General features: G+C 53.3%; 876 protein-coding genes, 9 tRNA genes, 1 other RNA gene, 3 pseudogenes and 1 riboswitch (1 of these 890 only partly in view). Of the genes and pseudogenes, 542 read left to right on the top strand and 347 right to left on the bottom strand.

Features of this window, described 5'->3' with window-relative positions:
* The 7 genes in view from rlmH to ilvA are tightly spaced (at most 47 nt apart) and all read right to left on the bottom strand, a layout consistent with a single transcriptional unit that may run on beyond the window.
* Positions 1–100, bottom strand: the start of a protein-coding gene (gene rlmH / locus GALF_RS13330) for a 23S rRNA (pseudouridine(1915)-N(3))-methyltransferase RlmH (protein ID WP_013294589.1). 371 nt of this gene lie to the left of the window's left edge; only the first 100 of its 471 coding nucleotides appear in the window; it begins with the start codon at positions 98–100; its stop codon lies off the left edge, out of view.
* Positions 101–102: 2 nt separating this feature from the next.
* Complete coding sequence (gene rsfS, locus GALF_RS13325; protein WP_013294588.1) at positions 103–465, bottom strand: ribosome silencing factor; 363 nt, start codon at positions 463–465, stop codon at positions 103–105.
* On the bottom strand, positions 459–1112 hold the full coding sequence (gene nadD, locus GALF_RS13320; protein WP_013294587.1) for a nicotinate-nucleotide adenylyltransferase: 654 nt from the start codon (positions 1110–1112) through the stop codon (positions 459–461). Before nadD ends, rsfS begins: the two co-directional genes overlap by 7 nt.
* Positions 1113–2360: a dihydrolipoyllysine-residue acetyltransferase gene (gene aceF / locus GALF_RS13315; RefSeq protein WP_013294586.1), complete on the bottom strand. Its 1248-nt coding sequence runs from the start codon at positions 2358–2360 to the stop codon at positions 1113–1115.
* A 15-nt stretch (positions 2361–2375) separates the two neighbouring features.
* Positions 2376–5051, bottom strand: coding sequence for a pyruvate dehydrogenase (acetyl-transferring), homodimeric type (gene aceE, locus GALF_RS13310; protein WP_013294585.1), 2676 nt, complete (start codon positions 5049–5051; stop codon positions 2376–2378).
* Positions 5052–5098: 47 nt separating this feature from the next.
* On the bottom strand, positions 5099–5704 hold the full coding sequence (locus GALF_RS13305; protein ID WP_013294584.1) for a 5-formyltetrahydrofolate cyclo-ligase: 606 nt from the start codon (positions 5702–5704) through the stop codon (positions 5099–5101).
* Between the two features lie 16 nt (positions 5705–5720).
* Entirely contained in the window at positions 5721–7229 is a 1509-nt protein-coding gene (ilvA, locus tag GALF_RS13300) for a threonine ammonia-lyase, biosynthetic (RefSeq protein WP_013294583.1), read from the bottom strand.
* Between the two features lie 92 nt (positions 7230–7321).
* On the opposite strand from ilvA, the gene apaG reads away from it, so the two are divergent.
* Both apaG and mltA read left to right on the top strand, forming a co-directional pair.
* Positions 7322–7699 carry a Co2+/Mg2+ efflux protein ApaG gene (gene apaG, locus GALF_RS13295; protein ID WP_013294582.1) on the top strand — a complete coding sequence of 126 codons (378 nt, stop codon included), beginning with the start codon at positions 7322–7324 and terminating at the stop codon, positions 7697–7699.
* Entirely contained in the window at positions 7686–8876 is a 1191-nt protein-coding gene (gene mltA, locus GALF_RS13290) for a murein transglycosylase A (RefSeq protein ID WP_013294581.1), read from the top strand. Before apaG ends, mltA begins: the two co-directional genes overlap by 14 nt.
* On the opposite strand, the gene GALF_RS13285 is transcribed toward mltA, so the two are convergent.
* The 3 genes from GALF_RS13285 to GALF_RS13275 are packed head-to-tail and all read right to left on the bottom strand — an operon-like array spanning position 8869 to position 11692.
* Positions 8869–9807 carry a diguanylate cyclase domain-containing protein gene (locus GALF_RS13285; protein WP_013294580.1) on the bottom strand — a complete coding sequence of 313 codons (939 nt, stop codon included), beginning with the start codon at positions 9805–9807 and terminating at the stop codon, positions 8869–8871. The genes mltA and GALF_RS13285 overlap by 8 nt on opposite strands.
* Before the next feature lie 9 nt (positions 9808–9816).
* A complete protein-coding gene (locus GALF_RS13280) occupies positions 9817–10500 on the bottom strand; it encodes a DsbC family protein (protein WP_013294579.1) in 684 nt (227 codons plus the stop codon).
* 13 nt (positions 10501–10513) lie between these two features.
* Positions 10514–11692 (bottom strand): UbiH/UbiF family hydroxylase, encoded by a 1179-nt coding sequence (locus GALF_RS13275; RefSeq protein WP_013294578.1) that lies wholly within the window; start codon positions 11690–11692, stop codon positions 10514–10516.
* Between the two features lie 75 nt (positions 11693–11767).
* Here GALF_RS13275 and dusB point away from each other — a divergent pair, with 75 nt between their 5' ends.
* The 7 genes from dusB to GALF_RS13240 all read left to right on the top strand — a co-directional run bounded on the left by dusB (position 11768) and on the right by GALF_RS13240 (position 18798).
* Positions 11768–12790, top strand: coding sequence for a tRNA dihydrouridine synthase DusB (gene dusB / locus GALF_RS13270; protein WP_013294577.1), 1023 nt, complete (start codon positions 11768–11770; stop codon positions 12788–12790).
* On the top strand, positions 12787–13032 hold the full coding sequence (locus GALF_RS13265; protein WP_013294576.1) for a helix-turn-helix domain-containing protein: 246 nt from the start codon (positions 12787–12789) through the stop codon (positions 13030–13032). The genes dusB and GALF_RS13265 overlap by 4 nt, the downstream gene beginning before the upstream one ends.
* Positions 13033–13161: 129 nt before the next feature.
* Positions 13162–14727: a bifunctional phosphoribosylaminoimidazolecarboxamide formyltransferase/IMP cyclohydrolase gene (gene purH / locus GALF_RS13260; protein WP_013294575.1), complete on the top strand. Its 1566-nt coding sequence runs from the start codon at positions 13162–13164 to the stop codon at positions 14725–14727.
* A 102-nt stretch (positions 14728–14829) separates the two neighbouring features.
* Positions 14830–16107 carry a phosphoribosylamine--glycine ligase gene (purD, locus tag GALF_RS13255; RefSeq protein WP_013294574.1) on the top strand — a complete coding sequence of 426 codons (1278 nt, stop codon included), beginning with the start codon at positions 14830–14832 and terminating at the stop codon, positions 16105–16107.
* Positions 16104–16658 (top strand): L-threonylcarbamoyladenylate synthase, encoded by a 555-nt coding sequence (locus GALF_RS13250; protein WP_013294573.1) that lies wholly within the window; start codon positions 16104–16106, stop codon positions 16656–16658. The genes purD and GALF_RS13250 overlap by 4 nt, the downstream gene beginning before the upstream one ends.
* Before the next feature lie 53 nt (positions 16659–16711).
* Complete coding sequence (gene hemF / locus GALF_RS13245) at positions 16712–17632, top strand: oxygen-dependent coproporphyrinogen oxidase (protein ID WP_013294572.1); 921 nt, start codon at positions 16712–16714, stop codon at positions 17630–17632.
* 224 nt (positions 17633–17856) lie between these two features.
* On the top strand, positions 17857–18798 hold the full coding sequence (locus GALF_RS13240) for a bestrophin family protein (RefSeq protein ID WP_013294571.1): 942 nt from the start codon (positions 17857–17859) through the stop codon (positions 18796–18798).
* A gap of 4 nt (positions 18799–18802) precedes the next feature.
* On the opposite strand, the gene GALF_RS13235 is transcribed toward GALF_RS13240, so the two are convergent.
* The 13 genes from GALF_RS13235 to metK form a co-directional block, all read right to left on the bottom strand.
* Complete coding sequence (locus GALF_RS13235; protein ID WP_013294570.1) at positions 18803–19432, bottom strand: class I SAM-dependent methyltransferase; 630 nt, start codon at positions 19430–19432, stop codon at positions 18803–18805.
* Positions 19429–20289 carry a 4-hydroxybenzoate octaprenyltransferase gene (gene ubiA / locus GALF_RS13230; protein ID WP_013294569.1) on the bottom strand — a complete coding sequence of 287 codons (861 nt, stop codon included), beginning with the start codon at positions 20287–20289 and terminating at the stop codon, positions 19429–19431. Before ubiA ends, GALF_RS13235 begins: the two co-directional genes overlap by 4 nt.
* Before the next feature lie 79 nt (positions 20290–20368).
* The gene (locus GALF_RS13225; RefSeq protein WP_013294568.1) at positions 20369–20917 is read right to left on the bottom strand and encodes a chorismate--pyruvate lyase family protein; all 549 of its coding nucleotides are present in this window, start codon (positions 20915–20917) and stop codon (positions 20369–20371) included.
* The gene (gene recG, locus GALF_RS13220; protein WP_013294567.1) at positions 20898–22955 is read right to left on the bottom strand and encodes an ATP-dependent DNA helicase RecG; all 2058 of its coding nucleotides are present in this window, start codon (positions 22953–22955) and stop codon (positions 20898–20900) included. The genes GALF_RS13225 and recG overlap by 20 nt, the downstream gene beginning before the upstream one ends.
* Before the next feature lie 43 nt (positions 22956–22998).
* Complete coding sequence (locus GALF_RS13215) at positions 22999–23385, bottom strand: RidA family protein (protein ID WP_013294566.1); 387 nt, start codon at positions 23383–23385, stop codon at positions 22999–23001.
* Between the two features lie 68 nt (positions 23386–23453).
* Positions 23454–23900, bottom strand: coding sequence for a YhcH/YjgK/YiaL family protein (locus GALF_RS13210; RefSeq protein ID WP_013294565.1), 447 nt, complete (start codon positions 23898–23900; stop codon positions 23454–23456).
* Positions 23901–23927: 27 nt separating this feature from the next.
* Entirely contained in the window at positions 23928–24476 is a 549-nt protein-coding gene (locus GALF_RS13205) for a cytochrome b (RefSeq protein WP_013294564.1), read from the bottom strand.
* A 110-nt stretch (positions 24477–24586) separates the two neighbouring features.
* Positions 24587–25945: a prephenate-dependent tRNA uridine(34) hydroxylase TrhP gene (gene trhP / locus GALF_RS13200; protein ID WP_013294563.1), complete on the bottom strand. Its 1359-nt coding sequence runs from the start codon at positions 25943–25945 to the stop codon at positions 24587–24589.
* 159 nt (positions 25946–26104) lie between these two features.
* Positions 26105–26932, bottom strand: coding sequence for a methylenetetrahydrofolate reductase [NAD(P)H] (gene metF / locus GALF_RS13195; RefSeq protein ID WP_013294562.1), 828 nt, complete (start codon positions 26930–26932; stop codon positions 26105–26107).
* Positions 26932–27282, bottom strand: a complete 351-nt coding sequence (locus tag GALF_RS13190) for a phage holin family protein (protein ID WP_013294561.1) — start codon at positions 27280–27282, stop codon at positions 26932–26934. Before GALF_RS13190 ends, metF begins: the two co-directional genes overlap by 1 nt.
* Before the next feature lie 79 nt (positions 27283–27361).
* Complete coding sequence (gene ahcY, locus GALF_RS13185) at positions 27362–28774, bottom strand: adenosylhomocysteinase (RefSeq protein ID WP_013294560.1); 1413 nt, start codon at positions 28772–28774, stop codon at positions 27362–27364.
* Between the two features lie 26 nt (positions 28775–28800).
* Positions 28801–28882, bottom strand: a riboswitch (S-adenosyl-L-homocysteine riboswitch).
* Between the two features lie 56 nt (positions 28883–28938).
* Positions 28939–30183 (bottom strand): HD-GYP domain-containing protein, encoded by a 1245-nt coding sequence (locus GALF_RS13180; protein WP_013294559.1) that lies wholly within the window; start codon positions 30181–30183, stop codon positions 28939–28941.
* Between the two features lie 145 nt (positions 30184–30328).
* Positions 30329–31492, bottom strand: coding sequence for a methionine adenosyltransferase (metK, locus tag GALF_RS13175; protein ID WP_013294558.1), 1164 nt, complete (start codon positions 31490–31492; stop codon positions 30329–30331).
* Between the two features lie 73 nt (positions 31493–31565).
* Between metK and GALF_RS13170 the strand changes: the two genes are divergently transcribed.
* From GALF_RS13170 to ubiD, 3 genes are read left to right on the top strand one after another with little or no spacing between them, the layout of a single operon-like run.
* The gene (locus GALF_RS13170; RefSeq protein WP_013294557.1) at positions 31566–32432 is read left to right on the top strand and encodes a lysophospholipid acyltransferase family protein; all 867 of its coding nucleotides are present in this window, start codon (positions 31566–31568) and stop codon (positions 32430–32432) included.
* Complete coding sequence (locus GALF_RS13165; protein ID WP_013294556.1) at positions 32429–33295, top strand: lysophospholipid acyltransferase family protein; 867 nt, start codon at positions 32429–32431, stop codon at positions 33293–33295. Before GALF_RS13170 ends, GALF_RS13165 begins: the two co-directional genes overlap by 4 nt.
* A gap of 50 nt (positions 33296–33345) precedes the next feature.
* Positions 33346–34809 carry a 4-hydroxy-3-polyprenylbenzoate decarboxylase gene (ubiD, locus tag GALF_RS13160; protein ID WP_013294555.1) on the top strand — a complete coding sequence of 488 codons (1464 nt, stop codon included), beginning with the start codon at positions 33346–33348 and terminating at the stop codon, positions 34807–34809.
* Positions 34810–34880: 71 nt separating this feature from the next.
* Here the strand turns inward: ubiD and dacB are convergent, their stop codons facing one another.
* Together dacB and bioA are read right to left on the bottom strand one after the other, a co-directional pair.
* The gene (dacB, locus tag GALF_RS13155; RefSeq protein ID WP_013294554.1) at positions 34881–36260 is read right to left on the bottom strand and encodes a D-alanyl-D-alanine carboxypeptidase/D-alanyl-D-alanine endopeptidase; all 1380 of its coding nucleotides are present in this window, start codon (positions 36258–36260) and stop codon (positions 34881–34883) included.
* On the bottom strand, positions 36257–37579 hold the full coding sequence (gene bioA / locus GALF_RS13150) for an adenosylmethionine--8-amino-7-oxononanoate transaminase (protein ID WP_013294553.1): 1323 nt from the start codon (positions 37577–37579) through the stop codon (positions 36257–36259). The genes dacB and bioA overlap by 4 nt, the downstream gene beginning before the upstream one ends.
* Before the next feature lie 231 nt (positions 37580–37810).
* Between bioA and GALF_RS13145 the strand changes: the two genes are divergently transcribed.
* The 10 genes from GALF_RS13145 to GALF_RS13100 all read left to right on the top strand — a co-directional run bounded on the left by GALF_RS13145 (position 37811) and on the right by GALF_RS13100 (position 49312).
* Positions 37811–39061, top strand: coding sequence for a nitronate monooxygenase (locus GALF_RS13145; protein ID WP_013294552.1), 1251 nt, complete (start codon positions 37811–37813; stop codon positions 39059–39061).
* 113 nt (positions 39062–39174) lie between these two features.
* Positions 39175–39465, top strand: coding sequence for a co-chaperone GroES (gene groES / locus GALF_RS13140; protein ID WP_013294551.1), 291 nt, complete (start codon positions 39175–39177; stop codon positions 39463–39465).
* A gap of 90 nt (positions 39466–39555) precedes the next feature.
* A complete protein-coding gene (gene groL / locus GALF_RS13135; RefSeq protein WP_013294550.1) occupies positions 39556–41193 on the top strand; it encodes a chaperonin GroEL in 1638 nt (545 codons plus the stop codon).
* Between the two features lie 144 nt (positions 41194–41337).
* A tRNA-Phe gene (locus GALF_RS13130) sits at positions 41338–41413 on the top strand.
* Positions 41414–41740: 327 nt separating this feature from the next.
* Complete coding sequence (locus tag GALF_RS13125; RefSeq protein ID WP_050752553.1) at positions 41741–43387, top strand: peptide chain release factor 3; 1647 nt, start codon at positions 41741–41743, stop codon at positions 43385–43387.
* A gap of 95 nt (positions 43388–43482) precedes the next feature.
* Positions 43483–44211, top strand: a complete 729-nt coding sequence (locus tag GALF_RS13120; protein WP_041938095.1) for an SGNH/GDSL hydrolase family protein — start codon at positions 43483–43485, stop codon at positions 44209–44211.
* A 67-nt stretch (positions 44212–44278) separates the two neighbouring features.
* Positions 44279–46174: a DUF294 nucleotidyltransferase-like domain-containing protein gene (locus GALF_RS13115; RefSeq protein WP_013294547.1), complete on the top strand. Its 1896-nt coding sequence runs from the start codon at positions 44279–44281 to the stop codon at positions 46172–46174.
* Positions 46171–46875 (top strand): 3'-5' exonuclease, encoded by a 705-nt coding sequence (locus GALF_RS13110; RefSeq protein WP_013294546.1) that lies wholly within the window; start codon positions 46171–46173, stop codon positions 46873–46875. The genes GALF_RS13115 and GALF_RS13110 overlap by 4 nt, the downstream gene beginning before the upstream one ends.
* A 239-nt stretch (positions 46876–47114) precedes the next feature.
* Entirely contained in the window at positions 47115–47465 is a 351-nt protein-coding gene (locus tag GALF_RS13105; RefSeq protein WP_223293707.1) for a DUF485 domain-containing protein, read from the top strand.
* 2 nt (positions 47466–47467) lie between these two features.
* Positions 47468–49312 (top strand): solute symporter family protein, encoded by a 1845-nt coding sequence (locus tag GALF_RS13100; RefSeq protein ID WP_083777153.1) that lies wholly within the window; start codon positions 47468–47470, stop codon positions 49310–49312.
* Here the strand turns inward: GALF_RS13100 and GALF_RS13095 are convergent.
* The gene (locus GALF_RS13095) at positions 49298–50467 is read right to left on the bottom strand and encodes an IS4 family transposase (protein WP_013292311.1); all 1170 of its coding nucleotides are present in this window, start codon (positions 50465–50467) and stop codon (positions 49298–49300) included. The genes GALF_RS13100 and GALF_RS13095 overlap by 15 nt on opposite strands.
* A gap of 167 nt (positions 50468–50634) precedes the next feature.
* Between GALF_RS13095 and GALF_RS13090 the strand changes: the two genes are divergently transcribed.
* Positions 50635–50904, top strand: a complete 270-nt coding sequence (locus GALF_RS13090) for a hypothetical protein (RefSeq protein ID WP_041938094.1) — start codon at positions 50635–50637, stop codon at positions 50902–50904.
* A 182-nt stretch (positions 50905–51086) separates the two neighbouring features.
* On the top strand, positions 51087–51551 hold the full coding sequence (locus tag GALF_RS13085) for a c-type cytochrome (RefSeq protein ID WP_013294544.1): 465 nt from the start codon (positions 51087–51089) through the stop codon (positions 51549–51551).
* 51 nt (positions 51552–51602) lie between these two features.
* Here GALF_RS13085 and GALF_RS13080 read toward each other — a convergent pair whose 3' ends face one another.
* A complete protein-coding gene (locus GALF_RS13080) occupies positions 51603–52277 on the bottom strand; it encodes a cytochrome b/b6 domain-containing protein (protein ID WP_013294543.1) in 675 nt (224 codons plus the stop codon).
* 164 nt (positions 52278–52441) lie between these two features.
* Here GALF_RS13080 and GALF_RS13075 point away from each other — a divergent pair, with 164 nt between their 5' ends.
* The 9 genes from GALF_RS13075 (at position 52442) to GALF_RS15150 (ending at position 63825) form a co-directional block, all read left to right on the top strand.
* A complete protein-coding gene (locus GALF_RS13075; RefSeq protein WP_013294542.1) occupies positions 52442–54754 on the top strand; it encodes a TonB-dependent receptor in 2313 nt (770 codons plus the stop codon).
* A gap of 84 nt (positions 54755–54838) precedes the next feature.
* Positions 54839–55918, top strand: a complete 1080-nt coding sequence (locus tag GALF_RS13070) for a nickel transport complex protein NikM (protein ID WP_013294541.1) — start codon at positions 54839–54841, stop codon at positions 55916–55918.
* Entirely contained in the window at positions 55905–56891 is a 987-nt protein-coding gene (locus tag GALF_RS13065; protein WP_013294540.1) for a 4Fe-4S binding protein, read from the top strand. The genes GALF_RS13070 and GALF_RS13065 overlap by 14 nt, the downstream gene beginning before the upstream one ends.
* A complete protein-coding gene (locus GALF_RS13060) occupies positions 56881–58182 on the top strand; it encodes a double-cubane-cluster-containing anaerobic reductase (RefSeq protein ID WP_013294539.1) in 1302 nt (433 codons plus the stop codon). Before GALF_RS13065 ends, GALF_RS13060 begins: the two co-directional genes overlap by 11 nt.
* On the top strand, positions 58179–58994 hold the full coding sequence (locus tag GALF_RS13055; protein WP_013294538.1) for an acyl-CoA dehydratase activase: 816 nt from the start codon (positions 58179–58181) through the stop codon (positions 58992–58994). Before GALF_RS13060 ends, GALF_RS13055 begins: the two co-directional genes overlap by 4 nt.
* On the top strand, positions 58991–59686 hold the full coding sequence (locus GALF_RS13050) for a sulfite exporter TauE/SafE family protein (RefSeq protein WP_041938093.1): 696 nt from the start codon (positions 58991–58993) through the stop codon (positions 59684–59686). Before GALF_RS13055 ends, GALF_RS13050 begins: the two co-directional genes overlap by 4 nt.
* Before the next feature lie 76 nt (positions 59687–59762).
* A complete protein-coding gene (locus GALF_RS13045) occupies positions 59763–60962 on the top strand; it encodes a PepSY-associated TM helix domain-containing protein (protein WP_013294536.1) in 1200 nt (399 codons plus the stop codon).
* Between the two features lie 96 nt (positions 60963–61058).
* The gene (locus GALF_RS13040) at positions 61059–63146 is read left to right on the top strand and encodes a TonB-dependent receptor plug domain-containing protein (RefSeq protein WP_013294535.1); all 2088 of its coding nucleotides are present in this window, start codon (positions 61059–61061) and stop codon (positions 63144–63146) included.
* 1 nt (position 63147) lies between these two features.
* Positions 63148–63825: an energy transducer TonB gene (locus GALF_RS15150; RefSeq protein WP_013294534.1), complete on the top strand. Its 678-nt coding sequence runs from the start codon at positions 63148–63150 to the stop codon at positions 63823–63825.
* 75 nt (positions 63826–63900) lie between these two features.
* On the opposite strand, the gene GALF_RS13030 is transcribed toward GALF_RS15150, so the two are convergent.
* Complete coding sequence (locus GALF_RS13030) at positions 63901–64317, bottom strand: response regulator transcription factor (protein WP_013294533.1); 417 nt, start codon at positions 64315–64317, stop codon at positions 63901–63903.
* A 234-nt stretch (positions 64318–64551) separates the two neighbouring features.
* Here GALF_RS13030 and GALF_RS13025 point away from each other — a divergent pair, with 234 nt between their 5' ends.
* Complete coding sequence (locus GALF_RS13025) at positions 64552–67173, top strand: cation-translocating P-type ATPase (RefSeq protein WP_013294532.1); 2622 nt, start codon at positions 64552–64554, stop codon at positions 67171–67173.
* A gap of 25 nt (positions 67174–67198) precedes the next feature.
* Here GALF_RS13025 and GALF_RS13020 read toward each other — a convergent pair whose 3' ends face one another.
* The gene (locus GALF_RS13020) at positions 67199–67621 is read right to left on the bottom strand and encodes a ferritin-like domain-containing protein (protein WP_013294531.1); all 423 of its coding nucleotides are present in this window, start codon (positions 67619–67621) and stop codon (positions 67199–67201) included.
* A gap of 180 nt (positions 67622–67801) precedes the next feature.
* Here GALF_RS13020 and ettA point away from each other — a divergent pair, with 180 nt between their 5' ends.
* The 9 genes from ettA to GALF_RS12975 all read left to right on the top strand — a co-directional run bounded on the left by ettA (position 67802) and on the right by GALF_RS12975 (position 76181).
* A complete protein-coding gene (gene ettA / locus GALF_RS13015; RefSeq protein ID WP_041938092.1) occupies positions 67802–69466 on the top strand; it encodes an energy-dependent translational throttle protein EttA in 1665 nt (554 codons plus the stop codon).
* Positions 69467–69476: 10 nt separating this feature from the next.
* Positions 69477–70421 carry a HEPN domain-containing protein gene (locus tag GALF_RS13010; RefSeq protein WP_013294529.1) on the top strand — a complete coding sequence of 315 codons (945 nt, stop codon included), beginning with the start codon at positions 69477–69479 and terminating at the stop codon, positions 70419–70421.
* Positions 70422–70846: 425 nt separating this feature from the next.
* Positions 70847–71689 (top strand): DNA damage-inducible protein D, encoded by an 843-nt coding sequence (gene dinD, locus GALF_RS13005; protein WP_013294528.1) that lies wholly within the window; start codon positions 70847–70849, stop codon positions 71687–71689.
* Between the two features lie 133 nt (positions 71690–71822).
* The gene (locus tag GALF_RS13000; RefSeq protein WP_013294527.1) at positions 71823–72098 is read left to right on the top strand and encodes a type II toxin-antitoxin system prevent-host-death family antitoxin; all 276 of its coding nucleotides are present in this window, start codon (positions 71823–71825) and stop codon (positions 72096–72098) included.
* Entirely contained in the window at positions 72091–72417 is a 327-nt protein-coding gene (locus GALF_RS12995; RefSeq protein ID WP_013294526.1) for a type II toxin-antitoxin system RelE/ParE family toxin, read from the top strand. Before GALF_RS13000 ends, GALF_RS12995 begins: the two co-directional genes overlap by 8 nt.
* Before the next feature lie 52 nt (positions 72418–72469).
* Positions 72470–72739, top strand: coding sequence for a KTSC domain-containing protein (locus GALF_RS12990; protein ID WP_013294525.1), 270 nt, complete (start codon positions 72470–72472; stop codon positions 72737–72739).
* Positions 72732–73400, top strand: a complete 669-nt coding sequence (locus GALF_RS12985; protein ID WP_041938091.1) for a Dph6-related ATP pyrophosphatase — start codon at positions 72732–72734, stop codon at positions 73398–73400. Before GALF_RS12990 ends, GALF_RS12985 begins: the two co-directional genes overlap by 8 nt.
* An 85-nt stretch (positions 73401–73485) precedes the next feature.
* Positions 73486–74721, top strand: coding sequence for a TIGR03862 family flavoprotein (locus GALF_RS12980; RefSeq protein ID WP_013294523.1), 1236 nt, complete (start codon positions 73486–73488; stop codon positions 74719–74721).
* A complete protein-coding gene (locus GALF_RS12975; protein ID WP_013294522.1) occupies positions 74715–76181 on the top strand; it encodes an aminoacyl-histidine dipeptidase in 1467 nt (488 codons plus the stop codon). The genes GALF_RS12980 and GALF_RS12975 overlap by 7 nt, the downstream gene beginning before the upstream one ends.
* Positions 76182–76197: 16 nt before the next feature.
* Here the strand turns inward: GALF_RS12975 and GALF_RS12970 are convergent, their stop codons facing one another.
* Complete coding sequence (locus GALF_RS12970; RefSeq protein WP_223293706.1) at positions 76198–76527, bottom strand: hypothetical protein; 330 nt, start codon at positions 76525–76527, stop codon at positions 76198–76200.
* A gap of 132 nt (positions 76528–76659) precedes the next feature.
* Between GALF_RS12970 and GALF_RS12965 the strand changes: the two genes are divergently transcribed.
* The 8 genes from GALF_RS12965 (at position 76660) to GALF_RS12930 (ending at position 88437) form a co-directional block, all read left to right on the top strand.
* Positions 76660–77937, top strand: coding sequence for an MFS transporter (locus GALF_RS12965; RefSeq protein ID WP_013294520.1), 1278 nt, complete (start codon positions 76660–76662; stop codon positions 77935–77937).
* Positions 77938–78004: 67 nt separating this feature from the next.
* Complete coding sequence (locus GALF_RS12960; RefSeq protein ID WP_013294519.1) at positions 78005–78361, top strand: cyclic nucleotide-binding domain-containing protein; 357 nt, start codon at positions 78005–78007, stop codon at positions 78359–78361.
* Positions 78362–78389: 28 nt separating this feature from the next.
* Positions 78390–80336 (top strand): flagellar assembly protein A, encoded by a 1947-nt coding sequence (locus GALF_RS12955; RefSeq protein WP_013294518.1) that lies wholly within the window; start codon positions 78390–78392, stop codon positions 80334–80336.
* A gap of 78 nt (positions 80337–80414) precedes the next feature.
* Complete coding sequence (locus tag GALF_RS12950) at positions 80415–81308, top strand: DMT family transporter (RefSeq protein WP_013294517.1); 894 nt, start codon at positions 80415–80417, stop codon at positions 81306–81308.
* Positions 81309–81435: 127 nt separating this feature from the next.
* Positions 81436–85164, top strand: a complete 3729-nt coding sequence (gene hrpA, locus GALF_RS12945) for an ATP-dependent RNA helicase HrpA (RefSeq protein ID WP_013294516.1) — start codon at positions 81436–81438, stop codon at positions 85162–85164.
* Between the two features lie 91 nt (positions 85165–85255).
* A complete protein-coding gene (locus tag GALF_RS12940; protein WP_013294515.1) occupies positions 85256–87526 on the top strand; it encodes an NADP-dependent malic enzyme in 2271 nt (756 codons plus the stop codon).
* A gap of 24 nt (positions 87527–87550) precedes the next feature.
* Positions 87551–87784 carry a hypothetical protein gene (locus tag GALF_RS12935; RefSeq protein WP_013294514.1) on the top strand — a complete coding sequence of 78 codons (234 nt, stop codon included), beginning with the start codon at positions 87551–87553 and terminating at the stop codon, positions 87782–87784.
* Between the two features lie 140 nt (positions 87785–87924).
* Complete coding sequence (locus GALF_RS12930; RefSeq protein WP_223293705.1) at positions 87925–88437, top strand: DUF2721 domain-containing protein; 513 nt, start codon at positions 87925–87927, stop codon at positions 88435–88437.
* A 65-nt stretch (positions 88438–88502) separates the two neighbouring features.
* Here the strand turns inward: GALF_RS12930 and GALF_RS12925 are convergent, their stop codons facing one another.
* Positions 88503–89117, bottom strand: a complete 615-nt coding sequence (locus GALF_RS12925; RefSeq protein WP_013294512.1) for a ParA family protein — start codon at positions 89115–89117, stop codon at positions 88503–88505.
* Between the two features lie 161 nt (positions 89118–89278).
* On the opposite strand from GALF_RS12925, the gene GALF_RS12920 reads away from it, so the two are divergent.
* The 17 genes from GALF_RS12920 to GALF_RS12840 all read left to right on the top strand — a co-directional run bounded on the left by GALF_RS12920 (position 89279) and on the right by GALF_RS12840 (position 100329).
* Positions 89279–90004, top strand: a complete 726-nt coding sequence (locus GALF_RS12920; RefSeq protein WP_013294511.1) for a YebC/PmpR family DNA-binding transcriptional regulator — start codon at positions 89279–89281, stop codon at positions 90002–90004.
* Positions 90005–90014: 10 nt separating this feature from the next.
* Entirely contained in the window at positions 90015–90587 is a 573-nt protein-coding gene (ruvC, locus tag GALF_RS12915) for a crossover junction endodeoxyribonuclease RuvC (protein WP_013294510.1), read from the top strand.
* Positions 90584–91522 (top strand): prenyltransferase, encoded by a 939-nt coding sequence (locus GALF_RS12910; RefSeq protein WP_013294509.1) that lies wholly within the window; start codon positions 90584–90586, stop codon positions 91520–91522. Before ruvC ends, GALF_RS12910 begins: the two co-directional genes overlap by 4 nt.
* Positions 91523–91542: 20 nt before the next feature.
* On the top strand, positions 91543–92124 hold the full coding sequence (gene ruvA / locus GALF_RS12905) for a Holliday junction branch migration protein RuvA (protein WP_013294508.1): 582 nt from the start codon (positions 91543–91545) through the stop codon (positions 92122–92124).
* A 32-nt stretch (positions 92125–92156) separates the two neighbouring features.
* Complete coding sequence (locus GALF_RS12900) at positions 92157–92861, top strand: UPF0149 family protein (protein WP_013294507.1); 705 nt, start codon at positions 92157–92159, stop codon at positions 92859–92861.
* A 36-nt stretch (positions 92862–92897) separates the two neighbouring features.
* Complete coding sequence (gene ruvB / locus GALF_RS12895) at positions 92898–93953, top strand: Holliday junction branch migration DNA helicase RuvB (RefSeq protein ID WP_013294506.1); 1056 nt, start codon at positions 92898–92900, stop codon at positions 93951–93953.
* A complete protein-coding gene (gene ybgC, locus GALF_RS12890; RefSeq protein ID WP_013294505.1) occupies positions 93946–94353 on the top strand; it encodes a tol-pal system-associated acyl-CoA thioesterase in 408 nt (135 codons plus the stop codon). Before ruvB ends, ybgC begins: the two co-directional genes overlap by 8 nt.
* An 11-nt stretch (positions 94354–94364) precedes the next feature.
* Positions 94365–95042: a protein TolQ gene (tolQ, locus tag GALF_RS12885; protein ID WP_013294504.1), complete on the top strand. Its 678-nt coding sequence runs from the start codon at positions 94365–94367 to the stop codon at positions 95040–95042.
* A gap of 8 nt (positions 95043–95050) precedes the next feature.
* Positions 95051–95458, top strand: a complete 408-nt coding sequence (gene tolR, locus GALF_RS12880; RefSeq protein ID WP_013294503.1) for a protein TolR — start codon at positions 95051–95053, stop codon at positions 95456–95458.
* Positions 95455–96186, top strand: a complete 732-nt coding sequence (locus GALF_RS12875) for an energy transducer TonB (protein WP_013294502.1) — start codon at positions 95455–95457, stop codon at positions 96184–96186. Before tolR ends, GALF_RS12875 begins: the two co-directional genes overlap by 4 nt.
* Before the next feature lie 8 nt (positions 96187–96194).
* Positions 96195–97463 (top strand): Tol-Pal system beta propeller repeat protein TolB, encoded by a 1269-nt coding sequence (gene tolB / locus GALF_RS12870; protein ID WP_013294501.1) that lies wholly within the window; start codon positions 96195–96197, stop codon positions 97461–97463.
* A gap of 27 nt (positions 97464–97490) precedes the next feature.
* Complete coding sequence (gene pal / locus GALF_RS12865) at positions 97491–98000, top strand: peptidoglycan-associated lipoprotein Pal (protein ID WP_013294500.1); 510 nt, start codon at positions 97491–97493, stop codon at positions 97998–98000.
* Between the two features lie 4 nt (positions 98001–98004).
* The gene (ybgF, locus tag GALF_RS12860) at positions 98005–98745 is read left to right on the top strand and encodes a tol-pal system protein YbgF (protein ID WP_013294499.1); all 741 of its coding nucleotides are present in this window, start codon (positions 98005–98007) and stop codon (positions 98743–98745) included.
* A gap of 5 nt (positions 98746–98750) precedes the next feature.
* On the top strand, positions 98751–99410 hold the full coding sequence (gene queE, locus GALF_RS12855; RefSeq protein WP_013294498.1) for a 7-carboxy-7-deazaguanine synthase QueE: 660 nt from the start codon (positions 98751–98753) through the stop codon (positions 99408–99410).
* Positions 99410–100087, top strand: coding sequence for a 7-cyano-7-deazaguanine synthase QueC (gene queC / locus GALF_RS12850; RefSeq protein WP_013294497.1), 678 nt, complete (start codon positions 99410–99412; stop codon positions 100085–100087). Before queE ends, queC begins: the two co-directional genes overlap by 1 nt.
* Positions 100088–100149: 62 nt before the next feature.
* A tRNA-Lys gene (locus tag GALF_RS12845) sits at positions 100150–100225 on the top strand.
* A 28-nt stretch (positions 100226–100253) separates the two neighbouring features.
* Positions 100254–100329: transfer RNA gene (locus GALF_RS12840), tRNA-Thr, on the top strand.
* On the opposite strand, the gene GALF_RS15405 is transcribed toward GALF_RS12840, so the two are convergent.
* The 5 genes from GALF_RS15405 to GALF_RS15145 all read right to left on the bottom strand — a co-directional run bounded on the left by GALF_RS15405 (position 100303) and on the right by GALF_RS15145 (position 103970).
* A complete protein-coding gene (locus GALF_RS15405) occupies positions 100303–101379 on the bottom strand; it encodes a recombinase family protein (RefSeq protein WP_263053285.1) in 1077 nt (358 codons plus the stop codon). The genes GALF_RS12840 and GALF_RS15405 overlap by 27 nt on opposite strands.
* On the bottom strand, positions 101375–101917 hold the full coding sequence (locus tag GALF_RS12835) for a recombinase family protein (RefSeq protein ID WP_041938090.1): 543 nt from the start codon (positions 101915–101917) through the stop codon (positions 101375–101377). Before GALF_RS12835 ends, GALF_RS15405 begins: the two co-directional genes overlap by 5 nt.
* Before the next feature lie 96 nt (positions 101918–102013).
* The gene (locus GALF_RS15785) at positions 102014–102160 is read right to left on the bottom strand and encodes a hypothetical protein (RefSeq protein ID WP_190274084.1); all 147 of its coding nucleotides are present in this window, start codon (positions 102158–102160) and stop codon (positions 102014–102016) included.
* Positions 102161–102454 (bottom strand): hypothetical protein, encoded by a 294-nt coding sequence (locus tag GALF_RS12830; protein WP_013294496.1) that lies wholly within the window; start codon positions 102452–102454, stop codon positions 102161–102163.
* Positions 102455–102785: 331 nt separating this feature from the next.
* Positions 102786–103970 (bottom strand): plasmid recombination protein, encoded by a 1185-nt coding sequence (locus tag GALF_RS15145; RefSeq protein ID WP_013294495.1) that lies wholly within the window; start codon positions 103968–103970, stop codon positions 102786–102788.
* A gap of 504 nt (positions 103971–104474) precedes the next feature.
* Between GALF_RS15145 and GALF_RS12820 the strand changes: the two genes are divergently transcribed.
* Together GALF_RS12820 and GALF_RS15620 are read left to right on the top strand one after the other, a co-directional pair.
* Positions 104475–105029 carry a hypothetical protein gene (locus tag GALF_RS12820; RefSeq protein WP_013294494.1) on the top strand — a complete coding sequence of 185 codons (555 nt, stop codon included), beginning with the start codon at positions 104475–104477 and terminating at the stop codon, positions 105027–105029.
* A 227-nt stretch (positions 105030–105256) separates the two neighbouring features.
* Positions 105257–105613: a hypothetical protein gene (locus GALF_RS15620; protein ID WP_150102622.1), complete on the top strand. Its 357-nt coding sequence runs from the start codon at positions 105257–105259 to the stop codon at positions 105611–105613.
* A gap of 609 nt (positions 105614–106222) precedes the next feature.
* Here GALF_RS15620 and GALF_RS15615 read toward each other — a convergent pair.
* Positions 106223–106645 carry a hypothetical protein gene (locus GALF_RS15615; protein WP_150102621.1) on the bottom strand — a complete coding sequence of 141 codons (423 nt, stop codon included), beginning with the start codon at positions 106643–106645 and terminating at the stop codon, positions 106223–106225.
* Between the two features lie 215 nt (positions 106646–106860).
* Between GALF_RS15615 and GALF_RS12815 the strand changes: the two genes are divergently transcribed.
* Positions 106861–107667, top strand: coding sequence for a hypothetical protein (locus GALF_RS12815; protein WP_150102620.1), 807 nt, complete (start codon positions 106861–106863; stop codon positions 107665–107667).
* Between the two features lie 20 nt (positions 107668–107687).
* Here GALF_RS12815 and GALF_RS15610 read toward each other — a convergent pair whose 3' ends face one another.
* Entirely contained in the window at positions 107688–107933 is a 246-nt protein-coding gene (locus GALF_RS15610; RefSeq protein WP_150102619.1) for a hypothetical protein, read from the bottom strand.
* Positions 107934–108867: 934 nt separating this feature from the next.
* Here GALF_RS15610 and GALF_RS12805 point away from each other — a divergent pair.
* From GALF_RS12805 to GALF_RS12795, 3 genes are read left to right on the top strand one after another with little or no spacing between them, the layout of a single operon-like run.
* A complete protein-coding gene (locus GALF_RS12805; protein ID WP_013294488.1) occupies positions 108868–109983 on the top strand; it encodes an FIST signal transduction protein in 1116 nt (371 codons plus the stop codon).
* Between the two features lie 7 nt (positions 109984–109990).
* Positions 109991–113692: a PAS domain S-box protein gene (locus GALF_RS15140; RefSeq protein WP_013294487.1), complete on the top strand. Its 3702-nt coding sequence runs from the start codon at positions 109991–109993 to the stop codon at positions 113690–113692.
* A gap of 31 nt (positions 113693–113723) precedes the next feature.
* Positions 113724–114239, top strand: a complete 516-nt coding sequence (locus tag GALF_RS12795) for a YgjP-like metallopeptidase domain-containing protein (protein ID WP_013294486.1) — start codon at positions 113724–113726, stop codon at positions 114237–114239.
* Positions 114240–114263: 24 nt separating this feature from the next.
* Here the strand turns inward: GALF_RS12795 and dbpA are convergent, their stop codons facing one another.
* A complete protein-coding gene (dbpA, locus tag GALF_RS12790) occupies positions 114264–115670 on the bottom strand; it encodes an ATP-dependent RNA helicase DbpA (protein ID WP_041938087.1) in 1407 nt (468 codons plus the stop codon).
* A 121-nt stretch (positions 115671–115791) separates the two neighbouring features.
* Between dbpA and ppsR the strand changes: the two genes are divergently transcribed.
* Positions 115792–116595 (top strand): posphoenolpyruvate synthetase regulatory kinase/phosphorylase PpsR, encoded by an 804-nt coding sequence (gene ppsR / locus GALF_RS12785; protein ID WP_013294484.1) that lies wholly within the window; start codon positions 115792–115794, stop codon positions 116593–116595.
* Here ppsR and GALF_RS12780 read toward each other — a convergent pair.
* Positions 116585–117514: a LysR family transcriptional regulator gene (locus tag GALF_RS12780; RefSeq protein WP_013294483.1), complete on the bottom strand. Its 930-nt coding sequence runs from the start codon at positions 117512–117514 to the stop codon at positions 116585–116587. The two genes, ppsR and GALF_RS12780, sit on opposite strands and share 11 nt — an antisense overlap.
* Before the next feature lie 214 nt (positions 117515–117728).
* Between GALF_RS12780 and ppsA the strand changes: the two genes are divergently transcribed.
* Positions 117729–120095: a phosphoenolpyruvate synthase gene (ppsA, locus tag GALF_RS12775; protein ID WP_013294482.1), complete on the top strand. Its 2367-nt coding sequence runs from the start codon at positions 117729–117731 to the stop codon at positions 120093–120095.
* Between the two features lie 200 nt (positions 120096–120295).
* Here ppsA and GALF_RS12770 read toward each other — a convergent pair whose 3' ends face one another.
* Both GALF_RS12770 and GALF_RS12765 read right to left on the bottom strand, forming a co-directional pair.
* The gene (locus GALF_RS12770; protein WP_013294481.1) at positions 120296–121492 is read right to left on the bottom strand and encodes an ATP-grasp domain-containing protein; all 1197 of its coding nucleotides are present in this window, start codon (positions 121490–121492) and stop codon (positions 120296–120298) included.
* A gap of 28 nt (positions 121493–121520) precedes the next feature.
* Positions 121521–122276, bottom strand: coding sequence for a hypothetical protein (locus GALF_RS12765; RefSeq protein WP_013294480.1), 756 nt, complete (start codon positions 122274–122276; stop codon positions 121521–121523).
* A gap of 272 nt (positions 122277–122548) precedes the next feature.
* On the opposite strand from GALF_RS12765, the gene sucC reads away from it, so the two are divergent.
* The 12 genes from sucC (at position 122549) to GALF_RS12705 (ending at position 136722) form a co-directional block, all read left to right on the top strand.
* The gene (gene sucC, locus GALF_RS12760; protein ID WP_013294479.1) at positions 122549–123715 is read left to right on the top strand and encodes an ADP-forming succinate--CoA ligase subunit beta; all 1167 of its coding nucleotides are present in this window, start codon (positions 122549–122551) and stop codon (positions 123713–123715) included.
* Entirely contained in the window at positions 123715–124599 is an 885-nt protein-coding gene (gene sucD / locus GALF_RS12755) for a succinate--CoA ligase subunit alpha (protein ID WP_013294478.1), read from the top strand. The genes sucC and sucD overlap by 1 nt, the downstream gene beginning before the upstream one ends.
* A 63-nt stretch (positions 124600–124662) precedes the next feature.
* The gene (locus GALF_RS12750) at positions 124663–125400 is read left to right on the top strand and encodes a TerC family protein (protein ID WP_013294477.1); all 738 of its coding nucleotides are present in this window, start codon (positions 124663–124665) and stop codon (positions 125398–125400) included.
* Between the two features lie 9 nt (positions 125401–125409).
* A complete protein-coding gene (locus tag GALF_RS12745) occupies positions 125410–125835 on the top strand; it encodes a universal stress protein (RefSeq protein WP_013294476.1) in 426 nt (141 codons plus the stop codon).
* Between the two features lie 10 nt (positions 125836–125845).
* On the top strand, positions 125846–126673 hold the full coding sequence (locus tag GALF_RS12740; protein ID WP_013294475.1) for a Stp1/IreP family PP2C-type Ser/Thr phosphatase: 828 nt from the start codon (positions 125846–125848) through the stop codon (positions 126671–126673).
* Between the two features lie 13 nt (positions 126674–126686).
* On the top strand, positions 126687–127451 hold the full coding sequence (locus tag GALF_RS12735) for an FHA domain-containing protein (protein WP_013294474.1): 765 nt from the start codon (positions 126687–126689) through the stop codon (positions 127449–127451).
* Positions 127452–127493: 42 nt separating this feature from the next.
* On the top strand, positions 127494–128258 hold the full coding sequence (locus GALF_RS12730; protein ID WP_013294473.1) for a 3',5'-cyclic-nucleotide phosphodiesterase: 765 nt from the start codon (positions 127494–127496) through the stop codon (positions 128256–128258).
* 31 nt (positions 128259–128289) lie between these two features.
* Complete coding sequence (locus GALF_RS12725) at positions 128290–130665, top strand: GspE/PulE family protein (protein ID WP_013294472.1); 2376 nt, start codon at positions 128290–128292, stop codon at positions 130663–130665.
* A 115-nt stretch (positions 130666–130780) separates the two neighbouring features.
* On the top strand, positions 130781–132412 hold the full coding sequence (locus GALF_RS12720) for an HD family phosphohydrolase (protein ID WP_013294471.1): 1632 nt from the start codon (positions 130781–130783) through the stop codon (positions 132410–132412).
* A 271-nt stretch (positions 132413–132683) separates the two neighbouring features.
* On the top strand, positions 132684–133136 hold the full coding sequence (locus GALF_RS12715) for a pilin (RefSeq protein ID WP_013294470.1): 453 nt from the start codon (positions 132684–132686) through the stop codon (positions 133134–133136).
* 75 nt (positions 133137–133211) lie between these two features.
* Positions 133212–134849: a hypothetical protein gene (locus GALF_RS12710; RefSeq protein WP_013294469.1), complete on the top strand. Its 1638-nt coding sequence runs from the start codon at positions 133212–133214 to the stop codon at positions 134847–134849.
* Between the two features lie 88 nt (positions 134850–134937).
* Positions 134938–136722 carry an N-acetylglutaminylglutamine amidotransferase gene (locus GALF_RS12705; protein ID WP_013294468.1) on the top strand — a complete coding sequence of 595 codons (1785 nt, stop codon included), beginning with the start codon at positions 134938–134940 and terminating at the stop codon, positions 136720–136722.
* On the opposite strand, the gene GALF_RS12700 is transcribed toward GALF_RS12705, so the two are convergent.
* The 5 genes from GALF_RS12700 to GALF_RS12680 form a co-directional block, all read right to left on the bottom strand.
* Positions 136715–137845 carry a methyltransferase gene (locus GALF_RS12700; protein ID WP_013294467.1) on the bottom strand — a complete coding sequence of 377 codons (1131 nt, stop codon included), beginning with the start codon at positions 137843–137845 and terminating at the stop codon, positions 136715–136717. The two genes, GALF_RS12705 and GALF_RS12700, sit on opposite strands and share 8 nt — an antisense overlap.
* Complete coding sequence (locus GALF_RS12695; protein ID WP_013294466.1) at positions 137846–138706, bottom strand: PA4780 family RIO1-like protein kinase; 861 nt, start codon at positions 138704–138706, stop codon at positions 137846–137848. It abuts the gene before it with no gap.
* Positions 138693–139637 carry a ribosome biogenesis GTPase YlqF gene (gene ylqF, locus GALF_RS12690; RefSeq protein WP_013294465.1) on the bottom strand — a complete coding sequence of 315 codons (945 nt, stop codon included), beginning with the start codon at positions 139635–139637 and terminating at the stop codon, positions 138693–138695. Before ylqF ends, GALF_RS12695 begins: the two co-directional genes overlap by 14 nt.
* 10 nt (positions 139638–139647) lie before the next feature.
* Entirely contained in the window at positions 139648–140373 is a 726-nt protein-coding gene (locus tag GALF_RS12685) for a pseudouridine synthase (RefSeq protein WP_013294464.1), read from the bottom strand.
* A gap of 115 nt (positions 140374–140488) precedes the next feature.
* The gene (locus tag GALF_RS12680) at positions 140489–141916 is read right to left on the bottom strand and encodes an aminotransferase-like domain-containing protein (RefSeq protein ID WP_013294463.1); all 1428 of its coding nucleotides are present in this window, start codon (positions 141914–141916) and stop codon (positions 140489–140491) included.
* A gap of 142 nt (positions 141917–142058) precedes the next feature.
* Between GALF_RS12680 and ccoG the strand changes: the two genes are divergently transcribed.
* Positions 142059–143474 carry a cytochrome c oxidase accessory protein CcoG gene (ccoG, locus tag GALF_RS12675; RefSeq protein WP_013294462.1) on the top strand — a complete coding sequence of 472 codons (1416 nt, stop codon included), beginning with the start codon at positions 142059–142061 and terminating at the stop codon, positions 143472–143474.
* Here the strand turns inward: ccoG and GALF_RS12670 are convergent.
* Both GALF_RS12670 and GALF_RS12665 read right to left on the bottom strand, forming a co-directional pair.
* Positions 143469–143894 carry a YchJ family protein gene (locus GALF_RS12670; protein ID WP_013294461.1) on the bottom strand — a complete coding sequence of 142 codons (426 nt, stop codon included), beginning with the start codon at positions 143892–143894 and terminating at the stop codon, positions 143469–143471. The two genes, ccoG and GALF_RS12670, sit on opposite strands and share 6 nt — an antisense overlap.
* A complete protein-coding gene (locus GALF_RS12665; protein WP_013294460.1) occupies positions 143882–144451 on the bottom strand; it encodes a YaeQ family protein in 570 nt (189 codons plus the stop codon). Before GALF_RS12665 ends, GALF_RS12670 begins: the two co-directional genes overlap by 13 nt.
* Positions 144452–144575: 124 nt before the next feature.
* Here GALF_RS12665 and hemA point away from each other — a divergent pair, with 124 nt between their 5' ends.
* From hemA to grxD, 4 genes are read left to right on the top strand one after another with little or no spacing between them, the layout of a single operon-like run.
* Positions 144576–145829, top strand: a complete 1254-nt coding sequence (hemA, locus tag GALF_RS12660) for a glutamyl-tRNA reductase (RefSeq protein ID WP_013294459.1) — start codon at positions 144576–144578, stop codon at positions 145827–145829.
* Entirely contained in the window at positions 145826–146914 is a 1089-nt protein-coding gene (gene prfA, locus GALF_RS12655) for a peptide chain release factor 1 (protein ID WP_013294458.1), read from the top strand. The genes hemA and prfA overlap by 4 nt, the downstream gene beginning before the upstream one ends.
* The gene (gene prmC, locus GALF_RS12650) at positions 146901–147767 is read left to right on the top strand and encodes a peptide chain release factor N(5)-glutamine methyltransferase (RefSeq protein ID WP_013294457.1); all 867 of its coding nucleotides are present in this window, start codon (positions 146901–146903) and stop codon (positions 147765–147767) included. Before prfA ends, prmC begins: the two co-directional genes overlap by 14 nt.
* Before the next feature lie 53 nt (positions 147768–147820).
* Complete coding sequence (gene grxD / locus GALF_RS12645; RefSeq protein WP_013294456.1) at positions 147821–148150, top strand: Grx4 family monothiol glutaredoxin; 330 nt, start codon at positions 147821–147823, stop codon at positions 148148–148150.
* A 147-nt stretch (positions 148151–148297) separates the two neighbouring features.
* Here grxD and argH read toward each other — a convergent pair whose 3' ends face one another.
* A complete protein-coding gene (argH, locus tag GALF_RS12640; RefSeq protein WP_013294455.1) occupies positions 148298–149698 on the bottom strand; it encodes an argininosuccinate lyase in 1401 nt (466 codons plus the stop codon).
* 45 nt (positions 149699–149743) lie between these two features.
* On the opposite strand from argH, the gene GALF_RS12635 reads away from it, so the two are divergent.
* Genes GALF_RS12635 through GALF_RS12620 form a run of 4 tightly spaced genes read left to right on the top strand, consistent with a single transcriptional unit; the run spans position 149744 to position 152839 of the window.
* The gene (locus GALF_RS12635) at positions 149744–150787 is read left to right on the top strand and encodes a sensor histidine kinase (protein ID WP_013294454.1); all 1044 of its coding nucleotides are present in this window, start codon (positions 149744–149746) and stop codon (positions 150785–150787) included.
* Positions 150784–151545 (top strand): LytR/AlgR family response regulator transcription factor, encoded by a 762-nt coding sequence (locus tag GALF_RS12630; protein ID WP_013294453.1) that lies wholly within the window; start codon positions 150784–150786, stop codon positions 151543–151545. Before GALF_RS12635 ends, GALF_RS12630 begins: the two co-directional genes overlap by 4 nt.
* Before the next feature lie 43 nt (positions 151546–151588).
* Positions 151589–152062 (top strand): YchJ family protein, encoded by a 474-nt coding sequence (locus GALF_RS12625; RefSeq protein ID WP_013294452.1) that lies wholly within the window; start codon positions 151589–151591, stop codon positions 152060–152062.
* Positions 152063–152068: 6 nt separating this feature from the next.
* Positions 152069–152839 carry a YkgJ family cysteine cluster protein gene (locus tag GALF_RS12620; RefSeq protein WP_013294451.1) on the top strand — a complete coding sequence of 257 codons (771 nt, stop codon included), beginning with the start codon at positions 152069–152071 and terminating at the stop codon, positions 152837–152839.
* Positions 152840–152863: 24 nt separating this feature from the next.
* Here the strand turns inward: GALF_RS12620 and GALF_RS12615 are convergent, their stop codons facing one another.
* Positions 152864–154297 (bottom strand): M48 family metalloprotease, encoded by a 1434-nt coding sequence (locus GALF_RS12615; RefSeq protein ID WP_013294450.1) that lies wholly within the window; start codon positions 154295–154297, stop codon positions 152864–152866.
* A gap of 166 nt (positions 154298–154463) precedes the next feature.
* Here GALF_RS12615 and GALF_RS12610 point away from each other — a divergent pair, with 166 nt between their 5' ends.
* Together GALF_RS12610 and GALF_RS12605 are read left to right on the top strand one after the other, a co-directional pair.
* A complete protein-coding gene (locus GALF_RS12610; protein ID WP_041938086.1) occupies positions 154464–154787 on the top strand; it encodes a rhodanese-like domain-containing protein in 324 nt (107 codons plus the stop codon).
* Positions 154784–155014: a sulfurtransferase TusA family protein gene (locus GALF_RS12605; protein WP_013294448.1), complete on the top strand. Its 231-nt coding sequence runs from the start codon at positions 154784–154786 to the stop codon at positions 155012–155014. The genes GALF_RS12610 and GALF_RS12605 overlap by 4 nt, the downstream gene beginning before the upstream one ends.
* A 125-nt stretch (positions 155015–155139) precedes the next feature.
* Here the strand turns inward: GALF_RS12605 and GALF_RS12600 are convergent, their stop codons facing one another.
* The 5 genes from GALF_RS12600 to GALF_RS12580 all read right to left on the bottom strand — a co-directional run bounded on the left by GALF_RS12600 (position 155140) and on the right by GALF_RS12580 (position 163538).
* On the bottom strand, positions 155140–157842 hold the full coding sequence (locus GALF_RS12600; RefSeq protein ID WP_013294447.1) for a sensor domain-containing protein: 2703 nt from the start codon (positions 157840–157842) through the stop codon (positions 155140–155142).
* A gap of 476 nt (positions 157843–158318) precedes the next feature.
* Positions 158319–161144, bottom strand: coding sequence for a valine--tRNA ligase (locus GALF_RS12595; protein ID WP_013294446.1), 2826 nt, complete (start codon positions 161142–161144; stop codon positions 158319–158321).
* 126 nt (positions 161145–161270) lie between these two features.
* Positions 161271–161615, bottom strand: coding sequence for a hypothetical protein (locus GALF_RS12590; protein ID WP_013294445.1), 345 nt, complete (start codon positions 161613–161615; stop codon positions 161271–161273).
* The gene (locus GALF_RS12585; protein ID WP_013294444.1) at positions 161612–162037 is read right to left on the bottom strand and encodes a DNA polymerase III subunit chi; all 426 of its coding nucleotides are present in this window, start codon (positions 162035–162037) and stop codon (positions 161612–161614) included. Before GALF_RS12585 ends, GALF_RS12590 begins: the two co-directional genes overlap by 4 nt.
* A gap of 7 nt (positions 162038–162044) precedes the next feature.
* Positions 162045–163538, bottom strand: a complete 1494-nt coding sequence (locus GALF_RS12580; protein WP_013294443.1) for a leucyl aminopeptidase — start codon at positions 163536–163538, stop codon at positions 162045–162047.
* On the opposite strand from GALF_RS12580, the gene lptF reads away from it, so the two are divergent.
* Positions 163525–164697: an LPS export ABC transporter permease LptF gene (gene lptF, locus GALF_RS12575; RefSeq protein WP_223293704.1), complete on the top strand. Its 1173-nt coding sequence runs from the start codon at positions 163525–163527 to the stop codon at positions 164695–164697. The two genes, GALF_RS12580 and lptF, sit on opposite strands and share 14 nt — an antisense overlap.
* On the top strand, positions 164694–165770 hold the full coding sequence (lptG, locus tag GALF_RS12570) for an LPS export ABC transporter permease LptG (protein WP_013294441.1): 1077 nt from the start codon (positions 164694–164696) through the stop codon (positions 165768–165770). Before lptF ends, lptG begins: the two co-directional genes overlap by 4 nt.
* Before the next feature lie 5 nt (positions 165771–165775).
* Here lptG and GALF_RS12565 read toward each other — a convergent pair whose 3' ends face one another.
* Genes GALF_RS12565 through GALF_RS12555 form a run of 3 tightly spaced genes read right to left on the bottom strand, consistent with a single transcriptional unit; the run spans position 165776 to position 167155 of the window.
* The gene (locus GALF_RS12565) at positions 165776–166189 is read right to left on the bottom strand and encodes a DUF3106 domain-containing protein (RefSeq protein ID WP_013294440.1); all 414 of its coding nucleotides are present in this window, start codon (positions 166187–166189) and stop codon (positions 165776–165778) included.
* Positions 166182–166526, bottom strand: coding sequence for a DUF3619 family protein (locus tag GALF_RS12560; RefSeq protein WP_013294439.1), 345 nt, complete (start codon positions 166524–166526; stop codon positions 166182–166184). The genes GALF_RS12565 and GALF_RS12560 overlap by 8 nt, the downstream gene beginning before the upstream one ends.
* Positions 166523–167155 carry an RNA polymerase sigma factor gene (locus GALF_RS12555; protein ID WP_013294438.1) on the bottom strand — a complete coding sequence of 211 codons (633 nt, stop codon included), beginning with the start codon at positions 167153–167155 and terminating at the stop codon, positions 166523–166525. Before GALF_RS12555 ends, GALF_RS12560 begins: the two co-directional genes overlap by 4 nt.
* 86 nt (positions 167156–167241) lie before the next feature.
* Here GALF_RS12555 and ilvB point away from each other — a divergent pair, with 86 nt between their 5' ends.
* From ilvB to GALF_RS15135, 6 genes are all read left to right on the top strand, one after another.
* Entirely contained in the window at positions 167242–168951 is a 1710-nt protein-coding gene (gene ilvB, locus GALF_RS12550) for a biosynthetic-type acetolactate synthase large subunit (protein ID WP_013294437.1), read from the top strand.
* A complete protein-coding gene (ilvN, locus tag GALF_RS12545; RefSeq protein ID WP_013294436.1) occupies positions 168951–169442 on the top strand; it encodes an acetolactate synthase small subunit in 492 nt (163 codons plus the stop codon). The genes ilvB and ilvN overlap by 1 nt, the downstream gene beginning before the upstream one ends.
* A gap of 48 nt (positions 169443–169490) precedes the next feature.
* Positions 169491–170507, top strand: coding sequence for a ketol-acid reductoisomerase (gene ilvC / locus GALF_RS12540; protein WP_013294435.1), 1017 nt, complete (start codon positions 169491–169493; stop codon positions 170505–170507).
* Between the two features lie 182 nt (positions 170508–170689).
* Positions 170690–171433, top strand: a complete 744-nt coding sequence (gene pssA / locus GALF_RS12535; RefSeq protein ID WP_013294434.1) for a CDP-diacylglycerol--serine O-phosphatidyltransferase — start codon at positions 170690–170692, stop codon at positions 171431–171433.
* Between the two features lie 187 nt (positions 171434–171620).
* Positions 171621–173156: a 2-isopropylmalate synthase gene (locus GALF_RS12530; protein WP_013294433.1), complete on the top strand. Its 1536-nt coding sequence runs from the start codon at positions 171621–171623 to the stop codon at positions 173154–173156.
* Between the two features lie 68 nt (positions 173157–173224).
* On the top strand, positions 173225–174235 hold the full coding sequence (locus GALF_RS15135; RefSeq protein ID WP_050752546.1) for a pentapeptide repeat-containing protein: 1011 nt from the start codon (positions 173225–173227) through the stop codon (positions 174233–174235).
* 78 nt (positions 174236–174313) lie between these two features.
* On the opposite strand, the gene ppc is transcribed toward GALF_RS15135, so the two are convergent.
* Positions 174314–177082, bottom strand: coding sequence for a phosphoenolpyruvate carboxylase (gene ppc / locus GALF_RS12515; RefSeq protein WP_013294431.1), 2769 nt, complete (start codon positions 177080–177082; stop codon positions 174314–174316).
* A gap of 74 nt (positions 177083–177156) precedes the next feature.
* Between ppc and hemC the strand changes: the two genes are divergently transcribed.
* Genes hemC through GALF_RS12495 form a run of 4 tightly spaced genes read left to right on the top strand, consistent with a single transcriptional unit; the run spans position 177157 to position 180468 of the window.
* Positions 177157–178110 carry a hydroxymethylbilane synthase gene (gene hemC / locus GALF_RS12510; protein WP_013294430.1) on the top strand — a complete coding sequence of 318 codons (954 nt, stop codon included), beginning with the start codon at positions 177157–177159 and terminating at the stop codon, positions 178108–178110.
* On the top strand, positions 178103–178849 hold the full coding sequence (locus GALF_RS12505; RefSeq protein WP_013294429.1) for a uroporphyrinogen-III synthase: 747 nt from the start codon (positions 178103–178105) through the stop codon (positions 178847–178849). Before hemC ends, GALF_RS12505 begins: the two co-directional genes overlap by 8 nt.
* A 9-nt stretch (positions 178850–178858) precedes the next feature.
* A complete protein-coding gene (locus GALF_RS12500; protein WP_013294428.1) occupies positions 178859–179959 on the top strand; it encodes a uroporphyrinogen-III C-methyltransferase in 1101 nt (366 codons plus the stop codon).
* Positions 179956–180468: a heme biosynthesis HemY N-terminal domain-containing protein gene (locus GALF_RS12495; protein WP_013294427.1), complete on the top strand. Its 513-nt coding sequence runs from the start codon at positions 179956–179958 to the stop codon at positions 180466–180468. The genes GALF_RS12500 and GALF_RS12495 overlap by 4 nt, the downstream gene beginning before the upstream one ends.
* Positions 180469–180829: 361 nt before the next feature.
* On the opposite strand, the gene GALF_RS12490 is transcribed toward GALF_RS12495, so the two are convergent.
* The 3 genes from GALF_RS12490 to GALF_RS12480 all read right to left on the bottom strand — a co-directional run bounded on the left by GALF_RS12490 (position 180830) and on the right by GALF_RS12480 (position 183436).
* Positions 180830–181267, bottom strand: a complete 438-nt coding sequence (locus GALF_RS12490) for a hypothetical protein (protein ID WP_013294426.1) — start codon at positions 181265–181267, stop codon at positions 180830–180832.
* A gap of 34 nt (positions 181268–181301) precedes the next feature.
* The gene (locus GALF_RS12485; RefSeq protein WP_013294425.1) at positions 181302–181637 is read right to left on the bottom strand and encodes a TM2 domain-containing protein; all 336 of its coding nucleotides are present in this window, start codon (positions 181635–181637) and stop codon (positions 181302–181304) included.
* A 152-nt stretch (positions 181638–181789) separates the two neighbouring features.
* A complete protein-coding gene (locus GALF_RS12480; protein WP_013294424.1) occupies positions 181790–183436 on the bottom strand; it encodes an alpha-D-glucose phosphate-specific phosphoglucomutase in 1647 nt (548 codons plus the stop codon).
* 143 nt (positions 183437–183579) lie between these two features.
* Here GALF_RS12480 and rpiA point away from each other — a divergent pair, with 143 nt between their 5' ends.
* The 7 genes from rpiA (at position 183580) to phoR (ending at position 190565) form a co-directional block, all read left to right on the top strand.
* Complete coding sequence (gene rpiA / locus GALF_RS12475) at positions 183580–184245, top strand: ribose-5-phosphate isomerase RpiA (RefSeq protein WP_013294423.1); 666 nt, start codon at positions 183580–183582, stop codon at positions 184243–184245.
* Between the two features lie 98 nt (positions 184246–184343).
* On the top strand, positions 184344–185048 hold the full coding sequence (gene phoU, locus GALF_RS12470) for a phosphate signaling complex protein PhoU (RefSeq protein WP_013294422.1): 705 nt from the start codon (positions 184344–184346) through the stop codon (positions 185046–185048).
* A gap of 2 nt (positions 185049–185050) precedes the next feature.
* Positions 185051–186526 carry an exopolyphosphatase gene (gene ppx, locus GALF_RS12465; RefSeq protein WP_013294421.1) on the top strand — a complete coding sequence of 492 codons (1476 nt, stop codon included), beginning with the start codon at positions 185051–185053 and terminating at the stop codon, positions 186524–186526.
* A gap of 33 nt (positions 186527–186559) precedes the next feature.
* Positions 186560–186912: RNase P RNA component class A (gene rnpB / locus GALF_RS15185), an RNA gene on the top strand.
* Between the two features lie 137 nt (positions 186913–187049).
* Positions 187050–188483 carry a sodium:solute symporter family protein gene (locus tag GALF_RS12460; RefSeq protein ID WP_013294420.1) on the top strand — a complete coding sequence of 478 codons (1434 nt, stop codon included), beginning with the start codon at positions 187050–187052 and terminating at the stop codon, positions 188481–188483.
* Between the two features lie 62 nt (positions 188484–188545).
* The gene (gene phoB, locus GALF_RS12455) at positions 188546–189235 is read left to right on the top strand and encodes a phosphate regulon transcriptional regulator PhoB (RefSeq protein WP_013294419.1); all 690 of its coding nucleotides are present in this window, start codon (positions 188546–188548) and stop codon (positions 189233–189235) included.
* Between the two features lie 58 nt (positions 189236–189293).
* Entirely contained in the window at positions 189294–190565 is a 1272-nt protein-coding gene (phoR, locus tag GALF_RS12450; RefSeq protein WP_317623722.1) for a phosphate regulon sensor histidine kinase PhoR, read from the top strand.
* Positions 190566–190577: 12 nt separating this feature from the next.
* Here the strand turns inward: phoR and GALF_RS12445 are convergent, their stop codons facing one another.
* A complete protein-coding gene (locus GALF_RS12445) occupies positions 190578–192080 on the bottom strand; it encodes a hypothetical protein (protein ID WP_013294417.1) in 1503 nt (500 codons plus the stop codon).
* 122 nt (positions 192081–192202) lie between these two features.
* Positions 192203–196024, bottom strand: coding sequence for a DUF3683 domain-containing protein (locus GALF_RS12440; protein ID WP_013294416.1), 3822 nt, complete (start codon positions 196022–196024; stop codon positions 192203–192205).
* 118 nt (positions 196025–196142) lie between these two features.
* Here GALF_RS12440 and thpR point away from each other — a divergent pair, with 118 nt between their 5' ends.
* From thpR to GALF_RS12375, 13 genes are all read left to right on the top strand, one after another.
* Positions 196143–196667, top strand: coding sequence for an RNA 2',3'-cyclic phosphodiesterase (gene thpR / locus GALF_RS12435; RefSeq protein WP_013294415.1), 525 nt, complete (start codon positions 196143–196145; stop codon positions 196665–196667).
* Between the two features lie 5 nt (positions 196668–196672).
* Positions 196673–197743, top strand: a complete 1071-nt coding sequence (locus GALF_RS12430) for a phospholipase A (protein WP_013294414.1) — start codon at positions 196673–196675, stop codon at positions 197741–197743.
* 2 nt (positions 197744–197745) lie between these two features.
* Positions 197746–198132, top strand: coding sequence for a group II truncated hemoglobin (locus GALF_RS12425; protein WP_013294413.1), 387 nt, complete (start codon positions 197746–197748; stop codon positions 198130–198132).
* A gap of 442 nt (positions 198133–198574) precedes the next feature.
* Positions 198575–198898 carry a type II toxin-antitoxin system RelE/ParE family toxin gene (locus tag GALF_RS12420; protein ID WP_013294412.1) on the top strand — a complete coding sequence of 108 codons (324 nt, stop codon included), beginning with the start codon at positions 198575–198577 and terminating at the stop codon, positions 198896–198898.
* Entirely contained in the window at positions 198895–199227 is a 333-nt protein-coding gene (locus tag GALF_RS12415) for an addiction module antidote protein (RefSeq protein ID WP_013294411.1), read from the top strand. The genes GALF_RS12420 and GALF_RS12415 overlap by 4 nt, the downstream gene beginning before the upstream one ends.
* Positions 199228–199317: 90 nt before the next feature.
* Positions 199318–199944, top strand: a complete 627-nt coding sequence (locus GALF_RS12410; protein ID WP_013294410.1) for a tyrosine-type recombinase/integrase — start codon at positions 199318–199320, stop codon at positions 199942–199944.
* Between the two features lie 277 nt (positions 199945–200221).
* Positions 200222–201391 (top strand): efflux RND transporter periplasmic adaptor subunit, encoded by a 1170-nt coding sequence (locus GALF_RS12405; protein WP_013294409.1) that lies wholly within the window; start codon positions 200222–200224, stop codon positions 201389–201391.
* Between the two features lie 2 nt (positions 201392–201393).
* The gene (locus GALF_RS12400; protein ID WP_013294408.1) at positions 201394–202581 is read left to right on the top strand and encodes an ABC transporter permease; all 1188 of its coding nucleotides are present in this window, start codon (positions 201394–201396) and stop codon (positions 202579–202581) included.
* A 4-nt stretch (positions 202582–202585) separates the two neighbouring features.
* Complete coding sequence (locus GALF_RS12395; RefSeq protein WP_013294407.1) at positions 202586–203293, top strand: ABC transporter ATP-binding protein; 708 nt, start codon at positions 202586–202588, stop codon at positions 203291–203293.
* 24 nt (positions 203294–203317) lie between these two features.
* The gene (locus GALF_RS12390; protein ID WP_013294406.1) at positions 203318–203941 is read left to right on the top strand and encodes a TetR/AcrR family transcriptional regulator; all 624 of its coding nucleotides are present in this window, start codon (positions 203318–203320) and stop codon (positions 203939–203941) included.
* 26 nt (positions 203942–203967) lie between these two features.
* Positions 203968–204399, top strand: coding sequence for a cytochrome c (locus GALF_RS12385; protein WP_013294405.1), 432 nt, complete (start codon positions 203968–203970; stop codon positions 204397–204399).
* A 35-nt stretch (positions 204400–204434) separates the two neighbouring features.
* A complete protein-coding gene (locus GALF_RS12380; protein WP_013294404.1) occupies positions 204435–204902 on the top strand; it encodes a hypothetical protein in 468 nt (155 codons plus the stop codon).
* A 49-nt stretch (positions 204903–204951) separates the two neighbouring features.
* Positions 204952–206280 carry a TolC family outer membrane protein gene (locus GALF_RS12375; RefSeq protein ID WP_013294403.1) on the top strand — a complete coding sequence of 443 codons (1329 nt, stop codon included), beginning with the start codon at positions 204952–204954 and terminating at the stop codon, positions 206278–206280.
* Between the two features lie 124 nt (positions 206281–206404).
* On the opposite strand, the gene GALF_RS12370 is transcribed toward GALF_RS12375, so the two are convergent.
* Positions 206405–206803: an RrF2 family transcriptional regulator gene (locus GALF_RS12370; RefSeq protein WP_013294402.1), complete on the bottom strand. Its 399-nt coding sequence runs from the start codon at positions 206801–206803 to the stop codon at positions 206405–206407.
* 144 nt (positions 206804–206947) lie between these two features.
* Between GALF_RS12370 and GALF_RS12365 the strand changes: the two genes are divergently transcribed.
* From GALF_RS12365 to GALF_RS12305, 13 genes are all read left to right on the top strand, one after another.
* Positions 206948–207472 (top strand): cupredoxin domain-containing protein, encoded by a 525-nt coding sequence (locus GALF_RS12365; protein ID WP_013294401.1) that lies wholly within the window; start codon positions 206948–206950, stop codon positions 207470–207472.
* Positions 207473–207493: 21 nt separating this feature from the next.
* Positions 207494–208939: a cbb3-type cytochrome c oxidase subunit I gene (locus GALF_RS12360; RefSeq protein ID WP_013294400.1), complete on the top strand. Its 1446-nt coding sequence runs from the start codon at positions 207494–207496 to the stop codon at positions 208937–208939.
* Between the two features lie 15 nt (positions 208940–208954).
* Positions 208955–209566: an SCO family protein gene (locus GALF_RS12355; protein ID WP_013294399.1), complete on the top strand. Its 612-nt coding sequence runs from the start codon at positions 208955–208957 to the stop codon at positions 209564–209566.
* A 2-nt stretch (positions 209567–209568) separates the two neighbouring features.
* On the top strand, positions 209569–210192 hold the full coding sequence (locus GALF_RS12350) for a hypothetical protein (protein WP_013294398.1): 624 nt from the start codon (positions 209569–209571) through the stop codon (positions 210190–210192).
* A gap of 10 nt (positions 210193–210202) precedes the next feature.
* Complete coding sequence (locus GALF_RS12345; protein ID WP_013294397.1) at positions 210203–210463, top strand: DUF2249 domain-containing protein; 261 nt, start codon at positions 210203–210205, stop codon at positions 210461–210463.
* 65 nt (positions 210464–210528) lie between these two features.
* On the top strand, positions 210529–211269 hold the full coding sequence (locus GALF_RS12340; RefSeq protein ID WP_013294396.1) for a hypothetical protein: 741 nt from the start codon (positions 210529–210531) through the stop codon (positions 211267–211269).
* A 39-nt stretch (positions 211270–211308) separates the two neighbouring features.
* Positions 211309–212256 (top strand): HPP family protein, encoded by a 948-nt coding sequence (locus GALF_RS12335; protein WP_013294395.1) that lies wholly within the window; start codon positions 211309–211311, stop codon positions 212254–212256.
* Positions 212257–212278: 22 nt separating this feature from the next.
* On the top strand, positions 212279–212764 hold the full coding sequence (locus tag GALF_RS12330; protein ID WP_013294394.1) for an RrF2 family transcriptional regulator: 486 nt from the start codon (positions 212279–212281) through the stop codon (positions 212762–212764).
* 158 nt (positions 212765–212922) lie between these two features.
* Complete coding sequence (locus GALF_RS12325; protein ID WP_013294393.1) at positions 212923–213294, top strand: hypothetical protein; 372 nt, start codon at positions 212923–212925, stop codon at positions 213292–213294.
* Positions 213295–213299: 5 nt separating this feature from the next.
* Positions 213300–213890: a c-type cytochrome gene (locus tag GALF_RS12320; protein WP_013294392.1), complete on the top strand. Its 591-nt coding sequence runs from the start codon at positions 213300–213302 to the stop codon at positions 213888–213890.
* Between the two features lies 1 nt (position 213891).
* The gene (locus tag GALF_RS12315) at positions 213892–215331 is read left to right on the top strand and encodes a cbb3-type cytochrome c oxidase subunit I (protein ID WP_013294391.1); all 1440 of its coding nucleotides are present in this window, start codon (positions 213892–213894) and stop codon (positions 215329–215331) included.
* A 223-nt stretch (positions 215332–215554) separates the two neighbouring features.
* Positions 215555–216163 (top strand): hypothetical protein, encoded by a 609-nt coding sequence (locus GALF_RS12310; protein WP_013294390.1) that lies wholly within the window; start codon positions 215555–215557, stop codon positions 216161–216163.
* Between the two features lie 7 nt (positions 216164–216170).
* Positions 216171–216560: a hemerythrin domain-containing protein gene (locus GALF_RS12305; protein ID WP_013294389.1), complete on the top strand. Its 390-nt coding sequence runs from the start codon at positions 216171–216173 to the stop codon at positions 216558–216560.
* A 362-nt stretch (positions 216561–216922) separates the two neighbouring features.
* On the opposite strand, the gene GALF_RS15780 is transcribed toward GALF_RS12305, so the two are convergent.
* The 3 genes from GALF_RS15780 to GALF_RS12300 form a co-directional block, all read right to left on the bottom strand.
* Entirely contained in the window at positions 216923–217084 is a 162-nt protein-coding gene (locus GALF_RS15780; RefSeq protein ID WP_013294388.1) for a hypothetical protein, read from the bottom strand.
* Between the two features lie 183 nt (positions 217085–217267).
* Positions 217268–217420, bottom strand: coding sequence for a hypothetical protein (locus GALF_RS15775; protein WP_013294387.1), 153 nt, complete (start codon positions 217418–217420; stop codon positions 217268–217270).
* Positions 217421–217496: 76 nt separating this feature from the next.
* On the bottom strand, positions 217497–218948 hold the full coding sequence (locus GALF_RS12300) for a DEAD/DEAH box helicase (protein ID WP_083777146.1): 1452 nt from the start codon (positions 218946–218948) through the stop codon (positions 217497–217499).
* Positions 218949–219331: 383 nt separating this feature from the next.
* On the opposite strand from GALF_RS12300, the gene GALF_RS12295 reads away from it, so the two are divergent.
* The 13 genes from GALF_RS12295 to GALF_RS12230 all read left to right on the top strand — a co-directional run bounded on the left by GALF_RS12295 (position 219332) and on the right by GALF_RS12230 (position 230664).
* Positions 219332–219571, top strand: coding sequence for an FmdB family zinc ribbon protein (locus tag GALF_RS12295; protein WP_013294385.1), 240 nt, complete (start codon positions 219332–219334; stop codon positions 219569–219571).
* Positions 219568–220185, top strand: a complete 618-nt coding sequence (locus GALF_RS12290) for a DUF502 domain-containing protein (RefSeq protein ID WP_013294384.1) — start codon at positions 219568–219570, stop codon at positions 220183–220185. Before GALF_RS12295 ends, GALF_RS12290 begins: the two co-directional genes overlap by 4 nt.
* Before the next feature lie 5 nt (positions 220186–220190).
* Positions 220191–221987 (top strand): aspartate--tRNA ligase, encoded by a 1797-nt coding sequence (gene aspS, locus GALF_RS12285; RefSeq protein ID WP_013294383.1) that lies wholly within the window; start codon positions 220191–220193, stop codon positions 221985–221987.
* A gap of 1 nt (position 221988) precedes the next feature.
* A complete protein-coding gene (locus GALF_RS12280) occupies positions 221989–222351 on the top strand; it encodes a ribonuclease domain-containing protein (RefSeq protein WP_013294382.1) in 363 nt (120 codons plus the stop codon).
* Between the two features lie 2 nt (positions 222352–222353).
* Positions 222354–222746 (top strand): barstar family protein, encoded by a 393-nt coding sequence (locus tag GALF_RS12275; protein WP_013294381.1) that lies wholly within the window; start codon positions 222354–222356, stop codon positions 222744–222746.
* A 2-nt stretch (positions 222747–222748) separates the two neighbouring features.
* On the top strand, positions 222749–223204 hold the full coding sequence (gene nudB / locus GALF_RS12270; RefSeq protein WP_013294380.1) for a dihydroneopterin triphosphate diphosphatase: 456 nt from the start codon (positions 222749–222751) through the stop codon (positions 223202–223204).
* On the top strand, positions 223201–224277 hold the full coding sequence (nadA, locus tag GALF_RS12265; RefSeq protein ID WP_013294379.1) for a quinolinate synthase NadA: 1077 nt from the start codon (positions 223201–223203) through the stop codon (positions 224275–224277). The genes nudB and nadA overlap by 4 nt, the downstream gene beginning before the upstream one ends.
* A 197-nt stretch (positions 224278–224474) precedes the next feature.
* The gene (locus GALF_RS12260) at positions 224475–224972 is read left to right on the top strand and encodes a DUF2242 domain-containing protein (protein ID WP_013294378.1); all 498 of its coding nucleotides are present in this window, start codon (positions 224475–224477) and stop codon (positions 224970–224972) included.
* A 71-nt stretch (positions 224973–225043) separates the two neighbouring features.
* Positions 225044–225793 (top strand): endonuclease/exonuclease/phosphatase family protein, encoded by a 750-nt coding sequence (locus GALF_RS12255; protein ID WP_013294377.1) that lies wholly within the window; start codon positions 225044–225046, stop codon positions 225791–225793.
* Positions 225786–226922, top strand: a complete 1137-nt coding sequence (gene clsB / locus GALF_RS12250; protein ID WP_013294376.1) for a cardiolipin synthase ClsB — start codon at positions 225786–225788, stop codon at positions 226920–226922. Before GALF_RS12255 ends, clsB begins: the two co-directional genes overlap by 8 nt.
* A gap of 326 nt (positions 226923–227248) precedes the next feature.
* On the top strand, positions 227249–229045 hold the full coding sequence (locus tag GALF_RS12240; RefSeq protein WP_013294374.1) for an ABCB family ABC transporter ATP-binding protein/permease: 1797 nt from the start codon (positions 227249–227251) through the stop codon (positions 229043–229045).
* Positions 229046–229109: 64 nt separating this feature from the next.
* Complete coding sequence (pbpG, locus tag GALF_RS12235) at positions 229110–230153, top strand: D-alanyl-D-alanine endopeptidase (protein ID WP_013294373.1); 1044 nt, start codon at positions 229110–229112, stop codon at positions 230151–230153.
* Between the two features lie 43 nt (positions 230154–230196).
* Entirely contained in the window at positions 230197–230664 is a 468-nt protein-coding gene (locus GALF_RS12230) for a hypothetical protein (protein ID WP_013294372.1), read from the top strand.
* A 36-nt stretch (positions 230665–230700) separates the two neighbouring features.
* Here GALF_RS12230 and GALF_RS15130 read toward each other — a convergent pair whose 3' ends face one another.
* The 7 genes from GALF_RS15130 to trxA form a co-directional block, all read right to left on the bottom strand.
* Complete coding sequence (locus GALF_RS15130; RefSeq protein WP_013294371.1) at positions 230701–232041, bottom strand: diguanylate cyclase; 1341 nt, start codon at positions 232039–232041, stop codon at positions 230701–230703.
* Positions 232042–232402: 361 nt separating this feature from the next.
* Positions 232403–233536 (bottom strand): glutamate 5-kinase, encoded by a 1134-nt coding sequence (proB, locus tag GALF_RS12220; protein WP_013294370.1) that lies wholly within the window; start codon positions 233534–233536, stop codon positions 232403–232405.
* Between the two features lie 39 nt (positions 233537–233575).
* Positions 233576–234640 carry a GTPase ObgE gene (gene obgE / locus GALF_RS12215; RefSeq protein WP_013294369.1) on the bottom strand — a complete coding sequence of 355 codons (1065 nt, stop codon included), beginning with the start codon at positions 234638–234640 and terminating at the stop codon, positions 233576–233578.
* Between the two features lie 69 nt (positions 234641–234709).
* Positions 234710–234967 (bottom strand): 50S ribosomal protein L27, encoded by a 258-nt coding sequence (gene rpmA / locus GALF_RS12210; protein WP_013294368.1) that lies wholly within the window; start codon positions 234965–234967, stop codon positions 234710–234712.
* A gap of 17 nt (positions 234968–234984) precedes the next feature.
* Complete coding sequence (gene rplU / locus GALF_RS12205; RefSeq protein ID WP_013294367.1) at positions 234985–235296, bottom strand: 50S ribosomal protein L21; 312 nt, start codon at positions 235294–235296, stop codon at positions 234985–234987.
* Between the two features lie 100 nt (positions 235297–235396).
* Complete coding sequence (rho, locus tag GALF_RS12200; RefSeq protein WP_013294366.1) at positions 235397–236653, bottom strand: transcription termination factor Rho; 1257 nt, start codon at positions 236651–236653, stop codon at positions 235397–235399.
* Between the two features lie 136 nt (positions 236654–236789).
* Entirely contained in the window at positions 236790–237116 is a 327-nt protein-coding gene (trxA, locus tag GALF_RS12195; protein WP_013294365.1) for a thioredoxin TrxA, read from the bottom strand.
* A 270-nt stretch (positions 237117–237386) separates the two neighbouring features.
* Between trxA and fdxA the strand changes: the two genes are divergently transcribed.
* The 7 genes from fdxA to GALF_RS12160 all read left to right on the top strand — a co-directional run bounded on the left by fdxA (position 237387) and on the right by GALF_RS12160 (position 248969).
* On the top strand, positions 237387–237710 hold the full coding sequence (fdxA, locus tag GALF_RS12190) for a ferredoxin FdxA (RefSeq protein WP_013294364.1): 324 nt from the start codon (positions 237387–237389) through the stop codon (positions 237708–237710).
* Entirely contained in the window at positions 237711–240512 is a 2802-nt protein-coding gene (locus GALF_RS12185) for a PD-(D/E)XK nuclease family protein (RefSeq protein WP_150102616.1), read from the top strand.
* Positions 240505–243804, top strand: a complete 3300-nt coding sequence (locus tag GALF_RS12180) for a UvrD-helicase domain-containing protein (RefSeq protein WP_013294362.1) — start codon at positions 240505–240507, stop codon at positions 243802–243804. Before GALF_RS12185 ends, GALF_RS12180 begins: the two co-directional genes overlap by 8 nt.
* Before the next feature lie 68 nt (positions 243805–243872).
* Positions 243873–244457 carry a superoxide dismutase gene (locus GALF_RS12175; RefSeq protein ID WP_013294361.1) on the top strand — a complete coding sequence of 195 codons (585 nt, stop codon included), beginning with the start codon at positions 243873–243875 and terminating at the stop codon, positions 244455–244457.
* A gap of 432 nt (positions 244458–244889) precedes the next feature.
* Positions 244890–246407, top strand: a complete 1518-nt coding sequence (locus GALF_RS12170) for a DUF4118 domain-containing protein (protein WP_013294360.1) — start codon at positions 244890–244892, stop codon at positions 246405–246407.
* Positions 246400–247086 carry a response regulator gene (locus GALF_RS12165; protein WP_013294359.1) on the top strand — a complete coding sequence of 229 codons (687 nt, stop codon included), beginning with the start codon at positions 246400–246402 and terminating at the stop codon, positions 247084–247086. The genes GALF_RS12170 and GALF_RS12165 overlap by 8 nt, the downstream gene beginning before the upstream one ends.
* A 14-nt stretch (positions 247087–247100) precedes the next feature.
* A complete protein-coding gene (locus GALF_RS12160; RefSeq protein WP_013294358.1) occupies positions 247101–248969 on the top strand; it encodes a potassium transporter Kup in 1869 nt (622 codons plus the stop codon).
* Between the two features lie 68 nt (positions 248970–249037).
* Here the strand turns inward: GALF_RS12160 and dnaJ are convergent, their stop codons facing one another.
* The 3 genes from dnaJ to grpE all read right to left on the bottom strand — a co-directional run bounded on the left by dnaJ (position 249038) and on the right by grpE (position 252953).
* On the bottom strand, positions 249038–250177 hold the full coding sequence (gene dnaJ / locus GALF_RS12155) for a molecular chaperone DnaJ (RefSeq protein WP_013294357.1): 1140 nt from the start codon (positions 250175–250177) through the stop codon (positions 249038–249040).
* A gap of 160 nt (positions 250178–250337) precedes the next feature.
* Positions 250338–252260, bottom strand: a complete 1923-nt coding sequence (dnaK, locus tag GALF_RS12150; RefSeq protein WP_013294356.1) for a molecular chaperone DnaK — start codon at positions 252258–252260, stop codon at positions 250338–250340.
* Between the two features lie 144 nt (positions 252261–252404).
* A complete protein-coding gene (gene grpE, locus GALF_RS12145) occupies positions 252405–252953 on the bottom strand; it encodes a nucleotide exchange factor GrpE (RefSeq protein ID WP_223293702.1) in 549 nt (182 codons plus the stop codon).
* A 207-nt stretch (positions 252954–253160) separates the two neighbouring features.
* Here grpE and bcsD point away from each other — a divergent pair, with 207 nt between their 5' ends.
* Genes bcsD through GALF_RS12125 form a run of 4 tightly spaced genes read left to right on the top strand, consistent with a single transcriptional unit; the run spans position 253161 to position 255375 of the window.
* A complete protein-coding gene (gene bcsD, locus GALF_RS12140) occupies positions 253161–253622 on the top strand; it encodes a cellulose biosynthesis protein BcsD (protein ID WP_013294354.1) in 462 nt (153 codons plus the stop codon).
* Positions 253623–253661: 39 nt separating this feature from the next.
* Complete coding sequence (gene bcsR, locus GALF_RS12135; protein WP_013294353.1) at positions 253662–254219, top strand: BcsR/BcsP family cellulose biosynthesis protein; 558 nt, start codon at positions 253662–253664, stop codon at positions 254217–254219.
* Positions 254219–254989, top strand: a complete 771-nt coding sequence (bcsQ, locus tag GALF_RS12130; protein WP_013294352.1) for a cellulose biosynthesis protein BcsQ — start codon at positions 254219–254221, stop codon at positions 254987–254989. The genes bcsR and bcsQ overlap by 1 nt, the downstream gene beginning before the upstream one ends.
* Positions 254986–255375: a hypothetical protein gene (locus GALF_RS12125; protein WP_041938083.1), complete on the top strand. Its 390-nt coding sequence runs from the start codon at positions 254986–254988 to the stop codon at positions 255373–255375. The genes bcsQ and GALF_RS12125 overlap by 4 nt, the downstream gene beginning before the upstream one ends.
* Here GALF_RS12125 and GALF_RS12120 read toward each other — a convergent pair.
* Positions 255361–256533, bottom strand: a pseudogene (locus tag GALF_RS12120) (IS4 family transposase). The gene GALF_RS12125 and the pseudogene GALF_RS12120 overlap by 15 nt on opposite strands.
* A 173-nt stretch (positions 256534–256706) precedes the next feature.
* Between GALF_RS12120 and bcsA the strand changes: the two are divergent.
* The 7 genes and pseudogenes from bcsA to GALF_RS12085 form a co-directional block, all read left to right on the top strand.
* Positions 256707–258716 (top strand): annotated as a pseudogene (gene bcsA, locus GALF_RS12115) (UDP-forming cellulose synthase catalytic subunit); the annotation flags it as partial.
* A gap of 121 nt (positions 258717–258837) precedes the next feature.
* The gene (gene bcsB, locus GALF_RS12110; RefSeq protein ID WP_190274082.1) at positions 258838–261132 is read left to right on the top strand and encodes a cellulose biosynthesis cyclic di-GMP-binding regulatory protein BcsB; all 2295 of its coding nucleotides are present in this window, start codon (positions 258838–258840) and stop codon (positions 261130–261132) included.
* A 3-nt stretch (positions 261133–261135) separates the two neighbouring features.
* Positions 261136–262290, top strand: coding sequence for a cellulose synthase complex periplasmic endoglucanase BcsZ (bcsZ, locus tag GALF_RS12105; protein WP_013294349.1), 1155 nt, complete (start codon positions 261136–261138; stop codon positions 262288–262290).
* On the top strand, positions 262272–263411 hold the full coding sequence (locus tag GALF_RS12100; protein WP_013294348.1) for a tetratricopeptide repeat protein: 1140 nt from the start codon (positions 262272–262274) through the stop codon (positions 263409–263411). The genes bcsZ and GALF_RS12100 overlap by 19 nt, the downstream gene beginning before the upstream one ends.
* Positions 263412–263668: 257 nt before the next feature.
* On the top strand, positions 263669–264340 hold the full coding sequence (locus GALF_RS12095) for a cellulose acetylase subunit (RefSeq protein ID WP_013294347.1): 672 nt from the start codon (positions 263669–263671) through the stop codon (positions 264338–264340).
* A 39-nt stretch (positions 264341–264379) separates the two neighbouring features.
* A complete protein-coding gene (locus GALF_RS12090) occupies positions 264380–265786 on the top strand; it encodes an MBOAT family O-acyltransferase (RefSeq protein ID WP_013294346.1) in 1407 nt (468 codons plus the stop codon).
* A 10-nt stretch (positions 265787–265796) separates the two neighbouring features.
* Positions 265797–266915 (top strand): alginate O-acetyltransferase AlgX-related protein, encoded by a 1119-nt coding sequence (locus GALF_RS12085; protein WP_013294345.1) that lies wholly within the window; start codon positions 265797–265799, stop codon positions 266913–266915.
* Between the two features lie 6 nt (positions 266916–266921).
* On the opposite strand, the gene GALF_RS12080 is transcribed toward GALF_RS12085, so the two are convergent.
* Positions 266922–268478 (bottom strand): protein adenylyltransferase SelO, encoded by a 1557-nt coding sequence (locus tag GALF_RS12080; RefSeq protein WP_013294344.1) that lies wholly within the window; start codon positions 268476–268478, stop codon positions 266922–266924.
* Between the two features lie 246 nt (positions 268479–268724).
* Here GALF_RS12080 and GALF_RS12075 point away from each other — a divergent pair, with 246 nt between their 5' ends.
* The 11 genes from GALF_RS12075 to GALF_RS12025 all read left to right on the top strand — a co-directional run bounded on the left by GALF_RS12075 (position 268725) and on the right by GALF_RS12025 (position 280276).
* Positions 268725–269207 (top strand): single-stranded DNA-binding protein, encoded by a 483-nt coding sequence (locus GALF_RS12075; RefSeq protein ID WP_013294343.1) that lies wholly within the window; start codon positions 268725–268727, stop codon positions 269205–269207.
* Between the two features lie 231 nt (positions 269208–269438).
* Positions 269439–270677, top strand: coding sequence for a tyrosine-type recombinase/integrase (locus GALF_RS12070; RefSeq protein ID WP_190274081.1), 1239 nt, complete (start codon positions 269439–269441; stop codon positions 270675–270677).
* Positions 270664–272226, top strand: a complete 1563-nt coding sequence (locus GALF_RS12065) for a site-specific integrase (RefSeq protein WP_013294341.1) — start codon at positions 270664–270666, stop codon at positions 272224–272226. The genes GALF_RS12070 and GALF_RS12065 overlap by 14 nt, the downstream gene beginning before the upstream one ends.
* On the top strand, positions 272219–274342 hold the full coding sequence (locus GALF_RS12060) for a hypothetical protein (RefSeq protein ID WP_013294340.1): 2124 nt from the start codon (positions 272219–272221) through the stop codon (positions 274340–274342). The genes GALF_RS12065 and GALF_RS12060 overlap by 8 nt, the downstream gene beginning before the upstream one ends.
* Complete coding sequence (locus GALF_RS12055) at positions 274335–274760, top strand: hypothetical protein (RefSeq protein WP_013294339.1); 426 nt, start codon at positions 274335–274337, stop codon at positions 274758–274760. Before GALF_RS12060 ends, GALF_RS12055 begins: the two co-directional genes overlap by 8 nt.
* Before the next feature lie 3 nt (positions 274761–274763).
* On the top strand, positions 274764–275246 hold the full coding sequence (locus GALF_RS12050; RefSeq protein WP_013294338.1) for a hypothetical protein: 483 nt from the start codon (positions 274764–274766) through the stop codon (positions 275244–275246).
* A complete protein-coding gene (locus tag GALF_RS12045; RefSeq protein ID WP_013294337.1) occupies positions 275243–277531 on the top strand; it encodes an AAA family ATPase in 2289 nt (762 codons plus the stop codon). The genes GALF_RS12050 and GALF_RS12045 overlap by 4 nt, the downstream gene beginning before the upstream one ends.
* A gap of 340 nt (positions 277532–277871) precedes the next feature.
* Positions 277872–278552 carry a hypothetical protein gene (locus GALF_RS12040; RefSeq protein ID WP_013294336.1) on the top strand — a complete coding sequence of 227 codons (681 nt, stop codon included), beginning with the start codon at positions 277872–277874 and terminating at the stop codon, positions 278550–278552.
* An 82-nt stretch (positions 278553–278634) separates the two neighbouring features.
* The gene (locus GALF_RS12035) at positions 278635–279405 is read left to right on the top strand and encodes a hypothetical protein (RefSeq protein WP_150102614.1); all 771 of its coding nucleotides are present in this window, start codon (positions 278635–278637) and stop codon (positions 279403–279405) included.
* A gap of 167 nt (positions 279406–279572) precedes the next feature.
* The gene (locus tag GALF_RS12030) at positions 279573–279776 is read left to right on the top strand and encodes a tautomerase family protein (protein WP_013294334.1); all 204 of its coding nucleotides are present in this window, start codon (positions 279573–279575) and stop codon (positions 279774–279776) included.
* Positions 279777–279910: 134 nt separating this feature from the next.
* Positions 279911–280276, top strand: a complete 366-nt coding sequence (locus tag GALF_RS12025) for an ArsR family transcriptional regulator (RefSeq protein ID WP_050752540.1) — start codon at positions 279911–279913, stop codon at positions 280274–280276.
* On the opposite strand, the gene tnpC (GALF_RS12020) is transcribed toward GALF_RS12025, so the two are convergent.
* From tnpC (GALF_RS12020) to tnpA (GALF_RS12010), 3 genes are read right to left on the bottom strand one after another with little or no spacing between them, the layout of a single operon-like run.
* Positions 280260–281789, bottom strand: a complete 1530-nt coding sequence (gene tnpC, locus GALF_RS12020; RefSeq protein ID WP_013292709.1) for an IS66 family transposase — start codon at positions 281787–281789, stop codon at positions 280260–280262. The two genes, GALF_RS12025 and tnpC (GALF_RS12020), sit on opposite strands and share 17 nt — an antisense overlap.
* A 57-nt stretch (positions 281790–281846) precedes the next feature.
* Positions 281847–282185: an IS66 family insertion sequence element accessory protein TnpB gene (tnpB, locus tag GALF_RS12015; RefSeq protein WP_013292710.1), complete on the bottom strand. Its 339-nt coding sequence runs from the start codon at positions 282183–282185 to the stop codon at positions 281847–281849.
* A complete protein-coding gene (gene tnpA, locus GALF_RS12010) occupies positions 282182–282544 on the bottom strand; it encodes an IS66-like element accessory protein TnpA (protein WP_013292711.1) in 363 nt (120 codons plus the stop codon). Before tnpA (GALF_RS12010) ends, tnpB (GALF_RS12015) begins: the two co-directional genes overlap by 4 nt.
* 58 nt (positions 282545–282602) lie before the next feature.
* Between tnpA (GALF_RS12010) and istA the strand changes: the two genes are divergently transcribed.
* From istA to GALF_RS11900, 23 genes are all read left to right on the top strand, one after another.
* Positions 282603–283823: an IS21 family transposase gene (gene istA / locus GALF_RS12005; protein ID WP_083777143.1), complete on the top strand. Its 1221-nt coding sequence runs from the start codon at positions 282603–282605 to the stop codon at positions 283821–283823.
* A complete protein-coding gene (istB, locus tag GALF_RS12000; protein WP_013294333.1) occupies positions 283813–284580 on the top strand; it encodes an IS21-like element helper ATPase IstB in 768 nt (255 codons plus the stop codon). The genes istA and istB overlap by 11 nt, the downstream gene beginning before the upstream one ends.
* A gap of 24 nt (positions 284581–284604) precedes the next feature.
* Positions 284605–285453, top strand: coding sequence for a site-specific integrase (locus tag GALF_RS11995; protein WP_150102613.1), 849 nt, complete (start codon positions 284605–284607; stop codon positions 285451–285453).
* Positions 285446–287536, top strand: a complete 2091-nt coding sequence (locus tag GALF_RS11990; protein ID WP_041938082.1) for a hypothetical protein — start codon at positions 285446–285448, stop codon at positions 287534–287536. Before GALF_RS11995 ends, GALF_RS11990 begins: the two co-directional genes overlap by 8 nt.
* Positions 287529–287954: a hypothetical protein gene (locus GALF_RS11985; protein ID WP_013294331.1), complete on the top strand. Its 426-nt coding sequence runs from the start codon at positions 287529–287531 to the stop codon at positions 287952–287954. The genes GALF_RS11990 and GALF_RS11985 overlap by 8 nt, the downstream gene beginning before the upstream one ends.
* Positions 287951–288379: a hypothetical protein gene (locus tag GALF_RS11980; protein ID WP_013294330.1), complete on the top strand. Its 429-nt coding sequence runs from the start codon at positions 287951–287953 to the stop codon at positions 288377–288379. The genes GALF_RS11985 and GALF_RS11980 overlap by 4 nt, the downstream gene beginning before the upstream one ends.
* Positions 288376–290694 (top strand): AAA family ATPase, encoded by a 2319-nt coding sequence (locus GALF_RS11975; RefSeq protein ID WP_013294329.1) that lies wholly within the window; start codon positions 288376–288378, stop codon positions 290692–290694. The genes GALF_RS11980 and GALF_RS11975 overlap by 4 nt, the downstream gene beginning before the upstream one ends.
* A 45-nt stretch (positions 290695–290739) precedes the next feature.
* Positions 290740–291381, top strand: a complete 642-nt coding sequence (locus GALF_RS11970) for an SOS response-associated peptidase (protein ID WP_223293701.1) — start codon at positions 290740–290742, stop codon at positions 291379–291381.
* Positions 291382–291493: 112 nt separating this feature from the next.
* Positions 291494–291934 carry a LexA family protein gene (locus tag GALF_RS11965; RefSeq protein WP_013294327.1) on the top strand — a complete coding sequence of 147 codons (441 nt, stop codon included), beginning with the start codon at positions 291494–291496 and terminating at the stop codon, positions 291932–291934.
* A 3-nt stretch (positions 291935–291937) separates the two neighbouring features.
* Entirely contained in the window at positions 291938–293212 is a 1275-nt protein-coding gene (locus GALF_RS11960; protein WP_013294326.1) for a Y-family DNA polymerase, read from the top strand.
* A gap of 21 nt (positions 293213–293233) precedes the next feature.
* The gene (locus GALF_RS11955; RefSeq protein WP_041938081.1) at positions 293234–293422 is read left to right on the top strand and encodes an immunoglobulin domain-containing family protein; all 189 of its coding nucleotides are present in this window, start codon (positions 293234–293236) and stop codon (positions 293420–293422) included.
* A gap of 224 nt (positions 293423–293646) precedes the next feature.
* Positions 293647–294726: a hypothetical protein gene (locus GALF_RS11950; RefSeq protein ID WP_041938080.1), complete on the top strand. Its 1080-nt coding sequence runs from the start codon at positions 293647–293649 to the stop codon at positions 294724–294726.
* A 68-nt stretch (positions 294727–294794) separates the two neighbouring features.
* Positions 294795–296342, top strand: coding sequence for a hypothetical protein (locus GALF_RS11945; protein ID WP_041938079.1), 1548 nt, complete (start codon positions 294795–294797; stop codon positions 296340–296342).
* A 681-nt stretch (positions 296343–297023) separates the two neighbouring features.
* Positions 297024–297344, top strand: a complete 321-nt coding sequence (locus GALF_RS11940) for an ArsR/SmtB family transcription factor (RefSeq protein WP_041938506.1) — start codon at positions 297024–297026, stop codon at positions 297342–297344.
* An 18-nt stretch (positions 297345–297362) separates the two neighbouring features.
* Positions 297363–297860 carry an arsenate reductase ArsC gene (locus tag GALF_RS11935; RefSeq protein ID WP_013294322.1) on the top strand — a complete coding sequence of 166 codons (498 nt, stop codon included), beginning with the start codon at positions 297363–297365 and terminating at the stop codon, positions 297858–297860.
* Between the two features lie 11 nt (positions 297861–297871).
* Positions 297872–298240 (top strand): arsenite efflux transporter metallochaperone ArsD, encoded by a 369-nt coding sequence (gene arsD / locus GALF_RS11930; RefSeq protein ID WP_013294321.1) that lies wholly within the window; start codon positions 297872–297874, stop codon positions 298238–298240.
* Positions 298241–298260: 20 nt separating this feature from the next.
* Entirely contained in the window at positions 298261–300009 is a 1749-nt protein-coding gene (gene arsA / locus GALF_RS11925) for an arsenical pump-driving ATPase (RefSeq protein ID WP_013294320.1), read from the top strand.
* 16 nt (positions 300010–300025) lie between these two features.
* Entirely contained in the window at positions 300026–301069 is a 1044-nt protein-coding gene (gene arsB / locus GALF_RS11920; RefSeq protein ID WP_013294319.1) for an ACR3 family arsenite efflux transporter, read from the top strand.
* Positions 301070–301145: 76 nt separating this feature from the next.
* Complete coding sequence (cydP, locus tag GALF_RS16180; protein ID WP_396230352.1) at positions 301146–301436, top strand: cytochrome oxidase putative small subunit CydP; 291 nt, start codon at positions 301146–301148, stop codon at positions 301434–301436.
* Entirely contained in the window at positions 301429–303030 is a 1602-nt protein-coding gene (locus GALF_RS11915) for a cytochrome ubiquinol oxidase subunit I (RefSeq protein ID WP_013294318.1), read from the top strand. Before cydP ends, GALF_RS11915 begins: the two co-directional genes overlap by 8 nt.
* Position 303031: 1 nt before the next feature.
* Complete coding sequence (cydB, locus tag GALF_RS11910) at positions 303032–304168, top strand: cytochrome d ubiquinol oxidase subunit II (protein WP_013294317.1); 1137 nt, start codon at positions 303032–303034, stop codon at positions 304166–304168.
* A 12-nt stretch (positions 304169–304180) separates the two neighbouring features.
* Positions 304181–304315 carry a cytochrome bd-I oxidase subunit CydX gene (gene cydX / locus GALF_RS15395; protein WP_013294316.1) on the top strand — a complete coding sequence of 45 codons (135 nt, stop codon included), beginning with the start codon at positions 304181–304183 and terminating at the stop codon, positions 304313–304315.
* 107 nt (positions 304316–304422) lie between these two features.
* On the top strand, positions 304423–305703 hold the full coding sequence (locus GALF_RS11900) for a thioredoxin domain-containing protein (RefSeq protein WP_013294315.1): 1281 nt from the start codon (positions 304423–304425) through the stop codon (positions 305701–305703).
* An 8-nt stretch (positions 305704–305711) separates the two neighbouring features.
* On the opposite strand, the gene GALF_RS11895 is transcribed toward GALF_RS11900, so the two are convergent.
* Positions 305712–306629: a hydrogen peroxide-inducible genes activator gene (locus GALF_RS11895; RefSeq protein WP_013294314.1), complete on the bottom strand. Its 918-nt coding sequence runs from the start codon at positions 306627–306629 to the stop codon at positions 305712–305714.
* 51 nt (positions 306630–306680) lie between these two features.
* On the opposite strand from GALF_RS11895, the gene GALF_RS11890 reads away from it, so the two are divergent.
* From GALF_RS11890 to GALF_RS11845, 10 genes are all read left to right on the top strand, one after another.
* A complete protein-coding gene (locus GALF_RS11890; RefSeq protein ID WP_223293700.1) occupies positions 306681–307226 on the top strand; it encodes a rubrerythrin family protein in 546 nt (181 codons plus the stop codon).
* A 20-nt stretch (positions 307227–307246) separates the two neighbouring features.
* Positions 307247–307411 (top strand): rubredoxin, encoded by a 165-nt coding sequence (locus tag GALF_RS11885; RefSeq protein ID WP_013294312.1) that lies wholly within the window; start codon positions 307247–307249, stop codon positions 307409–307411.
* Between the two features lie 74 nt (positions 307412–307485).
* Complete coding sequence (locus GALF_RS11880) at positions 307486–307983, top strand: Dps family protein (RefSeq protein WP_013294311.1); 498 nt, start codon at positions 307486–307488, stop codon at positions 307981–307983.
* Positions 307984–307994: 11 nt separating this feature from the next.
* Complete coding sequence (locus GALF_RS11875) at positions 307995–309134, top strand: FAD-dependent oxidoreductase (protein ID WP_013294310.1); 1140 nt, start codon at positions 307995–307997, stop codon at positions 309132–309134.
* Positions 309135–309324: 190 nt separating this feature from the next.
* Positions 309325–311334, top strand: coding sequence for a hydrogenase 4 subunit B (gene hyfB, locus GALF_RS11870; protein WP_013294309.1), 2010 nt, complete (start codon positions 309325–309327; stop codon positions 311332–311334).
* Positions 311334–312293, top strand: a complete 960-nt coding sequence (locus GALF_RS11865; RefSeq protein WP_013294308.1) for a respiratory chain complex I subunit 1 family protein — start codon at positions 311334–311336, stop codon at positions 312291–312293. The genes hyfB and GALF_RS11865 overlap by 1 nt, the downstream gene beginning before the upstream one ends.
* The gene (locus tag GALF_RS11860; RefSeq protein ID WP_013294307.1) at positions 312294–312962 is read left to right on the top strand and encodes a formate hydrogenlyase; all 669 of its coding nucleotides are present in this window, start codon (positions 312294–312296) and stop codon (positions 312960–312962) included.
* 132 nt (positions 312963–313094) lie between these two features.
* Positions 313095–314552 carry a hydrogenase 4 subunit F gene (locus GALF_RS11855; protein WP_013294306.1) on the top strand — a complete coding sequence of 486 codons (1458 nt, stop codon included), beginning with the start codon at positions 313095–313097 and terminating at the stop codon, positions 314550–314552.
* A gap of 4 nt (positions 314553–314556) precedes the next feature.
* Complete coding sequence (locus GALF_RS11850) at positions 314557–316101, top strand: hydrogenase large subunit (protein ID WP_013294305.1); 1545 nt, start codon at positions 314557–314559, stop codon at positions 316099–316101.
* A gap of 9 nt (positions 316102–316110) precedes the next feature.
* Positions 316111–316626 carry an NADH-quinone oxidoreductase subunit B family protein gene (locus GALF_RS11845; protein WP_013294304.1) on the top strand — a complete coding sequence of 172 codons (516 nt, stop codon included), beginning with the start codon at positions 316111–316113 and terminating at the stop codon, positions 316624–316626.
* A 50-nt stretch (positions 316627–316676) separates the two neighbouring features.
* On the opposite strand, the gene metG is transcribed toward GALF_RS11845, so the two are convergent.
* The 21 genes from metG to fur (GALF_RS11735) all read right to left on the bottom strand — a co-directional run bounded on the left by metG (position 316677) and on the right by fur (GALF_RS11735) (position 338630).
* Positions 316677–318764 (bottom strand): methionine--tRNA ligase, encoded by a 2088-nt coding sequence (gene metG, locus GALF_RS11840; protein WP_013294303.1) that lies wholly within the window; start codon positions 318762–318764, stop codon positions 316677–316679.
* A 120-nt stretch (positions 318765–318884) separates the two neighbouring features.
* Entirely contained in the window at positions 318885–320138 is a 1254-nt protein-coding gene (locus GALF_RS11835; protein WP_013294302.1) for an RsmB/NOP family class I SAM-dependent RNA methyltransferase, read from the bottom strand.
* Positions 320139–320203: 65 nt separating this feature from the next.
* The gene (locus tag GALF_RS11830; RefSeq protein WP_013294301.1) at positions 320204–321244 is read right to left on the bottom strand and encodes a DUF3108 domain-containing protein; all 1041 of its coding nucleotides are present in this window, start codon (positions 321242–321244) and stop codon (positions 320204–320206) included.
* Positions 321241–321933: a DUF3108 domain-containing protein gene (locus GALF_RS11825; protein WP_013294300.1), complete on the bottom strand. Its 693-nt coding sequence runs from the start codon at positions 321931–321933 to the stop codon at positions 321241–321243. The genes GALF_RS11830 and GALF_RS11825 overlap by 4 nt, the downstream gene beginning before the upstream one ends.
* 2 nt (positions 321934–321935) lie before the next feature.
* Positions 321936–322574, bottom strand: a complete 639-nt coding sequence (gene purN / locus GALF_RS11820) for a phosphoribosylglycinamide formyltransferase (RefSeq protein WP_013294299.1) — start codon at positions 322572–322574, stop codon at positions 321936–321938.
* 93 nt (positions 322575–322667) lie between these two features.
* A complete protein-coding gene (purM, locus tag GALF_RS11815) occupies positions 322668–323717 on the bottom strand; it encodes a phosphoribosylformylglycinamidine cyclo-ligase (RefSeq protein WP_013294298.1) in 1050 nt (349 codons plus the stop codon).
* Positions 323718–323844: 127 nt separating this feature from the next.
* Entirely contained in the window at positions 323845–324270 is a 426-nt protein-coding gene (locus tag GALF_RS11810) for a DUF1841 family protein (RefSeq protein WP_013294297.1), read from the bottom strand.
* Between the two features lie 93 nt (positions 324271–324363).
* Entirely contained in the window at positions 324364–324720 is a 357-nt protein-coding gene (locus GALF_RS11805; protein WP_013294296.1) for a rhodanese-like domain-containing protein, read from the bottom strand.
* 579 nt (positions 324721–325299) lie between these two features.
* Complete coding sequence (locus GALF_RS15125) at positions 325300–328425, bottom strand: PAS domain S-box protein (protein WP_083777140.1); 3126 nt, start codon at positions 328423–328425, stop codon at positions 325300–325302.
* Positions 328426–328927: 502 nt separating this feature from the next.
* Entirely contained in the window at positions 328928–329563 is a 636-nt protein-coding gene (nth, locus tag GALF_RS11790; protein WP_013294294.1) for an endonuclease III, read from the bottom strand.
* Positions 329560–330246, bottom strand: a complete 687-nt coding sequence (locus GALF_RS11785; RefSeq protein WP_013294293.1) for an electron transport complex subunit E — start codon at positions 330244–330246, stop codon at positions 329560–329562. The genes nth and GALF_RS11785 overlap by 4 nt, the downstream gene beginning before the upstream one ends.
* Positions 330243–330893, bottom strand: coding sequence for an electron transport complex subunit RsxG (gene rsxG, locus GALF_RS11780; RefSeq protein ID WP_013294292.1), 651 nt, complete (start codon positions 330891–330893; stop codon positions 330243–330245). Before rsxG ends, GALF_RS11785 begins: the two co-directional genes overlap by 4 nt.
* A complete protein-coding gene (rsxD, locus tag GALF_RS11775; RefSeq protein WP_013294291.1) occupies positions 330890–331924 on the bottom strand; it encodes an electron transport complex subunit RsxD in 1035 nt (344 codons plus the stop codon). The genes rsxG and rsxD overlap by 4 nt, the downstream gene beginning before the upstream one ends.
* Positions 331925–331931: 7 nt before the next feature.
* Positions 331932–333599, bottom strand: a complete 1668-nt coding sequence (gene rsxC / locus GALF_RS11770; protein ID WP_013294290.1) for an electron transport complex subunit RsxC — start codon at positions 333597–333599, stop codon at positions 331932–331934.
* A 3-nt stretch (positions 333600–333602) separates the two neighbouring features.
* Positions 333603–334151 carry an electron transport complex subunit RsxB gene (gene rsxB / locus GALF_RS11765; protein WP_013294289.1) on the bottom strand — a complete coding sequence of 183 codons (549 nt, stop codon included), beginning with the start codon at positions 334149–334151 and terminating at the stop codon, positions 333603–333605.
* Positions 334151–334726, bottom strand: coding sequence for an electron transport complex subunit RsxA (gene rsxA / locus GALF_RS11760; protein WP_013294288.1), 576 nt, complete (start codon positions 334724–334726; stop codon positions 334151–334153). Before rsxA ends, rsxB begins: the two co-directional genes overlap by 1 nt.
* 113 nt (positions 334727–334839) lie before the next feature.
* Positions 334840–335856, bottom strand: a complete 1017-nt coding sequence (locus GALF_RS11755) for a quinone-dependent dihydroorotate dehydrogenase (RefSeq protein ID WP_013294287.1) — start codon at positions 335854–335856, stop codon at positions 334840–334842.
* A 36-nt stretch (positions 335857–335892) separates the two neighbouring features.
* Complete coding sequence (locus GALF_RS11750; RefSeq protein WP_013294286.1) at positions 335893–336780, bottom strand: hypothetical protein; 888 nt, start codon at positions 336778–336780, stop codon at positions 335893–335895.
* Positions 336777–337526 carry an arginyltransferase gene (locus GALF_RS11745; protein WP_013294285.1) on the bottom strand — a complete coding sequence of 250 codons (750 nt, stop codon included), beginning with the start codon at positions 337524–337526 and terminating at the stop codon, positions 336777–336779. The genes GALF_RS11750 and GALF_RS11745 overlap by 4 nt, the downstream gene beginning before the upstream one ends.
* On the bottom strand, positions 337523–338182 hold the full coding sequence (gene aat / locus GALF_RS11740) for a leucyl/phenylalanyl-tRNA--protein transferase (protein ID WP_013294284.1): 660 nt from the start codon (positions 338180–338182) through the stop codon (positions 337523–337525). The genes GALF_RS11745 and aat overlap by 4 nt, the downstream gene beginning before the upstream one ends.
* A 16-nt stretch (positions 338183–338198) precedes the next feature.
* The gene (fur, locus tag GALF_RS11735) at positions 338199–338630 is read right to left on the bottom strand and encodes a ferric iron uptake transcriptional regulator (RefSeq protein ID WP_013294283.1); all 432 of its coding nucleotides are present in this window, start codon (positions 338628–338630) and stop codon (positions 338199–338201) included.
* Positions 338631–338730: 100 nt separating this feature from the next.
* On the opposite strand from fur (GALF_RS11735), the gene GALF_RS11730 reads away from it, so the two are divergent.
* Complete coding sequence (locus GALF_RS11730) at positions 338731–339036, top strand: cupredoxin domain-containing protein (RefSeq protein WP_013294282.1); 306 nt, start codon at positions 338731–338733, stop codon at positions 339034–339036.
* An 8-nt stretch (positions 339037–339044) separates the two neighbouring features.
* Entirely contained in the window at positions 339045–339806 is a 762-nt protein-coding gene (locus GALF_RS11725) for a hypothetical protein (protein ID WP_013294281.1), read from the top strand.
* Positions 339807–339824: 18 nt separating this feature from the next.
* On the opposite strand, the gene GALF_RS11720 is transcribed toward GALF_RS11725, so the two are convergent.
* Positions 339825–340490, bottom strand: a complete 666-nt coding sequence (locus GALF_RS11720) for an alpha/beta hydrolase (protein ID WP_013294280.1) — start codon at positions 340488–340490, stop codon at positions 339825–339827.
* A 136-nt stretch (positions 340491–340626) separates the two neighbouring features.
* On the opposite strand from GALF_RS11720, the gene GALF_RS11715 reads away from it, so the two are divergent.
* Both GALF_RS11715 and GALF_RS11710 read left to right on the top strand, forming a co-directional pair.
* Positions 340627–341145: a PAS domain-containing protein gene (locus GALF_RS11715; RefSeq protein WP_013294279.1), complete on the top strand. Its 519-nt coding sequence runs from the start codon at positions 340627–340629 to the stop codon at positions 341143–341145.
* Complete coding sequence (locus tag GALF_RS11710; protein WP_013294278.1) at positions 341120–342583, top strand: methyl-accepting chemotaxis protein; 1464 nt, start codon at positions 341120–341122, stop codon at positions 342581–342583. The genes GALF_RS11715 and GALF_RS11710 overlap by 26 nt, the downstream gene beginning before the upstream one ends.
* A gap of 54 nt (positions 342584–342637) precedes the next feature.
* Here the strand turns inward: GALF_RS11710 and yjgA are convergent, their stop codons facing one another.
* Entirely contained in the window at positions 342638–343390 is a 753-nt protein-coding gene (gene yjgA / locus GALF_RS15970; protein ID WP_013294277.1) for a ribosome biogenesis factor YjgA, read from the bottom strand.
* Between the two features lie 77 nt (positions 343391–343467).
* Here yjgA and pmbA point away from each other — a divergent pair, with 77 nt between their 5' ends.
* Positions 343468–344832, top strand: a complete 1365-nt coding sequence (pmbA, locus tag GALF_RS11700) for a metalloprotease PmbA (protein WP_041938500.1) — start codon at positions 343468–343470, stop codon at positions 344830–344832.
* A gap of 59 nt (positions 344833–344891) precedes the next feature.
* Complete coding sequence (locus GALF_RS15120; protein ID WP_013294275.1) at positions 344892–346280, top strand: sensor domain-containing diguanylate cyclase; 1389 nt, start codon at positions 344892–344894, stop codon at positions 346278–346280.
* 42 nt (positions 346281–346322) lie between these two features.
* On the opposite strand, the gene GALF_RS15765 is transcribed toward GALF_RS15120, so the two are convergent.
* Complete coding sequence (locus GALF_RS15765) at positions 346323–346568, bottom strand: hypothetical protein (RefSeq protein WP_190274080.1); 246 nt, start codon at positions 346566–346568, stop codon at positions 346323–346325.
* Here GALF_RS15765 and GALF_RS11690 point away from each other — a divergent pair.
* The 10 genes from GALF_RS11690 (at position 346524) to GALF_RS11645 (ending at position 355776) form a co-directional block, all read left to right on the top strand.
* Positions 346524–348614 carry a putative bifunctional diguanylate cyclase/phosphodiesterase gene (locus GALF_RS11690; RefSeq protein WP_190274079.1) on the top strand — a complete coding sequence of 697 codons (2091 nt, stop codon included), beginning with the start codon at positions 346524–346526 and terminating at the stop codon, positions 348612–348614. The two genes, GALF_RS15765 and GALF_RS11690, sit on opposite strands and share 45 nt — an antisense overlap.
* Before the next feature lie 170 nt (positions 348615–348784).
* Positions 348785–350032: a serine hydroxymethyltransferase gene (gene glyA / locus GALF_RS11685; RefSeq protein ID WP_013294273.1), complete on the top strand. Its 1248-nt coding sequence runs from the start codon at positions 348785–348787 to the stop codon at positions 350030–350032.
* 77 nt (positions 350033–350109) lie between these two features.
* Entirely contained in the window at positions 350110–350595 is a 486-nt protein-coding gene (gene nrdR / locus GALF_RS11680; RefSeq protein ID WP_013294272.1) for a transcriptional regulator NrdR, read from the top strand.
* The gene (gene ribD, locus GALF_RS11675; protein WP_013294271.1) at positions 350588–351688 is read left to right on the top strand and encodes a bifunctional diaminohydroxyphosphoribosylaminopyrimidine deaminase/5-amino-6-(5-phosphoribosylamino)uracil reductase RibD; all 1101 of its coding nucleotides are present in this window, start codon (positions 350588–350590) and stop codon (positions 351686–351688) included. The genes nrdR and ribD overlap by 8 nt, the downstream gene beginning before the upstream one ends.
* Positions 351689–351690: 2 nt before the next feature.
* On the top strand, positions 351691–352287 hold the full coding sequence (locus GALF_RS11670; RefSeq protein WP_013294270.1) for a riboflavin synthase: 597 nt from the start codon (positions 351691–351693) through the stop codon (positions 352285–352287).
* Positions 352284–353372 carry a bifunctional 3,4-dihydroxy-2-butanone-4-phosphate synthase/GTP cyclohydrolase II gene (gene ribBA, locus GALF_RS11665; protein ID WP_013294269.1) on the top strand — a complete coding sequence of 363 codons (1089 nt, stop codon included), beginning with the start codon at positions 352284–352286 and terminating at the stop codon, positions 353370–353372. The genes GALF_RS11670 and ribBA overlap by 4 nt, the downstream gene beginning before the upstream one ends.
* A 12-nt stretch (positions 353373–353384) precedes the next feature.
* On the top strand, positions 353385–353837 hold the full coding sequence (gene ribH / locus GALF_RS11660; protein ID WP_013294268.1) for a 6,7-dimethyl-8-ribityllumazine synthase: 453 nt from the start codon (positions 353385–353387) through the stop codon (positions 353835–353837).
* On the top strand, positions 353834–354307 hold the full coding sequence (nusB, locus tag GALF_RS11655) for a transcription antitermination factor NusB (RefSeq protein WP_013294267.1): 474 nt from the start codon (positions 353834–353836) through the stop codon (positions 354305–354307). Before ribH ends, nusB begins: the two co-directional genes overlap by 4 nt.
* 40 nt (positions 354308–354347) lie before the next feature.
* A complete protein-coding gene (thiL, locus tag GALF_RS11650) occupies positions 354348–355289 on the top strand; it encodes a thiamine-phosphate kinase (RefSeq protein WP_013294266.1) in 942 nt (313 codons plus the stop codon).
* Complete coding sequence (locus GALF_RS11645) at positions 355273–355776, top strand: phosphatidylglycerophosphatase A family protein (protein WP_013294265.1); 504 nt, start codon at positions 355273–355275, stop codon at positions 355774–355776. The genes thiL and GALF_RS11645 overlap by 17 nt, the downstream gene beginning before the upstream one ends.
* A 21-nt stretch (positions 355777–355797) precedes the next feature.
* Here GALF_RS11645 and GALF_RS15760 read toward each other — a convergent pair whose 3' ends face one another.
* Positions 355798–355962 (bottom strand): hypothetical protein, encoded by a 165-nt coding sequence (locus tag GALF_RS15760; protein WP_013294264.1) that lies wholly within the window; start codon positions 355960–355962, stop codon positions 355798–355800.
* A 278-nt stretch (positions 355963–356240) separates the two neighbouring features.
* Between GALF_RS15760 and GALF_RS11635 the strand changes: the two genes are divergently transcribed.
* Entirely contained in the window at positions 356241–357239 is a 999-nt protein-coding gene (locus GALF_RS11635) for a sensor domain-containing diguanylate cyclase (RefSeq protein ID WP_013294263.1), read from the top strand.
* A gap of 6 nt (positions 357240–357245) precedes the next feature.
* Here GALF_RS11635 and GALF_RS11630 read toward each other — a convergent pair whose 3' ends face one another.
* Both GALF_RS11630 and GALF_RS11625 read right to left on the bottom strand, forming a co-directional pair.
* Positions 357246–358403 carry a glycosyltransferase gene (locus GALF_RS11630; RefSeq protein ID WP_013294262.1) on the bottom strand — a complete coding sequence of 386 codons (1158 nt, stop codon included), beginning with the start codon at positions 358401–358403 and terminating at the stop codon, positions 357246–357248.
* A gap of 15 nt (positions 358404–358418) precedes the next feature.
* The gene (locus tag GALF_RS11625) at positions 358419–359183 is read right to left on the bottom strand and encodes a UDP-2,3-diacylglucosamine diphosphatase (RefSeq protein ID WP_013294261.1); all 765 of its coding nucleotides are present in this window, start codon (positions 359181–359183) and stop codon (positions 358419–358421) included.
* A 258-nt stretch (positions 359184–359441) separates the two neighbouring features.
* Between GALF_RS11625 and GALF_RS15115 the strand changes: the two genes are divergently transcribed.
* On the top strand, positions 359442–362915 hold the full coding sequence (locus GALF_RS15115) for an EAL domain-containing protein (protein WP_013294260.1): 3474 nt from the start codon (positions 359442–359444) through the stop codon (positions 362913–362915).
* A gap of 6 nt (positions 362916–362921) precedes the next feature.
* On the top strand, positions 362922–365084 hold the full coding sequence (locus GALF_RS11615) for a sensor domain-containing diguanylate cyclase (RefSeq protein WP_013294259.1): 2163 nt from the start codon (positions 362922–362924) through the stop codon (positions 365082–365084).
* Here the strand turns inward: GALF_RS11615 and GALF_RS11610 are convergent.
* From GALF_RS11610 to GALF_RS11595, 4 genes are all read right to left on the bottom strand, one after another.
* Positions 365066–365869 (bottom strand): UDP-2,3-diacylglucosamine diphosphatase, encoded by an 804-nt coding sequence (locus GALF_RS11610; RefSeq protein ID WP_013294258.1) that lies wholly within the window; start codon positions 365867–365869, stop codon positions 365066–365068. The genes GALF_RS11615 and GALF_RS11610 overlap by 19 nt on opposite strands.
* Before the next feature lie 10 nt (positions 365870–365879).
* On the bottom strand, positions 365880–366371 hold the full coding sequence (locus tag GALF_RS11605) for a peptidylprolyl isomerase (protein WP_041938494.1): 492 nt from the start codon (positions 366369–366371) through the stop codon (positions 365880–365882).
* Positions 366372–366460: 89 nt separating this feature from the next.
* Entirely contained in the window at positions 366461–367624 is a 1164-nt protein-coding gene (locus tag GALF_RS11600) for a L,D-transpeptidase family protein (protein ID WP_013294256.1), read from the bottom strand.
* Positions 367624–368691, bottom strand: coding sequence for a nuclear transport factor 2 family protein (locus GALF_RS11595; RefSeq protein ID WP_013294255.1), 1068 nt, complete (start codon positions 368689–368691; stop codon positions 367624–367626). Before GALF_RS11595 ends, GALF_RS11600 begins: the two co-directional genes overlap by 1 nt.
* A 211-nt stretch (positions 368692–368902) precedes the next feature.
* On the opposite strand from GALF_RS11595, the gene GALF_RS11590 reads away from it, so the two are divergent.
* From GALF_RS11590 to cysS, 3 genes are read left to right on the top strand one after another with little or no spacing between them, the layout of a single operon-like run.
* Positions 368903–370564 (top strand): glutamine--tRNA ligase/YqeY domain fusion protein, encoded by a 1662-nt coding sequence (locus GALF_RS11590; RefSeq protein WP_013294254.1) that lies wholly within the window; start codon positions 368903–368905, stop codon positions 370562–370564.
* Positions 370561–370905 carry a DUF4870 family protein gene (locus GALF_RS11585; protein WP_013294253.1) on the top strand — a complete coding sequence of 115 codons (345 nt, stop codon included), beginning with the start codon at positions 370561–370563 and terminating at the stop codon, positions 370903–370905. Before GALF_RS11590 ends, GALF_RS11585 begins: the two co-directional genes overlap by 4 nt.
* Before the next feature lie 2 nt (positions 370906–370907).
* Complete coding sequence (cysS, locus tag GALF_RS11580; protein WP_013294252.1) at positions 370908–372278, top strand: cysteine--tRNA ligase; 1371 nt, start codon at positions 370908–370910, stop codon at positions 372276–372278.
* Between the two features lie 5 nt (positions 372279–372283).
* Here cysS and GALF_RS16175 read toward each other — a convergent pair whose 3' ends face one another.
* The 16 genes from GALF_RS16175 to GALF_RS11505 all read right to left on the bottom strand — a co-directional run bounded on the left by GALF_RS16175 (position 372284) and on the right by GALF_RS11505 (position 388285).
* A complete protein-coding gene (locus GALF_RS16175) occupies positions 372284–372421 on the bottom strand; it encodes a hypothetical protein (RefSeq protein ID WP_396230362.1) in 138 nt (45 codons plus the stop codon).
* A 22-nt stretch (positions 372422–372443) separates the two neighbouring features.
* Positions 372444–373181 carry a transposase gene (locus tag GALF_RS11575; RefSeq protein WP_013294251.1) on the bottom strand — a complete coding sequence of 246 codons (738 nt, stop codon included), beginning with the start codon at positions 373179–373181 and terminating at the stop codon, positions 372444–372446.
* Positions 373182–373305: 124 nt separating this feature from the next.
* The gene (locus GALF_RS11570; RefSeq protein WP_013294250.1) at positions 373306–373971 is read right to left on the bottom strand and encodes a prepilin-type N-terminal cleavage/methylation domain-containing protein; all 666 of its coding nucleotides are present in this window, start codon (positions 373969–373971) and stop codon (positions 373306–373308) included.
* 144 nt (positions 373972–374115) lie between these two features.
* Entirely contained in the window at positions 374116–374784 is a 669-nt protein-coding gene (locus GALF_RS11565; protein WP_013294249.1) for a type II secretion system protein, read from the bottom strand.
* Positions 374785–374900: 116 nt separating this feature from the next.
* Complete coding sequence (locus GALF_RS11560; protein WP_013294248.1) at positions 374901–375995, bottom strand: ATP-binding protein; 1095 nt, start codon at positions 375993–375995, stop codon at positions 374901–374903.
* The gene (locus GALF_RS11555; RefSeq protein ID WP_013294247.1) at positions 375992–376630 is read right to left on the bottom strand and encodes a response regulator transcription factor; all 639 of its coding nucleotides are present in this window, start codon (positions 376628–376630) and stop codon (positions 375992–375994) included. The genes GALF_RS11560 and GALF_RS11555 overlap by 4 nt, the downstream gene beginning before the upstream one ends.
* Positions 376627–377451: a type II secretion system protein gene (locus tag GALF_RS15600; RefSeq protein WP_013294246.1), complete on the bottom strand. Its 825-nt coding sequence runs from the start codon at positions 377449–377451 to the stop codon at positions 376627–376629. Before GALF_RS15600 ends, GALF_RS11555 begins: the two co-directional genes overlap by 4 nt.
* Positions 377452–377465: 14 nt before the next feature.
* The gene (locus GALF_RS15110) at positions 377466–378998 is read right to left on the bottom strand and encodes a hypothetical protein (RefSeq protein WP_013294245.1); all 1533 of its coding nucleotides are present in this window, start codon (positions 378996–378998) and stop codon (positions 377466–377468) included.
* Positions 378995–379360, bottom strand: coding sequence for a hypothetical protein (locus GALF_RS11540; RefSeq protein WP_041938075.1), 366 nt, complete (start codon positions 379358–379360; stop codon positions 378995–378997). Before GALF_RS11540 ends, GALF_RS15110 begins: the two co-directional genes overlap by 4 nt.
* Before the next feature lie 47 nt (positions 379361–379407).
* On the bottom strand, positions 379408–380007 hold the full coding sequence (locus GALF_RS11535) for a hypothetical protein (protein WP_013294243.1): 600 nt from the start codon (positions 380005–380007) through the stop codon (positions 379408–379410).
* Positions 380004–381503: a hypothetical protein gene (locus GALF_RS11530; RefSeq protein WP_013294242.1), complete on the bottom strand. Its 1500-nt coding sequence runs from the start codon at positions 381501–381503 to the stop codon at positions 380004–380006. The genes GALF_RS11535 and GALF_RS11530 overlap by 4 nt, the downstream gene beginning before the upstream one ends.
* On the bottom strand, positions 381500–382702 hold the full coding sequence (locus tag GALF_RS11525; protein ID WP_013294241.1) for a type II secretion system F family protein: 1203 nt from the start codon (positions 382700–382702) through the stop codon (positions 381500–381502). Before GALF_RS11525 ends, GALF_RS11530 begins: the two co-directional genes overlap by 4 nt.
* The gene (locus GALF_RS11520; protein ID WP_013294240.1) at positions 382702–384438 is read right to left on the bottom strand and encodes a GspE/PulE family protein; all 1737 of its coding nucleotides are present in this window, start codon (positions 384436–384438) and stop codon (positions 382702–382704) included. Before GALF_RS11520 ends, GALF_RS11525 begins: the two co-directional genes overlap by 1 nt.
* 6 nt (positions 384439–384444) lie before the next feature.
* A complete protein-coding gene (locus GALF_RS15105) occupies positions 384445–385461 on the bottom strand; it encodes a tetratricopeptide repeat protein (protein WP_013294239.1) in 1017 nt (338 codons plus the stop codon).
* Complete coding sequence (locus GALF_RS11510; RefSeq protein ID WP_013294238.1) at positions 385458–387257, bottom strand: type II secretion system protein GspD; 1800 nt, start codon at positions 387255–387257, stop codon at positions 385458–385460. The genes GALF_RS15105 and GALF_RS11510 overlap by 4 nt, the downstream gene beginning before the upstream one ends.
* A 143-nt stretch (positions 387258–387400) precedes the next feature.
* A complete protein-coding gene (locus GALF_RS11505) occupies positions 387401–388285 on the bottom strand; it encodes an ExeA family protein (RefSeq protein WP_013294237.1) in 885 nt (294 codons plus the stop codon).
* A gap of 129 nt (positions 388286–388414) precedes the next feature.
* Between GALF_RS11505 and GALF_RS11500 the strand changes: the two genes are divergently transcribed.
* Positions 388415–389011 (top strand): YqhA family protein, encoded by a 597-nt coding sequence (locus tag GALF_RS11500; RefSeq protein WP_013294236.1) that lies wholly within the window; start codon positions 388415–388417, stop codon positions 389009–389011.
* Complete coding sequence (locus GALF_RS11495; protein WP_013294235.1) at positions 389011–389472, top strand: TlpA disulfide reductase family protein; 462 nt, start codon at positions 389011–389013, stop codon at positions 389470–389472. Before GALF_RS11500 ends, GALF_RS11495 begins: the two co-directional genes overlap by 1 nt.
* Here GALF_RS11495 and GALF_RS11490 read toward each other — a convergent pair.
* Both GALF_RS11490 and GALF_RS11485 read right to left on the bottom strand, forming a co-directional pair.
* Positions 389465–390142 carry a lytic transglycosylase domain-containing protein gene (locus GALF_RS11490; RefSeq protein ID WP_013294234.1) on the bottom strand — a complete coding sequence of 226 codons (678 nt, stop codon included), beginning with the start codon at positions 390140–390142 and terminating at the stop codon, positions 389465–389467. The genes GALF_RS11495 and GALF_RS11490 overlap by 8 nt on opposite strands.
* Complete coding sequence (locus GALF_RS11485; RefSeq protein ID WP_013294233.1) at positions 390139–391848, bottom strand: proline--tRNA ligase; 1710 nt, start codon at positions 391846–391848, stop codon at positions 390139–390141. The genes GALF_RS11490 and GALF_RS11485 overlap by 4 nt, the downstream gene beginning before the upstream one ends.
* 199 nt (positions 391849–392047) lie before the next feature.
* On the opposite strand from GALF_RS11485, the gene GALF_RS11480 reads away from it, so the two are divergent.
* The 3 genes from GALF_RS11480 (at position 392048) to GALF_RS11470 (ending at position 394322) form a co-directional block, all read left to right on the top strand.
* Complete coding sequence (locus tag GALF_RS11480; RefSeq protein WP_013294232.1) at positions 392048–392572, top strand: RNA pyrophosphohydrolase; 525 nt, start codon at positions 392048–392050, stop codon at positions 392570–392572.
* A gap of 33 nt (positions 392573–392605) precedes the next feature.
* Positions 392606–393202: a CBS domain-containing protein gene (locus tag GALF_RS11475; protein WP_013294231.1), complete on the top strand. Its 597-nt coding sequence runs from the start codon at positions 392606–392608 to the stop codon at positions 393200–393202.
* A 109-nt stretch (positions 393203–393311) separates the two neighbouring features.
* A complete protein-coding gene (locus GALF_RS11470; RefSeq protein WP_013294230.1) occupies positions 393312–394322 on the top strand; it encodes a PEGA domain-containing protein in 1011 nt (336 codons plus the stop codon).
* A 219-nt stretch (positions 394323–394541) separates the two neighbouring features.
* On the opposite strand, the gene dut is transcribed toward GALF_RS11470, so the two are convergent.
* From dut to GALF_RS11425, 9 genes are all read right to left on the bottom strand, one after another.
* Positions 394542–394997: a dUTP diphosphatase gene (dut, locus tag GALF_RS11465; protein ID WP_013294229.1), complete on the bottom strand. Its 456-nt coding sequence runs from the start codon at positions 394995–394997 to the stop codon at positions 394542–394544.
* Positions 394994–396190: a bifunctional phosphopantothenoylcysteine decarboxylase/phosphopantothenate--cysteine ligase CoaBC gene (coaBC, locus tag GALF_RS11460; protein WP_013294228.1), complete on the bottom strand. Its 1197-nt coding sequence runs from the start codon at positions 396188–396190 to the stop codon at positions 394994–394996. The genes dut and coaBC overlap by 4 nt, the downstream gene beginning before the upstream one ends.
* Before the next feature lie 25 nt (positions 396191–396215).
* A complete protein-coding gene (locus tag GALF_RS11455; protein WP_050752610.1) occupies positions 396216–397472 on the bottom strand; it encodes a DUF1615 domain-containing protein in 1257 nt (418 codons plus the stop codon).
* Between the two features lie 41 nt (positions 397473–397513).
* Positions 397514–398887, bottom strand: coding sequence for an adenylosuccinate lyase (purB, locus tag GALF_RS11450; protein WP_013294226.1), 1374 nt, complete (start codon positions 398885–398887; stop codon positions 397514–397516).
* A 65-nt stretch (positions 398888–398952) separates the two neighbouring features.
* On the bottom strand, positions 398953–400053 hold the full coding sequence (gene mnmA / locus GALF_RS11445) for a tRNA 2-thiouridine(34) synthase MnmA (RefSeq protein ID WP_013294225.1): 1101 nt from the start codon (positions 400051–400053) through the stop codon (positions 398953–398955).
* Complete coding sequence (locus tag GALF_RS11440; protein WP_013294224.1) at positions 400046–400492, bottom strand: NUDIX hydrolase; 447 nt, start codon at positions 400490–400492, stop codon at positions 400046–400048. The genes mnmA and GALF_RS11440 overlap by 8 nt, the downstream gene beginning before the upstream one ends.
* Positions 400493–400595: 103 nt before the next feature.
* Positions 400596–400790 (bottom strand): hypothetical protein, encoded by a 195-nt coding sequence (locus GALF_RS11435; protein ID WP_013294223.1) that lies wholly within the window; start codon positions 400788–400790, stop codon positions 400596–400598.
* A gap of 118 nt (positions 400791–400908) precedes the next feature.
* The gene (locus GALF_RS11430) at positions 400909–401160 is read right to left on the bottom strand and encodes a hypothetical protein (protein WP_013294222.1); all 252 of its coding nucleotides are present in this window, start codon (positions 401158–401160) and stop codon (positions 400909–400911) included.
* 178 nt (positions 401161–401338) lie between these two features.
* Positions 401339–401425, bottom strand: a tRNA-Leu gene (locus GALF_RS11425).
* 78 nt (positions 401426–401503) lie between these two features.
* Between GALF_RS11425 and queA the strand changes: the two genes are divergently transcribed.
* From queA to GALF_RS11370, 11 genes are all read left to right on the top strand, one after another.
* Positions 401504–402538: a tRNA preQ1(34) S-adenosylmethionine ribosyltransferase-isomerase QueA gene (queA, locus tag GALF_RS11420; protein ID WP_013294221.1), complete on the top strand. Its 1035-nt coding sequence runs from the start codon at positions 401504–401506 to the stop codon at positions 402536–402538.
* A gap of 87 nt (positions 402539–402625) precedes the next feature.
* A complete protein-coding gene (gene tgt / locus GALF_RS11415) occupies positions 402626–403744 on the top strand; it encodes a tRNA guanosine(34) transglycosylase Tgt (RefSeq protein WP_013294220.1) in 1119 nt (372 codons plus the stop codon).
* 52 nt (positions 403745–403796) lie between these two features.
* The gene (gene yajC / locus GALF_RS11410; RefSeq protein ID WP_013294219.1) at positions 403797–404120 is read left to right on the top strand and encodes a preprotein translocase subunit YajC; all 324 of its coding nucleotides are present in this window, start codon (positions 403797–403799) and stop codon (positions 404118–404120) included.
* Between the two features lie 42 nt (positions 404121–404162).
* Positions 404163–405974: a protein translocase subunit SecD gene (gene secD, locus GALF_RS11405; protein WP_013294218.1), complete on the top strand. Its 1812-nt coding sequence runs from the start codon at positions 404163–404165 to the stop codon at positions 405972–405974.
* A gap of 9 nt (positions 405975–405983) precedes the next feature.
* Positions 405984–406916: a protein translocase subunit SecF gene (gene secF, locus GALF_RS11400; protein WP_013294217.1), complete on the top strand. Its 933-nt coding sequence runs from the start codon at positions 405984–405986 to the stop codon at positions 406914–406916.
* Positions 406917–407005: 89 nt separating this feature from the next.
* Positions 407006–407647: a DedA family protein gene (locus GALF_RS11395; RefSeq protein ID WP_041938073.1), complete on the top strand. Its 642-nt coding sequence runs from the start codon at positions 407006–407008 to the stop codon at positions 407645–407647.
* Positions 407648–407711: 64 nt separating this feature from the next.
* The gene (locus GALF_RS11390; protein WP_013294215.1) at positions 407712–409121 is read left to right on the top strand and encodes a putative bifunctional diguanylate cyclase/phosphodiesterase; all 1410 of its coding nucleotides are present in this window, start codon (positions 407712–407714) and stop codon (positions 409119–409121) included.
* A 92-nt stretch (positions 409122–409213) separates the two neighbouring features.
* Positions 409214–410305 carry an HD domain-containing phosphohydrolase gene (locus tag GALF_RS11385; RefSeq protein WP_013294214.1) on the top strand — a complete coding sequence of 364 codons (1092 nt, stop codon included), beginning with the start codon at positions 409214–409216 and terminating at the stop codon, positions 410303–410305.
* A 69-nt stretch (positions 410306–410374) separates the two neighbouring features.
* Complete coding sequence (locus GALF_RS11380; protein ID WP_223293697.1) at positions 410375–411424, top strand: cytochrome-c peroxidase; 1050 nt, start codon at positions 410375–410377, stop codon at positions 411422–411424.
* Positions 411421–414960: a response regulator gene (locus GALF_RS15100; RefSeq protein ID WP_013294212.1), complete on the top strand. Its 3540-nt coding sequence runs from the start codon at positions 411421–411423 to the stop codon at positions 414958–414960. Before GALF_RS11380 ends, GALF_RS15100 begins: the two co-directional genes overlap by 4 nt.
* 84 nt (positions 414961–415044) lie before the next feature.
* On the top strand, positions 415045–415596 hold the full coding sequence (locus tag GALF_RS11370; protein WP_013294211.1) for a glycine zipper 2TM domain-containing protein: 552 nt from the start codon (positions 415045–415047) through the stop codon (positions 415594–415596).
* Between the two features lie 217 nt (positions 415597–415813).
* Here GALF_RS11370 and pstB read toward each other — a convergent pair whose 3' ends face one another.
* The 5 genes from pstB to GALF_RS11345 form a co-directional block, all read right to left on the bottom strand.
* Positions 415814–416587 (bottom strand): phosphate ABC transporter ATP-binding protein PstB, encoded by a 774-nt coding sequence (gene pstB, locus GALF_RS11365; RefSeq protein ID WP_013294210.1) that lies wholly within the window; start codon positions 416585–416587, stop codon positions 415814–415816.
* A 13-nt stretch (positions 416588–416600) separates the two neighbouring features.
* Complete coding sequence (pstA, locus tag GALF_RS11360; RefSeq protein WP_317623720.1) at positions 416601–417446, bottom strand: phosphate ABC transporter permease PstA; 846 nt, start codon at positions 417444–417446, stop codon at positions 416601–416603.
* Between the two features lie 5 nt (positions 417447–417451).
* Positions 417452–418414: a phosphate ABC transporter permease subunit PstC gene (gene pstC, locus GALF_RS11355; protein ID WP_013294208.1), complete on the bottom strand. Its 963-nt coding sequence runs from the start codon at positions 418412–418414 to the stop codon at positions 417452–417454.
* Between the two features lie 96 nt (positions 418415–418510).
* Complete coding sequence (gene pstS, locus GALF_RS11350) at positions 418511–419554, bottom strand: phosphate ABC transporter substrate-binding protein PstS (protein ID WP_013294207.1); 1044 nt, start codon at positions 419552–419554, stop codon at positions 418511–418513.
* Positions 419555–419680: 126 nt separating this feature from the next.
* Positions 419681–421000 (bottom strand): CorA family divalent cation transporter, encoded by a 1320-nt coding sequence (locus GALF_RS11345; protein ID WP_013294206.1) that lies wholly within the window; start codon positions 420998–421000, stop codon positions 419681–419683.
* Positions 421001–421194: 194 nt separating this feature from the next.
* Between GALF_RS11345 and rpmB the strand changes: the two genes are divergently transcribed.
* The 4 genes from rpmB (at position 421195) to GALF_RS11325 (ending at position 422551) form a co-directional block, all read left to right on the top strand.
* Entirely contained in the window at positions 421195–421431 is a 237-nt protein-coding gene (gene rpmB / locus GALF_RS11340; protein WP_013294205.1) for a 50S ribosomal protein L28, read from the top strand.
* Positions 421432–421443: 12 nt separating this feature from the next.
* A complete protein-coding gene (rpmG, locus tag GALF_RS11335) occupies positions 421444–421599 on the top strand; it encodes a 50S ribosomal protein L33 (protein ID WP_013294204.1) in 156 nt (51 codons plus the stop codon).
* 141 nt (positions 421600–421740) lie between these two features.
* A complete protein-coding gene (locus tag GALF_RS11330) occupies positions 421741–422025 on the top strand; it encodes a hypothetical protein (RefSeq protein WP_013294203.1) in 285 nt (94 codons plus the stop codon).
* A 247-nt stretch (positions 422026–422272) separates the two neighbouring features.
* Positions 422273–422551 (top strand): CcdB family protein, encoded by a 279-nt coding sequence (locus GALF_RS11325; protein WP_013294202.1) that lies wholly within the window; start codon positions 422273–422275, stop codon positions 422549–422551.
* Between the two features lie 66 nt (positions 422552–422617).
* On the opposite strand, the gene GALF_RS11320 is transcribed toward GALF_RS11325, so the two are convergent.
* The 3 genes from GALF_RS11320 to GALF_RS11310 are packed head-to-tail and all read right to left on the bottom strand — an operon-like array spanning position 422618 to position 424941.
* Positions 422618–422965, bottom strand: coding sequence for a SpoIIAA family protein (locus tag GALF_RS11320; RefSeq protein WP_013294201.1), 348 nt, complete (start codon positions 422963–422965; stop codon positions 422618–422620).
* 15 nt (positions 422966–422980) lie between these two features.
* Positions 422981–423829 carry a DMT family transporter gene (locus GALF_RS11315; RefSeq protein ID WP_013294200.1) on the bottom strand — a complete coding sequence of 283 codons (849 nt, stop codon included), beginning with the start codon at positions 423827–423829 and terminating at the stop codon, positions 422981–422983.
* Between the two features lie 20 nt (positions 423830–423849).
* On the bottom strand, positions 423850–424941 hold the full coding sequence (locus tag GALF_RS11310; RefSeq protein ID WP_013294199.1) for an aromatic ring-hydroxylating oxygenase subunit alpha: 1092 nt from the start codon (positions 424939–424941) through the stop codon (positions 423850–423852).
* A gap of 139 nt (positions 424942–425080) precedes the next feature.
* On the opposite strand from GALF_RS11310, the gene GALF_RS11305 reads away from it, so the two are divergent.
* The 7 genes from GALF_RS11305 (at position 425081) to GALF_RS11275 (ending at position 434417) form a co-directional block, all read left to right on the top strand.
* Positions 425081–425311, top strand: a complete 231-nt coding sequence (locus GALF_RS11305) for an exodeoxyribonuclease VII small subunit (RefSeq protein WP_041938481.1) — start codon at positions 425081–425083, stop codon at positions 425309–425311.
* A 2-nt stretch (positions 425312–425313) separates the two neighbouring features.
* A complete protein-coding gene (locus GALF_RS11300) occupies positions 425314–426204 on the top strand; it encodes a polyprenyl synthetase family protein (protein ID WP_041938480.1) in 891 nt (296 codons plus the stop codon).
* Positions 426204–428045, top strand: a complete 1842-nt coding sequence (gene dxs, locus GALF_RS11295) for a 1-deoxy-D-xylulose-5-phosphate synthase (protein WP_013294196.1) — start codon at positions 426204–426206, stop codon at positions 428043–428045. Before GALF_RS11300 ends, dxs begins: the two co-directional genes overlap by 1 nt.
* A 55-nt stretch (positions 428046–428100) precedes the next feature.
* Positions 428101–428898, top strand: coding sequence for a GTP cyclohydrolase FolE2 (gene folE2 / locus GALF_RS11290; protein ID WP_013294195.1), 798 nt, complete (start codon positions 428101–428103; stop codon positions 428896–428898).
* 42 nt (positions 428899–428940) lie between these two features.
* Positions 428941–429642, top strand: coding sequence for a type 1 glutamine amidotransferase (locus GALF_RS11285; protein ID WP_013294194.1), 702 nt, complete (start codon positions 428941–428943; stop codon positions 429640–429642).
* Between the two features lie 12 nt (positions 429643–429654).
* Positions 429655–430968 (top strand): leucine-rich repeat-containing protein kinase family protein, encoded by a 1314-nt coding sequence (locus GALF_RS11280; RefSeq protein ID WP_013294193.1) that lies wholly within the window; start codon positions 429655–429657, stop codon positions 430966–430968.
* Between the two features lie 146 nt (positions 430969–431114).
* On the top strand, positions 431115–434417 hold the full coding sequence (locus GALF_RS11275; protein WP_013294192.1) for a DEAD/DEAH box helicase: 3303 nt from the start codon (positions 431115–431117) through the stop codon (positions 434415–434417).
* Positions 434418–434423: 6 nt separating this feature from the next.
* On the opposite strand, the gene GALF_RS11270 is transcribed toward GALF_RS11275, so the two are convergent.
* Positions 434424–435227, bottom strand: a complete 804-nt coding sequence (locus GALF_RS11270) for an RMD1 family protein (protein WP_013294191.1) — start codon at positions 435225–435227, stop codon at positions 434424–434426.
* A 146-nt stretch (positions 435228–435373) separates the two neighbouring features.
* On the opposite strand from GALF_RS11270, the gene GALF_RS11265 reads away from it, so the two are divergent.
* A complete protein-coding gene (locus GALF_RS11265; RefSeq protein ID WP_013294190.1) occupies positions 435374–435706 on the top strand; it encodes a PsiF family protein in 333 nt (110 codons plus the stop codon).
* Between the two features lie 46 nt (positions 435707–435752).
* On the opposite strand, the gene GALF_RS11260 is transcribed toward GALF_RS11265, so the two are convergent.
* From GALF_RS11260 to GALF_RS11245, 4 genes are all read right to left on the bottom strand, one after another.
* Positions 435753–437108 carry a GGDEF domain-containing response regulator gene (locus GALF_RS11260; RefSeq protein ID WP_013294189.1) on the bottom strand — a complete coding sequence of 452 codons (1356 nt, stop codon included), beginning with the start codon at positions 437106–437108 and terminating at the stop codon, positions 435753–435755.
* Entirely contained in the window at positions 437105–437572 is a 468-nt protein-coding gene (locus GALF_RS11255) for a response regulator (RefSeq protein WP_013294188.1), read from the bottom strand. The genes GALF_RS11260 and GALF_RS11255 overlap by 4 nt, the downstream gene beginning before the upstream one ends.
* Before the next feature lie 204 nt (positions 437573–437776).
* Positions 437777–441757, bottom strand: coding sequence for a CHASE domain-containing protein (locus GALF_RS15095; RefSeq protein WP_013294187.1), 3981 nt, complete (start codon positions 441755–441757; stop codon positions 437777–437779).
* Between the two features lie 124 nt (positions 441758–441881).
* A complete protein-coding gene (locus tag GALF_RS11245) occupies positions 441882–442415 on the bottom strand; it encodes a manganese efflux pump MntP (RefSeq protein WP_013294186.1) in 534 nt (177 codons plus the stop codon).
* A gap of 190 nt (positions 442416–442605) precedes the next feature.
* Between GALF_RS11245 and carA the strand changes: the two genes are divergently transcribed.
* From carA to greA, 3 genes are all read left to right on the top strand, one after another.
* Entirely contained in the window at positions 442606–443733 is a 1128-nt protein-coding gene (gene carA / locus GALF_RS11240) for a glutamine-hydrolyzing carbamoyl-phosphate synthase small subunit (protein ID WP_013294185.1), read from the top strand.
* Positions 443734–443814: 81 nt separating this feature from the next.
* A complete protein-coding gene (gene carB / locus GALF_RS11235) occupies positions 443815–447042 on the top strand; it encodes a carbamoyl-phosphate synthase large subunit (RefSeq protein ID WP_013294184.1) in 3228 nt (1075 codons plus the stop codon).
* Between the two features lie 55 nt (positions 447043–447097).
* Positions 447098–447574, top strand: a complete 477-nt coding sequence (gene greA / locus GALF_RS11230; RefSeq protein WP_013294183.1) for a transcription elongation factor GreA — start codon at positions 447098–447100, stop codon at positions 447572–447574.
* A gap of 81 nt (positions 447575–447655) precedes the next feature.
* On the opposite strand, the gene GALF_RS11225 is transcribed toward greA, so the two are convergent.
* A complete protein-coding gene (locus tag GALF_RS11225; protein WP_013294182.1) occupies positions 447656–448006 on the bottom strand; it encodes a YhbY family RNA-binding protein in 351 nt (116 codons plus the stop codon).
* Positions 448007–448044: 38 nt separating this feature from the next.
* On the opposite strand from GALF_RS11225, the gene rlmE reads away from it, so the two are divergent.
* From rlmE to glmM, 4 genes are all read left to right on the top strand, one after another.
* Positions 448045–448665, top strand: coding sequence for a 23S rRNA (uridine(2552)-2'-O)-methyltransferase RlmE (rlmE, locus tag GALF_RS11220; RefSeq protein WP_013294181.1), 621 nt, complete (start codon positions 448045–448047; stop codon positions 448663–448665).
* Positions 448666–448722: 57 nt separating this feature from the next.
* Entirely contained in the window at positions 448723–450642 is a 1920-nt protein-coding gene (gene ftsH / locus GALF_RS11215) for an ATP-dependent zinc metalloprotease FtsH (protein WP_013294180.1), read from the top strand.
* A 76-nt stretch (positions 450643–450718) separates the two neighbouring features.
* Positions 450719–451537: a dihydropteroate synthase gene (gene folP, locus GALF_RS11210; RefSeq protein WP_013294179.1), complete on the top strand. Its 819-nt coding sequence runs from the start codon at positions 450719–450721 to the stop codon at positions 451535–451537.
* Positions 451530–452882, top strand: coding sequence for a phosphoglucosamine mutase (glmM, locus tag GALF_RS11205; protein ID WP_013294178.1), 1353 nt, complete (start codon positions 451530–451532; stop codon positions 452880–452882). Before folP ends, glmM begins: the two co-directional genes overlap by 8 nt.
* 7 nt (positions 452883–452889) lie before the next feature.
* Here glmM and gluQRS read toward each other — a convergent pair whose 3' ends face one another.
* Genes gluQRS through clpS form a run of 3 tightly spaced genes read right to left on the bottom strand, consistent with a single transcriptional unit; the run spans position 452890 to position 456370 of the window.
* Positions 452890–453783 (bottom strand): tRNA glutamyl-Q(34) synthetase GluQRS, encoded by an 894-nt coding sequence (gluQRS, locus tag GALF_RS11200; RefSeq protein ID WP_013294177.1) that lies wholly within the window; start codon positions 453781–453783, stop codon positions 452890–452892.
* A 36-nt stretch (positions 453784–453819) separates the two neighbouring features.
* The gene (gene clpA, locus GALF_RS11195; RefSeq protein WP_013294176.1) at positions 453820–456060 is read right to left on the bottom strand and encodes an ATP-dependent Clp protease ATP-binding subunit ClpA; all 2241 of its coding nucleotides are present in this window, start codon (positions 456058–456060) and stop codon (positions 453820–453822) included.
* A 1-nt stretch (position 456061) separates the two neighbouring features.
* Entirely contained in the window at positions 456062–456370 is a 309-nt protein-coding gene (gene clpS / locus GALF_RS11190) for an ATP-dependent Clp protease adapter ClpS (RefSeq protein WP_013294175.1), read from the bottom strand.
* Between the two features lie 228 nt (positions 456371–456598).
* Between clpS and GALF_RS11185 the strand changes: the two genes are divergently transcribed.
* Positions 456599–456802, top strand: coding sequence for a cold-shock protein (locus GALF_RS11185; protein WP_013294174.1), 204 nt, complete (start codon positions 456599–456601; stop codon positions 456800–456802).
* A gap of 65 nt (positions 456803–456867) precedes the next feature.
* Here GALF_RS11185 and GALF_RS11180 read toward each other — a convergent pair whose 3' ends face one another.
* Positions 456868–459093 (bottom strand): NADP-dependent isocitrate dehydrogenase, encoded by a 2226-nt coding sequence (locus GALF_RS11180; RefSeq protein ID WP_013294173.1) that lies wholly within the window; start codon positions 459091–459093, stop codon positions 456868–456870.
* A 107-nt stretch (positions 459094–459200) separates the two neighbouring features.
* On the opposite strand from GALF_RS11180, the gene GALF_RS11175 reads away from it, so the two are divergent.
* The 3 genes from GALF_RS11175 (at position 459201) to GALF_RS11165 (ending at position 461401) form a co-directional block, all read left to right on the top strand.
* Positions 459201–459740: an rRNA large subunit pseudouridine synthase E gene (locus GALF_RS11175; protein WP_013294172.1), complete on the top strand. Its 540-nt coding sequence runs from the start codon at positions 459201–459203 to the stop codon at positions 459738–459740.
* A 12-nt stretch (positions 459741–459752) separates the two neighbouring features.
* Entirely contained in the window at positions 459753–460664 is a 912-nt protein-coding gene (locus tag GALF_RS11170; protein WP_013294171.1) for a 3'-5' exonuclease, read from the top strand.
* Positions 460665–460744: 80 nt separating this feature from the next.
* The gene (locus GALF_RS11165) at positions 460745–461401 is read left to right on the top strand and encodes a hypothetical protein (RefSeq protein WP_013294170.1); all 657 of its coding nucleotides are present in this window, start codon (positions 460745–460747) and stop codon (positions 461399–461401) included.
* Between the two features lie 38 nt (positions 461402–461439).
* On the opposite strand, the gene GALF_RS11160 is transcribed toward GALF_RS11165, so the two are convergent.
* The 6 genes from GALF_RS11160 to GALF_RS11135 all read right to left on the bottom strand — a co-directional run bounded on the left by GALF_RS11160 (position 461440) and on the right by GALF_RS11135 (position 472160).
* Positions 461440–462567 (bottom strand): response regulator, encoded by a 1128-nt coding sequence (locus tag GALF_RS11160; RefSeq protein ID WP_013294169.1) that lies wholly within the window; start codon positions 462565–462567, stop codon positions 461440–461442.
* A gap of 108 nt (positions 462568–462675) precedes the next feature.
* On the bottom strand, positions 462676–463671 hold the full coding sequence (locus GALF_RS11155) for an HD domain-containing phosphohydrolase (protein ID WP_013294168.1): 996 nt from the start codon (positions 463669–463671) through the stop codon (positions 462676–462678).
* A 51-nt stretch (positions 463672–463722) separates the two neighbouring features.
* Complete coding sequence (locus GALF_RS11150) at positions 463723–464892, bottom strand: IS4 family transposase (RefSeq protein ID WP_013292311.1); 1170 nt, start codon at positions 464890–464892, stop codon at positions 463723–463725.
* A 165-nt stretch (positions 464893–465057) separates the two neighbouring features.
* Positions 465058–469098 carry a response regulator gene (locus tag GALF_RS15090; RefSeq protein WP_013294167.1) on the bottom strand — a complete coding sequence of 1347 codons (4041 nt, stop codon included), beginning with the start codon at positions 469096–469098 and terminating at the stop codon, positions 465058–465060.
* A gap of 1 nt (position 469099) precedes the next feature.
* A complete protein-coding gene (locus tag GALF_RS11140; protein ID WP_190274077.1) occupies positions 469100–471043 on the bottom strand; it encodes a CHASE domain-containing protein in 1944 nt (647 codons plus the stop codon).
* Positions 471044–471434: 391 nt separating this feature from the next.
* Positions 471435–472160, bottom strand: a complete 726-nt coding sequence (locus GALF_RS11135) for a tRNA threonylcarbamoyladenosine dehydratase (protein WP_041938477.1) — start codon at positions 472158–472160, stop codon at positions 471435–471437.
* A 132-nt stretch (positions 472161–472292) separates the two neighbouring features.
* Between GALF_RS11135 and djlA the strand changes: the two genes are divergently transcribed.
* Complete coding sequence (djlA, locus tag GALF_RS11130) at positions 472293–473066, top strand: co-chaperone DjlA (protein WP_013294164.1); 774 nt, start codon at positions 472293–472295, stop codon at positions 473064–473066.
* A 9-nt stretch (positions 473067–473075) separates the two neighbouring features.
* On the opposite strand, the gene GALF_RS11125 is transcribed toward djlA, so the two are convergent.
* From GALF_RS11125 to GALF_RS11070, 12 genes are all read right to left on the bottom strand, one after another.
* The gene (locus GALF_RS11125) at positions 473076–473492 is read right to left on the bottom strand and encodes a hypothetical protein (protein ID WP_013294163.1); all 417 of its coding nucleotides are present in this window, start codon (positions 473490–473492) and stop codon (positions 473076–473078) included.
* A gap of 25 nt (positions 473493–473517) precedes the next feature.
* Entirely contained in the window at positions 473518–474027 is a 510-nt protein-coding gene (locus GALF_RS11120; protein WP_013294162.1) for a glycoside hydrolase family 108 protein, read from the bottom strand.
* Between the two features lie 193 nt (positions 474028–474220).
* Positions 474221–475006: a peptidylprolyl isomerase gene (locus GALF_RS11115; protein WP_013294161.1), complete on the bottom strand. Its 786-nt coding sequence runs from the start codon at positions 475004–475006 to the stop codon at positions 474221–474223.
* Between the two features lie 34 nt (positions 475007–475040).
* Positions 475041–475304, bottom strand: a complete 264-nt coding sequence (locus tag GALF_RS11110; protein ID WP_013294160.1) for a BolA family protein — start codon at positions 475302–475304, stop codon at positions 475041–475043.
* Positions 475301–475603, bottom strand: coding sequence for a YciI family protein (locus tag GALF_RS11105; protein ID WP_013294159.1), 303 nt, complete (start codon positions 475601–475603; stop codon positions 475301–475303). Before GALF_RS11105 ends, GALF_RS11110 begins: the two co-directional genes overlap by 4 nt.
* Complete coding sequence (locus GALF_RS11100) at positions 475603–476145, bottom strand: septation protein A (RefSeq protein WP_013294158.1); 543 nt, start codon at positions 476143–476145, stop codon at positions 475603–475605. The genes GALF_RS11105 and GALF_RS11100 overlap by 1 nt, the downstream gene beginning before the upstream one ends.
* Before the next feature lie 3 nt (positions 476146–476148).
* Positions 476149–476544, bottom strand: a complete 396-nt coding sequence (msrB, locus tag GALF_RS11095; protein WP_013294157.1) for a peptide-methionine (R)-S-oxide reductase MsrB — start codon at positions 476542–476544, stop codon at positions 476149–476151.
* Positions 476541–477947, bottom strand: a complete 1407-nt coding sequence (locus tag GALF_RS11090; protein WP_013294156.1) for a PhoH family protein — start codon at positions 477945–477947, stop codon at positions 476541–476543. Before GALF_RS11090 ends, msrB begins: the two co-directional genes overlap by 4 nt.
* 9 nt (positions 477948–477956) lie before the next feature.
* Complete coding sequence (locus GALF_RS11085; RefSeq protein WP_013294155.1) at positions 477957–478403, bottom strand: peroxiredoxin; 447 nt, start codon at positions 478401–478403, stop codon at positions 477957–477959.
* Positions 478404–478465: 62 nt separating this feature from the next.
* On the bottom strand, positions 478466–479479 hold the full coding sequence (locus tag GALF_RS11080) for a sensor domain-containing diguanylate cyclase (RefSeq protein WP_013294154.1): 1014 nt from the start codon (positions 479477–479479) through the stop codon (positions 478466–478468).
* 6 nt (positions 479480–479485) lie between these two features.
* Positions 479486–480097, bottom strand: coding sequence for a chemotaxis protein CheX (locus GALF_RS11075; RefSeq protein WP_013294153.1), 612 nt, complete (start codon positions 480095–480097; stop codon positions 479486–479488).
* Positions 480094–480471: a response regulator transcription factor gene (locus GALF_RS11070; RefSeq protein ID WP_041938070.1), complete on the bottom strand. Its 378-nt coding sequence runs from the start codon at positions 480469–480471 to the stop codon at positions 480094–480096. The genes GALF_RS11075 and GALF_RS11070 overlap by 4 nt, the downstream gene beginning before the upstream one ends.
* Before the next feature lie 211 nt (positions 480472–480682).
* Between GALF_RS11070 and tadA the strand changes: the two genes are divergently transcribed.
* From tadA to GALF_RS11055, 3 genes are read left to right on the top strand one after another with little or no spacing between them, the layout of a single operon-like run.
* Positions 480683–481180 (top strand): tRNA adenosine(34) deaminase TadA, encoded by a 498-nt coding sequence (tadA, locus tag GALF_RS11065; protein WP_041938474.1) that lies wholly within the window; start codon positions 480683–480685, stop codon positions 481178–481180.
* On the top strand, positions 481143–481622 hold the full coding sequence (locus GALF_RS11060; RefSeq protein ID WP_013294150.1) for a L,D-transpeptidase: 480 nt from the start codon (positions 481143–481145) through the stop codon (positions 481620–481622). Before tadA ends, GALF_RS11060 begins: the two co-directional genes overlap by 38 nt.
* 18 nt (positions 481623–481640) lie before the next feature.
* Positions 481641–482078 (top strand): GNAT family N-acetyltransferase, encoded by a 438-nt coding sequence (locus GALF_RS11055; RefSeq protein ID WP_013294149.1) that lies wholly within the window; start codon positions 481641–481643, stop codon positions 482076–482078.
* Here GALF_RS11055 and GALF_RS11050 read toward each other — a convergent pair.
* From GALF_RS11050 to GALF_RS11035, 4 genes are all read right to left on the bottom strand, one after another.
* A complete protein-coding gene (locus GALF_RS11050; RefSeq protein ID WP_013294148.1) occupies positions 482064–482732 on the bottom strand; it encodes an energy-coupling factor ABC transporter permease in 669 nt (222 codons plus the stop codon). The genes GALF_RS11055 and GALF_RS11050 overlap by 15 nt on opposite strands.
* Positions 482729–483664 carry a CAF17-like 4Fe-4S cluster assembly/insertion protein YgfZ gene (gene ygfZ / locus GALF_RS11045; protein ID WP_013294147.1) on the bottom strand — a complete coding sequence of 312 codons (936 nt, stop codon included), beginning with the start codon at positions 483662–483664 and terminating at the stop codon, positions 482729–482731. The genes GALF_RS11050 and ygfZ overlap by 4 nt, the downstream gene beginning before the upstream one ends.
* Positions 483665–483728: 64 nt before the next feature.
* Positions 483729–485099 carry a hemerythrin domain-containing protein gene (locus GALF_RS15085; protein ID WP_013294146.1) on the bottom strand — a complete coding sequence of 457 codons (1371 nt, stop codon included), beginning with the start codon at positions 485097–485099 and terminating at the stop codon, positions 483729–483731.
* 55 nt (positions 485100–485154) lie between these two features.
* On the bottom strand, positions 485155–485517 hold the full coding sequence (locus GALF_RS11035) for a hypothetical protein (RefSeq protein ID WP_013294145.1): 363 nt from the start codon (positions 485515–485517) through the stop codon (positions 485155–485157).
* Between the two features lie 90 nt (positions 485518–485607).
* On the opposite strand from GALF_RS11035, the gene GALF_RS11030 reads away from it, so the two are divergent.
* The 7 genes from GALF_RS11030 (at position 485608) to GALF_RS11000 (ending at position 493162) form a co-directional block, all read left to right on the top strand.
* Positions 485608–487743, top strand: a complete 2136-nt coding sequence (locus GALF_RS11030) for an ABC transporter substrate-binding protein (RefSeq protein WP_013294144.1) — start codon at positions 485608–485610, stop codon at positions 487741–487743.
* 89 nt (positions 487744–487832) lie between these two features.
* Positions 487833–488804, top strand: a complete 972-nt coding sequence (locus GALF_RS11025) for an ABC transporter permease (RefSeq protein ID WP_013294143.1) — start codon at positions 487833–487835, stop codon at positions 488802–488804.
* Positions 488801–490096, top strand: coding sequence for an ABC transporter permease (locus GALF_RS11020; protein WP_013294142.1), 1296 nt, complete (start codon positions 488801–488803; stop codon positions 490094–490096). The genes GALF_RS11025 and GALF_RS11020 overlap by 4 nt, the downstream gene beginning before the upstream one ends.
* Positions 490093–492078, top strand: a complete 1986-nt coding sequence (locus GALF_RS11015) for an ABC transporter ATP-binding protein (protein ID WP_013294141.1) — start codon at positions 490093–490095, stop codon at positions 492076–492078. The genes GALF_RS11020 and GALF_RS11015 overlap by 4 nt, the downstream gene beginning before the upstream one ends.
* Positions 492079–492163: 85 nt before the next feature.
* A complete protein-coding gene (locus tag GALF_RS11010; protein ID WP_013294140.1) occupies positions 492164–492490 on the top strand; it encodes a DUF883 family protein in 327 nt (108 codons plus the stop codon).
* Positions 492490–492873: a phage holin family protein gene (locus GALF_RS11005; protein ID WP_013294139.1), complete on the top strand. Its 384-nt coding sequence runs from the start codon at positions 492490–492492 to the stop codon at positions 492871–492873. Before GALF_RS11010 ends, GALF_RS11005 begins: the two co-directional genes overlap by 1 nt.
* Complete coding sequence (locus tag GALF_RS11000) at positions 492866–493162, top strand: YqjK-like family protein (protein WP_013294138.1); 297 nt, start codon at positions 492866–492868, stop codon at positions 493160–493162. Before GALF_RS11005 ends, GALF_RS11000 begins: the two co-directional genes overlap by 8 nt.
* A gap of 2 nt (positions 493163–493164) precedes the next feature.
* Here GALF_RS11000 and GALF_RS10995 read toward each other — a convergent pair whose 3' ends face one another.
* Positions 493165–494526, bottom strand: a complete 1362-nt coding sequence (locus GALF_RS10995) for a transglycosylase SLT domain-containing protein (protein WP_013294137.1) — start codon at positions 494524–494526, stop codon at positions 493165–493167.
* A gap of 287 nt (positions 494527–494813) precedes the next feature.
* Complete coding sequence (gene acs, locus GALF_RS10990; protein WP_013294136.1) at positions 494814–496781, bottom strand: acetate--CoA ligase; 1968 nt, start codon at positions 496779–496781, stop codon at positions 494814–494816.
* A 199-nt stretch (positions 496782–496980) separates the two neighbouring features.
* Between acs and GALF_RS10985 the strand changes: the two genes are divergently transcribed.
* The 4 genes from GALF_RS10985 (at position 496981) to ftsB (ending at position 501263) form a co-directional block, all read left to right on the top strand.
* Entirely contained in the window at positions 496981–498639 is a 1659-nt protein-coding gene (locus GALF_RS10985; RefSeq protein ID WP_013294135.1) for a CTP synthase, read from the top strand.
* Positions 498636–499487, top strand: a complete 852-nt coding sequence (kdsA, locus tag GALF_RS10980; RefSeq protein ID WP_013294134.1) for a 3-deoxy-8-phosphooctulonate synthase — start codon at positions 498636–498638, stop codon at positions 499485–499487. Before GALF_RS10985 ends, kdsA begins: the two co-directional genes overlap by 4 nt.
* 71 nt (positions 499488–499558) lie before the next feature.
* On the top strand, positions 499559–500842 hold the full coding sequence (eno, locus tag GALF_RS10975; protein WP_013294133.1) for a phosphopyruvate hydratase: 1284 nt from the start codon (positions 499559–499561) through the stop codon (positions 500840–500842).
* Between the two features lie 106 nt (positions 500843–500948).
* Complete coding sequence (gene ftsB / locus GALF_RS10970; protein ID WP_013294132.1) at positions 500949–501263, top strand: cell division protein FtsB; 315 nt, start codon at positions 500949–500951, stop codon at positions 501261–501263.
* 1 nt (position 501264) lies between these two features.
* On the opposite strand, the gene feoB is transcribed toward ftsB, so the two are convergent.
* Both feoB and GALF_RS10960 read right to left on the bottom strand, forming a co-directional pair.
* Positions 501265–503052, bottom strand: coding sequence for a ferrous iron transport protein B (gene feoB, locus GALF_RS10965; protein ID WP_013294131.1), 1788 nt, complete (start codon positions 503050–503052; stop codon positions 501265–501267).
* Positions 503049–503282, bottom strand: coding sequence for a FeoA family protein (locus GALF_RS10960; RefSeq protein WP_013294130.1), 234 nt, complete (start codon positions 503280–503282; stop codon positions 503049–503051). Before GALF_RS10960 ends, feoB begins: the two co-directional genes overlap by 4 nt.
* Before the next feature lie 174 nt (positions 503283–503456).
* On the opposite strand from GALF_RS10960, the gene dapA reads away from it, so the two are divergent.
* The 3 genes from dapA (at position 503457) to GALF_RS10945 (ending at position 506262) form a co-directional block, all read left to right on the top strand.
* On the top strand, positions 503457–504338 hold the full coding sequence (dapA, locus tag GALF_RS10955; protein WP_013294129.1) for a 4-hydroxy-tetrahydrodipicolinate synthase: 882 nt from the start codon (positions 503457–503459) through the stop codon (positions 504336–504338).
* A 15-nt stretch (positions 504339–504353) separates the two neighbouring features.
* Positions 504354–505430 (top strand): outer membrane protein assembly factor BamC, encoded by a 1077-nt coding sequence (bamC, locus tag GALF_RS10950; protein ID WP_013294128.1) that lies wholly within the window; start codon positions 504354–504356, stop codon positions 505428–505430.
* A 64-nt stretch (positions 505431–505494) separates the two neighbouring features.
* Positions 505495–506262 (top strand): MBL fold metallo-hydrolase, encoded by a 768-nt coding sequence (locus GALF_RS10945; protein ID WP_013294127.1) that lies wholly within the window; start codon positions 505495–505497, stop codon positions 506260–506262.
* 74 nt (positions 506263–506336) lie between these two features.
* On the opposite strand, the gene GALF_RS15755 is transcribed toward GALF_RS10945, so the two are convergent.
* From GALF_RS15755 to GALF_RS10935, 3 genes are all read right to left on the bottom strand, one after another.
* Positions 506337–506486 carry a hypothetical protein gene (locus GALF_RS15755; protein WP_190274076.1) on the bottom strand — a complete coding sequence of 50 codons (150 nt, stop codon included), beginning with the start codon at positions 506484–506486 and terminating at the stop codon, positions 506337–506339.
* A 126-nt stretch (positions 506487–506612) separates the two neighbouring features.
* Entirely contained in the window at positions 506613–507104 is a 492-nt protein-coding gene (locus GALF_RS10940) for a DUF7931 domain-containing protein (RefSeq protein WP_013294126.1), read from the bottom strand.
* A gap of 10 nt (positions 507105–507114) precedes the next feature.
* On the bottom strand, positions 507115–508239 hold the full coding sequence (locus tag GALF_RS10935; RefSeq protein WP_013294125.1) for a cupin domain-containing protein: 1125 nt from the start codon (positions 508237–508239) through the stop codon (positions 507115–507117).
* 169 nt (positions 508240–508408) lie between these two features.
* On the opposite strand from GALF_RS10935, the gene GALF_RS10930 reads away from it, so the two are divergent.
* The 14 genes from GALF_RS10930 to GALF_RS10870 all read left to right on the top strand — a co-directional run bounded on the left by GALF_RS10930 (position 508409) and on the right by GALF_RS10870 (position 519819).
* On the top strand, positions 508409–508903 hold the full coding sequence (locus GALF_RS10930; protein ID WP_013294124.1) for an FKBP-type peptidyl-prolyl cis-trans isomerase: 495 nt from the start codon (positions 508409–508411) through the stop codon (positions 508901–508903).
* 552 nt (positions 508904–509455) lie between these two features.
* Positions 509456–509647, top strand: coding sequence for a YgaP family membrane protein (locus GALF_RS10925; protein WP_013294123.1), 192 nt, complete (start codon positions 509456–509458; stop codon positions 509645–509647).
* Positions 509648–509710: 63 nt separating this feature from the next.
* A complete protein-coding gene (locus tag GALF_RS10920; protein ID WP_013294122.1) occupies positions 509711–510283 on the top strand; it encodes a Tll0287-like domain-containing protein in 573 nt (190 codons plus the stop codon).
* 212 nt (positions 510284–510495) lie between these two features.
* Positions 510496–510864: a type II toxin-antitoxin system RelE/ParE family toxin gene (locus GALF_RS10915; protein ID WP_013294120.1), complete on the top strand. Its 369-nt coding sequence runs from the start codon at positions 510496–510498 to the stop codon at positions 510862–510864.
* Entirely contained in the window at positions 510857–511177 is a 321-nt protein-coding gene (locus tag GALF_RS10910; RefSeq protein WP_013294119.1) for a helix-turn-helix domain-containing protein, read from the top strand. Before GALF_RS10915 ends, GALF_RS10910 begins: the two co-directional genes overlap by 8 nt.
* Before the next feature lie 197 nt (positions 511178–511374).
* Positions 511375–511608, top strand: coding sequence for a DUF2798 domain-containing protein (locus GALF_RS10905; RefSeq protein WP_013294118.1), 234 nt, complete (start codon positions 511375–511377; stop codon positions 511606–511608).
* A 40-nt stretch (positions 511609–511648) separates the two neighbouring features.
* Positions 511649–511960, top strand: coding sequence for a hypothetical protein (locus GALF_RS10900; protein ID WP_013294117.1), 312 nt, complete (start codon positions 511649–511651; stop codon positions 511958–511960).
* A gap of 605 nt (positions 511961–512565) precedes the next feature.
* Positions 512566–512883, top strand: a complete 318-nt coding sequence (locus tag GALF_RS15595) for a hypothetical protein (RefSeq protein WP_190274075.1) — start codon at positions 512566–512568, stop codon at positions 512881–512883.
* Positions 512884–513017: 134 nt separating this feature from the next.
* Positions 513018–514277 (top strand): TolC family protein, encoded by a 1260-nt coding sequence (locus tag GALF_RS10895; protein WP_013294115.1) that lies wholly within the window; start codon positions 513018–513020, stop codon positions 514275–514277.
* Between the two features lie 31 nt (positions 514278–514308).
* The gene (locus GALF_RS10890; protein ID WP_013294114.1) at positions 514309–515517 is read left to right on the top strand and encodes an efflux RND transporter periplasmic adaptor subunit; all 1209 of its coding nucleotides are present in this window, start codon (positions 514309–514311) and stop codon (positions 515515–515517) included.
* Between the two features lie 9 nt (positions 515518–515526).
* Positions 515527–518613 (top strand): efflux RND transporter permease subunit, encoded by a 3087-nt coding sequence (locus GALF_RS10885; RefSeq protein ID WP_013292832.1) that lies wholly within the window; start codon positions 515527–515529, stop codon positions 518611–518613.
* A 57-nt stretch (positions 518614–518670) separates the two neighbouring features.
* Positions 518671–519027 (top strand): P-II family nitrogen regulator, encoded by a 357-nt coding sequence (locus tag GALF_RS10880; protein WP_013292833.1) that lies wholly within the window; start codon positions 518671–518673, stop codon positions 519025–519027.
* A 103-nt stretch (positions 519028–519130) separates the two neighbouring features.
* Positions 519131–519352 carry an SHOCT domain-containing protein gene (locus GALF_RS10875; protein ID WP_013292834.1) on the top strand — a complete coding sequence of 74 codons (222 nt, stop codon included), beginning with the start codon at positions 519131–519133 and terminating at the stop codon, positions 519350–519352.
* A gap of 71 nt (positions 519353–519423) precedes the next feature.
* Positions 519424–519819 carry a DUF302 domain-containing protein gene (locus tag GALF_RS10870; protein ID WP_013292835.1) on the top strand — a complete coding sequence of 132 codons (396 nt, stop codon included), beginning with the start codon at positions 519424–519426 and terminating at the stop codon, positions 519817–519819.
* A gap of 158 nt (positions 519820–519977) precedes the next feature.
* Here the strand turns inward: GALF_RS10870 and fur (GALF_RS10865) are convergent, their stop codons facing one another.
* Positions 519978–520409, bottom strand: a complete 432-nt coding sequence (gene fur / locus GALF_RS10865) for a ferric iron uptake transcriptional regulator (protein WP_013292836.1) — start codon at positions 520407–520409, stop codon at positions 519978–519980.
* A gap of 100 nt (positions 520410–520509) precedes the next feature.
* On the opposite strand from fur (GALF_RS10865), the gene GALF_RS10860 reads away from it, so the two are divergent.
* The 7 genes from GALF_RS10860 (at position 520510) to GALF_RS10830 (ending at position 526794) form a co-directional block, all read left to right on the top strand.
* Positions 520510–520827, top strand: coding sequence for a cupredoxin domain-containing protein (locus GALF_RS10860; protein WP_041938251.1), 318 nt, complete (start codon positions 520510–520512; stop codon positions 520825–520827).
* A gap of 10 nt (positions 520828–520837) precedes the next feature.
* On the top strand, positions 520838–521662 hold the full coding sequence (locus GALF_RS10855) for an FTR1 family iron permease (protein WP_013292838.1): 825 nt from the start codon (positions 520838–520840) through the stop codon (positions 521660–521662).
* 5 nt (positions 521663–521667) lie between these two features.
* Positions 521668–521877 carry a hypothetical protein gene (locus GALF_RS10850; protein WP_223293695.1) on the top strand — a complete coding sequence of 70 codons (210 nt, stop codon included), beginning with the start codon at positions 521668–521670 and terminating at the stop codon, positions 521875–521877.
* A 435-nt stretch (positions 521878–522312) separates the two neighbouring features.
* Positions 522313–524484 (top strand): heavy metal translocating P-type ATPase, encoded by a 2172-nt coding sequence (locus GALF_RS10845; RefSeq protein ID WP_223293694.1) that lies wholly within the window; start codon positions 522313–522315, stop codon positions 524482–524484.
* Positions 524485–524659: 175 nt separating this feature from the next.
* The gene (locus GALF_RS10840) at positions 524660–525709 is read left to right on the top strand and encodes a DMT family transporter (RefSeq protein WP_013294110.1); all 1050 of its coding nucleotides are present in this window, start codon (positions 524660–524662) and stop codon (positions 525707–525709) included.
* 133 nt (positions 525710–525842) lie between these two features.
* A complete protein-coding gene (locus tag GALF_RS10835; protein ID WP_013294109.1) occupies positions 525843–526163 on the top strand; it encodes a DsrE family protein in 321 nt (106 codons plus the stop codon).
* A 10-nt stretch (positions 526164–526173) separates the two neighbouring features.
* A complete protein-coding gene (locus tag GALF_RS10830; protein ID WP_013294108.1) occupies positions 526174–526794 on the top strand; it encodes a class I SAM-dependent methyltransferase in 621 nt (206 codons plus the stop codon).
* 693 nt (positions 526795–527487) lie between these two features.
* Here the strand turns inward: GALF_RS10830 and GALF_RS10825 are convergent.
* A complete protein-coding gene (locus GALF_RS10825; protein ID WP_013294107.1) occupies positions 527488–528681 on the bottom strand; it encodes a pyridoxal phosphate-dependent aminotransferase in 1194 nt (397 codons plus the stop codon).
* Positions 528682–528753: 72 nt separating this feature from the next.
* Here GALF_RS10825 and GALF_RS10820 point away from each other — a divergent pair, with 72 nt between their 5' ends.
* Complete coding sequence (locus GALF_RS10820) at positions 528754–529743, top strand: serine/threonine protein kinase (RefSeq protein WP_013294106.1); 990 nt, start codon at positions 528754–528756, stop codon at positions 529741–529743.
* A gap of 210 nt (positions 529744–529953) precedes the next feature.
* Positions 529954–530496: a DUF1415 domain-containing protein gene (locus GALF_RS10815; RefSeq protein ID WP_013294105.1), complete on the top strand. Its 543-nt coding sequence runs from the start codon at positions 529954–529956 to the stop codon at positions 530494–530496.
* Between the two features lie 23 nt (positions 530497–530519).
* Here GALF_RS10815 and rsgA read toward each other — a convergent pair whose 3' ends face one another.
* From rsgA to GALF_RS10800, 3 genes are read right to left on the bottom strand one after another with little or no spacing between them, the layout of a single operon-like run.
* Positions 530520–531392 carry a ribosome small subunit-dependent GTPase A gene (gene rsgA, locus GALF_RS10810; protein WP_013294104.1) on the bottom strand — a complete coding sequence of 291 codons (873 nt, stop codon included), beginning with the start codon at positions 531390–531392 and terminating at the stop codon, positions 530520–530522.
* A complete protein-coding gene (locus GALF_RS10805; RefSeq protein ID WP_013294103.1) occupies positions 531393–531698 on the bottom strand; it encodes a c-type cytochrome in 306 nt (101 codons plus the stop codon).
* 10 nt (positions 531699–531708) lie between these two features.
* Positions 531709–532971, bottom strand: a complete 1263-nt coding sequence (locus GALF_RS10800) for a M48 family metallopeptidase (protein WP_013294102.1) — start codon at positions 532969–532971, stop codon at positions 531709–531711.
* A gap of 82 nt (positions 532972–533053) precedes the next feature.
* Here GALF_RS10800 and orn point away from each other — a divergent pair, with 82 nt between their 5' ends.
* From orn to GALF_RS10780, 4 genes are all read left to right on the top strand, one after another.
* Positions 533054–533599 (top strand): oligoribonuclease, encoded by a 546-nt coding sequence (gene orn, locus GALF_RS10795; RefSeq protein WP_013294101.1) that lies wholly within the window; start codon positions 533054–533056, stop codon positions 533597–533599.
* Between the two features lie 37 nt (positions 533600–533636).
* Entirely contained in the window at positions 533637–535334 is a 1698-nt protein-coding gene (locus GALF_RS10790; RefSeq protein WP_013294100.1) for a diguanylate cyclase domain-containing protein, read from the top strand.
* A 56-nt stretch (positions 535335–535390) separates the two neighbouring features.
* On the top strand, positions 535391–535831 hold the full coding sequence (locus tag GALF_RS10785) for a universal stress protein (RefSeq protein WP_013294099.1): 441 nt from the start codon (positions 535391–535393) through the stop codon (positions 535829–535831).
* Positions 535832–536608: 777 nt separating this feature from the next.
* Complete coding sequence (locus tag GALF_RS10780; protein WP_013294098.1) at positions 536609–537457, top strand: adenylate/guanylate cyclase domain-containing protein; 849 nt, start codon at positions 536609–536611, stop codon at positions 537455–537457.
* Between the two features lie 82 nt (positions 537458–537539).
* On the opposite strand, the gene hemH is transcribed toward GALF_RS10780, so the two are convergent.
* Positions 537540–538625 (bottom strand): ferrochelatase, encoded by a 1086-nt coding sequence (gene hemH / locus GALF_RS10775; RefSeq protein WP_013294097.1) that lies wholly within the window; start codon positions 538623–538625, stop codon positions 537540–537542.
* A 172-nt stretch (positions 538626–538797) separates the two neighbouring features.
* On the opposite strand from hemH, the gene GALF_RS10770 reads away from it, so the two are divergent.
* On the top strand, positions 538798–539838 hold the full coding sequence (locus GALF_RS10770) for an efflux RND transporter periplasmic adaptor subunit (RefSeq protein ID WP_013294096.1): 1041 nt from the start codon (positions 538798–538800) through the stop codon (positions 539836–539838).
* On the top strand, positions 539835–542900 hold the full coding sequence (locus GALF_RS10765; protein ID WP_013294095.1) for an efflux RND transporter permease subunit: 3066 nt from the start codon (positions 539835–539837) through the stop codon (positions 542898–542900). Before GALF_RS10770 ends, GALF_RS10765 begins: the two co-directional genes overlap by 4 nt.
* Positions 542901–542903: 3 nt before the next feature.
* On the opposite strand, the gene GALF_RS10760 is transcribed toward GALF_RS10765, so the two are convergent.
* On the bottom strand, positions 542904–543197 hold the full coding sequence (locus tag GALF_RS10760) for a YkgJ family cysteine cluster protein (RefSeq protein WP_050752524.1): 294 nt from the start codon (positions 543195–543197) through the stop codon (positions 542904–542906).
* Between the two features lie 67 nt (positions 543198–543264).
* Between GALF_RS10760 and rlmF the strand changes: the two genes are divergently transcribed.
* The 37 genes from rlmF (at position 543265) to GALF_RS10580 (ending at position 580544) form a co-directional block, all read left to right on the top strand.
* Positions 543265–544224 (top strand): 23S rRNA (adenine(1618)-N(6))-methyltransferase RlmF, encoded by a 960-nt coding sequence (gene rlmF / locus GALF_RS10755; protein ID WP_013294093.1) that lies wholly within the window; start codon positions 543265–543267, stop codon positions 544222–544224.
* Positions 544225–544664: 440 nt separating this feature from the next.
* Positions 544665–546512 (top strand): ABC-F family ATP-binding cassette domain-containing protein, encoded by a 1848-nt coding sequence (locus tag GALF_RS10750; RefSeq protein ID WP_013294092.1) that lies wholly within the window; start codon positions 544665–544667, stop codon positions 546510–546512.
* Between the two features lie 44 nt (positions 546513–546556).
* On the top strand, positions 546557–547429 hold the full coding sequence (locus tag GALF_RS10745; protein WP_013294091.1) for an NAD kinase: 873 nt from the start codon (positions 546557–546559) through the stop codon (positions 547427–547429).
* Between the two features lie 14 nt (positions 547430–547443).
* Positions 547444–549105, top strand: a complete 1662-nt coding sequence (recN, locus tag GALF_RS10740; RefSeq protein ID WP_013294090.1) for a DNA repair protein RecN — start codon at positions 547444–547446, stop codon at positions 549103–549105.
* 42 nt (positions 549106–549147) lie between these two features.
* A complete protein-coding gene (locus GALF_RS10735) occupies positions 549148–549507 on the top strand; it encodes an outer membrane protein assembly factor BamE (RefSeq protein ID WP_013294089.1) in 360 nt (119 codons plus the stop codon).
* 20 nt (positions 549508–549527) lie between these two features.
* Positions 549528–550334, top strand: coding sequence for a 4-hydroxy-tetrahydrodipicolinate reductase (gene dapB / locus GALF_RS10730; protein ID WP_013294088.1), 807 nt, complete (start codon positions 549528–549530; stop codon positions 550332–550334).
* A gap of 16 nt (positions 550335–550350) precedes the next feature.
* On the top strand, positions 550351–551712 hold the full coding sequence (pcnB, locus tag GALF_RS10725; protein ID WP_013294087.1) for a polynucleotide adenylyltransferase PcnB: 1362 nt from the start codon (positions 550351–550353) through the stop codon (positions 551710–551712).
* Positions 551709–552197, top strand: a complete 489-nt coding sequence (gene folK / locus GALF_RS10720; RefSeq protein ID WP_013294086.1) for a 2-amino-4-hydroxy-6-hydroxymethyldihydropteridine diphosphokinase — start codon at positions 551709–551711, stop codon at positions 552195–552197. Before pcnB ends, folK begins: the two co-directional genes overlap by 4 nt.
* A gap of 48 nt (positions 552198–552245) precedes the next feature.
* A complete protein-coding gene (panB, locus tag GALF_RS10715; RefSeq protein WP_013294085.1) occupies positions 552246–553037 on the top strand; it encodes a 3-methyl-2-oxobutanoate hydroxymethyltransferase in 792 nt (263 codons plus the stop codon).
* Complete coding sequence (gene panC / locus GALF_RS10710; protein ID WP_013294084.1) at positions 553037–553864, top strand: pantoate--beta-alanine ligase; 828 nt, start codon at positions 553037–553039, stop codon at positions 553862–553864. Before panB ends, panC begins: the two co-directional genes overlap by 1 nt.
* Before the next feature lie 37 nt (positions 553865–553901).
* The gene (gene panD, locus GALF_RS10705; RefSeq protein WP_013294083.1) at positions 553902–554282 is read left to right on the top strand and encodes an aspartate 1-decarboxylase; all 381 of its coding nucleotides are present in this window, start codon (positions 553902–553904) and stop codon (positions 554280–554282) included.
* Positions 554283–554379: 97 nt separating this feature from the next.
* Positions 554380–555132: a triose-phosphate isomerase gene (gene tpiA / locus GALF_RS10700; protein WP_013294082.1), complete on the top strand. Its 753-nt coding sequence runs from the start codon at positions 554380–554382 to the stop codon at positions 555130–555132.
* Positions 555133–555150: 18 nt separating this feature from the next.
* Positions 555151–555477 carry a preprotein translocase subunit SecG gene (gene secG / locus GALF_RS10695; protein WP_013294081.1) on the top strand — a complete coding sequence of 109 codons (327 nt, stop codon included), beginning with the start codon at positions 555151–555153 and terminating at the stop codon, positions 555475–555477.
* A gap of 25 nt (positions 555478–555502) precedes the next feature.
* Positions 555503–555589, top strand: a tRNA-Leu gene (locus tag GALF_RS10690).
* Between the two features lie 214 nt (positions 555590–555803).
* Positions 555804–556958, top strand: a complete 1155-nt coding sequence (locus tag GALF_RS10685) for a tyrosine-type recombinase/integrase (protein ID WP_013294080.1) — start codon at positions 555804–555806, stop codon at positions 556956–556958.
* Positions 556959–557142: 184 nt separating this feature from the next.
* Positions 557143–557316: a helix-turn-helix transcriptional regulator gene (locus tag GALF_RS16170; RefSeq protein ID WP_013294079.1), complete on the top strand. Its 174-nt coding sequence runs from the start codon at positions 557143–557145 to the stop codon at positions 557314–557316.
* Between the two features lie 118 nt (positions 557317–557434).
* Positions 557435–558130 carry a hypothetical protein gene (locus tag GALF_RS10680; RefSeq protein ID WP_013294078.1) on the top strand — a complete coding sequence of 232 codons (696 nt, stop codon included), beginning with the start codon at positions 557435–557437 and terminating at the stop codon, positions 558128–558130.
* A 121-nt stretch (positions 558131–558251) separates the two neighbouring features.
* Positions 558252–559421 (top strand): IS4 family transposase, encoded by a 1170-nt coding sequence (locus GALF_RS10675; protein WP_013292311.1) that lies wholly within the window; start codon positions 558252–558254, stop codon positions 559419–559421.
* A 16-nt stretch (positions 559422–559437) separates the two neighbouring features.
* Complete coding sequence (locus tag GALF_RS10670; RefSeq protein WP_190274074.1) at positions 559438–560601, top strand: replication endonuclease; 1164 nt, start codon at positions 559438–559440, stop codon at positions 560599–560601.
* 1619 nt (positions 560602–562220) lie between these two features.
* Complete coding sequence (locus tag GALF_RS10665; protein ID WP_013294076.1) at positions 562221–562610, top strand: ribbon-helix-helix protein, CopG family; 390 nt, start codon at positions 562221–562223, stop codon at positions 562608–562610.
* A gap of 11 nt (positions 562611–562621) precedes the next feature.
* Complete coding sequence (locus GALF_RS10660) at positions 562622–563008, top strand: hypothetical protein (protein ID WP_013294075.1); 387 nt, start codon at positions 562622–562624, stop codon at positions 563006–563008.
* Positions 563009–563825: 817 nt separating this feature from the next.
* Positions 563826–564182, top strand: coding sequence for an NADH-quinone oxidoreductase subunit A (locus GALF_RS10655; RefSeq protein WP_013294074.1), 357 nt, complete (start codon positions 563826–563828; stop codon positions 564180–564182).
* Entirely contained in the window at positions 564173–564655 is a 483-nt protein-coding gene (locus GALF_RS10650; RefSeq protein WP_013294073.1) for a NuoB/complex I 20 kDa subunit family protein, read from the top strand. The genes GALF_RS10655 and GALF_RS10650 overlap by 10 nt, the downstream gene beginning before the upstream one ends.
* A 5-nt stretch (positions 564656–564660) precedes the next feature.
* Complete coding sequence (locus GALF_RS10645) at positions 564661–565257, top strand: NADH-quinone oxidoreductase subunit C (RefSeq protein WP_013294072.1); 597 nt, start codon at positions 564661–564663, stop codon at positions 565255–565257.
* A 117-nt stretch (positions 565258–565374) separates the two neighbouring features.
* Positions 565375–566628, top strand: a complete 1254-nt coding sequence (locus tag GALF_RS10640) for an NADH-quinone oxidoreductase subunit D (RefSeq protein ID WP_013294070.1) — start codon at positions 565375–565377, stop codon at positions 566626–566628.
* Positions 566628–567107 carry an NADH-quinone oxidoreductase subunit NuoE gene (nuoE, locus tag GALF_RS10635; RefSeq protein WP_013294069.1) on the top strand — a complete coding sequence of 160 codons (480 nt, stop codon included), beginning with the start codon at positions 566628–566630 and terminating at the stop codon, positions 567105–567107. The genes GALF_RS10640 and nuoE overlap by 1 nt, the downstream gene beginning before the upstream one ends.
* A complete protein-coding gene (gene nuoF, locus GALF_RS10630; protein ID WP_013294068.1) occupies positions 567104–568369 on the top strand; it encodes an NADH-quinone oxidoreductase subunit NuoF in 1266 nt (421 codons plus the stop codon). Before nuoE ends, nuoF begins: the two co-directional genes overlap by 4 nt.
* Positions 568370–568388: 19 nt before the next feature.
* Positions 568389–570719 (top strand): NADH-quinone oxidoreductase subunit NuoG, encoded by a 2331-nt coding sequence (gene nuoG / locus GALF_RS10625; RefSeq protein WP_013294067.1) that lies wholly within the window; start codon positions 568389–568391, stop codon positions 570717–570719.
* Positions 570719–571744, top strand: coding sequence for an NADH-quinone oxidoreductase subunit NuoH (gene nuoH / locus GALF_RS10620; RefSeq protein ID WP_050752607.1), 1026 nt, complete (start codon positions 570719–570721; stop codon positions 571742–571744). The genes nuoG and nuoH overlap by 1 nt, the downstream gene beginning before the upstream one ends.
* A gap of 30 nt (positions 571745–571774) precedes the next feature.
* Positions 571775–572263 carry an NADH-quinone oxidoreductase subunit NuoI gene (nuoI, locus tag GALF_RS10615; RefSeq protein WP_013294065.1) on the top strand — a complete coding sequence of 163 codons (489 nt, stop codon included), beginning with the start codon at positions 571775–571777 and terminating at the stop codon, positions 572261–572263.
* A 94-nt stretch (positions 572264–572357) separates the two neighbouring features.
* A complete protein-coding gene (locus GALF_RS10610) occupies positions 572358–572960 on the top strand; it encodes an NADH-quinone oxidoreductase subunit J (RefSeq protein ID WP_013294064.1) in 603 nt (200 codons plus the stop codon).
* A 124-nt stretch (positions 572961–573084) separates the two neighbouring features.
* On the top strand, positions 573085–573390 hold the full coding sequence (gene nuoK, locus GALF_RS10605) for an NADH-quinone oxidoreductase subunit NuoK (protein WP_013294063.1): 306 nt from the start codon (positions 573085–573087) through the stop codon (positions 573388–573390).
* 4 nt (positions 573391–573394) lie between these two features.
* Positions 573395–575455 carry an NADH-quinone oxidoreductase subunit L gene (nuoL, locus tag GALF_RS10600; protein ID WP_013294062.1) on the top strand — a complete coding sequence of 687 codons (2061 nt, stop codon included), beginning with the start codon at positions 573395–573397 and terminating at the stop codon, positions 575453–575455.
* Between the two features lie 70 nt (positions 575456–575525).
* Positions 575526–577016 (top strand): NADH-quinone oxidoreductase subunit M, encoded by a 1491-nt coding sequence (locus tag GALF_RS10595; protein ID WP_013294061.1) that lies wholly within the window; start codon positions 575526–575528, stop codon positions 577014–577016.
* Positions 577017–577104: 88 nt separating this feature from the next.
* Complete coding sequence (gene nuoN, locus GALF_RS10590; protein WP_013294060.1) at positions 577105–578556, top strand: NADH-quinone oxidoreductase subunit NuoN; 1452 nt, start codon at positions 577105–577107, stop codon at positions 578554–578556.
* A gap of 62 nt (positions 578557–578618) precedes the next feature.
* On the top strand, positions 578619–579164 hold the full coding sequence (locus tag GALF_RS10585) for an NUDIX domain-containing protein (RefSeq protein ID WP_013294059.1): 546 nt from the start codon (positions 578619–578621) through the stop codon (positions 579162–579164).
* Between the two features lie 177 nt (positions 579165–579341).
* Positions 579342–580544, top strand: a complete 1203-nt coding sequence (locus GALF_RS10580; RefSeq protein WP_013294058.1) for an ammonium transporter — start codon at positions 579342–579344, stop codon at positions 580542–580544.
* A 315-nt stretch (positions 580545–580859) separates the two neighbouring features.
* Here the strand turns inward: GALF_RS10580 and GALF_RS10575 are convergent, their stop codons facing one another.
* Complete coding sequence (locus GALF_RS10575; RefSeq protein ID WP_013294057.1) at positions 580860–581396, bottom strand: hypothetical protein; 537 nt, start codon at positions 581394–581396, stop codon at positions 580860–580862.
* A gap of 475 nt (positions 581397–581871) precedes the next feature.
* Positions 581872–583392: a SulP family inorganic anion transporter gene (locus GALF_RS10570; protein WP_013294056.1), complete on the bottom strand. Its 1521-nt coding sequence runs from the start codon at positions 583390–583392 to the stop codon at positions 581872–581874.
* 538 nt (positions 583393–583930) lie between these two features.
* On the opposite strand from GALF_RS10570, the gene GALF_RS10565 reads away from it, so the two are divergent.
* Positions 583931–585178, top strand: coding sequence for an ABC transporter substrate-binding protein (locus GALF_RS10565; RefSeq protein WP_013294055.1), 1248 nt, complete (start codon positions 583931–583933; stop codon positions 585176–585178).
* Entirely contained in the window at positions 585175–588162 is a 2988-nt protein-coding gene (locus GALF_RS15750) for an EAL domain-containing protein (protein WP_013294054.1), read from the top strand. The genes GALF_RS10565 and GALF_RS15750 overlap by 4 nt, the downstream gene beginning before the upstream one ends.
* 21 nt (positions 588163–588183) lie before the next feature.
* Here the strand turns inward: GALF_RS15750 and GALF_RS10555 are convergent, their stop codons facing one another.
* Complete coding sequence (locus GALF_RS10555; protein WP_013294053.1) at positions 588184–588882, bottom strand: rRNA pseudouridine synthase; 699 nt, start codon at positions 588880–588882, stop codon at positions 588184–588186.
* Positions 588883–588955: 73 nt separating this feature from the next.
* On the opposite strand from GALF_RS10555, the gene GALF_RS10550 reads away from it, so the two are divergent.
* Both GALF_RS10550 and htpX read left to right on the top strand, forming a co-directional pair.
* Positions 588956–589189: a VF530 family protein gene (locus tag GALF_RS10550; protein ID WP_013294052.1), complete on the top strand. Its 234-nt coding sequence runs from the start codon at positions 588956–588958 to the stop codon at positions 589187–589189.
* A gap of 119 nt (positions 589190–589308) precedes the next feature.
* Positions 589309–590190, top strand: coding sequence for a protease HtpX (gene htpX, locus GALF_RS10545; protein WP_013294051.1), 882 nt, complete (start codon positions 589309–589311; stop codon positions 590188–590190).
* A gap of 49 nt (positions 590191–590239) precedes the next feature.
* Here htpX and GALF_RS10540 read toward each other — a convergent pair whose 3' ends face one another.
* From GALF_RS10540 to GALF_RS10520, 5 genes are all read right to left on the bottom strand, one after another.
* Positions 590240–591958, bottom strand: coding sequence for an ABC1 kinase family protein (locus GALF_RS10540; protein ID WP_013294050.1), 1719 nt, complete (start codon positions 591956–591958; stop codon positions 590240–590242).
* On the bottom strand, positions 591958–592611 hold the full coding sequence (locus GALF_RS10535; protein WP_013294049.1) for a DUF6781 family protein: 654 nt from the start codon (positions 592609–592611) through the stop codon (positions 591958–591960). Before GALF_RS10535 ends, GALF_RS10540 begins: the two co-directional genes overlap by 1 nt.
* A gap of 143 nt (positions 592612–592754) precedes the next feature.
* Positions 592755–593495, bottom strand: a complete 741-nt coding sequence (locus GALF_RS10530) for an MlaA family lipoprotein (RefSeq protein WP_013294048.1) — start codon at positions 593493–593495, stop codon at positions 592755–592757.
* A gap of 18 nt (positions 593496–593513) precedes the next feature.
* A complete protein-coding gene (locus tag GALF_RS10525; protein ID WP_013294047.1) occupies positions 593514–594089 on the bottom strand; it encodes an NUDIX hydrolase in 576 nt (191 codons plus the stop codon).
* Complete coding sequence (locus GALF_RS10520) at positions 594086–594880, bottom strand: outer membrane protein assembly factor BamD (RefSeq protein WP_013294046.1); 795 nt, start codon at positions 594878–594880, stop codon at positions 594086–594088. The genes GALF_RS10525 and GALF_RS10520 overlap by 4 nt, the downstream gene beginning before the upstream one ends.
* Before the next feature lie 19 nt (positions 594881–594899).
* Here GALF_RS10520 and rluD point away from each other — a divergent pair, with 19 nt between their 5' ends.
* Entirely contained in the window at positions 594900–595880 is a 981-nt protein-coding gene (gene rluD, locus GALF_RS10515; RefSeq protein ID WP_013294045.1) for a 23S rRNA pseudouridine(1911/1915/1917) synthase RluD, read from the top strand.
* Entirely contained in the window at positions 595861–596601 is a 741-nt protein-coding gene (gene pgeF / locus GALF_RS10510) for a peptidoglycan editing factor PgeF (RefSeq protein WP_013294044.1), read from the top strand. The genes rluD and pgeF overlap by 20 nt, the downstream gene beginning before the upstream one ends.
* A gap of 115 nt (positions 596602–596716) precedes the next feature.
* Here pgeF and GALF_RS10505 read toward each other — a convergent pair whose 3' ends face one another.
* The gene (locus tag GALF_RS10505; RefSeq protein ID WP_223293692.1) at positions 596717–597397 is read right to left on the bottom strand and encodes a YceH family protein; all 681 of its coding nucleotides are present in this window, start codon (positions 597395–597397) and stop codon (positions 596717–596719) included.
* Between the two features lie 81 nt (positions 597398–597478).
* Between GALF_RS10505 and GALF_RS10500 the strand changes: the two genes are divergently transcribed.
* The 3 genes from GALF_RS10500 to GALF_RS15380 all read left to right on the top strand — a co-directional run bounded on the left by GALF_RS10500 (position 597479) and on the right by GALF_RS15380 (position 600057).
* Positions 597479–598246 carry a ZIP family metal transporter gene (locus tag GALF_RS10500; protein ID WP_041938065.1) on the top strand — a complete coding sequence of 256 codons (768 nt, stop codon included), beginning with the start codon at positions 597479–597481 and terminating at the stop codon, positions 598244–598246.
* Positions 598247–598261: 15 nt separating this feature from the next.
* A complete protein-coding gene (gene rimO / locus GALF_RS10495) occupies positions 598262–599578 on the top strand; it encodes a 30S ribosomal protein S12 methylthiotransferase RimO (protein WP_013294041.1) in 1317 nt (438 codons plus the stop codon).
* Positions 599579–599889: 311 nt separating this feature from the next.
* Positions 599890–600057, top strand: coding sequence for a DUF3330 domain-containing protein (locus tag GALF_RS15380; RefSeq protein ID WP_013294040.1), 168 nt, complete (start codon positions 599890–599892; stop codon positions 600055–600057).
* A 72-nt stretch (positions 600058–600129) separates the two neighbouring features.
* On the opposite strand, the gene GALF_RS10490 is transcribed toward GALF_RS15380, so the two are convergent.
* The gene (locus GALF_RS10490) at positions 600130–600597 is read right to left on the bottom strand and encodes a DUF3106 domain-containing protein (protein ID WP_013294039.1); all 468 of its coding nucleotides are present in this window, start codon (positions 600595–600597) and stop codon (positions 600130–600132) included.
* Between the two features lie 259 nt (positions 600598–600856).
* On the opposite strand from GALF_RS10490, the gene glyQ reads away from it, so the two are divergent.
* The 5 genes from glyQ (at position 600857) to GALF_RS10465 (ending at position 605973) form a co-directional block, all read left to right on the top strand.
* Positions 600857–601804, top strand: coding sequence for a glycine--tRNA ligase subunit alpha (gene glyQ / locus GALF_RS10485; RefSeq protein ID WP_013294038.1), 948 nt, complete (start codon positions 600857–600859; stop codon positions 601802–601804).
* The gene (glyS, locus tag GALF_RS10480) at positions 601801–603912 is read left to right on the top strand and encodes a glycine--tRNA ligase subunit beta (RefSeq protein ID WP_013294037.1); all 2112 of its coding nucleotides are present in this window, start codon (positions 601801–601803) and stop codon (positions 603910–603912) included. The genes glyQ and glyS overlap by 4 nt, the downstream gene beginning before the upstream one ends.
* Before the next feature lie 78 nt (positions 603913–603990).
* The gene (gene gmhB, locus GALF_RS10475) at positions 603991–604539 is read left to right on the top strand and encodes a D-glycero-beta-D-manno-heptose 1,7-bisphosphate 7-phosphatase (RefSeq protein ID WP_013294036.1); all 549 of its coding nucleotides are present in this window, start codon (positions 603991–603993) and stop codon (positions 604537–604539) included.
* Between the two features lies 1 nt (position 604540).
* Positions 604541–605248, top strand: a complete 708-nt coding sequence (locus GALF_RS10470) for a lysophospholipid acyltransferase family protein (RefSeq protein WP_013294035.1) — start codon at positions 604541–604543, stop codon at positions 605246–605248.
* Positions 605248–605973, top strand: a complete 726-nt coding sequence (locus tag GALF_RS10465; protein WP_013294034.1) for a M48 family metallopeptidase — start codon at positions 605248–605250, stop codon at positions 605971–605973. Before GALF_RS10470 ends, GALF_RS10465 begins: the two co-directional genes overlap by 1 nt.
* A gap of 12 nt (positions 605974–605985) precedes the next feature.
* Here GALF_RS10465 and cyaY read toward each other — a convergent pair whose 3' ends face one another.
* Complete coding sequence (gene cyaY / locus GALF_RS10460; protein WP_013294033.1) at positions 605986–606291, bottom strand: iron donor protein CyaY; 306 nt, start codon at positions 606289–606291, stop codon at positions 605986–605988.
* Between the two features lie 50 nt (positions 606292–606341).
* Here cyaY and lptM point away from each other — a divergent pair, with 50 nt between their 5' ends.
* The 3 genes from lptM (at position 606342) to GALF_RS10450 (ending at position 609922) form a co-directional block, all read left to right on the top strand.
* Positions 606342–606479: an LPS translocon maturation chaperone LptM gene (lptM, locus tag GALF_RS15375; RefSeq protein WP_013294032.1), complete on the top strand. Its 138-nt coding sequence runs from the start codon at positions 606342–606344 to the stop codon at positions 606477–606479.
* On the top strand, positions 606476–607729 hold the full coding sequence (lysA, locus tag GALF_RS10455) for a diaminopimelate decarboxylase (protein ID WP_013294031.1): 1254 nt from the start codon (positions 606476–606478) through the stop codon (positions 607727–607729). Before lptM ends, lysA begins: the two co-directional genes overlap by 4 nt.
* A gap of 555 nt (positions 607730–608284) precedes the next feature.
* Positions 608285–609922: a methyl-accepting chemotaxis protein gene (locus tag GALF_RS10450; protein ID WP_013294030.1), complete on the top strand. Its 1638-nt coding sequence runs from the start codon at positions 608285–608287 to the stop codon at positions 609920–609922.
* A 71-nt stretch (positions 609923–609993) separates the two neighbouring features.
* On the opposite strand, the gene mtgA is transcribed toward GALF_RS10450, so the two are convergent.
* The 14 genes from mtgA to GALF_RS10380 form a co-directional block, all read right to left on the bottom strand.
* On the bottom strand, positions 609994–610689 hold the full coding sequence (mtgA, locus tag GALF_RS10445) for a monofunctional biosynthetic peptidoglycan transglycosylase (protein ID WP_013294029.1): 696 nt from the start codon (positions 610687–610689) through the stop codon (positions 609994–609996).
* A 3-nt stretch (positions 610690–610692) separates the two neighbouring features.
* A complete protein-coding gene (aroE, locus tag GALF_RS10440; RefSeq protein WP_013294028.1) occupies positions 610693–611487 on the bottom strand; it encodes a shikimate dehydrogenase in 795 nt (264 codons plus the stop codon).
* A gap of 72 nt (positions 611488–611559) precedes the next feature.
* The gene (locus tag GALF_RS10435; RefSeq protein WP_013294027.1) at positions 611560–612309 is read right to left on the bottom strand and encodes a metal ABC transporter permease; all 750 of its coding nucleotides are present in this window, start codon (positions 612307–612309) and stop codon (positions 611560–611562) included.
* Positions 612306–613202 carry a metal ABC transporter substrate-binding protein gene (locus tag GALF_RS10430; protein ID WP_013294026.1) on the bottom strand — a complete coding sequence of 299 codons (897 nt, stop codon included), beginning with the start codon at positions 613200–613202 and terminating at the stop codon, positions 612306–612308. The genes GALF_RS10435 and GALF_RS10430 overlap by 4 nt, the downstream gene beginning before the upstream one ends.
* A 51-nt stretch (positions 613203–613253) precedes the next feature.
* Positions 613254–614630, bottom strand: coding sequence for a TonB-dependent receptor (locus GALF_RS10425; protein WP_013294025.1), 1377 nt, complete (start codon positions 614628–614630; stop codon positions 613254–613256).
* 55 nt (positions 614631–614685) lie between these two features.
* Complete coding sequence (locus GALF_RS10420; protein WP_013294024.1) at positions 614686–614982, bottom strand: hypothetical protein; 297 nt, start codon at positions 614980–614982, stop codon at positions 614686–614688.
* Positions 614983–615023: 41 nt separating this feature from the next.
* The gene (locus GALF_RS10415; protein WP_013294023.1) at positions 615024–615872 is read right to left on the bottom strand and encodes an energy transducer TonB; all 849 of its coding nucleotides are present in this window, start codon (positions 615870–615872) and stop codon (positions 615024–615026) included.
* Entirely contained in the window at positions 615866–617818 is a 1953-nt protein-coding gene (locus GALF_RS10410; RefSeq protein WP_013294022.1) for a ribonuclease catalytic domain-containing protein, read from the bottom strand. Before GALF_RS10410 ends, GALF_RS10415 begins: the two co-directional genes overlap by 7 nt.
* Positions 617819–617977: 159 nt before the next feature.
* Positions 617978–618295 carry a c-type cytochrome gene (locus tag GALF_RS10405; protein WP_013294021.1) on the bottom strand — a complete coding sequence of 106 codons (318 nt, stop codon included), beginning with the start codon at positions 618293–618295 and terminating at the stop codon, positions 617978–617980.
* 81 nt (positions 618296–618376) lie between these two features.
* On the bottom strand, positions 618377–619318 hold the full coding sequence (gene lipA, locus GALF_RS10400; RefSeq protein ID WP_013294020.1) for a lipoyl synthase: 942 nt from the start codon (positions 619316–619318) through the stop codon (positions 618377–618379).
* Positions 619315–620022: a lipoyl(octanoyl) transferase LipB gene (lipB, locus tag GALF_RS10395; RefSeq protein ID WP_013294019.1), complete on the bottom strand. Its 708-nt coding sequence runs from the start codon at positions 620020–620022 to the stop codon at positions 619315–619317. Before lipB ends, lipA begins: the two co-directional genes overlap by 4 nt.
* Before the next feature lie 10 nt (positions 620023–620032).
* Positions 620033–620326 (bottom strand): YbeD family protein, encoded by a 294-nt coding sequence (locus GALF_RS10390; RefSeq protein ID WP_013294018.1) that lies wholly within the window; start codon positions 620324–620326, stop codon positions 620033–620035.
* The gene (locus GALF_RS10385; protein ID WP_013294017.1) at positions 620323–621189 is read right to left on the bottom strand and encodes a D-amino acid aminotransferase; all 867 of its coding nucleotides are present in this window, start codon (positions 621187–621189) and stop codon (positions 620323–620325) included. The genes GALF_RS10390 and GALF_RS10385 overlap by 4 nt, the downstream gene beginning before the upstream one ends.
* Before the next feature lie 17 nt (positions 621190–621206).
* Positions 621207–622379, bottom strand: coding sequence for a D-alanyl-D-alanine carboxypeptidase family protein (locus GALF_RS10380; protein WP_223293691.1), 1173 nt, complete (start codon positions 622377–622379; stop codon positions 621207–621209).
* 268 nt (positions 622380–622647) lie between these two features.
* Here GALF_RS10380 and GALF_RS10375 point away from each other — a divergent pair, with 268 nt between their 5' ends.
* Positions 622648–623058 carry a CZB domain-containing protein gene (locus GALF_RS10375; RefSeq protein WP_041938062.1) on the top strand — a complete coding sequence of 137 codons (411 nt, stop codon included), beginning with the start codon at positions 622648–622650 and terminating at the stop codon, positions 623056–623058.
* A gap of 199 nt (positions 623059–623257) precedes the next feature.
* Here the strand turns inward: GALF_RS10375 and GALF_RS10370 are convergent, their stop codons facing one another.
* From GALF_RS10370 to GALF_RS10355, 4 genes are all read right to left on the bottom strand, one after another.
* Positions 623258–624121, bottom strand: coding sequence for an HDOD domain-containing protein (locus tag GALF_RS10370; RefSeq protein ID WP_013294014.1), 864 nt, complete (start codon positions 624119–624121; stop codon positions 623258–623260).
* A 102-nt stretch (positions 624122–624223) separates the two neighbouring features.
* On the bottom strand, positions 624224–625099 hold the full coding sequence (locus GALF_RS10365; protein WP_013294013.1) for an HDOD domain-containing protein: 876 nt from the start codon (positions 625097–625099) through the stop codon (positions 624224–624226).
* A gap of 117 nt (positions 625100–625216) precedes the next feature.
* Positions 625217–625774 (bottom strand): response regulator transcription factor, encoded by a 558-nt coding sequence (locus GALF_RS10360; RefSeq protein ID WP_013294012.1) that lies wholly within the window; start codon positions 625772–625774, stop codon positions 625217–625219.
* The gene (locus tag GALF_RS10355) at positions 625771–627057 is read right to left on the bottom strand and encodes an ATP-binding protein (RefSeq protein WP_013294011.1); all 1287 of its coding nucleotides are present in this window, start codon (positions 627055–627057) and stop codon (positions 625771–625773) included. Before GALF_RS10355 ends, GALF_RS10360 begins: the two co-directional genes overlap by 4 nt.
* Before the next feature lie 127 nt (positions 627058–627184).
* Between GALF_RS10355 and GALF_RS10350 the strand changes: the two genes are divergently transcribed.
* The 6 genes from GALF_RS10350 to GALF_RS10325 all read left to right on the top strand — a co-directional run bounded on the left by GALF_RS10350 (position 627185) and on the right by GALF_RS10325 (position 632069).
* On the top strand, positions 627185–627646 hold the full coding sequence (locus tag GALF_RS10350; protein ID WP_013294010.1) for a copper chaperone PCu(A)C: 462 nt from the start codon (positions 627185–627187) through the stop codon (positions 627644–627646).
* A 154-nt stretch (positions 627647–627800) separates the two neighbouring features.
* Entirely contained in the window at positions 627801–628685 is an 885-nt protein-coding gene (gene argB / locus GALF_RS10345; protein WP_013294009.1) for an acetylglutamate kinase, read from the top strand.
* 1 nt (position 628686) lies between these two features.
* A complete protein-coding gene (locus GALF_RS10340; protein ID WP_013294008.1) occupies positions 628687–629328 on the top strand; it encodes a pyrimidine 5'-nucleotidase in 642 nt (213 codons plus the stop codon).
* 9 nt (positions 629329–629337) lie between these two features.
* Positions 629338–630450 (top strand): 3-deoxy-7-phosphoheptulonate synthase, encoded by a 1113-nt coding sequence (locus GALF_RS10335; RefSeq protein WP_013294007.1) that lies wholly within the window; start codon positions 629338–629340, stop codon positions 630448–630450.
* Positions 630451–630607: 157 nt separating this feature from the next.
* Positions 630608–630979 carry a DUF2934 domain-containing protein gene (locus GALF_RS10330; protein WP_013294006.1) on the top strand — a complete coding sequence of 124 codons (372 nt, stop codon included), beginning with the start codon at positions 630608–630610 and terminating at the stop codon, positions 630977–630979.
* A gap of 151 nt (positions 630980–631130) precedes the next feature.
* A complete protein-coding gene (locus GALF_RS10325) occupies positions 631131–632069 on the top strand; it encodes a CobD/CbiB family protein (protein WP_013294005.1) in 939 nt (312 codons plus the stop codon).
* Between the two features lie 13 nt (positions 632070–632082).
* Here GALF_RS10325 and GALF_RS10320 read toward each other — a convergent pair whose 3' ends face one another.
* Genes GALF_RS10320 through GALF_RS10305 form a run of 4 tightly spaced genes read right to left on the bottom strand, consistent with a single transcriptional unit; the run spans position 632083 to position 636314 of the window.
* Positions 632083–633282: an ABC transporter permease gene (locus GALF_RS10320; RefSeq protein WP_013294004.1), complete on the bottom strand. Its 1200-nt coding sequence runs from the start codon at positions 633280–633282 to the stop codon at positions 632083–632085.
* A 1-nt stretch (position 633283) separates the two neighbouring features.
* Entirely contained in the window at positions 633284–634492 is a 1209-nt protein-coding gene (locus tag GALF_RS10315; RefSeq protein ID WP_013294003.1) for an ABC transporter permease, read from the bottom strand.
* A complete protein-coding gene (locus GALF_RS10310; protein WP_013294002.1) occupies positions 634489–635163 on the bottom strand; it encodes an ABC transporter ATP-binding protein in 675 nt (224 codons plus the stop codon). The genes GALF_RS10315 and GALF_RS10310 overlap by 4 nt, the downstream gene beginning before the upstream one ends.
* Complete coding sequence (locus GALF_RS10305) at positions 635160–636314, bottom strand: efflux RND transporter periplasmic adaptor subunit (protein WP_013294001.1); 1155 nt, start codon at positions 636312–636314, stop codon at positions 635160–635162. Before GALF_RS10305 ends, GALF_RS10310 begins: the two co-directional genes overlap by 4 nt.
* A gap of 457 nt (positions 636315–636771) precedes the next feature.
* On the opposite strand from GALF_RS10305, the gene GALF_RS15585 reads away from it, so the two are divergent.
* Positions 636772–637095: a hypothetical protein gene (locus GALF_RS15585; protein ID WP_150102605.1), complete on the top strand. Its 324-nt coding sequence runs from the start codon at positions 636772–636774 to the stop codon at positions 637093–637095.
* Positions 637096–637326: 231 nt separating this feature from the next.
* On the opposite strand, the gene GALF_RS10300 is transcribed toward GALF_RS15585, so the two are convergent.
* Complete coding sequence (locus GALF_RS10300) at positions 637327–637812, bottom strand: hypothetical protein (RefSeq protein WP_041938061.1); 486 nt, start codon at positions 637810–637812, stop codon at positions 637327–637329.
* Positions 637813–638399: 587 nt separating this feature from the next.
* Here GALF_RS10300 and GALF_RS10295 point away from each other — a divergent pair.
* The 5 genes from GALF_RS10295 (at position 638400) to GALF_RS10275 (ending at position 646938) form a co-directional block, all read left to right on the top strand.
* A complete protein-coding gene (locus tag GALF_RS10295; protein ID WP_150102604.1) occupies positions 638400–642347 on the top strand; it encodes a PAS domain S-box protein in 3948 nt (1315 codons plus the stop codon).
* Positions 642348–642393: 46 nt separating this feature from the next.
* Positions 642394–643029: a response regulator gene (locus GALF_RS10290; RefSeq protein WP_013293999.1), complete on the top strand. Its 636-nt coding sequence runs from the start codon at positions 642394–642396 to the stop codon at positions 643027–643029.
* Between the two features lie 140 nt (positions 643030–643169).
* Entirely contained in the window at positions 643170–644879 is a 1710-nt protein-coding gene (locus GALF_RS10285) for a diguanylate cyclase (RefSeq protein ID WP_223293763.1), read from the top strand.
* Positions 644880–644902: 23 nt separating this feature from the next.
* Positions 644903–646309: a class II fumarate hydratase gene (fumC, locus tag GALF_RS10280; RefSeq protein ID WP_013293997.1), complete on the top strand. Its 1407-nt coding sequence runs from the start codon at positions 644903–644905 to the stop codon at positions 646307–646309.
* Between the two features lie 32 nt (positions 646310–646341).
* Positions 646342–646938 carry a malonic semialdehyde reductase gene (locus GALF_RS10275; protein WP_013293996.1) on the top strand — a complete coding sequence of 199 codons (597 nt, stop codon included), beginning with the start codon at positions 646342–646344 and terminating at the stop codon, positions 646936–646938.
* Between the two features lie 169 nt (positions 646939–647107).
* On the opposite strand, the gene GALF_RS10270 is transcribed toward GALF_RS10275, so the two are convergent.
* The 6 genes from GALF_RS10270 to GALF_RS10245 all read right to left on the bottom strand — a co-directional run bounded on the left by GALF_RS10270 (position 647108) and on the right by GALF_RS10245 (position 653404).
* Positions 647108–647183, bottom strand: a tRNA-Thr gene (locus tag GALF_RS10270).
* 34 nt (positions 647184–647217) lie between these two features.
* Positions 647218–648282 carry a glycine oxidase ThiO gene (gene thiO / locus GALF_RS10265; protein ID WP_013293995.1) on the bottom strand — a complete coding sequence of 355 codons (1065 nt, stop codon included), beginning with the start codon at positions 648280–648282 and terminating at the stop codon, positions 647218–647220.
* 7 nt (positions 648283–648289) lie between these two features.
* Complete coding sequence (gene ispH / locus GALF_RS10260) at positions 648290–649228, bottom strand: 4-hydroxy-3-methylbut-2-enyl diphosphate reductase (RefSeq protein WP_013293994.1); 939 nt, start codon at positions 649226–649228, stop codon at positions 648290–648292.
* Complete coding sequence (gene lspA, locus GALF_RS10255; protein ID WP_013293993.1) at positions 649209–649685, bottom strand: signal peptidase II; 477 nt, start codon at positions 649683–649685, stop codon at positions 649209–649211. Before lspA ends, ispH begins: the two co-directional genes overlap by 20 nt.
* The gene (gene ileS / locus GALF_RS10250) at positions 649678–652485 is read right to left on the bottom strand and encodes an isoleucine--tRNA ligase (RefSeq protein WP_041938059.1); all 2808 of its coding nucleotides are present in this window, start codon (positions 652483–652485) and stop codon (positions 649678–649680) included. Before ileS ends, lspA begins: the two co-directional genes overlap by 8 nt.
* Positions 652478–653404, bottom strand: a complete 927-nt coding sequence (locus tag GALF_RS10245) for a bifunctional riboflavin kinase/FAD synthetase (RefSeq protein WP_041938455.1) — start codon at positions 653402–653404, stop codon at positions 652478–652480. The genes ileS and GALF_RS10245 overlap by 8 nt, the downstream gene beginning before the upstream one ends.
* Before the next feature lie 167 nt (positions 653405–653571).
* Here GALF_RS10245 and GALF_RS10240 point away from each other — a divergent pair, with 167 nt between their 5' ends.
* Positions 653572–654093, top strand: coding sequence for a cyclic nucleotide-binding domain-containing protein (locus GALF_RS10240; protein WP_190274072.1), 522 nt, complete (start codon positions 653572–653574; stop codon positions 654091–654093).
* 6 nt (positions 654094–654099) lie between these two features.
* On the opposite strand, the gene GALF_RS10235 is transcribed toward GALF_RS10240, so the two are convergent.
* The 5 genes from GALF_RS10235 to GALF_RS10215 all read right to left on the bottom strand — a co-directional run bounded on the left by GALF_RS10235 (position 654100) and on the right by GALF_RS10215 (position 662440).
* Positions 654100–654831 (bottom strand): DNA/RNA non-specific endonuclease, encoded by a 732-nt coding sequence (locus GALF_RS10235; protein WP_013293989.1) that lies wholly within the window; start codon positions 654829–654831, stop codon positions 654100–654102.
* A gap of 3 nt (positions 654832–654834) precedes the next feature.
* Positions 654835–656154, bottom strand: coding sequence for an enoyl ACP reductase FabMG family protein (locus tag GALF_RS10230; RefSeq protein WP_013293988.1), 1320 nt, complete (start codon positions 656152–656154; stop codon positions 654835–654837).
* A gap of 33 nt (positions 656155–656187) precedes the next feature.
* Positions 656188–657642: a metalloprotease TldD gene (gene tldD, locus GALF_RS10225; protein WP_013293987.1), complete on the bottom strand. Its 1455-nt coding sequence runs from the start codon at positions 657640–657642 to the stop codon at positions 656188–656190.
* A 79-nt stretch (positions 657643–657721) separates the two neighbouring features.
* Positions 657722–658558, bottom strand: a complete 837-nt coding sequence (locus GALF_RS10220; protein WP_013293986.1) for a carbon-nitrogen hydrolase family protein — start codon at positions 658556–658558, stop codon at positions 657722–657724.
* 18 nt (positions 658559–658576) lie between these two features.
* The gene (locus GALF_RS10215) at positions 658577–662440 is read right to left on the bottom strand and encodes a YhdP family protein (RefSeq protein WP_013293985.1); all 3864 of its coding nucleotides are present in this window, start codon (positions 662438–662440) and stop codon (positions 658577–658579) included.
* A 96-nt stretch (positions 662441–662536) separates the two neighbouring features.
* Between GALF_RS10215 and glnE the strand changes: the two genes are divergently transcribed.
* The gene (gene glnE, locus GALF_RS10210) at positions 662537–665248 is read left to right on the top strand and encodes a bifunctional [glutamate--ammonia ligase]-adenylyl-L-tyrosine phosphorylase/[glutamate--ammonia-ligase] adenylyltransferase (protein ID WP_013293984.1); all 2712 of its coding nucleotides are present in this window, start codon (positions 662537–662539) and stop codon (positions 665246–665248) included.
* A 56-nt stretch (positions 665249–665304) separates the two neighbouring features.
* Here glnE and GALF_RS15745 read toward each other — a convergent pair whose 3' ends face one another.
* Positions 665305–665448, bottom strand: a complete 144-nt coding sequence (locus GALF_RS15745) for a hypothetical protein (protein WP_190274071.1) — start codon at positions 665446–665448, stop codon at positions 665305–665307.
* 201 nt (positions 665449–665649) lie between these two features.
* Here GALF_RS15745 and GALF_RS10205 point away from each other — a divergent pair, with 201 nt between their 5' ends.
* Positions 665650–666495, top strand: a complete 846-nt coding sequence (locus GALF_RS10205; RefSeq protein WP_013293983.1) for a caspase family protein — start codon at positions 665650–665652, stop codon at positions 666493–666495.
* Between the two features lie 77 nt (positions 666496–666572).
* Here the strand turns inward: GALF_RS10205 and GALF_RS10200 are convergent, their stop codons facing one another.
* From GALF_RS10200 to GALF_RS10190, 3 genes are read right to left on the bottom strand one after another with little or no spacing between them, the layout of a single operon-like run.
* On the bottom strand, positions 666573–668480 hold the full coding sequence (locus GALF_RS10200) for an ATP-binding cassette domain-containing protein (protein ID WP_013293982.1): 1908 nt from the start codon (positions 668478–668480) through the stop codon (positions 666573–666575).
* Entirely contained in the window at positions 668480–668935 is a 456-nt protein-coding gene (locus tag GALF_RS10195; RefSeq protein ID WP_013293981.1) for a hypothetical protein, read from the bottom strand. The genes GALF_RS10200 and GALF_RS10195 overlap by 1 nt, the downstream gene beginning before the upstream one ends.
* Positions 668935–669480, bottom strand: coding sequence for a peroxiredoxin (locus GALF_RS10190; RefSeq protein WP_013293980.1), 546 nt, complete (start codon positions 669478–669480; stop codon positions 668935–668937). Before GALF_RS10190 ends, GALF_RS10195 begins: the two co-directional genes overlap by 1 nt.
* A 95-nt stretch (positions 669481–669575) precedes the next feature.
* Here GALF_RS10190 and GALF_RS10185 point away from each other — a divergent pair.
* The 23 genes from GALF_RS10185 to GALF_RS10080 all read left to right on the top strand — a co-directional run bounded on the left by GALF_RS10185 (position 669576) and on the right by GALF_RS10080 (position 688677).
* Positions 669576–669650, top strand: a tRNA-Arg gene (locus GALF_RS10185).
* A 176-nt stretch (positions 669651–669826) separates the two neighbouring features.
* On the top strand, positions 669827–671041 hold the full coding sequence (locus GALF_RS10180) for a tyrosine-type recombinase/integrase (RefSeq protein ID WP_013293979.1): 1215 nt from the start codon (positions 669827–669829) through the stop codon (positions 671039–671041).
* Between the two features lie 99 nt (positions 671042–671140).
* Positions 671141–671419: a type II toxin-antitoxin system RelE/ParE family toxin gene (locus tag GALF_RS10175; RefSeq protein WP_013293978.1), complete on the top strand. Its 279-nt coding sequence runs from the start codon at positions 671141–671143 to the stop codon at positions 671417–671419.
* Between the two features lie 10 nt (positions 671420–671429).
* Entirely contained in the window at positions 671430–671735 is a 306-nt protein-coding gene (locus GALF_RS10170) for a HigA family addiction module antitoxin (protein WP_013293977.1), read from the top strand.
* A 102-nt stretch (positions 671736–671837) separates the two neighbouring features.
* A complete protein-coding gene (locus tag GALF_RS10165) occupies positions 671838–672752 on the top strand; it encodes a hypothetical protein (RefSeq protein ID WP_013293976.1) in 915 nt (304 codons plus the stop codon).
* A 93-nt stretch (positions 672753–672845) separates the two neighbouring features.
* Complete coding sequence (locus tag GALF_RS10160) at positions 672846–673085, top strand: helix-turn-helix transcriptional regulator (protein WP_013293975.1); 240 nt, start codon at positions 672846–672848, stop codon at positions 673083–673085.
* A 2-nt stretch (positions 673086–673087) separates the two neighbouring features.
* Positions 673088–673303 (top strand): helix-turn-helix transcriptional regulator, encoded by a 216-nt coding sequence (locus tag GALF_RS15370; RefSeq protein ID WP_013293974.1) that lies wholly within the window; start codon positions 673088–673090, stop codon positions 673301–673303.
* A gap of 2 nt (positions 673304–673305) precedes the next feature.
* Positions 673306–673629, top strand: a complete 324-nt coding sequence (locus GALF_RS10155; protein ID WP_013293973.1) for a hypothetical protein — start codon at positions 673306–673308, stop codon at positions 673627–673629.
* Positions 673629–674015 carry a helix-turn-helix domain-containing protein gene (locus GALF_RS10150; RefSeq protein WP_013293972.1) on the top strand — a complete coding sequence of 129 codons (387 nt, stop codon included), beginning with the start codon at positions 673629–673631 and terminating at the stop codon, positions 674013–674015. Before GALF_RS10155 ends, GALF_RS10150 begins: the two co-directional genes overlap by 1 nt.
* Complete coding sequence (locus GALF_RS15740) at positions 674012–674209, top strand: hypothetical protein (RefSeq protein ID WP_013293971.1); 198 nt, start codon at positions 674012–674014, stop codon at positions 674207–674209. The genes GALF_RS10150 and GALF_RS15740 overlap by 4 nt, the downstream gene beginning before the upstream one ends.
* Positions 674210–674211: 2 nt before the next feature.
* The gene (locus GALF_RS15075) at positions 674212–674940 is read left to right on the top strand and encodes a helix-turn-helix domain-containing protein (protein ID WP_013293970.1); all 729 of its coding nucleotides are present in this window, start codon (positions 674212–674214) and stop codon (positions 674938–674940) included.
* Positions 674937–676334 (top strand): replicative DNA helicase, encoded by a 1398-nt coding sequence (dnaB, locus tag GALF_RS10135; protein WP_013293969.1) that lies wholly within the window; start codon positions 674937–674939, stop codon positions 676332–676334. Before GALF_RS15075 ends, dnaB (GALF_RS10135) begins: the two co-directional genes overlap by 4 nt.
* Entirely contained in the window at positions 676318–676911 is a 594-nt protein-coding gene (locus GALF_RS10130; protein ID WP_013293968.1) for a hypothetical protein, read from the top strand. Before dnaB (GALF_RS10135) ends, GALF_RS10130 begins: the two co-directional genes overlap by 17 nt.
* A gap of 43 nt (positions 676912–676954) precedes the next feature.
* Complete coding sequence (locus GALF_RS10125) at positions 676955–677455, top strand: hypothetical protein (RefSeq protein ID WP_013293967.1); 501 nt, start codon at positions 676955–676957, stop codon at positions 677453–677455.
* Between the two features lies 1 nt (position 677456).
* On the top strand, positions 677457–678194 hold the full coding sequence (locus tag GALF_RS10120) for a hypothetical protein (RefSeq protein ID WP_013293966.1): 738 nt from the start codon (positions 677457–677459) through the stop codon (positions 678192–678194).
* A 3-nt stretch (positions 678195–678197) separates the two neighbouring features.
* Positions 678198–679853: a hypothetical protein gene (locus GALF_RS10115; protein WP_013293965.1), complete on the top strand. Its 1656-nt coding sequence runs from the start codon at positions 678198–678200 to the stop codon at positions 679851–679853.
* Positions 679854–679858: 5 nt separating this feature from the next.
* Positions 679859–684781, top strand: coding sequence for an LPD38 domain-containing protein (locus tag GALF_RS10110; RefSeq protein ID WP_013293964.1), 4923 nt, complete (start codon positions 679859–679861; stop codon positions 684779–684781).
* A gap of 239 nt (positions 684782–685020) precedes the next feature.
* Complete coding sequence (locus tag GALF_RS10105) at positions 685021–685488, top strand: SHOCT domain-containing protein (RefSeq protein WP_013293963.1); 468 nt, start codon at positions 685021–685023, stop codon at positions 685486–685488.
* 571 nt (positions 685489–686059) lie between these two features.
* The gene (locus GALF_RS15735; protein ID WP_190274070.1) at positions 686060–686236 is read left to right on the top strand and encodes a hypothetical protein; all 177 of its coding nucleotides are present in this window, start codon (positions 686060–686062) and stop codon (positions 686234–686236) included.
* Positions 686237–686607: 371 nt separating this feature from the next.
* Positions 686608–686940, top strand: coding sequence for a hypothetical protein (locus GALF_RS10100; protein ID WP_013293962.1), 333 nt, complete (start codon positions 686608–686610; stop codon positions 686938–686940).
* Positions 686937–687311: a hypothetical protein gene (locus tag GALF_RS10095; RefSeq protein WP_013293961.1), complete on the top strand. Its 375-nt coding sequence runs from the start codon at positions 686937–686939 to the stop codon at positions 687309–687311. The genes GALF_RS10100 and GALF_RS10095 overlap by 4 nt, the downstream gene beginning before the upstream one ends.
* A 695-nt stretch (positions 687312–688006) precedes the next feature.
* Positions 688007–688300: a type II toxin-antitoxin system HigB family toxin gene (locus GALF_RS10085; RefSeq protein ID WP_013293959.1), complete on the top strand. Its 294-nt coding sequence runs from the start codon at positions 688007–688009 to the stop codon at positions 688298–688300.
* 2 nt (positions 688301–688302) lie between these two features.
* Positions 688303–688677 (top strand): helix-turn-helix domain-containing protein, encoded by a 375-nt coding sequence (locus GALF_RS10080; RefSeq protein ID WP_013293958.1) that lies wholly within the window; start codon positions 688303–688305, stop codon positions 688675–688677.
* 169 nt (positions 688678–688846) lie between these two features.
* On the opposite strand, the gene GALF_RS10075 is transcribed toward GALF_RS10080, so the two are convergent.
* On the bottom strand, positions 688847–689452 hold the full coding sequence (locus tag GALF_RS10075) for a nitroreductase family protein (protein ID WP_013293957.1): 606 nt from the start codon (positions 689450–689452) through the stop codon (positions 688847–688849).
* Positions 689453–689836: 384 nt separating this feature from the next.
* Between GALF_RS10075 and GALF_RS10070 the strand changes: the two genes are divergently transcribed.
* Both GALF_RS10070 and GALF_RS10065 read left to right on the top strand, forming a co-directional pair.
* Positions 689837–690757 (top strand): cation diffusion facilitator family transporter, encoded by a 921-nt coding sequence (locus GALF_RS10070; RefSeq protein WP_013293956.1) that lies wholly within the window; start codon positions 689837–689839, stop codon positions 690755–690757.
* A gap of 113 nt (positions 690758–690870) precedes the next feature.
* Positions 690871–693552: a cation-translocating P-type ATPase gene (locus GALF_RS10065; RefSeq protein ID WP_013293955.1), complete on the top strand. Its 2682-nt coding sequence runs from the start codon at positions 690871–690873 to the stop codon at positions 693550–693552.
* Between the two features lie 154 nt (positions 693553–693706).
* On the opposite strand, the gene GALF_RS10060 is transcribed toward GALF_RS10065, so the two are convergent.
* Together GALF_RS10060 and GALF_RS10055 are read right to left on the bottom strand one after the other, a co-directional pair.
* The gene (locus tag GALF_RS10060; RefSeq protein WP_013293954.1) at positions 693707–694636 is read right to left on the bottom strand and encodes an EF-hand domain-containing protein; all 930 of its coding nucleotides are present in this window, start codon (positions 694634–694636) and stop codon (positions 693707–693709) included.
* Positions 694637–694783: 147 nt separating this feature from the next.
* Positions 694784–695338 carry a Spy/CpxP family protein refolding chaperone gene (locus tag GALF_RS10055; RefSeq protein WP_013293953.1) on the bottom strand — a complete coding sequence of 185 codons (555 nt, stop codon included), beginning with the start codon at positions 695336–695338 and terminating at the stop codon, positions 694784–694786.
* Positions 695339–695545: 207 nt separating this feature from the next.
* On the opposite strand from GALF_RS10055, the gene GALF_RS10050 reads away from it, so the two are divergent.
* Positions 695546–696250 carry a response regulator transcription factor gene (locus GALF_RS10050; protein ID WP_013293952.1) on the top strand — a complete coding sequence of 235 codons (705 nt, stop codon included), beginning with the start codon at positions 695546–695548 and terminating at the stop codon, positions 696248–696250.
* A gap of 3 nt (positions 696251–696253) precedes the next feature.
* Positions 696254–697597: an ATP-binding protein gene (locus GALF_RS10045; RefSeq protein WP_013293951.1), complete on the top strand. Its 1344-nt coding sequence runs from the start codon at positions 696254–696256 to the stop codon at positions 697595–697597.
* Between the two features lie 77 nt (positions 697598–697674).
* On the opposite strand, the gene GALF_RS10040 is transcribed toward GALF_RS10045, so the two are convergent.
* The 6 genes from GALF_RS10040 to GALF_RS10015 all read right to left on the bottom strand — a co-directional run bounded on the left by GALF_RS10040 (position 697675) and on the right by GALF_RS10015 (position 705700).
* A complete protein-coding gene (locus GALF_RS10040; RefSeq protein WP_013293950.1) occupies positions 697675–700503 on the bottom strand; it encodes an adenosylcobalamin-dependent ribonucleoside-diphosphate reductase in 2829 nt (942 codons plus the stop codon).
* A 2-nt stretch (positions 700504–700505) separates the two neighbouring features.
* Positions 700506–701126: a hypothetical protein gene (locus tag GALF_RS10035; RefSeq protein WP_013293949.1), complete on the bottom strand. Its 621-nt coding sequence runs from the start codon at positions 701124–701126 to the stop codon at positions 700506–700508.
* A 28-nt stretch (positions 701127–701154) separates the two neighbouring features.
* Complete coding sequence (serB, locus tag GALF_RS10030) at positions 701155–701994, bottom strand: phosphoserine phosphatase SerB (RefSeq protein WP_013293948.1); 840 nt, start codon at positions 701992–701994, stop codon at positions 701155–701157.
* A 108-nt stretch (positions 701995–702102) separates the two neighbouring features.
* Entirely contained in the window at positions 702103–703416 is a 1314-nt protein-coding gene (locus GALF_RS10025; protein ID WP_013293947.1) for a sigma-54-dependent transcriptional regulator, read from the bottom strand.
* The gene (locus GALF_RS10020) at positions 703413–704864 is read right to left on the bottom strand and encodes a sensor histidine kinase (RefSeq protein WP_013293946.1); all 1452 of its coding nucleotides are present in this window, start codon (positions 704862–704864) and stop codon (positions 703413–703415) included. Before GALF_RS10020 ends, GALF_RS10025 begins: the two co-directional genes overlap by 4 nt.
* Complete coding sequence (locus tag GALF_RS10015) at positions 704861–705700, bottom strand: substrate-binding domain-containing protein (RefSeq protein ID WP_013293945.1); 840 nt, start codon at positions 705698–705700, stop codon at positions 704861–704863. Before GALF_RS10015 ends, GALF_RS10020 begins: the two co-directional genes overlap by 4 nt.
* Positions 705701–706347: 647 nt before the next feature.
* Here GALF_RS10015 and GALF_RS10010 point away from each other — a divergent pair.
* From GALF_RS10010 to GALF_RS09990, 5 genes are all read left to right on the top strand, one after another.
* On the top strand, positions 706348–708258 hold the full coding sequence (locus GALF_RS10010) for a cytochrome b/b6 domain-containing protein (protein WP_223293690.1): 1911 nt from the start codon (positions 706348–706350) through the stop codon (positions 708256–708258).
* 50 nt (positions 708259–708308) lie between these two features.
* Positions 708309–708647: a c-type cytochrome gene (locus GALF_RS10005; RefSeq protein ID WP_013293943.1), complete on the top strand. Its 339-nt coding sequence runs from the start codon at positions 708309–708311 to the stop codon at positions 708645–708647.
* A 68-nt stretch (positions 708648–708715) separates the two neighbouring features.
* Entirely contained in the window at positions 708716–709747 is a 1032-nt protein-coding gene (locus GALF_RS10000) for a DmsE family decaheme c-type cytochrome (protein ID WP_013293942.1), read from the top strand.
* A gap of 21 nt (positions 709748–709768) precedes the next feature.
* Positions 709769–712147: an MtrB/PioB family decaheme-associated outer membrane protein gene (locus tag GALF_RS09995; protein WP_013293941.1), complete on the top strand. Its 2379-nt coding sequence runs from the start codon at positions 709769–709771 to the stop codon at positions 712145–712147.
* A 100-nt stretch (positions 712148–712247) separates the two neighbouring features.
* Positions 712248–712628: an OsmC family protein gene (locus GALF_RS09990; RefSeq protein WP_013293940.1), complete on the top strand. Its 381-nt coding sequence runs from the start codon at positions 712248–712250 to the stop codon at positions 712626–712628.
* A 1-nt stretch (position 712629) separates the two neighbouring features.
* On the opposite strand, the gene GALF_RS09985 is transcribed toward GALF_RS09990, so the two are convergent.
* The 13 genes from GALF_RS09985 to rpsT all read right to left on the bottom strand — a co-directional run bounded on the left by GALF_RS09985 (position 712630) and on the right by rpsT (position 720124).
* Entirely contained in the window at positions 712630–713397 is a 768-nt protein-coding gene (locus tag GALF_RS09985) for a class I SAM-dependent methyltransferase (RefSeq protein ID WP_013293939.1), read from the bottom strand.
* Positions 713398–713940, bottom strand: coding sequence for a DJ-1 family glyoxalase III (locus GALF_RS09980; protein ID WP_013293938.1), 543 nt, complete (start codon positions 713938–713940; stop codon positions 713398–713400).
* On the bottom strand, positions 713937–714353 hold the full coding sequence (locus GALF_RS09975; protein ID WP_013293937.1) for a hypothetical protein: 417 nt from the start codon (positions 714351–714353) through the stop codon (positions 713937–713939). Before GALF_RS09975 ends, GALF_RS09980 begins: the two co-directional genes overlap by 4 nt.
* A 4-nt stretch (positions 714354–714357) precedes the next feature.
* Positions 714358–714846: a YajQ family cyclic di-GMP-binding protein gene (locus tag GALF_RS09970; protein ID WP_013293936.1), complete on the bottom strand. Its 489-nt coding sequence runs from the start codon at positions 714844–714846 to the stop codon at positions 714358–714360.
* Positions 714847–714856: 10 nt separating this feature from the next.
* Entirely contained in the window at positions 714857–715168 is a 312-nt protein-coding gene (gene ppnP / locus GALF_RS09965; RefSeq protein ID WP_013293935.1) for a pyrimidine/purine nucleoside phosphorylase, read from the bottom strand.
* A gap of 25 nt (positions 715169–715193) precedes the next feature.
* Positions 715194–716417 carry an argininosuccinate synthase gene (locus GALF_RS09960; RefSeq protein ID WP_013293934.1) on the bottom strand — a complete coding sequence of 408 codons (1224 nt, stop codon included), beginning with the start codon at positions 716415–716417 and terminating at the stop codon, positions 715194–715196.
* A 9-nt stretch (positions 716418–716426) separates the two neighbouring features.
* The gene (locus tag GALF_RS09955; protein ID WP_013293933.1) at positions 716427–716858 is read right to left on the bottom strand and encodes a thioesterase family protein; all 432 of its coding nucleotides are present in this window, start codon (positions 716856–716858) and stop codon (positions 716427–716429) included.
* A gap of 36 nt (positions 716859–716894) precedes the next feature.
* Positions 716895–717131, bottom strand: a complete 237-nt coding sequence (locus GALF_RS09950; protein WP_013293932.1) for a DUF2442 domain-containing protein — start codon at positions 717129–717131, stop codon at positions 716895–716897.
* Between the two features lie 7 nt (positions 717132–717138).
* Positions 717139–717408, bottom strand: a complete 270-nt coding sequence (locus GALF_RS09945; protein ID WP_013293931.1) for a DUF4160 domain-containing protein — start codon at positions 717406–717408, stop codon at positions 717139–717141.
* A 13-nt stretch (positions 717409–717421) separates the two neighbouring features.
* Positions 717422–717556: an ornithine carbamoyltransferase gene (locus GALF_RS16040; RefSeq protein WP_013293930.1), complete on the bottom strand. Its 135-nt coding sequence runs from the start codon at positions 717554–717556 to the stop codon at positions 717422–717424.
* Positions 717553–718488 (bottom strand): ornithine carbamoyltransferase, encoded by a 936-nt coding sequence (gene argF, locus GALF_RS09940; protein WP_013293929.1) that lies wholly within the window; start codon positions 718486–718488, stop codon positions 717553–717555. Before argF ends, GALF_RS16040 begins: the two co-directional genes overlap by 4 nt.
* 12 nt (positions 718489–718500) lie before the next feature.
* Positions 718501–719673, bottom strand: coding sequence for an aspartate aminotransferase family protein (locus tag GALF_RS09935; RefSeq protein WP_013293928.1), 1173 nt, complete (start codon positions 719671–719673; stop codon positions 718501–718503).
* Between the two features lie 187 nt (positions 719674–719860).
* Positions 719861–720124 (bottom strand): 30S ribosomal protein S20, encoded by a 264-nt coding sequence (gene rpsT / locus GALF_RS09930; RefSeq protein ID WP_013293927.1) that lies wholly within the window; start codon positions 720122–720124, stop codon positions 719861–719863.
* 494 nt (positions 720125–720618) lie between these two features.
* Here rpsT and GALF_RS09925 point away from each other — a divergent pair, with 494 nt between their 5' ends.
* Together GALF_RS09925 and murJ are read left to right on the top strand one after the other, a co-directional pair.
* A complete protein-coding gene (locus GALF_RS09925; RefSeq protein ID WP_013293926.1) occupies positions 720619–720975 on the top strand; it encodes a DUF3579 domain-containing protein in 357 nt (118 codons plus the stop codon).
* Positions 720976–721002: 27 nt separating this feature from the next.
* Positions 721003–722541 (top strand): murein biosynthesis integral membrane protein MurJ, encoded by a 1539-nt coding sequence (gene murJ / locus GALF_RS09920; protein WP_013293925.1) that lies wholly within the window; start codon positions 721003–721005, stop codon positions 722539–722541.
* 81 nt (positions 722542–722622) lie between these two features.
* Here murJ and GALF_RS09915 read toward each other — a convergent pair whose 3' ends face one another.
* From GALF_RS09915 to GALF_RS09905, 3 genes are all read right to left on the bottom strand, one after another.
* The gene (locus GALF_RS09915) at positions 722623–723780 is read right to left on the bottom strand and encodes a response regulator (RefSeq protein ID WP_013293924.1); all 1158 of its coding nucleotides are present in this window, start codon (positions 723778–723780) and stop codon (positions 722623–722625) included.
* A 40-nt stretch (positions 723781–723820) separates the two neighbouring features.
* Positions 723821–724399, bottom strand: a complete 579-nt coding sequence (locus GALF_RS09910) for a hypothetical protein (RefSeq protein WP_013293923.1) — start codon at positions 724397–724399, stop codon at positions 723821–723823.
* A 91-nt stretch (positions 724400–724490) separates the two neighbouring features.
* Positions 724491–725432, bottom strand: coding sequence for a CysB family HTH-type transcriptional regulator (locus GALF_RS09905; protein ID WP_013293922.1), 942 nt, complete (start codon positions 725430–725432; stop codon positions 724491–724493).
* A 107-nt stretch (positions 725433–725539) separates the two neighbouring features.
* Between GALF_RS09905 and GALF_RS09900 the strand changes: the two genes are divergently transcribed.
* From GALF_RS09900 to GALF_RS09840, 13 genes are all read left to right on the top strand, one after another.
* Positions 725540–726325 carry a sulfite exporter TauE/SafE family protein gene (locus GALF_RS09900; RefSeq protein ID WP_013293921.1) on the top strand — a complete coding sequence of 262 codons (786 nt, stop codon included), beginning with the start codon at positions 725540–725542 and terminating at the stop codon, positions 726323–726325.
* Between the two features lie 9 nt (positions 726326–726334).
* Positions 726335–726565, top strand: a complete 231-nt coding sequence (locus GALF_RS09895) for a hypothetical protein (protein WP_013293920.1) — start codon at positions 726335–726337, stop codon at positions 726563–726565.
* Positions 726566–728305, top strand: coding sequence for a nitrite/sulfite reductase (locus tag GALF_RS09890; protein ID WP_013293919.1), 1740 nt, complete (start codon positions 726566–726568; stop codon positions 728303–728305).
* Positions 728306–728307: 2 nt separating this feature from the next.
* Positions 728308–728820 carry a DUF934 domain-containing protein gene (locus GALF_RS09885; RefSeq protein ID WP_013293918.1) on the top strand — a complete coding sequence of 171 codons (513 nt, stop codon included), beginning with the start codon at positions 728308–728310 and terminating at the stop codon, positions 728818–728820.
* Complete coding sequence (locus tag GALF_RS09880; RefSeq protein WP_013293917.1) at positions 728817–729515, top strand: phosphoadenylyl-sulfate reductase; 699 nt, start codon at positions 728817–728819, stop codon at positions 729513–729515. Before GALF_RS09885 ends, GALF_RS09880 begins: the two co-directional genes overlap by 4 nt.
* Positions 729516–729558: 43 nt before the next feature.
* Positions 729559–730464, top strand: coding sequence for a sulfate adenylyltransferase subunit CysD (gene cysD, locus GALF_RS09875; RefSeq protein WP_013293916.1), 906 nt, complete (start codon positions 729559–729561; stop codon positions 730462–730464).
* Between the two features lie 2 nt (positions 730465–730466).
* The gene (cysN, locus tag GALF_RS09870) at positions 730467–731717 is read left to right on the top strand and encodes a sulfate adenylyltransferase subunit CysN (RefSeq protein ID WP_013293915.1); all 1251 of its coding nucleotides are present in this window, start codon (positions 730467–730469) and stop codon (positions 731715–731717) included.
* Positions 731718–732006: 289 nt separating this feature from the next.
* Entirely contained in the window at positions 732007–732372 is a 366-nt protein-coding gene (locus GALF_RS09865) for a response regulator (protein WP_013293914.1), read from the top strand.
* Between the two features lie 181 nt (positions 732373–732553).
* Positions 732554–733651 carry a methyl-accepting chemotaxis protein gene (locus GALF_RS09860; protein WP_150102602.1) on the top strand — a complete coding sequence of 366 codons (1098 nt, stop codon included), beginning with the start codon at positions 732554–732556 and terminating at the stop codon, positions 733649–733651.
* A gap of 64 nt (positions 733652–733715) precedes the next feature.
* Complete coding sequence (locus GALF_RS09855) at positions 733716–734039, top strand: STAS domain-containing protein (protein ID WP_013293912.1); 324 nt, start codon at positions 733716–733718, stop codon at positions 734037–734039.
* Positions 734040–734099: 60 nt separating this feature from the next.
* A complete protein-coding gene (locus GALF_RS09850) occupies positions 734100–736256 on the top strand; it encodes a chemotaxis protein CheA (RefSeq protein ID WP_013293911.1) in 2157 nt (718 codons plus the stop codon).
* 35 nt (positions 736257–736291) lie between these two features.
* On the top strand, positions 736292–737920 hold the full coding sequence (locus GALF_RS09845) for a methyl-accepting chemotaxis protein (protein WP_013293910.1): 1629 nt from the start codon (positions 736292–736294) through the stop codon (positions 737918–737920).
* An 11-nt stretch (positions 737921–737931) separates the two neighbouring features.
* Complete coding sequence (locus GALF_RS09840; protein ID WP_013293909.1) at positions 737932–738480, top strand: chemotaxis protein CheW; 549 nt, start codon at positions 737932–737934, stop codon at positions 738478–738480.
* 161 nt (positions 738481–738641) lie between these two features.
* Here the strand turns inward: GALF_RS09840 and GALF_RS15070 are convergent, their stop codons facing one another.
* From GALF_RS15070 to GALF_RS09825, 3 genes are all read right to left on the bottom strand, one after another.
* Positions 738642–742031, bottom strand: coding sequence for a sensor domain-containing protein (locus GALF_RS15070; protein ID WP_190274069.1), 3390 nt, complete (start codon positions 742029–742031; stop codon positions 738642–738644).
* A 140-nt stretch (positions 742032–742171) separates the two neighbouring features.
* Entirely contained in the window at positions 742172–744088 is a 1917-nt protein-coding gene (locus tag GALF_RS09830) for a methyl-accepting chemotaxis protein (RefSeq protein WP_013293907.1), read from the bottom strand.
* A gap of 35 nt (positions 744089–744123) precedes the next feature.
* Positions 744124–744702 (bottom strand): chemotaxis protein CheD, encoded by a 579-nt coding sequence (locus GALF_RS09825; RefSeq protein WP_013293906.1) that lies wholly within the window; start codon positions 744700–744702, stop codon positions 744124–744126.
* A gap of 125 nt (positions 744703–744827) precedes the next feature.
* On the opposite strand from GALF_RS09825, the gene GALF_RS09820 reads away from it, so the two are divergent.
* The 11 genes from GALF_RS09820 to GALF_RS09770 all read left to right on the top strand — a co-directional run bounded on the left by GALF_RS09820 (position 744828) and on the right by GALF_RS09770 (position 756881).
* A complete protein-coding gene (locus GALF_RS09820) occupies positions 744828–745667 on the top strand; it encodes an HDOD domain-containing protein (RefSeq protein WP_041938445.1) in 840 nt (279 codons plus the stop codon).
* Positions 745668–745676: 9 nt separating this feature from the next.
* Entirely contained in the window at positions 745677–746486 is an 810-nt protein-coding gene (locus tag GALF_RS09815) for a CheR family methyltransferase (RefSeq protein ID WP_013293904.1), read from the top strand.
* Between the two features lie 2 nt (positions 746487–746488).
* Positions 746489–746989, top strand: a complete 501-nt coding sequence (locus GALF_RS09810) for a chemotaxis protein CheD (protein WP_013293903.1) — start codon at positions 746489–746491, stop codon at positions 746987–746989.
* Positions 746986–748077, top strand: coding sequence for a protein-glutamate methylesterase/protein-glutamine glutaminase (locus GALF_RS09805; protein WP_013293902.1), 1092 nt, complete (start codon positions 746986–746988; stop codon positions 748075–748077). The genes GALF_RS09810 and GALF_RS09805 overlap by 4 nt, the downstream gene beginning before the upstream one ends.
* Before the next feature lie 387 nt (positions 748078–748464).
* Positions 748465–748845, top strand: coding sequence for a 30S ribosomal protein S6 (rpsF, locus tag GALF_RS09800; protein ID WP_013293901.1), 381 nt, complete (start codon positions 748465–748467; stop codon positions 748843–748845).
* Between the two features lie 71 nt (positions 748846–748916).
* Positions 748917–749192, top strand: a complete 276-nt coding sequence (gene rpsR / locus GALF_RS09795) for a 30S ribosomal protein S18 (RefSeq protein WP_013293900.1) — start codon at positions 748917–748919, stop codon at positions 749190–749192.
* Between the two features lie 11 nt (positions 749193–749203).
* A complete protein-coding gene (rplI, locus tag GALF_RS09790) occupies positions 749204–749653 on the top strand; it encodes a 50S ribosomal protein L9 (RefSeq protein WP_013293899.1) in 450 nt (149 codons plus the stop codon).
* Between the two features lie 301 nt (positions 749654–749954).
* Positions 749955–752237, top strand: a complete 2283-nt coding sequence (locus GALF_RS15065) for an MASE3 domain-containing protein (RefSeq protein WP_013293898.1) — start codon at positions 749955–749957, stop codon at positions 752235–752237.
* A 255-nt stretch (positions 752238–752492) separates the two neighbouring features.
* A complete protein-coding gene (gene dnaB, locus GALF_RS09780; RefSeq protein ID WP_013293897.1) occupies positions 752493–753890 on the top strand; it encodes a replicative DNA helicase in 1398 nt (465 codons plus the stop codon).
* 52 nt (positions 753891–753942) lie between these two features.
* Positions 753943–756750 carry a bifunctional diguanylate cyclase/phosphodiesterase gene (locus GALF_RS09775; RefSeq protein ID WP_013293896.1) on the top strand — a complete coding sequence of 936 codons (2808 nt, stop codon included), beginning with the start codon at positions 753943–753945 and terminating at the stop codon, positions 756748–756750.
* Between the two features lie 54 nt (positions 756751–756804).
* Positions 756805–756881 (top strand) — tRNA-Val (locus GALF_RS09770).
* Between the two features lie 37 nt (positions 756882–756918).
* Here the strand turns inward: GALF_RS09770 and GALF_RS09765 are convergent.
* From GALF_RS09765 to GALF_RS09750, 3 genes are all read right to left on the bottom strand, one after another.
* On the bottom strand, positions 756919–758154 hold the full coding sequence (locus GALF_RS09765) for a tyrosine-type recombinase/integrase (protein ID WP_013293895.1): 1236 nt from the start codon (positions 758152–758154) through the stop codon (positions 756919–756921).
* A gap of 1838 nt (positions 758155–759992) precedes the next feature.
* Positions 759993–760277, bottom strand: coding sequence for a hypothetical protein (locus tag GALF_RS09755; RefSeq protein WP_013293894.1), 285 nt, complete (start codon positions 760275–760277; stop codon positions 759993–759995).
* 256 nt (positions 760278–760533) lie between these two features.
* Positions 760534–762210, bottom strand: coding sequence for a DNA topoisomerase (locus GALF_RS09750; protein ID WP_013293892.1), 1677 nt, complete (start codon positions 762208–762210; stop codon positions 760534–760536).
* Between the two features lie 464 nt (positions 762211–762674).
* On the opposite strand from GALF_RS09750, the gene GALF_RS09745 reads away from it, so the two are divergent.
* The 4 genes from GALF_RS09745 (at position 762675) to GALF_RS09735 (ending at position 764123) form a co-directional block, all read left to right on the top strand.
* Complete coding sequence (locus tag GALF_RS09745) at positions 762675–763058, top strand: hypothetical protein (RefSeq protein ID WP_013293891.1); 384 nt, start codon at positions 762675–762677, stop codon at positions 763056–763058.
* Between the two features lie 20 nt (positions 763059–763078).
* Positions 763079–763462 carry a hypothetical protein gene (locus GALF_RS09740; protein ID WP_041938055.1) on the top strand — a complete coding sequence of 128 codons (384 nt, stop codon included), beginning with the start codon at positions 763079–763081 and terminating at the stop codon, positions 763460–763462.
* Positions 763459–763617 (top strand): hypothetical protein, encoded by a 159-nt coding sequence (locus GALF_RS15730; RefSeq protein ID WP_013293889.1) that lies wholly within the window; start codon positions 763459–763461, stop codon positions 763615–763617. The genes GALF_RS09740 and GALF_RS15730 overlap by 4 nt, the downstream gene beginning before the upstream one ends.
* Positions 763618–763772: 155 nt before the next feature.
* Complete coding sequence (locus tag GALF_RS09735) at positions 763773–764123, top strand: hypothetical protein (protein WP_013293888.1); 351 nt, start codon at positions 763773–763775, stop codon at positions 764121–764123.
* A 194-nt stretch (positions 764124–764317) separates the two neighbouring features.
* On the opposite strand, the gene GALF_RS09730 is transcribed toward GALF_RS09735, so the two are convergent.
* The gene (locus GALF_RS09730; protein ID WP_013293887.1) at positions 764318–764557 is read right to left on the bottom strand and encodes a hypothetical protein; all 240 of its coding nucleotides are present in this window, start codon (positions 764555–764557) and stop codon (positions 764318–764320) included.
* 72 nt (positions 764558–764629) lie between these two features.
* Here GALF_RS09730 and GALF_RS09725 point away from each other — a divergent pair, with 72 nt between their 5' ends.
* A complete protein-coding gene (locus GALF_RS09725; protein WP_013293886.1) occupies positions 764630–764923 on the top strand; it encodes an integration host factor subunit beta in 294 nt (97 codons plus the stop codon).
* Here the strand turns inward: GALF_RS09725 and GALF_RS09720 are convergent.
* The 5 genes from GALF_RS09720 to GALF_RS09700 all read right to left on the bottom strand — a co-directional run bounded on the left by GALF_RS09720 (position 764915) and on the right by GALF_RS09700 (position 767718).
* Positions 764915–765547 (bottom strand): hypothetical protein, encoded by a 633-nt coding sequence (locus GALF_RS09720; RefSeq protein ID WP_013293885.1) that lies wholly within the window; start codon positions 765545–765547, stop codon positions 764915–764917. The two genes, GALF_RS09725 and GALF_RS09720, sit on opposite strands and share 9 nt — an antisense overlap.
* Positions 765544–765801 (bottom strand): hypothetical protein, encoded by a 258-nt coding sequence (locus GALF_RS09715; protein ID WP_013293884.1) that lies wholly within the window; start codon positions 765799–765801, stop codon positions 765544–765546. The genes GALF_RS09720 and GALF_RS09715 overlap by 4 nt, the downstream gene beginning before the upstream one ends.
* A 44-nt stretch (positions 765802–765845) precedes the next feature.
* Positions 765846–766595, bottom strand: coding sequence for a hypothetical protein (locus tag GALF_RS09710; protein ID WP_013293883.1), 750 nt, complete (start codon positions 766593–766595; stop codon positions 765846–765848).
* Positions 766596–766610: 15 nt separating this feature from the next.
* Positions 766611–767156 carry a hypothetical protein gene (locus GALF_RS09705; RefSeq protein WP_013293882.1) on the bottom strand — a complete coding sequence of 182 codons (546 nt, stop codon included), beginning with the start codon at positions 767154–767156 and terminating at the stop codon, positions 766611–766613.
* Between the two features lie 100 nt (positions 767157–767256).
* Positions 767257–767718: a hypothetical protein gene (locus tag GALF_RS09700; RefSeq protein ID WP_013293881.1), complete on the bottom strand. Its 462-nt coding sequence runs from the start codon at positions 767716–767718 to the stop codon at positions 767257–767259.
* A gap of 297 nt (positions 767719–768015) precedes the next feature.
* On the opposite strand from GALF_RS09700, the gene GALF_RS09695 reads away from it, so the two are divergent.
* Both GALF_RS09695 and GALF_RS09690 read left to right on the top strand, forming a co-directional pair.
* The gene (locus GALF_RS09695) at positions 768016–768669 is read left to right on the top strand and encodes a tyrosine-type recombinase/integrase (RefSeq protein ID WP_013293880.1); all 654 of its coding nucleotides are present in this window, start codon (positions 768016–768018) and stop codon (positions 768667–768669) included.
* 4 nt (positions 768670–768673) lie between these two features.
* On the top strand, positions 768674–768994 hold the full coding sequence (locus tag GALF_RS09690) for a hypothetical protein (RefSeq protein ID WP_013293422.1): 321 nt from the start codon (positions 768674–768676) through the stop codon (positions 768992–768994).
* A gap of 28 nt (positions 768995–769022) precedes the next feature.
* Here the strand turns inward: GALF_RS09690 and GALF_RS09685 are convergent, their stop codons facing one another.
* Entirely contained in the window at positions 769023–769376 is a 354-nt protein-coding gene (locus GALF_RS09685; RefSeq protein ID WP_013293879.1) for a helix-turn-helix domain-containing protein, read from the bottom strand.
* A gap of 494 nt (positions 769377–769870) precedes the next feature.
* Here GALF_RS09685 and GALF_RS09680 point away from each other — a divergent pair, with 494 nt between their 5' ends.
* The gene (locus tag GALF_RS09680; RefSeq protein ID WP_013293878.1) at positions 769871–771043 is read left to right on the top strand and encodes a MalY/PatB family protein; all 1173 of its coding nucleotides are present in this window, start codon (positions 769871–769873) and stop codon (positions 771041–771043) included.
* Here the strand turns inward: GALF_RS09680 and GALF_RS09675 are convergent.
* The 10 genes from GALF_RS09675 to mtnP all read right to left on the bottom strand — a co-directional run bounded on the left by GALF_RS09675 (position 771040) and on the right by mtnP (position 778640).
* Positions 771040–771885, bottom strand: coding sequence for a DMT family transporter (locus GALF_RS09675; RefSeq protein ID WP_013293877.1), 846 nt, complete (start codon positions 771883–771885; stop codon positions 771040–771042). The genes GALF_RS09680 and GALF_RS09675 overlap by 4 nt on opposite strands.
* A gap of 9 nt (positions 771886–771894) precedes the next feature.
* Positions 771895–772884, bottom strand: a complete 990-nt coding sequence (egtD, locus tag GALF_RS09670; protein WP_013293876.1) for an L-histidine N(alpha)-methyltransferase — start codon at positions 772882–772884, stop codon at positions 771895–771897.
* Positions 772881–774125 carry an ergothioneine biosynthesis protein EgtB gene (egtB, locus tag GALF_RS09665; protein ID WP_013293875.1) on the bottom strand — a complete coding sequence of 415 codons (1245 nt, stop codon included), beginning with the start codon at positions 774123–774125 and terminating at the stop codon, positions 772881–772883. Before egtB ends, egtD begins: the two co-directional genes overlap by 4 nt.
* A 6-nt stretch (positions 774126–774131) precedes the next feature.
* On the bottom strand, positions 774132–774422 hold the full coding sequence (locus GALF_RS09660) for a DUF427 domain-containing protein (RefSeq protein WP_013293874.1): 291 nt from the start codon (positions 774420–774422) through the stop codon (positions 774132–774134).
* A gap of 90 nt (positions 774423–774512) precedes the next feature.
* Positions 774513–774737 (bottom strand): nitrate/nitrite transporter NrtS, encoded by a 225-nt coding sequence (gene nrtS, locus GALF_RS09655; protein ID WP_013293873.1) that lies wholly within the window; start codon positions 774735–774737, stop codon positions 774513–774515.
* 7 nt (positions 774738–774744) lie between these two features.
* Positions 774745–775191, bottom strand: a complete 447-nt coding sequence (locus tag GALF_RS09650; protein ID WP_013293872.1) for a hypothetical protein — start codon at positions 775189–775191, stop codon at positions 774745–774747.
* Positions 775192–775213: 22 nt separating this feature from the next.
* Entirely contained in the window at positions 775214–776068 is an 855-nt protein-coding gene (locus tag GALF_RS09645; RefSeq protein WP_013293871.1) for a peroxiredoxin family protein, read from the bottom strand.
* 68 nt (positions 776069–776136) lie between these two features.
* Entirely contained in the window at positions 776137–776724 is a 588-nt protein-coding gene (locus tag GALF_RS09640; RefSeq protein WP_013293870.1) for a carboxymuconolactone decarboxylase family protein, read from the bottom strand.
* A gap of 125 nt (positions 776725–776849) precedes the next feature.
* Positions 776850–777746: an AraC family transcriptional regulator gene (locus tag GALF_RS09635; protein WP_013293869.1), complete on the bottom strand. Its 897-nt coding sequence runs from the start codon at positions 777744–777746 to the stop codon at positions 776850–776852.
* Between the two features lie 30 nt (positions 777747–777776).
* Positions 777777–778640: an S-methyl-5'-thioadenosine phosphorylase gene (gene mtnP / locus GALF_RS09630; protein ID WP_013293868.1), complete on the bottom strand. Its 864-nt coding sequence runs from the start codon at positions 778638–778640 to the stop codon at positions 777777–777779.
* 190 nt (positions 778641–778830) lie between these two features.
* Between mtnP and GALF_RS09625 the strand changes: the two genes are divergently transcribed.
* From GALF_RS09625 to GALF_RS09615, 4 genes are read left to right on the top strand one after another with little or no spacing between them, the layout of a single operon-like run.
* The gene (locus tag GALF_RS09625) at positions 778831–779955 is read left to right on the top strand and encodes an FAD-dependent oxidoreductase (RefSeq protein WP_013293867.1); all 1125 of its coding nucleotides are present in this window, start codon (positions 778831–778833) and stop codon (positions 779953–779955) included.
* Between the two features lie 4 nt (positions 779956–779959).
* Positions 779960–780214 (top strand): nitrate/nitrite transporter NrtS, encoded by a 255-nt coding sequence (gene nrtS / locus GALF_RS15360; protein ID WP_013293866.1) that lies wholly within the window; start codon positions 779960–779962, stop codon positions 780212–780214.
* Positions 780180–780815 (top strand): RNA polymerase factor sigma-70, encoded by a 636-nt coding sequence (locus GALF_RS09620; RefSeq protein WP_013293865.1) that lies wholly within the window; start codon positions 780180–780182, stop codon positions 780813–780815. Before nrtS (GALF_RS15360) ends, GALF_RS09620 begins: the two co-directional genes overlap by 35 nt.
* Positions 780799–780993, top strand: a complete 195-nt coding sequence (locus GALF_RS09615) for an anti-sigma factor family protein (protein WP_013293864.1) — start codon at positions 780799–780801, stop codon at positions 780991–780993. Before GALF_RS09620 ends, GALF_RS09615 begins: the two co-directional genes overlap by 17 nt.
* A gap of 290 nt (positions 780994–781283) precedes the next feature.
* On the opposite strand, the gene GALF_RS09610 is transcribed toward GALF_RS09615, so the two are convergent.
* The 7 genes from GALF_RS09610 to GALF_RS09580 all read right to left on the bottom strand — a co-directional run bounded on the left by GALF_RS09610 (position 781284) and on the right by GALF_RS09580 (position 787321).
* Positions 781284–782216 (bottom strand): CysB family HTH-type transcriptional regulator, encoded by a 933-nt coding sequence (locus GALF_RS09610; protein ID WP_013293863.1) that lies wholly within the window; start codon positions 782214–782216, stop codon positions 781284–781286.
* On the bottom strand, positions 782197–783240 hold the full coding sequence (locus tag GALF_RS09605) for a sulfate/molybdate ABC transporter ATP-binding protein (protein ID WP_013293862.1): 1044 nt from the start codon (positions 783238–783240) through the stop codon (positions 782197–782199). Before GALF_RS09605 ends, GALF_RS09610 begins: the two co-directional genes overlap by 20 nt.
* A gap of 2 nt (positions 783241–783242) precedes the next feature.
* On the bottom strand, positions 783243–784094 hold the full coding sequence (gene cysW / locus GALF_RS09600) for a sulfate ABC transporter permease subunit CysW (protein ID WP_013293861.1): 852 nt from the start codon (positions 784092–784094) through the stop codon (positions 783243–783245).
* Entirely contained in the window at positions 784094–784924 is an 831-nt protein-coding gene (gene cysT, locus GALF_RS09595; protein ID WP_013293860.1) for a sulfate ABC transporter permease subunit CysT, read from the bottom strand. Before cysT ends, cysW begins: the two co-directional genes overlap by 1 nt.
* 191 nt (positions 784925–785115) lie before the next feature.
* Complete coding sequence (locus GALF_RS09590) at positions 785116–785925, bottom strand: EAL domain-containing protein (protein ID WP_013293859.1); 810 nt, start codon at positions 785923–785925, stop codon at positions 785116–785118.
* Between the two features lie 9 nt (positions 785926–785934).
* Positions 785935–786951: a sulfate ABC transporter substrate-binding protein gene (locus GALF_RS09585; RefSeq protein WP_013293858.1), complete on the bottom strand. Its 1017-nt coding sequence runs from the start codon at positions 786949–786951 to the stop codon at positions 785935–785937.
* A 19-nt stretch (positions 786952–786970) separates the two neighbouring features.
* The gene (locus GALF_RS09580; RefSeq protein WP_050752520.1) at positions 786971–787321 is read right to left on the bottom strand and encodes a winged helix-turn-helix domain-containing protein; all 351 of its coding nucleotides are present in this window, start codon (positions 787319–787321) and stop codon (positions 786971–786973) included.
* 397 nt (positions 787322–787718) lie between these two features.
* Here GALF_RS09580 and GALF_RS15960 point away from each other — a divergent pair, with 397 nt between their 5' ends.
* The 17 genes from GALF_RS15960 to GALF_RS09500 all read left to right on the top strand — a co-directional run bounded on the left by GALF_RS15960 (position 787719) and on the right by GALF_RS09500 (position 807126).
* Complete coding sequence (locus GALF_RS15960) at positions 787719–787847, top strand: IS110 family transposase (RefSeq protein ID WP_150102601.1); 129 nt, start codon at positions 787719–787721, stop codon at positions 787845–787847.
* Between the two features lie 197 nt (positions 787848–788044).
* Complete coding sequence (gene arsS, locus GALF_RS09575; protein ID WP_013293857.1) at positions 788045–789028, top strand: arsenosugar biosynthesis radical SAM (seleno)protein ArsS; 984 nt, start codon at positions 788045–788047, stop codon at positions 789026–789028.
* Positions 789025–791172: an FAD-dependent oxidoreductase gene (locus GALF_RS09570; protein WP_013293856.1), complete on the top strand. Its 2148-nt coding sequence runs from the start codon at positions 789025–789027 to the stop codon at positions 791170–791172. The genes arsS and GALF_RS09570 overlap by 4 nt, the downstream gene beginning before the upstream one ends.
* A 1-nt stretch (position 791173) precedes the next feature.
* Positions 791174–791845, top strand: coding sequence for a TIGR04283 family arsenosugar biosynthesis glycosyltransferase (locus GALF_RS09565; RefSeq protein WP_013293855.1), 672 nt, complete (start codon positions 791174–791176; stop codon positions 791843–791845).
* Entirely contained in the window at positions 791842–792480 is a 639-nt protein-coding gene (locus GALF_RS09560) for a TIGR04282 family arsenosugar biosynthesis glycosyltransferase (RefSeq protein WP_013293854.1), read from the top strand. The genes GALF_RS09565 and GALF_RS09560 overlap by 4 nt, the downstream gene beginning before the upstream one ends.
* A complete protein-coding gene (locus GALF_RS09555) occupies positions 792467–793207 on the top strand; it encodes a DUF3047 domain-containing protein (protein WP_013293853.1) in 741 nt (246 codons plus the stop codon). Before GALF_RS09560 ends, GALF_RS09555 begins: the two co-directional genes overlap by 14 nt.
* A gap of 82 nt (positions 793208–793289) precedes the next feature.
* Positions 793290–794240, top strand: coding sequence for a transaldolase (gene tal / locus GALF_RS09550; RefSeq protein ID WP_013293852.1), 951 nt, complete (start codon positions 793290–793292; stop codon positions 794238–794240).
* A 37-nt stretch (positions 794241–794277) separates the two neighbouring features.
* A complete protein-coding gene (locus tag GALF_RS09545) occupies positions 794278–796326 on the top strand; it encodes an amylo-alpha-1,6-glucosidase (protein WP_013293851.1) in 2049 nt (682 codons plus the stop codon).
* A complete protein-coding gene (locus tag GALF_RS09540) occupies positions 796310–799006 on the top strand; it encodes an MGH1-like glycoside hydrolase domain-containing protein (RefSeq protein WP_013293850.1) in 2697 nt (898 codons plus the stop codon). The genes GALF_RS09545 and GALF_RS09540 overlap by 17 nt, the downstream gene beginning before the upstream one ends.
* On the top strand, positions 799003–800508 hold the full coding sequence (zwf, locus tag GALF_RS09535) for a glucose-6-phosphate dehydrogenase (RefSeq protein ID WP_013293849.1): 1506 nt from the start codon (positions 799003–799005) through the stop codon (positions 800506–800508). Before GALF_RS09540 ends, zwf begins: the two co-directional genes overlap by 4 nt.
* Before the next feature lies 1 nt (position 800509).
* Positions 800510–801499, top strand: a complete 990-nt coding sequence (gene glk / locus GALF_RS09530) for a glucokinase (RefSeq protein WP_013293848.1) — start codon at positions 800510–800512, stop codon at positions 801497–801499.
* Positions 801496–802203: a 6-phosphogluconolactonase gene (pgl, locus tag GALF_RS09525; protein WP_013293847.1), complete on the top strand. Its 708-nt coding sequence runs from the start codon at positions 801496–801498 to the stop codon at positions 802201–802203. The genes glk and pgl overlap by 4 nt, the downstream gene beginning before the upstream one ends.
* Positions 802204–802261: 58 nt before the next feature.
* Positions 802262–803272, top strand: a complete 1011-nt coding sequence (gene gnd, locus GALF_RS09520; RefSeq protein WP_013293846.1) for a phosphogluconate dehydrogenase (NAD(+)-dependent, decarboxylating) — start codon at positions 802262–802264, stop codon at positions 803270–803272.
* 63 nt (positions 803273–803335) lie between these two features.
* Entirely contained in the window at positions 803336–804376 is a 1041-nt protein-coding gene (locus GALF_RS09515; RefSeq protein WP_013293845.1) for a methyltransferase domain-containing protein, read from the top strand.
* 21 nt (positions 804377–804397) lie between these two features.
* Entirely contained in the window at positions 804398–805471 is a 1074-nt protein-coding gene (locus GALF_RS09510) for an inorganic phosphate transporter (protein WP_013293844.1), read from the top strand.
* Between the two features lie 325 nt (positions 805472–805796).
* Positions 805797–806663, top strand: coding sequence for a sterol desaturase family protein (locus GALF_RS09505; protein WP_013293843.1), 867 nt, complete (start codon positions 805797–805799; stop codon positions 806661–806663).
* Between the two features lie 76 nt (positions 806664–806739).
* Positions 806740–807126, top strand: coding sequence for a hypothetical protein (locus GALF_RS09500; protein WP_190274068.1), 387 nt, complete (start codon positions 806740–806742; stop codon positions 807124–807126).
* Between the two features lie 70 nt (positions 807127–807196).
* Here GALF_RS09500 and merA read toward each other — a convergent pair whose 3' ends face one another.
* The 4 genes from merA to merT all read right to left on the bottom strand — a co-directional run bounded on the left by merA (position 807197) and on the right by merT (position 809537).
* Entirely contained in the window at positions 807197–808603 is a 1407-nt protein-coding gene (gene merA, locus GALF_RS09495) for a mercury(II) reductase (RefSeq protein WP_013293841.1), read from the bottom strand.
* Entirely contained in the window at positions 808600–808851 is a 252-nt protein-coding gene (gene merF / locus GALF_RS09490; protein ID WP_013293840.1) for a mercury resistance system transport protein MerF, read from the bottom strand. The genes merA and merF overlap by 4 nt, the downstream gene beginning before the upstream one ends.
* The gene (gene merP / locus GALF_RS09485; protein ID WP_041938438.1) at positions 808848–809120 is read right to left on the bottom strand and encodes a mercury resistance system periplasmic binding protein MerP; all 273 of its coding nucleotides are present in this window, start codon (positions 809118–809120) and stop codon (positions 808848–808850) included. The genes merF and merP overlap by 4 nt, the downstream gene beginning before the upstream one ends.
* 66 nt (positions 809121–809186) lie before the next feature.
* A complete protein-coding gene (gene merT / locus GALF_RS09480) occupies positions 809187–809537 on the bottom strand; it encodes a mercuric ion transporter MerT (RefSeq protein ID WP_013293838.1) in 351 nt (116 codons plus the stop codon).
* A 64-nt stretch (positions 809538–809601) separates the two neighbouring features.
* Here merT and GALF_RS09475 point away from each other — a divergent pair, with 64 nt between their 5' ends.
* Complete coding sequence (locus GALF_RS09475) at positions 809602–810102, top strand: MerR family transcriptional regulator (RefSeq protein ID WP_013293837.1); 501 nt, start codon at positions 809602–809604, stop codon at positions 810100–810102.
* Positions 810103–810112: 10 nt separating this feature from the next.
* On the opposite strand, the gene GALF_RS09470 is transcribed toward GALF_RS09475, so the two are convergent.
* Together GALF_RS09470 and GALF_RS15060 are read right to left on the bottom strand one after the other, a co-directional pair.
* The gene (locus GALF_RS09470; protein ID WP_013293836.1) at positions 810113–811240 is read right to left on the bottom strand and encodes a YeeE/YedE family protein; all 1128 of its coding nucleotides are present in this window, start codon (positions 811238–811240) and stop codon (positions 810113–810115) included.
* 114 nt (positions 811241–811354) lie between these two features.
* Complete coding sequence (locus tag GALF_RS15060; RefSeq protein ID WP_013293835.1) at positions 811355–812062, bottom strand: c-type cytochrome; 708 nt, start codon at positions 812060–812062, stop codon at positions 811355–811357.
* 369 nt (positions 812063–812431) lie between these two features.
* On the opposite strand from GALF_RS15060, the gene GALF_RS09460 reads away from it, so the two are divergent.
* The 3 genes from GALF_RS09460 to GALF_RS09450 are packed head-to-tail and all read left to right on the top strand — an operon-like array spanning position 812432 to position 814415.
* The gene (locus GALF_RS09460) at positions 812432–812815 is read left to right on the top strand and encodes a thioredoxin family protein (protein ID WP_013293833.1); all 384 of its coding nucleotides are present in this window, start codon (positions 812432–812434) and stop codon (positions 812813–812815) included.
* Positions 812816–812826: 11 nt separating this feature from the next.
* Positions 812827–813552, top strand: a complete 726-nt coding sequence (locus GALF_RS09455; RefSeq protein ID WP_013293832.1) for a cytochrome c biogenesis CcdA family protein — start codon at positions 812827–812829, stop codon at positions 813550–813552.
* A 23-nt stretch (positions 813553–813575) separates the two neighbouring features.
* Positions 813576–814415, top strand: a complete 840-nt coding sequence (locus tag GALF_RS09450; RefSeq protein ID WP_013293831.1) for an HD-GYP domain-containing protein — start codon at positions 813576–813578, stop codon at positions 814413–814415.
* Positions 814416–814423: 8 nt separating this feature from the next.
* Here GALF_RS09450 and GALF_RS16195 read toward each other — a convergent pair whose 3' ends face one another.
* Both GALF_RS16195 and GALF_RS09445 read right to left on the bottom strand, forming a co-directional pair.
* Entirely contained in the window at positions 814424–814489 is a 66-nt protein-coding gene (locus GALF_RS16195) for a hypothetical protein (protein ID WP_317623719.1), read from the bottom strand.
* Positions 814490–814602: 113 nt separating this feature from the next.
* Positions 814603–815529 carry a DUF6969 family protein gene (locus GALF_RS09445; protein WP_013293830.1) on the bottom strand — a complete coding sequence of 309 codons (927 nt, stop codon included), beginning with the start codon at positions 815527–815529 and terminating at the stop codon, positions 814603–814605.
* Positions 815530–815541: 12 nt separating this feature from the next.
* Between GALF_RS09445 and GALF_RS15725 the strand changes: the two genes are divergently transcribed.
* A complete protein-coding gene (locus GALF_RS15725; RefSeq protein WP_190274067.1) occupies positions 815542–815706 on the top strand; it encodes a hypothetical protein in 165 nt (54 codons plus the stop codon).
* 257 nt (positions 815707–815963) lie between these two features.
* On the opposite strand, the gene GALF_RS09440 is transcribed toward GALF_RS15725, so the two are convergent.
* The 3 genes from GALF_RS09440 to GALF_RS09430 form a co-directional block, all read right to left on the bottom strand.
* A complete protein-coding gene (locus GALF_RS09440; RefSeq protein ID WP_013293829.1) occupies positions 815964–816476 on the bottom strand; it encodes a GNAT family N-acetyltransferase in 513 nt (170 codons plus the stop codon).
* Entirely contained in the window at positions 816476–816754 is a 279-nt protein-coding gene (locus GALF_RS09435) for a type II toxin-antitoxin system TacA family antitoxin (protein ID WP_013293828.1), read from the bottom strand. Before GALF_RS09435 ends, GALF_RS09440 begins: the two co-directional genes overlap by 1 nt.
* A 512-nt stretch (positions 816755–817266) precedes the next feature.
* Complete coding sequence (locus GALF_RS09430) at positions 817267–818436, bottom strand: IS4 family transposase (protein ID WP_013292311.1); 1170 nt, start codon at positions 818434–818436, stop codon at positions 817267–817269.
* 401 nt (positions 818437–818837) lie between these two features.
* On the opposite strand from GALF_RS09430, the gene GALF_RS09425 reads away from it, so the two are divergent.
* From GALF_RS09425 to GALF_RS15045, 7 genes are all read left to right on the top strand, one after another.
* Positions 818838–820313, top strand: a complete 1476-nt coding sequence (locus GALF_RS09425) for a PAS domain-containing protein (protein WP_013293826.1) — start codon at positions 818838–818840, stop codon at positions 820311–820313.
* 399 nt (positions 820314–820712) lie between these two features.
* Entirely contained in the window at positions 820713–823436 is a 2724-nt protein-coding gene (locus GALF_RS09420; RefSeq protein ID WP_013293825.1) for a putative bifunctional diguanylate cyclase/phosphodiesterase, read from the top strand.
* 27 nt (positions 823437–823463) lie between these two features.
* Positions 823464–825125, top strand: coding sequence for a methyl-accepting chemotaxis protein (locus GALF_RS15055; RefSeq protein WP_013293824.1), 1662 nt, complete (start codon positions 823464–823466; stop codon positions 825123–825125).
* A 48-nt stretch (positions 825126–825173) separates the two neighbouring features.
* Positions 825174–825629 (top strand): response regulator, encoded by a 456-nt coding sequence (locus GALF_RS09410; protein ID WP_013293823.1) that lies wholly within the window; start codon positions 825174–825176, stop codon positions 825627–825629.
* Between the two features lie 207 nt (positions 825630–825836).
* Positions 825837–829253: a bifunctional diguanylate cyclase/phosphodiesterase gene (locus tag GALF_RS15050; RefSeq protein ID WP_013293822.1), complete on the top strand. Its 3417-nt coding sequence runs from the start codon at positions 825837–825839 to the stop codon at positions 829251–829253.
* 150 nt (positions 829254–829403) lie between these two features.
* Complete coding sequence (locus GALF_RS16090; RefSeq protein ID WP_013293821.1) at positions 829404–830531, top strand: methyl-accepting chemotaxis protein; 1128 nt, start codon at positions 829404–829406, stop codon at positions 830529–830531.
* 226 nt (positions 830532–830757) lie between these two features.
* Positions 830758–831531, top strand: coding sequence for an ankyrin repeat domain-containing protein (locus GALF_RS15045; RefSeq protein WP_013293820.1), 774 nt, complete (start codon positions 830758–830760; stop codon positions 831529–831531).
* Between the two features lie 56 nt (positions 831532–831587).
* Here GALF_RS15045 and GALF_RS09390 read toward each other — a convergent pair whose 3' ends face one another.
* Positions 831588–832319, bottom strand: coding sequence for a pseudouridine synthase (locus tag GALF_RS09390; RefSeq protein ID WP_013293819.1), 732 nt, complete (start codon positions 832317–832319; stop codon positions 831588–831590).
* Between the two features lie 218 nt (positions 832320–832537).
* On the opposite strand from GALF_RS09390, the gene lnt reads away from it, so the two are divergent.
* Together lnt and GALF_RS09380 are read left to right on the top strand one after the other, a co-directional pair.
* Positions 832538–834037 carry an apolipoprotein N-acyltransferase gene (gene lnt / locus GALF_RS09385; RefSeq protein ID WP_150102687.1) on the top strand — a complete coding sequence of 500 codons (1500 nt, stop codon included), beginning with the start codon at positions 832538–832540 and terminating at the stop codon, positions 834035–834037.
* Positions 834038–834039: 2 nt separating this feature from the next.
* The gene (locus GALF_RS09380) at positions 834040–834291 is read left to right on the top strand and encodes a GIY-YIG nuclease family protein (protein WP_013293817.1); all 252 of its coding nucleotides are present in this window, start codon (positions 834040–834042) and stop codon (positions 834289–834291) included.
* On the opposite strand, the gene GALF_RS09375 is transcribed toward GALF_RS09380, so the two are convergent.
* The 7 genes from GALF_RS09375 to GALF_RS09345 form a co-directional block, all read right to left on the bottom strand.
* Complete coding sequence (locus GALF_RS09375) at positions 834288–835346, bottom strand: sensor domain-containing diguanylate cyclase (protein ID WP_013293816.1); 1059 nt, start codon at positions 835344–835346, stop codon at positions 834288–834290. The genes GALF_RS09380 and GALF_RS09375 overlap by 4 nt on opposite strands.
* An 82-nt stretch (positions 835347–835428) precedes the next feature.
* On the bottom strand, positions 835429–836718 hold the full coding sequence (locus GALF_RS09370; protein ID WP_013293815.1) for a TRAP transporter large permease: 1290 nt from the start codon (positions 836716–836718) through the stop codon (positions 835429–835431).
* The gene (locus GALF_RS09365) at positions 836715–837221 is read right to left on the bottom strand and encodes a TRAP transporter small permease (RefSeq protein WP_013293814.1); all 507 of its coding nucleotides are present in this window, start codon (positions 837219–837221) and stop codon (positions 836715–836717) included. The genes GALF_RS09370 and GALF_RS09365 overlap by 4 nt, the downstream gene beginning before the upstream one ends.
* A 49-nt stretch (positions 837222–837270) precedes the next feature.
* Positions 837271–838314: a TRAP transporter substrate-binding protein gene (locus GALF_RS09360; RefSeq protein ID WP_013293813.1), complete on the bottom strand. Its 1044-nt coding sequence runs from the start codon at positions 838312–838314 to the stop codon at positions 837271–837273.
* 158 nt (positions 838315–838472) lie between these two features.
* Positions 838473–842381, bottom strand: coding sequence for a PAS domain S-box protein (locus GALF_RS15040; protein WP_013293812.1), 3909 nt, complete (start codon positions 842379–842381; stop codon positions 838473–838475).
* 99 nt (positions 842382–842480) lie between these two features.
* The gene (locus tag GALF_RS09350; RefSeq protein WP_013293811.1) at positions 842481–844427 is read right to left on the bottom strand and encodes an ATP-dependent DNA helicase; all 1947 of its coding nucleotides are present in this window, start codon (positions 844425–844427) and stop codon (positions 842481–842483) included.
* A gap of 127 nt (positions 844428–844554) precedes the next feature.
* On the bottom strand, positions 844555–846501 hold the full coding sequence (locus GALF_RS09345) for a hypothetical protein (protein ID WP_013293810.1): 1947 nt from the start codon (positions 846499–846501) through the stop codon (positions 844555–844557).
* A 202-nt stretch (positions 846502–846703) separates the two neighbouring features.
* Here GALF_RS09345 and radA point away from each other — a divergent pair, with 202 nt between their 5' ends.
* The 21 genes from radA (at position 846704) to GALF_RS09250 (ending at position 867650) form a co-directional block, all read left to right on the top strand.
* Positions 846704–848062: a DNA repair protein RadA gene (gene radA / locus GALF_RS09340; protein WP_013293809.1), complete on the top strand. Its 1359-nt coding sequence runs from the start codon at positions 846704–846706 to the stop codon at positions 848060–848062.
* Positions 848063–848141: 79 nt separating this feature from the next.
* A complete protein-coding gene (locus GALF_RS09335) occupies positions 848142–850640 on the top strand; it encodes an acyl-CoA dehydrogenase (RefSeq protein ID WP_013293808.1) in 2499 nt (832 codons plus the stop codon).
* Between the two features lie 68 nt (positions 850641–850708).
* Complete coding sequence (locus tag GALF_RS15720) at positions 850709–850846, top strand: hypothetical protein (protein WP_190274066.1); 138 nt, start codon at positions 850709–850711, stop codon at positions 850844–850846.
* A gap of 5 nt (positions 850847–850851) precedes the next feature.
* A complete protein-coding gene (locus GALF_RS09330; protein ID WP_317623712.1) occupies positions 850852–852642 on the top strand; it encodes an AMP-dependent synthetase/ligase in 1791 nt (596 codons plus the stop codon).
* 2 nt (positions 852643–852644) lie between these two features.
* A complete protein-coding gene (locus GALF_RS09325; RefSeq protein ID WP_013293806.1) occupies positions 852645–853040 on the top strand; it encodes an acyl-CoA thioesterase in 396 nt (131 codons plus the stop codon).
* Between the two features lie 70 nt (positions 853041–853110).
* The gene (locus GALF_RS09320) at positions 853111–853329 is read left to right on the top strand and encodes a hypothetical protein (RefSeq protein WP_013293805.1); all 219 of its coding nucleotides are present in this window, start codon (positions 853111–853113) and stop codon (positions 853327–853329) included.
* 21 nt (positions 853330–853350) lie between these two features.
* A complete protein-coding gene (locus GALF_RS09315) occupies positions 853351–855831 on the top strand; it encodes a 3-hydroxyacyl-CoA dehydrogenase/enoyl-CoA hydratase family protein (RefSeq protein ID WP_013293804.1) in 2481 nt (826 codons plus the stop codon).
* A gap of 10 nt (positions 855832–855841) precedes the next feature.
* Positions 855842–857041, top strand: coding sequence for an acetyl-CoA C-acyltransferase (locus tag GALF_RS09310; RefSeq protein WP_013293803.1), 1200 nt, complete (start codon positions 855842–855844; stop codon positions 857039–857041).
* 43 nt (positions 857042–857084) lie between these two features.
* A complete protein-coding gene (locus GALF_RS09305) occupies positions 857085–857651 on the top strand; it encodes a chalcone isomerase family protein (RefSeq protein ID WP_013293802.1) in 567 nt (188 codons plus the stop codon).
* Complete coding sequence (locus tag GALF_RS09300) at positions 857652–858851, top strand: hypothetical protein (protein ID WP_013293801.1); 1200 nt, start codon at positions 857652–857654, stop codon at positions 858849–858851.
* Positions 858852–858860: 9 nt separating this feature from the next.
* Positions 858861–859250, top strand: a complete 390-nt coding sequence (gene crcB, locus GALF_RS09295; RefSeq protein ID WP_013293800.1) for a fluoride efflux transporter CrcB — start codon at positions 858861–858863, stop codon at positions 859248–859250.
* A complete protein-coding gene (locus GALF_RS09290) occupies positions 859247–859555 on the top strand; it encodes a DUF190 domain-containing protein (RefSeq protein WP_223293689.1) in 309 nt (102 codons plus the stop codon). The genes crcB and GALF_RS09290 overlap by 4 nt, the downstream gene beginning before the upstream one ends.
* A gap of 28 nt (positions 859556–859583) precedes the next feature.
* Complete coding sequence (locus tag GALF_RS09285; protein WP_013293798.1) at positions 859584–860372, top strand: dienelactone hydrolase family protein; 789 nt, start codon at positions 859584–859586, stop codon at positions 860370–860372.
* A gap of 70 nt (positions 860373–860442) precedes the next feature.
* Entirely contained in the window at positions 860443–860598 is a 156-nt protein-coding gene (locus GALF_RS15715; protein ID WP_013293797.1) for a hypothetical protein, read from the top strand.
* The gene (locus tag GALF_RS09280; protein ID WP_013293796.1) at positions 860595–861008 is read left to right on the top strand and encodes a YdbL family protein; all 414 of its coding nucleotides are present in this window, start codon (positions 860595–860597) and stop codon (positions 861006–861008) included. The genes GALF_RS15715 and GALF_RS09280 overlap by 4 nt, the downstream gene beginning before the upstream one ends.
* A 53-nt stretch (positions 861009–861061) precedes the next feature.
* Positions 861062–861841, top strand: a complete 780-nt coding sequence (locus GALF_RS09275; RefSeq protein WP_013293795.1) for a 3'-5' exonuclease — start codon at positions 861062–861064, stop codon at positions 861839–861841.
* Positions 861841–862206: a VanZ family protein gene (locus GALF_RS09270; RefSeq protein WP_013293794.1), complete on the top strand. Its 366-nt coding sequence runs from the start codon at positions 861841–861843 to the stop codon at positions 862204–862206. Before GALF_RS09275 ends, GALF_RS09270 begins: the two co-directional genes overlap by 1 nt.
* A 23-nt stretch (positions 862207–862229) precedes the next feature.
* The gene (gene rlmD / locus GALF_RS09265; protein ID WP_013293793.1) at positions 862230–863537 is read left to right on the top strand and encodes a 23S rRNA (uracil(1939)-C(5))-methyltransferase RlmD; all 1308 of its coding nucleotides are present in this window, start codon (positions 862230–862232) and stop codon (positions 863535–863537) included.
* Between the two features lie 130 nt (positions 863538–863667).
* Positions 863668–864567: an ABC transporter substrate-binding protein gene (locus GALF_RS09260; RefSeq protein WP_013293792.1), complete on the top strand. Its 900-nt coding sequence runs from the start codon at positions 863668–863670 to the stop codon at positions 864565–864567.
* Positions 864564–866690 (top strand): ATP-binding protein, encoded by a 2127-nt coding sequence (locus tag GALF_RS15035; RefSeq protein WP_013293791.1) that lies wholly within the window; start codon positions 864564–864566, stop codon positions 866688–866690. The genes GALF_RS09260 and GALF_RS15035 overlap by 4 nt, the downstream gene beginning before the upstream one ends.
* Before the next feature lie 3 nt (positions 866691–866693).
* The gene (locus tag GALF_RS09250; protein WP_013293790.1) at positions 866694–867650 is read left to right on the top strand and encodes a response regulator; all 957 of its coding nucleotides are present in this window, start codon (positions 866694–866696) and stop codon (positions 867648–867650) included.
* 18 nt (positions 867651–867668) lie between these two features.
* Here GALF_RS09250 and GALF_RS09245 read toward each other — a convergent pair whose 3' ends face one another.
* From GALF_RS09245 to GALF_RS09225, 5 genes are all read right to left on the bottom strand, one after another.
* Complete coding sequence (locus GALF_RS09245; protein WP_041938051.1) at positions 867669–869381, bottom strand: diguanylate cyclase domain-containing protein; 1713 nt, start codon at positions 869379–869381, stop codon at positions 867669–867671.
* Between the two features lie 98 nt (positions 869382–869479).
* Positions 869480–869827, bottom strand: coding sequence for a gliding motility protein GldC (gene gldC, locus GALF_RS09240; RefSeq protein ID WP_013293788.1), 348 nt, complete (start codon positions 869825–869827; stop codon positions 869480–869482).
* Positions 869828–869851: 24 nt separating this feature from the next.
* Positions 869852–872191 (bottom strand): Tex family protein, encoded by a 2340-nt coding sequence (locus tag GALF_RS09235; RefSeq protein WP_013293787.1) that lies wholly within the window; start codon positions 872189–872191, stop codon positions 869852–869854.
* Positions 872192–872263: 72 nt separating this feature from the next.
* Positions 872264–872953 (bottom strand): Bax inhibitor-1/YccA family protein, encoded by a 690-nt coding sequence (locus tag GALF_RS09230; protein WP_013293786.1) that lies wholly within the window; start codon positions 872951–872953, stop codon positions 872264–872266.
* A 119-nt stretch (positions 872954–873072) separates the two neighbouring features.
* A complete protein-coding gene (locus tag GALF_RS09225) occupies positions 873073–873405 on the bottom strand; it encodes a hypothetical protein (protein WP_013293785.1) in 333 nt (110 codons plus the stop codon).
* 303 nt (positions 873406–873708) lie between these two features.
* Here GALF_RS09225 and fliW point away from each other — a divergent pair, with 303 nt between their 5' ends.
* Positions 873709–874188 (top strand): flagellar assembly protein FliW, encoded by a 480-nt coding sequence (gene fliW / locus GALF_RS09220; RefSeq protein ID WP_013293784.1) that lies wholly within the window; start codon positions 873709–873711, stop codon positions 874186–874188.
* Between the two features lie 381 nt (positions 874189–874569).
* Positions 874570–875913: a type II toxin-antitoxin system HipA family toxin YjjJ gene (yjjJ, locus tag GALF_RS09215; protein WP_013293783.1), complete on the top strand. Its 1344-nt coding sequence runs from the start codon at positions 874570–874572 to the stop codon at positions 875911–875913.
* A gap of 91 nt (positions 875914–876004) precedes the next feature.
* On the opposite strand, the gene GALF_RS09210 is transcribed toward yjjJ, so the two are convergent.
* The 3 genes from GALF_RS09210 to GALF_RS15350 form a co-directional block, all read right to left on the bottom strand.
* Positions 876005–876301 carry a hypothetical protein gene (locus GALF_RS09210; protein ID WP_041938049.1) on the bottom strand — a complete coding sequence of 99 codons (297 nt, stop codon included), beginning with the start codon at positions 876299–876301 and terminating at the stop codon, positions 876005–876007.
* Between the two features lie 700 nt (positions 876302–877001).
* The gene (locus tag GALF_RS09205) at positions 877002–878372 is read right to left on the bottom strand and encodes a hypothetical protein (protein WP_013293781.1); all 1371 of its coding nucleotides are present in this window, start codon (positions 878370–878372) and stop codon (positions 877002–877004) included.
* 340 nt (positions 878373–878712) lie between these two features.
* Positions 878713–878946 carry a helix-turn-helix transcriptional regulator gene (locus tag GALF_RS15350; protein WP_013293780.1) on the bottom strand — a complete coding sequence of 78 codons (234 nt, stop codon included), beginning with the start codon at positions 878944–878946 and terminating at the stop codon, positions 878713–878715.
* Positions 878947–879151: 205 nt separating this feature from the next.
* On the opposite strand from GALF_RS15350, the gene GALF_RS09190 reads away from it, so the two are divergent.
* From GALF_RS09190 to GALF_RS09180, 3 genes are all read left to right on the top strand, one after another.
* Positions 879152–880204 (top strand): hypothetical protein, encoded by a 1053-nt coding sequence (locus GALF_RS09190; RefSeq protein ID WP_013293779.1) that lies wholly within the window; start codon positions 879152–879154, stop codon positions 880202–880204.
* A gap of 52 nt (positions 880205–880256) precedes the next feature.
* Positions 880257–880475 carry an antitoxin VbhA family protein gene (locus GALF_RS09185; protein ID WP_013293778.1) on the top strand — a complete coding sequence of 73 codons (219 nt, stop codon included), beginning with the start codon at positions 880257–880259 and terminating at the stop codon, positions 880473–880475.
* Between the two features lie 270 nt (positions 880476–880745).
* Complete coding sequence (locus GALF_RS09180; protein ID WP_013293777.1) at positions 880746–881033, top strand: hypothetical protein; 288 nt, start codon at positions 880746–880748, stop codon at positions 881031–881033.
* A gap of 95 nt (positions 881034–881128) precedes the next feature.
* Here GALF_RS09180 and GALF_RS09175 read toward each other — a convergent pair whose 3' ends face one another.
* Together GALF_RS09175 and GALF_RS09170 are read right to left on the bottom strand one after the other, a co-directional pair.
* Positions 881129–881932, bottom strand: a complete 804-nt coding sequence (locus GALF_RS09175; RefSeq protein ID WP_013293776.1) for a hypothetical protein — start codon at positions 881930–881932, stop codon at positions 881129–881131.
* A 197-nt stretch (positions 881933–882129) separates the two neighbouring features.
* Positions 882130–882378: a helix-turn-helix domain-containing protein gene (locus GALF_RS09170; RefSeq protein WP_013293775.1), complete on the bottom strand. Its 249-nt coding sequence runs from the start codon at positions 882376–882378 to the stop codon at positions 882130–882132.
* A 108-nt stretch (positions 882379–882486) separates the two neighbouring features.
* Between GALF_RS09170 and GALF_RS16160 the strand changes: the two are divergent.
* A pseudogene (locus GALF_RS16160) lies at positions 882487–883029 on the top strand (tetratricopeptide repeat protein); the annotation flags it as partial.
* A 75-nt stretch (positions 883030–883104) separates the two neighbouring features.
* Positions 883105–883473: a tetratricopeptide repeat protein gene (locus GALF_RS16155; RefSeq protein ID WP_396230361.1), complete on the top strand. Its 369-nt coding sequence runs from the start codon at positions 883105–883107 to the stop codon at positions 883471–883473.
* Between the two features lie 185 nt (positions 883474–883658).
* Here the strand turns inward: GALF_RS16155 and GALF_RS09160 are convergent, their stop codons facing one another.
* The 9 genes from GALF_RS09160 to GALF_RS09120 form a co-directional block, all read right to left on the bottom strand.
* Positions 883659–884546 carry a hypothetical protein gene (locus tag GALF_RS09160; RefSeq protein ID WP_013293773.1) on the bottom strand — a complete coding sequence of 296 codons (888 nt, stop codon included), beginning with the start codon at positions 884544–884546 and terminating at the stop codon, positions 883659–883661.
* A 48-nt stretch (positions 884547–884594) separates the two neighbouring features.
* Positions 884595–885611 carry an FRG domain-containing protein gene (locus GALF_RS09155; RefSeq protein WP_013293772.1) on the bottom strand — a complete coding sequence of 339 codons (1017 nt, stop codon included), beginning with the start codon at positions 885609–885611 and terminating at the stop codon, positions 884595–884597.
* 85 nt (positions 885612–885696) lie between these two features.
* Positions 885697–886929 carry a tyrosine-type recombinase/integrase gene (locus GALF_RS09150; RefSeq protein WP_013293771.1) on the bottom strand — a complete coding sequence of 411 codons (1233 nt, stop codon included), beginning with the start codon at positions 886927–886929 and terminating at the stop codon, positions 885697–885699.
* A gap of 176 nt (positions 886930–887105) precedes the next feature.
* A tRNA-Ser gene (locus tag GALF_RS09145) sits at positions 887106–887195 on the bottom strand.
* Positions 887196–887283: 88 nt separating this feature from the next.
* Positions 887284–887727, bottom strand: coding sequence for a 6-carboxytetrahydropterin synthase QueD (gene queD / locus GALF_RS09140; protein ID WP_013293770.1), 444 nt, complete (start codon positions 887725–887727; stop codon positions 887284–887286).
* A 30-nt stretch (positions 887728–887757) separates the two neighbouring features.
* On the bottom strand, positions 887758–889707 hold the full coding sequence (locus GALF_RS09135; protein WP_013293769.1) for a transglutaminase TgpA family protein: 1950 nt from the start codon (positions 889705–889707) through the stop codon (positions 887758–887760).
* Positions 889704–890669, bottom strand: a complete 966-nt coding sequence (locus GALF_RS09130) for a DUF58 domain-containing protein (protein ID WP_223293688.1) — start codon at positions 890667–890669, stop codon at positions 889704–889706. Before GALF_RS09130 ends, GALF_RS09135 begins: the two co-directional genes overlap by 4 nt.
* The gene (locus tag GALF_RS09125; RefSeq protein WP_050752599.1) at positions 890656–891555 is read right to left on the bottom strand and encodes an AAA family ATPase; all 900 of its coding nucleotides are present in this window, start codon (positions 891553–891555) and stop codon (positions 890656–890658) included. Before GALF_RS09125 ends, GALF_RS09130 begins: the two co-directional genes overlap by 14 nt.
* An 81-nt stretch (positions 891556–891636) precedes the next feature.
* A complete protein-coding gene (locus GALF_RS09120; RefSeq protein WP_041938421.1) occupies positions 891637–892005 on the bottom strand; it encodes an Mth938-like domain-containing protein in 369 nt (122 codons plus the stop codon).
* A 239-nt stretch (positions 892006–892244) separates the two neighbouring features.
* Here GALF_RS09120 and GALF_RS09115 point away from each other — a divergent pair, with 239 nt between their 5' ends.
* From GALF_RS09115 to GALF_RS09100, 4 genes are all read left to right on the top strand, one after another.
* Entirely contained in the window at positions 892245–893471 is a 1227-nt protein-coding gene (locus tag GALF_RS09115) for a pyridoxal phosphate-dependent aminotransferase (protein ID WP_013293765.1), read from the top strand.
* Between the two features lie 87 nt (positions 893472–893558).
* On the top strand, positions 893559–894872 hold the full coding sequence (locus GALF_RS09110) for a homoserine dehydrogenase (protein ID WP_013293764.1): 1314 nt from the start codon (positions 893559–893561) through the stop codon (positions 894870–894872).
* A gap of 40 nt (positions 894873–894912) precedes the next feature.
* Entirely contained in the window at positions 894913–896361 is a 1449-nt protein-coding gene (thrC, locus tag GALF_RS09105; protein WP_013293763.1) for a threonine synthase, read from the top strand.
* 18 nt (positions 896362–896379) lie between these two features.
* Positions 896380–897285 (top strand): AEC family transporter, encoded by a 906-nt coding sequence (locus tag GALF_RS09100; RefSeq protein WP_013293762.1) that lies wholly within the window; start codon positions 896380–896382, stop codon positions 897283–897285.
* Between the two features lie 86 nt (positions 897286–897371).
* On the opposite strand, the gene GALF_RS09095 is transcribed toward GALF_RS09100, so the two are convergent.
* Entirely contained in the window at positions 897372–898064 is a 693-nt protein-coding gene (locus GALF_RS09095; protein WP_013293761.1) for a hypothetical protein, read from the bottom strand.
* 880 nt (positions 898065–898944) lie between these two features.
* Positions 898945–901971, bottom strand: a complete 3027-nt coding sequence (locus GALF_RS09090) for a GTP pyrophosphokinase (protein WP_013293760.1) — start codon at positions 901969–901971, stop codon at positions 898945–898947.
* 346 nt (positions 901972–902317) lie between these two features.
* Here GALF_RS09090 and asd point away from each other — a divergent pair, with 346 nt between their 5' ends.
* From asd to GALF_RS09070, 4 genes are read left to right on the top strand one after another with little or no spacing between them, the layout of a single operon-like run.
* The gene (gene asd / locus GALF_RS09085) at positions 902318–903154 is read left to right on the top strand and encodes an archaetidylserine decarboxylase (protein ID WP_013293759.1); all 837 of its coding nucleotides are present in this window, start codon (positions 902318–902320) and stop codon (positions 903152–903154) included.
* Entirely contained in the window at positions 903151–903753 is a 603-nt protein-coding gene (locus tag GALF_RS09080) for an SAM-dependent methyltransferase (protein ID WP_013293758.1), read from the top strand. Before asd ends, GALF_RS09080 begins: the two co-directional genes overlap by 4 nt.
* 23 nt (positions 903754–903776) lie before the next feature.
* On the top strand, positions 903777–904877 hold the full coding sequence (locus GALF_RS09075) for an efflux RND transporter periplasmic adaptor subunit (RefSeq protein WP_041938045.1): 1101 nt from the start codon (positions 903777–903779) through the stop codon (positions 904875–904877).
* Positions 904874–907954, top strand: a complete 3081-nt coding sequence (locus GALF_RS09070; RefSeq protein WP_013293756.1) for an efflux RND transporter permease subunit — start codon at positions 904874–904876, stop codon at positions 907952–907954. Before GALF_RS09075 ends, GALF_RS09070 begins: the two co-directional genes overlap by 4 nt.
* Before the next feature lie 287 nt (positions 907955–908241).
* Here GALF_RS09070 and trxC read toward each other — a convergent pair whose 3' ends face one another.
* Entirely contained in the window at positions 908242–908676 is a 435-nt protein-coding gene (trxC, locus tag GALF_RS09065; RefSeq protein WP_013293755.1) for a thioredoxin TrxC, read from the bottom strand.
* 43 nt (positions 908677–908719) lie between these two features.
* Positions 908720–909553, bottom strand: coding sequence for a carboxylating nicotinate-nucleotide diphosphorylase (nadC, locus tag GALF_RS09060; RefSeq protein ID WP_013293754.1), 834 nt, complete (start codon positions 909551–909553; stop codon positions 908720–908722).
* Between the two features lie 126 nt (positions 909554–909679).
* On the opposite strand from nadC, the gene clpB reads away from it, so the two are divergent.
* A complete protein-coding gene (clpB, locus tag GALF_RS09055; RefSeq protein ID WP_013293753.1) occupies positions 909680–912265 on the top strand; it encodes an ATP-dependent chaperone ClpB in 2586 nt (861 codons plus the stop codon).
* Between the two features lie 206 nt (positions 912266–912471).
* On the top strand, positions 912472–913659 hold the full coding sequence (gene torT, locus GALF_RS09050) for a TMAO reductase system periplasmic protein TorT (protein WP_013293752.1): 1188 nt from the start codon (positions 912472–912474) through the stop codon (positions 913657–913659).
* Here the strand turns inward: torT and GALF_RS09045 are convergent.
* Positions 913628–914797 (bottom strand): IS4 family transposase, encoded by a 1170-nt coding sequence (locus GALF_RS09045; protein ID WP_013292311.1) that lies wholly within the window; start codon positions 914795–914797, stop codon positions 913628–913630. The two genes, torT and GALF_RS09045, sit on opposite strands and share 32 nt — an antisense overlap.
* Positions 914798–915055: 258 nt before the next feature.
* Between GALF_RS09045 and GALF_RS15945 the strand changes: the two genes are divergently transcribed.
* Positions 915056–916780: a GGDEF domain-containing protein gene (locus GALF_RS15945; RefSeq protein WP_223293687.1), complete on the top strand. Its 1725-nt coding sequence runs from the start codon at positions 915056–915058 to the stop codon at positions 916778–916780.
* 36 nt (positions 916781–916816) lie between these two features.
* Here the strand turns inward: GALF_RS15945 and GALF_RS09030 are convergent, their stop codons facing one another.
* Positions 916817–917851, bottom strand: a complete 1035-nt coding sequence (locus tag GALF_RS09030; RefSeq protein ID WP_013293750.1) for an NADP(H)-dependent aldo-keto reductase — start codon at positions 917849–917851, stop codon at positions 916817–916819.
* A 544-nt stretch (positions 917852–918395) separates the two neighbouring features.
* Between GALF_RS09030 and GALF_RS09025 the strand changes: the two genes are divergently transcribed.
* From GALF_RS09025 to GALF_RS09005, 5 genes are all read left to right on the top strand, one after another.
* Entirely contained in the window at positions 918396–919151 is a 756-nt protein-coding gene (locus GALF_RS09025) for a DUF6538 domain-containing protein (protein ID WP_190274065.1), read from the top strand.
* Between the two features lie 77 nt (positions 919152–919228).
* Positions 919229–919591 (top strand): IS66-like element accessory protein TnpA, encoded by a 363-nt coding sequence (gene tnpA / locus GALF_RS09020; protein WP_013292711.1) that lies wholly within the window; start codon positions 919229–919231, stop codon positions 919589–919591.
* Entirely contained in the window at positions 919588–919926 is a 339-nt protein-coding gene (gene tnpB / locus GALF_RS09015; protein ID WP_013292710.1) for an IS66 family insertion sequence element accessory protein TnpB, read from the top strand. Before tnpA (GALF_RS09020) ends, tnpB (GALF_RS09015) begins: the two co-directional genes overlap by 4 nt.
* Positions 919927–919983: 57 nt before the next feature.
* The gene (tnpC, locus tag GALF_RS09010; protein ID WP_013292709.1) at positions 919984–921513 is read left to right on the top strand and encodes an IS66 family transposase; all 1530 of its coding nucleotides are present in this window, start codon (positions 919984–919986) and stop codon (positions 921511–921513) included.
* Between the two features lie 18 nt (positions 921514–921531).
* The gene (locus GALF_RS09005; protein WP_041938042.1) at positions 921532–922050 is read left to right on the top strand and encodes a tyrosine-type recombinase/integrase; all 519 of its coding nucleotides are present in this window, start codon (positions 921532–921534) and stop codon (positions 922048–922050) included.
* A gap of 5 nt (positions 922051–922055) precedes the next feature.
* Here the strand turns inward: GALF_RS09005 and GALF_RS09000 are convergent, their stop codons facing one another.
* Positions 922056–922295, bottom strand: a complete 240-nt coding sequence (locus tag GALF_RS09000; RefSeq protein ID WP_013293749.1) for a hypothetical protein — start codon at positions 922293–922295, stop codon at positions 922056–922058.
* 29 nt (positions 922296–922324) lie between these two features.
* Positions 922325–922669 (bottom strand): hypothetical protein, encoded by a 345-nt coding sequence (locus GALF_RS15565; RefSeq protein WP_013293748.1) that lies wholly within the window; start codon positions 922667–922669, stop codon positions 922325–922327.
* Positions 922670–922746 lie beyond the last annotated feature (77 nt).

The raw sequence follows: 922746 nt of genomic DNA, 5'->3' as shown, positions 1-922746 counted from the left end.
CGATCTTTGCTTCGCGCGGCATGCGCTTGGCGTACTCGTTAAAACCCGTCGTGATCCAGTCGGGCATTTTGTGCCCGACGGTTACGATCAACAGCTTCATGCTTATTCTGGCAGTTGCGCCAGTTTAGGGCGTGCGGCTTGTGCGCGGCTCCACAGTTCTTCCAGATTGTAATAGGCGCGCGTGGCAGGTTGCATGATGTGTACCAGTACTTCGCCTAAGTCCACCAGCACCCATTCGCCGCTTTCTTCGCCTTCGCGGCCATACACTTCTTCACCCATTTCTTTGAGCTTGACGACGACATTGTCGGCCAGTGCCTTGGTCTGACGGGTTGATGTGGCTGAGGCGATAATCATGCGGTCGAACAGCGAACTGAGTTTGCTGGTGTCGATGACGGTGATGTCGGTGGCCTTGATGTCTTCGAGAGCGGCAACAACGGCGAGAGTTTTTTCTTCAGTAGTTAACATGATATGTATAAGTGATGTTGATAAATGTAGTTTGCCACAGTTGCGGGCAATAAATAACGGATGGTGCGATTTTCTGCTACCCGTGAGCGGATTAGCGTGGCGGAGATTTCCAGTTTTGGAATGGCCAGCTCAGCAATGCCGCCATAGGGGTGTTGCGATAAATAATCCACGCTGCATAAGCGCTGCTGGTAATGTTCGCGTAGCTTTGGGCTTGCGCTGTGTATGCGCTCCTCCAGCGTGAAGCCCGGACGATAGCCGACGACGATATGGGCGAGATCCAGAATCTGCTCCCACTCGTGCCAGGTGTGCAACTGTAAAAACGCATCGCCGCCCATTAAAAGGCATAACGGTTGATTTTCGCCGAATTCAGCGCGCAATTCCCGCAGGGTATGTACGGTAAAACATTTAGCGCTACGCAGCACTTCACGCTCATCCAGAACGAAGGCTGGCTGATCCGCTATCGCAAGTTGCACCATCGCGCTGCGATGCAGTGCTGATACTTGCGGCGTGTCACGGTGCGGCGGGTTGCCAGCCGGGATGAAGCGGATGTGCTGCAAGTTGGCCAGTTCCAGCATCTCCTCGGCCAGACGCAAGTGACCGTAATGGATCGGGTCAAATGTGCCGCCTAAGATACCGATAGGTTTCAACTAAAGCGCCAGTCGGCGAATGTCGGACAGCACCTGTGCGAGGTAGGCGGTGAAACGCGCTGCGGCCGCCCCGTCGATCACGCGATGATCGTAGGAGACCGACAGCGGCAGCATCAGACGCGGCACAAATACACCGTCCTGATACACGGGTTTCATGGCCGAGCGCGATACACCCAGAATAGCGACTTCAGGCGCATTGATAATCGGCGTAAACGCCGTGCCACCGATGCCGCCCAGACTGGAAATCGTGAAGCAACCGCCCTGCATATCCGCTGCGGTAATTTTCTTGTCGCGTGCGCGCGTCGAAATTTCGCCAAGCTCGGTGGCCAGTTGCACGATGCCCTTTTTGTCTACATCGCGCAGCACCGGCACCATCAGTCCATCCGGCGTATCGACCGCGACACCGATATGGAAATATTGCTTCAATATCAGATTGTCGCCGTCCAGCGAGGCGTTGAACTTGGGGAATTTCTGCAAGGCCGCCACCACCGCTTTGAGCATGAAGGCCAGCGGCGTGATCTTGATGTTTTGCTTGGCGTACTCTGTACCCAGTTGCTTGCGGAAGGCTTCCATCTCGGTGATATCCGCCTCGTCAAATTGCGTGACATGCGGAATCGTCACCCAGTTGCGATGCAGATTTGCGCCGGAAATTTTCTGGATACGGGACAGCGGACGGGTTTCGATCGTGCCGAATTTCGCAAAATCGAATACCGGCATATCCAGCACCTGCAGGCCGTTACCGCCTGCCGCACCGCGCGGTTGGGCAAGCGCGGCCTTAATGAAGTTCTGCACATCTTCTTTGGTGACGCGGCCCTTTTCACCGCTGCCCTTGATTTGTGCGATGTCCGCACCCAGTTCGCGGGCAAACCGGCGGATGGCCGGGCTTGCGTGTGCTTTGCCCGAGGATACAACGGACTGCACTGTTTGAGCGACAACGGCGACCGGTGCAGCGACTGGTGCGACGATTACCGGCGCTGCAACCGGTGCAGCTGCTGGAGCCGCAGCATCGCTGCTTTCCATGACCAGAATCAGCGAACCGCGCGACACTTTGTCGCCGATTTCAACGTGTAACTCCTTGACGATGCCGGAGTAGGGTGAGGGGACATCCATCGCCGCCTTGTCTGTTTCCAGCGTCAACAGGGTATCTTCTTCGTTGATTGTGTCGCCAACTTTCACCATGACTTCGATAACGCTGACGCCCTTGTAGTCGCCGATATCCGGCACTAAAACCTGTTTTATTTCTGCCACGTGTCTCTCCTAACCTTAAACCGTCACTGGATTGGGTTTTTCTGGATTGATGTTGTAAAGCGCAATCGCCCGGCTGACCTCGGATGCATCCACGGTGCCTTCATCGGCCAATGCTTTGAGTGCTGCAACGGTGATGTAAAAACGATCGACTTCGAAGAATTGGCGCAAGTTTTTACGCGTATCCGAACGACCGAAACCGTCTGTGCCCAAGACCTTAAAGTGATTAGGCAGGAAGCCGCGAATCTGGTCGGCAAATGAACGCATGTAGTCAGTTGCCGCGATGACCGGGCCGTCACGGTCCGCCATGCATTGCTCGACATGGCTAAAGCGCGGTTGCTCTTCCGGATGCAGCATATTCCAGCGTTCGCAGTCGATACCGTCGCGACGCAATTCGGAGAAGCTGGTCACGCTCCAAATGTCTGAACTGACGCCAAAGTCGCTTTCCAGCAATTGAGCCGCTTCAATGACTTCGCGTAGGATGGTGCCACTGCCCATCAGTTGGACTACCGGTTTTACCTGGCTGCTCTCTGCGGTATCCTGAACGCCGGCTTCTTTGAGCAGATACATGCCCTTGAGTATGCCGACTTCCGCGCCTTCCGGCATCGCGGGATGGGCGTAGTTTTCGTTCATCAGTGTCAGGTAGTAGAACACGTCTTCCTGTTCGATATACATGCGGCGCATACCGTCGTGAATGATGACCGCCAACTCGTACGCGAAGGTCGGATCATAGGACACGCAGTTCGGGATCATTGCCGACATCAGATGGCTGTGACCATCCTGATGCTGCAAGCCTTCGCCGTTCAGCGTGGTGCGTCCGGCCGTGCCCCCTAGCATAAAGCCGCGGGCACGCATGTCGCCTGCCGCCCAGGCCAGATCGCCGATACGCTGGAAGCCGAACATCGAATAGTAGATGTAGAACGGCAGCATGGCTTTGCCGTGGTTGGCATAGGCGGTTGCCGCAGCGATCCACGAGGACATCGCGCCGGCTTCATTGATGCCTTCCTGCAAGATCTGACCTGTTTTGTCTTCCTTGTAGAACATCAGCTGATCGGCATCCTGCGGGGTGTACAGCTGACCCACTTGCGAGAAAATGCCTAACTGACGGAACATGCCTTCCATACCGAAGGTGCGGGATTCATCCGGCACAATCGGCACGACCTGACGGCCGATATTTTTGTCTTTGACTAAAATGCCCAGCATGCGCACGAAGGCCATGGTGGTGGAAATTTCGCGGCCGTCAGTGCTTTTCAGCAGTGAATCGAAGGCAGAGAGTTCAGGGATCTTCAGCGCTTCGGTTGCCGGATTGCGCGCGGGTACCGAACCCATCTGACCCATGCGCTCCTGCAGATATTTCATTTCCAGGCTGTCAGCGGGCGGGCGATAGAAATTCAGACTGGCTACTTCCGCATCATTCAATGGAATATTGAAGCGATCGCGGAATTTGAGCAGCACTTGTCCTGCCATCTTTTTTTGCTGATGGGTGATGTTCTGTGCTTCGCCAGCCTCGCCCATGCCGTAACCCTTGACAGTTTTGGCCAGAATGACGGTAGGCTGACCCGTATGTTTGGAGGCGGCGGCATACGCGGCATACACTTTGTGCGGATCATGACCGCCGCGATTCAGACGCCAGATTTCGGCATCCGACATGTCGGCTACCATTTCCAGCAATTCCGGATATTTACCGAAGAAGTGTTCGCGCACATAGGCGCCATCCTTCGATTTGTAAGTTTGATATTCGCCGTCCACGACTTCCTGCATGCGTTTTTGCAGCAGGCCGTTCTTGTCTTTGGCGAACAAGCGATCCCACTGGCCGCCCCAGACGACTTTGATGACGTTCCAGCCGGCACCGCGGAATACGCCTTCGAGTTCCTGAATGATCTTGCCGTTGCCGCGCACCGGACCGTCGAGACGCTGCAAGTTGCAGTTAATCACAAAAATCAAGTTGTCGAGTTTCTCGCGTCCTGCCATCGAGACTGCGCCTAAGGATTCCGGTTCATCCGTCTCGCCGTCGCCCAAATAGGCCCAGACCTTACGTCCGTCGGTCTGTACTAGGCCGCGATGCTGCAGATAGCGCATGAAACGCGCCTGATAAATCGCCATCAGCGGCCCGAGTCCCATCGATACGGTCGGGAATTGCCAGAAATTCGGCATCAGCCACGGGTGAGGGTAGGACGACAGGCCATCGCCTGCCGCTTCCTGACGGAATTTGTACATCTGCTCTTCTGAAATGCGGCCTTCGAGATAAGCGCGCGCGTAAACGCCGGGGGAGGAGTGACCCTGGAAATACACCAGATCGCCGCCGTGCGTGTCGGTCTTGCCGTGGAAAAAATGGTTGAATGCCACGTCGTACAGGGTTGCCGCTGACGCGAAGCTTGCGATATGCCCGCCTAATTCGGATGAGTCGCGATTGGCATTGAGCACCAGCGCCATTGCGTTCCAGCGCATCAGCGCGCGGATGCGGTGCTCCAGTTCTCTGTTGCCGGTTGAGCGCTCTTCATCACCCAGCGCAATGCTGTTGCAATACGGCGTTGTCGCGCTAAATGGGACGCCGGCGCCGGAGCTGCGCGCCTTGTCGATCAACTGACCCAGCAGAAAATGGGCGCGCTCGGCGCCTTCATTCTTCAGTACGGATTCCAGCGCATCGAGCCATTCTTGGGTTTCTTGCGGATCATTGTCAGGTAAGTTCGCCATCTTCCACTCTCTCACTTAAAGTTATTCTTATGGAACTATCCGACCCGTTAAAAATCAGGACGGATAAACTCCCTGTTACATTCTATGGTTTCAGCTTCGGTGACAATCCGGTCGACTTTGATATCCGTCGCTTCTTGCGGGATAGATGTCACGATTTGCAGCCCATATGCCGCCGTCACCAGCGCGGTGCGGTGCGTGATATGCGCGAGCAGCTTGTCGTAAAAACCGCCACCGTAACCCAGTCGCGCGCCGTTTCGGCAAAACGCAATTCCGGGCAACAGGACGAATTCTACCTCATTTATGTCATCTAGCCGTTCACAGCGTTCGATGACAGGTTCCCGAATGCCCCATAAACCTGATGCAAGCTGGTTTTCAAGGTCGTCCACCCGGTACAGGTCCAGCGTGTTGGTCAGCCGATTTACCTTAGGCAAAGCCAGTTGCTTCCCCTCCGCCAACACCCGTTCTACCCATAGATCGCTGGCATATTCGCTGCCGAAGTTCATGTAGCCCAGCACCGTGGTGGCCTGCCGGTATTCCGGCAACTGGAGCAGGCGCTCTGTGATCGCGGCGTTGTACGCTGCGCGCACCTGAGCGTGCAGTTGCTCGCGGGCGGCCAGTATGTTTTTGCGGATAGCTTGCTTAATCGCCTGCATTTTTGTTACGCATTTTTTAACCCAAAAACAGCCGGTAGGCCGGGTTATCGGTCTCGTCGTAATACGGATAACCTAAGGTGTCGAGAAATTCGGTGAAGGCTAATTTGTCGTGATCGGGCACCTGCATGCCGACCAGCACGCGGCCGTAGTCTGCGCCGTGGTTGCGATAGTGGAACAGGCTGATGTTCCAGTTGTGATTCATACTGTTCAAAAATTGCATCAGCGCGCCCGGGCGTTCCGGAAATTCGAAACGGAACAGGATTTCGTTCTTTGCATCGGGCGCATGGCCGCCGACCAGATGGCGCAGGTGCAGTTTGGCCATTTCGTTGTCGGATAAATCCAGTGTCGGCAGCTTGTGGGCTTGCAGTTTTTCTACCAGTTCATCGGTTTCCTGCTGGTTGCGCACCTGTATGCCGACAAAGACCTGCGCGGCCTTGGGGTTGGCAAAGCGGTAGTTGAATTCGGTGATGTTGCGTTTGCCAAGTTGCGTGCAAAACTTGCGGAAACTGCCCGGCGTTTCGGGGATCGTCACGGCCAGTATGGATTCGCGCTTCTCGCCGATATCGGCGCGTTCAGCGACAAAACGCAACCGGTCAAAATTCATGTTTGCGCCGCAGGCGATCGCTACCAGCGCCTCGCCCTTGATGCCTTCGCGAGCCGCATACAGTTTTGCACCCGCAATCGCCAGTGCGCCGGCAGGTTCCAGAATCGAGCGGGTATCTTCAAACACATCTTTTAAGGCGGCACAGGTCTCATCGGTGTTCACCAGTATGATTTCGTCGACTAACTCCTGGCACAAGCGGAAAGTCTCGATGCCGACCTGCTTGACGGCCACGCCGTCGGCGAACAGGCCGACATGATCGAGCGTGACGCGCGCGCCCGTCTTGAGCGACTGTGCCATTGCATCCGAATCCACCGGTTGTACGCCGATGATCTTGATGTCGGGACGCAGCGCCTTGACGTAGGCCGCTACGCCGGAAATCAGTCCGCCGCCGCCAATCGCGCAGAAAATCGCGTGTATCGGCTGAGTGCGTTGGCGCAAGATTTCCATACCGATGGTGCCCTGTCCTGCGATGACATCCGGATCGTCATAGGGGTGAACAAACGTCATGCCGTTCTGCTGTTCAAGCTCCAGTGCATGGGCGTAGGCATCGGAATAGGAGTCGCCGAACAGCACCACTTTTGCACCGCGACCGGCGACCGCCTGAATTTTTATTTGTGGCGTGGTGGTGGGCATCACAATCACCGCTTTGCAGCCGAGTTTATGTGCGGAGAGGGCAACGCCCTGCGCGTGATTTCCTGCGGAAGCTGCGATGACGCCTTTTTTAAGTTGCTCGGCGGTGAGCTGAGCCATCTTGTTGTAAGCGCCGCGCAGTTTGAAGGAAAACACCGGCTGCATGTCCTCGCGCTTGAGCAAGATCGTATTGCCGGTGCGAGCCGACAGATTCGGGGCGAGCTCCAGCGGGGTTTCAATCGCCACGTCATACACGCGGGCGTTCAGGATGCGTTTCAGATAATCGTTCATGTTGTGTTCATTATACTTTTCAGGCGCGAAGATTAGCATAAAAGCGCGCTTATCTCTTGCGAGGCGGGGTGAAATCGGTTCAAATGCGATGCATGGAAAAACAGCACGGCATTATCATACAAACCGAAGTGAAATACCTGCCAGATCAGTCCGATGAAAAGGCGGATCGATTTGTATTCTCCTATACGATCAGTATCACCAATCTGGGCACGGTCGCGGCAAGGCTCATCAGTCGTCACTGGGTGATCACCGATGCGTATAGCCATGTTCAGGAAGTGCGAGGGCAGGGCGTGGTGGGTGAGCAGCCGATGTTGCAGCGAAATCAGAGTTTTGAATACACCAGCGGCACGGTGCTGGCAACGCAGGTCGGCACGATGCGCGGCAGCTATCTGATGCGCGGTGAGGACGGAGAAGATTTTAATGTCGAAATTCCAGAGTTCGTGTTGAGTGTGCCGCGTGTTCTTCATTAATATTTCTGCGCGAACGCGCGCCGTTGGCATCACACTGCTGTTGCTGGCGGCCTGTACGGGAGTGCCCAAGCCACCGGTTGTTGTACCCCCTGTTGCGATACCCCCAGTGATTCCGGCGGTCGTAACGCCTGCCGCCCCCTTTGCGGTCAGTAAATGGGAGATGCTGCCCGACTGGCTGAAAACAGATTTGCAGCCGAGTTGGACGGCCTTCATGCAAGGGTGTCATGCGCTGAAAAACAAGCCTGACTGGCGTGAGGTGTGCGGGCGGGCGGGCGAACTGGTCAAACCGGATAACGAGGCGGTGAGGCAGTTTTTCGAAGGTGCTTTCACCCCTTATCAGGTATTCAATCCCGATGGCACGGCCAACGGGTTGATTACCGGTTACTACGAGCCAAGATTGTCCGGCAGTCGCAGTAAGACCTCTCGTTTTAAATATCCGCTGTATGCCGCGCCTGACGATCTGCTGACGATTGATCTCTCCGGGGTTTATCCGCAACTCAAAGATCTGCGTCTGCGCGGTCGTTTGGAGGGGCGCCGCATCGTGCCTTATTACAATCGTGCCGGCATTGACGAGGGGCATGGCGCATTGCGGGTTCTGTTCTGGGTGGACAATGCCGTTGACCTGTTTTTCTTGCAAATACAGGGTTCCGGGCGCATCGAGCTGCCGGACGGGCATCTGATCAAAGTCGGTTATGCCGACCAGAACGGGCATCCTTATGTCTCTATCGGTAAGAAGCTGATCGAGGCGGGAGAATTGAGCGCCGATCAGGCGTCCATGCAGGGTATCAAGCACTGGGCGGAGAAAAATCCCGCCAAATTGACGGCGTTGCTGGAACAGAATCCAAGCTACGTTTTTTTCAGGGAGCTGCCGGAGAATTTGTCAGCCCCACTGGGTGCGCTTGGTGTGCCGCTGACCGAGCAATACTCGATTGCGATCGATCCGCGCACCATTCCGCTGGGTGCCCCGGTGTTTCTGTCCACCACCTATCCGAATACCCCTGAGCCTTTGAATCGCCTGATGCTTGCTCAAGATACCGGTGGCGCGATTAGGGGGGCGGTGCGTGCCGACTTCTTCTGGGGTTTTGGTGATCAGGCGGGCGCTCAGGCCGGTCGCATGAAACAACGCGGTCAGATGTGGGTGCTGTTTCCTAAAGGCGCCGAGCCTGCGCTCAACTGATGAGGCATTCGCAGTCGTGGCTGCGTTGGCCGGCCTGATGCACCGCCGCATAGGCACGCTGGAGTAAGTCCTCTGCCGTTGATTCCCTTTGCGGAATCAGCGTGATGCCGCCGATGCAGATGGTCAGTATGCCCTCGGGTGAATCGCTGTGCGGGATATTCAGCGCGCGTATCTGATCGCGAAGTTTAGTCAAATGTTGTTTCATGCCTTCCGCGCTGTCACCCATCGATGCGATGGCAAATTCATCTCTGTTGTATCGAGTGACGCAGTCCGAATTGCGTGCAAACGATTTGGCGATGCGATCGCCTACCATGCGCAAGCACGCATCTCCGGCGGCGAGGCCATATCGCTCATTAAAACGCTTGAATTGATCGGGATTGACCATCAGTACCGATAGCAGGCTGTGAGTGCGTTTTGCCGTTTGCAGCATACCGGTGAGTTGTTCATCAAAATGCAGCCGATCGCTGATGCCCGGCAGCGGGGGCGATTTTTGTTTGAGCGCGGCGTGCAAATGCAGGTTCGACTGGCGCAAATTTTGCTCTTGTATTACGCGGGCGGTGACGTCTTTCTGGATGCCGACGAAATGGGTCAATTCGCCCGTTTTGTCCCGTATTGGCGAAATGCTCAGTTCATTCCAGAACAGGGTGCCGTCGCGGCGATAATTGCGCAGGGTCACCAAGCAGCTTACCCCTGTGAGGAGTGACTCGCGCAGTACGGCGATTTCGGCCTGATCGGTGTCCGTTCCTTGCAGAAATCTCACCGGTTTGCCGATCAGTTCTGCTGCGCTATAGCCGGACAGTTTTTCAAATCCGGCATTGACATAAATCAGTGGCCAATCCTGTTGCCGGGCATCTGCAATGGTGATGCCGTCGTGCAGCTGGTCAACCGCTTGCGCGAGCAGGTCGGAGGAAATGAGCGGGGGAAAATCCATGCTGTGTGCCTATTTTTTAGCGGCCTCGTTTAAATGTTTCTCCAGTTCTTCGGCGGGCAGGTAACCTGGCACTTGTGTGCCGTCGGCAAAAATCAGGTTGGGCGTGCCGTTGACCTGTTTTTCGCGGCCAAATGCCATGACCTTGTCGGTGGGCGTTTTGCAGGCGATGCTCGCTGCCGCGATTCCTTTGAGCATCAAATCGTCCCAGGTCTTGGCAGGATCTTTAGCGCAGCGCACATTGCGTACAATCTCTTCCGAACCCGGGAAGATCGGATACAGGAACATATACAGCGTGACGTCGCTGACTTTGGATAACTCTTTTTCCAGCTTCTTGCAGTAGCCGCATTGCGGGTCGGTAAAATACGCCAGTTTGCGTTTACCGTTGCCTTTTACTCTTTTAACGGCCAGTTCCAGCGGGAGCTTGTCGAAATTAAACAGCTGACGGCGGCGCTGCTCTGTTAAATCGGTGCGGTTCTTGACATCGATGACGCTGCCGTCGATCAGGTAGAGGCCGAGTTCGTCGGTGTACAACACTTTGTCGCCGATCATGATTTCGTATAGCCCTGCGTAAGGGGTTTTCGCGATGTGTTCGAGTTTGCCGACTTTTCCTTGCAGGGACTGGCGGATTTCAGCTTCGCCGGCGTTGGCGGCAGAGCAGGCGAGTAATAATAACAGCGATAGTATTTTATTCATATTATTCAATTTGTTAGTTAAATGCGTGTCGCATCAGGGCTTTTTTCAGAGGAACGAGATGATTCGTGGCATTTAAACCCGCATTGCGTAAGCTGCGCAATAGCGGGTCGTCGTTGCAAAACAGGTTTTTAAGCGCATAAGTGGTGCCCTGCATGGTTGCGATGTCTTCGCGTCGTTTGCGATCGTAGCGGCGCAGCAGTTGCGCATCGCCGCAGTCGGCACAGCCGCCGCGATTGATTAAGAGTTCTGCCAGCTGGCGCGCATCGCGAAAACCGGTATTGACGCCTTGTCCTGCCAGCGGATGCATATTGTGGGCGGCGTCCCCTATCAGCGCCACGCGCGGCGCGCTGATATGCGGCAGCGTCAGCAGTCTAAGCGGAAACGCGGCGGCCGCTGTGACAATAGTTAGCTTGCCCAAGGTGTGTTGAGAGGCTATCTCGACGTGTTCGCAGAGCGCGTCATTGGTGAGCGCCATTAAGTCAGAGGATTTATCGGGTGTCACCGACCATACCATTGAGACCCGATTGCCCGGCAGCGGCAGCAAGGCCAAGATGCCGTCCGGCGCAAACCATTGGTGGGCAATGCCACGGTGCGACAATTCGCAGTTGAAATTGGCAACCACGCCGTGGTGCTGATAATCGACGGGGGCGGCACTGATGCCTGCCTGATTTCGCACCCAGGAATTGCGTCCGTCAGCACCGACGACAAGGCCCGCACTTAAGGTTGAGCCGTCTTCAAGGGTAAGTTCGGCGGCATCTTGTGCGAAGGTGAGTGCGGCGCAGCGGGCCGGGTGAATAAAATCCAGATGGTCCTGCGTCTGCAAAACCTGCCATAGCGCGTGTTGCAGGTGGCGATTTTCCAGTATGCAGGCAAGTTCCGTGACGCCCATCTGATAGGCGGAAAATTCCAGTTTTGAGTCGATATCACCGAATACGCGCATTGCTTCAACAGGTGCGATGCGCGCGCGATTGAGTAGTGGCCAGACGCCTGATTGTTCGAGGAAAGTGCGGCTGCCGGGGCTGATCGCGTAAATCCGACTGTCCCAGTCGTCGGTTGCCGTCGTCGTATCGGGCGGCATGCCAGCTTCGACCAGTGCCAGCGTAAGGCCGCTGTCCTTCAATGCAGCCGCCAGACTGGCGCCCACCAATCCTCCGCCGACGATTACCACATCGTATTTTTTCGAGGTTTTCATAGGTTCGAATCATAGCGATATTTTCCATGCTTGTCCGCTTGCTTTATAATCCGCAACCCACTTGGAAAAATATCAATGCGCATCGGTCCTTACGAACTCAAAAACAACCTCATCGTTGCCCCTATGGCCGGGGTCACTGACAGGCCGTTTCGCATGCTGTGTAAACGCATGGGGGCGGGCATGGCCGTGAGCGAGATGGTCGCGTCAAACTCCCTGCTGTACGGCTCTGAGAAGACGAAACGCCGCGCCAATCATGAGGGTGAGGTCGATCCGATCTCGGTGCAGATCGTCGGCGCGGATCCGAAAATGCTCGCGGAAGCCGCGAAATACAACGTGGATCACGGTGCGCAAATCATCGATATCAACATGGGTTGCCCGGCTAAAAAAATCTGCAACGTGATGGCAGGATCGGCGCTGCTGCAAAATGAGCCGCTGGTCGCGAAATTGCTCGAAGCGGTTGTCGGTGCGGTCAATGCGCCGGTGACGCTGAAAATTCGCACTGGCTGGGACACGCATAACCGTAACGCCGTGCGCATCGCACAAATCGCCGAAGCGTCCGGGATACAGGCGTTAGCAATACACGGGCGCACCCGTGCCTGTGCCTATACCGGGGATGCCGAGTACGACACGATACGCGCGGTGAAGGCGAGTGTAACTATTCCTATCATCGCCAACGGTGATATCACCACGCCTGAAAAGGCGCGTTATGTGTTGCAATATTCGGGGGCTGATGCGGTAATGATCGGCCGTGCGGCGCAGGGGCGTCCCTGGTTGTTCCGCGAAATCGAACATTTTTTACAGACTGGCGAGCATATGCCTTCGCCTGAGGTGTCGGAAATCCATCGCGTTTTGCTGGCGCATGTGGTTGAATTATATGATTTTTATGGCGAGCATACCGGGTTGCGTATCGCGCGCAAGCATATCTCGTGGTACACGAAGGGGTTGGCTGGATCGGCGCACTTTCGCCATCAGATGAATCAGTTGGAAAGTGTTGCCGAACAGCATGCGGCAGTGGACGAATTTTTTGCGGAGCAGGCGGCGCGCGGATTGCAGTTGCGCTATCTGGATAATGTGAGTCTGGAAGGGTTAGCGGCATGAGCGCGATTAATGAAAACGAGATGGCGCGCTATGTGCGGCAGGCTCTGAGCGAATACTTCAGCGATCTCGACGGGGAAGAACCCGGTTGCGATGTTTACGACATGGTGATGAATTGTGTCGAAAAACCGCTGGTCGAGATGGTGCTGGCGCAGGTCGGCGGCAATCAGTCGCGTGCATCGGCCATGCTGGGGATCAATCGCAATACCCTGCGCAAGAAAATGCTGCTGCACGGCATAGAATAAAAGCTGAATTCATGCCGCAGGGGCATTCCCACGCAACGACGCAGCCAAGGCTGCTGTTGCTGAGTGAAGGATTCAGGGTTGAGGATGCACCACTCACGATTTACCAAATTTATATTAACTGGAACTATCATGGCAACAATTAAACAGGCACTCATCAGCGTATCCGATAAATCCGGCGTACTCGAATTCGCACGAGGTTTAAACGACCTCGGCGTTAAAATTCTCTCGACCGGCGGCACAGCCAAGCTGTTCGCAGACAACGGCATTCCTGTCACCGAAGTGGCCGATTACACGGGTTTTCCGGAAATGTTGGACGGTCGCGTCAAGACGCTGCAACCTAAGGTTCACGCAGGCATTCTGGCGCGCCGCGATCTGCCCGAACACGTCGCAACATTGGCCGCTCACAACATTCCAACGATAGACCTCGTCGTGGTGAATCTGTACCCGTTCGCGGCCACCATCGCAAAACCGGATTGTTCGCTGGAAGATGCCGTTGAAAATATCGATATCGGCGGTCCGACCATGGTGCGTGCCGCAGCAAAGAATCACGGCCACGTTGCTATCGTCACCGACCCGTCGGATTACACCTCGGTGCTGGCAGAAATGCAGACCAATGACGGTGCCGTATCGGACGCGACGCGCTTTGATCTGATGAAAAAGGCATTTTCGCATACGGCCGCCTATGATTCTGCGATCAGCAATTACCTGACCACGATCGGTAGCGACGGCACAAAAACTGAATTTCCGGAGCAGATCAATTTCAATTTCGCCAAGGTGCAGGACATGCGTTACGGTGAGAACCCGCACCAGAACGCCGCTTTTTACCGCGAACTGAATCCGGTCGCAGGTTCGATTGCCAACTATACCCAGGTGCAGGGCAAGGAGCTTTCCTATAACAATATCGGCGATGCGGATGCAACGTGGGAGCTGGTGAAGACGTTTGATCAGTGCGCCTGTGTGATTGTCAAACATGCTAATCCCTGCGGTGTGGCGATTGCAGACACCCCGCTCAACGCATACAAACTGGCTTATGCGACCGATACCACGTCTGCGTTTGGCGGCATCATCGCCTTTAACCGCGAGTTGGACGAGCAGACCGCTAAACAGATCACCGACAACCAGTTTGTCGAATTGATTATTGCACCGAGCGTGACGGATGCGGCGCTGGCGATTACCGCTGCCAAGCAAAATGTGCGCGTGCTGATCGTGCCGCTGTCGAATGCCCATAACCAGTACGATATGAAGCGCGTCGGCGGTGGACTGCTGGTGCAGACGCCGGACATTCTGAATGTGCAGGCATCGCAATTCAAAGTGGTCACTAAAGCGCAGCCAAGTGCCGAACAGTTGCAGGATCTGCTGTTTGCCTGGCGCGTCGCAAAGTATGTGAAGTCCAACGCGATCGTATTCTGTCGTGGCGGTCAGACTTTAGGGGTGGGCGCGGGCCAAATGAGCCGCGTGGATTCGACCCGGATTGCTGCGATCAAGGCGCAGAATGCAGGGCTTAGCCTGATCGGTTCAGTGATCGCCTCCGATGCGTTCTTCCCGTTCCGCGACGGTTTGGATGTACTGGCCGAAGCCGGTGCCAAGGCCGTGATTCAACCGGGCGGTTCCATGCGCGACGCGGAAGTCATCGCAGCGGCGGACGAGCACGGTATCGCGATGGTTTATACCGGATACCGTCATTTCAGACATTAAACATTGGGACGGGAGTATGGTTTAGGGGGATGGACACAGCAGACTTTGCGACTTTCCCCTGCTGTCTTTCCTGCTTTCCCTTTTTTTTAAGAGAGCGTCAATATGAAAATTTTAGTGATCGGTTCCGGTGGTCGTGAGCACGCAATGGCGTGGCGTCTGGCGCAAGCGCCCAAGGTGCAGAAGGTGTTTGTCGCACCCGGCAATGCCGGTACAGCGCTGGAAAACGGCATTGAAAATGTTGCGATCAGCGAGGTGGACGCGTTGCTCGAATTTGCGCTGCGCGAGAATATCTATCTGACGGTGGTGGGGCCTGAAGCGCCTTTATCCAAAGGCGTGGTCGATGCGTTCCGCCGTGCGGGTCTGAAGATTTTCGGCCCGACCAAAGCCGCTGCCCAGCTCGAATCCTCCAAGGATTTTGCCAAAGCCTTCATGGTGCGGCACAACATTCCGACCGCGTTTTACGAGACTTTTAGCGATGTTGCTGCCGCTCATGCTTACGTCGATAAGCATGGCGCGCCTATTGTCATCAAGGCCGATGGTCTGGCTGCCGGCAAGGGCGTAGTGGTCGCGTTGTCGCTCGATGAGGCACATCAGGCAGTAGACATGATGCTCTCGGACAACAAACTGGGGGATGCCGGTGCACGCGTGGTGATCGAAGAATTCCTGGCAGGCGAGGAAGCCAGTTTCATCGTGATGGTGGACGGCAAAAACATCCTGCCGCTGGCAACCAGTCAGGATCACAAACGCCTGATGGACGCAGATCATGGGCCTAATACCGGCGGTATGGGCGCCTATTCGCCCGCGCCCGTGGTCACCCCTGAGGTGTATGCACGCGCCTTGCGCGAAGTGATCCAGCCTGCGGTGCAGGGGATGGAGAAGGAAGGCCATACTTACACCGGATTTTTATATGCCGGACTGATGATTTCGCCCGATGGCCGCATCAAGGTGCTTGAGTTCAACTGTCGCTTGGGTGATCCTGAGACGCAGCCTATTATGTTGCGTCTGAAGACCGACCTGTTGTCGATGTTTGAACACGGAGTAAATGGCACGCTGGATACGGTTGAGGTGGAATGGGATCGGCGCGTTGCTCTGGGTGTGGTGATGGCCGCGGCCAATTATCCGGAAACCCCGCGGGTGGGCGACGTGATTTCCGGCCTGCCGGCCAGAGCTGATGAAGATGCGCATGTGTTTCATGCGGGAACCAAACTGGTGGACGGCAAGGTGGTCACCAGCGGCGGACGCGTGCTTTGCGTGACTGCGCTGGGTGACAGCGTGCGCATGGCACAGCGCCGTGCTTATCAGATGGCGGACGGTATTTCGTTCGACGGCTGCCAGATGCGTCGCGACATCGGTTTTCGGGCGATCAAGACGGCCAAGTGACGCGCTATCCCGCATCGTTTCGTTCAATTGCCGCCTATTTAAAAAGCGGCGGGCTGATCGCCTATCCGACTGAGTCCTGCTACGGACTGGGTTGCGATCCGCTTAACCGCTCTGCGGTGCGGAAATTGTTGAGACTCAAGCAGCGCCCGCAAGCTAAGGGGCTGATCCTGATCGCATCAGACTACCGTCAGCTGGCGCGCTATCTGCAGCCTTTGAACGAGAGCGGGCAGGCAAGACTGAAAGCGGACGGTGCGAAGGCGATCACCTATCTGATGCCGGTGAAAAAGACCGCACCCAGATGGCTCTGCGGTTCGCACGACACGCTGGCGGTGCGCCTGACCGCGCATCCGTTGGCGCGGCAGCTTTGCCGGGGTGTAAAAAGTGCGCTGGTATCGACCAGCGCCAATCTAAGCGGCATGCGCCCGGCAAAAACCTATGCGCAATGCCAGAGCTTGTTCGGTAAGCAGGTGTGGGTGTTGCCAGGCTGTGTGGGCAAGCGGAAAATACCTTCAAGAATACTCGCATGGGCAGATGGTCGTACCATCCGTTAATTTTTGTGTGGCGATCAATAATCAGGGGGTAGCGATACCCCACAGGAGAAAATATGAGTGTTAACAGCGCAGCCGTAAAAGAATATTTGCTGGAGTTACAAGACCTGATCGTGACCCGCCTGGAGCAGGTGGATGGCAAAAAATTCATTCGCGACAAGTGGCAGCGCGAAGCCGGGGGTGTTGGAATCGGCGCAGGTGGCGGCATCAGCTGCATACTCGAAGAGGGTAATGTGTTTGAGCGCGGCGGCGTGGCGTTCTCGCATGTGCAGGGCGACAAAATGCCTGCCTCGGCCACCGCACATCGGCCCGAACTGGCCGGATGCAGCTGGGAGGCGATGGGCGTGTCGTTGGTGATGCACCCGCGCAACCCGTATGCACCGACTACCCATGCCAATGTGCGCATGTTTATGGCGCACAAACCCGACGGGGAAGCTGTGTTCTGGTTCGGCGGCGGCATGGATCTGACGCCCTATTACGGCTTCGAAGAAGACGCGGTGCATTTTCATCAGATCTGCAAAAATTCCCTCGCGCCCTTTGGTGACGATCTGCACCCAAAATACAAGAAATGGTGCGATGAATACTTCTTCTTGAAGCATCGCAACGAACCGCGCGGTATTGGCGGCATTTTCTTCGACGATCTTTCCGTGCCGGATTTTGACACTGCATTTGCCATCCAGCAAAGCGTGGGTGATCACTTTTTGTCAGCCTATGTTCCGCTGCTGGAAAAGCGCATGAACACACCCTACGGCGAGCGCGAACGCGATTTTCAGCTGTATCGTCGCGGGCGCTACGTGGAATTCAACCTGGTTATCGACCGTGGGACCATCTTCGGTTTACAGTCCAACGGGCGCACCGAATCCATCCTGCTGTCCATGCCGCCGCTGGTGAAATGGCGCTACGACTGGCATCCGGAAGCCGGCACACCCGAGGCTGCACTCTACGATACGTTCCTGAAACCCAAAGACTGGGTGTAAGCCCGCGCTGCGGGGGTGCGTCTCACAATCCCGGCGTATCCTTTGCCCGCGAAAGCGGGCTTTATTTATGCAAACGTTCGATTCATATTGAACCTTCCACTTCCAGCGCAGCGCCCCTGAGGGAAGGTTGCACCGGTCTCATAAGCAAATGAGGGTAAGATGTCGCACATCGTCAGGGTGACTTATCAAATCACTGTTTTGACGAACCAAACAACAGGCTATCTATGATCCTACGCAGCAGACCGTCCGGGTTCCGGTTGTTTTTCATTTTTCGCGGTTCTGTGCTGTCGCAAATCACCGGCGTATTGCTGGTTAATATTGCGCTTGCCACGCTGGTCACCTGGACGCATGGTGATATTTACAACCACAAGATCACGCTGACCGCGATTCCGTTTACGCTGATCGGTCTACCTTTGGCTATTTTTCTCGGCTTTCGCAATACGGCAGCCTATGATCGCTACTGTGAAGGGCGCAAGCTGTGGGGCGAAATTGTTTTGCAGAATCGCAATTTTGCACGCCAGTGCCTGACGCTGGTTGAGCATGCCGGGCCGCTCACGCCTGAAGCTGGATTGGGCGATGTGCGCGTCAGGATGATTGTTCGCACCATTGCGTTTTCCCACGCGCTGCGTCATTTGCTGCGCGACACCGATGCCGTCAGTGAACTCAAGCCTTTGCTGGTGCCTCAGGAGTGGCAGAAAATCAGCACGGTTTCGAATATCCCCGATTATCTGATGCATCAAATGGGGCGCGATTTGCGGCTGTGCATGGATGAGAAGCGACTCGATGGGTGTCTGGCCGCCGCAATCGATATGAGTATGTCGTCAATTACTGCGGCTGCAGCGGCGTGTGAGCGGATTAAGAGCACGCCGATCCCTTTTTCTTATACCCTGATGTTGCACCGGACTGCTTATTTATATTGCTTCCTGCTGCCGTTTGGCTTGGTCGATACGATCGGTTTCATGACGCCCTTTGTGGTCGGTATTGTTGCCTATACTTTTTTTGGATTGGATGCGCTGGGCGATGAAATCGAAGAGCCGTTCGGCCATTCTCCGAATGACCTGGCACTCGATGCCATTTGTCGCGGAATTGAAATCAACTTGCGCGATGCAATAGGAGACAAACACGATTTGAAGCCTCTATTGCCGGTGAATTATTGTCTGATGTAGTGGTTTAAAGCAGGCCTTTTTTGGTCAGGATGATCCCTCTGAACCAGCCGCGGGCCATCATCGGTTCATCGCTGATAATTTCTAACTCCGGTACGGCCAGCAATACCTTCTCGAAAACCACATCCATTCTTGTGGCGATGCGTCCGGACAAGGGTGTAAGCAAGCGGCGCAACGGGGCCGCTTTGCCGGCGCGCAGGAACTTGTCGAACAGGATGATCGTCCCGCCGGGCTTTAGCACGCGGGCGGCTTCGGACAGGCAGCTTGCAGGATCAGGTACCACGGCGGTAATCAGGTGCAGCACGACATGGTCGAAATGATTGCCCGCAAACGGCAGGGCCATACTGTCGCCCAGCACGAACTCCACATCTAATTTCTCTCCGCGAGGCCGGGCGCGGGCGAGCATCGCCGCATTAAAATCCAGTGCAGTGTAATGATGCTGCGTCGGCAGATGCGGCAGATCAAGTCCCGTGCCGATGCCACTCACCAACACATGACGAGACGCGCCAGCCGGCAAAGCGGCCAGCGAACGTTTACGCGCGGCGCGCATTGGACGTTCTATGACTAAATCATAGACGGGTGCGATCAGGCTGTAGCTCAGCCGCAACAACGGATTGCAACGGTAGTCAGACGTCATGCCAGATAATCCAGAACAATGCCGGCGAAGACCGCCGCGCCAAACCAGTTGTTGTGCAAAAAGGCCTTGAAACAGTCATCACGCTGGCGGTTTTTGATGAGGCGATAGTGGTGCAGCGAGATTCCCGCAGCAATAGCCAATCCCGCGTAATACGGCAGACCCAGTTGCGCCATTTGACCTGCTAAGGACAGCAAGCCGAGCGTGACGGCATAACACGCCATGACGGCGGCGACATCGTATTTGCCGAAAAACAGGGCGGAGGAGTGAATCCCCAGATGAATGTCGTCATCACGGTCCACCATTGCGTATTCGGTATCGTAGGCGATCGCCCAGAAAATATTCGCACACAAAAGCAGCCAGGCGACAGGCGGAATGCTGTTCAGCTGTGCGGCGAAAGCCATCGGGATGCCAAAGCCGAAGGCAATCCCCAGATAGGCTTGCGGAATGACGAAAAAGCGTTTGGTGAACGGGTAGCTGGCGGCCAGAAAAACGGCAGGAATCGATAGCAGCAGGGTGAGCGTATTGAGCGGCAGGATCAGCGTAAACGAAATGAGCGCCAGTGCGCTTGCCAGCAACAATGCTTCCTTGTGCGAAATGCGTCCGCTGGTAATGGGGCGATGGCGGGTGCGCTCGACGTGCAGGTCGATGTGGCGGTCGGCATAATCGTTGATCGCACAGCCGGCCGAGCGCATCAGCACGGTGCCGAGCGTGAAGATCAGCACGATAGGCCAGGCGGGTGTGCCGTTCCCTGCAATCCATATTCCCCATAGCGTCGGCCAGAGCAGCAGCAGGATGCCGATGGGCCGGTCGAGGCGGGTGAGCTGTATATACAACGACAGGCGTTCAGTGAGCTTCATTTTTATTAGGATTGAGAATCTAGGAGCGGGGCTTGAGTAGCGCGGTGAAAGTTTAACAGAAACTGATTTTTGCTCAATCCTAAATCCTGCAATTAAGAATTTCAGGCAAAAATACTTCCGTGACCAGTAGCGGCGCATGGTGTAAATAAAATAAGGATCGGCGCGCCCATAGGCGGTCGGGTGGTGCGCCTAATACGCTAGCGGCACGTCGATATAGGGGATGGTGCGGATGCAGCGCCTGATAGTGTAGCGGCTGGCGCACCACCTGCGGGTGGGTAAAGAGCAGCGCACCCAGCGGCTTGTTGCCCAAGTTGCGCAATCCTTGCCATGCGCCGCGAAGTTGGCGGGCGGCGCAGGCGCTGTGGGCAAAGACCACCGGCTGCCCATCGGCGCAGAGAAATACTTCACGCGACCAGGCAAGTTGTTGGGGGGCGATAGCCAATAGGGCAGATTCATCCAGCGCGATGCGTGCCAGGCCGCTACGCACGTTACGCACGGAAAAGTGCTCGCAGCGTTGCGTAATGCGCTGCGTGAGCGAGCCGTGATCGCGCAGCCAAGGCCTCAATTCGGCACTGGCGCCCCACGCGTCGGCGTTCCAGAAGTTGTCTTTATACGTGCAAATAGTCATGTTTGTTTGCCATCCAGCGGTGCAAATAGGTGCGCGCCGCATCCGGATAATCGCTCAATAATTCATCGGCGACTTCGCGTGCGTGTTCAAGTAAATCTTCATCGGCTTCAATGTCGGCGAAGCGCAGCATCGCCACGCCGCTTTGTCTTGCACCCAGCAATTCGCCAGGGCCGCGCAATTGTAAGTCCTGCTGGGCAATCACGAAGCCATCGGTGTTCTCGAAGATGACTTTTAATCGTGTGCGTGCTAGTTCTGAGAGCGGTTTGTGATACAGCAAAATACAGAGGCTTTGTGCTGATCCGCGTCCTACCCGTCCGCGCAGTTGATGGAGCTGGGCCAGCCCCATGCGCTCGGCATGATCGATCACCATCAGGCTGGCGTTGGGCACATCCACGCCGACTTCAATGACGGTCGTCGCAACTAGCAGCTGCAATTCGCCTGCCTTGAATGCGCTCATAGTGCGCACCTTTTCGGCGCTTTCCATTTTGCCGTGAACCAGGCCGACACGCAGATCCGGAAAGGTGTCCGTCAGCAATTCAAATGTTTCCTGCGCATTTTGCAATTGCAAGACTTCGGATTCGTCGATCAAGGGGCAGACCCAATAGGCTTGTGCGCCGGTCATGCAGGCAGCGCGAACCCGTTCGAATACCTCTTCGCGGCGTGTGTCGCTCACCAATTTGGTAATCACCGGCGTGCGTCCGGGCGGCAATTCATCGATCACCGACACGTCCAGATCCGCGTAATAGCTCATCGCCAGCGTGCGTGGAATCGGCGTTGCGCTCATCATTAATTGGTGCGGCTCAGAGGATTTTTCATCCGGTGCTACGGGCTGTTTGCCTTTCGCATGCAGCGCCAGTCGTTGTTGCACGCCGAATTTGTGCTGTTCATCGACAATCGCCAGCCCTAATTTATGGAAGGTAATCTGTTCCTGAAATAAAGCGTGCGTGCCGATGGCAAGCCATGTTTCGCCCGATGCAATCAACTCGGCGGCCACGCGCTTGTCCTTTTTCTTCAGGCTGCCGGACAGCCAGACCGGCACTATTCCTAGTGGGGATAACCACTCTGTCAGCTTGAGATAATGCTGTTCAGCGAGGATTTCAGTGGGTGCCATCAAGGCGACTTGATAGCCATTTTCGATGGCTTGCAAGGCGGCGAGTGCTGCGACGATGGTCTTGCCGCTGCCGACATCGCCGAGCAGTAAGCGTTGCATCGGGTGCGGGCGGGCAAGGTCTGCGCTGATTTCCGCGTAGACTTTTTGTTGCGCTTTGGTCAGTGAAAACGGCAGAATTTTTAGCAGGCTATCGGTGTAATGGCCCTGTGGCGGCAGCGCGGGCGCAATGCGCCGGCTGCGTTCTTTGTGATGCACGCGCATGGACAGTTGCTGGGCCAGTAACTCATCAAATTTGATACGTCGCCAGGCTGCGTGACTTTTATCCGCCAGAGTACATGCGGCGATGTCTGTTGTGGGGTTGTGCAGCAGTCGGATGCTGTCAAAAAACCCCGGTAAATTTAAATTATGGCGAAATTTTTCTGGCAGCGGGTCGGCTGGATTGAGCACCTCCAACGCATTGGCAATCAGCTTTTTTAACGTGAGTTGCGACAGTCCTGCCGTGGTCGGATAGACCGGAGTGAGGCTGGTTGCCAGCTGCGTTTTATCGCTCACCGCCCGGCATTTCGGATGCACCATCTCCAGCCCGAAATAACCGATTCTCGCCTCGCCGATCGCGCGTACTTGGCGGCCTACCGCCAGCAGTTTGATCTGGCTGGGGTAGAAATTCAAAAAACGCAGATACAGCTCATCCTCTTTGTCCTGTAGGCGGCAAACCAGTATTTTTCTGGGCTTGTACAGGACCTCGTTGTGCGTGATGACGCCCTGTACCTGCACCGTCTCGCCGGGTTCAACGTCGGCAAGCGAGACGAGCTCAGTCTCATCCTCATAGCGCAACGGCAGATGCAACAACAAATCCGCCCGATGGCGGATGCCCAGCTTAGCCAGCTTGGTAAGGGTCGCAGCAGAGATTTTGAGCGGTGTCGTCAAATCGCCCTCTTATTTAAAGGGGGCGGCATGTGGCTCATGTTCGTTAGTCCTGAACGACCAGTATTCCGTCCATTTCAACCAGTGCGCCGCGCGGCAATGCAGATACCTGGACTGCGGCACGGGCAGGGTAGGGCTGCTGGAAATAGCCTGCCATGATTTCGTTCACTTTGGCGAAATGCTTTAAGTCGGTTAAAAAGATATTGAGTTTTACGATGCCGTCGATATTGCTATTCGCGGCGACCGTAACGGCACGCAGATTCTGGAATACACGGTGAATTTGCTCGTCTATGCCTTCCACCATCTGCATGGTAGCAGGATCAAGACCGATTTGACCGGACAGATACACGGTATCGCCTACGCGAATGGCTTGCGAATAGGTGCCGATGGCGGCGGGTGCGTCAGGTGTTTGAATGAATTGTTTGTTTGCCATGATGAAATCCTGTCAGTGAAATGGTTAGCAGCAGGCTCGAATTATAACCGACACCCGCATTTCATCCGCTATACGGCGATCTTGAAGATGACCTTGCGGATTGGACCTGTGCCCACCAGCGGCGCATGGGCGTCTTCCGGGAAGAAAATGCAGAAATGATCGGGCGGCACGGGGATCCATGCTGCGGGTGCGTCGAGAAAAAAAAGGATGTCGCGATCTATGCTGTGTTCGCCGATCGGATTATAGCAATCTGCCAGCGGTTTCCAGCCCATGGTTTCATCGCCCTCCAGCACAAGCTGGATGTCGATATAGCGCTTATGTGCTTCCAGTCGTGCCATCTCCTTGGTGCGCCCCGTTACGTGTTCTACGATAGCGATCAGATCATCGCCTGCGAGGTGATAACGCCCCGGCGCCAGCGCATACAGATCCGTGTCGCGGATATATTCGAATGCGCGGAGAAACAGCGGATGCAGTGCCGCGTAGCGGTCAGCTTGGGAGAGTGCGGAAAAAATCATCTGGATAAATCTCTCTTGAGGATAGAATTATTTTCGCGGCGGTAGCATTCGGGTCAGTGTGTTATCGCGCAGCCAATAGTGATGGTACAGTGCCGCTGCCGCATGCATCCCGATCAGGTAATAGCCTGCCGTGCCAACCAATTCGTGTATTTCCTTGATTTGTTTGGCAATGTCTTTACTCTCGCCGATCAGTGCCGGCAATTCAAAGCCGAAGAAAGGGATCGGTTTGCCTGATGCGGAAAGCAACAGCCAGCCGGTCAGCGGCATGCCTATCATCAGCGCATACAGAGCCAGATGCATCAGTTTCGCCGACAGATCCTGCCACTTTTCGGGTTCAGGCCGGATAAGCGGGGTAATCGTGGAGAGTCGAACAGCCAGGCGCAGCCAGACTAGTGCAAACAGCAGCATCCCCAGCATGAAGTGCCAGGTTTTTAATCCCTCGCGCAGCTCACTTCCTTTCGGGTAGAACACGCGTAATTCGATGCAGGCATAGACTGCGATGAACAACAGCAGCATCAGCCAATGGATGCCGATAGCGGCCATGCCGTAGCGGGTTGTCGTATTTTTCCAGTTCATCGCTGATCTCCTTACATCGCTCGATGGTCAGATGGCTCTTGTTATGGGGACGCGTTCAGCGCGGTGCTTTTTGATGTCCGCCGACAGAATGCGATAGTACACCTGCCTATCTATAAAAAGCGCGCAATCATCCCGCCTGACAGATTGCCCGATAAAGGGATCTGTACTTTATGCCCGCTGCCCGGTGCGACGGTGATGATCTGTCCATTCTTGTCGCGCATTTCGGCAAGATCGATGATCTGATTGCCTTGGGGGTGAATGATCTCAAGACGGTCACCGACGGAAAAGCGATTCTTCACGTCGATTTGGGCCAGCCCATTTTCGCAGGAGACGATGTCGCCGACATATTGCTGACGTGAACTTTCCGAGTGGCCGCGCATGTAATTTTGCTGCTCGTGGGTGTGATGGCGCTCGTAAAAACCGTCGGTATAGCCGCGATTGGCCAGCGCATCCAGTGCGCCCAACAAGCCGTAATTGAACGGTCTGCCTGCAACGGCGTCGTCGATCGCCTGACGATACACTTGCGCGGTGCGTGCGACGTAGTAGATCGACTTGGTGCGGCCTTCGACTTTGAGTGAGTCAATGCCGATTTTCGCGAGCTTTTCGACGTGTTCAACCGCGCGCAAGTCTTTGGAATTCATGATGTAGGTGCCGTGCTCATCCTCCATCACCGGCATCAGCTCGTTCGGGTGATCCTGACGGGCAATCACGTACACGCGATCGGCCATTGGATGGCGTTTTTGGTCGCCGCAGTCGGATAAAGCCGACTGGCTTAGCGCTTTGTCAAAATCGAAGTCAATTTTTTCAATTGATTTTGCAAGTGGTTCAATGTCCCCGGTGCCGTTTTCTTCCGCGTTGTCGATCTTGTAATCCCAGCGGCAGGAATTGGTGCAGGTGCCCTGATTTGCATCGCGATGATTGAAGTAACCGGACAGCAGGCAGCGCCCTGAATAGGCGATGCACAACGCGCCGTGCACGAACACCTCCAGTTCCATGTCGGGACATTCCTGGCGGATTTCTTCGATCTCATCGAGCGACAATTCGCGCGACAGGATCACGCGGGTCAACCCTAGCGACTTCCAGAATTTTACCGCCGCGTAATTGACGGTGTTGGCCTGTACCGACAGATGCACATCGACTTCCGGCCAGCGTTCACGCACCATCGCGATCAGCCCGGGATCAGCCATGATTAGCGCATCGGGCTTCATCTCGATTACAGGCTGCATATCGGCCATATAGGTCTTTACTTTGGCGTTGTGCGGCATCAGGTTGCTGGCGACAAACAGCTTTTTGCCCAGCGCATGCGCCTCGGTAATACCCGTTTGCAACTCTTCCAGTTTGAATTCGTTGTTGCGCGCGCGCAAGGAATAGCGCGGTTGGCCTGCATACACGGCGTCAGCGCCGAAGGCATAGGCGGCGCGCATTTTATCGAGGGAGCCTGCGGGTAATAAGAGTTCTGGTGATTTCATGTGTCGCCTTGTGCGGTAGTTTTCTCGACGCTTTGCTGGAATGCTCGGCATTTAAACGAAGTATGCCGGATTATACCGGCATACTGAGCCATCTTATCCACAGGCGCAGGCGGGGATATTGTGCTTAACGACCTGTTCCTTTAGTTGAGGCTGAACAGCTTATTTCAGCCTTTCAACAATCGCCATGCAAGGTGCCGCCTGATTTAGCGTATAAAAATGCAGGCCGGGTGCGCCTCCGGCTAACAGTTTTTCGCACATGGCTGTCACGATGTCGCGACCAAAGGCCTGTACCGACTCGTTGTCGTCGCCAAAGCCTTCCATGGTTTTTCGCATCCAGCGCGGAATTTCTGCGCCGCAGGCATCTGAAAAGCGCGCCAGTTGCGAATAGCGCACGATGGGCATGATGCCCGGCACGATGGGTGCGGTGATCCCCTGTTTCTGGCATTCGTCGACGAAGTGGAAATAGCTGTCGGCGTTATAAAAATACTGCGTAATCGCAGAATCCGCGCCTGCATCGATCTTTCTTTTAAAATTGATCAGGTCGTCGCGCGCTGATTTGGCTTGCGGGTGAACTTCGGGGTAGGCCGCCACTTCCAGATGGAAATGATCGCCCGTCTCGGTGCGGATGAATTCCACCAGTTCGTTGGCGTACTGGAATTCGCCGGCGGTCGCCATGCCGGAGGGCAAGTCGCCGCGCAACGCGACGATGCGACGGATTCCCGCGTCACGGTAGGTTTGTAAAATTGCGCGAATGTTGTCGCGGGTAGAACCGACGCAGGACAGATGCGGGGCGGCATCAAAACCTTCCGCCTTGATCTGTGTCACCGTTTCCAGCGTGCGGTCGCGGGTAGAACCCCCGGCACCGAAGGTGACCGAGAAGAATTCGGGATTGAGTGCGGCGAGTTTTCCGCGTGCAATCGTCAGTTTTTCCACGCCTTCCGTCGTCTGAGGCGGGAAAAATTCAAAACTGATATGTGAGTTGCTCATTATTTCCTCATCAATTGTGTGGCCGCTGAAGTCAGCGCCCAGATAAACAGGCTGTACAGCAAGGCGCCGAGGATGCCGTGCCAGAAGCTGTCGACGATAAATCCGCGCAGTACTGAACCCACCAGCCAGAACAGCAAGCCGTTAATCACGAAGATGAACAGGCCCAGTGTGACCAGGGTTACAGGCAGGGTAAGCAGCAGCAATAAGGGCCTGATCAGTGCATTGACCAGCCCGAGAAAAAAAGCTGCCACCAGGGCGGCGGTAAATCCGTCTACATGGATGCCCGGCACAAAATTCGCCACCGCGATTAGCGCCATCGCATTCAGTATCCAGACCAACAGCAATTTCATAATCGCCTTCCTGTTAATGACAAAAGCCGCCTCACCCGTAAAATCTGAGCGAGACGGCAATCTGTGCAACGTTTATTGCTTAGTAGCGGTAGTGATTGGCCTTGTACGGACCATTCTTAGCTACGCCGATGTAAGCTGCCTGCTGGTCGGTCAATTCACTCAGCTGAGCATTGAGGGTCGTGAGTTGCAAGCGCGCAACTTTTTCGTCCAGATGCTTAGGCAAGGTGTATACGCCGACCGGATAATCGCTGGTGCGTGTATACAGCTCGATTTGAGCAATGGTCTGGTTTGCAAATGAAGACGACATCACATAAGACGGGTGACCTGTACCACAACCCAGATTGACCAGGCGGCCTTCAGCCAGCAACAGGATGCGTTTGCCGTCAGGGAAAATGACGTGATCGACTTGCGGCTTGATGTTTTCCCACTGATATTGCTTGAGGGATGCGACGTCGATTTCGTTGTCGAAGTGACCGATGTTGGACACGATGGCGTTGTTCTTCATCTTCGCCATGTGGTCATGGGTGATGACGTGGTAGTTGCCGGTGGTGGTGACAAAGATGTCGCCGTGTTCGCAGGCGTAATCCATCGTTACAACGCGGTAGCCTTCCATAGCGGCTTGCAGCGCGCAGATAGGATCGATTTCCGTTACCCAGACTTGGGCGGACAGTGCGCGCATGGCTTGAGCGGAGCCCTTGCCCACGTCGCCGTAACCGACGATCACTGCGATCTTACCTGCGATCATCACGTCAGTTGCGCGCTTGATCGCGTCAACCAGCGATTCGCGGCAGCCGTACAGGTTGTCGAACTTGGATTTGGTGACGGAATCGTTTACGTTGATCGCAGGGAATTTCAATTCGCCGCGCTCATGCATCTGGTACAAACGATGTACGCCGGTGGTAGTTTCTTCGGTTACGCCCTTGATCGCTGCCAGGCGGGTCGAATACCATGTACCGTCAACAGCCAGCTTGGCCTTGATGGAATTGAACAGGCAGATTTCTTCTTCAGAACCGGGATTGTTCAGCAAAGACGCGTCTTTTTCAGCGCGTGCACCCAGATGCAACAACAGGGTGGCATCGCCGCCGTCGTCCAAGATCATGTTGGACAGGCCGCCGTCTTTCCATTCGAATATGCGATGGGTGTAGTCCCAGTACTCAGTCAGTGTTTCGCCCTTGACGGCGAAAACAGGAACACCCGTTGCAACGATGGCAGCGGCAGCGTGATCCTGTGTGGAATAGATGTTGCAGGAAGCCCAGCGAACTTCAGCACCAAGGGCTGTCAGCGTCTCGATCAGCACGCCGGTTTGAATGGTCATGTGCAATGAACCTGTGATGCGTGCGCCTTTCAAAGGCTGGCTGGCGGCGTATTCGTTGCGAATGGCCATCAAGCCTGGCATTTCAACTTCGGCGATTGCGAGTTCTTTGCGGCCCCATGCTGCGAGCGACATGTCTGCGACGATATAGTCGGTGAATCCGTTTGTAACAGCGTTCATAGGTAATCCATTCATTTATGTTGGTTAATGAATAGGTGCCGTTGAAACGAAATCACTGCTCCGAGCCTGACGGGGGCGTTCAAACCCGCTGCAGCACCTCTCGGAAGGGGGTAATTATAAACGCAAAATTTTTATTTGGCTAAAAATACGCAAATAAGCGGTGCTTATTTGTGGACTGCCGGCAAGCCGCTCCACAATTCCAGAAGGTCCGGAATGTTCCATTTTTCAGGATCTTCAAAGGAGGTGATTTTGTCCGTACAGCCGGGCAGCGCTAAATCCAATAGTTCAGGCATAATGCGGCAGTTCGATTTGGTCGAGAAAAATACCTTAACTTTAGGGGCGAGCAACGACTTGTCGGACTGTTCCATGACGACAGCCAAGCGGCTCGATGAGAGCTTTACCAGCGAGCCGGTAGGGTAGATGCCAACACTGCGTACGAAGGCCTGAAAAATTCGCTGATCGAAATGGCCGTTGCTCCACTCGGCCATTTTACGGATCGATTCGGCCGGTTCCCAGCCGCTCTTGTAGGGGCGGTTGGAGGTGATGGCGTCATATACATCGCATACGGCAGACATCTTGGCAAACAGGCTGATCTGCTTGTCGGCGAGTTGTTCGGGATAACCACTGCCGTCGACCTTTTCGTGGTGATGTAGGCAGACATCCAGTGAGATATCGTTGATGCCGATACCGCCGAGCAGCAGTTTGTGACCTTCGCTAGGATGATTTTTGACCATTGCAAATTCGGCGTCGGTGAGTTTTCCCGGTTTATTGAGGACTTCGGGCGGAATCATCATCTTGCCCACGTCATGCAGCAGGCCGGCCAATCCGGCTTGACGAATTTGCTCGTCGTCCAGATTAAGCTGTTTTCCCAGCGAGACCATCAGTGCGCAGACGGCCACCGAGTGCATATAGGTGTAATCATCTTTATCTTTGAGGCGAGCCAGGCTAATCAGCGCGCCGGGATTTCGAATCACGGAATTAGAGATTTCTTCGACGATGGGGAGCGCCTCTTCCGAGTTGAGCGCGCTGCCCATGCGTGTTTCCTGAAACATCGAGGCGACGGCATCTCTCGATTTGGCACAAATTTGTACGGCGAGCGCGGCTTCTTGAGCCAGGCTGATGCGCTGCGTTGATTTTAGCTGCGAGTCCGCAAGAGCCAGCGTCGATTCAATCGTATCGTTGACTTCCTCTTCTGTCTCGCACTCCGTTATCGTCTCTTCATCAACATCCGCGCCTTTGCTTGTGTCGATCCACACCAGCTTGATTTTGGTCGCCAGTATGGTTTTAAGATCGTTCGGATCATCCAGTAAAAAGGTCTTGCGCCAGAACGGGTGATCCATCCAAGAACACCCCAGTTCGTGGATGTACATCCCAAGGCGCAATTGTTCGACGGAAATACGTTTATGCATACAACACTCATTTTGCAATTAAGGCGTAATTCTAATACAAAAAACCGCACCCTGTATGAGATACAGGTGCGGAATATTTTGTTTGTGACAGCTGAGGCTTAAAGGATTTATGGCAGCATCAAAGATGCCTCTTTAATGCTTGTGTTTACAGTCCTGCGTCAGCGCGCAAGGCCGCGGCCTTGTCGGTACGTTCCCAGGTAAATTCAGGTTCTTCGCGGCCGAAGTGACCGTAAGCGGCGGTCTTCTCGTAGATTGGACGCAGCAGATCCAGCATCTGCACGATGCCTTTTGGGCGCAGGTCGAAATGACGCAACACCAGTTCGGTCAATTTGTCATCGGCGATTTTTCCGGTACCGTAGGTGTCCACCATCACGCTGGTCGGTTTTGCCACACCAATCGCGTAGGAGACTTGCACCAGACATTTGCTGGCCAATCCTGCCGCAACGATATTCTTCGCAACGTAACGACCGGCATAGGCGGCCGAGCGATCGACCTTAGAAGGGTCTTTGCCGGAGAATGCACCGCCACCGTGAGGCGCTGCGCCACCGTAGGTATCCACGATGATCTTGCGGCCGGTCAGGCCGCAATCGCCTTGCGGGCCGCCGACCACGAAACGCCCGGTCGGATTCACCAGGAAGTTGATGTTGCCCTTGATAAATTCTTTCGGCAGCATCGGCATGATGATGTCTTCAATGGCCGCTTCGCGGATCGCTTCCAGCGTCATATCCGGTGCGTGCTGAGTCGAGAGCACCACGGTGTCGATGGAATGCGGTTTGCCGTCCACGTAGCGGATGGTCACTTGAGATTTTGCATCCGGACGCAACCACGGCAGACGACCGTCGTGGCGCAATTGCGCCTGACGTTGCACAACCTGATGCGCCAGATAAATCGCCAGCGGCATTAAAGTCGGTGTTTCATCGCAAGCGTAACCGAACATCAGGCCTTGATCGCCCGCGCCTTGATTCAAGAAGTCGTCGGACGCACGATCCACGCCTTGCGCGATGTCCGGGCTTTGCTTGTCATAAGCGACCAGTACCGCACAACCCTTGTAGTCGATGCCGTATTCGGTGTTGTCGTAGCCGATGCGCTTGATGGTGTTGCGCGCAACTTGAATGTAATCGACATTGGCGGTGGTGGTGATTTCGCCTGCCAGAACCACGAGTCCGGTGTTGGTCAGCGTTTCTGCCGCTACCCGCGCATAGGGGTCTTGCGCTAGAATCGCATCCAGAATGGCATCGGAGATCTGATCTGACACTTTGTCAGGATGACCTTCGGATACAGATTCGGAAGTAAACAGAAATTCGCTCATGGTTGTGCGCTCGAAATATGTTAAAAGAAGGTCATTCTATCAAATTCCGTAAAACTTGCCAGTATTGCAACCCATGACTACTTTTGTTTTTAATATCGTTTTTCGCATGCTCTCGGCTTTGCCGCTGAGCGTATTGCATCGTCTGGGCGCATTGCTCGGGCGCCTCACCTATGTCGTGTCACGGCAATATGCTGCGCGCATGCGGGAAAATTTGCAGCATGCCGGTTTTTCACTGGAAGGCAAGTTGCTGCCGGAGGTGATCGCGGAAGCGGGCAAAAGCATCGCCGAATTGCCGTGGATTTGGGGGCGGCCTTATGAAGAGGTGCTGGGCGCAGTGCTGGAATGTCGCGGCATGGAGCACGTTGAGGCTGCGCAGGCGCAAGGTCGCGGCACGATCATATTGACGCCCCATCTGGGGTGCTTCGAAATTGCCGGGCTGTATGTCGCCAGATACATGCCGTTCACTATGCTGTATCGTCAGCCAAAATTGCGCTGGCTTGAAGGCGTGATGTGTAAGGGGCGCGAACGCGGTCAGGCTAAATTAGCCAAGGCCGATTTGAGTGGCGTGCGCTTATTGTACAAGGCACTCAAGCGGGGTGAGGCGATCGGTTTGCTGCCGGATCAGGTTCCCAGCGGCGGAGAGGGTGAATGGGCGGACTTCTTCGGGCGTCCCGCTTACACCATGACGCTGGTCGGGCGGCTGGCACAGGCCAGCAACGCGGCTATTCTGTTGGTCAGCGCGGAACGTCGCGTAAACGGCTATGTGATCAGCTTCGAGCCGCTGCAACTGGATTTCTCGCAGCCCGTCCCCAGGCAAATCAACATCGCGCTGGAAAAAGTGATACGTGCCTGTCCGGCACAGTATTTATGGAGTTATAACCGTTATAAAGTTGCGCGCGGAATCAAAATTCTGGATCACACCCCGAAGGTGGGGCTATGAAAAAAATTGCTGTGCTAATACTTTGGCTGCTGCACTTTTTGCCGTTGCCGATGCTGGCGGTACTGGGAAATGTGCTCGGTTTGTTGGTCTACCCGATTGCAGGTGAGCGCCGCAGGGTCGGCGATATTAATTTGTCCCTGTGTTTTCCGAAAATGAGCGAGGCTGATAGGCGGCGCTTGTTGCGGCGCAATTTTATGGCGTTTGGTCGCAGCATACTGGAGCGCAGTATTCTGTGGTGGTCGAGTAGCGCGCGCTTGCAGCGCCTGATACGCGTGGAAGGATTGGAGAATTTTCGGTCCGCAGAAGGTAAGCCACTCATTTTGTTGACGGCACATTTCGTGGCTCTCGATGTGGGCGGGAACTGGCTGTCTCAGCACACCAATGTGGTGACGGTCTATTCCAAACAGAAAGACCCGTATTTTGATGCGCTGTTTTACAAGAAGCGCACCCGCTTCGGTGCGCAACGATTGTATTCACGTCAGGATGGTATGCGGGGGGTGATTCGGGATATTCGCAACGGATTTCCCTTTTACTATTTCACCGATCAGGATCAGTCTGTCAAGGACGGGGTGTTCGTGCCATTTTTTGGTGTGCCGGCTGCGACGCTGACTACTGTTCCGCGCTTAGCCCAAATGACCGGTGCGAAGGTGGTGCCTTGCATCACCCGTATGCTGCCGTACGGTCAGGGGTATGAAATTCGTTTTTATCCTGCCTGGGAAAATTGTCCCAGCGGTGATGAGGTGCTTGACGCGCGGCGTATGAATGAGTTTATCGAAGCGCGGATACTGGAGATGCCAGAGCAGTATTTCTGGCTGCATAAGCGTTTTAAGACGCGACCGGAAGGCGAAGCAAGATACTATTAGCAAGTGGTCAGTGGCAAGTTGTTAGTCGCCGCCCGTTTTCAGGAGATGGAATGAAATACCGTGATTTGCGCGACTTTATTGCGCAGCTAGAAAAAATAGGCGAACTTAAACGCATCAGCGTGCCTGTTTCCACGCATCTTGAAATGACGGAAATTTGCGACCGCGTGTTGCGTGCGCAGGGGCCTGCGATCTTGTTTGAGAATGTGGTCGGGCACAGCATGCCGGTGCTGGCCAATCTGTTCGGAACGCCGCGCCGCGTGGCCTTAGGGATGGGTGAAGAGTCTGTATCTGCGCTGCGCGAAGTGGGCAAGTTGCTCGCCTATCTGAAAGAGCCCGAGCCGCCGAAAGGGCTTAAAGATGCCTGGGATAAGTGGCCGGTGTTAAAGCAGGTGTTGACCATGTCGCCTAAAGTCTTATCCAGCGCACCCTGTCAAGAGGTGGTGTGGGAAGGCGATGAAGTGGATCTTGCAAAATTGCCGGTTCAGCACTGTTGGCCGGGGGATGTTGCGCCATTGATCACCTGGGGGTTGGTGGTGACCCGCGGCCCTGAAAAGTCACGGCAGAATCTGGGCATCTATCGCCAGCAGGTCATTGCAAAGAATAAAGTCATCATGCGCTGGCTTGCGCATCGCGGCGGGGCGCTGGATTTTCGCGACCATTGTAAAAAATATCCCGGCGTGCCCTTTCCTGTTGCGGTGGTAATTGGCGCGGACCCCGCGACCATACTGGGTGCTGTCACGCCGGTGCCGGATTCATTGTCTGAGTATCAGTTCGCGGGATTATTGCGCGGCAGCAAGACCGAACTCGTGAGCTGTCTGGGCAGCGATTTGCAGGTGCCAGCATCGAGTGAGATCGTGCTCGAAGGCGTGATTCATCCTGACGAAATGGCGCTGGAAGGTCCTTACGGCGACCACACGGGTTACTACAACGAGCAGGACAAGTTCCCTGTGTTCACCATCGAGCGCATCACGATGCGCCGCGATCCGATCTATCATTCCACCTATACGGGCAAGCCGCCCGATGAACCGGCAATGTTGGGTGTCGCATTGAACGAAGTGTTCGTGCCATTGTTGCAAAAGCAGTTTCCTGAAATCGTGGATTTTTACCTGCCGCCGGAAGGTTGCAGTTACCGGATGGCGATTGTGTCAATCAAGAAGCAGTATGCCGGACATGCCAAGCGCGTGATGTTCGGTATCTGGTCTTTTCTGCGCCAGTTTATGTACACCAAGTTCATCGTGGTGGTGGATGAAGACATCGATATCCGCAGCTGGCAGGAAGTGATCTGGGCGATTACGACACGCATGGATCCGGTGAGAGACACCCTGCTGGTCGAGAATACGCCGATCGACTATCTGGACTTCGCGAGTCCCGTGTCGGGTCTAGGCGGCAAGATGGGGCTTGATGCGACCAACAAATTTCCCGGAGAAACGAATCGGGAATGGGGCACGACCATCGTCATGGATGAGGCTACCAAGGCTAAAGTCGATGCGATGTGGGGAGAGCTGGGGCTGTAGGTCTACCGTTTGCCCTGTCGAAGTGTGAATCGCTAACAATCAACGCTAACTTCGCCGGTCTGCCACCAGCTTCACTGCCCCTGCAGCCACTCAATCAGCGCGTCCTGTGCCGCCTGGCCGCGTTTGGCGTTCGGGTGGTTGATGAAAAATACCACGCTCCACTGTTTTCCGGAATGGGCCTGTACAAATCCTGCCAGCGTCTTGACGCCATCCAGTGTGCCGGTTTTTAAATGCGCATGGCTGGCGGCGGGACTATTTTTAAGGCGTTTCTTGACCGAGCCATCGATGCCTAAAATCGGCAGCGATGCGATTAGTTCAGCGCTGTACGGACTCTCCGTTATGCTCTGCAACAGTTGCGCCATGTGCTCCGCGCTGATGCGCTCAACACGCGACAGGCCGGCGCCGTTTTCCAGTACCAGCTCGGGGAAATTCAGTCCCTTTTTTGTCAGCCAGCTGCGCATCGCAGCAGTGCTTCCGGGAATGCTGGCGGAGGTCGTCGTGCCCAGCGTCAGAAACAGCTGCCTCGCCATCACGTTGTTGCTGTATTTGTTGATGTCGCGAATGGCCAGACTCATAGGTTCGGAGCGATGCGTCGAAAATAATTGCGCACTGCTACTCAATAATCCATCGCGCTGCCGGCCAGTCAGGCTGCCGCCCAGTTGATGCCAGGCGGCGCGGAACACGGCGTCCACATAGCGCGAATGCGACAGCACGCTGAGGCTGTGCTCGCGCTCGCCGCATTCGGCAGGATAGCCGCCCTGTAGCAACAGCCGCTCATCGTTCGCTTGTACGCGTATCGTGTCGTCCCAGTCCTCGCAACTGCCAGCCTGCGGGGCTAACTGGCTGTCCAGCCGTACGCCTTCAAGCATCGGTTCGATGATCACGCGCAGGCGATTTCCTTCAGGAATATAGCGCAGACGCAACGTGTTGAAGTTCAGTAGCAACGCATCCGGGGTTACGTTATAGGCGCGCACCGGATCGTTGTCGAAAGCGCCTGAGTCGAGTTGCGGCAGATCGAAAAAGCTGCGATCGATCACCAGATTTCCGCGTATCTCGCGCAGGCCGCGGGCGCGCAATTCCGCCATCCAAAGCCAGAATTGCTCGATGGTGAATTTGGGATCGCCATAGCCCTTGAGAATCAGATCGCCCTGCAGTACGCCGTTTTCAAGTTTGCCATCCAGATAGGCTTCTGTCTTCCAGGTATAGGCAGGTCCCAGCAGTTCCAGCCCGGCAAAGGTGGTGAGGAGCTTCATGGTGGAGGCTGGATTCATCGGTTGTTCTGCATTGATGCTGATGGCCGCTTTAGGTGCGCCGATTTTCCGCACCGTGATACTTGTCGCGCTGAGCGGAATGCCGGCACTTTTCAGTTCCCGCAACACGGCAGGCGGCAAATGAGTGGCCGTGGCATTCAGTGCGGCGAACAGCGTCAACAGGGCAAAAAGATAGTTCAAGTCAGGCTCTCGACGAGGGTTAGCGTGCGCATCACCAATATTTCTATCTCGGACTCGCTGATCACATAAGGGGGCATAAAATATACAGTTTTACCCATCGGCCGGATCAATATTTCCTGGCTTAGCGCGAGGCTGAAACAGCGCTGTGCAAAATCCGCATGCGGTGATTCGACCTCGAACGCCCAGATCATGCCGGTATTACGAAAGCTTTTGACTTTGGGATGGTTTTTTAATGGCGCAGCAATGCGGTTGAGATATTCTGCCTTGCGACGGTTTTCGCTCAGCACCTCGTTTTGTTTAAAAATATCCAGCGTGGCGAGGGCCGCGCGGCAGGCCAGCGGGTTGCCGGTGTAGGAGTGCGAGTGCAGAAAGCCGCGCGACGTCTTGTCGTCATAGAACGCCTGATAGATCGTATCGGAGGTCATGACAATAGACAGCGGCAGGTAGCCGCCGGTGATGCCTTTGGATATCAGCAAAAAATCAGGTGAAATGCCGCCCTGTTCACAGGCAAACATCGTCCCGGTTCTGCCCATGCCGACGGCGATTTCATCGGCAATCAGATGTACGTCATATTGATCGCAAAGTTCGCGTGCCCGTTTAAGGTAAGCCGGGTGATACATGGCCATGCCTGCGGCGCCCTGCACCAGGGGTTCGATGATAAAGGCGGCAAGTTGTGCATGATGCTGTTGCAAATGAGACTCAAGCGCCCCGGCGCAGCGCAGCGCGTACGCTTCGCTTGATTCGCCGGCTTCTGCATGGCGCCAGTCGGGACTGATCACGGTTGCCTGTTGTTTGATCAGTGCGCCGTAGGCGTCGCGAAACAGTGCGACATCCGTGACTGAGAGTGCGCCTAGCGTTTCACCGTGGTAGCTGTCTTGCAAGCTGATAAATTGACTCTTGTCCGGTTGACCCGTATTTCGCCAGTAATGCGCGCTCATTTTGAGGGCGATTTCGGTGGCCGAGGCGCCATCCGAGCCGTAGAAACAATGTCCCAGGCCTGGTGGGGCAAGTTCGCGCAGCCGTTCTGAGAGTTCGACCACGGGTTCGTGGGTAAAACCGGCCAGCATGACGTGCTCCAGCTTTTCCAGTTGGTCGCGCAATGCGGCATTAATGCTGGGATTGCTGTGACCAAACAAATTTACCCACCATGAACTGACGGCATCCAGATACTTATTGCCATCGAAATCATAAAGCCACGCCCCGCTGCCGCGCGCAATCGGCACTAGCGGAAACGATTCGTATTGCTTCATCTGTGAGCAGGGATGCCAGACTGCAGATAGCGAGCGACTGATCAGATCCTTATTGGTTTGGATTTTCATGAGTGGATAGTAGCGAATTTTTTATTCGTAGCGCTGGACTAAAATGTGTGTTGAGCTGAGCATATTATGATTAAACAAGGGATTTTTGTCGTTAAATCTTACAATTCATACTGGCAATACTTTGAGTATTGCTCTATTTGTGGCATGCTTGCGCCCTTATATGTACCTAAATATAACTATTTATAACGCTCTGATTTTTAAATCCAGAGTGACAGTTGGAGGATGGCAGCAATGAAATGTGTAGATGATTTCCGCCTGCGCTTCGGGAAGCGCGAATTAGTGCCGATTATGATCGGCGGTATGGGGGTGGATATTTCCACCGCTGAATTGGCGCTGGAAGCCGCGCGTTTGGGTGGGATTGGGCATATTTCCGATGCCATGCTGCCAACGGTGACAGACAAGCGATATAAGACCAAATTCGTCAGCGAGAAGCAGAAACAGTATAAGCTGAATATTCTGGAAACGGACAAGACGATCGTAAAATTCGATCTCGAGCAGGTGGCCGAAGCTTCTCGTCTGCACGTGCGCAGTACGATGGATGCCAAGCGCGGCGACGGCATGGTGTTCATTAACTGCATGGAAAAGCTCACCATGAATGCACCGCGCGAAACCTTGCGCACGCGTATGCTGACCGCGCTGGACGAAGGAATTGACGGCATCACACTGGCAGCGGGGTTGCACTTGGGTTCCTTTGCTATGATGCAGGATCACCCTCGCTTCCACGATGCGAAGCTGGGCATCATCGTCTCTTCCGTGCGCGCGCTGCAGTTGTTTTTGCGCAAAAATGTCAAAACAAACCGCCTGCCCGATTACATCGTGGTGGAAGGTCCGCTGGCAGGTGGTCACTTGGGATTCGGTATGGATTGGGCGCAGTATGATCTGCGTACGATCACTGCCGAAGTCATTCAATTTTTGAAAAATGAGCAATTGGATATTCCTGTGATTCCGGCCGGCGGTATCTTTACCGGCAGCGATGCCGTGAGTTATCTGGAAACAGGTTCTTCCGCCGTGCAGGTTGCGACGCGTTTTACCGTGGCCGAAGAGTGCGGCATCCCGAAAAAAATACAGCAGGAATATTTCAAAGCCAGCGAAGAAGATATCGAGGTCAATACCCTGTCACCGACAGGCTATCCGATGCGCATGATCAAGGGGTGTCCTGCGATCGGTTCAGGTATACGCCCTAACTGCGAGGCATTCGGCTATGTGCTCGACGGCAATGGTCGTTGCGGCTATATCGATGCTTATAATCGCGTGGTCGCAGAAAACCCGGATGCGAAGAAATTTTCCGTTCCGGATAAAACCTGTCTGTGTACGCATATGCGTAACTACGATCTGTGGACTTGCGGGCATTACGCCTATCGCCTGAAGGATACCTCGCACCGCAACGAAGATGGTTCGTATCAATTGCTGACAGCGGAACATATCTTTTTGGATTATCAGTTCAGCAAAGATAACAAGATCGCTTTGCCTGCTAAAAAATAAATTTCACCTCCGCCCTTGAAATTGCAAGTCGCTATCCCCATTGTTAGCGCTTGCGGGCGGAGCGGTTTCGCCTCTGCATTTAATTCAACCAAACTGATTCAGGAGATATAAATATGAAGATTCGTCCTTTGAGCGACCGTGTGATCGTCAAGCGTATGGAAGAAGATGTCAAGACTGCGTCCGGTATCGTGCTGGCAAGCACAGCAGTCGAAAAGCCTGATACAGGTGAAGTTGTCGCTGTCGGCAATGGCAAGGTGAATAACGACGGCAAATTGCAGTCTATGAGCGTTAAGGTGGGCGACAAAGTGTTGTTCGGTAAGTATTCCGGTCAGACGTTCAAGATGGACGGTCAGGAATACCTGACCATGCGCGAAGATGACATCATCGGCATCGTAGAAGCCTAATTTCGTTATTTTCAGCGAGAATAATTTTTTATAGCCGTGTTCCGGGGCTTTGCCGGAATAGCGGTTTCAAACAATTCAGGAGCATAAAAAATGGCAGCTAAAGACGTAAAGTTCCACGATGCAGCACGCAGCAAGATGGTAGTTGGCGTAAATATTCTGGCTGATGCGGTTAAAGTCACGTTGGGCCCAAAAGGTCGTAATGTCGTTCTGGACCGCTCATACGGTTCACCTACCATCACTAAGGATGGTGTATCTGTCGCTAAAGAAATCGAACTGAAGGACAAGTTCGAAAATATGGGCGCGCAAATGGTCAAGGAAGTCGCATCTAAGACTTCTGATGTGGCGGGTGACGGTACGACAACTGCAACTGTCCTGGCACAATCGATCGTTATGGAAGGTATGAAGTTTGTTGCTGCCGGCATGAATCCGATGGATCTCAAGCGCGGTATCGATCAGGCGGTTATCGCTGCGGTTGCTGAACTGAAAAAGCTCTCCAAGCCATGTACGACCAGCAAGGAAATTGCACAGGTTGGTAGCATCTCTGCAAATTCTGATACCGTTATCGGCGAAAAAATCGCTGCTGCGATGGAAAAAGTAGGCAAAGAAGGCGTGATTACCATTGAAGATGGTACCGGTCTGGAAGATGAGCTGGACATCGTTGAAGGTATGCAGTTTGACCGCGGCTATCTGTCGCCTTACTTCATCAACAATCAAGATCGTCAACTGGCATTGATGGAAAATCCGTACATCTTGTTGCATGACAAGAAGATTTCCAACATCCGTGATTTGCTCCCGGTGCTGGAACAAGTCGCTAAGGCAGGTCGTCCATTGCTGATCATCGCTGAAGATGTTGACGGCGAAGCGCTGGCAACACTGGTTGTAAACAACATTCGCGGTATCCTGAAGACGGTTGCTGTTAAGGCGCCTGGTTTCGGCGATCGTCGCAAGGCGATGCTCGAAGATATCGCGATTTTGACAGGCGGTACGGTGATCGCTGAAGAAGTCGGCCTGACACTTGAAAAGGCAACGCTGGAAGATCTGGGTCAAGCCAAGCGTATCGAAGTGGGCAAAGACAACAGCATCATTATTGACGGCGCAGGCAAGGAAGAAGCAATCAAGTCACGCATCGGCCAAATCAACAAGCAAGCCGAAGAGTCAACCAGCGATTACGACAAAGAAAAGCTGCAAGAGCGTAAAGCCAAGTTGGCAGGCGGTGTTGCAGTGATCAAGGTTGGCGCTGCAACTGAAGTCGAAATGAAGGAAAAGAAGGCGCGTGTTGAAGATGCATTGCACGCAACGCGTGCTGCGGTTGAAGAAGGCATTGTACCTGGCGGTGGCGTAGCGCTGTTGCGCGCCAAAGTTGCAGTCTCTGGCCTGAAGGGCGACAACCACGATCAAGATGCGGGTATCACCATCGTATTGCGTGCCATGGAAGCGCCTCTGCGCGCCATCGTGCAAAATGCCGGTGACGAGCCATCTGTTGTGGTCAACAAAGTATCCGAAGGCTCTGGCAGCTACGGTTACAACGCGGCTACCAGCGAATATGGCGACATGTTAGCGATGGGCGTGGTTGATCCTACCAAGGTGACCCGCGTTGCATTGCAAAATGCAGCTTCTATCGCTGGTCTGATGCTGACAACAGCCTGTATGGTTGCTGAATTGCCTGAAGACAAGCCAGCTGCAGGTATGGGTGGCGGCGACATGGGGGGTATGGGCGGCATGATGTAATTTGATTCAGCGCGCATTTAGCTGATCAGACAAACCCCGCTCATGCGGGGTTTGTCATTTGTGTTGCGGTTTTGGATAAAGTCGGTATAATGCGCACCTCGCAAGGGCGTTAGAGCATTAATAGTCCTGCGAAATGTTTAAGATGGCCTGATAGCTCAGTCGGTAGAGCAGAGGATTGAAAATCCTTGTGTCGGTGGTTCGATTCCGCCTCGGGCCACCAATGAATTTTTAAAAAACCAGAACTTAACCGTTCTGGTTTTTTATTTTGTGCGAGGCATTCTGATTTAGCAATCCTTGCGTCTGGCTGGATCAGTTGGGTGGCAAGATGGGCTCGTGGATAATGAAGGTAATCGCATTGCTGGGGTGCCGGATGAATTGCTGACGCCTAGGTGGAAGTAATGCCGCAAGGTTGGATTCATCCTTGGTGTCAAGGATTTCACTGTGTTTTCACTGTATAATGCTGGCGGTTAGCCGTCTTCCGGCTTGATTTATTGAATTCAAGGCTTGCCAAATTTTGGTGAGCCTTTTTGCATTCTGGTATAAAAATATGATTCAAACCTCTGAAGAAATCCGTACCAGCGACGCGACTGCGGGTGCTGAGGGCATCGTGCGCGAGGTTAAACGCCGCCGCACTTTTGCGATTATCTCGCACCCGGATGCGGGTAAAACGACGCTGACCGAAAAATTGTTGTTGTTCGGTGGCGCGATTCAGATGGCAGGTACAGTGAAGGCGCGTAAAAGTGGTCGACATGCCACCTCTGACTGGCTGGAAATCGAGAAGCAGCGCGGCATTTCGGTCGCCAGTTCGGTGATGCAATTTACTTTTGATGATTGCGTGATCAATCTGCTCGATACGCCGGGTCACCAGGACTTCTCGGAAGATACCTATCGCGTACTGACGGCTGTGGATGCCGCTGTGATGGTGGTCGATGCGGCCAAGGGTGTCGAGGAGCAGACGATCAAGTTGCTGGAAGTTTGTCGTTTACGCAACACGCCTATTATTACCTTCATCAACAAGATGGATCGGGAAGTGCGCGAGCCGCTGGAAGTGCTGGACGAGATCGAATCCGTCCTTAAAATTAAATGTGCGCCGGTGACCTGGCCTATCGGCATGGGTAAGCGATTCCAAGGGGTGTATCACCTGCTCAATGATCAGGTGTTGCGCTTTGTGCCCGGTGAAGCGAAGGCAGGTCAAGACGTTGAGACATTGCAAGGCGGCGAGATCGATCAGCTTGCGAAACAGTGTCCGTCCGAGATGCAGACGATGCGCGATGAGACCGAGCTGGTGATGGGTGCGGGCGCGTCTTTTGATCTCGACGAGTTTTTGCGCGGTCAGCAATCACCGGTGTTTTTCGGTTCAGGGGTCAATAATTTTGGTGTGCGTGAAATCCTGCGCGCGCTGGTAGACTGGGCGCCGCCGCCTTTGCCGCGTGCGACTGATGTGCGGCTGGTATTGCCGACTGAGCCTGCTTTCACAGGTTTTGTATTCAAGATTCAAGCGAATATGGATCCGAATCACCGCGATCGTATTGCTTTTATGCGCGTATGTTCGGGTAGATATTCGTCTGGGATGAAGGTCAAGCATCGTCGCACCGGCAAGGACATGAAACTGGCCAATGCGGTGACCTTCATGGCGAATGAACGTACGCGCATGGATGAGGCTTATGCGGGCGATATTATCGGTGTGCATAACCATGGCCAGTTACAGATCGGCGATGTGCTCACCGAAGGCGAAGCATTAACCTTCAAGGGGATTCCTTATTTTGCGCCTGAGTTGTTCAGTCGCGCGCGTCTGCGCGATCCGATGAAGGCCAAGCAGTTGCAAAAGGGTTTGCGTCAACTGGGTGAAGAAGGTGCGGTTCAGGTGTTTGAGCCTTTGATCGACACCAGCAATCCGCTCATCGGTGCAGTCGGTCAGTTGCAGTTCGAAGTGGTTGAACACCGGCTGAAGGCGGAGTATGGCGTTGATGCCGTGTTCGAGCGTGCAGGCATTCAAACGGCACGCTGGGTGACTTGTACGGATGCCAGCCATCTGGCCGAATTCGTCAAAGCGAATCAAAGTCGTCTGGCAAAGGATGTGGACGGCAACTACGCCTATCTTGCCGACAGCGGCGTGAACTTGCGTCTGGCGCAAGAGCGCTGGCCGAAAGTGCAATTCTTCGCAACGCGCGAGCACGGGCAGCAACTGAGCTAATTGCAACCCTCGCGTGTATTGATTGGCAAGTGTCCGGTAGGCCCGTTTTTAAATGGGTCTGCCTCGTTAATAGCCAGAGCGGTTGGAATGTCGTGTTGAAATATTTTTCCGGATTAAAATTGTTGCAGGCCGCGCTGTTGTTGAGCTTTTTTGCGGTGTCTGTGGAGACGGCATGCGCGGGAGGCAGCAATGCGTCCGATGTGCCGCCGGTAATTCTTTTTATCGGTGATTCCCATTCGACCGGCAGTTTCGGGATGCAGCAAGACGCCGTGCTGCGTAGCGTCAAAGGATTTCGCGTTGCCACTTATGCGATTTGCGGCAGTTCGTCTGACAACTGGTTCTCGGGCGATAAAACAAGTTGTGGATATTTTTTCAGAGACCTGGACGGGCACGAGCAGCGAGGATGGGAGGCGGCAACGCCGCTGATCGCGAATCTGATCGCGCAGTATCAACCGGCCTATACGGTGGTGGAGCTGGGGGCGAATATGTACGGGCACACGCCCGAGTGGGTTGAAAAAACCTCGCACGAAATGGCGATGACCATCGTCAATTCCGGCAGCAAGTGTATCTGGATCGGGCCGCCTCATGCGCGTATCCAAACCGATTCCGGATTGGCGCAGGTTTTTGATGCGTTGCACGCCGGCGTTGGGGCGTATTGCCTGCTGTTCGACAGCCGAAATGTCACCCGATATCCTGCCGTTGGCGGCGATGGCATCCACTTCAATTCACTGGGGGAGTCGGGCGCGCGCATCGCCGAAAACTGGGCGCTCTCCGCCTATTATGCATTTAGCCCCTTGCTGAAGGCCGGAAAACCGGCAAAGTAGTTGGTGTGTAGTCTTGTTTGAGGCGGCGGGTCTATAATGCGCCGATACGTCATAGCGAGGTGATCACTTGAGTGCCATTCATACTTCTCAGTTGGCTTTTTTTGCCGCGCATGCGCCGTTCGACCGAATGGAAATGGCGCACCTGCTATGGATGACCGAGCGATTAAAGCTTGGCTATTACGCGCAAAACGAGGTGATCGTCTCGCCCGAACAAGGGGCGGTCGAACGATTTTTGGTGATCAAGCAGGGGGTGGTGCAGGGAGAGCAGAGCGTTGCGCATGCCAGCGACACCGATACGTGGCTGGAGTTGGCAGAAGGCGAATGTTTCCCATTGGGCGCCTTGCTCGCGCATCGCCCGGTGGCAAGTATTTACCGTGCCGTCAAAGACACTTTTTGCTATGAATTACCGCTGGCGGATTTTAACGAATTGCTCGGCATGAGCGCACCGTTCCGTGATTTTTGTACGCGGCGCATCGCCAACCTCCTCGAGCACTCAAAGCAAGTCATTCAGGCGCAATACACGCAATCCTCGTCTGAGCAGCAATCGCTGACGAGTCCCTTGTCTGCCATCATCCGGCGTGCGCCCGTGACTTGCGCGCCTGATACGACGGTGCGCGAAGTACTGGCTCGCATGCATGAATTGCGTGTCGGTTCGATGATTGCAATCGATGATCAGGGGCGGCCGCAAGGCATCCTGACATTACCCGATGTGCTCGAACGCATCGCGCTGCCGCAGATCAATCTTGATCAGCCGGTGATCGGTATTATGACCACGCAGTTGACCTTTTTACCGCCGCAGGCGCTGGCCTATGAGGCTGCGCTGACCATGGCCAAGCAGGGGTTTCGCCATGTGCTGGTGGTGGATAACGAACGGCTGGTAGGCCTAGTGTCGGAAAAAGATCTGTTTGCCTTGCAGCGCGTCGGACTGCGGCAAATTGGTTCTGCGATACGGCATGCGAATAAGGTCGATGAATTCAGGCAGTCCGCTGCGGATATTCGACGCATGGCGCACAATATGATGGCGCAGGGGGTTGCGGCGGAACAACTGACCCAGTTTATTTCAACGTTCAACGATTTGTTAACGTCACGTGTCGTCGAGCTGGAATATGCGGACAGCGGTATTGCGGCACTGTCCGACCGGCTGTGCTGGATCGCGCTGGGTTCTGAAGGCCGTTTTGAGCAGACGCTCAGCACGGATCAGGATAACGCACTGATTTTTAGGGTGCCCGACGGGATGACCGCTGACGGGGTGCGCGAAGTAATGTTGCCGGTCGCGCGCCGCATCAATGAAACGCTGGCCTTGTGCGGGTTTCCGTTGTGCCGTGGCAATGTGATGGCGTCGAATCCGCAATGGTGTTTGTCGCTGGAGGAGTGGAAGCGCACCTTTTCTAACTGGATCAGTAACGGCACGCCGGTGGCTCTGTTGCACGCCTCTATCTTTTTTGATTTTCGAGCCGTGTTCGGGACGGGGGCGCTAGCCGAAGAGCTGCGCCTTTGGCTAGTCAGAGTGGCCACTGAAAATAGCCGTTTTTTGCACCAGATGGCACAAAATGCGATGAGTATACGTCCGCCTTTGGGCGTGGTGCGTGATTTTGTAGTCGGTAAAGAGCATACGCTGGATTTGAAGCTCAACGGCATTACACCGTTTGTGGATGCAGCGCGTATCTTCAGCCTTGCGGCAGGTGTCACGCAGACCAGTACCATCCAGCGCCTGCGCGTTAGCGCCGCCAAACTGAAAATTCATCCTGCCGAAGTCGAGGCGTGGATCGATGCGTTTTTGTTTATTCAGGTATTGCGCATGCGTCACCACGATGAGGGGCAGGAGCAGGGGTTGAGCGATGAGGCGCTGAACAACCTGATCGATCCCGAGGCGCTGCACGAACTGGACCGGCGCATCCTCAAGGAAGCCTTTCGTCAGGCGCGCAAGCTGCAGGCGAGGCTGGCGCTGGAGTATCACCTGTGATCAGTTCGGTGTTGCGCTGGTTTCGCCGGCCAGACTTGACTGACGAGCAACAACGCAGGCTGTCGCTCTGGCGCGCGCTACCTGCCGTGTCGGCTCATCAGGCAATAAAGGCTACGCGTTGTGTGGTGGTCGATGTGGAGACTAGCGGATTGAATTTGTGGGAAGATCGGCTGATTTCCATCGGCGCGGTCGCCGTGGTCAACGGAAAAATTGAGTTGGGGGATAGTTTTTATATCGTATTACAGCAGGAAATCGTCAGCGAAAAGGAAAATATCTTGCTGCACGGGATTGGTGGTGCTGCGCAGGCTGAAGGGGTGCCGGCGGCCGATGCGTTGCTGGCCTTTCTGGCATTCTTGCAAAAGGATCCGCTGATCGCGTTTCATGTCACGTTCGATCAGACCATGATAGTGCGTGCGATCAGCAAGTATCTGGGGTTTTCCTTCAAGCAACCCTGGTCCGATATGGCCTATGTGATGCCCGCACTCAATCCTGAGTTAGCTGCGCGTTTTCGTTCACTGGATGACTGGATAGCTCACTTTGATATACGCAACGACGCGCGTCACAATGCGCTGGCGGACGCGCTGGTCACCGCGCAATTGTTTCAGGTCGGCGCTTCACAGGCATCGGGCCGGAATATTGCCGATTTTGCTGCGCTGCGTGATCTGGAAAAGGCGCAACGCTGGGTGAGCGAAGTCGGGTGACGCCATCTGACCGGCCGGATTGTCGACAATCCGAGTGCGAGCTTAAGGTTGAAACGGCGCAATTTTCTCAATAAAACATCGTTAATTCGCTAATGGTTCAGGTTGCGCGTGATGCAGCTCATAACCCTATCGTCAAAGATGTTGACAATAGAGGTTGAGAAAAACAGTCGGCAAGCATTGCATTACCTCGCGCCTTAACGTAATCTCGCACCTGTTTTTAAGAGTGGGTCAGAATGTACATGTTCTGGCTTGTCGATTGTCTTCAGGGAGGAAGTATGTCAAATCCAACTATTAATTGGGCGGCCATTGATGCCAACCCAAAATTTCAGGCATTGCATCGTAAGAAAACGTTTTTCTTATGGGGCTTGATGATTTTTTCCATTATTTATTACTTTATGTTGCCTATTGGCGCCGCATATTTCCAGGATTTGTTCAAAACTAAGGTTTGGGGCGTGGTCAATTTCGGCTTGCTGTTTGCACTGTCCGAATTCGTCGTGGCCTGGGTGATCGCATTTATGTATTCGAAGAAGGCCAATGCCGAATTCGACGCGATGGCGCAAGAAATCATTAACGAAACACAGGGAGCATAAGCATGACGAGGCTAAATCAATTGGCTGTATCCGTTGCCGCCTTGTGCTGCAGCGGTGCGGCCTTCGCGGGCACGGGCGCGGTTGCCGATGAATTTAAGTGGATGACCTTTGCGGTGTTCGGCGTGATTATCGCTATCACGATGGCCATCACCTTCTGGGCTGCGCGTTCTACACACACCACGTCCGAGTTTTATGCTGCGGGCCGTTCGGTGTCCGGTATCCAAAACGGCTGGGCGATTGCAGGTGACTACCTGTCTGCCGCGTCTTTCCTGGGTATTGCCGGTCTGATTTCATTGTACGGCTACGATGGCTTTATGTACTCGGTGGGCTGGCTGGTTGCGTACATCACCGTTTTGCTGGTGATCGCCGAACCTTGCCGTAATATCGGCAAATACACCATGGGCGATATTCTGGCCTTCCGTAACGACCCTAAGAAGACTAAGACGGTTGCTGCGCTGTCCACCATCACCGTATCTACTTTCTACCTGACCGCGCAAATGGTCGGTGGCGGTGTGCTGATCAAGACTCTGATCGGTATTGACTATGAAATCTCTGTGATCGGCGTCGGTATTTTGATGCTGGCTTACGTTGTTTTCGGCGGTATGAAGGCAACCACATGGGTTCAGATCACTAAGGCCGTATTGCTGGTGATTGCGTCTTTGATCCTGGTATTCCTGGTATGGTCGCCTTATGGCTTCAGCCTGCCGGCTTACCTGCAAGCGGTGGTTGGCGATGAAAAAGTGGTCGCACAAGTCGCTAAGCTGTTGGGCGATTCGGCTGCCGGTATGAGCAAAGAAGAACTCGGTCAGCGTTTCTTAGAACCGGGCCTGTTCCTGAAAAACCCGATCGATCAGATTTCGTTAGGGTTGGCGCTGGTGCTGGGTACCGCTGGTATGCCGCATATTTTGATGCGTTTCTTCACCGTTCCTACGGCACAAGCTGCGCGTACTTCGGTTATCTGGGCGATGGGTATTATCGGCGGTTTCTACGTGCTGACCCTGTTCTTGGGTACCGGTGCTGCGATGCTGGTTGGTTCTGCCAAGATCGCGTCTGTTGATGCGGGCGGCAATATGGCAGGTCCTTTGCTTGCGCAATATCTGGGCGGTGGTGAAAACTCGATGCTGGGTAACTTCTTCCTAGCTTTCGTAGCTGCCGTTGCCTTTGCAACGATTGTTGCGGTGGTTGCAGGTTTGGTTCTGGCTGCTGCTTCTGCGATGGCGCATGACATTTATGTCGGCGTGATCCGTGGCGAAAAAGCGACACCTAAAGAACAGGTTGTGGCGGCACGTGTCTCGTCAGTGCTGGTGGGTGTGATCGCGATTACCGTAGGTATTCTGGCCAAGGGTCAGAACGTGGCTCATCTGGTCGCGCTAGCGTTCGCAGTTGCGGCCTCATCGAACTTGCCTGCCGTGTTCCTGACGCTGTACTGGAAGAAGTGCAACACCACTGGCATTATCCTCGGTATGTTGGTGGGCTCTCTGACAGCGATTGGTCTGGTGATGGTTTCTCCTAACATGACTTATCCTAAGGCTGTGATTGCATCGGCTAAGAAGGTTATTGAAGGCGAACCAATGCAGGCTGCGAAAGAAGCGAAGCCGGCTGTTGTGGCATCAAGCTTTATGTGCGAACTGTTTGCGCTGGAGGGTTGTGTTACGTCAGCCGCGGCCAAACCTGCCTCTCCTGAGAAGCCCGCCAAACTGCCGGCAGCCGAAAAACTGGCTATGCTGAACGAAAAAGTGCCGGCACTGGAAGCATCATTGGTCGCACTTGCAGCGGATCCGGTTGCGCTCAAGAAGGCAGAGGACGATTTGGCTAAGGTCACTACTGTCCGGTTAAAAATCGAATAGATTCAATTGTTTACTGATGTCCGGTTCGTCAAGATTCTGTATCGCATTTGCAACCATTTGATTTATTGGGGTTTTATCGAACATATTGACCTCAAAAAGATTCAGTAAAATCTGCTGGGAGGCAGGAAGATTGAGCTGTTTTTTGGCAATGCTGACCAGCAGGTAAACGCATATTGCGATCCAGATTTGGGATTTGACGGCATTGAGGGAATTGCCATAGAAATGTTTGATGGCAAGGTTTTGCTTGAGCCACTTGAAGAACAGTTCGATTTGCCAGCGATTTTTGTAGATATTGGCGATGGTCAGCGCGGGCAAATCGAAGCGATTGGTCAGGAACACCAAATGCTTGCCGGTTTCCGGGTCGCGGAAAGAAACCCGGCGCAGGCGTTCCGGGTAAGCGGTTTTTGATTTGGGTGTCGCCAGCAGTATGGTTTGATCGCAGCGTAATCCAGTGGCTTTGTCCACTTCGCGCGACGCAATCCAGGTAAAGCGGAGATTGTTCTTTGCGCGGATGACAAAGGTAACTTGGCGCTGGTGTAGCGCATACAATCTGGCGAAGTGCAGGTAGCCCCGATCAATGACGACGATGGTGCCAGCGGGGAATGGGATCACGTCGAGCAGATTGACATCGTGAACCTTGCCGGTGGTAATGGACAGAAACACAGGGATTGAACCGCGCAGATCAATGATGGTGTGCGCTTTGACGGCGGCCTTGGTTGAACGAAATTCCGCCCAGGGGAACAGCGTCAGGCACAGATCGATGGTGGTCGAGTCCATGGCGTAGAGCGGTTCTTTGAGTCCCAGGCCGATGTCCTCGTCCCGGTACAGTTCGAGCGCTATGGAGATCAAACGATGGCCGAGTGCCTCGAACAGCCGCCAGTCGCGCCGTTCGTTGGCATCGGCCAGTGTGGAACGGGATACTTTGCTGCGGATACCGATATGGTAAAGCTTGCTCTTCTGAGAATTGAGACAGGCAACCAAATCACGCAAGCCATCGCGCCGGGTCAGTTGTGCATAGGCCATGCAGATGAATTGGCTCCATGCGGAGAAATGCTTGATCCCGTGGTTGGCGGCAAAGCGCTCGGTCAGATATTCGAAATGATTGAACGGCACGAAGTCCAGCAATTGTGCGAAAACTGTTTTGCCCCGATTCATGCTGCCGCTCCGTCTGCCGATTAAAGGGCAAACGATACGGTTTTTTAACCAAAGGCGATTCCAGATAGTATTTGAAATCGTCGGAATGCAAAAACGTGCTGAAAGCCACGTCAATAAAGGGCTACAGCGAAATGAACTTAAAATCTACCGGACAGTAGTGGGCTAAGGTGAAGAAAGATATCGCCGCGACCGAAAAAGCCAAAGCTAAGGCCGAAGATGATCTGAAGAAATTTGACGGTCAGACCACCAGCATCATGGGCCTGGAAAAACCTTTCTTCCTGTTGAAAAACCCGGGTCTGTTGTCGATTCCTTTGGGTTTCCTGATGGTGATCTTGGGTTCAATCTTCACACGCGACAAACGTGCCGAAGACATGTGGGATGAGTTGTACGTTCGCCAGAACACCGGCATCAACTCTGAACAGGCAACGGCTCACTAAGCTTTTGCATCGGCTGGACTAAAAAGCTCCCGGGGAAAACCCCGGGAGCTTTTTTGCGTTTAATCGTGCCGAAATTTGCGTTGCCGGGGTGCGGCAATTTGTCGCGCGACAATTTGCCGCATTCCTAGGCTGGCAATACCCTCGTAAAATCAGGCGATTCCAGTCAATTTTCAGGTGTCCGCATGTTAAAAAATATATCAAAAATCGTATTGTCCACGGCCTTGATGGTCGGGTACGCCAGTGTTGCTCAGGCCGAAATGAGTCGCGAAGACTACGCGATCAAGTTTAGGCGCGGGGGATACACGGTGCTGGGGTGGTATTACGGCCCGTTGTATCGGATGGCGAAGGGTGAGATGCCCTACGACAAGGCGCTATTCTTGCGCAATGCAGATTATCTGGCCGTGTTGAGCAAGTTGCCTAAAGATGGTTTTATACCGGGATCTGGGGCGGGAGAGACCAAGGCTAAGCCTGAAATTTGGTCGAAAAGCGATAAATTTAAAGAGGCCAACGACCGTCTGGAAAATGAGTCAGCCAGACTAGCCGAGCTGGCGAAAACGGGCGATTTAGATGCCATCAAGGTACAGTTTGGCAAGGTACAGAAAAGCTGCAAAGCTTGCCACGATGATTTTAAAAATAAGGCTGATTGACGTTTGAAGTGCGGTGCGTGTCGCCGAATCTCTTTTCACAAAGACAAGCGCTTATGCCATTTTCACCAGCAGCCAGACCGCAACGGAAGCGATGCAAAATAGCAGCAAAGCCAGCCAACTGCTGCGCAGGTGAATGGTCGGGACACTCACCTCTTGTGGCAGGTGTTTGATGCCGGTCAACATGGGAAGCAGCAGATTTTCTTGCTTAAAAAACAGGTAAACCAGCATCGCGGCGATATGCAGTGCTAGCAATCCCAGCAGGCCATAAAAACTTTGTTCGTGCCAGGATGTCGCCAGATCGCTGATAGATTTGCCGACATCGTTGGCGAAGGGCCCTTCTAGCATCATGTCATCGTTGGCGAACAAGCCAGCTAAGACTATGAAAAATACTGTGCCGATTAGCGCCAGCACCATCCAGCCCCCGGCCGGGTTGTGGCCGATGTGATGTATGACGTCCTTGTTTTTGACGCGTGCCAGATAGCCCAGTAGCGCGCGAGGTGACGCGATAAAACCGGCAAAGCGCGCACTGCTGCTACCCATCACCCCCCAGCTCAGGCGAAACAACAAGAGCGCGAGCACTGCATAGCCGCAGCGAAAATGTAATTCCATATCGCCATTTTCGGTCGATGACCACCAGCCGACGGCAATCAATATCAGCAATGACCAGTGAAATAAACGTGTCGGTAAATCCCAAATTTTTACAGCTTGCGTTGTAGGGTTAGGCATCACTGTTAATCCATTTTTAATTGGTGGCGCATGGTATCAAAAGCATTTGTACGCGGGGTGTGACATTTTGTCGCGCGACAAAATGCCGCATTCTCAGCAAGGTTAATCCTATCTACAATCCGCTCGGATAAAAATCAGAACGAGACATACCGGGGATATTGAAGATGAAAAACAAGCAATTATTTACGCTCAGCGTACTTGCGCTGGCCGTTAGTCAAACAGTCTATGCGGTGCACGATACGGAGATGCTGGATGATGTAGTCGTCAGCGCATCGAAGATTCGCCAATCCATCAAGGAGGCGCCCGCTAATGTGTCGGTGGTTAATACAAAGAAACTGGAAGCGGGTAACAATTTTGTTATCGGCGATGCGCTGACCGCGAAGGTGCCAAGTTTGTATCTGCGCGGTGGCGCGATAGATGGCGGTCGTGCCGGAACGACGATGCAGCTCAGTTTTCGAGGTCAGGGTATCAACCGCAACCTGTTGCTGGTCGATGGTCAGTCTCAGACGGATGCCTTTGCAGGGCAAATGAACTGGTCCGCCATCTCAATGAACGATGTAGAACGTATCGAAGTGATTCCTGGTGTGGGTTCGGCTTTGTATGGCAGCGCGGCGCTGGGCGGCGTGATTAGCGTGATTACCAAAGCACCGACTAAGCGTGAAATGACCGTCAAGTTGACCAAAGGATTTTCGGATGGCAGTCGCCAGAAAGTAGAAGCGGGCTATCGCGACAAATATGAAAATGGTTTGGGCGTGGTGTTCAACTTCGCGCAAGATGATCGTGATGGCTATGCCGCCGATTTGGTGACGCTGGCTAATCCGGCAGGGGCACCGTTGGCAGGCGCAAAAGTGGTGACCGGCATCCAACCGACCACGACCACCACGGGGGCGGCAACCAATATCATTGGCGACAAAGGATTTAATGCCTCAAGGGCCATCAATGCCAATGCCAAATTGTATTTCGATGTAAGCAGCACTACCAAATTGCATGCAGGGGTGGCTTATACCGACGACAAGAATTTAATGACGCCTTATCACGTTTATCTGACCGATGTGGCAACGGGGCAGCCGCTGGCCTTGCCAGCATCGAATGCTTTGGCGACCAATCTCAGCATCAACGGGCTGAAATCGTCGCTCAAAGAATCGGCATTTTTCGGCACGAATCCTGGCGGACGTACCTCGATGCGTTATTTTGCAGGCGTAGATACCGAGATTTTCGGTGACTACAAGCTGAAACTTAAGGTGGGGAAAGTCGATCAAAATGGCTGGTCTGTGGGCGCAGCCAGTACAACGCTCAATACGATGACGACTGGCACCGGCACATTAACGGATTCGCCTAACAGTAAAACCGATGCATCGGCTGAGTTAAGTTTTGGCTTAGGCGAGAAGCAATTCATCGTGACCGGGTTGGCCTATGAGAGCGGCACGCTGATGCAAAAAAAATATGCGTTGGCTAACTGGACTGATCTCAATTCTAAAACCCGGGTGAATACCAGCTCCGATGGCGTGAGCGCGACGACCTCGTTGTTCTTGCAGGATCAAATTTCGCTAGGGGATGCGTGGACGGTGTATGCCGGAGGTCGTTATGACGCATGGCGTTCACACGGTACAGCGCGGGATTATGTGACGCCCGCGAATACGATAATCAGCCCTGAAAGAACGGCAACTTCATTCAATCCAAAATTGGCGGCGGTTTATAAGCTGAATGAACGACTGACCCTGAAAGGTTCGCTGGGTACGGGTTTTAGAGCGCCGAATAATTATGAGATGTACGCCAATCCGACTTTTTCCGGTGCGGCAGCACCTAACGGAAAACTGATTCTGGCGAATCCGAATCTAAAACCTGAAACGGCGCAGTCCTGGGATATTTCAGCGGATATGGATTTTGAGCGCGGTGGAAATTTCAGAGTGGCTTACTACCAAACCAAGATGAAGGACATGATTTACCAAAAGGTCACCGCAGTACCCCAATATATTTTGCCGGGCACGACCAGTCAGATTAATTTCTGGGGGCAACAATCCAATGTGGCGGGTGCCGATATTAGTGGTATCGAACTGAGCGGCGAGACACCGATTACCAGTTGGTTGAGTCTTAATGCCAGCTATACCTACACCGGTGCCATTGTCACCAGTGACGGCGGTACGAATTCCGGCATGATCGGTAAACGCTTATCCAATGTTCCTAAAAACATGGCGAGTATCGGCTGGGATCTTAAACGGGGCGACTGGTCTGGCATGGTGATGACCCGCTATACCGGTGAAGTATGGGGGTCGGCAGATAATTTGAATACCGATGTGATCAAGGATGTCTGGACGGGCTACAGCAAATACTGGCTGACCGATATGAAAATTGGTTATCAGATCGACAAGACGTTCAAAGCCAGCTTCGCTGTCGGCAACCTGTTCAACAAAAAATACTTCGCCTATTACCCGATGCCCGGTCGTAGTGTGACGATGGATCTGACGGCTAACTTCTAAGCGTATTTAACCGGTGAAAACTCAACCGTGTTTAAGATTTTCCGGTTGCTTGATATCAAATTAACGCTTGGGCTGGAGAGGCTAATGCGGAAACATAAAATGTGGCTATTTGCTGCGTTATGCGGCTGTTTTCAAGTCGCTTGCGCGGATATTCTTTGGCTGTCGGAAACGGCGCCTGCCAAAGGGGCGGTGAAAGCGGCTGAGGTGGAGGCGCAGCACGCGCATCATCACGGGATGCCCTCTGCCGCCAGTGCTGTTGCTTCATCGCCTGTGGTAACGGGCGCAAAAAAGCATGACCACGATGCGCAGATCAGTCTCGATGGTGAAGCGCCCGGCAAGGATCATCAGCCCGGCAAGCAGGTTTGGTTGCGACAAGGCGAGAACCTCAAGACAGCGCCCTATGTTCAGACAGAGAACTGCAGCGAGTCATTGACGATGATTGCACTGGATGGCAAAAAAACCGATTTCACCGCGACCCCGGTGGCGGGGTATGTGACGCTTAAAACTGAGCTGCCCGCTATCGGTTACTACGATGTGTATCTGGAACAGCGTGCGGTTCACGATGGAAAATTGCAGGTGCAGTTGCCCAAGGTGGAGCTGTTGTGGGCATCTTGTGTCGCCAAAGAGGTTGACGAGGAAGCGGTCGCAAAACCGATCATCAATCGCAATTCTGCGCTGGAAGTACTGCGTATCCATAAGCCGGATGAGGGGTGTATGGCAAGTCTGGTGTCGGGCGACGTGGTGACATTTAGGGTACTGAGTTTTGGCAAGCCGCTGGCGGGTATTCCGGTAACCATGATGACACAGGAAGGCTGGCGAAATACAGTGGTGAGTGACCAGGCAGGGAATGCGACTTTTACCGTTATCCGAGCCTATTTTTCAAAGTGGCTGGAATTCAAAAAATACCATACCGATACGTTTTTGGTCGTGGCTGAGATGGATAAGGCTGAGCTAGGGGAACTCAACGGCGAGCCTTATTCGTCCTCTCACTATGTGGCCACTTTACCCGGAAAATATCGGCCCTCTCCCTACGATTACCGCTCTTATGCCTGGGGCTTGGGGATTGCCTTGTTTGTGATGGTGTTCGGTGGTCTGGCGATTTATTTGTACCGTCGCCGTCGTCTGAAACCTTATCAGGAGGTACGTGTCGATGAGAACGCTTGAGTCTGTCCGGCGTGCGGTTAATAACGTCCAGTTCAATCGCTTCCGTTTTTGGCTGCAACTGTTTTTTTTCGTCCTGCTGGTTTATGGCGGTTACCTTGGCATAGAGCTGGGCAAGAGTTTGCCGACTTTCGCTTGCGGTTACAACAGGGAGGGCCGCGGCGGGATGTGCTATTTGATGGTCTTGCAGCATCAAATGGCCTGGCCGTGGCAAAAGTTGTTTAGTGTCGCTGGAATTACCGTGCTGACTGGATTTTTGACGTTTTATCTGTGGTTTATCGCGCTGAACAAAGGCTGGTGTGGCTTCGTCTGCCCGGTTGGCACGCTACAGGACTGGATGACCGCCTTGCGTCGTATGACGGGCATACGATATTCACGCTACTCGTGGGAGCAATTCCAGTGGCTGGGGCAGATCAAATATGTGTTGCTGGCATTGATGTTCATCATCCCGCTGGGCATAGGCGGAGGCTGGTTCAACAAGGACCTGAAATCACCGTTTTGCATGATTTGTCCCGGGCGCACCCTTATTCCGATGTTTACCGGCGATTTTTCCTTTTTGACGATCGATTTTTCGAATAAAACCAACATGATTATGACAGTACTGGGCTTGACCGTGACAGGCTTGTTTTTTGTTGGTGCTTTTGTCAAAAAGCGTTTTTTCTGCTTTTACTGTCCGATGGGCGCGTTTCATTATCTGTTGTCGAAACCCGCCTTGTTACGGCTGAAAAAGGACGGTTCGAAATGCACGCGTTGCGGCGATTGCTTTCGCGTCTGTGATCAGGAAATCAAACTCATTGCGGATGATGTGACGCGTAAGGAAATCATGACCGACGACTGCATCATGTGTCTGAAGTGCGTGGCGGCGTGTCCGGAACCGGGGGCGTTGAAAGCGACCTTTGCGGGCATCCCGATATTTGAAGCGACCGAGGAAGGCTTTATTAAGCGCATGCAAAAGGGACTCCGCGATGAAAAATGAAGCTGATAACGTAACTCAAAAAGTCATTCCGATTCAGCCTGTGCCTTACAGCCTTTCACGTCAGGCAGGCGAGGCACAGACGGTACTAGATCATATTGTGGATGATTTTCAGGACAATCCGCGATCGATGCAGTATTTCTACGACTTGTTCCGCCGCGTGTATTGCAAGGGAGAGGCCGTGCCGCATGACGGGATGTTGGTCGGCACAACCTGCATCCAGGCACCGGAAGAGTTGATTTACGCGTTTGGCGCGACCCCGATGCGACTGTGCAACGGCTCGTATCATTACGACCAGAAGGGGGCTGACTTTATGCCCTCTAAGTCCTGTTCGCTGGTCAAGGCGACACTGGGAATGCTTAATTCTGCGACGGTGATTCCGAAAATCGGCAAGCCGGACCTGATTGTCAATCCGACCACCTGCGACCAGAAGAAAAAGTCCAGTTCGATGATGAGCGATATGGGCTACAAGGTGTATGACTTGGAATTCCCCAACGTCAAGGAAAGCGAAGCTTCGCGCATTTATTGGCAGCGCTCGGTGCGCCAGTTTTCGGCTCAATTGCGCACGTTGACGGGCAAAAAACTGACGAAAAAGAATCTGAAAGAGGCGATGAGCAAGACCGGGCGTGCTCAGGCCGCTTATCGCAAACTGCATCATTTTCGTCGCAAATCGCCCTCGTTGATCCTTGGCAAAGATGCCATGCTGGTCACGAATGCTTATTTTTTCGATGACATCGGCCGCTGGACGGATGCGGTGGAAAAGCTCAATGAAGAGCTGGCACTGCGCGATCAGTCTGGATTTAAGGCGGTGCAGAGCCGTGCACCGCGGGTGTTATTCACCGGTTCGCCGCCGATCTTTCCCAATCTCAAGCTGCCTTTGCTGATTGAAGAGTCGGGCGGCGTGGTCGTGACGGATGACACCTGCTCTTCCAGTCGCATGTTGTACGACATGACGGCCGTGGATGAGTGGCTAGTGAACGACATGGTGGATAGTCTGGCGGATAAATATCTCAAGCCGTGCACCTGCCCGATTTTTACCAAAAATGAAGATCGCCGTCGCCGTTTGCTGGATTTGATCGAGACCTTCAATGCAGATGGTGTGGTGTATCAGGCATTCGCCGGATGTCAGGTCTATGAGATGGAGTATCGCAGCGTCGCCGATGAATTCAATAAGGCGGGCATCCCGATGTTGTATGTCGAGACGGATTACAGCCCGGATGATAAAGGTCAGATGTCGACACGGATTGAGGCATTTTTGGAATCGTTAAAGAACAGAAGGAAGCGTCGCGCATGAATTATTTTGCAGGAATCGATGTTGGCTCGACCGCCATTAAAGTCGCGGTGGTCGACGCTGAGGGGCTGCTTGTCGGTGTGCATGTTACGCCGTCCGGCAGCCTGTTCCACAAGAATTCGCTGGAGGCGCTCAATACCCTGCTGGCAAAAGTAGGCTTGCAACGCGAGGATGTGCGCTATCTGATTGCCACCGGCTATGGTCGAAAACTGTTCAAGGAGGCCGATGATTCGATCAGCGAAATCACTGCCAATGCCATCGGCGCTTTTGAGACCGGCAAGGCCTTTGGCGGCGTGCGCACCATCATCAATATCGGCGGACAGGATTCCAAAGCCATTCAAATTGACAATTCCGGCAACGTTGTTAATTTTGCGATGAACGACAAATGTGCGGCGGGAACTGGGCGCTTTTTAGATGTGGCGGCACGCAATCTGGAACTGGACTTGGAAGACTTGGGCGATTGCCATTTTCAGGCCACCACGGCGCCCTTGACGATTAATAGCACCTGCACGGTGTTTGCCGAATCCGAGATTATCGGCCTGCTCGCCAAAGGGCACGGCAAGGCGGAAATTATTGCCGGAATTCATTATTCCATCGCGCAGCGCACGGTGCGTCTTGCCAAGCGCGTTGGCATTGAGGATAGGGTCTATTTTGACGGCGGCCCGGCATTGAACAAAGGCTTAGTGGCCGCGATACAGGATGAGCTGGGGCGCGAACTGGTCATTCCGGAGCATCCGCAAACTACCACAGCCTTTGGTGCTGCGATGCTGGCGCGCAGCGAATATCTGGAAGAACGTAGCGCGGGGCAAGATTGATTCCGGTCAATATGGTGGTGGGTGCGCCGATGGCGGCCGCACTGGGTTTTGCCTATGGCATGGGGCCGTGCCTGATTAGTTGCGCGCCCTTTCTGGGGCCGGTTTTTCTCGCCAGCGAGGGCGGCGTACGCAAGTCCTGGAAGATTATCCTGCCCTTATCTCTGGGGCGTTTGCTTGCCTACAGTAGCTTCGGCGCGGTGGTCGGCACCTTCGGTCATTACGTTAAGGATGCCGCCGTCACCGATTCGGTGCGGATTATTGTGGGTTTTGCCGTCTTGATGATAGGCGTCGCGTTGTTACTGCGCAATAAGCACTGCGGCTCATCCAGAGCCGCTACCGGGATGAGTGCCGGGACGCATGTTTTGCAGCGCATCGATAAACAGGGCGGCGCGCAGGCGCTGATGCCCGGCGGCCTGTTTCTGATGGGCATCGGCATGACCTTGAGTCCTTGTGCGCCGCTGGGGGTGGTGCTGTTTTCGGCTGCGATGAGCGGTAGTGCGCTGGGTGGTTTGGCGCTGGCCTTGAGCTTCGGTCTGGGCGCGATCGTGATACCCGCGCTGTTTTTCGGGATCGGCATGGCCTATCTGGGGACGCGTTTGCGCGAACAGTTGCAAAGCTGGCGGCCTGTTATCGAACGTATTAGTGCGGCATTGCTCATCATGGCGGGTATCAGCAATCTGGTTCGTTGGTGAGGCGTGCGACGATATGTCGCAGGGTCTGAGAAGAATAATTTGTAATAATTAAGCGCACACTATTTCAGGGGGAGTTATGCGTAAAGTCGTTGTTTATCTGCATCGCTGGGTGGGGCTGGCCGCGTTGTTGTTTATCGGGGTTGCGGCGGTAACCGGTACGGTTTTGTCATTCGACAAAGAGCTGGATCGCTGGCTGAACGATGACTGGTATTACGTTAATCCGCAAACGGTGCGTCTGCCTATGGATCAACTGGTCACGCGTGCCGAAACCTTTATCGCGGGTTCCCGTGTGACGTTTGTGCGCATGGATGCGGATCCTGCCCGCTCCTATCATTTTTTTCTGAAAAGCAAACCGGCTGCTGGCGAAGAAAAGGGACTGATGCATAACGTTTTTGTCGATCCATACACGGGAGCGATTCTGGGTGGGCGTGAGAGCGGTGCGTTTGGTGTGGATAAACGACACTTTATTCCGATGCTGGTGAAACTGCATTACACCTGGTACATGGGCGATTTCGGTAAGTGGCTGATCGGCATCGCGGCGGTGCTGTGGTTGCTGGATCATTTTGGTGCGGTGTATCTGTCTTTCCCGAATTTGAAAAGCTGGAAAAAATCGTTCCAGTTTCGCTGGACGGCGGGCGGCCACAAACTCAATTTCGATATGCACCGCTCCGGCAGTATGTGGATTTTGCCTGTGCTGATTGCGCTGGCCTTGTCCAGCGTTTATCTGAATCTGAATACACAGTTTAAGTGGGTGGTGAACAAGTTTTCGCCGCTGACAACGGTGGAATGCGCCTGTCATGTCGACCCGAATGCGAAATGGCTGGCGGATACTGCTTCATGGGATGGCGCGATCAAATTGGCGCAAACCACTCAACCTGAGCTCGCTGTGGCGGCGATGACCTTTATGCCGGATACCCGCAAGTTCATCGTTTCCATGAAAGGGCCTGAAGACCTCACGAATGAGGTTGGCATGACCAAAGTGTATGTCAATGCGATGACGGGGGAGTTGATGCATGTACATGATCGCCATGCTGAAACGGCGGGTGACACCTTCAATGCCTGGCAGTTGCCGCTGCACAACGGTCGGGTATTCGGCCTGTTCGGCCAGATCATCATTTTGTTGAGCGGCATCGTGATCACACTGATTTGCGTAACGGCATTTTTGATTTACGCCAAAAAAGCGCGTGCCCGTAAGGCAAAAAACGCTCAGGTCATTGCGGGAGAGACAGTTCGTAACGCCGATGTATTCAATCAAACACAAAGTATTAACCCATGATGTTGCGGGTGTGCATCGCTGCGTAATGAAACGTCCAAGTCGTCATGCTATCAATCCGTTGTTTAGATATATTTTGTTGTTCACCAGAGGCGGTTTATGAAACGATTATTTAGTTTGCTGATTTTGTCATCAGGCGCGGCGCTGGTTTGTGCCGAAGAGATTCAAACACTTGATGAAATCAAGGTAACGGGTAAGCGTGACGATGTGTCCGAGCGCCGCGAATCCAGTACGCAAAAGGTGGTGGTAGATCGCCGTGAGATTGAAAATATGAGCGTGATGACCGTCGCTGATGTAATCGGTAAATTGCCCGGCGTCGAAATTAAAGGCGATGCGCAGCGCGCGCGCGGCATGACGCGGGATTCGGTAAGTGTGCTGATCGATGGGGAACGGCAATCTTCTCAGGCCGTATTGGGCGCGATGGGACGTTTGCCTTCCGGTGATCTGGAACGCGTGGAAATACTGCGCGGATCGTCGGCTGAATATGGCGGCTCATCTTCGGTGACTGTCAATCTGGTGATGAAGAAAGCCATCCCTAAGCGTTCGACGGAGATGCGTGTCGGAGTCGGCATGCGTGGCAATGAACTGAATGAGCAGTTGGCATGGACCGAAAACGGTGGCGAGGGCGGCTTTGCCTGGTCTTTTCCGGTGGGCCTGATCTGGAACAATTCACCGATGAGTACGCAACTCGATCGACAAAATTCTGCCGCTGGGGTGCGTAATTTGTGGCAACAGGAAAGTGGCAGCGCGTTGACCAAACTGGGGCATCATGCGATTAGCCCGCGCCTGAGCTGGAAAAATGGCAGCGACAGTTTTACCGTGTTGCCGATGTTTTTTTACGGGCCGATGACGCGCAATACCACCAGCAATTTGAGTGCATTTACGAATCCGGCCGCCGGTACGGGGCAGGGTTATAACGGTGAACGACTGACGCGGGAAAGCGGCTTGAGCCGTACCTTGCGGCTGCGGGTTGAGGGCGAAAAACATCTGGGCGATGCCAAACTGACGGCGCGCACTTCATTGAACAATAACCGCCGCACCAGCGATACCTGGCGCGATGTGTACAGTGCGACCAATGTGTTGACCCAGTTCAGCGATAATCTGGTGAGTGTCGACAATGAATGGAACTCGGCACTGCGCTGGGATCAGCCTTTCGGTGTGAATATGATGTCGGTCGGTGCCGAACTGGTGCGTTTGCAACGCGACGATCAGCAGAATTTCAGCGGTGCAGAGGCCCGTTTTATAGCTTCGTCACGCGATGGTATTTTGTGGGTGCAAAACGATTGGTCGCCGCAGGCTTCTTTTACCTTGACCACCGGCTTGCGTACCGAGAACAGCGCGCTTAATTCCAACGGCGTATCTCAGCAACATACGAGTTGGCTGCCGTCACTTGCCGCGCGTTGGGAGCCGTTGGATAAATGGGTGCTGCGTTCGTCGTTGGGCGCGGGTTTAAAGATGCCGAAGCTCGATGAAATCAGCAATGCCGCCGTCCCCAGCATAGGTGCAAACACGCCGGTTGAAGCCGATAAACGCGGCAACCCTAATCTACGCCCGGAACGCAGCGTCAATTTTGAGGCCGTGCTGGAGCATTATCTGGCTGACAATGCGGGGGTGATAGGTGCGAATTTATATGTGCGATCCACGCAGGATTTTACTGAACGTCATGCGTTGCTCGAAGGCACGCGTTGGGTGGACAGGCCATATAACGCGGGTTCAGCGCAGCATTGGGGTGTCGAATTGGATGGGAAAATTAGGACCGACAGTCTGGGCTGGAAGGGCGCAAGTGTCAAAGCTCACTTGACATTACCGCATGCCCAGGTGAATGACACGCAGTTGGGCGTTACGCGGATGGCCCGCGATACGCCGAACTTTGTGTTCTCGATGGGGCTGGATCAAAGCCTGCCTAAACTCAAATCCACCTATGGCGTGACCTTGCAGCATTCGGGGCGCAGTGCAACGGCAATACCGGGCGAGCAGTGGGGTTACACCCGTGCGCGTACCCAGCTGGACGCATTCTGGTTGTATCAGATCACACCTCAATATAAGGTGCGCATGGCAGGTCAGAATCTTCTCGCTGCCGATACGGTGCGTCAAAATAACGTTACAGCGGCAGGGAATGCATATCAATTGAGCAACAGCGAACGCGGTTATCGCGGCGTGATGCTGACGCTGGAAGGACGTTTGTGACATGTCTGCACTGCTATCTGCTACGCCGATGATCATTCAACGTTCATTTACGATTAATCCTGAAAATCAACCGCAACGATGGCTTGTGGTTGCATTGGTGGTGCTGCTGCATACCTGTTTTGGTGGGGTATGGATCTTGTCGCCGGCGGAATCTATACCGGCAGTCAAGGAAATGACCGTGTCTATGCTCTTGCCGACGCCCCCGGCTATTCAACCCGAAGCGCCACCGCCCAAACCTCAGCCTAAAATCGAACCTTCAGTGCAGCCTCTCAGCAAACCGGTGGTAAGGGAAGTGGCCGATGTTGCACCGATGCCGCTTACAGCGCCGCCGATTGCCGACGCCTCACCGGCACCCGCACCCGCAGTCTCCGCACCCGCGGTGGCGGATACCGAGCCTGATTACAAAGCCGGTTACCTTCACAATGTCCGTCCGGCGTATCCGATGGTTGCGCGCAAAATGGGCTGGGAGGGGAAGGTCATTCTTAACGTCGAAGTGCTGGCTGAGGGGGCTTGCGGGGCGGTCAGCGTGTTTAGTAGCAGCGGACGTGATGTACTGGATAATGCAGCGATTCATGCTGTTAAAGGCTGGCATTTTAGTCCTGCACGTCATGGCGGGCACACGGTGACGAAATGGTTCAAAGTGCCGATCAATTTTTCTCTGGAGGATGGCGAAGTATGACTATTTTATCGCTGTTGCAGAGGGAGTGAGGTGTAGATTACTCGGCGTCTGTTGTGTTGCAGAGGGGCGGTCAAATCAGGACAGGATAAATAACTCTATGTTCCCTTCTTCCTGACTGCACCGTTTCATGCAGGCTTGTACGGCATCGGCCAGTCTTTTTTGCGAAGCCGGTTTAACGATGAAGCCTGCGGCACCGCCTTCGCGCGCAGCGCTCACACGTTCGGACGTTAACGAGGCGCTGATCATAACGACCTGGGTTGTGATGCCAAACTCCTTGATCGCACGCAGCGTATCGATGCCATCGAGTTCGGGCATTTCGATGTCCAGAAAAACGATGTGGGGTTTCAGAACGAGGAATTTTTTGAGCGCCTCGTGTCCGTTTTTAGCGGCTTCGACATTCTGGTAACCTTCTCGTCTCACCATAGAGACGTGCAGATTCAGTGTGAGATGTTCGTCATCTACGATCAGGATACGAATTGCTGATTCTGGCATGACTGTACTCGCTGGTTTCCTGAAGGGGGCGGGTGGATCTGATTTAACTTATTGACTGTTAAACAGAAAAGTTAGCTGCATCCCGCAGCGGCTCTCATTATAATCCCGAAATAGGTTGTCAGCGTTTGATGTTGATCGTTTGTGTCGTGCCGCACATCAATGTACGCTTAATCATGTTAGCTTGTCGAACAATGCGTCCGACTCCGGTTCTTTGGAAAATACTGACTGAAAATTATGAGCCTGCACCCGATTGGCAAACTCTACACACACCTGCATAGCTCTGAACAGGGGCTGACGCAAAGTGAGGCCGTGCTGCGTCAGGCGCGGTATGGCCCTAACCAACTGGAAAAAATCGCAGGCACCCCACTTTTTATCAGGCTGTTCAGGGAATTTACCCACTTTTTTGCGCTGATTTTATGGTTTGCCGCCGGGCTGGCATTTTTTGCCGAGTGGCGCGACCCCGGGCAGGGCATGGCGACCTTAGGGTACGCGGTGTTAGGCGTGATTCTGATCAACGGGGTTTTTTCGTTCTGGCAGGAATACCGTGCGGAAAAAGCACTGGCTGCCCTGAACAATCTGTTGCCGCATCACACAACCGCACTGCGCGATGGGCATGCGGTTCAGTTGATGGTCGCAGAACTGGTCCCGGGGGATGTGATCCTGCTGGCGGCAGGCGATGATGTGCCGGCAGATTGCCGGTTGATCGAAGCCTTCGGGGTACGGGTGAACACCGCCAATCTCACAGGAGAGTCGCGGCCTCAGTCGCGCGACACGAAAGTAGCGCCCGAGGAATTGCGGCAGGATATTCTGCACGCGGGAACCTCTCTGATTTCCGGGGACGCGCGTGCCATCGTCTATGCCATCGGCATGCATACAGAGTTTGGCAATATCGCCCGCCTGACACAAACGGCCGCCGAACCCTTGTCGCCCTTGCAAAAAGAGATCATGCGCCTGTCGCGACTGATTGCATTGTTTGCGACCCTGCTGGGGATTTCCTTTTTTTTCGTCGGGCAGGTGCTCGGTCTGTCCTTCTGGGCGAACCTGGTGTTTGCGATCGGCATCATCGTCGCCAACGTACCTGAAGGTCTATTGCCCACCGTCACGTTGTCGCTTGCGATGGCGACGCAGCGCATGGCGAAGAAAAACGCGCTGGTGCGGCATCTGCCCGCCGTTGAGACGCTGGGTGCGGCGAGTGTGATTTGCTCGGATAAAACCGGTACGCTGACGCAGAACCGCATGAGCCTGAGGCAGTGCTATTGTTCAGGCGCGCTTGTGTCGCCCGGGGAACTGCCGGAAGACGCGCCGATGTTCGATGTGATGCAGTACTGTCATGATCTGCGCCGCATCGAGCAGGAGGGCGGGGCTGTGTGGCAGGGCGACCCGATGGAAATTGCCTTGCTGATGAGTGTGAGGACTGTGCGCGAACACGTTAAGCGTCAGGATGAGATCCCGTTCGATACCGAGCGCAAGCGTATGTCGGTGATCTGCGATACGCCTCTCGGTCCCATCTTGTATTGCAAGGGGGCGCCTGAGTCTGTATTGCCGTTGTGCAGCGCGCTGTGGTTAAACGGCGAGGTGGTGCCGCTCGATGAAACAGGCCGCGCCAACTTGCTTGCGGTTCAGGAGCAGATGGCCGAAAAAGGCTTTCGGGTGCTGGCGCTGGCCTATCGCAGTTTGCCGGCAGAGGGTATTGAGACGCAGCGCGAGACCGCGCTGATTTTCGCAGGGCTTGCCGGCCTGATCGATCCGCCGCGCGAGGCAGTGCCTGCGGCGATTAAAACCTGCCACGCAGCCGGAATACGCGTGATCATGATTACCGGCGATCATCCACAGACGGCCTGTGCGCTGGCGCGTGAAATTGGTCTGGCGGTCGATCCAGTCGCGGTCACAGGGGACCGGCTGCGCCAGATGTCGGATACGGATTTGCAATTGCTGCTCCATGAGCCTGAGTTGATCTTTGCGCGCACTGCTGCTGATCAGAAAATGCGCATTGTGCAGGCTTTGCAGCGCCGTGGGGAAGTCGTTGCCGTGACAGGAGACGGCGTGAACGATGCCCCGGCCTTGAAATGCGCCGACGTCGGGATCGCGATGGGGCTGTCCGGCACCGATGTCGCGAAGGCGTCTGCCGACATCATCCTGCTCGATGACAACTTCGCCTCGATCGTCGCTGCAGTTGAAGAAGGGCGCGCGGTATTCGATAATCTGCGTAAATTTTTGACTTATATTTTGACGTCAAATATTCCCGAAATGGTGCCGTATCTGGCTTTTGTGCTTTTCAAAATCCCGCTCCCGCTCACCATTATCCAGATACTCGCGGTGGATTTAGGTACCGATATGTTGCCGGCGCTCGCGCTGGGTGCGGAAAGGCCGGATCCTGACACCATGCAGCGTCCGCCGCGCGCCAGAGGCGAGCGATTGTTGAGTTGGGCGGCCTTGCTGCGTGCGTATTTGTTTTTAGGGGTGCTGGAGGCGTCCGCCGCCATGGCAGTGTTTTTCTTTGTGCTGCAAGGCGGTGGCTGGCAATGGGGCGTTGTGCCGGGCTTGCACGACACGCTGTATTTGCAAGCCACGACGGCTTGCCTGTCGGCGATCATCGCGATGCAGGTGGTGAACGTGTTTTTGTGCCGCCATGCACAGGCGTCTGTCTTTAGCCGTACGCACCGTCGCAACCGTCTGATCTGGTACGGGGTCGCATCAGAAATTCTACTGTTGCTGTTGATCGATTACACCCCGTGGGGCAATGCGTTGTTCGGGACGATGCCGATAGGCGCTAAAGTTTGGCTGCTTATCATCGCCTTCATGCCCGTCATGCTGCTGATGGAGGAACTGCGCAAAGCGGTGGTGCGCAGAAAGTAAGCCGGGTTATCCGGACTTACTTTCTTTATTTTGACAGGGCGTTGGCGATGTCGCGCTTGTGTTCTTCCTCCTGAATCAGGATGTCTTCCAGTACGCGCCGTAAACCATATTCTTTGAGCGACTCTGCCTGTCCGATCCGCTCCTTGTAACGGGCGATAGCATTTTCTTCGCCCTTGAGATCTTGTTTTAGCATTTCCAGACTATTGGACGATAGCTCGCGCTTTTCGACATCCACCGTGGGCGTGCCGCCCAGATAGTCGATTTGCTCGGAGAGCATCACCGCATGCTGCATTTCCTCCTGAGCGTGGATGAGTAGTTCTTTCTGTATCGAATCGAATTGTGCGCCGTTGATGGTGGCGGCATGTTGCACATACTGGATCGCCGCTGCATATTCCCATTCCAGATCCTTGTTCAGTTCCGACAACAATTTTTTCATGGTAATTTTCACTTTAACTCTCCTGTAGATTGTCAAAAGCAGCGCTTCATCTTATCAAGTCGCCAACCATCGCGCTACTCATAACCTTAGTCTTAGCCGGGTGTAATTTGTCAGGCGGATCGTTGACCCTATCCCAAAGTAGGGCGCGATCGGTTAAGCTTGGGGATATTTTTAATTCATCGAAAAAACATCATGGCTCAATATGTAATGTCTATGCTGCGCGTCAGCAAAATCGTACCTCCTAAACGTCAGATTATTAAAGATATTTCCCTGAGTTTCTTTCCTGGTGCCAAAATCGGCCTGCTGGGGCTGAACGGTTCGGGTAAATCGACCGTGCTGCGCATCATGGCGGGTGTGGACAAGGAATACGAGGGCGAGGTCCAGCATTTGCCTAATATTCGCATCGGTTATCTGGCTCAGGAACCGCAGTTGAATCCTGAAAATACCGTGCGTCAGGAAGTCGAAGAGGCGCTGGGCGAAGTGATGCAGGCGCAGGCGAAACTGGATGAAGTGTATGCCGCCTATGCTGAGGAAGATGCCGATTTTGATGCACTCGCCGCCGAGCAGGCGCGTCTGGAAAATATCATCGCCGCAGCAGGTTCAGGTTCTGATCAGTTGATGGAAATTGCAGCGGATGCGCTGCGTTTGCCTGAATGGGATGCGGTCATCAAGAATCTTTCAGGCGGTGAGAAGCGCCGTGTGGCTCTTTGCAAACTGCTGCTCGACAAACCCGACATGCTGCTGCTCGATGAGCCGACCAACCATCTGGATGCGGAGTCGGTGGAATGGCTGGAACAATTTTTGGTGCGTTTCCCTGGCACGGTGGTCGCGGTCACCCATGACCGTTACTTCCTCGATAATGCGGCAGAGTGGATACTGGAACTGGATCGCGGCCACGGCATTCCGTGGAAGGGCAATTATTCCTCATGGCTGGAGCAAAAGGGTGAGCGTCTGGCTCAGGAGCAAAAACAACTGGATGCACATTCCAAAGCGATGAAGCAGGAGCTTGAGTGGGTGCGCCAGAATCCAAAGGCGCGTCAGGCCAAATCCAAAGCGCGTATCGCACGCTTTGAGGAACTCAATTCGCAGGAACATCAAAAGCGCAACGAAACGCAGGAAATCTTTATCCCGGTCGGCGAGCGTCTGGGTAACGAAGTGATTGAATTCGAGGGCGTATCCAAAGCCTATGGCGATCGTCTTCTGATCGATAATTTAAGTTTCAAAGTGCCGGCAGGTGCCATCGTCGGGATCATCGGCCCGAACGGCGCGGGTAAATCCACCCTGTTCCGCATGATTACCGGCAAAGAGCAACCGGATTCCGGTACGGTCAAAATCGGTCAGACCGTCAAGATCGCGCACGTCGATCAGGCACGCGATTCTCTGGAGAACGAGAAGACTGTGTTCGACGCGATTTCCGGCGGCAATGAAATTCTCACTGTCGGTAAATACGAAACGCCGGCGCGCGCCTACATCGGTCGCTTCAACTTCAAGGGCGGCGATCAAGGCAAGCTGGTAGGCCAACTCTCAGGCGGTGAACGCGGTCGTCTGCATCTGGCGCAAACCCTGATCGCAGGCGGCAACGTGTTGCTGCTCGATGAACCGTCCAACGATCTGGACGTGGAAACTTTGCGCGCACTGGAAGATGCGCTGCTGGAATTCGCCGGTTGCGTGGCGGTGATCTCCCATGATCGCTGGTTCCTCGACCGTATCGCGACCCATATTCTGGCTTGTGAAGGCGATTCCAAGTGGACCTTCTTCGACGGCAACTATCAAGAATATGAAGCTGATAAGCGTAAGCGTTTAGGTGAGGAAGGCGCGAAGCCAAAACGTATCAGATACAAACCGATTAGCCGATAGGGAAGTGCAAATGTCCAATAGCGTAATTACGATTCAGGGCTGTTGGGCATTTGTGCTTAACCAGATTGATATCGATGCAGAGTTGCCATTTGCGTTTACTGAGGATTGTTCTATTCATAAGGCAACTGACGAACAAACACAGCAAATTAAAAAAATTCTTTCTGAGAAAGTTGGAAGTAGTGGCTGGTGCCAGCCGACTCAATTCTATGAGTATGATGCAGTGAGAGACGGAGCATCGACTAGCTTAAACCAGCTACCTGCAACGGAATGGCGTTACTACGTGGTATCAACATGTGACAATGGGCACACCAATAACAATTTGCACATGGCCTCAAATATTTCGGCAGCGCCACTCGAAATATCGGCGTTAATTTTCTATTTGAAGGCTGGGTTTGGGTGGCGTTCAGGAATATTGCAAAGAAATTTTGACCAATTCCCTATGCCTGTTAGTCATATTGGAAAGGAGGACTTGCTAGATATAGCAGAAGTCTATCAGTCTTACATCACTTTTGATAAAGAGGCGTTCCCGGAAATCACTCGCGCAATGAACATGTTTGATTCTTTGTCATTCTTGCAGAAAAACTCAACGTTTCATGTGCTAGGTTTATTTGCGATTATAGAAATGTTGATAACGCATAACCCGAAACTTGAAGACCGAGGAGATTCAATTACTCATCAGATGCAATCAAAAATACCGCTATTGTCACGGCGTTTTCAGGAAAAACTAGACTATCCTTTCTATTTTCAAGATGGGTCGGAAAAGAAGGTGTGGTCAGCCTTATATAAATATCGTAGTGCTATGGCGCACGGCGGTGTTTCCGATTTCGCAAGCAGCGAGCTTAGAATCTTGAAGGATGCAAATAATGCTGATGCTTTCCTTCGAGAAGTAGTTAAAAGACTGCTTCGGCATTCACTCAAAGAACCGCAACTCTACAGGGATTTGCGTAATTGTTGAGCAGTCCGGTAGGCCGGGGTAGTGCATGCGCCGTAGGCTGGTGGTGAGCTTGCGAACCCCAGCTTTTCGATGACATCCGATTCGGTCAGCTGTGCCGGGGTTCGTGGAAAAATCAATGGGATCAGACTTCATTGAGCCGAAGAGAAATCAACGGGGTCAGCACCGCAACTAAGTATTCAAGCTGGATTTCTTTAACCAAGTGCCTTTGCAACAATAGGGGACAGACCACGGTTTGCGAATTGAAATAGGGTAGTGGAACCTCAGGGGCTGACTAAACCAATCGCAAAGTTAATAGCATCGCAATAGTTTGTAAGGCTCCACGGGGTCAGGTCTTGCATTAACGTATTATCGTTATAATTGCCGAATGGCGCGGGGAAGACGACTTTCGCGCCGGAACGGGCGGTTTCATCTACGGAGATCACACCATGAAAATCGACCGGATGCACTCTCTGACAGATAACTTTGAAGCTCACGCGCAACGGACCGATGGCGGGGTTGAATTTTGGCTTGCGCGCGATCTTCAGTATCTTTTGGGCTATGCCGAGTGGCGAAATTTCACCGCTATTATCGCCAAGGCAAAAATTGCCGGTGAAATGTCGCAGCACGCTGTTTTGGATCATTTTGTTGACGTCAACAAAACGATCCAAATGCCGAAAGGCGCGGAGAAAGAAGTCGAAGACATGATGCTTAGCAGGTATGCCTGTTACCTCATCGCGCAGAACGGTGATCCGAGGAAACAGGAAATCGCCTTTGCACAGACTTATTTTGCCATCCAGACGCGTCGCGCAGAGTTAATCGAGCAACGGCTGTTGGAAACAGAACGAATCTCCGCCCGAAAAAAGCTCACTGCGACAGAAAAAGAGTTGTCTCAAGTTATCTACGAGCAAACGGGAGGCAATCAGGATTTCGCCTTGATTCGCAATAAAGGCGATCATGCTCTTTTCGGAAAATCTACCCAGGCGATGAAGTTGCAATGGCAAGTTCCGGATAATCGCACGTTGGCTGACTTTGCGCCTACCATTGTCCTCAAGGCCAAAGACTTCGCCGCAGAAATTACCATTTTTAACGCCAGACAAAATAGGCTAGCGAACGAAGGTGCGATTTCCAGCGAACACGTTACCAACAATGAGGCCGTTAGAAAAACGCTGCTCGAACGTGGCATACGCCCTGAAAGTCTGCCGGCTTCAGAAGACGTTAAAAAAGTAGAGCGCCGTCTCGCATCAGAAGAGAAGAAGTCGCTGAAAAATCCGGATGCGCTGGATCAGTAACTGTATTGGGAAATAGCTCGCGCGTTACAACCAATTGGCATTGAACGGTAATTCCCGGTAATCTGATGACGCATTGCATTTTCCGCCCCTCTCGTTACAATACCCGAATTCAATTTTTATTCGGTGACTTGTCATGCGGGAGCAAATCATCAGCCTGACCGACTTTAAAACGTCCGCTAGTCGTCTTTTACAAGAAACGCGCGGCGGGGCAAACATCATTCTGACGCAGAACGGTTCGGCGAGTGCGGTGGTGCAGGATTACGCAACCTACCGTACCCAGCAGGATGCCTTTTTGATGCTCAAGCTGATGGTTCAGGGCGAGGCCAACGTGAGCAAGTGTCAGCTGACTTCGCAGTCTGAGGTGTTCAGTTCGATGCGTGCTTCCTTGCTTGAGCAGCAAAATGGCTGAAACGCATCAGGTGTTGTGGACGGACACGGCGCGGCAGGACTTAATCGGGATCATCGACTACATCGCGCAGGACAGCGTTGAGGATGCGCTGGTGGTTCTGGATAAACTGGAGGCTAAGGCCGCTCAGCTTACCACCTTGCCCAGTCGCGGTCGCATCGTGCCTGAACTGCTGGACACGGGCATATCGCAATACCGTGAAATCATCAGCGCGCCGTGGCGCATTGTTTACCGGATTGAAAGTCAGCGTGTGCTGGTGATGGCGGTACTCGACAGTCGTCGGGATTTACAGGTTGTTTTGCTCAACCGACTGGCGCACTGACGGCAGCGTCGAGCGGTTACTTAAATATTTGAAACGGTTTCAGGAAGCCATCATGGAAATGAAGAAAATCAATTCGGGCAAGCTGCGTGCCATAGGCTACGACGCCCGTGCCCATTTGCTGCAAGTACAGCTCGATGACGGGAGTTGCTTGCAGTACAGCGCGGTGAGCGAGGATTTATGGCGTCGCTTCAGTTCATCGGGCGCGGCGTGGAGTTTTTACCGCGACAATATCGAAGAAGAATTCACTGCCAAGCGCGTTTCCGGAAAAGCGCCCGCGACCATTAATCCGCTCGATGCCTTGTTCGGCGATGTGGATGGCTAAGAAGACCTGGCTCAGCTGGAGCAGCGGTAAGGACAGCGCCTGGGCGCTGCATGTGTTGCGACAGTCCGATGAATACGAGGTGGCGGGGCTCTTTACCACCGTTAACGCGACCTTCGAGCGCGTCGCCATGCATGCGGTGCGTGTCGAGTTGCTGCGTGAGCAGGCGCTGGCGGTCGGTTTGCCGGTGCACCTGATTGAAATTCCCTATCCTTGCTCAGATGAGCAATACGCTGACGTGATGACGGCCTTCATGGCGCGCGCGAAGGCGGCGGATGTGCAATGCATGGCATTCGGGGATTTGTATCTGCAGAATGTGCGAAATTACCGCGAGCAGCGTATGCAGGGCAGCGGGATAGCGGCGGTTTTTCCGTTGTGGGGGAAGCCGACGCGCGAGCTGCTAGAAGAGATGCTGGCCGATGGGTTGCGCGCCTGCCTGACCTGCGTCGATCCCAGAGTATTGCCTGCAGCGTTCGCCGGGTGTGAATTGACGGCGGAATTGCTGGCCAGCTTCCCGTCCGGTATTGATCCTTGCGGTGAAAACGGCGAGTTTCACACCTTTGTGTTCGACGGCCCGATGTTCACCAGGGCGCTTGATGTTGAGACGGGCGAAGTGGTGACGCGCGATGGTTTTGTGTTTGCCGATTGTCAGATCAGGCGCTGAGATTGATGAACAGATTTTGCACAGCAGAGCGGCGATGCAGCTTAGTTGATACGACAGAAATGGGCGAACCTGTGAGAAGTAAATTATGACGAATAAAACCGTTGCCGTCATTGGCGGTGGGCCTGCCGGGCTGATGGCCGCCGAAGTGTTGAGCCGTGAGGGCGTGCGGGTCGAGGTGTATGACGCGATGCCCACTGTCGGGCGTAAATTTTTGATGGCGGGCAAGGGCGGTATGAATATCACGCATTCCGAACCGCTGGCGACCTTCGTGTCCCGCTATGGGGCGCGTAGCGGCAACATCGCGCCTATGCTCGATGCATTCGGGCCGGACGCACTGCGTGCCTGGGTGCAGGGACTGGGCATCAATACCTTCATCGGCAGTTCAGGGCGCGTGTTTCCTGATGACATGAAGGCAGCCCCCTTGCTGCGCGCCTGGCTGCACCGGTTGCGCGAAGCGGGAGTGAAATTTCATATGAAGCATCGCTGGTGTGGATGGGAGGGGGGCGACCTTTGTTTCGAGTCACCTGATGGCCCCGTTCTGGCGCAGAGCGATGCCGTGGTGCTGGCACTGGGCGGCGGCAGCTGGGCGCGGCTGGGCTCTGACGGTGCATGGGTGCAGCATTTGACCTCACGGGGCGTTGCCGTTGCGCCGCTCAAACCTGCCAATTGCGGGTTCGAGGTGAACTGGAGTGCCTATTTTGTCGGAAAATTCGCCGGTGAGCCGATGAAATCGGTGACGGTGAGTTTTATGGACAGTACGGGTGTCTTGCATACCAAACAGGGCGATCTGATGGTGACGGAGCACGGGATCGAGGGCGGGCTGATCTACGCCTTGTCCGCTCCGCTGCGCGAGCAGATTTTGGCGGCGGGCAGCGCCATCGTTCATATCGATCTCTTGCCGGCCAAATCGCTCTCGCGTCTGGTCGGTGAGATCGATCATCCGCGCGGTTCGCGTTCGATGTCCAGTCATTTGCAGAGTCGCGCGAATCTCAAGGGCGTGAAGGTCGGCTTGCTGCGCGAACAGTTGCCGCCTGAAGATTTCGATCAGCCTGAGAAATTGGCCGCAGCAATTAAATCATTGCCGCTTACGCTGCTCGCAACACGCCCTCTGGATGAGGCGATCAGCTCGGCTGGCGGCGTGACTTTTGAGGCGCTCGATGAGCGATTGATGGTACGTGCATTGCCGGGCGTCTTTTGCGCCGGTGAAATGCTCGATTGGGAAGCCCCTACCGGCGGGTATCTGTTGACCGCTTGTTTTGCCAGCGGGCAGCGGGCGGGAGAGGGTGTGCTGGCTTGGATGAAACAGGATGCGCGATGCTAACGAATTTGAAAGCTCTTGAACCGCAAGTCGTCTGGGCGCACTTTGCCAGCCTGTGCGAAATTCCCCGTGCCTCCAAACATGAAGCAGCCCTTATTGACCATCTGATCGCATGGGCTGCCGGGCGGGGCATTGCCGCTGTGGTTGATGGCGCGGGCAATCTGATCTTGAAAAAGCCGGCCACATCGGGCTGTGAAGACCGTCCCGGCGTGATACTGCAAGCGCATCTGGACATGGTGTGTCAGGCCAATGCGGGCACGCAGCACGACTTTTTGCGCGATCCGATTCCCGTTGAGGTGCGCGACGGCTGGGTGATTGCGCCGAACACCACATTGGGTGCAGACAACGGGATCGGTGTTGCGCTCGCGCTGGCCGCATTAGATGAGCCTGATTTGAAGCATCCTGCGATCGAAGTGCTGCTGACGGTGAACGAAGAGTCGGGCATGGATGGCGCGCGGGGTTTGGCGCCCGGCACCTTGCAGGGATGCACCCTGATCAATCTGGATACCGAGGAGTGGGGGCATTTTTATCTTGGGTGTGCGGGCGGCGTGGATGTCGAAGTGCGCAGCGTGTGCGATTTTGACGCGCTGCCGTCTGATTACGTGCTGTTGCGCTTTGAGGTGTCCGGTTTGCGCGGCGGGCATTCCGGTATTGATATTCATCTGGGGCGCGGCAATGCGATTAAATTGCTGGCAGAGGCGCTGCGCGATCTGTCGGCGCATACCGATGTCAGGCTGATACGCCTGCAGGGCGGTTCGGCGCGCAATGCGATTCCGCGTGAGGCGTTTGCCGAATGTGCCCTGCCCGCTGCGATCGCCGTGAATATCGACGAGTGGGTGCAGCATCGCCATCAGGCGTGGCGCACGCGTTTTGCAACGATCGATCCGAATGTTGCCTTTTCGTGCCGGCATTTCGAGACGAGTCCGGATGCCGCTCTTTTGCAAGCTGATCAGCTGCGCGTGCTGGCCTTTCTCGACACGGTTGCCAACGGGGTATCTTGCGTCAGCCAGGATTTTCCAGGCGTCACCGACACCTCGAGCAATCTGGGGGTTGCGACCCTTGACGCAGGTGAATTTAAAGCTACCTTTAAGGTTCGTTCGCTGCGCGATGAAAGCGCCGGTGCGCTGGCGGATAAACTCGCCGTTTACGCGGCGGCTCAAGGTATGAAAGCCTTTAAGGACGGTGCCTATCCCGGTTGGACGCCTAATCCGGCGTCGCCGTTGTTAGCTTTGTGTCAGCAGGTCTACACGGCGCAGTTTGGTGAAGTCGCCGGTTTGCAGGTGATACACGCCGGTCTCGAATGCGGTCTGCTCGCATCGAGCCATCCTGATGTGGACATGATTTCATTCGGGCCCGATATACAGGGTGCGCATGCGCCCGGCGAACGCGTCCAAATTGAGTCGGTCGGACACTGCTACACCCTGCTTAAGGCTTTGTTGCAGGCGCTGTCCACGGGTCGATGAGCGCCGCAGCCGTTGATCAGTGAACCGAGTTCAGCGTGGTCGCTAAAATAGCTTCGGAGCTTTTAGGGAGTTTAAATTTGCTAAACGCGCGGTGTATCTTCTTTTCATCTATTCTGTGGCCTTTGTCCTCAAAAAAGATGCCCGCACGATGACCATTGGCCAGCATGGTGGTAAAAGCAAAGCGCCAGTTATGCGCCTCAGCCATGCGTTCGCGCAAGTCGTGCTCGTTAAAAATGACGACACCCGCTTGTTTAATTGATTCCAGAAATTGTTCAAACGAATCCGTGTCCAGCTTGCCCATTTTAGTCACCTTCGATATTTCGGCCAGTGTTAGCCATGCTGCCATTAACGCGGCAAAATGGGCTTGGTTGACAGGATGAGACGATTGCCGTTTTTTGTTGTCGACTTTTTATGAGATTTCCGAAAATTTTTACTTGTAAATCATAGGGATATTTCGCTTAAGCGAAATATAGAATTTATGCTCACTCATCATCAAGCAGGTCAGCTGGTCCGGCTGCGCTGGACGGCTTTTATCATCGTTGGCCTAGCCTACGTGTTGTCCTTTTTTCATCGTTTTGCACCGGCCGCGATATCGACCGATTTGCAGCAAACTTTTCATGCGAGTGGCGCGGAGTTAGGCGGGCTGGCGGCGACCTATTTTTATGTTTACATGGTCATGCAGATTCCCACTGGGATACTGGTCGATACGCTGGGGCCGCGTAAGGTGGTGGCCGCGGGCGGATTGATTGCGGGAGCGGGTTCGCTGCTGTTCGGCATGGCGGATACGCTGGCTGCGGCCTCGGTTGGTCGGCTGCTGGTGGGATTGGGCGTGTCAGTTACCTTTATCTCTCTGCTAAAACTCAATGCGGCCTGGTTTCACGACCGGCATTTCGCGACGATGACAGGGCTGACCATCTTGCTGGGCAATGTAGGCTCATTGCTTGCGGCCGCTCCCTTAGCCTGGGCCTTGAATTTCATCTCATGGCGCAGTGCGTTTGTCGTTGTCGGGGTGGTGTCGCTGGTTTTGGCGTTGCTGGACTGGTATCTGGTACACGATCATCCGGGGCGTGCCGGCTTGCCCAGTATGCGGGAGCTTGACGGGCGTGCGGCACATGAGGCTCATACCGGGCACTGGTATGACGGACTGCTGGTGGTGCTGAAAAATCGTGCGACCTGGCCTGGGCTTTGGGTGAATATGGGGCTGGCAGGTTCGCTGTTCGCTTTTGCCGGTTTGTGGGCGATCCCCTTTTTGCGCGATGTGTATGGCATGGATCGCTCGCAGGCGGCCAATCATACGACCGTGCTGCTGGCAGGATTTGCGATCGGCGCGTTTTTTATCGGCATGTTGTCTGACCGGATCGGGCGGCGCAAGCCTGTCATGATCGCCGGTGCGCTGGGGTATTGCCTGTGCTGGCTGCCCCTGCTGTTTGGCGTGGCGATGAGCGGCATGACGGGGTATCTTTTATTCTTCGTGATGGGGCTGTGCGCGCCGAGCTTCACCCTGAGTTGGTCTTGCGCCAAGGAGGTCAACCCGCATGCGCTATCAGGCATGGCGACCAGCGTGGTCAATATCGGTGGATTTCTCGGTACCGCGATCATGCAACCGCTGGTCGGCTGGGCGATCGATCGGGCGGGTGGCGGCGGTCTGGCTGCTTATCAGTCGGGCATTGCAATTTTGTTGGGATTTTCGCTACTGGGATTGCTCGCCACGTTGTTCATTCGTGAGACGTATTGCCGGTATGTTCAGCCTAGGTGAAAATCAGCGAGTGCTGTGCACTTTCGGATAGAATCACACCGTTATTAATCAGGAAGTGAGTTGTAGTATGAATTTAGCGCAGTTGTTTCGCCATGAGACCGAATTGAAAAAATTGGCAGCCGGTGAAGTATTGTTCAAAGAGGGGGAGTTGGGTGGCGTGATGTATGTGTTGATGTCAGGCGCGACTGAGATTGTCGTACACGGCCGGATTATGGAGACTTCTGAACCCGGCGCCATTTTGGGCGAGATGGCGATGATTGACAACGTTGCACATTCGGCAACCGTGATCGCTAAAAGCGATTGCACTTTTTTGCCTATAGATCAGAAACGCTTTAATTTCCTCATTCAACAGACACCTAACTTCGCGCTGCATGTGATGCGCGTGATGGCCGGCCGTTTGCGTAAAACGGATGCCTGTTTGTGAGATAAAGCATCAGTCATCTGATCTGAGTATGAAACATAAGAGTAATCAACAAAATCGTAAGCCGATTGCGCTGCCTGACGGTCTGCTAAGGCAGGACGACGGGGTTTTCGTCGATGTGTCGCAGTGCCCGTCTGCGAGTGAGTTTGCAAATGTGGTCAATAGTCTGTTTACTGACGGCGCGCGATTTGAGGGGCTCGATTATTCGATTTTTTCCGGTTTATTGTACGATTTTGACCGCACACTAGTCGGGTGCGGCAATCTTAATAAATTGCGGCTGGCGAATGAAGTCGTCGATTTTTCATCAGACAGGCGTGCGTTATACAAAGCGGTGAAGCTGGATGCGGATAACCGGCATGCCGTTTATTTTTTTGAGCCTGTCGAGATTGAGACGGTTGTTGAAGAACCAGTCTATGGTGAGGAAGCCGGCGTACAAGTCATTACGAGCATGGCGCGTAAAAAAGTCCGTCAGGCAACCCGGCTTGATCTGGATGAATTTATCACCGATATGTGGTTGAAGGGCGTCCGTTATGGACTTGATGTCGAGACGGTGAATGACGTGATTGTTCGCGGTAAGACGGTGCGCATGGAGATTGCCGCTCAGCTTGATGCGATCGCAGGGGCTGATGCCGAAATAGAAGAGGCGTGCGATGCTTTGCACCGGGATAATTCGCCCAAGTTGCTGTTAAATGGCAAAGCCGATCTGCGTAAGTTTCAGGATCGTTTTCCGCAAATCGCGCAGGGCGCCCGGTTGCTCAAAAAGAAAAACAGGGTATTGGGCTGTCACGGGTACACGGTCAGCGGCGAGCTGATCCCGGTTGATCTGCCGCAAGATGCGATCGACCTGTCTGCGCTGGCAGGTACGGGTACGCGTGTGGAAATTCAGGACGGCTGTGAATACATCGTCGCGAGTCAGGACGGATTTTTATCACTAAGTCTTGAGACAAATCACATTGCAGTTACGGAATCCATCGAAAATAAGGCGGGGGTCAGTCTTAAAACCACCGGCGATTTGTTGCTGGCCGGCAATGAGTTTATTGAACATGGCGAGGTTCAGGAGGGGCGGGTCGTAGAAGGAAAAAATATGACCTTTCACTCCGATGTCTACGGGGATGTGATATCGCAAGGTGGATTTATTCTGCTCGAAGCGAACCTCTCGGGTGGCAGCGCTAAAAGTTACGGCGGGGATGTGACCTCAAGCGGTCGCGCCTTCAATTCGGTCATCGAGGCGTGTTCAGGACAGGTGAACTTGCACTATGCCGAGAGTTGCCTGATCGTAGGCGAGTCGGTTGTCATCGACCGCGCAGTCAATTGTGAGATCGTTGCGAAAGAGCTTCAGATCGGTACTGCGGAAGGCTGCAATATCGCAGGGCTGAATATTCAGATCAACTCGAGCGGTGCGCGTCGTGGAAAAGAGACGCTGATTTTTATTCTGGTGCCTGATTTGTCGGTGCTGGAAGCGCAAATACAACAGATGAATTCTGAAATCGAGGGCTGTAATAAAATCGTTGCGGCCAAAGAGGCCGAACTGGTACAACTTAAATCCGATGCGGAGTTCGCCAAATATCTTGCGCTGGCAACCAGCATCCGGCAGGGGAAGATTCAGCTCAACGCGGTGCAGCAGGACGGCTGGCAAAAAATGACGGCCCGATTTGCAGGCCAGATGGGCACGGGCAGCCGTTTGACCGCCGAAAAGCGCGAGCAGGTCGCGCGGGCACAGGTTTTTATTCGTGAGCAGGCGCACTTGCTGGCGGCGCGGGAAAAATTGTGTGAAAACATTGGTTGTGAGATTACAGCGGTGGCCGGCGATACCCGCGTGCAAAGCAGGATTGCGACCTTAGCCTCGTTTCAACAGGCTAAGCCGAGTGAAATCAGAGCCCGATTGCGCGAGCAGGACATTAAATTTCAAAGTGTTTTTTCAAATGACTCGGGCGCGTTTAAGTGGAACTTCCATGACAGGGTTGCCTTTCCCACTTGAGGTGTAGAATCGGCGCATCGAGTAACTAAGGCCACACGTCGTGGCCTTCTTTGTTGTAACGCATTTCATCGGAGCATTATGTATTTGCCAGCTGCCTTTATTTCGGTTGTGCTGATCTGGTCGACGACGCCGCTCGCCATAAAATGGAGCGCGCTGGGGGCGGGATTTAGCTTTGCCGTGCTCTCGCGCATGATCATAGGCGTTGTGTTGTGCGCGCTGTTGCTGCTGCTGTTTCGCGTTCGATTCCCGCTGCATCGCCGCGCGCTGCATAGCTATCTGGCGAGTGGCTCCAGCATGTTCGGCACGATGGTGTTGGCCTATTGGGCGTCTCAATATGTCAGCTCAGGCATGATCTCGGTGCTGTTCGGCATGTCGCCGCTGATCACGAGTTTAGGTGCCATGGTGTGGCTCAAAGAGGAGGCGGTGACACGTCATAAGCTGGCGGGTATCCTGCTCGGGCTATCCGGCTTGCTGATGGTGTTTTGGGGCGCGCTGCATCTGGGCGAGGGGGCGGCACTCGGTCTGGCAGCCTTGGTGCTCGCTGTGCTGATTCAGGCGCTAGGGCTGGTCTGGATCAAGAAAGTGGGCGATAACAGCCCGCCGCTGGCAACCACGTTAGGGAGCCTGAGTGTGGGCCTGCCACTGTTTTTCCTCGCCTGGTGGCTGTCAGGGGAATCATGGTCTGCCTCGATTGAGACGCGCGCCTTGACGGCGATCGTCTATCTGGGGGTGGTCGGGTCTGTGGTGGGGTTTATGCTGTATTACTACATGATCAAACATATGGATACGGGGCGCATTGCCCTGATCAACCTGATTACGCCGGTGATGGCGCTGCTGCTGGGGCACGGATTGAATAACGAGGCGGTGTTGCCGCAAGTTTGGTTCGGTACGGTCTTTATCTTGCTGGGCTTGTGTGTGCACCGCTGGGGTGAGCGCTACATCCCGATCCTGATTCCGTCGCGTACAGAGTGAGGAGCGCTGCCGTGATAAAATCGATACTGAAAATTTCCCTGTGGTGTTTCTTGAAAAACCTTATCCTGTTGCGATTAGTGATCATGCATCAATCTGTTCTGAATGCCGTATCGATGCGGAGGTGCGTATGAGTGCCCCGCTATCTGCTGCCGCGCTGCGCCGCAAGTCGCGGATTGATGCGCTGACGGGCATAGCGTTTCCTGCCGAGCTGCCTGTCGTTGCAAGGCGGGAGGATCTGGCGCGGGCCATTCGCGATAACCAGGTCGTCATTGTTTGCGGTGAAACGGGTTCCGGCAAGACAACGCAGTTGCCGAAAATCTGTCTGACGCTGGGGCGCGGCGTGCTGGGCGCGATCGGGCATACCCAGCCGCGCCGGGTGGCGGCACGGACGGTGGCGAATCGCATCGCGGCCGAACTTAAAACTGAACTCGGTGGCCTGGTGGGTTACAAGGTGCGGTTCCACGACAAGGTCTCTGCGGATACCGTGATCAAACTGATGACGGACGGCATTTTGCTGGCGGAAATCCACAGCGATCCGCTGCTGCGCCGTTATGACACGATCATTATCGATGAAGCGCACGAGCGCAGTCTTAATATCGATTTTTTGCTGGGTTACTTAAAACAGTTACTGCCAAAACGCCGCGATCTGAAACTCATCATCACCTCTGCAACGTTAGATGCCGACCGGTTCGCCAAGCATTTCGGCGCGGTGGTAGTCGAGGTGTCGGGGCGCAGTTATCCGGTCGAAACCCGCTACCGGCCTTTGCAGATCAGCGATGAGGGCGAGGCGCAGGATGTGCCGAAAGCCGTGAGTGCCGCGCTCGATGAATTGGCCGCCGGCGGTTTGCGCGGTGATGTGCTGGTGTTCCTGCCTGGTGAGCGCGAGATACGCGATACGGCGGAAGCCTTGCGTCGCCATCATCCTAAAGGCATTGAAATCCTGCCACTGTTCTCGCGCCTGTCCGCCTCCGAGCAGGATAAGGTATTCAAGACCGGGCATGGTCGGCGCGTGGTTCTTGCGACGAATGTCGCTGAAACATCGTTAACTGTGCCTAATATTGGCTATGTGATTGACTGCGGGCTGGCAAGGGTGAATCGTTACAGCATTAGGCAGAAGGTCGAACAGCTGCATATCGAAAAAATTTCCCGCGCAGCGGCTAATCAGCGCTCGGGGCGTTGTGGCCGTGTGATGAGTGGTATTTGCATTCGTTTGTACGACGAAGCTGACTTTTTGTTGCGAAATGAGTTCACTGATCCTGAAATCTTCAGAGTGTCACTGGCTACCGTGATTTTGCGCATGAGCGCGCTGGAACTGGGTGAGATTGGCGAATTTCCGTTCATTGAACCGCCTACGCCGCGCATGATTGCAGACGGCTATCAGTTGCTATCCGAGCTAAACGCAATTGATGATGAGCGAAATTTAACCAAATTAGGTCATGAACTCGCTAAATTGCCGTTAGATCCGAAGATTTCACGACTTTTGCTGGCGGGAAGGCAATATCAGTGCCTGACGGAAATTCTGATTATTGCCAGTGCGCTATCGGTGCAAGATCCGCGTGAACGTCCGCTGGATCGTCAGGAGGCAGCCGACGCCGCGCATAAACGTTTTGCGGATGAGCGATCGGATTTTTTGGCGTTTATTAAAATGTGGGCGTGGTTTGAACAGGCGCTTGCGCACAAACAATCCAATCGCTTGTTCAGCGAAGAATGCCGCAAGAATTTCCTCTCGCCGCTGCGGCTGCGCGAGTGGCGCGAGTTGTATCAGCAGTTGCACACGCAGGTAACCGAAATGGGTATGCGTGAAAATGAGTTGCCGGCCAGCTACGAGCAAATACATAAAGCGCTGTTGTGCGGTCTGCTCGGCAATATCGGCATGAAGGGCGTAGAAGGCAATGAGTACATGGGTGCGCGCGGCATCAAATTCTTCATTGCACCTAATTCAGTCTTAGCAAAAAAAGGCGCGAAGTGGGTGATGGCAGGAGAGTTGATCGAGACGCATCGTTTGTATGCGCGCTGCGTGGCCCGAATCGAGGCCGAATGGCTGGAGGAGGTCGGCGATCATCTGATCAAGCGGCATTATTACGATCCCCATTGGGAGAAAAAGCCCGCACAAGTGGTAGCCTTCGAGCGCAGTACCTTACACGGTTTGTTGCTCAATGCCAAAAAACGCGTGCATTACGGACCGATGAATGTGCCTGAATCCCGTGAGGTGTTTATTCGTCAGGCGCTGGTAGAGGGCGAATTCGATACGCGTGCGCCGTTTTTTGCCTTCAATCAAAAACTGATCGCCGAGATCGAGGCGCTGGAGCACAAGGCGCGTCGCCCCGACGTGCTGGTGGATGACGAGCTGATTTTTGCCTTTTATGACAGTCGCATTGCGCCGCATATTCATAACGGAGCGACCTTTGAGTCGTGGCGCAAAGAGGCTGAGCGTACGGACGCCAAGCTGCTGTATTTGAAGAAAGACGATTTGATGCGTCACGAGGCGGCCGGGATTACGACCGACCAGTTTCCGCCGCAAATGAAAATCGATAATGTCAGTTTTGCGCTGAGTTACAACTTTTCGCCGGGCAAGAATGATGATGGCATCACCTTTACGGTGCCGCTGGCGCTGATCAATCAGGTGACGGCGGCCCGTTGCGAATGGCTGATTCCGGGGCTGCTACCGGAAAAGATCGTGCAACTGGTCAAGACCCTGCCGCAAAAGATTCGTCGCAATCTCGTGCCAGTACCGGAATTTGCAGCACGATTTGTGCGCGATGTGCCGCCTGCGAATCTCTCTTTGCTGCTGGCATTAGCCCGCTATATCCGCGAACAAAAACAGCTCGATGTGCCGCTGGATGCGTTTCGTCTTGAGCAGTTACCCGCACATTTGCTGATGAATTTTCGCGTGCTGGACGAGCATGGCAGGCAGTTAGGCCTGTCGCGCAATTTTGCTCAGTTGCATAGTGAACTGGCGCCGCACGCAGCGCCCGTGATCGCTGCCGTGACGGTCGATAAACAGGAACGTCTGACCGAACAGCGGCACACGACTTGGGGGTTTGGTAGCTTTGTCGATACGCGCGAGGTTGACCGTGCAGGGCAAAGAGTCACCCTGTATAACGCGCTGGTGGATGAAACCGATGCGGTCGTACTGCGCGCGTTTGATACACGCGATGCCGCAGAGGCCGCCCATCGCGCAGGTTTGCGCCGTTTGTTCATGCTGGCTCTGAAGGAGCAGGTCAAGTATCTGGAAAAAAATCTGCCCGATGCGCAGCGATTAGGGATGTTGTTCATGCCTTTTGGCACGCAGCAGGAATTGCATCAGCAGATATTGGCGATGGCGTTCGATAAGGGTTGTCTCAACGATCCGTTGCCGGTCAATGAGGCCGCCTTCATCGCCCGTGCCAAAGACGCTAAAAACCGTTTGCTGCTGATCGCGCAGGAATTGGCGCGTCTGATTGCACAGGTATTGAGCGAACATCAGGCGCTGCAAAAGTGCCTTCCGCAAATTAAATCCAGCGCGCAGGCGAGCGCCGATATACGCGCACAACTCGAATGGTTGCTGCCCAAACGTTTTGTCGCCGACACGCCCTATGAGCGCTTGCAACACGTGCCGCGCTATCTTAAAGCGATCAATCTGCGCATCGAAAAGCTGCGCAGCAATCCGGCCCGCGATGCGCAATGCATGACGCAGCTGCAACCCTTGTTGCAGGCATTACAAAAGCAGACCAAGCAGGGCAAGCCTGATCCGCGTTTCGTCGAGTTTGCCTGGTTGTTGCAGGAATTGCGCGTCTCCTTGTTTGCTCAGGAGCTTAAAACGCCGGTGATCGTGTCGGTAAAGCGACTGGAAAAAATGCTGCTGGCGATGAAGTGAAGGTGTCATGAAATCAAGGTTTGCGGTGTAGTATGAGCATCTTGTCGTCCTGCCGTGCCATTTTTGCGATTCAATATTTTAGGGAAAAGTCATGGATAAGCAATTTCGCGAAGCCGCGCTGCAATATCATCGGCTATCCCCCGCGGGAAAAATATCGGTAAATGCAACTAAGCCGATGATTACGCAGCGGGATCTAGCGCTTGCGTATTCTCCCGGTGTGGCGGCTGCGTGCGAATTGATCGTCGAAAATCCGCTTGAGGTGCGCAATATGACGGCGCGCGGCAATCTGGTCGCAGTGATCACCAACGGGACGGCAGTGCTGGGGTTGGGGGCAATCGGCCCTCTGGCGGCGAAGCCCGTCATGGAAGGCAAAGGGGTGCTGTTCAAAAAATTTGCCGGTATCGATGTGTTCGATCTGGAAATTGACGAATTAGACCCTGACAAGCTGGTCGACATCATTGCGTCGCTTGAACCCACCTTTGGCGGGATCAATCTCGAAGACATCAAGGCGCCGGAGTGTTTTTATATCGAGCGCAAGTTGCGTGAGCGGATGAAAATCCCCGTATTTCATGACGATCAGCACGGTACCTCGATCATCGTGGGGGCGGCCTTGCTCAACGGTTTGAAGGTAGTGGGCAAAAGCATCGATCAGATTAAACTGGTGGTGTCAGGCGCGGGTGCCGCGGCCTTGGCCTGTCTGGATATGCTGGTGGGTCTTGGTGTGCGCATGGAAAATATCGTGGTCACCGATATCGCAGGCGTGGTCTATCAAGGGCGGCTCGAACAGATGGATGACAACAAGGCGCGTTATGCGGTGGCAACGACAGCGCGCACCTTGGGCGAGGTGATTGCAGGCGCTGACGTATTTCTGGGGTTATCGGCGGGCGGGGTGCTCAAACCTGAGATGGTCGCGCAAATGGCCAATCAGCCGCTGATTTTCGCGCTGGCCAATCCTACACCTGAAATATTGCCGGAATTGGCACGCGCCGTGCGTCCGGATGCGATTCTTGCCACAGGGCGTTCCGATTACCCGAATCAGGTCAATAACGCGCTGTGTTTCCCCTATATTTTCAGAGGGGCGCTCGATGTCGGCGCATCAACGATCAACGAAGCGATGAAGCAGGCGGCCGTGTATGCGATTGCGGGCTTGGCGCAGGCAGAACAATCTGATGAAGTGGCCACGGCTTATGGCGACGAGGAGATGTCATTCGGCGTCGATTATCTGATTCCAAAGCCGTTTGACCCTCGCCTGATTACGCGTATTGCGCCGGCTGTGGCCCAGGCTGCGATGGACTCGGGCGTGGCCGCCAGACCGATTGCTGACATGGATGCCTATCGCGAACAGCTGCAGGGGTTTTTGTATCATTCCAATATGCTGATGAAGCCGGTATTCGAAGCGGCGCGCCGCGCACCTAAGCGTCTGGTGTATGCGGAGGGCGAAGACGTGCGGGTGCTGCACGCGGTGCAGACCGTGGTCGATGAAGGCATCGCCTATCCGATCCTGGTGGGGCGTCCTGCCGTTATCGAGCAGCGCATCGCGAAGCTTGGCTTGCGCATCCGTGCCGGGGTCGATTTTGAACTGGTGAATACCGAGAACGATCCTCGTTACCGCGAGTTTTATACCGAATACCATCGATTGACCCAGCGCCGTGGTGTCACGCTCGATTCTGCCAAGCGCGAGATGCGCAGGCGCACGACCCTGATCGCGGCGATGCTGGTGCGCACCAATCACGCGGATGCCATGCTGTGCGGCACGATTTTTCAGCCGCTGATGCACCTGCTGTATATCGATCAGGTCATCGGTCACAGTCGCGGCGTGTCCGTGTATGCTGCGATGAATATTCTGATGCTGCCGCATCACACGCTGTTTATCTGCGATACTCACGTCAATCTGGACCCTAGCGCGGAAGAAATCGCCGAGATGACGATGCTGGCCGCTGAAGAAGTGCGCCGTTTTGGCTTGCTGCCTAAGGTCGCCTTGCTGTCGCATTCGAGTTTTGGCAGTCACGACAATCCGTCTGCACGCAAGATGAGCCGGGCGCGTGAATTGCTCGAGCAGATGGCGCCGGATCTCGAAGTGGAAGGCGAATTGCACGGCGATGCGGCGCTGTCCGAGAGCCTGCGCTCAGAAATATTCCCCGCATCGCGTTTGAAGGGCTGTGCAAATTTACTGATCATGCCGAATCTGGATGCAGCGAATATTTCCTATAATTTGCTGAAAATGGCGGGAAGCAATGGCGTGACGATCGGCTCTATCCTGCTGGGGGCAAACAAGTCCGCGCATATACTGACATCGACCGCAACCGCGCGTCGTATTGTGAATATGAGTGCGCTGGCGGTGGCTGCGGTTAATACGCACTAACGCATTAGAATTTTGGAGAAAAAAATGAATAAACAGGAAGTGGCCTTGCTGGCCGAAGAAGTGGAAATGCTGATGCAGGAACGCGCATCGTTATTAAAGGTCGCGGGTGTGGCCGCTGCATTGATTTCGCATGCGAATGCGCAAGATTTGCCGCGCGAGGTTGTGGAGGATGCGGAGCGACTGTCAGAAGCCCTCAATGCCTTGCGTGAAGAGACGTTGAAGGATGCGCTGGAGGCCGTGCACGGCGAGGTGGAATAACTCACCGGCTATTTGTACAAAGGTTTAACCGGGCGGTTTTTGTGTTGACTTGCCGTGCCGTTTGTCAGCTGCATCCGGTAGGTAACTAATCGGCAAAAACGACCTTTGCTGACCAGCGGTAAGCTGTATGAAGGTATCGCTTGGAATCAACACAGGCTGGCGATTTATGTATGCCTGACGGCAGGGTGCCTTTTTTGGGATCGAAGTGGATAGCTATGTTGAACAACCTTTCAGAAGTGCAAAGTGTATCGGTCGCTATACGAGATGCGGTAGCCCCTGTTTTTTTATTAACGGGCGTCGGTTCGATTCTGGCTGTTCTGGTCAACCGGCTTGGCAGGGCGGTTGACCGCGCTCGCATACTCTATGCTATGAACGAAGCGGATGTTTTGAAATATCAAGGTGAGTTTAATATCATCGTAAGAAGAACGGCTTGGATTCGGCGTTCGATCGGGTTAATCACGCTGGCGGCACTATGTGTAAGCGTGTCCATCGTCTCCCTTTTTGTCGAGGTGAAGTTGGCGTTGAATGCGCCGGATTTTATCGCGCTGCCGTTTATCGCAGCGATGACTTTTTTAATAAGCGGACTACTTTGCTTTTTAATGGAGATATCCCTGGCTTCCAGGGAAGTCACTTTCCTCAATCCGCATAAATAGCCTCAGCGTTATATTGACTGCGGACGTCATTCCAAGGCCGCATGCGCCCGATCTTTACGGTGTATTCAGTCTTGCTCCAGCCAGCTGAGCAAAAAATCCCATTGCTCCAGTTCGCGAAAAGCCAGATAAGGTGGCAGGTCAAACAGCGACTTACCTTCAAAGGCCGCGTTGACATAGACCTGTGTTTCGCGCAGATAAGCTAAAACAGGCAGTCCTGATTCGGCCAAAAATTCTTCGAGTGTCGTCGCGGCGAGGGTGCGCGCATTCATGCGCATGCCGACGATGCCGATCTGGCAACGGCCGGCCCGGATCTCTTTTTCCTGGGCCAGTATTGCCAGAAAATCGCGGCTGGCGTTCAGATCGAATATCGATGGCGAGATGGGCACGATGATTTTGCTAGATAGTCTCAAGGCATGGGCGAGATTTTTGCCGTGCAATCCGGCTGGGCTGTCGATGACCAGATAGTCGTTGAGGCAGTCTTCGCCTTTGCTCGATTCTAGGGTGACAATTTCGGGCAAATCGGTCGGGCGGGCCGCGACCCACTGGGTGGCCGACTTTTGTCGGTCAAGATCAAGCATCGCGACGCGTTGACCTTGGTTTGCCAGAAATCCCGCGATATTGACGGATAGCGTGGTTTTTCCGCTGCCGCCTTTCGGATTTGCAATCAGTATCGTTTTCATGTTTTCCCGGATTGAGGGTGAAGCAACAGCTGTTTTTTAGCCGCGTTTACACGGTGCGCTGGTGTTATCTCGCAGGCTATGGCTATCTGTTTTGCAATGACCCGTATTGGGTTGTGCCGGTGGAAATGATAACATCAGGCGATACTTATTTGGAGAACAGCATGGCAGGTCACAGCAAATGGGCAAATATCCAGCACCGCAAGGGCAAGCAGGATGCCAAGCGCGGTAAAATTTTCACCCGTCTGATCAAGGAAATTACCGTGGCAGCCCGTATGGGTGGGTCAGATCCGACCGGTAATCCGCGTCTGCGTCTGGCGATGGACAAAGCGTATGCCAACAATATGCCCAAGGATAATGTGGAGCGCGCGATCAAACGCGGCAGCGGTGAGCTCGAAGGCGTGCAATACATGGAAATCCGCTATGAAGGCTACGGGATTAACGGTGCTGCGGTCATGGTGGATTGCATGACCGACAATAAAATGCGCGCGGTGGCCGATGTGCGCCACGCTTTCACGAAATATGGCGGCAATCTCGGGACGGACGGCTCGGTGGCATTCATGTTTGCCCATTGCGGGCAGTTGATCTTCGCGCCTGGCACGGACGAGAACGGTCTGATGGAAGTTGCACTCGATGCGGGAGCGGAAGATATTTCCACCAATGACGACGGCAGTATCGAGGTGATCACGGCTGCCAATGATTTCATTAACGTCAAACAGGCGCTGGAGACAGCGGGTTACAAGGCGGAGTTTGGCGAAGTCATTATGAAGCCTGCCAACGAAGTGATTTTTACCGGCGATGATGCCGTAAAGATGCAGAAACTGCTCGATGCGCTGGAAGATCTGGACGACGTGCAGGAAGTCTATACCACGGCAGTCATTGAGGATTGAGGAACTAGGAGTGAGGCTTGAGTTAGAGGTGGGGTCGCAGGTGTTGCTCAATCCTCGCGCCTCGATCCGTATCTTAGGGATCGATCCCGGACTGCGCATCACCGGGTTCGGGGTGATCGACAAGGTGGGTCAGCAGCTGCATTACGTTGCCAGCGGTTGCATTAAAACGCCCGCAGGCGACTTGCCGGAGCGATTGAAAGTCATCTTAAATTCACTGGGTGTCGTCATTACGCAGCATCAGCCTGATCAGGCGGCGGTCGAAAAAGTATTCGTGAATGTCAATCCGCAATCGACCTTGCTGCTGGGGCAGGCGCGGGGGGCTGCGATTTGTGCTGCGGTGCTGGCAAATTTGCCGGTCGGCGAATATACCGCGCTGCAAGTCAAACAGGCGGTGGTCGGAAACGGTCATGCAGATAAGGAACAGGTGCAACTGATGGTACAGCGTTTATTGAAATTATCCGGCACGCCCAGTCCCGATGCGGCCGATGCGCTGGCCTGTGCGATTTGTCATGCACACGGCGGTTTGGGGCTAGGCGCTTTGGCGACCAAAGGATTCCGTGTGCGCGGCGGGAGGCTGGTTTGACGCCGCAGGAGCCTTCGGTCGCCGCATTTAAAAATCCGCTCGCGCGCTATTTTGCGGCGACACGGCCTGCATTTTTGACGGCAAGTCTGATGGCTTGCCTGATAGGCTTGGCCGTGACGAAGCTGGCGGGTTCCTCCTTTGACATAATGCTTGCGCTGACTACGTTGTTGTTCGCCATGCTGGCGCACGCGGCGGCCAACGTGCTGAACGACTATTACGATGCGCAAAATGGCACGGATGCGTGTAACGTGGAGCGCATCTTTCCGTTTACCGGCGGTAGTCGTTTTATTCAGAACGGCGTGCTGACGCCGGCACAGACGCGCAACTTCGGTTTTGCTTTGCTATTTGGGGTCGCGCTGGCCGGATTGTGGCTGATGTTGCGCACGGACTTTCAGTTGGCCTACATCGGCTTGGCAGGCCTGTTTATTGGCTGGGCGTATTCTGCGCCGCCGTTTCGTCTGAACAGCCGGGGCTGGGGCGAGCTGTGCATCGTGGCGGGATTTTTGTTGATTGTCGTGGGGGCTGATTTCGTGCAGCGACGGGACTTTTCTGCTGCGCCTTTTATTGCCGGACTTTCATACGCGTTGCTGGCGGCTAATTTACTCTACATCAATCAGTTCCCCGACCGGACTGCGGATATGGCTGCCGGTAAGCTGCACTGGGTTGCGCGCCTAGACGTGCCACAGGCGCGCTGGGGCTATGTGCTGATCGTTTTGCTCGCCTACCTCTGGTTAATAATGAGCGTGGCGCTGGGCGGGCTGCCGAGGAGCGCATTAGCGGCGTTATTGGCGTTGCCGCTGAGCGTGAAGGCGGCGCATATTTTGTTGCGCCATGCCTCAGAACCGCAACAGCTGGGTGGTGCGATTAAGCTCACGATTGCGGCGATGTTGTTGCATGGTGCTTTGTTGTCGCTGGCCATTTTAATGAATAACTAATTTATTTATAAGGGATTTGTGTGATCGGTCGATTGTCGGGTATTTTGCTGGAAAAAACGCCGCCGCAGATTTTGCTGGATGTGCAAGGGGTGGGGTATGAGCTAGAGGTGCCGATGAGCACCTTTTATAATTTGCCACCGCTGCATGAAAAAGTCGTGCTGCACACGCAGCTGATTGTGCGTGAGGATGCACATCTGCTGTATGGCTTTGGCAGCACTGATGAGCGTATCGCATTTCGCCAGTTGCTTAAAATCAGCGGTGTCGGTCCCAAGCTCGCCTTGTCGGTGCTGTCGGGGCTGAGTTTGAACGATCTGGCCGACGCGGTCGCGAACAAGGAGGCGGGCCGTTTAACCAAAATTCCCGGCGTAGGCAAGAAGACCGCCGAGCGACTGCTGTTGGAATTAGAGGGTAAATTTACCGTCATGGGTGTGGCGATGGCGCATGGTGTGCCGGTCACATCGGCTAGCGGCGATATTGTTAATGCCTTGCAGGCGTTGGGCTACAACGATAAGGAAGCCGCTCTGGCAGCAAAGCAGTTACCCAAAGATGTGAGCGTCTCTGACGGGATCCGTCAGGCCCTCAAATTTTTGTCACGGGCGTAATTTATCTGTTTAACGCGCGCTAGGAGTATGCAATGAAACCGATACAAGCATTGAGCGATGCTGAAATTGATGAGTTGGATGAATTTTTGCTGTCTGACGATGTGCCGGAAAGCTGTATGGATATTTCCAGACTGGACGGATTTTTTGCAGCGCTGGTACTCAATCCAAGGCTCGTCATGCCGAGCGAATATCTGCCGTGGATATGGGATAGTGAAGAGGGCGAGGATGCTCCGGGGTTTGCCTCGATAGAACAGGCTAATCGCATCATGGCTTTGCTGATGCGCTATTACAACGGCGTGCTGGATGGGATTGCTGGCAATCGATTTTCACCGCTGTTTTATACTTTGGCGCAGGAGGATGGCAGCAAAGTCTATGAGGCGGAAGGTTGGGCAGAGGGTTTTATGCTCGGCGTATTCCTGTTTATCGACCCTTGGCGTGTGGTATTTGAGAATGAACAGGAATCGCTCTCGCCTATGGTGTTGCTGGGGACGCAACAGGGCGCTGAGTTGCTGGAAAAGAGTGCCGATGTTAAACAGGCCAGGAAAGAGGCATATGACTCGATCGCCGATGCGGTGGCGATACTTTATGAGTACTTTGCCGAGCAGCGCGAAGCCGAAACCCGTCAGCGCAGGGTGTCGCAGGCCGTCTCTGTCAAAGTGCCACCCAACGAAGAATGTCCGTGCGGTTCAGGCCTGAAATTCAAGAAATGTTGCGGCGCATCACCGACACTGCATTGAGTACGCTAAAATGCGGCTCACTTCAGAAAAATACCTATGATCCATAGCGACAATCTCACTGCCGAACCTCGTCTGACGACCCCTGCCGTTGCATCCCGTCAGGAGGAAGCGCTGGAGCGCGCCCTGCGTCCTAAGCAGCTCGACGAATATGTCGGTCAGGAAAAAATTCGCGAGCAACTGGAAATCTTTATTCAGGCGGCGAAGCAGCGTCAGGAGCCGCTTGACCATGTGCTTTTGTTTGGCCCTCCGGGCTTGGGCAAGACGACGCTGGCGCAGATTATTGCACGCGAAATGGGCGTGAATCTGCGCCACACCTCAGGACCGGTGCTGGAACGCGCCGGTGATCTGGCTGCGTTGCTGACCAACTTAGAACCCAATGATGTGCTGTTTATCGACGAAATTCATCGTCTGTCGCCGGTGGTGGAGGAAATTCTCTATCCTGCGCTGGAGGATTATCAGATCGACATCATGATCGGCGAAGGGCCGGCGGCCCGTTCGGTAAAACTCGATTTGCCGCCGTTTACCCTGGTGGGTGCGACCACCCGCGCCGGTATGCTGACCAATCCGCTGCGAGACCGTTTCGGCATCGTGTCCCGTCTTGAATTTTATACGCCTGAAGAATTGCAGCGCATCGTGATGCGTTCCTCAGGCTTGTTGGAGATGAATTTGTCGCATGATGGCGCGATGGAGATCGCCCGTCGCTCGCGCGGCACGCCGCGCATCGCCAATCGACTGCTGCGCCGGGTGCGCGACTATGCCGATGTGAAGGCGGGCGGCGACGCGACGCGACGCGTGGCGGATGCGGCGCTCACTATGCTGGACGTAGATTCGCAAGGTCTGGATGTGATGGACAGGAAGCTGCTGTTGACCATCATCGAAAAGTTTATGGGCGGCCCTGTCGGCGTCGATAATCTGGCTGCTGCCATCGGCGAGGAGCGCGACACGATCGAGGATGTGTTAGAGCCGTATCTGATTCAACAGGGTTATCTGCAACGCACGCCGCGCGGCCGCATGGCCACCGCCAATGCCTACCTGCATTTCGGCCTGACGGTGGCGAGTCATTTAGGCAGCGGAGATTTGACGGATGAATGAGCGCGCAATTTTTAACTGGCCGGTCAGGGTCTATTTCCAGGATACGGACGCGGGCGGCGTGGTTTATCATGCGAGCTATGTGAACTTTATGGAGCGCGCACGGACTGAGTGGTTGCGCGCCTGTGGTTACAGCAACGCGGGGCTGATGAAAGAGTTCGGCGTGATGTTTGTGGTGCGCACCATGAAGCTCGATTATTTGAAGCCGGCAGAGTTAGACGATATGTTAAACGTTACTGCGCAAGTGATGGATATCGGGCGCTCTCGCCTGACCTTGCAGCAAAGCGTGCACCGTCATGATGAATTGCTGACGACCGGTGAAGTGCATCTGGTGTGCGTCTCAAGACAGACGTTCAAGCCTGTCAGGGTGCCTGACGCGCTGAGCTCAAAATGGAAAAATTAGGAAAGGCAGCTATGGAAGTGACTCAGGATTTATCGTTTATACATCTGATCAGCAACGCCAGCGTGCTGGTGCAATTGGTGATGGGCTTGCTGTTATTTGTATCCATGATGTCCTGGTGGTACATCTTTATGAAGATGTTTGCGATCCGGCGCGAGAAAAGGCTCACCGCTGAGTTTGAAGAAACGTTCTGGCGCAATCCCAACCTCAATGAAGTTTACAAGACGGTCAGCAATACCTCGCGATCCGATCAGGGCGCGCTCGAACGAATTTTTGCGGCCGGTTTTGTTGAGTTCGTTAAATTGAAAAAACAGCACGGCGTGGATGCTGCCGCTGTGATGGAAGGGACGCGACGTGCGATGCGCGCCACTTACCAGCGTGAGATGGACCATCTGGAATCGCATCTGGCGTTTTTGGCATCGGTCGGCTCAGTCAGTCCCTATGTCGGATTATTCGGGACGGTGTGGGGCATCATGAATGCGTTCCGCGGATTGGCGAACGTGGGGCAAGCCACGCTGGCGCACGTCGCGCCCGGCATTGCCGAGGCACTTGTTGCAACCGCGATGGGGCTGTTCGCCGCCATTCCGGCGGTGGTGGCGTATAACCGCTATGCGCACGATATCGAACGGCTCTCGACGCGCTTCGAGAGTTTTACCGAAGAATTCTCCAACGTCTTGCAGCGCCAGCCATGAGATCCGGCATGCGTAGCAAAAATCGTCTGATGAACGATATCAACGTCGTGCCGTACATCGACGTGATGTTGGTGTTGCTGGTGATCTTCATGGTGACGGCGCCGATGATGAACCCGGGACAGGTCGATTTGCCGCAGGTCAGTAAATCCTCCACGCCCGCCCCGGCGCCGCTGGAAGTTATTATCAAAAAGGACAGTACGCTGGCGCTGCGTGACCACGCCAAGGGCGATGAAGAAACCCAGGTGTCGCGCGAGGAACTGGTGTCTATTCTCAAATCGAGACAGGCGCTACAGAGCGAGCAGGCGGTGGTGATTTCGGCTGATAAGAGCGTGCGTTATGAAGAAGTGATCAATGTGATGGACGTGCTGCAACAGCAACACATCAAAAAAGTTGGTCTGTTGACACAGGCGAAATGAATACGGTTGTTTATCAGGACCTATACCGGCTTCCGGCCTGCCTGCTGGCAGTGCTGGTGCACGGCGCATTTTTGGCGTTGTTGTATTTTGGCTTTTCATGGCAGACCGAACCGCCCGTTGTTATGAGTGTGGAGTTGTGGCAAAGCATGCCCGATAGTGCGCCAGCAACGCCGGTAGAGGCTCGAGTCGAGGAAGTCGCACCCGTTGAGCCTGAGGTGGAAATCAAGCCTGAAATTGTGGTTCCTGATAAAAAGCCTGAAAAAAAGCCCGAAAAGAAACCGGAGATTAAGCCCCCGGAAAAAAAGCCCGAGATTAAGCCTGTGGTGAAACCCGAGGTAAAAAAGCCGCTTGATGTGAAAAAAACAGCGCCTCAGCCGGCTCAGCCATCGGCCGCAGAGCAGCAGGCCGCACGCGATAAGGCCACACAAGAGGCAGCTACTGGACGCGTTGTCGATGAGTTCGTCGGCAAGATTCAGGGCAAGATTAGGCGCAATGTGGTTGAGCCGCCCGATGTATCAAAAGAGGCGCGCGCCGAATTTTTAGTGACGGTGCTGCCTGGGGGGCGCGTGTTGCCCCCCAGATTGTTAAAGTCGAGCGGCAATCCCGCTTATGACAATGCGGTCGAACGGGCAATTTTAAAATCAGACCCGCTGCCGCTGCCGGCAGACGCGGCGCTTTTTAATCGTTTTCGTGAATTAAAGCTGGGTTTTCAGCCGGATAATAAATAGGGGTGTGTATGTTGAAAGTATTGTCTGGTCTGTTGGGCTTGTTGATGTTGGCGCATATGTCGATGGCGAGCGCTGCGTTGAATATCGAAATCATCGGTGCGGGTGAACATCAGATTCCAGTATCGCTGGTGCCGATGGGGGGAGATGCGAAGCTGGCGCAAGAGATCAACGAGGTGGTCAGCGGTGATTTGCTGCGTACTGGATTGTTTCGTCTGGTGGATACGACGGGTAAGGCGCCGCATGAACCGGCTGAGGTGAATTATACCGACTGGCAATTGCGAGGCGCCGAGGCGCTGGCGATAGGGACGGTCAGTTTGCAGGCGAGCGGGCGGATAGAGGCGCGCTTTCGCTTGCTTGACGTGCTCAAACATGTCGAACTGGTCGGGCAGGCAGTGTCGGTCGGCAACGGTCAGGTTCGTGCCGTGGGGCATAGGATTGCTGATCTGATCTATGAAAAGCTGACCGGTAATCCGGGTGTGTTCAGTACGCGGATTGCCTATGTGAATCGTCAGGGGCGTTCGTTCCGTCTGATCGTTGCCGACAGCGACGGGTATAACGAGCAAATCGTATTGAAACAAAATGAGCCCATCATGTCGCCTTCATGGTCGCCGGACGGCAGTCATCTGGCTTACGTGAGCTTTGAGACCGGGCATGCCGCCGTGTTTGTGCAATCTTTGTACACCAATTTGCGTAAGGTCGTGGCGGACTATCGCGGCAGTAACAGTGCGCCTGCCTGGTCGCCGGATGGACGGCAGCTGGCGGTTGTGCTGACTCGCGATGGTGGTTCACAGATCTATCTGATGCGCCCCGATGGTAGTGAGCTACGCCGGATCAGTTTCAGCGGCGGGATTGATACTGAGCCAAATTTTTCACCTGATGGACTATCTTTGTTGTTTACCTCTGACAGAGGTGGCAGTGCGCAGGTTTATCGCATGCCGGTGGAAGGAGGGGGCGCGCAGCGAATGACCTTTGCATCTGGCAGTTGTTTTTCACCTCGTTATAGTCCGGATGGCAAGTCATTTGTGTTCACACATTTGAGTGGTGGTCGTTTTTATATTTCGGTACAAGATTTTCAAACAGGGCAGGCGGAAGCCTTGACTGAGGGGGGCTGGGAGAAAAAACCGAGTTATGCGCCAAATGGAAAACTCATCCTGTTTGCCAGCGAAGCGCGCGGTCGTGGTATATTGGCGACCGTGTCCAGCGATGGCCGTGTCAAGCAGCATATGTTTACGCAAAGCGGCGATGCACGTGAGCCAGTGTGGGGACCCAATCTTTAAATTAACCAAAACTTGAGGGAAATTGCCATGAAGAAACTAGTTATCAGTATCGTTTTGTTGAACTTGCTCGCCGCATGTGCAAGCCAAAAGCCACACGAAACAGCAGCACCTGCTCCTGTAGCTAAGGCTGCAGATGTTGTGACAGCACCGGCAACATCGACTTCGACAGAGGTTGATGCGCTGAATGATCCAAAGAGTATTCTGGCTGGCCGTAGTGTGTTTTACCCGTTCGACGTTTCTGCAGTGCAAGATGCTGACAAGCCTCTGGTTCAAGCGCATGCCAAATATTTGAGTGAGCATGCTAACCGTACCGTGAAGCTGGAAGGCAATTGCGATGAGCGCGGCAGCAATGAATACAATCTGGGTTTGGGACAGCGTCGTGCTGACGGCGTACAAAAGATGCTTGAATTGGGTGGTGCGAAAGCCGCTCAGGTAACCAGCGTTAGCTACGGCGAAGAGATGCCTAAGGCTGCCGGTCACGATGAAGCATCATGGTCGCAAAATCGCCGCACTGACCTGAACTACAAGGCCAAGTAATTCCATGCAAAAGCTACGCGCCTTGATGTTGCTGGGTTTCTGTATCGCGTCTCCCGTTCAGGCGGGGTTGTTTTCGGACGACGATGCGCGAAAAAGTATCCAGCAGGTCGAGGCGCGTGTGCTTGTGTTAGAAGAGCAAGATAAGTTACAGACCAAGTCCATTTTCGATTTGCAAGGGCAGATTGATATGTTGAACGGTGAGCTGCGCAAATTGCGCGGACAGAATGAAGAGACAGCGCACGGCTTGCAAGATGCCGAAAAGCGAGAAAAAGATTTTTATGTAGATTTGGATACGCGTTTGCGTCATTTCGAATCACAGGAAGTATCCGTTCAACCCAAAGCGGAGCCAGCTGTATCCGGCGATCCCGACGATCCTGCAGCTGAAAATCGTGCCATTGAAGCGGCGTATAGTCTGTTTAAAGCAGCAAACTATGCCAATGCAGCAAAAGCATTGCAAGAGTTTATAAAAAAATATCCTGCCTCGGTACATATCCCGAATGCCGCCTACTGGCTGGGAGAGACGCAGTTTGCGCTGAAGGATTATAAGGGCGCGCTCGTCACTTACCGCGCCTTGCTCAAAGCTTCGCCAGACACAGCCAGAGCACCGGATGTGTTATTCGGCATTGCCGGATCCCAGCAGGAGTTGAAGGCGGTAACGCAGGCTGCTGCAACGCTGAAGCAATTGGTCGGCAAATATCCCGACAGCGCTGCCGCTGCCAAAGCAAAAAAAATACTCGCTAAGTAGTTTCTATGTCCGAACAAAATTCAGCTGCGCAGCTGCGCATTACCGAGATTTTTTTTTCCCTGCAAGGTGAGACACGTCTGATTGGTTTGCCGACAGTGTTCGTCAGACTGACCGGTTGTCCGTTGCGCTGTGTGTATTGCGATACCGCTTACGCCTTTAGCGGTGGAAAAAATCATACGCTGGCTGAGATACTGCAGCAAGTTGCGCAATATAAGACGCGCTATGTCACCGTGACCGGTGGCGAGCCGCTGGCACAGCGCAACTGTCTGCCGCTGCTCAAGGCGCTTTGCGATGCAGGCTATCAGGTCTCGCTGGAGACAAGCGGTGCGCTGGATATTGGTGCGGTCGATGCGCGTGTGATGCGCGTAGTGGATATCAAGACGCCCGCCTCCGGCGAGGTCGACAAGAACCGCTGGGAAAATCTCGCCATCCTGACGCCGCAAGATGAAATCAAATTTGTACTGTGCGACGAAAACGATTACGACTGGGCCTGCCAGATTCTTGCACAATATCATCTGGCCGACCAGTGTCCGGTATTGTTTTCGCCAGCGCAGGGAGATCTGGATCCGACGCAGTTGGCGGACTGGATTTTGCGGGATGGACTGCCGGTGCGCTTTCAGCTGCAACTTCACAAAATACTTTGGAATAATGAGGCGGGGCATTAATGAAAAATGCGGTCGTGCTGTTATCGGGCGGGCTTGATTCGGCAACGGTGCTGGCGATGGCACGCGCTCAGGGGTATACCTGCTATGCGCTCAGCGTGGATTATGGTCAGCGCCATCACTCAGAGCTGGCGGCAGCGCAACGTGTCGCTGAAACGCTGGGTGCTCGCGAGCACCGGGTTGTGAATATCGACCTGACCGGTTTTGGCGGCTCGGCGTTAACGGATAACAATATTGCCGTGCCTGAACACGCGTCTGCCGGTATTCCGCTGACCTATGTTCCTGCGCGCAACACCATCATGTTGTCGCTTGCGCTAGCTTGGGCTGAGGTGCTGCGCGCGCAGGATATTTTTATCGGCGTGAATGCGGTGGATTATTCTGGCTATCCCGATTGTCGCCCGGCCTATATCGAGGCGTTCGAACGCATGGCGAATCTTGCAACGCAGGCGGCCGTCGAAGGGCATCCGTTGACCTTGCACGCGCCCTTGTTGCATCTGTCCAAGGCTGACATTATTAAAAGTGGCAGCTTGCTGAGCGTGGATTATGCCGCGACGGTTTCCTGTTATCAGGCGGATGATTTGGGGCGGGCATGCGGTGTGTGCGACTCTTGCCGCCTGCGCAGTGCGGGTTTTGCTGCTGCCGGTGTGAGTGATCCGACCCGTTATCGTAAATTAAATTGAATTATTGAGCATTCTTCGTTGACAGCGCTCTCCTAATGCGTATAATTCGGCCTCCTTGCAGCGGGTCGGTAGCTCAGCCGGTAGAGCAGCGGACTTTTAATCCGTTGGTCGCGAGTTCGAATCTCGCCCGACCCACCAGTTTGCAAATGATGTTTAGTTTCACCACGCCGCCTTAGCTCAGTTGGTAGAGCAACCGCCTTGTAAGCGGTAGGTCATCAGTTCGAATCCGATAGGCGGCACCAATTCGGTATGAGTGTAGGCACTAGATTATTAGTGCCTATTTTCATTTGATGCATCGCATTTGCAAGGGCAGCATAGCTCCCCTTGATTGTCGCGGTCTCATCCTCCACCAGCACTTCATCCAGCAGCAGTTGCATATAGCCCTTGGCTAAGTTGGAATCCTTAGCCAGCAATTTGCTGCGCAGCGCTTTGCCAAGCAAGTCAACCTGACTCGGTTTCAAATATTCAATGGCAGCAGGCAGTGGAGTTCTACGTGCCTCAGCCATTTTAATCAGCAGCGCTTCGCGTATTGTTTTGTTTTGCTGTGATCTGTGATGGGTGATTTCATCCAGTTCAACGATGCCGTTTTCAATGGCATCGAGCAAGCGGTTCTGTTTTTCATCCATAATCTTCAACTGCCGTTCAAGTTCTGAAACCACTTCCTGCCGACTGTTTTTGCCAGACTGAATCCGCTCGCGTAATTCACTCATCAGAATCTGAAGGCGATCAGGATGGAAGATCGTATTCGCGACTTGGTTCAGCACCATCTCATCAAACTTTTCCATCGGGATATTTTTACTGCTGCAAGCATGGTTGCCCTGACCCCGACGACTGGTGCACTTGTAATAACGATATTTGCCACCCTTGCCCGTGGATAAGGTCATGCGATTGCCACACTCACCGCATTTGATAATCCCCGCCAGCAAAACGGGTGAGGACATCACCTTGGGGATCGCTGTGCCGCTTTGCGGGGCGCGAGATTCACGCAGCACCCTCACACGCTCAAAAATATCCGCATCAACAATGGCTGGAATCTCAGTTTTAATCCACTCTTCCGGCGGCCGCTGTTTCTTAGCCTTCGAATCCATCACATTGAAGTAGTAATCCCCCATGTAAAGCGTATTTGATAAGGTCCAATGCACCTTCTGGATGCTCCACGGTTTCCCGCGTGACTGATAGCCCAGCGTGGCCAGATATTTGGCAATTTCCTTAACCCCAGCACCACGACCTTCAATCCCGTTCAGATAGAGACGGTATATCAGTCGCACCACCTCCGCCTCATCGGGATCAATGGCCAGTTCTTTTTCTGACGGCCGCGACTGCCCGTTGTGCTGGTTGCCACAGCTTTATAGCCAAACGGCGCTTTAGAGCCGTTAAAATACCCTTGCCGGGCGTTTCCTTCATGGAGCGCGAGACGTGCTTGGATATTTCCTTGGATTGATGCTCGTCAAACATACAGATGATACGGCGCATCATTTCTCCGCCAGCATCATCGCTAGTTGGTTGCGTGATAGATACCACCTTAACCTTGTTTTTTGCGAGTTTGCGTTCATAGACGCCAAACTCAATGCCGTCTCTAAAAAATCGTGACAGGCTGTGAATGACAATAACCTCGAATGCAGCTGGTTTCATCATTGCATCACTGATCATCTGCTGAAACACAGGGCGCTTATCATCGGTGGCCGATGCGCCAGGCTCCACATACTCCTGTATGACCAGATGACCGTTTGCTGCCGCCCATTCACGAAGCTGGCGTAATTGATCGGGAATTGACAGGTCGTTGTCAGCCTGCCGTGTTGTTGATACGCGTGCGTATAGCGCTACATGCATAAAAGTTCTCCATAAAGTTAACCGTACACCCCAGACGACTGATATGCACGGGTTGTATGAGGCGCAGTTATTCATGATGCGCATCAGACGTTCTTGTTATTCTTGTTGTTGTTGATGCACTTCCGCGGCCTGCATCGCCTGAATTAAATCAGGCAGAATGGACTCAAGCAGTGCTAACTCTTCCGCTGAGACTAACGTCAACTGCGGTTTAAAGCGAATTATGATATGGGTGGGTTTGTTCACTCATTCTGGCACCTCCTTTCCTGCATGTATAGGCCTGCCCGATCCATTCCGTGCCGTGTGCTGCTTCAGGATTTCTTCCAAATCCCGTTCAAATCCATTCCGACCCAGCTCATCGAGCAGGATTTTTCGGTAGGCTTCAAATTGATGGTCGGGCAAGCCGACTTGTGCGGTGAGTAACAAGCGATTTTTTCGCTCGTTGAGTGCATCGATAACCAGCGACAATTGAGCTGCCGCCGAAATGACTACATCGCCGAGTGATTTTTTACATAATTGCTCCTGATAAATTGCTGTCATAAAACTCCTTATTATTGTTTTTGTTGGAGCCCGTCATCGCCTGCTTCATATCGATGCCCAGAACCGCTATTTTATAAATACAAACAAGTATGATATTTGTCAACCTGTTGATTTATATAAGTATAGTAGAGGGATCCAAATGACGATGCAACTTAAAAACGCAAAGCCATAAAATATTTTTTCAATTAAATGGGGTGCTTCCCATCAGCGCTGGTATTTGATAATTTCGCCTGATAATCCCCGACTACCCGAGCGGTTGATACACGACAAACTAGATTGCAGAATTCAGCAAACCCCAATCAAATAAGGCTTTCAGGGATTCAAACTGAATTTATCTCGGCTTTTTAAAGTGATCCGGTACATTGGCAGATTCAGAAAATGTCAGCGATGAGCGATGCTGTGCCTCCCACTTTAAATCCCTGTTCAGCTTGCAGGCCGACTCATATAAATCGCTGATATGCCGAACATCTTTCTTCTGGCTGGCAATTTCAGCGGCCATTTCAGCTATTTCACGCTTAGCCGCCGCCAGTCTGGAATCAACCTGAAACCTTGAGGTAATCAGCTGTTGTCGGAGTCGTTCAAGCTGTTTATTACCCAGCTGAACAATTCCATATATCACTGCACGGATTTTTTTAATCCATGGTTGCCGCTCAAAGGATTTTTGACCTTGCTGTCGCCCGAGAACCTCAGCCTGCCTCTTGACCTTAGCTGCCTCCTGTTGGTTTTTGGCAGTGGCCTCATCCATCCGCTTTTTTATGGCGGCATCTGCCAGTTTGTTGTTGTCGAGACGGTATTGCACCGCTTCACGTTTTGTCTGCTCAATAATTCCCGTGCGTTCTTTCCTTCCTTGTTCAACCAGACCGGTTCTATCCAAGGTGGCAGCCGATACAATATTGACCGCCTCTTTTTCAGCTAAATAAGCAGATCGTGATAATCGACGCCGTTTGGGTCCGTCTTTAGCTAAGCCATATCCCGCCGATACCGCAGAATGAAAATCTGCCTGAAAAATTTTCATCGCGGCTTTGTAAGCAATATTCTGATCGGCCGTGCGCTGTTTTAAGGCCCGAGATTCATTGCGCGCCTTCTCTCCCTCATGCAGGCCGTCAAATCGTTCGCCGTCACGCGGGATTACAAAAAAGTGCAGGTGGGGATGATCTTCATCAGTATGTTCAACCACGGATTGCAAACGATCACCGTATTTGTCTTGCAGCCACTCAATACAAGTCAGCTTGTAATCATCCCAGCTTTCAAATTCGACATTGACCGAAATGACCCCAGCCAACAGCACATGACCATCTTTGCGGATTTTGTTCTGTTTTCCCCATGCTTCTGCCAGATCACCTGCGGCAGTCGGAGAGCAGCCAAACAAGATGATCGGCGCTTCGACCTCTTTAATGTGGTGGGTGTAACTCGGTTTTCGGTCCGCTTCTGATACTGTTGATTTGACACAGGCAGACGATTTGCTCTTTTTTGAGGCTTGCGATGAATAGCTGGAGATGTGTATGAACTGGTACATTGGCTTGACAATCCTTTCGGCAGTTAGTATAAATGATATAAATCAATCAGTTACACATTAACCAAAAAGATAGCTGGAGCCAAATTAAAAATAGCGGAAAACTTAAATCACCCCAAAAGGCAAATTCAAAGAAATATAGTGACCGACTATATTTCCTACGGAAATGCGGTTCCTGCGGAAGGCCAGAAGCATTCGCGTTGCTCACAAATCGTTACGCATCTTGCGATGCGTCAGTGCGCGAAAATTTTTCGTGCATGAATCAGGATGAGGTTTATTCTGCTTTTATCACACGGGTTGCGTCTAGGATTCACTGTCTAGCCCTAATGGCTAGTAGTTGTATCCGTGGTTCTCCGGTATATTGAATAAGGCATCTAAGATTTTTATCCACCTGGTTTTTCAGGTCGCGCTGTAAAATCACGGTAAGTAACCTAATCCAACATTCGAGAGGGGCTGCGCAAAAAGCGCGCAGCCCCTCAATTTAACGTTAGGCATCAAGGATAAATCATGAGTACGACAGAGATAATAATTACTGCTCTAAGCACCGCTGGATTTACGGCAGTAGGTATAGGCTTTGTCCTTATAAAATTTCTTGAAACAGGCATCAAAGAATCTATTGGTAGCGTTTATAAAAAAAAATTAGAAGACCACAAGTTTTTGCTCAAAAACTCCGAAAAGGTTTTTCAGTTTAAACTAGACGCATCAAAGTCCCTCTACAAAGTATTTCATGAGATGCTACCTAAAAGATCGCACCCAGATATGGATTGGGATGAGGCTAGTGAAGAGATAGCTGCATTATTCAGTCAGCACGAGGTCAAACTTGACGAGTTTCTTTGTGAATATCAATCAACATTGTCGCCAGCAATATTGGAACGAGTTCGAAATGCCATTAATGCCTGTTCAGATGGCAGATTCGAATTCTACTGGGATTCATCTGCACAAGATGCTGTATGTACCAATACGGCTAAAGAAAAGGCATCCGAACTTTATAAAGCGCTGAATGAAGCTGTCGAAATGTTGCGCAAAGAAGTTCACGACATGATTTCTGTGCCAAATGCCTAACAAAGCGCTCGTTCGGACGCATACTACGCTGCGCTTCGTTTACGCCGCACAGCTTTAACGTTAGGCCAAAAATGACCATCCAATCACTACTGTCTGAGGCAAAGAAATGACGCAGCGCCTACTTGCTATCCTCCTACTGAATCTCATTCACGGGAATTGCAACGCGCAGAGTCTCGAATTTAAGGGCACCCCTAGCATACATTTACTATTCTATTAGAGATCCTGTTATGAATATAATTCTCAGACATGCAATTTTTTCAGTTTGCTTTGCACTAGCGGCTTGTAGCGGAGGTGTCGATGAGTCTAAAGCAATTGCTGGGGCAAAAGCCACATTTGAGGCCGATTTGAAGGACCCTTCGTCGGTTCAATATCGTAATGTGGAGTTTTTTCATGAAAAATATGCTGAATACTCTGATGGGAAATTTGATACGGACACCATCTGTTTTGAGGTTAACGCTAAAAACTCATACGGTGCGTATGTTGGATTTTCCAATAGAAGCTGTACACGTAAATACGATGCTTCAGGAAAAACCCCAGGCAAATTTACGTGTCATGCATTTAATTTCTGTAAGGATAAAAAATAATTTATCGCTTGTGGCGTAGCGGGTAAATTGGAATTTACTTCCAAAATCTTACTCACCAATGATTGGTTTAGATTATTCGGTTTGACTGAATTAGGGGGGGTGATATGATGCATCCAGTTCCCAGATTTATCGTCTGTGGCGCACCAATTCGGTATGAGTGTAGGCACTATATTATTAGTGCCTATTTTTATTTGATGCATCGCATTTGAAAGGAAGCATAACCGTGCCATACATCATCATCGGAGCCGATTGGACGCCAGACTTTGATCGCCATAGAACGAGGGGACTGCGCTCCATTGCAAGAACTTATTCCTCACTTCGTCGAGTCCAAGATTGATGCTTACCGCGAGAGTATCGGCGAATACAAGCACCGACTGCCCACAAATTTTTGCACAACTCTAATAGAACCGGATGGGCGCAGCGTTCAAGGTTTGTTTTCGCAAACAATTGTCTGCTCAATGCATGAATTTGGCACCCTTATAAGCAAAATTAAAAGTGCGGTGTTGGCGTCAACCAATGGCATCACAACTCATCGATAGCATGGCAGCAAATTTTTAACTATCGGTTCAACGCGCCAATGCTTCGCATTGCCGCCGATTAACCTTGACGTTAAGCGTCTGCATTGTCTCGCTTGCAGATCGTCTGTTCTCCATAGGTTGCCAGTAAGCGGAATGTCGGGTCGATGTGTGTTGTGATGATGCAGTGCGCCAGTTTTGCGACCCCTCCATCCCCCAAATTTTCCGGAAATACCCGTCGCATCCGACGAACTTGACGCCTGCCTTGCGCTGCATGGACTTGCGGGGGACTCGCTGGCGTTGAGGCGTCGGGTTGCGGGTGAGTTGTCCGAAACTGCCCGATGTCGTCACCGCCACGCACCCGGCCTGACTGCCCCAATCCGGCACCGGCAGCAGTTTGGAGTCGGGTACCTCTCGCGTCACCTTGAGTGTCCGGCGGGTCGGTCGGCGGCAGAATTTTCGCGGTTCGTGTCGTGCCTCGGCCCATGGCAGAGGCCAGCGAGCGAGGGGGTAGCAAGGGTAGCAAGCCGGGTGTATTATGGCGGGCGTTATTGTTATTGCGTTATTGTTATTGCCTGTCTGGTTTGTGCTGGTTCCGGTAGGATAATTGTCAAAATGACCTGTAAACGAAAATTTGCTGGTAAATAAATAATATTCTGACTGGATGGCAGCTTCTGTCCCTGAATTGATCAGTGTTTTCTGTATCAGAAACAAGTATATTGAGGCATCTAAATGATTAGACAATTATGTATTTTTAGTTCCTTATTCTTGTTGGCATCCTGTGGGCAACAAACTTCAAGCGGCTCAGGAATTTCGATTGATGAGGCTGTTGCCAGGTGTAAACAAAGGCTCATAAGTTATGCTAATGCCAATCCATCATCAGTCGACCCACGTCAAGCAGAAAGTGATTTGGCAGCATGCATGGCCACTTTTGGTAAAGATAAATCTACGGACTCAAATAAGTCAACTATTGCACCATCCACTAGAAATACTACGAAGGAATTTCTCTCGTTCAAGGATATTCCTTTTAACCAAACTGGGGCATTTGTATCATTGAAGAAGCTTTGCTTACAAAACAAGAAGAACAGCGTTAAAGTATGCGGAAAGAAAGAATTGTTCATGGGAGTTGAGCAAATGAATTTTTATGTAACCTATGGATTTCGCGATGATAAATATTATTTTGAGGTTGGAGAAGATAAGTTACTCGCTATTTCAACCTCTCCTACTTCCGACGAAGTCTCAACTCACGCCTATTTCAAAGAAATCTTAGTTAATAAATTTGGTCAACCTACAAAATCAGATTCCAGTTATGTTGATAAAGTTAGTAAAACTTTCAGTAAGTGGGAAGACAAAGATGGAAATGAAGTTATCCTCAAGTTGCGTGATCCGATTGATGGTACAGCTTATGCAGATTTAGTTTTTTATACAAAATATGGCTTTGAGAGACAGGAAGCGAAACGGATCCAAGAGTCAGAAGTATCTCAGAAAAAACTCAACGAATTGGAAGCTAGAAAGGCCGCCGCAGCATCAAATATGTAATTTTTCCCGATTTTTAATATTTATCGAAATGGCACGGCAGCGGATGGACGAGTTTGAGAATTGCCTGTTCGAGAGCAGATGGTCAAGCCAGCTGGTTGGTTATTACCAAGGCTGCGTTTTAAAAATAGTCGGTTTAAACCGATAGCAGCACGGAAAATTAGATAGCTTACCGCTCCGTGAAGCAGAAATTCCAACTCATGCCAGTCGCTATTTAAAAATGCATTGCCGAAATTGATGGTCAAATCAATGAAATTTTTGTTTGCCATTGCCCTGACTCATCGCTTATGGCGCACCAATAAAAACAAAGGCTTACAGAAATGTAGGCCTTTGTCGTTTCTGGTGTTTGGAAAATTGTAACCAGTTTATAACCATGCTTTTTCAATACCGTAAGGTTCAGCGCGCCTGCAAATGCTATTTCGTACATCTGTTGATTGACTGAATGAATGAGATTGAGAGTCAAAAGGTGCGACAAAATGTCGCATTCCTCACTTGAAGCTATTCGTGTAAATTAACACTTGCCAATCGACAGGTGTAATTGCCAGATTTTCGTCTCCTCCCAAATGAGCTTGTCTAACTGTTGATTGGCGTCTTCATTTTCTGCATTGAGGAGGGTATGTGAGGTCGGTTATCTCTGCCAATGGCACGTTACTGTTTTCAGTGCTCCTGTTCGAATTGGTCCTCACGTTGTTTATTTTCGGGCGATATTTGTTGCAGTACCAAGTCGAGGTTTATTCGGGCGTATGCCGTGCAATGCCCGAGGTGCAATCAGGCGTTATTCAAAAGTTATGAACGAGTAAAATTTAACACTCCCCCAAAAAATTGGACTCTCGAGGCGTCTTCTTTAAGCAGGTTTTTTGTAGTAACTAATAAAATGTATTGCGTCATGAACGACGTGGCGCTGATCGGACCGCACGTTAAGCGGTTATTTAGCTATGCCTGGCGCCGCACGGACAGCAGGGCGGCGTCGCATGAAAACGGCTTAGCCATTAACTGCAAAGCTTTTACTTCTCAAATGGAAAAGCACTCCAAGTATGCTGATCCGCCTATGTATATCTATGAACTATGATAAATAACTTAAATTTATCGACATTTTTACTTGCCCTGTCTCACTTTATCAATTATCTGTGTCAGAATCCCACTGCAAAAGTTTTTGTTTGGCGGGCGATGTAAATAAATATAAATAAAAAAGGGGGAGGCGTCATGCAAATCGGTCAAATCGGGTGGTCTGGTAAGTCAGGTTGGGAGCCAGCTCCCAGTTTTTCAGCGACAGCTGATCTGGTTTTGGTATTTGCCGATGATGCGGCATTTCAAACCGAAGCGTGTTATAGCGAGTTATGCAGCTTGTTTCCTGCTGCACATATCATCGGATGCACTTCTTCAGGCAGCGTGATGGGTGTCGAGATTAGCGACGGCGACATGGTAGCGACCATCGTCAAGCTGGAAAATTCTCGGGTTCGCTTGGCAACGGTGGATGTGCAGCCGCAAGAGAGTGTTCAGACGCTGGGGGCTGCACTGATGGCGGAGCTGGCGGCTCCCGATTTGCGTCATGCGTTTATCTTGTCAGACGGACTGCAGGTGAACGGTAGTGAACTGGCCAAGGGTTTGAATGCAGCTGGGATTCCTGTCACGGGTGGGCTGGCAGGGGATGGCACGCGTTTTGGCCAAACTTGGGTGATGGCAAATGCACCGGCGAGATCAGGACGCATCGCTGCGCTGGGATTTTATGGGAACGTGACTGTCAAGAGCGGTTGCTTTGCCGGATGGGAAGAGTTCGGTGCCGAGCGCATCGTTACAAAGTCGGCGGGTAACGTGGTGTATGAAATCGATGGCGAACCCGCGCTGGCGCTGTATAAAAAATATCTGGGCGAGCAGGCTGAAAATTTGCCGGCCAGTGGGCTGCGCTTTCCATTGAGCATGCAGGCGAGCCGGTCCGACAAGGCGCTGATCCGTACTTTGCTGGCGGTGAGCGAGGCCGATCAAAGCCTAACATTTGCCGGTGATGTTCCTCAAGGATATCTGTGTAAACTGATGCGTACCAATCTGGATAATCTGATTGATAGTGCCGGACTTGCTGCTGAGGCCGCGCAGCCCGCAAGCGATGGTGCAGCCGGTTTGTGTCTGGTGGTCAGTTGCGTGGGCCGCCGTCTGGTGATGGGGCAACTGACCGAGGAAGAATTGGAAATCGTTCAGGAAACATTAGGGGATGCGACTGCAATTGCCGGATTCTATTCATATGGCGAATTGGCACCGTTCAGTGATGTCATGCAGTGTCAGCTGCATAATCAAACCATGACGCTGACGACCCTCTACGAATAGGCTACCCATGCACCGTTTGCTCGAGCGTCAGCTGAGGCGTCAATTAGGCAAGGATTTTCAGGCTGATGCAGCACTGACGTCGTTCCTCGATATCGTCGATAGCTATTATCACGAAGTGGATAAGGAGCAGCGCCTGCTGCAGAACTCGTTATCGATGAATACGGCCGAGCTCAACGCGGTAAATGAGCGTATGCGTATTCAGAACACGGAGATGACGCGTACGCTGCTGAACACGCTGAGCGATGGTGTGTATGCCACCGATCTTGAGGGGTGTCTGACCTTTATGAATGCGGCGGCTGAAAAAAAACTGGGCTGGTCCGAGCAGGAACTGATCGGACTGCCAGTGCAAGAGCATGTGCAATGTCTACTCCCCGATGGTTCAGCGCAACAGCCGGAAGACTGTCCCCACTTGAAGTCGATTCGTGACGGTGTTTCACTGCAGGCCAATGCTATTTTTTCCGGCCGTAACGGAGAACTTATCCCGGTTGAATTCCGTTCCAGTCCGATTTTGCAAAATGGTAAGGTCAGTGGGGCGTTAGTGTCGTTTCAGGATACGAGTTTACATATTGAAGCGGCCAATAAATTAAGGCTGGCTAACGATAAGTTGAGCTCTGCGCTAAGAGAGCTCGAATTTCAGCAGTTGGCGCTTGATGAGCATGCGATCGTCAGCATTGCAGACAAGCGGGGTTGTATTGTCTACGTTAACCGTAAGTTCAGTGAGATAAGCCAATATACGACTGATCAGTTGACGGGGCAGGATCATCGCATACTCAATTCCGGTTACCATTCCAGAGCGTTTTTTACTGACATGTGGCGTACGATTGAGGGCGGTCAGGTGTGGCATGGCGAGGTGAGAAACCGCCGGCGGGACGGAACGTTTTACTGGGTTGAATCGACCATCGTGCCGTTTATGGATGAAGAGGGGCGGCCGGAGCGATATATCTCCGTCCGTACCGATATTACTGCCCGTAAAATGCTTGAAGAGCAATTGTCCGAGCAGCGCGCGTTTTATGAGCGCATCAGCGAGACGATGGGAGAGGGCTTGTATGTGCAGGATAGCGAAGGTCGCTGTACTTACATGAACTCAGAAGCTGAACACATGTTGGGCTGGACGCGTGAGGAATTGTTAGGCCGTCCTGTGCATGACACGATTCATTGCGTTACGGCAGAAGGTGATGTATTGCCTGCTGAGCAATGCCCTATTTTGCTGGCGGTTCGCAAAAATGGTGACTGGCAGGGTGATGATCAGGTCTTTGTGCGCAAAGACGGTACGACCTTTCCTGTTGAAGGTACGTCGCGTGCGATCATTCGCGATGGCGTGAGCTACGGATCGGTCGTTGCTTTTTCCGATATTTCGGAACGAAAAAATAGCGAACGGATCGTTCGACTGGCTCAGGAGCGCCTCAATCTGGCGCTGGAGGGATCGGGGCTTGCATTATGGGACTGGGATGTTGCGCACGATCAGGTTTACCTGAGTGATCGCTGGTCATTGATACTGGGAGATGAGCTGCAAGAGGTGGTCATTACCAGTACGCAATTGTTCAGTTTGGTTCATGCGGACGAGCGCGCTAAAATTGAGAGCGATTTAGTTGCCGTACTCAAAGGGCAGAATGAGTTTTATTCGGTGGAATTCAGGGTACAGCGCCGGGATGGTGTCTGGATCTGGATTCATACGCATGGCAAAGTGGTCGATCGCGATAGCAATGGGCGTGTGACGCGTATGACTGGTACTAATGCGGATATTACCGCGCGTCGGGAGGCCGAAGCTGCGTTGCGGCAGGCAAAGGAGGCGGCGGAAGCGGCCAGTCGCGCCAAAGGCGATTTTCTCGCCAATATGAGTCACGAAATACGTACGCCGATGAACGGAATTATCGGGATGACCGAATTGGCTTTGGATACCGAGCTTAATTCTGAACAGCGTGAGTATCTGGGGCTGGTTCAATCATCCGCCGATGCCCTGCTGACGATACTGAACGATATTCTTGATTTTTCTAAGATCGAGTCGGGCAAACTGGATATCGAAAATATTGAGTTTTCGCTGGAGCACATGCTGCGGGAGACGATGAAATCGCTGGCGGTACGCGCACACCAAAAACAGCTTGAACTGTTGCTGCATGTCGCGCCGGATGTGCCGGATCGCCTGCTGGGTGACCCGGGACGTCTGCGTCAGGTAATCGTCAATCTGGTCGGCAACGCGATCAAATTTACTGCGAGCGGTGAGATCGAAGTCGATGTGCAATGCCTGAAGGGCGCGCCCGAGGGACAAATGCGTATGCAGTTTAGTGTCCGCGATACAGGTATTGGCATTGCGCGCGATAAATTTCAGACTATCTTCGAATCTTTCTCTCAAGCCGATACATCGACGACGCGCCGGTATGGCGGTACGGGACTCGGGCTCACCATTTCTGCGCAACTGGTCAGCCTGATGGGCGGCAGCATCGCGCTGGAGAGTGAAGTCGGGCAAGGCAGCAATTTTTACTTTACGCTGGATATGCCGATGCTGTCCGTCAGTCCTTTGGCGGAGTATCAGCAGACCGGACGCATCGCGGGTATGACGGTGCTGATCGCCGACGATAATGCGACTAACCGTCGCCTGTTGCAGGAGATGTTAACAAACTGGAAAATGCATCCTGTCGTGACGAGCAATGGTCAGGAAGCGCTCGATGAACTGGCGCGCGCAACGGCTAGTGGACATCCTTACGGGCTGGCTTTGCTGGATTTGCAGATGCCGGATATGGATGGGTTTGAATTGGCCGAGCACATCCGTGAGCATCCTGAATATCTTGTTAAAACGTTGATGATGCTGACCTCCGAGGGGCAGCGCGGTCACGCGTCACGCTGCCGCGAACTCGGGGTAGCTGCTTATCTGATGAAACCGATTGCACAGTCGGAGTTGTTCGATGCCATCATGACGGCGTTGGGGGTGTCCGAGCAACCGTTAACGACACGACATTCGCTCAAGGAAATGCGTCGCCGGTTGAATTTGCTGCTGGCCGAAGATAATGCGGTTAATCAGACGCTGGCGACGCGTCTGCTGACTAAGCTCGGGCATACCGTGACCGTCGCCAATAATGGGATTGAAGCTGTTCAGCTTTGGCAAAATGGTTCATTCGATGCAATTCTGATGGACGTGGATATGCCGGAGATGAATGGTTATGATGCGACACGTTGTATCCGTGAACAGGAACAGCAGCTGGGAGTAGGGGCGCATATTCGTATCGTGGCGATGACCGCTCATGCGATGCAGGGTGCGCGCGAAGAATGTCTGTTAAATGGTATGGATGGCTATCTGACTAAACCGATTGACACTGAAGCGTTGTGGCAGGAGCTCGATAGTCTGGTGCAGCGTGCCGAAGTTGATGCTGTAGTGCCGGCAGCCGTACTTGCGGTGGCCGATTTCGAACAGGCGCGGCAAATCATGGACGATAGCCGTGAACTGTTTGATGAGATTTCAAGTTTATTTCTGCTTGATGCGCCATCGCATATGCAACAGATCAAAGAGGGGGCGCTGCGCGGAGATGCTGCTGCCGTGCGACACAGTGCGCACACCATTAAAGGCATGGCAGGAATTTACGCTGCCGAATCGACGATGCATTTTTCCGAACTGGTGGAAAAAACGGCGGGCGAACCTGAATGTGCGGCTGCAGTCGCACAGATGGAGGTAGCACTGACTGAATTGATCGCCGCGATTAAAGCTTACCAGTGGTAGGCGGCGGGATTCTTTCATTCAACGGATTTTCATGCGTCCAGAATCAGCACCGAATTATCTTGCCGCTTATCCGGCTGCACTGGCAGAAAAAGTGCAGCAACTTATCGATCAGCGAACGCTGGCTGGTCACTTGCTGCAAAAATATCCGTTAGCGCATAGCGTCCGTAATGATCGTGCCCTTTACGAGTTCGTGTCGGAAGCTAAGGGGCGATATCTGCGCAATACCGGTTCGCTGAGCCGGGTCGCGTTTGATAGTACGCTGCATGTGGAGCGTCGCGCACTCGGCATGCACACGACGATCTCAAGGGTGCAAGGCGGCGGGCTTAAGAGCAAGCGTGAAATTCGCGTTGCCGCCGTATTCAGGGAAATGCCCGTGGCGTTTTTACAGATGATCGTGGTGCACGAACTGGCGCATTTCAAAGAGGCTCAGCACAACAAGGCTTTCTATCAATTGTGCCTGCATATGGAGCCGGATTATCACCAGTTTGAATTCGATCTCAGGGCTTATCTGACCTGGCTGGCTGCAACGGATGAGCCGCTCTGGTAGCGTGTATCCGTTGGGCGCGCGAGATTATAGTGCGCGTACCTTGACCGTTTTTCCTTTGACCTTGCCGGCTGAGAGTTTGCGTACCGCTTCCTGGGCGATGTCGCGTACCACGGCCACGTAGGTGGAAAAATCCGTCAGTGCGATCTTGCCGACCTGTTCGCGCGTGTAACCTGCATCACCTGTCAGCGCGCCCAGTACGTCACCGGGGCGTATCTTTTCCTTGCGTCCGCCTAAAATCTGCAAGGTCACCATGGGCGGCACCAGCGGGGCTTCGTCCTCGTCTTTCAGTTCGGCGATCTCGTGCCATTCCGGCACGTTGCCGCTTAGCTTGGCGATGCTGATGACGCGGTGACGTTCGGTAGGGCCGACCAGACTGAGTGCCCAGCCGTCTTCACCCGCGCGCCCCGTTCGTCCGATGCGGTGGACATGAACCTCTGGGTCGGGCGTGACGTCGACGTTAATGACGGCTTCCAATTGGGTGATGTCTAAGCCCCGTGCAGCCACGTCGGTCGCGACCAGCACCGAGCAACTGCGATTGGCGAACTGGATCAAAACCTGATCGCGGTCGCGCTGCTCCATATCGCCGTTGAGGGTGAGGGCCACAATGCCCTGCGCGTGCAGGACTTCAAGCAGGGACCTGCACTGTTGTTTGGTGTTGCAAAAAGCCAGCGTGCTGACCGGACGGTAGTGGCGCAGCAGGGTGCCGACAGCCGCCAGACGTTCCTCATTGCTCACTTCATAGAAGCGCTGGCGGATTTTGCTCTCTTCGTGCTGTTCTTCGAGCTTGACCTGCTGCGGCTGACGCATGAACTGGCGCGCCAGTCGCATTACGCCATCGGGATAGGTTGCAGAAAACATCAGCGTCTGGCGATCTTTCGGGCAGTGCTTGACCACATAGGCCAGTGAGTCATAAAAGCCCATGTCCAGCATGCGGTCGGCTTCGTCGAGCACCAGCGTATTGAGCGCTGAGAGTTCGAGCGTGTTGCGATCGAGGTGATCCATGATGCGACCGGGCGTGCCGACAACGATGTGTGCGCCGTGCTCCAGACTTGCAATCTGCGGGCGCATGGTCGAGCCGCCGCACAGCGTCAGTATTTTGATGTTGTCTTCCGAGCGCGCCAGACGGCGGATTTCCTGCGTCACCTGATCGGCGAGTTCTCGCGTCGGGCATAACACCATCGCCTGGATCGCGAAGCGTCGCGGATTGAGGCGCGTGAGCAGGGGCAGCGCGAAGGCGGCGGTCTTACCGCTGCCGGTCTTGGCCTGAGCGATCAGGTCGTTTCCGGCCAGCGTGATCGGCAGGCTTTCCGCCTGTATCGGCGTCATGGTCAGATAGCCCAGTTGCTGCAAGGTGGAGAGCAGTCCCGGCGACAGGGGCAGTTCGTTGAAGGTGCGGGCGGAGGGGAATGGGTTTTGGATAGTATCGTTCATAGGCGCGATTATCCCAGCTTGCGACAGAGTCTGCACGGGTTGTTGCATTTGCGGTCAGATTTTGCACTTTCGGCCAGATTGCGCTCGTATAATCTGAGCTTGCCCAATTGCGAGGTCTGCCATGAACGGTCGAACGATCATCTTTGTATCCGATGGAACCGGCATTACTGCCGAAACGCTGGGCAACGGCCTACTCTCGCAATTCGAAGGTATCGAATTTCGCCATGTAAGATTCCCCTTTACGGACAGTCTGGAAAAAGCCGATGATTGCTTAATGCGCATCGCCGAGATCGCCCGCACAGAAGGTCAGCGATCGCTGATCATCATGACCATGATGGATATGAATATCAGCGCCCGGCTCAGGCAGGCGGACGCGCTGTTTTTAGATTTGTTCGAGGCGTTTATCGCGCCGCTCGAACAGGAGTTGGGGCAGCGTTCCACGCATCGGGTCGGCCGCAGCCACGGTCAGGAAAATCGTGAATATACCAAACGCATCGCGGCGATGAATTTTGCGCTGGCGCACGATGACGGGGTGTCGGATGCCGATCTTAAAAACGCGGATATCATACTGGTCGGGGTGTCGCGCAGCGGCAAGACGCCGACCAGTCTGTATCTGTCATTGCAGTTTTCGCTGAAGGCAGCCAATTACCCGCTGATTCCAGAAGATTTCGAACGCGACGATCTGCCGTCCAAGTTGCTGCCCTATCGCGACAAGCTGTTTGGTCTGACGATCGCGCCCGAACAGTTGCACCGCATCCGCAACGAACGTCGTCCGAACAGCAAATATGCCTCGCTGGATAATTGCCGTTATGAAGTGGCGGCGGCTGAACGCATGATGCGGCTGAAAAATATCAAGTGGTTCGACACCACCTCACGTTCGATAGAGGAGCTTGCCGTGCAGTTGATGCAGGAACTCAATCGCTGAGGGGCGCGATGCTGTAGACCTCGTTGAGGATTTCGACGAAGCGGCGTGCTTGCGGCGACAGGAAGCGGCCTTTGCGAAACACCAGCCCATAGCCCCGTTGCGGGAAATATTGTCCCAGCGGGATGCGCGCCAGATTTTCGCTGCCGGTGAGGCAGATATCGGTCACAACCGAGATGCCCATGCCCAGTTCAACATACTTTTTGATGACTTCCCAGCCACCCGCTTCCAGCGTGACGGTAAAGTTCAGGTTGTGCTGCTGGAACACGTATTTGACCATGCGCCAGGTCGAAAGATGTCTAGGAGGCAGGATCAGCCCGTACTGACTGATGTCCAAGAGGGTCACTTTGGCGAGCTTTGCCAGCGGGTGATCGGTCGGCGTGATCAGCACCGGGTCGTAGGTCACCACCGATTGATAGGTGATGTCATCGGGCACATCCAGCAGAGAGCCGACGGCAAAGTCGATTTCATCGGCGCGCAGCATCTTCAAGCCATCCCGTCCGGTTTCGTTGTGGATTTTCAGTGTCACGCCCGGGTAGGCGGCGACAAAACGGCGCACAGCTTCAGGCAAAATGTACAGGATGGTCGATTCGCCCGCGCCGATATTGAGCTCGCCCGATTCGAGTTTATCGTGCAGCGCGGTAAAGTTTTGTTGCAGGCTGTCGATGCCATCGACCAGAGGCTTGGCCAGTGCATACAGCACATCGCCATCGGGGGTGAGTTTGAGCACCGGGCCACGCCGCTCGAACACCGTTACGCCCAATTCACGCTCCATCGCTTGGATTTGCAAGGTCACCGATGGCTGGCTCAGGAACAGTCGCTGGGCGGCGAGCGTCATGCTGCCGGTTTGAACCACTTCACAAAATGCGCGCATTTGTTTTAAGCGATTATTTTTGTAATAGCTTTGCTTGTCTGTGTTCATGATGATTGGGTGCGTATGGCTGATTTAGTATTTGATTGGCCAATAATTATGATTGAAACAATTGATTGGTGAAATGATTGTAGCCTGATTTAGTCTGCGTTCGAGAATAAAATTTGAGTGGCAGATCAAAGGTGTAATGCATTTCTGCCGCAGAAGGTTCACAATTGCCACCGTGCGGCGCTGATAGCAAAGTTCATCTACTCAGGAGAAGATCATGCAAGCTTATGTCATTCCATTTCAGTCCCTGGGCCTTAATGACATTTCCGAGGTGGGCGGAAAAAATGCTTCTCTGGGTGAGATGATAGCCAATCTGAGTTCGTCCGGCGTACAGGTGCCGGGTGGCTTTGCGACCACGGCGCAGGCGTACCGCGATTTTCTGGCGCACGGCGGTCTGGGCAAGCGTATCGAAGCGCTGCTTGAAAAACTGAATGTGGAAGATGTCACGGCGCTCGCCGAAGCCGGACGTATGATACGCAGCTGGATCGTAGATGCGCCCTTGCCGGACCGCTTAGAGCAGGAAGTGCGAGCCCATTATGCGATGCTGGCGGGCGAGTCCGATGCCAGCTTTGCGGTGCGTTCTTCCGCCACGGCGGAAGATTTGCCCGATGCCTCGTTCGCAGGGCAACAGGAAACGTTCCTCAATATTCACGGTATCGACAATATTCTGCATGCGATCCGCGAGGTGTTTGCCTCCCTTTATAACGACCGCGCCATTTCTTACCGCGTGCACAAGGATTTTACCCATGCCGATGTCGCGCTGTCAGCGGGCATACAGCGCATGGTCAGATCGGATCTGGGTGCCTCAGGCGTGATGTTTACGCTGGATACGGAATCGGGGTTTCGCGATGCGGTGTTCATCACCTCAAGTTATGGGCTGGGCGAGATGGTGGTGCAAGGTGCCGTTAATCCGGATGAATTTTATGTGCACAAGCCGCAACTGGCGGCAGGATTTCCCGCCATCATCCGGCGCACGCTGGGCTCGAAACAGCTGCGCATGGTGTTTGACGAGCAGCGCTCTGCCGGACGCTCGACTAAGATCGAGTCTATCCCCGCAGTCGATCAGACGCGTTTCTCGCTGACGGATGAAGACGTCTTGCTGCTGGCGCGCTATGCGATGTCGATCGAACAGCATTACGGACGTGCGATGGATATCGAATGGGGTAAGGACGGGCTGGACGGCCATCTATACATTTTGCAGGCGCGCCCCGAAACCGTTAAATCCAATGCGGGCAACGGCGGCACGGAAAAATATCAGTTGCAACAGCGCGGTGATGTGTTGGTCGAAGGTCGTGCCATCGGTCAGAAGATCGGTTGCGGGCGGGTGCGTATCATTTTGAGCGCTGACGAAATGAGCAAGGTGCAAGCAGGTGATGTGCTGGTCACCGATATGACCGACCCTAACTGGGAACCGGTGATGAAGAAGGCCTCCGCGATTATCACCAACCGCGGCGGTCGTACCTGCCATGCGGCGATCATCGCGCGCGAGCTGGGTATTCCTGCCATTGTTGGCTGCGGACACGCTACCAGCGCGCTTCGGGAAGGTGAAATCGTCACGGCAAGCTGCGCCGAAGGGGATACCGGTTATGTGTATCACGGCCGTCTGCCGTTCGATGTGGTCGTGCACAGCGAAACTTTATTACCGCCCTTGCCGGTTAAGCTGATGCTCAACGTCGGCAACCCTAATCTGGCGTTTGAATTTGCCCATCTGCCGTCGGCCGGTGTCGGGTTGGCTCGCCTGGAATTCATCATCAACAATCTGATTGGCATCCACCCGAAAGCGGTGCTCGAATACAACAAGCTGCCCGGCAAACTGCGTGAGGCTGTGTTGCTGCGATCGGCAGGTTATGCTGATCCGGAAGAATTTTATGTCGAAAAAATCACCGAGGGTGTCGCGACCCTAGCCGCCGCGTTCTGGCCTAAACCTGTAATCGTACGGCTGTCAGACTTTAAGTCGAATGAATATCGCAAACTTTTAGGCGGCGAAATTTACGAGCCGATGGAAGAAAACCCGATGATAGGCTTCAGAGGCGCCGGGCGTTATGTCGCGCCTAATTTTTCTGACTGTTTCGAGCTGGAATGCCGTGCGATGAAACGGGTACGCGAAAAATTAGGCTATACCAACGTGGAGCTGATGGTGCCGTTTGTGCGCACCGTGCAGGAGGCGCGCGAAGTGGTCGCCTCGATGGCCTCGCATGGCTTGACGCGCGGCGAACACGGCTTGCGTTTGATTATGATGTGCGAGATTCCGTCTAACGCGCTGCTGGCGGAAGCGTTCCTCGAATACTTCGACGGTTTCTCGATTGGTTCGAACGATCTGACGCAGCTGACGCTGGGGTTGGATCGCGACTCCGCTTTGGTGGCCGACCGGTTCGATGAGCGCGACGAGGCGGTCAAGATGCTGCTGAAAATGGCAATTACTACTTGTAACCGGCTCAATAAATACGTTGGCATTTGCGGGCAAGGGCCGTCGGACCATTTTGATTTCGCCCAGTGGCTGGTGGAAACGGGTATTCAGACCTTGTCGCTCAATCCGGATACGCTGCTGGAGACATGGCGAAGACTGGGTGCAGTCGAAAAATAAACGCACGCCCCGGCATCAATCAAATGGGCGTTGGGGGCGTTTATCCTAAAAACCTTTTTTAATCCACGAAAGTCACGAAACAAATCAATAAATTACATAAATTCAGCGAATCGCTTATCAGGTGTTCGTGCTAGCAATGGTATGCGTTTGAATTTGTTGGTATTTTTCGTGTGGTTCGTGGGCGGCAGCTTTTTTTAGGTTTATTGAGGTGCCGTGCTATTGGTCGCCTGCATCGCGCTTAATAGCATGGCGCGGAAAGCGGCGAACAGCTTTTGCATCGTCGCTTGTTTGTAAGGGTAGCGCTCCACGGGGTCGGTGGCATGCACCCAGCCGCGATTGTCGGCTTCGAATATCAGCAAGTCACCCCCCATTGTCTCGGCACAGTCGATCACGACATAATCCAGCTTTAGCCGTTCTGATACCCTTCGCAGCGCATTCCTGTGACGCTGCGCGAATCCGGTATCAAAATCACGCATAAATTGCGCTTCTTCTTGCCGTCTTTCGGCGTGTTCCGACATGCGGGCCGAACCGTAATGCACGATCCAGTGCTCACTGATCGCCAGATGACTGACATAGGGCGCACCGTCGATGAGCGCGATACGTACCTTGCGATACAGGCCGTCCTTGCTGCGGTAGTCGATAAATTGCGAGGTGTAAAATTCCTGTGCGTTTGATGCGGTGAGATATGCTGCCAGCGCGGCGGCGCTGTCTATTTTGGCCAGGCCGTACCCAGCCTGTGAGTCTAGCGGCCTGACGGTATAGGGCGCGTGCGGCGCTTCATGCTCGTTTGATAATGCTACCAGCGCCTGCCGGCTGACGCGCCGTGTGGGCGGAATGGTCAGGCCGGGCAGGTCTTTGAGCTTTTGATAGACGTTATCTCTTGAGCAGTTCAGGATGTATTTTGCCGGGTTGAGCACCGGGCGCGGCCAGCATTCGATCAGTGGATCTAGGGTTTGCAGTACGGCGCGGTTTTTGCCCGATTCTCCGGCTGCCACGATCATCACATCATGTTCGGGGAGGGCGGCTGGCAGCGGCTGACCCGGGATAAGGTAGAGCAGATCCAACTGGATGTCGGTGTTCTCGATCAGATAATCGAGCGGCGCATTGTCGGTCGCATCCCCCGGTGCCATCAGCGCCAGCAGCCGGATCGAGGGGGATTTGCTTCCTTCTATCCGGTAAATCGTACCCTCTTGCAATGCCAGCGACTGCATGTCCAGTGCGAACGACTTGTTGCCGAAAATCGAAAACAGCTGGAACTGATTCATGTATAAATTGGCGTTGCCGGGCCGACTGATGATTTGTGTGATCAGTTCGGGTATTTTTTCGTCAGGGGTGCGGGCAAGCGCTGCCATGGATAAAATCGGCTCGAGGTGCATCGGAGTCAGTGCGTAGGTCAATTCAGTGGCTCGTTGTGATTTGAACAGGTCAGGCAAAGATATTAATCGACGGGGGCGCTGCCTCGGCGGGTGTCAGTATCGCGGTGACACTTTTTTCGATCTCGGCGAAGGCTTCGCGCATTTTTGCGCGCTCGCCGTTGGTCGATGAGACATCGTTTTGTTGCAGTCGCATCTCTTGTTGTTTGGCAAGCGCTTTGAGCTGATTCGCCAGATTGACCACCTCTGCAGCAAATTTGCGGTCAGCCTCTGTCACGGATGATTCCTGCGCCGGTGTAATCGCTTTTAATTCAGCCTGCGGGTTTTGCTCCGTGCCCTCTGCTGTAGCCGTGACGGCCTCCGGTTTCGAAGCGGGTGTCGTCTCAGTGGATGTTGTTGGCGCGTCGGAGGTGTTGGGTGTCGTGCTGGCGGCCGAAATGTCGCTGCAAGCCGAGGAATATTCGCGTGCGGCAGCTGCTAACTCTTTGGATAACTGGGCAATTTGTCTGAGATTGGATTTAGGGTCGCCGATGCCGCCCATCATGCGGAGCATTCTGATTTGATCCTTGAGGTGCTGGATCTTTTGGGCTGCATCCGCTTTCTTCCATTGCGCCCCGTCCTGTTCGCTGCTGCGTAACTGGGCAATCGCCTGACGTGATTCGTCGCAGCGTTTCTGGTAGGCATCCAGTTGCGCTTTTATCGTGTCGGCAGCGCTCGTATTGTCAGGCGTGGCAATATCGGGTTGCTTGACGGGCGCCTTTAAATACGGCGCCATAAAATTGTTGCGTTGACTGATCGTGAGGTTCATGAGATCTCCTCTGTGCGAGTGCTGATAGGGAGCGTTGTAAAGTATCGATTCTAAATATCCTACTTATCGGCAGGCGGGGGATTTTCATGAGCTGATAGCCTCAGCGGTAATCAGAATGAATTTCGGTCGTGGCTATCGTTCGTGTGTAGATGCGGCCTCATCCGCACAGCACAATTTGGCGCTTATCGTGCAAATCTCTCCACTCAAGCAGATAATTCGGTAAGATTGCGACTGCGTGCAAAACTGGCAGGCGTATCGTTCGGGCGATCAATATGAAAATTCACGAATACCAAGGTAAAGAAATTCTGCGGCAGTTCGGTGTGCCAACACCGCGCGGGGTGGCGTGCTTCAGTGTAGATGAGGCGGTCGCTGCAGCGGAAGTGTTGGGCGGTGGGCTCTGGGTGGTCAAGGCGCAGATTCATGCGGGAGGCCGCGGCAAAGGCGGTGGCGTCAAAGTCGCGCGTTCACTCGACGAAGTGCGACAGGCTGCCGGACAAATCCTCGGTATGCATCTGGTGACGCATCAGACGGGCGCGGACGGCCAGGTGGTGCGCCGTTTGCTTGTCGAAGAAGGGGCGCAGATTGCGCGCGAATTTTATTTGGGCATGGTAGTCGATCGCGATTCGCAGCGCGTGGCCTTGTTAGCCAGCAGCGAAGGCGGCATGGAAGTTGAAGAAGTTGCCAAAAATACGCCGGAGAAAATTCACACGCTGCGCATCGATCCGGTTCTGGGATTGATCGATACGGACGCGGCAGACGTCGCGCGACTGATCGGTATTCCTGAAGATTCGATTGCCGGTGCAGTTGTCGTGCTGCAAGGCTTGTATCGGGCCTTCGTCGAAAAAGAGGCGATGCTCGCGGAGATTAACCCGCTGGTGCTGACCGCCGATGGTCGTGTGATCGCGCTGGACGCCAAGTTCAACTTCGATTCCAACGCCTTGTTCCGTCATCCCGAAATTACCACCTATCGCGATCTGGATGAAGAGGATCCGGCTGAAATTGAGGCCTCCAAATTTGATCTCTCCTATATCTCGCTGGACGGCGATATCGCCTGTCTGGTGAACGGTGCGGGGCTGGCGATGGCGACGATGGATATCATCAAACTGTATGGGGGCAATCCGGCCAATTTCCTCGACGTGGGCGGCGGTGCGACGCGTGAGAAGGTCACCGAAGCCTTTAAGCTGATGCTGAAAAATCCCAATCTGAAAGCGATTTTGGTCAATATCTTTGGCGGCATTATGAAGTGCGATGTGATTGCCGAGGGGATCGTCGCTGCGGTGCGCGAAGTGCATTTGAGCGTGCCGCTGGTTGTGCGCCTGGAAGGCACCAACGTGGATTTGGGTAAAAAAATCCTGGCCGATTCGGGATTGCCGATTATTTCAGGCGCCGACATGGCGGATGCCGCTCAAAAAGTTGTTGCCGCTGCGAGAGGTGCATAATGTCCATTCTGATCGATAAAAATACACGGGTGATGACTCAGGGCATGACCGGTAAAGTAGGGCAGTTTCATACGCTGGGTTGCTTAGGTTATGCCAATGGTGCGAATTGCTTCGTCGCGGGCGTCACGCCCAATAAAGGCGGGCAAAATTTTGAAGGCGTGCCGATCTATAACAGCGTGCTGGAGGCCAAACAACAGACCGGTGCCACGGTTTCGGTGATTTATGTGCCGCCGGCTTATGCTGCCGCCGCTATCGATGAGGCAGTCGAAGCCGATCTGGATCTGGTGATCTGCATCACCGAAGGTATTCCGGTGCATGACATGATCCGCACGCGCGACAAGATGAAGGGTAAACGCACGCTCTTGATCGGGCCGAATTGCCCGGGTTTAATTACCCCTGATGAAATTAAGATCGGCATCATGCCGGGCCATATCCACAAGAAGGGCCGTATTGGTGTCGTCTCGCGCTCCGGTACGCTGACTTATGAAGCGGTCGGGCAACTTTCCGCGCTGGGGTTGGGGCAGTCGTCCTGTGTCGGGATCGGTGGTGATCCGATCAACGGGATGAAGCATTTGGATATACTGCGCCTGTTCAATGAGGATCCTGAAACGGAGGCTGTGATCATGGTAGGCGAGATCGGTGGCAGCGACGAGGAAGCTTGTGCCCGCTGGATCAAGGATAATATGAAAAAACCCGTGGTCGGCTTTATTGCCGGCATCACCGCGCCTCCCGGCAAACGCATGGGGCATGCCGGTGCGATTATCTCAGGCGGGCAGGGCGGGGCGGACACCAAACTCGCTGTCATGGAAGAATGCGGCATTCATATCACGCGCAATCCGGCCGACATGGGCCGCGTGATGCAAAAGATACTGGGGCGTAGTTAGTCGTGAGTAGGTTTTACCGCTTGCTACTTGCCACTTGCCACTAACGATTCAATAGGATTCTCAATGCTAGAAATGTTTGCGACCACCTCGTTTTGGGTGGATGTGTTAAAAATCATTATGATTGATATCCTGTTGTCGGGTGACAATGCGGTGGTCATCGCATTGGCATGCCGCAATCTGCCGGCGGCGCAACGCAAAAAGGGCATCTGGTTCGGTATGGCCGGCGCAGTGGGTTTACGCATCGTATTGACCTTTTTTGCGGTCAGTCTGCTTGCACTGCCGTATCTTAAGCTGGTAGGTGCATTTTTGCTGATCTGGATCGGTATCAAGCTGATTTTGCCGGAAGATGAGCACGACGAAGGCAATATCAAGGCCGATGCCCGGCTGATGGGTGCGGTAAAAACGATTATCATCGCGGATTTTGTGATGAGTCTGGATAATGTGTTGGGAGTGGCGGCTGCAGCTAAGGGTAATGTCTCGTTGCTGGTGTTCGGTTTGCTGATCAGTATTCCTCTGATCGCCTGGAGTAGTCAGCTGGTGCTCAAACTGATCGACCGTTTCCCCTATATTATTTATGGTGGAGGAGCCTTGCTGGGTTACGTGGCCGGAGAAATGCTGGTGACAGAAGCCTTGTTCGCGACGATTGTTGAGGCGCGCCACTATCTACACTGGCTGGTGCCGGGTGTTTGTGCGCTGCTGGTTTTGCTGATCGGCAAGTGGCTGGCTTTGCGCCAGATGAGCGATATTAAAGCGGTTGATCTGCTTGACGGGAATTCTGTCATGCCGGATCAAAAAGGCTAAGGGGGTAAGATGAAAATACTGATTCCACTCGATGGTTCGGCAGGTTCCCTGCATGCGGTTGATTACGTTGCCAGCCACCGGCAACTGTTTGGCGAGACGCCTGTCATATTGCTGCTGAATGTGCAATGGAAAGTCGCGACGGGCAACGTTAAACTATTCATCAATCAGGATACGATCAACGATTACTACCGCGAGCAAGGTATGCTCGCGCTGCAACCGGCGCGCGATGTACTTGATGCGGCCGCGCTGCCCTACCAGTATCACGTCAGCGTCGGAACACCCTCGGATGCCATTGCACAATATGCCTGCGAGCAGGGCGTGGACCAGATTGTGATGTGCAGGCAAGGTCAGGGCGGCTTGCAGACTTTTCTGCTAGGCTCGGTCGTGACGAAAGTTTTGCATCTGGCTGAATGTCCGGTGTTGCTGGTCAAATAAAGGCTGGGTTATGAAACTGGAAGAAGCGCTGGAAATCGTCGCCCAAACTCATTCGGGCATGGTGCGTGCGCACAATGAGGATAGCATCGCCGTTGATGCGGCTTGCGGTCTTGCGGTGCTGGCCGATGGTATGGGCGGCTACAATGCCGGAGAGGTCGCGAGCGGTCTGGCAGTGGATGTCATGATGGCTGAAATTACTCAGTCACTTAAGAGCGTCAGCCCTGTGGTGCGCGATGAGCGGACGGGCGAAGAGAATGCAGTCGCTTTACTAGCCGGCAGTATACACAGCGCTAATACCTCGATTTTTCAGGCTGCGCAAACCCATGAGCAATATGCCGGCATGGGCACGACCATTGTGTCGGCCTTGTTTTACGACAATCGCGTGGCAGTCGGGCATGTCGGCGATTCGCGCATGTACCGTCTGCGCGGCGAGTCGCTGAGTTTAATGACCCGCGATCACTCCTTGTTGCAGGAGCAAATCGACTGCGGGATGATCAGCGTTGAGAATGCACGTCATTCGCAAAATAAGAATCTGGTCACGCGAGCGGTGGGTATCGATGCCGACGTGCTCCCGGAGATTCATGTGCACGATGTGCAGGTCGGTGATGTCTATTTGCTCTGTTCGGATGGACTTAACGATATGGTGGAAGAGGATGACATTCAGTCCATACTGTATGCGATGCAAGGCAATCTGCTGCTTGCCGCAGAGCAGTTGATACAGACCGCGAACGACAACGGTGGTCGCGACAATGTATCGGTGATTCTGGTCAGAGTAAAACAGGTATTTGCGCAGCCGCGCAGCTGGCTGTCAGGGTTGCTCGGCTGGTTCAAAGAATGAGAGGGGCATTACGATGACAGGGAAATTGATTTTGAGCCTGGACGGCGAGCTCATTGAAGAATATTCGTTGAACAAAGAACGCGTGAGGATAGGACGCAAGCCTGACAACGATGTCGTGATCAACAATCTCGCTGTGAGCAGTCATCATGCCGAGGTGATCACCATCGGGCACGATTCGTTCATGGAAGATTTGGACAGCACTAACGGGCTGTCCATTAACGGCGTGGCAGTTAAAAAGCATTTTCTGAAAAACAATGATGTGATTGAAATCGGCAAGTACGTGCTGAAATATCTGAACGATCACGTAAGTCAAACGAGCCCTGAAGATTTCGAAAAAACGATGATTTTGCGTGCTCCAGTAGCAGCCTTGAATCCTCAAGCAGAAAAGCCGGGCGATACAGGATATTTTCAGAAGGTTGCCTCTCAGTCCGGTGCTTATGAAAAGCTGGTGAAAGTTGATGCGCATCCGGAAGGACTTCCTGTTATCGAGCCTGCACCGGTTGCGCGAGCGGTGTTGCTGGCAGCCATTCAGATCCTGAATGGTCCGAATGCGGGTAAAGAACTCGATTTGGTCAAAGGCCTCACGACGCTGGGTAAACCCGGGGTGCAGGTCGCGGTATTGACCCGGCGGCCGCAAGGATTTTTTATCACTCATGTAGAAGGCGCTAGTTTCCCCGTCGTAAATGGCGAGGCGCTGGGCAACCAGCCGCGACAATTGCAAGATCACGATTTGATCGAACTGGCGGGCGTTAAGATGGAGTTTTATTTTAAGAACTGATAGTCGGCAGAACCGGTATTTTTCTGCAGAGGGTGAGCAGGCATGAGGCTTAAGGTACTAGGGTGCAGTGGAGGAATAGGCGGCAATCTTCACACGACATCGTTTTTGATTGATCGCGATATTCTGATCGATGCCGGAACCGGTGTCGGCGAACTCAGCTTGAAGGAGATGAGTGAGATTGACCATATTTTCATCACGCACGCTCACATGGATCATATTTGCAGTCTGCCCCTGCTGATGGACAGTGTCGGTGGTATGCGCGCCCGCCCTGTGACAGTTTACGCTGCACAGGCGACGCTTGAAATGCTTCAGCGTCATATCTTTAACTGGGAAATCTGGCCTGATTTCAGCGAAATTCCCAATGTGGCGCATCCGGTGATGCGTTATCAGGCGATGGAACTGGGTGAGGTCATCACCTTGCAGGGGCGCAAGATTAGCTCAGTTCCTGCCGTGCATGCAGTTCCGGCGGTGGGGTATCACATCGACAGCGGTGAGGCGAGCCTTGTGTTCAGCGGGGATACCTGTAGCAATGACGCTTTGTGGCGCGTGGTTAATCAAATTGCGAATTTACGCTACCTGATTATCGAAACGGCTTTTTCAAACGCGGAAAAGCAACTTGCTGTCCTGTCGCAGCATCTGTGTCCGAGCCTGCTGTCGGAGGAATTGGCCAAGTTCACCGGTCAGGCGGAGATATTTATTTCCCATTTGAAGCCGGATGAGGCCGAACTGATCATGCGCGAAATCGAGATGTGTCTCGGCGGTAGCGGGGCAAGAATGCTGATCAATAATCAGGAATTTATATTTTAGTTGTTCGGCAAGCGGTAAGTCAGGAGCAGGAATGAGGTCAGCAGTAAATAATGACGAGGATATCGGTGCCAAACTTGAGTTCACCAAGAACCTCAATCATGTCATCAACAAGATTCATGCGACGAGCAATATCGATGAAATCATGCTGGATGTCAGTCGCGATATCTGTGCCCTGTTCAATGCAGACAGGCTGACGATCTATGTCGTCGGCGATGACGGCGTGTCGCTGATTTCCAAGGTCAAGACGGGGCTCAATTCGTTTAAGGATTTGAAACTGCCGATCGCCGAACAGAGCGTAGCAGGTTACGTTGCGGTCAATAAAAAACTCCTTAACATCGAAGATGTGTATGACGAACAGGAATTGTCGCGTTACAGTTCTCATCTGCGTTTTTTGCAGGAAGTAGACCGACGCACCGGTTATCGCACCAAGCAGATGCTGGTCGCGCCTATCTTGGATGCGGGCAGCAATGAGCTGGTAGGGGTCATTCAAGTCATCAATAACAAGGCCGGTGTTCCTTTTTCTGCGTTAGTTGAAGACGGTGTGCACGAATTAGCGCACACGATGGCGGTTGCTTTGCGTCAGCGCCAGGAAAAAGCCCTCGTTAAGACAAAATACGATTATCTGGTGGGGGATGCGGTCTTGTCTGCTGCCGAGTTCGAACTGGCAACGCGTACGGCCAGACGAAAAGGTGTGGACATCGAAGAGGTGCTGCTGGATGAGTTTCAGGTCAGTGCAGCACCGTTAGGTAAAGCCTTGTCGAGTTTTTTCGGGGTGGTGTACGAGCCTTATAAGGCCGACCGTATTAAACCACCCGATCTGTTACGTAATTTGAAGCGCGAGTATGTCGAGAGCAGTCACTGGCTGCCGATAGAAGAAACGCAGGAAGGCGTGGTTATTCTGACCACGGATCCGGAAAGGATTCAGACTTCTCGCGTCGTTAACAATATTTTTCCGCGCAACAGGCTGGTATACAAGGTCTGCTCGCAGCGTGAATTCAAAAAAACACTGGATCTATTTTACGGCGGCGGCGAGTCGAGTGCTACGGGAGGCATGGATGAGTCATCGATGGATGATTTACTCTCCAGCATGGGGGGCGATGAAGAAGAAATTTCTTCGCTCACTCAGGACGATGTAAATGCGGCAGCGGATAACGAGCTGGTTAAGCTGGTCAACAAGATCATTGTGGACGCTTATCGGATGGGCGCGTCGGACATTCACGTCGAGCCGCAACCGGGCAAAGCCAAGACGCAGATCCGGCTGCGCAAGGACGGATCTTTGCTCAATTACATCGAAGTGCCATCGACTTACCGCAATGCACTGGTCACGCGCATTAAAATCATGTGCGATCTGGATATCTCCGAGAAACGCAAGCCGCAGGATGGCAAGATCAAGTTCAAGAAATTCGGGCCGCTGGATATCGAGTTGCGCGTCGCGACCATCCCGTCGCAGGGCGGTGTCGAAGATGTGGTGATGCGTATTCTGGCCTCAGGCGAACCCTTGCCGCTGGAAAAAATGGGCTTTTCAGAGCGCAATAGCGAGCTGATCAAAAATACGGTCAGTAAACCGTATGGATTATTTTTTGTCTGCGGCCCGACCGGTTCCGGTAAAACCACCACGCTGCATTCGATTTTGAAATTCATCAACAAGCCTGAGACCAAAATTTGGACGGCTGAGGATCCGGTAGAAATCACCCAGAAGGGCTTGCGTCAGGTTCAGATCAATAAAAAGGCGGGGCTTGATTTCCCAACCATCATGCGTGCTTTTTTGCGGGCTGATCCGGATGTGATCATGGTCGGTGAAATGCGCGACAAGGAAACGGTGTCGATCGGTATCGAAGCCTCGCTGACCGGGCATCTGGTTTTTGCAACCTTGCATACCAATAGTGCGCCCGAGTCGATTTTGCGGCTGCTCGATATGGGTATGGACCCGTTTAATTTTGCCGATGCGCTGTTAGGAATACTGGCGCAACGTCTGGCAAAACGACTGTGCGGGGATTGCAAAAAACCGCATCTGGCAAGCGAGGATGAGATTCAGGCGATGCTCAAAGAGTACAGCGAAGAACTCAAATACACCGTCAGCTGGAAGATGGATGAGGCAGGCGCTCGTGCTGCACTTTTTGAGCAATGGCTAAAGCTGTTTGCCAATGACAAGAAGCAATTCACGTTGTATACCCCGGTGGGCTGTGAAAAATGTGCCGGCACCGGTTATCGGGGGCGTGTCGGTTTGCACGAGCTGCTCATCGGCAGCGATTCGGTGAAAAAGGCCATACAGGAGCGCGCACGCGTTGCGGAATTATTGGCGATTGCGCTGGACGAAGGAATGCATACCCTGAAGCAGGATGGTATGGAGAAAGTGTTGCAGGGGATCACTGATATGCATCAGATCCGTGCAGTTTGTATCAAATAGGGCGGGAAGTGGTGAGTAGGCAATGGTAAGTAGCAAAAGCGTATTACTTACCACTTACCACTTACCACTTTTCACTTTTCACGTCCCACTTTTCACTTACCCCTGATTGTTCAATATGTCCGCTAATACGAATTTAGTTTCACGGCTTAAAGAAATCAATGAAATTGGCATTGCGCTGTCGTATCAGCCGGATATCAATAGTCTGCTTGAGCTTATTTTGGAAGCTTCCAAGCGGATCACGCATGCGGATGCTGGGACGCTTTATCTGCATGATCCCGTGCATAAAACCTTGCGTTTTGAGATCGTGCGCACCGATTCCCTGTCTATTGCGATGGGGGGAGTTGGGGGTGCGCCTATCAGTTTTATGCCGGTTGATTTGTATGACAAGGAGGGGCGGCCCAATCATGCAACGGTGGTGAGTCATACCGCGTTGAGCGGAGAGACGGTGAATATTCTCGATGCCTATACCGCGCAGGGCTATGATTTTTCCGGAACAAAAAAATTCGATGCAAAAACCGGCTATCGTTCAAGGTCGTTTTTGACTGTGCCTATGATCAATCACGAGCGCGAAGTGATCGGTGTGTTGCAGTTGATTAATGCGCAAGACCGCGAATCGGGCGAAATTGTGTCCTTTTCAACGGAAGACCGTCAGCTGGTTGAGTCGCTTGCCTCTCAGGCCGCGATTGCGCTGACCAACCGGCGTCTGATCCGGCAGATGGAAGAGTTGTTCGAGGCGTTCATTCAGCTGATCAATACCGCGATCGATGATAAATCGCCCTACACCGGTGGACATTGCGAGCGCGTGCCGTTGTTGACTATGATGATTGCCGATGCGATCACCCGCACAGAAACGGGGCCGCTCAAGGGCTTTGTGATGACTGAGGAAGACCAGTATGAATTAAAGATTGCTGGCTTGTTGCATGATTGCGGAAAAATCACCACGCCGGTGCATGTGGTGGATAAACCGACCAAGCTGCACACGTTATTTGACCGTATCGATCTGATCGTTACGCGCTTCGAAGTGCTCAAGCGCGATGCTGAAATTGAAATGCTTAAAAAGCTGTGTGATGGAAGCAGGATGGAGGATGCGGAGAGGGACTCTATTCGTGCCGAGTATGCGGCGCGCATCCGGCAACTCGACGATGACCGGGAATTCTTGCGCTTGAGCAATATTGGCGTGGAAAAAATGCCGGAAGCAGACCGGCAGCGCGTGTTGAGCATTGCCGCCTATCAATGGCGGGATAGCACCGGGCAGATGACGAATTTTTTGACCGATAACGAGGTCGAAAATCTGAACATACTCTTTGGTACGCTCACCGGCGCCGAGCGCGAAATCATCAACCGCCACATCGATGTGACGATCAAGATGCTCGAATCACTGCCCTGGCCCAAGCATTTGAAAAACGTGCCCGAATATGCGGGCGGGCATCACGAACGTATGGATGGCAAGGGCTATCCGCGCGGCTTGAATCGCGAGCAGATGTCGTTGCAGGCGAGAATTATGGGGATAGCGGATATATTTGAGGCGCTGACTGCCAAGGACAGGCCTTACAAATCGGGCAAGACGCTGATCGAATCGCTGACCATCTTAGGTAAGCTCAAGCTCAACGGACATATTGATCCGGATATTTTTGACGTATTTATCCGTGAAAAAGTTTATGTCGAGTACGTCAAATTGTTTCTCTCGCCGGAGCAAATCGATGAGGTCGATTTAAATACCATCCCGGGCATCAATCTTGGAGCGTAAATTTGTCCCGACTGACAAAAAACGTCACCTGCCTGACGATTTTAGGAAGTAGGTGATGTGATCTAATCAGGGGGTACGGCGTTGCGGGTGTTTATAAAAAGATATAAAAATCCGCTGCAAGTACCATCTACGCTGGGTATTCTGCATTTTTAATCCTGAATCCTGTCTTGTTGGCACGGCTATTGCTTTTATACAGGCAACACACAGTGTGTTAACCAGACGTAATAAGTTTGGATGGCCTCACAAGTTAAACTTAAAACAGGAGCTTCAAATGAAAAACGTACAAAAAGGCTTTACCTTGATCGAACTGATGATCGTTGTAGCAATTATCGGTATCTTGGCTGCTGTTGCGATCCCGGCTTACAGCAACTACACCAAGAAGGCTAAGTTCGTTGAAGTAACACAGGCAACACAAGCGTTGAAGACTGCAGTTGAAGTTTGCGCTCAAGATTTGGGTGCCTTAACGGCCTGTACGGCAGGTAGTAACGGTGTTCCCGCAGATATCGGCACGACTGCGACAACAACTACTACAGCTGGCAAGTATGTTGCCTATGTCGTCACCGGGGCGAATGGCGTCATCACTGCAGCTAATAGCACCGTAATGGATGCTACGCAATACACTTACATCCTGACACCAACATATGATGCGGCTAAAGGTGTATCTTGGTCGACAAGTGGTGCTGGTGGCACTAGTACATGTATTGCTGCAAATATCTGTAAATAATATAGTTAGCAGCTAAAAAAGCCCCTCAACGAGGGGCTTTTTTTATGTGGTTTGGGTGTAAATGATGAGGGCGGTATGAGCGAATCTAAAAAAATGACGTTGTGGTTGGTGCTGGCTGGCGCGTTGATTGCAGCGCTGTACGGACAGTTTTTACACAACCCGATCGTGTTCGACGATCTGTACTTCTTCATGCTGGACAACGAAGGCCATTCGGCGATCGAAAAGTTTTCTTCACCAGCTCTATGGGACTTGCGCGCCTTGCCTTACGCCACGTTGGCGTGGAATGCAGCGCTGTTTGGTTTTGATTTATTGCCGTTTAGAATTGAAAATTTATTGTTGCACTGGGCTGTCGTGGCAGCGATGGGCTTGTTTGTTTTAAGTTTGTATCGCGCGGTGCTGCCATCGACTAATTTGTCTGGCGAAAAAACCGGTGTAATGTCTGCGGTGTTGATCGTCGTCAGCCTATTCGCGGTGCACCCGCTTGCAGTGTACGCGGCAGGCTACCTGGTGCAGCGCACCATCGTGATGGCGACCCTGTTCAGCGTATTGGCCCTGTACGCCTGGCTACGCGGCTGCGCATCGCAAAACCGCGTCTGGCTATGGGGCAGCGTTGTTCTTTATTTTTTGGCCACGCACAGCAAGGAGCATGTAATCATGCTGCCGGCCGTGGTGATCGCGATGACGGTGCTGGTCCACGCTGACTGGCGCGCGCGCGTTCTGCGCAATTGGCCTGTTTTTGCGGCCTATGTCGCGATTGCCTTGCTGACGGTTGCCCAGATTCGCGGCGTTCTCGGGCACTCCTATGAAATCAACGCGGGTGAAATGCTCGATAGCGCGCAATCTGAGCATGCGTGGCTGTATAGCCTGTTGACGCAATCGTGGCTATTTTTCAAATACGGATTGTTGTGGTTGTTGCCTAATCCTAGCTGGATATCGGTCGATATGAGGGAGCCGATGGCGCAGGGTGTATTTTCTGTTTACGGCTTGGCGTTTTTGGGCTATTTGTTGTACGGTTTTGCGGCGATACGTTTGTTGTTCAAGCGCGATAGAGCGGGGTTGATCGGCTTTGCGCTGCTTTTTCCGTGGCTGATGTTCGCAACGGAATTTTCTACGGTGCGCCTGCAGGAAATTTTCGTTTTGTACCGCAGTTACATCTGGGCGCTGGGCGGCGTCATTGTCTTGCCGCTGCTCTTGATGCAATTGAACGCACGCTTGGCGCTGATGCTGTCTGTTTTGTTTGCCGCGACGCTATTTATGGTTTCAATGGAGCGGCTCTCCAGTTTTTCGCATCCGGTCTTGCTTTGGGATGATGCGGAGAAATTAGTCAAAGATAGGCAGTCGGCGATTGGTGTTAGTCGCATCTATTACAATCGGGGGACTGCATGGTTGAATGAGGGTATGGTTGACCGTGCGATTCCTGACATGCAAAGAGCGACAGCCCTTAATCCAAGGATGTCAGCCGGTTTTTATAATCTGGGGCTTGCATATTCAAAAGCGGCCCAGAATGAGTTGGCGATAGCGGCATTCAGCCGTGCGATAGAGCTGGATCGCGAGCTGGCAGCTCCGATGAACTTCAGGTTTTACTATGGGCGAGCCATCGCGTTTGAGGCAAGCGGGCAGGGAACGGCGGCAGCAGCCGACTATCAGGTAAGTTGCAGGCTTAACGGCAAGCGGGGGTGCGACAAGGTCGGCGCGGCTAAGGTTGCACCGTAAATAGGTTGATTGGGCAGCACGCCGGAATGATTCGCTTCGCAACCGATCGTGGGCGATAATCTGATATCTGAATTTTGCGGGGGCAGGCATGTGCGGTATTTGTGGTGAATTTCGATTCGATCAGGTACAGCCTGATAGGGAGGCGCTGCAGCGCATGACGGCACGACTGTCCCGGCGCGGCCCCGATCACGAAGGTTATTTTAGCGACGGTGCAGTGGCTTTCGGCCATCGCAGGCTGGCGATCATCGATCTGAGCTCAGACGCCGATCAGCCCATGGTCGATCGTGAGTTGCAGCTGGTGCTGGTGTTCAACGGCACGATCTACAATTATCAGGCGTTGCGGGTGGAGTTGATCGAAATGGGCTACACGTTCGTCTCTCAGGGAGACAGCGAAGTCATTCTGAAGGCCTATCACGCGTGGGGCGAGCATTGCGTGCCGCGTTTTTTCGGCATGTTCGCTTTCGCAATCTGGGATATACGGGCCCAAACGTTGTTTCTCGCACGCGACCGGCTGGGGATCAAGCCGCTGTATCACACACTGGACGGGGACAGGATGCGTTTCGCGTCCACACCGCAAGCGCTGCTGGCCGGTGGCGGCATCGATACCCGCCTCGATCCGGTTGCGCTGCATCAGCATTTCACACTGCACGGCGTCGTGCCGGCACCCAGAACCCTGTTGCAGGGCATCAAAAAACTGCCGCCCGCCCATACGCTGAAAATTTCTGCTGCCGGTGAATTGACGCAGCGCTGCTACTGGCAACTGGATGCGACGCGCCCTGCCGAGGCGTTATCCGAGGAGGACTGGCTGACGGCCACCCGTCTCGTGTTGCGCCGGGCGGTTGAGCGCCACCGTCTGGCAGCCGATGTGCCGGTGGGCGTGTTGCTGTCAGGGGGATTGGATTCGAGCCTGCTCGTCGGGTTGCTTGCCGAACATGTGCAGCAGCTCAATACCTTTTCCATCGGTTTCGAGTCTGTTGCAGGGGAGCTGGCCGACGAATTTGAATATTCGGATCGGGTGGCGCAGGAATTTAATACGCGTCATCACAAATATGCCGTGCCGAATGAGGAAGTGTTAAAGCGCCTGCCGGAGGCGATCGCCCAGATGTCCGAGCCGATGGCAAGTTACGACGTGACGGCGTTCTATCTCCTCGGTGAAAAGGTCTCGCAGGAGGTCAAGGTGGTGCTGGCGGGGCAGGGTGCAGATGAGGTATTCGGCGGCTACTTTTGGTATCCGCTGATGGAGGCTGAAACTGGCACGCCTTTGCAGCGTTTTTCCTCGCATTACTTTGATCGCGATCATGCCGAATATCTGGACATGATCAGCGATGAATATGCCGTGCCTGATGTGACCTCTGCGTGGGTCGAGGCGCAACTTGAGGTCCTTGGTGCGGATGAATTTCTCGACGGGGTGCTGCGCCTCGATGTCACGCGGCTGATGGTCGATGATCCGGTGAAACGCGTCGACAATATGACGATGGCATGGGGGCTGGAGGCGCGCGTGCCGTTTTTAGATCACGAGCTGGTCGAGTTGGCCGCGAAGATGCCGCCCTCGCTAAAACTGAAGGAAGGCGGGAAATTTCCGCTCAAGGCGGTCGCGCGCGGCATTGTCCCGGATGCAGTGATCGATCGACCTAAAGGGTATTTTCCGGTCCCGGCGTTGAAATATATACGCGGTGAGTTTCTGGTGCGGATGACGCAGATTTTAAATTCGGACGCCTGCATCAAGCGCGGATTGTATCGTCGCGACTACGTGGCAAAACTGCTCGCCGATCCTGAGGCGCATCTCACACGCATCGGGGGCAGCAAGCTGTGGCATCTGGCGCTGCTCGAGTGGTGGCTGCAAATCAACGTAGATACCATTACGCCTAGCTAGTTTTTGCGGCTAGCCGCCACAGTGAGGTGAGTTCAGCCGCCCTCGCTGCATGCAACGGGTCGTTGTCGTCAGCGGCTTTTGGGTGATGGGGTTTGACGTCGATTTTTCCTAAAACCTGCAAGCCTGACGCGTCGATCAATGCCAGCAGTTCGTCACGGGTGCGCAGTCCCAGATGTTCTGCCAGATCCGACAGGATCAGCCAGCCCTCGCCTTCATCTTCCAGATGTGCGGCAAGTCCGCCTAAAAATCCTTTTAGCATACGGCTTTCCGGATCGTAGACAGCGTATTCCAGCGGTGAGCTGGGGCGGGCGGGCAGCCAGGGCGGATTGCATACGATCAGGGCTGCGCGTCCTTCAGGGAATAAATCAGCCTGTACCACATCGATGGTGCATTTCAAGCGGGTCAGGTTGTCGCGCGCGCAGGCCAATGCGCGTTCATCCTGGTCGGTCGCCGTGATGTGGCGGATGCCGCGTTTGGCCAGCACGGCCGCCAGCACGCCGGTTCCCGTACCGATGTCGAAGGCAACCGATTGCGTTTTTGTCAGATCGGGCAAGGGCGTATTCGCCACCAGCTCCACATATTCGCCGCGTACCGGTGAAAAGACGCCGTAATGCGGGTGTATGCGCGCTTGCAGTGCTGGAATCTGCACGCCGTTTTTACGCCATTCGTGCGCGCCGATGACGCCCAGCAGGCCGCGCAGGGAGAGCACATACGCCTCTGTGCCATCGCCGTAAGCCTCGCGGCAGGCGTCAATCACGTCGGGGGCGCGGCGCAGTGGGATCGTGTGATCGGCGTTGAAGGGCAGCAGCAGCATGTTCAGGGTGCGCGAGCGCTGCGATTGCGCCTGACGATGCAGGTTGAATGCCTCGGTGCTCGTAGCAGGTGGCGATTTTTTTTTGCGCGGCTGGGTGCGTCTGGCCATTGCCTGCAGCAACTGACGTGCGTTCTGATAGTCCCCGCGCCAGAGCAGGGCCGTTCCTTCGCAGGCCAGCCGATATGCGGCGTCGGCGGTCATCGTGTCGTCCGCGATCACAACGCGTTTAGGGGGCGGCGCGCCTGACTCCGAGCGCCAGCGTGCCGACTGTTCTTTGCCGGCTTCAATCCATGTTAAGAGCGGGTGCATTTATCGACCTTCTGCGCGTTTAATTTGCTGGTAGCGCAATTTGGCTTCATGGTCATCTTGAGCGGTGGTGATTTCACGCATCACGGAATACACGTCTGCCGCCTTGTGGCTTACGCTGAATTTCCCCGTCAAGGGTGTATCGGGCAGCAATTCGCCTGTTTGATAGATCGCCCAGATTTCTTTTGCATATTGGGTGGTGAGCAGTTCCGGTGCGAACTGGCCAAAGTAGTTGGCCAGATTTTCCACGTCGCGATCCAGCATGCGCGGCGCGTTATTATTGGCGGCGGCATCCACGGCCTGTGGCAGGTCGATGATGACCGGGCCATGGGCATCGACCAGTATGTTGAATTCCGATAAGTCACCGTGAATGATGCCGGCACACAGCATCAGCACCACTTGCCGAATCAGCATCGCGTGAAATTCCAGCGCTTGCTCGCGAGTCAGTGACAGATCGTTAAGGCGGGGGGCGGGCATGCCTTCCTCGTCGGCGACCAGTTCCATCAGCAGTACCCCTTCGTAAAAACCGAAAGGAAGCGGTACGCGCACGCCGGCTGCCGCGAGTTTGTACAGCGCGTCGACTTCGGTGCGCTGCCAGGCCGATTCCTGCTCTTTACGTCCGTAGCGTGAGCCTTTTTCCATTGCGCGCTGTGAGCGGCTGTTTTTGACTTTGCGGCCTTCGGTGTAGTGTACCGCCTGATGAAAGCCGCGCTGGTTGGCTTCCTTGTACACCTTGGCGCAGCGGATTTCGTCGCCGCACTGTACGACATAGACGGTCGCTTCCTTGCCGCTCATCAGCTGCCGCAGGACGACGTCGACCAGTCCGTCTTCGACCAGCGGTTCGATCCGTTTAGGTGTTTTCATGGTCGGCCATGGTTTCAGTCGGATCGCCGCGCAGCGAATGGATGCGGGGTTTGACGGGATTGTCGATCGCGTCTTGTATCATTGCGGCGCGTGAGGCGGGTGACTCAAGGCTGATGCGGCCGAGTTTTCCTGCGCGGTATTCCGTCAGCAGGATGATGGAGGCTTTTTCCAGATCCAGTTCGCCGCCGCGGCCCTTGAGCAGACAGCCGCGCTTTTTGGCGACCGCTTCGATGACGCTCACGCCGTCCATGCCGTTGGTGTCAAAGCCGAAGCGTTCGGTTAAACGGTCCGGATAGCGCGCAAGCAAATTATTCGCAAGATGCTCGGCGATCTCTTCCTCGATCACCGCATTGCGTCCGATGGCGTGAATCGCGGCCAGAATGAAACCGTCCGCATCGTGTTCGATCTTCGGCCACATCAGCCCGGGAGAGTCGGTGAGCGTCATGTGATCGTTGATTTTGTGGCTTTGCTGCGATTTGGTCACGGCAGGCTCATCCCCGACCGCGGCGACGCGGCGCTTTAACAGCATATTCATCAGCGTGGATTTGCCGACGTTGGGGATGCCCATGATCATCAGGCGCAGCGGTTTGTGCGTGCTGTCGCGATGCGGGGCAAGCGGATGGCAAAGTTTGGGTACCTTGGCAGCATCGGTCGCGCTCTTGCAGCTCAGTGCGACGGCTTTAACGCCCGGTTGAGCATTGTAAAAATCCAGCCATTGCTGCGTGATGGCGGGATCTGCCAGATCAATTTTGTTGAGGATTTTTAAGCAGGGGCGCTGGCGGTGTTCGCGCAGCTCTTTGATCATCGGGTTGCAGCTCGCCTCGGGGGCGCGCGCGTCCAGCACTTCGATGATGACGTCGGTAAACTCCATCGTCTCGGAGGCTTTGCGGCGGGCGGAGGTCATGTGACCGGGAAACCACTGTATGGCCATTATTGCTTTCTTAGTTGGTAAAAGGCGGTTTTAACAGCGCCAGTTGTGCGTCATTCAGATAACACCATTCGCCGGGCGCTAAAGCCAGTTCGGCCAGTTTCAGGTTGCCGATCTGTGAGCGATTAAGCGCGGTGCAGTGATTGTCGGCGGCGGCCAGCATGCGCTTGACCTGATGATATTTCCCCTGTTCGAGCACGATCTCCAGGTGATGATCATCGATCATTCGGCAGATTTCGGCTGCCAGCGTACCGGGTTCGTCGTGCAGTTTCACACCGGCGAGTAAGCGCTCGATCAGCTCGCCTGTTACCGGCGCGTAGGTGGTGGCGACATAGACCTTGGGTACGTGATGCTTGGGCGATGACTGCGTATGGATGAATGCGCCGTCATCCGACATCAGCAGCAGGCCGGTCGTGTCGTGATCCAGTCGCCCGACAGGCTGGACGTCGCGACGAGTGAACTGATCCGGCAAAATGCTCAGTACGCCCGGATGGTGGCTGGGTTTTCTGGAACACTCGATATTGGCCGGTTTGTTTAGCGCGACATAAATACGTTCGCGGTAAATACAGTGCTCGTCGTCAACGGAAAATTCCAGCCCGTCGGTTTCAATCGGTGTATTGGTGTCGGTAATGGTGTCGCCGCCGATGCGGATTGCGCCCGCAGCGATCAGTTGACGGCAATATTTGCGCGTGCCAAAGCCTTGCGTGTGCAGGATGCGGTCTAGGGTTAATTTACTCATGGGAGCGATTTTAACAGAATCAAGACGTTAACGCCCCGCTGGGAAATGCTATCTGCGATTTTCCATGTGAGGTATAAGTAATAACAGGCGGGAAAATTCCCTGCTCGTTAAGGGACTATGTTGATCGCATCGACAAGCGATGTGTAATTTTTCCCAATGCGGCAATGGCGCCCTCTATCTCATCGTTCCAGAGGTGCCCGTAGTTCAGGCGCACATAATCTGTAAATCCTTTTTGTGCGGAGAAGATCGGCCCGGGCGCAATACTGATGCCGAGATTTAATGCGGCATGATGTAGCTCCAGCGAATTGACGCCGTCCGGTAATTTAACCCATAAAAAATATCCCCCGTTCGGCGCAGTCAGGTGCGTGCCGGGCGGGAAGTGACGCTCCACGGCTTCGACGAATTTGATTTGTTGCAGTAACAGGGTGTGGCGCAGGCCGCGCAGGTGTTTGTCGTAGCCGCCTTTATTCAGGTAGCTGGCAAGGGTGATTTGTGCGGGGACGGAGGTTGCCAGCGTGGTGGCAAGTTTCAGACGTTCGACTTTTTTTGCATAGCGTCCGGGCGCAGCCCAGCCGACGCGGTAGCCGGGTGCGAGACATTTTGAAAAAGAGGAGCAGTGCATCACCAGTCCCTCGGTATCAAAAGCTTTAGCGGGTTTGGGGCGCTTGTCACTGAAATACAGTTCGCCGTAAACGTCGTCCTCGATCAAGGGCACGTGGTAGCGCGTGAGCAAGGCGACCATGTCCATTTTCTTGTCATCGGGCATCAAGCTGCCGAGCGGGTTTTGGAAGTTGGTCATCAGCCAGCAAGCGGCGGGTTTGTGTAATTCAAGCGCGCGGTGCAGCGCGTCCAGATCAATGCCGTCTCGAGGGTGGCAGGGTACTTCAACCGCTTTTAAACCGTTGCGCTCAATTGCCTGCAATGCCGCGTAAAAAGTGGGCGAGGCGATCAGCACGGTATCGCCGTGTTGCGTTACCGCTTGCAAGCAGAGGTTCAATCCTTCCAATGCACCGTTGGTAATCACGATTTCGTCGGGAGATACCTGCAAGCCGTCGATCATATAGCGCAACGCAATCTGGCGACGCAATTCGGCGTCCCCGGGGCCGATGTCTTCTACGCTGCGCCAGGGATCCATTGCTTGTACGCAGGCTGCCATTGTTTTCGCCAGGCGCGCCATCGGAAATAGCAGCGGGCTGGGGAAGGCTGAACCCAACGGCACCACTTTGCGGGCACGGGTCGATTCCAGTACCTCGAAAACTAATTCGCTGACATCCACAGGAGCCGCTTCGGCGTTGCGATGGATGTCGGGCTCAGGAAGCTGCGGCAGATGCGGCGTCCCGCCGCAGACGTAGTAGCCCGAACGCTCACGTGCTGAAATCAGGCCGCGCGCTTCCAGCAGGTAGTAGGCCTGGAACACGGTTGAGGGGCTGACTTTGCGGGCGCTGCTTGCCTGTCGTATCGAAGGCAGCTTTTCGCCGCGTGCCAGCAGGCCCTCTTTAATGGAGTGCGCGAGGTCGTTGGCCAGTTGTTCGTATCGTTTCATGTCGGAGATTCGCAAATTTTCGGTGATTATGAATCTGATACGGTCTTTTTTCCAGTTTTTGATTCTGTAACTCGTGTCGCAAACTGCCTAGTATGACGACAGAGCATTAGTCGCCACTATAACTATTCAGAGGAGAGGCAGCATGCAACAAAATGTTGGCGCCATTACGGCGCTCTATCAGGAACTGGCGTCCTATCCGGTCAATACCGGCGAGAAAACTGTCCATGCTAAACGCATGCCGGGATTTTTTCGCTCACTCAGAACTTTTACGCAGATGGGCTTATGGCTGCCGCTGCTGTTGCTGCCCTATCTGCGCTGGAACGGCAGGCAAGCCATCCTCATCGATATTGATCACAGTCAGTTTCACGGCTTCAACCTGACCGTCAGACCGGACGAAATATGGATGTTGATGTTGCTCTCACTGGGCGGGTCCGTGCTGATGTTCATGGTGACTAACATCGCATCGCGCGTGTGGTGCGGATATTTTTGTTTTCAGTCTACATGGGTAGACTTGTTCACCTGGATCGAAGCTAAGGTAGAAGGAAAGCCGTCTGCACGGCGCGGGTTGGCGAACGCCCCGTGGAATGCGGACAAGATTCTCAGGAAAGTTTCCAAGCACGCTATCTGGTTCGGGGTGTCATTGTTCACCGCCATCAGCTTTTCCATCTGGTTTGTTGATGCGTTTGAATACTGGAACAAGCTGCTTCATCTCCAGTTGCCAAGGGCGGGTTGGGTTGCGCTGGCTCTCATCACGGGAGGCACCTATCTTTATGCGGGTTTGATGCGCGAACAGATGTGTCAATGGATGTGTCCTTACGCCCGATTTCAGTCTGTCATGGCCGATGGGCAAACCGTTATGCCCATTTATGACTTCAATCGGGGCGAGCCTCGCGGCAAGTTGCGCAAGGGCGATGAAACTCTGGCAAAACAAGGCGACTGCATCGACTGTTATCAGTGTGTGCAAGTCTGTCCGACGGGCGTTGATATTCGTCAGGGGCATCAATTGGGCTGCATCACCTGTGGCTTGTGTATTGACGCGTGCAATTCGGTGATGGACAAAATCGACAAACCGCGCGGCTTGATCCGCTACGCATCAACGGATGATATTGAGGGGAAGCCCGTGACGATGCGATTTCAGAACCCTTTGCTTTGGGTTAATGCGGCCATCTTGCTGGCGTCATGTTTGGGTGTCGTATACGGCCTGACTCATATGTCATCGGTGACACTCAACGTCAGACCGGAACGCCAGCCCTTGTTCGTGCGTATGAGCGATGGCGCTATCCAGAACCGATATGAGTTCAAGTTGATGAACAGAACGAGCCGGGATATCCAGATCGCGGTGACGACTGAGGGCGGCATAAAGGATCAACTGATTATCGGGTCCGAAAAACCAATATTCGTTCCGCATGAGCGGGGTGTCTCATTTACGGTGTTCGTAAAAGCACCCGCCCGGAATATTGCCATGGCTGTCACGCCCATTAAATTTCATGTGGAGAGTCTGGGAGATCCGACTGTTTCGGCAGACTACAGCACGCTGTTCAATGCACCTGCATTATAGGGTAACTGCTAATAACGCTATAGGCGAACTGTTGGGTGGCAGAGCGTCGGATGATGAATCCGGAAACTCGCCGTCCAGATAGAGCCAGCGGCCGTCTTCAAATACGAATCGGCTGATTTCGTGCATGCGATGGGCGCGCCCGCCGATTTTATAGCGCGCCACAAATTCGACGGTGTTCGATTCAGCGCTCGACTTTTTGATTTCCAGCCCCAGCCATTTTTCACCGCTAAAATCGAGCGAGGTCGGGCGGGTGCTTTCATGCCAGGTGGCGAGCAGGTAATCTTCATGTTTCAGGACATAGGCGCTGTAGCGCGAGCGCATCAAACGCTGCGCGTCGGGTGCCGGATCGCTTGCGTGGAACGGCCCGCAGCAGCTTGCGTAGTCAGGGCCGCCGCAGGGGCAGGGTTTTAACTTTGCCATGCACTTCCGGTTAACGGGCTGCCATGCCAGATGACAGGTTCGATTTCCACCACGCCATCGTCGCTGGTCATCATCAGATTGCCTTCCTGTAGGGTGCATTGCAAACTCATGTTGCGTTGTGCCAGTTTGGCCAGCGCTTGTGTGCTCGCAACAGGCAGGTTGATGATGGTAAGATTTTTTTGTCTTGCAAACAGGCTCTTGTTTTGCGCAAACCACAGATCGGCCACACGTCCGCCATAGCAATACACCACGACATGATTGGCGCGGCCGCAGGCTTTTCGAATCAGCTTTTCATCGGGGATACCCACGTCTATCCATAAAACGATCGACCCGGTTAAATCTTTTTGCCACAAGTCCGCTTCATCATCGGCTGTCATGCCCTGGCCGAACTCCAGATATTCATGTGCGTGCAGTGCAAAGGCCAGCAGGCGCACCATCAGGCGTTCATCTGTTTCTGACGGGTGTCTGGCCAGCGTCAGGACGTGGTCCTGATAGTAGTGTCGGTTCATATCCGCGATTTGCAGATTGGCTTTAAAAATAGTTGCTTTGATGGCCATGTAATTGCGGCTCTTGATTGGTGGGCAGGGCTGTATTCTAACAGGCCATGCCGCCCGGATGGCGTTGCACCGCTGTTACGACTATAATTCGCCTTCTTTAAGTTAGCCATTCATCAAATACACGATGCAGTTGTTCGCCTTTGGCCTAAATCATCAGACTGCGCCGCTTGCCGTGCGCGAGCAGGTCGCGTTCAATGTGGACGGGATAGAGAACGCGCTGCGCGATCTGGTCGAAAACGGCGCCGCTAAAGAAGCCACGATATTATCCACCTGTAACCGCATGGAACTGTATTGCAATGCGGCTAAACCTGAACATGCGATTGACTGGCTGGCGGAATATCACAAGCTGCCGCGTCAGGAGCTCGAGCCCTATCTGTATACCCTGCCGCGTGATCTGGCCGTGAAGCACTCGTTCCGCGTGGCCAGCGGCCTCGATTCGATGGTGCTGGGCGAGCCGCAGATACTGGGGCAGATGAAGCAGGCGGTGCGTCAGGCCGAGCAGGCAGGCACCATGGGTATCCTGCTGCATAAATTATTTCAGAATACGTTTTCGGTCGCCAAGCAAGTGCGCACGGAAACCGAAATCGGCGCCAATCTAGTCTCGATGGCCGCCGCCGCCGTGCGACTGGCCGAGCGCATCTTTCCGAGTATTGAAGAGCAAAACGTGTTGTTTATTGGTGCGGGCGAGATGATCGAGCTGAACGCGGTGTATTTTGCGGCGCGTAACCCTAAACGCATCACGGTCGCCAACCGCACGCTGGAGCGCGCGCAGACACTGGCAAGGCAATACAACGGTCACGCGATCACGCTGTCCGATTTGCCCGAACAATTGGCGCAAAACGATATTATCGTGACCTGTACGGCCAGTCAGTTGCCGATACTGGGTAAAGGGATGGTCGAGCGCGCGTTAAAAGCACGCCGCCACAAACCGCTGTTTATCGTTGATCTTGCTGTGCCACGCGATGTGGAAACCGAAGTTTCTGAATTGAACGACGTGTTCCTGTACACCGTGGATGACATCGCCGAGGTGGTTAAGGACGGCCTTGAGGCGCGTCAGGGTGCGGTCAAGGAAGCCGAAGTCATTATCGAGTCTGGGGTGTCCGATTTTCTGCACTGGATGGAATCGCGCGATGTTGTGCCGACCATCCGCGCTTTGCGCGAAAATGCCGAGCACAGCCGCCGTCAGGAACTCGAAAAAGCGGTGCGTCTGCTGGCGAAAGGCGAGAGCCCTGAAAAAGTGCTCGAAGCGATGAGCCGCGGTCTGACCAATAAATTTCTGCATGCGCCGACTCATGCGCTTAATCAGGCACACGGCAAAGATCGCGATAATTTTCTCGATGTTGCACGCCGCCTGCATCACCTCCATAACGACGAATGAAACCAAATATCGCTACTAAACTCGGGCAGCTGAGTGAGCGCCTGCTCGAAGTCAACCAGCTGTTGAGCACTGAAGAAGCCACCCGCGACATGGACACCTATCGCAAGCTCAATCGCGAACGCGCCGAGCTCGAACCTGTGGTGGATCTGTTCCATGCCTATCAGGCCTGCGAGGGCGATATTGCCGCCGCGCGTGAGATGGCGGAAGACCCGGAGATGCGGGAATTTGCCGATACCGAGATCAAGGAAGGCGAGGCGAAACTGGCGCTGCTGGACAAAGAGCTGCAGACGCAGTTGTTGCCTAAAGATCCTAACGATGAACGCAGCGTGTTTCTCGAAGTGCGCGCCGGTACCGGCGGCGACGAGGCGGCCTTGTTTGCGGGCGATTTGTTCCGCATGTATTCGCGCTTTGCCGAGCGCCGCCGCTGGCAAGTTGAAGTGGTGTCTGAGAGCCCGGGCGAAATGGGCGGTTACAAGGAAATCATCGCCCGTATCGCGGGACAGGGCGCCTATTCCGTGTTGAAATTTGAATCGGGTGCGCATCGCGTGCAGCGCGTGCCGGCGACCGAGACGCAGGGGCGCGTGCACACCTCGGCCTGTACGGTTGCCATCATGCCGGAAGTCGATGAAGTCAATGACGTGGTGCTGAACAACGCCGATCTGCGCATCGACACCTTCCGTGCCTCAGGTGCCGGTGGACAGCACATCAACAAGACCGATTCTGCGGTGCGCATCACGCATATTCCGACAGGGGTGGTGGTCGAATGCCAGGACGGCCGTTCGCAGCACCAGAACAAGGCGCAGGCGATGCGCGTGCTGTGCGCCCGTATCAAGGACGCGCAAGTGCGTGCCCAAAATGCTGAGACGGCGGCCACCCGCAAGAGTCTGGTGGGCAGCGGCGACCGTTCCGAACGCATCCGCACCTACAATTATCCGCAAGGGCGTGTCACCGACCACCGCATCAATCTGACGCTGTACAAAATGGACGCGATCATGGACGGCGAAATTAGCGAACTGACTGGTGCGCTGATGGCTGAACATCAGGCCGAACAACTCGCCGCCATGGCGGAAGATGTCAATTTCTGATTCGACTCCCCCGTTAACGCTGGGCGCGCTGCTAAAACAGGACAGCCGGCATCTCGAAGACGCCCTCCATCATGATTCGGTGACGGCGCGCATCGAAGTGCAATGCCTGTTGCAATCGGTGTTGGGCGTTAATCGCGCCTATTTGCTGACCCATCCTGAACGCATCCTCACCGTCCGTGAGACGGCTCGCTATGTTGAACTGTTTGCGCGTCGTCTTGCGGGTGAACCCATCGCCTATTTGCTGGGGGAACGTGAATTTTTTGGCCTGAATTTCAAGGTCACCCCCGCTACCTTGATTCCTCGCCCCGATACCGAATTGCTGGTCGAGATGGCTCTGCAGCACATTCCTGCGGGCGGGGCGGTGCTGGATATGGGCACGGGGAGTGGCGCGATTGCACTGTCGATTGCCCGTGAACGACCCGATGCGCGTGTGGTGGCGGTGGATGCTTCGGAGGCGGCGCTTATTGTTGCGGCTGAGAATGCACAGCGCCTCAATTTGGGGCGTGTGCGGTTGCTGCGTAGCGACTGGTTCTCTGCCTTGTCGGGTGAGCGCTTTGATCTGATCGCATCGAACCCGCCCTACATTGAAAACGGTGATGTGCATCTGTCTTTGGGCGATGTGCGTTTCGAGCCGCTGAGCGCACTGGCGTCAGGTGCGGACGGTCTGGATGATATTCGGCGCATTATTGTTGAGGCTAAAGCGTATCTAAACGCGGGCGGCTGGCTGATGTTCGAGCACGGTTACAATCAGGCAGAGCGCGTGCGCGGGCTGTTGCAGGATGCCGGATTTTTCGGCGTTTCCTCAGTGTTAGATTTATCTGGAATCGAGCGGGTGACGCAGGGGCAAGCTTGACCCTGAGACGGTTGTTCGGTAATATACCAGACTATTAAATTAAGGTAATAATCATGACTCAAGACATTCAGCAGCGCATCCACCAGCTCGTTACCGAACATGCCGTCGTGTTGTTCATTAAAGGCTCGGCAAAATTCCCTCAGTGCGGTTTTTCTGCCAATGTGGTGCGGATTCTGAATTTGCTGGGTGTGAAAGAATTTTTGGCGGTCAATGTATTTGAAGATCCTGAGATGGTGCCAGGTCTAGTTGAATATGCGAGCTGGCCGACATTGCCCCAGTGTTACATCAGAGGGGAATTCGTCGGCGGCTCGGACATCATGACTGAGATGTATCAGAGCGGTGAGCTCAAACAGCTGCTGGGTGAGCTGGCGACCGCTGCCTAGTCTGTTGAGACTAGGCTATTTGGCCTATATCAAAAAAAATGGAGTGCGCATATAGTTGCGCCGGGTGATGAGGATTGTAGCTGGTAACAGTCTGATTTCTCAAACTCTCCTCCTTTAGGGCGATCTGATGATCGCCCGTTTTTTTGCTCAATCAGGTTGTTGAGCGAGAAACAGGCGTGCCCGTGCAATGGCCGCTTTCACCTGATTAGGGGCTGTGCCGCCGATGTGGTTGCGGCTGGCGAGCGAGCCTTCGAGAGACAGCACCTGATAGATGTCATCCTCGATCAGCACCGAAAAGGATTTCAGTTCTGCTAAGCTGATATCGCTCAAATCAACGCCGCGCTGTTCGGCGAAACGGACGGCGAGCGCAACCGCTTCGTGTGCATCACGGAAAGGCAGCCCCTTTTTGACCAGATAGTCGGCAAGATCGGTTGCGGTGGCATAGCCTTGCAGTGCGGCACGGCGCATGGCTTCCGGTTTGACTTTGATGCCGGTAATCATGTCGGCATAGATGCGCAACGTTTGGCTTAGCGTATCCACGGTGTCAAACAGGGGTTCTTTGTCTTCCTGATTGTCTTTGTTATAAGCCAGAGGTTGCCCCTTCATCAGGGTTAAGAGCGCTACCAGATGACCATTCACGCGACCGGTTTTGCCGCGCACCAGTTCCGGTACGTCGGGATTTTTCTTCTGCGGCATGATGGAGGAACCCGTGCAGAAACGATCGGCGATATCGATGAAGCCGACCATCGGGCTCATCCACAGGATCAATTCCTCCGAGCAGCGCGACAGATGCGTCATGATGAGGGCGGCGCAGGCGGTGAATTCGATGGCAAAATCACGGTCCGAGACCGCGTCGAGCGAGTTTTCGCACACGCCGTCAAAGTCCAGCAGGCCTGCGACCATCTCGCGGTCGATGGGGTAGCTGGTGCCGGCTAAGGCGGCAGCACCCAACGGCAGGCGGTTGACGCGGCGCCTTGCATCCTGCAATCGCTCGGCATCCCGTTTTAGCATCTCGTAATACGCCATCAGGTGGTGCGCGAAGCTGATCGGCTGGGCGACTTGCAAATGGGTGAAGCCGGGCATGATGGTGTCGGTATGATTTTCTGCCAGATCGAGGAATGCGCTTTGTAGTGCGCGGATCAGTATCAGCAAATCGTCAATCGCGCTGCGCAAATAAAGCCGCACATCGGTCGCGACCTGATCATTGCGCGAACGTCCCGTATGCAGTCGCTTGCCGGCATCTCCGACCAGTGTGGTCAGACGCTTTTCGATATTCAGATGGACGTCTTCCAGATCCAGCGACCAGATAAATTCTCCGCTTAGGATTTCGGCTTCGATGGTCGTCAGACCGCGCCGGATGTCGGCAAGATCCGCATCGCTGATGATGGCGCGCGCGGCGAGCATCTGCGCATGCGCCAGCGATCCCCTGATGTCGAATAGCGCCAGTTTACGGTCAAAATCGACCGAAGCGGTGTAACGTTTGACCAATTCTGCGACAGGTTCTGAAAAACGCCCCGACCAGGTGTCATTATCTTGTATGCTTGCCATTGTTAAAATCCAGATGCTAGTTAAGGCAGAAAGAGACGCTTCGCCATGAATAAGGCGCGCAGTATAAAACAAAATTACCGCCTCGACGCGTTGCCCGACTTTCGCAACCTCGGTGTGACCCTGCGTATCCTGTTGCTGGGCAACGGGATGGCGCTAATTGGCGCACTTTTTCAGGCCAATGGATGGTCTGCTATGGCCTTGCAGTTCATGCAAATCGAGAGTTTACTCACGCCTGTTATGCTCGCCAGTTTATTGTTGTTGTGGGTCGGGTGCGCGTGGCTCAAGAAGCTTGCTTACTGGCGGGGGGTGTTGAGTGTCAATATCGCTGTGGGTCTGATATCCACCGGCATCTATGTTTTTGGCGGCGAGCTGTATCGTCCGGATTTTGGCACGGACAGAGGTTTTGAGCTGATACGCTGTCTGTTGACGAGCCTCATTCTATGCAATTTGTTGCTGGCCTATTTTCGTCTGCGCGCTCAGTGGTTGTCGCGCGCACTGGATGACGGGCGCTTGCAGGTTTTACGGGCACGCATACGCCCGCATTTTTTATACAACACCATCAATGCGGTGCTGGGGATCTTGCGCACGCAGCCGCGCCGGGCTGAAACCGCGCTGGAAGACATGGCGGATTTGTTTCGCATGGCCATGTCAGATGAACAGGATCTGGTGTCGCTGGGCAACGAGATTCAATTGTGCCGGCAATATATCGCGCTCGAACAGTTGCGCATGGAAGGGCGGCTGCGCGTGGAGTGGATCATCAAAGATCTGCCTGATGACACGCTGATTCCGGCATTTTTGTTACAGCCTTTGCTGGAAAATGCGGTGTATCACGGTATCGAGCCCTTGATTGATGGCGGCTGTATTCATATTATGCTGCAACGAAGTGGTGCGTCACTGCAGATACGGATCGATAATCCTTGTCCGGAAAGTAATGCGGTGCGCAGTCATGAGGGAAACAAGATTGCACTGCAAAATATACGGGAGCGGCTGGCGTTGCTGTTTGACGCTGAGGCCAGTTATCAGGTGCTTAGCAGCAACAATACCTATCGGGTGGAGATTAACTTGCCCTATTTGAAAGAGATGTTATGAGTACGATCGCGCGGGCATTGCGCATATTTATTGTCGATGACGAGCCGCCTGCGCGTAACCGGTTGCGTGAATTACTCAGTGATTGTAACGAGCAGCTGGCACTGGAAATCACGGGTGAGGCGGGCAACGGTCAGGAGGCACTGGATAAATTGATGGTAGAGCCGGCGGATGTTGTACTGCTCGATATTCGCATGCCGCAGATGGATGGGATTGAACTTGCACAACACCTGCAAAAATTACCCCGGTCGCCTGTCGTGATTTTTACCACCGCCTATGATGCCTATGCGATCAAGGCCTTTGAATTACACGCGATCGACTACCTGCTCAAACCGATACGGCTGGGGCGATTGTTTGATGCCCTCAGTCGCGCGCGCGCCGCTGTGCCGGTTCAACTGGAGGTGTTGCGCGATTTGCTGCCCGAGCCGCGTCGTCATCTGGCGATCCACGAGCGGGGTAAGATTCATCTGATCGCTATCGAACAAGTGCTTTTTTTGCGTGCCGAGTTAAAGTACATCACGGTGCGCACCGGTGAGCGCGAGTATTTGATTGAGGAGTCGCTGACGGCGCTCGAGAAGGAATTTATCACACGCTTTGTGCGCATCCATCGCAACTGTCTGGTGGCCCGGGATGCGATAGAGGGATTTGAGCGCGGCGGCGATGAGGGGGAGGGCAGCGGCTGGTTAGTAAAGCTCAAAGGATTGCCGGAAGCGCTGCCTATCAGTCGCCGCCAGCAGCATATCGTTAAAGACTTCGGCTGATTTTTTAAACTGGCGGATGATCAAAATATAAAGGAATCGTGCAATGCGGGTGTGTCCTTGTGGTAGTGGTCTGAATTTGGAATCGTGCTGCGGGCCGATTATTGCAGGCGTGAATGCGCCGACGGCCGAGTCGCTGATGCGTTCGCGCTATTCGGCGTTTGTGCTGGGTGAACTCGACCATGTCGAGCGCACCCATGCGCCGGAGATCGGCGATGATTTTAACCGTGCCGAAGCCGAGCGCACGGCCTCCGATGTTGAATGGTTGGGGCTGGAGGTTTTGTCATCCAGCGAGACGGAGGATGCGGGCATCGTTGAGTTTTCGATCCGCTTTCGCCGCGATGGCCAGGAGTTCGGTCAGTATGAGCGGGCGAGTTTTCGCCGCGAGCAGGGGCGCTGGTTGTATGTCAGCGGTCAGGTGGGCGCGAAACCGCCACCGCGTCAGGTGGTTAAAATCGGTCGTAATGACCCGTGTCCCTGCGGGTCAGGCAAAAAATACAAAAAGTGCTGCGGTGCATGATCACCCATGATGGAATCCAGATTTAGCTGTACCTCGTGCGGGAAGTGCTGTTTTGGCTGGCTGCCACTCACGCTGGAGGATGCCTTGTTGCACGCAGGGCGTTTTCCTTTGGCGTTCATCTGGTCGGTCGTGCCGCCCGGCACGCGAAACCATGCTCTGGCGAAGCAGTTGGGCGTCACCTTAAAGTCAGGTAAGCGCATGGCAGTCGTGATTATGCCGACTGCCTATATCCCAAGCGCACTTCCTTGTCCTGAACTGAGCGCCGAGGGCTTATGCCGGATTCATGAGAATAAGCCCAGTCGCTGTAAAACGATGCCTTTTTATCCGTACCGGGAAGAGTCGGATCAGCGCGCCATGCTGGTGCCGCGCAAAGACTGGCTTTGCGATATTACGCCTGCGGCACAGGCGGTTTATCGTGATGGAAAAATTCTTGCCTGTCAGGATTTTGAGCTGGAGCGCCGTGCGTTGCTGTCTCAAAGCGATATCATGCGGCAATATGCCGATTATATGTTCAAGTATTCGCCGTGGATGATCGACAGCCTCAATGCACTGGCGTCGACGCCGGATGGGACGCTGCTAACTAGTCTGTCATCGTTTTTAACCGCCATCAAGCATTTGGATTCCAGAAGTATTGCGGCACAGCAACTACCGGTTTTTCTGGAATTTGCAGAGAAGACTAAGGGGGTGCCTGAGCTTGCCGACTATCATAAGCACTACGCGGGATGGGCTAAAGAGATGGACTATCTGGCAAAGCGCGCTGTGGCCCGTGCGGAGTAGGCGCGAGTCAGCATTTCCGGCGGGTTATTTTTTGACTCTCGCATCCATCATCTCATGCAGTTCGCGCAAGTCGGTTTCGATGGTTGAGAGCTGATAAAAACTGCCTCCCACCTGTTTTGCCAGTTCCAGTTGCTCGATTGCACCCATGATGTTGCCCTGCCAGGCGTAGCTGTAGGCCAGTGCCTGATGCTGTTCAAAAGGCAGATTCATTTGATGGTAGCTGCGCGCCTGCAAATTGTAGAGCGTGGTATCACTGGGGTGGCGTGCGATTTGTTCAATCAGCAATTTAGCCGCGATTTCCGGCTGCTCGCTTTGCAGCAGCAACTCGGCATAGTCGTAAATCAGTGCGCGATGCTGAGGAAATCTTTGTGCCGCCATACGATAAAAATTCAGCGTATCGGGCGATTTCGTTGCGCGTTTTACCTGACCTGTGAGCGTTTCGAGCATCGCGTTATTTTGCGCTGCCGGTGTTTTTTTGACCTGAGCCTGTAAGGTGGTTAACTCTTCGCTTGCGCGCTCCGTTTCGCCTGCCCGTAGTAGCGCGCTGATCAGGCCGTATCGTTGCGCAATCAGGTTGCCGCGCTTGTGTGTGGTCAGTGCATCTTCAAAGTAGGTGAGCGCATCGGCGTGTGTTTTTTGTGCGCCGATGAGTTTGGTACGCACCAGATGAAAGTCGAGACTATCAGGCATTAAGCGATAAGGCTGTTTGTTCACCCGGTTTTCGATGTCGGCTATCCGGTCGCTGGTAACCGGATGGGTGCGCAGATAGTTGGGTGCATTCCCTTCGAGCAGACGGTTCGCGCGTTGCAGTCGCTCGAGAAACTCCGGCATGGCGTGGGTATTGAAATCGGCCTTTTGCAAGATTTCAAAACCGACACGATCCGCTTCCTGTTCGTGAATACGGGTAAAGTCGAGTTGCTTTTGTACGGCGCGCGCCTGCATACCGGCAATCGCGGCTTGCGAGGCCTGGCTGTTGTTGCGCGCGGCAAGAATTGCAACGGCAATGGCGGCCATCGAGGCGAGCGAGTCGCCCTGTTGCGCAGCCAGCATGCGCGCCAGATGGTGCTGGGTCACGTGGGCTATCTCATGGCCCAGTACCGAAGCCAGCTCAGATTCACTTTGTGTAGTGAGTAGCAATCCTGCGTTGACGCCGATAAATCCACCTGGCATAGCGAAGGCATTCACGCTGTAATCGTTTAGTGCAAAAAATTCAAACGCGAGTGAGGGTTCACTGCTGAACTGAACGAGTTTATAGCCTAACTGATTGAGATAATCGCTGATTTCCGCATCGTTCAGATATTGTTTGCTGGCGCGAATCTGCATCATGCTCTGCTGGCCGATCTGACGTTCCTGAATCGGATTGAGCACGGTTTGCGAGATGTCCCCCAATTCGGGCAGGCCGTCAGCGATGGCGCCGAGCGGGAAACATAACAAGAAAATGAGCGTCAGTTTTTTCATAGCCGGTATCTTATCAGGATAGCGGAGTGTGGATCGGAGATTGAGTGAAATGCGAGGGAAGTGATTTTTCTCCGGTCTCGTTCCCAGCTCACGGGTTGTTACGGCTATTGCTGGACTTTACTGCAAAAATTGCGCAAAATTCGCGCCCGCATAAATGTATCTAAGGATGATAGACGTGGCTGATTTTAAAAATATAACCGTTGCCGAGTTGGTGTCGATGTTGCAGCAGGGCGGGGTGAAACTGATCGATGTGCGCACGGATGCCGAAGTGGCACGCGGCAAAATTCCTCAGGGCGATGTGCTGCCCCTGCACTTGTTGCCCTTGCGTATGAGCGAGCTCGATAAGTCGGCGACCACGGTGTTTTATTGTCAGATGGGCGGGCGTTCTGCACAGGCGGCGGCGTTCGCTGTTGGTAATGGGTTTGCCGATGTATATAACCTGCAAGGCGGCATCACCGCATGGGCGCATGCAGGTCAGCCCCTCGCATGACGATGTTTGATGTCGAATTGGACGCACGCCGGTTAGTCTGTCCACTGCCGATATTGCGCACAAAAAAATCGCTGTCCGCGATGAGCAGCGGGCAAGTGTTGAGGATACTCGCGACCGACAAGGAGACGCCGAAAGATTTTGAAGTGTTCTGCCGGCAAACCGGAAACGAGTTACTGAGCTCGGAAGAAAAGGACGGCGAATATACTTTCTATATTCGTCGCCGTTAAGCGGTTAGTGACCTACAGTAACCTTTTGAACCGGGCTAAAATCGCCATTTGGCTCGCGGAGCTTTAATACCTGTTGATAACTAAAATGTGACAGACGATCATCAAAAATAACTTCCCGTGACTTACTATTCGTGACAGGAGTCAGCAGGTTGAAATAAAGATTTTCTAAGGGATGTCTCAAATTGTTCAATTGGTACTGGCTTGCCAAACAGATACCCTTGAAAATTCTTACATCCTTTACTGCTGAGATGTTTCTGCTGTTCTTCCGTCTCTACCCCTTCGGCAATGACATCCAGATCAAGGCTATGAGCCATGGCAATGATGGTGCGTACAATTGCTCTATCGCTTGCATCTACAGCAATATCACGAACAAACGACTGATCGATTTTGAGTTGATCGAGCGGCAAACGTTTGAGATATTGCAATGAAGAATATCCAGTCCCAAAGTCATCCAATGAAAACTTGACACCAAGTTCTTTCAAGGCGCTCATGGTTGCAATCGTGTCTTCGATATTATCCAGCAACATGCTTTCGGTCAGCTCCAGCTTGAGCAGGCTAGGGTTGATTTCATACTGTTGTATGAGAGATTGCACCTGATTCACAAAATCAGTCTGACGAAATTGTTTGGCACTGACGTTCACTGACAAAACGAAACCGCTTGTTTTGGCATCATGTTGCCATCGCTGTATTCTGGCGCAAGCCGTCTCCAAAACCCAATATCCGATGGGCAGAATCAAATCAGACTCTTCCGCGAGCGGAATAAACTGGTCCGGCGACACCATGCCATGCTCGGGATGGAACCAGCGAATTAAAGCCTCTGCGCCAAAAGGATGGCGAGATTCATCTACCTGAATCTGGTAGTGCAACTGAAACTGATGGTTCTCGATGGCTTTGCGCAAGTCGCCTTCGAGAGCGGTACGCTTCGCGATGGTTTCCTGCATCTGCGGATCGAAAAATCGTAGTACGTTGCGCCCCTCTTTCTTGGCTTGATACATGGCGATGTCAGCTTGCTTCATCAGCTCATCAATCGACTGTTGCTTGTCGTTAAACAAGGTGGCACCAATGCTGCTAGTGCCATGATATTCGTGGGTGCCAATCAGATAAGGTTGACGCAGAGCAGCAAAGATTTGCTCGCCCACTGTTTCAGCCTGGCTCGCCGCATCGAGTGGATTTTCATCAAAACCTTCAAGCAACACCACAAACTCATCACCGCCAAATCGGGAAACCGTATCGCCATCGCGCACGCTCGATACGAGTCGTTTTGCGACCTGCTGCAACAGCAAGTCGCCCATGGGGTGACCATAGGTATCGTTGAGGGCCTTGAAATTGTCCAGATCAATGAACAGCACGGCACCATTTGTGACGCTACGCGTTGCCGACGCCATCGCTTGCTTTAATCGATCGAGAAGCAATCTACGATTAGGCAACTTTGTGAGCGGATCAAAGAACGCAAGATTCTCGATTTTTTCTTCGGCAGCCTTGCGTTGGGTCAAATCGGACAGCACCCCAACATAATTCGTAACCATGCCATTTCGGTCTTTTACTGCAGTCACAGTGAGATGCTCCGGGTAAATTTCACCATTCTTGCGCCTGTTCCAAATTTCCCCTTCCCAAACACCGGTAGTGTTAATGGCCTTCCACATTGCCGAATAGAAGCTGGCATTCTGACGTCCCGAACTAAGGAGGCGCGGGTTTTGACCAATTGCCTCTTTGTTTGTATAGCCGGTAATGGCTGTAAATGCGGCGTTCGTACGAAGCATTACGTTATTCTCATCGGTGATGAGTATGCCCTCTTGCGTTTCAAAAGCCGTGGCTGAGACACGGAGCTCCGACTCAAATTGTTTGCGTTTGGTAATATCAGTAGTGACTGTAACGCAACTATTTGAATCATATGACAGGGGGGCGGCACTCACGCTCGTCCAGATAATATCTCCAGATTCTTTTTTTACACCGATGACAACATCCTTGACAACACGTTGTTCTTTTATCGCCCGCAGACTGGGAAACTCATCGGCGTCCATATGGGTGTTATCCGTGCGCAAATACTCCCAGTTATCGTAATCGCCTTGCAATAGGCCCTCTTTAGATATGCCCAAGATGGCTTCTAACGATGGATTGAAATCCACAATACCATTTTTTGAGTTAACAATCGAAACTCCAATCGGCAGAATATCGAAGAGTTTTTTCCATTTTTCCAGATTTTTAAGAACCAGTTCCTCATCCACTTTGCGCTGGGTAATATCAGAGTGAGTGCCAATCATTCGTAGTGGTTTTCCGTATACATCGCGACTTACCAGCATCCCTCTGGCCAAAATCCATTTCCATGAGCCATCTTTGCAGCGTATACGGTACTCGACATCATAGATCTCTCGACTGTCGGTCAAATATCCCTGGATGACAGATAAAACGCGATCCTTATCATCCGGATGCAAATGCGCTACCCAAGCGGATCCTGTGGCTGGAAATTCATGCTCGGTATAGCCGATTATTTCATTCCAGCGCTTGGAAAAAAATGCTTCGTCAGTTTGCGGATTCCAATCCCATACACCATCGCCTGCACCTTCCAAGGCGAATTTCCAGCGCTCTTCACTATCGTGAAGCTTTTCTTCAGTCAAAAAATTCTGTTTCATTGTCTGTTTCGCTAGAAAATAAACCAGAGCAGAGGTGATAACTACATAGCAGAATCCTTTGTAGGTCTGAAATTTGGTGAGAGATGCGGAATCGGTTATGACCGAAGCAAGAAACCTATCGCTCAGAGATATCCAGAGCAGTCCGAATGCAGCGTAGATAAGTGCGAGGCGTAATGCCAAACGCGATTCCTTCTTCATTATCATTCCCTATGACTACCCGTATAAAATACGCTTAAATCTTAACAAGCCGACGAATATATTTAACTCGCAGCATTTCTTTGGAGAAAAATGAATTAACGCGGTCCATATTACAAGATAAGAACCTGATGAGCAGCCTAGGCTCACCCAAGGAAATCGTAGTTACTCGTGCGGTAGAATCTGCATAACTTATTGTAATGCTATCTCTGTGATAAAGTTAGGTCGCTCAATCTTTTGGAAAATTGATAGGTGGATGCAACGGTCTGCGCCTAGCCGACTATTGCCTGAGAAGCATTCTACACGCCTGAGGCCGCTGCACTCCAGTCACCAGACTTTCAAGCCCCCCGTGACAGTCAGCTTCTGGCACTTTTGACATATAACAACGGTCTGGTTTCATGCCGTTAATTTTACGTTTGGGTCAATATCAACTTGTTCTTGACGGGCGGGCGGCGAATTGATTCGCCGCCCGTTTTAAGTTAACCCAGCTTGGCGCGTTGTGCTTGCAGTTGCACCAGTGTCGCGCCAAAGTCACTCATGCGCTTTTTCTCCTGCTCAACAACGGCAGCAGGCGCGCGATCCACAAAGCTAGGATTGCCAAGCTTTGCTTCCGTTTTAGCAACTTCATTCGTCAATCGGGCGATTTCCTTGTCCAGTCGCTCGCGCTCTGCTGCCACGTCGATCTCGACTTTAAGCATCAGTTTGTAGCTGCCGACGATGGCAACGGCCGCATCGCCTTCAGGCAGTTCCGCCGCGACCTGTACTTCGCTGAGTTTTCCCAAGCTACAGATGTAAGGGGCCAGCACGGCGAGCGTGGCGGCATCTCCTGTGGCGATCAGCGGGACGCGGGCGGCAGGAGATAAGTTCATCTCGCTGCGCAAGCGTCGGCAGGCATTGACCATTTCCTGCAACAGCGTGATCCGGGCGATGGCATCGTTGTCTATCCTGGTTAAATCCGCTTTAGGATAGGCTTGCAGCATGATGCTCTCACCACTCATCCCCGCCATAGGCGCGACGGATTGCCACAACTCTTCGGTGATGAACGGGATAATCGGGTGCGCCATACGCAGGATGGTTTCGAGCACACGCACCAGATTCCGGCGTGTTGCGCGTTGCTGAGCTTCTGCATCCTCGATCCTTAATCCTCGATCCTGAAGTTGCACCTTCGCCAGTTCCACATACCAGTCGCAGTAGGTATTCCATACCAGCTCGTACACGCAGCGGGCGGCCATGTCAAAACGGTAAGCGGCAAAATGCTGTGCCATTTCGGCTTCTGCCTGTTGCAGGAGACTGATCATCCACTGATCCGCTGCGGAATATTCAAGCGGCAATGACTCGTCCAGTCCGACGTCATGCCCTTCGCAATTCATCAGCACGAAGCGCGTGGCATTCCACAGCTTGTTGCAGAAGTTGCGATAGCCTTCGCAGCGCTGCATGTCGAATTTGATGTCGCGCCCCGGGGAGGCGAGCGATGCGAATGTAAAACGCAGCGCATCGGTGCCGAACGCCGGAATGCCATTCGGGAATTCCTTTTTGGTGCGTTTCTCGATTTGCTCCGCCTGCTTGGGGTTCATCAGGCCGGTGGTACGTTTCTTGATCAGATCTTCCAGCGCAATGCCGTCGATCAGGTCGATCGGGTCGAGCACGTTGCCCTTGGATTTGGACATTTTCTGTCCTTCCGAGTCGCGGATCAGACCGTGCACGTACACGTCCTTGAACGGGATGCGGCCGGTGATGTGTTTTGTCATCATCACCATGCGCGCGACCCAGAAGAAGATGATGTCGAAGCCGGTGACCAGCACGGTGGACGGCAGGTAGCGCTTGACGAATTCGTTCTGGGCGTCGAATGGCTGGCCCTCTTTCCAGTCCAGCGTCGAGAACGGCCAAAGTGCGGAGGAGAACCAGGTATCCAGCACATCGTTGTCGCGGTCGAGTTGGCCGGCATAGCCGGCTTTATCGGCCAGATGGCGCGCCTCGGCTTCAGTGCGGGCGACGAACACCTCGCCGTTGACGCCGTACCATGCCGGAATCTGATGTCCCCACCACAATTGGCGCGAGATGCACCAGTCCTGAATGTTGTTGAGCCACTGGTTGTAAGTGTTCACCCAGTTTTCCGGATGAAATTTGATTTCGCCGGAGGACACGCATTCGAGTGCCTGTTCGGTAATGCTTTTTCCTTCAGGGCCCGCCTTGCTCATCGCGACGAACCACTGGTCGGTGAGCATAGGCTCAATCACCACGCCGGTACGATCGCCTCTAGGTACTTTGAGTTTATGCTTTTCGGCCTTGTCGAATACGCCGGCCGCCTCCAAATCTGCGCAGATGAGTTTACGCGCGTCGAAGCGGTCGAGGCCGCGATAGGCCAGTGGTGCCTCGTCGTTGATTTTGGCATCCAGCGTCAGGATGCAGATCGGTGCGAGTTTGTGGCGTAGTCCTACCGCATAGTCGTTAAAGTCGTGCGCCGGCGTGACTTTCACGCAACCGGTACCGAATTCACGGTCCACATAATCGTCCGCAATGACCGGAATCAGCCGGTCGCACAGCGGCAGGCGCACCATTTTGCCAATCAGATGCTGATAACGTTCATCTTCCGGATGGATCATCACCGCGACGTCGCCCAGCAGCGTTTCGGGGCGGGTGGTGGCGACCGTCAGATGGGTCAGCCCGTGCAGGGTGTCCACTTCTGCCAGCGGGTAACGGATGTGGTACATGAAGCCGTCTTCCTCTTCCTGTACGACTTCCAGATCCGATACGGCGGTGTGCAGCTTCGGATCCCAGTTCACCAGACGTTTTCCGCGATAGATCAGGCCTTCGTTGAACAGGCGCACGAACGTTTCGGTGACCGATTGAGACAGTCCTTCATCCATCGTGAAGCGCTCGCGCTGCCAGTCAGGGGAGGTGCCCAGACGGCGCATCTGGCGCGTGATGGTGTCGCCTGAGAATTTTTTCCATTCCCATACTTTTTCGATGAACGCTTCGCGTCCTAGATCGTGCCGTGAAATGCCCTGCGCATCGAGCTGGCGTTCGACGACGATTTGCGTTGCGATACCCGCGTGATCGGTACCCGGTTGCCAGAGGGTGTTGTCGCCGCGCATACGGTGATAGCGGGTCAACGTGTCCATCAGGGTCTGATTGAAACCGTGCCCCATGTGCAGGGTGCCGGTCACATTGGGCGGCGGCAGCTGGATGCAGAAGGATTCCGTTTTGGCAGGATCGGTGCCCGCGTTGAAATAGCCTGATTCCTCCCATTTGGGATACCAGCGCGCTTCGATTTCTTTGGGTTCAAAACTTTTGGTCAATTCCATGGCAATACCTTGATGGCGAACAGTTGGATTACAGCTTTTATGAAGGGGAGAATTATACAGGTAGTAGCAAGTGGTGAGTGGTGACTAAAACCAAGTGGCTACTTCCCACTTTCCACTTGCTACTTACTACTTGTTGCTTTCGTCCGGTTTTGACAGCGCCTCGCGCAGCAGTTTGGGCAGTTCTGCCTTAAATTCGCTGACAGCCAGATCAACGGCCAGTCGTTGCAACTCTTCCAGGCGGCTGTTGAGTTTGCCGGCAAACACGGTTTCTAAGTGTGTTTCGAGTTGCCCCAGCAGATGAGACATCTCCTCCGCGTTTAATGCGCGCGGCGGAGCCGGTTTTTCCTGAACAATGTCAGGTTGCAGATCTTCATCGGGATCAACGATGATTTCAAACAGGATAGGCAGGTCATCGGGTAAGGTCTCCGCCACCTCGGTCAGCAGCGGGAGTTCCAGATCTGAGTCGGTCATGAGGGGCTCGCCTTCGCAAGGTCAAAATGTCGCATTTCGTAGCCGCGATCGCGGTAAAACTTGAAGCGTTCGCGACCTCTGCGGCTGTCGTCTTCATCGGTGCCGATAATTTCGATGACGCGTTCGAAGCGGCTGAAAAACGGTGTGCATTCGTTGTGTAAGGTGATCAACATATCGTGGTGCGGGAAATTCTCTTCGCCCAAGCTCAGATAGACCGGTGCACTGTCAGGCGAAGATGCATCGCAGTGCGGGATAAAAGCGGTGTCGGGGTATTGCCACAGCAGCTTATCGAGCATCTCGCAGCTTACCGCATCAGGCAGGCTGATGACGGTGCGCAGGCCGTGTTGCATGGCCTTGTGGCTCAACTGGCAGGCGGTGCGCAGCTTGTCAGATGAGCCGGTGTAAAAATCGACCTTGGTCATCGTGTCGTCATGCGCCTTTAGCGTTCGCGCGATTGATCAAATACCGTGCAAGCAGCGGTACAGGGCGGCCGGTCGATCCCTTGTCTTTTCCGGATTTCCAGGCTGTGCCGGCGATATCCAGATGCGCCCAGCGATAGTCCTTGGTGAAGCGCGACAGGAAACAGGCGGCCGTCACACTGCCTGCCGCCCGCCCGCCGATGTTCTGCATGTCGGCAAAATTGCTGTCCAGTTGCGACTGATATTCGTCCCACAAGGGCATATGCCATGCCTTGTCGTTTGCGTATTCGCCCGCGTCTGCCAGTTCTTTGGCCAGTGCATCCTGATTGCTGAACAGGCCGCTTGCCACGCCGCCCAGCGCAATCACGCAGGCGCCGGTCAATGTTGCGATATCGATTACCGTATCCGGCTCGAAGCGCGCGGCATAGGTCAGCGCATCGCACAGGATCAAACGGCCTTCGGCATCGGTGTTGAGGATTTCGATGGTGAGGCCGGCCATGCTTTTTACGATGTCGCCCGGGCGGCTGGCGGCGCCGTCCGGCATGTTTTCGCTACTCGGAATGACCGCTATGACGTTGAGATTCAGTGACATTTTGGCAATTGCCAGCATCGTGCCCAGTACGCTGGCTGCACCGCACATGTCGTATTTCATCTCGTCCATTTCGGCGCCTGGCTTGAGCGAGATGCCGCCCGAATCGAAGGTCAGGCCCTTGCCGACCAGCACCACGGGTTTTTGTTTTTTGTCCGCGCCGCGATATTCCAGCGTGATTAGCTTGGCGGGTTCGCGGCTGCCGCGCGTGACGGACAGCAAGGAATGCATGCACAGTTTCCCCATATCCTTTTCTTCGAGTATGGTCACTTTGAGCTTGTGTTCGCTAGCGAGCTTCGTGGACTGCTCTGCCAGATAGGTTGGTGTGCAGATGTTGCCCGGCAGATTGCCCAGATCTTTGGCCAGTTTCATACCGTGCGCGATGGCGCTGGCTTGCACGATGGCGGTTTGTGCGGCGTTGCCAGGTTTCTTTGCGCAGCCGAGCAGGATTTTGCGCAGCAGCGGTTTGTCGGCCGGTTTGCTCTTGAGCTGATCGCACTGATAGGCCGATTCGGCGGCGAGCAGGACGATCTGGTTGATTTTCCATGTCTCGTCGCGCGCGATGACAGCAAGGTCAGACAGGTACAGCGCAGCGTCTTTGCAGATGGATTTTTGCAGCGCGGCGAAGGTCGCGCGCAGCATATCGAGAAAGCGTTTGGCGTCGAATTCTTCGATCTTACCTAGGCCTACCAGCAAGACGCGTTCGGCTGTGACGCCCGGCAGCGTGTGGAGCATCGTGGTGCTGCCCGATTTGCCCGTCATGTCGCCGCGCGCTACGAGCCGGCTTAGCTGATGATCGGCGGCTTTATCGAAGATGTGCGCAGCGGGGGACAGTTGTCCGCCCTCAAAAACGCCTAAAACCACGCAAGCGCTGCGCTGATTTTCCGGACTGCTTTGTTTTATGCTAAATTCCATACGTTGCCCCTATATTTTCAATCCGATGCCCGATTATCCGCAAACTGCCCGCATAAAGTCAAAGTTGTTTCACCAGAGACAATTTCAGCGCGCCTTAGTGCTCGAGTTTGCCGGTAACGGCGTGCTGGTGTTTGCGATTTTGCTTGGCATCGTCGTGATTAGCCAGCTAATTCGTTTTTTGGGCGAGGCGGTTAGCGGAAAACTGGCAGTTGACGGCGTTCTGGCGTTGCTGGGTTTTAGTGCGCTCAATTATCTGTCCGTGCTGTTGTCGATGAGCCTGTTTATCGCCATTTTGCTGACTTTGTCGCGCTGTTATCGCGACAGCGAAATGGTTGTGTGGTTTTCTGCCGGTATCGGACTGACGCGCTGGATACGGCCGGTTGCGTTGTTCGCCGCGCCCGTGGTGACCGTGATCGCGCTGCTCAGTCTGGTGTTATCACCTTGGGCGATGAAAAGGGCGGATGATTTTAAGGCGCAGTTGGAGAGTCGCGACGAGTTGGCGACGCTGACGCCCGGCGTGTTTCGCGAATCGGGGCAATCGGATCGCGTATATTTCGTCGAAACCGTCGATGTCGGGAACGGGCGAATTGGCAATATTTTTGTGCGCTCGGTGCAAAACTCCCAAATGGGTACGATGGTGGCGCGCGAAGGCTTGCAGCAAACCATGCCGAACGGAGATCGCTTCTTGGTGTTGCTCAATGGCACGCGTTACGAGGGGACCCCGGGCGAGCGCGATTACCGCATCGTGGAATTTGAGCGTTACGCGATGCGCATCGAAAGTGCGGCGAGTAAACAGCTGCTGCCGAATGTGCGTACGCTGTCGACCCTCGAGTTATGGCGTAATCCGACGCGCTGGAATTTATCCGAGTTGGAATGGCGTTTAGGGTTGCCTATCAGTGCGGCAGTGCTCTCACTTCTGGCGATTTCGTTAAGCTATGTCAATCCGCGTGCCGGGCGTTCGTTGAATCTTGTGCTGGCGATGGTGTTGTATATGTTGTACAGCAATATGATCAGTGTGACGAATGCCTGGGTGGGGCAGGGTAAATTGTCTCCCGGTATCGGGCTTTGGGGGATTCATGCTCTGATGCTATTGATCACCGCGCTATTTTTCTACTATCGCATGTCGCTGTTTTCCTGGCGCAGGGTGTTTAATAAATGAATCTGCTGACTCGTTATTTGGCGCGGGAAATTTATGCCAGCATCGCGCTGGTGTTTGCGGCCCTCATCATGTTGTTTGCTTTTCTTGATTTTATCGGCCAACTGGGAACCATGGGGTACGGACAGTACAGTCTGGGTTATGTGGTGTTGTTCGTGTTGCTGACCATTCCCGGTCATATCTATGAATTGTTTCCGGTGGCGGTTTTGATCGGCACGATCGTCGCGCTGGTTCAAATGGCGGCGCGCTCTGAACTCACGATTTACCGCGCATCGGGAGCGTCAACCGGGCAAATGCTGGGGGCGCTGAGCAAGATTGCTGTGCCGATGATACTGCTGAGTTTTATTTGCGGCGAGTTGATTGCGCCGCCCAGTGAGCGTCTGGCACAGAAGCTTCGTCTTAAAGCTTTAAATACGCAGGTGTCTTTGCAAGCGTTTCGCTCCGGTGTTTGGGTTAAAGACGATGCCAGTTTTGTCAATGTCAGAAGCGTGATGCCCGATACCAGTTTGTCGGATATCGATATTTATACCTTCGATAAATCCTTTCATATGAATTCAGTTATCCGCGCGAAGCGGGCAAGTTATCTGGAGCCGGGGGTCTGGCAGTTGCACGATGTGCTTGAAACAAGTTTCGCTGCGCGGGGTGTCAGCACTAAATCCATGCCGGTGCGGGAATGGCAGTCGGCGCTGACGCCTGGAATACTCAGTGTGATGCTGGTCGTGCCTGAACAAATGTCCGCGCTAGATTTGTATAAATATGCCAGCCATTTGAAAGAAAACAAGCAGCAGAGCGCGCGCTACGAAATCGCGATGTGGAACAAGCTGGTTTACCCGTTTGCGCTGCTGGTGATGATGGTGCTGGCGCTGCCGTTTGCCTCGTATCAGCGCCGCGCAGGCGGTGTCAGCATCCTAGTTTTTATGGGAATTGTGCTGGGGTTGGTGTTTCACTTTGCCGGACGACTGGTAGGTAGTCTGGGCTCGCTCAATGACTGGCAGCCCCTGTTTAGCGCCACAGCGATGACGGGCGTATTTTTATTGATCGGCGCGTTTATGCTATGGCGGGTCGAGCGGCGCTGATTGCCCTATTGGGCGGGCTGTGCAGCAGCAGGGATAACGCCGCTGGCCGGTTGTTGTATTTTAGCCGCCTGATTTTGGCGGACCATCTGTTTGACCTGTTCGCGTTTTTCTGCGGGAATCTGGCTGAACGCGCGATATTTTTCGCGTGCTGCCTGGCGCTGCGCTGGCGTGAGCTGCGCCCAGGTCACCAGGCGATTTTGGAAGCGCCGTTTTTCATCCATATTGAGTTTGGGATAATGCTGCGCCAGGGTACGCAAACTTTGCTGCTGTTTTTCCGGCAGACTCATCCATTGCGGATGCAGCGGTGCCAGCGCTTCGCGTTCTGCGGGCGGCAGGGCTGACCAGGGCTCGGGGGCAGCGGCAGCGGGTTGTGCGATCAATGCATAAGTTATGGCTGTCGCGACGATCAGTTTATTCATGCTGATCAACAAAGACTTCGATCGGCAGGTCGTCCGTCAGTATTTCCATATCGACGGGTATTTGGGTATCTTGCCAGTATCCGATCGCGCCGACGAGGATGGCTGCCAGTATGATGGTCATTGCAACCCATTGGTGGGGTGAGTGCGGCATCAGATGATGCGCGCGATGACCGATCGTGCTCAGCGAAAACACGGGTTCAGCAATGCGTTGCTTCTCCAGTGCGACGGTGCGCGCCTGGCGCAAGGCGGACAAAACGCTGTCATCCAGTTGATCGGCGCTGCTGTTGAGCAGATTGGCAATGTGCTGGTGATTCATGTGCTGCGACTGTTTTTTCATGGTAGTTCTACTCCTATTGCTTTGAGCGCAGTTGCTAGCGCGTGATTTGCTCTCGAGCAGTGGGTTTTAACGCTGCCTTCGGTGCACCCCATTGCAATTGCTGTCTCGGCTGTATCTAATCCTTCCCAGTAACGCAGCAGGAAGGCTTCGCGTTGACGAGTCGGGAGATTACTTAATGCATTTTCAATCAGCGCGATGGTCTGACTTTGTTCGAACGCCGCCTCAGGGATAGCCGGTGCGCTTTGATTGTCGCTGTCTTCGAGTACATCCAGCGGGTCAAATTCTTCTTCCGCGTGTTTCGAACCGAAGGCGGAAAACAGCGTAGTCCATTTTGACCTGACCTGTTGGCGACGGCAATAGTCGCGTATGGTATTTTGCAAGATGCGATGAAACAGCAGCGGTAACTCTTCCGCTGGCTTATCGCCATATTTTTCTGCCAGCTTAACCATCGCGTCCTGAACCACATCCAGTGCGATGTGGCTGTCATGCATTGCAAACACGGCATGTTTGTAAGCGCGGCGCTCGATGCGGCTTAAAAAATGGCTTAATTCGACTTGAGTTGCCAGTTGATGCTCCTTGCTTTTGAGAGCGAATGTTAGCAAATTATGCGTAGTTCTGCTAAAAATCATGCGGATATACGCGGCAAATAGTTGACCAAAAGCCCGCTTGCCATTATCTTACGCAGTTCTTTTGAATTAATCATAGGGTGTTTGTCATGGAAATGACCGGCGCGGAAATAACCATCCGTTGTTTGCAGGAAGAAGGGGTCGAATTTTTATTCGGTTATCCGGGCGGTGCGGTGCTGCATATATACGACGCGCTTTTTCAGCAGGACAAAGTCAAGCACATCCTCGTGCGTCACGAACAGGCAGCCATACATGCGGCTGACGGCTATGCGCGCTCATCCGACAAGGTCGGTGTGGCGCTGGTGACATCAGGCCCCGGTTTGACCAATGCGGTCACCGGGATTGCTACCGCCTATATGGACTCCATTCCCATGGTGGTCATCAGCGGTCAGGTGCCGACCTATGCGATCGGAGAAGATGCGTTTCAGGAAGTCGATGCCGTCGGTATTACGCGTCCCTGCGTGAAGCATAATTTTTTGGTTAAAGATGTCAAAGACATCGCCTCAACCATTAAGAAGGCTTTCTATCTCGCGAAATCGGGGCGTCCGGGGCCAGTGCTGGTGGATATCCCTAAAGACGTTTCTGCGCATAAGACGGAGTTCGTTTATCCGGCTAGCGTCAATATTCGCTCCTACCATCCGCAAGGGCGCGGCGATAGTCAGCAGATCAGGCAGGCAGCGCAATTGTTGCTGGAGGCCAAACGTCCGATGATCTATGCGGGCGGCGGGGTTGTACTGTCCGGTGCAGCGGCTCAGTTGACCGATCTGGTTCGTCTTTTGGGTTTTCCTTGTACTAACACCCTGATGGGATTGGGCGGCTATCCGGCTAACGACAAGCAATATGTCGGTATGCTGGGGATGCACGGCACCTATGAGGCCAACATGTCCATGCAGCATTGCGATGTGCTGGTGGCCATCGGCGCGCGTTTCGATGATCGCGTGATCGGTAATGTTGAGCATTTCGCGCAAGTGCCGCGCAAGATTATCCATATCGACATCGATCCGTCTTCGATCGCTAAGCGCGTCAAGGTCGATGTGCCGATTGTCGGCGATTTGAAACTGGTGCTCGATGAATTGCTCAGCGTGTTGCGCAGCAGTCGTCAAAAGCCGGGGGCTGACGAGATGGCCGCCTGGTGGAGTCAAATCGAAGAATGGCGGGTAACGGGCGGCGGATTACGTTACCGTAATTCGACGGAAATTATCAAGCCGCAATTTGTCATTGAGACGCTGCATAAACTCACCGGCGGCGATGCGTTCGTCACCTCCGACGTCGGGCAACACCAGATGTGGGCGGCGCAATACTATAAATTTAATCATCCGCGCCGCTGGATCAATTCAGGCGGTCTGGGCACAATGGGTTTCGGCTTGCCTGCGGCGATGGGGGTACAGTTGAAGCATCCGGGTGAGACGGTTGCCTGCGTCACTGGTGAGGGCAGCATTCAGATGAACATTCAGGAGCTCTCGACCTGTAAGCAATATCATTTGCCGATCAAGGTGCTCTCGCTCAATAACGGCTATCTGGGGATGGTGCGTCAGTGGCAGGAATTCTTCCACGGCAACCGTTTTTCGGAATCCTATATGGATGCGCTGCCTGATTTCGTAAAGGTCGCCGAAGCTTACGGGCATGTTGGTATTCGTATCGATAAACCTTGCGATGTTGAACCTGCGATTATCGAAGCCTTGTCGCGCAAGAATGATCTGGTGTTCATGGATTTCAGAACCGACCCGACTGAGAATGTGTTTCCTATGGTGCCGGGCGGCAAGGGTTTGTCTGAAGTCGTTTTGTCGGAGGATTTATAATGCGCCATATTATTTCCTTGTTGATGGAAAATGAAGCGGGTGCACTGTCGCGCGTGGCGGGGTTATTCTCCGCGCGCGGTTATAATATCGAGTCGCTAACAGTCGCGCCAACCGAAGACGCAAGTCTGTCGCGCATGACCATCGTTACCAGCGGTTCTGATGCCATCATCGAGCAGATCACCAAGCAGCTCAATAAACTGATCGACGTGGTGTCGGTGATGGATTTGAGTGAAGGTGAGCACATTGAGCGCGAACTGATGCTGGTTAAATTGCGTGCTGAAGGGGATGCGCGCGATGAACTCAAGCGCATGACGGATATCTTCCGCGGGCGGATTCTGGATGTGACGGATCATACTTATACCATTGAGCTGACGGGAAATCGCGTCAAGCTGGACAGTTTTATCGATGCAATCGGACGTGATCTGATACTGGAAACGGTTCGTACCGGCGCTTCCGGTATCGGGCGTGGCAACCGGATACTGAGTTTGTAGAGTTTTTAATCACTTAATTTTATTAATTTAATTATTGAAGAGGGCAACATGAAAGTTTTTTACGATAAAGATGCAGACCTGTCATTGATCAAGGGCCGTCAGGTCACCATCGTGGGCTACGGCTCACAAGGGCACGCTCACGCGCAAAACCTGCGCGATTCTGGTGTGAACGTCACCGTCGGTTTGCGTAAAGACGGCGCATCATGGGCTAAAGCTCAGGCCGCAGGTCTTAATGTGGCTGAAGTGGCCGATGCAGTTAAGGCCGCTGACGTTGTGATGATTTTGTTGCCGGACGAAACGATTCCTGAAGTCTACCATCGCGATATCGCGCCTAACATGAAGGTAGGCGCTGCACTGGCATTCGCTCACGGCTTTAACGTTCACTACAATCAAGTCGTGCCCCGCGCAGACGTGGACGTCATCATGATTGCACCTAAGGGCCCTGGCCACACCGTGCGTTCCGAATACTTGAAGGGCGGCGGCGTACCTTCTTTGATCGCGGTATTTCAGGATAAATCAGGCAAGGCACGCGACATCGCATTGTCTTACGCGGCGGCAAACGGCGGTACCAAGGGCGGCGTAATCGAAACCAATTTCCGCGAAGAAACTGAAACCGACCTGTTCGGTGAACAGGCTGTTTTGTGCGGCGGCGCAGTTGAACTGGTTAAAGCCGGTTTCGAGACACTGACCGAAGCCGGTTATGCGCCTGAAATGGCGTACTTCGAATGTCTGCATGAGTTGAAGTTGATCGTGGATCTGATGTACGAAGGCGGTATTGCCAACATGAACTATTCGATCTCCAACAACGCAGAATACGGCGAATATGTCACCGGTCACCGCGTAATCGCTGATCAGGCACGTGCCGCGATGAAGGAATGTCTGACTAACATCCAGAACGGTAACTACGCTAAGCAGTTCATTCTGGAAGGCCGTACCAACTATCCTGAAATGACAGCCCGTCGCCGTTTGAATGCGGAGCATCCGATCGAAGTGGTTGGTGGTCAGTTGCGCGCGATGATGCCTTGGATCGGTAAAAACAAGCTGGTTGATCAGTCTAAGAACTAAAAAGTAGTCAGCAGTCAGCGGGGAGTAGTCAGTGGAGAGCCACTTACTATTCCCCATTTTTTTGTAGTGGAATTTCCATTTTCCGCTAACAACTTCCGACTCTTCTGCAAGATACTGATTATTTTCATTCCCAGCTAAGTCTTGTGCTGGCAGTAATAGCATAAAACAGGTAATCTTCTGCCATGGACGAATACACTACACGCAAGCCAATGAATTTACGCAGACGCGGCATTTATCTGTTGCCGAATCTGTTTACCACCGGTGCGCTGTTCGCAGGTTTTTACGCCATCGTGCAATCGATGAACGGTAAATTCGAATATGCGGCTGTCGCTATTTTTGTCGCGATGGTGCTCGATGGCTTAGACGGCCGGGTGGCGCGCATGACACACACACAGAGCGAGTTCGGTGCACAGTACGATAGTTTGTCCGACATGGTGTCCTTTGGTGTTGCACCGTCCTTGGTCATGTATGAATGGGCTTTAAAAGGACTCGGAAAATGGGGCTGGTTCGCGGCCTTTATCTACTGCGTTGCCACGGCTTTGCGCCTTGCACGTTTCAACACCAATATCGAGGTCGTCGATAAAAATTATTTCCAGGGCCTGCCCAGCCCAGCAGCAGCGGCCTTGGTGGCAGGTTTTGTTTGGGTGATGCTCGATTACGGTTATTCCGGAGAGACCTTGCGCTGGTATGCGGCAACTCTGACAGTGTTCGCCGGCTTGAGCATGGTGAGCAATCTGCCTTTTTACAGTTTTAAAACAATCAATATGCGCAAGAGTGTGCCGTTTCTGGTTGTTTTTCTCGCGGCTATGTTCTTTGTACTGATTTCAAGTGACCCGCCACGCGTACTGTTTGCAATTTTTCTTTGCTACGCGTTATCGGGATTTGTGATGTGGTTTGTGAAGCGGCGCAGCAAGCCCATTGCGTGAGTTGCCAAAACTCGTTATATTCGCGACATGCACTTCTCACGCCAAATATCTCAGCTTCATTCCACTTTCAGCCTGATGGCGGCATTGCTGCTGCGCGGCGCGCGCTAATCATATCTAAAATCTGAAGTATCAAACTCGCTGACTCGAAGAGGCGGCGGTGGTTAATCTATTCCATCAGGAGTTCAGCATGACAGACAAGTTAATTATTTTCGATACCACCTTGCGCGATGGCGAGCAGAGTCCGGGTGCGGCAATGACTCGCGAGAAGAAAATCCGCATTGCACGCCAGCTGGAAAAGCTCGGCGTGGATGTCATCGAGGCGGGATTCGCGGCTGCGAGTCCGGGGGATTTTGAGGCGGTTAAAGCGGTTGCCGAAACCATCAAGGAATCGACGGTGTGTTCCTTGGCGCGCGCCAGCGAGAACGATGTACGCCGTGCCGGTGAGGCAATACAGCCCGCCCGTTCGGGTCGTATCCATACTTTTATCGCGACCAGCCCTATTCATATGCAGCATAAGTTGCGTATGAACGAAGATCAGGTGATTGAACGCGCGGTTCAAGCCGTCAAATGGGCGCTTGAATATACCGACGATGTCGAATTCTCCGCAGAGGATGCGGTACGTTCAGACATGAATTTTTTGGTGCGCGTATTTGATGAGGTCATCCGTGCCGGTGCTAAGACCTTGAATGTACCCGACACGGTTGGCTATTCGATTCCCGCAGCCTGGGGCGAGCGTATCAAGCAGTTGATCGCGCAGGTGCCGGGCTCTGACAAGGTGATCTGGTCTACGCACTGCCACAACGATCTGGGGCTGGCGGTGGCCAATTCGCTGTCGGCGGTGATGAGCGGCGCGCGTCAGGTCGAGTGTACGATCAATGGACTGGGGGAACGTGCCGGCAATGCGTCCTTAGAAGAAGTCGTCATGGCGGTCAAAACCCGCCGTGACGTGTTTAATCTCGACACGCGTATCGATACGACTCAGATCGTCAACACGTCCAAGCTGGTGTCCAGCATTACCGGATATCCGGTGCAGCCTAACAAGGCGATCGTGGGTGCAAATGCTTTTGCGCATGAGTCAGGTATACATCAGGACGGCGTGTTAAAGCATCGCGAAACTTACGAGATCATGCGTGCAGAAGATGTGGGCTGGAATGCCAACAAACTCACGCTGGGCAAACTTTCGGGGCGCAATGCACTGCGTTCCCGCTTCACCGCTTTGCATATCGAATTCGCCTCGGAAGACGCATTTAATGCGGCTTTTGCCAGATTTAAGGAGCTGGCTGACCGCAAACATGAAATTTTCGACGAGGACTTGCAGGCGCTGGTCAGTGATGAAGCCATCGCGCAAGTCGATGAGCATTACCGGTTGGTGTCTTTGCGCGCCCATTGTGAAACGGGCATCTTGCCGGTTGCTCGCGTTGTAATGAGCATCGGTTCAGAGACACGCGAGGCGGAACTGCATGGCGGCGGACCTGTGGATGCGGCCTTCAAGGCGATTGAGAAAATCGTGCACAGCGGTACCGAATTGCAGTTATATTCTGTCAACAACATCACCAGCGGTACCGATGCGCAGGGCGAGGTGACGGTGCGACTGGCCAAGGGTGGCCGGATTGTCAACGGGCAGGGTGCGGATACCGATATCGTGGTGGCATCGGCCAAGGCCTATTTGAATGCGCTGAACAAATTGCACGGCAATTCGGAGCGCGCACATCCGCAAGTTTGAACTAATTTCAAATTGCGTGTCTCATGAAGTGCCGCCTTGTGCGGCACTTCTTATTACCGGAGATTAACTTGAAAAAACTGCTGCTGGGTTCCGCTGTATTGCTTGCCATGATCAACTCGAGTTGGGCTTGTACCTTGAAACCCAATACCAACTGCTATCAGGCTTCACTTTCTGGACAAAAAATTGAGCAGCTTGATTTGCATGGCATTCTGCTCGGGGGTGCCGATTTAACGAAGGCGAATTTGAGTAAATCCAATTTGACGCGTGCCAATCTTAACGAGGCGCGCCTGAACGGTGCGAATCTATCTGGTACGGATTTGAGTTATGCCACGATGTTTTTCGCGAATCTGACGGGTGCGAATCTGACGGGTACTAATTTTTCAAATGCCGGCCTCAAAGGGGTCAATTTTAGCGAGGCGAATCTGACCGATGCCAACTTTACCGGTGCCAAGCTAGAAGAAGCAACTTTTTCTAAGGCGACGTTTTGCCGGACCTTGATGCCAACCGGTATGACGAACAACGCCAACTGCCCGGCAGAAAAAGCCGCCGGGGCCGCAGCGACGGACGCGCTGTCGATCAACGGTTGCGTGATTGCACCGCGCAGTGTGTGTCTGAATGCATCACTGGTTGAAGCCAATCTGGGCTCAGCAAATCTGGCAGGTGCACAGCTCTACATGGCGAATCTGGCGCAGGCCAATCTGTTCAAGGCGAATTTGGGCCGCGCCAATCTGACAGAAGCGAATCTGGCGCGCGCTAATTTGACCCGTGCCAATCTGTCTCAGGTTAACTTGACCGATGCGAATCTGAACAAGGCGATTTTGCGCGGTGCTCAACTGGTTCGTGCTAATTTGAACGGCGCTGTGATGTTGAATGCAGATCTGACCGATGCAGATTTGTCTGGCGCTAATATCGCGGAAGCGACGCTGACGGGTGCAATTTTTTGCAATACGCTGATGCCGGATAGTCGGGTGAATAATAGTAGCTGCGTACTTGAAAAACCTGCGGCTCCTGTCGAGGTTGCGACACCGGCTGTTCAGGATGCAAAGGAGCCTGCAAAGGCTAAACCACGCCGCAGATAAAAAACTGCTGGCGCAAAAAAATGGCACGCTTGGCGTGCCATTTTTTTGATGCGAAGACTTGCTTGGGAGCTGCTACTTTTAACCGCTGTTGCGCAAGCCGGTTGCGATGCCGTTGATGGTCAGGTGGATCGCCCGTTTGACCAGTTCGTCGGTGTTGCCGGCCCGGTGATGTTCCAGCAAGGCGACTTGCAAGTGGTTGAGCGGATCGATATACGGTGTGCGGCTGAGCAGGCTGCGTGCAAATGACGGATTTTCCTGCAACAGTGCATCGTTGCGTGTCACGGAAAACAGCAATTCGACGGTGTCCTGCCACTCGCTGTGGATAGCGCCGAAGATCCGTTCACGCATTTCTACATCTTCAACCAGCGCCGCGTAGCGCGATGCAATGCCCATATCGGTCTTGGACAGAACCATATCCATGTTCGACATCAGGCCGCGGAAAAACGGCCATTCCCGGTACATTGTCTGCAATTGTGCTAGGCCATCGTCGCCTTCGCGTGCGATAAATTGCTTGACTGCGCTGCCGAATCCCAGCCAGCCCGGTAGCAGCGTGCGGTTTAATCCCCAGCTGAATACCCAGGGGATCGCGCGCAGATCTTCGATGCGATCGGAGGCGCGGCGTGCGGAAGGGCGGCTGCCGATGTTAAGTTCTGCAATTTCGCGTATCGGCGTGGCGGTGAAAAAATACTCGGTAAATCCGGGTGTCTCATAAACCAGCTTGCGGTAGGCAGCAAAGGCATCGAGGCTCAAGGCCTCCATGATGCGGTGAAATTCCGGCATTGCACTGTCCGCGCCGTGATGATGCAGCAAGGTCGCTTCCATGGTGGCAGCCACCAGCGTTTCCAGATTGCGCTGACCGATTTCAGGGTTGGAGTATTTGCTGGAAATCACTTCACCCTGTTCGGTGATGCGAATCTGCCCGTTTACGCTGCCGGGTGGCTGCGCCAGAATCGCTTCATAGCTTGGGCCACCGCCGCGACCGACGGTGCCGCCACGACCATGGAACAGGCGCAGTTCAACGCCGTATTTAGCGAACACTTTGACCAGTTCTAGTTCGGCTTTGTACAGTTCCCAGTTCGCGGTGATGTAACCGCCATCCTTGTTGCTGTCCGAATAGCCCAGCATGACTTCCTGCGTATTTCCCCGGCAGGCCAGCAGTTGGCGGTAATAGGGAATGGCGAACAGTTCGTCCATGATAGGTCCGCAGCTGCGCAGATCTTCGATGGTTTCGAACAGAGGAATGATGTTGATATGCAGCGCGTCACGCCCTTCGAGCAGATTGACCTGCTGCAGCATCAGTGCCAGTTCCAGCATATCGCTCACTGCATCCGCTTTCGAGATGATGTGATTGGGCAGAGCGGCGCGGCCAAAGCGCTGATGAATGTCGGCTGCGGCCTGCATGATGCGCAATTCGCTCTGTGCGATATCGGAATATTGATCGATTTTACCCATCAGCGGCTTCGCAGCCTGCAAGGTGGTGAGCAGAATTTCGCGGCGCGCAGCTTCATCGAGTTCGCTGTAGTTCGCCATGACACCGCTGTGAGCCAGCAATTCGCTGACGGTTTGTTCGTGGATGGCGCTGTGCTGCCGCATATCCAGCGGCGCCAGATGAAAGCCGAAGATTTCTGCTGAGCGGCGCAAGTTGGCCAGGCGGCCGCGCGCCAGATAGATCGCGCCATGACGATTGAGTGATTCAATCAAAACATCCAGATCGGCGATGAACTGCGCCGGTGTCGCGTAAGGCGCTGCCGCTTTATCGACCGGCGGAAGATGCGATATTTCGTGTCCCAGTTTTCCTGCTGTAGCCGACAGGCGCGAATAAATCATGATCAGCGCGCGGCGGTACGGTTCATCTGTGCGGCTCACCGCATTGTCGGGGGAGGCATCGGACATCGCGCGCAATTCGTCACTGACATCGACTAGGCGATCGGTCAGCGACAGGCGCGTGCCCAAAATATGCGTCTCATTGAGGTAGTGTTCGAATGCGAGTTCGGAGTGCTGTTGCACCGCATACTGCATCACATCGTGGGTGACGAAAGGATTGCCGTCGCGGTCGCCGCCTATCCAGCTGCCGACCTTGAGCAGTGCGGGAATCTTGATGTCCTTGTCGAAGCGCGCCTCCAGCTGCTTTTCCAGATTCGCATACAGCTTTGGAATTTCAGTCAGGAAGGTGTAACGGTAGAACTCCAGACCGTTGCGAATTTCGTCGCGCACCGTCAATTTTGCGGTGCGCAGCATGCGCGTCTGCCACAGAATCAGCACGAAGCGACGCAGCGCATTTTCGTTTTCTGCCAGCTCGTCCGGCGTCATCTCTATCCGGTCGCGGTTGGATAGCAGGCTGGAGATGATCAGATGGCAGTCCAGTATGCTTTTGCGCTGTACTTCGGTCGGATGCGCGGTCAGTACCGGAGAGATCAGTGCGCTGTCCAGAAAGGCTTGCATCGCTTCAGGGCTGACCTGTTTTTCTTCGATACGGTCGAGCGCGAGCATCAGGCTGCCGTTTTTAGGCGATGAACCGGCTTTCAGATGGGCGCGATGGCGGCGGTTGTGGTGCAAATCCTCGGCGATATTGGTCAGTTGCGAGAAGTAGCTGAAGGCGCGCACCACGGCCAGCGTTTCGCTGGGGCTTAATGCATCGAGCATCTGCTCGAGCTGTTCTCCATCGCGTTCGTCCTGAGTCTTGCGAAAGCGTACCGCTGAGCGGCGCACGTTTTCGACCAGCTGGAAGGTCGCTTCACCCTCCTGTTCGCGCAGCGTATCGCCTAAGATACGGCCTAGCAGGCGCACGTCTTCGCGGAAGGGCAGGTCTTTACTGGAAATGTCGGCAGGGGCAGAAAATAAGTTCATCACTTTTATACACAAAAAAGCGCGGCAGCCTCCGTGTTAGAATGCACCGCGTAATCAATCACAAGGAAAAATCGATGAGTCCAGCTTCCTCAACTTTACCCACTCCACCGGCACGTCTGGTCATAGCATCGCGTGAAAGCGCGCTGGCCATGTGGCAAGCCGAACATATCAGAGACAGGCTGCGTGCATTATATCCGCAAACCGACGTCAGTATTCTCGGTATGACGACACAAGGCGATCAGATTTTAGATGTCAGTCTGTCAAAAATTGGCGGCAAAGGTCTGTTTGTGAAGGAATTGGAGACCGCACTGGAAGACGGACGTGCGGATTTCGCAGTGCATTCACTCAAAGACGTGCCTATGGTTTTGCCGGAAGGTTTTGTGCTGGCGGCAATCGGCGAACGCGAAGATCCGCATGACGCATTTGTCTCGAACAACTACGAAAATCTGGCGGCGTTGCCCGCGGGCTCCGTGGTGGGTACATCCAGTTTGCGCCGCGAAAGCCAGTTGCGCGCACGTTTCCCGCATCTGGTGATCGAACCGCTGCGCGGCAATGTGCAGACGCGTTTGCGCAAACTCGACGAAGGTCTGTATGCCGCGATTATTCTTGCGGCAGCAGGCTTGAAGCGACTGGGGCTGGCTACTCGCATTCGGGCTGTGATTTCCAGCGAAGACAGTCTGCCGGCTGTCGGGCAAGGCGCGCTGGGTATCGAATGCCGTGCGGATCGACTGGACGTGATCGCTGCGTTGCAGCCCTTGCATCACCCAGATACGGCCGCCTGTGTGTTTGCGGAACGTGCGATGAGTCGCGCGCTCAACGGCAGTTGTCAGGTGCCGCTGGGCGGGTTTGCCGAGGTACAAAACGGTCAGTTGCGTATGCGAGGCTTTGTCGCCAGTCCCGATGGGCAGCGCGTGATCCGCGCCGAAGCGATGGGTGAGATCGCGGCACCGGAAGCATTGGGCGGGCAAATCGCCAAGTCGCTCTTGGCGCAAGGGGCAGGGGAAATTTTAGCCGCTTTAAATGGCTAAGGGTGAGCTGGCCGGTTTGAAAGTGCTGGTGACGCGTCCGCGTGATCAGGCTTTTACGCTGGCTCAGGCGATCGGACAGCAGGGCGGCACCGCCGTGCTGTTCCCGATGCTGGAGATCGCGCCCGTGCCGGACCTGCTGCGATTACAAGAACAAGTGTCGCATGTTGAACAGGCGAATCTTGCAATTTTCATCAGCCCGAATGCCGTGAAATATGGCATGGCGGCCACCGGGGGCAAAGTGCCGGCTCGTGTTGCGACGGTGGGTGAGGGGAGCGCGAAAGCGCTGCGAGCGCTAGGCATTGCGCATGTGATCGTGCCTGTCGAGCGATTCGATAGTGAAGGTTTGTTAGCACGGCCTGAATTACAAAACATCGACGGCTGGCATGTGATGATTTTTCGCGGTGACGGCGGTCGCGAGTTACTGGGAGATACTTTGCGCGAGAGGGGCGCACGCGTGGAATATGTGACCTGTTATCTGCGCTGCAAGCCGCAATGTCCGGTGAGCGAGCTGGCCGGTGTCGATTTGATTACCGTGACCAGCAGCGAGGCGCTGAACCATTTGTCTCAGATGATCGTTGATTCAAAGGAGGTTTTTGACAGGCCGCTGTTTGTCATACACCCGCGTATCGCCGAATTGGCGAAGCGCTTGGGATGGTCGAAGGTTCATCTGACGGAGTCGGGGGATGACGGTTTGCTGGCAGGGCTGCAGGCATGGGCAAAATCCGGGGTTCAGGCGTAAGGGGGCGATATGAGCGAGAAAATGCTACAAGGATCAAGTGAGGTTGAGCGGGATGCGGCCCTTAAAAGCCGATTTTCGGTTGCTGATTTGTTCGCGAAGATCAGCATTACTCAGCTTACGCTGGTGCTGTTAGTGGCGATATTTCTCTGGCAGTGGCTGGATGGGCATCGTGCGATTGCTGAGATGCGTGAAGAGCTGGCGAAGAAAATTGCCGAGATGGATGGCGCGGCCCAGGCTAATGCCATTCTGATCGCGAAAAATCAGGATGAAGTGCGTGAAATGTCGGTCAAGGTGACAACGCTCGAAGCCTATTACACTCAGGCGCAAAATCAGCGTGCGGCACTGGAAACCCTCTACAATAATTTCTCCATCAGTCGCGATGAAACCGCGCTGGCGGACGTCGAACAGTTGCTGCTGATTGCAGGGCAGCAATTGCAATTGTCAGGGAACGTCAAAGCGGCCCTGATCGCGATGGAAAGCGCCGATGCGCGTTTACAACGCATGGAGCGTCCTGCTTTAAACGGATTGCGCAAGTCGATCGGACAGGATATTGATAAGTTGCGCGCGCTGCCCCGTGTCGATGTGGCAGGTATTAATCTTAAAATCAACAGGTTGTTGTCATCCGTCGATGCCATTCCGCTAGTTGATAGGCATCGTCCGACCGAAAATGCATCAGCCAAAATCGTCTCGCCTGTGGCTGATGAGGCGGTATGGCAAAAGATGCTGAATGCAGTCTGGCTGGAGGTTAAGCAGCTCGTCAGGATTGAAAATACCGGTCTCACGCAGATTGTTTTGTTGCCGCCTAAACAGGAATTTTTCCTGCGCGAAAATCTAAAAATGCGTCTGGTGTCGGCACGGTTGGCGCTGTTGTCGCGCGACGAAGACAGCTTCAGTCAGGAACTTAAAACGGCGCAGCTTTGGACGCGGCGCTATTTTGATGTGAAATCGGCAGAAGGCTTACATATGCTGAGTGAATTGGGCGAGTTGGCGGCTGCCAGTATTGAGATCGAACTGCCCGACATCGGGGGGAGTTTGCAGGCGGTGCGTACCTATCGTTTAAGTCATGACAAGGCGGCAGAAAACCTGCGTCCGCAAAAGGCGGCGAAATGAAATATCTGATTTCGATTCTCGTGCTGTTTTCGGCTGCGGTTGCACTAGGTACGCTTTTGCAAAATACGGCTTACGTGTTGCTGGTGTATCCGCCTTATCGGATCGAATTATCGCTAAAACTTTTTGTGGTGTTGTTTGTGCTGGTATTTGGATTCGGTTACTGGCTGATTCATTTACTGCTGGCAACCTCGCAATTGCCTGGGGTCGTGCAGAAAATCCGTTCAGATCGCGCGAAAAACAATGCGCGCAAGTTACTCGATGTCGCGCTGAGAGCCTTTTTTGAAGGACGTTACGCCGAAGCTGAAAAGGCGGCCGCACGCGCGATTAAGCACGGGGAGAGTTCGGTGCTGTATGGGATTATCGCCGCGCGCGCCGCGCACGAATTAAAAGCCTTCGAGCGGCGCAATGCTTATGTGTCGTTAGCGGAGAGTCATACGCAGGGTGAATCGACGATGCGCATGCTGGTGGCCGCCAAAACCAAGTTTGAGCGGCAAGATCAGCAGCCATAAGCTACTGGCGGCATTTCTGCCGCCGGCAGCTTATGTGATGACGGTAGGCGCAAACAAAATTCGAGAGAAATAACACTCCATCATAAAGGCGGTGTGGGTGCATCTGCCCACGCGCTTGAGCCTATGTAGAGCGAATGCCGGGGTGTTCGATTCTATTCTATTCGGAGGAACCGCAAGCGTTCCAACCCGCGCTGTCTGACGTTATCAAGATTGTTGGAATGTTAGACCCGGCCCTATGATCCTATGAAAACCGGGGCGTTCCGCCACGATTCCATTCGGCGGAACCGCAAGCGTTCCGCCCTACGCGGTCTGTCGTTATCAAAAGTGTTGGATGTTAGACCTGACCCCATGACCGCTTCAATCAGTCATGGTGCTTCACAATATGTTCAATTAATTTCTTCAGATTTGAGAATCTAACTTGACCGAATAATGTAAGTTTACCTTGATACTCATGCTTAAAAAATATCCACCCATTTTTTGAATGCTTGGCGTAATGACCGTGCGCGGAACAATTTCGAAGTAACTTCAGAAGGTCTTTTAACGCTGCGCCATTATTGCTATGGAAAGTCAAACTGCCATACTTCTGCCTGTTACTTCTCTGTCCTTCCCAAGCCTGCTTAACCTCACCAGTATGATTAAACCTAATTAAGCTAATGTCAAAAAGTGGATTGCGACAATCAAATCTCGGAAATTTTTTCCTAAACTTCAGTTCCGTTTCCCACGGTAATAATACAGAACAATACAAAAAATTATGCCACTGTAGTGGCACAGATTTCGGCTCAATTTTTGGATCATTCATATATACATATACCTATCACCATGCAGGATTATTGTTATCCCACAGTTCTAAAGAATTCATCATCTGTTTTAGTGAGCCATATCATTGCCTCAACTATGCTAAATATTGCAGGAATGAATGTCCAGCAAAAAAATAGGTAAGCAATTCCCCAGCCTGGTTGGTTTAAATAAAATTTATGCGCACCAAATCCACCTAGAAACAAAGCCAGAACAATGGCTAATGAACGATTTTTTCTCAACTCAACAACATTTTGCATATTTTGTGCGGTATCAATCAGCTGGTTAGACTTCAATGGTGCGCCGCAGCTTGGGCAGGATGAAGCCAAATCAGAAATTTTATTCCCACATTCCGTGCAATCAATAAGTGCCATTGGACTCCCCTTGTTTAAATTCATTCGTAGTTATTTTAAGTTGTTATACCCCTTCCTAGGAATCTAGGGTCAGGTCTAACATTCCAACATTAGAAAGTCGGGGCCGACCACGATTTTCCGCGCCCCTCCCCGCTTTTATTTAACACCCAACCTTAGGTAATCACCGTCGGTTGTACGCGTCCGGTTCTGGCGACTAGCTGAGACAAATCACCTGCAATGCCGATCAGCTCGGACAGTGCGACCTGAGCGTCCAAGTGGTGGCGGGCGACATCCGGGTCGTATGCTTCCAGATAAATTCGCACGGTAGCGCCCTCTGTGCCGGTACCGGATAGCCGGAAAACGATACGGGAACCGTCGGTGAACAGGATGCGCAAGCCTTGCCCCGTGCTGATGCTGCCATCGACCGGGTCGGTATAGCTAAAGTCGTCGCAGACGTCCACGGTGTAACTGCCGAATTTTTGACCGGGCAAGGTCGCGAAACCGTCTTTGAGGTGCTTCATCACGCCGTTGGCAGCATCAGACGGAATTGCCTCGAAGTCGTGACGGGAATAGACATTGCGGCCGAAATGCGCCCAGTGCGCGCGGGTGATCTCTTCAACTGACTGGCGGCGCACCGCGATGACGTTGAGCCAGAACAGCACGGCCCACAGCCCGTCCTTTTCACGGATATGAGACGAGCCGGTGCCAAAGCTCTCTTCGCCGCACAGGGTGACTTTGCCCGCATCCATCAGATTGCCGAAAAACTTCCATCCGGTGGGCGTTTCAAAACACGGAATGCCCAACTCGACTGCTACGCGATCTACCGCTGCACTGGTCGGCATCGAGCGGGCAACCCCTGCCAGACCTTCACGGTAGCCTGGGGCAAGTTTGGCGTTCGCGGTTAGTATGGCCAGACTGTCGGATGGGTTGACGAAGAAGTGACGGCCCAAAATCATGTTGCGGTCGCCATCGCCATCGGAGGCGGCACCGAAATCGGGCGCGTTTTCACCATAGAGGATTTCGACCAGTTCGTGTGCATAAGTCAGGTTCGGATCGGGGTGGCCGTTGCCGAAATCGGGCAGCGGAACGCAGTTCATGATGCTGTCGACCGGTGCGCCTAAGCGATTTAAAAATATTTCGCGTGCATACGGGCCGTTTACCGCGTGCATCGCATCGAACTTGATGCGGAAGCCGCCGGCAATCAGTGTGCGAATCGCGTCAAAATCGAACAAGGATTCCATCAACTCTGCATAGTCGGCGACCGGGTTGATTACCGACACGGTCATCTTGCCGATGGCATACTCGCCCACGGTATCGAGAGCGACATCCGCCACATCGAGTATGCGGTACTGCATAATCGTTTTGCTCAGTGAAAAAATGGCTTCCGTGATTTTTTCAGGCGCAGGCCCGCCGTTGGCGGTGTTGTATTTGATGCCGAAATCGCCATCCGGCCCGCCCGGATTGTGACTTGCCGACAGAATAATGCCGCCGAAAGTTGCATATTTTCGGATCACACAGGAGGCTGCAGGCGTCGACAGGATGCCGCCCTGACCCACCAGTACCCGACCGAAGCCATTGGCCGCTGCCATTTTCAGGATAATCTGGATTGCTTCGCGGTTGTAATAGCGACCGTCGCCGCCTAATACCAGTGTGGCGCCTTGAGGTGGTGAAATGCTGTCGAAAATGGCCTGAACGAAATTTTCCAGATAGTGAGGTTGCTGGAAGACCGGAACGCGCTTTCTTAATCCCGATGTGCCGGGCTTTTGGTCGCTGAACGGGGTGGTGGTAATCGTTACGGCTGCTGACAAATGTTCTGGCATGTTCATTCCTCCCGACGGTTATAAATTTTATGCGTAATCTTACCACCAGCGATCTGACTGAGTGATGTATATAGCGACTGATTCGATCACTTTCCCCAAAATTGAATTTTCCTGCAATAATTACGAAACTTTGGGAGGAAAAAATGATGAATCAAGATGATTTAAAACGTGCGGTAGCGCTGGCTGCTATTCAATATGTGCCTGCCGATTGTATTGTGGGGGTGGGAACAGGTTCAACCGCCAATTTTTTTATTGATGAGTTGGCCAAAATAAAGAACAAAATCCGGGGTGCCGTGGCAAGTTCTGAGGCTTCCGCAAAGCGTTTGCAGGGGCATGGTATTGAAGTTATGTCGCTGAACGAAGCGGGTGCGCTTGAGGTGTACGTGGATGGCGCGGATGAGATCACGCGGCATATGCATATGCTCAAGGGCGGTGGCGGTGCATTGACCCGCGAAAAAATCGTGGCGGGCGCGAGTCGAAAATTCATTTGCTTGTGTGATGCCAGCAAATTAGTCGATGTGCTGGGTAAATTCCCGTTGCCGATTGAAGTGATTCCAATGGCACGCAGTTCTGTTGCGCGTCAGTTGGTGGCCTTGGGCGGCCAGCCTATGTTGCGTGAAGGATTTACGACCGACAACGGCAATATCATTATCGACGTGCACGGCTTAAAAATTATGAATCCGGTTGAATTGGAATCTGAACTGGATCATATCGCCGGTGTCGTGACCAACGGACTGTTTGCACGTCGTGCGGCTGATGTGCTGCTGCTGGGTACCGCAGACGGCGTGAAAACGATGACGGTCAGCTAGGGGTGGTTGTTCCCTTGTTTTACTAGGGGGACGCCGCTGTCACAAACGCTTCACATTCGTATTATAGAATATACGGTTTAATACTACAGGGTCATACCATGAATACCAGTGATCATACCTCCAAGCAGTTCGATGTCGAACTTGAAGCGATACGCGCCTATGTGTTGCAGATGGGCGGACTGGTAGAGAGCCAGATCAAGAGCGCGATCGTGTCTTTAGTGGATGGCGATGTGGCCTTGATGAACCGGGTGATTGAGGACGATCATCGGGTTAATGCGATGGAAGTTAAGATCGACGAGGCCTGTTCGCAGGTGATTGCGCGCCGCCAGCCGACGGCCAGCGATTTGCGTTTGGTGATGATGGTCGTGAAAACGATTACCGATCTTGAGCGTATCGGCGATGAGGCTGAAAAAATTGCCCGCATGGCTAAGATGTTGTCGCAAAAACACGGGCTGGCGATTCCGCGTTACAACGAAGTCAAGCACGCCTCTGAAATTGCCGTGGATATGCTGCGTAAGTCTTTGGATGCGTTCGCGCGATTGGATGTGCAGATGGCGGCCGATGTGGTGCGTCAGGACGATCTGGTGGATGATGAGTTTCGCTCTATCATGCGCTATTTGATCACCTTCATGATGGAAGATCCGCGCACGATTTCGACCTCGCTGGAAATCTTATTTGTCGCCAAAGCCATTGAGCGCATCGGAGATCATGCCAAAAATATTTCAGAGTATGTCATCTATATGGTCAAAGGGCGCGATGTGCGTCACGTTACGCGCGATGAAATAGAGCGGGAAATCCAGTAGCAATGGAACAACATCCAGTTCTTGCTGCGGTCGATTTAGGGTCAAACAGCTTCAGACTTCAGGTAGCCAAGGTAGAAGGCGAGCAATTGTATATGCTGGACGGATTGCGCGAGCCTGTGCGTCTGGCCGCTGGCCTCACTGCCGACAATTATCTCGATGAGGCAGCCCGGCAGCGTGCGCTGGCCGCGTTAGCGCGTTTTGGCGAGCGTCTGCGCGACTTGCCGCCGGAGGCTGTGCGCGTTGTAGGGACTAACTCGCTGCGTGTGGCAGTCAATGCTGCAGAATTCATCGCCGAGGCTGAGCAGGTGCTGGGCTTTCCCATTGAAGTGATCGCAGGCCGCGAAGAGGCGCGCTTGATTTATATGGGCGTCGCACATGGCCTGCCGCAGTCGGATGATCAGCTGCTGGTGATGGATATCGGTGGCGGTTCGACTGAATTTATTATCGGTCACGGGCTCACGCCACTCAAACTGGAGAGCCTGTACATGGGCTGCGTCAGTTTTAGCAGCCGGTATTTTCCGATGGGGAAAATCACCAAGAATAATTTGGCCCGTGCCGAACTTGCAGCGCGCAGCGAGTTGCAAAATATCGTTGCCGACTATAAAGGGCAATGGCAAAAAGCGATCGGTTCATCGGGGACCGCCAAGGCAATCGCTGAAATTCTGGAATTGAATGGCTGGAGCCGGAGCGGGATTACGCGCGAAGGGCTCGATTTATTCCGGGCGCATCTGCTCAAAGTGGGCGATGTGCACAAGTTGACACTGCTGGGATTGCGTCCGGACCGTCTGCCTGCGCTCGCGGGCGGCTTTGCCATTATGTATGCCGCGTTTGATGAATTGGGTATCGAACACATGCAGTTGGGTTTGAGCGCGCTGCGCGAAGGCGTGCTCTACGATTTGTGGGGACGTTTTCACAACAACGATATGCGAGATGTGACTGTCAGGCATTTCATGCGCCGCTATCACGTTGATGTCAAACAGGTTGAGCGCGTGACGAGGCTGTCCGATGTGCTGGCAAGGCAGTTTTTCGGTTCGGAGGTGAATGCGCAGGCGTTGCAGGTGCTGGGGTGGGTTGCCAGTTTGCACGGCGTGGGTATCCGGGTCGCACACAATGGCTATCAAAAACATACCGCTTATATTCTCGCCAATGCCGATATGCCCGGGTTTTCCAAGAAGGAGCAGAATAGACTCAGTTTGCTGGCCTTGGCGCATCGGGGGAGTCTGAAAAAATTGCAGGGGCTGCTGACGGAAACTGAGGACTGTCTGCTCGTGATGAGTTTAAGGCTGGCCGCGTTGTTTTATCGCAACCGAAGCGATGTCGTGCTGCCTGATATGGCGGCCAGTTGTAACGGGGCTAAATTTTCGCTAGCTATCGATGCCGGCTGGCTGAAGCAAAATCCACTGACAGAGACCGCCTTGCAGGAAGAAGTGAAGCAGTGGAAATCGCTGGGTGTTGCCGTACAACTCATCAAAAAATAAATTCCAGTGCACTTCGGTGGTAAACTCCGGCGCGAAGCTGGCCAGACAGTCGCCGCGCACCTTGGGTGCGGGGAGGAAAGTCCGGGCTCCAGAGAGCAGAATGCCGGTTAACGGCCGGACACCGTGAGGTGATGGAAAGTGCCACAGAAAATATACCGCCGATGGCTGCGTAAGCAGCACAGGTAAGGGCGAAATGGCGAGGTAAGAGCTCACCGCGCTGGTGGCAACATCAGTGGCAGGGTAAACCCCATTCGGAGCAAGATCAAATAGGCTGACTATGACGTGGCTCGCGTCGTCAGCGGGTAGATTGCTTGAGCGTCAGGTAACGAAACGCCTAGAGGAATGACTGTCCACGACAGAACCCGGCTTATCGGCCAGCTTCACCTTCTCTTCATTAAATTCCCTTGATTATAGCGGTGGGCCTGTGGTTCTTTATCCGCATGCCGCGCGTATCGGCTTTGAGTGTCGCGGAATTCAAAATTCCGGTTAAAATTGGTCTTATTGCCATTCACTACTTGCCATCATGCTGATCGGTTTTGTCGCACTTTACTTGTTGTTGTCGATCGGCATTGGGGTGTATGCCTCGACGCGTGTACACAATGCGCGCGATTTTGTGGTGGCCGGACGCAATCTGCCCCTGCCTGTCGTGACGGCAACGGTGTTCGCCACCTGGTTCGGCGCGGAAACGGTGCTGGGAATTTCCGCCACCTTTGTCAAAGATGGCTTGAGCGGCGTGGTGGCGGACCCGTTTGGCGCGAGCCTGTGTCTGATTATCGCCGGATTGTTTTTTGCAGGGCGTCTGTACCGCATGAATCTGCTGACCATAGGCGATTATTACCGGGCGCGTTACAGTCGGTCGGTCGAGTTGATCATGACGCTCTGCATCATGATTTCCTATCTGGGTTGGGTGTCCGCGCAGGTTACTGCGCTGGGGTTGGTATTCAATCTGGTGAGCGGCGGGGCGATCGATCAGTCGACCGGCATGGTGATCGGCACGGCGATCGTGCTGGGTTACACCATGTTTGGCGGGATGTGGTCGGTGGCGTTGCTCGATTTTGTGCAGATGATGGTCATTATGGCGGGCCTGCTGTTCATCGCCGTGCTGGTGGGGCATGACGCAGGTGGCGCGGCTCATGTCATCAGTCATGCGCAGGATGCCGGTCGATTGCAACTTTTGCCGCACGGCGGCTACGAGGTCTGGATTCCCTTTGTCGGTGCGCTGCTGACGATGATGCTGGGCTCTATTCCGCAGCAGGACGTGTTTCAGCGCATGACCTCGGCGAAAAATGAGAAAACGGCCGTGACAGGCTCTGTGTTAGGCGGTGTGCTGTATTTCGGCTTTGCCTTTGTGCCGATGTTTTTAGCTTATGCCGCAACGTTGATCGATCCTAAAGTTTTCGGTGATTTAATTGCGACAGACTCGCAGAGGGTGTTGCCGACGCTGATTTTGACGCATACGCCGCTGATTGCGCAGATATTTTTCTTCGGCGCACTCTTGTCGGCGATCATGAGTACGGCGTCCGCCACGTTGCTCGCGCCCTCAGTGATGTTCACGGAAAATATACTTAAGCACTTTGCCTTAAAACACATGAGCGACAGCCAAATGCTGCGCACCATGCGCATCATCGTGGTGACTTTCGGTTGCACCGTGCTGTGGTTTGCACTGCATTCCAATGCAAGTATTTTCAAGATGGTTGAAAACGCCTACAAAATCACGCTGGTGGGCGCGTTTGTGCCGCTGGTGTTCGGACTTTACTGGAAACGCGCCAATAACCGCGGGGCGCTGCTGTCGATTGCGCTGGGCCTGATTTCCTGGCTGCTGATGGAAAAATTTTACAGCGGGACGGTCTGGCCGCCGCAACTGGTCGGCTTGTTGTGCAGCGTGGCCGGCATGCTGGCAGGTTCGTTGCTGCCGAAAAGAATGCTGCGCCATCGCCCTGCACGTCAGATAAGCTAAACAGTGTCATCATACTGTCATAAATTCTTCATACTCTGGCAACCTCAACCGAAGGAGTCATGATGAGTGCAAAGATTTTGATTGTGGAAGACGAACCTGCAATACAGGAATTATTGGTTTTTAATGTGACTCAGGCAGGCTTTGTGGCGCTGCGCGCAAGCGATGCAGAAGAGGCTTGGCAGCAGATACGCGATTATGCGCCGGATCTGATCTTGCTTGACTGGATGCTGCCCTCGACCAGTGGCGTGGTGCTGGCAAAACAGTTGCGTTCGGAAGCGCGCACCAAGGATGTACCGATTATCATGCTGACGGCGCGCGGCGACGAGCGCGATAAGGTGCTGGGTCTTGAGTCGGGTGCGGATGATTACATCACTAAACCATTCTCGCCGCGCGAATTGATGGCGCGCATCCGCGCCGTGATGCGCCGGCATATTCCGACTTTGTCTGAAGATAAAGTCGCCTCAGGGGGGCTTGAGTTGTCACCGACGTCACATCGCGTGACGGCTAAAGGGCTGACGATAGAACTCGGGCCGACCGAATTTCGCCTGTTACATTTCTTTATGACCCATGCCGAGCGCGTGTATAGTCGCACGCAATTACTCGATCAGGTGTGGGGGACACAGGTGTTTGTCGAAGAGCGCACGGTGGATGTGCATATCCGGCGTTTGCGTGCCTCCTTAGAGGCCAGTGGTCTGGACGGGTTGATCCAGACGGTGCGGGGCAGTGGCTATCGTTTTTCAACGAATAGTTGATTTTTTAATCGGTCAGGCAGTTATATCAGGGGGTCGCTTGCAGGAATTTTGGATACGGGTGAGCATGCCGATTATTTTCAGCGCACTGGTGGCGCTGTTATTGTGGGGCATTTTTTCCGCCAATATCGCGCTGATTTTTTTGCTGGTGGTGATGTTGCTCGTCATGATGCGCCATGCCCGACAATTGTATCGTCTGGGTGAGTGGCTTAAGGAAGCGCGCATCGAGACGATACCGGAAGCGGGCGGGATATGGGACGAATTGTTCTCGCGGCTGTACAAAATGGTCAAACGACACAAGCTGACCAAACAGAAGCTGGCCAATGAACTCCTCAATATCGAGCAGGCGACCGCTGCGTTGCCGGAAGGCGTGGCGAGTCTGAATGAAGCGAACCGGATCGAGTGGTGCAATCCGCTAGCCGAGCATCACTTTGGCCTGAATGCACAGCGCGACATCATGCAGGACATCACCTATCTGGTGCGTCAGCCGGAGTTTATCGATTATCTGCAGGCGGGCGATTTTGCAGCACCGCTGGTGATGCGCTCTGCCCGTCACGACGATATGGTGTTGTCCATCAAGCTGGTTTTTTATGGCGACAATAAGCGATTGCTGATCAGTCGCGACATCACCCAGCTCGAACGCATCGAAACCATGCGGCGCGACTTTGTCGCAAACGTGTCACATGAATTGCGCACGCCTTTAACGGTGGTGAACGGCTTTGTCGAAAACCTGCAGGATATGCCCGATTTGTCCCACGATAAAATTCAGCGTGCCTTGCAACTGATGGCTGAGCAGACGCGTCGCATGGATCATCTGGTGTCGGATCTTTTGACCTTGTCGCGTCTGGAAAGCGATCAGAGTCCGTTGAAAATCGAGAGTGTCGATATGTATTCTTTGCTGAGCGAGGTGAGTTTGGACGGGGAAATGTTGAGCGGGGGACGCCACCAGCACAGCATGGATGCGACCGGACCTGCCAAACTATCCGGCAACCGGGATGAATTGCGCAGTGCGTTTTCCAATCTGGTCAGCAATGCGGTGCGTTATACCCCCGATGGCGGTACGATCAGTTTGCGCTGGTACTCTCGTGCAGGTCAGCCGGTATTTTCCGTGCGGGACAGCGGTATCGGCATCGAGGCGCAGCATATTCCGCGCTTGACTGAGCGTTTTTACCGGGTGGATCGCAGTCGTTCGCGCGAGACTGGCGGTACCGGGTTAGGGCTTGCGATCGTCAAACACATCGCGCTGCGCCATCAGGCTAAGCTTGAAGTTTGCAGTGAAGAAGGGCGTGGCAGCACCTTTTCGCTGGTGTTTCCTGAAAAACGTATCGTCTGAAAACCGCAGGCTTTATTTTTTGATGGTGAAGCTTGCGCGTTCGAAATTGAAGCCTTGCTCGACGCTAAAGCCTAGCGTTGCCTGCATGATCCGGCCATCCTGATGTATCAGTTCGATAATCCTGCCAGCCTCAAAGCGGTTGCGCGGAAGAATCAGACTGGCAGGCGTTTTGAGGGCGGGTAAGGCGGGCAACAAAAAAGCATATTCCGCGGGGAGGGGCTGATTGAGGGGGCGTATGCGTACCGGCTCTGGCTGTCCTGGAAAATACCTCACACCCGTTTTCAGCTTTCCGTCTTGCATGACGCGTATCCACACCGTGGCCGCGAGCGCTGCGTGATGTACCGTATGCAGCGCGATGAGTTGCCGGCGCTTCAATTTTGAACCGTTCGCATCGGTGCGGACCAGGCAGGCACCCATAATGCTTTCATCTTTCATCTGCCAGTTTTCCGGCCTCGACGCGCTATCGGCCTCGTCCGTGGTGTCAGCGCTGAAGAGTCTGGTTTGAAAGATGCGCGCTGGCTCGCCAACAACAGTCGTCGGTAAATTAACTGGGCGTCTTACGCACGCCCTAAGCTGTTTTTTCTCACACCAGTTTTGATGCGCTAAGGATAGCAGCTCCAGACAGGCCTGACGATCTGATTGATTTCCCAAACCGACTTGCAGCGGCGTTTGTCCCTGTTGCAACAAAATAATTTTTACACGCAGCAGTTTGCTCAGCGGCACCATAGGCAGGTAACGCATGGATGCATGACCTGAGATTTCTGTCGTGCTTTGCAAGCCCTGGCTGCCTGATAAATCAATGGCCAGTGGCGGTGCGTCGTTAAGGCTGGTGGCATAATGATTTGCAATGGTGAGCGTGTTGCTCCAAAGCGAGAGCCAGATGTCGATTTGCTGCAATTGCCAGCGTGTCAGCTGAGCCGGATCGGCATAACAGACCAGCAGCGTCTTGAGATAACTGGCTGTGCAATTGGACTGTGCGCCTGTTTCGCTATGTTGAAACGCCTGTTGTTCTGCGTAGGCGTAAAGCTCATGCAGCTGGTGCCAGAGTCCGGGCGGGCATTCGTAGCCGGTGCGCAGATATTCAAGTATTTTCAGTCCGGTGAAGTGCAGGCAGCGCTGGCATAACAGCGCGCCATGTCTGGCCAGTTGTTTTTCGCCGGAGATGAAGGATTGCAAGCCGCGCTGATAGCCGGCAATCATCGCCTGCCACAGGTGTAACAAAGAGTTGAAGGTCAGTAATTCGAGGTCGTTTAAAGGCAACGCTTTATCGAGCAGTTTTTTGGCCAGATCCGTCTGTATAAACCCCACCGTTTCTTGCAACAGTTCAAGGATATCCAGTCGGTCTTGACCGCGCATCGGGTAGCGGTTCAACTCGCCCAGCTCTTTGAGCAGGCGCCCGTGAGCTTGCTGCAGGTTGGTTAATTGCAGTTGATTCAACCATGTCGCGCAACCGGCCGCATCCTTGAAAATCGGATTGGCACGATCATCGGTCGGTTCAAGCGGCAGGGTCAGCATAATTTAATCGTAGCAGGATCGTGAATTCAGGAGTGAGGATTGAGTGAAAGTAAAAACCAGAGTACGGGTTGTGCTCAATCCTCAGTCCTCAATCCTCAATCCTCAATCCTCAATCCTCAATCCTAAAGTAGTACACGCTCAATGCCGCCCTTGTTGGTTTTTTCGACAAAATCGGCCATCCAGTTATCCCCGAGTAGATGTTTCGCCATTTCGACGACGATGTAATCGGACGTCGTGCCGCTGTCATCAGCGTAGCGGGACAGCCCTTGCTGGCAGGCGGGGCAGGACGTGAGGATCTTGATTTCTCCGGCAAAACCGTCAGCGCGCAACGCATCGGCCCCTTTTTTCATTTCTTCTTCCTTACGGAAGCGGACCTGGGTTGCGATATGCGGCTGTGCTACGCCAAAGGTGCCGGATTCGCCGCAGCAGCGCTCGTTGATCGGCACCGTGGTTCCCATCAGCGTGTCGACCACCTTTTGCGTTTGATGCGTTTTCATCGGCGAGTGGCAAGGTTCGTGGTACATGTAACGCGTGCCTTCCACGCCTGCCAGGGCCACGTTTTTTTCCAGCAGATATTCATGGATGTCGAGCAGCCGGCAGCCGGGGAAAATCTTGTCAAACTGGTATTTGAGTAATTGATCCATGCAGGTGCCGCACGACACGATCACCGTCTTGATATTCAGGTAGTTCAGCGTATTGGCAACGCGATGGAACAGCACGCGGTTGTCGGTGGTGATCTGAGCTGCTTTGTCGCCCTGACCGGATGCATTTTGCGGATAACCACAGCACAGGTAGCCCGGCGGCAGCACGGTGATCGCGCCTGTTTCATACAGCATGGCTTGCGTGGCAAGCCCCACCTGGCCGAACAAGCGCTCCGAGCCGCAACCCGGGAAATAGAACACGGCTTCGGACTCTTCGCTGGCGCGGTGCGGATTGCGGATAATCGGGATCACGCTGTTGTCTTCGATGTCGAGCAGCGCGCGCGAGGTTTTCTTCGGCAAATTGCCTGGCATCGGTTTGTTGATGAAATGGATCACGCGCGACTGCAGTGTCGGCTTGCCGACTGTGGCCGGAGGGTGCGCGATTTGCTTCTTGAACAGTCCGAGCCGCTTGCCGATGCCGTGAGCGACACGCTGCGCCTTGTACGACCATTCGATCAGGACTTTTCGCATCAATGCAATTGAGACGGGATCGGTGGTGTTCAGATACAGCATCGAGGTGGCGGCAATCGGGTTGAATTTCTTCTTGCCCTGTTTGCGTAAAAAATTGCGCATCGCCATCGAGACATCGCCGAAATCGATATTCACCGGACACGGATTCAGGCACTTGTGGCAGACGGTGCAATGGTCTGCCACATCGTTGAATTCGTCGAAATGCTGGATAGAGATGCCGCGCCGCGTTTGTTCCTCGTACAGGAAAGCCTCGACCAGCAAGGAGGTGGCGAGGATCTTGTTGCGCGGCGAGTACAGCAGATTGGCGCGCGGCACATGGGTGGTGCACACCGGTTTGCATTTTCCGCAGCGCAGGCAATCCTTGATTGAATCGGCAATTTCGCCCAGTTCGCTTTTCTCCAGAATCAGACTTTCCATCTCCATCAGGTTGAAGCTCGGCGTATAGGCGCGGTCGAGGTTGCTGCCGGGCAGCAGTTTTCCCTTGTTGAAGCGGCCTTCCGGGTCCACCCGATTTTTATAGGCGATAAACGGCGCAATTTCTTTTTCGTCCAGATAGTCGAACTTGGTGATGCCGATGCCGTGCTCGCCGGAAATCACCCCGCCCAGATCCTTGGCCAGTTGCATGATGCGGTCAACTGCCCGGTAGGCCTGTTGCAGCATCTCGTAGTTGTCCGAGTTCACCGGGATATTGGTGTGCACGTTACCATCGCCTGCGTGCATGTGCAGTGCGACGAACACGCGTCCCTTGAGCACCTGCTGATGAATCGCTGTGCAACGCTCGAGCACCGGCTGATAGGTGCTGCCGCTGAAGAGGTGGCGCAGTTTTTCGCGCAGCTCCAGTTTCCATGAGGCGCGCATAGAGTGATTTTGCAGCGCTTCAAAGACATTGCTTTCTGTCGATTCAGCGCTGGGCTGATCGAGGTTGTCGCGCAGCCATTCCCAGCGCGTACGCACCTCGGACAGCAGTTTTTTCGCGTCTTCCGCACGGTTACCTAACAGCTCTGCATCGCCCAGCTGTTTGTCATCCTGATAATACAGCGGCAGGTCGCCTGAAAAAAACTCATCTAAGGCATCCAGCAGTTCGATTTTGTTGGCGAGCGACAGTTCGATGTTGATGCGCTCAATGCCGTCGCAATAGTCACCCATGCGCGGTAACGGAATCACCACGTCTTCGTTGATCTTGAAGGCGTTGGTGTGTTTTGCGATCGCGGCGGTGCGCGCGCGGTCCAGCCAGAATTTCTTGCGCGCGTCATGAGAGACGGCGATGAAGCCTTCGCCGTGGCGCAGATTGGCCAGTCGCACGATTTCGGACGCGGCGGCAGCGGCAGCGTCTGCATCGTCGCTTACCACATCCGCGACCAGTACCATCTTGGGGCGGGTGCCGCGACGGGATTTGGTCGCATAGCCTACCGCCTTGAGATAACGTTCGTCCAGATGTTCTAATCCTGCCAGAAATACCGGCGCAGTGGCGTGGGGTGAGAGGGGCATCGCGGCGTTGCGCTTGTTAAACAGTTCGGTGATTTCGACAATCGCCGGTACCGCTTCCCTGACTTGACCGAAGAACTCGAGACACACCGTGCGCGTGTGGGTATGGGCACGGTGCAAAATGAAGCGCGCCGAGGTGATGATGCCGTCGCAACCCTCTTTTTGGATGCCCGGCAGGCCGGAGAGAAACTTGTCCGTTACATCTTTGCCCAGCCCCGTTTTACGGAAGGCGCTGCCCGGAATCGTCAGCAGTTCGGGTGCGCCGTGCGGCGTCTTGCCGTCCGCTTCAAAGCGGCTGATGCGGAAAGTAGTGCTGGCGACATCGTGGATTTTGCCCAAATTGTGGTTTAGACGTTCAACGATCATCCACAGTCCGTCCGGGGTCACCATGCGCCACGATGCCAGATTGTCCAGTGCCGTGCCCCACAGTACAGCCTTCTTGCCGCCTGCGTTCATCGAGACGTTACCGCCGATGCAGGAGGCATCCGCCGAGGTTGGATCGACTGCGAACACCAGTCCGTTGTTTTCCGCCGCTTCCATCACGCGGCGCGTCACGACCCCAGCGCCGCAATGGATGGTGGCGTAGGGGGTGTCAAGACCGGGCAGAATGGTTTGTTCGATGGCTGAGATCGCATCGAGTTTTTCGGTGTTAATTACCGCCGAAAATTTATCCAGCAGCACGGCGCCGCCGGTGTAGCCTGTGCCGCCGCCTCTGGGCACGATGGTGAGCCCGAGCGCGATGCAGCTGCGCACCAGCGCTGCGATTTCTTCTTCCGTGTCGGGATGCAGTACGACGAATGGGTATTCTACGCGCCAGTCGGTGGCATCCGTGACGTGCGAGACGCGTGCTAAACCGTCGAACTGGATGTTGTCGCGGCGGGTGATGCGGGTCAGTTCGCGCAATGCGCGTTTGCGTAAGCGCAGGGTCTGCTCGAATTCATCTGAAAACTGATTCACCGCAACGCGGGCCAGTTCGAGCAGCCGTTTGACGATGACATTGTCCTGACGCCGGTCATCGATTGCATTGAGTCTGTGGTGCAGTGCGTCGATCAGCGCGCCGCGCCGCTTTTTGTTGCCCAGCAAATCGTCCTGCAAATACGGATTGCGCGTCACGACCCAGATATCGCCCAGCACTTCGTAGAGCATCTGCGCAGAGCGCCCGGTGCGTCGCTCGCTTCTCAGGGTGTTGATGATGTCCCAGGCTTCAGAACCTAACAATCGTTGGACGATTTCGCGGTCTGAGAACGAGGTGTAGTTATAGGGGATTTCACGTAAACGCACAGTCATGATGTTCCTTGCGGCAGCCTGCGGGGTAGCGCTGCCGAATTTAATAATTGTCTGGCGCGTATTTTACCTGATTGCAGCGACACGCTCGACCCTGACCTGATTGAGGATAAAATGCTGCATGGATACGAACGATAAAACGGCGCGCGTTTTTTTCGCGCTATGGCCCGACAGGACTGAGCGGGGCGGACTTTCCGGCTGGCAGCCGCCGCTTTTAGCATGCTGTGGCGGGCGGGTGATGCGTACCGATACATTGCACGCCACGCTGGTTTTTTTGGGCGAAGTTGAGGCAGTTCAGCTCGAAGCGTTGAAACTGGCGGCCGCTGAAGTCAGCGTTGCGCGTTTTGAACTTTGTTTCGATGAGGCGCATTACTGGGGCCACAATCATATTGTGTATGCAGCGCCACGCACGCTGCCGCCTCAACTGATAGAATTAGTGCGTGAACTGGAACAAAATTTGCTCCGCCATCGTTTCGCGTTCGAGCGGCGTGAGTATAAGCCGCATATCACCCTGTTACGCAATGCGCACTGGACGGATAAGCCGCTGCCGGGTATGTCGCAGGTTTGCTGGCATGTCCGTGAATTTGTGCTGCTGGAGTCTGCCGCGTCAAGTTACCGGATACTGGCGCGTTTTTGTTTGATGTGAAATATATGAAAAATAAATCAGCAATCGTGGCATGCGTGCTGTTGTGTTCAATCTCATCGGCGTATGCCGATGCTTTTGCGACCTGCGCGCAGACATTTAAAAATGACGCTGTGCAACGTTTGAACTGTTTCGATGAGGCGTTAACGGCTTCGACGATGGCTCACTCAGCTGCCACTGTGCAGCTTCCGTCTGACACAGTAGAGGAGGTGAAGCCTGTGGCCGAACCGCTGATTAGCAAGCAGGCGCGCTCTTATTTGACACGGGTATGGAATCTGGATAATCGTATGCACCGCAATTCGAGTGCGCTAGATCGTCTGACGCCGCATAAACAAAGCTATCTGGTTGTGCGTGACACCAGCAGGGTAAATAATCTGCCCTACTCTCCAGCGCCAGCTCATACTGTCTTAACGCCCTACAATATGGATGCGCTCGAAACCAAGTTTCAGCTCAGTTTCAAAACGGATATCGGTACGCTGGAAAATATCGATCTGTGGGGATTAAAAACGCTGCGGGTGTGGGGGGCATATACACAGCAATCGCACTGGCAGGTATTTAATTCTCGCAACTCATCACCGTTTCGTGAAACGAATTATGAGCCTGAATTGATTGCGGCCTTTGGCACGGGCAGGGAATCGGGATGGAAGCTGCTCAATTTGGGAATTGTCCATCAATCGAATGGACGGACCAATCCCGAATCGCGCAGCTGGAACCGTTTGTATGCGCAAGGCGGTTGGGAGTGGGATAACTTTTCCCTGCTGGCGCGAGGTTGGTGGCGCATTCCTGAGAAAGCTGCGACGGATGATAATCCTGATATCGTGCATTATCTCGGGCGCGGCGATCTGGTCGCGCGCTGGGAGCCGGACAGCAAATCGCAGGCCGTGGCACTGCTGGTACGCAATAATTTCAATTTGAATCAAAACATCGGGTTTACCCAGTTGGACTGGTCTATGCCGGTTGCATTGGGTCATGCGGCCCGTTTGCACGCGCAATTTGGCACGGGTTACGGCGAGAGCATGCTCGATTACAACCACCGTCAGACGACATTGGGTCTGGGTGTCTCATTCAGGGAGTGGTAACGATGTCGGATCAGGAAATTTCACACTATCAACGCATCGGCGGGGCAGAAAAAGTTCGCGAACTGGTCAGCCGCTTTTATCAATTGATGGACGGATTGCCCGAAGCCTATGGCATCCGCAAGATGCACGCGGATAATTTACAAAGTGCGAACGATAAACTCTTCAAATTTTTATCCGGCTGGATGGGCGGGCCGCAACTGTTTGTCGAAGAGTATGGACACCCGATGCTGCGCCGCCGCCATCTGCCCTTCACCATTGATGATGCCGCGCGCGATCAGTGGATGCTGTGCATGAATCAGGCGCTGGGTGACGTGGTGAACGATGCGGTTTTGCGTCAGGAATTGTCGGAGGCATTCACCAAAGTCGCCGATCATATGCGCAACCGGTAAGAGGCGTCATTGCGACCGCGAGCTTCGCGTAGCGTCTGGTAATCCAGCTTATGGATTTAACTTCTTGCATCGTTGCGTCTCGTCACAGCTTTACGAGACTCCCGGCTAAAGGCAACTTCTCGCAACGATGGTTTGGCAGCACTTGATTAGCTATGTAGCTAATATCTAAGCATGGGAGAAACTGCTAAATTGTGTCCCGCTGTATTTATAGCGCATGTATTCAATGAATGTATGACGACTTTGCAAACTGATATTGCAATGCATCAAAGCAGATATTGGCGATGAGCGGCAATGTGCCATCAGCAGTCCGTCAAGGGTCGGGATTGGTCGCCCGATACCGGGACTTCATAATTGGAAGAAATCTCCAAAGTCCTTAACTTGGATGAGCATATCCAAAGTCAATTACTTGCCATAAATTAGCTTATAAGCTACATTATCCGCCATGATTGAAATCTTTCGATACCAAACTGAAGATGGCAAAGAGCCTATAACCGAATGGCTTCAGTCACTTCGCGATAAGCAGGCGCAAGCCAAATTTCGAATACGGATTAAACGCCTGGAGTCTGGCAATTTCGGTGACTGCGATTCAGTTGGTGAAGGCGTACAGGAATTACGAGAACATCTTGGTGCAGGTTATCGAGTTTATTTTGGGCGTCATGGTCAGACGGTTGTCATCTTGCTGTGTGGTGGTTCTAAGAAAACGCAGCCTGCGGATATCACGAAGGCAAAGCAATACTGGGAAGACTGGAAAAGGAGGCGAGTATGAGCAGAAAAATCAATGCTGCGGTATCACACCATGATCGCGAAGTAGCAGAGTTGCGGGCAGACCGCGAGCTGGCCGTTGAATACATGAAAGCAGCCATGGAGTCGCTCGACAATCCTGATGACCGTGCCGCCGGACTGCTTGCGCTACGCACGGTCGCAGAAGCCTATGGTGGACTTGGCGCGGTTGCTGCTGAAGCGGGAATCAGCCGGGAAACACTGTATCGCACGCTGTCGGCCAAAGGAAATCCGACCCTAAAAACATTGCTGGCAGTGTTGAAGGCTGTTGGCATGAAACTTTCCGTTGAATCGGAGCATCCAGCTGCGGCATAAGCGGTTCGCAATTCTCGCAGTGGCGTAGATCAGCACATAAGGACCGTAAAGCGGTGACAATGGTTTTCCTTTTAACACAAGGAGAACGTCATGAACACCGATACCACTATACAAACCCACAATGTAGCGTGGAACAAAGGCAAGCTGGTTGGCCAGAAGATGCCGCTGAAACTGAAGGAGATATGGGCGATACGCATCCGGCTTCAGTTGGCTAAACAGGTTCGAGAGCTTGCCATGTTCAACCTCGCCATCGATAGCAAACTACGCGGCTGTGACTTGGTCGAACTGCAAGTGCGTGATGTTGCACAAGGCGGTCAGGTTTTACAACGTGCAATCGTTATGCAGCGCAAAACGCACCGACCAGTGCAATTTGAAATCACCGAACAAACACGCGATGCTGTGGCAGCATGGATAGCAGCCGCGCATCTCAAATCTGAACAGTTTCTATTCCCAAGCCGCATACATGATTCGCCCCATATTTCGACTCGGCAATATGCAAAGATCGTTGATCAGTGGGTGACATCCATCGGTCTGGACTCGAATGCGTATGGGACACATAGCATGCGGCGCACCAAAGCCACGCTGATCTATCGCCGCACTAAAAATCTGCGTGCCGTGCAGCTACTTCTCGGTCACACCAAACTGGAAAGTACCGTGAGATATTTGGGTATTGAGGTCGATGATGCCCTCGTTATCTCCGAGCAGACGGAGGTCTAGCAGGTATTGCCAATACAAGCGGCAGGCATGTTGAGCACTGCCGCTTGCATATCCTTGAAGGAGAAATTTTGCTCTGTGCCATTTTAGGATGGTCAATGTACAAAATATTCAGTAAGAAAAGGGCTGTTCGCAAGCGGCAAGAAGGTATCCAAATGTGGACATTCGACAAGTTAATAAATCTCGGTAGTCTTTTCAAATAGTCTCTCCCTTGACAGGTTAGATCAATGTCATTAGGATAGCGAGTAATTACTTACTTAAATCATTCTTCAGGCGGAATATGTCGAAACTTAGTTTGAAAATTATCCTGTTAGGCATTCTGTTTATTTCAATATTTGCATGGGCAGTTCTTACCCAAGGGCCGCTTGCGCCGGTCAAAGTTACCGTCGAAAAGATTCAGCAGGGGGCACTGACAGCCGAAGTGTTCGGTGTTGGTCTGGTTGAAGCCAGGCACAGTTACACTATTTCTCCAGTCATGACTGGCAGAATCAAAAACCTCATGGTCGATCAGGGCGATCATGTGAAGGCAGGTCAGATTGTAGCTGAGCTGGATCCTATTGATCTTGATGAAAAGGTGGCCAGCAGTCTCTTTATGAAAGAGCGATCTGCCAATTCAATCAAGGTTGCAGAAGCTCAGTTACTGCAAGCACAGAGTCAGAATAAAACAACTGCTTCTGCCTATAAACGATACAGTGAATTGCACACAAAAGGCTTCATTAGTCAGGAAATGCTGGATGCCAAACTGAATGAAAAAACAGCTTCGCATGCTGCACTGGGCGCGGCGACGGCCACATTGGCGGCAGCAAAAAGAGACTATTCAAAGGCGCAGTCTGATGCGTTGGGTATGGGTAATTTGCGCAATCAAATCAGACTAAAAAGTCCGATAGATGGCGTTGTCACAGCAAAATTACTTGAGCAAGGCGTGACCGTTGTTCCCGGGCAAGTTGTACTTCAAGTTATTGCTGCTAACGATTTATGGATCAAGACTCGCATCGACCAAAAACAGTCAGGTTTGCTTCGGGTCGGGCAGAAGGCTGACATCGTACTGCGTTCACATCCTCAAATACACGTACCTGGAACGGTTGAACGTATTGATTTGATCAGCGATGCGGTCACCGAGGAACGCATTGTGAATGTTGTTTTTGCTCCGCCAGAGTTTAATGCCAGCCTCGGCGAATATGCTGAAGTCACCATTAAATTGCCAGTGAAGGAAAAGGCGCGCTCTATTCCCACCGCTGCAATCAAACGGATTGATCGGCAAGCGGGGGTCTGGGTGTTGCAAGACAACCTGGCCAAGTTCAGGCCAGTCAAGATCGGCATCTCGACGCTGGATGGACGCGCACAAATACTGGATGGCATCAGTGATACTGACGAAGTGATTGTATATAGCCAGAAGGAAATTAAAGAAGACTTGAAGCTCAAAGTCGTTTCGGAAATCGTGAGGAACTGATTGTGATCAACCTTGCAAGCCGCGACATTCTGCATGGATGGGGGAAGTTCGTCTTTACCGGTGTGGGGCTGGGGCTGCTGATCGGTGTCACGCTGACCATGGCCGGGGTCTATCGCGGCATGGTGGATGATGCCAAAGCCATGATAGACAACGCCGGTGCCGACCTGTGGGTGGTTCAGCAAGCGACGCTGGGGCCGTATGCCGAACCGTCAAGTATTCACGATGATGTTGCCCGCGACCTGCTCGGACAAGAGGGAGTCATGGAAGCAGGGAATGTGACTTACCTGACCATGCAAATCCAGCGAGGCGGCAAGGATGTGCGCGTCATGCTGGTTGGAATTGAACAGGGAAAGCCGGGAGAACCAGCCTTTCTGGTGGCAGGACGCCCCATCGCACGCACGCACTACGAAGCACTGGCAGACATTAAGACCGGACTGGCGCTGGGTGAAAGCATCCAGATTCGCCGCCACTCATACACGGTAGTGGGACTTACGCAACGCATGGTGTCATCTAGTGGCGATCCGATGATATTCGTTCCGCTCAAAGATGCTCAGGAGGTGCAGTTCCTCAAAGACAATGATGCCTTGTTGAATGACCGCGCAAGGACGACAGAAACCCCAGCTTTCAATCGCGTACCGGGAGTGCTGGATGCCGTTCTGGCAAGCCAGATCAGCAGTCATATGGTCAATGCCGTACTGGTGCGTATCAGAACTGGATACAACGATCAGATAATTGCCGAACAGATCAAGCGCTGGAAGCATTTGCAGGCATATACCAAGGGGCAGATGGAAGAGATTCTGGTTGCCAAGCTGATTGCGACCTCATCCAAACAGATTTTCATGTTTCTGGTAATTCTTTCCATCGTCAGCGCCGCGATTGTGGCTTTTATTATTTACACTATGACGATGAATAAAATCCGCGAGATCGCTGTGCTCAAGCTGGTGGGAGCGGGTAATCGAACCATCAGTAGCATGATATTGCAGCAGGCGCTAAGCCTAGGTTTGATTGGTTTTGTCGTCGGGAAGATCTCGGCAACCATTTGGGCGCCACTGTTTCCGAAATACGTTTTGCTGATACCGGGGGATGCGATCGTGGGCTTCATTCTGGTCATGCTGATGTGTTCGCTGGCCAGCGTTTTCGCTATCCGTGCTGCATTACGGATCGATCCCGCCACGGCGATAGGAGGATAAGGCGATGAAGATACCTGCGATCCAGATTGAAAATCTGACCAAGCGTTATGGAGAGGGCGATACCGCGGTGGATGCCTTAAAAGGCGTGGACATGACCATCTGGCCGGGTGAAGTAGTCGGCCTGGTCGGCCCTAGCGGGTCGGGGAAAAGCACCTTGCTAAAATGCCTTGGCGCGGTCATTGAACCGACATCAGGAAAAATGCAACTGGGCGGACAGACGATATTTGACGGGGCATGGAAGATTGATGATTTACGCACCTTGCGACGTGATCGTATCGGTTTTGTATTTCAGGCGCCTTATCTGATCCCGTTCCTGGACGTGACCGATAACATCGCTTTATTGCCTATGCTGGCGGGTGTATCGAATGCACAGGCGCGGATTCGCGCCAGAGAATTGCTGGACGCGCTGGATGTTGGCCACCGTGCGCAGGCTCAGGTCTCAGAGCTTTCCGGCGGTGAGCAGCAGCGCGTATCCATTGCGCGTGCACTGGCTAATCACCCCCCCATCATCCTCGCCGATGAGCCAACCGCGCCATTGGACAGCGAGCGTGCCTTAACGGTGGTGAGGATACTGAATCAGATGGCGCAGCAATATCAGACCGCCATAGTCGTGGTCACTCATGATGAGAAGATCATCCCGACCTTCAAGCGTATTTACCACATTCGCGATGGCCGCACTTATGAAGAAGCCGGCGAAGGACGAGATGCATAACAGGATTTTAATGGAGAAATTAGCGTGAATACTGAAGTTATCAAACAGCGTCTATCTACCGAAGAAAGACAAAAAGAGATCGTCCGTGTCGCCATTCATCTGGCCGCTGAAAAAGGCATAGACAGCGTGACGACCCAGGATATGGCAGATGCGATGAAGGTCACGCAAGGTGCCATCTTCAAACATTTTCCCACTAAGGACGATATCTGGCTTGCCGTCATACATTGGATACGCGGGCGACTGATGACAGTGCTGGAGAAAGCAGCATCCGAAGCGACAGGGCCGATTGATGCAATTGAGCGGATGTTCTATGCGCACGTGACTTTTATCGGCAAGCATCCTTCGATTCCGCGTTTGCTGTTTACAGAAATGTTACACAAGAAGAACAGCAAGTTGCGTGATTTGATACAGGGCATCATTTCAGGCTATGAAGAAAGAATTGCCGGGTTGCTGGATGCGGCGAAGACACAGTCACTTGTATCTCAGGATCTGGATAGTAAGAACGCCGCCGTACTTTATATCGGCATGATTCAGGGGCTCTTCATGCAAGTCTCCATTTTTGGCGGCAAACGTTCATTGCTGGAGGAGGCTAAAAAGACCTTCCCGATATATTTGCATGGCATCAAGAAACGTAACGAAGACGCTTAACTTTATCTCTAAAAAAAGGAATAGGAATGAAAAGATATCTCTCACTGGCAATCGCCGGTTTGTTTTATGCGGCAACGAGCGCACAGGCGGCAGAACCGCTTGTCTTGCAACAGGTCATGAAAGACTTGGGTAAAAATATGCAAATCGTAACCGATGGGATTTCACGCGAAGACTGGGTGCTGGTTGAACATACCGCTCACCTGGTCGGCGAACATCCTGAAGCGCCAATGAATGAAAAGGTGCGCATCATGGCTTTCATGGGCAGCGACATGAGCAAATTCAAATCATTTGACGGTCAGACACATGAAGCCGCACATGAGATGGCAGAAGCCGCAAAGGCGAAAGACGGACAAAAAGTAATTTCAGCTTTCCAGAAACTTCAGTCCGGCTGTCTGAGTTGTCACCAGGCCTTTCGCCCGGCGTTTGTGGAACATTTCTATGGCAAGTCTGCCAACTAAAAAAATCATTTAATTTCAAACGGAACATATGAATCATGAAAAATTGCAAATTAAGCTGGAGTCTGGTTGTTGTTTTATCCATCATCGTCGCGCTGTTCGCGTACAAATTCACAGTAGGTGAGGTTCAGCCCTCTGACGATGGTCGTCAGGCAGTCATGCTCAGCAAGGATGAACGCAATGCCTTGTTGCTGGAAATGCGTACCTGGCTGGAAAGCTCGCAAGGCATATTGGAGGCTGCATCCCAGAAGGATTTTGCGGCAGTCGTAGCATCAGCCAAGGCATCTGGAATGGGCGCGGAAGCCCAGACGCCAGGCTCGTTGTTCAGGAAGCTTCCGGTAGAAATGAAAAAACTAGGCTTCGATACACGCAAGAAATTTGATGACATCGCTGCTGATGCCGAGGCCAACAAAGACAGCGATCGCATCGTCAGTCAATTGAGCGTGGCAATGAACAATTGCATCGCCTGTCATGCGATGTACCGTTTTGTCGAAACGCCACAATAGGTGTCATCCGAAGAATCGGATACTCAATTCAATGACGGGGATTTTTAGCATGAAAATGATGCCACGCATTTTTCTGTTTGTACTGGGAATGTCAGGGGCGGCAAGTGCTGCCGACCTGGTCGACACCTACCACGCTGCACAGGCTAACGACCCGCTGTTCTCCGCCGCGCGTGCCTCCCAGCAAGCCGGACAGGAAAAGCTGCCGCAAGGCCGCGCGCTGTTGATGCCCAGCGTTAATCTCACTGCGAACACGACATACAACGATCTGACAACGCAGTATCGGGGTGCATTTTTGATCCCGGGTGCGGCCGGTAATCATCGCTATAACAGCAATGGCTACGGCGTGACGCTGGTTCAGCCTTTGTTCCGTCAACAAAACTGGATCGCTTATACAGAGGCTGAATTACAGGTCGCGCAAAGCGAAGCGCAATTCAAGATCGCCGAGCAGGACTTGGTGTTACGGGTCGCGCAGGCCTATTTTGATGTGCTGATCGCTCAGGACAGCGTGCGCCTGGCCGAGGCGCAAAAGACCGCTATCAAGGAACAACTCGCTCAGGCGAAGCGTAATTTCGAAGTGGGCACGGCCACCATCACCGATACCCACGAAGCACAGGCACGCCACGATTTGACCAGCGCTCAGGAAATCGCCGCGCAGAACAATCTGGAAATCAAACGCCGTACCTTGCAGCAACTGATCAATACGCTACCAAAAGACCTACAATCGCTAGGCAAACAGTTCAAGTTGGAAGCGCCGCAACCCGCCGACATGGAACAATGGGTGAATGACGCGCAACTGAATAGCCCGCAACTGGCTATCGCGCAGGCTGGTGCACAACTGGCCGAAAAAGAAGTGGCGCGCAATCGTGGCGGGCATTATCCCACTGTCGATCTGGTGGCGAATTACTCTAAGAGTGCCGCTACTGGCGGCAGTTTCGGTGTGGGCAGTGATAGCACCAGCAAAAGTATAGGCGTGCAACTCAATCTGCCGATCTTCCAGGGTGGCGCGACCAGTTCCAAGTGGCGTGAAGCCGAGGCCAATCGCGAGCGCGCCAGCCAGGAACTGGAAAACGCCCGTCGCAGCGTAGCACTGCAGACCCGTCAAGCTTACCTCGGTGTGGTGAGCGGCATCGAGCAAGTCAAAGCCTTGCAGCAGGCACTCACCTCCAGCGAAAGCTTGCTGGAAGCCAGCAAGCTGGGTCAGGAAGTAGGCGTGCGCACCAATCTGGACGTGTTGAACGCGCAGCAACAACTCTTTTCGACACGCCATGACCTGTATCAGGCTCAATATGCCTACCTCATCAGTGAACTGCGCCTGAAAGCGGCAGTGGGGACGCTGGGCGAAGCTGATCTGGGCAAGGTCAATCTTACTTTGTACTAAGTTAAATGCCATGCATCCAACAGCATATAATTTCAGGGCAATAGCTGCTGAAGTCAAACAACCCCATTCTTTGATTAAAAAGTAGGTGCTCAACCTGCAGGATGATTAGGCGCGATTACTACTGCTAGTCCCTCAGCAAATCCGCCAGCGATGTGTTGTCCAGCGTACTGAAAAAATTCTCTTGTGCAGTATATAAAACGTGTTTCAACCGACACTTTGGCAATAATGGACAGGTAGATGTGCCGTCTTTCATGCACTCCACTAGCGCCAGACTGTTTTCCATCAAGCGAACTACCGACCCTACAGAGATGTCTTTGGCATCTTGTGCCAAGGAAATCCCGCCGTTCCTGCCACGTTCACTCACGACTAGATTTGCGCCGACTAGCGTCATGACCACTTTCATCAATGTGCTCTTGGAGATTTGGCATTGCTCGGCTACTTCAGCGATGGTGACAGGCGCGTTTTTTTTACCCAGGCAAATCAGTGTACGCAGCGCACTATCTGATGAAACGGTCAGTTGCATGGCTCACCCCAATATTTGTTGTTGTTCATTATAAAGCTTCAAATTTAGATTAGACGGATTTATCAAAAAAGATTCTTAAGTGTTGAATCTTTTTCCTAGGTGTTATATATTCCGACTCCCGGAATCATTTAACAAGGATGAAGCATGTATCAACAAGTTGCCTGGATAGTTTCAATTGCGCTAATCGCGTTACTCGCGAGTGCATTTATATATGTCATCAGAAACGGTAGTAGTACAGGAAACAGTGCCGCCATTTCAGCCTCGACGGGTCGCTGGAGAAGTCGGTTGTTATTGGGTTTGACGATCATTTTCATTCCTGTAATCGGATACACCTTGACCAAAATGCCCTATGTCAGCAATGCAATGGCAAATGTAGGTGCTATTGAAGTTCAGGCCAAGGGTTATCAGTGGTATTGGGAAATATCTCAAACTGAATTGCCTGTAGGTAAGCTAATTGAATTTCAGGTGACCTCAGCCGATGTGAATCATGGCTTCGCCATCTACGGCCCGGACATGAAGATTCTGACTCAGACACAGGCCATGCCAGGTGTGACCAATGTATTACGCTACACCTTCGAGCAGCCGGGAACCTACCAGATACTCTGCCTTGAATATTGTGGAATGGGGCATCACACGATGATGACCGAACTTCATGTAGTCGCACAATAAGTATCAGTACGGAGAATAAATATGAAAATTAAAAGCAATAGCACTCCCTCTCAAGTGAGCGGAGTAGTGAAGGTATATGCAGTAATCACCGGCGTGGTTATTTTGCTTATGATGTTGTTTGGCCTGACCATGCGACTGACGCAGGCTCAGGTGCTCTCAATTGATCCGGTCATGTTTTATCAACTGATGACCGCGCACGGCATCGGCATGGTGGCCATTGCAGGTCTGGGTGGCTCGGCGGTGATGTGGCACTTCCTGAGCAAATACGTCAATCTCAGAGCAGGATTGGCATGGGCCAATCTGGGTTTCTTCCTCGCAGGTGTGGTGTTAGTGCTTGGCGGCATATTCCTCGGTGGCTTTGCCGCAGCCTGGACATTTCTCTATCCCCTGCCTAGCAATTCCATGGGCATGTGGAGTCAGGCTGCTGCTGCATCCTATATGGGTGGTGTGCTTCTGGTTGGCGTCGGCATGCTGTTGTTCTATTTGGAAACAGCGCGCGGCATTATTCAGAAATACGGTAACTTCACTAAATCACTCGGCTGGCACTACCTGAAAAATGGTCAGGACGCGCCCCCAGTGACTGTCATTGCCAGTACGGTCGTTACAATCATCAATATTGTTGCCATCCTGATCGGGGCTGTCATCCTGAGCATGATGTTGATTAATCTGTACGTACCCGAAATCGTAATTTCTGCACTGTTGGCGAAAAACTTGATTTTCATTTTTGGTCATACCTTCATCAATTCGGCTATTTATATGGCTGTCATCGCGCTGTATGAAATACTGCCCATCTATACTGGGCGTCCGTGGAAGTTGTACAAGCCATTCGTGCTTGCATGGTCGGCAACCATCATCATGGTGCTGACCGTATATCCTCATCACATGCTGATGGATTTTGCTCAGCCGGTGTGGATGCACATCATGGGACAGATTATCTCTTATGCCAGCAGTCTTCCTGTTCTGGCCATCACCTTGACGGGTACGCTCGGTGCGGTTTACCGAAGCAATATCAAATGGGATATGACTTCCTCGTTGCTGGTGCTGTCGATTTTTGGCTGGAGCGCAGGCGTGATTCCTGCTGTGATAGACGGCACAATTGCCTTCAATCACGTGATGCATAACACCATGTGGGTGCCGGGTCATTTCCACCTGTACCTGTTGCTGGGTTGCGTCACTATGATCCTGGCTTTCATCAGTTGGATAGCGAAGAATGAAAAGCCTGCTGCCGGTTTCAGCGGGTTTGAAAAAACCATGTTGTGGACTTTTGCGGGCAGTGCGTTCGCCTTCACAATGGTGTTCCTGATGTCCGGCGAGGCCAGTGTCCCGCGCCGCATGGCTGTGCATTTGCCGGAGTGGGTCTGGTATAGCCAGGTCGCGTCCCTGTTTGCAGCAGGTATTGTAATCAGTGCGATGTTTATCATCATTAGGGCATTGAGCGGCGTGATCAAACCGGCGCAACAAGGTTGATTCAGGGGTGGTTCAGTGAGAACGATAACCGCCTCGGTGATTGTCCTGCTGCTGGGGATATGGGCAATTAGTGCCATCACCGAGGGCTTCAATGTGCTCACCTCTGAACAGGCTCGCAGGCTTGATATTGTCAGTAGGCAACCCACCGTTCCAAACGTGCGCCTGATTGATCAGTCTGGTCAGGTGTTTCGTTTCGGCAACAGGGTACAGAAGGAAGACAGGTTTCTGATCGTCGACTTTATCTACACCAACTGCCAGTCGCTCTGTCGTGTGCTTGGAACTCGGTTTCAACAACTCCAGCGCAGCATCATTGAGGGAGGCTTGCAGAACCGTGTTCATCTGCTATCAATCAGCTTTGATCCTGAGCATGACAGCGATGCCGTGCTCAGGCAATACGGCGATCACATGCAGGCTAATGCCGAGGTGTGGACGCTTGCGACGGTGGTCAATGCCGGCGATCTTGAGGTCTTGTTACGCACTTTCGGTATTACCGTCATTCCCGATCAGTTGGGCGGATTTCAGCATAATGCTGCCCTGATCTGGGTCGCACCATCTGGAAAATTGGTGCGTGTCATGGACAGTGATTCAGACGATCCGCTGAGTATTCTGGATGAACTGGTGAAATAAAATTGATTAAAGCAAAGCAACATTCTGGAAAAATTTGGCCTGGTATCGGCGTGAGTATCATCATTGTTTTAGCTGTTCCCTTCATGCGACGGATGATGGAGAGCGACATGGTGCTGCACATGTTGGTGCAGATTCCGCTCATCCTGTTTGCCGGATGGTCATTGGCCCGGGGATGTACGGAACAAGTAAAGGTCGGCTTGCAGAGGTGGAACTACGCAGGCATCGCCGGATTGCTGATGACGTCTCTGGTGCTGATCTTCTGGATGCTTCCCCGCGCGTTGGATATCGTACTGACCAACAATACGCTGGAATTGTTAAAGTTCCTGTCGCTTGTCATGGCGGGCGCAGCACTTAAATTATCGTGGCAAGCGGCCGGGATGATAGCCCGTGGTGTCTTTCTGGGTAACGTATTACCCATGATGATGGTCGTGGGCTGGCTGTACATCGAGTCACCGGTCCGGATTTGTAATTCCTACCTGAGCAACGATCAATTACGCACGGGAAGGGGGCTGCTTGCTTTGTCTATTGCCGGTAGCCTGATCTGGTTATATGCATTTTTTATATCAGCCGGTCATGGTGACCGTTCTGAGATGCAGTCGAATAATTCAACCTCAATATTTAAATAAGGAACCGAAAATGTCACATAACTGCTCCAATACTATCTCCTTTGACCTGTGCTACCCGTTCGATGCACGCGGTGTGGCTAAACGCTTCCGCCATGCGGCGATCTTCGGTGCGCTGGATGCACTGAATCCGGGTGAGACCATGAGTTTTGTCAACGACCACGACCCGTTACCACTGCTGGCTCAATTGACTCAGCGTTACGGTGAGGGCATCACGATCAACTATGTCGCGCGTGAGCCTGATAATATTGCCATCAACTTCACTCGCAGATAATATTTTCTCCGGCGTGTTTGTAAGAGTTTCCACAAGTTGTAACACCTGTTGAGGGAGAAAGAAAGATGATTCCTAAACGATTTTATGGCTATGACTGGGATGCGATCGCCGGGATTCTGGCAGCGGTGATCGCCATCATCCTGCACATGTTGCATGTGCTGGACGAGCACGTCATCCTGCCTATCATTCTGGTCTTGATCGCCCTGCTTTTTATCAACTTTATGCGTCATGAACGGAGTAATGAACTTACTGCGGAACAGGTGGAGCGTATGGATAGGACGGTGAAAACCATACATTCCACGCTGCAACCCTCGGATGTGGATTTGGTGGGGCCACGCCAGTTACGGACGACGAGTGAACAGTTTTCCCATAACATGCGCGGTGACTCGATCTGGTTCAATGTCTGTCTGTCCATGTACAAGCCCCAGCAACTGTTCGATGCGCTGCTGCGCCCGGCCGTGGAAAACCCCAAGGTAAAATCCATACGCTTCACGCTGGACGAAAGTCAGCAACCCTTGTGGGAACAGCACGTTTTACCCAAAATCATGGCGTGCAAGGGGCATGCCAAAGTAATGGAGCCACATTGGCGTCAGTTGGAAAAGAACATCTCATTCATACTCGCGGATATTCATCAGGAGGGACAAACTGAGGCTTTGCTGAGTTTTTGGGGGGAACCGTTCATGGCGCAGTCCACCGAGAAAGAGGTTCCGCGCTATATTTTTCACGTTCGTCACCGATCTGAATTGTTGACGCACCTAGTTGAGTTGGAGCGTGGACACCACTTGCGGCAGCAGGAGAAATCATGAAGGAAACTGTAACTTTTTCATTCTTGAAGCATTTCTAAGATGGGTTTTGTCAATAAAATTACCGGGTTCTGGGGCGTCTCCTCAAATGCCACCGGTCACGCAGAAAAGTTCATCTCCGGCATCGGTGGGTTCATCGGTATCTTGCTGACCATGTGGGTCAGCCATCATTATCTCGGCGTGCAGGGCGCGGCATTGCTGGTGGCCTCGATGGGGGCATCGGCAGTTTTGCTGTTCGCCGTGCCGCATGGGGCCTTATCCCAGCCCTGGGCATTGATGGGGGGGCATTTCTTTTCAGCGTTGATCGGTGTCACCTGCGCACAGAGTGTCACCAATCCTCTGATTGCCGCGCCGCTGGCTGTGGCGCTGGCGATCACCGTGATGCATTATCTGCGCTGTACACATCCGCCGGGTGGAGCGACCGCGATCACCGCCGTCATCGGCGGTGAGCAAGTCCATGCGCTGGGGTATCAGTTTGTGCTGACCCCTGTGCTGGTAAATGCATTGATCATGCTGCTTGCCGCCATTGCGGTGAACTACGCTTTTCAATGGCGTCGTTATCCGGCCAGTCTCAAGCAGCAGGCCAGCAAGCCTGAGGTGCAGAATATGGCTGCAACAAGCAAGCTGATGCACGATGATTTTGAGTACGCCCTCAGGGAGCTCGGCACTTATGTGGATGTCAGCGAAGCCGATCTGAGCAGAATCTACCGGCTGGCTGTCAAGCATGCCTGGCAACTCTCAGACCAGTCGGGGGAAATCAGCGCCGGTCTGTATTACAGCAACGGAGAGCAGGGGGCGGATAAGTCGGTACGCAAGGTCATCGAAGTGTCTGATAAAGATGGCGGGTCGGCGGTGACGTACAGCATAGTGGCAGGGAATGGGCAAGGTGCGATAAAAACCGCCACGATGCCTGATTTTACCAACTGGCAGGAATACGAAGTGATCCTGAAACAAGGTTCATGGCACCGGATACGGCCGATTGATTTGTAATACAAGGAATTGAAAGAAAAATATGAAATTGACTCAATATTCCGATCTGGGCTTGCGACTATTGATGTATCTGGCGCTACGCGAGGGCGAATCGGTCACAATACAGGAGGCTAGTGATCGCTTTGCTATCTCCAAGAACCATCTGGTGAAGATTTCGCATCAATTGACCAAGCAAGGTTTAATTGTAAGCATACGTGGTCGCAATGGCGGCGTGCGTCTGGCGCGTCCACCTGAGCGTATCAATGTCGAAGAGGTCTTACGTGCAACTGAAGAAAACTTCGATCTGGTCGAGTGTTTCAATGCCGCGCAGAATCGTTGTGTCATTTCTGGCGAGTGCAAGCTTAGCGCAGTGTTAGACGCTGCGCTTGCAGCATTTTTCAAGGTGCTAAGTGCCACCTCTCTGGCCGATCTGGTCACGAATTCTCAGGCGATTGACCAGAATCTATTGCCACTGCCAAAAGAAATATCCATCAACTTCAGTGCGCTGAGTCTCCTGAAAGGTAAATAGGCTAGCTTGGGTGTAAGTCTTGTTTGCTTTGCGGATTTAAACATGTATCATTTAAACATGTATTAAACAAATATGTAGTTTTGCTGCAATAGAGTGCGAGTATAAAACCTTGCTGGCTTGTCTGTTAAATATCTGCTGTTAATGGTGATGAAGAAGTAATGATAGAACCCGTAAAAATGGCTGATTTCTTTATCAGCTTCTTTTCAGCCGCTTCTGTGATCGTGTTCGGTGCGCTGTATGCCCTCCTGTTCGCCTATTCAAAAATCAAATGTGTGCCGCGCGTGATGCCGCTGGCTTATCTGTCCTATGCCGCTTTGTTCGCATCGGTCATGGCACTGGCGACTGTGGCGCATCTGTTTGGCAGTCTGTTCTGGGTGACTGTCGTGGTACTCATGCTGGTCGGTTACATGTTTGCACCGCACGCCATCTGGCATCTGTGCGTGGGTACCCACGATGACGCAGATACGCTGGCTTTAAATTGTATTAACCAAAACCCTCACGAAAAATTTCATCAATCCTGTAAGGAGTAAGCATCATGACTACCAGCAACTGGTGGGCATCCGAGACCTTTTGGCGTAAGACCGCCATTTGGGTAACGGCCGGCTCATTCGTCATATTAATATTTCTGACTTTCGACACCATGTCGCAAATCACCGCAGGGTCGAAACGGGTACCCGCGTATTCGGCGATCAATCATCGCGTCGAATATGTCTATGACGAGTCGCGTCATGCGCAAGTCCCGGTGATCGGGACTGCTGATGAACCGCTGTTTGGCAAGATGCTGACCGAAGCCGAAGCTCTGGTGAGTCATGGCAAGCTGACCGTACAGGCAAAGAACTGCATGGGTTGTCATACGCTGCTGGGAAATGGTGCGTATTACGCTCCCGACCTGACCAAAGCCTGGCTTGATCCTTTCTGGGGTTCACGCGAGATCCGCGAGGAGCAGATGGTGGCGTTCATCATGGATCCTTCAGACAAACTGCATAACAGCGTGGGCAGACGCATGCCCAAGCTGGGGGTGACGGATGATGAGGCACACGCGATCGTGGCCTTCCTGAAGTGGATGTCTACCATCGACACCAATGGCTTCCCGTCCAACTTCAAACCACTCGATCAGGAGAACTAATATGAGTACGCTTGGAACTCTCGATTCTGCCAACCTCAATGGCGGGCAGAAACTGGCGGTGAAGTATTTTGCCGTCGCGGTGGTGTTGTTCGGTGCGCAAATCTTGTTTGGGTTGCTGTCCGGACTGCAATACCTGATACCGGACTTTCTATATGGGGTACTGGATTTCTCGGTCAACCGCATGGTGCATATCAATGCCATGGTGGTGTGGATGCTGTTCGGTTTCATCGGGTCGGTCTACTGGCTGCTGGAGGAAGAATCCGGTATTCCCATTGTCGGCCTGAAGCTGGGTAATATCGTTTTTTGGATATTCACACTGGCAGTCGTGGTGGTTGTGGCAGTCTATCTGCTGGTGCAGGTAGGGCCGGGCGATCAGTCTACGATATGGTTAATCAATGAAGGTCGCGAGTACATCGAAGCGCCGCGCTGGGCCGATATCGGTATCGTGGTCTGTGTGATGGCGGTGTTCTTCAATGTGGCAGCCACCTTCGCCAAAGGCAAGTGGACAGGTATCGGCGGTGTGTTGACGCTGGATATGATCGCCTTGTTCGCTATCTATATGGCGGGCATGTTTTACACCGCCAACATCTCGGTAGATCAATACTGGTGGTGGTGGGTGATCCATCTGTGGGTCGAAGCGACCTGGGAAGTGATGGTAGGTTGCATCATGGCTTACGGTCTGATGATCGTACTGGGCACGCCACGCAAGATCGTGGAGACATGGCTGTATATCGAAGTGGCGCTGATGTTCGGCTCCGGCATCTTAGGTATAGGTCATCATTACTTCTGGATCGGCACACCGGAATACTGGCTGTCTATCGGTGGATTCTTCTCAGCCCTTGAACCCGTGCCGCTGGTTGCGATGGTGGTGCATGCGGTGTTCGATTCCGGGGTGAACAAGATGCGCAACAACAATCATCCCGCGATGGGCTGGCTGATCACGCAGGCGTTCGGTAACTTCTTCGGTGCGGGTGTGTGGGGCTTTATGCACACTCTGCCGCAGATAAATCTGTACACCCACGGCACACAATGGTCTGCATCGCATGGTCATCTGGCCTTCTTCGGTGCGTATGCCACGATCAATATCGCATTCTTCTACATCGTCGCGCAGAAATGGCGCGGCAATGTGTGGATGAGCAGCGACATGAAAGGCAACTGGAAGTGGAAATGGGCGCTGGTGCTGTTGAATCTGGGCATGCTGGGGATGACCATGGGCATGCTGGTGTCAGGGTACGAGCAATCGCAGATCGAGCGCGCCATAGAAGGCTCGACCTGGGCTGGTTATTTCGCAGCGCAGGCTCATCCCTGGTTCATACAGGGCATGGTCTGGCGTGAAATCTTCGGCGTGATGTTCGCGGCAGGTTACGGGATATTGATCTGGGACTTGCTGACCATAGGCAAGCGTGAAACCCGGCCCGCACAGGTGCTACTTCCTCACTAAGCAGAAGGCAGAAGGCAGAAGACAGAAGGCAGAAGGCAGAAGGCAGAAGGCAGAAGGCAGAAGGCAGAAGGCAGAAGGCAGAAGGCAGAAGGCAGAAGGCAGAAGGCAGAAGGCAGAAGGCAGAAGGCAGAAGGCAGCATGACACAAACCCATCCTGAATTACAGGGTGGGGTTTTAGTACGCTTCATCGCTCATCGTTTCTTGAAAAATTACAGGGGTTCACATGAGTTATCCGGTTTTTTTTGATGCAGTGCCTAGAATCAGTTTCTATGACCCGTTGGCCGAATTTCTTGGCGCAACGGAGCAGGGGGTGTTGCAGTACGGTTATTTTGATGTGGTACGACTGGCAGGACACTCCTGCCCGACGGTCGCCTCAGCCTATTGGGCAACTTATAAAGCCTTGTCCGCGCTCTATCCAGATGCGACGCCTGTGCGTGGCGATATACGAGTGGAGTTCAGAAGGAGCAGCGAGAGTGGAGTCACGGGCGTGATTGCGAATGTCGTCAGCATGCTGACGGGCGCAATGTCCGAGTCTGGCTTCAAGGGTATCGGTGGCCGTTTCGACAGGCGCGAGCGATTGTTTTTTTCCGTGGCTATGCAAGGAGAAGTCCGCTATACCCGGCTTGATACAAATCAGGCTGTTGAAATTGCATTCAATCTGCAACAAGTTCCGGCACCGCCGCGTCTGTCCGAATTGATGGCAAGCTGTTTGTCCAACACTGCAAGTCCGGCGGAAGTGACTGAATTCCGAGAGCTTTGGCAGGAGCGGGTACGCTGCATTCTGTTGGATCATGGTAACGATCCGGCCGTCTTTGCTGTCACCTACGTTTGAGGTTTATATGAAAAGAAGCGCCATTCTGCAACCGCTATCGCGTGAACACCACTCTGCACTCATTTTGGCCCAAACGTGTAAACGGGCGGCACTGTCAGGTGAGTCGGCACAGATTACACAAGCTTGTCAGCGCGCGATTCTGGCCTTTTCCGCAGAGTTGGAGGTTCACTTCCAGTTTGAGGAACAATCCTTACTACCGTTACTGAAAAGTCCGGAAACACAAGCACTGGTGCAACGTACGTTGGCTGACCACGAGCGGTTACGTGCATTACTCCACGGCTTGCAGCAAACTGATGCTGTTGCATTGGACAATTTTGGACAATGTCTGGCCGAGCATGTGCGCTTTGAAGAAAGAGAGCTGTTTGCAGTGCTTGAAAGCTTATTGGGAGCACGATAAGCTCTGACTGGAGACGCATACACAAATCACGGGACGCGTATCCAGAGGTCTTTGGCAGGCATTGACTGACGGATTTGGGCCGATTGAAAAGCATCGATCTCTTTAAATTGCATACCCGGAAGCTGCACTTCGTCATGGTCCGGTTAGTCTCGTTAGCGGATATTCTCGGAATGAAATTAGAGGCCGAAAAGCAGATATTGGCGGAATGATATGTGCCTATTGCCCTATTTTTTGTGGAAAACAATAGGCACCTGTTTTTTACGGGCCAACGGTGATTTTCTGTACTGGGCTAAATTCGCCGCTGGTCGTCGCATCGTTATACCAGCGTATGCGATATTCGCGCACTTCCGGTACGCCTTACATCAGCATCGGCCATCCAACCACGGTTTCTTTAACGAAATTCCCATGTTTTCCCATTCTCCGTTGTTGCGGCGCGATTCAATCGTGACGGCATCGTGCTGATACTTGGTAAATTTGACAACGACATACTCCTGAGTTTCGTTGCGCTGAATTTCCAGTGTCATTCCTGGATAATCATGCGTGTCGACAGTCTGAGTGCCGATGATGCCCAGATCCTGACCGATGGCGGTACTGTAACCCGGTAATCCCCCCCTCTGAAATTAGTTGCTGTTAGCGGTGGAATTCGCCCAATAATAAAGCCCGGTTTAACCGGGCTTTATTATTGGGCGAACAGATGCAGCCTAGCTTTACGAAGCGACGGCGTTGTCGTCGGATATAGGCTGCGGTTGCTCGTTCTGATCTGCTTTTGCTGCGGTTTTCTTCAGCAGTTTGTCAGCCTGCTTCTTTTGTTTTGCTAATTCTTTCTGCCGTTTTTCGAAGGTGTAATTTGTCTTGGCCATGATGGTGTCCTGATGTGTTCCTGCCCTGAGAAACTCAGGCAGGAACCGTTAATAGTAAATTTTCGACAGCGTTTGCTTATTTGCCGCGTCTTGCCGCAGGACGGGGTGAAAACAGTGCAGGTTGCGGCATAGCCTGATGGCGGGCGGCTTCAGACAGCAAAGGTTGCGGCTTCGGTGTCGATTGGGCGGAGCGAGGTTTTTGCGCCGGACGAGGTTGACCTGTCGATTGCGGGCCGCGTGGCGGCTGTGTTCGTGCTTGCGGGTCGCGTGGTGCTCGATTGCCGGTTGGCCCCTGACCTTCGCGCGGCGGGCGGTTGCCATCGCGAGGCGCTTGTCCTTCACGCGGCGGACGGGCCGTGGTGTTGCTGTGGCGTTTCTGGCCGTGCTGCGGGCGGGGAGGGCGCGGTGCTTCAGGCGGAATGTGGGTAGGCGGCACGAAGCTGTCAATGGCAATTCTTGGAATCTGTGTCTTGATCAGGCGTTCGATGTCTTTCAAATGTTGCAACTCTTCGCTGTCTACCAGTGAAATCGCCGCGCCATTGCTGCCTGCGCGTCCGGTACGACCGATGCGGTGTACATAGTCTTCGGGTACATTCGGCAGTTCAAAATTGACCACGTGGGGCAGCATGTCGATATCGAGACCGCGGGCTGCGATGTCGGTTGCAACCAGCACGGGCATTGTGCCGTCCTTAAATTGCGACAAGGCTTTGGTGCGTGCCGATTGGCTCTTGTTGCCGTGGATCGCGGCAGCGGGAATGCCGTCGGCATTGAGTTTCTCTGCCAGACGGTTTGCGCCGTGCTTGGTGCGGGTAAACACCAGCACCTGCTTCCAGTCATTGTGCTTGATCAGGTGGGAGAGCAAATGGCTTTTTAGTTTTTGCGCAACCATATGGACGGTTTGTGCGACCAGTTCCGAGGTGGTGTTGCGGCGTGCGACTTCGACGAAGCCCGGATTGTTGAGCAGTCCGTCAGACAGCGTCTTGATTTCTTCGGAGAACGTCGCGGAAAACAACAGGTTTTGGCGCGTTTTAGGCAGCAGCGCGAGTATCTTTTTGATGTCGCGGATAAAACCCATATCCAGCATGCGGTCGGCTTCGTCCAGAATCAGGATTTCAACAGCGGATAAATCCAGCGTTTTTTGTCCGACGTGATCGAGCAGGCGACCGGGTGTTGCGACCAGAATGTCCACTTGACCGCGTAATGATTTAATTTGCGGATTGATGTTGACCCCGCCGAACATCACTAAGGATTTGAGCGACAGGTATTTTCCGTAGGTCTGTACCGATTCTTCGACCTGGGCGGCAAGTTCGCGCGTCGGCGTCAGAATCAGGCAGCGCGGGCGACCAGCACCGGGATTAGCGGCGGGACGACTGTTGAGCAGATGTAAGACCGGCAGGGTAAAGCCTGCGGTTTTACCTGTGCCGGTCTGCGCGCCGGCCAGCAAATCGCCGCCGGCGAGCACCAGCGGTATCGCCTGTGCCTGTACGGGGGTGGGTTGCGTGTAACCGGCGTCAGCAATGGCGCGCATGATGGGTTCAGCCAGATTGAGGCTGGCAAAGGTAACGGGTGAGGCGGTAATTGTGTTTGGCAAAGCATGGCTCCTGCGACGGCCTGACGCTCAAGAATGAGCGGCACCAATCGGGGCAGACGAAATGTGTGATCGAAGAGATCTGGAGTTGTAATAGGCCGCTACGCTGATTGGCTTTACGCAGGGCGGCTGCATTATACATAATAAACGCCTGATCGTTTGCAGGACGTCTGGTTGCGCTGCTGTTCGCTCCGGCTGGCCGGAACGCTATAATTTCGAACGGGCTCTTGTATTTTAACGATTCAATGCCATATACGGATGCATAGAAAATCGCCTCGCTCAGGTATAATGCCCAATTTTGAAACGATTCGACAGGAAAATTCATGCCAATTTATGCTTATGCGTGTTCTGATTGCGGTCTGCAAAAAGATGTCATGCAAAAAATGAGTGATGAACCGCTCAGCACATGTCCTGAATGCGCCAAGGAAACATTTTCCAAACAGTTGACGGCGCCCGGTTTTCAGCTGAAGGGCAACGGCTATTATGCGACTGATTTCAAAAATAAGCCGGCATCCTGTGCGCCTTGCCCTAGCGCCTCATCATGTCCGTCGGCTAGCGAATGAAGAAATTTCTTGTCACAGGCCTGCTGGTCTGGGTGCCGTTAGGTATCACGATCTGGGTGCTGAATCTGACCATCACGACGATGGATCAGACTTTGCTGCTGTTGCCGAGAGACTGGCATCCGGATATTTTGCTGGGCATCCATATTCCGGGTTTGGGGATTATTCTGACCTTCGCGGTGGTGTTGCTCACTGGCTTGCTGATCCGCAATGTGTTCGGACAGAGATTATGGGCGGCCTCCGAGAAGGGGATGCTGCACGTCCCCTTCGTCGGCAATATCTATAAAGGCGTCAAACAGGTCAGCGATACCTTGTTATCCGGCAGTGGCAATTCTTTTCGCAAGGTGCTGCTGGTTCGCTATCCGCATCCGGATGCCTGGTCGCTTGCGTTTCAAACCAATGTGCCCAATGAGGTGGTCAGTAAGTTTGACGAGGAGTATGTGGCGGTGTTTATTCCCACCACACCGAGTCCGGTTAACGGTTTTTATTTTTTCGTGCGCCGTGCTGACACCATCGTGCTGGATATGACGGTTGATGTGGCTTTGCGCTCCATCGTTTCAATGGGTGTGGTATCCGATACGCCATCGGCTATCACGCCTTCACCTACACTTTCTTAAATATTATGCGTACACATTACTGCGGCACACTCAATACCGACCAACTCGACCAGACCGTGAGCATTTGCGGCTGGGCGCACCGCCGCCGCGATCACGGCGGGGTGATTTTCATCGACCTGCGCGATCGCGAAGGTCTGGCACAGGTCGTTTGCAATCCGGATCAACTGGAGATGTTCAAAGTCGCCGAATCGGTGCGCAACGAATATGTATTGCGCATCACAGGTACGGTGCGTCGTCGCCCTGAAGGCGCCTCCAACAGCAATCTGGTCAGCGGTGAGATCGAAATTCTGTGTCAGGAAATCGAAGTGTTGAACGCATCGATCACCCCGCCGTTCCAGCTTGATGATGAAAACTTGTCGGAAAACGTGCGTCTGACCCATCGCGTGATCGATTTGCGCCGTCCGCAGATGCAAAAAAATCTGATGCTGCGCTACAAGGTGACGCGTGCCTTCCGTAATTTCTTAGACAGCCGCGGTTTCATTGACATCGAAACGCCGATGCTGACCAAGTCCACGCCGGAAGGCGCGCGCGATTATCTGGTGCCGTCACGCGTGCATCCGGGCGAATTTTTTGCGCTGCCGCAGTCGCCGCAGTTGTTCAAGCAGTTGCTGATGGTGGCGGGTTTTGATCGCTATTACCAGATCACTAAATGTTTCCGCGATGAAGATTTGCGCGCCGACCGTCAGCCTGAATTCACGCAGGTGGATATTGAGACTTCGTTCCTGAACGAGACACAGATCACGGCATTGACAGAAGAGCTGATCCGCACCGTCTTTAAAGAAGCGCTGGCGGTTGATCTGCCCAATCCGTTCCCGCGTATGCCCTACAGCGAAGCGATGGCGCGTTTCGGTTCCGACAAGCCTGATCTGCGTGTGACGCTCGAACTGACCGAAGTCACCGATGTGATGAAGGATGTCGCCTTCAAGGTGTTTGCAGGTGTTGCGAATTCGGCGAACGGCCGCATTGCTGCGATGCGTGTGCCAGGAGGGGCTGCCTTCACCCGCGGCGAGATCGACGAATACACAAAGTTTGTCAGCATTTACGGTGCGAAGGGATTAGCTTACATTAAGGTTAACGATATTACCCAGCCGAATGAAACCGGTCTGCAATCGCCTATCGTGAAGAATATTCATGAAGCGGCGTTGAAGTCGGTGATCGAACGCACGGGCGCACAAAACGGCGACCTTATTTTCTTCGGCGCCGACAAGGAAAAAATCGTCAACGACGCGCTGGGTGCGCTGCGCTGTAAGATCGGTCATGAAAAAGGCCATGTCAACGGAAATGCCTGGGAGCCGTTGTGGGTGGTGGACTTCCCGATGTTCGAATACGACGAAGAAGGAAAACGCTGGAACGCCTGTCATCATCCGTTTACCGCGCCCAAAGACGAACATCTGGCGCTGCTGGAATCGGATCCGGGCAAGTGCCTTGCCAAGGCATACGATCTGGCATTGAACGGATCGGAATTGGGCGGCGGTTCGGTGCGTATCCATAAAGCGGAGGTGCAAAGTCAGGTATTCCGCGCGCTCAATATCGGCGATGAAGAAGCGCAGCTGAAATTTGGATTCCTGCTCGATGCCTTGCAGTACGGCGCGCCACCGCATGGCGGCTTGGCGTTCGGTCTGGATCGCATCGTCACCATGATGACGGGTTCCGAATCGATCCGCGACGTGATCGCCTTCCCCAAGACCCAGCGTGCGCAGTGTCTGTTGACGCAAGCGCCGTCTGCCGTGGATGAGCGTCAGTTGCGCGACTTGCACATCCGTCTGCGCCAACAGCCGACGGTTGAAGTAGTCAAGGAATAGTATGTTTCGCATGCTGCAACTCTGGCTGATTCTGATGGCGTTTTGCCTGCCGACAGAGGCGCATTCGCATCACCCGGTCACGGCCGATGTTGCGGTTATTACGGTGGCCGATTTGCCGGTAGAAGCGCGTGCCACTTTGCGTGCGATTCGTCAGGGAGGCCCGTTCGACTACGACAGGGACGGCGTGGTGTTTGGTAATTATGAGCGGGTCTTGCCTAAGCAGACTCGCGGCTATTACCATGAATACACAGTAAAAACTCCGGGTGTGCGCAACCGGGGGGCGCGTCGCATTATCACGGGTGTGCCGGGCGAGTACTACTACAGCGCAGACCATTATCAATCTTTTAATCGCATACGGGAGTAGCTATGAGTGCAGTACCTCAACTGAACAATCTGGCAGCGGCTGGCTGCCATAAGCTGGACTGTGATGTGGATGTGCTGTTGGAGGCTGCCGATGCGGCAGGATATGCGGTGTTTGAGGCCGAATTAAAAGGCGTCAAGGGCAAGAAAAATCTGCTTAATGCTTTGTCTCGCGCGACGAAATATCCGGGTGAGTTCGGTGAAAATTGGGATGCGTTGGTCGATGTGCTGTGCGACCTGTCGTGGGACGCCGCGCCCGGTTTCGTGCTGGTGTTACGCAATGTCAGTCCGACGCTGGGGCTGTCGTCTAACGATCGTGAAATTGCGCAGGATATTTTCGATGATACGGTCGTGTACTGGCGGCAACGCAATATTCCGTTCTGGATATTTTTTGCCTGACTATGAACGGAAAAAAACAGCCTGTATCGGTGCTGGTGGTGATTTACACAGCCGATCTGGAGGTGTTGCTGCTCGAGCGTGCCGATCATCCTGGGTACTGGCAGTCGGTGACGGGTAGCCGTGAAGGCGTGGAGTCATTGCGCGATACGGCGATACGCGAAGTGCGTGAGGAAACGGGACTGGATGCGAATCAGTATGAGTTTACGCACTGGCAGCTGCAAAATACCTATGAAATTTATTCGCACTGGCGTCATCGTTACCCTGAGGGCATCACGCAAAATACCGAACATGTGTTTGGTTTGCAATTGCCTGGCCGGCAGCAAATTCAGCTCTCCCCCCGCGAACATTTGAGTTATCAGTGGCTGCACTGGCAGGACTCGGCACAAAAGGTTTTTTCGCCGAGCAACCGCGAGGCAATCCTGCAACTGACGCAGCGCGTAATCAGGAAAATGTCATGAATCCTATCAGTATTGCTTACGATCATCCGGGGTGTTCGACCGCATCCGCATGGGCTCAAGTGCCGCGCGAGGCGGATGCGCGGGAAAAACCTGAATTGATTGCCCGTATCAAACGCCTGTTGATCGAGCAGGATGCCGTGCTGGCGGCACATTATTATGTGCTCCCTGATTTGCAGGACTTGGCGGAAGCGACCGGCGGCATCGTCTCCGACTCGCTGGATATGGCGAACTTCGGTCATCAGCACAGGGCTAAAACCATCGTTGTCGCGGGGGTGCGCTTCATGGGCGAGACCGCCAAAATACTCAATCCGGAAAAGCGCGTGCTGATGCCGGAACTCGCGGCGGAATGCTCGCTCGATCTTGGGTGTCCGGCGGACGAGTTCGCCGCGTTTTGCGATGCGCATCCCGACAGGACGGTGGTGGTGTATGCCAATACCAGTGCCGCCGTTAAGGCGCGTGCCGACTGGATGGTGACCAGTTCCATCGCGTTGCCCGTGGTCAGACATCTGCATGAGCAGGGAAAAAAAATCCTCTGGGCGCCCGATCGCCATCTGGGCGGTTATGTTCAAGAGCAGACGGGGGCTGACATGCTGCTCTGGCAGGGGGCGTGCGTGGTCCATGATGAATACAAGGCCCGTGAGCTCATCGAATTAAAAGCACAGCATCCTGGTTGTCAGGTGCTGGTGCATCCTGAAGCGCCGCGTGCGGTTGTGCAATTAGCCGATGTGGTCGGCTCAACCACGCAGCTGATCAATGCCGCACGAGCGTCTGACACCCGCGTGTTTATCGTTGCCACCGACAACGGCATCCTGCACAAGATGCGCACGCTGTGCCCTGATAAGCTTTTTTTGGAAGCGCCGACCGCAGGCGTGGGGGCCAATTGCACCAGTTGCAGCCATTGCCCGTGGATGGCGATGAACGGGCTGATCAATCTGGCTGTGGTGCTCGAATCCGGCACGAATGAAATTTTTGTCGATCCGGCTATTATTCCTCGCGCAGTTCAGCCGATACACCGCATGCTGGATTTTGCGCGCCAGATTAAGCTGCCGACTCGCGGTATCGGCAATGCCTGAGTCTTGTAGTACGTCATGCTGACGGTTTATGCTGTGAATGCGGGCAAGCTTTCCATCAATCAATGAAAAAAAATCCCCAGTCATGTATAGTCCTCTCGCCATAGTTTATGATTTTTGGCATGCGAGCATCACGGCGCATGGGCGACATAACTTGGCACGATTTATCTCATCAACGCTATTTTTGCCGGGAGAGAAAAATGAATCGCTATGGACTGATTGTTATCTTAATGTCGCTTGCCGCATGTAGCGGTACGAGAAACTATTCTGACGGAGAAGCATTTCGTGCTGATTCACGACACAGCAGGGATTTTTCCGTCGCACCTGATCCTGTTTGTGAGGCTGCACGCCGGGTGTTGCTAAGAGATGGCTATATTGTTCAGCCGGGCGCTGGAGAGCGACTGATCGGAGTCAAAGAATTTCAGGTGGATGAAAATCAGCAGGCTCAGTTGCGCCTCTATGTAAACTGCAGCGCGCGCACTGCGGGTTCCACTTTATTTGTCACTGCCACGGAAGAGCATTTCGACATTAAAACTAGCCGTAAGAGTACATCGGTCGGTATTCCGCTGCTGTTTCCTATCTCGGTTAGCAATAGCAGCGAAGTCGATGCTCAGGTGAAGGTGCGCGGCGAGATGGTGCGTGACAAAGGGTTTTATGAGCGCTTTTATCGCGGCGTTAATCAGGAGCTTGCCCGCTAATTCATGGCGAGCGTGTACCTGCGGGCTGGGATGCGTTAACCGCTTGATGTGCAAGGAATCAGAACGTAATCATGCAAACGCTGACTGTCGCTACCTACAATATCCATAAGGGATTTTCCCACTTCAACGGCCGGGTGGTGATGCACGAGTTGCGTGAGCGGCTGCATGAGCTGAATGCGGATATCGTGTTTTTGCAGGAAGTGCAGGGCGAGCATACCGGGCACGCCGGGCGTTTTGCCAATTACCCCGATGGCGCGCATCACGAATTTATCGCCGACCGACGCTGGCCGCATTCTGCTTATGGCAAGAATTGCGTGTACGAAGCCGGTCATCACGGTAACGCGATTCTGAGCCGTTATCCTATCGTACAGACGCTTAATACCGACATCTCTGCGCATCGTTTCGAGAGTCGCGGCCTGCTGCATTGCGAGATCGCATTGCCGGATGGGCAGCGACTACACAGCCTGTGTGCGCATTTCGGACTGTTTGCCCGTGGGCGGCGTGCGCAAACGCGTGCACTGATTGAGTACGTGCAGCATGAAATTCCGCCCGATGTACAGGTGATCATCGCCGGTGATTTTAACGATTGGCGCAATCAGATGGGGGCTGTCATCGCGAGTGAACTTGGCATGCACGATGTATTTCAGTTGCACGGCGGTCGTGTCGCGCGCAGCTTTCCGGCGCGTCTGCCTCTGTTTCGACTCGATCGGATCTATATGCGCGGATTTACGGTGGCGCAAGCCGAGGTGCATGCCGGCGGCGCGTGGCAACGACTGTCGGATCATGCGGCAATATCGGCGACATTGCAGCGCAATGTCTGACGTTTTTCAAGTCGAGGGGAATGAGCTGGCGTTGCTGCAAAATGGCGCGGCGTATTTTCCACAGCTATGCGCTGACATCGATGCGGCGCACCACTTCGTGTATCTGGAAACTTATATTTTTGCTGCAGATCAGACAGGACGCGCTGTTAGCGATGCCCTGCAGCGCGCCGCACGCCGCGGTGTGATTGTCCGTGTGCTGATGGATGGTTTTGGTGCGGCCGATTTTTTACCGGTCTGGCTGGACGAGTTCAAATCAGCCGGAGTGCAAGTGCACTTTTTCAGGCGTGAGCTGTATCGTTTTAAGCTGCGTCGCCATCGTTTGCGGCGTATGCATCGCAAGCTTATCGCGATTGATGGCGAATTGGCCTATATCGGTGGCATCAATATCATCGATGACGGGGTTGTGCCGCGTTTTGACTTCGCCGTACGTCTGAGTGGTGCTGTTGCGGTTGAAATTCATGCCGTGATGCGCAGGATGTGGAATGCTGTCGCGTGGGCCAGTGGCAAGCGTATGGCGCGTGATATCAGTCCCGGGCACGCTGTTGGCACTCGTGTCGTCGTCGTGCTGCGGGATAATCTGCGCCATCGCCGCGATATTGAACGCGCCTACTTGAAACAGATCAGTACGGCAATGCGCGAGGTGGTAATCGCGAATGCTTATTTTTTGCCGGGACGGATTTTTCGCCGTACGCTGATACAGGCGGCCCGCCGCGGTGTGCGCGTGGTGTTGCTGCTGCAAGGCCGGGCTGAAAATCGCCTGCTGCATTATGCAACCCGTGCGCTTTACGTCCAACTGCTGGCGGCTGGAATCGAAATCTATGAATATCAGCCTGGATTTTTGCACGCCAAGGTCGCGGTCGTTGATGGCACGTGGGCGACGGTGGGTTCGTCCAACATCGATCCGTTCAGCCTGATGCTGGCCCGTGAAGCGAATCTGATGGTGTTTGATGCCGCATTCTCCGACTGTTTGCGCGATAAATTGATGACTGCTATTGCTTGTAATGCGGTGCGTATTGAGGCGGATCATGAAAATGTCAGGGGCTGGGGCTCTCATATATTGGCCAGACTGAGCTATGCTACCGTGCGCATGGTGATCGGTGTGCTGGGATACGGGAGAAGTGTGATCTGATGTCGCAAGACAAGGAAAATGTGCGGTGCCGCGACTGCCGGCATTATTATGTGACGCATCAGGTCAATTTCAGATACGGCTGCCGTGCGCTGGACTTTAAAAGCCGTCGTGAACCGGCGACTGAGGTGCGGGAAGCTTCCGGGCAGTCTTGTCAATATTTTCACCGCAAAGCAACTCAGTTTGCGTAATTGTCGGTTCTGATGAATATGCGTTGTCAGGGTGGCAGCATTCCTTGTCGTAACGAGTCTCCTGATACGGACCGACAATGGCAGCGTCTGGGCAGACCTGAGGCTATAATCATCGCTTACTGATTTTATTTAACTGTCATGCAATCACATTCAACTTCATCCTCTGAACACGACACGCAAGGTGGTTGGCAGACGCTGCGCTCGCTGGTTCCCTATCTGATGGAATTCAAGGGGCGGGTGATACTGGCGATGAGTCTGCTGATCTTCGCTAAGCTGGCCAATGTCACCGTGCCGCTGGTGCTCAAACAAATCATCGATGCGCTGGATAAATCCCATGCGGTGCTGATCGTTCCAGTATCGCTGATCGTGGGCTACGGGTTGTTGCGCCTGATGAGCACGTTGTTCGGCGAATTGCGCGATGCGGTGTTTGCCAAGGTGACGCAAAGGGCCATTCGGCGCGTTGCGCTACAGGTGTTCGAGCATTTGCACAGTTTAAGTCTGCGCTTTCATCTGGACCGCCAGACCGGAGGCGTGTCGCGTGACATTGACCGGGGGACGCGCGGCATTGGTTTTTTACTCAATTTCATGCTGTTTAATATCTTGCCGACTTTGCTCGAAATCGGTTTGGTAGCAGCGATACTGCTGAATAAATACAATCCTTGGTTTGCCGGCATCACCTTCGTTACGCTCATTTGCTATATCGGTTTTACGCTGTTTGTTACCGAGTGGCGCATGGTGGTCAGACGCACCATGAATGAGCTCGATTCGAAAGCGAACAGCCGCGCGATCGACAGTCTGCTCAATTATGAAACGGTGAAATATTTTGGTAACGAGCAGTATGAGGCGCGTCGTTACGATCACAATATGGAGCACTGGGAGACGGCGGCGGTGCGTAACCAGACATCGCTTGCCTTCTTAAATGCAGGGCAGAGCGTGATCATCGCCATCGGTATCACGGCATTGATGTGGCTGGCTGCCGATGAAGTGGTCAGTGGCACGATGACGGTGGGTGATTTGGTATTGATCAACGTGTTCATGCTGCAGTTGTATATGCCGCTGCATTTTCTGGGTTTCGTGTATCGCGAAATACGTCACGCGCTGGCCGACATGGAAAAAATGTTCGGTTTACTGCATCAGGCGCGGGAAGTTGCCGATGCGCCGGCAGCACCGGATTTATCCGTCGGGGCCGCCGAAGTTGTGTTTGAGCAAGTCGCTTTCGGCTATAACTCGGACAGGCAAATCTTGTATGACGTGAATTTTACGATTCCGGCGGGACACACCGTGGCGGTGGTGGGATCGAGTGGCGCGGGTAAGTCGACGCTCTCACGCCTGCTGTTTCGCTTTTACGATGTGCAGGGCGGCTGTTTGCGCATTAACGGTCAGGACATACGCACGGTGACGCAAAGCAGTTTGCGTGCATCTATCGGTATCGTGCCGCAGGATACGGTGCTGTTCAATGATACGATTTACTACAATATCGCCTACGGGAAGCCTGCTGCGGATCGGGATGCGGTCATTGCTGCCGCGCAGGCGGCGCATATCCACGAGTTTATCGAGTCGCTGCCGATGGGGTACGAGACTCAGGTCGGTGAGCGCGGTCTTAAACTCTCAGGCGGTGAAAAGCAGCGCGTCGCGATTGCGCGGGCGATTTTGAAAAATCCGGCCATACTGATTTTCGACGAAGCGACCTCGGCGCTAGACTCAAAATCTGAGAAGGCGATACAAGCGGAATTGCGCAGTATTGCGAAAAACCGCACAACGTTGATTATCGCCCACCGCCTCTCAACGGTGGTGGATGCTGACCAGATACTGGTGATGGATCAGGGGCGTATTGTAGAGCAAGGTGCACATATTGAGCTGCTGCAGCGTAATGGTGTATATACGCAAATGTGGAATCTTCAGAAACGTGTCGAGCAAGAGCCGCCTGAATGTTGATTTATATTGATTTATTTTTGTTTTGGGGTATTCTTTTGCCCTATAGGTGTAATGGGAGCAAAAAATGAAAAAATTACTATTGGTTTGTATTCTGGCAAGCTACGGTGTAGTCGCGCAAGCCGCCGAACATAAGGCCGTTCAGCATCACAAACGTGCAGTCGCGCAGCATGCCAAACCTCCGGCTAAGCACGCTGTCGTGCAGCATGCCAAGCGGGGTACCCTCCACGCAACAAAGCGTCCTCAGAAGCATCACGCGCTGCGTCAAAGTGCGTTAGAAGGCAGTCGCGTTGCGGAAAAATTTGATACACAATTGTCCTCAGCGGCTTTTCAGCCGGTTTCAAGTCCTAAATTGGCGTCTTCCATTGCGCTGATTTACGATGAACAGACGCAGCGCCCTTTGTATACCAAAAATCCGGATGCGGTAGCCCCGATTGCCTCCATTACCAAACTGATGACCGCGATGGTGGTGTTAGATGCTGAGCCGGATCTGAATGAGGCGCTCAGTGTGGGGGAGGCGGATTTTGATATTCTGAAGGGTACGCATTCTCGTTTGGGTGTGGGGACGACCTTTATTCGCAGTGAAATGCTAAAGCTGGCGTTGATGTCATCGGAAAATCGTGCGGCGTCCGTGCTGGCCCGCAATTATCCGGGTGGCATGGCGGCTGCAGTGGCTGCTATGAATGCGAAGGCGCGCAAACTGGGTATGACGCACACGACATTTCGCGATCCGACGGGTCTTAATAGCGAAAATGTTTCTACGGCGCGCGATCTGGTTAAAATGGTTGCCGCGGCGCGTAACTATAAACTGATCCATCAGTACACTACGACGGCGACGCATTCGGTAGAGGGTGCGCGCGGACGTGAGCTGACGTTCAACAACACCAACCCGTTGGTCAAAAATGCATCGTGGGAAATCGGCGTTAGTAAGACAGGTTACATCAACGAAGCGGGGCGCTGTCTGGTGATGCAGGCGCAAATTCGCCAGCGTCCGGTCATTATTGTGTTGCTCGACTCTGTTGGTAAAACAACCCGTATCGGAGATGCAAATCGCGTCAAGAAATGGATTGAAAGCGCCAGCACGCAGGGTCGCGTAGCCAGTCGCGGTTAAGAGTCATCCAAGGGGAAGTTAACTACTTCCCTGTGGGATAAGAATGTACGAAGGCATTATTCTACTGGTGTTGGTGATCGTCGTGGTGCTGGTGATACGTCCGAAAAAGGACGGAAAATTTGATCCGCCGGTTGTCCTTCAGCGTGCGGGCGTATATCACGCAACTCTCGCCCCTCAGCTCGTTCGAGCGCAGTCATTCCTTGAAGTTATCGTGAGTGAGTTTGCCAGCTTCGATTCAGCGGTTAGTGATAGTGCATCACACTATTTTGAAGTGCGTGATCAGGTCGGACGGTATTTGCTAGCCGTGGGGCTGCGATCAGGTGTATTTTATTTCCAGGCAATTTTGCCCGCGTTCAAAGGCGATGATGCGCAAACTCTGCGCCTGTTCTCCGAGCAGGTGATGGTTAATATTCCGCGACTAGAATCGCAGGATCATTTCGATTCGTTGCTGCGGGCCGTTGAGTCTGCTGCTCAGCAGATGAATATCACCTGTGTTAAATTTCCCGATTGATCCCATGCGTGTGAGGTTCGCGTTGATGAATTCGAATTAGTCGTCCGCAGGAATAACGGTGTTGCGACCATTTTGTTTTGCCTGATAAAGTGCTTTGTCTACGCGCTGTAACAGTATTTCCAGCGATTCACCGCGTCGATATTCTGCCGTGCCGATGCTGACGGTCACGGAAGATTCGGCTGGAATTTTGTTGTTTTCGATATCCTCGCGGATGTGATTCGCGAGATTTGTGGCGGCACTCAAACTTGCAGCGGGCAATAGCACAGCGAATTCCTCTCCGCCCCAACGAGCTAGCGTGTCGGTTGCACGCAATCTTTTTTTCACGGTTAGGCATAATGACTTTAAGACTTCGTCGCCAAACGGGTGTCCGTGCGTATCGTTGATTTTTTTGAAATGATCGATATCCAGCAGCAGTAGTGAAAACGCCGATCTCTCCTGGCGGTAATACCTGCCGATTTCAGCTTCGATGGCTTGATTGATCATGCGGCGGTTGCCAACGCCCGTGAGTGCGTCGGTCAATGACTCTTGTCTCAACTTGTTGTTATTTGTTTCCAGAACCTGCACGAGTTCGCCCAGTTCATGGGCGTGTAGTTTCATTAACTCAGCCCATCGGCCATAGGTGATGCTGATCAGCTCCTGCTGGGTGATCACGCCGATCACCTTATTTTCATTGTCCACGACGATGGCGCGTTTAAATTTGCGTACTTTCAGATGCTCGATCGCCGCCTTGATGGTTTCATTGCAATTGATCGTCCAGACAGGGGTGGTCATGTGGCAGCGTATGGGCTGACTCATATCGACATGATCACGGATCATGCGGATGATATCCTTGGTTGTGACGATGCCGGCCAGCTGTCCTTGTTCTGCGATCAGCACGGCATCTTCAGGGTAAATCAGCTGGTCCAGTACCGTTTCGGTCAGCGCTGATCCGCTGATGGTCTCAACGCGGCCCTTTTCCAGCACTTCGGCCAGCGTCTTATGTTCCATCATCACCGCAGGATCGACCGAGGCGAGCACATCGGTGTAGGACACGATGCCGTGCAGTTCTCCGGCAGCATTTTTAACGCCGAGATAGCGGTTGTCTTTGCTGTTAAAAAAGGGCAATAAGTGCAGCACATTCTCATCTTCTCTTACATAAACCAGCAGGTGCGGTTTTAGCGATTTCAGTTGAGCGGACATGCTGTGTCCATGGCGGCGATATTTGATCAGATCTTCGACGGTGAAGATGGCATGCCCTTGTTCCACCTCGTAAATGATATCGCTCAGGTTGTTCGATTCCATCATTACGATGGCGTCTTCAATCGTCGATGAGCCGGATGTCTGTACGACACCCAGATGGGCAATTTCACCGGCAGTAGGGAAAAATGTATTGCTCATGACAAACCCGCTCCTTAAGGTGTGGCAAAATTTCAACAATAAATTACAAAATCAGCCGTTGTCCGGCGGGTTTGTAATGCTGATCAGGGCTGTCAGCCAACGTACATGAATTTGAGTATTGCAACCATAAGACGAGGTGATGACTCAGCAGCGACGGATGGTTGTATTCGTCTTAATCTTGCACGTTTATAGCAGTACGAGATTAGGAGTCAGACTGTAAATACTTTCGCCGAAACCTTGACTTATTAATTGTTGTGGCTCTGCTTGTCGATGGTTGGTGTATCGCCGTAATCTTGCCTTACTCATTGTGGATTGTGATTTCAGTTGCTGCTGCACATCTGAAATCGAAATTTGGTATTGCTTACAGCAATACCAAATTATCTCTATGGATGATTTCGGCATCCCCGCCGTAACCTAACAATGTTGCAATGTCCTGACTCGCGCGGCCTGCGATACGGACGGCTTCATCCGAGTTGTAGTTGACAAGGCCACGCGCAATATCCGTACCCTGTTCGCTGACGCAGGCGACGACCGAGCCGCGTCCGAATTCTCCTGATACCTGTTTGACGCCGATAGGCAGCAGGCTCTTGCCGTCGGAGCGTAGCGCTTTGATCGCGCCTTGATCCAGCACCAGACGGCCTGTGACTTGCAGATGTCCTGCCAGCCACTGTTTGCGCGCTGCAAGCGGCAGCGCCGGTGCAGTGAGCAGCGTGCCGATGGCGACCCCCTCGAATAGATGCAGCAGCACATCCGGTTCGTGCCCTGAGGCGATCACGGTGTGCGCGCAACTTGCGGCGGCACGTTTTGCGGCGAGGATTTTGGTGAGCATGCCGCCGCGACCGATCGCGCTGCCGGCTCCTCCCGCCATCGCTTCCAGACTTGCGTCCCCTGCCTGTGCGCTGGCGACTAACGTGGCACTCGGGTCTTTGCGCGGATCGGCAGTAAACAGACCGCTCTGGTCGGTGAGTATCACCAGGGCATCGGCGTCGATCAGGTTGGTGACTAGGGCGCCCAGGGTGTCGTTGTCGCCGAATTTAATCTCATCGGTGACCACCGTATCGTTTTCATTGATGATGGGAATGACGCGCAATGAGAGCAGGGTGGTCAGCGTGGCGCGCGCGTTCAGATAGCGCTCACGGTCTGCCAGATCTGCATGCGTTAACAATACCTGTGCTGCGTGCAAGTCATGATGCCGAAAACAGGATTCATAGGCTTGCACCAGTCCCATTTGACCGACGGCTGCGGCTGCCTGTAATTCGTGGATCGCGACCGGGCGGCTCGTCCAGCCCAGACGCTGCATGCCCTCTGCGATCGCGCCTGAGGATACCAGCACGACTTCATAGCCTTTGCCGTTCAGTGCGGCGATCTGACGTGCCCAGTTGCCAAGCGCCTTCAGATCAAGGCCTGCGCCCTGATTGGTGACGAGGGAGCTGCCGACTTTGACGACGATGCGACGGCAGCCGGTCAATACTGTTTTAATTGTCGATCCAGACATGCTCAATCCATTATCAACTGTTAATTTTCCATTCAGCAATTACAGCGTGCTGGCGTCCGTTTCCTGTGCGCTCATGGCTGCGGCCTGTTGTTCGCGTTCTTTGACTTCCAGGAGGTGTTCCATGATCGCAAAGGTGAGTTCTTTACAGCCTTCTCCGCTGATCGCAGAAATCACGAAGACGCGGTCATAGTCGGAAAATTCCTTGAGGAATTGCGCCGCAGTGCTGTCTTTGTCTTCCAGTAAGTCGGATTTGTTGAGCAGCAACCAGCGCGGTTTTTCATACAGCGCCTGATCGTACTTTTTCAGCTCGTTGAGAATCGCCTCAGCTTCGCCCACCGGGCTCGTGCCCTCGTACAGTGGTGCGATATCCACCAGATGCAGCAGCAAACTGGTGCGTGCAAGATGGCGCAAAAACTGATGGCCAAGTCCCGCGCCTTCAGCGGCGCCTTCGATCAGGCCCGGAATATCGGCGATGACAAAGCTTTTCTCGTGTGAGACGCGCACGACACCTAAGTTCGGGTGCAAGGTGGTGAATGGATAGTCGGCTACTTTAGGGCGAGCCGCAGACACCGAACGGATGAAGGTCGATTTGCCAGCATTGGGCATGCCCAGCAGGCCGACATCGGCTAGCACTTTAAGCTCGAGTTGCAGTTCGCGGGTTTCGCCTTCCGTGCCCGGCGTGCATTGGCGCGGTGCGCGGTTGGTGCTGGACTTGAAGTGAATGTTGCCTAAGCCGCCTTTACCGCCTTCGGCCAGCAACGCGCGTTCGCCGTCGTGCATCAGATCCGCGATGACTTCGCCGCTGTTGATGTCGGTAATCACGGTGCCGACAGGCATGTGCAGAATCACGTCATCCGCGCCTTTGCCGTAGCAGTCCGAGCCACGACCGGATTCACCGTTGCGTGCTTTGTGGGTGCGTGCAAAGCGAAAATCTACCAGCGTATTGATGTTGCGGTCTGCCTGCGCAAATACGCTGCCGCCTCGTCCGCCATCGCCGCCGTCAGGGCCGCCTTTATCGATATATTTTTCACGGCGGAAGCTGGCGATGCCGTTGCCGCCATTGCCTGCGAAGACTTCGATTTTGGATTCGTCAATAAACTTCATGTTTTTTGTACCGCTAAATAAAAAAAGCCCTACCTTGCGATAGGGCTGATTTGCTTCAAACGAAACAGCTTAAGCTGCAACGATGGAAACTGTCCTGCGCTGTTGCGCGCCCTTGATGGCAAACACAACACGGCCGGTAACTTTGGCGAACAGGGTGTGATCCTTGCCCATGCCAACGTTTTCGCCGCGGTGAAATTCTGTGCCGCGCTGACGAATAATGATGCTGCCTGCATTAATCAGTTCGCCGCCGTAACGCTTAACACCCAATCGTTTCGAGTGTGAGTCGCGGCCGTTACTGGTACTGCCCCCGCCTTTTTTTGATGCCATGGTATGTGCTCCTTAAATTACGCGGAAATGCCGTCGATACGGATTTCGGTATAGTTTTGACGATGACCTTGATTCTTTTGGTAATGCTTACGACGGCGCATCTTGAAGATGCGAACCTTGTCGCCACGACCATGAGAAACGATGGTTGCTGCAACGGTTGCGCCAAGCAACAGAGGTTTGCCGACTGACAGCTTTTCGCCGTCGGATACCATCAACACCTTGTCCAGCACGATTGCTGATCCGATGTCGCCGGAAATAAGTTCAACTTTTAAAGTTTCGCCGGTAATAACGCGATATTGCTTACCACCGGTTTTAATGACTGCGTACATAACAACCTCGACTGAGTGCGGATTTTGCGAAAGCGAGGATTATACAGAAAAATCCGCCCGCGTCAAAAACCTTTTGTTTAAAAATAGATTACGGATGCTTTTAACGGCGCATCGAGTCGAAGAACTCGGCGTTGTTTTTGGTTGCCTTGATTTTTCCGAGTAAAAATTCCATCGATTCGAGTTCGTCCATCGGGTAGAGCAATTTGCGCAATAGCCAGATGCGTTGCAGTACGTCAGGCTTGAGCAGTAATTCTTCCTTGCGGGTGCCCGAGCGGTTGATGTTGATCGCCGGATAAATGCGTTTTTCGGCCATGCGGCGATCCAGATGGATTTCCATATTGCCGGTGCCCTTGAATTCTTCGTAGATCACATCGTCCATGCGGGAGCCGGTATCGACCAGCGCCGTTGCGATGATGGTCAACGAGCCGCCTTCTTCGATGTTGCGTGCCGCGCCGAAGAAACGTTTCGGGCGATGCAGCGCATTGGCATCCACGCCGCCGGTCAATACCTTGCCGGAGGATGGGATCACCGTATTGTAGGCGCGCGCCAGACGAGTGATCGAATCGAGCAAAATGACGACATCTTTTTTGTGCTCAACTAAGCGCTTGGCCTTTTCCAGCACCATTTCAGCTACTTGTACGTGGCGACTGGCTGGTTCATCGAATGTTGAGGCAACCACTTCGCCGCGCACGGTGCGGGTCATTTCGGTTACTTCTTCAGGGCGCTCGTCGATCAGCAGTACGATCAAGGTGGCATCGGGATTGTTGGCTGAGATTGAATGTGCGATGTGCTGCAGCATGACCGTTTTGCCGGATTTCGGGGAGGCGACTAACAGACCGCGCTGACCCTTGCCGATAGGTGCCACGATATCGATGACGCGGCCGGTGATATTTTCTTCGGCGCGGATATCGCGCTCTAAGATCAGCGGCCGGGTTGGAAACAGCGGTGTCAAATTCTCAAACAGAATCTTGTTCTTGGCGTTTTCTGGCGGTTCGTCGTTGACCTTGTCAACCTTCACCAGCGCAACATAACGCTCGCCATCCTTCGGAGTGCGAATTTCGCCTTCGATCGAATCGCCGGTATGCAGATTAAACCGGCGTATCTGACTCGGACTGACATAAATATCGTCCGGGCCTGCAAGGTACGAAGTGTCAGGGGAGCGCAGGAATCCGAAGCCGTCCGGCAGAATTTCCAGTGTACCGTCGCCGTAAATGCTCTCGCCTTTTTTCGCATGGCTTTTCAGCAGTGCGAACATCAGGTCTTGCTTGCGCATGCGGTTGGCGTTCTCGATTTGATTGGCGGCTGCCATTTCAACGAGTTCGGTGATGTGTTTTAATTTGATTTCAGATAGATGCATGGTAACGCGCGAAGAGTGGTCTTGATGGGGAAATGCCGGATGAGACGGTGGAGTTGTCCACCCGCACGGTCTGGTTCGCTTGTTATTAGTTGCGGCGATACGTCAGGTGTGCAATGCGGGTGTGACAATACAGGTTCTAGATGTGGCTGTCAATAAAAGCGGTTAATTGCGATTTTGACAAAGCGCCCACTTTGGTCGCTTCAATGTTGCCGTTTTTAAATAGCATCAGAGTCGGAATGCCGCGCACGCCAAATTTTTGCGGCGTTTGCTGGTTTTCGTCTACGTTTAATTTTGCAATCGTCAGACGCCCTGCGTATTCCTTGGCGATTTCGTCCAGAATAGGTGCGATCATGCGGCAAGGCCCGCACCATTCAGCCCAGTAGTCGACCAGCACAGGCAGGGCCGCTTGGATGACTTCTGCGTCAAACGTGGCATCTGTAACGTAATGAATATGTTCGCTCATGATTGAATCTCGCTATGAATGTAGGGTGTGAAGCAATTGTAATGGCTGGAAATGACGATATAAATTTATCGCTTGAGTTCGCATCCTAACTAAAAAATTGCGTGCTGTGAAGTGTGTGATGTGCACATTTACGATTAAGGCCGCCCGCAAGTCTCGATTGGCTATCGGTTTGCTATCGCCATAATGCAAGATGGCCTTATTAAATAGCCTGATTTATTATCTGATGCCTCTGCTAAAATAGAAGCACTTTTGTTTATCTGGAGTGTTGCAATGACTTATGTTGTTTCGGAAAACTGTATCAAATGTAAATTTACCGACTGTGTGGATGTGTGCCCGGTAGACTGCTTTCGCGAAGGTCCGAATTTTTTGGTGATTGACCCTGACGAATGTATCGATTGCACTTTGTGTGTGGCCGAGTGCCCGGCTGAAGCGATCTTCGCGGAGGATGATTTGCCTGCCGATCAGACTCACTTCACTGCGCTGAATGCGGAATTGTCCAAGTTGTGGGGCGTCATCGTCGAAAAGAAAGACCCTCCGGCTGATGCTGAAGAATGGCAGGGCGTAAAGGATAAATTACACCTGCTCGAACGCTAATTGCCAGACAACCCGCAGTCAGGATCGGGCTTTTATAGCCATATCGCAGCACAAATTCTTTTGTGTCAGGCGCCTCCCGACTTGCGCGGTGCGATGGTGCTGCTGCCCAACTACCATGCCGCCGGGCCGCTGGCTCAGGCATTGAGCGCGGCGGCGGGGCTGCCGGCTTTGTTGTTACCGCAGATGACAACGCTCGCCGACTGGGCGCAATCCATCCCGCTCGCAGTATCTGTTCAGTCCGATACGCAACGCCTGCTTACGTTGTATCAAGCGCTACGCGATCGCAACTGGTTTCCCGATGCCGATCTATGGAGCCTGTCGCGTGAATTGCTGACGCTGATGGATGAGCTGACGCGGCATCATGTTTCACTTCCTGAATCAACCGAAGCTTTTTCACGTCAACTGGTGGCGGCTTATCAGGCGCAAAGCGGTGTGGCGATGCAGTTCGAGGCGCGCGTCGTTCACGAGTTATGGTATGCGATGGCGGCGCATGACGAACTGGATGTGACGGCCGCGTATCAGCAGCGACTGGCGATCTTAGCGCAGCAAGTGACGATGCCGCTGTTTGTATTACAAACCTGCGATCTTGATGCACCCGAAATGCGTTTTTTGGCGGCTTGCCGTGAGCGAGTCCGTGTGACCGTGTTCGATCTGCGCGAACTGCTCGGAATGGATGCGGGTTGTGCGCTGCTGTCTGCGGCTTTACAGCAGGAACTTCATGGTGAGGATTTGCGCAGTGCTGCGCAATCACGTGTGGCGGGCGTGGCTTTAACGGATCGAATCGGGCTTTTTGGCGCGCACGGCATGGAGCAGGAGGCACAAGCGGCCGACGTGCAGGTGCGACGCTGGCTACTCGAGGGTAAAACCGCCATTGCGGTCGTCGTGCAAGACCGCATGGTGGCACGGCGATTGCGCGCATTGTTGGAACGCGCCCGCGTCATGGTGCAGGATGAAACCGGCTGGACGTTTGCCACGCTGTCGGTCAGTACGGTGCTGATGCGCTGGCTGGAAGCGGTGCAGGGCGATTTTTATTATCAGGATGTACTCGACTTACTCAAGTCGCCTTTTTTGTTTGCCGAAAATCAGGTGTTGCGCAAACAGGCCGCCTACCAGTTTGAGCAGTTGGTGCGCCGACACGGTGTGGTCCTGCATCTTAATGAACATATCGCGGCGGCCGAACGTGAAGCGCCCGAACTGGTGCCCGCATTGGTGCGCTTGCGTCAGGCGGCGCGTTTGCTTACTGCTCGTCATGCTTCCCTGTCCGGCTGGTTGTCAGCGTTGCATCAGAGTCTCGACCTTTTGGGCGTTATTCACGGCTGGCGTCAGGATGCGGCAGGTCAGCAGCTGATGCAGTTGCTGGCGCTCTGGCAGGAGGAATTGCAGGCCGACACGACAAGTTGCAGCTTTTCGGAATGGCGACGCTGGCTTTCGCAGCAGCTCGATTTAAATACGTATCGCGATCTGTCGGTAGACAGTCCTGTGTTGTTCACTCATCTGGCAGCCACCCGCTGGCGTTGTTTCGATGCGGTGCTGTTGCTCGGTTGTGACGCGGGGCATCTGCCCGCGCCCGTCAATGCCGGACTCTGGTTTAACGATGCAGTGCGTACGACGCTGGGGTTGCCCTTGTCCTGCGTGCAACAGGATCAGGTACGTGACGATTTATTATCGCTGCTGGCGATGAACGGGACGGTGCTTGCGACTTGGCAGGCTAATTGCAACGGCGAACCGAATCTGCTCAGCCCGTACTTTGAGATGTTGCGCGCAATGCATTTATTGGCCTTTGGACATGATTTGATGAATGTTGAGCTGGGCGGCCTGCTGCCGCTGGCGCAAGTCAGAATCCAAGATTCAGACCGCAAGGGTCTTCCCCGCACAACTAAGGTGCTACACACCAAGTTTTTGCGTGAAGGATGCAGGATTCAGGATCCAGCAAAAATGCCGCGCCCCGTCGTGCCGCCGGAACTGATTCCGCAAAAAATATCCCCGTCCGGCTATAACTCGCTGGTGGCGTGTCCTTATCAATATTTTGCGCGGCATGTGCTGCATTTGAATGAACTGGATGACGTGCGCGAGGATCTGGATAAGCGCGATTACGGTACCTGGGTGCATGAAGTGTTGCAGCGTTTTCATGCCGAAATCCCGCAGCTCGGCAGCCGCGACAAAGGAGAGGCCGAACGCGTTCTGCGGCGGATCAGCGACGAGGTGTTTGCCAATGCGCTGGCGCATGACTATCTGGCACAAGCATGGCTGTTACGCTGGCAGGGACTGATTCCGGCCTATTTGCACTGGCAGCTGGAAATTGAAGCGGACGGGTGGCGCTACCATGCGGCTGAAGTGCCGTTTGAAGTTGCCGTGTCCGGCAATCTGCTGCTGCGCGGGCGGCTTGATCGTGTCGATGTGTCTGTGGAAAATGCGGATGCATTTGCCGTGATTGATTATAAAACGCAGTCAATTCAGGGTCTTAAAAATAAATTGAAATCGCCCGGCGAAGACGTGCAGCTGGCCTGCTATGCGCATGTTCAGGCCGCAAAAACAGCGGCTTTTGTCAGTCTGGACGATGACACGGTGCAGGCCGTTTCACCCGATGAAGAAATAGACGAACTGGCACAACTCACCCTCGCGCGTTTAGGGGAAATTTTCGCACAGATCAGGGAGGGCGCCGGTATGCCCGCCCATGGCACGGAAAAAATTTGTGCCTATTGCGAGATGAAGGGCTTATGTCGCCTGGGTGAGTGGGAAGAAAGTCAGGATCGAGGATTGAGGATTGCGGCGCTGGGCGTGGGAGGCGAATTAAATGGATAACCGCGAGGCGCTGAACCCGAACCGGAGCGTCGTGGTCGAGGCGTGTGCCGGCAGCGGCAAGACATGGCTGCTGGTGTCCCGGGTCGTGCGATTGTTGTTGGATGGGGTTGCGCCCGGAGAAATTTTGGCCATCACCTTTACCCGCAAGGCCGCGCAGGAAATGCAAGCGCGTTTGCGTGACTGGCTGTATGAACTGGCCGCCAAAGATGATGACTTCGTGCGCGATTTCCTAGTGCAGCGCGGGGTGGACGATGTGGAGCTGGCCTTGCCTCGCGCCCGCTTGCTGTATCAGCAGTTTTTGCTGGCCCGCCCGTCCGTGACCATCAGCACCTTTCACGGTTGGTTTATGCAGATTTTACAGCGTGCGCCGGTCAGCGCTGGCAGCGCGGGGGGCGTGCAACTGGTCGAGAAAACCGCTCAGCTGTGGCAGGAAGCATGGCAGATGTTTTTGGATGAGTTGCAGAGTGCGCCCGAGAGCGAAACGGCTCAGTCTATGATGGTGTTATTCAAAGAATTGGGCTTGTCCAATACGCAAAGCCTGCTGGGAAACTTCGTCAATAAACGCAGCGAATGGTGGGCCTATACGGCGGGACAGGGGGAGTCGGCTTTAGACTTCGCAATACAGAATCTAGGTAGCGAATTTGACGTTGATCTGACGCGCGATCCGCTGGCTGAACTGTTTGATCGCCCTCATTTCTCAAGTCAGGTGCACGCGCTGTCTCAATTACTCAATGCCAGTGCCGCGCAGAAAGCAAAGGCTGTGCGCCTGCTTGCGCCGCTGGAAGGGCTTCAGTTAGCAGCATTGCGCTTCGAATTGCTGTGGGATGAGTTGTTTACGAAAAAGAATGAGCCGCGCGCGATCAAGGCGAACAAAGGGCAAGACGAGGTGCAGTTGGGGCAGGCCGTCGAATTAGTGCGCGCCCAGTTGCTGGACGTTTATAACCAGTTGCAGACGCAACAGCTCTACCAGACAAATTGCCATGCGCTACGCTGCGGGGTGGGTTTGCTTGCCGCGTATCAGCAACTGAAGCAGCGTCAGCAATGTCTTGATTTTGGCGATCTGGAATGGCGGGTGTGCCAGCTGCTAAATGACAGCGATCATGCCGAATATCTGCAATACAAGCTGGATAGTCGCTATCGTCATGTTTTGCTGGACGAATTCCAAGATACCAATCCGCTGCAGTGGCAGATCCTGCAATCCTGGTTTGCGGCATCCAAGGCCGTGGACAGCACGCCGACGGTGTTTGTGGTGGGTGACCCTAAGCAGTCGATCTACCGTTTTCGCCGGGCTGATGCGCGCTTGTTCGATGTGGTGCGCCGCTATCTGGTGCAGGATTATGCAGCACTACACCTGAAAAAGAATGAAACGCGGCGCAATTCCCCTGCGGTGCTGGTTGCGGTGAACGGCGTGTTCGACGGACTGCCTGAATATCAGGGGTTTGTGACGCATCAGGCTCACCAGACATCGCTGCCCGGTTATGTCGGGGTGTTGCCGCTGGCAGTGCTGCCGGAAAAAAGCGATACGCCTTCAACGCAGAACGGTAAATTGACGCTGCGCAATCCGTTGCAGAGGGCGTATCCCGATGTTGATGCGGGCACACGTGAACTGGAAGCGGCGCAATTCGCTGAAAAAATAAATCAGATTGTCGGTGTGTGGCAGGTTCAAGATGAAGGTTTAAGTCGCGTCGCGCAATTTTCCGACATCATGGTGCTGGTGCGGCGCCGTACCCATCTGAAAATCTACGAGCAGGCGTTGCGCCGTGAATCGATTCCGTTTTTAACCTCGCGCCGGGGCGGTCTGCTCGATACGCTGGAGGCGTCCGATATTCAGTCGCTGCTGACCTTCCTGATCACGCCGTTTGCAGATCTTGCCCTCGCTCACACGTTGCGTACGCCGATATTTTCCTGCACCGACGACGACCTGATGAAGATTCAGGCGTCAGGACTCAGGATGCAAGATGCGGGGGGGGGCGATTCAAGTGCGTCTGAACTGAATCCTGAATCCCGAGTCCTCAATCCTAGCTGGTGGCAGCGGCTGAAGAGTCTGGTCGAAACGGGTACGGCGACGCCGGCATTGCAACGCGCGCATCAGTTGCTGCAAGCCTGGATTTTGCTGGCCGACAAGTTGCCGGTGCATGATTTACTCGACCGTATTTATTTCGAGGGGGATGCACAGGCGCGTTATGCGGCAGCCGTGCCAGAGGTGATGTGTGCGACGGTGCTTGCCAACTTGCAGGCATTTCTGGAAATTGCGCTGAATGTCGATTCGGGGCGCTATCCCAGTTTGTCGGGATTTTTGCGTGAATTGGCCGAACTGCGCCGTGCGGATGACAACGAGTCGCCCGATGAAGGCCGGGTGGCGCAGGCGGGGAACGCAATTCGCATCTATACCGTTCATGAAGCCAAGGGCTTAGAGGCGCCCATCGTGTGGTTGCTGGATGCCAATGCCCGTCCGCCTGTTGATCGGGGGTATGACGTGCTGGTTGACTGGCCGACCGATGCAAAAGCGCCGGTGCATTTTTCAATCTATGGCGATAAAGCCAGTCGTGGCGGGGTGCGCGAGTGCTATTTTCAACAGGAAGCGGCGCTGGCCCTGCGCGAAGATTTGAATTTGCTCTACGTTGCGATGACCCGCGCCAAGCAAGCATTGCTGGTGAGCGGCAGCGGCGCGCAACTTGAGCATTGCTGGTACCAGCGCATTGCCGATACAACAGAGGGTGCTGCTGAAAATCCGCTCGCTGTGGCACCTTTGCTCAATCAACGATCCTCAATCTTCAATCCCCTATCCTGCCTCCCAGATCCGCGCCTGTTGCAGGTACTGCCGGTCGGCATGCGAAAATCCGTGATGAACGATGCGCAGCGTCAGGGTGTCTGGCTGCACGGTTTGCTGCAATACTTAGCGATACCGGAGGCACTTTTCCGGGAAAATCAAGAACAGGAATTGCAGCGCAAACTCAATATTCCATCCGCGCTGATGCCCGAGCTTTGGCGGCAGGCACAAGTCATGTTGAGTGCACCGGCGCTTTCGCGATTTTTCGATGCGCAGTATTATCTACAGGCTGCGAATGAGGTGGGCTACGTGAATGCGTCCGGGCAATTGCGCCGCATCGATCGCCTAGTTGAATTTGAGACGGAAGTCTGGGTGCTGGACTATAAAACAGGTTTAAATAGCGCGATGCAGTCTCATGCGGCCCAGCTTGAGGAGTACCGCATCGCGATGCAGGCTGTTTATCCGGACAAGGCGGTACGCTGCGCGGTCATCTTCGCGGAGGGTAATTTGCTTGAAGTCTGACTAAAAAGCTGTGGTATTATTTAACGCATTGCATGACCCATTTTTATTATCTTAACGAAAGGAAAAACATGGAACATACCTTACCCGCTCTGCCTTATGCGACGGATGCACTGCAACCGCATATGTCCAAAGAAACGTTTGAATACCATTACGCCAAGCATCATCAGGCATATGTGACGAATCTCAACAACCTGATCAAAGGTACCGAGTTCGAAGCGCTGGATCTTGAAGCGATTATCAAGAAGGCTCCTGCCGGCGGCATTTACAATAATGCGGCTCAGGTATGGAATCATTCCTTTTTCTGGACTTGTATGAAGCCTGCTGGCGGCGGCGCACCTTCCGGCACGTTGGCTGATGCGATCAATGCAAAGTGGGGCAACTTCGACGAATTCAAAAAAGCTTTTCAGGCGTCTGCTGTCGGTAACTTTGGTTCCGGCTGGACATGGCTGGTTAAGAAGGCGGACGGTTCGGTTGATATCGTCAATATGGGTGCTGCCGGTACGCCGCTGACGACCGCTGATAAGGCGCTGTTGTGCGTTGACGTGTGGGAACATGCTTACTATATCGATTACCGCAACATGCGTCCTAAGTTTGTCGAAACGTATTTAAACAATCTGGTTGATTGGGATTTCGTCGCGAAGAATTTCGCGTAATCCACCGGTCGCTGTTTGGAGAAGAGATCCTTAACCAAGCAGGAGACTGGTGAATTTTAAACGGCTTTGTCTTGAACGTGCCTAGTTTTTAGGTCGTTTGAATTGAGAACGGTGACTCAGGTTTTATAGCCTGGTCGCCGTTTTTTTTGTTGAAACGTTTGATGAGCAAGCAGCTCGCGACAGGTTATTCGGCCTGTCAAACAGCATGTCTGAATTGCCATTTCTCGGGAATTCAGCAGTAAATAAAAAATTATAGAATTTTATATTTTTAACCCACTCTACTTCTGATTCCAACTAAAAATGAGGGGATTACCGGAAGTCGAAATATCGGGGGGAAGCTCAGGTCACGGGGTGTGCTGTTCGCTAAAACAGCCAAAATGGACATAATTTTTTTACAGCATTTTTATGTGCAGGCTGGAATAATCCCTTCGTATGAAATTCCTCCGCTTCTTTAGCACATTCCCGCAACCGCACAGCCCGTGCGCGCGCATGTTATGGGCTGTCATCGCTTGTGTTATTGCCACCTTGCTGGCTTGGCCTTGGCGCGACTTCCTCGACCCGGCCAATACGGCGATGCTCTATCTGCTGGCAGTGGCTGTCGTGGCGGCGCGCGCAGGCAAGGGGGCGGCTATTGCGGCGGCGCTGCTCGGCACGGCGCTGCTCGATTTCTTTTTCATTCAACCGCGTTTCACGTTCACCGTCGGCGATGTGCAATACGCTGTCACGTTAGCGGTGATGTTTGCCGTGGCGCTCATCATTGGTAACCTGACGCAGGGTTTGCAGCGCGAAAAAGAAGCCGCGCAAGAACGCGAACGGCAATCGAATGCGCTGTATCAACTCGCCAGCCAATTGGCGGGCGCGCTGACGCTGGAACAGATAGAGGGAATGACGCGCCGTTTTCTGCATGAAACGCAATCCTGCCAGAGCCAGCTGCTGATGCGGCACGGTGAAGAAATGTCGCCCGTTATACCCGGCCAGACCCCGCTCTCAGGTAAACCCTATTACGCGGTGAAGGCTGCGCTCCAGCAGGGGGCGGCGCAAGCCACGCTGGACGGCGCACTGCATTGGCTGATCTTACCGCTGCACGACACGCCGCAGGCGCGCGGCGTGCTGGTGCTCTCTTTTTACGATGTGGGCCTGTTAGGCAATGAACGGCGACCCTTGTTTAAAGCCATCGCTGCGCTGGTTGCGGCCTCGGTCGAACGCCTGCATTTCGTTGAAATCGCGCAGCAAGCGCAGTTGCAAATGACCGATGAGCGCCTGCGCAACAGCATTCTCTCTGCACTGTCGCACGACATTCGCACGCCACTCACCGTGTTATACGGCATGGCCGACACGCTGGCGCAATCGGCGCTACCACAGGCCTTGCACGAAATGGCGGATGCGATGCGCCAGCAGACGTTTCGCCTGAACAGTATGGCGTCCAACCTGCTTGATATGGCCAAACTGCGCGCGGGCGACATCCGCCTCAACCTCGAATGGCAGCCGGTGGAAGAGGTGATCGGCGCGAGCATTAAACTGCTTGGCCCTGCGCTGGCGCAGCATCCGGTGAGTGTGGTGCTCCCCGCTGACATGCCACTGCTGCGCTTCGATGCGGTGTTGATGGAACGTGTGTTGTGTAACCTGCTGGAGAATGCCGCCAAATACGCAGCGCCCGGCTCGTCCATCCGCATTGCGGTACGTGCCGACCAGAAATTTGCGCACCTCTCGGTTTGCAACGAGGGTTCGCAGTTCCCGATCGATCGGCTGGAACGCCTGTTTGAGCTGTTCGAGCGCGGGGATATAGAATCGAACGTACCTGGCGTGGGGCTGGGGCTCGCCATCTGTCGCAGTATTGTGAGCGCGCACGGCGGCAGTATCTATGCCGACAATGATGCGGGGGCCTGCGTGACTTTCACGCTGACGCTGGGCGAGCCGCCCGTGATCGAGACGGAGGATGAGTATGAGTGAGCAGACTATCCTGCTGATCGAGGACGAGGCGCAGATACGCCGCTTGGTGCGCACTGCGATGGAGGAAGAAGGCTACCGCGTGCGGGAGAGCGGCACGCTGAAAGAAGGGTTGGCGCAACTGCACGCCGATGCAGTACAACTTCTCATTCTCGATCTCGGCTTGCCGGACGGCGACGGCATTGCCTTCCTTCGCGATCTGCGCACGCAATTTTCGCTGCCGGTGCTGGTGCTCTCAGCGCGTTCGGCAGAGGGCGAGAAGATACGCGCACTGGATGCGGGAGCGGACGATTATCTGACCAAACCCTACTATACCGGCGAACTGCTGGCGCGGGTGCGCGCGCAGTTGCGCCGCGCGCCGCAGGAAAGCGCAACTGCCGAGACACATGTTCACTTTGGCGACATCGAGGTTAATCTCGCGCAGCGCAGCGTCACGCGCAAGGGGTTAGCCGTACGCCTCACCCCCATCGAATTCCGCCTGCTGTGTGCCATGCTGGTCGAACCCGGCAAGGTGCTGACCTACCGCCACCTGCTGAGCGCGGTGTGGGGAAAAGCCTTCGTTGAAAGTAACCATTACCTGCGCATTTATGTGAGCCATCTGAGACAGAAGCTGGAAGAGGATCCGGCACAACCCAGATTTTTTGTGACCGAGACCGGCGTGGGTTACCGGCTCGATATTTGAAGGAGAGAATTTTGATGGAACAGAATAACAAGACTGCCACGAGTACGTTGGCGCTCGCGGCGTTAGGCGTGGTGTACGGCGACATCGGCACCAGCCCGCTGTATGCCTTCAAAGAAGCCTTCGCCGGTGGTCACGGGCTCACACCCACCGAGCCTAACGTGCTTGCGACGTTATCGGCTTTGTTCTGGGCGATGATGCTCATTATCTCGATCAAATACGTGTGGGTGATGCTCAAGTTCGACAACGAAGGCGAAGGTGGCGTACTGGCGCTGACCGCTTTAGCGAACCGCTCGGCGCAGGGGGTGACGCACTGGAAACTGCTGATCGTCACGGCGGGTATTTTTGCGGCAGCCTTGTTCTACGGCGATGCGCTCATCACCCCTGCCATTTCGGTGCTTTCCGCGGTCGAGGGTCTCAGCGTCATTACCCCCGCATTGGAAAAATTCATCCTCCCCGTCACTATCGGCGTGCTTACCGGATTGTTCTTCATCCAACGCCGGGGTACGGGCAGCATCGGTAAACTATTCGGCCCGGTCACACTCTTGTGGTTCGCGGCACTGGCTGTACTCGGCACGCTCAGCATCGTACAAAACCCCGTCGTGTTGAACGCGCTCAATCCGATGTACGCCATCAATTTCGCGCTGGAACATCCGACTGGCATGTTCTTCCTGTTGTCGGCGGTGTTTCTTGCACTAACCGGCGGCGAGGCGCTGTATGCGGACATGGGACACTTTGGTGCTGCGCCGGTGCGGCTGGCATGGTACGGACTGGTGTGCCCGGCCTTGCTCATCAATTATTTCGGCCAGGGCGCATTGGTGCTGCGCTCGGCGGAGGCGATCCAAAATCCGTTCTATCTGCTTGCGGCGGACTGGTTCCTGTTGCCGCTGGTCGCGTTGGCCACCGCCGCCACAGTCATCGCCTCGCAAGCCACTATCTCGGGCGCGTACTCAATCACGCTGCAAGCCATGCGCATGGGTTATTTGCCGCGCCTATTCATTCAGCACACTTCTGATTCGCAGCGCGGGCAAATCTACATTCCCGCCGTGAACTGGATGATGTTGGTCGGCGTGATCGTTCTGGTGCTGGAGTTCGGCTCCTCAGGCGCACTCGCGGCGGCTTACGGTATTGCCGTCTCCGGCACGATGATTATCACGACACTGCTGACCTGCTTCGTCACGCTGATGCTGCCGGGAGCCGCACGGCTGCCGCTGCTGAGCGGACTACTCGTTATCGCACTGCTGGAAGTCTTGTTTTTTGGCTCCAATCTGAGCAAAATCGCCAGCGGCGGCTGGATGCCTCTGGCGTTAGGCTTGTTCCTGTTTGTGCTACTTTCGACATGGAAGCGCGGTAGCTCGCTGGTTGCCGAGCAACGGCGCAAACTCGACATTCCGATGGCGAGCTTTATCTCCGGCTCGCAACCGGATGTGCCGCGCGTTGCTGGCACGGCGGTCTATCTAACCGCCGATCCGAACACCGTCCCCAGCGCGCTGTTCCATAATCTAAAACACTTCAAGGTGCTGCATGAACAAACGCTGTTCTTGCATGTGGTTACCAAAGACGTGCCCTACATCGAAGCGGAACAACGCCTGAAAGTGATTCAAATCGCCCCCGGCATGTATAACGTCGCGCTGCATTTTGGCTTTCGGCAGGAAGTGGATATTCCGCTGGCCTTGCAAGGCTTGGACTCACACGGCGTAACGCTAGACAGTATGAGCACTACCTACTTCGTCGCACGTTCGAATGTGGTGGACGGATTCGGCGGCATGTCCTCGTGGCGCTGCGCGTTGTTTTCGTGGATGACGCGACAATCGGAAGGGGCGGCGAGCTTCTTCAATCTGCCCGCGAATCAGGTAGTCGAACTGGGCACTAAGGTGGTGTTGTAAGGGGTAGTTGAAATGAAAAGCCCCCAAAGTTATCCACTTCGGGGGCTTTTGACATGCAAGGATGCTGTTTAGGACGCGAAGAAATCCTTTACTTTGTTCATCCAGGATTTAGCTCTTGGATTGTGGTGCGCGCTATTGAGATCGTTGATGCTTTCAAATTCACGCAGTAATTCGCGTTGACGGTCGGTCAGGTTGACCGGCGTCTCGACGATGACATGGCAATGCAAATCGCCATGGGTAGCACTACGCACGCCCTTGATTCCCTTGCCGCGCAGACGGAAAATCTTGCCGCTTTGCGTTTCTGCCGGGATCTTGATGTGCGCTTTGCCATCCAGTGTCGGGATTTCGATTTCGCCACCCAGCGCAGCGGTGCTGAAGCTGATCGGCATTTCGCAATGTAAATCGTTGTGATCGCGCTGGAATACTGCATGGGCTTTTACGTGGATCACGACATACAGATCGCCGGATGGGCCGCCATTGACGCCATGCTCGCCTTCGCCTGATAAGCGGATGCGATCGTCGTTATCTACGCCCGGAGGAATTTTCACCGACAGGGTTTTATGCTGCTTGATACGGCCGCTGCCGTTGCAAGGTTTGCAAGGCTGTGAAATCATCTTGCCGTTGCCGTGACAGCGCGGGCAGGGTTGCTGGATCGAGAAGAAACCTTGCTGCATACGCACCTGACCATGCCCGCCACAGGTGGTGCAGGTGGTAGGACTCGTGCCGGGTTTTGCACCCGAACCGTGACAGGTATCGCACTCTTCCATGGTGGGCACGCGGATTTGCGTTTCGGTGCCGCGCGCTGCCTGTTCCAGTGTGATTTCTAAGTTATAGCGCAGGTCGGCACCGCGTTGCACATTGCTGCGCCCGCCGGCCCCTCCGCGGCCGCCGCCGAAGATGTCGCCGAAAATATCTGAAAAATCAAATCCTTGCGCGCCTGCGCCGCCTGCGCCAAACGGGCTGCCGCCGCCCATGCCGCCGGCTTCAAATGCGGCGTGACCGTACTGGTCGTAGGCCGCACGTTTTTGTCCGTCCGACAACGTCTCGTACGCCTCTTTGGCTTCTTTGAAGTGCTCTTCTGCCTTAGGGTTGTCCGGATTGCGGTCAGGGTGATGCTTCATCGCCAGTTTGCGATAAGCCTTTTTGATTTCTTCGTCCGATGCGTCGCGATTGACGCCGAGGACTTCGTAATAGTCTTTTTTGCTCATGGCTTAAAAGGATTGAGGAGCGTGGATTGAGTAGCTGTTTAGCGTCCTCTTTCCATGCTCCTCTCTCTTTGCTCCTTACTGATTCACATTATGTACAAGTGTAAAGAATCCAAGGGTTGAGGCTGATGTTACTCAATCATCACCCCTCAATCCTCGCTCCTTACTTTTTGTCCTTCACTTCGGTGAACTCAGCATCGACAACATCGCCTTCGTCCTTTTGGGCTTCGTGTGTTGCACCTGCACCCGCTTCAGCTGATTTAGCCTGTTCTGCGGCATACATCTTTTCGCCCAGTTTTTGTGCGGCGGTGGCCAGTGCTTCCGATTTGGCTTCGATGGCATCCTTGTCGTCGCTCTTCACGACTTCTTCTGCCTCTTTTAAAGCCGCTTCGATGGCGCTCTTTTCGTCCGCTGTCAGCTGTTCGCCGTATTCTTTCAGCGATTTATGGGTTGAGTGAATCAAGGCGTCCAGTTGATTGCGAGCAGTCACTAGTTCCAGCGCCTTCTTGTCGTCATCGGCATGGGCTTCTGCATCGCGAACCATGCTCTCGATTTCAGCTTCTGACAGACCTGAGCTCGCCTTGATGGTGATATTGGCTTCCTTGTTGGTTGCCTTGTCTTTTGCGCTTACATGAAGAATACCGTTCGCGTCGATGTTGAAGGTCACTTCGATCTGCGGCATGCCGCGTGGTGCGGGTGGAATATCTGACAAATTAAACTGACCCAGACTCTTGTTGCCGGAAGAGATTTCACGCTCGCCCTGCAGCACATGGATAGTCACGGCAGACTGGTTGTCGTCGGCTGTTGAGAATACTTGGGACGCCTTGGTAGGAATCGTGGTGTTCTTCTTGATCAGCTTGGTCATCACGCCGCCCATGGTTTCGATACCGAGAGACAGTGGGGTTACGTCCAGCAGCAATACGTCTTTAACTTCACCTTGCAACACGCCACCTTGGATACAAGCGCCAACAGCAACAGCTTCATCCGGGTTTACGTCTTTACGTGGTTCACGGCCGAAGAATTCTTCGACTTTCTTTTGAACCATAGGCATACGGGTTTGACCACCCACCAGAATCACGTCAGCGATGTCGGAAATGGAGATGCCTGCATCCTTCATGGCGATCTTGCAAGGCTCGATGGTGCGTGCCACCAGATCTTCAACGATGCTCTCCAGCTTAGCACGGGTGATCTTGACAGCCAGATGCTTAGGGCCGGTTGCGTCTGCTGTGATGTACGGCAGATTGACTTCAGTCTGCTGAGCGGAGGACAGTTCGATCTTGGCCTTTTCAGCCGCGTCTTTCAGGCGTTGCAGTGCAAGCATGTCCTTCTTCAGGTCGATGCCGGATTCTTTCTTGAATTCTTCAACCAAAAATTCGATCACGCGCATGTCGAAGTCTTCGCCGCCCAAGAAGGTATCGCCGTTGGTGGACATCACTTCAAACTGGTGTTCGCCATCGATTTCTGCGATATCGATGATGGAAATATCGAATGTACCGCCACCCAAGTCATACACGGCAATTTTGCGATCGCCTTCTTGCTTGTCCATACCGAAAGCCAAAGCGGCAGCGGTAGGTTCATTGATGATGCGCTTAACATCCAGACCTGCGATACGGCCCGCATCCTTAGTCGCTTGGCGCTGTGCATCGTTAAAATAGGCAGGAACGGTGATAACAGCTTCGGTGACGGACTCGCCCAAGTAGTCTTCGGCAGTCTTCTTCATCTTCATCAGGATTTGCGCGGAGATTTCAGGCGCTGAGAATTCCTTGTCGCGAACCTTGATCCATGCATCGCCATTCTTGGCCTTGACGATAGAGAAAGGCACCATGTCGATGTCTTTTTGTACCATCTTCTCGTCGAAGCGGCGACCGATCAGGCGCTTTACGCCGTACAGGGTGTTCTTAGGGTTAGTGACAGCCTGGCGTTTGGCGGCTGCGCCGACCAGCACTTCGCCATCTTCCATGTAAGCGATGATGGAAGGGGTGGTGCGCGTACCTTCTGCGTTTTCGATTACCTTGGTCTTGCCGTTTTCCATTACTGCGACGCAAGAATTCGTTGTGCCCAGATCAATACCGATGATTTTTCCCATTATGCTTTCCTTTTAAGTGTGTTGATTACGATGTCGCCCTAGATGGGGCGGGTATTTCATATTTCAAGAGGCAGTCGTAAGTAGCTAGTCATTAGTTGGAGTTGTCCGCTGCGCGGGGTTTTACTAACGACTTACGTCTAGAGACTACTGCCCTTGCGATACCAGTACCAGCGCCGGGCGCAGTACGCGGTCATTTAATGTGTAGCCTTTTTGCATGACGCTGACAACGGTGTTTGCAGGAAGCTCGCTCGGTACCATGCTGATTGCCTGATGTTTGTGCGGATCGAGTTTTTCGCCAACAGGATTGATTTCCAGTATGTTAAATTTTTCAAACACACTGCTGAGTTGTTTGAGGGTGAGTTCCATGCCGCTCTTGAAACTTTCGACGGTGGCGGTTTCAACGGCAAGTCCTGCTTCTAGGCTGTCTTTGACGGCGAGCACTTCATTTGAAAAACGTTCAACAGCGAATTTTTGCGCTTTGCTGACATCTTCTGATGCGCGGCGACGGATATTTTCGCTCTCAGCCTTGGCGTACATCCATGCATCGTAGTGTTCCTGAGCGCGGCGTTCGGCAGCTTGCAGCAGTTCTTCCGGGCTCGGCATCACTTCATTCGCTTCAGAGGCGGGATTTGATTCTATGCTGGCTTCAGTGTCGGGTGTGGTGGGTTGGTTTTGTTCCATGGCGTTCTCCAAAATTTTTGCTTGCGGTAGATTGGGGCGATTTTGAGATTTTCAAGAGCGCGGGTAAGTTTTTTGCAGATAATGATCGAAAATTTTAAGGCGACTGTACAAAATCATCCAATTCCTTGGGTAATTGTAGGATTATGGCTTACAAAATATTTGTGGGAGGTGCTAGAATCCGAAACTATTGCCATTGGCGCTGTTTTTTGGAGGATATAGATGAATAATGAATTGAATCTGGAGTATTTCGTCAAGCAGCGTTGCTCTGTTCAGTGGCAGGGATTCCTTAGTGCATTTGCCAGTGAGTTTGGTCAGCAAATTCCGGTTGCTGAACTGCGAGTTTTGATGGCGCGACTGGGTGTCTCGATGGCTCAGGATATTCCTGCTCCTGTTGGGGATACGATCGCGGCTTTGCAGGAGTCGATTAACACCATCTGGTTCGATATGGACTGGGGGTGGGTCGTGCTGGTTGAGAAGACTGATGGTTTGTATATCGAACACCACCTCTCACCATTGCAGGCCGCTTTCGGGGAAAGTGCGCGTGCTTGGTCACCGGCGATTCTGGAAGGAATTTATGGTCACTGGCTTGCGGCGCTAGGTGCAGGGCCTGAATTGCGCATCTCTCAGGTTCAGGCTGCAGAGCAGGAAGATTTTCTGTTGGTTTTTCGTTTCGGAAGATAATCGCGACATGATGAGAATCAAACGGGGTGAAATTAAACCATGAAAAAATCGGCCAATGCGGACATACGCAATCTTTTCAGAAAGTTTGGCGGGGATACCGGAACTTATCAGGAAATCCAGCAGGAATATATAGTTGATCAGGCGCAAAAAGCCTGGCCTATCGTGACTGCGATTGAAAAAGAACGTGCCAGTGCGCCTAAGCTCAAAGCGTCATCTGAAAATCCGGTTGCTCGCACGTCAGGTTTGCCGGGAGCCAATACCGGTTCGTTCGCGGCTTTGCAGCCCGGGGTGACGGTGCTGAATCGCGCGCCGCAAAACGAAAGATCGCCATCGTCGGGTATTTTTGCCAAAGCGGATGTACCGCCTCCCGCACGTTCGCTGTTTTCAAATTTAAGCACGCCGGCCCCTGCAACGCGCTCCTTGTTTGCTGCAATGAACGCGCCTGCTGCGTCTGGCAAGCCTGATGCTGTGGCGGTTCGTTCGGATCAGGATAAAATTACTTCGGTTTTCTCACGTTTGCTTAATCCGCAAAACAATGTTGCGGTGGATACGCAAGATAAAAGTTTGCGCAGCTTGTTTGGATTTTTGAAAAAATAATGACCGTAATTGCTGTTATTTCACCAAAAGGTGGTGTCGGTAAGACAACTGTCGCCGTCAATCTGGCGTGCAAGTTGGCTGCGGGCGGGCACCCTGTCAGGTTGGTCGACCTTGATCCGCAAAACGCGTTGCGCCTGCATCTGGGGGCTGATCCGGCTGACGTTAATGGGCTGGTTCATCAGACATTGCAGCAAAGCAGCTGGTATTACACCGAGTATGACAGCGCTTATGGGGTCAGCTTTGTGCCCTATGGCAAGGTGTCGGAATTCGAGCGCATTACCTTCGAAGCACACCTGTCGCAAACGCCGGAATGGTTGCGCGATAATCTGATGGAGTTGGGGCGCGATCCAAATTCCTATACGATTTTAGATACGCCGCCGGGGCCTTCGGTGTATGTGCAGCAAGCGCTATCGATTGCTAATATAGTACTGGTCGTGATGATACCGGATGCGGGTTCCTATGCAACGCTGACGGCAATTGAAGGCCTGCTCGACTACTATTGCGCCAATCGCACTGATTTTTATGGTTCGTATTACGTCTTAAATCAGTTTGATGCCGATCATCCGCTTAACCGCGATATTAAAACCGTCATGCAGACGGTATTGGGTGGTCGACTGGCGCCCTTTCCGATTCATCGCGATGAATCCTTGAGCGAAGCGCTGGCTTATCAGCAGCCGGCAGCGGAATATGCGCCACATTGTCAGGCGGTTGATGATATCGCGCAATTGACTGGCTGGCTGCAAAATCAAGTTGACCAGGCTATCAGGTGAGTAAGCCGAAAATCGCCTATCTGCCGGTGACTGAGCCTCAATTTAAGGGGGTAGACCGCCGCAGTAAATCGAGAGCACCGGAACGCTATAAGTTTGAGAAACTCAATGAGTTGGTGATTGCAGCTCGCGAGTGGTATGGCTGGGAGCACAGTTACTGGCGTGCGGCCGCGATGATTTTTGCGTTTATCCTTTTCCTGGTCAGCATGAGTGTCTCGCTCAGCTTGCTTGGGCAGGCGATTTATGCGGGCATGGTTTTTGCGCTGGCGCTGTATTTGCGCAACTACACCGGCACTTTGTTCACCCTGATTATGATCGTGTTTTCGGTCAATGCCTCCAGCCGCTATTTATACTGGCGCTACACTACTGTCCGGTTAAAAATCGAATAGATTCAATTGTTTACTGATGTCCGGTTCGTCAAGATTCTGTATCGCATTTGCAACCATTTGATTTATTGGGGTTTTATCGAACATATTGACCTCAAAAAGATTCAGTAAAATCTGCTGGGAGGCAGGAAGATTGAGCTGTTTTTTGGCAATGCTGACCAGCAGGTAAACGCATATTGCGATCCAGATTTGGGATTTTGACGGCATTGAGGGAATTGCCATAGAAATGTTTGATGGCAAGGTTTTTGCTTGAGCCACTTGAAGAACAGTTCGATTTGCCAGCGATTTTTTGTAGATATTGGCGATGGTCAGCGCGGGCAAATCGAAGCGATTGGTCAGGAACACCAAATGCTTGCCGGTTTCCGGGTCGCGGAAAGAAACCCGGCGCAGGCGTTCCGGGTAAGCGGTTTTTGATTTGGGTGTCGCCAGCAGTATGGTTTGATCGCAGCGTAATCCAGTGGCTTTGTCCACTTCGCGCGACGCAATCCAGGTAAAGCGGAGATTGTTCTTTGCGCGGATGACAAAGGTAACTTGGCGCTGGTGTAGCGCATACAATCTGGCGAAGTGCAGGTAGCCCCGATCAATGACGACGATGGTGCCAGCGGGGAATGGGATCACGTCGAGCAGATTGACATCGTGAACCTTGCCGGTGGTAATGGACAGAAACACAGGGATTGAACCGCGCAGATCAATGATGGTGTGCGCTTTGACGGCGGCCTTGGTTGAACGAAATTCCGCCCAGGGGAACAGCGTCAGGCACAGATCGATGGTGGTCGAGTCCATGGCGTAGAGCGGTTCTTTGAGTCCCAGGCCGATGTCCTCGTCCCGGTACAGTTCGAGCGCTATGGAGATCAAACGATGGCCGAGTGCCTCGAACAGCCGCCAGTCGCGCCGTTCGTTGGCATCGGCCAGTGTGGAACGGGATACTTTGCTGCGGATACCGATATGGTAAAGCTTGCTCTTCTGAGAATTGAGACAGGCAACCAAATCACGCAAGCCATCGCGCCGGGTCAGTTGTGCATAGGCCATGCAGATGAATTGGCTCCATGCGGAGAAATGCTTGATCCCGTGGTTGGCGGCAAAGCGCTCGGTCAGATATTCGAAATGATTGAACGGCACGAAGTCCAGCAATTGTGCGAAAACTGTTTTGCCCCGATTCATGCTGCCGCTCCGTCTGCCGATTAAAGGGCAAACGATACGGTTTTTTAACCAAAGGCGATTCCAGATAGTATTTGAAATCGTCGGAATGCAAAAACGTGCTGAAAGCCACGTCAATAAAGGGCTACAGCGAAATGAACTTAAAATCTACCGGACAGTAGTGCTGGCGCTATACTGAAACACTGTCGATGGGCAGTTGGGTGGACACTTTTTTCAGCGTTACGCTGGTGATCGCCGAAGTCTACGCGTGGTTGGTGCTGTTGTTGGGCTATGCGCAAACTATTTGGCCGCTCAGGCGATTGCCCGAACCCATGCCTGAAGACACGACGCAGTGGCCGAGTGTGGATATTTTTATTCCGACTTACAACGAGTCGCTCAAAGTGGTTCGGCCTACCGTGCTCGCGGCAATGGCGCTGGACTGGCCGCGTGAAAAGCTCAATATCTATATACTCGATGACGGCCGCCGTGAGGAATTTGCCGAGTTTGCTAAGAGTGTGGGCGTTGCGCATCTGACCCGTCCTAACAATAATCATGCCAAAGCCGGCAATATCAACGAAGCGCTTAAAGTTACCAGCGGTGAGTTCGTGGCGATTTTTGACTGCGATCACATTCCGGCGCGTTCATTTTTGCAGATGACGGTAGGCTGGTTTCTGCGGGATAAGAAGCTCGGCATGTTGCAAACGCCTCACCATTTTCTGTCGCCGGATCCGTTTGAGCGCAATTTGGGCACGTTCCGCCGTGTGCCCAACGAAGGCGAGTTGTTCTATGGTTTGATTCAGGATGGTAATGATCTGTGGAATGCGACTTTTTTCTGCGGGTCCTGTGCCGTGACACGGCGAACGATTTTGCTGGAAGTCGGCGGTGTAGCCATTGAGACGGTTACAGAAGATGCGCATACCGCATTGAAGATGCACCGTTTAGGTTATACGACGGCTTATATTTCGATACCACAGGCGGCAGGACTTGCGACCGAAAGTTTGTCGATTCACGTCGGGCAGCGTATCCGCTGGGCACGCGGCATGGCGCAAATTTTCCGGGTTGACAACCCCTTGTTCGGCAAAGGGCTGAGTTTTATGCAGCGGCTATGCTATTCCAATGCGATGTTGCACTTCTTCTACGGCTTGCCACGCATGGTGTTCTTGCTAGCGCCCTTGTCTTATCTGTTTTTTCAGGCGCACATTATCAATGCATCCGCCGTCGCGATCGCCGTTTACGCGCTGCCGCATCTGTTTCACGCTAACATCACCAACTCCCGCATGCAGGGCGCACATCGCCATTCCTTCTGGGCGGAGCTGTATGAAGCGACGCTGGCCTGGTACATTTTCCGTCCTACCCTGGTAGCCTTGTTGAATCCGAAACTGGGTAAATTCAACGTGACAGCGAAGGGTGGTCTGGTAGAAAAGGAATTCTTTGACTGGAAGATCAGTGAACCTTACCTGATCATGCTGGCCCTCAATGTTGCAGGATTATTGATCGGCGTGGTCAGGTTGTTCTGGTGGAATACTTTTGAGGTCGATACTGTCATCTTGAATCTGCTCTGGACGGTCTATAACCTCGTGATTCTGGGGGCCACCATTGCAGTCGCGACGGAAACCAAGCAGGTGCGTTCCAGTCACCGCGTGAACTGTAATCAAAAAGCGATGTTGAAGCTGGCGAGCGGACAAAGTTTCGTGTGTCGCGCGAATGATTATTCAGAAGGCGGTCTGGGGCTGGTGATGCCTGAGGCTAATATGGCGCCCTTGAACAGCATGGCGCGCGTATCGCTCTTTATGGGTGAGCGGGAATTCGTTTTTCCGGCTAAGGTTGTTTTTGCCAGAGATACGATTGTGGGCATCGAGTTTGATCAGTTGAGTTTGCAGCAGCAAATGGATCTGGTGCAGTGTACGCTTGCGCGTGCCGATGCGTGGCTGGATTGGGATGATAATCGCGTTGTTGATCGCCCTCTGGCAGGGCTGAAGGAAATTTGCTACCACAGCATGAGAGGCTATCAGCACTTGTGGGGCGACTTAAAAGCGGGCGTGCAGAACAGTTATCAGAATAAGCCTAAAGAAGCGCACCCTGAACGCGGTCTTTTTTATCACAAAGAGACCACGGATGATCGGATTAATCAGGGTTTCGTAAGACGAAAATTAAGCGGATTTTTCAGGGTGGGTCGCCGTCTGCTGGTCAGGCCGAGTCGCTCATGAGTAAATTCATTTTGGTCGGTTGACTGGGTTGGTTGTAAAAGTATAAGCGCGCGAGCGATTGTTGATTCAAATTGGTGGGTACATTATGAAAAAGTCACACAATTTTCTGAAAGTTAATTCGATGATAATTAAAATTCGTCGGGCGTTGCTGGTCTTGCTGGCAGTTGTCTGTGCTACTTCCTCAGGAATGGCTTATGCAAAAAAACACCACTCAACTTCCAGGGGTAATGACGCGCCTGCTGAGGTAACCGTAGCGGATGAAACAACAGAACCGGCCAAAGAAAAATCGAATGAAATTAGTCACTATTCTTATACGCTCGAAGAGTTGGGGGCCGGTAGTCCGATTGATTTACACACCGTAAATGGCAGACGATCCTTGAAGTTGTCGATGCGTAACGATGAAGTAATTACGGCGGCTAAATTGAAACTCACCTATGCCTGGTCGCCGGCGCTAATTCCTGAGTTATCGCATCTCAAAGTGTTACTAAACGATGAACTGATGTCCTCATTGGCCTTGCCGCGGGAAGGAAATAATGGACATACCAGCGATGTGCAGCTCGATTCGAGCATGTTTATCGATTTTAATCAGTTGACGCTGGAATTGATTGCCCATTACACGCGTGAATGTGAAGATCCGATGCACTCAACGTTGTGGGCCAATGTCAGTAATCTGAGCAAACTGGAACTTACCGTGCGGCATCTGAAGTTGCCTGATGATCTGGCCTTGCTGCCTGCGCCCTTTTTTGACCGGCTGGATAACCGTAAATTAGTGCTGCCGTTTATTTTTCCGTCGCAGCCTAACAACGAGGTGTTGCATGCCGCCGGTGTCGTTGCATCGTGGTTCGGTGCACTGTCCAATTATCGCGGCGCGCAGTTCCCTGTCATGCTCAATACCTTGCCTGAAGGCAACGGTGTGATGCTAGTCGCGGGCAGTACGGTGCCCGCCGGACTGAATCTTCCGGTGATTAACGGCCCGAGCCTCGCAGTGATCGCTAATCCGCTCAACGCAACGGCTAAATTATTAGTTGTGATGGGGCGCGATGCCAAGGAGCTGGATATTGCGGCGCAGGCACTGACGCTGGGCACAGCAACACTGACCGGCTCCTACGTCAGCGTTAAGCAGATGGATGATATCCCGCTGCGTAAACCGTACGATGCTCCAGGTTGGATTCCGACTGACAGAGCGGTGCATCTTGCGGAGCTGGCAAAACAATCAGATTTGCAAGTTGAGGGCTTGTCGCCTGATATGATCAGGGTCAACTTCAATGTGCCGCCGGATATTTTTGCGTGGCGCAGCGATGGTGTGCCGATGAACTTGCATTACCGTTATACCCCTCGTCCGGTGGCCGATCGTTCAACGTTGAACGTGAATATCAACAATGCCTTTATCAAGGCCTTGCCGCTGGCCAGTGTGCCTAGCAAAATTGAAAAGAAGATAAGGCTGCCACTGCTGGAGGATGGGCAGGCGGTTAGTAGCGAAGTCGTGTTGATCCCGCACGACAATATTTTTGGTCAGAATCAATTGCAATTGCATTACTTTTTTGACTACACCAAGCAGGGGTATTGCAAAGATGTGTTCTTAAATAACGAGCGAGGCGTCATCGATCAGGATTCGAGTATCGATTTCTCTTCATTCCCGCATTATGCTGCATTGCCCAATCTGGCCTTCTTTGTCAATGACGGATTCCCGTACACCCGGATGGCAGATTTGTCAGAAACGGCCGTCGTGATGCCTGATAATGCGGGCGGTGCCGAGATGGAAACTTATCTGATGCTGATGGGGCGCATGGGGCGCGTGACCGGATATCCAGCCATCCGGCATGCCATTATTACGGCCGCTAGCGTCGATGCGTATGCAAATATGGATCTGATTTTGATCGGTACGGCGGGTAATCAACCGCTGCTTGAGCGCTGGGCCAGCAAAATGCATCCGCTGCTGGATAAGGGGACACATAATCTTAAATTGCCAGGGCCCTTTGAACGTCTGATATCGCGCTGGAGAAATGTCGATCTGGACGATGCGATGCATCGTGCGGGTGATCTGATTACTAAAGGAGATGGTGGCTTAGGCGCGCTGGTCGGCTTCGAGTCGCCGCTGAAAAACGGTCGCAGCGTTGTGGTGGTGACCGGCGATAACCCGGAGCAAATTGCTAATATTACGGCGTCGATGGCGAACCCTAAGAAGCTTGCGAATTTCACGGGCGATCTGGTGATGCAAAGCGGCCAGCGCATCGAGGGCTTTCAGATGGGGCCTAGCTACTACACGGGAAGTTTACCGTGGTGGACAGCGTTGCACTGGTTTTTATCCAGACAGCCGCTGTTCCTGATGATCTTTATCGGCTTCGCAGCATTGCTAGTGGCGGTCGTCGCGTTCCGTTATTTGCGCAAACTAGCTGATCAGCGGTTACGGAAATAATCCATGTCAGCCACTATCGCTAAGATAGTGATCGGCGTACTGGCATGGCTGATGGTGGCCTTGTCAGCGGATGCGCAGACTTGTTGGCCGGCATGGCAGGCATTCGGCAGCCAGTTTATACAGGCTGACGGGCGAGTTCTCGCTGATGAAAGTGAGCAGCGTTACAGTACTTCTGAAGGCCAGGCGTATGGCTTGTTTTTTGCACTGATCGCCGATGACCGGCCTCGTTTTGAAAAGATCCTGCTGTGGTCGCGCGATAATCTGGCAGGCGGAGACTTAAGCGCACATCTGCCTGCCTGGCAATGGGGGAAAAGAGCCGATGGCACATGGGGGGTGGTGGATCAAAACTCCGCCTCCGATGCGGACACTTGGTTTGCTTATACCTTGCTAGAAGCGGGGCGTTTATGGCATGAACCACGCTATACGGCGCTGGGTCGCTTGATGCTCGCCAATATTCGCATTCAACTGGTGCGTAATCTGCCTGGTGCAGGCAATGTGTTATTGCCCGCCGCGAATGGATTTTCTCTTGATGCAGGCGGTTCGCGTCTGAACCCGAGTTACATCCCGATACAATTATTTCGCGCTTTTTCTGTTGTCGAGCCTGAGGGACCTTGGGTGCAAATCATCGACAACAATCTAGCCATGCTTAACCGTATCACAGCCATGGGCTATGCGCCTGATTGGGCGGCTTATGTTCCCGGTCGCGGCTACCTGATCGATCCTCTGCGGGGCGCAATTGGCACGCATGATGCGATACGCATCTACTTGTGGTGGGGAATGTTGTCCAGGCAGGATCCTGCGTTTGGAGGGATGAAAAAACTGATTTACGGTATGAACAAACTGATACCGAAATATCAGATAACGCCGCCATTGAAGGTGGATACGCAAACCGGGGACGTGTCGGGAATGAGTCCCCCCAGCTTTTCTGCCGCCTTGCTACCCTATTTTAAGACGATGAAAAATAGTGTTGCGGTGCAATTACAGAATGACAGGCTGATCTCAAAGACAGAGAATGATTTATTAATCGGTGAGGACATTCGTTATTATGATCAGGTACTAGCTCTGTTTGGTCAAGGCTGGATGGCGCGCCGGTTCGCATTTTCCTCGCAGGGTCAACTCGTTGTACAGTGGAAGCCATCATGTTCAGCTATAAAATAATCGGAGTCGCCTTATTCATATCCTCAGTGTCCCTGTCTCCTGTTCAGGCAGAGGAGGGGGGGGCGTTGCAGATCAACGAAACACCGTCAGATATTGAGTTGCAGGCGCGCGCAAAATATTGGGACAGTCATGGACGTGCTGATCTGGCAGAGAAGGAACGCAGTCGCATCAGGCGGGTTGCCGCTGTGAGTGTCGGATCTGTTGTGGTGGTTAAAGCGGCGTCTCCTGTGGTTGTCGCGGCTCCCCCTGTTGCTGAGTCAAGGCCGCCTGTCGTTTTAGTCACGCCATTGAGTCAGTCGCAGTTGGGGGTGCAAGCGCAACCTGACACCGTAAAGTCAGTCGATAAAGCGCAATACTGGGAGTCGCGCGGACGCAGTGATCTGGCGCAGAAGGCTCGCGGCGAGCCTAAGGTGTTACCGGCAGCCCCTCCGCCACCCATACAGGCAAGAGTAGTCACTTTCGCGGCGAATTCACCTGAAGCGGTCAGTGTGCCGCTCGCTAAGCCTACGCGTCAGGAACAAACTGACAGTGCGCAGTACTGGGAGTCGCGCGGCCGCAGCGATCTGGCAGCGCAGATAAGGCAAAAATTGGCCACGTCAGCACCGGCTTCGAACGGGGTGCGAGTGCGTGAGCCTGTCAATCCCGTCAGTGCAGATAATCAGGCCCGCTCAGCGCTGGAAGATAGTCTGCTCAAAAATCCCAATAGCCTAAAGTCCCGTCTGGATCTGGCGCAGCTGTATCAGGGGGCGGGTGAGTTTTCCCGTGCACGGGTACAGATCGACAGTGTATTGCTGAGTGCACCTGATTCTCCTGCCGCCTTGCTTGCCAGCGCACAGTTGTATGCTGAGCAGCATTTGTGGATGGAGACTATGCATACCCTGGAGCGGATATCACCCGTTTCTCGGACGCCGGAAATGGCCAGATTGCAAAAGACGTCGTGGGCACATCTGCAACTTGACCGCGCAGATGCCCTGATAAGACAGGGAAAACATGCCGATGCGGAATTATTGCTGCGTCAGGTCGCCGTTGAGTTGGCGATTAATGTCAGTCCGGCGCAGACGGCAGAACCACCGCCGCTTTGGAAAAGTACATCGACAAGTACGCGAAAACGCCGGCGATAGCGATGCGTATGGTTGGAGTAAGGTGACAGGCTGGACAGTCACCCGGACTGCACTTAAACTTGGGGCGGTAGTTGAACCAGAGGAATATAGATGAGTTTACTGCTAGCAGGCTCACCGGATATCGCCATGCGACCACCTGAGCACCGCGCGGCAGGCATCAAAGCCAGCGTCGTTTTTGGCTAGGATCTGTGCCGAGCGATTGCCCGTCAGATTATTTACGCTGCATATAATATACAAAATTAAATATTGAGGTTGCTATGAAAAAAAATGTGACGTGTTTATTGAGTGCTCTGGCGGTTTTTACACTATTGTCCGGAGTTGCACTCGCGGAACCGCAGCTGTATGAAACCGGTCCTTCTGAAGAGTCATCGTTTGTGCGCTTTGTGAATGCGACCGATGCGGATGTCGCCATTGCCACCGCCAAGGGCAAGGAAAAGGTACTGGGTACGAAGCCTGATGCGCGTGTCACGCGTTTTTTTAAGATTAAGTCAGGCGCAAAGCTCACGGCAAATATTCAGGGCAAAGCGGGTCGTGTGGCGGTAGACGTAGTCGGTAAGCCGTGGGAATTTATCACGGTCGCCGTACTGCCTTCGGGTGCTAAACAAATCAAGACTTCCTTGCTCAGAGAAACGCCCAGCGAATTTAGCGGCACGCGTGTCTCGCTTGCCTTGCTCAATCTTGATGCTAAATGCAGCAGCGCGAATATGATCGTTGCTGAAAAAAATGCTACCGCCACCTATGAAGTTAAACCCTTGTCCATGCAGCGCCAGATGACGGGCAGCGACAAGCAGTCAGGGGCGATTAACTGTAGCGGCAGCGCAACGCCGGTTGATCTGTCCGGGCTGGAGTCGGGGTCGCGCTACAGCCTTTTCCTGTTGACGGCGAACAACGTCAGGCAGGCATTTGTGATCAACGACGACAAAAAATAAGTGATGGTCTGTTAAATCGGCACACGGAGATTCTAAGCTATGGTATTTGCGTCCCTGGAATTTTTGACGCTGTTTTTGCCGGTTTTTTTCGCGTTTTATTTTCTCACCCCGCCCCGCTACCGCAACCACACGATGTTGTTCGGCAGCTGGCTTTTTTACGCCTGGTGGACGCCTAAATTTCTGATTCTGATTATATTTTTGACATGGATCACTTGGCTTGCTGCGATCCTGATCGATAAATCGGGTTCGGAAACGTTCAAGACTCGCATCATGGCGGGTGCCATTATCGTTAATCTCGCTAGCCTTGCCTGGTACAAATACGCCAATGTGGTTGTGCGCTCCCTCAATGATCTCTTTGGCGGAGCCGATCGTCCGCTGATCATCTGGGAGACGGTGTTTCTGCCGATTGCGTTATCCTTTACCGTGCTGCATGCGACGTCTTATCTGGTTGACGTGCGCCGCAAAGTGGTTCAGGCGCAGTACCGTTTCAGCTTCTTCGCCTCCTATATTGCGATGTTTCCGCATTTGATTGCAGGGCCTATCGTCCGCTATAAAGTCATCGAAAAGGAATTGCGGGAGCGCTTCTTTTCTGCCGAGGAATTCTCACTCGGCGTGCGCCGTTTCATGATCGGTTTTGCGATGAAAGTGCTGATCGCTGATCCGCTCTCGCCCTTGGTTGACCTCGTCTTTAAACAGTCGGCTCCGACCTTGATTGACGCCTGGATAGGCTGCGGTGCCTACACGATACAGCTGTACTTCGATTTTGCCGGTTACAGTCTGATGGCCATCGGTCTTGGTCTGATGCTGGGGTTCAAATTCGAGCCTAACTTCAATAACCCGTATCTATCGGTGTCGATTCAGGACTTTTGGCGTCGTTGGCACATGACACTGTCGTCGTGGCTGCGCGATTATCTGTATATCTCGTTGCTGGGCGGCAATCGCGGCGGGGAGCGGCGTACCTATATCAATCTGTTGCTGACCATGTCGATCGGCGGTCTGTGGCATGGCGGGGAGAGTTGGAACTACCTGATCTGGGGCATCATTCATGGTGTTGCGCTTTGTACGGCACGCGTCTACAACGCACGCGGTTATGCCATGCCCGATTTCTTCTCGCGCCTGTTAACGTTGTGGGTCGTGATGCTGGCCTGGACGGTGTTTCGCGCAGCAGATTTTTCATCTGCGCTGCACATGTGGGCGGGGCAATTCGGTTTGCACGGCGTTGCGATGGGCGATGCGGTCTCGCTTGCCTTGCGGCCTTCCATTTACGCCTCGTTTGTGATCGGCATGGTTTGTATCGTTTATCCTGCCACGCGATATGCCGGGCGCGGATGGGGGATATTCAGTCATAGCCTGTGGCGTTCAATCTGGCCGGCACTGGCCTTCGCCTATGCGCTGATCGTGCTGACCGGACAGCAGTCGCCACCCTTTTTGTATTTTCAGTTCTGAGGATGACATCATGCTGATTAATCGAAAATATCTGACTATCCTGCCCGCAGCCGCTTTTGTCTGCCTGCTGATTGCAGGACTGGTCGTATCGGTCATCTCCTTAAAGGCGGTCCCCCAAACGGAGTGGGCCGCGCTCAAAGATGCGGATAAAATCCTCTCGGGGGAGTCGACCAAACGCTTCACTAAATTATTGAATCAGCACTTCGTGTTGGGGCCAACTTTTAGCCAGATTGAGCGCGGCATGCTGTGGAATCTGACCGGCGATTTGGGGCCTAGTGTGCGCCCCGGGTGTGCCGACTGGCTGTTTTTGACCGACGAACTCCAGCCGCATCCCGACAGCGAAAATGCTGCCCAATTCAGGACAACACTGGCGGCAAAACTCAATAGCCGGCTGGCCGAGCGCGGCATCAAATTGCTGATGGTGATTGTGCCCGATAAAACACGCATCGAGAGCGCGCATCTGTGCGGATTGAAGCGGTCTGAGCGCTTTGCTGCCCGCGTTGCGAATTGGCAATCGGCTTTGGAAGAACAGGGTGTTGCAGCGCTGGACCTGACTCAAGCGCTGGCCGAGCAGGAAGGCGAGCGCTATTACCACACCGATACGCACTGGAATGAAGCGGGGGCCAACAGGTCGGCGCGGGTGGTTGCATCCGCCTTGCGCGCGCGCCATTGGGCGGGAGATGCGGGTGGCGAGGCGGTGGTGCTCAACACGGCACTGACGGCAAGGCCCGGGGATTTGGTGCATCTGGCAGGCATCGACGGGCTACCGGCCTTCTTGCGGCCTCGTGTCGAGTTGGCGCAGGTCACCGTGCTGCCGCCGCTGGCACAAGGGAGCGATGACTTGTTCGGCGAGGCCTCAGCCCCTACGACAACGCTGATCGGTACGTCTTATTCCAGAAACAGCAACTTCGTGCCGTTTTTAGAGCGCCATCTGGGAGAGTCGGTGGCCAATGAGGCCAAAGATGGCGGTGACTTTGCCGGTGCTGCGATCGCCTATTTTGGCGGCGTGACCTTCCGTTCCTTCGCACCCCGCGTGGTGGTCTGGGAAGTGCCGGAGCGCGTCATCGAGATGCCCGTCAAGGAAGCCGAGCGTCTGTGGCTGGCGAGTCTGCTCAAAGCCCGTTTGTAGTGGCGTTCAGGAACTGCAAGAGAGCATTGAACAGCCGGGCTTGTTGAGCGCCCAGTCAGGTCTTAGTGCGACAAGATCTGCATCTATCTCCTCGTCATAAGGGCGCTGGCCTGCCTGCATCAGCCGTTCTAGGAAGCTCATGTCATTTTGCATCGCAGCCTCAATGGCTTGCTGGGCGAGATAGTTGCGCAAAATAAAACGCGGATTGACTAGGTTCATTCGCTTGCGGCGTGTGTCATCGGATTCCTGTTGCAGGCAAAGGCGCGCAGCGTAGCGTTGGAGCCAGTCGTTAAACAGCGTGCTGTGATTGTGATAGAGCGCTTCCTGATAAAACGCGCTGCGTAACACGGCAAGATCGGGCGCTTCCTGTTCAATGTTCGCCAGTGCGCGGAAAAATTGGGTCATATCAACTTGGGCCGTTTGCATCAGGTCAAAAATAGTTTCAACCAGTTCGGCATCGGTATCGCACCAGACAAGCCAGCCGAATTTTCCGGCGAGCATGCTCGTCATGCTCGTTTGCAGGGTGGCATCAAAATGCTTCAGTCCACGCTCGCGCAGTGAACGTGCGCCTTTGATGGTCGAGAGCGCATCGGCCAGTCGTTCGAGATTCCAGCGTGCCACGGGGGGTTGCTGCGACAGGCAATAGCGCCGCCATTCGCTGTCCGTGGTGTTGGGCGTCCAGCCGGGGTCGAAGTTGTCTATCCAGCCGTAGGGGCCGTAATCGAGGGTCAGACCGAGAATGGACATATTGTCGGTGTTCATCACGCCATGTACGAAGCCAACTCTGAGCCATTCCACCACCAGCTTGGCTGTTCGCTCGCACACCAGACTGAACCAGTCGGACAAATAGTCGTCCGGTTCTTTGCTGATCTCTTGAAAGTCGCGGTCGATGGTGAAATCAACCAGACGTCTGAGTAACTCGTGCTCGCCGCGCGCCGCCAGCAGTTCGAAATTACCGAAGCGGATGAAGGAGGGGGCGATGCGACAGACGATGGCGCCGGGTTCATCATTCGGGTGCCCGTCGTAGAACATATCCCGCATCACATCGTCGCCCGTGCCGATCAGACTCAGTGCGCGTGTCGTGGGGATGCCCAGATGGTGCATGGCTTCGCTGCACAAAAATTCGCGCAGTGAAGAGCGCAGCACGGCACGTCCGTCGGCGCGACGGGAGTACGGCGTCATGCCGGCACCCTTGAGTTGGAGTTCCCATCGCTCACCTTGCAGGTTGATCACCTCACCCAGCGAAATCGCACGTCCATCGCCCAATTGTCCGGCCCAATGGCCGAACTGGTGTCCGCCGTAGCAGGCGGCAAAAGGGCGCATTCCCGGCAATAACTGATTGCCGCTAAAGGCCTGCAGAAATTCTGCCGAATGCACATCCTCATGGCTGAGATTGAGCAGGCAGGCTGCCGCGTTCGAATAAGCCAGCAGGACAGGCTGGGCCGTCGGTGTCGGATTGACAGCCGCCCAGCAGACGTCAGGTGTCTGGCGTGAGTGGGGAGAGCCGCTTTGATCGCCCGGTAATTCGCTGACGAAGCGGTTATCGAAGGTAAATTTGATCATGCGACGGAGTCCTGTACGGTAATGCAGCTATTTTACCTGACAAATATAGTCGGATAAAGCGGACTGAAAATAGACGACATGCAACTGGCTGATAAGGTATCAAAGAGGCCGCCGCCGCGATCAGCGTATAATTTCGCCTGATGTTATTTGATCAGATGGTTTAAAATCAAAAGCGGATGAATTTTTAACTTATGATCGATGGGCTGGCGACAGGCGGGTCCATTGCATGAACAAAGGGAGTAGGACATGTCGGTAAATAAAGTGATTTTGATCGGCCGTTTAGGCAAAGACCCGGAAACGCGCTATATGCCTAACGGGGAAGCGGTCACCAATGCGACGCTGGCAACTTCTGAAAACTGGAAGGACAAGAGCGGCGTCAAGCAGGAAAAAACCGAATGGCATAACCTGACCTTCTATCGTCGTCTGGCGGAAGTCGCTGGTGAATACCTGAAAAAAGGCTCGATGATCTATGTCGAAGGTAAGCTGCAGACGCGCAAGTGGCAGGACAAGGAAGGCAAAGATCGTTACACCACGGAAATTCTGGTGAACGAGATGACCATGCTGGGCGGAAAATCAACCGGTGGCAGCTTTGAAGTGATGGACGATCAGCCGTCCCAGCAGTCTCAGCCTGCGCGTTCTCAAGCGCCATCGGCACCGAGATCAGCACCTGCGCCCGCTGCAAGTCAGGCACGCAATTTTGATAACTTCGACGACGATATTCCTTTTTAGGCGGAAGTTAAATGTAAAATGTAAAAATAAGAATCAGTCTTAACTTATAACGCCCTGTATTTACAGGGCGTTATTTTTTATTGCGCAAATTTTTTGTTTAAATTAGAATTAAACCTATTTTTGTGTGGTGGAAGTTAAAAAAGGTAAAGTTAAGACATGCTTTTGTCCCAGCATATTGCTCGATTTTCTGATGGTGAACGCTATCCATATTTGGAGGGTCAGGATGGGTTGATGAGCCTTTGGCCTACCCTGTTTACGTTTGCGGAATCAAGGGCAAGTAAAACCGCGAATACAATTCGCAATGAGTTGGCGGCAATTTCGCATCTTCGTGTTTGGGAGCAACTGGAAAAGCGCAACTTACTGGAGGAGCTAGGCGAGCAGCGATTTCCTACCGAAGGGGATATTATGAGTCTTAGGGATCACTGTCATCGGGACTCTCTTGACCTAAAACGCTACATGAATAGGGTAACGTACCTGTCTGGCAAGTCGATAGATATTGTTGCGCCAATCCAGGTGGCCTCTCTGCAGAGTGTCGTAAAGAGTCATGCCTACAACCGGATTACCGTGATTGCAAAGTACTTGTACTTCTGTGCAGTGACGATGTTGCGGGTTCGCCCAAACGCAGGAGAACTCAACAATCGTGCCAAGGAAATGCGCGAGGCACTACTGGCGCAACGGCCAAAAGGTAAGACAAGTCGCTCTGGGCTAGCAATTCATCCATCTCCGCAATACTTTGATGAGTTCATGTCGGTCGTTGCTGAAGATTCACCAGACAACCCGTTTAAGTCGCGAGAAGTTCGACTCAGGAATTTTGTGATGTTCAAAACGCTCTATGAGACAGGGATGCGGTCTGGAGAACTGCTATCGCTGTATGTCGGTGACGCGACATATGACGACCAAGGTGATCCAATTATCCGAATCATCGATAGGCGGGATGACCCAAATGATCCACGCATGAACCCGCCTCAGGTAAAGACCCTGGAAAGGGATATTCCGATCAGCCAAGGGCTCTACGACAAAATTCAGGAATACATCACGTCGGTTCGGTATGGCACGCCTAACGCCAGGAAACGCCCATTCCTGTTCGTCAATCATAGAAATGACGAATTCCAAGGTTTTCCTATGTCGGACAAAAACTTCCAGCATGAATTAAAGAGGGGTGTGGTTGTTCGTCCAGACAGATTCAAGGATATACGGCGCCACGGGTTTCGTCACAACTTCAATGTTCGACTCACTGACCAGTTGGATCTTTATTCGATTCAAGTAAAACTGCTCACTGACCAGCAGAGGCTCGATATTCGCAAGGACATGAACGGCCACGATGGTGACAAGTCTGGGGAGGTCTACGAGAGAAACGCGACACGCGCTATGACAAAGAAGGCGATGCGGCAGTTCCAGGATAAGCAGTCCTCAGTACTGAAAGAGGCTCTGGCACAAGCGAAAGGGATGGTTGGGGATGACGAAAACTAAACTACATGCAGCGTCAAGCAGCGCATTGTTACTACAAACATCGTCGGCAGGTTACGAGTTTGATGAAAATAGCAACATATGGATGCTAGATGGCTCCATCAGCATAAAGCTCAGTTTCCTATCAGAATTAGAGGTTGAGGAAAGAACTTCCGAGGGGTTCAGAAAGTCTCTATCCCGCTTTGCGCAAGAGCTTTCTTCCGGTTACTGCGATTCCATTATCAATCGGGCCAAAAAATTCTTTAGGGTCACGGGGTCAAAAGATTTTTCTGCGGAAGCCTTGTCTAGTTTTCGATCTAAGCTAGATGACGAGCATCTTTGGGAGTTGGGCGCACTTAGAAGCTTTCTGGAGAGTTGGTATGAGTGGCAATTTTCCGGTATTACTAGGAAAGAGATCGAATATTTAGACGGGTTGAGAATAAAAGGCTGCGTTAAGGGGTATGCCGTACTGACGAACTGTCCTTATTCCGGCGCATATACTTCGTTGGAGCATCAGTCGCTGTTGTATGGCTTAGCGAATGCATATGAGGAAAAACGTCTATCACAGCACGACTACAGTTTCCTGCTGGCAGTCAGCATGACTGGAAGGCGGCCAGTTCAGATTCGTTATTTAAGATTCGGTGATCTTGGCTTTACGGACAACAAGGAATCGTGCTCCTATTATCTGGACATACCTAGGGTTAAGCAGCAGGGAGGGAAGACTTTTCGAAAGGAATTCAAGCGTGTAATGATCTGTAAAGACTTTTTTGATGCACTGAACGATCAACGAAATGACGTTATCTCCTGGGTTAATCGCACTCTTGGAGATATCGATGAGGGATTAAAATCGTCGTTGCCACTATTCCCAACTTATAATCGCTTGGCTTTGTGCTCGTCCTCGGATATCTCTTCCTATCATGATAAAGATTTCCTGCATGTAACTTCGAGATCAATAAACAATATTATGTTCAAACTCAATTCAACTGTGATTGCGCATAGCGAGCGTACGGGTGATCGATTGATCATTGGTTGTACTCGTTTGAGAAGAACATTTGCGACAAATTTGGCTGAAGAGGGATTCGGGCCGATGGTTATCGCTGAGGCTCTTGATCACAGTGATACGCAGCAGGTTGGTGTATACGCGCGATCAGAGAATGAAATCGCGAAGGTGGTTGATGAGGTGATGGCCCCGGTTTTGGCTCCTTTGGCCATGGCATTCGCAGGAACATTGGTAGAGTCAGAAAGAGATGCGGTTCGGGGCAATGATCCCCATAGCAGGGTGAAGCTGAATACTGATATTTCAGTTGGAAATTGCGGTAACAATAAGTTCTGTGCGGATGGCTGGAAAAGTTGCTACCTATGCAAGAGATTTCAGCCATGGCTGTATGGACCTCACCAACAGGCACTCGATGAATTGCACAAGGAGAGGCGTGATCAGGAGGATGCTGGCGTATCTAAAAAGGTCATCAGTGCGTCAGACCGAGTGTTGCTTGCGATTACGCAGGTGATTCAAATGTGCGCAACTAGGAAGGCGGAATTCAAAACGTTCGAGGGTGAGTACCGTCATGAGTAAAGTTGTCTCATTCATTCCTGTTACAGCGGACGATCCCAAGAAGAATCTCGCCGATTTCGTGACTTACTGTCGGGACACACTTGCGCTCTATGAAGATCAAGGCGGGTTTGCTGTTCACCAATGGATATACACAGATGCCAACGGCAGGAAACATGCGATGCGGTTCGCGGAATATTCCAAGAAGAATGATCCATACAATTACACTCCATTCCATGAGCCGTTTCTAAGTTTTGCCCAGGCGTATGTAAGGTTCCATCAGGAACAGCAGCAGGTAACGTCAATCGGTAACAAGACATCTGCACTTGCGACCGTCTACGATGCTCTACGAGACTTGGGGCGCAGCCAAGACATTATGGATGTTGACGGGGTTGTGATTTCAAAAACCTCGGAATTGATTCGGCAACGTAACTCTGAAGCACGGCGTTATCACATCGGCAACGAGTTGGAAATGCTCGCCAATTTCTTGCGGGAGAAAGCTATTTGCCCGTCGTTGCCGATCTGGACCAATCCCTACCCGCGCCAGCGCTTCCGAGCTCAAGGCACAACTGCTGAGGACAAAGCGTGGCAGGAAGAACGCTGCCCCAGCATTCATCAAATGCTCGCGTTGGCGGACATATTCCGGATGGCGGAGGAAGAATATGACCAATATTGGTCATCGGTCATCGTACTGCTGATGTTTGCACCAGGCCGAGGCAGCGAACCCGGTTCATTGATGGTCGATAGCCTGATCGAAGAAGACGGAAGGTTGAAAGTGCTTTGGTTTCCGAAAAAGAAGGCTGAATGGACCAAAAAGATTGTTCCCGTTCAGCTGGAACCTGTGGTCCGCGACGCGTTCGCACGTCTAATTAAGATTGGCAAATCAGCCAGAATTGCGGCTAAGTTCGCTTTCGAGAATCCTGGCAAGTTCATGCGCCACTCGCGTTGCATCACGCCAGTCGATTTTGGTGAGGATGAGCCTCTGGATGTCCTTCAGTTTTCCTGCGCTATGAACTATGCAGACGTCACTATTGAAAAACTCAAAATCAGGCAACAAGAGGGAAAAGATCTTCAAGGTGACGACGCTTGGCGCGTTATAAACCCAAACCCTATCAAGTGGCTAGAGAATATGCGTGCATCGGGTCCGGTGACTTATCGGAGACTGGCAGAGCTCACCCATGATAAATACTGCACCCACAGTTGGCCGAACATGCCTAGGTCAAATCGACCTGTTTGGGATTCTTTGTTGCTCGTGCTGGACATGCAGTTTCATGCTGACTTTCTACCAAAACAGTTTAGTTGGGTGATCCCGAACATTAACGCATTGAACTGCGAGTTAGGCGGTAGAGATTATCAGTCAAATTCTGGCAAAAAATTGCGCATAAAGTCGATCTTTGATCGCTTCAATAAAGTGGATGAAGACGGCAAGACTCCGATAATGCTGACCAGCCACCAGCCGAGGGTCTGGCTTTCTACCTGGGCAGAACGTGGCGGTATGAGCGCGTGGCTGCTCGCACAATGGGCGGGCAGGGCGAACAAGAATGACAATAAAGCTTATAAATTTCTAACAAAAGAGGAAAAGGACAAAGCGGCTAAGGATGTAATCAGGCACAATCAGGCTCCTACCTCCCTAGAAGCCGTTCGATTGAATTTGCCAGTGACGTATGAATCCTTGGGCATAGATCGTCCCGGCGTTGCACACCCTACACTCTATGGGTTCTGCGTAAGGGACTGGGCGATGGCCCCTTGTTTGAAGGGCGGAGGCGAAGCCTGCGCTAGCTGCGATGACCACAAGTGTATAAAGGGTCTCGATGACAAACTCGAAAATCTTGAGTCCCTGGAATCTGGACTATCCAGGGAGCTATCGCGTGCAGCGCTACAACTGGATGTTAAAACGTTCGGCGCCGACAGTTGGTTTCGCTTCCTAGGTTTCCGTCTTGGAAAAATCAGAGCCATCATCTCGCGACTCAAGGATCTCGACACGCCGGAAGGGGCTCATGTTTGTGTCCCCCCGGAGTTGGATCCCAGCCCACTCCAGCGCGCTAGATCAGCAGTGGTTCCAGAGGCGTCCGATGCTGATCAACAGTCCGTTCGGTCCTCAATGACGAAGAAATTCTTGGGATGGGTTCGTCATGCCTAAGAAGATTGTCACGGAGGACAGTATCAATCAGTTGCTGGCTATACTGAACAATTGGCAAGGCGAACTAACTTGGGAGCTCTACTGCGAGAGCATCACCCGCAAACTTGGGCTCAAAACTGTGGTGACCAAGCAGACGTTGTTGCGTTACGAGATTATCAAGCGAACATTCAACGAGCGCAAAGCCTTCCTGCGTGAGGCAAAGTCATCAAGGGCATCAAGCGATCAAACGATCGCGATGTTCGAATCGCAGGTAAATAACCTCGTCGAACAGGTTAGGCGCCTGTCTGCTGAGAACGACGCGTACAAAGAAAAGTTTGTCCGTTGGCTAAGCATTATCTATATGCATGCGCCAAATTTCGACATCTCAAAGCTGGATTTTCCACTAACGGCGAAGAACAAGCGCAACCAAAAAGGGTGATCGATGGCTCGAAAAAAGCAAGATAATAAAAGCCTTAACTATGATGGCTTGAGCTGCGCACAGATTGGAAAAAAGAAGCTCGAAGAGTTTGAAGCGTGGGCCGCTGAGGTTGAACATGCCGGTACGAAGGAACAATGGAAAGGCAAGTTCGCTGGCACGGTAAGCCGAGAAAAGATCGCCATCGAAGGGATCGGATGGAAAAACAAGACCCCATTCCACCAAAATGAGCCATTGAGGGAAGCTATTGCTCGGGTTGAAAAGAAGTGGTTTGGCGGACCGGACAAGCAAAGTGTCGAAAGCGTTAACGCAGCACTTGACCGTTCGCGGAAGGTTGTGCAGCAATCGTCAGTCGATGCCAACCGCTTGGCGAGCAAGGTAAGCGAGCTTGAGGCTGAAGTCAGTATGCTGAGGAAGAGAGTCCGCGCCTACGAAGAGCAAAGGCACCTAATTGCCAAAGGTTTACCTGGATTCGGACTGCCTGAATGAACAATGTTGCCAAATCCGAGGCAAGGGTCTACCACGTTGGTACTCCAGTACAGGTAGGCAAGCGAGTACGTAATGGCGGACGTTATGCGGCGGTCTCGGTCATCAACCGTAACGGCTCTATTCGCTCTTCCCCTTCGCCCTATCCTCTGATCGTAAGGTTTCCTGATACTGACATAGAACTTGTTGCGCCAGGGACTGTTTGGCTTGTGGATGGGCCGGAATTCATTACCAGTTATGTACACAACGGTGACCGGCGCTACGAAAGAACCATCACGGCCACTACAGTGACATTCGTCAAGCCAACGGGCCAAACCTTGGCGCGTTGGCTCAAAGAAAACATCGCTGGAATCGGCGATATTCTATCCAATCGCCTCGTCCGGAACAAACACTTGGCAAAGTGGGTTGAGAAAAGGGATCGAGAATCACTGCTGGCCATTCATGGAATGTCTGATTCGACAGTAGATGCACTCTTGGAAAACTGGCCGTCAAGTGAATTGTTCAGGGTCATCGCGTTTCTTGACGAGCACGGAATTCCTGCTGGTATCAGCAAGTCGATCCTAAAAGCTTTGGGCGAGGACGCCTTGCCTTTACTCCAAGGCAATCCGTTCATGCTGCTTGGTCTTGGGGTTTCCTTCAAAAAGGTGGATGTGATTGCCGCAAGAATGGGCTTCACCATCGACGATCCAGAATATATCGGGGGTGTTGCCGCACATGTAGCCTTTGTGCATTCCGAGGAGACCGGTTCAACGGTTATTGATGTGGCAACATTACATCGTCGGGCAGAGCTCTTGACCCAATGCTCAATGCCCAAGGATCTCGGTGACATTTCAGTAGGTCAGAAGCTTATGGTTAAGTGTGGCAAGGCAGTCTATCAAAGCTACGGCTGTGCCTTGATGGAACACGAAGTGGCAGATTTTCTGGTCAAGGCATTGTTCAGATCGCCAGGGAGCGGTGCTGGTCAAGCGAGGTGGGAAACTCAAATTGACCGCAGGACAGTTGAGGAAGCGCTGCAGCAATATGAAGCGCACTTCCTCGACTTCCAGCTTCTGCCAGAGCAACGGGAAGCCGTCATTGGCGCAGTGCTGGCGCCAGTGTGTGGCATCAGCGGTGGTGCTGGCACGGGAAAAACAACCATCCTTCGGGCAGTTCTAGGATGCTATGAGTCGCTGGCATCGGAACTTCCCTCGTATCAGGTTGCTGTTGCTGGTCGGGCTGCCCAGAGGATAGCCGAGAGTACCGGGAAACCTGCGCAGACCATTGCCAAGCTTATTGCCGAACACACGGGCGAAGGCAAGCCGGAGCTGCCTGATTATTTGTTGTTGATCGTTGACGAGTCGTCGATGCTTGACCTACTCAGCATGTATAGGCTGGTTCGCTTACTGCCATATGCAGTAAGAATAATATTTGTTGGTGATTCCATGCAGATACTGCCAGTTGGCAAGGGGTTGGTTTTCCACGCGTTGCAAAGCTCCAGTGTACCGTTCTTTGAGCTTAAGCAGGTAATGCGGCAGGATGAACAAAGTGGAATTCACCGCTTTGCAACCGACCTGAGAAACAGTTTTGTGAAACTCCCTCCGGCTGCAGTCAGTCGCTTGGTGGACAGCGCTGACTGCTCATTGGTTGAATCAAACGATCCGGATCAACTAGCTGAACTATGGCTGCAAGCGGGGGGCATTGGAGCTGGGATCGTGTTGTGTCCGGTCAGGTCGGGCCCACTCGGAGTCGATAACATCAACGTTACGTTGCAGCGCAAAGTAGGACTTGAAAGGGCGCAGTTGTTGTACCAAGACCGCGAGAGAGGGTGCCTGCCGTGGATCACTTCTGATGGCATGCAACTGCTCAAAGGCGATCCGGTACTCGTTACCCAGAATAACTATGACGATGATGCTGATGTTCGAAACGGTGACTTGGGAATTCTGGAAGACGTGGCAGATGTCTTGACGGATACGGAGCGTTTCGGAGTCATCAGGATGGGCGACGGCAGAAAAATTGACGTGAATCTAGATTTGCTGGGGAAGTTGAGTCTGGGCTATGCTGTAACCATACATAAAAGTCAGGGCAGCCAGTGGCCCACATGTTTCATTGCGCTGCCGAGAAACGCTTCAAGGATGATAGACCTGTCCCTGCTCTACACAGCAGTTACTAGGGCGCTGAAGCGCGTTGTTCTATTTGGGGAGCCTCGCTTGATCGAAATTGGGATAGCAAGGGGACCGGCCAGTCTTGAACGGGCGACGACTTTGGCTTTACGAATTAGGCATCTAACCAATCTGGCCGAAAATTGTTAACCACAGTTTATTTTTCCTCGTTGGGTCTTCGGCCAATGCCGACAGTCAAGCCCATCTTTGCTCAACTAACTTTGAATGACCGCTTCGGCGCTGGCAATTCGAGATGCCGACCGAGTACAATGTGCCAGTTGCAGTCCGTCGAGGTAAAACTATTTAGTGAGGAAGTCGCCGTTCGTGACACACAATAAGGTGCCAATAGCAGACCTAACAACTCAAATTTCTATTTAATTGGCTTCGAGTAAATTATTTGCAAGGCTGAACAGCTATACTGCAACCTCAGTCAAGCGGGATGCTAAAAACATCCCTTAGCCGAACAATTGTCCTCTTGAGAGAATAAGAAATGAATAAAAGGTTTACTGCATATTTCAGTACTATAGTCTTTCTCCTCCTATTTCTAACTGGCTGTACAGGCACAGCTGTTAGATATTCAAATGTTTTTGACAAGTCCGCAGGACCTAACACTGAGCTTCATGTGTTGTATTTGGAAAACAAGCTGGCGAGTTCACAAGATGTTCGAAATCCACAATCCAATCCATTGTTGGCATCGATTGGATACAACGACGTAGGTTATTTGCTTGCAGAAAGAGTCCCGATTTTTTTCAACTTAAACGGCCTCGCAGTCCAATTTGAGTCGATGCAAAAGACCGAATTGGGGCAGATAAATGGCAATAAAATGATCGCTTGGGCGAAAAACGGAGGAAGTGCTGCTCCTGTTCTTGTGTTGCAAATTGTTGGAGGGAGTGTTTTAACTAATAGCCAGAATGGGAGCAGTATTTTTTTAAATTTACACGCTAATCTGTTTAACTCGAAAACGTGGGAAAGAATATGGACAGGGCAGTTTGAAAATACGCTTTTTATCTCTTCACTCATGAGAACCGGATTCGACAAACAATTTGTTGACAATATGTTGAAGGAAATACTCCTACAGATGAACAAGGATAAGCTTGTTGTTCTTTCGAAAGGAGAAGTTGTCATGCCAACTTATGTCAGCCTGTCTAAAAGTGATACGTCTCAAAAATAGCATATTTTCGCAGAAGTACTTAGCTCCTTAGCTCAACTTTATTCAGCACTGCCACTCTTTGCAAAAAGCCAAACTTAAAAGCATGAAAAAATCAATACTAATACTTTGTTTATATTGGCCATTTTTTACTTGCTCTGCGGAATCTCCGAGAATAAACTTTAACGAATACAAAAAAATAATTGGAGATCTAGCTTCTGAATGTACGTCAAAAGGCATGCCACATTTCAACGGGTTCTGTCTTTCGAAAAAATACGACGATTCAACAGAAAGGTCAATTACTGTCGCATTACAAGTGACAAGCTTTGAGTATTATTATAAAAAATGCGAACACTCAGATTTTCCGAATGTGAATGATTTGTTGACCCGCGCCTTGAATATAGAAGAAGCAAAAAGGTTTTTTGAAGAAATGAAGCCTCAAAAGGAAGCACTAGAAACATCTTCTAATTATTTCGATTACTGCAAAAGCAAAGATGAAAATAACTTAGCAGTTTCAAATAAATTGAAATGGTTTGAGTACATGATCAATAAATATCAAAAAATTGTAAAGGGCAAGGATAGTGGGGATAATAAACCCATGCTTCAATCAATTAGCAATCAACCAGCCAGAAAAGTTGTTGAATGCATTCTTGCCAAATACAAAGACGCAGAATTCTATGCTGACGGATTGCTTATGAATGATGGAAGTATCGCAATACAGTTGATGGCACCCGAAATGGCAACGCTAGCAATAGTAAGAAATTATCAAGATGGTTCAACAACTCAATATCTTAATATCAAAAATAGCAATAACAAGGTTATCCCACGATCAGATACCTTTGATAATGCGGTCAATATATGTCAAATAGTTCAGTGAACATGCAAAAATTGGCAAGTCTTAGCGTTACGAATTTTTCCTAACACGGCGTTGAACTTCGCCTGCGTCTTGGGAACGGCATGTCCTGGTTGAAGATGCATAACAATTTGTCCGTTGACTACACAACAAGAGTCAGTTAACAAATTGATTTTAGATAGGGAAACGAAATGCCTTACGTTAATGTTCAAATCACCAAGGGTGCAACCAAAAGTCAGAAGGCTGAGATTGTTAAAGGCATCACGAATTCTTTGGTACGAGTGCTTGGAAAAAAACCTGAACACACCCATATCGTAATTCAAGAAATTGAAGAACAGGACTGGGGCTTTGCTGGATTGCTGACGGATGAATGGAAAAAGCAACAGAGTGCTTAGTTGTAACTGAATGACTCATTTCTGTCAAACAGCGTGCAAAACTTTCCAGATTTGGGGTGGAAACAGCGTCCAATAGTTTCCACCCCGGTATGTAATGATCCGGCGTTTGAGCCGGGGAATCTGGAGTGTTTTACATGGACATCATTTACGAAATCCGCCGACGCCATTCGGTACAAAAACAAAGCGTATCGACTATTGCTCGCGAGATGGGATTATCCCGCCCGACGGTACGCAAGCATCTCAATACCGTTGAGGAACCGAAATACGCACGGAAGCAGCCAGTCTCTCCCAGATTGGGGGAGTTCGAGTCACAGTTAACCGCATGGCTGGTTGAAGAAGCCAAACTCCCCAGGCAGCGCCGTCGCACCGCGCATCGCTTGTTCGAAGGGTTGCAGGAAATTGGTTATCTTGGCGCTTATGACAGCGTGCAGCGTTTCGTCAAACGTAAGCGTCCGGCCGCTCCACCTGTTCGGATGAGCCGGTTTATGCAGTCGGTTTGATAGGCAGCAATTCGTCGATGCGGCGCATAGTCCAGACGGGGAGTTTTTCCAGTGTGTCTTTCAGCCAGGCGGACGGTTCAATGCCATTGAGCTTGGCGGTAGCGAACAAGCTTTGAATTGCAGCAGCCCGTTTGCCCGTACGTTCACTTCCTGCAAATAACCAGTTCTTCTTACCCAGTGCAATCGGGCGGATCGCATTTTCCACCGGGTTATTATCGATGGGTAGATTGCCGGTCTGTGCATAGCGAATCAGGCTGGGCCAACGATGCAGGCTGTAGTCGATCGCACGGGCCAGTCCGCTGCCGTCAGCCGTTGCGATACGTAAGCGGATCAGCCAGTCGTGCATGTCCACCAGTATCGGCAGACTGTTTAGTAGGCGGTGTTCTCCACGGGCCGCATGGTCCATTTCGCGAGCCTCTGCTTCAACAGCGTAAAGTTGGGCAATACGCCGCAACGCTTCCGCCGCCTGTGGATGTGCGCCACTGACCTGAAGGTCGAAGAATTTGCGCCGGGCATGCGCCCAGCAGCCAAGCTCGGTAACAGCAAATTGTGCATCGGCGGCAAACATCTTCTTGTAGCCGCCGTAGTCGTCGACCATGAGACTTCCTTGCCAGCCATGCAGAAAGTCTCGCGCATGCTGACCGGATCGGCTGCACTGGTAATCGAACACCACGATCGGAGGTCCCTCATCCAGATCGTTACTCCGGTAGCTCCACAGATAAGCACGCTTGGTCTTGCCTGCTCCCGGATCCAGTTGTTTCACCGGTGTTTCGTCGGCATGCAGTACCTGCCGTTGCCTGAGCAGTTCAGATAGCCTGTCTGCAAGCGGTTGCAGGGCAAAGCCCATGCGACCGATCCATTCGCTCATGGTGCTGCGCGACAGATTGACTTGTTGCCGGGCGGCGATCTGTTCCAGCCTGTACAGCGGCAGATGATCCAGATATTTGCTAGTGGCAACCCAGGTCAGCAAACCGGGCGCGGCCAACGAGCCGTCGATTACCGCAGGCGCCACGGGTGCTGCGGTGATGGTTTCGCACTTGCGGCAGGCATACTGCGGGCGAATATGGCGAATCACAAAGAAGCGCGCCGGTTCGATGTCCAGTTGTTCGCTGACATCTTCGCCGATCTTGACCAGATCGGACTGGCAGGCGGAACAGGTGCAGGAATCCGGTTCGTGGCGCACAACGACACGCTCCAGATGTTCGGGCAAGGTCTGGCGACCGGAACGCGCTCTCGGTGCTGCAGTCGTTGCCGGTAGCTCGGCTTCAACGGCGGCGATATCCTGAACCACATCATCCTCGAACAATGAGCGCTGTTCTGCGCTCATCGCTTCGTTCTTGACGCCATACCGCATGCGGCGCAGATAAGCCACCTCCTGGATCAGTGCCTGAATCTTGATATCTTGTGTTTTGAGCGTTGAATTCAGCGACTGAACAAGTTCGGTGAGACGGGCAATCTCGTCATCGCGAGACTGAGAAGTGACAGAATGATCGGTTTTATCCAGTGAATTCATGGGCTTGATTATATCAAATCCAGCCAAAAAACTCACTTAACATCAGGTGGTTAGGCGCTAAACTCGCCACTGCACGGAAGGTGATGCACACAGCCGTTGCCAGTCCACTCCGGTTGTCAACCAACGCCATTGTTCCGCGCTCATTTGGAACAAGGTTTCACCGGGTGCAGGCCATTTAAAACGTCCCTTGTGCAGGCGACGATGGCACAACCAGACGCCGGTGCCATCCCAGATCAATAGCTTCAGGCGGGAGTAATTGCGATTGGTGAATCCATAGGCTGTGCCATCGCAGGGAGAACGTCCGTCAATCTGCTGGATCAGCAATGACAGTCGATCCATGCTCCAGCGCATGTCTACGGGTTCCGCGTGCAGGAATACCTGTTCCGGCTGGATCATTTGAGCCACGCACTTAACCATGTGGCACAAGCTTGCGCTTGATTGCCTGGCCAGCGGATGTTGATGTGCGTGGTGCGCTTGGTCAGACTAATCTCAATGGGCTCAGTGCAAGCGGCTTCAGTCTGAGCCTTTACCGGCAATTCGACTTGAACGGCAACCAGTTTTGAAGGTTCTGCTGAGACAGAGGCTGGCAGTTGATTCCGGTAGCGGTCGATCCATTTGCGCAGCAGGTTGGTATTGATACCGTGCGCCAGCGCGATTCTTGAAACAGATACGCCAGGCTGGCATTGTGCGACCAGTCCTTGCCTGAACTCGGTTGTATACGTGCGTCGGCGAGGTGCAGGATTCGTAGTACTCATGATGGTGTCCACTTAAATTAGGTGGACACCATGCTCTTATCTTTCGCTTAACGAATCAATGTGGCGCGGATGGACGCTTACCGTCAAACGCTGGAAAGCCGGTAATGTCGGCCCGAAGCTGACGGAGGCCTTCGTGCCGATGGCCTTTGCTCCGGGCGACGCCTGTCAGTTTGACTGGAGTCAGGAGCAGGTCGAGCTGGGTGGCATTGTGCAGACCATCAAGGTGGCGCACTTCCGCATGGCGTACAGTCGTCAGATGTTCGTGGCGGCCTATCCGCGAGAAACTCAGGAGATGGTGCTGGATGCGCATAATCGCGCCTTTGCCTTCTTCGGCGGCGTACCGGCACGCCTGATTTACGACAACCTAAAGACAGTGGTCGATACCGTTTACACCGGCAAGGAACGCCAGTTCAACCGACGCTTCTTGACGCTGGCCAATCACTACCTGTTTGAACCGGTCGCCTGCACGCCCGCATCAGGATGGGAGAAGGGGCAGGTCGAGAATCAGGTGGGCAATGTGCGTGAATGGCTGTTCACGCCGCTGGCGCGTTTCGCCTGCTTTGCCGCTCTCAACGATTGGCTCGCCACCCGCTGTCGTGAGTTGGCGCAGCGCCGCCACCCCGCACAAAGTCAGCGCACAATCGCGGATTGCTTTGCCGAAGAACAGCCGTTGCTGCGGCCAGTCACAGCCCACTTTGATGGTTATGTCGAACAGATGATGCGCGTGTCCTCAACCTGCCTGGTCAGGGTGGATCGCAATCGTTACAGTGTGCCGGCCAGCGCGGCAGGTCAGGCAGTCTCGGTCAGGGCCACCGCCGATCAGATCCGTATCGTGGCACAGGGCGAAATCATCGCCGCACACGCCAGGCTATTTGGCCGTGAGCAGTTGATCTGTGATCCCTGGCATTACCTGCCGGTGCTGGACAAGAAGCCCGGCGCACTACGCAATGGCGCACCGTTTGTATCGTGGGATTTGCCCAAATCGATTCAGGCGGTGCGTGACCGCATTCTAAAGCAGCCTAAGGGAGATCGTGCCTTCGTCGAATTGTTGATGATGGCGGGCGAAGCGGGCCTCGATGCGCTGACCGTTGCCTGCGAGCTGACACTGGAGGGCGGCGTGGTCAATGCCTCGGTTGTGATGAACGAGTTGCGTCGTCTGATCTCACCGAACTTGCCCGAAGCGGTGAACAACGTGCCGGATGGCATTACCCTGAAGACTGAGCCGCTGGCCAATTGCCAGCGCTACGACCATCTGCTGGGAGCGCGCAATGTCCATTGATTGCACGACGAATTTGAAGGCGCTACAACTGTACGGCATGGCCACAGCATGGGGGGAATTGCAGGCCGAGAAGCCGAAGCAGGTACATCGCCCGGACGTCTGGATGGAGCGGCTGATTGCGGCAGAACAGACTGATCGTCAGCTCAAGAGTCTGCGCTATCAGATCAAAGCAGCCCGCTTCCCGATCCATCGCGATCTGACCGGCATCGACTGGACCGAGACGCCGCTGTCGCAGGCGGTTATTGAGCAACTGGCGAGCGCGGCCTTCATGGAAACGGCGCACAACCTGATTCTGGTGGGCGGTACGGGTACAGGAAAGTCTCATCTGGCGACCGCCATCGGGGTGGCGGCGATCCATCACGGCAAACGTGTGCGATTCTTCAATGCGGTCGATCTGGTCAATCAACTGGAACGCGAAAAAACGCTGGGGCGGGTTGGCTATCTGGCCCGGCAGCTTTGCCTGGTGGATGCAGTCATTCTTGATGAGCTGGGGTATTTGCCGTTTCCGGCATCGGGTGGCGCGTTGCTGTTTCACCTGATCAGCCAGCTGTACGAAAAAACCTCGCTGATCATCACCACGAACCTGTCGTTTGGCGAGTGGGTGCAGGTGTTCGGTGACGCAAAAATGACGACGGCCTTGCTAGACCGCATCACTCATCACTGCGAAATCCTCGAAACTGGCAACGATTCTTACCGCTTCAAGCAGCGCAAAAATCGCTCTCAGCCAGCCGAAAAAGTGGAAACAATTGGACGCTGACAGGTGGAAAGTATTGGACGCTGATTGACAGCGTTTAGATCATTGTCTGTAAATGAGGACCTCTACCTGATTCTATTAAATCAGGCCGAGGCATCCCAGAGTCATGTTGAACGGGTGCTTGGCAAGAAACTTCCTGCATCCATTCAACAGCAAATTCCCATATTCCTAGCGGAAGACAGAATTGAGGGGCTTCGAGACATAGAGCATTTAGTTGCTTGCCTAGATGAAATTCCTGACTACCTGCATTTGCCTTTTAGGGCTGCTATGAGGTTGTTGAGGGTTGTTGCCGTAAAGAATACAGCTCGCTCTGAGAGGACTGGTGAGTTTATCAATTTCACCTCGCGACGGTTCCGGTATACGAAGGGAACTAACTTGGCGCGGAGAGGTATTTCGGGCGTCGTACTAGCCATGGCGCTGGATCACACCGACACCCAAAACGTCGACGTTTACACTGCAAATTCCGAGGAAATGGCAGAGAAAATTAACGAAATAATGACGCCGTTTTTGGCTCCGCTGGCACAAGCATTCGCTGGTAAACTAATTAATTCTGAGCGCGATGCTCTCCGAGCGAAAGATCCGCACAGTCGGGTGAAGAATGATAATTCACGCACTATTGGTAACTGCGGCACATACGCATTTTGTGCATCAGGTTACCGTGCCTGCTACATGTGTGTGAGTTTTCAACCTTGGCGGGATGCGCCACACGAAGAGGTTCTCGAAGAAGTCCTCAACGAGCGAAAGCGTCAAAAAGTGTTAGGAGTTTCTCAGAGTGTAATTCAAGCTACTGATATCCTCCTGTTGGCAGTTCAGCAAGTAATTTTATTGTGTAAGCAGGCAAAACCTGAAGAGCGTGGAGAGGTGGAAATTGGCTGAGATTACCTTCTTTAAATCGCGTCCAGAGCTAGCTTCCAGCCAGAATTTAACGGATTTCATCAGCCACTGCAGAGGCCTAACTCTGTATGAAGATCAAGGCGGATTTTCTGTAAACAAGTGGATGTTCTCAGCGGGTAGGAGAGCGTACGCGATGTCGTTCTCCAAATACAATGAAAAGAATGATCCTTATAAAACGGATCCTTTGGATGAGCCATTTTTGACATTTGCCAAGGCACGTGTGCGCTACACACAGTCTGTAAGGCAGGTAAAGAGCATAGCTAACCAGATGATCGTACTTCGATTGATGCATGATGCTCTGATAGATATCCATGGAGAAGCTGATGTCCTTAAAACGGATGGCTTAGTACAGGAGAAGGTTCAGGAGCTCACCAACATACGTTATCCGAAGTCTGATTTGCGTTACCGTCTTGGGCAGCAGATGGAATTGCTTTACGCTTTTCTTTATGAGAAAACCATAGCACCAACGATTCCTCAGTGGGTCAACCCATGGCCGAGAGGAAAGGCAAAAGCTGAACGAACTGACAAGGAATCAAGGGACTGGCAACAGGAAAGATGTCCTAGCTTACATCAAATGACTGCGATTGCAGACTGTTTTTCTAGAGCAGAAACAAACGAAGATAAATATTGGTCAAGCGTTTTGACACTGCTGATGTTTGCTCCCTCTCGTGCGGGCGAATTGCTTTCTCTGGTGGTTGATTGTTTGCATATATCAGAGAGCGGTCATCTGGGCATCCGCTGGTATGGCGAAAAGGGCTTCGGGGACACTATAAAATGGGTGCCGGAAGTTATGAAGGATGCTGTGATTGAAGCGCATCGTCGCTTGGTCGAAATTGGTGCGCCGGCACGAGCCGCCGCAAAATTCGCCCATGATAATCCCGGTATTTTTTATCGTCATGAGGGATGTATCACACCTCCCGATTTTCCAGAAAACAGAACGTTGAACGCACTGGAATTTGCTTGTGCAATGAACTTTGCTCCGTCAAAACTGAAATTGCTTGAATCGCTTGGAGCAAGAACAAATGACCTCAACTCCTGTACGGCCTGGAGTTTATTGGGCTTAGGGAAGTGGATAAAAAAACTCAGGGTGCATGGCAATCCGACATACCAGCAGCTTGCTCAATATACCCTATCTGAATATAGCTCGAAAGATTGGCCGAGCCTCCCTGACACAGATGGAGCAATATGGGACTCTCTGCTACTAGTCCGAGATCGAGAATTCCACAACGATTTCAAGCCGCTAGATTTCAGCTGGGTAATACCATCGGTGAATCAGATTAACTGGCAGTTGGCACCGCGTACCGGACTCAAAAATCCAGGCAAAACGATCTTCCAACGCTTTGGCATTGTCAACGAAGATTCATCTGATATTGAACTCACATCTCACGAGCCTCGGGTATGGTTGTCGACCAATGCAGAGCGTGGCGGGATGGATAGCTGGCAGCTTGCGAAATGGGCCGGACGTGCGCGAATTGAAGACAACCCTCACTATGATTTGCGTCCGGCCGAAGAACGAGAAGCACAAGCGCGGGACATCATGCTGTTAACGGAGATGCCTAGCGCGCTTGAGGCATTGAAATTGAATTTACCTGTCTCATATCAAAATCTCGGGTTAAATCGCATCGGGATTGCCGATGTGACCGAGTATGGCATGTGCACGCATGATTATGCGATGTCTCCCTGTATTAAGGGAGGGGAATGTATGACATGCAAAGATCATGTTTGTATTAAAGGAATGCCTAAGACGCTCGAACGTATAAAGCAGCTTGAGGAACGTGTCGCATCACAATTCGAAAAAGCGAAAGTGGATGGCGCAGATGGGACGTTTGGTGCTGACAGGTGGGTTACACATTTGGGATGGAAGCTAGTGCATATTAAGGCTCAACGCACGAGATTGGAGTCTGACGACACTCCTGATGGGGCAATCCTATGCATACCACCTGAACATGATCCCAGCCCGATCAAGCGCGCTTTGGAACAGGGAAACTATAGAGTCAGTCCAAACGAAAATGGGCTTGTTGATATTTCTACTGTGGTCGCATTGCTAGAGGAAAACGATGCCTAAAATCATCATTACAGAGAACACGATACCTATTGCGTTGCACGAACTCGACAAATGGTCTGGAAAGCTGACATGGGAGCTATATGCGGAACGCCTGGCGAAAGCACTGGGGGAGAAGCGTATTAGTCGTCATACGCTACTGTCCTATCCAGTTTTGGTTGAAACCTTCAATGCAAAAAAATATGCATTGAAAGCTGCTGATCAGAGTTTAAATAGCAAAGAGCAAGACATTACGTTGGAATTTGCCAAAAAGCAGATTGCCACCCTTGAATCAACGGTGGCTCGGCTTGAAAAACAAAATGATCTCCTTAGCGAACAGTTTGTACGTTGGCAACACAATCTATACATGATGCCCCTCGTTGACATGGAAAAACTCAATGCACGGATTGATACACCTCTGACGGAGGTGAAGCGAAGATGACTAAAGGTAAGAATGGCCAACAACGGGCTCTTGAGATCATCGAGTCGGTAAAGGCGTGGATCAAGGAACGAAATATCCGCCTTGACTGGCATGAGTACGCATACAACAATCGGATTAATCGCAGTGTGCTTGCAGAAGAACTAGATTTCGCAATGCGTGCCTGCACACAAAACAAGAATTTAAGGGCGATTTTAGATGAATGCGATACGCGTTGGTTCAAAAGTGAAGCTGCCGATAAAACTGCGCACGAAGCTGCTCGAGAGAGGGCGCAGGGTCAGACAAGTCGAATCTCATCAGAAAACAGTGAGCTGCAAAAGCGTATTGTTGAGCTTGAAGTAGAAAATCGACAACTCCGTCTTGAGCTAAATGGCTTTAAGGAACAGCAAGCCTTACTGGAATGTGGAGCGGCGGGATTCAAACTATGAACGTTGCCCACTTCTTCGACCCTTCGGCGCGCTCAGGCATAGCCACTTGTAATGTTACCCATGTGCGACAGCTTGTTCAGGTCAGAAAGTGCCGTTCATGGGGATGTGCAACTGTCGATTTGGTCAACCTTGACGGTTCAATTAAAAAACGTGACAAGACGCTGGTCGTAAAATTTCCCGAATACGCCAGAGAGGCGGCCACTGATGGCTCTCTGTGGGAAGTCTCCGGCAATGAGTACCTCAATCAGTTTGTCGTTAACGGCTTCCTTGTCAGCGAATATACGATTGACGCTGAAAACATCAAATTCCTGCGCCCTTCCGGGCGAATGCTTTCGCGGTGGATCAGTAGCAATATCAGGGGCATTGGTAGTGTCATCGCGAATCGCTTAGTGCGAGTCAATAATTTGAGCGCTCTCATAGAAAATTGTGACAGGGACGCTCTACTTGACGTGGCAGGGATGTCGTCAGATCGGGTTCAGCGCTTGTTTGAGCAGTGGCCCGATGAAAGCCTGTACAAGACCATTGAGTGGCTAGAAGGACAACAATTACCCCTTGGTCTTGGTAATAAGTTGGTCGCAATATTCGGTGCTGAAGCTATCGAGAAAGTGAAAACACATCCATTTTTGCTGATGGCAATGGGTGTTTCTTTTGAAAAAACCATGCAGATCGTTCACGAGCTGAACCTGTCCATGTCCGATAACTGCGTTGCAGCGGGCGTGGCGCTGCACGTCACCGTTCGGTTCGCTGCAAAAACCGGCTCGACAGTCATCGATAGTAAAACCCTCGTAAATGCATGCTCTCATGTGATCAAATCACCTGCCCCTGAAAGTGTGGGTGATATCGGTGTCGAAGAAGGATTGCTGGTCAAGGTCAAAGATGGCTACCAAGTTTACGGGAAGGCGCTTATGGAGGCCGCTGTCGCGCAGTTTCTTGTGGATGCACATATGCGTCCGTCCGGAGCGAATGCGTTGCTTGCGGCGTGGGAGAAGGGGCTGGCTAGGGGGCGCGTTGCCGAAGCTCTCACTGCTCACGAATCATCGCTTGAGTTCGAGCTAACCGGTGAGCAACGAGAGGCTGTTATTAGCGCAGTGATGGCGCCGGTTTGCTGTATATCAGGGGGGGCAGGAACAGGAAAAACTACAATTCTGAATGCTATCCTAGGAGTGTTCAATGTAATTGCAGAAGGCATACCATGTTACCAGATGGCCGTGGCTGGCCGTGCGGCACAGCGGATGGCTGAGAGCACAGGTCGCCCTGCACAGACAATTGCAAAATTTATCGTAACGCATCTGCGTGACAAAAAATCTGATTTGCCACCGAACATAATACTGGTCATTGACGAAGCGTCAATGGTCGATTTGCTGTCGATGTACAAGCTGATTGGTATATTGCCCAGCGCTACTCGCATACTGTTCGTTGGAGATGCATCGCAGCTTCCCCCTGTTGGCGATGGACTTATATTCCACGCACTCTCGGACACACCGTTTCCCTTCTTTAAACTGACTCAAGTCAAACGCCAGAGTGAACTGAGTGGGATACACAGATTCGCGACTGCCATCAGGGAGTCAGAACTTGAGTTACCTAAACGTACGCAGAAGTCTCTTTTAGAAAGCGATGATTGTTCTATTGAGTCTAATTCAAGCATCAATAGATTGGTTGAGCTATGGCTTGAAGCCGGTGGCATTGGAAATATCGTCTTATCACCCATCAAGAAGGGTGAGTTGGGCGTGGACAATATCAACGCACAGTTGCAGCGGGCTGCAGGACTGAATCGGCCTGCGTTGTATTATCGTGATGAGTTTCGTGGGTGGATATCATGGATAACGTCGACCGGCGCCCAATTGCTTGAAGGCGACCCAATACTCGTTGTGGTTAACAATTACGATGAGGAAGCGGACATAAGAAACGGCGATCTCGGTATTATCACCGAAGTGTTTGACATGCCAAAATACGAGAACGGTGCATTGGGTGTGATGGAAATCAATGGCGTGGCTATTTTTGTGACCTCTGATATTCTCGTTAAGCTACAACTTGGTTATGCAGTGACCATTCATAAATCGCAGGGGTCGGAGTGGCCCACATGTTTTGTAATGCTGCCAAGCGAAGCATCACATATGATTGATCAAACACTACTTTATACAGCGGTAACGCGACCGATCAAACGGCTTGTGATGATCGGCGATAATTGCTTGATAGAGCAGGCCATCAGGCGCGGCTCGTTAGCGCTGGAAAGGAAGACGTATTTGCGCGAGCGAATTTTAGTGGCCGCGATAATGGGGAAAGAATCTGGGCGTGCGTCTATGCGAGCGGCTTAGCCTGATTATCCAGTTAGCCTGAACCTCGCGTCAATCAAGTTGCTGTTGTTACAATGGCACATGTGCAGCCATTACGAATCCGTCAAAGATAAAGAAACTCTGAAGTCCCACTTCAGTATCGACAACATTCCCGACGATGTGAAGGAAGACCTTTGGCCCGGATATCTGGGCAGCTTCATACGCAAAACCGAAGATGCGACCAGCCGGGAGTTGCTGCCCGGCTCATTCGGCCTGATCCCTCACTGGGCGACAGATACGAAAATTGCACGTCATACCTACAATGCTCGCTCTGAAACAGTCGCAGAAAAGCCAAGTTACCGGGATGCCTGGCGATTAGGTCGTCGTTGCATCATTCCGGCAGATGCCTTTTATGAACCCGACTGGCGTTCCGGTAAGGCGATCCAGACCAGAATTTCGCGTGCCGATGGCAAGCCGATGGGTATTGCCGGGTTATGGACTGGCTGGAAATCGCCTGACGGTGACATCCTGCGCAGCTACACGATGCTGACGATCAACGCCGACATGCATCCATTGAAGTGTCTGTTTCATAAGCCAACCGATGAGAAGCGTATGGTGGTGATTCTGCCTGACGATCAATACGATGACTGGATGAATGCGGGTGTGGATGACTGCCGCGAGTTTTTAAGGGAATACCCAGCGGATATGCTGGTTGCGGGGCCGACGTAATTAGTAAGAAACAGCCCCAGTCAGAGCGATGTGCAATAGGGGCTGGATACATTTATTGACAACAGAACGAACGTTCTCTAGTATGCGCTGATCGTTCTGCTTGTTGAAAATCATGCCATCCTCGTTATATCAAACTATAACCGCCCCCCTTGCAGGTTCTCCGCCTATCCTTGCGCCTCTGTTCAGCCACAAGGTCCCGGCCGGATTTCCATCGCCTGCCGATGATTATATCGAAGGCCGGTTGAGCCTGGATCAGCACCTGATCCAGCACAAGGACGCTACTTTCTTTGTCCGAGCCAAGGGAAACAGCATGGTTGGTGCCGGCATTTTCGATGGCGATCTGTTGGTGGTTGACCGCTCGCTGAATCCCTCGTCCGGCGATATCGTCATTGCTGTATTGGATGCAGAGTTGACCGTAAAACGGCTGATCCGGCGCGATGGTATGGTGATCCTGAAGCCGGAGAATCCTGACTTCAGTGAAATCGTGCTCAAGGAAGGTCAGGAATTACAGGTATGGGGTGTCGTTACCTCGACAACTAAGAAGTTCATTTAGGCCATGCCTATCGCTCTGGTCGATTGCAATAATTTTTACGTTTCGTGCGAGCGTGTCTTTAACCCGCAACTGGAAGACAAGCCGGTAGTCGTCCTGTCCAACAATGACGGCTGTGCGGTGGCCAGGTCTAATGAAGTGAAGGCGTTGGGCGTCAAAATGGCCGAGCCGTGGTTCAAGATGGAGAAACTGGCAAAGCAGCACGGCATCATCGCGCTCTCAAGCAACTACACCCTGTACGGCGATCTGTCAGCGCGGGTCATGTCGATCCTGTCTACGTTCTCGCCGAAGCAGGAAATCTACTCGATAGACGAGTGCTTTCTTGACCTGGCGGGCTTCGATCCGAAATCACTGATCGGTTACGGCCAGACCATACGCAAAACTATCAGGCAGCAGGTCGGCATTCCAGTTTGTGTCGGTATTGCCGAAACCAAGACCCTCGCGAAGCTTGCTAATCACTGTGCCAAGAAGCGTTTCGCTGGTAAAGATGGCGTATGCGATTTCGGGCGCTACAGTCCAGCGCAAATCAGCAAGCTGTTTTCGACTATCCCCGTCGGTGATATATGGGGTATCGGTCGCAAGATAAGCGAGAAACTGATTGGCATGAAAATTGAGACCGTAGAGGATTTGCGCACTGCGGATCAGAACCGAATGCGTCAGCAGTTTTCTATAGTGGTGGAGCGCACCGTCAAGGAGTTGAACGGCATTTCCTGCATTGAGTTGGACGGCGGCAACACGCCACGGCAGCAGATTATGGTGTCCCGGTCGTTCGGACAGGAAGTGTCCAATTATGATGACCTGACTGAATCTGTTGCGTACTTCGCCACCAGTGCCGCTGAGAAGCTTCGAAAGGATGGTTCTGTCGCCGCCAGCTTGTGTGTATTCATCCAGACCAATCCCTTTAAGGAAAAGGACCCGCAACACACGCCTTCACAGATTGTACCCCTGGGCGATCCGACTGATGACACCACAAAGCTCGTAAACGCAGCCATACGGGGGCTGGCGGCTATCTACCGTTCCGGTTTTAAGTACAAGAAAAGCGGTGTTTTACTGATGGGGTTGCAACCGAAACTGACGGTCCAGACGACTCTATTCGATGATGTGGCAGAACAGGAACGGTCAAACAAGCTCATGCAGGTAATGGACTTGGTCAATCAACGCATGGGTAAAGGCAGTATGACGATCGCAGCTTCTGGTACTCTCCGCAGATGGGCTATGCGTCGGGATAGCAAGTCACCGAATTACACAACGGACTGGGACGAGTTGCCTGTGGCGATGTAGCAATAAATTAGCAGAGTGAGTGTGATATTAGTTTTATGGAGTAGTATTGGTGCCGGAGGAGGAGACGAATCATTTGTTACCATTGATTTAAAGTATGGCGACGGCATGCTCCCTGCTACGAAAGGAAGTGTCGAACGGCAGCTTTATGCCATCGAAATTTCGGTTGCTATTACGGAAATGTGCCAATTGCAGAAGTATTTCGTTCAATGAATGGACTGGTCTAATCGGTTTTTTTGGTAACACATTATTCGAGTGCGCCTCACGCATAAAGCCGAGCGAAGCTTTTCAATTCAAGTGTAAAGGAAAAAAGTGTTGTGATTATTAGAACAAGAGCGAAATGCACAACCTGCGACTCCATATACACATTGAGAATTAGGGTCGGAAACAATCCAAGCCAACGTCACTCCATAAGGTGCATTTGCTGCAACGAAGACATGATAGCTGGCTTAGAAATTGACTTTAATAATGTAAAAGCTAAGCCTGTTTTTATTGAAAACTGCGAGGAAACAGCTGAGGAGGGTAAGGTTATAAATCTAGACCCAGACCATCCGGTGCCAGATGATATGCTGCATATGGATATGATTTTTCCATGGATGCAACACGTAGAAAAGAGTTTTTACTTAAATAAAAGGCATCCTAATTTTCCTGAGAAAGCTAGTGCCGGCCCTATATTCGTCGATATATATCAAGTTCTTGGCTCTCATCATAATATTGTTCCGCTATGGAATTCCCTCAAGAAGGCATGGTCTTTATCAAATAGTGGGAAGAGCGACTTATCAGTTAAGGCTCTTATTCAATATTCAACAGCATTAGGCTTAAAAGAGCCTCCATCCTTAAATGAGGCCATATATGACTTTTTAGTCAGGCTAATAATGCCTGCCGGAGAGGAGTTAATAAAAAATGCAGCCCAACTCTGGAAGTCATTGGAAAGTTCCAATCCAGCACAAACCAGAAAATTTGTAACTTTCTACAGAAGTGACCTTCATAAAGACAATTTTGCGAGAGCATTCGAGGTCTTTAGCGAATACTTCAAGGTATATTCAGATTTCTCCCAAACAGAACTTTATGCAAAGAACGATACTAAATTACCAGAAAAATCAACCGCAACTTCAGTCTCTTTTAAAGAAACTAAGCAATTCTATGGAAATGCATTTGAGGCGCTGACATCAAATTTCACAACCCTTGCATGCATTAATAATCTATTTGCGGGCAGAAAATATGATGAATTCAAAGAAATGACATTAAAGATGTATTTAACAATCAACAAAGCAAATAGACAATCTCCTTTTGAGTCGCAGAAGGAGTTTTCTGCCTTTTCAGCTTGTATTGATAGCACATTGAGAAACAGTTCTCATCATGCAGCAATAAAGCTCGAAAACCAAAAAGTGGTATATCGAAGTGGAGGAACTGGAGCCATACACAAGATCAATTACTCTGAATATCTACTTAAATGCAACCAGATAATGTTTAGTTTGGCCGCATTAACCTGCCTTGAACTGGTAATTGCGTTTTAGCTCTAAAACGACGACAGTCAAGTATTTAGTTTGATGCTAGATGCTTGGAGCTACGATATTAAGGAAGAATGGTGCATCAAATTCCGTTGATTCAAAAGTTTTCAGAGATGTCTGAAGAAGAGCTGCTCCAGTTCTGTAGTATCCTCTATGAGCAGGATGGAATCAAGGCATTGTCGTATGAAGCACTTTCTAAACAAGGCGCTTTGTACTACCACTTGTATCGTCATGGTGTGAACCAAAAGGCATTGATTATTCAGTTAGATTTGCAAGAACAGTACAGTGCATACAAAGCCACTATGCCGATGATGCGACGAGGACGTTTATCGCAACGCTGGACATGGGAGCATATTGTCAAAGAAGCAACGTTAGTTAAAGAAACAATGGGAATGTTGCCACCGGCTGCTTGGTTTCAAGATAATGGACAGCAATCATTGGTACAAGCTGTTTATTATCTCGGACGAACATGGGAAGATCTTCGTAAGGAACTAAACGATTTTGAAGGAAGCAACTTCGTAGCTTCACGGAATGGTATGCGTTGGCTGAGTCACCCGGAGGCCGCCCTGTCCAATTTCTTGTATGCAAGAGGTATTCAACATAAGCGAGGGGAAAGATACCCTGATGAATACTCTCGGCACTCAACAGCAAAATATGCATTCTTTGATTTGCACTTTTTGAATATAAATGGTGAATGGATTGACGTGGAGGTTTGGGGGGATAAACCAAATGGTCATGCTGAAGCCCATTATAAAATTAAGCGTGAACACAAAGAAGCCTATAACGAAAGCAATGCTAATTTTCTCGGCATCCATTTTAGAGAATGTTTTAATGAGGAAATTCTAGCCGGAATATTAGAGCCGCATATAGGTAGTATTGATGCGTTTCAGTTCGATAAACCCACAGATCGCCTTATCCATTCAACTCATTGGTCTAATGCGGATGAACTGCTGGAATTTTGCCGCCATCTTGTCACCACTATGCCTGATGGACAGTTTCCGTGCGAAGGTTGGTTAAGGAAGAGGGGGAAATATAAAAATCGTCCTGGTGAGGTTTACAACACCCTTTCAATTTACATTAAGACGTGGCTGGGAGGGATTCGAAATTTACGTAAACTGCTCGATCAATCTCATGTAAGCACTATTGAATGGGATAAGGATTCAGCTATTGCTGCATACCAAAAATTTTATGATGGACATGGATTAACTCCAGGCCAAGCTCGACATATTACTAGAAAAGGCGGGGAGGTTTCTACCAAGCTGGCAGCTGAGGCTGCGAGAATTGACAATGCTGTTTTGAAATTTGCGGGTGGTTCTGTTGCAGTAAACGAACTCTTGGGAATAGTGATTGATAAAACTAGGCGCTGGACACGAGAAGCAATTCTTGATGGATTTCAGTCCATAATTTCAGAGTGGAAAATGTCGCCTATTCAACTACTTTATGAGCATAAAACAGGCAAAACGAAGTTTCCGGAAGAAACCTACAAAAAAACTAGTCAGATGGTTGGTGCAATTAATCAACAATTTAGTGGGGTAAAAGAAGTGTATGAAATTCTTGGCTTTGAGCCTCCATCACGTCCACGGAAGCGAAGAACCAAACGCGAGCTGAATGAACTCAGTTAGCTCTCGCTGCCAAAATGTGCAGGGTTGCGGTAGCAGCAGATTCAGAGTATCCCACAAACTGTAATGGTCACCTGCTATTGAACAAGTTGAACGTCCGCAGTGTCTCGTAAGGAGATGTTGGCGAAGTGCAGGTTAGGAGAGGTGAAATTTTTTCGTACCTCAGGCAACTTTGCGGCAATCTCACCGGTCCGGTGGTCGATAGTCTGATACAGCCCGAATTAAATTCGGCCAGTGAGTCGGTTATTTCTTGTTGCCTTTGTACGGTGTCAGTCGCTGCCTATTTGAATTTTGTTGATTATGTAGCAAAAATAGTTCAAAAATGGCGTGCAATCAACAATGCTGATAGTTAATGTTGAAAATATTTAATTTTGCTATTTGTATCTTTTTGAAATTAAACGGGAAATTATTTTACTCACTCACCCATGTATAGATAAACGTCCTAATTGCCGTTTTAAAAAATACCTGCGACGTATATTGTAAAGTTTTAAGAAAAAGCCCATGTAAACATGGGCTTTTTCTTTGTTGATCCTTTTGTAGTGGCGGATTTATTAAGGCGATGTCGTACTTAATCTAAAAAATCGTCAAAGTGACTTTGTGCAGCCGCATGCTGTTGCATGCCAGATGATTTAATGCTCTAATCAGTCAATCGATTTAATAATTGTTTAATAATTAAAATATATGATGGAATCCACGCAGGTAGTTAAGGCTTTGGCAGCGCTTGCGCAATCCACACGCCTGGGAGTGTATCGGTTGTTGGTTGCCGCCGGCCCGGAAGGAATGGCGGCAGGACAAATCGCTGAGAAACTTAATGCCTCTGCGGCCACTATGTCATTTCACTTTAAAACGCTGAGTCATGCGGGGCTGATCGAGAGTCGGCAGGACGGTCGTTTTGTTTATTACTCGGCAAATTTCGAGGTCATGAATGGCATGGTGGCCTACTTGACTGAGAACTGTTGCGGAGGCGACCCGGCGGCCTGCAAAGTGCCGGATAAAATTTGTTGATAATTTAGGAGTTACAAAATGAGTGAAAAGCAATATAACGTATTGATTTTGTGTACGGGCAATTCCGCACGCAGTATCTTGGGGGAAGTGTTATTCAATACACTGGGTCGCGGCAAATTCAAGGCGTATAGTGCGGGGAGCAGACCTGCCGGGAAAGTCAATCCGGGCGCGCTGGAATGGCTGAATGCCAACGGCCATAGCACGGAAGGGCTGCGCAGCAAGAGCTGGGATGAGTTTGCCGCCCCCGGCGCGCCTGAATTCGATTTTATTTTCACCGTCTGCGACAATGCAGCGGGTGAAGCTTGCCCGCTCTGGTTAGGCAAGCCTGCGACGGCACACTGGGGTATTCCTGATCCGGCGCATATCGAAGGGGATCAAGCACGTCGTGCCGCATTCAATAAAGCCGCTGAGCAATTGGCTCGCCGTATTCAGTTATTCATGGCATTGCCATTCGAAAAACTGGACAAAATGGTATTGAAAGAAAAGCTGTCTGAGATCGGCCGTATCCAAGACTAAAGGAGTTGCTCATGAAAAAACTACAGGTATTTGATCCCGCATTGTGTTGCAGTACCGGCGTGTGCGGAACTGAGGTCGATCAGTCCTTGGTCAATTTCAGCGCTGACGTGGATTGGTTGAAACAGTCGGGTGGTCAGATCGAGCGTTTTAATCTGGCACAGCAACCGATGGATTTTGTTAATAACGCGGTTGCCAAGGCTTTTCTGGAAAGATCAGGCGCTGAAGGTTTGCCGCTGATATTGGTCGATGGTGAGATTGCACTGGCGGGACGCTATCCGACACGAAATGAACTGGCGCGCTTTGCCGGTCTTTCCGCTACCCTCGCTGATGCGGCTACCTCAGAAGTGAAAGCCTGCTGCTCCGGTAGCAAGTGCTGCTAATAAACTGCAGGGTCAATGCGATGAAAATGCTAAAGAATTTACCGCGCTTTCTGTTTTTCACCGGCAAAGGCGGTGTCGGTAAAACGTCTCTTGCGTGCGCCACGGCTGTTCGTCTGGCCGATGGCGGTCGGCGGGTGTTGCTGGTGAGCACGGATCCTGCTTCGAACGTAGGGCAGGTGTTCGGTGTCACGATTGGCAACACCATTACGCCTATTTCTGTGGTGCCCAATTTGTCCGCGCTGGAAATTGACCCGCAGGCTGCAGCCCAGGCCTACCGCGACCGTATCGTAGGCCCTGTCCGTGGCGTACTGCCGGAGGCGGTTGTCCGAGGGATAGAAGAGCAGTTGTCTGGTGCCTGTACCACTGAAATTGCGGCGTTCGATGAATTCACCGCATTGCTGACCGACACCGTCTTGACGGACGGTTTTGATCACATCATTTTCGATACGGCACCGACAGGGCACACGATTCGGTTGCTGCAATTGCCGGGTGCCTGGACGGGTTTTTTGGATGCGGGCAAAGGGGATGCGTCCTGTCTTGGCCCGCTGGCAGGACTGGAGAAACAGCGTCAGCGCTACAGCGATGCCGTTGCCGTGTTGTCGGACTCTCGCCGCACACGGCTGATTCTGGTTGCGCGAGCACAGCGCTCGACCTTGCAGGAGGCCGCCCGCACCTGCGAAGAATTGGCACATATCGGTTTTGCCGACCCGTATCTGGTCGTGAATGGCTGTATGCCCGAAAGTGAAACTACTGATCCGGTGGCATTGGCTATCTTCCGGCGCGAACGGAATGCGTTGGACACCATGCCTGAAGCATTACGCAATTTAACAACCGATAGGCGCAGCTTGTTGCCTTTTAATTTGGTGGGGGTGGAAGCTTTGCGTGCCTTGCTGAGCGACAGTCCGGTCAGTTCACCCGCGGCCCTTATGCATCGCGATGTCGAACTCCCCAATCTAGCCGGTTTGATCGATGAGTTTGAAAAAAACGGACATGGCTTAATCATGCTGATGGGTAAAGGTGGCGTGGGCAAGACCACCTTGGCTGCCGCAATTGCAGTTGAACTGGCTGCGCGCGGGCATACGGTCAATCTTACGACCTCCGATCCTGCCGCGCATCTTGCCGATACCTTGCATGGCGAAATGGCAAATTTGAGCGTGAGCCGTATCGATCCACGTCTTGAGACTGAGCGCTATCGCCAGAATGTGCTGGCAAGCAAGGGCAAGGAGCTAGATGCGCCAGGGCGTGCGTTGCTGGAAGAGGATTTACGCTCACCCTGTACTGAAGAAATTGCCGTTTTTCAGGCGTTTTCCCGCGCCATTCGAGAAGCGAATCATGCCTTCGTGGTGATGGATACCGCACCGACCGGGCACACCTTGCTGTTGCTGGATGCGACCGGTGCTTACCACCGCGAAGTCGCACGCAACATGAAGGAAAATAGTCACTTCACGACCCCGATGATGCAACTTCAGAATCAAGAGCACACACGCATACTGATTGTGACCTTGGCTGAAACGACACCGGTTCTGGAAGCGGCGAGCTTGCAGCAGGACTTGCGGCGTGCCGGTATTGAGCCTTGGGCATGGATCGTTAATCAAAGCCTGGCCGCCGCCCATCCTGCTTCACCATTGCTGGCGCTGCGGGCTGAACATGAATGGGCGCAACTGGAGGCCGTACAACAACAGCATTCCAAGCGGATTGCAGTTGTGCCGGTTCAGGCTGAGGAGCCGGTCGGGATTGCCGCGCTGCGAGCGCTGGTCAAACCGATATAAATATTAGGATTAAATCATGAGTATCTTTGAGCGCTATCTGACGCTGTGGGTTTTTCTGTGCATCATCGCAGGCGTCGTGCTGGGACAGTTCTTTCCTGCGCCGTTCCACTGGTTAGGTACGCTGGAGATCGCCCGGGTTAACATTCCGGTCGGTCTGCTGATTTGGGTCATGATTATTCCCATGCTGCTGCGCATTGATTTTGGCGCGCTCCATGAGGTCGGCAAACATTGGCGCGGCATCGGCGTAACGCTCTTTATCAACTGGGCTGTGAAGCCCTTTTCGATGGCGCTACTAGGCTGGATATTCATCAGGCACCTGTTCGCGCCGTATCTACCCGCAGCGCAATTGGACAGTTATGTGGCGGGTCTGATATTGCTGGCGGCGGCCCCCTGTACCGCGATGGTGTTTGTCTGGAGCCGTCTGGTTAATGGTGAGCCGCTGTTCACCTTGAGTCAGGTCGCCCTGAACGACGCCATTATGGTGTTCGCTTTCGCGCCGCTGGTCGCCTTGTTACTCGGGCTTTCCGCCATCGTGGTGCCGTGGGATACGTTGCTGGTGTCGGTGGTGTTGTACATCGTGATCCCGGTCATACTCTCGCAACTATTGCGCCGGTTACTGCTGCGCAAAGGACAAGCTGTTTTCGACCAGACGCTGGAAAAAATCGGCCCGTGGTCAATCTCCGCGCTGCTGCTGACCTTGGTGTTGCTGTTCGCCTTTCAGGGCAGCGCCATCGTCGAACATCCCCTCATCATTGCCATGCTCGCTGTACCGATCACGATTCAAGTTTATTTCAACTCGGCCTTGGCCTATTGGCTGAATCGCCGTGTGGGTGAAGCGCATTGCGTGGCCGGCCCTTCAGCGTTGATCGGCGCCTCGAACTTCTTTGAGTTGGCAGTGGCTGCGGCAATCAGCTTGTTCGGTTTCGAATCTGGTGCCGCCTTGGCAACGGTTGTCGGCGTATTGATTGAGGTGCCTGTGATGTTGAGCGTGGTCTACCTCGTAAAACGCAGCAAGGGTTGGTACGAGAACAAGGACGCTTCGTTACGGATATCCCGATGACAATCCCCCCGCATCACTGGCGCCTGGCCTGCTCACGAGGCTAGCTTATTGTCTGTGACGAACGGTCGCCTGGCGAATGCGGGTTAAGCGAAAGCATGATCGAGTTGACGAAGGCTCAGGCATGAAAAATAGATCTTGCTCAGAAAAATGGCATGCAATGCACAACATCAAACGATGCGGGCGGCCCGCACTGGCGAGGGAAATCTGCTTGGCCCTATTGCTAAAGATCGCCTTGCTATTGCTATTGTGGTGGGTTTTTTTCTCGCATGCACCCGACAAACAAACCATTGCTAATTCAGTAGCGGAACGCATGTCCGGTGTGACGCAAGATGCTTCAATAACTTCAACGGGGAATAACCATGATTGATCCTGTCGCCGTAGATCTTGCTCGCCTGCAGTTTGCCATGACTGCGCTCTACCACTTCATATTCGTTCCCCTCACCTTAGGTCTGTCGTTCATTCTGGTCATCATGGAAACCGTCTATGTCATGACAGGCAAGCAGATCTATCGCGACATGACCAAATTTTGGGGGAAGCTGTTCGGTATCAATTTTGCGCTTGGCGTGACGACCGGCCTGACCCTGGAATTCCAATTCGGCACTAACTGGGCGTATTACTCGCATTACGTTGGCGACATCTTCGGTGCGCCGTTGGCGATTGAAGGCCTGTTGGCATTTTTTCTGGAATCCACCATGGTGGGCCTGTTTTTCTTCGCTTGGGATCGACTGTCAAAGGTCGGGCACTTGACCGTCACCTGTCTGGTGGCGATAGGATCGAATCTATCGGCGGTGCTGATTCTGATCGCCAACGGCTGGATGCAGAATCCGGTTGGGGCGGAATTTAACCCGATTACGATGCGCATGGAGTTGACCAGCTTCTGGGACTTGGTATTCAACCCGGCGGCTCAGGCCAAGTTCGTGCATACCGTGTCGTCCGGCTACGTGACCGCTTCGGTATTCGTGCTGGGTATTTCTTCCTGGTATCTGCTCAAGGGACGTGATCTGGAATTCGCTCGTCGATCATTTCGCATCGCCGCTGCCTTTGGCTTGGCCTCTGCCTTATCGGTCGTCGTGCTGGGCGACGAATCCGGCTATTCCGTCACCGAACACCAACAGACCAAGCTGGCGGCGATGGAAGGGATGTGGAAGACCGAAGCCGCGCCAGCGGGACTCACCCTGTTCGGCATTCCTGACGAGGCGGCGCACATCAACCATGCGGAAGTGAAGATCCCCTATTTGCTGGGCCTCATCGCAACCCGTTCCAGCGACAAGGTGCTGCCCGGCATCGATCAGTTGGAGGTGACGCTCAAGCAGCGAATCGAAAGCGGCGCCATCGCCGTAAGCGCGATGGAGCGGGTGCGCAAGGATAAAGGCGATGTCGGGGCTGATATGCAGTTTGCGGCCCACAAAGACGATCTAGGCTTTGGCTTGTTGCTGAAGAAATACACGACGGATGTTGCGCATGCTACGCCGGAAATGGTGGCGCACGCCGTGGATGACGCTATTCCGCCTGTTGCGCCCCTGTTCTGGAGCTTCCGTATCATGGTCGCGCTGGGATTTTCCTTCATCGTCCTGTTCGCCATTGCCTTCTGGGCCGCTGCCACGAATAGCTTTGAACACAAGCGCTGGTTGTTGCGCTGGGCGTTGTGGTTTATCCCCATGCCCTGGGTTGCCACTCAGGTGGGTTGGATAGTCGCCGAAGTGGGACGCCAGCCGTGGACGGTTTATGGCGTGCTGCCCACGCACCTTTCTGTTTCTAGCTTGTCGGCCAACGAGGTACTGTTGTCGCTGAGCGGCTTTTTCATTTTCTATACCCTGCTGCTGGCGGCGGAGCTTTTCCTGATGTTCAAGTACGCGCGTCTAGGGCCATCCAGCCTTGGCACGGGCGCATACTACTTCGAGTCCGGTGGCGACGCGACCACGGGTGCGGTGTCTGCTCCCGTTTCTGGAAAGGAGTTCTGACATGCTTGATTATGAAACGCTTAAATTGATCTGGTGGTTGCTGGTAGGTGTTTTGCTGGTGGGCTTCGCAGTGATGGACGGGCATGACATGGGAATGGGCACGCTACTGCCTTTTGTCGCCAGAACCGACAGCGAGCGCCGCGTATTGATCAATAGCGTGGCGCCGCACTGGGACGGCAATCAGGTTTGGTTTGTCACGGCGGGCGGCGCGATTTTCGCCGCTTGGCCGCTGGTCTATGCGACCGCCTTTTCGGGGCTGTATTTCGCGCTGATGGCGGTATTGTGGGCGATGTTTTTCCGTCCGGTGGGCTTTGATTACCGCAGTAAAGTGGCCGATCCGCGCTGGCGCGCTGGCTGGGATTGGGGAATTTTCGTCGGCTCTGCGGTGCCGGCCTTGCTGTTTGGCGTTGCTTTCGGAAACGTTTTGCAGGGCGTCCCCTTTTACTACGAGGACAACATGCGCTCCATTTACACCGGCACCTTTTGGGCCTTGCTCAATCCCTTCGCGTTATGGTCGGGTGTACTCAGCCTGAGCATGTTTGCTTTTCACGGTGCCAATTACCTGATTGTGCGTACCGAAGGTGAGATCCAGCAGCGTGCCCGTCGTGCCTCGCTGCTATTCGGCGCACTGATGGTAGTGGTATTTGCGCTGTGCGGGCTGTTGATCATGGGTATGCAGGGCTACACCCTGATTTCCGGCCCAGAAACGGGGGCGGTGCAGAGTCCGACGGGTAAGGTGGTGGAAATGCAGGCGGGTGCATGGCTTGCCAATTTCAATAAGCTGCCCTGGTTGTGGGTCTTTCCGGCGCTGGGTTTTACGGCGGCGCTGGGCGGCATGGGATTCGCATCGAAGTTGAAGGGCGTGATGGCGTTCATCTCCAGTTCGGTGGCGATGCTGGCGGTGATTTTCACCGCCGGGGTCGCCATGTTTCCCTTTGTACTGCCTTCGAGCTCCATGCCATCCCATGGTCTGACCGTCTGGGATTGTGTCTCCAGCCAGCGTACCCTGAGCCTGATGTTCTGGGTGGCGCTGATCATGACCCCCATCGTTATTGTCTACACTGGCTGGGCTTACCGGATCATGCGCGGCAAGATCACCGTCGCGCACATCGAAGCCAACGATCACTCTGTCTATTAGAAAGGAAATATCATGTGGTACTTCGCTTGGGTTCTAGGCGTGTCTGCCGCTGTCATGTTCGCTGTGCTCAATGCGATGTGGTATGAGGCGCAGGAGTGTGCCCAGATCCGCGGGCATGATCGAGCAGGCCTGCACTCACTGCGTTAGGAAACAATCGTCGAGTCGATCGAAACCATCCGCTTCGCGAGATGGCTTTTCAGCATGAATCATAAGCTCAGGGCCTATATTGAGATACGCATGCGTGTTGGTTAAAAATGAAAAAACTGCTTATTCACATTGATTCTAAAGTGGCCTTGTACTGGCGGAATCTACTGGTAATGCTTGCCTTGCTCTGGGCGATGCCAGTCATGGCGCAAGCGGATGAGGTCTGGATTAAGGAAAAGACGGGTAATCAGCCTCAAGTACAGCTTTATTTTTTCTGGTCGCTCACATGCCCTCACTGTCTGGAAGCGCGGCCTTTCGTCGAGGCAATTCCGGCTGGACGCCCTTGGATATCGCTGCATACTCTGGAAGTGACGCGCCACCCTGAGCATGCACGGCAATACGAAACGATGGCAGCGCAAATGGGGCAGCAAGCGGTTTCGGTTCCGGCCCTGCTGTTCTGCGGCGAGATGCATGTTGGCTGGGACGATGCGCAAACCACGGGGGGCGACATCTTGCGCCGTCTCGATGCCTGCCACGATGGTGTACCTGCGGGCAACGTCGCACCCGCTACTGGCGTCTCCCTTCCCGTGCTGGGCGAGATCGATCAGCGGCATTTTTCCCTGCCGTTGCTGACCATCGCCATTGCCGGACTGGATGCCTTCAACCCCTGCGCCTTCTTCGTGTTGTTGTTCCTGCTGTCACTGCTGGTGCACCAGAAGAGCCGTAAACGCATGCTCGCCATCGGTGGAATCTTCGTGTTGTGCTCCGGGCTGATGTATTTCGCCTTCATGGCAGCCTGGTTGAACCTATTCCAGTTGCTCGGAAATCTCGTCTGGGTGACGCTGGCCGCCGGCGTACTGGCGGTGTTTGTCGGTATCGTCAATATTAAGGACTTCTTCGTCTTCGAAAAAGGAATTACCTTGTCTATCCCGGAATCGCGCAAGCCTGACATCTATCGCCGCGCTCGTGCCATTATCGGCGCCGGCAATTTTCCGGCGATGCTCGCCGCAACGGTATTTTTGGCAATTGCCGCCAATTTCTACGAACTGCTGTGCACGGCCGGTTTCCCCATGGTCTATACCCGTTTGCTGACGCTGAACGAATTGTCGCCCGCCGGACGCTATCTGTATCTGGCTCTGTACAATTTCATCTACGTGATTCCGCTGGCGCTGATCGTGCTGGTTTTCACATATGGCATGGGCGCACGCAAGCTGACGGAACGGGAAGGAAGGCTGTTGAAGCTGTTGTCCGGCACCATGATGCTGGAGTTGGGGGCATTGCTGCTGCTCGCCCCGGAACGTTTAAACAATATGGCGATGACTCTCAGCCTGCTTGGTGTGGCTGTGCTCATCACGTTGATTGTCGCGCGTCTGAGCGGAAAAAAGATATGAGCCGGCCGTCAAGTAAGCGGTTTGACTAATGCTTGGATGCCAATAATAGCAGTCTGCGAAAACGCGTTTATTAACACATCAATTGCCTGAGTGCGGGGAAAGCTTTTACGCCATGCTAAAGCGATGCGCCGCGAGGGTATCGGTGCAGCAAAAGGAATCACTTTGAGCAAAGGGCTGTGATAGCGCGGGCCGTTCGCCGATGCCGGTAACACGGTAATGCCCAAACCGGACGCAACCATATTGCGTATGGTTTCCAGTGAAGTGCCCTTTTTAGTATTCACTCCTTTGCGGTTGAGCTCAGGGCACACTTCTGCTACCTGATTGCTGAAGCAGTGGCCGGAATCGAGCAGCAGCACGTTTTCTCCGGCCAACTCTTGAGCGTGAATGCTGTGTCGAGCGGCCCAGGCGTGTTTGCTATGTACGACGACCTCGAACGCTTCGTCATACAGTGCATGGGTGAGAATGCCAGAATCACCAAAGGGTAGGGCAATCACTATGACGTCCAGCATGCCGTTACGCAGCAGAACCTCCAAATTGGCCGTAATATTTTCTTCAATTTCCAGCGAGAGTTCAGGGGCGATTGCTTGCAGAGCGGGAATTAAATCGGGCAACAAATAGGGGGCAACGCTGTGAATAATGCCGATACGCAACGGCACAGCGAGCTGATTGCTGCCTTGTTTGGCCATTTCGCGAAGACGCTCCGCTTCTTCCAATACGCGCTGCGCCTGTTCAATAATGGTATTGCCGATCGCCGTCATCGTGATTTCGCTCTTGCCGCGCTCAAAAATCTTTAGCCCCAACTCTTCTTCGAGCTTTTGTATCGCCAGTGACAGCGCGGGCTGGCTGATAAAAGATTTTTCTGCAGCGCGGCGAAAATTCCGCTCTTGCGCGACAGCGACAATAAAACGCAGTTCATTCAGTGTCATGATTCCTCCAGTGTGATTTGAATAGTAAATCAGCTTTGCTAAAACAATCAATTGGATTTATGGCTGTGCAAGGCATACATTGCAGACGTGGGCAGCAACACCTTTTCAATTCAACAGGAGAACAACATGCAACGACCTGAAATTAAAACGAGGGCTAATCTTGAGGCCGCCTTTGCCGGTGAATCTATGGCACATGCCAAGTATCGCTACTTCGCCAAAATTGCACGCGCGGAAGGACATGAAGAGGTTGCACGTGTTTTTGAAGAAACCGCCGCGCAGGAAGTGCAGCACGCAATGGGGCATCTTGATTTGCTTTATCCCAAAGCCGAAATGAGCACGGCGCGCTGCTTACAAATGGCCATCGAAGGCGAGACTTACGAATACAGTGAAATGTACCCCGGCTTCCTCAAAACCGCACAGCAAGAAGGTCATGCCGCTGCCATAGGCGAAATTAAGCAACAGATCGATGAATCGAAAGAGCACGCTGAAATTTTTAAAGCGACATTGGAGAAAGCAGCCAAGCGATTCGCGGCGTTGGCCAAAGTAGAAGAGCGCCACGCCAATCAGTACAGCGCCGTTTTGGCAAAAATTGCTTAACGTATATAAAGGAGAACACCATGAAAGTTTGGCAATGTGTCGTTTGCGGTTTTGTTTATAACGAAGTGGAGGGTTTGCCCAATGAGGGCATCCCGCCGGGTACTGCGTGGCAAGACATTCCTGAAGACTGGGCGTGTCCCGATTGCGGGGTCGCGAAAGCTGATTTTGAAATGATCGAGGTTTAGAAGGTCACTATCCATTATTTTTCGCTGGCCGAAGGTTATGGATCAGTCCGCCTCTTACTAAAAAGGAGAACATCATGAGCAAAGTTAATAACAACAAGCCGTTGCCAATCAATATAGGCCTGTCTGAAAAAGACCGGCAAAAAATTGCCGGCGGGCTGTCTCGAATGCTGGCTGACACCTATACCCTGTATCTTAAGACGCATAATTTTCATTGGAATGTGACAGGGCCGATGTTTCAAACTTTGCATCAGATGTTTATGGCGCAATATAACGAAAGTTGGCTGGCGGTTGACTCGCTCGCAGAACGTATCCGCGTCTTAGGCTACCCCGCTCCCGGTAGCTATAAAGAATTTGCCGGGCTAACAACGATTAAGGAAAGCGAGGGTGTGCCGAATGCAAGAGAAATGATCTGTCAGTTAGTCGAAGGTCAGGAAGCGGTGGTGCGCACAGCACGAGCGGTGTTTCCTCTTGCCGAAAAAGCAGGCGATCAGGCTACTGCCGACTTGCTGACTCAACGCATGATGATCCATGAACAAAATGCGTGGATGCTGCGCAGTCTGCTAGAAGAATAAGGGGGATTATTGTGAAGCCCATTGTCGTGATAGGAAGCGGGCTGGCCGCCTATGCCGTGATCCGCGAACTGCGCAAACTCAATCGAGAAATTCCGGTCACTTTGGTGTCTCGCGATAATGCCGACAGCTATTCCAAACCCATGTTGTCGAATGCGTTTGCACAGAAAAAAGATGCAGCCAGTCTGGTGCTAACGCCTGCGGCTGGCATGGCGCAGCAGCTTGGCATTAACGTGCTTGCGAATACTGAGGTGCGCGCTATTCATCGCGATAAAAAACAATTGGATACCACTTCGGGCATTGTTGAGTACGACAAACTGGTGCTGGCGTTGGGTGCGGACCCGATCCGCATTCCGCTCAAAGGCAACGCGGCAGAATCCGTATTATCAGTGAACGACCTGTCAGATTACGCCAGACTGCGCGATGAACTGGACACGGCAAAATCGATCGCCATCATGGGGGGCGGCCTTATTGGCTGTGAATTCGCCAATGATCTCGCCTCTACCGGGTATGCGGTCACCGTGATCGATCCAAGTCTCTATCCACTCGCCAGTCTGATGCCGGAGCAGGCAGGAGCACAACTCCTCGAACCGCTGGCCCGGCTTGGCGTAAGCTGGCGTTTCGGTACTGCGGTGGAAAGCATCGACTCCATGGGCGCAGGCAAGAGCCTCACCCTCACTGATGCGACGATCATCCATGCCGATCTGGTGTTATCCGCCATCGGCTTGCGTCCGCGCATTCAACTAGCAAAAGAGGCCGGCATCGTTGTTAACCGCGGGATTGCGGTAGATGATCAGTTGCGTACCAATGACGATGCGATATTTGCGCTGGGCGATTGCGCCGAAATAGAAGGCCGGGTGTTGCCATTTGTGCTGCCTATCATGCATGCAGGACGTGCGCTGGCAAAAATTCTCAGCAACGAAAATGCACGAGTCGAGTTTCCTGCCATGCCGGTCGTGATTAAAACCCCCGCGCATCCTATTGTGGTATCGCCCGTGGCGCGTGATGCCGTTGGTGCATGGCAAACCTTGGCTTCCGGCAATGGGGTGAAGATGGGATTTTTCAATAATGCAAACAGGATGCTCGGATTTGTGCTCACGGGTGAATATGCACTGGAGCGCAACGAAATGACAAAAAAACTGGCTATGGGCTAAGCGCGGCGGTGATCTTGCGTCTTGATTTCCGGAATTCATAAGCGAGCGCTCTGGTGGCGCAGATTGTGGCAGGTCTATTCCAGACGTTCAGCTAAAATGGGATGGGCGTTGTGCTATTCATTGAGCATAGGCTGCCATGAGGAGTAGAATCAGCGCTTGTTGGCAAAAATGAGGCAAGCCAAAATTCCGGATGGACGCATTTAGTATTTTACCGATCGATGTTGTGTGCACAGTGATCTTGCTGTGGATAGCCCAAGGCCTGCTTGGACTGGCATTGCAACGTGCGCCGCAGGTCATTTGTCGCGTGATTTTCCCGCTAAGCGCGTGTATTTCATTGCTGCTGGCTGCAACCGGTTTGTCGGCGCTGGGCGGCGTCGCCAATATCGCGGTGTTGCCGCTGGGACTGCCTGATCTGCCGATCCACTTGCGCCTTGACGCACTCTCCTCGTTTTTCCTGATATTGCTGGGCGGCGCCTCCTTCGGTATTTCGTTGTATTCAGCCGGATATTTCAAGAGAACACGCGGCCGTGTGCTGGGGTTGTTGTGTCTGGAATATCACCTGTTTCTGGCCAGCATGGCGCTTGTGCTGCTGGCCGATGATGCCTATCTTTTCATGGTGGCGTGGGAGACCATGGCGCTGTCTTCCTATTTTCTGGTCACGACCGATCATGCGATTCCAGATATCCGGCGTGCCGGTTTTTTATATCTGCTGATCGCACATGTCGGGGCGGTGGCGATTCTGCTGAGCTTTGGCGTGATGCAGGCGGGACACGGCATCGGTGCGTATACTTTTGGCGCAATGCGCGAGGTCACCTTGTCGGGTTTCTGGTCGTCAGTCGCCTTTTTGCTGGCGCTGGCGGGTTTCGGCGCCAAGGCGGGCGTGCTGCCCATGCATGTCTGGTTACCGGAAGCGCATCCTGCCGCGCCGTCTCCGGTATCGGCACTGATGAGCGGCGTGATGCTCAAGATGGCAATCTACGGACTCTTGCGCGTCACCTTCGATCTTTTGGGCACGCAACTGTGGTGGTGGGGCGTCTTGGCGCTGGGTCTGGGGTTGATTACCGCCGTGTTCGGCGTGATGTTCGCCGCAGTTCAGGGTGATATGAAACGCCTGCTCGCCTATTCGTCGATTGAAAACATCGGGCTGCTGATGGTCGGCATCGGCCTTACGCTGATTTTTCATGTGTATGGCAAGCATACGCTGGCGGCACTGGCGCTGACGGCAACGCTGTATCACAGCATGAACCACGCGTTTTTCAAGAGTCTGCTGTTTATCGGCACAGGTTCAATTTTGCATGCGACCGGCGAGCGCAATATGGGGCAGTTAGGCGGTCTGATTCACCCCATGCCGTGGGTTTCAGTGCTGATGCTGGTCGGCGTGCTGGCCATATCGGGTCTGCCGCCGCTCAACGGGTTTGTCTCCGAGTGGCTGCTGTTGCAGGCTTTTTTGCTCTCACCGGGACTGCCTAACAGCTACGTTAATATGCTGGTGCCGGTCGCGGCCGCGGGCATTGTGCTGGCCGCAGCACTGTCAGCCTATGTGATGGTGAAATTCTACGGCGTGATTTTTCTGGGGCAGCGCCGCGAGAACGCGCATAAAGTGGCGCATGATGCGGACTATTGGGAGCGCGCGGGGCTGCTTTGGCTGGCCGCGGGTTGTGTGCTGCTGGGCCTGGCGCCCGTCTTCGTGATCCAGCAGATCGATGCCGTGTCGCAGTTGCTGCTGGGTGCGCATCTGGGCAATGCCAGTGCCAACTGGATGTTCCTGGCCCCCGTCGATACGCACCGGGCAAGTTACGGCCCGCTCTATTTCCTGCTGGCGGTGCTGGGCGTGATGCTGCTCACCGTCCTCTTGGTGCGGCGCCTGTATCACGGCAGGTCTAAGCGAGGCCCCGCCTGGGACTGTGGTTATCCTCTGCAGACCGCGCGCATGCAGGATAGCGCCGAAGGATTCGGGCAGCCGATCAGGCGTATCTTCGAACCCTTCTTCAAAATCGAGAACGAAGTGCCGACGCCGTTCGATACGGAGCCGAAATATCACGGGGTCAGTGAAGATAAACTCTGGTATTTGCTGTATCTGCCGTTAAAAGCGCTGACTGAAAAACTCTCCGGCTGGGTCTCCCTGTTGCAGCACGGGCGTATCCATCTGTATCTGGCGTATACCTTCGTGACGCTGATCGTGCTGCTGGTGTTCGTGTGATGAGAAATCCGGAACAAATTTTAGGCATCATTTTTCAGCTCACCCAGTTGCTGCTGGTGGTGCTGGCAGCCCCCCTCTTAACCGGTTGGGTCGGTCAGTGTCAGGCGTGGCTGCAAAATCGCAGCGGTGCCGGCCTGTTGCAGCCCTACCGGGTACTCAATAAGCTGTTTCACAAGGATGCCGTGATCGCCGACAACGCCTCATGGTTGTTCCGCATCACGCCCTACATCGTCTTCGGCTGCATGTGGCTGGCGGCCGCCATCATCCCCATCATCGCGGTTGATTTACCGTTTTCCCGCGCGGCCGATGTGATCGCCTTAGTCGGCGTGTTCGCGCTGGCGCGGATGTTTATTGCGCTGGCCGCAATGGATATCGGCACTTCGTTCGGCAGCATGGGCGCACGGCGCGAGATGCTGGTCTCATTCTTAGCCGAACCCGCCTTGCTGATGGTGCTGTTTACCGCCTCGCTGATCAGTCAGTCGACGCAACTGACGCACATCGTCGCGACCTTCGCCCATCATCAATTCATTCTGTACCCCAGTTTAGCGTTTGCCGGCATCGCTTTCGTGATGATCCTACTGGCCGAGAATGCGCGTATTCCTGTGGATAACCCCAGTACCCATCTGGAGCTGACGATGATACACGAGGCGATGATACTGGAATATTCGGCGCGCCATCTGGCGCTGATCGAATGGGCGAGCAGCCTGAAACTGTTCGCCTATCTGAGCGTCGGCATCGCCTTATTCCTGCCGCACGGCATGATCGAAGTGGGCAACTGGGCAGGCCTGCCGTGGGCACTGGGATTGCTGTGTGGCAAGATGCTGCTAGCCGGGGCGGGGCTGGCGCTGCTCGAAGCCTTGATGGCCAAGATGCGCATTTTTCGTGCACCCGAATTTCTGGGAACGGCCTTTTTGCTGGGGGTGCTCGGCCTCTTGATTCACTTTTTGCTGGGAGCTTAAATGCAGATCCCGCTGATATTGCAATTCGTCAACCTGCTCGCCTCCTTGATGTTGCTGGTGGTGTTCGCGATGCTCGCCCAGCGCCGCATTCTTTCCTTGATCAATCTGTTCGCTTGGCAGGGCGGGATTCTGGCGCTCAGCACCTTCGTGGTGGCCTATTCGACCGCACAACATCATCTGTATTATTCGGCCGGACTGACATTAATCCTCAAGGTGCTGCTGCTGCCGTGGCTGTTACACAGGCTGATCCGCAAGCTCAATGTCAGATGGGACGTGGAGACGCTGATCAACATCCCGACGACTATGTTAGTGGGCATCGGGCTGGTGATTTTTTCCTTCAATCTGGCAGCGCCGATCTCGCAGCTCTCCGAAGGGATTACGCGCGGGCTGATCGGCATCGCGCTGGCCTCCGTGCTGCTGTCCTTGCTGATGATGCTGACGCGGCGCAAGGCGGTCTCTCAGGTGGTCGCGTTTCTGTCATTGGAAAACAGCCTGTTCTTTGCCGCAACCAGCGCAACGCAGGGCATGCCTTTGGTGGTCGAATTCGGCATCGCACTGGATGTGCTGGTGGCGACGTTTATTTTCGGGATTTTCTTCTTCCAGATAAGGGAGACCTTCGAGAGTCTGGATATCACGCACATGGAGAAGCTCAAAGATGACAACTCCTGACAATCTACTACGCAATTCAATAGCGGCGTTGCGAGGTGCTCGCTTCTCGTCTACCCATTGGGTATGCCTCGTTCGCTGCGCTCCGTGCATCTTGCTCTTGACTCGCTCGCTACGATTTTCAGGTCGTGTCAAATGATTGAGCTGCAACTATTGGCCTTGCTGGTGATGCCTCTGACAGGCGGCATCGTGCTGGCGGTATTCGGCGCACGCGCTTGGGCTGCCGAACTCAATTCGGTGATGAGCGGCTGCACCTTTGCCGCCTCCGTTCTACTGAGCATCGCAGTGATCGATTCGGGCCCGCAGACCGCTTTTAACGAGCAGTTTTTCATCGATCAGTTCAATGTGTTTCTGGTGGCACTGACCGCTTTTGTCGCTTTCACAACCTCCTTGTTTTCGCGCCCCTACATGCGCATCGAGCAGCATCACGGCAAACTCTCGACCTCGATGCTGCATTTGTATTACAGCATGTACCAGCTGTTTACCTTCACGATGCTGGTCGCGCTGACCACCAACAACATGGGCATCATCTGGGTGGCGATGGAGGCGGCCACCTTAACCACCGTTCTCTTGGTCAGTCTGTACCGCACGCCGGCGAGCTTAGAGGCCGCGTGGAAATACTTTATCCTGTGCGGCGTCGGCATCGCGCTGGCCCTGTTTGGCACCATCCTGTTGTATTTCGCCGCTGAGCGCGTCATCGGCGATGGCGGCACCGCCTTGCTGTGGACGCATCTCAATGAGGTCAAAGGATCGCTCGAACCCACGGTGTTGAAACTGGCCTTCGTGTTCTTGCTGGTAGGTTACGGCACCAAGATTGGCCTTGTGCCGCTGCACAGTTGGTTGCCGGACGCGCATGCGGAAGGACCGACGCCAGTGTCCGCCGTGCTGTCCGGTCTGCTGCTCAACGTCGCGCTGTGCGCGGTGATGCGCAGCAAGGTGCTGGTGGACGGATCGCTTGGCAATCACTTCGCCGGCAATCTGATGATGGGTTTCGGCCTGCTCTCGGTGGTGGTGGCCGCGCTGTTTTTGTCGCGCCAAAAAGACATCAAACGCATGTTCGCCTATTCTTCAATCGAGCACATGGGGCTGATCACGTTCGCTTTCGGTATGGGCGGCAAGGTGGCCACGTTTGCCGCACTGTTGCACATGACGATGCATTCACTGACCAAATCGGCGATTTTCTTTGCGGTGGGGCACGCGGTGCAAAAATCCGGCACCCAGCAGATGGATCGCATCCGCGGCCTGATGCAGGTGAGTCCGACGGTCGGATGGGGGCTGATGTTGGGCACGCTGGCGATACTCGGCATGCCGCCATTCGGTGTGTTTGCCAGCGAATTTTTGATCATCACCACCGCGATGCACGAGTATCCGTGGACCACGCCCTTTTTGCTGGTTGCGTTGGGGATCGCGTTTGCCGCGATTTTCGGCCGCGTGCAGCCTATGGTGTTGGGTCAGGCAACCGTCAAACCGCTGCCGCATACGCCCGCGCTGCTGCCGGTTTTTATCCACCTGCTGCTGGTGCTAATCCTAGGGCTGTATATGCCCGCCTATTTAGCGAACTGGTATCGTCAGGCTGCCGCCCTGTTGAGTTAATGCTATGAACAACCTTCATCCCAATCTGCAACTGATACCGTTCCCGACCGCGATTCCCGCCTGGCAGGCGCAGATTGTGGCGGGCGATTTGCAGCTGATTTGCCACAAGGTGAGCGAGTCGGGCGGTCGGCTGGTGGCGATCTGGGGGCGCGACAGGCGGGAGGCGGGGTTTATGCTGCACGTGCTGTTGCTTACCCAAACGGGGTTGTTGTGCTTGAACCTGCAACTGCCTGACACAGCGCCCGGCTATCCCGACATCAGCCGTATTTTCCCGTCCGCCAATCGCATGCAACGCGCCGTGTACGATTTGCTGGGAATGACCGCACTACAGGCCGCCGATCAGCGCCGCTGGTTGCGCCATGCCGCATGGGCGTCTGATAGCTTCCCGTTGCGCAAGGATTTCGATGCGCAGGCCGCGCTGCGTTCAGATCAGGATGACTATCCGTTTGTGCGCGTCGAAGGGCAGGGCGTGCATGAAATACCGGTGGGCCCCGTGCATGCGGGCATCATCGAACCGGGACATTTTCGTTTTTCCGTGGTCGGTGAAAAAGTGCTGCGCCTCGAAGAGCGCTTGGGCTATACCCATAAGGGAATTGAAAAGCGCTTTGAAAGCAGGTCGTTGTCGCAGGGTGCAAAGCTCGCAGGACGGGTGAGCGGCGACAGTACGGTCGCCTACGCGTGGGCCTATGCGATGGCGGCGGAGTGTATCGCGGACAAGACGCCGCCCGATCGCGCCTTGTGGCTGCGCGCGCTGTTTCTGGAGCGGGAACGCATTGCCAATCATCTGGGCGATCTGGGGTATCTGGGCAATGATGTCGCCTTTTCGTTCGGTTTCGCGCAGTTCTGGATTTTGAAGGAGCAGGTGCTGCGCCACAATGCGGCGCTGTTCGGTCATCGCTATCTGATGGATGTGGTCGTGCCAGGTGGTGTGAGTGCAGACCTCGACGAGGCGGGGAAAAAAGTGCTGATCGACGAATGCACGATGCTGGAGCATGAGGTGCGGCTGTTGCGCCGACTCTACGAAGAACACGCCGGCGTGCAGGATCGCTTTATCGGCACGGGGCGCGTTGCGCCCAAGCTGGCGGCACAACTGGGAGTGTGCGGGCTTGCCGGGCGTGCCAGTTCGCAGGCGTGGGATATGCGCGCGCAGTTCGCCTGTGCGCCTTACGATATGCTGGATGTGCAGATGGCCACGCATCAGAACGGCGATGTGGCGGCTAGGGTTAACGTGCGCTTCGATGAATTGCTGGAGTCGCTTCGTTTGCAGCGCGAGATTATGGCTAATTTACTGGGTGCCGGCGATTTGGCGTATCCGCTCACCTCGCTGCCGGCGAATGGATTTGGGATCGGCATGGTCGAGGGCTGGCGCGGCGAGGTGATGGTCGCGATTCATACCGATGCAGCGGGCAATCTCGACCGTGTGCATCCGCACGACCCTTCGTGGCAAAACTGGCCTGTGCTCGAACACGCGATCATCGGCAACATCGTGCCGGATTTTCCGCTCATCAATAAATCGTTCAACCTGAGCTATTCAGGCTGCGATCTGTAGAGGAACGTCATGTATCAAATTATCAGGCAGATTATCAAAACCGGCATTAAAACCGAGGCCGCACCGCAGCCTGACGAATCGCTGCGGGTGACGCCTGCGCACTTGCAGCAGCAGATATTGGATGCGTTCGGCGGTGCGCTCAGCATCCGTCTGGTCGATGCAGGATCGTGCAACGGCTGCGAGCTGGAGATCCATGCGGTCAACAATGCTTATTACAATCTGGAAGGCTTAGGCATTAAGTTCGTCGCAAGTCCCCGTCATGCCGATATGCTGCTGGTGACGGGACCCGTGTCGCGCCACATGGAAGTGGCATTGAAGCGCACCTATGAGGCGACGCCCGATCCGAAGCTGGTGGTGGCCATCGGTGAATGCGCCTGTAACGGCGGCATCTTTGGGACGGACAACTACGCGAGCTGCGGCAACATAGCCAATGTGATTTCGGTGGATGTCGCCGTCAGCGGCTGCCCGCCAACCCCTGTGGCGATTTTGCAGGCTATTTTGACGGCGATCAGCGCAGGGAAATAGTCGTCATTCCCGATTGCTCAGGAATGACAAAGCCGGATCAATACCCTTGATTATTTGATGCGCATACCCGGTGTCGCGCCCGCATCTGGTGACAGGACGAACAATCCTGGCGTGCTGCCGGAGGCGGCCAGCACCATGCCTTCGCTCATGCCGAACTTCATTTTGCGCGGGGCGAGATTAGCGACCATGACCGTCATACGCCCCTTGAGCGCTGCCGGATCATAAGCGGATTTGATGCCGGCAAATACCGTGCGCGGCGCAGCCTCGCCGATATCCAGTGTCAGTTTCAGCAGCTTTTCCGCGCCTTCCACGTGTTCGGCATTGACGATCATCGCCACGCGCAGGTCTATCTTAGAGAAATCTTCGATGGAAATCGTCTCGGCGATTGGGGTAATGGCGTGTTGCTGCGCTTCGGCATGGCGCGTTTCTGAGTGAGATTCAGTCACAGGTTTTAAGCTTTCCATATTAGCGGCGTTCATTGCTTCGATCAACTTAGGATCGAGACGGGTGGCCAGATGCTGATAAGTATTGATGCCGTGTCCGTTGGGCAGCGCCTGCCATACTCCCGTCCACATCAGGGGGGCGATATTGAGGAAAGCTTCGACCTGACCTGCCAGCACAGGCAATACGGGTTTTAAATACAGCGTCAGGTCGCGGAACAGCGTCATCGCGGTGGAGCAGGCGATATGCAGTTGCGCTTCAGCGCCTTCCTGCTTTGCCAGCTCCCACGGCTTTTGTTCGGCGATGTACTGATTTGCGACATCCGCCAGACGCATGATCTCGCGTAAGGCACGTGCGAAATCACGGGCCTCAAAACTCTTCGCGATCTCACCGCTGGCATAAGCGGTTTGGAATTCTGCGCTGGCGGCAAGGTCGGTTGCCCCAAGTTTACCGTCGAATTTTTTGGCGATGAAGCCCGCGCAACGGCTGGCGATGTTGATGTATTTGCCGATCAGGTCCGAATTCACCTTGGCGACGAAATCATCCAGATTCAGATCCAGATCTTCCATCGAGCCGTTGATCTTGGCGGCGTAGTAATAGCGCAGATATTCGGTGTTTTTGATGTTGTCCACATAGCTCTTCGCGGTGATGAAGGTGCCGCGCGATTTGCTCATCTTCTCGCCGTTGACGGTCAAGAACCCGTGCGCGAACAGCTTGGTCGGCGTTCTGAAACCTGCGTGCTCAAGCATGGCGGGCCAGAACAGCGCATGGAAATACAAAATATCTTTGCCGATGAAGTGATACAGCTCGGTGGTGGAATCCGGCTTCCAGTATTCATCAAACTCAATCCTCGACCCTGAATCCTGCATCCTGCTGTTGCACAGTTGCCTGAAGCTGCCCATGTAGCCGACCGGCGCATCCAGCCAGACGTAGAAATACTTGCCCGGCGCATCCGGAATTTCGAAGCCGAAATACGGCGCATCGCGCGAGATATCCCAGTCGGAGAGCTTGTTTTCCCCTTCCGCGCCCAGCCATTCCTGCATCTTGTTGGCCGCTTCCGATTGCAGCGAACCGCTACGCGTCCATTCGCGCAAAAATTGCTGGCAGGTGTCGGCAGACAGTTTGAAGAAATAGTGATCCGAGTTGCGCATCACAGGCGCTGCGCCCGATACGGCCGAATACGGGTTGATCAGTTCGATCGGTGCATAGGCCGCGCCGCATACCTCGCAGTTGTCGCCATACTGATCCTTGGCGTGACACTTCGGGCATTCGCCTTTGATGAAACGATCCGGCAGGAACATGTTTTTCACCGGATCGTAGAACTGTTCGATCGAGCGCACTTCGATCAGTCCTTTTTCCCTCAAGGCGAGGTAGATGGATTCGGCGCAGACCTTGTTTTCGGCTGAATTGGTTGAACCGTAGTGATCGAATTCGACGTGAAACGCCGCGAAATCATCGTAATGTTCCTGCCAGACGCGCGCGATGAGCGCTTCGGGTGTGATGCCTTCGCTCTCGGCGCGCAGCATGATCGGCGTGCCGTGGGTGTCGTCGGCGCACACGTAATGCACCTCGTGGCCCTGCATCTTCTGGAAGCGTACCCAGATGTCGGTCTGGATATATTCGACCAGATGTCCTAAGTGGATGCTGCCGTTAGCATAGGGCAGGGCGGAGGTAACGAGGATTTTACGAGGAGTCATGGATACAGGCCGGATTCTGAAAGTGCGCCATTTTAGCAAATCGCGCGTCCCGGCGTCGAATTGCTTGCGGGTGCATCGCAGCACCGTCGCAAGTATCCTTTGGTCGCGCGGGCTTTCGTTTTAGATGCGTTCCAGCACCGCGGCAAAAAAACCGTCCGTGGCATGCAGGTTAGGACGCAATTCCAGATAGTCGCCCATCTCCAGCGGAATCTTTTGCTGTTGCAAGACTTCCCCTGCCGGTAGCAATTTGTAATCGGGGTGGGCCGCTAGAAAGGCTTCGACGATGTGCTGATTTTCTTCGGGCAGGATGCTGCATGTTGCATATACCAGACGACCGCCTTTTTTCAGCAGGCGACTGGCGGAGGCTAAGATTGCGGTTTGCTTTTGGTTCAGCTCAGCAATGCTTTGCGGCGACTGGCGGAATTTCAAATCCGGATTGCGGCGCAGGGTGCCCAGACCACTGCACGGCGCATCGACCAGCACGCGGTCAATTTTGCCCGACAGGCGTTTGACCTTGAGATCGTTTTCATGCGCGATCAGCATCGGCTGGATATTGGATGCGCCGGAGCGCTTCAGGCGGGGTTTGAGATTGGCCAGACGCTTTTCGGAGACATCCATCGCATACAAGCGGCCCTGAGAATTCATCAGCGCCGAGAGCATCAGCGTCTTGCCGCCCGCGCCCGCACAAAAATCCACCACCATGTCATTGCGTTTAGGCGCTAATAAAAAGCCCAGTAGCTGGCTGCCTTCGTCCTGTACTTCAACTTTGCCTGTTGTGAACAGTTCATCCTTGTTCAACGGAATTTTTTCTCTGAGACGAATGCCGATCGGCGAATAGGGGGTCGCGGTTGCGTCGATTTTCTGTGCTTCGAGTTGCAGCAGGACTTCTTCGCGTTTCGCCAGCAGCGTGTTGACGCGGATATCCAGCGGCGCGCCCAGTTGCATGGCTTGACCTATCGTGAGGATGTCTTCGTCGCTGTAGGAGGCGCGCATTTTTTCGATCAGCCATTCAGGCAGTTCGGCCTGAATCGAGAGCGGCTGACCTTCGTATTGCAGGGATTTTGCCGTTGCCAGCCATTCCGCCTCATCGCGTTTTAATACCGGCTGGATTTCGCGCAGGTTGTAACCGCCGAATTTGACCAGATAGGCCAGTGCCATACGGCGCGGCGTGGCTTTTCCATCGCAGGCGGCTTCCAGCAACAGGCGGTGGCGCAATACGCCGAATGCGGTTTCGGCGACGATGGCACGTTCGTTAGAGCCGATGCGCTCGTTTTTGAAAAAGTAGCGCAAGGTGGTGTCGGCGGGGTGTTCCAGCGGCAAAATGGTGCGCAGCGCGAGGATGACGAGGTCAAGACGGTATTCGGTAATCAGCATGGCAGTTTCGGTATTTAAGATTCAGGGGTGGAGTTTAACAGAGGAACGGGTATCCATCCTCGTTCCTATTCTTCGGATACGCGAATGTCAGAGATCATCATCTGCGCAATGATGTCGCCATTTTTGTCGAACTGACGGATCTGGACGGGCAGCAGGCGATATTCCAGCCCCAGCCAGATATCCATTCCTTCCTCGCCGGGGGCATGAATTTTATGCAATGGCAGCACGCGCAGCTTGCCAAGACGCGTTTGGATTTCCTCCTCACTGCCCACCTCCAGCTGGTAGCTCTCGAGTTTTCGTCCGTTGCTTACGTGTACATCCAGCACGCTTTCATCAAGCGCCATTTGCGAGAACTGGAACAGAAAACTCAGAATATCTTGCGCACGTTCTGGCAGCGGGATGCTGTTGCCGCTGGAAAAATTAAGCGTCTGCTTCTGCCAGTCGAAGCTGGCACTCAGTGTCTGCTTGCCGCTCGATATCAGTTTATTTTCAATAAACTCAATTGGTTGCAATCCTTGTGCGCTGACGTTGCCGCTGCTTTTTTGATTGAGTTCAAAGGTTTTGAACAGGCTTGCGATGCCGGTCGTGTTCATGCCGACTTGCAGCGTGAAGTGTTTTTCGTCGTCAATATCAAGCCGGTAGCGCGCCTCTCCCACGGCAAAACTTTCGCCTTTATAGGCGATGAAGGTCAGTTGTGCGTGCCGGGGTAGCGGGTGGGCCGGTTTTGCCTCTTCGACGGGGGCTGCGATTGCTTCCTCGATGGGGGCTGCAATAGCTTCCTCGACAGGTGGTGTCGGGTCTTCTTCGGTGACAGGCTCGACGATTTTTTCAGGCAGTGCAGGGGGGGCAGGTGGTGCGACAGGTTTAGGTTTGGCCTGCACACGTTTTTTAGGCACAGCAACTTTTTTTATCGCTGGTAAGGGTTCCAGTTTGGCCTGCAGCGGCGGGAGCTCAACTTCGCGAGGCGCGAGCTGTATTAGATTGGGGCCAAACAGCAATACGGCATGAATCAGCAGCGAGAGGCCGATGGCCAGGGTGATGGGGGCAGCCGGCCGTTTTAACCCCCTCAGCGCAGGCAGAATGAGCTTTTGCCGCAGGGTGTTCACGGCTGGACTTTTAGTCCGCTTAGTATCTGGATTAATTGATCGCCACTGGCATCGGTGATGACCATCTTGCACGGCAGGTGGTTTTTCGTCTCCAGCCAGATTTCGGTGCGGCTCTCGCCCTCTTTGGGTTGGCTGTCCAGATAGAGGCTGTCAAACTGTCCTGCCGGCGTATCTACCTTTTGCTGAGCCCCCGCGACATAGTGATAATTGCTCAGTTTATTGCCGTTGGTCATCGCAAAGTCCAGTGTGCTTTCGATTTTCAGGAACATGAACTGATACATCGCGCTCAGCCTGTCTTGCGTGCCTTCCGGTAAGGCAAGCGGTGTGCGCTGATTTTGGTGGATCAAGGTCAGTTGCTGTGCGTTCCAGTCGAATTCGGCCTGACTGCTCCTGGCGGGATTTCCCTCGCGCTTATCCTCGAAGCTTAAAGGTCTGAGGCCCTGTCTGGTGACCTGACCGCTGCTGGTAAAGTAGATTTTTTCCGGTTTGAACATCGCCAGCAGTCCAACAGGTGTCGTGGTGCTGGTCAGCGTGTAGCGATCGCCGTTTCTGCTGTAGAGCTCATTCATCTGGCCGATTTTCATGCCGCCACTGAATACCTCGTAGCTCGCCTGCACGCCAGTCGGAGGGGCTGCGTAAACGGGCGCGCATAGCAGCAGTCCTGCAAAAAAAATCGTCAATAATTTCATGCTTATTCCAGTGCGGGCGATATCAAGGCTGCGTTAACAGAAGTGTTGGCGCGGTTTATGACTCTGCCTGCGGAATTAAGTTCGATTTGATCGGTGCATAGCCAGCGTATCGCCTGCGGGAAAATGCGGTGTTCCTCATTGAGGATGCGTGCTGCCAGCGTGTCTTCGGTATCGTTTTCCAGTACCGGGACGGCCGCCTGAATGATGATCGGGCCGTGATCGAGATCTGCGGTCACGAAGTGTACCGTGCAACCGTGTATTTTCACGCCATCGGCTAAGGCGCGCGCATGGGTGTGCAATCCGGTATAGGCGGGCAGCAAGGACGGATGAATGTTGATTAACCGACCTTGATAGTGGTTCACGAAGCCCGCTGTCAGGATGCGCATAAAGCCTGCCAATATCACGAAATCCGGTGCAAAACCGTCAATGACACGGGCTAATTCTGCATCGAAACTCTCGCGATCGGGGTGGTCGCGATGTGCGACGACCGCCGTTGCAATACCGTGTGACTGTGCAAACGCCAGTCCTCCTGCATCCGCACGGTTGCTGATCACGGCCGCGATCGTGCAGCCGGGTTTGGCGGCAAGCAGCGCCTGCATATTGCTGCCCCGACCGGAGATGAGAATGACGATTTTTTTCATGGGTATGAATGCGGAAAGTGGTGAGTGGGAAAGCTAGGCTACAGCAGCAAGCGGGGCGTTTCCCCCGCTATCTACTGACTACTATCCACTTACCTATTTCACCTGCGTCTGATGCTCTTCACCGCTACGGGCGCGGATGGCGCCGATGCGATAGACGGTTTCGCCCGCAGCTTGCAACTGGCTGATGGCCGCATCGGCATCTTCTGCTGCGACGATCACGACCATGCCGATGCCGCAGTTGAAGGTCCGGTACATTTCCTGTTCCGCGACATTGCCTTGCTCGCACAACCAGTGGAACAGTTTGGGCATCTGCCACGATTTGCTGTCGATGTCGGCCACGACATTCTCGGGCAACACGCGCGGCACGTTTTCGGTGATGCCGCCGCCGGTGATGTGCGCCATGCCTTTGATGGTCATGCTCTGCATCAGCGCGAGCAGCGGTTTTACATAGATGCGTGTGGGCGCCATGATGACGTCCGTCAGCGTGCGTTCGCCGTCGAATCTGGCAGTCAGGTCAGGGTTACTGCGCTCGATAATCTTGCGCACCAGTGAATAGCCGTTGGAATGCGCGCCGTTAGAGGCCATGCCCAGTACCACGTCGCCCGGCTTAATGTCGCTGCCCGTGATGATGCGGGATTTTTCGACGACCCCTACAGCAAAGCCTGCCAGATCGTATTCGCCGACCGGGTACATGCCGGGCATTTCAGCGGTTTCGCCGCCGATCAGTGCGCAACCTGCCTGCTCGCAGCCGTTGGCGATCCCCTTGATCACTTCGGTGGCAGCGGGTACATCGAGTTTGCCGCAGGCGAAATAATCCAGGAAAAACAAGGGTTCAGCGCCTTGCACCAGAATATCGTTGACGCTCATGCCGACCAGATCGATCCCGACGGTGTCATGGATGTTGAGTTCAAAGGCGAGCTTGAGCTTGGTACCCACGCCATCGGTGCCGGACACCAGCACGGGTTCTTTGTATTTTTTGGAGATTTCAACTAAGCCCCCGAAACCGCCAATACCTGAGAGCACTTCGGGGCGCATGGTGCGTTTGGCATAAGGCTTGATGTTTTCGACCAGCTGATCGCCCGCATCGATATCGACACCGGCATCGCGGTAGGAAAGTCCGGCAGTATTGTTTGGCTGGTTCAAGTTGGATCTCGCTTTCTTCAAAATGCCCAAGGCATTCTGTTATTGGGTTCTCAGTGGGGCGTAGCTCGCTGCAAAGGCGAATTATACTCAATTGACACGCGTATTTCAGCGTCTTTCGATGGCGAACTCAGTGTTCCGACAAACACGCCAGATAGACTGAGGCATCCGGCTGGGTTTTGTGGCGTTGCGCCTGCCAGATCATTTCGCTCAAGGCTTCCATCATGAGGTGCTGTGCATCGTGTTCCGATTCGTGCTTATGGGTCAGACGCACGAAGTGTGCGCGTATGCCCGGCGGCTGATCGATGGAGATTTGCTCCTCTATCGTCAGATGCATCATCAGGTGTAAAAAGGGATTGGCCTCGCCTTGCTCGGGTGAATAATCGCGTGCCAGATAGCGTTCCGGATCTTCGAATATCGCAAAGTATTCAGGATGCTTTTCGATCAGTTGTGCGACTAAATCTTCGAGCGGCGTGAGCAGTTCTTTGGCGCGGCGTTTGCGCCACGATTCGATGATGAACAGGCGCGCTTCGTCGCGAGAGGGATTGAAAAACATGTGTTAGTCCTGATAGGGTTTGCCTGCATTTGCTCAACGACGCCGAACTGACGCGCGTGGACTTTCGGCAGGCGTTTATTGAGCGCGCCGTGATTAGCCCAGAAACTTGCTCCATGTGCCGATGTTATGAACATTCCGGTAGCCATTTTTTTTCAGCAACATTTTTGCCATGCCGCTTCGTGTGCCGCTTGCACAGCACAGAACAACCGGCGAAAACTTGGGTATCTCATGGAGTCTGTTGCCCAATTCCTGAAGCGGGATATTAATTGTTCCGGGGGCATTCCCGTGCGCGAATTCGCCAGCCGATCTCACGTCGACAAAGATTGCACCGTTCTTTTTAAGCTCTGGCAGCATGGCGATGACCCGCTTTGAATTCCACGACTTGTACGCAAACCAAAGACCCAATGCCAGAAATGGCCAATATTGTTCAAGAAATCCGGAAAAATTCATATCGTTCCCTGTTAGGTTAAATTGATGAGGGTATCGAGGCGGACTGATCATGTTGCAATCAACTCGTCATTTTACGACTGCTTACGTGACAATGCCAGCGATCTGAATCCGCATTCGTATTGTCAGTCGTGTTCTGGATAATTTACTTATTCGTCCTGATGCGGTCTGATGTTTAATATAACATTATGATGTTAAATGTTTTTTAAGTTAATGTTGCGTACGGAAGTCGTGATTTCGAAGTCCCGTACTACAATGCTTACAGGTTCTTCATGACTGAACGACCGTAAATCTGTAAATTAAGGTTCAAATTTAGCTGCCCAAAACTGATCGTTGTTTCGTTTAAAATACCGCACACTTCTGATGGCTATCAACCTGCTTTTCAGCCTACCGACAGTCTGCTTTCATAAGCAGAGTTGACGTTTATCCCAATGAGGCACGACATTCCTTTCCCGAGACTAAGGAGTCTTTGACGAACGTCAGTTTCAGAGCATCATAACCAATGCTAAGTGATGCGAAAACCTAATTATCAACGCACATTGAATATTGATGCCACCGGATTTTTTGGCACCCTAATTTTTGCTAACTCTTAAATTCTTCATGAAACCGGATCGAATTTCGCCCAGCACCTTTTGCAACATACATCGCATCGTCTGCCTGTTTAAGAATGTCATCTTGGCGGGTCACATGATTGAGGAAAACTGTAACGCCGATACTCGCCGTGCAGTGATGTTCAACACTAGAAAACTCGTCACTTGTGCTGATTTTCAATACGTAGGGTTCAGATAAAGCGGCGAGAATCTTTTCCGCGACCAATCTAGCCTGTACAGTCGCATCCGATTTGCCTGCATCTAGTTCACTGAGCATGACAACAAATTCATCCCCACCGAAACGTGCCACAGTATCCATGCCGCGCACACATTTTTTTAATCGGCTAGCGGCCTCAATCAATAATAGATCTCCAACCCCATGCCCATGCGTATCATTGAGCGGTTTGAAATTATCCAGGTCCAGGAACATCAATGCGCCATACAGCCCGCTTCGCTCACCGGCAGACATAGCCTGGCTCAGCCTGTCATTAAGTAATCGACGGTTAGGCAGGCTGGTGAGAGGATCATAGAAAGCAAGTTGATGAACCCGTTCCTCCATCTCTTTACGCTCGGAAATATTCAATCCCGTGCCACGTAAGCCAATCACCTCGCCATTCTTATCATAGATGGGCAGACCATTAACTTCCTCCCATACCAGCGCACCGGATTTTGTAATATCGCGATGTTCCAGCTTGAAGGGGCCACGGCTTGTTATTGCACGGTTAATAATATTTCCGACATTTTCAATATCTTCCTCTGGCATAAACGCCATGGGTGATTTCCCAAGAAGCTCTTCGGGTGTATAACCTTTCACATCAATAGCGCGTGTAGAAACATAGGTGTAAATCATATTTGCATCCAACTCCCACAAATACTCACCCGCCGCATCACTCACATCATGGAAGCGTTGCTCACTGTAACGAAGTTTTTCTTCGGCCTCTTTGCGTTCGCTGATATCGATAAATGTGACGATACAGCCTATCAGAACACCATCGTTAATAATAGGACGAGACCAGTATTCGACTGGAATAGGCACGCCGAGGCGATGCCAGAACACTTCATCATCGCAGTGCAAATTTTCATTGCGCAGATTAGAAGCATAGATCCTGCACTCAGAAGCAGGATAGGGTGTACCGTCAGCATGCGAGTGATGGATTAATTCATGGATATTCTTTCCGACAACTTCATCCTGACTCTGGTAACCAAGAATTTTCAGAAATGAATGATTTACGAAAATACAATTTTCATTTGTATCAACACCATACGTTCCTTCAGCCATGGAATCCAGCAGCAAATTTAACTGCTGATTTGAATTCTGCAATGCAGTTTCTACCTGCTTTCGCTCGGTAATATCCAAAAAAGCCCACAGTGACTCACCCGTGGTTGCATTGAGTGTCGTGCCACTGATATCAACCCATATCACTCGACCATCCTTGCACGCATGCTCAAGCTGGGTGCGGTAGACTTTGCCGCTCTTCAGCGCTGGGTAAGCTGCCTCGCCCAAGTCATGATAGGCTTTATCATTGATATAACAGATACGCGTCGGCTTGCCATTTAACTCTCCTTTACCATAGCCCAGCATATGTTCAAAGGAGGGGTTAGCCCATGTAATGACACGATCTTGTACTCTGACAATGCCAACCAGATCATTCTCAAGCATTGCTTTCTGCTCAAGTAGTAAAAACTGCATCTGTTCTTCGGTATGTTTTTTCTCGGTTATATCCTCGTACACACCCAATATGCCGATGATTTCCCCACTGCTGTTTTTAAGTGGGACTTTCGACGTGTGAAGCCAGATTACCTCGCCCGCTGGTGTCGTTTGCTGCTCTTCATAAAATAGTTTTGTTTGACCAGATGCAATCACTGCAAGGTCATCTTGTCGATATTCAGCTGCCTGAGCCCTCCACACCATCTGATAATCATCTTTTCCAATCACTTCATTCGGACTTTCTGCTCCCGCATCCTTCGAAAATATTGCATTACATCCTAGGTATTTTAAATGTTTATCCTTCCAAAAAATGCGTATTGGAGCTGTATCAATGATCGTTGCGAGTAATTTTTTGGCTTCTGCTAGCGCAGCACCTGCCATCTCTCGTTCAACCTTACGTCTGTAATAGACATAAATCGCCATGAGCAAAAAGAATGCAAAGACGGGGGTAAGATACAGTAGGATGTCAGACCTGCTGATTGCTCTTTCTTCATAGGCACTAAACCATTTTTCGTAAAGTGCATCATAGGTTCGATTCGATTTTGTAAGTGCTAAACCCTCGTTAATTTTACCTAACAAATCGGACTGCCCCTTAGCAACGGCAAAAGAGAATTTCTGCGAGAAACCAATTTTAATTTTAAGTGGTTGAACAGTATCGAGCCCAAGGGAATTTAACGTTTGAATCCCCGTCAATTTAGCTAGCAGCATCGCGTCATGCTTCCCTGATGCCAGCAACTTAAAACCTTCGACTGGGCTATCAACTAAGACTAAGTTGTTCATCCAACCTTTGCTTACTGCGTAATCATGTCCTAGGTCTGCTCTTAGAACTATGATTGACTTTCCATGTAGGTCATCTTCAGTGTGAATTGAGTTTTTGCCCCTGCGAACAAATATCGCACCATGCATGATGACATGGGGTACCGTGAAATCAGCAAAGTGACGTCTCTGTTCGGATTGAGCTAGATTGATCAATACATCAATTTTCCCATCCTTGAATTCTTGCAGCAGCTGATGAAAAGGTAAAACGCGGATGGTATAGTTCAATCGTGCTTCATCTGCTACTGCTTTCCATAGATCAACTGTAAAGCCTCCCGCAGTAGCGTCAGTCATGCCAGTGGCAAAAGGTGGATAGTCTTGTTCGCTGCCTACTATCAGCGTGGCTTTATGTAGCTGGGTTACTTGAGTTGGTGTCTGTGATGTGATGTCTTGTGTTTCACTTGATGCATGAGCAACTGTGTTTACTAAAAACAGCAGGTGAAAAAACATGACGAAATACGTCAAAACTTTTCTTACATTTGTTCCGGTGGTATGCATAGCTTGCTCGGCAGTTTTATTATCATCAGCTTTCATTACAAAACATTTATCTAAGCTGAATAAACGAAGTGAATTAGTCATGTAAGGCACGTTCATTACCCATCATCATTCATTATTGAGGGGCAATACAGTCAGCGGCGGCATTCAGTATCCAGATCATATTGGCATTGAATCAAATCGCCGTACTATCAAGAAAGGCCTTCAACCCGAAGGTCGCCATCTTATCCACTCTCTACCATTGAAACATGCAGATCGCGAACTGCAGGTTTCGGGGGAGTTAATTTCAAAAATCGACGGACTGGTAATGGCACCTATGTGTAGCTCAACATAATGGCACTTTGTTGATCACCAAGTCCGTAGTTTAGTCCTGCTGCTAATTTCCGCAATGCAATTGAAAGCAGCATTAAGATATTTTTGGGTGTATTTCGCCAGAATGCGGGTTCAATGATGTTTAAAACGCTACTTAACGACAAGTAGCCTAAATCAGTTGTTTTTTAATTTGTTGCGGTCGAGATTGTTTTATAACTATCTTATTTTGTTAGGTATTATTACATTATGATTTTTTAGCTGTATGGCATACTTTACCTTGTAGCCACATTTATACCGTTGATTTTTGTGGATATTCGCACAGATCGTAGATGAGACATTCGGCGCATTTCGGGGTGCGGGCGCGGCAGATGTAGCGTCCGTGCAGGATCAGCCAGTGATGCGCGTCTAGGATGAATTCCTTGGGAATCACCTTCATCAGCTTATGTTCCACTTCCAGTACATTCTTGCCCGGCGCCAGTCCGATGCGGTTGCTGATGCGGAAGATATGCGTATCTACGGCCATCGCCGCTTGTCCGAACGCGGTGTTAAGTATCACGTTGGCCGTTTTGCGGCCTACGCCCGGCAGGGCTTCGAGCGCCTCGCGGGTCTGCGGCACCTGGCTGTTGTGCAGTTCGACCAGCATCCGGCAGGTCTGTATGACGTGGCGGGCTTTGGTTTTATACAGCCCGATGCGCTGGATGTATTCGGTCAGTTTTTCTTCACCTAAATCCAGCAGGGCTTCGGGGGTGTTGGCGACGGGATACAGGTGTCGCGTGGCCGCATTCACGCTGATGTCAGTCGCCTGCGCCGAGAGCATTACGGCGATCAGCAATTCGAACGGCGTCGTGTATTCGAGTTCAGTTTTCGGGTGCGGATTGGCCTTTTGCAGGCGCTCAAAAATTTTCCGGCGTTTATCTGCGTTCATGCCGCCTGCGTTTTAACGATGCTCGCTTCAGTGCGCGCACGGGCTTCAGCGCGCAGGTTCAGCCAGTTCTTGGTGGCGATCAGCAACCCTAACGTGATGAAGGCGCCAGGCGGCAGGATGGCCAGCAAAAATCCGTGGTAATCCGGCACTACGGTGATCACCAGCGATTTGGCCGATTCGCCCAGCGCCATATCGATGCCGGAGAGCAGGGTGCCGTGACCGAAAATTTCGCGCACGCCGCCCAAGACAGCCAGCACGGCGGTCAGCCCTAATCCCATCGCTAAACCGTCGATGGCGGACTGCAGGGGCGGGTTTTTGGCAGCAAAGGCTTCGATGCGCGCCAGTACGATGCAGTTGGTTACGATAAGCGGGATGAAGATGCCGAGTACCACGTACAGCGAATACATATAGGCATTCATCAGATACTGGATCACGGTGACCAGGACTGCGATGATCAAAATGAAGACGGGAATGCGTGCTTCATTGGGCACGATGGTGCGTATGGGTGCGATCGCAGCGCCGGACAGTGCCATCACGAGCGAGGTGGCTAAGCCCAGGCTTACGCCGTTGACCACCGATGAGCTGACCGCAAGTATCGGACACAAGCCTAAGAGTTGCACGACGCCGGTATTCTGTTTCCAGACACCGTTGTATACAATATCCTTGAATTCCTGGTAGTTCATGGCTTGAGCTCCTGTGTCGCGGATGTCGTTTGGGGGGCGAACAGCGCGTCGTGATGGGCGGCGAAATACTGCAAGGCTTTATGCACGGCTTTCACGACGGCGCGCGGTGTGATGGTGGCACCGGCCATGTAGTCGAACTGGCCGCCATCCTTTTTGACTTTCCAGTCGGCCTCATTGCCCGGCGATTTTCCGTCGAATCCCTTGATCCACGGGCTTCGGGCAATTTCGATGTAATCGCCCAGTCCCGGGGTTTCCTTGTGTGTCAGCACGCGCACGCCGGCGAGTTCGCCTGTGCTTTTAATTGCGATCAGCAGGCCGATTTTCCCGCTGTAACCGTCCGGTGCGATGGCTTCCAGCACCACGACGGAGGGTTCGCTACCCAGGCGCGCACGGTAGGCGGTGGTGCTCTCTTCATTGCCCAGCAAGGGGTCAGTCTTGATTTTCAGCGTATCTTTGATGATATCGTTGTCGAATAAAGTTTTCGGCACGATCTGCGAAATCAGTTTGAGCTTTTCTGCCTCTTCGCTTTGCGCAATCCGCGCGTGCGTCTGCGCGAAAGTGAAAGCGAGTATCGCCGTGCCGATCAGCGCAAACACGGCCAGATTGAGTGCGGTGTGAAACGAGGCTTTTGCGATGGTGCGCCTCATGACTGCTTCTCCTTTTTGCCGAATACTTTGGGCTGCGTCCACGCGTCGATTAGCGGCACGCAGATGTTCATCAACAGGGTGGCAAACGCCATACCGTCCGGAAAACCGCCGAAGGTGCGGATCAGGTAGGTCAGCAAGGCCGCGCCCATCGCAAAAATGAGTTTGCCGCGCGGGGTGGTGGGGCTGGTGACCGGATCGGTCAGGATGAAAAATGCGCCCAGCATCGCCGCACCGGAGAACAAGTGAAATCCGGGTTGGACATAGTGGGCCGGATCAAGCAGATGAAACAGTGCGGCAATAACGAACAGGGTGGCCAGATAGGCTGCCGGCAGATGCCAGCTGATGATGCGTTGGGCCAGTAAATACAGGCCGCCCAGCAAAAATCCTACCGCGACCCATTCGCTCCCGATACCGGCCAGATGACCGTAGATCGGCATGTCGAGAATATCGCTGATACTGCCGTTCAGATGCAGCTGGGTTTTCAGTGTGTCGAGCGGCGTGGCCATCGTGACGGCGTCGAGCTTGACGCCATTGGGTAGCACTTCGCGGAAGATATAGTTCAGTTGATCCGTGAAACTGAAGGCGATTTCACCCAGGCCGTTCGGGGTCAGCCAGTGTGTCATGTGTACCGGGAACGAGATGATCAGGACGGCGTAGCCTATCATTGCCGGATTGAACGGATTGTTGCCCATTCCTCCGTACAGATGTTTGGAGATGCTGATGGCGAATGCCGTACCCACCACCACCAGCCACCAGGGGGCGAGCGGAGGGATCGACAGTGCGAGTAGCCATGCGGTGAGCAGTGCGGTGTTGTCTTTGAGGAAAAAGGCCACCGGCTTATTCTGAATTTTCAGCATCAGCGCCTCAACGCCGAGCGCGGTGACGCTGGCGAGTGTGAGCGAGATTAGAATCGCCGGGCCGTAGAACCACACGTACAGCGCGATGCCCGGCACAAGGGCCAGCAGCACGTTGAGCATGATCCGGGATACGCTGACCGGTTTGGTGATGAAGGGTGAAAAAAATCCGGACATAATTTTCCTAGGTGGGCGTCGCGTCTTTGGCAAGCTCACGGATTCTTGCGCGGCGCGCCTCGATATCGTCAATTGCAGCTTGTTGCTCGGGCGTGAGTTGTTCAGTGTTTTTCGGTTTGATCGCCGCCGCCTGTTCTTTTGCGTGGTCGATGGCCGTTTGGATTTTCAGCTGCAGCGTATTTTCCGGATCGGCATCGGGGTTAATCGGTGCGATCGCGGGTTGAACAGCAGCCTTGGCCTCTTGTGCGGCTTTTTCCTTGGCGGCGAGTTTTTCAGCTTTTTCGCGTTTCTCGCGTTCGATGCGGCTCTCACGGAATTCATGACGCTCGCGGGCGGCATCGGCGGATTTTTTATTCGCGTCGCGCGCCCAGATTTCGCTCTTGGCAAAACGGTAATACTGCACCAGCGGAATATTGCTCGGACAGACATAGCTGCAAGCACCGCATTCGATGCAATCGAACAGATGATAGTCTTCTGCCTTGTCGAGATTCTTTGCTTTGGAGAACCAGTACAGTTCCTGCGGCTGCAACTCTGACGGGCAAACCTCGGCGCAACGCGTGCAGCGGATGCAGGGCAGCGCGGGCAGCGCCTTCGGGAAGATCGCATCTGATGAGGCGATGATGCAGTTGGTCGCCTTGATGACGCCGACTTGTTTGGAGGGCATCAGCACGCCCATCATCGGGCCGCCCATGATGTAGTCTGTGGTGCCTGGTAACGGGGCAGCCTGTGCGACCAGCTCGTCCATCGGCGTGCCGATCAGGGCTTCATAATTTTTCGGCTGCGCGACGTTGCCGGTGACGGTCACGATGCGCGAAATCAGCGGCTCGCCAAAACGGATTGCGCGCCACGCGCTGTAGGCGGTGCCGACGTTGAAGCATTGCACGCCCATGTTGGTCGAACGCACGCCGGCTGCGACCTCGATGCCGGTCAGCACGCGGATCAGCTGTTTTGCGCCGCCGCCGGGATAGACGGTCGGCACAGCGATGACTTCCATATTCTGATGATTGCCCGCTGCAACGGCAGCCCGCATTGCGGCGATCGCTTCGGGTTTGTTGTCTTCGATGCCGATCAGCACCTCTTCCGCGTACAGCAGGGAACGCATCATCTCGGCGCCTTGCAGGATGTCGGCTGCGCGTTCGCGCATCAGCATGTCGTCGCAGGTGATGTAAGGTTCGCACTCCGCCCCGTTTAGCACCAGCGTCTTAATTTTTTGCTTGTGCGAGTACAGTTTCATGTCGCTCGGAAATACCGCGCCTCCTAAGCCTACAACGCCCGCCGCGCGCAATTTGTGGCGCAATTCGCTGTGCGAGAGCGCCGTCCAGTCTGCACAGGGCTCGCACGCAATCCATTCATTTTTCCCGTCCGGGATCAGCGTGATGCATAGATCCGGCATCCCTGACGGGTGTGCGACCAGTTGCTGGTCGATCGCGGCGATCGTGCCTGAGGTCGATGCGTGCACCGCGCTGGATAAGTGGCCTTCGGCCGCGCCGATGACTTGTCCCTTGAGGACGCGCTGCCCTGCTTCAACGACGGGCCGTGCGCTGTTGCCGACATGCTGGTGCAGCGGAATGACTAGCTTCGAGGGTAGTGCCGCCTGAACGATAGGCGTGGCATTCGATTGTGTCTTGTTGGTGGGAGGATGTATTCCGCCGTGAAATTGATAGAGTGTTCTCATGATTTATTTCGACACGGTCAGTGCGTACACGGGATATTTCCACTTCCAGTTTGACACGCTATCAGGAATCGGCTCCATGCTGATGCAATCGACCGGGCAGGGGGCTAGGCACAATTCGCAGCCGGTGCATTCGGCGGCGATAATAGTGTGCATTTGTTTGGCCGCACCGACGATCGCATCAACGGGACACGCCTGTATGCACAGCGTACAGCCGATGCAGGTCGACTCGTCGATGATCGCGACTGCCTTGGGTTTGGGGAGGGTTTCGCCGCCGAAGGGTTTGAATTCCATGCCGAGCAGGTCGGCTAATTTATGGATGCCTTCTTCGCCGCCGGGCGGACATTTGTTGATGTCGGCCGCGCCTTCGGCAATCGCAGTCGCATAGGGTTTGCATCCCGGATAGCCGCACTGACCGCACTGGGTTTGCGGCAGCACGGCATCGATCTTGTCGACCAGCGGGTTGCCTTCGACGCGGAATTTAATCGCGGCAAAACCTAACACCGCACCCAGAACGATGGCGATGGACGCCATGACCAGTAACGCGCCCAGCATTATTTAATCAATCCTGAAAAACCCATAAAGGACAGGCTCATGAGCCCTGCGGTGACCATCGCGATTGCGGATCCCTTGAAAATTCCCGGTACATCCGCGCCTTCCATGCGTTCGCGCAATCCTGCGAACAGCACCATCACCAGCGTAAAACCGACCGAGCCGCCGAAGCCGAACAGCAGGGATTCCATGAAGTTGTGTTTGGCCTGTACATTGAGCAGCGGGATGCCCAGCACCGCACAGTTGGTGGTGATCAGCGGCAGATAAATGCCCAGGGTCTGATACAGCGACGGACTGGTTTTCTCGACGGCCATTTCTGTGAACTGCACGATGCCTGCGATCACCACGATGAAGGACAGCGTGGTCAGGTAGGCCAGATCCGGCCCCAGCAAATAATGGCTGATCAGGTAGCTCGCGCCCGAACCTAAAGTCAGCACGAAGGTTGTCGCTGCTCCCATGCCAACGGCCGCCTCCAGTTTCTTGGAGACGCCCATGAACGGGCATAGCCCGAGAATCTTGACCATCACGATGTTGTTTACAAACACCGCGCCCAGCAAGATCAGCAGATATTCAGTCATTATTTTGCTTTCTAAATCAGGCGCGGATTATCCGACGATTTAGGGTCGGCTTCAACCGCTTTATTGGCATAACCATATGAGATCAGGTTATTAGGCGGACGAATTGATCGATGTTAAATGCCGCGTATTGCACGGCAGCAATCACTGATCAAGGCAGGACCTTTATAGATCAGGCCGCTGTAGATCTGTACTAGGGATGCGCCGGCTTTGATTTTTTCCGCTGCATCATCGCCAGATAGTATGCCGCCCACCCCGATGATGGGGAGTGCGCCTTGCAGATCTTTGGCGAGTTGACTAATCACGCGAGTCGATTTGTCGCGCACGGGCGCACCCGAGAGTCCGCCTGTTTCATCGCCGTGCGGCAGATTTTCCACGCCTGCACGGGAGAGTGTGGTGTTGGTGGCGATCACGCCGTCTATGCGGTGCTGCATCAGCAGGCCGGCAATCTGTGTGATCTGTTCACTCTCCATGTCGGGTGCGATTTTCAGTGCGATGGGCACATATTTGCTATGGAGGTCGGCTAGTTTTTGCTGTTCGGTTTTGAGTAGCGAGAGCAGTTCGTTGAGGGCAGCTTCATCCTGCAACTGGCGCAGATTTTTGGTGTTGGGCGAGGAGATGTTGACCGTGATATAGCTTGCGTGCGCATAGGCTTTACGCAAACAGATTAAATAGTCGTCTGCGGCCTTTTCGATCGGTGTTGCCGCATTCTTGCCGATGTTGATGCCCAGAATGCCACGGTAATTTGCGCGTTGCACGTTAGCGATCAGCGCATCGACGCCATCGTTGTTAAAGCCCATGCGATTAATGATGCCCTGTGCGGCAGGCAGGCGGAACAGGCGCGGCTTCGGGTTGCCCGGTTGCGGCAGCGGGGTGATGGTGCCGATTTCGATCGCACCAAAGCCGATTGCGGCCAGACCGTCAATGCAGTCGCCGTTTTTATCGAGGCCTGCGGCAAGTCCTACCGGATTACGGAATGTCAGCCCCATGACGGTGCGCGCATCTTCCGGGATGGCGGGGGTTACAAGGCTGCTCAATCCCAGTTTGTTCAGGGTGTTGAGGCCGTTGAGCGTCAGATGATGAGCCGTTTCAGGGTCGAGCCGGAACAGCGCGGGGCGGAGCAGTGAATACATGATTAACTTTCAAAAACGGGGTTGAAGTTTGCGTAATTATTTTTTGACGACCACGGGAATCGGGAATTTTTTCTTGCCTGCATACAACGCCTGACGTGATTTCCCGCGCCAGGCTTCTGCCAGTACATCGGATAGCTGCAAACAGGTCAGCGCGAATAGCGCAAGGCCCGCTTGCGCGACCCAGATATTGGGCAGGTTGATGTCAAGCAGGGCGTTGGCCTGATAGCTGATCACGGCGAGATTGCCAACTATAATGCCGGCGAGTGCCGTGCAGACGAGGCGCCCCCAGTCGCCTGTTTTGAGGCCGGTGAAAATGGTGCCCTCATGCCAGAATAATTGCATGGCGGTTAGCAGCAATAAAGGCGCGACCCAGAATAGTCCATATAATTTTTCAGGCCATACCGCACCGGCTGTCAGTCCGATCAGGGACGCTGCCAGCAGCACGCGTGCCAGCGTCTCGGCGTTCGGTGCTGCAAAGGTGATCCGGCAGTTGAGCGCTTTGAGCAGGCCCGGGAAGCTAGCGAACAGGGCGCGGGTGAGCAGGATGGCCGGCGCCAGCAGCGCAAATAGCGGCGTGTAGATCATGAGCTGCAATATAAGCGGATTGTCCTGCGGCGAGACCCAGCTTGCGACGAAGAGGTTCAGGAAACTCAGTTGCCAGCACAGTACCGCGCTGGCCGCCCCCACGGCGATGAAGTAGGGGCGCTGCGTATCCAGCGGGGCGTTGCCGGTCATGCGTTTGACGATCAGATTGAGCAGAAACACGTAAATCATCAGCATGATGCTGGTGCGCAAGGTGCCGGCAATGACGTCGTCAGATCCTGTGGCTACGGTCAGTTGTTGCCACTCACCGCCGCTTATAAAAAATCCCGCCAGCGGTAAAAGCAGCAGCGCGACGATGAAAATTCCCAGACGTGTTTTCATATTTTCAAGCTTTCAGTTTGTTTGTTGCGCAGTTCTGACCAGTGACCATCCTGCAAGCCTTCTGCCGGTTGATATTGGGTTTTATACGACATTTTTCGGCTGTTCGCTATCCAGTAGCCTAAGTAAACGAAATCCAAATTCAGTTTGCGGCACAATTCAATTTGCCACAAGACGTTGTAGATACCGAAACGGGCGCGGGGAACATCAGGGTCGTAAAAGGTGTACACGGATGAGAGGCCGTCATCGAGTAGATCGACTATGCTGACCATGCGCAATATCCCGTCCTGACGGAATTCTACCAGCAGTGTGTCGACATGGCTTTGCAATATAAATGTCTGGTAGGCCTCAAAATCGTCATTGTCCATTCCGCCGTCAGGGTGGCGGGCAAGCTGATAGCGTTGATACAACTCAAAATATTCGGGCTTGTCCTGCAGTGCATGCAGGGTCGCATTGAGCGTGCTGTGTTGCGACCAGGCGCGGCGCTGAGACCGGTTAGGCGAGAAATCTTCTGCACGCACGCGCATCTGAATGCAGGCGCTACAGGTGTCGCAGCGGGGACGATAGATGTGGCTGCTGCTGCGCCGGAATCCGTAGCGCACGAGTTGGGAGTACAGCGCCGAATTGATCAAAAATCCCGGCGTGGCGACCTGCGAGCGCGCCTGCAAATCCGGCAGGTAGCTGCATGGATAGGGGGCTGTCAGATAAAAATGCAGCGCCGAGATCGGCGTGTCGTTAAGCGTACTCATGGCGCTAATGTCGAATTGATACGCGTCAACTCACTCACGCTCGCAATAAACTGATCGCGCGGCAGCAGTCTTGCGCCTAGTGAGGCTAAGTGCGGGGTGTGCATCTGGCAATCGATCAAGTCATAGGGTTGCTGGCAAAGATGGTGCAGCGCGATTTTTGACGCGTTAGAGACACGGCTGAACATCGATTCACCGTAGAACATGCGACCGATTGCAACGCCATATAAGCCACCGGCAAGTTTGCCGTTCTGCCAGCTTTCTATTGAGTGCGCATGGCCTAATCGGTGCAGTTCGACATAGGCGGCGATCATCTCATCGCTGATCCAGGTGCCGGGTTGATCGCCGCGGGGGGCGGCACATTCCTTCATCACCTGTTCGAATGCGCTGTCGATGCGCAGCTCAAAGGCACTGCTGCGCAGGACTTTTGCGAGGGAGCCGGACAGTTTAAATTCACCGGGGATCAAAACCATGCGCGGATCGGGGCTCCACCATAACAGCGGCTCACCCGGACTAAACCACGGGAAGATGCCGCGACGGTAGGCGCTTAGCAGTCGTTCCGGAGTCAGTGAGCCGCCCGCTGCCAAGAGTCCGTTAGGTTCCTGCCGTGCGGAGGCGACCGGCGGGAAGGGCGTATGTTCAGCAAGCCAGGGGATCATGAGGCGTTAGTGATTTTCAGATTTGGGTTTTATTCGGGCAGGCGGCTTTGGTGCAATCGGCATAGATCGACAGCGTATGGTCGCGGATCGAAAAGCCGCGTTCGGCAGCGGCTTTTTCCTGACGTGCCTCGATGCCAGCGTCAAAAAATTCTTCGACATGGCCGCATTGCAAACAGACGATGTGGTCGTGATGCGTGCCTTGATTGAGTTCGAAGACGGATTTGCCTCCTTCAAAATTGTGACGAATCAGCAAGCCTGCCTGTTCGAACTGGGTCAGCACCCGGTATATGGTGGCAAGTCCGACATCGTCGCCGGTACTGAGCAGATGTTTATAGACTTCTTCGGCGCTCATGTGGCGTGCCTGACCTGATTCAAACAGGCTGAGTACCTTGAGTCGCGGCAAAGTGGATTTGAGACCGGCGTTTTTCAGATGTTCAGGTTGGCGCATTTTGATGACTTTTGAGAATTTCGATAATCATGCCTGAAAATGCTTGTTATCGCAAATGAGAACGATTATCATTTGCATCTAAATTCGACAAAGGATGGTTATGAAAACGATTTTTCTCATCGCATTGCTGTTTCCGTTTGCAGCACTTGCGGCTGACTACACGCTGGTGATCAAAGATCACCGCTTTGAGCCTGCGGAATTAATTGTCCCGTCAGGCGTTAAGTTCAAGCTGGTGATCGACAATCAGGATGCGACGCCTGAAGAATTCGACAGTCATGCGCTCAACCGGGAAAAGGTGATTGGAGCGAACAGTCGCATCACGCTCTATTTAGGTCCGCTGGATGCCGGCCGGTATCCGTTTGACGGCGAACTGCATGAAGCCCGCGGCGTGCTCATCGTACGATAGGAGAATCCATGTTCAGCGCTCGCATCATAGGCAATCAACTAGGCAATTTAGTTAAAATCATCTTAGTGCTGTATGTTCAATTTGTGTATGCAGGCGCTGCCGATTACGTTTATACAACAGCCATTGAGCAGGGTGAGCGTGAATTGGGGCTCAAGCTGGGTTCTGCAGCCCCTGTTGACGGTAGCGGTCAGCAGGTGGCCGGAATAGGACTCGGGTATGGCGTGACGGATCACTGGTTCACTGAACTGTATTTAAAGCAGGAGCATAACGGGGGCGCGCGGGCAACGCTTGCCGAGTGGGAAAACAAATGGCTGCTCACTGAAACAGGGCAATATCTGCTCGATTTAGGGATGTTGGCCGAGTTGGAAGTGCCCTTGTCAGGAGCTGCGCCGTGGGAGCTCAGAGTGGGCCCCTTATTGCAGACGGAAATCGGTAAATTTCAGCTCAACGGCAATCTGTTATTTGTGCGCGCATTCGGCATGAAGGATGAAAGCGGTGTTCCCTTCAGCACCAATTTGGCTAGTCAGTGGCAAATCAAGTACCGCTGGAAGCCGTCACTGGAATTTGGCATGCAGGGGCTGGGTGAATTCGGTAAGTGGGATAGCTGGTCACAGCCCGCAGCACAGAGCCATCGTATGGGGCCCGCTCTTTTCGGAAAAATTTCTCTGGGCCACCGGCAGGCCATTAAATACAACGCAGCCTGGCTAGTGGGCGTCAGCGCTGCCGCACCGGCTCACACGCTCAGGACCCAGCTTGAATATGAATTTTGAAGATCAGGAATCCGTTGTTTACTTCTGAATCCTGTTAGTCAGCCAAGCCTCGATATCGCGCAATTCAGTTTCGCTGACGGTGTGCTGCATCGGGTAGTCGTGCCAGTCGACGGTATACCCTAAGGCGCTGAGTTGAGCCTTGGCGGCAAGCCCTAGAGAGCAAGGTACTATGGGGTCACTGCGTCCGTGCGCCATAAAGACGGGCGTTTTTCTTGACTGAGCGGAGGCTTCTGCACCTGCCGTTTCGGCTAGCGGTAAGTAAGCGGATAGTACCAGTACGCCCCCTAAAGGGATGTTCTGCCGCAAGGCCGTATGCAGTGCAATCGCGCCGCCTTGTGAGAAACCGGCTAGAAAGATATGTTCGTGAGCAATTCCGCGTGCGACTTCGGCCGCAATCAGCGCATCGATCGATATTTTTGAATCTCGTATCCCCAGTGCATCTTGCTGCGCGCTAATATCATTGCCGGAAATATCGTACCAGGCGCGCATCACATAGCCCCCGTTGACGGTGACCGGACGGTGTGGCGCATGAGGAAAAACATAGTGAATTGCGACGGGTAAACTTAATTCTTCAACCATCGGCACAAAATCCTGCCCGTCAGCGCCTAAGCCATGCAACCAAATAATACTGTATTGCGGGTGGTTTCCCGAGTCTAGTGAAATGTGCGGAAGAATTGAGGTCATGTAGTACTCCTAATTTAAAACACTATTGTAGTCGGATAGCATTTAACACCAGTAAAGTAAAGAACTGTATAATTTGACAAATGGCGATGTCGTCTGATTGTGCGTTGACGTCCGCTAAAACAGTGCAGGGAGAGAAATGAAAAGATCAATAACACCGACTTTAGTCGAAAGAGTGATGCGTGAGGACGATTTTATCGTTTCCATGACCGATCTCAAAGGGCGCATTACCTATGGTAACCGAATCTTCATCGAATTTTCCGGTTACACCGAGTCTGAATTGATTGGGACGCAGCACAACATTATTCGCCATCCGGATATGCCGCGCGGTGTGTTTCAACTTCTCTGGGACAAGATACAGGCAGGCAGCGAATGTTTCGCCTATGTCAAAAATATGTCTAAAGACGGTGGTTTTTACTGGGTGTTTGCCAATGTGACGCCGACCTTTGATCCGCAAGGCAAGATCACAGGGTATCTGTCGATACGCCGCAAGCCGAAAATGAGCGGGATTCAGGTCGTTTCCGCATTATATGCGGCGATGTTGGAAGAAGAAAAACGCGTCGGTCCAGCTGGTGCGGTAGCTGCCTCCACTAAAATGTTAGTCGATGTACTGAATGAAAAGGGGCTCAGCTATGATGAACTTGTCCTTGCAATCTAGAGTATCCCTGTTGCTCTGGTCATTTTCGATCGGGGTGCTGGTTATTATACTCGTCAGTTTCGTGCGTCATGGAGTGGATGCATTAATGCTGGTGTTTTTATTCGCAGGGATTGCCGTGTCGGCGGCGGGGCAGTGGCTGGTGAAGCAATGGCTGAAGCCTTTGGCTCAGCTGAATTCGGTGATCAGCGCGGTGGCAACCGGACAGTTCAATAACCGTATTATCGGTGTTTCAGATAAGGATGAGATCGGCGTTCTGTGTTGGAATGTAAACGATATGCTGGATCAGTTGGGAGCCTTTTTTCGCGAACAGGAAACCAGTTTCAGGGCTAATCTGAGCGGAAATTTTAACCGCAGCGCAATGAACGGCGGGATGCATGGTGGATTCAGAAAGGGATTGGCCAATCAGAACGTCTTGCTAGAAGGCATGGCTGCCCAGAAAAAGAGCGCGATGCGCGATAACCTGTTATCCAAAGCGCATCATTTGAATAATCAGAATCTCATGACCAATCTGGCTTTCAACCAGGAAGATTTGAAAATCATCACGGATAATATGGCTGAATTGGCAATGCTCGCACAACGCAACAGTGAGGATGCCGAGGCAAGTCAAGCCTCTGTCAAAGATGTTGTCGCGCGCCTGTCAGGCATTACCGAGCGCGTTAAACAAGCCAACGAGTCGATCACGCGGCTCAACGCGCGCAGTGCGGAGATCAATAAAGCGGTTGGTCTGATTACGTCGATTGCCGATCAGACTAATTTGCTGGCCTTGAATGCGGCAATCGAGGCGGCAAGAGCCGGTGAAGCGGGACGCGGTTTTGCGGTGGTGGCCGATGAAGTGCGCAAGCTGGCCGAAAATACTAAAAATGCCTCTGAATCGATTGGACGGGTGATGCAGATGTTGCAGGGAGAAGCCGTCAGGATGCTCGCGGATTCTGAGGAGATGCACGAAATTACGGACTCTTCACAAGGCGTTATTGCACGCTTGGAGGAACGTTTTGGACGATTCTATGAATCTGCCAAAATCACCCTCAATAGTGCCAATTATGCACAGGATTTGAGTTTTTCATCGCTGGTCAAGGTGGACCATGTGATTTACAAGCAGCGTGCGTATGCCTTGATCAATAAAGCTGACGATGGCGAGTTGCGTAAGGCTGCGGGTGTGGATCATCACAATTGCCGTTTGGGCAAGTGGTATGAAATCGAGGGTAAGGAAGTGTTCGGTGCAATGCCATCTTATCGTACGCTAAGCGAGCCACATGCCAAGGTGCATGACGGCGTGCACAAAACGATGGTTTTGCTCGACAGCGGTTGGGAACGTGACGTGAGCGTTCAGGAAAAAATTATCGATGAAATGTCAGAAGTAGAAGCCGCCAGTGCCGAAGTCATGCATGTACTTAACCAGATTGTGCTGGAAAAACATCCGGATATGGTGCGCAGATAGGCACAGCAATAAAAAAGGGCGCTAAGCGCCCTTTTTTATTGCTGTCAGATAAGGTCAGACGGGTTGAGGGATGGTTTCCCGCAGTATCTGGAAAATTTCACGGAAGTTTTTACCCGGTTTCCCCGCTTCCCGCTCCTTGAGGGAATTGCGTATCAAGGTGCGTAGGCGCTGCACGTCGGTGTCAGGATAGGCGGCTAACAATTCAGTGAGTGCGGCATCGCCCTCCAGCAGGCGTTCGCGCCAGCGCTCAATCTGATGCATATAGCCGATATGCTGTTGCGATGTGCCCTTCCAGGTATTCAGTTTTGCGACGATGGGATCTATTTCTACATCGCGCATTAGCTTGCCGATATATTGAAGCTGGCGACGTTTGGCACCGAATGATTTGATGCGGTGCATGTCTTTTATCGCATCGCGCAAGCTCTCGGGAATGTCGAGCTGGGCGAGCTGGTCTTTACCCAGCTCAGTCAATTCTTCGCCCAGATCGCGCAAATCGTGCATTTGCTTCTTAATCTTGGTTTTGCTGGGCGGGAGTTCTTCCTCTTCTTCGACAACGGCTAAGCTACGCAGGCCGCGTCCTTGCGGTTTCGGGCGCGCAGGGGCAGAATTTTTCTTGGATTCGTCCTCTTCTTCGCCAGTATCGGATTCGTCGTCATCTTCGTCGGACTCGTCCTCGTCGTATTCTTCTTCGTCGAGATCGTAGGTCTCTTCCTCATCTTCTTCGATCAGATCGTCACGGTCTTCATCGTCGAACTCGTTGATATTTTGATGGTTTTTGCTGTCTTTGTCGTCGTCGTGCGGGTTCATGGTATGCAATGTGGCTTTAAGATGCTGCTATGATAGCGCCTTTCGTCATTTTACCGCTTGAAGTTATGAACAAACCTATGTCATCTGAGCAATATCCCATGACGCCGGAACGCTTTGCTAATTCGGCTGAAAGTTTGCGCCGCATCGCGCAGGACATGCTGGATTATGCACGGCAACAGGGCGCAACGTCCGCATCCGCTGAAGTTTCAGAGGGGTTTGGTCAGGCTGTCACGGTGCGACACGGTGAAGTCGAGACCATCGAATACAACCGGGATAAGGGGCTTGGCGTTACGGTCTATTTTGGCCAGCAGCGCGGCAATGCCAGTACATCGGATTTTTCGGCTCAGGCGGTTCGTGACACGGTGGACGCGGCGTTGTCGATTGCCCGCTACACGGCGAAGGACGATTGTTCGGGCCTGCCCGAAGCGGACAGTCTGGCGAGCGAATTTCCGGATCTGGATTTGTATCATCCCTGGGATTTGTCGGTTGAGAAGGCCATTGAGCTGGCGGCGGAGTGCGAGCAGGCGGCGTTGGACGCGGATCCGCGCATCCAGAATTCGGAAGGGGCGACGGTCAATGTCCATGAGGCGCAGTTTGTTTTTGCCAATAGTCTGGGCTTTATCGGCGGTTATCCGACTTCGCGCCACAGCGTGAGTTGCTCGGTGATTGCCGAGCAGATGGACGCGATGGAGCGCGATTACTGGTATAGCGTCGCGCGCAGCGCGGACGATTTGTTGGGCGCGGTGGCCGTGGGACGCATCGCAGCAGAACGCACGGTGCGGAGGTTGGGCGCGCGACAGATTGCAACGATGCAGGTGCCTGTGCTGTTTGAAGCGTCGGTTGCGGCCAGTCTGCTCGGGCATTTTGTCGGCGCGGTGAGCGGCGGCAGTCTGTATCGCAAATCCTCCTTTTTGTTAGATCAGCTCGATAAGCCGGTTTTTTCATCCCATATTCAGATTTCTGATGTACCGGATATTCGCAGAGGGCTGGCATCCAGTCCCTTCGATGATGAAGGCGTCAAAACGCAGCACCGAAACATCGTTGAAGACGGTGTGCTGCGCGGCTATTTTCTGGGCAGTTACTCCGCGCGGAAACTGGGGCTGCGCTCAACCGGTAATTCGGGCGGTAACCATAATCTGATCTTGCAGCCCTGCGGTGAGCTTGATCTGGCAGGGTTGCTCAAGACCATGCATCGCGGGCTGCTGGTCACTGAATTGTTGGGGCAGGGCGTGAACGGGATTACCGGCGATTATTCGCGTGGCGCGGCGGGTTTCTGGGTTGAGAACGGCCAGATACAGTATCCGGTGCATGAAGTGACTATCGCGGGTAATTTGAAGGAGATGTATCGCAATATTGTCGCGGTGGGTTCGGATGTGCTCGTGCAGGGTTCAAGGCAATGCGGCTCGATATTGCTGGAAGGCATGACGGTCGCGGGATCTTAATTACAGGCGGCGATTTTTATGTTGCGGGCACCAATAGGCACTAAATAAAGAGGTTTTCTATGAAAATTGCACCCCTTCCGCATAACGAGCGTGAACGTCTGGAAGAACTCAGAAAATACGGTATTCTCGATACTGAGCCCGAAGCCGTATTCAACAGTATGGTGCAGTTGGCATCCTATATTTGTCATACCCCTTTTGCCGCAATCAGTCTGATCGATGAGCATCGTCAGTGGTTTAAGGCGATTGTCGGGGTAGAGGTAAGTGAAACGCCCCGCGACGTTGCTTTCTGCGCGCACACGATTTTGCAGCAGGAGACCATGATCGTTCCCAACACGCTGGAGGATGAGCGCTTTTGTGATAATCCGTTTGTGGAAGGCGGGCTAAATCTGCGTTTTTATGCGGGTGTGCCGCTAGTGACTGAATCCGGTTATCGTCTGGGTACGTTGTGTGTTTTCGATCAGCAGCCGCGGCAATTGAGCGCTGAGCAGCTCGATGCGATCAAGACGCTGGCTGACAGTGTGATGGCTCATCTTGATCTAAGATTGTCCCACAGGGAAATACGAAAATATGTGGACGATTTGCAGCTGGCAGCATCAATTTTTGAATCCGCATCCGAAGCGGTGCTGGTGACCGACCCGCAAAACCATATTATTACCGTCAACCCCGCTTTTACTGCTATGACGGGCTATTCGCTAAGCGAAGTAGCCGGCAAGAACCCGAACATTCTTTGCTCAGGCAAGCAGTCCCCTGCATTTTACCAGCGTATGTGGCAAAGTTTGGCGGACATGGGGCACTGGAGCGGTGAGCTGTGGAATAAACGCAAAAATGGTGAGTTGTTTGCCGAATGGTTGTCGATCAACGTCCTGTTCAATGAAGATGGCTCGAAGCGAATGTACGTTGCTATTTTTTCTGACGTGACCGAGAAAAAGCAGGCCGACGAAATTATCTGGCGGCAAGCCAATTACGATATGCTGACGCAGTTGCCTAACCGCAGACTTTTTTGCGACCGGCTGGAGCATGAAATCAGAGGGGCTCATCGTGCGGGTTGTTTGCTGGCGCTGCTGTTTATTGATCTGGATTTATTCAAAGAGGTCAACGATAGTCTGGGGCATGAGGCCGGTGACGCGCTGCTGGTGAAGGTGGCTGAACGCCTTACGGCATCGGTGCGGGAGTCAGATACGGTCGCGCGTATGGGCGGTGACGAATTTACTGCTATTTTGCCGCAAATCGATTCGCTCGAGGATGTTGAGCGGGTGGCCGCTCTGATCGTTAAGGCGTTGTCAGAGCCTTTTGAGGTAAACGGTGCGATTGTCAATATCTCGGCCAGTGTGGGGGTGGCGATCTATCCACGTGATGCGAAAAATACCACCGAGCTTTTATCGCAGGCTGACAGTGCTATGTATGTCGCCAAAGAGCAGGGGCGCGGATGTTACCGTATGGCAAATTGATAAATAATTTTCGGTGGGTATTCGTTTTGTAGGCTGACTGATTTATGTCAGCGGTGCATCGTCAAGCCGTTCGGCGGATGCCATTGTGGTGATGTGTTCCGCATCGCTGCTCAAGGCGCTGCTACCAGCAATATAAAATTTAAATGATTTCAAAATATGTTTAAAAATATGACTATCGATCCTCGGGATGTGAGCAGTTTTTGGATTGAACTGCTTTTTACGGTCGTAATAATGAGTCTTGCCTTGTTTATCCGCCTGGCCATTGCGCCGGTCGATGCCGGATTGCAATACGTCACTTTTTTTCCTGCGATCACGCTGGCTGCCATTTTTTGGGGGTGCCGGGCCGGGCTGCTTGCCATGGCGATGGGGGTGGGGTTTGCGACCTATTTTTTTATACCGCCTTTTTATTCATTCGAGAACGAAGGTCTCAAAATTATGGCCTGGTCGAATTTGGTATTTTTAGTCGACGGGTTACTGGTTTCTTTTTCGATCGAGGCGATGCATCGCTACCGTAAAAAATCCGAAGTTGAACTGGCCGAAATCAAGCTGGCGCATTCGCAGGTAAGCACTTTAAACAGCGAACTTGATGAAATGCTTCATAAGCAGCGGGAAACCGAGCAGGAGTTGCTTATTTCGGCAACGGCTTTCGAGGCGCAAGACGGCATTATGATTACCGACAGTAAGGGCGTCATACTGCGGGTTAATCAGGCATTCACAGACATTACCGGCTATTCCTCTGAAGAGGCGGTTGGGCAAACACCTCGTTTGCTTAAATCCGGACGGCACGACGCGGATTTTTACGCTGCGATGTGGCAATGCATCAAGAATACAGGGCAATGGAGCGGGGAAATCTGGGATCGGCGCAAAAATGGTGAGATATATCCAAAGTGGTTAACGATCACGGAGGTTAAGTCTTTCGATGGCAGCGTGGTGCACTATGTTTCATCGCAGGTTGACATTACCGCGCGCAAAGCCTCTGAAGACAGGATACATAATCTCGCGTTCTATGACCCGCTGACACAATTGCCGAATCGCAGGTTGTTGCTCGACCGTCTCCGTCATTCGGTTTCGTTCAGCTTGCGGGATGGTCGTCATGTTGCACTGATGTTTATTGATTTGGATAAGTTTAAAAAGATTAACGATACACTGGGCCACGATATCGGCGATCTGCTGTTAAAGCAGGTGGCAGAACGCACGCTTACCTGCGTGCGTACGTGCGATACAGTGGCAAGGTTAGGCGGCGACGAGTTTGTGGTGTTGCTTGACGGGCTCGCGGGTAATTTGCATGAGGCCGCTGCACAGGCTAAACAGATCGGCAGGAAAATTATTGATACGCTCAACCAGAGTTATGATTTGGCCGGGCATGAGTATCAGTCGGGAGCGAGTATTGGCATTGCTTTATTTGACGAGCATTGTCAGACGGCGGAGGATTTACTCAAACAGGCTGATATTGCCATGTATCAGGCTAAAAAAGCGGGCCGTAATACGCTGCGCTTTTTCGATCCTGAAATGCAGGCCTCGATACTGGCTCGCGTGGCACTGGAAAAGGATTTTAAAGATGCGCTGCTGCAGGAGCAGTTTTATATTTGTTATCAGCCTGTTATATCTCGCGAGGGCCGGGTTGCCGGTGCTGAAGCGTTAGTGCGCTGGCGTCATTCGATTCGAGGGATAGTATCCCCTGCAGATTTTATTCCTCTGGCAGAGGAAACCGGGCTGATCGTGCCGTTGGGCAACTGGGTACTTAAAACAGCGTGCAGGCAGCTGTCAGACTGGTCGAGTCGCGACGATACGCGAGATCTGACCATTGCGGTGAATGTCAGTGCGCGTCAGTTGAAACAGGAAGATTTTGTGACGACTGTCATGGGTTTGATTGAAGAAACGGGGGCAAATCCACGGCGGCTTAAACTGGAACTGACTGAAAGCATGCTGGTCAGCGATGCGGAGAGCATCATCGTCAAGATGAATTTGTTGAAGGAGGCGGGCATTACCTTTGCGCTGGATGATTTTGGTACCGGGTATTCTTCGTTAGCCTACTTGAGCCGATTGCCGCTTGATCAGTTAAAGGTCGATCAGTCGTTCGTCAGAAATATTGAAACAGAGGACAGTGCGGTTGTCATTTGTGCTGCAACGATTAATCTGGCGCATAATTTGAAGCTCAAAGTGGTCGCTGAAGGCGTTGAAAATGAGGCTCAGCGTTACTTTTTAAGCTCGGTGCATCAATGCGATTTTCTTCAAGGCTATCTCTTTAGTAAGCCTGTAGCCATCGATGAATTTGAGTGTTTCATCAGGAATAATAGCGGTCCTGCAACAAAAAAACGGGTTTCGGTGCGATGAAATTCTGCCTGATATAGGTAGCGTGCCCTGCGGCTAGGCTGTCGCGAATCTGTTGTGAGATGATATCGCAGTTGAGTGATATGGCGTTTTTGCCAGTGTGCGGCGTTATTTTTATGTGCGGTACATGGTAGAATTGTCGACCTTAAAAATTTCTATCAGGATTGTTCGCCATGTTTTCAAGCAAAAATACCATTGCCGTCACCGACCCCGAATTGTGGGCTGCGATTCAGAATGAAAATCAGCGTCAGGAAGATCACATCGAGCTGATCGCGTCTGAAAATTACACGAGTTGTGCTGTGATGGAAGCGCAGGGCACTAAGCTCACTAACAAGTACGCAGAGGGCTATCCCGGCAAGCGTTACTACGGCGGTTGTGAATATGTGGATGTGGCCGAGCAACTGGCAATCGACCGTGCAAAGGCGTTGTTTGGTGCGGAATACGCTAACGTGCAACCGCATTCCGGTTCGCAAGCCAATCAGGCGGTCTATGTGTCCGTGTTGAAGCCGGGCGACACCATTTTGGGTATGTCTCTGGCGCACGGCGGTCATTTGACCCACGGCGCTTCGGTCAATATCAGCGGCAAGCTGTACAACGCGATCCAGTACGGCCTGAATGATAAAGAGGAAATCGACTACGATCAGGTGCAGGCATTGGCAACGGAACATAAGCCTAAGATGATCGTCGCAGGGGCCTCGGCCTATGCGCTGGTAGTTGACTGGAAGCGTTTCCGTCAAATCGCCGACAGCGTAGGTGCTTATTTGTTTGTTGATATGGCGCACTACGCAGGTTTGATTGCGGCAGGCGTCTATCCTTCTCCGGTTGGTATTGCCGATTTCGTCACAACGACCACACACAAGACTCTGCGCGGTCCGCGCGGCGGCCTGATTTTGGCCAAGGCTGAGCACGAAAAAGCGCTCAACTCTGCGATTTTCCCGTGTCTGCAAGGCGGTCCGCTGATGCATGTGATTGCTGCTAAAGCGGTTGCCTTCAAGGAAGCGGCAAGTCCAGAGTTCAAGGTCTATCAGCGTCAAGTGGTTGAAAATGCACGGGTGATGACACGCGTGTTGAAAGAGCGCGGTCTGCGCATCGTTTCAGGCCGCACGGACAGTCACGTGTTTCTGGTTGATCTGCAAGCCAAGAATCTCACCGGCAAGGATGCAGAAGCCGCTTTGGGACGTGCGCACATCACCGTCAATAAGAACGCCATTCCGAATGATCCGCAAAAACCATTCGTCACCTCAGGCATTCGTATCGGCAGTCCTGCGATGACAACGCGCGGTTTCAAGGAGCTCGAAGCCGAACTGCTGGCGAATCTGATTGCCGACGTGCTCGATGCGCCGAACGATGAGGCTGTGATCGCAAACGTGGTCGCGCAAGTGAAAACATTGACAGCCAAGTTCCCGGTCTACGGCGCGTAAAGCAGGATCTGGGATGGAGGATTGGGGGAAAGCATTTACCCTCGCTCCTCACTCCTTGTTCCTCGCTCCTTGATTTTATGAAATGTCCGTTCTGTAAAGGTCACGACACTCAGGTGGTAGATACCCGCGAGAGCGAGGCGGGCGACAGTATCCGTCGTCGTCGTCGCTGTGTGTCTTGCGATAAGCGCTTCACCACCTATGAGATGGTGGAGTTGCGTATGCCGCAGGTCGTCAAACAGAACGGCATTCGCTGCGAATTCGATTCCGGGAAACTTCGTACCAGTTTTACCCGCGCCTTGCATAAGCGCCCTGTGTCGACCGAAATGGTGGACGCGGCAATCGATACGGTCACTCACAAGCTGTATGCCTTGGGTGAACGTGAGGTGGACTCGCGCCATGTGGGCGAATTGGTGATGCAGGCATTGTTGAAGCTCGACAAAGTGGCCTATATTCGTTTTGCCTCCGTTTACAAGAGTTTTCAGGATGTCGGGGATTTCGCCGATGCGGTGAAGGCTGTACGAAGGACGCCTTCGCGCGCCGGTGATAAGCCTGAAAATGGTTAGCGCGGAAGACAGCCGTTGGATGGCGCAGGCGCTTCAACTGGCAGAGCGCGGCCTTTACAGCACCAGTCCGAATCCGCGTGTCGGTTGTGTGCTGGTGCGCGACGGGAATTTGCTGGGGGCGGGCTGGCACAAAAAAGCCGGTGAGCCGCACGCGGAAGTGTATGCCTTGCTCGATGCGGGCGATGCCGCACACGGTGCGACGGCCTACGTTACGCTGGAGCCTTGCAGTCATTACGGCCGTACACCGCCATGTTGCGACGCGCTGATTCATGCTGGTGTCGCGCGTGTCGTGGTGGCGATGCAGGATCCGAATCCGCAGGTGGCGGGCCGCGGTATCGCGAAATTGCGTGCAGCGGGAATTTCGGTTGATTGCGGATTGATGGAAGCCGCAGCGCGTGAGTTGAATGCCGGTTTTTGCGCGCGCATGACGCGCGGGTTGCCGCAAGTCAGAAGCAAAGTCGGTATGAGTCTGGACGGGCGAACCGCGCTGTCTAACGGCGTCAGTCAGTGGATCACCGGGGCTGATGCAAGGCTTGATGTGCAGCACTGGCGGGCGCGTTCTTGTGCCGTGTTGACGGGTATCAACACCATTTTGGCCGACGATGCGCAGTTGAATGTGCGAGAAATTGACGTTGAGCGTCAGCCTAAGCGGGTGGTGCTGGACAGTCATTTGCGCATGCCGCTTGACGCACGCATCTTGCAAGGCGGTGTGCTGATTTATGCCGCACTGCGAGATGATCATAAAATTGAGCGCCTGCAACAGGCAGGCGCTGAAGTGGTGCTTCTGCCCGGTACAGACGGGCGGGTGGATTTACCTGCTGTGATGCGCGATCTGGCATCGCGCGGATGCAATGAGATATTGGTTGAGGCAGGAGCCGTGCTCAATGGCGCGTTGCTGCGCGCGGAACTCGTCGATGAAATGCTGCTGTATATCTCGCCTCAGTTGCTAGGCAGCAGTGCGCGCGGCATAGCGGCTTTGGGCGAACTGACAGCGCTCGATCAGCGCGTTGATCTTAAATGGCAGGATGTACGGCAAGTCGGTCGCGATTTACGTATCACTGTTACAGTCAGAAATGACGATAAAGGAGTTTAATTGTGTTTAGTGGAATCATTGCAGATGTCGGCATTATCACCCGTGCGGTTGACCGTGAGGGCGGCTTGCGCCTGTCGGTTGAGGCTGAGGTGCTGGGTATGGATGATGTGCAGATAGGCGACAGCATTGCGGTGAACGGCGTGTGCCTGACTGTCGTCACACTGTCCGGGCGCGAGTTTACCGTCGATGTCTCACGCGAAACCTTGAGCTGCACCGTAGGACTTGCTCATCAGGGCGCTCATGTCAATCTGGAAAAGGCCTTGCGACTGTCTGACCGGTTGGGCGGACATTTGGTCAGCGGTCATGTCGATGGCGTGGGATCGGTTGTCGCATTCAACGATATCGGCGAGAGCTGGCGCTTAGTGGTGCGTGCGCCTCAGTCGCTTGCAAAATACATCGCGGTGAAAGGTTCCATCACCATCAACGGGGTGAGTCTGACCGTCAACCATGTCGCCGGTGCGGAATTTGAAGTGAATTTGATTCCGCATACGCTGGATGTGACGACCTTGAATGAATTAAAAACGGGGGCGCAGGTGAATTTAGAGATCGATCTGATCGCCCGCTATGTAGAACGAATGATGCAGAAAGAAGTGCAATGAACGGAATTTCACCGATACAGGAAATCATCGAAGAAATTCGTGCCGGCAATATGGTCATTCTGGTGGATGAGGAAGACCGCGAAAATGAGGGCGACATTGTTTTTGCCGCTGAATTTGCCACGCCGGAAAAAATCAATTTTATGGCGCGTCATGCGCGCGGGCTGATTTGCCTGACGCTCACCGAAGCGCATTGCCGTAAGCTTAATCTGCCCTTGATGGTGCAGGAAAACGGCTTGCAATTGGCGACCAATTTCACGATTTCTATCGAAGCGGCAAGCGGCGTGACCACCGGAATTTCGGCGGGTGACCGTGCCCGCACGGTGCTGGCTGCCGTGGATAAAAATGCGACACCGGCCGACATCGTGCAGCCGGGGCATATCTTTCCGCTGCGCGCGCAAAATGGCGGTGTGCTGGTGCGTGCAGGCCACACCGAAGCGGGGTGTGATCTGGCGCAGATGGCGGGACTGACGCCATCCTCCGTGATCTGTGAAATACTCAAAGACGATGGCGAGATGGCGCGTCTGCCGGATCTGATCGACTATGCTAGGCTGCACAACCTTAAGATCGGCACGATCGCGGATCTGATCGAACATCGTAGCCAGAATGAAAAACTGGTCGAGCGTGTTGCGATTCGTCCTGTGCAGACCGCGTATGGCGAATTCAATCTGGCCACTTACGTCGATAAAACGACGCAACGCACCCATCTGGCACTGGTGAAGGGGGAAATTAACCCGCAGCAAGAGACGCTGGTACGCGTCCATGAACCGCTGTCTGTCATCGACTTTCTCGAGCAAAAGCCGTCCGGGCAGTCGACCAGCGTGCATGAGGCGATGCAAAAAATGTCTCAGGTTAAGGCTGGGGTCCTGGTGTTGCTGCATCGCGGCGAGACGCCGCAGAACTTACTGGCGCGGGCGATGAACGATGCGACGACTCAGCCGCAGTGGGATTCGCGTAGTTACGGTATCGGTGCACAGATATTGCGCGATTTGAACGTGGGAAAAATGCGCCTGCTGGCAACACCGCACAAGATGCCCAGCATGACAGGTTTTGGATTGGAAGTTGTCGGTTATGCCGGCCACGAATAAAGGAGCGGGACTATGCAAGAACTAGAAAAGAATTTGAATGGCAACGGGTTGCGTATTGGTATGGTGCAAAGCCGCTTTAATCCTGAAGTATGCGAGGGATTGATGGCATCCTGTCGTGCGGAACTGGTGCGTCTGGGGGTCTCCGATGACGACATTACGCTCGCGACCGTGCCAGGCGCCTTGGAAATCCCCGTTGCGCTATTGCACATGGCCGATAGCGAAAAATACGATGCGCTGATCGCGCTAGGTGCGGTGATCCGTGGCGATACCTATCACTTTGAGGTGGTTTCGAACGAATCGGCACGCGGCGTGAACGATGTGCAACTGGCGTGCGGTGTGCCGATCGCCAATGCGATTTTAACGACGGATACCGATGATCAGGCGCTTGCGCGTATCAGCATTAAGGGGGCGGAAGCAGCACAGGCTGCAATTGAAATGGCTAATCTGTTGCGTGAACTGGCATGAGTCTGATTCCAGAGGCCGCAGCGGCTAAAAATGCTGTTCAGAAAAGTCCGCGTCATCGTGCGCGCGAACTGGCGTTGCAGGGCGTCTATCAGTGGCGCGTGTCGGGCAGCGATGCAACAGAAATTGAAGCGCATCTGCAAGGCGAAAAGAATCTGGGACGTTACGATAAGCCCATGTATTCGAAATTGTTGCGCGGTGTGCTGGCCAATCAGGAAGAGCTGCAAATTCTGTTGACGCCTTATCTGGATCGTGCGCTCGATGAGCTGAGCACGGTCGAATTTTCAGTCCTGCTGCTGGCTGGTTTTGAACTGGCTCATCAGTTAGATGTGCCCTACAAAGTGGTCATCAATGAAGCGGTCGAACTTGCCAAGACGTTCGGCGGCACAGACGGTCACAAGTACGTTAACGGCGTGCTGGACAAACTGGCACCGAAAGTTCGCGCGGTCGAGTTCGCTAATAACAAGAAGTAGTGAGTGGTCAGTAAAATCTGGTTCTTTCCACTTCCCACTCATGTCTGAATTTGATCTGATCCGCCGTCATTTTACACGCGCAACGCCAGGTGCCTTACTGGGTGTGGGGGATGATTGCGCGTTATTGCAGGCCACACCCGGCCGCGTGCTGGCGGTATCAACCGATATGCTGGTTTCCGGCACGCATTTTTTCCCCGATGCCGATCCCTATGGGTTGGGGCACAAAACGCTGGCGGTGAATCTGTCTGATCTGGCTGCAATGGGGGCTGTGCCGCGCTGGGCGACGCTGGCGATTTCGCTGCCAGCGGCCGATGACATGTGGCTAGAACAATTCTCAGCGGGATTCTTTGCGCTGGCCGCGCGCTATGGAGTTGATCTGGTCGGCGGCGATACGACGCGCGGGCCGCTTAACCTGTGTGTGACGATTTTCGGTGAAGTGGACGCGCAGCAGGCGTTGCGGCGCAGCGGGGCGCAAGTGGGCGATGAAATCTGGGTGTCAGGTACACTCGGTGATGCGGCGCTGGCGCTGGCTCACATGCAAGGGCGGGTGAGGCTGGAGGACGATGAGTTCGCATCCTGTGCGGTGGCACTGCACCAGCCGCAGCCGCGTGTGGCATTAGGGCTCGCACTGCGCGGACTGGCTGGCAGCGCGATCGATATTTCCGACGGGTTTTTGGCGGATCTGGGGCACATCCTCGACGCCTCCGGTGTTGGCGCCGAAATCGATTTTTTAGCACTGCCGGTCTCAGACGTAGTGCGGCGGCGGTTTGTTGCAAGCTATCTGCTGTCGGGTGGCGATGACTATGAGCTGTGTTTTACCGCACCGGTATCGCGTCACGCAGAGGTGCTGGCGATCGGCCAGGAAATCGATTTGCCGCTCAGTTGTGTGGGGCGCATCGTGGCAGGGCACGGCTGCTTCGTGCGTGACGGGGATGGCAAATTAATCGATACAGAAGGCGCAGGCTATGACCACTTCCGATGAATTGAAAGTTGTACCCGACTGGAAATTCTTGTTAAGCCATCCGGCGCATTTTTTGTCGTTTGGATTTGGCAGTGGATTAGCACGCAAAGCACCCGGTACCTTTGGCACGCTGGTTGCCTTTCCGATGTACTGGTATCTGGCACCGCGCTTGTCGGACGCACTGTTTATCTTTGTGCTGATCTGGGCATTTGCGATTGGTGTCTGGGTGTGCGAGATTACCGGGCGCGCGCTCGGTGTGGCGGATCACGGTGGCATGGTCTGGGATGAGATCGTTGCAATGTTGCTGGTACTTTTCTTTACCCCGCCGGGGTGGTACTGGCAGCTCTTGGCGTTTGCACTGTTTCGTTTTTTCGATATCATAAAACCGCCACCGATACGGTATTTCGATAGCAACTGGCATGGCGGGTTAGGAGTGATGTTTGATGATCTGCTGGCCGCCGGATACGCACTGCTGTGCATGGCGGCTATCAAAAGCATCCTGTTGTAAACGGGGCGTTTTGAGGCCGGCTCAGGCGCAAGTGTCCAGCTTTTGCCCCAGACGACTCTCGCTCGATTGAGCTCGTGCCACGTCTTTTTTTGCAGCCGGTTTTTTTGCTGATTTTCCACGACTTGGCTGCGCGCCTCTTCCGCTTAACTTGCTGCTCAGATACTGGATACTGACGATCAGGTTCATGATGCTCTCCCGTGTTACTTTTATTATCGGTCCGTTCATCATTTTCATAAGGCGAACCGGTTTGGGTACGGATTTTTCGCGAGGATGGGATGCGGTTTAACCTGAATGAATGCTGTCATCGGCCTGTCATAAAAAGGGTTGAAAATAACGCCTAATCAGTGCAATATCTGCGTATCAAAAAGCTAACTATCGTGATTCAAAATCAAACGCGATCACTTAATCCGGCACATGCTTAGTCCGTACCGCCTTTTAAATCAACGAGATACAGGTTCGATTAGATGAATCTACTCTACCTGATCGGTGTGATTGCCGCTATCGCAGCGGTGGCAGGTTTCTGGTTTGTCTGGGATATTTCTCGCCTTAACCGTAAGTTGCTCGAGAGCGAAGAACGCTGGAAATTTGCCTTGGAAGGGGCCGGGGACGGCGTGTGGGACTGGAATATACCGCAGGATACGGTTGTGTTTTCAGCACGCTACAAGGAAATGGCCGGTTACACCGATGAGGATATCGCTGCCAACGAAGCGGCCTGGCGCAATCGCATTCACCCGGAAGATCGCACTCAGGTCGATGCCGAGATACGTGCGTATCTGGATGGCGTAACGCCAGCTTATTACAACGAGCACCGTGTGCTATGTCGCGACGGTAGTGTTAAATGGGTGCTGGCGCGCGGCATGATCGTCAGCCGTATGCCGGATGGGACGCCTATGCGCATGATAGGCACGCATGCGGATATCACCGAACGCAAGAATATGGAAGAGCGCATGCGTCACATGGCGCATTACGATCTGCTCACTGAATTGCCTAACCGCGCGCTGATCAACGAGCGGCTGCAACAGGCGGTCATCAAGGCGCGCCGCGACAAAACGTTTATGGCGGTGATGTTTCTGGATTTGGATCGCTTTAAGCCGGTCAATGATGAGTTGGGACACGATGTTGGCGATCTCTTATTAAAACAGGTCGCGCAGCGTTTGTTGTCCAGCGTGCGAGCTTCGGACACGGTTGCGCGTTTAGGCGGCGATGAATTTGTCGTCTTGCTGCCTGCGATCGAACAGCAACAGGATGCGACGGTGGTTGCCGAGAAAATTTTACATGCGCTCAAGCAGCCGTTTAACGTGTTGGAATATGATATTCACATCTCTGCCAGTATCGGTATCGCGGCTTATCCTGAGCACGGCGAAGATGAAAAGCTGCTGCTGATCAACGCCGATATTGCGATGTATCACGCGAAGAAAGACGGGCGCAACGATCTGCGCTTTTATATGCACGGTATGCGATGAGCCGGGTTAAGCGGACGTTTTGCAGATCGTTTTGTAGAATGTCAGCATCCGTTCGGCCTGGCGTGTGGCAGACCAGTCATGGGCGTATTCCTTACCTGATCTGCCTAATGCCTCGCGAGTCTTGCTATCTGCGAGCATTTTGATGATCTTGTCTGAAAAATCCTGTAGCGTTTCTTGTGCAATCCAGACGCCCGCGCCTTCACGCAATACATCAAGCGTGCCGAGTTCTGCTGTTGAGACGACTGCGGTACCCTGAGCCATTGCTTCGAGCAACACCAGTCCCTGTGTTTCGGTGCGGGAGGCAAAGATGAAGATGTCAGCCGCGCGGTAACAACTGTTCAATTCGGTGTTTCTGTCCAGATAGCCGATGAACTTGACGTTATCAATCAGGCCCATTTGCCTGACATCGAGCTCGAGACTTTTGAGTGCAGGGCCTTCGCCCGCGATGACAAACAGAATGTTCGGGAGGGTCTTTCTGACTTCCGATACGGCGCCCAGCAAGAAACCGATATTTTTTTCGAAAGCAACGCGGCCGACAAACAGCAGGACTTGCCTGTCCTGTGCGATGTCGTATTTCTCGCGGAAGCTTGCGCGATTTCCCGGGACAAAACTGGCAGGTTCAATGCCGGTCGGGATGACTTCTGTCGGTGTGGTGATGCCGTAATCTTTGAGAACTTGCAGCATCGGACGGGAGGGCACGACCATGCCATGCAGGCTGTTGCCCTGATGACGAGAAAATCGTTTGGCAACCTGCCGCATCAGCTGTTTCGGCACCAGCGGGATATAGTGGTGCAGATACTCTTCAAAGAACGTGTGGTAGGTCTCGATGCAGGGGATATTCAGCAGTTTAGCAAGTTTTATACCTAGATAATGCGCCACAAAAGGCGTCTGTACATGAATCAGGTCATAGTGCTCGTTCTGAAGCCGCGCTAGTTGCTCCATCACGCAACGGTAACTCATGAAGCGGTCTTCAGGATCCATGGGAACACCTCTGGCAGGTATGCGAACGAGTTCGGTGTCATCAGCCGTTTTCTGCGGGTACTCGGGGGCGATCAGGTGTACTGTGTGACCCAGTTGACGTAATTCATGGCGGAACGTCTGTATGGAGGTTGAAACGCCATTGACGCGCGGAAAATAGACGTCGGAGATAAACAGTATTTTCATGATGTGTAGTCGGACTTAAAGGGATGTAATTTGAGCTGCGGCATGATCATTCCAGCGTATCAGTTCCATGCGTCCATCCAGATGTTCGACGATGGCGGTACAGCTATCCACCCAGTCGCCACAGTTCATGTAGGTCAGACCGTTGATATCCTTGATCATGGCCCAGTGGATGTGCCCGCAAATGGCGCCATCCAGACCGCGTTCGCGCGCATGGTGGATGACAGAATCTTCAAAGTTGCAAATGAACGTCAATGCGGTTTTTATTTTCCGTTTGGCGTATCCCGCTAAAGACCAGTAGCCCGGGCGTTTTAAGGTGCGTCTTAACCAGGACAGATAAATATTCATGCCGACCAGCAGGTTGTAGGCGATATCACCCAGTACAGCGACCCACTTGTGATGTAGCGTGACCTGATCGAATGCGTCGCCGTGGATCAGCAGTAAGCGTCGACCATCTGCTGTGGTGTGTATGTGTTCAGCTACCACCATCACATCACCAAAGGAGGTGCCGACATATTCTCGCATCGCCTCATCGTGATTGCCGGGAATGAAAAATACCTTTTCGCCGTGACGTGCCCGCCGCAATATTTTTTGCACGAAGGTGTTTTGCTCCGGGGTCCAATGCACGCCACCACGGCTCATTGCCCACATATCCACGATGTCGCCGAGCAAAAACAGATTGTCTGCGCTATAGGCCTTCAAAAATTCGAGTAGTTGAGCTGCCTGACACGCTTTCGTGCCGAGATGGATGTCAGAGAGGAAAATTGAGCGAACTTGAGTCATGTCCGCAGCATGGCACGGGAATATTTCCTCAATATGACGGCCATATTGCAGAAATATGAATCAGAATTAAAGTGGATGCAGTGCGAGTTTCAGTAAAAAAATTGCGAGGAAAGTCTTATCAAGACGATCAGGCGGTGAAAGTATCCGATGAAATTGAATATTAATAAAAAATGGTGTATTTGAGTCCTCAGTTTCAGATAAGATCTAAATAAAATATCGGGTTTTACCCCGTGTCGTAAATTTACAATGGACTTTTTTATGCTGGAACGGTTCAGCCTTTTATTTTCTTCGCCCGAAAATAGCGTGCTTTACGCGGGGAACTATGATTTTCTGCTGGTGACTTTGTCGGTTGCGGTGGCAATTTTTTCTTCCTACGCAGCCCTGCTGGTGTCCAATAACATCGTGCAATGCAAGCGGCCCCTGACCAGGCGGCTGTGGCTGGCAGGCGGGAGTCTGTGTCTGGGGGTTGGGATTTGGGCAATGCATTTTATCGGCATGCTCGCCTTTAATCTGCCCTGTTCGAGTAGCTACGATGCCAGATTGACTTTGTTATCGATGGTTCCCGGTATTCTGGCGAGTATGCTCGCGCTGAGTTTGATCAGCCGTCATGACATATCGAATTTAAAACTGGTGGCTGGCGGCGTGCTGCTGGGTTCGGGTATCGGTGCCATGCATTATGCGGGCATGGCCGCCATGCGAATCGATGGCATGATACGGTATGACGTCAGATTGTTCCTGATCTCTATTTTGGTGGCAGTCGTGCTGGCGATCCTTGCACTCTGGATCAACTTCCGCTTGAATGCGAGGCGGTCCGTCTGGAGCCGATGGAGTGCTTTTTTTAGTGCGCTGATCATGGGGTTGGCTGTCTCCGGTATGCACTACACGGCCATGGCGGCGGCTTATTTCATTCGTGTCGAGACGCCTGCGGGCAGCAGCGCGGGAATGAGTCCGAATTTTTTGACCGGGATTGTGCTCGCGGCGAGCGGCCTGATTATCATCGTGACCATCGTGGCTACCTTCGTCAGAAAATCTAACCTGCTATCGCTCGGACGTGCGTACAAAACAATCGCGCTGTTTATTGTGATTTGGACGTGTATGGCTTGGCTGGGGGCCGATTATTATTACAGCAGGCGCGCCAATAATCTGTATCAGCAGGAAGTGCAGATAGCCACACAGCAAGCGGAAAATATCGCATTCAGTATCAACGAAAATATCGAGCTTCTCAAGGGGATTTCGCGTGTTTTTACGCGTGATGTTGAGTTGCGCGAGGCGTTGCACAGCAATTTGCAAATAAAACGCGGGATGAACGTATTTGGCGAGTTAAACCGTTCGTTGCAAATCTCCGCGCTGAATTTAGGGGCTGACAATATTTTTGTGCTCAATGCACGGGGGGATTGCATCGCCGCAGCGAATGCGGGGGAGCCTGCGAGTCCTGTGGGAACGAATTTTGCAGATCGCGCTTATTTTCCTGAGGTGAAAGCGGGCAAATCGGGACGTCAGTACGCGGTGGGTCGGACGAGTAATGTGCCGGGACTCTATTACGCATCGCCTATTTTTGAAAACGGACGCTTTCTCGGTGCTGTGGTGGTCAAACGCGATATCACAAAATTTGCCAGTTTGATTAAGCAATCGCACGCATTGATCAGCGATACCAATGGTGTCATCGTGCTGTCATACGATCAGGCCTATTTGTTTCAAGCGATGCCAGAGGCCGCTGTACTGACCATGTCGGTAGAGCAGAAATTGTTGCAGTACCGGCGTGCGGTCATTGAGCCATTGCAGATGAAATCCTGGGGAAAGCCGCAGTTTGCCGCCGCAGTGCTGGTGGGTAATAAACCGCAGGTACTGGTTTCAAAAGCACTCCCTGACGATGAGATTACCGTGCATGTCCCGCGTTCGGTCGGTATTCTGGTGCGCTTGGCGAACGAAAAGAACTGGCTGTTTTTGCTGCTTGCCGCCACCGGCAGCATGTTGATTATCGCCGTTTCTGTGGTGGTCATTTATTTGCGCGACTCGTTGCGGGCGGCAGCCGATCTGCGTGTTTCAGCAACGGCCTTTGACGCGCAGGAGGGCATGTTCGTAACCGATGCCGAAGGCGTGATCCAGAGGGTCAACAATGCTTTTACGCAGCTGACCGGCTACAGTGCCTCCGAGGTGATAGGCCAGACGCCCCGTCTGCTTTCTTCCGGGCAACATGATGCGGTATTTTATGCGTTGATGTGGCAGAGCATAAATGAGACAGGAAAATGGGCGGGGGAGATCTGGAACCGGCGTAAAAACGGTGAAATATATCCTGAATATCTTGCCATTACCGCTGTAAAAGACGAATCTGGTGTCGTTAATAATTATGTCGCGACTTTCAATGATATTTCTGATAGCAAGGCTGCGACGAATGAAATACAGCTGCTGGCTTTTTATGATGCACTGACCGGCTTGCCGAATCGCCGTTTGCTGTTGGATCGCTTGTTACAGGCATTGGCGTCCAGTGTGCGCAGCAATCGCATGGGTGCGCTGCTGCTGATTGATCTTGATAACTTCAAAACGCTCAACGAGACGATGGGGCATGATATCGGTGATTTGTTATTACGTCAGGTGGCTGAGCGTTTGACAGCTTGCGTGCGTAACGGCGACACGGTAGCGCGGTTGGGCGGAGATGAGTTTATTGTGATGCTCGAAGAAATTGGGGCGCAGACGGTCGACTCGGTGACGCACACAACCACGATCGCAGAAAAAATCCTCAATTCGCTCAATCTGCCTTATCGACTTGAGAAGCATGAATGCCACAGCACACCCAGCATCGGTGCAACGCTGTTTAGCGGGACTCAGCAGTCGGCGGACGAGTTGATGAAGCAGGTTGATATCGCGATGTATCAGGCTAAACAAGCCGGTCGCAACGGGCTGCGTTTTTTCGATTCGAAAATGCAGGATGCGATCAGTGCGCGTGCTTCTCTGGAGGCGGATTTGCGTGTCGCACTCATCAACAGCGAATTTCAGTTGCACTATCAGATTCAGGTCAACAGTCTAGGTGCAGCGCTGGGTGCAGAGGTCTTGATACGCTGGATGCATCCGCAACGAGGCATGGTGTCGCCCGCGCAATTTATTCCGCTCGCTGAAGAGAGCGGCTTGATTTTACCGGTAGGTGAATGGGTATTGAAGACCGCCTGTCATCAGCTGAAAGTGTGGCAGGATAATGCGCTGACCCGTGAACTGACCCTGGCTGTCAATGTCAGCTCAAAACAGTTCAGGCAGGCAGAATTTGTCGAGTTGGTGAAGAAAACGTTGCAGAGCAGTGGCGCGAACCCCTCACTGCTTAAACTCGAATTGACGGAAAGTCTGTTGCTGGAAAATATTGACGAAATTATCGCCAAGATGAATGAGCTCAAGTTGATGGGCATCCATTTTTCGATAGATGATTTCGGTACCGGCTATTCTTCATTGCAATATATAAAACGTTTGCCGCTGGATCAGTTAAAAATTGATCAGTCATTTGTGCGCGATATTATGGATGACAACAATGATGCGGCGATTGTACAAACCATCATCGCGATGAGCGATGCGTTAGGTCTGAATGTGATTGCTGAGGGTGTGGAGACGCGAGAGCAGCGCGCTTTTTTGGATAGCCATGGCTGTCATACGTTTCAGGGATATTTATTTAGTAAGCCCATTCCGCTTGAGCAGTTCGAGATTTTGCTTGCGACAAAACACGCGGCCGGGATGCCAACAGAGCGGTGAGATAATATGAAACTTAAAACCCGGATTTTTATTCTGATGAGCGTGATTTTCGCTGCCTTTATGGTAACGATTGCGCTGTATTCCAGTTATCTGGTGACTCAACTCAACGAGCGCTGGGGCGCTCGCGTGACCGAGAAGCAGGTCTTGTTCGACAAGCACCGTACCTTGCAACCGTTGTTGCGTGAAATTGGGCTGGCAAGGCAGTTAGCCGCCGAGCCCGCTATGCTTGAAATGGCGCTGCATGAGGGTAGTGTTAAGGCACAGGAGGCCGGAATTGCGGTGCTCGAACAGTACCGGATGAGGTTTCAGGACCACAGCTATTTCGCCGCGATTATCAAATCGGGACATTACTATTTTAATGATGATGATGCCAAGCAGTTTGGCGCGCAACAGTTGCGCTACACGTTGTCACGAAAAAATCCCGATGATGCATGGTTTTATGCGACGGTCGAAAGCGATCGTGAGTATCAGGTTAACGTTGATCCGGACGCTCATCTGGGTAACGTCAAAGTCTGGATCAATGTGGCGGTTAAGCAAGGTAACCGGGTCGTGGCAGTCATCGGCACGGGCATCGATATTGGCGAATTTTTAAAGGGTACGGTCGATGATACACAAGTGGGTATCGACAACCTGTTTATCGACCGGGATATGGCGGTTCAGTTACATGCGGACCAAACGCTGATTGACTATGCGAGTCTGACTAAAGCGGTCGATCAGCGCCGCAAGGTGGATGTACTGTTAAGAGATCCTTCTGATCTGGCGCGATTGCGTGCGGTGATGCATCGTCTGGAATCTGCACCCGATAAAATCGAAACGTTGTGGGTTAACTATGAAGGTAGGAAACGACTGCTGGGTGTGGCCTATCTGCCGGCCATCGGCTGGTTCGATTTGACTTTGATCGACGGCGGAACATTGGGCTTGTTGGAGCAGTTCTATTTTATTCCTGTCTTTGCCGTGTTATTCCTGCTGGGGTTGCTAGCCACTGGCATCATGCTGCATCGACTGGTATTGAAACCGCTATACAAAATGGGATTGTCCATTGAGCAGATCAAGGCCGGCAACTACGATATCGATGTGCCGCAGACCGGCACGGGTGAAATTGCCGAATTGTCTGCCGAATTTAGGAACATGCTCGACGTAGTCCGCAACACCAAGCAGGATCTGGAAAATACGGTTGCGCATCGTACCGCTCAGTTATCGCTTGAACTGGCCGAGCGCCGGCGCGTTGAAGACGATTTGCGTCGCTCGGAAACAAAGTTCCGTCAGCTTTTCGAGTTGTCGCCTATCGGTTTGGCGATGGTGGATTACGAGACCGGAAAATTTCTGGAGGTCAATCATTCAGTGTTGGAGTCGATAGGTTATACCAAGGCTGAGTTGCTCGCATTGAACTGTCGGGATGTGACGCCGGTAGAATACGAATCTCAGGAACGCGAACAGATAGACAGCTTAAACCGCACCGGATATTTCGGGCCGACCATCAGGGAATATATGCGCAAGGACGGCAGTCGCTATCCTATTGAAATCAGGGGGTTCAGACTAACAGACAGCGATGGGAAAATGTGTGTGTGGGGGATTGTCGAAGATATTACCGAACGCACCCAGTTCGAAGCGCAGATTCGTCAACTGGCCTACTACGATACCCTCACGCAGTTACCCAACCGTCGCTTGTTGAATGACCGGATGAATCAGGTGATCGCCTCTTCTCGCCGCAGTGGATGTCATGCGGCGCTGATGTTCCTCGATCTGGATAATTTTAAGCCGCTCAATGATACCTATGGTCATGCGGTGGGGGATCTGTTACTGGTCGAAGCTGCGAGCCGGCTGAAGAATTGCGTACGCGAGATGGATACGGTTGCACGGTTTGGCGGCGACGAGTTCGTGGTGATGTTAAGCGAGCTGGATAGGGGGCAGGCAGGTGCAGCCGCCGAGGCGTTGAATGTCGCGGAAAAAATTCGCTCTGTCCTGTCTCAATCCTATTCTCTGACGATAAGTCGCGAGGAGCGTGTCGACACGCTGGTCAGGCATCACTGTACCGTGAGTATCGGCGTGGTATTGTTCGTCGATCATCAAGGAAGTCAGGATGAGGTGCTGAAATGGGCGGATGCGGCGATGTATCAGGCTAAAGATGGCGGGCGTAACCAAATCCGCTTCTATGAAGCGCCTGTTTGACCTGCGGACTTAAATTCAAGCATCCGACAGCCTTGTTCATCGCAGCGCAGTGCGTTCGCGCAACGATCCCAGTCGCCCAGCACGAGGCGCTCGCAAAGGTGTTCATCCACAGGGTGCAGGTGCCGGCCGGGGCGGTGGGTGTGGCCGTGGATCAGGCGAGGATAGCCGTGCTCGCGCAGCAGGCAGGTCACGGCCATATCGTTCACGTCCATGATGGCGCTTGATTTTATTTGTTTTTCAGCCGCACTATGCAGGCGCAACGCTTCGATATAGGCTTTGCGTGCTGCGAGGGGCTTGGCCAGAAACGCATTTTGAAACTCGCTTGAGTGAACCTGAGTCCTGAAATGCTGGTATTCCACATCGTCCGTACACAGCAGATCGCCATGGCTGAGCAGGGTGGGGGTTCCGTACAGATCGATCAGGAACGGATCGGCGAGCAGGGTGGCGCAACAGGCCGCCGCCAGTGTGTCGCCCATCAGTAAGTCACGATTGCCGTGCATCAGGTAGATGCGCGTATCGTTCAGGCTGCTTAAGGCGTTGATGACGCGTTGGTGGAACGGGTCGTGTAGATCGTCATCCCCTGCCCAGTATTCGAACAGGTCGCCTAAGATATAGAGCGCCTCGGCATGCCTCGCTTCATTTTCAATGAAATGAAAAAACGCTGCCGTACTGTGGGTATGGTCGGGGCTTAAATGCAGGTCGGAGATGAGTAAGGAGTGAGGATGTTGGATTGAGGATTGGGGGAAAATCACTGCGCCGCTTTTCACTCGATCCTTATTCCTCATTCCTCAATCCTTATTGTACGACTTCCGCTTTAGTGATGATGACATCTTCCTTAGGCACATCCTGATGGCCGCTCTTGCTGCCAGTTTTAACTTTGCGGATCGCATCTACGACATCCATGCCTTCGATGACTTTGCCGAATACGCAATAGCCCCAGCCGTCCTGTCCCGGATAGTTCAAGAAACTGTTGTCGTCGCCCGTGTTGATGAAGAACTGTGCAGTAGCTGAGTGCGGTTCACCCGTGCGTGCCATAGCGATGGTGTACTTGTCGTTTTTCAGGCCGTTGGCAGCCTCATTTTTGATCGGTGCATTAACCTTTTTCTGGTGCAGGCCGGGTTCGAAACCGCCGCCCTGTATCATAAAGCTTGCAATCACGCGATGGAAAATGGTGTTTTCGTAAAAGCCTGCATTAACGTAGTCGAGAAAGTTCTGGACGGTCGCTGGTGCTTTTTCAGCATCCAGTTGCAAAGTGATAACGCCGTGATTTGTATGTAGCTTGACCATTTTTTGTTTGCCTTGAGTTAAAGAATACGAGGAGTGCATCATCCCGCACAGGAGCAGTGCGAGCAGCGCGGTGAATAGTTTGTTCAGTGTCATGCAGAACCTTCATAGATGATTTGCCAGCGATTGTTTTGTTTGATCCAGTACTGGCGTTTTTTCATGCGGTTCGACAGATTGCTGCTGCTGTAGTCCTGTTCGAAATTGACCACCACCATGCCGGGTTGTTGCGGGTAGGTGAGCAGGCTCACTTCGCCTAAATTGACCTTGATCCAGGATTTTCCGTTATTGACGGATTGTTTTTGTTTTGCCCACGCATCGTAGCTGACACCGTCACTGTTGAAATTTCGCGCATAGTGTTTCAGGTAGGCGCTGGTGTTCATGCTAGCCCAGTCCTGACGCCACTGTTCGATTTCGTGCAGCAGAGCGGACTTTTCGGTGGTGTCCTGAGTCGTGCTCCAGGCCATTTTGTTAGTGATGATGACCGGGGTGATGCCCACCTGCAAATAGGGAGCGAGCTTGTTCAGGTCATCGTTGTTAAGCACAACGCAGCCGTTGCTTGCGCGAGGCGGGCGGCTGTAGGTATCGCTGGAGGTGCCGTGCAGCCAGATGCCGCTGCCGGTGCGGTTATTTCTTTTATCCCATTCGTTCGGGTAGCTAAGCGGAAAGGCGCCGCTGCCGTACATGTCGGCAAGCTGGTTTTTCGGCAGATTAGCCTGAATAAAGTAAACCCCCAGCGGGGTGCGCTGATCGCCCGTAGAAACTTTTTCAGTGCCGAGTTTGCCTATGGTTACGTAAAAGTCGGTTACATAACGCGGCTCACCTTTGACGTTTTCGTAGACATACAGTGTCGAGCGGCTGGTGTCGACCACCAGTGCGAATTTTTGTTGCGCATTGAGTTGCCACAGGTACTGAGGGGCGTGCAGCGTTTGTGGCTGCGCCTGTGTGCGTTGGATGCGTACGCGGGCTTCGTCGCGCAGATCCTGAATTTTATCGCCTGAAGCGCGGGGCGCGCCGCCACCCATGCTGGTGATCGCGCCCGCTTTTGCCATCAGCAAATCGCCTTTGACCAGTTGCGCCAGTTTGTAGTTGGGATTGACGCGCAGCAGGCTGTCCACCTCGTTCATTGCGATGTCGAGCCGGTTATTCTTGATCGCGATTAAGCTTTTTGCGAGTTTGACTTCGGTGGCGCGCGAGTCACTCGCCGCGTGCGCAGTGCTCGCCATCAGGCTGCATAACAGGAGGGTCGTCAGGCGCATCAGCGGGTACGCTCTTCCTGAATCAGCCAGTTGTTGCCCGATTTAACCATCAGCATGGTTTTTCCACCGTTTGCCTTGAAATTGCTGGCGCGATAGTTCTGGCGAAATTTGACGGTCGCATGAGTGCTGTCGGTGAAATCAACCGCGATATTGGTTACTTTGACCTCAATGTGTTTGGGGCGGGTGATGCGCTCTTTGCGCGTCTCGGCCCAGGCTTTACGGCTTTCGCCATCCGGCGTGTCAAAGTCAGGGGCATAGTGCGCCAGATATTTTTTTACGTTCTGGTCGGACCAGGCATCGGCCCAGCTTTCGACCGCTTGCTGAACTGCGCGAGCCTTTTCTGACACGACAGGTGCTTCTGCGGTCGTTTTTCCTGACACCTTAGCCAGTGTTACGGGTGTTGCGGCAGGCGTCGGTGCGGGGGCAGGCTTTGCGACAGGTGCTGCAACGGGTAAAGCTGTAACGGGTTTGGCCGTCGGTGTTGCATCCACAAAGGGGCGGCCTGGCATCGGGCTGGCAGGATTGCGCAATACCATCGCTTTGCTGCGAGGCTTGTCCGAAAACAAGTCCTTAATCATCGCAAGCTTGGTTTGGGTTGTGGTGTTGCCGCTATCGAGTTGCAGTGCGCGATCGTAGGCCTGACTTGCCATTTTGGCATAGATGTCGCCTAGATTTTCATGTGCGGTCGCATAGCTCGGGTGAGTACGTATCGCCATTTCCAGCGACGACTTGGCTTTGTCGTACTGGCTTTGGCTCGCATACAGCACGGCCAGATTGTTGTACGGCTCAGGAAGTTCAGGGTAGTCCTGCGTCAGCTCTGTGAAGATTTTGATCGCGTCGGCAATCTTACCTTGCTCGGTCAGTATCAGACCCTTGAGGAAGCGGCCTTGAGCATCACGCGGTTTGTTGGCCAGATAATTGTTGACTTTGTTCAGTGCCGGGGTTTGCTGACCTTGTTTGAATAACTGGTTGGCATCCTGTAGCTCATCTGCGTGCAGGGCGAAACTGACACTCAGCATGACGGTCAACAGCGCGGCGGATAGAGGGAAACGGTTCAATATATTCATTGGTAATTCAGATCCTGTGGGTGCGCGATGACATGCGCTGGCATGACTAGCCTTGGATTCTACCAAATATCTGATGTGTTTTCACAAGGTTAATGCATATTGCAGTGCAACTGATAGAGTGAATTGTGTTTTTTCGGGTAAAATTGGCGCAGAAAATTAGAAAATTCGCGTAACTTTCAGATAATTCAATCAAGATACAAGAGAGTCCAGTATGAGCAGTACGCCTGTCGCAGCCTCCAATTTCATTCGCACCATTATCGACGGCGATCTAGCCTCAGGTCGTCACAGCAGCATCGTTACGCGTTTTCCGCCTGAGCCTAACGGCTATCTGCATGTTGGTCACGCCAAATCCATCTGTCTGAATTTCGGTCTCGCACGGGATTATCAGGGCAAGTGCAATCTGCGTTTCGATGATACCAATCCCGAGAAAGAGAGCGAAGAATACGCGCTGTCGATACAAGAAGACGTGCGCTGGCTAGGCTTTGAGTGGGATGGGGCGGTGCACTGGGCGTCGGACTATTTTGATGATCTGTATAACTTTGCCGTTGAGTTGATCAATAAGGGACTGGCCTATGTCGACGATTTGACCCCTGAAGAAATGCGCGAATATCGCGGCACGCTCAAAGAGGCCGGGCGCAATAGCCCGTATCGTGACCGCACGGTCGCTGAAAATTTGACCTTGTTTGCGCGGATGAAGGCAGGCGAATTTGCCGATGGCGAAAAAGTGCTGCGCGCCAAAATCGATATGGCGTCAAGCAACATCAATATGCGCGACCCTGCCATCTACCGTATCCGCCGCGCGCACCATATTCGCACCGGCGACCAATGGTGCATCTACCCGATGTACGATTACACGCACTGCATCTCCGACGCTTTGGAGGGCATCACGCATTCGATCTGCACGCTGGAATTCGAGGATCACAGACCGCTGTACGACTGGGTGCTGGATAACCTTTCGATTGCATGCCATCCGCGCCAGTACGAATTTTCACGTCTGGAATTGCAATACACGATCACCAGCAAGCGCAAGCTGTTGCAACTGGTGACCTCGAAGCGGGTGAACGGCTGGGATGATCCGCGCATGCCAACGATCAGCGGGATGCGCCGCCGTGGTTACACGCCTGAAGGAATTCGCGAATTTGCCAAACGCATCGGTGTATCGAAAAGTGGCAACAATGTCGATATGGCGGTGATGGAAGGTGCGATCCGCGAAGACCTGGAAGCGATTGCACCTCGGGTGGTGGCGGTGATCAATCCGCTCAAAGTGACCATCACCAATTATGAGGGGGCGTTAACGCGCGAGGCGGACTTTCATCCGCAGCATCCCGAATTTGGGAGTCGTCAGGTTGCCTTCGGCCCCGAACTTGTCATCGAAGCCGATGATTTTGCCGAGGTGCCGCCGGATGGCTGGAAACGTCTGACGCTGGGCGGCGAGATCCGTCTGCGCCACAGCTATGTGATGCGTTGCGATGAGGCGATCAAGGACGCGGCAGGAAATGTCATCGAACTGCGTTGCAGCATCGACCATGCGACGCTGGGCAAAAATCCTGAAGGGCGCAAGGTCAAAGGCGTGATCCATTTTCTGTCAGTTGCACACGCGTTGCCCGCCGAAATCCGTTTGTATGACCGTCTGTTTACCGTGGCAGAACCCGATGCGGACAAGGATGTGGATTTTTTCACCTATCTGAATCCCGAGTCATTGACCGTGGTGCAAGGCTATGTCGAGGCGGTCGTGCAGGATGCGGCACCCGAAACCCGCTATCAGTTCGAACGTCTGGGCTACTTCTGTACCGATCGACGGGACCATCAGCCGGGCGGCAAACTGGTGTTCAACCGCACGGTGACGCTGAAAGATTCCTGGACGAAACCATGAGCGATATCGTGCCGGGCGAACTTCAGATGAAATCACTGAAGAGCCTGACTCAGGCGGTGTACATACTGTATGCGCTGTCGTATTTCACGGGTATCACTGCCATTATCGGTATCATTATCAATTACGTAAAAATTGAGGATGTTTCCGGTACCTGGCTGGAGAGCCATTTTCGCTGGCAGATGCGCACATTCTGGTTCGGTCTGCTGTGGGCCGTGATCGGTACCGCAACGATTGTGATACTGGCGGGTTTTGCCATTCTGTTCGCCAATTTTTGCTGGATCATTTACCGCATTGTTAAAGGCTGGCTCAACCTCAATGACAATAAACCGATGACTTTTTGATTATGTTAAAAATATACAACACCTTAGCCCGCGATAAGCAGGAATTTGTCCCCATCGAACCGAATGTGGTGCGCATGTATGTGTGCGGCATGACGGTGTACGACTATTGCCATCTGGGGCACGCCCGCGTGATGGTGGTGTTCGACATGGTGTATCGCTGGTTCAAGGCGTCCGGTTATGACGTGACCTATGTGCGCAATATTACCGACATCGATGACAAGATTATCCGCCGTGCAGCTGAAAATAATGAATCTATTCATTCGCTGACGCAACGCTTTATCGATGCGATGCACGTGGATGCCGATGCACTCGGGGTTACGCGTCCCGATCACGAGCCGCGTGCGACGCAATATGTGCCGGAAATGCTGGAAATGATCGCCAAGCTGGAAGCTAATGGCTTAGCCTATCAGGCGGCCGACGGCGATGTGAACTACGCGGTGCGTAAATTCGAGGGCTACGGAAAACTGTCCGGCAAGTCGCTGGAAGACTTGCGCGCCGGTGAGCGTGTCGAAGTGACCGATGCCAAGAATGATCCGCTCGACTTCGTGCTGTGGAAGCATGCAAGGGACGATGAGGCCGAGGAGGTCAAGTGGGATTCTAAATGGGGTCGCGGGCGTCCGGGCTGGCATATCGAATGTTCGGCGATGGGCTCGAAATTGCTGGGTGAACATTTCGACATCCACGGCGGCGGCGCGGATTTGCAGTTTCCGCACCACGAAAACGAAATTGCGCAGTCCGAAGGCGCGCACCAGTGCAGTTACGTCAACTACTGGATGCACAACGGCTTCGTGCGTGTGGACAACGAGAAGATGTCCAAGTCGCTGGGTAATTTTTTCACCATCCGCGAGGTGTTGAAGCAATACGATCCGGAAGTGGTGCGCTTCTTCATTCTGCGCGCGCATTACCGCAGTCCGCTCAATTATTCCGATGCCCATCTGGACGACGCTAAGAAGGCGCTGGATCGTCTGTACACGGCGCTCAAGTCGGGATCGGCGAGCGGCGTGCGGGCAGTGGATTGGACTGAAGCCTATGCCGTGCGCTTTAAGGCTGCGATGGACGACGATTTCAATACGGCCGAAGCGATCGCCGTTTTGTTCGATCTGGCCAATGACGTGAACCGCAGCCAGTCGGAAGATGCTGCCGCGCAACTCAAGGCGCTGGGTGCGGTGCTGGGTCTGCTCGAACGCGATCCGACCGAATTTCTGCAGGGTGCAGGTTCTGACGATGCGCAGATTGTCGGGCAAATCGCCGCGCGCAACGCCGCTAAACTTGCTAAGAACTACGCGGAGGCCGACCGGATCCGCAAGGCGTTATTGGCCGATGGTATTGTGCTGGAAGACAGTGCTGCCGGCACTAACTGGCGGCGGGTGTAGCGGTATTAGGAGTGTCGAATCTCTGCGTGTAAGTTAACGCCGAGCGCTCGCACAACTTTCATTACCGTCTCGTGGCGCGGTTTTCCCCCCGGTGAGAGTGCCTTGTACAGGCTTCCGCGTCCTAAGCCGGAATCTTTAAAAATTAGTAAAAATTAGTAGTAAAAATTAGTAAAAATTAGGGTCATAAAAATTAGGGTCAGACTCGATTTGGTTCATTGCTTTCGATTTTTTCCTGCCGCGTGGATGCGGCATTGCCTGCCTTTCTGTCAGCGTTTCCACTTTAGCGCAGAAGCTGCTTCCTCCCAAAGCCCAAGCCTTATTCGTTGCCTCCCGGATATTATCCATATCTTCTCTGGATATTTCTGCACTGAATAGTTCGCGGTATGCTTTCTGTCGTTCCTTATCGGTGCTTCCAAGGCTTATGTATAACGAGTGTGGCGTGATCAACTCATCCGTCATACCATGAGCATTGGCGCGGTAGCTTGACCATGGGTAGTCATCAAGCTGCTCGACTATTTTTGCGCGAACAGGATTGAGTTCGATATAGCGCATGCAAGTGAGCAGATAACGCTCGCTGTCAATCAGCGTGCTTTTGTAACGGCCTTCCCATAGTGTGCCGGTGCGTCCGTAAATATGATTGAAATACTGCACATAACGTCTACCAATGGATTGCATCGTCTTGGGCAGACTTGATTCCGTTTCAGGTGTCACCAGTAAATGTACATGATTGCGCATCAGCGCGTAAGCGTGAATAGCTATGCTCTCTTCATCGCTCGCCTCCTTCAGGCAGCGCAGGTAAAAGCGATGATCAGCATTCGTCATGAAGATCGTCTCACGGTTATTACCGCGCTGAATAACATGCAGGGGTTGATCTGGTAGAAACAGGCGAGGAAGGCGAGTCATCTGGTTGCCTTTAAAGTATTTTTACGGTTTTGGCGTTAATTCGAGTCTGACCCTAATTTGTTCCTAATTTGTTCTAATAGGGCCCACTTACGCGGGCTTTATTGATGCTCAAAACAGACAATAATTACAGTAGTTTGCAAACGGTGTAAGTGTTCGGGTCAACGTAACTGACTGGGGCAGCACCACCAGCAGGATCAACGTTGTTGCCACCGAGTGAGGCGCGCACATTGCCTCTGTCAGGATTGCCATCGTCGAAACGAGCATCAACCGCTTCCGCCGCCTTGGCGGGCAGGTTGCCAAAACACAGGTTTGGGCCGACCAGCAAACCGGTAAGACCAGCAGCGGTATTGTGGGTGACACGAATTGCCCCGCCGTAGGCATTGATTGGATCTGCATTGTTAAGTTGACCTGTGAGTAGGCCAGCCAAACGCAGGTGTTGCATGAAAAGGCAGTTTTCATCTGCGGTGGCAGCAACGCAGCTTATCCAATTGCTAGCGAGACCTATGGTGCCATTGCCATTGCCGGAAGTGCCAGTGGCCCAGCGCCCTACCACCGCGCCTACCGTTCCTGCCCTGAGATCGTCACCCGGCAGTGCATTGTAGCGATCCCGGTATGCATAGTAGGCTGCGGTCACGCCCTGCATGTCATTTTCCAGGTTCTTGATCTTGCCGTTTTCGATCATTTCCTGGCCCTTTAGCACACCACCGAGCAGCAGGCCGATGATGACCAGAACGATGGCGAGTTCAACCAGCGTAAAGCCGGATTGATGATTTTTGCGGTATGTCGACATGATATTCTCCTTGAAAAGTATGAATGAACGTGTGGGTATAGCTGGGATAAATTTAGGCCGTGAAATGCATTCCTGGAAGTATAAAAATTTTACACTTTGAAAATAAAAAGCCCGCCGAAGCGGGCTTTGTTTAAGTGATCGAGGTTAGATTTTCATGCAAAGCGTATGTAATCCTTCTGTAGCCGGAATTGCAACCGTCGGACCATATGCGCCAGAAACTGCAGCGGCTGTGGCAGTTGTTCCTGCGACGCCTGCTCTGATGCTGCCTGTGTCGCTATTGCCGTCGTCTAGTGTTATGTCAACTGCCAGAGCAATTTTCCAAGGTACATTGCTGGCACAGACTACGGGGCCTGTTGTGGCATAAATTGCTGCTGCTGTTGTGCCACTTTGTACGCCGAGTATTCCTCCTACAGAGTTGTTAGAGGGAAGTGCCACTGTGGCTGTGGCATTGCCAGTGAGAAAGCCAGACATACGGGTATGCTGCCAGAAATACTGGCTTTCAGTGGCTGGCGGCGAAGCCGCATCGTTAAAAGCACCTGTAATTAGGCCGTCCCCATTGCCAGCTATAGCACCAGTTCCAGCATGGGTTGCTGCAGTTGCATCGTCGCCGGGTATTGCCTTATAGCGATCTTGGTACGCATAATAGGCGACACTGACACCCTTTAAATCATTGATTACATTCTTAACCTTGGCATTTTGTATCATTTCCTGCCCCTTGAGGACGGCGGCTAAGATTAGACCGATGATGACCAGTACGATAGCGAGTTCGACCAGCGTGAAGCCGTGCTGACGGTTTTTATATTGCTGACACATAATATTCTCCTTAAAAAGTATGAATGAATTACGGTGGGTCTTGCAGTCAGCAATGTAGGGATTTTGGCGAATGTTGGGGAGTATAAAAAGTTTACAGTTATGTCGATTGTGGCGGATTAATTTTGCAATCCAGACTTCGTATCGGGCAGCGTCAGCAAAAAACTGATATGTTTTTCGCGCAGTTCTGCGACCAACTCTCCCCCCGCCTCAGCCATGCTCTGATGCGCCTGATAAAGTCCCAAGCCAAGCCCCCCGGGGCGTCCGCTGGCGAAAGGCTCGAACAGGTTTTCGGCGGGTAGGCTTGCGATTTCTTCCAGATGCGGCATGTCGATTCTGGCCAAAATCTGACCCGTTGGGTGCGTAATTTCAACATGGACGCTCAGGTCCTCATGCTGGCGGAGCAGGGGCGCTACATTGGCGAACAGATTGTCCAGCGTGCGCTCGAACAGATCCCGGCGCAGAAAAATGCGCGCATCGCCTTTGATATTGATGGAAATTCCGGCGTGTTCGGCCGCCTGACGGATGGTATAGCCCAGCGCAATTTCCTGTGGCGGTTGCGGGGTGTTTACATGAACTTTGCAACTGGCCTTGAGTATCTGTTTTGCCCGCGCGGCAGCCTGCGGGGCGCTGTTTTTCAGGCGATTGGCAAGGCGCAGTAATGAGGTGTCGTCCGTGGTCGCATCAAGGTCGGCGGCGAGCCACTCGACCCACTGAGCCAGATTGCGCAGATCGTGTTGCAGATAGAGCGACAGCTTGGCCTGTTCGGTCAGCGCTGCGGATAACGCTTCCATTTTGCTGTGGACGGATGTTTCCAGCAGCAGGCGAAATACACCTGCCAGATTTTCCGCAAACAGCCTAGTCTCGCCGCGATTGGAGTTGGCATAAAGTCTGAAATCCAGACTGATATCGTTATCCGCGCGGATATTGAAGGTGAACGGATGGCGGTTAGTGTGCTCAATTCCACGGGACTCTTGCACCGGTTGCCCGAACCAGTTGCCCGAATATTCGAGCCGCATGATGCCGCCGGCGGTCAGTGCGGGCCAGGCTTCAGCGGGAAGGTGCAGCGGTTCCTGATTCGTTTGCGCCAGTTGCAGCAGCGCACCCAACGAGCGGCGATGCCGTCTGACCAGACGCGCAAGGTAGGCAATCGCAACCAGCAAGGCCAGCCCCGCTGCGACTAGTATCAAAGGTAGGGCTGGATAGAGGTTCATGCTTTGTGCAGCTGGATGCCATACTTTTTCAGGTAATAGTATAAATTTTCACGTACGAGCCCCAGCCGATTGGCTGCTTCCGTGACGTTTCCGTTTACCTCGGCCATCACGCCGCGTACGATTTTCTCCTCTGCCGCATCGCCGGTATTTTTTGGCCCGTCGGAGAGTTTTACGGTGATATGTAAACGCTCCTCGCCCGACTCGGACAGATGTTCCTCATGGTGTAGAAAAAGGCTGGCGCGTTTGACAGCGGTTTTGATGTCGTTCATAGATGCGGGTTTGCTCAAAAAATCGAATGCCCCCCGGCGCACCGCTTCCAGTGCTGCGGATTCCTCGTCTTGTCCGGTGATGACGATAATCTTGCAGTGCGGCTGGTTGGTCAGTAGGGCGTCGATCAGGAACAGTCCCTCAGTGATTCGGTTTGCTGCAGGTGGCAGACCCAGATCGACCAGCGCCAGCAGCGGTTGCGGAGAAATTTTCAGTGCTTGAGAGCGGTCGAGTGCGCAAACCACCTGATAGCCATCCTCGGTCATGGCATAGGTCAAATAATTGGCCAGCGCTTCATCATCTTCGACGATCAGCAGCGACGGCGCACTGCGGGGAATGGATGACTGAAGTGCGCTCCGACGGCTCATGGCAGTTTCCCGGCTTGAACCATGCGGTTGAACAGTATGTACAGGGAAAGCCAGTTCACTTGGTCGTCGAATTCACCGCCAGTTTCAGCGCTGGAAGTTAGTGCGCGGCTGATAAAAACAGGATCACCATTCAGATTTGCGGCTTCATTGGCGCTTGTGCCACCTGTCATGGCATTTTCACCCAATGAAAAAATTACGGCTGGTGACTGGCTTGTAAGCGCGATGGCTGTATTGCAGGTAGTGGATGTTATTCCGATAGCGTTGGTGCAGACCGATAGTAGTGGATTGTTAGAGGAGAAATTGGCGATATTGGACATAGTTGCTATGGCCATTTCTCCGCTTGCAGTGAAAGTGCTGTAATTAGCTGTGCCCCCCGTTATACGTCCCTCGTAAACTGCGTATCGAATCCTACTTTGAACAGTCCCCCAAGAATCCATAGCATATCCTTGTGTATCAGTCGGACTAAGGCCAAGTGTCACTGCAGGCAGAAAACCGTTGTATGGGTTGGTGCATCGACCATGAGCGGGTATGGCGGCAGGCGGGACAATGGGTAAACCACATGCCGTTCCTAAAGCATTGGTGCAAAAAGTTTCCAGACCATTACTGGTTGATGATGCAGGACAAGGCAGTCGTTGATTGGCAATTACATAGCCAATCAACGCCTCGCGTACCTCATTGAGCTTGGCTGAATTTTCTTCAGTTTTTTGTTGATCCTGCTGCGCCGAAAGTATCGTCAGTCCACCGCCTAGCATCAGTGCCATAACGAACATCACAATGGCCATTTCGACGAGGGTAAAACCGATTTGTGTGCGTTTTTTCATGATAGTAATCTCGGTTAAAGACAACCTGCTGCTGAACCCGGCACTACAGACAGGTCTTCCTTGATACAGTAAACAATGTCGTTGAATGTGGGGCTGGCCGGTACGGAGGATGCCTGATAATTCTCGTGACCGGTAGAAAGTGCGGAGTCAATGTTGGTGTTATTGCGACCCTCCAGATAAGCCGAGACTACGCTTTTGTCGGTGCGTATCTGACCAGCCAGTCTGTCCCCAGCGAATATCACCACAGCGGCATAATTGCCGGAGCCGTTCACGCTCACGCAATGACCGCTGGTGCAGGCAGTTGTGGCAGCATTGTCGGGCTTGTACGTTTCGCTGACGCCGTAGAACAGATGATCTTTCCAGTTGTACCACCAAGGATAGATGTTTGCCCAGGTCAGGCCAGTCGAGCTAGTCGAGCAGTAAGCTGTGCCGGATGGATTATCAGCTTTCAGCAAAAAATAATCGGAAGGGGGGGTGCCGGGGATAGTGTTGCCGGTATCTGTACGTGAGGTATTGACCTTGTAGGGGACGCGGCCGACCAGTAGGTTTCTTGCATCGTTATATCTGGTGTTGTCGGTGTAGTCGGAAAGGGCAAGTTGAGCTGGCCACGGCAAGCTTTTATTGGCAGCCATGTTGTTCGTTGTGGCATACTTTTTGATGCATTCAGCCGTACTTCTGGTCATCCCGTCGAGGGTATCGAGAAAGTCTCTGCGTTTTTTCATCGCGTTCCAGATGTCCTGTTTTGTGATGAAAACTATTTGGTCGTTGACGGTAAGGAGGATATTGCCTCTGGCGTCACGATCCACATGTGGTTGAATAAATTTTCCTATAGCAATGTTGGCATTGTTGATGCGGTGCACGGTGTCATTGTCAAGATAATTGCTTGCTGTGTAATTGCCGCCACATGATGGAGTACCCAATGCCATAGTATGACTCTGTCCCAAAGCTATGCCAGGTGCAAAAATAACTGCCACTGCCTGATTATCGGCGGGTGTCAGCAACGTAGTCCCATCCGGTGCATAAACCCGCAGTTGTCCGTTGGTATCCCAGTTCATCAGTCCGGTTGGGGGATTGTTTTTATAAGTACCTGAGACTGCATACCAAAGGCATTCGTTATCGCCGCCAACTAGAGGGGGAAGTTTAAGCGTTTTCCACGGCAGTTTTCCGATGGCGCTGACATCCTGTGCGCCGCAAGCACCAGCGGCGGCACCTTCACCGCCAATATCTGTACCGCTTGTGTCAGGGCAGGGCAGGTAGCCATCCACATTCCCAGAATGATTGTCGGCATAAGTAATCGCATAGCCGATCAGCGCTTCTTTCGCCTGAGCCAGCGCGGCGGCGGTGATTTTGTTGCGGTCGATCTGGACGTTGCCGTTATTGTTCAGCGCCTTGACGGTCAAGGTAGTAGCTGCGGTTGCCAGTACCGTGACAAACAGCAAGAGCGCAAAGCCTTGTTGTTTTGAGCGGATTTTCTTTACTGGATTTCGGCGAAAGCCAAAATGACGTGCCACCACTCCACACTTTCCACTTTCCGTTTTTCTGCTCATGGCTTCACCCGCACGGCTTTTTCAGGCAGGCGCAAGGTGCGCTGGCCGGAATTGATGTCGAGTGATTCGCCTACCTTGATGACTTTTCCTTCGATCAATACATGGTCCGGATGAATGACGAGCGTCGGGATGACAGGATCGGGCGGCACCTGTGTGACGGCGCGGCCGTTGATCCACGCGACACTCTTTCCTGCACCGCGCAGCGTGATGCCGTTTAATGTGTAGATCGCCGTTTGTGCTATGCCGCTGCGTGCCGCGACCAGCGCTGCCCGTTCGGCAGGCGAATAAAACAAGGTGCCGAGCGTCTCCGCCTGCGCGCAACTACAAAATAGCAATATATTGATTAATAATAGTTTTATCATGGTTTCCCCCACTTCCCACTTCCCACTTCCCACTTCCCACTTCCCACTTACGGTTTTAAAGGCAGTGAATAAACCTGCACGGTGCATTTAATTTGCAGGCCGGCCAGTACTTCCGCTTCTCGCGCTATCTGGCACGTCTCCACGCGGTAGGGTGTTTTCCAGTCGGTTTTAAGTTTATTCATGAAATCAATCAGTTCAACTTCATGTATGCCGGCGATTTCTAGCGCCAGATCGTGGTGAGAGACGTTGTTTTGATAGCTGTCAGGCGAGTCGGGCGCCAGCGGTTGCGGATTGATCGGCTGAGGGGGGGCGAGCGTGTAGCGCAGTGTGGGCGGCAGGCGCGTGTCGCGGTAAATGCTGTCCAGACGCTGCACCCAAGCATCACGATCCGCCTCGCCGATGAAGCCCAGTTCGCTGAGTTTTTTGTATTTCGCGGCAAGCTTCCTGATGCTGTCGAGATCAAAGGTCAGTTTTCTGATTTCCTCACGCGTGTCAGATAAGCGCTTCTCGGTCGTTAAGATGCGCTGCTCCTTTTCGATGCGATAACGATCGAGGCCTGTGATGACAATAAAGGCCAGAATGATGGACAGCGCAAATAGAATCAGCGCGAATCGGGCAGGTTTGAAAACAACGCCGTAGGCGCTCATGGCAGCTCCCGGGTTTGCAGGGCGTGCCAGGGTATGCTCATGCACCACAGATTTTCAGTCTGGGTGGTGTCCATGCCAAAGCCGCCCTTGAGTGTGTTGATCAAAGAGAAGGCTGCCGGATCCTGCATCAACTGCACGCCATCGCGCGCTTTAAGTGCGCTTGAAATGCGCTTTTTGATTTCTATTTGCGCTTCCGGCGTGAGCGTCTCCGTCAGTAAAATTGAAAACTGCAATTCGGTATAGCGCGGCGGGGTGTCCTCTGCTTCACCTATGGCCGTATCGGAGGTCGTGCTGCCGCCTATCGAGAGGTCGATTTTTCGTTTGAGTAGCGGCACTTCAATCACGGTCTGTCCCTGACAGTAGCGTTCGCCGGATTTTGGAAAACGGTAGCTTAAGGTTTTGATGCGCACCTGTGGCAAGCTGGCAATCGCACCGGCGGTAAATTTCAGCAGGGATCCCGGTGCGGGAGCCGCTTCAAGTTCCCGTGCCGAAAAACGGGTCGCCTGACGTACCAGCGCGGGATCCATCCCGGTTGAGCTGATGCGGGCGGCAAGTTGTTCGCGCGCACTAGTCGCTTTTTCCAGGTCGCGGGTCAAGGTCTGCTCGCGCCCGAACAGGTCGATCAGGGTGCGAAAATTGGCTTGCCCGAACACGATAACCGCCAGCAGGCTAAGCCCGATGCCTGCATAGGCTGCATGGCGCAGATTTTGAGCCAGATGACTCGCGCGCAATTGCAATGGGGCCAGTTGCCCGCGAGGCGAGGTGACTGCCAGTTCGAACAGGGGGTGTAAGTAGGCGGCAGCGCCTTTGGGGGACAACTGATCCGGCAGAGGCATCAAGGTGAGGCCTGCACGGGTAAGATAGCTTTCAATCGAAGTTGCGTCGCCTAGGTACAGTACGGGTGGAATCGATTCGAGTTCAAAAAAATGTTTATTTTCAAGATGTTGCCGTGTGCGTATTATCTCGTTAGCGTCGCTGTCATTCTCGTGATCGCTGTCCTCGCTGTAACGATGGACGCAGCGCGTGAGTACCGGAGTGCCGTCTTTGAGCACCACGATGCGCAGAAAGTGCACGCTGGGCATCGCCAGTATTACATCCTTGATGGACAGGCGGCGTGCCATCAGCGTGAGCAGCAGCGAGATGCCCCAGACCCCGGCGACGGTAATGTCGTGCTTTTCAAGTTGGCTGGTGACGGCTTCCGCTGTCGTTAAGCCGTTGAGTGCTGCGGTCACCGGTTTGAGCCAGTTTCCGTCGAGGACGGGCGCGGCGCAATACTGGCTGTGCGGGAAGGCGGCGGCCAGACGTCTCGCAATAAAACTGCTGCGGTCGCGCCCGAACAGCATCGGAAGTTTAAAGGTATCCAGCGTTTCTTCAGGCAGATTGGCGATCACCCAAAGGCGGTCGCTGTGATCCGGCTTATCGATGGACTGCCAAACGCCGTTTTCGCGTCTGAAGTAGCGCGGACCTGATGAATTGATAAACAGGACGGTTTTCATGTCAGTTTGAGCTTGGCGATGGTGTCGTAAATGGGCCCCAGCACAGCCATCATGATCCAGCCTAAGATGATGCCGAGTACGATGGTGAGCGTGGGTTCAATGAGCGCTTGCACGCGACTGATCGAGTCGTTGATATCGCGGTTGTAAAAATAGGAGATGTTTTTCAGAGAACCTGCCAGATCACCGGTTTCCTCGCCGACCCGGATCATGCGGATCACCAGCGGGGGAAACAGCTTCTGGGCGGAAAAGCCACGGCTGATCGGCGCGCCGTTGGCGATGTCGGTGCGCGCCAGATCTAGCGCTTCTTGAACGACGATGTTGCCTGAGATGTTGCGGCAGTAAACCAGACCGTCCAGCACGGGAATGCCGGTGCGATAAGTCAAACCCAGCGTGTCGCTGATGCGGGCCAGAATGATTTTTTTGATGATGGTGCCGACATAGGGAATACGCAATTGCGCGGCGTGCATCATGCGCCTGAAGCGATAGCTCATCTTGGACAGTATCAGGATCAGCACAATTATTACGAAGGGTGCAGGTACGATGATCCACCAGTATCTGACGAATTTATCCGACACCCAGAGCAGGACGACGGTTTGCAGCGGGATGGTGCCGCCCATGTTGGCGACGAACCCCAGAATTTGCGGCACCAGATAGGTCATCAAAAATACCACGACGGAGCCGACCACCAGCGTGACGAAGGCGGGATAGGTCAGCAGCTGGCGGGTTTTAGAGACGAGCTCATCCTGCCATTTTAAGGAGGCGACGATTTCCTGCAGCACATAGGGCAGCTGACCTGTGCCCTCGCCTGCTCGAATCAGATTGACCACCAGTTCCGGGAAAATTCCCGGATTGGCGGCAAAGGCTTCGGAGATTGTCGATCCCGAGTCGATTTTTTCATACAGGTTGGCGCACAGCGCCTTGATGTGCGGCGTCTCGGAGGTTTCACGCAAATCGGACAAGATGGCTTGGATCGGTACGCCTGCGCGTAGCAGCATTTCCAGCTGAAACAAAAACTGAATCAGATCGCGCCGCGAGAGCTTGTGGACGCTGTGTTTGCGGCTTTTGTTCGAGCTCGCCCGTATCAGTTCCAGGTCGTTTTTTTTCAGTTGTGCTGTCAGATCGAATTCATTGAGCGCGTCTGTTTCACCCTTGGTGACACGGCCTTGTTTATCGACGGCGCGGTAGCGGTAGAGCGGCATTATTCACTCATCCTGTCGCTGAAATCGACGACGCGACGCACTTCCGGTAAGGACGTGAGCCCTTCGCGCACGCGGCGGATGCCGTCTTCGGCGAGCGGCACGAACTGATGTGCCAGTGCGTAGTCGGTTAATTCTTTGAGGCCGGCGCGACGGGTGACCAGCTCGACGATGCCGCGATCAAAACGCAGCAGCTCCATGATGGCAAGGCGGCCCTTGTAGCCTTGATCTTCGCAGTCGGTGCAGCCCGCCGGCTGGTAAATCATGATCTCCAGATTCAGATCGATCCCCATAATGCGGCGTTCGGTATCATCGGGAGAATAGCCGACTTTGCACAGCGGGCACAGGCGGCGCACCAGGCGCTGGGCGATGATGCCGATCAGGTTGGAGGCAAACATGTCGTCCACAATCCCGAGATCGTGCAGTCTTGATACCGAGCCTATTGCCGAATTGGTGTGCAGGGTCGAGAACACCTGATGTCCCGTCATCGCGGCGCGCAGTGCCATTTCGGCGGTGTCGTGGTCGCGGATTTCGCCGACCAGGATGATATCCGGGTCTTGGCGCATCAAGGAGCGGATGCCGTTCGAGAAGTCCAGTTTGATGGTCTCGGCAATCGAGGTTTGCCGGGTGAGCGGCATGGGGTATTCCACTGGATCTTCCAGCGTCATGATGTTCACCGCATCGTTATTGAGGTGGCTCAGGATGGAGTACAGCGTGGTGGTTTTGCCCGAACCCGTGGGGCCTGTTACCAGCAGGATACCTTCGGGGCGTTCGAGCATGCGTTCGAGTAGCGACAGTTGTGAGTCTGTCATGCCCAGTTTGTCGAGACTGACGATGCCAAGCTTGCGGTCTAAAATCCTTAGCACAAAATTTTCGCCGTGGATGGTCGGGTGTGAGGCGGCGCGAAAGTCAATCTGCCGGCCGAACAGCGACAGTGAGACACGGCCGTCCTGCGGCGCCCGCGTCTCGGCGATGTTCATGCCAGACAGGACTTTCAGCCGCACCAGTATTGCCATCCAGTGCGTTTTGGACAGCGAACGCACCGGCCTTAACACACCGTCGATGCGGTAGCGCACGCGTAAAAACTGTTCTTCGGGTTCGAAGTGTATGTCCGATGAACTGCGACTGACGGCGTCCGACAAAATTGCGTCGGTCAGGCGCACAATCGGATGGCTGTAGGACACGCCCGCCTGCATCAGCGCGTTGATGTCCAACTCGCCGCTCTCCAGTTCGAAAAGAATGCCTTCGATAGAGAGTTCGTGATCATAAAATTTGTCGATTGCTGCCAGTACTTCGGCGCTTGGTGCGATGCGCCAGGCGGGGATGATGCGCCGCCCTGCGATTAGGCTGGCCTGCACCAGAAACGGCGAAATCGCATCGCGCGCCAGAATGTCGTCTGGATTGGCCGCCACAATGACCAGATGGCCCGCAGCGGCGTCGAAGCTGATCGGAAACAGGGTGTATTTTATGGCGACCGGTTTGGGTATCAGGGCGAGTGCTGCTGCATTGGCGACATTGCCGGCCAGATCGATCGATTTGTAACCTGCCGCTTCAGAGACGGCTTCCCGCATTGCCTGTTCGGAGATGAAATGTAAATCCAGTAACTCTTCACCCAGCGGCTTGTTGTCGGTTTTTTGTTTTTGCAAGGCGATACGCAACTGGTCATCGTTGAGGTGACCGCGTGCGATCAGTACTTCGCCGATACGTTGGTGCGCGCCTTGCTCGAGTTGTGTGTTCATTTTGAACTAGCGTGATTCCGGGGATGTCGCGCGCAGTTCCTGTATGCGGCGCTCAATCTGATCCATATCGAGCGTTGGATCTTCGGGTTTAGCGAGCATGATCGCTTTTTCATAATAGGGCAGGGCGGCGGCGCTCTGATGCAGACGATCGAGTGAAACAGCCAGGTTGTAGGCGTAAAGTGCGTTGTTGGGCGACAGGTTAAAGGCCTTGAAATAGGATTGCTGCGCCTCTCCCCAGCGTAACTGGCGCGCCAGTACGCCGCCTAGCGCATAGTGAAATTCGGGTGCGGTCGGCTTTAAATCAATCAGCTCATGCAGCTGACTCTCGGCTGTCACCGGGTCTGCGTGCATGGTTAGGCTGGCAAGTCCTGCCGCTGCGGCTGCATTGCCCAGATCTTCACGCAAGACCTGCCGGTAGTATTCAGTCGCGCGGTCGGGATGATTCCTGCGTTGGGCAATTACGGCGAGTCCAAGTAGCGCATCCTTTTCCTGCGGACGTTGGGCGAGCACGCTCAGATAATATTGTTCAGCACGATCCAGATTCCCTTCGCTGAGCGCAAGGTAGCCGGCCTTCAGCGGGTCGATTGCGGTGCTGGCAATAATGCCGCGTTTTGCCCCCTTCTTTGCCGGTTTGTGTTTTTTGCGCTCAGGATTTTTGGTGTCGACCGGATGCGTCCATGATTTATCTTTATAGGTCAGACTGTCAACGCCGCTGGCAGTCGGCGGAAGTGCGGCCAGTGGGCTGTCCAGCGCAACCGTCGATGATGCGGCTGACGGGGCCGACGCCGCAGATGCTGCCGATGCTAGATCTCTGGGCGGATTTGATACAGGAACATATTGATTTATATGGTAAAAATACCAGATTAATGCGAGGCTCAATACGGCGAGTGCTGCGATGCTGTAAGCCATTAGTGCATGAGTATGAGGCGCGTTGATTGCAACGCCTGATTCCGGTTGGGGCGCGGTGTTGTGTTTGTTCTCATCGCTCTGTGCGCGCTTTAACGCATCCAATAGCAGACTCATGGCTTCACCTCGGTTTTTTGGATCGTTTTTTGCCATTCAGGCGTACTGGCCGGGTCCTTGAACTGGCGCACCAGATCGTACTGAGTCTCCTGATTCAGGATGACGGGGCGCAGGAAAACCACCAGTTCGGACTTGGTGTTTTTGTCGGTGCGCGCCTTGAATAGTTGTCCCAGCCCCGGGACGCTGCCGAGTCCCGGTATCTGATTGGTGTCGCCTGCGCGGGTATCCTGCATCAGTCCGCCCAGCACCGCGATGTCGCCGTTGCGCACCCTCATGATGGACTCCATCTCCCGCGTCTGGATTTGCGGGATCAGGTTGGTTACGCTGAGCGCAGGCGTGATCGTATTGATCAGTGCCGGGTTGGGGTCTTTTGCGTAGCTCAAGATGCGCGTGATGGTCGGTCGCAAATTGAGCGTGACCTCGGTGTCGCCGCCGATCTGCGGCGTGACATACATCATGAAGCCGACCGGGACCGTGTGTATGGTTGAGGTGTAAGTCGGGAGAGTGAGTACGGTGTTATTCGCGCCATAGGTTCCCTGCGTCACTTCAATGGTGAAATAGACTGATTCATCCACGACTTTGACCAAACCCGTCTGGTTGTTTAACACCGACAGTTTCGGGCTGGACAGCACATGCAGCTTGCCAAAGGTTTCCAGTAACTTGATCGAACCGCTCAGGCTGAAACTGCCGGGTTTGCCCGGATTTGTGTAGCTGATCGTGCCCATTGCAGTCAGGGCGCCGACCGGCGACACTTGGGTGAGACTAAGACCCAGTGTGCGCAGCAGTGACCAGTCTATACCCTGCTGATACTGGTCGGAGAGCGTGACTTCGACGATAGTGGCTTCGAGTAGGACCTGACGGCGCGCGTTGTTCATCACCTTGTCGATGAACTCACGGATTGTGGCGTGCTGGCGAGACGTGGCGCGCACACTGATGATGCCGGTTTCCGGGTTGGCAATCACATAGGCCGCTTCCCGGTAAGTCACGCGGCGCGCACGGCTGGTGTTCTGGGTTTGTATCTGCGCGGGCAGGGTGGAGATGGCGCTGCGGGTATTTCTGCCGGTGGCATCGGTCGCGGTCGTGCCGGTTTGCGGCGTGATTTGCTGCTGGTTATTTTGCTCGGTGACGGTCTCGCTCGATCCTTCCGGCAGCTTCTTGTCGGTTTCGCGCAAGAGATCCTTGATGTTTTCGGTCAGCGTAGCCCAAAATTGATTATCAGAAATATTATCGATGCTGGAGTTTGATCCATTGCTGCCGCCGCCAGTGCCCTGGCCTTTGCCGATCACCGCAATGCTGGTGGACATATTGATGCTGTTTTTGGCGTTGCGCGCAACGTTAGGGTATTCGATCTGGTAGTTTTTCAAAAACGGGCTGTCCGGCATAATTGCGAGATTGCTGCCGTTGAGCTCGTAGCGCATGTCCACTTGCCTTGCAATCGCGTCGAGAATTTCCGGCAGGGTACGATTGAGCAGGTTCATGGTGACCGTGCCGGTGATGCCGGGGTGAATCTCGATGTTGAGTTTTGCATCGCGCGCCAGGGCGAAGAGGATTTCCTGCGCCAGCACGCCGTTGACCACGATGCTGTAGCGCTCGGCGGCTTTGGTGCTTTTGGGCGGTGGCGGTAGCGGCGCCGTCTCGTTCAGAGGGGGAATGGTGCCGGTCGTTTCAGCCGGCAGGGAAATGTGCTGTGCAGAGGGGGGCATAGCCGCAGGCAGATTGCTGCATCCTCCCAGTGGGGTGCCGAGTGCGGCCAGCATCAGCATGTTTTTATTTATATTTTTCAGAGCGAAATGCATTGCCCGTTCCTCTCGAGTGCGACTGTTTGGCTGACGTACAGTCTTTCACCTGACGTAGGCAGGGTCAATATGCCTAAAGGTCTATGTAATTAGTCTGATAGGGAAATAGAGGGTGGCAGAAAGGAATTTTCCTGCGGGTGCAGCTATTTGAAGTGCCAGGCGATCAGTGTGGCGCTCAGCAGCAGTGCGGTCGCAGCGGGCCAAATGTGTTTCATTAGTAGGGATGATGAAAAGTTCGTGCCGACGTCGCCGATCGCCATTCCTACGTGGCGTGCGCTGACCTGATTTTTCCCCTCGGCATACGCGGCGAGCAGCGATTTGTCGGCGATCAGGTTGAGGCGGCGCGCCCGTCCGTTGGCGTCATTGAGCAATCGTTGCATGCCGGCAGCGGAAAACAGGGGGGCTTCATGCCAGCCTGCGATGCGGAGGCGGTGATTCAGATAGTGACTCGCCTCGCTGCGGGTCATTTTTTGCAGCGTGAACCGGTACACCACGCGGTCGCGCACCTGCCGCATCGACGGCGTCGCAAGCAGGGCGTCCAGTTCCGGTTGGCCGCACAGGATGAGCTGCACCAGTTTGCAGCGGTCGGTTTCAAGGTTTGAGAGCCGCCTGACTTCTTCGATCGCGTCGCCCGGCATGGTGTGCGCTTCATCTATCAGCACAATCACCTGACGACCAATAGTGTGTCGCCTGATCAGTTCATGCTGCAGCGATTCCAGACCTCTCCCGGTGCTGGTCAATCCCAGATCGCGGCCGATGACGTCGATGATTTCATCGCGGGAAAAAGCCGGGTTGGGCAGATAAACCGTATCGACATTGTCAGGCAGGCGTGAGAGCAGCACACGGGTCAGCAATGTTTTTCCGCTGCCGACTTCACCGGTTAACAGCACGATGCCCTCGCGTTGCAGAGAAGCGTACAAGAGCTCTTCGATAATCAGGCTGCCGCCGGAAAAGAAAAATTCCGGATCGGGGGTGATGGAAAACGGTGGCAGACTAAGGCCGAAATGATCGAGATAAAGTGAGGACATGGGGCATCGTATGCCCCCGTTTTCTTTGCTGTCAATCGGCCAAAGTATATAGTCAGTTGGTTTTGTCGCTTGCCCGATGCCGCTATTTGCGCTTTAATACGGTTCGTTTTTTACGGTATTAAGCTCAAAATGAAATTTTTTGAATCATTATTTGAAGGTTCCTTGTGGAATAGCCGTTTCGTCATTCTGGCCGCTGTTATCGGCAGTCTGGTGGCGGGATTTGTAATTTTTTACATGGCCACAGTCGACGTGTTTTTCCTGTTTAAGCATGCACTGCATTATGCGGATGCGAGTCTGTCGGATGAGGCGCGCAAGGCGTTGCATGACAGCACGGTGTCCCACATCGTCGAAGTTGTCGATGGCTATCTGCTGGCAACCGTGATGCTGATTTTCTCTCTCGGTTTGTATGAATTGTTCATCAGCGATATCGATCAGGCACACGGCAGCAAGGCGTCGAGCAAAATTCTGGTGATCAATAATCTGGATGATTTGAAAGGCCGTCTGGCTAAAGTGATTCTGATGATCATGATCGTGACGCTGTTTGAAGAGGCATTGCACATGAAGCTTGAGGCGCCGATAGACCTGGTTTATCTTGGTGCGAGTATCACGCTGATCGCACTGGCGCTGTATTTCAGCCATGCGGCCGAGCACGGTGCAGTCAATCATGAAGCAGCGACTTCAGATGAAGACGAAGCGCCTGCAGCACCTAAGAAGCACGGCCACTGATGTTAAGAGCGGCGTTTGCATTGCTGGCGGTGCTATTGGCGTGGTCCGCTCATGCCGCTGATTTTACTTTGACGGATCAGCAGGGGAAAATTCACCATTTGTCAGATTATCGCGGTAAATGGGTGCTGGTGAATTATTGGGCGACCTGGTGTCCACCCTGTCTTGCCGAGATTCCTGAACTTAATGCGCTGCACGCTGCGCATAAGAACACTGATCTTGTCGTGATCGGTATTGCGATGGACTATAGTTCCGGCAAGGTGGTGGCGGAATTCGTCAGGAAACACAGTATCAGCTACCCGGTGGTGTTGGGCAATTCTAAAATTGTTGCGCAAATCGGGGAGCTCGATGTGCTGCCGACCAGTTACCTGTACAACCCGTCAGGCGAGCAAGTCAGCATGCAGGCAGGTGAAATCACGCGGAAATCCGTCGAGCACTATATTAAGAGCAAGAAATTTAACTAGGGTTGGCGCTGGCAAGGTTGCGTTGCGGCGTGAGCCAGTGTCCGTGCCAGGCTGCGCGCACCATGTTGGGGTACTCAGGTCGTCCGAGACTGCCGTTGTAACGTCCCAAAGCCCGGAACAGGTCGCCTTTTTCGATATCCAGATAGTGGCGCAATATCGTGCAACCATAGCGCAGGTTGATGCGCAGGTGGAACAGGTCTTGTTCACTGGTGCCGATTTCCCTGACCCAGAACGGCATCACCTGCATGTAGCCGCGTGCACCGGCGGATGAGACCGCATATTTTTTGAAACCACTTTCCACTTCAATCAGGCCCAGCACTAGCTGCGGGTCGAGTCCTGCGCGGGTGGCCTCGTAATGCACCGTGTTCAAAAAATCGCTGCGTAACTGTTTGTCAGGAAGGCGTTTTTCTAGGCGCTGTGACATGTCGTTGAGCCAGCGGTCAGCCTCGTATTGGCTGGCAAAGGCGAGCTTGGGTGCGGCCATATCCGATACGCTGTGTTGCAATACCGCGCGGACACTGGCCGACAAGTGGGAATCAACTTGCGCACCCGCAAAGGCGTTTGATGCGAAAAGCAGGAACAAGGTGCAGGAGGTAAGTGACAAGCGCAAAGCTGGATAGCAGCTTTTGCTTGCGTCTTGTATTTCGCACCTTGTCTCTGTTTTTATCATAATTTGGATTGTATGAATTCCAGTGCGTTTTGCAAGGGGATGGACAGCGCGGCATCATCGCGTCGCCCCTGATATTCAATTAAACCCTCTTTCAAACCCCGGTCGCCGACTACGATGCGGTGCGGGATGCCGATCAGTTCCATGTCGGCAAACATCACGCCGGGACGCTCGTCGCGGTCATCGAACAACACTTCGATGTCTGATGCTTTTAATTCGGCATACAGCTGTTCTGCCGCTGCACGTACAGCCTCGCTCTTGTTCATGCCGATCGGCACGAGGGCTACTTGGAACGGTGCGATGGCAGCCGGCAGCGTGATGCCGCGCGGGTCGTGGTTCTGTTCGATGGCGGCGGCTACAATGCGCGATACGCCGATGCCGTAGCAACCCATTTCTAGTGTCTGGGCTTTTCCTTGTGCGTCGAGGAAGGTGGCTTTCATGTCGGCCGCATATTTGGTGCGCAACTGGAAAATGTGGCCGACTTCGATACCGCGGCAAATTTCCAGCGTGCCTTTGCCGTCAGGTGAAATGTCGCCCGTGACGACATTTCGGATATCGGCGACCAGATCGGCTTCCGGTAAATCGCGTCCCCAGTTGATGCCTGCGGTGTGGAACTTGGGCGTATTGGCGCCGGCAACGAAATCGCTCATGACGGCAACGGCGTTATCGGCAATCACGCGCACGTTAGCGCGGTCGATGCCGACTGGGCCTAAGAATCCCGGCGGGCAATTGAAGAAGGCGCGAATTTCATCTTCGCGGGCGAAACGGAAATCAGCCAGTCCCGGCAGCTTGGCTGTCTTGATTTCATTGAGACTATGGTCGCCGCGCAGCAGGATGATGTGCAGTTGGTCATTTGCCACCAGCGCCAGCAGTTTGACGGTGCGCTGCAATGGAATGCCCAGCAGTTCGGCGACCTGCTCGCAGGTGGTCTGTTTTGGGGTGTCCACATTGCGTAACGCTTCGGCGGGCGCGGCACGCGGGCTGTCCGGCGTTACCGCTTCGGCCAGTTCCACGTTGGCGGCGTAGCTGGAGTTCGGGCAATAGGCCAGTGCATCTTCGCCTGAATCGGCCAGTACGTGAAACTCATGCGAGCCGCTACCGCCAATCGCGCCGGTGTCGGCGGCAACCGCACGGAATTTCAGCCCTAAGCGCGTAAAGATGCGGCTGTAAGTTTGGTACATCACGGCATAAGTCTGCTCTAGGCTGTCGAAGTCGGCATGGAATGAATAGGCGTCTTTCATCAGAAATTCCCGTGCGCGCATCACGCCAAAACGCGGGCGCACTTCGTCGCGGAATTTAGTTTGAATCTGGTAGAAATTGACCGGCAACTGGCGGTAGCTGCGAATTTCGCGGCGCGCGATGTCGGTGATGACTTCCTCGTGGGTAGGTCCAAAGCAGAACTGGTTGTTGTGGCGATCTTTGATCTTCAGCATTTGCGGGCCGAAGACTTCCCAGCGCCCTGTTTCATCCCAGAGTTCTGCCGGTTGCACGGCGGGCATTAATAATTCAATCGCGCCGCTGTTATTCATCTCTTCGCGCACGATGGCTTCCACTTTGCGCAACGCGCGCAGTCCCAGCGGCATCCAGGTGTACAGGCCGCTGGCAAGCTTTCTGATGTAGCCTGCGCGCATCATCAGGATGTGGCTGGGCAGTTCCGCTTCGGAAGGGGCTTCTTTGAGTGTGGAGATGAAAAATTGTGAGACGCGCATGATGGCCAGAATAAAAAGTTGTAATGAGACGGTGATTTTACAGGGAATAGGCAGGCTGCGCATTCACATGTCGCCGCTTTGTCTTCAGCATATCGGCACAATTGCCCGGACTAGGTAAGTCTATGGTGTATATTCGCTTTTCAATAAAGGTGAAATGTGAAAGAATCCGCATATTGAAATTAACCTGATAGAGTGAAAAATGATAGACCGAGACGGCTACCGCCCGAATGTCGGCATCATTATCACGAATGACAAAAATCAAGTATTCTGGGGGAAGCGGATTAGGCAGCATGCCTGGCAGTTTCCGCAAGGCGGGATACAGCACGGGGAAAATCCTGAGCAGGCAATGTATCGCGAGTTGTACGAAGAAGTCGGCCTGATGCCTGAACATGTGGAGATACTCGGGCGCACCCGTGAATGGATGCGCTATGAAGTGCCGCAGAGCTGGAGTCGAAGAGAATCGCGAGGCGGTTATCGCGGGCAGAAGCAGATTTGGTTTTTGTTGCGTTTAGTAGGACGTGATTGTGATGTTTGTTTGCGTGCATGCGCGCATCCTGAGTTTGATGCATGGCGCTGGAATGATTACTGGCTGGATATTCAGGCCGTGATTGAATTCAAACGTGATGTTTATACCAAGGCGTTGAATGAATTGGTTCGTTATTTACCAGAACCGAAAATTAAGTGTGTCTGTTCGCCGCACGCGCATGATTTGGTGCGTGTATAGATATTTTTTTAATATATATTTGGGAGCGCAAGCATGATTAGAGAATATTCCGGGTTGCAATCACATCCGTTGAAAACGGGTTCGTCTTTTGTGCGTCCCGTGCAAGCGTTTCCTGAGCGCGTCAAGCTGAGCGATCCTGCCGCGTCCGTTATGACGGATTTAACCCGTATCTCTGTGATCAGCGTGCGCGCTAAGACTTCAATGGAACGCGCCAATGCCAAGATGATCCGTTACGGCATTCGGATGCTGCTGGTGCTGGACGATAATGATCAGGTGGCCGGTTTGCTGACCGCCTCCGATGTGCTGGGCGAAAAACCGATGCGTTTTTTGCAAAATATGGGTGGAACGCACGCTGACATCATGGTGCGCGACATTATGAGTACGCAGCGTGAATTGAGCGCGATGAAGATTGAGGACGTGCAGAAGGCTAAAGTAGGTGACATCGTTGCCAGCTTGAAGAAATCCAATCGGCAGCATGCGCTGGTGGTCACTGAAGGGGCGGATGGCAAGCAAACCGTGTGCGGTCTGTTCTCGATTACGCAGATTGCCCGCTTGCTCGGGGCACAGGTGCAGAGCTTCGAATTAGCGCGTACCTTTGAAGAAATTGAAGCGGCTATCAGCCACGGTTAAGTTCTAATTCATTAGAAAAAATCGGCCATAAGATTTCTTAGCTGAATCTTATGTGCCGTTTTTTTGTTATATCCCGTGTATTTAAATTGAAAATTCAGAAGGACTGTTAATGAGTTCATTATCGCAACGTGTTGCACTGCTTGTTTTGTTGTCGGCTGTCGCCGGATGTTCTACGATCAAAGATGCAAAAAATACCGTAGGTGGATGGTTGGGCGGCGGTAGCGGTACGATTGAAACTGCCAAAATGACAGCGCCGGTCAGTACGCCCGGACTTAAGTACGGTGCAACTTTGCGCGTGCTCAACTATGTCGATCAGCGTAAAGTCAGCAATCCGCGTTATCTCGGCCAAATGACCACGCAGGTCGGCGGCATGAGCGGCAAGGAATTAATTATCGATCAGGATGTCGCCGCCCTTGCGACCGCTGCGATCAAGCGCCGTTTCGATGCGGAAGGTTTTCAGGTTATGGAGGGCTCTAGCGCCGCGAATGCTATTTTTGAAGTCACGGGTGTCGTGAAAGAATTAACACTCAACGTCAAGGAGCGCGATGATGTCACGATTGCGATCGAGACGACGGTGAAGGAAGTTGCAACCAGCAAAGTGATCTGGTCGGGGCTGGTCAACGAGAAACACAATCGCTTTGCTGGGGTGGCCGGCAACAATAAAGACGATGTGATGGCTTATTTGAACAGGGAATTAAAGGTTGCCAGTACCAAGACGGTTGAGGCCATCAGTTCATCCCTGATGGCGGGACGTCCGGACCTATTTAATTTGACGCCCGGCAGTAAGCCGGTTCCCGGTGTGACGGTTTATGTCGCGCCTTCTTTGCCTAAAGCGGCACCAGTCGCTGTGCAGAACTATGGCGTTCAGGGCGATGTACAGCCTTCGACGTACCGTCCGCATGCCAGTGAAGCGAATGGTTTGCTGCTGGTGAATACCAATCCGCCGCGCGCCAAGGTGTATCTCGATGGCGTGTATTACGGTATGTCACCGTTGCGTTTGGAGATGGAGCCTGGCATTCATGCGATTAGCGTGAAACTCGCAGGCTACAATATGGTGACCGAAAAGGTGTCTATACGTCGCGGCGATAACACCGAGATCGAACTGAATCTGGAACACTAGAGGCAGGATTTATGCCGCAAGGGCATTCCCCGCACAACTAAGACCGCAAGGGGTTTCTCACGGAGCTAAGGAGATAAATCTCCTGCTCCTGAATGAAGGTGGTTGCGCCCCAAGTTGTTACGTGAAGGATTGAGTAAGTTAAAAAACCCGCTTCGGCGGGTTTTTTATTGGAATTCATCCTTAATTATCAATTGTTAATTGTTAATTATCCATTGTCTTTCAGTGTTTTCCGGTGCTGCCGAAGCCGCCGGTGCCGCGCTCACTTAAGGGAAAATCTTCGACGATGTTGAACTGAGCTTGTACGACCGGCACGATAACCAGTTGTGCCATGCGTTCCATCGGCATCAGCGTGAATGGGATCTGGCTGCGATTCCAAAGCGATACGAAAATCTGTCCCTGATAGTCCGAATCGATCAGTCCGACCAGATTGCCCAGCACGATGCCGTGTTTGTGACCTAGGCCCGAGCGCGGCAGAATCATGGCGGCAAACCCGGGGTTGGCCAGATGAATTGCGATGCCGCTCGGGATCAGTTCGCATTGTTTGGGCTGTATCACTAAAGCGTGTTCGATGCAGGCGCGCAAGTCGATGCCAGCAGAGCCGCCGGTTGCATAAGTCGGCATATTTTGATGCAGGCGGGAATCGAGAATTTTAACGTCGACTTTTGGATGTTTCATGAAAAATCTCCTTCGTAATGTTGCGCGATGTACTGCATCAGCTGTCTTGCCAGCGTGAGTTTGTCGGCGCGTGGCAAGGGGTGCATGCCAGCATCGTCAAACAGGATCAGTTCGTTGTCGTCGCTACCGATAGCCTGCTGCGCGATATTTCCGACCAGCAGAGGCAGTCTTTTAGCGAGGCGCTTTTGTTCGGCATATGTTGCCAGATTTTCGCTCTCGGCGGCAAATCCCACGCAGTAGGGCGGATTTGCGAGCGCTGCGACTGAGGCCAGAATATCCGGATTGGGCAGCAGTTCCAGCGTGAGGGGGGCTGCGCTTTTCTTGATTTTCTGCTCGCTCACTTGCGCCACGCGATAATCTGCGACGGCGGCTACTGCAATAAAGATGTCGCAAGCGGCGACATGCTGTTTGACGGCGTTGTACATCTGCGCTGCACTTTGCACGTCGATGCGCTGTGCATCATGTGGTGTTGCAAGCGCGGTCGGACCCGATACCAGCACGACCTCGGCGCCCATTTCCAGGGCCGCCTGACAGATGGCATAACCCATTTTTCCCGAACTGCGATTGGTGATGCCGCGCACCGCGTCGATGGCCTCATAGGTCGGCCCTGCGGTCATCAGAATTTTTTTACCGGCGAGCAGTTTGGGGATAAAAGCGGCCGAGATGAGCTGGGTTAGTTGCAACGGCTCCAGCATGCGCCCCAGACCTTCTTCACCGCAGGCCTGTATGCCGCTAGCGGGCCCCAGTACCTGTACGCCATCGTTGATCAGACGGGCAATATTGCGCTGCGTTGCCGGGTTTTGCCACATCTCCCTGTTCATCGCGGGGGCGATCAGCAATGGGCAGTTGCGCGCGAGACACAGCGTGGAGAGCAAATCGTCGGCCAGTCCGTTGGCAAGCTTAGCGATGAAATCGGCACTGGCCGGGGCAATCACAATCGCATCCGCTGCGCGGCTGAGGTTGATGTGCGCCATGCTGTTGGACTCACGCGCATCCCACTGGTCGGTATAGACCGGTTTGCCGGATAGCCCTTGCAGGGTGGTCGGTGTGATGAAGTGACAGGCGGCCTCCGTCATCGCCACTTGTACGGAGTAATCCAGTTTCATTAACAGGCGCAGCAGTTCGGCTGACTTATAAGCTGCAATGCCGCCGGTGATGCCGAGCACAATGTGTTGTTTATTCATGCCGCGCATCTTACAGCATCGGAATCACTGCTGACTAGCCGCCGCCTGGGCTCTTAGTTGTTTTGCTGTCGGCGCTGATGGAGCCTTTTTGTTGCAGGCAATTTTTGTAGCGGCTGTTGACGCGATTGGCGAACCACTCGGTGGTGAGCTTGCGTTTGATTTTAGGACTCTTAAGATCGATTTGCGGCAAGGCGACGCGCGGCTGAGTGCCATTTTGATCAGCCAGCGCGTACAGTCGTTGATAGAGCGGTGTCCTGCTGAATGAGGAGAGCTTTTCGAGGCGCAAATCACGCTGTAATTCCGCCTCGCTCAGCTTGAGCGTCCGGTTGAGGGTGAGCAGCGCCTTTAAGGTAGCGCTGGCATCCGTGCTGGGGTTGCCGTTCTTGTAGCGCAGCAGATCGCCATCCGGCGCGAGTGGCTGGCCGCTCGCGCGTGACAGTGCACGCTGAAAGGCGGCGTTGCGGCTGCTGTAACGTCCTGCGTTAAAGTCGGCAAACCGGTACAGCATATCGGTATAAGGTGCGGGATAGTCGAGCAAAATGGCGCTACCGAAATAGACGCCGCCGCGCCGGCTGAAAACTTCGTTGCGCAGGTTGCCGTGCAACGGGTAGGGGTAGGGGCGCGCACGGACATGGCTTTCGGCAAATTCGACGCTGACCTGCATCGGGCCGCCGGTGTGTACCGGATTGTAGTTGGGGAATAATTCACGCCCTGCAGGCAGCATGGCGATGATTTCTTCGATCAGGTCGCTGAGCTCCTTTTCTGTTTTGAGTGCATCGATGCGTTGGCTGAAACTGCGGCCATCGCGAGAGTTGCTGGATAGCATCCAGTCGATGACGGTTTGCGGAATACTGTATTTTTCGCTGCGTTGAACAATTTCACGGCGGATGATCGCAGGCAGGCCTAGTACGACGGGATCTGCCTGAAAACTCGATTCTTGCTCGATGACCGCCAACGTTGCGCAAAAATACTCCGGGGTAGGGGGGATTTGCAGCGCCTTATATGCGCTTTGCAAATCGTCTGCCCAGCCGGCCTTGTCCTTGAGACGTGCGGGCAACAATCTCATCAGGAGCTCATGAACTTCCTTTTCGGATGCGGGCGGCGCTTTTGCAGCGGGTATTACTACCGAGGGTGGAACGGGTGCTTTTTTGGGCGCTGGCGCGACAGGAGGCGGTTTGATTTTGGCGGACTGGCTTTGAACGACCGGTGCTTCTGCAACAGGTTCGGGCGTGCTGGCGCAGCCCGAGAGGGAAATCAGAATCAGCAGGCCGGTGCGGCGAAGGGTGTTCACATTGAGAGCGCCTCCTGTGTCACTCAGGAGGCTGCAAAACATCAGATGCGTTTAGCCAGCGTCGCTGCCATGCCGGTATAGCTGTCAGGCGATAGCTGCATCAAGCGCTCCTTTTCGGCTTCAGGGATTGCCAGTGTTGCAATGAAGGCGCGCAGTGATACACGGTTGATGCCGCTCTGGCCTCGCGTGAGTTCCTTCAGTTTGTCGTAGGCATTTTCAATGTTATAGCGGCGCATCACCGTCTGGATGGGTTCGGCCATGACTTCCCAGCTCGCATCGAGATCGGCTGCCACGCGCACTTCGTTGACTTCGAGCTTATTGAGACCTTTCAGGCAGGATTCATAAGCGAGCAGCGTGTAGCCTAAACTTACGCCCATGTTGCGCAGCACGGTCGAATCGGTCAGGTCGCGCTGCCAGCGTGAAATCGGCAATTTTTCGGACAGATGGCGCAGTAGCGCATTGGCCATCCCTAAATTGCCTTCGGAATTTTCGAAGTCAATCGGATTGACCTTGTGCGGCATGGTTGAGGAACCGACTTCGCCTTTGATGACTTTTTGCTTGAAAAATCCCAGCGAAATGTAGCCCCAGACGTCGCGGTTCAGATCGATCAGGATGGTGTTGATGCGCGCGAAGGCGTCGAACAATTCCGCCATGTAATCATGCGGTTCGATCTGGATGGTGTAGGGGTTGAAGACGATGCCGCGTTCGGTGACGAACTTTTCGGCGAAGGCTTCCCAGTCCACGTCAGGGTAGGCGGACAGATGCGCGTTGTAATTGCCCACCGCGCCGTTGATTTTTCCCATTATTTCGACCGCTTCAAGGCGTTTGGTCGCGCGCTGCAAACGGTAGGCCACGTTGGCCATTTCCTTGCCCAGCGTGCTGGGGGTCGCCGTTTGGCCGTGGGTGCGGCACAGCATCGGAATGTCGGCCAGCTGATGCGCAAGCTCGGTTAAGCGGGATGTGATCAGTTTTAAGGCCGGCAACATTACCGCATCGCGACCGTTTTTGAGCATCAGCGCGTGCGACAGGTTGTTGATGTCCTCTGACGTGCAGGCAAAGTGAATGAATTCCAGCGAGCTTGCCGTCTCAGGATTGCCGGACAACTGATCGCGCAACCAGTACTCGATCGCTTTTACATCGTGGTTGGTGGTCTTTTCGATATTCTTAATCGCCGTTGCATCGGCCTCAGAAAAGTTCGCATTGAGCGCATCCAGCTGGGCGATCGTCGTCGTCGAGAACGGGCCGATTTCAGTAATATCCGCCTGTGCTGCAAGCGACTTGAGCCATTCGATCTCGACGAGGACGCGGAAGCGGATCAGGCCAAATTCGCTGAAATAGCCGCGCAGTGCGTCTACTTTGCCGTGATAGCGTCCGTCCAGCGGTGAGAGGGCGGTGAGTTTTGTCAGTGTGGTCATGTCAGTGCCTGAAATCTTAAAAAGAGTATTTTACGCGAATCAGCCTGTCACGGCTAAGGGATATCTTAAGTCTGTATCCGCTGCCCCGCCTCGATGATCGCGCCGCCCAAGCAGACCTCGCCCTCGTACAGTACGACCGATTGACCCGGAGTGACGGCCCATTGCGGCTGGTCGAAGGCGATTGAACACTGGTCGCCTGATTGTTCGGTGAAATGGCAGGGGGCATCGGCTTGGCGGTAGCGGGTCTTGGCGGCGTAAGGATGGTTGGTTTTCGGCGCGCTGCCGCTGATCCAGTGCGCATCGAGGGCGGTAAGTGTGTGGCTCAACAGGGCCGGATGATCATGGCCTTGCACGACGATCAGGCGGTTGTTTTCCATGTCTTTTGCCGCGACAAACCAGGGCTCGCCGCTGGAGTTTTTTTCGCCGCCTATGCCTAAGCCCTGTCGCTGGCCCAGGGTGTAAAAAGACAGTCCGATGTGCCGGCCAACCCGTTTACCTTCGGGCGTGCGCATTTCGCCCGGTTGGGTGGGTAGATAGCCGCTCAAAAATTCGCGGAAAGGTCGCTCGCCGATGAAACAGATGCCGGTGCTGTCCTTCTTGGCAAAGTTGCACAGGCCGTGCTGCTCGGCAATTTTTCGGATCTCGGATTTGAGCAGGCGGCCGAGTGGAAACATGGCGCGGGAGAGTTGCGCCTGATTGAGTCGATGCAGAAAATAGCTTTGGTCCTTGCTGGCGTCGGTGGCTTTGAGTAGCTGGAACAGCCCGTCGACTTCACGCACTTGCGCGTAATGCCCGGTGGCGATGGTATCCGCCCCGAGTTCGATCGCATGATCCAGAAAGGCTTTGAACTTGATTTCGGCGTTGCACAGAATATCGGGGTTCGGCGTGCGTCCGCTCTGATATTCGCGCAGGAAGGCGCTGAACACGCGGTCTTTGTATTCTTTAGCAAAATTGACCGCCTCAATCGGAATGCCGATGGTGTCGGCGACCGATACGGCATCCAGCAGGTCCTGACGCGAGGAGCAGTATTCGCTGTTGTCGTCATCTTCCCAGTTTTTCATAAACAGGCCGATGACGTCATACCCTTGCTGCTTGAGCAGCAGTGCTGTGACCGAGGAGTCCACGCCGCCGGACATGCCGACGACGACGCGTTTGTTTTTATTCATAGTGGACCAGTAGTTCGAGCGGAAAGCGTTTTCCTGCCAGATAGTCTTCGCAGCAGCGCAATACCAGCGGGCTGCGGTGGCGCGTCTGAGTGTCGCGAATTTCATCCATCGTGAGCCATACGGCACGCACGATGCCAGCGTCCAGATTTTGTTCAGGGTGATGCGATTGCAGTTTTCCGGTAAAGGCAAAGCGCAGATAAGTCGTGTTGGATTCCGGCGCTCGCCAGCTGTAAATGCCGGTCAGATGTTGCGGCACAAAGTCGTAGGCGGATTCCTCGCGCGTCTCGCGTATTGTAGCTTCAATGAGGGTTTCGCCCGGTTCCCAGTGTCCGGCGGGCTGGTTAAAGCGCAGCCCCTGCGAGGTCTCTTCTTCGACCAGTAAAAACTTGGCATCGCGTTCTATGACGGCTGCGACGGTGACATTGGGTTTCCAGATCATTTCGATGTGTGGCAGTGTTGCAAGTCGGTGAATGGTATCACTGAACTGCTGCAAAACAAAAAAGGCAGAGTTTCCTCTGCCCTATTTTGTTCAAGCTGAAAAATTATTTCTTGGCTAGTTTTTTGTGGTGATGGTGCTTTTTGACTTCTTTGGTTTCGGCAGCTTTTGATTTTTCTACTGCCTTGGCCGAAGTTGCCGCCGCAGGTGTTGTACTGGCAGGGGTGGTATCAGCCGCAACAGCGGAGAATGCAACAGTAGCGAATGCAGCAGCGATTAATACAGATAACAGTTTGCTCATTGTGAACTCCATTCAAGTTGATTAACGTAAGGCTTGTTGCCGACACACGGGTGTCGAGGCATACAACGTACGATTATTCAATCCGTTGAAGGGGGTTCACGGTGCCAATTCCTGAGCTTTACTTGGCCTTGCGAGCTGAATCTTCAATTTTCAGGCCGGTGCGCTTGATGCGGGCGATGGCCTTAATCACATCGGCGACCGCAATGTTATTTGCCGTGGCGGCATTTTCAATTGCTGCAATCGCATCTGAAATTCCGGCGCTCTGTTTGGTGATTTTAACTTCCTTGTCGGCGCTAGCCTGCTCTTTCAGTTTTTGGATTTTTGCTTCTAGCGCTTTGATGATTTCTTCTTTGGATCTACGAGCTGCCATTTAAATTTCCTTCGGTTAATTGATCATTGAAATTGCTTTGAACAACGTTGATTCTATAGTGGAATATCATTGTTGTACAAGGGAATTTGCAAACAAAAATATAGGACGTACTTTACAGAGGGCGCCTAAGTACAGTCAAAGAAAAAGCCACTTAAAAAATTAAGTGGCTTGAATTCTTTGGTGCCGGGGGGGGGAATCGAACCCCCACGCCCTTTCAGGCACCGGATTTTGAGTCCGGCACGTCTACCAGTTCCATCACCCCGGCAAGAGAGGTGCGCATTATCCATGAAACTGTTTCGCAGATCAACTACAATCGCGCCTTTGTGAAAATGATGAGCTGTTGATGCGTACCGATGAATTTGATTTTGCCTTGCCGGACGGCTTGATTGCACAGCATCCGCCGGAAAAACGTGGTGCGAGCCGACTGTTGTGTGTGCACGATGGTATTTTAGAAGATAGTCAGTTTGTTGATTTATTACAGAAGGTTGCGCCGGGAGATTTGCTGGTATTGAACGATACGCGGGTGATTCGTGCGCGCCTGTTCGGTATCAAGCGCAGCGGTGGCAAGATCGAGGTGATGGTCGAGCGCGTGTTGAACAATCACGAGGTGCTGGCACAAGTGCGCGCCAGTAAATCGCCGCCAACGGGCAGTTATGTGTTGCTGGCGGGTGAATTGAGTGTCGAAGTGATGGGCCGCGCAGGCGAATTTTACCATTTACGTTTTTGTGCTGAAGAGCCTGTGCTGGAATTGCTGGAGCGTTATGGACGTCTGCCACTACCGCCTTATATAACGCACGCAGCCGAAGCAGAAGACGAGACGCGCTATCAAACCGTGTTTGCACGGCAATCGGGCGCGGTGGCAGCGCCCACTGCAGGCTTGCATTTTGATGACGCGATGCTAGAAGCTTTGCAGGATAAAGGCGTAAAAATTGCTTATGTGACCTTGCATGTCGGGGCGGGTACCTTTCAGCCGGTACGCGCCGAATGGTTGTCGGAGCACATCATGCATAGCGAGTGTTACCAGATTTCGCAAGCGACGGTGGATGCGATTGAGCAGACGCATGCTGCAGGCGGGCGGGTCGTTGCGGTGGGAACCACCAGTTTGCGCGCGCTGGAGAGCGCAGCGGCGTCAGGTGAATTGCAATCGGGGGCTGGCGAGACGCGGATTTTTATCACGCCAGGCTATCGTTTTCGGGTGGTGGACGTATTGTTGACCAATTTTCACCTGCCCAAATCGACGTTGTTGATGCTGGTGAGTGCATTTGGCGGCATGAGCGAGATGCGGGCGGCTTATCTTCATGCGGTGGCGCAGCAGTATCGCTTCTTCAGTTATGGTGATGCGATGCTGATCGAAAAATCGGTAAGTGGTGAGTCGTAAGTAGTGAGTGGATACGGGCTTTTACTTGCTACTTTCCACTTACAACTTACAGAATATTTGAAATATTGGTAATTAAAGAAGAACTCAATGGAATTTACTTTATATAAAACATCAGGTAAGGCCCGTCGCGGACAATTGACGCTGGCGCACGGCACGGTACAAACGCCTGCGTTCATGCCGGTCGGCACTTACGGCACAGTTAAGGCAATGAGTCCGCTTGAACTGCGTGACATCGGCGCGAATATCGTGCTGGGCAATACCTTTCATTTATGGCTGCGTCCGGGGCTGGATGTGATCGCGGCGCATGGCGGGCTGCACGACTTTATGGGTTGGGACGGTCCTATTTTGACGGACTCCGGCGGCTTTCAGGTTTTTAGTCTGGGGGCATTGCGCAAGATCACCGAGGAGGGAGTGAAATTTCAGTCGCCGGTTAATGGCGATAAGCTGTTTTTGACGCCGGAAGAATCGATGCGCATCCAGCGCGTGTTGAATTCCGATATTGTGATGATTTTCGATGAATGTACGCCGTATCCTGCCACGGAACGCGAAGCGGCCGATTCGATGCGACTGTCGTTGCGCTGGGCTGCGCGCTCAAAAGCCGCGCACGAGGGAAATCCCAACGCGCTGTTTGGTATCGTGCAGGGCGGGATGTTTGAGGGGCTGCGCGATGAATCGCTGAGCGAATTAGTGAACATCGGTTTCGACGGGTTTGCCATCGGTGGCTTGTCGGTTGGTGAGCCGAAGGAAGATATGCGGCGCATCTTAGAACATACCGCGCCTAAACTGCCTCAGGATAAGCCGCGCTATCTGATGGGCGTGGGAACCCCTGAGGATCTGGTCGCATCGGTGGCGCAAGGCATCGATATGTTCGATTGCGTGATGCCGACCCGTAACGCGCGCAACGGCATGCTGTTCACGCAGCATGGCGACATCAAAATCAAGAATGCGCAATATCGGCTGGATACGCGGCCTCTCGACGAGGGGTGTAGCTGTTACACCTGCCGGAATTTCAGTCGCGCTTATCTGCATCACCTGTATCGTCTGAAGGAGATTTTGAGTGCAAGACTCAATACGATACATAACCTGCACTATTACCAGCAATTGATGGCGGAAATTCGCGCATCCATCGAAGCCGATGCGTTTGCCGAATTTGCCGTGCGGTTTGCCGAGCGACGCGCAGGACTTTGCGCCGACATAAAGCCGTAACAGGCTTCGTGCTAGAATGCGTCCCTTTTGAATTATTTGTGGAGTCAAAATAATGTTTATCAGTAATGCATATGCAGAAGCAGCAGGCGCAGCACCCGGCGGATTTATGGAATATTTGCCACTGGTGGCGTTAGTTGCCGTGTTTTATTTCCTGGTATTGCGTCCGCAGCAGACGCGTGCCAAAGAGCATAAGGCGATGGTTGAAGCGTTGCAGCGCGGCGATGAAGTGGTCACAATCGGCGGCGAATTGGGTCGTGTTACCAAAGTATTCGAAGCTTATGTCGGCGTTGAGCTGGCGGAAAACCTCGAAGTAACCGTGCAAAAAACGGCGATTCAGGCTGTCTTGCCTAAAGGCACTATCAAATCCATCAAGTAAGGTGCGCGCCTGCGTGCTGCATGTATCACTTTTGAGGTCGTTATGAACCGTTACCCGCTGTGGAAATATCTGCTGATTCTGGCCGTTTTACTGGTCGGCCTGATTTACACCCTGCCGAATTTTTTTGGTGAATCGCCTGCCGTACAAATTTTGCCACTGCGTGCCAGTATGAAAGCCGATATTGCGCTGTTAGGCCGCGTCGAGGCAGCGCTCAAGGCGGGTAACCTCAACACCGAGATGGTTGCGCTCGATGGTAACAGTATCAAGGCGCGTTTTGCCGATACGGATTTGCAGCTCAAAGCCAAGGATTTGCTCAAGGCCCAGTTAGGCGAGGACTATGTGGTTGCATTGAATTTGCTGCCGCGCTCGCCTCAGTGGCTGACCGATATGCATGCACTGCCGATGTATCTGGGACTCGATTTGCGCGGCGGTGTGCATTTTCTGTTGCAAGTGGACATGAAAGCGGCACTGGATAAGGCGCTGGAAGCGGCAACCGGGGATATTCGCAGCGCATTGCGTGAAGAAAATGTGGCCTATTCGGGCGTGAGTCGCGAGGGGAATACCCTGTTGGTCAAATTCCGCGATGCGGCGGCACGAGCTAAGGGCGAGGCGCAATTGAAACAGCGATTTTCCGATTATGCTCTGGTCGACAAGGAGCTAAACGGCGAATTTTTGTTGCAGGCAACCTTGAAGCCGGAGGCTGAGCACCGCATCGGTGAATCGGCTGTGCAGCAGAATTTGTTAACCTTGCGTAACCGCGTCAATGAACTCGGTGTGGCAGAACCTGTGATTCAGCAGCAGGGGGCAGACCGCGTAGTGGTGCAGTTGCCCGGCGTGCAGGATACGGCGCGAGCCAAGGATATTCTGGGTCGTACTGCGACCCTTGAAGTGCGCATGGTGGATGATGAACATCAGGTCGGAGCGGGAGGCGTAGCACCGTTTGGCACCGAGATGTTCAAGGATCGCGAAGGCGTGAGCATATTGGTCAAAAAGCAGGTGATGCTCACCGGTGAGCGTATCAACGATGCGCAACCCGGCTTTGACAATCAAAACAATGAAGCGGCGGTTCACATCAATCTGGACGGCGTGGGCGCGCGTAAATTTAAAGATGCCACCCGCGAGAATGTCGGTAAGCGCATGGCGATCATTCTGTTCGAGAAGGGGCGCGGTGAAATCGTGACAGCGCCTGTGATCCGCGAGGAAATTGGCGGCGGACGCGTGCAGATCAGTGGCAGGATGACGACTGAAGAGGCGCAGGACACGGCGTTGCTGCTGCGTGCAGGTGCCTTGGCAGCGCCGATGGAAATCGTCGAAGAGCGTACTGTGGGGCCGAGTCTTGGTGCGGACAATATCGCGCGCGGCTTTAACTCGACCAAAATCGGTTTTATGCTGATCGCAGTGTTCATGGTGGCTTACTATCTGATGTTCGGCACGATCTCAGTGGTGGCGCTGGCGGCGAATCTGTTGCTGCTGATTGCGTTGCTGTCGATGATGCAGGCGACCTTGACTCTGCCGGGTATGGCGGGTATCGCGCTCACCCTCGGTATGGCGATTGATTCGAACGTACTGATCAATGAACGCATTCGCGAAGAACTGCGCAATGGCATCTCGCCGCAGGCGGCGATTCATGCGGGTTACGATAACGCGTTTGCCACCATCGTGGACTCGAATATCACTAATCTGATTGCAGGGATCGCATTGTTCTTGTTCGGTTCGGGCCCGATCAAGGGTTTTGCGGTGGTGTTGTGTCTGGGTATTCTGACTTCGATGTTTAGTTCAGTGCTGGTGTCCCGCGCCATCGTGAATCTGGTTTACGGTCGCCGCGCACGCCTGACTGGCGTGTCGATCGGTTAAGGAAAAAATATGGAACTCTTCAAAATCAAGCGTGACATCCCGTTTATGAGCTATGGCCGTTACACCACGGCGATCTCATTAGTGACTTTTTTGTTCGCGGTGCTTTTTCTTGTGACCCGCGGTTTGAATTTCGGTGTGGATTTTACCGGCGGTACCGTGATGGAAGTGCATTACGCACAGCCGGCTGATCTCGTGAAGGTGCGCGAACAGTTAGCCGGGGTGAAATTGCCCGATGCGCTGGTGCAGAACTTTGGTTCCAGCCACGATGTGCTGATTCAGATTCCTTTAAAGCAGAACGTGGCAGGCGCCAAACTCTCTGAGCAGGTAATGGGTGCATTGCACAGTCAGGATGCCAGCGTTGAAATGCGCCGCGTTGAATTCGTCGGCCCGCAGGTAGGTCGGGATCTGATCGAAAACGGTGCAATGGCGCTGCTGCTGGTTTCCTTAGGTATCGTGGGTTATTTGTGGGTACGCTTTGAGTGGAAATTCGGTTTGTCGGCGATCATTGCCAACTTGCACGACGTAGTCATTATTCTGGGTTTCTTTGCCTTCTTTCAGTGGGAATTTTCCTTATCTGTGCTGGCGGCAGTATTAGCTGTGCTGGGCTATTCGGTGAATGAATCTGTGGTCGTGTTCGATCGTATCCGCGAAAATTTCCGCAAAATGCGTCGTGCGGAAGTCACCGAGATCATCGACAATGCGATTACACGTACCATGTCTCGCACGATCATTACGCACGGCTGCACACAGATGATGGTCGGCGCAATGCTGTTTTTGGGCGGCGAGACGCTGCATTACTTCGCGATGGCGCTGACGATCGGTATCCTGTTCAGTATTTATTCTTCAGTGCTGGTCGCAAGTCCGATTCTGATGTGGCTGGGCGTGTCGCGCGAAGACTTTATCAAGCCTGAAAAGGTTGAGTCTGAAGAAGTGCTACCGTAAAAATTTGCGAAGGGGGAGGGTAAGCGTACAACCGCTGAGCTGCAGTTACCCATCTCCCTACTCCCTTACGCCTGATTTTATAGAATGGAATTTCTTTGTTAACCACCCTTATTGATCTAGTCCTACACCTCGATACTCACCTGATGACGCTGGTGCAGGATTACGGGGTGTGGGTTTATGCTATCTTGTTTGCAATTATTTTCGCTGAGACGGGATTGGTGTTTGCGCCCTTTTTGCCGGGCGACTCCCTGCTCTTTGTGGCCGGTGCCTTGTGCGGGCTGGATGCGCTGCAGTTGCACTGGCTGATGCCACTCTTGATGCTGGCGGCCTTTAGCGGTGATAACACCAACTACTGGGTGGGGCGCCTGATCGGTATGCGTGTGTTTCAGCGTTTCGAGGGGCGGTTGCTCAAACGGGAGCATCTGGACAAGACGCATTCTTTTTATGAAAAACATGGCGGCAAGACCATCCTGTTTGCCCGCTTTATGCCGATTATCCGTACCTTCGCGCCTTTTGTAGCGGGCATCGCGCTGATGCGTTACCGTCTGTTCGTGCTGTATAGCGCGGCGGGCAGTATTGGCTGGATAGGGAGTTTGACACTGGCAGGATTTTTCTTCGGCAATATACCGGTGGTTAAAAATAACCTGACATTGATTATCTTAGGGGTGATTTTTCTGTCATTCCTGCCCGCAATGATTCAGTACATTCAACATAAAAATTCAAAGATCTGATTGCAGATGCGCTGTCTGAGTGCAACCGGCTGACTAGCGCCTGTTTCAATTTTAGGAGGGTGTGATGGGAGACCGGATGCTGCAGGAAAAGCAGCAGTTGCAGGGCGAAATCCTGGCGGCAAAGCGTCAGTTGTCAGAACTGCGTCAGGAATTGTGCGTTGCATCGACGCAGCGTGACCTGCAAAAAAATATCCGACACCTATCTCATCTCCCTATTTTTGACCGTTCATTGTTTGTCGAACGACTCATTCAGGATATGTCGCGTGCGCAGCGCGACAAGCGGATGGTGGCCGTTTTGAGGTTCAGTCTTGAGCCTTATCGTCAGATTCAGGACGAATACGGCCACTCCATGGCAGCTTTGCTGCTGCGCACGGTCGCTGAGCGATTAAAGCTGCAGGCAAGGGCGGGCGATACCGTTGGTCATCTGGGCGAGAATGAGCTTAGGCTTATCATGCCTGATCTTGATAATGCACAGGCCGCTGCTGATTTTTCGGCACGCATGACGGACTCGTTTGCTCATACACCGTTAAAATTTGGCGATCGAGAAGTTTTCGTGCAGGCCTATATCGGCATTGCGCTCTATCCGCTCGACGGTGTGAATGCTGATATTTTGTTGCAGCATGCTGAGATTGCGTTATGCCATGCCAAAGAAGAGGGGCTTTGCAGCATGCAATATTACTCTGTCCGTATGAGCGATGCCGCCGGTTTGACGTTTGAAGATGTGATGCAGCGCGCACTTGAATGTGGTGAATTTGTCGTGCATTACGCACCTGTGCGTGATCTGGCCGACGGACGTATTTGCGCAGTGGAGGCGTTGATTTACTGGCAGAGTCCCGAACAAGGCATGCTGTCGCCAAGTCAATTCATGCCGCAGCTAGAAAAGCTGGGACTGATTGTGCCTGTCGGCGCGTGGCTGCTCGATACAGTCTGCCGGCAGATTGCGCTGTGGCAGAATAATGGACTCGATTCATTGACAGTTTCGATTCATCTGTCTGCATTGCAAATTCGGCAGAGCGATTTTGCCAGCCTGTTTCAGACTGTTCTGCAAAGGTATGGTCTGGCACGTAATGCCGCTGTGCTGGAATTGCATGTCAGTGAAAGTTTGCTGATGCAAGACCTTGATACGACGGCTGGGGTACTCCAAGCACTGAAAGAAATGGGCGTTCAGATAGGCATTGTAGATTTTGGCACCGGACATTCCTGTTTGAACTATTTGAAATATCTATCCGTAGATACACTGAAAATCGATCCTGTCTTTATCCGGAATTTACCCCATTCGCGGGAGGATGCTGCCATTATAAAGGCCATTGTCACGCTGGGTCAGGGATTGGGCTTGAAAGTGGTGGGTACGGGCGTAGAGGTAGCGGCTCAATTAGCTTGGCTGCGTGATGCAGGATGTCATGAGGCTCAGGGAGATTTTGTCGGGCCGCCAATACTCCCTGACGCAATCGCAGAGATTTTGAAATGTGTTTAATTCGCCCAGTGTAACACATTCAGATATGTTTTTTCGTATAATGCGTAAGCGTATTATCTGTATTTTTGAATGTCAGGGCAGGACTCGCGTGCATGAAAGGCAAGCAAATGCAATTGAATGTAATTATTGTCGATGACACGCCTATCAATGTCACACTGATATCGCACTTGATCGGGCGTCTTGAGGATTGTGTGGCCAAAGGTTTTACGATTCCGCAGGAAGGATTGGCCTGGTGCCTTGAAAATGTTCCCGATCTTGTGATCGTCGACTACATGATGCCGGAACTGGACGGGATCGAGTTTGTCCGCCAATTCAGGGCAGGTGAAGGGCGTGCGGATATTCCTGTATTGATGGTGACGGCGAACGATCAGATTGCGGTTCGCCACCAAGCACTAGAGGCCGGCGCCAACGATTTTCTGACCAAACCTATCGATAAGGCAGAGTTCATGGCGCGTACGCGCAACATGCTGTCTTTGCGCCGCAGCCAGCGTAAGCTGGAAGATCGTGCCGCTTGGCTGGATGAAGAGGTTAAAAAAGCGACCGCGCTCATTCTGGCTCGTGAACGTGAAACCGTCATCCGCTTGTCTAAGGCCGCAGACTCGCGCGATCCTGAGACGGGCGCGCATATTTTGCGTATGTCGCATTTTTCAAAACTGATTGCAAAGCAGTTGGGTTTGTCTGAAGCCGAACAGGAGATGATATTAGAGGCCGCGCCTATGCACGATATTGGCAAAGTAGGCATTCCTGACAATATTTTGCTCAAGCCTGGTCGTTTGGATGTCGCTGAATTTGAAATCATGAAACGGCATTCAATCCTGGGTTATGACATTCTCAATGGTAGTCAGTCTGAGATGTTGCAGGCGGCTGCGCAAATTGCACTAAGCCATCATGAGAAATTTGACGGGAGTGGTTATCCGCGCGGACTGATCGGTGAGGCGATCCCGTTATTCGCACGTATTTGTGCTGTCGGTGATGTCTTTGATGCGCTGACATCCGAGCGCCCCTATAAAAAAGCTTGGGACGATGAACGCGCGATTGCGCTACTGCGTGAGGGTATGGGCAGTCATTTTGATCCGGCGTGTGTGGAGGCCTTCTTGTCTGACTGGGACGGCGTGATGACGATCCGCAAGCGTTTTCAGGATGACAAATCCGAACAGGAATCACATCATCTGGGTGAGTATTGATCCGTGGGCTTGATTGTAATGCGGCTGGCCGCTCCTCATGAATGTCACGGCTAAATAACGGTGTATCTTATGCGCTTTAATCCGCGTTTTTTTTATCTTCTGCCGATCATACTGACGGTCGGTTTCGCATACTGGTACTTTTCACCGGCAACTCATGTGCCTGTTCAGGATAGCTGGCGTATGCCGGTTGCGAGCAGTGAGGTGGATGAACCGATCACGCCGCTGCCGCTCACACTCAATCTTGATCCAAATAAAGTTGCGTTGGGCAAACGACTGTTCAATGACACGCGATTGTCGGCCAACAACACGATTTCATGCGCAAGTTGTCATGATCTGGCGCACGGAGGCGTAGACGGACGTCCGCGCGCATTTGGCATTGGCGGTGCAATGGGGGCTATCAACGTGCCGACCGTGTTTAACAGTGGTTTTAACTTCCGTCAGTTTTGGGACGGGCGCGCCGCCTCTTTGGAAGATCAGATCGACGGGCCGGTTCAGCATCCCAAGGAAATGGGATCTAGCTGGTCTCAGGTTGTCGCGGTATTGAGTGATGATTCCTCATATCGGTCTGATTTTAAAGTAATTTATCGGTCAGGAATTACACCTGAGACGGTTAAGGATGCGATCGCGATGTTCGAACGATCCCTCTATACACCCAATTCTAAATTTGATCGGTATTTGCGCGGGGAAAAAAACTCCCTTGATGGTGAAGAGATCGCCGGCTATCAATTGTTCAAGGAAGTAGGATGTGTTGCATGTCATCAGGGTGTTAATGTGGGCGGTAACATGTATGAAAAAATTGGTTTGGTGGAGAATTATTTTGAGCAGCGCGGCAACATAGAACAGGTGGATTTTGGCCGTTTCAATATCACCAAGGATGAAGAACATCGTTACGAGTTTCGTGTGCCGTCGTTGCGCAATGTCGCGCTGACCGCACCGTATTTTCATGACGCATCGGCAGTCGATCTGAAACAGGCGGTCGCCATCATGGGGAAATTCCAGTTGGGTGTAGATCTAAAGCCGGATGAAATTCACCGTATCGTCAAGTTTTTAAATACGCTGACGGGTGAATATGAGGGGCGCTCGTTGTCTCAGGCTGAACCGACTGGGCATGAAAAATGAAGCGCTCAATCAAACAAAACGCTTGGCAGGTATTCATCGCTTTTGCGGCTATTGCCGGATTGCTGTTGTTGTTTGTCAAGGCGCAGGCAGTCGATCCTGATATACATAATCAGGTCGTAAGTGATATCGCGGAGTTGCAAAAACGTGATACGGAGCTGGGTGAAGCTGTATTGCAATTGCATTACCGGCTTGCGAATAACTATGATGCAGTCACCGCGTTGATGCAGAGAGCGGATGTGCTGGCAAACAGACTCGAGGCGCATCAGAACAACGGTTGGCTGCCGGATAGTCCAGAAGCGAGACGCGAACTGGCCGGGTTGCGGGTGCAAATTGAACAGCGCAGCAATCAGCTCGACGAGTTTAAATCTAACAATGCGGTGATGAAAAATTCGCTGATCTATTTGCCAAGTATGGTTGGCAAGGTTTTGGCTTTGTTGCCGTATGAGACCGAGGTGACGCTGGAGAAATTCGAATTTCTGTTGCGGGATGCCTTGCTGGTCAGCGTCAAGGGGGATGAAGCTTCGATTGCGCAGCTGGCTGTAGATATCAATCGTGCCGAGCAGGCTATTCCCGGTCTGCCGGCCAAGGCACAGGGCGTCGCTGTCTATGTGGTACGTCACGCCCAAACCTTGTTGAGCGTAGCTCGGATCATGCCGGGATTGCTAGCCGATTTGAGCGCCTATAAAGGGGAACATCTGGCGGCCGGCCTGGATAGATTGTATCAGGTGCACTATGAACAGCAGCAGCGCACGGCAAATATTTACCGGCTATTCCTGCTGTTTGCAGCATTGCTGATGCTGGCCTATTCGATCTTCGTTTACTTTCGTTTGAAGGTTAAGGGGCAACAACTTGAGCGCGCGTTAGCCGAGGTTTCTAATCAGCAGCATGCCTTGAACGAACACGCCATTGTCAGTATCACCGATGTTAAAGGCGATATCACTTATGTTAACGACAAGTTTATTGAAATCAGCGGTTATTCGGCCGATGAGTTAATCGGTAAAAATCATCGTATGGTTAACTCGGGTCAACACGATCAGGAATTTTTCCGTGAGTTATGGCAGACAGTTGCGAATGGGCGCGTCTGGCACGGCCAGGTCAAAAATCGCGCCAAAAATGGCAGTTGCTATTGGGTGGAGGCGACCGTAGTACCCTTCATGGATCAGGACGGCAAACCCTATCAGTATGTTTCCATGCGCACCGATATTACCGCGCAAAAGGCGATGGAATTGCAGGTTCAGAGCGAGCGCCGTCTGCTTAAAAGCGTCATGGATACCCTTGGCGAAGGCGTGTACATGCTGGATCAGGACGGTAACTGCACTTATATGAACACGGAGGCGGAGGATATTGTCGGCTGGACCATCGAGGAGGTGGTGGGGCGCAATCTGCATGATCTTCTTCATGTGCACCGGCCCGATGGCACACGGGTGACTGCGGATGAGTGCCCGATCCGGCAAAGTACGATGAACAAAAAAGTGTATCACTCTGAAGCGGAATATTTTCAACATAAGAACGGTACGCTGTTTCCGATTGCGATTGTGGCGTCCCCCATGATCGATGGAGATCTTATTACAGGCTCGGTTGCCGCTTTTCAGGATATTTCCGAACGAAAATTTACCGAGCGGGAATTGCTGCGTGCTAAGGAGTCGGCGGAGGCCGCCAGTCGTGCCAAAGGAGATTTTCTGGCGACGATGAGTCACGAGATTCGTACGCCGATGAATGGCATCATCGGTATGACTGAGCTTGCCCTCGATACTGAGATGAGCGCAGAGCAGCGTGAGTATTTGAATATGGTGAAGTCCTCTGCCGATGCATTGCTTACCATCATCAACGATATTCTGGATTTTTCCAAGATCGAATCCGGGAAAATGGAGCTGGAATCGGTCGAATTTGATGTGCGCAATTTGTTTGCCAGCGCAGAGAAGACACTGGCCATCCGCGCGGCACAGAAAGGACTTGAGCTGGTTTATGACGTCGATGGCGCGATTCCTGATCTGCTTGTCGGTGATCCGGGACGCTTGCGTCAGGTGTTGACCAACTTGCTGGGTAATGCCATTAAGTTTAGCGAACACGGTGCGATTACGTTGCGCATGAAGTTGCTGATGCAGACATCAGACGGGTTGTGCGTCCGTATCGAGGTGGCTGATCAGGGGATCGGCATTCCCGTCGACAAACTTGCGCATATTTTTGAGGCGTTTACACAAGCCGATACTTCTACGACACGCAAATATGGTGGCACCGGTTTGGGGCTGGCCATTTCCAGTAAACTGGTTGCTGCGATGGGTGGCGATTTAAGCGTGGAGAGTCAGGTCGGTATAGGTAGCGTGTTCGGATTTACGACCACCCTGCCTGTTGCATTAAATCAGCCATCGGAGATAAGCTGCGAGTCGTTGGTGAATTTATCGGCGTTGATCGTCGATGACAATGCGACGAACTGCAAGCTGCTGTCTCAACAGATTAAAAAATGGGGTATGCGTCCTACAGTGGCAGGCAGTGCGAGTGAAGGTATGGCGATGCTGCGTGAGGCACAACAGGAACAAGCACCGTTTGACTTGCTGTTGCTCGATGCCGTCCTGTCCGATGCGGACGGGTTCGATTTTGCAGCTCAGCTGCAATCAATGCCTCAAAAACCGCGTGCGCTGGTGATGATGCTTTCCTCTGCCAGTTTACGTGCAGATGCAGAAAGGTGCCGTCAGGCCGGGATTAGTAACTATTTGAGCAAGCCAATAGATCGTTGGGAATTGATAAAGACAATCAAGGCTGCGCTCGGATTACAGGTTGATGATGTTTTCGTTCAAACGGCGCCGCTTGCGTCAGCGCATAGCCTGAATATTTTGTTGGCCGAAGATAACCGGGTCAATCAAAAACTGGCGATTACACTGCTGGGAAAATGGGGGCATCGCGTCGTGCTGGCCAACAATGGTATCGAGGCGGTCGAACACGCGGGGCGCGTTGATTTCGATGTGATTTTGATGGATTTGCAGATGCCTGAAATGAGCGGAATGGAAGCGACCCGGCTGATTCGTGAGCAGGACCAGTTGCGAGGTCGTCACAGTCGCATCGTTGCGATGACTGCAAATGCAATGAGTGAGGACAGGCAGCGCTGTCTGGATGCAGGCATGGATGACTATATTGCTAAGCCACTCAACACTGAGAAATTGCGCGCCTTACTGGATGGGATGGAGAGTGCGGACGTCGCTGAGAAGGTGACGGTTTACGACTACAGGGCTGCTTTAAACACTGCAGATGCATGGGTTGTTGAAACGATCGGTCAGGCGTTTCTGGATGAGTGCGATCCTCAGATGGCTGCGATTGATTCCGCTATTAAGTCAGGGGATAAGGTCTTGCTGATGCGCGGCGCACATACTTTGCGCGGGCTGGTTGGCAATTTTAATGCGCGTAAAATTGAGGAAATCTCGGCTAAAATTGAACAGTTAGCCAATTCGGATGATTTGCTGAGTGCATCCGGATATTTCGAGCAGCTTCAGGTTGAGATGGAATTATTCAAGTCTGCGCTGATCGCCTATCTGGAAAAATAATGACGTAATTTTTTGTAACGGATTGAACGCCGAAGCAAAAGTCGGGTCATATTGCCGTTATGATTATTTCTAGGAGCCATGAAAATGAAAAAAAGTCTGTTTGCGTTGAGTCTCTTGTCTTTATGCGGTTCTGTTTATGCCTCCGAATTGGTTGATACGGCCAGAGTGATCTCTAGCACGCCGGTTTATGAACGGGTCAATGAGCCGCGCCGTGAATGCTGGAATGAAAATGTGCAGAGCGCACCTAAGGAGCGTTCGATTGGCGGTGCAGTGTTAGGCGGGATTGCCGGCGGTATTCTGGGCAATCAGGTGGGCGGTGGCAACGGCCAAACCGTCGCGACGGCGGCGGGTGCCATAGCGGGTGCAGTGGTCGGTGACCGGATTGCCAATCCGGATCAGCCAGCGCGCACCGAGCAGGGGCAGCGGTGTCGTGACGTGGACAATTATCGCGATGTCATCAAGGGTTATACCGTGACTTACCGTTATAACGGGCAGGAAGCTACCACGACGCTACCCTATCAGCCCGGGAGTACGATCAAAGTGGGTATTAGCGTGATTGAGGATCAGACTCGATCAGGTCGCAATCAGGGCGGGCAATACAATGACAGGCATTACCGTCAGGGTGAACGCAACTAAGCTTGCCTTGATTTCGTGTAAAAAAGCCCGGCATGCCGGGCTTTTTTACATCTGCTATATAACGGGTAATTAACCGAATCTACCCGTAATGTAATACTTCAGCTTATCTCAGACTTTTGTTTCACTGTTATATAACTGTCAGATTAACCGAATCTGCCAGTTATATAGTACTTCAGCTTATGTCCGACTTTTGTTTCACTGTTACATTACGGGTAAATTAACCAAATCTACCCGTAATGTAATCTTCTGTTTCTTTGCGTTTAGGGTTGGTGAATACGGTGCTGGTGTCTCCGAATTCAATCAGGTCGCCCAGATACATATAGGCCGTGTAATCTGACACGCGTGCGGCTTGTTGCATGTTGTGGGTGACGATGACGATCGTGAAGTCTTCCTTCAATTCGTCGATCAGTTTTTCGATGTGAGCGGTTGAAATCGGATCCAGCGCCGAGGTCGGTTCATCGAGCAGCAGCACTTCGGGTTTGACGGCAATTGCGCGCGCAATGCACAGACGTTGTTGCTGACCACCGGACAGGCTCATGCCGCTTTGTTTTAACTTGTCTTTGACTTCAGTCCAAAGTGCGGCTTTCTTCAGCGCCCATTCTACGCGCTCGTCCATCTCATTGTTGGAGAGGCTTTCGTAGAGTTTCACGCCGAAGGCGATATTGTCATAAATCGACATCGGGAACGGCGTGGGTTTTTGAAACACCATGCCGACCTTGGCGCGCAATTTGTTGAGGTCTTGCCCCTTGTCCAGAATGTTGCATCCATCGAGCATGATAGAACCGGTCGCGGTTTGATGAGGATAGAGCTGGTACATGCGGTTGAAGGTGCGCAGCAGCGTGGATTTTCCGCAACCGGACGGGCCGATGAAGGCGGTCACTTTTTTGTCAGCGATGGTCAGGTTGATGTCTTTGAGCGCGCGCGCTTTGCCGTAAAAGAAGTTCAGATCTTTGACGACGACTCTTGGAGTTACATTGGTTTCAGTGTTCATTTGCTAGGCCTTTTTAATGTGCGGAAGCACTTTGACGGAACAGTACACGCGCGAGAATATTAAGCGTCAGTACACTAAAGGTAATCAGCAGGGCACCTGCCCAGGCAAGATTCTGCCAGTCTGTGTAGGGGCTCATGGCGAACTGGAAGATCACGACAGGTAAATTAGCCATAGGCTGATTCATGTCGTTGCTCCAGAACTGATTGTTAAGCGCGGTGAACAGCAGCGGCGCTGTCTCGCCACTGATGCGCGCAATTGCCAGCATGATGCCGGTGATGATGCCGGCGCGGGCAGCACGCAGCGTCACAAAATTGATGATCTTCCATTGCGGTGCTCCTAAGGCTGCTGCCGCTTCCCGCAAAGTGGACGGCACCAGACGCAACATGTTCTCTGTCGTACGGATGACGATGGGGATCACGATGATGGCCAGTGCCAGTGTGCCCGCCCAGCCGGAGAAATGTCTGATGTGTACGACATAGACTTCGTAGACGAACAGACCGATCACGATGGAGGGGGCTGACAGTAAAATGTCGTTAATGAAGCGCGTAATGGGCGCCAGCCAGCCGCGCTGACCGAATTCAGCCAGGTAGGTGCCTGCGAGTATGCCGATCGGTGTGCCGATCAGCGTGCCGATCACCGTCATCATCAATGAACCGAAGATGGCGTTGAACAAGCCGCCATTGCTGCCCGGAGGGGGCGTCATCTGGGTAAATACGGACGAGGTAAGTGCGGGCAGGCCGTGGTCGAGCAGGGTCCACAGGATCCAGCACAACCAGAACAGGCCAAAGCCCATGGCTAATACCGATACGGTAAGCCCGGCCCAGTTAACGATTTTTCGTCGAGTGTAGAGATCTAATATCATGATTAAGAAGCCTTTCCTTCGCGCTGTCCCAGCTTGTAGAGCATGTAGCGTGCAAGTGATAATACGACGAACGTGATAAAGAACAGAATCAATCCCAGCTCAATCAGCGCCGAGGTATAGAGTTCGCCGAAGGCTTCAGTAAACTCGTTGGCCAGCGCCGATGAGATGCTGTTGCCCGGATTGAGCAGCGACTTGGTCAGTTCGTGTGCATTACCGATGACAAAAGTGACCGCCATGGTTTCGCCCAGCGCGCGCCCCAGTCCCAGCATGATACCGCCGGCGACGCCGACCTTGGTGTAGGGTAGTACAATCTTCAGCATGACTTCCCAGGTCGTTGAGCCCAGGCCGTAAGCGGATTCCTTGAGCATGGTGGGGACTACATCGAAGACATCGCGCATCACGGAGGCGATGAACGGGATCACCATAATGGCCAGAATAATGCTGGCGGTCAGAATGCCGATTCCCATAGGCGGTCCTGAGAAAAACGGGCCGATGTAGGGCAGGGTGCCGACATGCTGATTGAGCCAGGGTTCTACGTGGTCGGCGAATAGCGGCGCGAACACGAATAGCCCCCACATGCCGTAGATGATGCTGGGAATACCCGCCAGCAGTTCAATCGCGACTCCTAACGGGCGGCGCAGCACGCGCGGGGAGAGCTCTGTCAGAAACAGGGCGATACCAAAACTCACCGGGATGGCGATGATGAGTGCGATGATAGAGGTGATGAGTGTGCCGACAATAGGAATCAGCGCACCAAATTTATCGTTGACTGGATCCCAGTCTGGGCTGGTCAAAAAACCGAAACCGAAAGCGTGAATGGCGGGCATGCTGCCGATCACCAGTGAGGCGAGTATCGCTGCGAGCAAGGCCAGCACGCAAAAGGCGGCCAGACGAGTCAGGTTGCGAAACAGCATATCGTAAATGGATTGCCGTTTGAGGCGTGCTTCGTGTAATAACATCGGCATAGTAATGAGCTTTAGATTAAAAAAACGGACTGCTTATAAAGTTAAAACACGAGGAGCGACTGCTCCTCGTGATCGTGTCAGCCACGTTCCATTTGCTTACTTCCAGATGGCCTTGCCTTGTGCGTCCTTGATCTGTGCTTTCCATGCACCGCGAATCATATTTTTGACTTCTTCAGGCAGTGTCACATAGTCCAGATCAGCAGCCAGTTTGTCGCCCTTTGCGTAAGCCCAGTCAAAGAACTTCAATGCAGCCAGTGCGGATTCAGGCTTGTCCTGCAGCTTATGCATCAGGATGAAAGTCGCGCCGCTGATAGGCCATGTTGCCTTGCCTGGTTCATCAGTCAGAATTTCGTAAAATCCTGGTGCTTTTTTCCAGTCAGCGCCCGCAGCGGCCGCTTTGAAGCTGGCTTCATCTGCTGCAACGTAGTTACCAGCGCGGTTCTTCATCTGTACTGCAGCCATCTTGTTTTGCAATGCATAAGCATACTCAACATAACCGATAGAGCCTTTGATGCGCTGAACGTAGGATGCAACGCCTTCGTTACCCTTGCCGCCCGTACCGGCTTTCCAGGACACCGCAGTACCTTCGCCTACGGTTGCCTTCCAGTCAGCGCTGACTTTGGACAGGTAGTTGGTGAAAATAAAGCTGGTGCCGGAGCCATCTGAACGGTGCACAACGGTGATGATGTCATCTGGCAGCTTGAGGTCTTTGTTTAGTGCCACAATCGCAGGGTCATTCCATTTGGTGATCTTGCCCAGATAGATCTCAGCCAGCGTTTTGCCATCCAGTTTCAACTTGCCGTTTTCAACGCCCAGCACGTTAATGACAGGAACGACACCGCCAATGACGGTTGGGAATTGCATCATGTCGTTCTTGTTGAGCTCTTCAGGCTTGAGCGGCATGTCAGATGCGCCGAAATCCACGGTCTTGGCTGTGATTTGCTTGATGCCGCCACCTGATCCGATGGACTGGTAGTTCATGTTGGTGCCGGATTGTGCTTTATAGGCTTCAGCCCATTTGCCATAAACTGGATACGGGAATGTAGCGCCTGCACCCGTGATGTCGGTTGCAAAAGATACGCTTGCGTATGCAAGCGTGGTGGCTGCGGCTACTGCGGTAATAAGTTGCTTGAACTTCATAGGGTTCTCCAGATGGATTATTCGGTTGTATCGGTTGCGGCTGTTAATGTCTGTTAGGCATTAATGCTTTGTGCCGTCCTCTATACTATGAAAGTAATATGACAATATTATTACATCGCCTGATGATTAATGGTTGGATTTTCTGCTGCCCGACAGGCTGTCTCTGGATTTTTTCAGTTCTGCATGGCGCAGGCCAACGAAGGTCAGCCAGCCGACGATGATCAATCCGATGGTAAATGCGGCATAAGAGACGGGCCAGGGAATGCCCTGAGTCATCATCGAATACTCAGACATGCCCCCGATGCCGGCCAGTACATTGAGTGGCATAAATACCACGCTGATGATGGTCAGGCGTTTGATGTCCTTGTTCTGGTTAATGTTGATGGAGCTGTCGGTTGCATCCATCAGGAAGTTGATCTTGTTGAACAGGAAGGCGGTATGCCCGTCGAGTGATTCAATATCGCGCAAAATTTCGCGCACGTTTTCATGTTGCGCTTCGGATAGAAATTTAGCGCGCATCAAAAAAGACAGGGCGCGCCGGGTGTCCAGCACGTTGCGGCGTATGCGCCCGTTCAAATCTTCTTCTTCTGCGATGGAGGCGAGGATGACGGCGGCCTCATCATCGGTGATGTGTGATCTTAGTACTTGTTTGCCGACAACGCCAAGATCGGCATACACGTCTTCGAGGGCATTGGCCGAGTATTCGACGTCTGCTGCATAAAGATCGAGCAGCACATCTTTGGCTTCTGATACGTAGCCTGATTGTGCGCGTGCTCGTAAGCGCTGCAGGCGGAAAACGGGGAGCTCTTCGCTGCGCACCGAAAATAGCGTGCCTTTGTGCAGGATGAACGCCACTGCAACGTTGCGAGATTCGTCTTCACGGTCGAGCAGGAAGTCCGAGTGCAGATGCACTTCGTCGCCTTCTTCGATATAGAAGCGTGCGCTGGTTTCCAGATCCGTTAAATCTTTAGGGTTCGGCAGGTCGACTTCGAACAGTTCGCGCGCCCAGGCAATCTGTTCATCGTCGGGTGCGACCAGATCAATCCAGATTGGATTGGCGCGGGCCAAATCTGCGCGGCTCGCGATTGGGATTTGACGCAAGCGGCCTTCATGTAAGTCGAATACGCGTATGGTGGTGCTGCGATCTTGAGGTTTTGCTTCGTCGACCAGTTCCGAGCGCACGTCATCTGAGATGACCAGCAATATTTCCTCTTTGCGTTCTTCCGTGATCAGTTGCCAGATGATCTCGCGATCAGCATGAGGAACGGCTTCGAGAATTTGTGCAACGGCTTCGGCATCATGCTGCTCAAGACGGGTGCGCAGTTCAGCTAGGTTTTGTTTGTGGGCCAGTGTTTCAATCAGCTTGTGTTTGTGGAGCAGGCGGTTCACCTGCCACAGGTTTTTTTGTGTGGCGCCAGGGTCGTTCGCTTTGTCGATTTCCTGCATGATTGTGCCCGTTCATCAATTTGAACGCGATTCTAGCTTAATTTCGTTTTAAATTTTGCGCAGAATTTTCGTGCAAATCTATATTGCACGTTGATCGGTCCTTAAAGTTGAGCGGGTAAATAAAATTAAGGTTGAATGTTTTTGATTCCGCCTGTAGAATCCGCGCTCTTTTGAAAATCGGTTGGAGTAGAACCATGGCACGAGTATGTCAAGTGACGGGCAAGGGCCCGATGAGCGGGAATAACGTTTCCCATGCGAACAACAGAACCAAGCGTCGCTTCTTGCCTAATCTGCAACGTCGCCGTTTTTGGGTTGAAGCAGAAAATCGCTGGGTCAGCTTGCGCTTGACCAATGCTGGTTTGCGTACCATCGACAAGAATGGTATCGAATCTGTGTTGGCAGATATGCGCGCACGCGGCGAAAAAATCTAAGGAGTATAGAAAATGCGCGAAAAAATCAAACTTGAGTCTAGTGCTGGCACCGGCCATTTTTACACTACAGACAAGAACAAACGCACCACACCGGGCAAGATCGAGATGAAGAAATACGATCCAGTGGTACGCAAGCATGTCATGTACAAGGAAACCAAACTGAAGTAATTCAGAGTGGCTTCAAGGTGCAAAAAAACCCGCTACGGCGGGTTTTTTATTGCCTGTCATCTGCACTGAAATCTGTTTGTCATACATGTTCTTTACTCTGGCATGGAATTAGCGGATTTATCAACTTGACAGGAGGATCGCATGAGATTTTTTACCGATCATTTTTTCACCGAAGCGCAAAAAAGCGAAATGCTCGGTAGCGCCTACGGTCAGTACGTTAAAAATCAACAGATGGAAAGATATATTGAAGACGCGCGTCAGTTGCGTCAGCATGATCTGGCGCAGCAGGAGAATGAGCGTCTGACCAGACAACACGACTTCGATCAAAAAACACGCTTTATCGGCTTTGTTGCGCTGACTGTTGTTCTTTTGGTTTTAACGTTAACCAGCGGGGTCGGCTCGTTGATCGTATCCGGCACGATCTAGCAGGCGCGCGAGTTTGTTGTTGAGTCTATCCATGCGATGGCTAATCTCAGTATTAACGCTGATTTGTAGCCGCAAGCCAAACAGCTCAATCCCTTACAAATTCTGGAGTTGCCGTTGATCTCACTTGCGAGGCGAAGCAAAACCAGTGGCTGGCAGAAAAGCGGACTGCACTGGAAGCTACAATCGCCGGTTAGAATCAAACGGGATATTCAGTGACGGGTTGCAAAGATTCGGATGGCGCAGTTTGATGTGTATCAATCCCAATCGCGCGACCGTGCTAACCATTTCTTATCTGCTCGATACGTTGGCAACCCGCGTTGTCGTGCCGCTCGTACGGGCGGAAGCTATGGGGTTGGCAGCAAGAAGGCTCAATCCGACGTTTAACATCAATGACAGTGCCGTCGTGATGTCTACCGCCGAACTGGCCGGTGTCTCTTTTCGCGCTCTTGGCGATAAAGTCATCTTGCTAACAGTACAGCGCGACGAAATTATTGCCGTGCTGGATTTGCTGTTTGCCGGGATTTAATGACAGCGATCCTCGAACGAGCGCAGGCGGCTGAGGCGGTCAGCGGGCTATCTGGGGTAGCTTTTCTCAACCATGAACCCACGCGATGGCCTCTTCATAATTGGTGAAGACGCGGATGTCGGCATCGACGAACAGACGGCTGAGCCAGGCGTTCCAGGTTAACCATTGGTCGTCGGTGATGACAGCGATTTTGGAGAAATCATGGTTGTGCTGGCGGCTGAAAAATTTGATCTCTTCCCATGCGACATCGACGCTGTAGTCCAGCATGCCGCGCAAATCGAATAGCAAATTGAGTGCGCCGGGTGATTGCAATTTATAAAGGGATTGTTCTTCAAACACTTTAAAATCGGCAAGGGTGAACTCGCCCAGTACGGCAGCGTTGACGAGGTTGTCGGTTTGTTCGATGGTAATCACAATAATTCCTTTTTATTAGGTCAGCGAGTGTTTGGGAGACAGCCTCAAGCTTAGCACACCGCTGGCGATGATGAGCGTCATCCCGAGCCAACTTGTCGCGGGTAGCGATTCATCCCACAGTAGTATGCCGAACAAACTTGCAAAAACAATGGTGCTGTACGCCATGCTGCCAACCACCAGGGTGCGGCCGACACGGTAGGCGCGGGTCATGGCAATTTGCGCCAGTGTCGCGGTTAAGGCCAATCCTAACAGGATACCGAAGCTGTGCAGCGTGATGGAATGAACCGTATCGAGCAGCATGGCAGCAGCGCTGCCCAGTGTTGCGATCAGGCTGAAATAAAACACGGTGCGCGTATCGGGTTCGCCAAACAGGCCGAGTTGCTTAACATTGAGGAAGGCGACCGCGGCCAGAAATCCGGAAATCAGCCCCATGAGTCCGGTTAGTAGCTGATTTTGCTGCAGTGTCGGGTGTAGCAGCAAGACCACGCCGGCGAATCCTAACGTGATACTCGTTGTCAGCGGCAGATGGAACTTGTCTTTGAAAACCAGCATGGTGAGCAAAGTTAAAAATACCGGTGCGGTGTAATTGAGTGTGATGGCGGTGGCCAGTGGCAGCACAGTGATGCAATAGAAGAACAGCAGCATGGCGGCCGTGCCCGATAGTCCGCGCCACAAGTGGTTGCGCCAGTGTCGTGTGTTCAAGCCTGTGTGTTGCGACCGCATGATCAGGTACACAATCAGTAACCCTAAGGCCGAGCGGTAGAAGACCAGTTCGATGTGTGAGAAATAGGCGGCGCCAAGCTTGACGAAGACGCCCATGCACGCGAACAGCAATCCTGCGACCAGCATCCACAAAGCGCCCATGCCGGCGGGGCGCGCGGCTGTTAGAGGTGCTGCGCCAGGTTGCGGCGCAGGTACTCGTGAAAGTGCAACATGCCATCTTCAGTCGGGGACTGATACGGGCCGTGTTCTTCGATGCCGCGCTGATACAGCGAGCGGCGTCCCTGATTCATGCGCAGGCAGATGATGTCATCTTCGATGGCTGTTTCGTTGTAGGCGCGCTGCTCGGCTTCGACATAGTCGCGCTCGAATAAAACGATGTCTTCCAGATAATAGAATTCGACGATGTTGGTGCACGCTTCCGCGCCGCGCGGTACCAGCGTGCTGATGACTAACGTGCCCGGATACCACTCGACCATGATGTTCGGGTAATAAGTCAGCCAGATTGCGCCGTATTTGGGCAGCTTCCCGCCGTGGTAGCGGAGTACTTGTTCTTGCCAGTCGCCATAGGCGGCGCTGCCGACCTTCTTTAACGCATTTTTGATGCCGACGGTTTGTACGCTGTACTGTTCACCAAACTCCCATTTTAGATCATCGCAATCGACGAAATTGCCCAGTCCCGGGTGAAACGGAACCACATGGTAGTCTTCCAGATACACTTCGATGAAGGTTTTCCAGTTGAAAGCATATTCGTCCACTTGCACGCGATCGAGCATATAACCTGAAAAATCCAGATCCTCCATCACGCCGACACGGGCCAAGTCGCGTGCGATGTCGCGTTCGCCTGAAAACAGCATGCCGTTCCAGTTTTGCAGCGGCGATTTGTTCAGGTGCAAGCAGGGATTTTCAGGGAAATGCGGTGCGCCCAGCAATTCGCCATCGGTCTTATAGGTCCAGCGATGCAGCGGGCAGACGATGTGTTGTGCATTGCCGCGACCCGAGAGCATGGTCGCCTGACGGTGGCGGCAGATGTTAGACAGTAACTCCACGCCATTCGGGTTGCGAACCAGCATTTGCGCTTCGTTGCGCAATACCTGATAGTCGCCGAGGTTCGGTACCATCAATTCGTGGCCAACATACTTGGGTCCGTGCTCAAACAGCACGCGTTGTTCTAGCTCCAGAATCTTTGGATCGAAGTACCAGCCGAGCGGCGGTTGAACCTGGGATGGACTAAGTTGAGTGACGATATTGGACAAACCTGCGCTATCCTTGCAAAGGGTGAATGGTTGAGACTCAGGTGCAATTTTCTCTCAAATCAGGGGTGAGGGCAACAAAAATTGGCTCAGAGCGGGTGCGTTGGGTAAAATGGCGCACTTTCCTTTGCAGAACACTGAAATGACCGGAAAAACTCACAAGGCTCAGGGTTACGAATCAGCCATGGCTGAGCTCGAAGAAATTGTCGCGGACATGGAGGCGGGGAAGCTATCGCTGGAAGACTCATTGACGGCTTATAAGCGGGGGGCGGAGTTGCTGACATTTTGTCGCGCTCGCTTGGAAGATGCGCAGCAGCAGGTGCGCGTTCTCGAAGAGGGAATTTTGAAAGAATTACCAGCAGGAGAAGCGTAATGATGACAGCTGATTTTTCAGCTTGGGCCGCAGAGCGGCAAGCCGCGTTCGAAGAGGTGTTGCGCCGTGTGTTGCCGCAACCTGAGGTGTCGCCGCAACGTCTGCATCAGGCGATGCGCTACGCCGTTCTCGAAGGAGGCAAGCGCGTGCGTCCTTTGCTGGCTTTCGCGGCCGGCGAGCTGACAGGTGCGGATATTGCGCGTGTGGACATCGTTGCGGCGTCGGTGGAGCTGATCCATGCCTATTCACTGGTGCACGATGATATGCCGTGCATGGATGACGATGTGCTACGCCGTGGCAAGCCTACTTGTCATGTGCAATATGACGAGGCGACCGCATTGCTGGTCGGCGACAGTCTGCAAACGCTGGCTTTTCAGTTGCTCACTGAGCATCGTTTGAGTGACGGGCCGCAGCAGCAGATGGCCATGATCCGTCTGCTGGCCAGTGCATCCGGTTCACGCGGCATGGCAGGCGGCCAAGCGATTGATCTGGATAGTGTCGGCAAGTCGTTGACGCTGCCTGAACTGGAAAATATGCATATCCATAAAACCGGTGCGTTGATACGCGCAGCCGTTTTGCTGGGCGCACAGTGTGGAGCCGTGTCCCCCGTGCAACTCGCCTGCCTTGACCATTACGCCAAATGCGTAGGGCTCGCGTTTCAGGTTGTCGACGATGTGCTCGATGCGGAAGCCGATACGGCGACCTTGGGCAAGACCGCAGGCAAGGACGCCGATAACGACAAGCCGACCTATGTGACCCTGCTGGGTGTGACGGCCGCTCGCGAGATGGCGAATAATCTGCACCGCGAGGCGCTCGAGAGTCTGGCGGAGTTCGGGGATGCAGCCCAACGTCTGCGTGAATTGGCCGATTTTATTGTGTTGCGTAAGTTCTGATGTATTCACTGCTCGATACCATCGATACCCCCGAGGCCTTGCGCGCCCTGAGCCGCGAGCAACTACCGCAACTGGCGCGAGAATTACGCGAATTTCTGGTCGAATCGGTCAGCAAGACCGGCGGCCATTTGTCTTCCAACCTCGGTACGGTCGAACTGACCATCGCGTTGCATACGGTGTTCAATACCCCTGAAGACCGTCTGGTGTGGGATGTTGGTCATCAGACCTATGTGCATAAAATTTTGACCGGACGGCGCGCTGCGATGAGCGGCCTGCGCATGGAAGGCGGGATCGCAGGTTTCCCCAAGCGTGAGGAAAGCCCCTACGACACCTTCGGCACCGGGCATTCGAGCACCTCGATTTCCGCAGCCTTAGGCATGGCGGTGGCCGCGCAATTGTCAGGTTCAGCCAGACGTTCGGTTGCGATCATCGGCGATGGTGCGATGACGGGCGGGATGGCGTTTGAGGCGCTCAACAATGCGGGGGCGATGAACGCCAACCTGCTGGTGATCCTGAACGACAACGATATGTCCATTTCGCGCCCGGTTGGCGCACTGAATAATTATCTGGCCAAGTTGATGTCGGGGCGTTTTTACGCGGCAATGCGGCGCGGCAGCGAGAAAGTGTTGAAAGGCATGCCGCCTGTGCTGGAATTTGCCAAGCGCGCCGAAGAGCACGTCAAAGGGATGGTGATTCCCGGCACGATGTTCGAGGAGTTCGGTTTTAACTATATCGGCCCTATCGATGGACACGATCTGAATGCGCTGATCGATACCTTGAGCAATATCCGCCAGCTGGAAGGCCCGCAGTTTTTGCATGTCGTCACGCAAAAAGGCAAAGGTTATACGCTGGCCGAAGAGGATTGCCTGCTGTATCACGGCGTGAGTAAATTCGATCGCACCAACGGGATCGTACCTAAACCGTCAGGCAATCCTTCCTACACTCAAGTGTTCGGTCAATGGCTGTGCGATATCGCGGCCGAGGACGCGCGGGTCGTCGGCATTACGCCTGCGATGTGCGAAGGCTCCGGTATGGGGGAATTCGCTGAAAAATATCCTCAGCGTTATTTCGATGTGGGGATCGCCGAGCAGCATGCGTTAACCTTTGCGGCTGGCTTAGCCTGCGATGGTTACAAGCCGGTGGTGGCGATTTATTCGACCTTTTTACAACGCGCTTATGATCAACTGATACACGATATCGCGATCCAGAAATTGCCCGTTATACTGGCGATCGATCGCGGCGGACTGGTGGGGGCGGATGGTGCGACCCACGCCGGCAGTTTCGATCTGTCATTTCTGCGCTGTATTCCGAACATGACAGTCATGGCGCCCTCTGATGAGAACGAGTGTCGTCAGATGCTCTATACCGCCATGACACTCGATACGCCAACTGCGGTGCGTTATCCGCGCGGTGTAGGGCCGGGCGTCGCGGTATGCAACGAGATGCAGGCGTTGCCGGTAGGCAAAGCCGAAGTGCGCCGTGAAGGGGTGCGCGTTGCGATACTGGCTTTCGGTTCGATGCTGGCGCCGGCCTTGATTGCGGGCGAGCAACTGGACGCGACAGTTGTCAATATGCGCTTCGTTAAGCCGCTGGATGCCGAATTGCTGCATCGTATGGCCAGTGCGCATGAATTGGTGGTCACGGTGGAAGAAAACACGGTGCAGGGCGGTGCGGGCAGCGCAGTTGCTGAGTGCCTGGCCGAGGCGGGTATCGCAGTGAACTTGCTGCATCTGGGTTTGCCGGATCGCTTTATCGATCAGGGTGATCCTGTCAAAATGCTGGCCGATTGCGGCTTGGACAGCGCGGGTATCATTGTTGCAATCAATAAATTGACCAAGTAATCTTGTCGGGATTGGTTATAATCCTGACTATTCAGTCACTGGAAAGAAAATTATTATGAATAACACGGCCCCTATTCCTGACGTGCAAAGTTCAGCTGATTTGCGCCATATCGCGATCAACCGTGTGGGCATCAAAGGTATCCGTCATCCGGTCAAGGTGCAGGACAAGAGCGTCGGGGTGCAGCACACCATCGCCACCTTTAACATGTACGTGCACCTGCCGCACAATTTCAAGGGCACGCATATGTCGCGCTTTGTCGAGATTCTCAACCGGCATGAGCGGGAGATTTCCGTCGAGTCATACGAGAGTATCCTGCGCGAAATGGTGGTGTTGCTCGAGGCGGAATCCGGCTACATCGAGATGAGTTTCCCGTATTTCGTCAATAAGACCGCACCGGTTTCCGGCGTGCAAAGTCTGCTCGATTACGATGTGACCTTGATCGGTGAAATGAAAGACGGAAAAGCCAGCGTGACCATGAAAGTCCTGGTGCCGGTGACCAGTCTGTGTCCGTGTTCGAAGAAGATTTCCGATCGCGGTGCGCACAATCAGCGCTCGCATGTGACCATCACGCTGCGCACCAACAGTTTTGTCTGGATTGAAGACGTGGTGCGCATCGCAGAAGAGCAGGCCTCTTGCGAGCTGTATGGGCTGCTCAAACGCCCTGATGAAAAATATGTCACCGAACGTGCCTACGACAATCCAAAGTTTGTCGAAGACATGGTGCGTGACGTGGCCGCCGTGCTCAATGCCGACGCGCGCATCGATGCCTATGTCGTCGAGTCTGAAAATTTTGAGTCTATTCATAACCATTCGGCCTATGCATTGATCGAGCGGGACAAGACCAATGGGTAATGGACAATCGACAGTTATCAATCGTCAATTATCCATTGAGTAATGAAGCCCATCGCCATCTTTCGTCATGTCGCCTTCGAGGGGCCGGGTTTTCTGGCTGAGTTTCTGGATGCCAGAAATATCCCGTGGCAGTTGATCGCCATTGACGAAGGTGAGGCTGTGCCTAAGGCATCCGCGGATTATTCCGGACTGGTTTTCATGGGCGGGCCGATGAGTGTCAACGATGATCTGCCGTGGATTGCACAGGAACTCGATCTGATACTTGATGCGGTGGCGGGCAATATTCCCGTGCTGGGCCATTGTCTGGGCGGGCAGCTGATCTCTAAGGCGCTGGGCGGCGTTGTATCGAAAAATCCGGTTGTGGAAATCGGCTGGGGCCCCGTTGCAGTAGCCGATACGGAATCTGCGCGATGCTGGCTGGGCGAGTTACGCGTTTTTGATGCGTTTCACTGGCATGGTGAAACGTTTAGTCTGCCGGCTGGCGCCACCCGCTTATTGAGCGGCGCCTATTGCGCCAATCAGGGCTATACCCTGGGTCCGCATCTTGCCTTGCAGTGTCATATTGAAATGACATCTGCATTGATTGCCAGCTGGTGCGAGGCGGGCGCAGCAGAAATCAAGGCTAATCTCGGCAGTCCCGCCGTGCAATCGTCAGAACTCATGCAGCAACGGGCGAATTTGCCGCAATTGCACGCGGTAGCTGAGCGGCTCTATACGCAATGGATCAGCGCGCTGGCTGGCTGAAACCTACCCGACATGAATACACTCTCGATGCTGCGCAGCGGCAAACTGGCAGGCATTACACGGCTGGATTTATCGTGTGGGCTGAGTGAGTTTCCGCCTGAGATTTTTGAACTGGCCGAGACGCTGGAAATTCTAAATCTGTCCGGTAATGCCTTGTCGTCGTTGCCGGATGATCTGATGCGACTTAAAAAACTCCGGGTGATCTTTTGTTCCGATAACCAGTTTACCGAAGTGCCTGAGGTACTGGGCCGCTGTCCCGGTTTGGAGATGGTGGGTTTCAAGGCCAATCAAATAAGCCGTCTGTCTGCTGCATCGCTCCCCCCTGCGCTGCGCTGGCTTATTCTGACTGATAACCGGTTGAGCGAATTGCCTGCGGAGTTGGGGCGCTGCTCGCGCTTGCAAAAACTGATGCTGGCAGGAAACCGTTTGCAAAGTCTGCCTGAGACGATGGCCGCCTGCCGGCAGCTCGAATTGCTGCGCATTTCGGCTAACGGTTTTGAATCTTTGCCCGCGTGGCTGCTGTCCTTGCCGCGTCTGGCTTGGCTTGCTTTTGCCGGCAACCCATTTTCGGATGGAGTTGAGTCTGCGATGGAACAGACGAAGCAGCCGATTTTCTGGCACGACCTTGAGGTCCTGCAAAAATTAGGGGAAGGGGCATCCGGCGTGATTCATCAGGCAAACTGGCACAAGGCGCCGGTAAGTGCTGTGGCTGTGAAACTTTTTAAAGGCGCAGTCACGAGCGATGGTTTGCCTCGCAGCGAAAAGGCCGCCTGTATCGCGGCAGGCGATCACGCCAATCTCATTTCGGTGCTGGGCAAGGTCAGCGGACATCCTGAAGGCACGAAAGGCTTAGTGATGCCCTTGATTGATGCGAGCTTCAAGAATCTGGCCGGTCCCCCCAGTCTCGAGTCCTGTACACGCGATATTTATCCTGACGATACGCATTTTTCACTGGATGAGGTGCTCTCGATGGCGCGGGGTATTGCGGATGCGGCAGCACACTTGCATGCAAGGGGTATCCTGCACGGCGATTTGTATGCGCACAATATGTTGTGGAACGGGCGCGGGACGTGTTTGCTGGGGGATTTTGGTGCCGCGTCTTTTATGCCGTCGGGGGAGGCGCGCTGCGCGCTGCAACGCATCGAAGTGCGTGCGTTTTCCTGTTATCTGGCGGAGTTGCTCGCACGCTGCGCGCCGCATTCGCTACTCGATGCGCTCCGCGCGTTGCAAGGGCGTTGTGCGCAGGAACGGGTGCAAGACCGGCCGCTCTTTGACGATGTTGCGCAGGCTTTGGCAAGCTTGCATGCCGAAAATCACGCTGTCTAACGAACCTATTGCAAATTTTCATCACGAATCTGCGAGTGAGAGGATGTGCGCGGGTTCAGTAATATTTTTATCAGCCTTACCCCGAACCGTGCAGCACGCTATAATCCGCGATTGCTTTTTTGCGCGGTTTTAAACCACGGTCCTCTATGTCACTTGCCAAGACCTATACGCTCGCCGATGTCACTCGCTGGTATTCCATGCCTGAGTTGCACAAAGCCAAGGCATACCTGAATTCAATCACTCAGTTGACGGTTCAGCCCGACAGAATTACTGCGCAGGTCAAAGGTACGGCAAAGCTGCCCTATTCGGTTGATATTCAATTTGCTGACGATACCTCGGGCCTGCCGGGTGTGAAGCCTGCCTGCAGCTGTCCGGTCGGATATAAATGCAAACACACGGCAGCTGTCCTGTTGTCGGCCTTGGCGCTGCCGCGCGCGCCGGTGGTTAATCCGGCATTGCTGGACTGGGTGGAGGCGTTCCGCAAAGCGCAGGCGGTGCCCGCTAAAAGGAAGCCCAAACCGGTCCAACGTACCGAACGCTTATGTTATGTATTGCAAAAAACGATGTATTCGGACGGCTATTTTATTGGCACCTATAAAGCGAAGATGTCCGCTGACGGCGCGATACCTGCCCAGTTAGAAGAGTGGAACAATATCGAGCGTGCCTTGATTAAGCCGCCGCTGTTTGTCGCTGATGAGGATCTGGCGGTTTTGCGCATGTTACTCAGGCAGCGCGAGAAGTTTGACGGCAATATTCTGCTGGGTAAACAGGGTAACGAGATTTTGCTGAGCGTGATTGAGAGCGGGCGACTTTTCTGTATGGAAAGAGTCGCCGGCAATCGTTATGTGCTGTCTGCGCCGATCCGCATTAAACAGGGTGCGGTGAGGGAGGCGAAGTTAGACTGGGGGGCCGATGAATCCGGTCGCATGGTGCCCAGAATTATTCGCAGTGGTGCGACGGTTGTCGTGTTGCCGCTGCCGGATGCAACCTGGTATCTGGATACCGGCGCGGGTGAGATCGGTCTGCTCAAATTGTCTCAGACACCGGCACAAATCGCCCAATTGCTCAGCATGCCGCCGTTGCGTGAAATTGATGTGCCCGTGGTGTCGGACATGCTGCGTGAAATGGTACCTGATTTGCCGGCACCGACCACAGCGCGTCTGCGTGCGCTAGATACAACCCCTGTGCCGATGCTGTTTCTCGATACTTCTTTGCCTGCTTACATGGGGCGATTTCGCGGCTATGGTTTCGGTACTCAAGTGCGCGACTGGGCCTGCGTGGAATTTCGCTATGGCGAGGCCGTTTTGCGGCCCGATCATCCGGGGGAATTTGTTTCCTTGGCCAATGGTGAGACTGTGCGGGTTAAGCGGGATCAAAAACTTGAACAGCGATTTATTCAGTCGCTGGGGCGCTACGGATTGGAGGAGATGTCGCGGTTCGGCATGGCAGGCGCGATCCCGGATCAGACGATGTATGGTTTGGAGAGTGAAAAAGCGTGGCCTCAATTTATGAAGATCGCGCTGATTGACATGAAGGCGGCCGGCTGGGATATCGTCATTCCACAGGGATTCCGGCACCATGTGCTGGAAGTGGAAGCGTGGGTCGGCGAGTTCGATGAGCAGGAAGATGGCTGGTTCAGCCTGAACATGGGCATTGTGGTCAACGGTCAGCGGCTGGCGTTAGCACCTATGCTGCATGAGTTGTTCAAGGTCGATCCGCGCTGGCTGGATGCGATTTTGCTCGACCGGATGAAGGACAGCGAACCGATCCAACTGCAATTGCCGGAAGGCGGGCGAGTTAATGTACCGGCGGAGCGCATCAAACCGCTGGCCCGCACGCTGATTGAATTGTTCGATGGCAAAGCACCGGGTGACGAACTCCGCCTGTCCCGTTACGACGTTGCGCGCATCGATGCACTTGCCGGGATGGAACGCTGGCAGTTCAAGGGCGTGGACGCAGTGGCGAGTCTTGCCGAAAAACTCAAAAATACCAACGGAATTGAAGCCGTCGAGCCGCCCGCGGGCTTCGCGCTGCAACTGCGTCATTATCAGCTCGAAGGTCTGGCCTGGCTGCAATTTCTGCGCCAACAGGGCTTAGCCGGCATACTGGCTGACGATATGGGCTTAGGTAAAACGGCCCAGACGCTCGCGCATCTGTTGCTGGAAAAACAGTCGGGCCGCATGGACCGGCCGTCTTTAGTGGTGTTGCCGACTTCGCTGATTTTTAACTGGAAGCGTGAAGCCGAGCGTTTTGCCCCTGAACTCAAGATGTTGTCCCTGCATGGCAAGGAGCGGGCGGAGCATTTCCCGTTGATCGCTGAACACGATGTGATTCTCACCACCTACCCGTTGTTGTGGCGCGATGAGGCAGCCTTGCTCGAGCATAACTATCATCTGTTGATTCTGGATGAGGCGCAAACGGTCAAGAATGTCTCCAGTCAGGCCGCGCAAGTGGTGCGCCGTCTGAATGCGCGCCACCGCTTGTGTCTGACCGGCACACCGCTTGAGAATCATCTGGGCGAATTGTGGGCACAGTTTGACTTTTTGCTGCCGGGCTTATTGGGTGATGCCAAAAGTTTCACCAAAACATGGCGCACGCCGATCGAAAAACACGGCAACCGCATGCGACGCGATTTGCTGGCACAACGCGTGCGGCCTTTCATCATGCGCCGCCGCAAGGAAGATGTGGCAACAGAATTGCCACCTAAGACGCTGATCGTGCGCACCGTCGAATTGTCGGGAACGCAGCGCGACCTGTATGAGACGGTGCGCATCGCAATGGATCAGCGGGTACGCGAGGAAATCGCCGAAAAAGGTTTTGCGCGCAGTCATATCATTATTCTCGATGCGCTGCTCAAGTTGCGTCAGGTCTGCTGCGACCCGCGCCTGCTCAAATTGACCAGCGCAAAAAAGGTCAAGGAGCACGCCAAACTCGATCTGCTGATGGAAATGTTGCCGGAGTTGGTCAGTGAAGGCCGGCGCATTCTGGTATTTTCTCAATTTACCTCGATGCTGGAGCTGATTGAGGGCGAGCTGACCAAGGAAAAACTCACCTATGTGAAACTCACCGGAGATACGCAAAACCGCGAAGAGGTGGTGCGCCAGTTTCAGGACGGTGAAGTGCCCATTTTCCTGATCAGTCTGAAAGCGGGCGGGGTCGGGCTCAATCTGACATCGGCAGACACGGTCATTCACTATGACCCCTGGTGGAATCCGGCCGTAGAAAATCAGGCGACCGATCGCGCACACCGGCTGGGGCAGACCAAGAATGTGTTCGTCTATAAACTGGTAGTGGCCGGCAGCATCGAGGAAAAAATCCTCGCCTTGCAGGAAAAAAAGGCGGAGTTAGCCGCTGGTATCTTATCTGAGGACAGTGCGGGGCTTACGAAGTTTGGCGAGGCGGACATTGCCGCGTTGCTCGCGCCCTTGCCCAAAGACGAGGAAGAATAGCCACTGCTAGTTCAGAAATTTCCCGAGCCGGTCGTGCAGGCTCAGGATGATTTCGAACAGGATCAGGCCGATCACATACCATTCGAGCTTGTGCAGTTGCTTGTTGTCCCACACATCCGCCAGCGTTTGTGCGGTATCGGAGATCAGCCCCAGCTTGCGATTTAAGGCTGATTGTCTCTCCTGTAATTCGAATTCGTCCTCGAGACTGGCGTACAGGCCGCCCAAGTGGGGAAAATTCCACAGCGTTTCGGGTTTGTCGCCGATTTCGGCGCGGCCCACCATGCGGTGCTGGATCAGCAGCATATGTCCGATCTTGGAGAGCAGATTTTTAGCACCTGCGCTGACCCGGCCATGCAGCGCCAGTTCCTGCGCTAAAGGCTCAATCTTGTCGAATTCCCCGGCGACTTTGTTTTCATACAGCGTCAACACGAGATTTTTGCTCAGCGCGTCAGCGATGATTTGCAGTTTTTCCAAAGTGATCGTGTCAAGCGAGACCGCACCGCTTTGCACGCCGATGCTGTTTCTGCCGCTGTGGATTTCCATCTCCTCGGTTTCAGGTGAAGAAGAGGGGTTCGTGAGTAGTGTTTTGAGCGTGTCGATAAAGCGCACCTCATCGACGATCGGCACGCCGAACAGCACCACGACCCCGTAGCGAAACAGTACCGCGATGCCGCCTTCGCTGTCTATTTCCAGTGTCAGCGGCGTGGTCGCCAGACAATCAGCGATCTTGAAGGATTTCAGGTCGAGACGGTCGCCCAGCAGCAGGGCGCGTGCCTTGAGATCCTGCCGGGTGTTGAGTTTGAGTTCCATGGCCACTCACAGGAATATTAGTGTACGAAGGGTGTATTGTACCTTTGAACCGCGGGCGGTAATTATGGCTATAATGGCCGCGTTTCAGTTTGATGCTGAAACGTCCCGATCCGGGGGGATACAATCGACTAATCAAGGAGATACTCATGAAAAAATTGATCGCAGTGGCTTGTTTGGGATTATTTGTGACCGTATCAGCACCCGTTTTTGCGGGTGCGCAACAGGAAAAAATGAAAGGATGCAATGCGGAGGCGAAAGCGGACGCGCTCAAAGGTGACGAGCGCAAGGCTTTCATGAGCAAGTGTCTGAAAAAAGACTACACCCTGAAGGCTGCTGAGGGAGCTAAGCCGGAAGAGAAGGCCGCTCTACCTGCCGCGCGACAGAATAAAATGAAGTCCTGCAATGCGGATGCCAAGACCCAAGCACTCAAGGGTGATGAGCGCAAGGCATTCATGAAGAACTGTTTGAAAGGCGAGTAATCCCAACAAAAAAGCGCACTCAGTGCGCTTTTTTGTTGGGGGGCGGTTAATCCGGGTCGTGTAAATCCTGATTAAAAACGACGAGATTCCGGCCGCGTTCTTTTGCCTGATACATGGCCTTATCGGCTTGCAAGATGGCCGTTTCCGCTGTGGTTGAGTGCCCTGTAAATACGGAGACGCCAATACTGGCCGTGCAGTGATGTTCGATGCTGTGCGGTGGCATAATTTGATGCGGCGTCGTTTTCAGGAAATAGGGAGCGGATAAAATATCGCGAATTTTTTCGGCGATAATCCCAGTCTGAATGGTCGATTCGCTTTCATTTTCGGTGAGTTCGCTGAGCAAAATAATGAACTCATCTCCCCCGAATCTCGCTACAGTATCGATTTCGCGCACACAGGCCTTAAGTCTGTGCGCGGCTTCTACCAACAGCTGGTCGCCTATCACATGCCCGTAGGTATCGTTGAGCGGTTTGAAATTATCAAGGTCGAGGAACATCAATGCGTTGTAGTGATTGTTGCGGCGACTCGATGCTATGGCGCGGTTTAAGTGCTCATTGAGCAGACGACGGTTGGGAAGTTTTGTAAGCGTGTCATAAAATGCCAGATTGCGTATCGTTTCATCCGTGCGTTTTCGCTCAGTGATATCCTGCATGATGGCAACAAAATGCAGGATCGAGCCGTTTTCGGAGATCACGGGCGTGATATGGAGCGACTCGTCATAGTGTGAGCCATCCTTGCGCCGGTTAAGCATTTCGGCATTCCATGCCTGCCCTGATAGTATGGTCTGCCACATGTCTTGATAAAAAGACTCACTGTGATGTCCCGATTTAACCAAGTCTCCCGGCTTATTGCCGATTGCTTCCTCCAGCGTATATCCGGTTAGCCGGGTGAAGGCAGGATTAACCCATTCGATCTGAGCATGCTGATCAGTGATAACGATCCCGTTGGCGACCGCATTTAAGGCGACTTCGGAGAGGCGCAGGCGAGATTCGAGCTGGATGCGTACCAGTGCGTAGCGTATGGCTCGGCCTAGTGCATTGTGATCAAAGTGGCCTTTGACCAGATAGTCTTGAGCGCCTGCTTGCAGCGCGGCATTGGCCAGATCGTAGTCATCATGACCTGTCAAAACGACGATGGGTGTGCCCGGATGTGCGCTACGCATGGCGTGTACGGTATCCATGCCGGCAGAATCAGGTAAGGACAGATCGAGCAAAATGATATCAGGATGCGATTTTTGTGCGGCAACGACGCCACCGGCTAATATTTTCGCCCAGATCACGGCTTCCTTGTCATCTTTGGCGCAGAGTCCTGACAAGCGCACATGCGCACGGATTAATCCAAAATCACCGGGATCGTCTTCGACGGCCAGGATAGACAGCGGTTTTAAGGGCAGTGTATTCATAGCATTTCGGTATTGCCAGCCATGTTCGTTAACGGGAAGATCCAGCGTTCGGCCAGCATGCGGATGGAGGCACTTAACTCGTGAATATCCATCGGTTTGCTGACATAGTCGGCGGCCCCCAGTTCATTGGCAGCGATGATGTCACTGTGTGCATACGAGGTTGACAGGATGACGACGGGAATGTCACGCAGGGCTGCATCTTTTTTAATTTCAGCCAGACATTCCAGTCCGTTCATGCGTGGCATATTCAGGTCGAGTAGAACCAGGTTGGGGCGTGGTGCATTAGCAAAGCTACCCGTTTGCTTGCGTAAAAATGCCAACGCTTCATAGCCGTCAAATGCCTGACGCATATCAGCCTTGATTTGATTTTGTTTCAGTGCCCATTTAACCAGTTGCGCATCCGTTTTCTCGTCTTCCACCAGCAAAATAACAAACGGCTGGTCGGTCGTGATTTTGTCGTTCATTCTATTTCCTCATCCGTTATGAACGTATCGATTAAAAGTGGTATTCGGGCCGCAGCGTCGGTGTGCTGGCGTGACTGCCAGCGACATTGGACGGGGGCTGTATTTAAAGCCAAGTTGTATATCGCTCCAGTGCGGCGCGAAGACGCGACGTGCGCTGCACAACTGCCAAAGGGAGAGGGCGAAAATTTTTAAATGTGGCATTGTTTATAAGTCCGTGAGTGGCAGAGCGACAAAAAATCTGCTGCCCATTCCTTCACCTGATGATTCTACCCAGATTCGACCGCCGTGATGTTCGGCAATTTTACGGCATAAGGCCAGACCAATGCCGGTGCCTTGATACACTTCGCGCGACTGTAATCGCTGAAAGACTTGAAACAGGCGCTTGATTTGACCCGGCGCTATGCCAATGCCGTTATCGCTGATGCATAAATGCCATTCATGATTGACTCGCACGCCGTCGAGGTTGATTTCGGGGGGGCGTCCGGCGATCCGGTATTTGACGGCATTGCCGATCAGGTTCTGTAACAGCCGGGTGATTTCATCACCGTTGGCAAATAAGGGGGGCCAGTCGCCGCTGAGGGTGATTTTCGCCTGTGCCTCGCTGATGGCAGGTTGCAAAAACAGCAGGGCTTCATCAAGCAGGGTGCGGCTTTCATGCCATGCTTTATCTTCATTCATCCGCCCGACACGTGAGTATTCGAGCAGGGCGATGAGCATCTGATCAATGCGTTTTGCCCCCTCGACGGCATACTGAATGTAATCGCGATTTTCATCGTTCAGTTGATCCGCGAGGCTCATTTCCAGCAGTTGCAGATAACTTGAAATCATGCGTAGCGGCTGGCGCATATCGTGAGAAATGGCATAGCTAAATTGCTCAAGTTCAATGTTGGAGCGTAGCAGTTCCGTTTCGGCCTCTTTGCGATCTGAAATGTCATAGAACCAGCCTAACACCGCATCGGCACCATCGTATTGCATCGGCATATAAGAGGCCAGCGCCCAGGTGGTGGTGCCGCCGGGAATGTTCAACTCGACCATGCGATTGAGTACGCTGTTGCCTTTGGCAAGCTCATCAAGGATAGCGTGATAATCGGCGACATTGGCATAGTATTTTGTAGGGGTATCGCCCAGAGGATCTTCGCTTTTAATCAGATCGGCGTAGCGCGGATTGCAAAAAGCGACCTTTTGACCACGGTCGACGGCGATACGAACGGCGATGGGGCTCAGCTTGAGAATATTGAGCAGGTTTTGTTCGTTGTTAAGGAGGGCCTTCTCATATTTTTTCAGTCCGGAGATGTCGCGGATAATAGTGGATAAGTATTCTGGATTGCCATCGGCGTCGCGATGCACGAGTAATACCTGAGATGCGGGTGTTTCATGTCCATCGCGGTGGAGCAAGGCGGTTTCACCCTGCCATACGCCCTGTTCAAGTACAACGGGAATGTCCTCGTTCAACATTTTTTGTGTCGCCCATTCAGGGTGCATGTCGCTAATTTTTAAAGCAGACAAGTCGGCATTGTCGGGCAGGCCGACCAGTTTCGCGCCGGCTGCGTTCAGGTATTTTAGACGGTTCTGCATATCGCACGTTGCAATAAAGTCGGGTGCATCCTCGATGATTTTCAGCAGGCGGTCCCGTTCGGCATCCGCGCATTTTCGTGCATCGGTCAGGCGAATTTTTTCAAGCTCAAAACTGACCAGATGGCTGACCGATTCAATAAACTCGAGCTCTTCGGCAGACCAGATTTTTTTTGCGTGAATATGATTCAGCGCCAGCAGGTGGAAGCCGTTGTTATGGAACGCGAACGGATACCAGAGCAGGCTTTGAATGTTCATTTGCCGGTGCAGTATATCGCCCGACCCGTCTAGCGCCAGATGAGGTTCAATATCATCGCGCTGGCTTATGATCCAGCGATGCGTTGACATGATTTCACTGGCACCGCCGAAAAATAGCTGCAGTGGATAGGTGGCAAGTGTCGCGGTGATATCGGCGTGTTCAGGATTGAGATATTCAGACAGGCCGATGATTTTCTGTGTCTCGAAATTGATATCGTAAATCAGCGCGCGGTCGGCGCCGAGCGCTGCACCGACGTTGACGACCGTGCGGGTTAGCAAAAGCGCGTTTTCTTCCTGCTCGACAAAGGTTCGTGAGATTGTGTTGAGCGCGCGGGTGAACATCAGTTGTTGTTGTAGCGAGGCTTCTATAATGCGGCGTGCGGTGATATCTCTTGAGGAATAAAACAGGACTATTTCACCATCGAGTTCGAGCGGAAAACTGCTGATTTCGACGTCAAGCGTGCTGCCATCTTTGCGGCGGTGGACGGTCTGAAACTGGGAGCGTTCCTTTTTTTCAAATTGCAGTTGGATGGTCTGCGCTAGCTCAGGACCCGTTAATAATGCATCCCATTGTGATACGTGCATATTGATCATTTCTTCGCGCTGGTAGCCTAGCATGGTGAAGAACGAATCGCTGGCTTCAATGAGATCGCCGCTGGCGTTGAGCAGGTGTATGCCGTCACTGGCATTGTGTAAAATCGCGAGATTTTTTTCATTTTGTTTGCGCAGCCGCTGTTCGCTTTCAAGCAGTATTTGCGTCTGCTGATCGACAGTGCGCTGAACAATTGAAGTGCGCCCGGTGATGGCCAGTAAAAAAGCCTGTAGCAGACTGACCAGCGTTAGGCCTGCTGCGAGGACAATCCATGGCAGGAATGATCGATTTTCCTCAAGATAGGCGCGCGTCGGGGACAGCGTGATGTGCCAGGCGCGTCCGCCGATAGCGACATCGCTTTCCCATGTATATTCGCTCAGCAGCGGGCGGTTGACATTCAGGCGATATAAGGTCTGGTTTTCAGATGGCGCAGCGGTGTCATGCAGACTAAATGCTAGTTCAGCCGGTATGTTTTTAACGGCAAGCTCAGAGAGCATTTTATCGATACGGAACACGCCAACGGCAAAACCTCGCGGTGCTATTTTGTTGTGGCCTGTGGCAGAGGTGTGATTGCGATAGACTGGGTGCAGTAGTAAAACGCCTGCATTGGCCGTGGAATCTTGAACCAGTTGTATGGGCGCTGTCGCGGCCATTTGCCCTGAATTTATGGCGCGCTCAATCGCCTCTGCGCGCATCGGATTGGATAAAATGTCAAATCCTAATGCTTTGCGATTGGACTGTAGCGGGCTGATGTAACCGATTGCCACATACTGATCACGGACGTTGGCGGATACGAGTTGATTTTGCAAATTTCGTTCGGTAATTGTCAGTCGGGCCGGGCTGTATTCGTTAGAGAGCGTCTGTTCAAACTGTCGCCGTGATTTTTGAGGGATCAGCGGGTTCCAGCTCAGCGCCATTAAATCCGGGTGATCCTCAAAAAAACTTTGTGTATAGCGTTCAAATTTTAAGCGGTTGATGTCGGGTGTGGCTTGCAGGTAATTGTCCAGCGAGGCAATCACCTCATGATAGGAAATGATCCGACTTTTTAGCTGGTCGGAGACCGTGCGACCATGCTCTGCAATATGTTGCCTGACCTTGATTGCCTCGATGCCGGATACATAAACAAACAAGGCAACAATGCCTGCGGTGACCAGCAGGGTGGGGATGGCGACGTTGGTAATTCTGGATTTTTCAGTATTGCCGCGCCGCTGCAGTAGTATGAGCGTCAGCGGTGCGAATAACATGGCACCGACTGAATCTCCAACCCACCAGTTGCTCCAGTTAAACAGCCATGCATGGTCTGAGATGACGCCTGACATCGTCAGTGTGACCGTCGCCCAGGAGCTGGAGATCAGGCAGGCCACGGGGCCGGCGAGCAGCAAAAAACGGATGATGTCGGTATCGCTGTCCAGATTGTGCCAGTTGCCTTTTAAGAGGCGGCGGATCAGCAGGGCGGCAACGCCGGTTTGTAGTGTTGCACCCGATGCAACAATCGCTGCGATTAAAATGGTTTTGTCGTCTATGCCGCCGGAGCAGGATGCAATCCACAAGTTGAGGCAGAACGAGCCTGTCCAGATGCCGGGTAGCAGGCGGTAGCCGCTATGAAGAATGACGGCTAGGGCGACCCCTGCGGCGGGAAAAACGGCAGATGCATAGCCTGGCGGAATAGCCAGCTGTTGTGATGCGACACCCAGTAGAAAATAAATTCCGGCTAACAGCAGAATTTTGGGTGAGGCGGCTAAAATGAAATTGACTGGTTTCAATGGCGCGTAACAGGGTGGTTATTCGGCGGCCGGCCGATTTTCTGGTTTGCTTGTAAGAATATTCCTATATGGTTGCCTAGGCAAGCGGGAGTAATTGATTTGGGGGTCGTGTTGATGGCGTGCGTTAGCGTATCAATATTTTGATGCCGATCAGTATTAGCACGGTGCCGCCGAAAATCTCTGCGCGACTCTCAAGCCAGGTGCCGCTGCGCCGGCCAATTTTGACGCCGGCCCAGCTAAAGGTAAAGGTTGTGACACCGATGATGAGGCAGGCTAAGTAGGCATTTACGTTAAGTAGTGTCAGGCTGAAGCCTGCGGCCATCGCATCGATACTGGTGGCAATGGCTAGCATCAGCATCATTTTGTGAGTGATCGCTTGAATGTCCGCCTCAACACCCTCTTGCAGGCCTTCGTATATCATTTTTGCGCCGATCAGCGCCAGCAGTCCGAAGGCGATTCCGTGGGCGTAAGCATCGACCCATCCTAATACCCCGCGTCCGCCCATATAGCCGATGAAGGGCATCAGTGCCTGAAAAACGCCAAAATAAATTCCGGCTTTTATGCCCAGATTTTTGCTGGCGTCCTTTGAGCCCAAGCCGATAGAGACGGCGAAGGCATCCATGCTCAGAGCGATCGCTAAAACAATGACTTCAAACATGTCTATCCTGCAAGTTTTGTCGGAGTCGAATTGTATAACATCCTCAGACCCGCCCGCTGAACGATGCGCTTGTGTTTGATGCTGACTCGCTATTCCGCTATAATGCCGGTCAATCTTTTGCGGGATGAACTCACGGTTCTTCCCGCTTCTTTATGTCTAGCTAGTTGATGTTTATCTTGGGGGGTGTCTGGTGACGCAAACGAATCCTGCAATTCTTGTGCTTGCCGATGGGACGGTGTTTCGCGGTGTGTCTATCGGGGCTTCCGGAAGCCGCAGCGGCGAGGTCGTATTCAACACGTCGATGACGGGCTATCAGGAAATACTCACTGATCCTTCTTATTGTCGCCAGATTGTGACGCTGACGTGCCCGCATATCGGTAATGTCGGAATCAATGACGAGGATGTTGAATCGCGTCAGGTGTTCGCCAGCGGTCTGGTGATACGCGATCTGTCTTTGACGGTGAGTAACTGGCGCTGCACGCAATCGCTGCCGGAGTACCTTAAAGCGAACGATGTGGTTGCGATCGCTGGTATCGATACGCGTAAACTTACGCGCATTCTGCGTGAAAAGGGGGCTCAGAGCGGGTGTATCGCCAGCGGTACAGACGAAGTGGCGGCGCTGGCAGCCGCGCGCGGATTTGCCGGGCTTGCCGGTATGGATCTGGCGCAGGTGGTTACTTGCGATACGCCTTATGAGTGGAATCAGGGCGAGTGGGATCTGGCAGCAGGCTACAGTGAAGCAGGATCACCTGAATTTCATGTGGTCGCTTACGACTTTGGGGTTAAGCGCAATATCCTGCGTATGTTGGCCGCGCGTGGCTGCAAAATCACCGTTGTACCGGCAAAGACGCCGGCCGCGACGGTGCTGGCGATGAAGCCGGATGGCATTTTTCTGTCAAATGGCCCGGGCGACCCTGAGCCTTGCGACTATGCGATTGCCGCGACGCAAAGCGTGCTGGCGGCAGGCGTTCCGTTGTTCGGTATTTGTCTGGGGCATCAGATCTTGGGTCTGGCTGTGGGCGCTAAAACGGTCAAAATGAAATTCGGTCATCGCGGCGCGAATCATCCGGTGCAGGATCTGGCGACCCGGCAGGTGATGATCACCAGCCAGAATCACGGTTTTGCGGTGGATGCGGCGTCTTTGCCTGCGAATGCGCGTGCGACGCATATCTCTTTGTTCGATGGCACGCTGCAAGGTTTTGAATTGACGGATAAACCTGCGTTCTGTTTTCAGGGGCATCCGGAAGCGAGTCCGGGTCCGCACGATGTGGACGGCTTGTTCGATAAATTTGTTGAGATGATGGAGGGGCGGAAGTAAGAGAAGGCTGGTGAAGGGTGAAGGGTGAAGGGTAAAACCTGAGCTCCAAAACGCTTCCCGCTTTCCTCTTCCCGAAAAAATATGCCAAAACGTACAGATATAAAATCCATACTGATCATCGGCGCGGGCCCTATCGTCATCGGGCAGGCGTGCGAGTTCGACTATTCCGGTGCGCAAGCCTGTAAGGCGCTGCGCGAAGAAGGCTATCGCGTGGTGCTGGTCAATTCGAATCCGGCCACCATCATGACAGATCCTGACATGGCGGATGCGACTTATATTGAACCGATCACTTGGCAGATCGTCGAGAAGATTATCGCCAAGGAGCGCCCGGACGCGATTTTGCCGACCATGGGCGGTCAGACCGCATTGAATTGCGCGTTGGATCTGGCGCATCACGGCGTGCTGGAAAAATACAACGTCGAGATGATAGGCGCGTCGCGTGAAGCGATCGACATGGCGGAAGACCGTGAGAAATTCAAACAGGCGATGACCCGTATCGGTCTCGCATCCGCCCGTTCGGCGATTGCGCACAGCATGGAAGAGGCGTTGCAGGTGCAGCAGGTGATGGGTTTTCCGACCGTTATTCGTCCCTCTTTCACGATGGGTGGCAGCGGCGGCGGCATTGCGTATAACCGCGAAGAATTTCTGGAAATCTGCGAGCGCGGACTTGAAGCCTCGCCGACCAGCGAGCTGTTGATCGAAGAATCTCTGCTGGGCTGGAAAGAATACGAGATGGAAGTGGTGCGCGATCGCAATGATAATTGCATCATCATCTGCTCGATTGAAAATTTGGACCCGATGGGCGTGCACACGGGAGACTCGATCACCGTTGCGCCAGCGTTGACGCTGACCGATAAGGAATACCAGATTCTGCGCGATGCCTCTTTAGCGGTGCTGCGCGAAATCGGTGTCGAGACCGGCGGGTCGAACGTGCAGTTCTCCATTAATCCGGACGACGGGCGCATGGTGGTGATCGAGATGAATCCGCGTGTGTCGCGCTCATCCGCACTGGCCTCCAAGGCGACCGGTTTTCCAATCGCCAAGATCGCCGCTAAGCTGGCGGTGGGGTTTACGCTGGACGAATTGCAGAACGACATCACGGGCGGCGCGACACCAGCCTCATTTGAGCCTGCCATCGATTACGTGGTCACCAAGATTCCGCGCTTTGCGTTTGAAAAATTCCCGCAGGCCAACGATCGCCTAACGACCCAGATGAAATCGGTGGGTGAAGTGATGGCCATCGGTCGCACCTTTCAGGAGTCTTTCCAGAAAGCGCTGCGCGGTCTGGAAGTGGGCGTTAACGGACTGGATAGCAAATTCGATAATCTCGATGCGGTGACTGCCGAATTGCGCAATCCGGGACCATCCCGCATCTGGGCGGTGTCCGATGCTTTCCGTTTGGGAATGAGCGTCGAGGAGGTGTTCAACGTCAGCAAAATTGATCGCTGGTTTTTGGTGCAGATCGCTGATTTGATTCGTCAGGAGGCAACACTCCTCGGGCGTCCGCTGGAAAGCGTGAATGCCGATGAGATGCGCACGTTAAAACGCAGCGGATTTGCCGATGCGCGTCTGGCCGATTTGCTGGAAACGGATCCGTCCGCCTTGCGCGCCTATCGCCATGCGCTGGGCGTACGTCCGGTTTACAAGCGCGTGGATACCTGCGCTGCCGAGTTTTCGACCGACACCGCCTATATGTATTCCACCTATGAAGAGGAATGCGAAGCGAACCCGACCAACAACAAGAAAATCATGGTGTTGGGCGGCGGGCCGAATCGTATCGGTCAAGGGATCGAATTTGACTATTGCTGCGTACATGCGGCGTTGGCGATGCGCGAAGACGGCTATGAAACCATCATGGTCAACTGTAACCCTGAAACCGTATCGACCGATTATGACACCTCGGATCGCTTGTATTTCGAGCCGTTGACTTTGGAAGATGTGCTCGAAGTGGTCGCCGTCGAAAAACCGGTCGGTGTGATCGTGCAATACGGCGGTCAGACGCCACTCAGTCTGGCGCGCGGTCTGGAGAAGAACGGTGTGCCGATTATCGGTACAACGCCCGACATGATCGACTGCGCGGAAGATCGCGAGCGCTTTAAGCAGATGCTGATGGCGCTAGAATTGAAGCAGCCGCCTAACCGTACGGCAAGTACGGTGGCCGAAGGCTTGGCTGGCGCGGCAGCCATTGGCTATCCGCTGGTGATGCGGCCATCGAATGTGCTGGGTGGTCGTGCGATGGAGATTATCCACGAACAGGTGGATCTGGAGCGCTATATGCGCGACGCGGAGATCATGTCCAAGACCTATCCTGAACGTCTGCCCATTTTGCTGGACCGCTTCTTGAACGATGCGATCGAGGTGGATGTGGATGCGGTGTCCGACGGGGTCGATGTGATCATCGGCGGCATCATGGAACATATTGAAGAAGCGGGCGTGCATTCGGGCGATTCAGCCTGTTCCTTGCCGCCGTTCAGTTTGCCGGTGGCGATGCAAAATGAATTGCGCCGCCAAACGGTTGCGATGGCGCGTGCGCTCAACGTGGTGGGCTTGATGAACGTGCAGTTCGCGATTCAAGGCGAGACGGTCTACGTGCTGGAAGTCAATCCGCGCGCCTCGCGCACCGTGCCGTTCGTCTCCAAGGCGACCGGTGTGCCGCTGGCAAAGATTGCCGCGCGCTGCATGGCGGGGCAAAGTCTCGCAGAGCAGGGTGTCACGGGTGAAGTTGTGCCACCGTATTATTCGGTGAAAGAAGCGGTATTCCCGTTCATCAAGTTCCCGGGCGTCGATACGATCTTAGGTCCTGAGATGAAGTCCACTGGCGAAGTGATGGGGGTGGGTGAGACGTTTGCCGAAGCCTTCGTCAAGTCGCAGCTGGCGGCGAGCGTTAAATTGCCTAAGAGCGGCAACGTCTTTATCAGTGTGCGCGAAGCCGATAAGCCCGGTGCCGTGGATGTGGCGCGTTCACTGGCCGAATTGGGCTTTACCATACTCGCCACGCGCGGTACGGCAGCGGCCATCTCTGCGGCAGGCGTGCCGGTGAAATCGGTTAACAAGGTGGCCGAAGGTCGTCCTCATATCGTCGATATGGTTAAAAATGGTGAAGTGAATCTGATTATCAACACGGTGGACAGCAAGCCTGCCGTGATGCGTGATTCCTACTCGATCCGTCATGCGGCGTTGCAGGGGCGGGTAACTTATTACACCACACTGGCAGGTGCACGTGCCGCCTGTATCGGTATGCATCATCTGGATGATTTGCAAGTCTATGACGTGCAGTCTCAACATAAGCGAAAAGCAGTCGTTAGTTAAAACGAATGACGCAGAGCGACAACAACTAACAACTAACAATTAGGTGAGTTTCAGTATGATCAAGATTCCTTTGACTTTGGTTGGCGCGGATAAAATGCGCCAGGAGTTACATAAACTCAAAACGGTAGAGCGTCCCTGGGTCATTAATGCGATATCGGAAGCGCGCGCTCAGGGCGATCTGTCCGAGAATGCCGAATACGAAGCAGCCAAGGACCGTCAGGGCTTTGTCGAAGGGCGCATCATCGAGCTGGAAGGCAAGTTGGGTAGCGCGCAGATCATCGATCCAAAGACGCTCAACGCCAATGGTCGCTGCGTGTTTGGCTCAACGGTGATTCTGGAAGAAATGAATAGCGGTGATGTGGTGACCTATCAGATCGTCGGCGACGATGAGGCGGATATCAAGGCGCGTAAAATTTCGATCAGCTCACCGATTGCACGTGCTTTGATCGGTAAGAGCAGTGGCGATGTGGCTGAAGTGAAGACGCCGGGCGGCATCAGGGAATACGAATTGATCGAGGTTCAGTACATCTAGAGGCGGGGAAGTGGTAAGTAGAGAGTGGTAAGTGGAAAGCCACTCTCTACTAAGGCACGAAGTGCCGCCCCGCTTGCTGACTTAACGGTTGCCGAGTTGCTTTTTGGTCAACGGTTTTTTGCCCTTGTGGCGCGGCATTTGACGGATTTCGATTTTTTCAGCATCAGGTTTTGGCAGGTAAATCACCAGAATTTTGCCGATATGCTGTACCGGTGCAGCATTGAGCTGCGTGCAAATTTCGGTCAGCATCGTTTCGCGGTCGGCACGTTCGGCCATGACGCGAATTTTGATGAGTTCGTGCTGCTTTAAACTCACGCTGATTTCCTTCAGGACGGATTCAGTCAGACCGGCGTTGCCTATCATGACAGTGGGTTTTAATTGGTGCGCGCGACCCTTCAGGGTAAGGCGTTCTGTTACGGTAAGCTCTAGCATAATTTTCTCAATAATATCTCAGGCACGGATTCTAAACGATGAAGCCATCCAAAACCAGTAAACAGTGGATGCGAGAGCATATTAATGATCCTTTTGTGCAGCAGGCACAAAAAGATGGCTATCGTTCGCGCGCAGCGTATAAATTAATCGAGATCAATGAGAAGGATCATCTGATCAAACCCGGCATGGTGATCGTAGATCTGGGCGCGACGCCCGGCGGCTGGTGTCAGGTGGCGGGCGCAATTATGGGAGAGACCGGTAAGGTGATCGCGCTCGATCTGTTGCCGCTCGAACCATTGCGCGGTGTCGAATTCATTCAGGGGGATTTTCGGGATGAAGCGGTCTTAAAAAAGCTGGAAGAAAGTTTGCAAGGCAAACCCGTAGGACTTGTAATTTCGGATATGGCCCCCAACTTTAGCGGCGTGAGTGCTGTCGATCAGGATCGTTCGATCTATCTTGCGGAACTGGCGATGGAATTCGCCTTTGATCACCTGACCCGGGATGGTAGTTTTCTGGTTAAAGTGTTCCAAGGGACAGGATTCGAAGCCTATATGAAATTAATGCGCACAAAGTTTACTCGTGTGGTGGCGCGCAAACCCAAAGCTTCGCGTGATCGTAGTAGCGAAGTGTATCTGTTGGGCACCGGAAAACTTGAGTAATGAGCGGATACATAGTCTAATGATCAACCTCGGAAGTTGCGCGTAAAAGGAAATATCTTGAATAATTTTAAAAGCATCGCTATCTGGCTGGTTGTCGCCTTTGTCTTGATGACGGTATTCAACCAGTTCAATACGCGCCAGCAGCAGTCGGCGCAGGGACATCTTGATTATTCGCAATTCCTCGATGAAGTCAAAAAGGGTCAGATCGCCAAAGTTGTGATCGAAGGTCGTACGCTGACCGCGACGACGACGGAAGGCAAACGCATCAGCACCTATGCGCCCAGCGATTTGTGGATGGTCTCGGACCTGCTCAAAAACGGCGTCAATGTCGAAGCTAAGCCAGAAGAAGAGCAGTCCTTCCTGATGAACATATTTGTGTCATGGTTTCCGATGATTTTGCTGATCGGCGTCTGGGTGTTTTTCATGCGTCAGATGCAGGGGGGCGGAAAAGGCGGTGCATTTTCATTCGGAAAATCGCGCGCACGCATGCTCGATGAAGCCAAAGAACGCGTCACTTTTGCCGATGTGGCAGGGTGTGATGAAGCGAAGGAAGAAGTCTCCGAACTGGTGGACTTCCTGCGCGATCCGACCAAATTTCAGAATCTGGGCGGACGCATTCCGCGCGGCGTGCTGATGGTGGGTAGCCCGGGTACCGGTAAAACGCTGCTCGCCAAGGCGATTGCGGGTGAAGCCAAGGTGCCGTTCTTTTCGATTTCCGGCTCCGACTTCGTTGAAATGTTTGTCGGTGTGGGTGCCGCGCGTGTGCGTGACATGTTTGAGCAAGCCAAGAAGCAGTCTCCCTGCATCATCTTTATCGATGAAATCGATGCGGTTGGCCGTCAGCGCGGCGCGGGGGTCGGTGGCGGTAACGATGAGCGCGAACAGACACTGAACGCGCTGCTCGTTGAGATGGACGGTTTCGAAGGCGCAAGTGGCGTGATCGTGATTGCTGCGACCAATCGTCCTGACGTGCTGGATGCGGCCTTGTTGCGCCCCGGGCGTTTCGATCGTCAAGTGACGGTGCCGTTGCCGGACATTCGCGGTCGCGAACAAATCCTTGCCGTACATATGCGTAAAGTGCCGTGCGCACCGGACGTGGATGGCAATGTGATCGCACGCGGCACACCCGGTATGTCGGGTGCGGATCTGGCCAATCTGGTGAACGAGGCAGCGCTGTTTGCGGCGCGCCGTGCCAAGCGTTTTGTTGAAATGGATGATTTTGAAGCGGCTAAAGATAAAATCTTTATGGGCGCCGAGCGTCGTTCAATGGTGATGCCGGAGGAAGAACGCCGCAATACCGCCTATCATGAGTCGGGCCATGCGGTGGTTGCAAAACTGATGCCCAAGACGGATCCGGTGCACAAAGTGACCATTATTCCGCGCGGTCGCGCGCTGGGCTTGACGATGCAATTGCCGTCTGAAGACCGTTACAGCATGGACAAAGAACGCATATTGTCCACTCTCGCGGTGTTGTTCGGCGGTCGTATTGCCGAAGAAATTTTCATGAATCAGATGACCACCGGTGCCTCGAACGATTTCGAACGCGCGACCGATATGGCGCGCAAGATGGTGACGCAATGGGGGATGTCAGACGCCTTGGGCCCTATGGTGTACGGCGAAAATGAGGGTGAAGTTTTTCTGGGGCGTTCTGTGACGACGCACAAGAACATCTCCGAGGCGACTATGCAAAAAGTCGATATCGAAATTCGTCGCATCATCGATCAGCAGTATGCGCTTGCGCGCAATCTGATCGAAACGCATCGCGACAAGATCGAGGCGATGACGCATGCCCTGCTGGAATGGGAAACGATAGACGCCGATCAGATCAACGACATCATGGATGGCAATCCGCCGCGTCCGCCGAAGCCTAGTCAATACAGCAAGACACCGAAACCGCCAGAAGATCAGGCTCCTACCGCACCCGCGGTGACGCCGGCTGCACCAGCTGCGCCGACTCAACCCGCTCAGGAAACCTAAAAGCAGGAGCGAGGATTGAGTAACAACACATCTCAATCCTCGCTCCTGAATCTTTGTTCCTCAATCCTGCATCCTGATGCTCTCCTTCGGCACATTCCAGTTCGCTCTCTCCCGTCCGCTGGTGATGGGAATTGTCAATGTCACACCGGATTCTTTTTCTGATGGCGGGCGGCTTGGGCAATCCGCCATAGATCATGCGCATCGTCTTATCGAAGAAGGTGCGGATATCATCGATATCGGTGGCGAGTCGACCCGCCCCGGCGCGGTTCCGGTCAGTATAGAAGACGAGTTATCCCGCGTGATTCCTGTGATCGAAGCGCTGCCGGGGATACCCGTTTCGATTGATACATTTAAACCCGACGTGATGCGTGCCGCAATTTTGGCGGGTGCGCAGATGGTCAATGATATCGATGCGCTGCAAAATCCGCTCGCGATGCAAATCGTCGCGGCTTCCAATGTGGCCGTGTGTCTAATGCACAAGCGCGGTGTGCCGCAGACTATGCAGATGCAACCGGAATACGAGGATGTGGTTGCCGAGGTGAGTGCGTTCCTGCGCGAACGGGTGATGGCGGCGCGCGCGGCGGGTATCGCGCAAGATCGTATCGTTGTCGATCCCGGATTCGGTTTTGGCAAGACACTGGCGCATAATCTCGCTTTGCTGCGCGAGTTGCATCGCTTTGCCGCGCTGGGTGTTCCCGTGCTGGCGGGCTTGTCCAGAAAGTCCATGCTGGGTTCCCTGACGGGTCAGGATGCAATGAGTCGGATGCCGGCGAGCGTTGCGGCAGCGATAATTGCCGTGCAGCGGGGTGCTGCGATTGTGCGTGTGCACGATGTGCGTGCCACGGTGGATGCCTTGAAAATTTTGAATGCAATTAACGGGGGATGCAATGAGTAAAAAATATTTTGGCACCGACGGGATTCGCGGTCGCGTAGGGGATTTTCCCATTACACCGCAGTTTGTGATGCAATTGGGGTACGCTGCCGGTCGCGTTCTGGCGAGTGCCGAGCACACCCGTGGCGAACGCTCGGCTGTGCTGATCGGCAAGGACACGCGTATCTCAGGCTATATGCTTGAATCCGCCTTGCAGGCAGGCTTAATTGCTGCAGGTGTCGATGTGTATCTGGCAGGCCCGATTCCAACGCCTGCCGTGGCTTATCTGACCCGCACGTTGCGCTTGCAGGCGGGTATCGTGATTTCCGCATCGCACAATCCTTATGAGGATAACGGCATCAAGTTCTTTTCCGCGAACGGCTCCAAGCTGCCGGACGATATTGAACATGCGATCGAAGCGGGGCTTGATGGTGAGATTTCCATTGATTCAGCAACGGGGCTGGGCAAAGCTAAGCGACTCGATGATGCGGTTGGCCGTTATATTGAATTCTGCAAGAGCACGTTTCCGTCTGCGATGAATTTGCGCGGCATGAAAATCGTGGTCGACTGTGCGCATGGTGCTACCTACCACATTGCGCAACATGTTCTGCACGAATTGGGTGCGGAGGTTATTGCGATTGGCGTGAAACCGGACGGCAAAAATATCAACGATGGATACGGTGCGACTGCCCCAGCGAATTTGCAGGCAGCCGTTGTTGAACATCAGGCCGATTTGGGCATCGCGCTCGACGGCGATGGCGACAGGCTAGTGATGGTTGACAGTAAAGGGGTGCTGTATGACGGCGATCAGCTGATTTATGTCATTGCGCGTCAGCGTCAGGAGCAGGGACGCTTGGTCGGCGGCGTGGTGGGTACGCTGATGACGAATCTGGCTTTTGAGCACGCAATGCAAAAAATGGGCGTGCCGTTTTTGCGCGCTCGTGTCGGTGACCGTTATGTGATGGAGTTGTTGCATCAGAACGGTTGGGAGCTCGGCGGTGAAAATTCCGGTCATATCATCTGTCTTGACAAGCACAGTACCGGCGACGGTATTGTGTCCGCGCTGGAAGTGCTGCATGCGCTGCGCACCCAAAATGTGAGTCTGAGTGAGGCTGCGGGTGACTTGAAACTGTATCCGCAAGTGCTGATCTACGTGCGTGTAGCCAAGGGTGTCGATTGTTTAGGCCATGCCGATGTTAAAGCTGCCGTTGCGATCGCTGAACGGGCGCTTGATGGTCGAGGCCGCGTGCTGCTGCGCCCGTCCGGCACTGAACCGCTGCTGCGCGTGATGGTGGAGGGTGAGGATAAAGCACTGGTTGAGCAATCCGCGAAACAAATCGCGGACGTGGTGCGCAAGCTGGCAAATTGAGATGTAATCAGACTGTTCTTTGGCGGTGACCGGATAAAATTTCTGGCCGCCAGTTGTCAACGGCCCATGCCAGCAGTGCGGTTTTCTTGCGCAAACTCGCGGGCGGGCTCTGACCCAAAAATTCCAATACCTTACATAGCGTTGCGGCTGCATTGTCCGGCTCGACGGCACGGGCCCGTGTTTGCTTGCTGAGTTTTTCGCCCTGCTGATTAACTGCAACAGGAAAATGCATATAGGTTGGGGTGTTCAAGTGCAGCAATTGCTGTAAATAGATCTGGCGCAAAGTTGAATCCAGCAGATCGGCGCCTCGCACGACATCGGAAATTTGCTGTTCTGCATCATCGACGACCACCGCGAGCTGGTAAGCGAACAGGCCGTCGGCGCGCTTGAGCAAGAAATCACCCGCATCACAGGCTAAATTTTGTGCAAATTGACCTTGTAACCTGTCCGTGAATTTGATGCGGGTTTGTTCGACACGCACCCGCCAGGAACGTGCTTCGCGGCTGTCCGCCAGCCCTGCGCGGCATTTACCCGGATAGATGAGTTCACTGCCACGGTGCAGGGCGGAGTCGGCAATTTCACGCCGCGTGCAGGCGCAAGGATAGAGGCGGCCGTCACGGAATAGCTGGTCGAATGCGTCCTGATAGGCTGAGGTTCGCTGGCTTTGGTACATCACGGGTTCGTCACTGATGAGCCCGAAGTTCGTCAGTGTATTCAATATGTTATCTGCCGCACCGGGAACACAGCGCGGCGTGTCCAGATCTTCCATGCGGACAAGCCAGGTGCCATGGCGGGATTTTGCGTCAAGATAGCTGCCTACCGCTGCAATGAGTGAACCCATGTGCAGCGGTCCGCTGGGTGATGGGGCGAAGCGCCCGCGATAGTCAGATGATTTTGACATGGCGAATTCGGGTGTCTGGCACCCCGATCTTGAGTATTAAGCAGTGACGATTTCGTCCTCGAATTCCAGCACGACCTTGCCGTCCTTGACGTCCACGGTGACATTGCCGCCGTGGGCCAGCCGGCCAAACAGCAGTTCGTCAGCTAACGCGCTGCGTATGCTGTCCTGAATCAGGCGCGCCATCGGTCTTGCGCCCATCAGCGGATCAAATCCCTTTTCGGCCAGATAGACTTTAAGCGCATCGGTAAAGATCGCATCCACTTTCTTGTCGTGCAGTTGTTCTTCGAGCTGTATCAGGAATTTGTCGACGACGCGCAGGATGACTTCTGTGTCCAGCGGGTCGAAGGAGACGATGGCATCCAGACGGTTGCGGAATTCCGGCGTAAACACGCGCTTGATGTCCGCCATTTCATCGCCGCTCGAGGCTGATTTGGTAAAGCCGATCTGCACCTTGCCCAGCGCCTCTGCACCCGCGTTGGTGGTCATGATCACCACGACGTTGCGGAAATCGGCTTTACGGCCGTTGTTGTCAGTCAGCGTGCCGTGATCCATTACCTGCAGCAGGATGTTGAAGACATCGGGGTGCGCTTTTTCGATTTCGTCGAGCAACAAAACGCAATGCGGCTGTTTGCTGATCGCTTCGGTGAGCAGTCCGCCCTGATCGAAACCGACATAACCGGGTGGTGCGCCGATCAGGCGGGACACGGCATGCCGCTCCATGTATTCGGACATGTCAAAGCGGTGCAGCGGCATACCCATCGCAAAGGCTAGCTGGCGTGCGACTTCAGTCTTGCCGACACCGGTCGGTCCCGAGAACAGGAAGCTGCCGATGGGTTTTTGCGGATTGCCCAGCCCGCTGCGCGACATTTTGATGGCACGCGCCAGCGCGTCGATCGCCTTGTTCTGGCCGAAGACGGTAGCTTTGAGGTCGCGATCCAGATTTTTCAGCGCATTGCGGTCGTCGTGCGACACGGTGCGGGTCGGAATGCGCGCGATCTTGGCGATGATTTCCTCGATCTCGTGTTTGCCGACCACTTTTTTCTGCTTAGACTTGGGCAGGATGCGCTGCGCAGCGCCGGCTTCATCGAGCACGTCGATCGCCTTGTCGGGTAAATGACGGTCATTGATGAAGCGTGCGGAGAGTTCGGCAGCGCTGGTGATGGCGGCTGCACTGAATTTAATGCTGTGGTGCTGCTCGAAGCGCGACTTCAAGCCTTTAAGTATTTCTATTGTCTGCTCGACCGACGGTTCAGGCACATCGACCTTCTGGAATCTGCGTGACAGGGCGGAATCCTTTTCGAATATGCCGCGATACTCCTGGTAGGTGGTCGCGCCTATGCACTTTAATGCGCCGGAGGACAGCGCTGGCTTGAGCAAGTTAGACGCATCCATTGTGCCGCCGGAAGCAGACCCTGCACCGATCAGGGTATGAATCTCGTCGATGAACAGCACCGCATTGGGCGCTTCTTTTAATTCCTTTAACACGGCCTTCAGACGCTGCTCGAAGTCGCCGCGATATTTTGTGCCGGCAAGTAGTGCGCCCATGTCCAGCGAATAGACATGCGCATCTTTTAAGATGTCCGGCACGTTGTCCTCGACGATACGGCGCGCAAGGCCTTCAGCGATAGCTGTTTTGCCGACCCCGGCCTCACCCACTAGCAGCGGATTGTTCTTGCGGCGACGGCACAGCGTCTGGATGACGCGTTCGAGCTCAGGCTCGCGTCCGATCAATGGATCAATTTGCCCGGCCAGCGCTTGCGCGTTGAGATCTACGGTGTATTGTTTCAACACGCCTGCGTCCGCCGGTTGTTGCTCGACGGCAGGCTGGGGGGCGTTGGCCGGCGTTTCTTTGCCATTGCCGTGAACAATGTAGTTGACGACATCAAGGCGATTGACGTTGCGCTGGGTTAAAAAATGTACCGCATGGGAGTCTTTTTCGCCAAACAATGCGGCTAAGATGTTTGCGCCGGAGATTTCTTTTTTATTGGCCGATTGCGCATGCAGAATCGCGCGCTGTATGACGCGCTGAAATCCTAGTGTAGGCTGCGTGTCCATGTCGCTGCTGCCGGGTACAACCGGTGTGTTCCCGTCAATAAATTCCGTGACCACCTGGCGCAACTCTTCAATATCGGCATGGCAGGCGCGTAATGCTTGTGCGGCAGAGGCATTGTCGAGCATGGCGAGCAATAAATGTTCCACGGTGATGAACTCGTGACGCTTCTGGCGCGCTTCGACAAATGCCAGGTGTAAACTAACTTCCAGGTCTTGAGCAATCATTTCAAATTTCCTCTGTGCCGCATCGCAGTGGATGCCCGTTTTGCTGTGCGTATTCAGTTACCTGTGCAACTTTAGTTTCGGCGACATCGCGCGTGTAAACGCCGCAAGTCGCCGATCCATTGTTGTGTATCTGGAGCATCAGTTGTTGTGCGCGCTCGTTATTGATGGCAAAAAAACGCTGTAAGACGTCGATGACAAATTCCATGGTAGTGTAATCGTCGTTATACAAAACCACCTTGTACATGCCGGGTGGTTTTGTTATTGCGCGTTCAGGGGCGAGTAGCGTGCTGCTGTCGTTTTGTTTTGACATGGTGGCATTTTGTCACTTTGTGTGTCGGACAAGCTCGTTGATTAGCGATGCTTTTTCAAGCTTGTTCTGTAAATTAAAATAACCGTTTGACAAAAGCGGTGTAGTGAGGGTTAAATGCGAACTGGTGTTTGATTCAAAGTATCTGCAGTACTGGTTTTGCCGTGTGCGGTCTTGGATTCAAACAGTTTCGCGGGGGACCCCGTTCTTTTTTGTTAAGGAAGTTATCACATGGCAACTGGTACAGTTAAATGGTTTAACGATGCAAAGGGTTTCGGTTTTATTACGCCTGATGATGGTAGCGAAGACCTGTTTGCACACTTCTCCGCAATCAATATGAGCGGTTTTAAGTCCCTCAAGGAAGGCCAGAAGGTTTCATTCGATGTGGTTAAAGGCCCTAAGGGGAATCAAGCTTCCAATATTCAGGCAGCTTAACCTGCATCTGGTTGAATAAAAAGCCCGGCACTGCCGGGCTTTTTTGTTGCCTGCTGTGAGTTGACTTAAGCGATGGCAGCCAGTGCCGCATTGAAGGTTGTGCTGGGTCGCATGGCCTTTGACGTTTTTGCAAAGTCCGGGTGGTAGTAGCCACCCATATCCACAGGTTTTCCTTGAGCTGCAATCAGCTCTGCATTGATTGCCGCCTCGTTGTCAGTCAGTGTTTTTGCAAGGGTTGTAAAACGCGACTGAATCTCGAGATCGCGGGTTTGTGCCGCTAGCGCCTGTGCCCAATACAGTGCGAGGTAGAAATGAGAACCCCGGTTGTCGATTTCGCCGACACGACGCGCAGGGGAGCGGTTGTTTTCCAGAATCCGGCCGTTGGCCACATCCAGCGTTTCGGCCAGCACACGGGCTTTGGGGTTGTTATATTTCAGGGCCAGATGTTCAAGTGATGCGCCCAGCGCTAAAAATTCACCTAGCGAGTCCCAGCGCAGATAGTCTTCCTGCTGAAACTGCTGCACATGCTTGGGGGCGGAACCGCCGGCCCCCGTCTCGAACAGGCCGCCGCCGCTCATCAAAGGGACGATGGAAAGCATTTTTGCACTGGTTCCCAGTTCAAGTATCGGGAACAGATCGGTCAGATAATCGCGCAGCACGTTACCCGTCACCGAGATGGTGTCGAGGCCGTGGCGGATGCGCTCAATCGACACCTGTATCGCTTCTTCTGGCGTCATGATGCGGATGTCCATGCCGGTGGTGTCGTGATCCTTCAGGTAGCGTTCAACCTTGCTGATCAGTTGTGCGTCGTGCGCGCGATGCTGGTCCAGCCAGAAAATAGCCGGAGTGCCCGTGATGCGCACGCGGGCAACGGCCAGTTTGACCCAATCCTGTATCGGCGCGTCTTTGACCTGACACATGCGGAAAATGTCGCCTGTTTCGACCTGTTGTTCGAGCAGCGTTGTGCCTGCCGTATCGATGACGCGAACGGTGCCGCAGCCTTTTATCTCGAACGTCTTGTCGTGAGAGCCGTATTCCTCGGCCTGTTGCGCCATTAGGCCGACATTCGGCACGCTGCCCATGGTTTTTGGATCGAAGGCGCCGTGTTTTTTGCAGTCTTCGATGACGACCTGATAAATGCGCGCGTAGCAGCGGTCAGGGATCATCGCGCAGGTATCGTGCAGCTTGCCATCCACACCCCACATCTTTCCCGAATCTCGTATCATCGCAGGCATGGAGGCATCGACGATCACGTCACTTGGCACGTGTAAATTGGTGATGCCCTTGTCGGAATTGACCATCGCCAGTTCAGGTTGGCTGGCATAGGCGTTTTTAATGTCGGCTTCGATGGCGGCGCGCTGATCTTCGGGCAGCTTGGCGATTTTGCTCAGCAGATCGCCCAGACCGTTGTTGACGTTGACACCCAAGCTCTCAATGACCGCCGCGTGTTTGTCGAATACCGCTTTGAAGTAAACGGTCACGGCGTGGCCGAACATGATCGGGTCGGATACTTTCATCATGGTCGCCTTCAGATGCAGCGACAGCAGTACGCCCTGTTGTTTTGCGCTGGCGATCTGTTCTGCATAAAACGCGCGCAGTGCCGTGCGACTCATCACGGCCGCATCGATCACTTCGCCTGCCTGTAAGTTTATTTTTTCCTTCAAAACAGTTGTTAGCCCCTCGCTGCCGGTAAACTCGATGCGCACGGTGCAGGCGTTGCTTACCGTGGTCGATTTTTCGCTGCCGTAAAAATCATGCGCGTTCATGTGTGCGACATGGGTCTTTGATTCTGGACTCCATGCGCCCATTTTGTGCGGGTTGTTTTTGGCGAATTGTTTAACGGCACCTGCCGCGCGGCGGTCCGAGTTGCCTTCACGCAGCACCGGATTGACCGCGCTGCCCAGCACGCGGCTGTAGCGGGCCTTGATCGCTTTTTGCGCGTCGTCCTGCGGTTCGTCAGGATAGTCAGGGATATCAAAGCCTTGCGACTGCAACTCGGCAATTGCCGCTTTCAATTGCGGCGGGGTGGCGCTGACATTCGGCAGTTTGATGATGTTGGCTTCATCTTTTAGCGCAAGCTGGCCCAGTTCGCTCAGTTCATCGGCGATTTTCTGCTCCGGCGTCAGTTTGTCGGGAAAGTTCGCAAGAATGCGGCCTGCGAGTGAAATGTCGCGCGTCTCGACGGCAACTCCTGCGGCTTTTGTGAATGCTTGTACGATAGGCAGCAGTGAATAGGTCGCCAGTGCCGGTGCTTCATCGACCATCGTGTAAATAATTTTCTGACTTGTCATGTGATTTCTCTTTAGAGGGGTAGATTTTATCAACGGGCGCAATTTTTCATGGTTTAGCCATCCAGTAGTCGCGGTAAAATGCCGGCTTGCAATATTTTGGAACTCAAATGGGACGCATACTGCTGTTCAATAAGCCATTCGGCGTAATTTGCCAGTTCAGTCAGGATGGGCTGCATCCGACGCTGGCAGATTATATTCCTGTTCCCGAATTTTATCCTGCCGGACGACTCGATACCGACAGCGAAGGGCTGCTGGTTTTGACGGACGATGGTCAGTTGCAGCATCGCATCACGGATCCTAAGCACAAATTGCCCAAGACCTATTGGGTGCAGGTGGAAGGCGTGCCGGATTCTGCCGCTCTGGATGCCTTGCGCGCGGGAGTCTTGCTAAAAGACGGGATGACGCAGCCGGCTGGCGCCGCGCTGATCGATACGCCGCCCGGACTCTGGCCGCGCACGCCGCCTGTAAGGGCGCGCAAAGCGATTCCGACCAGCTGGCTCGAATTGACGATCCGTGAGGGGAAAAATCGTCAGGTGCGCCGCATGACGGCGGCCGTCGGTTTTCCGACTTTGCGCCTGATACGCTACCGTATCGGCGCATGGACGCTGGACGGGTTGGATCAGGGAACATGGAAAATGAATACATAAAGGAATGCGCTGATGACTAATAGAGAAACCACTGAGGCGCTGCGCCTGCTCGATGAACATCCGGACTTCAAGGTGATCCGGCGTATCATGCCCCGCACCACCGTTGGCGAACCTGCGGGCCGGGAGATGTTGCGAGGGGTTGTTGTCGATACCGAAACCACCGGGATCAATTCTGCTCAGGACGCCATTATTGAACTGGGCATGGTGTTGTTCGAATACGATCCCGATACGGGGGAGGCCGGGCGGGTGTTGGGCAGTTTCGATCAACTGGAAGATCCCGGGATGGCGATTCCGCCTGAGTCGACCGAGGTGCACGGCATTACCGATGAGATGGTTCAGGGTAAACGCATCGACGATGCTGCGGTGGCGGCCTTCCTCGACGGGGTGAGCGTGGTGATTGCACACAATTCTAAATTTGACCGGGTGTTTCTCGAAAAGCGCCTGTCTGTCTTTGAGACGCTACCCTGGGGCTGCTCTTTGGCGCAGGTAGACTGGCGTGCGGAAGGAATCGGTTCTGCCAAACTCGATTACATATCGTATCAGTACGGGTTTTTCTATGAGGCGCACCGCGCCGAGGGAGACTGCTATGCGTTGCTGGAAATATTGCAGCAGCCGCTGCCAAAATCAGGGCAGCTGGTTTTAAAATCGATCTTGGACGGTTTGGCGCAGAAAAGTTATCAGGTTTTTGCGACCGGTTCGGCGTTCGATACGAAAGATCTGTTAAAGGCGCGTGGCTATCGCTGGGATGGCGAAAAAAAATGCTGGCACACCACGGTCGCGGGCGATGCGGCCGTGAAGGACGAGGTCGTCTGGCTGAAGGAGTTCGTTTATGGCGGAAAAAGTGCGCGCGTCGAAATCGAAGTACACAATTGCCTGACGCGTTATTCCAACCGCAGGGGTAATCGGGCGATCAAAGAAATTTAACATCGGGCGGATCGCGCGCGGCGGTATTGAGTGCCGATTGCTGATATGCTCATAGGATTCATTTTTAGAGGAACTAGGTTATGAAAACGCTGTTATCGATTGCTATGTTGTGTTTTAGTACGCTGGTATTCGCGGGCGATGCGCCTGCCGGATTGAGCGTGGTCAAGGGCGAAGTGCTGGAAGTCCAGGAGGTCGAGAGTTATACCTATCTGCGTTTAAAAACCAGCGAGGGCGAGACTTGGGCTGCGGTGGGCAAAGCGCCGGTTGTAAAGGGTGCGCAGGTCGTGATTGAAAACGCGATGACGATGAACGACTTTGAGAGTAAGTCGCTGAAAAAAAACTTTAAAACCATCATCTTTGGCACGCTCGGTGGTGCGGCTGGCGCGGCACATGCCGCCAAACCAGCCGATGTCGGTGATGTCAAGGTATCGCGCGCCACCGGCGCAAATGCCTATACCGTGCTTGAAATCGTGACCAAAGCGAAGGCGCTGAAGGATAAACCGGTGGTGGTTCACGGCAAGATCGTCAAATATAACGCAGGGATTATGGGAAAAAACTGGGTCCATCTGCGCGATGGAACCGGCAGCGAGGGCAGCAACGATATTCTCGTGACGACGCAGAGTCAGGCCAAGGTGGGTGATGTCGTGACAGTGAAGGGCGTGGTGCGTAACGACAAGGATTTTGGCGCAGGCTATTCGTATAAGGTGCTCATCGAAGAAGCAACGCTGCAAAAGTAGAACTATGGGCGGCGGATAGACCGCCGCCTTGATCCATTTTACTTTGTCGACTCAGGCTTCAATGCATCGGCAATAATTGAAAATTGTTTTTCAAGTTCGTCACTTTGCTCAAACAATTCGAGTATCCGCTCTGAGCATTTTTTCATAACGTCGGTGACCAGCTGCTCCTGCTTATCTGTCAGCCCAAGGTAAATATACGTTTTTTCAACCTGCTCGATCAAATCATGTTGCAGCATCCGTGTTTCTACCTGCTGTGCACGATATTTTTGCCGTAAAATTTCGATTGCGCTACCTGCACTCAGGTTTGCTCGGTTTATTTTCTCAGTACTCGCCTGAGCGCGTTGTCGCAGTGTAATGGATTTAACAAATGCATCTGCAATTTCCGCGAGTATGGCGATATTGTCTCTAATCCGTCCCGCAACCTCTACGTTGTCCGGCATATTCACGATGAGGATGGTAATATTTTCGAAATTGGTGACTAAGCGTTTTTTGAATTGGAAAAGACGGCCCATCGTCGAGGCCTGCGTCAGAATCGACTCTTCCAGCGGGCCTGTGGTTTGTCCGTTGGGCGTGCAGGAAATACTTCCATCGGGCAGCCGCAGTTGAATGTGACACTCCAGTCCGAGATGACGGGTGGTCTGCAGTGTATTATCGAGCAGCGTCTTGTAGTCAGGACACTCGAAATTGGCGCGCGTGTAATTTTGCAGCGTACCGCTCTCGCCCATACTGTCCAAAAAAATCATCGCCATCGACTCAAATGAGTCTTTCTCGCATACCAGCGCATCACGAGCGGCCTTAGCCTGAATGGCCATCTGGACTTTACGCAATATAATCTGGTTGTCTGTCGGTTTTGAGAGGAAATCATCGCCACCGGCATCGAATGCTTTTAGACGTTCATCCAGACTGTCGCAGCTCGACAAGAAAATAACCGGCATGGTGTGCTGTTCTGCACGCAGTTTTATGCAGGTATCGTAGCCGTTCATCCCCTCCATATCGATATCTAAAATAATCAATACCGGTTTGTATTCGTCCACGCGGCTCAGGCACTCCTCGCCAGAATGAGCCGTTATAACGTTATATTCACCATCCAGTGCCGCATTCAGCACTTCACAAATAATGGAGTCATCATCAACGATCAGAACAGTTTTTTTATCTACGATATCCATATTTATGGTAATCCATCAATGTGATTAATACAGGTTTTGTAATCTGCTTTATAACTTACTCATACAAAGCAGTGCGCTTATTGACTTGCAGGTACAACGCAAACACCGTTATGGTGGACTCATTTCTTCTGCCCAGCGATGCTTGACCTCCAGCACCGCCGGTAAAATTTTCATGAATAAGCCGACGAGTGCTGGATCGAAATGCTTTCCTGACTCGCGATTGATTAAGGCCAGTGCATCCTCAACCGACCATGCCTTTTTATAGGGGCGCTCCGTTGTCAGTGCATCGAACACATCCACGATAGCGACAATTCTGCCGACAAGCGGAATTTCTTCGCCGCGCAGTTGATTCGGATAACCGCTGCCATCCCATTTTTCGTGATGGGTGAGCGAAATTACCTTGGCCTCCTTCAGTAAAGCGGAATCGTGCTCACCAATGATTTGTGCGCCAACCTCAGGATGCGTGCGCATCACTTTCCATTCCTCTTCGTCCAATGAGCCCGGCTTGAGCAAAATCCTGTCAGGAATGCCGATTTTTCCCACATCGTGCATCGGTGCCGCCTGAAACAAGCGATCCGCTGCCAATTCAGAAAATCCTGCCGCCAAAGCCAGGAGTCGGGAATAATGACTCATGCGGATCACATGTAATCCGGTTTCATTATCCCTATATTCAGCCGCACGCCCCAGCCGGTGAATAATTTCCAGTTGTGTATATTCCAGCTCCTCGGTTCGTACCAGTGATAGATGGGTTGCGACACGAGCTCTTACAATGGCGGGGTTGACAGGCTTTGTGATGTAATCGACCGCGCCGACTTCAAAGCCATGCGTCTCATCGAGTACATCGTTCAAGGCCGAAATGAAGATCACGGGAATTTTTGACGTTTTACGGTCACTTTTAAGCGCCGCACAGACTTCATAGCCGGATAGTTCAGGCATCATCACATCAAGCAAAATCAAATCAGGAATTTTTTCACGTGCCAGTTGCAGTGCTTTTTCCCCATCCTTTGCAAAAATTAACTGGTAGTCATTACTCAAAATCTGCTTGAGCACATGCAGATTTGACGGCTCATCATCAACCAGTAGCAATGTTTTTCTAGTGAGCATACTCATTTTTCCTCTGGAATCGATCTTGTAATTTTTATCACTACTGTCCGGTTAAAAATCGAATAGATTCAATTGTTTACTGATGTCCGGTTCGTCAAGATTCTGTATCGCATTTGCAACCATTTGATTTATTGGGGTTTTATCGAACATATTGACCTCAAAAAGATTCAGTAAAATCTGCTGGGAGGCAGGAAGATTGAGCTGTTTTTTGGCAATGCTGACCAGCAGGTAAACGCATATTGCGATCCAGATTTGGGATTTGACGGCATTGAGGGAATTGCCATAGAAATGTTTGATGGCAAGGTTTTGCTTGAGCCACTTGAAGAACAGTTCGATTTGCCAGCGATTTTTGTAGATATTGGCGATGGTCAGCGCGGGCAAATCGAAGCGATTGGTCAGGAACACCAAATGCTTGCCGGTTTCCGGGTCGCGGAAAGAAACCCGGCGCAGGCGTTCCGGGTAAGCGGTTTTTGATTTGGGTGTCGCCAGCAGTATGGTTTGATCGCAGCGTAATCCAGTGGCTTTGTCCACTTCGCGCGACGCAATCCAGGTAAAGCGGAGATTGTTCTTTGCGCGGATGACAAAGGTAACTTGGCGCTGGTGTAGCGCATACAATCTGGCGAAGTGCAGGTAGCCCCGATCAATGACGACGATGGTGCCAGCGGGGAATGGGATCACGTCGAGCAGATTGACATCGTGAACCTTGCCGGTGGTAATGGACAGAAACACAGGGATTGAACCGCGCAGATCAATGATGGTGTGCGCTTTGACGGCGGCCTTGGTTGAACGAAATTCCGCCCAGGGGAACAGCGTCAGGCACAGATCGATGGTGGTCGAGTCCATGGCGTAGAGCGGTTCTTTGAGTCCCAGGCCGATGTCCTCGTCCCGGTACAGTTCGAGCGCTATGGAGATCAAACGATGGCCGAGTGCCTCGAACAGCCGCCAGTCGCGCCGTTCGTTGGCATCGGCCAGTGTGGAACGGGATACTTTGCTGCGGATACCGATATGGTAAAGCTTGCTCTTCTGAGAATTGAGACAGGCAACCAAATCACGCAAGCCATCGCGCCGGGTCAGTTGTGCATAGGCCATGCAGATGAATTGGCTCCATGCGGAGAAATGCTTGATCCCGTGGTTGGCGGCAAAGCGCTCGGTCAGATATTCGAAATGATTGAACGGCACGAAGTCCAGCAATTGTGCGAAAACTGTTTTGCCCCGATTCATGCTGCCGCTCCGTCTGCCGATTAAAGGGCAAACGATACGGTTTTTTAACCAAAGGCGATTCCAGATAGTATTTGAAATCGTCGGAATGCAAAAACGTGCTGAAAGCCACGTCAATAAAGGGCTACAGCGAAATGAACTTAAAATCTACCGGACAGTAGTGAATTTTTATATATTGTGTACCGATTTCCATGTATCACGAATTTTGACGAGCGTAAGTTCAGCCTGATTGAAATCAAAATTATTGAGTTGGCTTTCAAGCTGAGCTACTAATTTCCTAGGGATATAGCTGCCAAGGTTGGATAGTAAAGCAGTCAGCATGTCCTCATCAAACATTTCATGATTTTCAATACAAATTGCCAGATTCGCAAGGTAGGTCTCAACCATGGGTTGATCAGGATGTGTGCAGGGATTAATGAGCCTATTCTCACCGGAAACATTTTTATGAATCTGTTCGATGACGGCACCGAGACAGGCAATAAATTCGGGCAGTGAATTTAATTTTTCTTGCGCTTTAATCTCGGATTCCAGCTTCATTGCACACGCTGTTAATTCATTTACTCCTAGCGTTGATGCTGTGCCGCGAATTCGGTGTAGCGCACTCAATGCTTTGTCGAACAGTTGTTCCTGCAGCAGGTTTTCAAGTTGCTGGGAAAAAGTTGTGTGCTCTGTTGCAAAACGTTGCAGTAATCTATTCAATAAATTTTCATTGCCCTGAAGCCTGGAAAGCGCGTCAGCATAGTTAATCCCAGAGAGTTGATGCGGTGCGGGTACAGGTGTTCTTGCACTCATATTCACATTCGGTTCTGAATGGTGTGGCGGTTTGTGCGCTATCCATTTTAGAAGCGTTGTAATCAGCTGTGCCGGATCAAAGGGCTTGCTCACATGATCACTCATTCCCGCGCTGGAACTGTTTAGTTTTTCATGTGCCATTGCTGAGGCGCTGAGTGCGATGATCGGGATTGTTTTGCCTTGCGCAAGCGTGCGTATCAGTCTGGTCGACTCAAACCCATCCATCACCGGCATGTGTATGTCCATCAGTACGGCATCGAAGGCTTGCTGCTGCACCAGGGCGAAGGCTTCTGCGCCGTTATTTGCGGTCACGACAATTAAGCCTGAACGTACAAGAAACTCTGTTGCAATTTCTTGATTAATTTCATCATCTTCCACCAGTAAAATATGTGCCCCTCTGATAGGTGCGGCCAGTTGATACAAATCAATTCGACGCTCAGGCAACGCGAAGGTCGAAGGAAACTCAGGCTGTTGTATTTTAAGCAATGCGTTGATTAATTTTGACAAGGTGGCCGGTTTGGTCAGGATAATTTCGTTATGCGTTTCTAAGTGGTTTTCCCTGTCGTTAGCGGTGACCATCAGGATGCTGGCCGACACAGCTATGGCAGCGGTTTTTTGCAAATCATGTAAGCGGTTAGTGGCATCCTGACTGCAATGATTGGTGATCAAAAGGTCGAACTGGGGGAGCGCGCTGCTGCGTGCGATGGCTTCTTCCACGGATGTTGTCGCGGTAATGTCGAAACTCAGTGCGCCAAAATAGTGAATTAAAACCTTCTGTGAAGTGGGATGCGCATCCACGATCAGAACGCGCATAGGGTTAAGGCGATGTACGGACGACAAAATTTCAAGCGATGCGCAGCGTTCAAAGTAGGCGTTGAAAGTAAATTCGCTCCCGATATCTTTTTCACTCGCGACCGATAATGCTCCACCCATCAACTCAACCAGCCGCTTTGAAATCGTTAAGCCTAGACCGGATCCCCCGTATTTTCGCGTAATTGAACTGTCTGCTTGTGTAAATGCATTAAATAATCGATCCTGTTGTGACTGGTCCATGCCGATACCTGTATCACGAACCGAGAATTTTAAATTAAGTGTTTGATTATTTTCAGATATTAACGCTGCACGGATATGGATCTCGCCGCGTTGCGTAAACTTGATGGCATTGTTGATTAAGTTGTTCAGAATTTGCCCCAGACGCAAGGGGTCTCCCAGCAGGGAACAAGAAATGAGCGGGTCTATTTCGATGAAAAGCTCGAGTTCCTTTTCTTGTAGTTTTTGCATAAACAAATCGAAGCATTCTCGAATCACGTCCTCAAGAATAAATTCGACTCGCTCAATTTCCAGCTTGTTGGCTTCGATTTTGGAGTAATCAAGAATGTCATCAAGAATATTCAGTAATGCTCTAGATGCGTTGTATACCTTCCGCAAGTGATCGCGTTGCTTAGGAGCCAGTTCGCTATCGAGCGTTATCCGTGTTAAACCGATAATCGCATTCATGGGCGTGCGGATTTCGTGACTCATATTGGCCAGAAAATCACTTTTAGCGCGACTGGCCAAATCAGCCGCATTGCGGGCGATTTCCAGATCTTTTAATGCGAGTTTACGGTCACTTATTTCTGATTCCAGACTGTCGTTTAAAATTTCCAGTTTTGCGCGAGCTTCCAGTGCATCCTGTGCCAGATTAAGCGCTGCCAGACGGGCTCGCTGCAACTCATTTTCAGCTTCACGTCTGAACGTGATATCGCGCAAAATTCCCTGTATGCAGCCATTTTCAATTTGTCTGCCAACAACCTCACCCAGAAATATTGAACCGTCTTTGCGTTTGAACTGCCATTCGCTCACGACGACGGAGCCATTTTTAAAGCGTGCCACCTCATCAGGAATTCTTCCGATTTCTTCTATGGCAATGACATCGGAAATGTTGAGTGTACAGATTTCCACAGTGCTGTATCCGAGCATGGCTGCCCCGGCCTGATTGACATCGATATATTGACCTTGCGCATTCGCCAGAAAAATCCCATCCACTGTTTGCTCAACCAGCAAACGATAGCGCAGTTCGCTGGCGCGAAGTGCCTGCTCTTGATCTGCATGAGCGGCACGAATCCGCAGCACAGCAATGCCATACGCCAGATCATTCGCCAGTTCCTGCAATATTTTTAGTTCTTCATTGACAAAAGGGTCGGCTATCGAGGAGTACACCATGATCGCCCCCAGAGTCTGCTCATTGGCAATCAACGGTAATGAAATGGATGCCGCATATCCGCGTTGTTGCGCCTGCGCGCGCCAGGGTATAAACGTCGGGTCTGATAGCATGTGGTGGCAAACTACCATTTTCCCGGTACGTATCGCTCTGCCGCTAGGACCGCTCCCGTATTCGTTGTCCTCCCAGCTGATGGTGATTTCATCGAGATAGCCGGTGTCGTCCCCCGCTTTACCAACGGGGCGTACCGTTTTTTCAGGATTATGTTCTGCAAACCCCACCCAGGCCATCACGTAATTACATTCTTCTACCAGTATTTGACAGACTTGATTGATATAGGCGCTTTCATCGGTTGCATGCACTAATGCCCAATCGCTTGCACTATACGCGCGCAACGTTCGGTTGAGCCGGAGCTGTTCGTCCGCATTTTTTTTCTGCTCACTAATCTCCAAAAGTGATAACACCGCCGCTTTAATCTCCCCGGTGAGCGGTTCAATCACCGGTTCGCAATTTGCCAGTACCCAGCGCACCATGCCCGATAGATCCGCATAACCGACAGGCACATTTCGGCACGCTGCTTTGGTCCGGATGGTTATATTGACTGGAATGTCTTCTTCCAGAAACGGTGTGCCATTTTCATGGAGTAGCTGTACGGGGCGCAAATTTGACTGGATCGTTTCCAGACTACATCCGAAAAAAAGTTCCGCCGCCCGGTTGCAGGCGAGTATTTTGCCTTCCGGTGAAAACACGAGGACAGACTCAACCAATGAATTGAGCATCGATTGTTGCAATATGTCGGCGCCCCATAGTGGCGCCGATGACGTTTGCGGCATTCCTTGTGTCGTCTTGTCGCACGCTGCAAGGGTAGGATTCAACGCTGCCCTGATCTCTTGCCCGGCGCGTGTCAGTCGATGCAGATAAATACTGATCGCATAGCCGATCAGTAAAAACATTAGCATGGAAAACATACTATTGCTATGCTCAAGACGCCAACTGAGCTGAGTAGGGATAAACAAATACCAGGCTAGCAGGGTGCTTAGTAGCGTGCCTGAAATACCTCCCCACAGTCCCGCAATGCGCGCGCTCAAAAATACGGCAGGGAAAAATGCAAACCACACCAATGGATTCAGGTAGGGCCACAGTATCCATTGCGCACCGGCTGCAATGAACGGGATCGTCATCGCGACTATCAATTTGAATGTTAAATTAGACTTCATTTTATATGTCTGTCTTATCGAGGAAAGATAAGTTATAGCGCGCAGGCTCACCTAGCTGTACGGCTAATTCGTTTACCTGTTGCTTAAGCGCAATCATGTCCAGCTCGCGGCCAACCATAATTCGATTGGCTTTCTCAAGAAATGCATATTGCGTGCGTAACTCGGCAGCCTGTTGTTGTAGTTCAGTCGTGCGTGCGTCAACCAGTGCTTCCAGTTTTAAATTTTGATTGCTAAGGTTGTCTTGATAGCGTTTTCGATCCGTGATATCCCGGTAAAACGACAAGTATCTGGGCTGTTCAGTTTGATTCGTATACGTCATGCTTACTTCAAAATCAAGTAAATGTCCGTCCTGAGCCCTGTGGTTTGCTTCAAATAGGTCAGAGCCCTTGCCGTTGACAATTTCCATGTGCAGGCTGACTTTATCGGAAGATTCGATAGATTCTAGATCGCGGATATTCATTTTGAGCAGCGCTTCATGGCTGTATCCGGAGTATTTGCAATAGGCGTCATTCGCTTCAAGCAGTTTCCCTGTTTGATCTGCGATCAGTAAACCGTCGGTTGATGCATTTATCATGCTTGTAAATAGCAGATCACGATCTTTAAGTGCCTTGTCGATTTTCACGCGCTCGGTGAGATCACGTAAAAATCCGATGAAACGGCACTGGCCGTTGCTCATGCGCTGTACCCCAATGCGCAAATTAACCGGTATAAGTGTGCCGTCTTTATGCAGCAGTTCTACATCCCGGCCAATTCCAATGATGTGCCCCTCACCACTTTCCAAATAGCGCGCAAGATAACTGTCGTGTGCCTCCCGATGCGGGCTGGGGATCAGAGAATTGACATTTTTCCCGATAATTTCATCGGCTTGCCAGCCGCTCAGCTGTTCACCCGCCGGATTGCAGGTCTGAATGATCCCCGACTCGTCAATGACAATAACGGTATCGGGCGCATATTCAAGCAGCGCATGGGCACCTTCCTCGCTATTGTGCAATTCACTTGCAATTTTATTCGTCAGTTGAAGCGATTGCTGATACTGATGTGATAGTGAGCGTAAGTAGAAAAATAGCAAAATTGAAAACGCCACACTTACTGTGCCTAGCGCAATGGGAAGATTCGCTTCAGCGGCCGGAATATAGCCTGGCAATGTGTGCACATAAAGTGTCCAGACCCGGCCGTCGATATCCAGCTCCAAGGTTTTGTCGTAGAGCGCCGTCGTTGCCGGATAAGCAAAATGATCTTCTTTGGATTTATAGGCATAGAGCAGGCTTGCCGGGCTCGGCTTTGCCGTGTCATACAGGTGAAAATCAACGTAAGTTAGCGAACTCCTCAGCAGACCTTGCATCAAATCATCGATACGAAACGGGCTATATACATAACCTTCGAGAGCGGCACGCCGTTCCTCAACGCTCGTGACGCTGGCGCCCTGACGGTAAACCGGCTGGTAGATTAAAAAACCATTTTGCACATTGTGATTGGTTTCCTGAACGAGCGTCACCTTGCCGGACAGTGAGGCATCCCCAGTATCGCGAGCGCGTTCCATTGCTTCGCGTCGCACGGGTTCTGAAAACATATCATAGCCAATGGCGCGTTGATTGCGCCAGTCGAGCGGTTCTAAATAAATGATAGCGGTATTGAGGGGACGTCGATCCAGCGTTGTGCCACGGTAATCAGCGACCCCCTGTGATCTTATCAATGCTTCATGGCGGGCGAGCGCCCCGGGGGTGATAACCTGTGCAAATCCTAGTCCTTGTATGCCTGGGAAATACTTTTGGATATTCAGACCTTCTACATAACTTTTCCATTCATGATGCTCAACGGATTTTGACGCTTTGAATAAGGCGACCCCGCCGCGCAAGATGCTCTGATAATCATCCATACGATCAATAATGTTCTGCTTGATATCCTGACTTTGGAATGCAAAGCGATCGTTTGCACGCTGTAACACAAGCTGATCAGTCCAGTACCAGACTAAGCCTGAAAAAAGGAGCGAAAATGCCAGTATGAGCCAGGTAGTGATTGCGCTGAGAAAAATTTTGGAGTGCATCGAAATGTATTTAATGAAATTGATCCGCGCCGCAAGGGTGTCTGTCGTCCTCTTTAATGCGAAGTCAGAAGGTCGATTTGCAGCAGCTTAGCGAGGCTATCAACCTCATGAATCTTCTGGGAATAAAAAGGCGCACCATAATACATCAGGCCGCTGTAGTTCGTTGTATTTTAGTGTCAAAAATATTAGTTATTTCGGATTCATCCCTGTGCCGGTAGTCTTTGTTGCGCTTATGCAATTTGAGTGAGTCGCTGGCAAGCGCATGCGATGAGCTTTCTTGGCCTGATCGACCTTATTCATCCAGCAGGTTTTTAATGACGGCGCCGGCCAGCATATAGCCGAACAGCGGCGGCATATGGCTGATGGTGCCGTTGACCGCGCGAGGCCGGCCCTGTGAGGTCGGCTGGGGCGGCAAGGGCTGGCTCGGATGTTCGTCCGAGTAAACGGTCAGGATGCCACGGCGTATGTTGTGGTGTTTGAGCAGCAGTTTTCTCATTTGGCGGGCCAGCGGGCACATCTCGGTCTGGCTGATATCGGCAAGTTTAATGCAGGATGGATCCAGCCGGTTGCCAGCCCCCATGCTGGAGGCGATTTTCAGATCCTGAGCATAACTTTCCGCCACCAGCGCGACCTTGCAGGACAAGGAGTCGATGCAGTCGATCACATAATCGCAATCGGGCGGCAGCAATTCTTTGACATTGTCGATGGTCAGAAATATTTTGAGCAGGGTCACCTGACAGTCGGGGTTGATGTCGGCAATACGCGCGCGCATCAGTTCAGCTTTGGACTGTCCTACGGTGGAGAGCAGGGCGGGCAGCTGGCGATTGATGTTGCTGGTCACCACCACGTCGTGATCGAGCAGGGTCAGTCGTCCTATCCCGGCACGCGCCAGCGCTTCGGTGCAGTATGAACCCACGCCGCCCATGCCGGCTACGAAAACGTGACAGCGGGCAAGCCTGTCGATACCTTCATTGCCGATCAGGATTTGGGTGCGTTCGAACTGAGCTGGAATCGTCATGGCGGTCTTGCGAAATGTAATTACGGCTGATTTTAACATGCGCGTCCAAAAAACAGCTTGGCGCATAAAACGCAACGTGCGATTTCGCATCGTATAATAGCGGCCACAGGTTCAATTACTTTGGAGTTTGTCTTGTTCAAGTTTATCGGTTTTGTTGCGGGATTTTATTTTTTCGGCTTTTTCGGCGCACTGCTGGGCCTGTTTGTCGGCTCTTTCTTCGACCGCCTGAAATCTTATGGGCTGGGTGCCATGAATCCGCTGCAAAATGCGCTGCGTCAGGGCGTGTTTCTGGAAACCGTATTCGTCTTGATGGGGAAACTTGCCAAGGCTGACGGCGTGGTGACGCAGGATGAAATCACTCACGTCGAGGAATTCATGCAAAAGCTGGGCATGACGGCCGAACATCGCAAGCAGGCCATTGCCTGGTTCAAGCAGGGCGCGGATCCCGCTTTCGAGATTGATGCTGCCTGTAAGCGGTTCATGATGATCTGCGGGAGTACCAAAAATCTCAAGCAGGTGTTGCTGGTGTACTTAATTGTGATGGCGCTGGCCGACGGGCATTTTCATCCTGCGGAAGAAGCGCTGCTCAGCGAGATTGCCGGCAAGCTGGGTTACGATCAGGCAGCATTTAGACAGATATTGGACATGGTGCTGAACCAGTCTCATTTCGGCGCGGGCGCGGCCAGTCCTGCCGATGCGCTGGCGGATGCCTACAAGGCGCTGGGCGTCACGCCTGAGAGTACCGATGCGGAGATCAAACGCGCTTATCGACGTCTGATGAGCCAGTATCATCCTGATAAACTGATCGGTCAGGGGATGCCGGCCGATATGGTCGCGATGGCCACCGAGCAGGCCAAAGAAATTCAGCTGGCCCACGATTTAATCAAAAAGCACCGCAATATTTGAGTGTTGCATTTATCGTCGTTTGGCGATTGTGCTCAGTGCGCGGCTTTTGTCGGCGCTGCCTGAGCTCGAACCGAAGTAGTAGGACACGACTTGCGTGGCAACGGTGGTGAGTGCGCCTAAGATGTAAATGATGATGTCCTTCATCTCAGGGCGCTGAGCCAAAATGCTGCCCTTTTCATCGCCGCTGAAAACGATATACCAGTACATCCAGAAAGTCAGCAGTATGATTGCGAAAGCGAGCAGCGCGTTGACGTTCGCTGCCAGCCAGCCGGATTGTTCGCCTTCACGGTTGCGCCTGTCAGCCTCGCTTTCGTTGGCAGGCGCGCTTTGACGGGCTGTGTGCCGGATTTCCGCCTTGACGAGTTCGTTTGCTATTTCCTCCGGCGCTGGGGTTGCTGCAATTTTCGGGGGGGTGTCGTGGTTCATGATCCTACTCCTTCCAGAGTGCGTTTTACCCAGCCAAAAAATATTTTTTGCTGTCCGGACGCTGTTCGCAGATGCGGATATAACGGGTGATCTTTTGCAGTGCAAACATCGCCAAAAAAGTGACGGGATCTACGGAATTTATTTTTTTGAGTGTCTCAGGGCCGATGATGCCATCCGGTTTTTCGTCTACGGTGAGCTGGGTAAGTTTTGCGCTGGTGTAAGTGCCGGCATTGACGGCAAAGTCGAAGATAGATTCGGCGATGCGCTGCTCGCTCATCTCGTCGCCGCGTAATTTGTCCCAGTAGTTGATCTTGTAGAAGGCTTTGATTTTGTCTTGTAACTCAGCGATGCGATCTAGATTGGCTGGGAAGGTGCTTTCCTGTTTAGCACAGTCGATGGTCAACCAGCCATCCCATTTTGAATTGAGTTTGCGCGCGATGCCTTTATAGGTTTCCCCGCCGGGGTCGTCCGCATCGTTCACATAGCCGCCCTCGGCCTGCATGGTTGCGGTGTAAGCAGATGCAAAAACGGCCATGATGACTCCTTAAGTGAAGTTGGTAAGCGTTTTGGGCTTTCTTGGGCAGAGTAGTTGCGGTGAGGGGGGCGGTCAATATGCCTTATTGTCTAGATATTTCGGCCAGGTTGCCTCTGGTCCTGTGATTCAAACGCGACACACAACAAAAAGGACACCCGAAGGTGTCCCGTTTTTGCAGCGGACAGGCAAATAGTTAGTCTATTTTGGCTGCTGCGCGCAGATCGGTAATGATCTTCTGGATTGCTTGCTGTTGCAGGCGTTGCAGCAATTGTGGCTTGATTTCATCAAACGAGGGAACCTTCAGTGCGCGCATATCATCCAGTTTGATGACGTGCCAGCCGAACTGAGTTTGGACTGGATCTTTAGTGTACTCACCCTTTTTCAGATTCAGCAGCGCATTAGCGAACGGTTCAACAAAGTTCTTCGGTACGGTCCAGCCTAAAGCACCGCCGCGTTCAGCAGAACCGGTGTCTTTGGATTTTTCAGCGAGCTTTTCAAATTTAGCCTTCTTGCCCAGTTGCGCGATGAGGTTGCGTGCTTCGGCTTCGGTTGCAACCAGAATGTGACGGGCGCTGTATTCCTTGTCGCCTAGCTTGGATTTCAGCGTTTCGTAGCCGGCCTGTAACTGTGCATCGGTGACTGGATTTTTCTTCAGCTGTTCCTGCACAAATGCATTGATCAGCACGGTTTGTTTGGCAAGATTGATTTGCTGAACGACATCAGCTGATTTATCCAGTCCACTCGCCGTTGCGGCTTGCGCCATCACTTCACGGTTGATCAAGTCATCCAAAATCGCTTTGCGCAATTCCGGTGTGTCAGCCTGACCCTGTGCGAGCGCACTTTTTACGTTCATTTCAACGCGTTCCTGACTGATCGCAACTTTGTTGACGACGGCAGCGGATTTGTCTTCGGCAAAAGCCGGGTTGATTGCCAGAGCCGCCAGGATGGCCAGCGTTGCAAATTGCTTTGTTTTTAACATAGTTAGTCCTTGAGAGAAGAATTCAAATGGATAATCAAATTTCGTTCGGGGTATTCGCCTGTATGTTGAGTGCATGAATGTCATCCTTCATCATCTCGCCCAGCGCGGAATATATCATACGATGGCGGGCTAACGTACCCTTCCCCGTAAACTGCTCCGCAACAATTTGTAACAAATAATGACCGGCACCGTTTTGTGCGCCCGCATGCCCTGCATGCTTATGGCTTTCATCGACGATATTCACGAAGGTCGGATTGAGTGCAGCCAGTCGATCTTTCATTTTTTCGATGCGATTCATGCGGGTAGCGTCTTTCTGAACGGGCGCACCGAGACGTCACGGTAGACGCCGCCGCTGACATAGGGGTCAGCGTCCGCCCAGGTTTGCGCATCCAATAGGGAGGCGAATTCAGCCACGATCAGGCTGCCGGTAAAACCGGCGCTCCCCGGGTCTTCCGCATCGACGGCAGGGAAGGGGCCGGCCAGCAGCAGCCGGCCCTGAGCTTGCAGCGCTTGCAAGCGCGCGACATGAGCGGGGCGTGATGTGATGCGCGCCGCCAGGCTGTCAGGTACATCGGTTCCGGTGATGGCATACCACATCAGTTGGACTCCTTTTTTTCATCGATATATTTAGCGAGCCAGGCGCTTTGAGCGATGATAAACACCAGCATCATGCCGGTGAAGCCGAACAGTTTGAAATTGACCCAGGTGTCGGTCGAATAATTGAATGCGACATACAGGTTGATGAAGCCTAGCACCGCAAAAAACAGGCTCCAGCTCAGGTTCAGGCGATCCCACACGCGCACGGGGAGCGCCATTTTTTCGGAGAGCAGGGCGCGCATCAGGTTTTTTTTGAAGAACAGGTTCGATCCTAGCAGGATCACCGAAAACAGCCAGTACAGCACGCTGGGTTTGAATTTGATGAAGGTCTCGTCATGCAGCAGCAAAGTGGCGCCGCCGAACACGCCGACGATGGCAAAGCTCACCCATAGCATCGCATCGACTTTGCCGTGTTTGTATTTAGTCCAGATGATTTGGGCAATGGTCGCGACGATGGCAATGGCCGTGGCGACAAAGATACCCTGAAATTTGAAGGCGATAAAAAACAGGATGACGGGAAAAAGATCGAACAGCAGTTTCATGGTTTAGGGTCTGTCTAGGGTCAGTGAGGCGGAGTTAATGCAGTAGCGTAATCCGGTGGGCTCGGGGCCATCGGGAAAAACGTGGCCCAGATGTGCGCCGCAATGCGCGCATTTTACTTCATCGCGCCGCATGCCGTGGCTGGTATCAGGCGCGACAGCGACATTGCCGGTTGCAAGCGGCTGCCAGAAACTGGGCCAGCCTGATCCTGAATCGAATTTCGTTGATGAGTCGAAAAGAGGATAGGCGCAACAGGCGCAACGGTAAACGCCTGCATCATGGCAATCCCAGTAGGCCCCGGTAAAGGGCGGTTCGGTCCCGCACTGGCGACACACCTGGTATTGTTCGGGGGTGAGCGTCGCGCGCCACTCGTCGTCTGATTTTTGGACGGTTCCGCTCACAAAACCTCGCCTGCATGATCCGCAAGACGCGAGCGCTCGCCTCTGAGCAGGGTGATGTGACCGCCATGCTCCCAGCCTTTGAAGCGGTCCACCACATAGGTCAGGCCTGAACTGCCTTCGGACAGATAAGGGGTGTCGATTTGTGCGATGTTACCCATGCACACGACTTTGGTGCCGGGGCCCGCGCGCGTGATCAGTGTCTTCATCTGCTTTGGGGTGAGATTCTGCGACTCGTCGATGATGATGTATTTGTTCAGGAAGGTGCGGCCGCGCATGAAATTGAGCGATTTAACCTTGATCCGCGAGCGGATCAAATCGCGCGTCGCAGCTTTTCCCCAGTCGCCCGCTTCTTCGTCGTTCTTGTTGAGCACGTCGAGATTGTCGTCCAGTGCACCCATCCACGGCGTCATTTTTTCTTCTTCGGTGCCGGGTAAAAAGCCGATATCTTCGCCGACCGGCACGGTCACGCGGGTGATGATGATTTCAGAATACAGCTTTGTTTCCAGCGTCTGCATCAGACCTGCCGCCAGCGTCAGTAGCGTTTTGCCTGTGCCCGCCTGACCCAGCAGGGTCACGAAGTCGATTTCAGGATCGAGCAGCAAATTGAGCACGAAATTCTGTTCGCGGTTGCGCGCGACGATGCCCCAGACGTTGTGCTTGGTGCTGGTGTAGTCGGTGAGGGTGCGCAGTAGTGCCGTGTTTTCATTCTGTTCGAGTACGATTGCGTAAAACGGCGCATCGTCTTCCTTGTAAACGAACTGGTTGATGAAGAGCGCGCCGCATAGCGGGCCGCTGATTTGATAATAGGTATGCCCGTCCTTGATCCACGACTTCATGTCGCGTCCGTGGGTATCCCAGAAATCGCCGGGCAATTCCAGCACGCCGCTATACAACAGGTCGGTGTCTTCGAGCACCTTGTCGTTGAAGTAGTCCTGCGCTTCGAGCCCCAGCGCGCGCGCCTTAATGCGCATGTTGATGTCTTTGCTGACTAAAATCACCGAGCGCGTCGGATGCTGGTGCTGCAGGCCGATCACCACGCCTAAAATTGCGTTGTCGGCTTTGCCTAGTTCCAGATTGTGCGGCAGCTCCTGCCTGATGAAGCTGGTTTGCAAAAACAGCCGTCCGGTGCTGTTTTTGTGCATATCAGTTTGCAGCGCGATGCCCTCGTCGATGTTGCGCGGCGCATCGTTGACGATTTCATCGAGGAAACGGCTCACCTGGCGTGCATTGCGCGCCACTTCGGTCATGCCCTTTTTCTTGTTGTCTAACTCTTCCAGTACAAACATCGGCAGGCAGATGTCGTGTTCCTCGAAACGGTACAGGCTGGTCGGATCGTGCAGCAATACGTTGGTGTCCAGAACAAACAGCTTGGTATCGGATACCGCTTTTTTGAGCTTCGGCATGATATTTCCTTAGTTGAGCGTTGCGACGAAATCCAAAACTTCCTGTGCGTGCCCGTCGGCTTTGAGTCCGCGCCATTCATGGCGCAGCATCCCCTGACTGTCGAACACGAACGTGCTGCGTTCGATGCCGCGTACCTGCTTGCCGTACATGTTTTTTAGCTTTATCACGCCGAACAGATTGCACACGGTTTCATCGGCATCGGACAGCAGTTCAAAAGGCAGGGAGAATTTAGCCTTGAAATTCTCATGAGATTTTAGGCTGTCGCGAGAGATGCCGGCAACGATGCAATTTGTTTGCTTGAATTGCTCATGTAAATCGCGAAATTGCTGCGCTTCGGTCGTGCAACCCGGCGTGTTGTCCTTAGGGTAGAAGAACAGAACCAGATTCTTGCCTAGTGCGGCGGCAGGGGTGAAGGTTGTCCCGCTGGTCGCGGGGAGCGTGAAATCGTGTGTCATGATTCAACTTTCAAAAAATGTTGCCATTGGTAAATTGAATTGTAAACTTTAAACGAAGCGTCTCAGTCTCCGAGGTCAACAAGACAGGCTGCGTCCAGGCTGATTTTTTCGCTGGTCAGCAGGTATCTGATGCAGTTGCGCCCCTCGTGTTTAGCTGTATACAGTGCTGTGTCCGCGGTATTGAGCAGAAAATTCGCGTCGCAACTGCTGTTAACCGAGTGTGTGGCTATGCCTATGCTCAGTGTTACATGATCGGCAACGTTCGATTTTGCGTGAGGAATATTTAATGTCAGTATGGCATGCTGTATCTTTTGGGCAACTGCACGCGCACCTTCCAGTTCGCAGTCAGGCAGCAGGATGGCGAATTCTTCACCGCCATAGCGGGTCACGACATCGGTCGTCCGGTTGAGCTGTGACTTTATCCGCTCGACAATACGAATTAGTACGCGGTCGCCTGCGGGGTGGCCATAGAAGTCGTTGTAGTCTTTAAAACAGTCGATGTCCAGCATCAGCAGTGCAAGTGGCGTTCCCTGACGGTTGACGCGGCCAAATTCCGCCTTGAAGCGCTCGTTAAAGTAGCGTCGGTTGTAGGCACCGGTCAGGCCATCCGTTGTCGCATCGATACTCAGTTGTTTAGAGTGCGATTTGAGCATGTGTTCGCGGGTAAACGACACACTGGTGTCGGTGATCTGAATCAAGCACTGGTGCGCGCCATCGGGTGTGATGATCGGTGTGAGGCTGACCGATTGATGGATGCGGGCCTGCTGTTTTTGCCTCGTACAAGGCAACGGGTAGAGTGGTAGCGGCGAGCGGTGTAGTACACTGGACAGCACGACGGGTAATTTGTAGGTCAGTGCATTTTGCATCGCAGTTTTGAATGAGGCGCCTAAGCCATCAGTAAACAGCGATTCCAGCGTTTGACCAACGGCCTGTTTCTCAGTGATGCCGCTGTGCTCAGACACCCAGTCGTTCCATATCACGACGACGCCTTGGTTATCAATCAGAATCAAGCCTAAATTGATTGCATTCCAGATCGAATTCCAAACTAAATTTTGGACGTGAGTGGCGGGGTTCATGCGTATTTAGATGCCGGTGATGAAAGCGTCAATATGAGAGAGGAATTCTTTCAGCGACGAGGTGCTGAGCAGAAAAACCAGACAGCCTTGTGTTTGGCGCATTTCGATCGTCAAATCGATGTGTAAGGCCATCATAACGGGCTGGTCGATCTCACCGGTGATGTTTTGCAGCAGGGTTTCGGGCGAATCGACGGTATATTGCGGCAGTGTGCTTTGCAGCGTCAGACCGAGCAGATCGGCCATCGCAGACAGGCAGGCGTTCAATATAATGTTGCCCAGTTCGCACATGGCATCTTGTTCAAACTCCGCTAATTCTGCGAGGCTGACGTGCGATCCCATCATGTCGCGTACGATCTCCAGTGCGCGTTCTTCTGTGAACAGCAGCATCGCTATCGCATCAAACGGTCCGCTGAAGTGCTGTCTGACGGCACCGACGCGCGCGCTGTCCAGCGGCAACTTCTGGGCTTGAATTTCAGAGGAGGGGAAAATCTGTACGTGCGGTACGGATAGCTGAACTTCCTCGCCGATGATTTCGCTCAGGCTGGAAGCTGCGCGGCCTGCACCGATATTGAAAATCTCGCAAAGGGCATCCGTGTGCAATTCAGATAAAGAAATCACACCGCACCTTCGAAGTGATCGAGTGCTTGCAAGACGGTTTTTTCAGTAACCGGCTTGGACACGAAGCGAGCGCCCAGTTCTATGGCGCGCGTTTGTTGTGTCTCTTGAATGTTGGCCGAGAAAATGGCGATGCGAATTTCAGGATGTTTGTCGAGAATTTGCTCTGCCGCATCTGTACCCAGCATGCCGGGCATGTTGATATCCATACTGATGAAATCAGGCAGGTCGTGTTCGACCATTTGGAGCGCTTCATCGCCGCTCGTCGCTTCAATGATCAGCCATTGCGGGCGCTTTGCCAGAATGAAAGTGCGGATCATCAGTCGGGAGAGTCGGCTGTCGTCAACGATGAGCATTTTTTTGATGCTATTTGGCATGATTTGTTGCTCGTGGATTTTGTCTGCCGTAATTCTATCACAGTTCGACTATTTTGACAGCATTGTGAGCATCAATATTGAAGTGAGTCTGGAACGGGGTTTTTGGATCAGCGCAATGTTTTTTGGCCGCTGTGCGTCACTGTGGTTATACTTGGCAGCGTTTTTATTTCAATTGCCGCTGAAAAATCCCGGTGATTCATTTGCTTATACCATGATAGATACGGATTACATGTTTGAGGCGCTGGCCCAAGCTGCGCTGGCGGAAGCCGCCGGTGAAGTGCCGGTGGGCGCTGTGGTTGTGAAGGATGGGCAGATTATAGGTCGGGGATATAACGCGCCGATCTCGCTCCATGATCCGTCGGCGCATGCCGAGATGCAGGCCTTGCGCGCAGCGGCGCAATATCTTGGTAATTATCGTCTGGTAGGTTGCGAGTTATTCGTCACGCTGGAGCCTTGCGTGATGTGTGCGGGCGCGATCATGCATGCGCGTATCCGGCGGTTGGTGTACGGTGCATCGGATTTCAAGACGGGGGTCTGCGGCAGTTTGCTCGATCTGTTTGCCGAGCAGCGCTTGAATCACCACACGGAAGTCGCGGGCGGGGTACTGGCTGAGGCGTGCGGCGCGACCTTGAGCCGATTTTTTTCCCTGCGCCGTGAGCAGAAAAAAATAAATGAAAATAAGCATATACATCAAAACTCAGCAGCTTGAATTGCGGGGGGATGCAGAACAGGTGCTGCGCCGCTATCCGGTTTCCACGGCATTAAAGGGGGCGGGCGAGTTATCGGGCAGTTACTGCACGCCGCGAGGTCGCCACATCATACGTGCCAAAATTGGTACGGATTGCCCGGAAAATGCAGTCTTTGTACGGCGCCGTCCGACCGGTGAAATTTACAGCGAGGCGCTGGGCGCGCAGTATCCGTTGCGCGACTGGATTTTGACGCGCATCCTGTGGCTATCCGGTTGTGAAGCCGGCTTCAATCGTTTGGGTAAAAACGATACCATGCGCCGCTATATTTATATACATGGCACGCCCGATACCGAACCGATGGGCGAGGCACGTTCCCACGGTTGTATCAGAATGCGTAACGCGGATTTAGTTGAATTATATGATCTGGTGCCGGCAGGTACGCCGGTTGAAATTGTCGAATGACTGATCAGAAAGAGCCTCATGAGCAATCCTTTTAGTGTAAGTCTGATTTGCTGGCACGATGGCGAACCCCTGCTCAAATCCGTCCGTGAGGCGGTGTTTATTCATGAGCAGGGAATTGCGCCTGAGTTGGAGTGGGACGGTGCAGATGAGCATTGCCGCCATGCGCTGGTGTTGAGCGCGCAGGGCGAGGCGATCGGCTGCGGCCGTATGATATCGGACGGTCACATCGGGCGTATCGCGGTGCTGCCGAAATGGCGCAAACAGAAGGTTGGAACCGCCATTGTGGAAGCGTTACTCGACTACGCGCGTGCACACGATTATCCTCAGGTGGATGTCGATGCGCAGACCTATGCAGTGCCGTTCTATCACGGCTTTGAGTTTGTCGAGGAAGGGGCTGCGTTTATGGATGCGGGCTTGCCTCACATCAAAATGCGACTCAAACTACTTGCCCGTTAAATAGTCGGCTACGCTGAAATTCATCACAGCTTCCGGTCGAGAGACCGTAAAGGCGGTGATCACGGCGCCGGTGGCAAACGCTTCTGCGAAGATGAGGATCGGTGCGGGAATCAGGTAGTGATACTGTATTTCCGGCCAGGTGTAGTGGGTGAGCGCCAGCAATACCAGTGTCGTGCTCGCCATCATCAGCATGCTCGCCAATGCCGCGCAGGCAAACCCGTTTAACAGCACAAACAGGAATAAGTTTTTCGGCAAGTAGCGCTGACAAAAGCGCAGCAGCGCCTCGCCAAACAGCATGGGTACGGCCAGCATCAGCAGCCCGTTGATGCCCAGTGTCGCGATTTCCTGTCCCGAATACAGCCAGCTGCCAGTCATGATCAGGGTGAGCGCAATCAGCGCAATCGGCCAGCCGAACATCAGCAGGAACAGGGTCGCGCCGATCAGGTGGAAATTAAAGCCCGGACGGATGCCTGCGCTCATTTGCCAGAAAGCGGCAGTGCAAAAAATAAGCCCGATCAATGCGTTAAACATGTCCTGATTTTTCAACAGGATTTGCCAGGGTGCACAGCGCACCGCCCGGTACAGTAAAAAGGCAAAGGCATAGTTGGCCAGCAACAGGCTATCGCCGGTGAATAGCGTCGCTGGCAGGTTCATGGCAGCGGGTAGGGCAGACTTTCAAATGTGAGGAGAGGTCCTTGCAATGAATGCAAGTGAACCGGATGCGCCTCGCGGCTCGTCATTTGTACCACGGCCAGCACGTCAAAGCCACCTGTAGGCGCGGGAGCTGCATTGACGATCATGCCGCAGGCCTGATCAGCCATCTCTTCGCTATATAACTCATCGCCCGGATTCGCCGCGCTTAAAACATGCGCCAGATACATGCGGCGTTTGGGCTTGCCCAGATAATGCATGCGTGCGACGATCTCCTGTCCGGGATAGCAGCCTTTCTTGAAATTGATGCCGCCGATCAGGTCGAAATTCACCATTTGCGGCACGAACTGTTCCTGTGTCGCGGGCAGAATCACAGGGGTGCCTGCGCGGATGTTGAGCCAGTCCCAGGTGTCGCTCCCGGTCATTTGGCTGTCGAGTGCAGCCGATAGCATGGGTTGCTGTTCAGGCGTGCAATTGAGCATGAAGCGCGCGTCACCGATTTTGATGATGCGGCAGGCTAATTCAGCCGATTCAATCACGCCCATCACCGGTAGTTCAAGGCACGTTGCGGGCAGTGCGGGATGACAACCTGACAGGCCTAGCGAGACGACCTCATGGCGTGCATCGGTGATTTTGACTTGGGCGCGCAACACGTACATGCCGAGTTTTTTGCGTAGCGCATCAGCCAGTGTTTCCGGCAGTTGCAGCAGGTAATCATCGGCGTCGCGCCAGATCAGAAAATTTGCCAGCATACGGCCTTTGGCGGTGTTGAAGCTGGAGTACTGTGCCTGGGTTGCGCTGACTTCGCGGATGTCGTTGCTTAGCAGATTTTGCAAAAAAGAGTGTGCATCGCTGCCTGATACGCGCAGCGTGGCAAGCTGGCTGAGGTTGCAGAGCGTTGTGTTGGTCTGCGAGTCTGTGTGGCCGATAGTCATAGTGGATCCGTCAGATTGCATGGTGTTCGTGTGGTGGGCGTATACGTAACCGGCCTTGCGCGCTTTAATCCTGTTGTATGTCTGACAGGGTGAGCGCAGCGCGTTCGTTAAGGAAGCGGCCTAGATGACGGTCGTCGCGGTCTGCGTGGTTCAATAGCCAGTCCGACAAAAACAGCTTGATGCGGTAGCCTGTATACCAGGGATCGCAGCCCGTTGTTTGGATTTCATTGCTGAGTTTGTTAAAAAAGTGCTTGTACGAGCGGTGTTGGGCGATATGGTCGGCGGCGAAAGGATAGTGATGGGTGTGCATCAGCTGCTCTTCGAAATCGAAATGCCCTTCGATTTTAATTTTTAGCGTGGCAATCAGCTCGTTCACACCGTCATGACGATTAATCACCGCTTCGCGTAGCGCGCTGATGAGGCTCATTAAGTCCTGATGATGGCTGTCGATTTCGCTATGCCCCACATCGGGTTGGAGGCCTGTCTCATCTTCGGTATAGTCTTCCGAGCCCGTATGCAGGCCGGTTGACAGGTAATCGGTGCAGCGCTGCAGATAAACGCGGGCCGGGATATCGTCGGGATTGTCACGTACGATGTCTTCCAGCATCGGTTGCGCGCGCGCGATTGAGCGTGTGTGATACAAGGCCAGCGCCTCTTCGAACTTCTGCAAACTTTTGGATTTTGCTTCCCTGACTTTGGGCGCGTCGTGATTGAACACCTCATAGATCGATTCGGCGTTGGTGTTGTAGGTGACTTTCACGCGTCCTAAGTGGCGCACCAAAAATTTTTCGGGTTCGGACAGGCTGTATAAGGTGTGTTCGCTGATCAGCAGCGGCGCACCATAAGTTTTAGTCAGCGTTTGCAATCGGGACGCGAGATTGACCGTATGACCTAAAACCGTTCCTTCCATACGGTTGCCGCCGCCGATGACGCCGAGCATCAGTACGCCGGTATTGATGCCGATACCGATGCGGATCGGGGCATAGGCCGCGCGTTCGCGTCCTGCATTGTATTCGTCAAGGCGCGCCAGCATCGACAGCCCCGATGCCAATGCATCGTCGGCGGTGGTCGGGAACAGGGCCATGATTGCATCACCCATGTATTTGTCGATGATGCCGCGGTGCGCACTGATCACCGGGTTCATCACTGACAAATAGGAATTGATCATGCTGAAGGTTTGTTGCGGTGTCATACTCTCCGACAGCGATGTGAAATCGCGTATGTCGGTGAATACGACGGACATGTTTTTTTCGATCTGGTCGCCCAGTTCCACATCGATCAGGCTGTTTTTTCCAAGAAAGGCGATGATGTCGCGCGGCACGAAATGCAGTAGCGTGCGTTCCAGAAGTTTTAAACGCGCCCGCGTACCGGCATGCGCCTCGCGTTCGGCATTTAGCTCGTGCGTATCTTCAGAAATGTCGAAACTCGCGCTCATAAGCTACCGGATTATACAAATACCTTGTGCGGCAAATTATGGCCCGCATCGTTCATCAGGCGTAGGTGCTGATCCGACCGCCCTTGAATTCGCCCGCTATGAACTGAATGCCTATCGCTTCATTCGCTTCTTTAGGAACCGCTTTTACGTTGCCGGTTGAGCTGTTATCGCTGTCGTTGTCTTGATCAGTTGATGACTTCTGCACGCTGTAAGTCAGGCTGTTTTCGTTGGTCTGTGTTTGAGTCTGGCTTAATTTTTGCGCCTGTGCGGACAAGGTCACGATCGTCGAGGGCGGTGTATCAGCGCTGGATTTAGCTCTGTCGGTAACAGGCGTGGCCTGATTGCTGAAGATCTGACTGATCGGGCTGCTGATTTGACCGCTGGAGGGCGGATTGATGCTTACACTTGAGATGGCCATGACAGGACTCCTCGTAGTTGTGAGGATCGTACTCTACTGGTATTTTTGTTAGATGGCAATGACTGCCGCGTTCGGCTACACTCTCGCGCCATGAAATCTCTTGCCGGAATCTTGTTGCTTCTACTGCTTAGCGCATGCGATGAGTGGAATAATCCCTATCCTGCATCGGAGGCGGGGCAGTCCATTCTTTATACCGCATTCACCGAGCGCCCTAAACATCTCGATCCTGCACAGGCTTACAGCGAGAACGAATATGAGTTCATCAGCAATATTTACGCGCCGCCGCTGCAATATCACTATCTGAAGCGGCCGTACCAGCTGGTGCCGCAGGCGGCAAGTTTAATGCCGACCGTTACCTATCAGGATACGCAGCATCGCTCGCTGCCGGATGATGCGCCAGCGGAAAAAATCGCTTACAGCGTTTATGAAATTCACATCAAGCCCGGCATGCGTTATCAACCGCATCCGGCCTTTGCACGCACCAATGATGGTCGTTTGGAGTACGAGCATTTGACGCTCGCTGAGCTGCACGACGTACACGCGCCGGCCGATTTTGCGCACAGCGGAACGCGTGTGGTGAATGCCGCTGATTATGTGAATCAGATCAAAAGGCTGGCGAGTCCGCAGCTGCATTTGCCGATTTACGGCGTGATGAGCGAGTACATCGTCGGCTTGAAAGCGTATGCGGACACCTTGCAGCAGGTGGTGCAGAAGCAGCCCGCAGCTTTTCTCGATCTGTCAGCTTATCCCCTGACTGGCGCCGAAGTGGTCGATGACACCACCTACCGCATTACGATACACGGCAAATACCCGCAGTTCGCCTATTGGCTGGCTATGCCATTTTTCGCCCCGATGCCGCCTGAAGCCGAGCGCTTTTATGCGCAGGCGGGGATGCGCGAGCGCAATCTGTCGCTTGACTGGTGGCCGGTGGGGAGCGGACCCTATTACCTGTCTGAGAATAATCCGAACCGGCGCATGGTGCTGTCTAAAAATCCTTATTTCGACAGCGAACGCTATCCGGCAGAGGGTGAAGCGTCTGATGCCAAGGCCGGACTGCTGGTGGATGCGGGCAAGCATTTGCCGCTGATCGATCGAGTGGTCTTTACGCTGGAAAAGGAGACGATTCCTTACTGGAACAAGTTTTTACAGGGCTATTTCGATGCCTCCGGCATCAGTTCGGATAGTTTTGATCAGGCGGTGCAGGTCAGTGTCGGCGGCGACGCCAGCGTGTCGGATGAAATGCGCGAGCAGGGCATCACGCTCTCTACCTCGGTTGCCACCTCGACGATGTATACCGGTTTTAACTGGCTCGATCCTGTGGTGGGGGGGAGTTCAGAGCGGGCCCGTAAGTTAAGGCAGGCGATTGCGATCGCGGTGGATTTTGAGGAATTTGTTTCCATCTTTGCCAACGGACGGGGGGTTTCTGCGCAATCTCCCATTCCGCCGGGTATCTTCGGTTACCGTGAAGGGGAGGCGGGCATGAATAAGTTCGTGTACGACTGGGTGGGTGGGCAGCCTGTGAGAAAGCCGATTGCTGAAGCCCGGCGTCTATTAGCTGAAGCCGGCTATCCGGACGGGGTGGATATCAACACGCATCAGCCGCTGGTGATCAATCTGGACACCACCGCGACCGGCGTCGGCAACAAGTCGCGCCTGGACTGGATGCGCAAACAGTTCGACAAGCTTAATGTGCAGCTGGTGGTGCGCAGCACCGATTACAACCGTTTTCAGGACAAAATTCGCCGTGGCGACACGCAGATGTTTTATTTCGGCTGGAATGCCGATTATCCCGATCCTGAGAATTTCCTGTTTTTGCTGCATGGGCCGCAGGGCAAGGTGAGCCATGCGGGCGAGAATGCGGCCAATTACAGCAATCCTGACTATGACCGTTTGTTCCTGCAAATGAAAAATATGGAGAACAGTCCGGCGCGGCAGGTGATCATCGATCAGATGCTGGAAATTTTGCGCCGCGATTCGCCCTGGCTGTGGGGCTATCATCCGAAGAACTACGTGTTGCAACACGGCTGGCTGCATAACGTCAAACCCAGCGTCATGGCGAACAACAAGCTCAAATACTGGCGGGTTGAGGCAAGTCTGCGCGATGAGCTGCGCGCCCGCTGGAATCATCCTTCACGCTGGCCGCTATGGTCGGCGCTGGGGCTGATCCTGCTGTCGGGACTCTGGCTGTGGCAGGTGCTGCAGAAAAAAGAAGCGCGCAGCAGGTAGTACGCTTAGATGCCATTTTTCTATTCACATCTCGACAAGAAGGGCAGACTGTTTGGCCGGGGCTGGTTTATCCGTACAATAGCGCACTCATGATAGCCTATCTCATTCGCCGCCTACTCTATGCCGTCCCGATTCTGATCGGGGTGAATCTGCTCACCTTCGCGCTGTTTTTTGTCGTGAATACGCCGGACGACATGGCGCGTATGCAACTTGGGATTAAGCGCGTGACACCCGAGGCGATCGAGAAGTGGAAGGTGCAGAAGGGGTACGATAAGCCCTTGCTGGTCAATAGCCAGGCTGCCGGTGCCGGGCAATTGACCGATACAATTTTCTGGCACAAATCAGCCAGTATGTTTGTGCTGGATTTTGGCTATTCTGATGACGGGCGCAGTATCTCGCATGAAATCGCCACGCGGATGGGGCCGAGTCTGGCGATCGCCTTGCCGACTTTTATGATTGGCCTTGCCTGTTATGTCAGTTTCGCCTTGCTGATGACCTTGTTTCGCGCCACCGCCCTCGATATCGCCGGGGTTGCACTGTGCGTCGTGCTGATGTCGATATCCGGATTGTTTTACATTATCGGCGGCCAGTTTCTGGTGAGCAAACTCTGGCATCTGGTGCCGATCTCAGGCTACGGCGATGGCGGATTTAAGTTCGTCGTGCTGCCTGTGATCATCGGTGTGATTGGCGGAATAGGGTCTTCCAGTCGCTGGTATCGCACGATATTTTTAGAGGAAATCGGTCGTGATTACGTGCGTACTGCGCGCGCTAAAGGCTTGTCCGAACTGCGGGTGTTGTTTACCCATGTGCTCAAAAACGCGATGATTCCGATCCTGACCGGTGTGGTCGTGGTGATTCCCCTGTTGTTCATGGGCAGCTTGCTCACTGAATCATTCTTCGGTATTCCGGGTCTTGGCAGCTATACGATCGATGCGATCAACGCGCAGGATTTTTCGGTGGTGCGCGCGATGGTGTTTTTAGGTTCCTTGCTGTATATCGCAGGGCTGATACTCACCGATATTTCCTACACGATGGTGGATCCCAGGGTGCGCTTGTCATGATGCCGGTAATCCTGTGGAGCGATGCGCTGGTCTTTTTGCTGCTGGGTGCGTGCGGGGCTGCATTTTGGCATATCCGCTGCCATGAACATCTGTTGCTGCCCTGGCGGCGGGTCGGCAAGAGCGCTGTAGCGATGTGTTCCTTGCTGGTGTTGTCCCTGTTCGTGCTGGTGGGATTGCTCGACACCTTGCACTACCGCGTCGCGTTGAACGGGGCGTATTCGCCCGAAGTGTTGAGCGTGTTCGACAAGCTGGCAGAACCGCTGCGCCTGCACACCGAAAAAACGTATTCGGCGCCGCTGGCCGTTGCGCTGTATGCGAAGGAAAGTACCACTGACGCTCAGGGGCGCGTGGTGCGCGCCTATCCCAGACTCAAATATGGCGGCGCGCATTTGCCCGAGGCCTCCGGTGCGGATGTCGCCAGGCGTGCGCTGACAGGTGCGCTAGCGGGCGTGTTAGCGGGCGTGCTACTGGGGTTTAGGGCGCGGCGCGCGATCTTTGTGACCGTGGTGATTTTGGCCGCACTGATCGGCATGACCGCGAATTTAGCGGCTGTCTATCATGTGCTGGGCACCGATAAGGTAGGGCAAGATGTGCTGTATCTGTCGCTAAAAAGTATCCGCACGGGGCTGATCATCGGCACGGTGACGACGTTGGTGACTTTGCCGCTGGCGCTGTTTTTGGGGGTGGCCGCCGGCTATTTTCGCGGCTGGGTGGATGATGTGATCCAGTATATCTATACGGTGCTGAGCTCGATTCCCAGCGTGCTGTTGATTGCTGCTGCGGTGTTGATGATGCAGGTGACGATAGATACGCATCCTAACTGGTTTGATACCGCCGCCTCGCGCGCCGATTTACGGCTGGTGTTTTTGTGTTTGATACTGGGCATGACGAGCTGGACCGGACTGTGCCGTTTGCTGCGCGGCGAGACTTTGAAACTGCGCGAGATGGAATATATACAGGCGGCGCAATCCTTTGGCGTGTCATCGATGCGCATCTTGTCGCGCCACATTATCCCGAACGTGATGCACATCATTTTGATTGCGCTGGTGATGGATTTTTCAGGGCTGGTGCTCGCCGAAGCAGTGTTGTCCTATGTCGGCGTGGGGGTCGATCCCTCGATGATCAGTTTCGGTACCATGATCAACGGCGCGAGGCTTGAGATGGCGCGAGAGCCGATGGTGTGGTGGGCGCTGGCTGCCGCCTTCGGCTTTATGCTGGCGTTGGTGCTCTCCGCCAACTTGTTCGCGGATGCCGTGCGCGATGCCTTCGATCCGAGGTTAAACCGTTCATGAGCCTGCTTAAAGTCAATCATCTGGTTACGGGGCTCGCCAGCGGGCTTGCCATCGTGGACGGGATTTCGTTTGAGATAGCGGCCGGCGAGACCTTTGCGCTGCTCGGGGAATCCGGCTGCGGCAAGTCGATGACGGCGCTCTCCCTGATGCGGCTGCTGCCTGACGGGGTCGCCAACCTGTCAGGGGACGTCGTGCTGGGTGAGGCGGCTTTGTTTGACTTGCCGGAGCGTGAGATGCGCGGCATTCGCGGCGGATCGATGGCGATGATTTTTCAGGAGCCGGGACTGAGTCTCAATCCTGTGATGACGGTGGGGGCGCAGATCGTTGAGGTGCTGGCCTTGCATCAAGGGTTGTCGGGCGCTCTGGCACAGCAGCGCTGTGTCGAGTTGCTGGACGGGGTCGGGATTCCTGATGCGGCGCGGCGCGTCCATGAATATCCGTTCCAGTTGTCAGGCGGCATGAAGCAGCGTGTGATGATCGCGATGGCGCTGGCAGGCAAACCGCGCTTGCTGGTCGCCGATGAGCCGACCACGGCGCTCGATGTGACGATACAGGCTCAGGTGCTGCAACTGTTGCGCGACACGCAAGCGGCGACAGGCATGGCGATGTTGCTGATCACGCACGATTTGGGTGTGGTGGCCGAAACCGCGCATCGCGTAGGCGTCATGTATGCAGGCCAGATAGCCGAGCAGGCCTCTCGTCAGGAATTATTCGCCCGCCCGCTGCACCCTTACACCCAAAAACTGTTTGCCGCTCTGCCGCAGGCAGGATTGCGCGATCAGGCGCTGGCGGCGATTGCCGGCAGCGTGCCGCCCATGGGATCGATTGTTCAGGGCTGCCGCTTTGCGCCGCGCTGCGATCGGGCTTGGGAGCTGTGCCGCGAAAAAACACCTGAATGGACAATTGTCAATCAGGGTCAAGGTGTGCGCTGCCACCTATATAACAGGATTGAGGAGCAGAAAGACAGGATTGAAGATCGCGGATTGAGGTTTGAGGAAAAAACCTCAAAGGCGGCCGCGAGATTCAACGCTATCCTCACGCCTCAGGCATCGATCCTAGAAGTCTCGGATTTACACGTTCACTTCCCGATCCGCAAGGGAATTTTGCAGCGAGTCGTGGGGCAGGTCAAAGCCGTGGATGGCGTCTCGCTTTCGATAGCTAAAGGAAAAACGCTCGCCATCGTGGGCGAATCGGGGTGCGGCAAGACGACGCTGGGCAAGGCCTTGTTGCAATTGATTCCGTCCACGGCAGGCCGTGTCGTGTTCGACGGGCGTGAGCGGGTGAGGGGGCAGCGCGCATCGATGCAGATGGTGTTTCAGGACCCTTACGCGTCGCTCAATCCCAAGATGCGCGTGGCGGAAATCCTCGAAGAGGGGATGAGTGCGCTCAAAGTGGGGGGTAATAGCGCGGCGCGTCAGGTGCACATTGACGGATTGCTTGATAAGGTGGGGCTGGAACGTGCCGCCAAATGGCGTTATCCGCACGAGTTTTCCGGCGGTCAGCGCCAGCGCATCGCAATCGCCCGTGCGCTTGCCGTATCGCCCGGATTGCTGATTTGCGATGAGCCGACCAGTGCGCTTGACGTGTCGGTGCAGGCGCAAATCTTGAATTTGCTCAAGTCGCTGCAACTGGAATTGGATCTTTCCTATTTGTTTATCACGCACAATCTGGCCGTGGTCGCGTACCTTGCGCATGAGGTTTGTGTGATGTATCTGGGGCGCATCGTTGAGCGCGGCAGCACGGACGATGTGTTGACTCATCCGGCTCACCCCTATACGCAGGCCTTGCTGTCGGCTGTGCCGCGTATCGATGGCGCGGCGCGCGAATATATCCGTCTGGCAGGGGATTTGCCATCGCCGGCGAACCCGCCCGCAGGTTGCCATTTTGCCCCGCGCTGCCCTGCTGTTCAGGATATTTGCCGGGCACACTATCCGCCGGCGGTGAATATTTCGGAAAGCCATGTGGTGCATTGCCATTTTTAGTCAATACCGGTTGACGGGATGCCGGCATTAGATTAAAAAGGTGGCAGAGATTTTATTCATCAACTAAACCGTTCAGGAGAGCATCATGAGTCAAAATTTATCGGGCACAAACGACATCAGCAAGGAAAAATTGATGCAGGACTTGCAATTGGTGGTGTCTGATGCCGAAGAGTTGCTCCGCGCGACAGCAGGTCAGGCGGGAGAAAAAGTCAGTGCGGCTCGTGAGCGCATTCAGGATAGTTTGAGCGCGGCAAAGGGACGTCTGGCGGATGCTGAAGAAGCGATGCTGGAAAAAACCCGCGAGGCGGCGCGTGCTACGGATGAATATGTGCATGAGAATCCATGGCGTGCGGTGGGTATTGCTGCCGGTGTGGGGCTTGTGGTGGGCATGCTGATCTCGCGCGGCCGGTAATGTCAGCAGTTAACTCAGGTCTGCTGGGGTCAGTCAGGCGGTTGTTGTCCACGCTGACGTCGGTTGCGTCAACCAGGCTTGCGTTGCTTGCAAATGAATTATATGAGGAGCGTCTGCAGTTGGAGCAGATGCTCCTTTATTTTTTCACCGCGCTGTTTTGTTTTGGGATGGGCATCCTGTTGCTGACGACGTTTGTCGTTGTGCTGTTTTGGGATACCTATCGTCTGGCGGTGCTGGGCGGACTCAGTGCGCTGTTTGTGGTCACGGGTGTGCTGCTGGCGAATAAGCTGTTGTGCATTTCGCGCAGAAAAAGCACCTTGTTTTCGGTCACGCTGGCAGAACTCGCGGTCGATCGCGAACAGCTGGATGGTACGCATGACTAAACGCAGACAGGTGATGCTGGCACGCCGTCAGTTGCTGCGTGACAATATCAGCGCGCAGCGCGAACAGTTGGCGGACATCGCGGTCAATTTGCGGCCGGCGTTTCAAGTGGCCGACGGTGCGTGGCGGATGGTGAGCTTTGTGCGCGGGCATGCCGTACTGGTAGCGGGCGTGTTAAGTCTGGCCATCGTGCGGCAGCGCGGCATTTCTGCTTTGATCAAAGGCGGCTTGCGAGCGTGGCGAGCCTGGCGTTTCGTTAACGAACTCGCCAAAAAAATACCGCATCGATAAAATTAATGGTGTTTACGGCGCACAGGTTTATGTGCCGGTTTATGTGCCGTGTGCGAGACGCGTGCAGATTTAGCGCGCCCCTTGGGCTTGCTCTGCCAGTTTTTTAAGCTTGCAACGCTGACATGGTAGCGGGAGGCCAGCTTGTCCAGCGGTTCGTCGCTGTGTGCGTTGTATTTGATCGAGGCGCCATCGCGGTCGATTTTTGCAGTGGGGTGCAAGTGCATGTTGAAAGCTTCAAACTCCCCTTCGTTTTCTGCAACCTCCCCGTTAAGCGGCACCAGCAGCGTTTCCCCGTCGCTTAGATTGTCGCGGGCAGATAAGCCGTTGACGGATTTGAGGCGCTCCAGCGTCAGGCCAAAACGCGGCGCCAGATGGTCGAGCCGCTCACCCTTTTTGGCGCGATAGGCCTGCCAGCTCACCAGCGGTTTGTCATAGTTTTCCAGATTGTTTTTATAAGTCAGGACGCTGTCTGTCGGCAGCAAAATATAATCGTTGCTGTTTTGCAAGAGGACCGGGCGGTTGTGTGCGGGATTGAGCGCAATAAACTCTTCGCGGCTGATATCCGCCAGTTGCGCTGCCAGTTTAACGTCCATGTGTTTCGACGTGGCGACCGACATGAAGTAGGGTTTGTTTGGGATGTCGGACAGGCTCAGGCCAAACTTTGACGGGTTGGCGACGATATTTTTGATCGCGATCAGTTTCGGCAGGTAATTGCGTGTTTCATTCGGTAGTTTTAAGCTTGCGTAATCGACCGGCAGGCCGAGTTTTCGATTGCGCATCTGGGCGCGATGTACCGAACCTTCCCCCCAGTTATAGGCCGCGAGTGCCAATTCCCAGTCGCCGAACATGGTGTGCAGTTTTTCCAGATAATCGAGCGCACCGTTGGTCGCGCCTATGATGTCGCGCCGGCCGTCATACCACCAGTTTTGCCGCATGCCGAAATTTTTTCCGGTGGACGGGATGAATTGCCAGATGCCGGAGGCATTGCTGGTCGAATAGGCGCCCGGGTTAAAGGCGCTTTCTATCATTGGCAGCAAGGCGATTTCAGCGGGCATGCCGCGACGCTCGACTTCGGAGGTGATGTAATACAGATAACGGTTGGCCCGGGTCATCATTCGGGCGATATAGGCCGGGCGTTTTGCATACCATTGTTCGTGATGCGTAACGAGCGGATCGCTGATTTGCCGCATCGTAAAGCCCTCGCGCAGTCGCTGCCACAGATCGCCGTACTCAGGCGCATCGCTCAGTATCAGTTCGATATTGCGCGCGCAAGGGAGGATGATCCGGGGCGGGGTGATCTGATCTTCTGCCTGTGCGCTCAGTGCGCAGGCGGTTAGCAGCAGCGAAAAAAACAGTTTGAACAAGGGGATTAAGTACCGGATAGAGAAAAAGCCCGCAAGGGTAGCCGAGTTGTCGGCGTATGGTCAATCAAAAAAACGCCCGCAATAGCGGGCGTCAATCAGCAAATGGCGATTGCCTATCTGACGGCGTTTTTAAGCTGCTCCAAAATCGCCGGGTTTTGACTTAGGCTCGATTCAGCGATTCGAGACTGCGCCGAAACCTATCTGACGGCGTTCTTAAGTTGATCGAGAGTTGCCGGGTTTTGACTTCGCCTCGAATCGATATGGCTGATTCGAGGCTGCGCCGAAACCTATCTGACGGCATTCTTAAGTTGATCGAGAATAGCCGGGTTTTCCAGCGTCGATACGTCTTGCGTGATTTCTTCGCCCTTAGCGATGGCGCGCAGCAGGCGACGCATGATCTTGCCCGAGCGCGTCTTGGGCAGATTCTCACCGAAGCGGATTTCGTCAGGCTTGGCGATCGGGCCGATTTCCTTGGCAACCCAGTTGCGCAGTATCTCGGCGATTTCGCGTGCTTTTTCCGGTGTCTCGGGGCGTGCGCCTTTTAAAACGACGAAAGCGACGACCGCTTCACCCTTGATTTCATGCGGGCGTCCGACGATGGCCGCTTCCGCAACCAGCGGGTTGGAGGCCAGCGCAGATTCGATCTCCATAGTGCCCAGACGGTGGCCTGAGACATTCAGTACGTCGTCGATACGGCCCATGATCCAGAAATAGCCGTCTTCATCGCGGTGTGCAGAGTCGCCGGCCAGATACGCGCCGTGCATTTCTTCCGGGAAATAGCCCTTTTTGTAACGTTCAGGGTCGCCCCAGATGGTGCGGATTTGCGACGGGAACGGTTTTTTGATGACCAGAAATCCGCCGTGCTGATCGAACACTTCGTCGCCCGCTTCGTTGACGATGGTCGCCATAATGCCCGGCAGCGGCAGGGTACAGGTGCCCGGCTTGATCGGCATTGCACCCGGCAGCGGGGCGATCATGTGACAGCCGGTTTCAGTCTGCCACCAGGTGTCCACGATAGGGCAGCGTGCGCCGCCTACGGTGTTGTAATACCACATCCAGGCTTCGGGATTGATCGGCTCACCCACAGAGCCTAACAGGCGCAGGCTGGACAGATCGTATTGTTTTGGCAGCTCGCCGCCCAGTTTGATCAGCGAACGGATCGCCGTCGGTGCGGTGTAGAAGGTCGTGACTTTGTGATCCTGAATCATTTTCCAGAAACGCCCTGCATCCGGGTAAGTGGGGACGCCTTCGAAAATGACTTGCGTGCCGCCCATCGCCAACGGGCCGTAGGCGACATAACTGTGGCCGGTGATCCAGCCCACATCGGCGGTACACCAGAAAATATCGGAAGCCTTATAGTCGAACACCCATTGCATCGAGATCATCGCGCCCAGCAAATAACCGGCGCTTGAATGCTGCACGCCTTTCGGGGAGCCGGTTGATCCTGAGGTGTAAAGAATGAACAGCGGATGTTCTGCGCCGACCCATTCAGGCTCGCAAACGCTTTCTTGTCCGGCGACCAGATCGTGCCACCAGATGTTGTTGGACGCATCCCATGCGGTATCGCAGGCTGCGCGCTGGTAGACGATGACGGTGTGTACCGATTCGCATCCGCCCAGCGTCAGGGCTTCATCGACGGCGGGTTTAAGCGGCATGGTGCGGCCGCCGCGCATTTGTGCATCGGCGGTAATGACGGCAGAGGCTTTGGCATCGGTGATGCGTTCGTGCAGACTTTTGGACGAGAAACCGCCGAATACGACGGAGTGAATGGCGCCGATGCGCGCACAGCCTTGCATCGCGACCACGGCTTCAATGCTCATCGGCATATAGATGACGACGCGATCGCCCTTTTTGATGCCGCGCGATTTTAAGCCGTTGGCGAACTGGCACACGCGTGCATGCAGGTCGCGGTAATTGATTTTTGTCACAACGCCGTCATCTGCTTCGAAGATGATTGCGGTCTTGTCGGCGCTGGCAGCCAGATGCGCATCCAGACAGTTGTAGGACACGTTCAGTTCGCCGTCCTCAAACCACTTATAGAAGGGCGCATTGCTGTCGTCTAGCGTCTTGGTAAACGGTTTTTTCCATTGCAGCGTTTCACGCGCCAGACGTCCCCAAAAGCCCGTATAGTCCTTTGATGCTTCGGCGCATAGCGCCTGATAGGCCTCCATGCCGGAAACATTGGCCTGTTTGACGAAATCTGCTGAGGGGGTAAAGACACGGTTTTCGTGCATTACAGACTGAATGTCGGACATGAGGACTCCTGAGTGCGTGACTGAAATAATGGAGCAATGTAGTTTTTTTTAGTGTTGTCTGTCAATCGTTACGCGCGAGTTCACTGTAAGAAGTGAAAAAATTAAAGTTTTCGGGTGATTTTGCGCTGATTGGATTTTGAAGGGCGGGGGTTTTACGGTATCATCGCCCCTTACCAAAAGCATTTTTCCGGGCACCCGCATGACCAAGTATATATTTATCACCGGTGGCGTTGTCTCTTCCTTAGGGAAGGGTATCGCCGCAGCTTCCCTTGCGGCAATTCTCGAATCCCGTGGCTTAAAAGTCACGATGCTCAAGCTCGACCCCTACATCAACGTCGATCCGGGGACGATGAGTCCGTTCCAGCACGGCGAGGTGTTTGTCACCGAAGACGGCGCGGAAACCGATCTGGATTTGGGGCATTACGAGCGGTTTATTTCCGCCAAGATGCGCAAAGCCAACAACTTCACCACAGGCCAGATCTACGAGAGTGTGATCCGCAAGGAGCGCCGCGGCGAGTATCTGGGCAAGACGGTGCAGGTCATCCCGCATATCACCAATGAAATTCAGGCCTTCGTCGAACGCGGCGCGGCAGCGTATCCTGACGGCGTCGTCGATGTGGCGATCGTTGAAATCGGCGGCACGGTGGGCGACATTGAATCGCTGCCGTTCCTGGAAGCTGCGCGCCAGATGGGGCTGCGCATGGGGCGCAACAAAGTCGCTTATGTGCATCTGACGCTGGTGCCATATATCGCGACCGCAGGCGAATTGAAAACGAAGCCGACCCAGCACAGTGTGCAGAAGTTGCGTGAGATCGGTATTTTCCCGACCGCGCTCCTGTGCCGTGCCGACCGTCCTATTCCGGACGATGAACGCGCCAAAATATCCTTGTTCGCCAACGTGCGCGAAGAGGCGGTTATTTCGATGTGGGATGCCAAGAGCATCTACATGATTCCGCAAATGCTGAACGATCAGGGTTTGGACCGCATCGTCTGCGAAGAACTGAAGCTGGAATTGCCGCCTGCCGATTTGTCGGTGTGGGCGCGCCTCGTCCATTCGCTGGAAAATCCGCAGCATGAAATTACCATCGGCATGGTCGGCAAATATGTCGAGCTGACCGAGTCCTACAAGTCCTTGATCGAAGCGTTGCGCCATGCGGGCATCCATACCGAAACGCGCGTCAATATCGAATACATCGATTCTGAAGTGCTGGAGACAACGGGCACCGACGCGCTGGCGCATTTCGATGCAATCCTGGTGCCCGGCGGCTTTGGCGCGCGCGGTACGGAAGGCAAGATTGCCGCGATTCGTTATGCGCGTGAAAACAAGGTACCCTACCTCGGCATCTGTTTAGGCATGCAGCTGGCCGTGATCGAATATGCGCGTCATGTGTCCGGCATGACGGATGCGAACAGCACCGAGCTTAATCCTGAAACGGAACATCCGGTGGTGGCGTTGATCACCGAATGGCGCGACCGCGAAGGCCGCGTCGAGACGCGCAGCAACGACTCCGATCTGGGCGGCACGATGCGTCTGGGTTCGCAGCGCTGTCCGGTCAGTGCCGGCACGCTGGCACAGCGCATCTATGGCGATGAAGTCAACGAGCGCCATCGTCACCGCTACGAAGTAAACAATCATTACGTGCCTGAGCTCGAAAAGACCGGTTTGATTATCTCCGCGCGTACGCCGACAGAAAATTTACCTGAAATCATGGAGTTGCCGCAATCTATGCACCCTTGGTTCGTCGGCGTGCAGTTCCATCCCGAGTTTACTTCCACCCCGCGCGCAGGACATCCGCTGTTCAGTGCCTTTGTCACCGCAGCCTTGCAACGTCAGGCTACGCAAGGGGCGTCGGCATGAAGTTATGCAATTTTGAAGCGGGACTTGATCAGCCGTTGTTCCTGATCGCAGGTCCTTGCGTGATCGAGTCGGCGCAAATGGCGATCGATACGGCGGGTGCGTTGCAGGAAATTTGCCGCGAATTGAACTTGCCGTTCATTTACAAGTCTTCATACGACAAGGCCAATCGCAGTTCGGGTAAATCGTTTCGCGGTTTTGGTCTGGATGCGGGCTTAAAGATACTCTCCGATGTGAAGTCGCAATTGGGTGTCAACGTGCTGACCGATGTGCATAGCATCGAAGAAATCGGTGCGGTGGCCTCCGTGGTGGACGTGCTGCAGACGCCGGCATTTTTGTGTCGTCAGACGGATTTTATTCATGCGGTCGCACGTTGCGGAAAACCTGTGAATATCAAGAAGGGGCAGTTTCTGTCTCCGTGGGACATGCAGAATGTGGTCGAGAAGGCGCGCGATGTGAGCGGTGCCGACAACATCATGGTGTGCGAGCGCGGTGCGTCATTCGGTTACAACAATCTGGTGTCCGATATGCGCTCGCTGGCTGTGATGCGCAACACGCGTTGCCCGGTGGTCTTCGATGCCACCCATTCGGTGCAGTTGCCGGGCGGTCAGGGTACGGTGTCGGGCGGTCAGCGCGAATTCGTGCCGGTGTTGGCCCGTGCCGCAGTGGCAGCCGGAATTTCGGGTCTGTTTATGGAGACGCATCCGACGCCGTCCAAGGCGTTGTCGGACGGCCCTAACGCTTTCCCGTTGGGTCATCTGAAGGCGCTGTTGAAGACGCTGATGGTGCTCGATCAGACCGTTAAGCAGCAGGGGCTGATTGAAGAAACGGTCGATTTGAAAAACGTATAAAAATCTATTGCGCGTATCAGCGCGGTGGTTTATTTGAAATTATTAATGTTTTGAATTTTTGAGGATAAAAAATGAGTGCAATTGTTGATGTGATCGCCCGTGAAATTCTGGATTCGCGCGGCAACCCGACTGTCGAAGCGGATGTTTTGCTTGAATCCGGTGTGATGGGCCGCGCAGCGGTGCCGTCCGGTGCCTCTACCGGTGAGCGCGAAGCGATGGAATTGCGCGATGGCAACAAAGGCCGTTATCTGGGTCGTGGCGTGTTGAAGGCGGTAGAGTATGTCAACACCGAAATCGCCGAAGCGATCATCGGACTCGAAGCGATGGAACAAGCCTATATCGATCAGACCATGATCGACCTCGACGGCACTGAAAACAAGTCGCGTCTGGGCGCGAATGCGATTCTGGCGGTATCGATGGCGGTCGCCCGTGCGGCAGCCGAAGAATCCGGTCTGCCTTTGTACCGTTATCTGGGCGGTTCGGCCAAGATGCAGTTGCCTGTGCCGATGATGAATGTCATCAACGGTGGCGCGCATGCGGTCGGCGGCGCAGACATGCAGGAATTCATGATTATTCCGGTCGGCGCACCGAGTTTCCACGAAGCGTTGCGTTACGGCACCGAAGTATTCCACGCCTTGAAAGCGGTATTGCACAAACGCGGTCTGCCAACAACGGTCGGCGATGAAGGCGGTTTTGCACCGTCTCTGGGTTCGAATGAAGGCGCACTGAAGGTGATCGTCGAAGCGATTGAAGCGGCAGGCTATGTGCCGGGTGCGGATATCGCGATCGGTATGGATCCGGCTTCTTCCGAGTTCTACAAGGACGGTATGTATCATCTGAAGGCGGATGGTCTGGTACTGACCTCGGCACAAATGATTGATCTGTACGCGAGCTGGGTCGACAAGTACCCTATCATCAGTATCGAAGACGGCATGGCTGAAAACGACTGGGACGGCTGGAAGCTGATGACCGATCGTCTGGGTAAAACCATCCAGATCGTCGGCGACGACGTCTTTGTTACCAACACCAAGATTTTGCGCGAGGGGATTCGCCGCGGTATCGCTAACTCCATCCTGATTAAGGTCAACCAGATCGGTACGCTGACTGAGACCTTTGCTGCGATTGAAATGGCGAAGCGCGCAGGTTACACCGCTGTGATTTCCCATCGTTCAGGCGAGACGGAAGACAGCACGATTGCTGACATCGCAGTTGCAACCAATGCGCTGCAGATCAAGACAGGTTCTGCTTCCCGTTCGGATCGTATGGCGAAATACAATCAACTGCTGCGCATCGAAGAAGATTTGGGTGAAGTTGCTTCCTATCCCGGTCTCGATGCTTTTTATCAGCTGAACTAAGGAAATCCGGGTTCAGGATAAATAGGCGCCCCAGGTTCAGGCCGGGGGCGTTTTTTTTGTGTGGTATTGACCGGTTTGAGCAAGTCGAAAGACTCATCCTGCATATATGAAAATAATCACACTGATATTGATTGTTTTGTTGTTGCTTTTGCAATATCCGCTTTGGCTGGGCCGGGGCGGCTGGCTGAGGGTGCAGGATTTGCATCGTCAGGTTGCGGCAGAACAGCAGATTAATCAAAAGATCCAGATACGTAATGGCTTGCTGGACGCGGAGGTGCGCGATCTGAAACAGGGCACCGAGGCGATCGAAGAGCGTGCGCGCAGCGAGCTTGGCATGATCAAGAGCGATGAGGTTTTCTTTCAGATACTGGACGGCAACGCCAGCCCAATTTCACCGGTGTCATCTGTACCCGCCAAATAATTTAGTAACCTAGCGCGCGTGCGCCCTGATAAAAAATAAAGCTGACCAGCCACGCAAGGGCTAGCGACCAGACCAGCGCGAGCAGGGTAAAGCGGCGGCTCTTCGATTCACTTTTGAGTGTGGCGATCGTGGACAGGCAGGGCGTGTAGATCAGCGTAAACAGCATGAAGCTATAGGCTTGCACCCAGTCGAGTTGGGCGGCCAGTGCGCCGCTTAGCCCCTGGCCTGTCAGTCCGTAGATGACCGCCAGCGAGCCGATGACGATTTCCTTGGCGACGAAGCCAAACAGCAGCGCGATCGTGAGCTGTTCGTTGATGCCGATCGGTGCGAAAAACGGCTGCAATACGCTGCCTATCATGCCCGACACAGTTTCTGGACTCGCAGGCTGTGCCGAGAAGGGGATATGAGTGAGCAGCCAGACTAGCACCACGCCTGCGATGATGAAGGTGCTGGCGCGACGCAGGAAGTGGGTGACTTCCAGATAGCCGCGCAATACCATCTGGCGCAAGGTGGGGAAGCGGTAGGGCGGCAACTCCAGTACAAAGGGTTCGCTGTTGGAAAATTGCTGTTTGAACAGCAGGGCGGTCAGTATGGCGGCGGCGAAACTGAACAGATACAGGCTGAACAGCACGAGCGGGGCTGCGTGTGTGCTGAACAGCGCCGCGGTGATGAATACGAATACCTGCAAGCGCGCAGAGCACAGTGAGAACGGGATGATCAGCATGGTCAAAAGGCGCATGGCGCGCGAGCGCATCACGCGAGTTCCCATTAGCGCCGGCACGTTGCAGCCGAAACCCATCAGCAGCATCACGAAACCGCGCCCGTCCAGCCCCATTTTGGCCATCAGCGCATCCATCAGAAAGGCGGCGCGCGACAAATAGCCGCTATCCTCGACGATTGCCATCAGCAGGAAGAACAAGACGATGACCGGGACGAAAGCCGCGACCGTTGCGATGCCGTTGTAGATGCCGTCCAGCAGCAAGCCTTGCAGGGCCGGCGGCAGGCTGGCCACCGCGGGCACCAGCGCCGTCTCGCGCAGCCAGGTCAGCAGCTGGCCGATGCCGATTTGCAGCGGCTGGCCGAAAAAGAAGATGCCTTGAAACAACAGATACATGATGCCGAAGAAAATCGGCAGCCCCAGTACCGGATGCAGCATCACCCGATCCAGTTTTTCGGTGAGATTTTCAGGCAGGCGGGCGGGGATTTGCACCGCGCTTTTTAGTATCCGCACCATCTCAGCTTCGATGTGTTCGTCCTGTTCGAGCTGGGTGCGCACGTTTTCGGCCATGCCGGGGGTCGGGTAGCGCAGCGCACGGGTCACAGCCTGCAGTGCTTCCTGATAGCCCGTGCCGTATTTTCCGCTCAGCTGGAAAACCGGTATTTGCAGCAGCTCGGACATCTTGCGGCTGTCGATGGTGATGCCGTATTGCTTCGCTTCATCCGACATATTGAGCAGCACGACGATGTTCATGTTGAGCTGCTTGAGCTGCAGCAGCAGGCTCATCTGGCGTTCGATCTGTGTCGCGTTCAGTATCACCAGCGCCAGATCCGGCACATTGTCATGCAGGAAATGCCGCACGACCTGTTCGTCGTCAGAAAAGCCGTGCAAATCGTAGATACCGGGTAGATCGATGATTTCGACCATATCCGCGCCCAGCAGAATTTTGCCGCTAAGCAGTTCGACCGTGATGCCGGGCCAGTTTCCAACGCGTGCCGCGCCGCCCGTCATGCGGTTGAAGAGGGTCGACTTGCCGGTATTGGGCATGCCCAGTAACGCGATGCGTTTCATGATTTGCAGATCCTGATTTTGGCCGCTTCCAGACGGCGCAGTACGATGTCTGTCGTGCCGATGCGCACCTGCAGCGGCCCGCCGAAGCTGGCTTTGCGGATTAATTCTATCGTGCGGCCGGAACGAAAGCCGAGTGCCAACAGCCGCTGATGCAACGCTTCTTCGGCGTGAATGGCGGTGATGGTGGCGATGTCGCCTGTATGCATCGTGGCAAGTGTGGTGGCAGACATGAAGAGCTTAGAAATTCAACAGTAGCGCATTATTCCACAGCCGTCCGGTGTTTGTCGCGCAAGGCGTGTTTGCGTGCGGTGCCAATCAGATCGAAATCATAGTGGCGGCGGTATATTTGCCGTGCCCGTTAGGTTAGAATGCCACCTTTGCTTGTCACGAAAACGAGAGTCAGAATGATCAAGGGAAGTATTGTTGCAATCGTCACGCCTATGCACGAAGACGGTAGTCTGGATTTGCCGGCGTTTCGCGGATTGATCGATTTTCATATCGAGCAGGGTACGGATGCAATCGTGGTGGTGGGTACGACCGGCGAATCGCCGACCGTTGATCTGACTGAACACGAGTTGCTGATTTCAGAAGCGGTGAAGCATGCCGCTAAGCGTGTTCCGGTCATTGCCGGAACCGGGGCCAATTCGACACGCGAAGCCATTGAACTTGCTCAATATTCGCAGCGCGCCGGTGCGGACGCATCGCTGTCCGTGGTGCCTTATTACAATAAGCCGACTCAGGAAGGCCTGTACCTGCACTTCAAGGCGATTGCCGAGGCAGTGGACATGCCGCATATCCTGTACAACGTGCCGGGGCGCACGGTGGCGGACATGAACAACGACACGGTGCTGCGTCTGGCTCAGATACCGAATATCGTCGGCATCAAGGACGCGACAGGCAATATTGAGCGCGGCAGCGATTTGCTGGCGCGTGCCCCGAAAGATTTCGCCATCTACAGCGGCGACGATGCCAGTACGCTGGCGCTGATGTTGCTGGGTGCACACGGCACGATTTCCGTCACAGCCAATGTCGCGCCTAAGCTGATGCACGAGATGTGCATGGCCGCACTGGACGGCGATGTGGCGCGGGCGCGGGAAATCAATTTCCGCTTGCTGGGATTGCACCGCAACCTGTTCGTCGAGGCCAATCCTATCCCGGTAAAATGGGCGGTCGCGCGCATGGGTCGCATGAAAAACACCCTGCGTCTGCCGCTGACACCTTTGTCGGCGGGCGTACATCATGTTGTTGAACAAGCCATGCGTGACGCTGGCGTACTTACAAATTAATCTTCGGGAATAAATATGAAAGCTTTGCATATTGGAATTTGTAGTGTTGCGCTGGTCTCGCTGGCGGGATGCGGTGCGATGGGTTTGGGCAACAAGCGCATCGATTATGGCGCGGCCGCAGTGCAAGTGCCGACCCTAGAAGTGCCGCCGGACCTGACCACTCCTGAAGTGGATGACCGTTACAAGGTGGCAGGTAATGAGTCGGTTGCGACTTACTCGGCATATAACAATGAAGCGGCGCCAGTCGCGCGCAGCACGGTGCTGCCGGTAGTAAAGGGCGTTAGTCTGGAGCGCAACGGCGCACAGCGCTGGTTGAAAGTATCCGACCAGCCTGAAAATGTCTGGCCGGTCGTCAAAGCTTTCTTGCGTGAGACGGGGCTGAACATTCAGACCGAGGATCAGGCAGCCGGTATCATCGAAACGGACTGGGCGGAAAATCGCGCCAAGATTCCGCAGGATGGTCTGCGCAATATCATCGGCAAGGTTTTTGATGGTCTGTATTCGTCAGGCGAGCGCGATCAGTATCGCATCCGTCTGGAGCGCGCAGGGGAGGCTACCGAAATTTACATCACGCATCGCGGCAAGGTCGAAGTGCTGGATGCGGACAAGAGTTCTTCGAAGTGGCAAACCCGCCCTAACGATCCTGAGATGGAAGCGGAGCTGTTGCAGCGTCTGATGGTGCGTTTCGGCGGTACGCCTGCGCAAGCCGTTGCCGCGACCGAAGGCGCTGCTGTGTCTACGGGCGCTGCCACCCTGCTGCAGGTCTTCGATGGTAGCAGCGTCATCGTTATCAGCGATGCGTTTGACAAGAGCTGGCGCCGGGTGGGGCTTGCGATTGAACGTGCCGGTTACGTCATCGAGGACAAGGATCGCGAAAAAGGCGTTTATTTCCTGCGCACCGTCAAGGTGGAAAAAGGCTGGCTGGATAAGCTGCAGTTCTGGCGGGATGAAGAAGACACGAGTCTGCGTTATCGCGTCACCGTTAAGGATGCGGGTGCGACATGCGAAGTCGCGGTCACCGATCAAAACGGTGTCAGCTCGGAGGCGAGTCAGTCGCGTCTCGATGCAATTTTCAAGAATATCAATCAATAAACGGATTGCAGCGTAAGTAAAAAAGCTCGCCTTTGCCGGTGAGCTTTTTTTTTGAGGAAATCAGATGAAATTTGCTTCTTTAGGGAGCGGTAGCGAAGGTAACGCCTTGCTGGTGAAGCGCGGGCAGACGCATGTACTGCTCGATTGCGGCTTCGGTCTGAAAGATACGGTCGCGCGTCTTGCGCGTCTTGAGGTGACCCCTTCTCAATTGAACGGCATCATTGTGACGCATGAACATGGGGATCATATTGGCGGTGTGGCACGTCTGGCGCGTCAATACCGCATTCCTGTCTGGCTGACGCGAGGCACGCACCGGGCGCAGCCCAAGGCATTTGAAAAGGTCGAGGAGCTGCACGAAATCGATGTGCATCAGTGTTTCTCCATCGGCGATCTGGCAATTCAACCCTATCCTGTCCCGCACGATGCGGCAGAACCGGTGCAATATCGGTTGTCAGGCGGCGCTAAACAGCTGGGTGTGTTGACCGATGCCGGTTGCAGCACGCCCTATATCGAGCAGATGCTGAGCGGTTGCGATGCGCTGGTGCTCGAATGCAATCACGACAGCGATATGCTGATGAACGGCAGTTATCCTTACAGCTTAAAACAGCGCGTGGCGGGGCGTTTCGGTCATCTGAGCAATGCCGAGGCCGCAGCGCTATTGGCCAAGCTGGATACAACTCGTTTGCAGCATCTGATTGCGGCGCATCTGAGCGCGCAGAACAATACGCATGCGTTAGCGGTCAGTGCCTTGTGCGGGGTCTTGAATTGTGAGCCTGCATGGGTGGGGGTTGCAACTCAGCATGAAGGATTCGGCTGGCGGGAAATAATATAAAGCAGGATTCAGGATTCAGAAATTTTAAGCGAAAAAAAACCGGCTTGCGCCGGTTTTTTCTTGCAAGCAGTCTATTACTTAGCAGCTGGTGCTTCAACAACAGCAGATGCAGCAGCTGGTGCTTCAACAACAGCAGGAGCAGCAGCTGGAGCTTCAGCAGCCTTTTCACCACAAGCAGACAAAGCAAGAGCCAACAGAGCAGCAACGAGAGCGGATAATTTCATGTTAAGTTTCCTTAAAGTTAAGTTAAAAATGATTCAAAATTTTGTTCGACTTCGCTGATTCAGCTAAAATCAAAGTCGCGGCATTCTACCAGTTAAATTAAAAAAATCCAGCAAATTACAGTATTTTTATAAGCCTAGTCGCGTTGTGGATATAGCGGAATGCGAACTGGACCACATTTCCATGAAGGACGCGGTCAGTGCGCGCGCATTTTCGGGGTCGTTTTGCGCAAAAATGCCGCGCGGATCGTCGAAATGAAACCGGCGCACATAGTGCAGGTTGTCCGCGACGCTGAAGGGCGCGGTAATGTGCTGCAGGATTTTGGATGTCTGGTGTATGAACATCCTGTCGTCAAACTGGTGCAACAACATCGTCATGCGCGGACACAACGTGGATAGATAGTGCGTGTCGTGCGTCAGCACATGCAGGCGGTTGGCAGGGTTCGCCAGCAGGAAGTGGCGCAAGCTGTCGTAGCGTGCCTCCGAGTTAAACCCCAGACCGTCGAAATTATTTTCGAACAGGTAAAGGTTGTGCTGTGCCCGCCGGCATAAGGTATCCAGTGCCGCGCTGTAATCGGTAATGCCGTCCAGATGGGTGTGTATTAGCGCGTCATCCGTCATCAAGGTCTCCTTAAAGGGGGGCGAGATACCCGTCCAGATACCATTCATACAGCGTTTCGATCACATGTTCCGGACATTCCGGTTGTGCAGGGAGGCTGCGATTGTCAGCCAATTCGCGCAGCAAGGCGTAGTCGGCTGCCTCCACCTGCGTTGATTCGCCGTTCATAAACACGGTGTCGGTGCGGCACAGCATCTGGCTCTTGAGATTCAGTGCGATGCCGTTGGACGAGAGTGCTTTGGCGAATTTTTTCAGACTCAGCTCGGTCTCCGGCGTATCGAAATAGATATGCGGCTTGGGTTCGCTCAGATAACAGCCGAGGAAATTGGCGATGTCACCTTTATCCCAGCGCACCTGCTTGATCGCCTGTTCTACCTGCGTCAGCATGGCGGAACTGATTTCGGACGGATGCGCCTGCGTTTTCAAATCGGGATCGGCGTAGTTGCCTTCCACCACGATCCGGTCTTGCAGGTAAACCAGAAACTGCTCGGCGAGTTCCTGATAGGCGGGGGTGCGAAAACCGATCGAATAGGTCATGCAGTCGTCTTCGGCGACGCCGTTGTGCGCGCATTGCGGCGGCAGATACAGCATGTCGCCAGGACCCAGTACCCATTCCTGCTCGACCTTGAAGTCCTGCAAAATGCGCAGCGGTGCGCCTTCGATCAGCGTGCGGTCGGCTTGCGTGGAAATCTGCCAGCGGCGATGTCCCAGACCTTGCAGCAGGAAAACATCGTAGGGGTCAAAATGCGGGCCTACGCCGCCACCCTTGGGGGCGTAGCTGACCATCAGGTCGTCGAGGCGCGCGTGCGGAATGAAATCGAAGCGTTTAAGCAGTTCGGCCGCTTCCGGCAGGTGATGGTTTAAGCCTTGCAGCAGCACCGTCCAGTGCGCCTTGCCGAAGTCTTTGAAGTCTTTGGCCGTAAAGGGCGATTGCGCCAGTTCAAACTCGCCGTTGTACTGCGTGATCAGGCGCGCTTGCGCTTCTTCGGTGCAGGCAAGTTTGATGGCCTGTTTGGGGCTCAGCAGACCGGTGAATTCAGGAATGGCGCCGCGTATCAGCAGCGGTTTCTTCTGCCAGTAGTCGCGCAGAAATTCGTCTATGGACAGGCCGCCTAGCAATGTGGATATATTTTTCATGCGCGAGATTATAGCCTCGTCAGGCCCCGCGTTGTAGCAGTAAAAAATTTATTAGGTGACGACAGACAAAGTGTTTAAAATGTCGCGAGATTTAGGATTGAATAGATACATATAACTTTCACATACGCCGGCTATGCTTGCAGCGGCGAAATTTTAAAAAGGAAATTTAATGAAGATTGCAAAAAATACAGTGGTATCGTTGCGTTACGAATTGCGCAATGCCGAGGTGGCAGGCGAAGTGCTTGAATCGGTTGAAGATCCGATCAGCTATCTGCATGGCGGTTACGACGGTATTTTTCCACTGGTAGAGGAAGCGCTGCATGGCAAGAGCGTAGGCGATAAGGTCAGCGTCACCTTGCAACCGGATGATGCATTCGGCGAATACGAGCACGAACTGGTCGAAGTCGAAGCGCGCAGCTCTTTCCCTGAAGATGTCGCCGTTGGCATGCAGTTTGAAGGCGCGCCTGAAGAATCTGACGATGAAGACTTCATTTTGTACACCGTTGTGGAAGTGGGCGACGACGAAGTGACCGTGGATGGCAATCATCCATTGGCTGGCAAAACGGTCACCTTTGACTGCACGGTCACCGGCGTGCGTGCCGCGACCGAAGAAGAACTGGAACACGGCCATGTGCATGATGAAGCAGGCGGTCATTTGCACTAAGCAGATAGCCGTTACGCATTGAATGTCGCCCCGCACTGCGGGGCGCTTTCATTTGTGCTCCCGATACGCCGGAATGGATGGTCAGAAAAATAGGCCCTATATGAAATGCAGCGGGTAGTTCGAAAACCACAGCGGTAATAATACGATGAAATGAGCGTGTTCCTTAACACCTACAGCCCCTGTGCGCCGCCGAAGATAGCCAGCAAACAGCGGTGATTTTAGGCGAGGACTGTTTGAGCACGTGGCAGCTGGTCGGAACGTGCGAGTTCCGCAGCCCCGTTGTTTGCCGACTATCAAGGGTACGTTTTCCTGTTTGGTTGCAAATAGGAAAACGCGGTAAACCGGGGTCGCCTTTTCTTGGGTTACTTTTTTTTGGCGACGCAAAAGAAAGTAACCAGTTGCCGGTCTGCCACCGGCGTAATTTTTAAAATAGGATTTATGTTACATACTCGAAATTACATGCAACCAAAAAAATGACTTATGTGAGGTTTGTCACAGACAGTTGTGTGAGCTGCCCCTAATATGCGATCCATCAACCACAAGGAGCTCAAAATGAAATGTAACTCAGGCGGCATGGATCGTATTCTTCGGGTAATCGCAGGTCTGGTTCTGATTGCGCTGGCTGCGACTGACATGGTGGGCGTGTGGGGTTGGATCGGCGTTGTGCCGTTGCTGACCGGCGCGATCGGTTTTTGTCCTGCTTATATGCTGTTGGGCGTGAACACCTGCGGCATTAAAAAATAATCCATCCGTCCTCCCAGACTTTAGCCCGGTTAATTGCCGGGCTTTTTAAATATAAGGATAGTCATGAATAAAAAAATTTCTCTGTTTGCATTGCTCAGTCTTGCTACATGCAGCGTTTATGCCGAAGATCTGACTAAATATCAGGACGAGAGCCGTGCGGTCGCCATGCCGTTTTTGAAGCAGCTGGGTGCCGCGAATCAAAAAGCGGTCAGCGAAGGCGGGCCTGATTCGGCCGTTAAAGTGTGCCGCGATATCGCACCGCAAATGACGGGTGAGGTTTCACGCAAGACCGGTTGGAAAATGACGCGCGTCAGTCTGAAAGTGCGCAATCCTATGCTGGGCGTGGCCGATGCCTGGGAGCAAAAGGCGCTGATGGAATTCGAGGCGCGCGCAGCTAAAGGCGAAAAACCTGAAACGCTGGAATTGTCGGAAATGGTGCAGGAGCCGGCTGGCAAATATTTCCGCTTTATCAAGGCGATTCCGCTGCAAGCAGGTTGTGTTGCCTGTCACGGTGCGACAGAACAAATTCCCGATAGCGTCAAGGCTCGCCTGAATGAAGACTATCCGCACGACAAGGCAACCGGCTACAGCGTAGGTCAAGTTCGTGGTGCCGTGAGCATCAAGCGTCCGATATAAGTCAGACTTAAGGCCGCCAATTCCGGAAAATGTAGCTTTCCAGATGATCTGCCTGATTTTAGCGGGCGGGCGGCAGCAAAACTGATTGTCACTTGAAAACGGCCCGTCTTGCGGGCCGTTTTTTTGACGGGTGCGCCATGATCGCCTGCCATTTGCGCGAATCCGATTCGAAAAATTCTTGATGTTTATACCTATATGGATATAATCTGCACATGAATAAAGTCACGGTTAAGCCGCTAGAGTGGGTCGCATCCTCAAAAAAGGATTTGATGTCCATGCCGTCCGATGTCGTGGATGTATTCGGGTTTGCGCTTCATGTGGCGCAGCATGGCGGGAAGCATTTACAAGCAAAACCATTGAAGGGTTTTGGATCGGCGGGTGTTCTTGAAGTTGTTGAAGATGATGACGGCAATACCTATCGAGCCGTCTACACAGTCCGGTTTGGTCATGCTGTGTACGTGCTCCATTGTTTTCAAAAGAAATCCCATAAGGGTATCGCGACGCCCAAACAGGATATCGATCTGATTCGTGATAGGTTGAAATTGGCGCAGCAGCATGCGGAAGGAGTAAAAAATGAGTGATATTGAGTCTGGTAGCAACAATGTGTATGCCGACCTCGGGGTGCCTGATGCCGAAGAAATGTGGGTTAAAGCCCAATTGGCCACTAATATTGGCGAGATCATTAAACGACGCAAATTAACGCAAGTTCAAGCCGCCGAATTGCTGGGTATCACGCAACCTAAACTGTCAGGTTTGTTGCGCGGTCAGTTTCGCGGTATTTCTGAAGCTAAGCTGTTGGAATGTCTCACGCGATTGGGGCGGGATATTCAGATTGTGGTTAAGTCTGCTCCGCGATCACGCACAGAAGGTCATGTGTCTGTTGTATTTGCATAGCCATTTGAGCATTCGGAGATAATTTATGGCATAAACGGCCATGCTTGGAATGTCCTCTGTGAAGAAATTTGCCATGTCGGTGAATGTATCTTTGCACACTGAGTTGAAGATTGTGTTCGTCAAAGCATAGAATCTGGCCTATATGTCCCTGCAAGCGAGGTTTCCCGCTATGCTCAACATCCGTTAAAATATCCGCTATGAAAAAACTGCCTAAAAATTCCTTCCACCTGTTCTTCTCTCTCGTCATGGGCGCGATGATGGTGTTTCTGATGACTGCTGTGATTACACTCGCGAATGTCGGTATGACGGATGATTTCCTCCGCCACTGGTTGCATGCTTTCTTAATCGCCTACCCTGTCGCGGTGCCGGTTATTTATCTGTTTGCGCCGATTGCCCGCAAAATGACCGCGCGGTTCGTCGAGCATCCGTAAATGATCCGCCGATATCCATTTTCACTGAAAGCATAACGAAATGAGCCAGATCGAAAATCACTGGGGCGAGGTTGCCAATATTGAAACGGCCTTGATGAGAAAAATGATTGCGCTGGGGCTGGACTGGCACGACGAAGTCGCCATGCGGCAACTGGCGGCGGAATGCAAAACGTTCGGCCCCGCACAGGTCGAGGCCGCTTACGCATCGAATGACCAGAGTAGGATCACGAAGGCCGAGCTTTTTTCGCTGGCGTCGTTGATGATACAGACGATGGAGAATGCCACGTTCGAGCGGCGCGATGTGCACGGCGGCGAGGTATGGAAGGCGTTTGGCAAACACCTGTATCAGTAAGCGATTTGACACTTGCGAGCCTTGTAATATAAGGCTTGCAGCGAAATAGCAACTTCCTCAATAACGCACGGTTCCGTTCACGCGTAACGAATGCCATCCGGCGGCTGCCACCCAATATCCAGGCGATCAATCAGTAGGCCATCCGGTTGTCTGACCACCCACTCCAGTGCCGTATTCAAATTAGCTGCGCCAGCTTGCACCGCTTTCAGACCGCCGTCCTATCCGAGTTTTACGATATAGCCTTAATGGCTAATACTTCCGTTCGGGTTAATCCGGTATATTGAACACAATTTATTTTTTGTTGCAACGTTGTTCGCAGCACAGCAGTAGGGTGATTAAAGCAGATGATGGTGAGTGGCGGGTATGTGCCAATACCTGCCCGTCAAGGTGTAAAATTTGCAGCAATAAAGCAGCCGTTCGTGGCGTAATGCAGTGTGCCGTGAAGGAGGAATTTAACGGACCATCTTGGATGTATCGATCAGCAATTTGAACTCACCAAACTTTCCACGTGGAAATCGAGGCAAACCTAATAAATGTACTTAAACCACAAAATCCTTTAGTATCGCAACATGGGTAGACTCATCCGTCAGGCTATATACTTTCTCATGATTACGCTCGTGATCAATGCTGGCGGCTGGACGTTTAACAAGGAAGCAGTAGCAGATGTATGGTTCGACGAGCAACGTAGCCTGGCTATGGAAGACCACTACTCTTCATCAGAATCTCAAGGTGTCAATGCGGATGTTTCACCCCAAAGTCCCTGTAATCACTGGTGTCACGCTGCCGTGCACTTCATGGGGTTACTTAGTCAGTCAACACCTGTGATGCCTGAGTTTGTAAACGAATATTCTATCCAACAGTCCAAAGCTGTTCAGCTTTCATCCCCTGACGGCCTTTTCAGGCCACCAAGACTCTTTTCCTAAGATTCGATTCAAATCTGTTTTTGATTTTGTTTTGAGTGCGCGCTCGCCTCAAGTGAGTTGGCGCACGCATATCTGAAGGAGTTTCCGTGCAATTCGTCACTATTTTTCGTAACCCGTGCATCGGGATGCGGCTAATGCGCCGCCTTATTGGTGTGCCATTCCTGTTTGCATCACTTTATTCATTGCCTGCTCTGTCGGTTCCGCTCACATTGGAGCAAGCATGGGAACAGGCTGAACATGCCAACCCGACATTACGAGCCACCCAGGCAAATCTTGCCGCAGCACAGGGCGATCTCGCCGATGCTAATGCGTTGTTATGGAACAATCCACAACTCGCTACTGAGTGGAGCAAGGGCACGCTTCCTCAAGCGGGCAACCCTGCACGAAGCAATCGCGGGCTGATGGTTGGTCTGGCACAAACTTTTGAAATAGGCGGTCAGCAGGGCATACGCCGCACCGTGTCCGATCAGTCTCTTGCCGCGACGCAAGAGCTGATCACGGAAACACGGCGTCAATTACATGCTGAAGTGGAGCAAAGGTTCATTCGTGTTCTCAGTTTGCAATTACGTATCCAAATTGAGGAGCAGTCTCTCCAGCTTATTGAAAAAGCGGCGATGGCTGTTGGCAAGCGCGTTGCAGCTGGGGAAGACAGCCGTCTCGACGGCAATCTAGCCAAGGTGGAAGCGGAACGTGCACAAAATCAGGTGTCGCTGTTGCGCGAGCAGCTCATTCAGGCACGATCCGATTTGTCGGCCTTATTGCAATTTCCCGCTGACAGTTTGCCGGATGTTGCCGGATTGCTGGATCCGCCGGCTGTTTCGTATGGGCTGGAAGAGTTGCTGATTTCCGCTGCTGACCGTTCACTGCTACGCGCGTACGAGCATAAGGAAAATGCCGCCAGAAGTCGGCTTGATCTGGAGCGCGCGTCGGTTTACCCGGACGTGACGGTGGGTTTGGGTACAGGACGTGGAACCCCTGATAACTCCGGATTGAATGTCACGGCGTTAAGCTTATCCGTACCGCTGCCACTGTTTCGCCGCAACGGCACAGGAATCGGGCGCGCGACGACCGAATTGACCCAGATGCAGGTGCAGCGACAATCCGCGCAACGTGATGCACGCGCCCAGGTGTTGGCTCTGTGGGAGCGCTGGGTACATCTGAAAACGCGCGTCAAAAGGCTGAGCGAATCGGCACTGCCAAGTCTGGCAGAAAATCAGCGCCTGTCTTCAGTTTCTTTTCGTGTCGGTGAGATTGGCTTACTGCAATTATTGATTGTGAATCGCCAAGTGCTGGACGGGCAGCGGGATTTGCTCGACGCACGGACTGAACTTCGCCTGACCCAGGTTAACTTGGAATCGGCAGCAGGCTGGCAGCCTGCGCGCAATAACCATTGAACAAAAAAATTAAAGTTAAGGAACGCATGACATGAAAAATTTACGCAGCGAACAAAAGCTAGACCCAAGGCGATTAATCTATTGGTTACTGGCAGGTGGTTTGTGTATCACCCTTCTTGCAGGATGCGGCGACAAAGCTATGCAAACTGAACCTGCCAACGATGCCGTGGCAGCATCTAAACCTGAAAAACAGGGCGAGAAAGATGCCGAAATGTTGCTTGTTTTAAGCGCCGAGGAGGTCGAAAGAGCTGCAATCAAGGTAGAGAAGTTGGAATTGCAAGCGCAAGCTGTGCAGGTGGTGGTTACCGCCACAATCCAGGCGAATCAGGACAGACTCGCCCACGTTGCACCTCGCATGGCAGGTCGCATTATCAAGGTTAGTGCCAACCTTGGAGACAAGGTGAAACTGGGGCAGGCACTCGCGGTGCTTGACAGCATTGAGTTGGGCGATGCGCGTTCCAGCTACCTGCAAGCGGTAAGTGAATCAGAAGTCGCACAGGCTGGATTCGAGCGTGCGCAGCGATTGAACGCTGACAATATCATTCCTGAAAAGGATTTTCTGCGCACCCGAGCCGAGTATGAGAAAGCCCGTGCTGCCTTGCGCGCCGCAGGTGACAAGTTACGCATGATGGGCGTTGTCCCTGAAAAACTTCAAGGATCGGCATTTCCGCTGACTGCTCCTATTGCGGGAATCATCATCGAAAAAAAGGCGGTGCTAGGAGAACTTGCTCAGCCGGATTCATCCTTGTTTACAGTGGCTGATTTATCCAAGCTATGGATAGAAAGTGATTTGTTTGACAAGGACATCGGCAAGATCAAGCTCGGTGCCAAAGCTGATGTCACAGTATCCGCTTATCCAGGCGTAGTGTTCAAGGGGCAACTTACCTACATTAGCAGCATGATGAATAAGGAAACACGCACGATTAAAGCGCGTGTGGAAGTGCCGAATCTTGACGGCAGACTGAAACCTGAAATGTTTGCCAGTGTCGCGATAAACACCGAAGGGGCGGGTGCTAAGGTGTTCATCGTGCCTGTTGACGCAGTGTTGCTACTGCAAGGAATACCGACCGTTTTCGTCGCTGAAAAAGGCGGGTTTGAACCCCGCGCTGTGGAAGTGGGTGAACGAGCTCAAGGTTACATCGTGCTTAAATCTGGCGTAGCGACGGGCGACAGCGTGGTGGTAAGCGGTGCTTATGCCCTTAAGGCACGCCTGCTCAAATCGCAAATCAGTGCGGAATAGGGAGAGATCATGCTGAACTATATTGTGGACCTCTCGTTGCGCTACAAGGTGTTGGTGTTGGTAGCGTTTGTGTTGGTGGTGTTGCTGGGCGTGAAAGCCTGGCGTGAAGTGCCGGTGGATGCTTTTCCTGATGTGACGCCAGTGCAGGTAAGCATCTATACAGAGTCACCGGGTCTGGCTGCCGAAGACGTGGAAAAGTTGCTGACCTTTCCGGTGGAAACCGCCATGGCCGGTCTTGCTGACGTGGAAGAAATCCGTTCGGTATCGTTGTTCGGCCTTTCCTATGTGAGCGTTTATTTCAAGGATAATGTTGACATCTACTTTGCCCGTCGGCTGGTCGGCGAAAAGCTGATCGAAGCCAAAAACCGCATTCCTCAAGGGTATGGAGAGCCGGGATTGGGCCCGAATACCTCGGGTCTGGGACAGGTGTTCTGGTACACCATTGAAGCGGCAGATAAAAAGTTATCGGAAATGGATCTGCGCACCTTGCAGGATTGGAATGTTCGTCTAGTGCTGCGCACTGCATCGGGCGTCGATGACGTGATGTCATGGGGTGGGCAGGAAAAGCAATATCAGGTGCTGATCAATCCCCAAAAGCTAATTAAATACGGCCTAAACTTCAAGACTGTGATGGAGACACTCGCGGCTAATAACCGTCAGGTCGGAGGGCAATATCTCGATATTGGTCAGGAGCAGTATCTGGTGCGTGGGCTCGGTTTGGTTAGCAACGTGCAGGACATTGGCAATGTGGTATTGGCCACTCGTGAAGGGACACCAGTCTATGTGCGCGACGTAGCCGAAGTCAAAGAAGGGCCAGCACTGCGCTCCGGCGCTGTCACCAAGGACGGTAAAGAAGTCGTATTGGGTATGGCGTTGCAGCGCATTGGAGAAAATGCCAAGAACGTGGTGGACGCGGTGAAAAAGAAACTCAATACAGTGCAGCAGGCCCTCCCGGCTGGCGTTGCCATTAATACTGTTTACGATCGCACCGAACTGGTAGATAAGGCAGTCAAGACGGCGGAAAACGCGCTTATCGAAGGTTCTATCCTGGTGGCCATTATCCTGTTCCTGTTTCTGGGAGAGATACGTTCCGCCGTGGTGGTTATCATCGCATTGCCGCTAGCCATGATGATCAGCTTCATCATGATGCAGCGGTGGGGATTGTCGGCCAATCTGATGTCGCTTGCGGGACTGGCCGTAGGCATCGGCATGATGGTAGATGGTGCCGTGGTGATGGTGGAAAATGGATTCCGTTTACTTTCACATCAGACAGGCAAGACGGTGAACAAGACGCATGTCATTCTGGAAGCGGCGCGGGAAGTAATCAATCCGACTGCGTTTGCGATTCTAATCATTATCGTGGTGTTTTTGCCATTGTTTGCCCTTACAGGCCTGGAAGGTAAGTTGTTCAAGCCGATGGCGCTTACCATCACCTTTGCAATGGTAGGTTCGCTGGTGTTGACCTTGACGCTGGTGCCGGTCATGTCGGCACTGATCTTGAAGCCCAAGGAAGAGAAAGACACTTTTATCGTTAAGTGGGCCAAAAGACTCTATCTTCCGTTGCTGGATTGGGCGCTGGAAAATAAGAGAAAAGTGGTTTCCGGGGCGTTGTTATTGCTGGTGGCATCTCTCGCGTTGATTCCTTTTCTTGGTAAGGAATTCATGCCCACCTTGCAGGAGGGTGGCATTATGTTTCGGGTGACCAGCATTCCTTCTACTTCCCTCGAAGAATCTATTCGTCTCTCCAAGCGTATCGAAGCCGAGTTAAAAACTTTCCCGCAAACCGATTCTGCCATAGCGATGATTGGGCGGGCGGAAAAGGGCGAGACTTCCGATGTGAATTATATGGAGATTCTGGTGAATCTCAAACCGCGCGACCAGTGGCCCAAGGCCATTTCTTTCCCGGATCTCTCCAGAGAGATGCAGGATAAGTTGGAGCAAGCCGTTCCGACTGCTGTGTTTGCGGCTACCCAGCCTATACAAATGCGCGTCGAGGAGTTGATTTCCGGGGTGCGTGCCACGCTCGCGCTAAAGCTTTATGGTGAGGATCTTGCCACCCTGGATCGTCTGTCTGGGGAACTCCAAAGGGTGCTTGGCAAAGTGCACGGTGTTGCGGATCTGTCGCTGGAAGCCAACAAAGGCAAGCCGCAGATGGTGGTCAGGGTAAAAAGGGATGAAGCTGCGCGTTATGGTATCAACGCTGACGAAATTCTTGAGTTGGTGCAAGCTGGCATCGGCGGCAAGGCAGTGAGTACGCTGATAGATGGGGTTAAGCGTTTCGACATCCAGGTGTGGCTCGCCCCTGAGTTCCGCAACAGCGTGGAAGCTATCAACAATATCCCGATCCGTACTCAGAATGGTGCTCTGATACCGCTTTCGAAAATCGCCACAGTGGACTTGGATGAAGGTTATTCCTTTGTGCGACGCGAGCAGTTGCAACGTTATGCGGTCATACAAATGGATGTGAAGGGGCGCGATGTTGACAGCTTCGTGAAAGAAGCCGAGGCGAAAATCAAACGCGAAGTGAAATTGCCGAGCGGCTACTGGATCGAGTGGGGTGGTGCGTTCGAGAACCAGCAACGCGCCATGGCCAAACTGACACTGATCGTGCCACTCACCATCGGACTGATCTTCATCCTGTTGTATACGGCATTTAATTCGCTTACCTACGCCACGCTGATCATTGCCAACGTGCCGTTCGCCACTATCGGCGGTGTGATCGGGCTATTCATTACCGGACAATACCTGTCTGTACCATCGGCCATCGGATTTATTGCCGTATTTGGTGTTGCGATGCTGAACGGCATCGTGCTGGTGACTTTTTTAAATGATCAACGTGAACGGGGCTTGTCGGTGCGTGCAGCTGTTAAGCAAGGTGCCGCATTGCGATTAAGACCAGTTTTGATGACGGCTTCCATCGCCATCTTCGGTCTGGTGCCGATGCTCTTGTCTTCGGGTGTGGGCGCGGAAACTCAGCGCCCGCTGGCGACGGTCGTGGTGGGCGGATTGTTTACCTCTACGGCGTTGACGTTGCTGCTTTTGCCGTTGATGTACGAGTGGGTGGAGACACGCCGCGAACGCAAACAAGCGAAGTAAACCAGTAGCGTGCGGCATGACCGGGCCGCACGCAATCACTAAATCAGGAGAATCCGCATGAAAGAAATCAAGGCTTATATCCACAACCACCGCATCGCCGATGTGATTCGCGCCGTAAAAGAATCAGGGCTGTGCAACACGGACGGAACGCCTGGCTGCCGCAATCTTGCCGTCATCCCGGTGCAAAGCCTACTGAAGGCGGTGGACGCCAAGGAGCAACACTATTCCATCGAATTGGCCGAGACAGTTATCAACGAATCGAAGCTGGAACTGGTTTGCGAGGATCGCCAGGTGGACGAGCTGGTGGCCATCATCGGGCACGCCGCCCGCACCGGCCAAGCCGAGGCTGGCTGGATTTACATCAGCGACATCATCCAGGCAGTTCCGATAGCTGGTTGGCAATCCAAAACTTGAACGTAATGCGCCAATTAGCCGGAATTCTTGTGTTTATACATTGCGCTTGTCACCTTACGAACGAAGCAGGTGTGTACGTAATTAACGCAAAAAGGAGGAAATTATGATGTGGGAATACGGGATGGGCTGTGGATGGCTGGGCATGGCGTTGTTCTGGCTGCTGCTGATTTTTCTGGTTTTGGCGGTGGTCAAATATCTTGCTGGTAAGAACGGGGGCGGTAGTGAACCCGCCAAAGCGCTAGAGATGCTGGATGAGCGGTATGCCCGAGGCGAAATCGGTCGTGATGAGTATCTGAAAAGGCGGGATGATATGAAGGGGATTTAGCAGGAAGTTTCTGGCCGCTAGGGCGTTTGTGCGGCATGGCTTGGTTATAAATGCAATTCAAGGAGAACAACATGGAAATTCGTTATGGATTTGGCAAGAAAGCTGTACTAGATTTTGACAGTGCTTTGGAACAAGTGGTACGTGCTTTGCAGTCCGAGGGTTTTGGTGTGTTGACCGATATCGATGTGGCTGCCACGATGAAAAAGAAACTCAATGCTGAGATGCCACCTTACCGCATTCTCGGTGCTTGCAATCCCCCGCTGGCTCATCGTGCATTGCAGGCTGAGCCGTCTATCGGTCTGCTGCTCCCCTGTAACGTGGTCGTGCGCCAGGATGAGGAAGGCTCGGTGCATGTGGAATTCATTGATCCAGCCGCCGTACTGGATTTGGTAAACAAACCTGAGATCAGCCTGCTGGCGATTGAGGTACGTCAGCGGCTGGAGCGGGTATTGGCTGCTTTGCCTTAATCTTTAGGAATATGCCTGTGTCCAGTGCTGTTGCTGGATGGGTCAGCCTCAGCCAGCTCAAAAATGATGCTTGACAACTGGAAATAAAGAACTTTGCAGTTTTTTCAAACCCGTAGGGCAGGGAGATTCAGGCAATGAAACATTTGACGAGGGAATTTTCAGCTTTGTATTTTATTGGGGCATTTTGGCTTGTTACAGTCTGCGTAGATATAGAGAGAGTGGTCGTGAATGGTAAATCCGCGATCGGTGGCGGCTTTTTTCTGGCGTGCCTCAATAGTTGCGTCGTAAAACTCTTCGACATGGCCGCATTGCATACACACGATGTGATCATGGTGTTCGCCCTGATTAAGTTCGAACACCGATTTGCCGCCCTCGAAATGGTGCCGCATCAGCAGACCAGCCTGCTCGAACTGGGTGAGCACGCGATAAATGGTCGCTAGGCCGACATCGTCACCGCTGGCGAGCAGCAGCTTGTATACCTCCTCCGCGCTCAGATGGCGTTGCTTGCTAGCTTCGAACAGGCTCAACACCTTGAGCCGTGGCAAGGTGGATTTTAGACCGACAGTTTTTAGGTGATCAGGTTGGTGCATATCAAGACCTTTTAGATTTCTGAGTCATCATGTCAGGAAATACTTGTAATTGCAAATAAGAATGATTATCATTCATGGCCAGTTAACTACGGGGTTCGCCATGAAACGTCTTTCACTTATTTTCCTGCTACTACCATTCGCTGCCTATGCAGCCGATGCCGACTATACGCTGATCATCAAGGATCACAGCTTCCAGCCGTCTGAGTTAACCATCCCGTCAGGCAAGAAAATCAAGCTCTTGGTTGAGAATCAGGATGCCACCCCCGAGGAATTCGACAGCCACGATCTAAACCGGGAAAAAGTGATTGCCGGACGCGGCGCCGCGACGATTTACATCGGCCCACTTACGCCCGGACGCTACGCCTTCACCGGCGAATTTCACGCAGCAACCGCCCAAGGTTCAATCGTCGCAAAATAGGAAAATAATCATGTTCGCAACTGCCATCATTGTTTTCCGGGAAGTATTGGAAGCTTCCATCATCATCGGGATTCTCACTGCCGCGACGCGCAGCATTCACGGCAGCAAACGCTGGTTGGCCGCTGGACTGGTGGCTGGATTAGTGGGTTCGGGATTGGTCGCCGCTTCAACCGACGTGATCGGATCGCTGGCCAGCGGCATCGGTCAAGAAATTTTCAACACCATCGTACTCGGCATCGCGGTGCTGATGCTGGCATGGCACAACATTTGGATGGCGTCTCACGGTGCTGCGCTGGCGACCAACGCTCGTTTAGTGGGTAGTGCCATTCGTGACGGAAACAGCGAGTGTTCGGTGCTATTTGTTATCGTCGGGCTGGCTGTGCTCAGAGAAGGTTCAGAAACTGTGCTGTTTCTTTATGGCATCGCAACATCTGGTGAGGGCGGACAGTCTTCAATGCTGCTCGGCGGCATGGTTGGCATGCTGCTCGGTATTGTGGTTGGTTACACAATATTTGCCGGGCTGCTGCGCGTGCCGATGCGCTGGTTCTTTGCTGCTACTGGCATATTGGTGTTGCTATTAGCAGCAGGCATGGCCTCGCAGGCTGCGCATTTCCTGATTCAAGCCGATTTGTTGCCCAGCCTCGCCTCGCCGCTATGGGACACGTCTGCGCTACTGCCGGAAAGTGGACTAACCGGCATATTACTGCACAGTCTGATTGGCTATGACTCACGTCCGGCAGGAATGCAGATCATTTTTTACCTTACTGCACTGATTGTCATTTTCATCGGCATGAAATGGGCTGCTCGTTCGCAGCCAACCACGGTACGAAAATAATCATCGTGAAAAATTCTTTCGCGTTTTCGTTTGCTAATTTATTTTCTCTGGGCATCCTGCTATGCGGAATTGTTGGAGCGCAGGATGCTTTTGCCGGTGCTGCGGATTATGTCTATACCCCGCAGTCGAATATGGTGAGCGGGAAATTGATATCAAGTACGGCACAGCCTCGTCACAAGCCGGAAATCCCGCAAAAGTTGCCAGTATCGGATTAGGTTTCGGCGCAAAGGAATATTGGTTCACAGAGATATATTTAAAACAGGTTCGTAGCGGAAACACAGAGGTCACGCTGGCTGAATGGGTGAACAAGTTCCAGCACACCGAGACTGGTAATATCCGCTTGATCTTGGCTTTGTCATCGAAACGGAAGCCCCGTTAAAAGGCGATGCGCCGTGGGAGCTCAAGCTGGGGTTATTGCTTCAGACAGACTCCGGCAAGCTCCAGATGAATGGCAATTTGCTTTTTGAACGCGCATTTGAAAAGGCCGATAAAAGTGGTGTGCCATACGGCACCAATTTGACCTATCAGTGACAAGCAAGACAGGCCCAATCACACCTTCAGGATGCAGATTGAGTACGAGTTCTAAAGAAACTCAGAATTTTTCAAGCCACAGAAACCTAGTGAAGCCAAGGTAGATCATGAAACACTCAATGTTCAATATTCGTAACATGGACTGTCCAACTGAGGAGGCACTGATCCGCAAGCGTCTCGGATCGATGCCCGGCATCGGCGAGCTGTCGTTCAACCTGATAACCCGCCGTCTTGCCGTCACGCATACACTGGACGATGAACAGCCTATCCTCGATGCCTTGCGCGAGATAGGTATGAAGACAGACCCCGAGCCGCAATGCCAGTCCGGCTCCTGTTCGAGCTGCGAAGCGGAATCCCCCGTGGTATCGCGCCGGACATGGGCGCTGATGGCGGTGTCCGGTACTGCGGCCATGGTTGCGGAAATCGTCGCGTGGAACGGCGCGAGCGAGCAATCGGTCGCGGTGATCGCTCTGGCCTTGCTCTCCATTGTCACCGGTGGCCTCAGCACTCTGAAAAAAGGCTGGATCGCGCTCAAGAACTTCGCCCTCAATATGAATTTCCTGATGAGCATCGCCGTCATCGGTGCGCTTGCCATCGGCGAATGGCCGGAAGCTGCGGTGGTGATTTTCCTGTTCGCGCTGGCCGAGTTGATCGAAACGCTCTCGCTGGAGCGGGCCAAGAACGCAATCAAGGGGCTGATGGCGATGACTCCCGAGGTCGCCACCGTGCAACTCGACAACGGCGAATGGCGCGAGACAGCAGTAACCGACGTGCAGGTTGGGCAAGTGGTGCGCGTCAAACCGGGAGAGCGTATTCCGCTGGACGGCGTGGTCACGGCGGGCGGCAGTTCGGTGAACCAGGCGCCGATTACCGGGGAGAGCATGCCCGTGGTGAAGGCGGCGGGCGATCCGGTGTTCGCCGGTACGCTGAACGAGCGCGGTATGCTGGAGTTTCGCGTCACCGCAAACAAGGGCAACACCACGCTGGATCGCATCATCCACACGGTGCAAGAGGCGCAAGGCCAACGCGCGCCGACGCAACGTTTCGTCGACCAGTTCGCGCGTTACTACACCCCCGCCGTGGTGGTGTTCGCGGTTCTGGTGGCGGTCGTTCCTCCGTTGCTGTTCGGTGCCGCGTTCGAGCCATGGTTCTACAAGGCGCTGGTCATGCTGGTGATCGCCTGCCCCTGCGCGCTGGTAATCTCCACGCCCATTACCGTGGTGAGCGGGCTTGCCGCTGCGGCAAGGCAGGGCATACTGATCAAGGGCGGCGTGCATCTGGAGAACGGACGCCTGATAAAAGCCGTAGCTTTGGACAAGACCGGCACGCTCACGCACGGCAAGCCTGTCGTGACCGATGTGGTTCCGCTGGTTGAGTTGCCTGCCGACAGCCTGCTGCAACTGGCCGCCAGCGTGGACGTGCATTCCGAACATCCCATCGCGTCTGCCATCGTATCGGCATGGCAGACGCCTGCCGACGGGAACGGAACGCCGCGTTCGTTGCTACCCGCCATTTCGTTCGAGTCCCTCACAGGTCGCGGTGCCAAAGCGGTTGTCGAGGGGCAACTTTACTATGTGTGCAACCATCGGCAGATCGAAGAACTGGGCATCTGCGGAGTGCATGTCGAAGAGGCTCTGCATCGTCTGGAGCAGGAAGGCAAGACAGCCGTGGTGCTGGCTACGGCAACCGAGTCGCTGTGCGTCATCGGCGTGGCCGACACGGTGCGCGGCCACAGCGCGGAGGCTATCCGCCAACTTCATGCTCTCGGTGTGGCATCAGTGATGTTGACCGGCGACAACCAGACGACGGCCAGCGCCATCGCTGCCCAGGTGGGCATAGACGATGCGCGCGGCAATCTGCTGCCGGAAGAAAAACTGGCAGTAATCGATGAGTTGATGAACCGTTACGATCATGTCGGCATGGTGGGTGATGGAATCAACGACGCGCCTGCGTTAGCCAAGGCATCTATAGGATTTGCTATGGGCAGCGCCGGTACAGATACTGCCATCGAGACCGCCGATGTTGCACTGATGGATGACGATTTGCGCAAAGTGCCACACTTCATCCAGCTAAGCCGAAATACTTCCCGTGTGCTCAAACAAAACATCACGCTGGCCATCGGCATCAAGGCGATATTCTTCGCTTTGGCTCTGGCAGGGAAAGCCACGCTCTGGATGGCGGTCTTTGCCGATATGGGGGCCAGCCTGATCGTGGTATTTAATGGGATGCGCTTGCTCCGTATTAAGGGCGGTATTGAACGCGACCACATAAAATCTGGCCATACGAGATGAATATTTGGTACGGCATCCGAATCACGGCAACCAAGAGGCTGGTTATCAAGGCAGCGGAAACTGTATGGAATTTCAGGCATCAATTCTTACTCATGAGCCCGCTATATGACTGTTTAAACAGAATTATCCTCGTCAACCCCTGTGCTAAACGTTACATTGTTTGAAAGCGGAAAAGATGAACTGGAAAGAAGCAGTTTGCCAACCGGGCATACCCGCAGCAATAGGGGCAGCTTTGTTATTTGGCACGGGAACACCTTTAGCGAAGTGGCTGCTTGAGTCTGTCGATCCGTGGCTGTTGGCGGGATTGCTCTATTCGGGTTCAGGTATTGGTCTGCTACTGTATCGTCGTCTGAGCCACGCGCCTGCCGTACAGCTTCCACGCAGGGAAATAGCCTGGTTTGCCGGAGCAATTCTGGCGGGCGGTATCGTCGGGCCTGTGCTGTTGATGATCGGCCTGACCGGTATGCAAGCATCTGCCGCCTCTCTCTTGCTGAATGCTGAAAGTGTATTTACCGCGCTACTGGCATGGTTCGTTTTCAGAGAAAACTTTGATAGGCGCATCGCGTTAGGTATGCTTGCTATTGTGGCTGGTGCTGTGGTGTTAAGCTGGTCAGGAGACGCACATATAGCCGGGTTATGGCCGATGCTGGCAATTCTGGGCGCATGCCTGGCATGGGGCATAGACAACAACCTGACGCGTAAAGTATCGCTCACCGACGCTACATGGATCGCTTCGGTAAAAGGTTTGGTGTCGGGAGGTGTCAACCTGACGTTGGCCTTATGGTTGGGTGCTTCAATACCGGCACTCCCGCAACTGGCAGGCGCAATGCTGGTTGGCTTGCTGGCTTATGGCGTAAGTTTGACAATGTTTGTAGTGGGGCTACGTCATCTGGGCACGGCGCGCACGGGTGCCTATTTTTCAATTGCGCCGTTCTTCGGTGCTTTGCTTGCTGTGCTGATGGGTGAGCCGGTCACGTCACCACTGCTCTTGGCTGGGGCACTTATGGCGCTAGGTACTTGGCTGCATCTGACCGAGCACCATGAACACCGGCATATACATGCGGAGTTGATGCATGACCATGATCATACTCACGACGAACATCACCAGCATGAACACGATTCCCAGACAACACCGGGTAGCCAACATCGCCATTTGCATCGTCATGAAACACTGACACATGCTCATACACATTTTCCGGATGCGCATCATCAGCATAGGCATTAGAAAATTGCATTCAGGTTTTGAAATGTCTCTTTCTGAAATTGATCGAAGCAGGCATGCCTGAAGAGTATGATTGACGTCGTGTAAATTTTTCTACTACCCTTCATTGCTTGAAAATTAACATGCAGGAGGCACCATGAAACTTGGAATTGTTATTTATTCAAACGACCCGGAAACCGTCTGGAACGCTTTTCGACTCGGCTTTTTTTCCCGCAAGCAAGGGGATGCGGTTTCAGTCTTTTTGCTTGGCAAGGGCGTAGAGGCCGAATCGCTGGTTAGCGAAAAGTTCGATGTCACTGGGCAAATGCGCAGTTTTTCGGCACTAGGTGGTTCAATTTTGGCTTGTGGTACTTGTCTGAAATTACGCCAGTCTGAGGGATCGGACATTTGCCCGGTTTCCACTATGCAGGATTTGTATGCGCTGATCCGTGATTCGGACAAAGTGTTGAGTTTTTAAGGGGGCAAGTATGGATAGCAAGCAACATTGGGAACAGGTTTATGCGACCAAGCCATCTGATTCGGTCAGCTGGTTTCAGGAACATGCCGATCAATCTTTGCGGCTCATCCACAACACGGGGCTGGGTAAAGATGCGGCCATCATTGATGTGGGCGGAGGAGCATCTAACTTGGTGGATGACCTTGTGGCGGAAGGCTATACCGATTTGACCGTGCTCGACCTGTCATCAGCGGCGCTGACGGTCGCAAAGCAGCGTTTGGGAAAACAGGCGGACGCCGTACACTGGATGGAAGGCGATATTACCCGTGCAGAATTTTCCGAACATCGCTTCGATATTTGGCATGACCGTGCGGTATTCCATTTTCTGACTGACCCGGCTGACCGTCACGCTTATGTCGAGCGGGTCATGCATGCAGTCCGCCCGGGTGGGCATGTGATTGTTGCCACCTTTGCCGCAGATGGCCCGGAAAAATGCAGCGGCCTACCCGTGATGCGATACCAGCCAGAAAGTCTGCACGCGGAATTTGGTGATGCTTTTTTGCTGGTCGCGCATGAGAAGGAGGTGCATCACACGCCGTTTGGCACCGATCAGCAATTTGTTTATTGTTACTGCCGCAAGGGCAATAGCTAACGCATTCACACCATTTTCTTCACTTTTTGAGAGGTTTTTCTAGCTGAATTGCCTGCCATATAGCTGCCTGTCGTGAACGACTCCAATGTCTCGTTAGCTGACTTTCATAGCGCTAGTTTTACTGACTGATTTGGCGGAGTTACCGCCATCGGCGGTTCCTTTCTTGTCTCGCCAAGAAAGGAACCGAAAGAAGGCGACCCGGTTTGCCGCGCCTGCGGCGTGCCTTCGATAGTCACAAACAAACGGGGCTGCGCAACTCGCACGTTCCGACCTAGCGGCTGCTCAATACAGTGTTGGCTCAGCCAACTTTCGTGTTATTCGTTTCGCCGAAACTGTTGCAATGCTGCGCATCGCAACACGTTTTCGCCTAAAATCACCGCTGTTTGTAACTATCTTCAGCGGCGCACACGGGAATGGGATTGCCGTGTGAGGGGCGCGAAACCCCTCATCGGTCTGTTACGAGAGTGCTTTTTTGATGCGTTTGAGTGCTTCGATCAGGTTGTCCATCGAGGTGGCGAACGACAGGCGGGTTCAGCCTTCGCTGCCGAAGGCTGAACCCGGCTCGACCGCGCTACTGCTCGGGACTCAGACAGTGCTCGCCTTAAACCACCGTTTGTTTGTGACTATCTTCAGCGGCGCACACGGGAATGGGGAGTACGTTTGGGTGAGGGGTATTAACCCCTCATCGGTCTGTTACGAGAGTGCTTTTTTGATGCGTTTGAGTGCTTCGACGAGGTTGTCCATTGAGGTGGCGAACGACAGGCGGATATAGCCTTCGCTGCCGAAGGCAGAACCCGGCACGACCGCGACGCCGGCTTCCACCAGCAGGTATTCGGAGAGGGCGATGTCGGTCGGCGCTGTAATGATCCCTTTTTTGAACAGGTTGGCGATCGCAACCCTTGCATCAGGGAATGCATAAAATGCGCCGCCCGCCATCAGGCAGCTCACGCCCGGGATCGTGTTCAGTTCGTTCACCACGAACACATGGCGTTCGCGGAAGGCTTTGATCATCGGTGCGAGGCAGTTCTGGTCGCCGTTCAAGGCGGCTTCGGCGGCCACTTGCGAGATCGACGTCGGGTTGGAGGTGCTTTGTGACTGCACGTTTTCCATCGCGGTGATGATGGCTTCAGCGCCTGCTGCATAGCCGATGCGCCAGCCGGTCATCGCATAGGCTTTGGAGACGCCGTTGAGCACCATGGTACGCGAATACAGATCTGGGCAGGCATCGAGAATGTTGACGAATTTTTCATCGGCCAGCGCGATGTGTTCGTACATGTCATCGGTGGCAATCATAATGTTCGGATGTTGTCTCAGCACTTCGCCCAGCGCCTTGAGGTCGTCCAGCGTATACACCGCGCCTGAAGGATTGCTTGGGCTATTGATCACCAGCATGCGGGTTTTCGGCGTGATGGCGGCTTCGAGTTGTGCCGGCGTCAGTTTGAAACCCTGCGTGATGTCGGTGTGGACGATGACGGGTTTGCCTTCGGCGATGATGATGATGTCGGGATACGACACCCAGTACGGCGCGGGAATAATCACCTCGTCGCCCGGATCGATCACGGCGAGCGCCAGATTGAAGAAGCTTTGTTTGCCGCCGCAGGAAACCAGGATCTGCTTGGCCGTGTAATCGAGGTTGTTGTCGCGTTTTAACTTGGCGATGATGGCCGCCTTCAGCGACGGCGTGCCGCCCACGGCGGTGTACTTGGTAAATCCTGCATTGATCGCCTTGATGGCGGCATCCTTGATGTGTTGCGGTGTGTCGAAATCAGGCTCGCCCGTTCCCAGTGCGATGATGTCACGGCCTTCTGCCTTTAGTTTTGCGGCGCGGGCGGTAACGGCAAGAGTAGGGGAGGGTTTGATGGCCTGGACGCGTTTCGAGAGGGACACGGTATTTTTCCTTGGAGTATGGACAGTGGGCGGAATTATACACCTGAGAAGCGGGGTGCGGATTGCCGTACAATGCCGTCCATGGATACTCAACACCCTTTTAGTTTACTCACCCCGGACGTTGTGCTCGATGCGCTGGACAGCGCAGGGCTGGCCGGTGACGGTCGCCTGCTCGCGCTCAACAGTTACGAGAATCGCGTCTATCAGGCAGGCATGGAGGACGGGCCGCCGCTGGTCGTCAAGTTTTATCGCCCCGCCCGCTGGACAGAGGATGCGATACTCGAAGAGCATGAATTTGTTGCGATGCTTTCTGCGCGTGAAATTCCGGTGGTGCCGGCCAATCTCATCAACGGCACGACCCTGCACGAATTCAACGGTTTCAGGTTTTCGGTTTTCAATAAACATGGCGGACGGGCGCCGGAGCTTGACCGCCCGGATACGCTTGAATGGATGGGGCGTTTTCTCGGCCGCATTCATGCGGTAGGCGCGCTAAAAACGTATGTTCATCGCCCGACGCTGGATATTGACAGCTTCGGGGTCGAGCCGGTCGAGTATCTGATGGCGAACGACTTTATTTCGCCCGCCTTGCGTGAGGTGTATCGCGGCGTTGCCGCTCACGCGCTGGACGGGGTGAGGCGCTGTTTTGATCGCGCGGGGGAGGTCAAATCGCTCCGGCTGCACGGTGACTGTCATGTCGGCAACGTGTTGTGGACCGATGACGGGCCGCACTTCGTCGATTTTGACGACAGCCGCGCGGGGCCTGCCATTCAGGATTTGTGGATGCTGTTGTCGGGCGAGCGCGCAGAACAGACGCGACAGTTCGGCGATCTGCTGGCAGGCTATGAGGATTTTTATGATTTCAATCCGCGCGAGGTGCATTTGATCGAGGCGCTGCGCACCTTGCGCCTGATTCATTATGCCGCGTGGATCGCCCGTCGCTGGGACGATGCGGCTTTTCCGGCCGCGTTCCCGTGGTTCAACACCGAGCGCTACTGGCAGGATCGCATTCTGGAATTGCGCGAACAAATCGCACTGATGGACGAAGCGCCGCTGCACTGCTAAGTTAATAAAAAACATGCTCACGCGGAGGCGCGGAGAAAAGCTTAAATTAAAACTTTTTATAATAAGTACAACTGGTTACTATTTTTATAGCTGCCAGAATCTTGATATGTTGTATTTAAGTAAGGTTTTGTTTTTCTCCGCGGTCTCCGCGCCTCCGCGTGAGTCGCCTTTTACGTATTTATAAGCAATATATTGATCAGAAAGATAAACATGACTAACGACACCATCATCGCGGCGACTCAGGACTGGCTGGAAAAGGCCGTCATCGGCTTGAATCTGTGCCCGTTTGCCAAGGCCGTGCACGTTAAGAAACAGATACGCTATGTGGTGAGCAGCGCCACGACCGAGGATGTCCTGTTCGATGAACTGATCGCCGAGTTGCGCCGTCTGCAGGCTGCGGATCCGGATGAGATCGACACCACCTTGCTGATACACCCGTATGTGCTGACCGATTTTTTAGACTATAACGATTTTCTGGACGCGGTCGACATCGCCACCGCAGAGCCTGAATTTAACGACGCGTTTCAGGTCGCCAGTTTGCATCCGCAATACCAGTTTGCCGGCACCGAGCTTGATGACATCGAAAATTACAGCAACCGCGCGCCTTATCCGACCTTGCATCTGCTGCGTGAAGCCAGTGTAGACCGGGCCGTGGATGCCTTTCCCGATGCCGACCGTATTCCGGATGCCAACATCGAGATGTTAAAGAAGCTCGGGCATGAAGGCTGGGAGAAGCTGGGACTGATCAAATAGCTGTCAGGCAACGGGCAGCCGTATTACGCCTTGTTGGCGGCGATCTGCTGAAACAGTTCCAGTCGGCGTGCATTGATGTCGCCCTTTGCGACCGCCTCCAGCAGCGCGCAACCGGGTTCGTGCAGATGATGACAGTCGCGGAAGCGGCACTGGCCTAAGTATTTGTCGAACTCGATGAAACCCTGTTCGATCTCGCCTAAACTCAAATGATGCAAACCGAAAGCCTGTACGCCGGGGCAGTCGATCAGGCTGCTCTCTTCATCGAGTTTGTAGAGTTTGGCGTGGGTTGTGGTGTGTTTTCCCGAATCGAGCACGGTGGAAATTTCGCGGGTGGCCGCTTGCGCGTCGGGCAGCAGCGCGTTGATCAGCGTGGATTTCCCCATGCCGGACTGGCCGACCAGCACGCTGGTGTGGCCAGTCAGCAACGGGCGCAGCGTCGCGACGTCCTGAAGGGCTGAGAGTTCCAGCACGTGGTAGCCGATGGCGCGATAGGGCGCGAGTTGCAATCGGGCTGCGGCGGCAGGAACGGGTAAGTCGCATTTGTTCAGCACAATCAGCACCGAGAGATGCTGGTCGAAGGCCGCGATCAGGCAGCGGGTGACGACTTCATCGCTGAAAGACGGTTCGGCGGCGACCACGATGATGATTTGGCTCACGTTGGCCGCGATCAGTTTTGAGCGATAGGCATCCGAGCGGTGCAGCAGGGAGGTGCGCGGTGCGGTGCGTTCGATCACGCCCTGATTGTCGCCGCTCCGTTTAATTTCAACCTTGTCGCCACAGACCACGTCGCTTTTCTTGCCGCGCGTTAAGCAGGGCAGCAGACTGCCGTCGGCCAATCTCACCAGATACTGGCGGCCGAAGGCGGCGACGATGCGCCCGTTAAGTGTCTGCTCCATTTATTTGAGGTTGTAGTAGCGGTTGAGGTAGGCGCCCAGATGCTGCTCCTCCTGCGCGCTGAGATGGGCACCCACATTGCCGCTGCATTGTTTGATCTGGGCGATCAGCTGAGCGGGGGTGTGTACCTTGCGGTTGGCGCGGGTGAACATCGCGTTACCATCGCCGCCCAGCATGTCTTTATGGCAGCTGTTGCACTGGTATTTGTCGAACAGAGCCTTGCCGGCCGTCGCCTGACCGTCCGGGAAGGGGGCTGCCTGCAGGCCAGTTGTAGTCAGCAGCAGTAGCAGTGCGGTGATCCGTTTCATGAAATGCCTTTCAGAGTGATTGCAAGTGCCCGATGCGGATTGCGGCAGGCGGATGCGAGTCGTAGAATTTTGAATACAAAGGGTCTGGGGTCAGCGTGGCCGCATTGTCCTGATACAGCTTGACTAGGGCGCTGATCAGATCGGCGGCACGGGTTTTTTCAGCCGCATAGGCATCGGCTTCAAACTCGTGTTTGCGCGAATAGGCCGACATGATCGGGCTGATGAAAAAGCCGAAGACCGGCATCACCATAAAAAACAGCAGCAGGGCCAGCGCGGTATGCGCCTGTCCCGAACTCAGGGCGGGATCAACGCCCAGCCCCTGATAAAACCAGGGGGTGTTCATCAGCAGGCTCAGCAGCCATAAAAACCCCAGACTCATCAGGAAGGTCGAGACGATGCGCTTGACGACGTGACGGTGTTTAAAATGCCCCAGCTCGTGTGCCAGCACCGCCTCCACCTCGTTTACGTTCAAACGCGCGAGCAGGGTGTCGAAAAACACGATGCGTTTGGTTTTGCCGAAACCGGTGAAGTAGGCGTTGCCGTGCGCGCTGCGACGGCTGCCGTCCATCACGAACAGGCCGCTGCTGGTAAAGCCGCAACGGGACAACAAGGTTTCGATGCGCGTTTTCATCGCGTCATCCTGCAAGGGGCTGAACTTGTTGAACAGCGGGGCGATAAAGGTCGGGTAGAGGAACAGAATCAGCAGATTAAAGCCTACCCAGACGCTCCAGACATATAGCCACCAGTTGGCGCCCATTTTCTCCATCAGCCATAACACGCCGAACAAAAGCGGCAGTCCTAAAATGGCGCCGATCAGCAGTCCTTTTGCGGTGTCGAGCAGGTACAGCCCGAACGTCATCTTGTTGAAGCCGAAGCGCGCTTCGATGCGGAAGGTGCGATACAGATTAAAAGGCATCTCGAGCAAGGACGAGAGCAGCAGGACCGCGACGATGATGGCCATACCCTGCGCTATCGGCTGGCTGAACAGGCTTTGGCACTGTACGGCAATCCACTGGATGCCCCCGCCGATGGTGAAGGCGAGCAGCAGCAGGGCGTCGAACTGGATTCCAAGCGTCGAGAATCGGGTCTTGGCGGTCGTGTAGTCGGCGGCCTTCTGGTGGTCGGAGAGCTCAATTTGTCCGCTGAAAGCGTCCGGTACGGCGGCGCGGTGAGCGGCGATATGGGATACATGACGGCGCGCCAGCCATAGCTTCAGGACGGTCGATAGGGCGAGGATTTCGATAAAAAGGTAGCTGAATTGTGTGGCTGACATAAAGGATATACGTTTTTGTGGTATGGGTAATCGCGGTTGTGACACAATACGCGTCCGACCGTTCTCTACAAGCGCACGAATTATGGCACAAAATCAAAACCACCTTGTCTGGATAGACATGGAAATGACCGGCTTGAACCCGGATACCGACCGCATCATCGAAGTCGCAATCGTTGTGACAGACAGTAATCTGGAGACCATCGCCGAAGCGCCGGTGCTGGTCGTACATCAGCCCGACAGCATCATGGACGGCATGGACGCATGGAATAAATCCACGCACGGCAAATCAGGCCTGATCGAACGGGTCAAAGCATCGACCCTGAATGAAGCGGCCGTGTCTGCGCAAATGGTCGCATTCCTCAAGGAATATGTGCCTATCCGCACCTCCCCTATGTGCGGCAACTCGATTTGTCAGGACAGGCGTTTTATGGCGCGCTGGATGCCGGAATTCGAGGAGTACTTCCATTACCGCAATTTAGATGTCAGTACGCTCAAGGAATTGGCCCGTCGCTGGAAGCCCGATATGGCAAAAGGCGTCAAAAAACACGGCAAACACGAGGCGCTCGCCGACATTTACGAGTCGATCGAAGAGCTCAAACACTATCGCGAGCATTTCATCAAACTGTGATTGCTTTCCATCGCCGGCTTTTTTGAGGTTATTTTAGATGAATTTAAAATTGAGCTGGCGGGAATTAGGGGTGCAGAAAAAACTGCACATCCTGATACAGGGATCGCTGATCATCTTGTTCCTTATCTCGATGAACTGGGTGATCGAGCGTTTCGAGACGCAGATCATCAGCCATGCCGAGCAGCGTGCGGATGAAACGGCAGACGGCTTGATCAACGGCATGAACTTGCTGATGCTGACCGGCGCGATATCGAACCCGCTCAATCGACAGTTGCTGCTGGAAAAGACGCGACGCTCCGAGGGAGTGCGCGAGTTGCGCATCGTTCGGGGCGATTCTGTGGTGTCTCAGTTTGGGCCGGGGCTGCCTGAGGAGCGCGCGCAGGACGATATGGACCGCACCGCACTGGCCACCGGAAAATCGGCGTTCCGGCGTATAGACGAACCGGGAAAACCGCCGATGCTGCGGGTTGTCGTGCCCTTCATCGCACAAAAGGATTTTCGCGGCACGAACTGCATGTCCTGTCACAATGCGGCCGAGGGCAGTGTCAACGGACTGGCCAGCGTCAATATTGATTTGAGTCAGGACATGGCTAATCTGGCCGACATTAAGCGCAGCTTGTGGATCGGTCACTTGCTGATTCAGCTGTTTCTTTCCTGGCTGATCTGGCTGTTTGTGCGCAATCTGATCGAGCGGAATATTGCGGATCCTGTCAAAAAATTGAAGCTGACCATGGCGGAAATACAGCACAACAACGATCTGTCCAAGCGGGCGGATGTCGATGAGCGCAATCCGGATATCGGCGATATGGCCCGCTCTTTTAATTCCTTGCTGGGTACGCTCGAGCAGGCCAACGAGCGGCTGGAACTGTTTGCCAAGATGTTTGAAAATAGCAGCGAAGCGATCATCATCACCGATGCGGATAAGCGTATTCTGACGGTGAATCCTGCGTTCGAGCTGATTACCCAGTACCGCAGTGAGGAAGTGATCGGGTGCGATCCTAAAATTTTGAGTTCAGGTAAGCAGACCGCTGAATACTATCAGGCCATGTGGTCGACGATCGAGGCCGCTGGCAAGTGGTCGGGTGAAATCTGGAATCGCCGCAAAAACGGTGAGGTGTATCCGCAGTGGCTGTCCATCGGTGCGGTTAAAAACCACAACGGGAAAGTGATTAATTATATTTCGCTGTTCTCTGATATCACGCAGCGCAAAGAGGATGAACATAGAATCGAGATGCTCGCGCATTACGATGTGCTGACGAAGTTACCCAACCGTGCCTTGTTTGCCGACCGACTTCAGCATGCTTTGCAGGTTGCTGATCGCAGTCACCGCAAGGTCGGCTTGATGTTTCTCGATCTGGATAAATTTAAAGCCATCAACGATACGCTGGGGCATTTGGCAGGGGATCAGCTTTTGCAATCGGTTGCGGAAAGGCTTTCCCGTTGTGTGCGTCAGTCGGACACGGTTTGCCGGCAGGGCGGCGATGAATTCATGATCCTGCTCGAGGAGATCCATTCGCCTCTGGACATCGAAGGGGTCGCTCAGAAAATTGCGCTCGAAATGTCGATGCCGCACCAGATGGGTGAAGAATCGCGTGTCGTGAGCTTCAGTATCGGTGCGGCTATTTACCCGGACCATGCGATCGACAGTGAAAAATTGTCGCAGTGTGCCGATCAGGCCATGTATCAGGCTAAAGAGGCGGGCAGAAATAATTTTAAACTGTATGGCGCAGGGTAATTTTGCCGGGTTTATACTGCGCGGTGAAACCGCTTTGTTAACACGAGGAGATCGTCATGTATAAACGTATTCTGGTTCCGATCGACGGCAGCAGCACTTCCGACCGTGCATTGCAGGAGGCGATCAAGTTGATCGATGCGCAACCGGCCCTGTTACGGCTGGTGCATGTGGTGGATGATTTGCAGTTTCTCGATACCGAAGGCTATGTCGATTACGCGGAACTGCGCGATCTGACCCGTAAAATCGGCGAACGCGCACTGCAAAAAGCCCGCGAAATCGCGCAGCAGGCCGACATCACGGCCGAGACCTCACTGCTGGACGCCAACGGCGAGCGCATTGCGCAGGTGCTCGACGCGGAGGCCAATAGTTGGTCAGCCGATCTGATCGTGATCGGCACGCACGGACGTTCCGGTTTCAACCATCTGCTGTTTGGCAGCGTTGCCGAAGGCGTCGTGCGGGGCGCCTCCGTCCCCGTCTTGCTGGTGCGCAGCGAATAGCGTTAATCCTCAACGGCTTTTCATCCATGAGAATGCTTCTCGCAGCGCTATTGCGAGTATTTTGTGCCTTCATTTCATTGAATTTCCGCCGCAGTCTGTCTTCGAATGAAGTAGCTTGAGGCGGGGAAATCCGCGACTTACCAGCTCGCTGGCTTAGTCGAATGGCGAGTTGTTTCATCAACGAAAAAAGCAAATAAATCCGCATTCACCTAGGCCTTTTGGCATAGTGTTTTTATCTGTATGCATGCGCAAAAATCCCTCAACGGTTACTCAGCGCGATATTTATCAGCCGGATCTTGCTGCAGACGTGGCGACGACAAAATGATGGCAGGCAGGGAATTTGGCGTACGCGTCAGTCGATTGGGCGCAAGCCGCAGGCAAATTTTCAGGATCTGTATTCAATTAAGCATCATCCGGGAGCAAGTTAAGTTGATCTGCAGGCAAGTTAACAGGATCTGCGAACAAGTTAATAGGTGCGGCAGACTAGCTCGGGTAATGGGTGCCGTGTCACGAGCATCTGAGTAGGTTCGCGGATGAACTCATCTTGCTCGCAGATCAACTGAAATTGATGGCAGATCCTATTAAATTGAGTGCATCACCCGCAAGGATAAGTGGCGAACCCGCGGGGGGAATAAAAAATCACGCCGTAGCAACGATAGATTCATCCGATATTCGTAATGGGCCAATTTTTTACTCAATCGGTTGTTAAATCACAATTCAGTCAGTAAATCGTGGTATTTTCCATCGAACCCTTAAAAATAAACTGAAAACGTTTCTATGCAAGATAAATATCCAACGGAAAAATCCAAGCGAATTCTCATGTTCTGCGACCTTCGTGATTCCACGGATATACTTTTAAATTTCGAGCAAAATATATATCGTGATGATCAACTAGGCGAGACAGGGTCTTTTACTTACAAGAATTTCATCATGGATGTTCATGAAGCAATTTATAAAGAATTTTATTTAGAGCATGAAAATACCTTCTTCGAGATTTACGGTGACGGTGTACTGAGCATTTTCCCAGAAGACAATACTAAGTTCATTTTGGAAAACATTCACCGTTTAACGAATCGGATGCGTATTTACAACGAAGCGAATGGTGTAGGCATATTAAAGCCACTCATCGATATTGGTTTCAGCCTAGCCATTGGAGATATTTCCTTCGTTTATTTTTCTCTGGACAAACGGTACCACCCGATTGGCCGGTGCGTTCATGAGGGCGCCAGAATCGAGAGCCTTTCCAAATTTTACGATGCGCGGGTACTTATTTCCGGCCAATTTCTTTCTTATTCTGAAGAGTATATAAAAATTGATACTCGCTTCTCCTACCGTTTCATTGATCACGTGATCCTAAAGGGTTTTAGGGAACCTATCACTATTTTTGAGCTTCTCCTCGATAATGATCCCAGATTTGAAATCAAGAAAAATTCCATTCAGGCATATTCCGAGGCATACGCCAAATACCGCAATAAGGAATGGGGGGCTGCAAGGGAGCTTTTTAAAAAAATTCACGGCGAATACGGCCTTGGGATAGGACTGGTCATGGCTTCACGATGTGAAATTCTGTCCAAAAACCCACCAGGCAATAATTGGAACGGCGTATGGAAAATGAAGGATAAATAGTGGCAGTCACTATTGAGTGTGGCAGATATTAAAAGCCCCCGAATAGAATAATTTCGGGGGCTTTGCTTAAAACTAGGAAGTATTATTTTGCGCCCATCGCCAGTGCCAGTAAGCGCCCCTTTTCGCGATCGGCGGCATCGGGCAGATTCAGCCAGCCCTGCAGATTGTCTATCACGAGATCGGTCAATGCCTGCATCCAGTCGTCCCGGTCGTTGAGGCAGGGAATGTAATGATATTCGCCGCCGCCAGCATGTTGAAAATCCTCGCGCCCTTCCATGGCGATTTCTTCCAGCGTTTCCAGACAGTCGCCGACAAACCCCGGACAGACAATATCTACGCGACGCGTTTTCTGCCGGCCCAGTTCCAGTAAGGTGGCGGTCGTGTAGGGTTTAATCCATTCGGCGCGCCCGAAACGCGACTGGAAGCTGACCACGTACTGCTCACGCGTCAATCCGAGCGCTTCGGCGAGCAAGCGTCCGGACTTGTGGCATTCGCAGTGGTAGGGGTCGCCCTTGTCCAGCGTGTATTGCGGCACGCCGTGAAAACTCATCACCAGTTTTTCCGGACGACCGTGCTTTGCCCAGTACTCGTTGATGTTGGCTGCCAGTGATTTGATATAGCCTGCGTCATCGTGGAAATGCTTGACGGTACGGATGGCCGGCATATTGCGCATTTTTTGCAGTTCGGCAAAAACCTGATCGAATACGGGTGCGGTCGAGCTGGCCGCATATTGCGGAAACAGCGGCACGACAAGGATGCGCTGGCAGTTTTGTGCTTTCAGGCGGCGCAGGGCATCGGGTATCGACGGATTTCCGTAAGTCATCGCGAATTCAACGGCGAAGGGCGCGCGGGTGCGCTCAGCCAGATAGCCTTGCAACATGATCGCCTGCTTTTCCGTGTAGACGCGCAAAGGGGAGCCTTCAGCGAGCCAGACGCTGGCATATTTCGCGGCGGATTTTTTCGGTCGCACGTTCAAAATGATGCCATTGAGAATCAGCCACCAGAGGACTTTGGGGATTTCCACAACGCGCGGATCGCCCAGAAACTGTTTGAGATAGGGGCGCACTGCCTGTGCGGTGGGGGCATCGGGGGTGCCTAAGTTGACCAGCAAAATGCCGGTTTTTTCGGGTGTGCCGTGAGTGTAGCCGGGTTCGATAGCGTAGGTCATAGTCGGTTTGAGTTGGGTTTAGTGTGTAGAGGCTATCACGCGCAAGCGGGAATCGGCACATTTTAAATGAAGCGGCCCCCGCTTTAAAATTTTTTATAAGCCGCGACAATGTTTGACAAACAGCTGTTTGAAAACTACAGTGCCCAACCTTTTAAGCAATTCCTTATACACCATGAAATTGACCTTCCTGTTCATTGCGATCGCTGCCAGTCTTAGCGCCTGTGGCAAAAAAGAAACCGTAGCCCCCGTCAATCCGGTGCGGCCAGCGCTCACGCAGATTGTCGGCGTGCAGGCAGAAGAGGGGGGTGTTTTTTACAGCGGCGAGATTCGCGCACGCAATGAACTGACGGTGAGTTTTCGCACCGGCGGCAAACTCATCGCGCGTCCGGTTGAGGCGGGCATGCGGGTTAAATCAGGTCAGGTGCTGGCAAGACTGGATCCATTGGATGCCGAATTTCAAGCGGGGGCTGCGCGTGCGCAATACACGCTGACGGAGAGCGAGGCGCTGCGCTATCGCGAGTTGCACCGTAAAGGTTTTGTCAGTCAGTCGGTGCTGGATGCGAAGGAGGCGGCCTTGCAAGCGGCGAGTGCGCAAGCGGGGTTGACGCATAATCAGTCCGATTACACCGTGCTGCGTGCCGCGCATGACGGCGTGGTGGCGGCAACCTTAGCTGAAGCGGGGCAGGTGGTCAGTGCAGGTCAGCCTGTGTTGCGTCTGGCGCAATCGGGTGAAACCGAAGTTTCCATCGAAATTCCTGAAGCGGATTACGCAGCGCGTCACGTGGGCGACAAGGCCGATATCGTGTTGCTGACGGGGGCGGGGGCGCATATGAGCGGGCGCTTGCGTGAACTGTCGCCGTCCGCTGACCCTGTCAGTCGAACCTATGCGGCACGCGTCTCCATCGTCTCTGCCGCAAATCACATCGCGCTGGGGATGACCGCACGGGTGCGTTTCGAGGCGGCTAAAACGGGCGCTGCCGAATTGCTGATTCCTGTTTCGGCGGTTTATCAGCAAGGGGGGCATCCTGCGGTCTGGATCGTCTCTGCCGATCACACGGTGAGTTTAAGGCCGGTCGAGATTTCTGCCTACCGCGACAGCGGCGCCGTGATTGCCAGCGGGTTGGCGGCTGGGGAACGCATCGTGACGGCCGGCGTGCACCGGTTGTCAGCCGGCGAAAAAATTCAGCTGATCGCGCAGGTCTCAGTCCCATGAAAGGGCCGAATCTTTCCGCTTGGGCGCTGACGCACCAGCAAATGGTGCTGTATCTGATCATCGTGCTGACCGCGGCCGGGGTGATCTCTTATTTCAATTTAGGTCGCGCCGAAGATCCCGATTTTACCTTTAAGGTCATGGCGGTACGCACGCAATGGCCGGGTGCGGATACTCAGCAGGTTGAGCACGAACTGACCGAGCGGATCGAGAAAAAGTTGCAGGAAACCGCCTGGGTCGATGTGTTGCGCTCGGCCTCCAAACCCGGCGAATCGATGGTGTTTGTGATGCTCAAGGATTACACGCCTAAGCAGGAAGTGCCTGAAGCCTGGCGTCAGGTGCGCAAGAAACTCGACGATATTCGTCACACGCTGCCCGCCGGCGTGCAGGGCCCGTTTCCCAATGAGGAATTCGGCGATGTGATGATCAATATTTTTGCGCTGACCGGAGACGGCTTTGATCTGGCCGACTTGCGCCGTCAGGCGGATCAGATTGCACTCGATTTAAAACGCGTGCCCGATGTTAAGCGGGTCGAACTGATCGGGGTGCAGGATGAAAAAATCTATCTGGATGCAAGCCCCGCACGTCTGGCAAGTTTCGGCGTCACCCCAGCGCAGATCGGTGCCGCGCTGCAACAGCAAAATGCCATCGCGCCTGCCGGATTTTTGGATACCAGTACCGACCGGATCTGGTTGCGCGTGTCGGGCGGCTTCGACAGCATCGAGCGCATCCGCAATACCGATCTGCTGGTCAACGGCAAACATCTGCGACTGGGCGATATCGTTAAGGTTACGCGAGGCTTGAACGAACCTGCACGCCCCGGCATGCGGGTGGACGGGGTGCCTGCCATCGGGATCGGCGTGATCATGGACAAGGGCGGCAATGTGATCGGTCTGGGCGAGCATCTGAAGGCGGCGATGAAAGCGATTTCAGCGAATCTGCCGGTCGGTATCGACGTCCACGTCGTCGCCGATCAGCCGGAAGTCGTCAAGGAGTCCGTGTCCTTGTTTCAGGATTCCTTGGCCGAGGCGATTTTGATCGTGCTGGTGGTGTCTTTCCTGAGTCTGGGCTGGCGCACAGGGACGGTGGTGGCACTGTCCATTCCGCTGGTGCTGGCGATCACCTTTTTCATGATGAAGATTTTCGGCATCGATTTACAGCGCATCTCGCTGGGCGCGCTGGTGATTGCATTAGGGTTGCTGGTCGACGATGCGATCATCGCGGTCGAAATGATGGTCGTGAAAATGGAGCAGGGCTGGGACCGGTTTCAGGCGGCCACCTACGCCTATACCTCGACGGCCTTCCCGATGCTGACCGGCACGCTGATTACGGCAGCGGCCTTTACGCCGGTCGGATTTTCCAAGTCGGCGGCCAGCGAATACACCTTTTCGATTTTCGCCGTGGTGACCATCGCGTTGATCGTGTCGTGGCTGGTGGCGGTGGTGTTCACGCCCTACTTGGGCTACAAGCTGCTCGATCCTGCCAAACTGATCGCCAATGCGCAAAAGCATGGCGAGGATATCTACGATACGCCGTTCTATCGGCGTTTTCGTGCGCTTCTGGTGTGGTGTCTGAAAAATCGCTGGAAGGTGATCGGTGGCACGCTGCTGCTGTTCGTGTTGTCGATTGTGGCATTCGGTCAGGGCGTGCAGAAGCAGTTCTTCCCCTCTTCCAGCCGTCTGGAATTGCTGGTCGATGTCTGGCTGCCGCAGGGTGCGTCGCTCAAAGCCACCGGCCACGAAGTGGCTCGCATCGAGGGGTTGCTCAAGCGCGACCCGGCTGTCAGTAGCTTTTCCTGTTATGTCGGCAACAGTTCGCCGCGCTTCTTCTTGTCGCTGGATGTGAAACTGTTCAGCGATAACTACGGTCAGTGCGTGATTCTGACTAAAGATTTTAAGGCGCGCGAAACCTTGAAGTTGCGTCTGGAGCAGATTTTTACCTCCGCTGAAGGCGGCTTCGGTCATATACACCCGCATGTGCTCAGGCTGGAGAATGGCCCGCCGGTCGGTTATCCGGTGCAATTCCGTGTCAGCGGTGCGGACGTCGAGCAGGTTAGGCTGATTGCCGAACAGGTCTCCACGATGATGCGCGCTAATTCTCATTTGCAGGATGTCAGCTTCGACTGGAACGAAAAAGTTAAAAGCGTGCATCTGATCGTCGATCAGGACAAGGCGCGCGTTTTAGGGATTTCGAGTCGCGACATCGCACAGACGATGCAAGGCTGGCTCAACGGTGTGGCGCTGACCCAGTACCGCGAAGACGATCAGTTGATCGATGTGGTGTGGCGGGGTGAGGCTGATGCGCGCGCGCTCGATCGACTGGCGGGGCTGGATATTCCGACCGCCAGTGGTCGCCATGTGCCCCTGTCTCAGGTGGCGCGTCTGGTGCCGGTGCTCGAAGAGGCCGTTGTCTGGCGTCGCAACCGGCAGCCGACCATGTCGGTGCTAGCGGACATGAGCGACAAGACCCAACCTGCCACGGTCTCCCGTCAGCTGGACGCGCAACTCAATGCGCTGCGTGAGAAGCTGCCGGCGGGGTTTCATATCGAGATGGGCGGTAGCGTCGAGGAGTCCGCCAAGGGTGAAAAAGCCATCATGGCGGTGATGCCGCTGATGCTGGTGGGCGTGATAACCTTGCTGATGATGCAGTTGCAAAGCATTAGTCGCACCATCATCGTGCTGCTCACCGCGCCCTTAGGGATGATAGGCGTGACCGCAGCGCTGCTGATCTTTCAGGTGCCGTTTGGCTTCGTCGCCAATCTGGGCTTTATCGCGCTAGCCGGTATGATCATGCGAAATTCGGTGATTCTGGTCGATCAGATCCGTCAGGACGAGGCGGAGGGGAAAAGCAGTTGGGAGGCGATAGTCGGTTCCACGGTACGGCGTTTCCGCCCCATCATGCTGACCGCGGCGGCCGCGATACTGGCGATGATTCCCTTGACCCGTCAGGTGTTCTGGGGTCCGATGGCCGTTACCATTATGGGCGGGTTGGTGGTGGCCACCCTGTTGACCTGTCTGTTCTTGCCAGCGTTATATGCCGCGTGGTTTAAGGTGAGAGAAGCGTAGGGCTTAGTCGATGTGATGCAGGCGTCGCTGGTCAAGACAGTCATCGTCGCCTGCCTGATATTCACCGCAGATCATCGGGCGTTGGGCGTAGATGGTGCACAGCATGGTTTTTCGATCTAATGCGGCGCACCAGCCGTCTTCCCGTCGTGCCATGATCCAGCCGCCCCAGCGGTCCTGTTCGGTCAATTCGGGCGGGATGTCATCGTCTCCCATCAGCATTACCTCAAGGCGGCAGCAGCACGCTTTGCAGGTAGCGCAGGTGGCGCGCTCTCGAGTGTCGCAAGCAGATATAGTCATAGCGTGCATTCTCGCATCCTGACGGATTTATGCCAAATATGAACGGGCGATAATGGGATAATGCCGTATGAAAAATAAATCCCCCGATAGTGCGAAAGTGCGCCCCGTTTCCGCCGAAAAACTGCATCCGCGAAACCCGCATCGCGGTCGCTATGATTTCAGGCAATTGATAGCCGCGAGTCCTGAGCTGGCGGTGTTCGTCTCGATCAATCCCTATGGCGATGAATCGATCGATTTTGCGGATCCTGCCGCGGTCAGAGCGCTCAATCGCGCACTGCTGATTCAGTATTACGATATTCAAGGATGGGATATTCCGGCGCACTACCTGTGTCCGCCGATTCCCGGACGCGCGGATTATCTGCATTATCTAGCCGATCTGCTGGCCGAAGGCGGTGTTGTGCCGAGCGGTGTGCGGGTGCTCGATATCGGCACGGGGGCGAACTGCATTTATCCTTTGGTCGGCCAGCGCACGTTTGGCTGGCAATTTGTCGGCAGCGACATCGAGCCGGCAGCGCTTGCAAACGCGCAACGCATACTGGATGCCAATCCCGATTTGAGCGGCGCGATCGAACTGCGTTTGCAGAGGTCACCGCAGTCGATTTTCAACGGGGTGGTGAAGCCCGGGGAGATTTTCGATCTGACCCTGTGCAATCCGCCGTTTCATGCTTCGCTGGCAGAGGCCAATCTGGGCACCGGGCGCAAATGGAAGAACCTGGGCAAAGGCGCTTCGCGTGCGCTCAATTTCGGCGGGCAGGGTGCGGAACTTTGGTGTCGGGGCGGTGAGGAGGCGTTTGTCTGCCGCATGATCGCCGAGAGTGCGCAGGTTAACTGCCTGTGGCATAGCTCGCTGATCTCCAAATCATCCAGCTTGCCGGGCGTCTACCGCGCGCTTAACAATGCGGGCGTGCAGGAGGTCAGGACGATAGAGATGGCGCAGGGACAGAAGAAGAGCCGCTTTGTCGCGTGGACTTTTTATGAGGCCTCCGTGCGGCGCGACTGGTGTGTCAAGGGCGCTTTAGGAAAATAAAATATTTAAATTCAATCGTCTAGGCCAGTATGTCTAGCGAGATGTTGATTTATTCGTCATCCCCCCGAAAGCGGAGATTCAGCGCCTTATGTGACTGGGTTTCCGCAGCAGCCTGCCCTCGAATAAGGTGGTCGGGGGCGTGAACCACAAAACCGGATAAACCAGTGCTTCCTTAGCATTGTGGGGGTGCAGGCGCCCTCCCGTTTTTCAGCAATCGTGTTCGCGCGCCTTTCTTGGCTTTGCTCACGCCCGTCCGATGCAATTCCCGATTACGTCGAAAAATAAGGAATGGTCATTCAAATCTGTGCTGGCCGTCGCAATGTTCTCACTTTTTTCATCCGCTGCATTTTCCGCCGATCATCATGCGACTTAAAGTCTGAATGGCTAAGTGACGCGTAATTACAGCGGAGGGCTGATTAGCGCTCTGTTATCATATTGCCATGCTTAATATACTCAACATGACTTACCTGCAGGGCGGCGAACCGCTGCTCAGCGGGGCAAATTTGCAGGCGTTTGCCAATCAGCGCATCGGGCTGGTCGGAAAAAACGGTTGCGGTAAATCCACTCTATTTCGTTTAATTCGAGGCGAACTTCAGCCCGAAAGCGGTGAGGTCTCGCTGCAAAGCGGAAAAACCCTCGCTTACGTTGAACAGGAAATCGCCAATTCCGATCAAAGCGCGATAGAGTTTGTGCTCGATGGCGATGTTCAATTGCGTAGCCTGGAAAAAATCCTGATTAAAGAGCAGCACGATACGGCCTGGTTCGAAGCGCAGCAGCAATTCGAAGCCATCGACGGCTATGGCGCGCCGGCTCGTGCCGCCCAATTGTTGAGCGGACTGGGTTTTGACACTGACAGTCTGGAGCGCACGGTTGACAGTTTTTCCGGCGGCTGGCGCATGAGATTAAATCTCGCGCGTGCACTGATGCACCGTGCCGATCTTTTATTGCTCGATGAGCCGACCAACCATCTGGATCTGGAAGCGATCCTCTGGCTGGAACAATATCTGGCGCGCTATCCGGGCAGTATCCTGCTGGTGTCGCACGATCGGGAATTTCTCAATGCGACGGTTAATCGTATCGCCCATGTCCACGACTGCGTGATCGACAGTTATGCCGGGGATTACGACGATTTCGAACGCGCGCGTGCCGAAAAAATTGCCCAGCAAAATCAGGCTTACGAGACGCAACAGTTGAAAATCGCCCATCTGGAAGATTTTGTGCGGCGTTTTCGCGCCCAAGCCACTAAGGCCAAACAGGCGCAAAGCCGCATCAAGGCACTCGATAGGCTCACCCGCATCGCCGCTGTACATGTCACCGACGGACACTTCGAGCTGGAGATCGAGGCACCGGAACGCAGTCCGGATTTGCTGATGCGGCTGGATAACATGGGGTTTTCCTACGGCGATAAGTCGCTGTTTAAAAACATGAACATGGTGCTCAGAGCCGGTGCGCGCATCGCGCTGCTGGGGCCTAACGGCGCGGGTAAATCGACGCTGATCAAACTGCTGGTCGGCGAGTTGACCCCTACCTCAGGCCGGTTAGATATTACGCCGGATATCCGTATCGGTTATTTCGCCCAGCATCAGCTGGAAAATCTCGACAGCAATGCGACGCCCTTGCAACATATGGAGCGGGTTGCGCCCAAGGAAACCACGCTGGCGTTGCGTACCTTTCTGGGGCGCTTCGGTCTGGCGGGAAACAGCGAGGATAGGCCGGTCGCGAGTTTTTCAGGCGGCGAAAAAAGCCGCCTGGCGTTAGCCTTGCTGGCCTGGCAAAAGCCGCATCTGCTGCTGCTCGATGAGCCGACTAACCATCTGGATCTGGATATGCGCGATGCGCTGACGATCGCGCTCGAAGAATACACGGGTGCTGTGGTGATCGTCTCTCATGATCGCAGCCTGATACGCGCCGTGGCGGATGAACTGTGGCTGGTCGCCGATGGGGAGGCGAAACTGTTTGACGGCGATCTGGAAGACTACAAGAGCTGGATTGAGTCACGCCGCCCAAGTGTAACCGTGCAAGCCAAACCTGAAAAAATTGCGCAAGCCGCAGCCCCAAAGGTGAATAAAAAAGCGTTGCAATCGAAGCGCGGCAAGCTCGAAGTCGAGTTGAACAGGGTGCAGGCGGAACTGACCGAGATCAATGCGAAACTGGGCGATCCGGCAACCTATAGCGATTGCAGCAGCGATTTTCTGGCCAAACTTAACGCAAGGCGCGAACTCGTGCAGGCGAAGGTCGATGCACTCGAAGAGAGCTGGCTGGAACTCGAAATGGCGCTGGAGGAATAAAGGCCGCTTTGTCATTGTCTGTTTGATGTGGTCTAATCACGCCCATGAAATTACCCTTTAAAAACGTCGCGCTGATCGGTAAGCACAAATCGCTCGATGTGGCCGTGCCGCTGCTGAGTCTGGCGGCGTTCCTGTCTGCCCGCGGTCTCGGCGTGATTGTGGATAGTCTGACGGCCGAACAGTTGGCCGACTGCCCGTATCCTTCGATGTCGCTGGAGGAAATGGCCAAGGTCACAGATCTTGCGATTGTGATCGGCGGCGACGGCACCCTCCTGAATATTGCGCGCACTTTTTCGCCCTGCCATGTGCCGCTGATCGGCGTGAATCAGGGGCGGCTGGGGTTTTTGACGGATTTGACGCTGGAAAATATGCTGGAGAGCATCGGCGCGATGCTGGAGGGGCAGTATGTGACCGAGCGTCGCTTGTTGTTGTCTGCCCGCGTGATGCGCGAGGGGCAGGAAGTATTCAGCGGTCTGGCGTTCAACGAAGTGGTCGCGCATCGCAGTCAGATCAGCAGCATGGTCGAATTCGAGGTGCGCATCGACGGTGAGTATTTGTATAACCAGCGTGCGGACGGCTTGATCGTCTCGACACCGACCGGTTCGACGGCCTACGCGATGTCAGCGGGTGGTCCGATTCTGCATCCGGCGCTCGATGTGCTTGAACTGGTGCCGATTTGTCCGCATACCTTGAGCAACCGGCCTATCGTGGTGAACGGCTCATCCGTGCTGGAAATTCTGATGCATCGCTGCAGCGATACGCGCGTGCGGCTGGACAGTCACACGAGTTTTGATATGCAGGTGCACGATAAAATTATCGTCACGCGTTATTCCGGTCACGCCCACCTGCTGCATCCGGTGGGGCACAGTTACTACCATACCCTGCGCGAAAAATTGCAGTGGAATCAATCCCTTTAATTTTCTGAGCTAATATGCTGAAATTTTTAAGCATTCGTGACTTTGTCATCGTATCTCAGCTTGAGCTTGCGTTTTGCGCGGGCTTTACCGCGCTGACCGGCGAGACGGGGGCTGGTAAATCGATTTTGATCGATGCTTTGTTGCTGGCGCTGGGCGAACGCGGCGATGCGACCATGGTGCGTAACGGCTGCGAGCGTGCGGAAATTACCGCCGAATTCGATGTGAGCGCACAGCCCGGACTGCTGGCATGGCTTAAGGCGCAGGAACTCGAAGGCGATGACGGCGTGTGTCTGATGCGTCGGCTGCTCGATGCCGGAGGCCGTTCGCGCGGTTTTATCAACGGGCGTAGTGCGACACTGCAACAGATGCGTGAAGCGGGCGAGCATCTGCTCAATATTCACGGTCAGCACGCGCATCAGTCCTTGTTGCAAGCGGATGCACAACGGGTCTTACTCGATGAGTATGCCGGATTGCAGTCCAGTGTCGCCGGGGTGGCGACAGATTTCCGCGACTGGCAGGCGCTGATGCGCCGCCGTATTGCGCTGAGTGAGAATTCACAAGCGGTCGCGGCCGAGCGCGAGTTACTGACTTTTCAGCACACCGAACTCGAAGCGCTGGCCTTTAATGTCGCCGATTGGGAAGTTTTGCAGGCCGACTATGCGCGGATGGCGCATGCCGCCAGTTTGCTCGAAACCGCAGCATTTGGTATCGACACGCTGAGTGAAGCTGAGACGGCATGCCTGTCGCAACTGAACGCGCTGATGACGCGCTTGCGCGATGGCACGCTGCATGATGCGACGCTCGCCGAGCCGTTGCGTATGCTCGAATCGGCGCAGGCTGAATTGCAGGAAGTCGTGTACAGTCTGCGCCATTATCAGCAGCGTCTAGATGCCGATCCGCAGCAAATGGCGCAGAAGGAAGCGCGGATTCAGTATGTCATGGATTTGGCGCGCAAGTACCGTGTGGCGCCTGAGAGACTAGGCGAGGTGCTGCAGCAGGTCGCGCGGCGTCTTGCAGAGTTGGGCGCTGACGCAGATCTGGAAGCATTGCAGCAGCTAGAGAGGGATGCGCATAGTCGCTATCTGGAAGCGGCGCGCGCATTGAGTCGTGCAAGACGTCTGGCCGCCGATAAATTATCGCAGCAAATTACCGCCGCCATGCAGACGCTGGCGATGCAGGGCGGGAGTTTCGCGGTGGCGTTGCTGCCGCTGACTGAGGGCAATGTGCACGGGCTGGAGGCGGTTGAATTTCAGGTCGCGGCTAACCCCGGTGTGCCGACGCGCAGTCTGGCGAAAGTTGCCTCCGGCGGCGAGCTTTCCCGCATCAGTCTTGCGATGCAGGTGGCGACCAGTCAGGTGGCTTCCGTGCCTACCCTGATTTTCGATGAGGTGGACAGCGGGATAGGCGGACGTGTCGCGGAAATTGTCGGTCTGTTGCTCAAGCAGCTCGGACGCCAGTATCAGGTGTTATGCGTGACCCATTTGCCGCAAGTGGCCGCAATGGCGGATAGTCAGTGGCAGGTCAGCAAGGCGGTGGAAGCCGGGGTGACCTTAAGTCGTATCGAAGTGCTGGGTGAATCGCAGCGTATCGAGGAAATTGCCCGTATGCTGGGAGGGGTGACGATTACCGATACTACGCGTCGCCATGCGGCGGAGATGCTGGGCGTGGCAGGTTGAGGTATGATGTGGCAGATTTTAGAAATTACGAGACTTTAAACCATGCGCATTAAAATTGTTCTGTTGTCCCTGTTGTTAGCTTCTTGCGGCAGTATTGATACGCCTACGCTGTCGCCCTATAAAATGGATATTCGTCAGGGCAATTTCGTGACGGTGGAAATGCGCGACAAAATTAAGGTCGGGATGTCGCGGGCACAAGTGCGCTATGCATTGGGAACGCCGATGATCAGCGATGTGTTTCACGGCAATCGCTGGGATTATGTGTATCGCCTGGAGCAAAAGCGCGAACTGGTCGATCAGCAGCGTTTGACGTTGTATTTCGACGGCGAGCATCTGGTACGCATCGATGATAGCGCGCTGACGGTAAAGTCCGTCACGCCTGATGTGAAATCAGCCGAATAAGCAGCAGAGGAATAATGCAGATGAATAAAATCAAGATAGCGATTGCCGGCAGCAGCGGTCGGATGGGGCGTGTGTTGCTCGACTGTGTGGCCGCCGCCGATGATCTGGTGTTGCACGCAGCCTTGGAACACGCGGGCAGCACGCTGCTGGGACGCGATGCGGGCGAATTGTCCGGTGCACCTTGCGGAGTGAAAATCAGTGCCGATGTCGAAGCGGCTCTCGCAGGCGCTGATGTGCTGATCGACTTTACCCGTCCTGAAGGCACGCTGGATCACCTGGCCATCTGCCGCAGACTCGGCGTGAATATGGTGATCGGCACCACAGGCTTTAACGCGCAGCAAAAGGCGCAACTGGGCGCGGGCGCTCAGGATGTCGGCATCGTGTTTGCGCCCAACATGAGCGTCGGCGTGAATCTGGTATTCAAGTTGCTGGAGACCGCTACGCGCGTGTTATCTGAAGGCTACGATATCGAGATCATCGAGGCGCATCATCGCCATAAGGTGGATGCGCCCTCCGGTACGGCGCTGGGGTTGGGCGAGGTGGTTGCGCGCACGCTGGGGCGTGATTTAAGTGAGTGCGCAGTGTATGGACGCGAAGGCGTGACCGGCGAGCGCGATCCGTCTACCATCGGATTTGCAACCGTCCGGGGTGGTGATATTGTCGGCGATCACACCGTGCTGTATGCGGGGATCGGCGAGCGTATTGAAATTACGCATAAGGCGAGCAGTCGGGCAACGTTTGCGCTGGGTGCGCTGCGCGCGGCGCGTTTCCTGAAAGTTAATCCGGCCGGAATGTATGACATGCAGGACGTGCTGGATTTGAAATAGGCTTAATAAATAATCGATGATCAAAAAATTCCTCAAACGCGTCTTTCGCCGTTCGGCTAAAGTTAAAACGCTAGGCAATGCGCAGGTGATTCCATTCGCCTTGCACGGCGTGCCGCGCGAACAGATAAGCTACGGCGCAAAGCGCGTGACCGATGGCTTGCAGGCGGCCGGTTTCAAGGCTTTCGTGGTGGGCGGTGCGGTGCGCGATTTGCTGCTCGACAAAATTCCTAAAGATTTCGATGTGGCGACGGATGCCACCCCTGAGGAAGTCAAGCGCGTGTTCCGCCGCTCGCGCATCATCGGCCGGCGTTTCCGTTTGGTACATGTGATGTTCGGCGAAGAACTGGTCGAAGTTGCAACTTTCCGTTGCATGATAGACACGGAAGATGCGCAGACCGATGCGCATGGTCGCTTGCTGCGCGATAACGAATTTGGCGATCAGGAGCAGGATGCCGCACGGCGCGATTTTACCGCCAACGCACTGTTCTACGATCCGACGACTCAGGAAATTTACGATTACCATCAAGGTTATCAGGATACCCGCAACGGTGTGCTGCGCATTATCGGCGATCCGCTGGTGCGCTATCGCGAAGATCCGGTGCGGATGCTGCGCGCGGTGCGCCTGTCGGCTAAGCTCGGCATTGCGCTCGATCCTGTGACCGCAGCGCCGATTGCCCAGCTGAAATCCTTGCTCGACAACGTGCCTGAAGCGCGTATGCTCGACGAAGTGCTGAAGATGCTGTTGTCCGGCCGTTCGGTTGAGTGCATACAGCAGTTGCGCAAAATGGAGTTGCATCACGGTTTACTGCCGCTGCTCGATGTGATCATGGAGCAGCCGATGGGCGAGAAGTTCATCATGCTGGCGTTGAAAAATACCGATGAGCGTTTGAGTCAGGAAAAATCGGTGTCGCCGGCATTTTTGTTTGCCTGCCTGCTCTGGCATGAGGTGCTGTCAGTCTGGAACGGGCTGGTTGCAAAAGGCGAACGCCCGCTAGGCGCGATGCATATCGCGATGGATGAAGTGCTGGCGCGCCAGAAGAAGAAGCTGGCGATCCCGCATCGGCATGATGCCGTCATGAAAGAAATCTGGTTGATGCAGCAGCGCTTCGATCAGCGCGCAGGTCAGCGGCCGTACCGTTTGCTGGAGCAACCGCGTTTTCGTGCTGGTTTCGATTTTTTGCTGCTGCGCTGCGCCAGCAACGAAGTCGATAACGATCTCGGACTCTGGTGGGACGAGTTTCAGGATGCAAGTGAAGCGCGTCGTCAGGAAATGCTGCAGCCTGAAGGCGCGGGTGTTGCTAAGAAACGTCGCCGTAAACCGCGCAAAAAACCGGCCGGTGAGCCGGCACTGGCAGCAAGCGGGCAGGATGCCGAGTGACGCGACAGGTCTGCTTTATCGGTTTGGGGAGTAATCTGGGTGAGTCGCGCGAGCAGTTAAGATGCGCGCTGGCTGACATCGATGCACTACCGGATACGCGCGTCATGGTCTGCTCTTCGTTTTATCGCAGTGCGCCGGTAGGATTTCTGGATCAGCCGGATTTCCTCAATGCGGTGGCAAAAATTACGACGCGTCTCGCGCCTCACGCCCTGCTTGATGCCTTGCTGCATATCGAACAGCGCTACGGCCGCGAGCGGGTATTTCAAAATGCACCGCGCACGCTCGACCTTGATGTGCTGCTGTACGGCGAGTTGAAAATTCAGGAGTCCGGTTTGACGATCCCGCATCCGCAAATGCACCTGCGCGCTTTCGTGCTGCAGCCGCTGCTGGAGATCGAGCCTGGCTGCCTGATCCCTGCAATCGGACAGGCTGAATACGCCATGCGGAATTGTCTGGATCAGGTGCTGGAAAAGTTGGAAAACTAACGGTTTGTTGTTTTCAGTGATCAACTATCAATTATTAATTATTTTCCCATGCGTACGACATTAACGACTCTCAAAGCCATGAAAAGCCGCAGCGAAAAAATCGCTGTGCTGACTTGTTATGACGCGAGTTTTGCATCCTTGCTCGATGCTGCAGGTCTGGATGTGCTGCTGGTGGGCGACTCGCTCGGTATGGTGATACAAGGTCGGGAGACCACGTTGCCCGTGACGCTGGCTGACATGGTGTATCACACGACGTGCGTTGCGCGCGGCGCTGAACAGGCGTTCATCGTCGCCGATATGCCGTTCGGTACCTCTCAGGTTACGCCCGAAAAAACTCTGGAGCACGCCGTTCAGTTAATGGCGGCCGGTGCGCAGATGGTGAAGCTCGAAGGCGGTGCCGTGATGCTCGAAACAGTGCGTTTTTTGACCGCGCGCGGCATTCCGGTTTGCGCGCATATCGGTCTGACGCCGCAATCGGTGCACCAGTTGGGCGGATATCGGGTGCAGGGGCGGGAAAAGGACGCAGCATTGCAGTTGATCGAGGACGCGGTTGCGCTCGAGCAGGCGGGGGCGGGGATGGTGGTGCTCGAAGCTGTGCCCGCACTGCTCGCTGCTGAAATCACCGCGCAACTGTCCATTCCGACGATCGGCATTGGTGCGGGTGCGGCCTGCTCGGGGCAGGTGCTGGTGCTGTACGATATTCTGGATGTTTTTCCGGGTAAGAAAGCGCGCTTTGTTAAAAACTATATGTCGGGCGCCGCGTCCATCAGCGATGCCGTCGCGCGCTATGTGGCTGAGGTCAAGGATGGTCGCTTTCCTGCATCGGAGCACGGGTTTTAATGCAGCTCATTTCGACTATTGCGCAGTTGCGTGCGCGTCTGAGCGCCGAGGCGTCTGTCGCTTTCGTGCCGACCATGGGGAATCTGCATCAAGGTCATCTCGATTTGATGCGTCAGGCACGGCTGCACGGGCGCTGTGTGGTGGCGAGTATTTTCGTTAATCCCTTGCAGTTTGGCCCGAACGAGGATTTTGACCAGTATCCGCGTACGCTCGATGACGACTGTGAGAAGTTGCAAGGATTGGTCGATGTGGTGTTTGCGCCTGGCGTGAACGAGATGTATCCGGCGTCCCAAACGGTATTTGTCGTGCCGCCGCCGATTGCCGATGAGTTGTGCGGTGCCGCGCGTCCCGGTCATTTTCAGGGGATGGCGACGGTGGTTTGCAAATTGCTCAATATCGTTCAGCCGCAGGCAGCGCTGTTCGGCAAAAAAGACTATCAGCAATTGCATATCATCCGCCAGCTGGTCGCGCAGCTGAATATGCCGGTGGAGGTCATTGGCGGTGAGACGGTGAGAGCCTCAGACGGGCTGGCGCTAAGTTCCCGCAATCAGTACTTGAATGAAGCCGAACGAGCTGAGGCCGTATTTTTAAATCAGACGCTGCGCTCGATGCGCGAGCAACTGTTGTCGGGCGCGCGTGATTTCGGGATGCTGGAGGCGGCGGCTGTTCGTGCGCTTACGGCGCGGGGCTGGTCGGTCGATTATGTTGCGATACGCAATCAGTCCGATTTAAAGACGGCGGGTGCAGGAGAGTTGGTTGTTTTGGCTGCCGCCAGGCTTGGGAAAACCCGCTTGCTCGACAATATCGAGGTGAACCTTCACCCTTAAGTCAGATATAATCCGCGCCCCATTTGAAAGGTAGTTTATGCAAAGAACCATGCTCAAAGCCAAGCTGCACCGGGTGCACGTGACGCATTCCGAGTTGCACTATGAAGGCTCGTGCGCGATCGACGATAATTTGCTTGAGGCGGCTGATATTCGGGAGTATCAACAGATCGATATTTACAATGTCAGCAATGGCGAGCGATTCACAACCTATGCGATACGCGCTCAGCGCGGTTCGGGGATTATTTCCGTGAATGGCGCGGCAGCCCATAAAGCCAATCCGGGCGACATCCTGATCATAGCGAGTTATGCGCTGTATCACGATACGGAATTGGCCGCCTTTCATCCGGCGTTAGTCTATGTGGATGAGCAAAATCGCATGGTGGCAAAGCGCGGTGAAATACCTGTGCAGCTGGCATAATTTAAGAATTTGATCATTTTTTTGGAATGTTACATTGACCAAAAGGCCTTTCGCAGGTAGCATTGCAAAACTTTAAAAGCTAACTGGATTGATTACGATGCGTCGCAAACTAGTCGTTGGAAACTGGAAAATGTACGGCCGCTTGGCGCGTAATCAAGCATTGCTGCAAGGGGTTCTGGACGGCGTTCGTGAATTGCGCGCTGCAGACTATGCGGTATGTGTTCCGTATCCCTATCTGTCTCAGGCGGCAACGATGTTGGCAGGTAGTAATGTGGCTTGGGGGGCGCAGAATTTGAGTCCACAGGAAGAAGGCGCGTTCACGGGTGCGGTAGCGCCCGGCATGCTGGTTGATTTTGGTTGCAGTTATGTGATTATCGGTCACTCCGAACGTCGCGGTCTGTTCCATGAAAGCAATGAAATCGCTGCTGCGAAGTTTGAGGCAGCTCAAAAGGCCGGTATGAAGCCGATCTTCTGTGTGGGCGAAACGCTAGCTGAACGTGAGTCCGGAATTACAGAACAAGTCGTTGCAACGCAACTGGATGCCGTGCTGGTGCGTTTTGGCGCGAAGGCACTGTCCAATGCGGTGATTGCATACGAACCTGTGTGGGCAATCGGTACCGGCAAGACGGCAAGTCCAGATCAGGCGCAGGCAGTGCACGCGTTCATTCGTCAACGTGTAGCGGCGCATGATGCAGCGGTTGCGCAAGGTTTATGTATTCTTTACGGCGGCAGTGTGAAGGCATCCAATGCGGTCGAATTGTTCGGTATGCCGGACATCGATGGCGGTCTGATTGGTGGCGCTTCGCTGGTTGCTGATGATTTTGTGGCGATATGTCGCGCAGCGCAATAATTTAGTCTGGAGTAGTGTGTGGAAACAATAGTTTGGGTTTTTCATCTGGTGACAGCCATCGCTTTGTGCGGTCTGGTGCTGGTGCAACATGGTAAGGGCGCCGATATGGGTGCTGCATTTGGCACAGGTTCAGCGGGGAGCTTGTTTGGTTCCGGAGGCTCTGCGAATTTTCTGAGTCGCAGCACGGCCATTGCCGCTGCAATCTTTTTTGTGACCAGCTTAACTTTGACCTATCTGTACTCACATCCTACGCAGCAAACGGGTGTGATGGACAGGGTTGATGTCGTGAAGCCGGCTGTAACGGCGCCCGTGGATAATTCGAAGTCCAAAGAAATTCCGAAGTAAACTAATTCCGAGTTGTTAGGAATATGCGGTTGTGGTGGAATTGGTAGACACGCAAGCTTGAGGTGCTTGTGCCCGTAAGGGCGTGGGAGTTCGAGTCTCCCCATCCGCACCAATGAGTGAAATTAAGCCCTTGATCCAAGGGCTTTTTTTCGTCCGTAGCAACAAAAAAGCCTTTTTAATCAATATGTTATGCGTGTCATATGGTGTCATAGGGTGTCAGCTAGTATCTTGACAGCCCATACTAAGCTGGTCACAATCTGGGTCACAAAATTAAGAAATTACCTTTTTTACCTACAACCAAAACAAATTTGTGACTAAATTATAAAATGGCAATCCTAACTACAGTAGCAATCAAGAACGCTAAGCCGGAAGAAAAGCCCTATCTGATATATGACAGCAAGGAGAGAGGGCTGCATGTTCATATCTCCGTTGTCGGCACAAAGACATTCAGGTTCAAAACTAAATTAGATGGGAAGGCTAAGATCATTAAGCTTGGCGACTTCAAGCACATGACACTAGAGCAAGCCAGACAAAGGGCTTTTGACCTTAATGTGCAAATTCAGAACGGCATCGACCCTACCGTCCAGATCGTGCCGGAGTTCAAAACATTTGCAGAGGTGTCCAAAGAGTTTGTGGCATGGAAGCGCGACGAATTCGGCCGCGCCGAAGGTACGATCAGAAAATATCAAGAATGCTTAGATAACGATTTACTGCCAGCCTTTGCCAATACCAGCATCAAGGAAATCCACACCAAAGAATCCGTGGCCGTCATTGAAAAAATCAATGCGCGCTCGAATTCTTTGGCTATCAAAAATATCGAAATGCTAAACATGGTCGTCATGTTTGCAATTCAGCGAGGCTATCGGGATTCCTATACCCAACTGAACCTAAGCGGATTGATTAAGGAAAAGCCCGTAAAACCTAAAATCATGCCGTCGAGTCTAAAAGATACTTTTGATAAAATAGATCAATACCCGACCTTTATAATGCGATGCGCGATCACTATTCAGTTTCATGTTTTTCTGCGCGGCAGCGAGATCATGGGCGGCAGGTGGGAAGAGATCGACTTTGAAAAAAAGCAGTGGGTAGTTCCTGCCGACCGTATGAAGATGAAGCGCACTCATATCGTGCCGCTAACTAGCCAGACCATCGAGCTACTGACCAAGCTTAAGAGCGCAACCGGCGACAGCGCATTCTTATTTCCATCCAGCAAATCAGTTGAGCATATAGGCCGCGATGCTCTTTCAAAGGCATTTAGAGCCGCTGATTTAAAGATAGTGCCGCACGGTTGCCGCACACTGGCCGGAACGTGGATGCGCAATAATAAGTACCTTCCGCACCTCGTTGAAACACAGTTAAGCCATTGCGAATCAAACCAAATCGCCGCCGCCTATCAGACAGAACCGCACATGTTGTATCTCGATGAAAGACGAGGGATGATGCAGGAGTGGTCTAACCACCTCTCAGAAAGCGCAAAATAATTTTATTAAATAAGCTTGACACACATTTTTTTATTCTGTAATTTAAAAAAACAGTAGCAAATGAGCGGTAAGAATCCGCCCGAATCCGAGAAGGTTTCGCCGAATACACCCGAGGTAAGATAGTTGAATCGTCCTTGTTGCGATGACGATTTTGGGGTAGCAACTCTTTTTAGAGGGCTACCCCATGCTTTGGAATATTCATCAAGTAGTTGCCGCAGTTACCTTAAGCAAATCAACCGTGTACCGGTTAATAAAAGACGGGAAATTTCCGCAGCCCGTCCGCATCTCCTACAAGCGCGTAGGCTGGCTAAAAGCTGATATTGATAGCTTTGTCGCATCCTTACAGCACCTTGCATAACAAAGGGCTTGCACTTTTCCAAGTAACAAGCCCAATGCGCCGCGACCAAACGACAAGCGCATTATTAAGCAAGTAGCTGGAAAGTGCAAGCTCTTATTCCATTCAGGAATAAGTCGCCGTGTCTGGCGTTCAAAAATCGTTCGAAGCGAAGCGCGGATCTCGCGTTTGGTTCGAGAAAAAACTTAATGCTATCGAAGCATTGGGCGGCACAGTCGCGCGCGAAGCCGCAGCATGCGCATGGGCGAAAAACGTCTGGTCAAACCGCGCCGAAGCCGGATATGCCGGTGCAGACTGCATCGAGAAAATCTACCGACTTTGCGAAATCTCTGCTCAGCTCAAAGACACCACAGCCAAAAACAAGATCATTCAAATCATACAGAATGGCGACGAGACTGAAATGTCTCTCATTCTTGAAAAATTGTCAGACCAGAAGTTGAAAGATGCCCTGCGCGCACAAGGCGTGAACGAAGAATCAATTCGAAGACTTGCCAGAAGTAACGCCGACGATTACAACCATGAAAAAAGAATTCGCCGTGACTTGCGCTCACAGGCCAAACAGGCGACTGCATTTTTAAACATGACGCTGGGCTTAATAGGAAGCAACGGACACAAGCACGCATCGCCGTACGAAGTCGATTTGCGCAATCAGCAAAAACAACGGTGGGTTGAATTTGGCAACAAAACACAAATCCAACGCGGTGACGAATCGCTTTCAATGGCAAGCATAATGAAAGCAGCAGGCCACAAAAAATTTGCTGAAGTTTACACCTTGAGTCACTACTGTCCGGTAGATTTTAAGTTCATTTCGCTGTAGCCCTTTATTGACGTGGCTTTCAGCACGTTTTTGCATTCCGACGATTTCAAATACTATCTGGAATCGCCTTTGGTTAAAAAACCGTATCGTTTGCCCTTTAATCGGCAGACGGAGCGGCAGCATGAATCGGGGCAAAACAGTTTTCGCACAATTGCTGGACTTCGTGCCGTTCAATCATTTCGAATATCTGACCGAGCGCTTTGCCGCCAACCACGGGATCAAGCATTTCTCCGCATGGAGCCAATTCATCTGCATGGCCTATGCACAACTGACCCGGCGCGATGGCTTGCGTGATTTGGTTGCCTGTCTCAATTCTCAGAAGAGCAAGCTTTACCATATCGGTATCCGCAGCAAAGTATCCCGTTCCACACTGGCCGATGCCAACGAACGGCGCGACTGGCGGCTGTTCGAGGCACTCGGCCATCGTTTGATCTCCATAGCGCTCGAACTGTACCGGGACGAGGACATCGGCCTGGGACTCAAAGAACCGCTCTACGCCATGGACTCGACCACCATCGATCTGTGCCTGACGCTGTTCCCCTGGGCGGAATTTCGTTCAACCAAGGCCGCCGTCAAAGCGCACACCATCATTGATCTGCGCGGTTCAATCCCTGTGTTTCTGTCCATTACCACCGGCAAGGTTCACGATGTCAATCTGCTCGACGTGATCCCATTCCCCGCTGGCACCATCGTCGTCATTGATCGGGGCTACCTGCACTTCGCCAGATTGTATGCGCTACACCAGCGCCAAGTTACCTTTGTCATCCGCGCAAAGAACAATCTCCGCTTTACCTGGATTGCGTCGCGCGAAGTGGACAAAGCCACTGGATTACGCTGCGATCAAACCATACTGCTGGCGACACCCAAATCAAAAACCGCTTACCCGGAACGCCTGCGCCGGGTTTCTTTCCGCGACCCGGAAACCGGCAAGCATTTGGTGTTCCTGACCAATCGCTTCGATTTGCCCGCGCTGACCATCGCCAATATCTACAAAAATCGCTGGCAAATCGAACTGTTCTTCAAGTGGCTCAAGCAAAACCTTGCCATCAAACATTTCTATGGCAATTCCCTCAATGCCGTCAAATCCCAAATCTGGATCGCAATATGCGTTTACCTGCTGGTCAGCATTGCCAAAAAACAGCTCAATCTTCCTGCCTCCCAGCAGATTTTACTGAATCTTTTTGAGGTCAATATGTTCGATAAAACCCCAATAAATCAAATGGTTGCAAATGCGATACAGAATCTTGACGAACCGGACATCAGTAAACAATTGAATCTATTCGATTTTTAACCGGACAGTAGTGACCTTGAGTAAAGGATTGGAGAACTATGCAAAAGCCGAAGGACTTAGCTGGGCTTTTCTGACGCTAACAGCTCCGCCTCAAATGCACCCAAACCCAACCGCAGGGAAAAACACCTGGAATGGAACTACCCCTGACCAAGCGCACGCATGGATATCACAAGCATATAAAAACGCAAAAGAGAGATTAAGAAAGAAAGAAATTGTTCTATCTGGAGTGCGAGTGGTTGAGCCACATCAGGACGGCTGCCCTCACTGGCACCTGCTAGTTTTCGCGCATCCTACAGAAATGCAAGCAATCGAAGCTTCCTTCCGTTACCAACCAGAATGGAAGTCAGAGCAAGGAATGAAATTTGTTCTTGATAATGGGCGCGCGACAGCCAGCACATACTTATTCAAATATGTACTAAAGACAATCAACTCAGTTGAAAAGCTCGAAGGCGAATTAGCTACAGTCGATTCTTGGCGAAGTACGTGGGGCATTCGCGCATTCGAGTTTATCGGCATGCCAGCCCAAGGGATGTGGCGAAATCTGAGAGCAACAAAGGAATGTCCGACCGAGCCACTGGTTGCAGACATGTGGCGCGCTGCCAATCGTGGGGACGCTTGCGCATTTATTGGATTGAATGGCGGCCTCAATATAAAGAGACGTCAAAGACCAGTTCACACAAAGATAGAAACAACCGATAACAGCAAAACGATCGTGTTCAACCTAACCGACACAGGCGAGTCAATCCGCATTAAGTCGGAGAAATGGAAACTAACACCTGTACTGAAAAACACTGATTCTACTGGAGGTGCAGTTATTCCTAATTATCCAAGAAAAGCCAATTCAAAACCGGAGGTATGCACGATGAAGAAGGAAATATCACCCCACTGGTCGGATATTGGCTATATCTCGCCAGAGAAGCCAGACGATCACCCTGTAAAAACATACAAATCGGCAACGCCGGATGATAAACCATATTTTTTCAACGAAGAAGTGGAACGTGGTTGGCGAAATAAACCTACAGGGGCTAGCGACTCAAAATCAAAAATACCCAATCAAATCGACGATGAAGCCTATATTTTCCCTACGGTAACATTTACCAAGGAAGAAATAGCCGAATTGATGAATGCCGCCGAGCAGCTCCAGAGGGTCGAGTTCGCGAAGCATTCCGCCCGACACTAAAAGGCATACGGCCAAGGACCCGAGCGTAGCTCGCGCCTTGTCCTAAGACCACCACTCCCGCGCCCTGATGGCTTGGGATGGGCTAAGCCCATACCTAATGGGTGCGTTCATTGCCACGCCCCCATACCCCCCATCCTAGGCTATGCATGAAAACCCAAGCATGATGAGCTGAAAGCGAATGCTGGAGTGAGCGCGACGAGCGCGATTAAGTGAGCCACAAGAGCGAAGCGTGGCGATTAAGTGAGTGCGTCCAGCGCGATTGCCTCGGGGGGAGCCGAAAAAATAACGCTGAGCAAGCAAAGCGCGCCGATGCTTATTTTGCACGGGGGGCGTCTAGCCCAGTCGCCATAGTGGCGTTTTATGCCACGGCCAAGACGGATGGAATTCGGAGTGGTACACGAGGAGTTCGGTATTCCGTATTGGCCGTGGGATTTTCACGGCGACCCCCAAGCGTAGCGCTGGAGTGTGATTTATCACACGCGAAGGCAAGTTTTAACAAATATTTGCCGACAGGCAAAACCCTTTGTTTATCGAGCTTCGCTCGACTGACGCAGTCAGCAAAGGGGGTATTTTTTAAAACGCGTAGAGCGGATTTTCGCTCGAAGGCCTTGGCGCAACAGTTTGCGCAAACCTTAGGGTAAGTTCGTTTGCCCAAACACCTGCCTTAGAATTGATTTTAGCTGCCCGAAGAATTGCCCAAAGTATTGCCGCGCATTTCGACCAGCCTACAGGGGATAGGGTGGGGAGTGTTGAGGGGCAGGGGAAGCCGCGAATGAGGCATCCCCTCCCACTCGACGGGGTGCAGGGAATCATTCCCTGCCCTGCCGGAGGCGGTCTAGTCTTATAGTTTGTGTTTTTGACTGTGAACGGGAAAAACGCCCCTATGTTGAAGAAAAAATGCCACTGCAATTTTTTCGTTTAGACAAAAATGAGGCAACCAGCCCAGATCGTTTTCAAAAAAAAGCCACTGCATTTTTTTTGATTAGCCGCGCCGACATTCTCAAACCAGATTTGAACCCTCAACCAAAGAATTTAAAAAACTTATTTCATTCGTCGTTACTCTCCTCATCGTCTTTTCTATCTCTTACCGTTAATGTCGACTTAAAAGTTTTTCGCCCTTCGGTCTTAAACTTTCAAATCTACATTAACTTTTTTATTAAAAAATTTCGCCCTTCGGTCTCATTTCTTAATAAAAATACTCATAGAAAAAACGGCACACATCACGCACCACTACGTGGCACACTAAAACCCCATACCCGCCATATTCTATATGGCTTCCGGTGTGCCCCACCTTACTGATTTTTGTGCCCCATCTTGATTCCAAAAAGACCCAAATCGCCATATTCTATAAGGCTTCCGGTGTGCCCCGAAAAATTTAGCAAAAAATGTTCAGCAATCGAAAAAAATTATATTTTAATGACTGTTGTGAATTGAACTATCAATTTATCAAATGCACGGCAAATCACGACCCAAGGAAAATTCAATAATTAATTTTTTGACCCAAAGCCCAGAGCGAGCATTTGAAAAAACATTCTGTTACGGTGTAACTGTAAAATAACGCTTGACTGCATATAAAATAACATTACCATGTAACATTATTTTATAATATGGAGCTAAACATGAGTAAGCACACGAGTATAAGATTACAACCGGCCGAACTAGCTCATGTTCGCGAACAAGCAATTCGACTTGGTGTATCTCAGGCAGAAATCATCCGTCAATCAATATGGCGGGATGCCGCTGTCGCAGAAATTCGAGACGAAACGAAGGCGGCGGTTCAGAAAGAATTCGATATGCTCTTCGCAAAATTGGCTGTTGAATTCGAAACAGAAGTTGAGTCAATGAAGATCGAGATCGAAACGCTCAGGCAAGAATCTGTTGTCAATTTATCGGAGACAGAGGATCAACTTATTAAAGCTATCGAGGAATCACGCGAGTCGAACAAAAATAATTTGAAGATTGTCGGAAATTCTCTGATGGTCGAGATTCAAAAATTAACTAACAAATAAGGGGAAAGTGAATGAATGAGCAGAACTCAGCAGAGCTTCGTCAGAAGAAATTCCGTGACCAGATGAAGTCGTCGGGGAAGCGCCAGAGGACATTTTTTCTGTCCGATGAAGCCGTCGAGGCGTTAAAAAAACGCAAGATCGACACGAATGCGGCTAACTTGAATCAAGTCTTGGAGGACTTGCTGTTGAGCCTGTCGGGTCAGCCAGCACCCAAACCGACCGCCACCGTAACGAATGAAATGCTGCTGGCTAAGCTGAAAGAGCTATCCACCAAGCAAGATCAATACAGTTTTCTGTTCAGTCAGGCATTCGCTTCTGACAATACGGTCGCGGTTCGCATAGATCTGATTGGGCGCGCAAACGCCATTGCAACAGGTGTGCGGCCGGTGAGTGAATAGCCAGTTTTATACCTTATATATAGGTGACCATTTGGCAGTAAAAAATTCATAAGTCACAAATTAGGTCACAAAATCACTTGTGACCAAAAATTAATACTTACACATCAAGTCGTTACAATGAATGTCTGGTTTCCCCATCGCACCAATGTAGTTAATTAAGCCCCTGTAATATGGGGCTTTTTTACGACTCAATAATGTCGATGAAGATGCAATCATTCCCTTTGCTGGATGAGAATTCGATAACGCTCGCAAGTTCTACTGTCTATGGCGAACAAACGATATGGGGTTAATAGATTCGTTATGACTACCTTATCAGAGCTGGCGCTGTGGTCTGTTATGTGGTGTAGGGCGGTAGTGCGCATGATTGAGTGCGGGCTGTCGCTGTCAGTCGCTGTTTTGCGTGTGTTATCAACGGAAAAATATTTCACTGGAATGTAAATTAATTGCTGATGAAATCAGGCTGTTACCTAAAGAGTGTCACCAAAACTCAAAACAACCATTGAGGCTAGGAGCTGTTTAAAGCTATAATTATTTCAGTGGAAAAAAATGATGGTCGCAGAAACGGTAAAAAAATTCTGTGATTTAAAATAAATAAACCAAAACAGTATGTTGCATTAATGTCGCGGTTTATCCATCGCAAAGGCAGTAAATAATGAAGGCTCGCAGTCTTCAAATAGCTGTGAAATTCACAAGCAGCAGCAATAATAATAAAAAATTAAGTTGATATCTGCCGTCATGGCAGCCTGAAATCGCACAAAGTGATTCGGACTCAACTCTACGGGTTGGTCACGAGTCTTGTACTGAGGGGGGAAGCTCAATGTTGGAAAACTATTTTCCGGTACTGTTGTTCATCTGTGTCGGGTTGGCTTTTGGTGTAGTTCCGATTGTTCTGGGCAGGCTGGCTGCTCCGCATCGTCCGGATGCGAAAAAACTATCTCCCTATGAATGTGGCTTTGAGGCCTTTGAAGATGCGCGTATGAAGTTCGACGTGCGTTATTACCTCGTCGCCATTCTGTTCATTCTGTTCGATCTTGAAATTGCATTTCTTTTCCCCTGGGCGATCGTGCTCAAGGAAATCGGCATGTTCGGTTACGTTTCCATGATGATCTTTTTGGCTATCCTCGTGGTTGGTTTTGTCTATGAGTGGATGAAAGGGGCCTTGGAATGGGAATAGAAGGCATTTTGGAGAAGGGCGTCGTCACAACGACACTCGACACCATTATCAATTACACGCGTACCGGTTCTCTGTGGCCGATGACGTTCGGTCTGGCCTGCTGTGCGGTTGAAATGATGCAGGCGGGTGCATCGCGTTACGATCTGGATCGTTTTGGTATTGTGTTCCGTCCCAGTCCGAGACAGTCCGACGTGATGATCGTCGCAGGCACGCTGTGCAATAAAATGGCCCCTGCGTTGCGTAAAGTTTACGACCAGATGTCAGAGCCGCGTTGGGTGATCTCGATGGGTTCCTGTGCAAACGGCGGCGGTTACTATCACTACTCGTATTCTGTCGTGCGCGGATGCGACCGTATCGTTCCTGTCGATATCTATGTGCCGGGTTGTCCTCCGACTGCCGAAGCCTTGCTGTACGGGCTGATCCAATTGCAGAACAAGATTAAGCGCACTAACACCATCGCGCGCCAGGGGTGAACTTGATGACGACCGATAAAATATCATTGCGTGAAGCGCTGGAAGCCTTACTGTCGGACCAGTTGCTGAGCGTACAGGAACGACTGGGAGAGACCACCATCGTTGTCCGCGCGGTTGACATGCTGCCTGTGCTGACCAAGTTGCGCGACGCGGAAAATTTGCAGTTTACGCAGATGACTGATCTGTGCGGGATGGACTATTCCGAATACGGTGAGGGTGCATGGGAAGGTCGTCGCTTTGCGGTTGTATATCAGTTGCTGTCTGTCGTTCATAACCGTCGCCTGCGCGTTCGCATATTTGCCGAAGAAGACGATTTTCCAGTGCTGGCTTCCGTTACGCCCGTTTGGGCAGGGGCCAATTGGTTTGAGCGCGAAGCGTTTGATTTGTTTGGTATTATTTTTACCGGACATCCGGATCTGCGCCGCATCCTGACCGACTATGGTTTTGTCGGAAATCCATTCAGGAAAGACTTTCCGATCTCGGGTCACGTTGAAATGCGCTATGACGCAGAACAGCAGCGTGTGGTGTATCAGCCAGTTACCGTTGAACCCCGAGAAGTGACGCCGCGTATCATCCGCGAAGAAACCTACGGTTGTAATTAAGGACGCACTCATGCCTGAAATCAAGAATTACACATTTAGCTCCGGCCGCCCTGCGGGCGTTGGTTTGTTTTTGTTGTCCTGCGCAGAAATTCATTGTGCGCTGCGTGCGAGGTAACCATGCCTGAAATCAAGAATTACACAATGAATTTTGGTCCGCAGCATCCTGCCGCGCATGGTGTATTGCGCCTGGTGTTGGAGCTCGATGGTGAGGTGATTGTTCGTGCCGACCCGCATATCGGCTTGTTGCACCGTGCAACTGAAAAGCTGGCCGAACATAAGACGTTCCTGCAATCCGTGCCGTATATGGATCGACTCGATTATGTGTCGATGCTGTGTAACGAGCATGCCTATGTGCAGGCGATAGAAAAGCTGGCAGGCATCGACGTGCCTTTGCGTGCTCAATACATCCGTGTGATGTTCGATGAAATTACCCGCATTCTGAACCATCTGATGTGGCTCGGCGCGCACGGTCTGGATATCGGCGCGATGACGGTCTTTTTGTATTGCTTCCGGGAACGCGAGGATTTGATGGATGCCTATGAGGCGGTGTCCGGCGCGCGTATGCATGCGGCCTACTATCGTCCGGGTGGTGTCTATCGTGATCTGCCCGATACCATGCCTCAGTACGAAGCCTCCAAGATACACAATGCAGCGGCAGTGAAGAAGATGAATGCGAATCGTCAGGGCTCCCTGCTCGATTTTCTGGAAGATTTCACGCGCCGCTTCCCGACCTATGTCGATGAATATGAAACGCTGCTGACCGACAACCGTATCTGGAAACAGCGTACAGTCGGTATTGGCATCGTGACGCCGGAGCGTGCGCTGGCTTTAGGCATGACAGGGCCGATGTTGCGCGGCTCGGGTGTTGAGTGGGATTTGCGCAAGAAGCAGCCTTATGCAGCTTACGACAAGGTCGATTTCGATGTGCCTGTCGGCGTGAATGGTGACTCATACGACCGCTATCTGGTACGCGTTGAAGAAATGCGCCAGTCCAATCGCATCATCAAACAATGTATCGACTGGCTGCGCGTGAATCCAGGCCCTGTGATGACCAGCAATCACAAGTATGCCGCGCCGGGACGTGAATCCATGAAGCAGAACATGGAAGAGTTGATCCATCACTTCAAACTGTTTACCGAAGGGATGCGCGTGCCGGAAGGTGAAGCGTATGCGGCGGTTGAACATCCTAAGGGTGAGTTTGGTATTTATCTGGTGTCAGATGGCGCCAACAAACCTTACCGTTTAAAGATACGTGCGCCGGGGTTCCCTCATCTGGCAGCCCTCGATGAAATGGCACGCGGGCATATGATCGCTGACGTTGTGACCATCATCGGTACGCAGGACATTGTTTTTGGAGAGATAGACCGATAATGTTATCCGCAAATATACAAGAGCAAATCAACCGCGAACTCAAAAAATATCCGGTCGACCAGAAACAATCCGCCGTGATGTCTGCCTTGCGTTTCGTGCAGGATGAAAAGGGTTGGATCGCAACAGAGGACATGGCTGACATTGCCGCCTTCCTCGGTATGCCGCAAATGGCGGTGTATGAGGTCGCGACTTTCTACCATATGTATAACTTAAAACCGATGGGGAAAACTACCCTGACGGTGTGCACCAATCTTTCCTGTACTTTATGTGGTTCGGCGGATACGGTCGCGTATTTGACGTCAAAGCTGGGTATCGGTTTTGGTGAAGTTACCGCAGACGGAAAGTACGGGATGCGTGAGGGTGAGTGCATGGGCGCGTGCAAGGATGCACCGCTGATGACGATCAACAATAAAAAGCTTTGCGGGCGTCTGACGCCTGCGAAAATTGATCAAATCTTGGCAGAATTGGATAAGTCATGAGAGGTCCGGTTACTCAAACCACGATGGATTTTGACCAGCCGTGGACATTAGAGAATTACCTGAAAGTCGGCGGTTATCAGGCGTTGCGCAAGATTCTGACTGAGCAAACCTCACCGGATGCCATCATCGCTGAAGTTAAACTGTCCGCATTACGCGGGCGTGGTGGTGCCGGCTTTCCGACCGGTTTGAAGTGGAGCTTCATGCCGCGCAGTTTTGCGGGCGATAAATATATCGTTTGCAACTCGGATGAAGGCGAGCCGGGAACGTGCAAAGACTGGGACATCATGTTGTATAACCCGCATCTGCTGATCGAAGGAATGGCGATTGCGGCGTACACGATGAACGTGAAGACCGGCTATAACTATATTCACGGTGAAATCTTCGAAGCCTACGAGCGCATGGAAGAAGCGTGTGAGCTGGCGCGCGCCGCTGGTTTTCTTGGCGACAACATCATGGGCTTAGGTTTCTCCTTTGATCTGCACAATCATCTGGGCTACGGCGCTTATATTTGCGGCGAAGAAACAGCGTTGCTCGAATCAATCGAAGGCAAGAAGGGGCAGCCGCGTTTCAAACCGCCTTTCCCTGCGAGCTTCGGTCTTTACGGCAAGCCGACCACGATTAACAACACCGAGACCTTCGCCAGCATCCCTTACATCATCAATAATGGTGGCAAGGCGTTTTTGGAACTCGGCAAACCCAACAACGGCGGAACAAAATTGTTCTCTGTATCGGGTCATGTCAATAATCCGGGCAATTTTGAAGTTCCGATGGGCACGCCTTTTGCCAAATTGCTAGAAATGGCGGGTGGCGTACGCAACGGCCACAAGCTCAAAGCTGTGATTCCAGGCGGTTCATCAATGCCGGTTTTGACAGGTGAAGTGATGATGGATCTGACCATGGACTACGACTCGATCCAGAAGGCGGGTTCAGGTCTGGGTAGCGGGGCTGTGATTGTGATGGATGAAACAGTCTGTATGGTGCGCGCGCTGGAACGTCTGTCGTATTTCTATCATGAAGAATCGTGCGGTCAATGTACGCCCTGTCGTGAAGGCACGGGTTGGTTGTATCGCATCGTACATCGCATCGAACACGGTCAAGGTCGTCCGGAAGATCTGGATTTACTGCTGAGTATCGGCGAAAACATCGCAGGACGCACCATTTGCGCGCTGGGTGAAGCCGCAGTTTGGCCGGTGCAGGGTATGCTCAAGAATTTCAGGGCAGAATTTGAATATCACATCGAACACAAGCGGTGCTTGGTTTAGCTGACGGGTTAGGTGCGCAATGATCAACATTGAAATTGATGGCAAGTTAGTCGAAACCCAACGCGGTTCGACGGTGATGGACGCGGCTCACAAGGCTGGCGTCTACATCCCGCATTTTTGCTACCACAAGAAACTGTCCATTTCGGCGAATTGCCGGATGTGTCTGGTCGAAGTCGAGAAGGCGCCCAAGCCGTTGCCGGCCTGCGCGACGCCGGCTGCCGACGGCATGAAGGTGCACACGCATTCCGAAATGGCCGTTAAGGCGCAAAAGGGCGTGATGGAATTTTTGCTGATCAATCACCCTCTGGATTGCCCGATTTGCGATCAGGGTGGCGAGTGTCAGTTGCAGGATATCGCGATGGGCTACGGCGGGAATGCTTCCCGTTATACGGAAGAAAAGCGCGTCGTTGAGCCGAAGCAAATCGGTGAGTTGATTTCAACCAATGAAATGAGCCGCTGCATTCAATGTACGCGCTGTGTGCGTTTTGGCCAGGAAATCGCCGGCTTGATGGAACTTGGCATGGCGAACCGTTCAGAGCATGCCCAGATTATGAGCTTTGTGAACAGTTCGGTGGATTCCGAGCTGTCAGGCAATATGATCGATTTGTGTCCGGTCGGTGCGCTGACCAGCAAACCGTTCCGCTACACGGCACGTTCGTGGGAGCTGTCGCGTCGCAAATCGGTCAGCCCGCACGACAGTCTCGGCGCTAATCTGGCCGTGCACACTAAAGACAACAAGGTTGTGCGCGTCGTCGCCGCCGAAAATGAAGAAGTCAACGAGTGCTGGATCTCCGATAAGGACCGTTTCAGCTACGAAGGACTGAATTCTGCCGAACGCCTGACTCGACCGATGATCAAGCAAGGCGGTCAGTGGATCGAAGTGGAATGGGCTGCTGCACTCGAATACGTTGCAAACGGCGTGAATCAATTGCGCCGCAGCGCGGGCAGTGAACAGATCGCGGCGCTCGCGACACCCAATTCGACGCTCGAAGAATTGTATCTGCTGCAAAAACTGATGAGAGGAATCGGCAGCGGCAACGTTGATTTCCGTTTGCGTCAGTCAGATTTCAGCGCCGATGGTAAACAAGCGGGTGCACCGTGGTTAGGCATGCCGGTTGCTGAGCTCAATACCCGCGACCGATTCCTGATTGTTGGTAGTTTTCTGCGCAAGGATCATCCTCTGTTGGCGCAACGCATCCGTCAGGCTGTCAAGCAAGGCGCGCAGGCCAATGTTGTGCATGCTAGCGATGACGATTTGCTGATGTCAGTGGCCAATAAGGCGATCGTTGCACCAGCTGATTTGCCAGGGTTGATTGCACAAGTGTTGAAAGCGCTGTCAATTGAAAAACAAGTCGCTGTTCCGGCTGAAGTAGCAGACGTGACGGTTGGGGCTGAGGCCGCCGCAATCGCCGCCAGTCTCGCATCAGGCAAACAAGCTGCCGTGTTGCTGGGCAACTTTGCTCAGCAACATCCGGAGGCCGCACAAATCGCGCTGCTCGCTGAACAAATCGCAGCCTTAGCCGGCGCAAAATTCGGCTATCTGGGTGCCGCCGCGAACAGTGTTGGCGGTTATCTGGCAGGGACCGTGCCTTTTGGCGGTTCGGTGCAGGGCATGAATGCCGCTGAGATGCTCGCAAAGCCACGCAAAGCCTATCTTCTGCTTAACGTAGAACCTGAGCTGGACATGGCCAATGCGCAAACGGCGATGAGTGCGATGAACTCTGCCGATATGGTGGTTTGCCTGTCGGCCTTCAAACACGCCGGCATGGATTACGCGGATGTGATGTTGCCGATTGCACCGTTCACCGAAACCTCCGGTACCTTCATCAATACCGAAGGTCGTGCACAGAGTTTCAAGGGCGCGGTAAAACCGTTGGGTGATGCGCGTCCGGCATGGAAGGTGTTGCGCGTACTGGGCAATTTGCTGGATGTACCGGGTTTTGAGTTTGATACTAGCGAAGCGGTACGCGACGAAGCGGGCGTTGTTGGCAACTTGAACAATCACATCGAAGGGCTTGCGATGCGCAATGTGGCGGTAACGCCTGCAGGTCTGCAACGCGTAACTGATGTGCCGATTTATGCGGCCGACGCGCTAGTTCGCCGTGCGACTGCCTTGCAGAAGACACACGATGCCGCGACCCCGGTTGCGATGTTGCACAGCAGTGAACTGCAAAAGCTGGGTTTGAATTCAGGTGATGCGGTGAGAGTCACGCAGGGCGGTGTAAGCGTACTGCTGACTGCCGCAGCAAATGACGGGCTCGCGCTAGGTACGGTTCGGGTTGCCGCAGGTCATCCGGCGACAGCGAGCCTTGGTGCAATGTTTGGAACGATAATCGTGGAGCGTGCATGATGGACTGGCTACTACCCGTACAAAACCTGTTAGGACCAGCCTGGTTGCCGATCTGGACGGTCGTCAAGATTATGCTGATCGTAGCCCCCCTGATGGGTGCGGTGGCTTATCTGACACTGGCAGAGCGCAAGGTGATCGGCTGGATGCAGATTCGTATCGGCCCTAATCGCGTCGGCTATTTCGGTCTGTTGCAGCCATTGGCAGACGGTTTAAAGCTGTTTATGAAGGAAATTATCGTGCCTTCCGGCTCGAACAAGTTCCTCTTCGTGATTGCGCCAATTATGGTGTTGATGCCGGCCCTCGCTGCTTGGGCGGTGGTACCGTTCAATGCCGAACTGGTGTTGTCGAACGCCAATGCGGGGCTGTTGTATATTCTGGCGATGACCTCCTTGGGCGTGTACGGCGTGATCATCGCGGGCTGGGCATCGAATTCCAAGTACGCCTTTCTTGGCTGCCTGCGTTCGGCGGCACAGATCGTGTCCTACGAAATCGCGATGGGATTTGCACTGGTCACTGTGCTGATGGCGGCACAGAGTCTGAATCTGGGCGATATCGTCAAAGGGCAGCACGGCAACTACGGCATGCTTAACTGGTACATCATTCCGCTGTTTCCGATGTTCGTGGTCTATCTGATATCCGGTGTGGCGGAAACCAACCGTGCGCCGTTTGACGTCGCCGAGGGCGAATCTGAAATCGTAGCCGGTTTCCACGTTGAGTATTCAGGGATGGCGTTTGCACTGTTCTTCCTGGGCGAATATGCCAACATGATTTTGGTCGCATTTTTGACCTCGATCATGTTCCTGGGCGGCTGGCTGTCGCCGGTTCCCTTCCTGCCGGATAGCATCGTATGGATGCTGGGTAAGGTCGCCTTTGTGCTGTTCCTGTTCCTGTGGTTCCGTGCAACTTTCCCGCGCTACCGTTACGATCAGTTAATGCGTCTGGGCTGGAAGGTGTTTATTCCGGTATCGTTGATTTGGGTCGTGGTAGTGGGTGCGTGGATGCAAACCTCCTATTGGCTGTGGTAGGGCGTAAACGCGCTCGCACGAGGAAATAAAATGGAAAAAATCAAAGATTTCTTTAAGACGTTTCTGCTGATCGAACTGCTGAAGGGGATGGCGCTGACCGGACGTTATATGTTCGCCCGCAAGATCACCGTGCAGTTTCCAGACGAGAAGACGCCGCAGAGCTTCCGCTTTCGCGGATTGCATGCCCAGCGTCGCTATGAAAATGGCGAAGAGCGCTGTATCGGTTGTAAGCTGTGTGAAGCGGTGTGTCCTGCGATGGCGATCAAGATTGCCGTGGCCGAACGCGAAGATGGCACACGCCGCACGACGCAATATGACATCGATCTGACCAAGTGCATCTTCTGCGGTTTTTGCGAAGAATCCTGCCCGGTCGATGCGATTGTGGAGACGCGGGTTTTTGAGTATCACGGTGAAAAGCGCGGCGACTTGTATTACACCAAGCCGATGCTGCTGGCGGTAGGGGATAAGCACGAAGCGCAAATCGCCCGTGACCGTGCAGCAGACAGTAAGTACAGGTAAGTAGTGAGTAGAGAGTCGGGAGTTGTGAGTGCTGAGTTGGATTTTCCACTTGCCACTTTCCACTTACCACTGACAGCTTAATAGGGGTGAATTCATGAGTTTTTTTGATGTGGTTTTTTATCTGTTTGCGACGATTACGGTTCTGGCCGGCGTTGGTGTGGTGGTAGCCCGTAATCCGGTGCATGCAGCGTTGTTTCTGGTGCTGGCATTCTGTAGTGCGGCCGGAATCTGGATGCTGCTCGAAGCCGAGTTTTTGGCGATCACGCTGATTCTGGTTTACGTCGGTGCGGTCATGGTGCTGTTCCTGTTCGTGGTGATGATGCTGGATATCAATCTGGTGAAGCTGCGTGAAGGATTCTGGCGCTGGTTCCCTTTTGGCGCACTGCTCGCCGGTTTGATGGTGTTTGAGATGGTCTGGGTGTTAGGCTCGCGTCAGACAGCGGATGTATCCAAAGCGATCGTACACGCGGCCGATTACAGCAACACCAAAGAATTGGGTCGCTTGATCTACACCCAGTATGTGTATCCGTTTGAAATAGCTGCGGTTATCCTGCTGGTGGCGATGGTTGCCGCAATTGCGCTGACCTTGCGTCGCCGTGCCGGAGTTAAGTCGCAAAACGTAGCAGATCAGGTCAAGGTCAAGAAGGCGGATCGCTTGCGCATCGTGAGCATGAAGTCGGAACCAAGACAGCCGTAAATAGTAAGTAGTAAATGGTAAGTACAAATCAGGGAGTGGGCGGTGGACAGTGGCAAGTGGGAAACCCACTCACCACTCACTACTTACCACTTACCAAGACAATCTAGGGAGCGAAAATTAAAATATGGTAACCCTCTCACATTATCTGGTGTTTAGCGCGGTGCTGTTTGCCATCAGCGTGGTAGGCATTTTCCTTAACCGGAAAAATGTCATCATTCTGCTGATGTCGATCGAACTGATGCTGCTGGCTGTGAACACCAACTTCGTTGCGTTTTCGCATTATTTGAACGACACGGCAGGTCAGGTGTTTGTATTTTTTATTCTGACCGTAGCGGCTGCTGAAGCTGCGATCGGACTTGCGATTCTGGTCGTGCTGTTCCGTAATTTGCGTACGATTAACGTCGATGATCTTGGCAGTTTGAAAGGCTGATGTGATGGATATCCAAACCTATTATCTGTTAGTGCCGCTGGCACCTTTATTTGGTGCACTGGCAGCGGGTCTGTTCGGCAAGTTGCTCGGGCGCAACATGACGCACCGCATCACCATCGCGATGGTCGGCGTGTCCTTGTTCTCTGCCATTCAGATCTTTCAGGATGTGATGGCAGGTCACACCTTCAACGGCCCCGTCTACACGTGGCTGACATCAGGCGACACCAGTTTTCATGTGGGATTTTTAATTGACCGTCTGACCGTGACCATGATGCTGGTGGTGACCTCCGTGTCGCTAATGGTGCATATCTACACCATCGGCTATATGTCGGAAGATGCCGGTTATCAGCGTTTCTTCAGCTACATTTCGCTGTTCACCTTCTCGATGCTGATGCTGGTGATGTCAAATAACTTCATGCAACTGTTCTTCGGTTGGGAAGCGGTGGGTCTGGTGTCTTACCTGCTGATCGGTTTCTGGTATACGCGTCCAACCGCAATCTATGCCAACTTGAAAGCCTTTTTGGTTAACCGTGTCGGTGACTTTGGTTTCCTGCTCGGTATCGGTCTGGTATTGATGGTATTCGGTACGCTCGATTACGCCGCCGTCTTTGCTAATGTGGCAGCCCATGCGGATGACATGGCGCCTATCGCAGGCATGTCAGTCAATCTGCTCACCGCGATCTGTATTTTGCTGTTTGTCGGCGCGATGGGTAAATCAGCACAGTTCCCGCTGCACGTCTGGCTGCCCGATTCAATGGAAGGCCCGACACCGATTTCTGCGCTGATCCATGCGGCGACGATGGTGACGGCCGGTATCTTTATGGTGGCACGTATGTCACCGATGTTTGAACTGTCTGATACCGCCTTGTCCTTTGTGATGATTATCGGTGCGATTACCGCGCTGTTTATGGGATTCTTGGGGATTATCCAGAACGACATCAAGCGTGTGATTGCGTATTCGACCCTGTCCCAACTGGGTTATATGACGGTCGCGTTAGGCGCATCGGCATATCCAGTGGCAATCTTCCATCTGATGACCCATGCGTTCTTCAAGGCGCTGTTGTTCTTAGGTGCCGGTAGCGTGATTATCGGTATGCACCATGATCAGGACATCCGCAATATGGGCGGCGTGCGCAAATACATGCCGATCACCTGGATCACGTCCTTGATCGGATCGTTAGCGCTGATTGGAACACCGTTCTTCTCCGGATTCTATTCCAAGGACAGCATCATCGAAGCGGTTGGCATGTCGCATCTGGCAGGTTCAGGCTTTGCGTACTTTGCGGTGGTAGCCGGCGTGTTTGTGACGGCGTTCTATTCGTTCCGCATGTACTTCCTGGTATTCCACGGCGAAGAGCGTTTCGGCAAGGCGCATCATCACGAGCCTGTCAATGCTGCTAAGAATGCTGATGCACATCATGACGCCCACGACGGCGATCACGATGATGAAGAAGTCTCTCATGACCATCATCACGGGTTGGCACCGGGCCAAAAACCGCATGAAACACCGTGGGTAGTCTGGTTGCCGCTGGTGTTGCTGGCGATCCCGTCTGTGATCATCGGTTACATCGCGATTGAACCGATGTTGTTTGGCGGTTACTTCAAGGATGCCATCTATATCGGCGAGAACCATGAAGTGATGCATGAATTGCATGAAGAGTTCCACGGCGCATTTGCGATGGCGCTGCATTCACTGACCAGTCTGCCGCTGTGGCTGGCCATTGCAGGTGTGGCAAGTTCTGCTTACTTCTATCTGAAGCGTCCGGATATTCCTGCCGCGATTCAGAAGCGCTTTCAGTGGATCTATACTTTGCTCGACAACAAGTATTATTTCGATCGCTTCAATGACTGGTTTTACGCCGGTGGCGCGCGCGGCCTGAGTTCGTTCCTGGGTAAATTCGCTGATAAGTTCCTGATCGACGGCTTGATGGTAAACGGCACGGCAGGGCTGGTAGGTAAGGTGTCCGGTGTGGTGCGCAAGTTGCAATCGGGCTACATTTATCATTACGCGTTTACCATGATCGTCGGTGTGTTTATCTTGTTGACGATACGAAACTGGTTTTAATCGTAGTGGGTGTGCAGCTTTACGACTGCACGCTCACAACTTTCTGCTTCATGTTTAAAGGAAACACAGCATGATTTTTGGATTACCTGTTATTAGCGTTACGATCTGGTTGCCTATTTTGTTTGGTATTCTGGTTCTGGCAACCGGCGACGATAAAAATGCGCCGCTGGCGCGTCTTCTGGCTCTGGTCGGCAGCGTGTTGGGTTGTCTTGTCACCATCCCGCTGTATACCGGATTCGATATTTCGACCAGTAACATGCAGTTCGTCGAATTACACGACTGGATCACGCGCTTCAATATCCATTATCACCTCGGGGTAGATGGCATCTCGATGCTGTTCATCCTGCTCAACAGTTTCTTTACCGTGATCGTGGTGCTGGCGGGCTGGAAAGTCATTGAAAAGCGCGTTGCGATGTACATGGCAGCTTTCCTGGTCATGTCCGGTATCGTCAACGGCGTGTTTGCCGCGCTCGATTCAATCCTGTTCTACGTGTTCTGGGAAGCGATGCTGATCCCGATGTTCATCATCATCGGTATCTGGGGTGGTCCTAACCGTATCTACGCGACGATGAAGTTTTTCCTGTACACCTTGTTGGGCTCCCTACTGATGCTGGTTGCGCTGATCTATCTGTACAACCTGTCCGGTGGCAGCTTCGCGATTTTAGACTTCCATCATCTGGCCATCCCGATGACAGCGCAGATCCTGATCTTCATTGCGTTCTTCTTCGCCTTTGCGGTGAAGGTGCCGATGTTTCCTGTGCACACCTGGTTACCGGATGCGCACGTTGAAGCGCCAACCGGTGGTTCTGTAGTGCTGGCAGCGATCATGTTGAAAGTGGGGGCGTACGGTTTCCTGCGCTTCTCAATGCCGATTACGCCGGATGCTAGCCATAAACTGGCAGGCGTGATGATCGCACTGTCTTTGATTGCCATCGTGTACATCGGTCTGGTCGCGCTGATGCAGTCAGACATGAAAAAGCTGGTTGCCTATTCATCGATCTCACACATGGGCTTTGTGACGCTGGGGTTGTTCATCTTCAACGCCTACGGCATGGAAGGCGCATTGCTGCAGATGCTCTCGCACGGTTTTGTCGCCGGTGCCTTGTTCCTGTGTATCGGCGTGCTGTATGACCGCGTGCACTCCCGTCAGATTGCCGATTACGGTGGTGTCGTCAACAAGATGCCCGTATTTGCGGCCTTCTTCATGCTGTTTGCAATGGCGAACAGCGGCTTGCCCGGCACCAGTGCGTTTGTCGGCGAGTTCATGGTGATCATGGGGACGATTAAGGTTAACTTCTGGTACGCTTTTGCCGCAGCCTCAACACTGATTTTCGGTGCGGCTTATACGTTGTGGATGTACAAGCGCGTGATTTTCGGTGCGGTGACTAACCATCATGTGGAAGAGTTGACTGACATCAATGCACGTGAAATTTTGATCATGACGATACTGGCATTTTTCGTACTGGCGATGGGTATCTATCCGCTGCCGGTCTCTGAAATCCTGCATGCGTCGGTGAATGACCTGCTGTTGCACGTCGCGCACTCCAAGCTGCCCATTTGATGGCAATTGATGATTGATAATGCATAATTGTCAATTACTGTACTAACGTCTCACGACTAGTAACTAACGACTGATTTAAGAGGTTAATATGAATTTGATGGCAAATCTGATCCCCGCCGCTGCGGAAATTTTCTTGCTGGCGATGGTCTGCTTCATCTTGATAGCGGATTTGATGCTGACAAAAAGCAGCAAAATTTTCACATACCTTCTGGTTCAGTTGACGTTGCTGGGCTGCTCGATCATCACGGTTGGCACGCACGAGAATAGCGTTGTGTATGCTTTCAATGGTATGTACGTCGACGACCTAATGTCCGATGTGCTCAAGATGCTGAGTTATCTGGGTATGTCGATGGTGCTGGTGTATTCGCGTCAGTATCTGATGCTGCGCGGTCTGTTCACCGGTGAATTCATGGTGTTGGCGCTGTTCGCGTTGCTCGGCATGAATGTGATGATTTCCGCGAACCACTTCCTGACCCTGTATCTCGGTCTGGAACTGCTCTCGCTGAGCCTGTATGCGATGGTGGCGCTGCAACGCGATTCTGCGATTGCGACCGAAGCTGCGATGAAATATTTCGTGCTGGGTGCATTGGCTTCCGGTTTGCTGCTGTACGGTATGTCGATGCTGTACGGTGCAACCGGTACGCTCGAACTGGGCGCCATTTCAAATGCGATTGCCAATGGCGTGCAGAACAAATCCTTGTTGGCCTTTGGTCTGGTATTTATTCTCTCGGGACTGGCGTTCAAGCTCGGCGTGGTGCCTTTCCATATGTGGGTGCCGGATGTCTACCACGGCGCACCGACCGCGATGACCATGCTGATCGGCTCGGTACCGAAACTGGCTGCATTCGCGTTCGCTACCCGGATTCTGGTCGAAGGGCTGCAATCGCTTGAACACGACTGGTCCAGCATGCTGATCATCTTAGCGATTGCCTCGATGGCGATCGGTAATTTGTCCGCGATTGCCCAAACCAACCTCAAACGCATGTTTGCCTATTCCACCATCACGCACATGGGTTTCATGCTGCTCGGTCTGATCAGCGGCGGGATCGAAGGTTACGGCGCTGCGATGTTCTATACCGTGATTTACATGATGATGTCGCTGGGCGCCTTCGGTATGATTATGCTGCTGTCCCGCGCCGGATTCGAAGCGGATACGCTGGCTGACTTCAAGGGGCTCAATCAGCGCAGCCCTTGGCTGGCCTTTATGATGATGTTGCTGATGCTGTCCATGGCAGGTATTCCTCCTACGGTCGGTTTCTATGCCAAATTCTCCGTGCTGAATTCCATTATTCAGACCGGCCATACCTGGCTTGCAATCGTAGCCGTGATGTTCTCGCTGATCGGTGCATTCTATTATCTGCGCGTCATCAAACTGATGTACTTCGATGCACCCGAAAGCCATGTGCCTATCAACGTCGGTTCCGATACCGGCTTGTTGATCAGCATGAACGGTCTCGGAGTGCTGTTCCTGGGATTGATGCCAGGTTCCTTGATGTCGATCTGTGCGGTCTCGGTTCAACAATCGCTGCTGCTGCATTAAGTTGACCTTAGTCTGACCCATACTCCCGCCTCGAGCGGGAGTTGTTATTTCTGGAGTATGAAATGGATTTACAGGAAAGCTGTATCGAATCTAGTGTCGTCTACGAAGGGTGTCTGTTGCACGTTAAAAAGGATCGTGTCCGTCTGCCTGACGGCAGCGATAGTGTGCGCGAATACATCACGCATCCGGGCGCCGTTGCCGTATTGGCGCTGAATGATAACGGCAATCTGATCATGGAGCGCCAGTACCGCTACGGCCCCCGTCGCGAATTTTTTGAGATCCCCGCAGGTAAAATTGACCACGGTGAAGATACGCTGATTACCGGGCAGCGCGAGTTGCTCGAAGAAACAGGGTACGTTGCGCGTGAATGGCAGCATCTGGCGACCACGTGGCCTTGTATCGGCTATGCGGATGAGCGTATCGAATACTATCTGGCGCGGGGGCTCACCCAGCAGGTGCAAACGCTGGACGAGGGCGAATTCCTTGAGGTGTTTGAGTTGTCGCTTACGGACGCGTTGGAGTGGATTCGAGTTGGTAAAATCAACGACAGCAAGACCATCATCGGTATATTCTGGCTGGAAAAGCATTTGGCTAACTGGCATTGCTGATTTTGCGCACCAATTGGGTGCGGATTTTTACGATCAATGTAAATTTTGCACCGGCTTGGTGCGATCTTCGCGATTGAATTGCCACGAATTTATTTTTAGATAATAAAAACAACGTGCTGGTGATCTGGTACGTATTTTGCTTTTAATTTAAGATATTCGATTGTTCAGTGAGCCGATATGGAAAATTTACAAACCAGTAACGATGTCCTTTTTATTTTACTCGGGGCGATCATGGTGCTTGCGATGCATGCCGGATTCGCTTTTCTTGAATTGGGCACGGTGCGCAAGAAGAATCAGGTTAATGCGCTGGTCAAGATACTGACGGATTTTTCCGTATCCACCTTAGCCTATTTTTTCATCGGTTACCTGATCGCTTATGGTGCACATTTCTTTACCGGTGCCGAACAGCTGGTTCAAAAAAGTGGCTATGAACTGGTTAAATTCTTCTTTCTGCTGACGTTCGCAGCGGCCATTCCGGCGATCGTGTCGGGCGGAATTGCAGAACGGGCTAAATTTAACCCGCAGATGGCGGCCACTTTTATGCTGGTGGGCTTCGTGTATCCGTTTTTTGAAGGCATCGCCTGGAATCACCGCTTCGGCATTCAGGACTGGTTGCATGCGACCTTTGGCGCTGAGTTTCACGATTTCGCAGGTTCTGTGGTGGTGCATGCTGTGGGCGGGTGGATCGGCCTTGCTGCCGTGCTGCTGCTTGGCGCGCGTCGCGGTCGCTACAACAAGGAAGGGCGCATCTCCGCACATCCACCCTCGAGTATTCCTTTTCTCGCGCTGGGTGCCTGGATACTCACGGTGGGCTGGTTCGGTTTTAACGTGATGTCGGCGCAAACGATCAACAATATCAGCGGTCTGGTTGCGGTTAATTCACTGATGGCGATGGTCGGCGGTACGTTAGCTGCATTATGGGCCGGTAAGAACGATCCGGGCTTCGTGCATAACGGCCCGTTAGCGGGTCTCGTTGCCGTGTGTGCCGGTTCCGACTTGATGCACCCTCTTGGTGCATTGGTGGTGGGGGCAGTGGCGGGCGGCTTGTTTGTGGTGATGTTTACCCTGACGCAAAACCGCTGGAAAATTGACGATGTGCTGGGTGTCTGGCCATTGCACGGTTTGTGCGGTGCATGGGGCGGTATCGCCGCAGGCATTTTCGGCCTGAAAGCGTTCGGCGGCATTGGGGGCGTCAGCTTCATGTCCCAGTTAATCGGCACGCTGATGGGCGTTGGCATCGCTTTTGCTGGCGGCTATCTGGTCTACGGAGCACTAAAGAGGTTTGTCGGGATTCGTCTCGACGCCGAAGAAGAATTTAACGGCGCCGACTTGAGCATCCATAAAATCACCGCAACTCCGGAGCGCGAATCCGGCTGGTAGGTTATGCGTGATTGTTTCGTGACAATAAAGTCTTGAATGGCTGTGGTACTGTCCGTGACATAAATTGAAATCGGCGACTGTGCTTTGAAGGCCTAGTCGCCGTTTTCTAATTCCGAACGATTTTTGAGCTTCTGCTATGGCCGAAGCAGCCCTTAATGCCCGTCACTTCTATTGACTGTCCATTACATTGTGTGGAACAGTCTTCGGCAATGTGCCATCAGACACCATACCTAAATCAATTTAATGAACGTTGCGCGGTGCGATGTTTAGCCATTAAAAAACCCACCGGGCAAGGGTGGGTTGTTCGGTCAGGCTTTACGCGCTTACCGCACGCATCCTGTCAATTTTCTCGATAACCGCCTGATACAGATCATGGTCGGAATCGGGGTTGTTGCGGTCTGGATGGTGGGAACTACGGATCTTTTTCAGCTTAGTCATGCAGTCTGGCAGGTCATGTACCCGGGTTATCCGGTCACCGTTTTTGTCCATCATGCGCTGAAGCTCAGCCTCTGCGCTTTCGCGGGTGTCATATAACGTCTTGCTGCCAAGACGCCAACCATCCTGATTTTTGCGCGGGGATAGTTTTTCACGGCCATCAAACCAGAACCATTTGCCGGTATCGGGGTCCTGTTCAAAATCAATGGTGGTGATGGTGTAGGTGTAAACGGGCGGCTCGATGTCCATGGCAAATAGATTGACGACCTTGCCGACCGTCGCCACCGTCGCCAGGTAATATGCGCCTGCCTCATGCGGCTGAAACGCGCTGCTGTGCGTTGGGAGAGGTTGGCTGATGTTACCTGATGCGTTCATTTCAGCCATGCGTTTGAGTGCTTTGCGTTGTGCATTGGTCACGGGTATTGCTCCTTAATATGAGTTGAAATCCACGGGGCTCCTTCTTCGCTGAAGGGGTCGCCCGTTGGACTCTGGTTCTGATAAAACAACCGCGACGCGATCCTGTCTTGCGCCCCGGGCGTTCTTGAATGCTTTGTCGCCAGCGCTCAGGGATTTGCGCTAAAAAACAAAAGGCCATCTCAAAGGATGGCCTGATTACTTGCTATGTCTGGCTCCCCGGGCAGGCTTCGAATCTACGACCTGCGAATTAACGGTCGTATTCTTAAGCCCCCACTGGGGTGTCAAAAAATTAAATCAATTAAATCAGATGCCTAATTATACGGCACCTGATGTAAATATGCTGCATATTGCTAGGCATAGTGCAGGAAACAACAAAATCAAAGGTGCCGGAGTCGATTTTAGTTCAGCGCTGCGTTCCATGAGCGTGAATCCTGAAAAATTATCTGCTGCACTATGAGTCAAGCCAGGCAAACTATCAGCCCAGGCGATTATCCGCCGGATGATACAGAGGGTCTTCCAGCACGTTCACTTCTATCATGCCCTTCGCCTTATCGAGCAGTTCCAGACAGTCCGGGCTTAGGTGGCGCAGGTGCAGCTTCTTGCCCAGTTGGGTATAGCGTTCCGCGAGCATATCGATCGCTTCCAGCGCGGAGTGATCTTTGACGCGTGCGTTCTTGAAGTCGATCACCACATCAGTTGGGTCATCTTTGGGCGTGAACAGTGCAAGGAAATTCTGCGTCGAGGCGAAAAACAGCGAACCATGCAGCTCATACAGTTTCCAATCATGCTCATCGGTGCTCACGCGTACCTCGATGTTCTTGGCATGCTGCCACGCAAACACCAGTGCCGAGATGATGACGCCGGCAATGACGGCGATGGCAAGATCGGTGATGACCGTTACCACCGCTACCGTGATAATCACCAGCAAATCAGCGTGGGGCACTTTGCCAAACAGACGGAAGCTGCCCCACTCGAACGTTTTTTCCGACACCACGAACATCAAACCGATCAGCGCCGCCAGCGGAATCATCTCGATCCAGCTGGAGGCAAACAGGATGAAGCTCAGTAAGAATAATGCAGCGGCGATACCGGAGAGGTTTTTTACTGCGCCGTTGGTCACGTTGATCATGCTTTGTCCGATCATGGCGCAACCGCCCATGCCGCCGAAGAAGCCGGTCACCACGTTAGCGACCCCCTGTCCGATGCTGGCGCGATTCGGTTTACCGCGCGTTTGTGTCATATCGTCGATCAGGTTAAGCGTCAGCAGGGATTCAATCAGGCCGATTCCGGCGAGGATCAGGCTATAGGGGAAAATGATCTTCAATGTTTCCAGATTCAAGGGCACATCCGGCAGATGGAATTGAGGTAGGCTGCCCTTGATGGATGCCAGATCCCCCACGGTTTTGGTCTCGATGCCGGCAAAGATCACCAGCGCCGAGACGGTCGCAATCGCTGCCAGGGTGGATGGAATGATTTTGGTGAACTTGGGTAACAGGTAGATGATCGTCATGGTCAGCACGATCAATCCCAGCATCGTGAATAGCGGCGCACCCTGCATCCAGCGCGTCGTGCCATCGGCGGCAGTTACTTTAAAATGGTTCAGTTGTGCCAGAAAGATCACGATGGCGAGGCCGTTCACGAAACCCAGCATCACCGGATGCGGCACCATGCGGATGAATTTGCCGAACCGGGCCAGCCCGAACAAAATTTGCAGCATGCCCATCAGCACGACGGTGGCGAACAGATATTCCACGCCGTGCTGTACCACCAATGCGACCATCACCACCGCCAAGGCACCCGTCGCACCGGAAATCATACCGGGCCGACCACCGATCAGCGAAGTAATGAGACTTACCATAAAGGCGGCATACAACCCGACCAGTGGATGCACATGCGCCACCAGCGCAAAGGCGATAGCTTCGGGAACCAGCGCGAGTGCGACCGTCAGACCGCTCAATAGATTAGTTTTAGCTTCGGCGAAATTTTGAATGTTCATGGCGACCTCAATAGAGAATCGCGCCCGTGATTTTTCGGGGCGCTAAATGATTCTTAATGGTTGAAACGCATAGCGGCGATCCCGACAGCTTCGCCGGAACAGCGCATTGAAAAATAGTGGGGATCAGAGACTCACATCGGAATGCTTGGCCTGAGGGTTAAATGAATTTGGGAAGATTTTACAGTATGTCATGGAGATGCTGTGACTCATAAATATGAGCCACGACTCGCGAGTTCAAGTCCTGTCCGAAATTTTTGACCAGGGAGGCTAGGATGACGGCGGTGGAAGGGGGGTATTGCCATCCAGTATTCGGCCAGGCCGGACGAGGCAATCTTTAAAAAGTCCATCGTTCATGTCATGCTGAATTCGATTGACCGGGAGTGCCGCTTTGCTGCAAGATGGTTGCAAGTTGCAGGTGTGAGCTACAGGCGGCCAGCTAATTTTGGAATGTGTTTTTATCGCGACGCCTGTCGCTTTTGTTTGTGCCGCAAACGGCAGTCGTTTTTCTGCGTTCACTCAATAGGTATCGAACTTTAAAATGCAACGCACGGAATGTCCAAAAATAAGTTGGGTAAGTGTTGTTTTGGCGATGCTTGCACTGTTCAGTATCGCGCTATTGTATTTTCAGCAAGAGCAGGCTAAACCGAAACTGAAGATTGGCGTGTTGCATTCTCTGACGGGTACGATGGCGACCAGTGAAAGGCCGTTGGTTGATGCTTTGCGGCTGGCGGTTGAAGAGGAAAACCAAGCGGGCGGAGTTGACGGGCGGCAGATTGAAATAGTGACTGCCGACTGCCGTTCCGATGCTGATTACTGCGCACAACAAGCTGAAAAACTGATCACTCAGGACGGGGTGCAAGCCCTGTTCGGTTGCTGGACATCAGCGTGTCGCAAAGCGGTAAAGCCGGTTATCGAAAAGCACCGTCATCTGCTGTTTTATCCGGTGCAATACGAGGGGCTTGAGCAATCGCCCGACATTATCTATACCGGTGCGGCACCCAACCAGCAAATTATTCCGATGGCGTTGTGGGCGTTGCAAAACACCGGTAATCGCTTCTATCTGGTCGGTTCCGATTACATTTTTCCACACACGGCTAATCTAATGGTTAAAGACGTGTTACTGGCGCAAGGCGGCAAGTTGCTGGGCGAGCGATATGTGCCGCTGGGATCGAGTGATTTGGCGGTGGTTGTGAAAGAGATTGCTGCACAGCATCCTGATTTCGTGATTAACACACTCAATGGCGACAGCAATCAGCAATTTTTCCGCGCGTTGCGTGAAGCGGGTATTTCGTCTGAAACAACGCCCGTGTTTTCTACCAGTATCGCCGAAGTTGAGTTGGCGGCGATGGGCGCGGAATTGATGGTGGGGCATTACGCGGCATGGAACTATTTTCAGAGTTTGGCAACGCCAGACAACAAAAAATTTGTGGCGCGTTTTAAACAGCGATTTGGCGCAGATCGCGTGCTGGATGATCCGATGGAAGCCTCCTATATTGGTGTGAAACTTTGGGTCGAGGCGATGCGCAGCGTAAAATCCGACGATCTTTCCTCGGTTAAAATCACATTGGCGCAGCAAACTTATCTGGCGCCTGAAGGGATAGTGGCCGTTGATCATGACACCCGGCATTTATGGAAAGCAGCCTATATCGCTCGCGCGAGCTCGGATGGTCAATTTGAAATTGTCTGGCGTTCCGAAAAACCGTTACAACCTGCGCCCTTTCCCGGCTATCGCAGTCGTGCGGAATGGCTGGTTATGCAGCGCGGGTTGCCGGAAGTGTTGCCATGAGGCCGATATTCAGGCTAAAAAATCTCACGATTACCTGGCGGCTGGTGCTTTGGTTTGTGGTTGTCGCCCTATTGCCGTTGGCTTTGTTTGGTTACTTGAGTCTGGAAAAGAGCGGGGAAGCCTTACGCTACGAAACGCTGACGCGCTTAAACCTTTTATCTGACAAGAAAACGCTGGAAATCAAAACGTATCTGGCTGAGCGTCGTGAAGACGCGTGGTTGTTGTCGCGCAGTAAATTAATCGACGAAGCGATGCCGGTTTTATTGCACGCTTACTCGCAACAGGGGAGCCGTTCGGCGCAATATCTGAATGCGGCTAAACCCTTTCAAAATAGTTTTGCCGCCTACATTGGCAATGGCGACAGTACGCTTTTTTACGATGTGTTTTTGATTACGCCCGAAGGCGAAATTATCTTCACCTACCAGCATGAGGATGATTTTGCCACCAATCTGATCAGCGGTCCTTATCGTGAAACGGGCTTAGCGCGGGTATTTAACCAGTCGCGCATGACGCTGGAAAGCGGTATTTCCGATATAGAGAAATATATGCCCTCCAGAGCGAAGGCTGCATTTATCAGTGTGCCGATTATCCGTGGCGGTGTATTGCAGGGCGTGCTGGCTTTTCAGCTCGATACGCAGCAGATTTATCATGTCGCAAGCGACAATGTGGGGCTGGGTAAAACGGGCGAAACGGTTATCGCCACTTACTATGATACCCAGCACGTGAAGTACATTGCCCCGCTGCAACGTGAAGTTGAGCTGGATTTATTCAAGCCGAGAGATTTTGCCCGAGTACCGTTGCCGATGCGTCAAGCACTCTCGGGCATTCAGTCCGGCGGCATTGTGGAGGACTATCGCGGTGTTGAAGTGCTGGCTGCCTGGCGTTATTTGCCTGAATTACGCTGGGGGATGGTGGTTAAAATTGATGCCGATGAGGTGTTCGCACCGCTGTATCAACAACGAAGAAATTTGCTGGGTATTTTGTTCGTTTTGACCGTGCTGGGGGGCTTGGTTGCATTTTTTTTGGGGCGCCAGCTCGTCATTCGCATTAAACGTTTTTCATCTACTGCGGATGAAATTGCCCGAGGCGATTTAAGCCGGCGAGTGGAGGAATCAGGCTCAGATGAGATTGGTACGTTGGCACAAAATTTCAACCGTATGACCGAAAATTTGCAATTCTCGTATCGTTCGCTGGAAGGGCGTGTGGACGAGCGCACGCGGGAATTGCAAGTGAGCAACGAGCAATTGCAGGAAGAAATTATCGAGCGGGAGCATATTGAAAAAGCCTTGCGTGATGCGCAGGAGTATTTGCGCATTGCCGCGACCACGTTTGAAACGCATGAAGCGATTTTGATTACCGATGCGCGTGCGAATATCATCCGTGTTAATCAAGCGTTCCAAGACACGACAGGCTATTGTGCGGAAGAGGTGCTGGGAAAAAACCCCCGTTTTTTAAGTTCTGGGTGTCAGGACAGTGCGTTCTACGTCGAAATGTGGCAGCAGCTCGTGGCTAACGGTACGTGGTCCGGCGAGTTGTGGGACAGGCATAAAGACGGGCATATTTATCCAAAAAATCTGACGATTACCGCAGTCAAAAATATACTGGGCGAGACGACTGAATATGTCAGTATTTTTAGCGACATCAGCGAGCGAAAACGGGCGGAGGAAGAGATTCGCAATCTCGCTTTTTACGATGTGCTCACGCAATTGCCTAACCGGCGTTTATTGCTGGACCGGCTGCACCTAGCGTTGTCGGTTTCAGCGCGCAGCGGTTCGTATGGTGCCGTATTGTTCCTCGATATGGATCGATTCAAGAGGCTCAACGATACGTTGGGGCACGGTTGTGGCGACTTGTTGTTAATTGAAGTCGCTGAACGCATTCGCTTTTGTGTGCGTGAAGTCGATACCGTGGCGCGCTTTGGTGGTGACGAGTTTGTCATTCTGCTGGAAGAGGTCGGGAAAAATGCCGACGAGGCATCAAAAAAAGCCGCCCTGATCGCAGAAAAAATTCGGGCAGCCTTGTCGGTGCCCTACAAAATTAAAGAGCACGAATATCACAGCTCGCCCAGTATTGGCGTGAACTTATATTGTGGTAACGGAAACGCTGTCGAAGATTTGCTCAAACATGCCGATATGGCAATGTATGAGGCGAAGGAATCGGGACGGAATGCGGTGCGATTTTTTGATCCTGTCATGCAGCATTCTGTTTCCGAGCGCGCCTCGCTTGAGGCGGATTTGCACCGCGCGGTGCCAGACCAGCAGTTGCAGCTGTATTACCAAATTCAGGTGGACAGCAATCAGCGCTCGTTGGGCGCGGAAGCGCTGCTGCGCTGGATACATCCGACACGCGGTATGGTGTCGCCTGCGCAATTTATTCCGTTGGCCGAAGAAAGCATTTTGATTCTCGAATTGGGCGACTGGGTGCTGGATGCGGCGTGCAGGCAACTGGCGATATGGTCTGAAGCGGACCTGATGCGCCATTTGACGCTAGCGGTCAACGTTAGCGGTAAGCAATTCAAGCAACGAGATTTTGTGGAAAAAGTCGCCCGTATTTTACAGGTGCATCAGGTGGATGCGTCGCGCTTAAAGTTGGAATTGACCGAAAGCGTTGTGCTGAATGATGTTACAGATGTCATCAGTAAAATGCAGGCATTGAAAGCCTTGCGAGTTAGATTGTCGATGGATGATTTTGGTACCGGATATTCTTCGCTGTCATATTTGAAACAGCTTCCTCTCGATCAAATTAAAATCGATCAAAGTTTTGTCCGCGACATGACCTTCGATCAAAACGATGCCGTCATGGTGCAAACCATTATTGATATGGCAAAAAACTTTGGTCTGAACGTGATTGCCGAAGGGGTGGAAACGGAAGCGCAAAAATTATTGCTGGAACAATTAGGCTGTCTAAATTATCAAGGGTACCTATTTAGCAAACCGTTGCCGATTGCCCAGTTTGAAGCGTTGCTCAAGGAAAGCGTTTTATAGGTTAAGGGATATCGCTTGTGGTTAAAACCGTTCGTGGAGCATCAGGTAACGCCATTGGTCCGGTTGTAATTTTGCCATCGAGATTCGTCCGATGCGGATGCGTCTCATAGAAATGACGTCCAGGCCGACCTTTTGGCACATCGCAGCAATCTGGCCGGGTATGACACCCTTGAGCGCGAAACGTAAGCGGGTTTCGTTTTGCCAGCTGACCTTAGCCGGGGGCAGGGGCTTGCCGTTGAATTTCAGGCCGTGATTGAGCAGCTTCAGTCCATCGGCCATAATCTCGCCAGCGATTTCAACGATGTATTCTTGTTCGATGGTGGCGGCCTCATCTTTGAGCTTACGGATGATGCGAAAGTCCTGCGTGAGTACGGTCAGGCCGCTTGCGTTACGTTCCAGCGGTGTGCAGGGTGTCAATTTGAAAAAATGCTGGCGCAGTAGGTGGATGCCGGACAGGTCGTCAGCCGAGCGCGTACCGGCGCATATTGCGGTGGTATTGGTGGCATTCAGATGATGGAACAGCAGGGTGGCAGGCTCAATCGGAGTGAGGTCCGCATTCGGATGTAATTCGACCAGCTGTTCCGATACCATGAACTGCGGCTCTTCTACGATCTGTCCGTCGACCATGACCCAACCCCCGGCAATATAGAGTTCGGCTTCACGGCGAGAGCATGCGACTAATTCGACGAGGCGTTTGGCGAGACGGACGGGTTCGGTCATGAAAAAAGTCATCAATTGAGAAAGTGCGTCATTGTAAGCGCTCAAGCGTCACTATCGCCTGTAAAATACCGACATGATTACAAAACCTGCAAATCGTCCTCCGCTCGAAGGCGTGACCCTCGAAGCGATCGTCACACAGTTATCCGAAGCTATCGGGTGGGCCGCCATGGCGGATGCCGTTCCGGTGCGTTGTTTTACTTTTGAACCGAGTATCAAATCCAGTCTGAAATTTCTGCGCAAAACACCCTGGGCGCGCGCTAAAGTCGAGGCGTTGTATTTGCAACAGCTTACGCGGCTAAAAGCATAATATTTCAAGCGAAATGAAACTTCTTTCGTCTGTCTGTGACTAAAGGGCGCTTGAAAAATTGCGGACCTGCCCCATTTAGTACAGCAGCGCCAATGGCGTATTTTTAAGGAGTGAACTGTATGAAGCGTATTTTTCTGTTTGTCTTAACGAATCTTGCCGTGATGCTGGTGATCAGCATCACCTTGCGATTGTTGGGTGTCGATCGTGTGTTAGATCAAAGCGGAGCGATTAATTTTAATGCGCTGCTGGTGATGTCGCTGGTGGTGGGCTTTTCGGGTTCGATCATTTCCTTGTTGATGTCTAAATGGTCGGCCAAGCGGATGGTGAATGCGCAGGTCATCACCACACCGTCCGATCCAACTGAGCGCTGGTTGGTTGAAACGGTGCGTCGTCAGGCGCTCGCTGCCGGGATTGGTATGCCGGAAGTGGCCATTTACGATGCGCCGGATGTGAATGCCTTTGCCACGGGCTGGAATAAAAATAATGCGCTGGTCGCGGTGAGCACCGGGCTGTTGCACAATATGGGGCGCGATGAAACCGAGGCGGTGCTGGCCCATGAAATCAGTCATGTGGCCAATGGCGATATGGTGACGCTGGCGCTGATTCAAGGGGTGGTGAATACCTTTGTGTTCTTCTTCGCCAAACTGTTCGGTCTATTCATCGACTCGCTGTTGCGAAAGGACGGCGAAGAGCGCGGGCCGGGTATCGGCTCCTTTATCGCGGAAATGGTCGCGCAGGTGGTGTTGGGGGTGCTCGCCAGCATCATCGTGATGTGGTTCTCGCGTCAGCGTGAATTCCGTGCCGATGCAGGAGGGGCTGAGCTGGCCGGCCGTGAAAAGATGATCGCAGCGCTAGAACGCCTGAAGATCAATCATGAACAAGCATCACTGCCCAAGGAGATGGCGGCATCCGGAATCTCCGGCGGTGCGGGAATGGCGCGCTTGTTTATGACCCATCCTCCGCTTGAAGAACGCATCGCCGCGTTGCGCGCAGGTCGCTAATTTATTCTGGTTGTCTATTGAGTCACCTTCGTTCCGGTTGGCGCGAAGGTTATTCACGGTCGGCGCGGTTGCTGCGCCAGATCGACAGTAGCAGCCACAAACCGCCGATGGAGGCACAGATAATTCCGGCCAGTCCGAAAAAGGGCAGGCCAAAAATCTTCAGCGTGTCTGGTACGGTCATGACGATGGATGAGCCGATGATCAGTGCGGCAACGATCAGTCCTACGGATAGCCGGTTGACGGCACCGTCGAGCTGATTGCCGACATGTTTTAAATGCGCGATCTCAATGTGTATTTCCAGTCGGCCGCGCCGGGCTGCGCGCAGCAGTCGCGACAGATCGTGTGGTAGCCCTGAAATCAGTGTCAGCGCCTCCATGATGGCGCGCCACCCGCGTTTGGCAAGCGTAGCAGGCGCGTAGCGTGCACGCAGCGCGTGTTCCAGCATCGGCATGGCTTCGCCGGCGATGTCGAAATCCGGGTCAAGTTCGCGCCCCATTCCTTCCAGTGAAATAAACGCTTTGACCAGAATTGCCATATCAGAGGGCAACATCAGTTGGTGTTGCCGAAGGATGGCGACCATGTCCGAGAGCATCGCACCTATTCGGAGTTGCTTAAGGGCTACGCCGTGATATTGGTCAAGAAAGGTCTCGATTTCAAGGGTGAGTCCGGTCTCGTCCTGCGCGCCGTCGCCGGTCCAGTCAAGCAGGACATCCAGTACTCGTTTGGGTTCATGCTGAACAAGTCCTAGCAATAAGCGGATTAATTGTTCGCGTCGCTCCTCAGTCAGCCGCCCAACCATGCCAAAGTCGATGAATGCGATGCGGTTGTCGGGTAAGTAAAACACGTTTCCGGGATGGGGGTCAGCGTGAAAGAAGCCGTCCTCGACAATCATTTTCAGCACGGCTCGCGCCCCGCGCCGTGCCAGTGTTTTGCGATCAAGCCCGGCTTGATCTACTGCGTCAAGCCGGCGTCCCGGTATGCCATCGATATATTCCTGCACGCAAACGCGCTCACCCGTCCACTGCCAATAAACACGGGGAATCACGATGATGGGCGCGTCGGGTATGACGTCGCTCTGGCCGGAATAATTCGCAAAGTTCAGTGCAATGTGCTCGGCATTCCTGCATTCGATGGCAAAGTCGAGTTCCCGTCTGAGCGAGAGTGAAAATTGTCTTACCACCTCTTTGGGGCGGAAGCTCCTCAATTCAGGACTTTCGCTCTCAGCCAGTTCAGCCAGACGCATCATCCAGCGCAGATCGGCTTCGATGACCGGCCGGATGCCGGGGCGACGCACTTTGACGATCACCTCGCTGCCATCCTCTAAGCGTGCGCGGTGAACTTGTGCAATTGAAGCTGCGGCCAGTGGCGCAGGATCAAATGCCGCGAACAACGATTCCGGGGCTGCGCCCAGATCCTCCTGTAGTTGTTGGGATATCTCCGCGTAGGGAACGGGCGGCGCGTTGTCCTGTAGCTTGCCAAACTCGGTGATCCACTCAGGTTCGAATAAATCCACGCGGGTCGCCAGTACCTGCCCTAGTTTAACGAAAGTCGGGCCGAGCTCCTCCAGCGCTTGTCGCACACGCATTGGCGCCGGCAGATGAGCGTATTCCGGCGTAGGTCTGTGGTGCAATACTTGCCCTGCGCGCTCCAGCGCGTGGTTCAGTCCCATGCGCGCGACAAGATCGCCGAATCCGTGGCGTATCAGTACGGCTGCGATGTCATGCAGGCGCGACAAGTCGCGCACCGCTACCAGAGCTTGTAGCAGCATCAGTCTTTGTGCGCTGGCTTGACGTGATCGGCGACGCCAGTGAGGACGCCTGCCGCAATCTGGCGCAGCAGGTCGCTGCTGGCTTGGGCTAGATGCAGCCCGGAAACGGCTTGCGTGCGACCGACTGAGCTTAACTGGTGTGCGATGACGGACAAGGTTTCCCTGATTTGAGCGCCCGCCAGCGTGCCGTGCGTCAGGCTATGCGCGGCAAGACTGTGTAAAATCTCATCTACTGCATCGCGTGCACTAGAGGCTGAAGTTTGCAGGGTTTCAATCAGCAGCTCATCCAGACTTTCCAGATTGGCGCGAGCTAGCGCCAAATCTTCATTTGTGAATTGTTGTGCGCGGCTGGCGGCTTCTTCGATCGCAAGCCTGGCGGCATTTGCCGTTTGTGCCAGCGCCATATCCAGTCCCGCTACCGTTTGCTTGAGTTGCATGCGGGCCGTTTCAGCTTGTGCAGCAGACAGGTTTAATTCATTGCGCACGGCAGCTCTGGCACCACGCAGCACAGAGTGTGCGATTTGTCGCAAGGATTCGATATCCATCGACCGGGCGCTGATGCGGCGCAACGTAAGTTCTCGTACCATTTCTTGCACGTTATGGCCTTGTTCGACGGCGCTGCGTACATCGGCTTCGAAAGTATCGTTTTGCATGATATTACCTCGCAGTATGGTGGTTTAAACAACGTTCAGGGTGGTCGTTTTGCTCTACAGCTTTTAAGTATTAAACAATATCGACTTTGCCCATCTATTTTGTCGCCGCTGCTTGAAATAAAGCCCCCATAAGGGGGCTTAAATCAAGGCTTTGCTGCTTCCGGTGCTTCGGTCGACGCAGGATCAGTCGCATCGTCAAATAGTTCTTCCGGCGGATTGCCGTCATAGACTAGGCTTTCGCGGCGTTGCAGGTAAGCGTCGCGGATGAAAGCGTAACGATCTATGACCGCACCGTCTAGCAAGCTTTCGCTTTCAAGCAGTTGTGCGCGTCGTTTGATGCCCTTGGTCAGGTATAGCGCGTTGCGTGTGGGTACATTTTTGGTGTTGGATATAACGCTGACCTGGCTATCACCCAAGTCGCCCAATCCGTCACGTATCGTACTCGATCCCAGAAATGGTAAGACAAGATAAGGGCCGCTGCCGACTCCCCAATATCCCAGTGTCTGTCCGAAGTCTTCGTTGTGTTTGTCGAGATTCATCGAGGCCACATCGATCAGTCCGCCAACGCCGACGGTAGAATTGACCAGCACACGCATGCCATCGGAAAATGCCTGTTTGAATTTAAATTGCAGCAGGTCGTTGGCGGTGACAATCACATCATCCAGATTGGAGAAAAAATTGCTCACCAGCGTTTTTCCGGTATCTGGCACGGCTTTGTTGTAGCCTTGTGCGACAGGTTTGAGAATCGCTTTGTCCAGCGCGTTGTTGAAGCCGTACATGCTGCGGTTAAACGGTTCGAACGGGTCGGTCTGCGTCTGTGGATGGGTTGCACATCCTGTGAGTGAGGCGACAGTCAATGCGATGAGTATCGGTGTAAATTTCATGATGGAGTCTCAGTCAGTTCAGTGAGTATTGATGTTATTCAGCTTGGAATCGGGAGGGTAGTCAGGCGGCCCCAGTTCATCTACATGCAAGCTGAATGTTCCCTTTTTTCGTTCGCTAAAGTAATGTTCGAGTGAATAGCGCACTGGGCGGAACGCGAGTTCGGCCCATGGAATTTCTGATTCTGCAAACAACTTTACTTCAAGGCTCTCCTGCCCCGGGGCGAATTCAAGGTCGAGCAGGCGGGCGCGGAACAGCATATGAACCTGATCGATGTAAGGCAAGCTGTACATGGAATACAAGTCAATAATTTCGATGCGCGCGCAGGCTTCTTCGAGCGTTTCACGTATAGCTGCCGCGCCCGTGCTTTCGCCATTTTCCATAAATCCGCCCGGCAGCGTCCACAGTCCGTAGCGCGGTTCGATGGCGCGGCGGCACAACAATATCTTGTCTTCCCACTCGGGGATAGAGCCGATTACCATTCTGGGATTCTGGTAGTGAATAATGCCGCATGCGGTGCAGATGTAGCGCGGCCGGGTATCATCGGCTGGCGTGCGCAACTCGACACTCTGGCCGCAGGCGGGGCAATATTTCATTTCCAGAATTGCCACCAGGATTTTTCAGGTATGCCCATTTTGCTGCTTCCCGTCGTATTGCTGGCCTGTACGCGTTTGGTGTCATCGCGCAACTGGACCATACCGAGTGCATCGTAGGCGTCAATCATGATCTGCAATGCTTCGCGCGTAGACGGGCTGTTAGGGTACTGCTTGATAATGTCTTGTGCCCGATTAACAGCGGCAATATAGGCGCCGCGCCTTAAGTAATATTGTGCGACATGAATTTCATGGCGGGACAAGGCATTGACCAGATATTGCAGGCGCAGCTTCGCATCGGGTGTGTATTTGCTGTTTGGGAAACGTACCACGAGCGCTTTGAAAGCGTTGAATGATTCAAGTGCGGCTTGCGGGTCGCGCTCTGAAGGATCCTGGCCCGCGACGGAGCTCAGCAAGCTGAGTTCGCCGTTGAAGGTCGCCAGTCCCTTCACGTAATAGGCGTAGTCAACGTGTGCGTTGTTGGGGAATTGTTTGATAAAGCGATCCGCCGTGGCGATGGCGGGATCCGGTTCGCTCTGGCGATAATAGGCGTAAGCCATTTCCAGCATCGATTGTTGTGCATACTTGCCATAGGGGTAGCGCGATTGCAGCGTTTCGTATAGTTTGATGGCCGTGTTGTAACTGCCGTCGTCGAGTTCGGTTTTTGCCTGCCGATAGAGCTCTTCCGCGGACAGACTTTTGGACGTATCTGCTGTGTCACCGGTTGGCAACGGACTGAGGATGCCGCAAGCAGTTAACGTAAGTAACAAAAATACAGCTAAACTATGGCGCATGACTGAATCCGAAAAAAATATGAGTAATTATAACGCAAACCCAGCCGGCGACGACGTAATCCATTTTGTTATTCCAAACAGTAGCGCAGGACTGCGCCTTGATCAGGTTTTAGCGACTCTGCTGCCTGAGTATTCGCGCAGCCGCCTGCAAGAATGGGTGACGCTCAATCAAGTGCTGCTCGACGGAAAGCCTGCCATTTCTAAGCAAAAGGTGTGGGGTGGCGAAAAACTTGCAGTGCTGCCTCAGGTGACGCAATCCGAACAGCCCTATCAGGCGGAGGACATTCCGCTGGACATCGTCTACGAAGACGATGATCTGCTGGTGATCAATAAACCGGTCGGGTTGGTGGTGCATCCAGGTAGCGGGAACTGGCAGGGTACGTTGCTCAATGCCTTGCTGCATCATTGGCCTGAGCTCGCTTTAGTACCGCGCGCGGGCATTGTTCATCGTCTTGACAAGGATACCAGTGGTCTGCTTGTGGTTGCTAAAACCTTGATTTCTCAGACAAATCTTGTTCGTCAGTTGCAGGAGCGCAGCGTCAAGCGCGAGTATCTGGCGCTGGTGCATGGTGAATTGTCTCATGGCGGGTATGTCGATCAGCCTATCGGTCGCCACCCCTCCAATCGCGTTAAAATGGCGGTGGTTGAAACGGGCAAAGATGCGGTGACGCATTACAAAGTCGAAAGAACCTTTCCCAGTTGTACCTTGTTGCGCTGCACGCTGGAGACCGGTCGCACGCACCAGATTCGTGTTCACATGACGTATCTGAAGCATCCCTTGGTCGGCGACAGCGTTTACTTGAAGGGTCCGCAAAAATGCGTACTGCAACTGCGTGATGTGCTGACCCGTTTCCCGCGGCAGGCGCTGCATGCGACGCGACTTGCACTGGAACATCCGATAAGTGGCGAGAGGATGGAGTGGCATGTGCCGCTGCCGGACGATATGCAGCAGTTGCTCCGCCAAATCAAAGCGGCGTTGAATGAGCCTGAAGCAGATTGATTCCGTGATTGTCCCTGCGTGGCCGGCACCCGCCAATGTGCGCGCGATACAGACCACAAGGCTTGGGGGTTGCAGCATCTCGCCTTATGGCACACTCAATTTGGGGATGCATGTCGGGGATGATGCACAGGTTGTGGCGCGCAACCGATTATTGCTGGATTCGCTGTTGCCTTCTGCGCCGGTCTGGCTTGAACAGGTGCACGGCACGCAGGTTGCGAATGCTGATGAGGTTGCCGGCGTTCCGATCGCGGATGCCAGTTTCGCTACGCGCGCAGGTACGGTGTGCGGGGTGATGACTGCCGATTGTCTGCCGCTGCTGTTGTGTGATGTAGAAGGACGCGCGGTTGCCGCTGTGCATGCGGGATGGCGCGGACTGTCGGCGGGTGTGATTGAGGCCGCTGTCGCGAAAATGGGCGTGCCGACTGACCGGCTGCTGGTGTGGCTTGGGCCTGCAATCAGTCAGTTAGGCTTCGAGGTGGGCAATGAGGTGCGTGCAGAATTTGTTGCCGCCGATCCGCTTGCGGCTGCCGCATTTATTGCGGGTAAGTCCGGCAAATATCTGGCCGACATTTATGCGCTGGCGCGGTTACGCCTGCAAGCGCTGGGCATCACGCAAATTTACGGCGGCGATCGCTGTACCTATAGTGAGCCTGAACTGTTTTATTCCTATCGGCGCGACGGGGTGACCGGACGTCAGGGCAGCTTCATCTGGCTGGAATAATGGCGAGTAAGTGGTGAATTGGAAGTGGGAAGTAAAATACACAACACTGTTTTGTACACACTGACCACTTACTATTTACCACTGATGCAGTGTTTTGCCACGCTTGGCTCTGTACTTACATTCCCAGTGTTGCTTGTATTTTTTCCATTGTTTCACGCAGCGTGGCGACTTCAGCATTAAGTCGCGCGACATCGGCTTGCAACTGGGCGAGTTCATCGGGATGCCGATGTGCTGTCGGCGTGCTGGAAACGGCCAGATCCACCGCACCGCACAGCAGGTGAGTCCAGCGGTGCTCGCGCGAGCCGGGTAGCTTGGGGAGTTTAACGACCCAGGGTAGCTCGGTCTGACTGAGTTCTTCCAGAAAAGCTTCCACCGATGAGATATCGCCGAACGGGTGCAGCCGGTCGCAATTGGTGCGTAGCTCGCCTGCCGTCTGAGGGCCGCGCAGCATTAACACGGCCAGCAGGGCGACCGACTGTTCGGGTAGTTTGAATGCGCGCCGCGTGTTGTGTGCATATCGCATTACGCGTCCGCCGCTCGACTCGATGATCAGCGCATAGTCTTTGAGGCTGTTGATTGCCGCCAGTACCTCGGATTCGGTAGCTGCCATCACGGGATCGCGCGCCGTTTTCTGGTTGCATCCCAGCGTGAGCGTATTCAGTGAGAGCGGGTAAGTATCCGGTACGGTTTTTTCTTTTTCGATCAGTACGCCCAGTACGCGGGCTTCGAGGGGAGTGAAAATCGGCAGCGTGTCCATGCTTTTAACCCGGGTATTGGCAGGCTTGAATGCTAACACGCACTCGCTGTGCATAGTAAGGCCGTTTGATTACTGCGCAATCCGTTATAATTCGCGCCCGTAATAATCTGAATGAACTACATGAGTGTTTTGCTGTGGATCATCGCCGCCAGTCTGGTAGGCGGCATGCTGAGTGTGACGTGCGCTGCCCTGTTTGCGCTCAATGCACGCGCACACTGGGTCAACGGGCTGGTCAGCTATGCGATCGGCGCGTTGCTGGGCGCGGTGTTTCTCGATATTTTGCCCGAGGCGATCAAGCTGACCACTAACCCTGCGGTGTTGAGCGGCACGGTGCTGGCCGGTATACTGTTGTTTTTTACGCTGGAAAAACTTCTGTTGTGGCGGCATTGCCATCACGATCATTGCGAGGTGCACGAGCCGCATGAACCTCCGGTTCATGGTCGCAGCGGCACCATGATCATGGTCGGGGATACCTTTCATAACTTCGTTGACGGTATTATCATCGCCGCCGCTTTTATGACCGATGTGCAGTTGGGTCTTGTTACGGCGCTGGCGATCATCGCGCATGAAATTCCTCAGGAAGTTGGGGACTTTATGATCCTGCTGCATTCGGGCTACAGTCGTGCACAGGCGTTGGCCCTCAATCTGGTGTCTAGCCTTGCGACGCTGGTCGGCGGCGTTTTAGCTTACTTCGCTTTGCAATCGATGCAGGGTGCGGTGCCCACGTTACTTGCGCTGGCGGCGGCCAGCATGATTTACGTTGCCGTGGCCGATTTGATTCCGGGTTTGCATCAACGCACGCGTTTGCGTGACACAGTAGAGCAAGTCTCGCTGATCGTCGCGGGTGTCTCTTCCATATTTCTGGTCAACCTTGTGGTTGGCGTCTGATTCTGAAAGTTTAAAATGAACAATCCAATTCCAAAAGTCGGTTTTGTCTCGCTGGGTTGCCCCAAGGCAACGGTCGATTCAGAACACATCCTGACCCGTCTGCGCGCCGAGGGTTATATTATTTCAGATACCTACAAAGACGCCGATCTGGTGGTGGTGAATACCTGCGGATTTATCGACAGTGCGGTGGAAGAGTCGCTCGATGCGATCGGCGAAGCACTGGCGGAAAACGGTAAAGTGATCGTCACTGGCTGTCTGGGTGCTAAGGGCGATGTCGTAAAACAGGCGCATCCTAAGGTGCTGGCGGTCACAGGCCCGCATGCGACCGATGAAGTGATGGAGGCCGTGCATCAGCATCTGCCCAAGCCGCACGATCCGTACACCGATTTGGTGCCGCCGCAGGGCATACGTCTGACGCCTAAGCATTACGCGTACCTGAAAATTTCGGAAGGCTGTAATCATCGCTGCACCTTTTGTATCATCCCGAGTTTGCGTGGCGACCTGGTCAGCCGTCCGGTGGGCGATGTGATGGCGGAAGCGGAAAGTCTGGCCAATGCCGGTGTCCGAGAGTTGTTGGTGATCTCTCAGGACACCAGCGCCTACGGGGTGGACGTGAAATATCGCACCGGATTCTGGGGCGGTCGTCCGCTCAAGACGCGCATGACGGAACTGGCGGTTGCGTTGGGGACACTGGGTGTCTGGGTGCGTCTGCATTATGTCTATCCATATCCGCATGTAGATGAAGTGATTCCCTTGATGGCGCAAGGAAAAATTCTGCCTTATCTGGATATTCCGTTCCAGCACGCCAATCAGCGTATTTTGAAACTGATGAAGCGTCCTGGTAACAGTGATAATGTATTGGCGCGTATCAAACAGTGGCGCGAAATCTGCCCTGAGCTGGTATTGCGCAGCACTTTTATTGTCGGCTTCCCGGGTGAAACCGAAGAGGAATTCGAAGAGTTGCTCGATTTCATTGAAGAAGCGCAACTGGATCGCGTCGGCGCATTTGCCTATTCGCCGGTGGAAGGCGCCACCGCGAACGATCTGCCCGACCATGTGCCGCCCGAGGTGCAACAGGAACGTCTGGCGCGTTTAATGTGGTTGCAGGAAGAAATCAGCGAAGAAAAATTAAAGCGCAAGATCGGCAAGACACTGACCGTGCTGGTCGACGAGGTCGACGAAGAAGGGGCGATTGCCCGTAGTTTTGCCGATGCGCCGGAAATCGATGGGCAGGTTTACATCAATGACGGGCAGCATCTGAACGTCGGCGACAGGGTTGAAGTGCTGATTACGGATTCAGACACACACGATCTGTGGGGCGAACTGGTTTAACCCAAGAAAAAGCGCCCCCGATTTGCCGCGCCGCCTGACTGTTTCCAGCCAGGCGGTGTCTCCTTGATAGTCGATAAACAAGCGGGGCAGCGTACTCGGTTTTATGATGACTTCAAGCCATGCGGCAGTCTCACCGCGTTGTGAGAGAGCGTCAATATGCAGAACCGCCTAGGTGTTTTGGCCAGTGAGTGCATATTGTCGGAGTTTTTAGGCATCGGGCGCAATCGCCGCGAATTGCTTGCACCGTCCCTGATTCCCCGATATTCTGTTCAGGTATCAATCGGCGTCATCAAATCATTGGGAGGTTGATCATGGATAAGCAACTGGTGGAAGTTGAAATGGTCGTCTGCGATATTTGCCGTAAGGAAGTGCCTGTTTCTGAGGCGAAAATTCCAGAGGCTGTTGATTATGTTGCCCACTTTTGCGGGCTGGAATGCTATGCCAAATGGCAGGAAGAGAGTGGGGGCGCGAAGCACTAGGTTGCGTTGCAGTCCTAGTTGAGTAGTATATTGATTGTAATGAAATAATTCTGCCGTTTAAGTGGGGTTATTTCATTTGTCGGGCTGATTTTGCTTCGGGTGCTGTTTCGGGGCGATCGGCATCCCCTGCGGCATGTTGCCTTGCATGTCGTGTTTGAATTGACGGCGTTCTTCCGGCGTCATCTTCTCCCAGTGCTCGCGCATTTTTGAGCGTTTCTCAGTGCGCTGTTCAGGTGTCATGCTATCCCATTCGCGGCGCATTTCCTCACGCCGCTTGGCGCGTTCTTCCGGCGTCATTTTCTCCATGTAAGCGCGCATTTCACGGCGCTTTTCAGCGCGTTGTTCTGGGGTGAGTTTGTCCATTTCCCTGTGCATCGCTTCACGTTCTTTTGCGCGCTCCTCCGGCGACATGTTTTTCATGCGTTCCATGTGTTCTTGAATGTCTAAGCTGCCTGCGGGCGGGAGTTCTGCGGCCTGTACGCTCAGGTTGAATGTTGCGATAAGGCTCGCGGCCAGCCAGGTTTTAATCATCGTGTTCATCGTCTGTCTCCTGATAATTGTGCCGCTGTGTGCCCGCATGATATGGGCTAATTGTAAGCGAAGTGATTTGAGGTGTGCTTGATTTGTAACACCTTGTCCAGCGATGGACTGCACGCATCGATGATGCCGCTTTAATCAACCGCTACGCATGCCGGATGAAAAATAATCCGGAGAATTTCTCTGTGGTTAAAACTGGGCTGACGCAGTCGTGCTAAAACCCGTAAAATACGTCCTTTAGAAAAACAATCGGTTTTTGTTTATGCTTACTTTTCAGCAAATCATTCTCACGCTACAAAATTACTGGGACAAACAGGGTTGTGCACTGTTGCAGCCTTATGACATGGAAGTCGGTGCGGGCACCTCGCACACCGCGACTTTCCTGCGTGCATTAGGCCCTGAGCCCTGGCGCGCTGCCTATGTACAGCCTTCGCGCCGCCCGAAAGACGGCCGTTACGGCGAAAATCCGAATCGCTTGCAGCATTACTATCAGTTTCAGATTGTTTTAAAACCTGCGCCTGCCAATATTCTTGAGTTGTATTTGGGCTCGCTCGAAGCATTGGGTTTCGATCTCAAGCAAAACGACATTCGCTTCGTCGAGGACGATTGGGAAAATCCGACGCTGGGCGCGTGGGGTTTGGGCTGGGAAGTCTGGCTCAACGGCATGGAAGTCACCCAATTCACCTATTTTCAACAGGTTGGCGGCATCGATTGCCGTCCCATCACCGGCGAAATTACCTACGGGCTGGAGCGTCTGGCGATGTACCTGCAAGGGGTGGAGAGCGTATATGACCTGATCTGGACCGAGGGCGTGACGTACGGCGACGTGTATCACCAGAACGAAGTCGAGCAATCGAAGTACAACTTTGAACACAGCGATGTAGAGTTTTTGCTGGGTGCGTTTGCCAGCCATGAAAAACAGGCCAAACATTTGATGGAAAATGCGTTGTCGCTGCCCGCCTACGAGCAGGTGCTAAAAGCGGCGCACAGTTTTAATTTGCTCGATGCCAGAGGCGCGATTTCAGTCACCGAACGCGCAGCGTACATAGGGCGGATTCGCAATTTGGCGCGCAGCGTTGCCGCGGCATATCTGGAAAGCCGTGCGCGTCTAGGCTTTCCGATGGCACCAAAAAATTGGGCGGATGAGGTGCTGGCGCAGATTGAGAAAAATCAGCCTGTTCTGGGTAAGGCAGAAGGAGCCGCAGCATGAGTACGAAAAATTTACTGGTTGAGCTGTTTGTTGAAGAACTGCCGCCCAAGTCGCTTAAAAAACTCGGCGAGAGCTTCTCTCAAGTCTTGTCCGCCAGTCTGGTGGCACAAAATCTGGTGCTGCCCGGGACTGAAATCACTTCGTTTGCCTCGCCGCGCCGTTTGGCGGTGCATGTGGAAGGTGTGATTGCGCAGGCAGCCGATAAGTCCGTTTCGCTCAAATTGATGCCGGTCAAGGTAGGGCTTGATGCGGCGGGCAATGCGACACCTGCGCTGCTGAAAAAATTAGCCGGTCTGGGTGCGGATGTCTCGGTTGTCTCCAGTCTCAGAACTGAAATGGATGGCAAGGCGGAAGCGCTTTATTTCGATAGCCTAGTGCCCGGCGTAAAGCTGGTTGACGGCCTGCAGCGCGCTTTGAACGACGCGCTCGCCAAATTGCCGATTGCGCGGGTGATGACCTATCCTGATCCGACAGGCGATGGTTGGAGTACGGTCAATTTTGTGCGTCCGGCGCATAGTCTGGTTGCGTTGTACGGGCGAAAAATTGTGCCTGTCAGTGTGCTGGGCTTGACAGCCGGCAATGTCACTCAGGGGCATCGCTTCGAGGCGTCGGTCGATGCTATCGTTTTGGAAGACGCGGATAGTTATGCGCGGCAACTGGAAACAGAGGGGGCGGTGATTGCCAGTTTTGCGCAGCGACGTGCCGAGATCGTCAGGCAGTTGGCTAAGATGGCCGCAAAAGAGGGGCTGCAGGCGATTCATGACGATGATCTGCTCGATGAAGTGACGGCGCTGGTCGAGCGACCTAATGTCTTGATGGGGCGTTTTGAAGAAACTTATCTTGAAGTGCCGCCTGAATGCCTGATTCTGACCATGAAGGCGAATCAGAAATACTTTCCGCTGCTCGAGGTGTCGGGTCGTTTGAGCAATAAATTTTTGATCGTATCCAATATCAGCCCAAAGGATGCCAGCTTAGTGATCGGCGGCAATGAACGTGTGGTGCGCCCGCGTCTGGCCGATGCTAAATTCTTCTTCGACCAGGACAGGAAAAAACCGCTCGATGCACGCGTGCTGGGATTGTCACGCGTCGTCTACCACAACAAACTGGGTACTCAGGGCGAGCGCGTCGAGCGCGTGCAGGCGATTGCCCGCGCGATCGGTATGCAGTTGGGCGGAGAGGCGCAGGCGTTGCAGGCCGATCAGGCCGCGCTGCTGGCGAAGGCCGATTTGCTCACCGATATGGTGGGCGAATTTCCCGAACTGCAAGGCATCATGGGACGTTATTACGCGCAGCACGATGGCTTGACGGATGAGGTGGCGTTTGCCATCGAAGACCATTACAAACCGCGTTTCGCAGGCGATACGTTGCCGCGCAACAGTACCGGTATTTGTGTCGCATTGGCCGATAAGCTCGAAACACTGGTCGGCATGTTCGGTATCGGCCAGATTCCGACCGGCGATCGCGATCCGTTCGCGCTGCGCCGTCATGCGCTGGGCGTGATCCGTATGCTGGTCGAAAAACAATTGCCGCTCACCCTCACCGATCTGGTGGCGGGCGCCTTTGCCGGTTTTTCGAAGGGATTGTTGGCTGATGCGCAAGCTGAGGTGGAGACTTTTATCTTTGATCGCATTGGCGGCATGATGAGGGAGCAAGGCTATACGGCGAATCAAGTGGATGCCGTGTTAGCGCCCAGACCGCAGCGCTTGAGTGAAATCCCCATGCGGCTCGATGCGGTGCGGGCTTTTGCCGCCTTGCCCGAATCGGCAGCGCTGGCTGCGGCCAACAAGCGCGTCGGCAATATCCTGAAAAAAGTCGAAGGCGAGGTGAGCGTTGAAGTCGATCGCGCACGACTGGTGGAAGACGCAGAACTGGCGTTGTATCAGGCCCTGCAGTCGATTGCGACGGATGCCGATGCTGCGTTTGCCGCTGGCGACTACACAACGTCGTTGCAGGCGCTGGCAGCTTTGCGTGCGCCGGTTGATGCGTTTTTTGACAGCGTGATGGTGAACGCGGACGATCCCGCCTTGCGTGCCAACCGCCTGAGTTTACTGGCCCGTTTGCATCAGGCGATGAACCGCGTCGCGGATTTGTCCAGACTAGCCGCTTAAGGATAATGGGAAGGGGTTAGTAAAACCATGCAACGACTTCCCATTTACTACTTACCACTCACTACTTACTAATAAAATATGAAACTCGTCATTCTCGATCGCGACGGTGTGATCAATCACGATTCGGACCAGTTCATCAAGAGTCCGGCGGAGTGGCAGCCCATCCCGGGTAGTCTGGAGGCGATTGCAAGGCTCAATCAGGCGGATTACCGCGTGGTGGTCGCGACCAATCAGTCCGGTATCGGCCGCGGGCTGTTTGATATGCCCACCCTCAATGCGATTCACGACAAGATGCATAAAGCCTGTGCGATGGCGGGGGCGCGCATCGATGCGGTGTTTTTCTGTCCGCACACGGCCGACAGTCGCTGCCATTGCCGCAAGCCAAATCCCGGTATGCTCGAAGAAATCGCGGCACGTTACAATCTCAAATTAACCGGCGTGCCGGTAATCGGTGATTCGCTGCGCGATTTGCAACCCGCCGCCGAATTAGGCGCGCGTCCGTATTTGGTGCTGACCGGTAAAGGCCGCAAGACGCAGGCGGCAGGCGGCCTGCCGGAGGGAACGCCCGTGTTTGCCGATCTGGCCTCCGTGGTGGCTGAGTTGCTCAGGCCTGTTCCTTTGGATTGATATGCTGTTCATACGCTCATTTGTTTTCATGCTGTTGCAACTGCTGCTCACGCCGGTTTTTTCGGTATTGGCGATTTTCACCTTCCCGTTTTCACCGCTGACGCGCTACCGGCTGATTTCCAGTTATGCCAAAACCATGATCTGGCTGGTGCGGGTCGTGTGCGGCATACGTCATCGGGTACTCGGCATCGAGCATATCCCGCAGCAGCCGTGTATCGTGCTGTGCAAACACCAGTCGGCCTGGGAGACGCTGGCCTTGCAGGCGATTTTTCCGCCGCAGGCGTGGGTATTGAAGCGCGAGTTGTTGTGGATTCCCTTTTTCGGCTGGGGGCTGGCGATGACCAGCCCGATTGCGATCAACCGCAGCGATGGCAAGGGGGCTGTGAAACAGTTGCTCAAACAGGGTAAGGCGCGGCTGGCGCAGGGATTTTTTGTGGTGATCTTTCCGGAAGGCACGCGGATTCCCTATGGTCAGCGCGGCAAATACAAGGTGGGGGGTGCGCTGCTGGCGGCCTCAGCCGGCGTGCCGGTTGTGCCGGTCGCGCATAATGCCGGTCGTTTGTGGGCGCGCGCCGCATTTATAAAAACACCAGGTCTCATCACGATGAGCATCGGGCAGCCGATTGCCACAACAGGGCTTAAAGCCGACGAGATTAACGCCCGCACGGAAGCTTGGATAGAGAACGAGATCAACACGCTGGATCACTGATGTTCAAGCGCCTGCGCAACTTGATAGCACCCGCCAAACCCGTAGCCGTTGAACAGCGCGTGGTGCTGCTGGCCGGAAAACCTGTTTCCTATACCTTAAAGCGCAGTGCAAGACGCCGCAGTATCGGTTTGCGTATCGACGGTCAAGGACTGACGGTCAGCATGCCACACCAAACCTCTGAGCGTTGGCTCAACGAAGTGCTGCGGGACAGGGCGGATTGGCTGGTTGAAAAACTGGACGGTTTGCAGGCGCGAAAACTGCCGGAACAACAATGGCGTGACGGCGAAACAGTGCCCTATTTAGGTGAATTGCTGACCTTGCGCGTTGTTGTGTCGGCGGTGCCGGTGCATCAGTGTGGCGCTGAACTGTTGGTGTATGGCAATGAGGCGCGGGTTGAAAAGCTGGTGACGCTCTGGTACCGCCGTCAGGCGACGATGTTGTTTGCCGACCGGGTCGCGCATTTTGCTGCCCGGCTGAACGTCGCGCCTGCGTCAATTAAACTGTCGAGCGCGAAAACCCGCTGGGGCAGTTGCACTTCACGCGGCGTGGTTAGGCTGAACCTGCAACTGATCAAGCTGCCGCAATACCTGATCGATTATGTGGTGGTGCATGAACTGGCGCACTTGCGCGAGATGAACCATTCGGCCGCCTTTTGGCGCGTGGTGGCGAGTGCGTGCCCTGACTACCTTGTGCTGCGTGCTGAACTTAAGGCCTGCCACCTGTAATCTTTGGCGTGGCTACAGGATGACGGTTTCACCTTGTGCTGCGAACAACTCGCGCAAGCGGGCGTACAGTTCGCTGTCGTCCCGCTGGCTTTTCCACGCGCCATCGCAGTAGGCATAGTGAAACCCGCCGGATTTCGCCGCGACCCAGATTTCTTTGTTGATGTCGTGCCGGTTGATAATGATCTTCGCGCCGTTGTCGAACTCGAGTTCCAGCAGGTTGCCGCTGCGGTTGCAGTCCACGCCGCACGCGTCACAGGCCGTCTCGATTTTGATTAGCGCAGCATCGGCCAGTTGGTTGAATTCGGATTCGCTCATCATTTTCTTAGAAACCTTTATAATTGCGCACTTGAAAATTTAGGGAAGTAAACATGCGGCTTTTTATTCGTCTTGTCATTATGCTGGCTATCAGCCTGTCGCTGCAAGGTTGCGGACGAAAAGGGCCGTTGATTATGCCGGCGTCTGATGCCCAAAAGGCCGCCATTCCTGCCACACAACCTGCCAAATGACTATGAGCAATCAATTTAATTACATTAATAATCAACTGCATGCGGAAGATGTCTCGCTGAGCGATATCGCAGCTGTCCATGAAACGCCTTGTTATGTGTATTCGCGCGCCGCGTTAACCGAAGGTTTTCGTGAGTTTTCAGATGCCCTGCAAGGTCGCGAACACCTGATTTGTTATGCGGTGAAGGCGAACGCGAATCTGGCCATCCTGAATGTATTTGCGCGTCTGGGTGCGGGATTCGATATCGTCTCAGGCGGCGAATTGCAGCGCGTGCTGGCAGCAGGGGGCGATGCGCGTAAGGTGGTTTTTTCCGGTGTCGGGAAAACGCGTGCTGAAATGCGTCTGGCGCTGGACGCGGGTATCTTGTGTTTCAACGTGGAATCGGCCGCAGAGCTCGACCGTTTGAATGAGGTCGCGGGCAGCATGGGTAAAATCGCGGCGATCAGCCTGCGCGTGAATCCCGATGTGGACGCTAAAACCCACCCTTATATCTCGACCGGCCTCAAACAAAACAAGTTCGGCGTGGCTTATACCGAGGCGGTTGCCTTATATCGTAAGGCGAGCGGATTAAAGAACTTGCGTATCACCGGCATGGATTGCCACATCGGCTCTCAGTTGACCGAAACCAGTCCGTTTATCGCCGCCATCGAAAAGATACTGCTGCTGGTCGATGAACTGGCATCGGAAGGTATTGCACTCGAACACCTCGATCTGGGCGGCGGTTTGGGAATTTGCTATGACGATGAGACGCCGCCTGCGATAGGTGAATATATCGCGGCCTTATTGGGCGCATTACAGGGGCGCACGCAAAAACTGATCCTGGAGCCGGGGCGCGTGCTGGTGGGTAATGCCGGCGTGTTGCTCACCCGCGTGGAATACATTAAGCCGGGTGAAGAGAAAAATTTTGCCATCGTGGATGCGGCGATGAACGATCTGATGCGCCCCGCTTTATACGATGCGTATCACGGTATTTTGCCGGTGGTGCGCGAGGCCCATGCGGTGCAAAGCTATGAAGTTGTCGGCCCCATCTGCGAGACGGGCGATTTCATCGGGCATGCGCGTGAGTTGGCGATTGCGCCGCACTCGTTGCTCGCGGTGATGTCGGCCGGCGCTTATGGCATGAGTATGAGCTCCAACTACAATACGCGCCCTCGCGCCGCTGAGGTGATGGTGGATGGTACTGCGGTGCATCTGGTGCGCGAACGTGAAACCGTGCCGCAACTGTTTTCTGGTGAAAAAACGCTCGCGTAGTTTGTTTCTTGGGCGGCGTACTGCATGGACCGGCCTGAATCTGAGGCCGGTTTTTTTCTGTTAGGAACCCGTTTGCGCAGACGGAAGCAGATTTCATGTCCCTGTGCCGCTAATCTACACACGCAGTTCGCTGAGAGGCTTCCCGCAGGGAACTGTGAGTGCCCTGTCAGCGCGGTACGAAACGGCAAGTCGTTTGCGCCTTGTAGCAACCCGAACCGGATGACCCGGCGAGAAACTCGTTGTATCCGCCTCGAATAAAAAGCACGGGCTCATAGCCTGTCTGGCAGCTCCACACCGCTCTTGGTGCACACACTTGATTTTAATTCGCGACTGGCAGTGCTGGAATAGACCCTGTTTCGAGTGTTGTAGCACGCTGATTTTTCCTGTATATTCTGACGCATGTTTGCTGATAACCTTCTGATTTAAAGGTTAATAAATGATTTTTTTTGCATGTGGCGTGTCTGTAATTCAGGGTTTGTCGCTAAGTTGTAGTAGCAGCGTGAAGGCCTGAAGCGAAGCAAATTGCTGATTAATTTAAATATTAATAAGAATATTATGGAAAATAAAAATTCGTATAGTGCACAAAATGAAGTGCCGTTTCCGGATGGCGTTGTTCTGATATCGAAAACAGACACGCGAGGCATTATTACCTACGCTAACGATGAGTTCGTGGCGATTTCAGGATACTCGAGAGAGGAACTGGTCGGGAAAAATCATAACATCGTTCGCCATGCCGATATGCCGGCGGCGGCCTTTAAATGGCTATGGGATACGTTGCATGCCGGACGTCCCTGGCGCGGAATGGTTAAAAATCGCTGTAAAAACGGTAGCTTCTATTGGGTTCGTGCAACGGTTGTGCCGATTATCGAGCAGGGGCGCACCAGCGGGTACGTCTCTATGCGCAGAAAGCCAACGCGTGAGCAGATCGTGCAAGCCGAAGCACTCTATCGGCGTCACGCAGAAACGGGTGCGGGGTTCGGCTCTTCGAATGAACGTTTCAAATTTTCAAACTGGTCTTTGAAGTCGAAATTGCAGCTGGTCATTCAGAGTGCTTTGCTGGTTGTGCTTGGGATAGGGCAGTTTTTTATCTCGGTACAGTTGCATACCGATCCTGCGACCGAGTTGCAATTGCTCGCCGGGCAGGTATTTTTACATGTGTTTTTATATTTCTTCATCGGTTTTTGTGTGCTGAGGTATGTACATAATCCGCTGGAAGCCGCCAAACATGAGATCCGCAATGTGTTGCAAGGAAATTTTGATAACGAAATTGAGATCGGTGTAGGGGATGAGGTCGGCGATATGTGCCGGGAAGTCACCACCATGCAAACCTATCTGAGAATGCTGGTAGATGAGATTGTGGCCTCGGCAAGGCATATCAATTCCTACTCGGGTGCATTGGATACGCAGGTGTCGGGTGTGGCCAGCAGTGCATTTGTTGCTCAGGAGCAAATTCAAGCGATTGCATCGACGATGGATGAATATAGTCAGTCTGTTGCTGAAGTGGCTGCCTTGGCCGCAGATTCGATAGAGGACGCTAATTCGATGAAAAATATTGTGGATGAGAATAATCACAATATGGAAAAAAGCATTACGGCAATCAGCAGGGTTGCCGAAACAGTGCAGTCGTCGAGCCACACGATGGCCGAATTAGGTTTGTCGATACAAAAAATTGGTGCAATTTCCAATGCAATTCAAGAAATTGCAGAACAGACCAACCTGCTTGCATTGAATGCGGCAATTGAAGCAGCACGGGCGGGTGAGCAGGGGCGTGGTTTTGCCGTGGTGGCCGATGAGGTGCGCAAGCTGGCAGAAAGAACGGCAAACAGTACCAAAGATATTGCACTCACAATTCGTGAAATTAGTACGACTTCAAATTCGGCTGTTCAATCGATGGAATGCGCAGTCAGTGAAGTGGCGAATGGCATTGGTTTGATCCAGAAAAATGGGGATGGGATGCAGGAGATTATGAAGGCATCGGTCAATGTGTCTGAGCGTATTACCCAAATCTCAACGGCATCAAGAGCGCAATCCTCGGCAAGCATCAGTGTGGCTAAAAATTTGTCGGCTGTAAAAGACGTGGTTGACAGCAATACGCAGGCTGCGACAGACGCTAAAATGACAGCCGCGTCCTTGGCGGAATCTGCAAATGAATTGAAGCATGCCGGCCATCCGCTCACCCGATGTGTCTCCTGATTGGGCTGGTTTTTGATTCGCCTGAACTGCACTGCTAAAAATACCGGCAGTGAAGTTTTCGGCGCATTGCGTTACGGGATGTCAGATGAGTTCATGCGATTCAAAATAATTCCGGTCTTCTTCTGCAGACCTCGTGCATCGCGGTGTTTGTCGTAATAGCGCGGATTGGGCACCATCGCGGCCATCTTGGCCGCCTGAGCGGCAGATAATTGGGCTGCGCTGACATGGTAGTAGTGGCGTGCCGCGGCTTCAGCGCCGAACACGCCATCGCCCCATTCGATCACGTTCAGATAAATTTCGAAAATGCGCTCCTTGTCCATCATCTTCTCCATCATCAGGGTGATCGCTGCTTCCTCGATCTTGCGAAATGGCGAACGGCTGCCCGACAGGAATAGATTTTTTGCCAGTTGCTGGCTGATGGTAGACCCCCCCGCGACGATCTTGCCTTTCTTCAGATTCTTTTCATAGGCTTTCTGTATGCCGTCCCAGTCGAACCCTTCGTGATCGACGAATTTGGCGTCTTCGGACGCGATCAGCGCGCGTTTAAGGTTGTTAGAAATCTTTGCATAAGGCACCCATTGGTGCTGCAGTTCGGCATCCGGGTTGTTGTCCTGCATGATCGCCAACCGGTCTTCCATGAAGGCGCTGGTCGACGGATTGAATTTGATCCACCAGCAGACATGCGCAAAGATCCACAGCTGATATAAAAGCAGCAAGACGAAAAGGATCGCCACGCCGCGCCACAGCCAACCCCAGAGTGTTTTCAAGATTTATCCTCGCAGTGCAGTGATAACGGGCAGGGTGTCTGGGCGTACGCCGCGCCAGATAAAGAACGCTTCGGCGGCCTGTTCCACCAGCATGCCTAAGCCATCTGCAACCTGCGCACCTTGTTCACGCGCGAATTTTATGAAAGGCGTCTCGCGTCCGTACATCATGTCGTAGGCCAGTGCGCCTTCGGCGAAGATTCCCTCGGGTAAGGGCACTTCACTGTCAGTCAGCCCGGCGGAGGTCGCGTTGATAATAACGTCGAATTGCAATTCCGCCAGATTCTCATAACCGCCGCCGGTGACCGCTGAAAACTGTGCCGCCAGTTCGACCGCCTTGCTAGCCGTGCGGTTGGCGATGGTCAGTTTTGCGCCTGCCGTGAGCAGGGGCAATACCACCCCATAGGAAGCGCCCCCGGCACCCATCAGCAGGATATTTTTTTCGGCAAGCGAAATGCCGATGTTCTGCTCGATGTCGCGTACCAGTCCCGCGCCGTCGGTGTTGTCGCCGATGATTTTGTCGCCCTCAAAACTCAAAGTATTCACAGCCTGTGCCGCCTTTGCGCGGGCTGAGAGTTCAGTCGCGCAGTGGTAGGCCTCGAACTTGAATGGCACCGTTACGTTGCAGCCCTGGTAACCCCCGTGGCGCAGGCGTTCTATGGTCGCAGCAAAACCATCCAGCGGTGCCTCGATCGCTTCATAACAAAGGTCCTGCCCCGTCTGTTTTGCGAACAGGGAATGGATCATGGGCGATTTGCTGTGCGAGATGGGGTTGCCGAGTACGGCGTAGCGGTCAGTCATAGTTCGAGGGATGTTCAGGTTAAAAGTGATAAAACTTAAAGTGTGCATTGTAACTGACGCGCAGACGATGAATCATGCCGTATAGCATCTGTTAAAGCGTATCGCTACCACACCGCCGACCAGAGCCATTGCCCAGACGATCGCCGGCCCGCCGGGTAGGTCAAACAGAGCCGAAAGTAGCAGGCCTGCCGCATAGCCCGTGACGCCGATGAGGGCAGCGTAGAGGACGCGGTGCCGTTCGATGCGATAGGTGGCCAAGGCGGGGACGATCAGGCTGGCGAATACCAGATACACGCCGACCAGTTGCACCGAGGCGGTGACGGCCAGCGCGAACAGGGCGTAAAAGCCCAGATGGCCGAGCTGCTGCCAGCGCCATACGGCCAGTAACGCAGCACTTAACAGGGCGGTGGCGACCAGTTGTGCCGGATTCACCCAGAGGATTTGGCCGACTAACAGATCTTTCAGGTGTTCGCCTGCATGCACGTCGTGGCTCATCAAGAGGATGCCGCCGGACGCGGCCAGTACGAAGGTCAGGCCGATGCAGGCTTCTTTGACATCTGGCAGGCGATGTTCGATGAAGGTCAGCAAGGCCGCACCGCACAAAGCGCTGATTGCTGCGATGAGTTGCACCAGTAGCGGGTGTTCGGTGAGATTCAGCATCGAGGCTAGCACGATCCCCAGCCCTGCGATTTGCGCTACCGCCAGATCGGCGAAGATCACGCCGCGCGCCATCACTTTCATGCCGAGCGGTATATGAGTGGACAGCACCAGCAAGCCTGCGATGAAGGCAGGAATCAGGATGTCGAGTTCGATGGAATTCATTTGAGTCCCGCCAGCAATCGCGCAATCGTGTCGTCGAACAGTGTATAAAGATCGGTTGCCTTGTCACTGCCACCGACCGTGTAAGGCAAGGAGACGGCCCTGATGTGTGCGCGCTCAGCAATCCAGTCGGACGGGCGACCCTCCTGATAGGCGGCACGCAGCACCATTTTCGCCGGATGTCTTTGCAACTCGTTCAGCACCTGACCCAGATAGGCGGCGCTGGGCTCCATGCCGGGTTTAGGTTCGAGTTCGGCCACTTGTTTGAGTCCCAGCCAGCTGTTCAGATACGGAAAGCCCCTGTGCTGGGCGAGAATGGCGACGCCGTTGAGGGGGGCTGCCTGCTTTTCCCAACGCGCGATCGCGGCACGCCATTGCAAGTTAAAGGTCGCGAGTTGCTGCTGGTAATAAACCGTGTTGGCGGAGTCGAGCTGAATCAGGCGCTTTGTCAGCGCATCAGCAACGGCCAAAAAATTGCGCGGGTCAGTCTGAATGTGCGGATTGCCCGCCGCATGGACATCGCCCTCCGAGCGATCGAGATGCGTCGGAATTTCCAGCATCCGTACAAAGCGGGCCGCTTCAAAATTGCCGGGCGTGCCCGGCGCGATGCTGCTGTTGCCCGATTCACGCAGGATCACCGGCAGCCAGGCCATTTCCAGTTCAGCGCCGGTGCACACCAGCAGATTTGTGCGGCGTGCACGGGCGATCAGGCTGGGACGCGCTTCCACGCGGTGCGGATCCTGCAAGGCGCCGGTGGCGGTATAGATGCTGGCTTTGTCGCCTGCGAGCAGTTGCGTGAGCGCCGCCCATTCAGGTTCACAGGCGAACACGTTGAGTGCCGCATGAGCGGAGGTGCTCAATAAAACTAGCGCGAGACAGAGTAGAATTTTTTTCATGACGATTCCTTATGGATAATTCAGTACTTACCACTTACCACTTACCACTTATTAGTATTGGTGTGCGCCGTGTGCGCCCAGGCTCATGATGTACTGCAGGAAGAGCTGATTGTCGGGCAAGCCTTGCCGCGTGTTGTCGCGTGCCAGTTGCAGGCGCAGACGGGAAAACTCGCTGGGGCTGTAATCGAGCATCCACGTCGCACGCGACGGCATAAAGGCATAATTGCTAATGACATTGCCGGCATTCGATGCGCCGACAGCAGCGGTGCCCGGATCGAGTTGATCGTAGCGCAAGCCGGTACGCCAGTGCGGCATGAACTGAACCACGCTTTGCAGATACCAGCCGCTTTGCGTCACGTTGAAAGCGTCTGTTACGTTCGCCAGTGCGGTGTCATAAGTCAGAACACCGGACTCCTTGCGCTGAAAATATTCACCCTGCACTTTGACAGAGCGATTGGCCGTGTTGCCGTTGGGAGCGTATTTCCACACGAAGTCGAGGCCGGCAGTACGGCTGTCACCGGAAAAACGATTGCTCACGCCGCCGACCGTACCGGGCAAATCAGGCACGCCGTCGCTGGTGCGATTTTCTGCACGCGTGGTATGCAGCGATGCGCCCACACGCCAACTCTGTTCGATGCCGATGTCATCACCGATATGGGCGAACAACACGCCCGAGCCCGTCCCGTTTTTGGCGCGATCAGAGCCCGGGAATCCGCGCCCGCGTCCTAACTCGCCGCCCAGTTCGATGAAGGTGTCGGTGGGGGCTAGCCACTTCAGTTGCACGCCGTCTTCGCCTAGTTGATTGTTCCACAGGGAGGCATACACCAGTGGTTGATCGACGAAATCCCAGGCATGGGCGTGGACTTCATTCAGATAACCCAGACCTGAAAAATAGCGGCCCAGTTTCAGATTGAGGCCGTGTCCCAACGCTTGCGTCTGCACGAAGGCATTTTCCACCGTCACGCCACCGGCGGGTGCGAGCGCCAGCGTTGCGACGCCCCGATAGTCAGGATCTATGCTGGCCGAGATGCCGAGCTCCGATTCGCCCAGATTAAAGCCCTGAGTGTGGCCGGGATTCGCACTCATCGCAAAACCGGTGGCAGAGATAGCCGGATCGCGTTGCAATGAGCCGTAGCTGCCGCCGAGGATGAGTGAGACGGCCGGATTGAACGCGCCTTCGCTGGCCGGTTGCGCCGGGGTAATGCTAGCTTGTTGTGCGGTGGTCTGTGTCGTTTCAGCCTGACGACTGGTAGCTTCCGCCTGTTGTAAACGCTGCTCAAGTTGCGTTATGCGCTGCTCATAGCTTTGTTTTAACTGGTTAATCTGCTCGCGTATCGATTGTAAATCGGCGTCTGAGGCGGCCTGTGAGGCGAGCGGATGGCATAACAGCGCGGCAATTGCCACGCTCAAATAAGTTTTATTGAACATTTCTGACTCCTGAATGGAATAAATCCCGCCATCTTTGGCAGGAAGATTTATCTATTTAGGCGGAGTAGGGCGGGGCGCGCGCCGAGAAGGCGACGAAGAGGCTGGAAATCGCAGGCGCGGCGATTGCGCAATGCGGGGTGTCGTGGTTTACAGTGAGTTCAAGGTGGACCGCACTGCTGCCGATGCCGTGACCCAATTGCGCGTAAGCGGCACACAGGTCGCAGTTATGCGGCAGCGACTGATCCTGAGCCTGATCCGCCATGGCGTGCGAAATGCCATGCGTCAAACCGCCCGTCTGCGCGAACAGCAGGGCGAAAATCAGCAGGAATCGGGCGAACAGGGAATGGGACATGGGGCGCACTTTAACCAACTGTCATCAATCAGACAAGGTGTTTATTCGCTTTCCAGCTTGTCTGACGGGGTAAATGACCAAGTTCGGGTGATGGTCAGGATATCGACATCGCGGGTGATGTCGGGCGGTAGCGGGGCATAGGGGCCTGCGAGTTTGACGATGCGCATCGCGGCGGCATCGAGGATGCGGTGGCCGGAAGTGCGGCTCACCTCAATGTTTTCGATGCTGCCATCCGCCCTGATTGAAACGCTCAGCTGCAGTTTTCCGTAGACCTGTTCGCGTCTTGCCTGTTCCGGATAGTTCAGGTTGCCGATGCGCTCGACTTTGACGCGCCAGTCTTCGATATATTGTGCGAAGCGGTATTCCTGGGTGCGTGCGCCGATGAATTTACGGCGCGGCAATTTCTGGTAATAGTCGTTGTTTTTATTGATCTGTGCTTCTAGCCTCGCAATTTCCATGCTGCGTTGCACCATATCGTCGGCGCTGCTGCCGGGAGCCGTGTCGGACGGCTTTTGCTGTGGCGCCATTTTGTAGCTGCTCTTCATCTGCGTCAGCATGCGGCGGGATTCTTCTTCCAGATGCGCCACGCTTTTGCTGGTTTGCTCGGGAGCAATCTGACTGTCCTCGCCGATATTGGGCAGCATACTTTTAGCCTGTCTGTCCTCCGTGGTATTGCCGCCGCCATCCAGATTAGCCTGAGCCAATGCGTCGGCCTGCAGCGGTTTGGATTGCGACTTGCTGTTGACCAGCACGACATGCAGCGGCTGCATGATATCGGATGCCTTGTTAGGTTCAGGCAGTACCAGCGCAACGCCAAATAAGGCAAACGCGTGTACGGCGATGGAAAACATCATCGCCAGCGAAATGCCTGATTTAAGCTTGTCTAGCAAGCGGTCTCCCCGGCGGGAGGTGTCGCAATGTCGGCAACGGCCGCTTCAGGTGCGGCCGATTCAGCTTCGCTGAGGTCGGCGTCCTCTTCAGTCTGGATGCCATCGCCGGTTGCGAGCGTTGCCACATAGCGGGTCAGTATCGACAGATCGAGCAGATCAATCCCTGTGACCGCCAGTTGTACGCGGGTTTTAGACGGCAGTTGTTCAGGCAGGGAAGGGGCGCGGAATACCAGCGGAATGTCGCTCATTCTGACCAGATTTTCCTTGATGACGGTCGCCTCTATCAGTTCGATATTTTCCTGTTGCAACCAGCGCAGACACCAGTAGCGTTCCATGTTGCACTGGAATTCGTTATAGGTCGAATAGGTGGTATCGAAGTCGCGCAGGATGGCATACAGGCCGGTGTCGTTCTTTGGATACGGCGCGGGATCGTCGCGCAGCATGGCGATGATCTGACGCTGATTTACCATATCGACATAGCGGCGCAGGGGAGAGCTCGACCACATGTATTGTGCAACGCCTAAACCCTGATGGGGCGCTGCCACCGTGCTCATCCTGACTTTGCCGCCCTGCTGGGTGCGGTAAATGCCGGGGAAGCCGTGTTCGGCCAGATGTTTTCCCCATTCACAGTTGACCAGAATCATCAACTCCGAGACCACCTTGTCGATGGGTGAGCCGCGACGGCGGTTGGAGATGGTGACATGATCATTCTCAATGTGGAAGTTGTAGTCCAGCTGGGTGTTGTTGTCCGCTTTGCCGCGGCCGATTTCCATTTTTTGCACAAGTTCCCAGAGCAGCGCCAGTTCGGCCGCATAGGGGTAGTCGAGGCGGCCCTCTGCCAGCGTGGTCTCGTTGAACAGCGGTTCGAGCGTGTCGTGACGCAGGTTGGCGGCGATATGCACGCGTTCGACGCGGCTTTCATAACTGAGGATATCTAGCGTTTCGGCATCGACTTCGATGTACATCGATAGCGCAGGACAGACGCGATCGGCGCTCAGCGTAAAGGCCTCCACCACGCTGTCGGGCAGCATGGTGATTTTCGAACCGGGCATATACACCGTGGAGAGTCGGGAGGCGGCCAGTTTGTCGCCGTCCGAGTCGCGCGGCATGCCAAGGGCCGGGGCGGCGATATGCACGCCGATGCGCCAGTTACCGTTGGGCAGTTTTTCCACCGAGAACGCATCGTCAATTTCGGTGGTGGTCGCGTCATCGATGCTGAATGCATTGATTGCTCCCATCGGCAATTCGTCCCATGTCGAGAGTTCAATGGCAGGAAAGCCGGTGCCCTTCGGGAAATTTTCGAACAAAAATTTCTGGAAGTGGTAGTCCTGTGTGGAGGGCAGCGCGCCGCAGCGATGCAAGAGGTGAGGGGCGCTGATATGCGTCGCGGCACAGGCCGCTTCCAGCGCCTTGACTTCCAGCGTGTTGCGGTCGGGGTTGTAGAGCATCTGATTGAGATGATCTCTAAACTCGGCGGGCAACTCAAAGCGGATCAGTTGTTCCGTCATGCGCGCCTGCAGGGCCTGCGCCTGGCGTTTTTTCTCGGCACCTGCCAGCGCCGCTTTCAGCACGTCGGGCGGGGCTGCGCGATAGCGGCCACGGCCTTTCTTGTGAAAATAGATCGGCGCGCTGTGCAGGCGGATCAGTGTGGCTGCCGCTTCCAGTGAGCTCGGTTTATGACCGAAATACTCGGTGGCAATGTCTTCGAAGCCGAATTCCTCAGCAGGGCAGCACTCCCAGAGAAATTCCACCTCGATGTCAGCTGCGAGCGTTTCAGCCTGAGGGATAAAATGGCTCATCTCAGGCTGGGTAAATTGCAACATCACATTGGCCGCCTTGATCTTGCTGCGCTTGCCGGACAGGCTTTCGATCTGCAGTGAACTGGTGTTGTCGGTCATGATGCTGCCGACCTTGAAACTGCCGTCTTCTTCGTAAAGGATATTCATGGAGGCGTGCGAAAAAAATTGGCACGGATTATAACAGTTCGGCCAAGCTATTGCGGCGAGGAGCAGGTTTTTAAAGTCGCGATAAGAAAGTGTTGCTGCAGATGTTTGAGCCCATAAAAAAGCCGACTCGCGCCGGCTTTTTATGGGGGTGAGTCCGTCTTACTTTTGGCTCAAAATCCAGCTCACGATCGTTTTGATGCTGTCATCGCTGACAGATTTGCCGGTTGCCGGCATAGACATCGCGCCAAACGAACCTTTGCCGCCATTACGCACTTTCAGTTCCAGTGCGGCTTGAGCGCCCTTGTCGTCTTTATATTTTGCGGCGATATCTTTGAAAGACGGACCCACGGCTTTGCCGTCTACTTTGTGGCAGCCAGCGCAGCCGCTTTTCTTGAACAGCGCTTCACCGTCGTCGGCAAAGGCAGTGGCTGAAATTGACAGGGCAGCCGTCATAGCGAGGATATAACGAAGTTTCATAGTGGACTCCTTAGTTAAAAAATTGATAGCGACAATTGTACTCTCAACAAATGAGCGTTGAAATGTTTAAGTGCGGGAAGTTTATTTGACCCCTGCCTGATGTGCCTGCTCGTCTGCAAAATAACTTGAACGGACCATCGGGCCGCAGGCTGCATGATCGAAACCCATGATTTTCGCTTCGCGCTCGAACATTGCAAACGATTCCAGCGGGGCGTAGCGCAGTACAGGCAAATGCCCGTCAGACGGCTGCAGGTACTGGCCTATGGTCAGCATGTTCACGCCGTGTGCGCGCAAGTCACGCATCACTTCCAGCACCTCTTCGTCGGTCTCGCCTAAACCCAGCATCACGCCCGATTTGGTCGGGATGTCGGGGAAGCGGGTTTTGAAATCCTGCAGCAGCTTCAAAGAGTGCGCATAGTCGGCACCGGGACGCGCCAGTTTGTACAGGCGTGGTACGGTTTCCAGATTGTGGTTGAGCACATCGGGCAGGCTGAGCGCCAGTGCATCCAGCGCTTCTTCCAATCGCCCTCGAAAATCCGGTACCAGAATCTCCAGACGGGTCGCAGGGGAGCTGGCGCGGATCGCACTCAGACAATCGCTAAAATGCTGAGCGCCGCCGTCGCGCAAGTCGTCGCGGTCCACGCTGGTGATGACCACGTACTTGAGTTTTAAGAGACCGATGGAGCGCGCAAGGTTTGCCGGTTCCTCCGCGTCGGGCGGCAGCGGTTTGCCGTGTGCCACGTCGCAGAACGGGCAGCGGCGGGTGCAGACGTCGCCCAGTATCATGAAGGTGGCCGTGCCTTTGCTGAAACACTCGCCGATGTTAGGGCAGGAAGCTTCCTCGCACACGGTGACGAGGCTGTGTTCGCGCAGCAGTTTTTTGACATCGTTGTAGCCGGTGCCGGACGCGGTCTTGACGCGTATCCACTCGGGTTTGCGCAGGCGTTCCTGGAGGGGCACGATTTTGATTGGGTTGCGCGCCGTTTTGGCCGCGCCGGTTTGCTTGTTTTCATTGTTGCTCATACGCCAGCTTTCTTTAGGTAGTGTTGCTGTAATCCGTGGACCAGGTTTTGTGTCAGTTCGGCTTGCAGCTCGTTAAGGCTCGCGGTGATGCCCAGTTCCACGCATTGCGTGACGCGCAGTCCGGAATAGCCGCACGGATTGATGGAGTTGTACGGATCGAGGTTCATGTCCACGTTGAGCGCCAAGCCGTGGTAGCAGCAGCCGCGTTTAATTTTCAGACCCAACGAGGCGATTTTTGCATTGCCGACATAGACGCCGGGGGCGTCGAGGCGGTTTTTTGCCGCTACGCCGTATTCGCCCAGCAAATCGACCACCGCCTGTTCCATCAAGCTGACCAGTTCGCGGACGTTGAGTCGCCAGCGGCGCAAGTCGAGCAGCAGATAGGCGACGATCTGTCCCGGGCCGTGATAAGTGATCTGACCGCCGCGATCGATCTTGACGACCGGGATCTCGGTCGCATTGAGCAGATGTTCGGGTAAGCCTGCCAGGCCTTGCGTGTAGGTGGGGGGATGCTGCACCAGCCATATTTCGTCGCGCGTCTCGAGGGTGCGTTCATCGGTGAAGCGTTTCATCGCCTCCCAGGTCGGTTGATATTCGACCAGCCCCAGAGAGTGAAGAGCAGGATTGAGGATTGAGTAATGAGTGCGTGTTTGTTCGGCACTCATAGACGCATCGTGCTGCACCTCTCTATCCTCGCTCCTCATTCCTCGTTCCTCACAAGACCATCTTGACCAGTGGGTGATCGACCAAGTCCTGATACACCGCATCGAGTTGTTTTCGCGAGGTGGCGCGGATTGTGCAGGTCAGGCTGATGTATTTCGCGGTTTTGCTGGCGCGCATCTCCATGCTGGCCGCCTCGAAGTCGGGCGCGTGGCGGGTGACGACTTCCAGCACGCATTGTGCAAGCTCCGGGTGCTGCAGGCCGAAAATTTTCAGCGGGAAGTCGGAAGGGTATTCGACCAGACTTTCGGATTCCGGAATGACCGGCATTTGGGGTGTTGTATTCATTGGATGCGCATCACGTTAATCTTAAATTCTTGATAAAGCTGATAAATTTTATGGAACATCGGGCCGGGAACGGCGTTACCGACCGGTTTTCCGTCGAGGTGCGTGATTGCCATCACTTCGCGGGTGCTGGAGGTGAGCAGCAATTCATCGGCATCGAAGACTTCATCAGCGGGGATTTTTCTGACGCTGTACGGAATGTCACATGCTTCGGCGATTTCCAGTATCACATCATAGGTAATGCCGGGCAGCATCAGCTGGCCTTTTGGCGGGGCGAGCAGTACGCCGTTTTTGACCACGAAGATATTGCTTGCCGCGCCCTCGGTGAGGAAGGCGGCCTCCCCCGGCGTTCCGGCACGGAGCAGTACGGTTTCCGCGCAGCCGGCATCGACTGCCATCTGGCGCAGCAGCACATTGGGCAGCAGCGAGATGGCCTTGATGTCGCAGCGCAGCCAGCGGTTGTCAACGGCGGTCACTGCGCTCACGCCAAGTAACCCGGCTCTTGGCGCGGGCAAGGGATTGCTCATGGCGAACACGGTCGGCGGCACGGGCGGATTAGGGAAGGGGTGGTCGCGCCTCGCAACGCCTCGCGTGATGTGCAGGTAGAGGTATTGATCGTCCGGTTCGTTGGCGGCGATCAGGCCGGTGATGATGTCGGCCCACTCCGTCAGGCTGTGCGGATTGGGCAGCCGGATCTCGTCGAGGCTGTGTTGCAGACGCCGCAGGTGTTCGGCAAGGCGAAACGCGCGGCGCGAATACACCGGAATGACTTCGTACACGCCATCGCCGAAGATGAAGCCGCGATCGAGCACGGATATCTTCGCATCTTCAACCGGCATGTATTGACCGTTCAGATAGATCGTCATCGGCATCTCCTCTGCGATTACAGCGGATTGTACTTCTGTACCAGCAGGCGGATGCTGTCCCAACCGCGTGAAAATACGTTCGCCAGTGTTACGCTGTCGAGCGCGATCAACGGGAATTCTGCATAGGGTTTACCATTCAGCGATAACTTGAGTACCCCCATCTGCTGGCCTGAGGTGATCGGTGCCAGTATCGGCTGATGGGTCTCCAGCGTTGCTTTGAGTTGCGCGAAGCTGCCCTTGGGAATGGTTAGGAAGATATCCTGACGGAAACCCAGATCTAAATGGCTTTCCGTTCCTTTCCATACGCGTACTTTGGTGACGGGCTGGCTGTTTTGATACAGGCGCACGGCATCAAAGCTCTGAAAGCCGTAATTGAGCAGCTTCTGACTCTCGGATGCGCGCTGATTGTCGGAATCCGCTCCCAGAACCACCGAAATCAGGCGGCGTTTGTCGCGCTTGGCGGAACCTACCAGGCAGAATCCGGCCGTTTCAGTGTGTCCTGTTTTCAGTCCGTCGGCATAAGGATCCAGCCAGAGCAGGCGGTTGCGGTTGGCTTGCGTGACATTGTTGAAGGTGTAATCGCGCAGGCCAAACAGCGGATAGTGTTCCGGATAATCGCGTATCAATGCCGCCGCCAGAATCGCCATGTCATACGCACTGCTGTAATGCTGTGCGTTCGGCATGCCCACCGGATTGACAAAATGCGTATTTTTCATCCCCATGCGCTGGGCTTCCTTGTTCATCTGTTCGACAAACGTGGCTTCGGAGCCCGATATCTGTACGGCCAGCGTATTGGCTGCGTCGTTGCCTGATTGCACGATCAGTCCGTGCAGCAATTCATCGACCGTGACCGATTGTCCGGGTTTGAGCAGCATGCGCGATTCGCCGCTGGAGTTTCTGGGCGCATCAACCGGCACCGTGAGGGTTTGATCAAGTTTTAGCTTATCTTGCTTGATGGCGGAAAATGTCAGATAGGCCGTCATCAGTTTGGTCAGCGAAGCAGGTTCCAGACGCGCATGACCGTTTTGATTGACTAAGATCTGATTGCTGGAAAAGTCGTACAAAAGGTAAGACTTGGACGCCAGCACAGGCGGCTCGGGCTGTTGCAGCGCGTAGCTTGTGAAGGAGAGCAGTAAACCGGCGAAAAACAGGAAGGATTTCATAATCGCTTGAGTGATAACAATGCTCAATTATAGTCTTTGAGTGCGGGTGGGCGATAGTCGTAACTGCAATGTGTATTTGTCGGCTGTGAGGTTCTAATGGCCTGTTGCCGACAGCGCATAGTTACAAAGGGCTAGGCCTTTTGGCCTATATGTCTAGTTGGGTCGGGCTGGTATAACGCTCATTCGGTGTGCGGTAGCAATTGTTCATCGATGGGGATGTGCTTACAAAAAATCGGTTGTGTTTTTGCAGGCCAGCCGTCAAACGATACGGATATAAAGCGGAAAATGGGGGGGGATGATGAGCGACGTGGCAGGGTTAGATTGTCGGTGTAAGCGGGGGCTGCGTGACCGCCTGAATATTGTTGCGGCAGCCGAGGCGCATGTGGTTTGGAAAAACCGGCTCGGCAGTCACGTGCATGGCGTGAGTCATGAGCCGCTTGGTGCTGCGCTGCTAGGTCAGGACGGGGTTTGTCAGCTGGGTGGACTGATTAACGGTGCTGCGTTTGCCATTTTTCGCGACATGGAAGCATTTTGGCAACTGAACGAAGCGCATCAAAAATTTCATCAATTGGCATCGGTGGTGATCGAAAAACTCAACGGGGGCGACGTGAGTGGTGCCAAGACGCTGTACGAAAATGAGTATAGTCTTGCCTGTCACGAGGTCATCCAGTCGCTGAGTGCGATCAACAGGCAGTTGCAAGGCTGAAAAGCAGGATTAAACGGCAGGATTGAGAATTGATGCCGCAATGCCGCAGGGGCATTCCCCATGAAATATAGGCGCACTTCGTGCTTTTATTTCATGTGAAGGGCATTCCCACGAAACTACGGGGCTGAAGCTCCTGTTTCTGAATGAAGGATTGAGTAAAAGCCGCTTTGCTCAATCCTAGATACTGAATCCTTTATTCCTATACCGCGCCGGCTAGTTGTTGCGCTTGCTCGGCAATCGATGCGATTTGTTCGATAATCATTTCAGCCTTGTCCGGTGAAATGCCAAGCTCCATCCATTCGGCTTCGCTGATCTCTTTCCCGGTTAGTTCGGCAATGACAAAATCCGGTAACAGACGTTCTGCATAGGCGACTAGGCTGACCAGAGGTTGCCCCGGCATGGCTTCTTCGTCGTCCGGGTTGTGATGGAAGCGCATCACGGCGATGATTTCTTCGGGCAAATCCCAGTGTCGGGCAAGTCTTGCGCCAATTTCGCCGTGCGTCATGCCGATGAGCTCCATTTCGATTTCAGCAACGGGGCGTTCAGGGTTCGCCTGTAAGGCGATGTGCAGGGCATCGCTGGCCGGTGTGTCGAGAAAACTGAGCGCCATGTAGCCGATGTCGTGTAGCAGGCCGGCGAGAAAAATCTGGTCATCGAGTGGACGCACGCGTGCGGGCATCGCTTTTGCGATGGTGCGCATCACGAGTGCGATGGCCATGCTGTGCTGCCACAGATCATTAGCTTTGAGAAAGCCGCCGGGGAATTTAGTGACGGCAGACATCGTGGCGATGCCGATGGCGACCGATTTTACGCGTGTCAGTCCGAGCAGCATGCTGGCATCGCTGACCGAATTGACCTTGCGCGATGAGCCGAACAGGGGGGAGTTGGCCAGACCGATGATTTTTGCTGCAATCAGGGGATCTTGCTCGATCAGTCTGAGTAATTGTGCTTCGCCTTCGTCGGTATCGAGCGCCAGCGTCAACAGCTTTTGAGCGATGGCCGGCATGGCGGGTAAGGCGCTAAGACGTGAAATATTAAGCTTTAAGTCAACTGCGATACCCATTGTGTTTTCTCCCTGAATTTATTTTTTTAGCAGCAAGGCGTTTATTCTAACCAATGTGCTGAAGTTGTGCGCGTCGAGTCAGGGTAAATTTTTATGTCGTGCTCAGAATACATCGGCAATCTGGGCGGCTTGAATCGCGAGTTCATTGATGTTGTCTCTCAATTCGTCGGCTTTTTCCGGCGCTATGCCCAAAGCACGCCATTCATGTTCGCCGATTTCGTTGCCACAATATTCTGTGATGCCAAAATTGGGCAGTAATTTTTCAGCCAGATTGACTAGGCGTACCAGTGGATTGTTGGCGGCTATCTGGTCCACATAGGGATCGTGGTGATAGCCCAGTACGGTGACAATCTCTTCCGGGAGGCTCCATTGCCTTGCCAGTTGTGCGCCGATATAGCAGTGAGACGCGCCCAGTGTTTGCAGTTCAATTTCCATGACCGGGCGTTTCGGCTGCAGGCGCAGTTGATGGTGCAGTTCGTTGCTGGCCGCATTGTCCAGATAATGTATCGCCATGTAACCGATGTCGTGCAGCAGTCCGGCCAGATAAATCTGATCGTGTTGGGGGCGCAGATGTTCCGGCATTGAGAGCGACAGCGTGTGCATCGCGATGGCGATCGTCAGGCTGTGCAGCCATAAATCCTGTGGTGCGAAGTTTTGTGAACCGGGCAGTTGCGGGAAATTGGAAATGACTGCAATACCCAGCGCGACGGCTTTCACGCGGTCAAGACCCAGCAGCACGGATGCTTCCCCGACGCTGCACACTTTGCGCGCCAGACCGATCGACGGCGAGTTTGCCAGGCTGATCAGTTTGGCGGAAATTTGCGGGTCTTGCTCAACCAGTGTCATCAGCTGCGCTTCGCCTGCAGCGGAGTCGAGCTTCAGTGCCATCAGTTTTAATGCGATCGCCGGCATCGCCGGCAAGGCATCAATGTTTGCAAGGGCTTGCGTGAGCCAGTGTTTGGCGTGTTCAGTAATCATCTTCAGGTACGTATGAATGCTGCGACTGCGCAATATACGAGAGATCGCATGATTTTGCGAGTGGATGGGTACGTGAGTTGCGGCTTAGCGCGACGGACTGTTCTGATAAAAGCTGACTTATTTGCCCGGAGGCGGTTTGTTCAGCTTGCGTTGCAGCGTGCGGCGATGCATGTTGAGTGCGCGTGCCGTGGCTGAAATATTGTTGCCATGCTCTTGCAGGACGCGCTGGATGTGTTCCCATTCCAGATTTTCGATATTGGTTGCAGGCACACTAAAAACGATATGGCTGTCAGCCTCGTGGCTGAAAGCCGCGACGATTTCGTCGGCGTTAGCGGGTTTCGACAGATATTGTGTCGCACCGAGTTTAATGGCTTCAACGGCCGTGTTGATGCTGGCGTAGCCTGTCAACACCACGATGCGCGTGTTCGGATCGAGTTCGTGCAGCGCTTTCACCAGCACAAGCCCCGGCGCCCCCTGCATTTTCATATCGACGATGGCGTATTCGGGCGGATTGTCGGTCGCCATGGGTAGGGCTTGCTCTACGCTGTGAGCCACGCTGACGCTAAAGCCGCGCTTTTCCAGTGCGGTTCTTAATACGCGGCAAAAAGTGGCGTCGTCGTCAACCAGCAGTAGCGAGGCGGCATCTTCGCGCGATGAGAAGTGCTCTGTGTTCATAATGATGCCTGTGCGATCGGCAGGCTAAGCTCAGTGGTCGCACCTCCGGCTTCACGGTTGTACAGACGTACGTTTCCGCCCAGACGCTCGATGGTTGCATTGGCCAGAAACAGGCCTAGACCGCGCCCTTCAGTTTTTGTGGTGAAAAATGCGGAACCTGCTTTGAGGGCGGCCTCTTCGCTTAGCCCAGCGCCGTGATCGTGTATTTCAAGGATGAAATTCACGTTGTCGTGGCGCGTGCTGATCTCGATGGCGTCAGGACTTGCATCAGCTGCATTGTTGAGCAGATTCATCAGCGCCGCGCGCAGCGTCACATCGACGTTGATTAATGGCGCGTTTGCTTCGACGTGATAACGATACTGAGCCGTGGGGCGCAGCAGTTGCCATTCGTCGAGCACTTCGCTGATCAGTTCGTCAGCGGCAGTGCGTGTGATGCTCCCGCTGTCCTGAGCGTTGTGCATCATTTTGTCAAGAATGCGGCGGCAAGCGCGCACCTGCTCGTCTAGCAGGCTCAGGCTGTCTTGTTGTTCCGGTAGCAAGGAATCGTGCTTCAATTCGCCGATGATGACGGCCATCGTGGAAAGCGGGGTGCCTAGTTCGTGCGCGGCGCCTGCCGCTTGCGTACCTAATGCGACGATGCGCTCGTTGCGCAGGATTTCTTCCCTGACTTGCACCAGAAGTTCGTCGCGTTTGCGTACCGCCTGCGCCATTTTTACGACGAAATAGGCCACCACTACCGCACTGATGACAAAGCCCAGCCACATGCCCAGCACATGGGTGTTGAAGGCGCTATCCATCTCCGTACTCATATTCATGTCCATGTCGTGCTGCATGCTCATGTCGTGCTGGTTGTGTGGCAAGGGAATGTAATACACCATCAGCAGGCTGTAACAGGCGGTGGTCAGCGCTGCCATGCCCCAGGTGAAACGCGGCTGCAGGGTTGCGGCGGCGATGACCAGCGGCAGCAGGTATAGCGAGACGAAGGGATTGGTCGAGCCGCCCGCGTAATACAGCAGGATGCTCAGCGCGATGACATCGATGCACAGTTGTGCGAATAATTCGGAATCGTTGACCGGGCGACGGTTGCCCAGCCTGATAAAACTGAGCAGGTTGAGCGTGGCTAGCGTTGCGATGCAGGCTAGCATCGGCAACCACTCGAGTTCGATTTTAAGCCCTTGCCATACGGCCAGCAGGGTGAGCGCCTGGGCTGCAACAGCCAGACTGCGCAGGTTGACCAGACGGCGCAGCTGGATATGGCCGGGCAAAGCAGAAGAGAGGTTCATGTGGCGGATTGTAATCGCAGAATCTGGCGGGCGGGTGCGACATATTGTCGCAGTGGGGTATTGATGCCGCCACGGGTGATTTCCCGGGGGTATAATCCGCGCTTTAAAACCTGATGAGTAGCTGATCATGAATAAATTGTTCAAAGTGTGCGGTTTGTTGGGCGCGTTGTTGCTGACGGCCAGTGTTTATGCAAGCGACATTCAAGTGTTGGGCGCATCGTCACGCGCAACAGCTCCCGGGCAAGACAGCGCGATGGTGGATTTGACGATAGTCAGTGCAAAGGCTGCGCAGTTGGTTGGTTTTTCCAGTCCTGCCTGCAAAACGGCAGAAATGCACAGCATGTCGCATGAAAACGGCATGATGACGATGCGTCAGGTAAAAGTGATCGACTTGCCCGCGGGCCGCCGTGTGACGCTGGGCGAGAGCGGATTTCATCTGATGCTGATGGGTTTGAAATCGTCACTCAAGGCGGGTGAGCGTGTTCCTTTGACGCTGAACGTTAAGGTCGGCGACAAGGACTTCAAAATCGATGCCAGCGCAGAGATTACGCCGCTGGTGGGTGGTGCGCACGAGCATATGCATCATTAAAGACTGTAGCCGCTTTATCGTGGCGACATGATTTTTCTTCTGGTGTAAAATTGACCGCGAGTTAAAGTCCACTGGATTTCATCCCTGCCTGAACCCTTGGTGAGTTGAAATTCGCTGGATTTCAATACCGCTTATCATTTTTTAAGGAAAAATCATGCCGTTGTCTCAAGCCACTGCGGAACTCAAAGCCCTCGTGCTGTCCGAGGCGCTGCCCTATATTCAGCGTTTTTTCGACAAGACCATCGTCATCAAATACGGCGGCAATGCGATGACGGATCCTGCGTTGCAGGAAGGTTTTGCGCGCGATGTGGTGCTGTTGAAACTGGTCGGCATGAATCCGGTCGTCGTGCACGGCGGCGGGCCGCAGATCAACGAACTGCTCAAGCGCGTCGGCAAGGAAGGGCATTTCATTCAGGGTATGCGCGTCACCGACGAAGAGACCATGGATGTGGTTGAGATGGTGCTGGGTAAGGTCAACAAGGACATCGTCAACCTGATTAACCGTCACGGTGGTAAGGCGGTAGGATTGACAGGTCAGGATGGCTCGTTCATCCGCGCGAAAAAACTGCTGCTGGAAAGCGATAAAGTGCCGGGTGAAATGCTCGATATCGGCCTGGTTGGCGATATCAATAAAATCGATCCGTCGATCATCTCTTTTCTGGATTCAGGCGATTTCATTCCTGTCATCGCACCGATCGGTGTCGGGCCTGACGGTGAAACTTTAAATATCAACGCCGACGTGGTGGCCGGTAAACTGGCGGAAGTGCTGAACGCCGAAAAGCTGGTGCTGCTGACCAATACGCCGGGGGTGCTGGACAAAGATGGCACACTGCTGACCGGGCTGACTCCCTCGCAAATCGACGAAATGGTTGCCGATGGCACGCTGTCCGGCGGTATGTTGCCTAAAATCAGCTCGGCGCTCGATGCGGCGCGCAGCGGCGTGCGTTCGGTGCACATCATCGACGGCCGGGTGCAGCATGCCCTGTTGCTGGAAATTCTGACCGACGAGGGTGTGGGTACACTGATCAAGAGCAAGTAGCGTGTTGTGGATTTTTGATCTGGACAACACGCTGCACGATGCTGGTGCGCACATTTTTCCGCACATCAATCGCAGCATGACCGCCTACCTTCAAGAGCATCTGCAATTGTCCGAAGCCGATGCGAACGCGTTGCGTCAGCACTACTGGCACCGGTACGGCGCAACCTTGAGCGGGCTGATGCGCCATCACGGCACCGATCCCGATCACTTCCTGTATCACACCCATCAGTTTCCGGAGCTAGAGCGCATGGTCGTTCGCGCCCCCCGCCTGCGTGCGGTATTGCGCAGTCTGCCCGGCAAAAAAGTCGTTTTTTCGAACGCCCCGCGCCATTACGCGCTGGCGGTATTGAAATTATTGAAAGTGGCGGACCTTTTCGATGACGTCATTGCGGTCGAGCATACGCGCTATCGGCCTAAGCCTGATTTGTACGGATTCAGGCATGTGATGCGCCGTCACCGGGTGCGTGCGTCGCACTGCGTGATGGTCGAAGACAGCCTGGAAAATCTGCAGGCGGCCAAACGACTGGGGATGCAGACGGTCTGGGTTAATGCCGGCAACCGGTATCCTGCCTGTGTCGATCTGAAAATCAGCGATATCGTGCAACTGCCGGCTGCGGCAAAAGGGCTTATCAAATATTCCTAAGGATAAATCATGATACTTATTTTAAGTTCGACCGTTTCCGAAAAACCGCAGGAATATCAGGCGTTGCTCTCGCATCTGGCGGGCCTGCCCGGGATACAGACGCGCGTGCATGTGGAGCGGGGTGATGAACAGAGCGTCACGGAGCTGTATTTAATCGGCAATACAAAATCGTTGGATATCGCGGATATGCAAAGCCTGCCGGGCGTTGAGCGTGTCGTGCGCGTCTCGGAGGAATATCGCATCCTCGGGCGGCACCGTGATGATCAGCGTCCCACGCACTTCGAATACAACGGCGTGCGATTCGGTCAAGATACCCTGAATGTCTTCGCCGGTCTGTGTGCGGTGGATAATCGCGAACACGTTGAAATTATGCTCAAAGCCTTGCGCGACAACGGTCAGGTCTGCACCCGGATGGGCGCCTACAAGCCGCGCACCAGTCCTTACGCATTTCAGGGGCACGGCAAGAATTGTCTGCCTTATGTCTTCGAACTGGCGGGCAAGTATGGAATTCGTGTGATGGCGATGGAAATCACCCACGAGTCGCATGTCGATGAAATCAACGAGGCGTTGCATCAGACGGGGGAGGCGACCGGCGTGATGCTGCAAATTGGCACGCGCAATACGCAAAATTTCGAGTTGCTCAAAATCGTTGGACGCCAGACCAAGATGCCGGTGTTGCTCAAACGCGGATTCGGTATCACGCTGGATGAATCGCTCAATGCGGCGGAGTATCTGGCGTCCGAAGGCAATCGCAATGTGGTGTTCTGTCTGCGCGGAATGAAGACTAATATGGCCGATCCGCACCGGAATTTTGTTGATTTCGCACATGTGCCGGTGGTCAAACGCCTAACCCGTATGCCCGTGTGCGTAGATCCGTCTCATTCGGTAGGGTCTCGTGCCGCGTCACCTGATGGCATCATGGATATGATGCATGTGACGGCCCAGGGGGTACTGGCCGGTGCGAATATGGTGCTGGTGGATTTTCACCCTCAACCGCCTAAGGCGCTGGTGGACGGCCCGCAAGCCATGTTGCTTGATGAGTTGCCATATTTTCTGGAAGATGTGCAGATCGCAAGGGATGCGTATCTTGCCAGGGTTGCGTTGCGCGAGCGTCAAAACTAGTTGTGGCTGTTGCGCTTTAAATGCTTTTAATTTTCTATATCCGGTAATTATTTTGTAACAAACGCTTGCAATTTGAGTATTAGTTGACTAGAGAGAGTCTGCGCAATATCATGCGATTGCGTAAATTTTTTGAAACATCACTAGGGAGATTGCGATCATGGTAGAAGAAAAGAAGAGTCCAGCCGCGAAAAAAGTGGTTGCCAGTAAAGTTGCGGCAGTTAGTGAAGTGAAAGTCAAAAAAGTAGCCGCAAAAAAGGCGCCCGCAACCAAAGCGGTTGAAGCCGCCGTATGGCCATTTCCAGAGGCTGAAAAGGTTGCTGCACCGGTTAAGAAAGTTGCTGCAAAAAAAGCGGCTCCTAAGGCCAAGGCAGCAGATAAGCAGGCCATTGCACAACCCTCCGCACAGGAGCGTTACCGCATGGTTGAAACCGCTGCGTATTACATCGCCGAGCGCTCCGGTTTTCAAGGCTGCACCACCGACCACTGGGCGGCGGCAGAGCTGGAAATTGCAAGTAAACTATCCAGTTAATATTGCAAGGTAGATTTTTAAAAAAACCGCAGGGTGAAAGCCATGCGGTTTTTTTTTCCTGCTGAATTCCTTTCGCTGGTGGAAACAGGCACCGCCAACCAGTAGCTGTGCTATCTTTACACTCTGTTATCCGGACACTTTTTTTGATGCCATGAGCCTGTTTTCGTTGATCGTCGCGCTGTTGTTCGAACAGCTCAAGCCGCTGCATACCCGCCAGCACCTGAGTGGCTGGCTGTCAGGGTATCTTGAGTATTTTCAGCAGCACTTTAATTCAGGTGAGTACAGTCACGGCAAGGCCGCCTGGTGGCTGGCGATTTTGCCCATTCTCTTCGCCGCAACAGCCGTGTTCTGGGGGCTGTCTTACCTGCACCCGATACTCGCGCTGCTGTTTAATATACTGGCGCTGTATCTAAGTTTTGGCTTTGGCCGGTTTAGCCATGGATTCACCGATATTCAGCAGGCGTTGCAGAGCGGCAAGCTGGTTGAGGCGCGCGCAATGCTTTCGGCTTTATGCGGCAAGCCGGTGGATGAGCTCAATGCCGAGCAAGTTGCTTGCGTGACGATTGAAACGTCACTGCTTGCCGCGTTGCAGCATCTGTTTGGTGTGATCGTCTGGTTCGTCATTTTCAGCCTGTCCGGTGCGGGAGGGGCGGCGGGAGCCTTGTTGTATTGTGCTGTGCGTACCTTGCGCACGCACTGGGCAGATGAGCTAAACGAGGATGAGTCGAAATTCTGTGATTACGCCTGCCAGATGTCTGTGCGTATCGAATGGTTGCCTGTCCGGCTGACGGCGGCGACTTTTGCTATTGTCGGAAACTTCGAAGATACCGTGTATTGCTGGCGCTCTCAGGCTGCGAGTTGGCCTGACAGCGAAACGGGGATATTGCTGGCCAGTGCCGCAGGTGCATCCGGCGTGCGTCTTGGCTTGCCTGTGATGCAAGCGGGACAGCGTATTGAACGCGCTGAACTGGGTGTCGGAGAGCAAACGGGTAGCGCGGCGCTGCAGAGTACCATCCGCTTGGTGTGGCGTTCGGTCCTGTTCATGATGCTGATGCTGTTTATGCTGACGCTGGCGAGTCTGCTGCGCTAAAACCTGTCCTGACTTATTCTGTTCTGAGTGCGTCTACCGGATCTAATCTCGCGGCGCGACGGGCGGGGATGACGCCGGCCGCCAGACCGATGCTAACCGCCGAGAGTTCTGCCAGCACGGCGAACAGCCAGGGCGTGTGCACAGGCAGGGCCGGGATGAACAGGTGCAACCCCTGAGCGATCCCGACGCCGAGCGCCAGTCCAGCTAGCCCCCCTAAGGCAGATAGCAACATCGCTTCGCCCAGAAACAGCGTCAGCACCTGATTTTCGCGTGCGCCCAATGCGCGCAACAGGCCGATTTCTGCGGTGCGTTCACTGACCGCCATGGTCATAATCGTTAAAATCCCGACGCCGCCGACCAAGAGCGAAATGCCGCCTAACGCACCTACCGCGAAGGTGATCACGTCGAGCACGGAACCTAACACTTCAAGCGCTTTCTCCTGCGGAATCAGCGTGAAGTCTTCCCGTCCGTGACGATCTTTAAGCCTCGCGGTGATGGCGCGCGTCACGCTGTTCAGATCCGCACTGGCTTTGTAGCTGAGTTGAATTTCCATCAGCCCCGGCCGGTTGAACAGTTCCAGCGCGCGGGCGGCCGGGATAAACACGGTGTCATCCATATCGAAGCCTAGCATCTGCCCCTTGGGTTCCATGACGCCGATGACACGGTAGCGCTGGCCGCCGATGCGCAGATAGCTGCCGAGCGGATTTTGTCCTGCAAATAATTCTTGACGGACTTTAGCGCCTAGTACCACCTGCGCGCGTGCTTGAGTCGGATCATCGTCGGGCAAAAAGCTGCCGCTTTGCATCCTGCTTGAGAGCACCTGCGGCAGGTTGTGTCCGGCACCGATCACGGTAGTGCGGCGCGTTTTTCCATTGGCGCGCAGTTCGGCATTGCCCGTCACACTGGGATTGACATATTCGACATTGGGTAAGTGGCGCAATGCTTCAGCGTCTTCGAGGGAAATCGTTCTGACCGAGCCGAAGATGCCCGCGTTGCCGCCCTGCGTCTGCGTCTTACCCGGCTGAATGGCGATCAGGTTGGTGCCGAACTGGGAAAATTCGGACAAGACGAACTGATGCAAGCCTTCGCCGATCGAGGTGAGCAAGATGACGGCCGTGATGCCGATCGCGATGCCCAGCGCGGTCAAGAAACTGCGCATTCGGTAGGCCAGAAAGCTTGAAGTGGTCAGGCGGATCAGGTCGGGGAGTCGCATATCAGCGTCCTGCCAGGGCGGTCACGGGGTCTAATTGTGCAGCGCGGCGCGCAGGCCATACGCTGAACAGGATGCCGGTGCCGAGCGACGTTGCGACCGCAGCCAAAACGGCCCACCAGGGGGCTGCGACCGGCAATGACGGGTACAGGCGCGCGATGACCAGTACGCCGGCTTCGCCTATCACCAGACCCGCGATGCTGCCGATGCCGGAGAGCAGGACGGCTTCGGTAAAGAACAGGGTGCGGATTTTGGCAGCCGGGCAGCCGAGCGCCTTGAGCAGACCAATTTCCTGCACCCGTTGCGAGACGGCGATCAGCATCACGTTCATGATCAGGATGCCTGCCACCGCCAGACTGATTGAGGCGATGCCGCCGACCGCCAGCGTCAGTGCGCGCAGGATGCGATCGAAGGTGGCCAGTACGGCATCTTGCGTGACGACGGTGACATCTTTTTCGCCGTTGTGGCGGGCAAACAGGATGGTTTCGGCATCTTTCCTGGCCTGTTCGATGCTGTCACGGTTTTTGGCCTCGACCAGAATGCGGAACAGTCCTGAGGTATTGAACAGCATATGGGCCGATGCAACCGGCACGATGACGATTTCGTCGGTATTAAACCCCATCGATTCGCCCTGGCTGCTCATGATGCCGATCACCCGAAAACGACGGTCGCCTAGCCGGACCCAAGCCCCCACGCCGGATTCCTTGCCGAACAGTTCGCTGTTGATCTTTGCGCCCAGCACGCAGACCGACTCGCTGGCATGTATATCGCCCGGCGGCAGAAAACGCCCGCGGCCCAGCGTCATGTGACGCACGGCCAGGAGATCGGCCGTCGAACCCAATACGATCACTTCGCGGTTCTTCGCATCCTTTGAAATCTGCGAGGAGCCAACCGTCAGCGGGGCGATGCGGCTCACCGCGCGGCTTCGGAGCAGCGCCAGGGCATCGTCCAGCGAGAGTTCGCGGGGGATCTGACCCAGCAGCATGCCGGGGCCGATGCCGGCGGTTTCGGTGCGACCGGGGAACACCAAAACCAAATTAGTGCCCAGAGAGGAGAACTGATTGACCACATAGCGGCGCGCGCCTTCACCTAAAGCGGTGAGCACCACCACGGCCGCAACGCCGATCGACATTGCGAGGATCATCAACAGGGTTCTTGTTTTGCTGCCCTGCAAACTCGCTGCTGCAAACTGCACGACGTCGAGGTGTCTCATGATTCGATCTGGCTGATGATCTGCCCGTCTACCATGTGCAGTTGGCGTTTTGCGCGTCCGCCGATGACCGGATCGTGGGTGACGAGGATCAGGGTGACTTGCTGTTCTGTTAGTTGCTCGAGCAAACTGATGACTTCGCGCCCCGTGGCCTGATCAAGATTACCTGTAGGCTCGTCGGCCAGCAGCACGGAAGGGTGCATGCTGGTGGCCCGTGCAATGGCCACGCGCTGCCGCTGTCCACCCGAGAGTTGGTCGGGTCGGTGGTCGGCACGTTCGGTCAGGCCGTAATTTTCCAGCAGTTGCGCAACGCGCCTGCGTCGCTCATCGACCGGTATGCCGGCTAAAATCAGCGGCAGCTCGATGTTCATTGCGGCGGAGAGGCGTGGCACCAGATGGAAGGATTGAAATACGAAGCCGATTTTTTCGCTGCGCACGCGAGCCTGTTGCTCGTCGCTGAGCGCCGTGACATTGCCGCCATCCAGTTTATAGGTGCCTGAACTTGGCCGATCCAGCAGGCCGAGCAGATTGAGCAGGGTGGATTTACCCGAACCCGAGGGGCCCATGATGGAAACATAGTCACCTGCAGCGATCGATAAATCGATGTTGCGCAGTGCCGAGACGGTCTGCCCGCCAACGGAGAAACTGCGACTGACTTCGCTGAGCTGTATCATTTTGTTTGTACTTTTGCGCCCGCCTTAACGCCTGCCTGATCGAGCGTTAGGACGATCTGATCGCCCTCATTAAGTCCAGCAGTGATTTCGCTCTGCTCCCAGTTGGCAAGGCCGATTGTCACGGTTCTAGCTTCGAGCACGCCGTCCGGTCTGTAGAGCAGCACGCGATTGCCTTCGAGCAGCGTTTGGGTTGGGATGCGCAGCACGTTTTGACGTGCGCTGTGCACGATTTCGACATCCGCGCTGTAGCCTGTCAGCAGGTTTTCGGTGGTGGGCGGCTCAATAAAATCCACCTCCACTTCCACGGTGCGCGCCTGCTTTTCCAGCTCCAGCACATAGGGGGCGATGCGTTTAACGCGGCCTGCGAACGACTTGCCCTTGATCGCATCGAGCGTGATGCGGGCTAATTGTCCTGTCTTGATCCGGGCCGCATCCACTTCGTCGATTGGCGCGCTGACGAACAGGCAGCGGTCATCGATCAAATCAATCGCGGGCGGGGTTGGTATGCCGGGCGGCGAGGGCGTTGCGTATTCGCCCAACTCACCGCTGATGTCGGCAACGATGCCGTCAAACGGCGCGCGCAATACCATACGGTCAAGGGCGGCATTGGCCGCCGTAATGCGGGATTGACTCTGTTCGATCTGGCTTGTTGCGGCCTCGCAGCCGGCACGGGCCACGCGAGCGGCGGATACTCGCTGATCCAGCCCCTCGTTGGAGATGAACCCTTTTGTATGCAACTGGCGCGAACGTTCGGCTTCCTTTTCAGCCAAGTCAGCTTGCAGGCAGGATTGTCTGGACAGCATTTTTGAGGTGACGAGCTGTTCACGCGCGAGGCCTGACTGCGCCTCTAGGTCGTTGTTCCAGAGTTTCAGCAGGATTTGACCGGCCTTGACCCGTTCGCCTTTTTTCACTAGCAGGTGTGCGATCTGACCGCCCGAGGGCGCGGAGAGTTTTGCACGATGACAGGCTTTTACTGTGCCTGCGCGCGTATTGCTGACGCTCGCCTCGACCATACCGCGGGTAACTTTGACTAGCTGAACGAGAGGCGGAGCGGTGCGCGTGAAGTACCAGACGGTCATCGCTAACAACATCAATCCGGCAAGCGTTGGCAGCATCCAGCTGTTTCGCTTCACTTGCTGAGCATTGGTCATGCCACCCCCTGCAAAGTTTCCCGCTGGATAGTTGGTCAGCGGCGAGTTATCTCAAAAAAGCGGTCGCGCTGTTCTGGCGTGTTGAGTGATCGTGTGATTTTTATGGGGCCGACGATAGGCTATAGGAAATCATACTGCTCTCTACAATCCGCATAAACACTAGGCTTGCGCGCGAGATGATTTTAAAAGTACCACAAAAATATCACTGGAGTCTAGCGTCGGGGTCACAATAGTTTGTTCGTTTTTGTGTGGCGGCATCGTGGGTCATCAATAGCGCGCTGTGGCGGTGCTCAGGGTGCAACCCTTGAGGTAAAGAGGCGCTGTGTGTGTTTGACTTAACGAAGTCCGATAAATCTGCTTGTGATTCCATGGATATTTTAGGTGTTTGTCCTATTTTGCAGATAAAAGTAATTCTATAAAATTTATTCATGCTTTATTACCTAGGGAATAGGTGTTTATGCATAACTCAAGTATTCGAGAGGCATTGCTTGCGCAAACGCCAATAGGCACAACTTTGGCAGAGGTATGTAGCCTTCTGGAGCGACGGGGTTGGCTTGTGCAATGCAATGTAGGTAATGCAGGTTTTTTTAGGCAAGATTTCGCTACGAAAAATGATTTAGCAGGGAGATTTTCACTTCAAGGAAATATTGGTGATTATGGGCCGATGAGAATTTCAGCATTTTGGTCGTTCGATAGTAATAACTTATTGATTAATATTGGCGTATTGAGAATTCTTGATGTCACATTAGGGAATAGTCGGTCATTCGACTACATCCTTTAATTCCCCTTTAAGATGTCGAATGGCGGCTTGCTTTTTTGTTAGCCCGATCTAATCTTGGTACGGGAGGATATCAGGCACTGCTTAGCGGTGAGCGTGTCAGACTCATTACTGAAGGATTCAGATGATAGAACTCGGCATCAGGTTCATTCATTTGGCAGTCACTCTGACAGTTTGTGACTCCACTCATCGGGTTCGTTAATCCAGAATAAAGTCTTAAATAAGGGACGGGCGTTACATTTTTGAGCGTTGGTGGGCAGGGTTGTCAAATGAAAGCGCCGGTGCTCGTTTCGTTTGAAACGATCCGGCAGTTGTGTTCCTGCTCAGAAGCATGTGCTCAATGTAATAGTAGAGGCAGTGCACGAAATAGGATGAGAAACAATAGTCGCTGACCTCTTCAAATTTGTCCAGAGCATCTGTAATGCCGCGATTGATTGATCGGTTTAAGTCGAACAGGGGAATCCCTCGTTGCGCATAGTGTTTGCTAATCTGGTCAATAAGCAGTATTTGCCGCGCCCCGAATTCGCCAGTGTCCACGAGATGGTTAAGCGATTGTTGCTGGTTCATGCTCAGGACAATATCTACGCCAGCAGTGGGTTGGCTTTCAGTGAGCGGATCAAAGGAATGTTGCATGAAATTGTGCGCCGGTTCAGCGACGCATTGCGCCGCCTGAGGGGAAGATTGCGGTGTATTTATATTCGATTCACAGAGCATATTCATGGCAATTTCCCGCTGAAATTGTTTTGGCTATATGTCATTCTGTCATTGCGCCAGGGAGGTGAATATCAGTGCTTGGCTCAATATCCGTTCAGTGAATTTGGTAGCAGATTATCGGTGTTTGTCCTATATTTCCCCCCACACAAACTCTGTAGACTAGGGGTGTTTGCTTGATCTGGATAAAATCCTAACGAATGGTTTTACTAACCGGTATAGCAAATAGCGACCCCTGATGATGAAACTCGCTCCTGTACATTTTCTTTCATGCCTTTTTAGTTCTTGGGGATTGCGCAGCGATGGCTGACCAACCGGATAAACGAATGCTTATGCGAATTCCACGTGTACGGAGATGCAGTTAAGATGAATATTTCATAATGAGGTCGTATGAGAATAACGGGGGCGGGTAACAATTCAGTAAGTGAAGTCACCGGGGCCGTGTATTCGAAAAAATCTGCGAATAGATTTCGCAATGAAATGATTTTATTCTCTTTTTTTCTATTGCCGTCTTGCTTGGCGGCTATCTTGTTTTTCAGGGCTATAAGGAAGATATCAAACAGCAGCAGTTGGGGGTGTTAAGCGGAATTGCCCGATTGAAAACCCGTCAACTCGTTAATTGGATGGGCGAGCGCAGAGAGGATGCGTTTGAGCTTCAACGTGATGATTTGTTTGTGGAGGCGGTTGATCACTGGCTTCAACATACCGATGATAAGACAGGCGGGCGATTGGCGCAGCGCCTGATTAAGCAGCGGCAACATTGTGCTTCATACGGTTGTGATTCTGTTTCGCTGTTTGACGATAAGGCGCGTTTGCGTCTGTCGTCAAACAAGGGGAAATCGCCACTGCTGGAATCTCAAAGGGCGCGGTTGCTCGATAGTATACAGCGCGGGAATATTGCATTTTCCGACCTGAAGTCTGCAGTCACGGACTCGGGAGCAGGGATTGATATTGAGCTGATCATCCCGTTGAGGCAAATTAGTAATGGCCAGTTTCGCACGCTGAGCGCTATCGTGTTTCGCATTGATCCAAAGCGTTTCCTGTTTCCGCTTATTCAAGACTGGCCCACGCCCAGTTCGACGGCGGAAAATTTACTGGTTCGCCGTGACGGCGATCAAGTGCTTTACCTGAACGAATTGCGTCACCTGAGGAATGTGCCAGGTGATTTTCGACTGCCGTTGAATCCAGAGTTGCCAGCGTCGATGGCCGTGCTGGGGCGCGAGGGGGTGGCTGAAGGCGTCGATTATCGGGGTGTGCCGGTGGTGAGCGTGGTGGGCCGCGTGGAAGGAACCTCTTGGTTTATAGTCTCAAAGGTGGATAAGTCTGAGATCTATGCTCCGATCCATCGTTTGGTAAACTGGATGCTGTTGCTTATGGCGTTTCTTGTCGTGTCCGGTATCGGGGTGGTCGCTTACGGGTGGCGCAAGGAAAAAAAGCAATCCCGCCGTGATTTTGAACATCAAATGGTGATGAAGCGCCTGCACTATCTGAGTAAATACGCCAACGATATCATTTTGTTGGTGGATGAAAAGGGGAAAATTGTCGATTTCAATGACCGTGCGATGGCGTCATACGGATATACCGCAGAAGAATTTTCGACGTTGAGTATTTTCGACTTGCGGGAGAAGCGGTGGGCATCGACGGTCGCTGAAGATTTTAGAAAAACTATGGAATCCGGGGCGATGCGTTTCGATTCCGTACATCTGCGCAAGAATGGGGAAACCTTCCCGGTAGAGACAAGTACCCGGGTGGTCGACATCGACGGTAAACAATTTCAGCAAGCCATTGTCCGCGATATGACCGAGCGTCATCGGGCGCAGGGCGAGCTTATCCGGCAAAAGGAATTTATCCGCCAGGTGATGGACGGCAACCCTAATCTGATTTTTGTCAAAGATGCCGGGGGACATTTTCTGCTTGCCAATGAGGCGATGGCGAGACGCTATGGACTTACAACAGAAAGCATCATCGGCAAATGTAGTTCCGATCTGACCTGCGACTTACTCGAGCTCAGTGAAATTACCCAAGCGAATCGTGATGTGATCGAAAATTGCCGTGAGTGGGTGGCAATCGAACGTCATCTATCACGCGATAACCAGGTTCACTGGTTTCAGACCGTCAGAAAGCCATTGAAACAGCCTGATGGTTCTGTGCATGTATTGATCATTGCGGTGGATATCACCGAACTTAAACAGGCTGAAGTGCAGCAAAACAGACTTAATCGTGCGCTTAGATTGTTAGGTGCCTGCAATCAGGCGATGCTGCACAGTACGGATGAAATCGGTTTATTGAACGAAATTTGCCGGCTCGTTGTTGAAGTCGGTGATTATCTTATGGCCTGGATAGGCTACGCCGAGCAGGATGAGAATAAACGCGTGAGCATGGCCGCGCGTTATGGAAATGACGCGGGATATTTGGAACAGAGTCAGATAAGTTGGGCGGATACGGAATGGGGCAGGGGGCCTGTCGGGCTTGCTATCCGAAATGGGGTGACACAGGTCAATCAGGACTTTCAGAGTACTGCGGCGTTAGCACCCTGGAGTGAAGCGGCCCTTGAACGCGGCTTTCATTCGAGCATCGCCTTGCCGCTCAAGGCGAATGGTTGCGTGCTGGGTGTGCTAGCCCTCTATTCGTCAGAACCTTATGCCTTTAATGAAGATGAAATATCCCTGCTTGAGGATCTCGCTGTCAATCTGGCCTATGGTATTGGGGTATTAAGAGGGGACGAGCTGCGAAATCGGGTTCAGACACAGCTCAATGATGAGCGTATGCGTTTGCAGACTTTGTTGAAGACCATACCCGACATGATCTGGCTGAAAGATAGGGAGGGCGTTTTTCTTAACTGCAATGCGCAATTCGAGCGCCTCTTCGGTGCAAGGGAGGCGGACATAGTCGGCAAGACAGATTACGATTTTGTCGATGCGGATTTGGCAGAGGCTTTTCGTCAGAAGGACAAGGAGGCTATGGCATCCGATAAGCCTGTGATCAACGAAGAATGGGTGCGTTTTGCAGACGCGGATGAGCCTGTGTTGCTGGAAACGATCAAGACGACGCTGCGGGATGAACGAGGCGGAATGGTCGGGGTGTTGGGTATTGCTCGTGATATTACCGAGCGAAAACTTGCCGAGAACAGGGAAATCCGGCTGCGTCATATTCTGGATAGCACGCTGGACATGATATTTATCTTTCAGCTTGATACCTTGAATTTCGTTTATGCCAATAAGGAGGCAATCAACAGCGTAGGCTATGGTAATTCAGAGTTGCGTACCATGACGCCCGCAGACATCACTCCGCTGATGCCCGAAGCAGAGTTCAGAAAATTTATCTCGCCCCTGTTGACGAGAGAAAAACTGATGTTACGTTTTGAGACAGTACATCGTCATAAAAATGACGCTGAATTCCCAGTGGAGGTGCAGTTGGAGCTCGTGGAGGAATTGGGCGGTGAGCGTGTCATTGTGGCTGTGGTGCGGGATATTTCCGAACGATTGGAAGCTGAAAAGGAAATACGCAGACAGAAAAATTTTATGTGGCGGGTGATCGACACCGATCCGAATTGTATTTTTGTCAGGGATGCCGCTGGAAAATTTTTGTTAGCCAACCAGAGTTCGGCAGACTTACTAGGGCTGATGCCTAAAGAGATGATAGGCAAGACGCTGGCGGAAATTGCCGGTGTATCGTACGAGCAGACCGTTTTTTCCGGTGGAGATGATGACGTGATTGAGCGGGGACGCGAAATCAGTCAAATTGAGCCTTACCTGCTAGAGGATGGCGAACAGCGCTGGCAGCTCACGCTTAAAACGCCACTGACCATGCCGGATGGTGAGTCGAGTGTGCTGTGCATTGCGATGGATATTACGCAGCAAAAACTGTCTGAAATTAAACTGGCCGATTCGTACCGGGAATTACAACAACTTTCGCTGCATTTGGAGAATATCCGGGCGGATGAGAGAGCAAGAATCGCGCTTAATCTTCATGATGAGATGGGCGCTACCTTGGTTGCGATTAAAATGGGGCTCGTCTGGCTGGCATCGAAATTGCCCGCCGATGCGCAGCAATTGTCGGATGAAATCACACGTTTGATTGAGTTGTCGGTAGACGGGATGCATGTCATGCGTCAGGTTGTCACCGAGCTCAGGCCTAATCTGCTTGCTGATATGGGGATTTCGGCAGCGATTAAGGATTATGTGAAAAAATTTTGTCAGCACATGAAAATCGAATGTGTGCTGAGTTTGCCGGATAGCGTGTTATCTTTGGATGAGAAACAATCGCTAACCATTTTTCACATCGTTCAGGAGGCGCTGAATAATGTAGCTAAACATGGAAAGTCCACCCGGGTGACGGTGCATATCACGATACGTCGAAAATCGATTTTGATTGTGGTTGGTGATAATGGCATCGGTTTTAATCAAGTGGAGCAGAAAGGTCGATCTTTTGGTTTGCTGAGTATTCGGGAGCGCGCGCTGATGCTTGGTGGGAAGGCCAGAGTAAGCAGCGCTCCGGGCAAAGGAACGCGTGTGTCTGTATGCATTCCGTATGAGGGGGAATGAATCAAGTTAACCGTTCCCTTTGTCGGGGGATATTGAGGAGCCTTTTATGATACGTGCACTAATTGTTGATGACCATGCCATTGTGCGCCAGGGTTTAAAAAGAATACTGGATGAGGCTCCGGGTATGGTTGTGGGCGGTGAGGCAGTGAACGGTGTACAGGCGCTGAAAATGATCCGTGCGGAAAAGTGGGATATTGTCCTTCTCGATATTTCCATGCCCGAAAAAAACGGTATAGACGCACTAAAGCAGATCATGGATGAGAATAAGTCCGTGAAGGTGTTGATTCTGAGCATGTATCCGGAGGATCAGTATGCGGTGCGCATGATGAAGGCAGGGGCATCGGGATACATGACGAAAGAAACCGCGCCGGAACAGTTGGTTGAGGCGATACGACAAGTGGTTGCGGGGAAAAAATACATTAGCGCCACTCTTTCTGAGTTACTGCTATTCGAATGCGGGAGCGACTCTGCTAAGTCCCCGCATGAAACATTAAGCGACAGGGAGTATCAGGTATTGCGTTTAATCGGTTCGGGAAAAACGGTGTCGGAGGTCGCAAAGTTGCTGTCATTGAGCGTGAAGACGGTGAGCACCTACCGTTCGCATATACTGGATAAAATGAATCTGAGAAACAATGCAGAGCTTACCCTGTACGTGATTCAGAATGGTTTGATGGGACCCTGAGTATAGAAATATTTGATACTTAATTGAGGATGTTTTTTTAGTTGCACCCGAATCATGGTCGTCGTGATCGGTAACAAGCCGTCAATTACCCTTTGCTAAGAACGGGGGAAGATATGCGCTTTCTGAATCAATTGTTTGCTGTGCAATCGAACCGCAAAAGGATAAGAAATTATCTAATGGGGTTTGGCATGGCCCTCGCGGCCTTATTTCTGCGTCTTGTGATAGCGCCTGCAGAAACGGGCTTGCAATTCATCACGTTTTTCCCCGCAGTCGCATTATCAGCCCTTTTTTTAGGCGTCAGGGCGGGACTGTTTGTGACCGTCGTTTGTACCGTTTTTTCCTTATATTTCTTTTTCCCGCCCTATCAAAGTTTTCAATTCAATTTCGAGCATCATGAGGCGTTGGCTGCTTTGGTGTTTTGCGCCGACGGAATGGTCGTTAGCATTTCGATAGGCGTGATGCATCGCTATTATTCTGGCTATATCAAATTAGTCGACGAACTCAAAATATCTCTGGAAAAGAGCGTTCGTTCTGAAATTGAATTGGCACAACATAAGTTTGCCCTGGATCAGTCGGCGATCGTCGCATTCACGGACATACGTGGCACGATTACTTACGTGAATGATCTGTTTTGCTCGATCAGTCAATATTCTCGCGAGGAGCTCATCGGGAAAAATCATCGAATCATTAATTCAGGCACTCATCCGAAAGATTTTTTTAAAACGTTGTATTGCGCCATCACTCACGGCAGGGTTTGGTCGGGGGATATTTGTAACCGTGCTAAAGACGGTAGCCTGTACTGGGTGTCAACCACGATAGTTCCATTTTTGGATGAGCGTGGTAAACCTGTCCAATATTGCGCGATTCGTGCCGATATCACGGCACGTAAGTTAATTGAGGACAATCTGAGAATTGCAGCGGCCACTTTTGAAACGCACGATGCCATCGTGATCACGGATGCGAATGCCAATATCATCAAAGTCAATAAAGCGTTTACCACCATCAGTGGTTATCAGCCTGAGGAAGTGCTGGGGAAAAATCCGCGCATGATGAGCTCAGGTAGGCACGATAAGGCTTTCTTCGAATCCCTGTTTGATAAGGTGCTGCATGACGGATCATGGGTGGGTGAAATTTGGGATAAAAGGAAAGACGGTGAAATTTATCCTCGTTGGATGACCATAACAGCGGTCAGGGACGCTGAACAAAAAATTAGCCAATTTGTGGGCATATTTAGCGATATTACCGAGCGAAAGAAAAATGAAGAGCTGATCAATAAAATGGCGTATTACGACCCTTTGACTCAACTTCCAAACCGTCGCATGCTGACCGATCGACTAGGACGGGCAATGGCTGCAAACTATCGTCACGCTATTTACGGAGCGGTTATGTTTGTGGATTTGGATCGATTTAAGCCACTCAACGACACACATGGACATGTTGCAGGTGATTTGCTACTCGTTGAAGTCGGGCGGCGTATCGGTAGTTGTATTCGAGAAATGGATACGGTCGCGAGGTTCGGAGGCGATGAGTTTGTCGTCATGCTCAGTGAACTCAATTCAGACAGGACCTTATCAAGAGCAGAGGCCATTAGCGTGGCTGAAAAAATTCGTGTCTGTCTAGCCGAGACTTATTTTCTGAAATTTAAGCAAGGTGAAAGCCTTCCTGTTTGTGTAGAACACCATTGCTCATCAAGCATAGGCGTAGTTTTATTCAACGGTCAAGAGTCCAGTCAGGAAGAAATTTTTAAACGAGCCGATGAGGCGATGTATCAGGCAAAGGAGGGCGGTCGCAATTCGGTTCGTTTTATGGGAAGTAGGGGGCCGACTGTCCCGGATGTTCAAGTGGCGTAAGACGCGTTAAAGGGGGATAGGTGATGAAGCGGATGAGGAGGGAGCATGACGCTCTCGGTGAGATAGCCGTCCCGGCAGACAGACTGTGGGGGGCGCAGACACAACGCTCGCTTAAACACTTTCATATTTCAACTGAGCGTATCCCGGAAGAGATGATCATGGCATTGGCAGAAGTCAAACGTGCGTGCGTGCTGGTCAATCGCGATCTTGCTTTGTTGAGTGAAGAAAAAGCATCGGCGATCGTCCGGGCGGTCGATGAAGTACTGGCTGGTCGGCACATAAATGAATTCCCCTTATCGGTATGGCAAACGGGTTCTGGCACGCAGAGTAATATGAACATGAACGAGGTGCTCGCTAATCGTGCATCTGAATTGCTGGGGGGGACGCGTGGAGAAGCGCGCAAAATTCACCCCAATGATGAGGTTAATCTCGGTCAGTCATCCAACGATATATTTCCAACAGCCATGCATGTCGCGGCCGTCACTGGTATTTCGCATCAATTACTCCCTGCGTTGAGCGTGCTGCGTACGACGCTTAAAATCAAAGCGGACAATTTTTCTGACCTGCTCAAGATAGGGCGCACGCATCTGCAGGATGCAACCCCGATGACGCTGGGGCAGGAATTTTCCGGTTATGTGGCACAAATAGATCATGCCAGATCAGCCATTCTTGCCGCTCTCGACCCGCTTTATGCCTTGGCTGCAGGTGGTACAGCGATTGGAACCGGATTGAATACCCATGCTGAATTCGGAGAGCGCGTCGCGTCAATCCTGGCGTGTCGTACCGGGTTTCCATTCAGAAGCGCTGACAATAAATTCTCCGCACTGGCGGCGCATGATGCACTGGTTTTTGCGCATGGCGCGCTCAAACTGTTGGCAACGGTACTGATGAAAATCGCTAACGACGTTCGCTGGCTGGCATCAGGCCCGCGTTCAGGTTTGGGTGAAATCAGTATTCCTGAAAATGAACCGGGCAGTTCTATCATGCCCGGAAAAGTGAACCCTACCCAGTGCGAAGCGCTGACCATGGTGTGCTGCCAGATTTTTGGCAACGACGTCGCAATCACGATAGCGGGTGCTTCGGGTAACTTCGAACTGAATGTGTTTAAGCCGCTCATCGCGCATAATTTTTCGCAAAGTGTGCGCCTGCTTGCCGATAGCATTGCGAGTTTTGAGCAATATTGCGCGCGCGGCATTGAGGCCAATCGATCGAGACTGACCGAATTGATGGAGCAATCCTTGATGCTGGTCACAGCGCTGGTTCCCCATATTGGCTATGACCGGGCGGCAGAAATTGCAAACTATGCGCATCATCATGGCTGTACGCTCAAAGAATCCGCCATCACCTTGGGATATGTGACTGAGGAAGCGTTCCGTAGCTGGATTACACCCGTTGCGATGGCGCATCCGTTTGATCGGAGTAAGAAATAGCTTATTTTTTCAATTTTTGAAAGGAAATTATCATGAGTCAGACGTCATTGGATCAAGCATCCCTGAACCAACTCTTTTTTGATGCGCACACGCATAATGCCTGGCAGAGTAAAGTTGTTCCGGAAGCATTATTGCATCGACTTTACGATATGTTACGCATGGGGCCGACATCGGCTAACTGTTGCCCTGCTCGCATCGTGTTTGTAACAACCCAAAAGGCCAAGGAGAAACTCAACTCTGCGTTGGCGGAGGGGAATCGTGCTAAGAGCATGGCAGCGCCTGTTACCGCTATCATCGGTTATGACCTGCATTTTTACGAAAAACTTGGCAAACTCTTCCCCAATGCACCCGACGCACGCAGCTGGTTCGATAAGGATGAGCAAACGGCTTTGAATACGGCCTTTCGTAATGGCTCGCTTCAAGGCGGGTATTTTATTGTTGCGGCACGCGCCTTAGGTCTTGACTGTGGCCCCATGTCGGGCTTTGATACTGCGCTGGTCGATCAGTTGTTCTTTGAGGGGACATCGATTAAAACGAATTTCATTTGCAATATTGGTTATGGTGACGAGAAGGGGGTTTATCCGCGCAATCCAAGATTGGATTTTGAAGAGGTTTGTCGCATCGTGTAGCGGGGCGTGTGAATAACCTGTGTAACTAGAAATTTGAGCCTGAAAATTGCTGCGGGCTATCATGACTTTGGCGCACTGAGTTGCGGTAACTGTCGGTAAATCGAGGGGAATATAGCAGTGCTGATTCAGTTCGTTTGCGTGGATGCTATTGATTCGTTTGTGCTTTTTATGGTGCCGAAGATAGGAATCGAACCTACGACCTATTCGTTACGAGTGAATTGCTCTACCAACTGAGCTACTTCGGCATGAAACGCGCCAATTATAGTGGAGAAGCCACGATTATAGCCAGCGATATTCCTCGCAAGATAAGGGTTGCGGGCGCGCTTCAATCTCGTTGACGAGTAGTTCGGCACAGGCCAGCGACATCGTGACGCCATAGCGGAAATGCCCGCAGTTGGCATACAGGTTGGATAAAACAGGATGACGTCCGATGGTCGGGATATTGTCCGGGGACCCCGGGCGCAGGCCGGCCCAGTGTTTGACCAGCGGTTGCTCGCGCCAGTGCGGGAACAGCGCGTAGATACGGCTGAGCAGGCTGCTTTTCGCTTCATCGGTGGTGGATTTGTCGAAGCCTGCATCCTCGAGCGTGCTGCCGACCAGCACATGGCCGTCACGTCGCGGGATGAAATACAGGCTGCCCTGCAGCAGGATATTTTGGAACGGCGGGGCGTCGAACTTGAACAGTAAAATCTGCCCGCGTATCGGACGTACGTCAAGTGTCATGGCATGTTCGCCCAGCAAGGTTCGACTCCAGGCTCCGGCCGCCAGGATCACGGCATCTGCACTCAGGTTGCCGCGGCTGGTTTGCAGGCGGGTGATACGATTATTTTCGATATTGAATTTGTGGACTTCATGGTTTTCAAGGATCGTGCCGCCCAGCAGCTCGACATGGCGACGTAACGCCTGCAACAGGCGAGGATTGCGCACCTGGCCGACGCGGGGTAGCAGCAAGCCTTCCCCTGACAATCCCGGCAGATGCGCGCTCAAGGCGACGCGCTGCATTTCAACCTGATGTGCGCTGCACCATGTGGCGGCGCGTTGATCCTCGAACGGGGGGAGCACCAGCATGCCGCTCGGCTCATATTCAGGATCGATGCCGGTCGCGGCATGCAGTTCGTCCATCGCATCGGGAAACAGACCCATGCTGCGTTCTGTCAGGCGCGTGACCGCCTCCGGGTAATCCCACGAGCAAAGCGGCGACATGATGCCCCCCCCGGCCCATGAGGCTTCCTGACCTGACGTGCCGCGCTCCACCAGCGTGACACGATAGCCCGCTTGCAGCAGTGCTTGTGCGCTGGTTAAGCCGACTGCGCCGGCACCGATAATCAGGAAATGTTCAGGCATGCGGCAGCTAGCGGGCTTCTGTGATTTTGATCAGCGTCTTGGGCAGCGGGAACACCACGTTCTCGACGATACCCTGTAACTCGCTGACCTGCTGTGCGCCAAATTGTTTGAGTTGTTCAATGACGCCTTGGACCAGCACTTCAGGAGCGGATGCGCCGGCCGATACGCCGATATGCAGTTTTCCGGCGAACCATTCCGCCTGCAGGGCACTGGCATCATCCACCAGATAAGCCGGTACGCCGACATTAGCGGCGACTTCGCGCAGCCGGTTCGAGTTTGAACTGTTGGGGGAACCAACCACCACTACCACATCGCATTGCTTGACCAGTAGTTTGACCGCATCCTGACGGTTTTGCGTCGCATAGCAAATGTCGTCCTTTTTAGGGCCGGTGATGAAAGGAAAACGGTTTTTTAACGCCGCGATGATGTTGCTGGCGTCATCCACCGACAGCGTGGTTTGCGTGACATACGCTAAATTCTGCTCATCACGAACCGTGAGCGTTTCGACCTGTTCGGGCGATTCGACTAGATACATGCCCCCTTCAGTTTGCCCCATCGTGCCCTCGACTTCGGGGTGTCCCTTGTGGCCGATCATAATGATTTCTTTGTCCTGATCGCGCAGGCGGGAGACTTCGAGATGCACCTTAGTGACCAGCGGGCAGGTCGCATCGAACACAGTCAGGTTGCGTTCTCCGGCTTCACGGCGCACCGCTTGCGATACGCCGTGGGCGCTGAAGATCAGGATGCTGCCGGAGGGGACGTCGTTCAGATCCTCGATAAACACGGCGCCTTTGTTGCGCAACCCTTCGACGACAAATTTGTTGTGCACGACTTCATGGCGCACATAAATGGGCGCACCATGCAATTCAAGCGCGCGTTCGACGATTTCGATGGCGCGATCCACGCCGGCGCAGAAGCCGCGCGGGTTAGCTAACAGCAGATCCATGTTTCTTCTCCATAAAACTCTCCCAGATCATCAGTGCCGCACCAGAGGTGATCGCGGAGTCGGCCAGATTGAAGGCGGGGAAATAATGCTCGTTCCAGTGGAACAGCAGAAAGTCGATGACATAGCCATAGGCGATGCGGTCGATCAGGTTGCCTAAGGCGCCGCCCAGTATCAGACTCAGCGCCAGTGCAAACAGGGTCTCTTTTGCATGTTTGTACAGCAGCAGGGTGATCGATACGGACGCAATCACGGCGATGCCGGAGAACAGCCAGCGCTGCATGCCGCCGGCTTCGCTCAGGAAACTGAACGCGGCGCCTGCGTTGTGCAATCGGGCCAGATCAAACACGCCATTTACCGTGATGCTCTCCAGATAGGTGAAGTGACTGATTACGAACAGCTTGGCGATCTGGTCGAGCACGATCACCAGTGCGCTCAAGCCCAGCCAGCGACTAAGCATAACGCCTCGATTCGCCCTCGCCATACAGATTGCTCACGCAACGGCCGCACAGGGTCGGATGCTCGGCGTCAGTCCCCACATCCTCGCGGTAATGCCAGCAGCGTTCACACTTGTCGTGCAGACTGGCCGATACATCGATACGCTGTTCATCCTCGGCGCGATGCAGCGTGGCGCGCGAAGTGATGAAGACCAGACGCAGATCGTCGCCTAAACGCGCCAGCACGTCGAAATCATCGCCCGATGCGAATACGTCGACTTCGGCGGCCAGAGCCGAACCGATCAGCCCTGCGGAGCGCGCTGCTTCCAGTTGCTTGTTGACGCGCGCGCGCCAGGCGTCGACGGTCAGCCATGAGCTGATTTCTTCGCCCGACAATTTTGCGTCCGGCAGCTCGTGCCATACGCCCTCGAACACGCTCTGGTCGTTGCGGCCGTTCAATACTTCAAAGGCCTCTTCGCCGGTGAAACTTAAAATTGGCGCGATCAGACGTGTCAGCGCATGGGTGATGTGGTACAGGGCGTTTTGTGCCGAGCGCCGTGCGCGGGCGTTTTCCCCCGAGGTGTACAGGCGGTCTTTCAGGATGTCCAGATAGAAACTGCCCAGCGTTTCGGAGCAGAATCCCAGCAGCTTTTGCACGCCGAGATGGAATTCATAGCGTTCATAATCGGCACGCACTTCGTCTTGCAGTTTTTGCGTCATGTGCAGCGCGTAGCGGTCGATTTCCAGCCAGTCACTCACGGGGAGTGCATCGCGCGTCGCGTCAAAATCGGAAATGTTGGCCAGCAGGAATTTCAAGGTGTTGCGGATGCGGCGATAGCTCTCCACCACGCGTTTTAAAATTTCATCTGAGATGGTCAACTCGCCTGAGTAATCGGTTGAGGCGGTCCAAAGGCGCAGAATGTCGGCGCCTAGCGTGTCGAAAATTTTCTGCGGCGCAATCACGTTGCCTTTGGATTTTGACATCTTGTGGCCGTTACCGTCGACGACGAAGCCGTGCGTGAGCAGGGCATTGAACGGCGCGCGGCCATTGATGGCACAGCCGGTTAAAAGCGAAGACTGGAACCAGCCGCGATGCTGGTCAGAGCCTTCCAGATACAGGTCGGCCAGATAGCGATCGGAGGAGGAACTCAGCTCGGGGCGGAGGGCGAGGACGGCCGCGTGGGTCGAGCCTGAATCGAACCACACATCCAGCGTGTGGGTGAGCTTCTTGTAGTGCTCGGCGTCCGTGCCGAGCAGGTCGACCGAATTGAGGCTGAACCAGGCTTCGATGCCATTTTCTTCGACCCGTTTTGCGACTTGTTCCAGCAATTCCTGTGTGCGCGGATGCAGTTCGCCTGTTTCCTTGTGGACGAAGAACGGCATCGGAACGCCCCAGTTGCGCTGGCGTGAGACGCACCAGTCGGGTCGATTCTTGATCATCGCCTCCAGACGCGCGCGGCCCCAGGCCGGGAAGAAGGTCGTCTCATCGACGGCTTTGTTGGCAAGGTTGCGCAAGGTGGCATCGCTGCCGTGCGCCTGTTGTGTCATGCCGATGAACCACTGTGGCGTGGAACGGAAGATGATCGGGGTCTTGTGGCGCCAGCAATGCGGATAGCTGTGCTGCACTTTTTTCAAGCAAAGCAGATGGCCTGAAGCTTCCAGCGCCTGCAACACGATGTCGTTCGCTTTCCAGACGAATACGCCGGCCAGTTCAACGTCACCGACGGCAGGCACAGTGGCCAGAAACTTACCGTCGTCGCCTACCGGATTGTCGGTTGGCAGGCCGTATTTTTGGCCGACGAAATAATCGTCCAGACCGTGGGCGGGTGCGGTATGCACCAGACCCGTACCGGAATCCGCCGTGACATGGTCGCCGCAGATGAGCGGAACGATGCGATCCTGGAACGGGTGCTGCAAGGGCAGCATATCAAGCGCCGCGCCACGGCAGGTGCCGACGGTCTCGCCGCTTAACTGATAGCGCTCCAGACAGCTTTGCGCCAACTCGCTGGCGAGCAGCAGATAGCCTTTTTCGGTTTTGACCAGACTGTATTCGAACTCGGGATGCACGCTCACCGCCTGATTGGCCGGCAGCGTCCACGGCGTTGTCGTCCAGATGACCGCATAGACTTTTGCCGAACCCGGCAGCGACACGCCGAAGGCGCGTGCCAGTGATGCCGGATCCTTGACTTCAAACGCGACGTCGATCGCACTGGAGGTTTTGTCTTCGTATTCGACTTCGGCTTCCGCCAGCGCGGATTGACAATCCAGACACCAGTTCACCGGCTTATAGCCCTGATACAAATACCCGTTGTCGTGTATCTGGCCGATGGCGCGGATGATGTCGGCTTCGACCTTGAAATCCATCGTCAGATACGGACGATTCCAGTCGCCCAGTACCCCTAAACGGATGAAGTCCTTTTTCTGGCGTTCGACCTGTTCTGCGGCATAGCTGCGGCACAGTTCACGGAACTGGGCAGGTGGGATCGCCTTGCCGTGCTTTTTTTCTACCATCAACTCAATCGGCAGGCCATGGCAATCCCAGCCCGGCACATAGGGCGCATCAAAGCCTGAGAGCGTTTTGCTCTTGATGATGATGTCTTTTAGGATTTTGTTGACCGCATGACCGATGTGTATGTCACCGTTCGCATAAGGCGGGCCATCGTGCAGAATGAACTTGGGCAACCCCTGTTTTGCGGCGCGTATCTTCTGATAACGCTGTTGTTCCTGCCAGCGTGACAGCATTTGCGGCTCGCGTTTGGCCATGTCGCCGCGCATCGGGAATGAAGTATCCGGAAGATTCAGTGTTTTTTTGTAATCAGTCATGTTGTTCAAACCATTTCTTTGCATTTTCGACGTCCAGCGCGATTTGTCGCGTGAGCGCTCCCACATCGGGAAATTTTTGTTCATCGCGGCGCTTTTGCAGAAATTCTACGCGCAACCGCTTGCCATAAATATCTTGTTTAAATTCAAAAAGATGTACTTCAAGTATTGGTCGTGCCTGATGTTTCAGGGTAGGACGCACGCCTAAACTGGCCACGCCTTGCAATATTCCTAGTCCTTCGGCATGCGCTTCGACGACGAAGATGCCCGACAGCGGAGGCCGGTTGTGCTTTATCTGGATGTTCGCGGTCGGGTAGCCCAGTTTACGTCCCACGCCATCGCCGTGTACGACCCGTCCCGATATGCTGTAGGTGCGGCCCAGATAATCGTGGCAGCGTCGCATTTGTCCCGCTGCCAGTGCCGCACGAACTGCGGTGCTGGAGATACGCACGCCGTCGTGTGTGACGCTTTGGACTGCCTGCACCTCAAACCCCTGCTGCTCACCGATTTTCTCCATCAGCGCGAAATCGCCGATGCGTCCGCTGCCGAAGCGAAAATCGTCGCCGATCAGTACGAATTTGGCGTTAAGCTTCTGATGTAGAGCGCGGATGAAATCTGCAGCTGACATTTGTGCGAGGCGGGCATCGAAGCGGCATACCTGCACACGGTCGATGCCGAACTGCTCGAATAGCGCCAGCTTTTCTCGCAGGCTACTCAATCGGGCTGGTGCCGTATCGGGTGTGAAAAATTCGCGCGGGTGGGGTTCAAAAATAACCACCGCTGTCGGTAAGCCGCGTGCGGCGGCGGCTGCCTTTAACTGGTTCAGCAAGGCCTGATGACCCCGATGTACCCCGTCGAAATTTCCGATGGTGAGGGCGACAGGCCGGGTGTCGGGTGAATAGAGTCCGCGTAGTATCTGCATAGAGGCCGGATTATACCGTGAGATGAGCGGCGGGCGCGCTTTCATCTCTATGTGTTGGTTCGGGTGAGTATAAATTCGCCGTGCAGTTAATCGATCCGGGCAGTAGAATGCAGAAACTGCATCGCGTTGTTTATTCTGTTGGGCGCCCCTTTTTTATGAACGTACCTATGACTTTTAGCACGCAAAAAAATTTATCAACCATCTTAGAACCCTTTGGTGCGAACGAAATTTCGATGGACGAAATTCGCAATACACTCGATGCAACTCAGATGTTTAAAGACTTTGAGTGGGCGCAGATTCAAGCGTTGTCGCAGTATATTCAGCTCTATCGGGCCGTGCCCGGCACGGTGTTATTCAGCGAAGGCGACAGGGGCGATTTTATGTGTATCGTGCTGCAAGGGCGTTTGGATATTCACAAGCAGGACATGCAACACGATGACAAGCGGGTCGCCTCTGTCTACGCGGGGCGAAGTCTGGGTGAAATGGCGCTGGTCGACGGAGAAGTGAGGTCTGCCACGGCGGTGGTTAAAGAGCCGTCCGTGTTAGCCGTGCTGACGCACGATGGCTTTGTGGAAATTATCCGCGACAAGCCGGCGCTGGCCGTTAAACTGCTGCTCAAAATCTCGCAGCTGATCAGTCAGCGACTGCGCCTGACCAGCGGAATACTGGTCGATTATCTGGAAAAATAAGCTGAGTCAGGATTTAAGGGGCAGAAACTCGATGCCGGTGCGTTTTACCAATTCCTGATAGCTGATCGGTTTGCCTACTTTTGCCTCATCCGTGTTGTCCAGCCAGTTCACCCAGCTTTTATGGGTTGACGGGTCATACACCAGTTTGAATAAATGCTGCGGTACCCACACGCGGTTTGCGCCTATCGCGGGCGGCGTGCCGTCAAATACGGGGCCGGTGATCACGTAAATATCGCCCGATGCGCGCATGGCGTATTTTCGGGTGGCCTTTTCGATGCTGGACCACGCTTTGCGGTTATTGATCGAATACTGCGGCACCATGTTGGCCAGCGAAAAACTCTGTGCCATCGAACTATCCGTTGCCATATCGCCTGCCGGCGCCATGTGACCGCGATCGAACCCTGAGCCGTGATAGTCATTAAGTTCTGCGCGTTCGGCACGCGGCAATCTGGCGTCGGCAAAAAACTTGTTGGTTCTTTGGTTGCCGCGTGCCGCCTGCAGCACAGTGCTGTTGAGTCGTTCTGCAACATAGAGCGGCGTGCGGCTTTTTCCCGAGTGCATGACTGCAAATGCGTCAAAGCAGAGCGCACGCATTTGCAGTCCCTCTTGATGCCGGATCACGGGCGGGGTGCCGTTGGCAAACACCTGGCGGCAGAGTTTGAAATCATCCGGTGCCGCAAATGCGGTCCCGAATGAAAACAGGAGCAGGACAATGCCCCGTTGCAATATTTTAATCATCAATTAACTGTTGTGCATTGCATTGAGCTGTTTGGCAATGATGTCGTGGTTGAGCCACAGCACGGGTCCTGCCGGTTTGGAGGTTTCGTAAAACATCAAGGGTCCTGTGCCTTCCAGTACCAGCGCGCTCAATATGCCGACCACGAGCTCTTTTCGGTCTGTATGCATCTGGATGATGTCGTCTGACGTGCCTATCATCAGTTCGGCCAGCGCTTCCGAGTTATCCATCGGCCAGGCTGAAAAATTCCTGAACGTTTTCATCACGGGGTTGACGTTGTAGTCTTCAATTTTTTGCAGCAACGCTTCGAGTGTGATGCCGTCCTGCAATAACGGACGGCAGGCTTGCCACTGTGCTTCGGCCCATGCGCCGCCATTTTCCTGTTTCAGCGCTTTGAGCAGCGGGAACAGCGAGAGTTCGACCCCTGCGAAGATATCGGACGAATTCGTGCGGATTTCCGGGCAGTTGTAAACGGTGGCGACAACGCCTTTTTTCCAGGCGTTAACCGCGACCTGTTCCAGGCGCATTTTGGCCAGTCCCTGCGTGTAATTGCTATAGGTCTGCCACTGGTATTGATTTTCGATCAGGATCTCGGTGCCGTGATAGCCGTAGGCGGTGTAGCGTACCTGGCCGCCGGCCTTTTCAAGTCTGGTGCGGATAGCCGTGCTGCCTTCGATCAGGTACTGAAAGGTGTTGGCGGTCACTTCATCGAAATTCATCAGTATCAGTTTGCCAAGGTCGCTGTCCAGCAGCGCGCGGGAGGACATAAAGCGCTCGCCGCGCCCCTTGTAGATGCGGTTGGCAATGGCCAGAAAAACTTTGACCTTAGGAATGCCGCCTGCCATGGTATGTGCGAAGAAGGCGTTCGCGCCATCAGGGATCAGGCTGTCGAGTTCGTTCATGACGCGTGCAACGGAGTCCTTGAAGCGTTTGATGCCCACTTCGCGGCATTTCTCGATATGCGCCCAGTCCAGTTTGTCTTCCTGCCAGCTCTTGAGTGTCATGCCCGAGAGTAGATCGGTCGGGGTGGGTTCGCCTGCCGGCGCATCCAGATCGAATCCCGCCATCAGCGGCACGTTGATGATGCGCCCGCCCAGATTGGCTTCCGCCTCGGCAAGTTCATCTGCTGTCAGTGCGCGCAGCGCATTGTTTTCATCGCGACGGCCTACGGTGATGCCAACCACGGTCATGCCGGATTTTTTTGCTTCGTTGATCAGACCGTTAGCGTAGCCGCGGCCAAATAATTCGCCGAACAGCACGAAGACATCGCCCGCGCGAAAAATGTTGCCGGTGGGCAGATCTCTTAAGGAAATGGGTGAATTCATAAAATGGACTCCGATATTCAAAAATATAGTGGATTAAACCGTGCCGCCTACCGTCAGGCCGTCGATTCGGACGGTAGGTTGTCCGACGCCGACGGGTACGCTCTGGCCTTCCTTACCGCAGGTGCCAACGCCGGGGTCGAGCGCCATGTCGTTGCCGATCATCGAGATGCGCGTGAGCACATCCGGGCCGTTACCGATCAGCGTTGCACCTTTGACCGGATAGGTGATTTTACCGTCTTCGATCATGTAGGCTTCGGCGGTGGAGAATACAAATTTTCCGCTGGTGATGTCGACCTGACCGCCTGCGAAATTGACCGCGTACAGGCCGTGTTTTACCGAGGCGATGATTTCCGCCGGGTCTTTGTCGCCGCCCAGCATATAGGTGTTGGTCATGCGCGGCATCGGGATGTGTGCGTAGGACTCACGACGCGCATTACCGGTGACCGGCACACCCATCAGACGGGCGTTGAGCGTATCCTGCAAATAGCCCTTCAGGATGCCGTTTTCGATCAGCGTGGTGCACTGGGTCGCGTTGCCCTCATCGTCCATCTGCATCGAACCGCGCCGGTCGCTGAGGGTGCCGTCGTCCACCACCGTGACGCCTTCGGAGGCGACTCGCTCGCCGATGCGCCCTGAAAAAGCTGAACTGCCCTTGCGGTTGAAATCGCCTTCCAGTCCGTGGCCGATCGCCTCGTGCAGCAGGATGCCAGGCCATCCGTTGCCCAGTACCACCGTCATGTTGCCGGCAGGTGCGGGTGCCGCATCGAGATTGATTGATGCCTGATGCACGGCCAGCGCGGCATATTTTCTCAGCACTTCGTCAGTGAAATACGCGTAACTGAAGCGTCCGCCGCCGCCTGCCGAACCTTGTTCGCGGCGACCATTGCTCTCGATGATAACGGTGATCGACAGGCGTACCAGCGGGCGGATGTCTGCATTCATCAGTCCATCGCTGCGGGCGACCATCACAACCTCGTATTCACCGGACAGTCCTGCCATTACCTGCACCACGCGCGGATCGAGTGCGCGCGCATAGCCTTCGATGCGTTCGAGCAGCGCGACCTTATCCGCATCCTTGAGGCTGGCAATTGGATCGTTGGGCAGATAGATATCGCGACGTGACCCTTTATGGATCATCGGTACGGTTTGCGTGCCACCGCTGGAGGCAATGGCGCGCGTGGCATTAGCCGCACTTTGCAGCGCATTTAGACTGATATCGTCTGAATAGGCGAAGGCGGTTTTTTCGCCGCTGACGGCACGCACCCCCACTCCCTGATCGATGCTGAAACTGCCGGATTTGACGATGCCCTCTTCGAGCGACCAGCTCTCAGCCCGGCTGTACTGAAAATACAAGTCGGCATAGTCGAGGCGATGTGCGAGCATGCTGTTGAAGACCTGCTCAATCTGTAGTGTTTCAATCAGATAGGGCGCGAGCAGAATTTTCTGCGCGGTGGCAAACAGGGCGTCAGGTGAGGCGGATAGGGTCATGTTTTTAAAATAGTGAGTGGTAAGTGGTGAGTAGTTGTGGGTTTTACTTGCCAACGACTACTTGCTGCTCACCCTGCGGTTAGCAGCTGATTTTTCGGTGTGTTAACGCAGGCAGGCCGGTACGCAGGCTTGCCTGATAGGATGGGTTGACCTCGGCAATTACGACCCCTGATCCGCGGGGCAAACGGTCAAGGATGCGTCCCCACGGGCCGATGATCATGCTGTTGCCGTGTGTCTCCCGTCCATTGACGTGATAGCCGCCCTGCGCTGATGCGATCACATAGGCCAAATTTTCGATGGCGCGTGCGCGCACCAGTATTTCCCAGTGCATTTTTCCTGTTGTTTCTGTAAAGGCGGCCGGCAGTACGATGAGGTCGACATCTTTCATGGCACGAAACAGTTCGGGGAAACGCAGGTCGTAGCAAATGGCAAGTCCGATACGCCCGAAAGGGCTGTCAATGACGACCACCTGATTACCCGCCTCAATCGTTTGCGCTTCGTCGTAACTTTCGTTCCCCATCGACAAATTGAACAGGTGAATCTTGTCGTAGCGTGCGACTTGTTGACCCTCTTCGTTGAATACTAGGCAGCTATTGAGCACCTTGTCGGGCACGCTGGCCGCTAACGGGATTGACCCGCCTACCAGCCATATTTTGTACTGGCGGGCGGTATCGCTTAAAAACTGCTGAATTGGCCCTGAGCCAGCCATTTCGCGCACAGCCGCTTTGTCCTTTTCATTCATGCCCATGATGGCAAAGAATTCGGGTAGCACCACAAGCCTAGCGCCTTGTTCGGCGGCGCGGGCAATCAGGCGTTTTGCCTCGCTCAGATTTCCTGCCACATTCGGGCCTGAGGCCATCTGAATGGCGGCTACCTTGAAGGGGGTGGCGGATGCATGGTTTGATTCGGCTGACATGGCTCGTACCTGATGAAATTATTGTTTGTCCGACGGATTCGCGGCTTTGGGCGCAGTTATGATGGTAATCGGCTTTTCGCCCACCTTTACCACGCTCGGGTCACTCCACTTTCCAGTGACATTGTATTCAAAAGAGATTAACTTATCGAGCGGATTTCCGAGTATTTTACTCACGATGAGTGTGCCTAAGCCAACTACCGGTCCTGCTGCAAAGGCACTCAGCATTGAAACGCTCGAACCTAGTGTGGGTAAAACCTCTACACGCAGATTTTGAGTTTCGTCGTTCAGATTCACCAGCCCTTTCATGGTCACTTTAGCGGATGAGCCGTCTAAGTGTAAATCATCGGTTTGTAGCACGCCACGCCTGATGGTCGCATTGCCGTTGATGTTGTCGAATTCGAAACCGGAGCTGAATACGTCGGTAAAGTCGAGCGTGATCCGTTTGGGCAGCGCCTGCAAGCTGAGTATGCCCAGTAGTTTTCCTATGCCGGGCTCCATTTTGAGGAACTGTCCCTGACCCGTGTCGAGTTTGAGGGTGCCGTCGAGCGATGCGTAATTAAAGTCAAAAGGCTGGCCGTCCCAACTCAGATTCGCGATCATTTTGCCGCTGCCGTTCTTGACGGTATTAGGGTAGCCGGAGCGCGAGAGAATTTTTCCAGCATTGCTGATAGTGAGCAGCAGATTGACTTGGGTTTGCATGCTGGTCTGTTCACTGCGCCACAGCCCATCTCCGGTTAACGTGCCATCCGGATTGGTGATGTGCAGGCGGCGCAATCGCCAGTTCTGGCCTTCGGGCGTTCCGATCAGTTCGAAGCGACCGAGATTTTTTCCTTTGAACATACAATCTTCGATAGTGACTTCAATGGCCGGTAACTCCTGCGGTTGGCGTAGTGGGGCTGCCTGAGTCGGGAGCGCATTGTTTTTTTCCTGTTCTGTCCAGTGCAGATTGCGCAGACGGGCGGAGAGCTTAGTCTTGCCGTTAAACCCGTGCGGCTGCCACATCAGTTCGCCGTTGAGCGGCAAGCTCGTGAGCTGTGCGGCGAGGCCATCTCCGCGCCGGGCGAGCGTAATTTGTAGATCTTTCAGGTTTAAACCATAGCCGGTGAGTTGCTCGATATGCAAGGCGCCTCCCGCTATGGGCGGTGCAGAACCTGAATTTCCAGTAACGGCACCCCATCCTTGTACCGATAATACAGGCAGGTTGCCAGAAAGCCATAGGCCATCGCGGGCCGGCAGGGACGCGCTCTGCCCGCCGAAAACGAGGCTGCCACGTTTAATTGTGCTAACCCCGTTGACATCACTGCTGATTAATCGGGCATTCAGCAATTTGCCCAGTTGTGCGCTGATCAGATCCTGTTTGTCGAGGGTGCCTTTCTTTTCGAAGTGCAGAGGCCATATTTCATTGGCGCTTTTATTGAAAGGCGCTGGCAGGCTGGAACTGATGCCTTGTAAATTTGAGTTGAGCGACAGCTGAGTCATGTTTTTGAACGTGCTGATACTGGCATCCCAGTTAGTACTTCCCTGCAGCGCATCAGGCAGCGGCGTCGTTTCCGACTTGCGCAGCTGATCCAGATTGGCGCGTCCCTGCAGCGTAGCACGCAACATCCCGCCGTCTAAAGTTTGCACGTTAAGGCGTGCCGGGCCGCCCAGTATATTCGCTGTCACGGTATTCGTTTTGATGTCCGACTCGGTGAAGGACAGTTCGCCGTTCGTGTTGCGCAACCAGGGGATGCCGTTGCCGATGTTGATATCGCTGGCGGAAATACGCAGCACGCCCGCGACTTTGGCAGGTTTGTTTTCCAGTAATGGGATTTGTGCAGACAGGGTGATATGTCCGTTGCCGCTGGCTGTCATGCCATCGGTAAATCCGTCTATATAGCCGCGCACCGGACTTTGCTGGATGAATTGCAGGAATGTTGTGTTGGCGGCTTCTGCTTCACCTTTGAGCTCCAGTATTGGCTCCGCGCTTGACATGTCAGGTTGCGTGATCAGCAGGTTGTGAAGGTGTGCGCCTAGCATGTTGGCTGTCGGTGCGCGTACCTGCAATTTGTTGTTGTGGATCTGAAATTCACCCGACAGGTTTTCGATTTTCGGCCAGTCGGGTGCGAACTGCATGCTTACATCATGGGCGCGTGCGCCGATTTCGAAGAGAGACGGCGTGCTGCCATTCAGAGGAAAGTCGCTCAGATTTCCCTTCAGTCTTAGGCGAAAATCCTCGGTTTTTCCGGACAGCAGGGCATCGTTCAGCCAGTCGCTGTCCTTTTTATCCAGCGCCACCAGTGGAATATAACGGGCAGCGTGCCCGATTTCGCCGTGAGTGAGTGAGGCGGTCAGATCCGCGATGCCCAGTGTGTCTTGTTTGGTCTGAAAGGTGCCGTACAGGTTGCCTGCCAGGTCGTCGTTGGCCAGCGCCACATTGGCAACTTTGATGCTCAATTCGCCGTGTTCGCGCTGCCAGTTGGCCTGACCTGTCAGGGTGTGAAATTGCAGCGTTTCACGCATGATGCCCGGCGCATCGATGGTCAGGTTGCGCGTGTTGATGTTCAGGTTTCCGCTGGTCTCATTTCCGTCGATGGCGAGCGACAAGCCGGAAAAACCGGGATTTTTCCCGACTTGCTGCAAAGCGATATTATCGAATTTTCCCTTTATTTTATAATTGAGCAATTTGTCAGGTGTGCCCTGCCAGCTCAGCGTTAAGTCTGATACCTGTCCGCGGGGTGCATAGGCATTGAGTTCATTGCGCAGGCCAGCCTCCAGCGGTAAAAAATTAGCCAGACTGACTAAGCTTTCAATTTGCAGTAAATTGGCGCGCAACTCGCCGCGGGAGGCGAGTGCTTTACTGGCTGCCTGAGTGCGGAAATAAAAGTCAGTCGGTTGTAATTGAACGCCGCTGAGCAAGCGTAAACTCAGTTTGTCCGTCGCTATTTCCCATCCGTTTTCAAGCGCTTTCCAGCTAGCTCTGCCGCGCAGAAAGTGGATGTTCATTGGCGGAGTATTGTCAGTCAGACGGGTCGTAATATCCTGCATTATCAGATCGGCAGTCAATTGCGTAAGCGCGCCTTTGTCGAAACTCAGCCAAGCTCTGACTGCACCGCGTCCGCGACTGAGCTCTTCGGGTAATTTAAGCCAGGGGCGCCATGCCAGCATGTCGGTGTAATCGAGCTGCCCAAATACTTGTCCTCGCCATTTTTTCCATTCACCATAGCGCTTGCCGTGAAAGTCGCCGCGGATATCCAGTGGCGTCGCTAATTCAGTTGCCGGGGATGCGCGCAGTGCAAACTGATGGTGGCTAAACAGGTTTTCAATATGCAGGTTGACCCGATTGAGTACCAGGGGCGGCGCATTGCGTTGCTCGTCCAGCCACACGATGATGGCATCGCGTACTACGATACGCGATTGATGCAATAACCAGTTCGCCAGATCATCGTCGTTATTTTCAGAAGAAACGGCAACGCTGCCGATATAAAGCTTGCCCGATACATCGCGGCGTATCAGCAGGGTAGGGCGTTCAATTTCAAGGCGGGTCAGGCGCAGTTCGGCGGCAAGCAGCGACAGCCATGACAGGCTGGTCTCGATTTGCGGCAAAACCAGTGCGGGCTGGCCTTGCTTATCCAAAATACGGACATTGCTCAGACTCAGGTGGGGATGCAGGCCATCCCAGTTTCCTTGAATCTTTTCGATGCTGACCGGATTGCCCATGGCCGTCGATAACGAGGCCGTGATTTTGTCGTGAAATTGCTCGATATCCGGCAGCAGCCAATAGCGCAGCACGATGATGATGAGTGCGCAGCACGCAGCCGTCACCGCCGTGGTCACAATCGTGACACGTGTCAGCCAGTTAAAACTGTGCCAGAGCAGGCGAACGGGGCGGGAATTGAGCATGTACCATAAGTTGTGATTGGATATCCTAAGTCGTAAGTCTTGCCACTGGCCGCTTACGGCTGTTAGAGTGCATTCTAACTTATCAGGCTGGTAAATATGCTCATGAACACTGAAAACTCCTTGTCATTTTCTGAGTTTTTGCACAAAACGATGCGTTGCAGCCGTTATGCCAAACGTATTTTAGAGGCTGAACCTGTTTTGCTTGAGTGGTTGACGCAAAACTACCTTGCGCCGTGCAACCGGGATGAGATTCTGAATTTGCTGACGCAATTGCATGCTCAAGACGAAATGGCGTTATCGCGAGCGGTGCGCAGGGTGCGCAAGCAGGTGATGGTTAAATTGATACTGCGCGATCTGAACGGGTTGTGCGACCTGAACGAAGTGATGCAGGCGATGACGGCGCTGGCCGAAATTGTGGTGCAGCAGGCGCAAGAGTGTCTGATGGCCTCCTTGCAGCAGCAATTCGGCAGTCCAATTGGAGAGACGAGCCGGGCAGCGCAGCAGCTGCTGGTGATCGGCATGGGTAAACTGGGCGGCGGCGAGTTGAATGTGTCCTCCGATATTGATCTGATTTTTGTGTATGCGGAAGACGGTGAGACGAACGGCGCGCGCCTGCTTAGTAATCACGAATTTTTTACGCGTCTGGGGCGTCGCCTGATTAACATCATCAACGAGGCGACAGGAGACGGCTATGTGTTTCGTGTCGATATGCGCCTGCGGCCTTACGGCGACAGCGGCCCGCTGGTGATGAGTTTTGCTGCGCTGGAAGAATATCTGGTGAGTCAAGGGCGTGAATGGGAGCGCTATGCATGGATTAAGGCGCGGGTTGTGTCCCCTGCCTCTCATCCTTGGGTGACCGAATTGAATCAGCTGTATCAGCCCTTCGTATTTCGCAAATATTTGGATTTCGGTGCGATTGATTCGATGCGCAAGCTGCACGCGCAAATTCGTCATGAGGTACAGCGCCGTGACCGTCTGGATAACATCAAACTGGGGCCGGGCGGTATCCGTGAAATTGAATTTACAGCTCAGGTGTTTCAGTTGATCCGGGGTGGTCAGGATGCCCGTTTGCGCATTTTGCCGACCCAGCGCGTCCTTAAACAACTGGCTGAAAATGGTCAGATGGCAGGCGGTGTGGTGGCCGATCTTGATAGGGCCTATGTTTTTCTGCGCAATCTGGAACATCGCCTGCAATATCTGGACGACCAGCAAACGCAGGCGTTGCCCGTCAGTGAAGAGGATCGGCAACTGATTGCCAGCGCGATGGGCTTTGAGGATTATCCTGCGCTGTTGCAGGTGCTGGATCGTCACCGTGCCGTAGTGATAGAACAGTTCGAGCAGATCTTTGGTGCGTCTGTTCAGGAGCCCAGCCTGCTATGGTGCGAGGATATCGGCATTGAAGAGCTGTCTGACGCGCTGGGGGCGCAAGGTTATCGCGCGGCAGCGGACAGTGCGCAGCGCCTGTTGCAGTTGCGCAGCGGTGTGCGTTATCAGCAGCTCTCCGAGTTAAGCCGGCAGCGGGTGGACGGCTTGATTCCGCAATTCATCGCACTCAGTGTGCAATACAGCGATCCTGATACCACGCTTTCCCGGCTGTTGACCCTGCTTGAGGCCATCAGCCGGCGTGCGGCGTATCTGGCTTTTTTGGCCGAGTATCCTCAGGCGTTAGCACGACTGACCCGATTGCTTTCGGCGAGCAGTTGGGCGGCGAGTTTTCTGGCGCAGCACCCGGCATTATTCGATGAACTGCTCGATGCGCGGGAGATGTACCGGCCGCCGGAGTGGGAAAAAATCGATGCGGATTTGCAGGCGCGACTGGCAGGTTGCGGCAGCGATGTGGAACGCCGTTTGGAGGTTTTGCATCAGGTTCAGCAGGAAAACATCTTCTATTTTCTGGCGATGGATCTGCAGGGGTTGCTGCCGCTGGAAACGCTCAGCGATCATCTGAGCGATCTGGCTGATCTGATTTTGCGCCATGTGCTCAACCTGTGTTGGGATAACGCGCGCAAACGTCACACTGATCAACCCTGCTTTGCCATCATCGCTTACGGGAAACTGGGCGGCAAGGAGATGGGCTATGCCTCCGATCTCGATATGATTTTTCTCTATGACGACGAACATCCTGATGCACAGGAAAATTATGCCCGACTGGGCAAGAGCATCAATGCGATGCTGGGCAGCTATACGGCGTCCGGTCGGCTATATGAAACGGACTTGCGCCTGCGTCCCAACGGGGCCAGTGGTCTGCTGGTGAGTTCAGTGGGGGCGTTTGCCGAATATCAGCAAAATGAGGCGTGGGTGTGGGAGCATCAGGCTTTGTCGCGCGCACGCTTCAGTGCCGGGGACATTGCGGTGGGGGCTGCCTTCGAGCATATTCGTCAGCAGGTTTTGAGCATGCCGCGTAATATTGAGACGCTGCGGCATGAAATTATCACGATGCGTCAGAAGATGCACGATGGTCATCCGAATACCAGCCCGTTATTTGACATCAAACACGATCGCGGTGGGATGGTGGATATCGAGTTCATGGTGCAGTATCTGGTGCTGGCCTATGCACATCAATACCCTGAGTTGACCGCCAATGTCGGGAATCTGGCCTTGTTGAAAATGGCCGCTGAAGTCGGTTTGATCGATCAGGATCTGGCCTGCCAGACGCGCATCCTGTACCGTAGTTTGCGCCAGATTCAGCACCGTATGCGGCTCAATGATGCGACGCATTGCCGGGTGATGCATGATGAAATCGACACCCGCGCGGGGCTGGCATTATGGGATCAATTGTTAGGTCCGGCGGCGGTGCATGGTAGCTAAGCCTGCAGCCAAGCAACGTTTTGCTCAACCCGTCTTGGCCGGCGCTGTGGGGGCGATTAAAAACTGACGACGATGCCGGTTGTTACGGACGATAATTGACTCGTTTCCATCGTTGCCGCATCGCCGAAGGTGCCGAGATCTTCATAGTTCAATCGACCGATGATCGCCGGCATAAATTCCTGTTCTCCACCTGTGCCCAAACCCTGTTCAGGTATTTTGAGGTCGCTAGGCCGATTTGCCTATGTATTCAGGCTGATACCGTTAATTTTACCCACATGCTCTAATTTGTCAGCAGTCGGTAGGCATGCTTTGCTGCTGACAGCCTATTTTATTGCTGACTAAAAAACAGCAATAAAACCAAATAACTATCCTTTGTGTGAACTAATAGAGGGGAATAGATCATGGCAAAAAAAGCATTGTTGGTTGGAATTAACGATTATGCGCCGGTCGGTGCTGGCGGGCCCGATTTGCGCGGGTGTGTGAACGATGTGCGAGATATGGCGAATACGCTAAGCGTGATGGGTATCGTTCCTGCGATCCCGGGTGCGATGCAAATTCTGACCGATGCGAGAGCGACTAGGGCTGCGATTATCAATGGCTTGAAATGGTTGATTAAAGGGGCGGGGAGAGGCGATGTGCTGATTTTTTATTATTCAGGACATGGCTCGCAGGTGGTCGATCTGAACGGGGATGAACCCGATGGTCGCGACGAGACCATTTGCCCGCATGATTTTGCGAGCGCCGGGATGATCAAGGATGACGACTTTAATGCCTTGTTTGCTGCCGTGCCAGCCGGTGTCAATCTGGATGTGATTCTCGATTCCTGTCACTCGGGAAGCGGTACGCGCGATTTGCAGTTGGCTTCGGCAGGTACTGCGATGGTCGTGGCCCGTTATGTAGAACCTCCCATCGATGTGGGCTTTTTTATCGATGCGGCGCCCTCGCTTCCGGTGCGCGGGCTTTTTAGACGCCGTGACCTTAAAGCCGCGGTGACCGTGCCTGCACTGAAGCACGTGCTGTGGGCCGGTTGTCGTGACAATCAAACCTCGGCCGAAACGAATATCGGCGGGGCTATTCGCGGGGTGTTTACCTATCACTTCTGCAAAGCGCTCAGAGGTGCAGGGCTTGCCATTACACGCCGTAAGCTCGATGCGCAGGTATCGGTCAATATCCGGGCGATGGGGCAGGCTCAGGTGCCGCAGTTGGAGGGGACGGCAGCTTCCCTTGGTGAACGCGTGTTTACTTAATCGGCGATTAGCGGTGCGATAAAGTTAAAAGCCGTTCATGCATGACATGAACGGCTTTTAATGGGTTTAAAACGCAATCAGCTGCGTTTTTCCAGCTCTTCCCAGCGTGCCATGATGGTCAGTACTTCTGCCTCTATCGCCTCATTGCGCGTTTGCAGTTGCTTGGCGCGTTTGGCGTCATTGCGGAAAATCGTGCCGTCGGCCAGATGTGCTGCGATATCGATTTGTTCCTGCTCCAGCACTTCGATGCGTTTAGGCAGGGCTTCGAGTTCCTGAGTTTCCTTGTAACTGAGTTTGGAGGCGACTTTCGGTTTTTCAACCGCTTGCACTGCCGTGCGCGGTGGGGTGGACAACGCGGGTTTAGCCAGCGCTGCTGCCGCCTGATATTTTTGCACCCGTACCCAATCCTCGTAGCCGCCGACATATTCCTGCAGCTTTCCGTCACCTTCGAATGCGATGACTTGCGTCACCACATTATCGAGGAAGGCGCGGTCATGGCTGACCAGAAACAGCGTGCCGTCGTAGTTGGCGAGCAACTCTTCGAGCAGTTCCAGCGTTTCGATGTCCAGATCGTTGGTCGGTTCGTCGAGCACCAGCACGTTGGCCGGTTGTGTGAACAGGCGGGCGAGCAGCAGGCGATTGCGTTCGCCGCCTGAACAGCTCTTTACAGGGGACCTTGCTCGCTCAGGCGGGAACAGGAAGTCGCCCAGATAGCTGATGACGTGTTTTTGTTGTCCGGCGATTTCGACGAAATCAGAACCCTGGCTGATGGTGTCGGCCAGCGTCATATTCTCATCCAGTTGTTCGCGCAGCTGGTCAAAGTAGGCGACCGACATCTTGGTGCCGAGCTTAACCTCTCCTGAATCGGCCTCGATGTCACCCAGAATGATTTTGAGCAATGTGCTCTTGCCCGCGCCATTGGGTCCTAACAGGCCGATCTTGTCGCCGCGCTGGATGCGGCAGGAGAAATCGTTGATCAGCGTGCGGCCGCCGTAGGCTTTGCTGACATTGGACAGTTCGGCGACCAGTTTTCCTGAACGCTCGCCGGTATCAACCGTCATTTCGACTTTGCCCTGTTTTTCGCGGCGTGCGGAACGGTCGAGGCGCAGTTGCTCCAGACGCAGCACGCGGCCCTCGTTGCGGCAGCGGCGTGCTTTCACGCCCTGACGTATCCAGATTTCTTCCTGTGCCAGTACCTTGTCGAATTTGGCGTTGACCACGGCCTCGTCCGCCAGCATGCGTTCCTTGATCGCAAGATAGGCGGTGAAGTTGCCGGGGAAACCGGATAGCTTGCCGCGGTCGAGTTCGACGATGCGGGTCGCGACGTTGTCGAGAAAACGTCTGTCATGGGTGACGAACAGCACGCTGCCGACAAAATTGTTGAGCAGTCCTTCGAGCCAGTCGATCGAGGCGAAATCCAGATGGTTGGTCGGTTCGTCCAGAATCAGGACGTCGGGCTCTGCGACCAGCGCCTGCGCCAGCGCGACGCGTTTGCGTTGTCCGCCTGACAGGTTGCCGACCAGGCGGTCGGGGTCCAGATCCAGTTTGGCGATGGCCGTTTCGATTCTAGCCTGTACCGACCAGCCGTCCTGCGCTTCGAGTTGCGTTTGCAGGTGCTGCATTTCTTCGAGCAGGGTGTCGTAATCTGCGTCAGGTTCCCCCAGTTGATGCGAGACATGGTGATAGTCGTGCAGCAGTTTTTGCAAAGGCCCGAGACCTTTTGCAACCGCATCGAACACGCTGTCTTCGGCATCCAGTACCGGTTCCTGGCTTACATAGCAGATGCGCGCCGAAGGCTGGCGCCAGATCAATCCATCATCCAGCGTGCCCTGACCTGCCAGCACGCGCATCATGCTGGACTTGCCGCCGCCGTTGCGCCCGATCAGGCCGACGCGTTCGTTCTCGTCGAGTTGAAAATCGGCATGGTCGAGCAGGGCTACGTGACCGAAGGCGAGACTGGCTTTATCTAGTGTGATGTAGGGCATTATTTTGTAGGGGAGAGATTCGAGGATTGAGGTAATGAAGATTGATACAGAAAGGAGAAGCCGATTACCCAAAGCGCCATGACCCAGTAGCCGAATGCATCGGTGAAGCCATTCAACACCAGTCGCAGGTCGTGACTTTCGATCAGGAACTGGGTGAACTGGAAAATGACGAACAGGGCTGCTAGCAGGTTGGCCGCAAGCACCAGACGCTGACCGAATCCAAAACCCTTGCCGGTCGGATTGCCTTCAGGAGGCAATGACCCGCGAAAATGCAATATCAGGTAAACGGTGCCAAAAATCAGCACAGCGCCCACGAGTCGTCCGGGTATATCCCCTTCGTGCGTGTTGACACCCAGTACTTCGAGCAGCATGCGGCCTGCGAATGCGACCCAGCCCATCCCCAGTGTTTGTGGAATTAAAAACCAGGCGATAAACAGATTGATACGAGGCAGCATTATTTTGGTTCTCCGGCAGTTAGTTTTTTCAGGTCTTCGATGATTTCTTTTGAGTGACGCGAGGTTTCAACATTCAGGTAGTCCTGTTTTAAATTTCCTTGCGGATCGATTAAAAAGGTAAAACGGCGGGCCACTTTCATCACACCCAGATTAAGCAGCGCACCATAACTCGCCGCGACCTCTCCTTGCTTGTCAGCCAGCAAGGGAAACGGCAGGTGGTATTTTTTTGCAAAGCCGGCGTGACTAGCGCTATCGTCTACGCTGACGCCGATCACCTTGGCGCCGAGTTCAGTGAGTTGAGCTAGATCGTCGCGAAATGCGCAGGCTTCTTGGGTGCAGCCGGGCGTGTCGTCTTTAGGGTAAAAATACAAAACGACCCATTTGCCCCGATAACTTTGCAGGCTGTGTAGTTTCTCGTGCTGGTCATTGAGCTTGAAGTCGGGTGCAGGCTTACCGATTTCCGGCAAATTTCCCGCACGGGCGGCCCGCGCGACGAACAGCGAGGCGAAAATAATCAATGCGGCGAAGACGGCGAACCATTTCATTTGTTGACCTTATTGAGCGATATTTTGCAACAGGCGCGCATGATACCAGCGTGAGGGTTTAGATTACAGCGCAATTCCGGTAGAATGCGCACGCTGTCCTCGTCGTAAAATGGATATTACCGCCCCCTCCTAAGGGGCAATTACAGGTTCGATTCCTGTCGAGGACACCAAATAGCTGTTTTTCTGCATTCATCCCCGTACATAAAACCCTTATAAACACTGGCTTTGAGCGTAATACACGCTTAACCCCGTGCATTCCCGTCTATTGCAATGTGCCCCCACGTGGGGGCATAATCGGGGGCATCAGGATCTACTGCCTGAATTTATGCCCCCAAAGGTGATCGACATGAAGTTGTCCGATGCAGCGGTGAAGAAAGCTAAACCCGAAGCCAAGCCATATAAATTGGCGGATGGGGACGGAATGTATATTGAAGTCATGCCCAGTGGCTCAAAATACTGGCGGCTTAAATATCGCTATGCCGGAAAAGAAAAGAGGCTTGCACTGGGTGTATATCCAGAAGTGAGCCTAAAAGATGCACGGGAACGGCGCGACGCTGCGCGCAAGCTGATAGCCAACGGCACAGACCCAGGCGAAGCCAAACAAGCCCAAAAGCGCGAGGGCAAGATAGCGGCGGCGAATACCTTCGAGGCTGTGGCGCGTGAATGGGTTGAGAATAGATCGAATGACTGGACGGCAGGCCACAAGGCGCTGACGCTGCGCACACTGGAGCAGGACGCATTCCCGTCTATTGGTCGCCGCCCTATCGCTGAAATATCATCATCTGAGGTATTGGCAACGGTGCGTGCCATTGAGAAACGCGGGGCGCTGGAGATTGCCGGCCGTGTCTTGCAACGATGCAGTGCTGTTTTTCGTTATGCCATCGCAACAGATCGGTGCAAAAATAATCCGGCCTTCAAAATGAGCGAGGCGCTCAAAAGCCCGACCCGCTCCCACTACAACACAATCGAGAAAGGCGGATTTCCGAAACTGTTGCGCGATATTGACGGCTATCAAGGCAGTCCGATGACCACATACATCTTGCAACTCATGGCGCTGACCTTCACCCGCACGGGCGAACTGGTAAATGCAGAGTGGAAGGAAATAGATCTTGATCGGGCGGAATGGCTAATCCCTGCTGAACGGATGAAGATGCGCAGGCCGCATCTTGTGCCGTTGTCCGTGCAGGCTGTGGCTGTATTCCGTGAGGCTGCGAAGTTGTCCGGTGATCGGGTCCATGTATTCCCGAACCGTAACGACCCAAGCCAGCCAGCCAGCAACGCCATTATTCTGCGCGCATTGGGGCGCATGGGTTACACGGGCAAGATGACAGGCCACGGCTTCAGATCGGCGGCCTCAACCATGCTGAACGAGAACAAAAGCAAATGGGGTATTCACCGCGACACAATCGAATTGCAGCTCGCACACGTTGAAAAGAACGCCAGCCGTGCGGCGTACAACTTCGCTGAATACCTTGATGAGCGCCGGACAATGATGCAGCAATGGGCTGACCATCTGGACAAGTTAAAAGCGGGTGCGGAAGTTGTGAAGCTGCGTGCATAGATCGGCTGGGATTGATGGCGGGTTGTTGGTGTTGCGAAATCGCGGTTTACGGCTGCATAACTCTTGATATGCGTAACTATACGCTATACAATACAGCATATGATTAAATCATTCAGACACAAAGGGCTAAAAGCCTTCTATGAAACTGGCAGCAAGGCTGGCATTCAGCCGCACCAAGCCGCAAAATTGGAACGTCAATTGGTTCGCCTCAACATTGCCAAAGACCCCAGCTACATGAATATGCCGGGCTGGGATTTCCATCCGCTGACGGCGAACCTCGCAGATCATTACTCGGTCAGCGTGAACGGTAATTGGCGTATGACCTTTACGTTTGAAGGTGAGGATGCTGTGTTGGTCGATTATCAGGACTATCACTAGGAGAAATGACATGAGCAAAATGCATAACCCGCCGCACCCAGGTGCGACCTTGAGAGAAGATGTATTACCCGCGCTAGGGCTGACTGTTACCGATGCAGCAAAGCAACTAGGCGTAACCCGTGCCGCATTGTCCCGCGTGCTGAATGAACACGCCGCAATATCCCCATCGATGGCGTTGCGCCTTGAAGGGTGGCTAGGGCTGGAGAATGGCGGTCATGCAGACGCGTGGGTCGCACAGCAAGCAGAATACGACTTATGGCAGGTACGCAAGGCTGGTATGCCACAAGTGCAACGCGCCCAACTGAGAGCAGCTTAATCGAGTTCGCCGCACCTAGTCCGTGCTTAATTACCACGGGCGAAAGCACAGAAACCCTTGCTGTGTTGGTGCGGCTTCTATTCAGGGCGTGAAAGGGGCGGTATGTTTTTCCACGGGCAATTTGAAGAATTTAATCCGGTATCAGACTATGTGTCGTCGTCGCCATTTAGTAGTCTGCCAACCATCGCTGACAGAGCGCGTGACCTTCTTAAATCTCGCACCTTGGAACAAATATTGATTATCGCGCAATCAGTAGGGAAATTGATTGATTGGCATTTTGAATACCTAGAATACTGCGCAATAGACGAACTAAAAAGCAGTTTGCTTAGGTACGCTACCGAGTTTGGAGCATCTGACGAACTTGACACATTCTTTGAGTGGGACGGTGGAAGTAATGATAACGGGCAATGGCTTTTTAAAAAGTCGATGACAGATCAGCTTGACGTGCTTACAGCCGAAAATTCAAATGTTGTGGATGCCCTAAAAGCCAGAATAGAAGACTGGGACGACGAAGACCCAAAAGAAGACCCTAACGAGCAGCCAGAAGGTAAGAATCATGAGTTTTTTGCGGTGCTAGCTCTTCTTCTAATAGCTGATTCTCAAAAATGGCATTCTAAGTATAAAAGCACATCCATTGCAGGTGAAAGCGCAATACAGGCAATGGATGCAGTTTGCCATGCTGAACATTTACAAAGGAAAGCGAGTTTTAAAGAATGCCTTTTAAGATACAAAGCAGATGAAGAAAAAAGCAATCTGAAAAAAATCCATTCCGAGAGGGGAAGGAATGGAGCAATTGAGAAAAATAAGACAATGCGAATTTTAGAGCAGTGGACGCTCAAACAGTATGACGCCGGAAGCTGGAAAACGGGCAATAAGGCCGCATGCGAACTTAAAGAAAAAGTATTGGCGCATGGGAAAGCAATCGAAGCGTATTTATCGCCAGCTAACGCGCAGCGAACAATAGCGGAATGGATTAACAAGCATCGCGCCCGTATAGCGGCTAGACCGACACGTTAAGCGGCTACACTGACACGGCTAGCCGCCTGATGGAATAGAAACAAATTCCCATAAAATCAATGATGAACGCCTTAATTCATAAAGGCGCACATCATGTCACATCAAACCGGCAAAACCGACGCGAGCGCAATTCCCGATGCGCTCAAAAACTTTGATTCCCTCCCTGATTCTGCAAATGTCCGGCAGCCAGTCGTAGAGGGCTTATTCAGCTGCTCTGCTGCGACCGTCTGGCGCATGGTCAAGCGTGGATCGATACCAGCCCCCCGAAAATTATCCGAACGCGTCACGGCGTGGAACGTAGGTGACCTGCGTAAAACATTGGCGGGGGTGTAATCATGGTAAGCACACAACCAACACCTACAAAATTCCTCCGCCTTTCTGACGTAACAAAAGCAATTGGCGCATCCGGATCATCAGTCTGGGCGTGGGTGAAAAATGGCACGTTCCCTGCACCCGTCAAACTTTCCCCGAACTGCACCGCATGGATCGCGGCGGAAGTGGATCAATGGGCAGCCGACCGTATCGCGGACAGTCGTAAGGCAGGGGTGTAATTATGGCTTGCACTCAATCAACATTTCTTGAGCTGCTCGATGGCATGATCGACACCTTGCGGCTGGTGGCAAATAAAGAAACCACAGTCCTTCACCCTTATGTCGAAAGCGAATTATTCAAAGCGGTTGGGGCCTGTGAGGATGCCTGTATCGTTGATGGTGAATTTGACTGGCGCAATGCCATGCCAGACGACGTCAAAGCCCTACGCGCCGCCGCGCTGAGTCTGCTCAGTACACTGACCGCCGAAGGCTCAACCAACGCACAGAGCGAACGGGAAAGCCTTGTGCTGGCGCTTGCATCCGTCAATTGTGAAGGCGGTGCGTAATGAGCGCCGTCCTCAATGAGCTTGCCACAAATGAAAACGCCCGGGGGCAACCGGGCGAAGGGCAAAGCAAAACAACAACGCAGTTATTTTCGTACCCAGAACCATGCTCCGTCAAGGGGCGCGTACTCGCTGACCTTCTTCATGGCGACAAGCTGACGCATATGGATGTGTGGGAGCGGCACGGAAGCAGCCGAGCCTCACATCATGTTCTTGTGCTCAGAAAGGCGGGATGGACAGTCATTACTGAAGAAATCGAATCGCCCACCTCTGACGGACGCATAGCCAGAATCGCGTTGTACTCGCTGCCTTTCGACACCATCAAGGCCGCCGGAGAAATCGGGCAGCGCTATTCGGCTGAATCGCGTACGGAAAGGGGCGCGCCATGACTGACGAAAAATGTCTGTGGAAACAAGCTGAAGAATCTACACACATCATCCCCCGCCTCTCTGGGGCGGAGAAGCGCAAAGCAATTATCAATCTGCTCAGAATCATCATTCACGCCCTGCAAGCGGAATGCCCCTGCGAGTATTGCCACGATGCAGCGGCTATTCGTCAATCAGCGCGATCAACAGGAGGTTAACCATGTCGATACGCGTTATGACACAAGTCTGGGACGGCTTCCCTGGCAGCGGGCCGGAATTGCTGACAATGCTGGCGCTGGCCGACTGGTCAGATGATGCCGGTAAGTGTTACCCGTCAATATCTTCCATTGCTGAGAAAACACGCCTATCCCGTTCGCAGGCTCAGAGAAACGTCCATAAACTGATTGAAGGTGGTTTTCTTGTGGTGACCGCAAATGCGCTTGGCGGATCACCGGCACAAACGCGTCATTATCGGATTGCCCTGAGTCGCCTTACGGGTAGCACCCATGCGACGGGTAGCGTAGATGCGACGGGTCGCATCCATGCGGCGGAGGGGTCGCATGGATGCGCCAATAGGGGTAGCACCCATGCGACCCAAACCGTCATTGAACCGTCAATAACCGTCAAGAAGGTTTCTCGCATTAAAAAAACAGGAATTACTCTCAATCAATTTTTGGAAGATTGCAAAGCGAACAGCGAAAAAACCTTCCCTGAAAATGATCCTGTTTTTGAATATGCCGACACTGTCGGTATCGATCACGAAATGGTGGCAGTCTGCTGGCAAGAGTTTAAGGCGGCATATCTGCCCGGCAAAAAAACTTATGCCGATTGGCGTGCTGCTTTCCGCAATGCTGTACGCAAGAATTATTACAAGCTCTGGTTTGTGCGTGAAGGTGAACAAGCCGCTTGGACTTCTGTCGGCGAACAGGCGCGGAGGGTCGCGGCATGAACTACCAGCCAGACGAAACCATTCTCCCGCCGCACAGTGTTGAAGCTGAGCAATCCGTTATCGGTGCCGTCCTGCTGGATAGCAATGCGCTTGACCGCATCGAGGGGCAGATTGCAGAGGCTGATTTTTACCGTCAGGATCACCGGTTAATCTTCGCTGCTGCGCGAACACTCGCAAATGCGGGTAAGCCTGTCGATGTAATCACCGTTGCCGAGGCGCTGGAGGGGTCTGGAAGCCTCTCGCGTGCCGGAGGACTGGCCTACCTAGGGGAGATAGCGCAGAACACGCCTAGCGCGGCGAATATCAAACGCTATGCTGAAATTGTCAGGGAACACGCCATGCGGCGTAATTTGCTGGCGCTGGCAACCGACATTCAAGCCAGTTGCATAGCGCCTGGTGCAGACGTTGCGAGGATCATTGATCAGGCTGATGCAGCGATGGCGCAGCTGATCGACACGGGCACGGATGAGCCAACCATGCTGTACGACGGAATGTTTGACGCCATTCAAGACATTGACGACCGTTCAACTGGTCGCCGTCCTTCAGGTCTGCTGACAGGCGTTGCCGAACTGGACGCCATCACCGGCGGCCTTGAGCCTGGGCAACTGATCATTGTGGCTGCTCGCCCATCCGTAGGGAAAACCGCGATTGCGTTGAATGTGGTCGACAGTGTTGTGACTCAGGGTAAGTCAGTTGCATTTTTCTCACTGGAAATGACCCGACGGGAAATCATTCAGCGGTTGATTGCGTTGAGAACTGGCGTGCCTGTGTCAGCCATGCGCGCCGGAAGGCTTGAGCCGGAACAGTGGGATTTAATCAGCGCCAGCCAAGGCAAGGCGAACGGGCAACGATTACACCTGATCGATAGATCATCGATCGGCGTTGCGTATGTTCGGGCCGCCGCCCGCAAGATCAAGCGCCAGCACGGTCTGGATTTGGTCGTTGTTGATTATCTGGGGCTGATGCGCGGGGAAGGGCATAACCGCACTCAGGAGATAGGCAGCCTGAGCCGTGGCCTCAAGGGACTGGCAAAGGAGCTGGGCGTGCCCATCATCGCGCTGGCGCAGCTGAATCGCGCAACTGAGACCCGACAAGATAAACGCCCCATGCTTTCCGATTTGCGGGACTCAGGAGAGATCGAGCAGGACGCGGACATCGTTGCCATGCTGCACCGTGAAGAACAGCACAACCCGGCACCTGAATGGCGTGGATTGGCCGACGTGATGGTGCGCAAAAATCGGAACGGCCCCCTCGGAGAAATGCTGCTCACCCTTGACGGCCCGACGATGAAGTTTTCCCGATACGCCGGCTCAAATCCACGCCAGCGCCAGCAACAGCAGCCATCGCAGACGACATACAGCAATAATCGGAACGCGCGTGGGTTCGACGATTAAGGGCCCGCGAGTGAAACGTCTGGCGCGCGAGGCCGATATTATCGAGGCTGCCGAATGGTGCCTTGCTACCATTCCTCCCAACGACGTGACCATACTGGCACCCATCCTGCGCCCACTGTCTAATGATTTTTCGGAAGATAGGCCAGAGGTTGCGGCGATTCTGAAAGATTTGCGCTACCCGAGGAATCGAAAAAGCAGCTGGTCGCTGGCCTGTGCAATCCTCGTCAAGGATGCCTGGCATAGAAGCGATCCGGCCACCTTTTGGGCGGCAGGAATCGAAGTGCTGAAGGCCATGCAGCAAGGCAGGCGCGGCACACACCACAATCGCAACACCCACATTGCCGACCTGCTTGATGACTGCATTGCTGAATATCTGTCTGACTTTCCTCGCGCTACGCCTGCTGAAATTTTTCTTGGTTTTTCAGAACTTGCCGGTTATTCACACGAGGTCATTGTTGAACACGACCAGGACAACGAAGCGCTGGTTTGTCAGCTTGCTCAAGACAGCGAAAAGCTGACCAACGTGGGGCGCGAAGAATTTTCCCGTCGTGTGCGGCGTGCAACCGGTTGCACGTAAATGCGCCTGCTATCGTGCAATAAAACTAATACAGGAAATTGAAATGAAAACACAGGAAGATATGACATCGGTTACAGCCACAGCGGTTGATTCTGCCGATGAAAATAATAAGGAAGTGGATGCTCCCTGCGTGGACGGTCATGCAAATATTCTGGCGGTACAGCGCGAAGTTGCTGCCGCTCCTCAGATCCAAATGGACGTCATACACCATTTCTCAAAAGGACTGTATGCGCGTGAATTGCATATCCCAAAAGGAACAATCCTTGTAGGGAAAACGCACCGTTTTGAAAACCTGAACATCATTTCCAAGGGCGAGATCAGTGTCTACACGGACGAAGGTATTCGCCGAATTTCTGCGCCATGCACCATTGTTTCACCTCCTGGAACAAAGCGTGTTGGATATGCCCATGAAGACACGGTATGGACAAGCATTCATGCAACAAACGAGACGGATGTTGATGTGATCGAGAAGGAGGTCATCGCTGAAGATTGTTGCGTCCTTCCCATCGAAGAACAAATTGTAAATTTTTTGAAAGGGGAATGACATGGCGTGGGTAGCAGTAGCCGCAGTGGCGGCACCAATGGTAGGGCAGGCAATTTTCGGCGACAGCGGCCAGGGTGCAGCAAATGCCGCATCAGCGGCGGCAGCCGGGCAGAGCGCGGCGACATCAGCGCAGCAGGGCGCCATCGCACAGGATCAGTGGAATACCTACAAGACGCAATTTTCCCCGGTTAATACGCAACTTTCCGGGATGGCGCTATCTGCAGGGTCCCCCGCACAAATTACCAGTGAAGGTGCAATTGCAGGGGCGACTGCAACGCAACAGGCTGGACTGGCTGACGCTGCAAAGACGCGTGCATTAACTCGGGCCGGAGTAAACCCAAATTCAGGAAATGGGCTAGCGCTGGCGCAAGAGAACGCGAACAACACAGCGTTGGCAACGACCGGCGCAATCAATACCGCACGCAAGACCACGCAGGATACCGCTTTTGCAAAAACGCTCGATACGGTCAATGCAGGCAACAAGGTGGCAAGCAATGCGACAACTGGGCTTTCGTCAGCAACTACAGGTGCCGCATATGCTGCACAAGCAAGCGCAAACGTTGCGGCAAATGCCGGACTTACGAACGCAAGTTTTAATAATGGACTTGCTGGAATTGGAAAGGCAGTTGGAGGATGGATGAATACACCTTCATCGGCTGGGCTTTCGTCTACCACTCAATCTGGCCCGACAACATCACTTGGCAGCGGATTCTATAACCCAAACGGTTTCGGTGGATAAATCATGGCAATTTCAATGGCAGGACTAGCAAGCGCGATGCAAGGATATAACCAAGGGTTGGCTCGCATCAATACTGAGGAAGCAGCCCAACGTGAGGCTGATCTAAGTAAGATCAAATACGATCAGGCTATCTTGGATCAGAAAAACAAGACTGACGTGGACGGAATCTTTGGTGACGGCGCTGGGCTGGGAAGCGCAACAGCGAAGGCGGAAACAAACGGACAACGTTTGATGAATTCCGCAATGGGATTGTTCAGTGCAAAAAATACAGGAGATGCGCCTACTTCGCCACAGCCTGCCTCCGGGGGGTTAAATTCGAAGCTAACGCCAGCAACTCAACAGCCTGGTCAATCTATTTCTCCTCAAGCATTGCCACAAATGGCGGCACCCGCACCGAACATCACGATGGAGAGCCCAGCGGTACCGCTGGCTGGTATAGACGGTAAGCCCGTGCCTGCTGGCTCACAGACTGATGCAATCAAGGTCGCAGCTCCGGATAAAGCAGTCTCGCCAGCCGCACAGTCAGAGCAACCCTACAAGCCTATTTTTTCACATGCACCCCAGATGCAGGCCAAGCTCGATGCATGGGCTGCATTGCCTGAGAACACTGGCAAGGATGCAATGTATCGCCAAGCACAAGAAAGGATTGATGCGATTGCAAAGATCGAGCAGAGCAAGGCTCACCAAGAACGCATGAATATAGGTGAGAATGGTTTGCGGCAACTCTTTTTGGCAAATGATGTATCCGGAATCAACAAGCTGATGCAGCGTGATATGCCATCAGGAAAAAATTATGTATTGAAGAATGATCTAGAGGGTAGCGGATACACCATTTATGACGGCGATAAGCCTGTAAATAAGTTCGCAGACCGGGACGCTTTAGGTAAGGCCGTATCAATGCGTCTTCATCCAGAGCTGTATCAGAGCGCAAGTGCTGAGGCGCAGAAGGCTGGCATGGTTGAGTCCGCAAAATTGCCGAGCACAATAGAGCAGGAAACCGTAAAAGCGCGAGTAAAAGGTGAGGCTGAGACCAAAACGGCAACAGATACCCATGTGGTCGAAAAGAATATAGCGGATGCTTCCAAAAGCAGGAAGCAAGGGGATTATTATCAGGCAGAGGCCAGCAGTGTACGGTCAGGAAACGGGCGTAATGGTAAAGGCGGCTCGTTGACGCTTGCACAGGAACGCACTAACGCTGAGGTTGATGCTGCAAGAAAGACTGTGGCCGGGATGACGCCTCAGGAGATTGCGCAACGCACGTCAAAGACAACAAAAACCGGGCGAGAAAATCCTGACTATGATCCTAATCTGGAGAGGAAAATTCGCATTGCATCTACACGAAAGATTGGTGATGATGAGGAATTTGATCAGCAAGGTGAACAAGCGGATAACTTCGACGCCACCTCTCGTTTTAATGCAAAAGGCATTGTATTAGGCGGCAAGCCAATCGAAAACTATAAGGATTCCGAGCTGCAAAAATTGCATGGTACAAAAACATTCGCCAGCCCTGCTGCGAAAGCAAAGATCGATGCTGAGTTGACGCACAGGACATTCGTTAAAGATTCTGCAATGAAGGGAAATTCCCTTGGCGAACTAACCTCCAGCGGCTACAAGGTGATTGATAGCACCGGCAAGCATATTGGCTATTACGCGAGGTAATTGATATGCCATTTATCCCGCTCGACGCTACCGAGACAGGCAGCCCCTCTTCGGTCGACCAGCAAGGCCTGTCGCGTGGCTTTATTCCTCTTGCCGAGGATAAGCCGGCGCGCGGCTTTATCCCACTGGATAAAAAAAGTGACAGCCATTGGTATGATCCTGCATTGAAAACAACGGCAGAAATTGGGCGTGTGTATCCGGTGATCGAGACGGCAGCCAATCTGGCAACGCAGGCCGTCGCCTTGCCTGCAGCAGGTCTGGCGGGAATTGGCGCAGCAGCAGGTAAGGCAATCGGGTTGACTGAAGCCGACCCGTCTGCTGTCGTTGAAAATGTCGCAGGCGCGCTGACTTATCGACCACAGTCTGAAGCCGGAAAATCACTCAATGAAAAAGTCATGCTTCCATTTGAGAAGCTGGCCGAGGCCGGACGGTATGCCGGTGACAAGACGCTGGATGCGACTGGTAGTCCGGTACTAGCAACGGTGGTAGATACGGCAATCAATGCCGCACCAATGGCGATAGGTCCCGTCAAATCGGGGGCGTCGAAAGTGGCCGACCGATTCAAGGCAAAGCCTGGGACAAGCGCGGAAACAGCAGCAATAACAGAACCGCGCTCAGGGTTTACGCCGCTTGAAGATGTGGCCGCAGATACACCTGGCGGGCCTCACGTTCAAACACCTGCACCCCCCCAAACTGCTGCACTGCCAGACAGCAAAGCCATAACGCAAGATGCCATGCGCGCAATGTCGCCTACCGGGAGCCTGCCGGTACCGCTCACCAAGATGGCCGCTGAGTTTTCGGCAAGCCAGAAGGCGAAAGCCACCGGCGTGCCGCATGATGTTGTCGAACACCCCGAAGCGCCCGGAAAGTTCACTGCTGTTCCAGAGCAAGTCTCGCAGGACATCGCCCAAAAGTCAGTAGAAGCCTCGCGCCAGACTACCGAGGACGTTGCACCAGGTGTTAATCCTACTGCCGTTGAAACACTTCCTGGCAGTCTTGGTGCGCCGGAAGCGTTAGTAGAAGATATGGCCATGCGGCAAGCTGCGCAAGAGCAGGGCATTGCCGCTTCTGTGCCGAAAGACATCGCACAGCCAGATCCAGTTATACAGCAGAAAACTGCGACCTTTGACGATAAATTAGAAGGTGCCGCCGCTATTGAGCAGCCTGCCAATCCGTCGGCAAGCACGCCAGTCGATATGCCGAAAACCATCGAGCCTGTAGCTCAGCAGCGGACCGGCGAATTTAATGCCGAAGCCGGTAACTATGCCACATCGAAATCAGTTGACCACTTTGCTAATGGCGTCACGCCTGAAGCCTTGGACAGCTTATTTGCAGAATCTCGCGCAAAGCACGCAAAAGCCATGGCGCCCCTGGCTGCCGATCCGATATCGACAACAAGCGCAGAGTCATCGACAACATTACCTTTGCAGGAAGCGGTTAATGGCGGAAGCCATACGCCCCTATCACCGCTGGATGTGCTGCCAGAACAACGGCCGGCGCAAAGCGCTGCTGTCATGCGTCCCCAAGAGTTGCTCGATGCGGCACGTCCTCAGGAGGGGCGTCAGGGGAGATTCACCGCGCTTTCCGATGCGGTAACTCAAAAGTCTGAGCAGGCAGCGGCCGAGCGCGTATTGGGTGCTGATGTGCGCGGCTTGGATGATGCGACACTCGCAAACATTGCAGAGATGCGCGTGCTATCAGCCAAAGCAAGATCGACTGTCCGCGATGAAATGTCGAGAAGAGAGGAAAGCATACCTGCGTCATCCGCTGATCAGACACCAACTGTTCAAAGAGGATTCATGCCTTTGAAAGAAGACCTGCAATCGCAATCGGGTGATGCGCATATCGGATTTATTCAAGATAAACCATCAACGATCGAAACCCCGACCGCATTTGATAAGCCGCTACGCCGTGAAGAGGTGCTAGCACCGCTGGTTAAAGCCCTGAACGTGCCGATTTACGAAGGGCGTGTTAAGGGGAAGGGCGTGCTCGGTCTGTATCGCCCTAATGCTGAAATGGTCCGCATCAAAAAGCCCTCTGATCTGGAAGTGACGGCCCATGAAGTGGCACACCTGCTGGACGACCGCATCCCTGAAATCCAAAAAGCGTATGAGAACATCAAGGAGTTTCGCGAAGAGCTGCAGGCTGTGAGCTATGACAAGAGCAAGATCAACGAAGGGTTCGCAGAGTTTGTGCGGCTCTACATGACGCAACCGGAAATGGCAGCAGAAAAAGCCCCTGCCTTCAATGGCTGGTTTAACGACTTCATCAACCGACACGAGTACGGCCCGGTAATCAAGCAGGCACAGGATGGAATGACGGCATGGTACGGACAAGATGCACTTGCTCGCGCGCAGTCAAAAATCGGTGCCAAGACCGCGATTAATGATGCGTTGGGCGGAATGTGGGGAAAGTTCAGGCAGTCTGTAAGCGATGACCTGCATGGCGTCTATCGCATGGAGCGAGAGTTAACCGGAAAAATAAACCCGACCGGCGCCTATGAGTCTGCAAGGTTGACCCGGGCAGCGCACTCCATTGCCGACGGCGCGATCCGCCACGGTTACCTGGCAGTCAAGGAAGACGGCAGCTATACGTTTAAGGGCAAGGGGCTGGAGCAAATCTTAGATCCCGTATCCGACAGGCTCGATGATTTTCTGTTGTATGCGGTAGGTGAGAGCGCTAAGGAACTGAAGACCCAAGGCCGTGAGCACCTGTTCACCGACGCCGAGATCGATTCGATGCGTAAACTGAAGCGGCCAGAGTTTGAGCAGGCATTTCAGGAATACCAAAAATGGAATCAGGGTATCGTCGATTTTGCTGAGAGCCGTGGTGTGATTAATCCTGCATCCCGTGCGATGTGGCAGCGTCAATCCTATATGCCATTTCATCGCATAGGTCAGCCAGGAGACGCACGCAGCATGAAGCCGGGTGAATGGAGCGGTATTAAGGCGCTGACAGGCGGCACGGACAATCTTCGCCCCATCCTTGGCAACATGATCAGCAATGCGGTGATGCTAATCGACAAGGCGGTAAAGAATGAAGCCATGCAGAAAGTCACAGACATGGCGGATACGCAGCGCGGCGGCGGCCGCTTCATGGTGAAGATACCTACTGAAAGCAGGCCGGTGCGGGTCGAGCAGACGCAAGTGCTCAAAGAAGTCTTGAAGTCCCTGGGCGTGGAAGAAAGCATGGGGCCAGAAGCGGCGGCATTGGCCGCACAATTGAAACAGCAAATTGAAAGCACGCCGGGGTTTTATGAATTCCTGCTCAACAACCAGTCACCGGCCGGCAGCAATGTCATATCCGTGATGCGTGAAGGCAAGCATCATTATTACGAAGTGGCCGATCCTCTGGTAGTTCGCGCGCTGAAAGCATTGGATCGTGAACATCAGTCTATCTGGGTAAACTGGCTGGGCCTGCCTAAACGAATCGGGCAGTTGACTGTGACCCTCACGCCGGACTTTATGGTCGCCAACATCGCGCGCGACACGCTGATGGGCAGCATCATGAGCCAACACGGATTCCGCCCGGTCATCGATTCAATCAAAGGGATGGTGATGCGTCTGGAAAAGGATCAGAACTACAAGGACTACATCGCCAACGGCGGCGGCCTGTCTTCGCAGTTCGTCGACGAAACCCGATTCCGTCATCATCTGGAAAAATTTTACAGCCGTAAAGGCATAGACTACCGCACCGTACTGGACACGCCGGACAAGCTGCTGGGTTTCGTTGAAGAGTTAGCCGACTCGTTCGAGATGAGCACCCGCCTGGGTGAATATCAGAGGGCGATCGATAAGGGGGAGCATCCACGCCATGCCGCCTACATGGGACGCGAGGTATCCACCGACTTTGCCATGCGTGGTGACAACCAAGTCGTCGGCTTCTTCTATGACACCGTAATGTTTCTGCGCCCGATGGTTGAATCAATCGACCGATTAGGGCGCGGTGTTGTGCACGATCCGAACGCAAAGGGCATAGCCGTTAAAACTGGCGCGCTGGCATTGACCTCGATGGCACTTTATCTGCACAACCGGAATAATTCCGATTACAACGACATGGAAGACTGGAAAAAGGATGCGTACTGGCATTTTTACATTCCAGGCTCAGAAGGCGAGAACAAGCATTTCATGTTTCCGAAAGTGTGGGAAATTGGCGCTGTCTCTTCTCTGGCTGAACGAACCATGGAACGCACGATGAATGAAGACCCCGAAGGGCTTGGCAAAGACATTGCTCGTATTCTATCGACTACGTTTCATATCAACCTCATGCCGCAAGTAGCCAGCCCCCTTTATGAGCAGGCAACGAATCGCAATGGATTTACCAAGGCGCCTATCGAGACGCCGGGCATGGAAAACGTGCAGCCCTTCCTGCGGGCTAAGCACGGCACCAGTGAAACCATGAAAGCGCTGGGCATGGCAACCAAGGACATGCCGGAGGCATTGCAATTCAACCCGGCCAGAGGTGAGGCATTGCTGCGAGGCTATTTCAACACCTGGGCGATGTATGGCCTGCAGATGTCAGACGCTATCCTTTACGGCGATAAGCTGCCGGAAAAGCGGCTTGATCAATACCCCGTGATCCGTCGCTTCTATGAAGGGGAGGTGCCAACTCATACGAAATATGAATCGATGTTCTATGATTTGCTGGGTGAGGCCAACAGGCTGCGCGGCACTTTGCACAAGCTGGACGACATGGGCCTGAGCGACATTGCCGACCAGAAAGAAAGCGATCCGCTGGCGTCCAATGCCCAGCAGCTGCAAAGAGTATCCAAGTATCTTTCAACCATCGAGAAGGATGTCGAAGAGGTGAAGCACTCATCCGACTTATCACCGGAAGAAAAGCGCGGCCATATCGACTCCCTGACGCTGGAACGCAATGCGCTGCTGAAGGCTGCCGTTGAGGACGTGAAGCCGACGCCAGGCAAGTGATCAGCGTGCAACCGGCAGTCGTCCGGAATTGCCGGGTAGCTGTTCGGTATTTCCGAATAACTGCGGCAAGGTTACACATCGAGGTTACATCGACGGTTACACAAAGCAGGGGGTGTCAGTCGGTGCACAGTGAAAGCGCAGTTTGCGCTTCGCCTTTGTTTGTGTTTCACTTTGTTACGAGGCGGATTTAACCAGTTCAGCATCCGGCCGGTCGTTCTACCTAACCAAATGGAAACACCATGAAAAAAATAATATTGATTGGCTCTGTAATTTTGACTGGTTGTGCGACCACTACAGGGGTGGTGCCTATAGGTGAGGACACCTATATGCTTTCAAAATCTGACAATAGTCGACCATTTATTAGTGGTTCAGAAGTCAAGGCAGCAGTAATGAAAGATGCTAATAAATACTGCTCGGATATAAACAAAAAGTTTCAGGTAGTAAACACGCACGAAAATAGTCAAAGTTTTGGTGTAGTTGCAAGTGCTGAGGTTCAGTTTATGTGCCTTAATTCGGGTGACAACCAGCTATCCCGCCCAAAATTGACTAAAGAAGCCGATTCAATTATTCAGGTAAAGACGGAATCACCCAAGGCAGAGAGACAAACAAATTATAAACAACTAATTGAGCTGGATGATTTACGGAAGAGGGGCATTATTAGTGATGAAGAATTTAATGCGCAGAAGAAAAAGCTACTGCCCGAATAAACTGGAATGTATGCGTATCGGTATTTAAAACGTCGCGCTGAAAAAGTGCGCAGGTCGGTGCGCAGCGAACGCAACACAGCGCAACAGAATGCAACAGTTAGTTCCGGGCGAGTTAGTGCGGTTTCAGCTATGAATCGTTCTATGGATTCCATAAGCTGGTTTCCAGTGAAGTTTCCACAGAAACAGCGAGTGACATCACTTCTATGGAAGGGCGGTTTCAACTATGGTTTCAGTCATGGTTTCAACTGAAACACGGTTCGCACAGGGCAGGTTCGCGGCATGGCTCGCATAGATTCGATACTACGCACCGACTTACTACGCAGCACACTACGCACTGATTGAACACTTCGCACTTGGGCTACTTCGCAGGGCACTTCGCACCGAATGTGCGGTACGCATGAACTGGTACGCAACACGGTACGCAGGAAATGAAGGGTTAGGCTCGTGGTGAAGCTTTGGAGTGGGGATGATTGGGGGCTAGGCGCAATCCGAAGACCCCCGCCGCGACAGATAACCTGTAAGGCCAGTTCCCCGCTGACACGTCCGAAACGTTCGGTGAGCAGTCTTCATCATGAACAACCATCTGCGTGGGGGACAGCAGCTACCTTCCGGCAATTCCCCCCATCCTATTGATGCCGAAGCATCTCACGCGGAAGCTGATTTTCCGAACGTCACGCCTGATGGTGGTGCAAATTTAACACATCCAGCACCGTTAAGTTGGATGGCCGCCTTTCCCATCATCCAGTGAGTCGTGAGACTCCAGCAGAAGGCGAAAATTTCTGTCTTTCAACCTAACGGTGAAGGCAATGTAACGTACCCACGCACATAAGGCAATCAATGCTGGCGCAGCGTGTGGCGATTGACAGTCGAGCCGCAAAGCCTCATAGTCGCACCGCTGGCACACATTGTCAGTCGGGTTTGACAGCTCGTATCAAGGCGGATAGGCCGCCACGCAATAAGCGGTTTTTTTACGTCCGTCAGTATTGCCCTTGTTTGGGCGGTAGTGTGGGAAGCCTTCGGGCTTGCTGTTTCCTTGATACAGTCTGTCAACCTGCACTACCGCCCTTCTTCGTTTGACAGCGTGAAGAGCGGTTTAACTTACCATCAAGGAGTTACACCATGCAATCAGCTACCAGCGCATCATCTGCAACACAATCCATTACCGAAACCCAGAGACTACGCAACGCTATCAACACGATGGATTGCCTATCTCAAGAAGGCTTTTCAAGCATTACCGCCATTGCAAAACTGATTATCACGTCACTGGAAACGAGCGCGATTATTGACCGCGACACCATTGCACACGCTGTTCACGCGATACTGGGAAAGGCGCAAGACATCGAGAATTGCATAAACTATGAAGCCGAAAGCCTAGGATGCAACTATCGCAGCAAATCAGACGAACGACTTCATGACGCACACCGAGCAGGACAGAAGGCGGTGACAGCATGAGCGCCGCCCAACCAGTAGATCAAGCCATTGACGAGGTGTGTGTTCCCAGCAATGTGATGTGGCAGTTATGGGAGCGCACAAAGGACAGCCTGAGCAATCCCGAGCTTGAATGGTTTGCACAGGCCACAGAACAGGCACAGACCGAAGCGCGAAACCTGCGTGATGTTGCTATGGGGATTGGTTGCTTAGTTGCGTCTGACACCCAAAGCGGGGCGTTTCAGGATAAGCACAACCTGCCCCAGCTGCTATTTTCGTTATCCGCTCAACTCGACACCATAACGGGCATGATTGAAATCGGTAGCGCGGCAAATGACAGGCTGCGAATGCCTGAGCTGTATCAACGGTTCAAGGATGCTCATGGGCGTGGGTGATAGTCGCCGGTGAGCGTGTCGGTAAAATCTACGATGAAACAGATGAGGACTGAAAAATGAAAGTGGAAGATGCGCTATGGACAGCAAAGCAGGTTTCAGAGTACCTTAATGTCGGTGAGCGTCAGGTTGCGGAGCGGTATGCTTTTATACCCGGCTTCCCTGCATCAATCAGGCTACCTTCGCTGAAGGGTAAGGGGCTTTACAGGTGGAAGAAATCGGACATATTTGCGTGGGTTGATGGGTTGCAGAAAGCACGATAAAAACGGCGCAGCAGATTGGCCGATTTAAAATAGACCGCTGGCGCAGAGATGCCCGGCGGTTTTGCATTGTGCCGTCAATATGCGCAAACCGCCCCGAAGTGATAGACGCAAAAAAGTTTGGGGGCATAATTGGGGGCATAAATGCAAAGCAAATAAACCAATGCCACGTATTTATTGCCTTGCAGCCTGTAGTTCGAAGTCTGTCGAGGACCAAATAGCTGTTTTTCTGCATTCATCCCCGTACATAAAAACCTTATAAAAACTGGCTTTGAGCGTAATACACGCTTAACCCCGTGCATTCCCGTCTATTGCAATTAACCACAAATGGTGGATAAAAGATATTTATAGAAAATTGTTACCAACAACCGGGGGGAACCATGAATGAAAAATAATGCAGTTATTGAACCCAAATAGGGAGCGTGATAGAGTCCTGCTATGAGAGTGATAGCCATTAGTACGTTACGAGATTTTTGGGAAAAGCATCCGCAAGCGGAAACGCCTTTACGTGCGTGGTTTGCAGACGCAAGCCGGGCGGGATGGAAAACCCCCAGTGAAATTAAGGCGGCGCATCGTAATGCCAGCTTTTTAGGGAGTAATCGCGTTGTATTCAATATCAAGGGAAACGATTATCGCTTGATTGTGGTGGTGCATTACAACCGTGGAATGATGTACGTCCGCTTTATCGGAACACATGCGGAATATGACGCGATAGACGCGGGGAAGGTTTAGCAATGGAACTCAAGCCGATTAAAAACGAAATCGAATATAAAGCCGCTTTGAATGAAATTGAAGCCCTTTTTGACGTACCCGACAATACACCTGAAGCGGACAGGCTTGAAGTGCTGGTTATGCTCGTGGAAAAATATGAAGCGCAGCATTATCCAATTCAACCCCCAGACCCGATTGATTTCCTGAATTATGCAATGGAAACGCGCGGGCTGACCCGTAAGGATTTAGAGCCTTACATCGGTAGCCGTGGCCGCGTGGCCGAAGTCCTGAATCGTGCCCGCCCGCTTACGCTGGCGATGATTAGGCGGTTGTCTGAAGGGCTTAAACTGCCTGCTGATGTGCTGATAGCCGACTATGAATTGCGTCATGCCGCTTAAATAGCGCGCACCTAGACCCCTCCCAGCACAACCGTTTCAGGCCCCTGAGTCCGGCAGATTCTGTTGAGTGATGGCACATCCATTTCATGCCGTTGAGTCGCCTGCCGAGAGATCAGGAAATCGTCGAGTCGCTGAGCTTCAAGCCATTCTGTTTTTATCAATGGGATGATCAGGAGAATTGATCGATGACGACGACGTCCTCTTGCGATAACGATCCGGGGCGGGGTAACGGATCACTGATGCCTTTGCCTATGACTACGAACATCACAATGGCGTGATCGGAGGGCAAGTTGATGATGCGAGCGACCTCATCGAAGTCAAAGCCGTCCATCGGGCAGGATTGATATCCCATATCTTGTGCTGCCAACATCAAAGTCATTGCCGCCATGCCGCATGAGCGCATTCCTTCGTCGCGCTGCATTTGTTCGCGTCCTGTATAAAACTGTGCCATGGCCGGCAGTATGTAATCTTGTACGGGTTGCGGGGCGTTGCGCCAGTAGCGGATAGGGTCTTTTCCCCAAGCCTTGAGATCGGCGGTTAATACCACCAGCAGCGATGCATCGGTTACTTGCGCCTGATCCCAAGCGGCGGCGCGAATTTTTTTGCGCTGTTCGGGATCGCGAACAAGCACAAAGCGCCAGTTTTGTATGTTCCACGCGGTCGGCGACAGCATTGCCTGCGACATTAATTTTTCGATCTCGGCGTCCGTCATGCGGTGTTCTGCATCATATACTTTGATCGCCCGGCGTGACTCGATTGCGTTGCAAACTTCCATGATTGCTCCTTATTGTTAACGATAGGTGAATGGTGGGTTGGCGAATAGGATATGATTTTATGTGAATGAAAATCAAAATGTTGAAAATTAACTGGGCGCCATAAAATGCAACTGAATAACACTTTGAGCAGCTGTTTTTCTGATGAGATTGGACTCATTCTACGCTGATTTAAAAATGCTATTGATTTGTAAGGGGAAAGTTTTTATGTAATGGCCGAGGCCAACTCGCCTGTTGTACTCGCAGAGTTTTTTTATTTAGCGGGCGTGGAAACAGTTTTCCGGTTGTAGCGCGTTATGACTCATGAAAGCATTTTGAGTTGTTTTTTTCGTAAAATATGCTCTTGCGGTCCTGCTTTTGATTTAAGCAATTGAGGGAGGCTAAAAATGAATGCCGCAACGAAGTTATCACCCTCACTCAAGCGCTATGCTTGGCTATCTATTGCTGCAGCCATTGCCACTATTCTACTGAAGGGGGTGGCATGGCGGTTGACAGGTTCAGTCGGCCTCTTGTCTGACGCCATTGAGTCATTAGTCAACCTTGCCGGAGCGTTAATGGCGCTTTGGATGTTGACACTAGCTGAGAGTCCCGCTGATGATGAGCACGCCCACGGGCACGGCAAGGCTGAATATTTTTCCAGCGCTTTCGAGGGACTTTTAATTCTTCTTGCTGCACTCGCCATTGGCTATGCAGCCGTTGTACGATTGATGAATCCTGTACCACTCGAAGCCGTAGGCGTTGGGTTGCTGGTTTCCGTGCTGGCATCAATCATCAATTTCGCGACAGCCCGTACTTTGTTGGCGGTGGGTAAAAAACGCCATTCAATCACGCTGGAGGCCGATGCGCATCATCTTATGACCGATGTATGGACATCAGCAGGTGTGATTGCCGGCATCGGAATAGTCTGGTTAACTGACTTACTCTGGCTGGATCCGGTCATTGCGTTGCTCGTCGCGTTCAATATTATTTGGACAGGGTGGCATCTTATTCAGCGTTCAGCCGCAGGCCTGATGGACACATCATTGCCTTTAGAAAACCGGCAGAAAATTGAGGCGGTACTCGCGGGGTATCGGAAACAAGGGCTTGATTTTCACGCGCTGCGCACCCGGCAGGCGGGTAGGCGTACTTTTGTGACGTTGCATATATTGGTGCCGGGGCATTGGACGGTAAAACAGGGGCACGACTGGGCGGAGCGTATCGAACTGGATATCGGTAAAGTAGTATATCAAGCGCATATAACGACTCATCTGGAACCCTTAGACGATCCTGTTTCGATGTTTGATCAGGAACTTGATCGCATCCACTGAACCGCAAGGATAATAAACACGTTGGGTTGGATATCGGGTAACGGACCCGATTTCCGGTTTCTGAAGCGGACAATAAATGAATGTGCCTGCTTTACATAGGCCGAGAGAAATAAATGAAAAGTCTTAGCGATCGTAAAAAAATAGAGCCGTGGATCCTGCCGTCTGACGTCGCGCTGCTGCATTTTGATTCCAGTCTGGAAGGCTTGAGCACAGCCGAAGCGCAACGGCGGCTGGACAGTGACGGCCCCAATCGTCTGAAGGGACGCGCGCCTCGTTCAGCCTGGATGAAGTTTCTCGATCAGTTCAAAGATATCTTGGTGGTTGTGCTGATGGGTGCCGCCGTATTGGCCGGCACGATCGGCGACCTGAAAGATGCGCTAGTGATTTTGGTCGTGGTCGTCTTCAATGCGTGTCTGGGCTTTTATCAGGAACACCGTGCAGAAGCCACTTTGGCTGCGCTCAAAAAGATGCTGGCGCAGCATGCACGGGTGCGTCGTGGCGGCGAGATGTTGGAAATTTCCGCAGAAAATCTGGTGCCTGGCGATATTGTGTTGCTGGAAGCCGGCGACCGAATACCCGCCGATGCCCGCATACTGGCGGCGCACAATGCCGAGGTGGCGGAAGCGGCTCTGACGGGAGAATCCCTTGCCGTGGGCAAATATGCTGACGTGCTGAGGACTGGCGAATACCCGCTTGCCGAGCGCTTTAATATGGTATTTATGAATACCACCGTCACCCGGGGGCGTATCGAAGCGCTGGTCACGGCAACCGGCATGAGCACACAGATGGGACTCATCACCGGCCTGTTGGATACGGCGGAGGACGCGCCTACGCCGCTGCAAATTCAGCTCGATGGATTGGGGAAGCGGCTGGCTATTATCGCGGCCTTTGTGGTGGCTCTGATCTTTGTGCTTGGCATCCTGCGCGGAGCGCCGCTGTTGCAGACTATCATGACATCTATCGCCCTGGCCGTGGCTGCCATTCCCGAGGGGTTGCCAGCGGTGGTGACCGTGACGCTGGCCATTGGCATGCACCGCATGGCAAAGAATCGCGCTATTGTCAAAAAATTATCGGCGGTGGAGACGCTGGGTTCGACCTCAGTGATCTGTTCTGACAAAACAGGCACACTGACCTTGAATCAGATGACGGCACGCAAGCTATTCTATCGCGGGCGCAGGTTTGATGTTTCGGGTGAAGGTTACGATGGCCGGGGCCTCATTAGCGCTGAAGACGGACTACCGTCACCCGATTTTATGCCGCTGTTACTGTCCGCGGCGCTCTGCAATGAAAGTCGTATTCGAGACGGTGAGTTGATTGGTGACCCAACCGAAGGGGCGCTGCTGGCGTTGGCGGTTAAGGGGGGCATTGAACCCGGCAGGCTGTCCGAACAAAGCCCGCGTATCGCCGAAATCCCTTTCGACTCGGCGCACAAGTTTATGGCTACCTTTCACCTTGATGGAGACCGGGTGCGCATGTATGTGAAGGGGGCTCCGGATGTGCTGCTGGCGCGCGCAACCGGTTATCTCGCCGTAACCGCAGCGGCATCGCTAGATGGTGCTGCCCGCGCGGTCTTGGATGCCGAGAATGCATGTCTTGCCGATCAGGCCATGCGTGTGCTGGCGGTGGCAAGTCGCGATATACCCGTGCAGAAATTTGACCCCGCAGGCGATCTGATGGGCTGGGCGCAGGAGCTCACGCTGGCAGGCTTGGTCGGCATCATTGATCCTCCTCGTCCTGAGGCGCGCGATGCGATCCGCTTGTGTCTGCGTGCGGGGATCAAGGTTAAGATGATCACCGGCGATCACGCCATTACCGCTGCTGCCATCGCGCGTGAATTGGGGCTGGAGGGGACGGTGCTGACCGGTGCTGAGCTTGACCGGATCGATGTCGCTGAACTTTCCCGCTATGTCGAAAAAACGGCTGTATTCGCCCGCGTCGCACCCGAACATAAAGTTAAGATTGTTCAGTCACTTAAGTCGTGCGGGTATGTGGTTGCCATGACCGGCGACGGCGTCAACGACGCCCCGGCACTGAAGAACGCCGACATTGGTGTCGCGATGGGCATCAGCGGCACAGAGGTCACGAAGGAAGCCGCTACCATGGTGCTTACCGACGACAACTTCGCGACCATCGTCGAGGCTGTCAAGGAAGGCCGCACAATCTACGACAATATCGTCAAATTTGTGCGTTTTCAGCTCTCCACCAATATCGGTGCCATTATCACCGTGCTAGGCGCGCAACTGCTGGGGCTGCCTACGCCTTTCACCGCGATTCAGATTTTGTGGATCAACATTATCATGGACGGTCCGCCCGCAATGACACTGGGGATAGAGCCGGCACGTCCCAGCATTATGGACGAGCCGCCGCGCCGTAGCGATGCGCGTATCCTGACGCTGCCGCGTTTTTGGCACCTGCTAGCGTATGGCCTTATTATGGCGGCAGGCACTATCGGGGTGTTTTCATATGGCTTGTCTGCGGGCCGAATTGAGCATGCGTTGACGCTGGCGTTTACTACGTTCGTGTTGTTTCAGTTTTTCAATGTGTTCAATGCACGCGCCGAATACGATACCGCCTTCAACAGTCAATTCTTCACTAACGGCAGGTTATGGGGCGCACTTATCGCTGTGGTCGGATTACAGGGGGTGGTCGTGCACTGGGGGCCGGCGCAGGCCATATTCAATACCGTCGATTTGAGCTTGTCGGATTGGGGGTTGGTCTTGCTTACCTCATCGAGTGTCTTGGTGCTGGAAGAGGCCCGTAAGCTGGCGGTGCGTTGTTGTTCGAATAGGAAGTGATGCTGCCGCCACGGTCCTTGCCATTTTCAGCTGGAATTTTAGCTGCATCCCAGTGCAAATAATCACTGGCGGGAATAGGATTAAACGGGAGTGCTAAAGTTGAAAGGGTGACGCGACGGCCATCCTTTCAACGTCCAGATGTGTGACGAAAATACTAGGCGGTAACCGACAATCCGGAGCTGTTGGAATTGCTGTTAAAACTGGTGTATGCATGCATGAGATCCATGATCTGCTTCATGACCCTCGCATCGCTGTCCTGAGAAGTTGGCGATGTACTGGAGGGTGATGCAGCATCCTGCTTTGCCAGTGCAAAGGCCATTCTTTCCTGCTCACTGACTTTTCCATCTTGATTTGCATCTGCGGGTTCATATGCTTTCGTGGAACTGCTTGAGTCTGTGCTGCTTGTTACTGACGCGGCGTTCGCGCCACCAGCGCCGGACGGCGGCATACCGCCCGGAGGAGGCATGCCGCCGGGTGGAGGCGTGCCGTCCACTTTGCCCTCCTGCGCCGTGCCACTGGTCATTTCGCTCTTGGTGAGTTTTCCGTCGCCGTTGCTGTCCAGTCTTTTGAATATCTCGTCTACATTTGCCGGGCCGCTGCCAGAGCCGGATGACGCGCTGAGTGCCGATTGCAGGTCGCTCTTTTCCAGATAGCCTTTGTTCGTCGTATCGAGCTTGGAAAACAGCTTGTCCACCATTTGGGCTGGATCTGGTCGATTTATGCCCGATGTTGTTGTCGAGTCGCCATTGCCTCCCTGTGACATGCCGTTCATGCGCATTTGATTGAGCTGGCTGTCGAGAGCATCGGCAAGATTTTTCATGCCGCTGGTCATTTCGCTCTTGGTGAGTTTTCCGTCACCGTCGCTGTCCAGTTTTTTGAACATCTCGTCTACATTTGCCGGGCCGCTGCCTGAGTCAGGTCGCTGGCCTGATGCCGATTGCAGATCGCTCTTCTCCAGATAACCCTTGTTTTTGGTGTCGAGCCTGGAAAACAGGTTATCCGCCATTTGGGCAGGATCAGGTCGTTTCATGCCGGACATCATCATCGAATATCCGCTCCCGCCGATACTATTAATACTGCTCATGATTTATTCCTTTCATATTTAACGACTCGTCGTGACAGTATCATTTTTGCAATGGTTTAATGAGCTTATTATCGTCATAACGCAGTCATGTTGTAGTGTCATTGGTGTAAAAGCAGGTAAAAGCGTGTTAAGTAAGTATCCGTAGGGTTATGGATAAGGGGGCGCTCTGAATCTGGCGCGCATTTCATCCGCCTGCTTGCGTTGTTCGGTTGTTAGCAACGTCAGAATTTTTACTTCCATTACCGCATGCTGCACGAGGGTGTCGGCGAATACGCTGGCCAGTTTGTCGGCAAGCGTTTGCAACTCGGATGGCGTGTAATGATCCGAAGCCGTTAACCGGTTGAATTCTTCAGTCGCTTTGCGGACGGCTTTATGCCGCTCGCGCAGGATTGGTTCCTGGTTGTGCAAAAGTTCAAATATTTTATCCTGTTGCGCCTCGGTCAAATCGAGGTCGCGAAGAAAGGGTGGGATGAGTTTGCCATCGGGCGGAAAAGGAGGCTGTGCCATCATTGCGCCCGGAGGAAAATGAGGCATCCCTTGTGGCATGAGTAATCTCATTTCATTATGCGTGGTGATTGCTCCGGGCTGTTTTGAACGGGCATGTTGATCCTGACAATCACACGCTGAGGCGTGTGCGGGTAATGCCAGCGCTATTGCGCCGGCTATCAAAGCGTAGCGGAATTTTCTTGCGAGCTTTTTCATATACATCCTCCAAAGTTGGTTAACTCGATTTCTACAAGGGTGCATCATCGAGTGGCTGCCATTCTCAGGGGAGGTGCTGTAAAGTGCCGTTAACCACGCGTAAATTCATGTAAAAATGCAGGCTGTCAGGTGTAAAAACGTGTAAATGCGGATACAGGCGGCTGTGCTCTGGGAGTACGCTTAATTACAATGACCGGAACCTTGTTAATGAATTTGCACACGATGAAAACGAAAGTTTTGCTGGTTGACGACGATGTTGAGCTTGCCGGGATGCTCCGGGTTTATCTGGAGCGTGAAGGCTTCGAGGTCAAGGCGGTGCATGATGGAGAATCTGGCATCACAGAGGCGCTGCAGGGGCACCATGATATTGCCGTGCTGGACGTGATGATGCCCGGAAAAAGCGGCATCGATGTGCTTGTTCAGATCCGCGCCCAAGGCGCGATGCCGGTGTTGATGTTGACCGCCCGGGGAGATGATGCTGACCGCATCATCGGCCTCGAACTGGGGGCGGACGACTATGTGCCCAAGCCCTGCACCCCGCGCGAACTGACGGCTCGTATCCGCGCTATCCTGCGCCGCAGCAGCGGTGCGGAATCGGCTTTATCCTCATCAACGGTCATTGCCGGCGTGTTGTCCATCTGGCCCGAGCAGCGGCGCGCGGAATGGGCAGGCAAACCGCTTGAACTGACCAGCACCGAGTTCAACCTGCTAGAGGTACTGGCGCGAAACGCCGGACAAGTGGTGAGCAAATCGGAACTGTCTGAGCAGGCTTTGGGGCGGCCGCTGGCTCGATTTGATCGCAGCATCGATGTTCACCTCAGCAGCATACGTCGCAAACTGGAGCCGCTGCCGGATGGGCGCTCCCGCATACTGGCCGTGTTCAATAAGGGTTACCAGTTCATCAGGGAGTAGCGCGTGGGACGACTGTTCTGGAAATTTTTTATTTTCTTCTGGTTGGCGCAGGTCACTAGCGTCATCGGCGTGGGCGGCGCGATGTGGTTGCGATCTCCCGGGATGGAACGGTTTCGCGCGCCGCAGTCGTCGGCTGTAGCTGCCGCAGCTTCAACATTGCGATACGGCGGACCCGAGGCGTTGCGGTGGCTCTTGCGGGAGCAAAGCCGTGAACCGGCCCCGTCAGTCTTTGCTGTGGATGAAAACAACCGGGATATTTTGGGCCGCCCGGTTTCGGAGACGATGCTTGTGCAGGCCAATCAGATTAGAGGTTCGCAAGACAATTTCGGCAGCGCGGAGAAAGTTGCCGCAGCTGACGGGCATACCTATCTGTTGTTCGCGCAGCCCCCAAGTTACCCGCGTTTAGATGGGCGGATGGAACCGCCGCCGCATGATAGAGGGATGTTGCCGCCTGTCATGCCCTTGCTGGCGGGTGGCGTGGTGAGTCTGTTTTTCGCGGCATTACTGGCCTGGTATTTCTCCAAGCCGATACGCACACTCCGCGCGGCTTTTGCAGCGGTTTCAAATGGACTTCTGGACGTGCGTCTTGCTCCAGTCATGGGGAGTCGGCGTGACGAGCTGTCCGACCTTGGCCGGGATTTCGACAGCATGGTGCAGCGGCTACAGCAATTGATGGATGGTCAGCGCAGAGTGTTGCACGATGTTTCGCACGAACTGCGTTCGCCGCTGGCGCGGCTTCAGGCGGCAATCGGTCTGGCGCGACAGCAGCCCGAACGGATCGAGGATTCCATGATGCGCATTGAACGGGAAGCCGTGCGCATGGATACGTTGGTCAGCGAGTTGCTGACGCTTTCCCGACTTGAAGCCGGCATGATGGGCAAACTGAACGAACAGGTCGATCTTAACGAACTTGTCTCCGACGTGGCGGAGGATGCACGCTTTGAGGCCGCCGCCAGCGGCTGCCGTGTAGAGATCGAAGCGCTCAGTCGGGCTATTGTTCGGGGTAATGCAGAACTGCTACACCGTGCGGTGGAGAATGTCGTGCGCAATGCCGTGAAGCACTCTCCGTCTGGCGGTTTAGTCGCCATCAAGATGCAAAAAAACCACAATCAAACGATATGCATCACTGTTTCAGATCAAGGAGGCGGTGTTCCTGAAGCGGATAGCTACGCTATATTCGAGCCCTTCTTCCGCAGCGCGCAAACGAAAGCCTCAGATGGCCATGGCTTGGGTCTGGCCATTGCGCAACGGGTAATTATCGCCCATCAGGGGGAAATTTACGCCCGCAATCATCCCGGTGGCGGGCTGTGCATCACGATCAACTTGCCTGTCGGGCTAGCCGCCTGAGCCTGTCATTGCGGCTGATTTATCGCTATTTCGAAAGAGGTAGCCCACAATGAGACCGTCGACAGGCGGGCCATGAATTACCCGCATGCACCGATTGCGCCGCAACTGGTGCAGAACTCGCAGCCGTCTTTTTTGATCAATGTCGCGTTACCGCATTCCCGACACAGCTTGCCGGTCAGCGGTTTGATCCCGGTCGGTTTGATCTGTCCTTCGGGTATTTCCAGTACGCCCATCTGCTGCACCGGATAGCCGTGTTCGTCCAGCACGCCCAGCATGGCATAGCGGTGAATGATCAGTGTGGCGACATAGGAGACGGTCGAAGGATAGCTTTGCATCTTGGCGCCGCCCGGCACGCGTGCCATGAAATCTCCCAAGGGCTCTCCGAAATTGAGTAGTTTGCGCAGCTTCATGCCTATCCATGCAGGGTCGATCACGCGCATATCCAGACTCAGCAGTTTGCACAGCCCGTCGAGGGCGCGCGGGTAGACGCCCGACAGCCACATCGAATAGGGGCGGCGTTGTCCGTCCGGCAGCACCAGTTCCTTGAGGCCCAGCACGAAGTCATCCCCTGAACCTGCGTTGGCAATATCCACGGTCCAGCTCATGGTGCCGTCAGTGCCAGTCTTAGGTTCTTTTTTGGCGAACAGCGCGTCCATCATTGGCGTGGTCATGCCGTCACACACTTCCAGCGCACCCAGTGTTTCGATGCGGTATTTGAGCAAATAGGCGAAGGCGGCCACGAGACTCGGCATGCGTTTTATTTCACCCTCAGGCGGCATCGGCATGTCGAATGCATCGTCGCCCGCCGTTTTCATCAGCATTTCCAGTTTCATGCGCACCCATACCGGATCGCGGGTACGCATATCCATCGACAGTGATTTCGCCAGTGCGCCAAGACCCCGGGGCTGTTCGGAGCCGTTGACCCAGACTTCGAACGGGTGGTTGCATCCGTCGTTGGCGGTGTGCGAGACGAACGCGACAAAACTGCCCAGCGGATGTTTGACGACTTGGGACACCCAGCCTTCGCTGCCGGCGGTCAGGGCAGGGCGACCCGGCCAGCGCAAGGATGCGAGCGCAGGTTTGGGCGCGGCTTCCAGTTCAATGCGTCTGTCCTGATCGAACACGAAGTCCTGTGGGATTTCACCTTTCTTGGGTTCCGGCGTGATCGACAGCACAGAGCCTAATACGCTGTTAGGCCGGTAGGTCGCCAGTCCCTTAAGCCCCGCGCGCCAGGCTTCAGTGTAGAGATTTTTAAAGTCTTCAAAGGGATAGTCGGCTGGCACATTGACGGTCTTGCTAATCGACGTGTCGATGTAGGGGGCAACAGCGGCGCACATTTTCATGTGGTCGAGTGCGGGAATTTCCAGCGCGGAGACGAATGCTTCCGGCAAATGGCTTACATCGCCGCCCTGTTTTTTAAACACACGCCAGGCGTGATCTTCGACCGAATAATCCTTGCTGGTGCCATCCATCATGCGTTTTTTGCGCGTGTAGAACCAGGAAAAGGCGGGTTCGATGCCGTTGGAGGCGTTGTCGGCGAAGGCCAGCGAAATCGTGCCGGTGGGCGCGATGGACAGCAGATGGCTGTTGCGGATGCCGTATTCGCGGATATGGTTTTTCATCTCATCCGGCAGGCGCGAAGCGAAGCGGGGGGCGGCCAGATAGTGTTCCGCATCGAGCAGCGGGAAGGCGCCGCGTTCTTTGGACAGTTCAATCGAGGCGGCATAGGCTTCGTCGCGCATGATGCGCGTGATGTCGGCGGCAAAGGCGCGCGCCTCTTCCGTGTCATAGCGCAGTCCCAGCATCACCAGCGCATCGCCAAGCCCCGTGTAGCCTAGGCCGATGCGGCGTTTGTTCTGCGCCTCCAGTTGCTGCTCGGGCAGCGGCCAGGCGGTCACGTCCAGCACGTTGTCCAGCATGCGCACCGCGACTTTAATCAATTGCTTGAACGGTTCATAGTCGAACCCGGCGTGGGTCGAGAACGGATTTTTGACCATGCGGGTCAGATTGATCGAGCCCAGACAGCAGCAGCCGTAAGGGGGAAGTGGCTGTTCCGCACACGGGTTGGTCGCCTCGATCACTTCGCAGTAGGACAGGTTGTTGTCACGGTTCATCAGGTCGATGAACAGCACGCCGGGTTCGGCATGATCGTAGGTGCTCTCGATGATCTGACGCCAAAGATCGGTGGCACGCACGCGGCGATATATCCATCGGCCGTCCGCACGTTGAGTCGCTCCGGCGTCCCTGAGTGCGGCAGCGGGCTCTGCTGTGTGCACGAGTTCGAAGTCAGAATCGGCTTCGACCGCCTGCATCAGTGCATCGGTGACGCCCACCGAAATGTTGAAGTTGCGCAGATCGCCCTTGTCTTTGGCGCTGATGAATTTTTCGATGTCAGGATGGTCGCAACGCAACACGCCCATCTGAGCACCGCGTCGCGCACCTGCTGATTCGACGGTCTCGCAGGAACGATCGAACACGCGCATATAGGAGATGGGTCCGCTGGCGCGAGAATTAGTGCCTTTGACCAGCGCGCCTTCCGGGCGGATTGTCGAAAAATCGTAGCCAACGCCGCCGCCGCGTCGCATGGTTTCGGCAGCTTGCTGCAGCGCATCGTAGATGCCGGGTTTGCCATCCGTGATGCCGGAAATCGCATCGCCCACCGGTTGCACGAAGCAGTTGATCAGTGTCGCCTGTATGGCGAGTCCCGCCGCCGAGTTGATCCGTCCGGCAGGCACGAAGCCGTTTTCCTGCGCCAGATAAAAAGCCTCTTCCCAGTGCGCACGCTGATCGGGTTTTTCGGCCAGCGCAAGTCCCCGCGCCACGCGTCGCCGGACATCGCTCACCGAGAGTTCGCCCGGTTCTGCATATTTTTCCAGTAACACCTCGATGCTGATTTCTTGAGTCATGGTTATTCCTTTTCAGAATGAATGGAGGGCTGGCCGTCGGCTTCACGGGCGAGCGCGCTGCGGTATGCTTCCAGTTTTTCGTGAAAGTTTTCCGCTTCGCCGTAATTTAGAAACTGTGCGTAGCGCCCGTGGGCTGCGGCGACTTTGCGGGCGTGTTTGATCGGGCAGAAATACTGCTCGGTTCGTGCGATGATTTCCTGGGCATAGGCCAGCATGCCGACGCCGTAAGAACAGTACAGGCAATGGGCTTTCTCGATTGCATTAAGGTAGGCTAAGTGCTGGTGGTCATACACGATATAGTCGGCGCGCCTGACCCGTTTGATGCGATAGACGGGAAAACACAGCAGCTGATATAGGCTGATGGATAAGTCGAACAGCAGCAGCGGGATGGCAGCGCCGTAGATGACGGGCATGGTGAGATAGTTTTGCGGACGCACCGTGAGAAACCAGCGGAAGAGGCCCTGTTTGACGCGCTGGTGCGCCTCATGAATCGCCTGTTCGAACACCACGCGACGCCCCGCAATCTGATAACGCAAGCGATTTTCCTGCGTTTGAGCGAGCGTTTGTAACTCATCTTCGAGGGCTGCAATCTGTTCGATGATCTGGTTGATCCGGTTGTTCATGCGTGCCCCCTGTGTTGCATCGGTGCGGCTAACTGTGATTCAGCAGCCTGACTAGGCCATCTAAACCGACGAAATTAAAAGCATAGCTCGCTTTTTCGCGAACCACGGGTTTCGCATGGTAGGCGATACTCACACCTGCCTGCGCCATCATTTTCAGATCGTTGGCGCCATCGCCCATTGCGATTACCTGTTCAGGGTTTAGCCCTAAACTGTCGCGTAGCTTGACCAACCACTCCGCCTTGCCCTGCGCATCGAGTATCTCGCCCAGTACACGGCCGGTGAGCTTGCCGTCGAGTATTTCCAGCGTATTGGCATGGGTGCAATCCAGACCTAAGCGCGGTTTTAAGCGCTCGGTAAAGAACAGAAAACCGCCTGATACCAGAAGCGTCCTGATATTGTTTGCCTTCAACGCCGCCATCATGACTTCGGCACCCGGATTTAATTTCAGTCGCTCATCATACACGCGTTGCAAGGCGATTTCGTCGAGCCCTTCGAGCAGCGCGACACGCCGGCGCAGGCTTTCTGAAAAATCGATTTCGCCGCGCATCGCCTCTTCCGTGATCGCGGCAACTTGTGGTTTTAGCCCCTGCATATCAGCGATCTCGTCGATGCATTCGATGGAAATCAGCGTCGAATCCATATCCATCACCACTAGGCCGAAATCGGCAAGCGTTTTGCCAGGTGCGACGAAGCCGTAGTCAATCTGGTGTTCAAAACAAAATGTAGCAAGGGAGTCGTGTTGCTGTGCTTCGCATAGGCGCCAGGTTTGTTCGTCAATTTTTTCGCTACGGGCAGCTGAACTCAGGCGGGCGAGGTGCGCAATGTGTTCGGATGGAATATCGTGTACGGCCAGTAGGATGAGGTTCATAGTTTTCAGTATTCGCCCGCACGGTATGCTGCGGTAGCATTATTTACAAAGCGATATTTTAATTCATAAGCACGGTGTGCGATGCAGGGAAAATCAGTATGGTCTGTTTTATATGCCCAGCTTTTTCATTTTTTCCCACAAATTTTTCCGGCTGATGCCTAAGGATGCGGCGGTTTCCGCAATATGACCGTCGTTGATGCGCAGGCAATTGTTGATGTACTTTTTTTCGCAGGCCTGTATATATTCGCTGAGGGACTCTTGCGTTGAATAGGTCTCTTCAGGAGGCGCCGGCGCATCGTCGAACAACAGTTCGGCACTCAGTTCAGTTTGTTGCGACAGAATGCAGGAGCGTTCCAGGCAATGTTTGAGTTCACGAATGTTGCCGGGCCAGGGGTAGTTGAGTAGGGACTGTTCAGCCGGTTTGCTCAGCGTGCGCAGGTCGGAATTCTGTGTATTCCAGTCTTCCAGTAAATTGCCGGTAAGCCATAAAATGTCTTCCTTGCGTTCTCTGAGTGGCGGAATGTGCAGATGAATCACATGAATTCGATAGTACAGGTCTTCGCGAAATTTGCCGGCTTCGACCATTTGTTTCAGATCCTGATGGGTGGCGCAAATCAGCCGGATATCGACGTGAAGTGGTGTTTCTGCGCCCACCCGGACGATTTGTCGCTCCTGAATCGCGCGTAGCAGTTTGACCTGCATCGCTGGAGACATTTCGCCGATTTCGTCGAGAAACAGTGTGCCGCCGTTGGCCAGCTCAAACAGGCCGCGTTTTTCGCGCAACGCGCCGGTAAATGCGCCTTTGGCGTAGCCGAATAACTCTGCTTCGAGCAAGCTTTCGGTGAGTGCCCCGCAGTTGACGGTGACGAAGGGCATTTTGTGTTCGGGATCGTATTGACTGCGCAGTGCGCGTGCTAAACGCTCCTTGCCGACACCGGATTCGCCGGTGATCAGTACCGAGGTCGGGTTTTTGGCGATCCGGGGCAGTAAGGCTTCAACATGCCTCATCGCTGCCGAGACACCCAGCATGGTGTCTCGCGTGACGCTGCACACACTGCGCGAACACAAGGACTGAACTGTATTGAGTAGCGCGTGTATGTCCAGCGGCTTGGTCAGGTAATCTTGTGCGCCGAGTTTAAGGAGTCGCACCGCACGGTCTATGGTGCCATATCCTGTGGTGAAAATAAAATGAGGCAGGCAGGCTTCGCTGGCCTTAAGTTGTTTGAACAAGTCTTCTCCGTTAATGTCGGGGAGCTGAATGTCGCAGATCGCTATGTCGTATTTGGTATGCCCCAAAGCCAGTATTGCCGCGCCGCCGGTTTTGAACCAGTCGCAGTGATAATCTTCCAGTTCGAAGCGGTCGGAGAGTGCCTCGCCCATGATAGGGTCATCTTCTATCAGGCAGATACGATAAGTGCTCAAGTTTGCTCTCCCAGTGGGATTTTTACGGTGAAATTCATGTGATTATTGCGCTCCTTTTTGACCGAGATGGTGCCGCTCAGCTGGTTTACGATCTGGTAAGTAACCCAGAGCCCCAAGCCATGGCCGCCTTCGCTGAATGAGGCGAAGGGTTCGAACAAATGCGAGATCTGCTCGGCGCTGAGCGTTTTTCCGTCATTGATAACTGAAATTTGTAATTGTCCGTCAATCATACTGATGTCGCAGGAAATTTCACCTTGCTGAGCGGCCGCCTTGATGGCATTCATCAGTAAATTGATCATGATTTGCCGGACACAGGTGGCCGGTAACGCGACTTCATCGGCTAAACTATTGTGCCAGGCAATGTGCAGGGCCTTTTTCCCGCTCATTGGGGCGATGAGTGTCAGCACGTCTTCAATGTCCTGCGGCAGTAGATTGCGGCTTTTCATTTTAGCTTCCACTAGCAGCGCTGCGACCGTGTCCTTGATTTGTGTCAGCCCGCGTTCAATCAGTGCGATGGTTTTTTGGGTTAGCGGGCTGGTCTCGCTATGGCATTTTAGGGTGTCGATCGCCATCAGCATCCCGCTTAGCGGGTTATTGATTTCGTGTGCAATGCCCGCCGCCAGTTGGCCTAATGCGGCCAGTCGTTCTGATTGCAGGATCTGCATTTCCAGCACTTCTTTGTTTTTTAGATCATCGAGCAGTTGATTGTAAGCCTCGAACAGCAGGCCCAGTTCATCGTGATATTCATATAAGTCAGGGTCGAGGTCTTCGGGCCATTTTTTTCCGAGTTGTGCCATGCGTGCGGCCAGTTGCACCAGCGGTAGAGCCATGCGTTGTCCCCAGTACCAATTGAAGGGGAGCAATATCGCGAGGATAAGGGTGCCAACCAGCAGGCCGTTACGCGCATTTTTGGCAAATAGAGGAAAAAAGACATCTTTTGAATGAACGATGATCAGCGTACCCAAGCTGGCATTTTCGCGGGAAATGGGGGTCAGCGAATAATAGTGTTTGGATTTGGGAAGGTAGATGGTCTTGGATTTATCACCGCTCATTTGACTGATATGGCGAGATATTTCAGAAAATTCCGGGCCGAGCTCGTACATGTGAGTGAGCATCGGCGTCTCTTTCGGGTGAGTCGAAACCAGCACACGTTGTGCGTTGTCGAGCACCAGAATATTTTCGACCTGTACCATGCTGGAACTTTCCCTATGACTCGCCTCAGTGATGATTTCAAATGCGCGCCAGATGTCGTCTTGCAATAGGGCGGTAAACAGGTTGGACTTTAAAGAATAGCCCAGCTTTTCAGAATCGATGGATAGATCCCTTTCCACATGCGTGTAGGCATTGCCGATAAAGGAGGCAGAGACGGCGATCACGGAAATAATGATCAAAAAACTGCCCCACAGCGGGATTTTGTGGCGATAACTGAGATTCAGGAAAAATTTCATAAGTCGCCTATTCTGCGCATCATCTTATACACGCCTTGATACAACTTTCTATCAGCAACGATAAATCCGTCCAGATTGAGGCGTTGTAGCAGTTTGATTCCATCGGGATCTTGATTCATGCTGATCAGCACGCGTTGCATGTCGTTGAAGTCGCTTCTGCTGAGTGAATTGCGCGCGATAAACGGCGGGAATCCGTACGGTGCAGAGCGCGTGACAATGCGTGTTTGGTTTGTGATGTCGGGGCGTGAACGTGCCAGACTGTCCCACGCGAAACCTGACATGGCCCCCGCATCGGCCATGCCAATGGCGACCGCTGCGACAATTTTCTGATGGTCGCGGGTGAAGAAGGTTTTTTTAAAGAAGTGCTCGGGATTCTGATGTTGCTGTAGCAACTGGTAGCGGGGGTGCAGATAGCCCGTGGAGGAGTCAGGGTCAACATAGGCGAAAACCTTGTTTTTAAGGTCGAGCAAAGACTGGCTGGCATGGTTTGATGACGGCACGATCAGATAGCTGCGATCAAAAGGCTGTCCCTGATATAAGGGGGTCACGAGCAGGCTCATTTGACGACTGTTTTCAAAATAGGCGGGGGACGAGACCCACGCAAAATCGAGTTCGTTTTGCTTCAACAGCTCTAGGCTTTCCAGATAACTTTCCCGAAAAATGAATTCGACGGGTCTGTCGAGTTTGCGCTGCAAGTAGTCGCGCCATTCTTCCAGCAGCGCGTATTGACCGCGCACGGTTGCCGAGGTGATGCCGAGTCTGAGCGGGGTGGCTAGCAATACACTGGATATGAGCAGCAACCAGCATGTCAAAATCAGTCTAAAAATAATTTTCACGATAACCTCTGTTACTAGTTGGTAACTATATCAGTTAAAAAACAGTGTTGTTACTGTTCGGTAACTGATGATCGCCTGTCTTTATTGATTTAGTGGTCCGTAAAACAAGCAGACCTGTTTGAGACGGGGGGAGGTGCAAACCGATCTGTAATTGCAGCTCTCAATGGTTAGTTACGCAAATTTCATGCCGCAGACAGAGCGGATGTGCTGGTTGCCTTTAATTATAAAGCTGGGTCGTACTAGGCATTGCGGGGCAAGGTGCTGCCGTTAGGCCGCTGCTTGTTCAAAGGACGCGATAAATGAGCCTGAGAGGGTGGGGGCGGGTGCCATTTTCAAGTTTATGTTACCAGAAAGTAACTGCGCGAAGTTTTGTGACTGTTGCACATCACGGTAAATATTTTCGTAACTTATTTTTTTGCGGTCTGTGCGCTTACCCCATTGTAATTGTTAGATAAATTATCCTGAATGAATGGATTGTGTGTGAATGGCATATTTATTGCTTATAAGCTGGCAGTTAATAATTTTTTCATTCCTATATGTATTTATCAAAATTGGCATTATGGTTTTTCTCAGTAGTGCTTTTTGCGCTGTCGAGCGTAACGTTCGCTCAGGACGACGATTCATCTGACGGAGGTACGCAGGTTCAGGTGAGCAATAAACTCGACAATGCCTCGTGTCTGAAGTGTCACAACGGCAAGATCAAGGTGGCTGGCGGTGAAGATATGCGTGTGCTGCATGCGATCAAAAAGCTCCCGTTCAGCAAAAGCGTGCACGGACAAATGCAGTGTGTCGCTTGTCATACCGGTATCAAGGACGGCAGTCAGTCACATAAGGTTGAATCCAAAACTGCCGGTTGCGTAGGGTGTCACACGGCGCTGTGGGAAACAGTGAAACAGGACAACCTGACCGAGGAGAAATCGAGGCTGGGTAAGGTTGTCAGCAATATCGAGGCCTATAAAAAAACTTTTCATGCGCGTGCCAATGCTGATGATCCTTCGCGCGCCAACGCCAGTTGCGATGATTGTCACGATACGCACTCATTCAATGTGCCTCCTAAAGGCAGTGTCGCGCGGACTGCGTGGCATCTGGCTATACCGAATACCTGCGGGGAAAAGTGTCACACCGATCAACTGGAAGAGTATGCAACTTCTGTGCACGGCAAGAAGGTGCTGGAAGAACATAGTCCCAAGGCTGCGGTTTGCACCGATTGCCATACCTCGCACGGGATAACTAATACCTCGGGTGAGTCGTTCAAGCTCGATATCGTCCAGGCTTGCGGCGGATGCCATACGGAAAATCTTAAATCCTATTCGGAAACTTTTCACGGTCAGGTGAATGCGCTGGGCTACGGCTATACCGCTAAGTGCTACAACTGTCACGGCAGTCACGGCATCTTGTCGCCAACCGATCCTGAATCGACCGTGCATCCGGATAATCGCCTGAAGACCTGTCAGCAGTGTCATAGCGGCAACAAGGGCTGGGCAGGTTTGCAAAAGGCAACGCCAGGCTTTGTGTCATTTGCACCGCACGCGAATACGCACAATTTTGAGAAGTATCCGCAGATGTGGATCGCTTCGAAATTCATGCTGAGCCTGCTCGCCGGTGTGTTTGCGTTCTTCTGGCTGCATTCAGCTTTGTGGTACTGGCGTGAGCACAAGGATGGCTGCCCGGTCTACTTCAATAAGGACGGCAATACTAAGTCACACATCGCAATCAACGATTTGTTGAGTGGACCTGCAAAGGGCAAGCAGATCCGTCGCTTCAGTAAATTGACGCGTGCGGCGCATCTGATCTTCGCGCTGGTGACGATGACGCTGATCCTGACCGGCATGCTGGTGTTCTACGCAGATACCGAATGGGCACATGTGGTCGTCAGGGCGTTGGGTGGCGCGAAAATCGCCGGCATTATCCATCGTATCTGTGCGACCGCCTTTCTGGGTATTTTCATCGCCCAACTGGTCTACGTGCTGGCCAAGTTGTTGCGCAGCAAAACCTTTAAGTGGTTCGGCCCTGATTCGCTGATTCCAAACTGGAACGATTTGAATAAGATTGTCGAGATGTTCCGGTGGTTCTTCGGTCGTGGTCCGCGTCCCGTATTTGATCGCTGGACTTACTGGGAAAAGTTTGACTTCTGGGCGGTGTTCTGGGGCGTCGGCATCATCGGCAGCAGCGGACTGATGCTGGCCTTCCCTCACATCACGGCGCAATTCTTGCCAGGCTGGATGTTCAACGTGTTGACGCTGGTGCACGGCGAGGAAGCTTTTCTGGCTGCGGTGTTCCTGTTCACGGTGCACTTCTTCAACAACCACTTCAGGCCGGACAAGTTCCCGCCGCCTGATGTAGTGATGTTCACAGGCTCCGTGCCGGTGGAAGAGTTCAAGCGCGAACACACAGAGCACTACAACCGTCTGGTTGAATCGGGCGAGCTGGATAAGTATCTGGTGGATGCGCCGAGCCGGAAAATGACACTGGCCTCTAAGGTGCTGGGGCTGACCCTGATTGCAATCGGTCTGACCTTGCTGGTGCTGGTAATTATCGGATTTGTCGGAAATACGTAACAACAACGGCGGGCCGGGCCCGCCTGAACACTATTTAATTGGAGAAAATAATGAAGAAACAACTTGCCGCAAGTATCGCTTTCGTTCTGGTAACCGGTTTGTTTAGCTCGGCTCATGCTGCGATTGATGAGCCGGCTGCTAAGTCGCTCGCTAAGAAGAATGACTGTTTCAAATGCCACGCGGTTGACAAGACCAAAAAAGGCCCTTCCTATAAGAAAATCGCGATCAAATACAAGGGGAAAGCGGATGCTGAAGTCTCGCTGATCAAGCAGATTACCACCGGTCCTAAGGTCAAGATGGAGGATGGGACCGAAGAAAATCACAAGATTATCGAAACCAAGGACCAGAGCGAAATTAAAAATCTGGTCGGCTGGATACTGTCGCTTTAAGTTGGAAGTTAAAAGCACGGCTCGGTGTTGAGCCGTGCAGTAGTCTCAAAATGTCAGGGAGAATTAAAATGAAGTTGTTTTCAAATGTACTTATCTCGTGCGCCTTGTTAGGTTCACTCGCACCGGTTGCACTCGCCGCCGATAATCGAAACGCGGGCAAGGATATCGGTCACGTGTTTCTGGCCTCCGCAGAACCAGCAGCAAAGCCGGTTGAAGTTTTGAAAACTGCTGCCAAGGATCTCGTGCTCAAGGGCGATGCAAAATGCACCGTCTGCCACGATGAATCGGACTCTCCTAAAGTGCTGGCTATCAGCCAGACGCGTCACGGCGTGACATCAGATGGTCGCACCCCAACCTGCACTAGTTGCCACGGTGAGAGTATCGCGCATCTTGGTCACAAAGGCAGTTCAAAACCGCCAAAACCGGATCATATGTTCGGTAAGAATTCCGCTACACCGGTTGCAGAACGCAATCAAGCCTGTTTGTCCTGTCACTCAAAGGATAGCAAGCGCCATTTGTGGACAGGCAGTGCGCATCAAACTAACGATGTCGCCTGTACTTCATGCCACCAGGTCCACACGGCTCATGACAAGGTTCGCGACAAACGTACACAACCTGAAGTTTGCTACACCTGCCACAAGGAACAACGCGCTCAGGAAAACCGTATTTCCCACCATCCTATCGGTGAAGGCAAGGTTGCCTGTTCCGATTGCCACAACACACACGGTTCGGCTGGCCCAAAATTATTGAAGAAAAACACCCTCAATGAAACCTGCTACACCTGCCATGCAGAAAAACGCGGCCCGTTCCTGTGGGAGCATCAGCCTGTGTCCGAAGATTGCAGCAATTGCCACACGCCGCACGGTTCCAATATTTCACCATTGCTAAAATCTCGCGCGCCATTCTTATGTTCCGAATGCCACAACGGTCCGCATAACAGCAAGGTTCCTGTCGCTGGCAATGCAGCCGGTATTCAGGGGGGTATTACAGCGACAACAGCAACAAATCCGAGTGAAAGTTACACCGGACGCGGCTGTCAGAACTGCCACAGCATGGTTCACGGTTCGAACCATCCAGCTGGCGCACTGTTGCATCGCTAAATTATAAAACTGGTGATAATCATGAAAATTCGTAATGAGAAAATGAAATTTAATGCGCTGACCTTGGCTGTACAAGGATCCTTGCTCCTGATGTTTGCAGTGCCTGTTTATGCGGCTGATGAAGTAAACGACGAGGTGGCGGCCTTGAAGCGTCCGATCAATTCGGTCGAGATCGGCGTGGGAAATGTCTCGCAACAATCCGCTAAGTTTGGTGAATACAGCGGTTTGAATACGGCCAATGCAGGTGTTGTCGGCAATTTTGATCTGCGCGGCGGCAATGCCTATGAGGGCGTTGCGGGCGGTACACGCTGGAATATCAATGGTCGCGATCTGGGCACAACTTCGCGTTCACTGGGCGGTTCTCTGAGTAATCAGGGTAAGTGGGATTTGAGCATCGGCTACGATGAACTGCGTCACAACATCACCGATACCTATCAAACGCCGCAACAGGGCGCGATGGGCGGGAATGTCTTTACCCTGCCGGCGACATTTGGCACGGTGAACGGTAACCCCGCTAATATGAATCTCCCTGGGGTAACCGGCAGCACGCGAGTGTTGACGCCGATTCAGCAAGCGGCTTTTCATACTGAAAAGGTCGGCACGACTCGCAAGAATACTTCCTTTGCCGCTGCGTATACATTTAATGAGCAATGGAGCGTCAATTTCGATTACAACCATCTCAATCAGACCGGGGCAAAATTGATCGCTGGGGCTTCTCAGGCTGGGGTGACGGGGTTAAGTACCTGGCGTGCTGAGGCTGTTAGTGTTTTGATGAATCCGACTAATTACAAAACCGACAACTTCAATCTGGCGCTTAACTGGCTCGGCGATAGCGGGCATCTGACCGGAGCTTATTACGGTTCGCTCTTCCGCGACGGCTATAACAGCCTGAGCTGGCAGAATCCTGTTACGAACAATGCCGCATCGGTTTCTACTTGCGCTTCCGGTGGCGCCTGTACCTATCAGTCTTTGTCGATGAGCACCGCGCCTAGCAATGAATTTCATCAGATTAATTTGACCGGTGGCTATGTATTTTCACCGGCAACCAAGCTGGCAGGCGGATTTTCGTACGGACGTAATACGCAAAATGACAGTTACTCAAGCGCGCTGATGTTTGGCGGAGCGTTACCGCCTCAGGCATCTCTCAACGGATTGGTTGTCACGACTCACGCGGATCTGAAACTGACTAATCAGACCACCAAAGATCTGACCTTGAGTGCCGCTTTTAAGTATAACGATCGGGACAATCGCACGGCATCAAATACCTACCTCTATCAGTCGATCAATCTGGCACCTAATGCGGCAACGTCATATACAGGTGTGAATACTCCGTACAGCAACAGGAAGACCCAGCTTGAGCTGGCAGCTGATTACCGTATCGCTAAGGGGCAGAATCTTCGTGTCGCCTACGAGCGCGAAGACATCAAGCGCGGTTGCAACAATGTGGTGGGCGGTGCTCAGTGCGTTGCGAGTCCTTCCAGTACCGAAGATAAGCTGGCATTGGCCTATCGGATGAAGGCTACGGATAGTGTCAGTCTCAATGCGGGCTACAACTACGCAAACCGCAAAGCGGTGTTCGACCATAATTTCCTGTCGAATGTGGGTAATAGAGCTTCAATATTGGCTGGTGGTGCCAATTCTGTACTCAACGGCGGAGATTTTGTCGGTTTTGTCGCCTATCCTTATGCTTCGCGCAAGCAGGATATGTTAAAAGCAGGGGTGAACTGGCAGGCATCGCAGAAACTTGATCTGGGTTTGAATGGTCGTTATTCGAATGACAAGTACGATGCGGTATTGGGTGTGCAGGATGGGCAGAGTGTCAGTATTAATCTGGATGCGACCTATAGCTACAGCGAAGAGAGCAGCGTCGCGGCATATGCATCGTGGCAGAATGGCCGGCGGAATATGCGCAGCGGAGCGAACGCCACATTCGCGGGTAATGGGGTTACGGCAAATGTAGTACCCGTTAACACCTATACCAATCAGCTCACAGATACCAGCAATGCAATTGGTCTTAATACCAAGCATACTGGATTGATGGGCGGGAAGTTTGAACTGCTTGGTGATTTGTCCTATTCGCTGGATAAGTCGCGCTATTCGACTCAAGTGCCAGCGCTGTTAACCTGTGCCTCTACTTCATTAGCTAACTCCACGCTTGTTTGCGGCGACACACCGGACATCAAGACCAATGTGATCACCCTCAAGCTGACCGGAAACTATCAGGTAAACAAGACGGGGAAAGTTACGCTGGGTTACCTCTTTCAGCAAATGAAAAGTAGCGACTTTTTTTACAACGGCGAAGCGTTTGGCTTCACCTCGGGTCGTATGATGCCAACAGGTATGATGTCACCCAATTATGCAATTCACGCGGTGGCTGCCAGCTATACCCTCACGTTCTAAGCAGTTGTATTTAAAAACCTGCCTTCGGGCAGGTTTTTTTTCGCCATTGATACGCGTATGTGCTATATTAGTTTTATCTAATATACAAGTGAGGTTTACCATGTACCAGTTGTCGATGACCGATGCCAGCCAGTTACACGTTCACTATAAAAATCACGTCATTAGCTATGGCGTGGATGGCAGTCTGCCCAATCCGCTGGAAGCCACCTATGCCGCGCTGGCGGGCTGTGCCGGCGTCTATACGCGCAAGGCGTGCAAGGCGCTGGGGATCAGCGCCGAAGGCATCGAAATTTCCTGCAAGCCCGTTGTGCGTCAGGGCAATATGCTGATTCCGGCGCGATTTGTGACGGAAATTACCTTTCCTGAGCGCATTACGGCTGAGCAGCGCGAGCAGATTTTGGCGGAAATCAGCCATTGTGCCGTAAAGGAGTTGATTCATGACGGTGCGCAAATCGAGTTTGTCACCGTCGAGGCGGCCTAAGTTACATCCGCCAGACCTGTAAGGTCGACTGGTGCAGGTCGTCCACCTGAACCGTTTGCTGCGGCGCGTGGCCGGGAATGCTGAAGGTGCTGCTGATCAGCAGCGTGCCCGGACGCATCTGCTCGCGTGCCTTGTGCCACAGCTTTTCCATCGGCACGGGAGACAGGTAGGCGAATACGACATCGTATTGCGCGAGGTGGCAGGCGGGCAGGCGCTCATCCCAGATGCTGCCCCAGTGTACATGGCAATTGGGATAAGGGCGGGTGCGCAGCCAGCTCCATAAAAAAGGCAGCGGCGCGTATTCAACACCGGAGTAATGGCCGTCAGGTCGTACGCGTGCCAGATGCGTCAGCACGCCACCTAAGCCTGAACCCAGATCGATGAAGCGTGTGCTCTCGGGTGGCAGCAAGTCTTCCAGTGCGTGCCAGACTTTGTTGCTGGACAGATACAGCGGCACCTGCGTGCTGAAGGTGCTCCAGTAGACGGTCAGCATGATCAAAAAAGCGGCAAGGAACAGCCACGGCGGAATGTCGAAACTGAGCGTCATGACCAGTGCGGGGGCGAACAGCAACTGGATGGCGAGCCACCAGCGTGCCTGGCCTGCCAGATGACTCAGTCCTGCGGAAAGTGTGCCGCACAACAGCGCGAAGGCGAGCGGGACAGGATTGATGCCGGTGATGCGCAGAAGTAGCAGAGAGAGTGCACCGCCCGCGAGTTGCAGCAGCAGTGCGGTGACGGACGGTGGCAGCCTGTTGAACAGTGCTAGCAATTAGCGAACCAGACCGGCTTCGACTTCATCGCGCTTTAACTTGCCGGCCAGTCGCTCGACGAGCAGCAGCGCAAAATCCATCGCCGTGCCGGGGCCGCGTGAGGTGATAAGTTTGCCATCCTCGACAAGCGCCGACGTTTGCACTCGCACTTTCGGGTAGTCATCGAGGCAGGTCGGGTAACAGGTGGCGCGTTTTCCATCGAGCAATCCGGCAGCGGCCAGCACCATCGGGGCGGCACAAATCGCTGCGACAAACTTATCTTGACTCGCCATCTGCTTAATTAGTTGCAGCACGCGGGCATCCGCCATCAAGTGCCGGGTGCCGGGCTGACCGCCGGGCAACACGATTAGGTCGAAACTGTCGTGCAGTACGGCATCCAGCGTGGTGTCCGGCAAGAGGGAGATTCCTCTGCTGCCCGCTAATGCGCCGGAGGTGAGGCCCGCCAGCGTTACCGGGATACCAGCGCGGCGCATCAGGTTGACGATACTGACGGTTTCCAGTTCTTCGCTGCCTGCTGCGAACAGCACCAGTGCCGTTTTCATTTGCCACGACCCACGCCATGACCCAGCTGGTAGGCGGCCACGAGCGCACGTTTGAGAGCCGGTTGCTGGTTTAAATCGGTGATATTTAGTTCTCGCGCTGCAACGGTTTGCAGCAGGATTTCGGCCTTCGCGTTATGCCAGTTTTCAGCCAGTTCGTACAGGCTAAACTTGCCGTCACGCATGTAATCGTTCGCGATCCCTTGGGGATGAGAAAACTCAACGGGTTCTTCCTCCATCACCTCAAACAAATAGGAGTAGGTATCAACACGGTGTTCCTGTGCCAGCAGGGCGTGTATCGGCGGCATTTCATCGTGCCGCAGCAGCAACTGATGCAGGTCGAGACAGCTCGCATAGCGATAGTATTCCCCTTTGAATGAGAATTCGACATAGGCGTCAATGCTGTTCTTCTGCATTTCGTTAGTCGCGGAAATTTTGATATTGCAGCGGGAAGTCGGTGATCGTCTTCTTGATGAAGGCGATCGCGTCCTGCAAATCGTCACGGTTTTTTCCGGTGATGCGTACGGTGTCGCCCTGTATGCTCGCTTGCACCTTCATCTTGCTGTCTTTGATGTGGCGGACGATTTTCTTCGCCAGTTCAATTTCAACGCCGACTTTAACTTCACATTCACGTTTGACCTTGTTGCCGCTGACTTTTTCGATTTTCTCGCTGATCTCCAGGCACTTGATATCGACGCCGCGCTTCGTTAGCTTGCCGTTCAAAATGTCCTGCGCCTGATCGAGCTGGAATTCGTTGTCGGCCCAGATCGTGAGTTTCAACTCGGCCTGTTCGACGCGCACGTTAGAGCCTTTGAAGTCGAAGCGGGTGGAGACTTCCTTGTTGGTTTGTTCAACCGCGTTTTTAACTTCTTCTTTTTCTACTTCTGAAACGATATCGAAAGAGGGCATGCGGTACTCCTTAGCCGAAACTGCAAACGTAGTTGACGACGTCATCAGACTCGATGACAAAACTGCCGTTGGCTGGGACTGAAAACTGGCTGCCTTCAGCGTAGACGCGGAACTCGGTATCGTTGCCCAGTTTGACGCGGCAGGTGCCTGAGGTGATTTCCATCACTTCGGGTACGCCGACGTTAAAGGTGAGGGTGCTGGGCAGAATGACGCCGACTGTCTTACGCGTGCCATCGGCAAAAATAACTGAATGCGAGACGCATTTTCCGTCGAAAAATACATTGCCTTTTTTGACTACGCTGACATTATCGAATTGTGACATAGGATAGTTCCTTAAAATTTAACGGTTATTTTGAATGCAGCTTGGCCGCGATGCGTAAACGCAGTGCATTGAGCTTGATGAAGCCGGCCGCATCTTTTTGATCGTAGGCGCCCTTGTCGTCCTCGAAGGTCGCGATGGTCGGATCGAACAGCGAATCGGTCTTGGAATCGCGCCCGACAACGATGACGTTGCCCTTGTACAGTTTTACGCGTACCCAGCCATTGACGGTTTTCTGGGTTGCATCAATCAGGGTTTGCAGCACCAGACGCTCCGGTGCCCACCAGTAACCGTTGTAAATCATCGAGGCGTAGCGCGGCATCAGATCGTCCTTCAGATGGGCGACTTCGCGATCCAGCGTGATGGATTCGATGGCGCGATGGGCTTTTAACATGATGGTGCCGCCGGGTGTTTCGTAGCAGCCGCGCGATTTCATGCCGACATAGCGGTTTTCCACCAGATCCAGACGACCGATGCCGTGACGGCCACCCAGTTCATTGAGTTTTGCCAGTATAGTGGCAGGTGACATGGCTGTACCGTTCAGTGCCACGATGTCGCCGTTCTTGAATTCAAGATCCAGATACTCTGCGGCATCCGGTGCGACTTCAGGTGATACGGTCCAGCGCCACATCGAGTCTTCAGCTTCCGCTGCCGGGTCTTCCAGATGACGACCTTCGTAGGAGATATGCAGCAGGTTCGCATCCATTGAGTAGGGCGAGCCGCCTTGTTTGTGTTTCATTTCGACCGGAATGCCGTGTTTTTCGGCATAGGCCATCAGTTTTTCGCGTGAGAGTAGATCCCATTCGCGCCACGGTGCGATGACCTTGATATTCGGGTTCAAGGCGTATGCGCCCAGTTCAAAGCGCACCTGATCGTTGCCCTTGCCAGTTGCGCCGTGCGAGATTGCTTGAGCGCCCGTCATTGATGCGATTTCGATCAGACGTTTGGCGATCAGCGGGCGTGCGATGGAGGTGCCGAGCAGGTATTCGCCTTCATAGACGGTGTTGGCGCGGAACATCGGGAACACGAAATCGCGTACAAATTCTTCCCGCAGATCATCGATGTAGATGTTTTCAGGGGTGATGCCCATCTTGAGCGCCTTGGCGCGTGCCGGTTCCAACTCTTCGCCCTGGCCGACATCGGCGGTGAAAGTCACGACTTCGCACTGATAGGTGTCTTGCAGCCATTTCAAGATGACTGAGGTGTCGAGGCCGCCCGAGTAGGCGAGTACTGCTTTTTTGATGTCGCTCATAGTTGTGTCCTATCGTTGGTTTATTTTTTCGCGCTTGTCGCGCAGCTTGTTATCGAATTTTTCTTTGTTAATCACATAGCGCTCATGGGTGCCGCGGGCGATGGTGTCTACGCCATCGTGAGCTGATACGGCGAATGTCAGTCGTCTGCCGTCAACGATAGTCAGTTCGACGCTCGCGGTCACTTCAAGGCCGGGCGGTGTGGCGGCTTCGTGACTGACGTTGATATGCGTGCCGACGGATTGTTCTTCAGGCCAATCCAGATGGGGCTTGATCGCCATGATGCAGGCCCACTCCAGAAAACCGACCATGAAGCCGGTGGCGAACACCTCGGGCATCGCGAGAAACTCAGGCGATTCCGGATACAGTGCAGGCACGGTCTTATTGGCGGGTACTAAATACTTGTGCTCGAAGCGGATGCCCGGTTTTAATGTGTCTTTCATCCTACTGTAGCCTGTTCTGTATGTTAGCCAATATGCTCATAACGGAGTGGAGTCGTCATAAAGTGTTTCGGGTGCAATATCAATTTCGCCGGGCCAAATGACCGTTCCATAAGCAATTTTGGCTCTATGAAAAAGTTGTGATGAAGAAATGCGACTCCACGGGCGCATAGTCAGCAGGGGGCGCATATCAAAGCGCCTTTGTTCGCCATTTTGAAAAGCGAGTTCCAGTTGAAAGTCGGGCGTGGTTTTTACACTGACAACATCAATTAACATTTATTCCTCACTGTAGCGGCGCAATGCGGAATGGATCTTCACCGTTAACCGCCAATTCCCAATCCACCATTAATTCTTCCTTGTGAATCTCAATCCAAGCTTGAACCATCTTCAGTTGTTTTGGTGGCAGCTCACCATCAAAGATACGGCCATCATCAATCGCAATTGCCGCTTCTACCCCTTGGTAGCGCACATGAATGTGCGGCAGATGATGGCGACGGTTGTCCCGATAAAACATCAAAACAAGTATGCCGTAAAACATACTGATTGTTGGCATATCGAAGTTCCTTTTAATTGACCTTGCCTAACAATAGGTACTCCATTAAAGCTTTCTGTACATGCAATCTATTTTGGCTGCGGCCTCTGCTGCGCGGATGTTTTTGTGCCTGCGCCGAAATCGCCTGCTCAGAGAGTTCTATTTTCATTGAATTTTCCCTAATAGCAAGTATTCCATAAGTGCTTTTTGGACATGCAGGCGATTTTCCGCTTCGTCCCAGACCACGCTCTGCGGGCCGTCCATCACGCCGGCGGATACTTCTTCGCCACGATGTGCGGGCAGACAGTGCATGAACAGCGCATCCTTTGCGGCAACGGCCATCATGTCTTCATCCACCTGCCAGTCTGCGAAGTCCTTCATGCGCTCTTCGTTTTCAGCTTCAAAACCCATGCTGGTCCACACGTCCGTGGTGACCAGATCAGCGCCGCGTGCTGCTTCCATCGGGTCGGTGAATTCTTCGTAGTGTTCGTGGCCGTAGAGTCCTGCGCGTTCGGGTTCAACTTCGTATTCTGGCGGGGTCGAGACATGGACGTTAAAGTCGAGTATCTCGGCGGCCTGCAGCCAGGTGTTGCACATATTGTTGGAGTCGCCGATCCACGCCACCGTCTTGCCCTGAATGCTGCCGCGCTGCTCAATGTAAGTGTAGATGTCGGCCAGGATTTGGCATGGGTGGTATTCGTTGGTCAGGCCGTTGATGACCGGTACGCGCGAATGGGCCGCGAAGCGCTCAATAATAGACTGCTCGAAAGTGCGGATCATCACGATATCTGACATGCGCGAAATCACTTGTCCTGCATCTTCTACCGGTTCGCCGCGCCCGAGTTGCGAATCGCGCGTATTCAGGTAGATCGCCGAGCCGCCCAGTTGCTGCATGCCGGCCTCGAAAGACAGGCGGGTGCGGGTGCTGGCCTTTTCGAAGATCATCACCAGCGTGCGATCAGACAGCGGCCAGTATTGCTGGTAGGACTTATATTTTTGTTTGATGATGCGGGTACGTTCGAACAGATATTCCAATTCCTCGCGGTTCAAGTCTTTGAATTGCAGGAAATGTTTTACTGGCGCGCCATTTTTTTCTGACATGGTTCGTTCCAATCAGGATTGCAAAAATTCTTTGATCAGCGGGCAGAGCAGGTCCAGCAATTGCTGTGCTTCCGTCTGCGAAATGACTAAAGAGGGGAGTAAGCGTACGACGTTGTCGGCGGTGACATTGATCAGGAGGCCGCGCGCTAATGCCTGTTTGACGAGATCGCCGCAGGGCTTATCCAGCTCTACGCCTATCATCAGTCCCATGCCGCGCACTTCGCGGAAACCCGTGACTCCTTGCAGGGCGGTGGTAAAGCCCGCGCGGATAAATTGCCCCAGTTGTTCTGCGTGAGCCACCAGTCGGTCTTGCTCGACAATGTTCAAGGTGGTTAGCCCTGCGACACAGGCGAGCGGGTTGCCGCCGAAGGTCGAGCCGTGATTGCCGGGCTTGAATGTGCCGGTGGCCTTGCCCGCTGCAAGGCAAGCGCCGATGGGCACGCCTGATCCTAAGCCTTTGGCCAGCGTCATGACATCCGGCAAAATTCCTGTGTGCTGATGGGCGAACCATTTGCCGGTGCGGCCGATGCCGGTTTGCACTTCGTCGAGCATCAGCAGCCAATTGTTTTCGTTACAGATTTGACGCAGCTGCTGCAAATAGGATGCATCCGGCGTACAGATGCCGCCTTCGCCCTGTATGGGTTCGACCAGGATCGCCACCACATTGGCATTGTGCTGGGCAATATGACGCACTGCGTCCAGGTCGTTGTAAGGCGCGCGGATGAAGCCTGTGACTAGTGGCTCAAAACCTGCCTGAACCTTGCGGTTACCGGTCGCTGAGAGGGTGGCCAGCGTGCGGCCGTGGAAGGATTTCTCCATCACGATGATGGCTGGGGTATCGATTCCGCGTCCGTGGCCGTACAGGCGTGCGAGTTTGATCGCCGCCTCATTGGCTTCGCAGCCGGAATTACTGAAGAACACTTCCTGCATGCCGGACAACTCGCACAGTTTGTCGGCCAGTTGCTCCTGCTCATTGACCTGATAGACGTTGGAGCAGTGGATCAGCGTGCCGATTTGTTTTGTGAGGGCAGCGGTAAAGCGCGGGTGTGCGTGACCCAGCGTATTGACGGCAATGCCGGACAAGCCGTCCAGATAGCGATTTCCTGCGCTATCCCATAGCCAGACGCCTTCTCCCCGAACGAATGCGACGGGTTGGCGAGCATAAGTGTTCATCACATGTGACATACGGCACCTTTTGAAAGCAGATATAGGCGGAGCTTGCCGCCGTTGGACAGCAAAATACAGCCAGAAAGAAGGCGTATATTGAGCCAAACAGCCCTGTCTAGGCAAGTGAAACTAAAATGACAAGTATAAAACAAACAAGCCGACATCACTGTCGGCTCATAGGCGTTGCATCAAAGCGTCAGGGCAATTAAGCCATTGCCTTGATAGCAGCAGAAAGACGGCTCTTATGGCGAGATGCCTTGTTCTTGTGGATGATCTTCTTGTCAGCGATACTGTCCACGGTGCTGACTGAATCACGATAAACGCTCTGAGCTGCGGTTTTGTCGCCAGCTTCGATCGCTTTGATCACTCGCTTGATGGCAGTGCGCAATTCTGAGCGCAAGCTGCTGTTGTGAGCATTTTGTTTTACTGCTTGACGAGCACGTTTACGGGCTTGTGCGCTATTTGCCATGTTACTACTCCTTGAAATTCAGCTTGCTGGAAAGGGGAGCATTCTAGTGACTTATTGCAAAATTTGCAAATATTTATAATGTGGTGTGCCTTGATGTCGTCTGTCGGCAGATTTTTCGGGCATCAAAAACATCTTTATAGTCGGTTATGCGCTGTGCGTACTGCCGATTTTACGCTAGGATAAATCGGGTGCTTCGTCGACATTTTCTGGCTATAGTCATATTTGCTCCGGAGCGGACTCGGAATCTCAGCGGGCTATTATCCTGTTCGAGGATGAACACTTTTTAGTTGTAGCATTAATCGGTATTTTTCAGGCAGGCCCATTTAAAGGTGGTTGTTGCGTAGTGCTGGCGTGTAAGTTTCCTGTAATTAAATGTGCCATATAATGTAAAATTATCAATTATTCAGTGATATTATCGCAGCCGACATACGGCAGCGTTACTGAGTCTGGCCGTGCCGAGCAAGATTGACTGAGGATGCTAAGAGGATAGCAAGATGATTCGTAATCTGAATGAGTGGGTGATACTGGGTATTACGTCTGAGGGTGAGGTGTTTGCATACCCCGATTGGGCTGAGCGTCTGTGCGGAATGCTGGCGCAGCAATCTGACAGTAACCGGATCAGTCATTCTGACTATCTGCATCCGATGAACATCGATGGACTCCCCGCGGTGGTGATGGATGCTCGGTTACAGCTTGCCGATATTGAAGCCTATACAGCGGTGTGCCAATTCGCGAAGGATAACAATCTCAAAGTGCGTTCGGGCAGAACGCCCGACCAGTTGTCCGAAACTGCCAAACATCCGGCTCTGAGTGCCGACCGGCGTGATCTGTGTGCAATACGGGGTGCATGATGCCGTTGCGCAGTTGCGCGTGAAGGTATGAATTTACTCAGGTCGTTAGCGACGATCAGCGGTTTGACGCTGGTGTCGCGTATTTTAGCCTTTGCCCGTGACATTCTGATCGCGCGCGTGTTTGGTGCCGGTATGGCAACCGATGCGTTCTTTGTTGCCTTCAAGCTTCCCAATTTGTTACGCCGGCTGTTTGCCGAAGGGGCATTTTCGCAAGCGTTCGTGCCGATTTTCGGCGAATACCGTAACCGGCGCGGGCATGAAGAAACCCGACTTCTGGTCGATCATGTCACCACCATGCTGGCGATAATTTTATTCATCGTCACGGCGATCGGCATTATTGCTGCGCCTATTCTCGTCTATATCAGCGCGCCGGGTTTTGTGCAGGATGCGGAAAAATTTCAACTCACCGTGCAGTTGCTGCGATTTACCTCGCCTTACATCTTCTTCATTTCTCTGGTGGCCGTAGCGGCCGCGATACTCAATACCTACAATAAATTCTGGGTGCCGGCTTTTGCGCCGATTTTGCTAAACGTCTGTTTTATCAGCGGTGCGCTATGGCTGGCACCGTATTGCAATCCTCCTGTGATGGCGCTGGCCTGGTCTGTGTTTATCGCGGGTGTCGTGCAACTGGCTTTTCAGGTGCCGTTCCTGAAGAAGATCGATATGCTGCCGAGCTTTCGTTTCAACTGGAAAGATGAAGGGATGCGCCGCGTCTTGCGACAAATGGGGCCGGCGATCTTCGGTGTCTCCATCGCCCAGATCAGTTTGATCATCAATACGATTTTTGCGTCCTTTCTGGTGGCAGGTAGCGTCTCTTGGTTGTACTACGCCGATCGACTGATGGAATTTCCCGCCGGGATGCTGGGCGCTGCGCTTGGTACGATTTTGTTGCCCTCGCTATCAAAATGCCATGCAAGCCGGGATACGGTTGAGTATTCCAAATTGCTCGATTGGGGGCTGCGCCTGACTTTTATGCTGGCGGTTCCCTCTGCGCTGGCTTTGGGGATGATCGCAGTGCCACTGTTGTCTACTTTTTTTCAGCGCGGCGCTTTTCTGGCCAGTGATGTGCTCATGACCAGTCACGCACTGGTGGGTTACAGTGTCGGCCTAATAGGAATGATACTGGTGAAGATATTAGCGCCCGGTTTTTATGCGCGGCAGGATATTAAGACACCAGTTAAAATCGGTATCGTTACGCTGATCGCGACGCAGGCGATGAATGCACTGTTTATCGGCTGGATTGCTCATGCGGGTCTGGCCTTGTCAATTGCGCTGGGTGCGTGTTTGAATTCTGCAATTTTGTTCTATTTTCTGCGCAAAAAAGGCATTTATCAGCCTGAACCGGGTTGGGGTAGGTACTTTGCTAAGGTGGGGGTAGCCGTCACGGCCCTAGGGCTCACGCTCTGGTTCGGTATGGGGTCGCAGGATAGTTGGCTTGCTGGCGGCGGTTGGGAGCGCATCGTCCGGTTGGCGGTTTTGGTGGTCGGCGGCGTCGTGGTGTATTTCGCCGTGCTCGCGGTCTTAGGGTTCCGGCCCAGAGATTTTTCCCGTCGCGCGATTTCCTGATCAAGGGAGCCGGCTCTGGGTTAAGGTTATCGGACGGAAGTTTACGTTATATTGCCGTGAATCTATGTGAACCGAAAAGTCTTAAAAAAGATCGACCGTTCCTTCTGTATTGCCGTTGCGAAGGCAATTCAACGCCTCGTTTAACGTCTCGTCGCTTTGACTACCTGCGGACTCCAGCAAGGCGAGAATTTTATCAACCGAGACAAACATGGTTTCGCTGATCATCTTTTCCTGATTGCGACTGGTGCCCAGCCAGGTGAAAGTTTTTTCGACGTTGTCGACCAGTTCTTGCAGTAGTATGCGCGTGTCAACCTGAGCACGCTGATTCAACTCCCTGAGTGTCTCCAGTGTGGAATAGCTGTTTGACATGGCAATTTGAAATTGTTCGGCCAGTGAGTGTGAGGTTTGGCGCATCAGCACGTTGTCGCACAAGCTATCAGTCATTTCGGCAAGCATAGTGATGTTGTCGCGCACTCGACCTGATTTCTCATCATCGTCCATAGGCATATTATTGACGATCACTGAGACATGGTCATAGTTCACGACGATTTTCTGCTTGAACTGGAAGATTCGCCCCATGCCGGTGGACTGCAAGAGGATCGCTTTTTCGATTTCGCTGGGGTTGTTGTGTGAAGTCAGGATCACTTCTTCATTGCTGTCGCGAATTAGCACGCTGCATTCGAGACCAAAATTTTTGATCGCTTCGACCAGTTGATTTCCCAGATCCCTCGGTGTGCCGCAGATCAGGCTCGCCTGCATGAATTGCTGTAACACACCGCTCTCACCGACGGCCGACAGAAAATTCATCGCCATATTTTGCAGGGAGTTTTTTTCACTTTGCAGATTGTGCGTCTCATGCTTACGCGCAATTGCCCGTGAAATTTTACGTAGTAATATTTCTTTGGTCACCGGTTTGGTGATGATGTCATCTCCTCCCGCATCGAAGGCGGCCATATGCTCCTCCAATGTTTCATTGCCCGTTGCAAAGATGATGGGGATGTCTGTGAATTCGCGGATTTGCATGCAGGTCTTGTAGCCGTCCATATCGGGCATGATGACATCCAGCAGGATCAGGTCTGGCAGGCGCTCTTGGCACATTTTTAATGCCTCTTCTCCCGAAGAGGCCGTTTCGACATCGAACTGATTGGATAGCAGTGTCCGGTGCAGGATGCGGGTAATTTTGTCGTCATCGACAACCAGAACTCTTCCTGTGACGTCCGGCCAGTTGTTATTTCGCACAATTCATTCCTCTTCGCCCAAAATGAGGCAGTGTTCAGCTCTAAAACAGTTCGATGTCGCCGTCGGGTTGCTGTTCACGCTTTCGTTTCATGAATTCGGCAAGCGCCTTTTGCACATCGCGGGTTTCCATCAGCGTATCAAACATATGCTTGTCATCTTCGGTGACATATTTGGAGCGAATTTTTTGCTGTAACGCAACCCATGCATAAGGGTTGTATAGGCGGACCGGATCGTTGACCAGTACCCCCAAATCGTCAAGATTCCGGCATACCTGTGATAATCGTTGCGAGAGACGGTCGTAAAACTGAAAAGCGACGATGGCCTGTCCGACCTTGTTACTAACTTCGCTACCCAGCAATGCAATCTCTGTTTTTGCGGACTGAATTTCAGGCACATCGGGTAAATAGCCGGCTACTTGCTGTATGGCGTCGAGCGCCCCTGAAATGGAGGTGAAAGAGTCTGTCAGTTCGCCGACGGAACTTGACGAGTCATGCAGCGCCATTTCGATTTGCGTCATAGACAGATTCAGCATCAATATGGTCTCGCGTACCTGACTCCAGTCAAGGTCCGGACGACTGGCAATCGAGGGGGCTATCGGCGGCGAATTAAGATCGGGCATGCGGTATTTTTCCGGATAAAGACTTACAAATCGTAAGTCTACCAAAACTTCCGTTATCGCGCTCTATTGGTTCGGCGTGCCTGCTATTTATTCAGGGTGTTTTCGGAAAATTTGACAGTCGCATTGCCTCCGCGATCACCTTGCGGGTCAGGTGGGGGGCAAACAGTTCGATAAATTCGTAGGTGTAGGCGCGCAGGTATTCGTTTTTGCGTATCGCAATTCGCGTGGTGCTGGGTTTAAACAGGTGTCGGGCGTTCATCATGCGCAAATGCAGTTCCCGTTCGGGGATGAAGGCAATTTCGGCCAGGATGCCAATACCAAGACCGAGTTCGACATAGGTTTTAATCACGTCCGCATCGATAGCCGTCAGGGCGATGTCGGGGGTGAGCCCTGCTTTTTCGAAGGCTTCGTTGACCTTGCTGCGTCCGGAAAAAGCGTGGTCATAAGTGATGATCGGGTACTGCACAATGTCTTTTAGCGTGAGTGTCTGGATTTTCAGTAGCGGATGTCCCGGCGGGGTGATCACGCAATGATGCCAGTCGTAGCAGGGCAGGGTGACGAGGCCCTCGTAGCTTGACAGGCTTTCGGTCGCGATGCAGAGGTCGGCTTCGCCGTGTAAAACTTGTTCGGCGATCTGTGTCGGGGTGCCCTGATGCAATCCCAGCTTAACCTTGGGGTAGCGTTCGATAAACTGTTTCACTACGGGTGGCAGGGCATAGCGTGCCTGAGTATGGGTGGTGGCGATGGTCAACTGGCCGGTATCCTTGGAGTGAAATTCTTGAGCAAATTGCTTAAAATTTTCAGCATCCAGCAGCATGCGCTGTGCGATCGCGAGCAGTCCTTTGCCAGGCTCGGTGATGGCGGCGATGCGTTTGCCGTTGCGTACGAAAATTTCGATGCCCAGTTCTTCCTCGAGCAATTTGATTTGCTTGCTGATTGCGGGTTGTGAGGTGAAAAGGGCTGCGGCCGCATCGGAAATTTTCAGGTCGCGCCGTACAATTTCGTTGAGGTAGCGCAATTGTTGCAGGTTCATGATCTTGCCTATATTCTATTTGGTTATAAAATGATAACAGGAATTCATTAAACATATCGATAGCGCTGGGTTAAAATGCGCGCCTGAATTTACTGGGCATTTACCTGATGGATTGGATGTATACCTTATCCGGCTTTTTGGTCGGTCTTATTGTCGGTGTGACCGGGGTCGGTGGCGGTTCGCTAATGACGCCTTTGCTGGTGATGTTTTTTGGCGTGTCGCCTGCGACGGCGGTCGGGACCGACTTGTTGTATGCTTCGCTGACCAAGACACTGGGCGCATGGGTACATAGTCGTCGCGGCACGGTAGAGTGGAAAGTGGTCGGGTTGCTGGCGATGGGGAGTCTGCCTGCGGCACTGGTGACGATATTGCTGCTTAAATATTTGGCGCTCGATGAAAAGGTGCTGCGTAGCGTAGTTACCAGTGTGCTGAGCATCGCGCTGTTGCTTACCGCAGTTGTGCTGCTGTTCAAGGAACAGATCAAGAAGCTCGGTCGCAGCCGTGACGGGCGAGTGTATGAGTTGCATCATCGCTATCTGCCGGGAGCAACGATCGCAACCGGCGTGGTGGTAGGAGCACTGGTGACGGTGTCCTCGATCGGTGCCGGGGTGCTGGGTACGGTGGCGTTGCTGTTTTTGTACCCGCGCATGTCACCTGTCAAGGTGGTCGGCACGGATATCGCCCACGCGGTGCCGCTGACCGCCTTTGCCGGCATGGGGCATCTGGCACTCGGTACCGTGGATTTAGTGTTGCTGGGTAGTCTGCTGATCGGTTCGCTGCCGGGGATTTACATTGGCAGTCATCTGAGCGCCCGGGTGCCGGAACGAATTTTGCGCCCGCTGCTGGCGGTGATGCTGCTGATTATCGGTTTAAAGATGGTGTTCTACAAATAAGGAAGAATCATGAGTGAAAATAAAGCCAACAAACCTAAAACGGTCAGCTGGTTCAACGGCTGCGGCGGGCGCATCGGCGTTGTGGTCGGTCAAACCGGCGAACACGCTTATATAGGCGCGGCATTGCGTCACGATGAGGATTCGGACGTGGCGCAAATTTTGGCTTACGGTGCGAAATTTCCGCTGGCGGCCGCCTTGTTGCTGCCGGTATCGAAACGTTATCCGGATGAGGAAGTTTAAATGTATCGTTACGATCAATTTGATCATCAGATTATCGCGGAGCGTGTCGCGCAGTTTCGCGGTCAGGTTGAACGCCGGCTGTCAGGCGAACTGACCGAAGACGAGTTTCGTATTCTGCGTCTGCAAAACGGCCTGTATATGCAGATTCACGCCTATATGCTGCGTATTGCCGTTCCCTATGGTTTGCTATCAAGTGAACAGGTGCGCATGTTCGCGCATATCGCCCGTAAATACGACCGTGATTACGGGCATTTTACGACGCGCCAGAATATCCAGTTCAACTGGATCAAGCTGCCCGATGCACCCGATATTCTCGCCGATTTGGCCAGTGTGGAAATGCACGCGATTCAGACTTCCGGCAATTGCATCCGCAATATCACCTGTGACGAATTTGCAGGCGTAGCGCGGGACGAGATCGTCGATCCGCGCCCCTATGCTGAAATACTGCGCCAGTGGAGTACCTTTCATCCAGAATTCGGTTTTCTGCCGCGCAAGTTTAAATTCTCCATCACCGGCGCTTCAGATGATCGTGCGGCAATCGCGGTTCACGATATTGGGCTGGCTGTGGTTAAGAACGATCAGGGTGAAGTGGGCTTTCGCGTGCTGGTTGGCGGAGGCCTTGGTCGCACGCCTGTTATCGGTACCGAAATCTGTGCGTTTGTGCCCTGGCAGGACGTGATCACCTATGTCGAATCCATCGTGCGTGTCTATAACCAGTACGGACGCCGCGATAATATGTATAAGTCGCGTATCAAGATATTGGTCAAAGCGCTCGGCATCGAGGAGTTTCGCCGTCAGGTTGAAGCCGACTGGCAATTTACGCGCGGCGGCCCTTGCACTATCACGCAACAGGAACTGGATCGTGTGAGCGCCTGCTTTACTGCTCCGCCGTATCAGACTTTGCCGGATAGCGATCTGGATGCGTTGCAAAACGATAACAAGGCCTTCGCCAACTGGTTGCAACGCAACGTCAAATCGCACAAGGTGGCAGGTTATGCCTCAGTGGTGCTGTCGCTCAAAAAAACCGGCATTGCACCGGGGGATGCGACCTCAGCACAACTGGATGCCGCTGCCGAACTGGCCGAACGTTATAGCTTCGGTGAGCTGCGTGTGACGCATATGCAGAATCTGGTGCTGGCTGACGTTAAGCAAGCGGACCTGTTTGAACTGTGGCAGTCCGCGAAAGGGTTGGGGCTGGCGACACCGAACATCGGTTTGCTGACCGATATCATCTGCTGTCCGGGAGGCGATTTCTGCACGCTGGCGAATGCGCGCTCGATTCCGTTAGCACGTGCGATTGCCGAATGTTTCGATGATATCGACTTCTTGCACGACATCGGCGAGATTGATCTTAATATCTCCGGTTGCGTCAACGCCTGTGCGCATCACCACATCGGGCATATCGGCATCCTCGGCGTAGATAAAGACGGCGAAGAGTGGTATCAGGTCTCGATCGGCGGCGCGCAGGGCAATGACAGTTCCATCGGTAAAGTGATCGGACGTTCGTTCTCATTCGGACAAATTCCGGAGGTTTTAGCCCGGCTGCTGACGGTTTATGTCGAAAACAGGTATGACGACGAGCGTTTTATTGACACCGTGCGTCGTCTCGGATTCGAGCCGTTTAAAACTTACGTGTATGCAACGGAAGTTGAAAATGACAAGGAACTGGCTGGCATCGACTATGAGTTGCTGAAAGTCGGCGTGCCGTATGACATGCCCTATTATTCACCGAGGTTTTAAAAATGATCATTAAAAACAAAACGATCGTTGAGGACGGCTGGTGCGTGTTACGCCTTGCGGATGATCAGACGCCGGACAGCGTGATGGTGCCCTCAGGTTCTGTGATCGTGCCGTTGGCAGTGTGGCTGGCGCAGCGCGAAACACTGAAAGCCCGCATTGATGTGGGCGTCTGGCTGGCAAGCTGCGACCGACCCGAATTGTTGAATCCGGACGAGGTTGCAACACTCCCCGTGATCGCAGTCGATTTTCCGAAATTTGCCGATGGACGCGGTTACACCCTCGCTTATTTGTTGCGCGAGCGACTAGGATTCAAGGGCGAATTGCGCGCCATTGGTGATGTGTTGCGCGACCAGTTGTATTACATGCAGCGCGTGGGTTTTGACGCTTTTGCGGTACGCCCGGATAAAAATATCAACGATGCACTCAAAGCGTTGAGCGATTTTTCGGAAAACTATCAGGCATCCGTCGATCAGCACGAGCCTTTGTTTCGACGTGTATCGCGAGGTGTCGCATGAGCGATCTGCAAGTGAAAGTTGAGCAGGTTAAAGCGCTGTTGGCCTCGGCTGTCGCTGAGTTTGGCGCGGTTACCTTTGCCAACAGTCTGGGTGCGGAAGATATGGTGCTGACCGACTTAATTGCTCAGTTTCAGCCGGAAATTGCGATGTTTAGTCTGGATACCGGACGGCTGCCGCAGGAAACGTATGATTTGATGCAGGCAGTGCGCGAGCGCTATGCCGTACCCTTGACCGTGTATTTTCCTGAATCCGCATCGGTTGAAACGCTGGTCGCAAAAAATGGCGTGAACGGATTTTACGACAGCGTGGAGAAGCGCAAAGCCTGCTGCTTTGTTCGCAAGGTCGAGCCGTTGAAGCGCGCGCTGACGGGTAAGCGTGCATGGATTACCGGCATGCGCCGCGATCAGGCCGTCACGCGCGGCACCTTGGAAGTCTCATCGTATGATGCGGATCAGGGCTTACATAAACTCAATCCGTTGCTCGATTGGACCAATGCCGAAGTTTGGGAATATATCAAACAGCACGATGTGCCTTACAATAAGCTTCATGATCGGTTTTATCCCAGCATCGGCTGTGCACCCTGTACCCGTAACGTGACGCCCGGCGAAGATATTCGTTCAGGTCGTTGGTGGTGGGAGAGTGCAGATGGCAAAGAATGCGGCCTGCATGCAGGCAAGATTTCGAAATTATCGTAGTTTGAGTTTCAATTCATCAAAATTGATTTAATAGAAAGAAACCATGAGCAATCGTATTTTTACCCATCTGGATGCGCTCGAATCTGAATCCATCCACATCATGCGCGAAGTCGCGGCGGAGTGCAAAAATCCTGCGTTGTTGTTTTCCGGCGGCAAGGATTCTATCGTGATGCTGCGACTGGCCGAAAAAGCGTTTCGGCCGGCCAAGTTTCCCTTTCCGCTGGTGCACATCGACACCGAACATAACTTTCCGGAAGTCATCGCGACCCGTGACAAGCTGGCAGCTGATCTGGGCGAGCGCCTGATTGTGCGTTCGCTGGAAGGCTCTATCGCGAAGGGTACGATCGTGATCAAGAATCCCGATCTGCCGCGCAATCCGTTTCAGTCGGTTACGCTACTGGAGACGATCGAAGAATTCGGTTTCGATGCCTGTATGGGCGGCGCACGCCGTGACGAGGAGAAAGCGCGCGCTAAGGAGCGTATTTTTTCGTTCCGCGATGAATTCGGTCAGTGGGATCCCAAGAATCAGCGCCCCGAGTTGTGGGATATCTACAATACGCGCGTGCATGCCGGCGAAAATATCCGCGTATTCCCGATCTCCAACTGGACTGAACTGGATATCTGGCAGTACATCGGCCGCGAAAACTTGCATATTCCGAGCATCTATTACGCGCACGAGCGCGAAGTGATACGCCGTGGCGGTTCGGTCATTCCGGTGTCGGATCTGGTGCAGCCTAAACCCGGCGAAAAAGTCGAAGTGCTCTCGGTGCGCTTCCGTACCGTAGGGGATGTGACCTGTACGGCGCCAGTCGAATCGACAGCCCGCAACGTCGAGGAAATTATTGCCGAGACGGCCACCACACGCATCACCGAACGGGGTGCGACCCGCATGGACGATCAGACATCGGATGCTTCGATGGAGTTGCGCAAGAAGGAAGGGTACTTTTAATCATGACTGACACGACACAATTACTACGTTTTATCACCGCGGGTTCAGTCGATGACGGCAAGAGCACGCTGATCGGCCGCCTGCTGCACGATTCGAAATCCATCTTTGAAGACCAGTATTCTGCGATCTCGAAAACTTCCGAGAAACGCGGTATGGCAGCGGTCGATCTGTCTTTGCTGACCGACGGGCTGCAGGCCGAGCGCGAGCAGGGCATCACCATCGATGTGGCCTACCGTTATTTCGCGACACCAAAACGCAAGTTCATCATCGGCGATACGCCAGGACACGAACAATACACCCGCAATATGGTGACGGCGGCGTCCACTGCGAATCTGGTGGTGATTTTGATCGATGCGCGCCGCGGCGTGCTGGTGCAGACGCGACGTCACACTTATCTGGCATCACTCGTCGGCATCCCGCACATCGTGCTGGCAGTCAACAAGATGGACATGGTTGAGTATTCGGAGGCGCGTTTCAACGAAATTTGCACCGAATATTTGGCTTTTGCGGCACAACTGGGGCTGCACAACGTAACCTGTGTGCCGCTGTCGGCGCTGGTGGGCGATATGCTGGTCGATCGAGGTGAAAATCTGGCCTGGTATCAGGGGCCGACCCTGATGGAATTGCTGGAAAATGTCGAGATCGACCATGACGTGAATACGACCGATTTTCGCTATCCGGTGCAATGGGTATGCCGTCCACAAACCGAGGAGTATCACGATTTTCGCGGCTTTATGGGGCGTATTGAGGCAGGATCTGTGTCGGTGGGCGATGAAATCACCGTGCTGCCGGCAGGCCGCACCAGTCGCGTCAAGGAAATCGTCACGCTGGACGGCAATCTTGAAACCGCGTGTGCGCCGCAATCAATCTGCATCACATTGGCAGACGAGATCGATATTTCGCGTGGCGATATGTTCGTCAAGGCGGATTATCTGCCGGCGGTGACCAAAGAGTTCGACGCAATGCTGTGCTGGTTGTCGGAGACGCCTTTGGACAAGAACCGCAAATATCTGGTCAAGCACACAACGCGCACCGCTAAATGCCTGTTTTCCAGCATCGATTACCGTGTGGATGTGAATACGCTCGAGCAGCACGCGAATCCTGTGGTGAACATGAACGATATTGCGCATGTAAAACTGAAGGTGCAACTGCCGCTGGTGACGGACCACTATAAGCGTAACCGTGCGAGTGGCAGCTTTATCGTCATCGATGAGGCAACTAACAATACGGTTGCCGCCGGGATGATCTGCTAGCTTTTCTGATCGTCAGACGTTAAAAAGCCCGGGATTGCCGGGCTTTTTAACGTCTGACGATCAGGTTTTGCGTAGTTCAAAAAATTATCGGCCGCATCGCTATTTCGCCTGCGGCGGTGTGAGTGGATTGTCGGTTCTGTAAATGGCGCGAGGTAATAGCAACTGCGCTGTCCGTTTGCAGGGGGGCGGCGACTGTCGCTGGAAAATAATTTTTGGCTTTGGATTTTGAGCGCGTCCCGATATACTGCGCTTACTATGCGGTAATTTTTTAAAAGGAATAAGCACTATCATGAAAACCATTTTTCTCGTCGACGACTCCGTCACTATTTTGTTGAGTATGAGCGCAATTCTGTCCAAAGCTGGCTATGCGACCGAAAAGGCGGCTAGCGCAGAAGAAGGGCTCGCTAAGCTTAAAGGCGGACTCAAGCCGGACCTGCTGATCACCGATTTGAATATGCCCGGCATGAATGGTATCGAGTTTATCCGTGAAGTGCGGAAATTGCCTAATCACCGTTTTATGCCAATTCTGTTCCTGACTACAGAGTCGCAACAATCGAAGCGCGACGAAGCCAAAGCTGCGGGGGCATCCGGCTGGTTGGTTAAGCCGGTGAATGCGGAGCAATTAATAGGCACTATCAAACTCGTCGTTAAATAATCCCGATATGTTATTAAACTCGCGCCAAATTAAGTTGCGACAGGTTGTGGTTGCACTGCTGACGGCGGGGGCCTGTGCGGCGGCGGTCTATTTGTTGCATACGCCCTTTCATGATTGGCTGCATGCGGCAACTGGTATGACCGATAGAGTGGCGGACTAGGCCGGAACGCTGATCATCGTTTTGGGCAGCTTTCTTGTCAGTAACATGGTTTCGCTGGCGATTTTTCAAGACCGGCTGCTGGGGATGCGCTCGACTCAGCTTGATTTGCAGAAAAAAGTTGCCAGTTTTGAGGCGATTATCAATAACGTGGCCAGCGATCTGAGTCATCTGCCTACGCTGACCCAACTGCTCAATGACCAGTTGCACGCGATTACGGTGGAGACGGAGCGTTCGGCGTTCGGGATTGTCGAACGACTGCAACTCATCGACGGGGTGATCGAGGATCTGGTGTCCACAGTTTCCAGCGGTGCTCAAGATGCGGAGTTGATGATACAGTCGGGCGAGAGGAACGTCAGCTCTAACGTACAATTGATCGAAAATCTCAATCAGTATATACAAAATCGCTTCATTGAATTTGAAGCCGACCGTCAAAGCATTTCTGTCGTGGTGCAGCAGGCTCGCTCGATGACATCGCTGATCGATATGATTAAGGGGATTTCTTCGCAAACCAATCTGCTGGCGCTTAATGCGGCGATTGAAGCGGCGCGTGCCGGTGAGGTCGGGCGCGGTTTTGCCGTAGTGGCTGACGAGGTACGCAAGTTGTCAGGTGAAACGGATGTTGCGGTATCAGAAATTCAGCAGGGGATAGGCCGCGTTGCGCAAACCATCGAAGAACAGTTCAAAAACAAACTTGAGCACGAGAGCACGGGTCAAGAAAAAGAGGTTCTGGAGAGTTTTTCATCCCATCTGGACAGCATGAGCGGTAATTATCATCGCCTGATGCAGCGTGATGAGGAAATGATCTCCCGTCTCAAAGAAACCAGCACGACCTTGTCTTCCATGTTCATGGAGGTGTTGGCTAGTATTCAGTTTCAGGACGTGACGCGCCAGCAGATTGAACAGGTGCAGGGGGCTTTGTCACGGCTCGATGCGCATGTAGTGCAGATGGTCGACATGATGCGTAACAAGGATTTTTCAAGCTCAGCCTCGATTAAGGATCACTTCGAACAGATCTATCAGGGCTATGTCATGGATCATCAGCGCACTATTCACGACGCAGTAGTCGGCGCAGCACACAATCCTCCGAGTTCTTCACAGCAAAAAATTGAATTGTTTTAACGGGCGGCTTGCCGCAATACAATTGAAATAGGAATCGTGTTCAATATTAACAGGAGAGCTCCATATGACACAGGCGCATAGTACCATTGCTGTTAAAGACGATATGACCATATACAATGCCGCAGTGCAGAAACAGACGCTGCTGGATGCGCTCAATACGTGTGATGAGCTGGATCTGGATTTGTCCCAAGTGGCAGAAATGGATACGGCTGGCTTTCAGGTTTTGCTGCTGACCAAGCGTGAAGCGATCAAGGCGGGTAAAGCGGTTCATTTGACCGCCCACAGCAAGGCGGTGACAGAAGTGCTCGATTTATACAATATGGCGGGCTATTTTGGCGATCCTATGGTGATTACTGCACATGAGCACGCAGCAGGGAATCGTAGGTAGATTTTAACGATTAGATACAAAGCGTTGTTGATACGAAGTTAATACGTTTTTGGGGGTGGCATGGACGAGATTCAGCAGGCATTTGTTGTCGAAGGCCGTGAACTGTTGCAGATGATGGAAGAAAATCTGTTGCAGATGGAAGAGCGTGGCAGTGATCCTGAGATTATTAATGCGATTTTTCGCGCGGCTCATACGATTAAGGGAGGAGCGGGCGTCATCGAGTGTCAGTTCGTGGTTGAGTTTACCCATGTGCTGGAAAATGTGCTCGATGAAATGCGTGCCGGCAATATCGTTGCAGATCAGACCTTGGTCGAGGTGCTGCTGATTTGTGCGGATCAGTTAGGTGCACTCCTGAACTGCATTGAAAACGAATGCCAACCGGGGGAAGATGTCAATCTGACCAGTGCAGCGCTGCGCGAAAAATTGCAGCACTATCTGAGTAAACCCGCAGGCAAGGGCGATGTGGCGCTTACTGAGGCTGATGTGCAAGTCAGCGGCGGTGGTCAAATGGAGACCGACAACTGGCATATCTCGTTGCGTTTCGGTCCCGATGTGCTGCGCAAAGGTATGGATCCCGCGTCATTTTTGCGCTACCTGATGGAGTTAGGGGAGATCGTTCATCTGACCACGCTGCCGGATGCGATGCCGAATGCCGAAGAGATGGATGCGGAATCCTGTTACCTGGGTTTTGAAATCTCCTATAAATCGGAGGCAGAGAAATCGCAGATTGAAAACGTATTTTCATTTGTCAGCGATGATTGCGTCGTGCATATCTGGCCGCCGCACAGCAAGCTGGCCGACTTTATCAGTACGATTGAAACGCTGCCGGAAGACACGATGCGTCTGGGCGAAATTTTGATTCTCTGTGGCGCGTTGACACAAAACGAACTGGATATCGCGTTAAACACCCAATCTGATCGCGTCGATGACCGTTCAGTACAACCCAAGATTGGCGACTTGCTGGTCAATCAGGGGGTGGTGACCGCGGAAGTGGTAGAAGCCGCAGCCGTCAAACAGGGGAAAGTTGCGGATAAGAAAACAATCGAATCGCAATTGATACGGGTGCAGGCCGCTAAACTTGACCAGTTGATCGATCTGGTCGGCGAAATGGTGATTGCCAGCGCGGGCGCAAACATGCAGGCGCGCAAAAGCGGTGAAACGGCGCTGGTGGAATCCACGTCGGTCATCTCAATGCTGGTCGAGCAGATCCGCGATAGCGCCTTGCAGTTGCGCATGGTGCAAATCGGCGAGACTTTCACCCGTTTTCAGCGTGTGGTGCGCGACACCAGTCGCGAACTCGGTAAAGACATTGAGCTTGTGATCAGCGGCAGTGATGCTGAACTTGATAAGTCGGTTGTTGAAAAACTGGGCGATCCGCTGATGCATCTGGTGCGCAATGCACTCGATCACGGTGTTGAATCCCCCGATGTTCGTCTCGCACGCGGCAAGCCGGCTCGCGGCACGCTCAAGCTTAACGCTTATCATGAGTCTGGCGGCATCGCGATCGAGATCATCGACGATGGCGGCGGGATGAACCGGGATAAAATTCTCAACAAGGCGCGTGAGCGTGAGTTGATCACGGCCAATCAGGTGCTCACTGACAGTGAAATTTTCGGTCTGATTTTTGAACCCGGTTTTTCCACGGCCGATAAGATCACCAATATCTCCGGTCGCGGTGTGGGGCTGGACGTCGTCAAACGCAATATCACCGCGCTCAGAGGTACGATTGAGGTGGAGAGCCGTGAGGGGGAAGGATCCACTTTCCGGATTCGATTGCCGCTGACGTTAGCGATCATCGACGGATTCCTGGTCGGCGTGGGGCGAGCCTCCTATGTGATTCCGCTGGGAACCGTGGTCGAATGCATCGAGCTGTCGGAAAAAGACCGGGCGGATACGCTGACGCGTCAATATATCAATTTGCGCGGTGAAGTGCTGCCGTTCGTGCGGTTGCGTGAACAGTTTGAAATCAGCGACGGCGGTGGTAAGCGCGAAAATATTGTGGTGGTGCAGTATGCTGGACAGAAAATCGGTCTGGTTGTCGATGAACTGATGGGGGAATTTCAGACCGTGATTAAACCGCTGGGTACTATTTTTAAACATATCAAAGGCATAGGAGGGTCTACTATCCTGGGGTCAGGCGAGGTCGCACTGATACTCGATGTGCAGTCTTTGGTGGCTTTGGCCACCGTGCAGCAAAACAGGATTCAGGCAGCATAGCAACCCGTTTAATTATTTGTCCTAAGGAGTGAGAGATGTTTAAAAATTTACGTATTGGTGTTCGTCTTGGCATTGGTTTTGGTTTGATGGTGTTGCTGCTGTCCATTATTTCGATTTTCTCTTATAACCGGCTGATGCAGATCAGTACTGATATCGGTGATGTGATCAACGACAAATTTCCCAAGACGGTGGTGGCGAACGAAGTTATCGATCAGATCAATGTGATTGCGCGCGCGCTGCGCAACTCGCTGCTGGTCAAAGGGGACGACGTGCAGAAGGAGCTGGATCGCGTGATGGAAGCGCGCAAGAATATTTTGGCGGGTTTTGATAAGCTTGAAAAGAGCATCCGTTCAGAAGATGGTAAAAAAATGCTCGCCGCAACACTGGAAGCGCGCAAGCTCTATGTGGAAGACCAGAATAAATTTATCGAGCTGCAAACGGCCGGAAAGCGCGATGAGGCTGTTGAGTTGATGGTCACCAAAATGCGCAAGACGCAGGGCGATTACATTAAGTCTGTTTCGGAGTTGATCAACTTTCAATCTGAGCTGATGAAGAAAACCGGCGCGGAAGCCAATGTGGCGGTGGAAGGGGCACAGCGATTGATTTTAGTTTTGTCGCTGTCCGCCATCCTGATCGCCGTGGGTTTTGCCTTTTGGGTTACCCGTAGCATCACTCGTCCGCTGGATGAAGCCGTGAACGTGGCCAATAACTTGTCCGAAGGTAACCTGAACGTCAAGATTGTGGTGGAGTCAACCGATGAAACCGGACAGTTGCTCAGTGCCATGCAGAATATGGTCACCAAGCTGACTGAAATTATCACCACCGTACGCGGTAATGCCGATGCCTTAGCCAGTGCCTCGGAAGAGATCAGCGCGACCGCGCAATCTTTGTCGCAGTCATCGTCTGAACAGGCGGCCAGCGTTGAAGAGACGACCGCGTCGATCGAGCAGATGACCGCCTCGATTGACCAAAATACTGAAAATGCCAAAGTGACCGATGGCATGGCAGGTAAGGCCGCAAGGGAAGCGACCGAAGGCGGTCAGGCGGTTGAAAATACCGTGACTGCAATGAAACAGATCGCGGGCAAGATCGGCATCGTGGACGACATCGCCTACCAGACCAATTTGCTGGCTTTGAATGCGGCGATTGAAGCGGCGCGTGCCGGTGAACACGGCAAGGGCTTCGCGGTGGTGGCCGCTGAAGTGCGTAAGCTGGCTGAACGCTCGCAGGTGGCCGCTCAGGAAATTGGCGAGCTGGCTGGCAGCAGCGTGAGCATGGCGGAAAAAGCCGGCAAGCTGCTCGAGGCAATGGTGCCATCGATCAACAAGACGTCCGATCTGGTGCAGGAAATTGCGTCAGCCTCGAGTGAGCAGGCAAGCGGCGTGGGCCAAATCAACAGCGCGATGGGGCAACTGAACCAGACCACGCAGCAAAATGCGTCCGCCTCGGAAGAGCTGGCGGCAACAGCTGAAGAAATGAGCAGTCAGGCTGAACAGCTGCAATCGGTGATGACCTTCTTCAAACTGAGCGATTCCTCAGCAACAACGTTAACACCTGCACGCCATGTTTCACGCGTACCGGCACAGTCCGCACGTGCACCTGCCAGAAAAGCGAATCAATATGTCAGTGGTGCGCCCAGCGAGCAAGACTTTGAACGTTTCTGAGGTGAATGAACATGAGTACAGCTAAAAATCTGCCAGTTGCTGTGAATACGGCGGTGAGCGCAGCCGTCGATGATCATCAGTATCTGACCTTTTTGTTGAGCGGCGAAATGTTTGCCATCGCTATCCTCAACATCAAGGAAATCATCGAATATGGCAGTTTGACTGAAGTGCCGATGATGCCGGGGTTTATACGCGGGGTGATCAACCTGCGCGGCAGCGTCGTGCCGGTGGTGGATCTGGCGGTGCGTTTCGGTCGCAGTAAAACCGAGGTGTCGCGACGCACCTGTATTGTGATCATTGAAGTCGAGGGGAGCGATGAAACGCATCAGGACATCGGGGTGATGGTGGACAGCGTTTCTGAAGTACTGGAAATTCCGACGGCCGAAATTGAACCGGCTCCAGCTTTTGGCGCCAAAATCCGGGTAGATTTCATTAAGGGCATGGGAAAAGTTGCCGGGAAGTTTGTCATTATCCTCAATGCCGATAAGGTGTTGTCGGTGGACGAACTGTCGATGCTGGGGCAGGCGGCTGCAGGCGGTGTGCCGGAGTTGTCCGCCTGATTGAGCCGCATCGATTAACCGCTCATACTGATCTGAGTCCTGTTTCGGAAGGTGAGTGAAGTTGCAAAACGGACACTGAAATCGATCGGTGCACCTGACCAGCAGGATTTCGAGTATTTTTAAAACAATTGGGCCGGATTCTTCGGCCCAATTTCAATTAATCAGACGGTTTTTGACAGCGCTTCAAGCTGGCTTTGGAATTGTTCTATCGGTGCGGGTTTGCCGAAGTAATATCCCTGATAGCACATGCAGCCGTTCTGTTTTAAGAATGCCAGTTGCGCCTCTGTTTCAACGCCTTCAGCAATCACATTCAGCCGGAAATTCTGCGCCATCGCGATAATGGTTTTGACCATCACCGCATCGTTTTCATCGGTTGCAATATTGCGCACAAAACTCTGGTCGATCTTGAGCTGATCCAGCGGTAAATTTTTCAGATAGGAAAGCGATGAATAGCCGGTGCCGAAATCATCCATCGACAGTCTGACGCCGAGCGATTTTAAGGCGCACATCTTCTGCACAATGTCACTCACATCGTTCAGCACCACGCTCTCAGTGAGTTCGAGTTTTAAACGTTGCGGCACAATGCAGTACGCTCGTATGAGCTCAGCGATGTGTTCGACGAATCCTACCTGTTTAAATTGCTGTACGCTGACATTGACCGCCAGTATCAGGTTGCAGGTCATCGGTCTGTCAGCCCATACCGCCAGTTGCAGACAGGCCGTTTTTAGTACCCATGCGCCGACTTCGAGGATCAGCGAGGTTTCCTCTGCAATGGGAATGAAGTGTGCGGGCGATACCATACCGCGTATTGGATGTATCCAGCGTACCAGTGCTTCTGCGCCGATCGCACGACGGTCATTGTCGACTTGAATTTGGTAGTAAAGTTGCAACTGATCATTCGGCAGGGCATGGCGCAAGTCGTTTTCCAGCGTGACGCGTGCTTCGACGGCCTGCTGCATCAGCGGATCGAAAAAACGTACTGCATTGCGACCGGAGTCTTTGGCCTGATACATGGCCATATCGGCGTGTTTGAGCAGATCGTCCGTTGATTCCTCGATGCCGCGATATAAACACACGCCGATGCTGGGCGAGCTGTGATGATGTTTTTCTTTGAGCCGATAAGGAACAGAGAGTGCACTGCGTATTTTTTCGGCAATTGCGGCAATATGTTTCGAGGTTTCTTCGGCACGGGTATCAATCTCTTCGACCAGTATGACAAATTCGTCCCCCCCTAAGCGAGCAACGGTGTCGATTTCACGCACGCAAAGTTTGATGCGCTCGGCGACTTCGATCAGCAGGAGATCGCCGTAATCATGTCCCATCGTATCGTTGAGGGTCTTGAATCTGTCCATGTCGAGAAACAGCACCGCACCAAAGCGGCGGCTGCGTGCTGAGACCGACAGTGCAGCGTGTAAACGATCGAGCAACAGGCGCCGGTTGGGCAGGCGGGTCAGCGCATCGTAGAATGCCAGATTGCGAATTTCCTCCTCGGCGAGTTTGCGCTGTGTGATGTCGCTGAAAATAGCGACATATTCAGTCGTTTTTCCGTTTTCGTCACGCACGGCGGTAATCGTCATCCATTTCGGGTAAATCTGGCCGCTCTTGCGTTTGTCCCATATTTCGCCCCGCCACCTGCCAAGCGTCGTCAGTTGTTGCCACATCGCGCTATAAAATGATTTTTCATTGCGCCCGGCACTCAGGATACGTGGATTTTCTCCCAGCACTTCTTCCTGACTGTAGCCTGTGATGCGCTGAAATGCCTGATTGACTTTAATGATCGTGCCGTGGGCGTCGGTGATCATAATGGCTTCATGCGTTTCAAAAGCCGCTGCGGCAACCCTGAGTTGCTCTTCTTTTAACTTGCGTCCGGTAATGTTCCGCCCTGTGCCGCGCAGTCCAAGCAGGTGGCCGGCATCATCATAAAACGGCACGCCACTTACTTCTTCCCACAGGATCGCACCGCTCGGCGTGATGTCGCGATGTTGTAATTTGAAGGGTTGGTTTTTACTGATGGCGAGGTTGACGATGCGGGCTGCCATATCGATATCCTCAGGTGGCATAAACTCAGCAGGTGCGTGGCCCAGCAATTGCTCCGGTGTGTATCCTTTGACTTCGATCGACCGGTTCGAGACATAGGTATAGCCCAGATTGATATCGATTTCCCACAGATACTCCCCGGATGCTTCGCTGACGTCGCGTAATCGCTGTTCGCTGTAGCGCAGTGCAGCCTCGGATTTTTTGCGTTCTGTGATGTCGCGGTGATAGGCAATGTTGTATTCTTTATCGCCAAATTTGACGAAATTCGCCGAGACTTCGATCGGGAAAATAGATCCGTCGCGCCGTCGGTGGCGCGTTTCGATCGTGATGCCGCCCTTGTGCTGCAATTCATGCCAGTGCGCTAGCCACACGTCGGGGGGGAAGTCGGGATCCAGATCGTGGATCGTCATCGACAGTAATTCTTCTTTGCTAAAGCCGTGACAATGTAAGGCAGCTTCATTGGCGTAGCAAATGCGTGCCTGCTCATTCACCCAGAGTATGCAGTCGGGCGCATAGTCGCTGGCAAACTGGGTCAGCTCTAGCCGCTCTTCCATTTTCTTGCGTTCGGTGATGTCGACGAAGGTGCATACCACCTGTTCAACTTCATTATTCGGGTTCAGTTGCGGTGCGGCACTGACCAGCAGCCAGACGCGATCGCGTTTTGATGGACGATAGACCCCCATTACGACATCGTGAACCAGACTTTTAGTGGCAATGGACACAGGTACCGGATGCTCGCTGCCCGGGAAGGGGGAGCCGTCTTCGTGGATAACGTTCCAGTCCGGATCAAAAGAGGATTTACCCAATAGCTGTGCTTCGGAGAGTCCCAGCAGATCGAGCGCGATCTGATTGCAAAGTAAAATCTCGGCCCTTGCGGATTGCAGTAAGACGCCGACCTGCAGCTTATCAATCAGATTGCGCGCCTGTTGCTCGCTGTTTTTTAAGGCAGCTTCAGCCCGTTTGCGTTCTGTGATGTCGCGCGCGATACCAAATACACCGATCAGTTGCCCTGTATCGTCGTATACCGGTGTTTTAGAGGTTTCGAACAGGCCGCAATAGCCCGTATCTTTAAAGGTCAGCCATCCTTCATTGATACATACCGTACCGGTATTCATGGCAGCGCGATCATGTTCTCGAAATGAATCGGCCTGTTCGCGGCTGATAAAGTCGTAATCGGTTCGGCCAACGATTGCCGCTTCAGCCGTGCCGAGCATGCGTTCGACGACGGGATTGCAGGCAAGGTAGACACCGTCGGGGGCTTTGAGCCAGACCAGATCTTTGATCGTGTTGAACAGTGTGCGCAGTCGCGCTTCATCGGTACCCCGCGGATGCGGGTATTGCATTTCAGTCGATGGTACGGCGAGTGATCGTCCCGTCACACAGCGGGCTTCATGATAGGTTTGTTCGATGATAGACAGCAGGGAGCGCCAGCTGTCGATATCGGGGAGATGTTCTGCATCGAGCCCAAGCTCGTGCAGTTGTCTTAGCAGCAGCGGTTTGAACTCAGTGTTCATGCGCCAAAGCGTCATGCTGGATTTCGCTCACGCATAGATTGAAAAACAGCATTTATTCCTCTTCTGTAAAAAAACGGATCAGGCGATAATCATAGCATTAGCTAACGATTATCATCCGGCTGGATGATATGCTCTGCGTGTTAAAACAAATCGATTTTAACGCCGCTATCTTGAACCCGCTCAGTTGCCGAACGTACGCTGGCAAGCGCCGCATCAATTGCATCAGTCAGTTCCTGGTTAGCGCGCTCCATCAACTCAAAAACTTCGCTGCCCTGATTGCCGGCATGCAGCGATTGAACCGCGTTATCGATAGACTGAGTCATTTTTTTTGCCAGCATGCGTAGGGCGTTTCTGTGCGTTTCTGGCACTTGTTCTATTAATGCATCAATGCTGGCAAAATGCAGTTCGCTGGAATGGAATGCTGTTCTTGCGCGCGCCTGCCGGTAGGCCACCTGTTTCATGGTAAAGCTGTCAATTTTCGCCAGAGAGGCGACGGTCAGCGACTTGGCAAGCATCGATGAGGTGCTTGACGTCGCGGCGGCAGTGCTTACCTGATCAAGTTTTTCTTTGACACGATACGTGCTTTCCAGTGAGAGCTGTGTAGTCGCACTCATTGATTGTGCCGAACCTTGCATGCGGCTAGCCTCCGTAGCCACTGCGGTGAGCGACAGACGGATGTCACTGGAAAACACTGCCGTCATTTCCGATAGTTTGCGAACTTCATCGGCAACCACGGCGAAACCACGGCCTGATTCGCCGGCCCGGGCCGCTTCTATCGCCGCGTTGAGTGCCAGCAGGTTTACTTTTTTGACAATGACATCGATCTGCTGTGTGGCGTCAAGTGCCTTGTTTCCTTCATCGCTTAGCAGATTGACGGCCTGTTCGAGCGCGGTTGATTGTATCGACAGCTGTTCTATCTGTGCCGTAGCGGATCTGGACTCTTCCGCGCCTGCCTCGGCGGCTTGAGCAGACTGGCTGGCAAAGGCGGACAGACTGTCCACCACTTGTGCGACTTCCATTAAATCTTCCTGGCTGTGACCAAGGTTATCGAGTAGTCCTGCGCTGTTGATGCCATCGAGTTTGCCGCGGAATAGATCATCTTGAATTTGTTCCCGATGCACTGAAATCAGTTGCAATGCGCCATTCGTGAGTTGTACTGATCTTAAAAAATTGCCCTTGAGGCCGGCTTCTTCGATGAGTTCGATGTCGCCGCTCTGCCGGGTGATTTGTTCCAATGCACAGCTCATGTCATTGATGAAACGGTTAAGGGTGACGCTCATGTGCTGCATGGACAGCAATAGTTTGCCGGTCTCATCGTCACTGACGACGTTAATCTTAACTGAAAGGTCACCCTCGGTAATCCGGTTTGCAACATCAACGGCTTCGTTGAGCGGAGTTACGACGAAACGGCGTACGGCCCATTTGATCAGGAAAAAAAGCACCAGCTGCAACATGAGCTGGCCTGCGATCAGCGACAGAACGATGTTGTTCAGCAGTTTTAAATCGTCGCTCAGGTCAATCTCAATATCGGAGATGCCGTTGACAGTGCCCGCCTCAACTTCGTGACAGGACAGACAATCGGTGCCGTGGAAGTTGTGGCTTGCCACGTAGGGCGTCACGGCGCGGAACAGTCGGGTGCCATTTCGTTCGATAAACGTATAGGAGGGGCGCTTGTCGCTGATTGCATGTTGCTGTATTTCGTCAACGATTTTCTCGTTTACGGTGCCCGGTCCGAATTGCCGTGTAACCTGTTCGGTGCGTATCAGATTGAGCTTGGTAATATTGCCTGCGCTGGCAATTTTTTTAAGCAGCAGAGTGATGTTTTCGTGCCTGGTGATTTGTCCGGTTACCATCAGCATGTTGGCGCCGTCGATGACTTCATTGGCGATTTCCTCCGCCCGCTGTTGCACGGAATCGAGCATGATGTGCTTGATAGATTGGTACAGTGCAACGGTCGCGAATGACAGCAGCAGGAAAGTAATACTGTTAACGATCAGCAAAAATTTTGTCGTTAGTTGCAGGGTCTTGAAGGCGGAATGAAAGGTTTGATTATTCACGATATTGTTGATTAAAGTTTGTCGGTGCCGTTGGCCTAAAACAGCTCGATTTTTTTCACGGTTGTTTTCTTTTTCTCGGTCAGCATGCGTTCGTATTCCTGTTCAGCGCGTGCGACATCGATGGCGCTGGCCTGTGTGGTGGGAATCCTCCGGCAGTAGGCATCGCCATTCTGCGGAACAAACACCACTTTTCGCGACCAGGGGCCGCTAAAGTCAGAGGCAATCAGCTTGATGCCTTCGCGCTGCAACCATTCATTGGCAAATGCTGCATTGCGTTCGCCGATCGCCATGCGTATCGAGCTGATGATGGTGCCGCCACCGAAGGCTTTCGCCAGCAGGCGCGGCTTCTTTGCGCCCTTGCTAAGCAGTCCGTTGACCAGTACTTCCATCGAGTAGTCTCCATTGAGAATCACGTCGATGTCGGTGTTGCCGGTACTGGTGGTTGGCAGCAGAAAATGGTTCATGCCGCCCATTTTCAGGACGGGATCAAACAGGCAGACGGCAACGCAGGAACCCAGCAGGGTCGAGATAGGACGTTCAGCCTCGATTGCCCAGCCGCCGGGGTTAATATTGCGGGCGATACGCTCAAAATCCTTGCCTGTCTGATGGATCATGGTCTAGCTGCTTGAAAGTGGAATTAACTCAGTTTGAATTAACGTGGTCATTCTACAGGGATATGTAAGTTCGCGGTATGATGCGAGCCACGAAAATACAGAGTAATGGATGTATGATGCGCGCCATGAATAAACGTGAAATTTTCAAGCAAATCGCACTCGATATTGCCGAGGGTGAACTGGCTTTCCCGACCGGTGCACAGCTGGCCCTAAAACTGCGTCAGGCGCTCGATGATCCTGATTGCTCACTTGATGTCGCCGCCCGTCTGATACAGGCCGAGCCGCTGCTGGCCGCGCGGGTGATTGCCATCGCCAACTCTGTGCTCTACAACCGTTCCGGGCATGAGATCTCAGATGTGGAGATTGCCGTTATGCGGCTGGGATTTAATGTGGTGCGCTCGCTTGTGATGGCGCTGGTCGCGCGGCAGATGGCCGGCGTGTCGACCGATCCGCGCCATCGTGAACTGGTGGACCAGCTCTGGCAGCACACGGCACATGTTGCCGCTTTAGCGCAGGTTGTCGCACGGCACGTCACGTTGCAGAATCCGGAAACGGCGATGTTCGCCGGCATTATTCACGAAATCGGCGGTTTTTATATGCTGTCGCGGGCGGATGAATTCCCTGGCCTGCTTGAAGGCGATTTCTCCGACTGGATGGATTACGGCGAGGAGATGATAGGCCGAGCGGTACTCAAAAAACTTTCAATTCCTGAAGCCGTTTTAGATGAAATGGACGTGTTCTGGGAGGGATTTTTAGCCCTGCCGCCGGAAACGATGGCCGATACACTGCTGCTCGCCGAAGAACTGACTCCCGTGACGTCTCCGTTGCATCAGCTTGACGGTATGGCGGCGGGGCAGATGCAGACGGCTCAGATTGAAATGGTGATCGGCGAGGAAACCCTCAGCCGTATTCTCAATGAGGCGATGGAAGAGGTCGGTTCGCTGAGTCAGGCTCTGCAATTTTAGACGAGAACTATGAGTTACCAAATTAACGATACGGAATTTAAGCGTTTGAGCGGTCTGCTCTACGATATTGCCGGTATTTCGCTGTCTGACGCGAAAAAAGTATTGATGACCGGTCGCCTGTCCAAGCGCTTGATCGCGCTCGGTCTCGATACCTACACGCAATATTATAAATACGTTACCGATCCCTCTCATGCTGATGAACTGCGCTTTATGGTCGATCTGTTGACTACGAATGAAACGTATTTCTTCAGAGAGCCGCAGCATTTCGAATTTCTTAAGGAGATACTTCCTAAGAGCACAGAGCGCGGCGATGTGTACCATGTATGGAGTGCCGCGGCCTCCATCGGTGCTGAGGCCTACACTATCGCTATGGTGCTGGCCGACAAACTGGGGGTGGACGGAGCATGGGAGATACTCGGCACGGATATCAGTCATTCGGTATTAGAGCATGCGCGGCGCGGCCATTACCGTCTGGCGGAAGCAGAAAAAATACATCTGCCCTACCTGAAAAAGTTTTGCCTAAAAGGGCGCGACGATCAGGTTGGCACTTTTTTGATTGATAAGAAATTGCGTCAGCATGTGCGCTTCGAACAGCTCAATCTAAATGTCGAAGGCATGAAAAAAATGGGCGAATTCGATGTGATATTTTTGCGCAATGTATTGATCTATTTCGATATCCCGACGAAGCAGCGGGTGGTGGCTAATTTGATACGCAGTTTAAAATCAGGTGGCTATCTGATTGTGGGGCATTCAGAGTCGTTAAACGGAATTACCAATGTGCTGACTGCTGTTAAGCCGACGATCTATAGAAAACCCTGAGCATGAATGTGGTTACGCCTGAACGTGAGGTTTACCTTAAACCGGGCGATTTTTGCTTCGGAGAAGGGCGCTTGCGCATCACGACCTTGCTTGGTTCTTGTGTCGCTATCGTGCTGTGGCATCCGATTCTGTTGCATGGGGGCATGTGTCATTTCATGTTGCCGGGTCGCAATAAGCCGCGGGGTAATTTGCCGCTCGACGGCAAATACGGTGAGGAAGCCATGGCGCTGTTCATGCAGGAAATCACGCAGCGCCGCACTAAACCTGCAAGTTATCAGGTGCATATTTACGGCGGCGGCAATATGTTTGGCGGGCGGGCGGCCAGTCCCACCGACATCGGTTTTCAGAATATCGAGTGTGCACACAGCTTGTTGAGTCAATATGGTTTTACGCTTGATTATGATCATCTGGGCAGCTTTGGTCACCGCAAGGTGATGTTCGATGTGTGGAGCGGTGAAGTGGGTCTGGTTCATGTTGATCACAGAAATTCAGGAAAAAAATGAGTAAAATCAAAGTGTTGGTTGTTGATGATTCCGCTGTGGTCCGGGAGGTTGTCAAACAGGTGCTCGAGTCTGATCCGGGAATCACAGTGTATGCGACGGCGATGGATCCGATTTTTGCGATGGAAAAAATGAAGCTGCAGTGGCCGGATGTCATTGTGCTCGACATCGAAATGCCGCGCATGGACGGCCTGACTTTTCTGAACAAGATTATGAACGAGCGGCCGACCCCGGTGGTCATTTGTTCTACGCTGACCGAAAAAGGGGCGCAGGCGACCATGCAGGCACTGGCGGCGGGCGCGACCAGCATCATCACCAAGCCCAAGATGGGGGTGAAACGCTACTTGCAGGAAGATGCGTCCAATGATCTGGTCGGGGCAGTTAAGGCTGCTGCGCGTGCGAATATGCGTCGCTTGACCAATACACAGCAAAGGCCGCCCGTGCCCAGTCAAAAGCTTAATGCCGATGCGATTTTGCCCCCGCCCGGTGCTGCACGTTTAGGGATGACCTCCGAGCAGATCGTGGCCATCGGCACGTCAACCGGCGGTACTCAGGCGTTGGAGGCGGTGTTGACCGCGCTGCCGCGCGTGTGCGCCGGTATCGTGATTGTGCAGCATATGCCGGAAATGTTTACCGAAGCCTTCGCCCAGCGTTTGAACAGTCTGTGTCAGATCGAGGTGAAGGAGGCTAAAAATAATGACCGCGTGATTCCGGGGCGCGCCTTGATTGCGCCGGGAGGGAAGCACATGCTGCTCAAGCGCAGCGGGGCGCAATATCACGTTGAGATCGTTGAGGGGCCGCTGGTCAACCGGCATCGTCCGTCGGTCGATGTCTTGTTTCGTTCGGTAGCCAAATTTGCCGGCAAAAACGCGCTGGGTATCATTATGACGGGGATGGGGGACGATGGTGCCAGAGGATTGAAGGAGATGCGCGATGCCGGTGCGTATACTCTGGGGCAAAATGAAGATTCCTGTGTGGTGTATGGCATGCCCAAGGAGGCGATGAAGCTGGGGGCGGTCTGTGAAGAGCTCCCGCTGCAACAGATCGCCGGAAAAATCAGCGCAGTTCACGCCATGGTGTCGGGACGATAGCGAGTCTATGCAGTTGGTTTAAAACGCCACAAAATCAGGATGTTTACAGTGCCGATGGCAGAGCGTTGCGCCGATCGTTCAGTTTTAAATTGTAAACGGCTAAGCTTGCTGGAGTCATAAGATGGAAGCGTTCGCGAGACGCGCAGATTATCGCCCCTGTCGCTGTTGTCGCGATTCTGATGATAAGGAGACCACGTCAGAGTGGCTTACAAAGAAACTCGGCCTCCCAGAGCAATGAAAAGTTGAAAATTATCTATGGTCAATTATCAATTGACCATTTCTTATATTCCGTTATAATCCGCGCCCCTGCAAGACCGATAGTCGGTTTTGCAGCCTTGCTCCACCGTCTCGCATGGCGGGGGGCGTTTATAACCACAAGGAGATGTAATGCGACATTACGAAATCGTGTTTATCGTGCATCCTGATCAAAGCGAGCAAGTGCCTGCAATGATCGAGCGTTATCGCACATTAGTAACAGCAAAGGGCGGTCAGATTCACCGTCTGGAAGATTGGGGCCGCCGTCAATTGGCGTACGCAATTCAAAAAATTCACAAAGCACATTACGTGCTGATGAATATCGAATGCAATCAGGAAATTTTGGATGAACTGGAACACGCGTTCCGCTTCAATGATGCCGTTCTGCGTCATCTGACCGTTAAGACCAAGGCTGCTGTTACCGTTCCATCGGCAATGATGAAGGAAGAAAAATCCCGTTCAGTGCTGAGTGAAGAGGTTGTTCAGGCTAAAGAAGAAAGCGTAGAAGCTTAAATCTGGTCGCTTAACCGGGTTCGCGCTTGCGCACCGGTTGGGTTTATCAACATTTGGTAAAAGGGAACATCATGGCTCGTCCATCTAGCAAAAGTACTGATGACAAAAAGAAGCGTTTTTCACGCAACAATCTGTTCAAGCGTCGCAAATTCTGCCGCTTCACAGTTGAGAAGATCGCAGAAGTAGATTACAAAGATGTGAATATCCTGAAGGAATTCATTTCTGAAAATGGCAAGCTGATTCCAGCACGTATCACCGGTACCAAGACACGCTACCAGCGTCAATTGAGCACTGCAGTGAAGCGCGCGCGTTTCCTGGCTTTGCTGCCCTATACTGATTTGCACTAGGAGTATCGGACATGCAAATAATTTTGATGGAAAAAGTCATTAACCTGGGTTCTTTGGGTGATGTTGTTAATGTCAAGAACGGTTACGCTCGTAACTTCTTGATCCCACAAGGTAAGGCAAAGCGCGCAACGACAGCTAATATGGCTGAATTTGAAGTGCGTCGCGCTGAAATCATTGCGGCTGATAAGGCTAAGCTGGCTGATGCGCAAGCACGCGGCGAAAAGCTGGCAGGCGCAACGGTACAAATCTCGCAAAAGGCCGGTGTTGATGGTCGTTTGTTCGGTTCTGTGACCAATGCTGACATCGCGCAAGCGCTGGTTGCATCAGGTTTCGAAGTCGACAAAGCGCAGGTTCGTACAGCTGATGGTCATCTGAAGTCAGTTGGCGATTACACCGTGAGCATTCAGTTGCACACCGATGTTACCGTGGAAATCACTGTTTCTGTTTTAGGCGAGCACTAAGCAGTTGCTTTGCAGCTGGCAGATGAATCTGCGCAGTGAGTAATCACCTCGCAGAGGCGTTGAGTAAACTGTAATGCAAAATAAGTCCCCGAAGAAATTCGGGGATTTTTTTTGTCTTAAATTTGGCTGTCCTTTTGATTGCGCGCCAGTTATATCCGGTGCCCGGCAGGTGCAGAGTTGACGAAATGAAGGGGGTTCAATGGCGCGTCATAGTTAATCCAAGATACACAAGGTGTGGGATTTGACCTACAATCCGCAGGTGAATGCTGACGTGGCACTCATTTCCTAGTCCGGAGCGAAAATGATACACAGCAGCAAACCCTTCTCACTTGCCTTTGACAGGCATGACTTCAGCCGCGGTGAGGTGATTATCGGGTTTTTTGTCCTGTTAGGCGTCCACTTCACCACCTACTATAACTATCTGCTGTTCCATAATTTATCTGAACTCTTTAGCGTAATTATCGCAATTACGATATTTATTATCGCCATCAATTGCTGGCAATCCATACAAAATCAATACCTCTTATTTATTGGGGTCGCGTATTTATTTATCGGTTTTGTCGATATCCTGCATGCCCTATCTTATAAGGGGATGGGGGTTTTTAAAGATTACGACTATTACGCGCCTCAATTTTGGATCGCGGCCAGAGCGATGGAGTCAATCAGTATGGTGATTGGTCTTTATTTCTTGAGCAACGGAAAAAAACTGAGCCGAAATTTTCTTATGATCGTGTTCTTAATAGCCACAACGCTGTTAGTCTCTTCGATTGTCTACTTTAAAATTTTCCCCGAATGCTTTGTGCCCGGGCAGGGTTTGACGCCCTTTAAAAAAATCATGGAGTACCTGATTTCCGGCACGCTGTTGCTGAGTCTGGTTATGCTTATTCAAAGGAAGCAGTTTTTTGATGAGCGAGTGTTGAGATTGGTTGTCTGGTCGATTGCCGTCACCATCCTCATGGAGATGTGTTTTACACAATACAAATCAGTGGGGATGAACGACGCGATGAATCAGGTCGGGCACCTGCTTAAAATTGTCGCATTTTATTTTATTTATAAGGCCGTCGTCGTGACGGGGCTGACCGATCCGATCAATCTATTATTTCGCAAGCTCAAAGATAACGAAGAAGCGTTATTGCAAGCGCAGCAGTTAGCTCGCCTAGGGCGATGGGAGTGGAATCCATCGACAAATGAGTGTCTGCTGTCAAAGGAGGCTTTGCAGTTTTTCGATTTTCCCGATAAGCGCGCCTACTCGCTGAACGAGGTATTCGCCCGTATGCAGGTTCAAGATCAGCAGGCTGTCGACGCGGCCATGCGGCGTTTGCAGCAAGGCGGGGACCCCTTTGAGTTGAAAATTAGTATCACACATAGTGAGCCTCATCGTTTTGCGCAGTTGCGCGGTGCCGCGGTGCGGGATGACACAGGACTGGTGATTCGTGTTTCGGGAACGTTACAGGACATATCCGATGAACAGCGTTTGCAGGAGGTGCTGTCCGTTGCGAAAGACAAGGAGAAATTTGAGCTGCTGTTGCAAACTGCCGGTGATGGGATACATCTGCTTGATGCCGGAGGTAATGTCGTAGAAGTCAACGACATGTTTTGCCATATGCTGGGCTACACTCGGGAAGAGCTGTTGAAAATGAACGTGGCGCAGTGGGACGCGAATTTCTCCCTTCAAGCGCTCGCTGAGAAGTTGAAAGAGAATTTTACGCAAAGCAATCTCTTCGAGACTAAGCATCGTCGGAAAAATGGTGCCATCATCGACGTTGAGATCAGTGCTAAGGCCATTAGTTATGGCGGAGTGCCGGTGCTGTGGAATGCGTCTCGCGATATTTCCGAACGTAAATATGCAGAAGAGAGAATGAAGCGCACTAATGCGGAATTGGAGCAATTCAGTTATGCGGTGTCTCACGACATGCGTCAACCCTTGCGGATGGTAGCCAGCTATCTGCAATTGCTTGAATTGGAGTTGGGGGAGACGCTCGACGATGAAAAGCGCAGTTATTTCAACTACGCGGTTGATGGCGCTAAACGAATTGACCGCATGCTCGAAGCCTTGCTTGATTATTCACGGATCGGTAGATCGGCAGATCCGTTTATCCCGGTGGATTGTCGGGGGGCGCTTGATGAGGCCATGAAATATTTGCAGCCGGATATTCTCGATGCGCAGGCGGACGTGAGTATCGCGGGAGTGTGGCCTGAACTTTTTGCTAGCAGGGATGAATTGGTACGCTTATTTCAGAATCTGATTGGCAATGCGGTTAAATATCGCGTTGCCGGTCGGCCGGTAAAAATTTCGGTGACGAGTAAAATCGATTCTGGCGAGTGGAGTTTATGTATTGAGGATAACGGGGTCGGAATCAATCCTGTGCAAATCAATCGTTTGTTTAAAGTATTTCAGCGTTTGCAGACGCGGGATGACTATGAGGGAACCGGCATCGGCTTGGCGCTGTGCCGAAAAATTGTTGAGCACCATCACGGTGAAATCTGGGTGGAATCTGACGGGGAGGGGCAGGGGTGCCGCTTCTATGTGAAGTTACCTGTCAATCACGCCGTTGATACGTCATTGCCAGGTTTTAAGAAATGAAAAAATCCTGTTCGCCACCTTTTGACGACGAACCTGCTGAATTGCTTGAGCGGGCGTTTAGTCAAAACAAGATCCCGGCTTGCTGTCAATGAGCGCGGCAATAAATGGTATTCAGTTCTGCAAAAAGTGGGGGGCGTCGCAGTATTCCGCAGCGCGAGTTCTCCTGTTCTCAACAGGGAGGCGTTCCTTTTTAATTTCTGAATTTTCCGCGCAGCAGGGTAAAATGGCGCTCGTTTATTCGCAATAATTCAAGTCATGCAAACATTTTCAAATTCAGACGCGCAAGTCGATCAGATCAAGCTGCCGCCTCACTCGGTCGAAGCCGAGCAGTCGGTGTTGGGCGGACTGATGCTCGAGTCTTCCGCGCTGGATAAGATTACGGATATCCTTGGTGAGGATGATTTTTATCGTCGCGAGCACCGGCTGATTTACCGGCACATCGTGCGCATGAGTGAACAGGCCAAGCCCGTCGATGTGATTACCGTCGCCGAAGCGCTGGAAAACAGCGATGAACTGGATAAGGCCGGTGGGCTTTCCTATCTTGGCAGTCTGGTACAGAACGTTCCTTCTGCTGCCAATATTCGCCGTTACGGCGAGATTGTGCGGGAGCGCTCCGTCATGCGTCGCCTGGCCGAGGTCGGCTCCGATATTGCTGCCAGCGCCTATAACCCGACGGGGCGCGATGCCGGGCAATTGCTCGACGAGGCCGAGGCTAAGGTGTTCGAGATCGCTGAATCCGGTGCCAAGGGTAAGTCCGGATTTATCGGCATGCCGCCTTTGCTGGTTAAGGTCGTCGAGCGCATTGAGACGCTGTACGGGCGCGACAATGCCAGTGAAGTGACGGGGACTTCAACCGGTTTTGCCGATCTGGATAAAATGACTTCCGGTCTGCAACCCGGTGATCTTGTGATTGTGGCAGGACGTCCGAGTATGGGTAAAACGGCCTTTTCGATTAATGTTGCAGAAAATATTGCGCTGGACAGTAAGTTGCCGGTGGCGATTTTCAGTATGGAAATGGGCGCCGAGCAACTGGCGATGCGTATGCTAGGTTCTGTCGGTAAGCTCAATCAGCAGGATTTGCGTTCCGGTAAGCTGCAAGATGACGATTGGGGGCGTTTGACGCATGCGCTGGGTAAGCTTAACGATGCGCCTTTGTTTATTGATGAGACGGCGGCCTTGTCCTCGCTGGATCTGCGTGCCAGAGCTCGCCGGCTGCATCGCCAGTATGGTCAGCTTGGCCTGATCGTTGTCGATTACCTGCAGCTGATGAGTTCGAATGCGGGCAAGGCGAGCGAAAATCGTGCGACGGAAATTTCAGAAATCTCGCGAGGTCTGAAGGGATTGGCCAAAGAGTTGCAATGCCCGGTGATGGCGCTCTCGCAGCTCAACCGTTCTCTCGAACAGCGTCCCAACAAGCGGCCGGTCATGTCCGACTTGCGCGAATCCGGCGCGATCGAGCAGGATGCCGATTTGATCCTGTTTATTTACCGCGACGAAGTCTACAACAAGGAAACGGATGATAAGGGAATTGCTGAAATTATCATCGGCAAGCAGCGTAACGGCCCGATCGGCACGGTCGCGCTGGCCTTCCGTGGGGAATTTACGCGTTTTGACAATTTAGCTTCGGGCGGCTACAGGGGGTCGTCGGAGTAGCGCAAATTGATCGTTGCCCTCTATAAATTTTTTTGGTTGGATTAATGCGAGTATGAACAAATTCTTAAAGAAACTTCATCCCGGCTACAGCCTGCGAGCGCAAATTAGTCTGGCGTCGGCGGTCATGGTGCTGTTGCTGTCAGCTGCGATCGGTTTTTATGCTGCGGATGTCAGCAAAAGGCAGATTGAAGAAAGCGAAGGCAATGCCTTTGAGCTGCGTGCCAAAAATGCGCTGGATGTGCTCGATCGCGGCATGTTCGAGCGAAGCCGCGAAATTCAGAATGCGGCGATTCTCAATGAAATTCGCGACCCCTTGGCACCGATTGAGCACAAACGGGAAATTCTGACCCGGCTTCAGGCAACCTTTAACGCCTATGCGTGGATAGGTATTTGCGATCCTGACGGGGTGGGGCTGGTGGGTACCGGGCGCTATCTGGAAGGCAAGGATTTGAGTAAACGTCCCTGGTGCAGCAAGGGGCGCGATAAAACTTACATTGGCGATGTGCATGATGCGCTGCTGCTCTCTAAACTGTTGCCCAATCCCAGTGGCGAAATGTTCTATCTGGTCGATGTGGCCGCCCCCGTTTTGGATAGGCAAGGCGTATTGCAGGGAGTGTTGTGCGGGCATATTTTCTGGCGCTGGGCCGAGGAAGTGCTCGACAGCAAGAAGACGCCGGGCAAGGACATTTTTCTGATTAGCAGCGATGGAACGGTGCTGTCAGGTCCCGCCAAACCGCAGAGTAAACTCGCTGATCTGTCTCCCGCTGCAATGCAGGCCATCAGTACAAACCAGAGTGGGGGTTCTCAACTGGTGAAATGGAATGATGGAAAAACTTATCTGGTTGGTTTTTCAAAGTCATCAGGTTATCGGGAGTATCAGGGCTTGGGGTGGGCTAGTCTGGTGCGGCAGGATGTCAACACGGCATTCGCGCCGGCACGTCAGTTGCAGCAGCATATCTGGCTTGTCGGTGCTGCCTTGGGGCTACTGTTCGCCTGGTTGGGCTGGTTGATGGCCGGCCGTATTGCGCGGCCGATTTCACTGATCAGTCAAGCTGCCGACAAGGTGGCTGGGGGGGATCTTGAATATGAATTGCCCGCCCGCTTGGGCGAGGGTGAGGTCGCCCATCTGTCGACGGCAATTCACGACATGGTGGTCAATCTGACTCATGAAATCAAACAGCGCAAGGAAGCGGAACAGGGCTTGAGACTGTCCGCCAAGGTGTTTGAAAGCAACACTGAAGCGATCATGATTACCGATGCCGAACAAAATATTGTCATGGTAAATCAGGCATTTACCCAGATTACCGGCTACGGGGCGGATGAAGTGTTAGGGCAGCGTCCGAAGCTGCTCTCCTCAGGGAGGCATGGTCCGGAGTTTTATGAGGCGTTTTGGCATGCGCTCCGTGCAAACGATTTATGGCGCGGTGAAATCTGGAATAAACGCAAAAATGGTGAAATTTTCCCTGAGTGGGTGACGATTAGCGCGCTGCGTGACGAGACATCGCAGATCAGTCATTATGTGGCTGTTTTCCTCGATATTACCGAGCGTAAGAAAGAAGAGGAGCGCATCAACTATCTGGCAAATTACGATGTCTTGACGGGCTTGCCTAATCGTTATTTGCTAAGCGATCGCATCGAACAGGCTTTTTCGTCAGCACAGCGTAATAATTTCAAGGTTGCTGTGCTGTTTATCGATCTGGATTACTTCAAAAATATCAATGATTCGTTAGGGCATGATATCGGTGATGCGCTACTTAAACTGGTTGCCGCAAGGCTAAAAACTTGTCTGCGGCGCAGTGATACGATCGCCAGACTAGGGGGGGATGAGTTTGTCGCGCTCCTGAGTGAGCTTGATTCGTCGGAGGAAGTGATCTTTGTCGCCGAGAAGATGATCGAGTCGCTGACCGAAAAGTTCACGTTGGGTGAGTATCAATTGTCGATTACGCCCAGTATCGGCATTTGTATTTATCCGGATGACGGCGAGACGTCGGTCGAGTTGTTACGCAATGCGGATCTTGCAATGTATCAGGCTAAAGATGATGGCCGTAATAATTTCAAGTTTTACTCTCCGGATATGAATCGCAAGGCGCTCGAACGGTTGAAGCTTGAAACCTTTCTGCGCGTGGCCATTGTTCAGCAACAACTGTCAGTGTATTACCAGCCCAAGGTCAGCGTGCTGAGCGGAAAAATGACCGGTATGGAGGCCTTGTTGCGTTGGCAGCATCCCGAATTAGGGTTTATTTCGCCAGCCGTGTTTATTCCTATCGCCGAGGAGACGGGGTTAATCAATGAAATCGGTGACTGGGTGTTGCGCCAGAGTTGTTTGCAGGCGCGATTGTGGCAGGCGCAGGGCTATGACATTGTGCCGATCGCGGTTAACCTGTCCGCGCGTCAGCTCAAGCAGGATAATTTTGCTGCCCGGGTTGTGACGATTTTGCGTGAGGCGGGGCTCGATGCGCACTACTTGGTACTGGAAATCACCGAAAGTATGTTGATGAGTACCGGTGAATCAGGTCTTCAGATACTCGAACAATTGCGCGATGACGGTGTTAGGTTGGCGTTGGATGATTTTGGTACGGGTTATTCTTCTTTGAGCCGGCTGAAAAATCTCCCGCTGGATAGTCTTAAAATTGACCAGTCCTTTGTGCGTGACATTGTCACCGATCCAAATGATGCCAGCATAGTCAGTGCGACTGCAGTACTGGCACACGCTCTGAATCTGAAGGTGACAGCAGAAGGGGTTGAAACTCAGGAGCAGTTGGATTTCATTCGTATGCTCAATTGCGAGGAATATCAGGGCTATTTGTTCAGTCGCCCAATCCCGGCTAGTGAGGTTGTAAAGTATTTTTTACCCGATTGATGCGATAGTATTTGAACCTGTGACATGTTTCAGATACAATGCGCCCTCTTCAAAAGGAGCGTAGCTCAGTTGGTTAGAGCACTTGGTCGACATCCAAGGGGTCAGCAGTTCGAGTCTGCTCGTTCCTACCAAATTACTGTATTAAATCAATCGCTTAGCGCTTACCCGTTAGGCGATTTTTCTTTTCAGTAAAGTGATTGCCGGACTTTTGCCGGACTTGCTTCGGCACACACGATTAACTCCATCCAGTAACTCTTCGATTTCTGGTGCGGAATAGTGCGATGTAATGTCACCATTCTTGTGTCCTAGCAAAACCTTCCGTGTTTCCAGTGGAACGCCTGCTGCTCTGAGTCGTCTGCCAAACGTGTGCTTCAAGTCGTGTACTCTGACATTTGCAAGTCCTGGCATTGCGGATTCCAAGAACTTCTTCAACTCATCCGTCATAAGAATCCCACGCTGACCTTCGCGCAACAAATCCACAGGAATAGTCTTTCCAGAAGCCATGTACATGTTCATCGCGGTTCTGAGTCTAGCTTTGTCCCAAGCGGAGTTGTTCATTCGACCAGTCTGATTACCTTCATACGTAAAAACTAATTCTGGATGTATTCCACGGCAACTATCCACCACTGATCGTGCTACGTCATTTAATACGACCAATCTGTCCTCACCATTTTTCACACCAGAATACGCTGTGCGACCACCAAAATCTTCTGGGATCAGGAAAACACTCGTACCTAGCTCCGGTACGTCAATTTCCCAATCCCATCTCAAATGGCAAACTTCTTGCTCACGTGTACCAGTATTTACCTTGAACAAAGCCATTCTGGCAAGATGATCAGGCAGTTCTTGCATGAATACGGTTTGCTCTTCCCAAGAAATTGGATAAGGTTTACGCGCATCGTGAGTTGGAAGCATGGATAACAATGGCGGTGTTTCTAGCCAAGTCAATCCATGCTCGTCACGCCATTTACGTGCACTCAAACTCAAAATCCGACGAACGACACTCAAGGCGTTGTTAATACTCTTCGACTTGATACCAGCCTTACGTCTTGCGGTGATATATGCCTGTAGCGTGCCATCGTGTAACTTGCTTAGTTGCATTTCCCCGATGAAAGGGTCAAGCGACTGAAGCATGTAAGCATCCGTTACAACAGATGCCTTGTGCTGGTTGTCAGATAGGTACTTGGTTGCAGCGACCCTAAAAATACGATCAGGTCGTACACCATAGACCGATGCCTGGCGAATTTCTTCCAAACGTCGAGCTAAGTACCTTTCCGCTTCGTCTTGGTCACTCGTTCCACAGCTTTCGTGAATTGTGCGGCCGTTGACAACTTTGTCGATGTGCCAGATACCACCCGTCTGGTTGGGACGTCTTCTAAGTCCTGTTGCAGCTGTTCTTCCCATTGCTCTTCTCCTTGTTTATAAAGAGCGCCGAGCCTTCCGTTACGGCGCTTATAATCCTCCCACCACGCATCCAAGTCAAATCGATCGTAAGCCACACCTTGCGTGCCAATTGGAACGGACACCAGATGTGGTTTGACTTCTTTATTAAACCGATTTCGATCCATACCGAGATAGACCGGAGCATCGCTTGCTCGGATCACTCTGGGTTGAAATGCGATTTGGCTTGGATTCACGATTTTTTCTTATGATAAAAATGCTATTGACTTGACCGAGGTTTAAGTTGGTAAAGGTATTAGATAGCGTATTTTGCATTGAAAAATACACTTGCCAGTGTCGAAAAGCATCTGTTTTAGTGACTACTCACCCCCTGAGATATTAGGAAATTTCTATTTCGTGTAATTTTCAGTATTAAAGCAATTTAATCTCGCCATAAAACTCCCGACCGTTCGATTTTTAACGAGCATATCAATCATCTATATAAAGATTGAGCTGAGTAGTGCGTTTTTTTCATCGTTCTTGAAAATAGAGAGATGCCTGCAATCTTTTATCGCCCGCTCTATGTATGTTGTAGCGGTTTTTCATGACTAGTTGCCGCTCAATACACTTGCTTAGTGGCATTTCCACGATGAAATGGATACGTAGGTTCCGGAGAATTTTTTTTTGAAAAGTCACTTTTCATTAAACAGAGAGTGATTGAGAGATATTGCGCGAAAAAGGATTCGTTGATGAAAAACAAGAGTGATATAGCAGAGACAGGTCCTTGAAAATTTGACACCGTAAGTTTTTTATGAGGTAATGCGCGCACCTTCACTTAAGTGTGGAGTACGACTGGCCAACGGCAAATTGGCTGCGACGGCGTACTGTTGCCCTATTTAGGAAAAGTGTACGAATCTCGACGTTTCACATTGGTTAGTCACCAATTCTCCTGTCGCTTCTCGCTACAAATCCGTCCTGAATTCCTACGGGATTTATGGATATCACAACTAAAGTCAGTAGCGGACAACGTCCAGCGAACCCTTGATCTGCCTTTGTCTAGGCAGGACATTCAATCTGTAATAAATCAAAAGAAAGTAAAGCAATAAGTACCCTCGATGCGGGCGCACTACATCCAGAACCTACATGCACGAAGCCCGATGGGCTTTTTAGCAGTTGGGTTGGTGGCATGTTGGTCAGCGCTGTATTGCTGTTCGTCGTTCTGCCTGATCTGTGATCAGGGCAAACAGACGTAGAGTGGGAAATTTGTATTGAAATCTGGAGGATGAAGTTACATGGATGTTCACGAAGACTATGTAGTTTGCTGTATTGCAGTTGTTTCATGCTTCACGTTTTAGCTTCACATGCACCCCTCTGTCACTTCAAAAGTGCCAGATTGTGCTCGAATATCATTAGCGGAGCCAGCAGAGCTGGTTAGGATGCGGTATCGGGATTGGGGAAAAAAGGGGGTCGTGATTTTATGCGACTGTGTCTAGTGGTGGTAGCTAGATGCACCAAGAGTGACCTGGCATGTGTTGAAAAGGTTGTTGAATTAACCCTCTGGGAAGGCCATTGCGAAATGGCAAAAAGGTTTGGTGACATTTGTCACGTTGTGCAGATAAGGCAGAAATGCTTACTGTGCCGCCCTTGCCCGAGTTACTTACGTACACACCATGGCTCAGGCCAAAAATAACTCTCATCCTGACGAAAGGTCAGGAATCCTGGCGAGGAATAACCGCATCTGATTAGATTGATCGGATTGAATTGATTGTCGCGAACAGACTGTGTGGTTACTTTGGCCAATCTACTTCCATATTAAAGGAAAGAAATTGTCATCTTTTTACACGAGAATTGCAGCCGTAGTGTTAATAACCCGTTTTTTTGAAGAACACCAAATTGAGTGCGTGCATCCGATGGTGAAAATCGGCCGTTGTGATATGCCCAAGTTGAAGCAGGGACAACAGGATGCCGAAGGCAGTGTTCTGATAGCCAGAAAGCATGGCTGTTTCATCCTTTTTGTCACTAAATTCAAACTGGTCATCGTAATCATTAATGGCTTCCACAAGGTCGTCAAAATCTTCAAGCAGATGCTCGATCCGTTTGTCGTCGTACTTGAACTTCCTCATCAACTTATTGATTGAATTACTCATGATTTACTTCTCCTGATTTTATAAATTTAATACTGAAATAATTGTTTGCGGTTTTAACCGCAGCATTCGATCTGATTGCCGATCTATAGGGGGAGGGCATCCAAAATGGCCTGCTATGAACCCCAGTCATCTCGCCAGGACGAGCAACGCGGTATTAAATCCCGCCGTGCCAGGCAGCATGCCTATGCCGGAAAGATGAATAGTTTCCAACATGGCAGGCTCCCTGATTATTTGCACGTCTGGCGCGCTACGCCTGTTATGCTGCCTCGCGGATCGTTTTTGTAAGCCACGCGCCTGTGTGCTTCAGGTGAGTAGACTCATCTGATTGCCCGACACGCATATCTTTCAGAGCCTCCTGCAGTTGAGCTTCCATTTCCTGTCCGGTTACCACTTCCGGCAGTCTGCTGATTAAGTCGCGACCGAGTTTTGTCGAACGGATGGTGCGCGCCTGCGTGGATGGAACACCTTCATGGTCTGTTTGCGGCGTGACATCGATGAGTTTTTCTTTGATGAGATTGGTAATAGCCGCGACCCGAGTGGATTCTGTACCGATCCCTTTTTCAGCCATCATCCGCAGCAGTGAAGACTCAGTAAAATACGTTGGCTTCCCGTAATTTTCGCGCGTCAGTCGAACCTTGACCGGAAACTCATCGCCCGTTTTGTAGATGGCCAGTTTTTTCTGGTTGGCCAGAATGTTTTGATTTTTCAGCAGAGCACGATCGGGTGAATCAAATGAAATGGTCTTCCACTCTTCACGTGAAGCGAAATATTCTCCACCGATCTCAATCGTTTGTGTGCGGTCAATGGTGATCAACTGATTTCTTTGATACAACTCGTTCAAACGAATCAACTCAAAGATGCGCGTGGCTTCCTCTGTCATGCCAGCGGGTAAATCATCCCTCATGGCGACGATAGCGTGATGTACGGCAAAGTCATCAGACGATGTGCCCGGCAGCTTTGTTGAGTTAGTACGGGGATAGCTGATTGCGCCGGACTCATAAAGCTTTTGAACCGCTTTGTAACCTTCATCCAGTGGGATCCCGATGTCTGCGGAGTCTGCGAGCAATGCAGTGAGTGTGTAGGGGAGAGGTCTGGGTGTCACTAGGGGGACTCCCATCTCATCGGTGTAGTTGCAACTTTTATCATTTCGATAAATTCCGCATTGCGCTCCTGCGAGTTTTTTGAAATTCACGATATGGTCACACGGCTGATCAGCTTGTATTAATTCCAGCAGGGTGTCACCCAGCATCACATAGGCCGTCTCATATCCGTCTTGTATAACATTTTCAGCTTGCTGGTCGTTGGTGACGATTTCATTAAGCAAGCGCGTTTTGACGCGACCGATGTTGGCCTTAGATTTGAGGAGGACGGAGAATGCACGGCTTAAATTCATACCAAACAGCCAGTCCATTTCATGGCGCACACGTCCAGCCTGGTAAAAATGATCGGTCTCTGACAGCGGACGCAAGTTTTGCAGGGATTTTTTAAGTGACTCTGTTTCCAGCGCAGACATCCACAGTCGCAAAGCTTCTCCAGAATAATTATGGGTCTGTAATATCTGACGACCGATGACTTCGCCTTCCTCATCAGGATCGGTGGCGAGAACAACCAGATCGGCCTGGCTCAGGTATTTCCCGAGATTGTCTAAATGCTCGCGATGTTCATCCTTGACCTGCCATAGCCAAGTTTTTGGCAGGATAGGCAGGTTGTCCAGGCACCATGGACCCGTACCGATATATGTCTCCGGCTTTGCTAGATTCAGCATGTGTCCATATGCATGTCCGATAACAACGCCTTCTGCGAAATGCATCTGGTCACGGCCTTTTTCAGCGCCAAGCACCTTGGCCAGCGTACGTGCTTGCGAAGGTTTTTCGCACAAATAAAAAGTGTTACGTGCGGAATGGTTTGTTGTGACTTTTACGGCTTGTTTCATTTTTGAAGCTCCTTTATGTATAGGAGTTCATTCTGCCTAAGTCAAATATTTTCCAAAGCTAAATTTTTATGCGGAGATCTAATTACGCGATTCTGGAAAAATTGAGGGAAAATATTGTTGAGAAACATGCAGAGGCCACTGTTCTGGATTTATCCTGTGACTGATTTTAGATAGGGAACTTTCCGGTTTTTAGTAGTTGGCGATTTGTTCGTAATTCAGTTCAAACCCCGTAGATGTGGGCATACAAATGCGGACATTCGGTAAAAGAGCCACAAACCGGAAAGTTTCTACTAGGTCATTTATGCAGAGCATAATTAAATCTGACAAGCGATAGCTGTTGTATTCAGGTGATGTAAGTTAACGCTAGGCATTCCTGAGTGATGTTGATTATGAAAAAATTGTTCTTTGGAAAGTTGTCCATTTCTGTAGATTAGAAATCCCTAACTACAAAAGGATAAATTATCATGGGTAACGGTTCTAAAATAATTGCTGATTATGTGGCCAAGCTATCGCCTGAGCAGCAAGTAGAGTTCAAAGAGCGTACTGCAAGAATGATCCGAGAAGGTCTGCCGCGCCGTGATGGCTTTGCACATTATGTGATGTATACCAATGAACACGGCGAGACGGTGACGACCTGTCTTTATATCGGTATCGCTCGCAAGGATAATGTGGCGGCGGCCATTGCACACATTCGCAATGATCTTGATCTTTTTGCGACATATCCACCGGAATCTGAGTGGCAGCTTGAACCCGATGAAGCAACTCAGGAGCGTTGTATTGAGGAATGGAAACGGGCAAATCCCGACAAGGTATGTCAGTTCGGTGTGATGGGGTTTATCTCAGCATGAATGGCGATATGAGATCCGGCATGGAAAGCGGCTTTACAACATTCGACGAATATCTTGAAGGTTTACCAGAATGTGAGCGAAAGGAAATTGAGGCAGGCTCGGCACAGATGATTAAAGACGGCTTGCCACGACATGACGGCTTTGCACACTATGTCATGTACACCGATGAGCAGGGTGAGACGAAGACGATCTGTCTATATATTGGTATCACGCGCAAGGAGAATGTTGCGGACGCGATCGTCAATATCCGCGGTGCCCTCGGGCTTTTTACGTCGTATCCACCTGAAACTGAGTGGGGACACCCGCCTGATGAAGAAACTCAAAGTCGTTGCATTGAGGCATGGAGGCAGGTAAACGCTGATAAGGCGTATCAGTTCGGCATATTGGAGTTTACCTCGATATGAAAAACAAGGTGCCCGACGAAGCGCAAATCCAGGAGCTGGTGAGGAAGGGGGAGCAGTGCCTGCAACCGCTGGCCGCTCGTGTTAAATCATATGGTTTCAGGCTGTTTATACGGCTGTCGGATGGCCGTGAGATTGAGCTACATCTTTCTGACTAAAAATTCTGGTGCTTGGCACTGATCTAAATTTTCGTTGGCGAGAAATTCGTGAAGTTAGCCACTACTGATTACGCAAATCATCAGTAGTGGTGTAGGTTATTATTCTCTTTGGTAAAGTCCTCTGCTGTGTATAATTAAACCACAAGGAGATTTATATGCGTTCAAAATTAATATTATTTGCAGGTTACTTATTCATTTTGCTTGGCGTTTTGTGCCCCGCTATAGCCGTCATCGTTTTAGTCAAAAATCATTCTGGTTTTCTAGATTTTTTTGTTGTTTTTTTAATATCTTTGGCTGGAATAGGCTTCTTTAAAACGGCTATGTACGTTATTAATATAGCTATCAGCGAAAGAAATATTAAAGTTAATAACACCTTTGCTAGGGAGCCGCGCAAATATCCTGTTCTTAACGAAGATGATGAACCAACTTCATTTCGTATTGAGAATAGCCTTATTGTCGGGTCATGTATAGCCGATATTAGCGTTGTCAGTCTTGAGAATGATTAATATAAATAAAGCAAGTGAACTCTCACTAAATAGTAATTTGTTAGTTTTTCTTCAATTTTTTAAGGATGTCCTGCAACTCTATTTTACGTGAAACACGTTTTTTAAGAACTGTTATTTATCCTTTGGTTTTCCATCCCCTGAACCACATATAGAATTGCATCCGTTATGAGTAATTAGGCAGCTCAGGCTGATCGTCAAGTCCTCCCCCGCCAAAACGCATAGCGATACACGATGCGCAACTGGTGCAAATAGTGCCAGTTGCGTTTTTTACTCAACCTGCAGCCCGCAATGATCGGTGCAAAATAGGCAACAAAACTGCGACGAATGAATCGCGGTCCAGTGATCGTCTGCATAAATCCAGCTCGAAGCTGCCCCATGCCTTCCGCTAACCGGCTGGCAATCCCGTCTGCCTTATTGTCCGATTTGTCCTTCATTCTCAACCTCCTGATATAATTAAACTTGTTAGATTCTATTTTCTGCCCGCGCAGTCACTCTAAAAAACCTTCATGACCCGATCAGAACTCATCGCGCAGCTCGCTGCAAAATTTCCACAGCTCACCAACAGCGATATCGATATGGCAGTGCGTACCATTCTGGATGAGATGTCACGCACACTCGCGCGGGGAAATCGCATCGAAATACGCGGCTTTGGCAGTTTTGGGCTCAATCACCGCCCTCCGCGCAAAGGTCGTAACCCAAAGTCAGGTGTGAACGTGATGGTGCCCGCCAAATATGTGCCGCACTTCAAAACGGGTAAGGAACTCCGTGAGCGCGTTGATGCCACTGCCGTCTCAGTGTAAATAGCCTCGATTCGTTGCCGCGCCGCCCATTAGTTCTTTTACCGATTCGACCACCGCATTGAGCAAGTTAAAGAAATCGATCGCCACGGCATTGAGCTGACTGATCAGCAACGGTTTGAATTGAGCACCGCACGCGTAATTCACTTGGGCATTGGCTTCATCGATTGCCTTCAAGGCATTGTCTGAATCAACTTCTAAGCGGCAGTACTGATTGCTGTCTGTAAAACCGATTACTGAAAAGGCATTGCTGTTCCTCCGGGGTGCAGATGAACTCTTAGGTTTGGCTTGCACTGGGCGGGCTTCATCAACCAGTGCCGGATTCTGCATCATCAGGTTCTCTATGAAGATCACCGAGATGTCCTGTGCCGAGGTAATCCAGTCGTAATTGAGCAGTTCGAGATATTCAGCTGCGATGCCACTCAAAAACGCATCGTGGTTATCCGCCAGAATCAGCGCATGGTGATACCGCTCGCCATACGCAGAGTCAATCCGGAAGCCGACAAAATAAAAATTTTCCCATGCAAGCTGCGCAGCACGATCACGGCGTGCGTCTCTGGGCATGTTCGATGTGTTGCTGATGTGTTCAAAATGCAATTGCGGTGAGGTGTTCAATGCAGTGTTCAAATGGATTCTCCTTGTTTTTGCTTGGGGTGTTTGTCGATAGCTGATGCCTTATTCTTTGCAGCCTTGCTGGCGGGCAGCTCGGCCGACGACATCAGTGCGTTGTATTGCTTGTAGAGGGCGTGCAGCGAGGCCATTTCAGCCTCGTCCGCTTCCGTGCTGGCTCTGGGGCGAATGATGATCCCGAGCATGCGCGATTCGATTGCCGTTCTGCCGGCTTCGATACACTTACACATTTTTTTATGGCTGATGAGCATGTGCTGTCCTATATATATGCATGTCGTGGCGTGGCTTGAGGTGATCAGGCCGCCAACGCCTGAAACTGGCTTGTGGCTGGGTAGGTCGTCACCAGCCGTTTTCCCTCGCGCGGGTTGTCAGTGACGACCAGCACCAGATTGCGTTTGGCATTCAGAAAATATCGACCTTCCTGCCGACCTTCGCGCATATATTTGGCCGCATTCCACAGACTGTTGCGCACTACCTCACGTACCGATCCGTCGGCTGCGATCTGGTTGAGTTTTTTCCAGGCGGCTTGCGCCGCTTTATCAGGGGACGTGGCGGCAAGAAAACGATCGGTGAAACGTGCCAGAACATGCTGCGTGATCTCGACTTCACCGACGCCCGCGATATTCAACGTTTCGCGCACCGGCCCGCTGACCAGCAGATCTTCAACTACTTCCTGCTGAGTGCCTGTAAACCAGCGGGTGTCTTTGTCTACCGTAAGAGCGCAGCCCGCAAAGCGCGTGGTTAAAAACTTGGCATAGCAGGCCAGATGCGCTTTGTCTGATTGTGAGCGGTGCAATTTTCGGATGGCGCCAAGCGATACAATCAATTGCGTGCCGGCATTACCAATCAGCTTATTGCCTAGGACGCCTTTGACTTCCAGCAGGTGCCGCATTGCGGCCAGCTCTGCGGCAATATGCTTATCTTCGATTGGTGCGCTGACACGAACCTTCAGGACACCACCGACACGGTGGCTGCTGTTGCTCCAGTACACCCGATAAGTGTCGGCTTGCGCTGTGGCGACAGTGTGGGTTTTAAGTATATTCATGATCTGGTCTCCTCTCTACAGTAAGCAAAAAATTGCCCAAGCGATCGCGGCAAAGAGCAACGCTGAGGTGACGCACAACCACACAATCATCCGTCTTTGTGAATCGCTATAAGGGAGGTTGTCGAGTTTTTCTGTTGCAACAATTTGATTCTCGGCAATCTTGAGTTCGCGGTCTTGCAATTTGAATATGCCGCCATTGCCGATCAGGTTGCTGCGAAACGAGGTGGTCGCAACACACATGCCGGTGGCCTCGTCATATGGTTGGGTGGCGATCTGTTGATGGTGCATGTAGGTACAGCCGTCTCTTTTTAAAATCACCCTTGTTGGCTTCATTTCTAGTTGCCCGAGAATGTAAGAGCCGCTGGTCAACCACAGCATCAAGATGAAGGATAAAGACAGGGTGCTAATGGCCTGTGATTTGTACCAGGGGGTTGGATCAGTTGTGTCTTCATCGTCTTCTTCCCCATCAGCTTGTGATTCAGGGATAGGGTGTTCTCCGCCAAGTTGAAGGACGGCAGGGTTTACGGTTTCGGGTGTTGCTGGTGTTGGTGTGTTTTGCATGTTTATCTCCTTTTGTGTATGCAAATAGAATGATGCCTATCTCGACTATTTTCCAAAGAACAATTTTGTAATTAATTGAATAATCAATGTTTTGTTGGAATTAGAAATTCACGACCATAAAAATAAAGATGCCCAGATACACCAGTGTGCCGAGCGCAAAGTAGATGAAATCGCGACGCCTTGCAGGGGGCCAAGGGCGATCCGGCAGTGCCTCAACCGCCACAATCTGACTGCCATGTACAAACACGGTGCTTTCATCCTCAGCCCAAATAAGGCCGTTATCGCTAAATGGCAGGTACTTGAAAGGTACTTCTGCCACACAGGTGTTGGTAATGGGGTAAGGGTGTGTTTGAAAGTGATGAATTTGCAGATAGGCGCAGCCTTCGCTACGCAGGATGAGCCGCTTGGTTTCAAAATTGATCGTATTAAGTGTCCGCATTGAGCAGGCAAACCAGACTGCGATGGAGAACAGCATGATGCCAATCGAAAATTGCTTGCTTTTGTACCAGGGAACAGCCTTGTCGCGGACGAAATACTGTTTGCCGCCTTTTTTGCTTTGCATCTGAATCTCCTTTTTGTAATGGGAGATTTCATTCTGCCTATCTCGACTATTTTCCAAAGAACAATTTTGTGATTTGCGCACTGCGCCTTGGACGCTTGATGTTCTTCGGAATTTACGGACAAAGAACGCCAGAAATAGGGCGCTTTGTCCGTTTATCCTTTTGTCCGCCGGAAGGTTTAATCATTGAAAAATAGTGCTTTGGAAAAAAGTGTGATTCTGTAGAGTGAATGAACAGCTGAATGCGAACAGATTTTTTTGTCGTGTTCACGCGATTAATTTAAGGAGGAGTTCATCACAATGCATAACCGTAATAACGCGATTTCGTCATCGCCTGTTTTACCACCCGTCATGAGGAATTTGCCAACTTCAGGTTTGCGCACGGTTCCGCAGCGACTTAAAAACCTAGACTACCGCAGCCGTGAATATCTGACGGAACATGAAGTTGATCAGCTTATTTCCGCTGCCGGAAAAGTGGGGCGGCATGGACATCGCGATGCAACGTTGATCATGCTGACCTATCGTCACGGTCTGCGTGTCAGTGAATTGGTCAGTCTGCGCTGGGATCAGGTCGACCTGCGGCAGGGTTTGATGCACATCAACCGATTGAAGCAGGGAAATCCCAGTGTGCATCCGATACGCGGCCCAGAATTGCGCGCCTTGCGACGACTGCAGCGTGATTATCCGGTGCTGCCTTATCTTTTTAGCAGCGAGCGCAAGGCGCCGCTTACTGATGATGCGATTCGGAAAATTGTTGGTCGGGCAGGGGTGGAGGCCCGATTGCCGTTTACGGTTCATCCCCACATGTTGCGGCATGCCTGTGGCTATAAGCTTGCGCAGGCAGGTCAAGATACCCGTGCCATCCAGCATTATCTGGGGCACAGAAATATTCAGCACACCGTGCGATATACCCAGCTGTCATCAGACAGATTCAAAAATTTTTGGAAGGACTAAGAAAATGAAACTAGACGATAGAGAGGTGCTGAGGCGGATTGATACGTTGCTTCCCCTGCGCGCCAGACTGGTGACGCGGCATAACGGTGATAAAGGGCGATTTGAACTGACTGATGTAAATGGCAAGGCGGTGCTGATCGAAGGCGTTTCGGCCTTACGGATCATCGCATTGCTCAGGTTACACAATTACTCAGAGGCGTTTGAGGAAATAGCGGCTTTTGATGGCGAACTCGTATTCAGTAAACCCGTAACGCGTGCTGAGAGGTCAACCAAGCGACCTTACAATGAAATGGACGATCAGCCGCCATTTTCATATTTCTTTTGATCTGGTGTTTGTGGTCATGGGTATGTGTTCAGGCTGGGCTGCATTTGGCGGCTCCCGCCAGGTGAGCGCACAATTGTTTCAGCGTATTCATTGCGAATTCCCGATCTTTCGGCGTCAGTTCGGACATCCATTCCTCAAGAATGAACGACTGGTCGTCATGTCTCGGCGAAGACGCTGCCACCAGTTTATACAATGGGATTTTTAGTGCCTCAGCCAGTTTTTCAAGTCGATGAAGTGAGGGAAGATTGCTGCCGCGTTCAAAACGCGAAACGGTTTCCGTATCTACGCCGATGCGTTCGGCAAGTTCGGCCTGCGTCCAGTTCAGTTTTTTGCGGCGTTCAGCAATGTTCGCTGACGATTGGCTGACGCAAGGCAGTACCAAAAATTACCAGCAGGTAGGCGCATCACGCAAGAAGATTGTGAGTTACACCAGCCGCCAACCTTCTGAGGCGCAAAGATTGTATTGATTGGTTCGAACCGGCGAGCCAGTTACCATCGAGCCTTGAAGTTCTGTTATTTCTCGGTTGCCCGTGTTCGGGAATGGCTAGTTCGGAGTAGGCAAAATCTTGAGCGGTGAAAATCCTCCAATTCCTGCTTACAGTCGGTGTATTATCAAAGCCATGCATCGGCTTAGTGTCATTGCCCGCATTCTCTAATGACTGGTTCGGAGCAGGAAAAATATTGAGCGATGAAAAATCCTCCAATTCCCACTTCTAGGCGGTGTATCATCGAAACCGTTCTGCAGCTGTGTGCCAGCTGGAGACATTTGGGACTGGCAGATTTGGAGAAATTTGTTTTTGTCTTTGTCATCTTATGCTGTTTGTTTTTGCACTAGATCACTGAAGAGTTAGTGCTATATTTTGGCACAAATGACATATGACACATGACTTTGATCAAATTATTTCGCGTTCAGGCACTTCTTGCCTGAAATATGAAGCGAGGCAAAGCACATTCGGGCGATCTGATGTGCTTCCACTTTGGGTGGCAGATATGGATTTTTCTGTCCCTCGGGCAGTGCAACATGCTCTGGTTGAACGTGCCTTACATCCAATATTCGGCTACACAGTCTACCCGGAACCACTTTATGACTCGCTAATCCGTTGGGTAAAAACACGTTACGCGTGGCAGGTGGAGCGTGAATGGATAGTTCTTTGTCCTGGAGTAGTTCCTTCGTTACATGCCTCAATCATGGCACTTTGCCCAGAATCTGCTGGCGTGATTGTTCAACCGCCGGTGTACACGCCATTTTTATATGCTCCGAAAACGACGAAACGCAAATTAATGCTCAATCCACTCAAGTTAGTTGGGGGGCGTTATCAGTTCGATTGGGACAACCTTGAGCGCAATGCGTCTGATGGTTCGAAATTATTGATGCTGTGTTCCCCACACAATCCGGTTGGACGAGTGTGGCTGCAGAATGAGTTGCAGGAACTGCTTAACGTGTGCCAACGCCACGATATCGCTGTAGTATCTGACGAAATTCATTCCGATTTGGTTTACTCTGGCAGGCAACATATACCATTGGCAAAGCTGGCACGGGACAGGGTAAAAGTTATCACTGCCGTCGCTCCTAGTAAAACATTCAACCTTCCCGGTCTGGGTCTTTCAGCTCTCATTGTGAAGGATAAAGAAGATCGCTCTGCAATTGCGCAAGCATTTGATACGCTCCACGTAAGCGCGGCTAATCCTTTCAGTATCGTAGCGTTCGAGGCGGCTTATCGTGAAGGTGGGCCATGGCTGGATGCGCTGCTGGATTATCTGGCGGGTACGCGTGATATGGTTCGCGAATATTTGCAGCAGCATCTGCCAGCGATAAAACTGATCGAACCTGAAGGTACTTATCTGTTGTGGCTGGATTGCCGGGAGATGGGGTTGAACGACAGGCAACTCAAGGAATACTTCGTGCAGCAAGCGGGTGTTGGTCTGAATCCGGGTGTGTTATTCGGCGAACAGGGCAGCGGCTTCATGCGCATGAACATCGGTTCACCTCGCAGTGTTATTACGCAGGCACTGGAGAGCATCGCACGCGCGGAGCGTGCGCGCTGCTAGAGTTCAGTCTTGCCGCTTCGTAACGCCAGTAGGATGCCGCCTAGTGTCAATACCGAAGAGAGCAGCAAATTGCGCGTGAATACTTCACCCAGCATCAGAATGCCGCCGATAGCGGCGATGACAGGGGCGGAGAGTTGCACGGTCGAAGCGGTGATTGCCTGCATGTGTTGAATCACGCGATACCACAGCACATAACCGAGTGCGGAGGTCACAGCGCCGGATAGCACGGCATACAGCACGCCTTGCGCATCCAGCCGCAGCCAGGGCAGCGCGAGCAGCGAGAGAGCAACGGTCATTGGCGCGGCCCGCAGGAAGTTGCCGGCGGTGGCCGCAGCAGGATTCGCCTGTCCCCGGCCCAGCATGGAATACACACCCCAGGCAATACCGCTCACCAACATCAATATCGAATCCAGCACTGAAGGCGCTTCGACGCCGGGCGACACCAAGATCACCAGGCCGACCATCGCAGACACGAAGCCCGCTGTCTGGATGCGCGTCATACGTTCACCCGCGATGAATCCGGCGATGAGCATGGTCGCCTGCACCGCTCCGAACAGCATCAGCGCCCCCGCACCGGTGTCTATGCTGCGGTAAGCGAAGGAGAGGGTGGCAGCATAGATGAACAAAGCCGATGCACTGCGCCAACTGCCGTGATGCAGCGGCGACTGTCTTTGCAAACTCATCAACATCCACAACATTGCCGCACCGGACAACAGACGAACGCTGGTGAAGGTGGCCGCGTCGATGCTGGTCTCTTTCATTGCCATGCGGCAGAACAATGAATTGCCCGCGAAGGTGATCATGGTCAGCGTGGTGAGGATAGCGAGGCGGAGGCGAGTCAAGGTGGCTGTTCAGCGTGCCAGCTTCAGCGGTTCTGCGGCGGACTGGCTGAGGTAATGAACGTTGAACAATTCGTTCTCATCGTGCCAGTTCGATTGCAGGTGCCAGCCCGCCGTGCGCGCCAGTTGCTTGAATTCCTGCGCACTGTATTTGTAGGAGTTCTCGGTGTGGATGGATTCGCCTTCGTCGAATTCGAACGATTCACCGTCCAGTCGTATCGCTTGTTTGCAGCGGCTGACCAGATGCATCTCGATGCGCCCGTGCGGTTCGTTGTAATACGCGTGATGTGCGAACTGATCAGCATCCAGTTGGGCGCCGAGTTCGCTTTGCATGCGCGTCAGCAGGTTGCGATTGAAGGCGGCAGTGTGACCGGCGGCATCGTTGTAGGCCGCATTCAAAGTCTCGGTCGATTTCTTCGCATCCACGCCGATCAGCAAGCCACCACCGGGGCCCACCAGCGCAGCGACGCGCTTAAGCAGTGTCACGGCTTCGTCCGGTGTGCAATTGCCGATGGTGGAGCCAGGGAAAAAAACCACTTTTCGCCGCCCCACATGATGTTTGATTGCATGTGCGGGAAGCCGGTGATAGTCAGCGCACAGCGGCTGCATTTTCAGCGCTGGGAATCTCGTTTGCAGACGTTGCGTGCTGTTGCGCAGATGCGGTTCGCAGATATCAATCGGCACATACACGGCATCGTGTGACAGATGCCGCAAAATCAACGGTGTCTTGATCGCACTGCCGCTACCTAATTCAATCAGCGTGCTGGAGGTACCTATCATCTCGGCCATCTCCTCACTGTGATGTTCGAGGATTGCTGTCTCTGTGCGCGTGGGGTAATACTCTGGCGTGGTACAGATCAGGTCGAACAAATGCGAGCCGTGCGCATCGTAGAAATATTTGGGCGGGATGGTCTTGGGACGACTGCGCAGACCTTCGCGCACGCTGCACAGGAAATCCTTTTTTTCCTGATCCGGTGACGGGGTGGGCGATTCGCTTCTCATGTGATGTCCTCCGCCAGACGCAGACCGGAGAACATCCAGCGGTCCGCCGCCCGGAAAAAGTTGCGGTAGCTGGCGCGCATGTGATCCTGCGCGGTGACGCAACAGCCACCGCGCAGCACCATCTGGCCGCTCATGAATTTTCCGTTGTATTCACCCAAAGTGCCTGGTAGTGGACGAAAGCCGGGGTAGGGCAGATAGGCGCTCTGAGTCCATTCCCACAGATCACCGAACATCTGGGTATTATTAGGCTGCGCTGGGCGTGGCACATACAATCCGTTGTCGAGGAAGTTTCCCGCGATGCTGTGCGCACTCGCGGCGTGTTCCCATTCCGCTTCGGTCGGCAGTCGCTTGCCGGCCCAGCGCGCATAGGCGTCTGCCTCGTAATAACTCAAGTGCGATACTGGCTCGTCCAGACGCAGTGCATGCGCGCCGGTGAGGTCGAAATGCATCCAGTCGCTGCCTTGTTTGAACCAGTACAGCGGTGCCTGCCAGCGTTGTTCCTTCAGCGTACGCCACGCATCGGATAGCCACAGCTCGACGCGCTCGTAACCGTTGTCGTCGATGAAGGCCAGATATTCCGCATTGCTCACCAGTCGCGTGGCGAGACTGAAATCCTGCACGTAGGTCTTGTGGCGCGGTCGCTCGTTGTCATAGGCGAACGCATCACCGCTGTGGCCGATCTCCACGATGCCTGCGGAGAATGCCTGCCAACCCATGGCGGGCACAGGTGCGGCGGGAGGCAGCTCGATCCGGTGATAGACAGGATGCAGCGGATTGATGGAGAAATTGTAGCGTGTATCCATCAGCATCAGTTCCTGATGCTGGATCTCGTGCTCCATTCCCAGTTGCAACCGCTGCCGGATGTCGGCGGCATGCAGTTCTGGAGCATTGCTCAGAAGTTCCAGCATCGCCGCATCGATGTGATGCCGGTAGTCGTACACCTCCTGCACCGTGGGGCGCGATAGCATGCCGCGCTGCGGGCGAGGGAAGAAAGTGCCTGCCGTCTCGTAATAAGAATTGAACAGGTGCGCGTATTCTTCGCGCAGTATGCGGTAGCGCTTGGCATACGGCACGAGGATGAACATCTCGAAGAACCAGCTGACGTGTGCCAGATGCCACTTTGGCGGACTCACGTTTTCCATCGTCTGGATGCAGTAGTCCTCGATCTCCAGTGGCGCGCACAATGCCTCTGTACGCGCGCGCACCTTTTTGTAACGCTCGATTAATGCAGCATCATTCATTGTTCGTCAGTCCTCTACCTTGATGCCCCGCCAGAAGGCGACGTGGTTCTTGATGCGGGCTGCCATCGCGGTCGGCTCGGGGTAATACCATGCTGCATCCTTATTAGCCTTGCCGTCAACCACCACGTTGTAATAACTGGCCTCGCCTTTCCAGACGCAGTGGGTATGTGTCTCGCTGGCTTGCAGGAATTCGCGCTTCACTGCAGACAGCGGAAAGTAGATATTCCCTTCCACACGGTGGATGTCGCTGCTTGGTGCTTCCGCGATGACTTGGTTGTTCCAGATTGCTTTGGGCATATTGATCTCCTGATTGTACGGCGACCGATAGTCGGCCTGTGTGGTGGTTGTCAGTCGCTTGATACCTGTGAAACCTTACAAAGTGATGAATTATTCTTCGCAGCGTCTCATCTCGTTGCGCACCGCGCTGTAACTTGAAACGCAAATGGGCACGAAAAAATTGAGCAACACCTGTAAAAAGTTGATGGGTTGTCCGCTGATCGGGTTTTCGCCCTGATTCACCAGATTGAGCAACGTGCCCACTACCAGCGCCACTTTCAGCGCAGGCAGCATAATCTGGCGGCGGGCGATGCGGAGCAGGCTTATCAAAGCCACGATGTGCTTAGCGAAAATGCCGGCGCAAGATGCTCTCCGCCGTATTGCTTGCGATGTCTTCCTTATTCAGGAACAGGAAAACATCCCGCTCACCAAGACGCGGATGTTTCTCCGTACTGGCATCGAACGGCAGAATCGCTGCGTCGGGATGTAGTGTATGCACGATGCGCTGGATGCTGGGTAAGGTAGAGTCGAACTCGGTCAGTCCGGCGAAAATCACGGGCAGCGACGGATAGCGCTTGCGCAACGCGGCAAACACTTCCCCCGGTTTGGCCGGGATGGACGATACCACCGCCATCGAGATGATCGCACCACTGAACGATCCCAGTTTGCCGGGATCAATGTCATCTAGGCTCTCCAGGCGGATTGGCAGGTAGCCGGTTCGCTCTAGGAATGGACGCATCTCTGCTACGATGAATGCGTGTGGTCGCGCGAGTAATACTTTCTTGGACATAGTTATCTCCTTGATAAATGATTCAGGCCGTGACGACGCCATGCAGGCGCAGCACTTCCAGAAAGGTGTCCGGCTCGGGGCGTACGCGGTAATTGTCCGTTTCGTGCGTCCACACGATCTTGCCGTCCTTTCCGGTGATGATTACGGTCGGCATCACCGTGTCGCTGTCGTAGCCCAGCGCCTGCATGCCCATCGGCAGGCCGTTCTTGTGTTCGATGCCCAGTGCGCGCGCCGCCGCATTCTCCTCGTCGGTGAGGAAGTCGAACTTCGCGTCATAGGTCTTGGAGACGCCTACCGTGTTCTCGTGCGGCTGCGGCGCGATCAGCGCGACGCGCACGCCGAGCGCATCGAGTTGCTTGTAGCGCGCCATCAACTCCTTGATCTGCGCCGTGCAGAACGGGCACCAGTTGCCGCGATAGAAGATCAGGATAGCGGGCTTGTTCGTCAATTGAGCTGAACTGACGATGTTGTCGTTGACATCGCGCACGGTGAAGTGGGGCAGCTTGCTGCCGACCACCAGCTTCATGCTGGGCTGGCGATCGCCGTAAGTAGAAAACCAGTAAGAATACAGCAGGAATGCGACCCAGCCGACGACCGCCAGCAGTGTCGCCGCACCGGTAGAGGGCCCGCCAAATCCGGCCAGCGCGGTGCCCGCCAGTCCCAGCAGATTAATCAATGGAAAGTGCGCGCTGGTGCGCGCCATATCCTTCAGCATCATGGCGCGCATGATGACGGTGAGAATGGGGGCGACCGTCAGCAGCACACCGCCCCAGGCCATCAGGCTCTCGCCCTGATAAAGCATCCAGCCTGCATAGCCTGCGATGCCCATGATCGCCATCATGTAGCTGCTGATAAAAATTGATTTAAGTAAGTTCATGTGTTGGATCCTGTCTGAGATTGCGGCCCACCTCGCAATTGGCTGACGCGAGGCGGGATGAAAGAAGGCTAGACGGCCTCTTGGCAGCAGGCGTATTCATCCGGTGCCTGCCAGGCTTCGCTGGCGAAGGCGGCATCGAGCGGCGTGTCGGTCAGGTGGTTGGTGTAATTGCTCAGGGTCTTCATACTGACGCCGAGCACCACTTCCAGCGCGTTCTGCTGCGTGTAACCGGCGGCAAAGAAATCCTTCAGCTCCTGCCCGCCTTGCACCCAGCCGCGCTCACGCACCACGGCGCGGGTGAACGCCACCAGCGCATTCAGTTTCTGGTCTTGCAGGTAGCTTTGACCACGCAGCGCATCGACACGCGCACCATCGACCTTGACCATGTTGCGTGCAATGAAGGAATGCGCCGCCACGTAGTATTCGCAACGGTTCTCGATGCTGACTGAGATCAGCACGATCTGCTGCTCTTCAGGCGTCAGTGCGCTTTGTTCGAGCAATGCGCCCAGTTGTTTGTAGGCGCTCAGCGCATTCGGTGCTTCGGCCAGATGTGCGTAAAGATTGGGGATGAAGCCTAATCCTTTGTTAGCGGCTTCGAGTATTGGCAAAGCTCCCGCAGGTGCTGATTCAAGGGTGTGTAATTTGAATGTGTTCATGGTGATCTCCCAAGGTGGTTTAAGCAACAGCATGTTGCTGGAACGTATTGTCGGGAATTGGCGGGTTCGTCTCCATGCTTGATGGATTGAAATTTATGTTCAATCATCCAGACATGCCATCGCTATCAGTTGCGGGCTTTACCTGGAGTGATACCGATAATGCGCTTGAAAGCCTTGCGGAATGCGGCTTCAGATTCGTAACCACAGCGGAGTGCGACATCAAGCATGTTTGAGTATTCCCCAGCGAGCATGCCTGCAGCCAGTTGCATGCGCCACGTTGTAACAAACTCCATGGGCGGCATCTTGACCAGTTGGGTGAAACGTTCCGAGAATGCAGAGCGCGATTGGCAGGCGAGTCTCGCCATGCGGTCTACCGTCCATGCCTGCGCCGGTTGTTCGATGAAGGCCGAGACGGCCAGGCGCAAGTGCTCGTCCGACAACGCGGCTAGCAAGGGAGACAGCTTTGGCTCAAGATGAAGCGCATGTCGGACGATATACAGGAACAGCGTATCCGACAGCCGATCCAGAATTGCCGTCACTCCAAGATCGTTCTGCATAGCCTCCTCCGTCATCATTTCGATCAAGTTGCGCATCTGCCGACCGACTGGACTTTGATCAGGGCGTATCAAGATGAATTCCGGGAATGAAGCGAGCAACAGTCGGCGTATATGTGTGGGCAGTTTCAAATGTCCACACAGCAAACCGGTTCCCGGGGCGGTCTTGTCCAAAGGCGCTGGATTGCGGTAGTCGAATGGTTTATCGGGGACTTTTTCCAGTGCGCTAAACGTATGCGCTGCATCATGCGGGAAAAAGGCGATATCCCCGGAGTGCATCTGCGTCGGTTGGGAGTGGTCCTGCATGTGTATCCATGCACCGCCGTGGCAGACTAGGTGAAAAGTCGTAGCATCGCCACCGGGTGTGGACATGTGCCATGCGTCACACAATTGACCGATGTAATAAACCTCTGAGCCTAGGTGCAGATGGCGCAGAAAATAATTAAGTTGTTGTTTATTGTCCTGCATGGTGAAATCAGTCTGTCTTGAAGTGGGAGATTATTGCAACAGTATATTTAGTCTATTGCCTGCTTCTGCGGACATCGCTGCAAGCGGCGTGACTAAACTGCTGTTCAGCGCATTGTGTGCAATTGAAATAGGTCGCTTTTGATCAATCAAACTAATTGCACTGGAAAGTACGCTTTGTGCATGTTCTGCATTTTTCATCAGATTTGCAATTGCTATATCAGCCGTGACATGTTCCTCCTTCGGGTGCCAGCAATCATAATCGGTTGCAAGTGCCAGCGTAGCATAGGAAATTTGTGCTTCGCGCGCCAGCTTCGCTTCTGGCATATTAGTCATCCCGATGATATTTGCGCCCATACTGCGATACCAGTGTGACTCGGCAACTGATGAAAAAGAGGGGCCTTCTATGCAGACGTAGGTGCCACCTTTATGCAGCTTTAAATCAGTGAAATTCTGACTTTCAATTGCCTGTGCCAGTAAATCGGATAGCATGGGACAAACTGGTCGCGCCATCGAAACATGTGCCACTGTATCGTTGCCAAAGAATGTAGAAATGCGATGTTTGGTCAGATCGATAAATTGATCGGGTAATACCATGTCAAGCGGACAAATTTCTTCTCGAAGTGAGCCGACCGCTGAGACGGAGATCAGATAACGCACGCCCAAAGATTTAAGCGCGTAGATATTTGCTCGGTAAGGAATCTCTGTTGGAATTAATCTATGCCCTTTACCATGCCTGGCCAAGAAAGCAACCTGAGTGCCATTTACTTTACCCGTGACGACGACATCCGAAGGACGCCCAAACGGCGTTTCGACGATGTGTTCTTCTGCCTCGGTCAGCGAGTCCATCTGATACAGCCCGCTGCCGCCAATTACGCCTATCATTGCTCTGGTCATGTTTCATGCTCTCACTATGGATATAAAGCTTAGTCTTCCTTCCAACCAATTTCTTACAGTGAATGTTGTAAGAAATTCTGCACGGTGTACGACTGAAGGGCTATAAGCAATTTATTTGTAAGCACCGTGATCCATATCATCCTGAGAATGCTGAACCACAAGTACCTGTTTCATTGAACGAGGGGACGCAATGTATCGTTTAATCATGGTGGGCGGCGGACATGCGCAACTCAGCGTCCTTAAAGCCCTTGCCCAAAATGCATCATCACACATCGATGCGGTGCTGATCACGCCAGATACTTACCAGATATATTCTGGCATGTTGCCCGGATGGATGGCGGGACATTACACGCTGTCGGAGTGCCTGATCAATCTGCGACCGCTGGCTGAAGCAGCTGGAGTTCGCCTGATTTTTTCCAAAGTTGTCGGGATTGATGCCAAACGGCGGCGGGTTGAACTTATCGACGGCACTTATCTCGACTACGATGGTTTGTCGCTTGACGTGGGCAGCGAGGGCGATACCTCATGGCTGGAAGCAGCGGGAGAATGTCTGCTGCCGGTCAAGCCGCTGGGAAATTTTGTACAACGCTGGCCAGCCATACTCACCGCTGCTTCGCAACAGGATGACTATCGGCTTGTGGTGGTTGGCGGCGGTGCAGCCGGAGTGGAGCTGGTATTTGCGGCACAGCATGCTATTGCCGCACGGCGGTGCAAGAAAGCCTCTGTCATGCTGGTTGTATCCGAGAACGGTATCTTGCCAGGTCATGCTGCGGGTGTAAAAGCGCACACCCGTGCGTTGTTGCAACAACGGGGCGTCACGCTATATCAGGGACGAGCAGTGGGCATTACAGCAGGGGTTGCACTTTCAAGCGGTGAATCCCTGCATGCAGATTGCCTTATCGCGGCGACTGGTGCGCGAGCGCCTGCCTGGTTGCGTAACACTGATCTCGCGCTTGATGAACAGGGATACGTCCTGGTGGATGCGCAACATCGTAGCTTGTCTCATCCAAATGTATTTGCCGCTGGAGATGTGTGCGCTCGTGCCGACATCAAGTTGGTGCGTTCAGGCGTACATGCTGTATTTGCCGGGCCAGTATTGGCGCGTAACCTGATCGCAAGTATCAGCGGGCAAAAGCTGCGAAGTTATCGACCCCGCAAGATGTCACTGTATTTGCTGGCTACCGGTCCACAGCACGCCATCGCATCCTGGGGTGAATTCAGCGCTCAAGGCTATTGGATGTGGCGCTGGAAGAACTGGATTGATCGTCAATTTATGTTTAAGTATGGTGCTTTGAATTGCGGAAACAAGGAATGAACCTATGACCCGTTTTTTTCGAATCGCCCTGTCGCGGCATATTGTTATCAATGCACTAAAGGTTTCGGTTGTGGTCGGAAGTGTGCTGAATTTGGTGAATCAGGGGGGAAGCTTGCTCCATGGCGGTACAATATCGTGGCTTCATTTGTTATTAAATTATCTGGTGCCGTACTGCGTATCAAGTTACAGCGCGGCGAAGAACGAGATCGAGTTAGGGGAAAGTAATGAGTGCCAATTCAAACCGACAGGAAAACACTAAGCAGGTCGGGAACCTGTTGGCTGATACATCATTTTTGGAAGATATACGCAAACAGATGATCAGATTCGCCACGTTACAACTCGGAGATGGGCATCTGGCCGAAGATGCAGTGCAAGATGCGTTGATTGGGGCATTGAAAAACGCGACTTCCTTTGGTGGGCGCGCAGCACTGAGGACTTGGGTATTCGCAATTTTGAAGAACAAGATTGCGGATACATTGCGACATAAGCAGCGTGTCGTGAATGCTAGCAGCTTGCTGCGTGAGGAGGATGAGGACGAGGACTTTTCCGAGTTATTCGACCGCAAAGGCTTTTGGCAGCCCGATGAACGTCCGGTTGCATGGGGAAATCCTGAAGGCTCATTGCGTGAGGCACATTTTTGGCGCGTTTTTGAAGCCTGCCTGGACGGTTTGCCGCCCAAGCAGGCGCGAGTCTTTATGATGCGCGAGTTTATTGAACTTGATGCCGAGGAAATATGTGTTGCCGTAGATTTAACCACCAGCAATCTGCATGTCTTGCTGCACCGCGCACGCTTACGTTTGCGCGAGTGCCTCGAAAATAAATGGTATTTGCAAGGAGAACAAAATGATGAATTGTCGTGAAGCCACACAGCTGATGTCGGAATCGCAGGAGCGCAAACTTTCGCTTAAGGAGAGTATGTCTCTGGGTATGCACACAATGATGTGCAAAGGATGCCACAACTACAAGCAGCAGATGGGTACACTGCGCAAGATTACGCGAGCTTACGCCAAGGGTAAGAACGAGCAGGAAGAGAAGTAGCCGCTACAACTCGTTTATCAATATTTAGAGGCATCCAGAGTGACGCTTGGCTAGGTGATGTAGATCGGGACATTGGTGCTGAATGTCTCAAATTCGGCAAAGCGGTCGGTCGCGTTGCCTCGAACGCAATTGACCATGAATGACCGCTTTGTGGCATGTTATCTAAGGTGTGCCATAGCAGTTGTGTGCCGCTAGTCAATTGTCTAAAATCAACGACTGCTTGCTAATATACAGCGGGTGTTGGATGACTCAGGGGCCGATGGGTAGCCATGGGCTGTCCGATACTCATCTCAATTTGCTGATGACGGCGAGATTCCTGCACGAATTACCGCTTCATCCAGTTTGGGTGAACACAGTTCGATGAAACGATAAGCAAAGCTGCGCAGGTAATGGCCGCGACGCAGGGCGATGTAGGTGGTGTTTACGCCGAACAGATGTTCGCATTGCAACAGGCGCAGATCGGAATCTTTTGCTGGGTTGAACGCCATCGACGCGATGATGCCGATGCCTAAACCGAGTTCCACATAGGTTTTAATCACATCTGAATCCAGTGCTGACATGGAAATATCCGGCGTGACCCCGGCATCCAAAAATGCTTGATCAATCTTGGCGCGACCGGTTAATCCTTCGTGATAGGTAACAATAGGATATTCGGCCAACGCCTGCAACGTCAGCGGTTTCACCTGCTCAAGCGGATGTCCGACAGGCACGATGACCGCGTGATGCCAAGTGTAAAAAGGGAAAGAATCCAGCTTGGTGACATCCGCCAGCGCTTCGGTCGCCATACCAATATCCGCTTCGCCGGAGAGCAGCATGGTAACGATTTCATTCGGGCTGGCCTGATGTAATTTCAGATGCACCTTCGGGTACGTTTTCTTGAAATCAGTAATCACCTTGGGCAAGGCATAGCGCGCCTGAGTGTGGGTTGCGACCACAGTCAATTGACCTTCGTCACGTTGACTGTATTGCTCAACCATATTCTTGATGTTGTTGGCATCCAGCAAAATCCGCTCGACGATTTGTAGTAATTCGCGCCCAGGATCAGTCAAATCTAGCAGGCGTTTGCCTTTGCGCACAAACAACTCCACGCCCAATTCATCTTCCAAGTCCTTGATATGCTTGGATACGCCGGACTGCGAGGTAAACAGCGCACTGCCTACCTCCGTGAGATTGTAGTTACAGCGCACCGCCTCGCGGATAATTCTAAGCTGCTGAAAGTTCATTCGAATCTCCTGTTTCAAACACGCGGAACTGGCGCGGGCGGATAAAGACACGGTCGCCACAAGCAAGCGGCGCCGTATCGAAGCGTTCACGGCTTAACTCGATTTCGATCAATTCGCTGCTGTCATCCGCCGACACTTCGACACGCACTATCGAACCAATGGCGCGCACCAGTTTAACCTCAACGGGCAACGCCGTGTCAACTTGCGGCGTGCGACTTATATCAATGTCGTGCGGACGCACATACGCCACTGCATCGCCGTGCTGTTCCGTCCACGGCGCGTGATCGCGGCTGTGAAACATATTCACATTGCCGATGAATTGGTAGACGAATGGCGTCGCAGGCTTCGCATACACTTCGTCCGGCGTGCCGATTTGTTCGATTTTTCCCTTGTTCATCACCACCACGCGGTCGGCCACTTCCAGCGCTTCTTCCTGATCGTGGGTGACAAAAATACTGGTGATGTGCAATTCGTCATGCAGACGGCGCAACCAGCGACGTAACTCCTTGCGTACTTGCGCATCCAGTGCGCCAAACGGTTCATCCAGCAATAGAATTTTGGGTTCAACAGCCAGCGCCCGCGCCAGTGCGATGCGCTGACGTTGCCCGCCGGATAGCTGGGATGGATAACGGTCATGCAGCCAGTCCAGTTGCACCAGATTGAGCAACTCATGCACCCGGCGTTGAATTTCCGCCTCGTGATGACGTTCTTTCTTAGGCTTGACGCGCAGGCCGAACGCAACGTTTTCGAACACGGTCATGTGGCGGAATAAGGCGTAATGCTGGAACACGAAACCGACATTGCGCTCTCGCGCATCGCGCGCTTCGACATCTTCGCCGTGAAACAACAGCTTACCGGAGTCGGCCAGCTCCAGTCCGCCGATAATGCGCAGCAAGGAGGTTTTACCGCAGCCAGATGGACCCAACAGCGCGATCAATTCGCCGCGGTTCACTTCCAGATTGATGTTGTCCAGCGCCTTGTAGCTGCCGAAATGCTTGTTGATATTTTCAATGGTGATGCTCATCATTACGCTCCATGCAAAGGTTCGCCGCTACGTTTTGCCTGCCATTCGACCAGCGACTTGACCGCCAGTGTGACGACCGCCAGCAACGCCAGCAGGGATGCCACCGCAAAGGCGGCGACAAAGTTGTATTCGTTGTAGAGAATTTCGACATGCAAGGGCATGGTGTTGGTCATGCCCCGGATGTGGCCGGAGACCACCGATACCGCGCCGAATTCGCCCATGGCACGCGCATTACATAAAATTACGCCATACAGCAGACCCCACTTGATATTCGGCAAGGTCACGCGCCAGAAGGTTTGCCAGCCCGATGCACCCAACGATACCGCCGCCTCTTCTTCCTCTTTTCCTTGCGCCTGCATCAGTGGAATCAACTCACGGGCGATAAATGGAAAGGTCACGAAGATGGTTGCCAGCACGATGCCCGGCACCGCAAACAACAGTTTGATGTCGTGCGCTTGCAACCATTCACCGAACCAGCACTGTGCGCCAAACAGCAGCACATACACCAGACCGGATACCACCGGACTCACCGCAAAGGGCAAGTCGATCAAGGTAATCAACAGGCTCTTGCCCTTGAATTCAAACTTGGCAATGGCCCAGGCAGCGGAAATGCCGAACACCAGATTGCATGGCACGGCGATCCCGGCTGCAATAAAGGTCAGCTTGATCGCCGACCAGGCATCCGGCTCTTGCAACGCCACCCAGTACAATTCCCAGCCTTTGCTGAACGCCTGATAAAACACGGTAAACAGCGGCAAACCCAGAAACATAAGCAGATAGGTGAGCGCCACGCCGATGAACAACAGTGTCACAGCACGGGATTCATGGGTTGTGATTCGTGTAGATGCGGCCATTATCGAACTCCTTTGCTACTCGTCCACCATTGCAAGGCATTCACACCTAGCAATAATGCGAATGAAATTAATAACATAATTACGGCAATCGCCGTGGCGCCTGCATAGTCGTACTGCTCCAGTTTGGCGACGATCAGCAGCGGCGAGATTTCAGAGATGTAAGGCATATTGCCCGCGATGAAAATGACCGAGCCGTATTCGCCGATGGCGCGGGCGAAGGCCAGCGAAAAACCGGTCAGCAATGCAGGGTAAATGGCGGGAAAGATCACCCGACGGAACACATCCCAGCGTCCTGCGCCCAGACTGGCAGCGGCTTCTTCCACACCCGCCTCCACGTCTTCGAGCACCGGTTGCACGGTACGAACCACAAAGGGCAGGCCGATGAAGGTGAGTGCGACCACGATACCCAGCGGGGTGTAGGCGACCTTGATGCCTTGTGCGGCAAAATATTGTCCGATCCAACCGTGTGGCGCATACAGCGTTGCCAGCGTAATTCCGGCAACGGCCGTCGGTAGCGCGAACGGCAAATCAACTAACGCATCGACGATGCGCTTACCCGGAAAACTATAACGCACCAACACCCAGGCAACGATCAAGCCGAAAAAGGCGTTAATCACCGCCGCCGCGAGAGAAGCTAAAAAAGTCACGCGCAAAGATGACAGCACGCGATCATTGGTGAGAACATCAATAAAACCGCCCCAGCCTAATGTCGCCGTCTTAAAAAACAGCGCAGACAACGGCACCAGCACGATCAGCGAAAGATACAACAGCGTGAAACCCAAGGCCAGATTGAAGCCCGGCAACACGCTATGCGCACGGAATTGCGCCATAAAAAACTCCTTAATTCACAACAGGCATGCAGTCTAGCGGCGAATTTTTATTGTGAAAAATAAGAAAATATGATTTGCTTAGCTGTTTTTTGAATAAGCGTTGTTATGCCGCCAACGGCTCTGCATGACAAAGCTGACGCTGTGTGTCGCCAGCGAATTCGGGCTTGCCGAGGTGGTAACCTTGCAATAAATCAGCTCCGGTATCGTGTGCTAGGGCAAGTTGCTCCGTCGTTTCGATGCCTTCGATGACGACTAGCGCCGATGCTGTGGAAGATATTGACTAGGCCGTGAATAACAGTCGCAGCGCTGATGGTCTGTTCCGCTTCCTGAATCACTGAGCTGTCGAGCTTGACGATATCAGGGCGCAGCGCCAATACCTGATCCAACTCGGCATTGAACACCAAACTTTCGTAGCGTCGATGCGGATTGACGATTTTGGCAATACCGGAATGTGCCGCGCCAAAATCATCGACTGCTATCTTATAGCCTAGGCTGCGGTAATTGTTTACCGCCTCCGTCAGTCGCGCATCGCTCTCGATGGCCAAATGCTGTATTTTAATCACTACCCGCGAGGTGGGAACCGAGTAATAGTGCAAAATTTGTTCGAAGGTGCGACCGTGATCGCTGACACTGGTCAACAAGCGCGGATGTACGTTCAGAAAGATCAATTCCCGATCATCAAAGTTGGCGGCGTAGCTCAACAGATGCAGGCTGCGCACCAGTCGGTCAAACAGCACCAGTTTGTCAGCCTCAATCGCCAGATCAAACGCGCTGTTTGGAGTCAACGCGCCGTGTTCAAACAGGGACGCGCGTAGCAGGGCTTCCCGTCCGATCACCTCGCCATTGCTGCGGAAAATCGGTTGAAAGGCACTGGTCAGACGCATCCCCAAAAAATTGCACACCAGCCCCTCCTGTTTTGTGTTCATCAGCGCGTATTCATCCAGATCAATGAACAGGTTATGACGCAACATGATTTTCAGTTCGGCGAGTTGGTGTGGCATGGCAATCTCCTATTTTCTGGTGTAGATCTGATCGAATACACCGCCGTCGGCAAAATGCTCCTTCTGCGCCTTGCTCCAGCCGCCGAAGGTCTTGTCTATGGTGATTGACAAATCCAGCTTTTTGAATTGCTTCTCATATTTTTTTGCAACAGCAGGATCGGTCGGACGATAGAAATTCTTCGCCGCGATTTCCTGACCTTCAGGCGAATACAGGTAGTTCAGATAGGCTTCGGCGATTTTGCGTGTGCCGTGCTTGTCGGCATATTTGTCCACCACAGCAACCGGCGGTTCGGCCAGAATGCTGATGGACGGGAACACGATGTCAAACTTGTCATCGCCGAATTCCTTCTTCACCAGATAGGCTTCGTTTTCCCAGGTAATCAACACGTCGCCGATTTCACGTTCGGAGAAAGTCACGGTCGAACCTCGCGCACCGGAATCGAGCACGGGTACATTGCCGAACAGCTTGGTCACAAAGGCTTGTGCTTTGGTCTGATCGTTGTTGTTGTGCTTTAACGCATACCCCCAGGCGGCCAGATAATTCCAGCGAGCGCCGCCGGAGGTCTTGGGATTCGGCGTAATCACCGCCACACCCGGCTTGACCAGATCGCTCCAGTCATGAATATTCTTCGGATTACCCTTACGCACCAGCAACACGATGGTCGAGGTGTAAGGCGAACTGTTGAGTTTCAGGCGTTTTTGCCAGTCAGCGGGAATCAGATTGGCTTTGTCATGCAGTGCGTCGATATCGGCCGCGAGTGCCAGTGTTGCTACGTCCGCTTCCAGCCCGTCGATGATGGAACGCGCCTGCTTGCCTGAACCGCCGTGTGAGGCTTTAACCGTGACGATGTCGCCGGTCTTGGCTTTCCAGTATTTGGCAAAGGCGCTGTTGTATTCCTGATACAGTTCGCGGGTCGGGTCATAAGACGCGTTCAACAGACTGATGTCAGCGGAAAATGCGTTGGCTGACAGTGCGAGTGCGAATGAACCGGCAAACAGCGCCGTGGTGATTTTGGATAATTTCATGCTAGCTCCTTGATTTTAATTAATGATGTAAAGGTGAAAAACGATAACCACGGCTGGGCGCGGTTTGTATCCAGCGATCCATGCCAAAAGGTTGCAGCGACATTCGCAAGCGGCGGATATGCACGTCGATAGTGCGTTCTCCTATACAGCTTGCACCCAGCTTTGCCAGTAACTCAGTTCGTGTGTGTACACGTCCAGCATGGCTCATTAGATGACCTAGCAAGCGAAATTCGATGGGACGTAACAGCACAGGAATGCCCGCAGCCGTTACCAGAAACGAGTCGTCAGACCAATGCAATTCGCCTGCAAAAATATTGCTGGGTTCGTTGCGTACAGTCGGACTAAGAATGGAATTTCGCAGTGTATTCAAGGCAATTCTCCTGTTTTCGTAATGCCGATGGAGCGCATTTTGCAGAGATTGCCTTGCCGTGTGAACTAATTAAAATTGGATTGCTTAGCTGATTTTTGAATATGCTGTTTTAAAGAAGGCTGTGTGGCTGAGGTCGTTTCGAGTGTGCTTCCAAATGTCTCTTTGGGGAAAACTGTCCGACTATTATGGTTGGGTGTTGATTGGAGTCAGTCTATCGAAGTATTTGGATTAAGAAGCGACCGCTTCATGTCACATTCCGGCCATTGGTGAAGCAGTTTGCGACTGGCAGCTTTATGGTGCTAAGTGGAAAGTGAAAATACTCATGAATCGGGATAGGAAAAAGCCTCACAACCTCCCCCTTCCACACCGGGCATACGGGACCGTACACGGCGGTTCAATGAATAAACTCCTCTCATCGTGCGGCAAAGCACGGCTCGGACGCATCACCAAAGTCGGCAATGGTTATATCCGCAGCCTGCTCGTTGGGTGTACGAGTGGCGCTCAACAGATGAAGATGCACTTTTGATAAACCCACTGGGTTCCCGCCTTCGCCGAAATGACATCCAGGTTTTTCAGATTTCCAATACGCAAGTTTGCAAGGCTTGGCACTGCCTTGAATTATGGAAATTCAATAATTCCGCAGGTGTAAGGAATCAGAAACTACCGCGACTAACGGGCATGAGCGCATTGCAGTCGCGATGCGGAACGACCGGACAAAATATCATGCATGCCACCCTTCCTTTGCTGCAAGCCACCGAGTTTCCCGCGCTGCGCCGCCGCGAACTCGAGATACTGCAGGTCAATCTCGGTTACAAGTGCAACATGAGTTGCATGCACTGTCATGTGAACGCCGGACCCAACCGCACCGAGATGATGGATTGTTCTCTTATTGAACTGATCCCCCGTGTGCTGGCCGCACGCAATCTGCACACACTGGATTTGACTGGCGGTGCACCGGAGTTGCATGAAGACTTTCGCGACTTGGTGCGTGCAGCGCGAAAACAAGGTTGCAAGGTGATAGACCGGTGCAATTTGACTATTCTGTTTGAACCGGGGCAGGAAGATTTGGCCGAATTTCTGGCGGAGCAACAGGTTGAGATCGTCGCTTCGCTGCCGTGCTACTCGCTGGAAAATGTGGATAAGCAGCGAGGCAAGGGGGCGTTCGATAAAAGCATTCTCGGACTGCAAAAGCTCAATGCATTGGGCTATGGGCAGCCTGGTAGCGGGCTGGCATTGAACCTCGTGTTCAACCCGCAGGGTGCTTCGTTGCCGCCTGACCAATCAGCATTGCAGATCGACTATCAGCGTGAGTTGTTTACTCACTTCGGCATCGTGTTTGACCAACTGCTTGCTATTGTCAATATGCCTATTCAACGCTTTGGCTCTATGCTCATTTCCAAAGGCAAGTTCAACGACTACATGCGCCTGCTGCACGATAACTTTGCATCGGCCAATCTTGAAACGGTCATGTGCCGCAATCTGATCAGTGTGGATTGGAAAGGGTTTCTATATGACTGCGATTTCAACCAGCAACTGGGACTGACTATTGCCGGTCAGGGTCGCCCACACCTTAAAGACTTGTTACAGCAAGATATGAAAGGAAAATCTATCCGTGTTGCCGATCACTGCTATGGCTGTACGGCTGGGCAGGGCAGCAGCTGTGGCGGTGCCTTGAAGGATGAGAGCGTGCAAAGGTGTGCAGCATGAAGCGAGGCCTGCTTATTCTGCTGATATTCGGGTTGATCGTTGGATTTTTTGTGCTGGATCTGGGGCATTATCTGACTCTGGAATCGCTCAAGCATTGGCAGCAGGATTTCATCACGCTCAAGGCGCAGTCGCCCTGGCTGGTCACTGGTGGTTTCTTTATTGCCTACGTGGTGTCGACCGCTTTGTCACTGCCCGGCGCGGTGATCCTGACGCTGGCGGCGGGTGCATTATTCGGCCTGGGTGTCGGCGTGCTGCTGGCGTCGTTCGCCTCCAGCTTTGGCGCGACGCTGGCCTTCCTCGCTTCGCGTTTCGTGTTGCGCGATGCCGTGCAGCAACGTTTTGGCGACAAACTGAAGGCCATCAACGAAGGCTTCGCACGCGACGGGGCACTTTATCTGTTTACCTTGCGTCTGGTGCCGGTCTTTCCGTTCTTCCTCATCAACCTGTTGTTGGGGCTGACGCCGATGAAGACGCGCACCTTCTACTGGGTGAGCCAGGTCGGCATGTTGGCCGGTACGCTGGTGTTCGTCAATGCCGGTACTCAGTTGGCCGCCTTGCAAAGCCTGTCCGGCATCCTGTCGCCCCCATTGTTGTTGTCGTTCGTCCTGTTAGGAGTGTTCCCGATGATCGCGAAAAAATTCACCGCATGGTTGCAGCGCCGCGTGTATGCCAAATGGCAACGCCCAGCCCGGTTCGACCGCAACCTGATCGTCATCGGCGGCGGCGCGGCGGGGCTGGTTTCCGCCTACATCGCGGCGGCGGTCAAGGCCAAGGTCACGCTGATTGAAACACACAAGATGGGCGGCGACTGTCTCAACTACGGCTGCGTGCCGAGCAAGGCGCTGATCAAGAGCGCCAAGCTGGCCAGCCAGATCAGGCACGGCGAGCACTACGGCCTGAACGCGGGCGCACCCGAATTCAGTTTCCGCAAAGTGATGGCGCGCGTGCATAAGGTCATCAGCGAAGTTGCACCTCATGACAGCGCGGAACGCTACACTAGTCTTGGCGTGGAAGTGCTGCAAGGCTATGCGCGTATCACGGACCCGTGGACGGTAGAAATTAAATTGAACGACGGCACGACGCAGACGCTCACCACGCGCAGTATCGTCATCGCCACCGGCGCGCGTCCCTTTGTGCCGCCGCTGCCGGGGCTGGAGGAGGTGGGCTATGTCACCAGCGATACGCTGTGGTCCACCTTCGCGGAACTGGATGCAGCACCGAAACGTCTGGTGGTGCTGGGCGGCGGCCCTATCGGTTGCGAGCTGGCACAGAGCTTTGCACGACTGGGCTCAAACGTGACGCAAGTCGAGATGGCGCCACGCATCATGATCCGCGAAGACCTGGAAGTATCCGAGCTGGCGCGTGCCTCGCTCAGCGCCGACGGCGTGGAAGTGCTGACTGATCACAAGGCGGTGCGTTGCGAGAAGGAGGGCGAACGCAAATACATTGTGGTGGAGCATGAAGGCCAATCGCGCCGCATCGAGTTCGACGTGCTGATCTGCGCGGTCGGTCGCAGCGCGCGCCTGAAAGGCTTTGGTCTGGAAGAACTGGGGATCCCTGTACAACGTACCGTCACCACCAACGACTATCTGGAAACGCTGTATCCCAACATCTACGCGGCAGGCGATGTGGCCGGGCCGTACCAGTTCACCCACACGGCGGCGCACCAGGCCTGGTATGCGGCAGTGAATGCGCTGTTCGGCGACTTCAAGCGCTTCAAAGTGGATTACTCGGTCATCCCCTGGGCGACCTTCATCGAGCCGGAAGTGGCGCGCGTCGGCCTCAACGAACAGGAGGCGCGCGAACAGGGAGTTGCTTACGAAGTCACCAAGTACGGCATCGACGATCTTGATCGCGCCATTGCCGATGGCACTGCCAACGGCTTTGTCAAAGTACTCACCGTGTCGGGCAAGGACAAGATACTGGGTGTCACCATCGTCGGCGAACACGCGGGTGACCTGCTGGCGGAGTTCGTTCTCGCGATGAAGCACGGCCTCGGGCTGAACAAGATACTCGGTACCATCCACACCTACCCGACTATGGCCGAGGCCAACAAATATGCGGCGGGGGAATGGAAGCGCAACCATGCGCCGCAAAGGATATTGGCCTGGTTGGAACGTTACCATGCATGGAAACGAGGATGAAATGAGGCTTTCTATCATCATCCCCATACTCAACGAAGCCGTGCAATTGCCTGACCTGTTCGCGCATCTGCTGCCGTTTCATCGGGCAGGCTGCGAGATCATTTTCGCCGATGGCGGCAGTACGGATGGTTCGAGCAAACTTGCCGCTGTCATGGGATTCAAAGTGGTGCAGACGGAACGTGGCAGAGCGCGCCAGATGAATGCGGGCGCCGCAGTAGCACAGGGCAACGTGCTGTTGTTCCTGCATGCCGACACGCGCCTGCCGGTGGGGGCGATGCAGCAGATCGAACATGCCTTTACAGGGCCGAAGAGCTGGGGTCGCTTCGACGTGTGCATCACGGGGCGGCCATTTATGTTGCGCGTGATTGGACAGCTTATGAACTGGCGCTCGCGATTGACGGGTATTGCGACTGGCGATCAGGCGATATTCATGCGGCGCATCGTGTTTGAGCGCTTGCGTGGGTATCCCGACCAGCCGCTGATGGAAGATGTGGAAATGTGCAAACGCCTGAAAACTTTTTCGCGCCCCGCCTGCGTCGCGCATTGTGTGACCACATCAGGCCGCCGCTGGGAAATGCGCGGGGTGTGGAGCACTATTCTGTTGATGTGGCGTTTGCGTTGGGCCTACTGGCGCGGCACCGATGCGACCGAACTGGCGAGGCTGTACCGATGAAAGACACTGCGAACAAACCGGTGCGCATCATCGTTTTCGCCAAAGCGCCGCAGCCGGGCTTTGCCAAGACGCGCTTGATTGCTGCGCTAGGTGCTGAAGGTGCGGCGGCACTGGCTAAACGGATGTTGTTGCATACACTGCACGAAGCGATTGCCGCAAAGATTGGCATCGTCGAGTTATGTGCGACTCCCTACATTGATGAGGCAGCTTGGCAGGTCGTAGCTCCCCCTTTGGGGGTCGAGATTTCTGATCAAGGTGAAGGTGATCTTGGTACTCGATTGGCGCTAGCAACGGAACGCTCGCTGATACGCGGTGAATCTGTTTTGTTAGTGGGTACTGATTGTGTAGAAATGTCGGCAGACTTGTTGCGTGAAGCATCGCGAAATCTGTTTGAACACGATGCGGTCATCCACTGCACCATCGATGGCGGCTACGCATTGTTGGGCTTGAGGAAATTCAATTCGATTCTTTTTCACAATATTTCATGGAGTTCAGATGCCGTCGCCAGCACCACACTTTCGCGCATCGGCCAGCTCGGCTGGTCAGTGCATGTCGGGCAGATGCTGCACGATGTGGATGAACCACAGGATCTTAAATACTTACCAGAACGTTGGAGGATGCATGTTGAAGCGTAGTCTCGTCGTAATGCTTTTGATTGCCACCTCGCTCGAAGTCAGGGCGGGAGAGGTGGTCAGGTTGGACCGATTCGTGTGTGCATCTGCGCAAATTCCCGCACCTTGGCAAGTGGTGCAATTAGACAAAAAGATAGCGCCAACCCGTTATCAACTTAAATTTTGGGATGGTGTGCTTGCTATCGAGGCAAATGCAGAGCGAAGCATGGCGCTACTCGCACGCCCTGTCGAAATCGACTTGAATCGTACGCCGGTACTCTGTTGGCGCTGGCGCGTGGATGCGTCTTTGGTCAAAGCGGATATGGCGAGCAAAGCAGGAGATGACTATGCCGCACGCGTCTATCTATCGTTTGCGCTACCACCGGAGGAGATGGGGTTCGTATTGCGTAGCCAGCTCAAATTGGCGCGTGCGATTTGGGGCGATGCTGTGCCGGATGCCGCGATCAACTACGTGTGGGATAACCGGTATCCGGTAGGTACCCGCAAGCCCAATGCCTACACCGAACGCACGCGCATGATCGTGGCTGAATCAGGGAATGACAATGCGGGACGCTGGGTGGTCGCGCGGCATGATGTGCAGCAGGATGTGATCACCGAATTCGGCAGTCCACTGGCCCGCATGATCCAGATCTCCGTCGCCTCGGATACCGACAATACGGGCGAGACTGCGCGAGCGGGTTTTGCCGACTTCCACTTTGTGGAAAAAAATATGCGCTGTTTTGCTGAATAAGACGTAAGGAAAAGCAGTTCGGCAACGACTAGATTCATACAAGCGTGCTGCATCGAAGCGGCGAAGTAAATGGGAGGGATGAATGAGCAATCTATTGCAGCAACTGGGAGCTATGACCACCATCGTGGCCGACACCGGAGACATTGAAGCCATCCGCCATCACTGCCCGCAAGATGCCACCACCAATCCCTCTCTGTTACTCAAAGCAGCCAAGTTGCCCGAGTATGTGCCGCTGATGAACGAGGCTATCGCCTGGGGGCGAATGCAAAGCGACATCCGTACGCAACAGGCGAGTGAGGCAATGGATAAGCTGGCGGTGAATGTCGGCGTGGAAGTGCTCAAATATGTGTCGGGGCGCATCTCGACCGAAGTAGATGCCCGGCTCTCGTTCAATACCGTCTATACGGTGAACAAGGCGCGCAAATTGATCCGTCTTTATAACGAGGCGGGCATTTCCAACCAGCGCGTACTAATCAAGATCGCCGCCACTTGGGAAGGCATCCGTGCGGCGGAGATACTCGAACTAGAAGGTATCCACTGCAACCTTACGCTGATGTTCGGTTTCGCCCAGGCACGTGCCTGCGCCGAGGCTAACGTGACGCTGATCTCGCCCTTCGTCGGACGTATTCTGGATTGGCACAAAGCGAAGAGCGGCAAAGACTACTCATCCGAGAGCGACCCCGGTGTGCAATCGGTACGCAACATCTATGTGTACTACAAGACCTTCGGCTACAAAACCATCGTCATGGGGGCCTCGTTCCGCAATATGGGCGAGATCGTTCAACTGGCGGGATGCGACTGTCTGACCATCGCACCGGTGTTGCTCAAAGAACTGGAAGCCACCGAGGGCTTGCTGGAACGCAAATTGGCCGATGGCGGTGCGCGCGATGTGCGCCCGGAACCGCTGACAGAAACGGAATTCCGCTGGCAGATGAACGAGGATGCGATGGCCACCGAAAAATTGTCCGAGGGTATTCGTGGTTTTGCTGCCGATCAGATCAAGTTGGAAAACATCCTGGTGGAACGGCTGTGAATACCGTGATCATCCAGTGGATAACAGTGGAGCCAGCATGAGAGTTGATTTGCCCCAACTGGTGCGACTCGGGCGTGAAGTCTGCGCCGATCTCGATCAGGCGGAACGCCACGAATGGTGGTTGACCAACGGCAAAGGCGGTTACGCGGGCGGCACGGTGGCGGGCACACTGACCAGGCGTTACAACGGTTTGCTGATTGCACCTACGCAGTCCAATTTGCAACGTCAGTTGCTATTCGCCAAGGCGGATGCAGAACTGCTGGATGGGGATCGCGTTCTTCCCTTATATACCAACCGCTGGGGTAGCGGCGCTATCGAGCTGCAAGGCAATCTGGTGCTGGAATCGTTCGCGCTGGAAGGACGTATGCCGGTGTGGCGCTATCGTGTGGATGACCTGCTGATCGAAGCGCGCATCTGGATGGAGCATGGTCGCCATTGCACGGTACTGGCCTGGTGTCTGCTGGAGAATCCGGTGGGACGCGAAGTGCGTTTGCGCGTGCGCCTGATGACCAATGTGCGCGATCATCACGGCGTGACCGGCTTCGACCGACCTTTTCCGGTGTCGCACATCAGCGACTGCGAACTGGACGTGCATTATCCCGACAGTCCTGTGCTGCATTTTCATTCCCGTTGCGGCAGTGTCGAGGCTGCCAATTTCTGGGTGGAGGATTTTGATCTGCCGGCGGAACACGAACGTGGGCTGCCTGACCGTGACCGCCACCAGTGCGTCGGGTTGATGACGTTTCCAGTTTGCCTCGGTCATTGGGTCGGACTCACGGCTTCTATCGAGCAAGACGAGCCTCCCTGCTATCTGGAAGAGTCGATGCGGCGTTTTCTGGCGCATGACTGCGACATGTTGACGCGCACCAAAGTCACGGTGTCCGCCTTCACGCAAGTACCCGCCTGGGTTGACCAGTTGCTGCTGGCGGCGGACAGTTTTGTGATCCGCCAGCAGGACGGCAGCGGTCGCCACGCCATCGTCGCCGGTTATCCCTGGTTTGGTGAATGGGGGCGCGACAGCATGATCGCGTTGCCTGGGCTGTTGCTGGCGACAGGCCGTTACACGCAGGCGCGCGAGCTGTTGCTGGGCTATCTGCCGCTGATGGATCGCGGCATGCTGCCCAACTGGTTCCCCGGCGACGGCGAGACGCCGCAGTACAACACGGCAGATGCCGCGCTGTGGTACATCGAGGCCTGGTGCGCCTATCTCACGGCGGTCAAGGATGTGCAATCTGTCGTGCAGGCGTGGCCGGTGTTGCAGCAGATCGTCGCGCACTACCGCGACGGCACCCGCCACGGCATCGGCATGGATACGGGCGATGGCCTGTTGCGTGCGGGCGAGGCTGGCGTACAACTGACCTGGATGGATGCCAAGGTGGGCGATCATGTGGTGACGCCGCGCATCGGCAAACCGGTGGAGATCAATGCCCTGTGGTTCAACGCACTGCAAACCATGGCGGAGTTCGCCCTTGTGCTGAAGGACGAGGTACATGCCCATGAATACGCCGCGCTGGCGGATCGGGCGCGGGCGGGATTTCAGCGTTATGTGCGCCCCGACGGCATGGGGCTGCTCGATGTGCTGGACGGCCCGGACGGCGACGATGCCCGCATCCGCCCCAACCAGATATTCGCTGTCAGCCTGCCGTTCAGCCCGCTGAACTACGCGGCGCAACGCGCCGTGGTACAGGTGTGTGAACAACATTTGCTGACACCGTTCGGCCTACGCTCGCTGGCACCTGGTGAGGCCGACTATCGTCCACATTACCAGGGCGATGTCTGGGCGCGGGACACAGCCTACCACCAGGGCACGGTCTGGGCGTGGCTGCTGGGGCATTACGCGCTGGCGGAATATCGGGTGAGCGGCGATTCCGCGCTGGCGTTGTCGCGACTGGCACCAATGGCCTCGCAATTAGTCGAAGACGGACTGGGCACGCTGGGCGAGATATTCGATGCCGAAGCGCCGCATCGCGCGCGCGGTGCGCCTAGCCAGGCATGGTCGGTGGCCTGCACACTGGAAGCCTGGTGGAAGTTGTACCGCGCGCAACACGCAACGCAATCGGAGGATAGTCATGACCAACACAGCTAAAAACGCCGAACGGGCCCGTCTGGATGCACAACGTCAAGGCAAGGAAAACTGGCGCTTGTGGGGGCCTTATCTGTCCGAACGCGCCTGGGGTACGGTGCGCGAAGACTACAGCGCTGACGGCACGGCGTGGGAATATTTTGATCACGAGCAATCCCGTTCGCGCGCCTATCGCTGGAGCGAAGACGGCATGGGCGGTGTTTGCGACGAAAAGCAGCGCTTGTGTTTTGCGCTGGCGTTATGGAACGGCGTTGACCCCATCCTGAAGGAGCGCGCCTTCGGCCTGACCGGCAACGAGGGCAACCACGGCGAGGATGTGAAGGAATGCTATTTCTATACGGACGCCACGCCCAGCCACAGTTTTCTGCGCTACCGCTACAAATATCCGCAACGGGCCTTCCCCTACAACCAGTTGGTGCAGGAGAACGCGCGCCGCACGCGCGACGACCCGCCGTTCGGGCTGATCGACAGCGGCGCATTCGCCGATGACCGTTACTGGGATGTGGAAGTGAGCTATGCGAAAGCGGCGGCGGGGCAGGTACACATCCGCATCAGCGCCGACAATCGCGGCCCGGAGCCAGCCGTGCTGCACCTGCTGCCCACGCTGTGGTGCCGCAACACCTGGGCATGGGGCGACGACGAAGGCGAAAAACCGCAGCTCGCTGCGGAGCAAGCGGACAGCGACGCGGCCTGGACCGTGCAGGCTGCGGTCGAAGGACTCGGTACGTACCACCTGTACGGCAGGCAGCCCGCGCAACTGCTGTTCACCGAGAACGACAGCAACGCCGAAAAACTGTGGGGACAAGCCAACTGCACGCCGTATGTTAAGGATGCCTTCCATCGCTTGGTGGTGCAGGGCGAGGCGGCGGCGGTCAACCCGGCGCAGCGCGGCACCAAATGCGCCGCCTGGCATAGCCGGACCGTCGCGCCGGGCGCGCGCATGACGCTGGAGCTGGTGCTGTCGGATACGGCGCTGGCGCACCCGTTCGCCGATGCCGTTGCGGTGTTCGAGCGGCGCGAACAGGAAGCGGACGCCTTTTACCGCGAACTGCTGCCGGGCGATGCGGGCGACCGCACCATACTGCGTCAGGCGCTGGCTGGCATGTTCTGGAACCAGCAGTTCTACCACTACGATGTGGCGCGCTGGTTAGATGGTGACATCATGCGTCCGCCGCAATCTCACCAATTCGGGCGAAATCGATATTGGCGCCATTTCAGACTGGCGGAAGTAATGTCGGTACCGGACAGTTGGGAGTTCCCCTGGTTCGCCGCGTGGGATCTGGCGTTCCACGCGCTGGTGCTGGGGCTGGCGGATATTGAGTTCGCCAAGCGGCAACTTGAAATTCTGTTGCGCGAAGACACGCTGCACCCCGGCGGGCAGATTCCTGCCTACGAGTGGGCGTTTGGCGACGTCAACCCGCCGGTGCATGCGATGGCCGTGCTCAAGCTGTACCGCATGGAGCACGAACAGAGAGGCAAGGGCGATCTCGGTTTCCTGCGCCGCGCCATGCACAAGCTGCTGCTCAATTACGCATGGTGGCTGAACGCCAAGGACAGCGAAGGCCACGGCGTGTTCGAGGGCGGTTTCCTGGGGTTGGACAACATCTCGGTGTACGACCGCTCTCAGCCGCTGCCGCCCGGCTATCGCCTGAAACAGGCGGATGCCACCGGCTGGGTGGCGATGTTCGCACTCAACATGACCATGATCGCACTGGAACTGACTGTCGAAGAACCCGATTACGAAGAGGTCGCGTTGCAGTGCTACAGCCAGTTCCTGTCTATGGCCAATGTGATGGCGGGCAACGTGGACCACAGTCCCTCGTTGTGGGATGCGGAGGACGGGTTCTTCAAGGATGTCATCGTCACGCCCGAAGGCGAGCGCCACCGGATCGACGTGTTTTCCATGGTCGGACTCATCCCGCTGTTCGCCTGCGAGGTGGTGGAGCCGCGTTTGCTTGTATCGGCACCGCGCTTCGAGAAGATGCTGATGGCGCATGCGGGCGGCATGTTCGACGGCCACACCATCTGTGCCTGTCCAGCGCATACCAACGAGCGCGGCGAACATCTGCTGTCCTTGGCCAACCACGAGATGCTGCCGCCCATCCTGAAACGGCTGCTGAACGAGGACGAATTTCTATCCCCTTTTGGTATCCGCAGCGTCAGTCGTATCCATGCCGCGCAGCGCGATCTCGGCTGGCTGCCCGCCGTGGGCCGCGCGATCATCGAATACCTGCCGGGCGAATCGAACACCGGGCTGTTCGGTGGCAATTCCAACTGGCGCGGGCCGGTGTGGATGCCGGTCAATTACCTGCTGAATGAAACGCTGCTGAAGTTCCACCAGTATCTCGGCGACGAATTCAAGGCGGCGGTGCCGTGCATGGATAACCGCGAGATGACGCTGCATGAAGTGTCCTGCCTGCTGGCGGACCGCGTGGCCAGCGTGTTCCGCCGCGACGGCAACGGCCATGTCGCGGCGTTCGCGCCCGACAGTCCGCACCAGAGCGATTCGCACTGGCAGGAATTGCTGTTGTTCAACGAGTACTACCACGGAGAAACCGGGCAGGGGTTGGGCGCGTCGCACCAGACGGGCTGGACCGGTCTGGTGGCCAACCTGTTGTTGCAGACGCGCCCGCCGCGAAGCGCGAGCAAAGCTCACCCTGAAAGAAAGGAAGGAACGAAATGAAGAACATCGATCCCTGCACACTGGTCTTCTTCGGGGCGGGCGGCAACCTGAGCCGCAAGAAGCTGATCCCCGCGCTGTTTCATCTGGAAATGCTGTCGCGGCTGCCGCAACAACTGGTGATCCTCGGTTGCGACATCGCCCAGTACGATCCGGAAGTCTGGCTGGATTTCGTGCGCGGCATCCTGCGCGAAAAACACGGCGACAAGATTGACGAGGCTGCCTTGCAACGCTTCTGCGCTCGGCTGCATTATTTTGCCGTTCCGGTCGGCGACGATGCGGCCTATGCGCGACTCCAGACCCTGATCGACGAAGACCCGAGGTTCCCGCCCAATGTCATGTACTACATGGCGGTGCGCCCGGCAGATTATCCCGGCATTGTGGAAAAACTGGGCAACGTCGGCCTGTTGAAGCAGAAGAATGGCTGGCGGCGCGTGGTGATCGAGAAGCCGTTCGGCTACGACCTGCTTTCCGCGCAGACGCTGCAGGCCAGCCTGTACCGCCATCTGGACGAGCCGCAGATCTATCGCATCGACCACTACCTGGGCAAGGGCACGGTGCAGAACGTGATGGTGTTCCGTTTCGCCAACCTGCTGCTGGAGCCGTTGTGGAACCATCACTACATCGACCATGTGCAGATCACTCATTCCGAAACGCTGGGCGTTGAGAATCGCGGGGATTACTACGAAGGGGCGGGCGCTTTGCGCGACATGATCCAGAGCCACCTGATGCAGTTGCTGGCGCTGGTGGCGATGGAGCCGCCGGTGAGCATGGCGGCCGAGCATCTGCGCGACGAGAAGGTGAAGGTGCTGCGCGCGATCCGCCCCATCACGCAGAACGCGGTACATGCCCATGCCTTTCGCGGACAATATGCCAGCGGGACCATCGACGGCAAGACGGTGCCCAGTTATCTGGAAGAGAAGAACATCGCCCAGGACAGCACTACCGAGACCTATGCCGCGATGAAACTGTTCGTCGACAACTGGCGCTGGGCGGGCGTGCCGTTCTATCTGCGCACCGGCAAGCGCATGGCCGAGAACAGTTCGGCGATCTGCATCCGCTTCAAGAGTCCCCCGCAGGATCTGATGCGCCACACGCGGCAGGGGCCGCCGCCGCCGAACTGGATCATGCTGGGCATCCAGCCGGACGATTGCATGCGCATGGAGATGCAGGTCAAGGTGCCGGGGCTGGACGTGCGCACGCGCACCATCAGCCTGGATGCGACCTATCGCAAAGACGGCGACGAGGAATTCGATGCCTACGAAGGCTTACTATTGGATGTCATCATGGACGACCACTCGCTGTTTCTGCGCATCGACGAGGTGGAGGCGGCCTGGCGCGTGGTGGACCCCGTGCTGAAGGTGTGGGCGATGGAACGCGAATTCATCAATACCTATCCGGCCGGCACCTGGGGGCCGCGCGGCACCTACCGGCTGTTCGACCGCGAAGATCAGTTCTGGCGGCATTCTCTCGACCTGGAAGGCGCGAAACTGGAGGCGTACTGACATGAAGCTTTTGCTGACAGGCGATATTGGTGGCACCAAGACGCGGCTGGCGCTGGCCGAAACGGACGGTGCGCGGGTGTTGATCCGGCGCGAGCAGAGTTATGCCAGCCAGAGGTATGCAACCTTCGAAAGCCTGCTGGGGGATTTCCTGCAGCAAGACGAACGCATCGACGATGCGGCGTTCGGCATCGCCGGGCCGGTGCGGGATGGGGTGGCGCAGGCCACCAATCTGCCCTGGCGCATCGAGGCCGTCAGGCTGCGGCAAAGTTTCGGCTTTGCACGTTGCCATCTGCTCAACGATTTGGAAGCCACCGCATACGGGCTGCCCGCACTGGGCGAGCAGGACCTGCACATCTTGCAGGCTGGTGCGCCGGACGCGCGCGGCAACCGGGCCGTGATCGCCGCCGGAACGGGGCTGGGCGAAGCGGGGCTGTATTGGGACGGGCGCACGCATCATCCGTTCGCCAGCGAAGGCGGGCACGCGACATTCAGTCCGCGCAACGCGCTGGAATTCGCGTTGCTGCAGCATCTGCAACAGCAGCGAGAGCATGTGAGCTGGGAACGCGTGGTATCCGGCATGGCGCTGCCTGAACTGTACGTCTTTTTGCGTGGCGAACGCAGGGCCGAGATCCCGCCCTGGCTGTCACAAGATTTGTCCGGACCACAGGCGGCGGCAGCCATATCGACTGCCGCCTTGCAGCAGCGGGATGAGGTGTGCGAAGAAACCCTGCAATGGTTCGTCGGCTTGTACGGCGCAGAAGCGGGCAATCTTGCACTTAAGACGATGAGCTTGGGCGGTCTGTATATCGGCGGCGGCATCGCGCCAAAGATACTGCCCTTGTTGCAACGCGGCGAATTCATGGCGGCTTTTCTCGACAAGGGGCGCATGCGCCCCTTGCTGGAAGCGATGCCGGTGAAGGTCATCCTCAACGACCGCGCGGCGTTGTACGGTCCCGCCTTGTTCGCCGCGCAGTGCAGGGAGGCGGCGTGAACCTGTTCATCTTGCCGCATGCCGCGCGGATGACCGTATGTGCCGATGTCGATGAGCTGGCCGCAGCCGCCGCGCAACGCATTGCAGAATTGATCGAAGACACACTCGCCGCTCAGGAAGTGTGCAACATCGCGCTGGCCGGCGGCGACACCCCGCATCGTTGTTATCGGCTGTTGCGCGAGATGTCGCTGCCGTGGACTCGCATCCATTTCTATTTCGACGACGAGCGTTGCCTGCCGATCGGCGATTCAAAACGCAACGACACGATGGCGCGCGACAGCCTGCTTTCATCGGTGCCCGCCGCGAACATCCATGCTATTCCGGCGGAGCTGGGTTCTGCCGTCGCGGCTGCGCTTTATGCACAGGAAATGGCAAGCGCAGGCGCGCTCGACCTAGTGCTGCTGGGTCTGGGCGAGGACGGTCACACCGCCAGCCTGTTTCCCGGCAATGCGGCCTTGCAGGCGGCGGGGCCGGTCGTGGCGGTCAGCGGCGCACCCAAGCTGCCGCCGGAGCGGGTGAGTTTGAGCCTGTCCGCCCTGAACGCGGCACGGCACAAGCTGTTCCTAGTCGCGGGCAGCGCCAAACGCGACGCGCTGAAAGGTATCGCACAGGGTGCCGATTTGCCTGCAGCGCGCGTGCTGCAGGCCGAGTGGTATCTGGATCGTAATGCAACACTTGGATTTGAGATGTTGCCGTGCGAATGAATTCTGGCTTGAAGAATACAACCGTTATTTAATTTAAAAATCAAACAAGGAGAACAATATGCAAATCGGAATGATCGGATTGGGACGGATGGGCGCAAACATGGTGCGTCGTTTGCAAAAATCAGGGCATGAATGCGTGGTGTACGACCGTAGCAGCGAGGCGGTGCAGGCGCTGGCGCAAGAAGGCATGACCCCGGCCGCCAGTGTGCAGGACTTCCTCAGTAAATTGAGCGCGCCGCGCGTCGTGTGGCTGATGCTGCCTGCCGTCGTTGTCGATGCCAGCATCGCTGAACTGGTGCCACTGTTGGATGCGGACGACATCGTGATCGACGGCGGCAACTCGTATTACAAGGACGACATCGCGCGCGCCAAAAGGCTGGCCGAGCAATCCGTCCGCTATGTGGATGTCGGCGTCAGCGGCGGCACCTGGGGGCTGGAACGCGGCTATTGCCTGATGATCGGCGGCCAACAGAAAATCGTGGCGCACCTGCAACCCATCTTCGCTTCGCTTGCACCGGGCGCGGACACCGCGCCGCGCACTGAAGGCCGCTGCGGCACGCCGACGGCGGCCGAGAACGGCTATCTGCACTGCGGCCCGGAAGGGGCGGGCCACTTCGTCAAGATGGTTCACAACGGCATCGAGTACGGCATGATGGCGGCGTATGCAGAAGGCTTCAATTTACTGCGCCATGCGAACGTCGGCGGCGTGGCGCGCGAACATGACGCGGAGACCACGCCACTGCGCGAACCGGAAACGTTCCGCTACGACATCGATGTCGCCGAAGTGGCTGAACTGTGGCGACGCGGCAGCGTTGTTGGCTCATGGTTACTGGATTTGACTGCACACGCACTGCAAAGCGATGCCGACCTCACCCAGTTCAGCGGTCGCGTGTCCGATTCCGGCGAAGGACGCTGGACCAGCATCGCCGCCATCGAGTCCGGCACGCCCGCGCCCGTGCTCACCGCTGCATTGTTCGATCGATTCAATTCTCGCGGTGAAGCGGACTACGGCAACAAACTACTGTCTGCATTGCGCTATGAGTTCGGTGGACATCACGAAAAAAATTAGAGTGTAAGGATTTGCCGTGTTGTCCGACAAACAGATGTCTCCATTCACTACAAAGGAATCATCATGCATGAAGCCGTCCAGGACTATTACGGCAAGCAGTTGCAGACTTCGGACGACCTGAAGACCAGCGCCTGCTGCGATGCCAGCGCGTTGCCCGCCTGGCTCAAACCCCTGCTGGCGAAGGTGCATCCCGAAGTGCTGTCGCGCTATTACGGTTGCGGGCTGGTGTGTCCGCCACGGCTTGAAGGTTGCCGCGTGCTCGACCTGGGCAGCGGCTCCGGGCGCGACGTGTATGCGCTGGCGCAACTGGTGGGCAAGACCGGCGAGGTCGTCGGTGTGGACATGACGCCGGAGCAACTGGCCGTGGCGGAGAAGTACCGCGCCCATCATGCGGAGCAGTTCGGCTATGCTAACGTGCGCTTTCTTGAAGGCTATATCGAGAAGCTCGATGAACTCGGCCTCGAACCCGGCAGCTTCGATGTCATCGTGTCGAATTGCGTGGTCAATCTGTCGCCGGACAAGGACGCGGTGTTGCGCGGCGTGCATCGCCTGCTGAAGAAGGGCGGCGAATTCTATTTCTCCGATGTCTATGCCGATCGCCGCGTGCCCGATGCGGTAAGGAACGATCCGGTGCTGTACGGGGAATGCCTGGGCGGGGCGCTGTACTGGAACGACTTCATCCGTCTGGCGCAGCGCCACGGTTTTGCCGATCCGCGCCTGGTCGAGGATCGCCCGTTGGACATCACCGATCCCAAGCTCGCGCCGCGCGTGGGCAATCTGAAATTCTTCTCGGCGACTTACCGGCTGTTCAAGCTCGACAATCTGGAGACGGCCTGCGAAGACTACGGCCAAGCGGTGATTTATCGCGGCAGCATCCCCGATCATCCGGATGCTTTCACGCTCGACAAGCATCATCGCATCGAAACCGGCCGGGTGTTCCCGGTGTGCGGCAACACCTGGCGCATGTTGCAGGACACGCGCTTCGCCGCGCATTTCGAATTCATCGGCGATTTTGGTCGGCACTACGGGCTGTTCGAGGGCTGCGGCGCTGCGATTCCGTTCGATGCCAAAACTGGCACCGAAGCGAGTTGCGCCTGCTGCTGACCCACATAAAGGAGCGAAATTATGGAATGGCTGATATTGATCGCGGCGTTGTTTCTCGCCTTCAGCAACGGCGCGAACGACAACTTCAAGGGCTTCGCGACCGTGTGGGGTTCGGACACGCTGAACTACCGGCAGGCGCTCGCGCTGGCCACGCTGGCGACGCTGGCCGGCAGTTTCGCCGCGCTGTTCCTGGCCGAAACGCTGGTGCAGAATTTCTCTGGCAAGGGGCTGGTTGCGGATGCGGTCGTCAATACGCCGCTGTTCATGCTGAGTGTCGCCAGCGGCGCGGCGTTCACCGTTTTCCTCGCGACACGGCTGGGCTATCCCGTATCTACCACGCATGCGCTAATCGGCGGATTGCTGGGGGCGGGTCTGGCGCAGGCCGACGGCGCCGTACAACTGGGCAGGTTGACGCAGACCTTTCTGCTGCCGCTGTTGGCCAGTCCCTTGCTGGCCGCGATCCTGGGCGCGCTGGCCTATACGGCGTTCCGCCTGCATCCGGCAGAGGATGATTGCCTGTGCGTGGTGCAGCCGGAACTGTCTGCCGCCACACCGGTGCTGCAATCGGTTTCGCTGCCGCTGCCTGGCATCGTGCTGGGCACCGATGAGGACTGCGCCACCTTGCCGGTCGCCGCGCGCTTTTCGATCTCGCGCTGGCTGGACAAGTTGCACATCCTGTCTGCCATGGCGATCTGTTTCGCGCGCGGCGTGAACGATACGCCGAAGATCGCGGCGCTGCTGCTGGCCTCCAGTCTCACCGACGCGCAAACATCGGTCTGGCTGCTGGCCGCTGCGATGGCGCTGGGCGGGATCATCTTTGCGAAACGGGTGGCTGAGCGCATGAGCCACCGCGTGACACGCATGGATCACGGCCAGGGATTGACCGCCAACCTGATCACCGCCGTGCTGGTGCTGTTCGCCAGCAAGCTGGGCGTACCCGTTTCCACCACCCACGTCTCGGTCGGTTCCATCGCCGGGGTGGGCATGCGCGCGCGGACGCTGGACTGGGTGTCGCTGCGCCAGATCATGTTGTCCTGGCTGGTGACGCTGCCGCTGGCGGCGGCGCTGGCTTTTGGCGTGAGCCGGTTCTGGTAGAGATAAAACCGAATAATCCATAAGGCCGTCATACCGGCTAGCCCTCTATCCAACTTTCCCCCAGAGGGGGAAAGAGCAATCGCCTCCTCGCCCTCTGGGAGAGGAGGCGAGAGTTAGCGCCGGTATCCAGCAATAAAAAAGCTGCCGCGAAGCGGACAAAACCACGATGTTGTCCCATTTGCGTGGGGGCATTGTTAATCACTGGATTCCTGCCTGATGGAACTACTAGCCATTCGACTAAGCTGGCAAACAACGCCAGCCAAGTCGCTGGTTATTCGCCGGAATGACGTGGTTTTTCTAATGGTTTCCGGGATAAAGGAGCATCATGAATTTCGAACACTTCATTCTCACCAACGAACCCGCCATCCGGCTCGGCTTCTTTTTCGGCGTCCTGGCTGTGGTTGGCCTGTGGGAGCTGGCCGCGCCCCGGCGTGCATTGACCGTATCCAAGGTGTTACGCTGGGCCAGCAACCTCGGCATCGTTGTCCTCAACACCGTGCTGCTGCGGCTGCTCTTTCCGCTGGCGGCGGTGGGCGTGGCCGCATTTTGCACCGCGATCGGCTGGGGACTGCTCAACCATTTCCAGATTCCGTTTGCGATTGCTGTGCCGCTGGCAGCGATCATTCTGGATTTCGTCATCTGGCTTCAACACGTCATGTTCCATGCCGTGCCTGCGCTGTGGCGGCTGCACCGGGTGCACCACGCTGACCCGGATTTCGACGTGACCACCGGTGCGCGCTTCCACCCCATCGAGATCGTGCTGTCCATGCTTATCAAGTTCGCCACCATCGTCGTGCTCGGCCCGCCGGTGCTGGCGGTGGTGATCTTCGAAGTGCTGCTCAATGCCACCGCGATGTTTAATCACGGCAACATCCGTCTGCCGCTTGCGCTGGATCGGGTGTTGCGCCGGTTCGTGGTCACACCGGACATGCACCGTGTGTACCATTCCATAGAAGATGACGAGGCCAACTCCAACTTCGGCTTCAACCTGCCATGGTGGGATCGCCTGTTCGGCACCTATCGCGACCAGCTGCGCGCCGGTCACCTGGCCATGACCTTCGGCATCAGCGACCATGCCGACCCGCGCGAAGTAGTGCGGCTGGACGGCATGCTGCTCCTGCCCTTCAAGGGCGAGATCACCGACTACGCGATCAACCGGCGCAATTATTCCGGAGACAAGAAACAGCCATGAACTGGTATGCCCACCCGGAATCCCGTTCGTTTATCCTGCGCCGCTATCTGCCGCTATCTGCCGCTATCTGCCGCGATTGGCGATCTGTAGCCTGGTGTGGGAGATCGTACAGTTGCCGCTCTATACCCTGTGGTCGGACCCGCGCTGGGAGAGCATCGTCTATGCCGTCATCCATTGCACGGCGGTTGATGTCCTGATCGGCATGGCGGCCTTGTTCCTTGCCTTGATTCTGAACGGCGCAGGCGAACGCGCCGACTGGCCGGGGCCGAGGATCGTCATTTGGACGATAGTCATTGCAGTCGCCTACACCGTGTGGAGCGAGCGAAACAATCTGGCTCAGGGTAATTGGTCGTATTCCGCATGGATGCCGGTGTTGCCGTGGATCGATGTCGGTCTGGCGCCGCTGTTGCAATGGGTCGCGGTGCCGTGGGCGGCATGGCGCTGGGCAAACCGGCAACGCTGATTCCGGGGATGGCGCGGGATGGCGTCACCTCATGTGAAGCACGCCGCGCAGTTTGATGCCGCTCTAACTGCTAACCGGCGCAGCACGAAAGCTGTTTCACGTCTTTGGTAAACGTTTGCGCGCACAGCTTCAGCCCCTCGACCATCGTGAGATAGGGAAAGAGTTGGTCGGTTATATCCTGCACAGTCATGCGCGCGCGGATGGCAATGGCCGCTGTCTGAATCAACTCGCCCGCTTCCGGCGCAACCACCTGTACGCCCACCAGGCGCAGGCTCCCTGCTTCAGCAACAATTTTTATGAAGCCGCGTGTATCGAAGTTGGCCAGCGCGCGCGGCACATTGTCGAGCGTCAGCGTGCGGCTGACGGTCTCGATGCCTTTGTCGTGCGCTTCTGCTTCGGACAGGCTCACCGTCGCCACCTGCGGGTCGGTGAACACCACGGCGGGCATGGCGGTCAGGTCGAGGGTGGCCTCGCCGCCGGTCATGTTGATCGCCGCGCGCGTACCGGCCGCGGCCGCGACATAGACGAACTGCGGCTGATCAGTGCAATCGCCGGCGGCATAGATGTCCGGCGCACTGCTGCGCATCTGGTCGTCAATCACGATATTGCCCTGTGGGCTGAGTGCTACTCCGGCATTATCCAGTCCCAGGCTGCGGGTGTTGGGTGATCGTCCGGTAGCCACCAGCAACTTATCTGCACGGAATTCGCCTTGGTTAGTGACGAGCATGAATTCACCATCAACAAACGACACGGAGCTTGCCTGTGTTTGCGTGCGCACGTCGATGCCCTCTGTGCGGAATGCCTCCGCCACCGCTACACCGATGGCCGGATCCTCGCGGAAGAACAAAGTATGGCGCGCCAGGATCGTGACCTTGCTGCCCAGCCGCGCGTAGGCCTGTGCCAGTTCCAGTGCGACAACCGACGAGCCGATTACGGCAAGTCGCGGCGGGATAGCCGGGCTGACCAGCGCTTCGGTCGAAGTCCAGTAGGGCGTGCCCTTTAATCCGGGAGTGGGCGGGATCGCCGCGCTGGCACCGGTCGCAACCAGACAGCGGTCGAACGGCACTTCGCGCTCGCTGCCATCGAGCTTTTGCACGATCAGCGTGTGGCCGTCCTTGAAGCGGGCCTCGCCGTGCATCAGGTTGATGTCCAGAGTGCTCTCCAGTATTTTTTCGTATTTGGCGTGGCGCAGTTCGTCCACCCGTCCTTGTTGCTGCGCAAGCAGATTGTCGCGTTGGATGGTGGGTGCAATAGCGGAAATGCCACCATCGAACGGACTCTCACGCCGCAGATGGGCGATATGGGCGGCGCGAATCATGATCTTGGAGGGTACACAACCGATGTTGACGCAGGTGCCGCCAATGGTGCCGCGCTCGATCAGTGTGACCCGTGCGCCGCGTTCGACTGCTTTCAACGCGCAGGCCATTGCCGCGCCGCCGCTGCCGATGATAGCGATGTGCGGGGATTCATTTATCATGATTGCTGACCTTTCGATGTATGGCAGTTGGCATTTTCAGCGAATGTTTCTTTTGATTTGCGGTTGACGGCATAAATAATCAAACCGACAAAAAACAGCAGGGCAGGCATGAGCACATAATCGAGATAACCCACCCATGCAGCCAAACCGAACGCGCCGAAAAGAAGCACCAGCACAGGCGTGAAACAGCACAAGGCAGAGATGATCACCCCGAACGTGCCAATTTTCAACAAGGTGGAGTTTTTCATTTACGCACCACCACGATTTTTGATGGATAACCCGCGTCTTCAGTCGCTTTGGTGAGTGCCTTGACGGTGGTACTGCCATCGTCGAAGGTCACGGCAGCTTCTCTCTTGTCGAGATTGAAGGCCACTTTCTCGACGCCATACACGCCGAAAAGTGCCTTTTTTACGGTGATCGGACATGCCGAACATGTCATGTTGGATACCGCCAACGTAGCCGTCTTGTTGGCCGCAAAGGCAGGTGACATAGTCAATGCGCTAATGGCAGTTGCCATGACAATTGAAAGTATTTGGGCAATTTTAGTGAAACTCGCTTTGCTCGCTTTCATGTTACGACTCCTTCAATAAAATAACGGTGCAATATAAGGGAAGCTAAGTACAACCAGCACTAACATCACAACGATCCAGAAAATGCTTTTGTAAGCACGCCTAGCCTGCGGTAACGCGCAAACCTCACTCGGTTTGCATGCACCCTCCGGTCGATAAATACGCCGCCAGGCGAAGAACAGTGCCACCAATGCTGCGCCGATAAAAATCGGCCGGTAAGGTTCCATCACCGTCAGATTGCTGATCCACGCACCACTGAAACCAAGTGTGATCAGTACCAGCGGCCCGAGGCAGCAGGTCGAAGCCAGGATGGCAGCCAATCCGCCTATAAAAAGCGCACCGCGACCGGTTTTTGTTTCAGACATGTGATTCTCCTTTCCCAAAGATGTGCTAACCTTAAACCCGTAGTCAACTACGGAGTCAAGCATTATGAAAACGAGCAAAGCAAGTTTCGAGCAAGCGAAGCGCAGCGGCCAAACGAACAAAGCGAGTGCTCCAAAATTACAGATACATGATCCGGAAAACGGCATGACCATCGGGCAATTGGCTTCGGAAGCTGGCGTAAATGTGGAAACCATTCGTTATTACCAGCGCGAGAAATTGCTGAACACACCGAAAAGGGAATTTGGTTCGATCCGACGTTATGGTGCAGTTGAATTGAACTGTTTACTGTTCATCAAGCGCGCACAGGCCATTGGTTTTTCGCTGACGGAAATTTCCTTGCTGCTCAAGTTGGCCGAAGGCGAGCATTGCGCCGAAACAAAGAGGTTGGCCGAGAAAAAACTTGTGGTAATCAAACAAAAAATTGCGGATTTACTCTCCATAGAATCATCATTAGAAAAACTTATTTCCGCCTGTCGAAAAGGAAAAGGCGGCTGTGGCTGCCCGATTATTGACAGCCTGGTGGGCGGAGAAAGAACATTGTCGTAACCTGGCTACGCTACTCGACGCGAAACACGCCGCGCAGTTTGATGCCGACCCAATTGCCGGGCAGTGCGGCGAGTATCCACAGCCAGCCGTGCAAACTGGTGGATGAAATGCCAGAGAGAAAAGCACCAATGTTGCATCCGTAGGCGATGCGCGAACCGTAACCCATCAGGAGTCCGCCGAGCAGCGCGGCCAGCAACGGCAGTAAGGTCAAACGAAGATTAGGTTTGAGTACACCCGCCAGCGCGGCGGCGATCAGCGATCCCAAGATGATGGCCATATCCATCACGCTGGTTTCGTCGGTGAACACGCTGCCTTGCAATTGATCCAGCCGGTAGTCGTTGTTCCAGAATGTGCTGCCTTCCGCATCCCAGCCGAGTGCCGCTGCCATCTTGGCACCCCACAGAGTAAATGCCCAAGTCACCACCCAGGGGTGGCCGGTTTGCAGCAGCACCGCTAGATTGAGCAGGGCGACCAACAGCATGCTGAGATACAGCGGCCATGGTCCGCGCCACCAAGTGTAAACCTGGACCGTGTTGACCTCGTCGCGTTTTCCCCAGAGCAGTGTCGCCCGCCACAGCAGGGCGAACACGGCAAGTTGTAACCCTACTGCCAGCGGCCAGCCCAACATATCGCCGAGTGCTGGGGCATCCCAGGCGGGCAGGTTTTCCCACCAGTCTGCATGCAATGTGGCGAGCCAGCCGCCGAAACAGAATGTGATGATGGTGAAGAACAATCGCGTATTACCGCTACCGAAACCGCATAACGTGCCGGAGCCGCAACCGCCCGCTAGTTGCATGCCGATGCCGAACATGAACGCGCCCGTTGTGACGCCGAACCCGAGTGGTGCAACCGCGCCAACGATACTGTGGCCGTTGAACGATGCGGCGGCGAGGAAAGGCGCAAATAGCAGGGTGGTTAGCGCCAGCAATAGAAGTTGCGCCTGCACCAGTCTGACGCTGCCAGCCTCCAACAGCATTCGATATGTACCGGTAAAGCCGAACCCCGCATGATGGAATGCCACACCCAACAGCGCACCCAGCGGAATCAGCAGCAGGGCGGATTCGTGCAGTACAGTCTGCCAGGTAAGCAGCAGCATGAGAAGAACGGACGCGCCCAGATATAAACGTTGCATCTTCATTTTGTTAAACCTGCAATCGAAGCACAGCGTTTCTGTGCCCGCAATGTCTGGATTGATCGGGAGTGGCAACCGACTTCACCCTGAAGCCCGTTGCCGTCGCATTACGCTGGCTTATCAGTGCTTCGCCGCACAGGGGTTTTTGGCATTGCACGGATTTTTTCCGGCGCACGGGTTCATCTTCATCGCGCATGGGTTTTTGGTTGCACAGGGATTCATTTTCGCGCCACAGGGATTCTTTGCGGCACATGGATTGGCGGCCGCGCATGGGTTAGCATTCACCCTGAAGCCTTTTTGCAGCGAAGCGGAGTAGGCTGTCAGTGCGGCCAGTTTCTTGCTGCTCCAGGCTAGCGGCTTGGCCGCCATTGGCACGACCATGCAAAACTGCACCATCTCATCCAGATGCACGACTTTGACGTTGGCCCGGTCATGCGTCATTTGCACAAAATGCGGGTAGGGTTGGGCGAAGGTTGCCTGGAAAGCACCATTACTCTGGTGGCAGGTGTTGCAAGACATGCCATTCGTGCTCAAGCTGGTATCGCTGAATAGCGTTTTGCCTTCAGCAACGAGTTGGGTGTGGTTGCCTTTGTAGGGACGATAATTATTTGGACGTGTGGTGAGTGCGGGGTCGATACGGTCGGAAGCGGCTGCACACGGGTTTTTGGCTGCACAGGGATTCTTGGCCGCGCAAGGGTTCATACGCGATGTGCTGTTTCGCGGTGCGCAGGGATTGGCGCGACAAGGTGCGGCTATGGCCATTCCGGCAAGAGATAGGGTTAGCGCGCCGGAAGCAAGCAGTACGTTGTATAGGGGGCTGCGTTTCATGGTGTTCTCCTTAGTTTTAATGAGTCTTAAGTGTTGCAATGAACGAATCAGTCACGCGCTGCAATTTCAGTGACGATAGTTAGTCGATGGCATAGGTACTATCCTTACAAAATTTCTCCGACAAATTACCTGTTTTACAGGCGTAAGAATCGACAACGCTGAATGTGAGGTTCATAGTGTTCTTCCTTGGAAGAGGGTATCGGTAAATTCAGATCGTGTTGAGCGCAGCTGACCGTCGTCAGTCGAATCAGGATGGACACTTCTTACACGAGAATATTTGTATTCGTCTGTAAGAAAACGGTTTTTATAACGACAAAAGTTTATTGATGCAAGGCATCAAGCCCACTTTGTAATATCCAGGAGACCTTCATGAAACAGATTGCACGATCTTTGATGTTGTTGCTTGCATTGATCTTTCCGCTGCTTGCTCACGCGCTGGGCGAACCATACACACAAGAGAAAATGGATGCTTTGAACAAGGCAGAAAAGCCTGTATTGGTGACAATTCATGCAAATTGGTGCGGAACCTGCCGTGCTCAGGAGCGGGTGTTGGAAAAGTTATTGTCCAAGGCAGAGTTTCGTGAAATAACTATTTTACGTGTCGATTTTGATCAACAGAAACCCGTTGTACACAAATTGGGTGCCAAATATCAAAGTACATTGATCGTATTTAAAGGCGGCGAAATGGCTGGTCGAATGACGGGCGAGACCGACAGTGATCGGATTGCCAGATTACTGTATTCGGCTTTGTAGAGGGGGTATTCATGGAACTCGGCTTGACTAGTTTTGGCCTGTCATTTCTGGCGGGCGTTCTTTCCACGCTATCACCTTGCGTTTTACCGCTGGTGCCTATTTTGTTGGGTTCATCGGTAAGCTCGCATCGCATGGGGCCGTATGCTCTGATTGTAGGTTTAATGGCTTCATATACCGTGATTGGCGTCGTAATCGGTTCGATGGGAGCCAGGATTGGCTTGGAGGCAGATAGCTTGCGTGTGGTGGGAGGTCTGCTATTGATACTGTTTGGCGCCATTATGTTCTCCAGCGTGCTGCAAGAGAGGTTCAGCGGTGCAATCAGTCGATTGGGCGTGGGGCAAGGACTACTCGCGCGTTTTAATCTGGATGGTTTGCATGGTCAATTTTTGCTCGGCATGTTGCTTGGAATCGTGTGGAGCCCGTGCGTCGGTCCTACACTCGGGGTGGCAATCACGCTTGCCAGTCAGGGAGAGGCATTGTTGCAGGTAGGTGCTGTGATGCTGATGTTCAGTTTAGGCGCTGCACTGCCGCTGTTGGCTATCGGCATGTTATCCCGTCAGGCGATGGGTAGATGGCGCAACCGCATGCTTGAGAACGGACAAAAGGCGAAAAAAGTTTTTGGCGCGGCATTGCTATTGCTTGGTATTTTTGTTTTGTCAGGAGTTGATAGAACATTTGAGCGTCATGCGGTGAATGTTATGCCGGATTGGCTGGTTATATTGACCAGTCGTTTTTGAGCGTTGAATCGGAGAAAGAATATATGTCTGAAAAAGAATCGTTGTTGAACACGCTGCTCGGCTTGTCAATGATCGTCGAAGCGCGCGACCCTTATACCGGCGGCCACCTTTGGCGCGTTTCACAATTTTCCAGGCTGCTGGCCCAACAGGCCGGCTTATCAAGGCGTGATATTTCGCTGTGCGAGGTCGGCGGTTTTTTGCACGACCTGGGCAAGGTCGGTGTGCCGGATGCCATTCTGAATAAGCCGGATCGCCTCACCGAGGCCGAGTATGACATCATCAAAACTCATCCGTCGGTGGGCGGGCGGCTTCTGTCCAGCCATCCGCTTGCAGGGCTGGCAATGGATGCTGTGGTTGCTCACCACGAACGTCCGGACGGCAGGGGGTATCCTCACGGTATTGCGGGTGATGTCATTCCCGAGGTGGCACGCATCGTCAGCATCGCCGATGCCTTTGATGCAATGACCAGTACACGCGCCTACCGTAAAGGCATGCCGACAGAAAAGGCATTCTCCATTATCGGTAGCGAGCTGGGCAGTCAGTTTGACCAGAATCTGGGCAAGCACTTTTTAGCGTTGGAGCGCATGACGGATATTGTACACATCGTCGGCCACAGCGAGTCGGGCATCCCCTTGCTGCCATGTCCGTCATGCAGCGCGCCCGTCGTGGCTCGGGCTACGCATCGTGATGGCGAGCATATCTATTGCCGTGCCTGCGGCGGTGAGTCACGACTGCACAAACAGGATGGTTTGCTGCAACTGGAAATGACGGGAGGAATGGGAGAGGCCTCCGTGCTCGCACCTGACTGCGACACCGACTTGATCGGTGCGATGGTGACGGAGATCGCGCCGCACCTGTTTTAAGGAAGCGATCAAGGCTTCCATGAGCTGCGTTGCTGGATCGGCGGGCAAGGAATCGATCCATAAGAGCAGAACACACAGCAATCGCCCAGTTTTGGTTTCAAAACCACAAGGAAGGTAGAACCACTGGCACGAGGGCTCCCATTTTCTCCTGCCCGCAATGCGGGCAGGCGATCAGGGATTTAAGTGTTCATGTCTGCTGTTGTGAAGAGGTAATCATAAGTTTGATTTCGCGCAGTGTATCTTCCACCGAGATTGGGATATGGCTGGTGATGTCCAGCATGCGATCCTCGAATACGTCCTCACTAGGGTGCAATTCCGCCCAAGCCCAGACAGTTTCGTCGCGCCGTTTGAGCAATGCTTCGATATGTGGGCGGTAGAGTATGAGCATCGCGCTGATCCAGCGGTTTACTGGCCATGATGGGAATGCATGGTCTATCACGAAGTGATCCAGCATTTGGATCACTTGCTCGGCGGGATACCATGCTTCAGCAGTCACCCAGCGGTTGGTGGTAAATAATCCGGTCGGATAACCGTAGCCATCCATGGCAATGGCGAGCAGATGTGACAAGGCCTCATCGCCCTTGGGCCACGGATCGGTTGCGGGGTGCTCGATGGGCATTACACCTGCGGGCATGCCCTTCGGACGCAGAAAGCAGTGAAAGTGTCCGTGCTCCCCGACTTCGCCGCGATGGGCATGGTAGTAATACTGCGCATGACTCTCTCGGTCGTACACGTCGTCGTCAGGATAGTGGTTATATTCGTAGAAAGTCTCGCCTTTATTGAGCGTGTCGCGCAGCACTTCGCCGACGACATTCATCCCGGCTTTTTGCAGCACCCGGTAACAGGCAAGGATTTCCAAGCCGGCCTGCTGCATGGCTTGCAACTGAGCAAGTGGCAGGGAGGACAAATCAGGCGAAACAACCAGCCCCATTGCGTGGCTGGTTGAGTGCGATGCCGACTTTTTGCTTAGTGGTTTTTTGCTGCGCATGGGTTTTTGGTAGAGCAAGGATTCTTTGCTGCGCATGGATGCATCGCGGCACACGGATTTTTTGCAGCGCAAGGGTTGGCTTTGTGGTGTTGGTGTTTTGCCATACAGGGGTTTTTGCCTGCGCATGGATTCTTTCCTGTGCATGGATTTGCCGATGCTTCCATTTTAGAGCGTGCCGCGCAGGGATTAGCCGCTCCGCAGGGGGCCGCCATTGCCGCACCACTCATTACGGCAGCCAGTGCGCCAGACGAAATCAGGGTTTTAGCAATTTTATTGAATTTCATTATTTCTCTCCAGGGGTAAATTTGTAAGCCTATCTGACATTACCAAAATGGTGGATGCAAGGATTAGTCGGAGTTAAACTTCAAACCTTACACATTATTTTGAATATGTTGTAGCTGTGTCTAAGCTCCCTGAATTCTGTCGTGTATTCCTGCTTCGGTATTCTCATCATTTGCCTTTCCAAAAGTAACGTTAATTTTACGTCACCCTTGGAAGACTATTTTTTGGGGGAAGCTCAGTACGATATAACGCGGTTACTCGCTGAGAGATTAACTTTATTACTCGGTGAAGGGACTATTTTGTTGGAACACCGATGCTGGCAGTAACAGTCTGTCGGCTTGACCTGGCAATGGAATAAAACCAAAGTGTTTATAAAACGAGATCGATTTGTCGTCTTTTGCGTCAACAATGATTCCGACTACGGCTAGAACAGAGCTGGCTTGAGACACTTTTTGACAGGCATCGGCAAGCAGAATTGATCCTAAACCTTTGCCTTGTGACTCATTATCTACGGCTAGTCGGCCTATCAGCGCAACCGGCACCGGATAACGTGGTAGTTTTCGTGCAAGCGATGTTGGAAGGCTAGAGCAACCTACGCTTCCAGCACTTAAGGTAAAGAAACCTGCTAGTTTTTTTTGATCATTTTCTGGCGTTGCGATAAACACGCGAGAAACATTTTTGCGTACATCCTGCGAGGCATAGCGACGGATGTAATCATTCAGCGGTTGTGTTCCGCACTGAAAATCAGCCGTGTTAATGTCCGCATCAAGTGGGCGGATGAGGTATTTCATCAACGTACCTGATCAGCGTGGCGTTTGAATGCGCGATCCAAAGCCGCATTAGGCGCAGAAGGAGCGTCAAGCGCTGCTAAGAACGACTCGAAGTCTTTTGGATTCAATGTAATTGATTCATGCTCCTGTACAATACGTTCAGCAGAGGCGAGCGCATTTGACAGCACAAATTCTGAGATGCTGACGTGTACATAACTGGCTGCTTTGTCCAGTAACTGGCGTGTGTAGCTGTCGCATCGGATATTCAGACGGCTTTCCTTGGTCATCGTAGTTTCCATGATGGACTCCTAAAATTAGATTGCGTTATTGTGCGCCATATGTACTCACAATGCAATAGCAATATACCTTTGTACGAAATTAGCTTGCCGGAATTTTGCCGGACTTGGTTATGCATCGTTGTGCGCTGTAGTGCATAGTTGTAACGGAACACTGCAGCGTATTATCAATTAAATCAATCTATTACAGGTCGACTGCTATTTCGACATCCAAGGGGTCAGCAGTTCGAGTCTGCTCGTTCCTACCAAACAAAACAACGGGTTAGAGCAGAAATGTTCTAGCCCGTTTTTAATTCTGTGGGGACTTTGAAGGGGGCAGAATTTTCTGAACAGCCACCCCCGATTCGCGTTAGTCCGTTTGTTCTTTTTGCTGATCAGATTCAATGTATCCAGCAACGCGCTTACCTGTCCCGGGCTGTAATGCGATGTCATCGAGTAATTCCACATCTGCAATGTTGGCAATAAATCTGCAATATATAACTTGATTTTTTATTAATGGCATCACTACTGTCCGGTTAAAAATCGAATAGATTCAATTGTTTACTGATGTCCGGTTCGTCAAGATTCTGTATCGCATTTGCAACCATTTGATTTATTGGGGTTTTATCGAACATATTGACCTCAAAAAGATTCAGTAAAATCTGCTGGGAGGCAGGAAGATTGAGCTGTTTTTTGGCAATGCTGACCAGCAGGTAAACGCATATTGCGATCCAGATTTGGGATTTGACGGCATTGAGGGAATTGCCATAGAAATGTTTGATGGCAAGGTTTTGCTTGAGCCACTTGAAGAACAGTTCGATTTGCCAGCGATTTTTGTAGATATTGGCGATGGTCAGCGCGGGCAAATCGAAGCGATTGGTCAGGAACACCAAATGCTTGCCGGTTTCCGGGTCGCGGAAAGAAACCCGGCGCAGGCGTTCCGGGTAAGCGGTTTTTGATTTGGGTGTCGCCAGCAGTATGGTTTGATCGCAGCGTAATCCAGTGGCTTTGTCCACTTCGCGCGACGCAATCCAGGTAAAGCGGAGATTGTTCTTTGCGCGGATGACAAAGGTAACTTGGCGCTGGTGTAGCGCATACAATCTGGCGAAGTGCAGGTAGCCCCGATCAATGACGACGATGGTGCCAGCGGGGAATGGGATCACGTCGAGCAGATTGACATCGTGAACCTTGCCGGTGGTAATGGACAGAAACACAGGGATTGAACCGCGCAGATCAATGATGGTGTGCGCTTTGACGGCGGCCTTGGTTGAACGAAATTCCGCCCAGGGGAACAGCGTCAGGCACAGATCGATGGTGGTCGAGTCCATGGCGTAGAGCGGTTCTTTGAGTCCCAGGCCGATGTCCTCGTCCCGGTACAGTTCGAGCGCTATGGAGATCAAACGATGGCCGAGTGCCTCGAACAGCCGCCAGTCGCGCCGTTCGTTGGCATCGGCCAGTGTGGAACGGGATACTTTGCTGCGGATACCGATATGGTAAAGCTTGCTCTTCTGAGAATTGAGACAGGCAACCAAATCACGCAAGCCATCGCGCCGGGTCAGTTGTGCATAGGCCATGCAGATGAATTGGCTCCATGCGGAGAAATGCTTGATCCCGTGGTTGGCGGCAAAGCGCTCGGTCAGATATTCGAAATGATTGAACGGCACGAAGTCCAGCAATTGTGCGAAAACTGTTTTGCCCCGATTCATGCTGCCGCTCCGTCTGCCGATTAAAGGGCAAACGATACGGTTTTTTAACCAAAGGCGATTCCAGATAGTATTTGAAATCGTCGGAATGCAAAAACGTGCTGAAAGCCACGTCAATAAAGGGCTACAGCGAAATGAACTTAAAATCTACCGGACAGTAGTGTAATGGCATACTAGATTGCCCGTCAAATACTACTGGGCGAATAGCATGTTTAGGCGGTCTGATAAAATTGATGCAGGCAATTCCCGGCTCCCTGTATTTTTCCAAATTAAAAAAATGGGCGATCTGCTCGTTCAAGTCAAGCTCCATGCTCGAAGTGTCAGCGCTATAGTCGAAAAGACACGGTTCAAACCTATTGCTTGCAAGTGCTCCTAGCAGTGCTAAATCGAAGAAATCACATTAAATGACACAAAGCCCCCCATCCTTTGGCAATATCGCTCCAGACAAAATACGCTGCGCCGAATACGATGGCTTGGGCGCTGAGTTCCATATTTTATTGTCAGATTCACCCGTCGTATTGTCTGTCAGTGGCAGCATCGAGGCATTGCTCGGGTTTACACCAGACGATTTTATTGCCGGTCATATTTCCTTGCCAGATCGTATCCATCTTGAAGATGGCGATCTGGCAAGCTTGCTTTTTTTAAATGCTGATTCGCCAGCATCAGGAAGCTTTCCAATTCGTTTAAGGCAAGCCAACGGGCAAATTCGTATTGTCAGGCTTGACTTTGAAAAGTCCTCTGCGGATAAGTCAGGTGTGAGGCTTCGGTTAATACTGAAAGATGCCAAAGGCTTATACGATATTGATACTGCCCCCGTAGATCTACATTTCAAGTACATGATGGACAGCACCGACGATTTTATTTGCTTTAAAAATAAAAATCACGTTATTACCGGTGCCAGTCAGGCACTCGCATCTATTTGTCCACGCGGCCAGCGCTGGGGCGATTTGATCGGTCAGACTGATTATGAGCTCTTTCCCGAGGAGTTCGCAGATAGGTGTTACCAGTTAGAAAAATTGATTTACGCGGGCATGCCGTCTGTTAATGTAGAGCTGGAATATGTGCAGGTAAACGGGGAGTGTGGCTGGGTCAATAGCCGAAAATATCCCATCCACGGTGATCAGGGTGAAATTGTTGGCGTGTTCGGCGTTTCAAGGGATATTACCGAGCGTAAGATTTTTGAGGAAGCATTGAAAAAAAGTGAGGCGCGCCTCACGCTGGCGCAACGTATGTCCCATCTTGGCAACTGGGAGCTGGATTTGATCAGCAACGTGCTGTGGTGGTCTGAGGAGATTTTTCGTATTTTTGAGGTGGATTCGAATAGCTTTACTCCTTCTTACGAGGCTTTCCTTGCGGTTGTTCACCCTGATGACAGGGGCACGGTGAGCAGTGCTTATTTGAATTCGTTGAAAAGTAAGATTCCCTACGATATTGAACATCGACTATTGCTAACAGACGGGCGCATCAAGTACGTGCATGAACGGTGTGAAACCGTGTACGACAGTGGCGGCAACCCGCTTCGTTCTGTGGGCACCGTGCAAGATATCAGCGACCGGAAACGGCTCAAGCTCGAAGGCACGGACATGTTGCGGAGAATTGAGTCGCTTATCCTGCAAATGGATGACCGGACGGTTGCGGCCACGCCAGAGGAAAATGCAATCGTGCGTTCTGAGGAGGGGGCGGGGAAATTGAGTCGCCGGCATCTCGATGTGATTGGGCTGATTGCAGCGGGCCTTACCTCAGCGCAAATTGCAGCTAGACTCAATATTTCGCAAACTACCGTCATTACCCACAGGCGCAACCTGATGCGCAAGCTCGGGCTTCACAGTGCCGCAGAACTAACGGCTTACGCGATCAAAAATAAGATCGTCGCCTGTTGAATCGGTCTTGTACTGGCTCGCGATCATTCCTCACAAGTTGCTGTCTTCCCGTGCGCGGTATTCCCTGAGATACCTCGTCTGGGGTAGGGGTTACATTCCTTGCTCAATTTGCACCTTGTGCTGTGAGCGCTCTGCCTAAATGGCTGGCAGGAATAAGCTAATTATTTCCGCAAAGGGGGTAGATGTCGCAAATGAGGTATTCAATTGCCCCTTATGGAGGATTTTCTATTTTCCTGGCATCGACTATATTCAATGCCTGAGTTCGGCAGGTTCTGACGGCGCGTGTTAGATCATTGAATTCGATTAAAGAATGGACAGCCACAGTCACGACAGCCGGATATCACGAATGAGTTTGTTAGATAAATCCCTGTTGGTCTTGCAGGGTGGGGGGGGGGGGGGATGGATCGCAGGAGCGGGCAGGTAGGGCGTATTCGTCGTTTGATGTGGGGTGTGGTGGGCTCGGTGTTGCTGACGGTGTCGTTGGGCGGCTATTGGTTTGTCGAGGTAGTTACGCAATTGGGTCAGCAGGCGCGCGAGGATCGCATACAACTGCTTGCGCTGGAAAATTCCGTGAGCGATGTGATGGCGGAGTTGGCGGATCAAACTCAGGAGTGGAAAGATATTCTGTTGCGTGGTTACGACCCGGTTCTGCGTGCGAAGCATCAAAATGCCTTCGAGGCTCATGCCAGTTCCCTTCAGAACAAGCTGCTCAACGTGCAAGCTGCGGCGCGCAAGCTGGCGATTGACGTCGGCGAAATGGAAAACTTTGTTCGTCAGCATCAGGAGTTGATGGCGAACTATCACGAGGCACTTGCCTTGTTCGACCCGAAGGATGTTTATTCAGCCCGCTTGGTCGATGGGCGCGTGCAAGGCCGTGATCGGTTGTTGCGTGATGCATTGCATCGTGAGGTTAAGAAGCTTGAGGGGCAAATCGTTGCCCGGGAACAGGGGATGGTTGCCGGTGTATTGGGGCGGCATGGTTTGAAGCTGGGCGCTTTAGCGATGGTGTTGCCGTTGTTATCGTTGTGGTTTTTCTGGCAGGTGTATCGCGCATTGGGTTTCATCGTACAAAGTGATGCGCGCATTCGAGCTATTTATGAAGCCATCGGGGATGCGGTGCTGGTCGGCGACAGGCAGGGGCGAGTGGAGTCCATCAATGCGACCGCGCAGAGACTGCTGGGCTGGACTGAGGCTGAGGCACGCGGCAAGCTGATCAGTGACGTGTTTGAACTTTATGATGTTCACCATCAGCAGCGCGTCGAGTCACCCGCGGAGAGCGTATTGCGTGATGGAATCCCTATCCCGATGTCAAACGGCATGCTGTTGCGCCGCCGTGATGGCAGCCAGTTGGCGGTGGAAGATTCCGCAGCACCGGTGCGCGACGAGCATGGCAATGCGGTAGGGGTAGTGATGGTGTTTCATGACGTGTCGAAACGTTACGCATTGCTCGACGAATTGGGGGCCGCACGCGCGCAATTTGAAACCTTGTTTGAGCAGCTGCCTGAGGGCGTGTTGCTTTTTGATGAAAGTCTGGCGGTCATTACGCATAACAGAGAAGCGGCCAATTTGCTGGAATATGCCAGTGATGCGCTGCTTCTGTTGCAGGTGTCGGACATTGAAGCGATGGATGATCAGAATGCCATTGCCGCACGCAAAGAAAAATTACAGCTTACGGGGATAGATAATTTTGAATCGCGTTACCGTACACGAAGCGGTCGCCTGATGGATGTGGATGTCTCGGTACAGGTCGTGCAACTACCCAACGGCCGGATTGCTTTTCAAACGCTGTTTCGGGATATCACTGAACAAAAACAAACCTCCGCTCAAATCGAGCATTTGGCCTATCACGATCAGCTCACAGGATTGCCGAATCGACGTCTGTTGAAAGATCGTCTGAGTCAGGCCGTCAGCAGTGTGGTGCGTCGGGATGCAAAGCTGGCGCTGATGTATCTCGATTTAGATCATTTTAAAGATGTAAACGATAGCCTAGGTCATGGCGCGGGTGATGTCCTGCTGCAAATTGTTGCGGAGCGTTTGCAAGGCTGTGTGCGCGCCGATGACACCCTGGCACGCATGGGGGGGGACGAGTTCGTCCTGTTGCTCAATGGCGTGAACGGGGCCGATGATGTGGCCAGTATCGCCGGGAAAATTATTCATGAACTATCTCAACCGATGCGTATCGGCAATGACGAATTGCGCATTACGCCCAGTTTAGGTATCAGCATGTGTCCGCAGGACGGGCGGGATGCGGATGATTTGCTCAAATATGCCGATGTGGCGTTGTATCAGGCCAAACAGCAGGGACGTGCCACTTATCGTTTTTACACGCAAGCATTGCATGATCAGTCTGTCGAGCGTGTCCAGCTGGAACGGCTGTTGCGACATGCCTTGGAACGCAATGAATTCGAGTTGTATTACCAGCCTCAAGTCGATTTATGTGACGGGCGGATTATAGGCTGTGAGGCACTGATACGCTGGAATCACCCCGGGATGGGGCAGGTGTCACCGGCACGTTTTATTCCGATTGCGGAACAAAGTGGTCTCATTATTGATATTGGTAACTGGGTGATGAAGCAAGCGTGCCATCAGGCCAAACGCTGGCATGATCAAGGCTGGGATATCAAGGTGAGCTTCAATGTGTCGGCGCGCCAGTTCATGCGTTCTGGGGAACTGATGCAGTCGCTGCGTGATGCGCTGGCGGAAAGCGGTGTGGATCCGACGCGCATGGAAGTGGAGTTGACGGAAAGCTTATTGCTTGATCCGCAAGGAATGGGTGAGATTCTACATGAAATCAGGGCGTTAGGTATTCAATTGGCGCTGGATGATTTCGGGACCGGTTACTCCAGCCTGTCCTATCTGCGCCGTTTCCCCATCAGCATACTAAAAATTGACCGCTCGTTTGTAAGCGCGGCGGATAACAACGCCGACGATGCTGAAATGGTCAAAACGATCATCGGTATGGCGCATAACTTGCGCATGTCCTTGATCGCGGAAGGCATTGAGACAAATGCACAGCGTGACATGCTCGAGACTCAGGGGTGTGAGGTCGGACAAGGCTATCACTATAGCTGTCCGGTACCGGCAACGGAATTCAGCCTATTGCTGCAGCAGGGTATTCGATAAATAAACCTCAATTCAGGAGTTAGATTCATGTTCGACAGTTTGACGTTGAAGCACAAATTCATGGGACTCGAAGCCGTCTCATTCAGTATGTTTATCGCAATGGCGCTGTTTGGGCTGGTGCAGTTAAGCAATTCGGTGCAGGGGGGCAAGGAAAGCGTGGCACGGCTGAATGCCGATCTCGAGGTGATGAGCCAGATCAACGACATGAATATGGCGTTCATGAAGGAGGTGAAACTGGCCAAGGATGTGTGGATACGCGGGGCTAATGCCGCCGTTGTCAGTAAATACCGGGGGGAGTTTGTCGCGGCGGATGAAAGTTTTAACCAGTCTCATGCCGCAGCGCTGGCCGGATTGAAGACGCTTGCCGAGGGGCACACGGGTTTCGATGGATTTATCAGCAACATGGCGGGCTTGGCGGATGAGCATCGTGCGGTGAGCGGAAAATATCTCGCGCAGATTGATGCGCATACCGGCAATGTAAGTGAATCAGATGCGCAGGTGAAAGGCATCGATCGCGCGTTGTCAAAAAAAATCGATGAGCAGCGTGACGCTTTCGAGAGCTTCGTCCGTCAGAAGGGGGTTGAAAAGTTAGCGGTTGCGGAACAGGATTTTAAGTCGCGGCGAAATTTTGTCATCATCTGGGTGATTATTTCATTGAGCCTGTCGATTGTGCTGGCTAGTCTGATCATCCGTCAGGTTTTGAGTATGCTGGGCGGCGATCCGCGTGAAGTAGCGCAAGTGGTCAATACGATGGCTGCCGGTGATTTTTCAGCTCAGCCAGTCACACTGCCTGCAAGGGGGAGTTTGCTGGCGGATGCTTACCACATGCAATCTTCGTTGCGCGACATGATCGATTCGGTCAAAAAACAGGCCAATCAGGTAGGCGACATGGCGCATAGCTTAGCGGGATCCGCCCGGCAGATTGCCGCCAATGCGCATCAGGAAGCCGACGCGGTTAGCACGATGGCTTCCGCTATCGAGGAAATGAGCGTAGCCACCACGCAAATTAGTACGCAGGGGGATGGTGCCAGACGGATATCAGACAGTTCGCGCGAAGATGCCGCTCAAGGTGAGCAGGTCGTCATTAAAACGGTCACCGGTCTGCTCACGACGGCGCGGGAAATAGAGCATGCCGCAGGCGAGGTTTCGCGTTTGGGAGACGACGCATCCCGTATCAGCCAGATCGTGAAAGTGATTAAGGAAATCGCCGATCAGACGAATCTTCTGGCGTTGAATGCCGCGATAGAGGCCGCTCGTGCCGGAGAGCAGGGACGCGGATTTGCTGTGGTGGCTGATGAAGTGCGTAAGCTGGCGGAGCGCACGGCGAATGCGACGCTGGAAATCAATCAAATGTCAGCGCAGATTGCGGAAGTGGCGAAAAATGCCTTGAAGGGAATGGATGCCGTGGTGGCAACCACCCGTGAAGGCGTGAGTGATGCCGAATCGGCACAAACGTCGATTGGTCATGTCAGGCAGAGTTTTGGTGAGGTTGCCGGCGTAATAGAGGATATTTCGGCCGCGCTCACTGAACAAGCCGTGGCGGCCAATGAGTTGGCAAAAAATACCGAGCGCGTGGCACAAATGTCTGAAGAGAACTCACAAGCGGCGGGTGCCTTGCTGCAACTGGCCGGAGCGCTGGAAAGTCGCGCAGGGCAGGTGCGTAGCGCAGTAGAGGTGTTTCGGGTTTGATTTTTAGTGGGCCGCTACAATGGATGTGTATTCAGCAAGGGGTTAGGGATGGCGATTCAATTTGAATACCTGAAACAAATTTCGGAAAAATTTTTTCAACAGGAAAATGCTGCTACGCAGCCGGATTCGCAACGCCTGTGTGGAAAACGAATATTGCTTGTCGAGGATAACCGTGTGCATCAGCTGATGATCGGTATCATGCTAACAAATCTTGGGATGCATCTTGAGGTGGTGGAGAATGGCGCAGTCGCCATCGAAGCGATAAAAACCGGGAATTACGATCTCGTTTTAATGGATATTCAGATGCCGGTGATGAATGGTCTGGAAGCGACAAGACGGTTGCGTCAGCATGCCGAGTTTAAACGTCTTCCTATCGTAGGCATGAGCGCGGGAATGATGCAGGATGAACCTGCTGAAACGGCGAGAGCCGGAATGAATGGATTTGTTGCAAAACCTGTCAATATGACTAAATTGACTAGCGAACTGCTTAATGCCTGTGCCTGATCTGTTTGAGATTATTTTGATGCGTCAACCGTCGGCAATGATAAGGTTGCGCCATGTCGATATCAAAACGGATACCCATACGGCTGTCCAACAGGATGTTGTGCATCAGGGAGCATGTCAGTTTCATGCTGTCGTCATGTGAGTGCGCTTCAATGCAGAATATAGCAATGCCTGTCAATCAGTGATTGGTTAGAAAAGAAAGCATGAATGGTTAGTCAATTTCGTAAACTCAGCATCAAGTGGAAAATATTCGTTCTCTCTGCGATAGTGTTCGGCCTGTCTCTGACGGCAGGTTTTGCCTATTTTACTTATCAAAGTTATTGGCTCAATGTCACCACCTCATTGAACGGCTTGATGAATTTTACGGACGCAAAGCAGCAGGGTGTCATTAGATTTATCGATCAGAATGAAAAGCTGGCAAGGCAGATGGCGAATCTGGTTGCGCACGCGGATGCCACGGTAGTGCGCAGTCAGTTTGCCAGCATCGTGGAAACGGATGTTTTCAAATTAGCGGAGCATCCGTTTCGAGATGAAATTGTAGCCGGGAAACGTACGATCCCGACATGGCAGGTCTATCGCGCAATTGATTATGTGGAGTCCGGTATTATTCGATACTCGTCGGACGCTCAACGCGAGGGGCGGGTGTGGAATCATGATCTCGATTTGACGTCGGGGTATTCCGATCCCTATTTTGACGCGGATGTGCCTGTGATCACGTTTGCAGCGCCGGCCCTTGAGGGCACTGTCTATGTGCATGCCGATGCGCGTATGTTGACCAATATCGTCAATGGCGAGATTGGTAATCTGGCTGGTGATATGGGGGCGTATTACCTGGCGGGCGTGGGAAAAACCTTCGATTTTTACATCGTCAATAAAGAGAATCTGCTTATCACCGACTCTCGTATTCACCCGGATCAGTTTCTCAAAGGACGCGGGAGTGAAAAGCCCTGGCGTACGACCATGCAGCAGGCCGGCGTGATTTGCGGCAAGAGCGGTACCTATTTGACGGATGCGAAGTGCACGACAGGGTGCCGTGAGACCATGGGTTTTTATAGCGGAGTGAACGGTAAAACGATGCTGGGCGCCTCCATGCCATTTTACGATTCACGCTGGACATTGGTGGTCGAGCAAGAGGCTTTCGAAATTTTGTGGCCGATGTGGGTGATGTTTGCCGAACAATTGGCGATGTTGCTGGTGTTGAGTGCGGTATCGATCTGGTTATATTTGCGCTTGCAAAATCGCGCCATCATTCATCCGTTGAAACAGCTGCAGAACGCGATTGAAGAGATAGAACGCACGCAGGATTTTACCCGGCCGATCGAGATTACCTCTGAGGATGAGTTCGGTGAACTGGCCAACGCGTTTAATCGCATGTCGCACCATTTAGACCGGGTTTATCAGAATCTTGAACAGCGCGTCACCGAGCGCACCCAGGAGTTAGAGATATTAAACCAGCAAATACGCGCCAACTTGCTAATCAGCCGCGAGTCACAAGAAAAGCTGGCTGCAAGCGAAGCACATTCAAAGCGTATCGCGGAAGAATTGCAGTACCAAAAATTTGCACTCGACGAGCACGCGATTGTTTCCGTCACCGATGTGACAGGCACGATTACCGATGTGAACGAGCGCTTCTGTCAAATCAGCCAATATTCCCGTGAGGAACTCATAGGCAAGAATCATAAAATGCTCAATTCCGGGTGGCACCCGAAAGGTTTTTTCAAAGCAATGTATCGCGCCATTACCCGTGGTCAGGTGTGGAATGACGAGGTGTGTAATCGCGCTAAAGATGGCAGTTTGTATTGGCTGGATATGACGGTTGTGCCGTTTATGGATGAGTGCGGCAAACCGTATAAGTATATTGGCATACGTACCGACATCACCGAGCGAAAAAAGTCCGCTGAGGCGATTGAACGCTCTGAAGCGAAACTGCATATACTTTTCGATTCTAATAGCGATGCGGTATTGATGTTAGATATGCAAGGTTTTTTCGATTGCAATAAAGCCGCTTTAAGGCTGTTCGGATGTGCGACAACCGAGGAATTGTGCAAACATCATCCGGCTGATATGTCGCCGGCAACGCAACCTAATGGCATCGACTCGCTGACGCTGGCCAACGAATACATCGCGACGGCCACGAGGGACGGCAATGCACAATTTGAGTGGCTGCATAAGCGCATGGATAGCGGACAAAGTTTCCCTGCTGATGTCTTATTGAGCTCGATGAAACTGGATGGGAGGGTAGTGCTGCAGGCAACAGTGCGCGATATAACAGAACGCAAAAAAAGCGAAAGTGAGATTGTGCGACTGGCTTTTTACGATCCGCTGACGGGTTTGCCCAATCGCCGCTTGCTGATGGACCGCCTGCAACACGCACTTACGAGCAATCTGCGCAACGATAAGCATGGCGCAATTCTTTTTATCGATCTGGATAATTTTAAATCGCTCAACGACACGAAAGGGCATGCTGTGGGCGATTTGCTGCTGGTTGAGGTCGCTCAGCGTTTGAAAGGCTGCGTGCGGGAGGAGGACACGGTCGCGCGTTTAGGGGGCGATGAGTTCGTTGTACTCTTGGATAATTTGAGTCACGGGCATGACAATGCCGGTGCGCACACCAAGCGAGTGGCGGAAAAGATATTGCAAGCGTTGAATCTGTCGTATATGTTGCAAGGCTATGAATATCATAGTTCCCCGAGTATCGGGGTCGCCTTATTTTGTGCTGATGCCAGCAGTCCTGACGAGCTGTTAAAACGTGCCGACAGTGCGATGTATCAGTCAAAAGCGGCCGGGCGCAATACCGTACGTTTCTATGATGAGCGGACTCAAGCGCTGCTATTGGCGCGTGCCGAGTTAGAGCACGCGTTACACCATGCTCTGGAGCAGCAGCAATTGATGCTGTATTATCAGGTTCAGGTCAATGCAGATTATCAGCCCGTTGGCGCTGAAGTGCTGTTGCGTTGGTTTCATCCTGTCTTGGGCATGATTTCTCCCGCGCAGTTTATTCCGCTGGCGGAAGAAAGCGGCATGATCATCCCGATAGGCTACTGGGTATTGGAACAGGCGTGCGATCAGCTGAAGCGATGGGCGTCGGATGTTTTCAAGTGTGATTTAGTGCTGGCGGTTAATGTCAGTATTCGTCAGTTTCATGAAGCAGATTTTGCGCAGAAAGTGCAGGCGCTGGTCACGGATAGCGGTATTTCTCCAGATCGTCTCAAATTAGAAATTACCGAGAGCATGCTGGTGCATGATGTAGAGAATATTATTGCTACGATGCAACAACTAAAAAAAATCGGCTTGAATTTTTCGATGGATGATTTCGGTACCGGTTATTCCTCACTATCCAGTATCAAACGCTTACCTTTAGATCAGTTGAAAATTGACCAGTCGTTTGTGCGTGATATCGGGCACGATGAGCATGACAAGGCTATCGTGCGCACCATTATTGCCATGGCGCAAAGCATGAAACTGAATATCATTGCCGAAGGAATCGAGACCGAACAGCAACGGCGCCTGCTCGCGTTAAAAGGGTGTACAAATTATCAGGGGTATCTGTTTAGCAAGCCCGTCCCTTTGAGCGATTTTGAGGGATTGTTAAGCCGTGCCGGTGGGCTTACTCCTGTCAATTGACAGCGTGAGTTGCGCGGTAATGGCCGAGCGAACTTGAATTGCGAGCGTGGGGCAACGGGTGTCCATGCGTTTATGGCCAGTCGCGGTGTCGATAAAAATAGGGATATTTACACTTTCTGTAAATATGAAAAAACGTTTTAGGTGATTATTATGTTTGGTGGCAAAGCGAAGGAAGTACTTAAATTTACGCAGGATAAATTAGCGCGTTCCGAGTCCGAAGTCGAACTTTTGCGAGAGGCTCTGGCCCGTGTTGAATCTGAGCGTGACGCCATGCGTTCAGAGCTCGTGCAAGCACAGTCAAGCGGCGCTGTTGCAAATTTGATTTTCCAGAACATGCAGGTCTTTGGGCAGTCATTTGTCTCATTGCAACAATCTCAGGTCGCTGCCGCCGAGTCTTTGCGCGAAGAGAAATTAAACGCGATTCAAGTCGCAATTGTGTCTGGAAGCAATCGTGATTCTGTCGAGAAAATTTCAAGCACCCTTGATGTGCTGTCGTCCGATACCTTGCAGTCCTCCAAGAATGTGGATAATTTAAGTCTGCGTGCCTCAGAGATTGGTAGCATCGTTAAACTCATCAAAGAAATTGCCGACCAGACTAACCTGCTGGCGCTGAATGCTGCGATTGAAGCTGCCAGAGCCGGCGAGCAAGGACGCGGGTTCGCCGTTGTCGCTGACGAAGTTCGCAAACTTGCCGAACGTACAGCCAAAGCGACCAGCGAAATATCCTCAATTGTTGCTGCCATTCAAGGTGAGACGGATCAGGCTAAGGTGCAAATGACCGATCTTGCCGATAAGTCCAAAGAGTTTAGTCAGGATGTGGGCGGCGTGATGGAAAGCATGGGGCATTTGCTTTTATTATCGAAGCAGATCGAAGGTACGATTTCGGCATCGGCGTTACGCAGCTTTGTGGAAGTTTCTAAAATTGACCATGTCCTTTACAAATTTGAAATTTACAAAGTATTTATGGGGATTTCCAGCCGGACAGCAGACAGCTTTTCTTCACATACGGCGTGTCGACTGGGTAAGTGGTATTTTGAAGGCGAAGGAAAAGCATGTTTTGCTAAGTTGGACGGGTATGCCATGATTGCAGTACCGCATCAGTCATTTCATCAGTTTGGTCAGGATGCGGTTAAAGCGTTTCGCTCCGGTAATGCATTGGACGGAATGCAACATGTTGAAAAAATGGAAGCATGCAGTATGAGTGTGCTGGAGGGACTTGAAAGAATAGCGGTCGCCGGTGAAGGCGATAGTAGTTTGCTGTGTCACGCCCCCGCATAAGGCGGCGATACTGAAATTCGGGCCGCAGATCCAATATTTAGCCCCCCACTTTGGGAGAATTGGATTTTACGAGTTGGCGTCTCCGGTATCTCGTTGATCCGTTAATTTCAGGGGGTAGCCCTTCAGTTCCGGTGGTATAACGTAGTCCTTTTAAATAAGCCTATATAAAGCAGTCGCTTTTGCTGCTCGCTTTGACGCCGTAGACTATTTCAATTAATCGCTCCTCATGATCAATTCCCGTGTTGCCCTGCTTTTTAAGAATTTGCCCGACAAGTATCCAAAAATGCTGGCGCGAGATTACACGCACGTCTTGAACCACCTGATGCAGTTGTGGAATACGCCTAAATTTGACGCCTATATGCACGACTTGATGATCGATCATCGCGGCGGGCGGCAGGGATTCTCTTTGAAGGTGGTAGAGGAACTGTTGTTTTTGAGCAAGCTCCATGATGTCTGCAAGAAAAATGGTTACCAATTACCCCGCTTCGAAGACCCGTGGGAATCCATTCCCTTTGCAAACCCCACACCGCAGGGGTTTATGCAGGCGATTGAGCGAGGACAGCAGCACGCGATTGAAATTTTTCTGGGCGCCGGGGTGAGGATCGATTACCGCTTTGAAGGTGGGCAGACCCCGCTGATGATTGCCGCTATTAACGCGCAGTTAGGTGTCGTGCGCTACTTGATACACAATGGCGCTGAAGTCAATGCAGCGGATACGGGGAAGTATACGGCACTGCACTGGGCCGCTTTTTATAACCATACTCAGATAGCCGGGGAATTGTGCATTGCTGGTGCGCTGATCGATGCCGTTCAAAATAGCGGGGGTACGCCGCTCTCACTGGCTGTGACGCGCGGACACCTTGCCGCCGCGAAATTGCTGCTGGAGTGTCAGGCCAACCCAAATATTGCCGGCACTCACGGATCTCTATTGGCTATCGCCCAAAAGCGCAACAGCCACGAGCTGCTTGTGCTGTTACGCCAGTACGGCGCACGCCCCTGAGGCATCCCGAAATGGCGCCCCCCAAATCAGGGGCTAAACGATTTCAGCACCGCGCTTTAGAACTGCTCGTGTTCGCCTAAGTAGCGCCACTGACCGGCAGGCAGTAGCCCCAGTTTGATCTTGCCGATGCGGATGCGCTTGAGGCCTGTGACGGTCAGCCCCACCAGTTCGCACATGCGGCGGATCTGGCGTTTTTTCCCTTCCCTCAAGACGAAGCGCAGCTGGTCTTCATTCTGCCAGGAGACTTTAGCCGGTTTCAGATATTCGCCGTCAAGCTTTAAGCCCTGACAGAGCAGCGCCAGACCGGAGGATTCGAGCTTGCCCTGTACGCGTACCAGATACTCCTTGTCTACTTTGGAGTCCTCGCCTATCAGTTGTTTGGCAACCCGACCGTCCTGCGTCAGTATCAGCAAGCCTTGCGAGTCGATATCAAGCCGTCCGGCAGGCGCTAAGCCGATGAACTGGCTGCGATGAAATTTGATCGGCGACGGGTCGTCCTTCCAATGTGTGGCTTCATCGAGCAAGGCGGAGGCCGGTTTATAGCCGTGTTCCGCTTGTCCTGAGACATAGCCTACCGGTTTGTTGATTAAAATCGTCACGCGCTCGTGCTGGACGACCTGTGCGGCCGTGCGCAGGGTGATCTGCTGGTTCGGGTAGACCTTGGTGCCCAGCAGGCTGACGGTTTCGCCATCCACATCGACCCAGCCCTTTTCGATATAGCTGTCCGCTTCGCGGCGTGAGCACAGGCCAAGTTCGGACATGCGTTTGGAGAGACGAATTTTTTCCATGATAATTATGCGTATGAGTTAAGGCGCGATTTAAGCACAAAGCAGCGTGAACTGAGAACTAAATCACGCATAAAGTTTAAATTTAAATTAAAAATGGCGCATCGGACCGCATCATGGCCTGCAATGTGTGTCTCGTGCAGCTAGGTGCTGTCTATATTGGCAGAAATTGCGCCGAATCGGTTATGCTGCGCGGGTCTTATGAACGGTCGATGTCGAGTATGCGTAAAGTGATTAAAGAAAACGGCTTAGCCTTGCTGGCAGGGGTGTCCTGCGTGGCGGGTTTTGCGCCATTCGGGATTTTCCCTATCCCCGTTGCAGCACTCGCGCTGCTCTTTGTGCTGTGGGGGCGCTGCGATACACCGCGTGCGGCAGCGCATCTGGGGTTTGCCTTCGGGCTTGGCTTGTTTGGTGGCGGAATTTCCTGGATTTATGTTGCGCTGCACGATTTTGGCGAGATGCCGGTCTGGCTGGCAGCCCCTGCAACGCTTTTGTTCGCGGCTTTTCTGTCCTTGTTTACCGCGCTTGCCGGTTTTTTGCAGGCGCGCTTATCGCGGGTCTCAAGCTGGCGCTTCTTGCTGGTGATGCCCTCGATCTGGGTGCTCATCGAATGGCTGCGCGGCATGATTTTCACCGGGTTTCCCTGGCTGACACTGGGCTACGCGCAAAGTGATGGTCCGCTGGCAGGTTTTGCAGCGCTGCTCGGGGTCTACGGCGTGTCGCTGGTCGCCGCCCTGTGCGCCGGTTTGCTGGCGCTGCTCTGGGTTGAACGCTGGAGCCGGCACGGAAAAATGGCCTGTGCCCTGTTCGCCGCCTTGTGGGCAGGGGGCGAGTTGCTGCGCCATGTGGCATGGACAGAACCCGTGGGTGCGCCGTTTTCGGTGACGCTGGTGCAGGGTAATATCGGGCAGGATATTAAATTCACTGAGGACGCACTCGCAGGTACGCTCGATACTTACCGGCGTCAGGTGTTGCAGAATCCAGCGAAACTGACGGTGCTGCCGGAAACCGCCTTGCCGGTGATGCGCGATGAAGTGCCGCAGGAGTTGCTCGATCAGTTGCGCGAGCATGCGAGGCGCAATCAGGGCGATGTCCTCGCCGGCGTGTTCGAGCGCGACAGGGGCGGCTACTACAACAGCGTGATTGCACTGGGTGCATCCGAAGATGGCTTTGCTCAGGAATCGCCGCATTACCGTAAGCATCATCTGGTGATTTTCGGCGAATTTATTCCGTTCCGCCCGTTGTTCGGCTGGCTGATCAACGAAATATTGAATATCCCGATGGGCGATCTGGCGCGCGGAGAGACTGAGCAGGCACCGTTGCCTGTCGCGGGGCAGCAGGTTGCGGTGAACATCTGCTACGAAGACGTGTTCGGTGAGGAAATTATCAGCGCGCTGCCGGCTGCGACCTTGCTGGTCAACGTTACCAATGACGGCTGGTATGGACATTCTCATGCGGCAGCACAGCATAACCAGATCTCGCAGTTTCGTGCGCTGGAAACCGGTCGCATGATGTTGCGTGCAACCAATACCGGTGTGACGTCCATCATCGGGGTGAATGGCCGGGTGCTGCAACAGTTGCCGCAACACCAGCCCGGCGTGCTGCAAGGGCAGGCGCAGGGCTATGCGGGCAGCACGCCTTATGTGCGCTGGGGGAATGTTGCGGTACTGCTGCTGATCGCGCTGATGTTATCCGTCGGCAGGTTGCGAAGCCGACGCTAGCGATGTGGATCTGTTATTTGCTGCGCTGTGCAGACGACACGCTGTATTGCGGGATCACCAATGATCTTGATAAACGTCTTGACGCACACAACGCCGGAACGGCGGCTAAATATACCCGCGCGCGCGGGCCTGTGGCGCTGGTGTTTAGCGAGTCCTGCGCGGACAGGTCGGCGGCCTCTAAGCGGGAGCTGGCGATTAAGAAATTGAGCAGAGGCGAAAAATTGCTGCTGATTGCTAGCGTTGCAGGCTGTTAAGCCGCATCAAATCGCTGGAATTTCCCGGTCAGTTCGTTCAGTGATTCCTGTGTGAAGAAGCGGTAACTGTTGCGCCCCTCTTTTTTTGCCTGATACATGGCAATGTCGGCATTGATCAGCAGTAGCTTTTCATCTGTGCCGTGCTGTGGATAGGCTGCGATACCGATGCTGCCGGAAATACGGATTTCATGTTCGCCTATGCTAAAGGGGCGATTGAGGCTGTGCAGAATCTTTTCGGCGACCATGGCCGCATCCGGCTCCTGATCGATTGCGTGCAGCAGCACGACGAACTCATCGCCACCGATTCGGGCGATGGTGTCCGATGCTCTGACGCAAGACAACAGTCGCACGGCGACCTGTTGCAGTAACTGATCACCCGTCTCATGTCCCAGCGTGTCATTGACCGGTTTGAATTTATCCAGATCAAGGAACATCAGCGCCATTGTTGATTGGTCGCGCCGTGCCCTGACAACTGATTGTTGGAGTCTTTCGCTGAGCAGCGCGCGGTTGGGCAGATTCGTGAGCGGGTCATAGTGCGCCATGTAGCGTAGACGTTCATCGATATTTTTGCGCACCGTAATATCCGACAGCGTGCCGATCATGCGCAGCGGTTTACCATTTGCGCCGTGACTGATGATCATGCCGCGCGCCAGCACCCATTTGACAGCGCCGTCGCGGCACAAAATGCGATGCTCGTTGTAATAGCTGGTGCCGTTCCCTGCGAGGTAATTCTGTATGCTCGCATCGACCTCAGCGCGGTCATCCGGATGGATGTGCTGATGCCAGGTGGTTTGGTGTGCGGTTGTATCCTCATCGCTGTAACAGACAATTTCTTTGTAGCGTGGCGATAACGTCACCGTGTTTTGCGGAATACTCCAGTCCCACACGCCTTCTCCCGCACCTTCGAGTGCAAATTTCCAGCGCTCTTCACTTTGATGCAGTTCACGGGCGAGTTTAGCCAGTTTTACACTGGCAGCGGTAAGAATCACGATGACAAAGGCAGCTAGCGCCAGTAAATAATGCTCATCGGGGTTAGGCAGGAAAACATCCATCATGCGCTTTGATATCCTTTTAGGCGCACGTGTGTGGAATCAAGGGGGTGCAGGGTAATATGCCGTTGTATATTCAGTGTCGCGATCATTTATAGAGCAGGTGGGGCAGCCAAGTTGAGAGGGCGGGAATATAAGTGATTAAACCCAGATAGACAAGCATCACGCCGACCCAGGGCAGGGTGGCGATCGACACTTCCGTTAACCCTTCTTTTGCCAGATGGCTCGCGACAAACAGATTCAGTCCCACAGGCGGATGGATCATGCCGATCTCCATGTTGACCACCATGATGATGCCTAAATGGATCGGGTCGATCCCCATGGCTTTGGCGATGGGCAGGAACAGCGGCGCTAAAATCAGTACGATGGAGGTCGGCTCCATGAATTGCCCCGCGGCAAGCAGCGCCAGATTCACCATCAGCAAAAACATCCACGGTTGCAGATTTTGTGCTACGACCCAGGCCGACATCTCTTGCGGAATCTGCTCTGACGTCATCAGAAACGAGAACAGGATCGCATTGGTGATGATGTAGAGCAGCATCGCGCTGGTATTCGCGGCACTGAGCAGCGTTTTAGGTACCTGACGCCAGGACAGGTCACCGCTGAAAAATTTGGCGGCGACGAAGGCGTAGACGGCGGCAACTGCGGCGGCTTCCGTCGGCGTGAACAGGCCGCCGTAAATACCGCCGATCACTAGGATCACCATGAAGATCCCGCTCCAGGCATCGCGGAAGGACTGCCAGAATTCAGCTGCGGTCGGTTTAGGCTGCGTGGGGAAATTCTTGCGCTTGGCCTGTATGAAGACCAGCGACATCATGATGATCGCCAGCATGAGGCCCGGTATGATCCCTGCGATGAACATCTTGCCTGCGCTCTCTGAGGTGGCGACCGAGTAGATGATCATTACGATGGACGGCGGAATCAGGATACCGAGCGAGCCTGCCGAGGTGATCACGCCGACGGAAAAGCGCTTCGGGTATCCCGCTTTGATCATCGCGGGCAGCATCACGGAGCCGATCGCCATCACGGTGGCCGGACTCGAGCCCGAGATGGTGGCGAAAAAGGCGCAGGCCAGTACGGCCGCCATCGCAATGCCGCCGGGCATCCAGCCGACCAGATTGCTGGCGAAGCGCACGATGCGCGCGGCAATTTTTCCGTCAATCAGGAACTGGCCGGACAGCACGAAAAAGGGCACGGCCATAATCGAAAAACTCTCCAGACCGGTAAACAGTCGCTGCGAGATGATGTTGACCGTCTCGATGGAAAATGAAGAAAATCCCAGCAGATAAATCAGTACGGTGGTGCCGAGCGCGATGGAAATCGGCGTGCTGGTGAGCAGTAGTAGCAGCAGAATACTGATGATGAGGAGTGCGCTCATGCTGCGGTCTCCTGTCCGCCCATGTCGTGCACGGGTAGATCTCCTGTTTTAAGAAACTCTTTGAGTACCTGCATGAAGCGGTAGCACATCAATCCTGAACCGAAGGGGATGGCCAGATAGACGATCCACATCGGTATTTCAAGATCAGGCGAGACTTGGCCTGTGCCGTGGATGAACAACACCCAGCGCGCGCCGAAAAAAGAAATCGCACCGGTGAAAATGACGCCCAGGGATAAGGCAGCAATCACCATGGCTTTTCGTATCGAGGGTCTGACCCAGTTGACTAGAAAATCCACGCCGATGTGGATGCCGGTGCGCACGCCGTAGGCTGCACCAAATTTAGCCATCCAGATGAACAAATAAATGGTGAGCTCTTGTGCCCAATCGATGCCAGAGCCGGTGGTATAGCGCATCACCACCGCGGCAAAGGTGACCAGCGTTGCTGCTGCCATAAAACTGGCAATCAGAAACTCCTCGAAGTGATTCAGAAAACGATTGATCATTGTGCACTCCAAGCGTACCGGGACACGTTTATCGTGTCCCGGTTGGTCGTTATTTCTTAGGCGTGGCTTTCTCCGCAGGTTTGGCGACGGACTGTTCTTTGGCGACCTGTGCTGCGGTGGTATTAGCAATTTTAATCAGATCGGCGCCGATGATCGTTTCGAATTCTTTTTGCAGTGGCAGCAGGGTTTTTTGCCACTCGGCGCGCTCAGTCGGGGTCAGGGTATAGACGGTGGTGGTTTTTGCGGCAATTACGCGGGCCAGCGCATCGTCGTTATCTTTTTGTGCAATATCGCGTTCATAGACGGTTGCTTCTTTCATCGCCTGATTGAGCGAGGTGCGCACATCAGCCGGCAAGCCATCCCAGAAAGTTTTGTTGACGATCACCGCATAGCCCAGATAGCCATGGTTGGAGATGGTCATGTGTTTTTGCACCTCATGCATTTTCTGGGTGTAAAAATTGGATACGGGATTTTCCGTGCCATCCACAACGCCTTGTTGCAAGGCAGTATAGACTTCGCTGAACGCCATGACCTGCGGGTTCGCCCCCAGCGCTTTCATCTGGGCGTTTAACACCTTGGACGATTGTATGCGCATTTTCAGGCCGTTTAGGTCGGTCGGGGCATGCATGGGTTTGTTCGAACTCATCTGTTTAAACCCGTTATCCCAGAAGGTCAGCCCTGTGACGCCTTTGGTGTCGAGTTTTGCAAACAGCTTTTTACCCGCCTCGCCATCCATCACGCGGTGCAGGGTTTCCTGATTCGGGAATAGAAAGGGTAGATCGAACAACTGAAATTCCGGGGCGCCCATCGGACCGAATTTTGACAGGGAGGGCGCGAGCATTTGCACCGCGCCGCTTTGCAGTGCCTCGATTTCTTCACGGTCTTTGTACAGTTGGCTGTTCGGATAGACTTCGACTTTAACCCGGCCACGGGTCAGCTTTTCGGCGACTTGCTTAAAGCGCTCGGCAGCTTGCCCCTTGGGGGTGTCAGGGGCGACAACATGACTGAACTTGATGATAATTTCACCGGCTGCATTCGCCACGCCTGAGATGCCCAGGGCCAGCACACATATCGCTATCGTACGTAATTTCATGATTCGCTCCCTGAATGAATGATGATTATGGGCAAGGCGCCTAAAAAGTCAGGCCGTTTGCCGCGAGGAGAAATATACGAGTGTTAGGGCTTAAGCGCTAGTGCCAAGTGAAAAATAAATTGCGGGATGGGGTTTCGGGTGTTAAGACTCAACGATGCTCACGCCTGAGCACCCTGATAGAAGCAAATTTGATTTCTGCCTGCCGCTTTGGCCTGATACATCGCTGCATCGGCCCATTTTAAAATCTCGTCACCCTCTGCATCGTGACCAATAAACACGGCAATGCCGATGCTTACCGAACAATGGTGTTTAACAATCGTGTCGGCTACGCCCTCATGGCGTATTGTCAGCAGGTAAGGTTCGGCGAGGGAGCCGCGTATTTTTTCCGCGATCGTTTGCGCTTGCATCACGGAGTCTGACAGCGTTACATCCAGTTCGCTCAACATTACGGTAAATTCATCGCCACCGAATCGGGATACGGTATCGATTTCTCTGACGCAGGTTTTCAGGCGACGGGCAACTTCGACCAGCAGTGCATCGCCAACGACATGGCCGTGCGTGTCATTGAGCGGTTTGAAATTGTCCAGATCAAGGAACATCAGCGCACAGTAGCGTTCACTGCGACGGCTGGCCATTATCGCGTGGGCTAGGCGCTCATTCATCAGACGTCTGTTCGGCAGATGGGTGAGCGTGTCGTAGAACGCCAGCTGATGGATGTCCGCTTCCAGTTTTTTGCGTTCCGTGATATCGCGCGTGACAGCCAGTTGCACCGTCTGACCGTATTCCTTCATCGGTACAGCGTGGGTTTCCAGTACCCGGCGCCCGCCCTTGAGTCCTAGTATTTCAAACTCCATTTGCACCGTTTCGCCGGCCAGCACCCGCTGATGCATACGGGAAAACTCTTGGCGGTATTCGGGGGCAATTAATTCCAGAATATTGTGCCCCGCTATCTGTGCCAGCGAATCCGCCTCTATCATTTTCAGCCCTGCTGGATTCATCTGCGTGAGTTTTCCCTGTGCATCCACAATTTTGATGCATTCAGGTTCATTTTCAATGATGGCTCTCAAGCGGGATTCGCTTTCAACTAACTGCGCTTCAGCCAGTTTGCGTTCCGAGATGTCGATAAAGGTGGCGATGACTCCGGTAATCACGCCATCGATCACAATAGGCTGCGCCCAGTATTCCACCGGAATCGCGCTGCCGTCCCGGCGCCAGAATACTTCATCCACACTGTGCGCTTTTTCGTTTTTTTGATAGGCCATATACATTTTGCATTCTGCCGCAGGATAAATTGTGCCGTCTGCATGCGAATGGTGTATCAGTTCGTGAATATGAGCGCCGATGACTTCCTCGGCGTGTTCATAGCCCAGGATGCGCAGAAAGGAGGGATTGACAAAGGTGCAGTGTCCATTGGTATCGATGCCGTAAGCGCCCTCTGCCATGGAGGAGAGCAGCGAATTCATCTTCAGGTTGGTCGCTTGCAGTATAGTCTCAGTCCGTTTTCGATCGGTAATGTCAAGAAACGCCCACAGCGATTCCCCTCGTGTGGAATTGAGCATCGAACCACTCATATCTACCCAGATGCGCTGTCCGTTTTTGCAAACATGTTCCAGTTGTGCGCGAAATACTTTGCCGGATTCCAGCAGTGGATACGCGACTTTTCCAAGTTCCAGATAGCTTTTATCATTGGCGAAGTTCTGGCGCGTTGGCATGCCGGTCATTTCTCCCGGTTGATAACCCATGATTTTTTCATAGGCGGGATTGGCCCAGATGATGGTGCGGTCTTTAACGCGCACGATGCCGATCAGATCATTCTCCAGCATGGCTTTTTGTTCGCTCAGCATGGTCCTGATTTGTGCCTCGCGATTTTTTTGTTCGGTTACATCGGTGATTGAGGTGACTCTGACGTCACGCCCCCGGTAGTGCATCATCTTGCCGCAAATAATGGCGGGGAATGTAGCGCCATTTTTATGCAGGCAGAGTGCTTCGTAGGGCAGTTCATACCCTGAGGACATATTGTGTTTGACGAGCGCTCGATCTTTTTCAGCAATAAACTCGATCCCGGGTTTGCCGATGATTTCCTGATCTGAATAACCGAACAGGGCGCTGGCCTGACGGTTTTGTTCAAGACCCAGCCCATGCTCGGAAATAAAGATCGCCTCGAATGCCGCCTCGCTTAAGGCACGATATTTTTCACGGTTTTCTTCAACGGATTTTTCCAGAATTTTGCGCTGGTCAATCTCGCGCCTTAAACGATAAACCCAATAGCCAAAAAGTAAAAACAGCAGTCCCGCACCAGCGCCATATTGGATCAGCGTTTCCGCTTTAAACCCCTGTTCAATTTTTAAGCCCAGCCAGCGATTGAAAATGGCATCGGACTCCTCTTTCGGAATGCTGCTTATTGCCTTAAAAATGATCGTTGCCAGTTCAGGATGACTTTTGGTTGCGGCGACGCTGTGTATGCTGTGATATTCGGTCTGCCCGGAAAAGCGCAAACTCAGAAAACCATTTTTCTTGATCATGTAGTTGGCGGTGCCCGCATCGCCCACGTAGGCATCCGCAGCGCCGTTGAGCACGAGCTTTAACGCCTCCGTCGTGTTTGTCGTAGGGATGAGTTGAATTTTTGGATAGTGCTTCGCCATCAACTCCTGCATGAAATAGCCGTTTTCAACCGCAACACGCCGGCCGGCAAGATTTTGCAGATTGCCGATAAAATTACCTTGCCCGCTATCGATAATCACGGCGAATGCGGATTTGTAGGGCTCGGAAAAAGTCAGATATTGTGAGCGCTCAGGGGTCTTGTTCGCGCAGGCGAGCAACTCCAGTTCGCCGCGTTTAGCCATGTTGAGAATTTCATCCCAGGATTTTCCGTGGATAATCTCGAAGCGTACGCCGAGCTTTTTTTCCAGCAATTTCATGTAGTCAGCGGCCATCCCGACATAATGTCCCTGCTCATCGATCCATTCATAGGGGGCAAAGTCGGAATCGACGCCCACGCGCAGCACAGGGTGTGCGGCAAGCCATGCTTTTTCTGCGTCAGTCAGATTGAGCTGGCTGGCTTTCCCGGTATAGATAAAATCGGCCACTCCTGTATCCGACAGTGGTTTATTGTGACCTGAATCAGAAAAAGATTTGGCAATGGCTTTAATGCGTTCAGGCTGAATCTGACCGATAGGGATGACGCCCGGCAAAATCAGTTTTTTTGCCTCGCGCGCTTCAAAACGCAGATGCTCGACGGAGAGTTTACTGTGATACTTATTCCGGATGAGCTGTATCATTTCCTCCGGATGCGCCATCGCATACTGCCAGCCTAAAAGGGACGCCTGACGGAATCGCTTGACGCGTTCGGGATGGTCGCGTAATTCGCGCGTGCTGGTGAACAGCATGTCGCCATAAAAATCAATCCCGTAATTTTGCGGATTGATAATATTGATTTTGATGCCCTTTTCTTTGAAGTAAAACGGCTGGTCGGTCAGATAGCCTGAGATGACGTCGATCTGCTTTTTTCCTAGCAGGCCGTAATCGTTTTTCTGCGGCAGCAGGGTGTAGTCCTCCGGTTTGATATTTGCGCCCGTCAGCATGGCGCGCAACGGCGCTTCATCGGCGCTGCTGATGTCTGACATGATTGTGCGTCCCTTGATTTCAAAGGGGCTGCTGATTCCTGAATCCTGTCGGGAAAAAAACACCAGCGGATTGTGCTGAAAGATGGCCGCCAGCGCGACGATAGGTGCACCCTGAGCGTAATGTGACAGCAGCCCTGAATCCCCTATGCCGTATTCCGCCTCGCCTGTCACAACCTGTTGGACGACGTTTTGACTAAGGGTGCGCTCAAGGAGTTCTACGTCGAGATTATTCTGAGCATAGTAGCCTTGCTCAATGGCCGCGTAATAGCCGGCGAACTGAAACTGGTTAAACCATTTGAGTTGCAGGCGGACTTTTTCGGGGGGAGGCGGTGTTTGGATGTTTTGCGGCTGGGCCGTGGCAAGCGCTGTTATCAGCATCAGCACAACAATACTGAGCCAGTTTGTCAATGTGAAGCGGGATGCTTTGACTGAGTTCGGATACATGTATCTACAGCGATGCGAATTAGAATGTTGTCTTTCGCTGCAGTGTGCGCTCAAGACAGGGGAACTTCAACTGAATTGTTTGTAGGGTTATCTGAAAAGTCACTCTCGCGGGGTAGCTTCGCTCTGTGCGGTAAAAAACGCAACGGCTTCCGTTTCAACCCGGGTGCGTTTCATTGGCGGCAGACTTTGCCAGATGCGTTTCCCGTATTGCTTGGTGATCAGGCGCGGGTCGCAGATCATCAGGACGCCTCTGTCGTTTTCGTCGCGGATCAGACGTCCTGCGCCCTGTTTTAACGTGATGATGGTGCGCGGCAACTGGTACTCCATGAAGGCGTTGCGGCCCTGTTTTGATATTTGAGCAATGCGTGCGGCCAGTACCGGGTCATCGGGCGGGGCGAAGGGCAGCTTGTCGATGATGACCAAGGACAACGCCTCCCCTCTAACGTCAACGCCTTCCCAGAATGACTGGCTGCCCAGCAGGACGGCATTGCCGTGTTCGCGAAAGCGGCCAAGCAGCTCGTTGCGTGAGCCTTCGCCCTGCAAAAGCAGTGGATAGCTCCAGCCGCGCAGATCAAATTCGGCGGTTAAAATTTCGTGAGCGCGCTGCATGGCCCGTAAACTCGTGAACAGCAAAAAGGCGCGGCCGCGGCTCGCCTCTATCATCGGCAGGGCGGCCTGTATCACGGCCTCGGTATAGCCTTCGCTGTTGGGTTCGGGCAGGCCGGAGGGTACATACAGCAAGGCCTGTTTTTCGTAATCGAACGGGCTGTCCCAGCAGGCAGTTTTTGCCTTGAGCAAGCCCATCTCGCCCTGATAATGCGAGAAATCCTGCTTCACCGCTAGGGTTGCCGAAGTGAAAATCCACGCGCGCGCGGTGCTGCCGATTTGTTTCTCGAAGATTTCGGCGATGGACAGCGGGGTGGCATTGAGCTGCAGCGAGTGGTGATAGACCTCCAGCCAGCGCACCTTATCGTCAGCCTTGTCGTCCTGCCAGTTTTTCAGCAGCAGCGAAAAGGCCTGCGCGCGCTGCCAGCAATTTTCCAATCCTTCGCTGCGTGCGGCCTGGCTCTCCAGCATGTCGTTAATTTGTTTTAGCTTTTCGCTAAGATTTTTCAGTTGCGGCGCGAAATCCTTGAAAGAACCGGTTGCGATCGCCGGCATGCGCCCTTCTTTTTTGAACACGAGGCGCAGATCGCGCGCGGCCTTGTCGAGCTCATCGCAGGCTTTAGGCAAGGGGGCGAAGTCTTTAGCGGAGGTCAGCGCTTCGATGCGGGAGTCTTGTGCCAGATCCAGTAGTTGCGTGGTGGAGAGATTCTCGCCGAAGAACAGGCTGGCCGTTTCAGGCAGTTGATGGGCCTCATCGAAAATTACCGTGTTGCAGGCGGGCAAGAGTTCGGCCACCCCGTCGTCTTTGAGCATGACGTCGGCAAAAAACAGGTGATGATTGACCACCACGATATCCGCCTTCATCGCCTCGGTGCGGGCGTGCAGCACGAAACACTCCTTGTGATTGGGGCATTCCTGCCCCAGACAATTGTCGCGCGTGGAGGTGACCTGCAGCCAGATCGGCGCATTTTCGGGTACGTCCGCCACGCCGCTTTTATCGCCCGTACTGGTGATTTTGGCGTATTTTTTGATCTTGCCTAGATGTTTGATGTCCTCGCGCGTGGCGAATCGTCCATCGTGAGCGGTGCGCTCTAAATGATAGTGACAGATATAGTTTGCACGCCCCTTGAGCAGAGCGATGGAGACAGGGGCTTTGAGGGCATCCCTCACCATCGGCAGATCCTTCTGAAACAATTGATCCTGCAAATTTTTGGTGCCGGTCGAGATGATCACCTTGCCGCCACCCAGCAAAGCCGGCACCAGATAGGCAAAGGTTTTGCCGGTGCCGGTTCCCGCTTCCGCGACCAGAATGGCGTTATTTTTGATGGCATCGGCGACCGCCAGCGCCATTTCACGCTGTTGTTCGCGCGGACGGAACGAGGAGACTTCAGTGGCAAGCGGGCTTTGTTCGGAAAAGAAACGGGCTACTTCAGTAGACATAGTATCGGCAGGCAATAAATCAGCCGTGATGGTAGCGCAATTTGCATTGTAACGTGTTGTGAAGATGGGGGCTTTGAGCGCGATAAGCTAAAAAATCAGCCGCCAGAAGGCGGCTGATCGGAGTAGTTTATTTGGCTTCCGCGGAAATTTCGATTTGTCGTGGCGGGAAGTCGAGTAACGCTTCGCGATTTTTAGGCACGAAATCAAACTCAAAAATCACAGGCAATTCCTGTTGCGCCACATTGGCGGCTTCTTCCTTGTAGCCGAAACGCCAGTCCGCGAGTTTGTAGGCGTCGGGATTTTGCAGCAGGTTTTGTGCTTCTTTAAAAGCACTTTCATAGGGCTTTATTGCCATTTCCTCGCGATCGATCTTCACATCTCGCCAGGTGCGGGACGCCGTTTGCACTTTGCCGTCACCGCCTACCATGATATCGATGCGACCGCCCAGTCCCAGTACATCGAGCGTCTGGTTGCCGTTTTTGATGCGGCGGTTGATTGTCACGATCGAACCTTTTTCGCCGCGTGTAATGTCCGCATCCCGACCGCCGACGGGCATGCTGGCCGTCAACAGTTTTTTGGAGCTGATCACGCCGGTATCCTCACCCAGCCAGCCCAGTTTACGGACCAGCGCGACGGCACCCTCACGTTGTGCTGTTTCAGAGAGCAATGCGCGAGGGGTGACGGCTTTGCCGCTGGCACGCAAAAACACCGCACCGCTTTGCTCGTTGCGCTGCAGCACGGCACTGCCACCGTTAAAATTAGCATCGCGTATCTGCTCGATCGATTTCGTGGTGATCAGGCGGGTTTTAAACTCGGGCGGATCTTTCGGCGTGACAAGGCGCACGCGGAGCAGGATGTGCGGAATCAGCTCGGGCTTCCAGATAAAGGCGGGCTGCTGAGTTTGCGTGCCGCCCGCATACAGGATGTGTAGATGTGAGCTGCCGGATGCATTGCGGCGGTTGGTAAAGGTCGCATCGTACAGCGGCGTGTTGGCGATGTTGCTGCCACCCCGTGTGATGCACAGGGGTTTGACCGTTGAACTGCCAAGGCCGTTGATGAAGGCTTCTGCCACTGAGGCGCCGTGGTTGTTGAATTGATCCCAGATCGCATTCACGTTGCCTTCGTGACAGTAAGCGAGTGTGGAGACGCCGCAGGCCATGCGAAGATCTTTGCCCAGCGCAGGTCCCCAGCGCTCGAAGACATTGCGCATCGAGGCGGAATCTGCCGATCCGTTGAAATTTTCCGGCTGCGAGTAGTCGCAATCACCCCCGCTGCACACCTGCGGGCCGTGCGCGAACACTTCACAGGAGCATTGCCAGTAATAGCGCAGCTGACCGCCGCCTGCGATATTGCCTAGCAGGGTGTCGCTCGGATGTCCGTTGGTGCCCAGCGCGTTCCAAGTGGTCGGATTGCCGTGTCCTGCGTAGAAAAACAGCATCGGTTTGTCAATACCGTTCACCGCATCTGTGTCGTCGCCTGCCGCGTCCTTAGTCTTGTCATTGTAAAAATGCGCCGTGTTGGTCAATCCCGTATGGATGTGGGTCTTGCTCCAGGAGGCGGGGGCGAAGTTGGCCGCCGTGTTGTGGTTGCTCATGTCACGACCGAACAGGAATTCATTCGCGGTGTCGATATGCCAGTCGGTGTTGCCGTGAGCTGCACGCGCGCTGTTAAGGATCGGATCACAGGCGATTTCAAATTCGGCGTGAGGCGACTCGATGGCCGTCCCTACTATTTTTATGGCTTGCCAGCCTTTGTAACCGGGCAGAGCTGAGCCACCCAGTGTCCACGAGGTGGATACCGCTTTGGAGCCCGCTTTGAGGAATTTGAGCGTACGGGTTGCGGTGTCGGTTGCGCCATCGCTGCGTGTGAAGATATAGCTGACCGTGCCCGGTGCATTGACCTTGATGGTGCCGCTAAAGGTCACTTTGGCCGGGCAGTCGCCTGAAAATAGCTTGACCGAAGGGGATAGTGTGACGGCCGTGACGGCGGCCTGGCTGGTCTGAGTGCATAAAAAAAGCAGGGCGCCTATCACGGCACTTATCCCCGTTAGGTTCATGCGGGCTGAAGTATACATATTGATCTCCTGACGGGGGCGTATCTGAATGTTTCCGGCTCATCCCCCCGAATGAACCTGAAACAGCTATGATTGCCTGATGCCGCTTGAGTATCCGTTGGGCCTTTAGGGCTGTCAATATGCCAAAATGCCTATGTTTTTTGAGATGTTGACTGATATATTGCGCAACGATTGGCGCTGCGGGCCATTTTATGGAGAGGCTATGGCTAAAGTAAAAACGATTTATTCCTGTACCGAATGTGGTGGTCAGACGGCAAAGTGGCAGGGGCAGTGTCCGCACTGCATGGAGTGGAACACGTTGGTCGAATCGGTGGCCGAAACTGCGAGCAAGGGCGTGAATCGTTTCTCCGCCTTGGCCTCCACTAGCCGTGTGCAGATGCTCTCCGAAGTCGCCGCGGAAGAAATGCCGCGTATCCCGACGGGGATCGAAGAATTTGATCGCGTGCTGGGCGGCGGTCTGGTATCCGGTGCCGTCGTGCTGATCGGCGGTGATCCGGGGATCGGCAAGTCCACCTTGCTGCTGCAGGTGCTGGCCCATCTGTCGATGCAACACAATACACTTTATGTCAGTGGCGAAGAGTCCGCACAACAAATTGCGCTGCGCGCTAAGCGTCTGGCGCTCGATGCACAAAATTTACGTCTGTTGCCGGAAATTCAGTTGGAGAAGATTCAGGCGACTATCGCCGCCAATAAACCGTCGGTGGTGGTGATCGATTCGATTCAGACCGTGTATTCCGAACAGTTGACCTCGGCACCGGGGTCGGTTGCTCAGGTGAGAGAATGTGCGGCGCAGTTAACCCGCATCGCCAAGAGTCAGAACATCACCATTATTCTGGTAGGGCACGTCACCAAGGAGGGCGCGCTGGCAGGTCCGCGCGTGTTGGAGCACATTGTCGATACGGTGCTGTATTTCGAAGGAGACACGCATTCGAGTTTTCGCCTGATACGCGCGTTCAAAAACCGTTTCGGTGCGGTGAATGAACTGGGCGTGTTTGCGATGACCGAAAAGGGTTTGCGCGAGGTATCCAATCCATCGGCGATGTTTTTATCTCAGCACGGTCAGCAGGTGGCAGGTTCTTGTGTGATGGTGACGCAGGAGGGGTCGCGTCCGCTGCTGGTGGAAATACAGGCGCTGCTCGATGAGGCACACAGCCCGAATGTTAAACGCCTGTCGCTGGGTTTGGAGCAGAACCGGCTGGCGATGTTGCTGGCTGTATTGCACCGGCATGCGGGGATTGCCTGTTTCGATCAGGATGTGTTTATCAATGCGGTAGGCGGCGTGAAAATTACCGAGCCGGGGGCGGATTTGGCGGTGATACTGGCGATGGTCTCAAGCTTACGTAATCAGCCGCTGCCCGAAAAACTGGTGGTATTCGGTGAGGTGGGACTTGCCGGTGAAGTGCGTCCGGTGCAGCGCGGTCAGGAGCGCTTACGCGAAGCCGCGAAGCTGGGCTTTACATCGGCCATCATTCCGAAAGCCAATGCGCCCAAACATCCGATACCCGGAATGGAAATCATCGCGGTTGAACGGGTGGAGCAGGCTGTCGACCGAATGCGTTGAGACATCGGTATTGTTGTGCGGATGGCCGTCTCGCGTTAGAGTGCGGTTAGGTCAAATATCGGGCAAGAGGAGAGAGGCAATGTTGTTAACCGTATTGGCTGCGCTGGCCATCTTTATTCTGCTGGCATTTTTTCGTGCCACGGTAGTCAGCTGGTTATTGGCTTTTATGGTGATCGTGCCGGTGGTGGCGATACAGGCGCGCCTGTCCGAAACGGTATTGCAAGGGGTGTATTTATTGTTGTTCCTGATTGTCGTGGTATTCGGCGTGCCCTTGTTGCGCCGCACGATAGTCAGTGCCGCCGTGTTAAAACTGTTTCGCAAAATCCTGCCGCCAATTTCCGCCACCGAACAGGAGGCGATCGATGCGGGTACCGTGGGGTGGGACGGCGAGCTGTTCAGCGGTCATCCCGACTGGGATAAGTTGCTCGCGCTGCCCAAATGCGCGCTGAGTGAGGCTGAACAGGCATTTCTCGACACGCAAGTTGAACAGCTGTGTGCCATGCTAGACGACTGGGATATCACGCATAACCGCCTCGATTTGCCGCCCACTGTCTGGAAGTTCCTTAAGGACGAAGGGTTTTTCGGGATGATCATCCCGAAAGAATACGGCGGGCTGGCTTTTTCAGCTCAAGCGCATTCCGCCGTGATTGCCAAAATTGCTTCCCGTAGCAGTAGCGCCGCTGTGACGGTGATGGTGCCCAATTCGCTGGGGCCTGCCGAATTGTTGCTGCATTACGGTACGTATGAACAGAAGAAAAAATACCTGCGCCGTCTGGCGCGGGGGCTGGAAGTACCGTGTTTTGCGCTGACAGGTCCTGTGGCAGGATCGGATGCGGGGGCGATCCCAGACACGGGGGTGGTGTGCCGGGGCGAGTTTGCCGGGAAAAAAAATCTGCTGGGTATCCGGCTCAACTGGGATAAACGCTACATCACGTTAGCGCCTGCAGCGACCTTGATTGGTCTTGCTTTCAAACTCTACGATCCGGATCACCTGTTAGGCGCAGAGGTTAACCGCGGCATCACGCTGGCTTTGATCCCCGCGGACTGCAAAGGGGTCGAGATCGGGCGCCGCCATCTTCCCCTTAATTCGGCTTTTTTGAACGGCCCCATCCAAGGTCGCGATGTGTTCATCCCGCTCGATTATCTGATCGGTGGCGAGGCGCGCATCGGTCAAGGCTGGCGGATGTTGATGGAGTGTTTGGCCGCCGGGCGTTCGATTTCACTGCCTGCGAGCAGTACCGGCGGGATGAAGCTGGCTGCGCGCACCAGCGGTGCCTATTGTCGGGTTCGTCGCCAGTTCAATTTACCCATTGGACGTTTTGAAGGGGTGGAAGAGGCGCTGGCGCGCATCGGTTCGTATACCTATATGGTCGATTCGGCGCGCGCCTTAACCGCGCAGGCCGTGGATAGGGGTGAGAAGCCTTCGGTCATTTCGGCAATCATGAAATATCACGCCACCGAACGCGCTCGTACCGTGATCAATGATGCGATGGATGTACACGGCGGCAAGGGTATCAGTCTGGGGCCGGATAATTATCTGGGGCGGCTGTATCAGCAGGCGCCGATCAGCATTACCGTGGAAGGCGCGAATATCTTAACGCGCAGCATGATGATCTTCGGTCAGGGCGCGATCCGCTCTCATCCTTATGTTCTGAAAGAAGTCGCGGCAACTCGTGAGGTGGATCACGAGCGTGCGCTGCATCTGTTTGACGATGCCCTGTTCGGTCATGTCGGATTTTTCTTAAGCAATGTCGCGCGCAGTTTTGTGTTCGGACTCACGGGCGGACGGGGCATTCCTGTTCCTGCCGGCGTTGTGTGTCGCGGCTATTATCAGCAGTTGACGCGATTTTCCTCGGCGTTTGCGTTGAGCGCAGATGTCGCGATGGCGGTATTAGGGGGTTCATTGAAGCGTCGTGAACGGCTCTCAGCTCGTCTGGGCGATGTGTTAAGTCAGCTTTATCTGTGTTCGGCTACCCTCAAACGTTTTGCCGATGATGGTCGTCCTGCGGGTGACTTGGCCTTGGTGCACTGGGCCATTCAGGATGCGATGTATCAGATCCAGCACGCCTTCGAGGGGATTATTCAGAATTTTCCCAACCCCATTGTTCGCGGCCTGTTGCACGCACTGATTTTTCCGCTGGGAAAACGCCTGTTGCCGCCTTCTGACCGGCTGGCGCATGAAGTGACTGAACTTTTGATGCAGCCCGGCGAAGTGCGTGACCGGCTGACGGCAGGGATTTATATTTCAGGCCGGGAGAGCGATGCGGTCGGTGTGCTGGAGGCCGCGCTGGAGAGTACGCTGGCCTGCGAACCGTTGCAAGCGCGTTTGAATGTGGCGCGCCGGGCCGGAAAATTACAGGTGAGGGATGAGTTACTACAAATTGCCGAAGCGCGCGAGGGCGGTCTGATCACGGCAGCGCAGGCATTGGAACTGGAACGCGACTATGCGCTGCGCTGTCGAGTGATCAGGGTGGATGATTTCTCAGTGGAGCAGCTACGCACGGGCGTAAAAGACTTGAATCTGGCCTATGAAACCGTGATGAATCACGTTTGGGACAGCAGCAAACATGGTGCGTGACCTGAGCGACAAACTCGTCCTGATCAGATGGGATACCTGTGGCACCCAGCTATCGTCGCTGATGCCGCGTGGCAGATTTTGACAGGCAGCACGGGAATTTTTACATCGACGAGGACGTGTTGCGTCATGCCGGAATGTGCGATTTTGCATCCTATGGGGTGTCCCCCGGTGCTGTTTTGTACCGGGATTTGTTTTTGGATGAATGAGGGAAATGATGCTTGAAATAATTTCACCCGCAGAAGCCGGCAGCTTGCACGGCTTGTTTTTGGAGCGTGTACGCCGCACACCCGACAAGATCGCCTACCGTTATTTCGGGAACAATGCCTGGCAGGAACTGAGTTGGCAGCAGATGCAGTCTGAGGTGGCGCGCTGGCAGACGGCGTTAAGCTATCTTAATTTGCAGCGTGGCGACCGGGTCGCCATCATGTTGCGCAACTGCCCGGCATGGATTGCATTCGATCAGGCAGCGCTCTCGCTCGGACTGGTCACGGTGCCCCTGTATACCGTAGATCGGCCGGATAATCTTGCCTACATCGTAAACGACTCGGGGGCCAAAGTCTTGTTGTTTGAATCGGCCGAGCAATGGCTGGGGCTGCGCACGGTGCGCGAACAGTTGCAGGACGTGGTGCGTTTTGTGAGCCTCGACTCTTTGCCGGATTTGGATGAGGCGCGGCTGATTTCGATGGCGAAATTTTTACCGGAGACCGCGCAACTGCTGCCGGCTGCCGTCTGCCGGATGGATGAGTTAGCCAGCATTATTTACACCTCAGGCACGACAGGTAAGCCCCGTGGCGTGATGTTGAGTCATGGCAATATGCTGAGTAATGCGCGCGCTTGTCTGGATACTTTTTCGGTCCGTAGCGAGGATGTGTTCTTGTCATTCTTACCGTTGTCGCACACCTTTGAGCGTACGCTGGGCTATTACCTGACTGTGATGACGGGGGCTACGGTCGCATTCGCACGTTCTATTCAGACCTTGTCGGAGGATATGCAGGTCATACGCCCGACGCTGCTGATCTCGGTGCCGCGTATCTATGAGCGGATTTACGCGGTTATCCGCGCCAAGCTAGAGGATGGTCCGCGCTTTAAACGCCGGCTTTTTTATCTGGCGGTTGAAACGGGCTGGGCGATGTTTGAGCACCAGCAGGGGCGCGGTCCCTGGCGCGCGTCCTTTTTGCTTTGGCCTGTGCTGCAAAAACTGGTAGCGCAAAAAGTGCTCGATAAATTGGGTGGACGATTGCGGGTGGCGATTAGCGGCGGGGCTGCGCTGGCAGCGGAATTCTCCCGGGTATTTGTCGGCTTAGGGCTGCCTATCGTGCAAGGCTACGGGCTGACCGAAACCAGTCCTGTGATCAGCGGAAATCATCTGGGAAATAACTTTCCCGACAGCGTCGGTCAGCCAATAAGCGGCGTTGAGGTGCGCTTGGGCGCATTGAGCGAATTGCAGGTCAGAGGGCCAAATGTGATGCTGGGCTACTGGAATAATCCGGAGGCGACCCGTGCAACGCTCGCTGCCGACGGTTGGCTTCGAACGGGCGATATCGGGCATATCTCGGATACAGGGCACATTTACATCACAGGGCGCATCAAGGAAATCATCGTGATGTCGAACGGTGAAAAGATTCCGCCCACCGACATGGAACTGGCGATTTTGCACGACCCTTTGTTCGAACAGGTGATGGTATTCGGTGAGGCGCATCCGTATCTGGTGGTGCTGGCCGTGCTCAACCCGCAAGTATGGTTGCATTTTGCCCATGAAGTCGGTATCCGCCCTGACATGCCCGAAGCGTTGACCGACAGCCGGATCGAAGCGAAGGTGCTGCGCCGCATTGCGCGAAATCTGCGCGGATTTCCAGGCTATGCCAAGGTTAATCGGGTATTGCTGCTGCGCGAACCCTGGAGTATCGACAACGGTTTACTGACGCCGACGATGAAACTACGCCGCGATGAAGTCACCCGCCGCTTTGCGGCGGAAATTAAGCAGCTCTACGAGAGGCGCTGAGTATGGATGAATTGACAACCCTGCCTGATCGTCAGCCTACGCTGCGCGTGGTGACGATGCCGGCCGATTGCAGTTATACGGGCGATGTGTTCGGCGGCTGGATTATGGCGCAGGTTGATATTGCCGGCAGTATTCCGGCAGTACACCGTGCACGAGGCCGCGTGGCGACCGTAGCTGTTAACTCATTCTTGTTCAAACAGCCGGTGTTCATGGGCGATATCGTCAGTTTTTATGCTCACATCGACAACGTCGGGCGTACCTCGATTGCGGTGAATGTCGAGGTTTATGTGCAGCGCGATCCTGCACAACCTGTTTGTGTGAAGGTGACGGAGGCGACACTGACTTATGTGGCCGTCGATGAAAATCGTCGTCCGCGCGAAGTTCCGCCAGAAGTGTAGTGCGACAAAAATTACGCTGAGTGAGAATTAACATATGCAAGTAATGGCTTGAGGGGGCAGGCTAGTCTGGATGCCGCCTTTTGCGCTGATCGAGCAACGTGGCAGCGGTCTTGGTAATGCTTACGCTGGCGGTGCGGCAAGCGCTGAAGATGCCGACGATTTTTTCAGCAACGCACCAAGGACCCAGAATGCGGCTGTTAACATGGATCTGGCCGGAAAGGGCTATCTGCTGTGCCGCTACAACAGCAGCGTGGACATTCTGAGCGTGCAATACGCACACAGCTTTTAAAAGTATTTAGGGAGTTGGGCTATGCATATCCGTAAAGTGGCTGTGTTGGGGGCAGGCGTGATGGGCGCGCAGATTGCAGCCCACCTTGTCAACGCAGGCATCGAGACGGTGTTGTTCGAGCTGCCGGCTCCGGAGGGCGAGCCGAACGGCCATGTCGATCGCGCACTGGCAGGATTAAAAAAGCTCGAACCCGCTCCGCTCTCCAGTATGGCTAACCTCGCGTATATTCAGGCGGCTAATTATGATCAGCACTTGGCGCGCCTACTCGAATGTGATCTGGTAATCGAGGCGATTGCCGAGCGCATGGACTATAAATTTGATTTATATCGCCGGGTATCGCCCTTTATTGCAGAGCAGGCTATTTTTGCGAGCAATACCTCTGGATTGTCGATCAATACGCTGGCGCAAGCATTCCCCGTTGAATTGCGTCATCGCTTTTGCGGCGTGCATTTTTTCAATCCGCCGCGCTATATGCATCTGGTCGAACTCATCGCCTGTCGGGAAACGGATCGCTTCTTGCTCGATCGACTCGAAACTTTTTTAGTGTCGACGCTGGGCAAAGGCGTGGTGCGCGCCCTAGATACGCCCAACTTTATTGCCAACCGCATCGGTGCATTTTCGATGCTGGCAACGCGCCACCATGCGCAAGCGTTTAATCTGGGTTTCGATACCGTCGATGCGCTGACCGGACGTTATCTCGGACGCCCCAAAAGTGCGACTTTTCGGACCCTCGATATTGTCGGGCTTGATGTGTTCGCTCATGTGGTCAATACCCTGCGCGAGAACTTGAATGACGATCCCTGGCACAGGCATTTTGAGTTGCCGGTCTGGTTCACCTATCTGGTCGATCAAGGTTCGCTCGGGCAAAAGACACATCGTGGCATTTACCAGAAAATCGGCAGCGAGATTCATGTGCTGGATCTGCATACGCGCGAATATCGTTTGTCGGATGCGACGATAGACGAGGGCGTTAAAACCATCCTGCGCGAACGGAATTGGGCCAAAAAGCTGGCAGGATTACGCGCTCATGTGCATCCTGAGGCACAGTTTTTGTGGGCGGTGTTTCGTGATGTATTCCACTACTGCGCGTTGCAGCTCGAATACATTGCCGATAACGCACGGGATTTCGATTTCGCGGTGCGCTGGGGCTTTGGCTGGGATAACGGTCCGTTCGAGATCTGGCAGGCGGCAGGCTGGCAGCGGGTGGCCGGCTGGATTGCGGACGATATTATGGCCGGGCGCACCATGGCGAATACGCCGCTGCCCGTCTGGGTGACTGACCCTGCCCGCACCGGCGTTCATACGCCTCAGGGTTCCTATTCGCCTGCGCGGCAATGCGATCAACCCCGCTCGACGCTGGCGGTTTACCGTCGTCAGTTGTTCCCTGATCAACTGACAGGCGAAGTGCGCGAATACGGTGTGACGGTGTTTGAGAGCGATGATCTGCGCATGTGGCATATCAACGCGGGCGTGGCCATTGTCAGTTTCAAAAGCAAGATGCACACGATTTCAGATGCGTTGCTGGACGATATGCTGCGCGCGATTGATGAAGCGGAAGCGAATTTTAGTGCGCTGATTATCTGGCAGAGCGAGCCGCCATTTTCCTACGGCGCAAATTTGCTGAAACTGATGCAGGGCGTCCAGGAAGTTCATGCGGGGATGTTCGAACAATTTCGTCAGGCGGCCAATCGGGTCAAATATACCGTTGCAGCTGGCGCGGGTTTAGGCGAGTTGCTCAATGCAGCGACCGGTAATGTTCCTCGTGTCGGGGATGTGGTGGCTAAATTTCAGCGCGTCTCGCAGCGTTTAAAATACGCACGGGTGCCGACTATTGCGGCGGTTGACGGCTTGGCGCTGGGCGGTGGCTGCGAGTTCGCCATGCATTGCACGCGCATCGTGGCCACGCTAGAGAGCTATATCGGCCTGGTGGAAGTCGGTGTCGGCTTGTTGCCGGCAGGGGGCGGCTGCAAGGAGATGGCGATGCGCGCCTTTTCTGAGGCGCAGCGTTTTGCCAATGAGGATCGTATCGATGTGTTTCCGTTTGTCAGACGTTATTTCCAGCAGATCGCGTTAGGGACGGTGGCCAAAAGTTCCGAGCAGGCGCGTGAGATGGGCTATTTGCGCGCCTCGGACCGGATCGTGATGAATCGCTTTGAGTTGTTGCATGTCGCACAACAGGAGGCGCACGCGCTCACCGCGACTTCATATTGTCCACCGCTGCAGCAGTGCCAGATTGCCGTGGCAGGCCGCACCGGCATTGCTACCCTGACTGCAGCGATGGTCAATATGAAGGAAGGCGGTTTCATCTCTGAACACGATTATGATATCGGCTGCCGTGTCGCACAGGTGATGTGCGGTGGCGAGGTGGATGCGGGCACACTCGTTGATGAACAATGGCTGCTCGATCTTGAGCGGCGTCATTTTCTGGCGTTGCTGGCTACTGACAAAACTCAGGCTCGAATCGAGCACATGTTGAAACACAGCAAGGCATTGAGAAATTGAGGAGGTTTAGGTGAGTGGTCAGGTTCAGGAAGCCTATATTGTTGCGGCAACCCGCACGCCGGTGGGGCGCGCGCCGCGCGGCATGTTCCGCAACACGCGGCCGGACGATCTGCTCGCGCATGTGTTAAAAAGCGTGCTGGCGCAAGTGCCAACGCTCGATCCGGCCCTTGTCGGTGACGTGATTGCAGGCTGTGCGATGCCCGAAGCTGAACAGGGCATGAATGTCGCACGCATCGCGTTGCTGCTGGCAGGTCTGCCGCACACGGTGCCCGGGATGACGGTGAATCGTTTTTGTGCATCGGGTTTACAGGCCGTAGCGCAGGCTGCCGACCGCATCCGGCTGGGCGAGGCGGATGTGATGATCGCTGCGGGCGTTGAGAGCATGAGTATGGTGCCGATGATGGGCAACAAGGTGGCCTTCAATCCGGCAATTTTCGAGAACAGCGAGCATCTGGGGATTGCTTACGGCATGGGGCTGACAGCGGAGCGCGTCGCAAAGCGGTGGCAAATATCCCGCGAGGATCAGGATTCTTTTGCGTTGCAAAGTCATCTGCGTGCGCTGGCGGCAATGAATAACGGCGAGTTCGCAGGTGAAATCACCCCGTATCTGCAGGAAGATCATTTGGCCGATCTGCATAGCCGTTCCGTGCAGAAGAATTGCCGTGAATTGAGCCAGGATGAAGGGCCGCGCGTGGATACGTCGATGGATGCGTTAGCCCGTCTTAAAGCGGTGTTCGTACAAAACGGCTCGGTTACCGCCGGCAACAGCTCGCAACTGTCCGATGGCGCTGCCGCGGTGTTACTGTGTTCGGGGGCTGCGCTAGTGCGTTACAATCTGACGCCTGTTGCCAGATTTGTCGGGTTTTCGGTAGCCGGTGTGCCGCCCGAGATTATGGGGATAGGACCCGTTGAGGCCATTCCGCGCGTCTTGCGCCAAACGGGATTGTGTCTTGCTGACATGGGCTGGATTGAACTCAACGAAGCCTTTGCCGCGCAGAGTCTTGCAGTCATTCGTGAGGTCGGGCTCGATCCTGCGCTCGTGAATCCTTTGGGGGGTGCGATTGCGTTGGGTCACCCGCTGGGTGCGACGGGGTGTATCCGGACGGCGACGCTCGTGCATGGCATGCAGCGCAAAGGGCAGAAATACGGTATGGTAACGATGTGCATCGGCAGCGGAATGGGGGCGGCCGGTATATTCGAGTCTCTATAATTCAGCAGGCACCCTGTGCATCGCGCGGGCGGAGAAGGAATTTATGAAAAAAAAATTATTGTGCGCAATGTTTCTGCTTGTGAGTCACAGTACGCAGGCAGTTGAACTCAAAGGGGTTGCGCTGCCCGATGTCGTTCATCTGGGCAACAGCAATCTCGTGCTCAACGGCGCGGGCGTGCGCAGCAAGTTTATCTTCGACTTGTATGTGACGGCGCTGTATTTGAACGCCAAAAAGAATATGGCGACGGCTGTGCTGAGTGATCTTGGAGAAAAGCGCATTGCGATGTATTTTTTGGATGACATCAGTGCGGCCAACCTGTTGTATTCATTTGACGAGGGGATCAGGGATAACCATAGCGCGACCGAGCTCGCGGCGATGAAGGAAGAGTTGCACAAATTCGATGTCATCTGCCACCGGATGGTCAGGTTAAAAGCAGGGGACGTGATTTTGTTTGATTATCAGATCGGTACCGGCACGCAGGTCTGGGTCAATGGCGGGCTGCGCGGCACGATCGCGGGCAGCACGTTTTACAACACGCTGCTTAAAATATGGTTGGGTGAAAAGCCGGTGCAGCAAGATCTCAAATTGAAACTGTTGGGTGGCTTTTGAATGAGTGAAGCAGCGCAGCTCAATATGGATGCGACGGCGGGGCGTATCAACAGCGCAGCGCTCGATGTCGCGTTGCAGGGCGAGGGGGCGGCGTGCTATCAGCTGGTCAAATCGCGTGGCCTGTTTGCTGACGTGTCGGTATTTGTCAGTGCTACTCAGTTGCAACAGATGCAAGGGGTGATTTCGGCAGTAGAACGGGTAGTGAATAATGACAAATGGATCATTGATAATGGGCAACCGGCTACCGGAAACCGATGTGCAAAAGGCGTCTTTTACGGCTATGACTTTCATCTGAATGCTGAGGGCGCGCATCTGATTGAGATCAACACCAATGCGGGCGGGGCATTTTTAAACCGCGTACTGATCGAGAGTCAGCGCACTTTGCCAGGAGACGCGGTGAGTCTGCCGGGTCTTGATACCTTGTTTGTCGAGATGTTCCGCCGTGAGTGGCAACTGGCGCGCGGCGAGGCTCCCCTAGGCTGCATTGCCATTGTTGATGAGCAGCCAGAACAGCAATATTTATATCCGGAATTTTTGATCGCGCAGCGTCAGTTTGAGCGCGCCGGTATTCGGGCTGTGATCGTTGATCCCGCAGAACTCAGGGGCTGTGATGACGGACTGTATCTCGGGGAGCAGAAGATCGACCTGATCTATAACCGGCTGACCGATTTTACCCTGCAGCAGTATCCCGTATTGTTGCAAGTCTATCTGAACGATCAAGTGGTGTTGACGCCGAATCCTGAACACTATGAGCGTTATGCCGATAAACGCAATCTGGCCCGGCTGACCGATGCGGATGAGCTGCGTGATTTGGACGTCTGTGAAAACGATATTGCGACTTTGCTCGCCGGTATTCCGCATACCTTTGTGGTGCGGTCTGACCTTGAGAATAGGTTGTGGAGTGATCGAAAATCATTATTTTTTAAGCCGTGTTTTGGTTATGCCAGCCGCGGGGCGTATCGCGGCGAAAAGCTGACCCGCCGTGTTTTTGGTGAAATTTTGCAAGCTGCGTATGTCGCTCAGCAACTGGCCGCACCCGGCGAACGCGCGATCGCTGATGACGTAACGCTGAAATACGACGTGCGCTGTTATGTTTATGACGGTGTCATTCAGCTGGTGGCCGCTCGGCTGTATCAGGGGCAGACGACTAATTTTCGCACCATGGGCGGCGGGTTCGCGCAGGTCAGGCGGCTCGGGTAGAATGCGCGCATGTTGATCTATTCATTTCTGGCCATCGGGCTGGGCGCGGCGCTCGGCGCTTGGTTGCGCTGGGGTTTGGGGCTCTGGCTCAATCCCTCCCTGCCTCAACTGCCGATAGGGACGCTGACGGCGAATCTGGCCGGCGGTTATCTGATCGGGCTTGCGATTGCTTTCTTTATCCAGCATCCGGGGCTGTCACCTGAGTGGCGGCTTTTGATCATCACAGGCTTTTTGGGCGGATTGACGACCTTTTCCACTTTTTCGGCCGAGACCGTCACGCTGCTTTTGCGCGGACAGTATGCATGGGCGGCTGGCATCATTGCAGCGCATATGGGCGGTTCGTTGTTGATGACGGTGTTGGGTATCCAGACGTTTAAATATCTACAGGGAGTGCAATGATGAATCAGCTTTGTTTTTATGTCGGCGAAAAACAACATCACGCAGGCATGATGCTGTATGAGTGGCTGCTCGAAGAAGCTAAAGGTCTTGGCATTCATGGCGGCTCGGCATTTCGCGCGATTGCAGGATTTGGGCGGCACGGCAGGCTGCATGAAGAAACTTTCTTCGAATTAGCTGGTGAATTAGCAATCAAGGTCGAGTTTATTCTGGATGATGCGATTACCGAGCAGATGTTGCAGCGCGTTCATATGCAGAGCCTGAAGATCTTTTATGTCCGGACTCAGGTTGAGTCCGGATTTATGTAATTCAAAGCCGTGAAACAGGAAAATTAGAATGAAGAAAATCGTAACGATACTGGCCTTGTGTTTGTCTGCGCTGACCGCGCAGGCAGCGGTGCAGGGGCGTGAGGTCAGTTATCAGGAAAATGGCGTGACGCTCAAAGGCTATGTTGCCTATGACGATGCCGTTAAGGGTCGTCGCCCTGCGGTACTGGTGGTGCATGAATGGTGGGGGCACAACGACTATGTGCGTCATCGCGCTGATATGCTGGCAAAAATGGGCTATACCGCGCTGGCGGTGGATATGTACGGTGACGGTAAATTGGCAAATCATCCTGATGATGCGGGAAAATTTGCCACGGCATTGAACAGCAATATGCCGCTGGCCAAAGCGCGCTTTGATGCGGGCATCAAATTGCTGGGCACGCAAAAAACGGTGGATGCGGCTCAGATGGCAGCGATCGGTTACTGCTTTGGCGGTGGCGTGGTGCTGAACATGGCGCGGTTGGGTGAACACCTCAAGGGGGTCGCGAGTTTTCATGGCGGTTTAAACACGGAGATTGCGGTCGCTCCCGGTACAATTCGTGCTCGTATCCTCTCCTTTACCGGTGAGGATGATGTGATGATCACCGCCGATAAGGTGGCCGCTTTTAAGGCGGAAATGGATGCGGCAAAAGCCAATTACCGCGTGGTCACTTATCCGGGCGTCAAACACAGCTTTACCAATCCGGATGCGGATGAGCTGGGAAAAAAGTTTAACTTGCCGCTAGCCTATAACGCCGAAGCAGACAAGGATTCCTGGCAGCAGACTACGGTATTTTTACGCGAAATCTTCGGCAGATAGTTTTTAAAGGCTTTGGTGAGGCGAGCGGCCTAGGCTACAATCGGGCCGCTTTGTTATGAGGAAGATCCGCATGAAAAAAATATGGATTGCGCTGCCCATTGTTTTTCTGTGTGCTTGCGCGACAACGGATATTTATTTTCCGGCACCGGCGGCTCAAAATGCGGCCGACCGGATTATTTCTGACGTCTGGCAGGTTAAACCCGCCAGCGTTAAGGGGCCCAAATGAGTCTGATTAAATACCTGTTTGCACTGGTTTTTATTTTGGCGACCTTTCAGGCAGAGGCAGGCGCGGCGCTGGATGTGAATACGCCGGGTGTTCAGGCGATCAAACTGCGCATGCAGGCGCGCCACGGCCAACTGGCTGCGTACTACAACAGCGGTGCGGTGGGGCTCAACATGGATGGCACGATCAGCCTGCGCGATGAAGCCTCCGTGCCGCTGGCCGCGCGCCGGCAGTTGAGTGCGCTGGTCGAGGCTGAAAATGGTGATCGCGAACGTTTATATTCTGAAATCGCCAATGCGAACGGACATCCCGAGTGGCATAACGAGATACGTCGCGTGTTTGCACCGCGCTGGTTGAACTTCGCGCAGCGCGGCTGGTGGATGATGAGCGATCGCGGCTGGATACAAAAATAACGATTGCGCGGTGCCGTCGAGTTGGTGTCGTGTGAGTCTGTGGGTAAATCTGAATGAATCCAACGCTGGTGTTTGATATTGAAACCGTACCCGACGTGAAGGGGCTGCGCATCTTGCAGGGCTTAGACGCGAGCGTGAGTGACTGGGAAGTCGCCGAAATGGCGTTCCAGCAGCGTCGTCAGTCAACGGGCAGCGATTTTGTTCAGCATCATTTACAGCGCGTAGTCGCCATTTCCTGTGTATTGCGCGAGGGTAATCATTTCAACGTCTGGTCACTGGGTGAATTGGGGGATGATGAAGGCAGTTTGATTCAGCGCTTCTTCGACATCATCGATAAATACACGCCGCAACTCGTGTCGTGGAATGGCGGCGGCTTCGATCTGCCGGTGCTGCATTATCGCGGACTGATCCACGGCGTGCAGTGCGCGCGCTACTGGGATATGGGTGAGGACGACCGCGAATTCAAATGGAATAACTACCTCAGCCGGTATCACACGCGCCACCTTGATTTGATGGATTTACTGGCACTCTACACCGGGCGCGCCAATGCGCCGCTGGATGATCTGGCAAAATTGATGGGCTTTCCCGGTAAACTGGGTATGGATGGTTCTCGGGTGTGGGCGTCGTACCAGCAGGGTGACTTGTCCGAAATTCGCAACTACTGCGAAACCGATGTGGCGAATACCTATCTGGTTTATGCCCGCTTTCAGATGATGCGCGGCGTGTTAACGCCTGACGCGTATAAAAAAGAATGTGCCCTTGTCAGGGCTGCACTTGAAAAATACCCGTTGCCGCACTGGCAGGCATTTCTCGCGGCCTGGCCTGACGCCTGATGCTCATCTACACGCGTTTATGGGCAAGTGTTGGTTGGGTCTTAGTTTTGCTGGTTGTGTACTTGTCGCTGATGCCCAATCCCCCCGCGCCGATGGCGTTTGATCATGTCGATAAACTGGAGCACGCGTTGGCTTATGCCTTGCTGTCGTTCTGGTTTTGCCATCTGTATGGACGCCTGCGGGTCATCATCGCCCTTGTCGGATTGGGCATCGCGTTGGAATATGTGCAGGGCTGGACGGGGTATCGCAGCTTCGATGTACTGGATATGCTGGCTGATGGCGTTGGCGTATTATCGGGTGCCCTGCTTGTGCTGACACCGTTGGGGCAACTGCTTTGCTGTATTGAGCGCCGTCTGGCGCGATAAATTGAATAGAAACTGGAATAGAAATGACGACTGACAACAGAGTAACCATTGAATCGCTGGACCAGGAAGGTCGCGGCATCGCCCATGCGGAGGGTAAGGTAATTTTCATCGAGGGCGCGTTAACCGGGGAAGTCGTGAGTTATGCGTCTTACCGCAAAAAACCCTCGTTTGAACTGGCGCAGATGACGACGTTGCATCGCGCAGCCTCTATTCGGGTCGAGCCTAAATGCAAGCATTACGGCATGTGCGGCGGATGCTCGATGCAGCATCTGGACTCGCGCGTACAGGTTGCGGTGAAACAGCGTATTTTGGAAGACAGTCTGGCGCGGATCGGAAAAGTTAAGCCTGAATCCATCTTGCCTGCGATTTATGGGCAGGCGTGGGGATATCGTGAACGTGCGCGTATCTCGGCCAAATATGTGATCAAAAAAGAGAAAATGCTGGTGGGTTTTCATGAGAAACGCAGCAGTTTTGTCGCCGACATGCAAAGTTGCGAGATTCTGGAGCCGAAAGTCGCCTCCTTGATTGAGCCTCTGGCCACTCTGCTCGCGGGTCTGTCGATACGCGATAAACTGCCGCAAATCGAGGTCGCGGTAGGCGAGCACGTGTATGTGCTGGTGCTGCGCATCATGGCGCCGCTCTCCTGTGAGGACGAAGCCGCCTTGCGCGCATTTGCCGATCAGCATGTCGTGCAGTTCTGGCTGCAAACCAAGGGGCCTGAAACGGTCGTGCCCTTTTATCCGCTGGATGCCCCTGAACTGACTTATAGTCTGCCTGAGTTCGGCGTTGTGATGCCATTTGCGCCGGGCGAGTTTACCCAAGTTAACAGTCAGCTCAATCGCGTGATGATCAGCCGGGCGATGCGTCTGCTCAATCCTCAAAAAGGAGAGCGCATCGTCGATTTCTTCTGCGGGCTCGGGAATTTTACCCTGCCGATTGCACGCAGCGGTGCGCAAGTGACGGGCATCGAAGGCAGCGATGCGCTGGTTAAACGCGCCGCGCAGAATGCGGCCTCTAATCATTTATCAGTGAACACGGCGTTTAGTGCACGCAATTTGTTTGAAATGGATGAAGCGGCGCTGGCCGCCCTTGGCCGCTTCGATAAATGGTTGATTGATCCGCCGCGCGATGGCGCAATGGAACTGGTCAAATCGATTACGCCCGAAATCGCGCCTGATCTGATCGTCTATGTCAGCTGTAATCCGGCGACCCTTGCGCGGGATGCGGCTGAACTGGTACTGCGCGGTTATGTGTTGAAATCAGCGGGTGTGATGAATATGTTCCCGCAAACGTCTCATGTCGAATCGATCGCCGTATTTGTCAGATCATAGATGAGTGGTTTTTCTCTGTCGTTGGGATTAAAATACTCGAAAATTTGACGATACAACTGTTATTTTAAGGCAGTTTCGGGTTGCAACAAGGGAATGCCAATGTCGAAAGACGGGGTTGTTGTCAGAGCATATGTCCCTGAACACTAAATTTGCCAGCTGCGCGTTGCTGCTGGCTTGCTGGTTTTCGCCTCATGTTCGTGCTGAAGCACCCTTTCGCGTGCTGGTTGTGCAAAGCGATAACAACCTGCCGTACCAGTCTTTTACCAAGGCACTTAATTTTCCCGCGCATTTTCAGATAGAAGTTTTACCGCGTGCCGAGGATTTCGCAGCGCAGCCTGCCGATCTTGTCGTAACTGTCGGTTTACGTGCCGCAGAGCTTGTGGCCAAAAAAGCAGTTCAGCCGGTATTGGCTGCCATGATTCCCAGTACATTGCCGGCTAAACAGCTGCGCAGCCGAATGATTTCCGCCATCTATCTGGATCAACCGCGTGCCCGGCAGGTAGCCTTTTTGCGTGCAGTGCTGCCAGAACACACTCGGGTGGGTGTGTTGTATTCTGCTGAAAACCGATTTGATTTTGCAGGATTTCGTACCGAATTGTCGCGTCAGGGCGGGGTGCTGGTGATGCATAATTTACGCAGCGATACCACGCTTTTCGATGATTTAGAAGCCGTTCTGGGCGAGAGCGATGTGTTGTTTGCTGTGCCGGACAGCGTGGTTTATAACGGCAACACGATACGCAATATCTTGCTGAGTAGTTATCGTCGCAGCATCCCTCTGGTTGGATTTTCTCAGTCTTATGTCAAGGCGGGGGCCCTGTGCGCCCTGTTTTCCACGCCTGAGCAGTTAGCCGCGCAAGCATCAGCCATGATCGGCTCATTTTTTGCGCTGGGTAAACTGCCCGAGTCTCAGTATCCGCTGTTCTACACGATTGCACTGAATCAGGAGGTGGCCAGAACCCTGGGAATCAAGCTGAATACGGCTGAAATGATTCGCTTGCAAGTTGAAAAAATGTCCGGGCCTGCACGATGAAAAAATACGGTATTCGAGCCTATGTTGCCTTGCTGATGTTGTTGCCCATGCTGGTGATGGTAATCGGTCTGGAAGCCTATTTTCTTCATGAGCGCTACACGGGGCTCGATCAGGAGCTGCTCACGCGAGGTCAATTGATTGCGCGCCAGCTTGCCGCCAGTAGTGAGTACGGTGTGTTCGCCAATAACAGAATTTTTTTGACCGGCATTGCCGAAAATACCTTGCAGCAGCCCGATGCCAAAGCTGTGCTGGTGTTGAATGCCACGAATGCAATTCTGGCACGCTCAGGTCCGCTGCAGCGAGTTGATACGGCTGCCGATCAGCAACGAACGCGTGTTAATCGCGATCGCCCGGTCTTTGATGACGGAAAGAGTTTGCTGCTGTATCAGCCCATCCTCTCGACTCAAGTGCTGTTTGATGAGATGGAATCGAAACCGGTGGTGCAACAGGTCGGTGCGGTCATCATTGAAATGAGCTGGGAGGCAACGAACAAGCTTAAATCGGATTTGCTGCGGATATCGTTGTGGGTGACTGGGGTGTTTTTACTGCTGGCTGTTTTTTTGGTGCACCTTGCCAGCCGCCGCATCATTGAACCCGTTACCCAGTTGAGTACGGCCATTCAGGCGATTGGTGCAGGATATCTGAACACGCGGGTTGTGGCGTCAGACCGGATCAGTGAGTTAAATACGCTGGCTATCGGCGTGAATAATATGACGGTGGATTTGCAGCAGCATTATGAACATCTCGAAGATCTGGTCCGGCAGCGCACAGTTGATTTGCAGCAGAGCGACATATTGACCCGTCATACATTAGGCGAATTGCAGCGTCAGAAATATGTCATCGACAAGCACGCGATTGTGACCATTTGCAGTGTGGATGGACTCATCACTTATTGTAACGACAAATTTGTCGAGGTCAGCGGCTATTCGCACGATGAACTGATCGGGCAGGACCATAAAATCATGAATTCCGGTCATCATCCCAAAGGTTTTTTTAAGGAGATGTACGACACTATCTACCGCGGCGAAGTGTGGCATGCCGAAGTGTGTAACCTGGCGCGGGAGGGGCATGCGATCTGGTTTGATACCACGATCGCCGCCTTTATGGGGGATGACGGCAAACCTCGCGAGTATATGGCGGTGCGTACCGATATTACCGAGCAAAAACGCATCGAGGAAGCCGCGCATGCTGCCAGTCGGGCTAAATCGGAATTTTTGGCCAACATGAGTCACGAAATTCGCACGCCGATGAATGGTGTGCTGGGTATGGTAGATATATTGCAGGAGACCAAACTTAATTCCATGCAGCACCGGTTGCTCGGCACGATACAGCATTCTTCGCAGGCACTGCTCAATATCCTCAACGATATACTCGATTATTCCAAGATCGAGGCCGGGCGCCTTGACATCGAATGCATCGCTACCTGCCCGCGCGTTGTCGCAGAGGAAATTGTGCAATTGATGATTTCGCAAGCCAAGTCGGTGGCGCTTTGCGTATTCGTCTCTCCTGAATTGCCGCTTTGGATCGCATCGGATCCGTCCCGCTTGCGTCAGATTTTGCTCAATTTACTGGGTAATGCCATTAAATTTACCAGCGGTGTGCAAGGTCGTGCCGGGCAGGTCAGCTTGAATGTGCGGCCCTGTGAACTGGATGACGGGCATGCGGGTATTCGTTTCGATATTGCCGATAACGGCATCGGTATTGCACCGGAGGTGATCGATACCTTGTTTCAGCCTTTCGCTCAGGCGGATGCGAGCACGGCGCGAAAATTTGGCGGCAGTGGTTTAGGGTTGAGCATCAGCAGGAGACTTGCAGGGCTGATGGGGGGAGAAATCAAGCTCTCAAGTCGGATCGGCGCGGGGTCTATTTTTACACTTGAGTTGCCGTTAATTGTTGCGCCAGACGGCGCAAAGGAAGAGCTGAATTTGACGGGTATCAACGTGCTGGCAGTATTGCGTGATGCCTGGTCGGTGGAGCATGTGCCGGCCTACTGTCGTACTGCGGGTGCGACAGTGACGGTATGCGCCGATCTTAACGACGGGGCGCTTGATGCAGAGAGTATCTTGCTGTTGGGGGCAGGCGTTGAATTACCTGAATGGTCAAAAAAATTGAGCGTGGTGTGACTGGTGTCGCGTGAAAATGTGAGTGCGGTGTCAGCCTATGAATTTGCCGTTCCAATTGCACCGATGTTGTATCAGGATTTGATTAGTGCGCTGGCCCTCGCGGCAGGACGTCTAACGCATGCAGACTTGGCTCATGCGCCGGATCGCCGGAATTCGCCCAGAATTACGGTGCCTGCACTCGACGATGCGGTCTGCGCAGGCCAGCTTATCTTGCTCGCAGAAGATAACGAAACTAATCGGGAAGTAATATTGGAGCAATTGCGCTTGTTAGGGTACGCGGCGGAAGTTGCAACAGACGGGGTTGAGGCGCTGAATATGTGGCGCAGCGGCCGCTACGGCATGCTGCTGACTGATTGTCATATGCCAAATATGGACGGGTTCGAGTTGACCCGTGCCATCCGGGATGCCGAGGTTGATGGCGCTCATCTGCCGATTATCGCTGTGACAGCCAATGCCATGCAGGGCGAAGCACAACACTGCCGATCGTGTGGTATGGACGATTATTTGTCCAAACCGTTGAGACTTGATGAGTTGGGACGCATGCTGTCTAAATGGTTGAAACGCTCCGGTGAAGTTAACCTTGCTTTGGCAGCGCCTGTGAGCATCATGTCGCAGCAGGTCATCTGGGATCCTTTGATGTTGACGCGCATGGTAGGTGCGCAGCCTGAGATGCACCGCCGTTATTTGGAAAAGTTTTTGTTAAGTGCTGAAAAGCAGTTGGCTCACATCAGGAGCGCGGTGGCGGCAGGGAATACGACGATCGTGGCTGACGTGGCGCACCAACTCAAATCAAGTTCGCGCACAGTGGGTGCCCAGTATTTGGGAGAATTGTGTCAGGAAATCGAAGTGGCCGGGCGTGCCGCTGATCAGAAGGCCTGCGATGTACTGGTCGATCGTATCAACCAGAGCTTCCTTGATGCGGCTCAAGAAATCAGGGGGAGTTTTACGAAAACAGGGTAATGGTCGTGTAAAAGAGCGCTAAACCTTTGGCTCATATAAGCGGATCTGGTTGCGTCCTGCCAATTTAGCATGATACATGGCCTCATCAGCCCGTTTCATTACCTCGTTCGGTTTGTCGTCGTGGTTGATAAACAGCGCGATGCCGATGCTTGCTGTGCAATGATGCACGACGACCCTGTCGGGTTGCTCTTCCTGTTTTACTTCTAGCAGGTAGGGCGCGGACAGGCTGATGCGGATTTTTTCAGCGACTAACGAAGCCAGTGCAGCAGAGGGGGTTATATGTGCCCCCAGATCGTTGAGTATCATGACAAATTCATCACCGCCAAAACGTGCGACGGTGTCCATTTCTCGCGCACATTGTTTCAGACGTTCGGCGGCTTCAATGAGCAGCAAGTCTCCAGCGTTGTGCCCGTATGTGTCATTGAGCGGTTTGAAATTGTCCAAATCCAGAAACAGGACGGCGCCATAGGTGTTGTTGCGGCGACTGGCGGCCATGCTCTGCTTCAGGCGGTCATTGAATAGACGGCGGTTAGGCAGGTTGGTGAGTGCATCATAAAATGCCAGCTGGCGCACCTGTTCTTCCATCTGTTTGCGTTCGGTAATGTCGCGGATGGTGCCCAGTGCATGCCAGTGGTTTTTATACATGAAAGCAGAGATAGACAGCGCGATTGGAAATTCTTCGCCATTTTTGTGCAGCGCGGAAATGTCGAAGGTCTGAGCGATTAAACTGCCGACACCAAATTGCTGAAAACGCTCGAAGCCCTTGTGTGCGGTTTCTCTATAGCGTTCTGGTGTAATCAGGTCGTGCAGATTTTGACCGATAGCCTCGTTTGCCGAATAACCAAATAGCATTTCAGCCGCTGGATTCCAGTAAACAATGATGCCTTTTTCGCCGATAATGATGATGCCGTCTTTTGCGTTGGTGCCGATCAGACGGAATTTTTCCTCACTCTCGGCCAGTGCACGGCTGCGGTGCTCAAGTTCTGCGGTGCGCTCTCTGACAGTATCCTCCAGTTGATCATGGTGTAAGCGCAACTCATCCGTGACGCTCTGCAATTTGCCGAAGATGATTCTGACATGCCTGACAAAAGGGTGGAAAATCAGTATCGCCTCGAGTATCAATAGCAGTAGCGTACTCAGCCAGAAAATTGTTTCGGCCTTTTGCAACTGGCTGACAGAGGCCTCGCCTTCTAATTGATACTGGCGCACCATCTTGTCGAGTTCCGATACCAGCGTCGTTGATGCGGTTTCGGTGATCTCTTTGAGCAGTGGTTTATCGAGGGTTAACTCATGATCCTCGAGTATCAGCCATGCTTTTATGGCAGCGATATAGCTGATCACCTGATGATCCAGTGCATCCGGTGCGCCGTAATACATGGCGCGGACAGCCGGCGAGAGTGTCTCGGGCAAGCCCATTGAGGCATCACCGTGTGTGAGGCCTTCGTGAGAACGCTCCATCAGGTTGATGGCGTCTTTTAGTTTTTCGCGAATCAAAGGACGTTCAGTCGTTGGCGAATTTGCCAGTAGATTGGCAAATAAGGCGGTTCGCTGGCTGAGCATGCGCTGGCGTCCGCTGACGTTGACGATTGCTGCGGTACTCTTCTGTTCCGAGATGACCAGATGCAAACTGAGCCAGGCTGCGGTGGACAGTGAGGCAACCAAAATCAGTGCAACCACATATCTCAACGTCAGAGATCGGGCAACGTTCTGATCAATTATCTGGGCTGTCATGTTCGAACTCATGTCTTGCCTTCAGCAACACGAATGCCCAAATTATAGGCGCAAATATCCCTGTAGAGTTTGTTAGTTTGTTAGTTTGACGGTTTATCTTAGTCCGCCGGGAAAAGTGGATTTTTTTTCACCAGATTCAGGCGCTCGCCAAATTCCTGTGCAAAATTTTTCATCGCCTTAGCCGCTTCCTTTTCCCCTGTTGAACGTTCCAGCGTATCGGCCATGGACAGCAGGGTCTGGTGGTAAAACTGTTTCATTTCATCGACCATCATCTCTTTAGTCCAAAGATCAATGCGCAGGGTGTTTTTCTCTTCAGCATCCCAGACCGAGAGCATGATGGCGCGGCTGGAACTGGTGACACCGCCGTCGGATGCACTCCAGTCGATTTTTTGCGGCATGTTTTTGTCATCCAGCGTGACGGTAAATTTGATTTCCGATGTTTTCATATGAGCTCCGGTGAGAATAGGGGGTTATGCTTTCAATTTTGAGAACGCGGCGGCCATGACGTTCGGGGTAGTCATTTTAACGGATTCAGATTTTTCTTGACCACGGTGAACGGGGGGTCTTTTTGTCTCACGCGGTTTTGCATCGGCTTTGGGTGCCGCATCGGCCAGACGCATGGTCAGCGCAATGCGTTTTCGTTTCTCGTCCACTTCGAGTACTTTGACTTTGACGATTTGTCCTGCTTTGACGACCGTATGCGGATCTTTAACAAAGCTATTGGCAAGGGCTGAAATGTGCACTAATCCATCCTGATGAACGCCGATGTCGACGAACGCGCCGAACGCGGCCACATTGGTCACGACCCCTTCCAGTATCATGTCGGGCTGCAAATCTGAGATTTTTTCTATCCCTTCGCGGAAGGTTGCAGTGGTGAATTCGGGACGCGGATCATGGCCCGGTTTGTCCAGTTCGCGGAGGATGTCGGTGATTGTCGGGAGGCCGAATTTTTCGTCCTGATAGCGGGCCGGATTGAGCGATGAAAGCAGCGCGCTGTTGCCAATCACGCCTTTTAGATCGAGCTTGATGTCATTGAGTATGCGTTTGACCAGCGGGTAGGACTCTGGGTGTACGGTCGAGGCGTCCAGCGGATTGCTGCCGCCTGTGATGCGTAAAAATCCGGCCGCCTGCTCGAACGCTTTCTTGCCTAGACGCGGGACTTCCAGAAGTTGCGCACGGGTGGCAAATCGGCCATTGCTGTCGCGATGGGCGACGATGTTCTGTGCCACGGTGTTGTTGAGTCCCGATACGCGGGCGAGCAGGGGGGCTGATGCCGTGTTCACGTCGACCCCTACCGCATTTACGCAGTCTTCTACGACTGTGTTGAGCGAGCGAGCCAGTTGGGACTGGCTGACATCGTGCTGGTATTGGCCAACCCCGATGGCTTTGGGGTCAATTTTTACCAGTTCTGCCAGCGGATCTTGTAAGCGGCGCGCGATCGATACGGCCCCGCGCAAGCTCACATCCATGTCCGGCAGTTCCTTCGAGGCAAATTCCGACGCGGAATAGACCGATGCGCCCGCTTCCGATACCACTGCATTGATAAGTTTCAATTCAGGGCGCAGGCGGATTAAATCCAGCGCGAGTTTGTCAGTTTCGCGCGAGGCGGTACCATTACCGGTGGCAATGAGTGATACGCGGTGTTTCTCGGCTAATTTCGCCAGCGTATGCAGTGAGCCTTCCCAGTCACATCTGGGCTGATGCGGGTAGATGACGCAGGTGTCCAGCACGCGGCCTGTTTCGTCCACGACGGCGACTTTCACGCCGGTGCGCACGCCCGGATCAAGCCCCATCGTAGTGCGGGGGCCTGCGGGGGCAGCGAGCAACAGGGCTTTCAAGTTGAGCGCGAATACGCTGATCGCGTCGGTGTCCGCTTTTATCCGCAATGCACTCATCAATTCGGTTTCCAGATGCAGGAAGATTTTCACGCGCCAGGTGTAGCGTACCGTATCGGCCAGCCAGTTATCGGCCGGGCGCATTTTGTGTGCAACGCCAAAACGCGCGGCAATTCTCGCCTCGCAAGGATTGTAGGGCGCTGTCATTAAAGGTTTGTCGGCTTCTGTGTCGAGGCGCAATTGCACGTTCAGCAGTCCCTCGCGGCGTCCGCGCAATATCGCCAGCGTGCGGTGCGAAGGTATTGTTTTTATTGATTCTGAATAATCGAAATAATCGCTGTATTTCGCCGCGGCTTCCTTTTTTTCCTCAATGACGCGGGCTTCTACAACGCCGTGATCCAGCACATACTCGCGCAAGGCTTGCAGCAGGGCGGCGTCTTCCGAAAAACGCTCCATCAGGATTTGCCGTGCCCCATCAAGTGCCGATTTGGCATCCAGCACGCCCGGATTGTCGCCCTGATCCGTGCTAAAAGCCGCTTTCAGATATCCCGCCGCCTCCTGTTCCGGATGCAATGCGGGATTACGCAGCAATGCGTCGGCCAGCGCACCGAGTCCGGCTTCCAGCGCAATCTGGGCGCGGGTGCGGCGTTTGAGTTTGTAGGGCAGATACAAGTCTTCAAGATGCGTCTTATCGGCCGCATGCATGATGGCATCGAGCAGTTGCGGGGTCATTTTGTTCTGGGTTGTGACGGACTCGATGATGGCGGCGCGGCGAGCTTCCAGTTCGCGCAGATAACTCAGGCGATCGTCTAACAGGCGCAGTTGAATGTCATCCAGTCCGCCGGTTGCCTCCTTGCGATAACGCGAGATGAACGGCACCGTGGCGCCTTCATCGAGTAGGGCGATAGCAGCGGCGACCTGTGCGGGTCTTGCCCCGAGTTCATTGGCGAGGCGGTGTTCGATTGATGGCAGCATGAGATATTTGTCGGGTTAATCGATATAAAAAAGCGGCCCGGAGGCCGCCTTTATCGTTAAAACAGAGTTGCGTTAATCTTTTTCGCCGCTGAATGCCATCAGCAGGCTTAGCAGGTTAACGAAGATATTGTAAATATCAAGGTAGAGCGTCATCGTCGCCATCACGTAGTTGGTTTCTCCGCCGTGGATGATCTGGCTGATGTCGAACAGGATGTAAGCCGAAAAGATCAACACTGCGATCGCTGAAATGGTCAGGGATAGGGCCGGGATGGCAAAGAAGATGTTAGCCAGCGATGCGACGACCAGTAGAATCACGCCGATGAACAGGAACTTGCCCATGAAGCTGAAATCCTTTTTTGTCACGGTAGCGATAGTGGCTAAGCTGAAGAAAATCAGCCCGGTGCCGCCCGCTGCCATACCGATCAGCTGAGCGCCATTTTTCAAGTGCAGTGCGACTTGCAGAATAGGACCCAGAAAGACACCGGCGACCAAGGTAAAGCCCAGCAGCGCGACAACGCCCCAGACGCTGTTGCGCAGCGCGCTCACCGTAAACAGCAGCCCCATCATTGCACCGAACATCAGTAGCGCACCCATGACCGGATGTTCGTGCATGAACGAGAAATTGATTGAAGTGCCGATGAAGGCGCCGATGAGTGTTGGAATCATGGTCAGCGCGAGCATCATGTAGGTGTTGCGCAGCACTTTGTTTTGTTCTGTGACGATCACATCGGTTGTGGTCGCAAATTGGTTTTGATATTGCATAATTGACTCCTGGAAGTTATACGTTATTGCATCAACGGGCGTGAGACTAGCGAAGTATCAGAAAAGTTGCAATCGCGAAGCGTTATTTGTCGTTCGATAACGCTTCGCGCATCAGGGGATTACCCCGTATTTTTTTTATGGGTATCCGGACGTGCGCCGCGGCGTCTGTCCATCCAGTAGGCTAGTACCGGCAGCATAAAGATTCCTCCCGGCATCAGAATGGGTATTAGATAAGGGCAAAGGTGGCACAGTGCCCGTAAGTCGCGTAGTAGTGTTTTGCGCTCATCTTCGCTCCAGCGCCCGCCATTTCTACGTTTCATTAACAGCGGAATCAGACCGCGGGCCTGATTCAGATCACTGCGTATCCGATTGGCCTGGCTCTCGTTGAGCGCTCGCACACTTAACCAGCCTCGCTGTAGACGCGCTAAATATTTCTTGTTGACGGCAATCATATTGAGTGCTCGCTTTGCTGGGCTTGCTTAAAGGGATGATTGTCTATCAGAATCATTGAATAAATTCGGTTTGTTTGGATGCCGATATAAGCGGGCGTGTTCGTGCAGTTTACAGAAGCGTGGCCTGTTTAACAAATGAGTGGGCAGGCGCCCCCAATATTGTGCTTTCAAGTCGAATGAGCCCGTTCTGTAGGCTACTATAGTATTGCCCCGGCTGAACTTAAAAAAACCTTTGCATTTAGGTGATTTTCGGCTGATGATACCGACTGGTCAGTTTTTTCAAATAACCTTAAGGAGACGGAAATGGCAGAGACTAAATTGAATACGCGATTTGGTGAGTTAAGTATTGATTCATCTAAAATTATTACTTTTCCAAAAGGAATCCCCGGCTTCGAAAATTACACGCGCTGGACGTTGTTTCATGAATTGAATGAAAAGGGCGAGCCAGTGAGCGGTGTGGTTATTCACTTGCAGTCGCTTGACGATGAAAATGTATCTTTGCCTTTGACTGAGCCTAATTTGTTTGGTTTTAATTTTGAACTGGTGTTAACGGATAGTGAAGTTGCTGATCTTAAACTGGAAAGTTCTCACGATATTCTGGTGTTGACAACCCTGTCCGCTAAAAATGCCGCGCAAGGTGCGGCTCCTCTGTTACCGGAAGATATGTATACCAATATCTCGGCGCCTATTTTGATCAACATCAAGTCGCGCATCGGCATGCAAAAAATTCTGGTTGGCAAGAAGGATTCAAAAGTGGTTTTTCGTACAACGATCGAAGTTTAAGTAGATTATTGTTGACGTAAAAAAAGGCGGAATGAACTCCGCCTTTTTTACGTCTATAAAACAATCGCTCAAGGAGGTCTTGATCGTATTTGAATTGGTGCGTGCTAATCGGTTAGGCGGCTCACAGCGGTACTGTATTGGACAGCACCACAATCCATTCAGAAGCGGTCAATGAGGCCAGTACAAGATATTTTTTCACAATCAATCCCTTCATAAAATTAAACAACTGCACGCTATGACGGGTTGATCAGTAAAAAGTTCAATTCATACTAAAATACTGCGGAATATGTCCGCGTCGATTGCTGAGTGCATTCCTTACCTAAATCGCATATTATCCTGTAATATCTATTCACCAATCTATTCTCTGTTCAATTCGTACTCATGTCACTGCATGCTGAAACTATTCGATTACGCTTGTCTTCAGGGCCGTTATCAGCTCGTCAACTGATTGAAAAATTGGGAGTAAGTCAGCCTACGCTTTCACGTGCACTAATTGAGCTGGGTGACGAAGTTGTGCGAATTGGCGCTGCACGATCAATTCAGTATGCCCTGCGTGATAATGTGCGCGGGTTGCCTGATATTTCGATCAGTCGAGTCAGTTCTGAAGGTCAGATACGGCAATTTGGAATGCTGATTCCGGTACGTCCGGAAGGTTTCGTCATGCGCCAGGAGGATGGAGTAACACTGCACAGCGATGGTTTGCCGTGGTGGTTGTCAGACATGCGTCCTCAGGGATATCTTGGCCGTGCCTATGCCGCCCGATATGGTGCGGAACTAGGGCTGCCGGAGCGTCTTTCAGACTGGACTGATGCTCACGCTTTGCGGGCAATACTTGTGCATGGCTTTGATGTGGTGGGGAACCTGTTGCTAGGCGAAATGGCAAGGAGTCATTTTCTTGCAGTACGCGTCCCTGATCCAATTATGGAACGACAAAAGGGGCAGGAATATGCACGGTTGGCGTTGGAAGCATCACAGGGTGAGATTGTCGGGTCGTCAGCGGGAGGCGAGCAACCGAAGTTCACTGCTTATGCGATGACAAAGGATGGCCCGAGGCACGTTATCGTTAAGTTCAGTGAGGTGCAGGAAAGCCCGGTAAGTGAGCGCTGGCGCGATTTGCTGCTGGCCGAACATCTGGCGCTGGAAACACTGAATCAGTCAGGCGTTCTTGCTGCCAAAACTCAGATCGTTGAACAGGGTCGTCAGCGCTTCCTCGAGGTCGAGCGCTTTGATCGCATCGGAGAGTTGGGGCGGTGCGCGGTAATTTCTTTGGCGGCACTAGATGCTGAATTCATTGGTTTAGGAGCAGGTGGCTGGCCTCTTATGGCTCGCCGCTTGGCTGCCATCGGCGAAATTTGCTCAGAAGCTGCAGAAGGCGCTGCGCTTCTGTGGGCCTTTGGCACACTGATAGGTAACTCTGATATGCACAGCGGTAACCTAGCGTTTGTGTCTGAGCACGGCAGGCCTTATAGCATTGCGCCAGCTTACGATATGACGCCGATGGCTTTTGCACCACGTAGTGGAGGAGGGTTGCCTGACACCCTTTCGGATGCGACTATTCATGCCAGTGTGAACAATGAAACATGGCTGCAAGCAGAAGAGCTGGCGCAAAAGTTCCTCTCTCGGGTTATGTCAGCAACAGGATTTAGTCCGCGATTCCGGCCCTGTATCGTTGCGATGGAGCTTCGCATTAAGACTGCCAGAGCTAAGATAGAACGATTGGGTTAACGTTGGCTGTTGCCAACCAAGATCTCTTTGCGGCGAAGCATGTATGGTTCATTCATGCCCACATGTCCATTATCTGACAGAGCCGTAATGATCATTTGTTTTGTTTCTCACCTTTGCCGCGCCATTTTTTCGTCGGGTCAAGCCGATTTGCAGCTTCCTCCGCATGTACCAGCCAATTTTTTCCGTAATCGGTTAGCTCTGTTTTGCTGGTAGATACAACATCACGCAGATGTACTACGTAATGGCGAAGCAGTGATAACTCAGACCAAGCTTTGGCTTCTTTCAACGCCTCATCCAGAAATCGCTGTCGCTCAAACGCAATGCGCTCGTTTTCACGGCGGATAGCAGATCGAATATCTCGGTTCTTGTATATTGAGTTTGCATTCACAGTCTCCTTTTTTGCGGTTAACGTTTCTTTGCGCTAAGACAAACACTACATCTGTATGTATTACAGTTTGAATAGAAAAGAGATTTTTTACCGGATATGACCAGCGTAGGGGGTGTAAATTGATTGGTGATATTGATATGCGTTCAAATGTACCCTCATGTATTGCGAGATTCAATGAGAATATTTGATGCTGATTTAGACAGTCTGGACGTAAAAAAGCCCATTTAATCATGGGCTTAATTCGTTGTTCTGGCGGAGCGGTGGCAGTCGCAAAGTGGCCTGTAAGCCGCCAATTTGCTGGCTTCTTAATTTTATTTTTTAGAAAGTGCCAACAGAAGTACCAACAAATGTTTTTGCTTTCCCAGTTTAGCGCGCATCAAACATTGTTTTACTTGTGAGGTGTTACGCAGCTTTATATAGTCCCTGACAGGGGACTGAAAGCGAATACATGGCTGACATTCATCCCAATGAGGCACGGCATGCCGCTGTTGAGACAAAACGGCACATCAACTTTGTATAAACCTGTAGTTCAATGCTTGCCTTGAGACAAAGTCCGTATGGTGTGCGCCCCGACAAACGGTGCAATACATAAGCGTAAAGGCGGTGTCGGGGTGAATCGCATCAATTAATATTTGGTTGAATTAACCCGTAATATGGGTCTTTAGGTATCCTGAAAAACTTTCATGCAAAGGCTAATCAATTAGGCGCACTGCGCTACTTTGCAAAATTCCTCTTCCAGCTCACGCTTAATAATGTCGAAATTATTCTCCACTTCGATGCGCATTTCGTCGCGCCGCTTTATCGCAGTACGCGAATAGTATTTCTGAATAAAATCGTGTTCAGCCTGTTTGCTACCGGCCACCTTGGCGATCCAATCAGTTTCAGCAAATGGTATCGGACGGTACGTGCCTTTTTTGTAGGCATACGATTTCAACGAATAAAGATCAATTACTTCAATAAAGTCCTTGTCGCACGTCAGCAGCGAGGGGAAGAAGTAGCGGGCCCTGCGCTCAGGTGCGTCGGACTGAAATTGCTCATTGGTCGTGGCTTCTTCAACATTTCGTATATGCCAAAAGTCCCACGCCATATTCCGCAAATGCGCAAGATTTGTGGGTTTGCCTTTTTGGATCCTTCCAAAGAATCCAAAATTATTTTGACCTCTAACAAAATATTCAGCTGCAACAATGGCTTCTCGCGCAAAAATAGTTTGCAAGCGCAGATCCATAAATTCAATAAATTCAGCCAGTTTTTCAGCTGCAAATTCCGGTTGCGGTCTGCGCAATTGAATTGTCGCCATTTTCAATAGTAAACAATACACCCATGTATGGCCATGTAACGCGGCCTTCAAAGTCTCGGGATTTGAGGCACCATTAATCATTTGGTTGAGGGTGTTATCAACTCTGGTATTTTGCTCACCTTGCGAGATGGTTGAACGCACTTCGCCCGTTTGATTGAAATGCACCTCATCGATTGTCCGTAGCATTTCATACCCATTCAAGCGTCTGCGAATGTCGTTTACATTTTTCGGATTCAACACATTTATCAAATTTTCTGTCATGTACGGTATCGGATCAACAAAGACATTTTTCTGCGCGATGAATGCAAAGATCTCATGAAAATCGTCCGGAATTCGCGTTGTTTTTCCCTCGAGATAAGGGGCTAGATAACTCAATACTTGTGTGTCTAACGCGATCGAATAATCGATTGGAAATGTCGTTTTGTCGTTGACGAGCATCTCACTATGCGTGGCCTCATCAAGTACGAGCACACGTTCCTTTGAAAAAAGACTTCGCACGACCGAGCCGTCTGAAAACGCCCGATTCACTGAGAATCCTGGCATCTGCCCTGTGTCTGACGCGAACACGAATTTCCAATCCGGAATCAGACCCCGCAAATCCTCATAAGCAAGCAGTGCTTCGCTGGCAGAATCAGCATTGGCAATCAATGCAACCACCGTCTGTTCAATTTCAGCAAACGTGGGTTGTTGCCTTGCCATGTCAAGCATGAGCGGATTAGCCTTCGCCATGTATGCCAAGGCCGAGATGAAATTAAGTAGTGTTGGCTCTGCCATATCATCTCCTTATTATTTAATGTAGAAGAAACTCGGCGGGTGGCGGGCCGTCACAGTGAGTTACCAACCCATGATAGCTACGAGCATGGACTCGCTAGCGTAAGTTTGTGCAATTCGTAGCGCAGACTAAAATTCTTTAGTCGAGCGTCAGCTGGCACCTTGCTGACCATGGCGCAAGCATATCCTTGCATGATTTTACGTCTGCTTACGCGACAACACCAGTCATTCAAAATCAGAAGTAATTTAGATCGGTTTGGATAGTCGAAACGGTATCGTAGCAGGTGGCGTGGTTATGGTCGCAATGAGTGGCGGTAATCATTGGAATGCACAAAGCGGCCCCTTAAACCGTGGCGGAAAGAGACTGTTGCCAGGCAACTACATCGGATTGCCGCCAGCGTACCGATCCTGGGCCGATGGATAATGGGCGTGGAAATTTACCTGCTTTTATTAAGCGGTAGATTGTTGCTCTGCTCAGTCCGGACAATTTTTCAACTGTCTTTCGCGGTATGAGGTAATCAACGACTTGTTGTTGAGCGTGAACAGGTACGTTTTGTAGCAATTTAGATTGCATCATTTTCTTCCTGAAAGAGATAGTGCATCAGCGCAGGCGTGAAAGCAGGCGCTCCCGCGAGTACAGATTTTTATTTCGAATTTCGTTACATGCCATAATTCGTCGAGCCTTTATGCGCGGCGGATGATGTGCCGCCATCATCCGCCAAATAATTACGATAAAAAATGGGCAAATCATTCGAAAAATGTTGCATTTTGTAGGTTGACGTATGCAAAAACATCCCAAAGATTTTGGTAGGTTTGGCAAGGTAGTGTGGCGTCGAATTGAGCAGCCAACGTTCCCGATGCGAATGCGCGCAATGTGCAATCAGGTTAAGTCGATCCTTCTGACTTCGATGCATGACCCCTATATGCCGCAAACGTCTGACTTGCTGGAAACTGGATTGGCACCGGTGAGCAATGAAGAGACTTGGAAAAAGTGGTGGGAGGCAAACAGCATTCCTCAGTCATCGCAACTTCGCGCCTGCGACAACATTTCGCCGGGTGCAAGGTATTGGTTGGAATTTTCCGAAAATGGCAATCCCATTCAGCGACACATGCTGGCTCTCGACTCAAAGTCAATTGAGCTAGCTCGCGACGAGGAGTGGTGGCGTCATAATTTCGATGCTCAAAAACGAAGTCTCGATAGCCTAAAACGAATTTGGAGTACGTTCACAAAATCCAAGTGTGAGCCTTCGGGTTCGCCATTAAGTTTCGAACGGCAGAGCCGTGAGAAAAGTTTACCAGCCCCGTCGCTGCGCTATGCGTCCGAAGAGGAAAAATTGAGTCTGCTGATCTCTGACTCAAATCCATATCGGTATGAGTTTTCAAAAGCTACACGCATGCAATATGTTGAATCAGAGAAATTTGGACTTTTTCGATTTTTCGAGAGCTTGCTGTACGAATCTAGGCTGCAACCACTTTGGCTGCGAGATATTTGGATTGTAGATATGGCAACACTTGTAGCCTTGATGACTACAGATTTACTGGCTACCCCGGAGCATGATGCACCCGGGTTGGGGTATCTTGCGAATCAGCATTTTTTTTGGAAAACGTTATTTTGGGGGCGGATTGATTCGCTCGATTTTTATTGGGAACGTATTCATGGAGCATTTATGCCGTTGCTGCCCGGCGGAGAAGTTTTAAATTCCGACTCACGCCTTGAAATGTTAAAACTTGTATATAGCATCCGCGAAAGGTATTACGAGCTGATGGGAAAAATTGGGATTGGCTTCGATGATGTTTGCTATATCGCCGCGCCGGTTTCTGCCCCGGTGAGATGAAATCTCAAATAGCTTTTTAATGACTGAAATCCAAAAAGAGGGGGAATGAAACATGACGAGCTTTGCAGACAATTTGATCATTCGGCGCACGCAGGCTGATAACGCGCAGGAACGTAAATGCGCCGCATTTCGTTACGCCAACGCCTCGCTGGCTTTAGAGGGATTTGCGACTGACAGGGCGCAGCTCACACGGCAAGAAGAAATCATTCATGGCAGGCTTACGACTGAGCAAGCTATTGCTCAGTTAAATGCTAAATATGGCAGATCATAGGTTGCGGGGCGCGGCAAAAAATTCACTGCCAAGGATGGGCTGGGTATGTCCAAATGGGCCGAACTTCACCCCCGATAATAGGATACACATTACGCACGCGACATGCGACGAGTAAAATGTCAGTTATATAATTGATTTATATAAACAATTTTATGTTAACAAAAAATATTAAAAACGACATACTGTCTATAAGCATATGCTAATAAGATTGTAGCTACGGGGTTTATGCGTGTTTACAGATGTAAACAATTTGCGGGAAGTTAAAAAATTATGGCAAAAAGTAAATCTCACCATGTTGCCTTTCGTGTTGCCGATCATGAGTGGGAATTAATACAAGATGATGCCAAGCGACGCGATCTATCTGAAGGTAAAGTTGCAAGAGCCTTGGTGTTAGACGCCTTGACTGGTTTTTATAAAAAACAGGGACGCATATTGCGGCGGTTCGACTTGCAAAATGATTTGCTTGAGTTATTAATCAGAATTTCTTCATTAAGTGCAGCGGGGCAACTCTTCCCTTTGATGGTCAACGGAGCGTTATTGAATTACGAGAAAAACTAAAAACTCACGTTAATCAATCAAGTGAAATTGGCAAGCAAATTGTCGAACTGATCCAAAGAGGAAAACTTTATAAGGAGATTCGTTTCTGTTGAGTGTTAGGTTAAATTCCGAAATTGAATTTGCTCATCGATAGCGGCTACCAGTGATGCACAATTTTTGATTAAATCAATAATCATGCTTTCATCAATTCCAGTCGGATTTCCCTCTTTATCAACCCCATTCCGATGTACGCAGTCATGCCTGATTAGTACTGCTTTGAAAAGCCAACCTATGTCTCCAAAATCAATTTCTAAGACACTAAAATACATAGGTTTAATCTTTTTAAGATCATGGAAGATAATATCTTTAAGGTGCTTGGCAACGATAAACTTTAGCTCATTCCACTTCGAAAATATTTCATTGAGCGAAAATTGTTTTTTTGCAAGTTCAGGATCGGATTCAACTAGCTTTCGAATTAAGTCATCCGAGTTGATAACAGTATGGATAAATATCCCAGAAAGGTACGCTTCAACTACTGTAACAACTTGGGCGTACAGCATGTTATAGAGCGTGTTTTTGGCTTCATCAGGAATCTTTAGCTGTAGCAGTAAGACAACATCCCTTGATATTTTTGTGTATGTTTCTAATTGCTGTGTTGATTCAATTGTCCAAGAAATCTCATCATACTCATGATTGTCAACTACTTCGTATTCAAGCGATACAGCGCCATCAATGCTGACGTCTAGTTCATTTTGTGTGCTGATTATTGCCGCCTCGTAATCTTTAGCGCAGCCATCGCAGATAAGGACTTTCCAAGAGTTACAAGGAGTGGTGTCAGTAGCGAGGTTTTCTTCGCTAACGTATATGTTTTCTTCGACGAATGCTCCGCATGTGCAAGCAAAGTGGACATTTATTTCCATGAATGGTCAGGTCTAACGAATAGCGTTTATCTGCCGCCCGAACCAAATTTGTTAAATCCGCAACCTGTTGGTGGCGAACAAACTTATTGAACTGAGTCTTTGGTGAACGGAACCTATTGGGATTGTAAGGTTTTTTGAGGGGGCGTCAATCGAATGTTGTGTGTGACATGTTCATTTAGAAAAGCCGTTCATTGTCATCAGCTTCGATGAGTTTTGAGCCGTTGTTCGACGAGAGTCATTAAATCCCCCGCAGGAATTTTCAGTGCATCGGCAAGACTAAAGATCGTTGCGAGTGAAGGGCCTTTTTCGGCACGCTCAAGGGCGCTGATATGGCTGCGCTCAGTATCGGCACGTTCGGCAAGTTGATCTTGCGTGAGTGCCTGTTGCAAGCGTAGTTCCTGCAACACTGCGCCAAACATTTTCGTCGGTAATTTTTTGTCCTTCATAGGAGGACTAGATTTGCCTAAACTCCCGGGCTTGTCTGCATACGGTTGTATTCGCTAGACTGTGAAAGTTAATTCCACAACCCGACAACCAGCCCAAAGGGAATGTAAATGGATGCTATGCGCAAAATCGCCGTTTGTTTTTTCATTCCACTCGCTATCGTTACTTCAAGTGCTTATGCCGACTATGACGCTGGGGAAGCTGCGTATAAAAAAAATGATTTTGCAACTGCCCTGAAGGAGTGGGAGCCATTAGCCAGTCAAGGCGATGCCGTTGCGCAAGATAACATCGGGGTGATGTATGACAACGGCCAAGGTGTGCAGCAGGACTATAAAATTGCCGCTAAGTGGTATCGGCTCGCCGCTGTACAAGGTAATGCCTCGGCGCAAGCAAACCTCGGAATGATTTATGAGCACGGCGAAGGTGTGCCCAAGGATTACAAAGAGGCCATAAGGTGGTATCGGCTCGCTGCTGGTCAAGGCGATGCCGTTGCGCAAGGCAACCTCGGCCGGATATATGCGAAGGGGCAGGGTATTCCGCTGGACTACAAGGAGGCCGTCAAGTGGTATCGGCTTGCCGCTGACCAAGGCGTTGACACTGCGCAACAAAATCTTGGAAATGCTTATCTCTTCGGCAAAGGCGTAGCGCAAGACTATAAGGAGGCCGCAAAGTGGTTTCAGCTCGCCGCAAAACAAGGCATTGCCAGTTCGCAATATAACCTCGGAGTGATGTATAGAGACGGTCGTGGTGTCTTGCAAGATTACATGGAAGCTATTGCGTGGTTTCTGGTTGCCGCCGACCAAGGCGATGCCTCTGCGCAACATAACCTCGGAGCAATGTATGCAAGCGGTCAAGGTGTGCATCAAAACAGTGTGTTTGCCTACGCGCTATTCAACGTGTCGGCAACAAATGCTCATTCAGCAGACAAAATCGATGGGGCTGCGGCGAACCGGGAAAAGTTGTCATCGTCAATGACAGCCAAAGAAATTGCTGCGGCGCAAGCATTGTCACGGGAGATCAGCCAGCCGGGAATGTTGCTGAAGGCTTTGGATAGGTACAGCAAGAAACAGGCAATTAAGGAAAAGGCAATGCCATAAACATTAAAATAACCATCGCTTCAATTTGCGCATATTTGCTCTCGTCAGCAGCATTCACGGCCCCAGTTGAATTTGGTATCTATGCAAATTCACGTGTAGTGAACCGTATTTTATGGTTGATTTATATTGATAGTGAAAGCCCAATACGCTTTTGACCAATAATTCAATCATTACTTCGTTGTGCCCTAAATTGGAACACGACGAATTGCCCTAGCTGGAACTATCAATTTTTTGTTGGCAAATGAAAACTCATCATATACAGACCGAATTGATTTTTCTTCCCTTGAGTCAAATTGGCTTGCGAATTTATCTGAGTGTGCAATTAGATCAAGCGTGTGTTCATAGTAGGCTGCATGCTGTGTGTCGTTATTCATTGCCCCGATAATTTGACTAACATCCTCAGACCTGGTTTTTCGCCAATGACGCGGCCAATCTAACACAAGCCCCCCGCACTGTTCGGAATATCCATCCTTCAGGTGCTTATCAAATTGCAACGAAAAACGTTTTGGAATAGTTTGGTTTACAAAACTCTTGCACAAGCCAGCCCCAATAAATTTCTGACCACGCTCAAGGCGTGCGGCTTCAATGATGGGGTGCCCAAGAAATATGTTCTTGTTTCCATCTAATACAGCCTCCCCCATCGATATAGCCCCTCTAAGCGGAAGTCCAACCTCCAACCCACAACACATCAAGTCGTTGCAAATGTCTAGAAAGTTGTCGCAAGGAATAGGATGGAATTTCCAACTCGTTGCGGGGTCTTTTGAAAGCGTTTCAATGTCTTCAGGGGGGGTATCTCGCGCTTCAGGCCAAGTGCGATTCGCCCATAACAAAATGGAATCGCTAGCATATGCACCATGTATCTTGCTAAAAATAAATACGTCTCCGTCAGAAGTCCAGTAAGGCGACTCGACGAAACCCATGTCATTAAATACCCGCTGCTCATGATCTTTCTGGTAATTTACCGCCTCAATCAGAACCTCATAGCGAGCAAGCATCTCAGTCAAGCCAATGCTCGCTAATTTTTTCTCAAAGCCAAGTATGTCAAACAGTCCAACTAAATACCCATAGTGCATCGCAGGTTCTCCTTAACAAGGCGTTTTTCAACTGCCTGTTAGACCTTATTATTTTGTTGGGAGCGTGGCACGGAAGCCAACATCATCAAAAAAACCGTGGGTGAATTTAGTGCATTCGCGCTCCGCAATATTCAGCTCATCCAAAGTGTAGCTAACGGCAGATGTATTCGACAAACCAATTCCCAATTTATTTTTAAGCGTTGTGCGAATATTTTTTACCTCATGCGCAGGAAGTCCATTGGGGTCACTCGCCATCCATGCCTCGACCTCGTCAATATAGATCGATGGAATTTCCGTGGCAAAACACATCGCTGATGCAAGGCGTGCACTAGGATCTGGGGGAAGTAGCTTAGAGCCACCGTCGAAGCGCCTTAGCATCTCTTCGCCAACTTTTGCGTCATGATCGAAACGAAATCCCTGAAGCTTGGGTGTGTGTAGAAAGTTTTCACCCAACCGAAGTTCAACTGTCCATGCCCACTGCCGCAATGGTCTCGGAAATGGTTGGTAACAGATTGGGGAGATTCTCTCGTCGATTGCGTTGAAGTGAACATGGTATATGACACCTTCACCCGTAGTCATTGGCTCCCAAGAAGCGGTTTCTTGTACGAAGCGGCACGTTGCGAAAAAGGCAGCTATTTGGAAGGACTCCGATACATCGATATACGCTGTTGGGATTCCATAATGTTGTGCTAGGGCAATGGCATCAACGAAGATATTTTGGGACTTTGCCCATTTCATCATGGGGTGCTTTGTCAACTCATCAGCGAACCATCGGTTGAGCGCAAGCCGTTTGAGTAGAAGAGCTTGGTCAAGGGGGGCAAGATCCACCACTCGGTACGTATTCCGTTGAAAGTCTCGGCAGAGTGATGGCCAACATTGATCAAAATGCTGGTTCTGTCCACGATAAAGAGCTACTGAGAGGGCATTCCTCATAATCTTGGCTTGATTAGTAGCGCCACTCCCGGCCTGAACCATAGTCCAACGTGCTGTACCACCAGCTTGGAGCCCAATTGGAGCGCGCTCTTGGTCGGCCAATTGAAGGAGAACGTGAGCTGGAAGTTTCATGAGGTCTAACGAGGCTGTAGAAAAGGTATTTTCATTCGACGCATCGTGCCGCGAATCAAGTGGAATTTCAAGGGCGATAACCTGATTATGCGCGCAACGGTATCACTTGCGCGCCAGACTTCACAGCGTCCAGATAATCAGCCCATTTCTGCATGATGCCGCGCCTCTCTTCAAAGTAGGTGGTGCGCACATAGGCCGCCGCTGTCTGGTTTTCAAGCGCATGGGATAGCATTGCTTCCAATACCTCCCAGCGATGCCCCATATCGCCCAGCGTTGTCCGTGCAAGGCTGCGGAAGCCGTGCCCTGTCTGCCTGCCTTTGTAGCCCATCGTTTCAATGATCTTGTTGACGGTATTCTCGCTGATAACACGCCCCATGCCGTTGCGGCTGGGGAATACATGCTCGCCATGCCCCGTGACAGGATAGAGGTCGCGCAGTACGGCTATGGCCTGATCTGATAGCGGTACGGCGTGGGGCTTGCGCTTGCCGTGCTTTCCCTTTCGTCCTGTCTGCTCTGCGGGGATGATCCAGCAGCCGGCATCAAGATCGAAGTCTGCCCACTTGGAAAAGCGCACTTCGCTGGAGCGTGTCGCTGTCAGCAGTAACAGGCGGAACGCTGCAACTGCAATCAGCGAAACTTTTCCTCTCTCCTGATAGTCGTCAAAGGCGCGCAAAAAGGCCGGAATTTCATCCGTGCTAAGGCATGCAAAGTTTTCCACCTTTGGGCGATCAGCCAGCGCCAAACGAATTTCGGCGGGGTTATATTTTGCTTTGCCAATTGCAATTGCGTATTTGAAAGTGGAGCTGATTGTCTGTAACAGCCTGTCGCGAGTCTCGAATGTGCCTTGCGCCTCAACATTGCGCATGATGCCGACTAGCTCCAGCGGTTCGATCTCGGCAACCGGGCGATCACCGATAACCGGGAAGGCGTATTTTTCCATGTTGAGCATCCATTGCTTGGCATGGCCTTCCGTCCACATCGGTGCTTTGACTTTGTGCAGCTCTTTGGCGAGAGCCGAAAAGCTGTTGACGGTAGCGGTCTGTAATATCCGCTTTGTTTCTTTCTTAATGGCGCTCGGGTCGGTGTCGTTTGCCAGCAGCTTGCGCGCCTGTTCGCGCCGTTCCCGTGCGTCAGCGAGGCTAATGTCTGGATAAATGCCCAGAGCTAACGTTTTTTGTTTGTCAGCGAAGCGATAGGCCAGCCGCCAATATTTGCCGCCGTTAATTTGTACCAACAGGAATAAGCCGCCGCCATCTGAAAGCTTGTAGGGTTTGTCTTTGGGTTTCGCGTTCTTAACAGCCAGTTCTGTGAGTGCCATTTCGCTATCCTTTGTTGGTATCTGACGTACCAACAATAGCAGATACCAACAAAGATACCAACAAAAGATTGAGCTTGAATGAGAATGTCTGTTACCGTTTAGGCGTTAAAAAACCCGCTAAAGCTATACGCAGTGCGGGTTTTAGAGTCTTTGTGAGACTGATTGAAACGTTGTTCTGGCGGAAGCGGTGAGATTCGAACTCACGGAGGACTCTCATCCTCGCTAGTTTTCAAGACTAGTGCCTTAAACCGCTCGGCCACACTTCCTTGTTCTGGTGAAAGGCATTTGCCTATCCATCGAAGCCGCGCATTTTCCATGAAGTTGCGCAGTCTGTCCAGAAAATTTATAAAAAAGTTAGCTGCGTACGCAGTCGGCCCAGTTGTTGGGGGTTTCAAACAGCCGGATGCGCTCAAGTTTCAGGTGATTGCCGTAGCTGTCCTGATAGGCGGGGTCTAGTAGTTCGAAGGCCGTTTGCGCGAGGTTTTCTGCGGTCGGCACAACGTCAAATACAACGGTTTTATGGTCTGGCATCGTTGCCAGAAAATCGCACACCTGCTTGTCGCCCCGATACACCAGAAAAGCGTGATCCCAAACGTTGACCAGTTTTTCTTGCGCGATGCGTTTGACGTCGGAAAAATCCATCACCATGCCCTGTTCGGATTGGCCTTCGGTTTTGATGATCTCTCCCGACAGGGTGATCTCAATCGCATAGCGATGGCCGTGCAGGTGTCTGCACTGGCTGTTGTGATTGGGGATGCGGTGTCCGGCATCGAATTCCAGGCGGCGGGTGATGAGCATGGTGGTTGCAGTCAGAATAATTGGCGCGGATTATAGCATCGCAACGGATTTCACTCGTGTCGGTCTGAATTTCGCAGCCTGAAGGATGAATTCGCTTTGTGCGTCCTTCTCAGGTATCTCGCCGTAGCGCAGCGCGAGATAGCGTGTGCTCAGTTCGTTCATCGCGTCGCTAAGGTCGGGGCGGACAGCGCAGATGCGATTGGCGTAATCGCGCGGACCTTCATGCGGCAATTTCGGCAGGCCGGCTTTTGCCAGCCTGCGGCACAGCTTCAGCCAGGCCGACTGAGTCTTGTCCTGCTCGCGTTTTAAAAGGTGGCGCAGCATCGTCAGTGCGATCAATGCAATGAGCGTGGCTAGGGCTGCCAGCATGTCGATTGCCTGTGCGCTCAGGGAGTCGATGCCATATCGCGATAAGAATGCAAACTGGCGCTCGTTGTTATAACCGATCACCCATTGATTCCACTGGTAGGACAGCGTATCCCAGTTCAGCTGCAATTCGTGCAGCCAGAGAGGCGGATTGCCTGACATGAAAGAGAGCGCGGAATTGTCCGTCAGCGCGGCGGACAGCCCGTGTTCCACCCGTTCGGGGGCAATCGCTGCGGTCGGGTCGATTCGCAGCCAGCCCTGCTCGGGTAACCAGACTTCCGCCCAGGCATGTGCATCCGATTGGCGCACGATGTAATAGTTGCCGAAGGCGTTGTATTCACCGCCCTGATAGCCGGTCACGACTCGTGCCGGGATGTCTGCTGCGCGCATCAGGTAGACGAAGGCGGAGGCGTAATGTTCGCAAAACCCCTCTCGGGTCGTAAACAGGAAATCATCTATGCCGTTTATGCCTAAGGGGTTCGGGTCCAGCGTGTAGTGGAAATTCTGCTGATTAAAGTAACCCAGCGCGCGCCGAATGATCTGCGCATCGCTTGTGCCGCCTGCACGCCAGTATTTTGCAAGGTTCAGTGCTTGTGGATTTAATCCCGGCGGCAATTGCCTTGCGCGCTGCAGTTGCTTCGCGGATTCTTGCATATTGGCGCGATAGCTCAGTTGCGACTGTGCCTCGTAGCGCAATCGCGCGGTCACAGGTGTCGGACTCAATACCTGAAAGTCCGCGTTGATACGGGCAGGCACCGAGAGTTTATCCGGTACGTCGAGCGCGAACAGCCAGTTTTTGTTGTTGGGCTCCAGCGTGACGCTGTAGCGTATGGCTTGTGACGTCTGCGTAAAGTCTGGTGCGACCCCGTTCAATGTTCTGCCGGGCGTCCATGTGTGGCCGTCGAACTGCCACAGCACGGGACCCCGCCAGTACATTTGCTCGCGGCGCGGTGCAGCCCCCGCGTAGGTGACGCGAAACGCCACCGCATCGGAGAGCGCGAGACGTCCCAGACTGCCCGGTGACATGGTGTCGTCCAATCCGCTGCGGGAGAAGGCGTCCTGAGGCAGGCCCCAGAGCGGCCCCGGTACGCGGGGGAACAGCACAAACAGGATCAGCGTCAGAGGAACGGCTTGCAGCAATAAGCTTGCGGCGATTTTTAACCGGGGACGGAAGGCGCTGCCCGGCGCTTGCAGATGTACCCAGGTTACGGTGAGGACGAGCAGGCAGGCCAGCATGTACAGTCCGGTTATGAGGCTTTGTGAATAGAAAAAATGGGTGGTGAGGATGAAGCAGGAGAGGAAAATTAGCGCCATCGCATCGCGACGGGTTCTTAGCTCCATCAGCTTGAGCGTGGCAAGCAACATCAACAAGGTGACGCCGACTTCGCGGCCGAACAGCGTGTGGAAGTCGATGGCGATGCCGCCCATCGCGGCCACGGTGATGCAGGTCAGCAGCCAGCGGGGCGGCAGCGGCGCGCCGCTTTGAGTCAGGTAAGTCCTCCAGACAAGAAGCATCGCGCACAGGGCGCAAACCCAGAGCGGCAGATGAGATGCGTGGGGCACTATGACCATCAGCGTACACAGCAGCAGCCCATAGATCAGCGAGTTTTTCATGGCTCAGTCAGTCCGAACAGCGCGAGGCGGCGCAGGCAGGCATCCCGCTGCGCGGCGCCGCTCCCGGCGGGTAATTCGCCATCGGGCAGGCTCAGGCTGTAACGCACGCCTTGTTCTTCTGCGTCCAGCACCCAGCGGGTCATGCGGGATAGTTTATCTTCCAGATCGATATCCGGTGTGTCGGCCAGATTCAGCCAGACTTCCTCGCCGGTCTGGGTCGCAAACTGTTTCACCTGCAAGGCGTGGCCTCTGGCATAGGCTTTCCATGCAATGCGCGGCAGTGGGTCACCCGCAGCATAGTTGCGCAATCCGGCAAAGTCGTCGTCACCTTTGACGCTGTGTTGTCCCGCGCCGTCAGGGACGTTTCCTTGCGGGGGCGCTGCGTCGGTTTTCGGTTTGGGATAAATCAGGCAACGCGTGTCGAAGTGCAGATAGGACCATGCGTGAAAAAGTCCCAGCGGAAATTCGGTATAGAGCGTCAATCTTCCCGCTTGCAGCCAGCCGCGCAGCGGAGTCTGTACGGGGAAAAAGACAGTGTGGTTTTCGGTTGCGGGAAGATCGAAACTCACGGTGTGGCCGCCCGTGTCCCGCAAAGTCAATTGGTAGCGCGCGATGCGGCTCTTGAAATGCAGCTCAAAGTGCGCAACGTCACCGCAGAAAACAGATTCGGCACGGCCTGCGTTAATTTCAAGATGTGCCAGATTGCGAAAGGCGTGCAGCATCGAGATCACCGCCATCGTCGCCAGCAAAAAAGTCAGTGCATAGCCTAGGCTCAGGTTGTAGTTGATATCGCCCAGCAGCATCAGGATCAGCGCCAGCGCCAGGCCGAATCCCTGTCGGGTAGGCAGGATAAAGATGCGCCGCTGCGTGAGCACGATGCTGCCATGCTCGATTTTAGGGCGGAACAGCCAGTTGCGGAATGTGTGCCGGAGTGCGGTGAGCACGGTGTCAGGGGATTGCAACCGCTTCGATTAAGTCGCGCGCCAGCGTGCTTGGGTGTTCGCCTTGCAGGCGGTGGCTGACTACGCCCGGCAGGATGGTCTGCACATCCTCCGGAATGACGGCACTGCGTCCGTCGATCAGCGCCCAGGCGCGTGCGGCAGACAAGAGCGCCAGCCCCGCCCGCGGACTCAAACCCTGAGTGTAGTGAGAAGACTCGCGCGTGTAGCGCAATAGGGCCTGCACGTAATCGAGCAGCGCGGGGGAGACAAAAATTTGTTTGACTTTATATTGCAAGGCGATGAGTTCGGCTGTCTCCATCTGAGGCGTGAGCTTTGCGATAATCTCGCGCCGGTCTATGCCTGACAGCAGGCCGCGTTCGGCCAGTTCATCCGGATAGCCCATGCGGATGCGCATCAAAAAACGGTCCAGTTGCGACTCGGGCAGGGGGAACGTGCCGACCTGATGGGACGGGTTTTGTGTGGCAATCACGAAAAACGGCGAGGGTAGGGGGCGCGTCGTACCTTCAATGGTGACCTGATGTTCTTCCATCGCTTCGAGCAGCGCACTTTGTGCCTTGGGTGTGGCGCGGTTCACTTCGTCCGCCAGTACCATTTGCGCGAAGATCGGGCCCGGGTGAAATTTGAACTGGCCACTGTCGCGTTCAAAGACGGACACACCCAAAATATCCGCCGGCAGTAAATCGCTGGTGAACTGGATGCGGGAAAATTGCAGTCCCAAGGTGCGCGCCAGTACCTGACTTAATGTTGTTTTGCCAACGCCCGGCATATCTTCGATCAAGAGGTGGCCGCCCGCTAGCAGGCAGGTCAGCGCAAAGCGGATTTGCTGCGGCTTGCCCAGAATGGCGCTTTCCGCCTGCCGGATGACGTTGTTCAAAGATGAATTCATGGTCATTTATATCCGCTAAGTAGGGCGTGGTAAGTGGGACTGCTGAGGCAGGGGCGTTTTACTTTCGACTCTGCACTTTTGTCAAAACAATATCGCTGCAATGACTTTACGGCCTTCTTCGGCCAGTATGTTGTAGGTGCGGCAGGCGGCGGGCGTGTCCATGAATTCGACGCCGATGCCCGCATTGGTGAGCGCGCGATACAAGCGAGGATGCGCAAATCGCTGCGCGATTCCCGTGCCCATCAGGATGACTTCCGGTTTGAGTGCAAGAAAATACTCGAAATGCGCTTCGGTGAGCGCGTCAAAATTGCTGGCGTTCCAGTCAGTTCTGACTTCTTCGCCCATTACGACAATGCAGGTTTCGAAGCGTTCACGGTTGACGCTCACGTGAGTGTCAGAGTAGTCGGTAAAGAGTTTTGTTTCGCCTAAGTTAGCCAAATGCAGTTTCACGATGACCTCGTAAGTGTAGAGATTGCGGCGAGTGTAGAGGTTTGCAGGCGCTCGAGTCAAACGGAAGGCCGGATTTGCCGCATCATTATGAATGACAAATTTGCTGTGCGCGGGTAGCACGGGTAAAATCGCCTACTTTCACATGAAACAACGAGCGAAGCGACTATGTTTCATGGGGAATGCCCTTGTTGCATTGCGGACATATTTAACCACTTACCAATCAATACTAAATTTAAACAGTGAAACCAATTTTAAAATCCACCAAGCTGGCTAACGTATGTTACGACATTCGCGGGCCGGTTATGGAGCGCGCCAAGCAGATGGAAGAGGAAGGGCAGCGCATCATCAAGCTGAATATCGGCAATCTTGCGCCGTTCGGTTTTGAAGCGCCTGAAGAGGTTCAGCAGGATGTGATTTTGAATCTGCCCAACTCGTCCGGTTATTCGGACTCCAAGGGGATGTTCGCCGCCCGCAAGGCGATCATGCACTACTGTCAGTCCAAGAAGATCATGGGCGTGGGGCTGGATGATATTTACATCGGTAACGGGGCGTCGGAACTCATTGTGATGGCGATGCAGGGCTTGCTCAATACAGGTGACGAAGTGCTGGTGCCGGCGCCCGATTATCCGCTCTGGACGGCCGCCGTGACATTAGCTGGCGGTACGCCGCGTCATTACATTTGCGACGAGGCCAATGAGTGGAATCCGGATATGGATGACATGAGGTCCAAGATCACGCCAAATACGCGCGCGATTGTGGTCATCAATCCGAACAATCCGACCGGCGCTTTGTATTCCGATGAAATTCTGCAGCAGATCATCCAGCTGGCGCGCGAGCATCAACTGATCGTTTTTGCCGATGAAATTTACGACAAGGTGCTGTATGACGGTGCAACGCATACGTCCATGGCGTCGCTTGCCGATGATGTATTGTTTGTGACCATGAACGGCCTGTCGAAAAATTACCGCGCTTGCGGCTACCGCGCCGGCTGGATGGTAGTGTCAGGGCAGAAAAAACACGCGCAGGACTACATCAACGGCCTGACCATACTCGCTTCGATGCGTCTGTGTTCTAACGTTCCCGGTCAATTTGCGATTCAAACCGCGCTGGGCGGCTATCAGAGCATCAACGATCTGGTCGCACCCAACGGCCGCCTGTGCAAACAACGCGATCTGGCCTACAAACTGCTCACCGAGATTCCCGGCGTTACCTGCGTTAAACCCAAGGCGGCGTTGTATCTTTTTCCGCGTTTGGATCCGGAAATCTATCCGATCGAGAACGATCAGCAGTTCATCCTTGAATTGCTGGAAGCCGAGAAAGTGCTGGTTGTGCAGGGCAGCGGATTTAACTGGAAATCGCCTGATCATTTCCGTGTGGTGTTTTTGCCCAATGCAGATGATTTGACAGACGCGATCGGGCGCATCGCGCGCTTTTTGGAACACTACCGCAAGACACACGGCAAATAATACAGTCGCTAGTCTGTAGTGCCGGTCGTTAGTTAAAACGGCGCGCCTCCAACTAGCAACTCACGACTAACGACTAGGAACTAATTTATGAAACCAATCAACGTAGGACTCTTAGGTATCGGCACCGTAGGCGGCGGCACATTTACCGTATTGCAGCGCAACTGTGATGAAATCACCCGTCGCGCCGGTCGTCCGATCCGCATTGTGGCCGTGGCGGATAAAAATCTGGAACTGGCAAAGCAGGTAACAGGCGGCGCATGTCGTCTGACCGATGATGCGTTCTCGGTGGTGACTGACCCTGAAGTGGATATCGTGATCGAGTTGATCGGCGGCTATGGCGTTGCCAAGCAGCTGGTGATGCAGGCCATCGAAAACGGTAAACATGTGGTCACGGCCAACAAGGCGCTCTTGGCGACCCACGGCAACGAAATTTTCAAGGCGGCACAGGACAAAGGCGTGATGGTCGGTTTTGAGGCTGCGGTTGCAGGCGGCATCCCCATCATCAAGGCGGTGCGTGAAGGCTTGACGGCCAATCGCATCGAGTGGATCGCCGGTATCATCAACGGCACGACCAACTTCATTTTGTCGGAAATGCGCGACAAGGGGCTCTCTTTCGACACCGTGTTGAAAGAAGCGCAGCGTCTGGGTTATGCGGAAGCGGATCCAACTTTCGATATCGAAGGCGTGGATGCGGCACACAAGATCACGATACTGGCATCTCTGGCTTTTGGTATTCCGATGCAGTTCGACAAGGCTTACATCGAAGGCATTTCCAAACTCGATGCGGTCGACATCAAATACGCAGAACAACTGGGTTACCGCATCAAGCTGCTGGGGATAACCCGCCGCACGGATGAGGGCGTCGAGTTGCGCGTGCACCCGACGCTGATTCCGGCTAAGCGTTTGATTGCAAATGTTGAAGGCGCGATGAACGCGGTGCTGGTACAGGCCGATGCGGTTGGCGCTACCTTGTATTACGGCAAGGGCGCAGGAGCGGAACCGACTGCCAGTGCGGTGATCGCGGATCTTGTGGATATCACGCGCATGCATACGGCGGATCCTGAAAATCGCGTCCCTCACTTAGCATTCCAGCCTGATGCGATGGTCGAATTGCCGATGCTGGCGATGGATGACGTTACCACCAGTTACTATTTGCGTCTGCGTGTCGCGGATAAGACCGGCGTGCTGGCCGACATCACGCGCATTCTGGCGGATGAGCAGATCTCGATCGACGCGGTGATTCAGAAAGAGCCGGCGGACGGCGAAACTGAAGCCGATCTGATCATGCTGACCCATCAGACGCGCGAAAAATGCATTAAGGCGGCGATCGTTAAGATCGAAGGTTTAGGCGTGGTAACAGGTCACGTAACCAAGCTGCGCATGGAAGAACTGGGTAAATAAACAATTGCTCTCTCACGCGAGAGATGAGGTCGCCTTCTAAATGAAATACATCTCCACACGCGGGCAGTCGCCTGCCAAGACGTTTACCGAAATCCTGCTGGCAGGCCTGGCGCCCGATGGCGGATTGTATCTGCCTGAGGAATATCCGCAGGTCACGCGCGCTGAGCTCGATGCATGGCGCACGCTGTCCTATGCGGATCTGGCGTATGCGGTGCTGTCCAAGTTTGCCACTGACATTCCGGCAGCGGATTTGCAGGCGATCGTCGCACGAACCTATACGGCTGACATCTATAACAACGGTCGTGCAGATTCTGACTTTTCCCAGATTACCCCGTTGCGCACCCTGGTGCCGGGCGTGCATATACTCGAATTGTCCAACGGGCCGACGCTGGCGTTCAAGGACATGGCGATGCAGCTGCTGGGCAACCTGTTCGAATACGCGCTGGACAAGCAGCATCAGGAGCTGAATATTCTCGGCGCGACCTCGGGCGACACCGGATCGGCTGCCGAATACGCGATGCGGGGAAAACGCGGCATCCGTGTGTTTATGCTCTCGCCGAACGGGAAAATGTCGGCCTTCCAGCGCGCGCAGATGTATTCGCTGCAGGATGAGAATATCCACAATATCGCGATCAACGGCATGTTCGACGACGCGCAGGATATGGTCAAAGCCGTGTCCAATGATCACGCTTACAAGGCCGCTCACAAGATTGGCACCGTCAATTCGATCAACTGGGGGCGTGTGTCGGCGCAGATCGTGTATTACTTTAAGGGCTATTTCGCGGCGACCCAATCGAACGACGAGCAAGTTGCGTTTTCCGTGCCGTCGGGCAATTTCGGCAATATCTGTGCAGGTCACATCGCGCGCATGATGGGATTGCCGATCGGTCAGCTGATTCTGGCCACCAACGAAAACGATGTATTGGACGAATTTTTCCGCACGGGGGCTTATCGTCCGCGCGGCACAGATCACACCTATCAGACCAGCAGCCCGTCGATGGATATTTCCAAAGCGTCCAATTTCGAGCGTTTCGTGTACGATCTGGTCGGACGCGATGGCGAGAAGGTGCGGGAATTCTGGAGCCGAGTGGATGCTGCCAGTTCAACAGATACCGCTGCGTTCGACATCAAGGGAAGTGACTGCTGGCACGAGCTGGCAAAGTTTAAATTCTCGTCGGGAAAAAGCACTCATCTGGATCGCCTCAAAACGATCCGTGAGTTGTGGGAAGAGTACGGCGTGATGGTGGATCCGCATACCGCAGATGGGCTGAAGGTCGGCCTTGAGCAGCGCCGTCCCGGTCTGCCGCTGATCTGTCTGGAAACAGCACTGCCCGCCAAGTTCGAAGAAACCATCGTCGAGGCATTGGGGCGCAAACCTGAACGTCCGGAGTCGATGATGGGAATCGAAGAACTGCCGCAAAAAGTCGAGGTGATGGATGCGGATGTGATGCAGCTCAAGGCATTCATTTCTGCGCACATCCCTAATTGATCGGCACCTGACAGAGGCATGAACAATCTGCTGCTGCTCGTCCTCTGTTTTGTCGCAGGTATGCTGCTGCGGTATTTTCGACGCATGCCGGACAATGCGCCGGCAACGCTGAACAGTTTTATTATTCACGTGTCATTGCCGGCCTTGTCGCTGCTGTACATTCATCGGCTGACACTCTCGGGCGATATTCTCCTCACAGGCTTGATGGCTTGGCTGGTGTTCGGGCTGTCGGCAGGCTTTTTCTATTTTGTCGGGCGCTGGCTGAAATTACCGCGAGCCACCACAGGCGCGTTAATTCTGGTGGGCGGTTTAGGCAATACCTCGTTTTTCGGTCTGCCGATGGTGGAGGCGTTTTACGGGTCCTCGGGCCTGACCACCGCCATTATCGCCGATCAACTAGGCTCCTTCTTTGCCTTATCTATTCTGGGCATCACCGTGGCGGGTATTTACTCATCGGGGCGTCCGACGGCGATGCAGATTTTCAAGCGCATCGCCTTGTTTCCGCCTTTCATTTCATTGGCGATTGCTTTGCTGCTGATACCAGTCGAGTATGCCGACTGGTTTACCGTGTTACTCAAACGCTTAGGGGATACACTGGCGCCGTTGGCTTTGCTGTCGGTCGGTCTGCAACTGCGCCTCGGACATGTCAGCGAGCACAAGCGCAATCTGGCGCTGGGTTTAGGATTTAAGCTGATTCTGGCGCCGCTTGCCGTTTTGCTGCTGTATGTGCCGATACTGGGTGCGCACGGTCAGGCGATTCAGGTCACGCTGTTTGAAGCCGCGATGCCGCCTATGATTACGGCGGCTATTGTCGCCGCCGAGCACGATCTGGATCCGCCGCTGGTGAATCTGATGGTCGCGGTAGGACTGATTGCGTCCTTCTTCACCCTCACCGGGTGGTGGTGGCTGATGCGGGGTATATAGATGGTTAAGTAAGTGTGCCGGAATATGCTCTAGGCACACTTTTAATTGGCGACAGTCAGACTGTCTTATATACATCGCAGAAAAAATTATGAGCTGACGGCCTTGATGCTTACGACATCGCTCCATTGGCCGACCTGTGCATCATGCAAACGATAAATGGCCTTGTATTGCCAGTTAACGCCGGTGCCAGCAGCAGGGAGCGGTGTGTCATCAAGGGTGTCAGGCTCGGTGTTGATAGTGAAAAATGTAAAGCCGTTGCCATCCCCTCTATCTACATGGATTTCAATCGCAGCGGCCTGGCCTTTAGTCCATGCAATAACCGGATGACCGGCATTGAACTTAACGCTTAAAGCGGGTTTCAAGCTTGCCGTATCAAGCACGATTGCGGCCCCTATAATATGTAAATCCTGTCCGATTGCGGTGGTGTAATTTTTATGCGCCTTGATGCGTGCCACCAGAGAAGAGAGTCGCGCGGTAGCGCCGGGTGTGATGATTTGTGCGGGATTCGGTACGATAGCGGGTGCGGTAGGCCAGCTCGTATCGCCGCTGTCGCCCTCCCAGAGCAGATGCATGTAAGCGGTACATTGGTGCCCAAAACTTTGCGCCTGATGCTTCAGTGTGTGAGCGAGGCGCAGGTTAATCGCATCGTTTTTCAGAGCCTCCATGTCAGCATCACTGATTTCAACCGTGCTCTGGTACTTCGGAGAAATAGCGGCCAGATGTTCCAGTAGTTCGAGTTTCGCTGTTTCGTTTTGCGGCATGTAAGTGGCATTCGGCATGTGAGTAACTCCCTTGATTGATGACGCGGTTAACGCTGCGAGTAAATCCTGCTTTTTAGAGCCATTTTTTTGTGCTGGAAGCTTCCTGTTGATTGCTCTGAACTTCTTGTCAACCTCTCGCGGGTTGCGAGCGAGAGGTGTGAAATTGTTTTTAACCGGTGCTATGTTCCCAGCGAATGCTATGCGGTACCCACCGAATGAAATGTAATCGCTACCGAACGCTATTCCGTGCCCGTCGAATGCGATGATCTCTTCACCGAATGTTCTGCCGTGTTCACAGAAGAATATGTGGGTTACACAGAATGGTGCGCGGTGTCGGCAGAGGGGTGTAACTTGCCTGTCAACCGCTGCAGCCGAGCCTTCAATCGAGCTATTTTGCAGTCCGGGTCATGCTGAAAATCTCTGCAAATCCTGAGCGCAGACGATAATGGCAAGTCAACAACGAATCAATATGTCTGATGGGCTATGTATTTCGGTCTATTGCGAGAATGCGGGTTAATAACACACAACAGAGTGACGGCGCGCTGCATAGTCAGTATCGAGCTGGTGCATTAAATAGATGCGCATAGTACAAGTGCGAGGAGCGCAGGGGAGCTGGATCTGCCTGCGCGATGAGGAATGGCGATTTTTCCGCTATTGCCTGACTTGGTGTTCATTTAAATGAAAATCCCTGCCCCGTGCGTGACGGTCTGCTAATGAGCAAACAATTTTCAATCCTGTATATCTGCAATCGAGACACAGCAGTCAGTTAGGATACTTCATTTATTCTGTTTAAAAATTCAAAAGTTTATGCTACTAACTTATTGATTAGGTTGGCGTTATTGCAGGATATATACCTGGAAAGAACAGCATGTATTTTCTTCCAAATACTCTAAAATTTTTATGATTCCCCATTGCCATCGGAACCGAGGTCGACATCAAACTTGCGACGTCTCATTTCGATGCGTTCATCAGCTCGCTTTTGCTCTGAAGCAATGCGGACATCTAACTCCGCAGAATGAGCCTCGGCAAAATTGCGGACTGCCAAGCGTGGATCATCCACCCATGCCAATATGGATTGTTTTTTTGCTCGATATGCGTCGGCAAATCCAAACTCCCCCATTACCACGCCAGTCTTGTCGAAACAAATTTCCACCCTGTTTAGTTTTGAATCGTCCTGAGAATAGCGATCCACGATTCGTTTGAGAACTTCGTGAGTGGAAGGCTCTTCATTATAGTTTTGCATAACATCTAACACAAAATCTGCATCGGTATCGTTGCCGTTAGTTACTAGGTTAGCCAACGCCTGCGCAAAAGTCTCAGCACAGTGTGGAAATGCCGAACTTAGTAGGCGTCCACCTCTGTATTGAAATATTTCTTTATCTTGAGCAAACCAAGTGCGTCCGAATGATATTGCGAGTGAGACGTCTCGCGAGAGTTGTTTTTCAAGTCCACCAAATCCATATGGTATGGCTTCGTATTTATCATCTTCTCCTTTATCTGCCTCGTAGATTAGCCGGTCGCCGAAGTACTTCCAGACAGCTTGGAGGTGATGCTCGGCAATCAGCTCAAGCAGCCTTTCAGAGTCGAACTCGATTCGCGGTGCTGGGACAAGGTTTTGCAATAGGAGTGAGGCGTCATCGTCAGACAAGTGCTTAAAGAAGTCTGGTATTTCCCCCAAAAACCAAGCCCCATGCACCCAACGCGCGTCCTTGCTTTCTGTCAGGTAAACCAACGCGGGGCGGAAGAGGTCATTGCTTGGTGGAACTCTTTGGCTCCCGCTTTCTTCCATCGAAAAGAGCATGCATTCGATAACTGCAATATTGTCTTTAGCGGCAATCGCCTTCCTGAGAACTTCGAAAATCAGCGAGGGCTGCGCTGGCTTTGAATTTCTCCAATGTCTTGCCAGCGCTGTTAGTTGTGTCCCTTGTTCTATAAACCTTGCCACCACACGCAGGTAAATATCCTCATTACCGCTTTGAGCTAGCCCATCAAGAAAACCCGGCAAGAAATTAAGAAGGTTCTCTGTTGCAGCCTCAAGGTATCTATCAACAACCGCAGGCTTTGTTTTCGACAGAGCCACAACAAAGGTAACGAAGGTTGGGAAGGTAGCCAAGTCGTTTGACTTGGTAAGAGCACATCGCTCCATGCACGCAAACCATTCAGCTTCGTTTTCGGCAATTATGGAATTCACAAACTGGTCTATTTGTTTTTTTCGATACTTCTCGACTTCTTGGTAGTCGAATTTATTATTGATCCAATGTTGTGGAAAGACTGCCTCGTACCCCACGAGCGTCTTATAACGCACAAAATCATCGTTCGTATTTATGCGGTCACGAAATGCCTCGATAGCGCCGATGAGTGCTTGGGCTTCAGCTTGGCAATTGAACTTGCCTCCTTCGTCATTAGCAAGTTGGGGAGTACGTCGATAATTCCACAGAAGCTTATGCTCGACATGTTCCAGCAGTTCATAGGAAAGCGTGTCAGACGCTCCTATATAAAAATCGACTATTTGCTTTGAATTGACAAGGGTAAGCGCCATCAATTCATTGGAGTATGCAGCTTGATGGGGCAACTGTGCAGCGGCATCCAAGGCGGATAAAACATCCCTTTTCTCCTTGTCTGTTTGCGCACTTTGAAAGAGGTCGAATAGACCAGCGATAGCCAGACCTCGTATCTGTTTTAGCGTGTCCGATACAGGCAAGGCTCCGGTTTGCCATGTCACTGAATCGGCTGACCAAGTCGTACCCGAGATGTCTCCGGCTAATAGTTCGCGCCATGCAGTTATGATTAGTGAGCGGAGGGATGCTTGTCTCTCTGGCTTCATTTGAGAAAGCATATTTGCCAGAAACTGCTGAATTTGTGGCCCAACTTGATTCCAAGTTTTAAACTCGTATTCGGATAGGCGCTTTACACTATCCAGAATTTGTTTACGCACATCAGCGTCTGACTCCGCCTCAAATAGTTCGCAGTAAGCGTTGAATGTTTTCTCAATATTTACATATCGAAGGTAATCAAAAATCTGAACGATGACACGCAATACATCAGTTGAGCTCTTACCTTTAAGCTTACCGAATGGCGTGTCGATTTGCTCGTCTGGTGTTGATCGCGCCAGTTTGGCACTTTCGAGTAATGGTTCGTACAGATCACTGAAAATCGCCGCGATGTCGTCGTAATTGGGTAATGCGACTTCCTTTAGAGACACGAGAAGATCGTATCGCTCGTTGTTATTCTTTGCACTGAGTAGCGATGCAATAGCGCCTCTGTCGAAAAGCTTCTTGCCTTGTTGAAGCCGCTCGTAATCATGCTGAACTCGCTGAAACTCGTAGCCAGCTGGCATCAGATACGTGTCCATGATGTTGTTGAAGCGTTTGGAAATGGACTCCATTGCCTTGGAGCCAAACCCGGCATGCGGACGATCCTTGTAAAGAATATCGTGTGAAGTTTCAGACCATGCATGATTCAAGATGGTGTGGATTTGAATTTCACAGCGCAATTTTTTGAACTTTGCATATTCCGGAAGCTTGGCGCGCTCTTCTTTCAGGCTTACGACATAGTGTATTGCTTGGTATCGCGTGCCCTCATTTTCTTTCGTAGGGTGGTGAATCTTAGTGGCCTGCAAGTCAATCTCGAAATTCTCGAAAATAAGGCGAGATGCTAAAAACCTATCAACGTCAGTATTTGTGTAAAAGATCAGTCGGATCCCAGCGAGGTCCTTTCGATCCTCTTCAATGTTCTGCGACTCAATCAAGCCTACTTCCTCAAGGCGATCTTTCAGTCTGTCCGGCGCTTTTGCTCGCGCTTGAATTGACTGAAGGACAGGCAAACCGCCAGTAGCGGCTATTGCCTTCTCTATAATGAACCGCACGGTCTCTGCATATTCGGTGTAGAGCGAAAAGTACCGTTTTTCGTAATCATCAAAATTCATGCCGCGCCCTTGGCCTAATGTTGCTTTTAATATCAATCGAAAATGAAATGTCTTGGGGAGAGTTGTATCGGCTACCTATTGAAAATTGAGTGGCTGCTATTGGCGCATTGTTGCTTGTCACGATCGTCAGCTTTGTGCCAACCTTTTCATAATTGCTGACGAAATCCAAGGTGGGCAATAAATTTGTGCTGTACATTATGTGTCTCGAATGCTTTCGGCGCTATTGGAAAATTCTGATTTTGCAAGGGATTTTCGCTTTATATGGAATCAAGCGGGCATAGCTAAAAATTTTTACCAGCATGATTGGGTATAATGCGCACCCGATATAAAAATCAGACAGGCTACCGTGTTCGATCGTCTCGCAGTTCTCTTGCAATACCTTCTTCCAAAACAGACTCTGACCGAAATCGCCGGAAAAGTCGCCAGTGCGCAGGCCTCATGGACGCCCTCGTTGATCAAGTGGTTCATCGCACGTTACAACGTGAACATGGCGGAAGCGGCCAATCCCGATGTGCAGAGTTATGCCACTTTCAATGATTTTTTCACACGCGCCTTAAAGTCTGATGCGCGTCCTTTGGCGTCGGCTACCTATGTTTGTCCGGTCGATGGCGCGATCAGCCAGTTCGGAGCGATTGAAAATGATCAGCTGTTTCAGGCGAAAGGTCACACCTATTCGACGACCGCGCTGGTCGGCGGCGATGCTACGCTGGCGGCACAGTTTCAGGACGGCAGCTTTGCCACCATCTATCTGAGTCCTCGCGATTATCACCGCATCCACATGCCTTGCGACGGACGCCTGACGCGCATGATCTATGTGCCGGGCGATCTGTTTTCGGTGAATCCTGTGACCGCGCGCGGCGTGCCGGGTTTGTTTGCGCGCAATGAACGGGTAGTGTGCGTCTTTGATACCGCGCAGGGTGAGTTTGTTTTGACGCTGGTCGGTGCGACCATCGTCGGCAGTATGGCGACCGTCTGGCATGGCGTGGTTAATCCGCCGCGTACCGGCGAGGTGCGTGAATGGCGCTACGACGATCAGCAAATTAATCTGAAAAAGGGCGATGAAATGGGGCGCTTTTTGCTAGGTTCCACGGTCGTGATGCTGTTCCCGAAAGACACGTTGAAATTTAACGCGCAATGGGCGCCGCAGCTGCCCGTGCGCATGGGCGAGGGGATGGGATTATGAGCGTATGGAATGCGCGTTATGCGGGTGAGGAATATCATTTTGGCACCGAGCCGAATGCCTTTTTAGTCTCGCAGCAGAACCGTCTGCAACCCGGTACGTCCTGTCTTGCCGTGGCGGACGGCGAAGGGCGTAACGGCGTGTGGCTGACTGAACAAGGTTTGCAGGTTTTATCGGTGGATAGTGCCAGCGTGGCGGTTGAAAAGGCGCGCGCGTTAGCGCAACTGCGCGGCGTCAAGATGGACTGTGAATTAGTCGATTTGGCGCACTGGGACTGGCCGGAAAGTCGTTTCGATCTGGTTGCCGGTATCTTTATACAGTACGCGAATCCGGCTGCGCGCGAACAGCAATTTGCAGGCATCAAACGCTGCTTAAAACCCGGCGGGCTGTTGCTGCTGCAAGGCTATACGCCGCGCCAGCTGGAATATAAAACCGGCGGGCCTTCTGCTGCGGAGAATCTGTATACGGAGGCACTCTTGCGCGATGCGTTTGCCGATATGGATATTCTGCATCTGACAGAACATGACAGCGAACTATGTGAAGGCGCAGGCCATTGCGGCATGTCGGCGCTGATCGATCTGGTCGCGCGTAAACGCACCTGACTATCGGGAATACGGAGAGTACTTTGAGTGCATTGAAATCGAATAAAGTCCGCTGGGCGATGCTAGGCGTGGTCTTGGTGGCAGGCGTGCTGGTGTTGCATCGTGCGCCGGCTGAAAAAGGCATCCCCCAGTCTGCTAAACCCGCACTGACAGTGGTCACGACCACGTTGAAATCGGCACAGTGGCAGCAAACGCTGCAGGCGAACGGCAGCATCGTGGCGTGGCAGGAGGCGATCATCGGATCGGAAATTACCGGCGTGCGCATCGCAGACGTGCGGGTGAGCGTGGGCGACGAGGTTGTGCGCGGACAGGTGCTGGCTACGCTTGCAAACGATACTTTGCAGGCAAATGAGGCTGAGTCTCAGGCAGCCTTGCGGGAGAGCGAGGCCGTGCTGGCTGATGCATCGGCCAATGCCGCGCGCATACGCAAACTGTTTGAATCGGGTTTTGTCAGCGCGCAGCAGGCGGGACAGGCTGTGACGCTGGAAAATACGGCGCGCGCCAAACTGGACGCGCAACGCGCCCGTCTGAAGGTCAGCGCACAACGACTGGCGCAGCAAAATATCACCGCGCCAGATGCGGGGGTGATTTCAGCGCGCAACGCCACGGTGGGCGCGATCACGCAGCCTGCTGCGGAACTGTTCAGACTGATCCGTCAGGGCAGGCTGGAATGGCACGCCGATGTGACGGCAGACGAGCTGGGGCTGATCAAAAAAGGCATGAAAGTCGAATTGACTACGGCGCAGGGTAAGCCGGTGCAGGGGGTGGTGCGCGCGGTATCGCCTGCGATCAATCAGCAGACGCGCTACGGGCAGGTGCTGGTCAATCTGCCGGCTGATTCGGAACTGGTTGCAGGTATGTTTGCCAAGGGAGTATTTCTCGCAGGTGAAAACACGGCAACGGTATTGCCTCAGTCGGCCGTACTGTTGCGTGACAATTCAGCGTTTGTGTTCGTGCTTGGGGCCGATTCCCATGTTGCGGCGAAAAAAATTATCACCGGGCGACGTCAGGGCAATCTGATTGAGATTGTCAGCGGACTCTCGCCTGAGGTGCAGGTGGTCGAATCGGGTGGGGCATTTCTGGTCGAGGGTGATCTGGTGCGTGTAGCAGGACGCGCTCAATGAACGTTTCAGCCTGGTCGATCAAAAATCCGATACCCGCGATACTCGCGTTTGTACTGTTGACGCTGGCGGGCTTCATGGGCTTTTCGGCCATGAAGGTCCAGCTGTTTCCCGACATCGATTTGCCGATGATCACGGTGACCACCACTTTGCCCGGCGCATCGCCCGACCAGATGGAGGCGGAGGTTGCGCGCAAGATCGAAAATGCACTAGTGGGCGCGCAAGGTTTAAAACACCTGTACACCCAGGTTAAAGAGGGCGTAGCGATCGTGTCGGCCGAATTCAGGCTGGAGCGCGACTCTCATGCGGCCTTGGAAGATGTGCGTTCAGCCGTCACGCGGGTGCGCAGCGATCTGCCGCGCGAAATCAACGAGCCTGTCATCAGCAAGGTCGAGATTTCAGGTAAACCCATACTGACTTATGCGGTCACCGTGCCGAACATGAGCGAGGAAGAATTGTCCTGGTTCGTCGACAACAACATGACGCGGCTGATGCTGGGCGTGAAGGGCGTTGGTGCGGTCAGTCGGGTGGGCGGCGTGACGCGGCTGGTGCGTGTAGAGCTTGATCCGGCCAAACTGCTTGCACTCAACCTGTCGGCGGCGGATGTGTCCGCAAGGCTGAAACTGATCGAGCAGGAAGCACCCGGCGGGCGTATGGATATTGGCGGCATGGAGCAGGCCGTGCGTACCGTCGCAACCGTGCAGACAGCCGAGCAGCTCGAACAGATGACGCTGAGCCTTAAAGACGGTCGCAGCATCAGACTGGGCGAAGTGGCAACCGTTCGTGACACCATCGCGGAGCGCCGTCAGGCGGCGATGCTTAACGGAAAATCTGTGGTGGGTTTTGAGATCATGAGATCGTTGGGCTCTAGCGATGTCGAGGTGTTCGATGGTGTGACCGCAGCGCTCAACAAACTGCAAGCCTCACGACCCGATGTGCATACTGAAAAGGTATTCGATACCGTCGAGCGGATTTCAGATGCCTACCGGGGCTCGATGGAGATGATCTTCGAGGGAGCGTTGCTGGCGGTGATCGTCGTGATCTTCTTTTTGCGCAATACCCGTGCAACGGTCGTCGCCGCAACGGCTTTGCCGCTGGCCGTCATTCCGACCTTTGCCGTGATGTATCTGTTCGGCTTTTCCATCAACGTGATTACCTTGTTGTCGCTGTCGCTGGTGGTGGGGGTGCTGGTGGACGATGCGATTGTCGAAATCGAAAACATTATGCGCCATCTGGAAATGGGAAAAACACCCTATGAGGCTGCAATGGAGGCAGCCGATGAGATCGGTATGGCGGTGATTGCGACCACTTTCACGCTGGTCGCGGTGTTTTTGCCAACCGCCTTTATGAGCGGCATTCCGGGACGCTTCTTCGTGCAGTTCGGCTGGACCTCCGCGATTGCCGTGCTGTTTTCCTTACTGGTGGCGCGCATGCTCACGCCGATGATGTCGGCCTATTTGTTGCGCCCGCGGTTGCCCCATGCCGAACCCGCGTGGATGGGCATGTATCTGACATGGGCCAGCTGGTGTCTTGCCCACCGCAAAACAACGCTATTGGTTACGGCGATTTTTTTTGCGGGGTCATTAGGCCTTGCCGGTACGCTTGAAAAGGCGTTTCAGCCCAAAGACAACCAGTCACAAACTCAGGTGTCTTTGACGCTGGCCCCGGGCAGCAATTTTGACAGTTCGCTCGCGATGACCGAGCAGGCGCGTCAAATTCTGATTAAAAATGCCAACGTGACACTCGTGTATGCGGCGATCGGCGGCGGCTCTGCGGCGGGTAATCCGTTCGAGCCGGGCGGGGTTTCCGAAGTGCGTCGTGCGACTTTGTCGGTTCAATTGAAACCCATGGATCAGCGTCCTGCCAAGCAGAAGATCGAGGCCGAACTGCGCGATGCACTGTCGGTCTTGCCCGGGGTGCGTGTCAAGGTGGGGATGGGCTCATCGGCCGATAAATACCAACTGGTGCTGTCCTCTGAAAACGGCGAGTTGCTCAATGAGTACTCGATCAAGGTGGGGCAGGAGTTGCGCACGATACCGGGCGTGGGCAATGTGGTATCCAATGCCGGATTGTTGCGCCCCGAGATCGTGGTGCGTCCGGATTATGCGAAAGCGGCGGATCTGGGGGTGACATCCAGCGCCATTGCCGAAACCCTGCGGGTGGCAACCAATGGCGATTACGATCAGGCGCTGGCTAAACTCAATCTGCCCGACCGGCAGTTGGCGATCGTCGTGAAGTTGCAGGATGAGGCAAGACAGAATATCGCGCTGCTCTCACGTCTGGTCGTGCCGGGCGCCAAGGGGCCTGTGATGCTGGGTAATATCGCCAGCATCGAGATGAATGCGGGGCCGGCGCAAATTGACCGTTATGACCGGCAGCGCAATGTGACCTTCGAAATTGAACTGGCGGGGCAACCCTTGGGCAAGGTGCAATCGGCCGCGCTGGCGTTGCCGTCAATCCTGACGTTGCCCGCCGGGATCGAGCTGGCACCGATAGGGGACGCCGAGGCGATGAAGGAACTGTTTGCAAGCTTTGGTCTGGCGATGGCGACCGGTGTTTTGTGTATCTATATCGTGCTGGTGCTTCTGTTCAAGGACTTTATGCAGCCGACCACGATATTGGCCGCGCTCGTGCTGTCAATACCCGGTGCGTTCTTAGCGTTATTTCTCTCGCGCACTGCGCTGTCGATGCCCTCGATGATCGGTTTGATCATGTTGATGGGGATCGCGACCAAAAACTCCATACTTTTGGTTGAATATGCAATCATTTCGCGCCGCGAACGGGGCATGAACCGGGGAGATGCGCTGCTCGACGCCTGTCGCAAACGCGCGCGTCCGATTGTGATGACGACGATGGCAATGGGGGCGGGCATGCTGCCGGTCGCGCTCAATCTCGGCATGGGGGATGGTAGCTTCAGAGAGCCGATGGCAATCGTCGTGATCGGCGGGCTGATTACGTCAACCTTCCTGAGTCTGCTGGTCGTGCCGGTCGTGTTTACCTATGTGGACGATGTCGTGCAGTGGCTATCACGTCGCTTTAAACCTGCTCAGCGTGAGGCGGAAAAGGGATCCGCCGTTTGATATTACCGGGTTAGCTATTGCGGGGCGACTATGAAAAAATGGGCAACCCGAAGATTGCCCCAAGGAGGAGAGATAAATTGCATACCTCTGTGAATTTCAAGTGAAGTTTCACCGCAGATTTTGCAAAATACGGTGAAAAGTGCGGATGGAAATCCGTCCCTCTCTTAAAACCCACTGTGAGGATGATGCCATATCGGCAAAAAATAAAATGTCGGCCAATGCCGTTATTTTTTGTAGGATAACTCCTGTTTTGTATTCTTTTAGCTCATCTATGAGTCGGCTGGACTTTAAAGTTTTGCGCGGGCCCACTGGACGATCCCGTTTACATCCATTGCGCCTGCCTGGCGAGCTATTTCGCGGCCATTTTTGAACAGCGCCAGGGTGGGGATGCTGCGGATGTTGTATTGAGCAGCCAGTTCCTGCGCCTGCTCGGTGTCCAGTTTTGCAAGCCGCATCCGGGGTTCGAGTAACGCTGCCGCTTTTACAAAAGCCGGCGCCATCATCTTGCAAGGTCCGCACCAGGGCGCCCAGAAATCGATCAGCACAGGAATATCGCTGCGCCCGATATGGCGGTTGAAATTTCCTGCATTGAGTTCGACCGGATGCGCGTTGAACAGCGATGCCTTGCATTTTCCGCAGACCGGGTTTTCCGTTAATTTGTCGCCAGGTACCCGGTTTATGCCGTCGCAATGCGGGCAGACGATGTGCAAAGATTCAGTCATGATTTTTTCCTAAAATATTTTGCCACTTCCCACTTCCCACTTGCTACATAATTCGCATCGATAAATCCAGCGCTTCGATATCTTTGGTCAGTGTGCCGATCGAAATGCGGTCCACGCCGGTTTCGGCGATTTCGCGCAAACCCGATAAGGTGATGCCGCCGGAGGCTTCCAGTTCAGCGCGCCCACGGGTGTGTTCTACGGCAAAACGTAATGCGTCGAGATCAAAGTTGTCGAGCAGGATCAATTTTGCGCCGGCATTCAGTGCTTCATCAAGTTGCATCATGTTTTCCACTTCGATTTGTACTGATACGTCAGACTTAGCGAGTTTGAAAGCCGCATCCAAAACAGCCTTGATGCTGCCTGCTGCTGCGATATGGTTTTCCTTGATCAGGATGCCGTCAAAAAGCCCGGCACGCTGATTGTGTCCGCCGCCGACCGTCACTGCGTATTTTTGTGCATGGCGCAGTCCGGGCAAGGTTTTTCGCGTATCCATAATTTTGACATTAATGCCGGCCACCGCATCGACATAGCGGCGGGTGTGCGTGGCGGTCGCGGACAGCGTCTGCAACAGGTTTAGTGCGCTGCGCTCTCCTGTGAGCAGCGCGCGCGCGTACCCTTCAATTTCACACAGGGTTTGCCCGGGACGGAGTGCATTGCCATCTTTTGCGTACCATGTGATGACACAGGCCGGGTCGAGCGCCAGAAAGCATTCGTTAAACCATGCGCTGCCGCACAGGATGCCGCTCTGGCGTGTGATGACCTGAGCACGAGCGCGGGCCGTTGCAGGCAAGAGTTGTGCCGTTAAATCGCCGTCGCCGATGTCCTCATCGAGCGAGTTTTTGACATTGTTCTGAATGTGAGAGGTTAGATTGTTCATAGGTGCGGCAAGTAACAGTATTGTCCGATAAGGTAGCGTAGTATAAGCGTTCATCGTGCAGACTTGAAATTGTTACTCTCTCCCCCCACCTGCGCATTAACTGAATTGTTTATCAAGGAGAGCATTATGCGTTTCGACAAATTTACTACCAAGTTGCAGCAAGCACTGACCGATGCACAGAGTCTGGCAGTCGGTTCAGATTCTCAGTTTATCGAGCCGCAGCATTTGTTGCTGGCGATGTTGAACGATGCCGACAGTGGTGCCGGATCGCTGCTGGCTCGTGCAGGGGGCAATGTCAACGCCTTGAAAGTCGCATTGACCGATGCGGTGTCACGTTTGCCTAAAGTGGAAGGACACGGCGGCGAAGTTCAAGTGGGGCGCGATTTGTCTAATCTGTTTAACTTGACCGACAAGGAAGCGCAGAAGCGCGGCGACCAGTTCATTGCCAGTGAAATGTTTTTACTGGCCGCAACGGGCGATAAGGGTGAGACAGGGCGCTTGCTAAAAACCCACGGGGTTGCGCGTGCACCGCTGGAGCAGGCGATTGCTGCGGTACGCGGGGGCGAGTCGGTCGGCTCTCAAGAGGCTGAAGGGCAGCGCGAGTCGCTTAAAAAATATACGGTCGATCTGACTGAGCGCGCAAGACAGGGAAAATTGGATCCTGTGATCGGGCGGGATGACGAGATTCGTCGCGCGATACAGGTGTTGCAGCGCCGCACCAAAAACAATCCGGTGCTGATAGGGGAGCCGGGTGTGGGCAAGACCGCCATTGTCGAGGGACTCGCGCAGCGCATTGTCAACGGTGAAGTGCCCGAATCCTTAAAGAACAAAAAGGTGCTAAGTCTGGATATGGCAGCACTGCTGGCAGGCGCTAAGTATCGCGGTGAATTTGAGGAGCGTCTGAAAAACGTGCTCAAAGAGCTGGCGATGGATGAAGGGAAAACGATCGTCTTTATCGATGAATTACACACCATGGTCGGCGCGGGTAAAGCGGAAGGTGCGATGGATGCGGGCAATATGTTGAAACCTGCACTGGCGCGCGGCGAGCTGCACTGTGTGGGTGCGACAACGCTCGATGAGTATCGCAAGTATATTGAGAAGGATGCCGCTTTAGAACGTCGTTTCCAAAAGGTGCTGGTAGACGAGCCATCGGTTGAATCGACTATCGCGATTTTGCGCGGGCTGCGCGAGCGTTACGAGCTGCATCACGGCGTGGATATCACGGATCCTGCCATCATCGCTGCCGCGGAACTCTCCAACCGCTATATCACCGACCGCTTCTTGCCGGACAAGGCGATCGATCTGATCGACGAGGCGGCCGCGCGCGTGCGTATGGAGATCGACTCCAAGCCTGAAGTGATGGACAAGCTGGAGCGCCGTTTGATTCAGCTCAAGATCGAACGCGAAGCGGTTAAGAAAGAAAAGGACGAGGCATCTAAAAAGCGCCATGCGCTGATCGAAGAGGAAATCGCCAAATTGAGCCGTGAATATGCCGATCTGGAAGAAATCTGGAAGGCTGAAAAGGGCGCAGCACAAGGCACGGCGCAGTTGAAGGAAGAAATTGACAGGGTGCGCGCCGAAATCGTCCGTCTGCAAAGGGAAGGGAAACTGGAAAAAGTGGCCGAATTGCAATATGGCCAGTTGCCTATGATGGAAGCAAAGCTCAAAGAAGCGGCGCAGCGCGAAGCTGAAGGGGGCGTATCAAAGAATAAACTGTTGCGCACTCAGGTGGGAGCTGAAGAAATTGCCGAAGTGGTGAGTCGCGCGACCGGCATTCCTGTCTCCAAGATGATGACGGGTGAGCGCGACAAGCTGCTCAAAATGGAAGACAAGTTGCATGAGCGTGTCGTGGGGCAGGATGAGGCGGTGCGGCTGGTGTCGGATGCGATCCGCCGTTCGCGCTCTGGTTTGTCCGATCCTAATCGCCCCTATGGTTCGTTCCTGTTTTTAGGTCCTACCGGTGTCGGCAAGACCGAACTGTGCAAGGCACTGGCAGGTTTCATGTTTGACTCTGAAGATCATCTGATCCGCATCGATATGTCCGAATATATGGAGAAACATTCGGTCGCGCGTCTGATCGGTGCGCCGCCAGGTTATGTCGGCTATGAAGAAGGCGGTGGCTTGACCGAGGCCGTGCGCCGCAAGCCCTATTCGGTGATTCTGCTCGATGAAGTCGAAAAGGCGCACCCTGACGTGTTTAATGTCTTGCTGCAGGCGCTGGACGACGGGCGCATGACCGACGGGCAGGGGCGCACGGTGGACTTTAAAAATACCGTGATTGTGATGACCTCCAATTTAGGTAGTCAGATGATCCAGCAGATGTCGGGTGATGATTATCAGGTGATCAAGCTTGCGGTGATGGGTGAAGTCAAAACCTATTTCAGGCCGGAGTTTATTAACCGCATCGATGAGGTGGTGGTGTTTCATGCGCTGGATGAGAAGAATATCAAGTCCATCGCGGGCATCCAGTTGCAGTATCTGGAAAAACGTCTGGCGGCGATGGAGATGAAGCTGGCAGTGAGTGAGTCAGCTTTAGCTGAGATTGCGACTGCCGGGTTTGATCCGGTGTATGGTGCAAGGCCGTTGAAGCGTGCCATTCAGTCGCAACTGGAAAATCCGCTGGCTAAACTGATATTGGAAGGGCGTTTTGCCGCAAAAGATACGATACAAGTAGATTGCCGGGGCGGCGTGATGAAATTCGAGAAGGCTTGACGGGCCGCGTGAACGATCGGGTATTAGCTCATGAGCTAATACCCCTTTATCTGAATTTGATTTATAGTGAGCCCCTATCCCCGAAATTTATCGTGTCTCTAACCTTCGGTTGTTAATTTTAGGTTAGTCGTTCAGCACACTGCATTGGCAGCTCCGCAGGCATTTAAGCCGTTTGTGGGATCAACTACGCACTTGGCAGGATAAATATGTCCCAGAAATATATGTATGGTGCATTACTGTTATGCTGTCTGCACGGTGGCGTTGCGGCGTCGGCGGAAACGCCTCAGGTGTCCTCGACCGTAAAATTTGAACCCGTGCCGGTTTTTTCGATTTTTCCTCCCCTGAAAAGAAGTGGTTCTGCCGATGATGCATTGTCCACCGGACGTGTGGTCGACAGCACTTATGTGATGGCAGAGCCGGCAAGTCGTCCGTGGCGCATCGCTTTTCTGTTTCCGCATGTTAAGGATCCTTACTGGGTCGATTGTACCTACGGTTTAATCAGCGAAGCTAAACGTTTGGGCGTTGCAATCGATATATTTCCTGCTGATGGTTATGACGATCTGATCGGGCAATTACGCAAGATGGACGAGGTTATCGCAGAAAAATACGATGCAATCGTCATTTCACCCATCAGTCAGACCGCCAACAATCCTAGTATTGCCAAGGCTCGATCCCGAGGTATTCCTGTTTTTCAACTGGCGAACGACAGTACCAGTGACGATTTGACCATCAAAATTACCTCGTCGCTTAAAGGCATGGGCGTTGATACCATGGGCTGGGTCATTCGCGATGCGCAGCGGCGCGGTTTAAAGGCAATCAATGTTGCATTGCTGCCGGGGCCTGCCGATGCGGGATGGGTGATGGGTGAGGTGGCGGGGGCGCGCGCTGCCGCAAAAAAATCACCGATTAAAGTGAATATTGCCGATATCCGATACGGCGACAGCGATCTGGTTGGCCAATCGCAGTTGGCGGAGCAGTTGTTGGCTGCGCACGGCTCAAAACTGGACTATATTTTAGGCTGTACGGCGTGTGCGCCTGCCGCTATTTTGCCGGTTCATGACGCCGGGCTAAAGGAAAAAATCAGAATTGTTGCTTTCGGACTGACCCGCGAGATGATAGGTCATATTCGTCGTGGCGAAATTTATGCGGCCACTGATGTTAAGGGGGTGAGTCAGGCGCGGGTCGCTATCAATGCAACAGTTAATTATCTGGAGGGGCGCATCGAATCGCGTCCTCATACCATGTTGATTAAGCTCGGTATGGTTGATCGTGATAATTATGCACAGTACAACTACGATGTCTCAACGTCTCCTCCGGCTTACCGGACCGTGCTTTCCTATGACCCGACTCACTACTGTCCGGTTAAAAATCGAATAGATTCAATTGTTTACTGATGTCCGGTTCGTCAAGATTCTGTATCGCATTTGCAACCATTTGATTTATTGGGGTTTTATCGAACATATTGACCTCAAAAAGATTCAGTAAAATCTGCTGGGAGGCAGGAAGATTGAGCTGTTTTTTGGCAATGCTGACCAGCAGGTAAACGCATATTGCGATCCAGATTTGGGATTTGACGGCATTGAGGGAATTGCCATAGAAATGTTTGATGGCAAGGTTTTGCTTGAGCCACTTGAAGAACAGTTCGATTTGCCAGCGATTTTTGTAGATATTGGCGATGGTCAGCGCGGGCAAATCGAAGCGATTGGTCAGGAACACCAAATGCTTGCCGGTTTCCGGGTCGCGGAAAGAAACCCGGCGCAGGCGTTCCGGGTAAGCGGTTTTTGATTTGGGTGTCGCCAGCAGTATGGTTTGATCGCAGCGTAATCCAGTGGCTTTGTCCACTTCGCGCGACGCAATCCAGGTAAAGCGGAGATTGTTCTTTGCGCGGATGACAAAGGTAACTTGGCGCTGGTGTAGCGCATACAATCTGGCGAAGTGCAGGTAGCCCCGATCAATGACGACGATGGTGCCAGCGGGGAATGGGATCACGTCGAGCAGATTGACATCGTGAACCTTGCCGGTGGTAATGGACAGAAACACAGGGATTGAACCGCGCAGATCAATGATGGTGTGCGCTTTGACGGCGGCCTTGGTTGAACGAAATTCCGCCCAGGGGAACAGCGTCAGGCACAGATCGATGGTGGTCGAGTCCATGGCGTAGAGCGGTTCTTTGAGTCCCAGGCCGATGTCCTCGTCCCGGTACAGTTCGAGCGCTATGGAGATCAAACGATGGCCGAGTGCCTCGAACAGCCGCCAGTCGCGCCGTTCGTTGGCATCGGCCAGTGTGGAACGGGATACTTTGCTGCGGATACCGATATGGTAAAGCTTGCTCTTCTGAGAATTGAGACAGGCAACCAAATCACGCAAGCCATCGCGCCGGGTCAGTTGTGCATAGGCCATGCAGATGAATTGGCTCCATGCGGAGAAATGCTTGATCCCGTGGTTGGCGGCAAAGCGCTCGGTCAGATATTCGAAATGATTGAACGGCACGAAGTCCAGCAATTGTGCGAAAACTGTTTTGCCCCGATTCATGCTGCCGCTCCGTCTGCCGATTAAAGGGCAAACGATACGGTTTTTTAACCAAAGGCGATTCCAGATAGTATTTGAAATCGTCGGAATGCAAAAACGTGCTGAAAGCCACGTCAATAAAGGGCTACAGCGAAATGAACTTAAAATCTACCGGACAGTAGTGGACCCGACTGTAAAAATAGCAAAATGAACACGTTGCGATTGCGGACCCGATTACTGTTAGGCACAATTTTTTTTGGTGTTCTGATCACAGTCGTCTCCATGCTGGTCGTATCATGGGCTGTCAGCCGCCAATACATGGAGCAAGCCAGTGAGCATTCGGCAAAGGATGCTGCCATTATTAACGACAATTTGAACGAGCGTAAATCCAATCAGTTGATCGCATCGCGCCAGTTGGCAAGTCAAAAAAATTTAGGATCGACGCTCTGGTATCTCTCGCAATATGCTCATAGCGGGGAAAATCGTGAAACGTTATTCGTCACTTACCAGCAGTTGGTTAAGGACACCTATAAAATGGGTCGTGTTGCAAAATTATCGGACATTGCTATTTATGATTTTGAAGGGAAGCTGGTAAGTTTTGCTCAGTTTGACGGGCATCGTACGCGGGTCGGTTTTGTAGAGCGCACCCCGAAAGTCGTGTTTTCAGTTGCTGTATTAGCGGATGGCGAAGAGTTGACCCGGAATAACATGCGAACGATCAGCACCGTTGCCGGGTTGAGTGCACAGTTAAGCGACCCAATGCTAAGTTATGAAAAGATCGACTATGTCATCAATGCCGGTGGGCTGGCGATCCGGTCGCAAATGCCGATTATGGGCGAGGTGTTTGGGCTGGGGGCGCAGGCGAAGCAACTCGGATGGGTGGTGATGGTGCAGCCATTAGGGCAGGCTTTTGTTGATCATGTCTCGCACCTGACTGACACTCGAGTCAATGTTTTTGTCGGCAATATGTTAAGCAGTGCGAATTTGCCGGCTTACCAGACCTTGTCAGACGGAGGGGCGGGCAAGGTGGATGAGGGGGGCTTTAATGAGATTGTGATTGGGCGAAACTCTTTTTATCAGCGCCTGTTACCTGTCATGGGCGAAGGCCGTCGTATCGCGACAATCGCGGTATTGAGTTCGCAGGAGGCCGTATTAAAAAATACCAGACAAATGCTTGAGATACTGGGATTGATTGCTATTTCTAGTCTGGTAGTCATCTTGCCGTTCGCCTGGTATTTAGCAAACTCCATCTCACGTCCATTGACCCTGCTAAGTCGGGTCTTTCGCGGTGTGGCAAGTGGACGCGGGATGGTCAATCGTGAGCTTGCCGAATTGGCGGGGCATCGTGGAGACGAAATGGGCGAGCTTGCCGAAAGTTTTTTTGCGATGAGTCAAGCCGTAAAACAGAAGATTCAACAGATTAACGAGATCAATGCCTCTTTAGAAGACAGCGTTGCTCAGCGTACCCGCGAGTTGCAGATTGCTAACGATGAGCTCACCAAATTGGCGACTCATGATGCGCTGACCGGACTGCCTAATCGGCAGTTGGTGAATGATCGCCTGCTGCAGGCGTTGTCGGCTGCGCGGCGCGAAAAAACTACCATGGCACTGATGTTTATCGATCTGGATGAGTTCAAACCGGTTAATGACAAGTATGGTCATGCAGTGGGTGATTTATTGCTCAAAGAAGCGGCTAGACGCATACACGAATGCCTGCGTAAATCAGATACAGTGGCCCGCATTGGCGGAGATGAATTCATTGTGCTATTGCCTGTTATTGAAACTGAACTGGATGCGTGCGGGGTTGCAGAGAAAATTCGCGCCTCGCTTAACCTGCCGTTTTACCTGTCAGGTGAGCAGTTGAGCATCTCATCGAGCATAGGGATTGCTATTTATCCTGAGCACGGTCTCGATGAGCACGCTTTATGCCAACATGCGGATATTGCAATGTATCAAGCCAAAAACAGCGGACGTAATGCCGTGAGGATTTTTCGGGAAGCTGCGTAGCCAAGAAGATTTTTAAGCATGTCGTAAGCGTTTTATCTACGGTGCAGGATTCGGATACAGTTTGTGGATGGCGTCGATCTGATCGATGACCTCGGCTGAGAGTGTCAGTTCTGCACTCGCCAGATTATCGAGCAGTTGCGAGCGCGTTGTTGCGCCCAGAATCACGCTCGCGGTGAACCAGCGGGTGCGGGCATAGGCTAAGGCCATCTGTGCGGGGTCAAGTCCGGCTTGCATGGCGATTTGCACGTAGGCGGCACTGGCAGAGGGAACGTTGATCTTGTTATAGCGCTGGCCGAAACCGGGAAACAGCGTGATGCGTCCGACAGCCTTCGGGTCGGAGATATACTTGCCTGACAGATGGCCAAAGGCTAGCGGGCTGTAAGCTAAGAGTCCGATGTGAGTATGATGGCAGACTTCGGCAAGTCCGCTCTCAAAGGTGCGGTTCATCAGATGGTAGGCATTCTGGATGCTGATCACTTTCGGCAGTCCCATTTGCTCCGCACAGCGCACAAATTCGGCGACCCCCCATGGCGTTTCGTTGGACAGACCGATATGGCGTATTTTTCCCGCTTCGACTAATTCGGAGAGGGTCAGCAGTTGTTCTGCAATCGGTGTGGTTTCATGTTCCTGCGATGCTTCATAGCTGGTCGCACCGAACATCGGTACGTAGCGGTCCGGCCAGTGAATCTGGTACAAATCCAGATAGTCGGTCTGCAAGCGCTTGAGGCTGCCGTCGATCGCAGCATTCAGGTGTTCACGGTTGATGCGCGGGCCGTTGCGTATCCACGAGAAGCCGCGAGCGGGGCCCGCAATTTTACTGGCTATGATCAGCTGATCGCGTCGCTGGTGTTTGAGCCATGAGCCGATATAGCGTTCGGTGAGTCCTTGGGTTTCGGCTCTGGGGGCCACCGGATACATCTCGGCGGTATCGATAAAATTCACACCATGCGCCGTGGCCAGATCAAGTTGCGCGTGGGCATCCGCCTCGCTGTTCTGCTCGCCGAAAGTCATGGTTCCCAAACTGAGTGCTGACACCTGTAAATCGCTGCTGCCTAATTGCCGGTATTCCATCGTTACGCTCCCTGTTGGTTCTTGCTGATTTTAACCTTGAAAATGATTTCGGCACTATCTTTCAAGTAGCAAATATTTATGCAGAAGATGAGTAATGTTGCATTGCTTACAGTCGCGCTGATTAACCTCTTTGGACGCATAAAGCTGTGGGGCAGAAACTCAAGAGCTAACTGATAAATTTAAAAATATTAAATCGAGAGTTTTCTTTGAACAGTCGGGGGCGGTGTATCGCTTTTGAATGGGGGGCGAAAGCAATAAATGCCGTGGCGTGAGGTTTTGAGGCGTGTTGCGAGGGGGGAGGCATTAAAAAGGGGACTCCAACCGTCAAGTTGTGTCCCCTAATCGTTTCACCATGATTTTAAAAAAAGTGCCGTAAAATCAATGGGTTTGCGCTGTTTGGCGGAGAAGGGGGGAGACTCCGTAAGGTGGGCGTAACTAGCTAATAGCATTGATTATATTGAATTATTTACCCTGAGTGTGTGGGTGAAACGTGTGGGTGAGGCGTGATATAATGGCCTCCTTTTCACCTCATAGAGCGCCCAACATGGCACACATAGAACGCCGCCGTCAGCTTTGGTACGCAACACTAGAAGTCCCAACGGGAGTTAGAAGCCTCTTTGATGGTAAGCGGAGGTTGGTTAAGTCACTCGGTACACCTGACAAGCGGGAAGCTGAGATATTGGCAGCGCCACTGGTGGCAAGCTGGAAGGCTCAATTCAGACAAGCAATGGGGATAACCAACCCCGTGCATCTTGAGGCGCTACTATGGAAACGTGAGTTGGAATCCAAGGCGCATGACCCAGATCAGCTACAGATTGCCGAGGAATTCCTAACTGACAAAGCGCGGGAGTTGGTTAAAACCAAAGGGAAGGAAGCTGCCCAAGAGTTCCACGGCATCGCCACAGGTACACGCACCCAGAGCAATGCACACTATGAGGCATGGAAGGCGCAACTAGGCCACCTGAAACCCAAGACCATTGACCAGATGGTAAAGGATGTCTCAATGATGTTGGGTAAGTTTTCATCCCTTGAGTCCATCAATAAGAAGGCTGTGAAGGGCTGGCTTGAGGAGTTGGAGAAGGACGGCAAGAAGTCCGCCTCACTGGAGCGCATAGTCAGCTTCTGCCGTAATTACTGGAAGTACCTGCAATCACAGGATGTTGTGCCGATTGATATTGACCCATTCTTCGGGGTTGTCAACCTCACCAAGAACAAGAAGGCTTCCACGGCTGGCTCATGGATTCCCTTTAAGCCCTCCGATGTTGTCACCCTATGGAAGAAGGCAGGGGATAAACAGTAAGCGTCCATCCGCGCCACATTGATTCGTTAAGCGAAAGATAAGAGCATGGTGTCCACCTAATTTAAGTGGACACCATCATGAGTACTACGAATCCTGCACCTCGCCGACGCACGTATACAACCGAGTTCAGGCAAGGACTGGTCGCACAATGCCAGCCTGGCGTATCTGTTTCAAGAATCGCGCTGGCGCACGGTATCAATACCAACCTGCTGCGCAAATGGATCGACCGCTACCGGAATCAACTGCCAGCCTCTGTCTCAGCAGAACCTTCAAAACTGGTTGCCGTTCAAGTCGAATTGCCGGTAAAGGCTCAGACTGAAGCCGCTTGCACTGAGCCCATTGAGATTAGTCTGACCAAGCGCACCACGCACATCAACATCCGCTGGCCAGGCAATCAAGCGCAAGCTTGTGCCACATGGTTAAGTGCGTGGCTCAAATGATCCAGCCGGAACAGGTATTCCTGCACGCGGAACCCGTAGACATGCGCTGGAGCATGGATCGACTGTCATTGCTGATCCAGCAGATTGACGGACGTTCTCCCTGCGATGGCACAGCCTATGGATTCACCAATCGCAATTACTCCCGCCTGAAGCTATTGATCTGGGATGGCACCGGCGTCTGGTTGTGCCATCGTCGCCTGCACAAGGGACGTTTTAAATGGCCTGCACCCGGTGAAACCTTGTTCCAAATGAGCGCGGAACAATGGCGTTGGTTGACAACCGGAGTGGACTGGCAACGGCTGTGTGCATCACCTTCCGTGCAGTGGCGAGTTTAGCGCCTAACCACCTGATGTTAAGTGAGTTTTTTGGCTGGATTTGATATAATCAAGCCCATGAATTCACTGGATAAAACCGATCATTCTGTCACTTCTCAGTCTCGCGATGACGAGATTGCCCGTCTCACCGAACTTGTTCAGTCGCTGAATTCAACGCTCAAAACACAAGATATCAAGATTCAGGCACTGATCCAGGAGGTGGCTTATCTGCGCCGCATGCGGTATGGCGTCAAGAACGAAGCGATGAGCGCAGAACAGCGCTCATTGTTCGAGGATGATGTGGTTCAGGATATCGCCGCCGTTGAAGCCGAGCTACCGGCAACGACTGCAGCACCGAGAGCGCGTTCCGGTCGCCAGACCTTGCCCGAACATCTGGAGCGTGTCGTTGTGCGCCACGAACCGGATTCCTGCACCTGTTCCGCCTGCCAGTCCGATCTGGTCAAGATCGGCGAAGATGTCAGCGAACAACTGGACATCGAACCGGCGCGCTTCTTTGTGATTCGCCATATTCGCCCGCAGTATGCCTGCCGCAAGTGCGAAACCATCACCGCAGCACCCGTGGCGCCTGCGGTAATCGACGGCTCGTTGGCCGCGCCCGGTTTGCTGACCTGGGTTGCCACTAGCAAATATCTGGATCATCTGCCGCTGTACAGGCTGGAACAGATCGCCGCCCGGCAACAAGTCAATCTGTCGCGCAGCACCATGAGCGAATGGATCGGTCGCATGGGCTTTGCCCTGCAACCGCTTGCAGACAGGCTATCTGAACTGCTCAGGCAACGGCAGGTACTGCATGCCGACGAAACACCGGTGAAACAACTGGATCCGGGAGCAGGCAAGACCAAGCGTGCTTATCTGTGGAGCTACCGGAGTAACGATCTGGATGAGGGACCTCCGATCGTGGTGTTCGATTACCAGTGCAGCCGATCCGGTCAGCATGCGCGAGACTTTCTGCATGGCTGGCAAGGAAGTCTCATGGTCGACGACTACGGCGGCTACAAGAAGATGTTTGCCGCCGATGCACAATTTGCTGTTACCGAGCTTGGCTGCTGGGCGCATGCCCGGCGCAAATTCTTCGACCTTCAGGTCAGTGGCGCACATCCACAGGCGGCGGAAGCGTTGCGGCGTATTGCCCAACTTTACGCTGTTGAAGCAGAGGCTCGCGAAATGGACCATGCGGCCCGTGGAGAACACCGCCTACTAAACAGTCTGCCGATACTGGTGGACATGCACGACTGGCTGATCCGCTTACGTATCGCAACGGCTGACGGCAGCGGACTGGCCCGTGCGATCGACTACAGCCTGCATCGTTGGCCCAGCCTGATTCGCTATGCACAGACCGGCAATCTACCCATCGATAATAACCCGGTGGAAAATGCGATCCGCCCGATTGCACTGGGTAAGAAGAACTGGTTATTTGCAGGAAGTGAACGTACGGGCAAACGGGCTGCTGCAATTCAAAGCTTGTTCGCTACCGCCAAGCTCAATGGCATTGAACCGTCCGCCTGGCTGAAAGACACACTGGAAAAACTCCCCGTCTGGACTATGCGCCGCATCGACGAATTGCTGCCTATCAAACCGACTGCATAAACCGGCTCATCCGAACAGGTGGAGCGGCCGGACGCTTACGATAAACAGGACAGCCAGCTACAAAGCCTGATTATGTTGGGAGCGTACACGGGCGCACGGATAGCCGAGCTATGCGCCATCAAGGTTGCCGATGTGACGGACTCTTCCTTCCATATCATTGAGGCCAAGACAGGGGCTGGAGTGAGGGAAGTGCCTATTCACTCATCCATTAAGGAGCTGGTGGGTAAACTCAAGGCGGAATCCGTAGATGGCTATCTGCTCTCAGGGCTTACCTTCAACAAGTACGGGGACAGGTCAAATGCTATAGGGAAGCGCTTCGGGATTCTCAAGACTGACCTGAAATACAGCGGCGGCCATGTGTTCCACTCAATCAGGAAAACCCTCACCACGTTACTTGAGAATGCTGGAGTGAGTGAGAACCTAGCGGCTGACATAGTAGGCCATGAGAAGCCGAGGATCACCTACGGGCTTTACTCAGGGGGCGCTACCTTGAAGGTCAAACAGGCGGCGATGGAGCGGGTGAAGTATCCATTCTGAATTAACTAACGCAAGGGTGACTTGTTAAGTTTTCTATCTTCCATCTTCTCAGCCCAAACAATTAGGCCAATACCGGGGGCAACCGTAATTAGCATGGAAATGAAATTAATCAGATTGTAGGGACTCATTAGCTCTATGGCAGCCGAGAATCCTTCCTTCATCCATACCCCGATAAAGCCCAAAATGATGAAGCCGAGGGCTGCATAAAACAGCGCATATCCAATAGTTCTTATAATTCTAATCATTATATTATCTCCTTGATTTGTATATAAATTTATAAATTCATGCCGCCGCATTTTTGGTACGCTTCACCAAAGCCGCTAGGGAAGGCTCGTTGTTCAAAATATGTTAGTTCGGCGTCTTTCTTTTGATGGAGTTTTTCAGCTACTTCTCGTGTCCATTCACTGAGTCCGTTATATATACAGGAGCAAAGGGCAGATTGCTGCTCAATGCTCGGGTGTGAGTTAACGCCTAGAGAGAACTCAGGGAGATGTTCTGTGCAGTGCATGATGAACGGCACACCTTCGGACTTTGTGTTTTGTGCTGGCTGTGGGCTACATCCGGTACACAGGATGGATACCAAAACGCCTATTGATAACGAGTTAATAACTTTATTCATAAAAACTTCTCGGCTGTGAACGATGCTTCTCCGTTGATCTTGGTGAGGGGGCGGATTGTACGGGGTTAACCTGATAA

This window comes from Gallionella capsiferriformans ES-2, from assembly GCF_000145255.1.
In the GTDB taxonomy this organism is placed as follows: domain Bacteria; phylum Pseudomonadota; class Gammaproteobacteria; order Burkholderiales; family Gallionellaceae; genus Gallionella; species Gallionella capsiferriformans.
Note: the sequence above shows the minus strand (reverse complement) of the source record. Positions and strands in the feature narration are given on the sequence as shown.

Excerpts from the sequence above, each read along its gene's own strand:
- GALF_RS09450 (WP_013293831.1), top strand. The coding sequence starts at position 813,576 with ATGTCTGAAAAAGAATCGTTGTTGAACACGCTGCTCGGCTTGTCAATG.
- GALF_RS11860 (WP_013294307.1), top strand. The coding sequence starts at position 312,294 with ATGCAGATCCCGCTGATATTGCAATTCGTCAACCTGCTCGCCTCCTTG.
- GALF_RS15755 (WP_190274076.1), bottom strand. The coding sequence starts at position 506,486 with ATGAAATTATCCGCTCTCGTTGCTGCTCTGTTGGCTCTTGCTTTGTCT.
- secF (WP_013294217.1), top strand. The coding sequence starts at position 405,984 with ATGGAACTCTTCAAAATCAAGCGTGACATCCCGTTTATGAGCTATGGC.
- GALF_RS09170 (WP_013293775.1), bottom strand. The coding sequence starts at position 882,378 with ATGAAGGACAAAAAATTACCGACGAAAATGTTTGGCGCAGTGTTGCAG.
- ybgF (WP_013294499.1), top strand. The coding sequence starts at position 98,005 with ATGCAAAAGCTACGCGCCTTGATGTTGCTGGGTTTCTGTATCGCGTCT.
- GALF_RS11575 (WP_013294251.1), bottom strand. The coding sequence starts at position 373,181 with ATGACTCGCCTTCCTCGCCTGTTTCTACCAGATCAACCCCTGCATGTT.
- GALF_RS09650 (WP_013293872.1), bottom strand. The coding sequence starts at position 775,191 with ATGTCCAAGAAAGTATTACTCGCGCGACCACACGCATTCATCGTAGCA.
- GALF_RS11055 (WP_013294149.1), top strand. The coding sequence starts at position 481,641 with ATGAGCAATCCTTTTAGTGTAAGTCTGATTTGCTGGCACGATGGCGAA.
- GALF_RS15150 (WP_013294534.1), top strand. The coding sequence starts at position 63,148 with ATGTCTGCACTGCTATCTGCTACGCCGATGATCATTCAACGTTCATTT.
- GALF_RS12490 (WP_013294426.1), bottom strand. The coding sequence starts at position 181,267 with ATGAATGATCCAAAAATTGAGCCGAAATCTGTGCCACTACAGTGGCAT.
- serB (WP_013293948.1), bottom strand. The coding sequence starts at position 701,994 with ATGAACCTCATCCTACTGGCCGTACACGATATTCCATCCGAACACATT.
- GALF_RS10610 (WP_013294064.1), top strand. The coding sequence starts at position 572,358 with ATGAGTTTTTTTGATGTGGTTTTTTATCTGTTTGCGACGATTACGGTT.
- GALF_RS09775 (WP_013293896.1), top strand. The coding sequence starts at position 753,943 with ATGAACAAATTCTTAAAGAAACTTCATCCCGGCTACAGCCTGCGAGCG.
- GALF_RS09330 (WP_317623712.1), top strand. The coding sequence starts at position 850,852 with ATGATGCTTGAAATAATTTCACCCGCAGAAGCCGGCAGCTTGCACGGC.
- GALF_RS11935 (WP_013294322.1), top strand. The coding sequence starts at position 297,363 with ATGAGTGAAAAGCAATATAACGTATTGATTTTGTGTACGGGCAATTCC.
- metK (WP_013294558.1), bottom strand. The coding sequence starts at position 31,492 with ATGAGCGAATTTCTGTTTACTTCCGAATCTGTATCCGAAGGTCATCCT.
- GALF_RS13065 (WP_013294540.1), top strand. The coding sequence starts at position 55,905 with ATGAGAACGCTTGAGTCTGTCCGGCGTGCGGTTAATAACGTCCAGTTC.
- GALF_RS09540 (WP_013293850.1), top strand. The coding sequence starts at position 796,310 with ATGACCAACACAGCTAAAAACGCCGAACGGGCCCGTCTGGATGCACAA.
- GALF_RS09390 (WP_013293819.1), bottom strand. The coding sequence starts at position 832,319 with ATGGAAAAAATTCGTCTCTCCAAACGCATGTCCGAACTTGGCCTGTGC.
- cysD (WP_013293916.1), top strand. The coding sequence starts at position 729,559 with ATGAGCAATCGTATTTTTACCCATCTGGATGCGCTCGAATCTGAATCC.
- fur (WP_013292836.1), bottom strand. The coding sequence starts at position 520,409 with ATGCACCAACCTGATCACCTAAAAACTGTCGGTCTAAAATCCACCTTG.
- GALF_RS12030 (WP_013294334.1), top strand. The coding sequence starts at position 279,573 with ATGCCTTACGTTAATGTTCAAATCACCAAGGGTGCAACCAAAAGTCAG.
- GALF_RS13125 (WP_050752553.1), top strand. The coding sequence starts at position 41,741 with ATGATTCAAACCTCTGAAGAAATCCGTACCAGCGACGCGACTGCGGGT.
- GALF_RS10235 (WP_013293989.1), bottom strand. The coding sequence starts at position 654,831 with ATGATTAAAATATTGCAACGGGGCATTGTCCTGCTCCTGTTTTCATTC.
- GALF_RS10985 (WP_013294135.1), top strand. The coding sequence starts at position 496,981 with ATGACCAAGTATATATTTATCACCGGTGGCGTTGTCTCTTCCTTAGGG.
- GALF_RS11975 (WP_013294329.1), top strand. The coding sequence starts at position 288,376 with ATGAACGTTGCCCACTTCTTCGACCCTTCGGCGCGCTCAGGCATAGCC.
- GALF_RS11175 (WP_013294172.1), top strand. The coding sequence starts at position 459,201 with ATGGGACGCATACTGCTGTTCAATAAGCCATTCGGCGTAATTTGCCAG.
- GALF_RS09325 (WP_013293806.1), top strand. The coding sequence starts at position 852,645 with ATGGATGAATTGACAACCCTGCCTGATCGTCAGCCTACGCTGCGCGTG.
- folP (WP_013294179.1), top strand. The coding sequence starts at position 450,719 with ATGCTCTCCTTCGGCACATTCCAGTTCGCTCTCTCCCGTCCGCTGGTG.
- GALF_RS11115 (WP_013294161.1), bottom strand. The coding sequence starts at position 475,006 with ATGTTAAAAACAAAGCAATTTGCAACGCTGGCCATCCTGGCGGCTCTG.
- prfA (WP_013294458.1), top strand. The coding sequence starts at position 145,826 with ATGAAACCAAATATCGCTACTAAACTCGGGCAGCTGAGTGAGCGCCTG.
- hemH (WP_013294097.1), bottom strand. The coding sequence starts at position 538,625 with ATGACCTACGCTATCGAACCCGGCTACACTCACGGCACACCCGAAAAA.
- cysT (WP_013293860.1), bottom strand. The coding sequence starts at position 784,924 with ATGGCGCAATTCCGTGCGCATAGCGTGTTGCCGGGCTTCAATCTGGCC.
- GALF_RS12610 (WP_041938086.1), top strand. The coding sequence starts at position 154,464 with ATGATAGACGTGGCTGATTTTAAAAATATAACCGTTGCCGAGTTGGTG.
- GALF_RS09230 (WP_013293786.1), bottom strand. The coding sequence starts at position 872,953 with ATGCAATATCAAAACCAATTTGCGACCACAACCGATGTGATCGTCACA.
- pal (WP_013294500.1), top strand. The coding sequence starts at position 97,491 with ATGAAGAAACTAGTTATCAGTATCGTTTTGTTGAACTTGCTCGCCGCA.
- GALF_RS12425 (WP_013294413.1), top strand. The coding sequence starts at position 197,746 with ATGTCGGATCAGGAAATTTCACACTATCAACGCATCGGCGGGGCAGAA.
- dbpA (WP_041938087.1), bottom strand. The coding sequence starts at position 115,670 with ATGAACGATACTATCCAAAACCCATTCCCCTCCGCCCGCACCTTCAAC.
- GALF_RS10660 (WP_013294075.1), top strand. The coding sequence starts at position 562,622 with ATGAATGAGCAGAACTCAGCAGAGCTTCGTCAGAAGAAATTCCGTGAC.
- GALF_RS10790 (WP_013294100.1), top strand. The coding sequence starts at position 533,637 with ATGAATTTAAAATTGAGCTGGCGGGAATTAGGGGTGCAGAAAAAACTG.
- GALF_RS11015 (WP_013294141.1), top strand. The coding sequence starts at position 490,093 with ATGAGCCTGCTTAAAGTCAATCATCTGGTTACGGGGCTCGCCAGCGGG.
- feoB (WP_013294131.1), bottom strand. The coding sequence starts at position 503,052 with ATGAAACGCATCGCGTTACTGGGCATGCCCAATACCGGCAAGTCGACC.
- GALF_RS11080 (WP_013294154.1), bottom strand. The coding sequence starts at position 479,479 with ATGAACCCCGCCACTCACGTCCAAAATTTAGTTTGGAATTCGATCTGG.
- GALF_RS10450 (WP_013294030.1), top strand. The coding sequence starts at position 608,285 with ATGGAAAATAAAAATTCGTATAGTGCACAAAATGAAGTGCCGTTTCCG.
- GALF_RS12750 (WP_013294477.1), top strand. The coding sequence starts at position 124,663 with ATGCTAGAAATGTTTGCGACCACCTCGTTTTGGGTGGATGTGTTAAAA.
- GALF_RS12480 (WP_013294424.1), bottom strand. The coding sequence starts at position 183,436 with ATGCCAGAACATTTGTCAGCAGCCGTAACGATTACCACCACCCCGTTC.
- gluQRS (WP_013294177.1), bottom strand. The coding sequence starts at position 453,783 with ATGTCAAAATCATCTGACTATCGCGGGCGCTTCGCCCCATCACCCAGC.
- GALF_RS12075 (WP_013294343.1), top strand. The coding sequence starts at position 268,725 with ATGTCGGTAAATAAAGTGATTTTGATCGGCCGTTTAGGCAAAGACCCG.
- GALF_RS10470 (WP_013294035.1), top strand. The coding sequence starts at position 604,541 with ATGCTGTTCATACGCTCATTTGTTTTCATGCTGTTGCAACTGCTGCTC.
- GALF_RS11265 (WP_013294190.1), top strand. The coding sequence starts at position 435,374 with ATGAAAAAATTGATCGCAGTGGCTTGTTTGGGATTATTTGTGACCGTA.
- phoB (WP_013294419.1), top strand. The coding sequence starts at position 188,546 with ATGAGTGCAAAGATTTTGATTGTGGAAGACGAACCTGCAATACAGGAA.
- GALF_RS12080 (WP_013294344.1), bottom strand. The coding sequence starts at position 268,478 with ATGATCAAATTTACCTTCGATAACCGCTTCGTCAGCGAATTACCGGGC.
- clpS (WP_013294175.1), bottom strand. The coding sequence starts at position 456,370 with ATGTCAAAACAAAACGACAGCAGCACGCTACTCGCCCCTGAACGCGCA.
- GALF_RS12730 (WP_013294473.1), top strand. The coding sequence starts at position 127,494 with ATGAGGCTTAAGGTACTAGGGTGCAGTGGAGGAATAGGCGGCAATCTT.
- GALF_RS09175 (WP_013293776.1), bottom strand. The coding sequence starts at position 881,932 with ATGGAAATAAATGTCCACTTTGCTTGCACATGCGGAGCATTCGTCGAA.
- folE2 (WP_013294195.1), top strand. The coding sequence starts at position 428,101 with ATGAATAACACGGCCCCTATTCCTGACGTGCAAAGTTCAGCTGATTTG.
- GALF_RS12310 (WP_013294390.1), top strand. The coding sequence starts at position 215,555 with ATGAGTTATCCGGTTTTTTTTGATGCAGTGCCTAGAATCAGTTTCTAT.
- recN (WP_013294090.1), top strand. The coding sequence starts at position 547,444 with ATGCTGAAATTTTTAAGCATTCGTGACTTTGTCATCGTATCTCAGCTT.
- GALF_RS11510 (WP_013294238.1), bottom strand. The coding sequence starts at position 387,257 with ATGCATTTCGCTCTGAAAAATATAAATAAAAACATGCTGATGCTGGCC.
- GALF_RS11710 (WP_013294278.1), top strand. The coding sequence starts at position 341,120 with ATGATGAACTTGTCCTTGCAATCTAGAGTATCCCTGTTGCTCTGGTCA.
- ccoG (WP_013294462.1), top strand. The coding sequence starts at position 142,059 with ATGCAACAAAATGTTGGCGCCATTACGGCGCTCTATCAGGAACTGGCG.
- GALF_RS10070 (WP_013293956.1), top strand. The coding sequence starts at position 689,837 with ATGAATGCCGCAACGAAGTTATCACCCTCACTCAAGCGCTATGCTTGG.
- GALF_RS12635 (WP_013294454.1), top strand. The coding sequence starts at position 149,744 with ATGAATAAGGCGCGCAGTATAAAACAAAATTACCGCCTCGACGCGTTG.
- GALF_RS09245 (WP_041938051.1), bottom strand. The coding sequence starts at position 869,381 with ATGACAGCCCAGATAATTGATCAGAACGTTGCCCGATCTCTGACGTTG.
- GALF_RS12595 (WP_013294446.1), bottom strand. The coding sequence starts at position 161,144 with ATGGAATTGACCAAAAGTTTTGAACCCAAAGAAATCGAAGCGCGCTGG.
- GALF_RS10195 (WP_013293981.1), bottom strand. The coding sequence starts at position 668,935 with ATGCTGCCTCGTATCAATCTGTTTATCGCCTGGTTTTTAATTCCACAA.
- prmC (WP_013294457.1), top strand. The coding sequence starts at position 146,901 with ATGTCAATTTCTGATTCGACTCCCCCGTTAACGCTGGGCGCGCTGCTA.
- GALF_RS10105 (WP_013293963.1), top strand. The coding sequence starts at position 685,021 with ATGAAAAAAATAATATTGATTGGCTCTGTAATTTTGACTGGTTGTGCG.
- cysW (WP_013293861.1), bottom strand. The coding sequence starts at position 784,094 with ATGGCCGCATCTACACGAATCACAACCCATGAATCCCGTGCTGTGACA.
- GALF_RS12035 (WP_150102614.1), top strand. The coding sequence starts at position 278,635 with ATGAAAAAATCAATACTAATACTTTGTTTATATTGGCCATTTTTTACT.
- GALF_RS10855 (WP_013292838.1), top strand. The coding sequence starts at position 520,838 with ATGTTCGCAACTGCCATCATTGTTTTCCGGGAAGTATTGGAAGCTTCC.
- GALF_RS12805 (WP_013294488.1), top strand. The coding sequence starts at position 108,868 with ATGCAAATCGGTCAAATCGGGTGGTCTGGTAAGTCAGGTTGGGAGCCA.
- GALF_RS10945 (WP_013294127.1), top strand. The coding sequence starts at position 505,495 with ATGAAATTTGCTTCTTTAGGGAGCGGTAGCGAAGGTAACGCCTTGCTG.
- GALF_RS09570 (WP_013293856.1), top strand. The coding sequence starts at position 789,025 with ATGAAGCGAGGCCTGCTTATTCTGCTGATATTCGGGTTGATCGTTGGA.
- GALF_RS09810 (WP_013293903.1), top strand. The coding sequence starts at position 746,489 with ATGAATGTGGTTACGCCTGAACGTGAGGTTTACCTTAAACCGGGCGAT.
- GALF_RS11155 (WP_013294168.1), bottom strand. The coding sequence starts at position 463,671 with ATGCTCACTAGAAAAACATTGCTACTGGTTGATGATGAGCCGTCAAAT.
- GALF_RS09660 (WP_013293874.1), bottom strand. The coding sequence starts at position 774,422 with ATGCCCAAAGCAATCTGGAACAACCAAGTCATCGCGGAAGCACCAAGC.
- GALF_RS09625 (WP_013293867.1), top strand. The coding sequence starts at position 778,831 with ATGTATCGTTTAATCATGGTGGGCGGCGGACATGCGCAACTCAGCGTC.
- GALF_RS12955 (WP_013294518.1), top strand. The coding sequence starts at position 78,390 with ATGAAACATAAGAGTAATCAACAAAATCGTAAGCCGATTGCGCTGCCT.
- zwf (WP_013293849.1), top strand. The coding sequence starts at position 799,003 with ATGAAGAACATCGATCCCTGCACACTGGTCTTCTTCGGGGCGGGCGGC.
- GALF_RS10640 (WP_013294070.1), top strand. The coding sequence starts at position 565,375 with ATGCCTGAAATCAAGAATTACACAATGAATTTTGGTCCGCAGCATCCT.
- GALF_RS12300 (WP_083777146.1), bottom strand. The coding sequence starts at position 218,948 with ATGCGCGCCATTGCTGACGCCGGTTACACGCAACCCACCCCCGTACAG.
- nuoE (WP_013294069.1), top strand. The coding sequence starts at position 566,628 with ATGTTATCCGCAAATATACAAGAGCAAATCAACCGCGAACTCAAAAAA.
- GALF_RS09135 (WP_013293769.1), bottom strand. The coding sequence starts at position 889,707 with ATGAAAAACTCGCTGATCTATGGGCTGCTGCTGTGTACGCTGATGGTC.
- GALF_RS10305 (WP_013294001.1), bottom strand. The coding sequence starts at position 636,314 with ATGACCAATGCTCAGCAAGTGAAGCGAAACAGCTGGATGCTGCCAACG.
- lipB (WP_013294019.1), bottom strand. The coding sequence starts at position 620,022 with ATGAGGAGCGAGGATAGAGAGGTGCAGCACGATGCGTCTATGAGTGCC.
- GALF_RS11630 (WP_013294262.1), bottom strand. The coding sequence starts at position 358,403 with ATGAAAATACTGTTTATCTCCGACGTCTATTTTCCGCGCGTCAATGGC.
- GALF_RS11275 (WP_013294192.1), top strand. The coding sequence starts at position 431,115 with ATGTCACTTGCCAAGACCTATACGCTCGCCGATGTCACTCGCTGGTAT.
- GALF_RS10080 (WP_013293958.1), top strand. The coding sequence starts at position 688,303 with ATGGAACTCAAGCCGATTAAAAACGAAATCGAATATAAAGCCGCTTTG.
- lnt (WP_150102687.1), top strand. The coding sequence starts at position 832,538 with ATGCGTAAAGTGATTAAAGAAAACGGCTTAGCCTTGCTGGCAGGGGTG.
- GALF_RS11435 (WP_013294223.1), bottom strand. The coding sequence starts at position 400,790 with ATGAGCAAACTGTTATCTGTATTAATCGCTGCTGCATTCGCTACTGTT.
- arsB (WP_013294319.1), top strand. The coding sequence starts at position 300,026 with ATGAGTATCTTTGAGCGCTATCTGACGCTGTGGGTTTTTCTGTGCATC.
- GALF_RS12315 (WP_013294391.1), top strand. The coding sequence starts at position 213,892 with ATGAGTACGCTTGGAACTCTCGATTCTGCCAACCTCAATGGCGGGCAG.
- proB (WP_013294370.1), bottom strand. The coding sequence starts at position 233,536 with ATGTCTGGATCGACAATTAAAACAGTATTGACCGGCTGCCGTCGCATC.
- GALF_RS09980 (WP_013293938.1), bottom strand. The coding sequence starts at position 713,940 with ATGAAAACGGCACTGGTGCTGTTCGCAGCAGGCAGCGAAGAACTGGAA.
- grxD (WP_013294456.1), top strand. The coding sequence starts at position 147,821 with ATGACTCAAGACATTCAGCAGCGCATCCACCAGCTCGTTACCGAACAT.
- GALF_RS09615 (WP_013293864.1), top strand. The coding sequence starts at position 780,799 with ATGATGAATTGTCGTGAAGCCACACAGCTGATGTCGGAATCGCAGGAG.
- tpiA (WP_013294082.1), top strand. The coding sequence starts at position 554,380 with ATGCGTCGCAAACTAGTCGTTGGAAACTGGAAAATGTACGGCCGCTTG.
- tolB (WP_013294501.1), top strand. The coding sequence starts at position 96,195 with ATGTTGAAAGTATTGTCTGGTCTGTTGGGCTTGTTGATGTTGGCGCAT.
- GALF_RS13225 (WP_013294568.1), bottom strand. The coding sequence starts at position 20,917 with ATGACTATTTGCACGTATAAAGACAACTTCTGGAACGCCGACGCGTGG.
- GALF_RS09640 (WP_013293870.1), bottom strand. The coding sequence starts at position 776,724 with ATGAACACATTCAAATTACACACCCTTGAATCAGCACCTGCGGGAGCT.
- GALF_RS11305 (WP_041938481.1), top strand. The coding sequence starts at position 425,081 with ATGACCGGAAAAACTCACAAGGCTCAGGGTTACGAATCAGCCATGGCT.
- GALF_RS16170 (WP_013294079.1), top strand. The coding sequence starts at position 557,143 with ATGCTTTGGAATATTCATCAAGTAGTTGCCGCAGTTACCTTAAGCAAA.
- GALF_RS10165 (WP_013293976.1), top strand. The coding sequence starts at position 671,838 with ATGTTTTTCCACGGGCAATTTGAAGAATTTAATCCGGTATCAGACTAT.
- greA (WP_013294183.1), top strand. The coding sequence starts at position 447,098 with ATGATCAAGATTCCTTTGACTTTGGTTGGCGCGGATAAAATGCGCCAG.
- lptG (WP_013294441.1), top strand. The coding sequence starts at position 164,694 with ATGAATCTGCTGACTCGTTATTTGGCGCGGGAAATTTATGCCAGCATC.
- GALF_RS10275 (WP_013293996.1), top strand. The coding sequence starts at position 646,342 with ATGAGTCAGACGTCATTGGATCAAGCATCCCTGAACCAACTCTTTTTT.
- GALF_RS10815 (WP_013294105.1), top strand. The coding sequence starts at position 529,954 with ATGACTAACGACACCATCATCGCGGCGACTCAGGACTGGCTGGAAAAG.
- GALF_RS12505 (WP_013294429.1), top strand. The coding sequence starts at position 178,103 with ATGGCTAAGGGTGAGCTGGCCGGTTTGAAAGTGCTGGTGACGCGTCCG.
- GALF_RS11385 (WP_013294214.1), top strand. The coding sequence starts at position 409,214 with ATGAAAGGCAAGCAAATGCAATTGAATGTAATTATTGTCGATGACACG.
- tnpA (WP_013292711.1), bottom strand. The coding sequence starts at position 282,544 with ATGAGTACTACGAATCCTGCACCTCGCCGACGCACGTATACAACCGAG.
- dnaB (WP_013293969.1), top strand. The coding sequence starts at position 674,937 with ATGAACTACCAGCCAGACGAAACCATTCTCCCGCCGCACAGTGTTGAA.
- GALF_RS09620 (WP_013293865.1), top strand. The coding sequence starts at position 780,180 with ATGAGTGCCAATTCAAACCGACAGGAAAACACTAAGCAGGTCGGGAAC.
- GALF_RS11300 (WP_041938480.1), top strand. The coding sequence starts at position 425,314 with ATGACAGCTGATTTTTCAGCTTGGGCCGCAGAGCGGCAAGCCGCGTTC.
- GALF_RS12625 (WP_013294452.1), top strand. The coding sequence starts at position 151,589 with ATGCGGGTGTGTCCTTGTGGTAGTGGTCTGAATTTGGAATCGTGCTGC.
- GALF_RS09360 (WP_013293813.1), bottom strand. The coding sequence starts at position 838,314 with ATGAAATTACGTACGATAGCGATATGTGTGCTGGCCCTGGGCATCTCA.
- GALF_RS11615 (WP_013294259.1), top strand. The coding sequence starts at position 362,922 with ATGAAACTTAAAACCCGGATTTTTATTCTGATGAGCGTGATTTTCGCT.
- GALF_RS12430 (WP_013294414.1), top strand. The coding sequence starts at position 196,673 with ATGAAAAATAAATCAGCAATCGTGGCATGCGTGCTGTTGTGTTCAATC.
- tgt (WP_013294220.1), top strand. The coding sequence starts at position 402,626 with ATGGAATTTACTTTATATAAAACATCAGGTAAGGCCCGTCGCGGACAA.
- GALF_RS12960 (WP_013294519.1), top strand. The coding sequence starts at position 78,005 with ATGAATTTAGCGCAGTTGTTTCGCCATGAGACCGAATTGAAAAAATTG.
- GALF_RS10200 (WP_013293982.1), bottom strand. The coding sequence starts at position 668,480 with ATGCCCTACATCACACTAGATAAAGCCAGTCTCGCCTTCGGTCACGTA.
- GALF_RS12360 (WP_013294400.1), top strand. The coding sequence starts at position 207,494 with ATGAAAATTAAAAGCAATAGCACTCCCTCTCAAGTGAGCGGAGTAGTG.
- ppsA (WP_013294482.1), top strand. The coding sequence starts at position 117,729 with ATGCAAGCTTATGTCATTCCATTTCAGTCCCTGGGCCTTAATGACATT.
- htpX (WP_013294051.1), top strand. The coding sequence starts at position 589,309 with ATGAAGCGTATTTTTCTGTTTGTCTTAACGAATCTTGCCGTGATGCTG.
- GALF_RS15115 (WP_013294260.1), top strand. The coding sequence starts at position 359,442 with ATGCTGGAACGGTTCAGCCTTTTATTTTCTTCGCCCGAAAATAGCGTG.
- GALF_RS12055 (WP_013294339.1), top strand. The coding sequence starts at position 274,335 with ATGCCTAAGAAGATTGTCACGGAGGACAGTATCAATCAGTTGCTGGCT.
- merT (WP_013293838.1), bottom strand. The coding sequence starts at position 809,537 with ATGTCTGAAACAAAAACCGGTCGCGGTGCGCTTTTTATAGGCGGATTG.
- GALF_RS16090 (WP_013293821.1), top strand. The coding sequence starts at position 829,404 with ATGTTTGGTGGCAAAGCGAAGGAAGTACTTAAATTTACGCAGGATAAA.
- GALF_RS09725 (WP_013293886.1), top strand. The coding sequence starts at position 764,630 with ATGACCCGATCAGAACTCATCGCGCAGCTCGCTGCAAAATTTCCACAG.
- GALF_RS10065 (WP_013293955.1), top strand. The coding sequence starts at position 690,871 with ATGAAAAGTCTTAGCGATCGTAAAAAAATAGAGCCGTGGATCCTGCCG.
- ispH (WP_013293994.1), bottom strand. The coding sequence starts at position 649,228 with ATGGATCTGCTGTTAGCTAACCCGCGCGGCTTCTGCGCCGGCGTGGAT.
- GALF_RS15100 (WP_013294212.1), top strand. The coding sequence starts at position 411,421 with ATGAAGCGCTCAATCAAACAAAACGCTTGGCAGGTATTCATCGCTTTT.
- GALF_RS09025 (WP_190274065.1), top strand. The coding sequence starts at position 918,396 with ATGGCACACATAGAACGCCGCCGTCAGCTTTGGTACGCAACACTAGAA.
- GALF_RS09950 (WP_013293932.1), bottom strand. The coding sequence starts at position 717,131 with ATGTTAATTGATGTTGTCAGTGTAAAAACCACGCCCGACTTTCAACTG.
- cydP (WP_396230352.1), top strand. The coding sequence starts at position 301,146 with ATGCGGGTTAAGCGAAAGCATGATCGAGTTGACGAAGGCTCAGGCATG.
- cyaY (WP_013294033.1), bottom strand. The coding sequence starts at position 606,291 with ATGATGAGCGAATCCGAATTCAACCAACTGGCCGATGCTGCGCTAATC.
- GALF_RS11940 (WP_041938506.1), top strand. The coding sequence starts at position 297,024 with ATGGAATCCACGCAGGTAGTTAAGGCTTTGGCAGCGCTTGCGCAATCC.
- GALF_RS11120 (WP_013294162.1), bottom strand. The coding sequence starts at position 474,027 with ATGGCCGTTTTTGCATCTGCTTACACCGCAACCATGCAGGCCGAGGGC.
- GALF_RS09975 (WP_013293937.1), bottom strand. The coding sequence starts at position 714,353 with ATGCAGAAGAACAGCATTGACGCCTATGTCGAATTCTCATTCAAAGGG.
- GALF_RS11010 (WP_013294140.1), top strand. The coding sequence starts at position 492,164 with ATGAGTCAAAATTTATCGGGCACAAACGACATCAGCAAGGAAAAATTG.
- dut (WP_013294229.1), bottom strand. The coding sequence starts at position 394,997 with ATGAAACATCCAAAAGTCGACGTTAAAATTCTCGATTCCCGCCTGCAT.
- trxC (WP_013293755.1), bottom strand. The coding sequence starts at position 908,676 with ATGACTGAATCTTTGCACATCGTCTGCCCGCATTGCGACGGCATAAAC.
- rplI (WP_013293899.1), top strand. The coding sequence starts at position 749,204 with ATGCAAATAATTTTGATGGAAAAAGTCATTAACCTGGGTTCTTTGGGT.
- ppc (WP_013294431.1), bottom strand. The coding sequence starts at position 177,082 with ATGAACTTATTTTCTGCCCCTGCCGACATTTCCAGTAAAGACCTGCCC.
- fdxA (WP_013294364.1), top strand. The coding sequence starts at position 237,387 with ATGACTTATGTTGTTTCGGAAAACTGTATCAAATGTAAATTTACCGAC.
- tadA (WP_041938474.1), top strand. The coding sequence starts at position 480,683 with ATGATAGATACGGATTACATGTTTGAGGCGCTGGCCCAAGCTGCGCTG.
- GALF_RS12395 (WP_013294407.1), top strand. The coding sequence starts at position 202,586 with ATGAAGATACCTGCGATCCAGATTGAAAATCTGACCAAGCGTTATGGA.
- GALF_RS09280 (WP_013293796.1), top strand. The coding sequence starts at position 860,595 with ATGAGTCTGATTAAATACCTGTTTGCACTGGTTTTTATTTTGGCGACC.
- dusB (WP_013294577.1), top strand. The coding sequence starts at position 11,768 with ATGCGCATCGGTCCTTACGAACTCAAAAACAACCTCATCGTTGCCCCT.
- GALF_RS10335 (WP_013294007.1), top strand. The coding sequence starts at position 629,338 with ATGATACTTATTTTAAGTTCGACCGTTTCCGAAAAACCGCAGGAATAT.
- GALF_RS09995 (WP_013293941.1), top strand. The coding sequence starts at position 709,769 with ATGAAAATTCGTAATGAGAAAATGAAATTTAATGCGCTGACCTTGGCT.
- GALF_RS11135 (WP_041938477.1), bottom strand. The coding sequence starts at position 472,160 with ATGACGATTCCAGCTCAGTTCGAACGCACCCAAATCCTGATCGGCAAT.
- GALF_RS11035 (WP_013294145.1), bottom strand. The coding sequence starts at position 485,517 with ATGGCCATCTCAAGTGTAAGCATCAATCCGCCCTCCAGCGGTCAAATC.
- GALF_RS10925 (WP_013294123.1), top strand. The coding sequence starts at position 509,456 with ATGAAATGTAACTCAGGCGGCATGGATCGTATTCTTCGGGTAATCGCA.
- purN (WP_013294299.1), bottom strand. The coding sequence starts at position 322,574 with ATGAAAAAAATCGTCATTCTCATCTCCGGTCGGGGCAGCAATATGCAG.
- tldD (WP_013293987.1), bottom strand. The coding sequence starts at position 657,642 with ATGACCCTATCCGCCTCACCTGACGCCCTGTTTGCCACCGCGCAGAAA.
- groL (WP_013294550.1), top strand. The coding sequence starts at position 39,556 with ATGGCAGCTAAAGACGTAAAGTTCCACGATGCAGCACGCAGCAAGATG.
- dnaJ (WP_013294357.1), bottom strand. The coding sequence starts at position 250,177 with ATGAGCAAAAAAGACTATTACGAAGTCCTCGGCGTCAATCGCGACGCA.
- GALF_RS09865 (WP_013293914.1), top strand. The coding sequence starts at position 732,007 with ATGAAAACCATTTTTCTCGTCGACGACTCCGTCACTATTTTGTTGAGT.
- GALF_RS15035 (WP_013293791.1), top strand. The coding sequence starts at position 864,564 with ATGAAAAAATACGGTATTCGAGCCTATGTTGCCTTGCTGATGTTGTTG.
- GALF_RS10300 (WP_041938061.1), bottom strand. The coding sequence starts at position 637,812 with ATGAATATGCTCTGTGAATCGAATATAAATACACCGCAATCTTCCCCT.
- GALF_RS10655 (WP_013294074.1), top strand. The coding sequence starts at position 563,826 with ATGTTGGAAAACTATTTTCCGGTACTGTTGTTCATCTGTGTCGGGTTG.
- GALF_RS12710 (WP_013294469.1), top strand. The coding sequence starts at position 133,212 with ATGAGCGAATCTAAAAAAATGACGTTGTGGTTGGTGCTGGCTGGCGCG.
- aceE (WP_013294585.1), bottom strand. The coding sequence starts at position 5,051 with ATGGCGAACTTACCTGACAATGATCCGCAAGAAACCCAAGAATGGCTC.
- GALF_RS12065 (WP_013294341.1), top strand. The coding sequence starts at position 270,664 with ATGACGAAAACTAAACTACATGCAGCGTCAAGCAGCGCATTGTTACTA.
- GALF_RS11345 (WP_013294206.1), bottom strand. The coding sequence starts at position 421,000 with ATGCAGGAAATCGACAAAGCGAACGACCCTGGCGCCACACAAAAAAAC.
- panD (WP_013294083.1), top strand. The coding sequence starts at position 553,902 with ATGCAAAGAACCATGCTCAAAGCCAAGCTGCACCGGGTGCACGTGACG.
- nuoH (WP_050752607.1), top strand. The coding sequence starts at position 570,719 with ATGGACTGGCTACTACCCGTACAAAACCTGTTAGGACCAGCCTGGTTG.
- GALF_RS12275 (WP_013294381.1), top strand. The coding sequence starts at position 222,354 with ATGAGTGCAGTACCTCAACTGAACAATCTGGCAGCGGCTGGCTGCCAT.
- rsgA (WP_013294104.1), bottom strand. The coding sequence starts at position 531,392 with ATGGAGCAGACACTTAACGGGCGCATCGTCGCCGCCTTCGGCCGCCAG.
- GALF_RS10405 (WP_013294021.1), bottom strand. The coding sequence starts at position 618,295 with ATGAAACTTCGTTATATCCTCGCTATGACGGCTGCCCTGTCAATTTCA.
- merF (WP_013293840.1), bottom strand. The coding sequence starts at position 808,851 with ATGAAAAACTCCACCTTGTTGAAAATTGGCACGTTCGGGGTGATCATC.
- GALF_RS11005 (WP_013294139.1), top strand. The coding sequence starts at position 492,490 with ATGTCAGCAGTTAACTCAGGTCTGCTGGGGTCAGTCAGGCGGTTGTTG.
- purD (WP_013294574.1), top strand. The coding sequence starts at position 14,830 with ATGAAAATTTTAGTGATCGGTTCCGGTGGTCGTGAGCACGCAATGGCG.
- nuoG (WP_013294067.1), top strand. The coding sequence starts at position 568,389 with ATGATCAACATTGAAATTGATGGCAAGTTAGTCGAAACCCAACGCGGT.
- GALF_RS12240 (WP_013294374.1), top strand. The coding sequence starts at position 227,249 with ATGCAATCACATTCAACTTCATCCTCTGAACACGACACGCAAGGTGGT.
- GALF_RS10180 (WP_013293979.1), top strand. The coding sequence starts at position 669,827 with ATGAAGTTGTCCGATGCAGCGGTGAAGAAAGCTAAACCCGAAGCCAAG.
- GALF_RS12745 (WP_013294476.1), top strand. The coding sequence starts at position 125,410 with ATGAAAATACTGATTCCACTCGATGGTTCGGCAGGTTCCCTGCATGCG.
- GALF_RS12685 (WP_013294464.1), bottom strand. The coding sequence starts at position 140,373 with ATGAGTAAATTAACCCTAGACCGCATCCTGCACACGCAAGGCTTTGGC.
- GALF_RS10580 (WP_013294058.1), top strand. The coding sequence starts at position 579,342 with ATGGAAAATTTACAAACCAGTAACGATGTCCTTTTTATTTTACTCGGG.
- GALF_RS09680 (WP_013293878.1), top strand. The coding sequence starts at position 769,871 with ATGACACATGACTTTGATCAAATTATTTCGCGTTCAGGCACTTCTTGC.
- GALF_RS10835 (WP_013294109.1), top strand. The coding sequence starts at position 525,843 with ATGAAACTTGGAATTGTTATTTATTCAAACGACCCGGAAACCGTCTGG.
- GALF_RS09585 (WP_013293858.1), bottom strand. The coding sequence starts at position 786,951 with ATGAAATTATCCAAAATCACCACGGCGCTGTTTGCCGGTTCATTCGCA.
- GALF_RS15120 (WP_013294275.1), top strand. The coding sequence starts at position 344,892 with ATGAAAATTGCACCCCTTCCGCATAACGAGCGTGAACGTCTGGAAGAA.
- GALF_RS10960 (WP_013294130.1), bottom strand. The coding sequence starts at position 503,282 with ATGTCTGCCACCACACTTGCCACGATGCATACAGGCGACATCGCCACC.
- GALF_RS11495 (WP_013294235.1), top strand. The coding sequence starts at position 389,011 with ATGTTAAGAGCGGCGTTTGCATTGCTGGCGGTGCTATTGGCGTGGTCC.
- GALF_RS12090 (WP_013294346.1), top strand. The coding sequence starts at position 264,380 with ATGGTATTTGCGTCCCTGGAATTTTTGACGCTGTTTTTGCCGGTTTTT.
- GALF_RS13265 (WP_013294576.1), top strand. The coding sequence starts at position 12,787 with ATGAGCGCGATTAATGAAAACGAGATGGCGCGCTATGTGCGGCAGGCT.
- GALF_RS09740 (WP_041938055.1), top strand. The coding sequence starts at position 763,079 with ATGGAAAGCGGCTTTACAACATTCGACGAATATCTTGAAGGTTTACCA.
- GALF_RS10915 (WP_013294120.1), top strand. The coding sequence starts at position 510,496 with ATGAATAAAGTCACGGTTAAGCCGCTAGAGTGGGTCGCATCCTCAAAA.
- GALF_RS12830 (WP_013294496.1), bottom strand. The coding sequence starts at position 102,454 with ATGACAGCAATTTATCAGGAGCAATTATGTAAAAAATCACTCGGCGAT.
- lptF (WP_223293704.1), top strand. The coding sequence starts at position 163,525 with ATGCTAAATTCCATACGTTGCCCCTATATTTTCAATCCGATGCCCGAT.
- queE (WP_013294498.1), top strand. The coding sequence starts at position 98,751 with ATGTCCGAACAAAATTCAGCTGCGCAGCTGCGCATTACCGAGATTTTT.
- GALF_RS15715 (WP_013293797.1), top strand. The coding sequence starts at position 860,443 with ATGAAAAAAATATGGATTGCGCTGCCCATTGTTTTTCTGTGTGCTTGC.
- GALF_RS09750 (WP_013293892.1), bottom strand. The coding sequence starts at position 762,210 with ATGAAACAAGCCGTAAAAGTCACAACAAACCATTCCGCACGTAACACT.
- GALF_RS10170 (WP_013293977.1), top strand. The coding sequence starts at position 671,430 with ATGAGCAAAATGCATAACCCGCCGCACCCAGGTGCGACCTTGAGAGAA.
- obgE (WP_013294369.1), bottom strand. The coding sequence starts at position 234,640 with ATGAAGTTTATTGACGAATCCAAAATCGAAGTCTTCGCAGGCAATGGC.
- mtnP (WP_013293868.1), bottom strand. The coding sequence starts at position 778,640 with ATGACCAGAGCAATGATAGGCGTAATTGGCGGCAGCGGGCTGTATCAG.
- GALF_RS12420 (WP_013294412.1), top strand. The coding sequence starts at position 198,575 with ATGATTGAAATCTTTCGATACCAAACTGAAGATGGCAAAGAGCCTATA.
- GALF_RS10085 (WP_013293959.1), top strand. The coding sequence starts at position 688,007 with ATGAGAGTGATAGCCATTAGTACGTTACGAGATTTTTGGGAAAAGCAT.
- rsfS (WP_013294588.1), bottom strand. The coding sequence starts at position 465 with ATGTTAACTACTGAAGAAAAAACTCTCGCCGTTGTTGCCGCTCTCGAA.
- argH (WP_013294455.1), bottom strand. The coding sequence starts at position 149,698 with ATGGCAAGCATACAAGATAATGACACCTGGTCGGGGCGTTTTTCAGAA.
- GALF_RS13010 (WP_013294529.1), top strand. The coding sequence starts at position 69,477 with ATGTCCAATAGCGTAATTACGATTCAGGGCTGTTGGGCATTTGTGCTT.
- GALF_RS11535 (WP_013294243.1), bottom strand. The coding sequence starts at position 380,007 with ATGAGCGCCTACGGCGTTGTTTTCAAACCTGCCCGATTCGCGCTGATT.
- carB (WP_013294184.1), top strand. The coding sequence starts at position 443,815 with ATGCCAAAACGTACAGATATAAAATCCATACTGATCATCGGCGCGGGC.
- GALF_RS16155 (WP_396230361.1), top strand. The coding sequence starts at position 883,105 with ATGTATAGAGACGGTCGTGGTGTCTTGCAAGATTACATGGAAGCTATT.
- ilvA (WP_013294583.1), bottom strand. The coding sequence starts at position 7,229 with ATGAACGATTATCTGAAACGCATCCTGAACGCCCGCGTGTATGACGTG.
- secD (WP_013294218.1), top strand. The coding sequence starts at position 404,163 with ATGAACCGTTACCCGCTGTGGAAATATCTGCTGATTCTGGCCGTTTTA.
- GALF_RS15055 (WP_013293824.1), top strand. The coding sequence starts at position 823,464 with ATGTTCGACAGTTTGACGTTGAAGCACAAATTCATGGGACTCGAAGCC.
- GALF_RS12380 (WP_013294404.1), top strand. The coding sequence starts at position 204,435 with ATGAAAAATTGCAAATTAAGCTGGAGTCTGGTTGTTGTTTTATCCATC.
- GALF_RS09900 (WP_013293921.1), top strand. The coding sequence starts at position 725,540 with ATGGATTGGATGTATACCTTATCCGGCTTTTTGGTCGGTCTTATTGTC.
- eno (WP_013294133.1), top strand. The coding sequence starts at position 499,559 with ATGAGTGCAATTGTTGATGTGATCGCCCGTGAAATTCTGGATTCGCGC.
- gmhB (WP_013294036.1), top strand. The coding sequence starts at position 603,991 with ATGAAACTCGTCATTCTCGATCGCGACGGTGTGATCAATCACGATTCG.
- rsxA (WP_013294288.1), bottom strand. The coding sequence starts at position 334,726 with ATGACTGAATATCTGCTGATCTTGCTGGGCGCGGTGTTTGTAAACAAC.
- GALF_RS12500 (WP_013294428.1), top strand. The coding sequence starts at position 178,859 with ATGAGCGAGAAAATGCTACAAGGATCAAGTGAGGTTGAGCGGGATGCG.
- thiO (WP_013293995.1), bottom strand. The coding sequence starts at position 648,282 with ATGCCTGAACATTTCCTGATTATCGGTGCCGGCGCAGTCGGCTTAACC.
- arsD (WP_013294321.1), top strand. The coding sequence starts at position 297,872 with ATGAAAAAACTACAGGTATTTGATCCCGCATTGTGTTGCAGTACCGGC.
- GALF_RS09305 (WP_013293802.1), top strand. The coding sequence starts at position 857,085 with ATGAAAAAAAAATTATTGTGCGCAATGTTTCTGCTTGTGAGTCACAGT.
- GALF_RS09695 (WP_013293880.1), top strand. The coding sequence starts at position 768,016 with ATGCATAACCGTAATAACGCGATTTCGTCATCGCCTGTTTTACCACCC.
- nuoL (WP_013294062.1), top strand. The coding sequence starts at position 573,395 with ATGGATATCCAAACCTATTATCTGTTAGTGCCGCTGGCACCTTTATTT.
- panC (WP_013294084.1), top strand. The coding sequence starts at position 553,037 with ATGCAGCTCATTTCGACTATTGCGCAGTTGCGTGCGCGTCTGAGCGCC.
- GALF_RS12585 (WP_013294444.1), bottom strand. The coding sequence starts at position 162,037 with ATGACCAAGGTCGATTTTTACACCGGCTCATCTGACAAGCTGCGCACC.
- GALF_RS13205 (WP_013294564.1), bottom strand. The coding sequence starts at position 24,476 with ATGAACTGGAAAAATACGACAACCCGCTACGGCATGGCCGCTATCGGC.
- GALF_RS12410 (WP_013294410.1), top strand. The coding sequence starts at position 199,318 with ATGAACACCGATACCACTATACAAACCCACAATGTAGCGTGGAACAAA.
- GALF_RS09235 (WP_013293787.1), bottom strand. The coding sequence starts at position 872,191 with ATGCTGCCATCAATCGAACACCGCCTCGCCAATGAACTCGGGGCAAGA.
- GALF_RS10320 (WP_013294004.1), bottom strand. The coding sequence starts at position 633,282 with ATGCGACTCCCCGACCTGATCCGCCTGACCACTTCAAGCTTTCTGGCC.
- GALF_RS09610 (WP_013293863.1), bottom strand. The coding sequence starts at position 782,216 with ATGAACTTTCAGCAGCTTAGAATTATCCGCGAGGCGGTGCGCTGTAAC.
- GALF_RS09155 (WP_013293772.1), bottom strand. The coding sequence starts at position 885,611 with ATGAAACTTCCAGCTCACGTTCTCCTTCAATTGGCCGACCAAGAGCGC.
- GALF_RS15595 (WP_190274075.1), top strand. The coding sequence starts at position 512,566 with ATGATTACGCTCGTGATCAATGCTGGCGGCTGGACGTTTAACAAGGAA.
- GALF_RS12440 (WP_013294416.1), bottom strand. The coding sequence starts at position 196,024 with ATGACTGTGCGTTTACGTGAAATCCCCTATAACTACACCTCGTTCTCA.
- rpmB (WP_013294205.1), top strand. The coding sequence starts at position 421,195 with ATGGCACGAGTATGTCAAGTGACGGGCAAGGGCCCGATGAGCGGGAAT.
- GALF_RS12330 (WP_013294394.1), top strand. The coding sequence starts at position 212,279 with ATGAAATTGACTCAATATTCCGATCTGGGCTTGCGACTATTGATGTAT.
- GALF_RS10355 (WP_013294011.1), bottom strand. The coding sequence starts at position 627,057 with ATGAACCTCTCTTCTGCTTTGCCCGGCCATATCCAGCTGCGCCGTCTG.
- GALF_RS09815 (WP_013293904.1), top strand. The coding sequence starts at position 745,677 with ATGAGTTACCAAATTAACGATACGGAATTTAAGCGTTTGAGCGGTCTG.
- GALF_RS10840 (WP_013294110.1), top strand. The coding sequence starts at position 524,660 with ATGAACTGGAAAGAAGCAGTTTGCCAACCGGGCATACCCGCAGCAATA.
- GALF_RS10125 (WP_013293967.1), top strand. The coding sequence starts at position 676,955 with ATGAAAACACAGGAAGATATGACATCGGTTACAGCCACAGCGGTTGAT.
- tnpA (WP_013292711.1), top strand. The coding sequence starts at position 919,229 with ATGAGTACTACGAATCCTGCACCTCGCCGACGCACGTATACAACCGAG.
- GALF_RS09925 (WP_013293926.1), top strand. The coding sequence starts at position 720,619 with ATGATTCGTAATCTGAATGAGTGGGTGATACTGGGTATTACGTCTGAG.
- rpmG (WP_013294204.1), top strand. The coding sequence starts at position 421,444 with ATGCGCGAAAAAATCAAACTTGAGTCTAGTGCTGGCACCGGCCATTTT.
- GALF_RS11755 (WP_013294287.1), bottom strand. The coding sequence starts at position 335,856 with ATGTATTCACTGCTCCGCCCCGCGCTGTTCCGGCTCGACCCTGAAACG.
- GALF_RS12445 (WP_013294417.1), bottom strand. The coding sequence starts at position 192,080 with ATGCTGACCCTGCCGCTTGAACCGACCGATGATCGTGCCAATCCGATT.
- GALF_RS10540 (WP_013294050.1), bottom strand. The coding sequence starts at position 591,958 with ATGCTGCTACAAGCTCTGGTAGCGGTGCGCGACTTGTCGCGCCTGCAT.
- arsS (WP_013293857.1), top strand. The coding sequence starts at position 788,045 with ATGCATGCCACCCTTCCTTTGCTGCAAGCCACCGAGTTTCCCGCGCTG.
- clpA (WP_013294176.1), bottom strand. The coding sequence starts at position 456,060 with ATGATTGCTCAAGACCTGGAAGTTAGTTTACACCTGGCATTTGTCGAA.
- hemC (WP_013294430.1), top strand. The coding sequence starts at position 177,157 with ATGAGTCCAGCTTCCTCAACTTTACCCACTCCACCGGCACGTCTGGTC.
- GALF_RS11520 (WP_013294240.1), bottom strand. The coding sequence starts at position 384,438 with ATGAACACACAACTCGAGCAAGGCGCGCACCAACGTATCGGCGAAGTA.
- GALF_RS09845 (WP_013293910.1), top strand. The coding sequence starts at position 736,292 with ATGTTTAAAAATTTACGTATTGGTGTTCGTCTTGGCATTGGTTTTGGT.
- GALF_RS11785 (WP_013294293.1), bottom strand. The coding sequence starts at position 330,246 with ATGAACTACCAGGAATTCAAGGATATTGTATACAACGGTGTCTGGAAA.
- GALF_RS09365 (WP_013293814.1), bottom strand. The coding sequence starts at position 837,221 with ATGATCAATCGTTTTCTGAATCACTTCGAGGAGTTTCTGATTGCCAGT.
- thrC (WP_013293763.1), top strand. The coding sequence starts at position 894,913 with ATGAAATACATCTCCACACGCGGGCAGTCGCCTGCCAAGACGTTTACC.
- GALF_RS09110 (WP_013293764.1), top strand. The coding sequence starts at position 893,559 with ATGAAACCAATCAACGTAGGACTCTTAGGTATCGGCACCGTAGGCGGC.
- GALF_RS12875 (WP_013294502.1), top strand. The coding sequence starts at position 95,455 with ATGAATACGGTTGTTTATCAGGACCTATACCGGCTTCCGGCCTGCCTG.
- GALF_RS09705 (WP_013293882.1), bottom strand. The coding sequence starts at position 767,156 with ATGCAAAACACACCAACACCAGCAACACCCGAAACCGTAAACCCTGCC.
- rluD (WP_013294045.1), top strand. The coding sequence starts at position 594,900 with ATGAGTAATTATAACGCAAACCCAGCCGGCGACGACGTAATCCATTTT.
- GALF_RS09955 (WP_013293933.1), bottom strand. The coding sequence starts at position 716,858 with ATGAAAGACACATTAAAACCGGGCATCCGCTTCGAGCACAAGTATTTA.
- GALF_RS11485 (WP_013294233.1), bottom strand. The coding sequence starts at position 391,848 with ATGCGCGTCTCACAATTTTTCATCTCCACACTCAAAGAAGCCCCTTCC.
- GALF_RS15760 (WP_013294264.1), bottom strand. The coding sequence starts at position 355,962 with ATGAACCTGATCGTCAGTATCCAGTATCTGAGCAGCAAGTTAAGCGGA.
- GALF_RS15730 (WP_013293889.1), top strand. The coding sequence starts at position 763,459 with ATGAAAAACAAGGTGCCCGACGAAGCGCAAATCCAGGAGCTGGTGAGG.
- GALF_RS15750 (WP_013294054.1), top strand. The coding sequence starts at position 585,175 with ATGAGGCCGATATTCAGGCTAAAAAATCTCACGATTACCTGGCGGCTG.
- cydB (WP_013294317.1), top strand. The coding sequence starts at position 303,032 with ATGCTTGATTATGAAACGCTTAAATTGATCTGGTGGTTGCTGGTAGGT.
- hemF (WP_013294572.1), top strand. The coding sequence starts at position 16,712 with ATGAGTGTTAACAGCGCAGCCGTAAAAGAATATTTGCTGGAGTTACAA.
- GALF_RS15740 (WP_013293971.1), top strand. The coding sequence starts at position 674,012 with ATGACTGACGAAAAATGTCTGTGGAAACAAGCTGAAGAATCTACACAC.
- GALF_RS10760 (WP_050752524.1), bottom strand. The coding sequence starts at position 543,197 with ATGACTATATCTGCTTGCGACACTCGAGAGCGCGCCACCTGCGCTACC.
- glyA (WP_013294273.1), top strand. The coding sequence starts at position 348,785 with ATGTTTTCAAGCAAAAATACCATTGCCGTCACCGACCCCGAATTGTGG.
- GALF_RS10920 (WP_013294122.1), top strand. The coding sequence starts at position 509,711 with ATGAATAAAAAAATTTCTCTGTTTGCATTGCTCAGTCTTGCTACATGC.
- rpsR (WP_013293900.1), top strand. The coding sequence starts at position 748,917 with ATGGCTCGTCCATCTAGCAAAAGTACTGATGACAAAAAGAAGCGTTTT.
- GALF_RS10175 (WP_013293978.1), top strand. The coding sequence starts at position 671,141 with ATGATTAAATCATTCAGACACAAAGGGCTAAAAGCCTTCTATGAAACT.
- GALF_RS10650 (WP_013294073.1), top strand. The coding sequence starts at position 564,173 with ATGGGAATAGAAGGCATTTTGGAGAAGGGCGTCGTCACAACGACACTC.
- GALF_RS15045 (WP_013293820.1), top strand. The coding sequence starts at position 830,758 with ATGATCAATTCCCGTGTTGCCCTGCTTTTTAAGAATTTGCCCGACAAG.
- GALF_RS12385 (WP_013294405.1), top strand. The coding sequence starts at position 203,968 with ATGAAAAGATATCTCTCACTGGCAATCGCCGGTTTGTTTTATGCGGCA.
- GALF_RS11060 (WP_013294150.1), top strand. The coding sequence starts at position 481,143 with ATGAAAATAAGCATATACATCAAAACTCAGCAGCTTGAATTGCGGGGG.
- GALF_RS09850 (WP_013293911.1), top strand. The coding sequence starts at position 734,100 with ATGGACGAGATTCAGCAGGCATTTGTTGTCGAAGGCCGTGAACTGTTG.
- GALF_RS12985 (WP_041938091.1), top strand. The coding sequence starts at position 72,732 with ATGGCTAAGAAGACCTGGCTCAGCTGGAGCAGCGGTAAGGACAGCGCC.
- cydX (WP_013294316.1), top strand. The coding sequence starts at position 304,181 with ATGTGGTACTTCGCTTGGGTTCTAGGCGTGTCTGCCGCTGTCATGTTC.
- GALF_RS11255 (WP_013294188.1), bottom strand. The coding sequence starts at position 437,572 with ATGAACGACAAAATCACGACCGACCAGCCGTTTGTTATTTTGCTGGTG.
- GALF_RS15585 (WP_150102605.1), top strand. The coding sequence starts at position 636,772 with ATGCATAACTCAAGTATTCGAGAGGCATTGCTTGCGCAAACGCCAATA.
- glyS (WP_013294037.1), top strand. The coding sequence starts at position 601,801 with ATGAGTACGAAAAATTTACTGGTTGAGCTGTTTGTTGAAGAACTGCCG.
- GALF_RS12255 (WP_013294377.1), top strand. The coding sequence starts at position 225,044 with ATGCAAACGCTGACTGTCGCTACCTACAATATCCATAAGGGATTTTCC.
- GALF_RS10685 (WP_013294080.1), top strand. The coding sequence starts at position 555,804 with ATGGCAATCCTAACTACAGTAGCAATCAAGAACGCTAAGCCGGAAGAA.
- GALF_RS10115 (WP_013293965.1), top strand. The coding sequence starts at position 678,198 with ATGGCAATTTCAATGGCAGGACTAGCAAGCGCGATGCAAGGATATAAC.
- GALF_RS12560 (WP_013294439.1), bottom strand. The coding sequence starts at position 166,526 with ATGAAAAAACAGTCGCAGCACATGAATCACCAGCACATTGCCAATCTG.
- GALF_RS11470 (WP_013294230.1), top strand. The coding sequence starts at position 393,312 with ATGAGTTCATTATCGCAACGTGTTGCACTGCTTGTTTTGTTGTCGGCT.
- GALF_RS10360 (WP_013294012.1), bottom strand. The coding sequence starts at position 625,774 with ATGAACACAGAGCACTTCTCATCGCGCGAAGATGCCGCCTCGCTACTG.
- GALF_RS11750 (WP_013294286.1), bottom strand. The coding sequence starts at position 336,780 with ATGAAAACACGTCTGGGAATTTTCATCGTCGCGCTGCTGCTTTTACCG.
- GALF_RS09460 (WP_013293833.1), top strand. The coding sequence starts at position 812,432 with ATGAAACAGATTGCACGATCTTTGATGTTGTTGCTTGCATTGATCTTT.
- pbpG (WP_013294373.1), top strand. The coding sequence starts at position 229,110 with ATGAAAAAATTACTATTGGTTTGTATTCTGGCAAGCTACGGTGTAGTC.
- GALF_RS11150 (WP_013292311.1), bottom strand. The coding sequence starts at position 464,892 with ATGAATCGGGGCAAAACAGTTTTCGCACAATTGCTGGACTTCGTGCCG.
- tolQ (WP_013294504.1), top strand. The coding sequence starts at position 94,365 with ATGGAAGTGACTCAGGATTTATCGTTTATACATCTGATCAGCAACGCC.
- GALF_RS10160 (WP_013293975.1), top strand. The coding sequence starts at position 672,846 with ATGTCACATCAAACCGGCAAAACCGACGCGAGCGCAATTCCCGATGCG.
- GALF_RS11380 (WP_223293697.1), top strand. The coding sequence starts at position 410,375 with ATGCGCTTTAATCCGCGTTTTTTTTATCTTCTGCCGATCATACTGACG.
- GALF_RS11020 (WP_013294142.1), top strand. The coding sequence starts at position 488,801 with ATGATGCCGGTAATCCTGTGGAGCGATGCGCTGGTCTTTTTGCTGCTG.
- GALF_RS12925 (WP_013294512.1), bottom strand. The coding sequence starts at position 89,117 with ATGAAAACGATACTGATTGCAAATCCGAAAGGCGGCAGCGGAAAAACC.
- GALF_RS11185 (WP_013294174.1), top strand. The coding sequence starts at position 456,599 with ATGGCAACTGGTACAGTTAAATGGTTTAACGATGCAAAGGGTTTCGGT.
- aat (WP_013294284.1), bottom strand. The coding sequence starts at position 338,182 with ATGATCCCCTGGCTTGCTGAACATACGCCCTTCCCGCCGGTCGCCTCC.
- GALF_RS13000 (WP_013294527.1), top strand. The coding sequence starts at position 71,823 with ATGCGGGAGCAAATCATCAGCCTGACCGACTTTAAAACGTCCGCTAGT.
- GALF_RS12070 (WP_190274081.1), top strand. The coding sequence starts at position 269,439 with ATGAGCCTTTGGCCTACCCTGTTTACGTTTGCGGAATCAAGGGCAAGT.
- fliW (WP_013293784.1), top strand. The coding sequence starts at position 873,709 with ATGGCAGAGACTAAATTGAATACGCGATTTGGTGAGTTAAGTATTGAT.
- GALF_RS09700 (WP_013293881.1), bottom strand. The coding sequence starts at position 767,718 with ATGCAAAGCAAAAAAGGCGGCAAACAGTATTTCGTCCGCGACAAGGCT.
- GALF_RS11440 (WP_013294224.1), bottom strand. The coding sequence starts at position 400,492 with ATGATCTGGAAACCCAATGTCACCGTCGCAGCCGTCATAGAACGCGAT.
- GALF_RS09590 (WP_013293859.1), bottom strand. The coding sequence starts at position 785,925 with ATGCCACACCAACTCGCCGAACTGAAAATCATGTTGCGTCATAACCTG.
- GALF_RS15060 (WP_013293835.1), bottom strand. The coding sequence starts at position 812,062 with ATGAAACGCAGCCCCCTATACAACGTACTGCTTGCTTCCGGCGCGCTA.
- GALF_RS13275 (WP_013294578.1), bottom strand. The coding sequence starts at position 11,692 with ATGAAAACCTCGAAAAAATACGATGTGGTAATCGTCGGCGGAGGATTG.
- dnaK (WP_013294356.1), bottom strand. The coding sequence starts at position 252,260 with ATGGGAAAAATCATCGGTATTGATCTGGGCACAACGAATTCTTGCGTC.
- GALF_RS10935 (WP_013294125.1), bottom strand. The coding sequence starts at position 508,239 with ATGAAAAATATATCCACATTGCTAGGCGGCCTGTCCATAGACGAATTT.
- GALF_RS12040 (WP_013294336.1), top strand. The coding sequence starts at position 277,872 with ATGAATAAAAGGTTTACTGCATATTTCAGTACTATAGTCTTTCTCCTC.
- GALF_RS12670 (WP_013294461.1), bottom strand. The coding sequence starts at position 143,894 with ATGGCAAAGTTAAAACCCTGCCCCTGCGGCGGCCCTGACTACGCAAGC.
- GALF_RS09885 (WP_013293918.1), top strand. The coding sequence starts at position 728,308 with ATGATCATTAAAAACAAAACGATCGTTGAGGACGGCTGGTGCGTGTTA.
- GALF_RS11635 (WP_013294263.1), top strand. The coding sequence starts at position 356,241 with ATGAATCTACTCTACCTGATCGGTGTGATTGCCGCTATCGCAGCGGTG.
- GALF_RS09315 (WP_013293804.1), top strand. The coding sequence starts at position 853,351 with ATGCATATCCGTAAAGTGGCTGTGTTGGGGGCAGGCGTGATGGGCGCG.
- GALF_RS09825 (WP_013293906.1), bottom strand. The coding sequence starts at position 744,702 with ATGATCCATCAGACAGGCAAGGATTTTGAGCGTATCGCCCGCAATATT.
- GALF_RS09505 (WP_013293843.1), top strand. The coding sequence starts at position 805,797 with ATGAATTTCGAACACTTCATTCTCACCAACGAACCCGCCATCCGGCTC.
- GALF_RS12340 (WP_013294396.1), top strand. The coding sequence starts at position 210,529 with ATGATTCCTAAACGATTTTATGGCTATGACTGGGATGCGATCGCCGGG.
- GALF_RS10805 (WP_013294103.1), bottom strand. The coding sequence starts at position 531,698 with ATGAAACGGATCACCGCACTGCTACTGCTGCTGACTACAACTGGCCTG.
- GALF_RS10885 (WP_013292832.1), top strand. The coding sequence starts at position 515,527 with ATGCTGAACTATATTGTGGACCTCTCGTTGCGCTACAAGGTGTTGGTG.
- GALF_RS11835 (WP_013294302.1), bottom strand. The coding sequence starts at position 320,138 with ATGCTGATTACCGAATACCGTCTTGACCTCGTCATCCTCGCGCTGCGC.
- GALF_RS09090 (WP_013293760.1), bottom strand. The coding sequence starts at position 901,971 with ATGAATTTTGATGATTACGAAAAACGGTACTTTTCGCTCTACACCGAA.
- GALF_RS11530 (WP_013294242.1), bottom strand. The coding sequence starts at position 381,503 with ATGAAAACCGTCCTGTTTATCAATTCATCAGGTCCGCGCTACTTCAGA.
- GALF_RS09945 (WP_013293931.1), bottom strand. The coding sequence starts at position 717,408 with ATGCCAACAATCAGTATGTTTTACGGCATACTTGTTTTGATGTTTTAT.
- rsxC (WP_013294290.1), bottom strand. The coding sequence starts at position 333,599 with ATGAGAACACTCTATCAATTTCACGGCGGAATACATCCTCCCACCAAC.
- GALF_RS13075 (WP_013294542.1), top strand. The coding sequence starts at position 52,442 with ATGAAAAACAAGCAATTATTTACGCTCAGCGTACTTGCGCTGGCCGTT.
- lspA (WP_013293993.1), bottom strand. The coding sequence starts at position 649,685 with ATGCTTAGTCGCTGGCTGGGCTTGAGCGCACTGGTGATCGTGCTCGAC.
- GALF_RS10425 (WP_013294025.1), bottom strand. The coding sequence starts at position 614,630 with ATGTTCAATAAAACTTATTTGAGCGTGGCAATTGCCGCGCTGTTATGC.
- GALF_RS09805 (WP_013293902.1), top strand. The coding sequence starts at position 746,986 with ATGAGTAAAATCAAAGTGTTGGTTGTTGATGATTCCGCTGTGGTCCGG.
- GALF_RS13100 (WP_083777153.1), top strand. The coding sequence starts at position 47,468 with ATGACGAGGCTAAATCAATTGGCTGTATCCGTTGCCGCCTTGTGCTGC.
- GALF_RS12620 (WP_013294451.1), top strand. The coding sequence starts at position 152,069 with ATGATGGAATCCAGATTTAGCTGTACCTCGTGCGGGAAGTGCTGTTTT.
- GALF_RS09545 (WP_013293851.1), top strand. The coding sequence starts at position 794,278 with ATGAGAGTTGATTTGCCCCAACTGGTGCGACTCGGGCGTGAAGTCTGC.
- gnd (WP_013293846.1), top strand. The coding sequence starts at position 802,262 with ATGCAAATCGGAATGATCGGATTGGGACGGATGGGCGCAAACATGGTG.
- apaG (WP_013294582.1), top strand. The coding sequence starts at position 7,322 with ATGGAAAAACAGCACGGCATTATCATACAAACCGAAGTGAAATACCTG.
- GALF_RS09260 (WP_013293792.1), top strand. The coding sequence starts at position 863,668 with ATGTCCCTGAACACTAAATTTGCCAGCTGCGCGTTGCTGCTGGCTTGC.
- GALF_RS10430 (WP_013294026.1), bottom strand. The coding sequence starts at position 613,202 with ATGAAAAAAATTCTACTCTGTCTCGCGCTAGTTTTATTGAGCACCTCC.
- GALF_RS11475 (WP_013294231.1), top strand. The coding sequence starts at position 392,606 with ATGATTAGAGAATATTCCGGGTTGCAATCACATCCGTTGAAAACGGGT.
- yjjJ (WP_013293783.1), top strand. The coding sequence starts at position 874,570 with ATGTCACTGCATGCTGAAACTATTCGATTACGCTTGTCTTCAGGGCCG.
- GALF_RS09895 (WP_013293920.1), top strand. The coding sequence starts at position 726,335 with ATGAGTGAAAATAAAGCCAACAAACCTAAAACGGTCAGCTGGTTCAAC.
- GALF_RS11825 (WP_013294300.1), bottom strand. The coding sequence starts at position 321,933 with ATGAAATTATTGACGATTTTTTTTGCAGGACTGCTGCTATGCGCGCCC.
- GALF_RS10020 (WP_013293946.1), bottom strand. The coding sequence starts at position 704,864 with ATGAAATTTTTCCTGAATCTCAGTTATCGCCACAAAATCCCGCTGTGG.
- GALF_RS12485 (WP_013294425.1), bottom strand. The coding sequence starts at position 181,637 with ATGGCACTTATTGATTGCACGGAATGTGGGAATAAAATTTCTGATTTG.
- GALF_RS09375 (WP_013293816.1), bottom strand. The coding sequence starts at position 835,346 with ATGATGGATGTTTTCCTGCCTAACCCCGATGAGCATTATTTACTGGCG.
- GALF_RS12050 (WP_013294338.1), top strand. The coding sequence starts at position 274,764 with ATGGCTCGAAAAAAGCAAGATAATAAAAGCCTTAACTATGATGGCTTG.
- GALF_RS09910 (WP_013293923.1), bottom strand. The coding sequence starts at position 724,399 with ATGCCCGATCTTAATTCGCCGCCGATAGCCCCCTCGATTGCCAGTCGT.
- GALF_RS15140 (WP_013294487.1), top strand. The coding sequence starts at position 109,991 with ATGCACCGTTTGCTCGAGCGTCAGCTGAGGCGTCAATTAGGCAAGGAT.
- GALF_RS12305 (WP_013294389.1), top strand. The coding sequence starts at position 216,171 with ATGAAAAGAAGCGCCATTCTGCAACCGCTATCGCGTGAACACCACTCT.
- queA (WP_013294221.1), top strand. The coding sequence starts at position 401,504 with ATGCGTACCGATGAATTTGATTTTGCCTTGCCGGACGGCTTGATTGCA.
- GALF_RS10325 (WP_013294005.1), top strand. The coding sequence starts at position 631,131 with ATGAGCCTGTTTTCGTTGATCGTCGCGCTGTTGTTCGAACAGCTCAAG.
- GALF_RS09560 (WP_013293854.1), top strand. The coding sequence starts at position 791,842 with ATGAAAGACACTGCGAACAAACCGGTGCGCATCATCGTTTTCGCCAAA.
- murJ (WP_013293925.1), top strand. The coding sequence starts at position 721,003 with ATGAATTTACTCAGGTCGTTAGCGACGATCAGCGGTTTGACGCTGGTG.
- GALF_RS10745 (WP_013294091.1), top strand. The coding sequence starts at position 546,557 with ATGAAATTACCCTTTAAAAACGTCGCGCTGATCGGTAAGCACAAATCG.
- GALF_RS12980 (WP_013294523.1), top strand. The coding sequence starts at position 73,486 with ATGACGAATAAAACCGTTGCCGTCATTGGCGGTGGGCCTGCCGGGCTG.
- GALF_RS11645 (WP_013294265.1), top strand. The coding sequence starts at position 355,273 with ATGACCACTTCCGATGAATTGAAAGTTGTACCCGACTGGAAATTCTTG.
- tnpB (WP_013292710.1), bottom strand. The coding sequence starts at position 282,185 with ATGATCCAGCCGGAACAGGTATTCCTGCACGCGGAACCCGTAGACATG.
- pstB (WP_013294210.1), bottom strand. The coding sequence starts at position 416,587 with ATGAACACTGAAACCAATGTAACTCCAAGAGTCGTCGTCAAAGATCTG.
- GALF_RS12495 (WP_013294427.1), top strand. The coding sequence starts at position 179,956 with ATGAAATATCTGATTTCGATTCTCGTGCTGTTTTCGGCTGCGGTTGCA.
- GALF_RS09275 (WP_013293795.1), top strand. The coding sequence starts at position 861,062 with ATGAATCCAACGCTGGTGTTTGATATTGAAACCGTACCCGACGTGAAG.
- GALF_RS15610 (WP_150102619.1), bottom strand. The coding sequence starts at position 107,933 with ATGGCAAACAAAAATTTCATTGATTTGACCATCAATTTCGGCAATGCA.
- GALF_RS09890 (WP_013293919.1), top strand. The coding sequence starts at position 726,566 with ATGTATCGTTACGATCAATTTGATCATCAGATTATCGCGGAGCGTGTC.
- bcsQ (WP_013294352.1), top strand. The coding sequence starts at position 254,219 with ATGACCGTAATTGCTGTTATTTCACCAAAAGGTGGTGTCGGTAAGACA.
- ettA (WP_041938092.1), top strand. The coding sequence starts at position 67,802 with ATGGCTCAATATGTAATGTCTATGCTGCGCGTCAGCAAAATCGTACCT.
- tolR (WP_013294503.1), top strand. The coding sequence starts at position 95,051 with ATGCGTAGCAAAAATCGTCTGATGAACGATATCAACGTCGTGCCGTAC.
- rlmE (WP_013294181.1), top strand. The coding sequence starts at position 448,045 with ATGAAGCCATCCAAAACCAGTAAACAGTGGATGCGAGAGCATATTAAT.
- bcsZ (WP_013294349.1), top strand. The coding sequence starts at position 261,136 with ATGTCAGCCACTATCGCTAAGATAGTGATCGGCGTACTGGCATGGCTG.
- bioA (WP_013294553.1), bottom strand. The coding sequence starts at position 37,579 with ATGAAAATCCAAACCAATAAGGATCTGATCAGTCGCTCGCTATCTGCA.
- GALF_RS11625 (WP_013294261.1), bottom strand. The coding sequence starts at position 359,183 with ATGACTCAAGTTCGCTCAATTTTCCTCTCTGACATCCATCTCGGCACG.
- GALF_RS09555 (WP_013293853.1), top strand. The coding sequence starts at position 792,467 with ATGTTGAAGCGTAGTCTCGTCGTAATGCTTTTGATTGCCACCTCGCTC.
- GALF_RS12370 (WP_013294402.1), bottom strand. The coding sequence starts at position 206,803 with ATGCAACTGACCGTTTCATCAGATAGTGCGCTGCGTACACTGATTTGC.
- GALF_RS15070 (WP_190274069.1), bottom strand. The coding sequence starts at position 742,031 with ATGAACACTGAGTTCAAACCGCTGCTGCTAAGACAACTGCACGAGCTT.
- GALF_RS12695 (WP_013294466.1), bottom strand. The coding sequence starts at position 138,706 with ATGAAAACACCTAAACGGATCGAACCGCTGGTCGAAGACGGACTGGTC.
- GALF_RS11715 (WP_013294279.1), top strand. The coding sequence starts at position 340,627 with ATGAAAAGATCAATAACACCGACTTTAGTCGAAAGAGTGATGCGTGAG.
- thiL (WP_013294266.1), top strand. The coding sequence starts at position 354,348 with ATGTCTGAATTTGATCTGATCCGCCGTCATTTTACACGCGCAACGCCA.
- GALF_RS11050 (WP_013294148.1), bottom strand. The coding sequence starts at position 482,732 with ATGAACCTGCCAGCGACGCTATTCACCGGCGATAGCCTGTTGCTGGCC.
- GALF_RS10190 (WP_013293980.1), bottom strand. The coding sequence starts at position 669,480 with ATGAAATGGTTCGCCGTCTTCGCCGCATTGATTATTTTCGCCTCGCTG.
- GALF_RS11540 (WP_041938075.1), bottom strand. The coding sequence starts at position 379,360 with ATGATAAAACTATTATTAATCAATATATTGCTATTTTGTAGTTGCGCG.
- GALF_RS10910 (WP_013294119.1), top strand. The coding sequence starts at position 510,857 with ATGAGTGATATTGAGTCTGGTAGCAACAATGTGTATGCCGACCTCGGG.
- GALF_RS13055 (WP_013294538.1), top strand. The coding sequence starts at position 58,179 with ATGAATTATTTTGCAGGAATCGATGTTGGCTCGACCGCCATTAAAGTC.
- GALF_RS11325 (WP_013294202.1), top strand. The coding sequence starts at position 422,273 with ATGTGTATCAATCCCAATCGCGCGACCGTGCTAACCATTTCTTATCTG.
- GALF_RS10055 (WP_013293953.1), bottom strand. The coding sequence starts at position 695,338 with ATGAAAAAGCTCGCAAGAAAATTCCGCTACGCTTTGATAGCCGGCGCA.
- GALF_RS13190 (WP_013294561.1), bottom strand. The coding sequence starts at position 27,282 with ATGAAATTGCTGTTGGTCTGGATACTGAATGCGATGGCGCTAATCGCG.
- mnmA (WP_013294225.1), bottom strand. The coding sequence starts at position 400,053 with ATGAATAAAAACAAACGCGTCGTCGTCGGCATGTCCGGCGGCGTGGAC.
- GALF_RS11225 (WP_013294182.1), bottom strand. The coding sequence starts at position 448,006 with ATGCTAGAGCTTACCGTAACAGAACGCCTTACCCTGAAGGGTCGCGCG.
- dxs (WP_013294196.1), top strand. The coding sequence starts at position 426,204 with ATGTATTCACTGCTCGATACCATCGATACCCCCGAGGCCTTGCGCGCC.
- ilvN (WP_013294436.1), top strand. The coding sequence starts at position 168,951 with ATGCGCCATATTATTTCCTTGTTGATGGAAAATGAAGCGGGTGCACTG.
- GALF_RS11370 (WP_013294211.1), top strand. The coding sequence starts at position 415,045 with ATGAAAAAAAGTCTGTTTGCGTTGAGTCTCTTGTCTTTATGCGGTTCT.
- ylqF (WP_013294465.1), bottom strand. The coding sequence starts at position 139,637 with ATGGCCATACAGTGGTTTCCCGGTCACATGACCTCCGCCCGCCGCAAA.
- kdsA (WP_013294134.1), top strand. The coding sequence starts at position 498,636 with ATGAAGTTATGCAATTTTGAAGCGGGACTTGATCAGCCGTTGTTCCTG.
- GALF_RS10765 (WP_013294095.1), top strand. The coding sequence starts at position 539,835 with ATGAAAGGGCCGAATCTTTCCGCTTGGGCGCTGACGCACCAGCAAATG.
- GALF_RS10410 (WP_013294022.1), bottom strand. The coding sequence starts at position 617,818 with ATGAATATCCTTTACGAAGAAGACGGCAGTTTCAAGGTCGGCAGCATC.
- GALF_RS09905 (WP_013293922.1), bottom strand. The coding sequence starts at position 725,432 with ATGAACCTGCAACAATTGCGCTACCTCAACGAAATTGTACGGCGCGAC.
- pcnB (WP_013294087.1), top strand. The coding sequence starts at position 550,351 with ATGATCAAAAAATTCCTCAAACGCGTCTTTCGCCGTTCGGCTAAAGTT.
- bcsR (WP_013294353.1), top strand. The coding sequence starts at position 253,662 with ATGAAAAAATCGGCCAATGCGGACATACGCAATCTTTTCAGAAAGTTT.
- GALF_RS10110 (WP_013293964.1), top strand. The coding sequence starts at position 679,859 with ATGCCATTTATCCCGCTCGACGCTACCGAGACAGGCAGCCCCTCTTCG.
- argF (WP_013293929.1), bottom strand. The coding sequence starts at position 718,488 with ATGTCAGAAAAAAATGGCGCGCCAGTAAAACATTTCCTGCAATTCAAA.
- GALF_RS12795 (WP_013294486.1), top strand. The coding sequence starts at position 113,724 with ATGCGTCCAGAATCAGCACCGAATTATCTTGCCGCTTATCCGGCTGCA.
- rlmD (WP_013293793.1), top strand. The coding sequence starts at position 862,230 with ATGACGACTGACAACAGAGTAACCATTGAATCGCTGGACCAGGAAGGT.
- GALF_RS12900 (WP_013294507.1), top strand. The coding sequence starts at position 92,157 with ATGAAACCGATACAAGCATTGAGCGATGCTGAAATTGATGAGTTGGAT.
- torT (WP_013293752.1), top strand. The coding sequence starts at position 912,472 with ATGTCCCAGAAATATATGTATGGTGCATTACTGTTATGCTGTCTGCAC.
- GALF_RS10060 (WP_013293954.1), bottom strand. The coding sequence starts at position 694,636 with ATGAGCAGTATTAATAGTATCGGCGGGAGCGGATATTCGATGATGATG.
- GALF_RS11110 (WP_013294160.1), bottom strand. The coding sequence starts at position 475,304 with ATGAATCGCATCGAAAAAATGAAAGATCGACTGGCTGCACTCAATCCG.
- glnE (WP_013293984.1), top strand. The coding sequence starts at position 662,537 with ATGCTCATGAACACTGAAAACTCCTTGTCATTTTCTGAGTTTTTGCAC.
- GALF_RS12405 (WP_013294409.1), top strand. The coding sequence starts at position 200,222 with ATGTCGAAACTTAGTTTGAAAATTATCCTGTTAGGCATTCTGTTTATT.
- GALF_RS10890 (WP_013294114.1), top strand. The coding sequence starts at position 514,309 with ATGAAAAATTTACGCAGCGAACAAAAGCTAGACCCAAGGCGATTAATC.
- GALF_RS12765 (WP_013294480.1), bottom strand. The coding sequence starts at position 122,276 with ATGAACCTCACGATCAGTCAACGCAACAATTTTATGGCGCCGTATTTA.
- GALF_RS10465 (WP_013294034.1), top strand. The coding sequence starts at position 605,248 with ATGTTCAAGCGCCTGCGCAACTTGATAGCACCCGCCAAACCCGTAGCC.
- GALF_RS10525 (WP_013294047.1), bottom strand. The coding sequence starts at position 594,089 with ATGAAATATTGCCCCGCCTGCGGCCAGAGTGTCGAGTTGCGCACGCCA.
- nrdR (WP_013294272.1), top strand. The coding sequence starts at position 350,110 with ATGAAATGTCCGTTCTGTAAAGGTCACGACACTCAGGTGGTAGATACC.
- ppnP (WP_013293935.1), bottom strand. The coding sequence starts at position 715,168 with ATGTCACAATTCGATAATGTCAGCGTAGTCAAAAAAGGCAATGTATTT.
- GALF_RS12345 (WP_013294397.1), top strand. The coding sequence starts at position 210,203 with ATGTCACATAACTGCTCCAATACTATCTCCTTTGACCTGTGCTACCCG.
- GALF_RS10595 (WP_013294061.1), top strand. The coding sequence starts at position 575,526 with ATGATTTTTGGATTACCTGTTATTAGCGTTACGATCTGGTTGCCTATT.
- GALF_RS11430 (WP_013294222.1), bottom strand. The coding sequence starts at position 401,160 with ATGGCAGCTCGTAGATCCAAAGAAGAAATCATCAAAGCGCTAGAAGCA.
- gldC (WP_013293788.1), bottom strand. The coding sequence starts at position 869,827 with ATGAAAACATCGGAAATCAAATTTACCGTCACGCTGGATGACAAAAAC.
- ribH (WP_013294268.1), top strand. The coding sequence starts at position 353,385 with ATGCAAGAACTAGAAAAGAATTTGAATGGCAACGGGTTGCGTATTGGT.
- GALF_RS09690 (WP_013293422.1), top strand. The coding sequence starts at position 768,674 with ATGAAACTAGACGATAGAGAGGTGCTGAGGCGGATTGATACGTTGCTT.
- GALF_RS13285 (WP_013294580.1), bottom strand. The coding sequence starts at position 9,807 with ATGGATTTTCCCCCGCTCATTTCCTCCGACCTGCTCGCGCAAGCGGTT.
- GALF_RS15130 (WP_013294371.1), bottom strand. The coding sequence starts at position 232,041 with ATGAGCAATACATTTTTCCCTACTGCCGGTGAAATTGCCCATCTGGGT.
- GALF_RS10770 (WP_013294096.1), top strand. The coding sequence starts at position 538,798 with ATGAAATTGACCTTCCTGTTCATTGCGATCGCTGCCAGTCTTAGCGCC.
- nth (WP_013294294.1), bottom strand. The coding sequence starts at position 329,563 with ATGAACGCAGATAAACGCCGGAAAATTTTTGAGCGCCTGCAAAAGGCC.
- GALF_RS10100 (WP_013293962.1), top strand. The coding sequence starts at position 686,608 with ATGCAATCAGCTACCAGCGCATCATCTGCAACACAATCCATTACCGAA.
- GALF_RS12415 (WP_013294411.1), top strand. The coding sequence starts at position 198,895 with ATGAGCAGAAAAATCAATGCTGCGGTATCACACCATGATCGCGAAGTA.
- GALF_RS10530 (WP_013294048.1), bottom strand. The coding sequence starts at position 593,495 with ATGAAATTTACACCGATACTCATCGCATTGACTGTCGCCTCACTCACA.
- GALF_RS11125 (WP_013294163.1), bottom strand. The coding sequence starts at position 473,492 with ATGAACCACGACACCCCCCCGAAAATTGCAGCAACCCCAGCGCCGGAG.
- GALF_RS13095 (WP_013292311.1), bottom strand. The coding sequence starts at position 50,467 with ATGAATCGGGGCAAAACAGTTTTCGCACAATTGCTGGACTTCGTGCCG.
- GALF_RS11525 (WP_013294241.1), bottom strand. The coding sequence starts at position 382,702 with ATGCCGCTCTACCGCTACCGCGCCGTCGATAAACAAGGCCGTGTCACC.
- GALF_RS11560 (WP_013294248.1), bottom strand. The coding sequence starts at position 375,995 with ATGAACCTCTATCCAGCCCTACCTTTGATACTAGTCGCAGCGGGGCTG.
- ilvB (WP_013294437.1), top strand. The coding sequence starts at position 167,242 with ATGGAAATGACCGGCGCGGAAATAACCATCCGTTGTTTGCAGGAAGAA.
- rlmF (WP_013294093.1), top strand. The coding sequence starts at position 543,265 with ATGAAAAATAAATCCCCCGATAGTGCGAAAGTGCGCCCCGTTTCCGCC.
- queC (WP_013294497.1), top strand. The coding sequence starts at position 99,410 with ATGAAAAATGCGGTCGTGCTGTTATCGGGCGGGCTTGATTCGGCAACG.
- GALF_RS11980 (WP_013294330.1), top strand. The coding sequence starts at position 287,951 with ATGACTAAAGGTAAGAATGGCCAACAACGGGCTCTTGAGATCATCGAG.
- GALF_RS12735 (WP_013294474.1), top strand. The coding sequence starts at position 126,687 with ATGACAGGGAAATTGATTTTGAGCCTGGACGGCGAGCTCATTGAAGAA.
- GALF_RS11105 (WP_013294159.1), bottom strand. The coding sequence starts at position 475,603 with ATGTGGTATGCCATCACCGGAACCGATGTACCTGACAGCCTGGCGGCG.
- GALF_RS09285 (WP_013293798.1), top strand. The coding sequence starts at position 859,584 with ATGAAGAAAATCGTAACGATACTGGCCTTGTGTTTGTCTGCGCTGACC.
- clpB (WP_013293753.1), top strand. The coding sequence starts at position 909,680 with ATGCGTTTCGACAAATTTACTACCAAGTTGCAGCAAGCACTGACCGAT.
- pstC (WP_013294208.1), bottom strand. The coding sequence starts at position 418,414 with ATGCCGATGTTATTACACGAAGCACGCCTCAAACGGCAATCCATTTAC.
- cysN (WP_013293915.1), top strand. The coding sequence starts at position 730,467 with ATGACTGACACGACACAATTACTACGTTTTATCACCGCGGGTTCAGTC.
- GALF_RS09000 (WP_013293749.1), bottom strand. The coding sequence starts at position 922,295 with ATGATTAGAATTATAAGAACTATTGGATATGCGCTGTTTTATGCAGCC.
- clsB (WP_013294376.1), top strand. The coding sequence starts at position 225,786 with ATGTCTGACGTTTTTCAAGTCGAGGGGAATGAGCTGGCGTTGCTGCAA.
- GALF_RS11280 (WP_013294193.1), top strand. The coding sequence starts at position 429,655 with ATGAATACACTCTCGATGCTGCGCAGCGGCAAACTGGCAGGCATTACA.
- GALF_RS11895 (WP_013294314.1), bottom strand. The coding sequence starts at position 306,629 with ATGACACTGAATGAACTGCGTTTTATTGTCGCTGTCGCGCAAGAGCGG.
- GALF_RS12975 (WP_013294522.1), top strand. The coding sequence starts at position 74,715 with ATGCTAACGAATTTGAAAGCTCTTGAACCGCAAGTCGTCTGGGCGCAC.
- ahcY (WP_013294560.1), bottom strand. The coding sequence starts at position 28,774 with ATGAACGCTGTTACAAACGGATTCACCGACTATATCGTCGCAGACATG.
- GALF_RS12700 (WP_013294467.1), bottom strand. The coding sequence starts at position 137,845 with ATGCACCCGCTCTTAACATGGATTGAAGCCGGCAAAGAACAGTCGGCA.
- GALF_RS11100 (WP_013294158.1), bottom strand. The coding sequence starts at position 476,145 with ATGAAACTGCTGTTCGATCTTTTTCCCGTCATCCTGTTTTTTATCGCC.
- GALF_RS09320 (WP_013293805.1), top strand. The coding sequence starts at position 853,111 with ATGCCGCCTTTTGCGCTGATCGAGCAACGTGGCAGCGGTCTTGGTAAT.
- GALF_RS10375 (WP_041938062.1), top strand. The coding sequence starts at position 622,648 with ATGATGAGCGACGTGGCAGGGTTAGATTGTCGGTGTAAGCGGGGGCTG.
- GALF_RS11490 (WP_013294234.1), bottom strand. The coding sequence starts at position 390,142 with ATGATAAAAACAGAGACAAGGTGCGAAATACAAGACGCAAGCAAAAGC.
- rsxG (WP_013294292.1), bottom strand. The coding sequence starts at position 330,893 with ATGAGGCGCACCATCGCAAAAGCCTCGTTTCACACCGCACTCAATCTG.
- GALF_RS10535 (WP_013294049.1), bottom strand. The coding sequence starts at position 592,611 with ATGCAAAACGATACTTTCGAAGCCGATGTACGCAGCGCCGTCGAACAA.
- GALF_RS11090 (WP_013294156.1), bottom strand. The coding sequence starts at position 477,947 with ATGCCGAAGCTCAAAAAAGCGGTATCCGATACCAAGCTGTTTGTTCTG.
- GALF_RS12950 (WP_013294517.1), top strand. The coding sequence starts at position 80,415 with ATGTATTTGCCAGCTGCCTTTATTTCGGTTGTGCTGATCTGGTCGACG.
- ppx (WP_013294421.1), top strand. The coding sequence starts at position 185,051 with ATGGAACAACATCCAGTTCTTGCTGCGGTCGATTTAGGGTCAAACAGC.
- ileS (WP_041938059.1), bottom strand. The coding sequence starts at position 652,485 with ATGACTGATTACAAAAAAACACTGAATCTTCCGGATACTTCATTCCCG.
- GALF_RS12990 (WP_013294525.1), top strand. The coding sequence starts at position 72,470 with ATGGAAATGAAGAAAATCAATTCGGGCAAGCTGCGTGCCATAGGCTAC.
- GALF_RS11605 (WP_041938494.1), bottom strand. The coding sequence starts at position 366,371 with ATGGTCAAGCTACATACAAATCACGGCGTTATCACTTTGCAACTGGAT.
- GALF_RS11725 (WP_013294281.1), top strand. The coding sequence starts at position 339,045 with ATGTTCAGCGCTCGCATCATAGGCAATCAACTAGGCAATTTAGTTAAA.
- metG (WP_013294303.1), bottom strand. The coding sequence starts at position 318,764 with ATGACTCCTCGTAAAATCCTCGTTACCTCCGCCCTGCCCTATGCTAAC.
- GALF_RS10905 (WP_013294118.1), top strand. The coding sequence starts at position 511,375 with ATGAAAAAACTGCCTAAAAATTCCTTCCACCTGTTCTTCTCTCTCGTC.
- lipA (WP_013294020.1), bottom strand. The coding sequence starts at position 619,318 with ATGAGCAACAATGAAAACAAGCAAACCGGCGCGGCCAAAACGGCGCGC.
- GALF_RS10005 (WP_013293943.1), top strand. The coding sequence starts at position 708,309 with ATGAAGAAACAACTTGCCGCAAGTATCGCTTTCGTTCTGGTAACCGGT.
- aroE (WP_013294028.1), bottom strand. The coding sequence starts at position 611,487 with ATGACTGACCGCTACGCCGTACTCGGCAACCCCATCTCGCACAGCAAA.
- ubiA (WP_013294569.1), bottom strand. The coding sequence starts at position 20,289 with ATGAAGCTCACTGAACGCCTGTCGTTGTATATACAGCTCACCCGCCTC.
- hrpA (WP_013294516.1), top strand. The coding sequence starts at position 81,436 with ATGAGTGCCCCGCTATCTGCTGCCGCGCTGCGCCGCAAGTCGCGGATT.
- GALF_RS12290 (WP_013294384.1), top strand. The coding sequence starts at position 219,568 with ATGAAGAAATTTCTTGTCACAGGCCTGCTGGTCTGGGTGCCGTTAGGT.
- GALF_RS10520 (WP_013294046.1), bottom strand. The coding sequence starts at position 594,880 with ATGCGCCATAGTTTAGCTGTATTTTTGTTACTTACGTTAACTGCTTGC.
- GALF_RS09185 (WP_013293778.1), top strand. The coding sequence starts at position 880,257 with ATGACGAGCTTTGCAGACAATTTGATCATTCGGCGCACGCAGGCTGAT.
- GALF_RS09410 (WP_013293823.1), top strand. The coding sequence starts at position 825,174 with ATGGCGATTCAATTTGAATACCTGAAACAAATTTCGGAAAAATTTTTT.
- GALF_RS10330 (WP_013294006.1), top strand. The coding sequence starts at position 630,608 with ATGGTAGAAGAAAAGAAGAGTCCAGCCGCGAAAAAAGTGGTTGCCAGT.
- dapA (WP_013294129.1), top strand. The coding sequence starts at position 503,457 with ATGATCAAGGGAAGTATTGTTGCAATCGTCACGCCTATGCACGAAGAC.
- GALF_RS12815 (WP_150102620.1), top strand. The coding sequence starts at position 106,861 with ATGATTAGACAATTATGTATTTTTAGTTCCTTATTCTTGTTGGCATCC.
- GALF_RS11170 (WP_013294171.1), top strand. The coding sequence starts at position 459,753 with ATGACTAATAGAGAAACCACTGAGGCGCTGCGCCTGCTCGATGAACAT.
- hyfB (WP_013294309.1), top strand. The coding sequence starts at position 309,325 with ATGGACGCATTTAGTATTTTACCGATCGATGTTGTGTGCACAGTGATC.
- GALF_RS09735 (WP_013293888.1), top strand. The coding sequence starts at position 763,773 with ATGCGTTCAAAATTAATATTATTTGCAGGTTACTTATTCATTTTGCTT.
- GALF_RS10645 (WP_013294072.1), top strand. The coding sequence starts at position 564,661 with ATGACGACCGATAAAATATCATTGCGTGAAGCGCTGGAAGCCTTACTG.
- GALF_RS11000 (WP_013294138.1), top strand. The coding sequence starts at position 492,866 with ATGACTAAACGCAGACAGGTGATGCTGGCACGCCGTCAGTTGCTGCGT.
- GALF_RS09765 (WP_013293895.1), bottom strand. The coding sequence starts at position 758,154 with ATGGGAAGAACAGCTGCAACAGGACTTAGAAGACGTCCCAACCAGACG.
- GALF_RS11505 (WP_013294237.1), bottom strand. The coding sequence starts at position 388,285 with ATGTCCTCACTTTATCTCGATCATTTCGGCCTTAGTCTGCCACCGTTT.
- GALF_RS09840 (WP_013293909.1), top strand. The coding sequence starts at position 737,932 with ATGAGTACAGCTAAAAATCTGCCAGTTGCTGTGAATACGGCGGTGAGC.
- merA (WP_013293841.1), bottom strand. The coding sequence starts at position 808,603 with ATGATAAATGAATCCCCGCACATCGCTATCATCGGCAGCGGCGGCGCG.
- GALF_RS15090 (WP_013294167.1), bottom strand. The coding sequence starts at position 469,098 with ATGAAGTCTAATTTAACATTCAAATTGATAGTCGCGATGACGATCCCG.
- GALF_RS15065 (WP_013293898.1), top strand. The coding sequence starts at position 749,955 with ATGATACACAGCAGCAAACCCTTCTCACTTGCCTTTGACAGGCATGAC.
- dinD (WP_013294528.1), top strand. The coding sequence starts at position 70,847 with ATGAAAATCGACCGGATGCACTCTCTGACAGATAACTTTGAAGCTCAC.
- GALF_RS11805 (WP_013294296.1), bottom strand. The coding sequence starts at position 324,720 with ATGAATTTTTCCGGATTTCTTGAACAATATTGGCCATTTCTGGCATTG.
- bcsB (WP_190274082.1), top strand. The coding sequence starts at position 258,838 with ATGATAATTAAAATTCGTCGGGCGTTGCTGGTCTTGCTGGCAGTTGTC.
- GALF_RS09510 (WP_013293844.1), top strand. The coding sequence starts at position 804,398 with ATGGAATGGCTGATATTGATCGCGGCGTTGTTTCTCGCCTTCAGCAAC.
- GALF_RS09475 (WP_013293837.1), top strand. The coding sequence starts at position 809,602 with ATGAAAACGAGCAAAGCAAGTTTCGAGCAAGCGAAGCGCAGCGGCCAA.
- cysS (WP_013294252.1), top strand. The coding sequence starts at position 370,908 with ATGTTAAAAATATACAACACCTTAGCCCGCGATAAGCAGGAATTTGTC.
- dnaB (WP_013293897.1), top strand. The coding sequence starts at position 752,493 with ATGCAAACATTTTCAAATTCAGACGCGCAAGTCGATCAGATCAAGCTG.
- pgeF (WP_013294044.1), top strand. The coding sequence starts at position 595,861 with ATGAGCCTGAAGCAGATTGATTCCGTGATTGTCCCTGCGTGGCCGGCA.
- GALF_RS09455 (WP_013293832.1), top strand. The coding sequence starts at position 812,827 with ATGGAACTCGGCTTGACTAGTTTTGGCCTGTCATTTCTGGCGGGCGTT.
- ubiD (WP_013294555.1), top strand. The coding sequence starts at position 33,346 with ATGAAATACCGTGATTTGCGCGACTTTATTGCGCAGCTAGAAAAAATA.
- GALF_RS10220 (WP_013293986.1), bottom strand. The coding sequence starts at position 658,558 with ATGTCAGCCGAATCAAACCATGCATCCGCCACCCCCTTCAAGGTAGCC.
- GALF_RS10900 (WP_013294117.1), top strand. The coding sequence starts at position 511,649 with ATGAGCCAGATCGAAAATCACTGGGGCGAGGTTGCCAATATTGAAACG.
- GALF_RS09440 (WP_013293829.1), bottom strand. The coding sequence starts at position 816,476 with ATGAAATACCTCATCCGCCCACTTGATGCGGACATTAACACGGCTGAT.
- lptM (WP_013294032.1), top strand. The coding sequence starts at position 606,342 with ATGCGGCTTTTTATTCGTCTTGTCATTATGCTGGCTATCAGCCTGTCG.
- GALF_RS15620 (WP_150102622.1), top strand. The coding sequence starts at position 105,257 with ATGAATATAATTCTCAGACATGCAATTTTTTCAGTTTGCTTTGCACTA.
- GALF_RS12060 (WP_013294340.1), top strand. The coding sequence starts at position 272,219 with ATGAGTAAAGTTGTCTCATTCATTCCTGTTACAGCGGACGATCCCAAG.
- GALF_RS10940 (WP_013294126.1), bottom strand. The coding sequence starts at position 507,104 with ATGACGGATGACGCGCTAATACACACCCATCTGGACGGCATTACCGAT.
- GALF_RS12555 (WP_013294438.1), bottom strand. The coding sequence starts at position 167,155 with ATGATTTTTAGCAGAACTACGCATAATTTGCTAACATTCGCTCTCAAA.
- GALF_RS09095 (WP_013293761.1), bottom strand. The coding sequence starts at position 898,064 with ATGCCGAATGCCACTTACATGCCGCAAAACGAAACAGCGAAACTCGAA.
- GALF_RS10785 (WP_013294099.1), top strand. The coding sequence starts at position 535,391 with ATGTATAAACGTATTCTGGTTCCGATCGACGGCAGCAGCACTTCCGAC.
- radA (WP_013293809.1), top strand. The coding sequence starts at position 846,704 with ATGGCTAAAGTAAAAACGATTTATTCCTGTACCGAATGTGGTGGTCAG.
- trhP (WP_013294563.1), bottom strand. The coding sequence starts at position 25,945 with ATGAAATCACCAGAACTCTTATTACCCGCAGGCTCCCTCGATAAAATG.
- fumC (WP_013293997.1), top strand. The coding sequence starts at position 644,903 with ATGAAGCGGATGAGGAGGGAGCATGACGCTCTCGGTGAGATAGCCGTC.
- GALF_RS12295 (WP_013294385.1), top strand. The coding sequence starts at position 219,332 with ATGCCAATTTATGCTTATGCGTGTTCTGATTGCGGTCTGCAAAAAGAT.
- purH (WP_013294575.1), top strand. The coding sequence starts at position 13,162 with ATGGCAACAATTAAACAGGCACTCATCAGCGTATCCGATAAATCCGGC.
- aspS (WP_013294383.1), top strand. The coding sequence starts at position 220,191 with ATGCGTACACATTACTGCGGCACACTCAATACCGACCAACTCGACCAG.
- GALF_RS10215 (WP_013293985.1), bottom strand. The coding sequence starts at position 662,440 with ATGCTCAATTCCCGCCCCGTTCGCCTGCTCTGGCACAGTTTTAACTGG.
- GALF_RS12365 (WP_013294401.1), top strand. The coding sequence starts at position 206,948 with ATGTATCAACAAGTTGCCTGGATAGTTTCAATTGCGCTAATCGCGTTA.
- GALF_RS10385 (WP_013294017.1), bottom strand. The coding sequence starts at position 621,189 with ATGACGATCTATCTGAACGGTCAATACATGCCGGTTGAAGATGCGAAG.
- glyQ (WP_013294038.1), top strand. The coding sequence starts at position 600,857 with ATGCTTACTTTTCAGCAAATCATTCTCACGCTACAAAATTACTGGGAC.
- GALF_RS12935 (WP_013294514.1), top strand. The coding sequence starts at position 87,551 with ATGAATAAACAGGAAGTGGCCTTGCTGGCCGAAGAAGTGGAAATGCTG.
- ribD (WP_013294271.1), top strand. The coding sequence starts at position 350,588 with ATGGTTAGCGCGGAAGACAGCCGTTGGATGGCGCAGGCGCTTCAACTG.
- GALF_RS11555 (WP_013294247.1), bottom strand. The coding sequence starts at position 376,630 with ATGAGCCGTCGGAGCGCACTTCAGTCATCCATTCCCCGCAGTGCGCCG.
- GALF_RS11590 (WP_013294254.1), top strand. The coding sequence starts at position 368,903 with ATGAGCAGTACGCCTGTCGCAGCCTCCAATTTCATTCGCACCATTATC.
- GALF_RS10570 (WP_013294056.1), bottom strand. The coding sequence starts at position 583,392 with ATGAACATTCAAAATTTCGCCGAAGCTAAAACTAATCTATTGAGCGGT.
- GALF_RS12180 (WP_013294362.1), top strand. The coding sequence starts at position 240,505 with ATGGATAACCGCGAGGCGCTGAACCCGAACCGGAGCGTCGTGGTCGAG.
- GALF_RS12940 (WP_013294515.1), top strand. The coding sequence starts at position 85,256 with ATGGATAAGCAATTTCGCGAAGCCGCGCTGCAATATCATCGGCTATCC.
- GALF_RS15085 (WP_013294146.1), bottom strand. The coding sequence starts at position 485,099 with ATGAGCGCGAGTTTCGACATTTCTGAAGATACGCACGAGCTAAATGCC.
- GALF_RS10240 (WP_190274072.1), top strand. The coding sequence starts at position 653,572 with ATGACTTTTAGCACGCAAAAAAATTTATCAACCATCTTAGAACCCTTT.
- GALF_RS09180 (WP_013293777.1), top strand. The coding sequence starts at position 880,746 with ATGGCAAAAAGTAAATCTCACCATGTTGCCTTTCGTGTTGCCGATCAT.
- GALF_RS09160 (WP_013293773.1), bottom strand. The coding sequence starts at position 884,546 with ATGCACTATGGGTATTTAGTTGGACTGTTTGACATACTTGGCTTTGAG.
- nadC (WP_013293754.1), bottom strand. The coding sequence starts at position 909,553 with ATGAACAATCTAACCTCTCACATTCAGAACAATGTCAAAAACTCGCTC.
- GALF_RS12230 (WP_013294372.1), top strand. The coding sequence starts at position 230,197 with ATGTACGAAGGCATTATTCTACTGGTGTTGGTGATCGTCGTGGTGCTG.
- GALF_RS15775 (WP_013294387.1), bottom strand. The coding sequence starts at position 217,420 with ATGGCCAAGACAAATTACACCTTCGAAAAACGGCAGAAAGAATTAGCA.
- istA (WP_083777143.1), top strand. The coding sequence starts at position 282,603 with ATGTGGCGCGGATGGACGCTTACCGTCAAACGCTGGAAAGCCGGTAAT.
- GALF_RS11270 (WP_013294191.1), bottom strand. The coding sequence starts at position 435,227 with ATGGAACTCAAACTCAACACCCGGCAGGATCTCAAGGCACGCGCCCTG.
- GALF_RS10750 (WP_013294092.1), top strand. The coding sequence starts at position 544,665 with ATGCTTAATATACTCAACATGACTTACCTGCAGGGCGGCGAACCGCTG.
- ftsB (WP_013294132.1), top strand. The coding sequence starts at position 500,949 with ATGAAAATAATCACACTGATATTGATTGTTTTGTTGTTGCTTTTGCAA.
- GALF_RS13180 (WP_013294559.1), bottom strand. The coding sequence starts at position 30,183 with ATGCATAAACGTATTTCCGTCGAACAATTGCGCCTTGGGATGTACATC.
- GALF_RS12580 (WP_013294443.1), bottom strand. The coding sequence starts at position 163,538 with ATGGAATTTAGCATAAAACAAAGCAGTCCGGAAAATCAGCGCAGCGCT.
- rpiA (WP_013294423.1), top strand. The coding sequence starts at position 183,580 with ATGATGAATCAAGATGATTTAAAACGTGCGGTAGCGCTGGCTGCTATT.
- rimO (WP_013294041.1), top strand. The coding sequence starts at position 598,262 with ATGAACAATCCAATTCCAAAAGTCGGTTTTGTCTCGCTGGGTTGCCCC.
- GALF_RS09880 (WP_013293917.1), top strand. The coding sequence starts at position 728,817 with ATGAGCGATCTGCAAGTGAAAGTTGAGCAGGTTAAAGCGCTGTTGGCC.
- GALF_RS09715 (WP_013293884.1), bottom strand. The coding sequence starts at position 765,801 with ATGCTCATCAGCCATAAAAAAATGTGTAAGTGTATCGAAGCCGGCAGA.
- merP (WP_041938438.1), bottom strand. The coding sequence starts at position 809,120 with ATGGCAACTGCCATTAGCGCATTGACTATGTCACCTGCCTTTGCGGCC.
- GALF_RS09190 (WP_013293779.1), top strand. The coding sequence starts at position 879,152 with ATGCAAAAACATCCCAAAGATTTTGGTAGGTTTGGCAAGGTAGTGTGG.
- GALF_RS13045 (WP_013294536.1), top strand. The coding sequence starts at position 59,763 with ATGCGTAAAGTCGTTGTTTATCTGCATCGCTGGGTGGGGCTGGCCGCG.
- GALF_RS11500 (WP_013294236.1), top strand. The coding sequence starts at position 388,415 with ATGAAATTTTTTGAATCATTATTTGAAGGTTCCTTGTGGAATAGCCGT.
- GALF_RS12460 (WP_013294420.1), top strand. The coding sequence starts at position 187,050 with ATGCTGATCGGTTTTGTCGCACTTTACTTGTTGTTGTCGATCGGCATT.
- GALF_RS15960 (WP_150102601.1), top strand. The coding sequence starts at position 787,719 with ATGAATAAACTCCTCTCATCGTGCGGCAAAGCACGGCTCGGACGCATC.
- GALF_RS11165 (WP_013294170.1), top strand. The coding sequence starts at position 460,745 with ATGAAAACGCTGTTATCGATTGCTATGTTGTGTTTTAGTACGCTGGTA.
- GALF_RS12720 (WP_013294471.1), top strand. The coding sequence starts at position 130,781 with ATGTCCGCTAATACGAATTTAGTTTCACGGCTTAAAGAAATCAATGAA.
- GALF_RS09080 (WP_013293758.1), top strand. The coding sequence starts at position 903,151 with ATGAGCGTATGGAATGCGCGTTATGCGGGTGAGGAATATCATTTTGGC.
- GALF_RS11885 (WP_013294312.1), top strand. The coding sequence starts at position 307,247 with ATGAAAGTTTGGCAATGTGTCGTTTGCGGTTTTGTTTATAACGAAGTG.
- yajC (WP_013294219.1), top strand. The coding sequence starts at position 403,797 with ATGTTTATCAGTAATGCATATGCAGAAGCAGCAGGCGCAGCACCCGGC.
- GALF_RS15145 (WP_013294495.1), bottom strand. The coding sequence starts at position 103,970 with ATGTACCAGTTCATACACATCTCCAGCTATTCATCGCAAGCCTCAAAA.
- GALF_RS11880 (WP_013294311.1), top strand. The coding sequence starts at position 307,486 with ATGAGCAAAGTTAATAACAACAAGCCGTTGCCAATCAATATAGGCCTG.
- GALF_RS09270 (WP_013293794.1), top strand. The coding sequence starts at position 861,841 with ATGCTCATCTACACGCGTTTATGGGCAAGTGTTGGTTGGGTCTTAGTT.
- GALF_RS10050 (WP_013293952.1), top strand. The coding sequence starts at position 695,546 with ATGAATTTGCACACGATGAAAACGAAAGTTTTGCTGGTTGACGACGAT.
- GALF_RS09425 (WP_013293826.1), top strand. The coding sequence starts at position 818,838 with ATGACACAAAGCCCCCCATCCTTTGGCAATATCGCTCCAGACAAAATA.
- GALF_RS11985 (WP_013294331.1), top strand. The coding sequence starts at position 287,529 with ATGCCTAAAATCATCATTACAGAGAACACGATACCTATTGCGTTGCAC.
- GALF_RS15780 (WP_013294388.1), bottom strand. The coding sequence starts at position 217,084 with ATGACACTGGAAATTCAGCGCAACGAAACTCAGGAGTATGTCGTTGTC.
- GALF_RS10800 (WP_013294102.1), bottom strand. The coding sequence starts at position 532,971 with ATGTCAGCCACACAATTCAGCTACCTTTTTATCGAAATCCTCGCCCTA.
- nudB (WP_013294380.1), top strand. The coding sequence starts at position 222,749 with ATGAACGGAAAAAAACAGCCTGTATCGGTGCTGGTGGTGATTTACACA.
- GALF_RS10000 (WP_013293942.1), top strand. The coding sequence starts at position 708,716 with ATGAAGTTGTTTTCAAATGTACTTATCTCGTGCGCCTTGTTAGGTTCA.
- GALF_RS12045 (WP_013294337.1), top strand. The coding sequence starts at position 275,243 with ATGAACAATGTTGCCAAATCCGAGGCAAGGGTCTACCACGTTGGTACT.
- ygfZ (WP_013294147.1), bottom strand. The coding sequence starts at position 483,664 with ATGACTATCGGCCACACAGACTCGCAGACCAACACAACGCTCTGCAAC.
- GALF_RS11245 (WP_013294186.1), bottom strand. The coding sequence starts at position 442,415 with ATGTTTGAAGTCATTGTTTTAGCGATCGCTCTGAGCATGGATGCCTTC.
- GALF_RS11810 (WP_013294297.1), bottom strand. The coding sequence starts at position 324,270 with ATGTTTTTCAATCCCTCTCGCGACGAAGCGCGCCTGTTCATCATCGAA.
- GALF_RS12335 (WP_013294395.1), top strand. The coding sequence starts at position 211,309 with ATGGGTTTTGTCAATAAAATTACCGGGTTCTGGGGCGTCTCCTCAAAT.
- GALF_RS12085 (WP_013294345.1), top strand. The coding sequence starts at position 265,797 with ATGCTGATTAATCGAAAATATCTGACTATCCTGCCCGCAGCCGCTTTT.
- GALF_RS15125 (WP_083777140.1), bottom strand. The coding sequence starts at position 328,425 with ATGAACGTGCCTTACATGACTAATTCACTTCGTTTATTCAGCTTAGAT.
- GALF_RS12705 (WP_013294468.1), top strand. The coding sequence starts at position 134,938 with ATGTGCGGTATTTGTGGTGAATTTCGATTCGATCAGGTACAGCCTGAT.
- GALF_RS09150 (WP_013293771.1), bottom strand. The coding sequence starts at position 886,929 with ATGGCACTCACAGAACTGGCTGTTAAGAACGCGAAACCCAAAGACAAA.
- GALF_RS11315 (WP_013294200.1), bottom strand. The coding sequence starts at position 423,829 with ATGGGCGCTTTGTGGATGCTGGTCGCAGGATTGCTGTTCGCGTGCATG.
- GALF_RS12320 (WP_013294392.1), top strand. The coding sequence starts at position 213,300 with ATGACTACCAGCAACTGGTGGGCATCCGAGACCTTTTGGCGTAAGACC.
- ruvB (WP_013294506.1), top strand. The coding sequence starts at position 92,898 with ATGATCCATAGCGACAATCTCACTGCCGAACCTCGTCTGACGACCCCT.
- GALF_RS10875 (WP_013292834.1), top strand. The coding sequence starts at position 519,131 with ATGATGTGGGAATACGGGATGGGCTGTGGATGGCTGGGCATGGCGTTG.
- GALF_RS15110 (WP_013294245.1), bottom strand. The coding sequence starts at position 378,998 with ATGAGCAGAAAAACGGAAAGTGGAAAGTGTGGAGTGGTGGCACGTCAT.
- GALF_RS10870 (WP_013292835.1), top strand. The coding sequence starts at position 519,424 with ATGGAAATTCGTTATGGATTTGGCAAGAAAGCTGTACTAGATTTTGAC.
- GALF_RS10075 (WP_013293957.1), bottom strand. The coding sequence starts at position 689,452 with ATGGAAGTTTGCAACGCAATCGAGTCACGCCGGGCGATCAAAGTATAT.
- GALF_RS11180 (WP_013294173.1), bottom strand. The coding sequence starts at position 459,093 with ATGACAAGTCAGAAAATTATTTACACGATGGTCGATGAAGCACCGGCA.
- GALF_RS10310 (WP_013294002.1), bottom strand. The coding sequence starts at position 635,163 with ATGATACAGCTCAGCGAAGTCAGTCGCAGTTTCTCCGTTGGCGGGCAG.
- GALF_RS13025 (WP_013294532.1), top strand. The coding sequence starts at position 64,552 with ATGAGCCTGCACCCGATTGGCAAACTCTACACACACCTGCATAGCTCT.
- GALF_RS13040 (WP_013294535.1), top strand. The coding sequence starts at position 61,059 with ATGAAACGATTATTTAGTTTGCTGATTTTGTCATCAGGCGCGGCGCTG.
- GALF_RS11600 (WP_013294256.1), bottom strand. The coding sequence starts at position 367,624 with ATGCGCCTGACGACCCTCCTGTTATGCAGCCTGATGGCGAGCACTGCG.
- arsA (WP_013294320.1), top strand. The coding sequence starts at position 298,261 with ATGAAAATGCTAAAGAATTTACCGCGCTTTCTGTTTTTCACCGGCAAA.
- pstS (WP_013294207.1), bottom strand. The coding sequence starts at position 419,554 with ATGAAGTTCAAGCAACTTATTACCGCAGTAGCCGCAGCCACCACGCTT.
- crcB (WP_013293800.1), top strand. The coding sequence starts at position 858,861 with ATGTTGATCTATTCATTTCTGGCCATCGGGCTGGGCGCGGCGCTCGGC.
- GALF_RS11945 (WP_041938079.1), top strand. The coding sequence starts at position 294,795 with ATGGTGCATCAAATTCCGTTGATTCAAAAGTTTTCAGAGATGTCTGAA.
- trxA (WP_013294365.1), bottom strand. The coding sequence starts at position 237,116 with ATGAGCGAACATATTCATTACGTTACAGATGCCACGTTTGACGCAGAA.
- tnpC (WP_013292709.1), top strand. The coding sequence starts at position 919,984 with ATGAATTCACTGGATAAAACCGATCATTCTGTCACTTCTCAGTCTCGC.
- GALF_RS12565 (WP_013294440.1), bottom strand. The coding sequence starts at position 166,189 with ATGAATAAACTGATCGTCGCGACAGCCATAACTTATGCATTGATCGCA.
- GALF_RS10370 (WP_013294014.1), bottom strand. The coding sequence starts at position 624,121 with ATGGGTATCGCAGTTGACTTAAAGCTTAATATTTCACGTCTTAGCGCC.
- GALF_RS09990 (WP_013293940.1), top strand. The coding sequence starts at position 712,248 with ATGTACCAGTTGTCGATGACCGATGCCAGCCAGTTACACGTTCACTAT.
- GALF_RS11070 (WP_041938070.1), bottom strand. The coding sequence starts at position 480,471 with ATGCCAAATAGCATCAAAAAAATGCTCATCGTTGACGACAGCCGACTC.
- GALF_RS09605 (WP_013293862.1), bottom strand. The coding sequence starts at position 783,240 with ATGAGCATCACCATTGAAAATATCAACAAGCATTTCGGCAGCTACAAG.
- rho (WP_013294366.1), bottom strand. The coding sequence starts at position 236,653 with ATGCATCTATCTGAAATCAAATTAAAACACATCACCGAACTCGTTGAA.
- GALF_RS12780 (WP_013294483.1), bottom strand. The coding sequence starts at position 117,514 with ATGAACACAGACAAGCAAAGCTATTACAAAAATAATCGCTTAAAACAA.
- GALF_RS11900 (WP_013294315.1), top strand. The coding sequence starts at position 304,423 with ATGAAAAAACTGCTTATTCACATTGATTCTAAAGTGGCCTTGTACTGG.
- GALF_RS12835 (WP_041938090.1), bottom strand. The coding sequence starts at position 101,917 with ATGCATGTAGCGCTATACGCACGCGTATCAACAACACGGCAGGCTGAC.
- rplU (WP_013294367.1), bottom strand. The coding sequence starts at position 235,296 with ATGTACGCAGTCATTAAAACCGGTGGTAAGCAATATCGCGTTATTACC.
- GALF_RS09645 (WP_013293871.1), bottom strand. The coding sequence starts at position 776,068 with ATGAACTTACTTAAATCAATTTTTATCAGCAGCTACATGATGGCGATC.
- ilvC (WP_013294435.1), top strand. The coding sequence starts at position 169,491 with ATGAAAGTTTTTTACGATAAAGATGCAGACCTGTCATTGATCAAGGGC.
- groES (WP_013294551.1), top strand. The coding sequence starts at position 39,175 with ATGAAGATTCGTCCTTTGAGCGACCGTGTGATCGTCAAGCGTATGGAA.
- GALF_RS11720 (WP_013294280.1), bottom strand. The coding sequence starts at position 340,490 with ATGACCTCAATTCTTCCGCACATTTCACTAGACTCGGGAAACCACCCG.
- tal (WP_013293852.1), top strand. The coding sequence starts at position 793,290 with ATGAGCAATCTATTGCAGCAACTGGGAGCTATGACCACCATCGTGGCC.
- metF (WP_013294562.1), bottom strand. The coding sequence starts at position 26,932 with ATGAGCAACTCACATATCAGTTTTGAATTTTTCCCGCCTCAGACGACG.
- GALF_RS13145 (WP_013294552.1), top strand. The coding sequence starts at position 37,811 with ATGAAATGTGTAGATGATTTCCGCCTGCGCTTCGGGAAGCGCGAATTA.
- GALF_RS09635 (WP_013293869.1), bottom strand. The coding sequence starts at position 777,746 with ATGCAGGACAATAAACAACAACTTAATTATTTTCTGCGCCATCTGCAC.
- GALF_RS10095 (WP_013293961.1), top strand. The coding sequence starts at position 686,937 with ATGAGCGCCGCCCAACCAGTAGATCAAGCCATTGACGAGGTGTGTGTT.
- GALF_RS13235 (WP_013294570.1), bottom strand. The coding sequence starts at position 19,432 with ATGACGTCTGACTACCGTTGCAATCCGTTGTTGCGGCTGAGCTACAGC.
- ribBA (WP_013294269.1), top strand. The coding sequence starts at position 352,284 with ATGAACGGAATTTCACCGATACAGGAAATCATCGAAGAAATTCGTGCC.
- glmM (WP_013294178.1), top strand. The coding sequence starts at position 451,530 with ATGAGTAAAAAATATTTTGGCACCGACGGGATTCGCGGTCGCGTAGGG.
- GALF_RS13280 (WP_013294579.1), bottom strand. The coding sequence starts at position 10,500 with ATGAATAAAATACTATCGCTGTTATTATTACTCGCCTGCTCTGCCGCC.
- orn (WP_013294101.1), top strand. The coding sequence starts at position 533,054 with ATGGCACAAAATCAAAACCACCTTGTCTGGATAGACATGGAAATGACC.
- egtD (WP_013293876.1), bottom strand. The coding sequence starts at position 772,884 with ATGAGAAGCGAATCGCCCACCCCGTCACCGGATCAGGAAAAAAAGGAT.
- GALF_RS12025 (WP_050752540.1), top strand. The coding sequence starts at position 279,911 with ATGGACATCATTTACGAAATCCGCCGACGCCATTCGGTACAAAAACAA.
- GALF_RS12715 (WP_013294470.1), top strand. The coding sequence starts at position 132,684 with ATGAAAAACGTACAAAAAGGCTTTACCTTGATCGAACTGATGATCGTT.
- GALF_RS09745 (WP_013293891.1), top strand. The coding sequence starts at position 762,675 with ATGGGTAACGGTTCTAAAATAATTGCTGATTATGTGGCCAAGCTATCG.
- GALF_RS10895 (WP_013294115.1), top strand. The coding sequence starts at position 513,018 with ATGCGCCGCCTTATTGGTGTGCCATTCCTGTTTGCATCACTTTATTCA.
- GALF_RS12605 (WP_013294448.1), top strand. The coding sequence starts at position 154,784 with ATGACGATGTTTGATGTCGAATTGGACGCACGCCGGTTAGTCTGTCCA.
- GALF_RS09755 (WP_013293894.1), bottom strand. The coding sequence starts at position 760,277 with ATGAGTAATTCAATCAATAAGTTGATGAGGAAGTTCAAGTACGACGAC.
- ppsR (WP_013294484.1), top strand. The coding sequence starts at position 115,792 with ATGAACGGTCGAACGATCATCTTTGTATCCGATGGAACCGGCATTACT.
- GALF_RS11950 (WP_041938080.1), top strand. The coding sequence starts at position 293,647 with ATGATAGCTGGCTTAGAAATTGACTTTAATAATGTAAAAGCTAAGCCT.
- GALF_RS15050 (WP_013293822.1), top strand. The coding sequence starts at position 825,837 with ATGGTTAGTCAATTTCGTAAACTCAGCATCAAGTGGAAAATATTCGTT.
- GALF_RS10230 (WP_013293988.1), bottom strand. The coding sequence starts at position 656,154 with ATGAATTCACCCATTTCCTTAAGAGATCTGCCCACCGGCAACATTTTT.
- GALF_RS12530 (WP_013294433.1), top strand. The coding sequence starts at position 171,621 with ATGACAGACAAGTTAATTATTTTCGATACCACCTTGCGCGATGGCGAG.
- GALF_RS11850 (WP_013294305.1), top strand. The coding sequence starts at position 314,557 with ATGAACAACCTTCATCCCAATCTGCAACTGATACCGTTCCCGACCGCG.
- GALF_RS10860 (WP_041938251.1), top strand. The coding sequence starts at position 520,510 with ATGAAACGTCTTTCACTTATTTTCCTGCTACTACCATTCGCTGCCTAT.
- thpR (WP_013294415.1), top strand. The coding sequence starts at position 196,143 with ATGGATACGAACGATAAAACGGCGCGCGTTTTTTTCGCGCTATGGCCC.
- GALF_RS09070 (WP_013293756.1), top strand. The coding sequence starts at position 904,874 with ATGAACGTTTCAGCCTGGTCGATCAAAAATCCGATACCCGCGATACTC.
- GALF_RS11330 (WP_013294203.1), top strand. The coding sequence starts at position 421,741 with ATGAGATTTTTTACCGATCATTTTTTCACCGAAGCGCAAAAAAGCGAA.
- GALF_RS12965 (WP_013294520.1), top strand. The coding sequence starts at position 76,660 with ATGCTCACTCATCATCAAGCAGGTCAGCTGGTCCGGCTGCGCTGGACG.
- GALF_RS10930 (WP_013294124.1), top strand. The coding sequence starts at position 508,409 with ATGAAGATTGCAAAAAATACAGTGGTATCGTTGCGTTACGAATTGCGC.
- glk (WP_013293848.1), top strand. The coding sequence starts at position 800,510 with ATGAAGCTTTTGCTGACAGGCGATATTGGTGGCACCAAGACGCGGCTG.
- GALF_RS10420 (WP_013294024.1), bottom strand. The coding sequence starts at position 614,982 with ATGTCCCATTCCCTGTTCGCCCGATTCCTGCTGATTTTCGCCCTGCTG.
- yjgA (WP_013294277.1), bottom strand. The coding sequence starts at position 343,390 with ATGAACCCGCACGACGACGACAAAGACAGCAAAAACCATCAAAATATC.
- GALF_RS09855 (WP_013293912.1), top strand. The coding sequence starts at position 733,716 with ATGACACAGGCGCATAGTACCATTGCTGTTAAAGACGATATGACCATA.
- GALF_RS09345 (WP_013293810.1), bottom strand. The coding sequence starts at position 846,501 with ATGTATACTTCAGCCCGCATGAACCTAACGGGGATAAGTGCCGTGATA.
- GALF_RS10585 (WP_013294059.1), top strand. The coding sequence starts at position 578,619 with ATGGATTTACAGGAAAGCTGTATCGAATCTAGTGTCGTCTACGAAGGG.
- istB (WP_013294333.1), top strand. The coding sequence starts at position 283,813 with ATGTCCATTGATTGCACGACGAATTTGAAGGCGCTACAACTGTACGGC.
- sucD (WP_013294478.1), top strand. The coding sequence starts at position 123,715 with ATGTCCATTCTGATCGATAAAAATACACGGGTGATGACTCAGGGCATG.
- GALF_RS11585 (WP_013294253.1), top strand. The coding sequence starts at position 370,561 with ATGAGCGATATCGTGCCGGGCGAACTTCAGATGAAATCACTGAAGAGC.
- GALF_RS10565 (WP_013294055.1), top strand. The coding sequence starts at position 583,931 with ATGCAACGCACGGAATGTCCAAAAATAAGTTGGGTAAGTGTTGTTTTG.
- GALF_RS12740 (WP_013294475.1), top strand. The coding sequence starts at position 125,846 with ATGAAACTGGAAGAAGCGCTGGAAATCGTCGCCCAAACTCATTCGGGC.
- GALF_RS11915 (WP_013294318.1), top strand. The coding sequence starts at position 301,429 with ATGATTGATCCTGTCGCCGTAGATCTTGCTCGCCTGCAGTTTGCCATG.
- GALF_RS09125 (WP_050752599.1), bottom strand. The coding sequence starts at position 891,555 with ATGAATTCATCTTTGAACAACGTCATCCGGCAGGCGGAAAGCGCCATT.
- GALF_RS10245 (WP_041938455.1), bottom strand. The coding sequence starts at position 653,404 with ATGCAGATACTACGCGGACTCTATTCACCCGACACCCGGCCTGTCGCC.
- GALF_RS09970 (WP_013293936.1), bottom strand. The coding sequence starts at position 714,846 with ATGCCCTCTTTCGATATCGTTTCAGAAGTAGAAAAAGAAGAAGTTAAA.
- GALF_RS09435 (WP_013293828.1), bottom strand. The coding sequence starts at position 816,754 with ATGGAAACTACGATGACCAAGGAAAGCCGTCTGAATATCCGATGCGAC.
- GALF_RS12615 (WP_013294450.1), bottom strand. The coding sequence starts at position 154,297 with ATGAAAAAACTGACGCTCATTTTCTTGTTATGTTTCCCGCTCGGCGCC.
- nadA (WP_013294379.1), top strand. The coding sequence starts at position 223,201 with ATGAATCCTATCAGTATTGCTTACGATCATCCGGGGTGTTCGACCGCA.
- GALF_RS10435 (WP_013294027.1), bottom strand. The coding sequence starts at position 612,309 with ATGAATTCCATCGAACTCGACATCCTGATTCCTGCCTTCATCGCAGGC.
- GALF_RS13165 (WP_013294556.1), top strand. The coding sequence starts at position 32,429 with ATGAAAAAAATTGCTGTGCTAATACTTTGGCTGCTGCACTTTTTGCCG.
- GALF_RS10035 (WP_013293949.1), bottom strand. The coding sequence starts at position 701,126 with ATGAACAACCGGATCAACCAGATCATCGAACAGATTGCAGCCCTCGAA.
- GALF_RS10040 (WP_013293950.1), bottom strand. The coding sequence starts at position 700,503 with ATGACTCAAGAAATCAGCATCGAGGTGTTACTGGAAAAATATGCAGAA.
- GALF_RS11565 (WP_013294249.1), bottom strand. The coding sequence starts at position 374,784 with ATGTGTCAGCAATATAAAAACCGTCAGCACGGCTTCACGCTGGTCGAA.
- pmbA (WP_041938500.1), top strand. The coding sequence starts at position 343,468 with ATGTCATCTGAGCAATATCCCATGACGCCGGAACGCTTTGCTAATTCG.
- GALF_RS11160 (WP_013294169.1), bottom strand. The coding sequence starts at position 462,567 with ATGGATATCGTAGATAAAAAAACTGTTCTGATCGTTGATGATGACTCC.
- GALF_RS10390 (WP_013294018.1), bottom strand. The coding sequence starts at position 620,326 with ATGAATACAACACCCCAAATGCCGGTCATTCCGGAATCCGAAAGTCTG.
- GALF_RS13240 (WP_013294571.1), top strand. The coding sequence starts at position 17,857 with ATGATCCTACGCAGCAGACCGTCCGGGTTCCGGTTGTTTTTCATTTTT.
- GALF_RS12165 (WP_013294359.1), top strand. The coding sequence starts at position 246,400 with ATGAGTGAGCAGACTATCCTGCTGATCGAGGACGAGGCGCAGATACGC.
- sucC (WP_013294479.1), top strand. The coding sequence starts at position 122,549 with ATGAAAATTCACGAATACCAAGGTAAAGAAATTCTGCGGCAGTTCGGT.
- GALF_RS12280 (WP_013294382.1), top strand. The coding sequence starts at position 221,989 with ATGTTTCGCATGCTGCAACTCTGGCTGATTCTGATGGCGTTTTGCCTG.
- acs (WP_013294136.1), bottom strand. The coding sequence starts at position 496,781 with ATGTCCGACATTCAGTCTGTAATGCACGAAAACCGTGTCTTTACCCCC.
- GALF_RS10500 (WP_041938065.1), top strand. The coding sequence starts at position 597,479 with ATGAGTGTTTTGCTGTGGATCATCGCCGCCAGTCTGGTAGGCGGCATG.
- GALF_RS13105 (WP_223293707.1), top strand. The coding sequence starts at position 47,115 with ATGTTCTGGCTTGTCGATTGTCTTCAGGGAGGAAGTATGTCAAATCCA.
- GALF_RS15380 (WP_013294040.1), top strand. The coding sequence starts at position 599,890 with ATGGATAAGCAACTGGTGGAAGTTGAAATGGTCGTCTGCGATATTTGC.
- GALF_RS09730 (WP_013293887.1), bottom strand. The coding sequence starts at position 764,557 with ATGAAGGACAAATCGGACAATAAGGCAGACGGGATTGCCAGCCGGTTA.
- GALF_RS09515 (WP_013293845.1), top strand. The coding sequence starts at position 803,336 with ATGCATGAAGCCGTCCAGGACTATTACGGCAAGCAGTTGCAGACTTCG.
- GALF_RS11960 (WP_013294326.1), top strand. The coding sequence starts at position 291,938 with ATGCCTATCGCTCTGGTCGATTGCAATAATTTTTACGTTTCGTGCGAG.
- GALF_RS10555 (WP_013294053.1), bottom strand. The coding sequence starts at position 588,882 with ATGACCGAACCCGTCCGTCTCGCCAAACGCCTCGTCGAATTAGTCGCA.
- GALF_RS15565 (WP_013293748.1), bottom strand. The coding sequence starts at position 922,669 with ATGAATAAAGTTATTAACTCGTTATCAATAGGCGTTTTGGTATCCATC.
- GALF_RS09350 (WP_013293811.1), bottom strand. The coding sequence starts at position 844,427 with ATGTCTACTGAAGTAGCCCGTTTCTTTTCCGAACAAAGCCCGCTTGCC.
- GALF_RS13060 (WP_013294539.1), top strand. The coding sequence starts at position 56,881 with ATGAAAAATGAAGCTGATAACGTAACTCAAAAAGTCATTCCGATTCAG.
- GALF_RS15945 (WP_223293687.1), top strand. The coding sequence starts at position 915,056 with ATGCTGGTCGTATCATGGGCTGTCAGCCGCCAATACATGGAGCAAGCC.
- rsxD (WP_013294291.1), bottom strand. The coding sequence starts at position 331,924 with ATGTCCGGATTTTTTTCACCCTTCATCACCAAACCGGTCAGCGTATCC.
- GALF_RS10845 (WP_223293694.1), top strand. The coding sequence starts at position 522,313 with ATGTTCAATATTCGTAACATGGACTGTCCAACTGAGGAGGCACTGATC.
- GALF_RS10290 (WP_013293999.1), top strand. The coding sequence starts at position 642,394 with ATGATACGTGCACTAATTGTTGATGACCATGCCATTGTGCGCCAGGGT.
- GALF_RS13210 (WP_013294565.1), bottom strand. The coding sequence starts at position 23,900 with ATGATTTTTTCCGCACTCTCCCAAGCTGACCGCTACGCGGCACTGCAT.
- GALF_RS10675 (WP_013292311.1), top strand. The coding sequence starts at position 558,252 with ATGAATCGGGGCAAAACAGTTTTCGCACAATTGCTGGACTTCGTGCCG.
- GALF_RS12630 (WP_013294453.1), top strand. The coding sequence starts at position 150,784 with ATGAGTACGATCGCGCGGGCATTGCGCATATTTATTGTCGATGACGAG.
- GALF_RS11745 (WP_013294285.1), bottom strand. The coding sequence starts at position 337,526 with ATGAGTACGCTTAACGACACGCCGATCTCGGCGCTGCATTTTTATCTG.
- GALF_RS10155 (WP_013293973.1), top strand. The coding sequence starts at position 673,306 with ATGGCTTGCACTCAATCAACATTTCTTGAGCTGCTCGATGGCATGATC.
- GALF_RS12375 (WP_013294403.1), top strand. The coding sequence starts at position 204,952 with ATGAAAATGATGCCACGCATTTTTCTGTTTGTACTGGGAATGTCAGGG.
- GALF_RS13070 (WP_013294541.1), top strand. The coding sequence starts at position 54,839 with ATGCGGAAACATAAAATGTGGCTATTTGCTGCGTTATGCGGCTGTTTT.
- GALF_RS13215 (WP_013294566.1), bottom strand. The coding sequence starts at position 23,385 with ATGGCAAACAAACAATTCATTCAAACACCTGACGCACCCGCCGCCATC.
- GALF_RS11730 (WP_013294282.1), top strand. The coding sequence starts at position 338,731 with ATGAAAACGATTTTTCTCATCGCATTGCTGTTTCCGTTTGCAGCACTT.
- GALF_RS11845 (WP_013294304.1), top strand. The coding sequence starts at position 316,111 with ATGTATCAAATTATCAGGCAGATTATCAAAACCGGCATTAAAACCGAG.
- GALF_RS13305 (WP_013294584.1), bottom strand. The coding sequence starts at position 5,704 with ATGCAGGCGATTAAGCAAGCTATCCGCAAAAACATACTGGCCGCCCGC.
- nrtS (WP_013293866.1), top strand. The coding sequence starts at position 779,960 with ATGACCCGTTTTTTTCGAATCGCCCTGTCGCGGCATATTGTTATCAAT.
- GALF_RS10120 (WP_013293966.1), top strand. The coding sequence starts at position 677,457 with ATGGCGTGGGTAGCAGTAGCCGCAGTGGCGGCACCAATGGTAGGGCAG.
- GALF_RS12725 (WP_013294472.1), top strand. The coding sequence starts at position 128,290 with ATGAGGTCAGCAGTAAATAATGACGAGGATATCGGTGCCAAACTTGAG.
- GALF_RS12100 (WP_013294348.1), top strand. The coding sequence starts at position 262,272 with ATGTTCAGCTATAAAATAATCGGAGTCGCCTTATTCATATCCTCAGTG.
- GALF_RS09290 (WP_223293689.1), top strand. The coding sequence starts at position 859,247 with ATGATGAATCAGCTTTGTTTTTATGTCGGCGAAAAACAACATCACGCA.
- GALF_RS10350 (WP_013294010.1), top strand. The coding sequence starts at position 627,185 with ATGAATAAATTGTTCAAAGTGTGCGGTTTGTTGGGCGCGTTGTTGCTG.
- GALF_RS12160 (WP_013294358.1), top strand. The coding sequence starts at position 247,101 with ATGGAACAGAATAACAAGACTGCCACGAGTACGTTGGCGCTCGCGGCG.
- GALF_RS13085 (WP_013294544.1), top strand. The coding sequence starts at position 51,087 with ATGTTAAAAAATATATCAAAAATCGTATTGTCCACGGCCTTGATGGTC.
- egtB (WP_013293875.1), bottom strand. The coding sequence starts at position 774,125 with ATGAATGATGCTGCATTAATCGAGCGTTACAAAAAGGTGCGCGCGCGT.
- GALF_RS15075 (WP_013293970.1), top strand. The coding sequence starts at position 674,212 with ATGTCGATACGCGTTATGACACAAGTCTGGGACGGCTTCCCTGGCAGC.
- nuoI (WP_013294065.1), top strand. The coding sequence starts at position 571,775 with ATGGAAAAAATCAAAGATTTCTTTAAGACGTTTCTGCTGATCGAACTG.
- GALF_RS13030 (WP_013294533.1), bottom strand. The coding sequence starts at position 64,317 with ATGCCAGAATCAGCAATTCGTATCCTGATCGTAGATGACGAACATCTC.
- nuoK (WP_013294063.1), top strand. The coding sequence starts at position 573,085 with ATGGTAACCCTCTCACATTATCTGGTGTTTAGCGCGGTGCTGTTTGCC.
- GALF_RS09565 (WP_013293855.1), top strand. The coding sequence starts at position 791,174 with ATGAGGCTTTCTATCATCATCCCCATACTCAACGAAGCCGTGCAATTG.
- GALF_RS12920 (WP_013294511.1), top strand. The coding sequence starts at position 89,279 with ATGGCAGGTCACAGCAAATGGGCAAATATCCAGCACCGCAAGGGCAAG.
- GALF_RS10735 (WP_013294089.1), top strand. The coding sequence starts at position 549,148 with ATGCGCATTAAAATTGTTCTGTTGTCCCTGTTGTTAGCTTCTTGCGGC.
- GALF_RS09300 (WP_013293801.1), top strand. The coding sequence starts at position 857,652 with ATGAGTGAAGCAGCGCAGCTCAATATGGATGCGACGGCGGGGCGTATC.
- GALF_RS15105 (WP_013294239.1), bottom strand. The coding sequence starts at position 385,461 with ATGAGTCTGCTATTGGATGCGTTAAAGCGCGCACAGAGCGATGAGAAC.
- GALF_RS11260 (WP_013294189.1), bottom strand. The coding sequence starts at position 437,108 with ATGAATACACTGCCCTTAAAACCGCTGTCTATCCTGGCCGTCGAAGAC.
- GALF_RS12995 (WP_013294526.1), top strand. The coding sequence starts at position 72,091 with ATGGCTGAAACGCATCAGGTGTTGTGGACGGACACGGCGCGGCAGGAC.
- GALF_RS10205 (WP_013293983.1), top strand. The coding sequence starts at position 665,650 with ATGGCAAAAAAAGCATTGTTGGTTGGAATTAACGATTATGCGCCGGTC.
- purB (WP_013294226.1), bottom strand. The coding sequence starts at position 398,887 with ATGACCACACTGACAAAACTCACCGCCCTCTCACCGCTGGACGGACGC.
- GALF_RS10820 (WP_013294106.1), top strand. The coding sequence starts at position 528,754 with ATGCCGTCCATGGATACTCAACACCCTTTTAGTTTACTCACCCCGGAC.
- GALF_RS10490 (WP_013294039.1), bottom strand. The coding sequence starts at position 600,597 with ATGAACACGATGATTAAAACCTGGCTGGCCGCGAGCCTTATCGCAACA.
- GALF_RS11085 (WP_013294155.1), bottom strand. The coding sequence starts at position 478,403 with ATGACACACGATTTCACGCTCCCCGCGACCAGCGGGACAACCTTCACC.
- pssA (WP_013294434.1), top strand. The coding sequence starts at position 170,690 with ATGGACGAATACACTACACGCAAGCCAATGAATTTACGCAGACGCGGC.
- GALF_RS09100 (WP_013293762.1), top strand. The coding sequence starts at position 896,380 with ATGAACAATCTGCTGCTGCTCGTCCTCTGTTTTGTCGCAGGTATGCTG.
- GALF_RS11965 (WP_013294327.1), top strand. The coding sequence starts at position 291,494 with ATGCCATCCTCGTTATATCAAACTATAACCGCCCCCCTTGCAGGTTCT.
- GALF_RS09820 (WP_041938445.1), top strand. The coding sequence starts at position 744,828 with ATGAATAAACGTGAAATTTTCAAGCAAATCGCACTCGATATTGCCGAG.
- GALF_RS15600 (WP_013294246.1), bottom strand. The coding sequence starts at position 377,451 with ATGAAAAAACGCACACAAATCGGTTTTACCCTCGTCGAAATGGCCATT.
- GALF_RS11610 (WP_013294258.1), bottom strand. The coding sequence starts at position 365,869 with ATGAGGAATAAGGATCGAGTGAAAAGCGGCGCAGTGATTTTCCCCCAA.
- GALF_RS11480 (WP_013294232.1), top strand. The coding sequence starts at position 392,048 with ATGATAGACCGAGACGGCTACCGCCCGAATGTCGGCATCATTATCACG.
- GALF_RS12325 (WP_013294393.1), top strand. The coding sequence starts at position 212,923 with ATGATAGAACCCGTAAAAATGGCTGATTTCTTTATCAGCTTCTTTTCA.
- GALF_RS10780 (WP_013294098.1), top strand. The coding sequence starts at position 536,609 with ATGCAAGATAAATATCCAACGGAAAAATCCAAGCGAATTCTCATGTTC.
- nuoF (WP_013294068.1), top strand. The coding sequence starts at position 567,104 with ATGAGAGGTCCGGTTACTCAAACCACGATGGATTTTGACCAGCCGTGG.
- panB (WP_013294085.1), top strand. The coding sequence starts at position 552,246 with ATGCGTACGACATTAACGACTCTCAAAGCCATGAAAAGCCGCAGCGAA.
- rpsT (WP_013293927.1), bottom strand. The coding sequence starts at position 720,124 with ATGGCAAATAGCGCACAAGCCCGTAAACGTGCTCGTCAAGCAGTAAAA.
- GALF_RS15040 (WP_013293812.1), bottom strand. The coding sequence starts at position 842,381 with ATGTATCCGAACTCAGTCAAAGCATCCCGCTTCACATTGACAAACTGG.
- GALF_RS12600 (WP_013294447.1), bottom strand. The coding sequence starts at position 157,842 with ATGAAGAAGGAATCGCGTTTGGCATTACGCCTCGCACTTATCTACGCT.
- GALF_RS09380 (WP_013293817.1), top strand. The coding sequence starts at position 834,040 with ATGTGGATCTGTTATTTGCTGCGCTGTGCAGACGACACGCTGTATTGC.
- GALF_RS11030 (WP_013294144.1), top strand. The coding sequence starts at position 485,608 with ATGAAATCTCTTGCCGGAATCTTGTTGCTTCTACTGCTTAGCGCATGC.
- GALF_RS10550 (WP_013294052.1), top strand. The coding sequence starts at position 588,956 with ATGATTACAAAACCTGCAAATCGTCCTCCGCTCGAAGGCGTGACCCTC.
- GALF_RS11595 (WP_013294255.1), bottom strand. The coding sequence starts at position 368,691 with ATGAATATATTGAACCGTTTCCCTCTATCCGCCGCGCTGTTGACCGTC.
- GALF_RS09445 (WP_013293830.1), bottom strand. The coding sequence starts at position 815,529 with ATGCGCAGGCAAAAACCCCTGTATGGCAAAACACCAACACCACAAAGC.
- GALF_RS12680 (WP_013294463.1), bottom strand. The coding sequence starts at position 141,916 with ATGAAACGATACGAACAACTGGCCAACGACCTCGCGCACTCCATTAAA.
- ybgC (WP_013294505.1), top strand. The coding sequence starts at position 93,946 with ATGAATGAGCGCGCAATTTTTAACTGGCCGGTCAGGGTCTATTTCCAG.
- GALF_RS10880 (WP_013292833.1), top strand. The coding sequence starts at position 518,671 with ATGAAAGAAATCAAGGCTTATATCCACAACCACCGCATCGCCGATGTG.
- GALF_RS15350 (WP_013293780.1), bottom strand. The coding sequence starts at position 878,946 with ATGATGCAATCTAAATTGCTACAAAACGTACCTGTTCACGCTCAACAA.
- phoU (WP_013294422.1), top strand. The coding sequence starts at position 184,344 with ATGAATACCAGTGATCATACCTCCAAGCAGTTCGATGTCGAACTTGAA.
- dapB (WP_013294088.1), top strand. The coding sequence starts at position 549,528 with ATGAATAAAATCAAGATAGCGATTGCCGGCAGCAGCGGTCGGATGGGG.
- nuoN (WP_013294060.1), top strand. The coding sequence starts at position 577,105 with ATGAATTTGATGGCAAATCTGATCCCCGCCGCTGCGGAAATTTTCTTG.
- GALF_RS12175 (WP_013294361.1), top strand. The coding sequence starts at position 243,873 with ATGGAACATACCTTACCCGCTCTGCCTTATGCGACGGATGCACTGCAA.
- GALF_RS12260 (WP_013294378.1), top strand. The coding sequence starts at position 224,475 with ATGAATCGCTATGGACTGATTGTTATCTTAATGTCGCTTGCCGCATGT.
- GALF_RS09205 (WP_013293781.1), bottom strand. The coding sequence starts at position 878,372 with ATGGCAGAGCCAACACTACTTAATTTCATCTCGGCCTTGGCATACATG.
- GALF_RS12590 (WP_013294445.1), bottom strand. The coding sequence starts at position 161,615 with ATGACCGACTCAGATCTGGAACTCCCGCTGCTGACCGAGGTGGCGGAG.
- GALF_RS09225 (WP_013293785.1), bottom strand. The coding sequence starts at position 873,405 with ATGATTGCCGTCAACAAGAAATATTTAGCGCGTCTACAGCGAGGCTGG.
- GALF_RS13170 (WP_013294557.1), top strand. The coding sequence starts at position 31,566 with ATGACTACTTTTGTTTTTAATATCGTTTTTCGCATGCTCTCGGCTTTG.
- GALF_RS12095 (WP_013294347.1), top strand. The coding sequence starts at position 263,669 with ATGAAAAAAAATGTGACGTGTTTATTGAGTGCTCTGGCGGTTTTTACA.
- GALF_RS10665 (WP_013294076.1), top strand. The coding sequence starts at position 562,221 with ATGAGTAAGCACACGAGTATAAGATTACAACCGGCCGAACTAGCTCAT.
- GALF_RS09370 (WP_013293815.1), bottom strand. The coding sequence starts at position 836,718 with ATGAGCGCACTCCTCATCATCAGTATTCTGCTGCTACTACTGCTCACC.
- rsxB (WP_013294289.1), bottom strand. The coding sequence starts at position 334,151 with ATGCTGGGCGCGTTACTGGTCATGGCGTCCATCGCCATCGTTCTGGGT.
- GALF_RS15370 (WP_013293974.1), top strand. The coding sequence starts at position 673,088 with ATGGTAAGCACACAACCAACACCTACAAAATTCCTCCGCCTTTCTGAC.
- argB (WP_013294009.1), top strand. The coding sequence starts at position 627,801 with ATGCCGTTGTCTCAAGCCACTGCGGAACTCAAAGCCCTCGTGCTGTCC.
- GALF_RS11855 (WP_013294306.1), top strand. The coding sequence starts at position 313,095 with ATGATTGAGCTGCAACTATTGGCCTTGCTGGTGATGCCTCTGACAGGC.
- GALF_RS09420 (WP_013293825.1), top strand. The coding sequence starts at position 820,713 with ATGGATCGCAGGAGCGGGCAGGTAGGGCGTATTCGTCGTTTGATGTGG.
- GALF_RS11570 (WP_013294250.1), bottom strand. The coding sequence starts at position 373,971 with ATGTCGACATACCGCAAAAATCATCAATCCGGCTTTACGCTGGTTGAA.
- GALF_RS09710 (WP_013293883.1), bottom strand. The coding sequence starts at position 766,595 with ATGAATATACTTAAAACCCACACTGTCGCCACAGCGCAAGCCGACACT.
- bamC (WP_013294128.1), top strand. The coding sequence starts at position 504,354 with ATGAAAGCTTTGCATATTGGAATTTGTAGTGTTGCGCTGGTCTCGCTG.
- nusB (WP_013294267.1), top strand. The coding sequence starts at position 353,834 with ATGAGTCTGATTCCAGAGGCCGCAGCGGCTAAAAATGCTGTTCAGAAA.
- GALF_RS09960 (WP_013293934.1), bottom strand. The coding sequence starts at position 716,417 with ATGAGCGACATCAAAAAAGCAGTACTCGCCTACTCGGGCGGCCTCGAC.
- GALF_RS10315 (WP_013294003.1), bottom strand. The coding sequence starts at position 634,492 with ATGAGACACCTCGACGTCGTGCAGTTTGCAGCAGCGAGTTTGCAGGGC.
- GALF_RS12970 (WP_223293706.1), bottom strand. The coding sequence starts at position 76,527 with ATGGCAGCATGGCTAACACTGGCCGAAATATCGAAGGTGACTAAAATG.
- GALF_RS13080 (WP_013294543.1), bottom strand. The coding sequence starts at position 52,277 with ATGCCTAACCCTACAACGCAAGCTGTAAAAATTTGGGATTTACCGACA.
- bcsD (WP_013294354.1), top strand. The coding sequence starts at position 253,161 with ATGAATAATGAATTGAATCTGGAGTATTTCGTCAAGCAGCGTTGCTCT.
- GALF_RS12170 (WP_013294360.1), top strand. The coding sequence starts at position 244,890 with ATGAAATTCCTCCGCTTCTTTAGCACATTCCCGCAACCGCACAGCCCG.
- GALF_RS11865 (WP_013294308.1), top strand. The coding sequence starts at position 311,334 with ATGAGAAATCCGGAACAAATTTTAGGCATCATTTTTCAGCTCACCCAG.
- GALF_RS10150 (WP_013293972.1), top strand. The coding sequence starts at position 673,629 with ATGAGCGCCGTCCTCAATGAGCTTGCCACAAATGAAAACGCCCGGGGG.
- GALF_RS09030 (WP_013293750.1), bottom strand. The coding sequence starts at position 917,851 with ATGGAATACCGGCAATTAGGCAGCAGCGATTTACAGGTGTCAGCACTC.
- GALF_RS09935 (WP_013293928.1), bottom strand. The coding sequence starts at position 719,673 with ATGTCACATGTGATGAACACTTATGCTCGCCAACCCGTCGCATTCGTT.
- queD (WP_013293770.1), bottom strand. The coding sequence starts at position 887,727 with ATGCTCATCACCCGCCGCCTGGAATTCGATGCCGGACACCGCATCCCC.
- GALF_RS09470 (WP_013293836.1), bottom strand. The coding sequence starts at position 811,240 with ATGAAGATGCAACGTTTATATCTGGGCGCGTCCGTTCTTCTCATGCTG.
- rpmA (WP_013294368.1), bottom strand. The coding sequence starts at position 234,967 with ATGGCATCAAAAAAAGGCGGGGGCAGTACCAGTAACGGCCGCGACTCA.
- coaBC (WP_013294228.1), bottom strand. The coding sequence starts at position 396,190 with ATGCGCGGCATGAATAAACAACACATTGTGCTCGGCATCACCGGCGGC.
- GALF_RS10365 (WP_013294013.1), bottom strand. The coding sequence starts at position 625,099 with ATGATTACTGAACACGCCAAACACTGGCTCACGCAAGCCCTTGCAAAC.
- GALF_RS09335 (WP_013293808.1), top strand. The coding sequence starts at position 848,142 with ATGTTGTTAACCGTATTGGCTGCGCTGGCCATCTTTATTCTGCTGGCA.
- GALF_RS09045 (WP_013292311.1), bottom strand. The coding sequence starts at position 914,797 with ATGAATCGGGGCAAAACAGTTTTCGCACAATTGCTGGACTTCGTGCCG.
- GALF_RS10830 (WP_013294108.1), top strand. The coding sequence starts at position 526,174 with ATGGATAGCAAGCAACATTGGGAACAGGTTTATGCGACCAAGCCATCT.
- rpsF (WP_013293901.1), top strand. The coding sequence starts at position 748,465 with ATGCGACATTACGAAATCGTGTTTATCGTGCATCCTGATCAAAGCGAG.
- GALF_RS15735 (WP_190274070.1), top strand. The coding sequence starts at position 686,060 with ATGAACAACCATCTGCGTGGGGGACAGCAGCTACCTTCCGGCAATTCC.
- GALF_RS11285 (WP_013294194.1), top strand. The coding sequence starts at position 428,941 with ATGAAGCCCATCGCCATCTTTCGTCATGTCGCCTTCGAGGGGCCGGGT.
- tnpC (WP_013292709.1), bottom strand. The coding sequence starts at position 281,789 with ATGAATTCACTGGATAAAACCGATCATTCTGTCACTTCTCAGTCTCGC.
- fur (WP_013294283.1), bottom strand. The coding sequence starts at position 338,630 with ATGCGCCAACCTGAACATCTGAAAAACGCCGGTCTCAAATCCACTTTG.
- GALF_RS11025 (WP_013294143.1), top strand. The coding sequence starts at position 487,833 with ATGATAGCCTATCTCATTCGCCGCCTACTCTATGCCGTCCCGATTCTG.
- GALF_RS16040 (WP_013293930.1), bottom strand. The coding sequence starts at position 717,556 with ATGAAAATAGAACTCTCTGAGCAGGCGATTTCGGCGCAGGCACAAAAA.
- GALF_RS11390 (WP_013294215.1), top strand. The coding sequence starts at position 407,712 with ATGGGAGACCGGATGCTGCAGGAAAAGCAGCAGTTGCAGGGCGAAATC.
- GALF_RS12665 (WP_013294460.1), bottom strand. The coding sequence starts at position 144,451 with ATGGCCATCAAAGCAACTATTTTTAAAGCCAATCTGCAAATCGCGGAT.
- lysA (WP_013294031.1), top strand. The coding sequence starts at position 606,476 with ATGACTATGAGCAATCAATTTAATTACATTAATAATCAACTGCATGCG.
- GALF_RS09430 (WP_013292311.1), bottom strand. The coding sequence starts at position 818,436 with ATGAATCGGGGCAAAACAGTTTTCGCACAATTGCTGGACTTCGTGCCG.
- hemA (WP_013294459.1), top strand. The coding sequence starts at position 144,576 with ATGCAGTTGTTCGCCTTTGGCCTAAATCATCAGACTGCGCCGCTTGCC.
- GALF_RS12820 (WP_013294494.1), top strand. The coding sequence starts at position 104,475 with ATGAGTACGACAGAGATAATAATTACTGCTCTAAGCACCGCTGGATTT.
- tnpB (WP_013292710.1), top strand. The coding sequence starts at position 919,588 with ATGATCCAGCCGGAACAGGTATTCCTGCACGCGGAACCCGTAGACATG.